The 922,746-nt window shown below is 43.4% G+C and carries 968 protein-coding genes, 1 tRNA gene, 2 other RNA genes, 1 pseudogene, 6 riboswitches and 3 other annotated features (2 of these 981 only partly in view); of the genes and pseudogenes, 555 read left to right on the forward strand and 417 right to left on the reverse strand.

Features of this window, described 5'->3' with window-relative positions; genetic code table 11:
* The 7 genes in view from yqeH to LRR81_RS02215 are tightly spaced (at most 40 nt apart) and all read left to right on the forward strand, a layout consistent with a single transcriptional unit that may run on beyond the window.
* Positions 1–762: the 3' portion of a ribosome biogenesis GTPase YqeH gene (yqeH, locus tag LRR81_RS02185; RefSeq protein ID WP_231787655.1), read on the forward strand. It extends 339 nt beyond the left edge of the window; the window shows 762 of its 1,101 coding nt (coding positions 340–1,101); its start codon lies beyond the left edge, outside the window; it ends in the stop codon at positions 760–762.
* A gap of 31 nt (positions 763–793) precedes the next feature.
* Positions 794–1,636 (forward strand): shikimate dehydrogenase, encoded by an 843-nt coding sequence (gene aroE / locus LRR81_RS02190; protein ID WP_231787656.1) that lies wholly within the window; start codon positions 794–796, stop codon positions 1,634–1,636.
* On the forward strand, positions 1,630–1,923 hold the full coding sequence (yhbY, locus tag LRR81_RS02195; RefSeq protein ID WP_231787657.1) for a ribosome assembly RNA-binding protein YhbY: 294 nt from the start codon (positions 1,630–1,632) through the stop codon (positions 1,921–1,923). The genes aroE and yhbY overlap by 7 nt, the downstream gene beginning before the upstream one ends.
* A gap of 14 nt (positions 1,924–1,937) precedes the next feature.
* A complete protein-coding gene (locus tag LRR81_RS02200; protein WP_231787658.1) occupies positions 1,938–2,510 on the forward strand; it encodes a nicotinate-nucleotide adenylyltransferase in 573 nt (190 codons plus the stop codon).
* Positions 2,497–3,057 carry a bis(5'-nucleosyl)-tetraphosphatase (symmetrical) YqeK gene (yqeK, locus tag LRR81_RS02205; protein ID WP_231787659.1) on the forward strand — a complete coding sequence of 187 codons (561 nt, stop codon included), beginning with the start codon at positions 2,497–2,499 and terminating at the stop codon, positions 3,055–3,057. Before LRR81_RS02200 ends, yqeK begins: the two co-directional genes overlap by 14 nt.
* 40 nt (positions 3,058–3,097) lie before the next feature.
* Positions 3,098–3,454: a ribosome silencing factor gene (rsfS, locus tag LRR81_RS02210; RefSeq protein ID WP_231787660.1), complete on the forward strand. Its 357-nt coding sequence runs from the start codon at positions 3,098–3,100 to the stop codon at positions 3,452–3,454.
* The gene (locus LRR81_RS02215; protein WP_231787661.1) at positions 3,451–4,206 is read left to right on the forward strand and encodes a class I SAM-dependent DNA methyltransferase; all 756 of its coding nucleotides are present in this window, start codon (positions 3,451–3,453) and stop codon (positions 4,204–4,206) included. Before rsfS ends, LRR81_RS02215 begins: the two co-directional genes overlap by 4 nt.
* Positions 4,207–4,262: 56 nt before the next feature.
* On the opposite strand, the gene comER is transcribed toward LRR81_RS02215, so the two are convergent.
* Entirely contained in the window at positions 4,263–5,093 is an 831-nt protein-coding gene (gene comER, locus LRR81_RS02220; RefSeq protein ID WP_231787662.1) for a late competence protein ComER, read from the reverse strand.
* Between the two features lie 88 nt (positions 5,094–5,181).
* On the opposite strand from comER, the gene LRR81_RS02225 reads away from it, so the two are divergent.
* From LRR81_RS02225 to LRR81_RS02235, 3 genes are all read left to right on the forward strand, one after another.
* Positions 5,182–5,808 (forward strand): helix-hairpin-helix domain-containing protein, encoded by a 627-nt coding sequence (locus LRR81_RS02225; protein WP_231787663.1) that lies wholly within the window; start codon positions 5,182–5,184, stop codon positions 5,806–5,808.
* Positions 5,809–5,877: 69 nt separating this feature from the next.
* On the forward strand, positions 5,878–6,444 hold the full coding sequence (locus LRR81_RS02230) for a ComE operon protein 2 (protein ID WP_231787664.1): 567 nt from the start codon (positions 5,878–5,880) through the stop codon (positions 6,442–6,444).
* Positions 6,445–6,484: 40 nt separating this feature from the next.
* Entirely contained in the window at positions 6,485–8,812 is a 2,328-nt protein-coding gene (locus tag LRR81_RS02235) for a DNA internalization-related competence protein ComEC/Rec2 (protein WP_231787665.1), read from the forward strand.
* A 120-nt stretch (positions 8,813–8,932) separates the two neighbouring features.
* Here LRR81_RS02235 and LRR81_RS02240 read toward each other — a convergent pair whose 3' ends face one another.
* Positions 8,933–9,067 carry a YqzM family protein gene (locus tag LRR81_RS02240; RefSeq protein WP_231787666.1) on the reverse strand — a complete coding sequence of 45 codons (135 nt, stop codon included), beginning with the start codon at positions 9,065–9,067 and terminating at the stop codon, positions 8,933–8,935.
* Between the two features lie 331 nt (positions 9,068–9,398).
* Between LRR81_RS02240 and holA the strand changes: the two genes are divergently transcribed.
* Positions 9,399–10,427 carry a DNA polymerase III subunit delta gene (gene holA / locus LRR81_RS02245; RefSeq protein WP_231787667.1) on the forward strand — a complete coding sequence of 343 codons (1,029 nt, stop codon included), beginning with the start codon at positions 9,399–9,401 and terminating at the stop codon, positions 10,425–10,427.
* 43 nt (positions 10,428–10,470) lie between these two features.
* Here holA and rpsT read toward each other — a convergent pair whose 3' ends face one another.
* On the reverse strand, positions 10,471–10,737 hold the full coding sequence (rpsT, locus tag LRR81_RS02250) for a 30S ribosomal protein S20 (protein WP_231787668.1): 267 nt from the start codon (positions 10,735–10,737) through the stop codon (positions 10,471–10,473).
* A gap of 209 nt (positions 10,738–10,946) precedes the next feature.
* Here rpsT and gpr point away from each other — a divergent pair, with 209 nt between their 5' ends.
* The 40 genes from gpr (at position 10,947) to LRR81_RS02450 (ending at position 51,188) form a co-directional block, all read left to right on the forward strand.
* Entirely contained in the window at positions 10,947–12,065 is a 1,119-nt protein-coding gene (gpr, locus tag LRR81_RS02255) for a GPR endopeptidase (RefSeq protein WP_231787669.1), read from the forward strand.
* A gap of 220 nt (positions 12,066–12,285) precedes the next feature.
* Positions 12,286–13,431, forward strand: a complete 1,146-nt coding sequence (gene spoIIP / locus LRR81_RS02260) for a stage II sporulation protein P (protein WP_231787670.1) — start codon at positions 12,286–12,288, stop codon at positions 13,429–13,431.
* Positions 13,432–13,513: 82 nt separating this feature from the next.
* Positions 13,514–13,759, forward strand: coding sequence for a hypothetical protein (locus LRR81_RS02265; protein WP_231787671.1), 246 nt, complete (start codon positions 13,514–13,516; stop codon positions 13,757–13,759).
* Positions 13,760–13,955: 196 nt separating this feature from the next.
* On the forward strand, positions 13,956–15,779 hold the full coding sequence (lepA, locus tag LRR81_RS02270) for a translation elongation factor 4 (protein WP_231787672.1): 1,824 nt from the start codon (positions 13,956–13,958) through the stop codon (positions 15,777–15,779).
* Between the two features lie 158 nt (positions 15,780–15,937).
* On the forward strand, positions 15,938–17,092 hold the full coding sequence (hemW, locus tag LRR81_RS02275; RefSeq protein ID WP_231788589.1) for a radical SAM family heme chaperone HemW: 1,155 nt from the start codon (positions 15,938–15,940) through the stop codon (positions 17,090–17,092).
* A gap of 88 nt (positions 17,093–17,180) precedes the next feature.
* Complete coding sequence (gene hrcA / locus LRR81_RS02280) at positions 17,181–18,209, forward strand: heat-inducible transcriptional repressor HrcA (RefSeq protein WP_231787673.1); 1,029 nt, start codon at positions 17,181–17,183, stop codon at positions 18,207–18,209.
* Positions 18,210–18,302: 93 nt separating this feature from the next.
* The gene (gene grpE, locus LRR81_RS02285) at positions 18,303–18,899 is read left to right on the forward strand and encodes a nucleotide exchange factor GrpE (protein ID WP_231787674.1); all 597 of its coding nucleotides are present in this window, start codon (positions 18,303–18,305) and stop codon (positions 18,897–18,899) included.
* Between the two features lie 29 nt (positions 18,900–18,928).
* On the forward strand, positions 18,929–20,767 hold the full coding sequence (gene dnaK, locus LRR81_RS02290) for a molecular chaperone DnaK (protein WP_231787675.1): 1,839 nt from the start codon (positions 18,929–18,931) through the stop codon (positions 20,765–20,767).
* Positions 20,768–21,089: 322 nt separating this feature from the next.
* Positions 21,090–22,223, forward strand: coding sequence for a molecular chaperone DnaJ (dnaJ, locus tag LRR81_RS02295; RefSeq protein ID WP_231787676.1), 1,134 nt, complete (start codon positions 21,090–21,092; stop codon positions 22,221–22,223).
* A 6-nt stretch (positions 22,224–22,229) separates the two neighbouring features.
* Positions 22,230–23,177 carry a 50S ribosomal protein L11 methyltransferase gene (gene prmA / locus LRR81_RS02300; RefSeq protein ID WP_231787677.1) on the forward strand — a complete coding sequence of 316 codons (948 nt, stop codon included), beginning with the start codon at positions 22,230–22,232 and terminating at the stop codon, positions 23,175–23,177.
* 99 nt (positions 23,178–23,276) lie between these two features.
* Positions 23,277–24,032 (forward strand): 16S rRNA (uracil(1498)-N(3))-methyltransferase, encoded by a 756-nt coding sequence (locus tag LRR81_RS02305; protein WP_231788590.1) that lies wholly within the window; start codon positions 23,277–23,279, stop codon positions 24,030–24,032.
* Positions 24,033–24,037: 5 nt separating this feature from the next.
* Positions 24,038–25,390 (forward strand): tRNA (N(6)-L-threonylcarbamoyladenosine(37)-C(2))-methylthiotransferase MtaB, encoded by a 1,353-nt coding sequence (gene mtaB, locus LRR81_RS02310; protein ID WP_231787678.1) that lies wholly within the window; start codon positions 24,038–24,040, stop codon positions 25,388–25,390.
* Between the two features lie 248 nt (positions 25,391–25,638).
* Positions 25,639–26,310, forward strand: a complete 672-nt coding sequence (deoC, locus tag LRR81_RS02315) for a deoxyribose-phosphate aldolase (RefSeq protein ID WP_231787679.1) — start codon at positions 25,639–25,641, stop codon at positions 26,308–26,310.
* Positions 26,311–26,435: 125 nt separating this feature from the next.
* Entirely contained in the window at positions 26,436–26,609 is a 174-nt protein-coding gene (rpsU, locus tag LRR81_RS02320; RefSeq protein WP_003152957.1) for a 30S ribosomal protein S21, read from the forward strand.
* Positions 26,610–26,624: 15 nt separating this feature from the next.
* The gene (locus tag LRR81_RS02325) at positions 26,625–27,071 is read left to right on the forward strand and encodes a GatB/YqeY domain-containing protein (RefSeq protein ID WP_231787680.1); all 447 of its coding nucleotides are present in this window, start codon (positions 26,625–26,627) and stop codon (positions 27,069–27,071) included.
* Between the two features lie 197 nt (positions 27,072–27,268).
* A complete protein-coding gene (locus tag LRR81_RS02330; RefSeq protein ID WP_231787681.1) occupies positions 27,269–28,093 on the forward strand; it encodes an NfeD family protein in 825 nt (274 codons plus the stop codon).
* Positions 28,094–29,089 carry a flotillin-like protein FloA gene (floA, locus tag LRR81_RS02335; protein ID WP_231787682.1) on the forward strand — a complete coding sequence of 332 codons (996 nt, stop codon included), beginning with the start codon at positions 28,094–28,096 and terminating at the stop codon, positions 29,087–29,089.
* Positions 29,090–29,118: 29 nt separating this feature from the next.
* Positions 29,119–29,541: a hypothetical protein gene (locus LRR81_RS02340; protein ID WP_231787683.1), complete on the forward strand. Its 423-nt coding sequence runs from the start codon at positions 29,119–29,121 to the stop codon at positions 29,539–29,541.
* A gap of 80 nt (positions 29,542–29,621) precedes the next feature.
* Positions 29,622–29,906, forward strand: coding sequence for a sporulation protein YqfC (yqfC, locus tag LRR81_RS02345; protein ID WP_231787684.1), 285 nt, complete (start codon positions 29,622–29,624; stop codon positions 29,904–29,906).
* Positions 29,907–29,921: 15 nt separating this feature from the next.
* On the forward strand, positions 29,922–31,109 hold the full coding sequence (yqfD, locus tag LRR81_RS02350) for a sporulation protein YqfD (protein WP_231787685.1): 1,188 nt from the start codon (positions 29,922–29,924) through the stop codon (positions 31,107–31,109).
* A 3-nt stretch (positions 31,110–31,112) separates the two neighbouring features.
* On the forward strand, positions 31,113–32,075 hold the full coding sequence (locus LRR81_RS02355) for a PhoH family protein (RefSeq protein WP_231787686.1): 963 nt from the start codon (positions 31,113–31,115) through the stop codon (positions 32,073–32,075).
* A 147-nt stretch (positions 32,076–32,222) separates the two neighbouring features.
* Positions 32,223–34,343 (forward strand): HD family phosphohydrolase, encoded by a 2,121-nt coding sequence (locus tag LRR81_RS02360; protein WP_231788591.1) that lies wholly within the window; start codon positions 32,223–32,225, stop codon positions 34,341–34,343.
* Complete coding sequence (gene ybeY / locus LRR81_RS02365) at positions 34,340–34,822, forward strand: rRNA maturation RNase YbeY (RefSeq protein WP_231787687.1); 483 nt, start codon at positions 34,340–34,342, stop codon at positions 34,820–34,822. The genes LRR81_RS02360 and ybeY overlap by 4 nt, the downstream gene beginning before the upstream one ends.
* On the forward strand, positions 34,794–35,174 hold the full coding sequence (locus LRR81_RS02370; protein WP_231787688.1) for a diacylglycerol kinase family protein: 381 nt from the start codon (positions 34,794–34,796) through the stop codon (positions 35,172–35,174). Before ybeY ends, LRR81_RS02370 begins: the two co-directional genes overlap by 29 nt.
* A gap of 88 nt (positions 35,175–35,262) precedes the next feature.
* A complete protein-coding gene (locus tag LRR81_RS02375) occupies positions 35,263–35,661 on the forward strand; it encodes a cytidine deaminase (protein WP_231787689.1) in 399 nt (132 codons plus the stop codon).
* A complete protein-coding gene (gene era, locus LRR81_RS02380; protein ID WP_231787690.1) occupies positions 35,654–36,559 on the forward strand; it encodes a GTPase Era in 906 nt (301 codons plus the stop codon). Before LRR81_RS02375 ends, era begins: the two co-directional genes overlap by 8 nt.
* Positions 36,560–36,682: 123 nt before the next feature.
* Positions 36,683–36,826 carry a YqzL family protein gene (locus LRR81_RS02385; protein WP_231787691.1) on the forward strand — a complete coding sequence of 48 codons (144 nt, stop codon included), beginning with the start codon at positions 36,683–36,685 and terminating at the stop codon, positions 36,824–36,826.
* 29 nt (positions 36,827–36,855) lie between these two features.
* A complete protein-coding gene (recO, locus tag LRR81_RS02390) occupies positions 36,856–37,608 on the forward strand; it encodes a DNA repair protein RecO (protein ID WP_231787692.1) in 753 nt (250 codons plus the stop codon).
* A gap of 55 nt (positions 37,609–37,663) precedes the next feature.
* Positions 37,664–37,836, forward strand: a binding site (T-box leader).
* Between the two features lie 198 nt (positions 37,837–38,034).
* On the forward strand, positions 38,035–38,919 hold the full coding sequence (glyQ, locus tag LRR81_RS02395; protein ID WP_231787693.1) for a glycine--tRNA ligase subunit alpha: 885 nt from the start codon (positions 38,035–38,037) through the stop codon (positions 38,917–38,919).
* Positions 38,916–40,979, forward strand: coding sequence for a glycine--tRNA ligase subunit beta (gene glyS, locus LRR81_RS02400; protein ID WP_231787694.1), 2,064 nt, complete (start codon positions 38,916–38,918; stop codon positions 40,977–40,979). Before glyQ ends, glyS begins: the two co-directional genes overlap by 4 nt.
* Before the next feature lie 473 nt (positions 40,980–41,452).
* Positions 41,453–42,097, forward strand: coding sequence for a helix-turn-helix transcriptional regulator (locus tag LRR81_RS02405; RefSeq protein ID WP_231787695.1), 645 nt, complete (start codon positions 41,453–41,455; stop codon positions 42,095–42,097).
* Between the two features lie 16 nt (positions 42,098–42,113).
* On the forward strand, positions 42,114–42,926 hold the full coding sequence (locus LRR81_RS02410; RefSeq protein WP_231787696.1) for a pyruvate, water dikinase regulatory protein: 813 nt from the start codon (positions 42,114–42,116) through the stop codon (positions 42,924–42,926).
* Positions 42,927–43,222: 296 nt separating this feature from the next.
* Positions 43,223–43,696, forward strand: a complete 474-nt coding sequence (locus LRR81_RS02415) for a YaiI/YqxD family protein (RefSeq protein ID WP_408631577.1) — start codon at positions 43,223–43,225, stop codon at positions 43,694–43,696.
* 33 nt (positions 43,697–43,729) lie between these two features.
* Positions 43,730–45,547 carry a DNA primase gene (gene dnaG / locus LRR81_RS02420; RefSeq protein WP_231787697.1) on the forward strand — a complete coding sequence of 606 codons (1,818 nt, stop codon included), beginning with the start codon at positions 43,730–43,732 and terminating at the stop codon, positions 45,545–45,547.
* A gap of 113 nt (positions 45,548–45,660) precedes the next feature.
* The gene (gene rpoD / locus LRR81_RS02425; RefSeq protein WP_231787698.1) at positions 45,661–46,773 is read left to right on the forward strand and encodes an RNA polymerase sigma factor RpoD; all 1,113 of its coding nucleotides are present in this window, start codon (positions 45,661–45,663) and stop codon (positions 46,771–46,773) included.
* 130 nt (positions 46,774–46,903) lie between these two features.
* Complete coding sequence (locus LRR81_RS02430; RefSeq protein WP_231787699.1) at positions 46,904–47,449, forward strand: hypothetical protein; 546 nt, start codon at positions 46,904–46,906, stop codon at positions 47,447–47,449.
* Between the two features lie 96 nt (positions 47,450–47,545).
* Entirely contained in the window at positions 47,546–48,685 is a 1,140-nt protein-coding gene (locus LRR81_RS02435) for an acyl-CoA dehydrogenase family protein (protein WP_231787700.1), read from the forward strand.
* A 123-nt stretch (positions 48,686–48,808) separates the two neighbouring features.
* Positions 48,809–49,162 carry a cytochrome c550 gene (gene cccA / locus LRR81_RS02440; protein WP_231787701.1) on the forward strand — a complete coding sequence of 118 codons (354 nt, stop codon included), beginning with the start codon at positions 48,809–48,811 and terminating at the stop codon, positions 49,160–49,162.
* Between the two features lie 197 nt (positions 49,163–49,359).
* Positions 49,360–50,070 (forward strand): tRNA (adenine(22)-N(1))-methyltransferase, encoded by a 711-nt coding sequence (locus LRR81_RS02445; RefSeq protein WP_231787702.1) that lies wholly within the window; start codon positions 49,360–49,362, stop codon positions 50,068–50,070.
* A complete protein-coding gene (locus LRR81_RS02450) occupies positions 50,067–51,188 on the forward strand; it encodes a Nif3-like dinuclear metal center hexameric protein (RefSeq protein WP_231787703.1) in 1,122 nt (373 codons plus the stop codon). Before LRR81_RS02445 ends, LRR81_RS02450 begins: the two co-directional genes overlap by 4 nt.
* A 165-nt stretch (positions 51,189–51,353) precedes the next feature.
* On the opposite strand, the gene LRR81_RS02455 is transcribed toward LRR81_RS02450, so the two are convergent.
* A complete protein-coding gene (locus tag LRR81_RS02455) occupies positions 51,354–52,301 on the reverse strand; it encodes a 4-hydroxy-3-methylbut-2-enyl diphosphate reductase (RefSeq protein ID WP_231787704.1) in 948 nt (315 codons plus the stop codon).
* A 118-nt stretch (positions 52,302–52,419) separates the two neighbouring features.
* Complete coding sequence (locus LRR81_RS02460; protein WP_231787705.1) at positions 52,420–53,136, reverse strand: YqfQ family protein; 717 nt, start codon at positions 53,134–53,136, stop codon at positions 52,420–52,422.
* A 179-nt stretch (positions 53,137–53,315) separates the two neighbouring features.
* Here LRR81_RS02460 and LRR81_RS02465 point away from each other — a divergent pair, with 179 nt between their 5' ends.
* Positions 53,316–54,629, forward strand: a complete 1,314-nt coding sequence (locus LRR81_RS02465; RefSeq protein WP_231787706.1) for a DEAD/DEAH box helicase — start codon at positions 53,316–53,318, stop codon at positions 54,627–54,629.
* Between the two features lie 11 nt (positions 54,630–54,640).
* Entirely contained in the window at positions 54,641–55,534 is an 894-nt protein-coding gene (locus tag LRR81_RS02470; protein WP_231787707.1) for a deoxyribonuclease IV, read from the forward strand.
* Positions 55,535–55,981: 447 nt separating this feature from the next.
* Here the strand turns inward: LRR81_RS02470 and LRR81_RS02475 are convergent, their stop codons facing one another.
* Complete coding sequence (locus tag LRR81_RS02475; RefSeq protein ID WP_231787708.1) at positions 55,982–56,236, reverse strand: DUF2624 family protein; 255 nt, start codon at positions 56,234–56,236, stop codon at positions 55,982–55,984.
* A 254-nt stretch (positions 56,237–56,490) separates the two neighbouring features.
* On the opposite strand from LRR81_RS02475, the gene LRR81_RS02480 reads away from it, so the two are divergent.
* The 3 genes from LRR81_RS02480 to LRR81_RS02490 are packed head-to-tail and all read left to right on the forward strand — an operon-like array spanning position 56,491 to position 58,516.
* A complete protein-coding gene (locus LRR81_RS02480; protein ID WP_231787709.1) occupies positions 56,491–57,270 on the forward strand; it encodes a metal ABC transporter ATP-binding protein in 780 nt (259 codons plus the stop codon).
* On the forward strand, positions 57,267–58,109 hold the full coding sequence (locus tag LRR81_RS02485; protein WP_231787710.1) for a metal ABC transporter permease: 843 nt from the start codon (positions 57,267–57,269) through the stop codon (positions 58,107–58,109). The genes LRR81_RS02480 and LRR81_RS02485 overlap by 4 nt, the downstream gene beginning before the upstream one ends.
* Complete coding sequence (locus LRR81_RS02490; protein ID WP_231787711.1) at positions 58,106–58,516, forward strand: Fur family transcriptional regulator; 411 nt, start codon at positions 58,106–58,108, stop codon at positions 58,514–58,516. Before LRR81_RS02485 ends, LRR81_RS02490 begins: the two co-directional genes overlap by 4 nt.
* A 31-nt stretch (positions 58,517–58,547) precedes the next feature.
* Here the strand turns inward: LRR81_RS02490 and LRR81_RS02495 are convergent, their stop codons facing one another.
* A complete protein-coding gene (locus tag LRR81_RS02495) occupies positions 58,548–59,120 on the reverse strand; it encodes a hypothetical protein (protein WP_231787712.1) in 573 nt (190 codons plus the stop codon).
* A 157-nt stretch (positions 59,121–59,277) separates the two neighbouring features.
* Here LRR81_RS02495 and LRR81_RS02500 point away from each other — a divergent pair, with 157 nt between their 5' ends.
* Positions 59,278–59,721, forward strand: a complete 444-nt coding sequence (locus LRR81_RS02500) for a DUF4190 domain-containing protein (RefSeq protein WP_231787713.1) — start codon at positions 59,278–59,280, stop codon at positions 59,719–59,721.
* Between the two features lie 50 nt (positions 59,722–59,771).
* Here LRR81_RS02500 and ispG read toward each other — a convergent pair whose 3' ends face one another.
* A complete protein-coding gene (gene ispG, locus LRR81_RS02505; RefSeq protein WP_231788593.1) occupies positions 59,772–60,881 on the reverse strand; it encodes a flavodoxin-dependent (E)-4-hydroxy-3-methylbut-2-enyl-diphosphate synthase in 1,110 nt (369 codons plus the stop codon).
* Positions 60,882–61,009: 128 nt separating this feature from the next.
* The gene (locus LRR81_RS02510) at positions 61,010–61,321 is read right to left on the reverse strand and encodes a hypothetical protein (RefSeq protein ID WP_231787714.1); all 312 of its coding nucleotides are present in this window, start codon (positions 61,319–61,321) and stop codon (positions 61,010–61,012) included.
* A gap of 128 nt (positions 61,322–61,449) precedes the next feature.
* Here LRR81_RS02510 and LRR81_RS02515 point away from each other — a divergent pair, with 128 nt between their 5' ends.
* Positions 61,450–62,679: an MFS transporter gene (locus LRR81_RS02515; RefSeq protein ID WP_231787715.1), complete on the forward strand. Its 1,230-nt coding sequence runs from the start codon at positions 61,450–61,452 to the stop codon at positions 62,677–62,679.
* Between the two features lie 38 nt (positions 62,680–62,717).
* Here the strand turns inward: LRR81_RS02515 and LRR81_RS02520 are convergent, their stop codons facing one another.
* A complete protein-coding gene (locus LRR81_RS02520; RefSeq protein WP_269448518.1) occupies positions 62,718–63,500 on the reverse strand; it encodes a DUF1189 domain-containing protein in 783 nt (260 codons plus the stop codon).
* A 223-nt stretch (positions 63,501–63,723) separates the two neighbouring features.
* On the opposite strand from LRR81_RS02520, the gene LRR81_RS02525 reads away from it, so the two are divergent.
* From LRR81_RS02525 to phoU, 13 genes are all read left to right on the forward strand, one after another.
* Positions 63,724–65,355, forward strand: a complete 1,632-nt coding sequence (locus LRR81_RS02525) for a Na/Pi cotransporter family protein (RefSeq protein ID WP_231787717.1) — start codon at positions 63,724–63,726, stop codon at positions 65,353–65,355.
* A 58-nt stretch (positions 65,356–65,413) separates the two neighbouring features.
* The gene (locus tag LRR81_RS02530) at positions 65,414–65,896 is read left to right on the forward strand and encodes a DUF456 domain-containing protein (protein WP_231787718.1); all 483 of its coding nucleotides are present in this window, start codon (positions 65,414–65,416) and stop codon (positions 65,894–65,896) included.
* Between the two features lie 429 nt (positions 65,897–66,325).
* Positions 66,326–66,934 carry a superoxide dismutase gene (gene sodA, locus LRR81_RS02535; protein WP_231787719.1) on the forward strand — a complete coding sequence of 203 codons (609 nt, stop codon included), beginning with the start codon at positions 66,326–66,328 and terminating at the stop codon, positions 66,932–66,934.
* A gap of 114 nt (positions 66,935–67,048) precedes the next feature.
* Complete coding sequence (locus LRR81_RS02540) at positions 67,049–68,332, forward strand: MFS transporter (RefSeq protein WP_231787720.1); 1,284 nt, start codon at positions 67,049–67,051, stop codon at positions 68,330–68,332.
* A 139-nt stretch (positions 68,333–68,471) separates the two neighbouring features.
* On the forward strand, positions 68,472–70,619 hold the full coding sequence (locus tag LRR81_RS02545; protein ID WP_231787721.1) for a peptidoglycan D,D-transpeptidase FtsI family protein: 2,148 nt from the start codon (positions 68,472–68,474) through the stop codon (positions 70,617–70,619).
* Between the two features lie 191 nt (positions 70,620–70,810).
* Complete coding sequence (locus LRR81_RS02550) at positions 70,811–71,737, forward strand: phosphate ABC transporter substrate-binding protein (RefSeq protein WP_231787722.1); 927 nt, start codon at positions 70,811–70,813, stop codon at positions 71,735–71,737.
* A gap of 81 nt (positions 71,738–71,818) precedes the next feature.
* A complete protein-coding gene (gene pstC, locus LRR81_RS02555; RefSeq protein WP_231787723.1) occupies positions 71,819–72,739 on the forward strand; it encodes a phosphate ABC transporter permease subunit PstC in 921 nt (306 codons plus the stop codon).
* Positions 72,739–73,626 carry a phosphate ABC transporter permease PstA gene (gene pstA, locus LRR81_RS02560; RefSeq protein WP_231787724.1) on the forward strand — a complete coding sequence of 296 codons (888 nt, stop codon included), beginning with the start codon at positions 72,739–72,741 and terminating at the stop codon, positions 73,624–73,626. The genes pstC and pstA overlap by 1 nt, the downstream gene beginning before the upstream one ends.
* 20 nt (positions 73,627–73,646) lie before the next feature.
* The gene (gene pstB / locus LRR81_RS02565; protein ID WP_231787725.1) at positions 73,647–74,468 is read left to right on the forward strand and encodes a phosphate ABC transporter ATP-binding protein PstB; all 822 of its coding nucleotides are present in this window, start codon (positions 73,647–73,649) and stop codon (positions 74,466–74,468) included.
* Between the two features lie 50 nt (positions 74,469–74,518).
* On the forward strand, positions 74,519–75,256 hold the full coding sequence (pstB, locus tag LRR81_RS02570; protein ID WP_231788594.1) for a phosphate ABC transporter ATP-binding protein PstB: 738 nt from the start codon (positions 74,519–74,521) through the stop codon (positions 75,254–75,256).
* A 357-nt stretch (positions 75,257–75,613) separates the two neighbouring features.
* On the forward strand, positions 75,614–77,431 hold the full coding sequence (locus tag LRR81_RS02575) for a methyl-accepting chemotaxis protein (protein ID WP_231787726.1): 1,818 nt from the start codon (positions 75,614–75,616) through the stop codon (positions 77,429–77,431).
* A 24-nt stretch (positions 77,432–77,455) separates the two neighbouring features.
* Positions 77,456–78,253, forward strand: coding sequence for a phosphate ABC transporter ATP-binding protein PstB (gene pstB, locus LRR81_RS02580; RefSeq protein WP_231787727.1), 798 nt, complete (start codon positions 77,456–77,458; stop codon positions 78,251–78,253).
* A 193-nt stretch (positions 78,254–78,446) separates the two neighbouring features.
* The gene (phoU, locus tag LRR81_RS02585) at positions 78,447–79,106 is read left to right on the forward strand and encodes a phosphate signaling complex protein PhoU (RefSeq protein ID WP_231787728.1); all 660 of its coding nucleotides are present in this window, start codon (positions 78,447–78,449) and stop codon (positions 79,104–79,106) included.
* A 200-nt stretch (positions 79,107–79,306) separates the two neighbouring features.
* Here the strand turns inward: phoU and LRR81_RS02590 are convergent, their stop codons facing one another.
* Positions 79,307–79,783, reverse strand: a complete 477-nt coding sequence (locus LRR81_RS02590) for an endolytic transglycosylase MltG (protein ID WP_231787729.1) — start codon at positions 79,781–79,783, stop codon at positions 79,307–79,309.
* Positions 79,780–80,139 (reverse strand): hypothetical protein, encoded by a 360-nt coding sequence (locus LRR81_RS02595; protein ID WP_231787730.1) that lies wholly within the window; start codon positions 80,137–80,139, stop codon positions 79,780–79,782. The genes LRR81_RS02590 and LRR81_RS02595 overlap by 4 nt, the downstream gene beginning before the upstream one ends.
* A gap of 118 nt (positions 80,140–80,257) precedes the next feature.
* Here LRR81_RS02595 and LRR81_RS02600 point away from each other — a divergent pair, with 118 nt between their 5' ends.
* The 5 genes from LRR81_RS02600 (at position 80,258) to LRR81_RS02620 (ending at position 83,582) form a co-directional block, all read left to right on the forward strand.
* Positions 80,258–80,731: a hypothetical protein gene (locus tag LRR81_RS02600; protein WP_231787731.1), complete on the forward strand. Its 474-nt coding sequence runs from the start codon at positions 80,258–80,260 to the stop codon at positions 80,729–80,731.
* Positions 80,732–80,736: 5 nt separating this feature from the next.
* Positions 80,737–81,849 (forward strand): glycosyltransferase family 4 protein, encoded by a 1,113-nt coding sequence (locus tag LRR81_RS02605; protein WP_231787732.1) that lies wholly within the window; start codon positions 80,737–80,739, stop codon positions 81,847–81,849.
* Positions 81,850–81,998: 149 nt separating this feature from the next.
* A complete protein-coding gene (rpmG, locus tag LRR81_RS02610) occupies positions 81,999–82,148 on the forward strand; it encodes a 50S ribosomal protein L33 (RefSeq protein ID WP_231787733.1) in 150 nt (49 codons plus the stop codon).
* A gap of 77 nt (positions 82,149–82,225) precedes the next feature.
* Entirely contained in the window at positions 82,226–82,804 is a 579-nt protein-coding gene (locus LRR81_RS02615; protein WP_231787734.1) for a 5-formyltetrahydrofolate cyclo-ligase, read from the forward strand.
* Between the two features lie 19 nt (positions 82,805–82,823).
* Positions 82,824–83,582 (forward strand): DUF92 domain-containing protein, encoded by a 759-nt coding sequence (locus tag LRR81_RS02620; RefSeq protein WP_231787735.1) that lies wholly within the window; start codon positions 82,824–82,826, stop codon positions 83,580–83,582.
* On the opposite strand, the gene LRR81_RS02625 is transcribed toward LRR81_RS02620, so the two are convergent.
* Entirely contained in the window at positions 83,565–84,368 is an 804-nt protein-coding gene (locus tag LRR81_RS02625; RefSeq protein ID WP_231787736.1) for a glycoside hydrolase family 25 protein, read from the reverse strand. The two genes, LRR81_RS02620 and LRR81_RS02625, sit on opposite strands and share 18 nt — an antisense overlap.
* A 188-nt stretch (positions 84,369–84,556) precedes the next feature.
* Here LRR81_RS02625 and LRR81_RS02630 point away from each other — a divergent pair, with 188 nt between their 5' ends.
* The 8 genes from LRR81_RS02630 (at position 84,557) to LRR81_RS02665 (ending at position 92,742) form a co-directional block, all read left to right on the forward strand.
* Entirely contained in the window at positions 84,557–84,733 is a 177-nt protein-coding gene (locus tag LRR81_RS02630) for a sodium:proton antiporter (protein ID WP_231787737.1), read from the forward strand.
* Between the two features lie 147 nt (positions 84,734–84,880).
* Complete coding sequence (locus tag LRR81_RS02635; protein ID WP_231787738.1) at positions 84,881–86,413, forward strand: rhomboid family intramembrane serine protease; 1,533 nt, start codon at positions 84,881–84,883, stop codon at positions 86,411–86,413.
* A 123-nt stretch (positions 86,414–86,536) separates the two neighbouring features.
* Complete coding sequence (locus tag LRR81_RS02640) at positions 86,537–86,740, forward strand: YqgQ family protein (RefSeq protein WP_231788595.1); 204 nt, start codon at positions 86,537–86,539, stop codon at positions 86,738–86,740.
* 51 nt (positions 86,741–86,791) lie between these two features.
* The gene (locus LRR81_RS02645; protein WP_231787739.1) at positions 86,792–87,760 is read left to right on the forward strand and encodes an ROK family glucokinase; all 969 of its coding nucleotides are present in this window, start codon (positions 86,792–86,794) and stop codon (positions 87,758–87,760) included.
* A 358-nt stretch (positions 87,761–88,118) separates the two neighbouring features.
* Entirely contained in the window at positions 88,119–89,981 is a 1,863-nt protein-coding gene (locus tag LRR81_RS02650) for an LTA synthase family protein (RefSeq protein ID WP_408631578.1), read from the forward strand.
* Between the two features lie 126 nt (positions 89,982–90,107).
* Positions 90,108–91,190 carry a M14 family metallopeptidase gene (locus LRR81_RS02655; RefSeq protein WP_231787740.1) on the forward strand — a complete coding sequence of 361 codons (1,083 nt, stop codon included), beginning with the start codon at positions 90,108–90,110 and terminating at the stop codon, positions 91,188–91,190.
* A 94-nt stretch (positions 91,191–91,284) separates the two neighbouring features.
* Entirely contained in the window at positions 91,285–92,421 is a 1,137-nt protein-coding gene (locus LRR81_RS02660; protein WP_231787741.1) for a YqgU-like beta propeller domain-containing protein, read from the forward strand.
* Positions 92,422–92,433: 12 nt separating this feature from the next.
* Positions 92,434–92,742 carry an MTH1187 family thiamine-binding protein gene (locus LRR81_RS02665; protein ID WP_231787742.1) on the forward strand — a complete coding sequence of 103 codons (309 nt, stop codon included), beginning with the start codon at positions 92,434–92,436 and terminating at the stop codon, positions 92,740–92,742.
* Positions 92,743–92,772: 30 nt separating this feature from the next.
* On the opposite strand, the gene LRR81_RS02670 is transcribed toward LRR81_RS02665, so the two are convergent.
* Positions 92,773–92,949 carry a DUF2759 domain-containing protein gene (locus LRR81_RS02670; RefSeq protein ID WP_231787743.1) on the reverse strand — a complete coding sequence of 59 codons (177 nt, stop codon included), beginning with the start codon at positions 92,947–92,949 and terminating at the stop codon, positions 92,773–92,775.
* 182 nt (positions 92,950–93,131) lie between these two features.
* Here LRR81_RS02670 and LRR81_RS02675 point away from each other — a divergent pair, with 182 nt between their 5' ends.
* A complete protein-coding gene (locus LRR81_RS02675) occupies positions 93,132–93,764 on the forward strand; it encodes an MBL fold metallo-hydrolase (protein WP_231787744.1) in 633 nt (210 codons plus the stop codon).
* Positions 93,764–94,816, forward strand: a complete 1,053-nt coding sequence (locus LRR81_RS02680; protein WP_231787745.1) for an SAM-dependent methyltransferase — start codon at positions 93,764–93,766, stop codon at positions 94,814–94,816. The genes LRR81_RS02675 and LRR81_RS02680 overlap by 1 nt, the downstream gene beginning before the upstream one ends.
* 214 nt (positions 94,817–95,030) lie before the next feature.
* On the opposite strand, the gene LRR81_RS02685 is transcribed toward LRR81_RS02680, so the two are convergent.
* Positions 95,031–95,276, reverse strand: coding sequence for a DUF2626 domain-containing protein (locus LRR81_RS02685; RefSeq protein ID WP_231788597.1), 246 nt, complete (start codon positions 95,274–95,276; stop codon positions 95,031–95,033).
* A 249-nt stretch (positions 95,277–95,525) separates the two neighbouring features.
* On the opposite strand from LRR81_RS02685, the gene LRR81_RS02690 reads away from it, so the two are divergent.
* On the forward strand, positions 95,526–95,906 hold the full coding sequence (locus tag LRR81_RS02690; protein ID WP_231787746.1) for a Spx/MgsR family RNA polymerase-binding regulatory protein: 381 nt from the start codon (positions 95,526–95,528) through the stop codon (positions 95,904–95,906).
* 136 nt (positions 95,907–96,042) lie between these two features.
* Complete coding sequence (locus tag LRR81_RS02695) at positions 96,043–96,288, forward strand: hypothetical protein (protein WP_231787747.1); 246 nt, start codon at positions 96,043–96,045, stop codon at positions 96,286–96,288.
* 34 nt (positions 96,289–96,322) lie between these two features.
* Here LRR81_RS02695 and LRR81_RS02700 read toward each other — a convergent pair.
* Positions 96,323–96,397 (reverse strand) — tRNA-Gln (locus LRR81_RS02700).
* Between the two features lie 181 nt (positions 96,398–96,578).
* Here LRR81_RS02700 and comGA point away from each other — a divergent pair.
* The 42 genes from comGA (at position 96,579) to LRR81_RS02910 (ending at position 135,259) form a co-directional block, all read left to right on the forward strand.
* Positions 96,579–97,646, forward strand: coding sequence for a competence type IV pilus ATPase ComGA (gene comGA, locus LRR81_RS02705; protein ID WP_231787748.1), 1,068 nt, complete (start codon positions 96,579–96,581; stop codon positions 97,644–97,646).
* On the forward strand, positions 97,636–98,670 hold the full coding sequence (gene comGB, locus LRR81_RS02710; RefSeq protein ID WP_231787749.1) for a competence type IV pilus assembly protein ComGB: 1,035 nt from the start codon (positions 97,636–97,638) through the stop codon (positions 98,668–98,670). Before comGA ends, comGB begins: the two co-directional genes overlap by 11 nt.
* 10 nt (positions 98,671–98,680) lie before the next feature.
* Positions 98,681–98,983, forward strand: a complete 303-nt coding sequence (comGC, locus tag LRR81_RS02715; protein ID WP_231787750.1) for a competence type IV pilus major pilin ComGC — start codon at positions 98,681–98,683, stop codon at positions 98,981–98,983.
* Positions 98,964–99,413 carry a competence type IV pilus minor pilin ComGD gene (gene comGD / locus LRR81_RS02720; RefSeq protein ID WP_231787751.1) on the forward strand — a complete coding sequence of 150 codons (450 nt, stop codon included), beginning with the start codon at positions 98,964–98,966 and terminating at the stop codon, positions 99,411–99,413. The genes comGC and comGD overlap by 20 nt, the downstream gene beginning before the upstream one ends.
* On the forward strand, positions 99,397–99,708 hold the full coding sequence (locus LRR81_RS02725) for a hypothetical protein (RefSeq protein ID WP_231787752.1): 312 nt from the start codon (positions 99,397–99,399) through the stop codon (positions 99,706–99,708). Before comGD ends, LRR81_RS02725 begins: the two co-directional genes overlap by 17 nt.
* Positions 99,647–100,141 (forward strand): competence type IV pilus minor pilin ComGF, encoded by a 495-nt coding sequence (comGF, locus tag LRR81_RS02730; protein ID WP_231787753.1) that lies wholly within the window; start codon positions 99,647–99,649, stop codon positions 100,139–100,141. Before LRR81_RS02725 ends, comGF begins: the two co-directional genes overlap by 62 nt.
* Positions 100,134–100,505, forward strand: coding sequence for a competence type IV pilus minor pilin ComGG (gene comGG / locus LRR81_RS02735; protein ID WP_231787754.1), 372 nt, complete (start codon positions 100,134–100,136; stop codon positions 100,503–100,505). The genes comGF and comGG overlap by 8 nt, the downstream gene beginning before the upstream one ends.
* Positions 100,506–100,542: 37 nt before the next feature.
* Positions 100,543–101,037: a shikimate kinase gene (locus LRR81_RS02740; protein WP_231787755.1), complete on the forward strand. Its 495-nt coding sequence runs from the start codon at positions 100,543–100,545 to the stop codon at positions 101,035–101,037.
* A 50-nt stretch (positions 101,038–101,087) separates the two neighbouring features.
* A complete protein-coding gene (locus LRR81_RS02745; protein WP_231788598.1) occupies positions 101,088–101,273 on the forward strand; it encodes a YqzE family protein in 186 nt (61 codons plus the stop codon).
* A gap of 201 nt (positions 101,274–101,474) precedes the next feature.
* Entirely contained in the window at positions 101,475–101,738 is a 264-nt protein-coding gene (locus LRR81_RS02750; protein WP_231787756.1) for a helix-turn-helix domain-containing protein, read from the forward strand.
* Positions 101,739–101,895: 157 nt separating this feature from the next.
* Positions 101,896–102,600 (forward strand): YveK family protein, encoded by a 705-nt coding sequence (locus tag LRR81_RS02755; protein ID WP_231787757.1) that lies wholly within the window; start codon positions 101,896–101,898, stop codon positions 102,598–102,600.
* Entirely contained in the window at positions 102,584–103,234 is a 651-nt protein-coding gene (locus tag LRR81_RS02760) for a CpsD/CapB family tyrosine-protein kinase (RefSeq protein ID WP_231788599.1), read from the forward strand. The genes LRR81_RS02755 and LRR81_RS02760 overlap by 17 nt, the downstream gene beginning before the upstream one ends.
* Before the next feature lie 277 nt (positions 103,235–103,511).
* On the forward strand, positions 103,512–105,341 hold the full coding sequence (locus LRR81_RS02765; RefSeq protein WP_269448474.1) for a polysaccharide biosynthesis protein: 1,830 nt from the start codon (positions 103,512–103,514) through the stop codon (positions 105,339–105,341).
* A 17-nt stretch (positions 105,342–105,358) separates the two neighbouring features.
* The gene (locus tag LRR81_RS02770) at positions 105,359–106,519 is read left to right on the forward strand and encodes a glycosyltransferase family 4 protein (RefSeq protein WP_231787759.1); all 1,161 of its coding nucleotides are present in this window, start codon (positions 105,359–105,361) and stop codon (positions 106,517–106,519) included.
* Entirely contained in the window at positions 106,485–107,540 is a 1,056-nt protein-coding gene (locus LRR81_RS02775; protein WP_231787760.1) for a glycosyltransferase, read from the forward strand. Before LRR81_RS02770 ends, LRR81_RS02775 begins: the two co-directional genes overlap by 35 nt.
* Before the next feature lie 13 nt (positions 107,541–107,553).
* Positions 107,554–108,657: a glycosyltransferase family 1 protein gene (locus LRR81_RS02780; protein WP_231787761.1), complete on the forward strand. Its 1,104-nt coding sequence runs from the start codon at positions 107,554–107,556 to the stop codon at positions 108,655–108,657.
* Positions 108,657–109,550, forward strand: a complete 894-nt coding sequence (locus tag LRR81_RS02785) for a glycosyltransferase family A protein (protein ID WP_231787762.1) — start codon at positions 108,657–108,659, stop codon at positions 109,548–109,550. Before LRR81_RS02780 ends, LRR81_RS02785 begins: the two co-directional genes overlap by 1 nt.
* A gap of 11 nt (positions 109,551–109,561) precedes the next feature.
* Positions 109,562–110,629 (forward strand): EpsG family protein, encoded by a 1,068-nt coding sequence (locus tag LRR81_RS02790; RefSeq protein WP_231787763.1) that lies wholly within the window; start codon positions 109,562–109,564, stop codon positions 110,627–110,629.
* Positions 110,630–110,652: 23 nt separating this feature from the next.
* Complete coding sequence (locus LRR81_RS02795; RefSeq protein ID WP_231787764.1) at positions 110,653–111,384, forward strand: glycosyltransferase family 32 protein; 732 nt, start codon at positions 110,653–110,655, stop codon at positions 111,382–111,384.
* Between the two features lie 12 nt (positions 111,385–111,396).
* On the forward strand, positions 111,397–112,596 hold the full coding sequence (locus tag LRR81_RS02800; RefSeq protein WP_231787765.1) for a glycosyltransferase: 1,200 nt from the start codon (positions 111,397–111,399) through the stop codon (positions 112,594–112,596).
* A gap of 12 nt (positions 112,597–112,608) precedes the next feature.
* Complete coding sequence (gene galE / locus LRR81_RS02805; protein WP_231787766.1) at positions 112,609–113,646, forward strand: UDP-glucose 4-epimerase GalE; 1,038 nt, start codon at positions 112,609–112,611, stop codon at positions 113,644–113,646.
* Between the two features lie 16 nt (positions 113,647–113,662).
* Positions 113,663–113,824, forward strand: a complete 162-nt coding sequence (locus LRR81_RS02810; protein ID WP_231787767.1) for a hypothetical protein — start codon at positions 113,663–113,665, stop codon at positions 113,822–113,824.
* 12 nt (positions 113,825–113,836) lie between these two features.
* A complete protein-coding gene (locus tag LRR81_RS02815) occupies positions 113,837–114,433 on the forward strand; it encodes a sugar transferase (protein WP_231787768.1) in 597 nt (198 codons plus the stop codon).
* Complete coding sequence (locus tag LRR81_RS02820; protein ID WP_231787769.1) at positions 114,434–115,069, forward strand: acetyltransferase; 636 nt, start codon at positions 114,434–114,436, stop codon at positions 115,067–115,069.
* Position 115,070: 1 nt separating this feature from the next.
* Entirely contained in the window at positions 115,071–116,246 is a 1,176-nt protein-coding gene (locus tag LRR81_RS02825; RefSeq protein ID WP_231787770.1) for a DegT/DnrJ/EryC1/StrS family aminotransferase, read from the forward strand.
* On the forward strand, positions 116,243–117,289 hold the full coding sequence (locus LRR81_RS02830; RefSeq protein ID WP_231787771.1) for a glycosyltransferase family 2 protein: 1,047 nt from the start codon (positions 116,243–116,245) through the stop codon (positions 117,287–117,289). The genes LRR81_RS02825 and LRR81_RS02830 overlap by 4 nt, the downstream gene beginning before the upstream one ends.
* Positions 117,286–118,446, forward strand: coding sequence for a polysaccharide pyruvyl transferase family protein (locus tag LRR81_RS02835; RefSeq protein ID WP_231787772.1), 1,161 nt, complete (start codon positions 117,286–117,288; stop codon positions 118,444–118,446). The genes LRR81_RS02830 and LRR81_RS02835 overlap by 4 nt, the downstream gene beginning before the upstream one ends.
* A 12-nt stretch (positions 118,447–118,458) precedes the next feature.
* Complete coding sequence (locus LRR81_RS02840; RefSeq protein WP_231787773.1) at positions 118,459–119,655, forward strand: glycosyltransferase; 1,197 nt, start codon at positions 118,459–118,461, stop codon at positions 119,653–119,655.
* A 4-nt stretch (positions 119,656–119,659) separates the two neighbouring features.
* A complete protein-coding gene (locus LRR81_RS02845; protein WP_231787774.1) occupies positions 119,660–120,847 on the forward strand; it encodes a glycosyltransferase in 1,188 nt (395 codons plus the stop codon).
* 12 nt (positions 120,848–120,859) lie between these two features.
* Entirely contained in the window at positions 120,860–122,053 is a 1,194-nt protein-coding gene (locus LRR81_RS02850; RefSeq protein ID WP_231787775.1) for a glycoside hydrolase family 88 protein, read from the forward strand.
* Positions 122,054–122,189: 136 nt separating this feature from the next.
* Positions 122,190–123,110: an SP_1767 family glycosyltransferase gene (locus LRR81_RS02855; RefSeq protein WP_231787776.1), complete on the forward strand. Its 921-nt coding sequence runs from the start codon at positions 122,190–122,192 to the stop codon at positions 123,108–123,110.
* A gap of 12 nt (positions 123,111–123,122) precedes the next feature.
* Entirely contained in the window at positions 123,123–124,154 is a 1,032-nt protein-coding gene (locus tag LRR81_RS02860; protein WP_231787777.1) for a glycosyltransferase, read from the forward strand.
* Between the two features lie 13 nt (positions 124,155–124,167).
* Positions 124,168–125,733, forward strand: coding sequence for a lipopolysaccharide biosynthesis protein (locus LRR81_RS02865; protein WP_231787778.1), 1,566 nt, complete (start codon positions 124,168–124,170; stop codon positions 125,731–125,733).
* 192 nt (positions 125,734–125,925) lie between these two features.
* On the forward strand, positions 125,926–127,014 hold the full coding sequence (locus LRR81_RS02870) for an acyltransferase (protein ID WP_231787779.1): 1,089 nt from the start codon (positions 125,926–125,928) through the stop codon (positions 127,012–127,014).
* 153 nt (positions 127,015–127,167) lie between these two features.
* Entirely contained in the window at positions 127,168–128,250 is a 1,083-nt protein-coding gene (locus LRR81_RS02875; RefSeq protein WP_231787780.1) for an acyltransferase family protein, read from the forward strand.
* A gap of 166 nt (positions 128,251–128,416) precedes the next feature.
* A complete protein-coding gene (locus LRR81_RS02880; RefSeq protein WP_231787781.1) occupies positions 128,417–130,354 on the forward strand; it encodes an asparagine synthase-related protein in 1,938 nt (645 codons plus the stop codon).
* 14 nt (positions 130,355–130,368) lie between these two features.
* Positions 130,369–130,494, forward strand: a complete 126-nt coding sequence (locus tag LRR81_RS02885) for a paeninodin family lasso peptide (protein ID WP_231787782.1) — start codon at positions 130,369–130,371, stop codon at positions 130,492–130,494.
* Positions 130,495–130,595: 101 nt separating this feature from the next.
* The gene (locus tag LRR81_RS02890) at positions 130,596–131,525 is read left to right on the forward strand and encodes an HPr kinase/phosphorylase (RefSeq protein ID WP_231787783.1); all 930 of its coding nucleotides are present in this window, start codon (positions 130,596–130,598) and stop codon (positions 131,523–131,525) included.
* Positions 131,522–131,812: a lasso peptide biosynthesis PqqD family chaperone gene (locus LRR81_RS02895; RefSeq protein WP_231787784.1), complete on the forward strand. Its 291-nt coding sequence runs from the start codon at positions 131,522–131,524 to the stop codon at positions 131,810–131,812. The genes LRR81_RS02890 and LRR81_RS02895 overlap by 4 nt, the downstream gene beginning before the upstream one ends.
* A 60-nt stretch (positions 131,813–131,872) precedes the next feature.
* Positions 131,873–132,292 (forward strand): lasso peptide biosynthesis B2 protein, encoded by a 420-nt coding sequence (locus LRR81_RS02900; RefSeq protein ID WP_231788600.1) that lies wholly within the window; start codon positions 131,873–131,875, stop codon positions 132,290–132,292.
* 19 nt (positions 132,293–132,311) lie between these two features.
* Positions 132,312–133,472: a nucleotidyltransferase domain-containing protein gene (locus LRR81_RS02905; RefSeq protein WP_231787785.1), complete on the forward strand. Its 1,161-nt coding sequence runs from the start codon at positions 132,312–132,314 to the stop codon at positions 133,470–133,472.
* Entirely contained in the window at positions 133,469–135,259 is a 1,791-nt protein-coding gene (locus LRR81_RS02910) for an ABC transporter ATP-binding protein (protein WP_231787786.1), read from the forward strand. Before LRR81_RS02905 ends, LRR81_RS02910 begins: the two co-directional genes overlap by 4 nt.
* Before the next feature lie 32 nt (positions 135,260–135,291).
* On the opposite strand, the gene sinI is transcribed toward LRR81_RS02910, so the two are convergent.
* Positions 135,292–135,414 (reverse strand): DNA-binding anti-repressor SinI, encoded by a 123-nt coding sequence (gene sinI, locus LRR81_RS02915; RefSeq protein ID WP_231787787.1) that lies wholly within the window; start codon positions 135,412–135,414, stop codon positions 135,292–135,294.
* Positions 135,404–135,757, reverse strand: a complete 354-nt coding sequence (locus LRR81_RS02920; RefSeq protein WP_231787788.1) for an XRE family transcriptional regulator — start codon at positions 135,755–135,757, stop codon at positions 135,404–135,406. The genes sinI and LRR81_RS02920 overlap by 11 nt, the downstream gene beginning before the upstream one ends.
* A gap of 243 nt (positions 135,758–136,000) precedes the next feature.
* Between LRR81_RS02920 and LRR81_RS02925 the strand changes: the two genes are divergently transcribed.
* The 6 genes from LRR81_RS02925 to LRR81_RS02950 all read left to right on the forward strand — a co-directional run bounded on the left by LRR81_RS02925 (position 136,001) and on the right by LRR81_RS02950 (position 139,553).
* Positions 136,001–136,507 (forward strand): signal peptidase I, encoded by a 507-nt coding sequence (locus LRR81_RS02925; RefSeq protein WP_231787789.1) that lies wholly within the window; start codon positions 136,001–136,003, stop codon positions 136,505–136,507.
* A gap of 51 nt (positions 136,508–136,558) precedes the next feature.
* Positions 136,559–137,146 (forward strand): TasA family protein, encoded by a 588-nt coding sequence (locus LRR81_RS02930; protein WP_231787790.1) that lies wholly within the window; start codon positions 136,559–136,561, stop codon positions 137,144–137,146.
* An 81-nt stretch (positions 137,147–137,227) separates the two neighbouring features.
* Positions 137,228–137,956: an amyloid fiber anchoring/assembly protein TapA gene (gene tapA / locus LRR81_RS02935; RefSeq protein WP_231787791.1), complete on the forward strand. Its 729-nt coding sequence runs from the start codon at positions 137,228–137,230 to the stop codon at positions 137,954–137,956.
* On the forward strand, positions 137,953–138,498 hold the full coding sequence (gene sipW, locus LRR81_RS02940) for a signal peptidase I SipW (RefSeq protein ID WP_231787792.1): 546 nt from the start codon (positions 137,953–137,955) through the stop codon (positions 138,496–138,498). Before tapA ends, sipW (LRR81_RS02940) begins: the two co-directional genes overlap by 4 nt.
* Positions 138,499–138,568: 70 nt before the next feature.
* Positions 138,569–138,868: a DUF5658 family protein gene (locus LRR81_RS02945; protein ID WP_231787793.1), complete on the forward strand. Its 300-nt coding sequence runs from the start codon at positions 138,569–138,571 to the stop codon at positions 138,866–138,868.
* Between the two features lie 385 nt (positions 138,869–139,253).
* Entirely contained in the window at positions 139,254–139,553 is a 300-nt protein-coding gene (locus tag LRR81_RS02950) for a DUF5658 family protein (protein ID WP_231787794.1), read from the forward strand.
* A gap of 26 nt (positions 139,554–139,579) precedes the next feature.
* On the opposite strand, the gene LRR81_RS02955 is transcribed toward LRR81_RS02950, so the two are convergent.
* The 4 genes from LRR81_RS02955 to LRR81_RS02970 all read right to left on the reverse strand — a co-directional run bounded on the left by LRR81_RS02955 (position 139,580) and on the right by LRR81_RS02970 (position 143,049).
* Positions 139,580–139,918: a helix-turn-helix domain-containing protein gene (locus tag LRR81_RS02955; RefSeq protein ID WP_231787795.1), complete on the reverse strand. Its 339-nt coding sequence runs from the start codon at positions 139,916–139,918 to the stop codon at positions 139,580–139,582.
* 81 nt (positions 139,919–139,999) lie between these two features.
* A complete protein-coding gene (locus LRR81_RS02960; protein WP_231787796.1) occupies positions 140,000–140,155 on the reverse strand; it encodes an anti-repressor SinI family protein in 156 nt (51 codons plus the stop codon).
* A gap of 31 nt (positions 140,156–140,186) precedes the next feature.
* Positions 140,187–140,285, reverse strand: a riboswitch (cyclic di-GMP riboswitch).
* 257 nt (positions 140,286–140,542) lie between these two features.
* Complete coding sequence (locus tag LRR81_RS02965; RefSeq protein WP_231787797.1) at positions 140,543–141,343, reverse strand: YqhG family protein; 801 nt, start codon at positions 141,341–141,343, stop codon at positions 140,543–140,545.
* 11 nt (positions 141,344–141,354) lie between these two features.
* Positions 141,355–143,049, reverse strand: a complete 1,695-nt coding sequence (locus LRR81_RS02970; RefSeq protein ID WP_231787798.1) for a DEAD/DEAH box helicase — start codon at positions 143,047–143,049, stop codon at positions 141,355–141,357.
* 251 nt (positions 143,050–143,300) lie between these two features.
* Positions 143,301–143,395, forward strand: a riboswitch (glycine riboswitch).
* 162 nt (positions 143,396–143,557) lie between these two features.
* Between LRR81_RS02970 and gcvT the strand changes: the two genes are divergently transcribed.
* The 5 genes from gcvT (at position 143,558) to gvpU (ending at position 148,634) form a co-directional block, all read left to right on the forward strand.
* Positions 143,558–144,661, forward strand: a complete 1,104-nt coding sequence (gene gcvT, locus LRR81_RS02975; RefSeq protein WP_231787799.1) for a glycine cleavage system aminomethyltransferase GcvT — start codon at positions 143,558–143,560, stop codon at positions 144,659–144,661.
* Positions 144,662–144,686: 25 nt separating this feature from the next.
* Positions 144,687–146,036 (forward strand): aminomethyl-transferring glycine dehydrogenase subunit GcvPA, encoded by a 1,350-nt coding sequence (gene gcvPA, locus LRR81_RS02980; RefSeq protein WP_231787800.1) that lies wholly within the window; start codon positions 144,687–144,689, stop codon positions 146,034–146,036.
* Complete coding sequence (gene gcvPB, locus LRR81_RS02985; RefSeq protein ID WP_231787801.1) at positions 146,029–147,504, forward strand: aminomethyl-transferring glycine dehydrogenase subunit GcvPB; 1,476 nt, start codon at positions 146,029–146,031, stop codon at positions 147,502–147,504. The genes gcvPA and gcvPB overlap by 8 nt, the downstream gene beginning before the upstream one ends.
* A gap of 213 nt (positions 147,505–147,717) precedes the next feature.
* On the forward strand, positions 147,718–148,242 hold the full coding sequence (locus LRR81_RS02990; protein WP_231787802.1) for a YtxH domain-containing protein: 525 nt from the start codon (positions 147,718–147,720) through the stop codon (positions 148,240–148,242).
* Positions 148,243–148,244: 2 nt separating this feature from the next.
* Positions 148,245–148,634: a gas vesicle accessory protein GvpU gene (gene gvpU / locus LRR81_RS02995; protein ID WP_231787803.1), complete on the forward strand. Its 390-nt coding sequence runs from the start codon at positions 148,245–148,247 to the stop codon at positions 148,632–148,634.
* 42 nt (positions 148,635–148,676) lie between these two features.
* On the opposite strand, the gene LRR81_RS03000 is transcribed toward gvpU, so the two are convergent.
* Positions 148,677–149,078, reverse strand: a complete 402-nt coding sequence (locus tag LRR81_RS03000; protein ID WP_231787804.1) for a rhodanese-like domain-containing protein — start codon at positions 149,076–149,078, stop codon at positions 148,677–148,679.
* A gap of 210 nt (positions 149,079–149,288) precedes the next feature.
* On the opposite strand from LRR81_RS03000, the gene LRR81_RS03005 reads away from it, so the two are divergent.
* From LRR81_RS03005 to LRR81_RS03025, 5 genes are all read left to right on the forward strand, one after another.
* Positions 149,289–150,125 carry a lipoate--protein ligase family protein gene (locus LRR81_RS03005; protein WP_231787805.1) on the forward strand — a complete coding sequence of 279 codons (837 nt, stop codon included), beginning with the start codon at positions 149,289–149,291 and terminating at the stop codon, positions 150,123–150,125.
* Positions 150,094–150,324, forward strand: a complete 231-nt coding sequence (locus LRR81_RS03010; RefSeq protein WP_231787806.1) for a hypothetical protein — start codon at positions 150,094–150,096, stop codon at positions 150,322–150,324. Before LRR81_RS03005 ends, LRR81_RS03010 begins: the two co-directional genes overlap by 32 nt.
* A gap of 381 nt (positions 150,325–150,705) precedes the next feature.
* On the forward strand, positions 150,706–153,267 hold the full coding sequence (locus tag LRR81_RS03015) for a vitamin B12-dependent ribonucleotide reductase (protein WP_231787807.1): 2,562 nt from the start codon (positions 150,706–150,708) through the stop codon (positions 153,265–153,267).
* A gap of 165 nt (positions 153,268–153,432) precedes the next feature.
* A complete protein-coding gene (gene mntR, locus LRR81_RS03020) occupies positions 153,433–153,864 on the forward strand; it encodes a transcriptional regulator MntR (protein WP_231787808.1) in 432 nt (143 codons plus the stop codon).
* A gap of 494 nt (positions 153,865–154,358) precedes the next feature.
* On the forward strand, positions 154,359–155,240 hold the full coding sequence (locus LRR81_RS03025; RefSeq protein WP_231787809.1) for a patatin-like phospholipase family protein: 882 nt from the start codon (positions 154,359–154,361) through the stop codon (positions 155,238–155,240).
* A gap of 85 nt (positions 155,241–155,325) precedes the next feature.
* On the opposite strand, the gene LRR81_RS03030 is transcribed toward LRR81_RS03025, so the two are convergent.
* Complete coding sequence (locus LRR81_RS03030) at positions 155,326–155,709, reverse strand: SA1362 family protein (protein ID WP_231787810.1); 384 nt, start codon at positions 155,707–155,709, stop codon at positions 155,326–155,328.
* Positions 155,710–155,739: 30 nt separating this feature from the next.
* Entirely contained in the window at positions 155,740–156,681 is a 942-nt protein-coding gene (locus LRR81_RS03035) for a DUF1385 domain-containing protein (RefSeq protein ID WP_231787811.1), read from the reverse strand.
* A 370-nt stretch (positions 156,682–157,051) separates the two neighbouring features.
* On the opposite strand from LRR81_RS03035, the gene LRR81_RS03040 reads away from it, so the two are divergent.
* The 31 genes from LRR81_RS03040 to LRR81_RS03190 all read left to right on the forward strand — a co-directional run bounded on the left by LRR81_RS03040 (position 157,052) and on the right by LRR81_RS03190 (position 187,285).
* Positions 157,052–157,633 (forward strand): YqhR family membrane protein, encoded by a 582-nt coding sequence (locus LRR81_RS03040; RefSeq protein ID WP_231787812.1) that lies wholly within the window; start codon positions 157,052–157,054, stop codon positions 157,631–157,633.
* Positions 157,634–157,743: 110 nt separating this feature from the next.
* Entirely contained in the window at positions 157,744–158,190 is a 447-nt protein-coding gene (aroQ, locus tag LRR81_RS03045; protein WP_231787813.1) for a type II 3-dehydroquinate dehydratase, read from the forward strand.
* Entirely contained in the window at positions 158,187–159,248 is a 1,062-nt protein-coding gene (locus LRR81_RS03050; protein WP_231787814.1) for a M24 family metallopeptidase, read from the forward strand. The genes aroQ and LRR81_RS03050 overlap by 4 nt, the downstream gene beginning before the upstream one ends.
* A gap of 49 nt (positions 159,249–159,297) precedes the next feature.
* Positions 159,298–159,855 (forward strand): elongation factor P, encoded by a 558-nt coding sequence (gene efp / locus LRR81_RS03055; RefSeq protein WP_231787815.1) that lies wholly within the window; start codon positions 159,298–159,300, stop codon positions 159,853–159,855.
* Positions 159,856–160,472: 617 nt separating this feature from the next.
* A complete protein-coding gene (locus LRR81_RS03060; RefSeq protein WP_231787816.1) occupies positions 160,473–160,757 on the forward strand; it encodes a YqhV family protein in 285 nt (94 codons plus the stop codon).
* Positions 160,758–160,843: 86 nt separating this feature from the next.
* On the forward strand, positions 160,844–161,767 hold the full coding sequence (spoIIIAA, locus tag LRR81_RS03065) for a stage III sporulation protein AA (protein ID WP_231787817.1): 924 nt from the start codon (positions 160,844–160,846) through the stop codon (positions 161,765–161,767).
* Entirely contained in the window at positions 161,761–162,276 is a 516-nt protein-coding gene (spoIIIAB, locus tag LRR81_RS03070; RefSeq protein WP_231787818.1) for a stage III sporulation protein SpoIIIAB, read from the forward strand. Before spoIIIAA ends, spoIIIAB begins: the two co-directional genes overlap by 7 nt.
* Positions 162,277–162,319: 43 nt before the next feature.
* Positions 162,320–162,526 (forward strand): stage III sporulation protein AC, encoded by a 207-nt coding sequence (spoIIIAC, locus tag LRR81_RS03075; protein WP_231787819.1) that lies wholly within the window; start codon positions 162,320–162,322, stop codon positions 162,524–162,526.
* Between the two features lie 14 nt (positions 162,527–162,540).
* Positions 162,541–162,933 (forward strand): stage III sporulation protein AD, encoded by a 393-nt coding sequence (spoIIIAD, locus tag LRR81_RS03080; protein WP_231788601.1) that lies wholly within the window; start codon positions 162,541–162,543, stop codon positions 162,931–162,933.
* Between the two features lie 22 nt (positions 162,934–162,955).
* A complete protein-coding gene (gene spoIIIAE / locus LRR81_RS03085) occupies positions 162,956–164,131 on the forward strand; it encodes a stage III sporulation protein AE (RefSeq protein ID WP_231788602.1) in 1,176 nt (391 codons plus the stop codon).
* Between the two features lie 14 nt (positions 164,132–164,145).
* Positions 164,146–164,775 (forward strand): stage III sporulation protein AF, encoded by a 630-nt coding sequence (gene spoIIIAF / locus LRR81_RS03090; protein ID WP_231787820.1) that lies wholly within the window; start codon positions 164,146–164,148, stop codon positions 164,773–164,775.
* Complete coding sequence (gene spoIIIAG, locus LRR81_RS03095) at positions 164,768–165,436, forward strand: stage III sporulation protein AG (RefSeq protein WP_231787821.1); 669 nt, start codon at positions 164,768–164,770, stop codon at positions 165,434–165,436. Before spoIIIAF ends, spoIIIAG begins: the two co-directional genes overlap by 8 nt.
* 3 nt (positions 165,437–165,439) lie before the next feature.
* Positions 165,440–166,024, forward strand: a complete 585-nt coding sequence (locus LRR81_RS03100) for a SpoIIIAH-like family protein (RefSeq protein WP_231788603.1) — start codon at positions 165,440–165,442, stop codon at positions 166,022–166,024.
* Positions 166,025–166,311: 287 nt separating this feature from the next.
* Positions 166,312–166,812: an acetyl-CoA carboxylase biotin carboxyl carrier protein gene (gene accB / locus LRR81_RS03105; protein WP_231787822.1), complete on the forward strand. Its 501-nt coding sequence runs from the start codon at positions 166,312–166,314 to the stop codon at positions 166,810–166,812.
* A gap of 12 nt (positions 166,813–166,824) precedes the next feature.
* Positions 166,825–168,177, forward strand: a complete 1,353-nt coding sequence (gene accC, locus LRR81_RS03110; RefSeq protein WP_231787823.1) for an acetyl-CoA carboxylase biotin carboxylase subunit — start codon at positions 166,825–166,827, stop codon at positions 168,175–168,177.
* 22 nt (positions 168,178–168,199) lie between these two features.
* Positions 168,200–168,607 carry an Asp23/Gls24 family envelope stress response protein gene (locus LRR81_RS03115; RefSeq protein ID WP_231787824.1) on the forward strand — a complete coding sequence of 136 codons (408 nt, stop codon included), beginning with the start codon at positions 168,200–168,202 and terminating at the stop codon, positions 168,605–168,607.
* Positions 168,608–168,876: 269 nt separating this feature from the next.
* On the forward strand, positions 168,877–169,269 hold the full coding sequence (nusB, locus tag LRR81_RS03120) for a transcription antitermination factor NusB (protein ID WP_231787825.1): 393 nt from the start codon (positions 168,877–168,879) through the stop codon (positions 169,267–169,269).
* A gap of 17 nt (positions 169,270–169,286) precedes the next feature.
* The gene (folD, locus tag LRR81_RS03125) at positions 169,287–170,153 is read left to right on the forward strand and encodes a bifunctional methylenetetrahydrofolate dehydrogenase/methenyltetrahydrofolate cyclohydrolase FolD (RefSeq protein ID WP_231787826.1); all 867 of its coding nucleotides are present in this window, start codon (positions 169,287–169,289) and stop codon (positions 170,151–170,153) included.
* 22 nt (positions 170,154–170,175) lie between these two features.
* A complete protein-coding gene (gene xseA / locus LRR81_RS03130) occupies positions 170,176–171,525 on the forward strand; it encodes an exodeoxyribonuclease VII large subunit (protein ID WP_231787827.1) in 1,350 nt (449 codons plus the stop codon).
* Positions 171,518–171,757 (forward strand): exodeoxyribonuclease VII small subunit, encoded by a 240-nt coding sequence (locus LRR81_RS03135; protein WP_231787828.1) that lies wholly within the window; start codon positions 171,518–171,520, stop codon positions 171,755–171,757. Before xseA ends, LRR81_RS03135 begins: the two co-directional genes overlap by 8 nt.
* Positions 171,758–171,759: 2 nt before the next feature.
* Positions 171,760–172,650 carry a polyprenyl synthetase family protein gene (locus LRR81_RS03140; protein WP_231787829.1) on the forward strand — a complete coding sequence of 297 codons (891 nt, stop codon included), beginning with the start codon at positions 171,760–171,762 and terminating at the stop codon, positions 172,648–172,650.
* A gap of 563 nt (positions 172,651–173,213) precedes the next feature.
* Positions 173,214–175,106: a 1-deoxy-D-xylulose-5-phosphate synthase gene (gene dxs / locus LRR81_RS03145; protein WP_231788604.1), complete on the forward strand. Its 1,893-nt coding sequence runs from the start codon at positions 173,214–173,216 to the stop codon at positions 175,104–175,106.
* 2 nt (positions 175,107–175,108) lie between these two features.
* A complete protein-coding gene (locus LRR81_RS03150) occupies positions 175,109–175,954 on the forward strand; it encodes a TlyA family RNA methyltransferase (protein ID WP_231787830.1) in 846 nt (281 codons plus the stop codon).
* 161 nt (positions 175,955–176,115) lie between these two features.
* Positions 176,116–176,565 (forward strand): transcriptional regulator AhrC/ArgR, encoded by a 450-nt coding sequence (ahrC, locus tag LRR81_RS03155; protein ID WP_231787831.1) that lies wholly within the window; start codon positions 176,116–176,118, stop codon positions 176,563–176,565.
* Between the two features lie 91 nt (positions 176,566–176,656).
* Positions 176,657–178,381: a DNA repair protein RecN gene (gene recN, locus LRR81_RS03160; protein ID WP_231787832.1), complete on the forward strand. Its 1,725-nt coding sequence runs from the start codon at positions 176,657–176,659 to the stop codon at positions 178,379–178,381.
* A gap of 135 nt (positions 178,382–178,516) precedes the next feature.
* Positions 178,517–179,839, forward strand: a complete 1,323-nt coding sequence (gene spoIVB / locus LRR81_RS03165) for a SpoIVB peptidase (protein WP_231788605.1) — start codon at positions 178,517–178,519, stop codon at positions 179,837–179,839.
* A gap of 971 nt (positions 179,840–180,810) precedes the next feature.
* The gene (gene spo0A / locus LRR81_RS03170) at positions 180,811–181,602 is read left to right on the forward strand and encodes a sporulation transcription factor Spo0A (protein WP_231787833.1); all 792 of its coding nucleotides are present in this window, start codon (positions 180,811–180,813) and stop codon (positions 181,600–181,602) included.
* A gap of 486 nt (positions 181,603–182,088) precedes the next feature.
* Positions 182,089–182,523 carry a MerR family transcriptional regulator gene (locus LRR81_RS03175; protein WP_231787834.1) on the forward strand — a complete coding sequence of 145 codons (435 nt, stop codon included), beginning with the start codon at positions 182,089–182,091 and terminating at the stop codon, positions 182,521–182,523.
* Positions 182,524–182,702: 179 nt separating this feature from the next.
* Entirely contained in the window at positions 182,703–183,500 is a 798-nt protein-coding gene (locus LRR81_RS03180; RefSeq protein WP_231787835.1) for a formate/nitrite transporter family protein, read from the forward strand.
* Between the two features lie 226 nt (positions 183,501–183,726).
* The gene (locus tag LRR81_RS03185; protein ID WP_408631587.1) at positions 183,727–186,255 is read left to right on the forward strand and encodes a bifunctional 2',3'-cyclic-nucleotide 2'-phosphodiesterase/3'-nucleotidase; all 2,529 of its coding nucleotides are present in this window, start codon (positions 183,727–183,729) and stop codon (positions 186,253–186,255) included.
* Positions 186,256–186,547: 292 nt separating this feature from the next.
* A complete protein-coding gene (locus LRR81_RS03190) occupies positions 186,548–187,285 on the forward strand; it encodes a glycerophosphodiester phosphodiesterase (protein WP_231787837.1) in 738 nt (245 codons plus the stop codon).
* A gap of 44 nt (positions 187,286–187,329) precedes the next feature.
* On the opposite strand, the gene LRR81_RS03195 is transcribed toward LRR81_RS03190, so the two are convergent.
* The gene (locus LRR81_RS03195; protein WP_231787838.1) at positions 187,330–187,578 is read right to left on the reverse strand and encodes a DUF2627 domain-containing protein; all 249 of its coding nucleotides are present in this window, start codon (positions 187,576–187,578) and stop codon (positions 187,330–187,332) included.
* Positions 187,579–187,754: 176 nt separating this feature from the next.
* Here LRR81_RS03195 and LRR81_RS03200 point away from each other — a divergent pair, with 176 nt between their 5' ends.
* From LRR81_RS03200 to LRR81_RS03235, 8 genes are all read left to right on the forward strand, one after another.
* Positions 187,755–189,824, forward strand: a complete 2,070-nt coding sequence (locus tag LRR81_RS03200) for a sigma-54 interaction domain-containing protein (protein ID WP_231787839.1) — start codon at positions 187,755–187,757, stop codon at positions 189,822–189,824.
* 128 nt (positions 189,825–189,952) lie between these two features.
* Positions 189,953–190,861: a phosphate butyryltransferase gene (gene yqiS / locus LRR81_RS03205; protein ID WP_231787840.1), complete on the forward strand. Its 909-nt coding sequence runs from the start codon at positions 189,953–189,955 to the stop codon at positions 190,859–190,861.
* Positions 190,862–190,901: 40 nt separating this feature from the next.
* Positions 190,902–192,002 carry a Leu/Phe/Val dehydrogenase gene (gene bcd / locus LRR81_RS03210; protein WP_231787841.1) on the forward strand — a complete coding sequence of 367 codons (1,101 nt, stop codon included), beginning with the start codon at positions 190,902–190,904 and terminating at the stop codon, positions 192,000–192,002.
* 80 nt (positions 192,003–192,082) lie between these two features.
* Entirely contained in the window at positions 192,083–193,192 is a 1,110-nt protein-coding gene (gene buk, locus LRR81_RS03215) for a butyrate kinase (protein WP_231787842.1), read from the forward strand.
* A 15-nt stretch (positions 193,193–193,207) separates the two neighbouring features.
* Positions 193,208–194,629, forward strand: coding sequence for a dihydrolipoyl dehydrogenase (gene lpdA / locus LRR81_RS03220; RefSeq protein WP_231787843.1), 1,422 nt, complete (start codon positions 193,208–193,210; stop codon positions 194,627–194,629).
* A gap of 60 nt (positions 194,630–194,689) precedes the next feature.
* Entirely contained in the window at positions 194,690–195,682 is a 993-nt protein-coding gene (locus LRR81_RS03225) for a thiamine pyrophosphate-dependent dehydrogenase E1 component subunit alpha (protein WP_231787844.1), read from the forward strand.
* Positions 195,683–195,694: 12 nt separating this feature from the next.
* Positions 195,695–196,678, forward strand: coding sequence for an alpha-ketoacid dehydrogenase subunit beta (locus LRR81_RS03230; protein ID WP_231787845.1), 984 nt, complete (start codon positions 195,695–195,697; stop codon positions 196,676–196,678).
* Positions 196,679–196,704: 26 nt separating this feature from the next.
* Positions 196,705–198,000, forward strand: a complete 1,296-nt coding sequence (locus LRR81_RS03235; protein WP_231787846.1) for a dihydrolipoamide acetyltransferase family protein — start codon at positions 196,705–196,707, stop codon at positions 197,998–198,000.
* A gap of 70 nt (positions 198,001–198,070) precedes the next feature.
* Here LRR81_RS03235 and LRR81_RS03240 read toward each other — a convergent pair whose 3' ends face one another.
* Positions 198,071–198,493, reverse strand: a complete 423-nt coding sequence (locus LRR81_RS03240; protein ID WP_231787847.1) for a hypothetical protein — start codon at positions 198,491–198,493, stop codon at positions 198,071–198,073.
* A gap of 395 nt (positions 198,494–198,888) precedes the next feature.
* Positions 198,889–199,788 carry a diacylglycerol/lipid kinase family protein gene (locus tag LRR81_RS03245; protein WP_231787848.1) on the reverse strand — a complete coding sequence of 300 codons (900 nt, stop codon included), beginning with the start codon at positions 199,786–199,788 and terminating at the stop codon, positions 198,889–198,891.
* Between the two features lie 193 nt (positions 199,789–199,981).
* Here LRR81_RS03245 and LRR81_RS03250 point away from each other — a divergent pair, with 193 nt between their 5' ends.
* The 9 genes from LRR81_RS03250 to LRR81_RS03290 all read left to right on the forward strand — a co-directional run bounded on the left by LRR81_RS03250 (position 199,982) and on the right by LRR81_RS03290 (position 209,725).
* The gene (locus LRR81_RS03250; protein ID WP_231787849.1) at positions 199,982–201,844 is read left to right on the forward strand and encodes a methylmalonyl-CoA mutase family protein; all 1,863 of its coding nucleotides are present in this window, start codon (positions 199,982–199,984) and stop codon (positions 201,842–201,844) included.
* Positions 201,841–204,000 (forward strand): methylmalonyl-CoA mutase, encoded by a 2,160-nt coding sequence (gene scpA / locus LRR81_RS03255; RefSeq protein WP_231787850.1) that lies wholly within the window; start codon positions 201,841–201,843, stop codon positions 203,998–204,000. Before LRR81_RS03250 ends, scpA begins: the two co-directional genes overlap by 4 nt.
* The gene (meaB, locus tag LRR81_RS03260; protein ID WP_231787851.1) at positions 203,997–205,016 is read left to right on the forward strand and encodes a methylmalonyl Co-A mutase-associated GTPase MeaB; all 1,020 of its coding nucleotides are present in this window, start codon (positions 203,997–203,999) and stop codon (positions 205,014–205,016) included. The genes scpA and meaB overlap by 4 nt, the downstream gene beginning before the upstream one ends.
* 105 nt (positions 205,017–205,121) lie before the next feature.
* On the forward strand, positions 205,122–205,559 hold the full coding sequence (locus tag LRR81_RS03265) for a BrxA/BrxB family bacilliredoxin (RefSeq protein ID WP_231787852.1): 438 nt from the start codon (positions 205,122–205,124) through the stop codon (positions 205,557–205,559).
* A 324-nt stretch (positions 205,560–205,883) separates the two neighbouring features.
* On the forward strand, positions 205,884–206,660 hold the full coding sequence (locus LRR81_RS03270; protein WP_231787853.1) for a transporter substrate-binding domain-containing protein: 777 nt from the start codon (positions 205,884–205,886) through the stop codon (positions 206,658–206,660).
* An 89-nt stretch (positions 206,661–206,749) separates the two neighbouring features.
* Positions 206,750–207,409, forward strand: coding sequence for an amino acid ABC transporter permease (locus LRR81_RS03275; protein WP_231788606.1), 660 nt, complete (start codon positions 206,750–206,752; stop codon positions 207,407–207,409).
* Entirely contained in the window at positions 207,402–208,124 is a 723-nt protein-coding gene (locus tag LRR81_RS03280) for an amino acid ABC transporter ATP-binding protein (protein ID WP_231787854.1), read from the forward strand. The genes LRR81_RS03275 and LRR81_RS03280 overlap by 8 nt, the downstream gene beginning before the upstream one ends.
* Before the next feature lie 64 nt (positions 208,125–208,188).
* Positions 208,189–209,145, forward strand: coding sequence for an aromatic acid exporter family protein (locus LRR81_RS03285; protein ID WP_231787855.1), 957 nt, complete (start codon positions 208,189–208,191; stop codon positions 209,143–209,145).
* A gap of 52 nt (positions 209,146–209,197) precedes the next feature.
* The gene (locus tag LRR81_RS03290) at positions 209,198–209,725 is read left to right on the forward strand and encodes a L,D-transpeptidase (protein ID WP_231787856.1); all 528 of its coding nucleotides are present in this window, start codon (positions 209,198–209,200) and stop codon (positions 209,723–209,725) included.
* A 17-nt stretch (positions 209,726–209,742) separates the two neighbouring features.
* On the opposite strand, the gene LRR81_RS03295 is transcribed toward LRR81_RS03290, so the two are convergent.
* Together LRR81_RS03295 and prli42 are read right to left on the reverse strand one after the other, a co-directional pair.
* Positions 209,743–210,771: a glycosyltransferase family 2 protein gene (locus LRR81_RS03295; RefSeq protein ID WP_231787857.1), complete on the reverse strand. Its 1,029-nt coding sequence runs from the start codon at positions 210,769–210,771 to the stop codon at positions 209,743–209,745.
* 154 nt (positions 210,772–210,925) lie between these two features.
* Positions 210,926–211,018 carry a stressosome-associated protein Prli42 gene (gene prli42, locus LRR81_RS03300; RefSeq protein WP_231787858.1) on the reverse strand — a complete coding sequence of 31 codons (93 nt, stop codon included), beginning with the start codon at positions 211,016–211,018 and terminating at the stop codon, positions 210,926–210,928.
* A 159-nt stretch (positions 211,019–211,177) separates the two neighbouring features.
* Between prli42 and mce the strand changes: the two genes are divergently transcribed.
* The 9 genes from mce to LRR81_RS03345 all read left to right on the forward strand — a co-directional run bounded on the left by mce (position 211,178) and on the right by LRR81_RS03345 (position 220,910).
* Positions 211,178–211,597 (forward strand): methylmalonyl-CoA epimerase, encoded by a 420-nt coding sequence (gene mce, locus LRR81_RS03305; protein ID WP_231787859.1) that lies wholly within the window; start codon positions 211,178–211,180, stop codon positions 211,595–211,597.
* Positions 211,594–213,147 carry an acyl-CoA carboxylase subunit beta gene (locus tag LRR81_RS03310; RefSeq protein WP_231787860.1) on the forward strand — a complete coding sequence of 518 codons (1,554 nt, stop codon included), beginning with the start codon at positions 211,594–211,596 and terminating at the stop codon, positions 213,145–213,147. The genes mce and LRR81_RS03310 overlap by 4 nt, the downstream gene beginning before the upstream one ends.
* Positions 213,148–213,176: 29 nt before the next feature.
* Complete coding sequence (locus LRR81_RS03315; RefSeq protein WP_231787861.1) at positions 213,177–214,298, forward strand: M20/M25/M40 family metallo-hydrolase; 1,122 nt, start codon at positions 213,177–213,179, stop codon at positions 214,296–214,298.
* 105 nt (positions 214,299–214,403) lie between these two features.
* A complete protein-coding gene (locus LRR81_RS03320; RefSeq protein ID WP_231787862.1) occupies positions 214,404–215,675 on the forward strand; it encodes a DNA polymerase IV in 1,272 nt (423 codons plus the stop codon).
* A gap of 87 nt (positions 215,676–215,762) precedes the next feature.
* Positions 215,763–217,178: an NADP-dependent phosphogluconate dehydrogenase gene (gene gndA, locus LRR81_RS03325; protein WP_231787863.1), complete on the forward strand. Its 1,416-nt coding sequence runs from the start codon at positions 215,763–215,765 to the stop codon at positions 217,176–217,178.
* 167 nt (positions 217,179–217,345) lie between these two features.
* Positions 217,346–218,197, forward strand: coding sequence for a GRP family sugar transporter (locus tag LRR81_RS03330; RefSeq protein WP_231787864.1), 852 nt, complete (start codon positions 217,346–217,348; stop codon positions 218,195–218,197).
* Positions 218,198–218,290: 93 nt separating this feature from the next.
* The gene (locus LRR81_RS03335; protein WP_231787865.1) at positions 218,291–218,845 is read left to right on the forward strand and encodes a GNAT family N-acetyltransferase; all 555 of its coding nucleotides are present in this window, start codon (positions 218,291–218,293) and stop codon (positions 218,843–218,845) included.
* 78 nt (positions 218,846–218,923) lie between these two features.
* Positions 218,924–219,484, forward strand: a complete 561-nt coding sequence (locus LRR81_RS03340; RefSeq protein ID WP_231787866.1) for a sigma-70 family RNA polymerase sigma factor — start codon at positions 218,924–218,926, stop codon at positions 219,482–219,484.
* 145 nt (positions 219,485–219,629) lie between these two features.
* The gene (locus tag LRR81_RS03345) at positions 219,630–220,910 is read left to right on the forward strand and encodes a DUF4179 domain-containing protein (protein WP_231787867.1); all 1,281 of its coding nucleotides are present in this window, start codon (positions 219,630–219,632) and stop codon (positions 220,908–220,910) included.
* A 32-nt stretch (positions 220,911–220,942) separates the two neighbouring features.
* On the opposite strand, the gene LRR81_RS03350 is transcribed toward LRR81_RS03345, so the two are convergent.
* Together LRR81_RS03350 and zwf are read right to left on the reverse strand one after the other, a co-directional pair.
* Positions 220,943–221,566, reverse strand: a complete 624-nt coding sequence (locus LRR81_RS03350; protein ID WP_231787868.1) for a cyclase family protein — start codon at positions 221,564–221,566, stop codon at positions 220,943–220,945.
* A 33-nt stretch (positions 221,567–221,599) separates the two neighbouring features.
* Positions 221,600–223,087 (reverse strand): glucose-6-phosphate dehydrogenase, encoded by a 1,488-nt coding sequence (zwf, locus tag LRR81_RS03355; protein WP_231787869.1) that lies wholly within the window; start codon positions 223,085–223,087, stop codon positions 221,600–221,602.
* Between the two features lie 347 nt (positions 223,088–223,434).
* On the opposite strand from zwf, the gene LRR81_RS03360 reads away from it, so the two are divergent.
* The 3 genes from LRR81_RS03360 to LRR81_RS03370 are packed head-to-tail and all read left to right on the forward strand — an operon-like array spanning position 223,435 to position 226,646.
* On the forward strand, positions 223,435–224,136 hold the full coding sequence (locus LRR81_RS03360; protein WP_231787870.1) for an ABC transporter ATP-binding protein: 702 nt from the start codon (positions 223,435–223,437) through the stop codon (positions 224,134–224,136).
* Positions 224,133–226,379 (forward strand): ABC transporter permease, encoded by a 2,247-nt coding sequence (locus LRR81_RS03365; RefSeq protein ID WP_231787871.1) that lies wholly within the window; start codon positions 224,133–224,135, stop codon positions 226,377–226,379. Before LRR81_RS03360 ends, LRR81_RS03365 begins: the two co-directional genes overlap by 4 nt.
* A gap of 54 nt (positions 226,380–226,433) precedes the next feature.
* Positions 226,434–226,646: a hypothetical protein gene (locus LRR81_RS03370; RefSeq protein ID WP_231787872.1), complete on the forward strand. Its 213-nt coding sequence runs from the start codon at positions 226,434–226,436 to the stop codon at positions 226,644–226,646.
* Positions 226,647–226,670: 24 nt separating this feature from the next.
* On the opposite strand, the gene LRR81_RS21330 is transcribed toward LRR81_RS03370, so the two are convergent.
* Entirely contained in the window at positions 226,671–227,273 is a 603-nt protein-coding gene (locus LRR81_RS21330; protein ID WP_231787873.1) for a phosphatase PAP2 family protein, read from the reverse strand.
* Positions 227,274–227,517: 244 nt separating this feature from the next.
* Between LRR81_RS21330 and rnz the strand changes: the two genes are divergently transcribed.
* Positions 227,518–228,447 (forward strand): ribonuclease Z, encoded by a 930-nt coding sequence (gene rnz / locus LRR81_RS03380; RefSeq protein WP_231787874.1) that lies wholly within the window; start codon positions 227,518–227,520, stop codon positions 228,445–228,447.
* A gap of 730 nt (positions 228,448–229,177) precedes the next feature.
* Here the strand turns inward: rnz and namA are convergent.
* Positions 229,178–230,194, reverse strand: a complete 1,017-nt coding sequence (gene namA, locus LRR81_RS03385; RefSeq protein WP_231787875.1) for an NADPH dehydrogenase NamA — start codon at positions 230,192–230,194, stop codon at positions 229,178–229,180.
* A gap of 134 nt (positions 230,195–230,328) precedes the next feature.
* Between namA and LRR81_RS03390 the strand changes: the two genes are divergently transcribed.
* A complete protein-coding gene (locus LRR81_RS03390; protein WP_231787876.1) occupies positions 230,329–231,957 on the forward strand; it encodes a M20/M25/M40 family metallo-hydrolase in 1,629 nt (542 codons plus the stop codon).
* 8 nt (positions 231,958–231,965) lie between these two features.
* Here the strand turns inward: LRR81_RS03390 and proC are convergent, their stop codons facing one another.
* Complete coding sequence (gene proC, locus LRR81_RS03395) at positions 231,966–232,802, reverse strand: pyrroline-5-carboxylate reductase (protein ID WP_231787877.1); 837 nt, start codon at positions 232,800–232,802, stop codon at positions 231,966–231,968.
* 68 nt (positions 232,803–232,870) lie between these two features.
* Positions 232,871–233,084 (reverse strand) — a binding site (T-box leader).
* A gap of 257 nt (positions 233,085–233,341) precedes the next feature.
* On the opposite strand from proC, the gene LRR81_RS03400 reads away from it, so the two are divergent.
* Positions 233,342–234,307, forward strand: coding sequence for an MBL fold metallo-hydrolase (locus LRR81_RS03400; protein ID WP_231787878.1), 966 nt, complete (start codon positions 233,342–233,344; stop codon positions 234,305–234,307).
* A gap of 17 nt (positions 234,308–234,324) precedes the next feature.
* On the forward strand, positions 234,325–235,119 hold the full coding sequence (locus LRR81_RS03405) for an SDR family NAD(P)-dependent oxidoreductase (protein WP_231787879.1): 795 nt from the start codon (positions 234,325–234,327) through the stop codon (positions 235,117–235,119).
* Between the two features lie 23 nt (positions 235,120–235,142).
* Here LRR81_RS03405 and LRR81_RS21410 read toward each other — a convergent pair.
* Positions 235,143–235,202, reverse strand: a pseudogene (locus tag LRR81_RS21410) (hypothetical protein); the annotation flags it as partial.
* Between the two features lie 310 nt (positions 235,203–235,512).
* Between LRR81_RS21410 and LRR81_RS03415 the strand changes: the two are divergent.
* Both LRR81_RS03415 and LRR81_RS03420 read left to right on the forward strand, forming a co-directional pair.
* Positions 235,513–236,772, forward strand: a complete 1,260-nt coding sequence (locus tag LRR81_RS03415; RefSeq protein WP_231787881.1) for a Y-family DNA polymerase — start codon at positions 235,513–235,515, stop codon at positions 236,770–236,772.
* A gap of 30 nt (positions 236,773–236,802) precedes the next feature.
* A complete protein-coding gene (locus LRR81_RS03420; protein ID WP_231787882.1) occupies positions 236,803–237,129 on the forward strand; it encodes a YolD-like family protein in 327 nt (108 codons plus the stop codon).
* A 481-nt stretch (positions 237,130–237,610) separates the two neighbouring features.
* On the opposite strand, the gene LRR81_RS03425 is transcribed toward LRR81_RS03420, so the two are convergent.
* Positions 237,611–237,850, reverse strand: a complete 240-nt coding sequence (locus LRR81_RS03425) for an HPr family phosphocarrier protein (protein WP_231787883.1) — start codon at positions 237,848–237,850, stop codon at positions 237,611–237,613.
* 231 nt (positions 237,851–238,081) lie between these two features.
* Here LRR81_RS03425 and LRR81_RS03430 point away from each other — a divergent pair, with 231 nt between their 5' ends.
* Together LRR81_RS03430 and LRR81_RS03435 are read left to right on the forward strand one after the other, a co-directional pair.
* A complete protein-coding gene (locus tag LRR81_RS03430; RefSeq protein ID WP_231787884.1) occupies positions 238,082–238,405 on the forward strand; it encodes an iron-sulfur cluster biosynthesis family protein in 324 nt (107 codons plus the stop codon).
* Positions 238,406–238,414: 9 nt separating this feature from the next.
* The gene (locus LRR81_RS03435) at positions 238,415–238,657 is read left to right on the forward strand and encodes a DUF2552 family protein (RefSeq protein ID WP_231787885.1); all 243 of its coding nucleotides are present in this window, start codon (positions 238,415–238,417) and stop codon (positions 238,655–238,657) included.
* A gap of 181 nt (positions 238,658–238,838) precedes the next feature.
* Here the strand turns inward: LRR81_RS03435 and ssrS are convergent.
* From ssrS to LRR81_RS03450, 3 genes are all read right to left on the reverse strand, one after another.
* A non-coding RNA gene (ssrS, locus tag LRR81_RS03440) (6S RNA) lies at positions 238,839–239,036 on the reverse strand.
* 13 nt (positions 239,037–239,049) lie between these two features.
* Positions 239,050–239,982: an alpha/beta hydrolase gene (locus LRR81_RS03445; protein WP_231787886.1), complete on the reverse strand. Its 933-nt coding sequence runs from the start codon at positions 239,980–239,982 to the stop codon at positions 239,050–239,052.
* A gap of 79 nt (positions 239,983–240,061) precedes the next feature.
* Positions 240,062–240,964, reverse strand: a complete 903-nt coding sequence (locus LRR81_RS03450; RefSeq protein WP_231787887.1) for a hydroxymethylglutaryl-CoA lyase — start codon at positions 240,962–240,964, stop codon at positions 240,062–240,064.
* A 133-nt stretch (positions 240,965–241,097) separates the two neighbouring features.
* Between LRR81_RS03450 and LRR81_RS03455 the strand changes: the two genes are divergently transcribed.
* The 4 genes from LRR81_RS03455 to LRR81_RS03470 all read left to right on the forward strand — a co-directional run bounded on the left by LRR81_RS03455 (position 241,098) and on the right by LRR81_RS03470 (position 243,983).
* Positions 241,098–242,285 carry an acetyl-CoA C-acetyltransferase gene (locus tag LRR81_RS03455; RefSeq protein ID WP_231787888.1) on the forward strand — a complete coding sequence of 396 codons (1,188 nt, stop codon included), beginning with the start codon at positions 241,098–241,100 and terminating at the stop codon, positions 242,283–242,285.
* Positions 242,286–242,305: 20 nt separating this feature from the next.
* Complete coding sequence (locus tag LRR81_RS03460; protein WP_231787889.1) at positions 242,306–243,001, forward strand: CoA transferase subunit A; 696 nt, start codon at positions 242,306–242,308, stop codon at positions 242,999–243,001.
* Between the two features lie 4 nt (positions 243,002–243,005).
* Positions 243,006–243,680, forward strand: coding sequence for a CoA transferase subunit B (locus tag LRR81_RS03465; protein WP_231787890.1), 675 nt, complete (start codon positions 243,006–243,008; stop codon positions 243,678–243,680).
* A gap of 75 nt (positions 243,681–243,755) precedes the next feature.
* Positions 243,756–243,983 (forward strand): YqkE family protein, encoded by a 228-nt coding sequence (locus tag LRR81_RS03470; RefSeq protein ID WP_231787891.1) that lies wholly within the window; start codon positions 243,756–243,758, stop codon positions 243,981–243,983.
* 438 nt (positions 243,984–244,421) lie between these two features.
* On the opposite strand, the gene LRR81_RS03475 is transcribed toward LRR81_RS03470, so the two are convergent.
* The gene (locus tag LRR81_RS03475) at positions 244,422–245,345 is read right to left on the reverse strand and encodes an aldo/keto reductase (RefSeq protein WP_231787892.1); all 924 of its coding nucleotides are present in this window, start codon (positions 245,343–245,345) and stop codon (positions 244,422–244,424) included.
* A gap of 64 nt (positions 245,346–245,409) precedes the next feature.
* Positions 245,410–245,538 (reverse strand): Z-ring formation inhibitor MciZ, encoded by a 129-nt coding sequence (mciZ, locus tag LRR81_RS03480; protein WP_231787893.1) that lies wholly within the window; start codon positions 245,536–245,538, stop codon positions 245,410–245,412.
* An 85-nt stretch (positions 245,539–245,623) separates the two neighbouring features.
* On the opposite strand from mciZ, the gene LRR81_RS03485 reads away from it, so the two are divergent.
* The 10 genes from LRR81_RS03485 to LRR81_RS03530 all read left to right on the forward strand — a co-directional run bounded on the left by LRR81_RS03485 (position 245,624) and on the right by LRR81_RS03530 (position 256,510).
* Entirely contained in the window at positions 245,624–246,178 is a 555-nt protein-coding gene (locus tag LRR81_RS03485) for an NUDIX hydrolase (protein ID WP_231787894.1), read from the forward strand.
* Positions 246,175–247,350 (forward strand): endonuclease Q family protein, encoded by a 1,176-nt coding sequence (locus LRR81_RS03490; protein WP_231787895.1) that lies wholly within the window; start codon positions 246,175–246,177, stop codon positions 247,348–247,350. The genes LRR81_RS03485 and LRR81_RS03490 overlap by 4 nt, the downstream gene beginning before the upstream one ends.
* A 126-nt stretch (positions 247,351–247,476) precedes the next feature.
* On the forward strand, positions 247,477–249,897 hold the full coding sequence (locus LRR81_RS03495) for a PhoX family protein (protein ID WP_231787896.1): 2,421 nt from the start codon (positions 247,477–247,479) through the stop codon (positions 249,895–249,897).
* Positions 249,898–250,043: 146 nt separating this feature from the next.
* Complete coding sequence (spoIIM, locus tag LRR81_RS03500; protein WP_231787897.1) at positions 250,044–250,697, forward strand: stage II sporulation protein M; 654 nt, start codon at positions 250,044–250,046, stop codon at positions 250,695–250,697.
* A 143-nt stretch (positions 250,698–250,840) separates the two neighbouring features.
* Positions 250,841–251,293 (forward strand): ferric iron uptake transcriptional regulator, encoded by a 453-nt coding sequence (gene fur, locus LRR81_RS03505; RefSeq protein WP_231787898.1) that lies wholly within the window; start codon positions 250,841–250,843, stop codon positions 251,291–251,293.
* 230 nt (positions 251,294–251,523) lie between these two features.
* Positions 251,524–251,751, forward strand: a complete 228-nt coding sequence (locus tag LRR81_RS03510; RefSeq protein ID WP_231787899.1) for a YqzK family protein — start codon at positions 251,524–251,526, stop codon at positions 251,749–251,751.
* 6 nt (positions 251,752–251,757) lie between these two features.
* Entirely contained in the window at positions 251,758–252,651 is an 894-nt protein-coding gene (gene xerD, locus LRR81_RS03515; protein ID WP_231787900.1) for a site-specific tyrosine recombinase XerD, read from the forward strand.
* 263 nt (positions 252,652–252,914) lie between these two features.
* On the forward strand, positions 252,915–254,099 hold the full coding sequence (deoB, locus tag LRR81_RS03520; RefSeq protein WP_231787901.1) for a phosphopentomutase: 1,185 nt from the start codon (positions 252,915–252,917) through the stop codon (positions 254,097–254,099).
* 260 nt (positions 254,100–254,359) lie between these two features.
* Positions 254,360–255,193, forward strand: a complete 834-nt coding sequence (locus tag LRR81_RS03525; protein WP_231787902.1) for a purine-nucleoside phosphorylase — start codon at positions 254,360–254,362, stop codon at positions 255,191–255,193.
* A gap of 12 nt (positions 255,194–255,205) precedes the next feature.
* Positions 255,206–256,510: a pyrimidine-nucleoside phosphorylase gene (locus LRR81_RS03530; RefSeq protein ID WP_231787903.1), complete on the forward strand. Its 1,305-nt coding sequence runs from the start codon at positions 255,206–255,208 to the stop codon at positions 256,508–256,510.
* Between the two features lie 327 nt (positions 256,511–256,837).
* On the opposite strand, the gene LRR81_RS03535 is transcribed toward LRR81_RS03530, so the two are convergent.
* Positions 256,838–257,032 carry a hypothetical protein gene (locus LRR81_RS03535; RefSeq protein ID WP_231787904.1) on the reverse strand — a complete coding sequence of 65 codons (195 nt, stop codon included), beginning with the start codon at positions 257,030–257,032 and terminating at the stop codon, positions 256,838–256,840.
* 83 nt (positions 257,033–257,115) lie between these two features.
* On the opposite strand from LRR81_RS03535, the gene LRR81_RS03540 reads away from it, so the two are divergent.
* The 12 genes from LRR81_RS03540 (at position 257,116) to lysA (ending at position 266,512) form a co-directional block, all read left to right on the forward strand.
* Complete coding sequence (locus LRR81_RS03540; protein WP_231787905.1) at positions 257,116–258,285, forward strand: D-alanyl-D-alanine carboxypeptidase family protein; 1,170 nt, start codon at positions 257,116–257,118, stop codon at positions 258,283–258,285.
* A 100-nt stretch (positions 258,286–258,385) separates the two neighbouring features.
* Positions 258,386–258,739: an anti-sigma F factor antagonist gene (gene spoIIAA, locus LRR81_RS03545; protein ID WP_231787906.1), complete on the forward strand. Its 354-nt coding sequence runs from the start codon at positions 258,386–258,388 to the stop codon at positions 258,737–258,739.
* Complete coding sequence (gene spoIIAB / locus LRR81_RS03550; RefSeq protein WP_231787907.1) at positions 258,736–259,176, forward strand: anti-sigma F factor; 441 nt, start codon at positions 258,736–258,738, stop codon at positions 259,174–259,176. Before spoIIAA ends, spoIIAB begins: the two co-directional genes overlap by 4 nt.
* A 12-nt stretch (positions 259,177–259,188) precedes the next feature.
* A complete protein-coding gene (sigF, locus tag LRR81_RS03555; RefSeq protein ID WP_231787908.1) occupies positions 259,189–259,944 on the forward strand; it encodes an RNA polymerase sporulation sigma factor SigF in 756 nt (251 codons plus the stop codon).
* 185 nt (positions 259,945–260,129) lie between these two features.
* Positions 260,130–260,750, forward strand: a complete 621-nt coding sequence (locus tag LRR81_RS03560; protein WP_231787909.1) for a stage V sporulation protein AA — start codon at positions 260,130–260,132, stop codon at positions 260,748–260,750.
* Positions 260,743–261,162 (forward strand): stage V sporulation protein AB, encoded by a 420-nt coding sequence (locus LRR81_RS03565; protein WP_231787910.1) that lies wholly within the window; start codon positions 260,743–260,745, stop codon positions 261,160–261,162. Before LRR81_RS03560 ends, LRR81_RS03565 begins: the two co-directional genes overlap by 8 nt.
* A 17-nt stretch (positions 261,163–261,179) precedes the next feature.
* Positions 261,180–261,635, forward strand: coding sequence for a stage V sporulation protein AC (gene spoVAC / locus LRR81_RS03570; RefSeq protein WP_231787911.1), 456 nt, complete (start codon positions 261,180–261,182; stop codon positions 261,633–261,635).
* Positions 261,636–261,665: 30 nt separating this feature from the next.
* The gene (spoVAD, locus tag LRR81_RS03575) at positions 261,666–262,688 is read left to right on the forward strand and encodes a stage V sporulation protein AD (protein WP_231787912.1); all 1,023 of its coding nucleotides are present in this window, start codon (positions 261,666–261,668) and stop codon (positions 262,686–262,688) included.
* Positions 262,688–263,038, forward strand: a complete 351-nt coding sequence (gene spoVAE, locus LRR81_RS03580; protein WP_231787913.1) for a stage V sporulation protein AE — start codon at positions 262,688–262,690, stop codon at positions 263,036–263,038. Before spoVAD ends, spoVAE begins: the two co-directional genes overlap by 1 nt.
* Before the next feature lie 6 nt (positions 263,039–263,044).
* Positions 263,045–263,656 carry a stage V sporulation protein AE gene (locus LRR81_RS03585; protein WP_231787914.1) on the forward strand — a complete coding sequence of 204 codons (612 nt, stop codon included), beginning with the start codon at positions 263,045–263,047 and terminating at the stop codon, positions 263,654–263,656.
* Between the two features lie 25 nt (positions 263,657–263,681).
* The gene (locus LRR81_RS03590) at positions 263,682–265,079 is read left to right on the forward strand and encodes a spore germination protein (protein ID WP_231788607.1); all 1,398 of its coding nucleotides are present in this window, start codon (positions 263,682–263,684) and stop codon (positions 265,077–265,079) included.
* Positions 265,080–265,186: 107 nt separating this feature from the next.
* Entirely contained in the window at positions 265,187–266,512 is a 1,326-nt protein-coding gene (gene lysA / locus LRR81_RS03595) for a diaminopimelate decarboxylase (RefSeq protein ID WP_231787915.1), read from the forward strand.
* A 192-nt stretch (positions 266,513–266,704) separates the two neighbouring features.
* On the opposite strand, the gene LRR81_RS03600 is transcribed toward lysA, so the two are convergent.
* A complete protein-coding gene (locus LRR81_RS03600) occupies positions 266,705–267,544 on the reverse strand; it encodes a DUF1002 domain-containing protein (protein WP_269448524.1) in 840 nt (279 codons plus the stop codon).
* Between the two features lie 231 nt (positions 267,545–267,775).
* Between LRR81_RS03600 and LRR81_RS03605 the strand changes: the two genes are divergently transcribed.
* The 6 genes from LRR81_RS03605 (at position 267,776) to LRR81_RS03630 (ending at position 272,641) form a co-directional block, all read left to right on the forward strand.
* Positions 267,776–268,213, forward strand: a complete 438-nt coding sequence (locus tag LRR81_RS03605) for a peptidylprolyl isomerase (protein ID WP_231787917.1) — start codon at positions 267,776–267,778, stop codon at positions 268,211–268,213.
* A gap of 156 nt (positions 268,214–268,369) precedes the next feature.
* Positions 268,370–268,516, forward strand: a riboswitch (FMN riboswitch).
* A gap of 155 nt (positions 268,517–268,671) precedes the next feature.
* Positions 268,672–269,754 (forward strand): bifunctional diaminohydroxyphosphoribosylaminopyrimidine deaminase/5-amino-6-(5-phosphoribosylamino)uracil reductase RibD, encoded by a 1,083-nt coding sequence (ribD, locus tag LRR81_RS03610; protein ID WP_231787918.1) that lies wholly within the window; start codon positions 268,672–268,674, stop codon positions 269,752–269,754.
* An 11-nt stretch (positions 269,755–269,765) separates the two neighbouring features.
* On the forward strand, positions 269,766–270,404 hold the full coding sequence (gene ribE, locus LRR81_RS03615) for a riboflavin synthase (protein ID WP_231787919.1): 639 nt from the start codon (positions 269,766–269,768) through the stop codon (positions 270,402–270,404).
* Between the two features lie 15 nt (positions 270,405–270,419).
* Positions 270,420–271,613 carry a bifunctional 3,4-dihydroxy-2-butanone-4-phosphate synthase/GTP cyclohydrolase II gene (locus tag LRR81_RS03620; protein WP_231787920.1) on the forward strand — a complete coding sequence of 398 codons (1,194 nt, stop codon included), beginning with the start codon at positions 270,420–270,422 and terminating at the stop codon, positions 271,611–271,613.
* Between the two features lie 29 nt (positions 271,614–271,642).
* Complete coding sequence (ribH, locus tag LRR81_RS03625) at positions 271,643–272,110, forward strand: 6,7-dimethyl-8-ribityllumazine synthase (protein WP_231787921.1); 468 nt, start codon at positions 271,643–271,645, stop codon at positions 272,108–272,110.
* Positions 272,111–272,275: 165 nt separating this feature from the next.
* Positions 272,276–272,641 (forward strand): GNAT family N-acetyltransferase, encoded by a 366-nt coding sequence (locus LRR81_RS03630; protein WP_231787922.1) that lies wholly within the window; start codon positions 272,276–272,278, stop codon positions 272,639–272,641.
* A gap of 29 nt (positions 272,642–272,670) precedes the next feature.
* On the opposite strand, the gene LRR81_RS03635 is transcribed toward LRR81_RS03630, so the two are convergent.
* Together LRR81_RS03635 and LRR81_RS03640 are read right to left on the reverse strand one after the other, a co-directional pair.
* On the reverse strand, positions 272,671–273,219 hold the full coding sequence (locus LRR81_RS03635; RefSeq protein WP_231787923.1) for a DUF309 domain-containing protein: 549 nt from the start codon (positions 273,217–273,219) through the stop codon (positions 272,671–272,673).
* Positions 273,220–273,328: 109 nt separating this feature from the next.
* Positions 273,329–273,424: a YjcZ family sporulation protein gene (locus LRR81_RS03640; protein WP_231788608.1), complete on the reverse strand. Its 96-nt coding sequence runs from the start codon at positions 273,422–273,424 to the stop codon at positions 273,329–273,331.
* A 153-nt stretch (positions 273,425–273,577) separates the two neighbouring features.
* Between LRR81_RS03640 and LRR81_RS03645 the strand changes: the two genes are divergently transcribed.
* The 15 genes from LRR81_RS03645 to LRR81_RS03715 all read left to right on the forward strand — a co-directional run bounded on the left by LRR81_RS03645 (position 273,578) and on the right by LRR81_RS03715 (position 287,873).
* Entirely contained in the window at positions 273,578–274,351 is a 774-nt protein-coding gene (locus LRR81_RS03645) for a segregation/condensation protein A (RefSeq protein ID WP_231787924.1), read from the forward strand.
* Entirely contained in the window at positions 274,341–274,940 is a 600-nt protein-coding gene (scpB, locus tag LRR81_RS03650; protein ID WP_231787925.1) for an SMC-Scp complex subunit ScpB, read from the forward strand. Before LRR81_RS03645 ends, scpB begins: the two co-directional genes overlap by 11 nt.
* Before the next feature lie 248 nt (positions 274,941–275,188).
* Complete coding sequence (locus LRR81_RS03655) at positions 275,189–275,677, forward strand: YpuI family protein (RefSeq protein ID WP_231787926.1); 489 nt, start codon at positions 275,189–275,191, stop codon at positions 275,675–275,677.
* Positions 275,678–275,822: 145 nt separating this feature from the next.
* Positions 275,823–276,974: a D-alanyl-D-alanine carboxypeptidase family protein gene (locus tag LRR81_RS03660; RefSeq protein ID WP_231787927.1), complete on the forward strand. Its 1,152-nt coding sequence runs from the start codon at positions 275,823–275,825 to the stop codon at positions 276,972–276,974.
* A complete protein-coding gene (locus tag LRR81_RS03665; RefSeq protein WP_231787928.1) occupies positions 276,967–277,557 on the forward strand; it encodes a nucleoside recognition domain-containing protein in 591 nt (196 codons plus the stop codon). The genes LRR81_RS03660 and LRR81_RS03665 overlap by 8 nt, the downstream gene beginning before the upstream one ends.
* A gap of 2 nt (positions 277,558–277,559) precedes the next feature.
* The gene (locus LRR81_RS03670; RefSeq protein WP_231787929.1) at positions 277,560–278,087 is read left to right on the forward strand and encodes a spore maturation protein; all 528 of its coding nucleotides are present in this window, start codon (positions 277,560–277,562) and stop codon (positions 278,085–278,087) included.
* A 486-nt stretch (positions 278,088–278,573) separates the two neighbouring features.
* Positions 278,574–279,299: a 23S rRNA pseudouridine(2605) synthase RluB gene (gene rluB / locus LRR81_RS03675; RefSeq protein ID WP_231787930.1), complete on the forward strand. Its 726-nt coding sequence runs from the start codon at positions 278,574–278,576 to the stop codon at positions 279,297–279,299.
* 100 nt (positions 279,300–279,399) lie between these two features.
* Positions 279,400–279,921, forward strand: a complete 522-nt coding sequence (resA, locus tag LRR81_RS03680) for a thiol-disulfide oxidoreductase ResA (protein ID WP_231787931.1) — start codon at positions 279,400–279,402, stop codon at positions 279,919–279,921.
* 17 nt (positions 279,922–279,938) lie between these two features.
* On the forward strand, positions 279,939–281,585 hold the full coding sequence (gene resB, locus LRR81_RS03685; RefSeq protein ID WP_231787932.1) for a cytochrome c biogenesis protein ResB: 1,647 nt from the start codon (positions 279,939–279,941) through the stop codon (positions 281,583–281,585).
* The gene (ccsB, locus tag LRR81_RS03690) at positions 281,585–282,766 is read left to right on the forward strand and encodes a c-type cytochrome biogenesis protein CcsB (RefSeq protein WP_231787933.1); all 1,182 of its coding nucleotides are present in this window, start codon (positions 281,585–281,587) and stop codon (positions 282,764–282,766) included. The genes resB and ccsB overlap by 1 nt, the downstream gene beginning before the upstream one ends.
* Before the next feature lie 150 nt (positions 282,767–282,916).
* On the forward strand, positions 282,917–283,639 hold the full coding sequence (locus LRR81_RS03695; protein ID WP_231787934.1) for a response regulator transcription factor: 723 nt from the start codon (positions 282,917–282,919) through the stop codon (positions 283,637–283,639).
* Positions 283,636–285,417 carry an ATP-binding protein gene (locus LRR81_RS03700; RefSeq protein ID WP_231787935.1) on the forward strand — a complete coding sequence of 594 codons (1,782 nt, stop codon included), beginning with the start codon at positions 283,636–283,638 and terminating at the stop codon, positions 285,415–285,417. The genes LRR81_RS03695 and LRR81_RS03700 overlap by 4 nt, the downstream gene beginning before the upstream one ends.
* 18 nt (positions 285,418–285,435) lie before the next feature.
* On the forward strand, positions 285,436–286,017 hold the full coding sequence (locus tag LRR81_RS03705) for a cob(I)yrinic acid a,c-diamide adenosyltransferase (protein WP_231787936.1): 582 nt from the start codon (positions 285,436–285,438) through the stop codon (positions 286,015–286,017).
* A gap of 115 nt (positions 286,018–286,132) precedes the next feature.
* Entirely contained in the window at positions 286,133–286,678 is a 546-nt protein-coding gene (gene sigX, locus LRR81_RS03710; protein WP_231787937.1) for an RNA polymerase sigma factor SigX, read from the forward strand.
* Positions 286,659–287,873: a hypothetical protein gene (locus LRR81_RS03715; protein ID WP_231787938.1), complete on the forward strand. Its 1,215-nt coding sequence runs from the start codon at positions 286,659–286,661 to the stop codon at positions 287,871–287,873. Before sigX ends, LRR81_RS03715 begins: the two co-directional genes overlap by 20 nt.
* 135 nt (positions 287,874–288,008) lie before the next feature.
* Here LRR81_RS03715 and LRR81_RS03720 read toward each other — a convergent pair whose 3' ends face one another.
* Complete coding sequence (locus LRR81_RS03720; RefSeq protein ID WP_231787939.1) at positions 288,009–289,403, reverse strand: APC family permease; 1,395 nt, start codon at positions 289,401–289,403, stop codon at positions 288,009–288,011.
* Between the two features lie 187 nt (positions 289,404–289,590).
* Here LRR81_RS03720 and LRR81_RS03725 point away from each other — a divergent pair, with 187 nt between their 5' ends.
* On the forward strand, positions 289,591–290,403 hold the full coding sequence (locus LRR81_RS03725) for a histidinol-phosphatase (protein ID WP_231787940.1): 813 nt from the start codon (positions 289,591–289,593) through the stop codon (positions 290,401–290,403).
* Positions 290,404–290,450: 47 nt separating this feature from the next.
* Here the strand turns inward: LRR81_RS03725 and serA are convergent, their stop codons facing one another.
* Positions 290,451–292,025, reverse strand: a complete 1,575-nt coding sequence (gene serA, locus LRR81_RS03730; protein WP_231787941.1) for a phosphoglycerate dehydrogenase — start codon at positions 292,023–292,025, stop codon at positions 290,451–290,453.
* Positions 292,026–292,216: 191 nt separating this feature from the next.
* Positions 292,217–292,354: riboswitch (FMN riboswitch) on the forward strand.
* Positions 292,355–292,520: 166 nt separating this feature from the next.
* Between serA and LRR81_RS03735 the strand changes: the two genes are divergently transcribed.
* A complete protein-coding gene (locus LRR81_RS03735; protein WP_231788609.1) occupies positions 292,521–293,078 on the forward strand; it encodes an ECF transporter S component in 558 nt (185 codons plus the stop codon).
* Between the two features lie 93 nt (positions 293,079–293,171).
* Here the strand turns inward: LRR81_RS03735 and LRR81_RS03740 are convergent, their stop codons facing one another.
* Positions 293,172–293,420, reverse strand: coding sequence for a ferredoxin (locus tag LRR81_RS03740; protein ID WP_231787942.1), 249 nt, complete (start codon positions 293,418–293,420; stop codon positions 293,172–293,174).
* Between the two features lie 381 nt (positions 293,421–293,801).
* Between LRR81_RS03740 and LRR81_RS03745 the strand changes: the two genes are divergently transcribed.
* From LRR81_RS03745 to LRR81_RS03790, 10 genes are all read left to right on the forward strand, one after another.
* Complete coding sequence (locus LRR81_RS03745) at positions 293,802–294,848, forward strand: helix-turn-helix domain-containing protein (protein WP_231787943.1); 1,047 nt, start codon at positions 293,802–293,804, stop codon at positions 294,846–294,848.
* Positions 294,838–296,280, forward strand: a complete 1,443-nt coding sequence (locus tag LRR81_RS03750; protein ID WP_231788610.1) for a RecQ family ATP-dependent DNA helicase — start codon at positions 294,838–294,840, stop codon at positions 296,278–296,280. Before LRR81_RS03745 ends, LRR81_RS03750 begins: the two co-directional genes overlap by 11 nt.
* The gene (locus LRR81_RS03755) at positions 296,277–296,885 is read left to right on the forward strand and encodes a CPBP family intramembrane glutamic endopeptidase (protein WP_231787944.1); all 609 of its coding nucleotides are present in this window, start codon (positions 296,277–296,279) and stop codon (positions 296,883–296,885) included. The genes LRR81_RS03750 and LRR81_RS03755 overlap by 4 nt, the downstream gene beginning before the upstream one ends.
* Entirely contained in the window at positions 296,869–297,651 is a 783-nt protein-coding gene (locus tag LRR81_RS03760) for a LysM peptidoglycan-binding domain-containing protein (RefSeq protein WP_231787945.1), read from the forward strand. Before LRR81_RS03755 ends, LRR81_RS03760 begins: the two co-directional genes overlap by 17 nt.
* Before the next feature lie 272 nt (positions 297,652–297,923).
* On the forward strand, positions 297,924–298,382 hold the full coding sequence (locus LRR81_RS03765; protein ID WP_231787946.1) for a DUF2663 family protein: 459 nt from the start codon (positions 297,924–297,926) through the stop codon (positions 298,380–298,382).
* A gap of 29 nt (positions 298,383–298,411) precedes the next feature.
* A complete protein-coding gene (locus LRR81_RS03770) occupies positions 298,412–299,167 on the forward strand; it encodes a metallophosphoesterase (RefSeq protein WP_231787947.1) in 756 nt (251 codons plus the stop codon).
* A gap of 160 nt (positions 299,168–299,327) precedes the next feature.
* Positions 299,328–300,254, forward strand: a complete 927-nt coding sequence (locus LRR81_RS03775; protein ID WP_231787948.1) for a MerR family transcriptional regulator — start codon at positions 299,328–299,330, stop codon at positions 300,252–300,254.
* 113 nt (positions 300,255–300,367) lie between these two features.
* Entirely contained in the window at positions 300,368–300,958 is a 591-nt protein-coding gene (locus LRR81_RS03780; RefSeq protein ID WP_231787949.1) for a genetic competence negative regulator, read from the forward strand.
* Positions 300,959–301,315: 357 nt separating this feature from the next.
* The gene (locus LRR81_RS03785) at positions 301,316–302,587 is read left to right on the forward strand and encodes a Glu/Leu/Phe/Val family dehydrogenase (RefSeq protein ID WP_231787950.1); all 1,272 of its coding nucleotides are present in this window, start codon (positions 301,316–301,318) and stop codon (positions 302,585–302,587) included.
* A 105-nt stretch (positions 302,588–302,692) separates the two neighbouring features.
* On the forward strand, positions 302,693–303,667 hold the full coding sequence (locus LRR81_RS03790) for a YpdA family putative bacillithiol disulfide reductase (RefSeq protein WP_231787951.1): 975 nt from the start codon (positions 302,693–302,695) through the stop codon (positions 303,665–303,667).
* 129 nt (positions 303,668–303,796) lie between these two features.
* On the opposite strand, the gene LRR81_RS03795 is transcribed toward LRR81_RS03790, so the two are convergent.
* Positions 303,797–304,294, reverse strand: coding sequence for an AAA family ATPase (locus tag LRR81_RS03795; protein WP_231787952.1), 498 nt, complete (start codon positions 304,292–304,294; stop codon positions 303,797–303,799).
* 215 nt (positions 304,295–304,509) lie between these two features.
* Between LRR81_RS03795 and LRR81_RS03800 the strand changes: the two genes are divergently transcribed.
* The 8 genes from LRR81_RS03800 (at position 304,510) to fni (ending at position 313,031) form a co-directional block, all read left to right on the forward strand.
* Complete coding sequence (locus LRR81_RS03800; protein WP_231787953.1) at positions 304,510–305,478, forward strand: asparaginase; 969 nt, start codon at positions 304,510–304,512, stop codon at positions 305,476–305,478.
* Between the two features lie 43 nt (positions 305,479–305,521).
* Positions 305,522–306,175: a glutamic-type intramembrane protease PrsW gene (gene prsW / locus LRR81_RS03805; protein WP_231787954.1), complete on the forward strand. Its 654-nt coding sequence runs from the start codon at positions 305,522–305,524 to the stop codon at positions 306,173–306,175.
* A gap of 148 nt (positions 306,176–306,323) precedes the next feature.
* Entirely contained in the window at positions 306,324–307,256 is a 933-nt protein-coding gene (gene sleB, locus LRR81_RS03810) for a spore cortex-lytic enzyme (RefSeq protein ID WP_231787955.1), read from the forward strand.
* Positions 307,257–307,269: 13 nt separating this feature from the next.
* Positions 307,270–308,613, forward strand: coding sequence for a germination protein YpeB (gene ypeB, locus LRR81_RS03815; protein ID WP_231787956.1), 1,344 nt, complete (start codon positions 307,270–307,272; stop codon positions 308,611–308,613).
* Positions 308,614–308,779: 166 nt separating this feature from the next.
* The gene (locus LRR81_RS03820; RefSeq protein ID WP_231787957.1) at positions 308,780–309,439 is read left to right on the forward strand and encodes a flagellar brake protein; all 660 of its coding nucleotides are present in this window, start codon (positions 308,780–308,782) and stop codon (positions 309,437–309,439) included.
* A 256-nt stretch (positions 309,440–309,695) separates the two neighbouring features.
* On the forward strand, positions 309,696–310,391 hold the full coding sequence (cmk, locus tag LRR81_RS03825; RefSeq protein WP_231787958.1) for a (d)CMP kinase: 696 nt from the start codon (positions 309,696–309,698) through the stop codon (positions 310,389–310,391).
* 428 nt (positions 310,392–310,819) lie between these two features.
* Positions 310,820–311,965, forward strand: coding sequence for a 30S ribosomal protein S1 (gene rpsA, locus LRR81_RS03830; protein WP_231787959.1), 1,146 nt, complete (start codon positions 310,820–310,822; stop codon positions 311,963–311,965).
* A 13-nt stretch (positions 311,966–311,978) separates the two neighbouring features.
* Complete coding sequence (gene fni, locus LRR81_RS03835; protein ID WP_231787960.1) at positions 311,979–313,031, forward strand: type 2 isopentenyl-diphosphate Delta-isomerase; 1,053 nt, start codon at positions 311,979–311,981, stop codon at positions 313,029–313,031.
* Positions 313,032–313,237: 206 nt separating this feature from the next.
* On the opposite strand, the gene LRR81_RS03840 is transcribed toward fni, so the two are convergent.
* Positions 313,238–313,369, reverse strand: a complete 132-nt coding sequence (locus LRR81_RS03840; protein WP_231787961.1) for a YpzI family protein — start codon at positions 313,367–313,369, stop codon at positions 313,238–313,240.
* 269 nt (positions 313,370–313,638) lie between these two features.
* On the opposite strand from LRR81_RS03840, the gene LRR81_RS03845 reads away from it, so the two are divergent.
* From LRR81_RS03845 to ypjB, 35 genes are all read left to right on the forward strand, one after another.
* Entirely contained in the window at positions 313,639–314,256 is a 618-nt protein-coding gene (locus tag LRR81_RS03845; RefSeq protein WP_231787962.1) for a YphA family membrane protein, read from the forward strand.
* Positions 314,257–314,585: 329 nt separating this feature from the next.
* Entirely contained in the window at positions 314,586–315,896 is a 1,311-nt protein-coding gene (gene der, locus LRR81_RS03850; RefSeq protein ID WP_231787963.1) for a ribosome biogenesis GTPase Der, read from the forward strand.
* Positions 315,897–315,926: 30 nt separating this feature from the next.
* Positions 315,927–316,964 (forward strand): NAD(P)H-dependent glycerol-3-phosphate dehydrogenase, encoded by a 1,038-nt coding sequence (locus tag LRR81_RS03855; protein ID WP_231787964.1) that lies wholly within the window; start codon positions 315,927–315,929, stop codon positions 316,962–316,964.
* A gap of 357 nt (positions 316,965–317,321) precedes the next feature.
* Positions 317,322–317,525 (forward strand): DUF2768 domain-containing protein, encoded by a 204-nt coding sequence (locus tag LRR81_RS03860; RefSeq protein WP_231787965.1) that lies wholly within the window; start codon positions 317,322–317,324, stop codon positions 317,523–317,525.
* 13 nt (positions 317,526–317,538) lie between these two features.
* Positions 317,539–318,258 carry a hypothetical protein gene (locus LRR81_RS03865; protein WP_231787966.1) on the forward strand — a complete coding sequence of 240 codons (720 nt, stop codon included), beginning with the start codon at positions 317,539–317,541 and terminating at the stop codon, positions 318,256–318,258.
* A 183-nt stretch (positions 318,259–318,441) separates the two neighbouring features.
* Positions 318,442–319,920, forward strand: a complete 1,479-nt coding sequence (gene spoIVA, locus LRR81_RS03870; protein ID WP_231787967.1) for a stage IV sporulation protein A — start codon at positions 318,442–318,444, stop codon at positions 319,918–319,920.
* Positions 319,921–320,798: 878 nt separating this feature from the next.
* Positions 320,799–321,077: a non-specific DNA-binding protein Hbs gene (gene hbs / locus LRR81_RS03875; RefSeq protein WP_231787968.1), complete on the forward strand. Its 279-nt coding sequence runs from the start codon at positions 320,799–320,801 to the stop codon at positions 321,075–321,077.
* A 308-nt stretch (positions 321,078–321,385) separates the two neighbouring features.
* A complete protein-coding gene (gene folE / locus LRR81_RS03880) occupies positions 321,386–321,952 on the forward strand; it encodes a GTP cyclohydrolase I FolE (RefSeq protein WP_231787969.1) in 567 nt (188 codons plus the stop codon).
* An 83-nt stretch (positions 321,953–322,035) separates the two neighbouring features.
* Positions 322,036–322,263 (forward strand): trp RNA-binding attenuation protein MtrB, encoded by a 228-nt coding sequence (gene mtrB / locus LRR81_RS03885; protein ID WP_231787970.1) that lies wholly within the window; start codon positions 322,036–322,038, stop codon positions 322,261–322,263.
* Between the two features lie 146 nt (positions 322,264–322,409).
* Entirely contained in the window at positions 322,410–323,216 is an 807-nt protein-coding gene (locus LRR81_RS03890; protein ID WP_231787971.1) for a heptaprenyl diphosphate synthase component 1, read from the forward strand.
* 3 nt (positions 323,217–323,219) lie between these two features.
* Positions 323,220–323,930 (forward strand): demethylmenaquinone methyltransferase, encoded by a 711-nt coding sequence (locus LRR81_RS03895; RefSeq protein ID WP_231787972.1) that lies wholly within the window; start codon positions 323,220–323,222, stop codon positions 323,928–323,930.
* Between the two features lie 23 nt (positions 323,931–323,953).
* The gene (gene hepT / locus LRR81_RS03900; protein WP_231787973.1) at positions 323,954–324,916 is read left to right on the forward strand and encodes a heptaprenyl diphosphate synthase component II; all 963 of its coding nucleotides are present in this window, start codon (positions 323,954–323,956) and stop codon (positions 324,914–324,916) included.
* A 109-nt stretch (positions 324,917–325,025) separates the two neighbouring features.
* The gene (gene ndk, locus LRR81_RS03905) at positions 325,026–325,472 is read left to right on the forward strand and encodes a nucleoside-diphosphate kinase (protein ID WP_231787974.1); all 447 of its coding nucleotides are present in this window, start codon (positions 325,026–325,028) and stop codon (positions 325,470–325,472) included.
* A 164-nt stretch (positions 325,473–325,636) separates the two neighbouring features.
* The gene (locus tag LRR81_RS03910) at positions 325,637–326,407 is read left to right on the forward strand and encodes a CheR family methyltransferase (RefSeq protein ID WP_231787975.1); all 771 of its coding nucleotides are present in this window, start codon (positions 325,637–325,639) and stop codon (positions 326,405–326,407) included.
* 389 nt (positions 326,408–326,796) lie between these two features.
* Positions 326,797–327,966, forward strand: coding sequence for a chorismate synthase (gene aroC, locus LRR81_RS03915; protein ID WP_231787976.1), 1,170 nt, complete (start codon positions 326,797–326,799; stop codon positions 327,964–327,966).
* Positions 327,966–329,057 carry a 3-dehydroquinate synthase gene (gene aroB / locus LRR81_RS03920; protein WP_231787977.1) on the forward strand — a complete coding sequence of 364 codons (1,092 nt, stop codon included), beginning with the start codon at positions 327,966–327,968 and terminating at the stop codon, positions 329,055–329,057. The genes aroC and aroB overlap by 1 nt, the downstream gene beginning before the upstream one ends.
* The gene (gene aroH, locus LRR81_RS03925) at positions 329,033–329,440 is read left to right on the forward strand and encodes a chorismate mutase (RefSeq protein ID WP_231787978.1); all 408 of its coding nucleotides are present in this window, start codon (positions 329,033–329,035) and stop codon (positions 329,438–329,440) included. Before aroB ends, aroH begins: the two co-directional genes overlap by 25 nt.
* 299 nt (positions 329,441–329,739) lie before the next feature.
* Positions 329,740–331,275, forward strand: a complete 1,536-nt coding sequence (trpE, locus tag LRR81_RS03930) for an anthranilate synthase component I (protein WP_231787979.1) — start codon at positions 329,740–329,742, stop codon at positions 331,273–331,275.
* Positions 331,247–332,263, forward strand: a complete 1,017-nt coding sequence (trpD, locus tag LRR81_RS03935; protein WP_231787980.1) for an anthranilate phosphoribosyltransferase — start codon at positions 331,247–331,249, stop codon at positions 332,261–332,263. The genes trpE and trpD overlap by 29 nt, the downstream gene beginning before the upstream one ends.
* Positions 332,256–333,032 (forward strand): indole-3-glycerol phosphate synthase TrpC, encoded by a 777-nt coding sequence (gene trpC, locus LRR81_RS03940; protein WP_231787981.1) that lies wholly within the window; start codon positions 332,256–332,258, stop codon positions 333,030–333,032. Before trpD ends, trpC begins: the two co-directional genes overlap by 8 nt.
* Complete coding sequence (locus LRR81_RS03945) at positions 333,013–333,666, forward strand: phosphoribosylanthranilate isomerase (RefSeq protein WP_231787982.1); 654 nt, start codon at positions 333,013–333,015, stop codon at positions 333,664–333,666. Before trpC ends, LRR81_RS03945 begins: the two co-directional genes overlap by 20 nt.
* Positions 333,650–334,873: a tryptophan synthase subunit beta gene (gene trpB / locus LRR81_RS03950; RefSeq protein ID WP_231787983.1), complete on the forward strand. Its 1,224-nt coding sequence runs from the start codon at positions 333,650–333,652 to the stop codon at positions 334,871–334,873. The genes LRR81_RS03945 and trpB overlap by 17 nt, the downstream gene beginning before the upstream one ends.
* Complete coding sequence (trpA, locus tag LRR81_RS03955) at positions 334,845–335,648, forward strand: tryptophan synthase subunit alpha (protein ID WP_231787984.1); 804 nt, start codon at positions 334,845–334,847, stop codon at positions 335,646–335,648. The genes trpB and trpA overlap by 29 nt, the downstream gene beginning before the upstream one ends.
* 20 nt (positions 335,649–335,668) lie before the next feature.
* The gene (gene hisC / locus LRR81_RS03960; RefSeq protein WP_231787985.1) at positions 335,669–336,748 is read left to right on the forward strand and encodes a histidinol-phosphate transaminase; all 1,080 of its coding nucleotides are present in this window, start codon (positions 335,669–335,671) and stop codon (positions 336,746–336,748) included.
* A gap of 90 nt (positions 336,749–336,838) precedes the next feature.
* Complete coding sequence (locus tag LRR81_RS03965; RefSeq protein WP_231787986.1) at positions 336,839–337,942, forward strand: prephenate dehydrogenase; 1,104 nt, start codon at positions 336,839–336,841, stop codon at positions 337,940–337,942.
* A gap of 16 nt (positions 337,943–337,958) precedes the next feature.
* On the forward strand, positions 337,959–339,245 hold the full coding sequence (aroA, locus tag LRR81_RS03970) for a 3-phosphoshikimate 1-carboxyvinyltransferase (RefSeq protein ID WP_231787987.1): 1,287 nt from the start codon (positions 337,959–337,961) through the stop codon (positions 339,243–339,245).
* Between the two features lie 212 nt (positions 339,246–339,457).
* Positions 339,458–339,721, forward strand: coding sequence for a hypothetical protein (locus LRR81_RS03975; protein WP_231787988.1), 264 nt, complete (start codon positions 339,458–339,460; stop codon positions 339,719–339,721).
* Positions 339,722–339,737: 16 nt separating this feature from the next.
* Entirely contained in the window at positions 339,738–341,012 is a 1,275-nt protein-coding gene (locus LRR81_RS03980; RefSeq protein ID WP_231787989.1) for a tetratricopeptide repeat protein, read from the forward strand.
* A 73-nt stretch (positions 341,013–341,085) separates the two neighbouring features.
* The gene (locus LRR81_RS03985) at positions 341,086–341,625 is read left to right on the forward strand and encodes a ReoY family proteolytic degradation factor (protein ID WP_231788611.1); all 540 of its coding nucleotides are present in this window, start codon (positions 341,086–341,088) and stop codon (positions 341,623–341,625) included.
* Between the two features lie 276 nt (positions 341,626–341,901).
* Positions 341,902–342,354, forward strand: a complete 453-nt coding sequence (locus LRR81_RS03990; RefSeq protein ID WP_231787990.1) for a DUF2487 family protein — start codon at positions 341,902–341,904, stop codon at positions 342,352–342,354.
* A 144-nt stretch (positions 342,355–342,498) separates the two neighbouring features.
* Entirely contained in the window at positions 342,499–343,008 is a 510-nt protein-coding gene (locus tag LRR81_RS03995; RefSeq protein WP_231787991.1) for a QcrA and Rieske domain-containing protein, read from the forward strand.
* A gap of 4 nt (positions 343,009–343,012) precedes the next feature.
* Positions 343,013–343,687 (forward strand): menaquinol-cytochrome c reductase cytochrome b subunit, encoded by a 675-nt coding sequence (gene qcrB, locus LRR81_RS04000; protein WP_231787992.1) that lies wholly within the window; start codon positions 343,013–343,015, stop codon positions 343,685–343,687.
* A gap of 46 nt (positions 343,688–343,733) precedes the next feature.
* On the forward strand, positions 343,734–344,501 hold the full coding sequence (locus LRR81_RS04005) for a menaquinol-cytochrome c reductase cytochrome b/c subunit (protein WP_231787993.1): 768 nt from the start codon (positions 343,734–343,736) through the stop codon (positions 344,499–344,501).
* 121 nt (positions 344,502–344,622) lie between these two features.
* The gene (gene lhaT, locus LRR81_RS04010) at positions 344,623–345,216 is read left to right on the forward strand and encodes a lipoprotein heptaprenylglyceryl N-acetyltransferase LhaT (protein WP_231787994.1); all 594 of its coding nucleotides are present in this window, start codon (positions 344,623–344,625) and stop codon (positions 345,214–345,216) included.
* Between the two features lie 165 nt (positions 345,217–345,381).
* Entirely contained in the window at positions 345,382–346,167 is a 786-nt protein-coding gene (ypjB, locus tag LRR81_RS04015) for a sporulation protein YpjB (RefSeq protein ID WP_231787995.1), read from the forward strand.
* Between the two features lie 62 nt (positions 346,168–346,229).
* Here the strand turns inward: ypjB and LRR81_RS04020 are convergent, their stop codons facing one another.
* Positions 346,230–347,105, reverse strand: a complete 876-nt coding sequence (locus LRR81_RS04020; protein ID WP_231787996.1) for a YitT family protein — start codon at positions 347,103–347,105, stop codon at positions 346,230–346,232.
* A 205-nt stretch (positions 347,106–347,310) separates the two neighbouring features.
* On the opposite strand from LRR81_RS04020, the gene LRR81_RS04025 reads away from it, so the two are divergent.
* From LRR81_RS04025 to LRR81_RS04105, 17 genes are all read left to right on the forward strand, one after another.
* Positions 347,311–347,625 carry a nucleotide pyrophosphohydrolase gene (locus tag LRR81_RS04025; protein WP_231788612.1) on the forward strand — a complete coding sequence of 105 codons (315 nt, stop codon included), beginning with the start codon at positions 347,311–347,313 and terminating at the stop codon, positions 347,623–347,625.
* Positions 347,626–347,638: 13 nt separating this feature from the next.
* A complete protein-coding gene (gene dapB / locus LRR81_RS04030) occupies positions 347,639–348,436 on the forward strand; it encodes a 4-hydroxy-tetrahydrodipicolinate reductase (protein ID WP_231787997.1) in 798 nt (265 codons plus the stop codon).
* A gap of 12 nt (positions 348,437–348,448) precedes the next feature.
* Entirely contained in the window at positions 348,449–348,853 is a 405-nt protein-coding gene (mgsA, locus tag LRR81_RS04035; RefSeq protein ID WP_231787998.1) for a methylglyoxal synthase, read from the forward strand.
* Positions 348,854–348,976: 123 nt separating this feature from the next.
* Complete coding sequence (bshA, locus tag LRR81_RS04040) at positions 348,977–350,116, forward strand: N-acetyl-alpha-D-glucosaminyl L-malate synthase BshA (protein ID WP_231787999.1); 1,140 nt, start codon at positions 348,977–348,979, stop codon at positions 350,114–350,116.
* A gap of 3 nt (positions 350,117–350,119) precedes the next feature.
* Positions 350,120–351,319 carry a CCA tRNA nucleotidyltransferase gene (locus LRR81_RS04045; RefSeq protein WP_231788000.1) on the forward strand — a complete coding sequence of 400 codons (1,200 nt, stop codon included), beginning with the start codon at positions 350,120–350,122 and terminating at the stop codon, positions 351,317–351,319.
* Positions 351,320–351,324: 5 nt separating this feature from the next.
* Positions 351,325–352,287, forward strand: coding sequence for a biotin--[acetyl-CoA-carboxylase] ligase (locus LRR81_RS04050; protein WP_231788613.1), 963 nt, complete (start codon positions 351,325–351,327; stop codon positions 352,285–352,287).
* Positions 352,288–352,572: 285 nt separating this feature from the next.
* Positions 352,573–353,409 (forward strand): 3-methyl-2-oxobutanoate hydroxymethyltransferase, encoded by an 837-nt coding sequence (gene panB, locus LRR81_RS04055; RefSeq protein ID WP_231788001.1) that lies wholly within the window; start codon positions 352,573–352,575, stop codon positions 353,407–353,409.
* Positions 353,409–354,260: a pantoate--beta-alanine ligase gene (gene panC, locus LRR81_RS04060; protein WP_231788002.1), complete on the forward strand. Its 852-nt coding sequence runs from the start codon at positions 353,409–353,411 to the stop codon at positions 354,258–354,260. Before panB ends, panC begins: the two co-directional genes overlap by 1 nt.
* A gap of 11 nt (positions 354,261–354,271) precedes the next feature.
* Positions 354,272–354,655: an aspartate 1-decarboxylase gene (gene panD / locus LRR81_RS04065; RefSeq protein WP_231788003.1), complete on the forward strand. Its 384-nt coding sequence runs from the start codon at positions 354,272–354,274 to the stop codon at positions 354,653–354,655.
* Between the two features lie 324 nt (positions 354,656–354,979).
* Positions 354,980–357,751 carry an ATP-dependent DNA helicase DinG gene (gene dinG / locus LRR81_RS04070; RefSeq protein ID WP_231788004.1) on the forward strand — a complete coding sequence of 924 codons (2,772 nt, stop codon included), beginning with the start codon at positions 354,980–354,982 and terminating at the stop codon, positions 357,749–357,751.
* 212 nt (positions 357,752–357,963) lie between these two features.
* The gene (locus tag LRR81_RS04075; protein WP_231788005.1) at positions 357,964–358,134 is read left to right on the forward strand and encodes a YpmA family protein; all 171 of its coding nucleotides are present in this window, start codon (positions 357,964–357,966) and stop codon (positions 358,132–358,134) included.
* 8 nt (positions 358,135–358,142) lie between these two features.
* The gene (locus tag LRR81_RS04080) at positions 358,143–358,628 is read left to right on the forward strand and encodes a cell wall elongation regulator TseB-like domain-containing protein (protein WP_231788006.1); all 486 of its coding nucleotides are present in this window, start codon (positions 358,143–358,145) and stop codon (positions 358,626–358,628) included.
* A 12-nt stretch (positions 358,629–358,640) separates the two neighbouring features.
* Positions 358,641–359,837: a pyridoxal phosphate-dependent aminotransferase gene (locus tag LRR81_RS04085; protein ID WP_231788007.1), complete on the forward strand. Its 1,197-nt coding sequence runs from the start codon at positions 358,641–358,643 to the stop codon at positions 359,835–359,837.
* Between the two features lie 220 nt (positions 359,838–360,057).
* Positions 360,058–361,350, forward strand: coding sequence for an asparagine--tRNA ligase (asnS, locus tag LRR81_RS04090; RefSeq protein ID WP_231788008.1), 1,293 nt, complete (start codon positions 360,058–360,060; stop codon positions 361,348–361,350).
* Positions 361,351–361,461: 111 nt separating this feature from the next.
* A complete protein-coding gene (locus LRR81_RS04095) occupies positions 361,462–362,160 on the forward strand; it encodes a DnaD domain-containing protein (RefSeq protein ID WP_231788009.1) in 699 nt (232 codons plus the stop codon).
* 123 nt (positions 362,161–362,283) lie between these two features.
* Positions 362,284–362,952 (forward strand): endonuclease III, encoded by a 669-nt coding sequence (nth, locus tag LRR81_RS04100; RefSeq protein WP_231788010.1) that lies wholly within the window; start codon positions 362,284–362,286, stop codon positions 362,950–362,952.
* On the forward strand, positions 362,939–363,478 hold the full coding sequence (locus LRR81_RS04105) for a YpoC family protein (RefSeq protein WP_231788011.1): 540 nt from the start codon (positions 362,939–362,941) through the stop codon (positions 363,476–363,478). Before nth ends, LRR81_RS04105 begins: the two co-directional genes overlap by 14 nt.
* Before the next feature lie 30 nt (positions 363,479–363,508).
* Here the strand turns inward: LRR81_RS04105 and LRR81_RS04110 are convergent, their stop codons facing one another.
* Both LRR81_RS04110 and recU read right to left on the reverse strand, forming a co-directional pair.
* Complete coding sequence (locus LRR81_RS04110) at positions 363,509–366,349, reverse strand: transglycosylase domain-containing protein (protein ID WP_231788012.1); 2,841 nt, start codon at positions 366,347–366,349, stop codon at positions 363,509–363,511.
* A gap of 60 nt (positions 366,350–366,409) precedes the next feature.
* The gene (gene recU, locus LRR81_RS04115; RefSeq protein ID WP_331716324.1) at positions 366,410–367,000 is read right to left on the reverse strand and encodes a Holliday junction resolvase RecU; all 591 of its coding nucleotides are present in this window, start codon (positions 366,998–367,000) and stop codon (positions 366,410–366,412) included.
* 133 nt (positions 367,001–367,133) lie between these two features.
* On the opposite strand from recU, the gene LRR81_RS04120 reads away from it, so the two are divergent.
* From LRR81_RS04120 to LRR81_RS04130, 3 genes are all read left to right on the forward strand, one after another.
* Positions 367,134–368,111, forward strand: a complete 978-nt coding sequence (locus LRR81_RS04120; RefSeq protein WP_231788014.1) for a DUF2515 family protein — start codon at positions 367,134–367,136, stop codon at positions 368,109–368,111.
* A gap of 323 nt (positions 368,112–368,434) precedes the next feature.
* Positions 368,435–368,677 carry a hypothetical protein gene (locus LRR81_RS04125; protein WP_231788015.1) on the forward strand — a complete coding sequence of 81 codons (243 nt, stop codon included), beginning with the start codon at positions 368,435–368,437 and terminating at the stop codon, positions 368,675–368,677.
* A 60-nt stretch (positions 368,678–368,737) separates the two neighbouring features.
* The gene (locus LRR81_RS04130) at positions 368,738–369,106 is read left to right on the forward strand and encodes a YppE family protein (protein WP_231788016.1); all 369 of its coding nucleotides are present in this window, start codon (positions 368,738–368,740) and stop codon (positions 369,104–369,106) included.
* Between the two features lie 37 nt (positions 369,107–369,143).
* Here LRR81_RS04130 and LRR81_RS04135 read toward each other — a convergent pair whose 3' ends face one another.
* Positions 369,144–369,317 carry a hypothetical protein gene (locus LRR81_RS04135; protein ID WP_231788017.1) on the reverse strand — a complete coding sequence of 58 codons (174 nt, stop codon included), beginning with the start codon at positions 369,315–369,317 and terminating at the stop codon, positions 369,144–369,146.
* 252 nt (positions 369,318–369,569) lie between these two features.
* Entirely contained in the window at positions 369,570–369,752 is a 183-nt protein-coding gene (gene yppF, locus LRR81_RS04140) for a YppF family protein (RefSeq protein WP_231788018.1), read from the reverse strand.
* A 223-nt stretch (positions 369,753–369,975) separates the two neighbouring features.
* Here yppF and LRR81_RS04145 point away from each other — a divergent pair, with 223 nt between their 5' ends.
* Positions 369,976–370,650: a YppG family protein gene (locus LRR81_RS04145; protein ID WP_231788019.1), complete on the forward strand. Its 675-nt coding sequence runs from the start codon at positions 369,976–369,978 to the stop codon at positions 370,648–370,650.
* A 117-nt stretch (positions 370,651–370,767) separates the two neighbouring features.
* Here LRR81_RS04145 and LRR81_RS04150 read toward each other — a convergent pair whose 3' ends face one another.
* A complete protein-coding gene (locus tag LRR81_RS04150; protein ID WP_231788020.1) occupies positions 370,768–371,217 on the reverse strand; it encodes an Hsp20/alpha crystallin family protein in 450 nt (149 codons plus the stop codon).
* A gap of 209 nt (positions 371,218–371,426) precedes the next feature.
* Between LRR81_RS04150 and LRR81_RS04155 the strand changes: the two genes are divergently transcribed.
* The 13 genes from LRR81_RS04155 to LRR81_RS04215 all read left to right on the forward strand — a co-directional run bounded on the left by LRR81_RS04155 (position 371,427) and on the right by LRR81_RS04215 (position 385,813).
* Positions 371,427–371,927, forward strand: a complete 501-nt coding sequence (locus tag LRR81_RS04155) for a PTS sugar transporter subunit IIA (protein ID WP_231788021.1) — start codon at positions 371,427–371,429, stop codon at positions 371,925–371,927.
* 116 nt (positions 371,928–372,043) lie between these two features.
* On the forward strand, positions 372,044–374,326 hold the full coding sequence (locus tag LRR81_RS04160) for a DEAD/DEAH box helicase (protein WP_231788022.1): 2,283 nt from the start codon (positions 372,044–372,046) through the stop codon (positions 374,324–374,326).
* Positions 374,316–375,569: a ribonuclease H-like domain-containing protein gene (locus LRR81_RS04165; protein ID WP_231788023.1), complete on the forward strand. Its 1,254-nt coding sequence runs from the start codon at positions 374,316–374,318 to the stop codon at positions 375,567–375,569. Before LRR81_RS04160 ends, LRR81_RS04165 begins: the two co-directional genes overlap by 11 nt.
* A gap of 612 nt (positions 375,570–376,181) precedes the next feature.
* Positions 376,182–376,409, forward strand: a complete 228-nt coding sequence (locus LRR81_RS04170; RefSeq protein WP_231788614.1) for a CotD family spore coat protein — start codon at positions 376,182–376,184, stop codon at positions 376,407–376,409.
* A gap of 55 nt (positions 376,410–376,464) precedes the next feature.
* On the forward strand, positions 376,465–377,022 hold the full coding sequence (locus LRR81_RS04175; protein ID WP_231788024.1) for a DUF1273 domain-containing protein: 558 nt from the start codon (positions 376,465–376,467) through the stop codon (positions 377,020–377,022).
* Positions 377,023–377,135: 113 nt separating this feature from the next.
* Complete coding sequence (gene gpsB, locus LRR81_RS04180) at positions 377,136–377,438, forward strand: cell division regulator GpsB (protein ID WP_231788025.1); 303 nt, start codon at positions 377,136–377,138, stop codon at positions 377,436–377,438.
* Positions 377,439–377,531: 93 nt separating this feature from the next.
* Positions 377,532–377,922, forward strand: an RNA gene (rnpB, locus tag LRR81_RS04185) — RNase P RNA component class B.
* A gap of 223 nt (positions 377,923–378,145) precedes the next feature.
* Positions 378,146–379,291: a THUMP domain-containing class I SAM-dependent RNA methyltransferase gene (locus tag LRR81_RS04190; RefSeq protein WP_231788026.1), complete on the forward strand. Its 1,146-nt coding sequence runs from the start codon at positions 378,146–378,148 to the stop codon at positions 379,289–379,291.
* A gap of 65 nt (positions 379,292–379,356) precedes the next feature.
* The gene (locus LRR81_RS04195; RefSeq protein ID WP_231788027.1) at positions 379,357–379,560 is read left to right on the forward strand and encodes a hypothetical protein; all 204 of its coding nucleotides are present in this window, start codon (positions 379,357–379,359) and stop codon (positions 379,558–379,560) included.
* Positions 379,561–379,686: 126 nt separating this feature from the next.
* Positions 379,687–381,609: an ATP-dependent DNA helicase gene (locus LRR81_RS04200; protein ID WP_231788028.1), complete on the forward strand. Its 1,923-nt coding sequence runs from the start codon at positions 379,687–379,689 to the stop codon at positions 381,607–381,609.
* Positions 381,610–382,090: 481 nt separating this feature from the next.
* Positions 382,091–383,593 carry a carboxypeptidase M32 gene (locus tag LRR81_RS04205; RefSeq protein ID WP_231788029.1) on the forward strand — a complete coding sequence of 501 codons (1,503 nt, stop codon included), beginning with the start codon at positions 382,091–382,093 and terminating at the stop codon, positions 383,591–383,593.
* Between the two features lie 61 nt (positions 383,594–383,654).
* Positions 383,655–383,756, forward strand: a riboswitch (purine riboswitch).
* A 174-nt stretch (positions 383,757–383,930) separates the two neighbouring features.
* The gene (locus tag LRR81_RS04210; protein WP_231788030.1) at positions 383,931–384,515 is read left to right on the forward strand and encodes a xanthine phosphoribosyltransferase; all 585 of its coding nucleotides are present in this window, start codon (positions 383,931–383,933) and stop codon (positions 384,513–384,515) included.
* On the forward strand, positions 384,512–385,813 hold the full coding sequence (locus LRR81_RS04215) for a nucleobase:cation symporter-2 family protein (RefSeq protein WP_231788031.1): 1,302 nt from the start codon (positions 384,512–384,514) through the stop codon (positions 385,811–385,813). Before LRR81_RS04210 ends, LRR81_RS04215 begins: the two co-directional genes overlap by 4 nt.
* 37 nt (positions 385,814–385,850) lie before the next feature.
* Here the strand turns inward: LRR81_RS04215 and LRR81_RS04220 are convergent, their stop codons facing one another.
* The gene (locus LRR81_RS04220; RefSeq protein ID WP_231788032.1) at positions 385,851–386,300 is read right to left on the reverse strand and encodes a chemotaxis protein CheX; all 450 of its coding nucleotides are present in this window, start codon (positions 386,298–386,300) and stop codon (positions 385,851–385,853) included.
* A 236-nt stretch (positions 386,301–386,536) separates the two neighbouring features.
* Between LRR81_RS04220 and LRR81_RS04225 the strand changes: the two genes are divergently transcribed.
* The 9 genes from LRR81_RS04225 (at position 386,537) to LRR81_RS04265 (ending at position 394,972) form a co-directional block, all read left to right on the forward strand.
* Positions 386,537–387,094 (forward strand): GNAT family N-acetyltransferase, encoded by a 558-nt coding sequence (locus LRR81_RS04225; RefSeq protein ID WP_231788033.1) that lies wholly within the window; start codon positions 386,537–386,539, stop codon positions 387,092–387,094.
* Positions 387,095–387,165: 71 nt separating this feature from the next.
* On the forward strand, positions 387,166–388,266 hold the full coding sequence (locus LRR81_RS04230) for a type III polyketide synthase (protein WP_231788034.1): 1,101 nt from the start codon (positions 387,166–387,168) through the stop codon (positions 388,264–388,266).
* Complete coding sequence (locus LRR81_RS04235; protein WP_231788035.1) at positions 388,263–388,808, forward strand: isoprenylcysteine carboxyl methyltransferase family protein; 546 nt, start codon at positions 388,263–388,265, stop codon at positions 388,806–388,808. The genes LRR81_RS04230 and LRR81_RS04235 overlap by 4 nt, the downstream gene beginning before the upstream one ends.
* A gap of 495 nt (positions 388,809–389,303) precedes the next feature.
* A complete protein-coding gene (locus LRR81_RS04240) occupies positions 389,304–392,918 on the forward strand; it encodes a dynamin family protein (RefSeq protein ID WP_231788036.1) in 3,615 nt (1,204 codons plus the stop codon).
* Positions 392,915–393,109, forward strand: a complete 195-nt coding sequence (locus LRR81_RS04245; protein WP_231788037.1) for a hypothetical protein — start codon at positions 392,915–392,917, stop codon at positions 393,107–393,109. The genes LRR81_RS04240 and LRR81_RS04245 overlap by 4 nt, the downstream gene beginning before the upstream one ends.
* Complete coding sequence (locus LRR81_RS04250) at positions 393,102–393,365, forward strand: YpbS family protein (RefSeq protein ID WP_231788038.1); 264 nt, start codon at positions 393,102–393,104, stop codon at positions 393,363–393,365. Before LRR81_RS04245 ends, LRR81_RS04250 begins: the two co-directional genes overlap by 8 nt.
* Positions 393,366–393,444: 79 nt before the next feature.
* Positions 393,445–393,594 carry a hypothetical protein gene (locus LRR81_RS04255; protein ID WP_231788039.1) on the forward strand — a complete coding sequence of 50 codons (150 nt, stop codon included), beginning with the start codon at positions 393,445–393,447 and terminating at the stop codon, positions 393,592–393,594.
* A 92-nt stretch (positions 393,595–393,686) separates the two neighbouring features.
* Positions 393,687–394,580, forward strand: a complete 894-nt coding sequence (locus tag LRR81_RS04260) for a 5'-3' exonuclease (protein WP_231788040.1) — start codon at positions 393,687–393,689, stop codon at positions 394,578–394,580.
* 92 nt (positions 394,581–394,672) lie between these two features.
* Complete coding sequence (locus tag LRR81_RS04265) at positions 394,673–394,972, forward strand: DUF6123 family protein (protein WP_231788041.1); 300 nt, start codon at positions 394,673–394,675, stop codon at positions 394,970–394,972.
* 92 nt (positions 394,973–395,064) lie between these two features.
* Here LRR81_RS04265 and LRR81_RS04270 read toward each other — a convergent pair whose 3' ends face one another.
* Both LRR81_RS04270 and LRR81_RS04275 read right to left on the reverse strand, forming a co-directional pair.
* Complete coding sequence (locus tag LRR81_RS04270) at positions 395,065–395,976, reverse strand: DMT family transporter (protein WP_231788042.1); 912 nt, start codon at positions 395,974–395,976, stop codon at positions 395,065–395,067.
* 5 nt (positions 395,977–395,981) lie between these two features.
* On the reverse strand, positions 395,982–396,374 hold the full coding sequence (locus tag LRR81_RS04275; RefSeq protein ID WP_231788043.1) for a reverse transcriptase-like protein: 393 nt from the start codon (positions 396,372–396,374) through the stop codon (positions 395,982–395,984).
* Positions 396,375–396,631: 257 nt separating this feature from the next.
* On the opposite strand from LRR81_RS04275, the gene LRR81_RS04280 reads away from it, so the two are divergent.
* Both LRR81_RS04280 and LRR81_RS04285 read left to right on the forward strand, forming a co-directional pair.
* Positions 396,632–397,291 carry a reverse transcriptase-like protein gene (locus tag LRR81_RS04280; RefSeq protein ID WP_231788044.1) on the forward strand — a complete coding sequence of 220 codons (660 nt, stop codon included), beginning with the start codon at positions 396,632–396,634 and terminating at the stop codon, positions 397,289–397,291.
* Positions 397,292–397,302: 11 nt separating this feature from the next.
* Complete coding sequence (locus LRR81_RS04285) at positions 397,303–397,482, forward strand: zinc-finger domain-containing protein (protein WP_231788045.1); 180 nt, start codon at positions 397,303–397,305, stop codon at positions 397,480–397,482.
* Positions 397,483–397,534: 52 nt separating this feature from the next.
* Here the strand turns inward: LRR81_RS04285 and LRR81_RS04290 are convergent, their stop codons facing one another.
* The gene (locus LRR81_RS04290) at positions 397,535–397,816 is read right to left on the reverse strand and encodes a DUF2564 family protein (RefSeq protein WP_231788046.1); all 282 of its coding nucleotides are present in this window, start codon (positions 397,814–397,816) and stop codon (positions 397,535–397,537) included.
* A gap of 203 nt (positions 397,817–398,019) precedes the next feature.
* Here LRR81_RS04290 and LRR81_RS04295 point away from each other — a divergent pair, with 203 nt between their 5' ends.
* Positions 398,020–398,205, forward strand: a complete 186-nt coding sequence (locus LRR81_RS04295; RefSeq protein WP_231788047.1) for a hypothetical protein — start codon at positions 398,020–398,022, stop codon at positions 398,203–398,205.
* Positions 398,206–398,270: 65 nt separating this feature from the next.
* Here LRR81_RS04295 and cspD read toward each other — a convergent pair whose 3' ends face one another.
* Positions 398,271–398,471 (reverse strand): cold-shock protein CspD, encoded by a 201-nt coding sequence (cspD, locus tag LRR81_RS04300; protein ID WP_231788048.1) that lies wholly within the window; start codon positions 398,469–398,471, stop codon positions 398,271–398,273.
* Between the two features lie 234 nt (positions 398,472–398,705).
* On the opposite strand from cspD, the gene LRR81_RS04305 reads away from it, so the two are divergent.
* Entirely contained in the window at positions 398,706–399,386 is a 681-nt protein-coding gene (locus LRR81_RS04305) for a class I SAM-dependent methyltransferase (protein ID WP_231788049.1), read from the forward strand.
* Between the two features lie 73 nt (positions 399,387–399,459).
* Here LRR81_RS04305 and LRR81_RS04310 read toward each other — a convergent pair whose 3' ends face one another.
* The 3 genes from LRR81_RS04310 to metA form a co-directional block, all read right to left on the reverse strand.
* On the reverse strand, positions 399,460–400,473 hold the full coding sequence (locus tag LRR81_RS04310) for a metal-dependent hydrolase (protein WP_231788050.1): 1,014 nt from the start codon (positions 400,471–400,473) through the stop codon (positions 399,460–399,462).
* A gap of 67 nt (positions 400,474–400,540) precedes the next feature.
* Entirely contained in the window at positions 400,541–401,698 is a 1,158-nt protein-coding gene (locus LRR81_RS04315) for a diglucosyl diacylglycerol synthase (RefSeq protein ID WP_231788051.1), read from the reverse strand.
* 216 nt (positions 401,699–401,914) lie between these two features.
* Positions 401,915–402,823: a homoserine O-acetyltransferase MetA gene (metA, locus tag LRR81_RS04320; RefSeq protein ID WP_231788052.1), complete on the reverse strand. Its 909-nt coding sequence runs from the start codon at positions 402,821–402,823 to the stop codon at positions 401,915–401,917.
* A 270-nt stretch (positions 402,824–403,093) separates the two neighbouring features.
* On the opposite strand from metA, the gene LRR81_RS04325 reads away from it, so the two are divergent.
* The 11 genes from LRR81_RS04325 to LRR81_RS04375 all read left to right on the forward strand — a co-directional run bounded on the left by LRR81_RS04325 (position 403,094) and on the right by LRR81_RS04375 (position 412,986).
* A complete protein-coding gene (locus LRR81_RS04325) occupies positions 403,094–404,773 on the forward strand; it encodes a formate--tetrahydrofolate ligase (RefSeq protein ID WP_231788053.1) in 1,680 nt (559 codons plus the stop codon).
* Positions 404,774–404,775: 2 nt separating this feature from the next.
* Positions 404,776–405,276 (forward strand): hypothetical protein, encoded by a 501-nt coding sequence (locus LRR81_RS04330; RefSeq protein WP_231788054.1) that lies wholly within the window; start codon positions 404,776–404,778, stop codon positions 405,274–405,276.
* A gap of 30 nt (positions 405,277–405,306) precedes the next feature.
* The gene (locus LRR81_RS04335; protein ID WP_231788055.1) at positions 405,307–405,804 is read left to right on the forward strand and encodes a glutathione peroxidase; all 498 of its coding nucleotides are present in this window, start codon (positions 405,307–405,309) and stop codon (positions 405,802–405,804) included.
* Between the two features lie 110 nt (positions 405,805–405,914).
* Positions 405,915–406,598: an HD domain-containing protein gene (locus LRR81_RS04340; protein ID WP_408631579.1), complete on the forward strand. Its 684-nt coding sequence runs from the start codon at positions 405,915–405,917 to the stop codon at positions 406,596–406,598.
* Positions 406,599–406,700: 102 nt separating this feature from the next.
* Positions 406,701–407,825, forward strand: a complete 1,125-nt coding sequence (locus tag LRR81_RS04345) for a conserved virulence factor C family protein (RefSeq protein WP_231788056.1) — start codon at positions 406,701–406,703, stop codon at positions 407,823–407,825.
* Between the two features lie 177 nt (positions 407,826–408,002).
* Positions 408,003–409,712 (forward strand): dihydroxy-acid dehydratase, encoded by a 1,710-nt coding sequence (ilvD, locus tag LRR81_RS04350; RefSeq protein WP_231788057.1) that lies wholly within the window; start codon positions 408,003–408,005, stop codon positions 409,710–409,712.
* Positions 409,713–409,782: 70 nt separating this feature from the next.
* Positions 409,783–410,217 carry a BrxA/BrxB family bacilliredoxin gene (locus LRR81_RS04355; RefSeq protein ID WP_231788058.1) on the forward strand — a complete coding sequence of 145 codons (435 nt, stop codon included), beginning with the start codon at positions 409,783–409,785 and terminating at the stop codon, positions 410,215–410,217.
* An 80-nt stretch (positions 410,218–410,297) separates the two neighbouring features.
* Positions 410,298–411,074 (forward strand): class I SAM-dependent methyltransferase, encoded by a 777-nt coding sequence (locus LRR81_RS04360; RefSeq protein ID WP_231788059.1) that lies wholly within the window; start codon positions 410,298–410,300, stop codon positions 411,072–411,074.
* 37 nt (positions 411,075–411,111) lie between these two features.
* A complete protein-coding gene (locus LRR81_RS04365) occupies positions 411,112–411,240 on the forward strand; it encodes a YuzL family protein (protein ID WP_231788060.1) in 129 nt (42 codons plus the stop codon).
* A gap of 289 nt (positions 411,241–411,529) precedes the next feature.
* A complete protein-coding gene (locus LRR81_RS04370; RefSeq protein WP_231788061.1) occupies positions 411,530–412,105 on the forward strand; it encodes a YpjP family protein in 576 nt (191 codons plus the stop codon).
* 101 nt (positions 412,106–412,206) lie between these two features.
* Positions 412,207–412,986: a TerC family protein gene (locus tag LRR81_RS04375; RefSeq protein WP_231788062.1), complete on the forward strand. Its 780-nt coding sequence runs from the start codon at positions 412,207–412,209 to the stop codon at positions 412,984–412,986.
* Positions 412,987–413,213: 227 nt separating this feature from the next.
* On the opposite strand, the gene LRR81_RS04380 is transcribed toward LRR81_RS04375, so the two are convergent.
* Positions 413,214–413,354 (reverse strand): hypothetical protein, encoded by a 141-nt coding sequence (locus LRR81_RS04380; protein WP_231788063.1) that lies wholly within the window; start codon positions 413,352–413,354, stop codon positions 413,214–413,216.
* Positions 413,355–413,521: 167 nt separating this feature from the next.
* On the opposite strand from LRR81_RS04380, the gene LRR81_RS04385 reads away from it, so the two are divergent.
* A complete protein-coding gene (locus LRR81_RS04385) occupies positions 413,522–414,316 on the forward strand; it encodes a thymidylate synthase (RefSeq protein WP_231788064.1) in 795 nt (264 codons plus the stop codon).
* A complete protein-coding gene (locus LRR81_RS04390) occupies positions 414,313–414,798 on the forward strand; it encodes a dihydrofolate reductase (protein WP_231788065.1) in 486 nt (161 codons plus the stop codon). Before LRR81_RS04385 ends, LRR81_RS04390 begins: the two co-directional genes overlap by 4 nt.
* Positions 414,799–414,833: 35 nt before the next feature.
* On the opposite strand, the gene trhA is transcribed toward LRR81_RS04390, so the two are convergent.
* The 3 genes from trhA to LRR81_RS04405 form a co-directional block, all read right to left on the reverse strand.
* Complete coding sequence (gene trhA, locus LRR81_RS04395) at positions 414,834–415,481, reverse strand: PAQR family membrane homeostasis protein TrhA (RefSeq protein ID WP_231788066.1); 648 nt, start codon at positions 415,479–415,481, stop codon at positions 414,834–414,836.
* 1 nt (position 415,482) lies between these two features.
* Positions 415,483–417,531: a sigma 54-interacting transcriptional regulator gene (locus LRR81_RS04400; protein ID WP_231788067.1), complete on the reverse strand. Its 2,049-nt coding sequence runs from the start codon at positions 417,529–417,531 to the stop codon at positions 415,483–415,485.
* Positions 417,532–417,616: 85 nt separating this feature from the next.
* Complete coding sequence (locus LRR81_RS04405) at positions 417,617–417,844, reverse strand: hypothetical protein (protein WP_231788068.1); 228 nt, start codon at positions 417,842–417,844, stop codon at positions 417,617–417,619.
* Positions 417,845–418,001: 157 nt separating this feature from the next.
* Here LRR81_RS04405 and ilvA point away from each other — a divergent pair, with 157 nt between their 5' ends.
* The 7 genes from ilvA (at position 418,002) to LRR81_RS04440 (ending at position 424,085) form a co-directional block, all read left to right on the forward strand.
* Positions 418,002–419,267, forward strand: coding sequence for a threonine ammonia-lyase IlvA (ilvA, locus tag LRR81_RS04410; RefSeq protein ID WP_231788069.1), 1,266 nt, complete (start codon positions 418,002–418,004; stop codon positions 419,265–419,267).
* A 95-nt stretch (positions 419,268–419,362) separates the two neighbouring features.
* Positions 419,363–419,614, forward strand: coding sequence for a DUF2535 family protein (locus LRR81_RS04415; RefSeq protein WP_231788070.1), 252 nt, complete (start codon positions 419,363–419,365; stop codon positions 419,612–419,614).
* Between the two features lie 242 nt (positions 419,615–419,856).
* Positions 419,857–420,699: a DegV family protein gene (locus tag LRR81_RS04420; protein ID WP_231788071.1), complete on the forward strand. Its 843-nt coding sequence runs from the start codon at positions 419,857–419,859 to the stop codon at positions 420,697–420,699.
* Between the two features lie 211 nt (positions 420,700–420,910).
* Positions 420,911–421,882: a nucleoside hydrolase gene (locus LRR81_RS04425; protein ID WP_231788072.1), complete on the forward strand. Its 972-nt coding sequence runs from the start codon at positions 420,911–420,913 to the stop codon at positions 421,880–421,882.
* 95 nt (positions 421,883–421,977) lie between these two features.
* Positions 421,978–422,568, forward strand: a complete 591-nt coding sequence (locus tag LRR81_RS04430) for an SCO family protein (RefSeq protein ID WP_231788073.1) — start codon at positions 421,978–421,980, stop codon at positions 422,566–422,568.
* 90 nt (positions 422,569–422,658) lie between these two features.
* On the forward strand, positions 422,659–423,462 hold the full coding sequence (locus tag LRR81_RS04435; RefSeq protein WP_231788074.1) for an SGNH/GDSL hydrolase family protein: 804 nt from the start codon (positions 422,659–422,661) through the stop codon (positions 423,460–423,462).
* Positions 423,463–423,479: 17 nt separating this feature from the next.
* Positions 423,480–424,085, forward strand: coding sequence for a YpmS family protein (locus LRR81_RS04440; RefSeq protein ID WP_231788075.1), 606 nt, complete (start codon positions 423,480–423,482; stop codon positions 424,083–424,085).
* A 58-nt stretch (positions 424,086–424,143) separates the two neighbouring features.
* Here the strand turns inward: LRR81_RS04440 and LRR81_RS04445 are convergent, their stop codons facing one another.
* Positions 424,144–424,893 (reverse strand): DUF4397 domain-containing protein, encoded by a 750-nt coding sequence (locus tag LRR81_RS04445; RefSeq protein ID WP_231788076.1) that lies wholly within the window; start codon positions 424,891–424,893, stop codon positions 424,144–424,146.
* 165 nt (positions 424,894–425,058) lie between these two features.
* Positions 425,059–425,985, reverse strand: coding sequence for a CPBP family intramembrane glutamic endopeptidase (locus LRR81_RS04450; protein ID WP_231788077.1), 927 nt, complete (start codon positions 425,983–425,985; stop codon positions 425,059–425,061).
* A 324-nt stretch (positions 425,986–426,309) separates the two neighbouring features.
* Between LRR81_RS04450 and LRR81_RS04455 the strand changes: the two genes are divergently transcribed.
* The gene (locus LRR81_RS04455; protein WP_231788078.1) at positions 426,310–427,122 is read left to right on the forward strand and encodes an alpha/beta fold hydrolase; all 813 of its coding nucleotides are present in this window, start codon (positions 426,310–426,312) and stop codon (positions 427,120–427,122) included.
* Positions 427,123–427,161: 39 nt separating this feature from the next.
* On the opposite strand, the gene LRR81_RS04460 is transcribed toward LRR81_RS04455, so the two are convergent.
* Complete coding sequence (locus LRR81_RS04460) at positions 427,162–427,419, reverse strand: DNA alkylation repair protein (protein ID WP_231788079.1); 258 nt, start codon at positions 427,417–427,419, stop codon at positions 427,162–427,164.
* 181 nt (positions 427,420–427,600) lie between these two features.
* Positions 427,601–428,023 (reverse strand): MarR family winged helix-turn-helix transcriptional regulator, encoded by a 423-nt coding sequence (locus tag LRR81_RS04465; RefSeq protein WP_231788080.1) that lies wholly within the window; start codon positions 428,021–428,023, stop codon positions 427,601–427,603.
* A gap of 178 nt (positions 428,024–428,201) precedes the next feature.
* On the opposite strand from LRR81_RS04465, the gene msrB reads away from it, so the two are divergent.
* Entirely contained in the window at positions 428,202–429,164 is a 963-nt protein-coding gene (gene msrB, locus LRR81_RS04470; protein ID WP_408631580.1) for a peptide-methionine (R)-S-oxide reductase MsrB, read from the forward strand.
* A 124-nt stretch (positions 429,165–429,288) separates the two neighbouring features.
* Positions 429,289–430,461 carry a glycosyltransferase family 2 protein gene (locus tag LRR81_RS04475; RefSeq protein ID WP_231788082.1) on the forward strand — a complete coding sequence of 391 codons (1,173 nt, stop codon included), beginning with the start codon at positions 429,289–429,291 and terminating at the stop codon, positions 430,459–430,461.
* A gap of 50 nt (positions 430,462–430,511) precedes the next feature.
* Here the strand turns inward: LRR81_RS04475 and LRR81_RS04480 are convergent, their stop codons facing one another.
* Both LRR81_RS04480 and LRR81_RS04485 read right to left on the reverse strand, forming a co-directional pair.
* Entirely contained in the window at positions 430,512–430,850 is a 339-nt protein-coding gene (locus tag LRR81_RS04480; RefSeq protein WP_231788083.1) for a hypothetical protein, read from the reverse strand.
* A 117-nt stretch (positions 430,851–430,967) separates the two neighbouring features.
* Complete coding sequence (locus LRR81_RS04485; RefSeq protein WP_231788084.1) at positions 430,968–432,077, reverse strand: CapA family protein; 1,110 nt, start codon at positions 432,075–432,077, stop codon at positions 430,968–430,970.
* A gap of 212 nt (positions 432,078–432,289) precedes the next feature.
* Here LRR81_RS04485 and LRR81_RS04490 point away from each other — a divergent pair, with 212 nt between their 5' ends.
* Both LRR81_RS04490 and LRR81_RS04495 read left to right on the forward strand, forming a co-directional pair.
* A complete protein-coding gene (locus tag LRR81_RS04490; RefSeq protein WP_231788085.1) occupies positions 432,290–432,427 on the forward strand; it encodes a YjcZ family sporulation protein in 138 nt (45 codons plus the stop codon).
* A gap of 179 nt (positions 432,428–432,606) precedes the next feature.
* A complete protein-coding gene (locus tag LRR81_RS04495) occupies positions 432,607–434,073 on the forward strand; it encodes an NAD(P)/FAD-dependent oxidoreductase (RefSeq protein WP_231788086.1) in 1,467 nt (488 codons plus the stop codon).
* A gap of 150 nt (positions 434,074–434,223) precedes the next feature.
* Here the strand turns inward: LRR81_RS04495 and LRR81_RS04500 are convergent, their stop codons facing one another.
* Complete coding sequence (locus LRR81_RS04500; RefSeq protein ID WP_231788087.1) at positions 434,224–435,300, reverse strand: NAD(P)H-dependent flavin oxidoreductase; 1,077 nt, start codon at positions 435,298–435,300, stop codon at positions 434,224–434,226.
* Between the two features lie 213 nt (positions 435,301–435,513).
* On the opposite strand from LRR81_RS04500, the gene LRR81_RS21170 reads away from it, so the two are divergent.
* From LRR81_RS21170 to LRR81_RS04555, 12 genes are all read left to right on the forward strand, one after another.
* Positions 435,514–435,639 (forward strand): hypothetical protein, encoded by a 126-nt coding sequence (locus LRR81_RS21170; RefSeq protein ID WP_269448481.1) that lies wholly within the window; start codon positions 435,514–435,516, stop codon positions 435,637–435,639.
* A gap of 229 nt (positions 435,640–435,868) precedes the next feature.
* The gene (locus tag LRR81_RS04505; RefSeq protein WP_231788088.1) at positions 435,869–437,266 is read left to right on the forward strand and encodes an amino acid permease; all 1,398 of its coding nucleotides are present in this window, start codon (positions 435,869–435,871) and stop codon (positions 437,264–437,266) included.
* Between the two features lie 291 nt (positions 437,267–437,557).
* Entirely contained in the window at positions 437,558–438,907 is a 1,350-nt protein-coding gene (locus LRR81_RS04510) for an aspartate aminotransferase family protein (RefSeq protein ID WP_231788616.1), read from the forward strand.
* The gene (locus LRR81_RS04515) at positions 438,908–439,621 is read left to right on the forward strand and encodes a CoA transferase subunit A (RefSeq protein WP_231788089.1); all 714 of its coding nucleotides are present in this window, start codon (positions 438,908–438,910) and stop codon (positions 439,619–439,621) included.
* Entirely contained in the window at positions 439,588–440,244 is a 657-nt protein-coding gene (locus LRR81_RS04520; protein WP_231788090.1) for a 3-oxoacid CoA-transferase subunit B, read from the forward strand. The genes LRR81_RS04515 and LRR81_RS04520 overlap by 34 nt, the downstream gene beginning before the upstream one ends.
* An 18-nt stretch (positions 440,245–440,262) precedes the next feature.
* The gene (locus LRR81_RS04525; RefSeq protein ID WP_231788617.1) at positions 440,263–441,552 is read left to right on the forward strand and encodes a peptidase; all 1,290 of its coding nucleotides are present in this window, start codon (positions 440,263–440,265) and stop codon (positions 441,550–441,552) included.
* A complete protein-coding gene (gene gabT / locus LRR81_RS04530) occupies positions 441,549–442,880 on the forward strand; it encodes a 4-aminobutyrate--2-oxoglutarate transaminase (RefSeq protein WP_231788091.1) in 1,332 nt (443 codons plus the stop codon). Before LRR81_RS04525 ends, gabT begins: the two co-directional genes overlap by 4 nt.
* 19 nt (positions 442,881–442,899) lie before the next feature.
* Positions 442,900–443,742 (forward strand): putative beta-lysine N-acetyltransferase, encoded by an 843-nt coding sequence (ablB, locus tag LRR81_RS04535; RefSeq protein ID WP_231788092.1) that lies wholly within the window; start codon positions 442,900–442,902, stop codon positions 443,740–443,742.
* 70 nt (positions 443,743–443,812) lie between these two features.
* Positions 443,813–445,228: a lysine 2,3-aminomutase gene (gene kamA / locus LRR81_RS04540; RefSeq protein WP_231788093.1), complete on the forward strand. Its 1,416-nt coding sequence runs from the start codon at positions 443,813–443,815 to the stop codon at positions 445,226–445,228.
* The gene (locus LRR81_RS04545; RefSeq protein ID WP_231788094.1) at positions 445,215–445,493 is read left to right on the forward strand and encodes a YokU family protein; all 279 of its coding nucleotides are present in this window, start codon (positions 445,215–445,217) and stop codon (positions 445,491–445,493) included. Before kamA ends, LRR81_RS04545 begins: the two co-directional genes overlap by 14 nt.
* 76 nt (positions 445,494–445,569) lie before the next feature.
* Positions 445,570–445,791: a YozE family protein gene (locus tag LRR81_RS04550; RefSeq protein WP_231788095.1), complete on the forward strand. Its 222-nt coding sequence runs from the start codon at positions 445,570–445,572 to the stop codon at positions 445,789–445,791.
* 581 nt (positions 445,792–446,372) lie between these two features.
* Positions 446,373–447,059 carry a hypothetical protein gene (locus tag LRR81_RS04555; protein WP_231788096.1) on the forward strand — a complete coding sequence of 229 codons (687 nt, stop codon included), beginning with the start codon at positions 446,373–446,375 and terminating at the stop codon, positions 447,057–447,059.
* Here LRR81_RS04555 and LRR81_RS04560 read toward each other — a convergent pair.
* Positions 447,056–447,193 (reverse strand): hypothetical protein, encoded by a 138-nt coding sequence (locus LRR81_RS04560; protein ID WP_231788097.1) that lies wholly within the window; start codon positions 447,191–447,193, stop codon positions 447,056–447,058. The two genes, LRR81_RS04555 and LRR81_RS04560, sit on opposite strands and share 4 nt — an antisense overlap.
* 145 nt (positions 447,194–447,338) lie before the next feature.
* Here LRR81_RS04560 and LRR81_RS04565 point away from each other — a divergent pair, with 145 nt between their 5' ends.
* Positions 447,339–447,512 carry a YozD family protein gene (locus tag LRR81_RS04565; protein ID WP_231788098.1) on the forward strand — a complete coding sequence of 58 codons (174 nt, stop codon included), beginning with the start codon at positions 447,339–447,341 and terminating at the stop codon, positions 447,510–447,512.
* 36 nt (positions 447,513–447,548) lie between these two features.
* Here the strand turns inward: LRR81_RS04565 and LRR81_RS04570 are convergent, their stop codons facing one another.
* The gene (locus LRR81_RS04570) at positions 447,549–448,568 is read right to left on the reverse strand and encodes a DUF2515 family protein (RefSeq protein WP_231788099.1); all 1,020 of its coding nucleotides are present in this window, start codon (positions 448,566–448,568) and stop codon (positions 447,549–447,551) included.
* A gap of 274 nt (positions 448,569–448,842) precedes the next feature.
* On the opposite strand from LRR81_RS04570, the gene LRR81_RS04575 reads away from it, so the two are divergent.
* Together LRR81_RS04575 and LRR81_RS04580 are read left to right on the forward strand one after the other, a co-directional pair.
* Entirely contained in the window at positions 448,843–449,454 is a 612-nt protein-coding gene (locus tag LRR81_RS04575) for a phosphatase PAP2 family protein (RefSeq protein WP_231788100.1), read from the forward strand.
* Between the two features lie 289 nt (positions 449,455–449,743).
* Positions 449,744–450,046, forward strand: a complete 303-nt coding sequence (locus LRR81_RS04580) for a YodL domain-containing protein (protein ID WP_231788101.1) — start codon at positions 449,744–449,746, stop codon at positions 450,044–450,046.
* A 27-nt stretch (positions 450,047–450,073) separates the two neighbouring features.
* Here the strand turns inward: LRR81_RS04580 and LRR81_RS04585 are convergent, their stop codons facing one another.
* The gene (locus LRR81_RS04585; RefSeq protein ID WP_231788102.1) at positions 450,074–450,217 is read right to left on the reverse strand and encodes a hypothetical protein; all 144 of its coding nucleotides are present in this window, start codon (positions 450,215–450,217) and stop codon (positions 450,074–450,076) included.
* 32 nt (positions 450,218–450,249) lie between these two features.
* Here LRR81_RS04585 and LRR81_RS04590 point away from each other — a divergent pair, with 32 nt between their 5' ends.
* From LRR81_RS04590 to LRR81_RS04605, 4 genes are all read left to right on the forward strand, one after another.
* A complete protein-coding gene (locus LRR81_RS04590; protein ID WP_231788103.1) occupies positions 450,250–450,612 on the forward strand; it encodes a hypothetical protein in 363 nt (120 codons plus the stop codon).
* A 189-nt stretch (positions 450,613–450,801) separates the two neighbouring features.
* Entirely contained in the window at positions 450,802–451,512 is a 711-nt protein-coding gene (gene deoD / locus LRR81_RS04595) for a purine-nucleoside phosphorylase (protein ID WP_231788104.1), read from the forward strand.
* 144 nt (positions 451,513–451,656) lie between these two features.
* On the forward strand, positions 451,657–452,454 hold the full coding sequence (locus LRR81_RS04600; RefSeq protein ID WP_231788105.1) for a M15 family metallopeptidase: 798 nt from the start codon (positions 451,657–451,659) through the stop codon (positions 452,452–452,454).
* A gap of 23 nt (positions 452,455–452,477) precedes the next feature.
* Positions 452,478–452,978 carry a mismatch-specific DNA-glycosylase gene (locus LRR81_RS04605; RefSeq protein WP_231788106.1) on the forward strand — a complete coding sequence of 167 codons (501 nt, stop codon included), beginning with the start codon at positions 452,478–452,480 and terminating at the stop codon, positions 452,976–452,978.
* 148 nt (positions 452,979–453,126) lie between these two features.
* On the opposite strand, the gene LRR81_RS04610 is transcribed toward LRR81_RS04605, so the two are convergent.
* The 3 genes from LRR81_RS04610 to LRR81_RS04620 all read right to left on the reverse strand — a co-directional run bounded on the left by LRR81_RS04610 (position 453,127) and on the right by LRR81_RS04620 (position 454,521).
* Positions 453,127–453,393 (reverse strand): hypothetical protein, encoded by a 267-nt coding sequence (locus LRR81_RS04610; protein ID WP_231788107.1) that lies wholly within the window; start codon positions 453,391–453,393, stop codon positions 453,127–453,129.
* A gap of 85 nt (positions 453,394–453,478) precedes the next feature.
* Positions 453,479–454,183: a class I SAM-dependent methyltransferase gene (locus tag LRR81_RS04615; RefSeq protein WP_231788108.1), complete on the reverse strand. Its 705-nt coding sequence runs from the start codon at positions 454,181–454,183 to the stop codon at positions 453,479–453,481.
* Positions 454,184–454,248: 65 nt separating this feature from the next.
* Positions 454,249–454,521, reverse strand: coding sequence for a hypothetical protein (locus LRR81_RS04620; protein ID WP_231788109.1), 273 nt, complete (start codon positions 454,519–454,521; stop codon positions 454,249–454,251).
* 300 nt (positions 454,522–454,821) lie between these two features.
* Between LRR81_RS04620 and LRR81_RS04625 the strand changes: the two genes are divergently transcribed.
* The 4 genes from LRR81_RS04625 to LRR81_RS04640 all read left to right on the forward strand — a co-directional run bounded on the left by LRR81_RS04625 (position 454,822) and on the right by LRR81_RS04640 (position 457,876).
* On the forward strand, positions 454,822–456,213 hold the full coding sequence (locus tag LRR81_RS04625) for a S41 family peptidase (protein ID WP_231788110.1): 1,392 nt from the start codon (positions 454,822–454,824) through the stop codon (positions 456,211–456,213).
* 274 nt (positions 456,214–456,487) lie between these two features.
* Positions 456,488–456,814 (forward strand): winged helix-turn-helix transcriptional regulator, encoded by a 327-nt coding sequence (locus LRR81_RS04630; RefSeq protein ID WP_231788111.1) that lies wholly within the window; start codon positions 456,488–456,490, stop codon positions 456,812–456,814.
* Positions 456,811–457,557, forward strand: coding sequence for an SDR family NAD(P)-dependent oxidoreductase (locus tag LRR81_RS04635; protein WP_231788112.1), 747 nt, complete (start codon positions 456,811–456,813; stop codon positions 457,555–457,557). Before LRR81_RS04630 ends, LRR81_RS04635 begins: the two co-directional genes overlap by 4 nt.
* 94 nt (positions 457,558–457,651) lie before the next feature.
* Positions 457,652–457,876 carry a hypothetical protein gene (locus LRR81_RS04640; protein ID WP_231788113.1) on the forward strand — a complete coding sequence of 75 codons (225 nt, stop codon included), beginning with the start codon at positions 457,652–457,654 and terminating at the stop codon, positions 457,874–457,876.
* Positions 457,877–458,007: 131 nt separating this feature from the next.
* Here the strand turns inward: LRR81_RS04640 and LRR81_RS04645 are convergent, their stop codons facing one another.
* Positions 458,008–458,478, reverse strand: a complete 471-nt coding sequence (locus LRR81_RS04645) for a spore gernimation protein GerT (protein ID WP_231788114.1) — start codon at positions 458,476–458,478, stop codon at positions 458,008–458,010.
* Positions 458,479–458,569: 91 nt separating this feature from the next.
* Here LRR81_RS04645 and LRR81_RS04650 point away from each other — a divergent pair, with 91 nt between their 5' ends.
* From LRR81_RS04650 to bshB2, 4 genes are all read left to right on the forward strand, one after another.
* Complete coding sequence (locus LRR81_RS04650) at positions 458,570–458,707, forward strand: hypothetical protein (protein WP_231788115.1); 138 nt, start codon at positions 458,570–458,572, stop codon at positions 458,705–458,707.
* A gap of 9 nt (positions 458,708–458,716) precedes the next feature.
* Complete coding sequence (locus LRR81_RS04655; protein WP_231788116.1) at positions 458,717–458,980, forward strand: hypothetical protein; 264 nt, start codon at positions 458,717–458,719, stop codon at positions 458,978–458,980.
* 85 nt (positions 458,981–459,065) lie between these two features.
* Positions 459,066–459,416 carry a YojF family protein gene (locus tag LRR81_RS04660; protein ID WP_231788117.1) on the forward strand — a complete coding sequence of 117 codons (351 nt, stop codon included), beginning with the start codon at positions 459,066–459,068 and terminating at the stop codon, positions 459,414–459,416.
* A gap of 138 nt (positions 459,417–459,554) precedes the next feature.
* Positions 459,555–460,220, forward strand: coding sequence for a bacillithiol biosynthesis deacetylase BshB2 (gene bshB2 / locus LRR81_RS04665; RefSeq protein ID WP_231788118.1), 666 nt, complete (start codon positions 459,555–459,557; stop codon positions 460,218–460,220).
* 58 nt (positions 460,221–460,278) lie between these two features.
* Here the strand turns inward: bshB2 and LRR81_RS04670 are convergent, their stop codons facing one another.
* Together LRR81_RS04670 and LRR81_RS21175 are read right to left on the reverse strand one after the other, a co-directional pair.
* Entirely contained in the window at positions 460,279–461,646 is a 1,368-nt protein-coding gene (locus LRR81_RS04670; protein ID WP_231788119.1) for an MATE family efflux transporter, read from the reverse strand.
* A gap of 58 nt (positions 461,647–461,704) precedes the next feature.
* Complete coding sequence (locus LRR81_RS21175; protein WP_269448483.1) at positions 461,705–461,827, reverse strand: hypothetical protein; 123 nt, start codon at positions 461,825–461,827, stop codon at positions 461,705–461,707.
* Positions 461,828–462,344: 517 nt separating this feature from the next.
* Here LRR81_RS21175 and cdaS point away from each other — a divergent pair.
* The 28 genes from cdaS to LRR81_RS04810 all read left to right on the forward strand — a co-directional run bounded on the left by cdaS (position 462,345) and on the right by LRR81_RS04810 (position 488,821).
* On the forward strand, positions 462,345–462,962 hold the full coding sequence (gene cdaS, locus LRR81_RS04675; RefSeq protein ID WP_231788618.1) for a sporulation-specific diadenylate cyclase CdaS: 618 nt from the start codon (positions 462,345–462,347) through the stop codon (positions 462,960–462,962).
* 251 nt (positions 462,963–463,213) lie between these two features.
* Positions 463,214–464,539 (forward strand): NCS2 family permease, encoded by a 1,326-nt coding sequence (locus LRR81_RS04680; protein ID WP_231788120.1) that lies wholly within the window; start codon positions 463,214–463,216, stop codon positions 464,537–464,539.
* Positions 464,540–464,680: 141 nt separating this feature from the next.
* Positions 464,681–465,892 carry an MFS transporter gene (locus LRR81_RS04685; protein WP_231788121.1) on the forward strand — a complete coding sequence of 404 codons (1,212 nt, stop codon included), beginning with the start codon at positions 464,681–464,683 and terminating at the stop codon, positions 465,890–465,892.
* A 184-nt stretch (positions 465,893–466,076) separates the two neighbouring features.
* Entirely contained in the window at positions 466,077–467,399 is a 1,323-nt protein-coding gene (locus LRR81_RS04690; RefSeq protein WP_231788122.1) for a C40 family peptidase, read from the forward strand.
* A gap of 280 nt (positions 467,400–467,679) precedes the next feature.
* Positions 467,680–468,246: a superoxide dismutase family protein gene (locus tag LRR81_RS04695; RefSeq protein ID WP_231788123.1), complete on the forward strand. Its 567-nt coding sequence runs from the start codon at positions 467,680–467,682 to the stop codon at positions 468,244–468,246.
* Between the two features lie 148 nt (positions 468,247–468,394).
* Entirely contained in the window at positions 468,395–469,285 is an 891-nt protein-coding gene (locus LRR81_RS04700; RefSeq protein ID WP_231788124.1) for an ATP-binding protein, read from the forward strand.
* A gap of 9 nt (positions 469,286–469,294) precedes the next feature.
* Positions 469,295–471,220, forward strand: a complete 1,926-nt coding sequence (locus LRR81_RS04705) for a vWA domain-containing protein (protein WP_231788125.1) — start codon at positions 469,295–469,297, stop codon at positions 471,218–471,220.
* A gap of 323 nt (positions 471,221–471,543) precedes the next feature.
* Positions 471,544–474,390: a 2-oxoglutarate dehydrogenase E1 component gene (sucA, locus tag LRR81_RS04710; RefSeq protein ID WP_231788126.1), complete on the forward strand. Its 2,847-nt coding sequence runs from the start codon at positions 471,544–471,546 to the stop codon at positions 474,388–474,390.
* 14 nt (positions 474,391–474,404) lie between these two features.
* A complete protein-coding gene (gene odhB, locus LRR81_RS04715; protein ID WP_231788127.1) occupies positions 474,405–475,706 on the forward strand; it encodes a 2-oxoglutarate dehydrogenase complex dihydrolipoyllysine-residue succinyltransferase in 1,302 nt (433 codons plus the stop codon).
* A 117-nt stretch (positions 475,707–475,823) separates the two neighbouring features.
* Positions 475,824–476,639, forward strand: coding sequence for a protein phosphatase 2C domain-containing protein (locus tag LRR81_RS04720; RefSeq protein WP_231788128.1), 816 nt, complete (start codon positions 475,824–475,826; stop codon positions 476,637–476,639).
* Between the two features lie 72 nt (positions 476,640–476,711).
* The gene (locus tag LRR81_RS04725) at positions 476,712–476,915 is read left to right on the forward strand and encodes a DUF6501 family protein (protein WP_231788129.1); all 204 of its coding nucleotides are present in this window, start codon (positions 476,712–476,714) and stop codon (positions 476,913–476,915) included.
* Between the two features lie 301 nt (positions 476,916–477,216).
* On the forward strand, positions 477,217–478,647 hold the full coding sequence (locus LRR81_RS04730; protein ID WP_231788130.1) for a phospholipase D family protein: 1,431 nt from the start codon (positions 477,217–477,219) through the stop codon (positions 478,645–478,647).
* 48 nt (positions 478,648–478,695) lie between these two features.
* Positions 478,696–479,037 carry a PH domain-containing protein gene (locus tag LRR81_RS04735; RefSeq protein ID WP_231788131.1) on the forward strand — a complete coding sequence of 114 codons (342 nt, stop codon included), beginning with the start codon at positions 478,696–478,698 and terminating at the stop codon, positions 479,035–479,037.
* Between the two features lie 358 nt (positions 479,038–479,395).
* Positions 479,396–479,875 carry a hypothetical protein gene (locus LRR81_RS04740; RefSeq protein ID WP_231788132.1) on the forward strand — a complete coding sequence of 160 codons (480 nt, stop codon included), beginning with the start codon at positions 479,396–479,398 and terminating at the stop codon, positions 479,873–479,875.
* A 14-nt stretch (positions 479,876–479,889) separates the two neighbouring features.
* Entirely contained in the window at positions 479,890–480,165 is a 276-nt protein-coding gene (gene gvpA, locus LRR81_RS04745; RefSeq protein WP_231788133.1) for a gas vesicle structural protein GvpA, read from the forward strand.
* A gap of 66 nt (positions 480,166–480,231) precedes the next feature.
* On the forward strand, positions 480,232–480,498 hold the full coding sequence (gene gvpO, locus LRR81_RS04750; protein WP_231788134.1) for a gas vesicle protein GvpO: 267 nt from the start codon (positions 480,232–480,234) through the stop codon (positions 480,496–480,498).
* Between the two features lie 32 nt (positions 480,499–480,530).
* Positions 480,531–481,445: a gas vesicle protein GvpN gene (gene gvpN, locus LRR81_RS04755; RefSeq protein ID WP_231788135.1), complete on the forward strand. Its 915-nt coding sequence runs from the start codon at positions 480,531–480,533 to the stop codon at positions 481,443–481,445.
* 2 nt (positions 481,446–481,447) lie between these two features.
* A complete protein-coding gene (locus tag LRR81_RS04760; protein WP_231788136.1) occupies positions 481,448–482,215 on the forward strand; it encodes a GvpL/GvpF family gas vesicle protein in 768 nt (255 codons plus the stop codon).
* Entirely contained in the window at positions 482,212–482,457 is a 246-nt protein-coding gene (locus LRR81_RS04765) for a gas vesicle protein GvpG (protein ID WP_231788137.1), read from the forward strand. The genes LRR81_RS04760 and LRR81_RS04765 overlap by 4 nt, the downstream gene beginning before the upstream one ends.
* Positions 482,458–482,516: 59 nt before the next feature.
* Positions 482,517–483,335, forward strand: coding sequence for a GvpL/GvpF family gas vesicle protein (locus LRR81_RS04770; RefSeq protein WP_231788138.1), 819 nt, complete (start codon positions 482,517–482,519; stop codon positions 483,333–483,335).
* A 14-nt stretch (positions 483,336–483,349) separates the two neighbouring features.
* Complete coding sequence (locus LRR81_RS04775) at positions 483,350–483,625, forward strand: gas vesicle protein (protein WP_231788139.1); 276 nt, start codon at positions 483,350–483,352, stop codon at positions 483,623–483,625.
* The gene (locus LRR81_RS04780; protein WP_231788140.1) at positions 483,571–483,855 is read left to right on the forward strand and encodes a gas vesicle protein K; all 285 of its coding nucleotides are present in this window, start codon (positions 483,571–483,573) and stop codon (positions 483,853–483,855) included. The genes LRR81_RS04775 and LRR81_RS04780 overlap by 55 nt, the downstream gene beginning before the upstream one ends.
* A gap of 15 nt (positions 483,856–483,870) precedes the next feature.
* The gene (locus LRR81_RS04785; RefSeq protein WP_408631581.1) at positions 483,871–484,182 is read left to right on the forward strand and encodes a gas vesicle protein; all 312 of its coding nucleotides are present in this window, start codon (positions 483,871–483,873) and stop codon (positions 484,180–484,182) included.
* Positions 484,183–484,864: 682 nt separating this feature from the next.
* On the forward strand, positions 484,865–485,062 hold the full coding sequence (locus LRR81_RS04790; RefSeq protein WP_231788141.1) for a cold-shock protein: 198 nt from the start codon (positions 484,865–484,867) through the stop codon (positions 485,060–485,062).
* 677 nt (positions 485,063–485,739) lie between these two features.
* Positions 485,740–486,567 (forward strand): membrane protein insertase YidC, encoded by an 828-nt coding sequence (gene yidC, locus LRR81_RS04795; RefSeq protein ID WP_231788142.1) that lies wholly within the window; start codon positions 485,740–485,742, stop codon positions 486,565–486,567.
* A 163-nt stretch (positions 486,568–486,730) separates the two neighbouring features.
* On the forward strand, positions 486,731–487,669 hold the full coding sequence (locus LRR81_RS04800) for an NADP-dependent oxidoreductase (protein ID WP_231788143.1): 939 nt from the start codon (positions 486,731–486,733) through the stop codon (positions 487,667–487,669).
* 111 nt (positions 487,670–487,780) lie between these two features.
* Positions 487,781–488,221 carry a nucleoside 2-deoxyribosyltransferase gene (locus LRR81_RS04805; RefSeq protein WP_231788144.1) on the forward strand — a complete coding sequence of 147 codons (441 nt, stop codon included), beginning with the start codon at positions 487,781–487,783 and terminating at the stop codon, positions 488,219–488,221.
* A gap of 234 nt (positions 488,222–488,455) precedes the next feature.
* Positions 488,456–488,821: a helix-turn-helix transcriptional regulator gene (locus LRR81_RS04810; protein WP_231788145.1), complete on the forward strand. Its 366-nt coding sequence runs from the start codon at positions 488,456–488,458 to the stop codon at positions 488,819–488,821.
* Positions 488,822–488,853: 32 nt separating this feature from the next.
* Here the strand turns inward: LRR81_RS04810 and hpaB are convergent, their stop codons facing one another.
* From hpaB to LRR81_RS04825, 3 genes are all read right to left on the reverse strand, one after another.
* Positions 488,854–490,296 (reverse strand): 4-hydroxyphenylacetate 3-monooxygenase, oxygenase component, encoded by a 1,443-nt coding sequence (hpaB, locus tag LRR81_RS04815; protein ID WP_269448484.1) that lies wholly within the window; start codon positions 490,294–490,296, stop codon positions 488,854–488,856.
* A 127-nt stretch (positions 490,297–490,423) separates the two neighbouring features.
* On the reverse strand, positions 490,424–490,984 hold the full coding sequence (locus LRR81_RS04820; protein ID WP_231788147.1) for a DUF2179 domain-containing protein: 561 nt from the start codon (positions 490,982–490,984) through the stop codon (positions 490,424–490,426).
* A gap of 47 nt (positions 490,985–491,031) precedes the next feature.
* Entirely contained in the window at positions 491,032–491,361 is a 330-nt protein-coding gene (locus tag LRR81_RS04825) for a CHY zinc finger protein (RefSeq protein WP_231788148.1), read from the reverse strand.
* Positions 491,362–491,516: 155 nt separating this feature from the next.
* On the opposite strand from LRR81_RS04825, the gene LRR81_RS04830 reads away from it, so the two are divergent.
* The 3 genes from LRR81_RS04830 to LRR81_RS04840 all read left to right on the forward strand — a co-directional run bounded on the left by LRR81_RS04830 (position 491,517) and on the right by LRR81_RS04840 (position 493,815).
* Positions 491,517–492,374, forward strand: a complete 858-nt coding sequence (locus LRR81_RS04830; RefSeq protein WP_231788149.1) for a Cof-type HAD-IIB family hydrolase — start codon at positions 491,517–491,519, stop codon at positions 492,372–492,374.
* Positions 492,375–492,522: 148 nt separating this feature from the next.
* Positions 492,523–493,527, forward strand: a complete 1,005-nt coding sequence (locus LRR81_RS04835) for an aldo/keto reductase (RefSeq protein ID WP_231788620.1) — start codon at positions 492,523–492,525, stop codon at positions 493,525–493,527.
* Between the two features lie 93 nt (positions 493,528–493,620).
* A complete protein-coding gene (locus tag LRR81_RS04840) occupies positions 493,621–493,815 on the forward strand; it encodes a hypothetical protein (RefSeq protein ID WP_231788150.1) in 195 nt (64 codons plus the stop codon).
* 61 nt (positions 493,816–493,876) lie between these two features.
* On the opposite strand, the gene LRR81_RS04845 is transcribed toward LRR81_RS04840, so the two are convergent.
* Complete coding sequence (locus LRR81_RS04845) at positions 493,877–494,101, reverse strand: CsbD family protein (protein WP_231788151.1); 225 nt, start codon at positions 494,099–494,101, stop codon at positions 493,877–493,879.
* A gap of 131 nt (positions 494,102–494,232) precedes the next feature.
* On the opposite strand from LRR81_RS04845, the gene LRR81_RS04850 reads away from it, so the two are divergent.
* From LRR81_RS04850 to LRR81_RS04865, 4 genes are all read left to right on the forward strand, one after another.
* Positions 494,233–495,153, forward strand: coding sequence for a ketopantoate reductase family protein (locus LRR81_RS04850; protein ID WP_231788152.1), 921 nt, complete (start codon positions 494,233–494,235; stop codon positions 495,151–495,153).
* A 73-nt stretch (positions 495,154–495,226) separates the two neighbouring features.
* Positions 495,227–496,138 carry a DMT family transporter gene (locus tag LRR81_RS04855; protein ID WP_231788153.1) on the forward strand — a complete coding sequence of 304 codons (912 nt, stop codon included), beginning with the start codon at positions 495,227–495,229 and terminating at the stop codon, positions 496,136–496,138.
* 89 nt (positions 496,139–496,227) lie between these two features.
* Complete coding sequence (locus LRR81_RS04860; protein ID WP_231788154.1) at positions 496,228–496,596, forward strand: thiol-disulfide oxidoreductase DCC family protein; 369 nt, start codon at positions 496,228–496,230, stop codon at positions 496,594–496,596.
* 261 nt (positions 496,597–496,857) lie between these two features.
* The gene (locus LRR81_RS04865) at positions 496,858–497,322 is read left to right on the forward strand and encodes a GNAT family N-acetyltransferase (RefSeq protein WP_231788155.1); all 465 of its coding nucleotides are present in this window, start codon (positions 496,858–496,860) and stop codon (positions 497,320–497,322) included.
* A gap of 46 nt (positions 497,323–497,368) precedes the next feature.
* On the opposite strand, the gene LRR81_RS04870 is transcribed toward LRR81_RS04865, so the two are convergent.
* Positions 497,369–498,613, reverse strand: a complete 1,245-nt coding sequence (locus LRR81_RS04870) for a YeeE/YedE family protein (protein ID WP_231788621.1) — start codon at positions 498,611–498,613, stop codon at positions 497,369–497,371.
* A 440-nt stretch (positions 498,614–499,053) separates the two neighbouring features.
* Here LRR81_RS04870 and LRR81_RS04875 point away from each other — a divergent pair, with 440 nt between their 5' ends.
* The 4 genes from LRR81_RS04875 to LRR81_RS04890 all read left to right on the forward strand — a co-directional run bounded on the left by LRR81_RS04875 (position 499,054) and on the right by LRR81_RS04890 (position 501,723).
* Positions 499,054–499,965, forward strand: a complete 912-nt coding sequence (locus LRR81_RS04875) for a VanW family protein (RefSeq protein ID WP_231788156.1) — start codon at positions 499,054–499,056, stop codon at positions 499,963–499,965.
* Positions 499,966–500,087: 122 nt separating this feature from the next.
* Positions 500,088–500,819: an MBL fold metallo-hydrolase gene (locus LRR81_RS04880; RefSeq protein WP_231788157.1), complete on the forward strand. Its 732-nt coding sequence runs from the start codon at positions 500,088–500,090 to the stop codon at positions 500,817–500,819.
* A 53-nt stretch (positions 500,820–500,872) separates the two neighbouring features.
* The gene (locus tag LRR81_RS04885; RefSeq protein WP_231788158.1) at positions 500,873–501,382 is read left to right on the forward strand and encodes a TetR-like C-terminal domain-containing protein; all 510 of its coding nucleotides are present in this window, start codon (positions 500,873–500,875) and stop codon (positions 501,380–501,382) included.
* Positions 501,379–501,723 carry a YrdB family protein gene (locus LRR81_RS04890; RefSeq protein ID WP_231788159.1) on the forward strand — a complete coding sequence of 115 codons (345 nt, stop codon included), beginning with the start codon at positions 501,379–501,381 and terminating at the stop codon, positions 501,721–501,723. The genes LRR81_RS04885 and LRR81_RS04890 overlap by 4 nt, the downstream gene beginning before the upstream one ends.
* A gap of 15 nt (positions 501,724–501,738) precedes the next feature.
* Here LRR81_RS04890 and LRR81_RS04895 read toward each other — a convergent pair whose 3' ends face one another.
* Positions 501,739–502,485 (reverse strand): (S)-benzoin forming benzil reductase, encoded by a 747-nt coding sequence (locus LRR81_RS04895; RefSeq protein ID WP_231788622.1) that lies wholly within the window; start codon positions 502,483–502,485, stop codon positions 501,739–501,741.
* 152 nt (positions 502,486–502,637) lie between these two features.
* Between LRR81_RS04895 and LRR81_RS04900 the strand changes: the two genes are divergently transcribed.
* Positions 502,638–503,405 carry an SDR family oxidoreductase gene (locus LRR81_RS04900; protein ID WP_231788160.1) on the forward strand — a complete coding sequence of 256 codons (768 nt, stop codon included), beginning with the start codon at positions 502,638–502,640 and terminating at the stop codon, positions 503,403–503,405.
* A gap of 202 nt (positions 503,406–503,607) precedes the next feature.
* Here LRR81_RS04900 and LRR81_RS04905 read toward each other — a convergent pair whose 3' ends face one another.
* Positions 503,608–504,228 (reverse strand): flavodoxin family protein, encoded by a 621-nt coding sequence (locus LRR81_RS04905; protein WP_231788161.1) that lies wholly within the window; start codon positions 504,226–504,228, stop codon positions 503,608–503,610.
* 149 nt (positions 504,229–504,377) lie between these two features.
* On the opposite strand from LRR81_RS04905, the gene LRR81_RS04910 reads away from it, so the two are divergent.
* The 11 genes from LRR81_RS04910 to LRR81_RS04960 all read left to right on the forward strand — a co-directional run bounded on the left by LRR81_RS04910 (position 504,378) and on the right by LRR81_RS04960 (position 514,935).
* Positions 504,378–505,511, forward strand: a complete 1,134-nt coding sequence (locus tag LRR81_RS04910) for a zinc-dependent alcohol dehydrogenase (protein ID WP_231788162.1) — start codon at positions 504,378–504,380, stop codon at positions 505,509–505,511.
* Positions 505,512–505,677: 166 nt separating this feature from the next.
* Positions 505,678–507,825: a type IA DNA topoisomerase gene (locus LRR81_RS04915; RefSeq protein ID WP_231788163.1), complete on the forward strand. Its 2,148-nt coding sequence runs from the start codon at positions 505,678–505,680 to the stop codon at positions 507,823–507,825.
* Between the two features lie 309 nt (positions 507,826–508,134).
* Entirely contained in the window at positions 508,135–508,554 is a 420-nt protein-coding gene (locus tag LRR81_RS04920) for a helix-turn-helix domain-containing protein (RefSeq protein ID WP_231788164.1), read from the forward strand.
* 103 nt (positions 508,555–508,657) lie between these two features.
* Entirely contained in the window at positions 508,658–509,404 is a 747-nt protein-coding gene (locus LRR81_RS04925; protein ID WP_231788165.1) for a methyltransferase domain-containing protein, read from the forward strand.
* 75 nt (positions 509,405–509,479) lie between these two features.
* Positions 509,480–510,748 carry a molybdopterin molybdotransferase MoeA gene (locus LRR81_RS04930; protein ID WP_231788166.1) on the forward strand — a complete coding sequence of 423 codons (1,269 nt, stop codon included), beginning with the start codon at positions 509,480–509,482 and terminating at the stop codon, positions 510,746–510,748.
* A complete protein-coding gene (gene mobB / locus LRR81_RS04935; protein ID WP_231788167.1) occupies positions 510,733–511,257 on the forward strand; it encodes a molybdopterin-guanine dinucleotide biosynthesis protein B in 525 nt (174 codons plus the stop codon). Before LRR81_RS04930 ends, mobB begins: the two co-directional genes overlap by 16 nt.
* A 16-nt stretch (positions 511,258–511,273) precedes the next feature.
* Positions 511,274–511,507, forward strand: a complete 234-nt coding sequence (gene moaD / locus LRR81_RS04940) for a molybdopterin converting factor subunit 1 (protein ID WP_231788168.1) — start codon at positions 511,274–511,276, stop codon at positions 511,505–511,507.
* Positions 511,508–511,538: 31 nt separating this feature from the next.
* Positions 511,539–512,543 carry a GTP 3',8-cyclase MoaA gene (gene moaA / locus LRR81_RS04945; RefSeq protein ID WP_231788169.1) on the forward strand — a complete coding sequence of 335 codons (1,005 nt, stop codon included), beginning with the start codon at positions 511,539–511,541 and terminating at the stop codon, positions 512,541–512,543.
* 4 nt (positions 512,544–512,547) lie between these two features.
* On the forward strand, positions 512,548–513,159 hold the full coding sequence (locus LRR81_RS04950) for a molybdenum cofactor guanylyltransferase (protein ID WP_231788170.1): 612 nt from the start codon (positions 512,548–512,550) through the stop codon (positions 513,157–513,159).
* 241 nt (positions 513,160–513,400) lie between these two features.
* Complete coding sequence (locus tag LRR81_RS04955; protein ID WP_231788171.1) at positions 513,401–514,129, forward strand: YqcI/YcgG family protein; 729 nt, start codon at positions 513,401–513,403, stop codon at positions 514,127–514,129.
* Between the two features lie 374 nt (positions 514,130–514,503).
* Entirely contained in the window at positions 514,504–514,935 is a 432-nt protein-coding gene (locus LRR81_RS04960; protein WP_231788172.1) for a VOC family protein, read from the forward strand.
* 34 nt (positions 514,936–514,969) lie between these two features.
* Here the strand turns inward: LRR81_RS04960 and LRR81_RS04965 are convergent, their stop codons facing one another.
* Complete coding sequence (locus LRR81_RS04965; protein ID WP_231788623.1) at positions 514,970–515,968, reverse strand: LLM class flavin-dependent oxidoreductase; 999 nt, start codon at positions 515,966–515,968, stop codon at positions 514,970–514,972.
* A 173-nt stretch (positions 515,969–516,141) separates the two neighbouring features.
* Here LRR81_RS04965 and LRR81_RS21180 point away from each other — a divergent pair, with 173 nt between their 5' ends.
* On the forward strand, positions 516,142–517,557 hold the full coding sequence (locus LRR81_RS21180; protein ID WP_269448487.1) for a TerD family protein: 1,416 nt from the start codon (positions 516,142–516,144) through the stop codon (positions 517,555–517,557).
* A gap of 11 nt (positions 517,558–517,568) precedes the next feature.
* Here LRR81_RS21180 and LRR81_RS04980 read toward each other — a convergent pair whose 3' ends face one another.
* The gene (locus LRR81_RS04980; RefSeq protein ID WP_231788625.1) at positions 517,569–518,390 is read right to left on the reverse strand and encodes a DUF817 domain-containing protein; all 822 of its coding nucleotides are present in this window, start codon (positions 518,388–518,390) and stop codon (positions 517,569–517,571) included.
* Position 518,391: 1 nt separating this feature from the next.
* A complete protein-coding gene (locus LRR81_RS04985; RefSeq protein ID WP_231788173.1) occupies positions 518,392–519,366 on the reverse strand; it encodes a DUF4003 family protein in 975 nt (324 codons plus the stop codon).
* A 206-nt stretch (positions 519,367–519,572) separates the two neighbouring features.
* Between LRR81_RS04985 and trhO the strand changes: the two genes are divergently transcribed.
* Together trhO and LRR81_RS04995 are read left to right on the forward strand one after the other, a co-directional pair.
* Positions 519,573–520,547, forward strand: a complete 975-nt coding sequence (gene trhO / locus LRR81_RS04990) for an oxygen-dependent tRNA uridine(34) hydroxylase TrhO (protein ID WP_231788174.1) — start codon at positions 519,573–519,575, stop codon at positions 520,545–520,547.
* A 165-nt stretch (positions 520,548–520,712) separates the two neighbouring features.
* Entirely contained in the window at positions 520,713–521,312 is a 600-nt protein-coding gene (locus LRR81_RS04995) for a nitroreductase family protein (protein ID WP_231788175.1), read from the forward strand.
* Between the two features lie 443 nt (positions 521,313–521,755).
* Here LRR81_RS04995 and LRR81_RS05000 read toward each other — a convergent pair whose 3' ends face one another.
* On the reverse strand, positions 521,756–522,208 hold the full coding sequence (locus tag LRR81_RS05000; RefSeq protein ID WP_231788176.1) for a YndM family protein: 453 nt from the start codon (positions 522,206–522,208) through the stop codon (positions 521,756–521,758).
* Between the two features lie 77 nt (positions 522,209–522,285).
* Entirely contained in the window at positions 522,286–522,477 is a 192-nt protein-coding gene (locus LRR81_RS05005) for a hypothetical protein (protein WP_231788177.1), read from the reverse strand.
* A 117-nt stretch (positions 522,478–522,594) separates the two neighbouring features.
* Between LRR81_RS05005 and LRR81_RS05010 the strand changes: the two genes are divergently transcribed.
* From LRR81_RS05010 to LRR81_RS05055, 10 genes are all read left to right on the forward strand, one after another.
* Entirely contained in the window at positions 522,595–522,894 is a 300-nt protein-coding gene (locus LRR81_RS05010; RefSeq protein ID WP_231788178.1) for an iron-sulfur cluster assembly accessory protein, read from the forward strand.
* Positions 522,895–522,990: 96 nt separating this feature from the next.
* A complete protein-coding gene (locus LRR81_RS05015; protein WP_231788179.1) occupies positions 522,991–523,437 on the forward strand; it encodes an Rrf2 family transcriptional regulator in 447 nt (148 codons plus the stop codon).
* A 24-nt stretch (positions 523,438–523,461) separates the two neighbouring features.
* Positions 523,462–523,836 carry an IDEAL domain-containing protein gene (locus LRR81_RS05020; RefSeq protein ID WP_231788180.1) on the forward strand — a complete coding sequence of 125 codons (375 nt, stop codon included), beginning with the start codon at positions 523,462–523,464 and terminating at the stop codon, positions 523,834–523,836.
* A gap of 22 nt (positions 523,837–523,858) precedes the next feature.
* The gene (locus LRR81_RS05025; protein ID WP_231788181.1) at positions 523,859–524,137 is read left to right on the forward strand and encodes a DUF3219 family protein; all 279 of its coding nucleotides are present in this window, start codon (positions 523,859–523,861) and stop codon (positions 524,135–524,137) included.
* Positions 524,138–524,283: 146 nt separating this feature from the next.
* The gene (locus LRR81_RS05030) at positions 524,284–525,294 is read left to right on the forward strand and encodes a LacI family DNA-binding transcriptional regulator (protein ID WP_231788182.1); all 1,011 of its coding nucleotides are present in this window, start codon (positions 524,284–524,286) and stop codon (positions 525,292–525,294) included.
* Positions 525,295–525,456: 162 nt separating this feature from the next.
* Positions 525,457–526,530: an extracellular solute-binding protein gene (locus tag LRR81_RS05035; RefSeq protein WP_231788183.1), complete on the forward strand. Its 1,074-nt coding sequence runs from the start codon at positions 525,457–525,459 to the stop codon at positions 526,528–526,530.
* Between the two features lie 50 nt (positions 526,531–526,580).
* Positions 526,581–527,636, forward strand: a complete 1,056-nt coding sequence (locus LRR81_RS05040) for an ABC transporter ATP-binding protein (protein ID WP_231788184.1) — start codon at positions 526,581–526,583, stop codon at positions 527,634–527,636.
* Positions 527,633–529,315 carry an ABC transporter permease gene (locus LRR81_RS05045; protein WP_231788185.1) on the forward strand — a complete coding sequence of 561 codons (1,683 nt, stop codon included), beginning with the start codon at positions 527,633–527,635 and terminating at the stop codon, positions 529,313–529,315. Before LRR81_RS05040 ends, LRR81_RS05045 begins: the two co-directional genes overlap by 4 nt.
* 15 nt (positions 529,316–529,330) lie before the next feature.
* Entirely contained in the window at positions 529,331–530,182 is an 852-nt protein-coding gene (locus LRR81_RS05050; RefSeq protein WP_231788186.1) for a sugar phosphate isomerase/epimerase family protein, read from the forward strand.
* Entirely contained in the window at positions 530,148–531,374 is a 1,227-nt protein-coding gene (locus LRR81_RS05055; protein WP_269448488.1) for an MFS transporter, read from the forward strand. Before LRR81_RS05050 ends, LRR81_RS05055 begins: the two co-directional genes overlap by 35 nt.
* A 59-nt stretch (positions 531,375–531,433) precedes the next feature.
* Here LRR81_RS05055 and LRR81_RS05060 read toward each other — a convergent pair whose 3' ends face one another.
* A complete protein-coding gene (locus LRR81_RS05060) occupies positions 531,434–532,393 on the reverse strand; it encodes an LLM class flavin-dependent oxidoreductase (RefSeq protein ID WP_231788188.1) in 960 nt (319 codons plus the stop codon).
* A gap of 166 nt (positions 532,394–532,559) precedes the next feature.
* Between LRR81_RS05060 and LRR81_RS05065 the strand changes: the two genes are divergently transcribed.
* The 8 genes from LRR81_RS05065 to LRR81_RS05100 all read left to right on the forward strand — a co-directional run bounded on the left by LRR81_RS05065 (position 532,560) and on the right by LRR81_RS05100 (position 541,380).
* Positions 532,560–533,750: an MFS transporter gene (locus LRR81_RS05065; protein ID WP_231788189.1), complete on the forward strand. Its 1,191-nt coding sequence runs from the start codon at positions 532,560–532,562 to the stop codon at positions 533,748–533,750.
* Positions 533,751–533,815: 65 nt separating this feature from the next.
* Positions 533,816–535,171 (forward strand): MATE family efflux transporter, encoded by a 1,356-nt coding sequence (locus tag LRR81_RS05070; protein WP_231788626.1) that lies wholly within the window; start codon positions 533,816–533,818, stop codon positions 535,169–535,171.
* Positions 535,172–535,290: 119 nt separating this feature from the next.
* Positions 535,291–536,196 carry a LacI family DNA-binding transcriptional regulator gene (locus tag LRR81_RS05075; RefSeq protein ID WP_231788190.1) on the forward strand — a complete coding sequence of 302 codons (906 nt, stop codon included), beginning with the start codon at positions 535,291–535,293 and terminating at the stop codon, positions 536,194–536,196.
* Between the two features lie 41 nt (positions 536,197–536,237).
* On the forward strand, positions 536,238–538,004 hold the full coding sequence (locus tag LRR81_RS05080; protein ID WP_231788191.1) for a glycoside hydrolase family 13 protein: 1,767 nt from the start codon (positions 536,238–536,240) through the stop codon (positions 538,002–538,004).
* Between the two features lie 69 nt (positions 538,005–538,073).
* Entirely contained in the window at positions 538,074–538,586 is a 513-nt protein-coding gene (locus tag LRR81_RS05085; protein ID WP_231788192.1) for a GNAT family N-acetyltransferase, read from the forward strand.
* A gap of 115 nt (positions 538,587–538,701) precedes the next feature.
* Complete coding sequence (locus tag LRR81_RS05090; protein WP_231788193.1) at positions 538,702–539,499, forward strand: SGNH/GDSL hydrolase family protein; 798 nt, start codon at positions 538,702–538,704, stop codon at positions 539,497–539,499.
* The gene (locus LRR81_RS05095; protein ID WP_231788194.1) at positions 539,496–540,407 is read left to right on the forward strand and encodes an ABC transporter ATP-binding protein; all 912 of its coding nucleotides are present in this window, start codon (positions 539,496–539,498) and stop codon (positions 540,405–540,407) included. The genes LRR81_RS05090 and LRR81_RS05095 overlap by 4 nt, the downstream gene beginning before the upstream one ends.
* Positions 540,400–541,380: an ABC transporter permease subunit gene (locus LRR81_RS05100; RefSeq protein WP_231788195.1), complete on the forward strand. Its 981-nt coding sequence runs from the start codon at positions 540,400–540,402 to the stop codon at positions 541,378–541,380. Before LRR81_RS05095 ends, LRR81_RS05100 begins: the two co-directional genes overlap by 8 nt.
* 203 nt (positions 541,381–541,583) lie before the next feature.
* Here LRR81_RS05100 and LRR81_RS05105 read toward each other — a convergent pair whose 3' ends face one another.
* Complete coding sequence (locus tag LRR81_RS05105) at positions 541,584–542,639, reverse strand: permease (RefSeq protein ID WP_231788196.1); 1,056 nt, start codon at positions 542,637–542,639, stop codon at positions 541,584–541,586.
* A 206-nt stretch (positions 542,640–542,845) separates the two neighbouring features.
* Here LRR81_RS05105 and selD point away from each other — a divergent pair, with 206 nt between their 5' ends.
* Both selD and mnmH read left to right on the forward strand, forming a co-directional pair.
* The gene (selD, locus tag LRR81_RS05110) at positions 542,846–543,895 is read left to right on the forward strand and encodes a selenide, water dikinase SelD (RefSeq protein WP_231788627.1); all 1,050 of its coding nucleotides are present in this window, start codon (positions 542,846–542,848) and stop codon (positions 543,893–543,895) included.
* 22 nt (positions 543,896–543,917) lie between these two features.
* On the forward strand, positions 543,918–544,988 hold the full coding sequence (gene mnmH, locus LRR81_RS05115) for a tRNA 2-selenouridine(34) synthase MnmH (RefSeq protein ID WP_231788197.1): 1,071 nt from the start codon (positions 543,918–543,920) through the stop codon (positions 544,986–544,988).
* Positions 544,989–545,056: 68 nt separating this feature from the next.
* On the opposite strand, the gene LRR81_RS05120 is transcribed toward mnmH, so the two are convergent.
* Positions 545,057–545,263, reverse strand: a complete 207-nt coding sequence (locus tag LRR81_RS05120) for a hypothetical protein (RefSeq protein ID WP_231788198.1) — start codon at positions 545,261–545,263, stop codon at positions 545,057–545,059.
* 148 nt (positions 545,264–545,411) lie between these two features.
* On the opposite strand from LRR81_RS05120, the gene LRR81_RS05125 reads away from it, so the two are divergent.
* A complete protein-coding gene (locus LRR81_RS05125; RefSeq protein WP_231788199.1) occupies positions 545,412–546,170 on the forward strand; it encodes a MerR family transcriptional regulator in 759 nt (252 codons plus the stop codon).
* A gap of 365 nt (positions 546,171–546,535) precedes the next feature.
* Here LRR81_RS05125 and gpmA read toward each other — a convergent pair whose 3' ends face one another.
* Entirely contained in the window at positions 546,536–547,258 is a 723-nt protein-coding gene (gene gpmA, locus LRR81_RS05130) for a 2,3-diphosphoglycerate-dependent phosphoglycerate mutase (protein WP_231788200.1), read from the reverse strand.
* Between the two features lie 133 nt (positions 547,259–547,391).
* Between gpmA and LRR81_RS05135 the strand changes: the two genes are divergently transcribed.
* From LRR81_RS05135 to LRR81_RS05145, 3 genes are all read left to right on the forward strand, one after another.
* A complete protein-coding gene (locus LRR81_RS05135; RefSeq protein ID WP_231788201.1) occupies positions 547,392–548,213 on the forward strand; it encodes an SDR family oxidoreductase in 822 nt (273 codons plus the stop codon).
* 283 nt (positions 548,214–548,496) lie between these two features.
* Complete coding sequence (locus LRR81_RS05140) at positions 548,497–548,907, forward strand: MerR family transcriptional regulator (protein ID WP_231788202.1); 411 nt, start codon at positions 548,497–548,499, stop codon at positions 548,905–548,907.
* A 64-nt stretch (positions 548,908–548,971) separates the two neighbouring features.
* Entirely contained in the window at positions 548,972–549,730 is a 759-nt protein-coding gene (locus LRR81_RS05145) for an SDR family oxidoreductase (protein ID WP_231788203.1), read from the forward strand.
* 49 nt (positions 549,731–549,779) lie between these two features.
* Here LRR81_RS05145 and LRR81_RS05150 read toward each other — a convergent pair whose 3' ends face one another.
* Entirely contained in the window at positions 549,780–550,091 is a 312-nt protein-coding gene (locus LRR81_RS05150) for a hypothetical protein (protein WP_231788204.1), read from the reverse strand.
* A 166-nt stretch (positions 550,092–550,257) separates the two neighbouring features.
* On the opposite strand from LRR81_RS05150, the gene LRR81_RS05155 reads away from it, so the two are divergent.
* Entirely contained in the window at positions 550,258–550,518 is a 261-nt protein-coding gene (locus LRR81_RS05155) for a DUF1292 domain-containing protein (RefSeq protein ID WP_231788205.1), read from the forward strand.
* Between the two features lie 61 nt (positions 550,519–550,579).
* On the forward strand, positions 550,580–551,512 hold the full coding sequence (locus LRR81_RS05160; protein ID WP_231788206.1) for a TRM11 family SAM-dependent methyltransferase: 933 nt from the start codon (positions 550,580–550,582) through the stop codon (positions 551,510–551,512).
* A gap of 30 nt (positions 551,513–551,542) precedes the next feature.
* Here the strand turns inward: LRR81_RS05160 and LRR81_RS05165 are convergent, their stop codons facing one another.
* A complete protein-coding gene (locus LRR81_RS05165) occupies positions 551,543–552,649 on the reverse strand; it encodes an NAD(P)/FAD-dependent oxidoreductase (RefSeq protein ID WP_231788207.1) in 1,107 nt (368 codons plus the stop codon).
* 192 nt (positions 552,650–552,841) lie between these two features.
* On the opposite strand from LRR81_RS05165, the gene hutP reads away from it, so the two are divergent.
* The 6 genes from hutP (at position 552,842) to LRR81_RS05195 (ending at position 560,192) form a co-directional block, all read left to right on the forward strand.
* Positions 552,842–553,279, forward strand: coding sequence for a hut operon transcriptional regulator HutP (gene hutP, locus LRR81_RS05170; protein ID WP_231788208.1), 438 nt, complete (start codon positions 552,842–552,844; stop codon positions 553,277–553,279).
* A gap of 101 nt (positions 553,280–553,380) precedes the next feature.
* Positions 553,381–554,913, forward strand: a complete 1,533-nt coding sequence (gene hutH / locus LRR81_RS05175; protein WP_231788209.1) for a histidine ammonia-lyase — start codon at positions 553,381–553,383, stop codon at positions 554,911–554,913.
* Between the two features lie 14 nt (positions 554,914–554,927).
* Positions 554,928–556,595, forward strand: a complete 1,668-nt coding sequence (hutU, locus tag LRR81_RS05180; protein ID WP_231788210.1) for a urocanate hydratase — start codon at positions 554,928–554,930, stop codon at positions 556,593–556,595.
* A complete protein-coding gene (gene hutI, locus LRR81_RS05185) occupies positions 556,591–557,892 on the forward strand; it encodes an imidazolonepropionase (protein ID WP_231788628.1) in 1,302 nt (433 codons plus the stop codon). The genes hutU and hutI overlap by 5 nt, the downstream gene beginning before the upstream one ends.
* Entirely contained in the window at positions 557,846–558,787 is a 942-nt protein-coding gene (hutG, locus tag LRR81_RS05190; RefSeq protein WP_231788211.1) for a formimidoylglutamase, read from the forward strand. The genes hutI and hutG overlap by 47 nt, the downstream gene beginning before the upstream one ends.
* Positions 558,788–558,941: 154 nt before the next feature.
* Positions 558,942–560,192: an ATP-binding protein gene (locus LRR81_RS05195; protein ID WP_231788212.1), complete on the forward strand. Its 1,251-nt coding sequence runs from the start codon at positions 558,942–558,944 to the stop codon at positions 560,190–560,192.
* A 38-nt stretch (positions 560,193–560,230) separates the two neighbouring features.
* Here the strand turns inward: LRR81_RS05195 and LRR81_RS05200 are convergent, their stop codons facing one another.
* A complete protein-coding gene (locus LRR81_RS05200; protein ID WP_231788213.1) occupies positions 560,231–561,568 on the reverse strand; it encodes an APC family permease in 1,338 nt (445 codons plus the stop codon).
* Positions 561,569–561,810: 242 nt separating this feature from the next.
* On the opposite strand from LRR81_RS05200, the gene LRR81_RS05205 reads away from it, so the two are divergent.
* The 11 genes from LRR81_RS05205 to LRR81_RS05255 all read left to right on the forward strand — a co-directional run bounded on the left by LRR81_RS05205 (position 561,811) and on the right by LRR81_RS05255 (position 574,090).
* Positions 561,811–563,103 (forward strand): esterase-like activity of phytase family protein, encoded by a 1,293-nt coding sequence (locus LRR81_RS05205; protein WP_231788214.1) that lies wholly within the window; start codon positions 561,811–561,813, stop codon positions 563,101–563,103.
* Between the two features lie 520 nt (positions 563,104–563,623).
* Positions 563,624–564,505 carry an aldose 1-epimerase family protein gene (locus LRR81_RS05210; protein ID WP_231788215.1) on the forward strand — a complete coding sequence of 294 codons (882 nt, stop codon included), beginning with the start codon at positions 563,624–563,626 and terminating at the stop codon, positions 564,503–564,505.
* 101 nt (positions 564,506–564,606) lie between these two features.
* Positions 564,607–565,104 carry a DinB family protein gene (locus LRR81_RS05215; RefSeq protein WP_231788216.1) on the forward strand — a complete coding sequence of 166 codons (498 nt, stop codon included), beginning with the start codon at positions 564,607–564,609 and terminating at the stop codon, positions 565,102–565,104.
* A gap of 166 nt (positions 565,105–565,270) precedes the next feature.
* Positions 565,271–566,350 carry a threonine aldolase family protein gene (locus LRR81_RS05220; RefSeq protein WP_231788217.1) on the forward strand — a complete coding sequence of 360 codons (1,080 nt, stop codon included), beginning with the start codon at positions 565,271–565,273 and terminating at the stop codon, positions 566,348–566,350.
* 164 nt (positions 566,351–566,514) lie between these two features.
* On the forward strand, positions 566,515–567,132 hold the full coding sequence (locus LRR81_RS05225) for a class I SAM-dependent methyltransferase (protein ID WP_231788218.1): 618 nt from the start codon (positions 566,515–566,517) through the stop codon (positions 567,130–567,132).
* A 145-nt stretch (positions 567,133–567,277) separates the two neighbouring features.
* Positions 567,278–569,863, forward strand: coding sequence for a phosphoenolpyruvate synthase (gene ppsA, locus LRR81_RS05230; protein WP_231788219.1), 2,586 nt, complete (start codon positions 567,278–567,280; stop codon positions 569,861–569,863).
* A gap of 37 nt (positions 569,864–569,900) precedes the next feature.
* The gene (locus tag LRR81_RS05235; protein WP_231788220.1) at positions 569,901–570,338 is read left to right on the forward strand and encodes a VOC family protein; all 438 of its coding nucleotides are present in this window, start codon (positions 569,901–569,903) and stop codon (positions 570,336–570,338) included.
* Between the two features lie 81 nt (positions 570,339–570,419).
* Complete coding sequence (locus tag LRR81_RS05240; RefSeq protein WP_231788629.1) at positions 570,420–571,382, forward strand: helix-turn-helix transcriptional regulator; 963 nt, start codon at positions 570,420–570,422, stop codon at positions 571,380–571,382.
* 75 nt (positions 571,383–571,457) lie between these two features.
* Positions 571,458–572,090: a type 1 glutamine amidotransferase family protein gene (locus LRR81_RS05245; protein WP_231788221.1), complete on the forward strand. Its 633-nt coding sequence runs from the start codon at positions 571,458–571,460 to the stop codon at positions 572,088–572,090.
* A gap of 234 nt (positions 572,091–572,324) precedes the next feature.
* Positions 572,325–573,182: an LAGLIDADG family homing endonuclease gene (locus tag LRR81_RS05250; RefSeq protein WP_231788222.1), complete on the forward strand. Its 858-nt coding sequence runs from the start codon at positions 572,325–572,327 to the stop codon at positions 573,180–573,182.
* A 578-nt stretch (positions 573,183–573,760) separates the two neighbouring features.
* Positions 573,761–574,090, forward strand: a complete 330-nt coding sequence (locus LRR81_RS05255) for a hypothetical protein (RefSeq protein WP_231788223.1) — start codon at positions 573,761–573,763, stop codon at positions 574,088–574,090.
* A gap of 185 nt (positions 574,091–574,275) precedes the next feature.
* Here the strand turns inward: LRR81_RS05255 and LRR81_RS05260 are convergent, their stop codons facing one another.
* The 6 genes from LRR81_RS05260 to LRR81_RS05285 form a co-directional block, all read right to left on the reverse strand.
* A complete protein-coding gene (locus LRR81_RS05260; RefSeq protein ID WP_231788224.1) occupies positions 574,276–574,641 on the reverse strand; it encodes a DUF1499 domain-containing protein in 366 nt (121 codons plus the stop codon).
* A gap of 49 nt (positions 574,642–574,690) precedes the next feature.
* The gene (gene map, locus LRR81_RS05265; RefSeq protein ID WP_231788225.1) at positions 574,691–575,440 is read right to left on the reverse strand and encodes a type I methionyl aminopeptidase; all 750 of its coding nucleotides are present in this window, start codon (positions 575,438–575,440) and stop codon (positions 574,691–574,693) included.
* 97 nt (positions 575,441–575,537) lie between these two features.
* Positions 575,538–576,170: an HAD family hydrolase gene (locus tag LRR81_RS05270; protein ID WP_231788226.1), complete on the reverse strand. Its 633-nt coding sequence runs from the start codon at positions 576,168–576,170 to the stop codon at positions 575,538–575,540.
* 159 nt (positions 576,171–576,329) lie between these two features.
* Positions 576,330–578,759, reverse strand: a complete 2,430-nt coding sequence (gene parC, locus LRR81_RS05275; protein ID WP_231788227.1) for a DNA topoisomerase IV subunit A — start codon at positions 578,757–578,759, stop codon at positions 576,330–576,332.
* Entirely contained in the window at positions 578,759–580,729 is a 1,971-nt protein-coding gene (parE, locus tag LRR81_RS05280) for a DNA topoisomerase IV subunit B (protein ID WP_231788228.1), read from the reverse strand. The genes parC and parE overlap by 1 nt, the downstream gene beginning before the upstream one ends.
* Positions 580,730–581,190: 461 nt before the next feature.
* Positions 581,191–581,598 (reverse strand): CoA-binding protein, encoded by a 408-nt coding sequence (locus tag LRR81_RS05285; protein ID WP_231788630.1) that lies wholly within the window; start codon positions 581,596–581,598, stop codon positions 581,191–581,193.
* Between the two features lie 181 nt (positions 581,599–581,779).
* On the opposite strand from LRR81_RS05285, the gene plsY reads away from it, so the two are divergent.
* Entirely contained in the window at positions 581,780–582,376 is a 597-nt protein-coding gene (gene plsY / locus LRR81_RS05290) for a glycerol-3-phosphate 1-O-acyltransferase PlsY (protein WP_231788229.1), read from the forward strand.
* A gap of 35 nt (positions 582,377–582,411) precedes the next feature.
* Here plsY and LRR81_RS05295 read toward each other — a convergent pair whose 3' ends face one another.
* Positions 582,412–583,182, reverse strand: a complete 771-nt coding sequence (locus LRR81_RS05295; protein WP_231788230.1) for an alpha/beta hydrolase — start codon at positions 583,180–583,182, stop codon at positions 582,412–582,414.
* Positions 583,183–583,321: 139 nt separating this feature from the next.
* Here LRR81_RS05295 and LRR81_RS05300 point away from each other — a divergent pair, with 139 nt between their 5' ends.
* On the forward strand, positions 583,322–584,467 hold the full coding sequence (locus LRR81_RS05300) for a CapA family protein (protein WP_231788231.1): 1,146 nt from the start codon (positions 583,322–583,324) through the stop codon (positions 584,465–584,467).
* A 69-nt stretch (positions 584,468–584,536) separates the two neighbouring features.
* Here the strand turns inward: LRR81_RS05300 and LRR81_RS05305 are convergent, their stop codons facing one another.
* From LRR81_RS05305 to LRR81_RS05325, 5 genes are all read right to left on the reverse strand, one after another.
* Entirely contained in the window at positions 584,537–585,169 is a 633-nt protein-coding gene (locus tag LRR81_RS05305; protein ID WP_231788232.1) for a response regulator transcription factor, read from the reverse strand.
* Positions 585,166–586,203: a sensor histidine kinase gene (locus LRR81_RS05310; RefSeq protein ID WP_231788233.1), complete on the reverse strand. Its 1,038-nt coding sequence runs from the start codon at positions 586,201–586,203 to the stop codon at positions 585,166–585,168. The genes LRR81_RS05305 and LRR81_RS05310 overlap by 4 nt, the downstream gene beginning before the upstream one ends.
* Complete coding sequence (gene liaF, locus LRR81_RS05315) at positions 586,200–586,928, reverse strand: cell wall-active antibiotics response protein LiaF (protein ID WP_231788234.1); 729 nt, start codon at positions 586,926–586,928, stop codon at positions 586,200–586,202. The genes LRR81_RS05310 and liaF overlap by 4 nt, the downstream gene beginning before the upstream one ends.
* Before the next feature lie 87 nt (positions 586,929–587,015).
* The gene (locus LRR81_RS05320) at positions 587,016–587,660 is read right to left on the reverse strand and encodes a PspA/IM30 family protein (protein ID WP_231788235.1); all 645 of its coding nucleotides are present in this window, start codon (positions 587,658–587,660) and stop codon (positions 587,016–587,018) included.
* Between the two features lie 19 nt (positions 587,661–587,679).
* Positions 587,680–588,027: a lmo0954 family membrane protein gene (locus LRR81_RS05325; protein WP_231788236.1), complete on the reverse strand. Its 348-nt coding sequence runs from the start codon at positions 588,025–588,027 to the stop codon at positions 587,680–587,682.
* Positions 588,028–588,482: 455 nt separating this feature from the next.
* Between LRR81_RS05325 and LRR81_RS05330 the strand changes: the two genes are divergently transcribed.
* Positions 588,483–588,779, forward strand: coding sequence for a HesB/YadR/YfhF family protein (locus tag LRR81_RS05330; RefSeq protein ID WP_231788237.1), 297 nt, complete (start codon positions 588,483–588,485; stop codon positions 588,777–588,779).
* 34 nt (positions 588,780–588,813) lie between these two features.
* On the opposite strand, the gene LRR81_RS05335 is transcribed toward LRR81_RS05330, so the two are convergent.
* The 7 genes from LRR81_RS05335 to acnA all read right to left on the reverse strand — a co-directional run bounded on the left by LRR81_RS05335 (position 588,814) and on the right by acnA (position 594,088).
* Positions 588,814–589,113, reverse strand: a complete 300-nt coding sequence (locus LRR81_RS05335; protein WP_231788238.1) for a hypothetical protein — start codon at positions 589,111–589,113, stop codon at positions 588,814–588,816.
* Position 589,114: 1 nt separating this feature from the next.
* Entirely contained in the window at positions 589,115–589,537 is a 423-nt protein-coding gene (locus LRR81_RS05340; protein ID WP_231788239.1) for an acyl-CoA thioesterase, read from the reverse strand.
* 416 nt (positions 589,538–589,953) lie between these two features.
* The gene (tlp, locus tag LRR81_RS05345; RefSeq protein WP_231788240.1) at positions 589,954–590,205 is read right to left on the reverse strand and encodes a small acid-soluble spore protein Tlp; all 252 of its coding nucleotides are present in this window, start codon (positions 590,203–590,205) and stop codon (positions 589,954–589,956) included.
* A 31-nt stretch (positions 590,206–590,236) separates the two neighbouring features.
* A complete protein-coding gene (locus LRR81_RS05350) occupies positions 590,237–590,380 on the reverse strand; it encodes an acid-soluble spore protein N (RefSeq protein ID WP_231788241.1) in 144 nt (47 codons plus the stop codon).
* Between the two features lie 71 nt (positions 590,381–590,451).
* Positions 590,452–590,577, reverse strand: a complete 126-nt coding sequence (locus tag LRR81_RS05355) for an FbpB family small basic protein (RefSeq protein ID WP_231788242.1) — start codon at positions 590,575–590,577, stop codon at positions 590,452–590,454.
* Between the two features lie 160 nt (positions 590,578–590,737).
* A complete protein-coding gene (locus LRR81_RS05360) occupies positions 590,738–591,235 on the reverse strand; it encodes a TlpA family protein disulfide reductase (protein ID WP_231788243.1) in 498 nt (165 codons plus the stop codon).
* Positions 591,236–591,358: 123 nt separating this feature from the next.
* Entirely contained in the window at positions 591,359–594,088 is a 2,730-nt protein-coding gene (gene acnA / locus LRR81_RS05365; protein WP_231788244.1) for an aconitate hydratase AcnA, read from the reverse strand.
* A gap of 343 nt (positions 594,089–594,431) precedes the next feature.
* Here acnA and sspO point away from each other — a divergent pair, with 343 nt between their 5' ends.
* Positions 594,432–594,581 (forward strand): small acid-soluble spore protein O, encoded by a 150-nt coding sequence (gene sspO / locus LRR81_RS05370; RefSeq protein ID WP_231788245.1) that lies wholly within the window; start codon positions 594,432–594,434, stop codon positions 594,579–594,581.
* Between the two features lie 44 nt (positions 594,582–594,625).
* Here sspO and LRR81_RS05375 read toward each other — a convergent pair whose 3' ends face one another.
* Positions 594,626–594,886, reverse strand: a complete 261-nt coding sequence (locus LRR81_RS05375) for a hypothetical protein (protein WP_231788246.1) — start codon at positions 594,884–594,886, stop codon at positions 594,626–594,628.
* Between the two features lie 92 nt (positions 594,887–594,978).
* On the opposite strand from LRR81_RS05375, the gene LRR81_RS05380 reads away from it, so the two are divergent.
* Positions 594,979–595,125: a small acid-soluble spore protein P gene (locus tag LRR81_RS05380; RefSeq protein ID WP_231788247.1), complete on the forward strand. Its 147-nt coding sequence runs from the start codon at positions 594,979–594,981 to the stop codon at positions 595,123–595,125.
* A gap of 58 nt (positions 595,126–595,183) precedes the next feature.
* Positions 595,184–595,555, forward strand: a complete 372-nt coding sequence (locus LRR81_RS21335) for an Hsp20/alpha crystallin family protein (RefSeq protein ID WP_231788248.1) — start codon at positions 595,184–595,186, stop codon at positions 595,553–595,555.
* Positions 595,556–595,579: 24 nt separating this feature from the next.
* Here LRR81_RS21335 and LRR81_RS21190 read toward each other — a convergent pair whose 3' ends face one another.
* Positions 595,580–595,714, reverse strand: a complete 135-nt coding sequence (locus LRR81_RS21190) for a hypothetical protein (RefSeq protein WP_269448491.1) — start codon at positions 595,712–595,714, stop codon at positions 595,580–595,582.
* A 166-nt stretch (positions 595,715–595,880) separates the two neighbouring features.
* Here LRR81_RS21190 and LRR81_RS05390 point away from each other — a divergent pair, with 166 nt between their 5' ends.
* The gene (locus tag LRR81_RS05390; protein WP_231788631.1) at positions 595,881–596,309 is read left to right on the forward strand and encodes a DUF2621 family protein; all 429 of its coding nucleotides are present in this window, start codon (positions 595,881–595,883) and stop codon (positions 596,307–596,309) included.
* Between the two features lie 53 nt (positions 596,310–596,362).
* Here LRR81_RS05390 and LRR81_RS05395 read toward each other — a convergent pair whose 3' ends face one another.
* The 3 genes from LRR81_RS05395 to LRR81_RS05405 form a co-directional block, all read right to left on the reverse strand.
* Positions 596,363–596,848, reverse strand: a complete 486-nt coding sequence (locus LRR81_RS05395; protein ID WP_231788249.1) for a CcdC family protein — start codon at positions 596,846–596,848, stop codon at positions 596,363–596,365.
* 94 nt (positions 596,849–596,942) lie between these two features.
* Positions 596,943–597,302: a response regulator gene (locus LRR81_RS05400; RefSeq protein ID WP_231788250.1), complete on the reverse strand. Its 360-nt coding sequence runs from the start codon at positions 597,300–597,302 to the stop codon at positions 596,943–596,945.
* Positions 597,303–597,408: 106 nt separating this feature from the next.
* A complete protein-coding gene (locus LRR81_RS05405; RefSeq protein ID WP_231788251.1) occupies positions 597,409–598,116 on the reverse strand; it encodes a cytochrome c biogenesis protein CcdA in 708 nt (235 codons plus the stop codon).
* A 211-nt stretch (positions 598,117–598,327) separates the two neighbouring features.
* Here LRR81_RS05405 and LRR81_RS05410 point away from each other — a divergent pair, with 211 nt between their 5' ends.
* Positions 598,328–598,489 (forward strand): aspartyl-phosphate phosphatase Spo0E family protein, encoded by a 162-nt coding sequence (locus tag LRR81_RS05410; protein WP_231788252.1) that lies wholly within the window; start codon positions 598,328–598,330, stop codon positions 598,487–598,489.
* 124 nt (positions 598,490–598,613) lie between these two features.
* Here LRR81_RS05410 and LRR81_RS05415 read toward each other — a convergent pair whose 3' ends face one another.
* The 6 genes from LRR81_RS05415 to yneA all read right to left on the reverse strand — a co-directional run bounded on the left by LRR81_RS05415 (position 598,614) and on the right by yneA (position 603,088).
* Positions 598,614–598,835, reverse strand: coding sequence for a YneF family protein (locus LRR81_RS05415; protein ID WP_231788253.1), 222 nt, complete (start codon positions 598,833–598,835; stop codon positions 598,614–598,616).
* An 85-nt stretch (positions 598,836–598,920) separates the two neighbouring features.
* Positions 598,921–599,367 (reverse strand): sporulation inhibitor of replication protein SirA, encoded by a 447-nt coding sequence (sirA, locus tag LRR81_RS05420; RefSeq protein WP_231788254.1) that lies wholly within the window; start codon positions 599,365–599,367, stop codon positions 598,921–598,923.
* Positions 599,368–599,526: 159 nt separating this feature from the next.
* Positions 599,527–601,527: a transketolase gene (tkt, locus tag LRR81_RS05425; RefSeq protein ID WP_231788255.1), complete on the reverse strand. Its 2,001-nt coding sequence runs from the start codon at positions 601,525–601,527 to the stop codon at positions 599,527–599,529.
* Positions 601,528–601,795: 268 nt separating this feature from the next.
* Entirely contained in the window at positions 601,796–602,023 is a 228-nt protein-coding gene (locus LRR81_RS05430; protein ID WP_231788256.1) for a DUF896 domain-containing protein, read from the reverse strand.
* Between the two features lie 76 nt (positions 602,024–602,099).
* Positions 602,100–602,759 (reverse strand): YneB family resolvase-like protein, encoded by a 660-nt coding sequence (locus LRR81_RS05435; protein ID WP_231788257.1) that lies wholly within the window; start codon positions 602,757–602,759, stop codon positions 602,100–602,102.
* Entirely contained in the window at positions 602,756–603,088 is a 333-nt protein-coding gene (gene yneA / locus LRR81_RS05440; protein ID WP_231788258.1) for a cell division suppressor protein YneA, read from the reverse strand. Before yneA ends, LRR81_RS05435 begins: the two co-directional genes overlap by 4 nt.
* 158 nt (positions 603,089–603,246) lie before the next feature.
* On the opposite strand from yneA, the gene lexA reads away from it, so the two are divergent.
* Entirely contained in the window at positions 603,247–603,873 is a 627-nt protein-coding gene (lexA, locus tag LRR81_RS05445; RefSeq protein WP_231788259.1) for a transcriptional repressor LexA, read from the forward strand.
* A 166-nt stretch (positions 603,874–604,039) separates the two neighbouring features.
* Here the strand turns inward: lexA and LRR81_RS05450 are convergent, their stop codons facing one another.
* The 3 genes from LRR81_RS05450 to LRR81_RS05460 all read right to left on the reverse strand — a co-directional run bounded on the left by LRR81_RS05450 (position 604,040) and on the right by LRR81_RS05460 (position 607,510).
* Positions 604,040–604,378 (reverse strand): DUF1801 domain-containing protein, encoded by a 339-nt coding sequence (locus LRR81_RS05450; RefSeq protein ID WP_231788260.1) that lies wholly within the window; start codon positions 604,376–604,378, stop codon positions 604,040–604,042.
* A gap of 143 nt (positions 604,379–604,521) precedes the next feature.
* Positions 604,522–605,370 (reverse strand): sialate O-acetylesterase, encoded by an 849-nt coding sequence (locus LRR81_RS05455; protein WP_231788261.1) that lies wholly within the window; start codon positions 605,368–605,370, stop codon positions 604,522–604,524.
* A 355-nt stretch (positions 605,371–605,725) separates the two neighbouring features.
* Positions 605,726–607,510 (reverse strand): M4 family metallopeptidase, encoded by a 1,785-nt coding sequence (locus tag LRR81_RS05460; protein ID WP_408631582.1) that lies wholly within the window; start codon positions 607,508–607,510, stop codon positions 605,726–605,728.
* A gap of 227 nt (positions 607,511–607,737) precedes the next feature.
* Here LRR81_RS05460 and LRR81_RS05465 point away from each other — a divergent pair, with 227 nt between their 5' ends.
* From LRR81_RS05465 to LRR81_RS05475, 3 genes are all read left to right on the forward strand, one after another.
* Positions 607,738–608,280 carry a hypothetical protein gene (locus tag LRR81_RS05465; protein ID WP_231788262.1) on the forward strand — a complete coding sequence of 181 codons (543 nt, stop codon included), beginning with the start codon at positions 607,738–607,740 and terminating at the stop codon, positions 608,278–608,280.
* A 30-nt stretch (positions 608,281–608,310) separates the two neighbouring features.
* A complete protein-coding gene (sipW, locus tag LRR81_RS05470; protein WP_231788263.1) occupies positions 608,311–608,853 on the forward strand; it encodes a signal peptidase I SipW in 543 nt (180 codons plus the stop codon).
* Between the two features lie 78 nt (positions 608,854–608,931).
* The gene (locus LRR81_RS05475; protein WP_231788264.1) at positions 608,932–609,537 is read left to right on the forward strand and encodes a TasA family protein; all 606 of its coding nucleotides are present in this window, start codon (positions 608,932–608,934) and stop codon (positions 609,535–609,537) included.
* Positions 609,538–609,572: 35 nt separating this feature from the next.
* On the opposite strand, the gene LRR81_RS05480 is transcribed toward LRR81_RS05475, so the two are convergent.
* From LRR81_RS05480 to hflX, 5 genes are all read right to left on the reverse strand, one after another.
* Positions 609,573–610,808 carry a helix-turn-helix domain-containing protein gene (locus LRR81_RS05480; protein ID WP_231788265.1) on the reverse strand — a complete coding sequence of 412 codons (1,236 nt, stop codon included), beginning with the start codon at positions 610,806–610,808 and terminating at the stop codon, positions 609,573–609,575.
* A 258-nt stretch (positions 610,809–611,066) separates the two neighbouring features.
* Entirely contained in the window at positions 611,067–612,401 is a 1,335-nt protein-coding gene (glnA, locus tag LRR81_RS05485; protein WP_231788266.1) for a type I glutamate--ammonia ligase, read from the reverse strand.
* 55 nt (positions 612,402–612,456) lie between these two features.
* A complete protein-coding gene (locus tag LRR81_RS05490) occupies positions 612,457–612,858 on the reverse strand; it encodes a MerR family transcriptional regulator (protein WP_231788267.1) in 402 nt (133 codons plus the stop codon).
* A 97-nt stretch (positions 612,859–612,955) separates the two neighbouring features.
* The gene (locus LRR81_RS05495; RefSeq protein WP_231788268.1) at positions 612,956–614,239 is read right to left on the reverse strand and encodes a methionine gamma-lyase family protein; all 1,284 of its coding nucleotides are present in this window, start codon (positions 614,237–614,239) and stop codon (positions 612,956–612,958) included.
* On the reverse strand, positions 614,232–615,521 hold the full coding sequence (gene hflX, locus LRR81_RS05500) for a GTPase HflX (RefSeq protein ID WP_231788269.1): 1,290 nt from the start codon (positions 615,519–615,521) through the stop codon (positions 614,232–614,234). Before hflX ends, LRR81_RS05495 begins: the two co-directional genes overlap by 8 nt.
* A gap of 173 nt (positions 615,522–615,694) precedes the next feature.
* Between hflX and LRR81_RS05505 the strand changes: the two genes are divergently transcribed.
* A complete protein-coding gene (locus tag LRR81_RS05505; protein WP_231788270.1) occupies positions 615,695–616,321 on the forward strand; it encodes a trimeric intracellular cation channel family protein in 627 nt (208 codons plus the stop codon).
* A gap of 47 nt (positions 616,322–616,368) precedes the next feature.
* On the opposite strand, the gene LRR81_RS05510 is transcribed toward LRR81_RS05505, so the two are convergent.
* From LRR81_RS05510 to LRR81_RS06205, 140 genes are all read right to left on the reverse strand, one after another.
* The gene (locus LRR81_RS05510) at positions 616,369–617,142 is read right to left on the reverse strand and encodes a carbohydrate ABC transporter permease (RefSeq protein WP_408631588.1); all 774 of its coding nucleotides are present in this window, start codon (positions 617,140–617,142) and stop codon (positions 616,369–616,371) included.
* A gap of 41 nt (positions 617,143–617,183) precedes the next feature.
* Positions 617,184–618,110, reverse strand: coding sequence for a carbohydrate ABC transporter permease (locus tag LRR81_RS05515; RefSeq protein ID WP_231788272.1), 927 nt, complete (start codon positions 618,108–618,110; stop codon positions 617,184–617,186).
* Between the two features lie 46 nt (positions 618,111–618,156).
* Positions 618,157–619,515 carry an ABC transporter substrate-binding protein gene (locus tag LRR81_RS05520; protein WP_231788273.1) on the reverse strand — a complete coding sequence of 453 codons (1,359 nt, stop codon included), beginning with the start codon at positions 619,513–619,515 and terminating at the stop codon, positions 618,157–618,159.
* A gap of 260 nt (positions 619,516–619,775) precedes the next feature.
* Positions 619,776–620,387 (reverse strand): YesL family protein, encoded by a 612-nt coding sequence (locus LRR81_RS05525; protein WP_231788274.1) that lies wholly within the window; start codon positions 620,385–620,387, stop codon positions 619,776–619,778.
* A gap of 150 nt (positions 620,388–620,537) precedes the next feature.
* Positions 620,538–621,479 (reverse strand): stage V sporulation protein K, encoded by a 942-nt coding sequence (gene spoVK / locus LRR81_RS05530; protein WP_231788275.1) that lies wholly within the window; start codon positions 621,477–621,479, stop codon positions 620,538–620,540.
* A gap of 210 nt (positions 621,480–621,689) precedes the next feature.
* Positions 621,690–621,914, reverse strand: coding sequence for an RNA chaperone Hfq (hfq, locus tag LRR81_RS05535; protein WP_231788276.1), 225 nt, complete (start codon positions 621,912–621,914; stop codon positions 621,690–621,692).
* 39 nt (positions 621,915–621,953) lie between these two features.
* Complete coding sequence (gene miaA, locus LRR81_RS05540) at positions 621,954–622,919, reverse strand: tRNA (adenosine(37)-N6)-dimethylallyltransferase MiaA (protein WP_231788277.1); 966 nt, start codon at positions 622,917–622,919, stop codon at positions 621,954–621,956.
* A gap of 74 nt (positions 622,920–622,993) precedes the next feature.
* Positions 622,994–623,380, reverse strand: coding sequence for a YmaF family protein (locus LRR81_RS05545; RefSeq protein ID WP_231788278.1), 387 nt, complete (start codon positions 623,378–623,380; stop codon positions 622,994–622,996).
* Between the two features lie 39 nt (positions 623,381–623,419).
* A complete protein-coding gene (gene mutL, locus LRR81_RS05550; protein ID WP_231788279.1) occupies positions 623,420–625,282 on the reverse strand; it encodes a DNA mismatch repair endonuclease MutL in 1,863 nt (620 codons plus the stop codon).
* 18 nt (positions 625,283–625,300) lie between these two features.
* Positions 625,301–627,886, reverse strand: a complete 2,586-nt coding sequence (gene mutS / locus LRR81_RS05555) for a DNA mismatch repair protein MutS (RefSeq protein WP_231788280.1) — start codon at positions 627,884–627,886, stop codon at positions 625,301–625,303.
* 136 nt (positions 627,887–628,022) lie between these two features.
* Positions 628,023–628,565 (reverse strand): outer spore coat protein CotE, encoded by a 543-nt coding sequence (locus LRR81_RS05560; protein WP_231788281.1) that lies wholly within the window; start codon positions 628,563–628,565, stop codon positions 628,023–628,025.
* A gap of 613 nt (positions 628,566–629,178) precedes the next feature.
* Positions 629,179–629,610: a RicAFT regulatory complex protein RicA family protein gene (locus LRR81_RS05565; RefSeq protein WP_231788282.1), complete on the reverse strand. Its 432-nt coding sequence runs from the start codon at positions 629,608–629,610 to the stop codon at positions 629,179–629,181.
* Position 629,611: 1 nt separating this feature from the next.
* The gene (gene miaB, locus LRR81_RS05570; protein WP_231788283.1) at positions 629,612–631,141 is read right to left on the reverse strand and encodes a tRNA (N6-isopentenyl adenosine(37)-C2)-methylthiotransferase MiaB; all 1,530 of its coding nucleotides are present in this window, start codon (positions 631,139–631,141) and stop codon (positions 629,612–629,614) included.
* Between the two features lie 216 nt (positions 631,142–631,357).
* Complete coding sequence (locus LRR81_RS05575; RefSeq protein WP_231788284.1) at positions 631,358–632,536, reverse strand: glycine C-acetyltransferase; 1,179 nt, start codon at positions 632,534–632,536, stop codon at positions 631,358–631,360.
* Positions 632,537–632,559: 23 nt separating this feature from the next.
* Complete coding sequence (gene tdh, locus LRR81_RS05580; protein WP_231788285.1) at positions 632,560–633,600, reverse strand: L-threonine 3-dehydrogenase; 1,041 nt, start codon at positions 633,598–633,600, stop codon at positions 632,560–632,562.
* A 246-nt stretch (positions 633,601–633,846) separates the two neighbouring features.
* Entirely contained in the window at positions 633,847–634,713 is an 867-nt protein-coding gene (locus LRR81_RS05585; protein ID WP_231788286.1) for a 2-oxoacid:ferredoxin oxidoreductase subunit beta, read from the reverse strand.
* Positions 634,714–636,441 carry a 2-oxoacid:acceptor oxidoreductase subunit alpha gene (locus LRR81_RS05590; protein WP_231788287.1) on the reverse strand — a complete coding sequence of 576 codons (1,728 nt, stop codon included), beginning with the start codon at positions 636,439–636,441 and terminating at the stop codon, positions 634,714–634,716. It abuts the gene before it with no gap.
* Between the two features lie 100 nt (positions 636,442–636,541).
* Positions 636,542–637,462, reverse strand: a complete 921-nt coding sequence (locus LRR81_RS05595) for a dipeptidase (RefSeq protein WP_231788288.1) — start codon at positions 637,460–637,462, stop codon at positions 636,542–636,544.
* Positions 637,463–637,554: 92 nt separating this feature from the next.
* Positions 637,555–637,815, reverse strand: a complete 261-nt coding sequence (gene spoVS, locus LRR81_RS05600; RefSeq protein WP_003181955.1) for a stage V sporulation protein SpoVS — start codon at positions 637,813–637,815, stop codon at positions 637,555–637,557.
* Between the two features lie 257 nt (positions 637,816–638,072).
* A complete protein-coding gene (locus tag LRR81_RS05605; RefSeq protein WP_231788289.1) occupies positions 638,073–638,867 on the reverse strand; it encodes a TIGR00282 family metallophosphoesterase in 795 nt (264 codons plus the stop codon).
* A gap of 111 nt (positions 638,868–638,978) precedes the next feature.
* A complete protein-coding gene (gene rny / locus LRR81_RS05610) occupies positions 638,979–640,538 on the reverse strand; it encodes a ribonuclease Y (RefSeq protein ID WP_408631583.1) in 1,560 nt (519 codons plus the stop codon).
* Between the two features lie 117 nt (positions 640,539–640,655).
* Positions 640,656–640,928 carry a hypothetical protein gene (locus tag LRR81_RS05615; protein ID WP_231788291.1) on the reverse strand — a complete coding sequence of 91 codons (273 nt, stop codon included), beginning with the start codon at positions 640,926–640,928 and terminating at the stop codon, positions 640,656–640,658.
* Positions 640,929–641,119: 191 nt separating this feature from the next.
* A complete protein-coding gene (gene recA, locus LRR81_RS05620; RefSeq protein WP_231788292.1) occupies positions 641,120–642,166 on the reverse strand; it encodes a recombinase RecA in 1,047 nt (348 codons plus the stop codon).
* A 219-nt stretch (positions 642,167–642,385) separates the two neighbouring features.
* Positions 642,386–643,636 (reverse strand): competence/damage-inducible protein A, encoded by a 1,251-nt coding sequence (locus LRR81_RS05625; protein ID WP_231788293.1) that lies wholly within the window; start codon positions 643,634–643,636, stop codon positions 642,386–642,388.
* A 13-nt stretch (positions 643,637–643,649) separates the two neighbouring features.
* Entirely contained in the window at positions 643,650–644,228 is a 579-nt protein-coding gene (gene pgsA, locus LRR81_RS05630; RefSeq protein WP_231788294.1) for a CDP-diacylglycerol--glycerol-3-phosphate 3-phosphatidyltransferase, read from the reverse strand.
* A 76-nt stretch (positions 644,229–644,304) separates the two neighbouring features.
* On the reverse strand, positions 644,305–645,162 hold the full coding sequence (locus LRR81_RS05635) for a helix-turn-helix domain-containing protein (RefSeq protein WP_231788295.1): 858 nt from the start codon (positions 645,160–645,162) through the stop codon (positions 644,305–644,307).
* An 18-nt stretch (positions 645,163–645,180) separates the two neighbouring features.
* Positions 645,181–645,972, reverse strand: coding sequence for a YmfK family protein (locus LRR81_RS05640; RefSeq protein ID WP_231788296.1), 792 nt, complete (start codon positions 645,970–645,972; stop codon positions 645,181–645,183).
* Between the two features lie 222 nt (positions 645,973–646,194).
* Entirely contained in the window at positions 646,195–646,452 is a 258-nt protein-coding gene (locus LRR81_RS05645) for a DUF3243 domain-containing protein (protein ID WP_231788297.1), read from the reverse strand.
* Between the two features lie 73 nt (positions 646,453–646,525).
* The gene (ymfI, locus tag LRR81_RS05650) at positions 646,526–647,251 is read right to left on the reverse strand and encodes an elongation factor P 5-aminopentanone reductase (RefSeq protein WP_231788298.1); all 726 of its coding nucleotides are present in this window, start codon (positions 647,249–647,251) and stop codon (positions 646,526–646,528) included.
* A gap of 63 nt (positions 647,252–647,314) precedes the next feature.
* On the reverse strand, positions 647,315–648,601 hold the full coding sequence (gene yfmH / locus LRR81_RS05655; RefSeq protein WP_231788299.1) for an EF-P 5-aminopentanol modification-associated protein YfmH: 1,287 nt from the start codon (positions 648,599–648,601) through the stop codon (positions 647,315–647,317).
* The gene (yfmF, locus tag LRR81_RS05660) at positions 648,598–649,878 is read right to left on the reverse strand and encodes an EF-P 5-aminopentanol modification-associated protein YfmF (protein WP_231788300.1); all 1,281 of its coding nucleotides are present in this window, start codon (positions 649,876–649,878) and stop codon (positions 648,598–648,600) included. The genes yfmH and yfmF overlap by 4 nt, the downstream gene beginning before the upstream one ends.
* Positions 649,879–650,102: 224 nt before the next feature.
* Positions 650,103–653,204, reverse strand: coding sequence for an MMPL family transporter (locus LRR81_RS05665; RefSeq protein ID WP_231788301.1), 3,102 nt, complete (start codon positions 653,202–653,204; stop codon positions 650,103–650,105).
* Positions 653,201–653,662 (reverse strand): MarR family winged helix-turn-helix transcriptional regulator, encoded by a 462-nt coding sequence (locus LRR81_RS05670; protein ID WP_231788302.1) that lies wholly within the window; start codon positions 653,660–653,662, stop codon positions 653,201–653,203. The genes LRR81_RS05665 and LRR81_RS05670 overlap by 4 nt, the downstream gene beginning before the upstream one ends.
* 127 nt (positions 653,663–653,789) lie before the next feature.
* Positions 653,790–655,007 (reverse strand): MFS transporter, encoded by a 1,218-nt coding sequence (locus LRR81_RS05675; RefSeq protein ID WP_231788303.1) that lies wholly within the window; start codon positions 655,005–655,007, stop codon positions 653,790–653,792.
* Positions 655,008–655,221: 214 nt separating this feature from the next.
* On the reverse strand, positions 655,222–655,485 hold the full coding sequence (locus tag LRR81_RS05680) for a hypothetical protein (protein ID WP_231788304.1): 264 nt from the start codon (positions 655,483–655,485) through the stop codon (positions 655,222–655,224).
* A gap of 36 nt (positions 655,486–655,521) precedes the next feature.
* The gene (locus LRR81_RS05685; protein WP_269448537.1) at positions 655,522–656,433 is read right to left on the reverse strand and encodes an ABC transporter permease; all 912 of its coding nucleotides are present in this window, start codon (positions 656,431–656,433) and stop codon (positions 655,522–655,524) included.
* 48 nt (positions 656,434–656,481) lie between these two features.
* Positions 656,482–657,528, reverse strand: a complete 1,047-nt coding sequence (locus LRR81_RS05690) for an ABC transporter permease (protein WP_231788306.1) — start codon at positions 657,526–657,528, stop codon at positions 656,482–656,484.
* Complete coding sequence (locus LRR81_RS05695; protein ID WP_231788307.1) at positions 657,525–659,051, reverse strand: ABC transporter ATP-binding protein; 1,527 nt, start codon at positions 659,049–659,051, stop codon at positions 657,525–657,527. The genes LRR81_RS05690 and LRR81_RS05695 overlap by 4 nt, the downstream gene beginning before the upstream one ends.
* 165 nt (positions 659,052–659,216) lie before the next feature.
* Positions 659,217–660,275, reverse strand: coding sequence for a BMP family lipoprotein (locus LRR81_RS05700; protein ID WP_231788308.1), 1,059 nt, complete (start codon positions 660,273–660,275; stop codon positions 659,217–659,219).
* A 90-nt stretch (positions 660,276–660,365) separates the two neighbouring features.
* Positions 660,366–661,091, reverse strand: coding sequence for a GntR family transcriptional regulator (locus LRR81_RS05705; protein ID WP_231788309.1), 726 nt, complete (start codon positions 661,089–661,091; stop codon positions 660,366–660,368).
* A gap of 260 nt (positions 661,092–661,351) precedes the next feature.
* Positions 661,352–663,700 carry an FtsK/SpoIIIE family DNA translocase gene (locus tag LRR81_RS05710; protein ID WP_231788310.1) on the reverse strand — a complete coding sequence of 783 codons (2,349 nt, stop codon included), beginning with the start codon at positions 663,698–663,700 and terminating at the stop codon, positions 661,352–661,354.
* A 171-nt stretch (positions 663,701–663,871) separates the two neighbouring features.
* Positions 663,872–664,096: a YlzJ-like family protein gene (locus LRR81_RS05715; RefSeq protein WP_231788311.1), complete on the reverse strand. Its 225-nt coding sequence runs from the start codon at positions 664,094–664,096 to the stop codon at positions 663,872–663,874.
* Positions 664,093–664,821 carry a ClpP family protease gene (locus LRR81_RS05720; protein WP_408631589.1) on the reverse strand — a complete coding sequence of 243 codons (729 nt, stop codon included), beginning with the start codon at positions 664,819–664,821 and terminating at the stop codon, positions 664,093–664,095. Before LRR81_RS05720 ends, LRR81_RS05715 begins: the two co-directional genes overlap by 4 nt.
* 325 nt (positions 664,822–665,146) lie before the next feature.
* On the reverse strand, positions 665,147–666,814 hold the full coding sequence (locus LRR81_RS05725) for a ribonuclease J (RefSeq protein ID WP_231788312.1): 1,668 nt from the start codon (positions 666,812–666,814) through the stop codon (positions 665,147–665,149).
* A gap of 336 nt (positions 666,815–667,150) precedes the next feature.
* On the reverse strand, positions 667,151–668,017 hold the full coding sequence (gene dapA, locus LRR81_RS05730; protein WP_231788313.1) for a 4-hydroxy-tetrahydrodipicolinate synthase: 867 nt from the start codon (positions 668,015–668,017) through the stop codon (positions 667,151–667,153).
* A gap of 12 nt (positions 668,018–668,029) precedes the next feature.
* Positions 668,030–669,244, reverse strand: a complete 1,215-nt coding sequence (dapG, locus tag LRR81_RS05735) for an aspartate kinase (protein WP_231788314.1) — start codon at positions 669,242–669,244, stop codon at positions 668,030–668,032.
* Positions 669,245–669,332: 88 nt separating this feature from the next.
* Positions 669,333–670,376, reverse strand: coding sequence for an aspartate-semialdehyde dehydrogenase (asd, locus tag LRR81_RS05740; RefSeq protein ID WP_231788315.1), 1,044 nt, complete (start codon positions 670,374–670,376; stop codon positions 669,333–669,335).
* Between the two features lie 143 nt (positions 670,377–670,519).
* Positions 670,520–671,119, reverse strand: a complete 600-nt coding sequence (gene dpaB / locus LRR81_RS05745) for a dipicolinate synthase subunit B (RefSeq protein ID WP_231788316.1) — start codon at positions 671,117–671,119, stop codon at positions 670,520–670,522.
* Positions 671,116–672,018 carry a dipicolinic acid synthetase subunit A gene (dpaA, locus tag LRR81_RS05750; RefSeq protein ID WP_231788317.1) on the reverse strand — a complete coding sequence of 301 codons (903 nt, stop codon included), beginning with the start codon at positions 672,016–672,018 and terminating at the stop codon, positions 671,116–671,118. The genes dpaB and dpaA overlap by 4 nt, the downstream gene beginning before the upstream one ends.
* A gap of 347 nt (positions 672,019–672,365) precedes the next feature.
* Positions 672,366–672,620, reverse strand: coding sequence for a YlmC/YmxH family sporulation protein (locus LRR81_RS05755; RefSeq protein ID WP_231788318.1), 255 nt, complete (start codon positions 672,618–672,620; stop codon positions 672,366–672,368).
* A 150-nt stretch (positions 672,621–672,770) separates the two neighbouring features.
* The gene (locus tag LRR81_RS05760) at positions 672,771–674,009 is read right to left on the reverse strand and encodes a M16 family metallopeptidase (RefSeq protein WP_231788319.1); all 1,239 of its coding nucleotides are present in this window, start codon (positions 674,007–674,009) and stop codon (positions 672,771–672,773) included.
* A 16-nt stretch (positions 674,010–674,025) separates the two neighbouring features.
* Positions 674,026–675,009, reverse strand: coding sequence for a polysaccharide deacetylase family protein (locus LRR81_RS05765; RefSeq protein WP_231788320.1), 984 nt, complete (start codon positions 675,007–675,009; stop codon positions 674,026–674,028).
* 189 nt (positions 675,010–675,198) lie between these two features.
* Positions 675,199–677,319, reverse strand: a complete 2,121-nt coding sequence (gene pnp / locus LRR81_RS05770; protein ID WP_231788321.1) for a polyribonucleotide nucleotidyltransferase — start codon at positions 677,317–677,319, stop codon at positions 675,199–675,201.
* Between the two features lie 282 nt (positions 677,320–677,601).
* Entirely contained in the window at positions 677,602–677,871 is a 270-nt protein-coding gene (rpsO, locus tag LRR81_RS05775) for a 30S ribosomal protein S15 (protein ID WP_231788322.1), read from the reverse strand.
* Positions 677,872–678,004: 133 nt separating this feature from the next.
* Positions 678,005–678,949 (reverse strand): bifunctional riboflavin kinase/FAD synthetase, encoded by a 945-nt coding sequence (ribF, locus tag LRR81_RS05780; RefSeq protein ID WP_231788323.1) that lies wholly within the window; start codon positions 678,947–678,949, stop codon positions 678,005–678,007.
* A gap of 25 nt (positions 678,950–678,974) precedes the next feature.
* Positions 678,975–679,907 carry a tRNA pseudouridine(55) synthase TruB gene (gene truB / locus LRR81_RS05785; RefSeq protein WP_231788324.1) on the reverse strand — a complete coding sequence of 311 codons (933 nt, stop codon included), beginning with the start codon at positions 679,905–679,907 and terminating at the stop codon, positions 678,975–678,977.
* A gap of 127 nt (positions 679,908–680,034) precedes the next feature.
* The gene (rbfA, locus tag LRR81_RS05790) at positions 680,035–680,400 is read right to left on the reverse strand and encodes a 30S ribosome-binding factor RbfA (RefSeq protein ID WP_231788325.1); all 366 of its coding nucleotides are present in this window, start codon (positions 680,398–680,400) and stop codon (positions 680,035–680,037) included.
* Positions 680,401–680,415: 15 nt separating this feature from the next.
* A complete protein-coding gene (locus tag LRR81_RS05795) occupies positions 680,416–680,694 on the reverse strand; it encodes a DUF503 domain-containing protein (protein WP_231788326.1) in 279 nt (92 codons plus the stop codon).
* Positions 680,691–682,982, reverse strand: coding sequence for a translation initiation factor IF-2 (infB, locus tag LRR81_RS05800; RefSeq protein WP_231788327.1), 2,292 nt, complete (start codon positions 682,980–682,982; stop codon positions 680,691–680,693). The genes LRR81_RS05795 and infB overlap by 4 nt, the downstream gene beginning before the upstream one ends.
* Before the next feature lie 19 nt (positions 682,983–683,001).
* Positions 683,002–683,301, reverse strand: a complete 300-nt coding sequence (locus LRR81_RS05805) for a YlxQ family RNA-binding protein (protein WP_231788328.1) — start codon at positions 683,299–683,301, stop codon at positions 683,002–683,004.
* Positions 683,298–683,576, reverse strand: coding sequence for an RNase P modulator RnpM (rnpM, locus tag LRR81_RS05810; RefSeq protein WP_231788329.1), 279 nt, complete (start codon positions 683,574–683,576; stop codon positions 683,298–683,300). Before rnpM ends, LRR81_RS05805 begins: the two co-directional genes overlap by 4 nt.
* 13 nt (positions 683,577–683,589) lie before the next feature.
* The gene (nusA, locus tag LRR81_RS05815; protein WP_231788330.1) at positions 683,590–684,699 is read right to left on the reverse strand and encodes a transcription termination factor NusA; all 1,110 of its coding nucleotides are present in this window, start codon (positions 684,697–684,699) and stop codon (positions 683,590–683,592) included.
* A gap of 49 nt (positions 684,700–684,748) precedes the next feature.
* A complete protein-coding gene (gene rimP, locus LRR81_RS05820) occupies positions 684,749–685,222 on the reverse strand; it encodes a ribosome maturation factor RimP (protein ID WP_231788331.1) in 474 nt (157 codons plus the stop codon).
* A gap of 261 nt (positions 685,223–685,483) precedes the next feature.
* Positions 685,484–689,803: a PolC-type DNA polymerase III gene (locus LRR81_RS05825; RefSeq protein ID WP_231788332.1), complete on the reverse strand. Its 4,320-nt coding sequence runs from the start codon at positions 689,801–689,803 to the stop codon at positions 685,484–685,486.
* A gap of 150 nt (positions 689,804–689,953) precedes the next feature.
* The gene (locus LRR81_RS05830) at positions 689,954–691,654 is read right to left on the reverse strand and encodes a proline--tRNA ligase (protein WP_231788333.1); all 1,701 of its coding nucleotides are present in this window, start codon (positions 691,652–691,654) and stop codon (positions 689,954–689,956) included.
* A 122-nt stretch (positions 691,655–691,776) separates the two neighbouring features.
* Entirely contained in the window at positions 691,777–693,039 is a 1,263-nt protein-coding gene (rseP, locus tag LRR81_RS05835; protein WP_231788334.1) for an RIP metalloprotease RseP, read from the reverse strand.
* Positions 693,040–693,054: 15 nt separating this feature from the next.
* Positions 693,055–694,206 (reverse strand): 1-deoxy-D-xylulose-5-phosphate reductoisomerase, encoded by a 1,152-nt coding sequence (gene dxr, locus LRR81_RS05840; protein ID WP_231788335.1) that lies wholly within the window; start codon positions 694,204–694,206, stop codon positions 693,055–693,057.
* A gap of 82 nt (positions 694,207–694,288) precedes the next feature.
* Positions 694,289–695,080: a phosphatidate cytidylyltransferase gene (locus LRR81_RS05845; RefSeq protein ID WP_231788336.1), complete on the reverse strand. Its 792-nt coding sequence runs from the start codon at positions 695,078–695,080 to the stop codon at positions 694,289–694,291.
* Between the two features lie 16 nt (positions 695,081–695,096).
* Entirely contained in the window at positions 695,097–695,876 is a 780-nt protein-coding gene (locus LRR81_RS05850; protein ID WP_231788337.1) for an isoprenyl transferase, read from the reverse strand.
* A gap of 132 nt (positions 695,877–696,008) precedes the next feature.
* Positions 696,009–696,566 carry a ribosome recycling factor gene (gene frr, locus LRR81_RS05855; protein WP_231788338.1) on the reverse strand — a complete coding sequence of 186 codons (558 nt, stop codon included), beginning with the start codon at positions 696,564–696,566 and terminating at the stop codon, positions 696,009–696,011.
* Between the two features lie 2 nt (positions 696,567–696,568).
* Positions 696,569–697,291, reverse strand: coding sequence for a UMP kinase (pyrH, locus tag LRR81_RS05860; RefSeq protein ID WP_231788339.1), 723 nt, complete (start codon positions 697,289–697,291; stop codon positions 696,569–696,571).
* 238 nt (positions 697,292–697,529) lie between these two features.
* The gene (gene tsf, locus LRR81_RS05865) at positions 697,530–698,411 is read right to left on the reverse strand and encodes a translation elongation factor Ts (protein ID WP_231788340.1); all 882 of its coding nucleotides are present in this window, start codon (positions 698,409–698,411) and stop codon (positions 697,530–697,532) included.
* A 203-nt stretch (positions 698,412–698,614) separates the two neighbouring features.
* Positions 698,615–699,325, reverse strand: a complete 711-nt coding sequence (gene rpsB / locus LRR81_RS05870) for a 30S ribosomal protein S2 (RefSeq protein ID WP_231788341.1) — start codon at positions 699,323–699,325, stop codon at positions 698,615–698,617.
* Positions 699,326–699,481: 156 nt separating this feature from the next.
* Positions 699,482–699,961, reverse strand: coding sequence for a DUF6115 domain-containing protein (locus LRR81_RS05875; RefSeq protein WP_231788342.1), 480 nt, complete (start codon positions 699,959–699,961; stop codon positions 699,482–699,484).
* A gap of 36 nt (positions 699,962–699,997) precedes the next feature.
* The gene (locus tag LRR81_RS05880) at positions 699,998–700,765 is read right to left on the reverse strand and encodes a FliA/WhiG family RNA polymerase sigma factor (RefSeq protein WP_231788343.1); all 768 of its coding nucleotides are present in this window, start codon (positions 700,763–700,765) and stop codon (positions 699,998–700,000) included.
* 41 nt (positions 700,766–700,806) lie between these two features.
* Positions 700,807–701,307, reverse strand: coding sequence for a chemotaxis protein CheD (locus LRR81_RS05885; protein WP_231788344.1), 501 nt, complete (start codon positions 701,305–701,307; stop codon positions 700,807–700,809).
* Positions 701,288–701,938, reverse strand: a complete 651-nt coding sequence (locus LRR81_RS05890) for a chemotaxis protein CheC (protein WP_231788345.1) — start codon at positions 701,936–701,938, stop codon at positions 701,288–701,290. The genes LRR81_RS05885 and LRR81_RS05890 overlap by 20 nt, the downstream gene beginning before the upstream one ends.
* Positions 701,938–702,408, reverse strand: coding sequence for a chemotaxis protein CheW (locus LRR81_RS05895; protein WP_231788346.1), 471 nt, complete (start codon positions 702,406–702,408; stop codon positions 701,938–701,940). The genes LRR81_RS05890 and LRR81_RS05895 overlap by 1 nt, the downstream gene beginning before the upstream one ends.
* A 116-nt stretch (positions 702,409–702,524) precedes the next feature.
* Positions 702,525–704,528, reverse strand: a complete 2,004-nt coding sequence (locus tag LRR81_RS05900) for a chemotaxis protein CheA (protein WP_231788347.1) — start codon at positions 704,526–704,528, stop codon at positions 702,525–702,527.
* A gap of 14 nt (positions 704,529–704,542) precedes the next feature.
* The gene (locus LRR81_RS05905) at positions 704,543–705,634 is read right to left on the reverse strand and encodes a protein-glutamate methylesterase/protein-glutamine glutaminase (RefSeq protein ID WP_231788348.1); all 1,092 of its coding nucleotides are present in this window, start codon (positions 705,632–705,634) and stop codon (positions 704,543–704,545) included.
* Positions 705,627–706,514 carry a MinD/ParA family protein gene (locus LRR81_RS05910; protein ID WP_231788349.1) on the reverse strand — a complete coding sequence of 296 codons (888 nt, stop codon included), beginning with the start codon at positions 706,512–706,514 and terminating at the stop codon, positions 705,627–705,629. The genes LRR81_RS05905 and LRR81_RS05910 overlap by 8 nt, the downstream gene beginning before the upstream one ends.
* Entirely contained in the window at positions 706,511–707,638 is a 1,128-nt protein-coding gene (gene flhF, locus LRR81_RS05915; protein WP_231788350.1) for a flagellar biosynthesis protein FlhF, read from the reverse strand. Before flhF ends, LRR81_RS05910 begins: the two co-directional genes overlap by 4 nt.
* A complete protein-coding gene (gene flhA / locus LRR81_RS05920; RefSeq protein WP_231788351.1) occupies positions 707,635–709,671 on the reverse strand; it encodes a flagellar biosynthesis protein FlhA in 2,037 nt (678 codons plus the stop codon). The genes flhF and flhA overlap by 4 nt, the downstream gene beginning before the upstream one ends.
* A gap of 27 nt (positions 709,672–709,698) precedes the next feature.
* Complete coding sequence (gene flhB / locus LRR81_RS05925; RefSeq protein WP_231788352.1) at positions 709,699–710,781, reverse strand: flagellar biosynthesis protein FlhB; 1,083 nt, start codon at positions 710,779–710,781, stop codon at positions 709,699–709,701.
* The gene (gene fliR, locus LRR81_RS05930) at positions 710,768–711,556 is read right to left on the reverse strand and encodes a flagellar biosynthetic protein FliR (protein ID WP_231788353.1); all 789 of its coding nucleotides are present in this window, start codon (positions 711,554–711,556) and stop codon (positions 710,768–710,770) included. The genes flhB and fliR overlap by 14 nt, the downstream gene beginning before the upstream one ends.
* A gap of 2 nt (positions 711,557–711,558) precedes the next feature.
* Positions 711,559–711,828, reverse strand: coding sequence for a flagellar biosynthesis protein FliQ (fliQ, locus tag LRR81_RS05935; protein WP_231788354.1), 270 nt, complete (start codon positions 711,826–711,828; stop codon positions 711,559–711,561).
* A gap of 13 nt (positions 711,829–711,841) precedes the next feature.
* Positions 711,842–712,507: a flagellar type III secretion system pore protein FliP gene (gene fliP, locus LRR81_RS05940; RefSeq protein ID WP_231788355.1), complete on the reverse strand. Its 666-nt coding sequence runs from the start codon at positions 712,505–712,507 to the stop codon at positions 711,842–711,844.
* Positions 712,504–713,163, reverse strand: a complete 660-nt coding sequence (gene fliO / locus LRR81_RS05945; RefSeq protein WP_231788356.1) for a flagellar biosynthetic protein FliO — start codon at positions 713,161–713,163, stop codon at positions 712,504–712,506. Before fliO ends, fliP begins: the two co-directional genes overlap by 4 nt.
* 12 nt (positions 713,164–713,175) lie before the next feature.
* Positions 713,176–713,538 carry a response regulator gene (locus LRR81_RS05950; protein ID WP_231788357.1) on the reverse strand — a complete coding sequence of 121 codons (363 nt, stop codon included), beginning with the start codon at positions 713,536–713,538 and terminating at the stop codon, positions 713,176–713,178.
* Positions 713,539–713,552: 14 nt separating this feature from the next.
* A complete protein-coding gene (gene fliY / locus LRR81_RS05955; RefSeq protein ID WP_231788358.1) occupies positions 713,553–714,692 on the reverse strand; it encodes a flagellar motor switch phosphatase FliY in 1,140 nt (379 codons plus the stop codon).
* Positions 714,682–715,680: a flagellar motor switch protein FliM gene (gene fliM, locus LRR81_RS05960; RefSeq protein ID WP_231788359.1), complete on the reverse strand. Its 999-nt coding sequence runs from the start codon at positions 715,678–715,680 to the stop codon at positions 714,682–714,684. Before fliM ends, fliY begins: the two co-directional genes overlap by 11 nt.
* 41 nt (positions 715,681–715,721) lie before the next feature.
* On the reverse strand, positions 715,722–716,147 hold the full coding sequence (gene fliL / locus LRR81_RS05965; protein WP_231788360.1) for a flagellar basal body-associated protein FliL: 426 nt from the start codon (positions 716,145–716,147) through the stop codon (positions 715,722–715,724).
* On the reverse strand, positions 716,140–716,361 hold the full coding sequence (locus LRR81_RS05970) for a flagellar FlbD family protein (protein WP_231788361.1): 222 nt from the start codon (positions 716,359–716,361) through the stop codon (positions 716,140–716,142). Before LRR81_RS05970 ends, fliL begins: the two co-directional genes overlap by 8 nt.
* A 43-nt stretch (positions 716,362–716,404) precedes the next feature.
* Positions 716,405–717,196, reverse strand: a complete 792-nt coding sequence (gene flgG, locus LRR81_RS05975; RefSeq protein WP_231788362.1) for a flagellar basal body rod protein FlgG — start codon at positions 717,194–717,196, stop codon at positions 716,405–716,407.
* A 78-nt stretch (positions 717,197–717,274) separates the two neighbouring features.
* Positions 717,275–717,640 (reverse strand): TIGR02530 family flagellar biosynthesis protein, encoded by a 366-nt coding sequence (locus LRR81_RS05980; protein ID WP_231788363.1) that lies wholly within the window; start codon positions 717,638–717,640, stop codon positions 717,275–717,277.
* Between the two features lie 15 nt (positions 717,641–717,655).
* Complete coding sequence (flgD, locus tag LRR81_RS05985) at positions 717,656–718,099, reverse strand: flagellar hook assembly protein FlgD (RefSeq protein ID WP_231788364.1); 444 nt, start codon at positions 718,097–718,099, stop codon at positions 717,656–717,658.
* A complete protein-coding gene (locus LRR81_RS21340) occupies positions 718,100–719,446 on the reverse strand; it encodes a flagellar hook-length control protein FliK (RefSeq protein ID WP_231788365.1) in 1,347 nt (448 codons plus the stop codon).
* 14 nt (positions 719,447–719,460) lie between these two features.
* Complete coding sequence (locus LRR81_RS05995; protein ID WP_231788366.1) at positions 719,461–720,060, reverse strand: MotE family protein; 600 nt, start codon at positions 720,058–720,060, stop codon at positions 719,461–719,463.
* Between the two features lie 10 nt (positions 720,061–720,070).
* On the reverse strand, positions 720,071–720,514 hold the full coding sequence (gene fliJ / locus LRR81_RS06000) for a flagellar export protein FliJ (protein WP_231788367.1): 444 nt from the start codon (positions 720,512–720,514) through the stop codon (positions 720,071–720,073).
* Positions 720,514–721,839 carry a flagellar protein export ATPase FliI gene (fliI, locus tag LRR81_RS06005; protein WP_231788368.1) on the reverse strand — a complete coding sequence of 442 codons (1,326 nt, stop codon included), beginning with the start codon at positions 721,837–721,839 and terminating at the stop codon, positions 720,514–720,516. The genes fliJ and fliI overlap by 1 nt, the downstream gene beginning before the upstream one ends.
* Positions 721,836–722,591: a flagellar assembly protein FliH gene (fliH, locus tag LRR81_RS06010; RefSeq protein WP_231788369.1), complete on the reverse strand. Its 756-nt coding sequence runs from the start codon at positions 722,589–722,591 to the stop codon at positions 721,836–721,838. The genes fliI and fliH overlap by 4 nt, the downstream gene beginning before the upstream one ends.
* The gene (gene fliG / locus LRR81_RS06015; protein ID WP_231788370.1) at positions 722,584–723,600 is read right to left on the reverse strand and encodes a flagellar motor switch protein FliG; all 1,017 of its coding nucleotides are present in this window, start codon (positions 723,598–723,600) and stop codon (positions 722,584–722,586) included. Before fliG ends, fliH begins: the two co-directional genes overlap by 8 nt.
* Before the next feature lie 12 nt (positions 723,601–723,612).
* Positions 723,613–725,199: a flagellar basal-body MS-ring/collar protein FliF gene (fliF, locus tag LRR81_RS06020; protein ID WP_231788371.1), complete on the reverse strand. Its 1,587-nt coding sequence runs from the start codon at positions 725,197–725,199 to the stop codon at positions 723,613–723,615.
* 44 nt (positions 725,200–725,243) lie between these two features.
* Entirely contained in the window at positions 725,244–725,540 is a 297-nt protein-coding gene (fliE, locus tag LRR81_RS06025; protein ID WP_231788372.1) for a flagellar hook-basal body complex protein FliE, read from the reverse strand.
* 10 nt (positions 725,541–725,550) lie between these two features.
* The gene (gene flgC / locus LRR81_RS06030; RefSeq protein ID WP_231788373.1) at positions 725,551–725,997 is read right to left on the reverse strand and encodes a flagellar basal body rod protein FlgC; all 447 of its coding nucleotides are present in this window, start codon (positions 725,995–725,997) and stop codon (positions 725,551–725,553) included.
* Positions 725,998–725,999: 2 nt separating this feature from the next.
* Positions 726,000–726,392 (reverse strand): flagellar basal body rod protein FlgB, encoded by a 393-nt coding sequence (flgB, locus tag LRR81_RS06035; RefSeq protein ID WP_231788374.1) that lies wholly within the window; start codon positions 726,390–726,392, stop codon positions 726,000–726,002.
* 228 nt (positions 726,393–726,620) lie between these two features.
* Positions 726,621–727,400: a GTP-sensing pleiotropic transcriptional regulator CodY gene (gene codY / locus LRR81_RS06040; protein ID WP_231788375.1), complete on the reverse strand. Its 780-nt coding sequence runs from the start codon at positions 727,398–727,400 to the stop codon at positions 726,621–726,623.
* A 30-nt stretch (positions 727,401–727,430) separates the two neighbouring features.
* On the reverse strand, positions 727,431–728,828 hold the full coding sequence (gene hslU / locus LRR81_RS06045; RefSeq protein WP_231788376.1) for an HslU--HslV peptidase ATPase subunit: 1,398 nt from the start codon (positions 728,826–728,828) through the stop codon (positions 727,431–727,433).
* Positions 728,829–728,844: 16 nt separating this feature from the next.
* The gene (gene hslV, locus LRR81_RS06050) at positions 728,845–729,399 is read right to left on the reverse strand and encodes an ATP-dependent protease subunit HslV (RefSeq protein ID WP_231788377.1); all 555 of its coding nucleotides are present in this window, start codon (positions 729,397–729,399) and stop codon (positions 728,845–728,847) included.
* Between the two features lie 69 nt (positions 729,400–729,468).
* On the reverse strand, positions 729,469–730,368 hold the full coding sequence (xerC, locus tag LRR81_RS06055) for a tyrosine recombinase XerC (RefSeq protein WP_231788378.1): 900 nt from the start codon (positions 730,366–730,368) through the stop codon (positions 729,469–729,471).
* A gap of 62 nt (positions 730,369–730,430) precedes the next feature.
* The gene (gene trmFO / locus LRR81_RS06060) at positions 730,431–731,738 is read right to left on the reverse strand and encodes an FADH(2)-oxidizing methylenetetrahydrofolate--tRNA-(uracil(54)-C(5))-methyltransferase TrmFO (protein WP_231788379.1); all 1,308 of its coding nucleotides are present in this window, start codon (positions 731,736–731,738) and stop codon (positions 730,431–730,433) included.
* Between the two features lie 85 nt (positions 731,739–731,823).
* Entirely contained in the window at positions 731,824–733,899 is a 2,076-nt protein-coding gene (topA, locus tag LRR81_RS06065) for a type I DNA topoisomerase (RefSeq protein WP_231788380.1), read from the reverse strand.
* 248 nt (positions 733,900–734,147) lie between these two features.
* Positions 734,148–735,011, reverse strand: coding sequence for a DNA-processing protein DprA (dprA, locus tag LRR81_RS06070; protein ID WP_231788381.1), 864 nt, complete (start codon positions 735,009–735,011; stop codon positions 734,148–734,150).
* Between the two features lie 140 nt (positions 735,012–735,151).
* Entirely contained in the window at positions 735,152–736,054 is a 903-nt protein-coding gene (sucD, locus tag LRR81_RS06075; protein WP_231788382.1) for a succinate--CoA ligase subunit alpha, read from the reverse strand.
* An 18-nt stretch (positions 736,055–736,072) separates the two neighbouring features.
* The gene (gene sucC / locus LRR81_RS06080) at positions 736,073–737,233 is read right to left on the reverse strand and encodes an ADP-forming succinate--CoA ligase subunit beta (RefSeq protein WP_231788383.1); all 1,161 of its coding nucleotides are present in this window, start codon (positions 737,231–737,233) and stop codon (positions 736,073–736,075) included.
* A gap of 181 nt (positions 737,234–737,414) precedes the next feature.
* Entirely contained in the window at positions 737,415–737,675 is a 261-nt protein-coding gene (locus tag LRR81_RS06085; protein WP_231788384.1) for an EscU/YscU/HrcU family type III secretion system export apparatus switch protein, read from the reverse strand.
* Positions 737,672–739,213 (reverse strand): hypothetical protein, encoded by a 1,542-nt coding sequence (locus LRR81_RS06090; RefSeq protein WP_231788385.1) that lies wholly within the window; start codon positions 739,211–739,213, stop codon positions 737,672–737,674. The genes LRR81_RS06085 and LRR81_RS06090 overlap by 4 nt, the downstream gene beginning before the upstream one ends.
* A gap of 8 nt (positions 739,214–739,221) precedes the next feature.
* Entirely contained in the window at positions 739,222–740,007 is a 786-nt protein-coding gene (locus LRR81_RS06095; RefSeq protein WP_231788386.1) for a ribonuclease HII, read from the reverse strand.
* 446 nt (positions 740,008–740,453) lie between these two features.
* Positions 740,454–741,317, reverse strand: a complete 864-nt coding sequence (gene ylqF, locus LRR81_RS06100; protein WP_231788387.1) for a ribosome biogenesis GTPase YlqF — start codon at positions 741,315–741,317, stop codon at positions 740,454–740,456.
* Between the two features lie 142 nt (positions 741,318–741,459).
* Complete coding sequence (gene rplS, locus LRR81_RS06105) at positions 741,460–741,804, reverse strand: 50S ribosomal protein L19 (protein ID WP_231788388.1); 345 nt, start codon at positions 741,802–741,804, stop codon at positions 741,460–741,462.
* Positions 741,805–741,974: 170 nt separating this feature from the next.
* Complete coding sequence (gene trmD / locus LRR81_RS06110) at positions 741,975–742,715, reverse strand: tRNA (guanosine(37)-N1)-methyltransferase TrmD (RefSeq protein WP_231788389.1); 741 nt, start codon at positions 742,713–742,715, stop codon at positions 741,975–741,977.
* Positions 742,712–743,236, reverse strand: a complete 525-nt coding sequence (rimM, locus tag LRR81_RS06115) for a ribosome maturation factor RimM (RefSeq protein WP_231788390.1) — start codon at positions 743,234–743,236, stop codon at positions 742,712–742,714. The genes trmD and rimM overlap by 4 nt, the downstream gene beginning before the upstream one ends.
* 10 nt (positions 743,237–743,246) lie before the next feature.
* Positions 743,247–743,627, reverse strand: coding sequence for a YlqD family protein (locus LRR81_RS06120; protein ID WP_231788391.1), 381 nt, complete (start codon positions 743,625–743,627; stop codon positions 743,247–743,249).
* Between the two features lie 462 nt (positions 743,628–744,089).
* The gene (locus LRR81_RS06125) at positions 744,090–744,320 is read right to left on the reverse strand and encodes a KH domain-containing protein (protein WP_231788634.1); all 231 of its coding nucleotides are present in this window, start codon (positions 744,318–744,320) and stop codon (positions 744,090–744,092) included.
* A 15-nt stretch (positions 744,321–744,335) separates the two neighbouring features.
* Positions 744,336–744,608 (reverse strand): 30S ribosomal protein S16, encoded by a 273-nt coding sequence (gene rpsP, locus LRR81_RS06130; RefSeq protein ID WP_231788392.1) that lies wholly within the window; start codon positions 744,606–744,608, stop codon positions 744,336–744,338.
* Between the two features lie 90 nt (positions 744,609–744,698).
* Complete coding sequence (gene ffh, locus LRR81_RS06135) at positions 744,699–746,042, reverse strand: signal recognition particle protein (RefSeq protein ID WP_231788393.1); 1,344 nt, start codon at positions 746,040–746,042, stop codon at positions 744,699–744,701.
* Between the two features lie 14 nt (positions 746,043–746,056).
* Complete coding sequence (locus LRR81_RS06140; RefSeq protein ID WP_231788394.1) at positions 746,057–746,389, reverse strand: putative DNA-binding protein; 333 nt, start codon at positions 746,387–746,389, stop codon at positions 746,057–746,059.
* A gap of 560 nt (positions 746,390–746,949) precedes the next feature.
* Positions 746,950–747,933 (reverse strand): signal recognition particle-docking protein FtsY, encoded by a 984-nt coding sequence (ftsY, locus tag LRR81_RS06145; RefSeq protein WP_231788395.1) that lies wholly within the window; start codon positions 747,931–747,933, stop codon positions 746,950–746,952.
* Positions 747,934–747,951: 18 nt separating this feature from the next.
* A complete protein-coding gene (gene smc, locus LRR81_RS06150) occupies positions 747,952–751,515 on the reverse strand; it encodes a chromosome segregation protein SMC (RefSeq protein ID WP_231788396.1) in 3,564 nt (1,187 codons plus the stop codon).
* Positions 751,516–751,753: 238 nt separating this feature from the next.
* Positions 751,754–752,491: a ribonuclease III gene (gene rnc, locus LRR81_RS06155; RefSeq protein WP_231788397.1), complete on the reverse strand. Its 738-nt coding sequence runs from the start codon at positions 752,489–752,491 to the stop codon at positions 751,754–751,756.
* A 100-nt stretch (positions 752,492–752,591) separates the two neighbouring features.
* The gene (acpP, locus tag LRR81_RS06160) at positions 752,592–752,825 is read right to left on the reverse strand and encodes an acyl carrier protein (protein ID WP_231788398.1); all 234 of its coding nucleotides are present in this window, start codon (positions 752,823–752,825) and stop codon (positions 752,592–752,594) included.
* A 127-nt stretch (positions 752,826–752,952) separates the two neighbouring features.
* On the reverse strand, positions 752,953–753,693 hold the full coding sequence (gene fabG, locus LRR81_RS06165) for a 3-oxoacyl-[acyl-carrier-protein] reductase (RefSeq protein ID WP_231788399.1): 741 nt from the start codon (positions 753,691–753,693) through the stop codon (positions 752,953–752,955).
* A gap of 3 nt (positions 753,694–753,696) precedes the next feature.
* Positions 753,697–754,638, reverse strand: coding sequence for an ACP S-malonyltransferase (gene fabD / locus LRR81_RS06170; RefSeq protein WP_231788400.1), 942 nt, complete (start codon positions 754,636–754,638; stop codon positions 753,697–753,699).
* 11 nt (positions 754,639–754,649) lie between these two features.
* Positions 754,650–755,651 carry a phosphate acyltransferase PlsX gene (plsX, locus tag LRR81_RS06175; RefSeq protein WP_231788401.1) on the reverse strand — a complete coding sequence of 334 codons (1,002 nt, stop codon included), beginning with the start codon at positions 755,649–755,651 and terminating at the stop codon, positions 754,650–754,652.
* Between the two features lie 24 nt (positions 755,652–755,675).
* The gene (fapR, locus tag LRR81_RS06180) at positions 755,676–756,236 is read right to left on the reverse strand and encodes a transcription factor FapR (protein ID WP_231788402.1); all 561 of its coding nucleotides are present in this window, start codon (positions 756,234–756,236) and stop codon (positions 755,676–755,678) included.
* Positions 756,237–756,423: 187 nt separating this feature from the next.
* On the reverse strand, positions 756,424–758,475 hold the full coding sequence (gene recG / locus LRR81_RS06185) for an ATP-dependent DNA helicase RecG (protein ID WP_231788403.1): 2,052 nt from the start codon (positions 758,473–758,475) through the stop codon (positions 756,424–756,426).
* On the reverse strand, positions 758,465–759,355 hold the full coding sequence (gene sdaAA / locus LRR81_RS06190; RefSeq protein WP_231788404.1) for an L-serine ammonia-lyase, iron-sulfur-dependent, subunit alpha: 891 nt from the start codon (positions 759,353–759,355) through the stop codon (positions 758,465–758,467). The genes recG and sdaAA overlap by 11 nt, the downstream gene beginning before the upstream one ends.
* A 15-nt stretch (positions 759,356–759,370) precedes the next feature.
* Positions 759,371–760,033 (reverse strand): L-serine ammonia-lyase, iron-sulfur-dependent subunit beta, encoded by a 663-nt coding sequence (gene sdaAB, locus LRR81_RS06195; protein WP_231788405.1) that lies wholly within the window; start codon positions 760,031–760,033, stop codon positions 759,371–759,373.
* A gap of 172 nt (positions 760,034–760,205) precedes the next feature.
* A complete protein-coding gene (locus tag LRR81_RS06200; RefSeq protein WP_231788406.1) occupies positions 760,206–761,864 on the reverse strand; it encodes a DAK2 domain-containing protein in 1,659 nt (552 codons plus the stop codon).
* A gap of 15 nt (positions 761,865–761,879) precedes the next feature.
* A complete protein-coding gene (locus tag LRR81_RS06205; RefSeq protein ID WP_231788407.1) occupies positions 761,880–762,242 on the reverse strand; it encodes an Asp23/Gls24 family envelope stress response protein in 363 nt (120 codons plus the stop codon).
* A 576-nt stretch (positions 762,243–762,818) separates the two neighbouring features.
* On the opposite strand from LRR81_RS06205, the gene rpmB reads away from it, so the two are divergent.
* Complete coding sequence (gene rpmB / locus LRR81_RS06210; protein WP_231788408.1) at positions 762,819–763,007, forward strand: 50S ribosomal protein L28; 189 nt, start codon at positions 762,819–762,821, stop codon at positions 763,005–763,007.
* Positions 763,008–763,196: 189 nt separating this feature from the next.
* On the opposite strand, the gene spoVM is transcribed toward rpmB, so the two are convergent.
* From spoVM to LRR81_RS06295, 17 genes are all read right to left on the reverse strand, one after another.
* The gene (gene spoVM, locus LRR81_RS06215; protein WP_231788635.1) at positions 763,197–763,277 is read right to left on the reverse strand and encodes a stage V sporulation protein SpoVM; all 81 of its coding nucleotides are present in this window, start codon (positions 763,275–763,277) and stop codon (positions 763,197–763,199) included.
* Between the two features lie 84 nt (positions 763,278–763,361).
* Positions 763,362–764,024: a thiamine diphosphokinase gene (locus LRR81_RS06220; protein ID WP_231788409.1), complete on the reverse strand. Its 663-nt coding sequence runs from the start codon at positions 764,022–764,024 to the stop codon at positions 763,362–763,364.
* A gap of 60 nt (positions 764,025–764,084) precedes the next feature.
* On the reverse strand, positions 764,085–764,264 hold the full coding sequence (locus LRR81_RS06225; RefSeq protein WP_231788410.1) for a hypothetical protein: 180 nt from the start codon (positions 764,262–764,264) through the stop codon (positions 764,085–764,087).
* Positions 764,265–764,318: 54 nt separating this feature from the next.
* Positions 764,319–765,203, reverse strand: a complete 885-nt coding sequence (gene rsgA / locus LRR81_RS06230; protein WP_231788411.1) for a ribosome small subunit-dependent GTPase A — start codon at positions 765,201–765,203, stop codon at positions 764,319–764,321.
* Positions 765,204–765,214: 11 nt separating this feature from the next.
* A complete protein-coding gene (pknB, locus tag LRR81_RS06235; RefSeq protein WP_231788412.1) occupies positions 765,215–767,179 on the reverse strand; it encodes a Stk1 family PASTA domain-containing Ser/Thr kinase in 1,965 nt (654 codons plus the stop codon).
* Complete coding sequence (locus LRR81_RS06240; protein WP_231788636.1) at positions 767,173–767,934, reverse strand: Stp1/IreP family PP2C-type Ser/Thr phosphatase; 762 nt, start codon at positions 767,932–767,934, stop codon at positions 767,173–767,175. The genes pknB and LRR81_RS06240 overlap by 7 nt, the downstream gene beginning before the upstream one ends.
* 5 nt (positions 767,935–767,939) lie before the next feature.
* Entirely contained in the window at positions 767,940–769,031 is a 1,092-nt protein-coding gene (gene rlmN, locus LRR81_RS06245) for a 23S rRNA (adenine(2503)-C(2))-methyltransferase RlmN (RefSeq protein WP_231788413.1), read from the reverse strand.
* Positions 769,028–770,380, reverse strand: coding sequence for a 16S rRNA (cytosine(967)-C(5))-methyltransferase RsmB (gene rsmB, locus LRR81_RS06250; protein ID WP_231788414.1), 1,353 nt, complete (start codon positions 770,378–770,380; stop codon positions 769,028–769,030). Before rsmB ends, rlmN begins: the two co-directional genes overlap by 4 nt.
* Entirely contained in the window at positions 770,381–771,319 is a 939-nt protein-coding gene (gene fmt / locus LRR81_RS06255) for a methionyl-tRNA formyltransferase (protein WP_231788415.1), read from the reverse strand.
* Complete coding sequence (def, locus tag LRR81_RS06260) at positions 771,316–771,807, reverse strand: peptide deformylase (protein ID WP_231788416.1); 492 nt, start codon at positions 771,805–771,807, stop codon at positions 771,316–771,318. The genes fmt and def (LRR81_RS06260) overlap by 4 nt, the downstream gene beginning before the upstream one ends.
* A gap of 82 nt (positions 771,808–771,889) precedes the next feature.
* Entirely contained in the window at positions 771,890–774,307 is a 2,418-nt protein-coding gene (gene priA / locus LRR81_RS06265) for a primosomal protein N' (RefSeq protein WP_231788417.1), read from the reverse strand.
* Positions 774,304–775,515 (reverse strand): bifunctional phosphopantothenoylcysteine decarboxylase/phosphopantothenate--cysteine ligase CoaBC, encoded by a 1,212-nt coding sequence (gene coaBC / locus LRR81_RS06270; RefSeq protein WP_231788418.1) that lies wholly within the window; start codon positions 775,513–775,515, stop codon positions 774,304–774,306. Before coaBC ends, priA begins: the two co-directional genes overlap by 4 nt.
* A 178-nt stretch (positions 775,516–775,693) precedes the next feature.
* Positions 775,694–775,900: a DNA-directed RNA polymerase subunit omega gene (gene rpoZ / locus LRR81_RS06275; RefSeq protein ID WP_231788419.1), complete on the reverse strand. Its 207-nt coding sequence runs from the start codon at positions 775,898–775,900 to the stop codon at positions 775,694–775,696.
* A gap of 3 nt (positions 775,901–775,903) precedes the next feature.
* Positions 775,904–776,518 carry a guanylate kinase gene (gene gmk, locus LRR81_RS06280; protein ID WP_231788420.1) on the reverse strand — a complete coding sequence of 205 codons (615 nt, stop codon included), beginning with the start codon at positions 776,516–776,518 and terminating at the stop codon, positions 775,904–775,906.
* A 14-nt stretch (positions 776,519–776,532) separates the two neighbouring features.
* A complete protein-coding gene (gene remA / locus LRR81_RS06285; RefSeq protein WP_231788421.1) occupies positions 776,533–776,796 on the reverse strand; it encodes an extracellular matrix/biofilm regulator RemA in 264 nt (87 codons plus the stop codon).
* Positions 776,797–776,870: 74 nt separating this feature from the next.
* The gene (locus LRR81_RS06290) at positions 776,871–777,746 is read right to left on the reverse strand and encodes a YicC/YloC family endoribonuclease (protein WP_231788422.1); all 876 of its coding nucleotides are present in this window, start codon (positions 777,744–777,746) and stop codon (positions 776,871–776,873) included.
* Between the two features lie 83 nt (positions 777,747–777,829).
* The gene (locus tag LRR81_RS06295) at positions 777,830–780,505 is read right to left on the reverse strand and encodes a calcium-translocating P-type ATPase, SERCA-type (RefSeq protein WP_231788423.1); all 2,676 of its coding nucleotides are present in this window, start codon (positions 780,503–780,505) and stop codon (positions 777,830–777,832) included.
* Between the two features lie 223 nt (positions 780,506–780,728).
* On the opposite strand from LRR81_RS06295, the gene LRR81_RS06300 reads away from it, so the two are divergent.
* Positions 780,729–782,438 carry an Rqc2 family fibronectin-binding protein gene (locus tag LRR81_RS06300; RefSeq protein ID WP_231788424.1) on the forward strand — a complete coding sequence of 570 codons (1,710 nt, stop codon included), beginning with the start codon at positions 780,729–780,731 and terminating at the stop codon, positions 782,436–782,438.
* Positions 782,439–782,555: 117 nt separating this feature from the next.
* The gene (locus LRR81_RS06305) at positions 782,556–784,052 is read left to right on the forward strand and encodes a peptide MFS transporter (RefSeq protein ID WP_456299366.1); all 1,497 of its coding nucleotides are present in this window, start codon (positions 782,556–782,558) and stop codon (positions 784,050–784,052) included.
* A gap of 45 nt (positions 784,053–784,097) precedes the next feature.
* On the opposite strand, the gene egtB is transcribed toward LRR81_RS06305, so the two are convergent.
* On the reverse strand, positions 784,098–785,360 hold the full coding sequence (gene egtB, locus LRR81_RS06310; protein ID WP_231788426.1) for an ergothioneine biosynthesis protein EgtB: 1,263 nt from the start codon (positions 785,358–785,360) through the stop codon (positions 784,098–784,100).
* A gap of 254 nt (positions 785,361–785,614) precedes the next feature.
* Between egtB and ggt the strand changes: the two genes are divergently transcribed.
* Positions 785,615–787,369: a gamma-glutamyltransferase gene (ggt, locus tag LRR81_RS06315; protein ID WP_231788427.1), complete on the forward strand. Its 1,755-nt coding sequence runs from the start codon at positions 785,615–785,617 to the stop codon at positions 787,367–787,369.
* 362 nt (positions 787,370–787,731) lie between these two features.
* On the opposite strand, the gene LRR81_RS06320 is transcribed toward ggt, so the two are convergent.
* The 11 genes from LRR81_RS06320 to LRR81_RS06370 form a co-directional block, all read right to left on the reverse strand.
* Entirely contained in the window at positions 787,732–788,691 is a 960-nt protein-coding gene (locus LRR81_RS06320) for a quinone oxidoreductase family protein (protein WP_231788428.1), read from the reverse strand.
* A gap of 17 nt (positions 788,692–788,708) precedes the next feature.
* Positions 788,709–789,560, reverse strand: a complete 852-nt coding sequence (locus LRR81_RS06325; RefSeq protein ID WP_231788429.1) for a nuclease-related domain-containing protein — start codon at positions 789,558–789,560, stop codon at positions 788,709–788,711.
* Complete coding sequence (locus LRR81_RS06330) at positions 789,493–789,729, reverse strand: hypothetical protein (protein WP_231788430.1); 237 nt, start codon at positions 789,727–789,729, stop codon at positions 789,493–789,495. The genes LRR81_RS06325 and LRR81_RS06330 overlap by 68 nt, the downstream gene beginning before the upstream one ends.
* A 746-nt stretch (positions 789,730–790,475) precedes the next feature.
* Complete coding sequence (locus tag LRR81_RS06335; protein WP_231788431.1) at positions 790,476–790,973, reverse strand: precorrin-2 dehydrogenase/sirohydrochlorin ferrochelatase family protein; 498 nt, start codon at positions 790,971–790,973, stop codon at positions 790,476–790,478.
* Positions 790,970–791,734: a sirohydrochlorin chelatase gene (locus tag LRR81_RS06340; protein WP_231788432.1), complete on the reverse strand. Its 765-nt coding sequence runs from the start codon at positions 791,732–791,734 to the stop codon at positions 790,970–790,972. Before LRR81_RS06340 ends, LRR81_RS06335 begins: the two co-directional genes overlap by 4 nt.
* A gap of 1 nt (position 791,735) precedes the next feature.
* Positions 791,736–792,506, reverse strand: a complete 771-nt coding sequence (gene cobA / locus LRR81_RS06345; RefSeq protein ID WP_231788433.1) for a uroporphyrinogen-III C-methyltransferase — start codon at positions 792,504–792,506, stop codon at positions 791,736–791,738.
* A 143-nt stretch (positions 792,507–792,649) separates the two neighbouring features.
* A complete protein-coding gene (gene cysC / locus LRR81_RS06350; protein ID WP_231788434.1) occupies positions 792,650–793,261 on the reverse strand; it encodes an adenylyl-sulfate kinase in 612 nt (203 codons plus the stop codon).
* A 15-nt stretch (positions 793,262–793,276) separates the two neighbouring features.
* The gene (gene sat / locus LRR81_RS06355; protein ID WP_231788435.1) at positions 793,277–794,416 is read right to left on the reverse strand and encodes a sulfate adenylyltransferase; all 1,140 of its coding nucleotides are present in this window, start codon (positions 794,414–794,416) and stop codon (positions 793,277–793,279) included.
* Positions 794,417–794,465: 49 nt separating this feature from the next.
* On the reverse strand, positions 794,466–795,524 hold the full coding sequence (locus LRR81_RS06360) for an inorganic phosphate transporter (RefSeq protein WP_231788436.1): 1,059 nt from the start codon (positions 795,522–795,524) through the stop codon (positions 794,466–794,468).
* Between the two features lie 13 nt (positions 795,525–795,537).
* A complete protein-coding gene (locus LRR81_RS06365) occupies positions 795,538–796,239 on the reverse strand; it encodes a phosphoadenylyl-sulfate reductase (protein WP_231788437.1) in 702 nt (233 codons plus the stop codon).
* A gap of 198 nt (positions 796,240–796,437) precedes the next feature.
* Complete coding sequence (locus LRR81_RS06370) at positions 796,438–796,554, reverse strand: YezD family protein (RefSeq protein WP_269448544.1); 117 nt, start codon at positions 796,552–796,554, stop codon at positions 796,438–796,440.
* 98 nt (positions 796,555–796,652) lie between these two features.
* Positions 796,653–796,757, reverse strand: a riboswitch (SAM riboswitch).
* Positions 796,758–797,009: 252 nt separating this feature from the next.
* On the opposite strand from LRR81_RS06370, the gene LRR81_RS06375 reads away from it, so the two are divergent.
* Positions 797,010–797,261, forward strand: coding sequence for a hypothetical protein (locus LRR81_RS06375; protein WP_231788439.1), 252 nt, complete (start codon positions 797,010–797,012; stop codon positions 797,259–797,261).
* Between the two features lie 26 nt (positions 797,262–797,287).
* Here the strand turns inward: LRR81_RS06375 and LRR81_RS06380 are convergent, their stop codons facing one another.
* The 27 genes from LRR81_RS06380 to LRR81_RS06510 all read right to left on the reverse strand — a co-directional run bounded on the left by LRR81_RS06380 (position 797,288) and on the right by LRR81_RS06510 (position 824,355).
* Positions 797,288–798,475 (reverse strand): two-component system sensor histidine kinase NtrB, encoded by a 1,188-nt coding sequence (locus LRR81_RS06380; protein WP_231788440.1) that lies wholly within the window; start codon positions 798,473–798,475, stop codon positions 797,288–797,290.
* Positions 798,476–798,665: 190 nt separating this feature from the next.
* Entirely contained in the window at positions 798,666–799,298 is a 633-nt protein-coding gene (gene pyrE, locus LRR81_RS06385) for an orotate phosphoribosyltransferase (protein ID WP_231788441.1), read from the reverse strand.
* The gene (pyrF, locus tag LRR81_RS06390; protein ID WP_231788442.1) at positions 799,295–800,014 is read right to left on the reverse strand and encodes an orotidine-5'-phosphate decarboxylase; all 720 of its coding nucleotides are present in this window, start codon (positions 800,012–800,014) and stop codon (positions 799,295–799,297) included. Before pyrF ends, pyrE begins: the two co-directional genes overlap by 4 nt.
* Positions 799,983–800,918 (reverse strand): dihydroorotate dehydrogenase, encoded by a 936-nt coding sequence (locus LRR81_RS06395; RefSeq protein ID WP_231788443.1) that lies wholly within the window; start codon positions 800,916–800,918, stop codon positions 799,983–799,985. The genes pyrF and LRR81_RS06395 overlap by 32 nt, the downstream gene beginning before the upstream one ends.
* Positions 800,918–801,691, reverse strand: coding sequence for a dihydroorotate dehydrogenase electron transfer subunit (locus tag LRR81_RS06400; RefSeq protein WP_231788444.1), 774 nt, complete (start codon positions 801,689–801,691; stop codon positions 800,918–800,920). Before LRR81_RS06400 ends, LRR81_RS06395 begins: the two co-directional genes overlap by 1 nt.
* Positions 801,688–804,897 (reverse strand): carbamoyl-phosphate synthase large subunit, encoded by a 3,210-nt coding sequence (carB, locus tag LRR81_RS06405; RefSeq protein ID WP_231788445.1) that lies wholly within the window; start codon positions 804,895–804,897, stop codon positions 801,688–801,690. Before carB ends, LRR81_RS06400 begins: the two co-directional genes overlap by 4 nt.
* Positions 804,894–805,979 carry a carbamoyl phosphate synthase small subunit gene (locus tag LRR81_RS06410; protein ID WP_231788446.1) on the reverse strand — a complete coding sequence of 362 codons (1,086 nt, stop codon included), beginning with the start codon at positions 805,977–805,979 and terminating at the stop codon, positions 804,894–804,896. The genes carB and LRR81_RS06410 overlap by 4 nt, the downstream gene beginning before the upstream one ends.
* A complete protein-coding gene (locus tag LRR81_RS06415; RefSeq protein ID WP_231788447.1) occupies positions 805,976–807,268 on the reverse strand; it encodes a dihydroorotase in 1,293 nt (430 codons plus the stop codon). The genes LRR81_RS06410 and LRR81_RS06415 overlap by 4 nt, the downstream gene beginning before the upstream one ends.
* The gene (locus tag LRR81_RS06420) at positions 807,252–808,175 is read right to left on the reverse strand and encodes an aspartate carbamoyltransferase catalytic subunit (protein WP_231788448.1); all 924 of its coding nucleotides are present in this window, start codon (positions 808,173–808,175) and stop codon (positions 807,252–807,254) included. Before LRR81_RS06420 ends, LRR81_RS06415 begins: the two co-directional genes overlap by 17 nt.
* 150 nt (positions 808,176–808,325) lie before the next feature.
* Positions 808,326–809,639 (reverse strand): uracil-xanthine permease family protein, encoded by a 1,314-nt coding sequence (locus LRR81_RS06425; RefSeq protein ID WP_231788449.1) that lies wholly within the window; start codon positions 809,637–809,639, stop codon positions 808,326–808,328.
* Between the two features lie 149 nt (positions 809,640–809,788).
* Positions 809,789–810,334: a bifunctional pyr operon transcriptional regulator/uracil phosphoribosyltransferase PyrR gene (gene pyrR, locus LRR81_RS06430; RefSeq protein ID WP_231788450.1), complete on the reverse strand. Its 546-nt coding sequence runs from the start codon at positions 810,332–810,334 to the stop codon at positions 809,789–809,791.
* Between the two features lie 207 nt (positions 810,335–810,541).
* Positions 810,542–811,453, reverse strand: a complete 912-nt coding sequence (locus tag LRR81_RS06435; RefSeq protein ID WP_231788451.1) for an RluA family pseudouridine synthase — start codon at positions 811,451–811,453, stop codon at positions 810,542–810,544.
* The gene (gene lspA, locus LRR81_RS06440) at positions 811,453–811,932 is read right to left on the reverse strand and encodes a signal peptidase II (protein ID WP_231788452.1); all 480 of its coding nucleotides are present in this window, start codon (positions 811,930–811,932) and stop codon (positions 811,453–811,455) included. Before lspA ends, LRR81_RS06435 begins: the two co-directional genes overlap by 1 nt.
* Positions 811,933–812,055: 123 nt before the next feature.
* A complete protein-coding gene (locus LRR81_RS06445; RefSeq protein WP_231788453.1) occupies positions 812,056–812,424 on the reverse strand; it encodes a TraR/DksA C4-type zinc finger protein in 369 nt (122 codons plus the stop codon).
* On the reverse strand, positions 812,396–813,037 hold the full coding sequence (locus LRR81_RS06450; RefSeq protein WP_231788454.1) for a hypothetical protein: 642 nt from the start codon (positions 813,035–813,037) through the stop codon (positions 812,396–812,398). The genes LRR81_RS06445 and LRR81_RS06450 overlap by 29 nt, the downstream gene beginning before the upstream one ends.
* Complete coding sequence (gene ileS, locus LRR81_RS06455) at positions 813,015–815,780, reverse strand: isoleucine--tRNA ligase (protein WP_231788455.1); 2,766 nt, start codon at positions 815,778–815,780, stop codon at positions 813,015–813,017. Before ileS ends, LRR81_RS06450 begins: the two co-directional genes overlap by 23 nt.
* 109 nt (positions 815,781–815,889) lie before the next feature.
* Positions 815,890–816,110 (reverse strand) — a binding site (T-box leader).
* Between the two features lie 85 nt (positions 816,111–816,195).
* A complete protein-coding gene (locus LRR81_RS06460) occupies positions 816,196–816,699 on the reverse strand; it encodes a DivIVA domain-containing protein (protein ID WP_231788456.1) in 504 nt (167 codons plus the stop codon).
* Positions 816,700–816,836: 137 nt separating this feature from the next.
* A complete protein-coding gene (locus tag LRR81_RS06465; RefSeq protein WP_231788457.1) occupies positions 816,837–817,613 on the reverse strand; it encodes a YlmH family RNA-binding protein in 777 nt (258 codons plus the stop codon).
* Between the two features lie 292 nt (positions 817,614–817,905).
* Entirely contained in the window at positions 817,906–818,169 is a 264-nt protein-coding gene (locus LRR81_RS06470; RefSeq protein ID WP_231788458.1) for a YggT family protein, read from the reverse strand.
* A 7-nt stretch (positions 818,170–818,176) separates the two neighbouring features.
* Entirely contained in the window at positions 818,177–818,617 is a 441-nt protein-coding gene (locus LRR81_RS06475) for a cell division protein SepF (protein ID WP_231788459.1), read from the reverse strand.
* Position 818,618: 1 nt separating this feature from the next.
* Positions 818,619–819,305, reverse strand: coding sequence for a YggS family pyridoxal phosphate-dependent enzyme (locus LRR81_RS06480; protein WP_231788460.1), 687 nt, complete (start codon positions 819,303–819,305; stop codon positions 818,619–818,621).
* Positions 819,302–820,141, reverse strand: a complete 840-nt coding sequence (pgeF, locus tag LRR81_RS06485; RefSeq protein WP_231788461.1) for a peptidoglycan editing factor PgeF — start codon at positions 820,139–820,141, stop codon at positions 819,302–819,304. The genes LRR81_RS06480 and pgeF overlap by 4 nt, the downstream gene beginning before the upstream one ends.
* A gap of 250 nt (positions 820,142–820,391) precedes the next feature.
* Positions 820,392–820,649, reverse strand: a complete 258-nt coding sequence (locus LRR81_RS06490) for a YlmC/YmxH family sporulation protein (protein WP_231788462.1) — start codon at positions 820,647–820,649, stop codon at positions 820,392–820,394.
* Between the two features lie 133 nt (positions 820,650–820,782).
* Positions 820,783–821,562, reverse strand: coding sequence for an RNA polymerase sporulation sigma factor SigG (sigG, locus tag LRR81_RS06495; RefSeq protein WP_231788463.1), 780 nt, complete (start codon positions 821,560–821,562; stop codon positions 820,783–820,785).
* A gap of 152 nt (positions 821,563–821,714) precedes the next feature.
* Positions 821,715–822,434 (reverse strand): RNA polymerase sporulation sigma factor SigE, encoded by a 720-nt coding sequence (gene sigE / locus LRR81_RS06500; RefSeq protein ID WP_231788464.1) that lies wholly within the window; start codon positions 822,432–822,434, stop codon positions 821,715–821,717.
* Positions 822,435–822,506: 72 nt separating this feature from the next.
* Positions 822,507–823,430 carry a sigma-E processing peptidase SpoIIGA gene (gene spoIIGA, locus LRR81_RS06505; RefSeq protein ID WP_231788465.1) on the reverse strand — a complete coding sequence of 308 codons (924 nt, stop codon included), beginning with the start codon at positions 823,428–823,430 and terminating at the stop codon, positions 822,507–822,509.
* A gap of 190 nt (positions 823,431–823,620) precedes the next feature.
* On the reverse strand, positions 823,621–824,355 hold the full coding sequence (locus LRR81_RS06510; RefSeq protein ID WP_231788466.1) for a YwaF family protein: 735 nt from the start codon (positions 824,353–824,355) through the stop codon (positions 823,621–823,623).
* A gap of 139 nt (positions 824,356–824,494) precedes the next feature.
* On the opposite strand from LRR81_RS06510, the gene LRR81_RS06515 reads away from it, so the two are divergent.
* Positions 824,495–825,130, forward strand: coding sequence for an alpha/beta family hydrolase (locus LRR81_RS06515; protein ID WP_231788467.1), 636 nt, complete (start codon positions 824,495–824,497; stop codon positions 825,128–825,130).
* 38 nt (positions 825,131–825,168) lie between these two features.
* On the opposite strand, the gene ftsZ is transcribed toward LRR81_RS06515, so the two are convergent.
* The 22 genes from ftsZ to LRR81_RS06625 all read right to left on the reverse strand — a co-directional run bounded on the left by ftsZ (position 825,169) and on the right by LRR81_RS06625 (position 850,600).
* On the reverse strand, positions 825,169–826,326 hold the full coding sequence (ftsZ, locus tag LRR81_RS06520; protein WP_231788468.1) for a cell division protein FtsZ: 1,158 nt from the start codon (positions 826,324–826,326) through the stop codon (positions 825,169–825,171).
* Between the two features lie 91 nt (positions 826,327–826,417).
* Positions 826,418–827,713, reverse strand: coding sequence for a cell division protein FtsA (gene ftsA, locus LRR81_RS06525; protein WP_231788469.1), 1,296 nt, complete (start codon positions 827,711–827,713; stop codon positions 826,418–826,420).
* A gap of 207 nt (positions 827,714–827,920) precedes the next feature.
* A complete protein-coding gene (locus LRR81_RS06530) occupies positions 827,921–828,283 on the reverse strand; it encodes a small basic family protein (RefSeq protein ID WP_231788470.1) in 363 nt (120 codons plus the stop codon).
* On the reverse strand, positions 828,284–828,952 hold the full coding sequence (locus LRR81_RS06535; RefSeq protein ID WP_231788637.1) for a DUF881 domain-containing protein: 669 nt from the start codon (positions 828,950–828,952) through the stop codon (positions 828,284–828,286).
* 90 nt (positions 828,953–829,042) lie between these two features.
* On the reverse strand, positions 829,043–829,747 hold the full coding sequence (locus LRR81_RS06540) for a DUF881 domain-containing protein (protein ID WP_231788471.1): 705 nt from the start codon (positions 829,745–829,747) through the stop codon (positions 829,043–829,045).
* A complete protein-coding gene (locus LRR81_RS06545; RefSeq protein WP_231788472.1) occupies positions 829,731–830,534 on the reverse strand; it encodes a cell division protein FtsQ/DivIB in 804 nt (267 codons plus the stop codon). The genes LRR81_RS06540 and LRR81_RS06545 overlap by 17 nt, the downstream gene beginning before the upstream one ends.
* Before the next feature lie 225 nt (positions 830,535–830,759).
* Entirely contained in the window at positions 830,760–831,665 is a 906-nt protein-coding gene (murB, locus tag LRR81_RS06550; protein WP_231788473.1) for a UDP-N-acetylmuramate dehydrogenase, read from the reverse strand.
* A gap of 25 nt (positions 831,666–831,690) precedes the next feature.
* On the reverse strand, positions 831,691–832,785 hold the full coding sequence (gene murG, locus LRR81_RS06555) for an undecaprenyldiphospho-muramoylpentapeptide beta-N-acetylglucosaminyltransferase (RefSeq protein ID WP_231788474.1): 1,095 nt from the start codon (positions 832,783–832,785) through the stop codon (positions 831,691–831,693).
* Positions 832,786–832,978: 193 nt separating this feature from the next.
* Positions 832,979–834,079, reverse strand: coding sequence for a stage V sporulation protein E (gene spoVE, locus LRR81_RS06560; protein WP_231788475.1), 1,101 nt, complete (start codon positions 834,077–834,079; stop codon positions 832,979–832,981).
* A 68-nt stretch (positions 834,080–834,147) separates the two neighbouring features.
* Complete coding sequence (gene murD / locus LRR81_RS06565; protein WP_231788476.1) at positions 834,148–835,500, reverse strand: UDP-N-acetylmuramoyl-L-alanine--D-glutamate ligase; 1,353 nt, start codon at positions 835,498–835,500, stop codon at positions 834,148–834,150.
* A complete protein-coding gene (gene mraY, locus LRR81_RS06570; protein WP_231788477.1) occupies positions 835,501–836,475 on the reverse strand; it encodes a phospho-N-acetylmuramoyl-pentapeptide-transferase in 975 nt (324 codons plus the stop codon).
* A 140-nt stretch (positions 836,476–836,615) separates the two neighbouring features.
* Complete coding sequence (locus tag LRR81_RS06575; RefSeq protein ID WP_231788478.1) at positions 836,616–838,085, reverse strand: UDP-N-acetylmuramoyl-L-alanyl-D-glutamate--2,6-diaminopimelate ligase; 1,470 nt, start codon at positions 838,083–838,085, stop codon at positions 836,616–836,618.
* A 166-nt stretch (positions 838,086–838,251) separates the two neighbouring features.
* Positions 838,252–840,195, reverse strand: a complete 1,944-nt coding sequence (locus LRR81_RS06580) for a stage V sporulation protein D (RefSeq protein ID WP_231788479.1) — start codon at positions 840,193–840,195, stop codon at positions 838,252–838,254.
* A gap of 215 nt (positions 840,196–840,410) precedes the next feature.
* Positions 840,411–842,618: a penicillin-binding protein gene (locus LRR81_RS06585; protein WP_231788480.1), complete on the reverse strand. Its 2,208-nt coding sequence runs from the start codon at positions 842,616–842,618 to the stop codon at positions 840,411–840,413.
* Between the two features lie 6 nt (positions 842,619–842,624).
* On the reverse strand, positions 842,625–842,996 hold the full coding sequence (gene ftsL, locus LRR81_RS06590; protein WP_231788481.1) for a cell division protein FtsL: 372 nt from the start codon (positions 842,994–842,996) through the stop codon (positions 842,625–842,627).
* Positions 842,997–843,041: 45 nt separating this feature from the next.
* Positions 843,042–843,974 (reverse strand): 16S rRNA (cytosine(1402)-N(4))-methyltransferase RsmH, encoded by a 933-nt coding sequence (rsmH, locus tag LRR81_RS06595; RefSeq protein ID WP_231788482.1) that lies wholly within the window; start codon positions 843,972–843,974, stop codon positions 843,042–843,044.
* Between the two features lie 77 nt (positions 843,975–844,051).
* Positions 844,052–844,483: a division/cell wall cluster transcriptional repressor MraZ gene (gene mraZ / locus LRR81_RS06600; RefSeq protein WP_231788483.1), complete on the reverse strand. Its 432-nt coding sequence runs from the start codon at positions 844,481–844,483 to the stop codon at positions 844,052–844,054.
* A gap of 124 nt (positions 844,484–844,607) precedes the next feature.
* A complete protein-coding gene (bshC, locus tag LRR81_RS06605; RefSeq protein WP_231788484.1) occupies positions 844,608–846,227 on the reverse strand; it encodes a bacillithiol biosynthesis cysteine-adding enzyme BshC in 1,620 nt (539 codons plus the stop codon).
* A gap of 67 nt (positions 846,228–846,294) precedes the next feature.
* On the reverse strand, positions 846,295–847,206 hold the full coding sequence (locus LRR81_RS06610; protein WP_231788485.1) for a 2-dehydropantoate 2-reductase: 912 nt from the start codon (positions 847,204–847,206) through the stop codon (positions 846,295–846,297).
* A 237-nt stretch (positions 847,207–847,443) separates the two neighbouring features.
* Complete coding sequence (locus LRR81_RS06615) at positions 847,444–848,985, reverse strand: acyl-CoA carboxylase subunit beta (RefSeq protein ID WP_231788486.1); 1,542 nt, start codon at positions 848,983–848,985, stop codon at positions 847,444–847,446.
* Positions 848,986–848,999: 14 nt separating this feature from the next.
* The gene (locus LRR81_RS06620; protein WP_231788487.1) at positions 849,000–849,215 is read right to left on the reverse strand and encodes an acetyl-CoA carboxylase biotin carboxyl carrier protein subunit; all 216 of its coding nucleotides are present in this window, start codon (positions 849,213–849,215) and stop codon (positions 849,000–849,002) included.
* A 44-nt stretch (positions 849,216–849,259) separates the two neighbouring features.
* On the reverse strand, positions 849,260–850,600 hold the full coding sequence (locus LRR81_RS06625) for an acetyl-CoA carboxylase biotin carboxylase subunit (protein ID WP_231788488.1): 1,341 nt from the start codon (positions 850,598–850,600) through the stop codon (positions 849,260–849,262).
* Positions 850,601–850,830: 230 nt separating this feature from the next.
* Here LRR81_RS06625 and LRR81_RS06630 point away from each other — a divergent pair, with 230 nt between their 5' ends.
* The gene (locus tag LRR81_RS06630; protein ID WP_231788489.1) at positions 850,831–851,292 is read left to right on the forward strand and encodes an N-acetyltransferase; all 462 of its coding nucleotides are present in this window, start codon (positions 850,831–850,833) and stop codon (positions 851,290–851,292) included.
* Between the two features lie 83 nt (positions 851,293–851,375).
* Here the strand turns inward: LRR81_RS06630 and LRR81_RS06635 are convergent, their stop codons facing one another.
* From LRR81_RS06635 to LRR81_RS06650, 4 genes are all read right to left on the reverse strand, one after another.
* Positions 851,376–851,990 (reverse strand): RsfA family transcriptional regulator, encoded by a 615-nt coding sequence (locus tag LRR81_RS06635; RefSeq protein ID WP_231788490.1) that lies wholly within the window; start codon positions 851,988–851,990, stop codon positions 851,376–851,378.
* Positions 851,991–852,209: 219 nt separating this feature from the next.
* Positions 852,210–852,980, reverse strand: a complete 771-nt coding sequence (locus tag LRR81_RS06640; protein WP_231788491.1) for an enoyl-CoA hydratase/isomerase family protein — start codon at positions 852,978–852,980, stop codon at positions 852,210–852,212.
* A gap of 148 nt (positions 852,981–853,128) precedes the next feature.
* Positions 853,129–853,302 (reverse strand): 50S ribosomal protein L32, encoded by a 174-nt coding sequence (gene rpmF, locus LRR81_RS06645; RefSeq protein ID WP_231788492.1) that lies wholly within the window; start codon positions 853,300–853,302, stop codon positions 853,129–853,131.
* A 92-nt stretch (positions 853,303–853,394) separates the two neighbouring features.
* The gene (locus LRR81_RS06650; RefSeq protein ID WP_231788493.1) at positions 853,395–853,919 is read right to left on the reverse strand and encodes a YceD family protein; all 525 of its coding nucleotides are present in this window, start codon (positions 853,917–853,919) and stop codon (positions 853,395–853,397) included.
* A 209-nt stretch (positions 853,920–854,128) separates the two neighbouring features.
* On the opposite strand from LRR81_RS06650, the gene LRR81_RS06655 reads away from it, so the two are divergent.
* On the forward strand, positions 854,129–855,355 hold the full coding sequence (locus LRR81_RS06655) for a nucleotidyltransferase (protein ID WP_231788494.1): 1,227 nt from the start codon (positions 854,129–854,131) through the stop codon (positions 855,353–855,355).
* A gap of 36 nt (positions 855,356–855,391) precedes the next feature.
* Here LRR81_RS06655 and LRR81_RS06660 read toward each other — a convergent pair whose 3' ends face one another.
* Both LRR81_RS06660 and LRR81_RS06665 read right to left on the reverse strand, forming a co-directional pair.
* Entirely contained in the window at positions 855,392–856,411 is a 1,020-nt protein-coding gene (locus LRR81_RS06660; protein WP_231788495.1) for a SepM family pheromone-processing serine protease, read from the reverse strand.
* On the reverse strand, positions 856,404–857,207 hold the full coding sequence (locus tag LRR81_RS06665) for a patatin-like phospholipase family protein (protein WP_231788638.1): 804 nt from the start codon (positions 857,205–857,207) through the stop codon (positions 856,404–856,406). The genes LRR81_RS06660 and LRR81_RS06665 overlap by 8 nt, the downstream gene beginning before the upstream one ends.
* Positions 857,208–857,362: 155 nt before the next feature.
* Between LRR81_RS06665 and ylbJ the strand changes: the two genes are divergently transcribed.
* On the forward strand, positions 857,363–858,604 hold the full coding sequence (gene ylbJ, locus LRR81_RS06670; protein ID WP_408631584.1) for a sporulation integral membrane protein YlbJ: 1,242 nt from the start codon (positions 857,363–857,365) through the stop codon (positions 858,602–858,604).
* Between the two features lie 71 nt (positions 858,605–858,675).
* Here ylbJ and coaD read toward each other — a convergent pair whose 3' ends face one another.
* Both coaD and rsmD read right to left on the reverse strand, forming a co-directional pair.
* A complete protein-coding gene (coaD, locus tag LRR81_RS06675; RefSeq protein WP_231788496.1) occupies positions 858,676–859,167 on the reverse strand; it encodes a pantetheine-phosphate adenylyltransferase in 492 nt (163 codons plus the stop codon).
* A gap of 2 nt (positions 859,168–859,169) precedes the next feature.
* Entirely contained in the window at positions 859,170–859,733 is a 564-nt protein-coding gene (gene rsmD / locus LRR81_RS06680) for a 16S rRNA (guanine(966)-N(2))-methyltransferase RsmD (RefSeq protein WP_231788497.1), read from the reverse strand.
* Between the two features lie 762 nt (positions 859,734–860,495).
* Here rsmD and LRR81_RS06685 point away from each other — a divergent pair.
* Positions 860,496–860,885, forward strand: a complete 390-nt coding sequence (locus LRR81_RS06685; RefSeq protein ID WP_231788498.1) for a DUF7147 family protein — start codon at positions 860,496–860,498, stop codon at positions 860,883–860,885.
* A gap of 70 nt (positions 860,886–860,955) precedes the next feature.
* Here the strand turns inward: LRR81_RS06685 and LRR81_RS06690 are convergent, their stop codons facing one another.
* Positions 860,956–861,228, reverse strand: a complete 273-nt coding sequence (locus tag LRR81_RS06690) for a YlbG family protein (protein ID WP_231788499.1) — start codon at positions 861,226–861,228, stop codon at positions 860,956–860,958.
* A 112-nt stretch (positions 861,229–861,340) separates the two neighbouring features.
* On the opposite strand from LRR81_RS06690, the gene LRR81_RS06695 reads away from it, so the two are divergent.
* Entirely contained in the window at positions 861,341–861,667 is a 327-nt protein-coding gene (locus LRR81_RS06695) for a hypothetical protein (protein WP_231788500.1), read from the forward strand.
* Between the two features lie 36 nt (positions 861,668–861,703).
* Here the strand turns inward: LRR81_RS06695 and LRR81_RS06700 are convergent, their stop codons facing one another.
* The 4 genes from LRR81_RS06700 to ylbD form a co-directional block, all read right to left on the reverse strand.
* A complete protein-coding gene (locus LRR81_RS06700) occupies positions 861,704–862,138 on the reverse strand; it encodes a YlbF family regulator (protein ID WP_231788640.1) in 435 nt (144 codons plus the stop codon).
* A 76-nt stretch (positions 862,139–862,214) separates the two neighbouring features.
* Positions 862,215–862,628, reverse strand: a complete 414-nt coding sequence (locus LRR81_RS06705; RefSeq protein ID WP_231788501.1) for a hypothetical protein — start codon at positions 862,626–862,628, stop codon at positions 862,215–862,217.
* A gap of 107 nt (positions 862,629–862,735) precedes the next feature.
* Positions 862,736–862,975, reverse strand: coding sequence for a YlbE-like family protein (locus LRR81_RS06710; RefSeq protein ID WP_231788641.1), 240 nt, complete (start codon positions 862,973–862,975; stop codon positions 862,736–862,738).
* Between the two features lie 39 nt (positions 862,976–863,014).
* On the reverse strand, positions 863,015–863,404 hold the full coding sequence (gene ylbD, locus LRR81_RS06715; protein WP_231788502.1) for a YlbD family protein: 390 nt from the start codon (positions 863,402–863,404) through the stop codon (positions 863,015–863,017).
* 221 nt (positions 863,405–863,625) lie between these two features.
* On the opposite strand from ylbD, the gene LRR81_RS06720 reads away from it, so the two are divergent.
* Positions 863,626–864,117, forward strand: coding sequence for a PaaI family thioesterase (locus tag LRR81_RS06720; RefSeq protein WP_231788503.1), 492 nt, complete (start codon positions 863,626–863,628; stop codon positions 864,115–864,117).
* Between the two features lie 41 nt (positions 864,118–864,158).
* Here LRR81_RS06720 and LRR81_RS06725 read toward each other — a convergent pair whose 3' ends face one another.
* Positions 864,159–865,202 (reverse strand): CAP domain-containing protein, encoded by a 1,044-nt coding sequence (locus tag LRR81_RS06725; RefSeq protein WP_231788642.1) that lies wholly within the window; start codon positions 865,200–865,202, stop codon positions 864,159–864,161.
* 209 nt (positions 865,203–865,411) lie between these two features.
* Here LRR81_RS06725 and LRR81_RS06730 point away from each other — a divergent pair, with 209 nt between their 5' ends.
* Positions 865,412–865,777, forward strand: a complete 366-nt coding sequence (locus tag LRR81_RS06730) for a YugN family protein (protein WP_231788504.1) — start codon at positions 865,412–865,414, stop codon at positions 865,775–865,777.
* A 46-nt stretch (positions 865,778–865,823) separates the two neighbouring features.
* Here the strand turns inward: LRR81_RS06730 and LRR81_RS06735 are convergent, their stop codons facing one another.
* From LRR81_RS06735 to cyoE, 7 genes are all read right to left on the reverse strand, one after another.
* Positions 865,824–866,333: a GNAT family N-acetyltransferase gene (locus LRR81_RS06735; RefSeq protein ID WP_231788505.1), complete on the reverse strand. Its 510-nt coding sequence runs from the start codon at positions 866,331–866,333 to the stop codon at positions 865,824–865,826.
* Positions 866,334–866,558: 225 nt separating this feature from the next.
* Positions 866,559–867,455, reverse strand: coding sequence for a cytochrome c oxidase assembly factor CtaG (gene ctaG / locus LRR81_RS06740; protein WP_231788506.1), 897 nt, complete (start codon positions 867,453–867,455; stop codon positions 866,559–866,561).
* Positions 867,456–867,536: 81 nt separating this feature from the next.
* Positions 867,537–867,869: a cytochrome c oxidase subunit IVB gene (ctaF, locus tag LRR81_RS06745; RefSeq protein ID WP_231788507.1), complete on the reverse strand. Its 333-nt coding sequence runs from the start codon at positions 867,867–867,869 to the stop codon at positions 867,537–867,539.
* Positions 867,870–867,872: 3 nt separating this feature from the next.
* Positions 867,873–868,496: a cytochrome c oxidase subunit III gene (gene ctaE / locus LRR81_RS06750; protein ID WP_231788508.1), complete on the reverse strand. Its 624-nt coding sequence runs from the start codon at positions 868,494–868,496 to the stop codon at positions 867,873–867,875.
* Positions 868,496–870,364 (reverse strand): cytochrome c oxidase subunit I, encoded by a 1,869-nt coding sequence (ctaD, locus tag LRR81_RS06755; RefSeq protein WP_231788509.1) that lies wholly within the window; start codon positions 870,362–870,364, stop codon positions 868,496–868,498. The genes ctaE and ctaD overlap by 1 nt, the downstream gene beginning before the upstream one ends.
* 50 nt (positions 870,365–870,414) lie before the next feature.
* The gene (coxB, locus tag LRR81_RS06760; protein WP_231788510.1) at positions 870,415–871,494 is read right to left on the reverse strand and encodes a cytochrome c oxidase subunit II; all 1,080 of its coding nucleotides are present in this window, start codon (positions 871,492–871,494) and stop codon (positions 870,415–870,417) included.
* A gap of 151 nt (positions 871,495–871,645) precedes the next feature.
* Positions 871,646–872,575 carry a heme o synthase gene (gene cyoE, locus LRR81_RS06765; RefSeq protein WP_231788511.1) on the reverse strand — a complete coding sequence of 310 codons (930 nt, stop codon included), beginning with the start codon at positions 872,573–872,575 and terminating at the stop codon, positions 871,646–871,648.
* A gap of 775 nt (positions 872,576–873,350) precedes the next feature.
* On the opposite strand from cyoE, the gene LRR81_RS06770 reads away from it, so the two are divergent.
* Positions 873,351–874,289 carry a COX15/CtaA family protein gene (locus LRR81_RS06770; RefSeq protein WP_408631590.1) on the forward strand — a complete coding sequence of 313 codons (939 nt, stop codon included), beginning with the start codon at positions 873,351–873,353 and terminating at the stop codon, positions 874,287–874,289.
* Between the two features lie 71 nt (positions 874,290–874,360).
* Here the strand turns inward: LRR81_RS06770 and LRR81_RS06775 are convergent, their stop codons facing one another.
* The 4 genes from LRR81_RS06775 to LRR81_RS06790 form a co-directional block, all read right to left on the reverse strand.
* Entirely contained in the window at positions 874,361–875,776 is a 1,416-nt protein-coding gene (locus LRR81_RS06775) for a cryptochrome/photolyase family protein (protein ID WP_231788513.1), read from the reverse strand.
* 138 nt (positions 875,777–875,914) lie between these two features.
* On the reverse strand, positions 875,915–879,355 hold the full coding sequence (gene pyc, locus LRR81_RS06780; RefSeq protein ID WP_231788514.1) for a pyruvate carboxylase: 3,441 nt from the start codon (positions 879,353–879,355) through the stop codon (positions 875,915–875,917).
* 70 nt (positions 879,356–879,425) lie between these two features.
* Positions 879,426–880,640, reverse strand: coding sequence for an FtsW/RodA/SpoVE family cell cycle protein (locus tag LRR81_RS06785; protein WP_231788515.1), 1,215 nt, complete (start codon positions 880,638–880,640; stop codon positions 879,426–879,428).
* A gap of 314 nt (positions 880,641–880,954) precedes the next feature.
* Positions 880,955–881,236 (reverse strand): YlaN family protein, encoded by a 282-nt coding sequence (locus tag LRR81_RS06790; protein WP_231788516.1) that lies wholly within the window; start codon positions 881,234–881,236, stop codon positions 880,955–880,957.
* Between the two features lie 232 nt (positions 881,237–881,468).
* Here LRR81_RS06790 and LRR81_RS06795 point away from each other — a divergent pair, with 232 nt between their 5' ends.
* Entirely contained in the window at positions 881,469–881,966 is a 498-nt protein-coding gene (locus tag LRR81_RS06795) for a molybdopterin-binding protein (RefSeq protein WP_231788517.1), read from the forward strand.
* 120 nt (positions 881,967–882,086) lie between these two features.
* Here LRR81_RS06795 and LRR81_RS06800 read toward each other — a convergent pair whose 3' ends face one another.
* Complete coding sequence (locus LRR81_RS06800) at positions 882,087–883,418, reverse strand: PhoH family protein (RefSeq protein WP_231788643.1); 1,332 nt, start codon at positions 883,416–883,418, stop codon at positions 882,087–882,089.
* Positions 883,419–883,592: 174 nt separating this feature from the next.
* Between LRR81_RS06800 and LRR81_RS06805 the strand changes: the two genes are divergently transcribed.
* Entirely contained in the window at positions 883,593–884,201 is a 609-nt protein-coding gene (locus tag LRR81_RS06805; protein ID WP_231788518.1) for a YhcN/YlaJ family sporulation lipoprotein, read from the forward strand.
* A gap of 79 nt (positions 884,202–884,280) precedes the next feature.
* Here LRR81_RS06805 and LRR81_RS06810 read toward each other — a convergent pair whose 3' ends face one another.
* Entirely contained in the window at positions 884,281–884,736 is a 456-nt protein-coding gene (locus LRR81_RS06810; protein WP_231788519.1) for a pyridoxamine 5'-phosphate oxidase family protein, read from the reverse strand.
* 164 nt (positions 884,737–884,900) lie between these two features.
* On the opposite strand from LRR81_RS06810, the gene LRR81_RS06815 reads away from it, so the two are divergent.
* Both LRR81_RS06815 and LRR81_RS06820 read left to right on the forward strand, forming a co-directional pair.
* Positions 884,901–885,101 (forward strand): YlaI family protein, encoded by a 201-nt coding sequence (locus LRR81_RS06815; protein WP_231788520.1) that lies wholly within the window; start codon positions 884,901–884,903, stop codon positions 885,099–885,101.
* A complete protein-coding gene (locus LRR81_RS06820) occupies positions 885,095–885,517 on the forward strand; it encodes a hypothetical protein (RefSeq protein ID WP_231788521.1) in 423 nt (140 codons plus the stop codon). The genes LRR81_RS06815 and LRR81_RS06820 overlap by 7 nt, the downstream gene beginning before the upstream one ends.
* Before the next feature lie 21 nt (positions 885,518–885,538).
* On the opposite strand, the gene LRR81_RS06825 is transcribed toward LRR81_RS06820, so the two are convergent.
* The 3 genes from LRR81_RS06825 to typA form a co-directional block, all read right to left on the reverse strand.
* A complete protein-coding gene (locus tag LRR81_RS06825) occupies positions 885,539–885,823 on the reverse strand; it encodes a hypothetical protein (RefSeq protein WP_231788522.1) in 285 nt (94 codons plus the stop codon).
* The gene (locus LRR81_RS06830; RefSeq protein ID WP_408631591.1) at positions 885,820–886,080 is read right to left on the reverse strand and encodes a YlaH-like family protein; all 261 of its coding nucleotides are present in this window, start codon (positions 886,078–886,080) and stop codon (positions 885,820–885,822) included. The genes LRR81_RS06825 and LRR81_RS06830 overlap by 4 nt, the downstream gene beginning before the upstream one ends.
* 225 nt (positions 886,081–886,305) lie before the next feature.
* Positions 886,306–888,141, reverse strand: coding sequence for a translational GTPase TypA (gene typA / locus LRR81_RS06835; RefSeq protein ID WP_231788523.1), 1,836 nt, complete (start codon positions 888,139–888,141; stop codon positions 886,306–886,308).
* A gap of 119 nt (positions 888,142–888,260) precedes the next feature.
* On the opposite strand from typA, the gene LRR81_RS06840 reads away from it, so the two are divergent.
* The gene (locus LRR81_RS06840; protein ID WP_231788524.1) at positions 888,261–888,446 is read left to right on the forward strand and encodes a DUF5325 family protein; all 186 of its coding nucleotides are present in this window, start codon (positions 888,261–888,263) and stop codon (positions 888,444–888,446) included.
* Between the two features lie 37 nt (positions 888,447–888,483).
* Here LRR81_RS06840 and LRR81_RS06845 read toward each other — a convergent pair whose 3' ends face one another.
* From LRR81_RS06845 to LRR81_RS06860, 4 genes are all read right to left on the reverse strand, one after another.
* Positions 888,484–888,930 (reverse strand): DUF4064 domain-containing protein, encoded by a 447-nt coding sequence (locus LRR81_RS06845; protein ID WP_231788525.1) that lies wholly within the window; start codon positions 888,928–888,930, stop codon positions 888,484–888,486.
* Positions 888,931–889,023: 93 nt separating this feature from the next.
* Positions 889,024–889,521 carry a GNAT family N-acetyltransferase gene (locus tag LRR81_RS06850; protein WP_231788526.1) on the reverse strand — a complete coding sequence of 166 codons (498 nt, stop codon included), beginning with the start codon at positions 889,519–889,521 and terminating at the stop codon, positions 889,024–889,026.
* Entirely contained in the window at positions 889,487–890,278 is a 792-nt protein-coding gene (locus LRR81_RS06855; RefSeq protein ID WP_231788527.1) for an inositol monophosphatase family protein, read from the reverse strand. The genes LRR81_RS06850 and LRR81_RS06855 overlap by 35 nt, the downstream gene beginning before the upstream one ends.
* A 171-nt stretch (positions 890,279–890,449) precedes the next feature.
* Positions 890,450–890,638 carry a hypothetical protein gene (locus tag LRR81_RS06860; RefSeq protein WP_231788528.1) on the reverse strand — a complete coding sequence of 63 codons (189 nt, stop codon included), beginning with the start codon at positions 890,636–890,638 and terminating at the stop codon, positions 890,450–890,452.
* Positions 890,639–891,058: 420 nt separating this feature from the next.
* On the opposite strand from LRR81_RS06860, the gene LRR81_RS06865 reads away from it, so the two are divergent.
* Positions 891,059–891,703, forward strand: coding sequence for a YktB family protein (locus LRR81_RS06865; protein ID WP_231788529.1), 645 nt, complete (start codon positions 891,059–891,061; stop codon positions 891,701–891,703).
* Positions 891,704–891,763: 60 nt separating this feature from the next.
* Here LRR81_RS06865 and LRR81_RS06870 read toward each other — a convergent pair whose 3' ends face one another.
* Both LRR81_RS06870 and LRR81_RS06875 read right to left on the reverse strand, forming a co-directional pair.
* A complete protein-coding gene (locus LRR81_RS06870; protein ID WP_231788530.1) occupies positions 891,764–892,036 on the reverse strand; it encodes a UPF0223 family protein in 273 nt (90 codons plus the stop codon).
* The gene (locus tag LRR81_RS06875) at positions 892,033–893,010 is read right to left on the reverse strand and encodes an NAD(P)H-dependent flavin oxidoreductase (RefSeq protein WP_231788531.1); all 978 of its coding nucleotides are present in this window, start codon (positions 893,008–893,010) and stop codon (positions 892,033–892,035) included. Before LRR81_RS06875 ends, LRR81_RS06870 begins: the two co-directional genes overlap by 4 nt.
* A gap of 224 nt (positions 893,011–893,234) precedes the next feature.
* On the opposite strand from LRR81_RS06875, the gene LRR81_RS06880 reads away from it, so the two are divergent.
* Positions 893,235–894,707, forward strand: a complete 1,473-nt coding sequence (locus LRR81_RS06880) for an aminotransferase class I/II-fold pyridoxal phosphate-dependent enzyme (RefSeq protein WP_231788532.1) — start codon at positions 893,235–893,237, stop codon at positions 894,705–894,707.
* A gap of 246 nt (positions 894,708–894,953) precedes the next feature.
* Here the strand turns inward: LRR81_RS06880 and LRR81_RS06885 are convergent, their stop codons facing one another.
* A complete protein-coding gene (locus LRR81_RS06885) occupies positions 894,954–895,073 on the reverse strand; it encodes a GapA-binding peptide SR1P (protein WP_231788533.1) in 120 nt (39 codons plus the stop codon).
* Between the two features lie 225 nt (positions 895,074–895,298).
* Here LRR81_RS06885 and LRR81_RS06890 point away from each other — a divergent pair, with 225 nt between their 5' ends.
* A complete protein-coding gene (locus LRR81_RS06890) occupies positions 895,299–895,688 on the forward strand; it encodes a DUF1885 family protein (protein ID WP_231788534.1) in 390 nt (129 codons plus the stop codon).
* A gap of 35 nt (positions 895,689–895,723) precedes the next feature.
* On the opposite strand, the gene LRR81_RS06895 is transcribed toward LRR81_RS06890, so the two are convergent.
* Positions 895,724–896,341 (reverse strand): NUDIX hydrolase, encoded by a 618-nt coding sequence (locus LRR81_RS06895; RefSeq protein WP_231788535.1) that lies wholly within the window; start codon positions 896,339–896,341, stop codon positions 895,724–895,726.
* A gap of 407 nt (positions 896,342–896,748) precedes the next feature.
* Positions 896,749–897,588: a polysaccharide deacetylase family protein gene (locus LRR81_RS06900; RefSeq protein WP_231788536.1), complete on the reverse strand. Its 840-nt coding sequence runs from the start codon at positions 897,586–897,588 to the stop codon at positions 896,749–896,751.
* Positions 897,589–897,759: 171 nt separating this feature from the next.
* Here LRR81_RS06900 and LRR81_RS06905 point away from each other — a divergent pair, with 171 nt between their 5' ends.
* Entirely contained in the window at positions 897,760–899,304 is a 1,545-nt protein-coding gene (locus LRR81_RS06905) for a glycine betaine uptake BCCT transporter (protein ID WP_231788537.1), read from the forward strand.
* A gap of 50 nt (positions 899,305–899,354) precedes the next feature.
* On the opposite strand, the gene lpdA (LRR81_RS06910) is transcribed toward LRR81_RS06905, so the two are convergent.
* The 5 genes from lpdA (LRR81_RS06910) to LRR81_RS06930 all read right to left on the reverse strand — a co-directional run bounded on the left by lpdA (LRR81_RS06910) (position 899,355) and on the right by LRR81_RS06930 (position 905,531).
* Positions 899,355–900,767 (reverse strand): dihydrolipoyl dehydrogenase, encoded by a 1,413-nt coding sequence (gene lpdA, locus LRR81_RS06910; RefSeq protein ID WP_231788538.1) that lies wholly within the window; start codon positions 900,765–900,767, stop codon positions 899,355–899,357.
* Between the two features lie 3 nt (positions 900,768–900,770).
* Positions 900,771–902,120: a dihydrolipoamide acetyltransferase family protein gene (locus LRR81_RS06915; RefSeq protein ID WP_231788539.1), complete on the reverse strand. Its 1,350-nt coding sequence runs from the start codon at positions 902,118–902,120 to the stop codon at positions 900,771–900,773.
* A gap of 116 nt (positions 902,121–902,236) precedes the next feature.
* Complete coding sequence (locus tag LRR81_RS06920) at positions 902,237–903,214, reverse strand: alpha-ketoacid dehydrogenase subunit beta (protein ID WP_231788540.1); 978 nt, start codon at positions 903,212–903,214, stop codon at positions 902,237–902,239.
* A gap of 3 nt (positions 903,215–903,217) precedes the next feature.
* Positions 903,218–904,333, reverse strand: coding sequence for a pyruvate dehydrogenase (acetyl-transferring) E1 component subunit alpha (gene pdhA / locus LRR81_RS06925; protein WP_231788541.1), 1,116 nt, complete (start codon positions 904,331–904,333; stop codon positions 903,218–903,220).
* 535 nt (positions 904,334–904,868) lie between these two features.
* Positions 904,869–905,531, reverse strand: a complete 663-nt coding sequence (locus LRR81_RS06930) for a YkyA family protein (RefSeq protein WP_231788542.1) — start codon at positions 905,529–905,531, stop codon at positions 904,869–904,871.
* A 251-nt stretch (positions 905,532–905,782) separates the two neighbouring features.
* Between LRR81_RS06930 and LRR81_RS06935 the strand changes: the two genes are divergently transcribed.
* Both LRR81_RS06935 and def (LRR81_RS06940) read left to right on the forward strand, forming a co-directional pair.
* Complete coding sequence (locus tag LRR81_RS06935; protein ID WP_231788543.1) at positions 905,783–905,929, forward strand: YjcZ family sporulation protein; 147 nt, start codon at positions 905,783–905,785, stop codon at positions 905,927–905,929.
* Positions 905,930–906,074: 145 nt separating this feature from the next.
* Positions 906,075–906,626, forward strand: coding sequence for a peptide deformylase (gene def, locus LRR81_RS06940; RefSeq protein ID WP_231788544.1), 552 nt, complete (start codon positions 906,075–906,077; stop codon positions 906,624–906,626).
* 262 nt (positions 906,627–906,888) lie between these two features.
* On the opposite strand, the gene LRR81_RS06945 is transcribed toward def (LRR81_RS06940), so the two are convergent.
* Together LRR81_RS06945 and LRR81_RS06950 are read right to left on the reverse strand one after the other, a co-directional pair.
* Positions 906,889–907,680, reverse strand: a complete 792-nt coding sequence (locus LRR81_RS06945; RefSeq protein ID WP_231788545.1) for a Cof-type HAD-IIB family hydrolase — start codon at positions 907,678–907,680, stop codon at positions 906,889–906,891.
* Between the two features lie 28 nt (positions 907,681–907,708).
* On the reverse strand, positions 907,709–908,614 hold the full coding sequence (locus tag LRR81_RS06950; protein ID WP_231788546.1) for a DMT family transporter: 906 nt from the start codon (positions 908,612–908,614) through the stop codon (positions 907,709–907,711).
* A 398-nt stretch (positions 908,615–909,012) separates the two neighbouring features.
* Between LRR81_RS06950 and LRR81_RS06955 the strand changes: the two genes are divergently transcribed.
* Both LRR81_RS06955 and rnjA read left to right on the forward strand, forming a co-directional pair.
* A complete protein-coding gene (locus tag LRR81_RS06955; protein WP_231788547.1) occupies positions 909,013–909,222 on the forward strand; it encodes a DNA-dependent RNA polymerase subunit epsilon in 210 nt (69 codons plus the stop codon).
* Between the two features lie 3 nt (positions 909,223–909,225).
* A complete protein-coding gene (gene rnjA / locus LRR81_RS06960) occupies positions 909,226–910,893 on the forward strand; it encodes a ribonuclease J1 (protein ID WP_231788548.1) in 1,668 nt (555 codons plus the stop codon).
* A 215-nt stretch (positions 910,894–911,108) separates the two neighbouring features.
* Here the strand turns inward: rnjA and LRR81_RS06965 are convergent, their stop codons facing one another.
* The 7 genes from LRR81_RS06965 to LRR81_RS06995 form a co-directional block, all read right to left on the reverse strand.
* Positions 911,109–911,192, reverse strand: a complete 84-nt coding sequence (locus tag LRR81_RS06965) for a putative holin-like toxin (protein ID WP_408631592.1) — start codon at positions 911,190–911,192, stop codon at positions 911,109–911,111.
* 278 nt (positions 911,193–911,470) lie between these two features.
* A complete protein-coding gene (locus LRR81_RS06970) occupies positions 911,471–912,133 on the reverse strand; it encodes a potassium channel family protein (protein WP_231788550.1) in 663 nt (220 codons plus the stop codon).
* Between the two features lie 56 nt (positions 912,134–912,189).
* Positions 912,190–912,645 carry a DUF6884 domain-containing protein gene (locus tag LRR81_RS06975; RefSeq protein WP_231788551.1) on the reverse strand — a complete coding sequence of 152 codons (456 nt, stop codon included), beginning with the start codon at positions 912,643–912,645 and terminating at the stop codon, positions 912,190–912,192.
* Between the two features lie 100 nt (positions 912,646–912,745).
* A complete protein-coding gene (locus tag LRR81_RS06980; protein ID WP_231788552.1) occupies positions 912,746–913,252 on the reverse strand; it encodes a GNAT family N-acetyltransferase in 507 nt (168 codons plus the stop codon).
* Between the two features lie 31 nt (positions 913,253–913,283).
* Positions 913,284–913,706 (reverse strand): hypothetical protein, encoded by a 423-nt coding sequence (locus tag LRR81_RS06985; protein ID WP_231788553.1) that lies wholly within the window; start codon positions 913,704–913,706, stop codon positions 913,284–913,286.
* A 199-nt stretch (positions 913,707–913,905) separates the two neighbouring features.
* Positions 913,906–914,421, reverse strand: coding sequence for an acyl-CoA thioesterase (locus tag LRR81_RS06990; protein WP_231788554.1), 516 nt, complete (start codon positions 914,419–914,421; stop codon positions 913,906–913,908).
* 248 nt (positions 914,422–914,669) lie between these two features.
* Positions 914,670–915,086: an Hsp20/alpha crystallin family protein gene (locus LRR81_RS06995; RefSeq protein WP_231788555.1), complete on the reverse strand. Its 417-nt coding sequence runs from the start codon at positions 915,084–915,086 to the stop codon at positions 914,670–914,672.
* A 156-nt stretch (positions 915,087–915,242) separates the two neighbouring features.
* Here LRR81_RS06995 and LRR81_RS07000 point away from each other — a divergent pair, with 156 nt between their 5' ends.
* Positions 915,243–915,551, forward strand: a complete 309-nt coding sequence (locus LRR81_RS07000; protein WP_231788556.1) for a YppG family protein — start codon at positions 915,243–915,245, stop codon at positions 915,549–915,551.
* A gap of 6 nt (positions 915,552–915,557) precedes the next feature.
* Here LRR81_RS07000 and LRR81_RS07005 read toward each other — a convergent pair whose 3' ends face one another.
* Positions 915,558–917,438, reverse strand: a complete 1,881-nt coding sequence (locus LRR81_RS07005) for a terpene cyclase/mutase family protein (protein ID WP_231788557.1) — start codon at positions 917,436–917,438, stop codon at positions 915,558–915,560.
* 217 nt (positions 917,439–917,655) lie between these two features.
* Between LRR81_RS07005 and LRR81_RS07010 the strand changes: the two genes are divergently transcribed.
* On the forward strand, positions 917,656–920,187 hold the full coding sequence (locus LRR81_RS07010) for a PAS domain-containing sensor histidine kinase (protein ID WP_231788558.1): 2,532 nt from the start codon (positions 917,656–917,658) through the stop codon (positions 920,185–920,187).
* Between the two features lie 135 nt (positions 920,188–920,322).
* Here the strand turns inward: LRR81_RS07010 and LRR81_RS07015 are convergent, their stop codons facing one another.
* Positions 920,323–920,841, reverse strand: coding sequence for a YtxH domain-containing protein (locus LRR81_RS07015; RefSeq protein ID WP_231788559.1), 519 nt, complete (start codon positions 920,839–920,841; stop codon positions 920,323–920,325).
* Between the two features lie 181 nt (positions 920,842–921,022).
* On the opposite strand from LRR81_RS07015, the gene LRR81_RS07020 reads away from it, so the two are divergent.
* The gene (locus LRR81_RS07020; protein WP_231788645.1) at positions 921,023–921,985 is read left to right on the forward strand and encodes an acetylxylan esterase; all 963 of its coding nucleotides are present in this window, start codon (positions 921,023–921,025) and stop codon (positions 921,983–921,985) included.
* A 131-nt stretch (positions 921,986–922,116) separates the two neighbouring features.
* Here LRR81_RS07020 and LRR81_RS07025 read toward each other — a convergent pair whose 3' ends face one another.
* Both LRR81_RS07025 and esaA read right to left on the reverse strand, forming a co-directional pair.
* Positions 922,117–922,581, reverse strand: a complete 465-nt coding sequence (locus LRR81_RS07025; protein WP_231788560.1) for a type VII secretion EssA family protein — start codon at positions 922,579–922,581, stop codon at positions 922,117–922,119.
* Positions 922,571–922,746: the 3' portion of a type VII secretion protein EsaA gene (esaA, locus tag LRR81_RS07030; protein WP_231788561.1), read on the reverse strand. Its footprint extends 2,746 nt past the window's final position; 176 of the gene's 2,922 nt are visible here — the last part of the coding sequence; the start codon falls outside the window, past its right edge — the gene reads right to left on this strand; it ends in the stop codon at positions 922,571–922,573. Before esaA ends, LRR81_RS07025 begins: the two co-directional genes overlap by 11 nt.

A 922,746-nucleotide genomic window follows, 5' to 3' on the forward strand; every position in this document is an offset into this window, starting at 1 on the left:
CATCAAAAACTGATTCAATGGATGAAAAGAGAAGCGAAGGAAAACGGGCTGAAGCCTCTTGATGTGTTTCTTGCGAGCTCTTCCAGAGGACAGGGGATCAAGGAATTAACAGAGGCGATTGAACAGTACCGTGAGGGCAGGGACGTATATGTCGTCGGCTGCACAAACGTCGGGAAGTCGACCTTTATCAACCGGATCATTAAAGAAGTGAGCGGTGAAAATGATGTCATTACAACTTCTCATTATCCTGGAACAACTCTTGATTTAATCGAGATCCCTCTTGATGACGGCGCCGCCTTATATGATACGCCGGGAATCATTAATCATCATCAAATGGCCCATTATGTGGAAAAGCAAGATTTGAAGCTTCTTTCCCCGAGGAAAGAAATCAAACCTGTTGTTTTTCAGCTTAATGAAAACCAGACTTTGTTCTTTGGCGGACTTGCCAGGTTTGATTACATAAGCGGGGGAAGATCCTCTGTTGTATGCTATATTCCAAGCGAGCTTTATATTCACCGGACAAAACGGGAAAATGCTGATGAATTTTATGAAAAACATAAAGGGGAACTGCTCCAGCCGCCTCACCTGGAAAATGCCGAGGATTTTCCTGAACTCGTGCCATTTACATTCACAACAGGTGAAGAAAAAATGGACATCGTATTTTCAGGCATGGGCTGGGTAACAGTTAATGAACCTGGCAAAAAAGTGGCCGGGTATGCACCGAAGGGTGTTCATGTAACGATTAGAAAGTCCTTGATTTAATACAGCAAGCTTGTAAAGAGGGGGAGCTAGCATGACGGACTTGTACGGGCTGATCGGCTTCCCTGTGAGCCACTCCATGTCACCGGCAATTCATAATGAAGCATTACAGGATTTGCAGCTGGATGCCCATTACCATGCCTTTAAAGTGGAGGAAGGGCAGCTGGAAGCAGCTGTGAATGGCCTGAAAGCCATTGGAATAAAAGGCTTTAATGTAACAGTTCCTTATAAAGAAGCCATTATTCCTTATTTGGATGAGGTAGAAGAAACAGCATCAGCGATTGGTGCAGTGAATACAGTTGTTCACAGCGAAGGCAGGCTGATTGGATACAATACAGATGGAAAAGGGTTTTATTCTTCTCTGAAGCCATTGATGACAAAAAAGCCTGAGGAAGCCAAGATGCTGATTATAGGCGCTGGAGGGGCAGCCAGGGCTATTTATTTTTCGATGGCAACAGTTGGCTGCCTTGCCATTGATATATGCAACAGGACACCATCCAAGGCTGAAAAGCTAATAGAAGAATGCCCTGCTAAACCTATAAGCAAAGCCCTGTCTTTGGCACAGGCTGAAGCAGATTTAGCGGGATATGATATGATAATACAAACCACATCGATCGGCATGCACCCAGATACTGATTCTGTTCCGATCAGTCTTGAAAAGGCTGGGACAGATGCAATCGTATGCGATATTGTCTACAATCCGCTGAAAACGGCATTTTTGCAGCAAGCGGAACAAAAAGGCTGCCGCACGCTGAACGGAGCAGGGATGCTTGCTTATCAGGCAGCCCTTGCGTTTGAATATTGGACAGGCATCCATCCTGATGCAGAAAAGATGAAAACAACTGTGATTAAAAAACTAGGAGGGTCAATATGCTGACCGGTAAACAAAAAAGATTTTTACGATCTGAAGCACACCACTTAAACCCCATTTTCCAAGTAGGAAAAGGCGGGGTCAATGATAATATGGTCAAACAAATTGAAGAGGTACTGGAAGCAAGAGAGCTGATCAAAATCAGCGTGCTTCAAAATTGCGAGGAGGACAAAGATACAGTAGCGGAAAAGCTTGCAGGCGGGGCGAAAGCAGAACTCGTTCAGGTAATCGGAAGCACCATTGTCCTCTATAAAGAATCTAAGGAAAATAAAAAGCTCGACCTTCCGAGATAACGGGCGGGATTATCATGAAAAAAATCGGACTATTTGGCGGAACGTTTGATCCTCCTCATTATGGCCATTTGCTGATGGCGAATGAAGTAAAGGCGGCGCTCTCTCTAGATGAAATATGGTTTATCCCGAATCGCATTCCGCCGCATAAGCAGGATGAGGAGCATTCAGGCAGCCATCACCGTATGAATATGCTGAAGCTTGCCATTGAGGGGCACCAGGAGTTTCATACTGAAAAAATTGAATTGGAAAGACAAGGCCCTTCCTTTACGTATGATACAATGGTGCTGCTGAAGGAAAGGCATCCCGATAAAAAATTTTACTTCATTATCGGGGCTGATATGATTGAGTATCTTCCAAACTGGCATATGATTGATGAGCTGGTATCCATTCTTCAGTTTGTCGGTGTTAAAAGGCATGGGTACAAGACAAAAAGCCCCTATCCGATAATTGAAGTTGAAGCTCCGCAGTTTGAAGTGTCTTCAACAATGCTCCGGGAGAGGTTCGCTAGCGGATATCCCACAGATTACCTCCTCCCTGAAAAAGTCAAAACCTATATAGAGGAGAAGCATCTGTATGGAACGGAATAAGGCGCTTGCCATTGTGAAAGAGCAGCTGACAGAACACCGGTATTCACATACAATTGGTGTGATGGAAACAGCGATAAAGCTTTCGGGAATTTTTGGTGCTGATAAGAAAAAAGCAGAAGAAGCAGCTATTTTTCATGATTATGCAAAATTCAGGCCAAAAGAAGAAATGATGGAGATTATAAAAGAGCAGAATATGAAAAAAGACCTTCTTTTATACAGCGGGGAACTATGGCATGCACCGGTTGGCGCTTATCTTGTCCAAAAGGAAGCCGGCATAACGGATCCGGACGTGCTTGAAGCGATCCGCTGCCATACATCCGGTAAACCAGGTATGTCTCTGCTTGACAAGATTATCTTTGTGGCAGACTATATAGAGCCGGGACGCCATTTTCCAGGTGTGGAAGAGGCAAGAGAGCTTGCTAAGAAGGATATTAACAAGGCAGCAATATTTGCTTTGAAAAATACAATTGCTTTTTTATTGAAGAAAAACCAGGCGGTTTATCCGGATACGATAAACACCTACAATGATTTGATTTTGAACTCATAGCATGTTTATCGTGCAAACAAACAGGAGGAATAAAATTAGAATGAATGAAAGAGAATTGCTGGAGATAACTGCAAAAGCAGCAGATGATAAAAGAGCCGAAGAAATTACAGTGCTGAATATGAAAGGAATATCGCTTATAGCGGATTATTTCCTAATTTGCCACGGTAATTCCGACAAGCAGGTACAGGCGATTGCACGGGGAATCAAAGATGCAGCAGATGAACAAGGCATTGAAGTCAAGAGAATGGAAGGCTTCGATGAAGCAAGATGGATTCTGGTCGATCTTGGCGATGTTGTGGCCCACGTATTCCATAAAGATGAGCGCGGCTATTATAAACTTGAAAAGCTTTGGGGAGATGCTCCTCAGGAGGATTACGCGAGCGGGTTCAGCCAATGATTTACACCGGCTTCGCTTCTGTCTATGATGCTCTGATGATAGAAGCTCCTTATGACAGCTGGAGTGAATACCTGATTAAAAGCATGCAGGAGTATGGGAGCGGAGGAATTTCGCTGCTTGACTCCGGCTGCGGCACAGGTGAAATTTCGGCCCGTCTGAAAAAAGCCGGGTTTGATGTAACAGGCATAGACATCAGCGAAGAGATGCTGGCAGTTGCTCAGCAAAAGTCCGCTGAAGAAGGCCTTCGCATTCCTTTTTATCAGATGGATATGAGAAAGCTGGAAGGCTTTGAAGAGCCGTTTGACGCGATTTTGATCTGCTGTGATTCTCTAAATTATTTAACAAGTGAAGAAGATGTGAAAGAAGCATTCCGTCAGGCGTCAAACAACCTGAAGGAGAACGGGCTGCTTATTTTTGACGTTCATTCCCCGTACAAAATGGAGGAAATTTTTAAAGGCGCCACCTTTGCAGAAGCGGAAGAAGAAGCAAGCTATATTTGGAACTGCTTTGAAGGAGAGGCTCCTCTTTCTGTAGAGCATGAACTGACGTTTTTCATTCAGGAACAGGACGGCCGTTACAGCCGCTTTGACGAGCTTCATCAGCAGCGGACGTTTACACAGCAAAAATATGCTGAAATGCTTTCGGAGGCAGGCTTTGAAACAGCCGCCGTCCATGCTGATTTTACAATGGAATCTCCTCATCCGGAATCAGAAAGAATCTTTTTTATTGCCAAGAAAAACAACCCGGCTTAAAAGCTGGGTTGTTTTTTTGAAATGAAAGAAGGAATGTGCCCCATTGTGTCGAATTCCTACAAAGTCTCTTTACTGAACTGTTCCTCAATTTCATGAATGTCTTCGTAATACTTCGCATGTGTGCTCTGGAAAAGATGTTCAAACATTTTTCCTGTTTCCTTTTCCAAAACTTTAATCCCTTCTCCTGTGATTCCGCCTTTTACGCATACTTTTGCCTGGAGAGCAGGCAGCGTAAACCTTTCGCTTTCAAGCAGATTTCCCATTCCAATCAGCATTTCACTGGCAAGAAGCACAGCGGTCTCTTTGTCAATTTTTGTTTCGCTTACCGCCGCTTCGATGAAGCGCTGGAGCAGGTAACTGAAAAAAGCAGGTCCGCAGCTGACAATGTCAGAGGCAATTCTTGTGATTTCTTCTTTAATAGGGACTGGTTTGGATATCATTTCAAACAGCGCTTGAATGGTTACGCGCGTATTCAGTGTACATCTCTCTCCATAAGTAACTAGAGATACTCCTGAAAGAGCCCTGTTCGTTATGCTCGGAATCGCCCGGACAGCCTGGCAATCAGCACTGCTCTCCAGCTGGCTGACAGAGATCGGGCTTGTGATGGAGACCAAAATTTTATCATCAGTAAGCAGTGAAGAGACATTACTTATCAGGGGGTGAATATCCAATGGTTTCACGCAAATAAAAATAAGGTCGCATGATTGAATAACTTCTGCTGCGCTTTCCTCCACCCGGATGCCGGGATATAGTCTTTTAATTGCTTCAGCTTTTTCCTTCGTTCGGTTGGTGATGCGGATGGAAGAGGGACTGAGAGCACCTGCTTCAATGAATGCTTCGATTAAAATCCTTCCCATATTTCCTGTTCCGATGAACCCTGTTTTCAACGGCACTTCCCTCCTTTAAATAACAATTCTATCTCATAAAAGTTATGTGCATTTTTCACAATTATGACCTATGAAAGGGGAACAGAGCTTGGAAAATCTCATCAAATACAAATGGCATCTCATCGCAGTGGGTGCGGTTCTTGCCGCATTTCTCTTTTTTCAGTATGGATTGCCCGGCAAGGAAGAAAAAAAGGAGCCTGCTGCAGCTGAAGAATCCTTTGAATTTGCCTCTACAGAGCATAAAAGCCCAAAGCCTCCTGAATCAGCTTCAATGAATGTAGTAATTGATATAAAAGGTTCTGTAAAAGCGCCAGGGGTATACAGCCTGAAAAAAGGCAGCAGGGTGAATGATGCGGTCCGAAAGGCTGGCGGAATGACGATAGCAGCAGATAAAAAAGCAGTAAATCTGGCATCAGTTCTGCAGGACGGCACAGTTATATATGTTCCGGAAAAAGGGGAAGAAGGAGCCGCTCTGCCTCAATCAGGAAATAGCGGAACTACTCCGGCAGGCAGCGGGGAGACTCTGGTGAATCTGAATAGTGCTGATGAGGAGCAGCTGCAGACGCTTACGGGGATCGGACCTTCCAAAGCTGCCGCCATCATTGGCTACCGTGAGGAAAAGGGCAGTTTTCAGAAAATAGAAGATCTTAAAGAAGTAACAGGCATAGGGGAAAAAACTTTTGAAAAACTGAAAGAGGAAATTACCGTGAATTAACCTTTGACGGAGCCCGGCAATAATCGCTAGACTAAAGAGAGGGAGAATGAAAAGAGGGGGAAAAAGACGTTGAACAGGATTTCATGGAATCAATACTATATGGCTCAGAGCCATTTGCTGGCGCTCAGAAGCACATGCACAAGACTTGAAGTAGGCGCAACAATTGTAAGGGATAAACGCATCATTGCAGGGGGGTATAACGGCTCCATCGCAGGAGGAGTCCATTGTATTGATGAAGGCTGCTATGTCATTGACAATCATTGTGTCCGCACGATCCATGCCGAAATGAACGCGCTTCTTCAATGCGCGAAATTCGGAGCTCCGACAGACGGAGCGGAAATTTATGTGACTCATTTTCCTTGCCTGCAGTGCTGCAAAGCGATCATTCAGGCAGGCATCAAATGTGTGTATTATGCGATGGATTACAAAAATCATCCGTATGCCCTCGAGCTTTTCGAGCAGGCAGGAGTCAAAGTGGAGCATGTACCGCTTCAGGAGGAAATTCTGGACAGAAATATTCAGGAGAAATTCCAATTTGTGACGAACCTGCTGGAGCGAATTTCTAAAACGGATGACAGCTGTGACATCGAAGAATTGTACGGCGCAGCCGAAAAGCTGTTTATCGGTAAAAAATAAATAGGCAAAAGGCCAGCCTAAAGAAGGGGGCTTGCTTTGTTTGAAAGCCGTATACTTTGCTGCGGCTGCCTGCTTTGGCACAGTCTATGCGATTTATCCATCCGTTTTCGGCGCGGTGCTTATGCTGCTGCTGATTGGGTGGACATGCTTGAGGAAACAAGTCACGGCTGCACTGCTTGTCGTTTCCGGCTTTATGATTTTTTTCTGCTGGGCCGACTTTTATGAAGAAAACAATAAAACAAAGCTGACACAGGGAGAAATTCAATTCAGAGGGGTTCTTAAAGACGAACCGGCCGTTGACGGGGATGCGGTAAAAGTCCGGGTGATTCACAGCAGCGGCGAGGTTTTGGCAATGACTTATAACGCGGAAAATCAAGCTGACAGGGACCGGTGGAAGACTCTTTATGGCGGGACAGGCTGCACATTTAAAGGGGTGCTCCAAATGCCGAAGCATGCCGTCAATCCAGATGGATTTGATTACAGCGAGTATTTAAGCCATTATAGGATCCATTGGGTTTTTAAAGCAGCTGAAGCAGCTGGCTGTTCTGAAAAGAAAGGGCTCCTTTCCGTTTTGCATCACCTTCGAATGATGGGCAGCAGCCGGGTGCAGGAACTTTTTCCCGACTCGTCCAGCGGACTTGTGCAGGCGCTGCTGTTCGGGGAAAGAACACAGATGGATGAAGATCTCCTGGAATCCTATCAGAGCCTTGGAACCATCCATCTTCTTGCCATCTCCGGCATGCAGGTAGGGCTGCTTGCAGCTTTTTTATGGACCGTCTTTTTGCGGCTTGGTTTGACTCATGAAAAGGCGAGGCTCTTTCTTTTGATCATTTTGCCCTCATACGGCGTACTTACCGGTGAATCAGAATCTGTTATGAGAGCTGTATATATGGCCGAACTTCTTTTGCTCTTCAAGATCTTCCGCATACCCGCACATCCCATGCACATCCTCATCGGAACACTGCTTTTTATGCTTCTCACCAATCCTCTTCAGCTGTTCCAGCCAGGATTTCAGCTTACCTTTTTAGTTACCGCTGCACTCATTCTCAGCTCGCCTGTTCTTCAGGCGCTCGGCATGATGAAAAAAGCATTCCTCATTTCCATCATTTCGCAGGCAAGCTCGCTCCCCGTCATTTACTATTCTTTTTATGCGCTGTCTCTCGGCAGCTTTGCTGTAAATCTCATCTATGTTCCTCTTTTTTCTTTCATCATTTTCCCTTTGTCAATGGCAGCCTTTCTTCTATCATTTCTTCAGTGGGGCTTAGCTGATTTTACTGCTTCATTCTTCAGCAGAATCATTCTGTCGCTCGATAAAATGACACTTTATCTCGCTTCCAGGGATCCCTTTATGCTCGTGCTTGGAAAGCCCGGAACATTGCTTGAAGCAATGACGGCAGGCTGTGTCATATTTCTCCTCGCTTCATTCGAGATGCCTCTTAAAGGCATGAAAAAGCTGCTGCCTTATGTTCTTCTCGGATCATTGCTTATTCTCAAGCTCTGTCAGCCATACCTGTCTCCTTCTGGAAAGATAACCTTTATTGATATCGGGCAGGGTGATTCGATTCTGATTGAGCTGCCATGGCGAAAAGGCGTCTTTTTGATTGATACGGGAGGAAGGGCAGTTTTTGGAAAAAAGGAGCAGTGGAGAGAACGAAAAAATACGTTTTCCCTTGCCAAAGATGTGACGATGCCGCTCTTGAGATCAAAAGGGATCACAAAGCTGAATGGGCTGTTTCTCACGCATGGAGATATGGACCATACCGGTGAAGCAGAGGCGCTGATGGAGAACATGAGCATTGAAAAGCTGTATATTCCAAAAGGCTTTATAAAAGATGAAAGCGATCGGGATATTATTCAAAAAGCTGAGGAAATGAAAATGGAAATAATAGCACTGCAGGATGGCGATAAGCTTAATCTGGGAGAGCAGCCGTTTTATGTCTTATCACCTGGTGAAAAAGCAGAAACCAAAAATGACGGCTCTCTCGTTCTTTATACAGTAATTGGCGGAAAATCATGGCTTTTTACAGGCGACCTTGAGAAACTTGGTGAACAAAAGCTCCTTCAGCATTATCCAGAGCTGCATGCCGATTACTTGAAGGCTGGCCATCATGGGAGCAAAGGTTCCAGCTCAGAGGAATTCCTGGATAGACTCAGACCTGAAGCTGCCATCATTTCAGCGGGTGAAAACAACCGCTATCATCATCCGCATACAGAAACGCTGAAGCGTTTGGAAGATCGCAGCATAAAAGTGTACCGGACAGATAAAATGGGCGCAATACAATACCAGTTCACCGGAAAGGACGGAACCTTTGCCGTGCACCCTCCATATGATGAAGTATCAAGGAAAGACAGCACTAAGGCAGATTAAAAATAAAAAAAGACTGCATCTGCAGTCATCATGCATCCGAAGAATTTAATAACGGATGTCTGTCAATTCAAACCGGAAAAGCCCTGTTGCATCTCTTTTTTCAAACATAGCAGGCTGCAGTTAAGAGCCAATAAGCTTGATGACTGTAGCAATGATGAAAATGACTGTAAAAAATCCAAAGGATACTGCGAAACCAACGCCGGAATCGGAGACATCGTTCCGCTTGCTTTGCACATTTCTCTCAAATTCATTCATCATAGAACCCTCCTGTTGCCATTTAGTATAAGTGAATTTGAAGAAAAAAGCTATCCGTCCTTTTCCTGGAAACAGTTATTCGTTCTCGCATTCGGAAATATAACTCCGTATTGTCAGAGTAATATACTTAAGGACATTTTCGGTTTAATATGGACATCGTTTTCCTGCAATGAATCCCGGGTCTTGCAGGGGACGTTCACTATAGATTGGAGGGAATGGCGGCCTTGGCGTTCCCTCCTTCCCTGTTTTTCTGAAACACTTATACATACTTGCCAAAAGCGCTCAATCCCGATACGATTAAGCTGAAAACCTACGACTGGGAGAGCGGAAAATGGTATTGCAAATTTGGAAAGACTTAAAAAAACTTCAGGTTCAGCCTGTCTATCTTCTGCAGGGGACGGAAACGTATCTGCTGCAGGAAACGGTAAAAAAGATCCTGGCTGCTGTTTTGCATGAAGAAGAGAAGGAATTTAACTATTCTGTTTATGATATGGAAGAAACACCGATAGAAACGGCAATGGAAGATGCGGAAACACTGCCTTTTATGGGGGAGAAAAGGGTCGTCCTTTTGAAAAACCCTTATTTTCTTACCGGTGAACGGAAAAAAGAGAAAATAGAGCACAAGGTGGAGACCCTTGAGGCTTATTTGAAAGAGCCTGCTCCGTTCACTGTATTAATTCTGCTTGCGCCATATGAAAAGCTTGATGAGCGGAAAAAAATAACCAAGCTCCTGAAAAAGCAGGCGGAAGCAGTAGAAGTACACGCATTGTCGGAAAAAGAGCTCTTCTCATGGACAGCTTCGCTTGCTGAGGCAGAAAACAGAAAAATCAGCCGGGAAGCTGCCGAGAGACTGGCGATGCTGACCAATTCCAACTTAATGATCATGAATCAGGAAATAAACAAGCTCTGCATGTATACAGCCGAATCAGAAGAAATTACTGCTGAAACAGTGGATCTGCTTACAGCAAGAAGCCTTGAGCAAAATATTTTTGATCTGATTGAAAACACTGTGAGCAAAAATATTCCGCGTGCAATGGCCATGCTGTATGACCTTTTGAAAACCAATGAGGAACCAATAAAAATTCTTTCTTTGATGGTGAATCAGTTCAGACTGATTCTTCAGGTAAAACAGCTTTCTAAAACTGGATACGGCCAGCCCCAGATTGCTTCTGTGCTAAAGGTCCATCCTTTTAGGGTAAAGCTCGCACAGAAACAGGCATCACTGTTTGCGGAAGAAGAACTGTCAAAGATTTTAAAGAGACTGGCAGAAGCAGACTATGAGATGAAAACAGGAAAAATGGAAAAACAGCTGATTCTTGAGCTTTTTCTATTAAAGCTGTCCCAAAGGCCATCTGCCTGAACATAAAAAAACGATCCCTTGAGGGGATCGTTTTTTTTACAGCTTACGCAGAAAGTCCGTTTACTTGCTTAGTCAAACGGGATTTGTAACGGGCAGCTGTATTTTTATGGATAATTCCGCTTTGAGCGGCCTTGTCGATTTTTTTAGCTGCATCAAGAAGAGCTGCTTTCGCATTTTCCGCATCGTTGCTTGCTGCTAGAGCTTCTACTTTTCTAATAGCAGTACGCATGGAAGATTTTACTGTCGCATTAGCTGTACGGCGGTCATTATTAGTTTTTACACGTTTAATCGCTGATTTAATATTTGGCATTCTTTTCACCTCCCGTGAATCAACCTGAGGTCTAATTTCTCAATAATTATACAAACAGAGAACAAAAGATATTTTATCAAACCCCTATCAGTTATGCAATACTCTTGTAAAGGAATTTTGGTTGAAAGCAAGAAAAGGAATCTTTTCTGAGCTCTTCGGTCATTCTAATAAAAAAACTGGCCATATCAGTGAATGGGTGGAGTGACAAAATGAAAGAACTGGATTTAAGCAAATATACAGTAAGAACAGATTTGGCAATTGAAGCGCATGAAATAGCTGTCGGGCAGCAGCCGCAGACGGCCCCGACGGCACAGGAATCTGATGTAAGAGGGATTATCGTAACGGAAAGGGCGGAAGAGGGCATTAAGCTTACAACTGTAGAAATTAAAAAAGAGGGAGCAGAGCTCACTGGAAAAAAAGAAGGAACGTACTTAACCCTTGAGGTGCAGGGCATCCGCAATCAGGACTCTGAACTGCAGCAGACGGTGATTGAGGTTTTTGCCAGAGAGTTTGGTAAATTTCTTGAAAACCTTAATCTTTCCAGAGAAGCAAGCTGCCTTGTAGTAGGGCTTGGAAATTGGAATGTGACTCCTGATTCCCTCGGGCCGCTTGTTCTTGAAAACTTGATGGTCACAAGGCACCTGTTCCAGCTGCAGCCTGAAAGCGTTCAGGAAGGCTACAGGCCGGTGAGCGCGCTGACTCCTGGTGTAATGGGCATCACTGGAATTGAAACAAGTGACATTATTACAGGTGTGCTGCAAAAAACAAAGCCGGATTTTGTGATTGCCATTGATGCACTGGCTGCCAGATCCCTTGAACGGATCAATACAACAATTCAAATTGCAGACAGCGGAATTGCTCCAGGGTCCGGCGTCGGAAACAAGCGCAAGGAACTTAGCCAGGACACACTCGGCATACCCGTGATTTCGATCGGAATCCCGACCGTTGTGGATGCTGTTACCATTACTTCTGACACAATAGATTTTATTTTAAAGCATTTCGGAAGGGAAATAAAGGAAGGGGACAAACCGTCCAAATCCCTTGTCCCGGCAGGAATGTCATTCGGCAGTAGAAAAGTTCTGAAGGAAGAGGATCTTCCGGAAGAAAAAGAGCGGCAGCAGTTCCTCGGTATTGTCGGTACACTGCCAGATGAAGAAAAACGGAAGCTGATTCATGAAGTGCTGTCACCGCTCGGCCATAATTTGATGGTAACCCCGAAGGAAGTGGATACCTTTATCGAAGACATGGCCAACGTCATTGCCAATGGGCTGAACCGCTCCCTCCATCATCAGGTAAACGAAGGCAACTCAGGGACGTATACGCACTGACATATGCCGATGCATAGTGTGCAATCCTTAGCGGTCACAGATATATGAGGTATGTCGCCGAAATCCTGTAAGCCGGCAGTTCTTATTGAATGAAAAGCCGTGCTTTTGCGGCAAACAGCAGTGAAATTGCTTATTAACAGGCTGTTTGCAATCGATTGCCGTTCTACGATCTCTTCCCTTGAATATAGTAGTATGGACAAGCTGCTTAGGGGGATTGAATGTGAAACGGACGCGCAATTTCGATGGAATGGTTGTCACAATTAACGGGACAAGCTTAATAAAATATATGATCGCCGGGATCTTATCCCTGCTGTTTGTGTTTATCCTGTCTGCTGCTCTTACTTCTGTCAGGCCGGAATACCGGCCTTCTTCGCCTTCGGTTTACTACTTGGCAGACGGAATTGCGGGAGGGGCGTTTTTGCAGATGCTGTCATCTGAAAATCATTATTTTCAGGCAGCGCTCCCTGAGGAAAAGCAGCCTCAGGGTTTATCACCGGCAGCTTTTAAGCTTGCAACAAGCATCAGTCTTGATGATCCGAGAAGCCTGCTTGGGAGCGAGCTGCCTGGTTTTTCTCTATATGATACGGAGATTATTGTAGCAGGGAAAGGGAGCAACTACACTAATGTGCCGGTGGAATCAGCTCCGCCGCAGGAAGATTTGATAAAAGCAAGAAAGGCATCGATCGCGAGTCTTGAGGAAATTACGAAAAAGGACAAGCCTGATTCAGCGCCTCCCCTCACCACCGCGGGAAGGAAGGCAGTGTTTCTGTACAGCACTCACACAACGGAAGCTTATAAGCCTCTGCTGAAATCAAATAAAGCGGTTGATGTTACGCTTGTCAGTAAAATTCTCCAGCGGGATCTCATTTCGAAAGGAATTGGAACAGAAGTATCAGGAACGAATGTGCAGGATATTGTGGAAAAGCGAAACTGGAACTATGCGAGAAGCTATGATGCTTCAAGGCCTGTTGTGATGGAAGCGATGAAAAAAGATAAAGACTTGCAATATGTGATTGATATTCATAGAGATGTTGGAAAGCACACTGCTGTGATCCGCGAGAAAAAATACGCGCAGCTTGCCTTTATCATCGGAGGCAAAAATCCTAATAAAGAATACAACATTCAGGTTGCAAAGGATCTTCACAGCTTGCTTGAGAAAAAATATCCAGGCATCAGCAGAGGGGTTTTCCTGAAAAATTCGAAGGGATCAAACAGCCTCTATAACCAGGACGTTTCTAAGAACGCACTCCTTGTTGAGGTGGGAGGTGAGGAAAATAATCTTCCTGAGCTTGAAGCGTCAGCAGAAGCGATGGCAGATGTTTTCAGCACGTATTATTGGAAAAGAAACGGCGCAGAGGCGCAGTAAAAGGATGTGATCTTTCATCGCTGGATTTTTAGGAAGATGCTGTATCATTGGGTTTGTGCTGCTTTTCGGGATGCTTCTTGGCATGCAGTCTGCTCCAAGTCCCCAAGATGGACATGCTTTCTCTAAGGCTGAGGTGAATAAAGAACGCGGCAGACAAAGCCAGCCTGCACAGATCCGGATCGAGGATGCTTCAGCAATTGAGAAAAACAATCCGCTGTCTGCAGCAGGCAAAAAGCTGTCGGGTTCTGTTGAAGGGATAGCAAGCAAAGCATTTGGCGGAATCTCCTCACTGGCCGTCAGGCTTACGAATAAGAATAAGCATCGCTGACCGGCTTCCTGCCGGTTTTTATCGTTGAATCAGAAATGCTCTATGAACAGAGGGCGGTTCACGTCAGGATTCAGTGCCTGCGCTTTTCTTTTTCAATTTCATCCAAATCCATTTTCCTGTATTGAATCTTGCCATTTCAATGATATAATCAAGGTTAGTGTATTTGGGCAAGTTTGGTAGGAGTGAGAGAACATTTATGAATAATGATAAAAAGCAACGGCAATCCAAGATCCGCAATTTTTCCATCATCGCTCATATTGATCATGGGAAATCTACGCTTGCTGACAGGATTCTTGAAAAAACATCAGCCATCACACAGCGTGAAATGAAAGCACAATTGCTGGATTCCATGGATTTGGAAAGAGAGCGCGGCATTACAATCAAGTTGAATGCAGTGCAGCTGAAATATAAAGCAAAAGATGGGGAAGAATATATTTTCCATTTAATTGATACACCGGGACACGTAGATTTCACGTATGAAGTTTCCAGAAGTCTAGCAGCCTGTGAAGGGGCCGTTCTGGTTGTCGATGCTGCACAGGGCATTGAAGCTCAGACGCTGGCAAACGTTTATCTGGCGCTTGATAATGAGCTGGAAATCCTTCCGGTCATCAACAAAATTGATTTGCCTAGCGCTGAGCCTGAAAGAGTCAGGCAGGAAATTGAGGATGTTATCGGCCTTGATGCGTCTGAAGCAGTACTCGCGTCTGCAAAAGCTGGCATCGGAATTGAAGACATCCTGGAACAGGTTGTTGAAAAGGTTCCAGCTCCATCAGGGGATGTGGATGCACCGTTAAAGGCGCTTATTTTTGACTCTCTGTATGACGCATACAGAGGCGTTGTGGCTTACATCCGTGTTGTTGAAGGATCAGTAAAAGTCGGCCAGAAAATCAAAATGATGGCAACAGGCAAGGAATTTGAAGTATCAGAGGTTGGAGTGTTTACGCCAAAGGCTGTTCTTCTTGATGAACTCACAGTCGGAGATGTTGGATTTCTAACCGCTTCCATTAAAAACGTCGGCGATACCCGTGTTGGTGATACGATCACAAATGCCAGCAACGGTGCTCTTGAGCCGCTCCCAGGCTACCGGAAGCTGAATCCGATGGTTTATTGCGGCCTGTATCCGATTGATACAGCGAAATACAATGATCTTCGCGAAGCGCTGGAGAGGCTTGAGCTGAATGACTCTGCGCTTCAATATGAGCCGGAAACCTCCCAGGCGCTCGGCTTTGGCTTCCGCTGCGGCTTCCTTGGACTTCTTCATATGGAGATCATCCAGGAGCGCATTGAGAGAGAATTTAACATTGATTTGATTACGACCGCACCGAGCGTAATTTATCATGTTTATCAAACGGACGGCGAAGAAATCAAGGTGGACAATCCATCCAATATGCCAGATCCGCAAAAGATCGACCGCATCGAAGAACCATATGTAAAGGCTGCTGTTATGGTGCCGAATGATTATGTCGGCGCTGTTATGGAACTGTGCCAGCTGAAGCGCGGCATTTTCCTTGATATGCAGTATCTGGATGAAATCAGGGTGAGCATTACGTATGAAATTCCGCTTTCTGAAATTGTCTACGATTTCTTTGATCAGCTGAAATCAAGCACAAAGGGATATGCTTCATTTGATTATGAGCTGATCGGTTACAAGCCATCAAAGCTTTCGAAAATGGATATTCTGCTGAACGGCGAGCAGATTGATGCCCTGTCCTTTATCGTCCATAAGGACACCGCGTATGACAGGGGGAAAATCATTGTCGAGAAGCTGAAGGAGCTTATTCCGCGCCAGCAATTTGAAGTGCCGATTCAGGCGGCTATCGGTCAGAAAGTTGTGGCCCGCTCGACCATTAAAGCAATGAGGAAAAATGTCCTGGCAAAATGCTACGGCGGCGATATTTCCCGTAAACGAAAGCTTCTTGAGAAGCAAAAAGAAGGGAAAAAGCGCATGAAAATGGTTGGTTCTGTGGAAGTGCCGCAGGAAGCCTTCATGGCCGTGCTGAAAATGGACGACAATAAATAATCTTTGAACCTTATAAGATAAAGAGAGATGCCGCAGATCACTGCGGCATCTTATCTGTTTTTTGCCTTGATTTTCATAGATAGATTACGAAAGGCTGAAGCTTAAGGGTATGTACTTCAAGCAAAGCTTCATTTTATAAAAAAGGAGAGTGAAACATGATACAAGCTGCATACATTCACATCCCTTTTTGCGAGCATATTTGCCATTATTGCGATTTTAATAAAGTCTTTATTCAAAATCAGCCTGTTGAAGGTTATCTTGAATCGCTCGGCATGGAACTGGAGAATAGCGCTGCAAAATATGGTGCCGGTGAATTAAAATCAATCTTTATAGGCGGGGGCACTCCCACTGCATTGAATGAATCCCAGCTGGAAAAGCTGCTGCGGCATATACAGGAAAAGCTGCGTCCTGGCAAAAGCCTTGAATTTTCCGTTGAAGCGAACCCGGGAGATTTGTCTTTTGAAAAATTGCAGGTTCTGCGGGCAGGCGGCGTCAATAGACTGAGCATCGGCGTGCAGAGCTTTCAGGATCATCTGCTCGAGAAAATCGGGCGGGTGCACAGAAAGGAAGACGTTTTCCGCTCAGTAGAGGATGCAATGAAGGCAGGGTTTGAAAACATCAGCATTGATTTAATGTTCGGACTGCCGGGGCAAACGGAAGAAGACTTCAGAAGTTCCTTAAAAGACGCCTTTTCTCTGGATGTACAGCATTACTCAGCTTATTCGCTTATTGTAGAACCGAAAACGGTATTTTATAACCTGATGCAAAAAGGAAAGCTTGTGCTGCCGCAGCAGGAAGAAGAAGCAGTCATGTACAACATTCTCATGGATGAAATGGAAAGTCATGGTTTCCATCAATATGAAATCAGTAATTTTGCTCTCCCTGGCAAAGAAAGCAGGCATAACCTGACCTATTGGAATAATGAAGAATATTTCGGTTTTGGAGCAGGCGCACATGGGTATGTGAAGGGAGTCCGTACTGCAAACGCCGGAGTTATTGGGAAATACCGGAACCTTATCAGTGAGGCGGGTTCTGCTGCTATACAGGAAACAAAGGTATCGATAGAAGAGCAGATGGAAGAAGAAATGTTTCTTGGACTCCGCAAAACAGCAGGAGTCAGCAAGAAGCATTTTGCAGAAAAATTCGGCATTGAAATGGACAAGGTATTTAATACGGCTGCAGAAGAGCAAAAGCAGAAGGGCCTTTTGGAAGAATCGGGAGACTCCATCAGGCTTACAAGAGAAGGAAGACTGCTTGGGAATGAAGTGTTTCAGGCTTTCCTGGGACTGGCTAGCCTTGAGAAAAATGAGTAAAATTAATTGACTTTTAGATAAGCATTTGATAATTTGTTATTAGAATTAGCACTCAGCTAATCAGAGTGCTAACAGAGGTGATGAATCGTTGCTTACAGAACGTCAATTATTGATACTGCAAGTCATTGTTGATGATTTTATACGTTCGGCACAGCCTGTAGGTTCCAGGACATTATCGAAAAAAGAAGCGATTTCTTTCAGTTCAGCTACAATCCGCAATGAAATGGCGGATCTTGAAGATCTCGGTTTTATTGAAAAAACACACAGCTCCTCAGGCAGGGTGCCGTCTGAAATGGGGTACAGGTATTATGTGGATCATCTCTTGTCTCCAAAGCGCCTGACCAAATTGGAGCTTGGCCAGATAAAATCTGTTTTTGCCGAGAGAATATTTGAATTGGAAAAAACGGTTCAGAAGTCTGCCCAGATCTTATCTGATCTGACAAACTACACGTCGATCGTTCTCGGGCCCAAATTCAACGAAAACACGCTGAAAAGGCTGCAGATTGTTCCGATTAACGAAAGTATGGCAGTAGCCATCATTATTACAAATACGGGCCATGTCGAAAACAGAACGATTTCTTTTCCGGCTTCCATGAATCCGGAAGATATTGAAAAAGTTGTGAATATCCTGAATGACAAGCTTGCAGGTGCTCCTTTATCAGAGCTGAAAGACAGGCTTTATAAAGAAGTCGTTAACCTCTTGAAAGTGCACATTCGAAATTATGATGCATTTTTAAAAGGTCTTGATGGAACATTTGATTCAGAATCCGGAGAGAAGATCTACTTCGGCGGCAAAACGAATATGCTCAATCAGCCTGAATTTAATGATCTGGCAAGGGTTAAGTCCCTTCTCTCGATGATTGAAGAGGAACATGCTTTTTACGAACTGCTGAAAATGAAGGATAAAGGCGTAACCATCTCGATCGGCCGAGAAAATCAAGTTTCAGCAATGGATAACTGCAGTCTTATTACAGCAGCTTATTCAGTAGGCGCCCGCCAGATCGGCACGATTGCGATTCTTGGGCCGACCAGGATGGAATACTCAAGGGTTATAAGCCTGATCGAGCATGTTGCAAAGGATTTGTCAAAAGCCCTTACAGATTTGTATCATGTATAAATGGAATGGTGATATTGATTAAGGGTGGGAACAGCTCCCATCCCTTTTCCATGAGATTGCTTCTAAACAAAGCATTTAAGGGAGGTGAAAGAAATGGCAGAAGAAAACAAAAACCGTGATGAAGAACTGAATGAAGAAACCATCAATGCCGCTGAAACAGCAGCTGATGATCAGGCAAAAGATGATTCTTCTGATATCCTTTCTTCCGAAGAAGGTGCTGCAGAGGAAGCAGATGCTTGGCAAGCTGAGAATGAAAGTCTGCGCCAAAAAGCAGAAGAAGCGGAAAACCGCCTGCTGAGAATACAGGCTGACTTTGAGAACTTTAAGCGCCGTTCCAGAATGGATCTGGAGGCAACTAAAAAATACCGCGCCCAAGGCTTAATCACTGAATTGCTCCCTGCGATTGACAACTTCGAAAGAGCGCTTCAGATGGAAGCAGCAGATGAGAATGTCAAATCGCTCCTTCAAGGAATGGAAATGGTGCAAAGACAGCTGATTACAGCACTGAAAACTGAGGGTGTTGAAGAAATAGAAGCGCTTGGCAAACCTTTTGATCCGCATCTTCATCAAGCTGTCATGCAGGCTGAGGACGCAGAAGCCCCGGCCAATACAGTTGTTGAAGTGTTTCAAAAAGGGTATATGCTGAAAGACAGGGTTATACGCCCGGCAATGGTAAAAGTAAGCCAATAAAATACATATAATCATTAGGAGGTTCCGTAATGAGCAAAATAATCGGTATCGATTTAGGTACAACCAACTCTTGTGTGGCTGTACTGGAAGGCGGAGAGCCTAAAGTCATTCCAAATCCGGAAGGAAACCGCACAACGCCTTCCGTTGTATCTTTCAAAAACGGCGAGCGCCAGGTTGGTGAAGTAGCAAAACGCCAGGCGATTACAAATCCGAATACCATCATTTCCATTAAGCGACACATGGGAACAGATTACAAAGTGGACGCTGAAGGCAAAAACTTTACGCCGCAGGAAATTTCCGCTATCATTCTTCAGCATTTGAAATCTTATGCAGAAGACTATCTTGGCGAACCGGTAACAAAAGCTGTTATTACAGTACCAGCGTACTTTAATGATGCTGAACGCCAGGCGACTAAAGATGCCGGCCGCATTGCAGGACTTGAAGTAGAGCGCATCATCAATGAGCCGACAGCTGCAGCGCTTGCTTATGGCCTTGAAAAACAGAATGAAGATCAAACGATCCTAGTATACGACCTTGGCGGCGGTACATTTGACGTTTCCGTCCTTGAACTTGGAGACGGTGTGTTTGAAGTCCGCTCCACTGCAGGAGATAACCGCCTTGGCGGAGATGACTTTGACCAAGTGGTCATTGATTATCTTGTTGCAGAATTTAAGCGCGACAATGGCATTGATCTTTCAAAAGACAAAATGGCTCTTCAGCGTCTGAAGGATGCCGCTGAAAAAGCGAAGAAAGACCTTTCCGGTGTTTCTTCTACACAAATCTCCCTGCCGTTCATCACTGCTGGAGAAGCAGGACCGCTTCACCTAGAAGTAACGCTTTCCAGAGCGAAATTTGATGAGCTTACTGCAGGCCTTGTAGAACGCACAATGGGTCCTGTCCGCCAGGCTTTGAAGGATGCAGGCTTAAGCAAAAATGAAATTGATAAAGTCATCCTTGTCGGCGGTTCTACACGCATTCCGGCAGTACAGGAAGCAATAAAGAGCGAGCTTGGCAAAGAACCGCACAGAGGCGTTAACCCTGATGAAGTTGTTGCTCTTGGCGCTGCCATTCAGGGCGGCGTAATCACGGGCGATGTGAAAGACGTTGTTCTGCTTGACGTAACTCCGCTTTCCCTTGGAATTGAAACAATGGGCGGCGTATTTACTAAGCTGATCGACCGCAACACAACGATCCCAACCAGCAAATCTCAAGTGTTCTCAACTGCGGCTGACAGCCAGACAGCTGTAGACATTCACGTTCTGCAAGGGGAGCGCCAGATGGCTGCTGACAACAAAACACTCGGCAGATTCCAGCTTACAGACATTCCGCCTGCACCGCGCGGCGTGCCGCAAATTGAAGTGTCATTTGACATTGATAAAAACGGTATTGTGAATGTGCGTGCCAAAGATCTTGGTACAAACAAAGAACAAACAATCACAATCAAATCTTCCACAGGTTTGTCTGATGATGAGATCGACCGCATGGTTAGAGAAGCTGAAGAAAATGCGGATGCAGATAAAAAGCGCAAAGAAGAAGTAGAGCTTCGCAATGAAGCTGACCAGCTTGTCTTCCAAACTGAAAAGACTCTTAAAGATCTTGAAGGAAAAGTAGATGAGGCTGAAGTGGCAAAAGCGAACGAAGCGAAGGATGCGTTAAAAGCGGCTATCGAAAAAAATGAACTTGAAGATATTCGTGCGAAAAAGGATGCCCTTCAAGCAATCGTTCAGGAGCTTTCCGTTAAGCTTTATGAACAGGCTGCACAAGCTCAGGGACAGCAGGGTGCTGACGGAGCAGAAGGCAAAAAAGCAGACGACAATGTAGTTGATGCTGAGTACGAAGAAATGGATGACGACAAAGACAAAAAGTAATCACAGCTGTTTCTCTTTTATAAAAGTCAAAGTCAGGCTTGTCTTGGCTTTGGCTTTTTTTTAAGGGAGCATAAATAGGCACCTTTTTTAGAATCACAGATAAGATGCTTAAAAGGTAACATGAAAGACAGTTATGAAAAGTTTAAAAGAGCTGTTCATAACAGCAATTTAACTTATATGAACTGAAAGAATGCAGCTGCCGGGGTCAGATGGAGAGAATAAGCGCCAAATTCTGCAAATACCTTGCAATAAAAGAAGGTTGATTTTAATTTATCCGCAGTGATACAATTTAGTTTATGTGAGAATTCGGGAGTGAACAGATATGAGCAAGCGTGATTACTACGAAGTTCTTGGTGTTGGCAAAGGCGCATCAAAGGATGAAATAAAAAAGGCCTATCGCAGCCTGTCTAAAAAGTACCACCCTGATATCAATCAATCAGATGATGCAGCAGATAAATTTAAAGAAGTAAAAGAAGCGTATGAAGTGCTGAATGATGACCAGAAACGGGCTCAATACGACCAGTTTGGCCATACAGATCCAAACCAGGGATTTGGCGGTTTCGGCGGACAGGGCGCTGATTTTGGCGGCTTTGGAGGATTTGAAGATATTTTCAGTTCCATTTTCGGAGGAGCTGGAGGCAGAAGAAGAGACCCTAATGCACCGCGTCAAGGAGCAGATCTGCAGTACACGATGTCCCTTTCCTTTGAAGAAGCAGCTTTTGGAAAAGAAACAACCATTGAACTGCCAAAGGATGAAGTGTGCGAAACCTGCCATGGCTCTGGTGCGAAGCCGGGAACAACCCCTGACAACTGCACCCACTGCGGCGGCACAGGCCAGCTGAATATTGAGCAGAATACGCCTTTCGGCCGTGTAGTTAACCGAAGAGTATGCCACTATTGCAGCGGCACAGGCAAAATCATTAAGCATAAATGTGCAACGTGCGGCGGAGACGGCACTATCAAAAAACGCCGAAAAATCAAGGTCAATATTCCAGCAGGTGTGGACGATGGCCAGCAGCTGAGAGTTTCCGGCCAGGGCGAGCCTGGAGTCAACGGCGGACCTCAAGGTGATTTGTACGTGGTCTTCCATGTGCGCGAACATGAATTTTTTGAAAGAGACGGCGACGATATTTACTGCGAAATGCCGCTGACCTTCTCACAGGCATCCCTTGGCGATGAAATTGAAGTTCCGACACTTCACGGCAAAGTAAAGCTCAAGGTGCCGGCTGGAACACAGGCAGGAACCAAATTCCGCCTCAAAGGAAAAGGTGTGCCGAATGTACGCGGCTACGGACAGGGCGATCAGCATATTATCGTTCGGATCGTGACCCCGACTAACCTTACAGAAAAGCAGAAGGAATTGATGAGGGAGTTTGCCGAACTGAGCGGAAACCGTCCTGATGAACAGGAAGAAAGCTTTTTTGACAAAATGAAACGCGCATTTAAGGGAGAATAAAAGGAAATGAAATGGTCTGAAATCAGCATTCATACAACACAGGAAGCAGTTGAGCCTATCTCGAATATTCTGCACGAAGCTGGTGCGAGCGGAGTTGTCATCGAGGATCCGCTTGATTTGTTTAAAGAACGGGAAAGCGTCTATGGAGAAATTTATGCTCTGAATCCTGATGATTATCCGCAGGAAGGCGTTATCGTCAAAGCTTATTTGCCAATCACAAGCTTTTTGGGAGAAACAGTGGATGGAATTAAGGAATCCATTGAAAATTTGCTGAAGTTTGATATTGACCTTGGTAAAAACAGCGTTGCGATCAGTGAAGTGAATGAAGAAGAGTGGGCAACTGCGTGGAAAAAATATTACCATCCTGTGAAGATTTCTGATAAATTCACCATTGTGCCTACATGGGAAACGTACGAACCTGTCCATTCTGATGAGCTGATCATAGAACTGGATCCTGGGATGGCATTTGGAACAGGAACCCATCCGACAACAGTTCTGTGCATTCAGGCTCTTGAAAGATATGTAAAAGAAAATGACAGGGTAATTGATGTTGGAACAGGATCTGGCGTGCTGAGCATTGCAGCAGCCATGCTTGGAGCAGATTCGGTAACAGCTCTTGATTTGGATCCGGTAGCAGTCAACAGCGCAAGAATTAATACGAAACTGAACAAGGTCCATGAAAAGGTTACGGTTTCTGAAAACAATTTGCTGAACGGCATTGAGCAAAAAGCAGATGTTGTGGCAGCCAATATCCTGGCTGAAATTATTCTTCAATTTACAGATGATGCTTATCGTATACTAGAAGACAACGGTCTCTTCATTACGTCCGGCATTATCTTGAATAAAAAGAATGAGGTAAAAGACAGCCTGATCAAAGCCGGATTTGATATTCTTGAAACGATGGTCATGGAGGACTGGGTGGCCTTTATTGCAAAAAAAACTGTCACCGCCTAATGTAAAGCAGAAAAAACGGCAAGTATGAAACTATCGGTACTGGTGCCGGTAGTTTTCGTTTTGACTGCTGGCAGTGACGAACGGAAGGAAGGCGAACGCATGCAGCGCTATTTTATCAGTGAAAAAAAAGAGGATGCAGAAAGCCTTGTGACCATTACTGGTGAAGATGTTCACCATATAAGCCGGGTCATGCGGATGAGCGAAGGAAGCCGCCTCACGGCCATCACTAGTGACGGCTATGAAGCAGAATGCAAGATCCGGCAAATTTCAGGCAGCATGGTTGAGGCTTTGCCGGAAAAATGGGTGGAGGCCGGCCGTGAGCTTCCTGTGAAAGTCACGATTGCGAGCGGGCTGCCTAAAGGGGATAAACTGGAATGGATTATCCAAAAAGGGACAGAGCTCGGGGCAAGTGAGTTTATCCCTTTTAATGCGGCCCGTTCTATTGTTAAAATAGAAGCCAATAAGGCTAAGAAAAAAACAGAGCGCTGGCAGAAGATCGCGAAGGAAGCTGCTGAGCAGTCCTATCGAACGGTTATCCCGCATGTGAAAGAACCATTCACCATTAAACAGCTGCTTAAAGAAGCTGAATCCTATACACTGAAGCTGCTTGCATTTGAAGAATCAGCTAAAGAAGGGGAGGCTGCTAATTTTGCAGCAGCATTAAAACAGCTGAAGCCGCATGACACAATACTGATTGTCACTGGACCAGAGGGCGGAATTTCAGATGAGGAAGCAGCATTATTTACAAAAGAGGGATTCATTCCTGCAAGCTTTGGACCGAGAATATTGCGGACTGAAACGGCGCCGCTGTACGCTCTTTCAGCCATATCATTTTATTTTGAACTATTGAGGTGATTACCATGCCATCTGTGGCATTTCATACACTGGGCTGTAAAGTCAACCATTACGAAACAGAAGCTATTTGGCAGCTTTTCAAAGAATCAGGCTATGAACGCACTGAATTTGAAGGCGCATCAGACGTATATGTCATTAATACATGCACGGTGACCAATACAGGCGACAAAAAGAGCCGCCAGGTTATCCGAAGGGCTATCCGCCAAAATCCTGACAGCGTTATTTGTGTAACAGGGTGCTATGCTCAAACCTCTCCTGCTGAGATCATGGCTATTCCCGGAGTTGATATCGTTGTCGGCACACAGGACAGGGTAAAGATGCTTGATTATATCCAGCAGTTCCGTGAAGAAAGACAGCCGATCAATGGCGTCAGCAATATAATGAAGGCAAAGGTATATGAAGAACTGGATGTTCCAGCATTCACCGACAGAACAAGGGCTTCTTTGAAAATACAGGAAGGCTGCAACAATTTCTGCACGTTCTGCATTATCCCTTGGGCAAGAGGCCTGATGAGATCAAGAGATCCGGAGGAAGTTATTAAACAGGCTCAGCAGCTTGTTGATGCAGGATACAAAGAAATCGTTCTGACAGGCATTCACACTGGCGGATATGGCGAGGATATGAAGGATTATAACTTTGCGATGCTGCTTAAAGCGCTTGATGAACAGGTTGAAGGACTGAAAAGAATCCGCATTTCCTCCATTGAAGCGAGCCAGATTACAGATGAAGTGATTGAGGTGCTGGACAAGTCTGATAAGATCGTCCGCCATTTGCATATTCCCATTCAATCAGGCTCCAATACAGTGCTGAAAAGAATGCGCCGTAAATATACAATGGAGTTTTTCGCTGAAAGACTGGAAAAATTGAAACTCGCCCTGCCTGGACTTGCGGTCACTTCTGATGTGATTGTCGGTTTTCCTGGCGAAACAGAAGAAGAATTTATGGAAACCTTTCATTTCATTAAAAAGCATAAATTCTCTGAATTGCACGTTTTCCCATATTCCAAACGGACAGGCACACCTGCCGCCCGGATGGAGGATCAAGTTGACGAAGACGTGAAAAACGAGCGCGTTCACAGACTGATCAGCCTTTCTGATCAGCTTGCAAAAGAATATGCATCAGACTTTGAAGGGGAAATCCTAGAGGTTATTCCGGAAGAGAAATATAAGGAAGATCCGGAGAGCAGCCTTTACATGGGTTATACAGATAATTACATGAAAGTCGTATTCCCTGCAACTGAGGATATGGTCGGTAAAATTGTCAAAGTAAAAATCAGCAAAGCGGGCTACCCTTATAATGAAGGCCAATTTGTCCGGGTGCTGGGCGAAGAGGCTGTTAAGGTCAGACTCTCTTCTTGATAAAAATTCAGGCTGTTTCCTTCGGGAGCCAGCCTTTTTGCATTCAGGCAGACCCTGTGAGGATATTTGCCATTTTTGTTTAAATTTTTATAAAAAGGATTCTTTCCGGCACGCTATTTCTTATAGGATTTTTATAAATCTGATGGTAAAAAAAGCTTATGGGAAGTTCATCACTTGCTGCTACTATTTCTAGGGAGATCGTGGTAAGATGTTAGATGTCGGACAACTATTCGAGAGGAGCAATACCCATGTCAGAAAATATTGCAAAAATGATTGACCATACAGCACTGAAGCCAGAAACAACAAAAGAGCAGGTTGAAAAATTGTGCCAGGAAGCAAAAGAGCACGGCTTTTTTTCTGTGTGCATCAACCCAGCCTGGGTGGAAACAGCTGCTAAGCTTTTGGAAGGCTCAGACGTTAAAGTGTGTACTGTAATCGGCTTTCCTCTTGGAGCCAATACTCCAGAAACAAAAGCATTTGAAACAAAGGATGCTATTGAAAAAGGAGCACACGAAGTTGATATGGTAATCAATATCGGTGCGCTTAAAAGCAAAAACTATGAACTGGTTGAACGCGACATTAAAAGCGTTACAGATGCGGCTAAAGGAAAAGCGCTGACAAAAGTCATTCTTGAGACAAGCCTATTAACAGATGAGGAAAAAGTAAAAGCTTCCGAGCTGGCAGTTAAAGCAGGAGCAGATTATGTTAAAACGTCTACAGGATTCTCCACAGGCGGTGCAACAATTGAAGATATCCGCTTAATGAGAAAAACGGTTGGTCCTGATATCGGCGTTAAAGCATCTGGCGGAGTCCGCGACAGAAAAGGCGCATTTGACATGATTGAAGCAGGGGCAACCCGCATCGGTGCAAGCGCCGGGATCTCCATCATTGCTGGACAAACATCCGATTCAGATTATTAAGCGGTTTAAATACTGCTTTTTTGGGAGTTTTTGTTGACCTGCCATGTCTGTTATATTATAATTGCATGGTACATGTTCAAACTTTGAAACATTGTCGATTGGTGTATTCGGAGGGAGGGAAAGAGATGTCAAAAACTGTTGTTCGCAAGAACGAATCGCTTGAAGATGCTCTTCGACGCTTCAAACGTTCTGTATCTAAAACAGGTACATTACAAGAAGCTAGAAAGCGCGAATTCTACGAAAAGCCTAGCGTTAAGCGCAAGAAGAAATCTGAGGCGGCTAGAAAACGCAAATTCTAATTAGAAGGTGTATTCATGAGTCTCCTTGAACGTTTAAACCAAGATATGAAGCAAGCGATGAAAAACAAGGAAAAAGATAAACTCTCAGTTATCCGGATGCTGAAAGCTTCTATCCAAAATGAAGCAATTAAGCAGAAAAAGAACGAGCTTTCCGAAGAAGAGGAAGTAACCGTCCTCTCTCGTGAGTTAAAACAACGTAAGGACTCCCTCCAGGAATTCAATAACGCTGATCGTTCTGATCTTGCCGATAAAGTAGAAATTGAAATTTCGATTGTGAGCGAATATATGCCTGAACAGCTTTCAGAAGATGAGGTGCTTGATATTGTCAAGCAGACGATCACTGAAACTGGAGCTGCTTCTAAAGCGGATATGGGTAAAGTCATGTCTGCCATTATGCCTAAAGTTAAAGGCAAAGCAGACGGCTCAGTCGTAAACAGACTTGTTTCTCAGCAGCTGTCATAAGATAAGCACAGTAAAGCATCCTGCCTTTGGCAGGGTGCTTTTTTGTATTTTGGCTCTGCTTCTTTTCAATCCAGCAGGCTGTAAGACTGGAAAAACGATCTACATTTTTATTTATTTGGAAAATATAATACAATAAGAATGAAACCGATTACCATTTAAAACTGTATTACAAGATAGATGCAGGAGGAGGTGAACCTATGAGAGCAGTTTTCTGTCTGCTGGTTATGGTCCTGTTTGCTGCTGTTTTTCTTCCTCTTGGGGCGATGCCTGAGGCGCTTGCCGGCGGAGCATCTGCGAGCGGGCAGGGCGGAAACTTCCAAGCGGCAGAGAGGCCAGCAGTCCGTGAAACGCTTTCAGCGGAGCAAAAGGCAGCGAGAGTGCTGACTAATCCGTTTGTTGTCGGAATTTTGCTGACTGTAGGCATCGTTGGGTTATTTATAGAGCTTTTTTCTCCCGGATTCGGGCTGCCGGGACTCCTTGGCATCACCTGTCTGCTCCTCTTCTTTTTGGGGCACATTGCAGCAGGTGCTGCAGGCTACGAATCAATCCTCATTTTTATAGCAGGCATTATTCTTATTGTTATTGAATTTTTTCTGCCCGGTGGAATTATCGGCTTGATGGGTTTTGGAGCTGTGCTTTACAGCTTTTTTCTTACAGCAGACAATTTGTTTACTCTTGCTGTATCGCTGGGCATTGCCGTGATAGCAGCAATCCTGGCTTATTTATTTCTAACAAGGGTGTTGGGAAGGAAAATGAGACTTTTTAAAAAGTTTATTTTGGAGGATCAGGCTGATACAAAAAAAGGCTATGTTTCAAGCATCAGCCGCAAGGAGCTAATCGGGAAAACGGGTACGGCGCTTACCAGTCTCAGACCAGCGGGCACAGGCCTGTTTGGAGACGAGAGGGTGGATGTTGTAACAGAAGGCAGTTTTATAGCAAAGGATCAGCGCATTAAGGTGCTGAAAGCTGAAGGCGCCCGCGTTGTTGTCAGAGAAGCTGGCGAAGCAGAGGAGGAATTATAAATGGTTTCAAACACTATTTTTATGATCGCGATCATTATAGGAATATTAATTTTACTTGGTATCTTTTTTACCTTTGTACCGGTGATGCTCTGGATTTCTGCACTTGCTGCAGGTGTGCATGTCAGCATTTTCACACTGATTGGCATGAGGCTGAGAAGGGTTATACCTAGCAGGGTCATCAATCCGCTGATTAAAGCACACAAAGCAGGAATCGGTGTGACAACCAACCAGCTTGAAAGCCATTATCTAGCAGGGGGAAATGTCGATCGTGTTGTAAATGCCCTGATTGCGGCAGAGCGTGCGAATATTGAGTTAAGCTTTGAAAGATGCGCAGCGATTGACCTGGCCGGAAGAAATGTTCTTGAGGCTGTTCAAATGAGTGTTAACCCGAAAGTGATTGAAACGCCGTACATCGCTGGTGTCGCCATGAACGGCATCGAGGTGAAAGCGAAAGCGAGAATTACCGTCCGCGCCAATATTGACAGGCTTGTCGGTGGTGCAGGGGAAGAAACGATCATTGCGAGGGTAGGAGAAGGGATTGTCAGCACAATCGGTTCCTCTGAAAACCATAAAAAAGTGCTTGAAAATCCTGATCTGATTTCACGGACTGTTCTGAGCAAAGGACTTGATTCCGGTACGGCGTTTGAAATACTGTCCATCGATATCATGGATGTAGATATCGGCAAAAACATTGGAGCCATCCTTCAAACTGACCAGGCAGAGGCAGACAAGAACATTGCCCAGGCAAAAGCAGAAGAACGCAGAGCCATGGCGGTTGCACAGGAACAGGAAATGAAGGCAAGGGTCGAAGAAATGAGAGCGAAGGTAGTGGAGGCAGAGTCAGAGGTGCCGCTTGCCATGGCTGAAGCACTAAAAAATGGGAATTTGGGAGTAATGGATTATGTGAATTTCCAAAACATTAATGCTGATACAGATATGAGAGAATCCATTGGAAAGATGTCAGACGGAAATAAAGACGGCAAAAACAGGAGCTAAAAAGCTCCCTTCCCGTCAGGGGGATGAGTATGGAAAAAGCATTGGAAGACCTGACTGGTTTGTTTCAGCACCTCCCATGGATCGGAGCCATTGTCATTGCTCTTGCAGCGGCGGTTTTAAAAAAGCTCGGAGGGTTTCTTCAGACTGAGGAAGCAGCTCCGGCAGCCCAGCTGAAACAGGAGGCTGAAGACGAAATCAGCCGGGAAGAACGAGTATCTATGCAGGACATTTATGAAGAACGCAGAATAGAAGCTGAAACCCATTCCGGCTTTGACAGGACTAAGCATATCTTTACTGAGGATACAGAAAATAAAAGCCAAAACAGAAACGGACTGCAGCTTCCTTCTGATGATACCGTAAGAGGCATGATATGGGCCGAGATCCTCGGACCGCCTAAAGCGAAGCAGCAGGCAGGAAGCTCACGTGCCCGCATGCAGCGCCGAAAAGGCTAGCATCTGATAGCGGTGGGCAAAAAAGCAGTGTTAGAACCTCTCTTTACCTCATAAAATGAGTTGAAGGGGGGTTCTTTTTTATGGCAAAGAAATGGCGCAGAAAGATCGCAAATTGGATGACCAGGACCATCGAGCTACCGCCAGATGTCATGATGGACCTTCCAAGAATCACAATGGTCGGACAGCTTCATATTTACATAGAAAATCACAGGGGGCTGCTTGCCTTTACAGATACAGAGCTCAGGCTCTTATTGAAGCATGGACAGCTGCAGATAAAAGGAAATCAATTTGTGATTAAAACGATCCTGCCGGAGGAAATCATGCTGGAGGGCAAGATTGAACAAGTCACATACCTTGAATCATAAAAAGGGGGAATCGGGATGAAAAACGGATGGACAAACTTTTTAATGGGCTATGTTTGTGTCATTCTAAGCGGCAAAGGAGCAGAGAGGTTTGTAAATGAGTGCATCCGGAACAGCATCCCGGTCTGGCATGTTAAGCGGCTCAAAAATGAAGAGCTTTCCTTTTTTATTCGGCTGAAAGATGTACATGCATTGCGGCCCATTGCCAGAAAAAATGAATGTAAATGCCGTTTTGGAAAGAAAAAGGGCATTCCTTTTCTATTGAAGCGGACAGGCAGGAACATCGGGTTTGCAATTGGCTTCTTCTTATTTTTAGGTGTTTTGTTCCTGCTTTCCAATATGATCTGGTCTATAGAAATCCAAGGAGCAAAACCAGAAACAGAGCATCTGATCAAAAAAGAGCTGCAGCGGATCGGAGTGAAAAACGGCAGTGTCCAATTTTTCATCCCAAATGCAGAGGAAATCCAGAAAGCACTCTCAGAACATGTGAAAGTCATTACGTGGGTAGGGGTGGAGCTGAATGGGACTTCCTATCATTTGAAGGTTGTGGAGAAAAATGAACCAAATCAGACAGAGGCTTTAAGCCCGGGAAATATAGTAGCAAAGAAAAAAGCAGTCATTACCCGCATGTTTGTCTCTCATGGAAAGCCTCTCGTTATGGTGAATGATCATGTTGTAAAAGGACAGCTGCTCGTCTCAGGAGTCATCGGAACAGAGAAAAATGCCAAGGTCATCGCTTCAAAAGCGGAGATATACGGAGAAACCTGGTACAGGTCTTCTGTAAATATCCCCCGCAGCACAAATTTTAATGTTTATTCAGGGAATAGTAATATCAAGCATTATATTACGTTTGGTTCTCTTAAAGTCCCTGTATGGGGATTTGGGCAAAAGAAATTTACACAGTCAGTCAAGGAAGAAAATCAGCATGATGCTTATTTTCTGGGGTGGAGGCTTCCGATCAGCTATATAAAAGAAACAGACCGTGAAAAAGAGCAGGCAAAGCGGGTTTACACGGCAGCTGAAGCCCGTACCGAGGGCCTGAAAATCGGAAGAACAGATGTGCTGAGAAAAATTGGCGGGAGCGGTAAAATAATCGGCGAAAAAGTTTTGCACCAAACGAACGAGAATGGTAAAGTAAAAATGATCATACTTTATCAAGCCATTGAGAATATTGCGAAAACTACACCTATAGTTCAGGGAGACTAGAGAATGCCAGAAGATTTGGTTTCAATGAGCCAGCAATTAGAAAATCCGAACGAGGCGATTGCGCTGTTCGGCATACACGATGTACATTTAAAGCGCATGGAAGAAGAGCTTAATGTAGAAATCGTTACACGCGGCGAAAAGGTATATGTGTCAGGCGACGCAGCCAATGTCCAGCTTGTAGATGAATTGATCCAATCTCTGCTTGCGGTCATCAGAAGAGGCGTGGCAATCAGTGAAAGAGATATTATTTACGGTGTCAGCATGGCCAAAAAGGGCAAGCTGGAACATTTTGAAAGTCTGTTTACAGAAGAAATCAGCAAGAGTGCCAAAGGAAAATCCATTCGGGTCAAAACCCTCGGGCAAAGCCATTATATTAAGGCAATCAGGCAATTTGACCTTGTTTTTGGAATTGGTCCTGCCGGGACTGGAAAAACCTATCTTGCGGTCGTTATGGCTGTTAACGCGTTGAAGAACAGCCAGGTTAAGCGCATTATCCTGACAAGGCCTGCTGTTGAAGCAGGGGAAAGCCTGGGATTTCTTCCAGGTGATCTGAAGGAAAAGGTAGATCCCTATTTACGCCCGTTATATGATGCTTTGAATGATGTATTGGGTGTTGAGCAGACAGGCAGGCTGATTGAAAGAGGAACAATCGAGATTGCTCCGCTTGCCTACATGAGGGGACGGACACTTGATGATGCCTTTGTCATTCTTGACGAAGCGCAGAATACAACACCGGCCCAAATGAAAATGTTTTTGACAAGACTCGGTTTTGGTTCAAAAATGGTCATTACCGGAGACATTACTCAGGTTGATTTGCCGAAAGGCGTGCAGTCAGGCATTGCATCAGCACAAGGCACGCTGAAGGGTATTAAAGGCCTTTCCTTTATTGAATTGGAGGCCGGCGATGTGGTGAGGCATCCGCTTGTCGGAAAAATTATTCAGGCATATGATAAAGTGGAAAAATAGGTGGCCCGACGCCCGATATCGGGTCACTTTTTTAAACCTCTATTCAATATTTTGTCTTAAATGGATTTTTGTGGTATTTCCCTTTGACAGGAGGTGGGCCAGTTGAAAAAGAAGCAGATTCCTACATTCAGGCAGAGGCTTGAGAAGATGAATCAATACCGTTTTATTCACGTGCTGCTTTACACCATTTTCGGTGCGCTGATTTTTCTCGCTTTATTCAGCAATGTGAAACCGGAAACGCTGAAAATTAAGCGGTTTGATGTGGCAGGACAAACCATATATGCACCTTCAACCGTTGAGGATAAAGAGGCGACTGAAAAGAAAAAGCAGGAAGCTTATAATAATGTAGAAGATCAATATACTCTTAAAAGAGAATACTCTGAAAATCAGGTGGAGCTCATTGCTTCCATTTTTGATGCCGTACAGGAAGTAAACACGGAGGCTCAGGCACAGGCCGGCAGCCAGGACCCGAAACAGACTGTGAAACCGCTTACTGAAGACGAGGAATATGGCTTGCTTCAGAAAAAACTGCCGAGTGATTTAACTGAAAAGCTTTCCAAGGATGATTTTCTCCCTTTACTGAATGCTGACAGCAGGGATGTCAGCCTTGCGAAGGATGCGGCAGTTACCTCTGTGAACAATACGATGAGCAAAGAAATTCCGATTAGCAAGCTGACAGAGGCTAAGGACAATGTTGAGCAGGACTTGCAATTTACATCATTGCCGAAGGATGTTGTGCGCTCTGCTGTTACGATCGGGAGATTTGCCATTGTTCCAAACTACATTTATGACAGAGTTGCAACAGAGGAAAAAAGGAGACAGGCAGCTGACAGTGTAAAAGAGGTTCAGATTAAACAAGGACAGATACTTGTAGAGGAAAACCAGCTTGTAACAAATGAAGTATATGCCAAACTGAAGCTTGCTGGTCTTTTGAATAAAGATTTCTCATACAAGCCATTCATAGGCTTAGGATTATTAATCCTGCTTATTATCTGTGTTCTCGTTTATTACTTTGAAAAACCGGACAAGCCGTTCCAAAAGAAAAATAATTCTCTGCTGCTGTATACATTAATTTTTGGGATCACTCTTGCGATCATGAAAATCCTGAGCCTGTTTCAGCAAAGCGAAGTCCCCTACATCGGCTTTATGGTCCCGGCCGCAATGGGCACCATGCTGGTGAAGCTTTTGATCAATGAAAGGCTTGCGATTTTGACAAGTATTATTCTGGCGATTTGCGGAAGTATTATATTTAATGAAGGCGTTACAGCTTCATTTAATTTTTCGATTGGTGTTTATTATCTTGCAGGATGCGTGGCAGGCACACTGTTCCTCGGCAAGCATAACCTGAGAGCGAGAATCCTGCAGACAGGCCTGTTTGTAGCCGGAATCAATGTCGTCGCCATCATTTCCATTTTATTAATTCAAAACGGCCTGCAGTCAAATGTGGAAATTGGTACATATCTTGTAATGGCAATTGCATCAGGTGTTGCCGCCTCTGTCTTGACCATAGGCCTGCAGCCATTTTTTGAAACAGGCTTTGGCCTTCTTTCAGCCATGAAGCTGATTGAGCTTTCCAGTCCGAATCATCCGCTTTTAAGAAAAATTTTAACAGAGACGCCTGGTACGTATCATCATAGTGTAATGGTGGCCAATTTATCGGAATCAGCCTGTGAAGCGATTGGCGCCAATGGGCTGCTTGCCCGCGTTGGATCCTATTATCATGATATAGGGAAAACAAAGCGGCCTCATTATTTTATTGAAAATCAAATGAAAATGGACAACCCTCATGACAAGCTTTCGCCGCAGCTGAGCAAAAATGTCATCATTGCCCATGCAGTTGATGGAGCCGACATGCTCAGAAAGCATAAAATGCCGAAGGAGTTTATAGATATAGCAGAACAGCATCACGGTACTACGCTCCTGAAGTATTTCTACTATAAGGCGAAAGAGCGCGGTGATGAAGTGAGGGAAGAGGAGTTCCGATATTCGGGCCCAAAGCCGCAGACAAGGGAAATCGCAGTTATCTCTATTGCCGACAGCGTGGAAGCTGCTGTTCGTTCTATGGCGAACCCTACACCGGAGAGAATTGAGAAAATAGTCAGGGGCATCATTGCAGACCGTCTTCAAGATGGACAGCTGAATGAATGTGATTTAACATTGAAAGAACTTGATGTAGTGGCAAAATCTTTTTGCGAGTCGCTGCAGGGGATTTTCCATTCCAGGATTGAATATCCTGAAGTACCAAAACAGAAGGTGAAGCAAGCATGAGTTTAACAATTGATTTTTTAGATGAAACAGGAGAAATAAAAGACGAACAGCTGAAATTGATTGAGGGCCTCCTGAATCACGCAGCGGTTCTTGAGAACATCGCAGATGAATCAGAGCTTTCAGTAACCCTGACAGATAACAGCAGAATTCAGGAAATTAACCGCGACTACCGGCAAAAGGACCAGCCGACAGATGTTATCTCTTTCGCTTTGGAAGAGGAAGGCGAAGGCGAAGTGGAAATTATCGGCGCGGATCTCCCGAGAACACTGGGCGATATTATCATATCAGTTGAGAGAGCGAAGGAGCAGGCTGAGGAGTACGGCCATTCGGACAGCAGGGAGCTGGGCTTTTTAGCAGTCCATGGATTTCTGCATCTTCTTGGATATGATCATATGACGGAAGAGGATGAGGCTGTTATGTTTAGAAAACAAAGGGAAATTTTAGATTCCTATGGACTCAAAAGAACCGAAGAAGACTGAGGCCACTCGGTTTTTCAGAAGCTTTCGCCACGCAGCTGCCGGCATTGCTTTTACATTTAAGCATGAGCGGAATTTTCAAATTCACTGTTTCATTTCCGTTCTTGCTGCTGCAGCAGGAATCTATTTTCATCTTTCGGCATTTGAGTGGGTAATCGTGCTGATCCTGATTGCAGGGATGCTGTCTCTTGAACTGATGAATACAGCAGTAGAAAAAACGGTTGATCTTGTGTCGAAGGAATACAGGCCTCTGGCAAAAGCAGCGAAGGATGCTGCAGCGGGATCTGTTCTCGTTTTTGCCATTCTTTCTTTTATATTGGGTCTGGTCATATTCCTGCCGAAGATATTCGGCTGATTTGCTGCAGGGTGAATGAATTTGTATAGAAATTAAGTTAAAATAGAGAAGGATGGGTATAATCCCATTTGAAAGGAAGGCCATGAAAGTGAACAAAGAAAAATTAATCGAAGAAGCAAAAGCAGCTAGAGAAATGGCTTATGTCCCGTACTCAAAATTTAAAGTAGGGGCAGCACTTTTAACAAAAGACGGAAAAGTATACAGAGGCTGCAACATTGAAAATGCCGCTTACAGCATGTGCAACTGCGCAGAAAGAACTGCACTGTTTAAAGCTTATTCAGAGGGCGACCGCGAATATCAGGCGATTGCTGTTGTGGCAGATACAAACCGCCCTGTTCCCCCATGCGGAGCATGCCGCCAGGTCATCTCAGAGCTGTGCGGAAAAGATATGGCCGTTATTTTGACAAACCTGAAGGGCGATGTGGAAGAGCTGACTGTAGCCACTCTGCTGCCAGGTGCTTTTTCTCCGGAGGATTTGAATGACTAACGAACATTATAAATCAGGTTTCATATCCATAATAGGAAGGCCGAATGTGGGGAAATCAACCTTTATGAACAGGGTAATCGGCCAAAAGATTGCCATTATGAGCGACAAACCCCAAACGACACGGAACAAAATTCAAGGCGTTTATACAACAAATGATTCCCAGATCGTCTTTATCGACACGCCAGGCATACACAAGCCGAAGCACAAGCTCGGCGATTTTATGATGAAGATCGCACAAAACACTTTGAAAGAAGTCGATGTGATCATCTTTATGATTAATGCGGAAGAGGGCTATGGACGCGGAGATGAATTTATCATCGAACGGCTGAAGCAGACGAAAACGCCTGTGTTTCTTGTCATTAATAAAATTGATCAGATTCACCCTGATGAACTTTTTCCTCTTATTGAACAGTATAAAGCGCTTTACCCCTTTCAGGAGGTTGTTCCGATTTCAGCTCTTCAAGGCAATAATATTGATACGCTTCTTCAGCAGCTGACAGGATATCTGCCTGAAGGGCCGCAATATTATCCTGCTGATCAGGTAACTGATCATCCGGAGAGATTTATTATTTCGGAATTAATCCGTGAAAAGGTGCTTCATTTAACCCGTGAGGAGATCCCTCATTCTGTTGCTGTAGTCATTGAATCGATTGAACGCAGGGATGAAGGAGCCATTTATGTCAGTGCCGTCATCATGGTTGAACGTGATTCCCAAAAAGGGATTATCATCGGCAAACAGGGAAAAATGCTGAAAGAGGTTGGCCAAAGAGCACGCGCTGATATAGAAGCACTGCTCGGTTCCCGCGTTTTCCTAGAGCTGTGGGTAAAGGTGCAGAAGGATTGGCGCAATAAGCTTTCCCAGCTGCGCGATTTCGGCTTCAGAGAAGATGAATATTAATCACAAGACTTTTAGAATTTAACAATATTTGTGTAACATGAAAAGCAGGAAGAAGGGCTAATCTAACGATAAGAAAATTTGGATAACAACTTGCTGGTCTTTAACATGAAAGGTGGGGTTTATATGTTGGATTTTACCTGGAAGATCTTTTCGAATACAGGTAATATTGATACGTACCTTCTTTTTAAGCAACTTGAACAGGATCGGGACGATGATGCCGATTTGCAGATGGACGAGCGAGCTGTAGATGAATTTCCGCTGTCGTAGCAGCTTTTCTTCCTCTGGATGGTGAGAGGATGCTTCAAAAGTGCGAAGGCATAGTCATCCGGACGAATGACTATGGAGAAAGCAATAAAATTGTTACCTTATATACACGTGAGCTGGGAAAAACAGGCGTTATGGCAAGGGGAGCTAAAAAGCCCAGCAGCCGTTTGTCTGCGGTAACCCAGCCTTTTACTTATGGAATGTTTCTTTTTCAGAAAAGCTCAGGTCTTGGCGGGCTTCAGCAGGCCGAAACAATCGACAGCATGCGGGCAATCAGAGAAGATATTTTTCTGACAGCTTATGCTTCTTATATTTCAGAGCTGCTGGATAAAGGAACAGATAACAATCAAATCAACCCGTACTTGTTTGAATTGTACTATCAGACTCTCAGGCTTCTGGGAGAAGAGCAGGATCCTGAAATCCTCACAAGAATTTTTGAACTGAAAATGCTTGCTGTTATCGGATCAAAGCCTGAATTGGATGGCTGTTCCATCTGTGGAAACAAGGAAGGCACCTTCCACTTTTCAATCAGGGAAGGCGGCTTCATCTGCCATCGCTGCTTTGACAAAGATCCATACAGATTTGCAATTTCTCCTACAACAGCTAAGCTTCTTCGCCTGTTTTACTATTTTGATTTAAACAGGCTCGGGAAAATTTCCGTTAAGCCTGAAACAAAGAAAGAACTGAAAAATGTCCTGGAAGCTTACTACCAAGAGTATTCCGGACTTTACTTAAAATCAAAAAAGTTCCTTGATCAAATAGAAAACATGAGGGATAAGCTGTAATGACCGATAGAGATTGACATTGGCTTCTTTTTGGATTAATATGCAAGTAATATAATAGGCTGTGTTGAAGGAAAAGAGTATTTATTGGAATTCCTAAAGCGACTCCGGGATGGTGCAAGCCGGGGGGAAGGAAAATAAAGAAGGGCATTCCTGAGCAGTGCTTTTAAAGCGGCCGCAGAGCAATGTGCGGCAAATAGGGTGGAACCGCGGGTAACTCTCGTCCCTATGCCTTTCTTTAGGAAGGCATAGGGATGGGAGTTTTTTTTCATTCTTAGCTGGCTCTTTTTCCAAAGCGGTGCCCGGGGCTTAACGGGGCGGTTTCCGTTTTTCTTTGTCCAGCTCCAGCGCCTAGCCCCTCGGGGTAACTTGTCGGGGCTGGTCAAAGCGCTTCCGCTTTTCTAATAAAAAATCAGGAGGTATTTCTAAATGAACATTCAAAATATGATTCTTACCCTGCAGAAGCATTGGTCTGAACAGGGCTGTGTTCTGATGCAGGCGTATGATACCGAAAAAGGCGCAGGCACAATGAGTCCGTATACGTTTTTAAAAGCTGTCGGCCCTGAACCTTGGAAGGTAGCCTATGTTGAGCCTTCCAGAAGACCGGCAGACGGCCGTTATGGGGAAAACCCAAACAGGCTTTATCAGCATCATCAATTTCAAGTGATTATGAAACCTTCGCCTGACAACATTCAGGAGCTTTATTTGGAATCACTGAAGGCGCTTGGTATCAATCCTCTGGAACATGATATCCGTTTTGTGGAGGATAACTGGGAAAATCCTTCATTAGGCTGCGCAGGCCTTGGCTGGGAAGTATGGCTCGACGGCATGGAAATTACGCAGTTTACTTATTTCCAGCAGGTTGGCGGCATTGAATGCAAGCCTGTTTCCGTTGAAATTACATATGGCATTGAGCGCCTGGCGTCCTATATCCAGGATAAAGAGAATGTTTTCGATCTGGAGTGGACAGAGGGCTATACGGTAAGAGATATCTTCTTAATGAACGAGTATGAGCATAGCAAATATACCTTTGAAACATCTGATCCTGAAATGCTCTTCCAGCTTTTCGGCATTTATGAAAAGGAAGCACACCGCCAGATGGAAGAAGGCCTTGTGCACCCGGCCTATGATTATGTGCTGAAATGCTCGCATACCTTTAACCTCCTTGATGCAAGGGGTGCTATCTCTGTTACAGAAAGAACGGGCTATATCGGCAGGGTCCGCAGCCTTGCAAGAAGAGTAGCCCGCACCTATTTTGAAGAACGTGAAAAGCTTGGTTTTCCAATGCTGAAGGAAGAGGAGGCGAGATCATGAGCAATCGCGATCTATTAATTGAAATTGGACTTGAAGAGCTTCCTGCACGATTTGTTACAGATGCTATGAATCAGCTTGGAAGCAAGCTTGAGGAATGGCTGAAAGAGAAAAACTTATCTTATGGAGCAGTTTCTCTTTACTCCACACCGCGCCGCCTTGCAGTGCTTATTCAGAACGCTGCTGAGAAGCAGGAAGATACAGAAGAAGAGGCAAAAGGGCCTGCGAAGAAAATTGCCCTTGATGCGGAGGGTAACTGGACAAAAGCTGCCGCTGGATTTGCCCGGGGACAAGGCGCTTCTGTAGAAGATATTTATTTTAAAGAAATCAATGGTGTAGAATATGTTCATGTACAGAAATTCACAAAAGGGAAAGAAGCGAAAGAGCTTTTGCCGGAGCTTCAGGCTGTCATAACTTCTCTTTCATTCCCAAAAAACATGAAATGGGGAAGCTATGAGCTTCGCTACGCCCGGCCTATTAAATGGATGATTGCTTTGTTCGGCGAAGAGGTTATTCCTTTTTCGATCACAGGAGTGTCAACAGGCAGACAGACAGAAGGCCACCTTTTCCTGGGGAAGCAAACGGCTATTAACAGCCCGGCAGATTATGAAGAAGCGCTGAATGCGGAATATGTTATGGCAGATCCGGAAAAACGCAAGGCTGTCATTTTGGAACAGCTGAAGCAGCTGGAGCAGGATAACGGTTTTAGCATTACAGTTGATGAAGAGCTGCTGGAAGAAGTGAACAACCTTGTAGAATATCCTACAGCACTGTTTGGCCAGTTTGACGAGAAATTCCTGGAGCTGCCTGAAGAAGTGCTGATCACTTCCATGAAAGAGCATCAAAGATATTTTCCGGTCAAATCAGAGGATGGAAATCTTCTTGCTAAATTTGTCACAGTTCGGAACGGAAACAGCGAGCATCTGGGCAAAGTGGCCAAAGGAAATGAAAAAGTGCTGAAGGCCCGTTTGTCGGATGCCGATTTCTTCTACAATGAAGACCATAAGCTGAAGCTTGACGACGCCCTTCAGAAGCTTGAGAAAATTGTTTTCCATGAAGAGCTGGGAACTGTTGGGGACAAAGTAAGACGTACTAAAAATCTTGCTGAAAAGCTTGCCGGCCGCCTTAATTTCTCTGCCGAAGATCGTCAGGATGCCGTAAGAACCGCTGAGATAGGGAAATTTGACCTTGTCAGCCAGATGGTATATGAATTCCCTGAACTGCAGGGAATCATGGGAGAGAAATATGCCCGTCTTATGGGTGAAAACGAAGCAGTGGCAAAAGCCATCAATGAGCAATACATGCCGCGGCATGCTGAGGATGCTGCTCCGTCCTCTAATGCAGGTGCACTCGCTGCAGTGGCTGATAAACTCGACACAGTTGCCGCATTTTTCTCAATCGGCATGGTGCCGACCGGTTCGCAGGATCCCTATGCATTAAGAAGACAGGCGAGCGGCATTGTCCAGATTCTTATTTCCAAAAATTGGACCGTTTCTTTTGAAGAGCTTTTTGACCTGGCGCTTGAAGGGCTTCAGGCTGAAAACAAAGAAGAAGCGAAAAAGGAACTTGCGGGCTTCTTTAAAATGAGAATGAAATATATTCTGGCAGAACGGAATATCCGGTACGATCTTGTTGACGCTGTCCTCGAGTCTGACGACCATTCAGGGCCATCGCTTATTAGAAGGGCAGAGGTTCTTCAAGAAGAGTCAAGAAGCCACGATTTCAAAGAAATTATTGAAGCTCTCTCAAGGGTTCTGAACATCGCGAAAAAAGGCGAGCAGGGCACTGTTCAGGAAAGCCTGTTTGAAAACGATCTGGAAAAAGAACTTTTCCGAAAATCTGAAGAGGCTGAACAAGCTATCCTTCAGGCAGGAAAGCAAGAGGATTATAAAGCCTATTACTCTGTCCTGAAGGGACTGAAAGATTCTATTGATGCTTATTTTGAAGGCACAATGGTTATGGCGGAAGATCCTGTAATCCGCAAAAACCGCCTGGCATTCATGGTTCGCCTGGCAGCGCTTATTAAACAGTTTGCAAACACGAATACCATTCTTGTAAAATAAAAGACCGCTGAATAATACCAATTGAAAAAGACGGTTATCAGATGAGATAGCCGTCTTTTTTGAGTAGTGAGTGCTGGTTTAGTTGAATCAGTGAAAGGGGCTTTCGCTTTGCATTGCCCGGCTTCATCCGCTGATCCTCAAACGGCAGGGGCTGAACGAGCGGCTTCCGCTTTTCGTTGTCCAGCTCCAGCCGCTAGCCCGATCTGAGTCGCTTCGAAAAATCCCAAAAAGTCTAAGACCGGACTTTTCGGGATTTTCCTCCAGCGCTTGTCGGGGCTGAACGAGCGGCTTGCGCTTTTCGGGTGTGCAAAAGTTTTCCATCTCTGCGAAATCCAACTGTTTTTCTTCTTGCAATAGTATATAATATTGAATATAAAGTATAGCTTATTTGTAATATTTTACATAGCTTGTTGATAGAGAACAGAAAGACGAAGCGGGAGTCTCAGACTGTAGCAAGAGGCTTTTAAAGGGCGGTGATTAAAATCGAACTGAATAAACGCCAGGAAACTATCCTGCAGATCGTGAAAGAAAACGGTCCAATCACTGGGGAGCATATAGCAGACCAGCTGAGCCTGACAAGAGCGACACTCCGTCCTGATCTGGCCATTTTGACAATGTCAGGTTATCTTGAAGCCCGGCCGAGGGTCGGATATTTTTATACAGGGAAGACCGGAAATCATGCGCTTTCAGATCAGCTGAAAAAGCTTCGGGTTAAAGATTTTCAATCGATTCCCATTGTTGTGAGTGAAAATGTATCGGTTTATGATGCGATTGTCACTATGTTCCTTGAAGATGTGGGAACTCTTTTTGTAGTTGATGAAAAAGCCATTCTTGCTGGAGTCCTTTCAAGAAAGGATCTGCTCAGGGCAAGCATCGGAAAGCAGGAACTTGCATCGATCCCTGTAAATATTATTATGACCCGTATGCCTAATATAACGGTCTGCAGGAATGATGATTTGATTACAGATGTGGCAGCTTCGCTTATTGAGAAGCAGATTGATGCGCTTCCTGTTATTAAGGACACGGAAAAGGGATTTGAAGTAACAGGGCGGATCACCAAAACGAATATAACAAGAATTCTTGTTCAGCTTGCGGAAAACGAGATTATGCCGCTTTAGGAGATGGGGGAAAGGGATGAAAAACAAAACACTTTACGTCGTTTCGGATTCTGTCGGGGAAACAGCTGAGCTGGTCGTAAAAGCTGCGATCAGCCAGTTCAGCGGGGCATCTGCCCACACAGCCGTCAGGCGGATTCCTTATGTTGAGGATAAAGAGACAATTGCAGAAGTTGTCAATTATGCAAGCACGGATCATTCCATTATATGTTTTACGCTTGTGGTACCGGAGCTGCGCCATTATTTAATCCAGGAGGCTGAAAAAAAAGGTGTTCCTTACCATGATATTATGGGGCCCCTCATCGATCAGATGGAAATCTCCTATGGGAAAAAAGCGAAATACGAGCCAGGACGTGTCAGAAAGCTGGATGAGGACTATTTTAAGAAGGTAGAAGCCATTGAATTTGCTGTCAAGTATGATGATGGAAGGGATCCAAGGGGTATTTTAAAGGCTGATATCATCTTAGTCGGTGTGTCGCGCACATCCAAAACTCCTCTTTCTCAATATCTGGCACACAAGCGGTTTAAGGTTGCAAATGTTCCAATCGTCCCTGAAGTGGAACCGCCTGAAGAGCTCTTTATGGTTCCGCCTGAAAAGTGCATTGGCCTTAAAATCAGTCCGGAAAAACTGAATAATATTCGCCGGGAAAGACTGAAGTCGCTTGGTTTGAATGACAAGGCGATATATGCTAATATTGAACGGATTAAAGAAGAATTAACCTATTTTGAAAATATTATCAGCCGAATTGGCTGTCATGTGATTGATGTTTCCAATAAAGCAGTAGAAGAAACTGCTAATACCATTCAAAATATGATGATCAGCAAAAGCTGAAAAAAACTCAGGGCATTCTGCCGGATTCCGGTCTGAAATACCCTGAGTTTTATCATCTATAAAACATATTGTGCAAAATTCGGAAGAATAGCAGAAAAAATGCTGGAAAATCCCTGTGAATTGCATTATAATAAAAAATTGTGATAAATTTACTTATTTTTAGGTTTAGACTTTGATTCAAGAGAATAAACTATTTATTAGTATGTGTCAAGAATTCCTGCTAAAAATATTTCGACAAATTTCCTGCTTCCTTTCGCGAATAGAAAAGAAGGATTTTACCGGAGTGATGGAGAATAGTGAAAATTGACGAAAAAAAGCCGAAAATTTATGTTGATGCAGATGCCTGCCCTGTAAAGGCTGAAATAGCTTCAGCCGCGCGAAAGCATGGCATTGAAACGATTTTTGTCGCTTCTTACAATCATGCATCCACTGAAACCTTTAATGGGAAATGGGTGTATGTAGACACAGGGAAGGAAGCAGCCGATCTTCAAATCGTAAATATGGCACGTTCCGGTGACATCGTTGTGACTCAGGATATCGGGCTTGCAGGACTTCTCCTGAAAAGAGATGTTATTGTCCTTACTCCAAGGGGTAAACAATATACAGAAACTAACATTGGCACAGCGCTGGAGTTCCGGTATTTGTCTGCAATGGAAAGACGCAGCGGGAACTATCTAAAAGGCCCTAAAAAGCAGACTGATGAAGACAAGCATGCTTTTTCCAGCCAGCTTGAAAAAATCCTGTCGAATCTTGCAGGGATTAATGGCTGAACAGCGAATTAAAAGTAGCACGGAGTTGTTAGCATGGCAAATCGGATTCCCGGGGAGATTATTGATAAAGTTCAGCAATCTGCCGATATTGTAGAAGTAATCGGCGAATATGTGCAATTAAAAAAACAGGGCCGAAACTATTTTGGGCTTTGCCCCTTTCATGGTGAAAGCACTCCATCGTTTTCCGTTTCACCAGAGAAGCAGATTTTCCATTGCTTCGGATGCGGTGCGGGCGGAAACGTATTTTCTTTTTTAATGCAAATGGAAGGAACCGAATTTGGAGAAGCAGTCCAAAAGCTTGCAGACAGGCAGCATATTGAGATGCCTGAATCAGTGCCTGCAATGTCCTCAGACCGGGGTCAAAGTGCAGACGAAAAGAAAATGCTGGAAGCGCATGAACTGTTAAAGAAATTTTACCATCATTTGCTCGTAAACACAAAGGAAGGCGAAGAAGCGCTGGACTATTTAACAGGGCGCGGATTTACGAAGGAAGTCATTGAAAAGTTTGAAATTGGCTATTCTCTTCCATCATGGGATTATGTAACAAGATTTCTGACGAAAAGAGGGTATGATCCATCATTGATGGAACGGGCAGGACTGCTTGTCAAAAAGCAGGAGAGCGGTGATTTCCTCGACAGGTTCAGAAACAGAATTATGTTTCCCATTCACGATCATCATGGCAGCACGGTAGCCTTTTCCGGCAGGGTGCTCTCAAAAGAGCAGCCGAAGTATTTAAACAGTCCGGAAACAAAGCTGTTCAATAAAAGCAGGCTGCTGTATAACTTTTACCAGGCGAGAATACATATACGCAAGCATCAGGAGGCAGTCCTCCTTGAGGGCTTTGCGGACGTTATCTCCTCCGTATCTGCTGGGGTTGAAAATGCGGTCGCCACAATGGGAACGTCCCTTACAGAGGAGCAGGCGAAAATTTTAAAGCGCAATTCCTCCGCTGTTACGATCTGCTATGATGCAGACAGCGCAGGGATTGAGGCAGCCATGAGGGCCGGCAGTACGCTTTCCGGTATGGGCGGAACTGTAAAGGTAGCCCTGATGCCGGACGGATTTGACCCCGATGACTACATTAAAAAATTTGGCGCAGCCAAATTCAAAGATGATGTAATAGGGGCAAGCGTTTCTTATATGGCCTTCAAACTCCGGTATTTCAAAAGAGGGAAAAACCTTCAGAATGAAACGGAGAGATTGCAGTATATAGAGCAGTCTGTCAAGGAAATCAGCCAGCTTCAAAATGCTGTTGAACAGGAAATTTATTTAAAGCAGCTTTCTAGTGAATGTTCAATCAGCATTGAAGTATTAAAAGAGCGGCTGCAGGAGCTGAGAAGAAGCGCCCCAAGGGGTGCGAAGAATCAGCAGGCGGCAAAGCCCAAGGCTGCAGCTGTCCAGACGCGGACACCCAATAAACGAAGACTTCGGCCCGCATTTCATAATGCGGAGCGGATGCTGATCGCCCATATGCTTCGGAACAGCGAGCATGCAGAAAGAGTTCTTGACCTGGTAGGCCTCCAATTTAATATTGAAGAACATCGCGCTATTGTTACTTACTTATACGCTTTTTATGAAGAAGGAAATGAAGAAAACATCAGCTCTTTTTTGCAGAAACTGCCGGATCCAAAGCTGTATGACATTGTTTCAGATATAGCAATGATGCAGATAAATGATGAATTTTCCGAGCAGGAGCTGCAGGATTATGTGCGGCAGGTCTTGAATCATCAAAAAATGTTAATCATAAAAGAAAAAGAGCTTGAGAAAAATGAGGCTGAAAGACAGAAGGACTACCTGCAGGCTGCTAAAATCGGCATGGAGATCGTTCAGCTGAAGAGGTCTTTTAAATAGACGCCCGCATTTGGGGCAGTCAGTGTTTTACATGAATCGGAACCTTGGTTTGCCGGGATATCCTGTTCACTATTTTGATTAATGTGCTGTAGAGTTTGGAAGGAGGGGATCCAATGGCTGACAAACAAACCCATGAAACCGAATTAACATTGGAACAAGTAAAGGATCAGCTTACGGAACTTGGTAAAAAACGAGGCTTCCTCGGGTATGAAGAAATTGCAGAACGCATGTCCAATTTTGAGATGGAATCAGATCAAATGGACGAATACTATGAATTTCTTGGTGAGCAAGGTGTTGAGCTTCATGGTGAAAACGAAGAAGCGACAGACCCTAAAATACAGGAACTTGCAAAAGAAGAAGAATTCGATCTTAATGACCTGAGCGTACCTCCGGGCGTTAAAATCAACGATCCTGTCCGTATGTATCTGAAAGAAATCGGACGTGTAGACCTGCTTTCTGCAGATGAGGAAATTCAGCTTGCCCTCGGCATTGAAAAAGGCGATGAAGAAGCGAAGCGCCGTCTTGCTGAAGCAAACCTGCGTCTCGTTGTCAGCATTGCCAAGCGTTATGTAGGGCGAGGCATGCTGTTCCTTGATTTGATCCAGGAAGGCAACATGGGATTAATGAAGGCTGTTGAGAAGTTTGATTACCGCAAAGGATTTAAGTTCAGTACGTATGCCACATGGTGGATCCGCCAGGCAATCACAAGAGCCATTGCCGATCAGGCGAGAACCATCCGTATACCGGTTCATATGGTTGAAACCATCAACAAGCTGATCCGTGTGCAGAGGCAGCTGCTTCAGGATCTTGGGAGAGAGCCTTCACCGGAAGAAATTGCAGAAGATATGGACCTGACTCCTGAGAAAGTCAGAGAAATTCTTAAAATTGCACAAGAGCCGGTTTCACTTGAAACACCAATCGGTGAAGAAGACGATTCTCACCTGGGAGATTTCATTGAAGATCAGGATGCTACTTCTCCATCTGAACATGCAGCCTATGAGCTGCTGAAGGAGCAGCTTGAGGACGTCCTGGATACATTGACAGACAGGGAAGAAAATGTGCTGCGTCTCCGCTTCGGGCTCGATGACGGGCGCACTAGAACGCTTGAAGAGGTAGGCAAAGTATTTGGCGTAACCAGAGAAAGGATCCGCCAAATAGAAGCGAAAGCTCTTCGTAAGCTTCGCCACCCAAGCAGAAGCAAACGTCTTAAAGACTTTCTTGAATAGAACACTTCAGCAGGCGGACAAACATCCGGCTGCTTTTTTTTGTTTATTTGGAAACGCTTACGAAAAAACTTGTTTACTTCCAGCTGTTCCATTTTTAAAATAATATAGAGTACATCAGAGGGAGCGACCTATGGAACAGCAGCGAAAAGCCATTATCATTCAAGAAATTATTTATTGGAAAGAAAATAAACTACTGCCTTCTGCCTATTGCGATTTTCTGCTGGCTCTTTATACAGGAGGACAGGAAGCATCAGAACCAGAAGGAACTGCTGCAGCAAAAAACAGAACGGCCATAAGAAGCACGCTTTTTGTGACCTTTTTGCCGCTTGCCTTTCTTGCAGGTGCTTTGCTTGTCATTTATTTTACAAAATTGCCTGCTGTTTTGCAAATAGCGATAGCAGGATGCTTCTTCATCTGCAACGCAGGTGTGATTTATGCTGCACGAAAAACGCGAGGTATGGTTCTTCCCTTAGGTACAGGTGCCGCACTGCTTCTTTTGCTCTCCATGTATGCAGCTTCCTTATTAATGCCTGATTCAAGGCACGCTGCAGCAGCAATTGTTCTGATCAACTGTATCCTTTGGGTTTTGACTGGGATAAAGTTTAAAGCAAAGGTGCTTTTTTTCATTTCAGCTGCAATCGGATTCTCCTTTGTGCTTTATCAATACCTCCATTAATGTTTTACAAAAATAAAATAATAATTTTAAAAGTTGTGAAAACACTTTCAAAAAACTATAATAGTTATGTAAGCGCGTACATACAGGGGGGATAGTATGAATTTTGAATTAACGCCAGAACAAAGGCTTATTCAAAAGACGATCAGGGAGTTTGCAAGGGAAGAGGTTGAACCTGGAGCTGAAGAACGGGATAAAACAAAAGCTTTTCCAAAAAAGATTTTTGAAGACCTTGGACAAATGGGAATGCTTGGTCTTCCATTTCCGGAAGAGTATGGGGGAAGCGGAGCAGATACAATCAGCTTTGCTATTGTAACAGAGGAACTTAGCAGGGCTTGCGGCTCTGCAGGGATCACCTATTCAGCTCACATATCACTTGGCGGTGCGCCAATTTATCTGTTTGGAACGGAAGAACAAAAGAGAGAATATCTCCCGAAAATCTGCAGCGGAGAATCTCTCGGCGCTTTTGGACTGACGGAACCGAATGCAGGCTCTGACGCAGGAGGCACAATGACTGAAGCAAAAGAAGAAGGGGACAGCTTTGTTATTAACGGAAGCAAGTGTTTTATCACCAATGCTTCCTATGCCGATTTTCTAGCGTTAACAGCCGTTACAGGCAGAGATAATGGACAGAAGGAAATCAGTGCCATTATCGTTCCGACAAATGCAGAAGGCTTTCAAATCAATGATAATTATGACAAGATGGGCCTGAATTCCTCCAATACGACTGAGCTTGTGCTGGAAGATGTCAGAGTGCCGCAGGAAAATCTGCTCGGCGAAAAGGGAAAGGGATTTAAACAATTCCTGATTACCCTTGACGGAGGAAGGATTGGGATAGGGGCAATGGCAGTGGGACTTGCTCAGGCTGCCTATGAAAAAGCCCTGAACTACGCTAAAGAAAGAAAGCAGTTTAACAGAAGCCTTTCTTCCATGCAGGCCATCCAGTTTAAGCTTGCTGACATGGCAATGAAAATTGAGCTTGCGCGCACGATGGTATACAAAGCAGCCTGGCTGAAAGACCAGGGAAAACCGTTCACAAAAGAAGCTTCCATGTGCAAGCTGTATGCTTCTGAAATTAGTTCAGAAGTTGCCAATCAGGCGATTCAAATTCATGGCGGATACGGCTATATGAAAGATTACCATGTTGAACGGATTTTAAGAGACACCAAGCTGACAGAAATAGGAGAAGGAACGAGCGAAGTGCAGCGAATGGTAATCGCAAGGCAAATCGGCTGCTGAACCCATCTGGGGAGAAATTTGAATGTTTTGTGAATTTCCTTTCCCTGATTGGTAAATTAAAGTAAAATAGATGGTGATAGACAGTCCTTACATATTTCACCATTCAAATTAGGGGGGGACCAGATGAAGCGCAATCCGCTAGTGCCTTTTGCATTAATTGCCATTCTTGGAATCGGTCTAATCTTTTTATTATCCTTTAAAGGCCTTGGGGACAATACGAAACTGGCCGGCAAGGAAGAAAAGCCAAAGACTGCTGATACGGCCAATGCCACTCCTGAAGAAATCTATAAGCAAAACTGTCTGCAGTGCCATGGTGACAAATATCAGGGCGGTGCGGGACCTAAGCTTGCCGGTCTTAATGCAAGTCCGGAAGAAATCAAAAATCAGATTAAAAACGGCGGCGGCGGAATGCCTGGCGGACTGGTTCCGCCTGAAAAGCTCGATGAAATGACAAAATGGGTCAGCTCTTTAAAATAGGTGCAGGCCAAATGAAAAAAAGATAAAAACAGTATCCTTCCTTTGCTTAGGCAAGGGGTTTTTTTATGGTCCAAAATCAGAGATTTGCGGGGGCTTTATTGGTTTTAGAGGAAATAGAATTCATATGTTATGATAGAAAGGAAGTTGTGGAAACACTAGGTAACGTCAGTATATGAAAGATAGGTTTGGTGGTTAAAATGAATGAAATGAAACTTTCTCAAAGGCTGCAGAAAGTTGCAGATTACATACCGGAGCAATCGGTTCTGGCTGATATCGGGTCAGACCACGCCTATTTGCCCTGCTATGCAGTGAAAAACGGCATTGCTAGAGCTGCGATCGCAGGAGAGGTAGTGGAAGGACCCTATCTTTCTGCTGTTCAGCAGGTACAAAAAAGCGAATTGGAATCTTTTGTTTCTGTCCGGAAAGGCGATGGGCTTCAAGTGCTTGAAAAGGGTGAAGCCGGCTGCATTACGATAGCAGGAATGGGCGGAGCTTTAATTGCAAAAATTCTCGAGCAGGGAAAAGACAGGCTCAGCGGCAAGGAGAGACTTGTGCTTCAGCCGAACATTCATGCGATGCACATCAGAAAATGGCTGCTGCAATATGAATGGGAGCTGAAAGATGAAGAAATCCTTGAGGAAGACGGTAAAATTTATGAAATTCTGGTTGCCGAAAAAGGGAATCCTACAGAGCCATATCAACATATAGGCCTTGAAGCCGGCATGCTTTTAGGGCCTTTTTTAGCCAAAGAAAAGAATGAGGTTTTTTTGAAAAAGTGGACACATGAGCTAAAGCATTGGTCATCCATTATAGAGAAGCTGAACGAAGGCACACTCAATGAAGATAACTTGGCCAAAAAGCAGGAGCTTGAGCATCGCATTTCTATAGTAAGGGAGAGTGCGCTATGAGTAAAACACCGAATGGATATGAAGTGATCCAGCTTTTTGAAAAATTTTCACCAAAGAAGTATGCAGTTGAAGGAGACAAAATCGGCCTGCAAATCGGCACGCTGAATAAGCGTGTGAAAAATATTATGATTGCCCTTGATGTGCTGGAAGAAGTGGTCGATGAAGCCATCGAGAAACAGGCGGATTTAATCATTGCGCATCATCCGCCGATTTTCCGGCCGTTGAAAACGGTGCAAACCGATCAGCCGGCAGGCAGAATACTAGAAAAATGCATCAAAAACGATATTGCTGTTTATGCAGCACACACAAATCTAGACGTTGCAGAGGGCGGAGTGAACGATTTGCTCGCAGCTGCGCTCGGTTTAACGGATACAAAGATTTTAGCTCCAACAGATCAGGTAAAATTGAAAAAGCTTGCGGTGATGGTTCCAGCCAGTCACACGGAAGAGGTGAAAGCCGCGGCGGCAAAGGCAGGAGCTGGACATATCGGCAGCTACTCGCACTGCTTTTTCAGCGCAAAAGGAGAAGGGCAGTTTCTCCCGCTGGAAGGCACAGATCCTTACATCGGCGAGCAGGGGAAATTAGAGAAAACCGAAGAGCTGAAGCTTGAAACCATTTTCCCTGAAGAAGTTCAGCGTGCTGTCATCCAAGCGGTCGTGAAGGCACATCCATATGAAGAGCCAGCCTATGATATTTATCCGCTTGATAACGAAGGTCCTAAGCTCGGACTTGGCCGTATTGGACTGCTCGAAGAGGAAATGACCCTTCAGCAATTTGCAGAGCATGTAAAGAAATCACTTAATGTGGAAAAAGTGCGGATGGTTGGAAAAAAAGACAGCCAAGTGAAAAAAGTAGCTGTGCTCGGCGGTGACGGCAATAAATATATTTCACACGCAAAATTCCAAGGCGCTGATGCCTTCGTTACTGGCGATCTTTACTACCACACAGCCCATGAGGCCATAATGATGGGGCTGAACGTCATTGACCCAGGCCACAATGTGGAAAAAGTCATGAAACAGGGAGTAACAGACGTGATGCTTGCCATGTGTGAAGAAAACAACTACGAAGTCAGCATCTTTCCATCAGAACCGAATACAGATCCGTTTGAATTTATTTAAATCAAAAAGGGAAGCAGGCAGAAGCCTGTTTCCCTTTTTTGAATGTGTTGTCAGAAGGTGCGCAAAAACGAAAGAGATAGTATGCCAGTGTGCAAATAAATGAACAAGTGCCGCATTTAAAATGCGAAAACCAGACCATCATTAAAAAACGCTTACTCAATAAAATCAGTTGCTCTTCACTTTCACTTTAGGCAATATCTTTTTCAGCGGCACCGGCTGATTGAGATTCCATGTTTCTTCTTTTTCAGAGTCATATTGCTCCAGAAATTTAATCACTTCTTTTGTAATCGGAGTCGGTGTGGATGCACCTGCAGTAATAGCTACTTTTTGGACTCCTTGAAGCCATTCAAGCTTCAGTTCGGACAAGTCTCCGATCCGGTAGGCTCTTGTGCCGGCAATCTGCTCGGATACTTGTGCAAGCCTGTTGCTGTTATTGCTTTTTGGATCGCCGACAACGATGGTTAAATCGGCATCTTTCGCCTGCTCTGCAACGGCTTCCTGGCGTACTTGCGTCGCAAGGCAGATTTCCTGATGAAACTCAACGTGCGGGTATTTTTCCTTGATTTTTTCCATAATGTCGTAAACGTCCCATTGGCTCATTGTAGTCTGGTTTGTAACAATCAGCTTGCTTCGAGTCACATGCAGCTTTTCAATGTCTGCTTCAGATTCAACTAAATGAACGATCTCAGGGGCAACGCCGACAGCGCCCTCCGGCTCTGGATGTCCCTTTTTGCCAATGTAAATGACTTCATAGCCCTCGGCTTTTTTCTGCAGGATCAAGTCATGTGTTTTTGTTACATCAGGACATGTAGCATCAATGGCAACAAGTCCCCGTTCCTCAGCAATCTTTCTCACTTCTGGAGAGACGCCGTGAGCGGTGAAAATAACTGTACCCTTATCGACTTTTTTTAATATTTCCAGTCTGTTGCTGCCGTCAAGAGTGATAATTCCCTCATCCTCGAAAGCATCTGTTACGTGTTTATTATGAACGATCATACCTAAAATGTAGATCGGTCTCGGCAATGTTTTATCCATCGCAGCATTTTTAGCAATCACCATAGCATCAACAACGCCATAGCAGTAGCCGCGAGGCGCAATTTTAATCAATTCCATATAACTGTTCTTCCTCCTTATTGGGAAAGAATTGAATGAAAAAAGCCGGATTACGGCTTTTTACTCTCATTATCTCAACCTTCATTATAAAGGAAGAACCGGAAGATTTCAAAGCTTGTTACACATACAGGCGAGGGGAAGAGGTTCCGCGTGTCTTTTTAGGAGATGCTTCTTTCACGGCTTCAGCCTGTTCTTCTCCTGCATCTCCTTCAATAGAAGCTGCTTTTGCTGCAGACTGTCTTTTAGGACGCTGCTGAAGGGGTTTGCTTTGTTCTTGTTGAACAGGTTCCGCTTCTGCTTTTGTTTCTTCATTTCCGCTTTCGTCATCACTGCCGCCGCTCTTCAGCTGGGTGTAGATCCGGTACATAGCCGGAAGGTTACGGACAAGCGGTCCATATTGCTGGATCATCGGGGTAACCTGCTGGGCCATTCCAAGGGCTTTCTGCACGTTGCCAAGCATGCCTGAAATGTTGGAGGGATTAGCAAGACTCTGAAGGCCCTGTGCAGCGCCGCCGATGCCTGAACCGCCCTGTGCTGCACCTCCAAGACCAGCGAGTCCCCTGGCTGCGCCGCCAGCTGCCTGGCCGCCGGCTCCCTGTCCGAAAGGCAGAATTTTTGACAGCAGTCCTCTAATTCCTCCGCCGCCTGCTCTTCCGGCCGCCTGCTGCATTCCGAAGTTTTGTCCGCCAAGCATTCCTCCAAAAGGGGATCTTGCTCCCTGATTCATAAATCCATTTAACGGCTGGCCCCCGTTCATAGGCATTCTTCCTGGGACACGCATCATTCCTCTCGGCTGCATCGGTCCCATCGGAGGCATGGGTCTTTGTGGAAACATGGGTTTGCTCCTTTCTATTGCACTTTCTGATTTAATGTATGCATCACAGGGATAAAATGTTTTCATGGCGGCTAAGCGGTAAAATCAGGGCTCCGATGGCGTTTTAGGAAGGAATCGTTTATAATGTTGAGATGGATTAGGAAGAGAGTATAATCCTTAAAAAGGAGCTAATAAAACAAATGAAAGAAACAAACTTTGAACGGTTCGGACTTAAACCCTTTATTATATCGGCTGTCAGCGAACTTGGATTTAAACAACCTACACAAATCCAGGAGAGGCTGATTCCAGCGGTATTAAACCGCGAAAGCGTTATTGGCCAGTCTCAGACTGGAACGGGAAAGACGCACGCCTATCTTCTCCCGCTGTTAAACAGCCTTGACCCTGAGCTTGATGCTGTCCAAGTTGTTGTAACAGCGCCAACGAGGGAATTGGCAAACCAGATCTTTTTGGAAACCCAAAAAATTCTGAAGCATTTTCCTTCTGAAGCCACAGCGAAATTATATATCGGAGGAACGGACAAGCAGCGGACGATTGATAAGCTGAAAAAGCAGCCTCAGGTTGTTATAGGGACGCCAGGAAGAATTCATGATTTGATTAAAGAAAAAGCACTGTTCGTTCACCAGGCAGCTGCCATGGTAGTAGACGAGGCTGATTTAATGCTTGATATGGGATTTTTAGAAGACGTGGATGCCATTGGGGCGCACATGCCGGAAGATTTGCAGCTGCTTGTCTTTTCAGCGACAATTCCTGAAAAATTAAAGCCTTTTCTTAAAAAATATATGGAGAACCCTAAATATTCTCACGTACAGCCTTCACAGGCGGCAGCGGAGAAAATCCAGCATATGCTTGTACCTGTCCGCCATAGAAATAAAACGAATCTTGTCTTTGAGATGCTGAAGGCTTTTAATCCATATCTTGCCATCGTATTTACCAATACGAAAAAGAAAGCGGACGAAGTGGCAGACGGCCTTACCGCAAAAGGACTGAAAGTAGGAAGAATTCATGGGGATCTGACGCCGCGCGAACGAAAGCAGATGATGAAGCGTGTCAACAGCCTTGAATTTCAATATGTTGTGGCCACAGACCTTGCTGCAAGGGGCATTGATATTGATGGTGTCAGCCATGTGATCAACTATGAGCTTCCTTCAGATCTTGATTTTTATATCCACCGTGTCGGCAGAACGGCAAGAGCCGGCTATTCAGGAGTGGCAGCAACGATTTATGAACCTTCTGATGAGGATGCACTGGCAAGGCTTGAAAAGCTCGGAATCAGTTTTATCCATCAAGACGTAGGAGCAGGAGAATGGAAAAAATTAGATGACCGCAAGCGCCGTCTGAAAAGAAAAAGAGAAGCAGATGAGACAGACGCGGCAGCCCGCCGTCTTGTTCAGAAGCCTTCCAAAGTAAAACCTGGTTATAAAAAGAAAATGAATAGAGAAATGGAAGAGTTTAAAAAGAGACAAAGAAGAATTAACAGAAGAAACAGCAGGTAGGGGGGAAGAGCATGTTGAAAATCGGATCTCACGTTTCGATGAGCGGCAAAAAAATGCTGCTTGCAGCAAGTGAAGAAGCAGCCTCATACGGCGCCAGCACCTTTATGGTATATACGGGAGCGCCTCAAAATACCCGCAGAAAAAAAATAGAAGACCTTAACATTGAAGCGGGACAGGCTCATATGAAGGAAAATGGCATTTCCGATATTATCGTTCATGCTCCTTATATTATCAATATCGGAAACACGTCAAACCCTGCAACATACGAGCTTGGAGTGGAATTCCTTCACTCTGAAATCCAGCGCACGGCTGCCCTTGGTTCAAAGCAGATTGTTCTCCATCCTGGAGCACATGTGGGGGCAGGAACTGAAGCTGGCATTAAAAGAATTATTGAAGGATTGAATGAGGTTCTTGAGCAGGATCAAACCGTGCAAATCGCATTGGAAACAATGGCTGGAAAAGGATCAGAGTGCGGAAGCTCATTTGAAGAGCTCGCCATGATCATCGATGGCGTCACCCATAATGAGCACTTATCCGTTTGCTTTGATACATGCCATACACATGATGCCGGCTATGATCTGATTAATGATTTTGATGGCGTTCTCGAGGAGTTTGACCGGATTGTCGGGATCAGCAGGCTTAAAGTGCTGCATGTGAACGACAGCAAAAATCCGATCGGAGCCAGGAAAGACCGCCACGAAAACATAGGCTTCGGCCATATCGGCTTTAAAACGTTAAACAGCATCATTCATCATCCGCAGCTTGCAGATGTTCCGAAAATCTTGGAAACTCCATATGTCGGGGAAGACAAAAAAAACCGCAAGCCGCCGTATAAATTTGAAATTGAAATGCTTAAAACACAGGAGTTTAACGAAAATCTCCTTGAATACATTCTGGCTCAATAAACTAAAAAAACCGGCAGGAGATGACTCTGACCGGTTTTTTTCATTATATAGGAATTTTTAAATGCAATTGATAGCAGGTAGCTTCAGCCGCTAGCCCGATCTGAGCCGCTTCGAAAATTTCCAAAAAGTCAAAGTGCGGACTTTTCGGGATTTTCCTCCAGCGCTTTTCGGTGCTGAACGAGCGGCTTCCGCTTTTCTCTGTCCAGCTCCAGCCGCTAGCCCGTTCTGAGTCGCTTCACAAAAATCTAAATAGTCAAAACCGGACTTTTCGGATTTTTGCTCCAGCGCTTGTCGGGGCTGAACGAGCGGCTTCCGCTTTTCTCTGTCCAGCTCCAGCCGCTAGCCCCTCGAGTCGCTTCGGAAAATCCCAAAAAGTCTAAAACCGGACTTTTCGGGATTTTCCTCCAGCGCTTGTCGGGGCTGGACGAGCGGCTTCCGCTTTTCTATTCACCCTGTGAATTTCTTCAGCAGCAGTCCAACCTGATCGGCTGTTTCTTTAGAAGTAATCTGGGCAACTTTCTTGAGAAGCTCATTTCGCTCTTGTTCGTCAAAAATATTGATGCTGCTTCCTTTAATCAGCGCGGTTATTTTTGAGGCCTGCGCCTGACTGATGACAATTTTATTTTGCTTTGCAAGCTGAAGCAATTCGGATTCACTCATGCCGCTCAATTTTTGATTGATGATCTTTTGAAATAGTATCATTTCTGAAAATCCCTCCTCTAAAAACAATGTATGGGCTCAGACAGAAACGGTGCACAACTTTTTTAATCCATTTGGAAAATGCTAGCGAAAAGCAGGCTTACTTGTTAAAAGGGAAAAGCTTTACAAATCTACAGCATCCATGTATAATTTCTACGGTGAAAGATTGTTCGGAAGAATGGTCCAGCAAGAGGCGGCCATTTTATTTTTTTGAAGAATAAATCGTAACGATTCTTATTAATGCGGAGGCACCCTTTATGACACATGCAATTGAAATTAGCCATTTAACTTATCAATATGACCGGCAGACGGTGCTTGAAGATATTAATCTGAATGTGGAAGAAGGAGCTTTTCTGGCCATTGTCGGGCCAAATGGATCCGGTAAAACCACTTTATTAAAATGCCTGCTTGGACTTTTAAAGCTGCAAAAAGGAGAAATCAAGCTTTTTGGCACACCTGTACAGCGATTTCGGCAATTTCATGAAATCGGGTTTGTTTCGCAAAAAGCGAACAGCTTTAACAGCGGCTTTCCGGCTACTGTAGAGGAAGTAGTCATGAGCGGCCTTACAGCCAAAATCGGCATGTTTAGAAGAGTAAAGCAAGAAGACCGGCAAAAAGTAAAAGAAGCAATCAATCAGGTCGGCATGTCAGCGTTTGAAAAAAGAAACATCGGCGAGCTTTCCGGCGGCCAGCAGCAGCGCGTATTTATCGCCAGAGCACTTGTTAGCGAGCCGAAGCTGCTGATACTTGATGAGCCTACGGTTGGGGTGGATGCTGCCACTGTCCAGGGTTTTTATGAAATGCTGAAGAACCTGAATCGAAATCTCGGGATTACCCTTTTGCTCGTTACCCATGACGTCGGCACCATTACAGACAAAGTAACAAGCGTTGCCTGCTTGAACAAAAGCCTTCATTTTCATGGAAATCCAGAGGCATATGAAGAAATGAACAATCAGCATTTATCTGAGATGTACGGGCATTCTGTGCATGCCATTTCACATGAACACCATCATCACAGCGGAGGATACCGATCATGATCAGCCAGTTTTTCGAATATGAGTTTCTGCAGAATGCCTTTTTTTCAGGTATCCTAATTGGATTAATAGCACCATTGCTTGGTGTATTTATTGTGGTGAGAAGATTGTCCCTTATTGCGGATGCATTAAGTCATGTGACGCTTGCAGGTATAGCAGCGAGTCTGCTGCTTGAAAAAAAGGTAGCCATGCTGACTGGACTGAATCCCATTTATATGGGAATGGCCTTTTCTGTCGGCGGTTCGTTTTTTATTGAAAAATTAAGAAGTGTTTATAAGCATTATCAGGAATTGGCCATTCCGATTATTTTGTCCGGAGGCATTGGGATCGGGGTTATTTTTATCTCTCTTGCAGATGGATTTAACACCGATTTATTCAGTTACCTGTTCGGAAGTGTGTCAGCTGTAACGAGGACAGATTTATGGATTGTCGCCGGGGTTTCTGTTTTTGTTCTGCTCGTTATTTATTTCCTATTTAAAGAGCTGTTTTTACTGTCGTTTGATGAAGAGCATGCACAGGCATCAGGTGTAAAAGCAAAATGGCTTCACTTTGTCTTTATTTTTACTGTAGCACTTGTCATTGCTGCTTCAATGAGAATTGTCGGCATTCTGCTTGTTTCCTCGCTGATGACACTGCCTGTTGCTGCGAGCATCAGGATAGCGAAAGGCTTCAAGCAGGCGATTTTTTTCTCTGTTCTGTTTGGGGAGGCATCTGTTATTATTGGATTATTCCTTGCTTTGCAGCTGGACCTGGCACCAGGCGGAACGATTGTTGTTCTTTCTGTCCTGATCCTTGCTGCTTCCATCTTCTGGAGCAAATTTAAGAGGAGTCCTGCACAATGAATGTTCAAGAAGCACTTTCATTATTAAAGGAAAAGGGCTATAAATATACGAGCAAGCGAGAAGAGATGCTGTCTTTTTTTGCCGGCTCCAATAAGTATTTGACCGCTAGAGATGTATTGAATTTTATGAAGGATGATTATCCGGGTCTTAGCTTTGATACGATTTACCGCAATCTTTCTCTTTTTGCCGAAATGGAAATATTGGAAGCAACAGAGCTATCTGGTGAAAAGCATTTCCGTTTTACATGTAACCCGGTCCACCACCATCATCATTTTATTTGCATGAGATGCGGCAAAACAAAAGAATTGCACTCCTGTCCGATGGAGAAGATAAACGAGGACTTAAAAGGATACGATGTAAGCGGGCATAAATTTGAAATTTACGGAAATTGTCCAGAATGCATTTAAAAAGCTTGCAGCCACTAAGGCTGCAAGCTTTTTACGTTAACTGCTGTTTTTCAAATTTCATCAGCCAGGCTGCTGCTTCCTTCCAGCTAGAAACCCGGATGACTTTTTCAGGCACAGGGTCTTGATTGTAAGGTGTGTTGAACAGCAGGACAGGAATTTGGCACTGCTCGCTGATCATGCAGGCATTATCATGCTTATCTTCAAAAAATACATCAATTTTATGTTTTTTAACCGTCTGTATTTTATCATGTGAACCGACAAGCTCAATTTGATGATAAGAAATAGCATTGTCATCAAACCATTTTTTTGTTAAATCAGCGAGCACTTTCCGGCGTGCACTGATAAAGATCAGCTGATGCTTTTCCTTCCATTGAAGCAATGTTTCCTTTGCATGAGCAGAAACAGGGGCTTCGCTGTAAATGACGGGCTCAAATTCATTCATCCAGTCATCCAGTACCTTTTCACTGACTTTGACCGCTTTCGTTAAGTCATAATCCATAATATCATCAAGTGTCAGCTCAAGGCCGAATGACTTGTTTAAGTAAGGAACAAACGTTTCTGGCGGCGTAACCGTTCCGTCAATATCAATTCCAAGACGCAGCATGGGGGACACTCCTTTTCAAACTTCACTCATAACCATTTTACATTTTATCATAAACAGGAATTTTGCTTAAAATGCGCAGAAAACTTTTACTGTTATACTTTTCCCCCCCGCATTTCATACTAATAAGGCTCCTTATACTGAAAGAGGGGGGAAAACAATGGACGAAGAAAGAAATGGCCGCGAGAGTTCAGAGGAACTTGAAGCGAGCAGCACCAATCTTGATGTTAACAGCAGGTTTACAGACGAAGATAACGCTGGAATGACGCCGGCGATCCTGCCTGCTCCTGTAGGCGCAGTTGATAAACATGATGAAGAAACATCAGCTGAACTTGCCGTGCCGGCGAATGATGTAAGAGATTATGGCAGGCCGCATGAACATGCTGCAGATGCTGACAGAACAGCAGCTGGCAGAACGACAGGCTATATCGCTTTGGCTCTTTCCATTATCGGGTTGTTTATTTTACCTGTTATTTTAGGAGCAGCAGGTATCATCGTCGGCTTTGTAGCCAGAAGAAGAGGGACGCGTTCTCTTGGAAACTGGGCAATCGGAATCGGCATTGTGGCCGTAGTAGTCGGTCTCTTTATCACACCGTTTTATTGATGCAGCAAAAAAGCTTCGGCATAGTGCCGAAGCTTTCTTCCTGTTTAAAATTATACATTCAGTGCTGCGTTTTCCGCTTCTTCTTTTTGCTTGGCGAAATACTCCGCAGCAATCAGGTCAATTTCTTTTTTCAGTTCGTCAACCATTGTTTCTTCAGGAACTTTTCGGACGATTTTGCCTTTCATGAAGAGCAGCCCTTCACCGCGTGCGCCGGCAATTCCGATGTCTGCTTCGCGCGCTTCTCCCGGCCCGTTCACAGCACAGCCAAGAACAGCAACCTTGATTGGCGCTTTAATAGTTGAAATATACTCTTCTACTTCGTTCGCGATGCTGATCAAGTCAATTTCAATGCGTCCGCAAGTCGGGCATGAAATAAGGGTAGCTGCATTGGAAGCAAGACCGAAAGATTTCAATAGTTCGCGCGCTACCTTCACTTCCTCAACAGGATCTGCGCTGAGAGAAATGCGAAGGGTATTGCCGATTCCCATGTTTAAAATGGCACCAAGGCCGGCTGCGCTTTTTACTGTACCAGCGAAAAGGGTTCCGGATTCTGTAATCCCAAGATGAAGCGGATAATCGAATGCTCTGGACGCTTTTTCATAAGCTTCAATCGCCAAATTCACATCAGATGCTTTCATTGAAACAATAATATCGTGGAAGTCTAGATCTTCCAGAATTTTAATGTGGTGAAGAGCACTTTCCACCATTCCATCAGCGGTAGGGTAGCCGTACTTCTCAAGAATTTTTTTCTCAAGAGACCCGGCATTAACACCGATTCTGATTGGAATGCCTTTTTCTTTTGCCGCTTTTACTACAGCTTCAACTTTTTCTTTCTTTCCAATGTTGCCCGGGTTGATGCGGATTTTATCTGCTCCGCCTTCAATAGCCTTCAGGGCCAGTTTGTAATCAAAATGAATATCTACAACCAATGGAATGTTGATGCGCTTTTTAATTTCAGGAATGGCCTCTGCAGCACGCATATCAGGGCATGCAACACGGACAACCTGGCAGCCTGCTTCTTCAAGGCGAAGGATTTCGGCAACCGTTGCTTCAACATCATGTGTTTTTGTTGTTGTCATGCTTTGTATAATTAACTCATTGCTTCCGCCGATTGTTAAATTGCCAACCTTGACGGGACGAGTCTTCGTACGATGTGTAATTTCACCCACGAGTGGATCTCTCCTTAAATAGAGTGGCCGGGCATAAGCACCGGTCTGTTGCTTGCATTAAATCTTCCTTATATATTGTAACAATGAAATTGCCGAATTGACAAGAATTTCGCCGTTTCTCACTTGTTATTTACAGGAAATCGATAGGTTTTCCCAATCACAATCATACCGGCCTTTACCCCAGGATTCAAGTGTTCGAATTCTTTTTCAGCCTTCTCGATAGACAGCTTGCCGGAAGAAGAGGAGGAAGGCAGGCTTTCTAAAATGGAAAGCATCGTATCACCGGATTTCACTGTAATCTCCTGATAGTTTTTTGCAGGGGCTTTCTTTTCATGAGAAGAAACCGCGGCGGGTAAAGTGCCTTTTGCCAAGTCATAATAAATTGTATAGAAAAGAAAACAAATCAGGAGCATGATAATTGGCCGCTTCATCTGGATAATCTCCTTCCGGAAAGAAAAGGTTCTAGTAAAGCTTATGCGGAAACTTGCAAACCATTCTCGCATTTAAAAATTTATGAATGGATAAGCAGCAGATGATAGAAGAAAGGAGAGCAGCATTAGTGAAAAAATCTACTCTATTAACTCTTTTAATTGGAGCGCTTCCTTTTTTAATGGTTCTCGCCAATTCCATGCTGATCCCGCTGCTGCCCCAATATGAAGGAGAATTAAAGCTCAGCAGCCATGAAGCAAGCCTTATTCTCAGCATGTTCAGCGTACCGGCCGCATTGATTATCCCTTTTGCGGGTTTTTTATCTGACAGGTACGGCAGAAAAAGAGTTATTCTCGTTTGTATGGCAGTGATCGCCGCAGGGGGGCTTTTATGTTCTTTTTCGGCAATCTTTCAGGGCAGGCTTGCCTATCAGGTTTTGCTTTCCGGGAGATTTATACAGGGGCTTGGGACAGGAGGCACAACTCCTCTTGCGATGGCCCTCATTGGAGATCTTTTTTACGGGGAAGAGAGATCAAGACAGCTTGGACTGCTTGAAGGGTTTAATGGCATTGCGAAGGTGCTGGCACCAATTGCAGGAGCGCTTTTTGGATTAATCAGCTGGTATGCTCCTTTTTTTATTTTTCCAGTTCTGGCTTTTGCAGCCGGCCTTGGGTTTTATCTATTGATAAAGAATGCTGAAACAGGAAGGGAAGACCATAGGCTTAGTGTTTATTTGAAAAATATAGGAGCAGCTGTGAAAAGGGAAAAAGGCTGGAGGTTCGCCGCTTTTCTTTATGGGGGGGCAGGACTTTTCCTTTTATATGGCCTTCTTTACTTTTTGGCTTATACAATAGAAGAAACTTTCCATATAGACGGTTTTTTTAAAGGTTTTGCTTTTGCATTCCCGCTTGGTTCTCTGACAATTGCTTCTTATTGGGCTGGAAAGAGAATGAAGACAAGCGCTCACTTAATGCAGAGATATTTAGCAGCAGGATCTGTTCTTTTGCTGCTTTCTTTTGCACTGCTCGCGATGATCCATTCGTTTTCCTTCCTCATGTTCTTTTTGACCGTGGGATTTGGAGGGCTTGGACTTGTGCTGCCTTGCCTGAACAGCTTTGTTACGTCGAGTACAGCTGATTCAGAAAGAGGGTTTGTCGTTGGATTGTATGGAACGGCAAGGTTTCTCGGTGTGGCGCTTGGACCGATACTCTTCAGCGTCATGATGGAGAATCCGTCAAGCATGTTTGTTATCTGTATGGCCATTTTGACAGCCGTACAGGCAGTATTCTGGATTTCCTATTATAGAAGAGCCATTGGGCATTTTTTTAAGAAGGCAGCAAAAAGAAGGGCATATGATTAAGAAACATAGAAAAAATCCTGTCATAAGACAGGATTTTTTTAAGCTTGTTTTTTTCCGGCAGGTTTTCCTGGAACTTCTTTTAATGACAGGAACAGCATGATCAGGTGTATGGCCCAATTCACGAGGGCTGCGCTGATAACATGGATTTGAAGCACACCTGTAATGGCGAAAAAGAGAGTGCTTAATGTTACCGCATAGGCTGAGATAACCCATAACTGCTTGAAGTTCATCCGTTTTCCTGCAGCATTTTTAAACAGCAGGCCGATCAAAGCAAGTATTGTCACTTCAATAAACTTTGAGGCGGAAGAAAATAAGTAAACGATGACGGAAAGAATACCGATGATCAGAGGCTTCATGGCACTAACCTGATCGGCAAATCCTGCTACATCTTCTTTCGTTAAGTTCACATTCCCCGCCAAATTGTATGTATAGCTTTGAGATTGGCCGCCAGTAACCAGCACAAATTGATTTTTCAAAAGGCCGACAGCATTTTGCTTTTCTTCCATTTCCTTTTGGCCGTATGCGCCTGTTGAATCAAATACAAACATATAGCTGCCGCGTTTAACTTCTACCGGGTTTTTAACGCGTGACTGCAGCTCGCCATTTGCGATTTGAAAATCAGGAAAATCCTTTTTCAGTGATTGATCAAATCCTGAGAGTGCTGAAGCGGCAAGGCTTACCAAAAAGAAAATAACAGGGAGTGCGGCCAGTACTGAAATTAGAAAAACATAGAGAATGGTTTTTCCGATACCTTGAAAGCGGAAAGAGGCCATTGATTTCGGAGAAATAATGCTTTTGTAAAATTGTGTGAATAGATTCAGCTGAAATCACTTCCTTTCGATGTAACTCTTCTATTATACAAGAAAAACAGGGGCAATGAATACAGGGTATTGGCAGTTTCAGCCTTGAGACAGGAACGCTTTGTAAAGGATGTGTCAGAAGTAAAGAAAAAACTTTACAAAAAATATGGGCATGGTTAATAATTGGGGAGGACTTATGGTTTATATATGAAAGAGAGAGTTATGCTTAAAGGGGCTGAACAGGTTGAGCATCAATATCCAAGAAATGATATTTCAATTTATAGGCGGATTGGGTATCTTTCTATTCGGTATAAAATATATGGGTGTTGCTCTTCAGCGCGCTGCAGGTGACAGGCTTCGTGAAAGCCTTGATAAATATACATCAAGCCCGCTGTATGGCGTGCTTACCGGAATTGTATTTACAGTGCTGATTCAGTCAAGCAGCGGCACAGTGGTCCTGGTAATCAGCCTGGTGTCTGCAGGTTTTTTGTCGTTAAGACAATCAATCGGAATTATTCTTGGCGCGAATATCGGTACAACAGTAACAGCGTTCATAATAGGCATTAAAGTATCGGAATATTCTTTGCCGATTCTTGCAGCAGGTGCTGTAATGCTTTTCTTCTTTAAAAGTAAAAAAGTACAAAATGTAGGACAGGTTATCTTTGGGTTTGGGGGGCTGTTCTACGGTCTTGAGCTTATGGGACTCGGTCTAGAGCCGCTTGGGAGGCTCCATAATGCTGATCAGCTGGCAGCTGTTATGGGAAATAATCCGCTTCTCGGCGTATTGGCCGGAACGCTGTTAACGGTAATCGTTCAAAGCTCCAGCGCATCTGTCGGTATTCTGCAGGAGCTGTTTTCACAAAATTTAATCGATTTAAAATCTGCTCTGCCTGTCCTGTTTGGAGATAACGCAGGCACAACGATTACTGCAGTTCTTGCCTCAATCGGCGCTTCTGTTTCGGCAAGAAGGGCTTCGCTTGCACATGTGACATTCAATTTAGCAGGAGCATTTATTTTTCTATTAATTTTGCCGCTCTATACTTCGTTCATTCAGGCAGTGGAAATGAATCTTTCACTTGATCCAAAGCTCACCATTGCTTTTGCGCACGGTGCTTTTAATATCACCAACACCCTGCTGCAGCTTCCGTTTGCTGGCGCGCTTGCATGGTTTGTGACAAAGTGCATTCCAGGCAGTGATACGCTTGCCGAGCATAAAACAAAGCACCTCGATCCGGTCTTTATAGAACAGTCATCAGCTATTGCTCTTGGACAGGCGAAAGAGGAGATCCTAAAAATGGGAAGACTTGCTTCCGCCGGGTTGAAGGAATCTAATTTATATTTAAAAACGAATCAGCAGAAGCATGCAGAAAATGCACTGCAAATAGAAGATGCCATCAATAACCTGGATAGGAAAATAACAGATTACCTCGTCATGATTGCCAGAAACGAACTTTCAAGAGGAGAATCGGAAGAACATACCATATTATTAAATACAGTCAGAGACATCGAGCGGGTAGGAGACCATTTTGAAAACATTATTGAGCTGGTTGATTATCAGCTGTCAAACAAAGTGAAAATAACTCCGGAAGCGATGCTTGATCTGGAACAGATGTTTAAAGCGGCCTCAGAGGCAGTAGTGCATGCCCTTCTGGCGCTGGATGACAAAGACACCAAAATTGCCAGCAGGGTTCTGCAGCAGGAAGAAATGATTGACAGCATGGAACGGAACTTAAGGAAAAAACATATTATCAGGATTAATGAAGGAACGTGCACCGGCCAGGCCGGCATCGTTTATGTGGATATTGTCAGCAATCTCGAACGGATCGGAGATCATGCGGTAAATATTGCAGAGGCAGTGCTGGGCTATCGATTCTAATAAAAAGTAAGAGATTTAGTTATAATGTAAGCAAAAGCATGCTTACAGGAGGCAGCAGATGGATTTTCTTTTTTGGACGATTATTGTCATTATGTTTCTCATAGCCTTTGCAGGCCTGGTGTACCCGATTATTCCCAGTGTGGTTTTTATTGTCGGCGGATTTGTCCTTTACGGCTTGTTTTTTGGCTTTAAGCAACTTGGGTATACTTTTTGGATCGTGGAAGGTATTTTCACGGCAGTTCTCTTCGCAGCAGATTATTTAACAAATTTAATAGGCATCAAGCGGGTCGGAGGGAGCAGGGCAGCTGTATGGGGAAGCACAATCGGACTGATTGCCGGTCCCTTTATCATTCCTCTAGCCGGTATTATTATCGGCCCGTTCGTTGGAGCTGTTTTGGCTGAGCTGATTGTTCACCGCAAAGACCTGGCAACTTCCATAAAGGTAGGAATAGGCTCGCTGATAGGTTTTATTTCAAGCGTTTTTGCAAAAGCTGTTATCCAGCTGATCATGATCATTTATTTTTTGTTTGTTGTTTTGTGAAAATTGGAAAACAGCCGCAGCTGTTCTTTTATGCGGCTGTTTTTTTATTATGCTATGTTAAAGAAAATGCTGATTTTTGAGCACCTGTTGATCTGCGTTCCAGGCGGGAGCCTCCTGCGAAAGCAGCGGGACAGGTGAGACCTAAGCAGGCGCGAACCGGCGAGGAGGCTCAGGCGCCCGCGCCGCGTAAAGCGGACGCCTGAGTACTGCAATCAACAGGCTAATTTAACAGAGCCTTTCATTAAAACGTGAAAAGCATGCTAAAGAAGCTTGCTGGAAATGATAACGTTATCTTTTCTGAAAAGGAAAGCGTATATTTTTATGCATATTCTTTGAAAGAACGAGCTGTATTTGGTAATCTGAAGTTGGAGTATTCGATAAACAGCGTTTATCGGTTTAAAAACTAATACATATCAAGGAGGAATTAAAATGGCTCATACACTGCCTGAACTGCCATACGGTTATGATGCACTTGAACCGCATATCGACAAAGAAACAATGAACATTCACCACACGAAGCACCATAACACTTATGTAACAAACTTGAATGGTGCATTGGAAGGCCATGATGACCTTCAAAACAAAAGCGTAGAAGAACTGATTAAAGATCTTAACTCAGTTCCTGACACAATCCGCACTGCTGTGCGCAACAATGGCGGAGGACATGCCAACCACACTTTCTTCTGGCAAATCCTTTCTCCAAACGGCGGCGGAGAGCCAAGCGGCGAGCTGGCTGATGCAATCAGCAGCAAATTCGGCAGCCTGGATCAATTCAAAGAAGAATTCGCTAATGCAGCAAAGGGACGCTTCGGCTCAGGCTGGGCATGGCTTGTTGTGAATAATGGCGAATTAGAAGTAACAAGCACTCCAAACCAGGATTCTCCTATCATGGAAGGCAAAACACCTGTACTTGGTCTTGATGTTTGGGAGCATGCATACTACTTGAACTATCAAAACCGCCGTCCTGACTATATTTCAGCATTCTGGAATGTAGTAAACTGGGATGAAGTGTCAAAACGCTATTCAGCTGCAAAATAAATCATAAAGACAGAGCGGCCCCTGGCTGCTCTGTCTTTATTTATAAGATCAAAATTTTTTACATATCTCCCTACTCTCTAGGAACACTAACACCTAGAGAAAGGGAGTTTTTATATGGCAAAGTTTCAGAAGGTGATCGGGGATATTGAAATCAACCGGGATCTGGTATTTCTGCTCATCATAGGAGGACTCTATTCCCTAAGCATTTCATTATCCAACACGTTTGTGAACGTCTTTTTATGGAAGCAGACAGGAGAATTTAGAGACCTTGGCATTTACAATCTGGCAGTTGTCATTTTTCAGCCTTTGACCTTTATTCTCGCAGGATGGACTGCTAAAAAAATTGACAGAGTAACGGTGCTCAGGCTCGGCGTTTTGTTTCTTTCTATTTTTTACATTTTTGTTTTGTGGATTGGTGAGAATGCCAGCAGTTATTTATTTTTGCTTGGCGCACTTCTTGGAGTCGGTTATGGTTTTTACTGGCTGGCCTTCAACGTGCTCACTTTTGAAATAACTGAACCGGAGACTAGAGACTTTTTCAATGGATTTCTTGGTATTTTAACATCTTCGGCTGGGGCAATCGGACCGATCGCTGCCGGAGCCGTCATTTCCAGATTTATCAGCGATACTGGCTACAGGCTTATTTTCGGGCTTTCATTCTGTCTCTTCGCATCCGCAGTTTTGCTTAGTCTTTTTTTAAAGCGCAGGCCGGCACATGGCAGGTATATGCTCAAAAGAGTCTTTTCGGAACGGCAGCATAATGAGAATTGGAGAGCCATTACAAATGCTCACTTTTTCCAGGGGTTAAGAGAGGGGACATTCGCATTTATCATAGGGGTCTTTGTTTTCATCGCCACTGGAAGCGAGCTGGCACTTGGTACGTTCGGGCTTGTGAATTCCGGGATTGCCTTTATTGCCTATTATTTTGTTTCAAGGCTGATCAAAAAGAAAATAAGGAAAAAATCAATTCTTGCAGGCGGACTGATTCTTTACCTTTCCTTGTTTCTGCTGCTTTTCAACATGAGTTTTCAAAGTCTTCTGCTTTACGCCGTATGCATCGCTGTTGCCTATCCGCTTTTGCTCGTACCTTACGTTTCCCTGACTTATGATGTCATAGGGACATCGTGGAATGCTGCTGAAGCGAGAATTGAGTACATCGTTGTCAGAGAACTGTTTCTAAATGCAGGCAGGATTGTTTCTCTTCTCCTTTTTCTAGGTGCTGTTACATTTTTTGCTCAAGGCAAAAGCATTCCAATCCTGCTTGCCATCGTTGGGGCAGGCCATGCGCTCATCTATCCGTGCATCAGAAAGATACACCTGAAGGAAAAAACGGATGAAAGGGAAAACAAGCCCGCCATGCCTGATTCCAGTCTTCTCGACGGTGATAATGCAACATAACAATTGGGTAACAAAACCTTCAGAATTCTAGAATTATCCGTTTTGCACCCGTACAATGAAAGAACACCATGTGATGGTGTTTTTTTTATTGTTTTTAATACGGCTGAGAGGCTGACATTCCAGAAAAAGGGTGAAAAGAATGGAAAAAAGGCAAGATAAGCTGACAGAAAAAAATCAAAAAAAACGTTTGCCAACACGGCTAAATATGCTGTTCCTGCTGATTTTCCTTGTTTTTACCGGCGTCATTCTCAGGCTTGGCGTACTTCAGATCGTAAATGGCACATCCTTTGAAAAAGCTGTGCGTGAAAAGGAAGAAGTAAAAATCAGCACCACTGTGCCAAGAGGGAAAATGTTTGACCGGAATTTTAACCCTGTAGTAGACAATAAATCGCTGAATGCCATTACATACACGCGTTCTGATGCTGCAACACAGGAGGACAGGCTGAAGGTTGCAAAAGAGCTTGCTGCCATGATTAAAAAGGATACAAGCAGCCTGACTGAACGGGACATGAAAGATTACTGGATTTTAACAAGGCCTGATAAAGCTGAAAAGAAGCTGACTAAAGCAGATTTAAAAAAAGAGGAAGATGGAGTAATCGATCAGGCAAAATTGTATGAAATTCAAACAAGCAGGGTGACGAAAGAGGACCTTTCAGAATTAAAACCCTCTGAATTAGAAGTAGCTGCAATCAAGCATGATATGGACGGTGGTTTTGTCAACACTCCTCAAATTATTAAAAACAAAGATCTTACTCCTGAAGAGTTCGCCTATGTAAGCGAACATCTCAGCAGAATGCCGGGTGTAGATGTTACTGCTGACTGGGAGAGAAATTATCCGTACCAGGATATGCTGAGAACCCTGCTTGGAAATATTACTTCGCCAAGCAAAGGGCTGCCAGAGGATAAAAAAGACTACTATCTAAAAAAAGGATATAGCCGGAACGATAGAGTCGGCACAAGCTATCTTGAATATCAGTATGAAGAGTACCTTCAGGGAAAAAAGGCAAGAGGAAGAAATGTAACGGATAAAAAAGGAAGAATCCTTAATACAGATATTACAAAGCCAGGGCAGAACGGAAAAGATCTTGTTCTGACGATTGATATGCAGCTTCAGGCAGAGGTAGAGAAAATCATTTCAGAAGAACTGGCAAAAGCAAAGCAAAATGATGGTACTGCTCTCCTGGACCGTGCGTTTGTCGTCATGATGGATCCAAGGAACGGGGAGGTCCTCTCAATAGCGGGGAAGCAATATGGGAAAGATAAAAAAGGCAAAACCGTGTTAAACGACTTTTCTCTCGGCGCGATGACATCCTCCTATACGATGGGGTCAGCGGTAAAAGGAGCAACAGTTCTCACTGGTTATAAATCAGGGGAAATCAAGCCCGGAACTGTCCAGATGGATGAACCGCTGTATATAAAGGGTTCTGCACCGAAAAAATCCCATGAGAATATGGGAATGGTCAATGACTTGGACGCATTAAAGCGCTCCTCAAATGTCTACATGTTCAAAACAGCCATTAAAATGGGCCATGGAAAATATGAAAAACATAAGCCGCTGCCATTAAGAAAAGAAGCCTTTACTGCCTTTCGCGACAGCTTTGCTGAGTTCGGCCTCGGCGTGCCGACAGAAATTGGACTTCCGAATGAAGCAAAGGGGTACAGAGGAAAGATTACCACTTCTGGCCTTCTGCTTGATGAAGCCATCGGCCAGTTCGACACGTATACACCCCTTCAGATGGCTCAGTACGTCTCAACCATCGGCAATGGAGGCAACAGGATGAAGCCTCAGCTTGTGAAAGAAATCAGGTATCCGGATCCGAAAAAAGGGCTTGGGTCTGTGGCCCAGGCAGAAAAGCCTGAAACACTGAATAAATTGGATATGAAGCCAAGCCAAATTCAAAGAGTCCAGGAAGGGTTCCGCCAGGTTATGCAGGAAAAAGGGGGGACAGCGCATCCGTATTTTATGGGGGCAGTTTACAATCCTGCAGGAAAGACAGGCACTGCCGAGGCTTTTTATGACGGTCCTGATAAAAGCAAATTTCTTACTCCTGTATATAACCTGACACTCGTTGGCTATGCACCTGCCGATAAGCCTGAAATCGCCTTTTCTGTTGTTGTGCCATGGGCATATGATAAGCCGAAAAATGCACACCCAATCAACGAAATGATCGGCAGAAGAATCATGGATAAATATTTTGAACTGAAGGAAAAACAGGAAAAAGAAAATCTTGAAACAAAAAACCAGGATAAAATCGAGCAAAAAGTGCTGGATAGGACGAATGAATAAAAGACTATATTCATGCCTAAAATATTAGAACCTTTAAATAAGGGAGCATTTTCAGCGGGATATATCGACATAAAGTATCATAAATTTACAAAACCTTAACATTTGATTAATGTATGGTTAACACTAGCCCGTTATGCTGTTATACGTAGGACAAACACCGAAATATTAAATTTTTTAGGGGGATTTAAGCAATGAAGAAAGCAAAAAGTTTAGCTCTATTCCTAGTTATGGCAGCACTGCTTGTATTCGCAGCAGCTTGCGGTAACTCTGGAGACAAGAAAGAAGAAGGAACTGACGGCGGCAAAGCTGGCGGCGACACTAAAACTGAAGAAGTTTCTGGTACAGCTACAGCTTCCGGTTCAACTGCACTTCAGCCACTTGCACAAGCAGCAGCTGAAGAATTCATGAATGAAAATTCAAAAGCTGAAATTCAAATTCAAGGCGGCGGTTCTGGTACAGGACTTTCCCAAGTAGCTGACGGCGCTGTTAACATGGGTAACTCTGACGTGTTCGCTGAAGAAAAAGACGGCATTCCAGCTGACAAGCTGACTGACCATAAAGTTGCTGTTGTAGCTATGACAGCTGCTGTAAACCCTAAAGCAGGCATCACTGATATTTCTAAAGAAGATCTTAAAAAAGTATTCACTGGCAAAGTTAAGAACTGGAAAGAAGTTGGCGGCAAAGACCTTAAAATCACTCTTGTAAACCGTCCAGAATCTTCCGGTACACGCGCTACTTTTGATAAATTTGCTCTTGACGGCGAAAAGCCGGCTGAAGGCATCACTGAGGATTCTTCCAACACAGTTAAAAAGATCATCTCTCAAACAGACGGAGCTATCGGCTACCTTGCAACATCTTACTTCACTGATGACAAAGTAACTCAACTTTCTATCGATGGCGTTAAAGCTGACGAAGAAAACGTAACTTCAGGCAAGTTCCCAGTATGGGCTTACGAGCATGTTTACACTAAAGGCGAAGCTACTGGCGTAACTAAATCTTTCCTTGACTACATGATGAGCGAAAAAGTTCAAAACGAAATCGTTCCTCAACAAGGCTACTTTGCTGTTACAAAGATGAAAGTAGAACGTGACGCAGAAGGCAAAGTAACAAACAAGTAATAACCAGCAAGCTACAATCAAACATAGGGTAAGTGTCGAAAGACATTTACCCTATTATGATGTAATTGGGAGTGGTACTTAATGGAAAAGAGGCTGCAGCAGTCGGCTAAAGAGAGATTAATCTACAGTAGAGAGAATAGAAGATCGGATGAAGTACGCGGCAGAATTCTTGTAACAGCAGCAGCGCTGATTATGATTGCAGCGACAGTTGCCATTACAATTTTCCTTGGGGTGAAGGGGCTTCAGTCATTTTTAGTAAATGGTGTAAGCCCAATTGAATTCTTAACCAGCACAAAATGGAGCCTTGGGGACGATCACTACGGAGTGCTTCCATTTATTTTTGGTTCATTTGCAGTCACATTTCTGTCTGCAATAATTGCCGGACCTCTAGGGATCGGTGCTGCCATTTTTATGACAGAGATCGCACCTTCCTGGGGCAAGAAAATCTTGCAGCCGGTTGTGGAATTGCTGGTAGGCATTCCTTCCGTTGTTTATGGATTCATAGGTCTTACAGTATTGGTTCCGTTTATTGGGAATACTTTCCCCAATTCAAATGGCTACAGCCTTTTGGCAGGATTTATTGTGTTATCTGTTATGATCCTGCCGACAGTAACGTCAATTGCAGCAGATGCCATGAGCTCATTGCCGAAAAGTTTGAAAGAAGGCAGCTATGCCCTTGGAGCTACAAGATGGCAGACAATTAGAAAAGTATTGCTTCCTGCTGCGGCACCAACGTTAATGACCGCGATTGTTCTAGGAATGGCGCGCGCATTTGGTGAAGCATTGGCGGTTCAGATGGTAATCGGTAACGTGACCAGCATTCCGAAAAGCCCCACAGAACCTTCCGCAACTCTAACATCAATCCTAACGCAAAATATAGGAAACACGGTATCAGGCAGTGTAGACAACAGCCTGATGTGGTCAATGGGATTAATCCTGTTAATTATGTCGTTCATATTTATTGCGTTTATCCGCTTCTTGTCTGCTAGGAGGAAAATTTAATGAACAGTAAATTATCTGACCGCATAGCGACAGGTGTGTTTGTTGCTATAGCAGTAATTATAGTAGCATTATTGTTTAGTTTGCTCGGTTATATTTTGTTTAAAGGACTAAGTGTTTTTCCTGAAAACTTTCTTACAAAACCATCGTCCACATACGGCAGCGGCGGCGGAATACGCGACCAGCTGTTTAATTCCTTCTATATGCTAGTTTTAACGATGATCATAACAATACCGCTTGGAGTAGGAGGCGGGATTTATATGGCGGAATACGCCCGTCCCGGCAGACTAACCGATATTGTCAGAACCTGTATAGAAGTTCTGGCTTCTCTTCCATCCATTGTTATTGGTGTTTTCGGGCTTTTGGTGTTTGTACAGCTGACAGGCTGGGGATATACATTGATAGGGGGAGCGCTTGCGGTTTCAATTTTCAACCTGCCGGTAATGGTTCGTGTAACAGAGGATGCGATCCGTAATGTACCAGGCGATCAAAAGCAGGCAAGCCTTGCACTTGGTGTGACAAAATGGCATACAATCAAAACAGTGCTCGTTCCAGCTGCCATTCCTTCCATTATAACTGGAGCGATACTGGCTGCAGGACGAGTGTTTGGTGAAGCTGCTGCCCTGCTGTTTACTGCAGGACAGGTGACATCTAGAGTGGATTATGGAAACTGGAACCCTTTTTCCGATAATTCACCGTTAAATCCATTCAGAACAGCTGAAACACTTTCTGTTCATATTTGGGCTGTAGAAACACAAAGTACTTTGCAGAATACAGAGATAGTGGCAGGTGCTGCTGCTGCCGTTCTTGTCATTTGTGTACTGATCTTTAATCTGCTGGCCCGTTTGCTTGGCAGTGTGATCTATAAAAAGCTTACAGCTACTAAATAAGAAGGTTGGGGTGATCTCTGATGGCTCAGTTTACACAAACAATTGCTTTAAAAGAAAATAAAGAAAAAAGAGACGACTCGGCGAATAAGCCTGCTGTCCTAAAAGTAGATGATCTAAGCATTTTTTATGGGGAGAAACGTGCTGTGAACAGCGTTTCTTTCGATATTGGCGAAAATGCTGTAACAGCTCTTATCGGCCCTTCAGGGTGCGGAAAGTCAACTTTTCTTAGAAGCATTAACAGGATGAATGATCTTATTCCTGGTTCCCGGAGTGAAGGAAAGATCATGTATGAAGATATCAATATCCTGGATAAAAACATTAATGTGGTCGCTTTAAGAAAGGAAATCGGCATGGTCTTCCAGAAGCCGAATCCTTTTCCAAAATCAATTTACAATAATATTACACATGCTCTCAGGTTTAACGGGACCCGAAAAAAATCCGAATTAGATGAAATTGTGGAAGAAAGCCTGACAAAGGCGGCCCTTTGGACGGAAGTGAAAGACAGGCTGCACTCTTCTGCGCTGTCTCTATCCGGAGGACAGCAGCAGCGTCTATGCATCGCCCGGACTATTGCAATGAAGCCGACAGTTCTATTGCTGGACGAGCCTGCTTCAGCACTTGATCCGATTTCCAATAGTAAAATTGAGGATTTAATCATTGATCTGAAAAAAGAGTTTTCTATTGTAATCGTAACGCATAATATGCAGCAGGCTTCCCGTATTTCAGATAAGACAGCGTTCTTCCTGAATGGCGACCTGATTGAGTATGATAACACAGAAAAAATCTTTACAAACCCGAATGAGAAACGGACAGAAGAATACATTACGGGAAGATTTGGATAAGGGGGAGTACCTTCGTGACGACCGCTGTAAAAACAAATGAAGTTTTTCAAATGAAAGACTTGAATTTATGGTATGGTGACAACCATGCGTTAAAAAACCTTAATTTTTCAATATATAAGAATGAAGTAACAGCTATTATCGGCCCTTCAGGGTGCGGTAAATCTACTTACATTAAAACACTGAACCTGATGATCAATATGGTTCCTGGTGTGCGCATGTCAGGCGAAATTAATTATCAGGATAAAAATATTTTGAGCTCAAAGCTTGACCTTGTTGAGTTAAGAAAAAATGTTGGAATGGTGTTCCAAAAAGGAAATCCATTTCCTCAATCCATTTATGATAATGTAGCCTATGGCCCGAGAATCCATGGGATTAAAAATAAGAAAAAGCTTGATGAACTTGTTGAGAAGTCTTTAAAAGACGTTGCGCTGTGGGAAGAGGTCAAAGACCGTCTTCAAACAAGTGCTATGGGTCTCTCAGGCGGCCAGCAGCAGCGCTTGTGCATTGCAAGAGCACTGGCTACAACGCCGAATGTTTTGCTGATGGACGAGCCTACTTCTGCTCTTGATCCAATATCTACTCTTAAAATTGAAGAGCTGGTGCTGGAGCTGAAGAAAAAGTATACCATCGTGATGGTGACTCATAACATGCAGCAGGCAGCCCGCGTTTCTGATAAAACAGCTTTCTTCCTAATGGGAGAACTGGTTGAAATAAATGAAACAGATATTATTTTTTCCAAACCAACTGACCAGCGAACAGAAGATTATATTTCTGGCAGATTCGGCTAATAATAAGATTATTCGAAAACCTCCAGCCAAAAGGCGGGAGGTTTTTTTATGTTTTTTAGGGTCAGTTCACCATATTATCCTAGCATCCAGTACGCTTTAAATCTTTTTAGAGAAAGGAGGTCTGAACTTGAGTGAATTGAGAATTCAAACAGAGAGAACAGCCGCTGCTATACGAGACTCCCTGTAAATATTTTGGTTAGGTAGTTATGCACAAAAAACTGCCGAAATCATAGGTAATTTGAATCATTAATTTGTAAATTTCATGTTAAGTTTCTCCAAATCATGAGACAAGAAGCCCGGTCTGAATTAAGATATGAATGTAGAACACAAGGTCTTTTGAATGATATGGAGGGTCACATGTTTAAACAGCTTAGAAACATTAAATTTCGCCAGCGATTCGGAAACCTGTCAGCTATTTGGGAAAGATATTCATTCAGCAAAAAGATATTAACAACGTTCAGTATTGCTATCGGTCTTTTTATCATTTCAGCTCTAATCGTTGTTTTTCTTTTAAATCATGTCATCAGCACCGCTGCCGATATGCAGACGAAAAGCAAGAGGGCAGTGCTTGTCACTCAAATGGGTTCCTTAATCAGGGCGAAAGATATACATATTGCGGACTATATTACATTTCAAAAAGATCAGGATATTAAGGATTACAGAAAAAGCAGAAATGAATTGAACGAGCTTTTGGAAGAGCTTGAATCAACTTCTGGCGGAAGCTCTATTGAAAAGAACCTGAAGCAGCTGAAAAGCAGTAATCAGAAAATCGATCAGCTTTTTATTTCTTCAGTAGCTCCATCTGTTGTGCGTCTTGACGAGGAGATTTACACAAAAGACAGAGCAGCTATTTCAAACCTTCGCGATCAGAATATAAAGGTGCTTGATGAAGCAAGGGAAACGAGCATTAAGGAAAGTGAAGAGTCACAGGCAGCTGTTAAAAGCGGCATCATGTTTTCATCCATTCTTCTTCTCGGAGCCATTTTGGTTTCTGCTCTATCAGGAGGTACGATTCTTCTCCTTGTCATTCAAGGGATCAAGCGCAAGCTTCGCGATGCTGCGGCACTTGCCAAAGAGGTTGCAGAAGGAAGGCTGAGCAGCAAGAGAATTGAATACAGCAGCAATGATGAAATTGGCCATTTAATTCATGCAGTAAACCATGTTTCAGCAAGCCTTAAAGAGATTGTAGCTGAAATAGCAATGGTTTCGGCAGATTTGAATAGGCAATCAAACGAACTGCTTCATTCTTCCAGCGAAATATCCAAAACGAGCAATGAAGTGGCCGCAACGATGACGAACCTTTCCTCAAGCACGGAAGAGCAGGCATCCTATATTGGTACAGCACTTGAATCCTTTGAGCATTTTAATCAGGATATTCAGAGTGCAGCAAACAAAGGAAGCGAGCTGGAGGATTCTTCAGCAGCGGTTAAACGGATGACAGATGAAGGAAACAAGGCAATGGAAACGTCCATTAAGCACATGGATGAAATGTATGAGGATATTAAACAATCATATGAAGAGCTTGCAAGCCTTGAAAAGGATATTTTAAAGGTTTCAAAGCTGTCAGAGGTTATTCAGGACATTGCGGATCAGACAAACCTGCTTGCCTTAAATGCGGCGATCGAAGCAGCCAGAGCAGGAAGTGCCGGCAGAGGATTTTCTGTGGTAGCAGACGAAGTCAGAAAGCTCGCGGGCCAGGTCGGCCAGTCAGTGGTCGAAATCAATGCGATTACAAAAGAAATCAGAACCAATTCCCGCACAGTGACAAAGTCATTGATGAAGGGCTATGAAGAAGTGCAAAAAGGAACGCAGCAGATCAAACTGACTGAAGACAAATTCAGCCAGATTAACGATGAAATGAATTCTATGGCGGATAATGTCTCCACAACAAGCGGTGTCCTTCAGGGGATACACCAGCAAAGTGAAAGTATTATGTCAGGGTTTCAAAACATCTCGGCTGTTTCACAGGAATTTTCAGCAGGCTCTCTCCAGACATCGAAATCTATTGAAGAGCAAAATTTGGAACTATCACAAATGCTTGAGCGGATTAAGCTGCTTCAATCCTATGCTGACCAGCTTTCCGGAAAAGTAGATTTATTTATTCTGGAAGAGGAAGACAATCGAGTACAAGATAGAGACGCAGATGGAGCTATAGAGCTACAGCATGCAGGTTAATTTAATAAATCTAGGGGGATTTACATGGAAGCAACTGCAGTTAAACCAGCAGAAAAAAGCAGTCAAAAAAGCGTTGTTTATAAAACAGAGGGGCTGAACCTCTGGTATGGAAAAGAGCAGGCGCTGAAAGAGATTAACCTGGACGTTTGTGAAAATGAAGTAACGGCGATTATTGGACCTTCAGGCTGCGGAAAATCCACTTATATTAAAACGCTCAACCGGATGGTTGAATTGATTCCAAGTGTCCGTACAACAGGCAAAATCATATACAGGGGGCACAATATTTTTGATTCTCACTACCGTGTAGAGGAACTGCGTACACAGGTAGGGATGGTTTTTCAAAAAGCCAATCCGTATCCGAAATCCATTTATGAGAATGTTGCTTACGGTCCAAGAATACATGGTCTTCGAGACAAAAAGGAATTGGATCAAATTGTTGAAAAAAGCTTAAGGCAAGCAGCCATTTGGGATGAGGTAAAAGACAGGCTGAAGGAAAATGCCCACGGTCTTTCCGGCGGCCAGCAGCAGCGTCTGTGCATCGCCCGCTGCCTTGCAATTGAACCGGATGTCATCCTCATGGATGAGCCTACTTCTGCCCTTGATCCTATTTCAACGCTTAAAATAGAAGAATTGGTTCAGGAACTGAAAAAGAATTACAGCATTGTGATCGTCACTCATAACATGCAGCAGGCTGCAAGGATTTCGGATAAAACAGCTTTCTTCCTGAATGGAGAAGTCATTGAGTTTTCTGACACAAACAAAATTTTTCAGGATCCGGATGACAAGCGTACCGAAGATTATATTACAGGCCGATTTGGGTAAAGAAAAGACCGCATCCGATGCGGTTTTTTTAACTTTGTTCAGCAGAAAAACCAGCTGCATGATAGGGATTTATTAAATTAACAATAGAATTTTCTCATGGAAGAATATTTTTCCTGATCTTTTGAAAACTAGTATATGTTAACTGGTCATTATGCTTTACAATAGAAAGAAACATAAAAGGAGGAGAGCAAACATGCCAGGACGCGAAAAATTCCAACTAGACCTTAATACTTTGCGCGACAAATTAATCGAAATTGGCAGCTTAACTGAAATTGCTCTTTCTAAAGCAATTGATACATTGGAAAGACAGGACATTGACAGGGCGCTTGAAATTATTGAAGAAGACAAAGCGGTAGATGTATTGGATGAAGAAATCAATGATACCGCCATCTTGCTGATTGCGAAGCAGCAGCCGGTTGCAACAGATCTAAGAAGAATCATTGTAGCCATTAAAATATCCAATGAGCTTGAAAGGATGGCTGACTTCGCCGTAAACATAGCAAAAGCAACGATAAGAATCGGTGATGAGCAGCTGATTAAGCCGATTGTACATATTAAACAGATGACAGAAATCTGTGCACAAATGCTGTCGCTCTCTTTGAAAGCTTACAACGAAGAAGATATCGTTCTGGCTAAAAAGGTAGCGGATATGGATGATCAAGTAGACAGCCTGTACGGCCATATTATTAAAGAGTTGCTTGAGCTGACACAGGATAAGCGGGAATCAATGCAGCAGATTACCCAGCTCCTGTTAGTTTGCCGTTATTTAGAAAGATTCGGAGATCATGCGACAAACATTTCCGAAGGAGTATTTTACCTAGTAAAAGGACGCCATTATGATTTAAATACTTAAAAAAAAGGCGATTTTTTTTGCACCTGTTGATTGGAGTGACAGGCGGGAGAAGCGGGACAGGTGAGACCCTACAGGGGCTAAGGCGCCCGTCCCGCAGAAAGCTGAAGCCTGCAACCGAAATCAACTGCCGAATACAAAAGAGCCAAAAAAATAAAATCCGCTGATTATAAGCGGATTTTATTTTATCTTTAGCGCTTTTCTTATTTAACAAGCACTCTTGTGATCTGTTTGAAGCTCATGCCTTGCTTAAGCCTGAAAGTCCCAGCACGGACCTTTGTTTGATTGCCGGTATCGGCCAGATAGGTGGCATAGTCTCTGGCAGAACTCACCATCCCTGCCTGTTCAAGTACTTTTGCTATGTCTCCGGTACTCATGCCGTCTTGAATCGTCAGAGAAAAGGGCTTGGCAGCAGCTGGCTTTGCTTCAGCCGGTTTTGGCGCTGCTTCACCGCTTTTGGCAACAGCAGATTCTTTTAAAGCAATCAGTTTTTCATAATCTTTTCTTGGAACGGCAATTTGGTCTTTTGCAGACAGATGATTTTGAACATCCTGGTCTGTAACGGAAGCTGTGACTGCTTTTGTCGTTTCTTTCGGCTCTGTCATGAAATACGCAGCGGCAAGTATGCCTGAGCTGAGAATGATTCCGGCAGAAAAGGCTCTGAGAATATTTTTGCTCATGTCAGCACCCTCTCATTGTTTTTTACAATGGTTTTGGCTTCAAACAAAGAAAGGTTCTCAGATTGAGCAATGGCTTCGAAAGACATCCCGTTTTGGTATTTTGCCATAACCTTTTTCACAAGCTGGGGATCTATTGTTTCATCTTTACTTGAGTTACGGGGGAATTGCGGATCATTTTGGAGAAGCTCTTCTTCCAGAATGCGCATTTTCTTCTTCAGCTTATAAATTTCCTGCATAGCAGAGAGCTGAAGGTGTTCAAATTCCTGTTCCAGCTCCTTGACCTTATCGCGCTGGAAAAATGAAGCGGCCAGCAGAATAATCGCAATAGCCAGCAAAATGATTAGAACGGTTACCATGAAATTCACCTTCTTACAAAGTTTTCATTATACAGTTATATCACAATTTGTCGAAGAAATTAATCCTTTTAAGAAAAGAAGTTAAAAACAGAATAAGCAAAAGCAGGTGGAGGAACAGATGTCTGAACAGAATAAGCCTGTAAACCACTATACAAATATACGAGAATCTGCGGCAGTTTCAGGGGATGCGGCAAAGCTTTTTCCTGCAATAGGAATTGTAAAAGTGAAATTTAATATAAGCCAGCTCTCAGCCCTGATATGCCCGCATTTGCTGCGTGAGCCGTTTGAATCACTGTATAAAGTTTTAAGAATCTATCATGGCAGCGGGGAGGAGCAAGTCTGCTTTGACTATCGGGTTACTGAATTAAGCGGGGAGCTTTTTCATAAAAGACGCACCAGCCATAGTATTTTGAAAGCTGAGCTTTTAATCTTCAACTCTCAAAACAAAAGGGTTTGTTTAGCTGAATCTGATACTATTCATTCTTTTTCAGCTAAAATGGCTGATAAATCCTACACATGGAACAAACCAAAGAAAGAGAAGGACTGGAAACACTTTTTTTCTGCCTATACCGATTATAAGGGAGAGGAATAGCCAATATGAAAGTGTTGATGATCTCTTCCGAATATCCCCCTGTCATTCATGGCGGCCTCGGAAGGTACATGCAGGGGCTTGTCTCCCCGCTTGCTCAAAAGCTCAGCGCATTATCTTTGCTGACAGCCCCTCATCCAGAATGCGAAGCAAAAGAAGTGATGGGAAACTTAGCTGTCAGCCGTCCCGCCATTGCCGGGACACCGGAAAATCTGATGGATTGGGTGATGCAGTTTAACTTTGCCAGCTGTGAAAGTGTCTTAAAAGAGGGCCTGGACTTTGATTTAATCCATGTGCACGACTGGCTTGCCGCTCCCGCTGGAATAGCCTTAAAAGAGCTGGCAAAAGTCCCGCTGATTGCTTCCTTTCATGCAACAGAAAAAGGAAGGAAAGAAATGCTGCTTTCTGAACAGGAGCATGCCATAGCTTCCATTGAATCAGATCTGGCAAAGAAAGCTGAACAAATTATTGTTTGCAGCGAATACATGAAAAGAACGGTCCAGCATGAATTTGGAGTGCAAAATGCGGCTGTGATCAGAAGCGGAAATGCATGGAGCGCTTTTGGTCAAAACAAAACAGAGGACGGCGGATATGTATTCGCGATGGGAAGATTTGTTAAGGAAAAAGGGTTTGGAGATTTAATAAAAGCTTTTTCTTCTATCCATGTAAATTATCCGGGCATCAGGCTATTGCTTGCAGGAGAAGGACCGCTAAAAGATGAATACATGCAGCAGGCTAAAGAACTCGGCGTTTCAGAAAAACTGCTGCTTCCAGGATTTTTAGAAGGAGAAGCACTGATCAGGACCGTTGATGCGGCTCATATTTGCGTTATACCAAGCCTGTACGAGCCTTTTGGCCTTTCGGCACTGGAATGCATGGGGAGAGGAAAATCTGTTCTCTCATCATCTGCAGGAGGGCTTGAGGAACTGATCATTCATCAGGAAACAGGTTTACTGTTCGAAGGCGGTGATGAAGCCGGCCTTGTAGCCGGGATGGAACAGCTCTTACAGGATACTGCACTCCGGGAAAAACTGGCCGCGGCAGCACTTAAAGAAAGCTTGCACTATACATGGGGGAGGGCAGCAGGGGAAATGTACAGCATTTACAGCAAGATGCTGTGAATAGTTAAGAGCTCCAAGTTGTCTATTCAGCTTAAATAGAAACGGCACTGAATAAAATGAAAATTTAAGTGGAATTTCTTTCTTTTTAATGATATGATATTAAAGTCTGATTATAAATTACGATTTAAGAGTTTGGAGGGAAAGAAATCATGCGTGTTAACTTAACACTGGCTTGCACAGAATGCGGCGAGCGTAACTATATTACTAAGAAAAACAAACGTAATAACCCTGACCGTCTTGAAATCAAAAAATATTGCTCAAGAGACAAAAAAATGACTGTACACCGTGAAACAAAATAAGCAGCAGGAATTCATTCCTGCTGTTTTTTTTATGCCTGAAATCAGGTATTCTAAAAGTCAGAAAGGCAGGGACTCCATTGAATAAAGAGGCATATCGAAAGCTAATGAAAGAGAAGCTGAGCAGGATTGATGAAGAAGATTTTAAACAGCTCTGCCGTCAAATACATACAAATACATTGAGCTTGAGGGAATGGGACGAGGCAAGGATCATCGGCATCACCATCTCTGCCGGAAGAGAAATTGATACAGAGCCATTAATTCGAGCAATGTGGGAACAGGGAAAGCGGGTCGCTGTTCCAAAATGCATTCCGAAAACAAAGGAAATGATTTTTCACAGCATAACATCCTATTCACAGCTTGAAACCGTCTACTTTGGCCTGATGGAGCCTGTACCTGAAAAAACAGAACTTGTCAGGAAAGATGAAATTGACCTTGCCGTGATCCCAGGATTGATTTTCGACAAAAGAGGATACAGGATTGGATTTGGAGGAGGATACTACGACAGGTGGCTGTCTGACTATTCAGGCGAAAGTATTTCGCTTGCCCTTCAAATGCAGGTGGGAGAAAAGATTCCTAAGGAAAGCTTTGATTTGCCTGTAAAAAAAATTATAACAGAGTCGGAGGTAATCCTTACTAGCGATGGTACTCTATTTTAGCAGCGGGATATTGTTAATCATGATGATTTCATTTGCTGGCTGCAGGGTTAAATCGCTGACAGCCGGAGGAGCACTTGCTGCTTTCGCAGTTGGTGCCTGCATTTTTGCGGGACTCGGCTTTTCAGGCCTTATGTTATTGGGGATTTTCTTTGGTACCTCAAGCCTGCTGAGTAAATTTAAAGCGGCAAATAAAAAAGAAGCAGAAAAGCTTCTGGAAAAAGGAGACCGGCGGGACAGCATTCAAGTGATGGCGAATGGCGGTGTGCCTGCTGTGCTTGCGGTTTTTTATTTATTTCTGCAGGAGCCATTTCTGCTGATGGCATTTTTTGTCTCTATTGCGGCGGCTAATTCTGATACATGGGCATCTGAAATTGGAACACTTAGCAAAGGATCCCCAAGGATGCTTCTTTCATTAAAGAAAGTTCCTAAAGGAACGTCAGGCGCTGTATCACTTCAAGGGACGTTTGCGGCGATCGCGGGTGCTGCTCTAATTGCAGCTGCAGCCTGCATGATTTATGGAAACGGCAGAGCTTTCTTTTTTGTACTTTTCTTCGGTTTTTTAGGAAATTTGGCAGACACTTTTCTTGGCGGGAGTATTCAGGCAGCATATCAGTGCCCTGTTTGCGGAAAAGAAACAGAAAGAAAAATTCACTGCGAAGTTAAGGGCGAATTGGTTAAAGGCTTCAGCTTCTTTAATAATGATGCGGTTAATTTTCTATCCATTTTACTTGCTGCTGTGTTAGCCGCAGCTGCTGATCGTTTATTCCTTTTCTTTTAAATCCCCTTTTTCAATGGCCAGCACGATCTTATAGGCCACAGAAAGAATGGTTTGCTGATAGGGAGTCATCACTTTATAATCCTTTGAGACAATTCCATAAGTTCTTAATTTATCAATTGCCCGTTTGATTGCTTCTGTATTTTGATGGGGTTCTGGCACTTGCGGCACCTCCTGCTTTTTCGTCTGGGCCTCATAAAATGCCCGAGCCATTTCATCCAAGTCGACATCTCCGTCTATTCCCGGCACTTTGCCATTTTGTGAATATTGAAAGCACTGCCACTTATCCCAAATACCGTTTTCTCCGGGAGTCTTTCTTCCGTAGTGCGCAATCCAAAGCGGGTAACTGGCCGATTCTTTCGATAAATAACTGTTTGCAAAAGAAGTTGAAGTATACACCATCGGTTTCTTTCGGGTGCTTTTCTCTATCTGCTGCAGCCAAACTTTGGCGAAGGAGGATACCTGATTTTTGGAAAGTCCGGCATTAACTTCAATATCGAGGACATGCGGCAACTCAGAGGGCTTGTCTGCAATGGCTTGCAGAAACCACTCTGCTTCTTGCAGCGGCGGGTTGCCAGGGCGGCTAAAGTGATAAAAGCCGATGGCAAGTCCTGCTTTTTTAGCTCCTGAATAATTCTTTTCTAAATTAGGGTCTTTAATGGCAGTACCTTCTGTGGCTTTGATAAATACAAATTGATAGCCTGCTGCTTTTACTTTTGTGAAATCGATATTTCCCTGCCACTTGGAAATGTCAATTCCCTGCACATTGGACTCCGATCTGGAATTCATTTATTTCCCTCCATTCTTTTAGAGAGCTTGTTCCCCTTTCTATATTAAATTATTCTTTTTCAAATTCGCTGTGACAAAGTGGAAAAACCGGCACATTATCAAGAAATTAGTTGGTTTTGTTGACCTCTTTTAAGAAGACGGGATAAAAATAATAAAAAAAGCAGAAAGTAAAAGAAGGAGGGATGAGAATGGGAAAACTGATTCGCAGCCTAATAATACTTCTTTTATTTGCTGCTGCTTACCGTTATCGCTACAGGCTCTTTAACATGCTGCTTGGCCGGCAGTTTCTGAGGTCAGCGTTTATCCGATTGTCCATGAATTTTCCTTATTTCCGAAATAAAATGATGCATCGCACGTTTTCATGAGCAGCAGGCAAAGGGGAGGACTTTCCTTCTTTGCTTGCTGTTTTCTTTTCCCGCGCCAATGGGCAAATTCACTGCTTCCTCCTTCCTTTTTCCTCTTTGCCGCTGATATAATAAAGAGAAATGGACTATGGCTTGGAAAGGACGATTATGAGGATTGAACAGGATTTTTTATACTGGAAATTGATTGATTTGCTGCTTGCAGATAACAAATTCAGGCTTGTGAACCTTTCGCAGGATCAGAAGGAAGCATGGCTTGAGCCGCGGGGGAGCAGGGAATTCCAGCTTGTGAGAATTTCGCGGAATGAGATAGATTGGGCAAATATGCTCGTTCAGGATGCTGAGAGAAATGCCCGGCTTTTCGAGGAAGTTAGAAAACAATCGGGCTTTCGTTCACTGAATGTACTGAATCTTTACATACTTGATGAAGAGCCTGTGGATGATTGGGACGAACTGAATAAGCCTGTTTCTTTTGAAAAAACAGCATTAAAAACAATGCTTGTTACCCGTGATAATAAAGCGAAATTGATGTCTGACCTCTCCCATATAGTAAAAAGAGATGTAACGGCAGCTGAATCAGCAGGGGAGAACGGAGGGAGCCCGGAGGATTTGGAAGCTTTAAAAGCAAACATCCTCAATCGGGCAAATCAGTCTGTACAGGAAGAACAAAAAATCTTTGATTATGGAAAACCTTTTTTCACTTACGTGTTTATTGCAATCCAGGTAGTCATGTTTCTTTTGCTGGAACTGTCAGGCGGAAGCACAAACACCGAAACACTGCTGAGGTTCGGAGCTAAATACAACCCGCTGATCGAAAGCGGAGAATGGTGGCGGCTTGTTACACCGATTTTTCTCCATATCGGCGTTTTCCATCTGCTGCTGAATACGATGGCTCTCTATTATGTAGGAATGGCAGCTGAGAAAATGTACGGCTCGCTTCGATTTTTCCTTATCTATCTGTTCGCAGGCATAGGAGGCAGTCTTGCAAGCTACGCCTTTAATCCGGGTCTGTCTGCCGGAGCGTCAGGCGCCATATTCGGGTGTTTTGGAGCGCTGCTTTATCTTGCGATCCATGACAGGCAGCTGTTTTTCCGGACAATCGGTCCAAATATTATCGTTGTCATTCTTTTAAATTTAGTGCTTGGCTTTTCCATTTCCAATATAGATAATTCAGGGCACATCGGAGGGCTTATTGGCGGGTTTCTCGCAGCAATGATTGCACAGCTGCCTGGCAAAAACCGAAACGGCCTTCGGCTTGCAGGAATAATTGGAGCTGCGGTCTTTATCGGGGGGCTGATTTTTTACAGTCCAGGCATATCAGCCTCTGCCAGTCCGGAAGGGGCTTTAGTGAAAGCCAATCAGCTTTTGAATGAAAAGAAATATGAGGAAGCAAGCGACGTGCTGAAGGAAGCTAAAAAAAACTCTGGTGCAAACGCAAATGTGCTTTTTCAATTATCCTATGCTGAGATTAATCTGAAGGAGTATGATTCAGCTGCCGCAAATCTGGAGCAGGCCATAAAACTGGATCCTAAAATGGATCAGGCCTATTTCAACCTTGGCCTTCTGTACATGCGAAATAAGGAGCTCGACAAAGCGCAGCAGATGTTTTCAAAGGCAGCAGAGCTGAAACCGGATGATAAATTGTATGCAGAGCATAAAAAAATGGCAGACCAGCTGAAATAATCACTCAGCTGGTTTTTTGGGCATCAGCAAGCGGGCATAAATGGAAAAGGATTTCTGCTTGACGGCAAACCCTTTCTTTTATAAGTTAGAAGAGTAAATGTATGATTTAGAGGTGAGGGCACCCTGAAAACAATTTATGATGTGCAGCAGCTGCTGAAAAAATTCGGAACGATCATCTATGTCGGTGACAGACTGGCTGATCTTGAGCTGATGGAAGAAGAGCTGAGACAGCTTCGCGAGATGGGGCTGATCGAGACGAGGGACTTTCAAATGGCAGTGCTTCTCGTGAGGCACGAAGCCCAAAAGCAAAAAGAAAAGAGAAACTGAACTTCCGAGTGCAAACGGTTTCTCTAATAAACATAAAGGGATGACGCAGAAATGGCAGATCAATGGCTGGTTGGAGTGGACCTTGGCGGTACCACTATTAAAATTGCATTTATTAGCTTATATGGTGAAATTATTGTGAAATGGGAAATCCCGACAGATAAAACAGGGAAAAGCATTACAACAGATATTGCTAAAGCGATTGATGCCAAGCTTGAGGAGCTTGGTGAAACGAAGGAAAAGCTGGCAGCTGTCGGCATGGGTGCACCAGGTCCTGTTAATCTTGCTACAGGCCTCGTATATGAAACGGTGAACCTTGGCTGGAAAAACTATGCGCTGAAGGATCATTTGGAAATGGAAACAGGGCTGCCTGCAGTGATTGACAATGATGCCAACATGGCGGCCATTGGTGAAATGTGGAAGGGAGCTGGCGACGGCTCAAACGATATCATCATGGTAACACTTGGCACAGGAGTCGGCGGAGGCATCATCAGCAATGGCGATGTCGTTCACGGTGTGAATGGTGCAGGAGGGGAAATCGGCCATATAACCTCCATTCCTGAAGGCGGGGCACAGTGCAATTGCGGCAAAAAAGGGTGCCTTGAAACAGTAGCATCTGCTACTGGAGTTGTCCGGTATGCAATGGAAAAACTTGAGCAGACAGATATGCCAAGCCTGCTGCGACAGACACTAAAGGAAGACGGCTTTATTACATCAAAGGATGTTTTTGAATATGCCTCTAAAGGTGACAGACTGGCTCAGGAAGTTGTTGAGTTTGTATCCTTTCACCTTGGCTTTGCACTTGCCAACCTTGCAAACGGAACCAATCCTGAAAAAATTGTTATAGGCGGAGGAGTTTCAAAAGCAGGAGAATATTTAAGAAACAGTGTGGAAAATCATTTTAGAAAATACACTTTTCCGCGTGTTGGAGAAGCAGCTGAAATTACCATTGCAACGCTTGGCAATGATGCAGGTGCAATAGGCAGTGCGTATCTTGCTAAGACATTGTTAACCAATTATTAAGAAATACTTTTTGATTGATTTATCCATAATAAAAGGAGCCTCCGAAGACGGATGGCTCCTTTTTTATAGTTTAAAATATAAAACCTTATCCAGACTATGGAGCAGTTATTGCTCAGCTTCAGCCGCCAGCCCGATCTGATGCTCCATCGGCTTTTCTTATGATGGTTTAAAGCTAACTTGTTTAGGGAATAAAATGACATCTCAAATAATTCATTTTACCAAATGAATATTGATTTGAAGTTGATTTTTTGTAAAGGTAGTATTAAGATATGTACTAGCTTAGCTTTTGTTATTTCAAAATAATGTAAAAACCCTTAGGGTGAAAATAAAATAGGGCGGATAGTAGGGGGTTAGCATTTTGGTTAATACCAGTAAAAGCAAATATTCATTTTTGCTTATTGCAGCAGCCTTTATGTGGCTGAAAACCTATATTGTTTATAAAACGAGCTTTGATATTAAAATTGAAAATTTTGGACAGGAACTCATTCTTCTTATTAATCCTATCAGTTTTTTGCTTTTCTTCTATGGGATTGGTTTATTTTTAAAAGAAAAAAATCGGAATCGCTATATTCTGGGAGCAAGCTTTGTTTTGACATTGATTTTGCTCGCCAACATGATTTTTTATCGATTTTTTAATGACTTTTTAACCTTTCCAATATTATTTCAAACCAATAATATGGGAGAGCTAGGCGGCAGCATCTCCTCATTATTTCAACCAGCTGACTTGCTTCTTTTTGTCGATATCATTATATTGGCCATTCTCATGAGACGGTCATCCTCAAAAAGCGAACAGCGGACTCCCAAAAGAGAGAAAAAAATTTATTTTCTGCTTTCAGCCGCGATGCTGTTTTTAAACCTTGGTTTCGCAGAGGTAGCGCGCCCAGAATTGCTGACAAGATCATTTGACAGAGAAATGCTTGTGAAGAACCTCAGCCTTTACAATTTCCATATTTACGATGGGCTGATACAATCCAAGACATTTGCACAGCGGGCGATGGCGGACAGCAATAACCTGACGGAAATTGAAAACTTTGTGAAATCAAGCAAAAAGAAACCGGATGATAACTTGTTCGGAGTGGCTAAAAATCGAAATGTCATTGTTGTAAGTCTTGAGTCAACGCAAAGCTTTGTTATGAACAGAGATCTGAAGGGCGAGGAAATAACCCCGACCTTAAACAAGCTTGCCAAAGAAAGCTATAACTTTGAAAATTTCTATCATCAAACCGGCCAGGGGAAAACATCTGATGCAGAGTTTCTTGTAGACAACTCACTGTACCCGCTTGGCAGGGGAGCCGTTTTCTTTACAAACTCTGATAATAAATATACGGCAACACCAGAACTGCTGAAGCAGGAAGGATATTCCACAGCCGTTTTCCATGCAAATAACAAGTCTTTCTGGAACAGGGATTTAATGTACCAATCATTCGGATATGACAAGTTCTTTGATATTAACAGCTATAAAGCAACCCCAGAATCTTCTGTGGGATGGGGCTTAAAGGATAAAGAATTCTTCCAGCAGACAGCTGATTTGATGAAAACGATGCCCCAGCCGTTTTACTCAAGAGCGCTCACTCTGACGAACCATTATCCTTTTGATTACAAGCCTGAGGATAAAATGCTTCCTGATGCTGGGACAAGCAGCAAGACAGTGAATAATTACTTTCAGACGGTACGCTACGAAGACGAAGCTGTGAAGGAATTTATAAAGAAGCTTAAAGAAAACGGGCTTTATGACAATTCAGTTATCGTGTTTTACGGTGACCATTACGGCATTTCAGAAAACCATAATGCTGCTATGGAGCAGGTACTGGGCAAAAAGATTACTCCTTATGAGAACATGCAGCTTCAGCGTGTGCCATTTATGATTCATATCCCGGGTGTAACGGATAAAAACCCGAAAAACATTGAAGAACCAGGCGGACAGATTGACATCAGACCTACACTTCTCCATTTGCTTGGGGTAAAAGATCAGAACCGGATTGAATTTGGCCATGATTTGTTTTCGAAAAACCGCTTTCCGTTTACGGTTATGAGAGATGGAAGCTATGTATCAGATAAATATATTTATACAGACGGTAAGTGTTTTGATCGAAAAACAGGACAGCAGGAAAAAGACCCGAAACAGTGTGAAGTCTATTCTGAGCGTGCGAAGCAAGAGCTCAATTATTCAGATAATATCATTAATGGCGACCTCCTCCGATTTTACAATCAGAAAGAGTAGTCATGAAAGCTTTGGTTCTTTTGAACCAAAGCTTTTTCTGATAAATAAGGTCTTCTATCCTGTTTTAAGATGTTCGAAAAGGATTTAGCTCCTCATAAACTGAATGTAAAGAAAGGGGGAAGGCTTATGAACTTTTCTGTTGAACAGCCCATTGGTCTTAATGAACTTTCCGAAAAATTGAATCTTCCGGTTCAGCTGATTCTTGATTCAAATGCAGAAAAACTGCCCGGCCTGCTCTCCCCAGGCCAGCAGGTGCTGATCCCTGGATATGTATCGGACGGTGCAGAAAATGTGCAGCACAATAAAATAACAGGCTTAATGGGAAATCGTAAAAAAGCATATGATTACCAGGCACTGCTGGATGATCTTGCTTTGCTCCAAACAGCCTATCCCTTTATTCAGCAGAATATCATCGGGACCACTGTACTGAAAAAGCCTATATATGAAGTAACAGTAGGCAGCGGACCGAAAAAAATTCATATGAACGCGTCCTTTCATGCTAACGAATGGATTACTTCTGCAGCCCTCATGCAGTTTTTAGAAACTTATTTGCTTGCCCTCATTCAGGAAGCCTCCATCAATGGAATACCTGCAATCAAGCTCTACGAAGACACAACACTTTCGATCGTGCCGATGGTAAATCCGGATGGTGTGGATCTTGTACTCGCCAGTCCGTCCTCCATTAATGATGCCTATTACCAGGATGCCTTGCGGATCAATTCCTTTTCTGATGATTTTTCCAGCTGGAAAGCCAATATCAGGGGTGTCGATTTGAACAATCAATTTCCTGCATACTGGGAAATTGAAAAAGAACGAAAAGAACCAAAATCTCCTGCTCCGAGAGATTATCCCGGCGACCAGCCTCTCACTGAGCCTGAGGCAAAGGCAATGGCTGCATTAGTAAAAGAAAAAAACTTTGACAGGCTAGTTGCTTTTCATACACAAGGGGAAGAAATATACTGGGGTTACATGCAGAAAGAACCGGAGGAATCGGCAGTTATTGTGAAAGAATATGCCATACAGAGCGGATATAAAGCCGTTCAGGACATTGACAGCCATGCAGGCTTCAGAGACTGGTTTATAAATGAGTGGAAACGTCCCGGTTTTACGGTAGAACTTGGCATTGGCGCCAATCCTCTTCCAATAGAGCAATTTGATGAAATTTGCCGCAAAAGCGAAGGCATTTTCTGGTCTACGCTTTACTTATAAAAGCTATCATTTTCTTTTACCTGGCAGCAGCAAAGTGCTCCATCTGAAAGGAAGTTCAAGCCATCACATAAACATAGAGAAAGGAAATTTTCAGGTGAAAGAAAAGAAAGGGAAAAGAATAAGAATAACAGCAGGTGCATCTCTCCTCCTCACTGGGGTGCTCCTTGCTGGCTGCAGCCAAGTAGCTGATCCAAAGGAAATTAAGCAGCATCAAGCAGCGGTGAAAAAAGATTCTGCTCCGCTCAGTGTGCGGCTATACGAAACAACAGAGAAAGACTTTGGGACAGTCAGCGGATGGCTTGATTCTGATCATGTGCTGGTTGAAGAAAATGCCGGTAACGGTGGTTCAAATCTGTTTTCTTACAGTTTATCAGCGGGGAAAAAAGAAAAACTGTACGCCTCAAGTTCAAAATTGGCTTCTGTTAAAATCAATCCGCAAGAAAAGCTGCTGCTGCTTCAAGCGAGCAGCGGGGACAATAAATCTGAAATAATCGTGATTAATGAAAAAGGGGAAACCTTATATAAAAAAGCGATCACGGCTTTCCAGCTTGATACATCCTGGAATAGGCAGAATCCAGATTTGCTCTACGCCACTGCCTTTAAAGAGGACTGGACTTTTCAAACCCATCTTTTGCATCCGCTTAGCAAGAAAGAAGCGGCAAGCCCCGTTGCAGTGCCGTTTGTTGAGTGGGAAGGGAATGATGCTCTTGTCTATATTAAGTGGGACCAAAATGATCCGCAAATTCAGGCGCCGCTGTATCAATATGCATTAGAGCAGGGTACGGAGATCATGTTAAAGAAAAAAGCAGTAAAACAAGAGGTATTTGGAGAAGTACTGCTTACCGTTTCAATGGAAGATGAAAAAAGCAGCACAGGCACCTACACCTTTTTCAACTGGAAGACAGGCAAGGAACTGGCAAGCATGAAAGCACCGCTTATCTCGAACTATTCGGAATGGCAGGTTCCCAATTATGCGTTAAACGAGCAAAAGCAGCTATTTTATACGTTCCGCCAAAACAGCAGCCAAACCTTTGATCTCATCGCATTCTCATTAAAGGATCAAAAAGTTCGTACTGTAAAAAAAGGATTGGAAAATCAGCCGATTTCATTATCGCCTGATGGAAACACCCTTTTATACGGGCCAAGGTTTGAGCAGCTTGTTGATTTACAAACGCAAAAAGTCCTTCCGCTGGTGAAGTATGATAAAATGCAAATGGACAGCAGCCAGTAAGGAGGAAGCATTGTGGCAATATTTGACGTTACCATTATCCCGATCGGCACAGAAACACCAAGTGTTTCAAGCTATGTAGCAGATATTCAAAAGATTTTGCAGAAATACCAGAATGAAGGGAAAATTACCTTTCAGCTAACACCGATGAACACCTTGATTGAGGGGGACTTGAAGGACTTGTTCGAGGTTGTGCAGGCGATTCATGAAGCGCCTTATGAAAAAGGCATCCAGAGGGTGGCGACGAACATCCGGATTGATGACAGAAGAGATAAGGCTTCAACAATGAAAGGAAAGCTTGAGAGCGTGAATAGCAAGCTTTGAACATGCGAAAACCCCGGAGACCCGGGGTTTTTAACCGTGCATCGTTGGTACGCCGTGGTAAATGATCGTCATAACGGAAAACCAGCCAAAAATAGCTATAGCAGCAAGAGTAAAAACAATGCTCAGCCAATTTTTTCGTTTCCATGCTCTGAGCAGTCCCCATACAGCAAAAATCGTGATTAAGCTAAAGATAATTATAATTCCCATCTGCGTCCCCCCTAAGCCATCGTTCTGTTCGTTAACGGAAAATTTAGAAAAAAATGAGAATTTCCTGCTTTAAGTTTAACCGTTTTCATAAAGCTTGTCGAGATGAAAAACAGCGTTTGAAATATTGCAAAGCTTGCTTGATAATGAGAGAAGAAACCGACAATAATGGATGAGGTGATGGAATGAAATGGCAGCGGATCCCGCTTGGGCCAATCCAGACAAATGCTTATTTATACTATGATGATAAAGGAGAATGCTTGATCATTGATCCGGGCAGCGAGGGCAATAAACTGAGCAATATCATAAAAGAAAAGAAATTAAAGCCGCTCGCGATCCTTTTAACACATGCTCATTTTGACCACATCGGAGCTGCAGATAAGGTACGGGAACGGTTTGGCATCCCAGTATATGTACATAAGGAAGAAAAGGACTGGCTCACATCCCCGGAGCTGAACGGCAGTTCAAAAATGGGAATGGAGCCGATTACGGCAAACCCTGCAGAGCATTTGATTGATTCGGAAAAAGAACTTGAAATCGGACCATTCAAACTGGCTGTCCTGCACACACCAGGGCACTCGCCAGGCAGTGTTTCTTATTATGACGCTCTATCTGATCTTGTTTTTTCAGGAGATGCCCTCTTTGCAGGCAGTATCGGCCGAACAGATCTGACAGGAGGAAACCATGAACTGCTTTTAAAAAGCATACATAACAAGCTGCTTTCCCTTCCTGAGGAAACTCTTGTCCTGTCAGGGCATGGACCTGAAACAAGCATCGAAGCAGAAATGGACTCCAACCCGTTCCTTAACGGCTTTTAATGCAAGAGCTGTTTAATAAAATAATCAGAGACGGGGGAAGCATCTCCTATTCTGATTATATGGAAGAAGTGCTCTATCATCCTCAAAAAGGCTATTATATGAAAGAGCAATCAAAGATCGGCAGAAAAGGCGATTTTCTGACAACAAGCAGCTATTCAGAGCTATTTGGAAAGCATTTTGCCCGCTTGTATTCCGATCTTGTGGAAAGCGGCTGTTCACACTCTGCCTTTATGGAAGCAGGGGGAGGAACAGGAGCTTTTCTGCAGTCCTTTCTGGACGAAAGAAGAAGGACCGGAGAAGAACTCTCAGACAATATTTACAGCCTTGAGAAAAGCCCGTATCATGCCTCATTGCAGAAAGGGCCTGTCACTGCTTTGAGCAGTTTGAATGACCTGCAATCACCTTTCAGCGGAGTATTTTTTGCCAACGAACTGTACGATGCTTTCCCTGTTGATGTCATTACTAAGAAAAACGGCAGCCTTTATGAGGTGCAGGTTGGAATATACGATGGGAAGCTGTGCGAAGTACTCGTTCTTATAAAAAACGGCTCATTGACAGATTATCTAAAGTGGGCCTCTTTGCATCCTTGCGAAGGGCAGAGAATTGAAATTCCGCTTGGCATGCTAAAGTTTATGGAAGAGCTCGATAAGCATCTCAGACAGGCATTTATCATCATGATTGACTATGGCTACTATAACGAGGAATTAATGGAGCCGCATTTAAGAGATGGAAGTTTGCGGGGCTACAGCAGGCATTCGCTCATCAAGGATCCTCTGCTCTTTCCTTATCAAATGGATTTGACTTCACACGTTCACTTTGATGCTTATAAGAAGAAAGCAGAAGAGCTTGGATGGAAGAGTCATTTCGAAGGAAGACAAAATGATTTTCTCTGGAAGACCGGCTTTGCTGACAATTTGAAGGAATCAAGCGATCCGTTTTCAAAAGCAGGAAAAACGAACAGAGCTGCCGTTTCTCTTTTATCAGGAAGCGGGATCAGTCAGGCTTTCCATGTCTTTATCCATGAAAAAGTTTATGTTAAAGGAGAATGTTGATTTTTTACGCACCTGTTGATTGGAGTGGCAGGCGGGAGACTCCTGCGGGAGCAGCGGGACAGGTGAGACCCCGGAGGCGCAAAGGCGCCGAGGAGGCTCAAGCGGCCCGCCCCGCGGAAAGCGGACGCCTGAAACGGAAATCAACAGCCATTTTAACAGAGTCATGAAAAAAAGTAACAGCTGCACATGTGTGCAGCTGTTACTTTTTTATGTTTTATTCAGCACCCATACCTGGGATCATCATAAAGGTGGTCCAGTAAGTAAACCCGACAAAAAAGATTGTGCAGTAAGCACCGAAAATATAAATATACATACGCTCAGTTAATTTTAAATAAGATAAAAAGACAAAAAAGACCGTTTGTGCAAAAAATAAAAGCGATGTTTCTTCCATATCCCCAAGGAAAAACATAACAGCAAAGATACCCGTCCAGAACCCCAATACCCTGAACATCCGATCCAAACAAATTCCTCCTTTACCCCTCTGACTGATTTTATTATATCCAACAATTCCTTCCATTGTAAATAACCCGCTCGCTTCCAGAACTGTAAAAAAGGAAGAAAATGGCCCTTTGTAATAAAAAGTTCATAATTCAGTTAAGTCTTATGGGTATACAAACATTGTACAAATAATGTACAATACAATTACACAAATAGAAAACGGATTTATATAGAAAAGGGCCTTTGTAATATATTCCAGGAGGAAATGAAAATGGATGAATTGACATTTTTTACTTATCCTAGCTGTACATCTTGCCGTAAAACAAAGCACTGGCTGAAAGCGCATGAAATCGGTTTTCACGAAAGGCACCTCTTCAGAGAAACACCAACTGCCTTGGAATTAAAAAAAATCCTTGAGCTGACAACCGAAGGGATTGACGAAATACTCGCCACCCGCAGCCAGACGTACAAGGACCTTAACCTGAATATAGAAGAACTGAACCTATCAGAGCTCTTGAAACTGATCACTGAAGAACCAAAACTGCTTAGACGGCCGATTATTACAGACGGAAAAAAACTGATTGTCGGCTACAATCCGCAGGAGCTTAACAAGATTGCCAAGGATGGCAGCTATCATCAGAAGGTTTGCTAAGAAAATCACCCTTGGAGGGTGGTTTTTTTAGTTGAACAGGCTGTACAGTACGAATAAAAATTATTGTTGGAATTTCATTATAATGGTATATTTTAAGAGAATTGTTCTTTATTAAGCATGAAAAGGACGGTAATGCATGGGAGAATTTAAATTTTTCTTAGAGGGGATAGGATCACGAACGGTTGCTGCGGATTTTCTTAAACCTGATTTTACTTCAGAGAGTCCTAGCATTATTGATGCTTCAAAGGAACTTGCTGAAAAAAAGAAATTAAAATTTATGGGGCATGAATCTCTTAACAGGGGATACCGGTTGTACTACGAAAAGCCTTCCTTGCTTAAGAAAAACAGAAAAACTTACATCTATTATGTATCCTGTGATTAATGTCTGCTAATGCAGGCTTTTTTATTTGAAAAAATGGCTGGGCTAGCTGGATTCGAACCAGCGCATGACGGAGTCAAAGTCCGTTGCCTTACCGCTTGGCTATAGCCCACTAAAGAATGCGACAAATAGTATCATGTGCAAATTAAACTTTCTTATGCAGAAAACGCAATAATTAGTTGGCCAAAATACGCTTTTCTTTCGAAATTCGCAGAGAAAAATAAAATATCACAATATGACAAGACTTAATGCTTCCCATATAATCCACTTGTAGACATTAAGGAGGCTGATCCATGCAGGCAATTGAGCTATTAAGCGAACGGATTATTGAAGAAGCGCATTCCCTGCAGGCATCTGACATTCACCTCGTCCCGAGGGATGAAGATGCTGCTGTTCACTACCGCATTGATGATGACCTCATAGAAAAGCACGTGCTGAAAAAAGACGTTTGCCAGCGTCTGATTTCCCATCTGAAGTTTTTAGCATCCATGGATATTGGTGAAAGAAGAAAACCTCAAAACGGTGCCCTGGCGTTTACATCTGCTAAAGGCAAGATGAACCTGAGACTGTCCACTCTTCCGACGATTTATGATGAAAGTCTTGTGATTCGTCTCTTGGCTAAAGAAAAGGTGCCGGCAGTGCCAAAGCTATCTCTTTTTCCCTCTATCACGAACAAACTCCTCTCTTTTCTAAACCATTCTCATGGCTTAATGATTTTCACAGGACCGACCGGCTCCGGAAAAACCACTACTCTTTATTCACTGCTTCACTATTCCAAGAAAAACTTCCAGAGAAACATCATTACCCTTGAGGACCCAGTGGAATCAAAAAGTGATGAAGTGCTTCAGGTCCAGGTGAATGAAAAAGCAGGCATTACTTATGCTGCAGGCTTAAAGGCAATTTTAAGACATGATCCTGACATTATCATGGTTGGAGAAATCAGAGATCATGAAACTGCTCAGATTGCCATTAGAGCAGCGCTGACCGGCCATCTTGTCCTGAGTACCATGCATACGAGAGACGCAAAAGGGGCGATCTACAGATTGCTTGAATTTGATGTGCCGCTCTCTGAAATTGAACAAACGTTGATCTGCATCACTGCCCAGAGGCTCGTTGAACTCAAATGTCCCTTCTGCAAAGAAAAGTGCTCTCCCTATTGCAAGCAAATGCGGAAAATCAGAAGGACAGGTGTCTATGAACTGCTGTACGGGAAAGATTTGAGCCATGCCCTTGAAAACGCAAAAGGAGCAAATACTGTATGGAGCTATCCAACATTAAAGGATGTTATCAAAAAGGGAATTGCACTCGGTTATCTTTATCCCGACACCTATTATAAATGGGTATTTGATCATGAAGCTTAATAAAGACTGGAAGCTGAGCACGCAGGCTGAATTTATGCAGCGTTTAAGCGAGCTGCTGGAAAAAGGCTACTCGTTAAACGAAGGGCTCAGTTTTATGCTCCTTCAGCTAAAGGGACGAAGAAAAGCTGCTCTAACCGTCTGCCTTGAAGAATTGAGCAAAGGCTTGTCCATTTCCTCGATGTTTGAGAAGCTTTCCTTTGATAAAGATGTCCTCAGTTATCTCTATTTCGCAGAAAATCATGGTGATCTTTCTTTTGCTTTAAAGGAAAGTGCCAACCTTCTCTCAAGAAAATGCAATCAGGCGGAAAAGCTGTCTGCTGTCATGCGGTATCCCCTGTTTCTTATTTTTATCGGCGGAGCTGTTATTTATATTGCACAGTCTGTCATTGGCCCGCAATTTCTGCAAATCTACCAGTCCATGAACATGGAACCCTCTCTGCTGACGAAGGGACTTATGCTGCTATTCGACTTCATAAAATATGCTCTTATTGGTTTGGCAGGCAGCGGTCTACTTTTCTTCGTTTTATATTTTTTCCTCTTTCATAAGCTTCATCCACAGAAAAAAATGAGGATTGCAATGCAAATACCGCTCATCAATAAAGGCTTTAAAATGCTAAACAGCTACTATTTTGGGCTTCAGCTCAGCTATCTTCTTAGAGGAGGATTGTCTTTTTATGAAAGTCTCCTGATCTTCGAAAAGCAAAATTACCACTCTTTCTTTCAAGCGGAAGCCAAAACCCTGATCAGCGAGCTGAAAAAAGGGGAGGCTTTCGAGACGGTCATCCAGAACAGCCCTTTTTACGAAAAAGAATTTTATCAAGTCATAGCTCATGGACAGGCGAACGGCCGCTTGGAAAGAGACTTGTATCATTACAGCCAGCTTGTGATAGCCAATCTTGAAAAGAAACTGTCTAAACTGATTTCTGTCATCCAGCCAGCAGTATTTTTAATTGTAGGCTTGATTGTATTAAGTGTGTATTTATCTATGATGCTGCCGATGTACCAGATGATGGAGCATATATAAGGAGGAACAGATGAAAAACCAAAAAGGCTTTACATTGATTGAAATGCTGATCGTACTTCTCGTTATCACCATCCTCTTACTGATTACGATACCGAATATCGCTAAGCATAACGCCAATATCCAATCAAAAGGCTGTGAAGGGCTGAAGGATATGATCCAGGCTCAATCATCCGCATATGAAATGAAAGAAGGAGAAAAAGCTACCATCGAAAAGCTTACAACTGAAAAATATATAACAACCAATAAGTGCCCTAATGGAACAACGCTTGGGCTTGATACGGAAGGTGCTGTGGTTGAAGCGGCAAAGCAATGAGGAGGGCTTCACGTTAATAGAAAGTCTGATTGTGCTGCTAATATTTATTGTGCTGAGCCTTGCCCTTGTTGTGAATATGAAGCCGGCAAAAGAGCACGCAGTTATTTCTCAATTTTTTGAACAACTGGAAAAGGATATACTTTATGCGCAGCAGCATGCGGTCGTTTCACAAAACAGCTATTACTTTATTTACAGCGCATCCTCAAAGCAATACAGCATCCGCAGCAGCGGTATTTATCCTCAGAAATTAATAGAGCGGGCATACAATGAGGAAATCACCATGACTAAGCAGACCATGCCTTACACCTTTTATTTCGATCCTCAAGGCAACATATCCGCAAGCGGTACCATCCTTGTCCAATATAAAGAGCAGCATTACTTAATAAAGTTTTATCTAGGAAAGGGGAGGTTTCATGTGGAGAAGGTCTGAAGGATTTTCCTTGCTCGAATGCATCGCTGCTTTTTCAATCTGGTCGCTCATCACTGTCACTCTCCTTCCTGTCATGATGCATCTCTCAATTGAAAGAGATAACAGTGTAAAAGAAACAAAGGCAGTGAAATACCTGAATTTAAAAATGAAAGAAAACATGTATAAGGGAAGCTCTGTGCCTTTTCCAATAGATGATGCCTATACATTGGAGGCTGATCCGCATAAAGAACTTTGTGTTATATGGAAAGAAAAGCCTGAACGCAAAAGAAAATATTGCCTCCCGCTGCCGGAATAGCCGCGGCTATACTCTTTTAAACATGCTGTTTGCCCTTGGGGTCTTTACCATTATTGTTTCATCCATGCTTCCGCTGATTTCATTTTTGCTTCATTCTTCCCAAAAGTCCGGAGATCTCAGCGCTTTTGAATGGGAAGTATTTTCAGAACAGCTATCAAATGAAATCAGGCAAGGGAAACAATTCTCTGTGACAGCAGAGGGGATTGACTTTACCAATCCCTCAGGTCAAAGAGTATCCATCACTAGATATAACGACCTTGTACGACGGCAGGTAGGGGGAAAGGGACACGAAATTATGCTGCAGCAAATCAAATCAATCCGGGCAGAAATCACCAGTACTGGCCTTGCCTTTAATCTTGTAAGCAAAGCAAATGTATCCTATCATTTATCCATCCCGTTATTTCAAAATCTTAAAGGAAACACTTATGAATAACCAAAAAGGATCAATTTTCCCTTTCACTGCTATGATGTCCATGCTGGTTTTTCTCACCATTCTTCATGTTACTGCACTGCACCTGTTAGAAAAAAATTTCTATTTTGATACAAAACAATATTATGTACTCGACAGTCTCATGCAAAGAGGAGTGGCACAGTCACTTAAAAAAATAAAAACAGCGCCAGAAGCTTTAGTGGAAGAAGAAGTACTGAAAACAGGGAAGGTCAGATACCATATCACCCAAATCTCCCCAGGGGAGTACAAAACAGATATTGCCTGTGAAACGAATGAGAGCAGAAAAAAACAAGCCTACTATATTTACAGTAATGCAAAAGGTCTTATCACATCGTGGACAGAGTGATAAACTATAGCAATATGCATAGCGATGGAGTGATAGGATGAAAAGAATCTTTCTAACCGGATTTATGGGTGCAGGCAAAACAACTGTTGGGGCAGAGCTGTCGAAGAAGTTAAACCTTCCTGCCGTAGATACAGATCACCTTATAGAAGAAAGCGCAGGAAAGCCGATAAAAGAAATTTTTAAGGAAGAAGGCGAAGCAGCATTCCGCTTGCTGGAAACCAAGACTCTGAAAGAAGTGCCGCTTGAGAACATTATCGTTACAACAGGCGGCGGTCTCGTCATTTCGCCGGAAAACCGCCGCTATATGCTGGAGACAGGAGCGGTGGTTTATCTCGAGTGCCATATAGACACCCTATATGAAAGGCTCCTCAATGATACGGACAGACCTCTCATTCAGGAAAAAACAAAAGAAGACATCCATGAAATATACAAAAGCCGGATGCCATTTTATGAAGAATGCATGATAAAAGTTGATACATCAAATAAGACTCTTTCGGAAATCACAGAGGAAATTGCAGAGAGATTAAAATAGCTGGAGCCAGGCTATACTGACAGTAAAATCGCAAAAGAGGGGCGAGGCAGCTGTCAACGAACGATTACGTCAAATACCTGACTCAGCAGTTTGTCAAGTACATGGATACACCGAAGGAAAAACGGATGGAGCAAAAAAAGCTGCGGAAGGATGAAAGGCTGCCTGCTGTGAATCGCTGGTTTGGCATTTTGCCTTTCGGAGTCATGCTATTATTCAAAAATAGAAGAAAACAATGAAACCTTTGAACTTGCTTCAAAGGTTTTTTTGTTCAAAAAAGAAAAGTTAAGAAAAACCAAGAAACCAAGAGAAAAAGGGCTATTTATTGGTTTAAATGACAATATTTGATTGATTACGTCTATTGAGAAAATAGGAAAAAAGAGGTAAGTTTTCTTTATAAAGAACATAACCTGGCGTATTTAGGGGTGAGGGTACATTATATGAAACAAACAATTGGGGAGAGAATAAAAAAGCTCAGAATTCAGCATAATATGACGCTGAAAGAGCTTGGGGAAGCCGTAGATTTTAACTATAGCAACTTATCTAAAATTGAGAGGGGGATCCGAAAGCCGCATATTGATTTTCTTCAAAAGGTTGCAGATTTTTATGGAATTGAAATGGCCTATTTTTTCACTGATCCTCTGGAAAGAGAAAAGCAAGCCGATTCAAAAGGAAAAAAGTATTACATTCATTCTATGAAATAACATCAGCAGATTTCTCAAAATTTCAAACAGGACTATTGACATGTTCTTTATAAAGAACTAGACTGAGTTTAGAAAAAGTTTTTTCAAATTGAACAACTGCGCTTAAAATGTTCGTTTTAAAGAACTTAATGAAATTTGAAGAGAAATGAGTGACTGTATGGAAAAGGAAATTGATTTAAAGAAATTATTCAATGTACTTCTTCTAAGAAAATGGCTTCTGGTATCTGTTACTTTTTTGTTTGCCGCAACAGGATATTTTCTCAGTGCACCTCAGGATACAGCCTATTATTCTGCGACTGGGAAGGTATTAATTAAAGATGATGGCAAACTGACAGGCACATTGCTTGCCATGTTTAATGAGCCGGTGATTTTAAAAGAAGCTGCTGCAAAGCTTAAGCTAAAGGATAGTCCAGAAACATTAAGCAGCCAGGTTTCTGCCGTGCAGAAGGAAAATTCTCAGATTGTATATGTAACCGTTACTGATTACAATAAAAATCTTGCTATTCAAAAAGCTAACGCGGTTATGGAAGCATACCAGGATAATATTCCTAAGGTATTAAACTTTAACCAAATTAAAATTCTTGATCCGGCAAAGTATTCTCAAGAGATCACTTCAAGTCCGATGAAGACCATATTTTTATTTACAGCAATTGGACTAATTCTCTCCATCGGCCTGATCTTCCTGCTGGATTCCTTAGACAGCTCCATTAGGACAGAGCATGAGGCTGAGCAAATTTTAGAAATGGCCGTGCTCGGCAGTATTGCAAAAGCAAACCGAAGAAATGCCCCAATCAATAAGAAAAGCAAGCTAAATGCGATTGTGCGAGGTGAGTCTGTTGCAGGCTATGATGAGTCTCTTTGATAAAAAGCTTTCCCCGCGTAATTTATATGCGTACATGAATGCCGGTTCTGCTCTCTCAGAACAATACCGGACAGTCAGGACCAATCTTCTTTTTGCCCTTGATAAGCATAAGAGATACTCCTTGGCCGTCACCTCGCCTGAAAAGGGTGATGGGAAATCTGTGACCTGCACAAACCTGGCAATCTCGCTGGCGCAGCAGGGCTGCAAGGTGCTTCTCATTGATGCCGATATGAGAAATCCTTCCCTGCATACCTTGTTTAATGTGAAAAATACTACCGGTCTTAGCAATGTATTGAACAAAACCTGCCGCATCGAAGAAGCCATTCAAAACACACCTGTTGGAAGGCTTGACTTGCTTCCTTCCGGGCCATTGCCTTATAACCCGACAGAACTGGCGGATTCACAGGCAATGGAGAATCTCATTTCACTTGCTTTAGAAGAATACAATTTGGTTCTGTTTGACACACCAGCCATTAATCAATATTCGGATGCAAAAATTTTAGCTAATCAATGTGACCAGTTAATAATGGTCATTAAAAGCGGCAAAACAGCTGCAGAAAAAGCGGTGAAAGCTAAGAAGTCACTAAGTGAAGCAAAGGCTGAGTTTCTCGGAATCATTCTGAATCAGCGATAGATCATTTTTACTAGGAATCGTTTTCAGTTTTACACAAAATGTTCTTAATAAAGAATTAGGAGACGTCATCTTTCCTCTAGCAATGATGGCACTCGGTCGCGCTGCGGGTTTTCTAAACCTTAGACGCCAGTCGTCATAAGCGGGATGTGAGGAGGGGTTGAATGCCCCATATTTATAAATTTACTTATGCGGTCTTGGAAAAGACCGTATAGCTAAATTTTATAAATGTTTCTTTTACTCAGGACAAAAATTATGAAATATGGAAAGGGTGAGCTGGTTGGCCTACCGGACAAGATTGTCCTTATTAATCCTGATTGATTCCATCATTGTTCTGACATCCGTGTTTTTCTCAAGGTTTGTTGTCAGCGCAGATATTCATGTATTAACCGTTCCTATTATGATCAGTTCTGTCACACTGCTGTTAAGCCATCATATTTTTTCTTATATTTATAAGCTCTATAAAAAGGCTTGGGAATATGCAAGCATCAGCGAACTGGTCAAGATTTTTCAAGCGATTACGTTTTCTATCATATTGCTTGGAGCTGTTCAGCAGGTGTTTTTTGGAGATGTTTATGCAAGGCTGCTTGCTGTTACCTGGATGATTCATATTCTTCTTATCGGAGGTTCCAGGTTTTGCTGGAGGGTATACAGAGACTCCTTATTCAAACAGCATGACCATCGGAAAAGAACATTGATTATTGGAGCTGGTTCAGCAGGGACGATGCTCGCAAGACAGCTTAACCGCAACAAAGCAGCTGAATTATTGCCGGTTGCTTTTATAGATGATGACCTAAGAAAAAGAAACCTGGATATTCACGGCATACCGGTAGCAGGGGGCGTAGCTGACATTCAGGCAATTGTTAAAAAATACAAAGTGGAAAACATTGTCATCGCTATTCCTTCATTAAAGAAAAAAGCATTAAACCGTATTTTTCAGGAATGTGCAAAAACAGAAGCGAAAACAAAGATCATGCCAATGCTTGAAGACTTGGTTACAGGGAAAATTTCGGTCAGCCAATTCAGGGATGTAAAGGTAGAGGATCTTCTTGGCCGGGAACCGATCAAACTTGATATTGACAGCATTTCAGAATATGTCACAAACAAAGTCGTCTTGGTCACTGGTGCAGGCGGATCCATCGGGTCTGAAATTTGCCGGCAGATTGCAAGATTTGAACCCCGCCAGCTTATTTTGCTTGGGCATGGCGAAAACAGCATATATTCAATTGAAATGGATTTAAGAGAGATCTATCAGGATAAGCAAATTCACTTAACCACTGAAATAGCCGATCTGCAGGATGCGGCAAAAATGGCTGCCGTCATGGAGAAATACAAGCCGGACGTTGTTTACCACGCAGCAGCACACAAGCATGTGCCCCTCATGGAAAGGAATCCAGAGGAAGCCATAAAAAACAATATGATCGGCACAAGAAATGTGGCAAATGCTGCAAGCTGGTATGGGGTTGAAACTTTTGTCATGATCTCGACAGACAAAGCGGTAAATCCCACAAGTGTGATGGGAGCCACTAAACGGCTTGCAGAAATGATTGTTCAAAATATGGACTCGATCAGCAATACGAAATTCGTTGCCGTAAGATTCGGCAATGTCCTTGGCAGCAGGGGAAGCGTGATACCGCTTTTCAGAAAACAGATTGAAAAGGGCGGTCCTGTTACGGTAACTCATCCAGAAATGGTCCGTTATTTTATGACGATTCCTGAAGCATCAAGGCTTGTGATACAGGCAGGTGCACTCGCGAGAGGAGGAGAAATTTTTGTTCTCGATATGGGCGACCCGGTGAAAATTGTTGATCTTGCCAAAAACCTGATTACCCTCTCAGGCAACTCTGAAGAGGAAATTGGCATCGAGTTTACCGGTATCCGTCCAGGCGAAAAATTATTTGAAGAGCTGCTGAAAAAGGACGAGGTTTACGAGCAGCAGATTTATCCAAAAATATATATCGGTAAGAAAGCATTTCTTTATATAGAAGAAATCGAACAATTGATTACTGAAATGGACAATTTGTCAAAAGAAGAATTAAGAGAACAGCTTTTGGCACTGGCCAACAGGCAGCAAGAACAAAATGAAGAGCTTATGACCATCCCGGGCTAGGGAGAGGAGATTGAAAAATGACGAACAAAGTGCTCTTTTGCGCAACAGTTGACTATCATTTCAAAGCCTTTCATCTGCCCGTTTTACAGTGGTTTAAAGAACAGGGATGGGAGGTTCATATAGCTGCCAAGGGCAAAATAGATCTGCCATTTACGGACAAAAAGTTCGATATTCCGATCCAGCGCTCCCCTTTCAAAAAGGAAAATATAGCTGCTTATTCTCAGCTGAAAAAGCTTCTGGAGGAACATCGCTACAATTTGGTCCACTGCCATACCCCTATGGGAGGAGTGCTCACTCGCCTTGCCGCAAAGAATGCGCGAAAACAGGGGAGCAAGATCATTTATACAGCTCACGGCTTCCACTTTTGCAAAGGCTCATCACTGGCAAATTGGCTGATTTACTATCCGATAGAAAAGCTCCTGGCGGAACATACCGACTGTCTTATCACCATTAATAAGGAAGATTACGAGCTCGCAGCAAACCGCAGATTTAACGCAGGCGCCATCAAGCACATACACGGAGTCGGTATAGATACGGAACGGTTTAAGCCGGCTGAACCTATAAAGAAAAATGAGCTGAGACTGAAATACGGCTATCGCAAGGAGCAGCTTCTTCTTTTTTATGCAGCTGAGTTCAATGCAAACAAAAATCAGCAGCTGCTGATCCGGGCGATGGCAAATGTAAAAGAAGCTGTTCCAGATGCTAAGCTGCTTTTAGCAGGAGAAGGAAGACTCCAGGATGAATGTAAAAAACTTGCGAAGGAGTTTAATGTTGAAAGGAATATTGACTTTCTTGGATACCGGAAAGATATTGCTGAACTGCTTCCAATGTGCGACATCGCTGTTGCCTCCAGTCTGAGAGAAGGGCTGCCGGTGAATGTGATGGAGGCGATGGCGTGCGGGCTGCCGGTGATAGCAACAAAGAATAGAGGCCATTCGGAGTTAATTGAAGACAAGCTAACCGGTTTTATTGATGTACATACTCCAGAACTTATGGCAAAAAAAATAATACATCTGCATCAAAATGAAATTGATCTTAAAAAAATGAGCGAAGCAAGTGTTAAAAAAATCAGCTCATTTTCTATTAACCGAATTATTATGGAACTTGCTGAAGTTTATCAGAGCTATTTCCCGGAGGTAGACCATGCCAAGCGTGAGCATAATCGTGCCTATATATAATATGGAAAAATACTTGGTTAGATGTTTGGATAGTATAGTAAATCAAGAACTTCAGGATTTAGAAATCATATGTGTAAATGACGGTTCCAATGATTCCAGCAGAAGAATACTAGAAGAATATTCTGCTAGGGATAAAAGAATAACACTAATTCACAAGGAGAATGAAGGAGTATCTGCAGCCAGAAATACTGGGATAGAAGCATCTACAGGTGAATATATAGGATTTGTTGATCCTGATGATTGGATCGAGCCTTATATGTATTCACAATTATTTAAAGCTGCTGTTAAAGAAAACTCTGATATTGTGATGTGTTCCTATATTAGAGAGTTTGGGACTCATTCAAAAGCAAAGGAACTCAATCTTCCTGAGAAGTTAACAAATGATCAAATTGGTGAATTGATAAGAAAATTAATCGGCCCCATAAAGAATGAAGTCGCAAATCCAGAGCTCCTGGATGCATGGGGAACAGTTTGGTCAAAAATATATCGGCGTTCTTTGCTAAAAGAAAATGAGATAAGATTCATCGATTTGAAAGAAATAGGCACTAATGAAGATACGCTATTTAATTTATATTCTTTTTCTCATGCAAATGCTGCTTATTTTATTAATTATCCTTTTTATCACTATTGGCGTGCAAATAATCAATCAGTAACTTCTTATTACAAAGAAGACCTTTTAGAACAATGGTTAAACCTGTTTCGTCTTTTTGAAAAATTCATTTCTGAAAATGAACTATCTCCTGCATATATTTCTGCATTAAGAAATCGAATTTGTTTAGGAACTTTGGGTCTTGGGTTAAATATCATCAGTCAAGATAACAAATTATTAAATTATAAAAAACTGAAAGAAATAAAAAACATTCTAAATAACGATCAAATTAAAAAAGCTTTTAAAGAATTTGATTTAACCTACCTTCCTATTCACTGGAGGGTTTTTTATTCTCTGGGAAAATTCAGAATGACAATTGGGTTTTATTTTATGCTTGTCTCTATAGAAACTCTTAGAAGAAATATTAAGTAAAGAAGGTGATCCTTTGGAGCCAGTAAGAATTCTGCAAGTAGTCACCATAATGAACCGAGGCGGCTTGGAAACAATGCTGATGAATTATTATAGAAAAATCGATAGATCACAGATCCAATTTGACTTCATGGTTCACAGAGATGAAAAAGGCCATTATGATGATGAGATTAATAGCTTAGGAGGCAGAATTTATCGTATGCCTTCTATTAAACCGGGGAGCTATAAAAGGTATTTCAAACTGCTCGATGACTTTTTTAAAGAACATAAAGATTATAAAGTTATCCATGCCCATAATAATGAAAACAGCAGCTTTGTTTTAAGAGCTGCTAAAAAAGCTGGCGTTCCTTATAGAATAGCTCATAGTCATTTGAGCGATCTAGGACTTGATTATAAATATCCGTTTCGATTGTATGCCAGGTATTTCCTGAAAGATAGCACTAACTTTTACTTTGCCTGTTCGAATAGTGCAGGTAAATGGTTATTTAATAAAGAAAAATTCACCGTTTTAAACAATGCAGTAGATGCTTCACGATTTAGATTTAAACAAGAAAATCGAGTGAGAATAAAAAAAGAGCTTGGAATTGAAGAAGGTTTAGTTATAGGGCATGTAGGACGCTTTAATAAACAAAAAAACCATAAATATCTCCTGGAGATTTTTAAAGAAGTTAATAAAAGAAGAAAAGATTCTCATCTAATTTTGGTCGGAGAGGGTCATTTGCAGGAAGAAATGAAAAGAAAGGCAGTAGCATTGGGCGTTGCTCCAAATGTCCATTTCTTAGGAGTTCAAAAAAACATAGAAGAAATTATGCATGCAATGGATCTATTCCTTTTTCCATCACTATTTGAAGGACTCCCTGTTGTGTTAATAGAAGCGCAGGCTGCAGGCCTTAAATGTGTTGTTTCAGATACGATTACAAAAGAAGCAGATTTAACCCAGAGGCTAGTATTCAAAAATATCAGGGAAAACCCCTCTGAATGGGCTGATCATATTCTTTCTCTAGATTATGATCATGCAGACACTTTTAAAATGATCCAAAAAAGCGGGTATGATGCCGCAGCAAATGCAAGATGGCTAGAAAACTTTTACTCTGAAAAAAATCAAATCGGTGTAAACTAATGGCAGAATTATTGACAATATTTACTCCAACTTATAATCGTGCATATACTCTTCATTTAGGATACGAGAGTCTAAAAAAACAAACTTACAAAGATTTTATATGGCTGATTATAGATGATGGTTCTGAAGACGAGACAAGGGATTTAGTAAACAGCTGGATGAAAGAAGATCTTATCAAAATCCGCTACCATTATCAGGAGAACCAAGGAATGCATGGAGCGCATAATACAGCGTATCAATTAATTGATACAGAGTTAAATGTATGCATCGATTCTGATGATTATATGCCAAATAATGCAGTTGAAAAAATCATTGAGACCTGGGAGAAAAATAAACATTTGAATATTGCTGGAATAGTAGGGCTTGACGCAAATCCAGACGGTAATATTATCGGAACAAAAATGCCAGACCATCTAAAATGTGAAACCCTCAGTAATTTATATAGCAAACATAGAGTAAAAGGAGACAAAAAACTCGTCTTAAGAACTGACTTAACTAAAAAGGTTCCGCCATATCCGATTTTTCCTGGGGAAAAATATTGCCCCCTTAGTTATAAGTATATATTGATTGATCAGGAATGTCCGTTACTTTTGTTAAATGAAGTTTTGTGTTACGTGGAGTATCTAGAGGACGGATCAAGTATGAATATGATAAGTCAGTATAAGAAAAACCCTAGAGGTTTTTCTTTTTTTAGGAAGACGGCTATCAAATATGCACCTACGTTAAAAGATTCTTTAAGAGAAGCTGCACATTATGTATCAAGCAGCCTGCTTTCAAAAAACTATGATTTCCTAAAAGAATCACCTAAAAAAGTTACTACTTTTCTTGCTATACCTGTTGGAATTCTTCTGTATTTATATATTAATAACACAAAAAAATTAACGGTTAAGTAAGGGAATTTAATATGGAAGTTCTTTATGTAAATTTATTTAGTGTATATATTTTTTCATACTTTGCAAGATACTTTTCTATACAAGACCTAAGCAATATAACGCGAGTGAAAGCTGAAAAACTCCTGGTTCTAATATCGGGCACTATTTTAATTATTGTTTCTGGCTTAAGAAACAATATTGGAGACACCGTTTTCTATATTCATTCATATGAAAAAGAAAATTTCACTTGGGAGAGTGTCATGAAGGGAAAAGATGCAGGATTTGGTGTGTATCAAATGCTGCTTAAGCAATTTTCAGATGATCCCCAAATTTTAATTTTTGTTTCTGCTTTCATTACTAACCTTTTGATTGTAATGGTTCTCTATAAATATTCCAGATTACTAGAAATAAGCTTGTATGTTTTTATTACATCTGGCATGTTTTTAGTTTCAATGAATGGCATGAGACAATTCTTAGCAGCTGCCATATTATTTGCAGGCACAAAACTATTAGAAAAAAGAAAATGGTTGCCTTATTTTTTAGTTGTACTTTTGGCGTCAGCGTTTCACCAATCGGCACTTATTATGATTCTCGTTTACTTTTTGGTAAATAGAAAGGCTTGGACTAAAGGAACCTTTATGCTGTTGGCAGCCGCTGTTTTGATTGTAATTGGATTTAGTCAATTTCAAACGCTTCTCTTTAATGCCTTGGAAAACACTCAATATGAAGGATATAAAAATTTTTCTGAAGGTGGTGCCAACTTTTTAAGGGTAGTAGTAAATGCTGTACCTTTAGCGATTGCATACTTTGGAAGAGACCGTCTAAAAGAAATTAATCCTAATTCAGATCTCATAATAAATATGACATTGTTAGGCTTTATTTTTATGATAATATCTACACAAAACTGGATTTTTGCTAGGTTCTCCATTTATTTCGGATTATATAATTTAATTCTTGTTTCTTGGATTATTAAGGTGTTTCGTAAAAAAGATGAAAAGCTAATTTATTATTCCTTGCTAATATGCTATTTTATCTTCTTCTATTATGAAGAAGTACTTAGTTTAAATATGTATTATTCCAGCGACTACATTAAATTGTAGCTAGTGATAAAAGGGGGGAGATTATGAGTGCAATACCAAAAATTATCCATTTTTGCTGGTTTGGGAAGGGTGCAAAACCTAAGCTGGTTCAAAAATGCATCAATAGCTGGAGAAAACATTTGCCTGATTATCAGCTGATTGAGTGGAACGAAAGTAATTTTGACATTAACAGCAACCAGTATGTCAAGGAAGCTTACGAAGCAAAAAAATATGCTTTTGTCAGTGATTTTGTCAGGCTGCACGCCCTGTATAAGCATGGGGGAGTTTATATGGATACTGACGTAGAAGTCCTTAAATCGCTGAACCCGCTTTTAAAGGATAAAATGTTTACTGGATTTGAAGACGGGCAGTTCCTGCAGTCAGGAACAATTGGGGCAATCAAAGGGCATGAATTAATCGAGGAATTTATGAAGTATTACTATACAAAACGGTTTAAAAAATTGGATGGCACTTATGACATGACCACAAACACCAACATTATGACATCATTGTGTCTGCCATTCGGCTTAAAAACAGATGGAAGTAAGCAAATTTTATCAAATGGAACAGTGGTCTATCCACGGACCTACTTCAGCCCATATGATTACATCAATGGAGAAAATCACATTACAGAGCAAAGTTATACCATTCATCATTTTGCTCAAACCTGGCTTCCCGCAAATGTTAGGCTTAGAAGCAATTTAAAAAGAATGGTAAGCCGCATTGCTGGACCCAAGACCATTTCAGCAATAAGGAAAGCAATTCAATCTAAGTAAGAAGGGCTAAACATGAAAAAGAAAGTGCTGATATCTTCGTTTGATTTGGCTATTGGCGGGGTAGAGAGAAGTTTAATCGGGCTGCTCAGCCAATTTGATTATTCAAAGTATGATGTAGATTTGATGCTTTATAAACATGAAGGGGAATTTTTCCCTATGATACCTAAAGGGCCCAATCTTTTACCAGAACAGGCTGATTATGCAACCTTTAGAAAATCTATAAAAGAGATTGCCAAAGAAAAAAGGTATCCAATTCTTCTATCCAGGGTAATGGCTAAGTATTTAAGTTCTTTTCAAGGAAGGGTAAGGAAAATTGAAGAGCCTGGTTACCTAACAATCCAGTACGGCTGGGATTTAACAGCCCCTTTTCTCCCAAAGGCTGAAAAGAAATATGATGCAGCCATCAGCTTTTTGTGGCCGCATCACTTTGTAGGTGAAAAAGTAATTGCCAGAAAGAAATTCGGCTGGATCCATACTGATTATTCAAATATAGAAGTGGATCAGAAACGAGACGAAAAAATGTGGAGCAAAATGGATAAAATTGTGGCTGTGTCAGATGAATGCTCTAAAACTTTCCTCGATGTCTATCCTAAATTGCATAATAAAACAGAGGTTATTGAAAATATCATCTCTCCAAAATTTGTTAAAGAGCAGGCAATCACCGGAAGTAGTATTGGAATTAAACGAAAACCAGGCAGGACAATTCTAGTCTCTGTTGGCCGCCTCACTCACGCTAAAGGTCTCGATGATGCAGCAAAAGCATGTAGAAAGCTAATTGACCAAAATATAAATGTGGAATGGTACATAGTCGGTTACGGCCCTTTAGAAAATGAACTGAAAAAGCTGATTAAAGAACTGGATCTAGAAGATCGGTTTTTTTTATTGGGGAAAAAGACCAATCCTTATCCCTATATTAAAGCCTGTGATATATATGTGCAGCCAAGCCGCTATGAAGGAAAAGCTGTCACCGTCAGAGAGGCTCAGATTTTGGAAAAGCCAATTGTTATCACAGATTTCCCAACTGCAAGAAGCCAGGCGGAAAATGGTGTAGATGCTCACATCACAGAGATGGGTGTAGATGGAATTGTTAACGGGATAAAGGAAGTTATGCAAAACGACCTGCTTAGGCAAACTTTGATTCAAAACTTACAACAAACCAATTTTGAAAGCACAGCAGAGATTGAAAAGCTTTACAGCTTGATTGAAGCTTAAAAGGAGGATCTAATGGCCATTCTTTTAACGGGCGGTGCCGGGTATATCGGCAGCCATACATGTGTGGAGCTATTAAACGCCGGACAAGAAATTGTCGTTCTGGATAACTTGTCCAACAGTAAGATTGAGGCCTTAAAAAGGGTATCTGAAATTACGGGAAAAGGACTAGCCTTTTACCACGGGGATCTCTTGGATAAAGAAACAGTTGAAAAGGTATTTATCCAAAATCCCATTGAAGCAGTCATCCACTTTGCCGGTTTTAAAGCAGTCGGTGAATCAGTAGAAAATCCACTTGCGTATTATCAAAATAATATCAGCGGCTCACTTGTTTTGTTTGAAATAATGAAAAGCTTTGGAGTGAAAAATTTGGTATTCAGTTCCTCCGCGACGGTTTATGGCATACCTGAAACGGTTCCCATTACAGAGGATTTCCCAATAGGTGCCATCAATCCTTATGGACGAACTAAGCAAATGATTGAAGAAATTCTGAAGGATATTTTTATATCTGATCCAGAATGGAGCATCACGTTATTAAGATACTTTAACCCGGCTGGTGCACATCTAAGCGGGAAAATCGGGGAAGATCCAAAGGGCATTCCAAATAACCTCATGCCATATATTCAGCAGGTAGCGATAGGAAAGCTTGATGAACTGAAGGTTTTCGGAAACGATTATCCTACACCAGATGGTACCGGGATAAGGGACTATATCCATGTCATGGATTTGGCAAATGGACATGTAAAGGCGTTGGAAAAGACAATTCATCGGCCTTCCTTGAATATTTATAACCTTGGTACAGGCACAGGATACAGTGTTTTAGAACTCAAGAATGCTTTTGAAAGTGCAACTGGACAAATCATTCCCTACAGCATCACTGAAAAACGACCAGGCGACGCTGCTGCATGCTTTGCTGACCCTTCTAAAGCACAAAGGGAGCTGGAATGGCAGGCACTTAGAGGAATTGAGGAAATGTGCCGGGACAGCTGGAACTGGCAGATTAATAACCCGGAAGGCTACAAAGAAACAAAGCTGACAGCTGAAGTTTATTAGAAGCGGGGAGTCAACAATGGAAGAAGCAAGCCTAACGCAGAAGCAGCTAATAGAGCTTCTGCTTTTTGCGTTCAGAAGAGGAGAAGAAGCAGATTCCATAAGCGCAGCAGAACTGGTAGAAGAAATTATTTACCTGCTTCAATATATGATGAACATCCGAGAACAAAAAATTATTTAGGGGCTATAAAGCATGAAAAGAGTATTCGATTTTGTATGTGCTTTTATCCTGCTGATGATCTTTATCGTACCAATGATCATTCTTGCTGTGATGATAAAAGTAAAGTTAGGATCTCCTATCCTGTTTAAACAGCTGCGCCCCGGACAATACGAGAAACCATTTCTCCTTTTTAAATTTCGTACGATGACAAACGAAAAGGATGCTAATGGTTTTTTATTATCTGATGAAATTCGGCTGACGTCTTTTGGAAAGTTTTTAAGGAGGTTCAGCTTGGATGAGCTGCCGCAGCTTTTTAATGTGATAAAGGGAGATGTCAGTTTAGTAGGGCCCAGGCCTCTCTTAATGGAATACTTGCCCCTTTATACAAAGGAACAGGCGAAAAGGCATTTGGTTAAACCGGGGATTACCGGCTGGGCCCAGGTGAATGGCAGAAACCATTTAACATGGGAAGAAAAATTCAAGCTGGATGTTTGGTATGCAGAAAACAGAACTTTTCGGCTAGATATTAAAATTCTAATGATCACTTTATTAAAAGTAATAAAGTCTGAAGGCATTCAGCAGACTGGCTTTGCAACAGCAGAAAAATTTAAAGGGACAGGAATGGATTAAATGGAAAGCCTGATCATAATTGGAGATGGCGGGCACAGTAAAGTAATCCGAGACATTATAGAAGCCCAAAATAAATATAAACTGATTGGTATTTTGGATGATAAATATATAAACATTGAGAAGAGAAACGGCTTGTACTATGGGCCGGTCAAAGATTATAGAAGGTTCCTTGATCAGATACTATTTTTCATAGCAATTGGGGATAACAACTCCCGAAAAAAAATTGCACAAGAACTTTCTTTATCAGATCAGCAATATGCCTGCCTGGTCCATCCAAGTTCTATTATCAGCAAAAGTGTGAAGCTAGATGCTGGTGCCGCCGTAATGCCAAATTGTGTGGTCAACGCAGATACGAAAATTGGAAAGCATACCATATTAAACACAGCTGCTGTTATTGAACATGATTGTGTAATTGAAGATTATGCCCATATCTCACCAAATGCAACCTTAACAGGCGGGGTCAGGATAGGAGAAGGCGTTCACATCGGAGCTTCAGCAGCAATTGTTCCTAAAACTTCAATCGGTGAATGGACTGTGATAGGAGCGGGAGCCGCAGTGATACACTCCATTTCATCCTTCTCATTGGCTGCTGGCGTTCCAGCAAGAATTAAAAACAAAGCATTAGGAGGTGTTTAAGATGATCCAGGCAACAGAACAAAAAAGAATCTTTCTATCACCGCCGCACATGAGCGGAGAAGAATACAAATATATTAATGAGGCTTTTGACACGAACTGGATTGCACCTCTTGGACCGAATGTGGATGCGTTTGAAAGGGAGATTGCGCTATATACAGGAGTTAAGCATGCTGCAGCTGTTAGTTCGGGGACTGCTGCTATTCATTTGGCTCTTATTTTACTTGAGGTAAAAGAAGGGGATACCGTATTTTGTTCTTCATTGACCTTTGTAGCCAGTGCTAATCCTATACTTTATCAAGGAGCGACTCCCGTATTTATAGACTCTGAGCCAGAGACTTGGAATATGTCGCCGGAAGCATTAGGAAAAGCATTAAAAGAGGCAGCAGATAAAGGAGAACTGCCTAAAGCCATCATTGCAGTTAATCTTTATGGACAGATGGCTAAAATGGATGAAATTCGTGCCCTTTCTGAAGTATATGGGGTGCCTATCATTGAAGATGCTGCTGAATCTTTAGGATCCTTATATAACGGAAAAGCAAGCGGGGGATTTGGCAAATTCGGGATATTTTCATTTAATGGCAACAAAATTATTACCACTTCTGGAGGAGGCATGCTTGTTTCAGATGATGAAGAAGCAATTAAAAAGGCTAAATTTATTGCTTCCCAGGCCCGTGATCAAGCAATCCATTATCAGCACAGTATTCTTGGTTTTAATTATAGAATGAGCAATATTTTAGCTGGCATTGGCAGAGGGCAGCTCCAATTTCTAAATAAAAGAGTTGAGGCCAGAAGGTCTATTCATGCCTATTACCAAAAATATTTAAGTAAAATACCGGGCATTGATTTTTTGCCAGAACCAGAGAACACTTTTTCCAACCGGTGGCTGACAGCTGTAACAATTGATGAAAAAGTATCAGGTTTTACAATATCGGAAATTTTAAAAGAATTGGCTGAAAATAATATAGAAGCAAGACCTGTATGGAAGCCGCTGCATTTGCAGCCTCTTTTTAAAACTTGCAAATACTTTTGTCATGAGGATCACAAAAGTATATCTGAAGTGCTTTTCAGTAGAGGTATTTGTCTTCCGTCAGGCTCAAATCTATCTGTTGAAGAATTAAACAGAATAATTGATTGTTTTTATGGAGTTTCTCAGAGAAAAGGAAAAATTATAATATGAAGCCAAAAGTTTCAGTTATTATTCCTGTCTATAATGCTGAACAATATCTTGATGAGTGTATTGATTCGTTATTAAATCAAACTCTTGATGAAATAGAAATGATTATTGTTAATGATGGATCTATAGATAAAAGCCAGCAAATTATTGAGAGTTACTGTAGAACAGATAGTAGAGTAAGACTATTTTATCAACTGAATCAGGGAGTAAGCGCTGCAAGAAATAAAGGATTACAAATGGCGTTAGGAAAATATGCAGCCTTTGTTGATGCTGATGACTACATCGAACCAGATATGCTTCAGACTCTTTACTCTTCTGCAGAAGAAGGTAAATATGATGTGGTAATTACAAATTTTGCGAATGAAATAAAAGGTATAAAGCGGATCACTAAATATCCTTTCCCCATGAATTTATTGTTAGATAGACAATTTATAGAAGAAAAAATATTGCCTTATCTAGTGGGGACAGATAACTTCAACTCAGTTTGCACCAAACTATATAAAACTGACATTATTCAAAAACATAACATTGAATTTCCTTTGAATGTTGATCTGGGAGAAGATGGAATATTCAATATGAAATTCTTTTCTCAGGCAAAAAAAGTCATGTACATTGATTACGCTGGATACAACTACCGTGAGGTGTTTGGAAGTGCTACGAGAAACATTATTGAGAAAGATTACTTTAAAAGAGCGTTGGAAGAATATATTCAACCACTTCCTGAAGAAGTAACTAAAAAAATAAATTCTGATGTAATAACTCAGCTTAAATCCAAAAAACTAATTAATAGCATAAAAGCATACATACACATTTACTTTGCAACTGGAGAGATTCCTTTTAATAGAAGATACCTATACGTAAAGAAAATGATTTGTCATCCTCTGGTTCAAAGAGCTTTAGTAAGCTATTTAAATAGCACAGCTGGAATTGGAAGATATGAAAGGGTTCTATATTTGCTTATAAATAAAAAACTGACAATTGGCCTATATTGTATTACTTCATATAGCCAATTTAGAAATAGGCACGCGGGAGGAAATACTAAATGAAGATTATGATGTTTGCACATGATGGGAGCCAGAATCGCGGGTGTGAAGCGATTGTTAGGTCCTCTGCCAAAATTATTAAAGAAAAATCCAATAAGGCGGAGATCTTTTTATCTTCTGGTAGACCGGAGACAGATAAGATAATTACTCATTTAGACAAAATCAATGATGGGTCTGCCAAGGATATTAAAAGGTATTCTTATGATTGGTTTGTATCTACTATGAGATATAAGCTTTTTAAAGATGAATCATATGCCTTAAGCAAAATTCATAAAAATATTATTCAACAGATTAATGAAGCGGATATATGCTTATCAATTGGAGGAGATAATTACTGTTATGGAGAGCAGCCAGGCTGGTATGAAATTGATCGAAGGATAAAACGTAAAAATAAGAAGCTTGTGTTATGGGCTTGCTCAATCGGCGAGCAAGATCTATCGGAACAAAAACTAGAGGATCTAAAAATGTTTGATTTAATCCTGGCAAGAGAATCTATTACTTATCAAACGCTGTTAGACAAAGGTCTTTCAAATGTTAAGCTGTGTGCCGATCCCGCTTTTACAATGGAAAAAGAAGAGCTGCCATTGCCTAAAGGCTGGAAGAAAGGAAAAACTCTTGGACTCAATTTTAGCCCCTTAGTTTTAAGTAAAAATAAAGAATCAGAAACTGCTGTTTATCAATTGATTGAACATATTTTAAGCACAACAGATTTGACCATTGCGCTGACTCCTCACGTTATAAAGGAGAAGGACAATGACTTCAAATTACTTTATGAGTATTACCAAAAATTTAAACAGTCAGATAGAGTACTGATTTTACCTGATAATCTTACTGCACCTCAGTACAAAGGCTATATTTCAAGGATGAAGTTTTTTGTTGGGGCCAGGACACATGCAACGATTGCTGCCTATTCATCACACGTACCAACCTTGGTACTTGGATACAGTGTGAAATCAAAAGGAATAGCAAAAGATCTATTCGGAGAAGAAAAATATGTATTGGGAATAAATGAACTTTCAGACAGTGATAAATTGAGAGCAGAATTTAATCACCTCTTAGAGAATGAAGAAGATATTAAAAAGTCTCTTGAAAAATCAATTCCACAAATTAAGAAAATGTCTTATAAAGCAGTAGACTATTTAAATGAAATTGAAATATGAGGATAACCTCAAATGAAGAAAAACCTTTTGTTTGTTATTCCAAGTCTATCTGCCGGAGGCGGAGAAAAAAGTTTAATCAATCTATTAACACAGATTGATTTTGAAAAGTATCAAGTAGATTTGCTTCTATTTAATAGAAGTGGAGAATTCATTTCCTTATTACCTAAACAAGTAAATATTATAAAACTCAATCAGGACTACGAGCTTTTTTCTAAAAATCTTTTCCTATCGCTAAAAGGATTTATATTAAAAAAACAAGTGAGTTTAGCATATTCCAGGCTGTTATTTACAATTCTATCAAGAGTTATACTCGATAAAGCAAAGTCCGAACAATACGCTTGGAAGTATGTTCAACAGTCCATAAACAGTTTAGAAAAAAATTATGATGCTGCCATAGGATACCTAGAGAAATCATCTATCTATTTTGTAGTAGAAAAAGTTAAAGCTAAAAAGAAAATTGGTTGGATTCATACTAACTATCTCAATTCTGGTATGGACGAAAAAATTGACCGGTCTTTTTTTCAGCACTTGGACCACTTGGTAACCGTATCCAAAGAATGTGCAGATTCTTTGAAAATAAAGTTCAAACCCATGACTAATAAAATTGAAGTCATCTATAATATTGTGTCACCGCAAACAGTTCGTTCGCTAGCTAATCAAAACGTTTCTGATCGATACAATCAAGCAGAAAACAGAAAAAAAATTATTACTGTTGCCCGTCTTAGCCCTGAGAAAGGAATTGACCTTGCTGTTAAAGCTTGCAAAATCTTAGTAGAAAAAGGGCACCGGATTCAATGGATTGTTTTAGGAGAAGGCAGCGAACGAGATAAATTAGAACTAATGATTAAAGAGTTAAATTTAAATAATCATTTCTTTTTAGCTGGTGTAAAAAAGAACCCTTACCCTTATATGAAAGATGCGGATATATATGTTCAGCCTTCACGGTATGAAGGGAAATCTATTGCAATTGATGAAGCAAAAATTTTGGCAAAACCGATAGTAGTGACTGACTTTGACAGTGCTAAAGATCAAATCATACACGAAGTAAATGGATTAATTGTAGAAAAAGATGAACAAGGGATTGCCAAAGGGATAGATAAATTGCTTAGAGATACACTCTTTAAGCAAAGCTTATCTAAAAACTTACAGATGGAAAAGCTGGGTACAGAAGAGGAAATACAGAAGCTATATACTTTAATCGAGTGGTGATGGTATGAAGAAACAAATTTTATTTATTATGAATAATTTGAACTGTGGAGGGGCTGAAAAAGCCCTTATTTCTTTGCTGGAAACGATTGATTACTCAATATATGAGGTTGATCTTCTCCTATTTAAGAAAGAAGGAATTTTTTTAAGCAAAGTTCCAAAGCAGGTGAATTTACTGGATGAGCCGAAAGAGTTTATTTTTTTCGATATGCCTATAAAAAAAGCAATTAAAAAAGGCTTTTTAATGGGAAGAATAGATATAGTTATTAACAGAGTTGGAGCGGGATTTATATATAAAAAAGAGAGAAATTCAGCACGTTGTGAACAAAGAGTGTGGAAGCGCATAAGGAAAACCTTAATGCCTTTAGAAAAGAATTATGATGCAGCTATTGGGTACCTTGAAAAGAATCCAGTATATTTCTGTATTGAGATGGTAAAAGCAAAGAAAAAAATAGGATTTATACACAATGATTATGAAAAACTTGGCATGGATTCTAATATAGATAAAAACTACTTTGATAAACTTGATCACTTAATAACAGTATCTAATGAATGCGCTAATGTACTAAAAAAGAACTTCCCATTGTTTATTAATAAGATTGAAGTAATGCAGAATATTGTTTCGCCTGCAGTTATCAAAAAGTTATCGTTAGAAGAAGCAGTTAAAAAGGATTCTAATGTGCATATTGTGTCTGTAGGTCGTCTAAATTATCAAAAGGGATTCGAATTCGCTATCCATGCCTGCAAGACACTAAGTACTGAAGGGCATCGTTTAAGATGGGATATTATTGGAGAAGGCGAAGAACGAGAGACTTTAGAGCGCCTCATAAATGAAGCAGGATTAAAAGGCACAATTAACTTATTAGGAATAAAAGAAAATCCTTACCCTTACATTCGAAGAGCTGATATTTATGTTCAACCATCACGGTTCGAAGGAAAATCGATAGCAGTCGATGAGGCTAAAATTCTTCAAAAACCTATCATTGTTACAAATTTTAGTACAGCGAAAGATCAAATCAATGATGGTTTTAATGGCTTGATCGTAGACATGAATGGAGATTCTATTGCTGAAGGGATTAAAAAACTAATAGAAAACCCTGATATTGGAAAAAAGTTAGGTTTAAACCTTAGTAAAGAAAAATTAGGAACAGAAATGGAAATTCAAAAGTTTTATAGATTTATAAGTGCAATTTGAGGAGGAGAAATAATGTTAACAGCCTGCATATTATTCATCTTATTATTTCTAGCTTTTTTTCTCACAGATATTTTTCCTATTTTAAATGACTGGTTTAATAGAATTAAGATTGGAAAATACCAGAATGAACTTATTTGGATAGAAAATATTACAAAAGTCAGTTTAAAGTGGGTGAATAAAACCCCTAAAGTTAAACTAACAGATAATAATCGTTTAATTTTAATTGATATTATAAAAGGCAATTATTCAAAACCAACTATTCAGCATTGGCAGGAAGCATCCTTAATTCTTGGAGTATGCGAAAACAATAGCAATAATGAAAAGATAGAAAGGGAAGTAAAGAAATTTTTAGAAAGAAAATTTGATTCCATGGGTCAGTGGAAGGAGCAACCAAAGCATATCGATGCAGCCATTCTGGCATATGCAGTTATGAAGATAGAATTTGAAGATACGAATAAATTTAAACCCGCTTTTGATTATATTTGGAAAATGATCCAAGATCACTTGGGAACTGAGGGAACAGTTTTATATAGAAAATCAATGCCTAATTACAGATACGTAGATACTATTGGATTTATTTGTCCTTTTTTAGTTAGGTATGGAGTTAAATACAATAAACCCGAATGTATTGATTTAGCTTATAAGCAATTAACAGAATACTTAAATAATGGCTTTGACAAACAAATCAAAATACCATGTCATGCATATAGCATTATAGATAAGGCACCACAGGGGCTATACGGCTGGGGTAGAGGATTAGGGTGGTTTGCGATCGGTCTTATGGATAGTTGGAAGGAAATGCCTATTCAGCATAATTACAAAGTTGAATTAAAGACCTACATAAAAAGTTACGCAGCTGCTATTAAAACGTACCAGCAAGAAAATGGAAGCTGGAACTGGACCGTAACAAGAAATGAAGCAAGGTCTGATTCTTCAACAACAGCTATACTTGGCTGGTTTTTGGCCAACACAACTGAGATAGATAATACCTTTAAAAAAAACTCGGAAAAAGCTCTTGATTATTTAATGACGGTAACCCGTAGGAGTGGGGCAGTAGATTTTTCTCAAGGAGATACAAAAGATATAGGAATTTATTCCAATTTATATGCTTTGTTGCCCTTTACCCAAGGGTTTAGTTTAAGGTTAGTTGCTATGCAACCTCTAGTAAAGCAAGATATTACTTCTTTAAACAAAAAAGGTGCGTAACAAAAGGAAAAATTATTTAATAAGTTAATTCTCTAGTGGGGTGAGTAGTTGAAAAACCTAAAACGCAAAATAAATGTTTTGAAGAAAAAGAGTAAGAGTCATGGCAGTCAGATTTTATCTGGAAAGGGACTGTATAATGAGCAGAATAAAGAGAAGTCTTCTAATGGTATGGAACAATACTATTAATTTAAAAATCATCACTGAGAATCAAATTAATAGATTAGTAGATATAGTCAATCAATTATATACAAAATCACCAAAAGTTTTTCCTATTGAAGACACCCTATTACAGATCATTAATAATAAATTATCGGTATGCAGATATGGTGATGGTGAATTTAAACTTATAAAAGGTCTAGATATCACTTTTCAAAAGGCAGACATTATTCTAGCAAATAAACTAAAACAAATATTAGCAATAAATGAAAAAAATTTAATGGTTTGTATACCGGATGTATTTGATTCTTTACATCATTATGAAAACCAGACTAGAAAATATTGGCAAATTCATATATCTAAAAATAGGTTGCAATGGTATAAACTTTTAAGAATAGATAAACAGTATGGGAACTCTTTCATTTCAAGATTTTACAACCCTTTTGTAAACAAAAAAGACATTAGTAATTATATCGTTTTATTAAAAAAATTATGGGATGATCGAGAAGTAGTAATAATTGAAGGCGCTAAAAGCAGGTTGGGAATAGGCAATGATCTATTTAATAGTTGTAAATCGATTGAAAGAATTCTAGTTCCTGAAGAAAATGCTTTCGAACAATATGACAAAATTTTATTTGAAGCATCCAAGTTAAATAAAGAAAAACTTATCCTTATTGCAGCGGGTCCCACTGCCACTATATTAGCATACGATTTGTATAAAAAAGGATACCAAGCTATTGATATTGGCCATGTTGATATTGAATATGAATGGTATTTACGTAAAGCAAAGACCAAAATTAAAATTGAAAATAAATATGTGTGCGAAGCTGGTAAAGGAGAAGGGGTCGGGGAACTAAATGATCAAAATTATACTAGGGAGATCATTAGCATAGTTAATTAAGTGGGTGATAGGATGGAAAAATTAATTAGCGTAGTAGTACCAATATATAATCAAGAAAAGTGGCTCGCTCAATGTATAGAAAGCATATTAGATCAGCCTTACCAAAATATTGAGATTCTTTTGATTGATGATGGATCGACTGACACAAGTTTTCAGATATGTGAACATTATAATCTTAAAGATCATAGGGTTAAGGTAGTTAAAAAAACTAATGGGGGTGTCAGCAGCGCTAGAAATACCGGAATAATTGCTGCAAACGGGTCTTTTATTACATTTATTGATCCTGATGATACAATTAGCTATCAATATTTTACAGATCTTTATAGCCTAGCAGATAAAAATGAATGTGAAGTGGTAGTATGCGGATACACTACTTTCCCGACCAATAAACATGTTGTTCCTGGTTTTGCATTAAATAAGGTAATGACCGGTAAAGAACTAATTTTAAGTTCAAGGTATGTTCATTCTAATAATGATTTATGTTTTTCTTGGAGGTATTTTTATAATTTAGATACTCTAAGGAAAAATAATAGTATGTTCAATGAACAGTTGTTTATTGGAGAAGATGTCATCTTTAACTTAGAAGTATTAGCGAAATCAAAAAGAGTAATTGCAGTATCAGAATCTTATTACAAATATACGATTAATAATCCTGAAAGCGTAATGAGAACTTCCTACAAGCCTCAATTGCTCAACAACCTATCTGTTCAATATGAGGTTAGAAAAATTGTTTCAGCAGATAATGGACTGAACAGAATAAAGACATATAGAAACGATTTGGCAAATTATAATATAAAAAATATTTACGCATTATTAATAAATAATCTAATTAACAAAAATGACAAAAATCACTATGAAAAAGAGATTCGTGAAATTGTTAACAGTAAACTGGTTAGAGAAGGCCTAAAAGAAATAGGATTTTCTTATAATTGTAAAAGTATTAAAGAATATATATATTTCCTAGCTCTAAAATACAAGATTTATACCATAATATTATCTGTTTTTAAAAAACAATTGACCCCTGGAAACATTAAAAATTCATAAAGAAGGCGAATTAATGAGAACAAAGTACTCAATCTTAAATATTGCTACAGGGATAGGAAGTCAAATAGTCATTACATTACTTAGCTTTGTTTCTCGTACTATTTTCATCCAATTCCTAGGGGCTGAGTATTTAGGAGTTAACGGTCTTTTTGGTAACATATTAGGAATGCTTTCATTAGCTGAGGCGGGTATTGGGTCAGCTATTATATATAATCTTTACAAGCCAATGTCTGATAATGATACAGAAAAAATTAATGTACTAATGAAATTTTACCGAAAAGCATATATTTTCATATCTTTTATTGTAATTTTGCTGGGGATCTCATTAATTCCTTTTTTGCCTTTTATCACAGGCAATTCACATATTGAAAATATTACTTTAATTTATATTATTTTTCTTGTTAACACAGCCTCTTCTTACTTATTTCAACATAAAATATCCTTTCTGAATGTGGCTCAGAAAGGATATATTGTTACTGCAGCTTATACGGTCTCCTCCATTTTCTCAATCCTGATAAAATGGGGGATTTTATTTTTTACAAAGAGTTTTATCCTCTATTTACTTGTAGACATTATCATGACAATTGGCACATCCTTTATACTAACTGGAATTGTTAATAAAAAGTACCCATTTCTAACTAGAAATACAAAAAGCAAACTTGATAAGGCAACAAAAAGCAATATTGTTACAAATGTAAAAGCTCTTATATTGCATAATATTGGGGGCTATGCAGTCTTTGGAACAGATAATATCCTAATTGCATCATTTATTAATTTAAAGGCAGTAGGACTTTATTCAAACTATTATATGCTATTCAATCTCTGTCGGACATTTATTAATCAAATTTTTGACAATATTAATTACAGTGTAGGGAATTTAGTTGCGAGTGAAAGTAAAGAAAAAGTTTATAGTGTTTTTAAAGTTATGATGTTTTTCAATTTCTGGATCTATTCCTTTTTTGCTACTTTCCTATATGTCATTATAGAGCCGTTTATTAAATTATGGATTGGACCGGAATATCTAATGGGTAAAGGAGTACTTATTATCCTTTTGCTGAATTTTTATGTTTCCGGTATGAGGCGGTCTATTACGATGGTTAAAACAACTTCAGGAATATTCCATGAAGACCGTTATGCTCCTTTTTTTGAAGCGGGTGTAAATTTATTTTCTTCAATTGTATTAGTTCATTATTTCGGCATAGCAGGGATATTTCTTGGGACATTTATAAGTACTTTGCTAGTTCCTTTTTGGATTTCACCCTACCTGGTATACAAAAAAGTGTTTGATATAAATTTAACAGGATATTTTAAAAGATATTTACTATACTTTTTGCTATTTATGATTGTTGCAGAGATAACGAGTTTAACATGCAGTATTTTTCCGAGCGAAAATTTACTTTACTTGTTGTTAAAAATGATATTAAGCTTGGTAATTCCTAATGTAATCTTTTTAGTGATTTTTAAAAAGACAGAAGAATTTACTTATCTTTCAAAAATTATCGGCCAGTATTCTATGAAAACATGGCTGAAATTTAGATCTTATAAAAATTTTACTCATGTAAAGCATAAAACTTATTGAAAGGGTGTATTCCTGTTAACGGGTTTTTTAGAATTCTTAAAACAGTCTTTCTTGGTATGATCCGAGGGTTGTAAAAGAAGAAGGAATTTACCCTTAATCTACTATGTTTGTATAGTGGATACGCGAGGACGGAACCTAGAAAAACCGTTACTGGTTTACTCATGAGGGGAATTTTACGATAGGGGTTAATATATGAATAGAAACCATTCAATTGATTTAATAAAGTTTTTTGCGATTTTCTTGGTTGTTTGTATCCATACTGCTCCTTTTTCCAAAATAAATCTAGGCTTTATTAATGGGTCAAATATAACTTTTATCTTAAATACTTTTGGAAGGTTTGCTGTACCGTACTTTTTTATAATATCAGGATATTTGTATGGAATTAAGAATAATAAATATGAATTCTATAATAAATATACGTTTAAATATCTTTTAAATTTATTTCGGATATATTTAGGTTGGGCCGTATTTTATGTCTTGTATGATTTTTTCCTGAATTGTATGCATGGTATTAACATACAAATAGAGGCTTTACAGTTTATTAATAAAATAATGAATTTAAAAACCTTATATCTAAATGGGATTAGCAGCAGGCACGCATATCAATTGTGGTACCTTGTTGCTTTAATTATTTCTATCTTAATTATTTGGGTTTTTATAAAATTAGATAAAATAAAATTACTACTGATAATAAGTTTAGGATTAAATCTAATAGGTTTATTCGGAGAAGGACAATCATATTCTCAATTTTTCAACGCTCATATTATTACTAGAGATGCCTTATTTTATGGATTGTTTTATACAACGCTAGGTTTTTTCTTTGCAAATAATACTTTTATACCAACCCAGAATCCATACGTTTATTTAAAATTATTTTTTCTGTTTTTCTTTGGACAATTTATTGAAAGATTTGTATTGGTCTATCTTTTTCAAGCTCCACAGGGAGATTACTATGTATTTACTATACCCCAAACTATATTCTTATTTTTATTTGTAGTAAGTTGCAGGAATGTGAAGGATAATTTCCTAGCAAAAATAGGATCTAACGCAGTAGGTATCTTCGTAATCCATACCTTTGTCATAAGTGTTATTAAAGATATTATTTTAGGGGAAACTTTTTTCGAAAATATAATTGCAGACACCGTTGTTGGACAGTTGCTTTATACCCCAATCGTTTTTATTAGTTCCTATTATTTGTACACTTCAATACAACTAATTAAAAAGAAAATCAATTATATTTCTTATAGAAATGTTATAAATGAAACTAAAAAAGCAGGTTAATAAAATTAAATACATTGTCATTTTTTATTAGTTGATAAAATTTATTGTAAGAAAAAAAGCCTAAAAAGATAAATACCGCAACTAAACTTTCTATTTTGTAGTTTGTATTAATCCCTTTTTATAACGTTGGTCAACCAAGAAAGGAGTATGTTTTTGGAAATCTCAAAAAATGATATGAAAATGCTAAAAGGAGTAGCTATTTTATTAATGCTGCTCCTTCATTTATTTTGCAGAAAAGAAGTAAACGGTTTATATGAAACATTTCCACTTATAAATAATGTGCCTTTAATCTACTATATTGGGTTATTTGGAGATGCGTGTGTCCCAATATATTGCTTCGCAAGCGGTTATGGATTATTTGTTTCTTATAAGAAGCAATATAAATCAAAGAACTTTCCACGACTATTTAAGCTATTAATTAATTTTTGGATAATTTTAATCCTATTTGTAGGTATTGGCTTACTATTAGGAAAGTTTGAAGCATTCCCAGGGGGGGTTAATGGGTTTATTCTCAACTTCTTTTTATTATCGAATTCATATAATGGTGCATGGTGGTTTTTGCAAACTTACGTCATCCTTGTTTTTATATCTCCAGTTCTGTTTAAATTGGTATTGAAATACAGCACAATTAGTATACTGCTAATAACTGCAGCAATTTACTTAGTATCCTATATTCAACGAATTAAGCATGTAGTGGATTTTGGAGACAGTTTATTACTAGGTACGATTTCAAATTCTCTAGTTTTGGTGGGCACCTCATTATTTCCATTCATTTTGGGGACTATTTTCGCCAAAAATAGGGTTTATTCGAAAATTTATAGTAAGATTTATAACATTTCTTACAAGAATATTCTTTGTGCTACTGGCATAATAGCTTTAATCATTATTCATTCGGTATACGAGTCTATGATTATTGCTCCTTTTACTGCGTTAACTTTTATCTGTATTTTTACATTAATGAATAAAAGTACAATAGTTCAAAAAACTTTCGCATTTTTTGGTGAGCATTCAACAAACATATGGTTAACTCATATGTTTTTTTATATGTCGATCTTTCCAAGTTTAACATTTGCACCAAGATACCCAATATTGATATTTATTTGGCTGCTAATATTATGTATTATTTCTTCTTATATAATTAATTTTATTTATAAGTCAATTATTAAGATGAAAATTAAAAATACCCCACACGAGCCTAATGAGGGTACTTATCAAGTTAAATTAAATGACCTCTAATATAAAATTATTAATTGTGAATAAAACCAATTGACGCACTGATTTCCTCATGGTATCTTGGTACTATATTGTTCTTTATAATGAACATAAAGCGAATTATATGCTTTCATAAGGATAGTCGTTACACTAAAAGTTCTTAAATAAGAACAGATTGGAGTTGGAAAACATGAGCGCAATTGTTGGCATGTATCAATCATTAAAACAACCAGTATCAGCTGAATCTAAAACGACTATGATGCAAGCTCTTGAACATTTTCCTGCCAATGATGTTCAAATATTTCATAAAGAAGACATTTTCATGGGCTGCCACTTACAGTGGATCACACCTGAATCAGTAGGGGAACAGATCCCTTATTATGATTCAGAAATGCAATTAGCTATTACAGCTGACGCTATTATAGATAACAGGGCCGAACTCTTTGAAAGACTGCAAATCGCTAATACAGAACGAAGAACCATAACGGATAGCAAGCTGATTTTACTCTCTTACTTAAAATGGGGAACAGAGTCCCCTAAATACTTAATTGGGGATTTTGCGTATGTCATTTGGGACGAAAAGAAACAGCTTCTTTTCGGTGCTAGAGATTACTCAGGCGGCCGAACGCTCTATTACCATTTTAAAGACAGTAAGTTTAGTTTTTCTACAACCATGAAACCACTGCTTACACTGCCATTCGTTGCAAAAAATTTAAATTCTGATTGGCTATCAGAATATCTTTCCATACCATACAACTTTGAATCCATAGATCCTTCATCAACTATCTATAAAGAGATTTATCAGCTGCCGCCTTCTCATTTATTCATCGTTAAGCAAGATGGGGTTAAGCTGACAAGATATACTCAGTTTAATTTTGACAAAAAGTTAAGCTTATCTTCTAACGAAGAGTACGAGGAAGCATTCTTGCATGTATTTCAGGAAGCAGTAAATTCTAGAATTAGAACCATTCATTCTGTTGGAGCACACTTGAGCGGAGGGCTTGATTCTGGATCTGTAGCAAGCATAGCAGCTAAATCTTTAAAGAAAGAAAACAAATCACTCCATACATACAGCTATGTGCCAGTTGACGGCTTTGAATCTTGGATTCATAAAAGAAGAATAGCTGATGAAACACCATTTATTGAATCAACTGCCAACTATGCAGGAAATATCAAAAAAAACTTTTTAAAATTTGAAGATAAAAACCCTTTTTCTGAAATTGATAGCTGGCTGGAAGCGATTGAAATGCCTTATAAATTTTACGAAAACAGTTTCTGGATAAAGGGTATTTACGAAAAAGCAGAACAGGATGATATAGGTGTCCTCTTAAATGGTCAAAGAGGAAACTGGACGGTTTCCTGGGGGCATGCAATGGAATTTCAGGCTGTGTTACTCAAAAAGTTTCAGCTGTTTAAGTTGTTCCGTGAAGTGGCTCTTTATAGCCAGAATATTGGAGTAGCCAGAGGAAAAATATTTTCGGTTGTTAGAAAAAAGGCATTTCCATCGCTATTTAATAGAAATGCTCATTTGGAAGAAGATCCTTACCCGCAGATGATAAATCCTCGTTTTGCTGAAACAACCAAAGTTTATGAAAGGTTGGCAGAAAATGGGGTGGATTTTACTGGAACAGGAACACAAACCGTTTTTGATGTGAGAAAAGAGCAATTTAAAAGAGTTTATTATTGGAATATTAATGGAACATATGGAACTAAACTGTCACTAAGACACAGGATTTGGGATCGTGATCCTACAAATGATCTTAGAGTCGCTAATTTTTGCCTTTCTGTTCCTGAGGATCAATATGTTCAAAATGGGCAGGATCGGTCACTAATTAGAAGGTCTATGAAAGGGCTGCTTCATGACAGTGTGAGGCTAAATCAGACAACTAGAGGTATACAAGGTTCAGATGGTTTATACCGAATACTTCCTGTATGGAAGGAATTTGTATCAGAAATTGAAGACATACTTATAGATCCTGTGATGTCTGATTTGCTGAATATGTCTACCATTCGATCCTGTCTGGAAAAGCTTAAGGATGATCCATCCCCTAAAGATGTTTTTGAAGATGAATTTAGAATTTTAATGAGAAGCTTAATTTTTCATCGTTTCATGAAAAAACTCACTTGAAAGGAGGTGATTTTATGAAAAAGGCATGGGAAAAACCAGAATTGGAAGTACTCGAAGTGAACATGACAATGGCAGGACCTGGAAGGAAAACTCCAGATGCTGCACAGCCAGATCCAGACGATCAATTGCGTTTCAGCTAATTTGAATTTATTGCATGTATACTTACCCATAAAAAAGCCCTTATAGTTTCATAAGTTATAAGGGCTTTTTTATACTCTAATGTTAAGTGGAGCTGGGAAATTTGCAAACAACCTTAAAAAGATATGCTTATACTGTATTTGGTCTATCGCTGGAGAGCGAAATACCGCTTCCAGAGCTTATTCATTTTAATCGACCTGCCCTTGATTTAGATTGTGAGATCGTAATACGAGATTTAACAAGTGTATGGGATAGTCTTAGTAGCGGAGAAAGTAAATTTTTTATGGAAAAAGACCATGTAATGTTCAAAGCGGCAAACACGGCTATCTTTTCTATTAAAGATGGCAGCAGGATAATTGTTTCTCCTTTTCCAGGAGCAGACTTTGCAAAGATCCGTCTATATATTTTAGGTTCATGCATGGGTGCTCTGCTGATGCAGAAGGGGATGCTGCCGTTGCATGGCAGTGCAATTGAAATAGATGGAAGGGCATACGCTATTGTTGGAGAATCAGGAGCGGGAAAATCAACCACAGCTGCAGCATTTTTAAAAGAAGGATTCAAGCTTTTAAGTGATGATGTGATTTCTATTGAGAATAGAGAAGGAGTTCCTCTTGTATTTCCTGCTTATCCTCAGCAGAAACTCTGGCAGGAAAGCATGAATTCTTTTGAAATGCAGACGCAGCATTATCAGCCATTATTTGAACGAGAAACAAAATATGCTATCCCAGTTCAAGATCAATTTTGTAATCAGCCGCTTCCGCTTGCTGGAGTGTTTGAATTGGTCAAAAAGGACAGCGGGAAAGTATCCATTTCTTCTGTCAGGGGATTGGAAAAGCTTGATTCCCTGTTTAGAAATACATACAGAAATTTCTTCATAGAAGGCATGGGTTTAGTAAGCTGGCATTTTAAAGCTACTTCAAGCTTTGGGAAATCAATTGATTATTATAAACTTAGCAGACCTGAAGGAACCTTTACTGCTAAAGAGGTTATAAATATTATTTTAAATACGATAAAGAAGGCGGGAGAAAAGTGATAAAAGAGAGCGTGATTCAAGCTGATAGCCAGTTAACAAAAGTTGAGGGTAATATCGTCAGCAGCATGGACGGTGAAATGGTTATGCTTAGTATCAACAGCGGCAAATATTATAACTTTGGTGAAATTGGAGGAGAGATCTGGAGGTTAGCAGATGAATTTCCTACAGTCAAAGAGATTATTGATGAACTTAGAAATATTTATGAGGTGGATGAAGAGACTTGCACAGCCCAGGTAATGGAGTTTTTGGAACACTTGAATAAAGAAGGCCTAATCGAAGTTAATTAAAAGATGAAGAGAAAGTTAGGATGATTAACGTTGATTCGTAAAGTTAAATCTTTCGTTAACATGGAAGCCGACATGAAAAAAATACTGTTTGAAGCGTACATTTATTTGGCTTGGGGCCGTTTACTAAAAATGATGAAGTTTTCAAAGGTTGTCCCGATGCTTGGTGTTCATATGGCGGAAACATCTGAGCAAGCATCAGCCGAACATAGAGAGTGGGTTTCAAAAATCTCTTTCGCTATTGATTGCATGTCCCGTTATACATTTTGGGAAAGTATGTGCCTCGTAAAAGGAATTGCTGCTGTTAAAATGCTGGAAAGAAGAAAAATAGAAAGTACGTTATATTTAGGAACCGCGAAAGATTCAACCGGTAACATGATTGCTCATGCATGGGTCCGTTCTGGTACTCAATATGTTACTGGGAAAGAAGAGATGAAAAAATTTACGGTTATCAGTACCTTTGCCAATAAATTTAATTATTAAGAGGGATAGGGAGAGTTAGATGGAAGAGAACATGTTTTCAAGAGAACAGAACCTATTATTATGGCTATCCCGGACAGATTTTGAAAAGCACATACCTGAAAAAGTATTTGATGATATTAATTGGATTGAATTTAAAGAATTAGCCTTACATCATCGTCTTTTTTCATTAATTTATCCAAGGCTGAAAAAGTTTAAGGAGCAGCTGATTCCTTCGTATATTAAAGAAGAGCTTGGGCGCTTATATAAGAGCAATACGATGAAAATGATGCAGCTATCTGGTGAAATGGGACTAATCAGCAAAGTTTTACTAAACGGAGGTATTCATACACTCTTTCTGAAAGGTCCTGTTCTTGCAGAGGAATTATATGGAAGCCTATCATTAAGGACCTCAAGGGATTTAGATTTTTTAGTACCTTTAGACAAATTGGAGGATGCTGAACAGCTTCTTGTATCCCTTGGATATGTAAAGAATGATTATTTTCCAAAATTTTTAAATGAATGGAAATGGCGCCATCATCATTTAGCTTTTTACCATCCGGAAAAGCATATTACTGCTGAAGTGCATTGGAGACTTAGCCCTGGACCAGGGAAAGAGCCTCAGTTTAAAGAGCTTTGGGAGCGTAAAAGGAAAAGTGCCATTACTCATCAGCCGGTCTATTTTTTGGGGAAAGAAGACCTTTTCTATTTTCTGGTGACGCATGGTGCCAGGCATGGATGGTCAAGGCTGCGCTGGCTGGCAGACATTGATCGCCTGGTAGTAACCAATCCGGATTGGAGGGTTGCTTATCATTTGTTGAAAAGATTTCAATGTTTGCAGCTTGGTGCTCAATCGCTGCTGTTAGCTTCACAGCTGTTTCAAACTGAGATTCCCGGTGCTTTTAAAGAGATAACAGCAGGCAAAAAAGCAAAAAAGTTAGCAGAAAATACGTATTTTTATTTAAAGGAAAAAGTGAATCTGCACACTGAACCGCTTCCTGAACATGTTTCAAATTATCATAGTCATTATTTATATTCATTAAAATCTTTTGAGCAAAAGATCCTATTTCTATTAAACTTTCTTTATCCTTACCCAAGCGATCAAGATAAATTGCCGCTCCCTAAAACTTTTCATTTTTTGTACTTCCCGTTAAGACCTTTCCTATTGCTTTGGAATAGAGTGAATAAGAAGGTGCTCATATGAAGTTTATAATGGAATATTTAAAGCGATTCTATCAATTCTCGGGGAAAGCTATTTTTTTAAATATGTCTGGCATGGTTATCGTGAGTTTGCTGGAAGGAGCAGGCCTTTTTATGCTCATTCCATTGATAAGTTTAAGCGGACTTATTCCGATCCAATCAGAAAAGCTTACTTTTATTAGTCAATCCTTTATGTATACTGGTTTGCCGAAAAATATACTGCTGCTTTTGCTGTTAGTTATGTTTGTGCTCGTTATGATAGGACAAGGCTATTTGCAGCGCTATATCAATATTAAGAACGTTGAAATCCTGCATATATTTTGCAGGGAAATCAGAATTAGACTTTATGAGATGACCCTGCAGTCTGATTGGAGCTTTTTTATTAAAAAGAGAAAATCAGATTTGATAAATTCTTTAACAACTGAATTAGCCAGAGTTATAGGAGGAATTAACTTTATTCTGCAGCTTGCGGCTTCCCTTGTTTTTACTGTTGTACAAATCGGAGTAGCTTTATGGCTTTCTCCTAAAATCACTGTCTTTGTACTTGTCTGCGGCTCTGTGCTGGTTCTGTTCTCTAAAAAGTATTTGAAAAGAGCCCGTAAGGCTGGTTATAAGTCATCAGAACTGTCGCAGCAATATTTAGGCGGAATAACCGATCATTTTAACGGTATTAAAGATATTAAAAGCAATACCCTTGAGCAGTCGCAAATCAGCTGGATTAAGTCACTGACCCAGGGAATGGTAGATGAACAAATTGAGTATGTCAAATTGCAAACAAGCACTGAATTATTTTACAAAGTTTCTTCTGCTATTTTTATTGCTGTTTTTTTATTTGTATCGGTAACTATGCTGCATGCAGAAATGGGGCAGCTTCTGTTAATTATCTTAATTTTTTCAAGACTTTGGCCTAAATTCACCAGCATACAGGCTGATATGCAGCGGGTGGCTTCTACTATCCCGGCTTTTCAATCGCTTGTGAGACTTGAAAAAGAATGCAAGCTTGCGGAAGAGACGTTCATTCATCAGCAGCAAAATGTTCCTGCTTTAGTTTTAAAACACTCTATTGAATGCCGAAATGTATCCTTTCGATACAATCAGGAGTCCAAAAAGAAGGTTTTGCATAATATTAATGCAACCTTTTACCGTAATCAAATGACAGCCATTGTGGGCAGGTCAGGAGCGGGGAAAAGTACGTTAATTGATCTGTTAATGGGGCTGATGAGGCCTGAGACAGGAAGTGTCCTGGTTGACGGGGAAGAACTGGAAAATCCTCTGGCGTTTAGGAAAGCAATCAGCTATGTTCCGCAGGATCCGTTCCTTTTCAATGGAAGCATTCGAGACAATTTACTAATGGTGAAAAACAATGCGATGGAAGTAGAGCTACTTGAAGCACTCGAATTTTCTTCGGCTGCAGAGTTTGTCAAAAACCTTCCTGATGGGTTAGATACCATCATAGGAGATCGGGGAGTCAGACTATCAGGCGGAGAAAGACAAAGAATTGTTCTTGCCAGAGCGATATTAAGAAAACCTTCCATCCTTATTCTGGATGAAGCTACGAGCGCACTTGATACTGAAAATGAATCAAAAATACAAGCAGCCCTTGAAGCATTAAAAGGCCAAATGACCATTATTGTCATTGCACACAGGCTATCAACGATTCGCAATGCTGACCAAGTCATCGTATTGGAACAAGGGGAAATTATTCAAAAGGGAGCTTTTCAGCAGCTGGCTCAGGAAAAGAAAAGCATGTTCAGCCATTTGCTCGGAAAGCAGATGGAATTGTCACAATAAAAAAGGACTGCTTCCACTCGGAAGCAGTCCTTTTATGCATTTTTTTCTCCTCTCAAAAACACCCTTACCTCCTCAACCGTCAATCCAATCCTCTCCGCCTCCATCATCAGATCCAGCCATTCCTCATCAATCGGTTTTGCCAATTCAATCGTCAATTTCCTCATCCTCTTCGTTTTGATCGTCCTGCCATTTTTTGAAACGTATGTAATCCCGGAAGTAGCGAAAATCGTCCTTGGTCATTCCTTCGTTTATGGCTTTTTCTAGGATGGTGAGCCATTCTTCATCGACGGACTTGCTGCTGTCTTTATCATGAAGAAGATCGTTGACGTCTGTGTCCAGTGTTTCAGCAATTTTTGTTAAGAATTGCAGGGATGGGTTTTTCTGAATGTCTCTTTCAATGTAGCTTAAATAGGATTTTGACACTCCAGCGAGCTCTGCAAGCTCGCTCAGTGAGTACCCCTTCATTCGCCTTAGCTGCCTAATGCGTTCACCAATCATAGATCATGTCCTCTCTGCAGTAAGCCGCTTTATCATATCTTCTTTCGTTCATTATAAATAACAAATCGTTCTATATAAAATTACAAAATTGTATGAAAACAGAAGAAAAAGGAAGGATGAAGGAGGTTTTGTTCTTATAAACGAACAAAACGACAAATTACGGTGTTTTTTTATTTGGTCATATATAGCTATAATTCGGTTATGAGGTTCGTTATGAAGAACAAATGAGGGTTGGGTGAGAGGATGTTTAAGTCCTTCCAGATCAATGGGAAGGTGCTGGCTGGCTTTGCCGTATTTTTTCTGATATTCACGTTCTTACAGCAATATTCGCCAATTCAGATGAAGAGTATTCTGTCAGGGTCCATGGAACCGGTGTTTTATACAGGTTCCATCATTCTCGAAAAAAAAACGGATCAGCATACTGTTTTCCGGCAGGGAGACGTGATCACGTTCAAAGTAGAGAACGGAATTCATATTACTCATCGAATTCAAAAAGCTGTTAAAAAGAACGGAGAAACCTTTTATGTTACAAAAGGGGATCACAATAATGGACCCGATTCTGAGATGGTCAGTTCCAGACAGATTGTAGGAAAGTATCTTGGGATTACTATTCCATATGCCGGTTATGTGCATCACTTTCTTTACACCAAGATAGGTTTGTTGGCTTTTATGATTCTCCCTGGAATTTTCTTGCTTGTCCTTTCCTGGCGAATGCTTTTTCTTCAAAAGACTTCCGTTAAACAAGGTTGAAACTTCTGAAATAGAAGTTCACATAAATTTAATCACTATGGGGGTTACAAAATGGGAATCAAAAAGAAATTAGGTTTGGGTCTGGCAACAGCTGCACTTGGATTATCACTGGTTGGCGGCGGTACATACGCTTATTTCAATGACAAAGCTGATGCAACAAGTTCATTTGCTGCTGGAACACTTGATATCGAAGCAAAGCCTTCCACAATTATCGATGTGAAAAACCTTAAGCCAGGGGACTACATGATCCGCACATTCAAGCTTCAAAACAAAGGAAGCCTTGATATGAAAAAAGTTCTTTTAACATCTAATTATATGGTGACAGATGCAAACGGCAATAACGCCGGAGAAGATTTTGGCAAATATATTAAAGTGGATTTCCTATACAATAGCGACAAAAATTCAGATGTCATTTATGACACAACCCTTGATCAATTGAAAACAAAAGATGGTGTTGATGCAGTAGAAAAAGGTCTTATGGGTGGAGAAAAGAGCGGCCTTAAAGCAGGAAAAACGGATGAAATGTATGTGATGTTTACATTTGAAGACAATGGTCAAGATCAAAATAAGTTCCAGGGAGATTCTATGAAATTAACTTGGACTTTTGAAGGGACTCAAGGTGCTGGAGAACTGAAATAAGCTAATTACCAAAAGGGAAGGCGGGAAGTTTCCCGTCTTCTTTTCCTATTCAATTTAAACACTTTGCAATGATGACAGGGGATGATGACAATCATGAAGCTTTTCATGAAAAATAAAAAGGTATGGGTCCTCACACAGGCTTCCCTTATATGGTATACAGGTGTTCTTCTACTAGCCAATATCCCCAGCGAAACAATGGCTTATTATTCCGACCAAACAGAGGACCAATTTGAAATACAAGCTGGAACATGGTGGGACAAGAGCAATTTATCCTTTGAGCAGGATCCTAAATCCCTTGAAATCGAAACGTGCGATGCAGCAATAGTTTCTTTTCCGGTTAAAAATTCGGGTTTTACAATGATTGGCCCGACTTCTTATAAAGTGCTGTTTAATAATGAAGTGATCGAGAATGGGACTCTCGGTGAAATATCTGAAAATGGTCTCGGTGCTATCTCCGCTGCAGCAGATAAGCCTGGAAGCTATCAGGCCATAGTAGATCAAAGGCCAGGATACCAGGGAATTGATGATCAAGTCACATCTGTTTCAAGCAGTCCGGTAACAGTCACTTGCACACCTCCAAAAGAAGAAGAAAAAGATGATAAGAAAGATCCTGAAAAGAAAGACCCTGAAGTTAATAATACTGAAAAGGCAGATAAACCTGCCGATGAGAAAATACCAGCAGGCAGTGAACAAGATCCATCCATTCATGATCAGCCTGCATCTAATTCTCCTGAACAGCCATCTGACAGCAGCCAAGTTCAAGATGAACAGCCAGTAAACCCAGACAGCGGGAAAGGTGATAAACAGTGAAAATACTGAAGAATATCATTAGTACGGTGATTACAGCAGTGTTATTTCTCTCTTTATGCACGATGATCTTTTTTGTTCTTTCTTCCAAAGCTTCCGGAGGAGAACCACAGCTTTTGGGTTATCAATTGAAAACGGTCCTTTCCGGTTCGATGGAGCCGGGAATTCATACTGGTTCTCTTATTGCTGTTAAGCCCGGAGGAGATATGACCCGGTTTGTAAAAGGTGATGTTATTACCTTCCATATGGATGAAAAAACGATTGTTACTCACAGGGTACTGTCTGTCGTTAAAAGAGATGGACATGTTTTTTACGAAACAAAGGGTGACAGCAATCAATCACCTGACTCTCAGCTTTTGCAATCCTCAAATGTAATAGCCGAATACAGCGGGTTTACTATACCTTACGCCGGCTATTTCTCAGAGTTCGCAAAATCAAAACAAGGGAATGCCATTTTAATGATTATTCCGGGCATTTTGCTTCTAATTTATTCAGTTTTTACAGTTTGGAAAGCACTCTCTAAATTAGAAGTGAAAACTCCTTAATAGAGGTGTTCAGCGCCTCTATTTTTTTTAGAACAGATTGTTCTTAAAAAAGAACGGATGGGGGAGTGTTTTGAAAAAGTGGTTTCTTTATCTGGCAGCCGTTAATTTTCTTGATGCAGCAGCAACAGCCTGCGGGCTCATGATTGGGGCAATTCAGGAACAGAATCCGATGATGAGCTTTCTTTATCAGCTGCATCCATCGGTATTTATAGGGGTGAAATGCTTACTGTCTGCCATTCTTGTTTTTCTTGCATACAGGCACGCATTTTCCTTCCACAGGCTGATAAAAATAGGCGCTTATGCTGCAGGAGCTGTTTACACCTTTGTAATGGCTCTTCATATTCTTTGGATTACTCAATCCATTATCTAAAGGAGAGATACTTTGTTTAAAAAACTTTGTACCCGCTGCACACGTGCTTCCTTCAGCAGCTACGATGGAGGGAAGTGGATCTGTCCGGCCTGCCAGAATGATTTGACTCATAGCAAAGCAATTCCCGCCAGCAGCAAAACCTCCTATTCAGAGGCATATGCAGCCTATCAGAAAGCTCATATTCAAAAGATAAAAGGTTTTTCAAAAAGCACATAACCCTGCTGGAGCTCAAAGCTGCCAGCTGTTTTTTTGTCTGATATGCTAAATGGCTTTTCATATAAATGATGGAGGAAGGGGGATTAAACTCTGCGTATTCCAATCGCGAAATTGGTTTTCTTTCTATCGAAAGGGGATAATTAACTAATAGGAAAGGAGGCAGTTACTTGTGAAAAAAGCGTTTGTCTATCTTGCCATCGTTAATGTGCTGGATATGTGTGCGACGTTCAGCGGGTTAAAGCTTGGGTTTATATATGAGCTGAATCCTGTAATGAATGCTCTTTATCAGGCTGATCCCATTTTATTTGCTGCCGTTAAGCTTTCCTTTTCTCTTATACTTGTTGCTCTCGTCATAAATGTCCCGATTAAAATAAATGTATTTCTAAGGTGGGCAACTGCTGCTGCCTGTATCTTGTATACGCTGATCCTTGGTATGCACAGCCTCTGGATTTACCACGCAGTCAGCTAAAAAAGAAAAAACGGCACGATGGCCGTTTATGATTTCTTTGATTGATCGATTCTCCATTTATTAAACTCTAAGAATTCGCGGAATTGATCCTTTGTGACGCCTGATTGCATAGCCTCTTTCACTAAGATTGCCCAATCAGAGTCAAGCTGGGTTTTATAGGCTTCTTCATCCTCTTCATTCAGCAGGGTGTTGACAGAAACGCCGAGCACTGCTGAAACCTTTTCCAGAAACTGAACGGATGGGTTGGATTGAAGGTTTCGTTCTATAGAGCTTAAATATGATTTTGCGACCCCTGCTCGGTCTGCTAGTTCAGATAGGGAGAGTTTTCTTTCTTTGCGATATTTGCGAATGCGCTGGCCTATCATATTATCACCTTCCTATATATAGACAGTATAGCATATAACGAAGGGATAATTTCTATAAATAGAACAGAGAAAATCACAAATTTATTTCACTAATTGGGGCATTTTTTCATTGGCTGCTGAAAATGATTGAAGATAGCTGCGAATTTCCTCAGACGTTATCCCCATCTCAAGTGCAGAGAGAATAAGTTCCTTCCACTCCTGATCCAATGGTTCCAATTCCGGCACTTTTCCGCTCATCTCAATTACCCTCCTAAAATACAATAGTATTTCAGGCAATCCGGCTATCCTGATTGCACCTATTCTGCTCTGCAATTTTAGACCCGTGACTTTGCGTCCTTGCCTTTTAGCAAGTTTGCCTTTTACTGATGGTGAATTCCACAAAAATCCATTTTAGTGTATCGATAGTCATTTATGTATGAATCTACCTTTGTACTATGATTATATAATTGAATTTTTAGAAAGTTTGCTGAACGGTGTCGAGACTGAAAAATTTTAACAACTTCATCGAAAAGGCGGAGAAACTGGGACTTTCCGGACCTATTAATTCCTTTCAGCAGCACAGGAAAAGAGAGTTGCTGTCGTCGTTGGGTATTTAGACTGCAGGTCAAAAGGTTTGGTGTTTTGTCATATTGTACCAATAGAAAATGGATTTAGGTAGAATATACCACCATTTTGAACGGAAATTGTAATTTTTGGTTCGTATAGCTCACGAAGCGCTTCTTTTTCGAGCCAATACGCCTCTGGTTTTTCTTCAAGATTCTCGTAAAAGTGATTTAATAGCATAAGATCCGCGTTCCAGCGCTGTCTGGCATCATCAGCCCATGTGTGTTCTTCCTGCTGTATTTTATCTTGAATAAAAGAGTAGATCCGATTCAGTCCGCTTTGCGGCTTGACGAGAGGCGACATCGTGAAGCAGAGGTCAGGAATTTTCGGCGTCATCTGCAGAAGCTCAATTTTGTGCTGGAAATCCTCTGCCATTGCTCCGCTAATCAAGTTCAAACCGATAGAGTAGAGCAGATCCTTTTTCATGTCACATTGGTAGGAAACTTGAATGTTTACCCCGAGCCAGGGGTGAAGCGGCATACTGCCTGACTGGCTGTCCGATTTTTCATACAATCTGATAAAACCGCCCAGCACTTTCGCTGATTGAAAGATTTGATGCAGTCTTGGGGCGCCGAAGTGAATAAATTCGCCTTTTAGGTCAGGATTTGTTTTTTCTTTTTCCGTAATTAATGTGAGCGGGAGCGGATTTGGGATGCCGCCTGTTTTTTCGAGATAATGCCAGTAGAAAGGGCGGTTCATCAGCTCTTTATCCATTTCAACGGTCAGCTGCACAGCCAAATGCCCCTCAGTGCTTTCTGTTATGCTGCATCCGTTTGCTGTGAAAAAACGCTGGAGCAATGAATGAATGTCTCTTTGCTGCATGATGGTCCTCCTTAGCTGGAAGCTTTTCTGGCTTCCGTTTCATTTTCTCCATAGGACAGGATAGAGGTTAAGTTCTCCATTTTAATTTTCATTTCTCCTTCAGAGCTGGAGTGGAAGAAGATGTCCTGGATGTGATCTTCGAAATTTCCGATTTCAAGCTTTGTAAGAATTTCATCAAGCTCGCCAACTACTTTTTCAAACAAATTAATTTTTTCATACAGCAGCTTTAATATGTGCTCTTCCACTGTATTTTTAACGGAGAGATTGTATATGTGTACGTCCCGCTCCTGGCCAAGCCTGTGAATCCGCCCGATTCTTTGTTCAAGGCGCATTGGGTTCCAAGGCAGGTCGTAATTGATAATATGGCTGCAAAATTGCAGGTTGATGCCTTCGCCGCCTGCTTCTGTTGCAATCAGCACCTGCATGCTGCCTTTGAAGAGCTCCTTCATCCAATCCTTTTTGCCGCGTTTAAAGCCGCCGCGGAACGGAACAGAGGAGATGCCATGCTCTTTCAGAAAGACCTGCAGAAAGAATTGGGTTGCCCTGTATTCGGTAAAAATAATGACCTTATCATCTATTTGTTTAATCAGCTCAAGAACCTTTTCAGCCTTTGAATTCATTTCAACCAGATGAATTTCTTCTATTAATTGATTGATCACGTGAGGCGGAAATGGCTTGCCTTCCTCCTCAGGCCGTTCCAGCATTTTTTTCAGCGTCATATAAACAGCTTCCCTGCTGCTGCATGCTTCTCTTTGCAGCGTCATCAGGGAAAACATCGGAACTCCCATTGGAGAAAGGTTTTTCACATCACAGATGGCCTCATACAAATTCCGCTCTGTTTCTGAAAAGGTGATTGGAACGTTTTCCACGATCCGTTTTGGCCATTCAATTCCTGTGTCCCCGCGCCTGTTCCGGATCATCACCTTATTAACCAGCTCCCGAAGGTGATCGTGGTATTCAACTTGGCGGTTTTTCGCCGAATAGACCTCTGAGAAATACGCTTCATTTCCAAGATGGCCCGGCTTCAAGAGAGAAACTAGGTTAAAGATTTCTTCAATTCTGTTCTGGATCGGAGTGGCTGTCAGCAGCAGGCAGTATTTCTTTTTCAGCTGCAGAACAAACTCATAGTTTTTCGTTTTATTATTTTTCAGTTTGTGAGCTTCATCGATAATGACCATATCATATTGCTGCTCCAGCACAATTTCCTTATGAGGACTCCGTTTGGCTGTATCAATGGAGGAAACGACAATGTCGCATTGCTCCCAAACATAGCTTTTCTTTTGCTCAACAGCCGGAATGTAGAATTTGGTATTCAGCTCTCTTGCCCATTGCGACACAAGGGAGGCTGGAACCAAGATTAAAACCTTTTTGACAAGTCCGCGAATCATATATTCTTTCAGAACCAGTCCGGCTTCAATCGTTTTCCCGAGTCCAACTTCATCAGCCAGGATGGCTTTTCCGTTCATGTTCTCAACGACCATTTTAGCCACTTCAAGCTGATGGGGGAGAGGGGTAAAGTCAGGCAGGTGCCGGGGAGCCTGCAATCCTTCAAATTCAGGAACCGCTAAATGAGTCTGAATCTCTGAAGATAGCTTGTACAGCTCCCAATTGCTCCACGGGCCGTCCTGCTCGAGCCGGGCAAAAAACTCATCCTGCCAGGACGTATCGATATTCACCTGGACATTTAAATGTGAATGCCTTTTCATTTTTTCAGCCTCATTTCATGAATGTTCTTCTTTATATCTATTTAATGCGTTTCGGAACTGTTAAAGTGTTTAATATTATCGTAAATACGAATGATTTGATAATTTATCATTTAATTATTAAGAAAAATCTTGATTGCCGAACACTGTAGAAAATGGTAGGATATGAAGTAGTAAGAAAGTTAGTAATAAATAAATTTTTCTTACATACATACATGTTTTAGTATTGCCATATAACCAGAATATATATGCGAATGAGAGCAGGGGGAGAGACTGCATAGAATGGTGCAGCGCCGAAGGAGCAAACAAATGATGTGAATCTCTCAGGCAAAAAGACTCCTGCCTGACGCAGCTCTGGAGAGAGCCTGCATGATTTTTGACAGGCCACCAAAGGGGAAAGCCCGTTTTTAACGGGTAAACTTTCAGGTGCTGGGGACAGAGACTTCCGTTTGACAAAAGGGAGTACTCTGTCCTTTTTGCTGGTGCATTTTAATATTGGAGGGGATACGGAATGGCAGATTTAAAGCGAACACCGTTATACGAGGTTTACAAAGAATCCGGTGCCAAAACGATCGACTTTGGAGGATGGGATCTTCCTGTGCAGTTTTCTTCTATTAAAGAAGAGCACGAAGCGGTAAGGACAAAAGCAGGTCTATTTGATGTTTCCCATATGGGCGAAATAACGGTAAAAGGCACAGGCAGCCTGGATTACCTTCAAAAGATGCTGACCAATGATGTATCCAAGCTGAAAAGCGGAGGAGCCCAATATACAGCAATGTGCTATGAAGACGGCGGAACAGTCGATGACCTCCTTGTCTATAAAAAAGACGAAGATGATTATTTGCTTGTGGTGAATGCATCGAACATTGATAAAGATTTTGATTGGCTGAAATCTCATGCAGACGGCCAGGCAGAGATTGAAAATATTTCTGACAAAGTGGCGCAGCTTGCGGTCCAGGGTCCGCTGGCTGAGCAGATATTGCAAAAAATGACTGCGGAAAATTTATCAGAGATTAAGTTTTTTAAATTTAAAGATCATGTTGATATTGAAGGCGCCAAAGCGCTTGTTTCCAGAACAGGATACACCGGTGAAGATGGATTCGAAATCTATTGCTCTTCAGAAGATGCTGAGTTTCTATGGAAGGAAATGCTGATAGCCGGAAAGCTTGAAGGACTTCTTCCATGCGGCCTTGGAGCAAGAGACACGCTCCGGTTTGAAGCAAATCTGCCGCTGTACGGACAGGAATTGTCAAAGGAAATTACACCAATTGAAGCTGGAATCGGTTTTGCAGTAAAGCCTGATAAAGAAGCTGATTTTTTTGGTAAAGAAACATTGAAAAAACAGAAGGAACAAGGCGCTGACAGGAAGCTCGCCGGGATTGAAATGATTGATAAAGGCATTCCGCGTCATGGCTATAAAGTATACAGCGGGGAAGAGCTTGTTGGGGAAGTAACGACAGGCACTCAATCGCCTACATTAAAAAAGAATATTGGTCTTGCACTGCTGAAGCGGGACTTTGCAGGGATCGGGACAGAGCTTGAGGTTGAAATCAGAAATAAACGCCTGAGAGCAGCCGTTGCAGAAACACCATTTTACAAGCGTCCAAAAAAATAATGAGTAGAAGAAGGGGGCATACAAGATGAAGCATCGCTATTTGCCGATGACAGAACAGGACCAAAAGGAAATGCTTGCCGCCATTGGCGCTGAATCTGTTGAAGAATTGTTTTCAGACATCCCTGAAAACGTCCGTTTTAAGGGAGAATATAACATAAAAAAAGCGAAATCCGAGACTGAACTGACAAGAGAGCTGACCAAGCTTGCCGGTACCAACAAGGATACAAAGCAATACGCTTCTTTTCTTGGGGCTGGGGTTTATGATCATTATGCACCTGTTATTGTGGATCATGTGATTTCCAGATCTGAATTTTATACAGCCTATACTCCATATCAGCCTGAAATTTCTCAAGGTGAACTGCAGGCTATCTTTGAATACCAGACGATGATTTGCGAGCTGACTGGAATGGATGTGGCCAATTCCTCCATGTATGACGGCGGAACAGCTCTTGCAGAAGCAGCAATGCTTGCGACAGGCCATACGAAAAAGAAAAAGATTCTTGTGTCACAGGGTGTGCATCCTGAATCAAGAGATGTCATCAAAACTTATGCAAAAGGGCAGTACATTGAAGTGGTTGAAATTCCGCTTGCGAACGGATTGACTGACCTGGAAGAACTTCAGGCGCAAATGTCAGAGGATGTTGCAGCAGTGCTTGTGCAGTATCCGAATTTTCTTGGCCAGATTGAGCCATTGAACAAAATTGAACCGATTGCCCACAGCGGAAGCGGCATGATGGTTGTCTCTTCCAATCCGCTGGCGCTTGGGGTGCTTGCTCCTCCAGGAAAGTTCGGGGCGGATATCGTGACTGGAGATGCCCAGCCGTTTGGTATCCCGCAAGCATTTGGCGGGCCGCACTGCGGATACTTTGCTGTTACTTCAAAGCTAATGAGAAAGGTTCCTGGACGGCTAGTCGGCCAAACGAAGGATGAGGATGGCAAAAGAGGCTTTGTTTTAACGCTGCAGGCGAGAGAGCAGCATATCAGACGGGAAAAAGCGACATCCAATATTTGCTCCAATCAGGCACTGAATGCACTTGCTGCTTCTGTTGCCATGACAGCTCTCGGCAAAAAAGGCGTCATCGAAATGGCTTCTCAGAATATCCAGAAAGCAAACTATGCTAAACGCCGCTTTCAAGAAGCAGGAGCAGAAATTGCCTTTGAAGGTCCGATTTTTAATGAATTCGTCATCAAGCTGCAAGGCTCAGTTAAGGAGGCTAATGCCCGCTTGATTGAAAAAGGAATCATCGGCGGATACGATCTCGGTCTTTCCTATCCGGAGCTTAAAGATCATATGCTTGTTGCTGTTACTGAGTTAAGGACAAAAGAAGAGATTGACACGTTTGTGAAGGAATTGGAGGTCGTGCAGCATGCATAATCAGGATCAGGCACTCATTTTCGAATTAAGCAAGCCGGGACGCACCGGCTACAGCCTTCCAGAAATGGATATTGAAGTGAAGGAACTGAATGAATACATTCCTGCAGACTATTTGCGCGAGGAAGAAACGGATTTGCCGGAGGTTTCCGAGCTTGATATTATGAGGCATTATACGGCTCTTTCCAAGCGTAATCACGGGGTAGACTCAGGGTTTTATCCGCTTGGATCCTGCACAATGAAATACAATCCGAAGATTAATGAAGCTATTGCAAGAATTCCCGGGTTTGCTCATATTCACCCGCTTCAGGATGAAAGCACTGTTCAGGGAGCAATGGGACTGCTGTTTGATCTTCAGGAGCATTTAAAGGAAATTACCGGAATGGATGAAGTAACCCTTCAGCCTGCCGCAGGGGCACACGGTGAGTGGACTGGCCTGATGATGATCCGGGCTTATCATGAAGCAAACGGGGATCATGAACGGACGAAAGTGATTGTGCCGGATTCTGCTCATGGTACAAATCCTGCTTCTGCCACAGTGGCTGGTTTTGACACAGTAACGGTTAAATCAGATGAAAATGGATTGGTGGATCTGGAAGATCTGAGAAGAGTTGTGGGCAGGGATACAGCAGCCCTTATGCTGACCAATCCGAATACACTTGGATTATTTGAAGAAAATATCCTTGAAATGGCGAAGATTGTGCATGAAGCTGGAGGCAAGCTTTATTATGACGGAGCAAACCTGAATGCGGTTATGAGCAAGGCGCGTCCTGGAGATATGGGCTTTGACGTGGTCCATCTTAACCTTCATAAAACGTTTACTGGCCCGCATGGCGGAGGGGGCCCTGGCTCAGGACCTGTCGGAGTGAAAAAGGATTTGATTCCTTATTTGCCGAAGCCTGTGCTTGTGAAAGAAAATGACACTTACCGCTTTGAATACAACCGCCCTGAATCGATTGGGCGTGTGAAGCCTTACTATGGCAATTTCGGAATCAATGTCAGGGCATATACGTACATTCGCACAATGGGACCGGACGGCTTAAAAGCGGTGACGGAAAATGCTGTACTGAATGCGAATTACATGATGCGCCGTCTGGCACCTTATTTCGAGCTTCCATATGACCGTCATTGCAAGCATGAATTTGTTCTCTCAGGAAGACGTCAGAAAAAGCTTGGCGTGAGAACGTTGGACATGGCTAAAAGGCTGCTTGACTTCGGCTATCATCCGCCGACAATCTACTTCCCGCTGAATGTAGAGGAAGGCATGATGATTGAACCGACAGAAACAGAATCCAAAGAAACACTCGATGCTTTTATCGAGGCGATGATTCAAATTGCCAAAGAAGCGGAAGAAAATCCCGAAATGGTTCAGGAAGCGCCGCACACTACGGTGATCAAGCGCCTTGATGAAACACTGGCAGCCAGAAAGCCTGTTCTGCGCTACCAGAAGCAGCCGCTGCAAACGGTCTGACCAGCAAAAAAGCCCCTTGCCTAAAAGGGGCTTTTTTGTTTAGTAAAAATAGAAATAACCCTCCAAAGGTCCTGTTTCGAACCTAATCAGGTTTAAAGATGTATGAAAAGGGAATGTATCAAACATCACAATTTGCAAAGGATACATATTGCTGCATGCATCGGAAAAACTAACCTATACATAAAAAAACGGGTAAAATCAGGAGGAATAAACATGGCCAACAAGAAAAATCTGGCACTGAGAGCGTCCATTGGAGCCATCGCGGGAGCGCTAATCGGCGTACTGACACACCCTAAAGCAGGAAGCACAATTAAGTCTGGTTCTGCAAGAGCAGGAGAAATGCTGAAAACTTCCGGCAGTACTGTAAAAGATAAGAGTCTGGAGATCGGAAGTGCTTCAAAAAGAAGGTTTTCTTCATTGAAACAGTCTGCAGCAGAGGGTTTTACACAGGCAGCCGGCAAAGTGAAGTCAGCTGGAGGATATGCTGCTAATTCTGTAAGCAGCGCTATCCCTTCCTTTGGAAAAAAGAACAAGGAAGAAAGCCTGGAAAAGATTGAAAATGGCGATGTAAGCGAAGAAGAATCAGTACCAGGCCTAGCCCCAGAATCGAAGGAAGAAGAGAAGAAAGTGGAACAGGATAAAAGTTCTGCTGGATCTGAAAGCGGGAAAAAGCAAGGCACAGTGATTACTAATAATGATGATACAAGCGAATCTCTTCGGCAAGCTGGAGGTGAATAAATATGAGTGCACAAAGCGGTGAGATTTTTGATCCGGTGCTTGAAGCCTACATTTTAGCAGCAAACCAGGAACAATTTTCTCTTGATCTTACGCTTTCTGTCCATGGCAGTCTTGTTTCAGGAACGCTGATTTCTACCTCAGAATATTTCACAGAGCTTTCCAAACTGTTCCGTAATGGCAACAGCGTGTCAAAAGGCTTCTCGGAAAGATTCCAAAATGCAAGCGAAGTCGGCCGCGACAGCAACTCTACTGTTTTCATCCATTTAAAGGATACAAGAATATACTGCGGCGATCAGCAGCCGACACCTTCTGGAAGCACCTTCCTATGGAGAGGTAAGCTTGACCAGGTCGAAGGCTTTTTTATTGGAAGAATCTCTGAATCAAATGAGTAGATTAAAAAAACCGGCACGGTTCTTCTGTGCCGGTTTTTCCTATTATTTTTTCTTGATTCGGCCTGACCATTGTTTAAATCCGCCTTTAAGGCAGTTAATATCTGTATAGCCTTTTTTGTGGAGAAGCTGTGCAGCTCTTCCGGAACGGGTTTCGTTCTGGCAATAAAGATAGATAGGCTGATCCGTTCGAAGCTCCTTGTAGCGCTGGCGCATTTGGGAAAGCGGAAGATTGCGGGCTCCCAGGATATGGCCGCCGTCAAACTCGTTCGGTTCCCTTATATCAATCAGCTGGGCTTTTCGATAGCCTGCTCGGAATTCTTCTTCTGTTAGTTTTTTCATGATTCTTTTCTGGTTAAAATAGGTGAAAACGGAGTAGGCGATGACCGCCACCAGGATCGCGATTAGAAAATAAAGTGAAGACAATGATTTCGACTCCTTCTGCATGCTGCTAAAATCTATTTGAACTATATCTATTATATAGAAGGAACCATGAAATGTCATCCGAATAACCTGGCGGCTTCGGGCGGAAAAAATTTTACAAGCCTTAATTTAGGCTCACTGCCAAAGAGAATGGTGCGAATGTATTTTATTCAGTACCTCCTTTTGGTAGACTAGTAAAAGACCACTAATACATAGCAAAAAGAGGGTAAGCATATGGGAAAAGAAGTTTGGCGGTTCATTGATTCTGGCAATTGCCCGCCTGCCTTTAATATGGCGCTCGATGAGGCGCTGCTTGACTGGCACAGCGAAGGGAAAATTCCGCCTGTGATCCGTTTTTACGGCTGGTCGCCTGCAACGCTTTCCATAGGATATTTTCAAAAGGTTGAAAAGGATATCAACATGGAAGCTGTCAGCAAGTACGGTCTCGGATTTGTGAGAAGGCCGACTGGCGGCAGAGGTGTATTGCATGATCAGGAGCTTACATACAGTGTAATTGTTTCAGAGGAATACCCGGATATGCCAAAAACGGTAACAGAAGCTTATAGAGTTATCTCAGAAGGCATATTGGAAGGGTTTAAAAACCTTGGCCTTGATGCTTATTTTGCTGTTCCGCGGACACAGGAGGAAAAGGATGGTTTGAAAAATCCGAGATCGGCTGTGTGCTTTGATGCGCCTTCCTGGTATGAACTCGTTGTCGAAGGCCGAAAGGTGGCAGGAAGCGCTCAGACGCGGCAAAAGGGAGTGATCCTTCAGCATGGCTCAATCCTGCTCGATATTGACGAAGACAAGCTGTTTGACTTGTTCCTATATTCCAGTGACAGACTGAGAGAAAGAATGCAGCGCAATTTTAAGAATAAAGCTGTTGCAGCCAATGCTCTTAGAAAAGAGCCTGTCAGCATGGAGGAAGCTAAAACGGCATTTCGGAAAGGCTTTGAACAAGGACTGAATATAGAACTGGAGCCTTATGAGCTGACAAAAGACGAGCTTGTTTACGTTGAACACATTGCTAAAACTAAATATGAAAGTGATGCTTGGAATTTTAAGAGATGAGCATTGTCTTGTAAGAAAATTAAATTTAACTAAGCCAAAAATTAAGCGGCAGCCCTGCCGCTTATTCTTTTTTGCTCCTTTGTCAAAACCTGCTATTGAAAATAAGGAACAAATGTTCTATCCTGATGATAATCCTTATGGTAAAAAAATTGGTGGAAGCAGCATACAAAAGATAGAAATTATGACACCATTTTCCTGATTTTATCATGCCGCTAAAATTGCAAGCGACAAAAACCTTCCTTTTTTGCAGTCTATATCATTAAGGCTTCAATTTCATCGTGTTTTCTTTTGTTTTTAATAAGTTTTCGATTTGACAAAACAGGGAAAAGATGAATGAAACTCAACATATAGTATATTATTTAAAAAACAGACTACTATATGTTGATTTTAAAGAGCGGTTTATGATACCTTTTATTAAGAGATTAGGCTCGTTTCCTTCAACTGCTGACAATCGATTACTTGCACATTCACCCCCCATCATTAGGATTGCTGCTTCTTGATTTCATCTCTAGAAAACAGGACAAAAGCAGACTGCAAAATAAAAGGAATAGCCGTACATAAAGATAGAGGAGTTGTTAGAATGCCCGTTTCATCCGTAGAAAAAATGCAGGTCGATGTGGAAAAGCTCAATAAGGATATAACCTTGTTTCCGCAAGTCCACCCGATTACAGAAGATATGCATATCACCCATAAAGGGGTGTCAAGGCTCGTTATGCTGGATCGCTATACCTTTAAGGATACAGAAAAGGTCACGCTGTCCAAAGGGGATTTCGTCGTTCTTACAATCAAGGAAGATCCAAAGTTTCCTGCAAGAGGGCTTGGCTTTTTAATCGACATTGACTGGAATGAAAAAACTGCGCAGGTGCTGGTGGATGAAGAATACAGACATTCACTGGATAAACCGGAGGAAGCTGAAACAGGCATTATTAAACGTTCGCTTGACGTTATTGAAAAGCCGCTGGAACTGTATTATGAACAAATTGCCAAGCGGAATGCAGCAGGACTTTCCTCTGTTGAAGAAACAGAGGAAAAGCAGAAAGAATGGTTTGAAAAGTTCTACAGCGAACTGGTGAACTTGAATTTTATCCCGGCAGGTCGAGTGCTTTACGGTGCTGGTGCAGGGACAGATGTTACGTATTTCAACTGCTATGTTATGCCATTCATTCAGGATTCAAGAGAAGGTATTTCAGAGCACCGCAAGCAGGTGATGGAAATTATGAGCCGCGGTGGGGGAGTCGGAACGAACGGTTCCACACTGCGTCCGAGAAATGCCCTTGCAAGAGGGGTAAACGGAAAATCCTCAGGTTCTGTGTCCTGGCTTGATGATATTGCGAAGCTGACGCATTTGGTCGAACAGGGCGGTTCAAGGCGCGGCGCCCAAATGATTATGCTTGCTGACTGGCATCCTGATATTGTGGACTTTATTATTTCAAAAATGCAGAATCCCCGCATTCTCCGATATTTACTGGAGAATACGGAAGATGAAAGCATTAAAAAAGCCGCAAAGGATAAACTCAAATTTAAGCCGCTCACTGCTCAGGAACAGGATATGTACCAGGGAATCGTTAACTACAAAACGATTCCCGGAACTGGCGGCTTTAGCGAAAAAACCATTAAAGATGCAGAAATGAAGCTGAAAATCGGCGGTCATTACAGCGTCCATAACTCTGAATTTCTAACAGGGGCCAATATTTCCATCACGCTGACAAAGGAATTCATGGAAGCTGTCGAAAATGACAGCGACTATGCGCTCCGTTTCCCTGATGTTGAAACCTACAGCCCTGAGGAGATGAAAGTGTATAACGAAGAATGGCATAAATCAGGCGATGTGCGCGAATGGGAAGCAAAGGGCTATAAAGTCCGCACATACCGCACCATTAAAGCCAAAGAGCTTTGGAACCTGATTAATGTTTGTGCAACCTACTCTGCTGAGCCTGGGATTTTCTTTATCGATAATGCAAACGATATGACGAATGCAGCGAGCTACGGACAGAAGGTTGTGGCGACGAACCCATGCGGCGAGCAGCCTCTTGCACCATACAGCGTGTGCAATCTTGCAGCAGTCAATCTTGCAGAAATGGCTGATAAAGAAACTAAAACAGTCAACTTTGAGAAGCTGCGCCGGACAGTGGAAGTCGGAGTCAGAATGCAGGATAACGTGATTGATGCCACACCTTATTTTCTTGAAGACAACAAAAAGCAGGCTTTGGGTGAACGCCGTGTAGGTCTTGGCGTTATGGGCCTTCACGATCTTCTGATTTACTGTGAAACAGAGTACGGCTCAGAAAAAGGCAACGAGCTCGTTGATAAAGTATTTGAAACGATTGCCGTTTCAGCGTACAAGGCATCTGTCGAGCTGGCGAAGGAAAAAGGCAGCTTCCCATTCCTGACAGCAGAAAATAAGGAAGAAGAAGCACGCCTGCGCAATGCCTTCACCGAAACAGGCTACATGAAAAAAATGCCTCAGGAAATTCGAGAAGACATTGTTCATTATGGTATCCGCAACTCTCATTTGCTGACCGTTGCCCCTACAGGCAGCACAGGAACAATGGTTGGTGTTTCCACAGGACTTGAACCGTATTTCTCCTTCTCTTATTTCCGAAGCGGCCGCTTAGGAAAGTTTATTGAAGTGAAAGCAGACATTGTTCAGGAATACCTTGATCAGCATCCAGAAGCTGATCCAGCCAACCTGCCGGAATGGTTTATCTCTGCAATGGAGCTTTCACCAAACGCTCATGCAGATGTTCAATGTGTGATCCAGCGCTGGATTGACAGCTCCATCAGCAAAACAGTCAATGCGCCGAAAGGCTACAGTGTGGACCAGGTTGAAAAAGTGTACGAGCGTCTTTACAAAGGCGGAGCAAAAGGCGGTACCGTTTATGTAGACGGCAGCCGTGATTCACAGGTTCTGACGCTAAAAGCTGAAGAGAATACATTTGATGAAGAAGAAAAACCAGCTGAAACTCAAGAAAAAGGGAAGGTTGTCCTCGTTGATACGATCAATGATCTGCGCTCAACGAACGTGACAGTCGGAAATGAAGTCGGCAATACCTGCCCTGTCTGCCGGGAAGGTACTGTTGAGGACCTTGGCGGGTGCAACACTTGCACAAGCTGCGGTGCCCAGCTGAAGTGCGGTTTGTAGAAAGTCAGAGAAGGCCGGAAATTCCGGCCTTCTTTTTTAAGCTCTAAAAAGAAACAATTTACGATAAAGCCGCCTTGATATACTACATGAACTATTGTACACTTGTAATGATTTGTTAAGAGCGGCAAAATAGGCAAGATTGGCCAAAGCATTGGAGGAAAAGGCATGCCAACACCGAGCATGGAAGATTACATCGAACAAATATACATACTCATCGAAGAAAAAGGCTACGCACGGGTCTCAGACATCGCCCTAGCCCTAGATGTACATCCCTCCTCAGTGACGAAAATGGTGCAAAAGCTTGATAAAGATGAATACTTAATATATGAAAAATACCGGGGCCTGATTTTAACTCCAAAAGGAAAGAAAATCGGCAAGCGTCTCGTTTACAGACATGATCTTCTTGAGCAATTTATGCGCATCATCGGAGTAGAAGAGGAGCGCATTTACCATGATGTTGAAGGAATCGAACATCATCTTAGCTGGAATGCCATCGACAGAATCGGGGACCTTGTACAATATTTTGAAGAAAAAGGGAAACGATTAGAGGACCTCAGAACAGTGCAAAAAAATAATGAGCATAGTGAGCAGGTATAACAGGGCATAGCCCTGTTTTTTGTTTGCGGAAAAAAGTGGAACATGGTTCGATAAACGGTTGAAATTCTCTCTCTGCAGCGTCTTTTTATGTGAATTGCTTTCATTTTGAGCACTTTTTAAGGGAATTGCTGCTAAAATCAGCGTTGTTAAAGCTGAAATACCCCTTATATATGCGGGTTTGGAAGATTTATTTGCAGGTTTTAGAAATTAATATGCAGGTTTCAGAAATTTAAATGCAGCCTTGGATGCTTGCATGCGTCATCTGGGCTTTATATGCACCCACAGAGTTTTACATACAGGATTATAGGTTTATATGCGGCTTCAAAAAACCAGGCTAAGGGTAAATCCCTTGCTTTAGGAAGCATGAGAACCGTCCCTATGCTTCTGTTAGGAAGCACAAGAACCGTCCCTCTGCTTCCTTGCTTCCTCAAATTAACGGTCTATTCACCATTGTCCCCGCAATAACATAGTAACGTTGGCGGGAGGCGTGTGAAATGTATATTGATGGAGTGTTTTCGGGCGGGGGCATTAAAGGGCTTGCTCTTATAGGGGCCTGCCAGGCAGTTGAAATGAGAGGCTTCCGCTTTGCCCGTATGGCTGGAACAAGTGCCGGTGCCATCATAGCCGCTTTTTTAGCTGCAGGGTATACAAGCGATGAAATTATGCATCTGATGGAAGACTTGGAATTAAAGGAATTTTTGGATGAACGGAAAGCTCTTTTCCCTTTTCGGTTTATTCGGTGGATTTCCATTTACTGGCGCCTTGGATTATATAAAGGAAATAAGCTGGAGGCATGGGTCGCAGAAAAGCTGAGAGCAAAGGGCATATCGGTTTTTGGTGATATACCTGCCGGCAGATTGCGGATCATTGCTTCTGATTTGACGAACGGTAAAATGATTGTTCTGCCTGATGATCTTTTGCAGTACGGCCTTTCGCCTGATCGGTTTTCAGTCGCAAGGGCGGTTCGGATGAGCTGCAGTCTTCCTTATTTCTTTGAACCGGTAAAGCTGACCGCAAGCGCTGGCAGAAGCATTGTTGTGGACGGCGGGGTATTAAGCAATTTTCCTATTTGGCTTTTTACAGAAGAAAAAATCCGGATTCGGCCTGTCATAGGGTTCAAGCTGAGTGCAGGAGATGACTACAGACCGAAAAAACAAATCCGGAATGCTTTTGAAATGTACACTGCCCTTTTTGAAACAATGAAAGATGCTCACGATACGCGCCATATACTGCAAAAGCATGAAAAAAACATTGTTTTCATTCCAGTTGATTATGTGGTGACGACTGAGTTTGAAATGACGGCAGAAAAAAAGCTAGCTCTCATTGAGCTAGGCAGGGAACGAACATTTGATTTTCTTAAAAAATGGACTTACTGATGGCAAACGATCCATTTTAATCGAAGGGGTCTTGAGAGACTCTGCTGGAATCCCTCAAGCCTTAACGCCAGAAAACCGGCCACAATTAAAATAGGGCGCGATTTTTCTTTTTGCCTTTTTTTCCCTCAATCACGGTTAAATGCGACTGCTTTTGTTTTTGCTTTTTCTTTCTCCCTGATACGGGGCTTGAAGCTCTTCGGATCGGGGAGATGTTATTTCTAGGTGCTGCCCCTTGCTTTTCACTGCCGCGTCTTTTGGACCTTTTAAGTGCTTTTTGGTAGGAGGAATATTCAGATCCTGCCTGCTTTTTCATAAAATATCTGAAAAGAAGGTAAACAACTGCACCGATCACCACTATAACGGCGAGCTGCTGAAATAAAACGGCGGGACGATGAACGAGCATATCAATAAGCCCGTATAGCCCAAGAGCTGAAATAATCAAGAAAAATGGATTGAATTTGCGTTTCATAAGTCCACCTCCCCTTCAAATTACCAGTGACTAAACGATTTCTTCTTTTTCCGGCTTTGTTCCTTCTTCTAATCTCAATAATTCAGAAAAACTTGCAATCGCCACTTCCACCTGATCATCTGCGGGATCTTTTGTCGTGAGGAGCTGCAGCCATAAACCCGGGTATCCAAGCCAGCGGAGCACAGGGATGCCGCGGAGGCTGTTCGTAGCCTGCAGCACCTCAAATGCGATGCCAAGGACAACAGGAATTAAGGCAATCCTGTTCAGGACCCTTACCCATAATGGGTCTGTAGGGACGAGCATATAGACAAAGACGCCGACGATGACTGTAAAAAGGATAAAGCTGCTTCCGCATCGATAATGCAGCCTTGACTGCTGCTGAACATTTTCAACAGTAAGCGGAAGACCGTTTTCATAGCAGTTGATCACTTTATGCTCAGCGCCATGATATTGAAAAACCCTTTTGATCATAGGGGTCATGGAAATAAAATAAATATATGCCAGCAGAAAAATCAGCTTAAAGGCTCCTTCAACCAGTATTTGCGAGAAATCGGTTGAAAAAATCGGCCTTGTCAGCTCTGCGAGAAAAAGAGGAACGAGTGTAAAAACGAACTTCCCGAAAAGAAACGTCAGAATCCCCATTAATGCGAGCCCAAAATACATAGACATCTTGGATTCCTTGCGGCTTTCTTCAATCTTATAATCTTCCGAAGGATCCAGCTCGTATCGCTCACTGGAAAAGTTAAGGTGCTTTGTGCCGTTGGCACTGGCCTCCAAAATTGCCACGATTCCTCTTAAAAAAGGTATTTTCTTGAGCTTTCTAAGGGACTCCTTTTCTTCGCGGGGGAGCCGGAAATATTCCAGTTCTCTGTTTTTCCTCCGAATTGCTGTAACGTAATGCTTTTTGCCGCCAAACATGACGCCTTCCACTACTGCCTGCCCGCCATAAGCAGGTTTCGCTGATTTAGACATGTAACACCAACCTATCTGAAGTCATTAATGATGCCTGAGCACCATTCTAGAGGGGGAGGTGCGGTTTCATGAAAAGATTCGCCAAATAGCAAGAAAAGATGCCGCAGAGGGTCATCTTCCCGGTAATCGTTCTGAAACGAAAATCCCTCTCTATATCTTCTATTTTACCTAAAAAGACTTCAAACAACTAGCTGGAAGTTACAAATAATCTCAAGCGTCCGGAAATTTCGAAATGCTGAATAAGTCAATATTTAACTGGTGATAAAAGTAATATTGATAGTATACCCCGCCTGACAGTTCTTACACCTGAAAAAGCATAGGAAAGACGCTTGAGCAAGGGAGCTTTCAATCCGCATGAGAAGCGGTCCTGATGGGCATTATGATGGGTGAGGTGATCATGATGACGAGAGGTCAGGACAGGCGGGATAAACGGGACAGAAATACCTTTGATTTAACAGAGCCTTCATTGAGCAGGAAAGAAAGAAGACGTTCTTTTTTTGAGAGAATCATGGTAACAGGCTTTGTAGGAGGCGTGCTTTGGAGTTCATTAGGATGGCTTGCTCATTTTCTGAGTTTTGCAGAGATCAGTCCGAACCTTATTTTGCAGCCATTTGTCCAAGCGGGATGGAAGGATGGACGCTGGGGAAATCTGCTTAGTATTTTACTGATTGGTCTTCTCTCCATTTTGGCTGCTTTTCTTTACTATGCCGTTTTTAAAAAAGTGAAATCCATGTGGGGCGGCTTTTTCTATGGAGTATTATTATGGATTCTCGTTTTTTATGGGTTCGCTTTTCTTTTTCCTGCTGTAAAAAATGCGGGGGAGTACACGCGGGATACAAATGTAACAACCATATGCCTGTACATCCTATTTGGTGTATTCGTCGGCTATTCGATTTCGTTTGAGGAGAATGAACTGGGTACAAATCAAAAGGCAAAACCCGCAAACCATTAGAGGATTCCCGGCTGCTATGGTAGAATATTCTGTATAATGGTTTTTTTAAATCTGTATGCTCACAGCATGCAGAACCATACATAGAAGTCTGATCATTGGGGGAAGAAGCAATGGATGCCTATTTAATACTAAACGGCCCTAATTTGAACAGGCTAGGCACAAGAGAGCCGGACATTTATGGAGCGGAAACTCTGCTGGACTTGGAAAGAGGCCTTTTGCAGTTTGGGGAAGAAGCAGGAGCAGAAATTACGTGCCTGCAGTCCAATCATGAAGGAGATTTGATTGATGCGCTGCATGAGGCAGAAGGCCGCTATGCAGGCATTGTACTGAACCCTGGAGCTTTTACCCACTATAGCTATGCAATCAGGGATGCTGTGGCAGGCATTTCCGTTCCGGTTGTTGAGGTTCATCTGTCAAATGTTCATGCCAGGGAGGAATTCCGCCACCAATCTGTTACGGCACCAGTTACATATGGGCAGATCATCGGTCTTGGGTTTGCCGGATACCGGCTTGCATTGCAGGCACTGATCGAGTTAAAGGGGAGAGAAAATAAATGAAAACAGAGAGAATTCGCAATGAGTTTGAAGCTTTAAATGTTGACGGGCTTTTGATCACAGGGGAATATAACAGAAGATATGCAACAGGGTTTACCGGTTCTTCAGGTGTTGGCGTCCTGTCTCAGGATAAAGCTGTCTTTTTAACAGATTTCAGATATACAGAACAAGCATCTAAACAGGTGGATGAATTTGAAGTTGTTGAGCATAAAGGGCCGATTATTAAAGAAGCAGCAGATAAAGCCAAGGAATTGGGCATCAAAAGGCTCGGATTTGAACAGGATCATATGACTTTTGCGCTCTACAATCAATACAAGGAAGCGCTCAGCGGAATTGAGCTTGTGCCAGTGTCAGGAACGATCGAAAAACTGCGCTTGATTAAGTCTCCGGAGGAGATTAAGATATTAAAGGAAGCAGCGGAGATCGCCGATGCAGCCTATACGCATATTCTTCAATATGTTAGAGCCGGCCTGAAAGAAATTGACGTAGCCAATGAACTCGAATTTTTTATGAGAAAGAACGGAGCAGCTTCTTCTTCATTTGATATTATCGTAGCCTCCGGTTACCGTTCTGCACTGCCTCATGGTGCTGCAAGCGGCAAGGTGATTGAAAAAGGGGATTTCGTTACCCTTGATTTTGGGGCTTACTATAAAGGCTATTGCTCAGATATTACGAGAACCTTTGCAGTTGGAGAGCCGAGTGATCAGCTGAAAGAAATTTACGCAGTTGTTCTTGAATCCCAGCTTCGTGCTATGAATGGCATTAAACCGGGTATGACAGGAAAAGAAGCGGACGCTCTTACCAGAAATTATATTACAGAAAAAGGCTATGGCGAGTACTTCGGCCACAGCACTGGCCATGGCCTCGGCCTTGAAGTGCATGAAGGTCCTGCTCTTTCCGTCCGCTCTGAAACGCTTCTTGAACCAGGCATGGTTGTTACGGTTGAACCGGGTATTTATCTGTCAGGAATTGGCGGCGTAAGGATTGAAGATGACACCGTCATCACAGATGCAGGCAATGAAGCATTGACAACTTCTTCAAAAGAACTCATTATACTATAAGGCTCATAACTTTCGAAAAGCCTTACGCAAAAGCTAGGAGGAAACATAAATGATTTCAGTGAATGATTTTCGTACAGGACTTACAATAGAAGTGGATAACGGCATCTGGCGCGTTATTGATTTTCAGCACGTTAAGCCAGGCAAAGGAGCAGCATTTGTCCGTTCTAAGCTGCGCAATCTTCGTACCGGCGCCATTCAGGAAAAAACATTCCGTGCAGGTGAAAAAGTAGCGAGAGCACAGATTGAAACGCGCAAAATGCAGTACCTTTATGCAAACGGCGACATGCACGTATTCATGGATACAGAGTCATATGACCAAATCGAGCTTCCGGCTGCTGCGATTGAATATGAATTGAAGTTTTTGAAAGAAAACATGGAAGTACATATCATGATGTTCCAAACAGAAACACTCGGTGTGGAGCTTCCTAACACAGTAGAATTAAAGGTTACTGAAACAGAACCGGGCATTAAAGGCGATACAGCTTCAGGGGGAACAAAGCCTGCGACCGTTGAAACAGGCCTGACTGTTCAAGTTCCATTCTTCGTGAACGAAGGCGATACTCTGATCATCAACACTACTGACAGCTCCTATATTTCCCGAGGTTAAACCCGCAAAAGAACCAGTGCTGCATGACAGCGCTGGTTCTTTTTGTTTGAATAGATTCTATTTCATTTCAGCTGTAAGTTGGTTATTCCTAATTTCTGATTTCTGCAATCTTCTTTATTGGGAAAGGCTGTAAATCAGCAAAGATTATAAAGCTGCTGTTTTCTACTAATTTTTGAGTGCAATTCCTTCTATTGCTTTTAAGGAAAAGAGCTTCACCCAATTCATCATTTTATATTTATTTGAAAAAGTCCCACTCTCAACTATATGACTCGATCTTTAGGTGGATTTCTTTGTCTTTATCTATGTTAAAGAGGAAGGTTGATTTTTACGCACCTGTTGATTGGAGTGGAAGGCGGCCGACTCCTGCGGGAGCAGCGGGACAGGTGAGACCCCGCATGCGCTTAAGCGCATAGGAGGCTCACCGCCCGCCCCGCGGAAAGCGGACGCCTGAAACGGAAATCAACAGCCAATTTTATATATTATTGTAAAAAGCGCAATGCAAGCTGAAAAGCTGCCTTGCGCTCTTCTTTATGCTAAAAACGCGAAAAAGAACTAATGATTTGATTCCTGCGGGCATATCTTGTACAAATTGCAAAATTTATAATCGGCGGTGAAATATGAAAAAGTGGTTATCTTCCTTTGACAGTACGGTTGCAGCAATGGCAGGCCTTCGAATTCTATCAGCGTCTATTGAATTAACAGCAGCGATTTTAATGCTTGTTTTTAACGATGTGAAAAAAGCTGTTGCCATTAACAGCATGCTGGCCTTTGTGGGGCCGGTGATTTTAGTGACGACGATGACTATCGGTGTTTTCCAGATTGCCGATCAAATCTCGTATGGAAAACTGATCATTATCGCACTTGGCGTAGGGCTGATTCTCGTTGGGGTCTTTAAGCCTTAGAAAGCAGATTCCTGCACGGGACAGGATGTCATATTCGCATTCATCAGGCATAAACTTGAGATATGAGCCACGAAGGAGGATTGGGTATGAAAGAGATCCTGGACGTGCTTCCTGAACGGATCAGGAGAAAAATCGAAGATCTTCCGAAGAAGGATTTGGACAAGCTGGAGGAAATTCGAATCCGCCTATACCGGCCTGTAGAGCTCATTTTTTCAGGAAGCCCTGTTTATTTGGAATGTGAAGCGGGAGAAGAAGACGGTATGAGCCTGCTGAATGAAATCAGCGGATACTCCATTTATGCCATGGAGGAAGAGCTGAAAAGGGGATACATTACCATGAAAGGCGGTCATCGGGTCGGTCTTGCCGGAAAGGTTATTACAGAAAACGGTACCGTCAAAATGATCAGGGATGTAGCTTCTTTTAACATTCGGATTGCCAGGCAGAAAATCGGAACAGCAGAACCGCTTATCCCCTATTTATATAACAGCAGATGGCTGAATACGCTGATCATCGGCCCTCCTCAGACTGGCAAAACAACGCTTCTCAGAGACCTTGCCAGGGTTGTGACAGAAGGCTATGGCTCCATCTCTCCTCAAAAAGCAGGGATTGTTGATGAAAGATCTGAAATTGCCGGCTGTGTCAGCGGGATTCCACAGCATCGATTCGGGACAAGAGTGGATGTACTGGACGGCTGCCCAAAGGCAGAAGGGATGATGATGCTGATCAGATCCATGAGTCCTGATGTGCTGATTGCGGATGAAATCGGCAGAAAAGAGGATATGGGGGCTGTCATGGAAGCAGTTCATGCAGGTGTTCAGCTATTTGTAACCGTCCACGGCTATCACACAGAGGATCTTTTGCACAGGCCATTTATGAAAGAGCTGATTGATGCCCGTGTTTTTGACAGATATGTTGAGCTCAAAAGAGGAGCAGCGCCTGGTGCTGTCGGGGCCATTCTGAATGAAGAACGGAAAAACCTTTTCTTAAAGGCTGGTGCAGGATCATGGTGAAGCTGATCGGCGCAGTGCTGATTGTGGCTGCAAGTACGTTTATCGGATTTGAATTTGCCAGGCGGTTTTCTGACAGGACCAAACTGCTCAGACAGCTGAAAACAGCTCTTCAGGCCTTGGAGGCAGAGATTGTATTTTCCCATAAGCCGCTTGGGCTTGCAGCAAAAGATATAGGCGAACAGACCGACGGGCCGATTTCAAAGTTTTTCAGCAGGTTCTCCAGGCTCTTGCTTCAGGGAGGAACAAACGTGAAAGCTGCCTGGGAAGAAAGCCTCAAGGAACTTGAAAGAAAGTCTCCGGTCAGAGCAGGTGAAATGGAAGTGCTCAGGCAGTTTGGCGAAACGCTTGGAAAGCATGATCTTGTGTCACAGCAGAAGCATATCAGGCTGGCGCTTGTTCACCTTGAAAGAGAGAGCGGTGATGCAGAGGAAAGGCAGGCGAAGAACGAAAAGATGATTAAGAGTCTTGGTTTTCTGTCAGGTCTTCTCATTGTCATTCTCTTAATGTAAAACCATCTATGCAGAGAATAAATCAGGAAAGAAGGAATCAGCGATGGGTGTCGACGTTAACGCGATTTTTCAAATAGCCGGAATTGGAATTGTGGTGGCTTTCCTTCATACGATTCTGGACCAAATGGGGAAAAAAGAATACGCCCAATGGGTTACATTGCTTGGCTTTATCTATATTCTTTTCATGGTTGCCACCATCGTTGATGATCTTTTCAAGAAAATTAAAGCAGTCTTCCTGTTTCAAGGGTAGAGGGGGGCTCAAAAATTGAAATTCTTCAAATAGTAGGCATTGGGTTAATTGCCACTTTTCTGGCACTCATTATTAAGGAACAAAAGCCTTCCTTTGCTTTTTTGCTGGTCGTATTTTCCGGCTGTGTGATTTTTCTTTATTTAATAGATCAAGTCTACCAGGTCGTCGCAATGATCGAAAAAATAGCGGTCAGTGCCAATGTAAATGTCATGTATGTAGAAACAATCTTAAAAATTATCGGCATTGCCTATATTGCCGAATTTGGGGCACAGCTGACAAAGGATGCCGGACAGGGTGCCATCGCATCTAAAATCGAGCTTGGCGGCAAAATACTGATTCTCGCCATGGCGATTCCGATTCTGACCGTGATCATTGAAACCGTCATCGGATTGATTCCGTCTTTTTAGGCTGCAGGAGGAGTAGGTTATGATGAAAAAGCTGGCTGCTGCTTTGCTGATTCTGGGCTTGTGGATCTTGCCTTCTGCCGTATATGCAGAAAACAACAGCTCTGCAAATCAGGAAGAGCTTGTCAATCAACAGGCGGACAAGCTTCAAATCGGCGATATGCAGAAATATTGGAATGATATTTTAACGAAATACGGCGGCTATTTGCCTGAAAGCCAAAAAGGCAGCCTTTTTGATTATATAAAAGGGGAAAAAAGCTTTTCTCCGATGGAATGGATCAAAGCGTTCGCCAAGTATCTCTTTTATGAATTACTGGCAAACGGCAAGCTGCTGGGCACACTGATTCTGCTGACCATTTTCAGCATGCTGCTTCAAATGCTGCAGACAGCCTTTCAGCAAAGTGCCATCAGCAAAGCGGCCTACTCCATCGTGTACCTCGTGCTGATCATTCTCGCGCTCAACAGCTTTCATGTCGCGATTCAATATACGAACGACGCCATTCAGGCAATGACAGGATTCATTATATCCTTGATTCCGCTCTTGCTGGCGCTTATGGCCTCTTCAGGGGGATTGGTTTCGGCAGCCTTTTTTCATCCGGTAATTTTATTCCTCATGAATACAAGCGGCTTTCTCATCCAGCATGTTGTTCTTCCGCTCCTGTTTTTATCAGCCCTCCTGAGCATCGTAAGCACCCTTACTGACAAATATAAAGTCACTCAGCTGGCACAGCTTCTGCGGAATGCCGGCATTGGTCTTCTTGCTACATTTCTTACTATCTTTCTTGGAGTCATCTCCGTACAGGGAGCCTCAGCAGCGATAACGGACGGCGTTACGATCAAGACGGCAAAATTTATAACAGGAAATTTTGTTCCGGTTCTCGGACGGATGTTTACGGATGCAGCTGACACCGTGATTAACGCATCAGTGCTTCTGAAAAATACTGTCGGGATCATCGGTGCAGCCATTCTGCTTTTTATCGCTGTTTTCCCCGCCATTAAAGTGCTTTCGCTTGCCTTTATCTATAAATTTGCTGCAGCGATTCTTCAGCCCGTTGGCGGAGGGCCAGTCATTGCCTGCCTCGACATTATCAGCAAAAGCGTTATTTATATTTTTGCAGCGCTCGCAGTTGTTTCGCTGATGTTCTTTCTCTGCATTACGGTCATTGTCGCCTCAGGAAATCTGACGATGATGGTCCGGTAAAGGAGGATTCTGCCATGGCATTTTTAACAGGCTGGGTAACAAATATTATTTTGTTTATCCTTTTGGCTATTGTGATTGATCTCTTGCTTCCGAGCTCTTCGATGCAAAAATACGCCAAAGTGGTTATAGGCCTTCTGCTTATTACGGTTATCCTTACACCTGTATTTAAATTCTTCTCAAAAGATATGAATCAAGTCATAAGGGAGTTTCAATTTCAGTCCTCTTCAGGGGAGGATCCGGTAAAAAGTTCGCTGGAAGTGCAAAAAAAAGAAATACAAGCCAGTGAGCGTGCATATATTTTAGAACAAATGGCTGTCCAAATGAAAAAAATGGCTCAGAAAGAGCTGAAAAAGAACTATGGGACAGAAATTGCAGCCATCAGTCTCACGGCTGCAGGCGATGCAGAAAAAATCCAGTCCGAAAAAGATGTAGAGAAAGCAGAAGTGATCATGAAAGAAGAAGAAAAAGCCGTTCCTGCCATCCAGAGGATTGATATTGATACGCATCAGACTAAAAAAACTGCTGAAACGGCGGACGAAGCAAAAATTCAGGATGTTATCCGTTTCCTCTCAAAGACATGGCAGCTGGATCAAAAAAAGATAACAGTCCGGATGGAAGGAGGCAGCACGGCACGAAATGAGTGAAAAGAAGACTTGGAAGGATCACCTGCAGGAAATCTTGAAAAAAAATGCCGATGCAGACGGAAAAGCAAGGCCGAAATATCAGTATTTTCTTCTTGTACTCGGAATTGGACTTGCCTGCATGCTGATCGGAAACTTGTTTCTTGGCGGCCAGCCAAAGGAACAGGCACTTTCTGCAGGCAGTGCTCCTGCTGCTGCTGAAACAGAGAAAGAAGTTTTCAAACAGCAGGATGACAGCGGCGGCGGAATCATCAAAAACTACGAAAAAGATTACGAAAATCAGCTGAAGGAAGCCCTTGATCATATTGCTGGGGTTGATGATGCAACAGTCGTTGTGAATGTTGATGCATCCTCTCTGAAGGTGCTGGACAAAAATCGCACAACCCAGGACCAGACAACAGAAGAAACAGATAAAGAAGGCGGAAAGCGCAAAGTAGAAGATCAATCCGGAGAAGAACAGACAGTCATTATTAAAACCGGAGACAAGGAAGCGCCATTTGTGCTGCAGGAGAAAAAACCTGAAATCAGGGGAGTACTCGTTGTTGCAAAAGGAGCAGACAACGTTCAAATAAAGCAAATTATTATTGAAGCGGTAACAAGGTCGCTTGGCGTGCCGAGCTACAGAGTTGCTGTTTTGCCGAAGAAAACAAAGGGGGATTCATAAGTGATGCTGAAAAAACAAACCGTTTGGCTATTAACAATGCTGAGCCTGGTTGTCGTACTATCCGTTTACTATATTACTTCACCGGATGGCGCGAGCAATGAAGCGGCTGTATCCAATGGGAAGCAGGCTGAAAAGAAAGAAACCGGGAAAGCCGGTGAAAAGCAGGAAGCAGCAAAAGCAAAAAGTAAAGACGGTCAAGAAACAGCAAAAGACGGCAGCTCTGTCTCTACTGTACAGGATGACGATCTATTCACTTCCATCCGGATGGAGCAGGAAGACGCCAGAAGTGCTAGAGAAGAAGAACTGAAAGATACCATCGCCAGCAATGCGCCGATTGACAGAAAAAATGAAGCGTACAGCGAATTGAAGGTGATGTCAGATACAGCTGATAAAGAATCTCTCCTTGAAAAACTGATCAAATCCAAAAACTATGATGATGCACTTGTCAGAATTGATGGAGGAAAAGTAAGAATCACGGTGAAAGCAGATAAGCAATCTGCTGAGGCAGCCAATGATATTTTAATGCTCGTCAGAGGCGAGCTGAGCAATATGGAGGATGTAGCCGTTAATTTTGAACCGGCTAAGTAGAATGGGCCGGAAGATAGAATTTATTTAGAAGGCAATGTTTAACCGTCTGGCAGCTGATACCGCCAGGCGTTTTTTTTTGTTTCATAAAGCAGGCTGCTGAAAGCGTTTTATTTTTTCTCCGGCTTCCTTTATAATAAAACATTAGATGACGGAAATAGTCAGGCTTGCACATATCTATTGAATTTATCAAGCAAACTATCGTAAGATGAATATGGTGTACATAGAGCAGATGATATCTGTTTATGCTGAGATCATACAGCTACAACATTACTTAAGGGGTGCCGTACATGCTGAAAATCCAAGAGATTAGAGAATTGATCAAATTGATTGATCAGTCCTCCATTGATGAATTTACATACGAAAATGAAGGAGCAAAGCTTTCCCTGAAAAAAGGCGGAGAGCTCGCAGCGCAAGTCAGCACAATGACGCAAATTCCTGCTGAGAGACCTGTACAGTCTGCTGTTCAGCAAGAGCCAGTGGCTCAAGCACCTCAAGCAGCAGAGCCTGAAAAGAAGGCGGCAGAAGCAAGTGAGCCGGCTGCAGAGAACACAGTAACAATCACATCTCCGATGGTAGGAACTTTTTATGCTTCCTCATCGCCTGATGCTGATGCTTATGTATCTGAAGGTTCGAAGGTAAAAGAAAATACGGTTGTCTGCATAGTGGAAGCGATGAAATTGTTCAATGAAATTGAAGCAGAAACAAAAGGCGAAATTGTCGAAGTGTTAGCCGAAAACGGCCAGCTGGTTGAATATGGCCAGCCGCTGTTCAAGGTTAAGCCGGAATAAGGAGCGAGTCAATTGATCAGGAAGCTGCTAATTGCAAACAGAGGAGAAATTGCCGTTAGGATTATCCGGGCATGCAAAGAGCTCGGCATTGAAACGGTAGCGGTCTTTTCCGAGGCGGACAGGGAAGCATTGCATGTCCAGCTGGCAGATGAAGCATACTGCATCGGACCAACCGCTTCAAAAGACAGTTATTTGAACTTCACGAACATCATCAGTGTTGCGAACCTTACAGGAAGTGATGCCATTCACCCTGGCTATGGATTTTTAGCGGAAAACGCTGATTTTGCAGAGCTGTGCCGGGAATGCAACATCATTTTTGTAGGGCCAAGCCCTGAAGCGATTTCGAAAATGGGAACGAAAGACGTTGCCCGCGAAACAATGAAACAGGCAGGCGTACCGATTGTTCCTGGCTCTAACGGCATTATCAAAGATGTCAAGGAAGCCCTGGAAATTGCTGAAAAAATCGAATACCCTGTTATCATTAAAGCTACAGCAGGCGGAGGCGGCAAAGGCATCCGCATTGCGAGAAACGAAGAGGACCTGGAAAAAGGGATCCGCATTACCCAGCAGGAAGCGGCAACCGCTTTTGGAAATCCAGGGGTTTATCTAGAAAAGTACATTGAAGATTTTCGTCATGTGGAAATTCAGGTTTTGGCTGATTCCCATGGCAATACCATTCATCTTGGCGAGCGTGACTGTTCGATCCAGCGCCGGCTCCAAAAGCTGCTTGAAGAAACGCCATCACCAGCCCTCACCCCTGAGATCAGGGAAAAGATGGGCGATGCAGCGGTAAAGGCAGCAGAAGCCGTGCAGTATACAGGAGCCGGTACGGTTGAATTCATTTATGACCATAATAAGCAGTCTTATTATTTTATGGAAATGAATACCCGCATCCAGGTGGAGCATCCGGTAACAGAAATGGTAACCGGAACAGATCTTATTAAAGAGCAGATCAGAGTGGCATCAGGCGAACATTTGTCGCTGACACAGGAAGAAGTAACGTTTAACGGATGGGCGATCGAATGCCGCATCAATGCAGAAAATCCAGCGAAAAACTTCATGCCTTCCGCAGGAAAGATTGAAATGTATCTTCCTCCAGGGGGTCTCGGTGTAAGGGTGGATTCTGCTGCTTATCCAGGCTATACCATCCCGCCTTATTACGATTCCATGATTGCGAAACTGATCACTTATGGGGCTACGAGGGAAGAAGCTATTTCAAGAATGAAAAGAGCGCTCAGCGAGTTTGTCATTGATGGCGTTCATACAACCATTCCATTCCATCTGCGCCTGCTTAATAATGAAACGTTCAAGAGCGGTGATTTCAATACGAAGTTTTTAGAACTGCATCCAATTATGGATTCCTAATATTTTTTGGAGGTGCAATGCCTTGAAGGAAAATAAAATTTTGGAAATGAATCAGGACGACAGCATGCTTGGCAAAGTGGAAATCGCTCCAGAAGTGATTGAAGTTATTGCTGGGATTGCAGCTTCAGAGGTAGAAGGCGTATCCAGCATGCGCGGCAATTTTGCGTCAGGCGTTGTTGAGCGTCTTGGGAAGAAGAACCATGGTAAAGGTGTTAAAGTCGATTTGTCTGAAGACGGAATTTCAATTGATATTTATTGTGCCATGAACTTCGGCGTATCCATCCCGACAGTTGCACAGGGAATACAGGACAATATCCGCCAGGCGCTTTTGACAATGACAGCTCTTGAAATCAAAGAGATCAATGTTCATGTTGTAGCGATTGTATTTGAAACAAAAACTTCTGAAATTGAAGTAGATCAAGAAATGTAAAAAAAAGCTAAGCCGCCTTTGGCGGCTTATTTTTTTCCCTCATAAGGCCATCCGTTTTTGGCAAGGCTTAAAGGGAAAGAAAAATCCGCTTACAGAGAAAAACGAATATTGGTAATTAAAAACTTAATTTTATTCGGTTATAGAGCAGATAGGCTATTTTTTTCGGATGATTAAGAAAGGGAAATATGTTATGATTTCACTATTAGGTTCAAGAGAATCCGAAGAATAGATTCCATATAGAGGGATCAGTACATAAAAGGAGCAATGAAATGAACAGAAGAGCGGCAAGGGAAAAGGCACTGCAGGCGCTTTTTCAAATCGATGTAAGCGAAATAGACCCTGTAGAAGCGATTAAGCATGTATTTGAAGAAATAACTCCAGATCTTTTTACAGAAAGACTTGTATTTGGAACACTGGAAAATCAAAGCCGTATTGATGAGTATATTAAACCTCAGCTTGTAAATTGGACGCTGGAGCGGATTGCAAATGTGGACAGGGCCATTTTAAGGCTTGCCGTCTATGAGATGGCTTTTGAAGAAGATATTCCTGTGAATGTGTCCATCGATGAGGGAATCGAACTGGCCAAATCCTATGGTGATGATCATTCCGCCAAGTTTGTGAACGGCGTTTTATCGAATGTAAAAAAAGCGTTGGAAAAATAAATCAGGGAGGTTGGGGCATGACAGCCAAAATAATTAACGGGAAAGAAATTTCTAAGCAAAAGCGGTCAGAGCTTGCTCTTGAAGTGGAATCTTTAAAGGAAAAGGGGATCTGCCCCGGACTTGCCATTATTCTGGTCGGTGACAGCCCGGCTTCTCTCTCATACATAAAAGGAAAACAAAAAGCAGCCGAAGAAATTGGACTGCTCTTTAAGCTGGAGCATTTTTCGGGAAATATATCTGAGGATTTTCTGCTGGAGGTTATTGATCAATATAACCAGGATGACCGTTTTCATGGGATTCTCGTGCAGCTTCCGCTTCCGGCACATATTAATGAGCTGCATGTTATTGACCGGATCCTTCCTGAAAAAGATGTGGACGGCTTTCATCCCATCAACGTCGGCAAGCTTGTAACAGGGCAGGAGGGGCTTGTTTCCTGCACACCTGCCGGCATTATTGAAATGCTGAAGATTGAAGGCGTTCAGCTTTCAGGCAAGCACGCAGTTGTCGTCGGCAGAAGCAATATCGTCGGAAAGCCAATTGCCCAGCTTCTTCTGAAGGAGAATGCAACAGTCACCACCTGCCATTCCAAAACAGCCGATCTGTCTTACTATACGAAGCAGGCTGACATTTTAATAGTAGCTATCGGAAGGGCTAACCTCATTAAAGGTTCTGATGTGAAAAAAGGGGCAGCTGTTATTGATGTGGGCATGAACAGGCTTGATAGCGGCAAGCTGACCGGAGATGTTCTGTTTGATGAAGCAAAAGAACAAGCAGGTTTTATCACACCTGTTCCTGGTGGCGTCGGACCAATGACCATTACCATGCTTGCAGATAATACAGTGAAGGCTGCAAAAATGATTGAAGCGGGAAAAATGAAAGCCTGACAAGAAACGGGGTAGTGAAGGTTTGAGTGAAGTGAAATATGTCACTGTCCGGGCATTGACAAAATACATTAAGCGAAAGTTTGACGTTGATCCCCATTTGCATGATATCTGGGTTAAAGGCGAGCTCTCCAATGTGAAAATACATAGCAGAGGCCATATTTATTTTACACTGAAGGACGAAGATGCCCGCATTCTTGGCGTCATGTTTTCAAGCCAGAATAAATCACTGAAATTCAGGCCGGAAAACGGCATGAAGGTGATGCTCAGGGGAGAAATCAGTGTTTATGAAGCGAGCGGACAATATCAGATCTATGCGAAGGAAATGCAGCCTGACGGAATCGGCAGCCTGTATCTTGCCTATGAAGAGCTGAAAAAGAAGCTGCAGCAAAAAGGCTATTTTGATGAAAAGCATAAAAAAACGATCCCTGCCTTTCCGCGGCAGGTAGGAGTGATTACCTCTCCTACAGGCGCGGCGATCAGGGATATTCTTACAACCATCAACAGGCGTTTTCCAATGGCGAAGGTGATCCTCATCCCTGCCCTTGTGCAGGGAGTCCAGGCAGGACGATCAGTAGCCTCAGCCATTCAACAAGCAAATAATCTGAATGATTTGGACGTACTGATTGTCGGGCGCGGCGGCGGTTCCATTGAAGAGCTTTGGGCCTTTAATGAAGAAATTGTTGCAGAAGCCATTTTTCAATCAAGGATTCCGCTGATTTCAGCTGTTGGGCATGAAACTGACTTTACGATTGCCGACTTTGTTGCGGATTTGAGAGCACCGACACCAACGGCAGCCGCTGAACTCGCTGTGCCGCATTTTGCAGAGCTGGCTGAACGGATTTCTGCCAGAGAAACAAGGCTGATGCGGGCGATTCAGGAAAAAGTGACGCATCAGAAGGATAGGCTTCAGTCGCTTAGAAAATCTTATGCTTTCAGATACCCGAAGCAGCTTTATGAGCAAAAGGAGCAGCAGCTCGATTTGCTGACTGAAAGACTTCAAAAAGAAACGCTTCGCGCGGCAGATAAAAAAAGGGAGCGCTATTTACAGTCTAAAAACCGGCTGAAGCAAGTTCATCCTTCCTCTCAGATTAAAAGAAGCAGAGCTGATTTTGAACAATGGCAGCGCAAGCTTCAAAGAGAAATGCAAATCACGATCTCCCAAAAGCAAACAGGCTTTTCAGCCGTCCTCGCCAAGCTGAACGCTTTGAATCCTTTAGCTATTATGGAGCGGGGCTACAGTGTCGTTTACAAAGAGGAGAAGCTTATTAAAAAGCTTGATCAGGTAGAAGAGGGAGACAGGCTTAAGGTGATGCTTCAGGACGGTTATGTTCATGCGGAAGTCAGGGATAAGGAGAGAAGAAACAATGAGTGAAAAAAAACAGGACGAAATGAGTTTTGAGGATGCCATCCAGAAACTTGAAGGAATTGTAGACAAGCTTGAAGAAGGCGATGTGCCTCTTGAGCAGGCCATTGAATATTTTCAAAAAGGCATGCAGCTTTCAAAGCTCTGTCATGAAAAGCTTCAAAAAGTAGAAAAACAGATGGATTACATCCTGCGCGAAGGCGGGGAGCTGGAACCTTTTGAAATTCAGGAGGAGGAATAACAATGGCGCTTGAGCTAAATGACTATTTAGCCTCCAGAAAGGCCCAGATTGAGGAGCAGCTTCCCTTGTATCTCCAAAAGCTGCACACTACTGAAGATCTGAAGTCAGCTATGCTCTATTCCCTGCAGGCAGGCGGCAAAAGACTGAGGCCGATCCTTCTTTTGGCAACACTCCATTCTTTCGGAAAAGACGAAAGCCCCGGCATGGCTGTTGGCTGTGCAATTGAAATGATTCATACCTATTCTCTGATTCACGATGATCTGCCGTGCATGGATGATGATGACCTCAGAAGAGGAAAGCCGACAAATCATAAAGTTTTTGGCGAGGCGATGGCCGTTCTTTCCGGTGACGGACTGCTGACGCAGAGTTTTGATTTAATTGCCTCACACCCTGATCAAAAGGTTACCCCTTTAATGAAGATTGAATTGATCAGAGAGCTTGTCAAAGCAGCAGGCGCTGAAGGCATGGTAGGCGGGCAGGCAGCCGATATGGAAGCAGAGAACCAAAAATTGAACTTAGAAGAACTGCTCTATATTCATGAGCATAAAACGGCAAAGCTCCTCGCATACAGTGTAAAAGCAGGAGGAATACTGGCTGGTGCAGATCCCCTGGAAATGAAAAAGCTGGAGGAGTTTGGCTTCCACCTCGGCATTGCGTTTCAAATTAAGGATGACATTCTTGATATTGAAGGAATAGAAGACCAAATTGGAAAACCGGTCGGCTCTGATACAGCCAACCATAAATCAACCTATCCTGCACTCCTGACTCTTGACGGGGCAAAGGCTAAGCTTGCTGAACAAGTAGAGAAGGGAAGGGAAGTTCTCGCTGAGCTTTCTCTCGAAAACACGATGCTTGAACAGCTTCTGGAGCTTGTTGCCATCAGAGATTATTGAGATTCTATCCAGAAATTGAGCAGCTTTTTCGCTTGTGATATAATGGGCCTATACAAAATGGGCCACGCTGGATAAGAGTAATAGCTTATAACACAGCCGTTATCACATTTGTGCTAGCGGCTTTTTTAATAGGCTATGGGAAAGAAGAATGTTTTTACACCCTATTGATTGGAGTGGCAGGCGACAAGGCGCTGAGGAGACTCACCGCCCGCCCGAAACGGAATTCGACAAATGAGAAGGTTTGGATCCGTAAGGCGCGGCCCCTTTTCATTCATACAGAGTTGCAAAAAAATCACCCATTGGTATAATGGGACAAGCTGATTTACCGTTCAATAATGAGAACAGCGTCTTTTTATATTAAATAAGGCTGATCCTGTACCTTAGAACAGGCTGCAGCGTAATCCGGCCGTTTTTTAGATGGCTATTTGGTTTAATAATGCTATGATAGGCTATAACAAAATATTGCCAGAAAAAAGAGAAGAAATACGAATGAGGCATGAAAAGCCCTTATAAAGCGAACATTAGCCATACCAATTAATTCACAGTGAAAGTGAGTGATCCAATTGGATCTTTTATCGATTAAAAATCCAAAGTTCTTAAAAAAACTTTCCACTAGCGAACTTGAAAATCTAAGTGCCGAAATCCGGCAGTTTTTAATCGAGAAGCTCTCTGCAACAGGCGGACATATTGGTCCGAATTTAGGTGTTGTTGAATTGACCGTTGCTCTGCATAAAGTATTTGATAGTCCGAAGGATAAGTTTATCTGGGATGTCGGGCATCAATCTTATGTGCACAAAATTCTTACGGGGAGAGCTTGCGAATTTGACACACTCCGCCAGTATAAAGGCCTTTGCGGCTTTCCTAAGCGAAGCGAAAGCGAGCATGATGTCTGGGAAACAGGGCACAGCTCCACCTCCCTTTCTGCTGCAATGGGAATGGTTGTGGCAAGGGATTTAAAAGGAACGGACGAAACCATTGTGCCGATTATCGGCGATGGGGCCCTTACAGGCGGAATGGCTCTTGAGGCCTTGAATCACATTGGCCATGAACAAAAAGACATGGTTGTCGTTCTAAATGACAATGAAATGTCGATTGCTCCAAATGTCGGCGCCCTTCATAATGTTCTCGGACGTCTGCGCACAGCAGGCAAATACCGCTGGGTAAAGGATGAGCTTGAACTGCTTCTGAAGAGAATTCCGGCTGTTGGCGGGGCATTGGCTTCAACGGCAGAAAGAGTGAAGGACAGCTTAAAGTACCTGCTTGTCTCAGGCGTATTTTTCGAAGAGCTTGGTTTTACTTATCTTGGTCCTGTTGACGGGCACAACTATGAGGATTTGATGGAAAACCTCCGTTATGCCAAGAAAACAAAAGGGCCTGTGCTTCTTCATGTGATCACTAAAAAAGGGAAAGGCTTTACTCCTGCGGAATCGGATAAAGTCGGCACATGGCATGGCACTGGACCGTACAAAATTGACACCGGAGACTTTGTAAAACCAAAAGCAACAGCACCTTCTTGGAGCGGGCTTGTCAGTGAGACGGTAAGAAGAATTGCCAGAACAGATAAAAGAATTGTAGCCATTACTCCTGCAATGCCGGTTGGTTCAAAGCTCGAAGGCTTTGCAAGCGAATTTCCTGAAAGAATGTATGACGTCGGGATTGCTGAGCAGCATGCTGTTACGATGGCAGCCGGCCTTGCTACACAGAACATGAAGCCATTTCTTGCGATATATTCCACATTCCTTCAGCGGGCATATGACCAGCTTGTTCATGATGTTTGCCGCCAGAATTTGAATGTATTCTTTGGTATTGACAGAGCAGGTCTTGTCGGAGCTGATGGGGAAACTCATCAGGGTGTATTTGATATAGCCTTTATGCGTCATCTTCCGAACATGGTCCTGATGATGCCAAAGGATGAAAACGAAGGCCAGCATATGGTCAATACAGCGGTCAAATATGACGGCGGACCAATTGCGATGCGTTTTCCAAGGGGCAACGGGCTTGGTGTGAAAATGGATGAAGAACTGAAGGAAATCCCGATAGGAACATGGGAAGTTCTACAGGAAGGTCACGATGCAGTCATTTTGACTTTCGGCACAACGATCGGTTTGGCGAAGGAAGCTGCAAAGCGCCTGGCAGAACAGAATATTTCTGTTCGGATTGTTAATGCAAGGTTTATCAAACCGCTTGACGAGAAAATGCTGAAAGAAATTTTTGCTGAAAACCTTCCGATTATGACAATAGAAGAAGCTGTTCTGCAGGGAGGATTTGGAAGCGCTGTGCTTGAATTTGCGCATGAGCATCATTTCCATAACGCTGTGATCGAACGGCTTGGCATACCAGACCATTTTATTGAACACGGCAGTGTTTCAAGCCTGCTTGAAGAAATCGGGCTGACAGCAGCAAATGCCGCTGAAATCTTGAAAAAGATGATTCCATTAAAAGAAAAAAGGGCGTAAGAATGAGCAATAAGAAAGAACGACTGGATGTTCTGCTTGTCGAAAGAGGACTTGCAGAAACAAGAGAAAAAGCTAAAAGGTCTGTTATGGCAGGCCTTGTTTATTCAAATGAAGAACGGCTGGACAAACCAGGCGAAAAGCACCCGGCAGATATTCCGCTGACACTTAAGGGCAATGTGCTTCCCTATGTCAGCCGCGGCGGCCTTAAGCTTGAAAAAGCACTAAAAGAGTTTGACGTTTCCGTCGAAAATAAAATCATGATTGATATCGGTTCTTCAACAGGCGGCTTTACAGACTGCGCACTTCAAAATGGTGCTGTAAAGTCCTATGCGGTAGATGTCGGCTATAACCAGCTCGCTTGGAAGCTGCGCAAGGATCCTAGGGTTATTGAAATGGAACGGACTAATTTCCGCTATTCGGTTCCTGCTGATTTTCAGGAAGGACTCCCGGAGTTTGCCACAATTGATGTTTCGTTTATTTCTTTAAAACTGATCCTGCCGGTTCTGAAAACCATTCTTGTACCAGGCGGCGATTGTCTTGCACTCGTGAAGCCTCAGTTTGAAGCAGGGAAGGATCAGGTAGGCAAAAAGGGAATTGTCCGTGACCGGAAAGTGCATGAAAAAGTGCTTTCGGACATTACCTCCTTTGCAGCAGCCGAAGGGTTCGATTGTACGGCTCTTTCTTATTCTCCGATAACAGGCGGAGACGGAAATATTGAATTTTTGCTGCATCTTAAGCTGAAGAAAGAACAAGAGCCAGGTCAGGCTCCATCCCAAGCTGAAATACAATCAATTGTCACGCAGGCACATGACACATTGAAACATAAAAATTTACAGGAAAAGGAATGAATCGGTCCCGGTCATTCCTTTTTCTATGGTACATACTATTTTTAAGATCTTGCAGGGGAAAGCATATACATTTTGCTTGCTTTCATATAACATGGTAGTGATAAAGCAGGATGAATAACAATGAATAAATATAAAACTGTTTAATGCTTAAGGGGTGCTGTATGAATAAAGGGCAAAGACACATCAAAATCAGGGAAATCATTACCCATAATGATATTGAGACACAGGACGAGCTTGTCGATTGCCTGAAAAACGGCGGCTACAATGTTACGCAGGCCACTGTTTCCAGGGATATTAAAGAGCTGCACCTTGTCAAAGTCCCGATGATGGACGGACGGTATAAATACAGCCTTCCTGCTGATCAGCGGTTTAACCCGCTTGCCAAGCTTAAGAGGTCCTTAATTGAAGCCTTTGTAAAAATTGATCACGCCGGACATATGATCGTTATGAAAACCCTGCCGGGAAATGCCAACGCAATCGGCGCATTGATTGACAACCTTGATTGGGACGAAATCCTTGGAACGATTTGCGGAGACGATACCATTTTAATTATTTGCCGCTCACCAGAGGATACAAACGTGATTTCTGAGCGGTTTTTAGATATGCTTTAACATATACAGGGTTCTTTTCTTTCTAGAAAAAGAACTTGGTTCTTTTCTTCTTAAGAAAAGACCGGATTAAATTGCAGAGGTGTGGTTCTCTTTGCTAGCGGAATTAACCATTAAAAACTTTGCCATAATTGAATCGATATCCATTTCCTTTGAAAAAGGACTGACCGTTTTGACGGGGGAAACAGGAGCAGGAAAGTCTATTATCATTGATGCGATCCATCTTTTGGCAGGAGGAAGGGGATCTTCCGAATTTGTCCGTTACGGTGAAGACCGCGCTGAGCTTGAAGGTCTTTTTCTCCTCGATGACGACAATCATCCCTGCTATGAAAAATGCCGCGAATTCGGGATAGATGCAAGCGATGGAATGATGGTATTAAGAAGAGATATTTCTTCTTCTGGGAAAAGCGTCTGCCGGGTAAACGGTAAGCTTGTGACAATTGCTATTTTGCGGGAAGTCGGCAGAACCCTGATTGACATTCACGGACAGCATGATAATCAGGAGCTCATGCAGGAGGAAAATCATCTTCATTTGCTCGATCAGTATGGCGGTTCAAAAACAGCTTCAGCTCACACAGCCTACATTGAAATATATGGGAAATACGCTGAGCTGAAAAGGAAAATCCGCGGTCTTTCCGAAAACGACCAGGAAATTGCCCATAGGCTGGATCTTATTCAATTTCAGCTTCAGGAAATTGAAGGGGCAGAACTTGAGCCGATGGAGGACGAAAAACTCCAGGAAGAAAGACGGGAAATATCCAATTACGAAAAAATCTTTGAAGCTCTGCAGAATGCCTATAACGCACTGAGCGGAGAACAAAAAGGGCTTGATTGGATTTCTCACGGGATGGGAAGTCTCGAAGGAGTTGCAGAAATTAACGGCTCCCTGAAGGAAATGGCTTCTACTGTTTCAAACAGCTACTACATGCTTGAGGATCTTTCCTACCAGCTGCGAAATGAACTGGATGCCCTTGAATTTGACCCGGAAAGGCTGAATTTTATTGAGGGCCGCCTTAATGAAATTAACCATCTGAAGCGGAAATACGGCCAGTCTGTCGATGAAATTCTTTCCTATGCTTCAAAAATACAGGATGAAATTGACACGCTGCAAAACAGGGACAGCCATGTGAACAACCTTCAAAAAGAGCTGCGTTCTCTAGAACAGGACATGGTACTGGAAGCTGGAAATTTAACAAATGTCAGACAGCAGAGCGCCAAAAAATTAAAAAGCGAAATTCAGCGTGAGCTGAAAGAGCTGTATATGGATAAAACGGTTTTTGATGTTCAATTTGGCAGACGTCCTGGGTCAGCGGATGATCCGGAGATTAACGGAAAGCCAGCAAAGTTTCAGAGCGACGGTGCTGATTCAGTGGAATTTTACCTTTCTACAAATCCAGGAGAGCCTTTAAAACCGCTTTCCAAAACTGCTTCAGGCGGAGAGCTCTCACGGATTATGCTTGCCATGAAGAGTATTTTTTCCAAGCACCAGGGAGTAACCTCGATCATTTTTGATGAAGTGGACACAGGCGTGAGCGGCAGGGTCGCACAGTCAATTGCCGAAAAAATCTACCGCGTATCGATCGGATCCCAGGTTCTTTGCATTACACATCTTCCGCAGGTCGCTGCAATGGCTGACACCCATTTGTTTATTTCAAAGGTGACTTCAAAAGGAAGAACAAAAACAAGTGTAAAGCCTCTGAAGGAAGAGGAGAAAATCAAAGAAATCGGACGCATGATTGCAGGAGTGGAAGTAACCAATTTAACGAAAGAACATGCAAAGGAACTTTTATCTCTTGCCCATGCTGCAAAAAATGTTTAATGAAACTGCTGAAAACTGCCGCTCTTGCGGCAGTTTTTTATTTATGGAAATACTGCCGTATTTTAAGTCGCTTATTTCTCTCCTGCTTTGTTATAAGATGCCCTCAAACAGGCAAGATTAAAGGATGTAGCCATGATGAATGGCGGTGGCAGGAGCGAGGAGAGTGAAAAGGTGTACCTTGAAAAAAGCAGAAAAATAATTGGTGTAATTCTCCTTGTTTCATTAGTTGCAATAGGATTTTTAAAACCAGTTAAGGAATTCGTTCAATTACCCCGGCAAATCACTGTATTTGAAACTCAGCAAACAACGATTGAAGCTTCGCTGCCTGTTCATCCTGCAGGCCAAAAAGCAAGTGAAGCTTTCTCCATACAGCAGTCCGGCAATAACCTGATCATTGATGGAAAGCACAGCGGCGAAGCAGAACTCGTTTATGACTTTGCAGGCTTTCCAGTAAAAAGAACAAATGTCAAAGTACTCCCTGACTTAAAGGTTCTCCCTGGAGGCCAGTCAATTGGAGTAAAGCTCAACACTATGGGAGTCCTCGTTGTAGGACATCATCAGATTAAAACAGCAGAAGGCAAAAAATCTCCAGGAGAAATAGCCGGTGTACAGGTCGGCGATATTATTAAGAAAATAAATGGCAAAAAGATTGAAGAAATGAGCGATGTTACCCCGTTTATCCAAAATTCCGGCAAAACCGGTGAACCATTGAAGCTTCTAATTGCCCGGGATGCGAAGGAATTTGAAACAACGCTTTACCCTCTGAAAGATACGAACGATCACGCATACCGCATTGGCCTTTATATTAGAGATTCCGCTGCTGGAATCGGCACTATGACCTTTTATGACCCGGCATCAAAAAAATATGGCGCACTTGGCCACGTTATTTCAGATATGGATACGAAAAAGCCCATTGTTGTAGATGACGGCCAAGTAATGAGATCTACCGTTACATCAATAGAAAAAGGAACTAACGGCAATCCAGGGGAAAAGCTCGCCCGCTTTTCCAGTGATCATGAAGTAATTGGAGATATTACAAAAAATACTCCGTTCGGCATATTTGGAAACATGAAGGAGGACATGGGGGGCGGACTGATGAATACCCCGCTGCCTGTAGCTCTTTCGAATGAAGTAAAAAAAGGCCCAGCTCAAATTCTAACGGTTGTTGATAATGACAAAGTAGAAGCATTTGATGTGAAAGTGGTCAGCACCATACCGCAAAAATTCCCTGCTACAAAAGGGATGGTTATTAAAATAACAGATCCTAGGCTGCTGAATAAAACAGGCGGAATCGTCCAGGGAATGAGCGGCAGCCCCATTATCCAAAATGGCAAGCTCATTGGCGCTGTGACTCACGTTTTCGTCAATGACCCCACTTCAGGCTATGGTGTTCATATTGAATGGATGCTGAATGAAGCAGGCATTGATTTATATCATGCGAAAAAGCAAGCAAGCTGACTGCCGGAAATATCCGGCAGTTTTTTTATGTGCTCCAGCCGCTGGCCCGATCTGAGCCGCTTCAGAAAAAACCAAAAAGTCTAAGACCGGACTTTCTGGTTTTTTCCTCCAGCGCTTGTCGGGGCTGTCAAGCGGCTTCCGCTTTTCTATATAGTCCAGCTCCAGCCGCTAGCCCCTCGAGGTCATAAGCCGCTCATCCAGGGAAAGGAAAGACCGCCTTTCCCCGGCTGATCGTCTTATGCTTGTCGGGGCAGAACGAGCGGCTTGCGCTTTTCTGCATTGTCCAGCTCCAGCCGCTAGCCCGATCTGAGTCGCTTCGAAAAATCCCAAAAAGTCAAAGACCAGACTTTTCGGGATTTTCCTCCAGCGCTTGTCGGGGCTGTCAAGCGGCTTCCGCTTTTCTATATTGTCCAGCTCCAGCCGCTAGCCCCTCGAGGTCATAAGCCGCTCATCCAGAGAAAGGAAAGACCGCCTTTCCCCGGCTGATCGTCTTATGCTTGTCGGGGCAGAACGAGCGGCTTCCGCTTTTCTTTTTAATCCGTCAAATTTCTCGATTTTAATCTCTAAAGCGACAGGTAAAGAAGGATTTTGTCTACAAGTTTCTAAGAAAAATTTCCCAAAACACCTTTTCATTAAAATCAGTTTTAGGTAAAATAACGATAGAAAGATTATTCGACAAATACACTTTCATTTTAAATGTCAAGTAATGCATTCAGTCGAAATCGCCAGTAAATTGAAGAATGATTAAGATAAATTAATTTTTTGGGATTTTTCGGAATATTTAAAGGAATTTTCACTGCTCTGTCGAAATCTTTAGCTAGAAAAGTCACTTTATTAGTAATAACAGCAGGGAATTGCCTGCATCAAGATGCCAGCAGCAATAATTTACAAGTGTACAGGCTTCACACTGCAGAAAAGGGCAGCACCTGACAAAGTGCGTTGATTTAAATGAAGACTGAGGAGGAATGACGGTGCAAAAAATCAAAGTGTGTATAGTGGATGACAATCGTGAATTGGTAGGACTTTTAGAAGAATATATTTCCAGTCAGAACGATATGGAGGTCGTGGGGGTGGCCTACAACGGCCAGGAGTGCCTTCATATGCTGGAGAACAGAGATCCTGATGTTCTTGTCCTTGATATCATTATGAAGCATCTGGACGGCCTTGCAGTCCTTGAAAAATTAAGAGGAATGAACAAAAGCAAGCAGCCTAATGTAATCATGCTGACGGCATTCGGCCAGGAGGATGTGACAAAGAAAGCGGTGGATCTTGGAGCTGCTTATTTCATCCTTAAACCGTTCGATATGGAAAACCTAGCGTCCCATATTCGCCAGGTTAGCGGAAATTCTGCACCAGTTCTCAACCGTTCCTCAAGCTCAATCATTAAATCAAGCTCTGAAAACAAAGGCAGAAACCTTGATGCCAATATTACAAGCATTATCCATGAGATTGGTGTACCGGCTCATATCAAAGGCTATCTTTATTTGCGCGAAGCCATTTCAATGGTTTACAACGACATTGAATTGCTTGGATCAATTACAAAAGTTCTTTATCCTGACATCGCCAAAAAGTTCAACACTACAGCAAGCCGTGTTGAGCGAGCGATTCGCCATGCGATTGAAGTAGCATGGAGCAGAGGAAACATTGACTCCATTTCTTCCTTGTTTGGCTATACAGTCAGCATGACTAAAGCAAAGCCGACAAACTCAGAATTTATTGCGATGGTGGCGGACAAGCTTCGTCTGGAGCATAAAGCTTCTTAATAAAAAACAGTTTAAAACACCGTTTCTTCCAGGGAGAAGAAACGGTGTTTTTATGCTTAAGGGGTGTAAGCGGGCATGTTGTTAACTGGCTCTTCGGGAGAATAAGCGTTTCATTCGGGAAAATAAAGGTGGAGTTCGGGGATACGGCTTTATGCAGGGAATGAAAAACAGCTTTTAACCTTTGAAAAAGGCGTTTTCCTGCCCTCCTAGAGGAGGTGCACGTGCTGGGTTTGAACAGAACTTGTCCTGTTTCTTTGTACCCGGCCGTTCGGGAAAATAAGACGGGCTTTCAGGAAAATAACGGCCGGTTTTGAGAATTTCACTTTGCCATTCGGGAAAAGAACCTCTTAATTCGGGAAATTGGGCTTTATATTTAGTCCGAAAAGCAACCAGCTGTTTTCTTTTTCCGTATTTTTACATCCGCCATTCTCTCCGCCTTTGTGTTATAGTATGAAAAGAACGTTTTTGTACGGAGAAGGTGAAAAGATGGGAAAAACTTACCGAATCGGCCAGCTTGCCGAAATGTGCCAAGTATCAAAAAGAACCATTGATTATTACACGAATCTTGGATTGCTCCAGACCGTAGATTCTCCCAGAAGAAGCCGCTACTATGATGAATCTGCCATAGAATCACTGAAGCTGATCGAGCATTACAAAAATAATCATCTTGTGCTTTCTGAAATCAAAGAGAGATTAACTGTCTTAAGGTCATCAAGAACAGATGGGAAGCTTGTGCTTCAGAAAATGGATTCCATTGAAGGCTTGCTTGGTAAGCTCGAGGAAGAAGTACTTCAGCTCAAACCCCATCTGCACAGCGTTGATGAGGATCAATATGAAGCGCTGAAAAGCCAGCTGGCTGCTAAGGGAATGGCTCTGGCGAAAATTCTTGCACTGCTTTCACAAGGAAATTTGATGCTGTAAAAAAACATAATTGCCGCAGGGGCTATGCCTCCTGCGGTATTTTATTTTCAGGGTTTGCTTAGGGTAATCCGGCTGCGTCCGATGCAATTAAAGTTTCCACGATTTCCAAGAAGGGTAAAAATAAAATGAAATTGTTTGAAAAGTGAAAAAGCATAAAAAAGAAATGGGGGTTTAAAGAGGTGGCATTTAAGAAACCTGAACAGATTGCCCTGTCAGCAATTGAAATTGGAGCTGCGAAAGTGAAGCTGCCATTTTTATCTCTTTTGCTGCTTGGATTTTTGGGAGGCGCATTCATTTCTATAGGATTTTTGCTGGATATCCGGGTGAGCGGAACGCTTCCTGCAGAATGGGGAAGCTTTGGTACACTTCTTGGGGCGGCAGTATTTCCAGTCGGACTGATCTTGATCGTTCTCGGTGGGGGAGAATTAATAACAGGGAATATGATGGCTGTGGCCATTGCTTTTTATGCTAAAAAGATTTCCGCAGGAAATCTCCTGTCCAACTGGTTTTGGGTTACGGTAACCAACTTAATCGGCGCTTTGTTCGTGGCTTATTTTTTTGGACATGTAGTAGGCCTGACGGAAGGGGACTTTCTGGCCAAAACAACGGCGATCGCTTCTGGGAAAATAGATGAATCCTTTTTTCAGGTGTTTGTATCAGCAATCGGCTGCAACTGGCTTGTATGTCTTGCCATTTGGCTCGCTTACGGAGCAGAGGATGTAGCTGGCAAAATTATCGGAATCTGGTTCCCGATTATGGCGTTTGTGGCCATTGGCTTTCAGCACGTTGTCGCCAATATGTTTGTCATCCCAGCTGCCATTTTTGGAGGGAAATTTACCTGGCTGGATTTTATCGGCAACATTATACCGGCCTTCCTCGGCAATGTTATTGGCGGGGCGGTATTTGTAGCAATGATTTATTTTGTTTCTTATCGAAGAAATCTTGAAAAAAACTCGGACATCCGGAAGGCTGGCTGACTGGGAATGCTCCAAACCTCTGCAGGAAAAAAGCAGGGGTTTCTTTTTTTATGCGGGACATTAGTCTGTATAGGAAGTAGGTCTAATTGGTTATTTTTTCAATATTTACGAAAAATATACAAAATTTGACGGCAACGTTTACATTTCTCAACTAAAATAATAGAGCAGGATATCTATTATGGACGAAGAGAGGAAGTAAAAAATGAAAAGAAGCATTAGAAGAGCTATGAAGCGCAGGTTTCTAAAAAGTTCTATGGCAATGGCTGTTGCAGCCACTACTGTTCTAATTCCATTTGCTTTTTCACCTGCTGCACATGCGGAAGAAGCTGCGGCAGTTAAACTTAGACTGATGGAAACGTCTGATATTCATGACCACATCATGGATTATGATTATTATTCAGATGCAGCCACAGAGAAGTTCGGCTTGGCACGTACAGCAACACTGATCCAAAAAATGCGCAGCGAAGCAAAAAACTCCATCCTGGTAGATAATGGAGATCTGATTCAAGGAAATCCAATGGGCGATTATATGGCGAAGGTAAAGCCGCTTCAGCCAGGTCAAGTTCATCCTGTCATGAAGGCTCTCAACCTTTTGAATTACGATGTCGCTACACTTGGAAATCATGAATTCAATTTTGGCTTAAACTTTTTAAGTGAAACATACAACGATGCGAAATTTCCATACGTGAATGCAAATGTATACATAGACGATGAAAAAGATGACAAAAACTACTTCAACCCATACAAAATCATTGAAAAGAAAGTAACTGACGAAAACGGCCAGGAGCAAACGCTGAAAATTGGCTATCTTGGACTGGTTACCCCGCAAATTACCATCTGGGATAAAAACAACCTTCAAGGAAAAGTAGTAACAAAAGATATCGTCCAGACGGCTCAGAAATTTGTTCCTGAAATGAAAGCAGCAGGTGCAGATCTTGTTGTTGTGCTTGCTCACACCGGAATTGATACAGTAGAGCATGATCCAGGAGCTGAAAACGCCGTCTATGATCTTGCTGCAAAGGTGCCTGGAATCGATGCAATTGTATCTGGACATCAGCATAACCTTTTCCCGGGTGATGCTAGGTTCAATGGAGTAAAAGGAATTGACAATGTAAAAGGAACAATCAATAACATTCCGGTTGTTATGCCGAAAAGCTGGGGATCAAACCTTGGTGTGATCGACATGGACCTTGTAAAGACTGACGGCAAATGGAAGGTTTCCGATTCCAAATCCGCAGCGCCTTCCATCTATGATGCAGCTGCTAAAAAACCACTTGCAGACAGATATCAGCCGATTATAGATGCTGTTAAGTCAGAGCATGAAGGCACATTGGAATACATCAGGGAAGAAGTTGGACAGACATCTGCACCGATCAACAGCTTTTTCGCGCTCGTTCAGGATGATCCATCCGTTCAAATCGTAAATGATGCGCAAAGCTGGTTTGCGAAAGAGAAGCTAAAAGGAACTGAATTTGAAAAACTGCCGATGCTTTCCGCTGCAGCGCCATTTAAATCTGGCGGAAGAATGGGCGCAGACTATTATACAAATATCAGCACAGGCAAACTGGCAGTCAAAAACATCGGTGACCTGTATCTGTATGACAACACCCTTCAAGTTGTAAAACTGAAAGGCTCTGAAGTGAAAAACTGGCTGGAAATGTCAGCAGGTGCCTTCAATCAGATCAATCCGTCCAAAACAGAAGAGCAGCCGCTGCTGAATCTCGACTTTCCATCTTATAACTTTGATGTGATTGATGGAGTCACTTATCAAATCGATGTCACGCAGCCGGCGAAATATGATAAAGACGGCAAGGTCATTAATGAAAATGCAAGCCGGATTGTGAATTTGAAGTATAATGGCAAGGCGATCGATAATAATCAGGATTTCCTTGTAGTAACAAACAACTACCGTGCTTCAGGCGGAGGTTATTTCCCTGGATTGAACGACAGCAAGATCGTTTACAAAGGCCCAGATGAAAACCGCCAGGCGCTTCTCAGCTACATTGAAGAAAATAAAACAATCAATCCAAGTGCTGATAACAACTGGTCTGTAGCAGGGGATGCAAAAAAGGCAAATGTCACGTTTGAATCTTCTCCAAAATCAAAAGAATTTGCGGCACAGAGCAAAGCCCTGACTTTTAAGAATGATCTTGACAGCGGTTTTGCCAAGTACAGCATAGCTCTTCAAAAGCCGGAGGCAACAGAGGAACCTTCCAGCATTCAGGAGCTCCCTGCCGGACGCTTGATTGTCAAGAAAACAGCTGAAATTTTGAAGAAGAATGAAGACGGCACTTTCAGTGTATACCGTACTGCGAAGCCAGGCGAAGCTTTAAGATTTTATGGATCAGAAGATGACAAATTCAATGTCGGCGGAGACTATTATGTGAAATACAGCAATAATGTTGTGCCATACAGCGGCCGTGTGCTGATTAAAAAAGACATGCCGCTTTATAATAAAGACGGCAAGGTTTACCGCATGCTGAAAAAAGGCGAAGCAGTCAAAGTATATAGCATGGACACCGGCCATTACCTGGTTGGCAACGGCTATTATGTTAAAAAAGAAAGAAATGCAGTTTATCATGTAGGATTTGTTCATTTGTCAGCTGATACTGCGCTGATGTTTGAAAAAAAGACAGCAAAGATGCTGAAAAAAGGCAGCAGCTACCGTGTATACAGTGTTGATGGAAAGAGACTGGATCTTGGAGGCGGCTATTCCGTTACGGCATCCAAAACAGCTGCATTCAGCAAAAACTAACGAGCAGAGCCAGCAGGAATGATTCCTGCTGGCTCTTTTTATTTAGTCTATGTTAATGAAGAATATTGATTTTTACACACCAGTTGTTTGGAGCGCAAGGCGAGAGACTCCTGCGGGAGTGCAAGTGACGGGAAACCCCGCTGAGCGATAGCGACGAGGAGACTCCTGCATTTCCCGATGAAAGCGGATGCCTTGAGCGGAACAGAAGGGTTTTCCTGCTTGATTTTTTGAACGCTCTAAAATAGGGTATAGTGGAAAAGAGGAAGAATATATCGAGAAGAAGGTGAAAAGGATGACGAAAATTTTTGGACATCGCGGTGCGGCCGGAACCTATCCTGAGAACACAATGCTTTCTTTTAAAGAGGCGATCAATGCCGGAGCAGACGGGATTGAATTGGATGTTCATTTGACTAAAGACGGTGTACCGGTGGTAATCCATGACGAAACAGTGGACAGAACTACAGACGGTTCAGGAAATATTATTGATTTAACTTTTGATGAACTGAGAGAATTCAATGCTGCCAGCCATTTTCCATCGATAGAGGAAAAGCATCTGATTCCTTCTCTCGAAGAAGTGCTGGATTGGGCAGCATCCTCCAAAGATTTGTTTTTAGTAAATATTGAATTGAAAAATGATGTAGTGGATTATCCCGGGCTTGAAGAAAAGGTTATTGAGATGGCGGCAAAGCATCAGCTTGAAAACAGGCTCATTTTGTCTTCATTTAATCATTACAGCCTTCTTAAATGCCTGAAAACAAATCCTCAGATTGAAACAGCCGTCTTATATATGGAAGGTCTGTATCAGCCGTATAATTATGCCAGAAAGATTGGTGCAAGATCCCTTCATCCGGCTCTTCATGCCGCGAAACCGGATATTATTCAGCAATCGGAACAATCAGGCTTTTCTGTCCGTCCTTTTACGGTTAATGATGAGGAAGACATGCTCCGGCTATTGGAAAGCGGCTGTTCAGGCTTTATCACCGATTACCCGGAAAAAGCGATTGCATTGCGAAAACAGCAAAATGGCTGAATGCGAAAACCCTGCTCCTCACATTAAAGAGAAGCAGGGTTTTTCTAACTCGTTTTTCTTCTTTTTTGAAACCGCTCCTGCACTTTGCTTCTTTTGCGGTCTCTGTAAAAAATAAAACCAGCAACAAAAGAAAGTCCTCCTGCAAAAAAGACCAGACCGCATAAAAATTGCAATGACAGGGACTGAAAAGGCGCATTAAGAACGCCGAACATCATATCTCTCATCAGTTTGATTCCCCAAGCCGCAAGGATGCCGGGAACTAGCATGATACACAGAGCTAAAAACCGTGCCATTCTTTGAACTCCTTTATAAAAAATTGCTTTAATAAATTCTTCTCTACTTATTATTTTTATCCTGCGGGAGAAAAAGATTTGTTCTGGAATGTTTTGATGATATGATAACTATATGCAATATGTTGCAATTTATCAGTAAAAGCCATGAAGAATTTTTCACTGTAAGGAGGTTTGCCATGCAAAAAGCAATGCTGGTCGGTGCCGGAAAAGGCGGTACTGCTCTTCTGAAAATGCTGATTGAAACCAAACTGCTTGACGTAGCAGCTGTGGTGGATATAAATGAAAATGCTCCTGGCATGCAATACGCACGAAACCTAGGCATTTTGACAAGCCTTGATTGGAAGCCTCTCCTGACAGAGCAAATCAGCATTGTAATGGAAGCGACAGGCAGTGATGAAGTTCTTCAGGAGCTTTTAAAGAAGCGAAGCCGGAAAACGGTTGTGGTGCCTGGCACTGTTGCCTTTATCATGTCACAGCTGATAGACGAAAAAGAGGCTCTGATTGCCAAGCTGCAAAACATTACAAATAAGCACAACACTATTTTTAATTCAACCAATGATGGCATGATTGTAATTGATTCAAATGAAAACATCATTCTTTTCAACCGCATGGCTGAAAAAATCACGGGGCTTTCAAAAGAAAAAGTACTCGGAGAAAATGTTTTGTCAGTTATCCCATCAAGCATGCTTCCGGATATCTTAATAAAAAGAGAACCGGAGTACAATCAGGAGCAGATTCTTGAAAACGGAAAAAAAATCATTACGACGAGAATTCCCATTCATGATGAAAAAGGGTATTTAGTTGGAGCTCTTTCGCTGTTCAAGGACATCACTGAAGTCGTTGCCCTTGCTGAGGAAGTAACCAACTTAAAAGAAATCCAAACGCTTCTGGAAGGAATTATTCAATCATCAGATGAAGCGATCTCCGTTGTTGATGAAGAAGGGCGGGGAATTCTGATAAACCCTGCTTATACCCGGATGACAGGCCTTTCTGAAGATCAAGTGATCGGCAAGCCTGCTGATGCGGATATTTCAGAAGGGGAAAGCATGCACCTGCAAGTCCTTCAGACAAGAAGGCCTGTGCGTGGGGTGCGCATGAAGGTGGGCCCCGCAAAAAAAGATGTGCTCGTTAATGTTGCTCCGATGATTGTTGACGGTGTCTTAAAAGGCAGTGTCGGCGTCATACATGACGTATCTGAAATACAGACCTTGACCAACGAGCTGAACAGGGCCCGGCAAATCATCAGGACGCTTGAGGCCAAGTATTCCTTTGAAGACATTATCGGTTCAAGCGAAGAAATGCAGGTAGCGGTCGAACAGGCGAAGCTCGGGGCAAAAACGCCGGCTACAGTGCTCCTGAGAGGGGAATCAGGCACAGGGAAAGAGCTTTTTGCCCATGCCATTCACAATGGGAGCGACCGGAAGTTTAACAAATTCATCCGCGTTAACTGTGCTGCAATATCAGAGCATTTGCTTGAAAGCGAGCTGTTCGGCTATGAAGAGGGAGCGTTCACTGGAGCAAGAAGAGGCGGAAAAAGAGGCTATTTTGAAGAAGCCAACAATGGAAGCATCTTTCTGGACGAAATCGGCGAGCTTTCCCTCAGCATGCAGGCAAAGCTTTTAAGAGTGCTTCAGGAAAAGGAAATTGTCAGAGTTGGCGGGACGAAGGCTATACATATTAACGTGCGGGTTATTGCTGCTACAAATGTAAACATTGAAAGGGCAATGGCTGAAGGGAAATTCAGAGAAGATCTTTATTACAGGCTGAACCGCTATCCTATTTCCATACCGCCGCTCAGGCAGCGCAAAGAAGACATACCGGCACTCAGTCTGCATCTCATCCGCAAAATTAATCAGGATTATGGAAAGAATATTGAAGGGCTCTCAGAGGAAGCTGCGAAGCATTTAATGCAGCACAGCTGGCCCGGAAATGTCAGAGAGCTTGAAAACGTGCTGGGCAGGGCTATGATCTTTATTCCGGCTAATCAGATGATGATTGAACCAAAGCATCTTCCCTATGCGGAGGGACAAGTACAGTCAAGTAAGCCGGGACATGGATACAGCGAAGAATCGAAAGATGAAACACTGTCAGAGGGCCTTGAACGGCTGGAAGAAGAGATGATCAAAAGGGCGCTGAAAAAGTTCCAGTTTAACAGAACTAAAACGGCTAAAGCTCTTGGTGTTTCATTAAGAAATCTCTATTACAAAATGGAGAAGTACGGAATTGCAAAAAACAGCATGCAGTAATTTGCATCATTGAAGTTTTTTGCATGATTAGAGTACTTATAAATAAAGCGTTTTCATTAAAAAGAGTTGGCATGCTTTTTGCTTATATAATATATTGCTGACTTTTTGCGAAAGGATTGAAGCCAGCTTTGAAACTTCATGATTTACTGAATAAAGCTTCTTTGCTTAGCGGAAATACCGTTGCGGTAGCATCAGCAGAGGATCCGGGGCTGATGGAGGCTGTAAGGAGAGCCATGGAGGCCTCTCTAGCCGATTTTATCCTATTTGGAGATAAGGACAAGATTTACTCCTGTATGAAAGAAGCAGGCATTCCGAAAGATCATGCAGCCGTTGTTCATGCGAAAACACCGGCAAGGGCAGCAGAGCTTGCTGTAAGAGCCGTTCATCAAAACGAAGCAGATGTGCTTATGAAAGGGAATGTGCAGACAAGCATTCTGTTAAAGTATATGCTGAACAAGGAGATCGGGCTAAGGACAGGCCAGCTCATTTCCCATATTTCAGCATTTGAAATTCCCGGCTTTGACAGGCTTATTTTTCTGACAGATGCTGCTATGAATGTAGCTCCTGATCTTTCCCAAAAACAGCAGATTATCATGAATGCGGTGGAAGCTGCAAAGCTTCTCGGTGTTGAGCACCCGCTTGTTGCACCGCTTGCCGCTGTAGAAACGGTTAATCCGGCTATGCAGGCAACACTTGATGCTGCAGCGCTTACATTGATGAACAGAAGAGGCCAGATACCAGGCTGCACCATCGATGGGCCGCTTGCCCTCGATAATGCTATTTCTAAAGAGGCAGCGGAGCATAAAGGAATATCAAGCCCTGTTGCCGGACAGGCAGATATACTTGCCGTGCATTCCATAGAAGCAGGAAATGCGCTTTATAAATCCCTTGTTTATTTTGCCAAAGGCAAGGTGGGGGCTATGATTGCTGGAGCGAGGGCTCCTGTTGTGCTGACAAGCAGGTCGGATACTGCTGAAAGCAAGCTTTATTCACTTGCTATGGCCCTTTGCACAGTAGACAAAAAAACACTTAAGTAAAGACCGGCATTAATTTTACCTACATAGGAGGAAAACGGAAATGGAAATTTTTAAATATATGGAGCAGTACGATTACGAGCAGGTTGTATTTTGCCAGGATAAACAATCAGGACTAAAAGCGATCATTGCCATTCATGACACAACACTCGGCCCGGCGCTTGGCGGAACAAGAATGTGGACATACGAAAATGAAGATGCGGCTATTGAGGATGCTCTTCGCCTTGCACGCGGAATGACTTACAAAAATGCTGCAGCAGGCCTGAATCTTGGAGGCGGAAAAACGGTTATTATCGGTGATCCGCGCAAGGATAAAAATGAGGAAATGTTCCGTGCATTCGGCCGCTATATTCAAGGCTTGAACGGCCGCTACATTACGGCTGAAGATGTTGGAACAACAGTGGAAGACATGGATATTATTCACGAAGAAACAGATTATGTTACAGGCATTTCACCTGCATTCGGTTCTTCAGGCAACCCATCTCCTGTCACAGCTTATGGCGTTTATAAAGGCATGAAAGCTGCTGCAATGGAAGCCTTCGGAACAGATTCACTGGAAGGAAGAGTGGTTGCTGTTCAGGGAGTTGGAAATGTAGCCTACAATCTGTGCAAGCATCTGCATGAAGAGGGAGCATCACTAATCGTAACAGATATAAATAAAGAAGCAGTTGCCCGCGCCGTTGAAGATTTTGGTGCAAAAGCGGTAGATCCTGATGAAATTTACAGTGTTGAATGTGACATTTATGCACCGTGTGCGCTTGGTGCAACGATCAATGATGATACAATTTCTAAAATCAAAGCGAAGGTTATTGCAGGAGCAGCCAATAACCAATTAAGAGAAACACGCCACGGCGACCAGATTCATGAAATGGGCATTGTCTACGCTCCGGATTATGTCATCAATGCAGGCGGGGTTATTAACGTAGCAGATGAGCTATACGGCTACAACCGTGAAAGAGCCCTGAAAAAAGTAGAGAGCATTTACAGCAACATTGCAAGCGTTATTGAGATTTCAAAAAGAGACAGCATCCCAACTTACTTGGCAGCTGACAGGCTTGTAGAAGAAAGAATTGAAAGAATGCGTAACTCCAGAAGCCAATTCCTGCAAAATGGACATCATATTCTTAGCCGCCGTACAAAATAAGAACAAGATTCGGCAACAGGCGAAAACAGACGGAAAGATCGGCAGAAAAGCCGATTTCTCCCTCTTTTTGGAGGTAACACGTGTTTCAAAACGAATACAGAATTCTTGTGATTAACCCTGGCTCTACTTCTACTAAAATTGGCGTTTTTGATAATGAACGGGGCATTTTTGAAAAAACGCTCCGTCATGATGCTGATGAAATCAATTCTTTTAATAGTGTGATCAATCAGTACGAATTTCGGAAACAGGCGATTTTGGAAACACTTGATGAAGAAGGAATGAACATTTCCAAGCTGAGTGCTGTATGCGGGAGAGGCGGTCTGCTGCGCCCGATCGAAGGCGGCACTTATCTTGTCAATGAACAGATGCTGAACGATCTGAGAAAAGGCTATGCCGGGCAGCACGCATCCAATCTTGGGGGAATTCTTGCATATGAAATTGCTTCGGGATTGAATATTCCATCCTATATCGTGGACCCAGTTGTTGTAGATGAACTGGCACCGGTAGCGAGGCTTTCGGGTCTTCCTTCAATTGAAAGGAAAAGCATTTTTCATGCTCTTAACCAAAAGGCAGTTGCACGGAGAGCAGCAAGCGAGTATGGCAGATCTTATCAGGAGCTAAACTTGATTGTCACCCATATGGGCGGCGGGATCACTGTCGGCGTCCATAAGAACGGCAGAGTGATAGATGTCAACAACGGCTTGCACGGTGACGGCCCATTCAGTCCTGAACGGGCAGGAACTGTTCCGGCAGGAGATCTTGTTTCGCTTTGCTTTTCAGGTGATTACTTCAGGGAAGAGGTCATGAAAAAGCTTGTAGGAAAAGGCGGGCTCGTCGGCTATCTCGGCACAAACAATGCCGAAACCGCCCAAAAGATGGCGGATTCAGGAAATGAAAAGGCGGCTCTTGTGCTAAAGGCGATGGCTTACCAGATCAGCAAAGAGATTGGTGCTGCCAGCGCTGTTTTGAAAGGAAAAGTGGATGCCATCATTTTAACCGGGGGCATGGCATACGGTAAAAATTTTGTGAAAGAAATTTCTTCTCATATTGACTGGATTGCAGACGTGATCGTTTATCCGGGAGAGGATGAACTTCTTGCCTTGACCGAAGGAGCTCTGCGGGTTCTGAGAGGGGAAGAGCAAGCAAAGATTTACCCGGGAAAACAGATGGAAACAAAGGTTTTTCAATAGAAAGGGGCTCTAACTATGGCTACTGAATATGATTTGGTCGTACTTGGCGGCGGCACCGGCGGCTATGTGGCGGCTATCAGAGCTTCCCAGCTCGGGCTGAAAACAGCGATTGTCGAGAAAGGGAAACTTGGAGGAACTTGCCTGCATGCCGGATGCATTCCAAGCAAAGCACTGCTCAGAAGTGCTGAAGTATATGCACAAACGAAGCGGTCCGAAGAATACGGCGTTTCAGCTTCTGATGTTACCTTGAACTTTGCAAAAGTGCAGGAAAGAAAGCAAAAAATTGTCGATCAGCTTCACAAGGGTGTGCAGCATTTAATGAAGCAGGGCAAAATTTCTGTTTATGAAGGTACAGGCCGCATTCTTGGTCCTTCTATCTTCTCGCCGATGCCTGGAACGATATCTGTTGAAATGAATGATGGATCTGAAAATGAAATGCTTATCCCGAAAAATGTTATTGTAGCAACTGGTTCAAGACCTCGTTCTCTTCCAGGCCTTGAAATTGACGGCGAGCTTGTGATGTCTTCTAATGAGGCACTTGTAATGACAGAGCTCCCGAAATCTATATTGATTGTCGGCGGCGGTGTTATCGGGATAGAGTGGGCCTCCATGCTGTCTGACTTTGGGGTTGAGGTTACAGTGCTTGAATATGCAAACAGCATCCTTCCAACAGAAGACCACGAAATTTCAAAAGAAATGGAACGTCTCTTGAAAAAGAAGGGCGTAAAGATTGTCACAGGTGCGAAGGTTATGCCTGAGAGTATTTCCAAGCAGAATGGCGTTTCTATTTCAGCTGAAAAGAATGGCGAACAGCAAACCTTCCAGGCTGAAAAAATGCTTGTGTCCGTCGGCCGTCAGGCAAACGTAGAAGGCATTGGCCTTGAGAATACGGATATCAAGCTTGAAAAGGGCTTTATTTCTGTTAACAAATTTTATCAGACGAAAGAGTCCCACATTTATGCGATCGGTGATGTAAACGGCGGCCTTCAGCTTGCACATGTGGCTTCACATGAAGGACTCACAGCTGTTGAGCATCTCGCTAATCTTGAGCCGTTCCCGCTTGATTACACACAGGTTTCGAAATGTGTTTATGCCACACCTGAAGTGGCAAGCGTCGGTTTTACGCAAAAAGAAGCTGAGGATCAGGGCTACGAGGTAAAAGCTGGAAAGTTCTCATTCAGAGCCATTGGAAAAGCATTGGTTTTTGGAGAGTCTGACGGTTTTGTGAAAATCGTGGCCGATGCGAAAACAAATGACCTTCTCGGTGTTCACATGATTGGACCTCATGTTACAGACATGATTTCTGAAGCTGCGCTTGCAAAAGTTTTGGATGCTGCACCTTGGGAAATTGCCCGCACGATCCATCCGCATCCGACACTTGCAGAAGCGATCGGCGAGGCAGCGCTTGCTGTTGACGGAAGAGCCCTACATTCATAAGAGGGGCAGCAATTCAATGATATCCGGACCTTTTCTGTCCGGACTTAAGGAGGATGTTTTATGGCTGAAAACCGGCATGAAGCACTTGGACTGACAGGCAATGATGTGCTGGAAATGTACAAAACCATGTTATTGGCCCGCAAAATTGACGAACGGATGTGGCTGTTAAACCGTTCAGGAAAGATTCCGTTTGTCATCTCCTGCCAGGGACAGGAGGCAGCACAGGTCGGCGCAGCCTTTGCGCTCGACAGAGAAAAAGATTATGCCCTTCCTTATTACAGGGATATGGGAGTTGTGCTTGCGTTTGGAATGACAGCAAAGGATTTAATGCTTTCAGGTTTTGCAAAAGCAGAGGATCCCAACTCAGGCGGACGCCAGATGCCAGGACATTTTGGTCAGAAGAAAAACAGAATTGCAACAGGCTCCTCTCCTGTTACGACACAGGTTCCCCATGCAGTCGGCATTGCACTTGCCGGAAGAATGGAGAAAAAAGACATCGTAACCTTTGTAACCTTTGGGGAAGGCTCTTCCAACCAGGGAGATTTTCATGAAGGCGCAAACTTTGCAAGCGTACATAAACTGCCTGTTATTTTTATGTGTGAAAACAATAAATATGCCATTTCTGTTCCGTATGAGAAACAGGTAGCCTGCGAAAAAATTTCAGACAGAGCGATTGGCTACGGCATGCCTGGAGAAACGGTTGACGGCAATGATCCGCTTGAAGTTTACAAAGCCGTAAAAGAGGCTGCAGACAGAGGGCGCCGCGGCGAAGGACCAACCTTGATTGAAACCATTTCCTACCGTCTGACCCCTCACTCCAGTGATGATGACGACCGCAGCTACCGCGGACAGGATGAAGTGGCCGAAGCGCGGAAAAACGACCCGATTGTGAGCTTTGCAGCTTACCTGAAGGAAGCTGGCGTTCTGACAGATGAACTGGAAAAAGACATTCTTGACGATATTGCCAAAACAGTCAATGAAGCAACAGACTATGCAGAAAATGCTCCATACGCAGAAGCTGAATCTGCCATGAAGCACGTGTATGCGGAGTAAGGGGGAAGAAAAATGGCTGTCATTTCTTATATTGATGCAGTAACCATGGCGATCCGCGAAGAAATGGAGCGGGATGAGCGCGTATTTGTACTGGGCGAGGATGTTGGTAAAAAGGGCGGTGTATTTAAAGCGACAGTCGGGCTGTACGAGCAATTCGGCGAAGAGAGAGTTATTGATACGCCGCTTGCGGAATCAGCGATTGCAGGAGTTGGGATCGGTGCTGCTATGTATGGCATGAAACCGATCGCTGAAATGCAATTTGCCGATTTTATCATGCCTGCAGTGAATCAGATTATCTCGGAAGCGGCTAAAATCCGCTACCGTTCCAATAACGACTGGGAATGCCCGATTGTCATCAGAGCCCCTTATGGCGGCGGAGTACATGGAGCTCTCTATCACTCCCAGTCAGTAGAAGCTGTTTTTGCCGGGACGCCCGGCTTGAAAATTGTCATGCCTTCCACTCCTTATGACGTGAAGGGGCTGTTAAAGGCTGCGATTAGAGACAAGGATCCCGTCCTGTTCTTTGAGCACAAAAGAGCCTATCGCCTTATTAAAGGGGAAGTTCCGAATGATGATTATGTTCTTCCAATCGGCAAAGCAGATGTAAAAAGAGAAGGAGAAGATATTACGGTTATTACATACGGACTGAGTGTTCATTTTGCCCTGCAGGCTGCAGACAGGCTTGCCCAGGACGGAATCTCAGCTCACATTCTTGATCTTAGAACCGTTTATCCTCTTGATAAAGAAGCGATTATTGAAGCAGCATCAAAAACAGGCAAAGTTCTTCTTGTAACAGAAGACAATAAAGAGGGCAGCATCATCTCTGAGGTTGCGGCCATCATTGCTGAAAACTGCCTGTTTGACCTTGATGCCCCGATCATGAGGCTTGCCGGTCCTGACGTTCCTTCAATGCCGTATGCCCCGACAATGGAAAAGCATTTTATGATCAATCCGGACAAAGTCGAAGAAGCTATGAGAAAGCTGGCAGAATATTAAACACTGCTAACGGGAGGTAAATGCAAATGGCTGTTGAACAAATGACAATGCCGCAGCTCGGCGAAAGTGTAACAGAAGGAACCATCAGCAAGTGGCTTGTAAAAGTCGGCGACAAAGTGAACAAATATGATCCGATTGCAGAAGTTATGACGGATAAGGTCAATGCGGAAGTTCCCTCTTCTTTTACTGGTGTGATCACTGAGCTTGTCGGCAATGAAGGCGACACTCTCGCAGTTGGGGAAATCATGTGCAAAGTGGAGCTCGAAGGTGCACCAGAGCCTGCTGAAAAGGCTCCGGCACAGCAAGATCCTATTCAAACTTCTTCTGAAAAACCAGCTGTACAGCAGGATGCAGCTAATAAAAAACGCTATTCTCCTGCTGTCCTGCGACTTTCACAGGAAAACGGCATTGACCTTGAACAGGTTAACGGCTCAGGCGCCGGCGGACGGATTACCCGCAAGGATCTGATGGCTATCATTGAAAGCGGAAATATTCCGGCAGCCAAGCAGCCTGAAACAAAAGCACCGGCAGCTGCCGAACAGCCTTCAAGCAAGCCGGAACATGCTGCTGAAGCACCGGCAATTCCGGAAAGAAAGCCTTCTGATGTTCAGACGTCTCCAGGAGACATTGAAATCCCTGTAACCGGAATCCGCAAAGCCATTGCATCCAACATGCTGAGAAGCAAGCATGAAGCGCCGCACGCATGGACGATGGTAGAAGTGGACGTTACAAATCTTGTTGACTACCGCAATGGAATCAAAGATGATTTCAAGAAAAAAGAAGGCTTCAACCTGACCTTCTTCGCCTTCTTTGTTAAGGCTGTTTCACAGGCTCTCAAGGAATTTCCGGAAATCAATTCCATGTGGGCTGGAGACAAAATCATCCAAAAGAAAGACATCAACATTTCCATCGCTGTTGCAACAGAGGACGCTCTCTACGTCCCTGTTATTAAAAATGCTGATGAAAAAACCATCAAAGGCATAGGCCGCGACATCACTGAGCTTGCCGGCAAAGTCCGGACAGGCAAGCTTGGGGCAGACGACATGAAAGGCGGAACGTTTACTGTTAACAATACAGGCTCATTCGGTTCTGTCCAATCTATGGGAATCATTAACTATCCGCAGGCTGCAATTCTGCAGGTAGAATCCATTGTGAAACGCCCTGTTGTGATGAACAATGGCATGATTGCTGTCCGCGACATGGTAAACCTTTGTCTGTCCCTTGATCACAGAGTGCTCGACGGACTCGTCTGCGGCCGCTTCCTGGCACGGGTAAAAGAAATTTTGGAGAACGTGACAAAAGAAAATACATCTGTCTATTAAAGATCGAAAGCGCCTGTGAAATGGCGCTTTCTTTTTTTGTATCGTTTTTGTTTAGCCTGTATGCCAGGTTTCACATATCCTTGCGTTTTGCAGGAGACGGGACTCTGGCAGCTGTAAAGTAAGTTCCGAGGCTTGGTAAAATTCTCCCTGTTGCTGATTGAAAACCATCAGGGAAAAACTCAACTTCTACCCGGTCTCCTGCGTTTAAAAATAGATTATCACTAACCTGGGTAATTTCAGACCTTGACCTGCCGGCTGGATTAATTCTGAAATCATCCTCTCCATCAACAGCGCTTCCATTAACAGTGATAATGATAAAAGGGTTGACTTCATTTTGCTGAGTTTCCAAATTTTTAATGTAATTGACGCTTGCGGTAATAGCATATACACCGGATGTTTTAGGTATAAAAGCAGAGGCAGCTGAATCATATTCGCCTGCTAGATCATAGGTTACTGTAGGATAGCTTACTTTTGTCCGGCCAGTAACTGTCACTACCTCGGCAGCTGTAGCTCTAAATGCTGAGGGTCTTACTAAACCAGCTCTTTCGAAAAAACAATTTAGTATGGAATGACTGAATCCTGAGATAAGGTGAGCAGCATTCTGAAGAGATGCTTGTGTTAGAAGCTGTTCCGGAAGAAAAGATGAAAGATTTATCTTTTGGTCTGAATTCCCATTATGCTCCATTAAAACTACTCCTTTTGCAATTCATAGAATAAAGTATGAAAAATAGTAAAAAGAGTATGGTGGCTTGTACTATGACGAATGCGTAATTTTCCCTCTGGCAGCACAAATAGGTAAATGCCAGGCCGATGAATAGAAGAATTTATGAGAGTTTATAAGAAAGGCCAGGCACCTGTACAAAGGAGCCTGGCCTTCAATCGATTGTTTTATTCCTCAGCAGGCACAGCCATCCGCAAATGCTGCTTTTTCACCGTGATCATGGCAGGGGTTTTTCCATATACCTCGCCGTCCGTGTCAGCCTCCATTTCACTCTCTGTTGAAATCGATATTTGGCTTCCCTGAAAGTGGAGAATGCTGCTGCCGGTATTGTCCCATGCTTCAGAGCCTCTCATATTGAGAATATCTTTAATAACTGACAGGTTCGTTTCCTTTAAAATGAAAATATCTGCTTTGCCGTCCTGGATGCTGATGCCAGGATAAGGAAGCAGGTTTGTGCCAATATATTGGCCATTGGCAGCAAGGATCATGACAGCTTTGTCTTCGATTTCCTCACCGTCAACCATCAGTTTAAAGGAAAAAGGTTCAATTTGCTGCACCGTTTTAAAGGCGCTTAAAAAATAGCTGATTTTCCCAAGCAGTGCTTTTTGATTGCCGTCTATGTTATTGGAAGCTTCTGTAATTAAACCGATGCCCCAAAAATTCAGGTAGTAATCATCATTCACAGCAGCTGCGTCAACGAGCATTTCTTTTCCGTTCACAAGTGCTTCACAGGCTGCTTTTAAATTAAGAGGGATGTTAAGTGTTCTGGCAAAATCATTGCAAGTACCGCCAGGCAGGATCGCAATTCTCGGCTGTTTCTCCAGAGGTGCAATCCCATTAATGCACTCATGTACTGTGCCGTCTCCGCCGTATATGTAAATGGCGTCTGCTTCTCTTCCGTATGTTCTGCAGAAATTTTCAGCATCTGAAGGTTTTTCTGTTTGCAGAATCAAGAGCTTTGGATGTGCGGCAGCTAAGATGGGGACGATTGTTTCAAGCGAGCGCTGGAGGTTCTTTTGACCTGCATTGCCATTTATAATCAATAAAGTTTTTGTTAAGTTATCCATCCTCAAATTCTCCTTACAAAAGACATTATTTCTACTATACCACAGCGAAAGCTGTTAAAAACGCAGAGGGAAAGATTGAAGCAATCCTGTTCTTATACTAAAATAAAATTAGTTCTAAATAATTCTGAATTTTTAGGCTGACATAAAATGAAAACGCATTCTTAGGGGGTGGGCTTCCATTACGGGAGCGATTATGGAAACAAAGCAGAATGCAGGAAAACCTTTTTCGGAAATAACGGAAAAAGATTGGCAGAGAGAGGTAGAAAAGGCGCTGCGCGGAAAGCCGTTTGAGTCTTTATATACGGAAACAGCAGAGCAGATTCTTCTAAAGCCCCTCTACACCTGGGAAAATACTGAACACCAGCCGCTGCCTGGCGAATATCCGTTTGTCAGGGGGGCGAAAACAGAAGCGGGATGGAAAGTCAGCCAGCTTTTTACCGATTTCAGCAGTCCTGAAGAGCTGAATGAAAGAATTCTTGACGCTTGCAAAAAAGGTCAAAATTCTGTTTTTATAAAAGATTTTTCAAAGCTGAACAAAAAGGAACACTGGGAAAAAGCGCTCTTTAATGTGCCGTCTGAAACGCTTCATTTTGTGCTGGACTATGGGTCCAATCCGGCGGCAGCCGCCAGTTTTGCGAAATTTGCAGAAGAAGGGGATGCCTTTAAGGGGGAGGGGATCATTGGATTTGATCCTTTTGAAGGTCTTCTCAGAGGTGAACAAAGCGCAGCAGGAACAGAGCATGCCATCGCATTTTTGTTTGATTATGCCTCATGGTGCACAGACAGGCTGCCGCATGTGAAAACCATTTACATAAAAGGGGAGAGCTTTCACGAAGCAGGTGCAAATGCTGTGCAGGAGCTGGCCTATACATTTGCAAAAAGCCTTGACCTTCTTCATGCTGCAAAAGAAGACGGCAGGCTCTCCTCCATCGCGGATAAGTTTGCTTTTGAGTTTAAAACAGGACCTGATTACTTTATGGAAATATCGAAGCTTAGAGCGGCTAGGCTGATCTGGAGTACAATCATCCCGCTTTTCAGCGATCAGGAGGACGCGCGAAAGCTTACGATCCATGCGGAAACTGCTCAAATTAACCAGTCGAGGCTTGACTACCATATGAATTTGCTTCGCGCTGCATCGGAATCCTTCTCCGCAGCAGCAGGCGGGGCGGACAGCCTGCACATTTCTCCTTTTAACGAAATGGACGGAGCCTTCCATAATCTTTCAGACAGAATTGCCAGAAACACTCATCACCTGCTGAATGAAGAAAGCTTTTTAACGAAAGTGGCTGATCCTGCTGGAGGTTCCTGGTATGTGGAGGCTCTGACAATTGAACTGGCAGAAAAAGCCTGGCAGGAAATTCAAAAGATCGAAAATATGGGAGGGTTCACCAAGGCTGTACTAACCGGCCATATTCAGGAGGAAATAGAAAAAGCCTACGATCAGAAAGAAGATGCTCTTCATTATCGAAAGCTGGAAATGATCGGAACCAACATTTACTGCAGCCTGAGTGATGCAATACTGCCGCTTGACCGGAAGGAAAACAGGCAGCCTCTTTCTAAGAATCTATCTTTTGCAGAGGCATTGAGCGGTGAGGTGGAGGAAGCAGCGATAGCAGGCTCAGGAGTAAAGCCGCTAGTCCCGAGAAGGCTTTCTGAGACCTTTGAGAAGCTTCGAATAAAGGCACTCAGCTTTAAACAGAAAAATGGTGTTTTTCCAGTATGCAGTATTCTGGCAGCAGGAGAATTAAAAGACTATAAGCCAAGGCTTGATTTTGTACAGGGGCTGCTTGCAGCTGGCGGCATTGAACCCCTTATGCTTGAAACAGGCAGTGACGCTTGTGGCGGACCTGTTATCGTTTGCGGAAGCGATGCAGCTTATGAAGAGGGCACAGGTGATATCCAAGAACTTGCGAAAAATTGCAGCAGCATCTGGATAGCAGGAAAGCAGCCGCAGGATAAAATGGATGCTTTGTCAGCGGAAGGCTGTCTCTACCAAGGGATGAATATATACGCCTTTCTAGAAGAGCTTCAGAAGAGATTGGGGGCAGCGGAATGAGCAGGGTGGATCTTTCAACCGTTAAATTGGCGAAAGGAACGGCAGTAAGCAAGGGAGTGGAAGACGAGAAAACCGGATACGAAACCAATGAGCGCATTTTATTAAAAAAGGTGTACGGGAAGGACGACCTGAGCGGCATAGAAGGCAGCCGCTCCTATCCAGGATTGCCTCCTTTCCTGCGGGGGCCCTATGCGGCCATGTATGTAAACAGGCCTTGGACAATCCGCCAGTATGCAGGGTTTTCCACAGCGGAGGAGAGCAATGCTTTTTACCGGCGGAATCTTGCGATGGGCCAAAAAGGGCTGTCTGTGGCGTTTGATCTCCCTACCCACAGAGGCTATGATTCCGATCATGAAAGAGTCGTCGGTGATGTGGGGAAAGCAGGGGTTGCCATTGACTCGATCCTCGATATGAAAATTCTGTTTGACGGTATCCCGCTTGATGAGATGAGCGTTTCCATGACAATGAACGGAGCGGTTTTGCCCATAATGGCATTCTACATTGTAACAGCGGAGGAGCAGGGCGTACCGCCTGAAAAACTGTCAGGCACAATACAGAATGATATTTTGAAAGAATACATGGTCCGCAACACCTATATTTATCCGCCGGAGATGTCTATGAAAATTATCGGGGATATTTTCGAATACACAGCCAAAAAGATGCCGAGATTCAACAGCATCAGCATTTCAGGCTATCATATGCAGGAAGCGGGGGCGCCTGCTGATCTTGAGCTTGCCTATACGCTCTCAGACGGACTTGAATATGTGAGAACAGGCCTCGCGGCAGGGCTTGATATTGATGCGTTTGCGCCAAGGCTGTCCTTTTTCTGGGGAATTGGAATGAACTACTTTATGGAAGTCGCGAAAATGCGGGCAGCCCGGTATATGTGGGCGGAATTAATGGCTCAGTTTAAGCCGAAAAATCCCAAATCACTAGCCTTAAGAGCGCATTCCCAAACCTCCGGCTGGAGCCTGACAGAACAGGATCCTTTTAATAATGTCATTCGAACGTGCATGGAAGCCCATGCAGCGGTAATGGGACATACCCAGTCGCTTCATACAAATGCACTGGATGAAGCGATTGCCCTGCCGACTGATTTTTCCGCCCGCATTGCCCGGAATACGCAGCTGCATCTTCAAGCGGAAACAGGCATTACAAGAGTAATCGACCCATGGGGCGGGTCTTATTATGTGGAACACCTAACTAACGGGCTGATAGAGAAGGCGAAGAAGTGGATGGATGAGGTTGAAAATCTTGGCGGAATGGCAAAGGCGATTGAAACAGGATTGCCGAAAATGAAGATCGAAGAAGCTGCCGCAAGAAGGCAGGCAAGGATAGATTCTGGCGCTGAAAGCATCATCGGCGTGAATAAATACAGGCTGGAAAAGGAAGATCCTCTGGATGTTTTGAATATTGATAATACAGAGGTCAGAAGAAAGCAGATTGAGAGACTGGAACGCTTGAAAAGAGAGCGGAACCAGGAAGAAACGGACAGAGCGCTGAACAGATTAACAGAATGTGCAGCATCAGGCGAAGGAAATCTTTTGGAGCTGGCAGTTGAAGCAGCCAGAAAGCGGGCAACTCTTGGGGAGATTTCCTATGCGATCGAAAAAGTCAGTAAAAGGCACCAGGCTATGATTCGTTCCATAAGCGGCATTTACAGCTCAGAATATACAAACGAACAGGAAATTGCTGCTGTAAGAGAAATGGCGGATGAATTTCAGGAACTGGAAGGTAGAAGGCCGAGAATTCTGATAGCAAAGCTTGGCCAGGACGGCCACGACCGCGGTGCGAAAGTAATAGCCACAGCATTTGCCGATTTAGGATTTGATGTGGACATTGGCCCGTTATTTCAAACACCGAAAGAAACGGCGCTTCAGGCGATCGAAAACGATGTGCATGTCATTGGGATGAGCTCGCTTGCGGCAGGTCACCGCACACTATTGCCGCAGCTTGCCGATGAGCTCAAAAAAGCAGGGCGGGAGGACATTCTCGTCATAGTCGGCGGTGTAATTCCGCCGGAGGATTACGCATTCCTTCTATCGAACGGCGCTGCAGCGATCTTTGGTCCTGGAACCGTTATTCCTGCTGCCGCCTCTAAAGTAATCGAAAAAATATACGATCAGCTTGGCTATGAGGAAGTTGAAGAGAAATGATGCGCAGGAAAAAAGAAGGCTCTGCCGATATGCCCTCTGTCAGCGAATATGCGAAGGGAGTGGCAAGCGGCAGCAGGATGATGCTGTCAAAAGCCATCACTCTGATTGAAAGCAATTCCCCCAAGCATTTTGAGGCAGCACAGGAGCTCATTAAAGAAATCAATTTAGACAGAAAGCCTTCTCTGCGCATTGGGATTACTGGTGTTCCGGGAGCAGGAAAAAGCACTTTTATCGACGCATTCGGAACACTGCTTTGCGAAATGGGCCATAAAGTAGCCATTCTGGCAGTTGATCCAAGCAGCCAGGTATCAAAAGGAAGCATTCTCGGCGATAAGACGAGGATGGAAAGAATGTCAAGAAATCCAAATGGCTTTATCAGGCCTTCCCCTTCAAGCGGTGTACTCGGAGGCGTTAATAGGAAAACAAGAGAGACCATTCTTCTTTGCGAGGCTGCCGGGTACGATATTATTCTCGTTGAAACAGTCGGTGTAGGGCAAGGAGAATTTCTTGTAAGGGGAATGGTTGATTTCTTTTTGCTTCTTGTGCTCACAGGCGCCGGTGATGAACTGCAGACGATGAAAAAAGGAATTATGGAGCTTCCGGATCTTGTTGTGGTGAACAAAGCGGATGGAGATAACCGCCTGCAGGCTGAAAAAGCTCAGCGTGAATATAACAATATTCTTCATTTTTTAAAGCCATATACAGAAGGCTGGACAACAAAGGCAACAAGAGCTTCCGCTTTAAAGGAAGAGGGCATTGCTGAGATATGGAAGACCATTCAGGAGTTTCAAAAAGCCACAGAAGAAAACGGCATTTTTGAAAAGCGCCGTAAGATTCAGCAAAAGGAATGGTTTTACGAGAGCATGAAAGAACAAATTCTTTTCCGCTTTTTTCATGAAGGCGGAATGAAGGAGAAAGTGAAAAGGTTTGAAGAGGAGATTGAGGAGGGCAGCCTTCCGGTTTCCGCAGCCGTAAAAACGCTGATTGATGCCTTTTTTTCCAAACATCCGACGTAATCAGAGCACCCTGTTTGCTCTTATCCTGACCCATTGGTAAGATAAGAGGGTAAAGCTATACAAGATGCCTTGATAGCACACCCGTGAAAAAGGAGATGTGTGTTTATGAATATGAATTTTAACCTGTTTATGAATGATGTCGTAAGACAGGCGCGCAGTGAAATAACATCTGCCGGCTATACAGAACTGAAAACAGCCGATGAAGTGGATGCAGCACTGAATAAACCAGGAACAACTTTAGTTATGGTCAATTCCGTTTGCGGCTGTGCCGGCGGCATCGCGAGACCTGCAGCAGCACATGCCATTCATTATGATAAGCGTCCTGACCAGCTTGTAACCGTTTTTGCAGGCCAGGATAAAGACGCAACAGCAAAAGCAAGAGAGTATTTTACAGGGTTTCCCCCATCCTCGCCATCCTTTGCGCTGCTAAAAGACGGCAAGCTAGTCAGAATGGTTGAAAGACACGAAATAGAAGGCCATGAGCCAATGGCTGTTGTGAATAAACTGCAGGATGCTTTTGAAGAAAACTGCGAAGAAATGTAAACAGAAAGCCTGATTCCAGTATATTGGAATCAGGCTTTTTTATTTTCATAAAAACAACATGACTTATGAATATAATTTGGATAATATAATAGTGAATTTTATGAGAAAAGAAGATTATGCACTGATATAAAGGTTTATAGGCATTATTCATTGATTTATTTTTAATTATTTTATTGCATAAATATAAAATTGTGTTAAAATTCATATTATCGTATAAATATAAGTTTAAAAAAACCCTTGCTATGACTCGATGATGTAGGACATAATATACATAGTTTTAGGAATCTTTTAAACTTTTAGAAAAATTAATATGGGGGAACGGAAATGAAAAAAGGGTTGGCGATTTTTTCAGTCATTCTTTTGATTTGCATGCTGTCTGCCTGCGGAACATCTCAGACATCAGGCTCAGGAGGAGAAAAGAAAGTGCTGCAGATGGCAACTTCTGCTGATTACAAACCATTTGAATACAAGGATACAGCTAAAGGCAGCGACATAATGGGATTTGATGTTGATCTCATTCACGCGCTTGCTGACAAACTGGGATACAAGATTGAAATTAAAGACATGGATTTTAACAGTCTCGTTCCGGCACTTCAGGCGAAGCAGGCGGACATCGTACTTGCCGGCATGACGCCGACAGAAGACCGCAAGAAAAATGTTGATTTCACAGATATCTACTATACTGCGAAGCACATGATTGTTTCAAAAAAGGGAAGCGGCATTAAAACGGTTGATGACTTGAAAGGAAAGACACTTGGCGTCCAGCTTGGATCCATTCAGGAAGGAAAAGCAAAGGAGCTTCAGAAAAAGACAGCTTTCAAAATTGAAAACCGAAACCGGATTCCTGATTTAGTGCAGGAAATGAATGCTGGCCGCTTCGATGCAGCAATAATCGAAGATACTGTCGCAAAAGGCTACTTTGAAGCAGATAAGAACCTTGAAGGCTTTGTCATTCAGGACAGTGAGGAAGCAGGTTCAGCGATTGCCCTTCAAAAGGACAGCCCTTATACAAAAGAGTTCAACAAGGCGCTGAAGGAACTGAAGGACAGCGGAGAGTTGGAAAAACTGATTGTGAAATGGTTTGGCGGAAGCCAAAAATAAATGCCGGCCGCCTGAAAAACGTTCATCCGCAAGGCTGGACGTTTTTCTTATGGCTTAGTTTTTAAAAAGAAAGGATGTGACCTTCCTTGCTGAATTTAGATTTTAACAGCATTGTTCCTTCTATTCCTTACATTCTGGGAGGCCTGCAGTACACATTAAAAATTGTGGTGGTTGCTGCTCTGCTTGGCTTATTGCTTGCCACAATTCTTGCTCTCTTTAAAATTACTACAATCAAGCCGCTGATCTGGCTCGCTGATGCTTATACCTCTATTTTTAGAGGAACACCGCTCGTTTTGCAGCTTTTGATTATTTATTTTGGTCTTCCGCAAGTATTTAATTTTAAAATTGACCCTTATTGGGCAGCAGTTTCTGCATTTTCCCTTAACAGCGGGGCGTATATGTCAGAGGTCATCCGCGGCGGCATCATGGCTGTGGACAAGGGGCAAAGAGAAGCTTCCGCTGCGCTTGGCATCCCTTACAGCAAGATGATGCTGGATATAATCCTGCCGCAGGCATTCAAAAATTTCCTTCCTGCGCTGATGAATGAATTGATTACACTGACAAAAGAATCGGCTATTGTCACAGTGATCGGACTTGAAGACGTGATGAGAAGGGCATACCAGACAGGATCTGATACCTACAGATATTTTGAACCGCTTCTGTTTGCAGGACTTGTTTATTATGTGCTTGTTATGCTGCTCACCATGCTTGGCAAGCTTGTCGAGAGGAGGCTTCGCAAAAGTGATTAAAACAGAAAATCTCAGCAAATCGTTTGGGAAGCACGAGGTTTTAAAAGGTATCAGCACCTCTATTAACAAGGGAGAGGTTGTGGCAATCGTCGGACCGTCCGGTTCAGGGAAATCCACCTTTTTAAGATGTCTGAACCTGCTCGAAAAACCCACGGGCGGTTCCGTCTGGATCAATGATCAGGAAATAACAGATCCAAAGACCAGTATTTTAAAAGTGAGGCAGAACATGGGGATGGTATTTCAGCACTTTCATTTGTTCCCTCATAAAACAGTTCTTCAGAATTTAACGTATGCACCGGAAAAAGTCAAAGGCATGACAAAAAAAGAAGCAGAAGAAAAGGCTGAGAGCCTGCTTGAGCGGGTTGGCCTGTCTGAAAAAAGAGATCAGTATCCGAACCGCCTTTCCGGAGGACAGAAGCAGCGGGTAGCCATTGCAAGAGCACTTGCGATGGATCCGGAAATAATGCTTTTTGATGAACCGACCTCTGCTCTTGACCCGGAAATGGTCAAAGAGGTTCTCGAGGTAATGAAAAACCTTGCACAGACTGGCATGACGATGGCTATTGTTACGCATGAGATGGGATTTGCCCGCGGAGTGGCAGACAGAGTGCTGTTTATTGACGATGGCAGGATAGTAGAAGATGCCGTTCCAGAGCAATTTTTTACAAATCCTCAGCACAAGCGGGCGCAAGACTTTTTGGAGAAAATGTTATAAGATAGAAAAGGTGATCCTTCAGGGATCGCCTTTTCTTAATTTAAAAGCAAACGGAGCTGATGATATGCTAAAATTCCGCATTGGTTATCGAACCATTAAGACAGCTCTCGGGACAGCGCTCGCCATCACTCTGGCGCAGCTTTTTCAGCTGCATAACTTTCCTTCTGCAGGAATTATCACAATCCTATGCATTCAGGTTACGAAAAAACGTTCGCTGCAAACTTCCTGGGCGCGTTTTTTAGCTTGTGCCATTGCGATTGTTTTTTCATTTGTATTTTTTGAAACGTTCGGTTTTCATCCTCTGACTATCGGCGTGATGCTGCTGTTTTTTATACCAGTAACCGTTATGGCAAGAGTTTCAGAAGGAATCGTTACAAGTTCGGTCATCATTCTCCACTTGTATGCTTCGAAGCATATTACCATGCCGCTGATTCTGAATGAGCTTGCATTGATTGCAACCGGAATCGGCGTAGCGCTCGTCATGAACCTTTACATGCCAAGCGTTGATAAAAAGCTGAAAGAATATCAGGAAAAAATTGAAGAGTGCTTCGCAAAAATCTTCTGTGAAATAGAATCCTTTCTGCTGAATGGGGATTACAGCTGGGACGGCAAAGAAATAACCGAGGCCGCTTCTCTCCTCCAGGAAGCCAAAAAGCTGTCATCACAGGACGTGGAAAACAGGTTTAATAAACAAGGAAACCTTTATTATCACTACTTCAAAATGAGGGAAAAACAATTTGAAATTCTGGAAAGAGTACTCCCTATTTTAACCTCCATTTCCATTACGGTTGAGCAGGGGGAAATGATTGCAGACTTTTTGAAGGATTTAAGAACCCATATCCATCCAGGAAATACAGCGCACAATTTTTTGAGGAAACTGCATGATATGAAAGGTACTTTTGAGGAAATGCCGCTTCCAAAAACGAGAGAAGAGTTTGAAGCGCGTGCTGAGCTTTTTCATTTTGTGAAGGAAATGGAAGAATACCTGGTTATTAAAAGCACATTTAAAGGATTAAAATAAAGAGCATGAGAGCCGCCTGTTTGCGCAAACTAAGCAAAAAGAGGTGAGGAGCTTGAAGCTCTTTTTTGCTGCCTTGATAGTGCTTTCCCATCCTGCATGGCCGATTGGCACGCACCCCTATCCAGGGGATCCTTATATTATTATTAATAAAGAAAAAAATCAGCTTGCGCTGATTGAGAACGGGTCGATTCAGAAGCTCTACAGCATTGCTACCGGAAAACTGCCTGAGCTGACACCTGAGGGAGAGTTCACCATTGTAGTGAAAGCTGAAAAGCCTTATTACAGAAAAAAAAGCATTCCTGGGGGCGATCCGAAAAATCCTCTTGGAGCAAGATGGATCGGATTTGATGCAGGGGAGACAGACGGCAGAATCTACGGCATTCACGGGACGAACAATGAAAATTCGATTGGGAAATATGAAACTCTTGGGTGCATCAGAATGCATAACAATGAAGTCATCGAGTTTTATCAGAAAGTTGCCATTGGAACAAAAATATTTGTTACCAAATCAAAAAAATCCTTTGATACACTCGCAAAGGAAAAAGGTGCGCTTCCCTTTCAGGAGGATCAAAGCCATTAATCTGCTGCCGGCTTTTCTTAGTGAATCTGTATTTCTTGTGATTCCATCGTTTTATAAGCTGCAGGGATGGCTTCGTCTGCAGAAAAATTCGACATGCGTTCCAAGTTGTGATGCTTAGCCAAGTTTAAATACATGCATTTTTGAGTGGATAAGAGGCTTTCCACACGCTTATTAATCCATTTTTCCAGCAGAAGGTTAAATTGGTTCAGCCAATGTTCTTTTTCTTCTGAATCTATGCTGGAGGAGGCGAACAGAATGCTTCTCCCTGTGTTCAGTTCTTTGCTTAAATACTGGGCGAGCAAATAGTCTCTTTTTTCCGGATCTTTTACATACCTGTAAATCACCTTTATGCTTGTTTCCAATGTTTGATAATAGTCCTCCGGATGCACATCCATTGTGCTTGCATGCTGCTTGTCATCGTGATTGACCACATAGTAGCATGGATAATCTGAGACAATCGAAATTCCGTCTGCCAGTATGTATGCTTTCACCATAAAAGGCTGGTCTTCTGCAGTGCAAACACCGACCGGAAACGCTATTTGACTGTTGATAAGAAAACTCTTTCTGAACATTTTGGTAGGACCGATTGCCTGAATAACAGGGGAATGAAAGACATCTGTTCTGCCCTGATTTTCTGTAAACATAACGGAAGGAGCAACTCTGCCGTTTACACCGATCATCTTGCCCAGTACAATATCTGTCCTGTTCCCGCTGCCCATGCGGTACATTCGCTCGATTGCTTCCTCACCAAGATAATCATCTGCATCAACAAAGAAAATAAATTCCCCTCTTGCCTGCTTTATGATCAGATTTCTTGGAAGTCCCGGCCCGCCGGTGTTTTCCTGATGAATGACCTTTATATTAGGATGACTCTCAGCATAGGCATCCAGGATCTGCCCGCTTTGGTCTGTTGAACCATCATTGATTATAATAATCTCTATTTCGCTTTGAGGCATTGACTGAGAAAGAATGGAGCCGAGGCACGTTTTGATATGATTTTCGGAATTGTATACTGGTATGCCGACTGTTACTTTATACTGCTTCATTTCAATACCCCTTTCTGTCTTTTTAGCCAAAATTTGTACTTTATTCAATACCCATTAGGTAGAGATATGTAAACCAATCCCGAAGCTAAAAAAAGGTGAAATCAGCCAAAAAGCGCCCTCTCCATTTGGAAAGGGCGCTCTTTAAAATGCAGCATCAGAACAGTGCTGTTATACCGGCAAGAATAGTGGTGCCGAGCATGAGGATCAGCATAAGGTAAACAAAGATTTTCTGAACTTTTTTATTCACAGCCATCACTCCTAAATCAAGTGCTCTTTATATTTTAACCTGCATGTTATCAGCAGGACAAGGTGTTTTCTATGTCGAACCTTATCTTATAAAGAAGGATTATGGCATAGAAAACTAGAAGTAAGAAATGAATTCGTTTACAACTGGGAGAGATGGAACATGGTTGAAAAAGTCGATCATTTAGGAGTGGCAGTCCGTTCAATTGAGAACAGCCTGCCGTTTTACACAGAAGTGCTTGGAATGAAGCTTCTTGGGATGGAAACTGTTGAATCGCAGCAGGTGAAGGTAGCCTTTCTTACTGCGGAAAATACGAAAATTGAGCTTTTGGAGCCTTCAAATGAAAACAGTCCTGTAGCTAAATTTATTGAAAAGCGCGGAGAAGGAATTCATCATGTAGCCTATGCGGTAAAAAACATTTCAGAGAGCCTTGCTTCCTTGGAAAATCAGGGGATACAGCTCATCGACAAGACACCAAGAAAGGGTGCGGGAGGGGCTATGATTGCTTTTTTGCATCCAAAATCAAGCCATGGAGTTCTGACAGAGCTTTGTGAGAAAAGGGAAAGCGGTGAGCGGAATTGAGTCACGATATTTATGAAAAAATTAATGAGCTGTATGATAAAAGAAGAGAAGTAGAGCTTGGCGGGGGAGACGAACGAATTGATGTGCAGCATGAAAAAGGAAAGCTGACGGCAAGGGAGCGGATTGATCTTTTAGTTGACAGCGGGTCATTTGTTGAACTGAATCCGTTTCTTGAACATCGCTGCAATGATTTCGGCCTCCAGGGAAAAAAAGGTCCGGGCGACGGGGTTGTAACAGGATACGGTAAAGTGAACGGACGCCCGATTTATCTATTTTCGCAGGATTTTACGGTTTTCGGGGGCGCCCTCGGAGAGATGCACGCAAAAAAAATAGCCGCTGTGATGGATTTAGCTGCCAAAAACGGCACCCCTTTTATCGGGCTGAATGACTCCGGCGGTGCGAGAATTCAGGAAGGTGTGGTATCATTAGATGGCTACGGCCATATTTTTTACCGCAATTCCATCTATTCTGGGGTCATTCCTCAGATTTCAGTGATTATGGGGCCTTGTGCCGGCGGTGCTGTTTATTCACCGGCAATCACTGATTTTGTGTTTATGGTGGAAAAAACGAGCCAGATGTTTATCACAGGCCCAAAAGTGATTGAAACCGTCACAGGCGAGAAGATTACGTCTGAGGATCTAGGCGGAGCAAGAGTACATAATAGTATCAGCGGCAACGCGCATTTTTCATCAGAATCTGAAGAAGAGACGCTCTCTATGGTCAGGCAGCTTCTCAGCTATCTGCCGCAGAACAATGAAGAAAAGCCGCCTATTTCTTACAGCGGGGCAGGCGATGATTACAGGCCTGATTTAACTGATATCATTCCTTTTGATTCAAGCCGGCCTTACGATGTAAGAACCGTTATCGAGCAGATCGCTGATGAAGGATCATTTTTTGAAGTGCATAAGGCGTTTGCCAAGAATATTGTTGTCGGTTTTGCGAGAATCAAAGGGCAGCCTGTCGGCATTGTGTCCAATCAGCCGAAGTATATGGCGGGCGGGCTTGATATTGATTCCTCTGACAAAGCGGCAAGGTTTATCAGGTTCTGCGATTCTTTCCAGATCCCTCTCATTACGTTTGAAGATGTTTCAGGCTTTTTTCCGGGGGTTAAACAGGAGCATGGCGGCATCATTCGCCACGGAGCGAAAATTCTGTACGCCTATTCAGAAGCGACAGTTCCCAAAATTACTGTTATTCTCAGAAAAGCTTACGGCGGCGCTTATGTAGCCCTGAACAGCAAATCAATCGGAGCGGATCTTGTGTATGCCTGGCCAAATGCAGAAATTGCCGTGATGGGGCCTCAGGGGGCAGCAAATATTATTTTTGCGAAAGAAATTCAGGCGAGCGATGATCCTGAAGCTACGAGAGCGAAGAAAATTGAAGAGTACAGAGAAAAGTTTGCCAACCCTTATGTAGCCGCGAGCCAGGGCATGGTAGACGATGTGATTGATCCGAGAGAAACAAGAGTCAAGCTCGTCCAGGCTCTTGAAATGCTCAGCACGAAGAAGGAAGAGCGCCCATATAAAAAACATGGGAATATTCCTCTCTAAGCAGGAAAAGAAAAAAGGAGGCAGCAGCAATGGTAAATAAGGACCGCATTGTAGAAGAGTTTTTGGAACTGGTGCAAATCGATTCTGAAACAGGAGACGAAGGAGCCATATCCAAAGTATTGAAAGAGAAATTTTCTTCCCTTGGATTAAAGGTTGAAGAAGACGATACAACAAGCATTACAGGCCATGGCGCTGGAAATCTTATTTGTACACTTGAAGGTACAAAAGAGGGCGCTGAAACCATTTATTTTACCTCCCATATGGATACAGTTGTACCGGGTAAAGGCATTAAACCATCCATCAAGGACGGTTATATTGTGTCAGACGGCACGACCATTCTTGGTGCAGACGATAAAACAGGCCTGGCAGCCATGTTTGAAGCCATCCGCCTGTTAAAAGAAAACAATATCCCGCACGGCAAACTTGAATTTGTCATTACTGTAGGAGAAGAGTCAGGACTGGTAGGGGCTAAAGCACTTGATCCTTCTAAAATGACAGCGAAATATGGATATGCTTTGGACAGTGATGGGAAAGTCGGCGATATTATCGTCGCTGCTCCAACCCAGGCAAAAATTAAAGCCATTATCCATGGCAAAACAGCACATGCAGGTGTTGCCCCTGAAAAAGGCATCTCCGCAATAACAGTCGCAGCAAAAGCTGTGGCACGCATGCCGCTTGGAAGAATTGACGAGGAAACGACAGCGAATATCGGCCGTTTTGAAGGCGGTACACAAACGAATATCGTTTCTGACAGAGTGGATATTCTGGCAGAAGCCCGTTCTCTTGATCCGAACAAAATGGAAGCTCAGGCTGCCAAAATGAAAGATGCCTTCGAGTCTGCAGCTGAAGAAATGGGTGCCCGTGCAGCGGTAGAAATTCAAGTGATGTATCCAGGCTTTAAATTCGCAGAAGGAGATCAGGTTGTTGAGGTGGCGAAGCGCGCTGCAGCGAAGATCGGCAGGGAAAGCAGACTGCTGGCAAGCGGCGGCGGCAGCGACGGCAACGTGATCGCCGGCAATGGCGTCCCAACTGTGATACTTGCAGTCGGATATGAGGAAATTCACACAACGAGCGAAAGAATGCCTGTAGAAGAATTGGTAAAAACAGCTGAAATGGTTGTGGCAGTTATTGAAGAGGCCGCAGGAAACTAAAAAAAGAGAACCCCGGGAAACCGGGGTTTTTCAGATGCTAAATAGCCTTAGCTGCTGCATGTGAGTGTCAGTACGGCACGCAAAATGGTAAGATGAAAGGATAGAATGAAAGCCTGTAAAGGTGTGACAATGATGAACGGCATTCAAAACAGCAAGGGAAGAATCCTTTTTCATATTGATATGAACAGTTTTTACGCTTCGGTTGAAATGGCCTTTGATCCCGAGTTGAAAGGCAAGCCGATTGCGATAGCAGGCAATCCGGAGGAACGGAAGGGCATTATTGTGACTTGTTCCTACGAAGCAAGAGCATATGGCGTCAAAACGACCATGCCGCTCTGGCAGGCAAAAAAGCTATGTCCGTCACTTATTATCAAAAGGCCGAATTTTGACCGCTACCGTCAAGCATCAAGAGCGATGTTTGATATCCTCAGAGAAATTACTCCAATCGTTGAACCTGTTTCCATTGATGAAGGCTATATGGACTTAACAGATGCTGCTAATGGAAAAAATCCGGTTGAAATCGCCCGGAAGCTCCAGGAACGCCTGATGGGCGAACTGCTTCTGCCCTCAAGCATCGGCATTGCGCCGAATAAGTTTCTTGCAAAAATGGCCTCTAATATGAAGAAGCCTTTGGGCATAACCGTTTTAAGAAAACGGGAACTGAAGGAAAAGCTTTGGCCGCTGCCAATTGAAGAAATGCACGGGGTCGGAAATAAAACAGCTGAAAAGCTGAAGGGCATCGGCATAACAACGATCGATGATCTGGCTCATTTTGATACGGCAGCTCTTAAATCTCTTCTCGGCATTAACGGAGAAAGACTGAATAAAAGAGCGAATGGGATTGATGACAGACCTGTTGATCCGGAATCCATCAATGAGTTTAAAAGTGTCGGCCACTCAGCGACCCTTCCAAGAAATACAGACAATCCTGCTGAGCTTGATCAAGTTTTAAAGAGTCTTGCTGAATCAGTCGCAAACAGGATGAAAAGGAAAGAGGTTTTAGCCTCCAAGCTGACAGTTATGATCCGCTACAGCAATATGGCTACTTTCACAAGAGGGAGAAAGCTTGCCAATCCTGCTGGAGATGCCGGCGATATTTTTGAACAGGCAAGACGAATATTCTATCAGAATTGGACAGAAGAGCCGATCAGGCTGCTCGGCATTACAGGCTCCGATTTATTAGAGAGGAAGGAAGCCTTTAAACAGCTCGATTTATTCAGCTTTGAAGAAGATGCTAAAAAAGAGCCGCTGTATTCTGTTATTGATCAAATCAATGCCAAATACGGCGATCAGGCAATCAGGCACGGCACAGCTGGAAAGAGAGAGTCCGATTCTGCAAAAGGGACGAGCTTTAACAAAGACTTTCTTCGTGAATAGCCCGATTGTATTGCTTGAAACATAAAGAGCAAATATGATATTTTCAAGACGGAAAAAGACGAAACTGAATCAGAAGGGATGTTGGCTATGCCGAAACAGCAAATAGGCGTGATCGGATTGGCAGTAATGGGGAAAAACCTTGCATTGAACATCGAAAGCAGAGGATATTCGGTTTCAGTCTATAACCGGTCTTCGGAAAAAACAGAAAAGTTTATGGAGGAAGCTGGCGGGAAGAGCGTTGCTGCCTGCTACAGCGTGGAAGAGTTTGTCCAATCTCTTGAAACTCCGCGTAAAATCCTTTTGATGGTTAAAGCGGGAGAAGCCACAGATAAAACCATTTCTTCCCTGCTTCCGCATCTTGATAAAGGCGATATTTTAATTGACGGCGGAAATACGTTTTTCAAAGATACGCAAAGAAGAAACAAAGAACTTGCTGAAAGCGGGATCCACTTCATCGGGACAGGTGTTTCAGGCGGTGAGGAAGGGGCTCTTAAAGGACCTTCTATCATGCCGGGCGGCCAAAAGGAAGCACATGAGCTTGTAAAGCCGATTCTTGAAGCGATCTCGGCTAAAGTAGACGGTGAGCCCTGCACAACGTACATCGGTCCTGACGGGGCAGGCCATTTTGTGAAAATGGTGCACAACGGCATCGAGTATGGAGACATGCAGCTGATCTCAGAAGCCTACTTTATTTTAAAGCATGTTCTCGGGCTGTCAGCTGAAGAAATGCATGACGTTTTTGCTGATTGGAACAAAGGCGAGCTTGACAGCTATTTAATCGAAATCACAGCGGATATTTTCACCAAAAAGGATGATGAAACAGGCAAGCCGCTTGTTGATATGATTCTTGATACAGCTGGTCAAAAGGGAACAGGAAAGTGGACAAGCAGCAATGCCCTTGACCTTGGGGTGCCGCTTCCAATTATTACAGAATCGGTCTTTTCACGCTTTATTTCTTCCATGAAGGAAGAACGCAAACAAGCAAGCGGTATTCTCTCCGGACCTGAAGCAGTTCCTTTTGATGGAGACCGCAAAGAGCTGATTGAAGATATCCGAAAAGCTTTGTATTTCAGCAAAATCTGTTCCTATGCACAGGGCTTTGCCCAAATGCGCGCAGCATCTGAAGAGTACAGCTGGGATTTAAAGTATGGAGACATTGCCATGATTTTCAGAGGCGGCTGCATCATCAGGGCAGCGTTTCTGCAAAAAATTAAAGACGCTTATGACCGTGAAGCAGGCCTTAAAAATCTTCTGCTTGATCCTTACTTTAAGGACATTGCAGAAAATTACCAATCTTCTCTGCGGAAGGTGCTGGCTGTGGCAATCGAAAGAGGCGTCGCTGTTCCATCACTGTCTGCAGCACTAGCTTATTATGACAGCTACCGGACAGAAACACTCCCAGCCAATTTGATTCAGGCGCAGCGCGATTATTTTGGAGCGCACACCTATCAAAGAATTGACCGGGAAGGCACTTTCCACACAGACTGGATGTCCAAATCCTAAAAACGGAACTTTTATCAAGGCTTCTTCGTATAGGAAATGCCCCTGTCAAGGAACAGGGGTATTTTGTTTTTTAAAATTTTGGTTTCGAAATGAGCAACGAGAGGAATAAAAATATTGACTTTTCCTTAAAAAAGAATGATTTTATCAATGATATGGAGTGGATAGTGATGGCTGGAATTCTTCTTGCTTTGGCAGGGGCAGCAGCATGGGGCAGTGTGCTTCTGATCTGCATGAGAATCGGGGGAAACCCGCAGAGCCAGATGTTTGGAATATCAATTGGAACGATCTTGCTTTCTTTGTGTCTTTTTTTCTATCAAACACCCTTAATGAATAATGTCACATGGGTGCTCGGATTCGTCTCAGGCTTCGCTCTTGCTATCGGCCTTTATAACCAGCTCATATCAGCAAGACTCATCGGTGTATCAAAGTCAGTGCCTTTTATAGCAGGTGTACAGCTGCTTGGAGCAGCAGCCTGCAGTGTGATTATTCTGAAGGAATGGAGCTCGCTGTACAGTCTTGCTCTTGGCATGATTGCTATTATCTTAATTATTGTCGGTTTAGTATTTATTCTTTTATGGACGAGCACAACCGTGAAAAAAGAGCGTTTCAGCAGGGCCTGGGTGAAAATGCTGCTGTCAGCCCTCGGCTTTATCGGGTATTTTGGCATCAGCAATGTATTTGATATTGACGGCTGGGGTGCCATGCTGCCAATGGCTCTTGGATTGTTTGCAGGCACATGCATGCTGGCATTTAGGAAAAAGCCAAAATTTGCAGATACACTGCGCAACATGGTGTCTGGAGCTGTCTTTTCAATCGGAAGCCTTTGCTTTCTCTTTTCGCTCTCGATTCTAGGAGCAGGGCCAAGCTTTTCTGTGTCACAGGTGTGGGTTGCCCTCTCGACAGCAGGAGGCCTCTACCTCTTAAAAGAAAAATCTACAAGAAAGCAGGCAGCGTTTCTGCTGCTCAGCAGTGTGCTGATTGTTGCTGGCGGTGTAGCACTTGGATATTCGAAGGGATAGAAGCAATATAGCTGATCTTTTCAGAAAACTCTGAAGGGATCAGCTTTTTTTGCTGAGCCGGAATAGGCTGGAAATAGGACGGAGGAATGGACATTGGAAAGCAATTTCATCAAATTGAGAGAATTTCAGGAGCAGGACTGGCAGGAGGTACACCGTTATGCTTCTAATCCCGTTGTATCCCAATATCAGCCTTGGGGGCCAAACACTGAGGAGGAAACAAAAGCGTTTATTGCTGATTGTTTAACAGATCAGGAGACTTTCCCGAGAAAGCGGTGTGTGTTTGCCATAACCTCTCAAGAAAAGGTAATCGGAGCAGGAGAGTTTCAAATAAATGATTTTACGAATGAGGAAGGCGAAATCGGCTTTGTTGTTCATCCTGATTACTGGGGAAAAGGAATCGCTTCAGAGACTGCAAAGAAATTGCTGCAATTTGGCTTTTGCGAATTCCAAATGCACCGGATTTTTGCTACATGCGATCCGAGAAACCTGGCGTCTGCAAGAGTGCTCAAAAAAGCAGGCATGAAGCAGGAGGGACTGCTCAGGGAGAACATAAAGCTTAAGAGCGGCTGGCGGGACTCGCTGATCTTCAGTATGCTGAAAAAGGAGTGGGAAGCGAGTGAAGATTTTAAAAAGCAGCAGGGTTTTTAAAACCTCCTGCTGTTTTTTTTTTGAAAAATGAGGAAAAAAGTTAAGCTGCCCCGTCTAATTGATGAAAGGGGGAAAAAAATGAACGCCGGCAAAATGATTTCCTATCCGCCAAAGAATGATGAAGATACTGAAAGGGAAGCCCATCTTGAAAAAGTTATGAAGGAGTATGGAACAGAGCTTTTAAAGCTTTCTTATTCCTACGTGAAAAACAAAGAAACTGCCAAGGATATCGTCCAATCTGCTTTTATTTCTTTTTATACTAATCTTACTGGATTTAAAGGCGAATCCTCTCTTAAAACCTGGATTTACCGGATTACCGCGAACAAATGCAAGGATTATTTAAGAAGTGCCTATGTAAGAAGAGTCTTTCCCATGCAGCATTTGGGAGAATCGGCTTCTGGAAATGGAGCAGATTCTGATCTATTGGAGGAAGAGCTGTCAGAGATGCTGAAAAAGCGGGTTTTTCAGCTCCCTGTCAAATACAGAGAGGTCTTGATGCTTCATTATTTTCAAGAACTTTCTGTGCAGGAAATAGCAGAAGTGCTTCATATCCCTCAAAGTACGGTCAGAACGAGGCTGGAGAGAGCGCGCAAAAAGCTCGCACCTCTTATCAAAGAGGAGGAATTTTTTTATGAGTGAAAATAATCGGTTTAAAGAGCTGCTTAACAAAACCGAAATAGGAAAAATGACGTTCTCGCAAAAGGACCGGTTAGAAGTAATGAACGCAGTTAGGGAGAAAAGGGAGCTAAAACCAAAGCAAAACAAAAGAAAAAATCCTGCTGTTATGATGTCAATGATTGCGGCGGCGGCCATTTTGTTTCTATTACTGATGCAATCTCCGCTGAAAGACGAGATAGAAGGTGCATTTACTAAAAAATCATCCTCCTTGTTCAGTCAGTCATTTGACCCAGGACTTGCAGCAATGAGCAGTCAAAATGATGTGAGCCAGGTAAATCAATCTTCTGAAAACAGCGGAATAAAGGTTACATTAAAAGAAGTGATGTACGATGGCTATCGATTAGCGATTAGTTATAAAGTACAGTCTAAAGAGAAATTCGTAGGACGGCTGGACAGTCCCAGATTAAAAGTTAATGGAAAACTAGTTAAGTTTTCTTTTGATCCAAGCAGGGTTGGTGAGTTTAAAGAAATTAACTCTCAGGAAAAAGTCCATTCCTATAAAGGAATTGCCAGCTTTGTAATCAATGATAAAATCCCTAGTGATTTTAAAGCCACCATCCAATTTTTTAGTATTCGCAGTAAAAGCGGATTTGTGCTGCCTAATAAACCTGAAGACAGTACAAATGGGAAGTGGGAGTTTACGGTTCCTGTAAAGAAAAGAGGGGAAGTATATGCCTTCAAGCCTGAAGATAAAGTGAAGGATGGCGTCACTACACTTAGTGTTGACCAAATTATTCTTGCCCCATCTGCTACTGAAATAAGGTTTTCAAAAGAGGACAAAGGCCGCCGCCTTCCGTTAGTGGAAGCAATGGCATATAGGGTATTGGATGATAAAGGAAATTTGCTTGCCGGGTTTGGAGATAACCAGGGTTCCGGTGAAGAGAAAAACGGAAATTTTATTTTGCATAGCAAAAGAACCTATGGCCCGCCATCTGGAAAGCCTTCTTATCTAGTTATTCAGCCTTTTTTGTACGACGGTCCAACTCAAAATGCCAATAAGAATCATACGACAATAAAGAGCATTTCAGATAAGCTGCCAATGACATTCCCGCAGAAAAATGGATCCATCGTTGTGAATAAAATTGAAGAATCCAATGATAAGAAACATGTGAAAGTTTATTATGAAGTAAAAGGCGATTTACCTGAGATAAGAGGCAGTGCACTTTATTTATTAAAAGGGAAAACCATAAAAAAAGGTGGCACTAATGTTTTGAACGATAATCATTATTTTGAAAATATCAAAAGTGCAGACCGAAATAAAATGGCCGAATTTAACACAGGCCTTCAAAAAGATTTATATTTAGCAGGCTCTTATGCGAGTCCTGTGCTGTTTAAGGATTTGGAATTGAAAATCCCTATAAAAAGAGAAGATCTATTAAAGAAATAAAATAAAAACCCGGCCTCTGCCGGGTTTTTGTCTTAGTTTGCAGAAAGTCCTTCAAACAGCAGAATACGTGCAGGCGCTGCGTCTTTGCCGAGTATTCTCAGCGGTGCAGCCACCATGAAGTATTCGCCTTCTGGAGCGTCTTTCAGCCTTAAGCCTTCAATGATAATGATTTCATGCTTGAAAAGAGTTTTGTGCGTTGGATGGCCTTCCTGGCTTCTTTCAATGCCAAGGCCGTCAATGCCAACGCCTCTGATGCCGATTTCGCTTAAGTAAACAGCTGCGTCTTCAGCTAAAAAGATAAATTCAAAATTGAATTCGTCTTCTAAAGAGTTTTTTGTTTTGAATAAAACAAAATCTCCCTTTTGAATGTCAAAGTGTTCGATATCTTTTTTCTGAATTTTATCTGTCACATTCACTACATCAAAAACCTTCGCTTTTCCGACAAGGTCGTCAAGTGAAATGGATTCCATTGTTTCTCCTTCAACAATCATGTGAAGGGGAGAATCAACATGTGTCCCTGTATGAAGATCCATGCTGATGCGTGATTCTGTGACATAGCCGTTTGTCACGGTGTTTAATTCCGGCTGTTTTTCCGGTTTGTTTTTGTAAACGGGCATGCCTTCAAAAATTGGTGCTGAAACATCATACATTTTCATCATTATTTCTCCTTTTAGCCAAGTAAGATATCGTTATTGCAGTCTTTCAGTAACTGGCCACCAGTTAAAGCCATCTGCTGATAAAAGCTTATCAGAAAGTTCAGGCCCCATGCTGCCTGATTCATAGTTCGGGAATGCAGCAGGGCTCTTTTCCCAAGCTTTTGAGATGGCATCGACAAATGTCCAGGTGAGAGCTACTTCATCCCAATGGGTAAAGTTCGCTGCATCGCCGTTCAGGCAATCATCAATCAATCGCTCGTATGCTTCAGGTGTGTTCTGTTTATCAGCGCAGTTGTTGCAGTAATTCAGCTTGATCGGTTCGCCGTATGAGCCATCTGATGTTTTTCTGGCATTCAGCTGCAGAGTAATTCCTTCATCAGGCTGAATATGAATGACCAGCAGGTTCGGTTCCACATTGTCGCGGTTTTTGTAATACAGGTTCATCGGGATATCCTTGAACTGAACAACAATTTTTGTGGTTTTGGCTGTCATCCTTTTGCCTGTGCGGATATAAAAAGGAACTCCTGCCCAGCGGAAGTTATCAATCATCAGCTTTCCGGCTACAAATGTTTCTGTATTGGATTTCGGGTCTACATTGTTTTCTTCCCTGTAGCCTTGAAGCGATTCTCCTTCGATCGTTCCGCTGCCATATTGGCCTCTGACAAAGTATTTTGATACCTCTTCGCCTTTAACAGAGCGCATCGCTTTGAAAACTTTTACCTTTTCACTTCGGATCTCTTCATCTGACAGCATGACGGGAGGCTCCATTGCAAGGAGGGCAACCATCTGCATCATATGATTCTGCACCATATCCCGGAGAGCGCCCGATTTCTCATAATAACGGCCTCTGTCTTCTACTCCAAGTGTTTCGCTGGAAGTAATTTGGATATTGGAGATATACCGGTTATTCCAAAGCGGTTCAAACATCGCGTTCGCAAACCGGATCACTTCGATATTCTGCACCATTTCTTTTCCAAGATAATGGTCAATCCTGTAAATCTGATCTTCTGAAAAAGCCTCACGGATTTCTTCATTCAGCTTTTTAGCGCTTGGGAAATCATGGCCGAACGGTTTCTCGATAACAAGTCTGGACCATCCTTCCGTTGCGGTCAGGCCTTCATTTTTTAAATGGAGGGCAATGGTTGCGAAAAACTCTGGAGCCATGGCCAGATAAAACATTCTGTTGCCTGGAATATTGTGTTGGCCTTCAAGATCCTTCAGCACAGTATTCAGCTCGCCATAAGAGGATGGGCTGTTAATATCCACTGGATGGTAGTGAAAGTGAGAAATGAATTCATCCAGGCTTTCTCCGTCTGCTGATTTTTCCACAGATTCAGTTACATTGCTGCGGAATTCTTCATTCGACCAAGGTCTTCTGCCGACACCGACAACGGCAAACTCTTTGCTGATCCGGCCGCCCTTGAACAGTCTGTAGATCGATGGATAAAGCTTGCGTTTTGCAAGATCGCCTGTAGCTCCGAATATGACTATTACTGCTTTTGGCTGCTGTTCATTATTCACTGATAGAACCTCCACTTTGCAACATCGTTTTTTGTTTTGACTGATTCCTGCATGGTTCTCTTTCCGGCTCTATGTAAACATCTTTACAGCAATAAAAGAGCCAGTGCTTTTTTATTATCTGTTCAATTTCTAAATTTTAAAGGTTAACCTTCCTTAAATCAAACATTTGATACGAAGCTGTATTAATTTCTTTAGGAAAAATGGGAAAGGCAGCGAAGAAATGAAATAAAATAAAAAAACATTTCAAAAAGTAATTGATATTCCAAGATGCGGGGAGTAAGATGATTATGAAATAAAATAGATTTTACATTTCATAACTTTAAATTGGACATATGGGGGAATCCAAAATGAGCATCCGGCTAAAGAAAGCCAACAAGCATTATCAAAGCGGAGAAGTGACTGTTCATGCTTTGAAAAATGCAGATCTTGCCATAGAAAACGGAGAAATAGCTGTCATACTTGGACCGTCCGGCTCAGGCAAATCCACCTTAATGAATATCATCGGCGGCATTGACAAAGCGGATTCAGGACAGGTGGAAGTGGAAGGAAACAGTCTGCATTCTCTTCAGGAGAAAAAGCTGGTTGAATTCAGAAGAAAAACAACAGGTTTTATTTTTCAATCATACAATCTTATTCCGGTTTTAACTGTAAAGGAAAATGTAGAAGCAGGAGCAGAAATAAGCAGCCGGCCTCTTTCCGTTCAGGACATTTTAAGAAGTGTCGGGATGGAGGATAAAGCCGATATGCTTCCGCACCAGCTTAGCGGGGGAGAGCAGCAAAGAACGGCCATAGCAAGGGCAATTGTGAAAAATCCTCAGCTCTTGCTTTGTGATGAACCGACGGGTGCATTAGATGAAGCGACAGGGAAGAAAATTCTCGCTCTGCTGCAGGAGATTAATCTGACATACAAAACAACCATCATTATTATTACGCATAATCAGGGCATTGCAGAGATGGGCCACAGGGTGATCCGAATGAAGAGCGGAGAAGTGGCTGAAGTTAAAGTCAATTCATCGCCTCTCCAAGCAGAACAGGTGGAATGGGTATGATTGTCCGGAAAAGCGTGCTGAAATCACTGAAGCAGCATTTTTTTCAGCTGTCAGGCTCCATCCTGCTTCTTTCGCTTGCCGGAATGCTGTTTCTCATGATGTACACAGCGATTGGAAGTGTAGATAAAAGTAATCGGCATTTTATAAAAAGCCAGCATCAGGAGGATTTTCAATTTTACACAGCTGAAAAATTAAAAACAGACTCCTTGAAGCGGCTGGAGAAGCAAATCAATGCCAGGCTTTCAGAGAGGATGTTCGTTGATGCAGCTTGGGGAAAAGAGGGAACCCTCCGGCTGCTTTCCTATAATCAATCCGTCAACGTCCCCTATATTGAAACCGGCCGGCTGCCGGAAAAAGAAAATGAAATGGCTTTGTTTAAAGGAAGTGCTGCTGCAAACGGGTATGAGGCAGGAGATTCCCTGAAAGTGAATGGAAAAACCTTCCGCATTACCGGGGTCGTATTTTTACCTGATTATATTTATCCGGTAAAAAGCGAATCTGATCTTTCAAGCGATCCTGAAAAGTTTGCTGCAGGAATCGCAAGCGATCAGGCGATTAAAGCACTTCAGCCAAAGCCTTCTTTTTATTATATGGGGGAAAGTGCGGGGAAATCTTTCTCCAAAGCGGCGCTGAAGCATGCCATTCTGCAGGAAACACCTATTTTAAAGTGGCTTGACAGCAAGAATAATCCAAGAATTTCTTTCATCGATGCCAAAATCAAATCGTCAAGTTCGATTGTGATCGTTTTGCCGCTTGTGATCGCGGTAATCGTTATGCTTATGACGATGCTGGTCATTAACAGGAAGTTAAAACAGCAGCAAAAGCAAATCGGCACTTTAATTGCACTGGGATATTATCCGAAAGAAATCACCAGGGCCTACATGCTTTATCCTGCTGCAGTTTCGCTTGCAGGCTCTGTCATCGGAATCGTTTTTGGCATCATTCTCTCTATGCCTATGACAGCGTATTACACATCTTATTTTAATATACCGCTGCTGTCAGCTATAAATTTTAATGCAGAAGGCATTGCAGGAGCAGTGGTCTTGCCGCTTCTCTTTCTGTCAATTGCAGGATATTTCACGATCAGGGGCACTGTGTCGCGGCCGGTATTGGATCTTTTGGCAGCAGGAGGGAAGGCGAAACGGACTGGAAGGAGCTTTGCAGTAAAAGGGTCCTTTATCCGAAGATTCAAGCTGAAGATGCTTTTAAACAACCCGTCAAAAGCAGCCGTTTTATTTCTCGGCATATTGTTTTCAGCTGCCCTGATCATGTTCGGTTTTCTCACAATGGAATCAGTGGATACGATGATCAAACGAACCTATGAAGATACCTACAAATACAACTATGCTGTGTATTACAGAAGCCCTGTACAAAAGGAGTCGCTGAAGGGAGAAAGTGCTTTTACTTTTCTGAATGCTGCTGTTTCCAAAAGCGGCGGGACCGAAAGGAAAGAGCTGCCCCTCTACGGAATAGAGCCTGATCAGCAGCTGGTTGCCCTGCAAGACGAATCCGGCCGGCTGCTGAATTCAAACGTTTCCCAAGGTGTCATTCTTACGACAGCAGCTGCTGCTTCGCTGAACGTCAGACAAGGTGATTCAGTTTCCATCAAAAGCGGCTGGTCTGAAAAAGAAGTGCGGGCAAAAGTGGCAGGAATAAGCGATGTCAGCATCGGCACAGCTCTTTATTGGGAGAAAAAAGAAGTAAACAGTCTTCTTGGCTTGCCTGAACAGGCAGCTCTCGGCAGCTGGACGCTGACCAAACCTTCCAAAGAAGAGAATATTATTTCAGCTGAGGATAAAAAGGAAGCGAAAAAAGCGCTGCAAGAAGCTCTTATGCCGCTGAAATATTCTATTGTTCTCATCAGCCTGTTTTCTTTCACGATCGGTTTTATTATGATTAAGCTTATAACTGGCCTAATGATTGAGGAAAGTCTGGCAAGCATTTCCCTGTTAAAAGTAATCGGATATGACGATCGAAAGATTTCGCAGATGATGCTGAATATCTATTTTCCGGTTGTGCTGCTGGGCTATGGAGCTGGTGTGCCGCTTTCCATCCTGGGCTTGAAAATGCTGGGTGCATCCATTGCTGAATCTGCAGGGATGATTCTCCCGATAGCACCAACGCCCCTTATGATTGCAGCAAGCTTCGCAATCATTACGGCAACCTACTTTATTTCGTTGGCATTTTCTAAAAAAAGGCTGAAAAAAGTCTCTCTGCAGGAGGTTTTAAAAAAGCAGGAGTAGCAGAAATGATACTAAAAAAGAGGCTGCAGTAATATAAGGTAAGGAGAATGCTATTTGGAAAGGATGGTTGTTTTGGAGGACTATTCAGCTTCTGAACTGCGGAAAAAAGAGGATGCGGCAGAAATTCACAGGCGTCTTGATAAAATGGAGGAAAAGCTTGATGATCTTCAGCGGAAAAGTTACGCTGCCTCTCATGGCCATCCGGTATGGGTATTCATCCCTGTCGCTGCCATCATTATGTGGGGATTGGTGAGGATATTTGGATAGCAGGCGAAAAAGGGCTTGAATAGTTCAAGCCCTTTTTGCATTCATTGATTTCTGAGGATCTGCTGCTTTTCTGTGCTGTGCTTTCTTTTCCAGCCATTCTGTAACCAGGATGGCAATCAATAGCCATGCAAGACCCAGTGCTGTGCCGCCGAGAATATCTGTGGCGAAATGGTCCTTTAAATAAATGCGGCTCCAGCCAATCCCGGCGAGAAGCAGGAAATAGCAGGCTAGAAGGGGTTTTTTCCACTTTTTCTGCGTTTCCTTTTTTAATGAGCGGAAAAGAATATAGAGAAGGTAGCCGTAAAAGAAACTTGCATACATCATATGGCCGCTCGGAAAAGAATAGCCGTCCCCTTCCTTTGGCCGCGTCCGCCCGACAAAGTCCTTAGTCATCGTTCTCAGTTCTCGGGATGCTGTATAAAAGAGAAAAAATACAGCGCCGCTGACTGGTTGTTTAAAAACAGCTAACAGTACGGCAAAAAAGACAGTCAGGTAAAGCAAAAAGCGATAATCTGCCAAGTGTGTGAGGAACTTCGCCAAAGGATCAAGAGCATCACAAATACCGCTGTAAATGAAGGCATTAATGGTGCTGTCAAACTGAGTGACTAACGGCAGCTTAGCTTTCACAGCGATAGCCAGCAGGCAGAAATAAAGCAGGAGTAGAAGAATAAGGCTGACGGTGGCGGCTGTCTTTTTAGTAAGCTTAATGGCGATCACTCCCCAAAATGGGTATAGGACTGGATTCCTGTCCCGCTTTTTTCAATATATGATGGGTGGAAAAGCCTTATGATGGTTATATTCGGTGCTGGAGCAGCTTCCATTTCCTATCGCCATCCTGTATATTTGCACTAGAAGAAGAGGAGTGAGCAAGTTGAATCTTTTATTTTTAGGAACTGGTGCAGGAGTACCCGGAAAAGTAAGAAATGTTTCCTCGATGGCCCTGCAGCTTCATGAAGAAAGAGGCAGCGTGTGGCTTTTTGATTGCGGTGAAGCAACCCAGCATCAAATTCTGCATACCCCGCTGAAAACAAGAAGAATTGAAAAAATTTTTATTTCCCATATGCATGGGGATCATATATATGGTTTGCCTGGACTGCTTGGAAGCCGTTCTTTTCAGGGATCGGAAGAAAAACTTTCGCTTTACGGCCCAAAAGGCCTGAAAGAATTCGTTACCGTTTCTCTTGCGGCGAGCGAGACCTATTTAAGATATCCTCTTGAAATCTTTGAAGTAAAAGAAGGGGTAATTTTTGAAGATGAAGGGTTCCAGGTTGAGGCGATCCTGCTTGAACACGGGTTGCCGAACTACGGCTACCGCGTGATCGAAAAAGATCTGCCTGGTGCTCTGCTTGCAGAGAAGCTGAAGGAAGAAGGCATTAAACCTGGCCCGCATTACAAACAATTAAAACTTGGACAAACTGTTCAATTGGAAGATGGACGGACGGTAAACGGAAAGGACTATATCAGCGATCCTATTAAGGGGAGAATTGTAGCTATAACAGGGGACACAAGACGCTGTCCGCAAATTGAGACGCTTGCCATGAATGCAGATGTACTTGTACATGAAGCCACATTCGGCTTGAAAGATATTGCGCTCGGTTATGAATACTATCACTCTGCAGCGGCAGAGGCTGCTGAAACAGCCAGCAAGGCCGAGGTGAAAAAACTGATTCTGACTCATCTGAGCTCAAGATACCAGGCGGAGGACATCAGTCTGCTGCTCGCTGAAGCAAAAGCTATTTTTTCGAATACGGAAATAGCAGAGGATTTTATGACTGTTGATGTACCGAGAATGCATCCTTAGGATTTTGAATGGGAGAGCGGAAGGCTGGGGCTGAGTTTAAAAGGGCGGGGCTGAAGCTGCAAATAAAAGGCTGAAGGCGCATATAAAAGGGCGGGGCTGAAGCTGCAAATAAAAGGCTGGATCCGCATATAAAAGGCTAAAGCTGCACCTAAAACCGAAAAGCTGCACGTCATCGATTAAAGCTGCATGAAAATTTCCAAAACCTGCAAATAAAAAGCGAGAACCCGCATATAAAAATTCAAAACCTGGAAATAAATCCGCGAAACCCGCATATAAACAGGCTTTAAGGGTACCTTTTTGAGGCCGAACTCTCTTCCAGAGCTCAAAAACATCTAAAAATATAGCCTTTTAGCATTAAAAAGCTGCCAAATGGATAAAAAAGGAGGCTCAAAACATTCAATTGCCTCTTTTTTTAAAAATCGCAATTCAGCCGAAATTTTAAAACCATTTTGTTAATAAAACTGCCGGTTACAGCAGCGTAAGTTAAGAGATTGGTTTTTTAAAAAAAGCCGGGTTCAGCAGAATGTCTGCCAAACCCGGCTTTTTTGTATTGAGTGCTGCTTTGGATTATAGGGGCTGAACGAGCAGCTTCCGCTTTTCTAAATTGTCCAGCTCCAGCCGCTAGCCCGATCTGAGTCGCTTCAGAAAAAACCAAAAAGTCAAAACCGGACTTTCTGGATTTTTGCTCCAGCGCTTGTCGGGGCTGAACGAGCGGCTTCCGCTTTTCTTCTTACCAGCCGCGTTCGTACTGCACCGGCGCTTCGATTTCTGTTTTGAGCTGTGCGGCTGCTGTTCTTGGGAAGTAGGGGTCTCTTAGGAATTCTCTTGCTATGAAAATCAGGTCTGCGCGGCCGCTTTGCAGGATTTCTTCTGCTTGGAGGCCGTTTGTGATGAGGCCTACGGCGCCAGTTGCCATATTGGCTTTGTTTCGGATCAGGTCGGCGAATGGGACTTGGTAGCCTGGGTAGACGTTGATTCTTGCAGGCACAACCCCGCCTGAACTGACGTCAATTAAGTCTACGCCCATTTCTTTCAGCCATGCAGCTGTTTCGGCGTAATCCTCTGGTGTCAGGCCGTTTTCATTGTAATCATTTGCAGATACTCTGACGAAGAGAGGGCCGTCCCAAACGGTGTTAACGGCTTCGATCACTTCTTTTAAGAAGCGGCGGCGGTTTTCAGCAGAGCCTCCGTATTCATCGGTTCGCTGATTTGTGAGCGGCGATAAAAATTGATTAATTAAGTAGCCGTGGGCTCCATGGAGTTCAATGATGTCAAAGCCCGCTTCTTTTGCCCGCCAGACACCTTCCTTGAAGGCAGTGACAGTGTTTTGGATATGTTCTTTTGTCATTTCTGTTGGAGTTTTTGATTTTTCATCAAAAGGAATAGCAGATGGGGCGAAAATTTCCTCTTCCAGTACTGCTTTTCTTCCAGCATGAGCAATTTGAATCGCTGTTTTGGCTCCGTAGGATTTTAATTCAGCGACAAGGGATGCCAGCCCTTCTGTGTGCTCGTCGCTCCAGATTCCCAGATCCTGCGGAGAAATTCTTCCTTCAGGCAAAACAGCTGATGCTTCAAGCATAATAAGACCAGCCTGCCCGACTGCACGGCTGACATAGTGGGTGCGGTGGAAATCTGTCAGCTTGCCGTCTTCCTCCATGCAGGAATACATGCACATCGGTGACATGACAATACGGTTTTTCAAAGTGACATTCTTAACTGTATATGGTTCAAATAACTTTGCTTTCAAGATTTCAGCCTCCCTTACGATTAACAACGTTAGAATTATATCAGGCATGTATTTTTTTTGTCATATTATCTGCTCTCTTGAAAGTTTTTATTAATTCCCTACAATATAATGAAAAGGGGATTGGAGGGGAGAGCATGGTTAGTCAGCAGTGGCAGACAAAAGAGGCGTTGACAGGCCTTCTTGCCAAGCTTGTGGAGTACGATAGCATCACTGGTACAGAAGGGGAAGCAACCTTTCCGGAATATGTGTATTATCTTTTAAAAGATATGGAGTATTACGAAAAGGCTCCTGATCACTTGAGTCTTCATCCAATTCAGGATGGCAGGCGTTTTCTAACCGCTTTGGTTAAAAAGCCGGGAGCTGTAAAAACAATTGTTCTTCTGAGTCATTTTGATGTGGTGGATGTACAGGATTACGGAGATTTAAAGCATCTGGCATTTCGGCCGCAGGAACTGACAGATATGATGCTTATGAGAAAGGAATTGCTTTCAGATTTCGTCAAGGCGGAGCTTGAAACAGGGGATTGGCTCTTTGGAAGAGGCTCCATGGATATGAAAGCAGGGCTTGCTGTCCAAATGGGCCTGCTTGAAAAGGCAATGAACGGCGAGGTGGACGGCAACCTTCTCCTCCTCACTGTTCCTGATGAGGAAGCCAATTCATCCGGTATGCTTGGGGCGGTGGATGTGCTCAGGCAACTTGCGAAGCAGCATGAGCTCCAGTATGTTACCTGCCTGAATTCAGAGCCTGCTTTCAGCCGCTATCCGAATGATCAAAATCATTATATTTATACAGGGTCCATCGGCAAAATACTGGCTGGCTTTTTCTGCTGCGGAAAAGAAACACATGTTGGCGAGCCGTTTTCAGGCCTTAATGCCACGCTGATGGCTTCTGAAATCAGCAGCCTTCTTGAGCTGAACGAACAATATTGCGAAAAGGCAGGCAATGAAGTCACTCCGCCGCCAACCTGCCTCCTCCAGAAGGATTTAAAGGAAGAGTATTCCGTGCAGATTCCGCATCTTTCTGTTTCACTGTACAATTTGCTTATCATGAAGCGGCCGCTTTCTGAGGTGCATCGTCTCTTGAAGAAAACAGCCAATGAAGCAGCAAGGCAGGTAGAGCGGAAGTATTTGCAGAAAGCACAGTCTTTTGCAGAAATGGTTGCATATGAACCAGAGCCGCTTCATGTATCTGTCCTTTCCTATAGAGAGCTGCTTTCGAAAGCGGTCGAAAAAGCAGGGGCCCAGGAGGTTGAAAGACGTATTGTTAATTTAACCACCAGTATGGGGACAGCAGATGACAGAAGTTTATCCATTCAAATTACGGCAGAGCTTGCAGGAGTATGCAAGGAACTGGCGCCGATGGTTGTGCTGTTTTACGCGCCGCCTTACTATCCGGCTGTTTCTTCAAGCGGAGACAGGATGATTGAAAAAGCCTCTGAAAAGCTCATAGCCTATGCGGGAAGCAAATACGGCGTTTCGCTCAAGCGCCAGAATTATTTTAATGGTCTTTCTGACTTAAGCTTTTTTCAGCTGAAGGATGGAGATGAGCATATGCAGAGTGTGCTGGACAGCATGCCGCTATACGGAAAGCAGTATACGCTCCCGATGGCAGCCATCAGGGAATTAAATATGCCTGTGATAAATGTGGGGCCCGAAGGAAGGGATGCGCATCAATGGACAGAAAGAGTGAATCTTCCCTATTCGTTTGGCATTCTGCCTGATCTCTTAAGACATACAGCTGCATCTATTTTTGCAGAGTCCTGAGAACATTCTCAGGCTCTTTTTCTTTCCTCTGGTTCTCCCGCGAGCTTCCTGAGCTCTTTTGACCGTTCTGCTGCTTTTTTTATGCTTTCTACGATCGCTTCCTCGAAATGATATCCTTCAAGCGACTTGATGCCTGCTTCCGTTGTTCCGCCGGGACTTGTGACTTCTTTGCGGAGCATAGAGGGCGCTTTATCCGATTGCAGCAGCATTTCAGAAGCGCCTGCCAGTGTCTGCAGAATTAAATCCTTTGCCGTTTTTTCATCAAGACCAAGTTCAGCTCCTGCTCTTTCCATCGACTCGATAAAATAATAAATATAGGCAGGACCGCTTCCTGAAAGGCCTGTCACAGCATCAAGGTGCTGCTCTTTTACGACAGTAGCCATCCCGATCGTCTCAAAAAGATGTTTGGCAAATTTCAGCTGGCCCATCGTCACCTTTTTGCTTGCTGAAAGGGCTGTTGCCGACATCCTTATGGCAGCTGATGTGTTCGGCATCGCTCTGATGACAGCTGTTTCTTTTTCAAACATCCTGTGAATCGCTTGAATAGTGATGCCTGCCAATACCGAGATAATCAGCTGGCGGCCAACCAAATGCTTGATGGAGGAAATGGCGAATGCCGCATCCTTCGGCTTCATCGCAAGAACGACTACATCAGCATGCTTGAGGAGATCTTCCTTGCTGTCTGTAATATCAATTCCATATTTCTCATGCAGATAAAAAAGCCTCTCTCGATTTGTTCTGTTTGCTGCAATGATATTTTCTTTTGGCACAATATTGCCGTTAACGAGGCCGGAAATCATGGCTTCAGCCATTGACCCTGCTCCTAGGAAGGCGATTTTATTCATTCTGATTCCTCCTGTTATTTATTAGCTGCCATAGCAAAGTGCCAAAATAAAAAACCTCTTCATCCATTTTGAAGGACGAAGAGGTTCCGCGGTACCACCCTTATTGGCGTTTCAACTTGCAAACACCCTGCTTTTTTCCCGTAACGGGGGAAGAATCGTTCAGGTTTTCCTGACAGCTCATGGGTTAGGTTCAGTCAAAAAGAGGGCTGCAAAACCTTCCAGCCTGCGGGTTTTGCTCTCTTGTGCCTTTTTTGGCCTACTATTCCCAATCACAGCTAATTTGCTGTATATCTTTCTTATATTAACCAGGCATTTCTAAAGCCTTGCTTACTTTGTATGAAAGCGGCGTTGATTTGTACACATTATGCACGGGAGGACAAGTGTATGTCAACACTATTTTCTGTCGAATCTCACGTGAATTATTTGAATATAATGACAAATGAAGCGTGAAAGGATAAAATAGGGAGCAGACAGAAGCTAGGATAGAGATTCCTTGTAGCGCATTCTATAGAAACATAACAAATTAAGGCGGTTATAACATGAATTTAATGACAAGCGAAGCTTCGATTCATTCCATCGCATTGCCGACCCCTTTCCCGGTAGGCGATATAAATGTGTATCTATGCAAAGGGGATGCTCTCACACTCATTGATGCCGGCCCGAAGACAGAAGAGGCTCTGCAATCGCTGAAAACTCAGCTGAAGGGGCTTGGGTACCGGCTGGAGGACATTGAGCAGGTTTTTTTGACTCATCATCATCCGGATCATGTCGGTCTGCTTGATTATTTTGATGATATCCCGATTATCGGTCATCCGTATAACCAGCCATGGATTTCAAACGATGCCCTTTTCAAAGAAAAGCAAACACAATTTCTAAAAGAGCTGTTTACGGAGCTTGGCATCAGCAAAAATTTTACACCTTCTCTTGCTGAGCTAGATAAAACGCTTCTCTACTCCTGCAGCCGTTCCTTAACCCGTGCTGTTAGAGAAGGAGATGAAATTCCGGGGATGAAGGAGTATGCTGTTCTTGAAACACCAGGACATGCTCAGTCGCATCTTGCACTTTATCATAAAGAAAATGCTTCTTTAATCGGCGGCGATTTGCTTTTGGCGAAAATTTCTGCCAATCCGCTTTTGGAAATGCCGATGGAGGGAGGCGAAAGGCCAAGACCTCAGCTTCAGTTTAACGAAAGCTTCCGCAAAATTCTGAGCTATCCTGTGTCTGCTGTTTATCCAGGCCATGGCGAAACCATAGAGGAAGCTCATTCTTTAATCCGCTACAGAATGAAGAAGCAGGAAGAAAGGGCAGAAGGCGTTTACCGGATGCTGAAGGAAAAGCCAATGACAGCCTTTGAAGTATGCCGCATGCTGTTTCCTTCCCTATATAGCAGGCAGCTGATGCTGACGGTCTCAGAGACTGCTGCCCAGCTCGATGATTTGGAGCACAAAGGCAGAATCACTGCCGTAAACAAAGAAGGAACCAATACTTATAAAGTTATAGCCTGAAAAAGGAGGTTTTATCAGTGGCAAACTCCCTGAAAAACAAACTTGTCGTGATCACAGGCGCCTCGAGCGGAATCGGTGAAAAAACAGCCTGGCATGCGGCAAAGCGCGGCGCAGTTCCCGTCCTGCTTGCAAGGCGGGAGGCAAAGCTTTCTGAGCTGTCGCAAAAGCTTCAGAGCGAATGCGGAATTGCTGTTCCCTATTATCAGCTGGATGTTCAGGATACCGGAAGAATTGAAGCGGTTTTTCGGGAAATTCTGCAGCAGTTTGGCTGCATTGATGTTCTTGTTAATAATGCAGGGTTTGGTGTATTTAATACGGTAGAGGATGCTTCCCTTGATGAAATGAGAAGGATGTTTGAAGTGAATGTGTACGGCCTTGTAGCATGCACGAAAATGGTACTGCCAGCCATGAAAAATCAAGGCTCCGGCCATATTATTAACATTGCATCCATTGCGGGGAAGATGGCTACTCCTAAGTCAAGCCTCTATTCGGCAACAAAACATGCCGTTCTCGGCTTTACAGACAGCCTGCGGATGGAGACGAGAGGCTCCGGCATCTCCGTAACTGCTGTAAACCCAGGGCCGATTAAAACAGATTTTTTCCAAACGGCAGACAAAAGCGGTGAGTACACGAAAAACGTGGAGCGCTGGATGCTTGATGCAGACCAGGTAGCAGAGGCGATTGTAAAAAATATGCTAAAGCCTAAAAGGGAAATCAGCCTTCCGCGCTGGATGAATGCCGGCAGCACGCTGTACCGCGTATTTCCTGGGCTGGTGGAAAAAGCGGCAGGCCGAACGCTGAATAAAAAGTAGAGGAAGGCAAAGTAGAGGAAGGCCTAAAATGGGCCTTCCTGTCCTGTTATATATCCATAAACCGTATCTTCAACCAGCTCATGCCAATCTGCTTCCGGATCTTTTTTCTTGCTTTTTGCAGGTTTTCATACAGCCTTGCGCTGTCATCCACAGGCAGCGGGGCTGTCTTTATTTCTCTTCCATATTGGGCGAATGCCCTCTCCAGCATCTTCATGAATTATCTTCCACTTCTCTACACCTGCTTTCTTTCCATAGTATAAGGGGTTTTATCCTTGCAGCCAAGCCATTTTGGGCAGGGTGCGGGTAAAATTACCATTGAAAGCGAACGTATATTCCCTTATGATTATCAGTATAATAGAACTACGAACATATATTCTTTAAGGAGCAAATGAAATGGTTGATTACGATCAGCTTCCCGAAAAGAAAATTTTATGCATTGATATGAAAAGCTTTTACGCAAGCTGTGCCGCTGTTTTTCTCGGCCTTGATCCGCTCAATTGCCATCTCGCTGTTGTAGGAAACACTGACAGGGAAGGGAGCGTAGTACTGGCGGCCTCACCGAAGCTGAAAAAAGATTTCGGCATCAAAACAGGCTCAAGAAAATTTGAAATTCCGCAAGATCCCCGCATTATTGTGGTGGATCCGAAAATGGCCCTGTTTGTCAGGGTATCCACAGAGCTCACCCGGCTCTTTCACCGCTATGTGCCAAAGGAAGCGATCCATACCTACAGCGTGGATGAAAGCTTTATTCAAGTGGACGGAGTTGAGCACCTGTGGGGGGATGCAAAGGAGATTGCCTGGAAAATCAAAGGCGACATGGAAAGGGAATTTCAGCTGCCAAGCGCGATCGGCATTGGCCCGAACATGCTTCTTTCTAAAATATGCCTTGATATTGACGCGAAAAAAGCAGGGGTCGCGGAATGGACGTACGAGGATGTTGCTGAACGCCTTTGGCGGCTGAAGCCTCTCAGCGAAATGTGGGGCATCGGCAGGAGACTGGAAAAAACGCTGAACAAAATGGGCATTTTCAGTGTCGGCCAGCTTGCTGCTTATCCGCTGGAGCAGCTGGAAAAGAAGTTCGGCATTATGGGAAACCAGCTTTATTTTCATGCCTGGGGAGTGGATTTGTCAGAAATCGGGGCGCCGATTATGCAGGGCCAGGTAAGCTTCGGCAAAAGCCAGATTCTGCTCCGTGATTATCCCGATCCGAAAGAAGTCAAACACGTTATCCTGGAAATGTGCGAGGAAGTGGCAAGACGCGCGCGCAGCCACAGGAAAGCGGGCAGGACCATCAGTCTCGGAATCGGCTACAGCAAGGATGAGATGGGCGGCGGCTTTTCGCGCGCGAGAACGGCAGCGGAGCCGACCAATGTGACGCTTGACCTGTATAAAATATGCCTTGAGCTGTTTGAGGAATTTTATGAACACAAAACGGTCCGTACGATCTCCATTGCGCTCTCCAATATTGAAGAGGACTGCGAAATGCAGCTGAATTTATTTGAGCCGGACCGCGAGAAAAACCGCTCTCTCGGCTATGCAATGGATGCGATTCGAAAAAGGCATGGCACAAACGCCCTGCTCCGCGCAGTCTCGTATACGAGTGCCGGCACGGCAAAGCAGCGGGCTTCGCTGCTTGGAGGCCACAAAGCATGAGTAAGCGCCGGAAAAAGGAGGAAGAACGGCATGATTCGCGATCGCGGAAACATTAAATGGACATCAATGATGCTGCCGGAGCATGTGAAGCTTTTGCGGGAATGGGCGAAGGAAGAAGAGTTTCAGCCAAGACCGGAGCTTGACGAGCAGGAGCTTGAGATACTGGATGAAGCGATCGGCATGGCGATGGAAGAGAACAGAGAAGTGCACATAACCGTCCATCAAAATAACAGGCTCACCAAATATTCCGGAAAAATCCACTACGCAGACGCTCTCACCCATTCCATCCGCATAATTGACACAGAAGGCAAAAGGCAGACAATCAAGCTTGACAGCATAATAAAAATTGAAGAGTAAAAAAAGAAAAGCGGAAGCGCCTTGCTCAGCCCCGACAAGCGCTGGAGGGAAAATCTGAAAAGTCCGGTCTTAGACTTTTTGGATTTTTCCGAAGCGACTCGAGGGGCTAGGCGCTGTAGCTGGACACAGAAAAGCGGAAGCCGCTCGTTCAGCCCCGACAAGCGCTGGAGCAAAAATCCAGAAAGTCCGGTTTTGACTTTTTGGATTTTTGTGAAGCGACTCAGATCGGGCTAGCGGCAGTAGCTGGACAAGGTAGAAAAGCGGAAGCGCCTTGCTCAGCCCCGACAAGCGCTGGAGGAAAATCCCGAAAAGTCCGGTTTTGACTTTTTGGGATTTTTCGAAGCGACTCAGATCGGGCTAGGCGCTGTAGCTGGACAAAGAAAAGCGAAAGCCGCTCGTTCAGCCCCGGCAGCTGCATGCGGAAAATCCCAAAAACGAAAAAAGCAGCGGGCTGCTCAAGCCCGCCGCTCTTCATCCAGCATCAGATCTTTTCAAAAAGGCCAGCTTCAACAAAAGGGCCGCTTTTGTCCCTGCTGTCCTCATCGATAATTTCTACTACATCCCCAGGCTGCAGAGAGAGGGCAAGAATGCCGAGGAGGCTTTTGGCATCAATAACCCAATGGTCTTTTTTGATCAGGATTCTTTCTTCATGGCGGTTTGCCGCTTCAACAAGCTTGCTTGCCGTTTCGGCAAAAACCGGTGTGACTGCACGTACTTTCATCATCTCATCTCCATTTTCCTTTATAATTATGGCGGAAGTGCACAGCAGTTCCCTAAAGCATTTAAAGGCCCTCTTCTTTTATCCTAATCTCCAGAAGCGCCTGTTGTAAACGGCCAATTTTGCTATATTTCTGCTAATAGGAAATCCTGTGCTAAAGAGCGGCACAAGCTGATAGAAGCGGCAGGATATGCTAAAATATAGAGAGGCTATAGCAGGAAGAAGGGGACTGGTATGAATATTGAAATAACGGAAGCTGCAGTAAAGCAATTAGAGAAAGCAGCCGCCGATGCTCCTGATAAGAAGCTGAGGCTTGAATACGATACAGAAGGATGCGGCTGCGTTGTGGACGGAGTGGCTGTGCTGCTGCTCACAGATCAGCCCGGCGAATCAAGCGAAATGGTCGAAACAAACAGCATGGCAGTATATCTCGACAAGGCGAAAATGGTGTATTTGGATGAAGAGCTGAGGATTGATTTTAGCGAAACAGCGAATGCTTTTCAGCTGAAAAGCCCTTCTCAAATGCTCAATCCCCGCATGAGCCTTCTGGTCCAATGAGGTGCGGAGATGAATGACCGTTTTGAAAGCTTGAAAAATACAGCCTTAAACAGAACGTGGGTATCGTTTTTAAGCAGCAATCACCCTTACAGCCTTCTGCACTGGTCTATAGGAGGCCTTCATGACCAAAAGAAAGATGTATGGCTCCTGCAGGATGAAATGAGCTTTGAAGCTCAGGAGTTTGCCACAATTGACGAGGCCGTCCTTTGGATAAAAGAGAATATGCCTGAAATAACAGACGTACTGAGCTGAAAAAAGCCGATCTCTTCGCTTCACGGGCGAATGGGCCGGCTTTTTTGCCGGCTAAAAGCAGACTTTTTGCGCTTTATCAGGAAAAAACAGCTCCTTCTATCCGTGGAGCTTATTTAAAATAAGCTGTAGAACAGTAAAAAACCCGGTTTCCAAAAAGGAAACCGGGTCTCAATAGAAAAATTAGTCAGCCGCATTTGCCGTAATCAAATATAAGAAAGTTTTAAACCACCACTTCTCAAAGTGGGTGTTCGCAGAAACGGCAGATGTATGTCCTCCTTGTCTTGTAGACAGAGGCTTGTCATCCTCGCTTCAATCTAAAACTCCCTATTACAGCTTAAAGGTTAAAACTTTATTATCCATACGTACAATGCAGCCAGTGATAATATATTACCTCATCTGGTTTCGGAATGCAACTTATTTTCCTCCTGAATTTCTGAAAGAAATTCATCGAGAATCCGCTGATATTCTTCGCGGTTTTCAGCGTAGCTCATCGCATGGGAGCCTTTTTCCGCAATGAAAATTTTCTTGGCGCCAAGCTTTTTTTCGTAAAGCAGCCTTGAGGATTCAGAAGGAATATAGTCATCATTTTCACTGTGAATAAAAAGGACAGGATGCTGAATCCGGTCAACAACCTGAATCGGAGATACATCTTTAATCAAATATTTATCGCGAAGCTTTAAAAAGACATTGGCAATCGGCATAACAAGCGCGCCTGGCAGCCTGAATTCCACCTTCAGCCTGTAGGCAAGCTGCCTGCCGAAATCTTCAAAAGGACAGTCAGCTATGTAAAAATCAGCTCCATCTTCAATCATGCCTGCATACAGAAGCGTTGTGACTGCACCCATCGATTCCCCGTGAATGCCGAGTGTCAAATCCTCTCCATACTCTTTTTTCAGCCAGTGTACAACCGACTGCAAATCGAACTTTTCATAATGGCCGAAGCTTGTTGTTTTTCCTCCGGATTCTCCGTGGCGACGATGGTCATAAATGAGAACATTCCATCCTCTTTTTAAAAAAAGATTCATGTACTTGATGGAATTATACCTGCTGACCGTTACACCATGGCAGAGAATGATAAATTGCTTGTTTTGATAAGGAGCGATCAGGCTTCCTTTAATGTCATAGCCAAACGAAGAAGGTACAGAAACAGGGATTTTCTCAAGCTTGGTAAATTCCTCGTGATTGTAGTGGCCGCCTGCTGTTTCTGTTTCAAGTATTTCCTCATCGGTTTTTCGTTTAATAAACATCATTTTGCTGGTGAAGAAAAAGCCAACGATTGTTACGTATGAAAGGAAGATCCCTAAAGCAATAAGCAGTTTTTTCATTTGCGGCTCCTTCCTGCCTTTTTACCGGTATTTTATCATGCTTGCAGGAAAGAAGCAGGCATTTTGATCTGCGGATTCTTCAGCTGTTTACCGCATTTTCCCGTAGCTGAAACTGTCTGCTTGAAATGCTTCTATTAAGAGAGGGCTGAATCAAGAGAAGAGCATCAAGCAGCGGATCAAGCTGAATGCCTGTTTCAATGCCCATTTGCTCAAGCATGAAGACTGCATCCTCTGTTGCAATATTCCCTGAGGCACCTGGAGCAAACGGACAGCCTCCAAGACCGCCCGCTGAGCTGTCAAAACGGTCAATGCCCGCTTGAAGCGCAGCCAGAACATTCGCCAGGCCCATTCCTCTTGTATCATGAAAATGAGCGGTAAGAAGCACATCGCTGAATTCTTCCCTGAGCCTGCTGAAAAGTGAATAAACCTCATGCGGAGACGCCATTCCAATCGTGTCGGCAACACTTAAATCATCTGCACCCGCACGGACAAATTCACGGCAGATGGCAGCCGTATCTTTTTCTTCTATTTTGCCCTCATAGGGACAGTAAAATGAGGTCGAAATGCAGGCCCTGATAAAAAGACCCCTGTCCTTTGCCTTTTCCACAAGCGGAAGAATTCTTGAAAGGCTTTCTTCTGTAGCGGCATTAATATTTTTTTGATTAAATGTACTGCTGACGCCAACGAAAAAAGCGATGCTTGAACAGCCAGAAGCAACGGCCCGATCAAATCCTTTTTCATTGGGAGCAAGGACGATATTCCGGCTTTCATCAGAGCATGCAGCAATAATTTCGGCCGCGTCGCTCATTTGCGGAACCCACTTCGGTGATACAAATGAGGTTAGTTCCATTTCCTTAAATCCAGCTTTTTTCAGCTGCTTAATAAAGCTGATTTTTACTGCTGTATCAATCTGAACTTTTTCATTCTGCAGGCCGTCTCTTGGCCCTACTTCAATAAAAGATGCTTTTTTCGGAAATTTCATGCGCCCACCATCCTATTTTTTGTGAAAGGGTTTACATATTGATATTTTAGTAGGAAAATAAGAGGGAGTGCAACACTATTTTGAATACTTTAAATTTTGCGCCGCATTTAATCGCAAAGGGGGAGCAGATGACATGTATGCAAGAGAAATCGTCATTGTGAGCGCAGTTAGAACAGCAGTCGGGAACTTTGGAGGAGCATTGAAAACCATTTCAGCTCCAGAACTCGGCGCCATCGCCATAAAAGAAGCTCTAAAAAGAGCCGGCATTGAGGGAAATCAAGTATCAGAAGTCATCATGGGAAATGTGCTGCAGGCAGGACTTGGACAGAATCCTGCGAGACAGGCGTCCATTCAGGCAGGCATTCCTGAAGAATGTCCTTCTATGACCATAAATAAAGTATGCGGCTCTGGTCTGAAAGCAGTTCACCTTGCTGTTCAGGCAATTTTAGCAGGTGATGCTGAAATCGTTGTAGCCGGAGGAATGGAAAATATGAGCCAGGCTCCATATCTGCTGAAAGGGGCAAGAGACGGCTTAAGAATGGGCGATCAAGCCTTGATTGACAGCATGACATCTGATGGTCTTACATGTGCCTTTAATCAGTACCACATGGGGGTTACCGCAGAAAATCTCGCGGAGAAGTACAGCATTTCACGGGAAGAGCAGGATGAATTTGCTGCAGAAAGCCAAAGAAGAGCGCAAAAAGCAATAGAAGAAGGCAAGTTTAAAGAAGAAATCGTTCCAGTGAGCATCCCGCAGCGAAAAGGGGAGCCAGTCCTGTTTGATACAGACGAATTTCCGCGCGCAGGCTCTAATGCCGAAAAGCTGTCAAAGCTTCGTCCGGCATTTAAAAAAGATGGAACCGTTACAGCAGGAAACGCCTCCGGGATCAATGACGGAGCTGCCGCACTGGTAGTTATGCCGAAGGAAAAGGCAGAGGAGCTCGGCCTAAAGCCGCTTGTCCGCATTATCGCGAACGGCAATGCAGGGGTTGACCCGGCCATCATGGGCATCGGGCCTGTTAAAGCGATCCGGAATGCTTTGAAAAAAGCGGAAATGGAATTAAATGAAATAGAACTGATAGAAGCAAACGAAGCCTTTGCTTCCCAGACAATCGCAGTAGACCGCGAGCTGCATTTGAATCAGGACATTTTAAATGTAAACGGCGGAGCCATAGCGCTCGGTCATCCAATCGGCGCCAGCGGTGCAAGAATACTCGTTTCTTTGATTCATGAAATGAAGCGGAGAGAAGTGAAAATGGGGCTTGCCGCGCTTTGCATCGGCGGCGGACAGGGCGTTGCAACGATCGTTGAAAGCATCTGACTAAAACAGGGGGAAAGAGGATGAAACAAATCATAGGATCTTTTCAGGAAGCGGTTAAAGACATTGGGGATGGCTCCACACTGATGGTAGGCGGATTCGGCCTTTGCGGCATTCCGGAAAACCTCATTTTGGCGCTTGCTGAAGCAGGAACAAAGGATTTAACCATCATTTCAAACAATTGCGGTGTAGATGACTGGGGTCTCGGTCTGCTTTTGAAAAACAAGCAGATTAAAAAAATGATCAGCTCTTATGTAGGCGAAAACAAGGAATTTGAACGCCAGGTGCTGTCAGGGGAGCTAGAGGTGGAACTTGTCCCGCAAGGAACACTGGCTGAGAGAGTTCGTGCAGGAGGGGCGGGAATACCGGCATTTTACACACCTGCAGGCTTCGGCACGCCGATTGCAGAAGGCAAGGAAACAAGAAACTTCAACGGCAAAGATTACGTCCTTGAGGAAGCGCTTACCGCTGACTTTACTCTTATCAGAGGATACAGGGCAGACAAAATGGGAAATGTGGTTTACAACCTGACTGCCCAGAATTTTAGTCCAATGATGGCAGCTGCTGGAAAAGTAACGATCGCAGAGGTGGAAGAACTAGTGGAAGCAGGAGAACTTGATGCGAACACGATACATACTCCTGGTATATATGTTCAAAAGCTGATCGTTGGCGAGCAGGAAAAAAGAATTGAACGGCTGACCGTTCAAAAAACGGGGTGATCATATGGCAGTGATTGAAGAAAAAGCAAAAGTGAGAGAGCGTATCGCAAGACGTGCCGAAAAAGAAATCAAAGATGGCTACTACGTCAACCTTGGCATTGGAATGCCGACGTTAGTGGCTAACTATATTCAGGATAATAAAGAGGTTGTGCTGCAGTCTGAAAACGGACTGCTCGGGATTGGGCCATATCCGATAGAAGGCGAAGAAGATCCTGATTTAATCAATGCCGGAAAGGAAACCGTAACGGCCATCAAGGGAGCGGCCTATTTCAGCAGTGCCGAATCCTTTGCGATGATTCGCGGAGGGCATGTGGATTTAGCGATTCTCGGCGGGATGGAAGTGTCAGAAACGGGAGACCTTGCGAACTGGATGATACCGGGAAAAATGATTAAAGGAATGGGCGGCGCCATGGATTTGGTGCATGGAGCGCAAAGAATTATCGTCATTATGGAGCATGTGAACAGAAGCGGCGAGCCAAAAATCCTGAAAAAATGCTCGCTTCCTTTGACCGGAACAGGAGTCGTGACGCGCATTATCACTGACAGAGCGGTAATTGATGTTACAGAAGATGGCCTTAAGCTTGTTGAAACAGCAAAAGGTTTCACAGCAGAAGATATCCAAAATTCCACAGAACCTGATTTAATTATTTCTGATGACGTGCAGCTTGAAGCATTTTAATATAAACGGGGAGCCCGGGCTTCCCGTTTTTTATATGTTTTTAGTATAATGATTAGATAGTGGAGGGGTGCAGTCATGAAACCTAAAAAACAAGAAAAAGAGACCATACTGAAAGACTATCTCAACCAGGATCTCTTAAAAAAGCTACAGTCAATGAAAACTGATTTAAAGACAGAAGAAGCACAAAAGGAAGAAGCAGCACGGCAGGCAAAGCTGAAGGAGCTCAAAGAGCGCGAGAAGAATAAAAGCTTTGAAGAGCTGCTGAATGAGAGCGATATGAACTGGAAGAAGTTTAAGCAGTGAATCTGTGAAGTACGAGCGGCCGCGCCTAGGCAGGAGGAGCCGTTTATAAAGAGTGCAGCCAGCACGTAAACAGCAGAAGCCGCTCATGAAAATTGAAATCCGAGCATAAACAGGAAGAGTCAATAAATAATATTTAACAAACAGGCATCATTTTATATAAGACTGTGTTAAAGAAGAAAGTTGATTTTCCACACCTGTTGATTGGAGTGGCAGGCGGGAGACTCCTGCGGGAGCAGCGGGACAGGTGAGACCCCACAGGCGCCAAAGGGGCCTGAGGAGGCTCACCGCCCGCCCCGCGGAAAGCGGACGCCTGAAACGGAAATCAACAGCAAAATTTAATAGACCCTGTAAAAAAAAGAGCGCCCCAAAACATAGGTTTTGGGGCACTTCTGTTTGAAAATCGCTTCTATTACCATGTATTTTGCTTAATAAGCCATGTCAAGAGGACCGGTGGGTTTCATAAATCTCTGCTTTCGAAGCTTTTTGCAATGCTTCGTATTCTTCTGCAAAAAGCGGTTCCGCTTCGGCAGCGCGGCAGTTTTCAAGCAGCTGCTCTTTTTTGCTGGCGCCGGGAACTAACGCGCCGACTGTATGATCATATAAACAATACTGCACAGCTGTTTCTGTCAATGTATGCCGCGGAGCAGCATCCTTCAATGAGGTGCGCACCTGCTTCAATTCTTCATAGGAGTAGGAGAGGTAGCCTTTCTCTTTTACCGATTCAGAGGCTGATTCAACCGGACGTTCTGTTAAGAGCCCTTTCGCCATTGGGCCTCTTGCAATAACGCTGACATCTCTTTCCTTTATAAGCGGAAACCATTCTTCAGGTCTTCGGTCAAGAAGGCTGTACTGCATCATGATTGAAACAATGGAGGATTTCTCTAAGTACTTCATCATCACATTCGGCCTGATGGAAGAAATGCCGTACCAGCGGATGAGACCTTCTGTTTTCAGCTCTTCGAATGCTTCAATGGTTTCATCAATCGGATCATCAATTGTTCCGCCGTGCAGCTGATATAAATCTATGTAGTCTGTACCAAGCCGGCGCAGGCTCTCTTTAACCGCTTCTTTTATATAAGCTTTTGAAGGATCCCAGTACCAGCTTTCTTTTCCTTTTTCCCAATGGTTGCCGGCCTTTGTCGCCAGTATCATTTCTTCTCTGCGGCCTTTCAGCGCCTTACCGACAAATTCCTCGTTTAACCCATAGTCATAAAGGTCAGCCGTATCAAAGTAATTGATTCCCCTGTGAATCGCCTCATCAATAATCGATTTGGCCTGGGCTTCCTCAGTGCCGAGCGACATGCAGCCGAGGCCGATTTCACTCACATATAAATCAGAGTGTCCGAGCTTGCGCTTTTTCATAATTCTCCCCCTTATATCAGGCTCTCCATTTGACAGTAGTATAAGAGAGAGGAAAAAGCAAACCTCATGGCTGGCGGTCGTTAATCCAGTCCTGAAGGAGAGCGTACTGTCTTGCATACTCTTTTAATTTCGCCCTGATTTCCCATGCTTTCCCGACAAGTACAATCCGGTTTTCAAAACGGCAGATTTTCATGAAAGGGTACCAGCTCCTTGGTATGGGAATGATTATGATAGAATGTATGAAAGGAAAGAAATACATAGAACGAGGAGCTGAAATGATGGATCACTTAAAGGAAAAAGAACTTCATTCCAAGGAAATTTTCTCTGGAAGAATCATTGATCTTTTTTTACAGGAAGTAGAGCTGCCAAACGGCAAGACAAGCACAAGGGAGATCGTCAAACACCCTGGAGCGGTCGCTGTTATTCCGGTTACAAAAGATAATAAGATTGTGATGGTGCAGCAGTTCAGAAAACCAATGGAGCGGATTATGGTGGAAATACCGGCAGGAAAGCTCGAAAAAGGAGAACAGCCTGAATATACCGCCAAAAGGGAACTGGAAGAGGAAACAGGGTATACATGTGATTCTATGGAACATTTGATTTCCTTTTATACGTCCCCGGGATTTGCCGACGAACTGGTTCACTTATATCTGGCAGAAGATCTTAAAGTGATGGAAACTGAAGCATCGCTTGATGAAGACGAATTTGTAGAAGTAATGGAGGTGACGATTGACGAGGCGCTGCAGCTGATCAAGGAACAGCGGATTTATGACGCCAAAACGGCGTATGCTGTTCAGTATTTGCAGCTGAAGCAAGCTTTGCAGCAAAAATGAAAGAATACTACGCAGATTTGCATGTTCATATCGGGTCAACAGAAACCGGAAAAGCAGTAAAAATTACGGCATCTAAAACATTGACCTTAAAAAATATACTGATAGAAGCAAGCGACAGCAAGGGGATCGATATTGTCGGCATCATTGATTCCCACGTACCAGAGGTGCAAAGCGAACTTAGAGCTCTCATCGACAGTAAGGAAGCAGCGGAGCTTCCGGAAGGCGGAGTCCGCTACAGAAACACTACGCTGCTGCTCGGAACAGAGCTGGAAATTTATGACCCTTTCTGCAAAGGGCCTCTGCACGTCCTGGCATTTTTTCCTTATCTTGAAAATATGGAGAGGTTTTCCGAGTGGCTTAAAGGTTGTCTGAAGAATATTAATTTAAGCTCGCAAAGAGTTTACGTACATGGAAAAGTTCTGCAAGAGCAGGTAAAGAAAGAAAATGGCCTCTTTATTCCGGCTCATATATTCACCCCTCATAGAAGCGTGTACGGAAGCGGTGTGGAAAAATCCATCAAAGAAGTGTTTGAACCAAAGCTCATCGATGCTGTTGAACTTGGATTAAGCTCCAATACAGAAATGGCTGATGGCATTGCTGAGCTCCATGGTTATTCCTTCGTTTCCAATTCGGACGCTCACTCGCTTCCTAAAATGGCGAGAGAATATCAGAAGCTTCAATTAAAAAGTGCATCCTTTGAGGAACTGAAAAAAGCTCTGAAAAACGAAGGCGGAAGGAGGATTCTTGCCAATTACGGCCTGAATCCTTTCCTGGGAAAATACTATTTAACAACCTGTGAAGGGTGCGGCATAGAACGGCCGAAGCCTGATGGTCCTTGCCCTAACTGCGGAAAAACAAGAATTACAAAAGGCGTGAGCACAAGAATTGCAGAATTGTCAGATGCAGCCGGCAAAAAACCGGAAAGGCCTCCTTATATTCATCAGGTGCCGCTTCAGTTTATTCCGGGTATCGGGCCCAAAACATTAACCAAACTAAAAGAAGCATTCGGTACGGAAATGACGATTCTTCATCATACAGAAGGCAGTCAGCTTTCAGAAATAATCCCTCAAAAAACAGCTGATCTGATTCTGGCAGCAAGAAATGGAACCCTCGCCTTAAAAGCGGGCGGCGGAGGAATATATGGAAAAGTTGACCAAAAGGTGCGCCCATAATGGCGCACCTTTTGGTGTATAAAGAAAAAATTTAGAATAAATTATCGAAAAATTAATACTAGATTTACAATTCGAGTATTTAATTGATAGAGAGTAATTTATTTTTACATAATCAGGAGGATGAGTATGAAAAAGAGAATCGCAGTGGCTTTGGCAGTGGGATTAATGGTCCCTTGCATGGCACCGGCCCATGCTGCTACAAAAGAAGTAACCATTGAATCAATGAAGTTCAAAGGAATGGACGCTCCAAAAACGATTGAACAAATGGTAGATACATACACTGGCGCATCTATTGAAGTAACTTACAGCAATGGCCTGAAAAAGGACTTCCCTCTCTCCTACAACAGATTATTCAAGTCAGAAGATAAAGTAGCAGAAAACAAAGGGCAAATGATCGCGGCAGGAACTCCAATTGATTTTAACGGCAATCCGATTATGGATACTAGTGCTGAAGGAAAGCCCGTTCCATTCGTATCAGACGCACCTGACTCCAACAGCGTCATGAAAGTCGGCAATGATATTTATATGGTGACGCATTATGAGTATCAAACCATTGATGCAGCCGGAAAATCTGCTTACGGCCTTGTCCCTGCATCTATGTCGCTTACAAAGCTTGTACAAGATAAAAAAACAGGCAAACTGGTGCCTGATAAAGTTTCTAAAATTGACTTTTCTTCCGTAAATGGACTATGGATTCCCTGCAATGGTTCTCTGTCACCTTGGGGAACGCACCTGGGATCAGAGGAATATGAGCCGGACGCAAGATCTTTTGAAGACAAAAAATCCAATGCCTATACACAGGTGAGCACTTTTGCCAAGCTTTACTTTGGCGACGAAGCAAAAGCTAATCCATACAACTACGGATGGATTCCTGAAATTACAGTGAATAAAGATGGTTCCACGAAAGTTGCCAAGCATTACAGCACAGGCCGCTTCTCCCATGAATTGATGAAAGTAATGCCGGACAACCGCACAGCTTATTTTGGCGATGACGGCGGCAATACGATGATGTTCATGTATGTGGCTGACAAAGAGAAGGATTTCTCTGCCGGCACTCTTTATGCAGCTAAATTTAAACAGACTGGAACTGAAAATGGAGGTTCTGGAGACCTTCAGTGGATGAAAATCGGCCATTCTACTGACGATGAAGTGAAAGCGATCATTGATAAAGGAACAAAATTCAGTGATATCTTTGAAACTTCCGATACAGCCAAAGAAGGTTTTACAGCTGTAAAAACTTACGCGAGCAAAAATGTTGAATACCTTAAGCTTAAGCCTGGCATGGAAAAGGCAGCTCAAACGCTTGAAACTCGCCGTTACGCAGCAATGAAAGGCGCCACTTCAGAATTTAATAAAATGGAAGGCCTTGCTTACAATACAGCGGAAAATAAAGTGTATGTGGCCATTTCTGATCTTTCCGGCAGTATGGAAAAAGACGCTGCAGGAAACGATCCAACGGATGATATCCAGCTTCCTAAGCGCAAATCAGGCGTGACGTTCGAACTCGATTTGAAAGGCCAGCAAATGGATTCTGAAGGCAAAGCCATCGACTCTGCCAATGTAGCTGCATCCATGAAAGGCCTGCTTGTCGGTGAAGACCTTGCAGCCCCAGATGCTTACGGCAATACAGCAAATCCTGATAAAGTAGCAAGCCCTGATAACTTAAGCTTTTCTGATGATATGAACACTCTGTTTATCGGTGAAGACAGCGGCATGCATACGAACAACTTTGTATGGGCTTATGACCTGACGACAAAAGAGCTTTCCAGAGTCCTTTCTGTACCTGCAGGCGCTGAGGCAACAGGCCTGAAAGTTGTGGAAGGCTTGATGGACCACAATTATATTATGAGCAACTTCCAGCATCCAGGAGATGAATTGGATGGCAAGAAAATTACAGCTGTTAATCCAGAAGAACTGAAAGCTGCCATGGAAAAAGGCATCGGAATCGATAAAACAGGCGGTATCGGATATATCGGCGGCCTTCCGATGGGTAAAGCAGGAGATAAAGCAGTCGGCAAGCTGCCGATTGCAAGGATTATTCTTAAGCACGAAACACCTCTATATAAAATGGCAGCAGACGGCTCCCTTACACAAGCTGGAAGCATTAAAAACGGCGCGTTTCGCGTGTATGGCCAAATCGGCGACCTGATTAACGTCGGCGGGGACTATTATGTGAAATCAGGCGAAGCTAGGGCACAAAGCTACCAGGGCAGAATACTGATCAAAAAGCCAATGGCTCTCTATAACAAAGACGGCAAGGTTTACAGAATGCTGAAAAAAGGCGAAGCGATCAAAGTTTACGGCATGGGAAGCGGAAGATATGAAGTAGGTAACGGATATTATGTGAACGAAGACCATGATGCTGTTTACTACGAAGGCATTGTCACAATTAAAAAAGATACGGATTTATTTAAAGACGGAAATGCAGCGAAAACTTTGAAAAAGGGCCTCACTTACCGTGTATACGGCTATAAGGATGGTATGCTTGACTTAGGCGGCGGCTATTACACAATGGCTGACACTTCTGTAGAATACAGCAAAAATTAATTATGGAGGCGGCCCAGCTGTTGGGCCGCTTTTTCTATGCAAAAGATTGAAATCTATTAAATAAATGAAACTCTAGCAGATGAGAAGGAATAGTTCCCCCGTGCAATCATATAATCTACTATGAGCCAGCCACAGGGGGAAGAATAATGAGCAACCAGCAAATAAAAGGATTGTTTACGAAGCATATAAGAGAGCATTCTTCTATCTATGTATTTGTTTTTGTGCTGTTTTTAATGGGAGTCATTTTCGGAGCTGTGATTGTAAACAGTATGACATTCAGCCAGAAGGAAGATCTTTATTTTTATTTAAGCCGCTTCTTTGGACAAGTCTCAGAAGGGAAAGTGGCCACCTCCGCTGACATGTTTCAGCAAAGCTTTCTCCATAATGTGAAATACCTCGGGCTGATGTGGATTCTGGGCATTTCCATTATTGGACTGCCTGTTATTCTGATCATGCTTTTTCTTAAGGGAATTGTTGTTGGCTTTTCAGTCGGCTTTCTTGTGAACCAAATGGGCTGGAAGGGATTCCTGCTTTCCTTTGTGTCTGTCTTTCCGCAGAATATCCTCATGATTCCTGCTTTTATCATCATGAGTACGGCAGGAATCGCCGTATCTCTAAAAATTTTCAGGCAGCTATTTTTGAAGAAAAAAAGTACGCTTGAGAGTCCTTATCAATTTTTCGTAAAATATGCGATTGTACTTGGAGTAATCTGCTTAATGATACTGGCCGCTTCTTCTCTTGAAGCTTATGCATCGCCTGGCTTGATGAAAAGTGTTGTGGATGCTTCCGGAGGAAAGTAAAGAGAGAGCTTGACAGGCTATTTAGTCTATAATGATTCTTAAATAATAATCTATTCTCTTATTAATTTATAATAATTTCAGTTGGAACCCTCACTCTCATTTGATATAATATGATGAGGCAAGTGGCGAGGGAGGAACACTGGATGGAAAATCGCATAGACAGAATTAAAAAGCAGCTGCATTCATCAAGCTATAAGCTGACGCCGCAGCGCGAAGCAACCGTTCGGGTATTGCTGGAAAATGAAGAAGACCACTTGAGTGCCGAAGACGTTTACCTCCTCGTAAAGGAAAAGTCTCCAGAAATCGGGCTCGCTACAGTATATCGGACATTGGAATTGCTGACTGAACTAAAAATAGTTGATAAAATAAATTTTGGAGACGGTGTCTCACGGTATGATTTAAGAAAAGAAGGGGCAGCGCATTTTCATCATCATTTAGTTTGCATTGAATGCGGAGCTGTCGCTGAAATTGAAGAAGATCTTTTAGAAGATGTTGAACAAATTGTAGAGCGCGACTGGAAATTTAAAATTAAAGATCACCGCCTTACGTTTCATGGCATCTGTGAAAAATGCCAAAGTAAGCATGAAAGTGAGTAACCTTTCTGTACAGGAAGGTTTTTTGCTTTTTTTTGGCGAAAAGATGAATGAAGCCGGCCGCATTCAAATCGCTTGCACTTTTCCTTGTCTTTCTTCTTCTTCAGGTATAAAGTTTGTCCGTTTTGGCATATCTTTTAACAGGGCTTTCCCCATCGTAATCCTGCATTGAGGTTTAAAGCTTCTTGAAAAAGGGGAGTCAAATTGAAGATAGACTGGAAGGAAGAGCTGAGATGAAGCGGATGCTGCGCGCATTCTTTGATTTATTGAAAGTATTTGTGATTTTTACCGGATTTACGATTTTATTCTATTATGCTATTATTTGGGTTAATCTGGAGTATCAGGGATACCATAAGTATGATGAACCAGAAGGCGCTGCCTTAAAAGTCACCAAAATGGTGCATGAGAGGACAGATGACTGGCGAAACAGGCTCATATTCTTTTTTTTAAACGGGGAGTAGAGAGATTTGAATGACCAAATTAAAGATTTTATTCATTACCTTGTGGTCGAAAGAGGATTATCGAATAATACCATTGTCTCTTACGAAAGAGACTTATCCCATTATGCTAGATTCCTCTCAGAGGAACAAAAGATCTCTTCCTTTAATGACGTTACGCGCCTGAACATCATTCAATTTTTAAAATTGCTGAAAGATCAGGGGAAATCAAGCAAAACAGCTGCAAGGCATATTGCCTCAATCAGGTCGCTTCATCAATTCCTGCTTAGGGAGAAGGTATGTGATCAGGATCCGTCTGTACATATCGAATCCCCTCAAATTGAAAGAAAGCTGCCGCAGGTTCTTTCCCTTAAAGAGGTGGAAAGGCTCCTTGAAACACCGCTCTTAACCTCTCCGATTGGATACCGCGACAAAGCAATGCTGGAACTGCTCTATGCAACAGGCATCCGTGTCAGTGAAATGATTAATCTTGATTTGGCTGATGCCCATTTATCCATGGGATTCATCCGCTGCTTCGGAAAAGGGAGCAAAGAAAGAATTGTTCCTATCGGGAGAGCAGCATCTGATAGTTTAACGCAATACCTTGAAAAAGCCCGACCGAAAATGCTGAAAGGCCGTTCAGGAACTGATGCTCTGTTTTTAAACCATCATGGAAATAGAATTACACGGCAGGGCTTTTGGAAGAACCTTAAGAAAATCGCTTTGGAAGCAGGCATTTCTAAAACGCTGACACCGCACACTCTGAGGCATTCATTTGCAACGCATCTTTTGGAAAATGGAGCGGATCTGAGAGCAGTGCAGGAGATGCTCGGTCATGCTGATATTTCCACTACTCAAATATATACTCATGTAACGAAAACAAGACTGAAGGATGTTTACAAGCAATATCATCCCAGAGCATAAAAAGCAGCTGCATTTTTGCGGCTGTTTATTTATTTTTTAGAAAATTTTTGCTGCTGAAGCCATTAGGAAACCTGTTATTGTCACAATCGTTGTAAACGGTTTATAATATGGTTGTCAGACTTCTGACTTATTCAATTTAACTAGACATTCGGCACATTTTCAATCAGGTTTAAAAACTTTACTCGCATGGATTGAGAATGGCCCTCAAAGGGAACTTTGAGTAAGGACAGGAAGACAAAAGTATTTTATTTAGGAGGAACAGGATGTCTGATTATACATATAAGCGCATGTTCATTGTTGTGATGGATTCAGTCGGAATCGGAGAAGCTCCGGATGCAGAAAAATTTAACGACGTCGGTTCAGACACGCTGGGACATATTGCCGAAAAAATGAATGGCATTCATTTACCGAATATGGCGAAGCTCGGGCTCAGCAATATTCGGGAAATTAAAGGGGTGCCTCTGCAGGATAAGCCGCTTGCCTGCTATACAAAAATGCAGGAAGCCTCTAATGGAAAAGATACGATGACAGGACATTGGGAAATTATGGGTCTTTATATTGAAAACCCTTTTCAAGTATTTCCTGACGGATTCCCGAAAGAGCTTGTGGAGCAGCTTGAGGAAAAAACAGGCCGCAAAGTAATTGGAAATAAACCGGCATCCGGAACAGAAATTCTGGATGAGCTTGGCGAGGAGCACATGAAAAGCGGCTCTCTTATTGTCTATACTTCTGCAGATTCCGTTCTGCAAATTGCTGCTCATGAAGAGATTATTCCAATAGAAGAGCAGTACAGGATTTGCGAAATAGCGCGGGAACTGACAATGGAAGACAGGTTTAAAGTGGGAAGAGTGATTGCCCGCCCGTTTGTCGGAAAACCGGGAGAATTTAAAAGAACCTCTAACCGTCATGACTACGCCCTTAAGCCATTCGGCAGGACAGTCATGGACGAACTGAAGGATGCTGGCAGGGATGTGCTGGCAATCGGCAAAATTTCTGACATCTATGACGGTGAAGGCATTACAGAATCCATTCGGACTAAATCAAATATGGATGGCATGGACCAGCTGATCAGCACAATGGACAAGGACTTCACAGGCATTAGTTTCCTGAACCTTGTTGATTTTGATGCACTTTTTGGCCACCGCAGAGATCCTGAAGGATACGGAAAGGCACTGGAAGAATATGATGAACGACTTTCAGAGGTGCTGGACAAACTGAAGGAAGACGACCTTTTGATTATTACAGCTGACCATGGAAATGATCCTGTCCATCCAGGAACTGACCATACAAGAGAATATGTGCCTCTTTTAGTCTACAGTCCTTCCTTTAAAGAAGGCAAAGCACTGGATATCAGGGAAACGTTTGCTGATATTGGAGCCACTGTAGCTGATAACTTCAATGTTAAACCAACGGAATACGGCAAAAGCTTCTTATCTGATCTTAAATAAAGGCTATGTTAAAGAAGAATGCTGATTTTAGCGCACTTTTTGATTGGAGGGGCAGGCGGGAGACTCCAGCGGGAGCAGCGGGACAGGTGAGATAAGCATGCGCTAAGGCGCCGAGGAGGCTCAGCGACCGCCTCGTGCTGAAATCAACAGCCAAATTTAACAGACCCTGAATAAAAAACACTATATTAAAAAGCTTGCTGATTGAAGCGGGAGCTTTGCTTTTCATCTGCGGGCTTTTATGAAGCTAGGGGGATTATGGCGTGAACCATGAACAAATTATAAAGGCTGCAAGCTTTATCAAGGGGAAAATAGAGGAAACGCCTAGAATCGGATTGATTTTAGGCTCAGGGCTTGGTGTACTCGCTGATGAAATTGAAAATCCGGTGAAAATTGCTTATTCGGATATTCCCGGCTTTCCGGAGTCCACAGTAGAAGGCCATGCAGGACAGTTTGTATTCGGTACCCTTAAAGGGGCATTTGTTGCTGCAATGCAGGGGCGTTTTCATTTTTACGAAGGGTATTCAATGGAAAAAGTAACCTTTCCGGTCAGAGTTATGAAGGAAATCGGGATTGGCACTCTGATCGTCACAAATGCTGCCGGCGGCATTAATGAAAGCTTTGAGCCCGGCGATCTTATGCTGATTACAGATCACATCAATAACATCGGCACAAATCCATTAATCGGTCACAATGATCATAATCTTGGCGTCCGTTTCCCGGATCTGTCTGAAGCGTACAGCAAGAACCTAAGGCTTTTGGCGAAAAACACAGCTGAAAAAACAGGCCTTTCCCTTCAGGAAGGCATCTACATTGCTAACAGCGGCCCTTCTTATGAAACACCGGCTGAAATCCGCATGCTGAGAAGCTGGGGCGGCGACGCGGTCGGCATGTCAACAGTGCCAGAGGTGATTGTGGCAAGGCATTCAGGACTTGAGGTTCTCGGCATTTCCTGCATCTCCAATATGGCTGCAGGCATCCTTGATCAGCCGCTTTCTCACAGTGAAGTAATGGAAACGACTGAAAAGGTAAAAGCGAGCTTTTTGCAGTTCGTAAAAGAACTGGTACATGATATTCATTCTACGACTAAACGATAAGGTGTGAGCATAATGAGAATGGTAGATTTAATTCAAAAAAAGCGTGACGGCATGGAACTCAGCAAAGAAGAAATTCAATTCATCGTGGACGGCTATACAAATGATGAGATTCCTGATTATCAGGTAAGTGCTTTTACAATGGCTGTCTTCTTCCGTGATATGACGGACAGAGAACGCGCTGATTTAACAATGGCGATGGTAGAATCCGGCGATACGATCGATTTAAGCGGCATCGAAGGAATTAAGGTTGATAAACATTCCACAGGAGGAGTTGGCGACACAACAACGCTTGTGCTTGGCCCGCTTGTCGCATCTGTCGGTGTGCCTGTTGCTAAAATGTCCGGAAGAGGACTAGGCCATACTGGCGGCACAATTGACAAACTGGAATCTGTTGAAGGGTTTCATGTGGAAATTGAAAACGATGAATTTATCAAGCTTGTGAATGAAAATAAAATTGCAGTTATCGGCCAAAGCGGAAATTTGACGCCTGCTGACAAAAAGCTTTATTCATTAAGAGATGTCACAGCAACTGTTAACAGCATCCCGCTTATTGCCAGTTCCATCATGAGCAAAAAAATTGCTGCAGGGGCTGATGCGATCGTACTTGATGTGAAAACAGGCGCAGGGGCATTTATGAAAGACCTGGATGATGCGAAAGAATTGGCAGGCGCCATGGTTGCAATCGGAAATGCTGTCGGCAGAAAAACGATGGCTGTTATTTCAGACATGAGCCAGCCGCTCGGATACGCTATCGGCAATGCGCTGGAAGTGAAAGAAGCGATTGATACGCTGAAAGGGGAAGGACCTGAGGATCTTCATGAGCTTTGCCTTGAGCTTGGAAGCTACATGGTGCTTCTGGCAGAAAAGGCATCTTCCCTTGAAGAAGCGCGTTCACTTCTAGAAGAATCCATTAAAAATGGTAAAGCTCTTGAAACATTTAAAGTATTTTTAACCGCTCAGGGCGGTAATGGGGAAGTCGTTGACTCTCCAGAAAAGCTTCCGCAGGCAAAATATAAAATTGAGATGGAATCAAAAGAAGACGGCTATGTGTGCGAAATTGTAGCAGATGAAGTCGGGACTGCTGCTATGTGGCTCGGTGCAGGCCGTGAAACAAAAGAATCTCAAATTGACCTTGCAGTCGGACTTATGCTGAATAAAAAAATCGGCGATAAAGTGGCGAAAGGCGATTCTCTTGTCACGATCTACAGCAATCAGGAAAACGTAGACAGCGTGAAGGAAAAGCTGTATGAAAGCATTAAGCTTTCACAGGAAAAAGTAGAAGCGCCTAAGTTGGTGCATGCTGCGATAAAAGAATAAGGTGAACTGGGAGCACAAAAGCGCAGAGCTTTTGTGCTTTTTTCATTTAGATAAAGACAAAATTTTGGAGAGCGGCGGGAAAATGAATTTTTGCATTGGGATAAACTGAATTTGGAGTCCAGCACAAATTCATATTCCCGTATCCAGCCCCTAAATTCCCGATCGAAGAAGCTAATTTCACGAACCCGGCTGTTGTATTCCCGAAAGCAGCCCATATTTTCCCGAACGGCCGGCTGCAAAGAACTGGCCTTAGTTAACAGTCATTTAGTTAAAGCAGCAGCCCCAATCCAACAGCAAAAATCCTATATAGAAAGAGAAAGTACATTTTTAAAAAATCCCCTCAGCTCCATATTCCCGAACTCCGCCCTCATATTCCCGATAGATGGCCTGAATTTCCCGAAACCGGCTGTTATATTCCCGAAAGCAGCCCATAATTTCCTGAACAGCCGGCTGCAAAAATCCGGCCGCAGTAATTCGTTCTTCATACCACTCTGCTTTTCTGCACCCCTGCTTAAAAAGCACTTACCCTTTTCTTTATCAATTTTTCGTATAGAAACCCTAAATTAGGAAAAAATGGTATGTATCTTGATTGGGAGGCTATGGAAATGAAAAAACTATTTTCCATTACATTTTTTGTTTGTTTACTAACAGGCATATCAGCAAACGCCCTTGCGGCTGAAAAAACAGATTCAGCACCGAAGCTAGCAGATCAGGCGAAGTCTGCCATCTTAATAGAACGTGATACAGGAAATGTACTTTACCAAAAAAACAGCGATCAAAAGCTTCCGCCGGCAAGCATGACAAAAATAATGACCATGCTCCTGATTATGGAAGCCATTGATAAAGGCGAACTCAAAATGACAGATAAGATCCGGACGAGCGAGCATGCTGCTTCTATGGGCGGATCGCAGATATTTTTGGAGCCAGGCGAACAAATGACTGCTGAAGAAATGCTGAAAGGCATTTCCATTGCTTCAGGCAATGATGCTTCTGTAGCAATGGCAGAGCATCTGGCGGGCTCAGTCGATTCTTTTGTGAGCCGCATGAACAAAAAGGCGGAAGAGCTAGGTTTGAAAAATACGCATTTTGCCAATCCGACAGGACTTCCGGTTGAAAACCACTACAGTACGGCACATGATATGGCCATCATGGCAAAAGAGCTTTTGAAATATGAGAAAATTACGCAGTTTACCGGCAAGTATGAGGATTATCTCAGGGAAAATACAGACAAAAAATTCTGGCTCGTCAACACGAACCGTCTCGTGAAATTTTATCCAGGTGTGGATGGAGTAAAAACTGGCTTTACGAATGAAGCAAAGTACTGCCTGACAGCTACTGCGAAAAAAGGAAATATGCGGGTCATTGCTGTGGTATTTGGCGCAGCCACACCGAAAGATCGAAACAATCAAGTAACAAAGATGCTTGATTATGCTTTCAGCCAGTATCAGACCCACCCGGTTTATAAGCGCAATCAAATCGTAGGAGCAGCCGGAATTCATAAAGGCATGCAGAAAACAGTTCATTTGATGACCTCTGAACCTGTCTCCATCCTGACCCGAAAAGGAGAAGACCTGAAAAAAGTAACCAAGGAAATTACGGTGAATAAGGATATTCAGGCTCCTGTCAAGAAAGGCCAGGAAATTGGGTCAATTATTGTGAAGAAGGACAGCAAAGTGCTCGCCAAAAGCCCGCTCGTTGCAGAAAAAGATATCCCTGGTGCAAGCTGGTGGACTTTCTTTAAAAGAGCGCTGGGAGAGTTTACGAAGGCAGGCTAAAATCATGGCGAATCAGCACTAGTTTTGTCACAGGGCAGGATTTGAAAATAAAGGCAGCGAAACCCTTCTTAACAACAGTTCAAGGAGGAATCTTAGCAAAATGAGTCTTGCCGTCGATTTTACTGTAAAAGAATCTGTTCTATGCATCCGGCTGTCCGGTGAACTGGATCATCATACAGCGGAGGAGCTCCGCGACCAAGTGAAGGAGCATTTACAGTCAAAAGAACTGAAAAGCATTGTCCTGAATCTTGGAGATCTATCGTTTATGGACAGCTCCGGTCTTGGCGTTATTCTTGGCCGCTATAAGCAGGTAAAGCAGCTTGGAGGAGAAATGGTGATCTGCTCCATCTCTCCAAGTGTAAAAAGGCTTTTTGACATGTCAGGATTGTTTAAAATCATCCGATTGGAAGAAAACGAAAAAGAAGCCTTGCTGAAACTGGGGGTGGCGTCATGAATAACACCATGGAGCTGCAGTTTTCCGCTTTGAGCCAGAACGAATCTTTTGCCCGTGTTACGGTTGCGGCCTTTATCGCTCAGCTCGACCCGACGATGGACGAATTGACGGAAATTAAAACGGTCATTTCTGAAGCTGTAACCAATGCCATTATCCACGGCTACAATAATGACCAGTCAGGGATCGTCTACATCGCTGCAACCCTTGAAGAGGATACGGTTCACATTACGATCCGCGATGAAGGGACAGGCATAGAAAATGTTGAGGAAGCACGGCAGCCGCTGTTCACAACAAAGCCTGAGCTGGAAAGATCCGGCATGGGGTTTACCATAATGGAAAACTTTATGGATCACATCAGTGTTGAATCAACCCCGGCTTATGGAACAACAGTCAAACTGCTGAAGCGGCTATCAAAAAGCAAAGCTTTATGCAATTAAGGGAGACTTGTCATGGATGTTGAGGTAAAAAACGGTAAAAATGCCGCTCAGCTGAAGGACCATGAGGTAAAAGAGCTTATTAAAAGAAGCCAGGAAGGCGACCAGGAAGCAAGAGATCTTCTTATTCAGAAGAACATGCGCTTAGTCTGGTCAGTTGTCCAGCGCTTTTTAAACAGGGGCTATGAGCCTGATGATCTGTTTCAAATCGGCTGTATCGGATTGCTGAAGTCTGTTGATAAATTTGATTTGTCCTATGATGTCAGATTTTCCACCTATGCTGTCCCGATGATCATCGGTGAAATTCAGCGGTTTATCCGGGACGACGGCACCGTTAAAGTCAGCCGGTCCCTGAAAGAGCTCGGAAACCGGATCCGCCGGGCCAAGGATGAACTGTCCAAGACATTGGGCAAAGTGCCGACTGTTAATGAAATCGCCCATTACCTGGAAATTTCTCCGGAGGAAGTGGTCATGGCTCAGGAAGCGGTCCGGGCTCCTTCCTCCATCCATGAAACAGTTTACGAAAACGACGGCGATCCCATTACACTGCTTGATCAAATTGCAGACAGCTCTGAGCAAAAGTGGTTTGACAAAATTGCCTTAAAAGAAGCACTCAGGGGACTGGACGAAAGAGAAAAGCTGATTGTTTATCTTCGCTACTACAAAGACCAGACACAATCAGAAGTGGCGGAAAGGCTCGGCATCTCACAGGTTCAGGTTTCCCGGCTTGAAAAGAAAATCCTCGCCCAAATGAAAGAGCGGATGGATTAGCCAAAAAGATGGACTGCATAGCGGTTCGTCTTTTTTTGTTGTTAAAATTCTGCCGCACAAAAAATTGGATAAAACTGTTTCATTGCAGAGGAAAAAATCTGCAGCCAATCAACGAATGATTCGCCGCCGCCCAATGCATACTACATATACGACCAAAATCTGATGACGGAAAAGATGTGAGATGGATGGATAATACCCTCTACATAAGGCTTCGGCATCGAATTCAGGTGTATCCTGAGGATGAGCTGACTATCGGAAAAATTGCCCAGCTGGCAGGGGACAGAAAGCTGATGGAGAAAGCCGGCGGGCTCATCATTCACAAAATCACGCCTTCAGATAAAAATATGGTTGTCGTTGATGTGATGAAGGCGATTAAGCTTTTGAAAAGAGAAATGCCTGGACTGGATGTTCAGCCGATCGGAGCTTCCCAGACAATCGTCGAGATTGTGTATGAAAAAAAGCCGTTCAAGCCGCTTCTTTTCGTCCTTGTCTGGCTGATTCTTTTTATCGGTGCAGCGATGGCGATCATGAACTTTCATGAAGATGTGAGCATGCAGGCTGTGCACCAAAGGCTTTACAGAATCCTCACGGGCAAAACATCAGACAGCCCGCTCCTGCTTCAAATTCCTTATTCCCTTGGACTGGGTCTTGGGATGATTTTATTTTTCAACCATTTATTCAAGAAACGAATCAATGAAGAACCCAGTCCGCTTGAAGTCGAGATGTTCAAGTATCAGCTTGATTTGGACCAGTATGTTGCCATGAATGAAAACAGAGAAAGCGTAAAGGAAATCGAAGATGATTAGCAGCCTGCTTATTATTTTCATCGGCTTTGCCGGAGGGCTGGCGGTGGGATCAGGGTTTGTGGCTTTTCTATCTGTACTTGGCATTATACCAAGGCTGACGCAGCTCAGCAAAACAGGGGATTATATCAGAGCCTATGAATGGGGAGTAGCTATCGGAGCAGTAGCAGGAGGCTGGCTTAGCCTCGCCAATCCCATGCTGTATCTGCCGGCATTCATAACTGCTCCGGTCGGACTATTTGATGGGGTTTTTATCGGCCTATTGGCTGCAGCGCTTACGGAAGTTCTTAATGTGCTTCCTATTCTGGCAAAGAGAATCGGCATTCAGGACAAGATGATTATTATCCTAATGGCCATCGTAATGGGGAAGGTTACCGGATCTTTGTTTCATTGGCTTTATTTTATACACCACTGACAAAGGAGACATCACATATGTCTGAAAAACTAAAAGATCAGTATAAGGAAAAAGTAAAGGAATATCAGCCAAAGCCTAATGTGTTTCTAAATTGTCTGAAGGCCTTTATCGTAGGAGGTCTCATTTGTACGCTTGGAGAGCTGATTCAGCTGATGTATATGACCTACTTTAATTTTGACGAAAAGTCAGCCGGGAATCCGACAGTGGCAACACTGATTCTCATTTCTGCGCTACTGACAGGGTTCGGCATCTATGATAAAATCGGACAGTTTGCCGGCGCGGGCTCAGCGGTGCCAGTAACAGGCTTTGCAAATTCTATGACAAGCGCAGCACTTGAACATAGAAGCGAGGGAATTGTCCTCGGAGTCGCAACAAACATGTTTAAGCTTGCGGGAAGCGTCATTGTATTTGGGACGGTTGCCGCTTATATCGTCGGGATTATCCGCTTTTTCTTCAACATGGCAATGAAATAATTACAGCTCTATGAAAGGAAGGTGCAGGCAGTGAAATTAAGAGGTAAACAGACGTGGATGTTTGAAACACCCATCTATGCTCATTCTGCAGGAACAGCTGCAGGTCCTAAGGAAGCAGAAGGACCGCTCGGCAAGCTGTTTGATGCCACACACAGCGACCTGCATTGCGGTGAAGCCAACTGGGAGCTTGCCGAAAGGCGCCTTATGCAGCAGGCTGTCGATCATTGCCTGAAAAAAGGCAATACAGCCAAAGAAGAAGTGGATTTTTTTCTTGCGGGTGATCTATTAAATCAAAATGTAACAGCAAACTACACAGCAAGGCATTTTCAAATCCCATTCCTCTGCTTGTTTGGAGCCTGTTCTACTTCCATGGAAACAGCAGCAGTCGGATCGGTGCTTGTTGAAGCAGGATTTGCCAATAAAGTTATTGCAGCAGCGAGCAGCCACAATGCAACCGTTGAAAGGCAGTTCCGCTATCCGACAGAATACGGCGGGCAAAAACCGGATACAGCTCAATCAACAGTAACAGGGGCGGGGGCTATGCTGATTTCCAAAGAACCAGGCCCGATAAAAATTACGGCAGCAACCATCGGAAAAGTGTGGGACCTTGGACTGAAAGATCCATTTGATATGGGTTCGGCTATGGCGCCTGCGGCAGCCGATACGATCCGGCAGCATCTGGTGGATACTAATAGAAAGCCTGAGGATTATGATCTGATTGCAACAGGAGACTTGGCAGGAGTCGGGAGTCCGATCCTTAAAGACCTTCTCAAGGAAGAAGGCGTTGATATCAGCAGCAATCACAATGACTGCGGTTTAATGATATACAGGCCTGATCAAAAGGTATTTGCCGGGGGAAGCGGCTGCGGATGCTCGGCAGTTGTCACATACAGCCATCTCTTTAATGAAATTAAAAAAGGTAATTTAAAAAGAGTGCTTGTCGTGGCAACAGGAGCTCTTTTAAGTCCGACGATGGTTCAGCAGAAAGAATCAATTCCGGCGATTGCTCACGGTGTCGTGTTTGAATATGCAGGGGAAGGAGTGAGGCCGTAATGCAGTTTATCATTGCTTTTATCGCAGGAGGTTTGATCTGTGTTGTTGGCCAGCTGCTTTTTGATGTGTTCAAGCTTACTCCTGCACATGTTATGAGCTCATTTGTCGTCATCGGGGCGATCCTGGACGGGTTTGGCATTTATGATAAATTTATCGAATTTGCAGGGGCAGGGGCGACGGTTCCGATTACAAGCTTTGGCCACTCACTCCTGCACGGGGCAATGGAGCATGCGGATAAGCATGGCTTTATCGGAATTGCGATGGGGATATTTGAGCTCACATCTGCCGGTATCTCCTCTGCCATCTTATTCGCTTTTATAGTGGCGCTTATTTTTAAGCCGAAAGGATAACAGGCGATGGCAAAAAACCGGAAAGTCATATTGTTTACAGATGGAGATATCTATGCCGCCAAAACGATTGCCTATGTAGCCGAAAAAACAGGGGGCCGATGCATTTCATGCTCTCAGGGCAATCCCAGTGTGCTATCAGGGCCTGAATTGGTGCGCAAAATTCTGCAGGCGCCTTATGACCCGGTTTTTGTCATGTTTGATGATTGCGGGATGACAGGTGCCGGAAGCGGAGAAGCGGCGATGGTGTATGTTGCCGGTCATCCCCAAATTCAGGTGATCGGAGCTGTCGCAGTAGCTTCAAAGACGAAGCAGAGCGAGTGGACCAAAGTGGATTTTTGTATTGACAGATATGGAGAAATCACGGAGTACGGCGTGGATAAAAGCGGCATCAAGGAATACGACATCGGAAGAATTAACGGGGATACTGTCTACTCTTTGGACAGCCTGAATATTCCGATTGTCATTGGCATAGGGGATATCGGCAAAATGGCGAGAAAAGACCATATTCAAAAAGGGGCTCCCATTACAATGAAAGCCGTGCAGATTATTTTGGAAAGGAGCGGATTGCTTGAAGCAGGAAAAGCAGCAGCCGATTTCAGAGAAGCTGATTTCGAATGAGCACTATTTTAAAGAAAATGCCGGGATGGGGACAAGCTTTGACCTTGGCGTTAGAAAATTCACGGTCATGGGAAAGGAAATCAATCTTTACTTTATCAACGGTCTTGCAGACACGCAATTTGTCATTTTTCTTCTGAAAGAACTTATGGAAGTGAATGATTTTGAGACGGATTCAATGAAATTTAAAGAAATTGTTGAAAACCGTCTTGTTAATCAGCAGGTTAAAAAGGTCTACAGCCTGCCTGAAGCGGCAACAGAGGTATTATCAGGCCTAGTAGCAGTCTTCCTGGAAGGAGCGGGCTACGCTCTTGTCATTGATGTAAGAAGTTATCCGGGAAGAAACCCTGAAGAACCTGATACCGAAAAGGTGGTTCGCGGGGCAAGGGACGGTTTTGTTGAAAACATTATTGTGAATACAGCACTAATCAGAAGGCGGCTGAGAGACGAGCGGCTGCGATATGAAATTATGAAAATCGGCGACCGTTCGAAAACAGATGTTTGTGTGGCTTATATAAAAGATGTGGCGAACGATGATCTTGTGGACATTGTTAAAAAAGAACTGAAAGCGATTGAAATAGACGGCATTACCATGGCAGATAAAACAGTGGAAGAATTTATCGTTAAACAGGGCTATAATCCTTTTCCGCTAGTCCGTTATACCGAAAGGCCTGATGTTGCAGCGACTCACCTTCTGGAAGGCCACGTGATCATCATTACGGACACTTCACCGAGTGTTATGCTCACTCCGACTACTTTATTTCATCATGTCCAGCATGCTGAGGAATACAGGCAGACGCCGACAATCGGGACATTTGTCAGATGGGTCCGTTTCTTAGGCATGCTTGCATCTATTGCACTTTTGCCTCTATGGATGCTGTTTGTGATGGAGCCTTCCCTCTTGCCGAAAAACATGGCTTTCATCGGGCCGAATGAACAATCTAATATTCCTGTAGTGCTTCAGATTCTTCTGGCGGATTTCGGCATCGAATTTTTAAGAATGGCAGCGATACACACACCTACAGCCCTTTCGACGGCAATGGGGCTCATTGCTGCCGTGCTGATCGGCCAGATTGCCATAGATGTGGGATTATTTTTGCCTGAAGTCATACTCTATGTTTCGCTCGCAGCCATCGGATCTTTTACGACCCCAAGCTATGAGCTGAGCGTAGCGAATAAATTGGTCAGAATTTCGCTTGTCATCCTTGTTGCCGCTTTTAAATTGGAAGGGTTCGTCATCGGATTTACAGCGCTCATTCTTTGGCTTGTTCACCTCAGATCATTAAATACGCCCTATTTATGGCCGTTCATACCGTTTAACCCAAAGGCGATGTGGAATGTGCTGATCAGAGCAAATGTACCAGGCGCTAAAATCAGGCCGAGCATTGTTCATCCGAAGAAGGTGCGCAAACAGCCTGCGCGGTAATTTGCTGATTGAAAGGTTTCATAAATTATGATAATGTATGTTTAACATTTTGCTGTACTAAAGGATTCAGCACGGTCTACGCCTTGCAGGAAAGAGGGGAATATACATTGTTTTTGCATGGAACCAGCACGGTAAATAACGATGGTCATCTTGAAATCGGCGGAGCCGACACAATCAGCCTTGCCAAAAAGTATGGAACACCTTTATATATTTATGATGTGGCATTAATCCGCGAGAGGGCAAGGGGTTTCACAGAAGCCTTCCAAAAAGCAGGGGTAAAGGCGCAGGTAGCCTATGCCAGCAAAGCTTTTTCTTCTATTGCCATGTTTCAGCTGGCACATGAGGAAGGGCTTTCCCTAGACGTGGTTTCAGGGGGAGAGCTATATACAGCCATTCAGGCAGGCTTTCCAGCTTCCAAAATTCACTTTCACGGCAACAACAAAAGTGCCGAAGAGCTTGAAATGGCGCTTCAGCACCAAATTGGCTGTATCGTTGTGGATAATTTCCATGAAATCAGCCTGCTTAAATTGCTCGGAAAGCAGCTGAATAAAAAGGTACCGGTCCTCCTAAGGGTGACTCCTGGTGTTGAGGCCCATACTCATGACTACATCACAACAGGACAGGAAGATTCAAAGTTCGGTTTTGATCTTCAAAACGGGCAGATTGAACAGGCGATAAAGCAGGTTCTCGATGCTGGCACATTTGATTTTCTTGGCATCCATTGTCATATCGGCTCCCAAATTTTTGATGCAGCCGGCTTTGTGCTGGCAGCGGAAAAAATATTCCAAAAGATCGGCGAATGGAGAGAGCAGTTTCAATACGTCCCAACTGTAGTTAATCTCGGCGGCGGCTTCGGCATCCGCTACACAGAGGAAGACGAGCCGCTGCCTCCTGCGCATTACGTTGAAAAAATGATTGAAACAATCCAGGCAAAAGCTGCAGAGCTTGAGATTGAGCTGCCAGAAATATGGATTGAACCCGGCCGCTCGCTTGTAGGAGACGCAGGTACAACGCTGTATACAGCGGGCTCACAGAAAGAAGTGCCGAACATCCGCCAGTATTTGGCTGTAGACGGGGGAATGAGCGACAACATCCGTCCTGCGCTGTACCAGGCAAAATACGAAGCAGTTCTGGCAAATAAAATGGCAGAAAAAGCGGACAAGACTTTTTCAATAGCCGGTAAATGCTGCGAGAGCGGCGACATGCTATTATGGGATGTGCTTCTCCCTGAAGCAGCCGCTGGAGATACGCTTGCCGTCTTCTGTACAGGTGCGTACGGCTATTCAATGGCCAACAACTACAACCGCATTCCGCGGCCTGCTGTCCTGTTTGTGGAAGAAGGAGAAGAACAGCTAGTGGTAAGGCGGGAAACCTTTGAGGATCTGGTTTCATTGGATCTGCCCTTAAAATATAAAGTTTCTCATAAATCATAAGAAAAAGAGCCGGCAAAATTGCCGGCTCTTTTATTTGTATTTGAATTGGAACAAGCCGCTTGCCCTTTTCTTGTCCAGCTCCAGCGGCTAGCCCCTCGAGTCGCTTCAAAAAAATCCTAAAAGTCCAAAACCAGACTTTTAGGATTTTTTCTCCAGCGCTTGTCGGGGCTGAACGAGCCGCTTGCGCTTTTCTTATTTCCCTGAGAACAGGGAAACGATCGCATTCCATAATGCAGCAAAGAAGTCCTGTGCTTTTTTGAGGAAGCTTTGTCCTTCATCTGACTGAATATACTTTGTGATTTTGTCTTTTGCTTGATCAAGCTGCTGGCCAACCTGGTTCCAGTCAATATTGGCATTTTGCATGCTGTGGAAAAGGTCAATCAGCTTTTGAATATCAGCTTCGCTTAAAGTAATGTTCAAATCCTTTGCAGCCTTTTCAATCATTTGCTTGAGTTCTGCGTCGTCCTTCGGAAGTCCGTTTTTAGCGACCTCTTCTTTAATTTTTGCTAAAAGAGCTGCTGCATTTTCCTGGCCGTGCTCTTCGCCAAGCTTGGCTGTTGTCACAAGCTCCTGGTTTGCCACCTGTTTCACATCTTCTGGAATTGCTTTGTCTGAGCTTACTTCATAGGCTTTCATGAGACCTGTCAGAGCAGCAGTTCCTGAAACCTGTGTCGGTGCTGTCACATAAACAGTGGCATCCTTTACACCAGCAGTCATAAGCGCATTCAAGTACATTTCATCTGTTACCCAGTTAATGTTGTTTGTTTTAACTTCTAATCCGGAACCCTTGTTTTCTATTTTAATAGATGAAGAGGAAAGCGCTTTTGTACCGATTTGAGAAGCTGGTACATATTTTCCTAGATATTTATGCTCTTCTGCATTTGAAACAGTAACCATCTGCGCGTCCTCGGGCGCACTCATTTCCTTCAGCAGTGCATCTTTTTGTCCTGCTGTCAGATTTTCACCCAATGTAACAATGACATCTCCTACAGCACTGTCTGCAAAACTTACCTTTGGTGCGGCAAGCAGCATGGCTGCGAGAATTAAAACGATCCCTTTTTTCACTGGAATACCCTCCTTGTAGGTACAATCCGCATAACGCGGACAAACTTATTATAGTCCTTTTTCTTGAAATGTTAAGAGATTTTTTATGCAGGACTATATGCAGAAGCGCAGTCTTATAGCTTCTGAAGCCGCAATATAGTAGAATAGATTACGGTCTCAATGATTAGACGCATAAACTATAACGGAGGTTTCAATCTTATGAAAAAAGCACAGATTACAATGGAGAACGGCACACAAATCAACATTGACCTTTTCCCGAACGAAGCACCTGGAACAGTAGCAAACTTTGAAAAGCTTGCAAATGAAGGGTTTTATAACGGCCTGACATTCCACCGCGTTATTCCTGGTTTCGTTAGCCAAGGCGGCGATCCCAACGGCAACGGTACTGGAGGTCCCGGCTACACAATCAAATGCGAAACAGAAGGAAATCCTCACAAGCATACTGCAGGCGCTTTATCTATGGCGCATGCCGGAAGGGATACTGGCGGAAGCCAATTTTTCCTTGTGCATGAACCGCAGCCTCATTTGAATGGCGTTCATACTGTTTTCGGACAGATTACGGAAGGCCTTGAAGAAGTCCGCAGCATGAAAAACGGCGATGTTATGAAGGAAGTTAAAGTTTGGGACGCTGAATAACAATGAAAAGCCTGGAAATATTTCCAGGCTTTTATTTTTTACTAAGTAGCAGTGGTAAGAGCGGAGCAAAGCGTTTGGGCTTTGTGCTGAATGTTATCAGTTGCACAATATTTTTATCTTCGTTATGATATTTGTTAAGGCTAACTTAATAACATTGTAATCCTTCGGGGCAGGGTGAAATTCCCAACCGGCGGTGATGGAACAGTTTCTGTTTCCAAGTCCGTGACCCGGTAGCGTTTCGCTAACGGTGGATCCAGTGAAAATCTGGAGCCGACAGTATAGTCTGGATGGGAGAAGGATCACAATTTTCTTGACGGGTATAATTTTTCTGAAAAAATGAAAATTTATGCTCTAGTTTGTCATGCAAATGTGATCGTTTTCAAAAGCTCTGGGGAACATATTCCCTAGAGCTTTTTTTAGTCTTATTATTTTATCAGAGTCAAGGGGAGGTGCCGCTTTTGAATGATGAAGAGTATATGAAGCAAGCTCTTGCCTTAGCTGAGCATGGAAGAGGACAGACAGCACCAAACCCGATGGTGGGCGCAATGGTGGTAAAAGATGGAGAAGTGGCTGGAATTGGCGCTCATTTAAAAGCAGGCACTCCGCACGCAGAAGTGCACGCTATCCGCATGGCTGGCGAGAAAGCAAAGGGATCGACGGTATATGTCACATTGGAGCCGTGCAGCCATTATGGAAGAACACCGCCCTGTGCTGATCTCCTGATACAAAGCCGGATAAAGAAAGCAGTCATCGCAACAGTCGATCCAAACCCCGAAGTGGCAGGAAGAGGGATTCAGAAATTAAAGAATGCAGGTATTGAGGTAACTGTAGGGATATTGGAAGAGGAAGCAAAAGAACTGAATGCTTTTTTCTTCCATTTTATTAAAACAAAAACGCCTTATGTCACGCTGAAATCAGCTGCCAGCATGGATGGCAAAACCGCTGCATCCTCAGGTGACAGCAAATGGATTACTGGCGAGGCGGCACGGGAGGATGTTCACAGGCTGAGGGAGCTGCATGACGCAATACTTTGCGGAGTGGATACGGTGATTCACGATGACCCGAGTCTGACCTGCCGAATTCCAGGTGCAAAAAGGCAGCCTGTTAGAATCATTCTGGATACTCATTGCCGCATCCCGAAAAATGCAAAAGTACTGACAGATGAAGAATCCAGAACATGGATTGTTGCAGGGAGCAAGGCGGATTCCAGAAAAATAAACGGTCTCATTGAATCGGGCGCCGAAGTTTTACAGATGGATCAGGAAGATATCAGAATACCTGATCTCCTCAAGCTGCTTGGAGAAAAGGGCATCACCTCTTTGCTTGTAGAAGGCGGAAGCACTGTGATGGGAAGTTTTATAGAAGCACGAGCCTTTAAGAGAATGATTTTGTATATGGCGCCTAAATTAATTATAGGCAGAGATGCATTGCCTATTGCCGGCGGTGTTGGTCCGCAAACAATGAAAGAGGCAGGAAGCTTGGTTTTCAAGGACGTTTCCATGATAGGAAACGACTTGAGAATAACAGCCGAGCCAGTATAGGAGAGATCAGCATGTTTACAGGTATTATTGAAGAAATTGGACATGTAGCTGAGGCAAAGCAGGGCTCACGGTCCATGGTTCTCAACATTCAGGCTGAATTGATTATGAAGGATATCGTTCTTGGCGACAGCATTTCCATTAACGGGATTTGCCTGACCGTAACCGGCTTTAATGACAAGACGTTTGCCGTAGATGTGATGCCCGAAACAATGAAAGCCACCAATCTCCGTTTTCTAAAAAAAGGCTCGCCTGTTAATTTGGAAAGGGCGATGGCAGCAAATGGAAGATTTGGAGGACACTTCGTCAGCGGGCACGTTGACGGAACCGGCATCATAGCAAAGAAAAAAGCAGAAGAGAATGCGGTTTATTACACGATTCAGACTTCAGAGTTCATTACAGAAACGCTGATGCTAAAAGGATCAATCGCTGTGGATGGCATCAGTCTTACCATTTTCGGCCTAAAGGACGGCTTTGTGACGGTTTCCCTTATTCCCCATACACTCCAGGAAACGGTTCTTGGCAGCAAGGGTGAAGGAGATACAGTCAACATTGAATGTGACATGGTCGGGAAATACTTATATAAATTCGCAGAAGGCGGCAAAAAGAAACCCTTAAATGCAGATTTTTTCAGAGAACATGGCTTTATTTAGTCAGGAGGAGAAAATATGTTTCATTCAATCGAAGAAGCGCTGCTGGACTTAAAAAAAGGCAAAGTAGTGATTGTAGTAGATGATGAAGATAGAGAAAACGAAGGGGATTTTATCGCTCTTGGAGAAGCAGCCGCTCCTGAGATTATTAACCTCATGGCTTCAAAAGGACGCGGGCTGATTTGCGTGCCGATGACAGAGGAGAAAGCAAAAGTGCTGGATTTTCAGCCTATGGTCAACCATAACACAGACCCTAACGGCACGGCTTTCACCGTCAGTGTGGACCACGTTTCTTCCACCACGGGCATCAGCGCCTTTGAAAGATCGCGGACAGTCCTTGGAATGCTTGATAAGGATGCCAAAAGTACGGATTTTGTCCGGCCGGGACATATCTTTCCTTTAATCGCCAAAGAAGGCGGGGTTTTAAGAAGAGCGGGTCATACAGAGGCAGCTGTTGATTTGGCGAAATTGTGCGGCAGTGAACCTGTAGGCGTCATTTGCGAAATCATGAACGAAGATGGATCAATGGCCAGGGTGCCTGAATTGATCGAGCTTTCAAAAGAACTTGATGTGAAATTAATCACAATCAAAGATTTAATCAAGTATCGGAACCATTCAGACAAGCTCATTAGAAGAGAAGCAGAAATCAATTTGCCGACCGATTTCGGCACTTTTAAAATGTATGGATATTCAAACCTCCTTGATGGAAAAGAGCATGTGGCACTTGTGAAAGGGAAAATTGAGGAAGGTGAACCGGCTTTGGTCAGAGTTCACTCAGAGTGCATCACAGGAGATGTTTTCGGCTCGAAAAGGTGTGACTGCGGCCCGCAGCTGCATGCTGCTTTGAAGAGAATCGAAGAAGAGGGCAAGGGAATCTTGCTTTACATGCGCCAGGAAGGAAGAGGCATCGGCCTTATTAACAAAATGCGGGCGTATAAGCTTCAGGAAGAGGGGCTTGATACGGTTGAAGCCAATGAAAAACTTGGATTTAAAGCAGATTTGCGGGATTACGGCATCGGCGCTCAAATATTAAAAGATCTTGGGATTCGAAAATTGAGGCTTTTAACGAACAATCCCCGCAAAATTGCCGGTCTTGAAGGATATGGTCTCGAGGTAGCCGAAAGGGTTCCGCTGCAAATTCCGGCGGTGCGGGAGAATGAACGCTATCTAAAAACAAAGCATGATAAGCTTGGGCATTTGCTTCATATATAAGCTGAAAAATAAAACAGGATGGTGCAGAAATGGCTAAAATTCACGAAGGAAATTTAATTGCAGAAGGTTTAAAGGTTGGAATTGTGGTAGGCAGATTTAATGAATTTATTACTTCTAGACTCCTGGGCGGTGCAGAGGATGCGCTGAAGCGCCATGGAATACCAGAAGACAATGTGGAAATTGCATGGGTGCCGGGGGCGTTTGAAATTCCTCTTGTTGCAAAGAAAATGGCCGAATCAGGCAAGTACGATGCAGTCATTACTTTAGGAACAGTCATCAGAGGGTCCACAAGCCATTATGATTATGTATGCAATGAAGCGGCTAAAGGAGTGTCTCAGGCGTCATTGACAAGCGGCATTCCTGTCATCTTTGGAGTTTTGACAACAGAAAATATTGAGCAGGCAGTAGAACGGGCAGGAACAAAAGCCGGAAATAAGGGCTGGGAAGCTGCTGTATCAGCCATAGAGATGGCTAATTTAATGAAGACACTTGGCTAATCTCATAAAAAGGTTTAAATTAGCGGAATTTCTGTATATAATATTCTGTGGAGCGATTTTTACAGATCGATGGACGGAAAAAAGCAAATTTTATCTTTGATAAGAACTTGCACGCTATTCCTGCTGTCTTAAGCAGGGTAGCTATTTCGCTAATGAGGGGTATTTATGCTGATTCGCTACAAGAAAAGCTTTGAAAAGATTGCCATGGGACTTCTCTCTTTTATGCCAAATGAAAAAGATCTCAAACACCTGCAGCAAACAATCAAAAGCTATGAAATAGAAAAAGACCAGCAGCTTTTTCTTTGGAAAGAAGAGGAAGATATCATAGGTGCCATCGGCGTCTTTTTAAAGGACGAAGAAACGGTTGAAGTGCATCATGTGAGCGTCAACCCGTCCCACCGCCAGCAGGGCATAGGGAAAAAGATGGTTCGGGCGCTTCAGGACATGTATAAAAACCGGGCGGTTATCGCCGATGAGTTTACGGAAGGCTTTCTGGAGAAATGCCAGCCTGAAGAAAATTGCAATGAATAAACAGCCTTAAAATCTTTAAAAGCAGAGGATTAATCCTCTGCTTTTTTGATGGCATTTTTTCTTTTTTCTTCCCTTAATTGTTTTTGCCTGTTCCGTTCTGAAATGACATCTTCCCGGTTTCGCAAAGAGTGTCTGTTAATTAAAGGGAGATTTTCAAGCTGGCTCGGTGAACCCCACTGCATGCCGCGGTTTTTGCATTCTTTTCGGCATTCATTCAGGAGGGACTGATCGGCGATGGGGAGATCAATGCTTTCATATGGTCCATCTTCTCTGATTTTATTGATACAAGCAGTTATTTGCTTTAATAATCGGGATTCATCTAGGCCAAGTTTCTTTAAGGCTGTTTTTTCAGCAGAAAAAATACCTTCAGCATTGTTCATCAGCCGAAGGGCTCCCGGAAAATTTCCTCTTCGATGATGATAAAGCGCAACAGCGAGCTGAATCAGTCCGACCCAAACGATCTTCCGTTCCTGCACCGGCTTTTCTTTCCAATATTCCTCCAGTACTTCATGGCATTCAAAATAATCTCTGTCCCCATGAAAATGGACTAAGTAATCTATGTATGCATCAGGATACATAAGGAGCACCTCATTTTAGGTCAGTTTGCTTTAAAGCAAGTTTATCATAAGAAGAACGGCTGCTGGAATGAAAAAGAAAGCGCCAAATGGCGCCTTCCTTAGCAAACAACTAGCATAACCAAGCTGCACCTACGATAATCAACAAGATAAACAATACGACGATAAGTGCAAAGCCTCCGCCGTAAGCGAATCCGCCATCACCCATGTTTGTTTCCTCCTTCATGTCTGGCATTTACATAGGCATCATATGACCGGGCGGCTTGGCTTGCATGGGCATCTGCCCGTTCCTAAGTAAATTAATTATATATTGGACAAGCGGCGTGAATGTTCTATACTATTGGATAGTGGTTAATTAGAGATGTTGGTGGGATTACAGTTGAAATACCATGTTAAGCTTGACGCATTTGAAGGACCGCTGGATTTGCTCCTTCATTTAATAAACCGTCTGGAAATTGATATTTATGATATTCCGATGGCTGAAATTACTGAACAATATATGTACTTTATTCACGCTATGAAAGAGCTTCAGCTTGATGTTGCTTCTGAATACCTTGTTATGGCCGCTACGCTTTTATCGATCAAGAGCAGAATGCTCCTTCCAAAGCAGGAGGAAATGCTTCTTGATGATGAATTCGGAGAAGAGGCTTTAGAAGACCCTAGGGAAGAGCTGATAAACAGGCTGATTGAATACCGCCGCTATAAGGAAGCGGCAGGTGAGCTGAAAGCAAGAGAAGAAGACAGAGCATTGCTCTATACAAAGCCGCCGAGCGATTTGAGCGAATTTGCATCAGATATTAAACCCGACAGAGGGCCGATCGATGTGTCTGTATATGATATGCTCGGCGCTTTTCAAAAGCTGATGCGGCGGAAAAAGCTGCAAAGGCCGGCCTCGGCCAAAATAACGCGGCAGGAAATTCCGATTGAAAAGCGAATGGATGAAATAATGACGGAACTCAGGAATGTTCCGGGACGAAGAAGCTTTTATGATTTATTCCCTTATGATTCAAAGGACCACTTAGTCGTAACTTTTCTTGCTGTTCTGGAACTGATGAAAAAAAACCTGATCAATATCGAGCAGGAGCACAATTTTTCAGACCTTTTCGTCACAGGGAGTGAACAGCATGGAAAATAGCAAAATGGCAGAATGGAAGGCTATTGCCGAAGCCCTTCTTTTTGCAGCAGGAGACGAAGGTTTGTCCATCAGGCAGCTTTCCGAAGTTCTGGAAATAGATGAACGGGAAACAGCAGATGTTCTTGAAGCATTAAAAGAAAGCTATTCACATACTGAGCGAGGGATTATGCTGACAGGGATTGCCGGCGTTTACCAGCTGGCAACGAAGAAAACACTTGCCCAGTATTTGAAAAAGCTTGTGGAAAACCCCGGCCCCTCTTCTCTCTCACAGGCAGCCCTAGAAACTCTTGCGATTGTTGCCTACAAGCAGCCGATCACAAGAACGGAAATTGAGGAAATTAGAGGGGTGAAAACAGAACGCCCGCTTCAGACACTTGTTACAAAGGCAATTATTAAAGAGGTCGGAAGGGCAGAAGGATCTGGAAGAGCCATACTGTACGGCACTACAAGAGAATTTCTGGAGTACTTTGGATTGGGATCGATTGATGATCTGCCTCCGCTGCCTGAATCTGCAGATGATGAAGGCGATCAGGAAGAAGCAGATCTGTTTTTTGAAAAATTCAATGAAACACTGAATGACCTAAAATAAAGTAACAGCTGTCAGAATAATGTGATAAAATAAACAAAGAAGAAAAGCAGGGACGAGCTTGGGCTATGCCTCATGAACCGTCATTCTATTAAGAAAAGCTGCAGCATAGGCTAAGGGTAGCAGGATGGGGGCTTACAAGGCTTTAAGTTTGCCAGGCACAGTCTCTTCTAGGACACATAAGATTAATTGGAAAAGGACACTTTGCCTTGAACAGGCGGTGCAGAAGAATACGGAGGGATTACAGTCCAATGGGCAATAGCATGGTAAAAGCACAAACGGAACAAACAGCAGATTTTTTGAAGAAAGCAGTCGGCCAGCTGACAGATTTCCTGAATGAAGCAACCATCACAAATCTGATGGAAGAGCTTCAGGGAGAGGATGTTTTTTACAAGGAACTGCTTGGGAACTTTCGCAGGCTTACCGTCTTTTGCGAGGAGGGTTTGGAAGCATGCCAGGTCATTATATACAATGACCCGTTCCGCAAAGGCGCAGCAGAAAAAGTGCTTTACCGGATCTATCACCAGTGCATTGAAGAATTTTTCCAGCCAAAGCAGGATGTCTGGTATGAGGACAGCCGTTCCGCTTATACAGGAAAAAATTCCATTAAATTCAGACAAGATGTTCCCCATTCCATCAAACAGCTTGTAAAGAACCTTGAAAGCGATTTTCAAAACATGAGGGAAGAGCTGGAATATTATGAAACCGATTATCGCACAAAAATGATGCAATCAAGATAAATGGCAATGAAGAGCAGTCTTAACCAGGCTGCTCTTTTTTCATGCCCTTAAAGCACATATATGGAAAAGCCCTGCATAAACTTGTACAAATGCTGTTCTGATGACGCAATCAGACCGTACAAAAGAGCAAGGGACGTGCAGACGAATGATACTGATGAAAAAGAGCTCCATCTTTATAGCTGTGTTGCTGATTGTCATTTCTGCTTTGCCTATATACCCGAAACAGGCGCTTGGAGTCAGTGCTCAAAGCGCCATTCTGATGGATCAGAAAACGGGGAGAATTCTCTTTTCAAAAGACGAAAATACAAAGCGCCGAATCGCCAGCATTACGAAAATTATGACAGCAGTATTAGCGGTGGAATCCGGGAAGCTTGAAAACACGGTAACAGTCAGCAGCAGTGCTGCAGGTACTGAAGGATCCTCGCTTTACTTAAAAGCCGGAGAAAAAGCGAAACTGAAAGACCTTGTTTACGGGTTAATGCTGAGATCGGGAAATGATGCAGCGATGGCCATTGCCGAATACATTGGCGGCAGCAAGGAAGGCTTTGCCTATTTGATGAATCAAAAAGCAGCCCAAATCGGGATGACCAATACAAATTTCACCAATCCCCACGGCCTTGATGACTCAGGGAGCCACTATTCCACCGCATATGATATGGCTTTGCTGATGAGATATGCAATGCAGGATCCTGCCTTTAAAGAAATATCCGGAACAAAGGTTCATCGGGCGCCGAATCCAGACGAAAAATGGGACAGAGTATGGAAAAACAAAAATAAGCTTCTGACTTCCCTCTATGAATATTGCACAGGCGGAAAAACAGGATACACAAAGCTTGCCAAAAGAACCCTTGTCACGACTGCTTCAAAAGAAGGACGGGATTTTATAGCTGTCACGATCAATGCCCCTGATGATTGGAATGATCATATCAGCATGTATGAGACTGCCTTCAGCAAATATGACCTCTACAAAATAAAAAGCAAAGGGATGTTAAATGAGGCAGGAGATGTGTTTTATAAAGACCGTGTCTTCATCACCCGAGACGTTGTTTACCCGCTGTCAGACGAAGAAAAAAACAATCTGCGGGTCCAGATCAATCTGCAAAAGCCTGATCAATCATGGGAAAAGCCAAGCAATGTTCCTTCTGTCGTTGGTTCTTATGAAGTAACCCTTGATGAGAAGCTGATTCAAAAAGTGCCTATTTATTATGATAACGGAAAAACGGAAAAGCCGGCGGTCTCTTTCTGGCAATCCTTTAAGCAGCTCTTTTTTGCCCTGACCGGAGCTTCCTATGGTTAATATTATCTGGGTGGCGCTGACGGTGATCGGCATCGTATTTGCTCTTTTCAACGGCACTATTGATCAAGTGAATGAGGCTGTTTTCAAAGGCGGGAAAGATGCTGTCACTCTTTCATTTGGCTTGATCAGTGTCCTTGTCTTCTGGCTTGGACTAATGAAGATTGCTGAAAAGGCAGGGTTATTGGAAAAGCTGAGCAGAATGTGCAAGCCTGTGGCAAGCAAACTATTCCCTGAAGTGCCTGCAGACCACCCGGCAATGGGGTACATTATGTCAAATACCATTGCCAATGTATTTGGCCTTGGCAATGCTGCCACACCGCTCGGCATAAAAGCGATGGAAGAATTAAAAAACCTTAATGGGGGCAAAAATTCTGCCAGCAGGTCAATGATCACGTTCCTTGCCGTCAATACATCAAGCATCACCTTAATTCCTACAACAGTGATAGCTGTAAGGATGACCTATCACTCCGCTTCCCCGACAGAAATAGTCGCACCAACCCTTATTGCCACCATCATTTCAGGCATCGGCGCCTTGTTTATCGACAGGTATTTCTATAGAAGAAGGAAGAAGAGAGGGGGATAAGCATGGCCGTCATCAGCCTGATATCTGTTTGGATGATTCCCCTGATTATCGTATTTGTCCTGATTTACGGCACGCTGAAAAAAGTTCCGACCTATGAAGCATTTGTAGAAGGAGGAAAGGAAGGAATTGAACTCTCCTTTTCCATCATCCCTTTCCTTGTCGGCATGCTCGTCGCCATTACGATATTCAGGGCCTCCGGCGCTCTGGAATACTTGATGAACGTATTAAAGCCCATGCTTTCCGCCCTTGGCATACCAGCTGAGATCGTCCCCTTAGCGTTTATCCGCCCAATCTCGGGTACGGCGGCGCTTGGAATGACGACAGATCTTATTGCGGTCCATGGACCTGATTCCTTTATAGGGAGACTTGCCTCTGTTATGCAGGGAAGCACGGATACAACCCTGTATATCCTCACCGTCTACTTTGGAGCTGTCGGTATTAAAAAAATGGGAGATGCGCTGAAGGTGGGTTTATTGGCAGACTTGATCGGCATCATTGCATCCATCGTAGTGGTTTCGCTGCTGTTTTAACGAGCAGCTATTGGCTGCCAGGGTTGGCTGTTTGGTGGCAAAATTCGTTTTTAAGGACGTATAATTGCTTTTTATGAGTTTGGACAGTAAATATAGGAGTTTGGACAGTAGAGTGCATAAAACGGACAGTAAAGAGAGGATTACCGCCAGTTGGAGAGGCAAACTGGACAGTAAGATTGTCAAACTGGAAAAATATAGGACGCAGAATGCTTTTTAGTCCTGTTTTGAAGCTTCAAATTGAAGATTTGCCCAACTCTTTATCCAAAAAAGAAGAAATGTACGGCCATTTAGCCAAAAGTTCAAAATATAACATTATTATGTCATCCTAACACCCTTTCTGCCTCCCTTTTCACCCCCAAAGCTAACGCCATTGCGGCGTTTTTTATTTTGCAGGCAAATCAGCAGCGATCTCCCGCAAGCTCAGGGCCAAAGAGTGCTTGTTTATTAAATCTGAAACAAGTAAGATGTTACAAGAGGTGAATATCAATGGAACGATTGCAAAAGGTGATTGCCCATGCAGGCATCGCATCAAGAAGAAAAGCAGAAGAATTGATTTTAGAAGGAAAAGTAAAAGTGAATGGCGAAATTGTTAAAGAGCTGGGAATAAAGGTGTCTGAAAACGACCGTGTTGAAGTATCAGGTGTTCAAATTGAAAAAGAGAAGCCTGTTTATTATTTGCTTTATAAGCCAAGAGGCGTCATTTCTGCCGCTTCTGATGATAAAGGCAGAAAAACTGTTACAGATTTCTTCCCGCTCAGTGAAGAGAGAATCTATCCTGTGGGAAGGCTTGATTATGAAACAACAGGACTTATTCTTCTGACGAATGATGGAGAGTTCTCAAATCTACTGACTCATCCAAAGTATCATATAAATAAATCCTATGTAGCAAAAGTAAAAGGAATCCCATCAAAGGAACTTTTGAAAAAGCTGGAAAGAGGCGTGCAGCTGGAAGACGGCAAAACAGCCCCAGCGCATGTTAAATTAACATCTTCGGACCGGAAAAAAGGCACCAGCATCATCGAAATTACGATTCATGAAGGCAGAAACAGGCAGGTGCGCCGCATGTTTGAAGCAATCGGCCACGAAGTCATCAAGCTGAAAAGGGAGCGTTTTGCCTTTTTGGATTTAAAGGGACTGAATGCAGGCGATGGAAGGGAATTAACACCGCATGAAGTGAAGCAGCTCCGATCGCTCGCTGAAAACGGCATATAAATTTCTGACAATTCACATAAACTTCAAAATCTGCCGCCGCTTTTAGAAAAATACGGTGATATAATAATGTTAAATGCAGACGGGGTGGGGGAGAAGCCTCATGAAAAAGAGAAGATTGCTGATCAGAAGTGTGATCCTGCTTGTGCTTGGCGGAGCCATTTTTTATACGTTCTACACCAATTTTATCGCAAGCAAGGAGCTTGTAGGCAAGGGATCAAAGGCACCTGATTTTATGCTGACAGATATGAATGGCAAAACCCATCAGCTTTCAGATTATAAAGGCAAGGGCGTTTTCCTGAATTTTTGGGGAACATGGTGCGAGCCGTGCAAACGGGAGATGCCTTATCTGGACAGGCAGTATGAGCATTACCGCAGCCAGGGGGTTGAAGTGCTGTCAGTAAATATTTCAGAATCCAATATTACAGTACAGAATTTTATTGACCAGTATCAGTTATCTTTTCCAGTCATGATTGATAAAGATCGGCAGGTGCTTGATGCATACGGGGTCAATCCGCTGCCGACAAGCTTTTTGATCGATAAAACAGGCAAAGTGGTCAAAGTTTATTCAGGGCAGCTGACGGAAAGAATGACTGCGCAATTCATGGAACAAATTAAACCTTGAACAGGGAGTTTATCACCATGGAAGAAGTAAAATGCGAATGCGGACACATTAATCCGCCAGGTACTGTGCTGTGCGAAGCCTGCGGCAAGCCAATCGGCCATTCTGCTGAAGCAGAGGCATCATTGCTGCTGGATATGCGGTATGACGGCAGTGCAAGACGGTCCATGACCTACAACAAAACCGTTGTGGACAAAATTTGGAATTTCTTTTCATCCGTTAAAGTCGGTATATGGCTCATCTTCATTACGCTTGTTGCCTCAGCGGTCGGCACGATTTTTCCTCAGCAGATGTATATCCCTCCGAATGCCGATCCGGAACAATTCTATAAAGATCAATATGGGATTCTTGGACAATTTTATTACGATCTTGGCCTTCAAAACACATTCGGATCCTGGTGGTTTTGCCTCCTGCTCGCATCCATAGGGATCTCGCTTGTAATCTGCAGCCTTGACAGAGTCATTCCGCTGTACCGGTCATTGAAAAAGCAGGGAGTCACAAAAAATGATTCTTTTTTAGCGAGACAGCGCCTTTACGGCATTTCAGAAGCAGCTGATAAAGGAACGCTTGATGAAATTAAAGAGAACCTGAAAAAGCGCCGATACAAAATCAGAGAAGAAAATGGCAGTATTTTAGCTGAAAAAGGCCGTTTTTCCAGGTGGGGGCCATATGTCAATCATATAGGCCTGATCATTTTTCTGATTGGGAGCATGCTCAGAGTTGTTCCTGGAATGTACATAGATAAAATGCTTTGGCTTCGTGAAGGAGAAACAGCTGTTATTCCCGGAACAGACGGAAAATACTTTTTGAAAAACAATAGCTTCAAAGTGGAAGTTTACGAGAAAGATAAGGAAAATGCTGTTTTTGCTCAGGCGATTGACAGGGAAGGCGACGGCACTGTAGCAAAAAACTACCAGGCTGATGTAACCCTTTATGAACGAAAAGGGAATCAGATTCCCGGTCAGCCCCCAAAGCTTTCGAAAGTGGAAGATAAGCAGATACGGGTGAATGAACCGCTCGAGTTCAGCCAGTTTTCCCTATATCAGGTCGATTTCCGCATGAATGAATTGAATAAAATGAAATTCAGCCTCACAGATAAAAAGACTGGCAAATCATTCGGGCAGCTGGCAATCGATTTAAACGATCCTGCTAAAAAGTACAATCTTGGCAGCGGTTACAAGGTGGAGATAGCCGATTATCTTCCTGACTTTTATTTTGACAGCGAAGGGCAGCCGGCATCCAAGTCGCGCATACCGAATAACCCAGTGTTTGTTTTTAAAATGTTTGCTCCTGACAGGCCAAAAGGTGAAACAAGCCTTGTCGGCATTCAGTCAACGATGGAGCCGCTCGGCGCCACAAAATATAAATTGAAATTTGCCGGGGTGGAAACCAAAAATGTCACGGGCCTTTCTGTTAAAAAAGACTTAACACTTTGGCTGCTGGCACTCGGCGGTGCCATTTTCATGATAGGTGTTTGCCAGGGAATGTACTGGAATCACCGCCGCATCTGGATAAAACGGAAAGGCGGATCAGTATGGATTGCCGCGCACACAAATAAAAACTGGTACGGCTTAAAATCTGAGATTAACAGAATAACAGAAGGTACATCCGTAAAAGAGCCGATTGATCAGAGAGAGATAGCAAAAGTTTCAGGGGAGGAAGCCTGATGGCTGAGATCAGCAGCAATTTCTTATACGCCGCATTTATTCTTTACCTTGCCGCAACATTCATTTTTGGAGGCTCCATTCGGGACAGCCGCCGGGATAAAAAGGACAGGACATTCCGCAAATGGTCTCAGACAGCGATCGCTGTCACACTGGCAGGCTTTGCCTCACAAGCTGCCTATTTCGTTACAAGATGGATGGCTTCCGGCCATGCTCCGGTCAGCAATCTATTTGAATTTACAACGTTTTTCGGCATGATGCTTGTGCTGGCATTTATCATTTTGTATTTCATCTACAAAACAGCCATACTCGGGCTTTTTACACTGCCTGTAGCGCTGCTGTTAATCGCGTACGCCAGCATGTTTCCTCGTGACATTACACCGTTGATCCCTGCTCTTAAAAGCCAGTGGCTCTACATACATGTGACAACAGCCGCGCTTGGGCAAGCCATTTTGGCCATCAGTTTCATTGCAGGAGTGCTGTATTTAATCAAAACAGCCGATCACGCCAAGCCATCCAAAAAGACGTTTTGGCTTGAATTTGTTATGTTTGTTATGGTTGCAACAATAGGCTTTATTATCATTACAACAGTTTTCAGAGCTGCAGGATATGAAGCTGAGTTTAAATGGATTGATAAAAAAGGCGCTGAAGCACAGATGGTTTATGATCTTCCGGCGCTGATCGGGCCGAATAAAGGAGAGCTGCTGACAGAAGGCAAATTGCATCCTTTATTTAATGTACCTCCGATTTTTTCAGGCAGGAAGCTCAACACAGTTGTTTGGTCAATTTTTGCCGGTTTAGTTTTATATGGTTTGGCAAGAGTAATATTGAGGAAGAGTTTATCCAGGACCCTGCAGCCGCTGACCAAAAAGCTGAATTTGGATCTTACGGATGAAATCGGCTATCGGTCTGTTACAATCGGTTTTCCTGTTTTCACCCTCGGGGCATTAATTTTCGCGATGATTTGGGCGCAGGCCGCATGGACAAGATTTTGGGGCTGGGATCCAAAAGAGGTATGGGCTCTCGTTACATGGCTCTTTTACGCCGCCTATCTGCATTTGCGGCTTTCAAGAGGATGGCATGGCGAGAAATCAGCCTGGCTCGCTGTTATCGGCTTTGCCATCATCATGTTCAATTTGATATTTGTTAATTTGGTGATTGCCGGTCTTCACTCCTACGCGTAACAGGAAAAAGGGCACACAAGCTTGTTAAAAGCCTTCACTTTTTACTGTGAAGGTTTTATCTGTTTAAATGGCAGCAGAAAAAGCTGCTGAAATGCAATGAGTTTTATCACCTGAGTTTGAAAGACAGTTTGCATCAATAGGAGGCTGCTTATGGAAGAGTATCAAAATACAAAAGTGCTTGTTGTGGATGATGAAGCAAGAATCCGCCGTCTTTTGAAAATGTATCTGGAAAGGGAAGGCTTTCTGATTGAAGAGGCAGAAGACGGAAATCAGGCTCTGGAAAAGGCGCTTGAAAATGATTATGCCGTCATCCTGCTTGACTTAATGATGCCTGGGATCGACGGGGTTGAAGTCTGCAGACAGCTGAGAGAGAAAAAAGCGACCCCTGTTATCATGCTCACAGCAAAAGGGGAAGAGACAAACCGTGTACACGGTTTTGAGGCTGGGACAGATGATTACATCGTAAAGCCATTTAGCCCGAGAGAAGTGATTTTGAGGGTAAAAGCATTATTAAGAAGAAGCTCTCAAACCTCTTTCTTAAAAACCGAAACAACCGCCAAAAACGTCATCGTGTTTCCGCACCTGTCAATTGATCATGATGCGCACAGGGTAACAGCTGATCAAAAGGAAGTCAGCCTTACGCCGAAAGAATATGAACTGCTCTATTTTTTGGCCAGAACGCCTGACAAAGTGTACGACAGAGAAAAGCTGCTGAAAGAAGTCTGGCAGTATGAATTCTTTGGAGATCTCAGAACAGTTGATACACATGTAAAGAGGCTCAGGGAAAAGCTGAATAAAGTATCTCCTGACGCTGCCAAAATGATTGTAACAGTATGGGGAGTAGGCTACAAATTCGAGGTTGGAAATGAATGAAGCCATGGAAAAGTGTCGTTGGCAAGCTTTGGGCAACCATACTGGCCCTTGTAACCGTTGTTCTGCTGATATTAACGGTCTTATGGTTTGAGTTTATTGAAAATTATCATGTAAGTCTGGCGGAAAAGGAGCTGGACCAGCTGGGAAGCAAGGTTTCGCTCATTCTCTCCCATCATTATGAAGATACAGAGCTTGCAAAATCCATCGCCTCAGAATTGGCGGATGACTCCACAAGCATCATTGTGGAAGATAGCAAGAAGCACGTGTTCGCATCAGCCAATGAATCAAATGAACAGCCAAAGGTGTCGCTGAGAGAAATTCAAAAGGACCGCGAACTGGCAGGCGTCATACAGTCAAGAAAGAAAACCATTAAAAGAATAGATTCTAAAAGCGCTAATGGCACGGAAGAAGTTCTCGTTACAGGCGTTCCATACAAGATTTCAGAAAATGAATACGGCGCCGTGTATGTTGCAAGATCCTTGAACGCTGTCCAGGAGGCGACAAAGAGCACGACAAAATATACGCTCCTTGCAGCTCTTCTCGGGATGGTTCTGACAACCGTCTTTGCCTTTTTCCTGTCAACAAGGATTACCAATCCGCTGAGAAAGATGAGAGAAGCGGCTTTTGAACTGGCACGGGGTAAATTTGACACAAAGGTTCCCATCCTCACAAACGATGAAATCGGCGAGCTTGGAATTGCCTTTAACCAGATGGGAAAGCAGCTGAAATATCACATTAATGCACTGAGCCAGGAAAAGGAACATTTATCGAGCATTTTAAGCAGCATGGCTGATGGGGTCATTACGCTGAATATTGATGGAAGCATTCTTGTAACAAATCCTCCTGCAGAACGGTTTTTGCAGGCGTGGTATTATGAGCAGCATTCGAGGCTTGAAAACAGCGAGGATATTCCGCCCGAAGCTAAAAATCTCTTTCAGCGGGTCGTTCATTCAGAAAAAGAGCAAGTGGCTGAGATTACGTTGCAGGGAAGAACATGGGTATTGCTAATGACGCCTTTATATGATCAGGATTATGTAAGAGGCGCTGTGGCAGTCCTGCGCGATATGACAGAGGAGAGGCGTCTTGACAAGCTCAGGAAGGATTTTATCGCCAATGTCAGCCATGAACTCCGCACACCGATAGCGATGCTTCAGGGCTACAGCGAAGCGATTGTCGACGATATTGCCGGGAGCGAAGAAGATCAAAAGGAAATTGCAAAGATCATTCATGACGAATCTCTCAGAATGGGCAGGCTTGTGAATGACTTATTGGATCTTGCCCGAATGGAAGCCGGCCATATTACTCTTCATTACGAGGAACTGGACATCTATGAGTTTGTGGAGAAAATCAAACGGAAGTTTCAAGGTCCTGCAAAAGATAAATCCATCAAACTGCATGCAGAAATCATGTCAGAGGACAGCCCCTTCTCTCTTGACCCGGATAAAATTGAGCAGGTTCTGACAAACCTTGTAGACAATGCGATCCGCCATACTGAAGAAGGCGGAGAGGTTACGGTAAAGGTAGAAACCATCTCTGGAGGATTGCGGTTCGATGTAAGCGATTCAGGATCAGGCATCAGTGAAGAAGATCTGCCATTTATCTTTGAACGGTTTTACAAAGCAGATAAAGCGAGAACCCGGGGACGCGCCGGAACAGGGCTTGGACTGGCCATTGCCAAAAATATTGTAGAAGCTCACCAGGGGACCATTGCAGTCCGCAGCCGGGTGAACGAAGGGACAACCTTTACGTTCTTTCTTCCGGAACACAAAGAGCGATAAATTGGGAGGGAAAAAGGGATGAAGCTTTATACGAAAACAGGTGACAAGGGGAAAACAAGCCTTGTAGGTGGAAGAGTCGACAAGGATGATGCAAGAGTTGAAGCCTACGGGACAATCGATGAGCTGAATGCAGCAGTTGGAGTGGCCATGACCTTTCTCCATGAAGAAAAATACCGTGATATCCAGAGCGAGCTGGAGCGCATACAGCATGAATTGTTTGACTGCGGCAGCGACCTCGCATCAGTTATCAGCGAAGAAAAACGCCAAAACAAAATGACGGTGAAAATGGCTGAGGATCTGGAGCCGAGAATAGATGCCTATACTGCAGAAGCTCCGCCGCTTGAACGCTTTATCCTGCCAGGCGGAACAAAAGCATCCGCTCATCTCCATATGGCAAGAACAATAGCCAGAAGAGCGGAGCGCCGAATCGTTTCACTTCACCGTCAGGAGCCTGTGAGCGAGGCTGTACTGCAGTACGTCAACAGACTGTCAGATTACTTTTTTGCTGCGGCCAGAGCGGTCAATTATCGTGAAAATGTAAAAGATGTGGAATACGAGCGCAGCGCCATTGTTTTCAGGGAAAGAAAAGAAAAAGAATAACGCGGAAATATGAAAAAGGAAGGAATTGCCTTCCTTTTTTTTCGTTTGCATAATATAGTGGTGTTGTAACTTTTTACAGCTGAACACCGACTTAGTAAATGAACGGGGGTTTCTCATGGAAGACACCTTTCAAAAAATCTATGAGAAATATCATCAGGATATTTTTCAATTTTTATTTTATATGGTGAAAAATCGGGAACAGGCAGAAGATCTCGTACAAGAGGTTTACATAAGAGTATTGAAATCCTATGACCGTTTTGAAGGGCGGAGCAGTGAAAAAACCTGGCTTTTTTCTATTGCTAGACATGTGGCCATCGATTGGTTCCGCAAGCAAAAAACAGTCAAACAGCGGATATTGGATAAATTTGATTGGGATAATCAGCAGGTTCAGGATCAAAGCCCGCTGCCTGAGGAAATTGCTCTTCAAAATGAAGAAGTGCAGCGGATGTACCGGTCGTTGGATAAATGCTCCATTGACCAGCAGACGGTGATTATCTTGAGATACATACAAGGTTTGTCTATTGCAGAAACAGCCGATTCCCTCGGCTGGACAGAAAGCAAAGTAAAAACAACACAGCATAGAGGAATCAAAACATTAAAAAAGCTAATGGAAAACCTGATGGAAAAGGAGGGGAGCCAGAATGAGAAAATCAGAGTTTAATGAAGAATACATACAAACGCTGCTTGAAAACCTGCCTAAGGCTGAAGATAAACGCAGCAAAGCAGAGATATGGCAGAACATTGAGCTCAGGCGCCGGAGAAAAGAAAGAAAAACCAGAATTGGACCGATTATTGCCGCTGTTTGCGCTGTTATGCTGCTGCTGATTCTGTCCCCTTCATTTCTGGCTCAATTCAGCGGGCAGCAGGGAAGCAGCAAGCTTGCCGGAAGTCCTCCTCATTTGGAAAAAAAGGCACTTCCTGAAAAGAACATCAGTGAGAGCAGCAGTGATAAGAGCATGGTGGCTGATAAGGATCAGCAGGAAAGCAGCTCTGACAGCAGCGCGCAAAAATCTTCTTCAAAAGCTCCAGTGTCTGAAGATAATGCTAAAAGCTCAGAAAAAACATTTGTTGTTCCAAGGGATCAGCAGGATAAGGCAGTTGTAGTAGCTCTTCAGGATCAAAACGTCGAAAATATTATCCCTATCACCCTTGAAGGCGGCAGCAAGCAGCCAAAAGCCGAACAAATTACTCCGCTTCTTCGCCAGGTAAATGCCGAAGCGTTGGGATTCGCTCCTACAGAGCTGACAAAACTCAACTTTAAAGAAACCAGCAGTGATACCGTAACAGTAAATGCCGGTAAAGCCCTCAGCATTGAAAGCGAGGCAGAAAGCTTCCTGAAAGATCTTCTGGAAGAAACCTTCAGATGGTCTGGCTACAAAAAGGCCCAGCTGGAAACAGACGGCCATAAGGGCATCAATTTTGGCCAATACGGCAGCCTGGATATTCTGCACATCAGCCCGGAAATGAAAAAAGGCTATTTCCTCTTCCAGCCTCAGCCTGGAAAAGAAAAACTCTTTACTCCTTCAAGGGAATCCTTCGCAACAGTGGAAGATGCCATTGCAGGAATGAAAAAGGCTGAAAATCATTCCCAGGAATCATTGCTTGCTAAAGACCTGCCAATTAAAGAACTTCAAACTGCCGGTAAGAAGTTAATTATTTCTTTTTCCAAACACGAAAACGTGGAAAGAACAGATAAATACATTCTGATGCTGGAAGGCCTCCTTCTGACAGCTAAAGAATTCGGCTATGAATCTGTGCTGTTTAAAAACCTGAAAGCCGAGAAAATCGGCAGAATGGATGTAACAAAGCCTGTGGAGGTTCCTTATTCTCCGAACCCTGTCAATTGGAAGGATTGATGGCGGGGACTGCTTGTGTGAATGCCTCTTTGGCTTTTTCTGCATATAAACTGGCAGAGATCTGCTCTCTATTTTCAAAAGGGATATTGGCTCAGCACGAAAAAAGGTGTCTCTTATAAAAAGAGACACCTTTTCTTATCCAGCTTTCTTCAAGCTGCTTTCTTGCTTCTTTTTCCCTCTGCTGTAAAACCAGAGGCCGAGAAGAGCAAAAACAGCAGGACCGATTATCATGGGCGTATATTCTGCAAGGGTTGTGCCTGATGCAGGGATAAGCGTTAAGACTATTGTTCCGATAACAGAGAAAAGGCCGACTGCTGCTGTTAGATAAGCCCAAAAGTCTTTTTTAATCTTGAATGGCCTAATGGCTGTCTTTTCTGATTTGCGGAGCTTAATGTATGCAAGCAGCAGAAAGACATATGGAATAAAGAAGGCAAGTGTCGCCATTAGCACAAGCATATTCAGAGCCTGTGAGACGCTTGGTATAAATCCTGAGCTGATCAGGATGACGGAGACGCCGGCTGCCTGCCATAGGATAAGGTTAGCTGGCATATCATTTTTATTGGCTTTTATGAGTTTTTCAGGTAAAATGCCCTTTCCGCTTTCAGCCATCATAATACTCGGGTTCAAAATGAGAAATGTCAAAGAACCGAGTATCGCGATCACAAAGCAGATGCCAAGAATCTGTGCGAGATTGAACGGCAGATGAAATTGCTGGCCGATGACATCAGCAAATTGATAAAGCGCTGTTGCTGTATCATCAGGCGTAATTTTGATGACAAACTGAAAGGCTGCTGTTGCAAGGATATAGATAATGCCGATCGCAATTGACGCAATCAGAATCGTCTTTGGAAAAGTCCTTTGCGGGTTGTGAACATCCTTCGCAATGGTACCGATCATTTCGATGCCTGAGAATGCAAACATCAATGTCGAGAGGAACATAACAGAATCCATTGAGAGATTTCGCGGTGCAATCGTTTCAGCAGTAAAAGGAGTGGCAGATGGATGTCCTGTTATTAGACTGGCAAGCCCAAAGCCGAAAATTAAAATGGCTGGGACCAGTACTCCGATAGGTGCGCCGATTGCGGACATTTTTCCGCTTACTTGTGTTCCTCTTAAGGTAAGGATGGTCAGTGACCAAAAGATCACAAGAGAAACGATCGTTGTAAACCATGTATTGCTGATAATCTGCGGAGCATTAATGGCATATGAGACATTTACCGTGATTCCGATCAGCAGCGAAGGGTAGTAAGTAAAATTGGCCACCCAGAAAAACCATCCGCATAAAAAGGCGGCTTTTTTTCCAAATGCCCGTTCCACCCATGCGCTGATGCCTCCTTGTTCAGGAAATGCGGTGGAAAGCTCAGCGACGATCAAGCTGATCGGTATAAAGTAAAGGAGAGCAGCCAGAATCCAGAAAGAAACAGCTGACGGTCCGATTGTTGCAGCAAAGGGAATATTTTTTAAACCAAGAATAGCATTGATGCTGATCAAGGAAAGCCCTAAAACACCAATTTTTTTATTTCGCTTCATGATAAAAACCTTCCAATCTATCTATATAAAGAACATGACTAATCATACATCAACCAGAATAAATATACAATTTATTTTAGTAGAATAATAGTATTTGTTTAATTGTGATTTGTCCGATTATTTCGGAAAAATTGTTCAATTCTTTAGCCGTGCATGATATGGTAGAAAGAAAAATGAGGTGAGAAATTTGCTGACAGACTATCATAATCATTTAGAGCGGGGAACCCTGACATTGGATTACTTGAAGAAATTTACGAATGTGGCAGCTGAAAAAGGCATTCAGCATTTTGGCATCTCTGAACATGCCTATCATTTTTATCAAACAAAAAACATTTTAAGCAATCCATGGGTAGATGAACGCAGATTTTATGATATGAAGGATTATGTTTCCCTGTTTCAAGAGGCATGGAAAAAGGACATTGATGTAAAGATGTCGATTGAAATGGATTATACACCTGGCAAGCATGAAGAAATGAAGACCTTTATCGAACAGTACGACTTTGATTATGTGATCGGCTCTGTTCACTGGGTAGGGGATTTCGGCATAGATTTAAAGGAATTTATACAAGAGTGGGATAGGCGCGATCTTTATCTTACATACCGTAATTATTACGATCAGATTGTCACGCTTGCAGAGTCCAACCTGTTTGATATCGTCGGACATTTGGATCTTGTGAAAATATTTAATTACATACCTGAAGATGAAGAATTTCTGCTGGAGCAATATGAGCGGGCAGCAAATGCTCTTTCTCAGTCAAAAACGTGTGTGGAAATTTCTACTGCAGGATTGCGAAAGCCTGTTGGAAAGCTTTATCCAGATCCAAGGCTGCTAGAAGCCTGCTTTCAGAAGGGAGTGCCGATTGTGCTTTCTTCAGATGCGCACCAGCCGAATGATGTAGGGGCGGATTTTGATCAGGCGGTGAAGCTGGCGAGAAAAACCGGCTATAAAACAATTATGACGTTCTCTAAAGGAGAGCGAAGGGAAGTGCCGATCGGGTAAAAGAAAACCCCCGTTCCAGGTAAGGAACGGGGGCTTTCTTTGCCTTTTTACAGTTCAAGCGGAAGAACAGAGACAATTTCTCCGACTTCCCTGAATGCATCAAGAACGTCATTTTCAAGCGGCTTATCAAAGCTCAGCATCATGATTGCCTCGCCCCCTCGCTCTTTTCGGCCAACCTGCATTGTAGCAATGTTGACAGCATGGTCGCCGAGAATTTGCCCGACCCTCCCAATCACTCCAGGCACATCTGTATGCTGCACATACAGAAGGTGTCCTTCAGGATAAAAATCAATCGAGAATCCATTTAGATTGATAATGCGAACCCCGTATTCAGGAATATAGGCCCCTTTAATTTCAAAAGTAGATCTGTCGCCTTCAACCCGGACAGTGACACAATTGGCGTATCCTGATTCATTGGCTGATTTTTTCTCAGAAAAGCTGATGCCCCGTTCTCTGGCAATCATTCCTGCATTAACCGCATTAACAGTAACATCAACCCGGCTTCTTAAAAATGAAGCAATGACGCTTTTTGTAATAAATGAGGTTTCCAGATCTGCCACAGTTCCTTCATATTGCACTGATATGCTGTTGACTGGTTCCCGCATGCACTGGCTTAGAACACCGCCCATTTTTCTTGCCAGGAGATCATACGGCTTCATAATTTTATAATCATCTTCTGAAAGCGAAGGCAGATTGACGGAAGAGGTTACCTGTCCGCCTTCACAGAATGTCAGGACTTCTTTTGCTACCTGTGAGGCAACATTAAGCTGAGCTTCCTTAGTGGAGGCTCCAAGATGCGGGGTAGTAATCACCTGCGGGAAGTCCAGCAGTCTGTTGCCTGCCGGCGGTTCCTCAATAAATACATCCAGTGCTGCTCCGCTGACATGCCCGTTTTCCAAGTAATAGATTAGGGCTTCTTCATCTATAATGCCGCCTCTGGCACAGTTTACAAGATAAACGCCTTTTTTTGTCTTCCCGATCGTTTCGTGATTTAGAAGCCCTCTCGTTTCTTTCGTTAAGGGAGTATGTACTGTAATAATATCTGCTTCTTCAAGGAGCTGGTGAAAGGAATAGCTTTCCACCCCGATTTTTGAAGCTCTTTCTTCTGTTAAAAAAGGATCAAATACAACGACTTTCATTCCAAAAGCCCTTGCACGCTTGGCGATCTCGCTGCCGATCCTTCCGAGTCCTGCGATGCCGAGCACCTTGCCGTACAGCTCTGTTCCAAGGAAGGAAGACCTTTTCCATTCATTGTCTTTCACACTGGCATTTGCTTGAGGTATATGGCGCATAAGAGACATAATCATGGCAAATGTATGCTCTGCAGTAGAAATGGTATTGCCTTCAGGGGCATTGATGACAATAATTCCATGCCGGGTAGCCTGATCGATATCTATATTATCAACACCAACACCTGCTCTTGCAATTATTTTCAGTTTCGGCATTTTTTCCATCAGCGATTGAGTGACCTTTGTTGCGCTTCTCACAAGAAGGGCATCGAACTGATCCAATTCATCCTCAGCATCCTTGACGTTTTTTTGGACGATTTCGAGCTGGTCTGACTGCATCAAAGGCAGAAGGCCATCCTTGCTTATTGGATCTGAGACAAGTATCCGAAACACTCTAACAACCCCTAACTATAAATTTGAAATTTTTTGATAATTTATCACATTCCTTTATTTATGTCAATGCGCTAAAGTGTGAAAGCGTTTACTTAAAACGGCTTATTCAGCAGTATTCCGATGTATTTCCAAGACTTTTCTCTATACAAATGAGAAGGTTTATCATATAATAACTTTTGAATATTATATTGATCAATCTTCGGGGCAGGGTGAAATTCCCGACCGGCGGTGATAAGCTTTATTGCTTTAAGCCCGCGAGCCTTTTGTTTTGGGCAGGATCTGGTGAGATTCCAGAGCCGACAGTACAGTCTGGATGGGAGAAGATGGTGGTTTTGGCGTTTTGAAACAGCTGTTTCATCCGCTTATTTTGCCTGCCGCTTTTCCCTCTGTTCTCTAGGACAGAGGGTTATTTCGTTCAGGCAAAAACCCTTTCTTTCTTTTCGGGAGCGATCATGAAAAGGAGAGATTTTTTTGAAAGTCAGCAAGGTTAACAAAATGGTTGTGTTAGCAGCATTAAGCAGTGTATCATTTCTGCTCATGATGCTGGAGATTCCTTATCCGGGTTTTGTATTTCTTAACATTGATTTCAGCGATGTGCCGGCTATTATTGCCGCTGTTGTCTTCGGACCTGCAGCTGGAATCATTGTGGAAGGGCTCAAAAATATTCTGCATTACCTGATTAAGAGCAGCGCTACAGGCGTTCCTGTTGGAGAGCTTGCCAATTTTATCTCAGGAGTGCTGTATATTCTGCCTATCGCATTCATTTATAAAAAAATAGCGACAGCTAAAGGCGTGGCAGCAGGACTTGCCCTTGGTACGTTGTCTATGACAGTGATCATGAGCATTTTAAATTATTATGTGATTTTCCCTGCGTATACGCTGTTCATGAATTTTCCGGCTATGCCGGCAGCAGAGCTTGCCCGTACGATAACAGCCGGGATTATCCCATTTAATATCGTAAAAGGCATTTTAGTTGCCGCCGTATTCCTCATGCTGTATGGAAGGTTAAAAACATGGCTTTCTAAGCAGAGAGCACTGCGGAATGCCGCTTAAGCATAGATAGACTTAGAAGAGCCCTTTTCAGAAGGGCTCTTTTTATAAAGCAAAAAAACTTCGGTGCCAGTTTGGCCGCCGAAGTTTTTTTGCTTATTCAAATTTTGTTGCGTCTCCATCAAAAGACTCGTCTGCGACTTTAATGGAATCAGTCGGGCAGCCTTCAAATGCATCCATCATATCTTCTTCCAAAATTTCGGGCACTTCCACAATTCCCTGATTGTCATCAAGTGTAACGAATGCAATGCCTTCGTCATCATAATCATAAATGTCAGGTGCCGCAGCTCCGCAAGCCCCGCATGCGATGCAAGTATCTTTATCAACAATCGTATACTTTGCCATGTACATAACCTCCTGATGGTTCTAATAGAACATATAATGTCACCTGCAAGTCTTTGCAGGATGGAAAAACTTAAAACATATATACATTGTATAGGTGTTACATTAACTTTTCAATAAAAACATGGCGGACCTGAATCCTGCCTTTAAGTCGATGCCCTGCTTATTATGCCGCAGCTTTTTCTTTGCCATGTTAGTGAAACATAAAATGAGGAAAGAAAATGACGCAATTAGCTCCTCCATTTGACAAAATCTCTGATACAATAGTAAAGGCTTGCTGGTGCTTCTCCTGCGGGAAGTTAAAAAAAATACCGTGTGCCAGTCTGGCGAAAGCAGCTGGAAAAAGACTTTAAAACCTTGTCAGAAAATGGCGGTGGAATGAAATTGAGCTATTTGGATGTCCTTGTTTTATATAGCATGAAGCAATTTCAGGGAGAACGTTCAGCTGCAGCCGTTTACCATCTTCTCAAAGGAAAACGGTCCTCGCAAACCATCCAGGATTTACAGCTGTTCAAGATTGGAGCACTGTTCGGTTTGTTTCCGAATATAAAAAAGGATCAGATCGAAGCTTCAAAAGAAAGGCTCTCCGCTCAAGGCTTTTTAACAGCAAATCTCCATGTTTCAGACGCGGGTCTATCCTTTCTGGAAAAAGAATGGCAGGAGCATCCGCTTCCATCACAATTAAACGGCTGGAAATACTCTGCTCATTCCAGGCAGTATTGGATGAAGCTTTCCCTGCTTGTTCAGACGATTTCCAACCTTATCGGAGGCAGCACACGCTTCCTTCCTTTACTATACAATGATGAAGAACTTCTATGGGTGAAAAAATTTTTGCTGAAACAGGGCTCCTCAAGGCAAGAAATGGCTCATGCACTTTACCATGAGCTGTCCGGGCTTCTAACAGGCCAGGCGCCGCTTGCGGCTGCTGTCTTTACATACCGATTAACCTCAAAGGACCGGATAGGGCTCACTTTTCAGCAGCTGGCCGATCATTACAAACAGGATGAATGGTACATCAGAGTGCTTTTTCTAAATGTCCTGCATGCCATAATGGAAAGGTCTTTAGGAGAGCTTCCATTTCTCGCTCTCCTTCATGAGCGGAAGCCTGCAGCCAAAACGCTTACTGCTTCTACGGAAAGAAGCTTCCGCATGATGGCGGAAGGAAAGACGATTGCAGAAATAGCTGCAGCAAGAAGGCTGAAGGAAAGTACAATAGAAGATCATATGGTCGAGATTGCTCTAAACGATCCTGACTTTAATTTTTCCCGTTTTCTTCACCGTGAGGAAATGGATGAAATCAATGCCGTGATCAGCCAGCTTGATACAAAGCAGCTCAAAAAAGTAAAAGAAAAGCTTGAACATGCATATTCCTATTTTCAGATCAGGCTGGCATTTGCGGAAATGAGGTGGAGAAAAGGTGATGACTCCTGAGGCAGTGCTGAAAAAACAGTTTGGCTACGAAACATTTAAAGAAGGACAAAAAGAAATTATTGCGGATGTTTTAGCTGGAAAAGATGTGCTGGCAATGCTGCCGACAGGGGGAGGGAAATCCGTCTGCTATCAGCTTCCTGCCTACTTGCTGAAAGGGCCTGCTGTTATCGTTTCTCCTTTGCTTTCTCTTATGGAAGACCAAATTCAGCAGCTGAAAGCAAGGGGAGAAAAAAACGTTATTGCCATAAACAGCTTTCTTGAACAAAAGGACCGCCTCCATGCACTGAAAAACCTCGGAGCATATAAATTCATATTTGTATCACCCGAAAGCTTGAAATCCAAAACAGTTATGCAGGCTTTGAGAAATACCCGCATTTCATTGTTTGCAGTAGATGAGGCCCATTGTATTTCTCAATGGGGCCATGACTTCAGGCCGGATTATTCGCTTCTCGGCAACGTCCGGAATCAGCTCAATCATGCTCCCTGCCTAGCGTTAACAGCGACAGCAACAAAAGAGGTTCTTGAAGATATTAAAGGCTCCCTGGGCATGGTGGATCCTGCTATGCACGTTTATTCAGCAGACCGGCCGAATATTGCGATTAAAATAGAGAAAATGGAAAGCCTGTCAGAAAAACTTGAAAGACTTTACGAATTGGCAAAGGGGTTAAAAGGTCCGGGAATTATTTATTGCGGCGGCAGACAATGGACGGAAAAGCTCGCCGCTTATTTAAAGGAAAAAGGCATTGAAAAGACCGCCTATTATCATGGCGGAATGGAGTCTGAGCAGAGAATGCTTGTTCAGCATCAGTTTTTGAACGGCCAGCTCAGCATTATTTGCAGTACAAGCGCTTTTGGAATGGGAGTCAATAAGGCAGACATTCGGTTTGTACTTCACTTTCACATGCCTCAAAGCATGGAAGCTTATCTGCAGGAAATCGGAAGAGCAGGAAGAGATGGAAGCCCTGCTGCAGCAATCAGCCTGCTGACTCAAAACGACTACGAAATACCGCAGCATCTTATTGACAGCGAGTTTCCTGAAAAGCAGGATATAGCTGCCTATTTAAAAGATGGTATCCTGCTGCCTGAGGTTCATATGCGGCTCATTGATCATTACCTTCAGAATGATTCATTGGACAATAGCCAGTCACCCCAAGAAGCGATTGCAAACATATTTGCGTCAAGAAAAAAGGAGAAAAAGCGAAAACTGACAATATTTATGAGATGGATTTCAGCAAATTCCTGCAGAAGAGAAGGAATACTGGCATATTTTGGTGAAGTAATTAAGAAAAACAAGCCTTCCAGCTGCTGTGATGCATGCGGATTGGATCTGCAGCCTTATTACAAGGGAGAAGAGGAGATTCTTGAATCTGGTCAGTTTGCTGATTGGGAAACAGAATTAAGAAACATCTTTTTGATGAGGGATATTCATTGATAAAAAAACAGAGAAATATGATTCATTCTTTATCAGATAAACAGATGGTGATGCAGCTTTATCTAACACAAGGCCTGCTTCTTGCCGTTTCCATTTTGCTTTCGTTATTTTTTTTTCGCACGGTGCTGGCACCGTTTGACCATTTTGCCTGGAGTGCCGAAGCAGTTATTTGGGGCTGCGCACTTGCAGGGACGATCTTGATTTGTGACATGCTGATCATGAAATACGCCCCAAAATCCTGGTATGATGATGGTGGGATTAATCAGAGAATTTTTCGTTCCTGCAGCATACCTCATATTGTTTTCCTTGCGCTTTTGATTTCCTTTACAGAGGAGATCCTGTTCAGGGGAATATTGCAGCATGGACTTGGTCTCTGGCCTGCTGCCGTTATTTTTTCATTGCTACATATCCGTTATCTTGACAGGCCGCTTTTATTTGCCGCTGTTATTATTGCCAGCGTGCTCCTTGGCCTCATCTATGAATGGACAGACAATCTTCTTGCTGCCATTACAGCTCATTTTTTCATCGATTTCGTATCTGCTGCGCACATACGGATAGAGTACTTGAAGAGAGGTGGATCAATATCAGATGATGAACCAGCCTAAGAAGACAGATCAATTTGAAACTGCAAATGCAGGGGAAACAAGGGGAAAAAGCCGTTCTGCCAGGCATGCCTCAAGAAGAGAGCTGCACGGCAAGAAAAAAAAGAAAGAAAAAAAAGCTCCTTCTCCTTATCCGCTGATTAATTTTTTAGCTGTATGTTTTATCCTTTTAATTGTTTTTATATTTACCTATACCATTTATACGCAAAAGCATGAGCCTGTTAATACAGACAGTGGAGAAGTACAATTCCTGAACGAAAGCACGCCTCAGCAGGACAAACCTGCCGAAACAGATAAAAAACTGGCGGCAGGGAATGAAGACAAGTCTGAAAAGGCGGAACCGAAGGAACAAGCTCCTAAAGCAGAAGCCCCCAAAAAAGAAAGTCCGTCTGATGCCGGCAAGAAGACGCCGGCATCAGACGGAGATTCTGATCAGAAAGAGCAGCCAAAAGCTGCTCCTAAAGCATCTGAGCGCAGCAAGGAGCAGGAAAAAAAGGAAGAAAAGAAAGCTCCTCCTGCTAAAGAAAAAGAGAAGCCTGAGTCAAAGGAAAATAAGGCAAGCGGTGATTCTTCTTCAGATTCGCCTGCCAAAGAGAATATTAAAATTGTTAAACATACTGTTCAGCCAAAAGAAACGCTGTACAGAATTTCAATGAAGTATTACAACAGCAGAAGCGGCGAAGAAACCATCAGAAAGTGGAACAAGCTTTCCGCCGACAGCGTATATGCTGGACAAGTGCTGGAAATCCCTCTGAAAGATCATGTATAATCATTTATAATAATGAGACGTTCCCTTAAAAGGAGCGTTTTTTTAATGAAGGCTATGCTAAAGAAGAATGTTGGATCTTTGAGCCTTGTTGATTGGAGTGGAAAGCGGGAGACTCACGCACTGTCCGTGGAAAGCGGACGCCTGATGCCTTCAACAGCCAGATTTTATAGAGCCTAAATGGAAGGCTGACTTGAGTAATCGTGGTAATCACTGAATAATCCTCTTTTTTTCATCATACCTTGTACTATTAAATGAGGAATGATGGTGAAGAGATGGAAAAGGAATTCAGCAGCCTGAATGAAAGCACAGATGAGCCGACTAAAAAAATGCTCCAATCATTGGTTGATAAAAAAAGAAAATTTGATAAATATAAAAAGAAATGTCTATACTGCCAGCTCTTTACTTTTGGAACCGTTCTTGCCTTCATGGGCTACTTTTACTTTTGTATTCTAAAACAGAGCAATTCGGACATATCGGCTATGATCAGTTTGTTTCTGCAGCAATCCTTTCATTTGTTTTTTGTCATGAGCATCATTGCCGGTTATGCAACAGCTCTTTATTTTAAAAAGAAAGAAGAAAAGGCTGAAAAAGAGTTTCATGCTCTCCGCTGCGAAGTAATAAGGAAAAGCCCTGAACTGTGGCCGAAGCCTTATTACTGGAAAAAGCGCGAACAGGTTTTTTTAATGATGAAAAAAAAATTCGGCATCAATTTATTTTACGAAAGCAAATAATGATTTTTTGCAGCGGAGGAATGACATGTATGGCTATTTTTCTGTTAGTTTTAATTCTTGCAGGGCTCCTGTTTGGAGCTGTTATGTACCGGAATGCCATTGCAGACACTGTCACCATCAACAATTTATCACTTCCGGACTTTCCTTCAGATAAAGAACAGCTGACTATTTTTTTTATTTCAGATATTCATAGAAGAACAATAAAAGAAGAGCTGCTGACCCAGTGTCCCGGTACTCCTGACCTCGTCCTGATCGGAGGAGATATAGCAGAGGGAGGAGTTCCATTAGAAAGAGTGCGAGAAAATATAAAAAAGCTAAGGAAGCTCGGGCCGGCTGCAGCTGTGCTGGGCAACAATGACTTTGAGCTTGACCGCAGGGAGCTGGAAAAGCTTCTTAAGGAGGAAGATGTCCGGCTGCTTCATAATGAGGCGCTGCGCATCTCAGAAGACGTTGCCGTTATTGGCCTAGGGGAAATGAAGGTTAATGAAGATATGCTGGAAGACGGTCTCAAAGATGCAGGAGATGTCTCTTTTAAAATTCTTTTGTGCCACAGCCCTCTTATCTTGCAAAAGCTTAAAAAGAAGGACGGCATCGCGCTTGCAATAAGCGGCCATACACACGGCGGTCAAATCCGGATAGGAAAGTTCGGATTATATGAAAAGGGAAGAGTATTTGAGACAGAATCCTGTACAGTGCTGGTGAGCAATGGATACGGAACATCCAAGCTGCCGCTGCGTTTAGGGGCCCCGGCAGAGGCCCACTGGATCACGATTTCAAAAAGCTGAGAGAGCTGATAGTTATTCAACTGTTATACAAAGTTTACACAAGCTGTTCATTCCTTTATAATTCTAGTAGATGATAGGCTTTTAGCCTAATGCCAAACTTTGGAACAGCCCCTTTCTTTCAGCTTTTTTGTGTTTACAGGGCTTTAATGGAGGAAAAGAAATGGACAATCAGGGCGGAAAATACAATATTAAAGCAGTATCCAAGATGCTCGGAATCCAGCCTGGTACATTGCGGGCATGGGAAAGGCGCTACAACATGATCGCACCTGTCAGAAATGAGTCAGGGCACAGGCTGTATACAGAGGAGCACATTAAAATTTTGAAATGGCTGATGAGTAAAATCAATAAGGGCTTTTCCATCAGCCAGGCGGTTAACCTTCTTGAAAATACCGGAATTTCTGCAGAAGAACCGAATCTTGTCCAGGAGGAAGCTGCTGACAGAGCCGCTGAGCTGACAGATGAGCTATTGAAGGCGCTTCATTCATTTGATGAAAACTCTGCCCATGAGCTGTTAAATAAAGCTTTCAGTCTGTATTCCATAGACAAAGTGGTTATTGATATTCTCGGCACAGTACTGGTGAAAACAGGGGATCTGTGGGAAGCCGGGAAAATAACCACTGCCCATGAGCATTTTGCCTCATCCTTTTTAAGGTCAAGGATTGGAATGATTCTTCATACACTGCCGGTAAACGGCCTATTGCCGAAAACCGTTGCTGTGTGCGGACCTGGAGAGTGGCATGAGTTCGGGCTGCTGATTTTCACCCTTTTTCTAAGAAGACGGGGGTTTGAAGTCATTTATCTGGGGACAAGCATAGCTGAAAAGGATATTGAAGCGGTCATTGAAGAGGTGAATCCGAAGTTTCTGATTTTATCCTGTACGTTAATGGAGAACGCCCCGAAAACACTTAATTTGGTAAAAGAATTGTCTGAAAAATATGAAGAGCTTTCGATCGGGCTGGGAGGCTCTGGATTTCATTCCAGTACAAATCTCAACCTGAAGGAGTACAAAGCCTACTTGATTGGAGATTCTAAAAACGAGTGGGAAGAATGGCTGAAAAATAATCTTTCGAGGTCCTATGGTTTTTAACTTGTCTATTTTCCACTGTCGTTGTAAACTGTTAACAAATTAAGCGAACCATCTTGCTTGATTAACATACTATAAAACAGGTAAGTTGTGTTTTTACGGCAGGAGGGAACAGGATGCGTCTGGAGCGATTGAACTACAATAAGATCAAGATATTCTTGACAATTGATGATTTAATGGACAGGGGATTGACCAAAGAAGACCTTTGGAAAGATTCCTTTAAAGTGCATCAGCTATTTAAAGATATGATGAATGAAGCGAGTCAAGAACTCGGTTTTGAGGCATATGGCCCAATTGCAGTAGAAGTTTATTCACTCCAGGCACAGGGCATGGTTGTTATCGTGACGAAAAGCACGGATAGCCAGGATGAGGACGATGACGACTATTCTGATGACTATATTGAAATGCAAGTGAAGCTAGATGAAAGCATCGATATCATATATGAATTTGAAACATTCGAGAATTTGATTCAGCTCTCCGCATCTCTATATCAGCAAGGAGTAAAAGGCGGAACAGTCTATTCTTTTAATGGACGCTACTACCTGCTTCTTGATGAACATCAGTCTGTATCAATTGAAACCCTGATTGCCGTGCTTGCGGAATACGGAAGCTCCACTACACTGACTATTCACAGACTTCAGGAATATGGAAAAGAAATTTTTAAAGATCATGCCATTTCCGACATTAAAAAATACTTTTTAAGCTGACCTGCGCAGCTAATTAATCTGCATCTCTGTAAAGGGGTGCTTTTTCATTGCCAAAAAGCAAAGAGGACTATAGGCCTGAACGTAAGACATTGCTTTTCATACAGGTAAAAATACCTTAGAAGCAGAATGCTGGAATATCGGGAAAATTTAGACTTTTCAATAAACGGAGAGCGGCTTAATCAAAGCTGTCCGGTTATATTGCCTTATTCCGGTTCTAGTTGCAATCGCTTACAAATCAAGCCTAAAAATTCAATAAAATCGCGCTTTTTATCTTTGCAGGACACTTTGGAAGGTGTATACTATGTCATGAATGGTGGACACCGACACTAACTTTGATTGATACTAGGAGGTTTACTTATGGTAGCCGAGAAAAACACCGAACAGAACAGAGATAAGCACGATGTGCTGAAATCGACTCAGACGGTGATACATAAAGCCCTCGAAAAATTAGGGTATCCTGAAGAAGTGTATGAATTACTTAAAGAACCTTTGCGCATGATGACAGTTAAAATCCCAGTAAGGATGGACGACGGGTCGGTTAAAATTTTTACAGGCTACCGAGCACAGCACAATGATGCTGTAGGACCGACAAAGGGCGGAATACGATTCCATCCAAATGTAACAGAAAAAGAAGTTAAAGCGCTTTCAATATGGATGAGTCTTAAATGCGGCATTGTTGACCTTCCTTACGGGGGAGGAAAAGGAGGCATTGTCTGCGATCCGCGTGATATGTCCTTCAGAGAACTTGAACGCCTGAGCAGAGGGTATGTCAGGGCAATCAGCCAAATCGTCGGGCCGACAAAAGACATCCCTGCTCCTGATGTATTCACCAATTCTCAAATAATGGCCTGGATGATGGATGAATATTCCAGAATTGATGAATTTAATTCACCTGGATTTATTACTGGAAAGCCGCTTGTACTGGGCGGTTCCCATGGCCGTGAATCCGCTACTGCCAAAGGGGTAACAATCTGCATCCATGAGGCAGCAAAAAAGAAAGGGATCACATTAAAAGGCGCTAGAGTTGTCGTGCAGGGATTCGGTAATGCCGGCAGCTTCCTGTCCAAGTTCATGCATGATGCTGGGGCAAAGGTTGTTGGTATATCAGATGCATATGGCGGCCTTTACGATCCGGAAGGCCTCGATATTGATTATCTGCTTGACCGGAGGGACAGCTTCGGTACAATAACAAAGCTTTTCAATGATACCATTACAAACAAAGAGCTTTTGGAGCTGGATTGCGATATTCTTGTTCCGGCAGCAATTGAAAATCAAATTACAGAAGAAAATGCACATAACATTCGCGCAAAGATTGTGGTAGAGGCGGCAAATGGTCCGACAACCCTTGAAGCAACACAGATACTGACAGATAGAGATATATTGCTTGTACCTGACGTTCTCGCAAGCGCAGGGGGAGTGACCGTATCCTATTTCGAATGGGTGCAGAATAACCAGGGATACTACTGGACAGAAGAAGAAGTCGAAGAAAAACTCGAAAAAGTAATGGTGAAATCATTTTCTAATATTTATGAAACTGCTCAAAACCGCAGAGTTGATATGAGGCTCTCTGCTTATATGGTTGGCGTCAGAAAAATGGCAGAAGCTTCAAGATTCAGAGGCTGGATTTAATACAGACCATTTGCATAGACCGCAAAAATCTCCTATCATTAGATAGGAGATTTTTTTGTTAACGCAAACGTGCAGCTTCATCGGTATAAAGAACGGAGTGGAAAAATGAAAAAAGAAGATGCTGTAATAATAGGCGCCGGTCCTTGCGGGCTTGCGGCAGCCATTGCCCTTCAGGAAATCGGGCTGAACCCTCTTGTAATCGAAAAAGGCAACATTGTAAACGCCATTTACCAGTATCCGACTCACCAGACATTTTTCAGCACAAGCGAAAAACTGGAGATCGGAGATGTAGCTTTTATAACAGAAAACAGAAAACCTGTCAGAAACCAGGCTCTGGCCTATTACAGGGAAGTTGTCAAAAGAAAAAATATACGGGTTCATTCGTTTGAACTTGTGAAAGAAGTAACAAAAGCGGAAGGCACTGATTATAGGATCTCAACTTCAAAAAGGGAGTATGCGTCGCCGTTTGTTGTGGCTGCAACAGGCTACTATGGCCAGCCGAATTACATGAATGTGCCTGGTGAAGACCTGCCGAAGGTATTTCATTATTTTAAAGAAGGCCACCCATATTTTAATCAGGACGTTTTAGTCATTGGAGGGAAAAATTCCAGTGTCGATGCAGCCCTAGAGCTTGTCAAGGCAGGAGCAAGAGTGACGGTCATCTATCGGGGTGCGGAATATTCCCCAAGCGTAAAGCCATGGATTCTTCCGGAATTTGATTCGCTTGTAAGAAACGGAACAATCAAAATGGAGTTCTGTGCAGAAGTGCAGAGAATTACAGAGGACCGTGTGTATTACCGCAGGCAGGATGGAACTGAAGCTGAAGTTAAAAATGACTTTGTGTTCGCTATGACAGGCTATCGCCCTGATCATCAATTTTTAAAAAAGATGAACATTGTAATTGACGAAGCATCAGGACGACCAGTATATAATCCTGACACAATGGAATCTAATTCAGAAGGAATATATATTTCTGGAGTAATAGCAGCAGGAAATAATGCGAATGAAATTTTTATTGAGAACGGGCGCTTTCATGGAGGGTTAATTGCAAAGGACATTGCCCGAAAGCTCGGTCTGTAACTTCAAAATATTTTTTTGTGCAGCCATCGGCAGGTAAAGGAAAAAATGCTTGGAGAATCTGTGTCTCTAAGCATTTGTTACCTGTATCTTTAACATCCTGAGGTTAATTATTCTTTACTGTATTCCCAGTTATTCCTTTTGGCTGAACTCCAAAATATTCAACCCCTCTGATGCTGATGGTGCTTCAAAAAAACTAGTAACATGATTAAACACCGCTTCCGTGTCAAAAGCTGCTCTTTCAGGCTGTTCGCCTCGCCGCCGCGCAATTTGGCGCAGGCATTGCTCATTGCTTAAATTAAGAAAGATCAGCTGATGGCTGGCATTTATTTCTGAGGCTATCTCCAAAATCCACTTTCGCTGTTTAACGGTGTTGCCCGGAAAATCCATTACTGCGTTTGTACCTGTCCTCAATATGTTCTGGACATGCGTTTTCACAAGCGGCTTGAGCTGCGCTGAGTAGTTTAGATAGTCCTCAAAGGCTGTAATCTGATTGGGATAAAGAGAAGAAAGCCATTCATCCTCAGACAGCAGTACCGCTTGTTTATCCTTAGCCAATTGTTTTGATTTAGTTGACTTTCCTGCTCCCATTTTTCCGCAGAAAAAATATAATGTTCCCAATTTATTCATAACGACCACCTGGCTTATTTTAGTTGGTGATTTTTATCATTCAACATAAAGATCCAAAAACCTGCTGGTCACCATGTCAGCTGAAAGCATATATAAGTTATTATTTTTATAAAACAGACCGGTTTTTTTGTTTAAGAGCAGAGAAAAAGGAAGTCCAATCATTTAGGATTATTTGTTATGATAGAAATGACATTGACAAGGAAGCAGGTGTTCTTTTGGAAAAAGTAGTTCTTTTAACAACAGGCGGTACGATAGCGAGCAAGCCGAACACGAGCTCGGGTAAATTAGCATCAGGTGCCATTACGGGTGAAGAGCTTGCAGCAATGTGCAACCTCCCGGATGGAATAGAAGTGATTGTTGACTCTATATTTCAAAAAGCGAGCATACATATAACATTTGATGACCTCACAGCGATGAAACGGAAAATTGAAACCCATTTTCAAGATGCATCGGTCAGCGGCATTGTTGTGACTCATGGTACTGATACCCTTGAAGAAACAGCTTACTTTCTTGATTTAAGCATTTCTGATGAAAGGCCGGTAGTCATTACTGGCTCCCAGAGATCCCCGAATGATCTTGGAAGTGATTCATTTATTAACATCAGGCATGCTATCTATTCAGCCTGCTCTAAGGATTTGCGGAACTCAGGCTGCACTGTAGTGTTTAATGAACGGATTTTTCCAGCAAAATATGTTAAAAAAGAGCATGCTTCCAATATTCAAGGCTTTAACGCCTTTGGGTTCGGTTATCTCGGCATCATTGACAATGATGAAGTTCATGTGTTTCAAAAACCAATCCGCAGGGATTATATTAATTTTGAAAACGACATTCCCCAAGTGGATTTGATCAAGTGTTATATCGGCGCTGACGGTAAATTCATTAAGGCAGCAAGAGAAAGCGGTGCAAAAGGCATTGTAATCGAGGGTGTTGGAAGAGGCCAGGTTGCTCCGGAAATGATGGAGGAAATTGAAAAGGCCATCGCGGATAGCATAAAAATTGTGGTGACCACTTCATCTGAAGAAGGAGCGGTGTACCCAACCTATGATTACAAAGGCAGCGCTTATGATCTCCTGGAAAAAGGGGTCATTCTCGGAAGCGATTATGACAGCAAAAAAGCAAGAATTAAACTTTCATTGCTGCTTGCCTCAGAGAATAAACAAATTGCAGACGCCTTTAAAAAGTAATCTAAGCATGCTGTAAGCCTTATTCAAAAGGAGAATGGACAAGATGATGGAAGCAATCACAGCGGGATTGGCTCCTGGCATTGCACTATTGTGCTACTTTTATTTAAAGGACCGCCTTAATATGGAGCCTCTTCACATGGTGAGCCGTTCCTTCCTGTTTGGCATGCTGATTGTATTTCCAATTATGTTTTTACAATATATTTTTCAAGCGGAAAATGTGATGATGGGACCTTTTCAATATAACTTTATTGCAGCTGGATTATTGGAGGAAAGCTTAAAATGGCTTGTTCTCATATTCGCCGTCTATCATCATCCGCATTTTGATGAGCGCTATGATGGAATCGTATACAGTACCGCTGTTTCCCTCGGATTTGCCAGCTTTGAAAATATTTTTTACCTGTTTGCTAATGGAATACAATATGCCATTGGCAGAGCGCTTTTGCCTGTAACAAGCCATGCTTTGTTTGGTGTTATTATGGGGTACTATCTTGGAAAAGCCAAATTCACAGCACAGGGTAATGAAAAAACTTATTTATTCATTGCCTTGGCAGTCCCTGTCTTTCTTCATGGCACGTATGATTATATTTTGAGTGTTTTCTTGAATTGGACGTTTGTGATCCTGCCTTTTATGGCAGTGCTGTGGTGGTATTCCATGCAAAAAGTAAAAAAAGTGCTGCGGGAACAAGGTGCGCAGTAAAGATGTCTCTTATGGAGGCATCTTTTTTGTTTTTTGCAGCAGCCTCAGGAAATATGATTTCTATGAACTTTTTGATGCTCATGAATAAAATGCCAGTCTCTACAAAAAATACAGCTAACAAAATTCATCCAATGTAGGAGGCAGCAAGATGAAAACTTTGCGAAATGCTTGGAAAGTGCTCTGGATAGCTATCTTCGCTTTCACAGCGATCCAAGCAGTTGCACCTGAAAAATCAGCCAGCGCATTTACCCCGCAAGTCATGCAAAGAGGTTCAACAGGTGATGATGTTATCGAGCTTCAGGCGAGGCTCCAATATATCGGGTACTACCATGGAAAAATTGATGGAGTTTACGGATGGAGCACTTATTGGGCAGTAAGGAAATTTCAAAAACAGTTTGAGCTGAAAGAGCTTGACGGACTGGTTGGATTGGAAACGAAGAAAAAGCTCGTAGATCATTCCAAATTCTATGATAAATTTGTGCATACCCAGCTCCTGAAAGGAAAGGACTTCACCCACTATGGCGGTGTACCGCTAAAACAGCAAACAGGTCCTTCTGCCGCGATGCGGTCTAGAATGAGGCAGAAGCAGCCAAGTGCAAAGCCGGCAAAAGTTGCCGGAAACTCAAGCAATGCCGGTAAGCAAGGGACAAAGAAGAATCAAACGAAAGCACAATCTGAGAAAAAGCAGGCACAGGGAAACACCGCTGTAAATATGCCAGCAGGATTTTCACAGAATGATATTAAATTGATGGCTAATGCCGTTTACGGTGAATCAAGAGGAGAGCCATATATTGGGCAGGTGGCGGTTGCCGCTGTAATTTTGAACAGGGTCGCAAGCTCGAATTTCCCTGATACTGTATCAGGCGTCATATTTGAACCTGGTGCTTTTACGGCTGTGGCAGACGGACAAATTTGGCTGACACCGAATAAACAGGCGAAAAAAGCTGTTGTGGATGCGATTAACGGCTGGGATCCAACCGAAAGTGCGCTTTATTATTTCAACCCGGATACTGCCACCAGCGGATGGATTTGGGGCCGGCCGCAAATTAAACAAATCGGCAAACATATATTTTGCGAATAAGAGGTGAACGGACATGTTTCGAGGAATATTAATCGGATTGCTTGCTATTGCAGTAATTGGAACTTCTTACTGGGGCTATAAAGAACATCAGGAAAAAAATGCTGTCCTGATCCATGCTGAAAACAATTACCAGCGGGCCTTTCACAATCTGACCTTTCAAATGAACCAGCTGCACGATAAAATCGGTACTACACTTGCGATGAATTCAAGAGAATCACTTTCTCCGGCGCTTGCTGAAGTATGGAGAATTACTTCAGAGGCACACAATGATGTAGGGCAGCTGCCCCTTACATTGCTGCCGTTTAATAAAACAGAAGAATTTTTAGCGAATATCGGAGATTTCAGCTACAGAACAGCAGTAAGAGATTTATCAAAAAAACCGCTGTCTGCTGATGAATATGCCACGCTGAAAAATCTCTATGCCAAGTCAGATGATATTCAAGGGGAACTTCGGAACGTGCAGCATAAGGTGATCGACCGAAATCTGCGCTGGATGGACGTTGAACTCGCACTGGCATCTGGAAAAAAACAGGATGATAACACAATTATAGATGGGTTTAAAACAGTCGAGAAAAATGTCAATGCCTACTCAGAAACAGATTTCGGGCCAAGCTTTACCTCCATGAAAGCAAAAAATAAAGATTTCAAACAGCTTAAAGGCAATATGATCTCCGAAAAAGAAGCGAAGAAAAAAGCTCAGGAATTTGCTTCTGAAAAAGTGAAAAACATTAAGGTGGAAAAGAGCGGTAAAGGAGCCATCAATCATTTTTACAGTGTATCCATGTATGATATGAACCACAAAGCAGTGACAACGATGGATATTACTGAAAAAGGCGGGTATCCAATCTGGCTTATGCAAAACAGGGACGTAAAAAAGGCCCGCATCAGTCTTAATGAAGCATCTAACAATGCCATGAAATTTCTAAAGAAGAATGGCTTCAGTGACATGGTGCTTGATGAGAGTGCGCAATATGATAACATCGGCGTTTTCTCCTATGTGCCTGAAGAACATCAGGTGCGAATTTATCCAGACACGCTCAGAGTAAAGGTAGCGCTGGATGATGGGCAGATTATCGGGTTCTCTGCGAAAGATTTTCTAACTTCGCATAAGCTGAGAAACATTCCCAAGCCTGCGATCTCTGTAGAAGAAGCCCGTAAAAAAGTAAATTCTAAAGTTGAGATTCAGGAAGATCAGCTGGCCATCATTACAAACGATCTTGGTGAAGAAGTACTGTGCTACGAGTTCTTGGGAACAATCGAAAACGATACATTCAGAATGTTTATTAATGCAAAAACAGGCATGGAAGAGAAAGTTGAAAAGCTGAAAGATGCGGAACCGATCTACCAGGAAATTTAAATTTATAAAAACTGCTAAAAAAAGGAAAAGGTTATGCTTTTCCTTTTTTCTATTCCGTGTTTAAATAAGAATGGGAGAAAATATAGGTCAAAAGAACTTTTATATTCATTTTGAAACTATAGTACCTGATACCTTTGGCGGATAAGATAAAAGGAAGAGTGATAAGATGATAAACATAGGGGATGTCCTGCTATTAGAAGATATTGAAACGCTCGAAAAATATAGATGCAAAGCAGTTGAAATAACAGAAGAATACCTGTTAATCGATTACCCGATTAATGAAAAAACAGGGAAAACAGCTTTTATAATGAATGGAGCTGAATTTTCTGCTTCTTTTACTGGAAAAGACCAGAATGCCTATGTATTTAAAACAAAGGCGCAAGGAAGAAGGAAAGAAAATATCCCTATGATTGTTCTTGCCTTGCCGGCGAAAGAGGATTACACTAAAATTCAGCGCAGGCAATATGTTCGGATTGAAACTGGAATTAATGCAGCTGTGCACCCTTCCCAAAGCGGTGATTTTCACCCCTTTACGGCCTTGACAATTGATATCAGTGCAGGAGGAGCAGCATTGCGTTTTCCGGAGGATAGCGGCGTTCTGGAAGGCAGTGAAATAGGCATATGGCTTTCGCTTCCTTTTCAAAATGCGGCGAATGAGTATGTTAAAATAAAGGCAAAGGTTATTAGAGTGCTCGACGGCAAGCCTGGATGGAAAAAAGGAATCATTGAATTTCATCATTTATCAGAGCATAGCCGCCAGCTAATCATGAGATTCTGTTTTGATCAGCAGATTCTTTTGAGGAAAAAAGGCATCTATTCTGAATAAATGCCGGGCTAAGACCGCATACTTAAAAAAGCCGGAGCATCGGCTGCTGATCCAGCATGCCAATGCTGCATATACATACAAAACTTAGAAAAAGACGCAGGCTATTGAGCCGGATGCTTTGAGTAATTGAAAGCAAACGCAAATGCCTTCGTCTCTTTCTTTGCAGAGGACAATATCATCAGCCTGCAAAAAATTATAGGGATTAGACAAGCTCCTAGTTTTCATTAGAAAATTTGGGGTAAAGGAGAGATAGATGTTGAGCAGAAAATTATCCATAGCCATCGATGGTCCGGCAGCTGCCGGGAAAAGCACAGTGGCTAAAATCATAGCAGAGGACCTGTCCTATGTTTACATTGATACTGGTGCCATGTACCGGTCATTAACCTACAAGGCGATACAGGATGGGGTCAGTCTTGAAGATGAGCAGGGGCTCTGCCTGCTGCTGTCGGAAATGACGATAAAATTAGTCCCGGGACTTCGCCAAAGCGTTTATATTAATGAAGAAGATGTTACCGAAAAGATTCGGACAGCTGAAGTTACGAATCAAGTATCCATTGCAGCCATGCATGCCGGCGTCCGCGGGGAAATGGTTAAGCGGCAGAGGGAGATGGCTGAAGGAGGCGGCGTTGTAATGGATGGCCGGGATATCGGCACACATGTCCTTCCAGATGCAGACATTAAGATATTTTTGCTTGCATCAGTGGAAGAACGAAGCAAAAGGCGTCATCAGGAAAATATATCAAAAGGTTTTCCGTCAGATCTGGAGCAGCTGAAGCGCGAGATTGCACGAAGAGATCAGCTTGATTCTGAGCGCGAGGTTTCTCCTCTAATAAAAGCCGCAGATGCCATTGAAATAAATACCACATCTTTATCAATAGAAGATGTAGCTGGTAAAATCAAGGCGCTTGTTGTGGAAAAACTCCAGAAGGAAAAAAATGATTTAAAATCCTGAAAAAGGGAAAAAGTTGAGCAGTTTGTATGTTTTTATCTGATATGCCTCAGTCAGAAATGAGAACGTGGTAAAAAAGAATCTTAATTAAGCTTTTTTCCGTCATAGCCCGATTCGGGTGTGAAATGCTAATTCCACAGCCTGTGCAGTTTGGCATTACTCGCTGAGGGAACTGAAGCCCTCGGTGAACATCCGATTATATTCACCATTCACAGTTTAATTTAGGTCTAAAGTTGTAGAAACCCTTCACTGACAGAGCATTCTGACTGTTATTTTAAAAGAGGCTATGCATCTTGAGGGGGACTAAACACTTGACAAAAAGTAGCATTTATTAGAAGTTTAATAAAAGAGAATGTTTATCATTTCATCATTTGCATGAAATGTTTACATAACATTAAGTCGTGCTGGTTTTGACCAAGGAGGTAAATGGAATGGCAGAAGAAATGAACGATGTAGAAGTATTGACACCAGAGGTAGGAGATGTAGTAAAAGGCACTGTTACAAAAGTGGAAGAAAAGCAAGTAATTGTCGAGATAGATAATTGCAAGCACACTGGTATCATTCCCATCAGTGAACTCTCAAGCCTTCATATTGAAAAGGCCTCTGATTCAGTTAAAGAAAATGAAGAATTGGAATTAAAGGTGCAAAAGGTAGAAGAAGAAGCTATCATTCTATCAAAGCGAGCCATTGATGCTGACAAAGCATGGGACGATCTGGAAGAGAAATTCCAATCTAAAGAAGTATTTGAATCTGAAGTGAAAGACGTAGTAAAGGGCGGATTAGTGGTTGATCTGGGCGTCCGCGGATTTATACCGGCTTCATTAGTCGAAACGCATTTTGTAGAAGATTTTTCCGACTATAAAGGCAAAACATTGTCCTTAATGGTTGTTGAACTTGATAAAGAGAAAAACAGGGTGATTTTATCCCACCGTGCAGTTGTAGAAAAAGAGCAGACTGACAAAAAGCAGCAGCTGCTGGATTCAATTCAGGCCGGAGAAGTTCTTGAGGGGACTGTGCAGCGTCTGACTGACTTTGGTGCGTTCGTTGATATCGGCGGTGTTGACGGTCTTGTGCACATCTCCCAGCTTTCCCATACGCATGTAGACAAACCGTCAGATGTAGTGGAAGAAGGCCAGAAGGTGCAGGTGAAAGTGCTGTCTGTTGACAGAGACAACGAAAGAATTTCTCTTTCCATCAAAGAAACACTGCCTGGCCCATGGGCTGACATTTCCAACAAAGTAAAATCCGGTGATGTGCTGGAAGGCGCTGTGAAAAGGCTTGTGAGCTTCGGAGCCTTTGTTGAAATTCTGCCTGGTGTGGAAGGACTTGTACACATCTCCCAAATTTCAAACAAGCACATCGGGACTCCGAATGAAGAGCTTGATGAAGGGCAGACTGTAAAAGTAAAAGTGCTTGATGTTAATGAAAGCGAGCAAAGAATTTCTCTTAGCATCCGCGAGCTTCAAGAAGCTCCTAAAGCTACTGAGAACGATTATAAAAATTATCAGCCGAAAGAAGAATCTTCAGGCTTCCAGCTTGGCGATCTGATCGGCGATCAGTTAAAAAAATTAAAATAGTCTGGTGATGCTGGTGAATAGGGCAAAACGCAAAATGGATCATATTAATCATGCGGTGCAAACGGGCCAAAGCGGTGACAACGGCTTGAATGATGTCCTTTTTGTTCACAACAGCCTGCCGGAATTGTCTGTCAGTCAAATAGAGCTGGATACAAAAATAGGCGAACTTTCTTTAAGTTCGCCTATTTTAATTAATGCTATGACAGGCGGCGGGGGAGCAGAAACGGCAAAAATAAATGAGGAGCTTGCAAAAGTAGCACATGGAGCAGGAATAGGCATGGCTGTGGGCTCCCAAATGTCAGCAATCAAGGACCCTGCTGAACGCAGTACATATGAAATTGTCAGAAAAGTAAACCCCGACGGCATCATTTTTGCTAATTTGGGCAGTGAAGCTACGGTGGAACAAGCTGCGGCAGCTGTAGAAATGATCTCCGCCGATGGCATCCAAATTCATTTAAATGCCGTACAGGAGCTTGTGATGCCCGAAGGAGACCGTTCTTTTACAGGGGCGCTTAAAAGAATTGAGGCGATTGCTTCTGCTCTTGATGTACCGGTTATTGTCAAGGAAGTCGGATTTGGTGTCAGTGCAGAAGCCGCTAAAAAGATGGCAGAAGCAGGAGCTGCAGCTGTTGATATCGGCGGGTACGGCGGCACCAATTTTTCTAAAATTGAAAACATGAGACGGACAAGAAGCATAGCCGCCTTTGACAGCTGGGGCATTCGGACAGCTGCCTCTCTTTGTGAAGTTTCCCAATCATTGAGCAGCACTTCCATTATCGCTTCAGGCGGCATAAAAACATCTATTGATGCTGCAAAAGCAATCGCTCTTGGTGCTTCTGCATGCGGCTTGGCCGGCTTTATGCTCAGCATCCTTCTGAAAGACGGCACAGAAGGGTTAATCAGCGAATTGAACATGCTTCATGAAGAGCTGAAAATGATTATGGCTGCACTTGGGAAAGCTTCCATAGAAGAATTGAGAGAAGCCCCGCTTGTTATAACAGGAGAAACACATCATTGGCTGAATGAAAGAGGTTTTCAGACCTCTTCTTACAGCAGAAGAAGCTAGCAAGCAAAAAGGCACAGGCCGTTTAATCGGCCTGTGCCTTTTTATTAATAGCAGAATTTCCTAAATGCGGTTAGATAGCTGATAGTAAGAAGATGAATTGTCCGCTAGCCCTATTCTTTAGTCACTTTAAAAAGTCCGCCAAAATGCGGTCTTTTCGTTATTTTCCGCAAGCAGCTGCAGTGTTTGAATAAGCGGCATCCACTTTTTTATTTATTCCGTTCTCTTGCTTCTTCAGCACCCTCAAGTGCTGCAGATCCTTTATTCTGTATTGATTGATCACGATCTGATTCTACTCTTTTTTGAGCCTTCAGTTTTTTTTCCTGTCTGTCTTTACCCATTGTAATCCTTCCTTTCTGTTGGTTCTTTGACAAAAGAACTTGTCAGGGCTGAGCAAGCGGCATCCGCTTTTCTAAATTGTCCAGCTCCGGCCGCTAGCCCCTCGAGGTCATAAGCCGCTCATCCAGGGAAAGGAAAGATCGCCTTTCCCCGGCTGATCGTCTTATGCTTGTCGGGGCTGAACGAGCGGCCTCCGCTTTTCTAGGATAGTTTATCCGGTTAAACCTTGCTCATTCAGTCCATAATGGTAAAAGAAATGGAGGAGTACGGAGTGGAGGGCATTCTTTATTATTGGATATTTTGGTGCTGGCTGATTATAGCAGCTTTTCTTTGGCCGAAAGGAACAGAACGAACGATGGCTATTTATTTTATTCTTATAAATTTGGCGAGCAGCCAGTCTTTTGTACATGGAAAGGAAGTGGCTGCAGGGCTTTCTTCCCTTGAAATGTGGGCATTTTCCATGTATTTAACTGCGAGGAACGGATACTTAAAGTCGCCGCGCTTTTTATTGGGTGTATTTGGAATGATGGCTGGCTATGCTGCCATTCAGCTGTTTCAGCTGTTTGATCCCGTCTGGTTTATTGTTGACAAGTTTTATATTCTGCTGATTGTTTTCACAGGGGGATCTCTCTATATCGGAAAAGACTGGATGGAGCGGATGGTGCTTTTTACAGCCGCTATGCTTCAGGGAGAATTTTTGTACTGGGCAGTCATCAGGCATTTTTATGAGGGGCTCTTTATCGGGGGAGCTGATTTCCTGGATTTGTGTGCTTCAGGTACCGCTGTTATTGGAACCTGGACACTGCTTGGAATGGGAGCAGAACTTGTGCGGAAAAGACGGAAGAAAAATACCGGCAGCCAGGATCCTGTGCTCACCCGTTTTCCGTAATGGATTAAGTTGTTTCATCCGGTAAAAACTGATAGAATAAAAAAGCTTAACCCTTCTATAAAGAGGGGTTTCTTTTATGAAGCTGTATTTACTGGGCTGTTCGCTGAAAAGGGACTTAAGCGTATCGCTTAGAAATAAAACTTAAACCTTTATGAAAGCTATAAGCAAAGGGTATAACAAAATAAGCCCTTCTTTAGCGAAAATGAAATAATGCTGCTGACAAGCGTTTATGAATAAGCAAAGAAATTTGCAGGTACAGCAAGAAGACTTGCCTGCTGACAGTGCGTACATAAATAAAAGGCAGATTGAAAAGAAAGGATGCTGGATAAATGGCTAAACCGATTATTGCCATTGTCGGACGCCCGAATGTGGGCAAATCCACAATATTTAACAGGATTGTTGGAGAAAGAGTGTCGATTGTCGAAGATATTCCAGGTGTGACAAGAGACCGAATCTACAGTTCCGGAGAGTGGCTGAACCATGAATTTAATATTATTGATACAGGCGGTATCGAGATTGGGGATGCCCCATTCCTGACACAAATCCGTGAACAGGCAGAGATTGCCATTGATGAGGCAGACGTTATTATCTTTTTGACAAACGGAAGAGAAGGCGTCACATCTGCTGATGAGGAAGTAGCCAAGATTCTATACCGTTCGAATAAACCGGTTGTTCTTGCTGTTAATAAAATTGATAACCCTGATATGAGAACGGATATTTTTGATTTTTATTCACTTGGATTTGGAGAGCCTTTCCCCATTTCAGGATCCCACGGTCTTGGACTTGGTGACCTGCTTGATGAAGCGGCAAGGCACTTCCCTGATACATCAGGCAAGGACTACGATGATGAAATGATTAAATTCTCTCTTATCGGAAGGCCGAATGTCGGCAAATCCTCCCTTGTTAATGCAATCCTTGGCGAAGACAGAGTTATCGTCAGTAACATTGCCGGAACAACGCGGGATGCCATTGATACTGTGTATAAATATAATGGCAGAGAATATGTCATTATTGATACGGCCGGTATGAGGAAAAAAGGGAAGGTTTATGAATCTACAGAAAAATACAGCGTGCTTCGCGCATTAAAGGCGATTGAACGCTCAGATGTTGTCCTTGTTGTTCTGAACGCAGAAGAAGGCATTATTGAGCAGGACAAAAAAATTGCAGGCTATGCCCATGAGGCCGGAAAAGCGGTTGTTATTGCCGTTAATAAATGGGATGCCGTAGAAAAAGACGAAAAAACAATGAAAGCATTCGAACAGAACATCAGAGAGCATTTTCTGTTCCTTGATTATGCACCGATTATTTTTCTATCTGCAATTACTAAGAAAAGAATTCATACAATGATGCCTGAAATCTTGAAAGCTAGTGAAAATCATGCGATGAGGGTTCCGACAACTGTTCTTAACGATGTTATTGCTGATGCTGTTGCAATGAACCCAGCGCCTGCAGATAAGGGGAAACGTCTAAAAGTTTATTACGCTGCACAGGTAGCTGTTAAGCCGCCGACTTTTGTTGTATTTGTGAATGAACCTGAACTGATGCACTTTTCTTACGAACGTTTCTTAGAAAACCGGATCAGGGATGCTTTTGGATTTGAAGGAACCCCGATCAGAGTTATTCCGCGAGCAAGAAAGTAATCAGGATAATATCGGGAAGAGGTGATGGAAATGCAAAAAATTGCAGTTCTTGGAGCTGGCAGCTGGGGCACTGCCCTCGCGATTGTGTTAGCAGATAACCAGCATGAAGTATTGTTATGGGGGCATCGGAAAGAGCTGATTGATGAAATCAACACTTCACGCAGAAACCAGAAGTATCTTCCTGGAATAGATCTTCCTGCAGGCATTACAGGCAGCAGCTCTTTGGAAGAAGCTTTAAAGGATGCAGATGCTGTTATCCTGGCTGTACCTGCAAAGGCGGTTAGAGAAGTGCTTCAGGAAGCTGTCAAGCTGAATCCTGACCCGATGACTGTTGTTCATGTGAGCAAAGGCATTGAACCTGACTCATTAAAAAGGATTTCAGAGATTCTTGAAGAAGAAGTACCTGAAGCCCTTTTAAAGGACGTTGTGGTTCTTTCAGGGCCAAGCCATGCGGAAGAAGTAAGCCGCAGGCATCCGACAACGGTAACTTCTGCTTCGAAGAACATGCAGGCTGCAGAGTATATTCAGGATTTATTCATGAACCAAAACTTCCGGGTCTATACAAACCCTGACGTCATTGGAGTAGAGATTGGCGGAGCGCTGAAAAATATCATTGCACTCGCAGCAGGCATAACGGACGGCCTGGGATACGGCGATAACGCAAAAGCTGCTTTAATGACAAGAGGCCTTGCTGAAATAGCAAGGGTCGGCAGCAGCATGGGGGCAAACCCGCTGACATTCTCAGGTCTGACAGGAATAGGCGACTTGATTGTTACCTGTACAAGTGTCCATTCCCGGAATTGGCGGGCAGGCAATATGCTTGGAAAGGGCAAGCAGCTTGAAGAAGTTCTTGAGGAGATGGGGATGGTTGTGGAAGGGGTCAGAACCACCAAGGCCGCTTACCAGCTTTCACAAAAATATGACGTGAAAATGCCGATTACAGCTGCCCTATATCAAGTTCTCTTCAGCGGAGAAAGCCCGAAAGAAGCTGTTGATTCCCTAATGTCGAGAGTAAGAACGCACGAAATGGAGGATCTCATAAATATTGTCGGCGAGCGGTCAGAGTGACAAGTGACCATAAGTTCACCGCAGGCATATGATATCTTGAGTTTCTCGAATGAAAGTTGAAAAAGTTTTAAAAAGCGGCTAAAAGTTCTTCTGCAATTCTTAAACATGCTTTAAACTAGGCATTAGAGGATGCAAAAACAGTTTAGTCCGCATAATATGCATCGTACAATAGAGAGGTGTCCTGTTCGATAGGGTAAAATTAGTCGCTTTTTAGAGCTGAAGTAAAGCTGCCCCCTCTTTACTTCAGTTTTTTACATCCAGAAGCTTGCTGCTATGCTTTTTCAGGCAATAGAGGACAAGCGCTTCATCAAAATGTAAACGTTGACAAATGAGGTTATTCTGAATGGAGGGATCTGGTTGTCTCCGGCGCTGGTAAAAATGTGGATTGCTCTTTCGTCCATGGTCTTTATGTTTATTGCTGTCTTTTTTATTTATTTCAGCCGTTACAAACTGAATAATAAGCCATTGAAAATGATATTTTCATCTGCAGCCTACATATTTTTAGTTTTTGCAGGTCTGATTATCCTGTTTGTTGTGTTTACAGGACCTGTCAATGAGTAAGGGGAATTCTGCTATGAAAAAACTTTTGCCCATCCTTCTCCTGATGTTCTGCATTCCGTGGCTTGGCGGCTGCATGTACCCTGAAGGCAGGCTTGCTGCCAATCAGGTGCCGTACGAAAGCCAGATGGAAAGCGTACAAAAGGCCATTGAACAGTTTCAAAAGGATAATGGCGGCATCCTTCCTATTAAGACAAGAAATATGAAAACACCAATCTATCAAAAATATCCAATCGACTTTAACCGGCTGATCCCAAAATATTTGCCTGATGCTCCCGGCAACGCCTATGAAAGCGGGGGGAATTATTTATATGTGCTGCTTCATGCCGAGAAAAAGCCCGAAGTGAAGCTCATTGATCTCAGGACATCTGAAACAATCAGAGATCTTAAAATAAGGCTTGCCGCATATATGGAATCAAACGGCTATCCTCCGTACAGCAAAGTCCTTTCCGATAAAGTGTACAGCCTTGATTTTAAGGAGCTTGGCTATCAGTCGCCGCCTCAGGCTGTCAGTCCTTATTCTGGCGTTTATATGCCGATTGTGATTGATAACAAAGGCAATCTCTATGCAGACTATTCTGTTGATCTAGCCAAAGCTTTGAAAGAAAGCGGGACCCATCCGAAAAATGGAGAAGATATAAGGGATCTCCTTGCGGAAAAGTCTCCTTTTGTGCCTGCCTTTTCGATGCCTTACACCGTCAATAAGGACAATGAGCCAATTTTTATGATTCAATAAGTCATGAACCCTTCTTTCAGAAAATAAACTCAGAAAGAAGGGTTTTTTATTTTCTCAAAATGAAAAAAATAGAAAATTTTTCATTGATGGTTATAAATAATTGGGACAACGTCATACACATATAGTGTCCTGGATAAAAGAACACGGAAAATCCCAAGAAACAGTTGATCGGGAGGGGATCACTTGGAAAAGGTAGATATTTTTAAAGACATCGCTGAACGGACCGGCGGCGATATATATCTCGGAGTAGTTGGAGCGGTAAGAACAGGCAAATCTACTTTTATCAAAAAGTTCATGGAGCTTGTTGTGCTTCCGAACATTGATAATGAAGCAGACAAAGCAAGAGCGCAAGATGAACTGCCTCAAAGTGCTGCAGGAAAAACCATTATGACAACAGAACCGAAATTTGTCCCTAACCAGGCTGTGAGTGTGCATGTAGGGGAAGGGCTTGATGTGAACATCCGCCTTGTTGACTGTGTGGGGTATACCGTTCCGGGAGCGAAAGGGTATGAGGATGAAAATGGCCCCCGTATGATTAACACTCCTTGGTATGAAGAGCCGATCCCGTTCCACGAAGCAGCTGAAATCGGAACGAGAAAAGTGATTCAGGAGCATTCCACAATCGGTGTAGTCATCACAACAGACGGATCAATCGGTGAAATTCCCCGTTATGATTATATTGAAGCAGAAGAGCGCGTGATTGATGAGCTGAAGGAAGTCGGCAAGCCGTTTATTATGATTATAAACACTGTACAGCCGTATCACCCGGATACTGAGCTCCTAAAGCAGCAGCTGAATGAAAAATATGATATCCCTGTCCTTGCCATGAGTGTTGAAAGCATGAGAGAGTCAGATGTCATGAGTGTCCTCAGAGAATCACTGTATGAGTTTCCTGTCCTTGAAGTAAACGTTAACCTTCCGAGCTGGGTAATGGTCTTAAGGGAGAACCACTGGCTCAGGGAGAGCTACCAGGAGGCTGTGAAAGACACTGTAAAGGACATCAAGCGCCTTCGCGATGTGGACCGTGTTGTCGGCTCATTCAGCGAATTTGACTTTATTGAGCGCGCGAGTCTTGCTGGCATAGAAATGGGCCAGGGAGTAGCTGAAATTGATCTGTATGCGCCGGATAATTTATATGATGAAATTTTAAAAGAAGTGGTCGGAGTGGAAATCAGGGGCAAGGATCACCTGCTGCAGCTCATGCAGGATTTTGCTTACGCGAAATCAGAATATGACCAGGTTTCAGATGCTCTCCGCATGGTTAAACAAACGGGATACGGCATCGCTGCCCCTGCACTGTCTGATATGAGCCTTGATGAACCGGAGATTACACGGCACGGCTCCCGCTTTGGGGTAAGATTAAAAGCAGTGGCTCCTTCGATCCATATGATTAAAGTGGATGTAGAATCAGAGTTTTCTCCTATTATCGGCACTGAAAAACAAAGTGAAGAGCTTGTCCGCTACCTGATGCAGGATTTTGAGGACGATCCTCTTTCCATCTGGAATTCCGATATTTTTGGAAGAAGTCTGAGCTCCATCGTCAGGGAAGGAATTCAGGCAAAGCTTTCGCTCATGCCTGAGAATGCCAGATATAAGCTGAAGGAAACACTTGAAAGAATTATTAACGAAGGATCCGGCGGCCTGATTGCCATCATCCTTTAATAACAAGCGGCTCTTGGAATGACCAGCATTCCAGGAGCCGTTTTTATATTATATGGCAAGCTGATTAGTCAAAACAGCTTGTAACCGGCTTTTGGTTCAATTAAAAAACTGGGAATAAAGCCGTTTTGGAGATTGGCCAGTAAAGCAGCTGTTTTGGCAGTTAATGATGAAAATCCGCCAGTAAAGGGAGCGTTTCCGCCTGTTGAAGGGCTGAACTGGACAATAAAGAGGTCATTTTGGACAGTAAAAAATAAAATAACTCATAATAATATTATGGTTAACCTACCTTTATCCTTCTAAATTACAAAAAGAACATATCCCCTGATAATCCGCATGACACCCTTCGGAAAGAGGCCGCTTCTTAAACTTTCCTAAGAATAGCTTAATATTTAAAAAAGAAAGCTCCCTAGTAAAAAAAGCCTGCCCAATAATCAGAAAAATGTCTTTTTCGACAGCAGGGACGAAAAAACCGTGAAACGGCCGAATGATATTTACAAGTCCGGAACGCAATGTTACCATACGATTCCAAGCAGCCGGGCTTTCTTATGACTCGGAGAGGACATCCTGCCGGTTTTTTGGAGAAATCACCTCAGGAAGCCTGATAAATTAAGCTTTTCTGTGCATTTATAGTTGCTATGGCTTTTTTGTTGTGATAATCTACTAACAGGTTAGGAGCAAATTTTCTCTCAACTGGTCAAATATCCCTAAAAAAGCGCTTAATATCACGGAAAATGATTGAATTATGCAGTGTTATCCGTTAATATTAGCGTGAAAACAGTAAAACGCTTGCTTTTATGTATAGAACAAGCGATTTCTGTGAAGAAATGGAAGTAACAGAGTCCCTGTTATCTCATACTCCTTGGGAGGAGGTGAAAGGCATGAACAAAACAGAACTTATTAATGCTGTAGCTGAAGCTGGAGAACTTTCCAAAAAAGATGCAACTAAAGCTGTAGATGCGGTTTTCGATACAATTTTAGACGCACTGAAAAGCGGAGACAAGATTCAGTTGATTGGTTTCGGTAACTTCGAAGTTCGCGAACGTGCAGCCCGTAAAGGACGCAACCCGCAAACAGGCGATGAAATCGAAATTCCTGCTAGCAAGGTGCCTGCATTCAAACCAGGTAAAGCGCTTAAAGACGCTGTAGCTGGAAAATAATCAGAAGTGAAAAAGAATCTTTTCTTTTTCAGTGTATAATTACATACACATTTCTTCACAGAGAGCCCCTTATTTTTGAGGGGCTTTTCTTTTCGCATTTTTTGAAGCGGAACGGCGTCTGCTAGGGTTAAAGAGCCGGCGTTCAGGGTGTATGGATTTAGAGGGCGCTTGTTCAGGCATGGACCTGCATTCGGCAAAGAAAAGAACATGGCAGAAAAAGCAGCTTCGGCACACAGAGCTTTTGCTTTTAGCCTTCAGAATATGCTAGAATCTGTATCAAATGTAACTCTTACCAGGAGGCTTATGGAATGAACGAAGTAAACATCCAGAAAATTGAAGAAGCAGTAAAAAACATCTTGGAAGCAATCGGGGAAGATCCTTCCCGTGAAGGGTTAATAGATACGCCAAAACGGGTAGCAAAAATGTATCAGGAAGTTTTCTCAGGTCTTGGCGAAGATCCTTCTGATCATTTTAAAACCATTTTTGGAGAAGATCACGAAGAGCTTGTACTGGTAAAGGAAATTCCTTTTTATTCTATGTGTGAGCATCATTTAGTGCCTTTCTTTGGCCATGCACACGTTGCATACATACCCCGCGGAGGCAAAGTTACCGGTCTTAGCAAAATTGCGCGGGCTGTTGAAGCTGTTGCCAAAAGACCGCAGCTTCAGGAAAGAATCACCTCTTCTATAGCCGAAAGCCTTCTTCACTCACTCGATCCACACGGTGTTATGGTTGTCATTGAGGCAGAGCATATGTGCATGACGATGAGAGGCGTAAAGAAGCCAGGATCAAAAACCGTTACTTCTGCCGTACGCGGTGTTTTTGCCAATGATGCAGCTGCCAGAGCTGAAGTAATGTCCCTAATAAAAAAATAAGCTGTGCGGCACCAAAATTATGATTAGCTTTTCAAGATAACCTACAATGGCTAAAAGCCAATAAAATACAAGCAGGTGACTCAATGTCAAAAGAATCAAGTGAATACGTGGTTATAAAAGCAGCAGAAGACGGTGTGCATGTTATCGGTCTCACAAGAGGGTCTGATACAAGATTTCACCATTCAGAAAAACTGGACAAAGGCGAAGTAATGATTGCCCAGTTTACAGAACATACTTCTGCTATTAAAGTCAGAGGAAAGGCTGTTATCCAGACAAGCTTTGGAGAAATAGAGAGCGAAGCAAGAAAATAGAGCGGCCGGTCTCCTGCCTTTCATGCATGATATGCTAAATTGTTCAGCAGAGTATGGTATAATGATGGTTGTATATTAAGCTCGGACGGAACAGTTTAACAGGCTTCAACGATATTGGATCCTATTCGGGAACAAGGGTGATTTCATTGCAAGACATCTATGGACCATTGGAAAAATTAAAACAACAACTGCAAAAGAAGCTGACTCATCCCTATTTGGCGAAGTTTCTGCCTTCGCCTGTAATAGATGAGGACAAGCTTTTGCTTTTTTATGCCATATTGGATCAAGTCCCTCTCAAAGAGGAGCAAAAAAGCAATTATGTGCTGACTGCAATGCTTGTGCAAATTGCCCTTGATACCCATGATGATGTATCAACTCTTCCTCATATTGAACAGCAGGAATTTGTCCAGCGCCAATTGACAGTGCTTGCTGGAGATTACTTCAGCGGACTTTATTATTCTCTGCTTTCCGATATGAAGGATATCAAGATGATCCGGACGCTTGCTACAGCCATCAGAGAGATCAATGAGCAGAAAATCCGTCTGTACGAAAATTCAATAGAAGGAATAGAAGACGCAGTTGAGAGTATTACAACAGTAGAAACTGCGCTTTTCAGAAGAGTATCTGAGCATTTTGGAATTGATATGTGGAAGGTGTTCTCTGAAAAGTTCCTTGCTTACAAACGGATGTCAGCCGAGAAAAAACGATATGAGCTTGGTTTGCCGGCCATCATGAGAAAGACCGACAGAAAGAAAAGGAATTTCTCTGCCTTCGAAGCTTCTGCAGGCATGCTGAAAGAATTTTGCAACCGCTACTTCGAGGAATCGGTTTCGCTGATGGATAAAGGATTGACTTGCTCGCCTTCTCTTAAAGCCGCCTTTCTTTCAAGGCTGCATTCCATGCGCTACCATGAAGATCCGGCGTACCATAAGCTAGCGGAAGAAGGGTTATAAATCATGCAGCAATCCAAGGAAGAAAAAGTACATGGAGTGTTCCAAAAAATTTCAGGCCAGTATGACAAGATGAATTCGGTTATCAGCTTTAAGCAGCATCTTGCCTGGAGAAAAGAAACAATGAAAAGAATGAAGGTTCATAACGGAGCGGTGGCGCTGGATGTGTGCTGCGGCACAGGCGACTGGACGCTCGCGCTTGCTGAAGCTGCAGGAAGCAGCGGCAGGGTCGCAGGCCTTGATTTCAGCAGCAACATGCTTTCAGTGGCCCAAAAAAAGGTGGCAGACAGCGACTATAAAGAGATCGAACTCGTTCAGGGGAATGCTATGGAGCTTCCGTTTGAAGATAACACGTTCGATTTTGTCACCATTGGTTTCGGTCTCCGGAATGTGCCTGATTATATGACAGTGCTAAAGGAAATGACCCGGGTAGCAAAGCCAGGCGGAAAAGTGGTCTGCCTTGAAACATCTCAGCCGACATTGCCGGTTTTTAAACAGGGGTACTTCATCTATTTCAGATATATCATGCCGCTGTTCGGTAAAGTCTTTGCTAAAAGCTTTCAGGAATATTCCTGGCTGCAGGAATCAGCACGTGATTTCCCAGACAGCAAAAAACTTGCCCGTATGTTCGAAGATGCCGGATTGGCTGATGTTGAGGTTAAGCCCTTTACAGGCGGGGTTGCAGCCATGCATTTGGGCAGAAAGCCAGTACAATGAAATGAAGAGTGTTGGTGAATGCGATGAAATTTAAAAGTTTGTATTCATTCTTGAATGCTGACATTGATTTGATTGAAAAAGATCTTGAAGAGATCGTTCAATCTGAATACGACCTGATCAGCCAGGCAGGTTTGCACTTGCTTCAGGCAGGCGGGAAGAGAATCAGGCCCGTATTTGTTCTACTGTCAGCGATGTTCGGTAACTATGACATACAGAGAATTAAATATGTGGCTGTTTCACTTGAACTCATACATATGGCTTCGCTTGTACACGATGATGTGATTGATGATGCGGAGCTTAGAAGAGGAAAACCAACAATAAAGGCAAAGTGGGATAACAAAATTGCCATGTATACAGGAGACTACCTGTTTGCCAGATCCCTGGAATACATGACCAATATTGATAGCAGCACGGCTCACAAAATTTTGTCAAATACCATCGTAGAGGTATGCCTTGGCGAGATTGAACAGATTAAGGACAAGTACAGATACGATCAGAATCTGAGAACCTATTTAAAGAGGATTAAAAGGAAAACAGCACTTTTGATAGCTGTAAGCTGCCAGCTTGGTGCTGTGGCTTCAGGAGCAGATGAACAGCTTCATAAAAAGCTGTATTGGTTCGGGTATTATGTTGGCATGTCCTATCAGATTATTGATGATATCCTCGACTTTACTTCAACGGAAAAAGCACTTGGCAAGCCAGTAGGCAGCGACCTCCTGCAGGGCAATATTACCCTCCCCGTGCTTTACGCAATGAATGACAGCAAACTCCGCGAACAAGTATTAAAAGTCAGCAGCGATAGTAATCCAGAAGGTATTAAGCCTCTGATAGAAGGCATAAAAAAATCAGGAGCGATTGAGCAATCCTTCTCGGTGAGCAACCGCTACCTTGATAAAGCATTGGCTATTTTAAAAGAACTGCCGAAGGGCCAGGCAAGAACAGCGCTCGGTTCTATAGCTAAATATATCGGGAAAAGAAAATCCTAAGCCCTTTCATAAAACAGGACCGCCACATTATTGCAATAAATGCAATTAAATGGTACGATTTTTAACGGGGTTGTGAAATCCTTTACATAATCGACGGGGTGGGATACATATGGAAAAGACATTTCTGATGGTGAAACCCGATGGTGTACAGCGTCAGCTGATCGGGGAAATTTTAGGAAGAATTGAAAGAAAGGGCTTTCAATTGGTCGGAGCAAAGATGATGACCATTTCACGCGAGCTTGCTGAAGAGCACTATGGCGAGCATAAAGAACGTCCTTTCTTTGGAGAGCTTGTCAGCTTTATCACATCCGGACCTGTTTTTGCTATGGTTTGGGAAGGGGAAAATGTGATCGAAGTAACGCGCCAAATGATGGGGAAAACGAATCCGAAAGAAGCTCTTCCGGGAACGATCCGAGGCGACTATGGCATTATTGTAGGAAAAAACATCATTCACGGTTCTGATTCACCGGAAAGCGCTGAAAGAGAGATCGGTCTATTCTTCCAGGAAAATGAATTATCATCATACGAACAGCATATCAGCAAGTGGATTTACTAAAATGCAGACCAGCCATCCGGCTGGTTTTTATTTTTGTTTTAAGTGAAGAAGGCATAGCTAAAGAAGAGGGTTCTCCGCTGCCCGCGGCAATCCAATAAAGACAGTGGCAGGAGTATGAGATATACTGAAAATGTTAAACTTTATCGGTACTGGGAGAAATGTCTATGGATGATTATTCGCTGTTTGTAAAAAATATCAAAAAAAAGACAGGCATCGACTTGTCTCTTTATAAAGAAGCGCAAATGAAGAGAAGGCTCGCCTCTCTGCTTCAAAAGAGGGGTTATGATGGATTTTCATCTTACCAGGAGGCTTTACTAAAGGACGGACAGCTGCTTGCGGAATTTCTCGATAGAATGACCATTAATGTTTCAGAGTTTTTCCGCAATAAGAAAAGGTGGGACATTTTTGAATCAGAAATTCTTCCAGAGCTGCTTCGGGGCCGGAGCTTTAAGGCGTGGAGTGCGGCATGCTCGACAGGGGAGGAGCCTTACACAATGGCAATGATTCTCAGCAGCCATTTTCCTGCAGGATCGTACAAGCTTCTGGCAACAGATCTTGATGAAAATGCGATCGCGAGGGCTAAGCTTGGCTTGTATTCAGAGCGGTCTCTGGCGGAAGCACCTAAAGAAATGATTAACCGTCATTTTATTAAAAAGGAAGAGCTTTACGAAGTAAAGGATAGTATTAAGAATCAAGTGCTGTTTCGAAAGCAAAATCTCCTGTCAGATGCTTTTGAAAAAGATTTTGATTTAATTGTGTGCCGCAACGTGCTTATTTATTTTACCGAACAGGCAAAAGAGTCGCTGTATAAAAAGTTCAGTGATGCATTAAAACCGGGCGGTATTCTTTTTGTCGGCAGCACAGAACAGATTTTTCATCCTGAAAAGTATGGTTTGGAGCCGGCTGACACGTTTTTTTACCGGAAAATGATGTAGCAGCTCAAAAGCGGTTTGAACAGTAAAAGACATAAAACGGCCAGTAAACTCAGGGTTTTCGCCATTAGTGGCTGTGTTTTGGACAGTAAATGAAAAGCCGGCTTCATTTTTTTCTGTATTGGCAGAGGGGGAAAGTTAGTTTTATCGTTAAAAAACTAACTTTTTCTGATTTTAACCGGAATGAATGAAGAGAGCAGGATTATAAAATGACTATAACAATAGCTTTCATTTTATAATAATGTTATGTAAACCCGGACAAAACTGTGTTCTTATTTCACATCAAAAAAGATAATCATTCGCCCTACATTTTAATAGCCATCTATGTTATAGTATTACATAAAAGTTTGTTTATACATAAAAGCGTTAATGCGATGAAGGGAGAAAGTGCGATGAGATATTTAACAGCGGGTGAATCCCACGGCCCTGTGCTGACAGCAATTATAGAAGGAGTTCCAGCTGGGCTCCCCTTGCTTGATTCTGATATTAATGAAGATCTTGCCAGAAGGCAAAAAGGCTATGGCAGAGGAAGACGCATGCAGATTGAAAAAGACCGCGTCAATCTTCTGAGCGGCGTGCGCCACGGCTATACACTCGGGTCGCCCGTTACGTTGTCTGTTGAAAACAAGGATTGGACTCATTGGACAAAGATTATGGGAGCTGAGCCGGTAACAGAACAGGAAGAAAAAGAAATGAAGCGGCAGATCACAAGGCCCCGTCCTGGACACGCTGATCTAAACGGTGCTATTAAATATGGCCATAGAGATATGAGAAATGTCCTGGAAAGATCATCTGCGAGAGAAACGACTGTCAGGGTGGCGGTCGGAGCTGTGGCAAGAAAAATCCTGGCTGAATGCGGGATCACGGTAACGGCTCATGTTCTTGAGATAGGCGGCGTAAAAGCATCTCCGTCATATTCATCCGCAAGAGAACTGCAGAAGTTAACAGAGGACTCGCCTGTCCGCTGCGCAGACGAAGAAGCAGCAGTGAAAATGATGAAGGCGATTGATGATGCCAAAGAGCAGGGAGATTCAATCGGCGGAATTGTTGAAGTGATTGTCGAAGGAATGCCTCCTGGGGTTGGCAGTTATGTACATTATGACCGCAAGCTTGATGCCAAAATGGCTGCTGCGATGCTGAGCATCAACGCCTTTAAAGGAGTGGAGTTCGGAATTGGCTTTGAAGCTGCCAGCAGGCCGGGCAGCCAGGTTCATGATGAGATAGCATGGGATCAAGAAAAAGGCTACTACCGGAAAACAAACCGCCTCGGCGGCTTTGAAGGCGGTATGACTACAGGCATGCCGATTGTTGTCAGAGGTGTTATGAAGCCGATTCCGACACTGTATAAGCCGCTGATGAGCGTAGATGTGGAAACGAAGGAGCCATTCTCGGCAAGCATTGAGCGATCTGACAGCTGTGCAGTTCCTGCGGCAAGCGTAGTCGCTGAGGCTGTTATTGCATGGGAAGCTGCTAAAGCCATAACAGAACAATTTGGTGCAGATCGAATTGGTCTGATTCAGGAAAATGTCCGTAAAATGAGAGAACATGCGAGGGAGTTCTGATGAGAAGCATTCAGGTTAGAACAGCTTCTCATTCATACCCTGTCCACATTGGTGCGGGGATTTTTGCAAAGCTTCCTGATGTGCTGGCTGAGACCGGACTCTCTCCTTCTAAAATTCTGCTTGTTACAGATACAGAGGTTGAAAGGCTTCATGGGGAAAAAATAAAAGCCGTTCTGGACACAGCGGCACCCTGGTGTCAATATACTGCTGAAAGCGGCGAGCAAGCAAAATCGTTCGAATCGTTTTTTAATGTCCAATCCTATGCCTTGAAAGAAAAGCTGGACAGAAAATCCTTGATCCTTGCAGCAGGGGGAGGAGTCGTCGGCGACTTGGCAGGCTTTTGCGCTGCAACCTATATGAGAGGGATTCCGTTCATTCAAATTCCAACGACACTGCTGGCCCACGACAGTGCGGTGGGAGGGAAAACGGCTATTAATCATCCTGAGGGCAAAAATATGATTGGTGCCTTTTATCAGCCTGAAGCAGTGCTGTTTGACACAGACTTTTTAGAAACGCTTCCGCAGAAAGAGCTGCGTTCCGGCCTATCTGAAGTCATCAAGCACGCTCTTATTAAAGATGAAGAGATGCTTTACAGCTTGCTGGACAATGTCAGCTCACCGGAAGAGATTTCACCGGATATGCTCGAAGAACTGATTGAAAAAGGAATTAGCATCAAGGCAGCTATTGTATCAGAGGATGAGAAAGAACAAGGCATTCGGAGCTTTTTGAATTTCGGGCATACTCTCGGGCATGCGCTTGAAAAAATTGCCGGTTATGGTTTTTATACACATGGAGATGCGGTTGCTTGCGGCATGGCCTTTGCGCTTTGGCTGAGCGAAAGAACACTTGCAAAGCAGCTGGGTGCAAAAAAGATTGTTTCATGGTTTAAAAGGATGGGATATCCTGTCACAATCCCTGAGAACTTCGCTTCAGGGGACCTCTTGGATGCCATGGAAAAGGATAAAAAGGCAGAATCAGGCTCTATTCATATGATTCTGCTTTCAGGCATAGGCTCACCAGTAAAGCATCCCTTTAAGAGAAGAGAACTAGAGAAGCTCTTAAATGAATGGCGATTGGAGGGACAGCTGTGAATAGGGGAATTCGCGGTGCTACTACCGTTGAGAGAGATGTTCAGGAGGAAATCCTTGATGCTGCAGAAGCTCTCTTCCGGGAAATAGCCGATAAAAATCAAATAGAGCCGGAGCAGGTTGTTAATGTGTATATTTCCATGACAAAGGACCTGACATCTGTTTTTCCTGCAAAAGCCATGCGGAGGCTGAAGGGCTGGGACAAAGTTCCCGTCATGTGCATGCAGGAAATTGATGTGCCGGGCAGTTTGGAAAAATGTATTCGGATTATGGTGACGGCAGAAACCCGTTTAAAACAGGAGGAAGTCAGGCACATTTATCACAACAGGGCTGTATCGCTCAGACCGGATCTTGCAGGTAAAGATTCCTCATGTAAAAGTAGATGATTTCGGTTGACAAAAAAAATCCTCCGTACTAACATGGATAACAAGTTAAAAGAAAGTCCAGTACAGTTTAGATGAGTTGAGAGAGTTCAGGGTAGCAGAGAATGAGCAGAGCAGAGGTGCGGATACTTTCTTGTATGCGCGGATTTTGACTACCCAAAAATAGAGAAGCTCATGGAAGCTTCCCTGTTTTTGGGTTTTTTAATAGAACGGATTTTGCCCTTTCCGTTTTGGTCACATCCGAAAACTTAACCTCCTTTTCTTCATTCTCCCAAATTTTCATTTCGGGAGTGAACCTTATTATGCCTTCTTCATTTGCATCATTTTTGGAAAAATCCAAAACCTATCAAACTATACCCATTACAAAATGCTACAAAATCGATACATTTACACCGATCAGGCTTTTTCAGGCACTCAAAAAGGATGCTGTTTATTTGCTCGAAAGCCATGATGAGAGCTCAAGCTGGTCGCGGTATTCATTTATCGGGCTGAATCCCATTTACACGATCAAGGAAGAAAAAGACGCTTTTATAATGAAGGACCGTAAAGGGAAGGAGCTGCACCGGACAGATTGTTTTCCGGATATTTTCCGCTTTTCAGAGGAGAGGCTGAAAGCAGCTGTTCCGGATTTGCCGCTCCCTTTTACAGGAGGAGCAGTCGGATACATTTCCTATGATGCCGTTTCTCTTTTTGAGCAGCTTCCATTGCACCGGGAATCAGAGGCTCATAGCTCGAAATGCGAGCTTGTCATTTGCGAAACCATTGCGGCCTACGATCATATTGAAAAAGAACTGTCTTTTATCTCCTATATCAGTCTGGAAGGAGCAAAAGAAGAGAAAGCTCTTCGGCAAAAGTATGACGAAGCAGAGAATAAATTGGACGGCTATCTTCAGCAGTTAAAAAATGAAAACCAGGCAGACAGCATTTTTCTTCCTCCGATTGAAAGGGCGGCGGCTGATTTCAGTGCTGTTGATTCTAACTACACGAAACAGGAATTTACAAAGATCGTTGAAAAAATTCAGGAATACATTCATGCGGGAGATATTTTTCAGGGAGTGCTGTCTCAGAAATTCAGCGTCCCAATCAGCATCAGCGGCTTTGATTTATACCGGATTTTAAGGAATGTGAATCCTTCGCCTTATTTGTTTTATTTGAAAACAGGCGATGGCGAACTTGTCGGCAGTTCTCCTGAGAGGCTGATTCATGCAGCAGACGGCCATCTTGAAATTCATCCGATAGCAGGAACAAGAAAAAGAGGGGAGACGAAAGAAGAAGATGACCGCCTTTGCCGTGAGCTCCTGCATGATGAAAAAGAACGCGCAGAGCATTTAATGCTTGTTGATCTCGCGAGAAACGACATCGGCAAGGCTGCTGAATATCACTCTGTTAAAACAGATCATTTTATGGAACCTGTCTTTTTCTCACATGTGATGCATCTTCTCTCAAAGGTAACAGGCAGGCTGAAAAAGGGAACACACCCAGCAGAAGCGCTGATGGCTGCTTTCCCGGCTGGTACTGTATCAGGAGCACCGAAAATCCGGGCTATGGAAATTCTGAAGGAGCTTGAAAATGAACCGAGAGGGCAATATGCAGGCTGTGTAGCCTATATCGGCTTTGACGGAAATATTGATTCCTGCATCACCATCAGAACTGCAGCAATTAAGGACGGCAAAGCTTACGTTCAAGCTGGAGCGGGAATTGTGGCAGATTCCGTGCCAGAGCTTGAATATGAAGAAACACAGAATAAAGCGAGCGCACTGCTGAAGGCCATTGAACTGGCGGAAGCCTATTTCAGAGAGGAGGACTCCCATGAAATCCATTCTCAAGCAGGCTATTGAAGGACATACATTCAGCGAAGATGAAGCGTGCCAAATCATGCTGGGACTGATGAATGGCGAAGCAACGCCAAGCCAGATTGCAAGCCTTCTATCCATCATGAGGCTCAGGGGAGAAACAGCTGAAGAAATTATTGGCTTTACAAGGGCGATGAGAAGCAAAATGATTTCCTTTCACTATCGTGAAGATGTGATCGATACTTGCGGCACAGGGGGAGACGGCGCTTCCACCTTTAATATTTCCACTGCATCTGCCATTGTAATGGCTTCTCTCGGAGCGAAAGTAGCAAAGCATGGAAACAGGGCTTTTTCTTCGAAAAGCGGCAGTGCAGATGTGCTGGACAGACTTGGTGTAACACCTCAAAGCTCGCCGGAAGAAGCAGTCAATGCACTTGAAGAGAAAAATATGGCGTTTCTTTTCGCACCGCTTTACCATGCGTCCATGAAGCATGCAGTAGAGCCGAGGAAAGACATTGGTTTCAGGACGGTGTTTAACCTGCTTGGTCCTTTGGCCAATCCAGCGGGAGCCAAAAAGCAGATGGTCGGAGTCTTCTCTCCTCATTATGCTAAATTGATGGCAGAAGCCATGCTGAAGCTGGGTACAAAGAGAGCCCTTCTGGCATCTGGAAGAGACGGCTTGGATGAATGCAGCATTTCTGCTCCGACCGACGTATTTGAAATCAAAAACGGAGAAATCCTCTGTTATGAGGTAACGCCGGAAGAAATGGGCCTGAAAAGAGGCAGCTTGAAAGAGATAAAAGTTTCCAATCCGGCAGAAAGTGCAGCCTTGATTCACCGTGCCTTTTCAGGTGATGAAAGAGGAAGTGCAAGCGCCATTATTGCCTTGAATGCAGGAGCCGGCCTTTATACGGCAGGACTGGCCGGAAGCATCCGCGAGGGAGTGCATGAAGCCCTGCAGGCGCTGAAAAATGGCACAGCTCTCAGGCATTTGGAAAAAATGAGCGGCAATAAGGAGGAAAAGTATGCTTGATAAAATTCTGGATTACAAGAAAGAAGAGGTAGCAAAATTGGTTTTGCCGGAGGATGCAGATCTTCCAGTCCTATCATTTGAAAATGCCCTAAAGCGGCCGAACAGGAGACTTGGGCTCATTGCTGAAGTAAAGAAAGCATCACCTTCCAAAGGGCTGATCAAAGAAGATTTTCACCCTGTGTCCATTGCTTCCCAATATGAAGCAGGAGGCGCTGACTGCATTTCTGTTTTAACAGACGAAAGGTTTTTCCAGGGAAAGCGCGATTTTCTGTCAGAAGTGAAGAGAAATACCAGAATTCCAGTGATGCGAAAAGATTTTATTATTTCAAGCATCCAGGTAAGAGAATCAAAGAGGATCGGGGCTGATGCTATTCTCCTCATCGGAGAGGCACTGGAAGCAAAAAGGCTGCATGAGCTTTATCTTGAGGCAAAGGAAGAAGGAATGGAGGCACTCGTAGAAGTTCATTCCGCTAACGTGCTTGAGAAAATTCTAAATGTATTCACTCCTGCTGTCATCGGAGTAAATAACCGGAATCTGGCTACCTTTAAGACAGATCTTTCCCAGCTTTCCTATTCGGCAGATCTGATGCCTGAAGGCTCCATCATTGTCAGCGAAAGCGGCATTCATACGAATGAGGACCTGCTGCAGGTGGAGAAATATGGGGCAAAAGCTGTTCTGGTTGGAGAATCGCTGATGAGACAAAGTGATCAAAGAGAAGCGATTTTGAATCTTTTTGGAGAAAATGCCAATGAACAGGCCTCTCATTAAATACTGCGGCATTTCATCGCTTGAAGACTTAAGGGCTGCTTCTGCTTCACAGGCAGATTATATCGGAATGATTTTTGCCGAAAGCAAACGGAGAATAGACCCAAAAGAGGCGACAGAGTGGATCAGCGAAACAGGGCTGAACGGAAAAAAACTTGCTGCTGTAACGGTTAATCCTGGTGAGGAGGAAATATTATCGATTGCGGAAACTCTTCCTCTTTCTGTCATTCAGTTTCATGGGGATGAAGATCCGGCGTTTCTCGCTCAGATAAAAAAAACAGCTGGAATTGACGTTTGGAAAGCTGTTTCAGGAGGAAGCAGTGTGCTGGAAGAAATGGCGCGCTATCAGAGCGTCTGTGACGGCTTTGTGGCTGACAGCCGCACGAAAGACGCTTACGGCGGGACAGGAAAAACCTTTGACTGGAACCTTGTGCCGGCAATTGTCCAGGAAGCAAAGAAATACGGTAAGCTTTGTTTCATTGCAGGCGGCATATCCTATCTGAATATTGAAAGGCTCATGGAATACAAGCCGGAAGGAATAGACCTGGCAAGCGGAATTGAAGAGAATGGGAAGAAATCACTCGAAAAAATAAAACAGCTGGAAGAGAAGGTGAGAAAGCATGAAAATACTGCCTGATAAAAATGGAAGATTCGGAGATTACGGCGGGAAATTTGTTCCGGAGACGCTTATGCAGCCGCTTGAAGAACTTGAATCAGCTTTTGAAAAATACAGAAATGATCCTGTTTTTCTGGAAGAATATCATTCTCTGTTAAAAAACTATTCCGGCAGACCGACTGCTTTGACTGAGCTTAGTAATATGACAAAAAGGCTTGGCGGAGCAAAACTCTATGTAAAAAGAGAAGATTTGAATCATACTGGTGCCCATAAAATTAACAATGCGATCGGACAGGCGCTGCTTGCTGTCAGGATGGGGAAAAAGAAAATAATCGCTGAAACCGGTGCAGGCCAGCACGGTGTGGCGGCAGCGACCGTTGCAGCGAAATTCGGTCTGGAATGCAAGGTGTTCATGGGTGAAGAAGATGTAAGGCGCCAGGCTCTCAATGTGTTTCGGATGGAGCTTTTGGGAGCAGAAGTCATTTCTGTCTCAAGCGGGAACGGCACGCTGAAGGATGCGACAAATGAAGCGATCCGCTATTGGGTGCAGCATTGCGAGGATCATTTTTACATGATTGGATCAGTTGTCGGTCCGCACCCCTATCCTTTAATTGTAAGAGAATTTCAAAAAATAATCGGCAATGAATCGAAAAAGCAGTTTTTGGAGAAGGAAGGAAAATTGCCTGATCACGTTTATGCCTGTGTTGGAGGAGGATCCAATGCGATCGGCATGTTTCATGGTTTCCTTGAAGAGGAAGATGTGAAGCTTGTCGGTGTTGAAGCAGCAGGAAAAGGGATAGATTCAGGGCTTCATGCGGCAACGATCACTAAAGGAACAAACGGTGTGATTCATGGCTCCCTGACCTATTTAATACAGGATGAATTCGGGCAGATTGTAGAGCCGTATTCCATCTCTGCAGGACTTGATTACCCTGGAGTAGGACCTGAGCATGCTTATTTGGCTGCATCAAAGCGGGTAAAATACGTCCACTGCACAGACAGCGAGGCACTGGATGCTTTAAAAACACTCGCAAAGGAAGAGGGGCTGCTTGCCGCCATTGAGTCTGCTCATGCGCTTGCAAAAGCATTCCAGGCAGCAAAACAGATGAACAAAGAAGAAAGTATTCTCGTCTGTTTATCTGGAAGAGGTGACAAGGATGTTCATACATTGATGGAGAATAGTAAAGGAGGAGAGGACAATGACCAATCATTACACGGAGATCACTGAGCAGGGCAAAAAGCTGTTTATTCCATTTATAACAGCAGGAGACCCTTGTGCTGAAGCGACGATTGATTTGGCATTTGCCCTTCAGGAGGCAGGTGCTTCCGCCATTGAGCTCGGCATTCCATATTCAGACCCGCTCGCTGACGGACCTGTTATTCAAAGTGCTTCCAAGCGGGCGCTTAAGCAGGGAATGAACATAGTCAAAGCGATGGAGCTTGTCCCCGAAATGCGGGAGAAAGGCCTTAAAATCCCGATTATTCTCTTTACGTATTTTAATCCTGTGTTACAATTGGGAGAAGAACGCTTTTTCGCTTTAATGCGCAAAAATGACGTAAATGGCCTGCTTATTCCTGACCTGCCTTTTGAAGAAAACGGAGACCTGAGGATGAAATGCAGAGATGCGGGCATTACTTTCATTTCCATGGCTGCTCCGACCTCTTCACAGAGGCTAGAAAAAATTGCGGCTGGATCGGAAGGATTCCTTTATTGTGTTTCCTCGCTTGGGGTTACAGGGGAGCGGAAGGAATTTAATGAAAGCATCTATTCCTTCATTGAAGAAGTCAAATCAATAGCTCCAATTCCGGTTGCTGTCGGCTTTGGCATTTCTTCAGGAGAGCAGGCACAGAAAATGAACGAGGTATGTGACGGTGTGGTAGTCGGCAGCGCTTTGATCAGAAAAATAGAAGCTCTTGAAGACAGGCTTCTGGATAAAGAGCTTCGAAAGGACGCTGTGAAAGAGCTGAGAGAATACGCCAGAACATTTGTCACTTCCGCCTAAATGAAAAGGGGACTTAAGTTATGGAAATCAAATCACAGCTGCGCAGTCTGAAACCTTATCAGCCTGGCAAACCGATTGAGGAAGTTAAAAAAGAATACGGCCTTGACAAAGTAGTCAAGCTCGCGTCGAATGAAAATCCTTACGGCTGTTCTGAAAAGGTTGTTCCGGCACTTGAAGAAGAACTAAAACAGCTTGTTCTGTATCCTGACGGCTACAGTGCAGTTCTGAGAGAGAAACTTTCTGTCATGCTTGGCATACAGGAAAAGCAGCTGATTTTTGGAAACGGCTCAGATGAAGTGGTACAGATCATTTGCAGGGCTTTCCTCGATCAGGACTCTAATACCATTATGGCTGTGCCCACATTCCCTCAATACCGCCACAACGCTGTTATTGAAGGAGCGGAAATAAGGGAGATTCCAGTAATAAACGGAGAACATGATTTAGAAAAAATGCTGTCAAGCATTGACGCACGGACCAAAGTAGTATGGCTGTGCAGCCCTGATAATCCGACGGGAAGATATATTAATGAAGAGTCTTTTATTCATTTTATGGACAGAGTGCCTGAGCATGTTCTCGTAGTTTCAGATGAAGCATACAGAGAGTATGTGACAGCTGACGACTACCCTGAGACGGTCAAACTGCTTGATCAATACCCAAATCTTGTTATTTTGCGGACTTTTTCAAAAGCCTACGGTCTTGCAGCGCTTCGAATCGGCTATGGCATCGGATCCGAGACTCTCATTCAGGGAATGGAACCTGCGAGAGAGCCTTTCAATACGAGCCGTCTCGCACAGACGGCGGCGCTTGCTGCACTTGAAGACCAGGAGTTTATCCGCCGCTGCAGAGAGCAAAATACTGAAGGGCTGTCGCAATATTACCGTTTTTGTGAAGAAATGAATTTATCGTTTTTCCCTTCGCAAGGCAACTTTATCCTGATCGATTTTAACAGAGATGGTAATGAACTGTTCCAAAAACTGCTGGAAAAAGGCTATATTGTCCGCTCAGGAGCAGCGCTTGGATTTCCTTCATGCCTCAGAATTACTGTCGGCAGCAAAGAGCAGAATAATGGCATCATCACCGAGCTGAAAAAAATTCTTTAAACTTTATCTTTATGGGGTGAAATAGATTCACCTCTTTCACTTTTTTTATGCAGAAGGATGATGCTTACACTATAATAGCAGGGTGAATAAATGATGAAAAAAGTTTTTATAGCAGGGCTGGGGCTTATTGGCGGATCCATTGCCCTTGCCATTAAGAAAGTACATAAAGAAATTGAAGTGATCGGCTTTGATATCCAGGAAAGTCAGCTCGACGCAGCTGAAAAACTTGGCGTGATCGACAGCAAGGCAGGAAGCTTTGAAGAAGGCGCTCTTTCAGCAGACGTCATTTTTTTGGCAGCGCCTGTCCAGCAGTCACTGAAGCTTATTGAAAATCTTTCTCTTCTGAATCTCAAAAAGAATGCCATCATTACAGATGTCGGAAGCACGAAAAGAAAGATAACAGAATTTGCAAGAGAAACCCTGCCGGACGGAATGATTTTTATCGGGGGGCATCCAATGGCAGGCAGTCATAAATCAGGTGTGACGGCAGCTAAATCGCACCTTTTCGAGAACGCCTATTATATCCTGACCCCTGAAAGGGATAGCCTGAAAGAACAAATAGAAGAATTGAAGCAGCTTCTTCAAGGCACAAAAGCGCAATTTGTTGAGATGAAGCCTGAAGAGCATGACAGGATAACCGGTGTGATCAGCCACTTTCCTCATATTGTGGCGGCAAGCCTTGTACACCAGGCTGAATACTATGAAAGCGACTTTCCGCTCATAAAGCCTCTTGCTGCAGGCGGGTTTAGGGATATTACCAGGATTGCCTCGAGCAATCCGGCAATGTGGCGGGATATTCTGCTGCAGAACCGCGAATATATGATCAAGCTTTTTGAGGACTGGACAAACGAAATGAACAGAATCCGCTCCTTTGTCGAGCAGGAAAATGATTCTGCGATCTATGCCTACTTTGAAAAAGCCAAGGCTTTCAGAGATGAACTGCCTGTTAAAAAGGAAGGGGCTATTCCTTCTTTTCATGACCTTTATGTGGATATCCCTGATTATCCGGGAGTTATATCCGAAATAACCGGCTATCTCGCAAAAGAAGCGATCAGCATTACGAATATCAGAATCATTGAGACAAGAGAAGAAATTTATGGCGTTCTCAGAATCAGCTTCCAGACTGAGAGAGACAGAGAAAAAGCGCAAAGCTGCATAGAAAAATACACGAAATATGAAACATTCTTCGGCTGATTCAGGAGGAGATACAATGAAGCTAAATAAAGTAGATTCTTTAAAAGGTGAAATAACTGTTCCTGGAGACAAGTCCATTTCACACCGAGCTGTTATGTTCGGAAGCTTGGCAAACGGGGAAACAGTTATCAGAAATTTTTTAATGGGTGCAGACTGCTTAAGCACTGTCAGCTGTTTCAGAAAAATGGGGGTGGCAATTGAAGTAGGCGATGAGCAGGTAACAGTTCAAGGAAAAGGCATTGATGGTCTAAAGGAGCCGGAAGAGGTGCTGGACACCGGAAACTCTGGAACCACAACAAGGCTGATTCTGGGCATACTGGCTGGACTGCCATTTCACACAGTGCTTACAGGGGACGAATCTATTGCAAAAAGGCCTATGGCCCGCGTAACAGAGCCTCTCAGGCAAATGGGGGCGAAGATCGAAGGAAGAGCGAATGGCCAATTTACACCGCTTTCCCTTCGCGGAGGAGACTTAAAAGGCATCAGCTATCACTCGCCTATGTCAAGTGCCCAGGTGAAATCCTCGATTCTTCTGGCAGGTCTTTTGGCTAAAGGAGAAACAACATCAGTCACAGAGCCTGAAAAATCAAGAGATCACACAGAGAGAATGCTGAAAGCCTTTGGTGCTGATCTTGAAGAAGACGGACTTGCCGTTTCCATTAAAGGAGGTCAGTCCTTAACAGGCATTGAAATACATGTTCCAGGCGATATCTCATCGGCGGCATTCTTTTTGGCGGCAGGAGCAATTGTGCCTGACAGCATCATCACGCTGAAAAATGTCGGCATGAATCCGACTAGGACAGGAATGATTGAAGTTCTGCAGGCAATGGGTGCTGACCTTGAGATACGGTACGATGAAGCCTCTCTTCAAGCAGAGCCGATGGCTGATCTGACCATTAAAACCTCCTCGCTTAAGGGAATTGATATTTCGGGAGATTTGATCCCAAGACTGATTGACGAGATTCCAATCATTGCCCTTATGGCCACTCAGGCTGAAGGAACAACAGTGATCAGAAACGCAGAAGAATTAAAAGTGAAAGAAACGAACCGTATTGACACGGTTGTAAACGAATTAAAAAAACTTGGAGCGGATATAGAACCGGCTGATGACGGGATGATTATACGCGGTAAAAGCAGGCTTTCTGGCCCGGCAAGCGTCAAGAGCCATGGGGATCACCGGATCGGGATGATGCTTGCTGTGGCTTCTTGCATTACAGAAGGAGGGTTGACGCTTTTGGAAAGCGAAGCTGTCAATGTCTCATACCCTGACTTTTTTCATCATCTGCAGCAGCTGAGCAAGTAGCAGGCGAAAATCCTTTGAGGATTTTCGCTTTTCCTTTTTAGATGGAATATCTGTCGTTTTTTATTCATAGCCTGTCTTAAAGAAAAGGCTCCATAACTTGTCTAAAGATTTAACCGGAAGACAAATGCGGATCTTTTAACCTTGACAGCAGCTGAATAAAGGCGGTGATCTAATTCGGAAGTTTCGAATCCCTCTGGAAAAATGAGGTGAGAATGACCAGGGTTTCTCCCGAGAAGGGGGAAATCAGAACGGGAGCCTATGCAGATTACAATCTTTACAAACTTAGAGTCACAGGCGATTTGGTTGAAACCGGCTCTGTTCTGGATTATGATATTACTGTTCCGGCTATAACAGTTCATAAGGGACGCGTTGTAAAAGCAGGAAAAGAGATCATGTATACCCCTGGATTCGGGGAAGAACGCCTCATTCCGATCAGTAAATTTGCCTTTAATGAACGATCAGGCAGAGGCTTTTAATGGAAAGGAAACAAATATGCAGCCTAATTCATTGCAGAAAGCGATTGAACTTGTAGAAAAAGGACAAGTGGAAGAAGGACTTGGCCTGTTAAAGGAAATGGAAAGCACCCTTCATGATGAAGAAAAATTTCTGCTGGCAGAAAAATATTATGAATGGGGCAATCCTGAACTTTCCCTGTCCATTTTAATAGATCTTCATCTCCTTTATCCGGAAGAAACAGATATTACTCTTTTGCTTGCTGATGTTTACATTGATCTTGAAATGGAAGATGAAGCAATCAAACTTCTTGAAGAAATCAGCCTTGAAGATGACGCCTATCCGCAGGCTCTTCTGCTCCAGGCAGATCTTTACCAGATGCAGGGACTTCAGGAGGTCACAGAGCAAAAGCTTAGAGAAGCAAAACGCCTTTTACCGGATGAACCTATCATTGATTTTGCCCTCGGAGAATTTTATTTTCAGTCCGGCAAGGATTTAAAGGCCATCACATTTTATGAAACAGCGCTCAAAAGCATGAAAACAGCTGCTGGTGTGCAAATTGAAGAAAGACTCGCTGAAGCACTTAGCAGTGCAGGGAGATTTGAAGATGCTCTGCCTTATTATGAAAAGGTCAATGAGGACGAATTGAGCCTGCATTCCCTCTTCAGCTTTGGCGTCACAGCACTTCAGGCTGGCCATGCTGAAACAGCCATTGATAAACTGACAAAACTGAAGGAATATGATCCTGACTATTCTTCCCTTTATTTGGTGCTGGCCAAGGCCTATGAACAGGAAGAAATGCTGAAAGAAAGCCTTGAAACAGCAAGAGAAGGCCTGAAAGTAGATGAACTGAATAAAGATCTGTATTTATTCGGCGGAAAAATGGCATTGAAAAATCACCTGCCTGAAGAGGCGGAAAGACTGCTGCGGGAAGGAATCGCGATTGACCCAGGACATGCAGAAGCTGTACTGGCGCTCGCCGGTATTCTGCTGCAGTCGGAGAAATACGAAGAAGTCATCGAGCTCATGGAGGAAGTTATGCGCTTCGGTGAAGAGGATCCCCACTATTTTTGGCACCTCGGAAAAGCCTATAATGAAACAGAAGATTACAGCAAGGCATCAGACAATTATCAAAAAGCATATAGATTTTTTAGCGATGAACAGGATTTTCTTGTGGAGTACGCCGCGTTTTTAGTTGAAGAGGGAGACAGGCAGCAGGCCGCCGCTCTTCTTCGCAAAGCACTAGAAATGGATCCGTCCAATGTCGAAATCCAAGCCAATTTGATGAGATTGGAAGATGATTTTCTCAGCTAGCGGGCAGGAATTGCCATATGATTTGTTGAAATGAATCAGTAAGAATGAAGGTAAAGCAGAGGAGGGATGGATGATGACGGCCCCTGTATCTGTCAATGAGAAAAAAGACTTTATCAGATGGTTTTTAAATCACTATCAGCTGAAACGAAGAGAGTGTGTCTGGATTCTCAATTACCTGATGAGCCATGATGGGTTAATGGAACGGGTTCACTTTGTGGAACAGGCTCAATACTGCCCCCGCGGCATCATCATGTCAACGCATTGTGTTGAAGAAGTTCCTTTCCGGTTTTATAAAGAAAATGTAATGACAACAGATGCAGAAAAATCATTTCATGATATCCGCCTGAACAGGGAGGAAGAGCTTTTTATTCAGCTGAATTTCCGTTCGTCCTACCAGTCGCCGGAGTATGCGGTGGTGCTTGAGTCTAATCCATTCATGCCTAAGCATTATACAATGAATGAAAAGGACCGGGTAGTAGCTGAAAAGGTTCTGGAATCTTCCATCAAAACGTTTCAGAAGGAAAGATTGCTGAACGCCATTGATGCAGCACTTGACCGGAATGATCAATCAGCTTTTCAGGAGCTGACAGAAAAACTGAAAAATCTTGTTTGAAAAGGCGGCCGTTTACCCGGCGCCTTTTTTTGCAATGGCTAAGTTATACGAGAATGTTGAGTTTTATGCACCTTTTCATTGGAGCAGCGGGCATGAGGCACCAGCACTGCCGCGGCTGTTTTAGGTGCTTGAAATAGAATTTTTATGAAATTCCTGAAAGAAACAGCGTCTAAAGACCTGAAAAAAGATTGTGCAGAAGGAAAAACAGGAAAGGGAAAAGCTCTACTTTTGCTGTACAATAAAGTAGAATAAAAGAATAAAGAAAAAGAGGTGCCAATGGTGAAATGGACATCAAAGGATTTAAAAATCTATCAGAAGGAGGAAAGCTACTTTGATACGATTCTTCTCCCGCTTGTACCGGTGAACTTCACTGAATTGCCCGCAAGAGCAGCAGAAAAGACTGAATTTTCTGCACTTGTAGCGGACGAGCTGGAAAGAAATCTGGCAGGGAGAGTCTTGCTTGCCCCGCCGTTTACATATCTCTCCGCGGAAGATGAAGCTTTTGAGAGGCTGCTCTCATGGAAAGCTGCGCTGTCTGAGAAATTCCGCCATATTTTATGCATTACAGGAGATGAAAGCTGGAAAAACAGCCAGCTGCCTGATCACACCCGATTAGTCTGGGTGCCGCCGCTTCCTGTGAACGACATGGACGAACCTTATTTGAAAAAATTATTGGAAGAACAGACAAATCAAATTATGAACATTTTGTTACAATTATGGAGACAATGATGTAAGCCCTTGCATTTATTAGTATTTTCTAAAAAAGGATGATATTGACCTTGTTAATAGATTGATATATCATTAAAATGTCCTAGTTTATAGATATTTTTGTATTTTCTGGCATTTCATGTGACGGACATAGGGGGGGTTTTGATGAGCGAGAGAAAACCCGACGTTTCACGACGTCAATTTCTGAACTACACGCTTACGGGCGTAGGCGGTTTTATGGCTGCCGGAATCTCAATGCCGCTGATCCGCTTTGCATTGGATCCTGTATTAGAGCCTGCGGCTGCTCAGGGGTTTGTTCAGGTGGTTAAGGCTGATGAAATAACGAATGAACCGCAGCGGTTTGATTACAAAATCAAACAGACGGATGCCTGGTACAAATCAGAAGTATCCAAATCAGCCTGGGTCTTCAAGGATCCAAAAGGCGAAATTGTTGCCCTGTCTCCGATCTGCAAGCATCTTGGGTGCACAGTCAACTGGAAGGGCGATCCGAAAACGCCAAACGAATTTTACTGTCCATGCCATGGAGGCAGGTATGAAAAGGATGGAACCAACATCCCTGGTACACCCCCTCAGGCGCCGCTTGACCGCTATGAACACCAGATCAAAGACGGCTATCTGTATTTAGGTGCAGCCAAGCCGAAAGGGGGAGCGTAAAGCCATGCTGTCTAAACTGTATGATTGGGTTGATGAAAGGCTCGATGTTACTCCATTATGGCGGGATATTGCAGACCATGAGGTGCCGGAGCATGTCAATCCGGCCCATCACTTTTCCGCTTTTGTCTACTGTTTTGGAGGATTGACTTTCTTTGTGACAGTAATCCAGGTTTTATCCGGCATGTTTTTAACAATGTATTATGTCCCCGACATTAAGAACGCCTGGGAATCTGTTTATTATTTGCAGAATGAAGTGGCTTACGGCCAAATCGTCAGAGGAATGCACCACTGGGGAGCAAGCCTTGTCATCGTGATGATGTTTCTTCATACACTGCGCGTTTTTTTTCAGGGAGCGTATAAAAAGCCGCGCGAGCTCAATTGGATTGTCGGTGTTCTGATTTTTTTCGTCATGCTTGGCCTCGGCTTTACAGGCTACCTGCTTCCATGGGACATGAAAGCCCTTTTTGCTACAAAAGTTGGCCTGCAGATTGCAGAAGCGACTCCTTTGATCGGCGCCCAGGTGAAAACCCTGCTGGCCGGACATCATGATATTGTCGGTGCCCAGACACTCACCCGCTTTTTTGCCATCCATGTTTTCTTCCTGCCTGCTGCCCTATTCGGGCTGATGGGAGCTCACTTCCTGATGATCCGGAAACAGGGTATTTCAGGACCGCTGTAAACCGGCGGTATCTTGACAGGATCTATAAAAAAGGGAGGGAATATACATGCACCGCGGAAAAGGGATGAAGTTTGTTGGAGATTCGCGCGTACCGGCGATAAGAAAACCGAATATTCCGAAAGATTATTCTGAATATCCAGGAAAAACAGAAGCGTTCTGGCCGAATTTTCTCCTGAAAGAATGGCTTGTCGGAGCCGTTTTCCTAGTCGGCTTCCTATGTTTGACTATAGCGGAAAAATCACCTCTGGAAAGGATTGCCGATCCGACTGATACCGGCTACATACCGCTTCCAGACTGGTATTTCCTGTTTTTGTACCAGCTTTTGAAGTATTCATTTGCCTCAGGACCTTATACCGTCCTCGGAGCAATTGTTATACCTGGAGTTGCAGTCGGAGCCTTGATGCTTGCTCCATTTCTCGACAGGGGTCCAGAGCGCAGGCCGTATAAGAGGCCAGTCACAGTTGGAATGATGCTGCTTGCCTTTTCAGCTATGTTTTATCTTACTTGGGAATCTGTTTCAACCCATGACTGGAAAAAAGCGGCTGAACAAGGTAAAATTAGAGCGGAAGTAAAAATTGATACAAATGCGGAAGGCTATAAAATCTTTAAAGCCCAAACCTGTGTTTCCTGCCATGGCGACAACATGCAGGGTACAGCCGCCGCGCCTTCATTGATAGACAATGGCAAAAAACCTGAAGAAATCGCAGAAATCGCAAAAAAAGGGTACAAGAAGATGCCAGCCGGTATATTCAAAGGAACAGACAAAGAGCTGAAAACCCTTTCTGAATTTGTTTCGAAAGTAAGCTCCAAATAATCTTGGCTGGCAGCTGTCAGCCTTTTTGTTTGCTTTTGGAAGTTGTACGGGTGCTGTTGGGAAAGGTGCATCAATTTTTAAATGAAATAAGTATTCAGACAGAAATGGATTGGTTAAACGGATGAACGCGATCTTGTATGGCTTTGGACAAAAGCCTGTTATTGCAGCCCTATTTATGATTAATCTTCTTGGCACAATCTACGGCTATTACTGGTATATTCCGCAGCTTGTGGAAACCCCGCCGGTTTTTCTTGCCTTTGTCCCTGACAGTCCCACTGCCAGCTTGTTTTTTACAGCAGTTCTCTTATTTTTCTTATTCAAAAAAAATGCACCGCTTCTTGAAGCGCTTGCCATTGTGACGCTATTTAAATATGGCATCTGGGCGGTTGTAATGAACCTTCTTGTTTTATTATTTGAAGGTAGCCTTCCCTGGGAAGGCTATATGCTGATCGCTTCCCATTTTGGCATGGCCGTTCAGGGAATCCTGTATTCTCCGTATTTCAGATTTAAGCTAAGGCATCTTATGATAACTGCCGTCTGGACGGTGCACAATGACGTGATCGACTACGTATTTGGCATGATGCCGAAATATTACACTTTAATGTCCTACATGCCTCAAATTGGCTATTTTACCTTCTGGCTCAGCATACTGTCCATCTTTCTTGGCTATTGGTTTGTTGTTCGCAGAAACAGCGCCAAGCTTGAGCTTTCCTAAAAGAGTCCGGTTCTCCGGACTTTTTTTGTATGATCGGAAAATACAAAATAGCCGAGAACCGCATCAAATGGCTGGGGATGCTTATTTGCTGCACAAGCGCTTTTTTTGGTCTAACCTTGTCCTTTCTCACATACTGTTTTATTAACAGGTTCAGGAGGGACAAGAATGAAAAAGCTGATGTCCGTAGGTTTGATAGCCATTTTCCTCACTTTTATCCCCTATAGGGCGGAGGCAGAGGGCTCCGTCAATTGGACTTCTTTAAACGCGATTTCCCATGATGTTTTTCATTTAGCCAAAGAACACCATTTTGCTGAATCTTTGCAGCTCATTTCCTATTACGGCAGGCAGTTTAAAAAGCTGGATATGAAAGAAGCCGGCATCAGCTACGATGAACTGAGGGCAATTGCAGCCGTGCACCAAAATGCTGAAGAAGCACTGCAAAGCAAAAAAGAGCCCGAAGAAAAAATTAAAGCGGTAACGCAGTTCAGATTATTATCAGATGCACTCCACTCAAAAAATGAGCCTCTCTGGGGTTCTATGGAAGAAGAAATTATGACGGCATTTGCCGAAACGAAAAAAGTGGCCGAGAAAGGGAAGCCTTATCAAGAAGAGTGGAAGAAGTTTTTATCTTTATACGAGATGATCTATCCCTCTGTTTCGGTTGATGTCAGTTCTGATAAAGTCAAAAAAGTGGATTCAGATATAGCGATCATTGCAGACAGGCAGTTTGCGGGTTTATCAGAAAATGCCAAAACAAAGCTGCTGGATGCTGCACAGACTGATATTCAAAAACTGTTCGAAAAAGCAAAGGACGATGAAGCAGATCCTTCGCTCATATGGGTGATGATTTCAACTGGGAGCATCATTCTGCTTTCCCTTTCTTATGCAGGCTTCAAAAAATACAAAGGCGAGCAGCAGCAAAAACAGCAAAAAAAACAGACAGAAAAATAGGCTGATCCAGAAATCTCAAGCTGCATGGAAGGTGCAGGCCTGAGATGGCTGGGATCAGCCTTTTATCTTTCTATCGGTTTTTTCTCTGCATCAAGCGTAAAGCCCTCACCGATGACATCATGCACATCGCTGACAGCCACAAAGGCATGAGGATCTACAGAAGTGATCACCTGCTTCAGGCGGACAAGTTCGTTTTTTGCCACCACACAGTAGAGCACATCAATATCCTTCCGGGAATAAGAGCCCTGTCCTTTAAGGATCGTGACACCCCTGTCCATTTCCTTCAGAATTTTTGACGCGATTTCGTCATTCAGAGAGGACATGATGGTCGCACCTTTAGCGGCATATGCTCCTTCCTGGATGAAGTCTATCACTCTTGCTGCAACAAAAACTGCTACAAGGGTATACATCGCCTGTTTATAATTCAAATACACAATCAGCGAGAGGATAATAACGCAAAAATCAAAGACAAACATCGTTCTCCCCATGCTCCAGCTGCCGTATTTAAACACAAGGCGGGCGATAATATCAACTCCGCCTGTTGTCCCGCCGTATCTAAAAATAATACCAAGGCCGACACCAATAAAAACGCCTGCGAACAGGGCGGCGAGGAACAGGTCATGCTCAAGAGGCATTCTGATTTGATGAGCTTGAAAAATTGCCAGAAATACAGACAGACTGACAGTGCCGATGAGCGTGTAGAAAAACGCGGTTCTGCCAAGCATCCTCCAGCCGATAAAAAAGATCGGAATGTTCAGCACAAGGTTTGATATGGAGGGATCGATATGAAATACAAAGTATAAAAGCAATGTAATACCAGTAAACCCGCCCTCAGCAAGCTTGTTCTGCATATTGAAATGAACCAGCCCGAAAGCAAAAATGGCTGAACCGAGCAGAATGAAAAGAATGTTTTTAAATTTTAAACCAAATAGAGTCAATCACATCAGCTCCTTTATGTCGAATGCAGGCGATAATAGTATAGTGGAAGAAAAGGTTTTCGGCAAATCATCATAGGCTCTGCGAAAACATTGTCAAATGCCTGTCAATTAGCTAACATTAGCATAGTATGTCATTTTCGAAATCGTTCAGCCATCAGCAAACGCAGAAACCGGGGTGAGAAAGTTGGATCAAAAACATAAAACAATGAAACAGCTTCAAGAAGAAGTTGATCAATACATAGGACAGTTCAAAGAAGGCTATTTCAGTCCGCTGGCAATGGTGGCCAGATTAACAGAAGAGCTGGGAGAGCTTGCGCGGGAAGTCAATCATACATATGGAGAAAAACCCAAAAAGAAAACAGAAAAAGAAAAGGCCATTGAAGAAGAAGCAGGAGACATGCTTTTCGTACTGATCTGCCTTGCCAATTCATTAAACATTGACCTCGAAAAAGCGCATGATGCGGTAATGGAAAAATTCTCGACGAGAGACCGTGACAGATGGACAAAAAAAGACAGCTAAAGGAGAATGCCTGATGGAAAAAATCAAAATTGTCATTGCAGGTCCCAGAGGGAGAATGGGGAGCGAAGCAGTAAAGCTTGTGGAAGAAACCGAACACTTTGAGCTTGCAGGCGCAGTAGATTACAAGCATGACGGAAAGCGGCTCAATGAGCTGGCCGGTTTTACAAGCGAAGCAAAAGTTTACGGTGAACTGAAAGATTGTCTTTTTGAAACAAATCCTGATGTCCTGATCGACCTGACAACGCCTGAGATTGGCAGAAAACATACCATTACAGCCTTGGAATACGGAGTAAGGCCAGTGGTCGGCACTACCGGTTTTTCAGCAGAAGATCTGGAAATGATTGAAGAAATGGCGAAAAGACAGCAAATCGGCGCGATCATCGCACCGAATTTTGCAATCGGCGCTATTTTAATGATGAAGTTTTCCCAAATGGCTGCCAAATATTTATCTGACGTCGAAATTATTGAACAGCACCATGATCAAAAGCTTGACGCACCGTCTGGAACAGGCATAAAGACGGCGGAAATGATTCACGCAGTCAGGGGGGAAAAAAGGCAGGGACATCCGGATGAAAAGGAAACGATGGAAGGCGCAAGAGGAGCTTCCTATCACGGAATCAGAATACACAGCGTTAGGCTTCCCGGCCTAATCGCCCATCAGGAAGTCCTTTTTGGAGGCGATGGGCAAACGCTGAAAATCAGGCATGATTCGTATAACAGAGCTTCCTTCATGTCAGGTGTAAAACTTTCAGTTGAAGCAGTAATGAACTTGAATGACCTTGTGTACGGCCTTGAAAATATCATTGAATAAAGGAGCGGTGTTATGAAAATCGCATTGATCGCCCATGATAAAAAGAAGAATGATATGGTTCAATTCTCCATAGCTTACAAAGAGATTTTAAAGAATCATGAACTGTTCGCCACTGGAACAACAGGTTTAAGGATTCAGGAGGCAACAGGTTTAGCCATTCACCGCTTCCAATCAGGCCCGCTTGGCGGAGATCAGCAGATTGGCGCATTGATTGCCCAGAATCTGATGGATGTGGTTCTTTTTTTCAGAGATCCTCTTACAGCACAGCCCCATGAACCTGATGTCTCTGCTCTGATCAGACTTTGCGATGTATATGCCGTCCCGCTTGCAACCAATATGGGAACAGCTGAAATCATTATCATGGGCCTTGACAGAGGTGACTTAAAATGGCGGTCGCTCGTTCATAAGGAAAGCTGACGTTTCTTTAAATAGAATAAAAGACAGAGCTTAGAAAAGAATTAGTTCTGCTGTTTTACTACATAAAATAGGCAAGTTAGGAACAGTTGAACTGTTCCATTATGAAATGGACCGGGTGATAACATGAAAAAATTAAAAATCGGCATCACATGCTATCCTTCTGTAGGAGGATCCGGCATTGTCGCAACAGAGCTTGGCAAGCTTTTGGCTGAAAAAGGCCATGAAATTCACTTTATAACCTCAAGCCTGCCGTTCAGGCTTAATAAAGTATATGGAAACATCTACTTTCACGAAGTAGAGGTGAATCAATATTCTGTATTCAAATACCCGCCTTACGATCTGGCGCTGGCCAGCAAAATGGCCGAAATAGCGAAGCGCGAGAAGCTGGACCTGCTGCACGTCCATTATGCGATCCCTCATGCCATCTGCGGCTACCTTGCAAAACAGATGACCGGGGATCATTTAAAAGTGGTCACAACCCTGCACGGGACAGATATTACAGTGCTTGCAAACGATCCCTCCCTTTCAGGCCTGATCAAGTTCGGCATTGAAGCATCCGACAGAGTTACAGCAGTCTCGCACTCGCTTGTGCAGCAAACCTATGATTTGCTGAAGCCTGATAAAAAAATTGACACAGTATATAATTTTATCGATCAGGAAGTATACCGTAAAAAAGATGCCGAGCATTTAAAAGATGCCTATGGAATAGAAAAGGGAGAAAAAGTTCTGATTCACGTTTCAAATTTCCGAAAAGTAAAACGGGTGCCTGATATTGTAAAAGTCTTTCAAAAGGTGCTGAGCAGCATGCCGGCAAAGCTGCTGCTAGTCGGAGACGGGCCCGAGATGACAAAGGTATGCGGGTTAATCAATGAACTGGGGCTGAAAGATCATGTTCTTCTTCTCGGAAAACAGGAAAACATGGAGGAACTTTATTCCATCAGCGATCTGCAGCTGCTGCTGTCTGAGAAAGAAAGCTTCGGACTCGTGCTTCTTGAAGCAAGCGCCTGCGGAGTCCCTTCCATAGGGACCAGAATCGGTGGCATTCCGGAAGTGATCCTAGACGGAGAAACCGGCTTTTTATGCGACGTAGGCGATGTGGATGGAGCGGCGCGCCAATCCATAGCATTGCTGACAGATGAAGACATGCACCAGCGCTTTGTGGAAGCAGGTCTTAAGAGAATCAATGATTGCTTTCATTCAGGGAGCATCGTGGAACAGTATGAAAAGATCTATGCAGAATTACTTCAACTACAGGAGATGTGAAGAGTGAAATCTGTCTTTCTAAATGCCCTCCAAATCTTGCACAAACTAACGAAAGAAGGATATCAGGCCTATTTTGTCGGCGGTTCAGTCAGGGACTCCCTTCTGGAAAGGGAAATCGGCGATGTGGATATTGCCACTTCGGCAGCACCTGATGAGGTGCAGCGGATTTTCCCGAAAACGGTTGACGTTGGAGCAGCGCACGGGACCGTAATTGTTATACATAATGGAACGCCGTACGAAGTGACAACCTTTCGGACTGAGGAAGGGTATAAGGATGCCAGAAGGCCAGATAAAGTTTCGTTTGTTCAGGATATCACCGAGGATTTGAAAAGAAGGGATTTTACTGTTAATGCAATGGCAATGGATGTGGATGGAAAGCTCATTGATTTCTATGGCGGCCGTGAAGATCTGAAAAAAGGGATCATCCGGACTGTAGGGGATCCTGCAGAACGGTTCTCTGAGGATGGGCTGCGGATGATGAGGGCTGTCCGTTTTGTAAGCCAGCTTGGTTTCAGGCTTTCAAATGAAACGAAAAATGCCATTACAGAAAAAAATGCGCTCCTTCAGAAGATTTCAATTGAAAGAAAGCTTGCTGAATTTGACAAGCTGCTTTTAGGGGAAAACAGGGGTGAGGCCATTCTCCTTCTATTGGAAACAGGAATAGAAGAGCATCTTCCCTTTTTAAGCGGACAGAAAGAGGCACTCCTGAGGTTTGCCCGGCATGAGAAAGGGGCTCTTTCTTCCCTGAATGAAATGTGGATGCTGCTGCTCTATGAGCTGCACTTCAGCGATCCAGCAGGGTTTTTAAAAAGCTGGAAAATGCCGATGAAGCGGATTAAGCATCTTCAGCATGGTGTTTCGATTCTGGAAAAGCGAAGGCAGGAAGGCTGGACAAGCTGGCTGCTTTATCAGGCGGGAAGTGAAGCGGCAATAGAAGCAGAAGCCTGCTGTCTTGCGCTTGAGGGTGAAACCAGCAGAAACAGAGCTCTGAAGGTGGAGGAAGCATTCCGCTCACTGCCGATCAAAAACCGAAGCGAGCTTGCGGTAACAGGAGAAGATTTGCTGAATTGGACAGGCAAAAAACCTGGACCATGGATATCAGAAATGCTTGAGGATGCCGAGCAGGCTGTTCTCTCCCATAAAATCGGCAATTCAAAGACAGAAATAAAGGAGTGGGTTTTCCGTTGCAGCAGTCAAAAGTAAGGCAAATGCTGCTTCAGGCTTTTTCAGAAGCAGAGGGCAGCTATGTATCGGGACAAAAAATGAGTGAAGTGCTTGGCTGTTCAAGAACAGCTGTATGGAAGCATATTGAAGACCTTAGGAAAGAAGGATATGAACTGGAAGCTGTCCGAAAGCTGGGGTATAAGATTGTTAAGGTTCCTGACAAAATTTCAGGAAATGAAATCCGGCTTGGACTGAAAACAAAACGGCTTGGCAGGCATATTCATTTTGAAGAAAGCGTGGGTTCTACACAAAAAACAGCTCATGCCCTTGCTGGCTCCGGAGCAGAAGAAGGAACGATTGCAGTAGCTGACCAGCAGACAGAAGGAAGGGGCAGACTGTCCAGGTCATGGCATTCCCCTAAAGGAAAAGGGATTTGGATGAGCACAATCCTGAGACCGGAAATTCCACTGAATAAAACCCCTCAGCTTACCCTTCTTGCTGCTGTGGCCATCGTACAGGCCATAGAAGAATCCACGGGGCTCTCACCCGATATCAAATGGCCGAATGATATTTTAATCAACGGGAGAAAAGCGGTTGGAATTTTAACAGAGCTCCAGGCTGAAGCAGACCGGGTTCATTCCGTCATTATTGGAACTGGATTAAACATTAATCATGAAAAAAATGACTTTCCAGAGGAGCTGCATGGAATCGCCACATCGTTAAGAATGGAAAGCGGACAAAAATTCAACAGGGCTCAAATCATTCAGGAAATCCTTCTGAAGCTGGAAACCCTGTATGATCAGTATTTGACGCATGGATTTAAGCCGGTCAAACTTTTATGGGAATCGTATGCGATCAGTCTGAATCGGCGAATTACAGCCCGCACTCTGCAGGGGGCCGTTTCTGGAAGGGCCATCGGCATCGATGACGAAGGAGTTCTTCTCCTTCAAAAGGATAATGGAGAAACAGAAAGAATTTACTCGGCTGATATCGAGCTTGAAGGCTAGGCAGCAGGCGGTTTCAGCAAATAAAAATCTGGCTGTATAGATGGCCATAGTGTATAATACACAGTGAAAACAGCGCTTTAAACATATGGGCAGTATCTTTAGCGGAACTGCACCGTTTTATCAAACCGCATTTTCATATGAGATATTCTGCCTTGATCCATAGGACTGGGACAGAGGGATGATCACCGTATTCAAGCTATGAAGATAATCTCCCTTCTTCCCTGTGAAGAAGGGTTTTTTATTCCCGGTATTCATCGCCTCTTTTAAAAAAAGGAGGGAAAATGAATGAAATCCAGACATGATTTTAAAAAAATGAAGGATGAGCAAAGTCCGATCGTGATGGTCACAGCCTATGACTTTCCGTCTGCTAAATCTGCAGAAAAAGCAGGAGTCGACATGATCCTGGTCGGAGATTCGCTCGGTATGGTTGTGCTTGGCTACGATTCAACTGTACCTGTTACACTCGACGATATGATTCATCATACAAAAGCGGTACGGAGAGGCGCTCCTGAAACGTACACGGTGGCAGACATGCCATTTATGACATACCATTACTCAGAGGATGAAACATTGCGGAATGCAGCCCGTCTTTTTCAGGAAAGCGGTGCACATGCTCTGAAAATTGAAGGTGCCGGACCTGTAGCTGATAAAATAGCAGCTTTGACAGGTGCAGGCATTCCTGTTGTTGCCCATTTAGGCCTTACCCCTCAGTCAGTCGGGGTGCTTGGCGGATATAAGGTACAGGGAAAGGACGCTGAAAGCGCCAAACGTCTTCTCGAGGACGCACTTTCCTGCGAGAGCGCGGGAGCCATTGCTCTTGTTCTGGAATGTGTGCCTGCAGAAGTTGGAAAATATATTTCAAGCTCCCTGGCTATTCCTGTCATCGGGATCGGTGCAGGATCAGAAACAGATGGACAGGTGCTTGTTTACCATGATTTAACCGGATACGGTGTTGACCGGGTTCCGAAATTTGCAGAGATGTACGGCAGCATTGGAGCAAGCGCAGAGGCAGCCATCGCATCTTATGCACATGATGTGCGGAAAAGGGAATTCCCTTCATCAAAGCACAGCTTCCGCATGAAAGATGAGGAATTAACAGGGTTGTACGGGGGAAAGGCATAATGATAAAAGCAGAAAAAATAGCAGAGCTGACAGCAGCTATCCGCAAATGGAAGGAAGAAGGCAAAAGCATAGGCTTTGTTCCGACTATGGGATTCCTGCATGAAGGCCATTTATCACTGATAAAAAAGGCAAAAAGCGAAAATGATGCTGTTGTTGTCAGCATATTTGTCAATCCGCTCCAATTCGGTCCGAATGAAGATTTTGAGGCCTATCCAAGAAGTATGGAAAGGGACCTTGCCGTTTCTGAGGATGCAGGGGCTGATCTTGTATTTGCACCTGACGCAGGAGAAATGTATAAAGGCAAGCCTGCTGCAGCCATCACTGTCACAAATAGAGTGGATGTGCTTTGCGGCAAATCAAGACCGGGCCATTTTGACGGCGTGGCGGCAGTCTTAACGAAGCTGTTTCATCTTACTCAGCCTGACAGAGCTTATTTTGGGATGAAGGATGCTCAGCAGGTAGCGGTCGTTAAAGGGCTTGTGGATGAGTTTTATTTCCCGCTGGAAATTGTTCCTGTTGAAACAGTAAGAGAATCTGATGGTCTTGCGAAGAGCTCCAGAAATGTCTATTTGACCGAACAGGAGAGAGCCGAGGCTCCGCATCTTCAAAAAGCGCTGCAGAAGGCAGCGGAAATGGCAGAAGCCGGTGAATGGGATGCGGCAAAACTCGAAAACCAAATCAAAGATTATTTGAACACTCATACAACAGCTGAAATTGATTACGCGGAAGTGCTGAGCTATCCAGAACTTGCGCCTCCAGCAGAGGAATCTAAAGAAATCATTTTGGCCGCAGCGATTAAATTTTCAAAAGCCCGCCTGATTGATAATATTACGCTAAAATTGAAACTTTAGGAGAGAGCATAATGTTTCGTACAATGATGAATGCAAAGCTGCACCGTGCCCGTGTAACAGAAGCAAACCTGAATTACGTCGGCAGCATTACAATAGATGAAGATTTGATTGACGCAGTCGGCATGGCGCCGAACGAAAAGGTCCAAATTGTAAACAATAATAATGGAGCCCGTCTTGAAACATATATTATTCCAGGGCCAAGAGGGACCGGGGTGGTTTGCCTGAACGGAGCTGCGGCAAGACTTGTACAGGAAGGGGACGTGGTAATCATCGTTTCCTATGTCATGGTCGCAGAAGAAAAGGTAAAAGACCATGAACCAAAAGTGGCTATTTTAAATGAAAAAAATGAGATTGTTCAAATGATTGAAAGTGAACCCGCTTCAACTGTACTGTAATGATTGGCGGATGCATTCAAATGTATGTTATCCTTTAAAAAGGCATTGCTTCCTTCCTGGTGATTGGGGTTTAGAAGTGAACGCCAGCACCAAAATGCAATCTGCCGATCAATGCTTTTTGCTTTCGGCAAAAATGTTCATTTGGGTCATGTTGAAGTCTGGCCATCAGGCATTGGTAAATGCCTTCAGCCAGACTTTTCTTTCTATCCCGTGCGCTGGACTATTAAGCCAGCGCACAGGAGATACATATTTGCATGAAAAAAATTTATGCTAAGTAGTGCAGCTGCTTTATGAACTGAGCAGCGAAAATCAGAGGTGCTGCATATGAAATCAAGACGATATGTCGTACTTGATGTAGAAACAACCGGTAACTCGCCGAAAAAAGGTGACCGAATTATACAGTTTGCCGCTGCAGTGCTTGAAAACGGCGAAATTACAGAACAGTTTGCAAGCTTTGTGAATCCTGAAAAGCCGATTCCTCTTTTTATTGAACAGCTTACAGGGATTACAGATGAAATGGTCAAGCATGCCCCCTTGTTCAGCGAAATTGCTCCTAAAATTGCAGAGCTGCTGGAAGGGGCTTATTTTACTGCTCATAATGTCAGCTTTGACCTTTCTTTCGTCCAAGCTGAGCTGGAACGAAGCGGGTTCGGCAAGTTTACTGGCGGTCTGATCGACACGGTTGAACTTTCAAGAATCGCTTTTCCGGCCGCGGAAAGCTATAAATTAAGCGAACTATGCAATGGCCTTGGAATTGAACATCTGCAGCCCCACAGGGCAGACAGCGATGCATATGTTACCGCCATCCTTCTTCAGAAAATTTTTGAGGTGTTTTCATCGCTTCCCGCACTTACCTTGAAAAGCCTTTTAAAACTTTCTTCCTCATACATAAGCGATGCGGAAGAATTATTTGCAGGTATGATTCAGGAAAAGCTCAAGGGATTAACAGCAGAAAACCGTGTAGACATAGAGCTTTACAGAAGCCTTGCCGTCAAAAGACCTGCCGAAAAGCCGGCTGATAGAGATCCGTTATTTGATGTGCCGGAAAAACTGGAACTTCCACACGGGTATAGAGAACGAGAAGGCCAAAGTCTAATGATGAATTCAATTCTTCAGGCTCTTGAAAGCCATGAGCATCTGCTGCTTGAAGCGGGCACAGGTACAGGAAAGACAATGGGCTACCTGCTGCCTTCTCTAATCTTTTCCCTAAAGCGAAAGGCAAAAGTGATCATCAGCACTCACACAACATCATTGCAGCAGCAGCTTCTTACAAGGGATATCCCTGCTTTACAAAGCAGGTACCCTTTCTTCAAAGCAGCGCTTTTGAAAGGGCAGGGGCATTATTTAAGTCTTCAGAAGTTTGAACGGGTGCTTGCCGACAAGGACGATAACTATGACAGCATCCTTGCCAAGTCGCAGATTCTGGTCTGGCTAACTGAAACAGAAAGCGGAGACAGAGATGAAATTAACCTTCCTTCAGGCGGAGCTGCTTTGTGGAACAGGATACAGTGCACAAAAAATTCATCCCGGAATAATCCCTGGCTTTCCAGATGCTTTTACCAGCGAGCGAAGCAAAAGGCAGAAGAGGCAGACCTTATAATCACCAACCATTCTCTTCTTTTAGCTGATGCTAAAGCTGAAAAAAAACTGCTGCCGTCCTATCAGAATGCCATTATTGATGAGGCTCATCACCTCGAAAAAGCAGCAGGCGCACAGCTTGGCCGAAAGCTTGACTATTTAGCCGTCCACACGGCTCTGGACAGAATCGGCCATTTGTATTCCGGAGGATTGATGGCGCAGGCAGCTGACTGGATGGAGAAATATGCGCCTGAAAGCTATGACAGCATGCTTGAATTAGACGTCATGCTGAAGGACTTTTCAGAAGAGGCGAATGACTTTTTCCAATCGCTGCACAGCTATGTGCAAAAGAAAGCTAGAAATAAAGGCTTTAACAAAGTGGTCTATAAGTTTGATAATGAAAATAATTCCTTCTGGCACAGCGTTCTGGAGCTTGCCGACAGGCTTAAATTTTACCTCTATGACCTTGTGCAAATCATGGAAAAACAGCGGGAGCTGATCGGGGTTCAGGAACCGGAGAATGTCATCCTTGAAGAATACTTTGATAAAATTTCGTTTCTAAACGGAGTTTATGAAGATTTGGCAGAGCTGTTTTTTATGAAAAGCGAAGAGCATGTGCGCTGGATTGAGATTGAAGCAAAAGGGGCAAAAAATGCGGTCTCTGTTTATTCAGAGCCTCTTTCTGTATCAGAGCTTCTCGCTGATCAGTTTTTTCACGGAAAAAACAGCGTCATTTTAACGTCAGCAACAATGTCTGTTGAAGGCTCATTCAAATTCATCATAGGCAGGCTTGGTTTAAAAGACTTTTATCCGTCTGAACTTTTGATTCCGTCCCCATATGATTACAAAAGCCAGACAGCACTTTTAGTCCCGGCAGATCTTCCTTCCATCCAGGAAACCGGATCCGAAGAGTATGCAGCGGCTTCTGCAAAAGCAATAGCCCTTCTTGTTAAAAATACGCCTGGAAAAATGCTTGTCCTGTTCACCTCATACGATTTGCTCAGGAAAACCTACCATGAGCTTAAGGAAATAGAAGGTCTTGAGGATTATATTATTATGGGACAGGGAACAGGCAGCGGAAGCAGGACGAAGATTGCAAAATCATTCCGCCAGTTCGAAAAAGCGATTTTGCTTGGAACAAGCAGTTTTTGGGAAGGCATCGACTTTCCAGGAAATGAATTAACTTCATTGGTCATTGTCAGACTTCCCTTTTCTCCGCCGGATGACCCGATAGTTTCGGCTAAATGCGAAAAGCTTGTAAGAGAAGGGAAGAATGCCTTTTATGAGTATTCACTTCCGGAAGCAGTCATTCGCTTCAGACAGGGCTTCGGAAGGCTGATCAGATCTGAAAACGATAGAGGGCTTGTGTACGTTTTTGATAAAAGACTGACTGAAACAAAATACGGCGTATATTTTCTTCAGTCCATTCCAGAGCTGCAAATTGTCCAGAAACCCCTGGCAGAGCTAGCTGAGCATTCCGAAAAATGGTTTAGGGATAAAGGCATTTCAGTGGAATAATAACTCGATGAGTAATGCTCCAGTATGTAAAAAGAGCCTGTGACAATCACAGGCGAATGGGGTGGGCAGGAGTAAATTATTTTGCGCTAATGTTCTTTGCAGCTGTTATAATGGGAACATAACTTTGCAAAAACATGCTGCTGTACTTCTACTATTCCCGGACGGGAAAAGACATATAAGTTACAATATTACCGAGAACAGGAGGAATCTGTATGGAAAGTAAAATTGAAATTCTTTCAACAGTAAAAATATCTTTTTCAGATGACCTTTATAAAGTGGTGGACTCACTGAACAGGACACTGAAACGCGAAAATCTGATGTTTGGTCTTGCCCTTGATGAAGAAGATAAGGAAAAAGCGGTATTCACCATTTATAGGACTTAGTGGAGCATATGGGAAAAATCACAGGAATTACACTGTCCTTACTAATCGTTCTTGCACTTGCTGCAATTTATCTTACCAATGTGTACCAATCGGCAATGAGCCAAAAAAACGCCTGGCATGATAAAGCAGCAGCTATAGCGAAGGAAAAAGCGAATTTAAATTCCGTACAAGCTGTTGAAACATTCAGCGGCCAAACCCAAACCTTTGTTGTGACAGGCAAAGACAGGAACAACAGTCCAGTGGCAGTCTGGGTGCCTGCAAATGGGAAAGATCCTGTTCTTGTCCGCAAGCTTTCAGATGGTATTACGAAAGATGCAGCTGTTTCCATAACAAAAAAAGAAAGCAATCCTAAAGAAATTATTTCCGCCGGGCTTGCTGAAGCTGAGAACATACCATGCTGGGAAATCAAATACGTTGACAAGTACAACCGTTATACATATGAATATGTTGACTTTGTTAAAGGAACGATTATTAAGCAAATCGCGATAAAATAGGGGGAAAAACTTATGCAACTGGCAAAAAGAGCAGCTTCATTAACACCATCAGCAACTTTGGCGATTACGGCTAAAGCAAAGGAATTAAAGATGGCAGGCCATGATGTGATCGGGCTTGGAGCAGGCGAACCTGACTTTAATACACCTCAGCATATTATCGATGCGGCTGTCAAAGCAATGAATGACGGAAATACGAAATATACCCCTTCAGGCGGGCTAAAAGCGCTGAAGGATGAAATTTCCGCTAAATTTAAAAAAGACCAGGGACTCCATTATGAAGGCTCCGAAATCATTGTCTGCACTGGAGCAAAACATGCTCTTTATACATTGTTTCAGGTTATCCTTGATGAAGGCGATGAAGTGATTATTCCAACACCTTACTGGGTCAGCTATCCTGAGCAGGTAAAGCTTGCCGGGGGGGTGCCGGTTTACGCTGAGGGCAAAGAAGAAAATCAGTTTAAGCTAAAGCCGGAGCAGCTTGAAACAGCTATAACAGATAAAACGAAAGCTGTTATCCTAAACTCTCCAAGCAATCCTACAGGTATGATCTATACGGAAGAAGAGCTTCAAAAGCTTGGTGAAATCTGTCTGAAACATGGTTTGATGATTGTATCAGATGAAATTTATGAAAAGCTGGTATATGCAGGAAGCCAGCATATTTCCATCGCACAGCTTTCTGATGAGCTGAAAGAAAACACGATTATCATCAATGGAGTTTCAAAATCCCACTCCATGACAGGCTGGAGAATTGGATATGCCGCAGGAAATAAAAAAATTATTAAAGCAATGACAGACCTCGCAAGCCACAGCACTTCAAATCCTGCTTCCATTTCCCAGTATGGTGCGATTGCTGCATACAGCGGCCCGCAGGATGAGGTTGAAGAAATGAGAAAAGCCTTTGAAAGCAGACTGAATAAAACGTATGAGCTGCTGGCCGATATTCCGGGATTCAGCTGCATCAAGCCTGAAGGGGCCTTTTATTTGTTCCCTAATGCTCAAAAAGCAGCTGAAATGACTGGCTTCCAAAACGTAGATGAATTGGTTGAAGCGCTGCTGGAAAAGGAAAAAGTCGCCCTTGTTCCAGGATCTGGCTTCGGTTCTCCTGAAAATGTCAGATTGTCTTATGCTACATCAATGGATGCACTGGAAGAAGCCTTGAAGCGAATCAGCCGGTTTATGGCTGAAAATACGGTGCAAGTGAAGGGATAACGACCTTTCTTAAGCTGTGCTGGTCTGCTTCAGTATTTGAGGCAGTGCAGAAATTAAGGAATGCAGCAGACATTCTGCTGCATTTCATTTGCAGGTTTAAAGCATAATAAGATAATTTAAGCGAATAGAACCCAATAATCAAATTGACCATTTTCGGTCAAAAGGTATAATAGGGGTTATACATATTCAAACCGTATTGGTTTGTGGAGGGAATTATTGAGTGAAAACAACGATTTCAGAAGTTGAAAAGTATGTAGGACAGGAAGTTACCATTGGAGCATGGGTTGCAAATAAGCGTTCAAGCGGTAAAATTGCCTTTATGCAGCTCAGAGACGGAACTGGATTTATTCAAGGAGTTGCCGTTAAAGCAGAAGTAGATGAAGAAACATTCCAAACAGCTAAATCAGCCACCCAGGAAACATCTCTTTATGTAACAGGCATTGTGAAAGAAGACGAGCGTTCTCCATTTGGTTATGAATTAAGTGTGACTGGCATAGAAGTGATCCACGAAGCAGCGGATTACCCGATTACCCCAAAGGAGCACGGCACAGAATTTCTAATGGACCACAGGCATCTCTGGCTTCGTTCAAAACGCCAGCATGCTGTCATGAAAATTAGAAATGAAATCATCCGTTCTACTTACGAGTTTTTTAATAAGGAAGGGTTCGTTAAAGTTGATCCGCCAATCCTGACAGGAAGCGCACCTGAAGGAACAACTGAACTGTTCCATACGAAATATTTTGAAGAAGATGCTTATCTTTCTCAGAGCGGTCAGCTTTATATGGAAGCGGCAGCCATCGCTTTGGGCAAAGTTTTCTCGTTTGGGCCGACATTCAGAGCAGAAAAATCAAAAACTAGACGCCATTTAATTGAATTCTGGATGATTGAGCCTGAGATGGCTTTTTATGAGTTTGAAGACAATTTAGTGGTTCAGGAACAATATGTTTCGTACATTGTTCAGAATGTCCTTGAAAACTGCAAGCTTGAACTGAATACGCTGGGCCGTGACACAGCTGTTCTTGAGAAAATACAAGCTCCTTTCCCAAGAATTTCTTATGATGATGCCATCAAGCTGCTGCATGAAAAAGGCTATGATGATATCGAATGGGGAGATGACTTCGGGGCGCCTCATGAAACAGCGATTGCGGAAAGCTATGATAAACCGGTTTTTATCACCCATTATCCTACTTCTTTGAAGCCGTTTTATATGCAGCCTGACCCGGAAAGAGATGATGTCGTTTTGTGTGCTGACCTGATTGCTCCTGAAGGCTATGGAGAGATTATCGGCGGTTCTCAAAGAGCGCACGACTATGACTTCCTTAAAAAGCGAATTGAAGAGCATGGACTCGATCTGGAAGCATACAAATGGTATCTTGACCTTAGAAAATACGGTTCAGTGCCGCACTCAGGCTTTGGACTTGGACTGGAAAGAACCGTTGCCTGGATCAGCGGTGTTGAGCACGTCAGGGAAACCATTCCATTCCCGCGTCTCTTAAACAGGCTGTATCCATAAAAATTAAACAGCAGCTGCTGCCCCAGAATACTGGGACAGCAGCTTTTTTCTTCCTGAAAGGAAGCCAGAAAAAAATAACATCATGATATACTAGAAAAAGAGGTGTGGCACATGAGCAAAAAGCTGTTTGTCGATATGCTGTCAGAAGGCAGCCTGTCGGTTCCAGGAACGATATTAAAGCATTACCGCGATCTTGGCTTAAGCGAGGAAGAGCTGGTTCTTATTCTTCAGGTGCAATTTTTTTCGCAGCAGGGAATTCACTTCCCGACTCCTGACGAGCTGTCGGATAGAATGTCTGTCAGTGCGTCTGACTGCTCCATGATGCTTAGAAGACTGATCCAAAGAGGCATACTGGAAATAAAAGAATATAAAGAGCAGGAAATTCTTTATGAACAATACTCGCTTATCCCATTATGGGAAAAGCTTTTCACTTTTCTATCCTCCCCTTCACGGAAAGAAACAGAAAAACAGGAGGAGGAAAATTTATATCCTGTTTTCGAGCAGGAGTTTGGCCGCCCGCTGTCTCCTTTTGAAAGCGAAACACTGATCATATGGATGGATCAGGATCATCACGATCCGTCTATTGTAAAAGCTGCCCTTCGGGAAGCAGTCATATCAGGCAAATTAAACTTCCGCTATATTGACCGGATTTTATTTGAGTGGAAGAAGAACGGGATTAGAACATTGGAACAGGCAATGAACTATTCCAAGCGTTTCCGGCAAAACCAAAACAGAACAAAGCCGGCTGAAAAAGAGCAGACAGAAAGCTATCAAAGAAAAATTCCTTTCTACAACTGGCTTGAAAAATAGATCCCGTAAGCATCAGCTGTTTAAAGGCGGCTTTTGCGTCAGCCTTTAAACACGCTTCATCATTCTATGACTTCGCGGCATCTTTCTCGAAAAGAGCCTATTTAAAGAAAAGGGGGGAAAGTCATGCTGACTAACAGTCAAATTAAAGAATGTCTTGCAGCAATGGCTGAAATGTTTCCTGATGCGCATTGCGAGCTTGTTCATAAAAACCCCTTTGAACTGGTTATTGCAGTTTCGCTTTCAGCACAATGCACAGATGCGCTCGTTAACAGGGTAACAAAAGACTTATTTCAAAAATATAAAAAACCGGAAGATTATCTTGCAGTGCCGCTTGAAGAGCTGCAAAACGATATTCGTTCCATTGGTCTCTACCGAAACAAAGCCAAGAATATCAGAAACCTATGCGAGCTTCTCCTAACAGAATACGGCGGCAAAGTACCGGAAGACAGAGATGAACTGACGAAGCTTCCTGGAGTTGGAAGGAAAACAGCGAATGTTGTTGTATCTGTTGCATATGGCGTGCCTGCAATCGCAGTCGATACCCATGTAGAAAGAGTGTCCAAGCGGCTTGGGTTTTGCCGCTGGAAAGACTCTGTATTGGAAGTGGAAAAAACATTGATGCGGAAAGTGCCTGAAGAAGAGTGGGGGAATACGCATCATAGGCTGATCTTTTTCGGACGGTACCACTGCAAAGCACAGGCCCCGAAATGCACGATGTGTCCGCTTCTTCATTTGTGCAGAGAAGGAAAGAAACGGACGAAGGAAGGGAAAATCGCCGTTGGAAAACCATAAAGATCTATTGCTGCCGGAGCGTTTTCGTTTTAGGCCCTTTTTTCAGGAAAAACAGCATTATATAGTGGCGATCAATTATTCGGAACCTGAAGAAACGATCTCTCATCAGCCTTTTTGGTATGACCTTCTTTTTTTTCATGGACAAACAGATGCGGATCGGCCGTGGACTGAAAGCAGGGAGTATTTTCTGCGACTGTTGCTGAATTTAAAAGAGAACACGTCAGAGAGGATTGCAAATAGTATAAAGGAAGGCAGCAAAGCAGATGAGAAAGATTTTATCATGCTGGCAGCGCTGTTTATCCTGTTTTTGAATTGGGGCAATCATCAGCCCGTTACATCTCTTCACCCGTCTTGTGAATGGCTGAATGAACTGAAGATTAAGCCTGTGAACGCCAGGGAACGTCTCCAATTTCTTCTGGAAAGACCTGGACGCTATCATTCCATTATTCAGCTGCAGGAATTATTTGCTGAGCTTGAAAAAAAAATATATAAAGAAGAAGCAGCAAAAAAAAGAACTCCGAATTGATCATTCGGAGTTCTTTTTCAATTAGCAGCATTATCGGTTTTTTGGAGGGGGTGTCTGATTCGTTTGGCCGCCGGTACCGCCAGTGCCTCCTGTACCCCCCTGACCGCGGGTAGTACCGCCATCAGTGCCGCCCTGGTCACCAGTACCGCCGCCAGTACCACCGTCAGTACCTCCTGTACCGCCAGTACCTCCTGTACCGCCAGTGCCTCCTGTACCGCCAGTGCCGCCACCAGTACCGCCAGTGCCGCCCTGGTCACCAGTACCGCCAGTACCGCCGCCAGTACCTCCTGTACCGCCTTGGTCACCGGTACCGCCGCCAGTACCGCCCTGGTCACCGGTACCGCCGCCAGTGCCTCCTTGGCCGTCTTCGCCGCCGGTGCCGCCCTGGCCGTCATTTCCGCCCTGGTCACCAGTGTCGCCGGTTCCGCCTTGATCACCAGTACCGCCCTCGCCTTGTCCAGGGGTTCCCGGCTGCTGACCTTCACCGCCGCCAGGAATACTAATGGCTGCTGAAGCAGGATCGCTCTTCTCTGCGCTATTTGCATCGCTTACTGCAATAACCTGATATCTATAGGTGCTGCCGGGTGCTACTCCTGAAACTGCAGCAGAGGTTTCTTTTGTCGTACTGATTATTTGATATGGTCCATTATCTGTTGATTGCGAAACAACAAAGGTTACGCCTTGTTTTGCCGCTTCATTATAGCTCCATGAAAGGGAAACAGCATTTGCCGCAGCATCATAGTTAACAGATAAGCCTCCAGGCTTTTCTACAGCAGTCTGTTTTGTATCAGGCTGTTCAGGCTGCTGGTAGCTCTCAGCCTCTTTAGTCGGCTCAGTGCCTCTGACAAAGTATTCATTGGCAATTTGATCCTTAGGTGCATAAGCAGGAGCCAATTCAGGCGGATTTGAACCTTTCAGCACGCTTGCTTCCACAACGCTCTTCGGCTTTTTGAAGTCTGAGCTGTCGCCGTCAGATAAGTCCGTCATGATGCTTTTAAACATTTTGCGGGCAATTTTTTGTTCGGACTTTGTCAGATACGGATGTTTTTTATCTCCGTCATATCCAGTCCAAATTGCCGCTGTTAATTTAGGAGTATATCCGACAAACCAGGCATCCCTTGAAGATCCTGCAGGGATATTATATTTTTGCTTGTCTTGTTCGGTAAAGTTGGTTGTACCAGTTTTGCCTGCAACATTGACTCCAGGTATAGCAGCAGATTTTCCTGTACCGTATTTCACTACTGACTTCAGCATATCTGTGACCATGAAGGCAGTATAGTCGCTCATCGCTACTTTTGGTTCTGGTCTTAAATTTTCTTTCGTTCCGTCCTGGTACTCGATTTCTCTTACCGTATGCGGCTCAATGTAGATTCCGTTGTTGCCGAATGCACTATAGGCACCGGCCATTTTAAGAGGGGAGGACTCAAATGTACCGAGTGCTGATGATTCGTATACATTCTTAAGCCCCATGCCGAGACCATTGGCAAATGTTTTGGCTTTTTCTGTGCCGACTTCCTGCAATGTTTTTACTGCAGGCACGTTTCGTGAATCAGCCAAAGCATCCCTAATGGACATCTGCCCTTTATAAGATCTGTCATAGTTGCTGAATTCCTGACCGCTTGAATAGTGGTAAGGCTCATCAACAATTTGATGGTAAGTAGACCATTTAAGATACTCTACAGCAGGTCCATAATCAAGAATCGGCTTGACAGTAGAGCCCGGCTGTCTTCTTCCTTGTATAGCATAGTTGAAGTTACCGGCTTTTTTATTAATGCCAGGGCCTATGGCTCTTATTTCACCGGTCTGTGTATCCGTAATTACCAGACCGGATTGAAAGTATTTGCTTTCTGGAAAGTCAATTTCATCTCCATTTAATACACTGTTTACTTTTTCCTGTGCTTTTGTATCAATCGTTGTGTAAATCTTTAAGCCAGCTTTTGCAGGATCAAGTCCAGTTTTGCTTTTTACCTCTTCTGCAATCTGATCGGCAAAGGCAAAGTAAGGATTTGTTTCTTTTTTAGGCTTTATTAGATTATCAGAAATACTTGTTTGCTCCGCTTCCTTAGCTTGGCTTTCCGTAATAAAACCATGCTTGGCCATCAGAGAAAGAACCGTATCTCTGCGCTGTTTTGCCTTTTCAGGATTTGTACGCGGATTGTATGTGTTAGGGGCTTTCGGCATGCCGGCAAGCATGGCTGCTTCAGGAAGCGAGAGATCCTTCACATCTTTACCATAAAAGGCTTCTGCTGCCTTGCCAATTCCATAGTTATTGCCTGTAAAATAAATGCCGTTTAAGTAAAGCTCGAGTATTTGCTGCTTTGAATATTGCCTCTCGAGCTGAAAGGAGAGCCATAGCTCCTGAACCTTTCTTTTCATCGTCTTTTCATGGGAAAGAAGATAGTTTTTAACAACCTGCTGGGTGATCGTGCTTCCGCCTTCAGCGCCAAAGCCTTCTTTAAAGTTAGCAAGCGCCGCGCCGCCAAGCCTGATAAAGTCAACGCCGTTATGCTGATAAAAACGGGCGTCTTCAGTGGCTAAAAAGGCATTTTCAACGACTTTCGGAATCTTATCATATGGCACATATTCTCTTCGTTCATCTTTGCCTATGTCAAAAATCTTTTTGTTATCTTTATCAAAAACGGATGAAGAATAATCCGCACTCAGCTTTTTCTTATCAAGCGGCGGAGCGCCGGCAACCATAACGCCGAAGGCAATCCCGCCGGCAAGCAGAAAAAGCACCCCTGCAGCAAGTATTGTGAGGACAATCTTTTTCCATAAGGGCGAACCGTTCTTTTGTTTTTTAGGAGCTGCTTTCTTTTGGGGCTTAGCAGCTTTTTTGCGCTCTTCGCGGCTTCGATATTGTTCAGACATGTCATCTCAACCTTTCGTGAAAACATAACAGGAGACCTTTAATAGATTCGATTCCTGCTATTAATAAAATAGGGCTTCAACCGCTTTAATATAATCAATTCTCGGCTGGTAGCCAAAAGGAATTTGTATCGATGATTCGATTAGTTCCTGCTGTGAAATCGATTTTCTTCCGCCATTTTCCTTGCGTTCCCAAAATGGAAACAATTTCTGGGCTTCTAATAAATAGATGGAACCGAAAGCTGAAATAATAACAAAGCATATCCCTTGCTGATCGGTTACTCTCTGCATGTGCCTGATTTGGTGATCATGGAAATTTTTCAGCGGAAAGGAGGTTTTGCTTTGTGTCTCCTTCGCTTCAAAATCAATATATCTTCCTTTAAAAACGCCATTGTAATCCGTTGTGGAAGATTGCTTGAAGTAGGCTTCCTTGATGACAGCTGCACTCCTTTTTGGATAGTCCACATTTACTATTTGAACTGGAGTGGGCTTTTTATGAATAACGGCAATTCCTCTTTCAAGATAATAAAGATTTGTCTCATTCAAGTCTTCTTCAAGAGTCATTCCTCTGTTGCTGTATGAGTGGCTTGCCTTGGCGTTCACAGTCTGGCTATCTTTTGGGGCATAGGCTTTGCCATTAGGATACCGAAAAATCATTCCTTCCCTCCTGCTATAAAGACTATACATATCATATCAGAAAAAAGGACAATGTAATGATAAAAAAGTAATGATTTTTTATTCCCCTTCTACAAGAAATAAAACTTGCGGCAAAAGAGGCGGCATTAAAATGAAGAAGCAGCAGTATGAACTGGAACATTGGGTAGTAGAGTCAATTAAGTTAAATACGAAAAAAGGGAATTTAGACAATATTTCGAGAACGTTGTTTTATGAATCTTATTATAGAAGAAACCATGAAATAAAATGGGCTTTTCTCGCAGGAATGGTTTCAAGGAATGCAGGATGGTGCATGATGGATTTAGCTCTGCCGCCGTTCAGAAGCCTTATTAAGGAAAAGACAAGGAAAAACTTATTTATGGCTTATGAGGCATCCAACTGGCTGATCTTTTCAGACGCATGGCCGCAGCTTGCTCTCTATGAAGCCTCCAAAAAGTTCGGCTTGCCTTTATTCCATTTGCTCGAAAAGTTCGGCATTTCGAGCTTTATGCAAGAGGAATGGCAGCGCTTCTGGCAGAGCGGTGATAAAGAGAGACTGATGACAGCACTAATTATTAATGAGCAGCATCTTATTCAAAAGCCCGTCGTAAAAAACATCGTTTTTAAAAAAACTGTTTTTGGCACGCTCCTTTTCCGAATGCAGGATATGATGCATTTCAGCACCGTTTTGTTTCCTGCGCTTGACGGCAGGATTTTCGGTTTTACAGCTTATGATTTTAAGCGGCTGGAAGAACGGATTTCGCTTGGGAAAAGGTTAGCCTGGCTTTTGTTTCACGAAGAATACCATCTGTTATTTTCAGCCTTTTCCAAAAAAGCAGTACCGACAGGCTCTAGGTATGATTATGAGAAATTCAGCGGAAAAATCCATCATAAAAATACACCCATTCTAAGAGCAGTATATCCGATTATCACTCATAATATAGGAAGCAGTCAAAGAGACTGGTACAGGGGCCAGCGTCTGGAGCATTTCTTTCCATCACCGGCTGTTCCTGATGCATATGAAGTATCTGGGTGGTATGAAAAAAAACAAAACCAGCTGCTGGGCATGGCTCTCCTGAAAGAATATTTTTACTCGCAGCATAAAAAATAGCAAGGAAAGCTCCTTGCTATCGGCCTATACGGACGGACGGTCAGGACCTTTAAGCTTTTTGTCGCCTGTTCCCGCTGGACGCTGCTCTTTTGTTTTGGCAGTTGTTTTCTTTTCCTGCTTTTCCATGTGGTATCCACCTCCTGCCTTGTTATTGTCTGCAAAGGGGCCAATTCCATTCCATTTGTCGTTATAGCTTTGTCGCAAGTTTGTCCAGAATCTGGATTGATCAGATTGTTTGCCGAAATGAAACTAGTTTTGTCAATGGGAAAGGGGAAAGTTTCCAACCGGCGAATTTATTAGGCATTTAGCAGAGGGGGAGAGTCATGATGAAAAAACTCGCTGACCGCCTGGAGATAGAACAGCTGCTTTTGGAAATTATAGAAGAACTGGATATTCTGGAAGAAAAGCTCGTGCAGAACATATCCCGGACAGAAGAAGACGAAATCATCCGGATCCAAGCGGATATCTGCCAGATCAGCAATGCTTTAAGCGATGCGGAAGATCTTCCGCAGCTGCCCCAATTTACTGCAGGCTGCCGCAAAACTGTTCTTCCGCTGTCATATTAGCTTTTGCGGGGACTGGGACGGATTCTTCTGCTATGATAAAACAAGAGGTGAATCGGTCCAATGGATAAACTCGAAAATCTGTGCCGGGAAATGAAAAATAGTATTGCTGCAAGCGGCGAAAGGCTGAGCGCTGCTGCTGAAGAGGGGAAGGAATTTTCTTTCTTCGAAGAGGTAAAACCAGCATTTGAAGAAGCATCTGAGCTTGCAGAGGCTTGGAAACAGGAAGCAGAGAAGTGGATTTTAGAGGCGCGGCCAAAGCATCTTCATCCTGTTCAGCTGGAATCAACAGCAGAAAATTTTGAACAGGCTGTGCTTCAGTCGTTTTATAAATCTACAAAACGAAAAAGGCACCGGAATATGTGCGAATCTGTTTTGTATATTGTTGATTTGATTTTGGATGGCAAAATCAGCGGAATTCCGCATGAATAAAGAGGAGCGCCGATCTTCGGCCTCCTCTTTTTAATGATTATTTTAAATCGCTTTCGTGCTTAATGGAAACGGGCCTGTCGCCTTCACTTGCAACAGGTTCAATATCGTAAACGTCATGGTCTTTCTGCTTTGGAGAAAGCTCTCCTGCTCCTGCTTCCTGCCTGCCAGCAAGGCCTTGTGCTTTATGGTTAAAATGTTTTCCTCTTCCCATGCTGTACCTCCTTTTAGAAAGATACTGTTAATATGCTCGCACATTTTCAGGTTCATTCCATTTTTAAAGGAAGAAGGATTGCTATTAGCTGGGAGACTCCTGCGGGAGCTGCGGGACAGGTGAGTCCTAAGCAGGCGCTAAGGGAGCCTTAGAAGGCTCAGCGCCGCCCCTCGGAAAGCGGACACCTGAGTACCGCAATCAACAGCCATTAAAAGAGCCTAAATAAAAAAGCAGAGAATAATCTCTGCTTCATCAGGCGTTTTCTGGAGTGGATGCTCCCTGCGATTCCAGATCCTTAACTGCGGTTCTATAATCTGAAATGGATAAAGCTCCATTCAGGTAAAGTGATTTAGAAAAGTCCAAAAGCTCATTTACATCTGATGGGCGATACTGTTTGGCATGAAAAAATTTTTCCTGCAATGTTTGTATATTCATTAACTCATCCCCTTAAATGATTTTGGAACCGTTATCATCGCTTAAGCCTGCTATCATCAGGCTATCCCCTGCGCTGATTATTCATATGGTACCACGCGATTTCCAAAATCTTATTTGTAAAAAAATTTAGACTTCCGACACATCCTGACAATCTGCGCTTCACCGCCCATGCTCTTCATGCATAGCCTGATATCAGCCCATCACATGCAAAAGGAGGAAGAGAATGTTTCGTTCAGCTCAGCCTAATAAAGAAGAGCTTCCCTATCGAAAAAAAAGACGGCTGCTCAAAAAAACAGAACGGGCTGCTGCGGCAGGCAGGTACGGGTATCCAAGCGAGGCCTATCCTGGACACTTGAACCCGCTGGGTGCAGGCTTGCAGATTCCTTACGGCTATAAGCCTTATCAGCCGGATATAGCCTACCTTCAGGCACTGCAGCATGCGGCAATGCAGCCTGGATTCAGCGGCAGCTTAACAGATTCCTATCAAAACACTTACCAGAACACTTACCAAAATACTTATCAAAACCAAACCCCGCAGCAAAATATTTATCACAATGCATTCGGCAGCACCTATCAGAATACCTTTCATGAAACCAACCTCACAGCTCCGCACCAGATGCCTGGAAGCGGAGCGCAGGGAAACCCTTATCAGGGATTTCAGCCGCCGCAGCCGCCTTCCCAGAATCCATACAATCCCTATCCGAATCCCTATCCAAAACAGGTTCCTTTTACCAAGCAGCAGAACGGTACGGGATTTCAAACAGTTGTTTCCCAGTTCAAGAAAGCTGATGGACAGATGGATTTTAATAAAATGGTCGATACCGCAGGCCAGATGATGAGCGCAGTGAATCAAATGAGCTCGCTGGTGAAAGGGGTATCAACCATCTTCAAGGTATAACAGCGATTCTGATGAAAAAGCGGGGGAGATTGCAGCCTCCGCTTTTTTCGTACAATGCCATGCCTGAAAAAGAAAAGGCTGCAGCAAACAGTATTGCGTTTGCTGCAGCCTGTGATGCTATTTTTTTCGGGGAATAGTAATAATAGCTGTGTCTTTTAAAAAAAGAATCTGCATGCCATCTTCATCAACAGGATAAGGGAGAAGAACAGATTTTGAAAAATTGCTGAGGCTTGCTGTATTCTGATAATAAGCTTTGTTTTCATGAATAAGCTGGCTTTCTTCTTTATGAATAACATTTAAATTTAAGTACCGGTCAAAAATTTCCGCTTCAAAGTTCTCTTTTGATAGCCCTGGCATGGCTGCTTCAACAGTAATTTGATTGTCCTCAACTGCTGTTTCAATGTTCAGCAGCGGAAAGGCAAAGCTCTGCTGGACAAGCTGATTAAACTCATTCAAAAAGTGCTGAATCGGCTCTGACCGGAAAAAATGATCAACAAAACTCAAAAGGGGTGCTTCCTGCTTTATAAAGTCAGGCAGCCCGTAATTTTTTTTGTTCTTATCCTGCATGCGGTTCACTCCTTTGCATAACTCCCTCGGGATATAGTATGCGGGAATGCCCATGAGTGCTATCAGATGGTCTGCACAATGGAAATATGATTTAATAATGATGTATACAAGTGTACATAGATGATTGAAAGCTTTAATTCCCGCTGTGTTTTTTGAAAGCAGGCAATGGGTAAATATCTTTAACATGGATTTGAGAAGGGAGCCCCAAAATGTTTAAAAAAATGTTTGGAAAAAAAGAAGAAAAAGCAGCGGAAGAAATTGTTTATTCTCCTGTATCAGGAAGGCTGGTTTCGCTTGAAGAGGTGCCAGACCCGGTATTTTCGCAAAAAATGATGGGTGATGGAATGGCAGTAGAACCAGTGGACGGAAATATTGTATCACCGGTTAACGGTGAGATTATCCAGCTGTTTCATACGAAGCATGCGATCGGCATCCGTTCTCAATCCGGCATGGAGCTGCTGATTCATATAGGGCTTGAAACAGTCGGTATGAACGGTGAAGGCTTTACTGCTCACGTAAAAGAAGGGGACAAAGTCAGAATAGGCGATCCGCTCTTAACATGCGATCTTGATTTAATCAGAGAAAAGGCTGCAAGCACCGTTACTCCTATTGTTATTACAAACGGCGATATCCTGGAGAGCATTGAAAAAGCAGGTTCAGGGGAAGTAACATCAGGAGAGTCCAAAATATTAGAAGTGAAAGCAAAATAAGAGCCACAGCAAAAAGCGGGAAATACCCGCTTTTTTGCTTGCCGAAAAAATTGCAGGCATCATCTTTTACAACGAACATTTATTCGCTATTATAGAGAGATAAGAGGTGAACTGCGATGAAAAAACAAAGCATGCAAGAGCTGATCGACTTTATTCGGACAGATTCTGCCTATAAAGATCAAATCGTTCATTGGAAAACGATTGATGAGAAAAAAGCTAAAACTGAGCCCATTCCAGAGTGGATACATCATAAACTAAAAAACGCCCTTGAGAAGCGAGGGATTAAAGAGCTGTATACCCATCAAAAAAGCGCACTGGATGCCGTGAAACAGTCAGAGAGCATCACAGCCGTTACACCAACAGCTTCAGGGAAAACTCTCTGCTACAACCTTCCTGTGCTGGACAGCATTCTGAAGGATTCTAATAGCAGAGCGCTTTATATTTTTCCTACCAAGGCGCTGGCACAGGACCAAAAAAGCGAATTGAACGAATTAATAGAAGAGATCGGAATGCCGGTGAATTCCTATACCTATGATGGGGATACTGCACCGAATGTCCGACAGGTGATTCGCAAAGCAGGGCATATTGTGCTGACAAATCCTGATATGCTTCATTCCGCTATTTTGCCGCACCATACGAAATGGGTCTCTTTGTTTGAGAATTTAAACTATATCATCATAGATGAGCTTCATACGTACAGGGGAATTTTCGGCAGCCATGTAGCAAATGTTTTAAGAAGGCTGAAGCGCATATGCGCCTTTTATGGAAGCAGCCCTCAATTCATCTGCACTTCTGCAACCATTGCGAATCCGCTGGAGCTTGGGGAAAAACTGACCGGTACAAGCATGACTCTGATCAATAATAACGGGGCGCCTTCTGGAAAGAAACACTTTGTTTTTTATAATCCTCCTGTTGTGAATAAGCCGCTGAACATCAGGAAGAGTGCAACTCTTGAGGTGAGAAATCTGGCTGCAGAGTTTTTGAAAAATAAGATCCAGACGATCGTCTTTGCAAGAAGCAGGGTCAGAGTTGAAATCATTCTTACTTACCTCCAGGAACTGATCAAACGGAAGCTTGGTCCGAAAACAATAAGAGGGTATAGAGGAGGCTACCTTCCAAAGCAGAGAAGAGAAATTGAAAAAGGACTTCGGAATGGAGATATTCTTGGGGTAGTCAGTACAAATGCCCTTGAACTTGGCGTTGATATCGGGCAGCTTCAAGTTTGCATTATGACTGGATACCCCGGCACAATTGCCAGTGCCTGGCAGCAGGCAGGAAGAGCAGGAAGAAGGCACGGGGAAGCGCTGATTCTGATGGTAGCAAGCTCTACGCCTCTTGATCAATATATTATCCAGCACCCTGATTACTTTTTTAAGCAAAATCCGGAAACAGCTGTGATTAATCCCGATAACCTGATCGTCCTCGTGGATCACTTGAAATGCGCAGCCTTTGAACTGCCTTTTAAAGAAGGAGAAACATTTGACGGCACAGAGCTTGATGATATTCTTGAATTTTTGGCTGATGAAAAAGTTCTGCATCAGAACAGGGGAGCCTATCACTGGATGAACGATTCTTTTCCAGCGCATGAAATCAGCCTTCGCTCTGCTTCACAGGAGAATGTTATTATCGTTGATATGACCTATACCGGGAATTTTAAAGTGATCGGCGAAATGGACCGCTTCAGTGCTATGACACTTCTTCATGATGAAGCGATATATTTGCATCAGGGTGTCCAATTTCAAGTGGAAGAGCTGGATTGGGAAGAAAAGAAGGCCTATGTAAGAGAAGTGGATGTTGACTATTTTACAGATGCCAATCTTGCCGTGCATATGAAGGTGCTTGAAGAGGACTTATCAAAAGAGCTTGCAGCCTGTTCCATCGGTTTCGGTGATGCTGCTGTGCAGGCGATGGCTACTTTTTTTAAAAAAATTAAATTTGATACACATGAGAACATCGGCTTTGGGCCCATTCACCTTCCAGAGGAGATTCTTCATACCAATGCAGCCTGGATCAGCATTTCAGATGAAACAGCTGAAAAATGGAATGGCGAGCGGCTTGAAGATGCACTTGTCGGGGCGGCGAACGTTCTGCGGCATATCTCTCCTCTAAGTGTGATGTGCGATCCTTCCGATCTCCATGTCGTTCCGCAAGTTAAGGCTTCGCATAATGACCGGCCGACCATCTTTTTATATGACCGGTATCCTGGAGGTGTAGGGCTTTCCAAAAAGGTGTTTGATATGATTACAGAAATATTGCTGAAATGCTCCCAGATGGTGTCTGAGTGCCCATGCCAGAGCGGATGCCCTTCCTGTGTAGGCACAGATGGAGAGCTTGACAGCAGGAAGATGGATACGATTAAGTTATTGAATGAATTGAGAGCTGATGATCATGTCGATTAAAAATAAGCTGAACCGCTTAAAATCCCATATTGTTAAAGAGGAAAAGCAGGCAGAGAAGCAGGATTCTTCTGCAAAGCATTTGGAAGAAGCTTCAGATTCTGTATGGGAAGAGCATGGAATGGCTGTTTATAGATTTGAAGACCAATTCTGCTATGTGAAAGAAACGCATTATCCGCTTGATTTCTTTCACGGTACAGCGATGCTTGGAACCTTCAGGAATACGGTTGAAGCTTGGAATGACAGCAGTCTTGATCATCCTCTGTCTGCAAAGGGACATCTTCCGGAAAACCTGTTCTTCTTTGACACTGAAACGACAGGTCTTGGCGGCGGAGCGGGAAATATGATTTTTTTATTGGGCCATGCAAGAGTAATGAACGACAAAGTGGTCGTCAAACAGCATCTGCTGCCTAAGCCAGGTAACGAAGTCGCTTTGTATCAAAGCTTTTTGAGCGAAGTGAACATTAAAACATTAGTGACTTATAACGGCAAAGCGTTTGACTGGCCGCAGGTTAAAACAAGGCATACTCTGCTTCGCAATCTTCTTCCTGAACTTCCTGCTTTCGGCCATTTTGATCTGCTGCATGCAGCGAAGCGGGTCTGGAAGAATCACCTGTCTTCTCTTAGGCTCTCTCTTGTGGAGAAAGAAATCCTGAACATTGAGCGTGAAGGGGATGTTCCCGGCTACCTTGCTCCAGTTATATATTTTCACTTTGCCGAAACACAGGATCCAGAGGTTATAAAGGGGGTCATGAAGCACAATGAGCTGGATGTCCTGACATTGATTACATTGTATCAAGTCATCTCAGACCTGCTCATGAATGCTGCAAGCGAAAAGGACGAACATATCCAGTTCGAGCTTGCGAGATGGCTGGAATCCTCAGGTCAGAGTGAATCAGCTATGAATGCTTTCACAGCGCTGTCGGAAAAAAATTCTGCCAGGCAGTTTGAAGCAAAGCTAGCGATTGCCAAAAAGCTGAAGAAAGAGAAACAAAATGAAAAAGCAGCTGCATTGTGGGAAGAAGTGTTTGTAAAAAGCAGCGGCTCTCTTAGAATTGATGCAGCAATTGAGCTTGCAAAGTACTATGAACATAAGGAAAAGGATGCCGGAAGGGCCCTTCACTATGCAAGAGGGGCAATGATGGAAGCGAAGGAAATCAGGGTGCTTGCTCAAGAAAAGAAACAAAAGCTTTTGAATGAATTAAGCAAGCGGAAAGGAAGGCTGGAAAGAAAAATTTCCAGCTGATTATTCCCCGGGCAAGCGCAAAAAATGAGCTGTTTCACCAGCATTATATTTTCTTTCGAAATTCATTGTAGAATGATGGCGAAGCATGTAAAATAATTCATTGTAGTGACATTTTGAAGTAGGGGAATGCTGTTCATGTACAAAGGGATTTTTTATATGTTCTTTTTTGTTGTAGCACTTATCGTTTTCGTTTTCACGAACTTTAAAGAAAGCTTTTACGCTTTTTTGTAAGGTTCTTTATAGAACAAAAGCGGATTTTTAGCGCGAAGCTTATCCGGGCAAACTCCGAACATCTTGCAGGTAACCGCTTTATACGGCAATTTGGCTGCATAATCGATGGGCAAAGACATGATGGATGCCTTTCAAAATAGGTTTTTGCATTAGTACATGTTCACTGCTTCTTTCATAGGCTGTAATTGTAAGACAGCAAAAATGAAAGGAGTTTTGAAAATGCACGGAAAATCAAACAAGATGGCGCCACAAGTAAGCCCGGCAATGATGGGACCTGGAATGGGGCCAGGAATGGGTCAAGGACCTGGAATGGGAGGTCCTGGAATGGGAATGGGGCCGATGGGACCTGGAATGATGGATCCCTCAATGGTCAGCCCGGCAATGATGGGACCTCAGAATGCAGTTCCGCCGGTTGTACACCCGACGCAAAATGCTGTTGTAAATTCCTACTCAACAACAATTGTACCTCACATTCATCCGCAGCATGTAACGAACGTCAACCATCAAATGTTCAAGCACCTGCATTACCATCCGCAAACACAATCCTGCTGCAATGAGGTTTCCCACCAGCATTTTAACTGCCCGGGACCTGGCCCGTTTTTCCGCTAAAAAAGGCAAGGAGCTGATTATGTCAGCTCCTGCTGCCATTTATAAGGGGTTTTATATGAAAACACTGCTCATTACCGGCTATAAATCAAGTGAACTGGGTATATTTAAGCAAAATGATCCTGCGGTCTATTACATCAAGCTTGCCATAAGGCGCAGCCTTATACCGATGATTGAAGAGGGACTGGAATGGGTTATTATCAGCGGCCAGCTTGGGACAGAGATTTGGGCTGCAGAGGAAGTGTATTCTTTAAAAGAAGAGTATCCAAACGTGAAGCTAGCAGTTCTTGAGCCTTTTTATAATCAGGACGCCAATTGGAATGAAGCCAATAAAGAGCTTTACGAGAGCATAACGGCAAAAGCTGATTTTAAAGATACAATTTCGAAGCGCAATTACGAAAGTCCGCAGCAGTTTAAAAATAAGAACAGCTTTTTAGTTGATAAAACAGACGGTCTGCTGCTTTTATACGATGAAGAACGCCCGGGAACACCGAAATTTATGCTGGAGGCAGCCAAAGCCATACAGCAAATCAGGCCCTATGAAATTATTCAGCTGACCTTTTATGATTTGCAGCTGGTTGTGGAAGATCTGCAGGAACAGGAGCGCCGGGATTAAAAGGAAAATCAGCATTATCACGCAATATTTTCCTGTTTCTTTCGCCAGTAAATTGACTTTTCGCTGATTTTTTGAAAAAATAAAGAATGATCAACTCGATTGAGGTGAAAGGTATGCTTTCTGACAAAATTAAATTATCGGCTAAGGATATTCTTGAAAAAGAATTTAAAACATCCGTAAGAGGGTACAAGCAGGAAGACGTTGACAAATATCTTGATTTAATCATTAAAGATTATGAAACGTTTCATCAGGAAATAGAAGAGATGCAGCAGGAGAACCTGCGGCTGAAAAAGCAGCTTGAAGAAGCGCACAAAAAGCAGCCTGCACCTGCCCAGACCAATACAACCAATTTTGATATTTTAAAGCGTCTGTCTAACTTGGAAAAGCATGTTTTCGGCAGCAAGCTTTATGACTGAGTTACATAAAAAACGCTGATCACAATGAGATTTACAAGCTTCTTGACAACTGGCATGGCGTAAGTTATACTAAATAATGCTGTAAAATTAATAACGTTCGGGCAATCGCTGCAGTTTTTAGAACTGTAGAGGAAAGTCCATGCTCGCACGGGCTGAGATGCCCGTAGTGTTCGTGCCTGGCCAATTCATAAGCCAGGGCAGCTGATTTTTCAGCTGACGGCGGGGAAGAAACCTAAGTCCTTGTGATATGGTTTTGCTACCCTGAAAGTGCCACAGTGACGTAGTCTTTTCAGAAATGAAAAGAGTGGAACGCGGTAAACCCCTCGAGCGAGAAACCCAAATATTGGTAGGGGCACCTTCTTTGAGGAAACGAACAAAAAGAAGGACAAGGGTGAGTTTGCACCTTTGTAGATAGATGATTGCCCCCTTCAGTACGAGGTGAAGGCCGTTTGCAGTACGAAGGGACAAAACATGGCTTACAGAACGTTATTAATATCAGTACAGCTATCACATGACATTTTAGAATAAAGGCTGACTCGCTGTCAGACTGTCCCAATTGTTCACAGCAGGATGAAGATTTGACTTCTGTTCATGCCTGTGAATGAAGACAGCCTGTTTCTGCATGAGTCAGCCTTTTTACATAGGTTTTGCCAATTGAATGAACTGCTAACTTTTATAAGAAATAATATCAGGAAAGGGTGCCATGCATGAACCAGGTAACATTGATCGCCACATCGGCCATGGGCCTAGAAGCCTTGGTGGCAAAAGAAGTAAAAGATTTGGGATATGAAGCATCAACTGAAAACGGAAAAGTTACTTTTACAGCAGACCCGCTCGCGATTTGCAGATCCAATCTGTGGCTAAGGACCGCTGACCGGATCAAGATTAAAGTCGGCGAGTTTAAAGCTGAAACATTTGATGAACTTTTTGAGAAAACGAAAGCATTAAACTGGGGTGACTACATTCCTGAAAGAGCTCAATTTCCAGTCATCGGGAAGTCAGTTAAATCCAAGCTGTTCTCAGTGCCGGACTGCCAGAGCATCGTTAAAAAGTCCATTGTTGAAAATTTAAAAAAGCGGTACAAAAAGCAATCAGACTGGTACGAAGAAGAGGGCCCGGTGTATAAAATTGAAGTGGCTCTTTTAAAGGATGTCTGCACGCTTACCATTGATGCAAGCGGTCCAGGCCTGCATAAAAGAGGGTTTCGGACAGGACAGGGGGAAGCGCCAATAAAAGAAACACTTGCAGCTGCATTGGTTCAGCTTACAAATTGGACACCTGACAAGCCATTTGCAGATCCTTTTTGCGGTTCAGGAACCATACCGATTGAAGCAGCTTTGATCGGCCAGAATATTGCACCTGGGTTTAACCGGCAATTTGTTTCAGAAGATTGGACTTGGATCGGAAAAAATGAGTGGAATGAAGCAAGAATGGAAGTTGAGGACCTGGCCAATTATGACCAGCCTTTGGATATCAGCGGCAGTGATATTGACCACAGAATGGTTGAAATTGCGAAAGACAACGCGGAAGAAGCAGGTCTCGCCGAGATTATTACATTTAAACAAATGCAGGTTAGGGATTTTACGTCAAAACGCGATTATGGCGTTATTGTTGGAAATCCTCCATACGGTGAAAGGCTTGGGGATAAGAAAGAAGTGGAGCAAATGTACAAAGAGATGGGTGCAGCATTTGCTGATCTTGATACATGGTCAGTGTACATGCTCACATCTCATCCGGATTTTGAAAAATTATACGGCAGGCAGGCAACAAAAAAACGGAAGCTTTTTAATGGTTTTCTAAGAACAGACTATTATCAGTTCTGGGGAAAACGGCCGCCCAAACAGCGTGCATAAGATTTTAAAAGTAAGCATAAACTAAATCATTCTTATTAATGAACGGTAAAGAGGGTGATTTGGTTATGCTGAAAGACCAGGATTTTCAATTAATTTCAAAAGCGCTGATCAGCTCTTACGAATGCCTGTCAAAGCAAGACCAGGAGTGCGCGGGTATCCAGTCGCTTGGAAGTGCACAGGAAAATCTTATGAAGGCTATGGCCCATGCCGCAAGCATTGATCATAAAATGCTTGTTCAGTCGCTGTTTGACAGAAATAACGGTCTATAAGGAGAAAATGAAGAGCTCTTCAGAAGAGCTCTTTTTCCATGCTGCAGAGCAGGCCAATTGAAATGTACAAGCTGATTTGATATTATAGAAAATCTGAATAGAATGATATCGGGGGAATTTGTAAAGATGGCATCTCAATTACCATTTGCCGTATCAAAGGACGAAACGTTTTACGAAGGCCTATCCAATTGGATTGGAGATGTTTTTTACGATCTTCTTCCAGAGCAGGGCTTTGATTTAAGAGATGAACAGATATTTATGGCCTTTCAGCTTGAGCGGGCTTTTAAAGATAAAAGCACCATGTTTGCAGAAGCAGGAGTGGGGACAGGCAAAACGCTCGTGTATCTTCTATACGCGATCAGCTATGCGAGATATACAGGCAAGCCTGCACTCATCGCCTGCGCAGATGAAACGCTGATTGAACAGCTCGTAAAAAAAGAAGGGGATATTGCAAAAATTTCAAAGCACCTCGGAATCGACATAGATGTGAGATTGAGTAAATCCCAGGAACAATATCTTTGCTTGAAAAAGCTGAACAAAATGGCTGAAAAGTCTGATGAAGAGGTTTACCTTGATCTGCATGACGCCCTTCCGGATTTTGTGCATGATCATGCCGGCATGCAGCGGTTTACTCCTTACGGTGACAGAAAACAGTCACCTGGCTTAACAGATGCCGAGTGGTCGAATGTGTCATGGGACCCTTTCCAGGATTGCCTTTCCTGTGAATTGCGGAACAGATGCGGTTTGACACTGTCACGAGATCATTACAGAAAAGCGGGCGATGTAATTATCTGTTCGCATGATTTTTATATGGAGCATGTTTGGACAAAGGATTCAAGAAAAAGAGAAGGACAGCTCCCATTGCTTCCAGAGCACAGCTGCATCATTTTTGACGAAGGGCATCTTCTCGAATTTGCCGCACAAAAGGCGCTGACATACAGAGTCAAAAAAGGAACACTGCTTGATTTGCTAGAGAAAATTCTCCAAAACGATGTGCGTGAGGAAACTGCTTTGCTTGTAGAGGAAGCACTTCTTCTTAATGATGAGTTTTTTTACAGCCTGAGTGATTCACTTGAGCAAAATGAGGGGTCTGAAAGAAGAAAAATTCTTGTTAATAATCCTCTTATCAAGCGGGCTCAGCAGCTGAAAGGAATTCTTGCTGCCATATCAGAAGCATTGGTTTTTGAAGGAGAGCTTTACACGGTAGCTGGCTATGATACAGCCATTGTGGAAGAATATTTAGATCAAATGGAGTACAGCATCAATTTGTTTTCCTCTGGGTCAAGTGCGATCTCATGGGTGGAAATGCAGGATGGCGATTATTCCCTTGTTATTATGCCGAAACAGGTTGAAGAAGTGCTGAAGGAAAAGGTATTTTCTCAAAAGCTTCCCATTATCTTTTCCTCTGCGACGCTGTCAACTGCAGGGTCGTTTGATTATCTGGCCAAAAGCCTCGGAATTGAGGCCTACGACTCCTTTTCAGTGGCCTCTCCATTTGAATATGAAGAGCAGATGAAAATCTTTTTGCAAAAAGAAAGCAGATTTGAGGAAAAACGGGCGTCTGCTCTTGAATCAATTTCAAGAAGCAATGGGCGCACTCTTGTCCTGTTCCCTGATTTTATGGAAATGAACAAATTCAAGAACTCCTTTAGCAAAGAACTTTTACCGTTCCCAGTTTATTTTGAAGGTGACCGGGAAATAAGCGAAACCGTTTCCGATTTTCAAAATGAGGAAGCGTCTGTTTTATGTGCCGTCCACCTGTGGGAAGGTCTTGATATTCCAGGCGAATCTCTGTCCAATGTCATCATATGGGCATTGCCGTATCCGCCGCTTGACCCTGTTTTCGAGGCGAAAAAGGATGGAGCAGAAGATTATTTTCATGAAGTTGAGCTTCCGTACATGATCCTAAGGCTGCGCCAGGGAATTGGAAGATTAATCAGAACAAATGAGGATAAGGGAGAAATCACCATATTCGCAGATGATGATGAAAAACAGGAAGTATTGGATGAAATTTTTAATATTTTGCCTGTGGTCCCTGTATTGAAATAAGATGATCCGCCCTGATTGTGGGGCGGGTTATTTTAGTAGGATAAAAAAGCCGGAGTTTGGTTTACATAATAATATTATATCTATGATCTGAATTAGAATGTGAACTCGGAAATCCTCAATTTTAAATAGCCAGCTGCAAAATTGCTTTTTAGGCGTTCAAAGTTTGTTTTTGTCCATTAGAGAAGGGAGGTACATTCAATTCAGCACCTCTACTGTCCAAACTAGCGGCATTACTGTCCAAACTAGTGACTTTACTGTCCAAACTAGTTGCTTTACTGTCCAAACTAGCGGGTTTACTGTCCAAACCAGTGATCACACTGTCTAAACCTGTGATCTCACTGTCCAAACCAATGATCCCACTCTCCAAACCACATCCAAGCACCCGGTCACGCATCCATCCATATTGACACATTCTCAATCCATCAATTAATCTTAAATCAGGAATTTTTATACATAAACAAGGAAAACAGGGGGAAACGGGATGCAGAAGACAAATTCAGAAGAAAAATTTTATGCGCTGCTGGAAGAAATTTCGAACTATAATGAAGCATTGAATGTCATGTATTGGGATTTAAGAACAGGCGCACCGAAAAAAGGTGTAGAAAAGCGGTCAAGAACGATTGGAACATTGGCAGCTGAGGTGTTCAAGCTGAAAACCTCCAAGCAGATGAAGCAGCTGATTGATGAACTTTCTGCTGTAGAGGGGTTAAGCGAAAGAACATTAAAAGCATTGGAAGAAGCGGAAAAGGAATACGTAAAATACGCTAAGATTCCTGAAGAGGAATACAAACAGTATGTGATGCTGCAGACAAAAGCAGAGTCTGTATGGGAAGAAGCAAGAGAAAAGGCGGATTACAGCTTGTTCAGTCCTTATTTAAAGCAGTTTGTTGAATATAATCAGCGTTTTGTGGATTATTGGGGGTTTGAAGGGAACCGTTATAATACGCTGCTTCAGGATTATGAGCCGGGCATGACAGTAGATATTTTGGACAGAGTTTTTAGGCAGCTGAAGCAGTCCATTGTTCCGCTAGTCAAGGAAATCGCAGAATCATCTGCAAAGCCAAAGACTGATTTTCTTTTTGAAACATTTCCCGCTGACAGCCAGCGAAAGCTCAACCGCTTCTTTTTAGAGGAGATTGGGTATGATTTTTCAGCGGGAAGGCTTGATGAAACGGTCCATCCGTTTGCTACCGCGATTAATCAGAATGATGTCCGGATAACGACACGCTATGATGAAAAAGATTTCCGCATGGCCGTTTTCGGCACCATCCATGAGTGCGGCCATGCTTTGTATGAGCAAAACATTTCTCCTGATCTTGAAGGGACAGGGCTGAGCGAAGGCACGTCATTCGGCATTCATGAATCGCAATCGCTCTTTTTTGAAAATTTTATTGCCAGGCATAAAGGGTTTTGGCAAAAGTATTATGAAACATTCAAGTCTTATGCTGACGGGCAGTTTGATGCTGTTTCATTGGATGATTTTTATTTTGCCATCAATGAATCCAAGCCGTCGCTGATTCGAATTGAAGCGGATGAACTGACTTATTCCCTTCATATTATGATCCGCTATGAAATTGAGAAAGCGCTGTTTAACGGTGAGGCTGATGTGGAAGAGCTCCCTGCTCTGTGGAATAAAAAATATGAAGAATATCTTGGCATCACACCACCTGACGATGCGAAAGGCATTCTTCAGGATGTTCACTGGTCAGGCGGCAGTTTCGGCTATTTCCCTTCCTATGCACTTGGCTACATGTATGCGGCGCAATTCAAAAAGGCGATGGTAAAGGATCTGCCGAATTTCGATCAGCTTGTTGAAAAAGGTGAATTCAAGCCGATTGTCAGCTGGCTGAATGAAAAAATTCATGTCCACGGCAAAATGAAAAAGCCGCTTGAGCTTCTCCAGGAGGTAACAGGCGAAGAGCTGAATCCTGCCTGCCTAATTGAAGAATTAAACAGCAAATACCGGATGCTTTATCAGCTTTAAGCACTCCGATAAAAAAATTCTTCTTTTTAGCATCAGCTTCTGCTATAATTTAAACCATTCATTAACACATAAGATGACCACTCATATAATCGCGGGAATATGGCCCGCAAGTTTCTACCGGATTACCGTAAATGATCCGACTATGGGTGAGCAGCTGCTGATATTATGGGGCAGTCTTTTTAAGACAGGCTCTTTCCATTCCAGCGGCATTGCTTGCTCTATATTTAGGGCCGGCAATGCCGCTTTTTCTTTTGTCTTTTTATCCGGCACTATAAAATCAGGAAAGTGGAAAGAGCAGCATCTGACAGCAGAAGAATGACTATTAGGAGGAACCGCTATGAAAATGTTAAAAGAAAAAATTGCAGCCGAAGGAATTGTACTGAATGAAAATGTTCTAAAAGTAGACTCCTTTTTGAATCACCAAATAGACCCTGTGCTGATGGCGGCAATTGGTAAAGAGTTTGCTTTGTTATTTAAAGCAGAAAAAATCACTAAAATTTTGACTCTTGAATCTTCAGGTATCGCTCCTTCTGTTATGGCAGGACTTGAGCTTGGGGTTCCGGTCGTATTTGCCAGAAAAAGAAAGTCATTAACTTTGACAGAGGAGCTCTATACAGCAGATGTCTATTCGTTTACAAAGAAGGAATCAAACACGATCGCTGTTTCCATGAAGCATCTCAGCAAGGAAGATCACGTTCTGATTATTGATGACTTTTTAGCTAACGGACAGGCCGCACTCGGTTTGTGCAGGATCGCGGAAGGTTCAGGGGCAAAGGTGGCAGGAATCGGCATTGTGATTGAAAAAGCATTCCAGGAAGGCGGAGAGCTTCTGAGAAACAGCGGTTACAGAGTAGAATCTCTGGCTGAGATTTCCTCGCTTGCAGGGGGAAGCGCCGTATTTAAGGAGGAGGCAAAGATATGAAAATCTTTACACTGGCCCTGCAGCATCTGCTTGCCATGTATGCAGGCGCTGTGATCGTTCCTCTCATCATAGGAGGTGCGCTCGGACTTTCAGGTGAGCAGCTGACATATCTCGTTGCAGCCGATATCTTTATGTGCGGTGCAGCCACGCTGCTTCAAGTGTTAAAAAATAAGTTTATGGGAATAGGACTGCCTGTTGTACTGGGCTGCACCTTTACAGCAGTGGCACCGATCATTGCGATTGGAAAGGAATACGGCATTGGCGCTGTTTACGGTTCTATTCTGGCCGCGGGTCTGTTCATGGTCCTGATCGCCGGGTTTTTCGGCAAGCTTGTCCGGTTTTTCCCTCCTGTCGTAACAGGCTCCGTTGTGACAATTATCGGCCTGACTCTTATTCCGGCAGCGATGAACAATATGGCAGGCGGTGAAGGAAGCGAAAGCTTTGGATCTGCTGGAAATCTTTCTTTATCCTTTGGCGTATTGTTATTCATCGTGCTGCTGTTTAAATTTTCAAAAGGATTCTTTCAATCAATTGCCATATTGGCTGGGCTTGCGGCAGGTACGGCAGCAGCCTCCTTCACTGGAATGGTCAACTTTCAGGCTGTTGCTGATGCATCGTGGATTAGTTTTCCTCATCCTTTTTATTTCGGAACGCCTGTTTTTAAAGCTGCACCAATCTTGACAATGATCCTTGTGTCACTTGTCAGCATGGTGGAATCTACAGGAGTGTATATGGCTTTATCAAATCTGACAGGCCGCAAAATTTCAGAGGAAGACTTGAAAAAAGGCTACCGTGCAGAAGGAACAGCCTACTTGCTTGGGGGGATGTTCAATGCACTTCCCTATACGGCTTACTCGCAAAACGTCGGTCTTGTCCAGCTGTCTGGCATCAAAAAACCGCTTGTGATTTCGGTAATGGGAAGCATGCTCATCGTTCTGGGCCTCGTGCCGAAGATCGCAGCATTTGCCACCATCATTCCATCTCCCGTAATCGGCGGTGCGATGGTTGCCATGTTTGGAATGGTGATTGCTTACGGCATAAAAATGCTGAGTACGGCCGATTTAAAAAATCAGGAGAACTTGTTTGTGATTGCTTGTTCGATTGGAATAGGACTAGGTGTGACAGCAGTGCCAGAAATGTTCAGCCAGCTGCCGGGTTCTTTGAAAATTCTTGCTGGAAACGGCATTGTCGCCGGCAGTCTGACAGCCATTGCCCTGAATATCCTGTTCAGTCTAAAGAGCAGGAAAACAGAAGCAGGTGTTCAGGAAAGACAAGCCTACAAACAAGCTACTTCATAAATGAAACCCCCGCTTTCGGAGCGGGGGTTTTTCATCTTTATGCTGCTTCTGTTTTTAGAAAAAAGGAAAAATGAAGTTCGCCGCCGTTTGCCAGTTCAACAGGCAATGTGCCGCAATGGAGCCTGTCCATCAGTTCCGGACGTCCTTCGGCATGAGGCGGAGTAATATCCATCCGGAATCCTTTTTGCGAAACATTTGTTGCAAGCTGGCCAGCTACCATATTTCCGAATTCGCCGATGAAGGATTGCAGCATATCCCCCTCAAGGATCATGCCGAACATTCCCTCTGCAAGGTGTTTAAAAACGTTCCCTTCCTCCTTGATCAGAAGAATGCCTTCAATATCTCCAAGGATTTCAATAGATACCTGGCCGGCAGCATCTGCTGGGCTGGTTAGAACGGTTTTTGCTGTGAAAGATTGCGGAATCACTTGCTTTAATGATTCTAAAGTACTGTCAACCAATATATCTAATGGATTAGAAGGGTTCATTTTATAGTTCCTCCAGACTAGTTATCATGTGTATCATACCATATTTTTCTCAGATTTGAAGTTGGTTTTTTATATTTTTTGATCTATCCTGCGGCTGTATTTTTCACCTTTCCTTAGAACCTGCAGCGATTGGCATATTGGCTGGCCTCAATCGCTGTCTCCTAAAGTGCCATTGTGCTAGCATAAAGAGTAATAGCGGGAAGGGATCGGCATACTAAGCTAAAAAGGTGAATGAAATGAACCTGAATAGGTACGCTGTTAAAGGAAAAGACGGCAGGACCGCAATTTTGCGGCCAGCAGAAGAGACGGACGCTCCCTTTATTCTTCAAGCGGTAGAAGAAATCATTAGATCAGGTGTTTTTATTCAAAAAGAGCAAAAAAGAACATTGGACAAAGAAAAGGAATTTATCAGGGAAATGAAAGAAAAGGGAAACCTTTATGCAGTCGTAGAGCTTGATGGCAAGGCCGCCGGAATTGCCAGAGTGATAAAAGGAGAGCTTGCCATGAAACGCCACACTGGCCTTTATCGCACCTGGCTGTCTGAAAGAGCCTCAGGAGTTGGCTTTGGCAGGGAAATACTGAATTATACCCTTGATTGGTGCAGAAATGAGAGACTTCATAAGCTCTGCCTTACTGTTTTTGCTTCAAATGAAATCGCTGTCAGGCTGTACGAGAAAAATGGTTTTGTTATAGAAGGCATTCAAAAAGAACAGGTCCTGCTGAACGGCCGCTTTGATGATGAGATTTATATGGCTCGCTTTTTTAATAAACAGAATAAAAATGCCGTCTTATGAAAAGGGGTTGTGAACCTGCAATCAGAGGGAATAGTAAGCGGCAGCAAAATAAAATCTAAAGGATGAAAAACATGGCATATATTGTTTCTGTAGGGCTCTCACTGCCTAAGCATGAGCTTGATCAAACGAAAACAGCAGAATTTGCGAGAGATATGTTTCAGGGTGCTTTTAAAGACATAGACAGGCTGCTCAAAGTGTTTGGCAACGGAGGAATACAGAAGAGGCAATTCGCAGAGCCGCTGCAGTGGTACAAGGAAGATCATACCTTCAGCGAAAAAAACAGCACATTTATCCAGCATGCTGTTCATCATGGAATAGATGCTGTTAAAAATTGCTTGAAGAAGACCGCCTTTTTGAAGAAACCGGTAGATTATGAAGACATAGATGCTATTTTTTATATTTCCAGCACGGGAATGTCCACACCGAGCATTGAAGCAAAAATCATGAACCAGCTTCCGTTCAGGGAGGATGTAAAAAGGGTGCCGATCTGGGGTCTTGGCTGTGCCGGCGGGGCGGCTGGATTGTCAAGAGCCTTTGAATATTGCAAAGCCTTCCCGGATGCGAAGGTTCTTGTGCTAGCCGCTGAGCTTTGCAGCCTGACGTTTCAAAAGGATGATGCATCAAAGAGCAATTTGATCGGAACCTCGCTTTTTGCAGATGGCATTGCCTGTGCCCTGCTGACTGGAAATGAAGGCATTAAAACCATTTCTTCTGCTTTGCAGAACCTTCCGAATATTAAAGGCACCCGCTCTTCCTTTATGAAAAATTCCGAAGACATTATGGGCTGGGATATTAGAGATAACGGATTGTATGTTATTTTTTCAAGAGATATTCCAACGGTGATCAGTGAGTGGCTGAAGCCGAACGCAGAGGTCTTTTTGCAGGATTTCGGGCTGTCGCTTTCCGATATTTCTCACTTTATGGCACACCCAGGCGGCAAAAAGGTGCTGCTGGCTTATGAACAAAGTTTGGGGTTTGGAAAAGAGGCGCTTCAAGAGTCGCACGATGTGCTGCAGAATCACGGCAACATGTCATCTGTAACCGTTCTGTATGTCATCCGCGAGTTTTTGAAGAAGCAGCAAAGGAAACCAGGGGAAATGGGCATTGCAGGAGCTCTTGGACCAGGTTTTTCCTCAGAGCTTCTTCTCGTAGAATGGGAGGAAACGGTATGAGTTTCGCTTTCTCCGTGTATATGGCTCTTCTTATTGTGCAGCGCCTGACAGAGCTTGTGATAGCCAGGAGAAACGAGAAAATTGTAAAAGAGCGCGGAGCAAAAGAGTACGGGAAGTCTCACTATCCGTTTATCGTGACTCTGCATGTGTTGTTTCTGTTATCCATTTTTGCAGAAGCAGCTATATTTAATAGAGGACTCTCTCCCGCATGGCCTGTCATCCTATTGCTGATCGCAGCTGTTCAGATTCTGCGCTATTGGTCCATTTTCTCGCTTGGAGCCTACTGGAATACAAAAATTTTAATTGTCCCGGACGGAAACCTGCAGGCAAAGGGGCCATACCGCTATATCCGCCATCCGAATTATGTCACTGTCGCCCTGGAGATGGTTCTTTTGCCGGCATTGTTTCAGTGTTATTTTACTGCCATTCTTTTTACTATCCTGAATGGGATTATGATGATGGTCAGAATTCCTGCAGAAGAAAAAGCCCTTCAGCACTACAAGGGTGAAAAAAACAGCTTTGGCGGCCAGGTGGAAAAGTAATTGAAAATGATTATCATTAATGATAAGATACAGCTAACGAATAAACATCAGAGCCATCAAAGGAGTGTGTCCTTACATGAGTGCTGTATTGATCGCCGGAACTGTCATGACTTATGCTGTATTGACAGGGATAGTCCTGAAAAAAGTAAATGCAAAACCCCAATAAAACAAATTCAGCCGCCAGGACAGTGCTCTGGCGGTTTTTTTCTATTGAGCTGTGTTAAAGAAGAATGTTGATTTTTCCTCACCTGTTGATTGGAGTGGCAGGCGCGAAGCGGCGAGGAGGCTTAAGCGGCCCGCCCCGCGGAAAGCGGAGGACTGAGTACTCCAATCAACAGCCAAATTTAACAAAACCTTCTTATAAAAAGATCATTATATGCCGGGCGCTTTATGCAAAGACCCTTCCCGCTTTCTTAATTTTTTGATTCCTATAGGAATTCACCGGATTATTAAGTAAAATAACTATAGAGAACAGAACAAAGGGGAAATTCATCCATGCAGGCAGTTAATAGCTATGAAACCGAAGCAGCAAGGCTGATCGCGCTTTATGAGGCGATGGATTTATATGATACGAAAACAGCTCTGAAAGTGGCGGGATTGATTCAAAAAGTGGTGAGTGGAGAAAAGCATATCGCCTTTACGGGCCATTTTTCCGCAGGAAAATCATCCATGATCAATGCGCTGCTTGGAGAAAATATACTGCCGGCAAGCCCGATTCCGACAAGCGCCAATTTGGTGCTGCTTCAAAAAGGGGAGAAAAGAGTAGAACTGACGATGAGGGATGGTTCTATCGCAGAGCTTCAAGGCAGCAGCTATTCTTCTGAAAAAGTTCAGCAGTATTGCAAAGAAGGGCAGGATATCGAAAGAGTTCATATTTGGGATGAACATTTTCAGCTTCCGGAGCATGCTGTCATTCTTGATACACCGGGGATAGATTCAACTGATGAAGCCCATATGGCCTCAACAGAATCCATTATCCATTCTGCTGATCTCATTTTTTATGTAACCGACTATAATCATGTCCAATCTGAAATGTCTCTCAACTTTGTTAAACATTTAGCAGAGAGAGAGATGAATGTCTGCCTGATTGTTAACCAAATTGACAAGCATCGGGAAGAAGAAATTCCTTTTGAGGTGTTTAAAGAAAAAATCAGTTCTTCATTCGAAGAAATCGGCCTGCACCGCGGGAACATTTACTATACTTCTTTAAAAAAGGGGCATCAGGCTCACAATCAGCTGAGCGAAGTCCGGCAGCTCATTCAATCAGCCATGAAAGAGAAAAATGAGCCCGAATCAGCCAAAGTGCAGCTCCCTTATTTGGTGAAAGAACATTTGCATATCCTTGAACAGGAAAAGGAAATTCAGCTTGCGGAAGAACAGGATCTTTACAAGGAAGCAGAAGAGCTGACGGCAGAAAAAGAATCTCTGCTTGCTGAAATGAAGGAATCCGATCGAGAGCTTGAGCAGCTTCTTCTGCAGGGGAAAGACAGCATTAGAGATCTTCTGAAAAACGCTAACCTTACCCCTTTTGAGGTAAGAGAAAAAGCGGCTCTTTATCTGGAGTCGCAGCAATCCGGATTTAAGGCTGGATTTTTGTTTTCAAAAGGCAAAACCATAGCAGAAAAAGAAAAACGAGAACAGGAGCTGACAGAAGCGCTTCAGGAAAAACTGGCTTCACAGATTGACTGGCACTTAATTGAGCTGCTGAAAAAAATTCATGCTTCTTTTAAGGGGGCAGAACAGGCACTTATTGGAGAGATTCAGGCCTACAGCACTGATGGTGTGCAAAAAGCAATGAAAGATTGTGTGAAAAAGGGTGCAGCCTATAATCCTGATTACGTTTTAAACTATTCAAAGGAAATTGGGGACACATTAAAGCGCAATGCCCAGCATCAAGCGCTTGACCTTCTTGAAAAGATAACAGCAGGCGAAGAGAAAAAGCGGCGCCAAAAACAGAAGCAGCTCCAAGCAGCTATCGCCGCGGCTGAAGAGAAGCTCGCTGCAGCCGAAGAAAAAATTACAAGGATAGAATGGCTGAAGCACCACCAAAAAGATTTAATGAGCCTTTTGAAACAAAAGGAAGGCTTTGGCATATCAGCTTCAGAATGGGTTAAACAGTCAGTCCTGTTTGATAAAAACACCATCAGCGAGCAGGAATTAACAAGCCGCTTTGAGGATAAACCCAAATTTGGAAAAGACAATGCCGTACACTCTAAAAAAGAAGAAAAAACTGAAGAGATCCATTCCGCAAAAGCGGCTGAAGTCCTGGGGAAAACGGCAGGGCTGCTCAAGGGAACTCCAGGATTTCAGCATTTTGTAAAGTCAGCAGAGGATAAAGCTGCAAGGCTAACCAACAGGCAGTTTACGATTGCTTTATTTGGAGCTTTCAGTGCCGGGAAATCCTCCTTTGCCAATGCGCTATTGGGAAAAGAACTGCTGCCGTCATCACCTGCACCGACTACTGCTGCCATTAACCGGATCAAACCTGTGGAAGAAGGCAAGCCCCATGGCTATGCAGAGATTAAAATGAAAAATGAAGAGCAGGTGCTGGCAGACCTTAACAGCATCATGTCCGGTTTAAAGGAAAGTGGATCATCTCTTGATGAAGCTTTAGAAAAAGCGGAGAGACTTGCTGAAAAACAGGGATTAGATGAATCTGTCCGTGTACAGCTTTCTCTTTACTGCAAGGTACTGAAGGAAAGCTCGAAAAAAAGCAGCCTTGGGCAGACAATTCAATCAGATGCTGAACATTTTAAGCCGTACATTTCAGTTGAAGAAAAGGCGTGTCTCGTTGAAGAAGCCATTATTTATTATGATTGCCCGCTGACAAGAAAAGGGATCACGCTCGTTGATACTCCAGGGGCGGATTCACTTCATAAAAGACATACTGAGGTAGCGTTCAAATTTATAAAAGATGCTGATGCCATTCTTTTCGTCACCTACTATAATCACCCTTTTTCAAGAGGCGACAGAGAATTTCTGCACCAGCTTGGAAGGGTTAAGGATGCCTTCTCGCTTGATAAAATGTTCTTTATTATCAATGCCGCTGATCTGGCAAAGGATGCAGAGGAGCTCAGCCTTGTTAAAGAGTATATCGAAGGACAGCTGCTTGAACATCAAATCCGTTTTCCAAGAATGTACGGTGTTTCATCGCTGAATGAGATAAAAGGGCATCAAACTGAGACTTCAAAAGATTTTGAGCGTCTTAACCGTGATTTAACAGAATTTATTGAACATGGCCTTGTGGAAACAACCATACAGGCATCATTGGAAGAACTGAGGAGCATTAAGAGACAGCTCGGCGGGTTTATAGAGGAAATGAATCAGGATGAAGCCGGGAAAGAGAAAAAAATAGCTGCTTTGCATAAAGCGAAAAAGGATGCAGCTGAAGCCGTAGAAGCAAAACAGGAAGAGCAGGATTTTCAGTTTGTCCGCCAGGAGATTAAAGAGCAGCTCTATTTTGTCAGGCAGCGGCTGGAGCTGCAATTTTCAGATTTCTTTAAAGAAGCTTTTCATCCAGGAGCTTTTTACAGCCAGCAAAATGTGAAGGAAGCTCTGAGGGCGTGTATGGCTGAATTGCTCGGCAGCATGGAATTCCGCCTCCACCAGGAGCTTCAGGCTGTTACGCTCCGCATTGAAAATAAATTTAATGAAAGCCTGCTTGGGATGAGAACGAATCTTATAGAGGAACTGCTTGGCATACAGCCGAATTTCGCGTTTTCATCAGCAGAAGCTGTGCGGCTTTCAACTCCTGAGATTCCAGAAGTCATAAAAAAGCTTCAGCCTGATGACTTTCAAAAAGAATTATCGATTTTTAAAAATGCCAAAGCTTTTTTTGAAAAAGATGAAAAAGCAAAAATGAAAGATGCTCTTCTTACAAGGCTGTCAGCTGGTATGGAAACTGGACTGGAGCTTGCCGGCGGTAAATTTGACAGCTATTACAGGGAGCATTTTAAACAAAACCACAGCCATACCCTTGAAGCCGTTCATGAAGAAGCAGACAGTTACTTCCAGGCTGTTTTCTCCATGTATCAAACAGGTGAAGAAAAAGAAAAGATGCAAGAGCTGCTGAAGAAAATCAGCCTTCTTGCAGGAGAGCTCGGTATATGAAAAAACATTCTTTTCACTGCTGTGCAGCCTGTGTTCATTTCAGGGCAGGAAGAAAGGAATCAGGAGGCATGGAGTATTTATGCAGCAGGCTCGGCTTTCAAACGAAGCCGGAATACTCCTTTGACTGCTTTACGCCAAGTGAAAAAGTAAAAAAATTAATGCAAAAAAGAGGGATATCAGCAAATGAGTGAAGTACACAAAGCGATAAGCGAACATTCTAAAAAACAAAATGAGCTGGTGACAGCATTCGCACGGCTTGATGCAGAAAGAGAGCGCCTTATCGAGGAAGCGCTGCTGCTCTGCAAAGAAGGCAGATCGTTCTCGGCAGACCAAATCAATATTGTAACAAATGAAATCAATCAGCTCGCGAAAAAAGGAATCATTCCTCAAAGAAAGCTTGTAACGAATGAAATGATTCAGGAGTATGCCGGAAGGATGAAGGCTTAACATTATTGACCAGCTATGCTCCTCGAAAGGCAAGGGAATGCTAAGCATGTTTACTTATTACCTTTGAGGAGGCATCACCATGGGAAGAACAAAGCTTGGAAATGCCAATGCACAGCGCAACAATAATAAGAAACAGAAGAACGGCTACAATACTGAATTTGCTTCTTATGCCGAAGCAGAGGCTGCAAAGCTTGCAAGCAGCAAAAAGGTTAAAAAGGCCGATAAATAAACAATGAAAAAGCCCGCTTGTCACTAGCGGGCTTTTTCATGCAGTCAGATATGGTATAATTGGGGATATGTCTGAATAAGGGAGTTTACTAAATGAAAAAAGATCAGCATCTTTTAGTCATTGACGGAATGGCATTGCTTTTCAGAGCCTTTTTTGCTACTTCTGTTCACGGAAATTTCATGATGAACAGCAAAGGGCTGCCCACTAATGCCATAAATGGCTTTTTAAAGCATTTATTAACAGCTATAGATTTCTTTAAACCTACACATGCGATTTGCTGCTGGGATATGGGCAGCAAAACATTCCGTTCTGATGTTTTTAAAGATTATAAAGCAAACAGAGGAGAAGCCCCGCTTGAACTGATGCCGCAATTCGACCTGGCGAAGGAAGCCAGTGCTGTTTTGAATATACCGAATATCGGCATTGAAGGATATGAAGCAGATGATTGCATCGGGACCATTACAAAGAAATTCGGCCAGGATATTCATATAACAGTACTCTCTGGTGACAGGGATTTGCTGCAGCTTCTCGAAGGCAACGTTCATGTTGCGCTCCTTCAAAAAGGGATTGGACAATATAAAGTCTATACCGATGAGCTGTTTCAGGAGGAAAAAGGCATTTCGCCGCTGGCTTTAATTGATGTGAAAGGTCTGATGGGGGATGCAAGCGATAATTATCCCGGAGTAAAAGGAATAGGGGAAAAGACAGCGTACAAGCTTGTGACTGAATATCATTCAGTTGATGGGATTTTGCAGAATCTGGAGAATCTTTCGCCTTCCCACCGAAAGAAAATTGAAAGTGATCTCGAGATGCTGAAGCTTTCAAGGCACCTCGCGGAAATTCATTGTGAAGTTCCGCTTGAATGCATACTGGAAGAAGCTTATTTGGAGATTGATGCAGCCAAAGCACTCGCCTGGATTAAAACCTATGAGATCAAAGGCATGGAAGGCTTTTTAAGAAAAGCGGCAAAAGAAGAGGCAATTTAATTCCTCTTCTTTTTTTCTGCTTTCGCGCTTGAATAAATGTCTGGCAATTTACTGCTGAAAAAAGTAAAATCAGACATGGATAAGAAAAGAAGATGCAGACATTAGACAAGAGGACGGATGAAGCTATGCCGCAAACCATTGCAGACTATCTCACACAGCTGTCGCGCAAAGGATTCAGACTTGGTGAAGATGCAGAAGGGTTTATTGAATTTGGAAAGCAATACGCTGGAGCAGATGAGCAGCAGGTTATTGCAGCAATTGAAATCACTTTAAAAGCACAAAAGTCTTTTGATGGAGCCTTTTATATTTCCCTGCTGGAACGCCTTGTGAAAGAAAATATTAAAAACCGAACAGAAGCGATGAAAAAAGCGCAGCACCTTCAGCTCTTGTAAGCCAGTCACCCTGCTTCACTCTGATCAAGCAGCCGCCAAAAATATGCCTAGTTCGAACTGCCTGTAAAGCATTCTTAAGCCCGGCATCCTCTTTATGTAAAATACTTTCGGAATTGACTCAGAGCCTGCTGCGGAAGCTCTGAAAGTATCATCCCTGCAAAGATGCAAAAACACCCCAATGTTCCTAATCCAGATAAGGTTTCTCCGAGAACAAAATAAGCGGTTAATGCTGCAAATACCGGCTCCATGGCAAAAATAACAGCCACTTTGGCAGCAGACGTATATTTTTGAAAAGCAGTCTGAGCCAAAAAAGCAAATGCAGTTGCAAAGACGGAAGTAATAATCAGGGCAAACAGCACCTCTTTATTCAGCAGCACTGTGAAAGGAGAGCTTTTTGCCTTGCTTTCCAAAACGGCTGATGCGAAAAAGCTCAGCAGGCTGACGGCAAACAGCTGAACAATTGTAACCTGCAGTGCGGAATGCCTGCTGGAAACCCTTCCTGTTAAAACAATATGAAAGGCGAAAGCAGCAGCACAGCACAATACGAGCAGATCGCCAAAATTAAATCCTGAAAGCCGTCCTCCCGCAAGAAGATATAAACCGGCTGTTCCAAGAAAAGCACCTGCGGCAGAAGCCGGCCTCCATTTTGATTTCAAAAAATAAATAGAAAGCAGCGGTACGATCATCACGCTTAACCCTGTTATAAAACCTGCCTTTGAGGTCGTGGTATAAAGGAGCCCGACGGTCTGAAATGAGTAGCCCAGAAACAGGAACAAACCAAGCAGCAAGCCGCTTTTGACAAGCGAAAAGGAGAATCTCGGCCCTTTTGCCGGTTTTCGCCAAAGCCAGAGAAGCAAAATAACAGCAGCCATGAGAAAACGGCATCCATTAAAAAAATTCGGGGGAATGGCATCGATAGCTTTTTGCACCACTGTAAAAGTAGAGCCCCATATTGCTGCAACAAGAAGAAGGCAAAGATCTGCTCTAAAAGAAGTTTTCTTCATTTTGTTCAATCCCCATTCAGCCTGACAGCTTTTTTTGCGAGAAGATCTGCTGTATTGTTCTGGCTTCCCGGAATCCACTTAATAAAAAATAAATCGAATCTGTCAATCAGTTCTAAAGCCCGCTTAAGAAGCGGCAGATATTTCTCATTTTTGGCATGCCTGTTTTCAATGGCCCGTTCAATCAGCTGAGAATCGGTTCTGAAGGATACTGTCGTATATTTTTTAGAAAGACAAATTTCCAGAGCGTGAAGCAGTGCCATATACTCTGCTTCATGATTGGATAATTGGCCAAGAGGAATAGAAAATTGCTCTCCTTTGCCATGGCCCCTGATAAAAATGCCAGCTCCAGAAGGCCCTGGATCTCCAGCACTGGCACCGTCAATATAAACCTCGATCAATAAGAATCCCTGCTTTCAACTATTATGCTGCTGCTAAAAATTGCTGAAATGGTAAAACTAGCTGATAGACAGCAGCTTCTTGCCTTAAGGCATTTAGTTTCTCAAAAGGCCGGAAAGTGTTAAAATGTACTAATGCAGCTCCCAATTAAAGGAGATGCAATATCTTCATCATAACATGTTTACCAGTGCTTTTCTTTCTCTTTGTTCTGCCGCATCAGGCAATCAGAGGGCATTATGAATGACCGGGAGTGACAGCAATGAAAGCAATGCTGGAATGGGTTTACCAAAGTCCAAAAGGAATCAAAACCAGCTTCACGTCTGAATATATGCCGGCTGAAGAAGCAATGATGCTTGCAGAGGATATTGAAAAAACCGGCAGAGCGAAAGAGATTGCCTTCATAGATGAACAAAATCTCAAATGGACAAAAAAAGAATACTTAAAGCTTAAGGAAGAAATGGCAGCAGAGCCGCATGACATAACCGCTTATTTTGACGGCAGCTTTGATTTGCAATCGATGGAGGGAGGAGCGGGAGCAGCCGTTTATTACTCCCAAAACGGAAAAAAGATGAGAATTCGGGCGAATGCTGTTCTAACGGATATGACCTCTAATAATGAAGCTGAATATGCTTCTTTCTGGTTTTTGCTGTTAGAGCTTGAAGCACTGGGTGCAAAGGGACAGCAGGTCCAATTTAAAGGAGATTCTCAAGTTGTGCTCCAACAGCTTGCAGGTGAATGGCCGTGCTACGAAGAAACATTTCAAATATGGCTGGACCGAATAGATAAAAAGCTGATTGAAATGCGGATACAGCCTGTTTACCGTCCGATCAGCAGAAAAGAAAATGAGGAAGCAGACCAGCTGGCAGGGCAGGCGCTCCAAAAAATACCGATTCGAAGCCAAATACAATTGAAAGGATAGAAGCCAAAGCCATGGAACAGAGAAAACAACTTTTGGACGAAATTGGCACATTGCTTGATACGTATTGCGTGGATTGTCTTTTAAAGCAGCACTTTCGCAAGGAATTCGGCAAAGCTTACGCCCATCAGTTTTGCATTGCACAGTGTACAGTAGGCCAGAAATTAAAAAAGATGGGAAACAAATTATCATAAAAGAAGAAAAAAATCCGCTAAAGCCAGCGGATTTTTTTATTTGCCTTTTTTCTTAAACTGGGTCGGAATTTTGGGATGCTTCTGTGATCTGATGCTCGCATTGCTGAAGAAGTTCTTTTTGGCGGGATAAAAAGGCTTCATCGGCACCGCTGATGATATCATTCCCGTCAAATTGCTGCCAGGCAGCCTGTATAGCCTTTTGGGCATTATTCAATGCGTCTTTATCAAGGCTCATGGTTGCGGAACCTGTCATCTTTTGTGCTGCTTGAACAGACATTTCAATCTGTTTTAAATCGTTGTATCCAGTATGAAGTTCAGAATGCTCATTGGTCATTATGATACACACCTCCTTGTTATAGAGTTGGAAAATAAAAAGAAATTATGCATCTGCAAATTAGAAGATGAAAAAAACGGAAAATAATGTTATTTTTGTATTAGGGTATTTTGGGTATAAAGATTTACATAATGTAAAAACAAGGAGATTATTGAAACCTTATGTCCTGTTTTCTGGGACCAAACGGGAAGGAGAGGGAAGATTTGAAAAACAAACATTTAGAAGAAAGCATTCGTTCCGCTTTTACTGAAATTTATAATGACCTGGATAAACTTGTATACATAGCGAACAACGCGAATGTATTTAATCATCTCGAAGTGAGGAGAATTGAGAATAAAATCAAGCAGAATATTAAGGCGTTGGAATATTTGATGGTAACGGGAAAATAGCAGCAAGAAAAAGGGGCTGAAAGTATTCAGCCCCTTTTTTATAGGTGAAATATAAATGTCAATAATTATATTTTCACAACGTTTGAAGCTTGCGGTCCGCGGTTTCCTTCAACAATTTCAAAGGAGACTTCCTGACCTTCTTCAAGGCTCTTAAAGCCTTCACCTTCAATAGCAGTGAAATGAACGAATACATCTTCGCCGCCTTCAACTTCAATGAAGCCAAAGCCTTTTTCATTGTTAAACCATTTTACTTTACCGTTTTGCATAGTACATAATCCTCCTGTTTCATGTAGCACAAGCGGTGCTATAAAAAGTTTTAATCATTTATTGACTAAATGATGCTTTAAATATACAACAAAAAAATATTGCGAGTCAAGGTGATGAAATAACGAAAAAACAGAAAAATTTATCCGTTGCTGCTGTGGGTTGTAAGGCCTTACATTATCTGATATGGTGAAAAAAAGGCACATTATTTTAATGGCAAAAGGCAGGGGACGCTAATGGAAAAAGAGAAGGAATGGACAAAATTGGCCGCCTCTTTATGGAATGAGCGGGCATCCTATTGGCACAGCAGCAGCCAAAATATGTGGGAAGAAGGGAGCAGGAAAAAAGCCGTTGCTTTTTTTGAGAAGTTTGTCCCAAAACAAGGAGAAGTGCTGGATATTGGCTGCGGTGACGGATATGGATCCTGGAAGCTGTACAAGGCAGGATACAAAGTGAAAGGAATTGACCTGTCAGAAGAAATGATTTCGCTCGCTAAAAAGCATGAAGTTCCGGAAAGGCTGACTTTTATGGAAGGAGATATGCTGCATCTGCCGTTTGAAGAGGAAAGGGCAGAGGGGATCATGGCGATAAATTGCATTGAATGGGTGCCTGATCCTCTGAAAGCTGTAAAGGGGATGCACAGAGTTTTAAAAAAAGAGGGGTATTTATGTGCGGCTGTGCTCGGGCCTTCAGCTGAGCCGCGAAAAGCAAGCTACGGCAGGCTCTATCACAAGCCGGCGGTTTGCAATACGATGATGCCTTGGGAGTTTAAACAGCTTGCAGAAGAAAATGGATTTAAGCTGAAAGCATATGAGCCAGTTTACAAAAGAGGGGTAAACAGCGAAATGGCTGATGCGCTTCCGGAAGTGCTTCGCCAGTCACTTTCTTTTTTATGTCTCTTTATGCTCCAAAAATGAAGCAAGGCCGAGACGGGCCTGTAATTTCCGCCATCCAAAGAAAAGGCCAAACGGCATAACCGTTTGGCACAGCTTAGGCTGTAAAATGATTGCTTTCTGTCAGAGGATGGTGAAACTCCATCCTCTCTTCTGCATCTTTCTCCTGATAAATCCATCCGGTGCAGGAAGAAAGAATACGATGATCTTTGCTGATGATGACAATTGCCATAAAAGGAAAATGCGATTGGCCCGTCCGAAAACGGTAATCGATAAACTTCACTTCATAGGCATGACCAATGTCTTTTACAGAAGGATAAACGAAATCGGTGCTTTTCAGAAAATGAATCGCATTTTTGGCGGTCCGTGCAAGCAGAATCAATTTTTCATCAAAGGCTTCTTTTTTAAAAGAATGGACCCAATTGACTTTTCCGTTGTATACATCACCTGAATAAATGCTGTCATCTGTCACAGCAGTTACCTTCCATCTGCTCCACTTCATTGTCGGAGCCATCATCACATTGGCCTGTCCGAAAGGAAAATCCTCTTGAATCTGTCTGGATAGCTTTCGGGAGGCATGCAGTCTTTCAGCCATATAGCCGCCAATGATAACATAAATGACAGTGAAAATAAGTGCTGGATGGCCGAAAAGCGCCCATAAAAGGAAGCCGGCTAAATGCAGAAACATCATGAAAGGATCAAATAATGGAATCGCATTGAGAGCAAGCCACTTTTTTGTAAAGGGGCGGCCTCCCTGAGTGCCGAACATATTAAATATATCAATAAAAACATGAAAAGCTGCCGCGAAAAGAGTCCAGCCGAACAAATGAAAAAAAGCGAGCGGCGAATGAAACAGCTGTATGATCCCTGAAAGAAGGATGGCCCAGATAAAAAGGGCAGGAATGGAATGGGATATGCCTCTGTGATGCTCAATGTACATCGCTTTTCCCTTTACAAGCTTGACCGCATAATCAAAATCTGGTGCATTAGAACCAAGGATTGTGCCTGCCATAACAGCATTTGCTAATACAGGATCTGCTGCGACTGCTGGATCAAGGTACGCAAGCCCTGCAAAACCTATTCCGAATGCAATATGAGTGCTAGTATCCATGAATAATCCCCCAAAAGTTGATGTTTCCCTTCATCCGAGGACCGCTCTTTTTATCTGTCTTTTTCTATTAATAGTAGTTAACAGAACCCTTGATTCTTTTCGTGCTTTGCATGGTTTCTGCTTCTTTTAGCAAATCATCCAAAATTACTTCAGAAGAGTTTGATAAATGAAGCTTGTGAATTTTATCTTTCATGGAGTTAAGCTTGGCATCGTCTTTGAAAACCTCTTCTACAGCATCGTAAATATCTTCATGCTTATACACCACAACAGCAGAGCCTGTGTCTTCAAAGAAAATGGCATTTTCTTTTTCCTGGCCTGGAACCGGCTTATACAAGATAACAGGAACGCCCAGTGCAGCCGCTTCGCTTAATGTAATGCCTCCTGGCTTCGTGATCATGCAAGAAGTAATATGGAACAGCTCATCGACATTCTCTACATAGCCGAGTGCTTTCATCCGGTCAGGATAGGCCTGTGCCAGAGGGCTGAGAGTATCTTTCAGCGTCTGGTTTTTCCCGCATACAACAATAATCTGAAGGTCTTCTTTTGCCAGAAAGTACTGGCATAATTCTTTAACATTTTTTAAAACGCCGTGAGCCCCTGCCATAATTAAGAGAGTTTTTTTATCACGGGAAAGACCGTATTTTTTGTGAAGATCTTCTTCTTTGGCCTCTTGTTCAAATTGAGGTCTGATTGGAATTCCAGTTACCTTTATTAGTGAAGGATGAATGCCAAGCTGGATAATCTTTTCCTTAACATGATTGGTTGCAACATAATACTTATCAATGTTTTCATGAACCCAGATCTTATGAAGGCAAAAATCCGTTAACACATTAAATGTAGGGATCACATTGCCGGTTTTTCTTCTGTATTCAGGAACAACAATCATGGGAAACGTGTTTATCAAAATATCCGGCTGTTCGGCTAGAATGATTTCATGCAGCTTTTTATGGCCGATTTTATAATAGAGATTCATCATTCTTTTGTTGTACATCTTGTCGACTCCATAATAAAACAAGCGGTAAAACTGCTTGCCGATGGAGAAACTCTTTAAATAGAGATATTGGGTAATTTCCGAAAATACCGGATGGGATTCTGAATATAAATCGCAGATTACCACATTATCGATTCCTTGCTTTTTGCATTGTTCATACATGGTATTGGCGACCTGCACATGCCCATTGCCATACCTGGCTGTCAATATTAATATCTTCGGATTGGAACTCAAAGTTTTCACCTCAATTTAATCAGGAGCTAAGAACATACCATCAAGTAGAAGAAACCGTGCTGTCCAATATATTCTTTAAACGGTTGCTCATGATTTTATTAGAAAACGGAAAAGCCGATTATAGACTTTCATAATTGGCAATTCATAAAACATTTTATCAAATATGACATGCGGATGTAAGATGTTTTTCGCGCGTCAGCCGTTTAGACGCTGATATTATTTCCACATATAAGGAGTTTCCTGATACACACAGTAGTTAAGCCAGTTGGAAAAAAGCAGGTTTGCATGCGATTTCCAGTATGCTGCAGGCTTGATTTCCTTATCATCTGTTATTATATAGTTTGCCGGAAGCTGAATATTTAAGCCTCTTTCCTTGTCCCTGCGATATTCTTCCAGAAGTGTTGTTTCCGTATATTCAGGATGTCCTGTCAGGAAAATCTGCTTGCCGTCTCTTGAAGCAGCGAGACAAACACCTGCCTCTTCTGATTCTGCGAGAAGCTTCAGTTCTGGATGCTTGGACAGCTCTTCTTTCTTTATATCTGTATGCCTAGAATGCGGGACATAGAATTCTTCATCAAACCCTCTGACAAGCTTTTCATGAGGATTGACTAATTTGTGCTTAAAGAGACCGAAGCATTTTTCGGGAAGCGGATGTTTTTGGACTCCGTAATGATAATAAAGCGCTGCTTGGGCACCCCAGCATATATGAAGGGTCGATGTCACATTTTCTTTTGACCACTCAAGTATAGACGTAAGTTCATCCCAATAGGTTACGTCTTCAAAAGGAAGCTGTTCCACAGGCGCTCCCGTAATAATCATACCGTCAAACTTCCGGTTCTTCACATCGTCGAAATTTTGGTAGAATTCATTCAAGTGCTGCGGTTCAGTATTTTTAGAAACGTGTGATTCTGTTTTTAAGAGAGCAATATTCACCTGCAGGGGCGTATTTCCAAGCAGGCGCAGCAGCTGGGTTTCGGTTTTTTCTTTCAGAGGCATCAGGTTGAAAATCAGAATATCAAGCGGCCTGATGTCCTGGCTGACCGCCCTTGATTCCTCCATCACGAAAATGTTTTCCTCTTCAAGTATCGCTTTTGCAGGCAGGCTGGCAGGTATGTTGATTGGCACCGCAATCACTCCGTTTCTTAAAAAGCTTTTATCCGTTTTTCTTTTCAAATCTATATCGGGTTTGTTTTTATTTAATCCTTAAAGGGGAAAGAGCCGAAACTGAATTCCCTGCAGGTACAGTCAGTTTTTGCATAAACCGTTTTTATGAAAGTGAAAATACTAGGATAAAAATCAGTCTATCCTATATGATGAATAAACGGCCTTTGCTGCTGTTTATCATCCCTTTTAGCATTAAACAAAATATACATACATAAAAGGAGCTGAATTTTTATGTTCCAGCCATTATCCGATTTGGAAATTGCCATGCAGGCTGAACTGAAACCAATACAGGAAATAGCCGGCGGAATGGACATCCTTCCAGATGAGCTCGAATTGTACGGCAAATATAAAGCAAAACTTTCTTTAAGCTTGCTCAGCCGCCTGCAAAGTAAAAATGAGGGCAGGCTGCTTCTTGTAACATCGATTAATCCTACACCTGCCGGGGAAGGGAAGTCAACTGTCACAGTAGGACTCGGGCAGGCTCTTAATAAAATAGGGAAAAAGGCAGTCATTGCCATGAGAGAGCCATCCCTTGGACCTGTAATGGGCCTTAAAGGGGGAGCAGCAGGAGGAGGCTACTCCCAAGTTCTTCCGATGGAAGAGATTAATTTACATTTTACAGGCGATTTACATGCCATTACAACCGCAAATAATGCTCTTTCTGCCTTTATCGACAATCATATTCATCAGGGAAACGGTCTGAAGATCGATGTGCGGAGAATTGTATGGAAACGCGTAGCTGATTTAAATGACAGGGCACTCCGCGAAGTGATCGTCGGCCTTGGCGGACCTGCCAATGGCATTCCAAGAGAAGATGGTTTTGATATTACCGTCGCTTCTGAAATCATGGCAGTCCTGTGTCTTTCAGACAGCCTTCATGACTTAAAAGAAAGACTTGGGAAAATGATAGCAGCCTACGATCACAATAAAAAACCTGTAACAGTCAAAGATCTCGGCTATGAGGGGGCGCTTGCCCTTCTGCTGAAGGATGCGCTAAAACCGAATCTTGTACAGACAGCCGAACAGACGCCGGCTATTATCCATGGCGGTCCTTTTGCAAATATCGCACACGGCTGCAACAGCCTGCTGGCGACGAAGATGGCGATGAAGCTTGGAGAATATGCAGTGACGGAAGCGGGCTTCGGTGCAGATTTAGGTGCGGAGAAATTTCTTCACATCAAATCACGGGCAGGCGGTATTAAGCCTGCAGCAGTAGTGATTGTGGCAACTGTAAGAGCGCTTAAAATGCATGGAGGAGTTCAGAAAGATCAGCTGAAGGATGAAAATGTGAATGCATTGCTGAAAGGGGCAGAAAATTTAGCGAAGCACATTGAAACGATCAAGGCATTCGGCCTGCCGTATGTTGTGGCAGTAAACCGTTTCACATCTGATTCCCAAAAAGAGCTTGATGCCATCCTTTCGTGGTGCCGGAGCCGCAAGCATCCAGCCGCTTTAACTGAAGTTTGGGAAAAAGGGGGCAATGGAGGGATCGAGCTCGCGAAAGCTGTTATAGCAGAGGCAGAAGCTTCCAATAAATCTTTTACCCCTTTGTATGACAATAATGAACCTTTGAAAAGCAAGATCGGCAAGATTGCCCAAATCGTTTATGGAGCATCAGAAGCGGTTTTTTCTTCAAAAGCAATAAAGCAAATGAAAGAAATTGAAGCGAACGGTTGGACCGGCCTTCCTGTCTGCATGGCCAAAACCCAGTATTCTCTATCAGACGATCCCCTGAAGCTCGGCCGGCCTGAGGGTTTTTCAATCGGGATCAGAGAGCTGAAGCCATCTGCAGGGGCAGGTTTTATTGTAGCGCTGACAGGGGAAATTCTAACGATGCCGGGACTGCCAAAAGAACCTTCTGCCCTGAAAATGAATGTAAGCAAAGAAGGCAAAGCGGAGGGGCTTTTTTAATCATGTTTGATCCAACTATTTTTGATAACCTGAAAGTGCTTCTTGAAGGAGCAGTGTATGATTTAGATTTAAACGGCGACTTGGTGGTTCAGGAACGAAAAGATCTTGTAAACCTTGCAGATATGTCGAGACAGTACAGGATCAAATTTTCAGGGAATAAAGGGAAAAGTGAACAAGCTGTCGAATTTGAATTATCAATGGCGAATGAAGCCATGCAGAAAGAATGGAACGGTCTGGCCGTTCACACTGGATGCCGAATATTTTTACTCTTTACTTATCAGGAGGCTCTTTCAGAAGAAGGCATGCCTGAGGAACAGAGAATCAGAGAAATTTGGGGAGACGAGGTTTCCATTTCTCATCAGATTTCCATAGAGAAGACCCCAGCCGGAAAAATCCAAAAATCTCATTTAATAAAGCTGGATTTTGGCAGGCTTATTAATGAGGACAATGCAGAGGATTTAGAAAAAATGGTTAGGTTTGCATTAGTTACTCTTGAAAAATAAACCAGCTTGCAGAAGCAGAGGAGGCAGGAAATGACAATCTATGATTTTGAAGCCAAAACAATTGACGGTACAGTTGAATCACTTTCAGAATACAAGGGAAAAGTGCTTTTAATCGTTAATACAGCAAGCAAATGCGGCTTTACACCTCAGTTCAAGCAGCTACAGGAGCTGTATGAAAAACATGCAGGCGAAGGTTTTGAGATATTGGGATTTCCATGCAACCAATTTATGAACCAGGATCCTGCAGCAGAGGATGAAATTTTGAGCTTTTGCCAGAAAAACTATGGAGTTTCCTTTAAAATGTTTTCCAAAGTTGACGTTAATGGAGAAAACGCCCATCCGCTATTTGTTTATTTAACAGAACAGCTTCCCGGGATGCTTGGCCTTAAAGGAATCAAATGGAACTTCACAAAGTTTCTGATCAGCAAGGACGGAGAACCTATTGAAAGGTTTTCGCCCAACACAAACCCGCTGGACATAGAAACACAGATTGAACAGCTGCTGCTGGAAAATCCGGCAATCCGCTAAAAAGTCAGCCGTTAATTAAGAAGCCTTAGTGCTTCTTTTTCTTTTGGCTATACCAATGTTAACAGAGCCTTTTTAAAAAGTGAGTGTTTCAATATAAAGGAAAAGAAAAGATGAAAAGAGGAGCAGGCAGCATGATGAAGGAAATCATTCTAACAGTTGAACGGCAAGTGAAAGAAAGACTCTGGCAGGAAGAGAGCGGACATGATTGGCATCATATTGACAGGGTGAGGAATCTAGCCATTCTTCTTGCAAAAGAAGAGGGAGCCGATAGAGAAATTGCGGAGCTTGCCGCTTTGCTGCATGATCTGCCCGATGAAAAAATGAGCCAGGACAGGTCCCTTTCCCTGTCAGAAATAGCTCTCTGGCTGAAAGAACTGAATGTAACAGAACAGGCAAATGACCATGTTTGCCGTATTCTCAGCACCATTTCCTTTAAAGGCACAGGAGCATCTGTCCCTCTGACACTGGAAGGAAGAATTGTGCAGGATGCTGACAGGCTGGACGCCATTGGGGCTATTGGAACCGCGCGGGCTTTTTTGTATGCAGGGTCAAAAGGCCACTCTCTCCACGCTGAAGAAAGTGTGCCGCGGGAGAATATGACGAAGGAAGAATACAGGCTGCAGCCCTCAACTGCCATCAGCCATTTTTATGAAAAACTGCTCAAGCTGAAAAGCTTGATGAATACGGATGCCGCTAAAGTAATGGCTGAGGAGCGGCATGCTTTCATGCTCACATTTCTAGATCAGTTTTATAAAGAATGGAAGGAAGCAGGCAATATCACCCACAAGGAGTAAAAGGAGCATCATTCGTCCTGTGTGCCATCCTATGCTAAGATATAAGGAGATAGATGGAATGAAAGCAATGGACCAAAATATACTTTAATGCAGGTGATGAAAATGAAGATCGTGTCAATTGAGCCTACACCAAGCCCGAATACGATGAAAATTCTTTTGGATGAAGAGCTTCCTGCCGGTAAGAGCAGCAATTATAAAAAAGATCAGAGGGAAGAAGCTCCTGAAATAATCGGCTCCATTTTAGCGATTGACGGGGTAAAAGGCGTTTACCATGTGGCGGATTTTCTGGCAGTAGAAAGAAATGCAAAATTTGACTGGAAGGAAATTCTGCCTAAAGTCAGGAACTGCTTTGGCGAAGATGAGCATGAAGCAGAATCAGGCGCCGGCATGCTGGATGGATTTGGGGAAATAAGGGTATTTATCCAATTTTTTAACGGCATCCCTATGCAGATTAAGCTGTCAGACAGTGAAGAAGAGCGAAGATACCCGCTTGCTGAACGCTTTCAGCAGGCTATCTTAGACTTGCAGAATCAGTCTGCCAATGTTGTGCTGAACAGAGAATGGAAAGAGCAGGGTGTCCGGTACGGTGACTTTGATGAAATAGGGAAAGATGTGGCGGAAGAAATTTCAGCAGCATACAGTCCTGAACGCCTGAAAAGACTTGCATCTAAACAGACGGAAAAAGAATCCGGGATGCCAAAACCAAGAAGCGCCTATCCGGTATCTTTGGAAATGCTGGACGAGCCTGACTGGAGAACCCGCTATGCCCATATGGATCAGATGGAGCCTGACCTTAACAGCCTCCCCATTCTTAACAAAGCCCTTGATGATGAAAAAGCCAGCATCAGAAGGCTTGCTGCCGTCTATCTCGGAATGATTGAAGATCAGGCTGTTCTTCCTTATTTATATAAGGCGCTCACTGACAAATCAGTTACTGTGAGAAGAACGGCAGGAGACTGTCTGTCTGATCTTGGTTTTGAAGAAGCAGAAAAGGCAATGATGGATGCATTAAAAGACTCAAGCAAGCTTGTAAGATGGCGGGCCGCCATGTTCCTATATGAAACAGGAACAGATCAGTCTCTTGCAGCATTGAAGGAAGCAGAAGATGACCCTGAATTTGAAGTAAGCCTTCAGGTAAAGATGGCCATTGAACGGATTCAGGGAGGCGAAGAAGCAAAAGGCTCTGTGTGGAAGCAAATGACAGAAAGCAGACAAAGAAACATATAACCAAGAGGCTTGTTTTAGCGGTGCTGCCGCAAAACAGGCCTCTTTTTTCATGATCAAATAGCCAGGTTTGTAAGGGTTTTCATATATTCTGTATAATCCAAATGTTTAGAATATTATTGAAAAATAAAAAAGAAAGCTCTATAGTAGTATACAATAATCATTTTTGGAGGGATTGCGATGGCAAAGGATTTGAGAATTCGAAGCAAAGCGATAAGTGAAGGAGCAACACGCGTGCCGAATAGAGCGATGCTTCGGGCAACAGGGTTCCAGGATGAGGATTTTTTAAAGCCGATGATTGGAGTTGCCAGCACCTGGAGCGAAGTAACACCCTGCAATATACATATTGATGAACTCGCAAGAAGAGCAAAGGCCGGCATTAAGGATGCTGGCGGTGCAGGAATGATTTTTAACACGATTACTGTTTCAGACGGGATTTCAATGGGCACGCCTGGAATGCGTTATTCTTTGCCGAGCAGGGAAGTTATTGCCGATTCAATTGAAACAGTTGCCGGTGCAGAAAATTTGGATGCGTATGTGGCGATCGGCGGCTGTGACAAAAATATGCCTGGCTGTATGATCGCGATAGCAAGATCAGAGATTCCTTCCCTCTTTGTCTATGGAGGAACCATTCAGCCTGGCAAGCTCGATGGGAAAGATATTGATATTGTTTCAGCGTTTGAAGGGGTTGGAAAATACAATAAGGAAGATATCGGCAGGGATGAGCTGCATCAAATAGAATGCCATGCCTGTCCAGGTGCAGGATCCTGCGGCGGCATGTATACAGCTAATACAATGGCATCTGCCATTGAAGCCATGGGGATGAGCCTTCCGGGAAGCTCCTCCAATCCAGCTCAGTCAGAGCGGAAGCTGGAAGACTGCTATGATGCCGGACGTGCTGTTTATCATCTTTTGGAAAGCGATATTTATCCGAAAGACATTATGACGAAAAAAGCATTTGAAAACAGTATTTCAATTGTCATGGCCTTAGGCGGTTCAACAAATGCCATCCTGCATTTATTGGCGATTGCCCATGCCATTGACGTAGATTTAACATTGGATGATTTTGAACGGATTCAAAAAAAAGTGCCTCATATCGCTGATCTGAAACCGAGCGGGAAATATGTCATGCAGGATCTGCATGAAGCAGGCGGCATCCCGGCTGTAATGAAGCTTCTGCTTGAACACGGCTATCTTCATGGGGACTGCCTGACTGTCACCGGAAAAACGGTTGCAGAGAACCTGGAAAATGAAAAAGGCTTTACTGAAGGGCAAAAAGTTATTGTTGACCCTGCGGAACCTTTTAGAAAAGAAGGTCCGCTTGTGATCTTAAAGGGGAATCTGGCTCCGGACGGCGCAGTAGCGAAAGTATCTGGATTAAAATCAACCTCTCTGACAGGGCCTGCAAAGGTATTTGACAGCGAGCCGGAGGCTACAGAAGCAGTGCTCAGCGGGCAGGTGAAGGATGGCGATGTGATTGTGATCCGTTATGAAGGGCCAAAAGGCGGCCCTGGAATGCCGGAAATGCTTTCCCTGTCCGGCATTCTTGTAGGAAAAGGGCTCGGCGAAACAGTGGCGCTGCTGACAGATGGCCGGTTTTCAGGAGGCACGCACGGCCTTGTCGTCGGCCATATTGCTCCTGAAGCCCAGTCAGGCGGTCCAATTGCTCTTATTGAAACAGGAGATGTTGTCACAGTTGACAGTGAAAAAAGACTGCTGAGTGTTCATGTATCAGATGAAGTGCTCGAAGAAAGAAGAAGAGCGTGGAGAGCGCCTGAGCTGATAAAACGGGGCGTGCTCGGCAAGTATGCGAGAACCGTTTCCTGTGCTTCAAGAGGTGCAGTAACAGATGACTTTACAGAAGCAGGCGAACCGCAAAAGGTGCGTTAATCATTTGCCACTGCTTTTGAACTGTAGTATTCTTTCTATACAGAAGCATCAATAGGAGGGAATTACTGCTATGTCAATGGCATATGAAGAATATATGAAGCAGATTGTAAAGCCGATGAGAGAAGAACTCACAAGGGCTGATTTTACAGAACTGACATCACCGGAAGAAGTGGAATCGTTTATAGAGGGCGCAAAAGGAACAGCGTTTGTTGTCGTTAATTCTGTCTGCGGGTGTGCTGCAGGGCTTGCAAGGCCAGCTGCAGTTCAGGCTGTCATGCATACAGATCATAAACCGGATCAGCTCGTAACGGTCTTTGCCGGACAGGATAAGGAAGCAACGGCAAAAATGAGAGAATACTTTGAAGGATATGAACCATCTTCTCCTTCAATGGCGGTATTGAAAGATGGAAAAGTCGCGCATTTTGTTCCCCGCCATGACATTGAAGGGAATTCTATGGAAAATATTATGGAAGGCCTTTTAAATGCCTTTCAAGCCCATTGCTGAAAATTTAAAAAAACATTGGATGTCCCTTTTGGGGCATCCTTTTTCAGGCGCTGAATGAATCGCCTGCAGGAGGATACCGAATGATCTTTACCACAGGAGGAAGAACGGATACGGAGGGAAAAGCAGAAGCAAAGCGCATCGCTAATAGTCTGAACATTCCTTTCATCGAACGAAAAAAGCAGCCGCTCAATGAAATGATGGAGAAATACCGCACGCCGGTCATTGTTGCAGGAAAGAAAAGAATAGAATGCCATACGCCAGGAAGTGAGGAACCTCTCTTTTTTCATCCGAACAGCGCAATGTTCCGGGTGAAGCGGCTGTTGAGAGGCGAAGCCGATCCATTTATTGAGGCGTGCGGGATTAAGAGCGGGACAAAACTTTTGGATTGTACAATGGGGCTTGGCGCTGACAGCATGACAGCAAGCTTTGCAGCAGGAGACAGAGGCAAAGTAACAGGCATTGAGGAAAATTCCATTGTGGCGTTTCTCACAGCAGCAGGCCTTTCAGGATACGAATCAGGCCTTGAAGAATTGGACAAGGCAATGAGAAGAGTGGAGACGGTTAACTGTCATCATCTGGATTTCCTGAAATCCTGCAGCAGCGGCCAATATGATGTTATTTACTTTGATCCTATGTTTGAAGAGGAAATTCTTGAGTCCTCAAACTTCTCTCCATTAAAGCCGCTAGCGAGCTATGCCCCATTATTAATAGAAAGTGTTGAGCTTGCAAAGAAAGCTGCGAAGGAAAGGGTAGTTCTGAAAGATCATTTTAGAAGCGGAAGATTTGCTGAGCTCGGCTTCCGGCAGCTGAAGAGAAAATCAGCGAAATTCCACTATGGTGTTATAGACTTGCAATGAAAAACAGAAACTATCTCAGGAAGAGGTGGTGAAGAACATGCCAAAAGGAAAAAGCGATCCTTCAAAATCTGCCCTCGGTTCTCCCAATGTAGAAGGACAGGGCACAACAGCTTCTGAAGAAGGCGCAAAAAGATCATCTTCATTGAATAAGCAAAAACGGAAATAAAAAAACGGATCTGCCGGCAAGTGCGGGCAGATCCGTTTTTTAATCTGTCATTTCCATATAAATAAAATAAACAAGAGTCAGAATGCTGGCGCCTGCCAGGAGCGCATGATACATTTCGCCACCTCTTTTGCTGGAATTTTCAGTCATTTCTCTATTTATTGTACCCTCTTTCTATAGCAGAGGAAAAGAGGTGTCTTTAAAATTCTTCACAAAATATTTGATGTTCTGCCATGTTTGTCCTCTCTTATATGGTAATATGAAATTAAAAAAGGTGAGAGGAGGAGCTGAAATGAGCGCACAGCTTCGAAAAATGCTGGTTATTCTGTTTTCCATCTTTACCTTAGGGCTGGTCGCTCCTCCCCAAGCCCTACTTGCAAAGGAAGCGCATACAGAACATTCTTCTGTCATCCAGGAAGATGATGCTTCCTTTCGGGAATCGGAATATGAGTGGACGGAAGAGGATTTGCACCGATTATACAGGCAGGCGGATGAACAGTCCTATTTGAAATTCGGGGGCAAAGTCGGACCTGTCATTGATGCGGAATTCAGAGCAATCATTCTGCCCAAAATAGAAGAGGCAATAGAAGAAACCCTTCTTTCTGCTAACAAAACCAATATTGCTATATCAAAAAAACCCGGCAAGGGAAAAAGCGAAAAAATATTCCATATTTATGACACTGAAACAGGGGAAGACATGATCAGGTTTCATGTAAGAATTGACCATCCTCCGAAGAACGGCTATTGGTTTAATTTTCATTATCATACCGAAAATGATGGATTTCAGGCCCATCATGAACTCGGAAGTATTTATTGGGATAAAAACACACCGCCTGGGTGGATGAACGGCGGACAAATGCTTCAATGAAATGCTATGAAAATAGCATTTTTCTTTTTGCATAAAGCTTAACAGATTTTTCTCAAACAAGTATAATAGGTGATAGTGTTATTTTAGGAGGAGGATGTTTTTTGGGTTTTTTTGAAGGAATTCTTCATACTTATTCCCAGTTTTTCAACGGGCATATGTGGGTCGAAGCATTGTCTAACCCGGTTAACTGGGGATTGATAGGAACACTGGTTATACTGGAAGGGCTATTATCAGCGGATAACGCGCTTGTTCTCGCTGTTATGGTTAAGCCGCTTCCGCCGGAAAAAAGAAAAAAAGCCCTTTTCTATGGTCTGATCGGAGCTTATTTGTTCCGTTTCATCGCCATCGGAATAGGAGTTTATCTGATTCAGCTTTCATGGGTAAAGATACTTGGCGCAGCTTATCTCGCCTGGCTGTCCATTAAGTATTTTATCGATAAACGTAAAGGTGAAGAAGGGGAAGATCCTGAAGAGGAAGCAAAGCTTTCGAAGAAAGGCCTCCTGACCAGAATGTTCGGCACATTTTGGGGTACTGTCGTTTCTGTTGAACTGATGGATATCGCCTTTTCTGTTGATAGTGTGCTTGCTGCCTTTGGTGTGAGCGAGAAGATCTGGGTTCTGCTCATCGGTGGAATGCTCGGCGTTCTCATGATGCGCGGAGTGGCCGGTCTGTTCTTAAAACTGATCGAAAAAGTGCCGGAACTGGAAACAACAGCTTATCTTTTGATTGCCATCATTGCAATTAAAATGGCGCTGTCTGTCGCGGGTATTGAAATTCCGCACGCTGTTTTCTTTATCATCCTTATTGTGATGTTCGGCGGAACATTTATTGTGAACAAAATGAAGAGTTCCGGTAAACAGGAAAAAAGATCCAATCCTTAAAACAAGGCTCTGTTAAAGAGGAAAATTGAATTTTTCACACCTGTTGATTGGAGTGGCAGGCGGGAGACTCCTGCGGGAGAAGCGGGACAGGTGAGACCCCGCAGGCGCTAAGGCGCCGAGGAGGCGCGGACGCCTGAAACGGAAATCAACAGCCAAATTTAACAGAACCTAAAACAAAAAAGCTTGCCGGTTACAATCCGGCAAGCTTTTTTCATTACAATGGAATTTTAAAAATGCCCGACAAAAACAAATGCCGCAATCAACCCGGCTGTAATCAGCCCGTCAATAACAAGAAATTCAATTCTGCTTGTATTGGAAAAGTATTCTTCCCATTCTTCACTGCTGAGCTGCTGGTATTTTTCTTTCATAGGCATCCTCTATCACACTTTCTGCTGTTGATTGTTGTATGGTGTGCCATTATTATTCTATTCAGGAGTGCACAGGTTTGATTCTTTTCTTTATACTCGACAAAAAGGGATTTTTCTATACTGGTTTGATACAATAGAAAAATGAATAAACGGAAAGGCGTGAGGAAATGAAGCAATATCTTGATCTTTGCCGGCACATTCTTGAGAATGGCTCATTAAAAGAAGACCGGACAGGCACTGGGACCATCAGCTCGTTCGGATATCAAATGCGGTTTGATTTAAGCGAAGGATTCCCGCTTGTCACAACAAAAAAACTGCACCTGAAATCCATTATCCATGAACTGCTTTGGTTTATTGCAGGAGATACCAATGTAAAGTACCTCCAGGATAATGGAGTGAGGATCTGGAATGAATGGGCAGATGAAAACGGCGAACTGGGACCAGTTTACGGCCATCAGTGGCGTTCATGGGAAGGGGCAAACGGTAAAACCGTTGACCAGCTTAAAGAGGTAATAGAAAAGATCAAAACAAGCCCAGATTCTAGAAGACTGCTTGTAACTGCCTGGAATCCCGCTGATGCAGAGGACATGGCTCTGCCGCCGTGCCACTGCTTGTTTCAATTTTACGTATCAGACGGGAAGCTCTCCTGCCAGCTTTATCAGCGATCAGCTGATGTCTTTTTGGGGGTGCCGTTCAACATCGCCTCTTATGCGCTTTTAACTCTGATGGCAGCACAGGTATCAGGTCTTCAGCCGGGAGAATTTATCCATTCGTTTGGAGATGTTCACATCTATAAAAACCATGTAGAACAGGTAAAGCTGCAGCTGGAAAGAGAACCAAAAAAATTGCCAGTTATGAAGCTGAATCATAATGTCACTTCGCTCTTTGATTTTACATATGAAGATTTTACACTCGAAGACTATGATCCCCATCCGCACATAGCAGGGAAGGTTAGTGTATGATCTCTTTTTTGCTTGCTATGGACGAAAACAGGGTGATTGGGAAAAATAACGATCTTCCGTGGCGCCTGCCGGCTGATCTGGCTTATTTTAAAAGGATTACGATGGGGCACAAAATTGTGATGGGGCGCAAAACGTTTGAATCAATGGGAAGGCCTCTTCCAGGAAGAGAAAACCTGGTTGTCACAAGAAATGGCGATTTTCAGAGAGAGGGAGTAAAAGTTATTGATTCCCCTGCATTATTCGGCCAAGAGGCGATGGGAAAAGAGGAAGAAATTTTTGTCATCGGCGGTGAAGAAATTTTCCGCCTGTTCCTGCCATATTGCCAAAAGCTTTATATTACGGAAATTCATCATGCATTTGAAGGCGATCGCCGTTTTCCAGAGATGGACATGAGCGATTGGGAAGTAATTTCGCGGGTAAAAGGGGAAAGAAACGAAAAAAATCCTTACGACTACGAGTTTTTAGTCTATAAGAAAGCATAAAAAAACAGGCCGCTGATTCGGCCTGTTTTTTTGTATCAGTGAAGCATTGGAGCGGCATCGAGAGCAAAGTAAAGAATGCAAAAGAACATTGCTGCACTGCCGGCTAAAACGAATCCATGCCAGATCGCATGGTGAAAGGGAATTTTCCTCCAAACATAAAAGATAGAACCGACGGAGTAGAGAATGCCTCCGATAAGAAGCAGCATAAAACCGTTCATGGACAACCCGTCATACAGCGGCTTTACTGCTATCAGAATCATCCAGCCCATAGCCAGATACAATAGAGTGGAAAGGACGACAAACCGTTTGACAAAATAAATTTTAAAAATGATCCCGGCCAGTGTCAGTCCCCAGACAATTCCGAGCAGCGTCCATCCAAGCGTTCCTCTTAAAGGTCCAAGCAATAGCGGTGTATAGGTCCCGGCAATTAAAAGGTAAATGGCTGAGTGGTCCAGAATTTCAAATACATTTTTTGTTTTCTTATGCTGAATGCTGTGGAGCAATGTTGAGAACAAATATAAAAGAAGCATAGACACGCCAAAGATGGTAAACCCGGCAACATCTATCGCGTCCCCGTATTTCACAGACTGAATAATCAGCATGACAAGCGCCGGTATACTGAGCAAAACGCCGATTCCATGAGTAATGGCGTTCACAATTTCTTCTTTTAATGTATATTCCATATTATTCACTCCTTTGTATGGCTTGCAGGTTAACAGAAAGGGAATGAAGAAAATCCATTCCTTCAGAAGTAATTTTCGTTCCTGCTCTTCCTCTGCCCTTTGCCACATAATGGTGTTTTTCAAGAAAATCAAGCCTGTGTCTAACCTGCTGATTCGATAATGGTGTGCTTGAATCCTTGCTTTTTTCGGCTACAATTCTTCTGCTTGCAGGCTCGCCGGTTTCGTTGCAATCTTTAATCGTATCAAGAATAAAATGAAATTCTCTTTTATCCATCACCGTGAGCTCTATTTCATTTTGCGGCTTTGCTTTTTTTTCTTTTCCCTTGGAGATATATGTTTGCGGCAGGTCATGAAGCTGAATGCTCACCCCGTCATAAACAGTAAGCATGTAGTCAACCGCATTTTTCAGCTCGCGCACGTTTCCCTTCCATTCTATGGCGCTCAGCGCTTTAATAACAGCATCATCCATTCTGACCTTTTTGCCGGATTGATTTAAAAACGCCTGAACAAGGAGCGGAATATCAGACTTTCGTTCATCAAGGGATGGAACCATAAGCGTCAGGACGTTAAGCCGGTAATAAAGATCAGGACGGAAAGATCCTTGCTGGGCTAATTTTGCCAAGTCGCTGTTGGTTGCAGCGATGATTCTTGTTTTAACTGGAATAATCTTTGAGCCTCCGACTCTTCGGACCTCTTGTTCTTCCAGAACCCTTAAAAGAGCTGCCTGAAGTTCGCGGGGAATATCGCCGATCTCATCCAGGAAAATTGTTCCGCCGTCAGCCTGTTCAAAAATGCCCTTTTTCCCGCCTTTTCTGGCACCTGTAAAAGCAGCTTCCTCATAGCCGAAAAGCTCGCTTTCCAAAAGGGTGGGGGAGAACGCCGAGCAGTTCACCGCAACAAAAGGGCCTTTGCTGCAGGCAGAAGCCAGGTGAATCGCCTGGGCAAAAAGCTCTTTTCCTGATCCGGTCGGTCCCTGAATTAAAATGGGATGGAGACTTCCGGCAAGTTTACCCGCAATGGTTCTGGCATCAAGCATTTTTGGATGGTTTCCAATAATATCATCAAATGTGTATTTCGCGATAAAGCCGTTTTGCTTAATTTCTTTTCGGGCTGTGTGCTCTGTTTCGATCGCCTTGCTTACACTTGAAAAAGAGGCAACGGCTCCCCCGTCTTCAAGATAAGTCCGTGTGACCACATATCCGTTTTGGTGAAGCGAAAAAAATTGTTTCTCCATTGTGCTGTGAAAGATAAAATCAGCTACTTCAACAGGCAAATAGTTCTCTGCAGAATCTCCGATAGCAGCCGTTTTTTTTAAGCCGAGAATTTCGGCAAGCTGTTTGTTGAAAAGCAGCAGCCGGCCATCCTTGCCGGCTGCAAGAATTCCTTCATCCACATGATCGACAATGTGAGTAAGTGTCCGGCTTGTTTTTTCAGCCTCGCATTCGGCTTCATGAAGCTTTTTGGCTACAGTTATCAGGTTTTTAGCATAGCGGGAGGAAATAATTCCAGTCAGGCCATCAAGCTCCAACAGCTCCAGCAAGCGGATAAATGTTGAAAGATCGATGAGCCTTACCCCGATGTCCGTCACGTTTTTTATGTAAGAAGGCACATATGCCGCCTCACCTGGGGTAATCGCTGTTTTGATATCATCATGATATTTGTTTTTCGGATGGAACGGAATATATTCAAGATGATTCAGACCAAGTTCGATCAAGAGGTCTGCGAGCTCTGCTGCTGATTCGTTGTGATCATTCACCACAAGGATTTTTTCTCCCTGTGGAAGCCTGAAAAGCTTTTCTAATGATTGATAATGCAGCGTTCTTTGTGCAGTAAGGACCGCTTTGCAGTCTTTGGCAAGTTGGCTGTATTCTTTTCTCAAGCTTTCTGATGAAAATAAGACAATCCCAGCGGTTACAGGTTCTGGATTGCTTTCATCTGCTGCTGAGCTTTCAATGCGCACCAGCCCGTTAAGAATAGTTGATAGCTGTTTATGCAGTTCAAGTCTTGTTTGGTTGGTTCCTGTTATGAGTGTCAGTAAGGGAAGGGTCATATGCCATCTCCTATTATAATCTGCTTTTATCATAACACCCAATTGCACCTAATTGGAACCAATTCTTTTTTAAAGTTTTTGCTGCTTAAATATTACATTCTGTTTGAAGGCTCTTCATCATTTTAGAGTAAAGGCCCGGCTCTTCAAAATCAGATGCTTCCCAATTGTCTTCTATCCATTTTATTAATTCCTGTTTGCTATTGAATACCTCGCCGCTCGTATCTTCTTTGCGGATACAGTAAATTCCGCTGTCTTCATCGTTAGTCACGACGCATGGAGAGGCGCTTTGCCTGCTCTTCAAGTAATAGTCCATTCTCATCAGCCTCCATTTGTAGTTTGCCGGATCTGCAGGAGGAATATGTGAGAAGCTTTTATCGTTAAATGTTTGTAAAATTCATCAATTGACTGTTAATTTGAAATATTCATGCTATAATGGCAAATTATAAAACCGTTTCAGAAAGGGTCTTGCTATGAATCCTCAAACAGCCAGGAACATCATTCAGGTAGAAGAAATCCTTAAAGCTCATCATCAATTAAAGGACATTGTCCTGCATACCCCTCTTGAAAGAGACAAAAGGCTTTCTGACAAATATCAGTGCAATCTTTATTTGAAAAGGGAAGATCTTCAGACTGTAAGATCATTTAAAATCAGAGGGGCTTATTATAAAATCAGATCCCTGAAAAAAGAACAAACAGTTAATGGAATCGTCTGTGCAAGTGCCGGAAACCACGCTCAGGGAGTAGCCTATTCGTGCAGAAGGCTTCAAATCCACGGGAAAATATTTATGCCGTCTACAACCCCGAGGCAGAAGGTTTCACAGGTTGAGCTTTTCGGAGGAGAATATACCGACATTATTCTTTATGGAGACACTTTTGACGATTCGTATAATGAAGCTGTAAAATGCCAGCTGAAAGAAAACCGGGAGTTCATCCATCCATTTGATGATGAAAAAGTAATAGCCGGCCAAGGGACGGCAGCAGTAGAGATTATGAATGACTTGAAAGAACCTGTAGATATGGTCATCGCAGCAGTCGGAGGGGGAGGGCTTATTTCCGGAATCGGTTCTTATATTAAGTCTGTCTCGCCATTAACTAAAATTATCGGGGCAGAACCGGAAGGAGCCGCCTCCTTTACAGCTGCGAGAAAGTCCGGAGAAATTATCACTCTTCCGAAAATTGATAAGTTCGTTGACGGAGCCGCTGTTCAAAAAATCGGAGAACTGCCATTTCATATCGGACAGGAGGTTGTGGATGATGTCATCCTTGTTCCGGAAGGGAAAGTCTGTTCTTCGATCCTGGCGTTATACAATGATAACGCCATTGTGGCAGAGCCTGCAGGTGCGCTTCCGGTTGCTGCACTGGATTTCATTCGAGAAGAGATAAAAGGCAAAACAGTTGTCTGCATTATCAGCGGCGGCAACAATGACATCGGGCGAATGCAGGAAATGAAAGACCGCTCTATGATATACGAAGGACTGCAGCACTATTTCATCGTGAATTTTCCCCAAAGAGCCGGTGCGCTAAGAGAGTTTTTAGATGAAGTGCTTGGTCCTGATGATGATATTACACGCTTTGAATATACGAAAAAAAATAATAAAGAAAACGGCCCGGCACTTGTCGGAATTGAATTAAAGTCAAGGGAAGATTACGATCCGCTTCTCTTAAGGCTTGACAGAAAAGGGTTTCCATATAAAGAAGTCAATAAAGATAAAGACCTGTTTCACCTGCTTATTTAAATGCTGAATTTTTTTGGCTGAGGGAGAATTAGACAGACTTCGGCATTAGATTGGGGTATAATAGAGAAAACGGTTAAAAAAAGAGGATTGATATTTTGTTATTCAAAAGCCTGGAGTTCAAACGCAAGGATGGACAGAAGGTAAAAGTTTTGGAGATTCCTGTATTGGAGGAAGATAACAATTATCGCTTTATTGTAGACGTCAGGCTGCAGACTTTTCTGACAGCGGTGTACAACAAACCGGATAAGAAAATGGTGTATTCTTTTAGGGATTACTTGAAGAAAGCCGTTAAGTGGCATGACTATGAAGCGATTTTTCAATCTGACATTTTAAAACATAATGCTTAACAGGAAGGCCCTTTAAAAGGGCCTTCTTTTTTAGGGATACTGCTTGAAAGCTTGATTTTGAAACGACTGTTAGGCATTCCTCCTCATTTTCTTTCTTGTCCAAGCAGGTGCTGAGGTGTCTTCATATGCTAGAAGGAAATGTCAACTGGCAAATTGTTTTGTCTGCTTTTGGTGAATTGTGTATGAAACAGCCGCAACAATCGGTATAATACAGGTTAACTAGTTTGATGGGATGTGAGTATTTGCAGAAGGTTAAAATTGTAACAGACTCGACTATGGACTTAGATCAGGAATTGATCAGCAAGTATGGCATAGAAGTTGTGCCGCTGACACTGAGTATTGATGGCAAACTTTATACAGACAGGGTAGATATCAGTCCCTTGGAGTTTATAGATAAAATGGAGCAGGCAGAAGAGCTTCCAAAGAGTTCTCAGCCGTCTGCCGGAGCCTTTGTTGCTGTTTATGAAAGGCTTGTTCAAGAAGGATTTGAAGTTATTTCCATTCACATGACTGGAGGCATGAGCGGAACAGTCCGTTCGGCAGAATGTGCGGCTGAAATGACGGAAGGCGACATTACTGTGATAGACTCCCAGTTCATTTCTAAAGCCCTTGGCTTCCAAGTAACAGAGGCGGCAAGGCTTGCAATGGAAGGAGCGTCCAAAACAGAAATCATTGAAAGAACGGCTGCCATCAGAAATGGAAGCCGCCTGTACGTGTCAGTTGATACACTGGATAATCTCGTAAAGGGCGGCCGAATCGGCAAAGGAAAAGCAATGATCGGCTCGCTGCTTCACATTAAACCGATAGCAAGTCTTGAAGATGGGGTGTACACACCTGTCACAAAGGTAAGAAGCAGGTCGCAGGTTGTTAAATTTTTGGCCAGACAATTCGCTGAAGATATAAAAGGAAAAACGGCAAAGGCGATTGGCATAGCGCATGCAGACGCTCTTGAGCTTGCAGCTGATCTGAAAAATGCTGTTCTGCAGATTTGTCCAGGGGTAAACGTTGATATCTCTTATACTACACCTATTGTGTCCACACATACAGGCAGAGGAGCCGTTGGATTTATGTTCTTTGCTGAATAGCAGCAAAAAGAAGCCCGCGTCAGACCGGCTTCTTTTTTTTGCCTTAAAGGCTTAATCCAGATTAGTTTCGCCTGTCTGAATATTTTAGTGTTTAAATAATTGCAAGAACCTTGCTGTAGCTTACATATAAATTAAAAATGGTGCTTTGCGCAAGTAATTCTAAGGAAATAAGACAGTCTTTTTTATCACCTAAATTTGAGGGAGAGAGAAAATGAAAAATATCCTCTTCTTTTCTGATTTCGGAATAGATGATCTTGCAGCAGCCATATATGCGCTGTACGATCAGGACATTAATATAATAGGCATTGTCGCTGATTATGGAAATGTATCCAAACGGGATGCAGCAAGAAATGCGGTTTACTTGCAGGAGGTTTCCGGAAAGTTCGAAATTCCGGTCTACGGAGGGGCTGAAAGTGCTCTTACAGGGGAAAAGCCGGAATACTATCCCGAAATCCATGGGCCCGCAGGATTTGGGCCGATCATACCTAAGCCTGTTAACGGAATCGGGCTTTTTGAAAACTTTTATGAAGTGACCAGCTTAATTGCGAAGTATGGAAACAATGTCACCATTGTGAATGTTGGAAGACTCACATCGCTTGCTACTGCGTTTTTGCTTTATCCAAAGTCACTTTCTCAAATCTCGGATATTTTCCTGATGGGTGGGGCCTTTTTTTATCCCGGCAATATTACACCTGCCGCGGAAGCTAATTTTTACAGTGATCCCGTTGCAGCGAATATTGTTCTGACACTTGGGAAACCGATTACCATTATTCCTTTAAATGTGACAAACAGGGCGATTTTAACACAGCACCAGGTAGACGGGCTTGATGCTGTTTTCCGCCGCAAAGGAGAAAAAGCCGGCCAGCTTCTGAAACCGCTGCTCGATTATTATTCAGCTTATTACAAAAGAACTGTACCGGGGATACAAGGCGGCCCCCTGCACGATGTTTTAACGCTATGGTCCAGTGTGAACGAAGACGCCTTTACATTTGCAAAAAAGCCCGTTAAAGTTGTGGCAGAAAACGGACCTGCAAGGGGCTTGAGCATTGCTGATTTCAGACCTTACAAGAAACTGGCAGAATATCCTGTTCACAGGATCGCGCTTGATTTTGATGAACATTACTATACTTCAAGCATCTTGTCAGCTTTTGAAAAAGGACTGCCTCAGCAGCATAGGTATTAAATGTAAAATATTATGTAATCTATGAGATAGTATTTTCATTTAGATGGACTGCATGTTAAACTTTGGTTGTTAACGAAGAAAAAGGTGAAGCGTCCATGTATAAAAAAATCTCTTATCCTTTCTTTATTAAATCAGCTGTTTTCCTATACTGCATTCTGCTGCTGTCTTCATGCCAGCCGCCATTTGGTGAGGGAAAAGTAGCGGAGTTCCGCTATACGGACCAAAGCGGCCGTCCCTTTGATAAAAAGGAGCTTGAAAACAAAGTGTGGATTGCTGATTTTATTTTTACAAGCTGCAAAACAGTTTGTCCTCCAATGACAGCGAACATGAGAGCGCTGCAATCAATGGCGGAAGAAAAAAGAATTCCGATTCAAATTGTTTCTTTCAGTGTGGACCCTGATGTTGATACACCTGAGAAGCTGAAAGAATTCTCGCGAAAATTTCAAGTAAAGGAAAATAACTGGCATTTTCTCACTGGATATAAAAATGAGGAGATCAGCCAATTTGCAAGGGACAGCTTTAAAACCATTGTAAAGAAGCCGGAAAATGAAGATCAGGTTATTCACGGAACGTCCTTTTACCTGGTAGATAAAAAAGGCCGCGTTTCAAAAAACTACAGCGGGACCGGAAAAGTGCCGTTCGAGCAGATTTTATCCGATGTACAGAAGCTTGAAAAGCAGCACTGAAGATGTATTAATAAATAAGCAGAAAAATAGGCTCTATGCTTTTTAATATGATATAGTAACTATTTAAAAGACGGTTAAGGGTGATGTGAATTGGTCAAACAATTTGCCTGGATCATAGCTGTCCTCCTGCTGCTGGCTGGATGTGAGGGGTTCTCCCTGAAGCCTGCGGCGCCTGCTTCCAAAACAGTACAGATTAAAAAGAAGGAAAAGCCCCTGCAGGATTTTATAAGGGGTGATATCAGTATTGTAGGTGTAGGTGATTCGTTAACGGCCGGAGTTGGAGATGACAATAAGAAAGGCTATATTGGGTATGTCCAGCAAAAACTTATGGAAGAACACAACCGAAAAAACATATCGCTGACAAATTATGCTGTGATGGGGTACCGAACGGACGATCTTCAGAAGAGGCTTAAGCGCCAGGAAGTGATAAACGCGTTAAAAGGCGCGGATATTATCATGCTGACGATCGGAGGAAATGACCTCATGAAGGTTGTGAAAGACAATTTTCTAAATTTAACATTTGAACCTTTTAGAAAAGAACAGGTTCAATATGTGAAAAAAACATCAGAAATAATGAGTACAATCCGGAAGCTGAATCCAAAAGCTCAGATCGTGTTTGTAGGTCTCTACAATCCGGTAAAATATGCTTTTCCGCAGCTCTCTGAAATCGATGTCATCGTGAAAGAATGGAACAATGGAGCGAAAGAGGCTGTAGAGCGGGATCCAAATGCCAAATTTGTTCCGATTGAAGATTTCTTCAGCTCGAATGATGAAAAAGGAATTCTGTACAAGGATGCTTTTCATCCGAACGAAGCAGGCTATCAGCTGATCGGAGAAAGAGTTTATCAGGATCTGATTTCGGATGATTCTAATGAAAACAACGACAATCAATAGGTTAGGGTGAAAAACGAGTGAAGAAATGGAAAACAGCCTTCTTTGTCCTACTTGTCCTGAATATTCTTGCAGCAGTTGTTATCATGGCGCTTCTGTTTCTTCCAGCAAGCAATCAAAGCAATCAAGGGCAAATCAAAGAAGGGGAAAGCACTGCAGAATTAACAGTCTCCTCTAATAAAGAAAACCTGAACAAGCTGATCAATCATTACCTGCAGCAGGAGGCCAATGCCGATCAGCTGAATTACAGAGTTCAAATTGATGATAAGGTAAACTTGATAGGTAAAATCAAAGTGTTCAACAAGGAGATTGATGCGAAAATTTCCTTTGAACCAATTGTAAAAAAAGACGGCAACATGCGCCTCAAGGTGGAGGACCTGTCGCTTGGACAGCTTGATATTCCTATTTACATCGTCTTAAGCTACATTAACAGCTCCTACTCGCTTCCGGATTTTGTTTACATTGATGAAAAAAATAAAACCATTGATGTGGCATTGACGGAAATCAAGCTGAAAAGCGATTTAAAGGCGAAAGCGGAAGCGTTCAATCTGAAAAAAGATGATATTCGTTTTAAACTGTTTGTGCCGCTTAAAAATGAGAAAAAGGATTCTTCTTTATCTTTTTAGTACAAAAAAAGGCCGTTTCTTTAAGAAACTGGCCTTTTTTCTTTCCTGCAAAATCATGCTAGCCTCTCGCCACTACAGCATCAAGCGGAGGGTTTCCATTGGCAAGGCCTACGGCAAAGATGGTATAGGCATTATCAGAACGGAGCTGCAGCCTCGGAACCGAAAGTACGACTGTATCCTTTCCGGCAAGCCTGACTTCAAGATCATACTTTCCGGCAGGCACAGTAATGTATTTGGTCGATGTCATAAAAGAAATGTTTTCAAACAGGACATCACCATTCTTAACCGCAACATCAACGGAAGGAGCATCAGGGGAAAGGTGAACAAACTTCACCTTCGTTTCGCCTGCAGCAACAAACGGCTTATCAACAATCGGGAAAAGCTTAATTCTGGAGACGGGGCCTGCAGCTGTAAATGTATAGGCAACACCAGGCACAAAGAGAAGGTTTTCTGCAATCACCGGGGAAGAAGTGCTTCCTGTTGGATAGATATCTACCCTGTACTGGCCGGCGGGAAGATGCATATACTCACTGATTTCTTTATATTTTAATCCGCGGAGAACCAGCTTTCCATTTAAATACACATCAACGGCAGGGGCGTCAGGGGAAGCGTGGAAAAACCTGGCATTGGTCATTCCGGAATTCATCTGATATCTGCTGCTTTGCTGTTTGACTGCTTCCTGTATGGCTTTCAGGTGCATTTGATAATACATTATGTGCTTGTTTGGATCAAGATATTTATAATATGAAGCAAGCATATCGTACATCAGCGCTTGAGAAACATACGGATTGTTATCCTGTTGAGGCACTATTCATCACTCCTATGCTTTTCATCATCTCTCATACCATATGAGAAAGCATGGGTGAATGTCACAATGGGAATTTCTTTAAAGGTTCTTTGCAGCACCTTGCCGCCTTAAGCACTTGAAAAAATCCAAAAAGTCAAAAGGACTTTTTGGATTTTTAATTCCTTTTTATTTGCCGGCAGATGCAAACATAGCTGGCTGGTGAGCATTGCGCCCGCAAAAAACCTTTGTCAGGAAGAAACCAGCCGCAATCATTACCGTTGTCCAAATGCTTGCTTCTACTCCAAACGAACCGCCGGTCCAAATAGAATCCGCAGCATGCACAGAGAATAATCCTTCAGGAGGAAGGCCGCTGACCGGAAATCCAATCACACTGCCCTGGGTAAAGTTCCACATTAAATGGTATCCGAATGGCATCCAAAGGGTCCCTGTTTTAATCATCATATAAGAGAAAAGAAGTCCTATCAGAAAAATGTTGATAATGCCTAGAAGATGAACATTTGGATTGGAAAGATGGGCAGCGCAAAAAATAAGAGCTGAACCGATATAAATCAGGGGAAGGGAACGCGACTGGCTTAGGGTTGAAACCACATACCCCCTAAAGTAAAGCTCCTCATTTGCTGCGACGATGATATAGGCAATAAAACCCATGAGAACCTCTGTCCATAAACCATTTCCGCCCATTCTAGCCGTTAACTGCACCTGCCCTGTTGCAGCGAGAATGGCAGTAATGGCAAGAATAGAGCCTCCGCCGGCAGCTAAGCCGAATCCAAGGTTTTTTCCTTGAGTCCTGATGGAGGTTATACCAAGCTCTCTCCATTTTCTCTTTTCTGCTTTTAAAAAGATCAGCAGAGTAAGCAGTGTGGCAATAAGCTGAGCAATCATGACCCCTAGCTTAATGGATGGGTTTTCCATTAATTTGCCCATGTCTATTTCAAGCTGAAATCCAGGCCCCTCAGAAGTGCCCTGCATAATCAGACCCGGCAAAACGGCAGGAATAAGCAATATGCCTGTCAGCACCTGCATTAAGAGAAAAGATAACAGGATTTTCCAGCCGCTTCTTACCTTGCCTTCTTTATTTTTAAAAACCTTCATGTCTGGTACCCCCTTTTTTGGCATAACCATATTATACAAAATTATAAAGGCAAATCAGACTGCAAAAAGTGATGGTTCTTAGTAATGAATTAATCGCATGCAAAAACTGTCCTTTGGGCAGTTGGAACCCTAATCCTGAAATGAGATTTATGTAAAAACTCCCAATTCAGTTAAAATTAATCTCCTGTGAAGACGAAAATCAATAAAAGGAAGGTAATCGGGTGGCGGCCCGCAGAAAACAGCTGAGCCTAAGGCAGGCGGCCTTTAAGTTTAAGAAAAGCTTCTTTGGGAAAAACATAGAAAAGGCTCAAAGGAGGAAACGCAATGAATTACTATGAATTGACAAGAGGCGAAAAAGAGATCGGATACATAGATGAAGGTGTAGGGGATACCATCATCCTTCTGCATGGATTTTGCGGAAGCCATGAGTACTTTAAATACTTGGTCCCTATACTGGCTGAGAAGCATCGAGTCGTTGCTCTTGACCTTAGGGGCCATGGCGGTTCCAGCACATCTGATGAGCCATATTTTGTTGAGGATATGGCAGACGACGTGAGGGATGTGATGAATGATTTGAAAATCGATCATGCCTCTTTGTTCGGCCATTCACTTGGCGGCTATGCCGTGCTGGCGTTTGCTGAAAAATATCCTGAGATGACCGCCTCCTTTGGTCTTCTGCATTCAACTCCATTTCCTGACAGCGAGGAAGGAAAAGCGAAAAGGCAGCATAATATTGAACGGGTTGAAAAAGAGGGGATCCATTCTTTTATTAACGACCTGATTCCCAATTTGTTTGCTAAGGAAAATCTTGAGGTCCTGAGCGAAGAAATTCAATTTGCAAAGCAGATTGGCTATCATACTCCTCAGGCAGGGGCGAAAGAAGCACTTAACGCCATGAAAAACAGGCCGGACAGAAGGCATGTGCTGGAAAACACCAGAATCCCTGTACTCATCGCGGCAGGGCGTTCTGATCAGATTGTGCCCATGGAACAATCTTTCGCAGTTAAAAACCCGATGATTAAAGAGGCTGTCTTAGAGGGTGCCGGCCACATGGGGATGCTTGAAAAACCGGATGAAATAGGAAACATTATTCTTCAATTTATCGAAGAGCATGTAAAAGTTAATGCGGATGAATAAACAAAAGCTGTCCTAGGTCCAGGACAGCTTTTGCGTATATCAGCTCTTGTTCATCGGATGAGATTCGGCGAATTTCAAAAACGTTTGCTCATCCTCAATTGTGCCGCAGGATCCGCATTGGACTCTTCTTTGAGTCCCCTGATAAGAGGCGTGAAATGGCCCTGCTTCTGATTGTGAATACTCCTCTACCATAGCCCCTGTTGCGGGATCGAGCTTTACAGCCTGCGGATGCTGCTCCATGATATTGAACCTTGAACGGTTTGTTTTGCAGTTTGGACATAAGTAAGGTGCTGTCATCGTTAACCCTCCCAGCTTATTATCACTAGTGTGCAGCAGAAAAAGATTTTTATGTAAAAGTCTTATCTAAACCTGCAAAATGAAGCGCAGGATAAGGAGTGCTCGTATTTTTGGAAAGTACGGGAAAAAGATCTGAAAAAGAAAAAAGCCCTTAAGCATATAAGCTTAAAGGCAGGTAAAGTTAAGAGCGGTCCAGCTTCCGGAAAAGAGAAATCAGCTCATTCATTTCTTCGTCTGTGTAGCAGTTGAAGCGGCTGAATAGAAAATCGGTTTTTTTAACTTGAAGCTCCTTCAGTTTCTCTCTTCCAAAGTCAGTTATTTCTATTTCAATAATGCGCCGGTCACTTTCAGATCTTTCTCTGGAAATGAAGTTTTTTTCAAGCAAGGAATCAGTAATAGCGGTTATATGGCTCGCTGACACTTCAAGCTGTTTGGAAAGTGCAGAAGATTTTTGGGGCCCTTGATCCTGAAGTATTTTTAAAATGTAGAATTCGTTTCTAGTCATTTCATGATTTAACAGACTGTTAATTTCAATGCGAAGCTGTCTGACGACGTTGCGGAGCAGCGCTTCCATTTCATACATCATTTCTTGGCGGTTTTCCAAGTTCATTCCCCCAGGCATACGAATAAAAATATTCATTCCGCGATTTATTAACTAAGTTAACTATTTATAAGATTAAATAAATTCCTTTGAGCTGTCAAGAGAAACTGTGTAAAAGCTGATTTCTATGAAAACAAGCAGGAAGTGATATAATAAATTTTAAAGCTGAATCGAGAGGAAGATGAGAATGGAGAATAAAAACATTCAGTTAGCGACATTTGCTGGAGGATGCTTTTGGTGCATGGTTCAGCCTTTTGATGAAATGCCCGGCATTCATACTGTCACTTCTGGATATACTGGCGGCACAGTCGAAAACCCGACCTATGAGCAAGTATGCTCCAATTCGACAGGCCATTATGAGGCTGTTCAAATTGCCTTTAATCCGGATATTTTCCCATATGAAAGACTCCTGGACTTATATTGGCAGCAGATTGATCCGACAGATGCCGGAGGCCAATTTTATGACAGGGGAGAATCTTACCGGACAGCCATTTTTTATCACGATGAAGTCCAAAAAAACCTTGCTGAAGAATCGAAGGCTGCCCTCCAGGAGAGCGGGCGATTTCAAAAGCCAATCGTAACAGAGATTCTTCCATCAGCACCTTTTTACCCGGCAGAAACTTATCATCAGAATTATTACAGGAAAAATCCTGCACATTATCAGCAATATAAAAAAGGATCTGGGAGGGAACAGTTTATCAAAGATGCATGGAAAGACAACTCAAAAAATGATTTAAAAAACCGGCTATCACCTATACAGTATAACGTAACACAGGAAAATGGTACAGAGCCTCCTTTTCAAAATGACTACTGGGACATGGAAGAAGAGGGGATTTATGTTGATATTGTGTCAGGGAAGCCTCTTTTCAGCTCCAGGGATAAATATGATGCAGGCTGCGGCTGGCCAAGCTTTACAAAGCCGATTGGGGAGCATGAAGTAGAAGAAAAAATGGACTTTACCCATGGGATGGTGCGCACTGAAGTAAGAAGCAAAACAGCAGACTCACATCTCGGCCATGTGTTTAACGATGGCCCTGGACCGTCCGGCTTAAGATACTGCATTAATTCTGCGGCCCTTCGGTTTATTCCTAAAAGTGAATTAGAAAAAGAAGGCTACAGCAAGTATTTGCCGCTCTTTAACTGAATGGACGGCGCCGTTTTTACCTGCTCTGCACAATGCAGAGCAGTTTTTTTATGGGATTAAAGCGTGCAGTTGCCTTCTTCTATACTCTGCATACTGTATAGGCAAAAGGGTAAGGGGAGATGAGATGAAAGAGAATGAAAGCATGCTTGCAGCAAGTATTGTGATGCCTGCTTACAATAAATATGAATTGCTCCGTTTTTCTCTTTATGCTTTACACCTGCAGAATTATCCAAAAGAACACTTTGAAGTGCTGATTATCGATGACTGCTCCGAGGATTTGACGCCTTTAATTGATGCCCAATGGCGGGAAAAGCTCCCCAATCTGCGCTATTTCCGTCTTGAGAAAAACAGCGGCAGAAGCTTCGCCCGGAATCTGGGCATTTCCATGGCAAAGGGGGAAGTGATCGTCTTTATTGATGCGGAGATGCTTCCTGAGCCGGATTTCCTCTCCGCACACATGGCCCATCATGCCGGTTGCAGAAAATGTGCTGTATCTGGCGGGTTATATAACAGGCATGTTTTTACGCATTATTATCAAGGCTTTCTGCAGAAACAAAAAGAAAAACTAAAAGAGCTTTCAGCACAGACATTTTATCAGGAACGATTTTTGCAGGCTTTGCAGGGAGCAGAGGAAGCTGTGCCGTTAGTAACAGAAGCGGAGATAGCTTGCGGAAAATATAAATCTTTGTCCTATGAAAATACTTATTTTTTTAATAAAGGAATCCGTCATTTTGAGAGTAACTTCGGCGCATTCAAGCTCTCTTATCTGGCTTTTTTAAGCGGCAATGTGTCTGTCCGAAAGGAGCATTTAATAGCTTCTGGAGGGTTTGATGAAGCTTTTGAAGGATACGGGCCTGAGGATTGGGAGCTCGGCTACCGTCTGACTCAAGACGGTGTTGTGCTGCTTATAGATGAGGCAGCTGCAGCCTGCCATCAGGAACATCCAATAAGCAAAACAGTTTTCCGCGAAGCGATGGCGAACCAATGCCGCCTGATGGAAAAGCATCCAGTGCTTGATTTGCTTGTCCTCGGGCTTGAGTACAAAGGCTTTGATTTTCAGTTTATGCATTCTGTTCTGGTGGAAGCAGATCATGTAAAAGCTGTATTTGATGATGTGCTGCAGCTGATCTCCGAAATGCTGCAGTCTTTATTTGTCTCATTAAGAGACCAGGTTCCCGAGAAAAAGTGGAGAAAAATACTTAAGGAAAGAGGCTATGATCTAGAAGGCAGGAAGGAAGCTCTGCGGAAGAGCGGGTGTCCTCATCTTCTGCTGGCCCTGGCTGCACTGGCAAATTGAAATGAACACATAATAAAAAGGCAGCTGATGCGCTGCCTTTTTATATGGCATTAAACATTATAAATTGTTACTGCTTCTGTTTTCCTGCAGTCTACTTTAATGATGTTTGTCATCTGAGAAGTAGAAGTGGAAATCGTCTGGCTCAATGTGGCAATGCCGGTCATTTTGTTGAATCTAACAAATGTTGCCGGTCCGATCGAATCACCTGAATCAAGCAGCACGCTGACCTGCTGCCCTGGAAAAAGCTTCTCAAAAACGGAACAGGCTCCTTCTTCGCAAATTTCCGGCAGCAGATCCCAGATGTGCTTTGTTGCACTAAGCCCTGCCCCGGTAAGGGTAGAAGCAAGCGCTCCAAGCTCTCTGATCAGCTGATGTCTTGTGCTTTCCAAATAAATCACCCCGAATAAAATTGTGTTTTCGGGGCATTATATTCCACTTGTCTTGATCGTGATAGCTTATTCGCACAGATCCTGCTTAAAATGGACATTCATCAGGGATACTTTCGCCTATTTGCTCCTATTCGTAATTTTCCCGTTTTTAATGGAAACGTTATAAGAAATCGACTGCAGGTATTTTTCCATAGAGGTTCTGGCTGCTGCACTGACAGGCCGGATAACATCCTTTGAAATTATATATGGCTTAAATGAAATAGAAGGCTGCTTCCCTTCAAGAGTGAGTGTTAACAGTCCTGTTTGCGCCGTTTTTCCCGTCACATAATCAGGGAAAAGGAAATTGCCGAGCGAAAACGCAACTGGAACACTTTTTATCGTTTTTCCGCCCGATTTTTTTGGATAATAAGTGAAGCCTTGCAGGACGTGGGGATGAGAGCCGATAATGGCATCAACATCTGTTTCACTGACAATTCTTTTTAAGTATTCCCATTGATAGGCGGCGGGCTTTGTTGTTTTTTCAACACCCCAATGAAGATACAAGACAAGATAATCTGCTCCTTTTTTCTCCTTTTTCAGAGCTTTTATGAGCGGGTCAAGCTGGTAGGCGCCTGCAACACCGGCTTTAGTAGACCGATTGAATGTGAACCATGAATTAGATGGAGCAAAGCGGGTCGCTGCAATGAATTTCACTTTTTTGCCTTTTATAACAGCTGTTTTGGCACTGTAGGCTTCAGACATCGTTTTGCCTGCGCCGATATAGGACAATCCGGCTTTCTTAACGGAGCTCATTGTATCAAGAAGCCCCTGCTGGCCATAATCCAGCGCGTGATTATTGGCAAGGCTTACTAAATCAGCACCAGACTGCTTAATTCCTGTCAGCATGGATGCAGGCGCCTTAAAATTGTAGCGCTGATTCCGGTCTCTATAGGAATCAGGGAGAGATGTGATCGAGGTCTCCAGATTCAGTACAGCATAATCCGCGCTTTGCAAATCTTTTTTCACATACTGAAATGGATAGGAAGGACCGTATTTTAAGGCTGTTTTCAGAGTGGAGCCTGAAAATTGAGTGTCACCTCCGATAACGATGCTGATTGGCTTCTGGGAGGTTTTGGCTGAACTGTTTCCTGCAGCAGATGCGGACGAAGCATCGCTAAAAGGATTTATGCTTCCAAGAAAAAGGACCGCGCAAGCAAGTATAACCCCTTTTGTTTTTACTTTCCTCATGAATTCCCCTCTGTTTCTATAAAATTCCAACAATATTAATGTAAAATACTCATCCACTAAATGCCAGAGAAATTTTGGATTTTCAGCAAATTTTCATGAGCCGGGGCAGGATAATTACTTTTCTTAAAAAATAGGCAAACGCACAGTCAATACAACCCTGCATCCACATAGGCTACAGGGAAAACATCAAGTATTGATGGAGGGATTATTCAATGTACGGTTATGGATGTCACGGGGGCTATGCTGCTCCATATTACGGTCACGGATGCCACGGTTACGGAAACAGCTTTGTTCTGATTATTGTATTGTTCATTTTACTGATCATCATCGGTGCAGCGTATATTAACTAACCTAAAAAGGACCCTGGATGGGTCCTTTTTATTTGCAGGAAGATCCCTAAAACACGAACATTAAAATTAATTGTTTTAAATATAGTTCGGAAAAGAGATTGACGGAAGCGCTATCCTTTGGTATATTTACCAGTGGAATATTAAAACTGCTTATTGAGCAGTGTGCGGAGGGGATCACCTTGGAACAGCATTATGATGTGATTATTGTCGGAGCAGGCCCCGCAGGGATTTTTGCTTCTTATGAACTGACTCGTAAACTTCCAGGAGCTAAAGTGCTTCTGATTGATAAAGGCCATGATATTTACCGGAGGAATTGTCCGATTCTTCAGAAAAAAATTGAAAAATGTCCTCCGCCTGCTGGCAGAAAAGATTTTTCTGGCTGTTTGCCTGCATGCTCCATTACGAACGGTTTTGGCGGGGCTGGTGCTTATTCAGATGGGAAATTTAATATCACAAGCGAATTCGGCGGCTGGATGACAGATTACCTTCCTGACGGAGCTGTGATGGACTTAATTCGGTATGTAGATGAAATAAACCTTCTTCATGGTGCAGCAGAATCAATTACAGACCCATTGACAGATCATGTAAAAGACATCGAAATAAGGGCCTATGCTGCAGGCTTGAAGCTATTAAGAGCACAGGTCCGCCATTTGGGAACAGAACAGAATCTGGAAATATTGAAAAGCATTTACGAATACTTAAAAACAAAAATTGATATGAAATTTAAAGCTGAAGTAAGCGACCTGATCACCATTAAAAATGAAGGCATCCATACCGCAAAAGGAGTGCTGCTCGCAAGCGGCGAAGAAATTCTGGCGGATAAAGTAGTGGTTGTGCCGGGCAGGGACGGCTCCACATGGCTGAGCAGCATTTTGAAAAAACGCCGGTTAAAAATGACAAGCAATCAAGTAGACGTCGGGGTAAGGGTGGAGACGTCTGATATCGTAATGGAAGAAATCAACAAGCATTTATATGAAGGAAAATTTATTTTCAATACATCTGTCGGCACAAGGATAAGAACTTTCTGCAGCAATCCTTCCGGACATGTTGTGGTGGAAAATCACTCCGGCACGATGCTTGCCAACGGTCATGCCTACAAAGATCCAAAGCTTGGCAGCAGCAATACGAATTTTGCACTGCTTGTCTCTCATAAATTTTCCGAGCCGTTTGACAAGCCGAATGAATATGCGCATGAAGTGTCAAAGCTTGCCAACAACCTTTCAAGCGGCGGACTGATTGTGCAAAAATACGGAGATATACTAAAGGGAAGAAGATCAACTGCGAATAGGATGAAAGAGGGCTTTCTGGAACCGACGCTGAAAGAAGCAGTGCCGGGAGATCTTGGTCTGGTGCTTCCATATAATACGATGAAGAGCTTGATCGAAATGACAGAAGCGCTTGATAAAGTCACACCGGGTCTTGCATCAGAACATACGCTTTTCTACGGAGTGGAAGCCAAATTTTATTCAGCCCGTCCGAAGCTGAACGACCGTTTTGAATCGGAAATCAGCGGACTGTACGTTGGCGGGGACGGGGCAGGAATTACCCGCGGACTTGCACAGGCAGGAGCATGCGGTGTCTGGATTGCGCGGGATATTGCGGCTAAAAAGGCAGGAAAGCCAGAGAGAACAGCTGTTATGGTTTGAGGAGAACGTTCTGAACAGAGGCTTTTGAAGTACAAAAGGGACAGGTTCTGCTATTTAAGCAGACCTGTCCCTTGTTCTATTAACCCTTTAAAAGCTTGAGGCTGCGGAAAATCTCAAAAACGCCAGCCGCATTTTTGGCAGATTTCGCATTCAAAAAGAAGCAAGAGAATCCTCAGCTTCTTTCATCACTTTTAGAAGTATATCTTCAGCTGTTTCGCCATACTTCATCATTCTCAATCCCTGTCCTGCCCAAAGCGACATAAAAGCAGGATTATTTTGTTCTGCAGCAGCTTTTCTGATTTTGCCTGTTGCCGTATTCTGGCTTGGGAAGGGAAGCGGCGGAACGCCCGAGAGTTCAAAGCTACTAATAAACTGATTGGAAATGCCCCTTGCCGGCCTTCCGGAAAATGCTGATGTTAAAACAGTTGAGGCTTCATTCGATTGCGTCAGCATTTCCTGATAGGCAGGGTGGGCACCAGATTCCGCGCAGGCAAGAAAGCGGGTGCCGAGCTGCACGCCTGAAGCTCCTAGCATCAAGGAGGCAGCCAAACCTCTTCCATCCATAACGCCTCCTGCTGCGATAACCGGAATAGCCAGCGCATCGGCCATTTGCGGAACAAGAGAAAAAGTGCCGATATTTGCACCTTGAGGATGCTTGTTCATATCGAAGGTTCCTCTGTGTCCGCCTGCATCGCTTCCCTGTGCAACAACGGCATCCGCTCCGCTTCTTTCGGCGCTAATGGCTTCTTCCACAGTTGTGGCCATCGCAATGATCTTCCTGTTTTGATTCTTGGCTTCAGCCATATGCTCTTCTGGAAGCAGTCCGAAGGCTGTGCTGATAATCGGCACATTTTCTTCCATGACAGCCTGAAACTGTTCCAGGAACATATCTTTCGTTTTTAAGCCTTCAAAGCCAGCTTCTGCTCCGATAGATTCAGCTATTGGAGCAAGAACTTCTTTCACTTCATGAATTCTGGAAAAATCATCTTTCATGTCTGCTGTAAACAAATTGACGGCAAAGGGGCGGTCTGTTTTTTCTCTAATCAGTTTGACCGCTTCCCGAATCGCTTCACCTGACATATAGGCAGCTCCAAGTGTTCCGAGCCCTCCTGCTTTGGATACCGCTGCTGCGAGTTCAGACCCGGCGGGTCCTCCAGCCATTCCTGCCTGGATAACCGGGAATTGAATGCCGAGCAGGCTGCACAGCACGCTGCTTTTTTGCATCATAGAAACCCCTCCGTTTTATGCAAATATTCATGGTAATGAAGCGCGTACAAAGAAATCTATCATACTGCCAGTATATAAAAATGTTGGAGAGGAAGGGAAATGATAAACTGGCGCTAATGACAGGGCTCCATTATTAAAGGTCATTTGCTGTCGTTTTACGGTTCACTCCTCAGGGAAATGGACGGATAGGAAAAATAAAAAGGAGGAATTTTTATGGCTGAAAATAACAATGAAGAACAGAATTCAAAGAGCCAGGACAGCAAGGAGCAGGAAGAAAAGAAAAAACAGGGGCTGTCAGAAGAGCCTCAGAAAGATACACGAAAAGAGGATGGAGAGTAAGATAGGAAAAACTGCCGGAATGTCCGGCAGTTTTTTTTATATTATTTTATTTCAGAATAGTATAAAAATTTTGTGCATTTAGTTAAAAAGGTACCGTGAAGGATATTGTATAAAAGTTAAGAAGATAAATAGTCTCATTTTTTCTATTTTTTAATAATTTCCATTGGCATTGAAAGCGCTATCAACTATACTGTTATACAAACAGCATATCGCACAGGGAGGAAGAAAAATGAATAAGCAGACAGAATTGCACAGAGGGCTTGAAGAGCGGCACATTTCTTTAATGTCTTTAGGTGCAGCAATAGGGGTTGGCCTTTTCCTCGGTTCTGCAACAGCTATTAAGCTGGCAGGTCCGGGAATTCTTCTTGCCTATGCCTTTAGCGGAATGATCATGTTTTTTATCATGAGAGCGCTTGGAGAGATGGCCGTTCAGAATCCGGTTGCCGGATCTTTCAGCCGATATGCAAGGCTGTACATCGGTCCGCTTGCCGGTTATATTACCGGCTGGAATTACTGGGCTTTGTGGGTTGTGACCTGTATGGCAGAGATTACAGCAGTAGGTACATACATGCAATTTTGGTATCCGGATACTCCTAAGTGGATTTGGGCGCTTGCCGCTCTGGTTATTATGGCTTCTGTCAATTTCTTAGCCGTAAAAGCTTATGGCGAATTGGAATTTTGGTTTGCCTTGATTAAAATTGTGGCTATTATTTCCATGATTGCCATTGGATTAGGCATGATCTTCTTTGGAATCGGCAATGGCGGCGCAGCGACAGGGATCAGCAACCTGTGGAATAATGGCGGATTTTTCCCTAATGGCATTCAGGGAGTTTTTATGTCATTGCAGATGGTGATGTTCGCGTACCTTGGCATTGAATTGATAGGGATTACAGCAGGTGAAGTGAAAAATCCCGAAAAAACATTGACTAAGGCAATTGACACCGTGTTTTGGCGCATTCTTATCTTTTATGTAGGTGCTCTATTTGTCATCATGTCCATTTATCCATGGGAAAATATCGGCACACAGGGAAGTCCATTTGTTTTAACGTTTGAGAAAATCGGCATTCCAAAGGCAGCCGGCATTATTAACTTTGTTGTCTTAACGGCAGCGCTGTCTTCCTGCAATGGCGGCTTGTTCAGTACCGGAAGGATGCTTTATAACCTGGCACAGCAGGGTGAAGCGCCTAAGCCATTGGCTAAGCTGACAAAAGGCGGCGTTCCGGGCATTGCGGTCTTTATCTCAGCTGCTGCCCTCCTGATCGGTGTACTGCTGAATTACTTAATTAAAGATGAGCGCGTGTTTATCTATATTACGAGTGTTTCAACCTTCGGCGCGATATGGACATGGGCTACCATTCTCGTTTCGCAGATCAAATATCGCCGAAGCCTGTCAGCTGATGAAGTAAAAAAACTAAAGTACAAGCTTCCGCTTTATCCATTCAGTTCTTATCTGTCACTGGCATTTTTAGCAGCAGTGACTGGTTTAATGGCCTATTTTCCAGATACAAGGGTTTCCCTTTATGTTGGAGTTCCATTGATTGCTATACTGGTCATTTCCTATTATGCAAAAGGCCTTCATAAAAAGAATGTGTCTGAAAAGCCGGCCTCGAGCCATAAAGCTGGATAAACAAATAAAAGAGAAAGCAGCCTGGAACCACTCCATGCTGCTTTTCTTTTTGTTTCTATTAAATTCGGTTTTTCAATAAATCCTTCTTTTTAAAAGCTCTTTTTTGCCGGCCAAGCCATAAAACAATCTTTGAAGAAACCTTTTCTGCTGCAGCAGCACCCTAAATTGCTTTTCCTTCTGCAAATCTGGATATAGGCAAAAAAACAATCATATAGTGAACTATACAGCGTCTTTTACTTTCAGCATGCTGAGGGCTTTATGCAGCATAGCGGTACAGGGCAAAAGGGGACTATTCATATGAGTTACTTAATCAAGCCTCTCTTTGATGGGCATTATCCTGAAGTCAGCCATGGAAAAGGCGTTTTTCTATATGATAAGGAGGGCAAGGACTACCTTGATGCATCGTCAGGTGCCATCACATGCTCAATTGGGCACGGTGTTAAGGAGATTACTGACGCCATGGCAGCCCAGGCTGGCAAGGTTTCTTTTGTCTACAGATCGCAATTTACAAGTGCACCGGCAGAAGAACTCGCGGAATTACTGGCAGAAATGATGCCGGGAGATCTTAATTGGAGCTTTTTTGTTAACAGCGGCTCTGAAGCAGTTGAAACAGCAATGAAAATTGCCCTGCAGTATTGGCAGGAACTTGGAAATGACCGGAAAACCATCATCCTTTCAAGATGGAACAGCTACCATGGCATAACGCTCGGAGGCCTTTCGTTATCAGGCTACCCGGAAAGACGGAACCGGTTTAAAAGCTGGATGTCTCAGGCTCCTGCGGTTCATCCTCCCTATTGCTACAGATGCCCTGCCGGCAAAACCTATCCCTCTTGCAGCCTCGCATGTGCGGATGATCTTGAAGTTCAAATCGGACGCATCGGTTCTGAAAACATCGCTGCGTTCCTAGCAGAACCTGTCATCGGCGCAGCCGGCTGCGCCATTTCTCCTCCGCAGGGCTATTATGAAAAAATCAGAAGGATCTGCGACGCTGAAAATATTCTCTTTATTGCGGATGAAGTGATGAGCGGAATAGGGCGGACGGGTAAAATGCTGGCTTTAGAGCATTGGCAGACACTCCCTGATATTGCAGCGGCAGGAAAAGGCCTGTCAGCTGGATACAGCCCAATTGCTGCTGCCATTGTATCTGATAAAGTTATTGAGCCGATTAAGAACGGATCGAAAAGCATTATGAGCGGACACACCTACAGCGCCAACCCCCAATCAGCCGCAGCCGCCGCTGCCGTGCTGAAGTATATGAAAAAACATGAAGTCCTGAAAGGTGTGGAAGAGAAAGGAGATATCCTTTTATCTGGTTTGCTTGAGCGGAAAAATAGGTTTTCTTTTATCGGAGATGTGAGAGGAAAGGGATTGCTGCTAGGGCTGGAACTTGTTGAAAACAAAAGGGAAAAGCTGCCGTTTGCCGTACAAAAAAATGCGGTGCAAACGCTGATTAAAAAGGCAGCTGAAAAAGGGCTGCTCGTCTATCCCGCTGCAGCAGGGGAAGCTGGAAAAGGAGGAGGGGGGATTTTGATTGCTCCTCCGCTTACCATAACGAAAAAGGAAATCGGAGAGCTTTTCAACAGGCTGGATGGGGCGCTCTCAGCCTTTGAAAAAGATCTCTTGCAGGTCGGAGGGCTGTAAATGGAAACACGGCAGGTCAGCAAATTTCAAACAGCGGCAGATGCCATTAAGCAGATAAAAGACGGTTCCTGCTTAATGATCGGGGGTTTTGGAGGAGTTGGGACGCCTCCTTTGCTTATTAAGGCTTTATTGGAAAGCGGCGTGAAAGAGTTAACCGTGATTTGCAATGATTCCGGATTTCCTGATATCGGCATCGGAAGGCTCATTGTTAACAAGAGAATAAAAAAGCTGATTACATCGCATATAGGCTCAAACCCTATTGCAGGAAAGATGATGACAGAAGGACTGCTTGAAGTTGAATTTAATCCGCAGGGAACACTGGCCGAGCGGATCAGAGCAGGAGGAACAGGACTTGGCGGCATTTTGACTGATGTCGGAATTGGAAACAGCATGCTTGAAAAAGGCAAGCAAAAAGTCAAGATCGGCGAGAAGGAATATCTTCTGGAAACTCCTCTAACAGCTGATGCTGCGTTTATTAAGGCAAAAAAGGCAGATACCTACGGAAATCTTATCTACAGCAAAACGGCAAGAAACATGAATCCGCTAATGGCCATGGCAGGGAGGTATACGATAGCGGAAATAGATGAATATGATGAGGAAAATGGATTGAATGGGGAGGAAATCATCACGCCTGGCATTTTTGTTCAGGCTATTGTTCAGTCAGAAGGGGTGAATTGGAAATGGGCATGGGAACAAGCGGAAGAAGCAGAATAGCAGAGCGTGCAGCAAAAGAGATCCTCCCTGGCATGGCAGTCAACCTCGGCATCGGCATTCCTTCCCTTGTACCGGATTTCCTTCCCCGAGATTTTCCTGTGATGATCCATGCTGAGAATGGAATTCTTGGAATTGGGCCTGCCCCTGCTAAAGGGATGGAGGATGAGGATTTGTGCAATGCTGCAGGTTTCCCGGTAACAGAAGCCGTAAATGCTTCTTACTTTGATACATCGCTTGCATTCGGCATGATCAGGGGAGGACATATTGATGTAACGATCCTCGGCGCTCTTGAGGTAAGCGAAACGGGTGATTTGGCGAATTGGATTGTACCTGGCAAAAAGGTGCCCGGTATCGGCGGTGCAATGGAGCTTGCCTTAAAAGCAAAAAAAGTCATCGCCGTTTTAAGTCATAGTAACAAATCCGGCGGAAGCAAGCTCAAGGCTGCCTGCACCCTTCCGCTTACAGCTGAGGGCTGTGTTGATTTAGTGATTACCGAAAAGGCTGTTTTAAAGCCTGGAAAGGATGGTTTTCAGCTGGTGGAGGTTCTTCCGCCCTATACACTGGAGGAAGTAATCAGGGAAACTGAAGCTAACATCTATACTGCCGGGATGAAAAGTCAATAAGAAAAGAGGATGCTGATGTTGGATCCGATGAAAGAAACAGCTGCTGCATGGATTGACAGTAATGAGAGCAGAGGAGTCAGTCTGCTGAAAAAGCTGGTTGAACAGCGCAGTGTGCAGGGGAACGAATCTGGAGCACAGGCAATCATTTTAGAGAAGTGCAGGCAGCTCGGCCTTCAGATCGATTTGTGGGAGCCGGAAAGGGAATCTTTGAAAAGCCATCCTCATTTCTACTGCACAAGGGCTCATTTTAAAGACAGCCCGAACATAGCTGCCGTTCTTTCAGGAAAAGGCGGAGGGAAATCTCTCATCTTAAATGGACACATTGATGTTGTTCCTGAAGGAGACCTAAGCCGTTGGGAGGATGAGCCGTATTCTGCCTCCTGCAGAGACGGCAAGGTTTACGGGAGGGGCACTTCCGACATGAAAGGGGGAACAGTTGCCCTTTTAATGGCAATGGAAGCTCTTATAGCCAATGGCATCCAGCTGAATGGAGATGTCATTTTTCAAAGCGTCATTGAAGAAGAAAGCGGCGGGGCCGGCACCCTTGCTGCTGCAGTAAAAGGCTATAAAGCAGACGGAGCACTGATTCCTGAACCGACAGGCATGAAAATTTTTTCCAAGCAGCAGGGCTCGATGTGGTTCAAAGTAAAAATAAGAGGCCTGTCAGCCCATGGCGGCACAAGGTATGAGGGTGTAAGCGCGATTGAAAAAAGTTATGCTGCCGCAAGCCATATAAAAAGTTTGGAAGATGAACGGAACAAAAGAATAACAGATCCCCTCTATGAAACAGTCCCTATCCCAGTTCCTATTAATATCGGAGAAATATCGGGAGGCAATTGGCCTTCTTCTGTCCCTGATCTCGTCATAATGTCAGGAAGGTGCGGAATTGCGCCGGATGAAACGGCCGAAAGCGTACAGCAGGAGTTTGAGGAGTGGATGAAGACGCTTGCTGAAAAGGATCCCTGGTTTAAAGACCATCCTGCAGAAGTAGAATGGTACGGGGCAAGATGGCTGCCGAACGGGCTTGACGGGGAGCATGAGCTTCTCGCTTCGCTAAAAGCCTCCTTTTTGGAAGCGTCAGGAAAAGAGGCCGTGGTTGAAGCCTCGCCATGGGGAACAGATGGGGGGATGCTTTTTCATGCCGGAGGTGTTCCAACCGTTGTTTTCGGACCTGGTGCAACGGAAGCGGCTCATTTTCCAAATGAATTTATTGAAGTCAGGGCCATTACAGAGTGTGCGAAAATCATTGCCTTCTTTTTGATGGATTGGTGCGGAACCGATGATCTGCTGAATGGAGGGAGCAAATGACACAGAAAAACGAAAACACTGAAAAAAAGGCAGGCAGTCTGACAGAAAGCTGGCTTCGAAGAAGAAAGGACAGCATTCCAAGAGGACCTTTTCATACGGTGGAGGCCATTGCAGCGGAAGCTAAAGGAGCGATTGTCTGCGATATAGAAGGTAATCGCTTTCTTGATTTCGCTGGGGGCATCGGTTCGTTAAACGCAGGGCATTGTCCGAAAAAGGTTGTTGATGCGGTAAAGGAGCAGCTGGACCGCATGATTCACCCCTCTTTTCATGTCATGCTGTATCCAGCTTATATTGAGCTTGCAGAAAAGCTCAACGCGCTAGTGCCCGGGGAGCATAAAAAGAAAACGCTGCTGTTAAACAGCGGGGCAGAAGCTGTTGAGAATGCTGTGAAAATCGCACGAAGGTATACCGGCAGAAGAGGAATTGTTTCCTTTGAGCGGGGCTTTCACGGAAGAACATACATGGCGATGTCACTGACAAGCAAGCCCAAGCCTTACAAAAACGGATTCGGTCCATTTGCCGGTGATACGTATAAGCTTCCGTATCCGTACTATTTCAGGGAAGCTTTGCAGGAGGAAGAAGCGGATGAAAGGCTTCTTAACCAAATTGGGGAATTTTTCCTGAGGGAAGTGCCGCCTGAAGATATTGCTGCTTTTATTATCGAACCGGTACAGGGGGAAGGCGGGTTTGTTATCCCATCAGCCCGCTTTATAAAAGGACTGGAAGAAATCTGCAGAAAGCATGGCATTCTCCTGATTGCAGATGAAATACAGACAGGATTCGGCAGAACAGGAAAAATGTTTGCGATGGAACATTTTGGTGCTGTCCCTGATATTGTGACATTGTCCAAATCCATTGCAGCAGGATTTCCGCTAAGTGCTGTAACAGGAAGGGCAGAAATTATGGATGCTCCCGAAGTGGGCGAAATCGGCGGAACTTATGGCGGAAGCCCTCTTGCCTGTACAGCAGCTTTGAAAGTGATCGAAATGATTGAAGAAGAAAACCTCCTGGAAAGAGCGGAATGGATTGGAAGTCAAATTGAAAAAACAGGACTTGAGCTTCAAAAAGACTGCCCGTTTTTAGGAGAGGTCCGCAGGCTCGGCGCAATGGCTGCTTATGAAATAACAGAAGGCAGCAGCAGAAAGCCTGACAAAGAAAAAACGATAACACTTTTAGCGGAAATAAAACGGAGAGGCGTCATTCTCATGAATGCAGGCTTATACGGAAATGTGATCAGGTTTCTTTGCCCGCTTGTGATAGCGGACGATGAACTGAAAGAAGGACTGTCCATCATCAAAGAAGTGTTTCTGGAAAGCAGAAAATCATAAGAAGGCAAGGGGGATTGCCGTGGAGGTTATAACCCTTAAAAAAGGAGCCTTTACAGCTGAAATTGTTCTTGACCATGGTAATCAAAGGACAAAATTAGAAAATTACAGAGGAGATTTTATCAGGGCCGCAAAGGAAGCAGTCCAGTTGGCTTCACTGCACCGCCATACAAAAGTCATTGCCAAAGTGAAGAATAGGGATCTTTCTGCAGCAAGAGAGGCGCTGTTTCTTCAGGAAGGGATCCTTCACCATTATTTTGGCGGCAGTGACGCGTGGCTTTTTTCAAGGTTCCTTTCAGAAGAACGACGGCAGACACTCACATGGGTTGAAGAAGACACCATTCTTCTTTCGATAAAGAAGAAAGATAAACCCGCTGAGGTTTCAGAAAGCGGAATAACCATCAGAAAAGCAGGCCAGAACGATGCGGAAAAGCTCGCAGCTTTATACGGAAGCATTTTCACCCTGTACCCTGTTCCGCTGTTTGATCCGGAGTATATTAAGGAAAGCATGAAAAATGGCAATATTTATTTTGCAGCAGAAAAAGACGGAGCTGTGATCAGTGCTGCTTCTGCAGAGATAAACAGAACTTTTGCAAATGCGGAAATCAGCGATTGCGCCACACATCCTGAAAACCGAAGCCAGCGGCTGATCTACAGGATCATAAATATGCTTGAAGAGGAATTGAGAACAGAAGGAGTATACTGCACCTATTCACTTGCAAGGGCAAGAAGCGCTGGAATGAATGCCGTGCTCTTAAACAGCGGATATCACTATACCGGCAGGCTGCTGAATAACTGCTGGATTCTGGAATCCTTGGAAAATATGAATATATGGTGCAAAAATCTGGCCAAAACACCCTTTTGATGCCGCATGCATACTCTGCGCCTAGATGGCTCCTGCCTCTAAATTGCACGAATGAAAGGGGAAAGCGCGAATGACCCAGGCACTTTACAAGCCCAAAAGGCACTGGAAAGACGTTGAGCTTTGGAAAAATGTCACTGATGAGCAATGGAATGACTGGATATGGCAGCTCACCCATACTATTCGGACATTGGATGATTTGAAAAAAGTAATCCACCTCACAAAAGACGAAGAAGAAGGCGTTAAAATTTCCACTAAAACGATTCCATTGAATATTACACCATACTACGCATCACTGATGAATCCTGATGACCCGCGATGCCCGATCCGAATGCAGTCTGTACCTGTATCAAACGAAATGAACAAAACAAAATACGACCTCGAAGATCCGCTCCACGAGGATGAAGATTCTCCTGCCCCTGGCTTAACGCACAGGTATCCGGACAGGGTGCTTTTTTTGGTCACAAACCAATGCTCTATGTATTGCCGCTACTGCACAAGAAGGCGGTTTTCAGGACAAATCGGCATGGGAGTTCCTAAAAAGCAGCTGGACCAGGCCATCAGCTATATTGCAGAAACGAAGGAAGTCAGGGATGTACTCATCTCAGGAGGAGACGGCTTGCTGATCAATGATCAGATCCTGGAATATATCCTCAAAAACCTCAGAGCGATCCCGCACGTCGAAATTATCCGGATCGGCACAAGAGCGCCGGTCGTATTTCCGCACCGGATTACAGAAAACCTGTGCGCCATTTTGAAAAAGTACCACCCAGTCTGGCTGAATACTCATTTTAATACGTCAATTGAAATTACAGAAGAAGCAAAAAAAGCCTGTGAAATGCTCGTTGATGCAGGTGTGCCTGTCGGGAATCAGGCAGTCATTCTGGCAGGCATTAACGACAGTGTTCCGATTATGAAAAAGCTCATGCACGATCTTGTGAAAATAAGAGTTCGTCCTTACTACATTTATCAGTGCGATTTATCAGAAGGCATCGGCCACTTCAGAGCGCCTGTTGCTAAAGGACTTGAAATTATGGAAGGGCTCCGGGGCCATACATCAGGTTATGCTGTACCGACATTTGTCGTTGATGCTCCTGGGGGAGGAGGGAAAATTTCCCTGCAGCCAAATTATGTGATCTCCCAGAGTCCGGAAAAAATTGTTCTCCGCAATTATGAAGGGGTCATTACAGCTTATCCAGAACCGGAAGGCTACACGGCAGGCAGGGCAGACGACTATTTCAACAGCATCTATCCGGAAGCAAAAGAAAAAGCTTCTGCTGCAGGAGTGGCAGGTTTTTATAACGATTCAGTATTTAATCTTGTCCCAGAAGGACTGAGCAGAATCAATAAGCGAAAATCCTATCAATCAGAACCAGGACACCAGTCACTGAAAAATATGCGCGAAAAGCGCGATCAGCTGAAAGAAAAGAAATTTCAAGCCCAGCAGGCAAAAATGAACGAAGGAAACTCTTCTGATGAAGAAGTGTGAATGGTGCGAATCCTCCAAAATTCAAGCCGGTGAAGAAACGGTTTTCTGGGAGCTCCCTGACGGCAGCAGAGCCATCACAATTACTGATGCACCTTCCATTCACTGTTTTTCCTGCACGATGAATTACCAAAGTCAACAAACGATAAAAGAAATAGAAGATCAGCTGCTGTTAATCAATACAGGTCTGCTGCCAGAAACCATTTCGTACAAAAGTCTTCTTGAGCAGCCAAGACTGCTGAAAAGAAATTATTTTGATTTTTCCTAACAGGGAGGCTCCCTGTTTTTTCTTTTTAGAATCATCAGCTATAATAGTAGAAATAAAAAGCTGATGGGGGATCAAAATGAAGTCCTTTTACCACTACTTAATGAAATACAGGCAAGGAAAGCCTGCTGATGCCATCAGCAGATTTGCCAACGATGCCTATGATGACCACTCTTTTCCGAAAAGCTCCTCGCATTATGAGGAAGTGTCGAGCTACCTTGAACTGAACGGCCATTATCTTGAAACAATGGCTGTTTTTGACGAAGCATGGGATTTGTATTTAGCAGAAACGAAAAAGTGATGGGGAAAAAAGCGGGCCATAGCGGTACCGCTTTTTATATTGGATGAAGGTTTGGACAGTAGAGCAGGCGTTTTGGACAGTGAAACGTCAAAAATGGCCAGTAAAGCATGAATTTCCGCCAGTAAAGTGATCATTTCGGACAGTGAATGAAAAGCTGGCTGCAGTTTCGTTAACACAGATCAAAGAGAGGAGCGGATAAATGAATTTTTATTGCTGAAAAGTTCATTATCTCTTATTACAAGTAAAGAGGTGATGAAAAAAATGCAGAAAGGGATTAATGATGAATTTATAACATAATTATGTAACCGTCCTGTATTTGTTCAAACAATACTTTGTTCTAAATAAACAACTTTCAAGCCGCAGAAAGCATTCTTAAAAGAAGCAAGTATTAACTAAGAAAAAATTTAACAAAACAATGTTCTAAATAATCATAATAAAAATTCAAAACCAGTAACCAAGGAACCTTAACTCCTCATTCTCCAGAACTTCGAACTTCCTCCCTAAAGCACGCTCTTGCCTATACCTAAAATCTGCTCCGGCATATACTATTTTATCTTTTCGAAGTGCGGGAGGAAGGAAAAATGGCCTCGAATTCACCTAAGTATCAGGTTGGAGATGTTGTCGTGGTTATTATCTATGGCACCGTCGGCACTATTACAAGCGTTTACCAGGTAAATCAGCAGTTTTTATATGAGGTCAATCACGGAGAAGTTCTTTTTTTCGAGAGGGCAATCGTTCCTTATAAGGATTATGAAGGAAATGTTTTTGAAATAGAGCGGGTTGAGATTGAATATAACTTTGCAATTGGCGATTTAGTTAATATTAAAGGTTATGGGAAAGACCTTTTTAAGATTGCAGGTCTAAGAACAGAGGTATGGCGCTATTTGGAGGACGGCTGGGAAGACACTGTCTATGAGCTTACAAGAGTAACAGACGGAGAATGGCTGGAAGCAGCGGAAGAAGAGCTGGAACTTGTGATGAGCCAGCAGGAAGCAGAAAAATGCCTGCAGCAGATCATGATGCTTTATTCTTCTAAACAAAGCTCCCCTGAGTGGGATAAGCTGCTTGCAGGTGCACTTCCTGAGATTAAGAAAGGCGTAGAAGAGAGCAGAACAAAAATGATCAACCATCTGCTCGATATCTACAATGATTACGTTGTTCTGTATCACATGTTTCAAGACAGGGAGTACCAGGAAATGATGGATCTCGTCCTTGAAAGCCTGAAGCGCTATACGAGCGAAGAAGATGAAAACAGCGGGGAAGACTAAAAGAAAAAGAGCACAGCCTGCCATAAAATAATAGGCATGAGAAAGACTGCAGCAAAAAGAAATAAACCGCATGCTGTTCTATTTAAGTATTTATCAAATTTCCCGCTGTCAAGAAACGCTAGAAATTGATTCATTATTTTCCCTCCTAATGGCTTGTCCTGTTAAACTTTATGAATAGAGGACAGGCGATATGACCGTTTTCCAAATATTTTCCTTTTGGATAAGCAGTCATAAGTCCTTGATTTGCTTCATAAACAATAACCAAAGGGGGCGCTGCTGTTGAAAGAAATTGAAGTTGTGATTGACACAGAGGAAATTGCGGAATACTTTTATCGCGAACTGATTAAAAGAGGCTACATACCAGTGGAATCAGAACTTGACGCAATGGCAGACATTACGTTTGATTATTTGCTTGAAAAATGCATTATACATGAAGAATCTTCTGATGAATAAGTGAAAAGGCCGGCCTGATGGCTGGCCTTTTTGTATTTATGGAAGCAGCTCATATACTTGTTTGGGGATCAGGTGGGCAGGACCCAGTTTCGCCAGATTAAAGAGAACTTTTGCTGAAACATCCTCAACCTTGGCAGAATCAAAAGCATCAAAGCCTTCTGCAAGCCCCATATCCGTAAACCAGTCTTCTTTTGAGAAAAAAGAATGAGCATGATCAGGCCATGCCTCTTTTAGAGCAGTACTCTCCAGCAAGGATGATCCGCTGTCTTTTGAATAAAGGTGCGGCCAATAGTCATTTCTGGAGCCGCAGTGGGGGTGGAGGAAAGCAAACTGGCAGCATGATTGCAGAAGCAATGGATTGCCAAAAAGCATGGCGTAAAGCTTTTTCCCCGTCTGTATACGGTGCCCGGCACTTTTGAAATGAGACACCAGCACGCCAGCAAGAGAATAAGTCCGTTCCTTTTCCCTTTTCTTGTATGGAAAAAAAACACTTGTCATGCCCATGAACTCCTGAAGGAAAAACTTAGGGTTCTGAAAAATCACCTGCTGTATGTGCGGAAGACGGACAAGCCTCTGCTGAAGCAGCTCCTGCTCATTTTTGATCAAAGCATTCGTCAGCAGTGAAGAATGCTTTGTATGAAAAAAATAATTCCAGACAGGCTCCATAAATTTTGAAACAGCAAATGCGGGAAGCAAAGAAAAAAGAGATTTGTTTTGCTGCTTGCTGTGTTGGTACAAAAGAAGCTGGGGATAAGCGTCATAAAAAATGAACGCGTTGGCTTTTTCTAAAAAAAGATAAAAATCTTCCTGTTCTTTTTTCTTCAAAAGATTTCCGTAATGAGGACTTTTGAGATCGGTCATACTCCATCCGCCATTTCTGGAAACCATATGAGCTAAAAATGCCCAGTGTATTTCAGGGTTGCTGCGGTAAAAATCCAAATAGGCTTTTGTACGGGTCACATTGTTCAGATTGTGATGATCTCTTTCCGCTTTTATCTGAGCGACAAGCTGCTTTTCGTCCTGGTTAAGGATAAGCGGGGATTTTTTCAGCAGCATGTCTTGCAGGCTGCTGAAAAGCTTTTGCCTGGCTTTTAAGTCTGGAGCAGTATCAAAAAGGTGGTTATTTCTATTAGTTCCAATAAAGGAGGGCAGGCGCACTCCAGCACCTCACTTTCCTTGTGATACTGTTTTTTTATGTTAAAAATGCGGAAGTGGTTCAACAAAAGTGATGTTAGAATCCGCGATTGTTTTTACTTGCTGCAGTTAGGGGAAAATAGGGACAGGAATTCGATGAAGCACTCATTATAGTAAGAATACGGAGAGTATTAGAATGAAATGGTTTCTCAGCTGTCTGATGATTTTTGCATATTTGGGATACACAGCTGATTCAGGGGTTTCATGGCAGCTGGACAAGTTTATTGCTTTAAAACTGGAAGAGATCAGGTTTCCCTTCCTGACCGAAACGATGATGGCGATTACGGAACTTGGTTCATTTCGATGGACACTTCCGCTGATGCTTGTTTTTCTGCTATGGCTTTGCTGCCGGAAAAAATGGATCCCTTCCCTTTTTCTTATATTTTCTTTTTTCAGCGTTCGCTTATTTAATACAATATTAAAAGGACTTTATGAAAGAGACAGACCATCCTTCAACCCGCTTGCGGATGAAGAGAGCTACAGCTATCCAAGCGGACATGCAATGAACAGTACAGTCTTCTATGGGTATTTATGCTATATTTTAATTGAAGAATTTCCATTTATAAAAAGTAGGAAAAAGTGTTTTTATATAGTAACAGCGGTGTTGATCTGCATTATTGGATTTTCAAGATTATATCTCGGTGTTCATTACTTGACTGATATTGCCGGAGGCATCACAGCAGGAGCAGCGTGGCTGATTATAATATTCAAGATCATACAGTCGACAAAAATAGAAGAAAAGCGATAAAGGGTTTTGGCGTCCTTGCGGCAAATTATATGGGAAAAGTGAACAGCTTTTCTTTTTTGAATGCTATGTAAAAAAAGAAGGTTGAATTTTGAACACCTGTTGATCTATGTTCCAGGCGGGAGACTCCTGCGGGAGCAGCGGGCCAGGTGAGACCCCGCAGGCGCTAAACGCCGAGGAGGCTCAGCTCCCGCTCCGCGGAAAGCAGACGCCTGCATACTGAAATCAACAGCCCAATTTAACAAAGCCTTTTTAATAAAAAGAAATGAAAAGAACAAAGGGGATGAAGGGCATGCTACTGCGTTATCGCAAACTGACTGAGTTTGATGTGACCATCTTCCAGACTCCTGAAGCTGGCGGAAAAAAAGGCTACAGGCAGGTATACCGCTGTCATGTGAATGCCAAAAACCATAGGGAAGTTCTTGATAAAACATTCAGCCTTTTTAATGTTGCTGACACTCTTCCTAATGATTACCAATCAAGATTTATTTCGACAGGAGATATTTTGCTGATTGATGAAGGAAGAAAAGGGCAAACTTATTATAAGCTATTTTCTGACGGATGGAAGCCGATTAACCGAATACTTGTGCGCTAAAAAGCAGCGGAGGACCGCTGCTTTCCATTAAATATGATTGCCTGGACCAGCCTTCCTATTGGAAGCCTGATTTTCTTTACTGTGAGCCTCATGCTCTGCAGCAATGTTTTCAGGTGAAATGTGGTTGTTCTTTTTTGGAGCACTTATTCGGTTTCGGTGTTTTTTACCCATGCAACTCACCTCCAGGATAAGGGGTTTTCATCATGAAAACAATCATCATCATTCTTTTGGGCTTAATCTCAACCGTTTCAGCCCTGATGGTCAAGCAAGAGATGGAACGCCTTTTTTACAAAGGTAAAGTTAAGCTTCTGTTTCACAGCTTGAACATTTATTTTGTATCTATGCTCCTCTGCATGCTGGTCATCATTTTGTTTGGCCAATACAGAAACATGTCTTCATTTGCTGTGTATATAAAGGAGTTTGCCTTGATCGGCGCTATTTATATTCCTTTTTATGCTGCTCTTGCTTACGGATTTAAAAGGTATATGGCCAGTCTGAAGAAATATGAGGTTAAAGGCAATGTTCTTGTGATTAAGCCGAAGTACTTAGCGAAGAGGCAGCATTGATTTTTCTGCCTTTCAAAAATTAGCTTTCCCTTTTTGTGAGCGGTTGATGGCTGGTATTTTCTCCTTTTTGGTGAAGTGCTTAGTCAAAACCGCTTTTTAATGCGGAAAATCAAGTATCCAATAGCATAATTTTTTCAGCAAATTTTGCAAAATATGCTATAGTATCTCTATAAAGGAGGAGTAAAACAAATGAGCATACATATCGAAGCAAAAGAACATGAAATAGCTGAAACGGTACTTCTTCCTGGAGATCCGCTCAGGGCCAAATATATTGCCGAAACATTTCTTGAAGGTGCAGAATGCTATAACAATGTAAGAGGCATGCTGGGTTTTACAGGCACTTATAAAGGAAAAAAGGTTTCAGTTCAGGGAACAGGTATGGGCGTTCCATCCATTTCCATCTATATTAATGAACTGATGCAGAGCTACGGGGTCAAGCAGCTGATCAGGGTTGGAACGTGCGGAGCTATACAAAAGGATGTAAAAGTTCGGGATGTTATTCTCGCCATGACAGCATCAACTGATTCACAGATGAACCGGCTTACGTTTGGCGGTATTGATTATGCGCCGACCGCTGATTTTGAATTATTGAAAAATGCTTATGAAGCCGGATCTGAAAAGGGGCTAAAGCTTAAGGCAGGAAATGTATTCACAGCAGATATGTTTTATAACGACAATGCAGATCATGAAAAATGGGCGCGTTACGGAATTCTTGCCATTGAAATGGAAACGGCTGCACTTTATACGCTGGCAGCTAAATTTGGCAGAAAAGCACTTTCCGTATTGACGGTCAGTGATCACATTCTTACAGGGGAAGAAACAACAGCAGAAGAAAGGCAAACTACGTTCAATGAAATGATTGAAGTATCTTTAGAAGCAGCTTTAAAGTCCTCTAAATAAGGAAAAAAGGAATGCGCATTGAGAAAATGCGCATTTTTTATCGAAAAATGTCAATTTTTATTTTGGATGCGGCGGAAGCAATGATACAATAATTCATGCTGGCAATGTATTTTAAGCCATGAAATTGTATAGGGTGGTAACGACATGAAAAAAAGAATTATTTGTTCCGTACTTCCAATCATCTTCCTGACATCAGCCTGCTCCAGTTTTCCGAAAGAACTGAACTTTTTTCAGGATGATCAAAAAGAATCCAAACCTGTTCCCGTAAAGCAAAGCAAGCCGAATGAACAAAATCATTATGTGCTGAAGGCGGCTTATTTTAATAACATTCAAACAATTGACGGAAAAGAAACGATTACGAACCCTGATAATATTCTCGTACTCGTGAATAAAAATTTTTCACTGCCTGCCGGGTACAAAGCAAAGGACTTAGTCACACCTGATGTCCCTTTTTCCTTTGGTGATAAGGACATTCAGCAGCGCTACATGCGAAAAGAAGCAGCACAGGCGCTTGAAAAGTTATTTAATGAAGCGAAAGAAGAGAATATTGAACTGTTTGCTGTATCCGGATTTCGCTCATATTCCTACCAGCAAAGTGTATTCAACAGGGAAGTGAAAGCGAACGGCGAGGAGCATGCAAAACAGGCTGTTGCTCTTCCTGGGCAAAGCGAGCATCAGACAGGGCTGACAATGGATATATCAAGCCGCAGTGTTCAGCTTGATATTACGCCGAAGTTCGGTGACACAGAGGAAGGCAAATGGGTAAAAGAGAACGCCAGCAAATTTGGCTTTATCATCCGCTATCCCGAAGATAAGACGGATATTACCAAATATGAGTACGAGCCATGGCATTTGAGGTATGTTGGCGTAAAAACAGCTCAAATACTTAAAAAAAATAATTTGACCCTTGAAGAATACTTTGGCAAAGTGAAAAAAATCTAGCATCCGAAGAAATGAGGGATGGCATGCAGCCTCTTAAAGATTTGCTTGCAAAAGATTTAACACTGCTGTTTATCGGCTATAATCCAAGCCTTCTTTCTGCCGAAGCAGGTCATCATTATGCCAATCCAAACAACAGGTTTTGGAAGATCCTTTTTCAGGCAGGAATAACTGAAAGGCTGTATTCGCCATTTGAGGATGAAAAGCTTTTAGAAAAAGGTATCGGGTTTACGAATATTGTTCAAAGGCCGACAAAGGCAGCAGATGAAATTACAAGAAAAGAATATCATACCGGCAGTGATGAACTCAGAAGCAAAATCAGCTCATGCAAGCCCAAAATCGCCTGTTTTGTTGGAAAGGGTGTGTATCTGGCATACAGCGGCAAGAAAAAAGCTCCATGGGGAAAGCAGGAAGGTTCTGTGATCAATGGAGTCATTGAATTTGCCGCACCTTCTTCGAGCGGCCTTGTCAGAATGAAACTTGAAGACATCGCAGACATTTATAAAAAATTGCATCAATATATGTAAAATATGGCTGGCCGTGAGCTATGCATGTCTTCCCATGCATAGCTCACGGCCAGCTTTCTGCTTTTTAAAGCAATTTATCCTTTTGCTGCACTAAAAAAGCCAAAAACAGCCGCAGGCTGTTTTTGGTGCTTGCTCTTTTAACGCATCTTTACCACAGTAATAATCCTGCTAAAGCTACACCGGTAATGAAGCCAAGCCCAATTCCGTATGCCGGCCCGTAACCATACCAGCCGCCATATCCTCCTCCATAATATCCCAATCCGTAACCTCTGCCGCCTCTTTGCCTTACAGGCTGAATAAAAACACTATGCGGTGTAACTCTTACAATTCTGCCCACATGCACATTTCCATCCCTGTGGCTGATGCGGACGATCTTGCCCTGATACCGCTGGCACATGCCATAATATCGGCTCATCCATTATCCCTCCCTAATTCGTTTCCTTACAACCTATGTTGGGAAGGGACAGGACGTTTGTACGCTTATCCTATTTAAAAAGAAATTAGGAGGATGAGCTGCACCTGTAGATCATGCAGCGGACTTTTTTGCTGAAAGCCTTTGTCATTTCCTGATGCCTGTCAAGCAGGGTGAAAAGGGCAGGATCTGCATCCTCATCCAAATCAAATTCAGCCATTTGGTCATAAATGTCCAATTCATAATCCACAAGGGATGAAGAATCTATTCCATAAAAGCCGGTTTCCTTCAAAGAACGCTCCCAGTCTTTATTGGTATTTAATGAAACTGCAGAATAAAAAGAAGAAAATTTTTCTCTGTCTTTGCGAGGTAAATTTGGCTCAGCTGTCATTTCAATCATGACCAGCCTGCCGCCTGGCTTTAAAACCCGATGTATTTCAGTCAGGCTTTTAGGTGCGTCTGTAAAAGAAAGGACAGATTCTGAAAGGACAAGATCAAAAGTATGATCCTTGTAGGGGAGGTTTTCTAATGATCCGCACTGAAGTCTTTCTTTTGAGCCTCCGAGCCGGCTTTCAGCTTTTTGAATCATTCTCTGGTCTTGATCAATACCTTTTGCATCTGCACCAAGCTGCATGAGGTAATAAAGAGTCTGCCCTGTACCGCATCCGGCATCAAGGACTTTTTTGCCGAAAAGAGGCTGTTCTTGATCCAGCACGCATTTAGTGAGGGCCAATCCTCCGGGGTGAGCGCCGCCGATGCCTAAAACTGCAAGTAAATTCAAATACTCTCCCAATTGGCATCTCTCCTTCACATTTTTTACATTCTATGCGGAAGGAGGATGTGTGGCATGCGGTCAGTTCAAAGACACTTAAGCAATTGGTGCTTTTGCAGCAATACAGGCAGTCTTGTCATAAGCAGCTGGTTAATCTCTGTTTGCAGAATCTTTTTCAGTGCCTTTTTAAAGCGGCCGGCAGATACAAACTGTTTCACTCTCATTGTTATATAGGTCATCACCTGATTTTCTGAAAATAGTTCTTTTACGCTTATTTTTCGATCTACCTCATGCAGCAGAGAAAATGAGAAGGAAATAACCTCATAATCTTCTGCTCCAACAAATCGCTCTAGGTCCAACGCATTTCCCTCCTTTACAAAAATGAAATATTATTTACATTAAGTTAACATATTGGAGGAGTAAAATCATGTCGAAAGAAGGGACCGCGAAAAAAATGCTTTATAAAACAAAAGATAGGTGCTTTTGTTAACAGTTGACGGGATAGGGAACGTTAGACATAATTAATGAAGGCTATTTTTCACTTGATTCTTTCGTGGAGAAGGATAGCGATCTTCCTCTGTTTGCATCCGTTTCTTCTAAAATTCGAATACGGATACATAAAAGGCTGCGGCCTCAACAATTTTTAAGGTGGTGTCAGGGTGGGAAAATGGTTAAAAACAGCTGTCATCATTATTATTACAGCTGCCATCAGTTCAGGGTTGACCCTTGCTCTAATAAAACCGTCAGCAGCACCGTTAGCTAAGAAAGACGGTTTTCAAAAGCTATACACAGCATACGAACAGCTTGATAAACAGTTTTACGAGGAACCTGATAAGCAAAAAATGGTGGATGGAGCCATTAAAGGAATGGTTCAATCCCTTGGTGACCCATATAGTGAGTATATGGATGCTGATACAGCCAAAAGCTTTAGCGAAAGCATCTCCTCCTCCTTTGAAGGCATCGGTGCAGAGCTTCAGGAAAATAGCGGTCACGTTGTTGTCGTTTCACCAATCAAAGGATCTCCTGCAGAAAAAGCGGGCATTAAACCGAAAGATCAAATTGTAAAAGTAAACGGTAAAAACATGGCCGGAAAAAGTGTCAATGACATTGTGACCCTTGTAAGGGGCAAAAAAGGCACCTCTGTTAAAATCGGAGTTGAGCGCCAGGGCAGCGGGATGCTTGAATTCACGATTGTGCGCGATAAAATTCCGGTTGAAACGGTCTCGCATACTGTAACAGATCAAAATATCGGGAAAATCCAAGTATCTAAATTCTCTGAAACAACTGGTGCAGATTTTCAGAAAGCTGTAGAAGATTTGCAGAAAAAGAAAGTAAAGGGCATTGTCATCGATTTAAGGCAAAACCCGGGAGGTCTGCTTGACCAGGCCACCAAAATGAGCGAGATGTTTATTCCGAAAGGAAAGAATATTCTTCAGGCAGAAAACAGAGATGGATCAAAAGAAGTCATTGCTTCGAGAAATGAGCATCCTGTTACGATTCCGACTGCTGTTTTAATAGATGGCGGCTCTGCAAGCGCTGCTGAAATTATGGCTGCAGCATTGCATGAATCTGCCGGAGTACAGCTGATTGGCGAGAAATCGTTCGGGAAAGGCACCATGCAGCAGCCAGTGGAATTTAAAGATGGCTCATCCTTTAAGTTTACGACTGCGAAGTGGCTGACTCCGAAAGGGGAATGGATTCATAAAAAAGGAATTCAGCCAGACCAAAAAATCAGTCTGCCTGATTATGCAAACCTGCCGCTGCTGAATCCTGAAAAAGTGCTGAAGGAAGGCGATTCTTCTGCACAGGTGAAAGCCGCACAGCAGCTATTGAAAGCCATTGGATATGATCCTGGCAGCGAGGATGGTTTTTTCTCAAAAAACATGACAGCTGCTGTGGAAAAATATCAAAAGGATCATCAGCTAAAAGTGACTGGTGATATTGACAAAGCTGCGGCATCCAGCATGATCGGGACCATCCAAAAAATGCTTGTTGAAAATGATACCCAATACAAAGCAGCCGTTACCTATTTAAAAAAGATTAATCCATAACAGTGAGAGGGGACTGATTCATGCGATCAGTCCTTTTTCTTTGGCTATGTTAAAGAAGAAAGTTGATTTTTCCCGCCTGCTGATTGGAGCGGCAGGGCTAAGGCGCTTGCGCATTTCTTTAGTGGCTAATAAAACCTTTCTTTTATAAAGGACCCCCAGGAATGGAAAGTATTGCGGAAAAAGGGTATAATAATATAAAAGTAACGCACTAACTTTTAGTAAGTTATAAAAATATTGGGATAACCGTCAAGAAAGCAGCACAAGGGGGAACAAAATGAATTCAAATGTATGTCCCAACATCGAATTTGCTTTTGGATTGCTCGGCAAGCGCTGGAATGGCGTAATTATACATGTACTGATGGATGAACCGAAACGATTCAAGGATTTTTCCGGCATGATACCGGGCATCAGCCAAAAAATGCTCTCTGAAAGGCTGAAAGAACTTGAGGTTTCCGGTTTAATTGAAAGGGAAGTCATTCCTGAAACGCCTGTTAAAGTGATTTATAAATTAACCAAAAAGGGTAAAGGTCTTGAAAACGTAATGAAGGAAGTCCAGTTATGGGCGCAAGATTATTGCGAAAAACAGGGGGATCTTGAATGAAAAAGCGGGTTGTCATTGTTACAGGAGCAGCAAATGGAATTGGAAAAGCAGCAGCAGCTGCATTTGCAAAAAGAGGAGACCGGGTTGTTCTGGCGGACATTGATGAAAAGGCAGGCAAAGCTGCAGAAGACAGCATTAACCAAGAGGGCGGACAAGCTTTATTTATTAAAACAGATGTGTCAAAGCCTGAGGAAATTGCCAGCTGTGCTGAAACAGCTGCAGAAAAATTCGGCGCCATTGATATCCTCATCAATAACGCCGGCATCTCTGCTTTTAAACCTATGACAGAGCTGTCAGCTGAAGACTGGAATCATATTCTGTCGGTCAACCTCAGCAGCGTATTTTTCTTTTCAAGAGAAGCAGCAAAATATATGAAGGAAAATCAAAGCGGCGGTTATATAGTCAATATGGCATCAACAAGGGCGCATATGTCTGAGCCTGATTCAGAGGCTTATGCAGCTTCAAAAGGCGGCATAGCTGCCCTTACGCATGCGCTTGCCGCATCGCTTCAGCAAGATTTTATCACGGTGAATGCCATCTCCCCGGGATGGATTGAAACAGGGGATTACAGCTCTTTGCGCGAGAAGGACCATGAACAGCATTTTTCCAGAAGAGTTGGCAGCCCAGAGGACATTGCCCGCGCCTGCCTATACTTAACAGAGCCTGGAAATAATTTTGTGAATGGGGCTGAGCTTGTGATTGACGGCGGAATGACCAGAAAAATGATCTATGAGGGCGAATAGAGATATAAAATGAGCAGCTGGGGGTTCTTTCGCCCACTCCTTTTCCCATTAGGTGAATAACCTGTAATGCAGGCATATGATGAGGAGGGAAACCATGCTGCCATATAGATACCCATACAGCTATCGTTCTGTGTACCCGCAGGACAGCCGATTTTTCTTTGGAGCCCCCTTTTTAGGAGGCCTCGCTGGAGGACTTTTAGGCGGAGCTTTGATCGGAGCATTTGCACGGCCGTTTTACCCGCCGTATTATGCTTATCCGGGAGCGGGCTTTGGACCGGGATTCGGACCGGGATTCGGAGCAGGATTCGGCTATTATTGATAACGCTCTGCGGCAGCCGGAAGATTGAGCGGTACCCCGCACCAGAGAATCTTAGGGGTTGACAGCCTGTTCAATTAAACCAGCTGGCAAGACTGACAGAAAAAAACTACCTGCTCAGCTGAGCAGGTAGTTTATTCATTTTCGGAAATAAAAATTTCAGTCATGGTATTATCTTCGTTTTTCATAAGAGCAACTTCCAGAAAAGGCTGTTTGTAAACCGCTTTTGAGCCTTTTCTTCTTATGAGGGAGGGAAGGGCAATGGCTTCAGTATGACCTTCTGAAGGATAGTTTTCCAAAAACAGCTTATGAGAAGAATGCTGAATCTTTACTTGCTTTGCTGTTTCGGGAGCCATTTCCGCTTTAACGAAAACGTGATCACTTGTTTCAAATATTTCGTGCCGCGGCTTTACGGATGAAGGCTCCGGATCCATATGATCTTCTTCAGCCTGTTTTGGAAATGGAAAGGAAGAAGCTAGATCGTTTCCGAAGACTTGGCTCATCACCTGGCTGACGTAATTTTCCACGTCATTTGGATTCATCTTTTTTAAATAATCCGGAAGCTTTGATTGCTGAAATGGGAATTGGCTGTTCCATGGAAACAAACCGGCTCAGCTCCTTTAGCTGCATATTGGCCCGTTTTGCATTTCCTGTGCGGATAATGAGCCTAGTGCATTATATGCAGAAGTCATTCTGATGCTTGCTGAATTTGCCGGGCGAATATTGAAAAAGCCGGAGCTTCTTCAGCTGCAAGGCGACTTTATTGATTTTCGTTGCAACCCTGTCATAATAGAAGAAGATTATTCAGCTTTGATTGCGGAAGTAGGGGAGTGATCACAGAATATGGAGGATAAAGCTGTGCTGCTCTCGAGGTATATGGATCTTTGGCAGAATAGAACCTATGATCATACTGGCGAAAATGCAGCTGAAGAGCTTCAAGAAGCAGTCCGGCGCGATCTGAATGATGAATGGACTCATCCAAGGGTGCGTAAAGGCCCTTCAGAAAAGTTTGCTGCTGCAGCCAAAAGAATTGTCTTTTCCAATCTTTCTGCAGAAGAAAAAACGGCTTTGCTCGCCATTTACCTTGAGGTATTGGAAGAGCTTTGATACGGAAGGAAGAACAGGCCATGATTAATTAAAATCATTGCCAGTCATAACAAATAGCTTAAGAGTTTAACCAGGAGGAAAAAGCATGAAACCTATTGATAAAATACAAATTCAGCAATATTTAGATGAAAAGCTGAATAAACCGCTGTATCTGCATCTTGAGACAACTACTGGCGCGTATTCCGCCCACCGAAATGAAAGCAATTTAACTGTTGTGGCATTTATCCGCAATGCAGAAATTACATATGAACAAGCGAAAATCACAGGAAACGGTCCTTTCCGAATCGGTTTAAAAATGCCGCATGGCTGGACTTATGCTGAAGGACTTACGGACTTTACAATTGATGAACAAGACCGGCTGCTGGCTGCCGGCCATCATCCTGACGGGAAGCTTGCCATTGCCTTTCAGCTGAGTGAGTCTCCGTTTCCTTCTTAAACTGACAGGCTGCCAAAAATAAAAGGGCTGTTATTAAAAACCTGCAGAGCTTGCAGGGGAATGTTGAAGGCAGTCCGAGCTACATTACACTATCGTATTGACTATTACAGCCACCATATGAATAAAGGAGAATGAAGGATGAGAGAACATGTGCTTGTTGTTCTGCCGCACCCTGATGATGAATCATTCGGTGTTGCCGGAACAATTGCTTTAAAAAGAAAAGAAGGCATCCCTGTAACCTATGCCTGCCTGACACTTGGCGAAATGGGCAGAAATATGGGAAGCCCGCTTTTTGCCAACCGGGAAGTTCTTCCGCTGATCCGAAAAAGAGAGCTGGAAGATGCATGCAGGGCAATGGACATTGAAGATTTGCGCATGCTTGGCATGCGTGATAAAACACTGGAATTCGAAGATATCGAACTGTTTGCAGACCGGATTCAGGAGCTGATTGAAGAAATAAAACCATCACTCGTTGTGACCTTCTACCCTGAACACGGCGTACATCCTGATCATGATGCAACAGGAAGAGCTGTGATTCATGCTATAAAACGGCTGCCCGCTGATGAAAGGCCTTTGACCTACTGCATGGCAATCACAAAAAACCGTGAAGAAGTATTGGGAGAAGCGAATGTGATAATAGACATCCGCGAAGTGGCCGGGGTAAAACTGGAGGCTTTAAAAGCTCACCGCTCTCAAACTGAAGGATTGATTAAAGAAATGGAAAAGAAATATCAAGAGCAGGATGCAGGCATCATGTCCTGGCTTTTTGAACAGGAGATTTTCTGGACCTATAAATGGGATTGATAAAAAAACCTGTGTGAGGGGCAGAGCCCGGTCACACAGGTTTTTTGCTTGCATGTATTTAAGATTGAGCACTTGGAATATCCCTGACTGTTCTCCTTTGGATAAAGCGGAGCCTAAAGCTGAGTCCTGCCGCACCAGCGGCAAGCCCTGCGATCAGTCCGATCCAAAAGCCAAACGCGCCAATCCCGGTAAAAGCTGCAAGCAGCCAGCCTGTTGGCAGACCAATCACCCAATAGGAAATAAGAGCTGTAAAAAAAGTAAAGTTTACATCCTTATATCCTCTCAATGCACCCTGAATCGGCGCCGCAATGGCATCTGAGAGCTGAAAGAAGATCGCATACAGCAGAAAATGCTGAGTCAGCGCCAATACTTTTCCATTTGTTGAATAAAGCCCTGCAATGCCCTCCCTGAAAAAGAAAATAACAGCGGCAGTCAAAACAGAAAACAGCACAGCAGTCTGGATGCCGATCATTGCATATTGCCTGGCATGATCAGGACGCTTTGCCCCTGTTTCAAACCCCACAACAATGGTCAGAGCCATTGAAATGCTTAGTGGCAGCATGTATAAAAAAGAGGCAAAGTTCATGGCAGCCTGATGAGACGCGATAGTAACTGTATCAAAACGGCTCATAAACAAGGTAACAGCTGCAAAAATACTTGTTTCAAAGAAAATCGCCATCCCAATGGGGACACCGATTTTTAATAATTCCTTCCACTTTGCCAGAGAAATAGCGTGCAAACGGGAAAAAACACCAAACCCGCGAAAAGGATCGCTTTTTGTAATGATGAGAAGCGCAATGATGGCAATAATCCAGTAAGTAATGGCTGAAGCTGCGCCTGCCCCTGCGCCGCCAAGCCTTGGGAAGCCGAAATTCCCGAAGATAAATAAATAATTCAGCAGTAAATTAACAGGAACAGCAGTCAGTGTAATGAACATTGACACCCTTGTCTGTCCAAGGGAATCAATAAACCCTCTTAAAATATTATAGATAAACAAAGGGAGTATGCCTGCTGAAAGGGCAATTAAATAATTCCGCGCCGTGTTTTCCGCCCCTTGTTCAAGATGGAGAGCAGAAAGGACCGGGTTCAGCAGGATACCTCCGATTATGGTTACAGCAATAGCGAGGAATGCTGCAAGATAAACCCCCTGAAGGACGGAAAATCCAGCTTTATGATGTTTTCCTCCCCCTGCAAGCTGTGAAACGATTGGCGTTATGGCGAGCAATATTCCGCTCAGTCCTGTATAAACGGGGACCCACAGGCTTGACCCAATTGCGACACCGGCGAGATCTGTTTGCGTGACATGTCCTGACATGGCAGTATCCATAAAGGTCATCGAGTACAAGCCGAGCTGTGTAATTAAAATAGGAAGAAGAATAGCCAGAAACTGACGGATTTTCTGGCTGGCAGAAGATGTTTGGATCATGACTCAGCCCTCTTTTGCAAAATGATAATGAGAGCATTATATCACTAAAGAGAAAAGATTATTGATTTTGTTTTTCTTTTTTTGAAACGGAATCTCTCCGGAACATTTTATAGTAAATGAACCCCAGCGCAACAGTGCCTGAGACGCTGCAAAAATATTGAATCACTTTTTGAATGATCAACGCAATTCCTCCTTTTAAGTAATATCAAATTTAAAGAGTGTACTTAAATAGCTGATTGTCAAGCTCGCTTCAGAAAAAACCAAAAAGTCTAATACCTGACTTTCTGGTTTTTTCCTCCAGCGCTTGTCGGGGCTGAACGAGCGGCTTGCGCTTTTCATTGTCCAGCTCCAGCCGCTAGCCCCTCGAGGTCATAAGCCGGTCATCCAGAGAAAGGGAAAACCGCCTTTCTCCGGCTGCCCATCTTATGCTTGTCGGGGCTGACCGAGCGGCTTGCGCTTTTCTTAATTGTCCAGCTCCAGCCGCTAGCCCCTCGAGTCGCTTCGAAAAAAACCTAAAAGTCCAAAACCAGACTTTTATGTTTTTTCCTCCAGCGCTTGTCGGGGCTGAACGAGCGGCTTGCGCTTTTCTGCTACCATCTTTAATTTTTTCCAATTGAAAGAATTTATTCCTTTGCATGACAATCCGATTGAGAGGGAAGTTAATCTTATACAGCCAAACAGAAGAGGAGGCGGTCATGATGCTGTATGAAGAGGCCGTACTGTCTGATCTTAAGGAGCTCTTGGCAGCAAGACTCAGAGAAGTTGTTGAAAAATCCGAGAAGCTGATTGGTAATCTCCATTCAGAAACAGAATGCCTGCTTTGTGATTTAGAAGAAATTAAAAAATCTTTTTATGCTATTCAGTCATCCGCATCAACTTTTTATTTAAAAGCATATCTGGCTGATTATATAGAGAATTTTCAAGCGCTGGCCAAGGCCATTGACCATTTGTCAAAACTTCGCCACGGAGCATTGATTGTAGTAGAACGGGATACTTCTGTTGATGGACTGATACATAAGGGGATATCGGTTAATGCTGAGCTTTCAAGCTCCCTTTTGGAGAGCATCTTCTATCCCGGAAGCCCTCTTCATGATGGTGCTGTCTTAATTAAAGACGAGGTGATCGTTTCAGCGGCGAATGTTCTGCCTTTATCAGGCATCAAAACGGGTGAGAATAAGCTTGGAACAAGACACAGAGCGGCTCTCGGGCTTTCAGAGGTCTCCGATGCCCTCATTCTTGTTATTTCTGAAGAAACAGGCCGCATGTCTTTTGCAAAGAACGGCACACTGTATCCAATCAGCTCAAATAATCTGTGAATTTCAATAATAACAGCATGTCTTTGCTCCTAATCACAATTAAGATATAATAGCAAATATGTTTTAGAAGGCCCTTTTCTTATATTTTAAAGCAGATCTTACAGAATTATATATTTTAGGATTATTCTGGTTATATAAAACAAAAGAAAAGAAGCCTTAAGCTAGAAGAATTGTGTGAAGAAGATGCTGAAGAGAGCAGCCATCTTTTCGAAAACAGCTATTAGGAAAGTTAGGGCTAGGAGGAAAGAAAGTTGAACAAACTATCATCAAGAATTGATGGATATTTCCATCTGACTGAACGGAGCACTACGGTAAAACGTGAATTTTTAGCAGCTCTGACCACCTTTATGACCGTCAGCTATATTATACTTGTTAACCCGGTCATCCTCTCTGAAGCCGGTTTGCCGAAGGAAGCTGCACTTGCTGCAACCATTTATGCCATTGTCATCACAACAATGATAATGGGCTTGTGGGCAAACCTTCCAATCGTCATCGGACCAGGGATGGGACTGAACGCATTTTTCACCTACACAGTGGTTTTGAAGCAGGGGCTGTCATGGGAAACAGCGCTTGGTGCTGTTTTTATTTCAGGACTGGTGTTTTTCATCCTTTCCATTCTAGGGATCAGTTCAAAAGTGGTGCAGGCGATACCGAAAACGCTAAAGTCATCCATCACAGCAGGGATTGGTCTTTTTGTCGCCTTTATTGGCCTGAAAAACAGCGGAATCATCGTTTCTGATAAATCTACTTTTGTTGCTCTTGGGCATATAACAAATACAGGGACGATGCTTGCCATTATCGGGCTCATTCTGGCGGCAGTTCTTGTGGCGCTTAATATAAGAGGAGCGCTGATTATTTCGATCATTGTTATCTCAATAGCCTCCATGGCAGCGGGAAATTCGCCATTTCCAAAAAGCCTTTCAGATGTTGTATCTTTTCAGATCCCATCAATAGCACCGACGTTTATGGCAATGGATATAAAAGCGGCGATTGCCTATGGCATTTTTTCTGTTATCTTCTCTTTTACGATCGTTGAGCTTTTTGATACGCTTGCCACTTTAATCGGACTCACAAAGAAGGCGAACCTTTCTGCGCCTGATGGATCTGTGCCTCACATAAAAAGGGCGCTCACCACAGGAGCCCTTGGTACAATGATCAGTGCCCTGTTCGGTTCTACGGCAATGAATACGTATATTGAAAATGCCACAGGCATCGCTGAAGGAGGACGGACAGGACTTAAGGCTGTTTTTGCTGCATGTCTGTTTATTCTGACTCTTTTGTTTGCTCCGTTTATACAATTTATCCCTGATACTGCAACAGCTCCGGTTCTGATCATTATCGGCGCAATGATGCTGTCGGAATTGAAAGAAGTGAACTTTGACGATTTTACAGAGCTGGTTCCGGCATTTTTAACGATCATTATGATGCCGCTGACGTTCAGCATAGCTGAAGGGGTAGCTTTCGGGTTTTTGAGCTATACACTGATTAAACTGTTTACAGGAAGAATAAAAGAACTGCATTGGATAATGTTTGTGATTACCATAGCCTTTTTAATCAATTTTGTAATGATGGGCTAAAATGATCGAAGGGAACCCTTACTGGAGGTTCCCTTTTTTCTTTCCCTGCAAAAAAATATTTCGTATGGCGAAACACTTTAAAGGGTGCTATAGTATTGTAAGACATTACCGTTTTATCAATTTCTTAGCAGGGAGTTCAATATGCTGAAAAATAAAAATGTATGGATCATTCTTTCAGGGGAATTTATTGCTGGTTTGGGGCTTTGGGCAGGGATTATCGGCAACCTCGAATTTATGCAGCGTCATGTGCCGTCTGATTTCTTTAAATCACTTATTCTTTTTGCCGGACTTCTCGCAGGGGTTTTTGCAGGTCCAATGGCAGGAAGGATCATTGATTCCAAATCAAAGAAGGCTGTCTTATTATACGCAGGTCTCGGCAGAATGCTGAGCGTTCTTTTTATGTTTGCTGCCCTTCATTACGAGTCGGTTGTATTAATGGTGCTCTTTATGGTTTGCATCCAGCTGTCAGCAGCATTTTATTTTCCTGCGCTGCAGGCAGCCATTCCTTTAATTGTAAAAGAAAACGAGCTCATCCAGCTGAACGGCATTCATATGAATATGGCAACCATCGCAAGGGTGATTGGAACAGCACTTTCCGGAGCCGTTCTTGCGGTCACAAGCCTTGAAGTGCTGTACGGAGCATCTATGGCAGCATACGGACTGCTTTTTCTGCTGACTTTTTTTCTCGAAATTAATGTAAATGAACGCGAAGAGAGTGGATTGTTTAAAAAGAAGGGGAGTTTTAATGAGATTCTCCCAATATTAAAAAATGCCCCAGTAGCCTTTACAGCGCTGGTGCTGACCATTATTCCGACATTGTTTCTTGGTGGCTTTAACCTGATGGTTATCAACATCAGCGAGCTTCAGCATTCAACTGCCATTAAAGGCTGGCTTTATACGACAGAAGGACTCAGTTTTATGGCAGGAGCATTTTTGATCAAAAAGCTTTCATCAAAGTATAACTCCATTAAATTAATGTTTTTCTTTGCTTTTGTCATTTCCATTGCCCATTTATCTTTATATTTTTCAAACTTGCCGGCTGCATCGCTGCTCTCATTTGCTCTGTTTGGGTTTGGAGTTGGATCATTTTTCCCGATTGCCTCCACTATTTTTCAAACGAAAATCAGCAAGGAGTATCACGGAAGGTTTTTTTCCTTCCGAAACATGCTTGACAGAGTAATGTTTCAAATCGTTCTCCTCGGAACAGGCTTGTTTCTTGATACAATAGGCCTTCCGTTTATGGTTCTAATATTCGGTGCGCTTTCGCTGGCGATTGTGCTATCGTACGGCTACAAAATTCTCGGTAAAACAGGTATTCGGAATATGGCGGAAGAAGCTCCTGCCGGCAAATAAGCGGGAGCTGATCTGATAGAAGTTCCAAGCAGGCTAAAGGCCTGCTTTTTCTCTTTTTTTATGAAAAAATTGCTTGAATATGGATATTCCTTCAATATAATGCAGGATTTAATAAAAATATGTAGTTTTCTTGCCGGCTATCGATTAAACTTATTTTGAATAGTTAAGAGGAGGTACAGGGGGAATGAAGCATAAAATGATCGGCATAACTGCTTCTGCCATCGTTGGTTCTTCTTTATTTGCATCGGCAGCTTCTGCAGAGGAAGTTACGGTCAAAAGCGGCGATACCATTTGGAAGCTTTCGAAAAAATATCAAACAACAGAAGATGCAATAAAAAAGGCAAACGGTCTGAAGAATGATGTTATTTTTACAGGCCAGGTATTGAAAATTCCTGCTGCAGGAACAAAGATTGCAAAATCCATTCAAGTACCCGCAAAAGTAAGTATTCAGTCTCAGCAAAAGCAGGAGCCATCATCCCACACGGTTAAAGCAGGCGACTCACTATGGCTGATTGCAGAAAAGTACAAAACTTCTGTAACTGAAATTAAGCTTTTAAACTCTTTAAAAGGTGATATCATATACGCCGGGCAAGTGCTGAAAGTGAAAGAATCTAAAGAGGCGAAACCGGCGTCTGCCCAGCAAGCAAAGCCATCCGGACAGACCAATCATCAAAACATAAGCCAGGGTACATACAGAGTTGCAGCTGGTGACTCATTATGGATCATCTCTGCCAAAACAAAAGTCACCGTTCAAAATCTCCGCAGTATCAATCAGCTGAAGAGCGATGTCATTTTTCCAGGACAGATCATGAAGCTGACAAAAGGTACAGTCAAAGGGGAAGCTAAACCGCCGGCTGCTCCTGCATCAAAGCCTTCTGCAGGCCAGAACAGCCCTTCTCAAACAGATACATATAAAGTTGCAGCAGGTGATTCCTTATGGAGCATCTCAGCCAAAATGAAAGTCACTATACAGGAACTTCGGACGGCGAATGAGCTGAAGAGCGATACGATTTATACCGGACAAGTCCTGAAGCTGACAAAAGTAGCAGGCACAGAAACCAGCACTCCTAACCAGTCTGGCACTCCGGCAGCAAATTCGGGGGGCAAGCAGGATCAGGGAGGATCATCATCTGTTCAGCCTGGCAGCCAGGCAGACAGAATGATTGCTGAAGCGAAAAAACAAATGGGCGTTCCATACAGATGGGGCGGAAACACATCAGCAGGGTTTGACTGCAGCGGTTTTGTCTACTATGCATTGAATAAAGTTACTTCTATTTCCAGATTAAGCGCTGCTGGGTATTGGAATGTGATGAAGCCTGTCAGCGAGCCGCAAGCCGGGGATTTTGTTTATTTTACAACTTATAAGGAAGGCCCTTCTCATATGGGCATTTACCTTGGTGATGGAAACTTTCTTCACGCCAGCGGTTCAAAAGGCGTGACAATATCTAACCTGAGTGAATCTTATTGGACAAGCCATTATCTTGGCGCCAAGCGATTTTTCCAGTAAACAGAGGATAGGCATCCTTTCTTAAGGTTTGCAATAAGGCGGCAAAGTTTAAGAAAAGACCTGATCACAGAAGCAGCTTAAGCTGCTTAAAAAAGCGCTCTCCTGATGGAGAGCGCTTTTTCATTGGGAAAGATTGAAGAAAATCAACTTTAAATCGTTCTTCTGCAGAAGATTACAAGAACGAAGCTTTTACTAAACGTAATATTCCCTGATCACGGCAGATTAACTGTTCCTTTCCTTGGACAGAATGCTAATGAAACTGCCTGAAGGAGGAATGGAAATGAAAAAGGTAATGATTCTGGCTGGTGCAGGGCTGTTATTGTTTTCAGCCGGCTGTCAGCAAAGGGAGCATATGAACGAGCAAGAGGTTTTTCCTGCAGAAAAGCATGCTGTAATGGATGTAACGGTTCCGCTTATCAATTCAGAAGGAAAAGAGGCGGGGAAGGCTGTGCTTTCTGAAACTTTTAAAGGAGTAAATGTTCACCTGACGGCAAAAGGGCTGGCTCCTGGCGCCAAAGCCATTCATTTTCATGAAACCGGAAGCTGCAAAACACCGGATTTCATGAGTGCAGGCGGACACTTTAATCCAGAAGGGAAAATGCATGGGCTGAAGAATCCAAAAGGGCCGCATGCAGGTGATATGCTGAATATCATTATCCCGGAAAGCGGAACGGCTGATGTGAATGTTACGGCACCATTCGTTACTCTGGAAGAGGGGAAGCCTAATTCGCTGCTTGATGAAAATGGGAGCGCATTGGTTATCCATGAAAAAGCTGATGACTATGTAACTGACCCTGCAGGAAATGCCGGGAAAAGAATTCTTTGCGGAGTTGTAAAAAAACAGTAATTCTTTGCAGGATAGCGCCTGCAGGTTCCCTTTTTGTAACTATGCCCGGTTTCTAGTATAATTTGTGTAAAGAGGCTGCTGTTGCCTGAACAGAGTCTCTTCTTTTTTGTTCTCATTCATATTCTGTTTAATAAAGCGAGGTTAAACGATGCATAGCCATTTGGAAAATATTGGGCTTCCTTCTGAAGTGAAGGAGCTTTTAAAAGATAGAGGGATTGGAAATCTTAGTGCAGAGGATGAATCTTTGATAGGGAGGGGAGGCTTTGCCTCAGAAGACGATGCCATCATCTATGATGCCATTATCTCCCTTGCCCTTGATAAAAATCTTCTATTAAAAGGCCCTACAGGCTCAGGTAAAACAAAGCTTGCCGAAACGCTTTCTTATTGGTTTCAGCAGCCGATGCACAGCATTAACTGTTCGGTTGATCTGGATGCCGAAGCCATGCTTGGCTATAAGACGATCATGTCCCGAGGAGAAAATCAGGTTATTGAGTTCGTTCCCGGACCTGTTATCAAAGCAATGAAAAATGGCCATCTTCTGTATATTGATGAAATTAACATGGCGAAGCCTGAAACACTTCCTATTTTAAACGGTGTTTTAGATTACAGAAAAAGAATAACAAATCCTTTTACAGGAGAAGTGATCACAGCAAAAAAAGGATTCGGTGTGATTGCAGCGATTAATGAAGGATATGTAGGAACTGTACCGCTGAATGAAGCCCTTAAAAACCGTTTTATCATGATCGATGTTCCCTATATACAGGGTGATATGCTGAAAAAAATTCTTAAAGCGCAATCAGGGCTTCAGGATGACAAGCTGCTTGATTTGTTTGTCCGTTTTTCAGCTGACTTGATCGTCCAGGTTAAAAATGGGCAGATTTCTGAGGAGGCGGCCTCTGTGAGGGCTATGCTTGATACATGTGATCTTGCTGTATATTTGCCTCCATTAAGGGCCATAGAGCGCGGCATAGCTGAAAAAGCAGAGGATGAAAGGGAAAAAGCAGCGATCCGGAATATTGCGGAAACGTTATTTGAGTGAGGGCTGCCTATGAAGTTTATTAAATTTAACGATAGTCAGATAGATTCTTTTTTATTTATGGAATTGACAGATTTGGCTAAGACCATTTCCAAAAACAAAGAAATGGAAATTGAATATGAAGTTCAGTCTTACCTTGATCCTTTCAAAAATACCGTCTATATAAGCCACTTTTGGAATCAGAGGCCTATCCGAGATACAGTGGAAGGCCTTAAGAGCGACTTATATTTAAGAGCGCTGGGGAATTATTACTTTACAGCTCCATTACAGGTGAAAGAGTTTTTGCGCAAAGTTCACAGAACACGTCTGCCGGAATTCGGAAAGCAGCTTTTTGCTCTGCTGGAGGATCTGAGGCTTGAAGAAATTTGTAAAAAAGAGCGCCCTGGTACAAAGAAAACCTTTCAGAAGCGTAAGGAGCTTTACCGGAAATATTTTCAATCGCAGCTGACGATTAACCGGGAAAGAAGCCTTTATGCAGATGCCCTGTTCAGCGGCCTGTATTTAAAGCTGACAGCAGAATCTCCTTTAGTGGCACTTCCATCTTTAAAGGAAGAAATTAATCTTGCTTTCCCCTTTATAGAAAGGATGCTGGAAAAATCCTATGAAGCAGCTTCTGCTGAAGAAACAGCTGAAATTGCTTTGGAAATGACTGAGGTACTGGAGGATTTGCTTGATAAGGATATGCTGAACACGTATTTCTTTATCCCGGAGAGCGTCTACAGCAGAGAAGACCTGGGTCTGACTTTTGATGATCTAAAGAGGAAATCAAAGCTTGATCAGGATGATTCCCTTGGACCGCTTGAAAAAGAGGATAAAGATGTTCATGAAGACAAGCTGCCGACATGGCACAGAGAAACAAGCGAAGCGACGAAGAGTTTTCTTCAGTTTGATCTTGAGCACGGCTCCAAAACGGATTTAGCCGGTCAGGCAGCAAGAGAAGGAGAAGATGGGGATCAGGCGCTTGGTACAGTCCAGGGAACATCAAAAAAAGCGAAGAATAACGATTATTCAAAGCTTGAAGCCCTCGAAGAAGACAGAAGAGGAGAAAGCGGCGAGGATGCACATCCTTACGGAAAGGAAAATGCAGCAGCTGTGCCTTTCCAATTGGAACCGCGATCTGCATCGGCTGAGGAAGAAAGGATATACAGGGAATACAAAGCGGATATTCTAAATTATCAAAAGAAAATGAAGCAAATGATTCAAAAAATGCTTGAGCATAAGAGGACCTTGCCAAGAACAGACCTTCATACCGGCAGGCTTGGGAAAAAGCTATTAAAGCTGTTTACAGACGATAATCCAAAGCTTTTTTATAAAAAAGAACAGCCATCCATTCAAATTGACGCTGTTTTTTCGCTGCTCGTTGACTGTTCGGCCTCGATGTTTGACAAAATGGATGAAACGAAGCGCGGAATTGTGCTTTTTCATGAAGCGCTGCATTCCGTTCAGGTGCCGCACCAGATTACAGGTTTCTGGGAAGACACAGGTGAAGCAACAGATGCTTATCAGCCTAATTATTTTAAACGGGTTCTTTCCTATCAATCTTCGCTAAAAACAGGAAGCGGCCCTGAAATCATGCAGCTTGCGCCTGAAGAAGATAACAGGGATGGATTTGCCATCCGCCATATGGCTGAAGAGCTGCTGAGAAGAAATGAAAAACAGAAATTTCTGCTCGTTTTTTCAGACGGCGAGCCCGCTGCTATGAATTATGAGCAAAACGGAATTGTAGATACGCACGAAGCGGTGCTTATGGCAAGAAAACAGGGCATTGAAGTGATTAATGTATTTTTATCAAACGGCGAAGCAGATGAAAGTCAATATAAATCGATTAAAACGATTTATGGCAATTTCAGTCTGATTGTGACGAACATCGAAGAGCTGCCGGATGTCCTGTTCCCGCTGCTGAAAAAGTTATTGAAAAAGAGCCTTCAATCGGGATAACCGGAAGGCTCTTTTTTGTGCTGCTGAAAAGGTTCATTGATGCTGAAATAACGAGTGAAAGGATAGAAATCAGAAAAATCCCTGAAAATACTGATTGAAAAACAGCTGAAAAGACAAAAGAAGCTAAATTTTTTGTTTTTTACTATTATTTTTAAATTTTCTATCGATATTTGTTGGAAAGAACGGGACGAGAGTGGTAAAATATCATATGGAAGCGTTTTAGCTTTTTCTTTCTTTTCACTTAAGCCGATATGAATCGGAAATTGTATATCAAAATAGTATCTTTTAAAGCACTTGGTAATTCACAGTTGGGGGTAATGTTAATGTCACAAGCTGCATCGAAACCTCAAGTAACATGGGAAGACTTTTACGGTCCCAATCTTGGCTATGTTATGGATTTGTATGACCAATACCTGGCAGATCCTGACTCACTGGATGCTGAACTGAGAGAATTGTTTGACAAGCTGGGGGAACCGTCAGAAACAGAATTTCAGGAAAATGCTTTCCGGCAGCCTTTAGATAAAGGATCTGCTCCATCGCCGGATGCTGTTCACAAAATCGCTTCTGCGGTCAAGCTGGCGGAAGATATCAGAACATACGGACATCTATATGCTTCTGTCTATCCTCTTGAAAACCAGGAAAGCGCAGAGGATTTTTTGCGTTTGGAAAAGTATGAGCTCACTGAGAAAGATTTAAAAGACATTCCTGCAGCCGTTCTTTGTCCTGATGCACCGGCTGAAGTCAAAAACGGCCTTGAAGCCATTAACTATCTGCGGGAAACGTATAAAAAAACAATCTCATTCGAATTTGACCATGTACATGGCATCGAAGAGAAAAACTGGCTGAAAAAAATTGTCGAGTCAGGCGAAATTTTCACCCATTTATCCAATGAAAAGAAAGTCGGCATTTTAAAAAGACTGATGGAAGTTGAAGGATTTGAAAAGTATCTTCATAAAACATTCGTCGGCCAAAAGCGCTTCTCTATAGAAGGTTTGGATATGCTTGTTCCAATGCTTGACGGCATGATCGCAAGCGCCGTCGAAGCCGGTACGAATACGATTAACATCGGCATGGCGCACAGGGGCCGCCTCAATGTGCTGGCGCATGTGCTTGGAAAACCTTATGAAATCATTTTTTCTGAATTTCAGCATGCTCCTAACAAAGAACTTGTTCCGTCAGAAGGCTCCATCGGCATTAACTACGGCTGGAGCGGTGATGTAAAGTACCATCTTGGCGCTGACAAGCAAATTAAGGATGAAAGCACAATCAGGGCAAGGCTGACGCTTGCCAACAATCCGAGCCACCTGGAATTTGTTGATCCGATTGTTGCCGGCTATACAAGAGCGGCACAGGAAACAAGAACAGGCGAAGGCTTTCCTGAACAGGATATTAAAAAATCTCTTGCCGTCATGATTCATGGCGACGCTGCTTTTCCTGGCGAAGGAATTGTGGCAGAAACTTTAAACCTGAGCAGGCTGAAAGGCTATCAGACAGGCGGATCCATACATATCATCGCTAATAATGTGATCGGATTCACAACAGAGAGCAAGGATTCCCGCTCAACCCGCTACGCAAGCGACCTTGCAAAAGGGTACGAAATTCCGATTGTCCATGTGAATGCAGATGACCCTGAAGCATGTTTGGCTGCTATTACAATGGCGATGGAATACCGTTATAAATTTAAAAAGGACTTCCTGATCGACCTGATCGGCTATCGCCGCTTCGGACATAATGAAATGGACGAGCCGATGACAACACAGCCTCAGGTTTATGAAAAGGTCCACAAGCATCCGACAGCCAAAGAAATATACAAAAAGCTTCTGCAGGACGAAAGCGTTTTGACACAGGATGATGCTTCAAAGCTTGAAGAAGAAGTGCAGAACAAGCTTGATGCTGCGTATCAGAAAGTTCCTAAGAGGCAAGTTACTGAAATTCATGATATCGAGCTGCCAGAAACCATTCTTCACGGCTTTCCTAAAGTGGATACATCCGTTCCGCTTGACAGACTGCACAGCATTAACAGCCAGCTTGTTCAGTGGCAGGAAAACTTTAATGTTTTCGGCAAGCTTCAAAGGATTTTGGAGCGCCGGAGCAATGTGATGAAAGAAGACCATAGGGTAGAGTGGGGCCTTGCTGAAACACTCGCATTCGGTACAATTGTTCAGGATGGAACACCTGTCCGCCTGACTGGCCAGGATTCTGAACGCGGAACGTTTGCTCAAAGGAACCTTGTTCTTCATGATTCAAAGACTGGTGAAGTATATTCGCCGCTGCACACAGTGAAAGATGCAAAGGCAACATTTGCGGTTCATAACAGCCCGCTGTCTGAAGGATCTGTTCTTGGATTCGAATATGGCTATAATGTTTTTGCACCTGAAACATTGGTCTTATGGGAAGCTCAATACGGCGATTTCGCCAACGCTGCCCAAGTATTTTTTGATCAGTTTATTTCAGCAGGCAGAGCCAAATGGGGCCAAAAATCAGGTCTCGTTATCCTTCTTCCGCATGGTTATGAAGGACAGGGGCCAGAGCACTCCAGTGCAAGGCTTGAAAGGTTCCTGCAGCTGGCATCTGAAAATAACTGGACAGTAGCCAACCTGACCAGTGCGGCCCAGTATTTTCATATTCTGAGAAGACAGGCCAAAATGCTTCAGAAAGAAGAAGTGCGCCCGCTGATCATTATGACGCCGAAGAGTCTCCTCCGAAATCCGAATACCATTTCGGACGCAGAAGAACTGGCAAGCGGCAGCTTTAAACCGATTATGGAGCAGCAGGGACTCGGCGCAGATGCTGAAAAAGTCAAGCGCGTAGTCTTCTGCTCAGGAAAAGTGAGCATTGATATTTCTGAAAAACTTAAAAATATGGAAGAGAACCCGCAGGAAATTCATGTAGCAAGGGTTGAAGAAATCTATCCTTTCCCTAAAGAAGAGATTAAGAACCTGATTGGACGTTTTGAAAATTTGGAGGAAATTCTTTGGGTTCAGGAAGAACCTCAAAATATGGGTGCCTGGTCTTATATGGAAGCAAAGCTGCGTGAAACGGCGGCTGACAGCATTAAAGTCCGCTATGAAGGCAGAAGAAGAAGATCCAGTACAGCCGAGGGAGATCCGACTGTCCATAAAAAAGAACAAGAACGCATTATTACACATGCCTTAACATGGGATAACTAAGGGGGAGACAAATCATGGCTGAAATTAAAGTACCGGAACTCGCTGAATCTATTTCTGAAGGAACAATTGCCCAGTGGCTGAAGCAGCCGGGTGATTTTGTAGAGCAGGGAGAATACCTGCTGGAGCTTGAAACAGATAAAGTAAACGTAGAATTAACAGCAGAACAATCTGGGGTGCTGAAGCAGGTATTAAAAGAAGCGGGCGATATCGTTCAGGTTGGCGAAACAATCGGCATGATTGATGAAAACGGCCAAGGATCCGCAGGCGGCGGTGCAGAGGAACCGAAGCAGGAAGCAAAAGCTCCTGAAACAGCGCCATCAGCTGAGCAAGCTAAGCAGACTCCACCGAATGAAGCGCCTAAAACGGACTATATTCAGCAAACTGAAGCAGCAGAGGATAAAAAATCAGCCCGCACAATTGCTTCTCCTGCAGCAAGAAAGCTTGCAAGAGAAAAAGGCATCAGTCTGGAAAGTGTTCCGTCTGCTGATCCATTCGGAAGATTGCGCAAGCATGATGTAGAAAACTATAACGGTTCAGAAAACCAGCAGGCGGCTCCTGCGAAGCCTGCACAAAGTGCTCAGCAGCCAGCAGCACAGCAGCAGGATAATCCTGCTAAACCGGTTGAGCGCATTAAAATGTCCAGAAGACGCCAGACAATTGCCAACAGGCTGGTTGAAGTTCAGCAAACTTCAGCGATGCTGACAACATTTAATGAAGTGGACATGACGGCTGTTATGGATCTTCGAAAGCGCCGCAAAGACCGCTTCTTTGAAGAGCATGATGTACGCCTTGGATTTATGTCATTCTTTACAAAAGCAGTGGTTGCTGCTCTTAAGAAATTCCCGCTTGTGAATTCTGAGATTCAGGGAAGCGAGCTTGTGCTGAAAAAATTCTATGATATCGGCATCGCTGTTTCTGCTCAGGAAGGCCTTGTTGTTCCTGTAGTCAGAGATGCAGACCGAAAATCATTTGCCGAAATTGAAGGCGAAATCACAGGTCTTGCAAAAAAAGCCCGCGACAATAAGCTGGCATTAAGCGATCTACAAGGCGGAACTTTCACTATTACAAACGGCGGCGTATTCGGCTCATTGCTTTCAACACCGATCCTAAACGGACCGCAGGTTGGAATTCTCGGCATGCACAAAATTCAGGTGCGCCCTGTTGCCATTGATAATGAAAAAATGGAAAACCGCCCAATGATGTATATTGCCCTTTCTTATGACCACCGTGTCATTGACGGCAAAGAAGCAGTAGGCTTCCTTGTTGCCGTGAAAGAGCTTTTGGAAGATCCGGAATCACTTCTTCTAGAAGGCTGATCTAGCATGAGGAACTCCTTTAGGAGTTCCTCTTTTTTTGCTTTTTTAGGAAAAAGGATTTGCGGAAAATATGAAGAAAGTGAAAAAGAGAAAAAGACACATTTTGGAGGAGAATGCATGGACAGCCAGCTTTACTATAAAAAAAGTCCCAATAAACTGATTCAGGAAGATGCCTGCTTTATCCATACCTCTATGGAAGCAGCAGGAGTATTTGATGGTGTGACCCCGATTGATGCTTATAAAAATTCAAAAGGTGAAAATGGTGCGGTTCTCGCCTCCCATTTGTTCAAAAGATATTTTCAAGAGTTATTCACAGAAAAAACGAGTCCAAAAGAGGGTATTGCAGCTGCTAACAGGCTGCTGAAAGAAAAAATGCAGGATTGCGGCATTGATTTATCAGAAAAACCTTATTTATGGTCAACCTGTGCCGCTGTCGTTAGGGCGGAAGAAGATGTGATCTCCTTTGCACAGGCGGGGGATTGCATGATTGCGGCCAGAATGAAGGACGGAAGAGTAAGGGAACTTGTAAAAAACTCTGTTAAAGGAATAAGCGCCAGAGCAAAAACCAGGCGGGAAAATGAACGGGACGAAGGAAAAGGTATTCAGCCAGAGCACTATTATCAGCAAAATCCAGCCGCCCTATATGCAGATCACAGGTCAATGGCGAATACGGAAGATGGTTACTCTGTATGCAACGGAGAGGAAGCTCTTGAAAGCTACATACAGGAGGGAAGCATTGAAAAAAAGGATGTGGATGCCATTCTGCTCATTTCTGACGGTTTTTTTATTCCTGGAGAAGAAACATTGCAAAAGGCTGTTGAGTTTGCCTGCCAAAAAGGGCTTCCAGCACTGGCCGAATTTATTGAACAAAAAGAAAAAGATGCTAACCTGCCTCCAGATGACCGGACTGCCATACTCATTCGCTTTAACTGAAATAGAGAACCTGTTGCCAATAAAGTGCGAATGCTGATAAAATGAAGTGAAACTGAAAAAGGGGCGCTCATAATGATTCACCATAACTGGCAGAATACAAAAACATTAAAAGAAGTAACTTGTGTACATACAAATGCAAAAAAATATGTTGTGAACCAAGCCTTAACAGAAGGCAAAACATACGAAGTGAAAAATGAAACTGAAGAATTTTACTTTGTTATCGACAATACCGGCAAAGTCAGCGGCTTTTATAAAGATTATTTTGAAGAGCGCTGATTGCAGCCCCTGCCCATGCGGCAGGGGTTTTTATTTTGATTTATTTAGTGGTGCATTTTGCCTTCTGCTTCAAACAGCAGATGAAAAAGCAGTATTTTTTATGAAAGAAGGCGATGTTAAAGGGGAATCTTGTTTTTTTGAACCTGTTGATTTTCGTTTAACGCCTGAAACGGAAATGAACAGCCAATTTAACTGACCCTAAAAGGAAAAAGGCAGCCCCGGTTCCTTGCTGGTTTGGTTTCTTCAAATTAAGGGAAAAATTGATTCAGCCTGGCACATGTGAATTTGGGGAGAGATGTTGATGAAAACTCGCGGATTATTTAAGAAAAGAATACTGCTGCTCGTCCTTATCCTGTTTTTAGGCGGTGTGATGATTTTTAACTGCTATAAGCCGCTTCCAAAGGGCCTGTCCTATGAAGGGCCGATACATAAAACAGATGACATCAAAATGTACAGCAACCTTTACTATAAGAATGGGGGGAAAACAGTATTCCAGGAACAAATATTTAATAGAATTAACCAAATGATAAAAGAGGCTGACCAATTTATAGTCATTGACCTTTTTCTCTTAAACGGCTACATAGATGATGGCGTTAACTATCCAAAGTTAAGCGAACAGCTCACAGCAGCGCTTATTCAGAAAAAGAAAGCCAATCCAAACATACAAATTGCCTTTATTACAGATGAAGTCAATACCACCTATGGAGCACACCGTTCAAAGGAGCTTCATGATCTGACAGAAAACGGAATTCAAGTGGTTACTACCAAATTGGAACCGCTGCGGGATTCTAACCCCATTTACTCCAGTGTTTGGAGAACGTTTTTTCAATGGTTCGGTACGGAAGGAAAAGGATGGCTCCCAAACCCGTTATCAAGCAAAGCGCCAAGTGTAACATTGCGGTCTTATCTTACATTGCTCAATGTAAAAGCCAATCACAGAAAAGTCATTTTAACCGACAAAACAGGAATGGTCAGTTCTGCCAATCCTCATGACCAAAGCGGTTTTCACGCCAATATGGCTTTTGAAGTAAAGGGAAATGTTTTGAATGATCTTTTAAAAACTGAAAAAGCGGCTGCTGGATATTCAGGAGCAGATTCAATCCCCGGAAGCTATAAAGAAGAAGAAAAAGAACAGGGCGACATGACCGTTCGAGTGCTGACAGAAGGTAAAATTTTGAAGCACGTTGAAAAAACAATTGATCAAGCAGAAAAAGGAGACACCCTTTGGCTTGGCATGTTCTATCTGGCTGACCGTTCTCTTGTCAACAAGCTGATAGACGCCTCAAATAGGGGTGTGGCCATCAATATGATTCTCGATCCAAACAAAAATGCCTTCGGAAAGCAGAAGATGGGGATTCCCAATCAGCCGGTCGTCAAGGAGCTTACTGAAAAAACGCACGGGAAAATTCGTGTTCGCTGGTACAATGTCAAAATGGAGCAGTACCACACCAAAACAATGTACTTAAAGCATAAGCAAAAGGGAATCATCATTGCAGGCTCTGCCAACTTTACAAAAAGAAATCTGGCAGATTTAAACCTTGAAACAGATTTAAAAATTGAAGGCCCTGTCAACAAGGAGCTGATGAAGGAGATGGATTCTTATTTCAGCAGGCTGTGGAATAATGAGGATGGAAGCTATACTCTTCCGCAAAAAGCTTATCAGGATACCCTTACGCCATTGAAAAGAATTGTCTTCACCATTCAGGAACTGCTTGGTTTTACCACATACTGAACAATGCTATTTATGTTACCCTGATTAAAGGGAAAGGAGATGTTTTAAATGGGACTGTTTTCAGCAAGCCGGTCGGCAGATACAAGGAGCTTTGAAAAGCTGCTGGTAGAAGGAGAATCCATTCAAGCTGTCTACAAATTGCGAATTGATCAGATCTGTTTTACGAACAAGAGAATCATTTTCTTTGATAACAAATTATTCTCCCGCAAAAAAGCGAGGGTATTTGTGCCTTACAAATCAATCGAAAGCTATGCCATAGAAGAAGCGGGGCTATTTGATCTGGATGCTGAGCTGATGCTCATGACTAAAAGCCGGACTTACCAGCTCGAGTTTTCCAAAAACACTGATATGATCGAAATTCAGGCTATCCTGGCTAATCATCTAATATAATGTGATTAGGGTTATAAGGCTTTTGATACTCTTCATTAAACTAATTTTAAAAAGTTTTTCTATAAAGAGAGCTTCTGCTAACAGAGCTCTCTTTTCTTTTTCATATGTTCTTTACATGCAGATACAGTGCAGAAATTCAGATGATGGGCGACTTTAAGCACATACCTGCAAAATAAAATTTCTTTATTCATTGTACAGCCGGGTGCGTTCTGCCGTACTTTTGCTTCCGAAATAAAACATTTCCAAAAGATTCATGTTTAACATTGTGATTACAAGTGAAAATAATAATTAAGCGTACGGAAAGGAGTTGATGAATTTTGAATCAAAAGAACCATTCGGAAGAACAGCAGAATAATAAATGGGTGAAACGGGCAATTACAGGAAGTGCAATTCTTGGCTCTGCCCTCATTTTCCGTACTGGCAAGGCAAAATTCACTCAAAAAAAAACTCCAATCACTTCAGTGGAGATAACATCAAACGCGGCTTAGTCAAAACAATCAGAGACATCATTATTAAGCGGAAAAAAGAAAAAATGGAACATGCCATGCAGGATAAGCTTGTGGAGGCAAAAGACAAAATGGGTCATTCCCAAGAGAAGCTTTCAACCAAAGTTCATGGAAAAGCAGAAGAACTGGAAAGCAATCTTCAGGACAAACTTGGAGATTTGCGCGGAAAAATAGCTTCTGTCAAAGAAGCTGGGGAAAAATTTCAGGAAAATGTTAAACAGGAACACGGCGGAACGAAAGTGAAAACAGCTAAAGACTTAAAGAGTGCAACAGACATCAAGGGTGCGAGCGAGGTCAAAAGCTCGAAAGACATCCCGCATTACTTTAATTAAGGAGAGGATTTAACATGGCTGGTATTCAAAGAAGTACTGACAGTTCAAGTTTAGCAGAGGTTATCGACAGAATTTTGGACAAAGGGATTGTGATTGATGCCTTTGTAAGAGTTTCACTAGTAGGAATAGAATTGATAACCATTGAAGCGCGCGTCGTTATCGCAAGTGTGGATACTTGGCTGCGGTATGCGGAAGCAGTCGGTCTGATAAGAGACGAACTAATGGATGATGAATTCAAGCTTTCTGATCAGAGAGGCGAAAGAGACCGTATAGCTGCTTCAACAAAATAATATAACTGACCAGGGCGCAGCTGCTGCGCCTTGGTTCCATTTTAAGGATCAAGGTGGCGATGTCAGATGAGCATGAAAAAACTGCTGCAGGAAGTGACCGATTTTTTCTCAGAATATGTCCGTCCCCCGTTTAAAATCACTTCTGTAAAACCGGTGGATAACGGCTGGGATGTTGTAGTTGAAGTCATTGAAGAGAAAGAATATATGAAAGCCTATGCGAAGGACCAAATGATCGGCGTCTATCACGCCCATATTAATCAAGACATGGAAGTCGTATCATATGACCGAAAAAGCATGCGGCCGCGAAGCGCCGTAATAGTGGAGGATAATTAAACCCATTCACGTGGATGCAGGAGGCAGTGAAGATGGAAGTCCAGCAAATTGAAAGCCCCATTAAACAGGAGATTGTAGCTTACCCAAGAATCAAAGAGCTGGCAGAGCGGGCAGCAATGTACCTATCAGGCTCTTATCCTGTTCACTTCACAGGACCGGCCGGGATCGGCAAAACATCACTTGCGCTCTTTACGGCAAACCAATTAGGACAGCCGGTTACCTTTCTTTCCGGAAACCATGAAATGTCAAATGAAGATTTGCTTGGTTCTTTCAGAGGATTCACTAAAAGCACTCTAGTTGATAATTTTGTGAGATCCGTTTACAAAAAAGAAGAAAAACTAGATGAAAACTGGGAAGATGGCAGACTGCTAAAGGCAGTTAAAGAAGGCCATGTTGTCGTATATGACGAATTTACCCGTTCAAAGCCAGAAACTAATAACTTATTTCTTTCCGTCATTCAGGAAGGAATTCTTCCGATTTACGGAAAGAAAGAAAATCAATCTTACATACCGGTGCATCCGGATTTTAAAATTATTTTGACGAGCAATCCGGAGGAATATGCTGGTGTTTTTAAATCCCAGGATGCTCTTTTGGACCGTCTGATTACATTTAAGCTGGAATACCCTGGTGCCGATGAGGAGGCAGATCTGATTTCGGGGAAAACAGGCATCGAGAAGCAAGATGCGATTTTTCTGACTGAGTTTATCAGCAGAATCAGGCAAAAGAGCTCTTCAAAAGGGTCAGCTGGTCCCGGTATGAGGGCAGCTTTAATGATTGCAACGATTGCAGCCAAACAGGAAATCGAAATAAGCAAAGAAAATGATAGCTTCAAAAAACTTTGTCTGGATGTTCTAACCTTTCCTGTCGGCCAAATGATGGACCAGACAAGCAAAGAAAAAACGGAACAGCTTATCATTAACGAATTAAAGAAAACGAATGGAGGATGACTATGGCTGAGGAAAAACTGGGATACTACACCTTTTGTGCGATCAATTCAGCAGCTGCTGAAGAACCGCTTGGAGCGGCTGAAATAGAAGGAATGAAAAGCGAGCTTGAGGTCATTCCATACAAAGGCTACGGTATGGTAACAGCCAAGTTTCCGATTAAAATCTATCACCCGAAAAAGGACAATCTTGCGGTGCATCAGCAAGTTGTTGCAGGATTAATGGATAAGTATACCGTTATTCCAATGAGCTTCGGAAATATTTTTGAAACGAAGGATGACATTACCTATCTGCTTGAACACTTATATGATGAATTTTTAGAGATTTTCCCTAAAATTGAAAACAAAATTGAAATCGGCCTAAAAGTTATCGGGAAAAAAGAGTGGCTTGAAAAAGAAATTCATGAAAATGAAAAGGTCGTTAAGCTGAAGGAAAAGATCAAAGGGAAAAGTGAAAATGCTGCTTATTATGATCGAATTCAGCTTGGTGAATATGCCAATAATTTTATTAATGAAAAAAAGGATCTAATTACAAAAGAAATCTTTCTCCCGCTCGCCAATATCGCTGATTCCTCCAAGCAAAATGATTTGATTGGAGAAAGAATGCTTCTGAATGGATCTTTTCTTGTGGACCGCGAGAGCGACGGAGAATTTGATAAGCTGGTAAATGAACTGTATGAGAAGTGGAATGATAAAGCAGATTTTAAATATACAGGTCCTTGGCCTGCTTACAGCTTTATAGATATTAAACTGAAAGCGAGGGAAGCTCAATGATTCAAAAGCTCTTTACTGCTCCATTTGACTTGCTGATTAAAGTAGGAGAGAAGGTTCAGGAGGAAGCAGATAAAGAAATGTATGATTTGGAAACCATTCAGAAAAAGCTTGTTCATTTAGAATTAATGCTTGAAATGGATGAAGTTTCAGAAGAAGAATACAAGGAATCAGAAGAAGAGCTTCTTGAAAGATACGAAATTGCCAAGCTGAAAGAACAAGAACAATTTTACAATAGAGGCTAAGGTTTTATTTTTAGAAAAACGAAGCTGGCAGAACAAATGAAAACAGGCAGGTGTAGAAGATGGATGCTGTAACTGAAACAAAGGAGCTTTTGTATTTATACGGATTTATTCCATCTAAAGAGGTCGATTCTCTTCCGCTTGAATCCTTTAGCGGACTTGATGGAGAGCATTTAGCTTATACAAAAAGCTTTGGTGACATTACCTGTGTTTTATGCAAGCTCGAAGAAAATGAGTACGGTGAAAAAGAACTGGAAGAAAGAATGCAGGATCCAAAATGGCTTCAGGAAAAAGCTTTTCATCATCACGAAGCACTTGTAAAGATAAATGATCAATATACAGCTATTCCTTTAAAATTCGGCACGATTTTTAAGAGTGAAACCCGATTAAAGGAAACGATTGATGGACAGCGTGACACAGTGCTTGCTTTATTTTCTTCATTGCAGAACAAAGAAGAATGGAACGTTAAAATTTATTGTGCAGAAGAAGCACTTAAAGAGGAAGTAATGAATTCTTCACCTGAAATGGAGGCAAAACGAAAAGAAATTGAACTTCTGCCTTCAGGAAGGCAGTTTTTTGAAAAGAAGAAACTGCAAAAATATGCAGATGAGCTTTTGGAAAATGAAATGGATAAGCGATCAAAAGCCATTCACGATGAACTTTCCGCTCTTTCCAGCAAGGCAGCTGTTAAGAAGAACCTTTCCAAGGATGTTACGGGAAGAAAAGAAGCCATGGCCTGGAACAGTGTTTATTTGATAGAAAAAGAAAAGGTCAATAATTTTTTGCGAAGAATTCAGGACATGAACTCTGCAGCGGAAAAACAAGGGTTTTTCATAGAAGTAACGGGACCTTGGCCGACATACTATTTTGCCAATCTGTAAAGGAGGTGTGAGAAATGGCCAGTGAGGAACAGTTAAGAGGCCAGGATGTTTCGCTGCTTGACATATTGGACGTTGTGCTGGACAAAGGTGTTGCGCTCAGAGGGGAACTGGTTATTTCCATCGCCAACATTGACCTTGTATATCTTGATTTAAGACTTCTTATTACCTCTGTTGAAAAACTTGTCCAGGAACGGGAGGACGGCACCATTAAAAGCAGCAGGGAGGAGATGAAAGAATGGAACAGCTTGAACGAAAAGCTAGTCGAATCGACCTCGACCCGGACGATGTAGAACACGGGCTTTCCCAGCTTGTCATGACACTTGTTGAACTGATCAGGCAGCTGGTTGAGCGCCATGCCATCAGAAGGGTTGAGGGCGGCACCTTAACTGATGAAGAGGTGGAAAGACTCGGAAACGCTCTGATGGATCTGGAAGTGAAAATGGAAGAATTGAAGAAGATTTTCAATTTAAAGGATGAAGATTTAAATATTGATCTTGGTCCTTTGGGCAATTTACTTTAAAGGAGAGGATAAACAATGAATCAGCAGCCAATGAATACGTCATCTAACTCAAGCAACCTTGTGGAAGTGCTGGAAAAAATCCTCGACAAAGGCGTCGTCATCGCAGGTGATATCAAAATCGGACTTGCAGATGTGGAGCTTTTAACCATTAAAATTCGCCTGATCATCGCATCTGTTGATAAAGCCAAAGAAATTGGCATGGATTGGTGGGAAACAGACTCTTATTTCTCATCCAAGCATACAGAAAAATTGGAACATAAAAATGACGAACTGCTGGAACGGATCGATAAATTGGAGAGAAATTTAGCCGCTAAAAGCGAGCAATAGAATGTAAGGCTCTTCTTTAAAAGGAAGAGTCTTATTTTTTCTGCTGGCGTCCATCTATGCTTGTACGGCAGAGGGTTCAAAAATCAAGAATAAGTGTTGACACTCTAGAAGATAGGTAGTATAATTAAGATTCTGCGGCTGTTAATTAAATGCCGAGGGTAAGTAAACGCGTGATGCGTTGTGCTGTGAAGATGTGCCGCTTGCAAAAGGCAAGCAAGATAATATATGAACACCATGGATCGATAACCCCACCCGGTAAACGGATGAATCCTGTATAAATCTTGGCCTGCAGCTTCTGCTGCCGGTTTCCTCCATCACTTCTTCACCCGCTTTCAAATCTGATTCACACTGGCGCGGTCTCGGAACCGCAAGGATGAAAGAGAGGCAGGGCTTTCATTGTTTTAGCTTTATAAGAAAGTATCTCTCGGCCATAAAAAGAAAAAAGAAGGAGTAGGTTTAGGATGTATGGGCATGCTAATACAGCCGGACCGCTTCTTCACCAAAATTGACAAAAGAAGTAAATGATCGTATAATAGGTGTATGATTTTTAAAATTCACTTATTATAAAGAGTTATCAGCAAATGAGGTACTTTTTATAATACGTGAATTTTTGTTTTTTCAATGCGTATTGTTTGTATGCTTTGTAACTTACTTTAGGATTGCAGCCGAAAGGGGTAACCAAATGTATAACCGAAAACCTGCGGAAGAGATCGTATTGGAAGAAACAAAAGTGTGGAACTGCACTTCAGAAGATTGCAATTGCTGGGTGCGCGATAACTTTAAAAGCAGCGAAAAACCGCTTTGCCCTATTTGCAAAAGCGAAATGGCTCCAGGTGTTAAAGAGCTTCAGGCTGTTGAAAATCCGCGTCAAAACGCCTGAATTAAGATGTACGATAAAGCAGCTTAGCTGCTTTATTTTTTATGTTCTTACTAATGGTTCTTTTAATTTTTTGGCTATGTTAAAGAAAAATGTTGATTTTTACACACCTGTTGATCTACGTTCCAGGCGGGAGACTCCTGCGGGAGCAGCGGGACAGGTAAGACCCCACAGGCGCTAAAGCGCCGAGGAGGCTCACCGCCCGCCCCGCGGAAAGCGGACGCCTGAAACGGAAATTAACAGCCAAATTTAATAGAGCCATTTTTTTAAATGAAAGCGCACGCACCACTTGGTGATCTTCCCGTCATGAACTGGGACAAGCTTTCTTTTCAGGAAGTTATCATGTATACTAATCTGAATGAAGGGAGGTGAATGCAGAATGATTGAGCTTTCAGCGGATCTTGAGCCATATATGATGCTTTTCAGCGTATTGGTCGCCATGGCAACGATCTTTGCTTTCATTTATTTCATGAAGCATCAGGTTAAATATTCACCTGTATACAAAAAGTCCCTTGGAAGTCCCTTAACAGCAGACGTTTCTTCCCAAAGGACAGCCAATGAACAAAATGCAAGCGAAGCCTGGCTATCATTGTTTAAATACCGGTGTGATGATTCAGATGATGTACCGCCCTGTTTTCTTCCTTTTTTATTGATGAAGAACAAAAACAAGGAGGAAAAACATGCAACCCAAATATTCTGCATTCATCTCACCACGGTTTTTAACATTAAGTCTTATGATCGTATTGGCTGCTTTCATTCTTGGAGGGTGTCAGCCTGCAAGCGGAAGCCATTCCATTACGTCTGAAACACCAGGATTTTTTAATCATTATTTTGTCTATACTTTTTCCGTCATCATTAAAACACTTGCCAATTGGTTCGGCGGCAGCTACGGGATGGCTATTATCCTGACAACACTGTTAATCAGGCTTGTCCTCATGCCGTTTATGCTTAAGCAGACAAAGAACCAAATGATCATGAAGGCAAAAATGCAAAAAGTACAGCCTGAATTGAAAGAAATTCAGGAAAAAATGAAAAGTGCAAAAGACACGGAAACAAGATCAAAGCTTCAGCAGGAATCTATGAAGATTTATCAAAAGCATGGCGTTAATCCGCTTGCCTCTCTTGCCGGATGTTTGCCGCTTTTGCTTCAGCTTCCAATCTTGATGGGATTTTATTATGCAATCCGGGAAACGCCGGAAATAGCGTCCCATACGTTTCTATGGTTTAACCTGGGACACTCAGACATGATTCTGCCGATTCTGGCAGCTGCGATTTACCTCATTCAGTTCCGTATTTCACTCAAAGGAATGGATGAGGCTCAGAGAAAACAAATGGCTGCCTTTGGCTATTTATCGCCAATTATGATGGGGATCTTTTCATTTTCAGCTGCAGCAGCATTGCCTCTCTACTGGACTGTCGGCGGTATATTCGTTATTCTGCAAACAATGCTGTCTCAAAAACTTTACGGTCATAAAATTGAAACTCACGAAATATCTGTTGGAAAATAAAACGGTAGCCCGCTGCACTAAGCAGCGGGCTTTTTAAATTTTGCCTCTCATGTCAGCAAAGTTTATGGCATGAGCGCTTCTTAATGCTTTCTTTCTCGTTTGATGTTTAAAATACAAGGGTAAAATACTAAATGCTAAAATTACAGACAGGGAAGGTGAAAGTATGAAAGCAATCGTGATCGAACAATACGGCGGAAAAGAAAATTTAAAGGAAATAGAAATGGAAAAACCTGAACCTGGGGAAGGCCAGGTTCTAGTGAAGCTTTTGGCTACATCCATTAATCCAATCGACTGGAAGCTCCGTGAGGGATATTTAAAAGACATGATGCCATTTGAATTTCCGATTATTCTTGGATGGGATGCAGCTGGCATTATTGAAAAAACGGGCAAAAACGTGAACAGTTTTAAAGAAGGCGATGCCATTTTCGCCAGACCGGAAACGACAAACAGAGGCACCTATGCTGAATACACCATTATTGACGAGCATCTCCTGGCGAAAAAGCCTGAGTCCATTTCATTTGAGGATGCTGCTTCAGTGCCTCTTGCAGGGATGACAGCCTGGCAGTGTCTTTTTGATTTTGGAAATGTGCAAGAGGGAGACAAGGTTCTGATTCATGCAGGTTCAGGCGGTGTTGGGTCCTATGCCATCCAATTCGCCAAACATAAAGGAGCTTATGTGATTACAACGGCAAGCGGCAAAAATACAGACTATGTAAAATCCCTTGGGGCCGACAAGGTGATCAATTATAAAGAACAAGATTTCGAGAAGGAAGTAAGCGATCTGGATTTTGTTCTTGATGCGATGGGAGGAGAAGTGCAAAAGAAGAGCTTCTCTGTTTTGAAAAAAGGCGGCAGGCTGGCATCCATTGTTGAAAAACCGGATGAACAGCTTGCAGAAGAGTTCGGAGTCACAACAGATATGATATGGCTTCAGCCAAAGGGTGACCTGCTTGCTGAAATTGGTCAGCTGATGGAAGATAATAAAATAAAGCCAGTAACTGGAGAAACGTTTCCTTTAACAGAACAAGGGCTGAAAGATGCTCATGAACTAAGCGAAAGCCATCATGCCAGAGGTAAAATTGTCATTTCAGCATCCAAATAAACTGCCAAAATAAAAACGCCGTAATGGCGTTTTTATTTTGGCTGAAAACCAAGCTTTTTTCCTCGCTCCATAGAATACGATGTGAGAAAGCAGCACAGAGGAGGGAGAAAGATGAAGGTTTTTATCGCTTCACCGTTTTTTAATGAGGAAGAAATTAAGCGGCTTCGTTTTGTCGAGAAAGTATTAAAAGATGTGAAGGGTTTTGAGGTGTTTACCGCAGTAGATCATCAGTTTCCGATGCTGAAATTTGGCTCTGAACCATGGCGGGACGCTGTTTTTGGAAATGATCTGTCACATCTGCATGAAGCGGACATTGTGATCGGCATCCATGACAGCGGCAGATCAAAAGAGCCAGACTCAGGAACTATTTGGGAAATCGGATATGCCTATGCCAATAGAATCCCCATTATCATATTTAAAGAAAAAGAAGAAGATGCCGTCAATTTGATGATTGCGAATTCTGCAAGAGCATTTTTACTGTCTAAACAAGAATTTAAAGCATATGATTTTCGCTCATTGCCAACTATACCATATTATGGAAAATTGATATAGATAATTTGTTCAATTAAACTATGTTCTAAATAAACATTAGAATATAAAAAAAAGAACTCATCTATATTTTTTCAAATTAAACTATGTTCTAAATAATCATTATTAAATTCAAAACCAGTTATAAAATGAAAAAAGTAGGATTTTCAGCAAATGAATAGGGAAATGACAAAGAATATTGTATAGTAAAGGAAATCATGTGTTCTATTAGAGAAGAAAAATGAAGGAGGAAGTGCAATGGGGGAGACAAGAACGGCAAGCGGATTTTTACTGAAGCAGCGGGCATTTTTGAAGCTGTATATGATCACCATGACAGAAAATGAAAGGCTATATGGTTTAAGGCTTCTTGACACGCTCCGGGATGAATTTGCCCATATTGGCTTCAAACCAAACCATTCTGAGGTTTATAAAGCACTGCATGATTTAATTGATGATGGCATTTTGAAACAAGTAAAACAAAAAAAAGAAGGAATGAAGCTGCAGGAAGTGGTATTTTACCGATTTGCGGATTACGAGGCAGCTAAATTATATAAAAAGCAGCTTAAGCTCGAGCTCGACAGATGTCTCGCACTCATTCAAAAAGCACTCAAAGATAATTATTGAGTGCTTTGCAGCTTGTTAAGAATGAAAGGCAATTAGTTTCTAATTGAAAGAAATTCATTTACTCGCTTTACATACGGCTCTTTGTTATAGCCGTTGTAAAGACCTGTCGCAAGACGGAATGGATCGCCGAAAAAAAATCTTTCATATTGTGTCTGCCTGGTACCGAAGGCACTCATGCTCAAATCCCATGCAAGACGGAACAGTTTTACGCGCTCGAATGCAGGCATGGAAGCAGCCTGCAGGTACGTATGAACATCAGAAGAGATTTCTGACAGGAAGTCTGCTTCCTGCGGAATTGAAATCATGCCGGATGCGCCAATTTGCTGCAGAATTTCCATATAGGATGGATACAATTTTGCATAAAGCATTTTAGAGGCATCCAGTGCGTTTACTTCAGGAACCATTGTTCCTCTTTTATCCTGTTTGGCATTCAGCTCTGAGGCAAGCAGTAAGGCTTTAAATGTTTCTAAACCAAGGATAATATCTGCTATTTTATGTTTTATATGGAAATATTCCTCTACCTGGATGGCTTCTGCCAAAGATTGTGCCACCCCTAAAATAAATTCTGTTTTAATAATTTGTCTTGAAAGTACCTGGTGGAGCAAGAGGGCATTAAAATGCATTTCACTGAACATTCCCATCGCTTTCTCGCAGTTTTGAAACATAATAATCCGGTCCCATGGGACAAGCACATTGTCAAAGACTACAATGGCATCCATTTCTTCGAATCTCGATGCGAGAGGATGATTAAATTCATTTTGACTGTATGAGAAAGATTCCCGGCAAATAAAACGCAGACCAGGCGTATCTGCTGGAATACAAAAGGCATAAATATAAGACTCAGCAATAAAGTTTCCGCCCGATGGCAGCACTAAAATTTCATCAGTCATACCTCCCTGTGTAGCAAGAAGGCGTGCTCCTTTAATAACAATTCCATCTGCTGTTTCTTTTATTGCCTGCGCAGCAATGACTTCTTCAGAGTCTTCAAAGTAGGTTACTGACCGGTTAACCTGAGGGTTGATAAATGTATGTGTGAAGCAAAGATCCTTCTCCATTGCCCTGGCATATAGGGAACGGGCATTTTCACCGAACTTCCGGCTGCCATCACTGAAAAAATCATAGGCTGTTCCGATAGCCATAACAGTCGTGTTCATATATTCAGGAGATCTTCCGAGAAGTCCGGCGTTGGTCTTCGCCCATTCCTGCGCAGCAAACCTTCTCTTTTCCAGGTCTTCTTTGGATAATGGCCGCATAAAAGACGTTCCGGCTCTGTTTCCATCAGGTCCTGTTTTAAAGGTCAGAAGATCCTGAAGTAGGGGATCATGCTGCATATCGTAAAGCTTTGCTTTGCTTTCAATCACACCTGAAAATGCAGGGTGGCTTGTTATATCCTTCACTTGTTCTCCATTAAGCCAAATTTCCGGCTTCATCTTTTTGAGCCTCTCTTTATAATCCTTACCGCTTGCAGCCGGCATCTGAAATTCAGCTCCTTTCCTTGCACTGTCTTGCTATATATATGCGAAAGCAGCCCGGCACAGGATTTCAAGCGCTGTTTTCGCATAAAAAAACAGTATGCAGGATCGTCCTGCATACTGTTTTTATTTATTGGGAGTTCATTTTTTCTTCCTGTTTTTGCTTATATTTTTTTGCTTTTTTCCTCATAGTGCTTGTAATATACCCGCCTTTAAACGATCTGAGCTCATAGGAATTCATAAAGGCTTTAGGCTCAATCGATTCCACGATTTCGAGAAGTTCCTGCTCCCGGGATCTTTTTGAAACAATATCAAGTCTGTATCTCACTGAGTTAATACCTTGACCTGTAAAAACCGTAACGCCAAATCCAGCCTCCCGAAGAGCGTTGACAAGCTCATCTGAACGGTCAAGCAAATTGACGTGGTAAGTAACATAACCGATGGCGAGCTTTGTTTCAAGCTTGCCTCCAATAAAAAGGCCGACTCCGAATCCAAGGACATATCCTGCAATATTATACAGGTTCGATAAGTCCTGAAATACAATTCCCAGAGCCACAATATAGATTGCAGCTTCCAGCAGACCGACGCCTGACGCCGCTTTTGTCTGGTTTTTGACTAAAAATATGGTTCTTAATGTCAAAACCGGAACATAAATGATTTGCAATGCAAAGATCAGCAGAGCTTGAAGCACGATGAAACCCCTTTTCATTTATAAAGTTAGCTGACAGTATCTGCTTTTTATGATTCAAAATACAAGTGGGCATGCAGGCTGCAGCCCGGGTTGAATTTTGCAGAACAATGAGGGCAGACGGATTGGCAGTTCATGTATTCAAGAATGGTCAATTCCTTTTTGCAAGCACCGCAAAGAATAGCTTTTTTGCTAAATTGGCTTTTTGGCCATAGTATGGTTTCATGGTCAGCAACACTGCTATGGCAAGCATAACACGGAAAATAAGTTTGGCAACAATAAAATTTTATAGCAATAATATCTTTTTCGGAATGGTAATGGATGCACCTTGTTTCTGAATCTATTGCAGCACCTTTTACCAGCAAATTCCTGTCTGACATATGATTTTCACCTCTCCTCCTATTCTAGCAAGGAAGCTTACTTTTTCTATAGCCTATTTATAGAAAGAGAAAACAAAAATGCGGGTAAATGATTAATTTTCTTGAATTGTGTATGATAGAAGAAGCGGAAAATTGACCATAAAGGAGAAATTGATGTGAAGCTTATTGCAATTGATTTAGACGGAACCCTTCTCTCATCCAAAATTAAAATTTCTGAAGAAAACATTGCGGCTATTAGAAAAACTCAGGAATCAGGCCATGTTGTGATGGTATGCTCCGGAAGAGCACCTGAAGATATAAAGAAAATATTGAAGGATCATCACTTGGATTGCCCTGTTGCCGGAAGCAATGGCACGGTTGTATACATAAAGGAAAAATTGCTCCACATGGTATCACTAGCTGAGAACGATGCCAAAACGGTTGCCGCCATTTTAGAAGATGACCATATGCCGTACAGAGTATACACGAGCCATGGAATCTATGTGCCGAAGAAGTGGTCCCAGTATGTCAGTGAAGTTATTCAGAGCGGAAGAGCAGCCATTGATAATTTAAAAGCAAAAGAATATACATACATAACAGAACAGCCGAAAGAAAACGACATGATAAAAGTATTTGATGAGGTCAGCGAACTCCTTGATAACGAGGTGGTAGCCATTCAGAAGTTTTTTATTCTAACACTGGATATGGACCAAAAAGAAAAGCTTTCCAAGGTGTTAGGGAACATGGAAGGAGTTAATGTCACGACTTCAGGACAGCTGAACCTTGAAGTAATGGAAAAAAACGGGAACAAAGCGGCAGGTTTACGGGCTGTTGCAGAGCATTTTGGGATAAAGATTGAGGATACGGTCGCCATCGGAGATAACTTCAATGATCTTCCGATGCTGGAAGCTGCTGGCTTGTCTGTCGCTATGGGGAATGGCGATCCTGAAATCAAAAAACTTTGTGATGTTATTACTCTTGCAAATGACGAAAACGGTGTGGCTTATGCTTTGGATAAATATGTGCTTCAATAGAGCAGCAAAGAGCGGGACCTGTTAAGGGTTTCCGCTTTTTAAATGTAGAAGAGCGCTCCATCTTTCTCCAAACCGGTTAAAAACAAACAGACAAGGGTACAGAATTATAAACATCCTTTATCTGGATTAACAAGGAGGAGATCGAGTGATGGAAATGACATCCATATCTAATACAGATATAACAGCATCCAGAATTGCTCTCGGAACATGGGCCATAGGAGGGGACATGTGGGGAGGAACAGATGAAAAACGTTCCTGTGAAACAGTCATGGAAGCGCTTGAGCTAGGCATCAATATACTTGATACTGCTCCTGCTTATGGAAAAGGAAAATCAGAAGAAATAGTGGGCAGAGCATTAAACCAATGCGGTGACAGAAGCAAAGTCATTGTTTCTACAAAAACGGCTCTTGATTGGAATAAAGAAGGGGACGTATACCGCAATGCTGCGAGAGAATGCATTGAAAATGGACTTGATCAGTCACTGGACCGCTTGAAGACTGACTATATTGATATATACCACATTCACTGGCCTGATCCTGAAACGCCGATCGAAGAAACTGCACTGGCGATAAAATCATTACTTGATAGCGGAAAAATCCGAAGTATAGGCGTAAGTAATTTTTCTGTGGATCAAATTGAAGAATTCCGCAAATATGCTCCTTTGCATGTGGTGCAGCCGCCATATAATCTGTTTGAAAGAGACATTGAAAAGAATATTCTTCCCTATACGAAAGAAAACGGCATCACAACACTTCTATACGGCAGCTTGTGCAGAGGATTCTTATCCGGTAAAATGTCCAAGTCACGGAAATTTAAAGGCGATGATTTGCGGAACAATGATCCGAAGTTCCAGGGAGACCGGTTTGAACAGTATTTAAAAGCCGCGGAAGAGCTCGATCAATATGCCAAAAACAATTTTAATAAAAGAATTATCCATTTAGCACTGAGATGGATTCTTGACCAGCCAGGAGCTGACATTGCGCTGTGGGGTGCTAGAAAGCCCAATCAGCTTGATCCTGTAAAGGATATGATGGATTGGGAGCTGGATGACACAGCGAAAAAGGATATTGACAGCATTCTTGAAAAGAATATCCAAAATCCAGTAGGACCGGAATTTATGGCACCTCCGACAAAAAGTAAAGTTCATAGCTGACATAAATAGAAAGCAGGCTCAAGCCCTGTTTTCTTCTTTTTGCCAAACTTCTTACCCTTCCTTTATAATAAAAGAGGGTAAAGGAGGAGAAAAATGAAACCAATCTTCTTCAGAATCATCGGGCTCCTTTTTATTTTACAGGTTCCTTTATGGCTCGGAATCGTTCATCCAATCTTTTTAATGATTATTGGAGCAATCGGACTGCTGATTGTTATTTTCAGCAAAGAATTGAGCAGAAGATCAATGCAAAGCAGCAAGCCTGCGCCTGATGAAAACGATAAGAAATAATAAGCCTGTTTTAAGCAGTAAAAAGCCGTCTCAATTTGAAAGACGGCTTATTTTACGTGGTTCAACGTTTATTTCTTGAATGTATTTCTTTTTGTTTGTCAAATTCCTCGTTAAATTGTTCTGCTGCCTTTTCCTTTGTTTTACCGGCTTTCTCCTGAATAAACCCTTCCGCCTGTTCCAATCTTCCTTCAGCTTGCTTTGATTGATTGTTTGTCAGTTTGCCGTAATCTTTTTTTGCTTCGCCCTTAGCCTTTTTTGCATTTCCTTCAGTTTGATCTTTATTCATAAAAGAACACCTCCAATATGTCCATTTGATTCCCTCTGCTGAATCTTTTAAACGTTTTTATTGAGACACCATTTCTTTTTCCTGTAAAGTTAAACTAGATTAGCAAAAAAGAGTCTCAAGGAGGAATAGCAGTGAAGTTTTTAATTGCAGGAGCAGGAGCTGTAGGCGGGTACTTTGGCGCAAGGCTTGCAGAAAGCGGAGAAGATGTTACTTTTCTAGTCAGAGAAGGCAGAAGAGAACAGCTGAGAAAGAATGGTCTTAAGGTGTGCAGTCCATATGGAGATATAAATCTGAATCCGAAAACAATAGTAAAGGGGGAGGAAGGAGCTTTTGATGTTATTCTTATTGCATCGAAAGCCTACCATTTAAAGTCTCTTCTTCCTGACGTCAGCCGCTTTGCAGAAGATAAGACTGTAATCGTTCCGCTCTTGAACGGGATGAAGCATTTAGAGGAGCTTTTCGCCTTATTTCCTAAAGAACAGGTCCTTGGAGGCCTTTGCTATATTGAATCAACTCTTTCCAGTGAAGGCAATGTCATTCATACAAGTCCGATGCATGATCTTGTTTTTGGGGAATGGGATGGCCAGGAAACAGAAAAAGCCATGTCCATCATAAAGGCTTTTCAAAAATCAAAGGTTAATGTTGAATTATCAAACAGCATTTTAAAGGAAATGTGGAATAAATACTTCTTTATCTCGGCTTTTTCCGGCTTAACATCTTTATACAAAACACCTATCGGCCCAATCAGAGAAGAAGGTCTGAATGTCATTGAACGTCTGCTTTCTGAAATAGGGGAGATTATGAGAGCATCAGGGGCACCGATCGAAGACAGCTCAGAATTGAAGCAATTGGAGAAAATGATGTCCATGAATGCAGAGATGAAGTCCTCTATGCAGAGAGACATGGAAAAAGGCTCTTTAATCGAAGGTGATCACCTGCAGGGGTATTTGCTGCAGCTGGCTAAAGCAAAAGGCATATCTGCACCTGTTTTGGAAACCATTTATACCGGCTTGAAAATCTATGATTCAGATTTAAAGAAAAGCCTTTCTTGAAAAACAAGCCTAACATAGGCTGTCCATTCCTTTCATAGAATAGCAGGAAGAGACAGGAATGTGAGGGCCTTACATGAATTTCAGCAAAAAATCCATATCTTATTTGTGTGCTTTAATTTCAGTTGTTTTTTGGGGAATGTCTTTTGTTTCAACAAAAGCTGTTATGATGGATCTGTCTCCGCTGGAAGCCACAGGATTCCGCTTCGGCATAGCAGCTGTTTTTTTATTTCTTCTTATATTCACAACAGGCAGCAGGCTGCGCATAAAAATCATCCATCTGCCAATTTATTTGGCTCTTTCAAGCATCGGAATTACGATACATCAGCTCATCCAAGCATCTTCTTTGCTCACCATTGACGCTTCTGATGCAGGCTGGCTTGTTTCGCTTTCTCCCATTTTTACTGCAGTCATTTCTTATTTGTTTTTAAAGGAGCAGCTATCCTTTTCAAAGATGATTGGAATATTCATTGCTGTATGCGGTGTACTTTGCCTGACTGTTCAAAAACGGGCAGGCTTTCAAATGGAAATAGGCTTTTTGCTGATGATTTTGAGCACCTTAAACTGGGCTGTTTATTCTATCCTTTTGAAAAAGTTCAAACTGCCGTATTCTGTTTTAACTTCAACCTTTTATATAACTCTTTTCGGGTTCCTTTTTACCCTGCCTTTACTGATAAAAGCAAGCACATTGGAGCATTTTGAACAAATGACTCTTGAAAGCTTGCTGCATCTGCTGTTCCTTGGTATTTTTGTATCTGCTGCAGCTTATTATTGCTGGGGAAAGGCATTGGAAAGCCTAACAGCGATCGAAGTGTCTGTTTTTCTTTATTTGGAACCTGCAGCAACCGTTGCGGCAGCGTTTATATTGCTTGGGGAACATCCGCATCCAAAATCAGCCATAGGAGGCTTGTTTATTCTGCTGGGTGTTGTTCTTGTAAACGGACACAGTTTATTTTTCTCTGAAGGCGCTCCCAATCGCAAAAAGTAACTTCACTCTAATTGGGGTAAATCATAGTTTTACTCTATCAGGCCAGTGGTAAAGGAAATTAGACGCAATGAGAGAGGGGATGATTTTTAATGGAGAAAAATATTGTATTCTATGATGCCCGGTGCCCATTATGTTCCAATGTAAAAAAAGTCATGCAGCTTCTGGACTGGAAAAAGAGAATCAGCTGGCTCGCCGTTCAGGAAATGGAAGCAACGCCATATGCTTTTCTGCTTTCCAGAGATGTGCATGACCAAATTTATATGGTAACCTCTGATAATCGAATTCTTGCAGGCTTCAGAACCATTAGAAAGCTGCTGTTCGAACTTCCCCTGACGCGCTTGATCAGTCTGCCATTATTCCTTCCCTTTATGTACAAGCTGTTTCAGCCGCTTTATATGTATGTATCCCGTCACAGGCACAAATGGTTCAGGCAATATCCAGAACCTCATTTAGATTAAAAGGCTATATTGCCTGCTTGCAGAATAACTTAAGCGGATTGTTTTTTAGCAGAGGTTTATTAGATAGGCTTTGTTAAAGATGGGTGTTGCACCTGTTGATTTGAATGGCCGGCGGGAGCAGCGGGAAAGGGGAGACCTTAGCATGCGCAAAGGGAGCCTTAGGAGGCTTGCCGCCTGCCACGCGGAATGCGGCCGCCTGAAACGGAAATCAACAGCCAAATTAACAGACCTATTAGAGAAAGAAAAGGGCGGGAGCTATTAATGAGAATTATTCAGGCAGAAATGCATCATGCAGAAGAAGCAGCAAAGCTTTTTAATGATTACAGGCAGTTTTACAATCAAGATAACAATCTGGAAGGCTGTATTCAATTTCTAATTGAACGAATAGAAAAAAAGGAATCTGTCATTTTTTTGGCGTATCCAAGCGCGCATGAACAGGCATCAGGCTTTATACAGCTTTATCCGTCTTATACTTCTGTTGGGCTTGGCCGTATATGGATCATTAATGATCTTTATGTTGCTGAAAATGCCAGAAGAAAAGGATTAGGGGAGAGCTTGATGATGCAGGCCCGGAAATTTGCAGAAGAAAATGGGGCAAAGCGCCTTGTGCTTGAAACCCAAATCAGGAATAAAGGAGCTCAGCAGCTGTATGAGAGCCTGTTTTACAAAAAAGGTATAGAGAACTATCATTACGAATTAGAGCTTGGAAAGGAAACGTCTGCATAAAAAAAGCCAAGGCTGATCAACAGATCATCTGCCTTGGCTTTTATATTCAGCAAACAGAATCATTTGGCTTAGGATTGCTCAATCCAAAGAAAGTCCGCAGTTTTAATGCTGCAGCTGTTCCTAGCAAAGCCATAATCATCCAGACCCAGCCATGAAGACTGAAGGAAGCAATACCGCCAAAATAAGCACCAATATTGCAGCCAAAAGAAAGCCTTGCTCCATATCCCATCAACAGCCCGCCAATAATAGAAGCAAGCGCGATTTTGGGTTTGATTTTTTTTGGCTTAAACGTTCCTGCAGCAGCTGATGCAAGAAAAGCACCTAGTATAATGCCGAAATTCAGCATGCTTGTTGAATCCTTGAAGATTGAAACTTGCAAAGCCTGTGCTTTCCCGCCTGCGAAATATCCCCATTGAGAAGGGTCACCGCCAAATATCATTAAAAACTTGGAACCCCATAGAGAAAAAGCAGAAGTAATGCCCCATGGTTCTCCTCTTATTGTCAGGATAAGAGCATTCAGAACAGCCAGGACAAGCGCTGCTGAATACAGCGGCCAGGATCCCCTGACTATTCTTTTCCATCCTTCAGCTTTTGGAAGAGGTCTAAGAGCAGGCGGGTTTTTCCTTTTTGCTATTTGCACCGCTGCCCAATAGATAGCAGCAAGTAGTGCTAATTGAAGAATCAGCCCCCAGAAATATCCGAATCCTGTTGACTCGGCAAGTGAAATAGGGGGCAATGACGGGGTATCATTCTGCCAAAAAGATAAGTGGGCAGCCCCGATTGTAGCTCCTGCTATAAAACTGACAAGAGTCAAAATCATGGAAGAGGAACCGCCGCCAAGAGAATAAAGCGTCCCAGATGCGCATCCGCCCCCAAGCTGCATGCCAATCCCAAAAAGAAAAGCCCCAAAAACAACACTGATGCCAACTGGAGAGACATACCCCTTTGGATCAATCCCTGTAAAACTGAAATGACTGTTTAAGATAAGTGCGAACAGAACAGAAGCGGCTGCGAGCATGAGAAGGTGAGCTTTCAGCGCTTCCGGATTGCCGACAGCCACGAGCCTTCTGAAAGCTGAAGTAAAGCCGAAACGGGCATGAAGCAGGGTGAATCCAAGCGCCAAACCAATCAAAAACAGTACTGCCTGAATATCGCCGCCAGAAAAGAATGCTGCTGATAAAAGAATCAGGCTTAACAGCAGCCCTATGGCCAGAAGTTTTTTCTGCACAGGTGTTTTTAAAGGAAGATCTTTATTTATTCTGTTTTTGTCAGGGGTGTTCTCATTATGCAAAGCAGTATGCAACAAAACCACCTCATTCCGATTGAATTAATTGGATATAAACAGTATATCGAAAATACTTATGACAGTAAAACAATTAAACTGAGGAAATTTTTAATTATAGCTGCAACAATTTCCTGCATAGCGCTGTCTTATATATAAAGGATGAAAAAATTTAAACACCTGAGGATAGGAGGACCGCTATTCATGAAGAATATTGGATAACATTGTATATTTTACAGGAATGACCAAAAAAATAAGTCGTTTTACACGCGATTAGTTGTGAAAGCATGGTAAAATCTATGTGTGTGTATTCCAAAATCTAAAGAATGAAGAATATATTGGATATTAGATCCTTGCGTTTCACTTCTATTAAAAACAATAATCATTTATATAATCTATTAGCCGAATAGCCGGGTACACAATAAATAAGCAGTATGGGAGAGAGAAGTTTGTTTAGAATCAGTTTATTACTGTCATTATTCTTATTGGCAGCTGGGTGCAGCACAAACGGCAGCAAGCCGGAAGAAAAAGAAAGTGCTCCAAAAGACATGTCTGAGGCCTCTATCAGTTTAAGCCACAAGGATTATTCGCTTAAAGTTCAGCTTCTTGATGAGCGCAGCGGAAAAGTAATGGCAACCTACAATCCGAATGACAAATCACAAAATGCAAAAGAATTGGCAGCAGAACTGGCAGATAAAATTGATCAGCCAATGGTGCCTGCAAGACTCGACAGTGCCGGCAACGTAACAGGCGGAAAAAGCCGGGTAGTGCTCGATGAAAAAGAAACGGCAAAACGCCTGAATGATATTAAAGCATTTGATAAGGAAATTATTCTGCCAATCCAAGAAACCAAGCCTACTGTCGCAAATGTTCCGGCAAGTGCTATGAATAAAGTGATTGGAAGCTATAAAACTACTTTCAATGCTTCCATTACAGGCAGAACAGAAAATATTGCTATTTCCGCTAAAGAAATCAACAATGTTATTCTTGGACCTGGTGACCGTTTTTACTTTAATCTTGTGGTGGGAGACAGAACAGAAGCCAGAGGCTACCAGAAAGCACTTGAAATTGTTAATAAAGAATACAAAGAAGGCATAGGCGGCGGAGTTTGCCAGACTTCCAGCACTTTGTACAATGCAGTGGATAAAGCTGGTCTTGAAATGCTTGAGCTCCATCACCATTCAAAACATGTAGGCTATGTACCAGAAGGCAGAGATGCCACAGTTGCTTATGGTTTTAAAGATTTCAAGTTTATGAACAATAAAGATTATCCTGTTAAGTTGAAGGCTGCAGTAGACAAAAAGGCTGGATGGATTGAAATACAGGTGCTCGCTGCTCAAACACCTGCTGTAAAAAGCTAGGTTTAAGCACGCCGAATAAAAGACAATTTGCCTTCCAGGTAAATTGTTTTTTATTTGCTTTTCAAATGGTAAATTCTCCTATATACTAAAACTAATGCCATTAGTTTATGGGGAGTGAAAAGATGAAAACGATGAAAGCGCCAAATCTTTATCAGCTGACATTTTTGCCGGGGATTTTCCCAGTTAATTGCTATCTTGTTGAAGATGAAAAGGAATTAATCCTAATTGATGCTGCATTGCCTTATAGTGTAAAAGGAATTTTATCTGCGGCGCAAAAAATCGGAAAACCGATTTCCAAAATTGTCCTCACCCATCCGCATGAAGATCATGCGGGGGCCCTTGATGCAGTAAAGAAAGAGCTTCAGCATGCCCCGGTGTACCTTTCAGGACGAGATGCAAAATGGATAGGTGGAACCAAAGAGCTTGAGGAAGGGGAACCATCTTCTCCAATAAAGGGGAGAGCTCCTAAAAATTTAAAAACGAAGCCAGATATTTTGATAAAAGATGGGGACAGGATCGGACCTCTTCTCGCTGTTTCCACTCCAGGGCACACTCCTGGCCATATGTCTTTTCTCGATACGCGGACAGGAATGCTGATTGCGGGAGATGCCATGCAGACAAGAGGCGGAGTTGCAGTGGCAGGCAAGCCGCAGCCGCTGTTTCCCTTCCCTTCATGGGGAACATGGCATTTGGAAAAGGCTATTGAAAGTGCAGAAAAACTGGCCAGCCTTAAGCCTGAAGGGCTCGCTCCGGGACATGGGGCCATTCTGAATCATCCCTTCGGCAAAATGAAAACAGCCATTGCTGAAGCAAGGGAATATGCAGCTAAACAAAAGAGAAAAGGCAAGAGCTGATGTCTCCAAGAGCCGGTTTAGATAAAGGGAGGATTTTACAGGAAGCAGCTATTATGGCTGATCAGGGTGGATATGACACGGTAACGTTGGCGGCAGTGGCTAAATCCCTATCTGTGCAGCCGCCTTCTTTATATAACCATATCAGCGGACTCCCGGAACTGAGGAAAATGCTTGCCATAAAAGGGCTGGAAGAACTTTATCACTGTATGGCTAACCATACTGATAACTCAGTGAACGAAATAGCCCAATCTTATTTAGCATTTGCGCTGAATCATCCCGGTCTGTATGAAGCAAGCCTCAAAGCCCCGGATCCTTTTAATGAAGAAGTTCAGGAAGCAGGAAACAAAATTCTAAACCTTATCATTAAGCTGCTTAACGGCAGGGGTCTGGAAGGTGATAATGTTTACCATGCTGTACGCGGCTTTAGAAGCCTTCTGCATGGGTTTGTTATGCTTGAAATGGTAAAGGGCTTCAACATGAATCTCAAACTTCCAGAAAGTCTTGACTTTGCGGTAACAGCCTACATTGCAGGTTTGGAGGCAAAGGCGGATGAAGAACCGTGATCTTCCGTCCTCTGAATTTGATGCTTGCATTTTTGCTTGAGCTTTTCCTTCTGGCCGTTTTCTTCTATTGGGGATTAACGCTAAATGTCGAAATCCTTTTCAAAATCATTGCTGCTGTTCTTGCTCCTGCAGCAGCTGCCTTTCTTTGGGGAAGATATGCAGCTCCTCGGTCTCCTAGGAGGTTAAGGGGATATCATCTGATTCTTTTTAAAACAAGTCTTTTTTTATTAGCTGCTTGCGTCCTCTATTTTAAAGCAGGAGAAACGGCAGCAGCTGCCTTCATGGTTATTTTTGCAGTCAATACCATGATCCTGGCAAAAGCAGAAAAAGGGGGAGCATAGCTCCCCCTTTACTATTTATACATTTCTCACATCCATGATTGTTTCTGCACCGAAATCTGGACTGTGAAGAACACGCAGCAGTTTTTCTGCTGTTTCTTCAGGTGAGGCAAGCTCCCGGTTTTTTTTATAATTCACAAATTTTTCATGGAGGCTGAATTCTTCTTTAGAGGAAGAACGGATTTCCTGCTGCATTTCCGTATCAATAATCCCAGGGGCGATAGAGACAAGTTTTATTCCTGTTTGTTTTTCTTCCTGCTCCATAACGCAGGAACGGGTAAAGTGATCAAGGCCTGCCTTCCCTGCACAGTAGCTGCTCCAGCCTGAATACGTTTTTCTTCCTGCGCCTGAAGAAATATTCATGACTCTTGCTTCAGCGTCATGTTCTGCGCAGTTGCGGAGAAAAGATGAGGTAAGCTGCATTGGAGCGATTAAATTCAGCATGATGCTTTTTTCAATATCTTCCTCGCTGATTTTATCTGCTGGTCCTACAGGCTGAACAGTTCCAGCATTGTTAATAAGGCAGATTAACTGTGTCTCATCTTTATGGATCAGCGAAAAAATTTTATCCATCAGGCCAGCTGATTTTCCTGAAACGCTTAAATCTGCTTCTATGTAATCCAGTTTTGCATTTTTTTCTTCTGCCAGCTGAAGCAAAGCTCTGTTTTTGGTTCGGGAAAGGCAGATAAGATGACTGTTCCCCTCAAGTAATTTCTGTGCCATAGCACTCCCAAGTCCTTTGCTTGCACCGGTAATGATGTACACGTTCAATATTTTTCCCTCCTTAGCTGAAAATTCACCTAAAAACACTTTTTGTCTATCCTAATTTTATCAAAAAGGGTAGACAGGTTAAAGAAAAGGGAATGAGATAATAAAGACATATACTGTAATGTAATTGTAATAGGAGGTGGTTCGGCATGCTTGTGGGAAAAACAGCGATTGTTACAGGAGCGACCCGTCTGCAGGGGATAGGAGCTGCTGTTTGCAGAGAAATGGCTGCCTCTGGCGCCAACATTTTATTTACTTACTGGACGGAACATGATAAAAAAATGCCATGGAAGATGGGGAGCAATGAGCCGGAACTGTTAATGGAGGAGCTGCGGAAATGGGGAACAGGGATTCATTCCATAGAGGCTGACTTGAGCAGGCCAGAATCTTGGAGAGGCATTATGGCGGAAGCTGAGAAGGTCTTTGGCCAGTCAGATATATTGGTGAACAATGCGGCATATTCTTCTCATACTGATTTTCTTACATTAACAGCCGAGGAACTTGACCGGCATTATGCTGTCAACGTGAAGGGCTTGACAATGCTGAGTCTCGAATTTGCCAGGGCTTTCAGCAAAGGCAGCGGCGGCCGAATTATCAGCATGACTTCAGGCCAGTCGCTCGGCCCGATGCCTGGAGAAATCGCCTATGCGGCAACAAAAGGGGCTATAGAGGCGCTGACTCTGACACTCTCAGCCGAGCTTGCCGCTAAAGGCATCACAGTAAATGCCATTAATCCCGGCCCGACAGATTCAGGAACGATGACTGAACATTTAAAGGAAAAGCTTGTGAAAAAATTTCCTTTTCACCGGATTGGCACCCCTGAGGATGCTGCAAGGCTCGCCTGTTTTCTTGCAGGTGATGAAGCAGGCTGGATTACAGGGCAGGTCATTCACTCGGAAGGCGGTTTCAGAAGATAATAAGAAAAGCGGAAGCGCCTTCCCGACAAGCATAAGACGTTCAGCCGGAGAAAGGTGGTTTTTCCTTTCTTTGGCTGAACGGGTTATGACCTCGAGGGGCTAGGCGCTCGAGCTGGATCCATCAGCTTCTGACAATCTGTCATGCAAGTAAATTTATCACTTCTGATCATAAGAAAAAGTCCTCATCGCTGAGGACTTTTTCTTATTCGCTGACGTTTCCTTCTGCAGGAATTGGCTGATGGCTGAATATATTGGCGAGGTGCACCAGGTTATAGGCCATTTCCCGGCTTGTGCTTCTAGTAAATTCATTGCTCCAGCCCTCTGCTTCAATAAAGCTTGGACCTGGGCCTGCATCACCAACCCAATAGGTGAGGGCTGATGGAGGAATTGTAAACCCTGCCTGGTTCAATTCAAACTGAATATCTCTTCCGGCGTGCTTGCCTCCATCTTCATTTCCTGTGACGATTACACCGGCCACCTTGTTATAGCCGATCATCTGGCCTTTATCATTTGTAGCTCCTGACCCATATAATCTTTCGCCGACGATATGAGCAAGAGTCCCTCTTATGCCTTGCCAAATGGGTGTTCCAATTAAAAAAATGTCCGCTTCCTGAATTTTATTCAGCAGGACCGGCCATGCATCCGAATCATCAACCTTATCCATTATTCCAAGGGGGATGCGGTAATCAGCTACCCGTACATTTTCGAATTCCAAATCCGGCTTTTTTTCTCTCATTATTTCCGCCACTTTATGATAAAGGGCTTCCGTATTGGATGTTTCCTCTCCGCCTTTTAAAGAGCAGTTAAAAAATAAAACCTTCATTATTGGCCTCCTTGATTTTACAAGATGGTATTTGTTCATTGTCTACCACAAGGGGAATAGGCTGAAACGCTTATATTTTCTAGAATTAGGGTTTAAGACGGCCAAAAGAGGAAAAAAGGTAATATCAGAATAAGAGAGGCGGCAATAAAATGAGAGCATTAACATACCAGGGTAAAGAAAAGGTTGAAGTGATTAACGTTGAGGATCCAAAAGTTCAAAAAGGGGACGATATGATCGTCCGCATAACAGCAAGCGGGATTTGCGGATCAGATTTGCATCTTTATAAAAAAGCCATTCCTTTGGAAGAAGATTATGTAATTGGGCATGAACCGATGGGCATTGTTGAAGAAGTGGGACCTGAGGTGAAAAATGTTAAAAAAGGCGATAGAGTTGTTATTCCATTCAACATTGGCTGCGGAACATGTTTCTTCTGTGAAAACCAGATGGAAAGCCAATGCGACAATTCCAACCCGCATTCTGACAGCGGCGGATTGTTTGGTTTTTCTAAGCAATTCGGAAACTATCCTGGCGGGCAGGCAGAGTATTTAAGAGTTCCTTATGCTGATTTCACTTCCTTTGTTGTCCCTGAGAGCAGTGAATTAAAGGATGAAAGTGTTCTATTCCTGTCAGATGTTGTGCCGACAGCCTATTGGAGTGTTGAGCATAGCGGTGTAAAAGAGGGCGATACTGTCCTTATTTTAGGCTCAGGCCCTATTGGCCTGATGGCTCAAAAATTTGCCTGGATGAAAGGGGCAAACCGTGTTATTGCTGTTGATAATGTAGCACACCGGTTAGAGCATGCGAAGGCAACCAACCGGGTTGAAACATACAATTTTGATGACTATGATGAAATCGGACAAATGCTGAATGAAACGACAAAAGGCGGAGCAGATGTCGTAATTGACTGTGTAGGAATGGACGGCGTTGTACCAATGAAGGAAAAAATTAAAAATGCTGTCGGCAGCCAAAAAGGCAGCATCATGCCGATCATCACCGCTTCAGAAGCAGTCCGGAAGTTCGGCACGGTTCAGCTGACAGGTGTTTATGGCGCACCTGCAGACGGCTTCCCGCTTGGTGACTTTTTCTCAAGAAACGTTTCTCTAAAAATGGGTCAGGCCCCTGTTATTCACCTAATGCCAAAGCTGTATAAAATGATTGAGAACGGAGAATTTGATCCGACAGATATCATTACACATACGATGAACCTTGAAGATGCTCCAAAAGCATATGATATTTTCGATAAAAAATCCGATGGAAACATTAAATGCATTTTGAAGCCATAAAAGATCGTTTTACTTTTAAAAGCCTGCCGCGAGCAGGCTTTTTTCATGCTGAAAAAGAAATTTTATGAATAGAAAAGTCCGCTTTAGTGTTTATTCCAATCCTAGAAAATATGGTAAACTATTTGAACCTGGAGACGAAAAGAAGCAGAAATAAAGGTGATCAAATATGAAACTCATTCTTGCAGAAAAACCTTCTGTGGCAAAAAATATTGCAGAAGCACTGAAAATTAAAGGCAGGCAGGATGGTTACTTAGAAGGCGAAGGGTATATCATCACTTGGGCTTTCGGCCATCTGCTGCAGCTTTATGATGCGAAGGATTACGACCAAAAGATGGCAAAATGGAAGATGGAAAACTTCCCTTTTCTGCCTGATTCTTTTCAATACAAAGTTAAAAGCAGTCCCAGTAACCGGGAAAAATCAGACCCCGGGGCTGTAAAGCAGCTTAAAATCATTCAATCTCTTATAAAAAGAAAAGATGTAGACGCTATTATATCTGCCTGCGATTATGACCGAGAAGGGCAGCTCATCGGCGACAGCATTATTTATCATCAAAAATCAGGCAAAAAAGTGTACAGGCTGCTCCTGAATGAATGGACAGCTGAAGAAGTGCTGAAAGGGCTTCAAAATTTAAAGCCCAATGAAACAATGAGGCCTTTATTGAATGCAGGGCTTTCAAGGCAATGGACGGATTGGGCGCTTGGAATAAACTTAACTTCTGCAGCAACGCTCAAATTTCAGAAAGGCTCAGGCAAAGCTCTGAATATTGGACGGGTATTAATGCCGACTCTAAAGATCATTTATGACAGAGACCTGGAAATAGAAAATTTCAAGCCTGAAAAGTACTATAAGCTTGCTGCACTTTTTAAAACAAATAAAAATGAACAATATGAAGGCGCCTACACCCTGAAGGGGCAAGATAAGCATAAAGAAAAGGATTCCCTTGATTTGCTTGCAAAAATGCTTGCTGAAAAGACTGGGGTCATTACAGAAAAAAAGGTGGAATTGAAACAGGAATATCCTCCGTTTTTATTCAATCTCTCCAGTCTACAAGGATACATCACGAATAAACACAAAGGCTGGACTTCTGATAAAGTATTAAAAATTGCCCAGTCACTCTATGAAAAAAAACTGATTACTTATCCAAGAACGGCAAGCATAGCCCTGGAAGAGAGCTTGAAGGAGAAAACGGCAAAAGTATTGGCGATTGTGAAAGAAGATTACCCTTTTTCTGAAGAAATTCAATTTTCCGCTTCAAAACGAATTTTTAATAACAAAAAAGTGGAGAGCCACAGTGCGATCATCCCAACCTATATAAAGCCGAAAAAGCTTTCAGCAGATGAAGAAAAGGTGTACCTGGCTATTAAAAACCGCTTTGTTACGCAGTTTATGCCAGTGGCTAAGCATGAAGAAACAAAGCTTGAAACGACAGTTGCGCATGAAGGGGAGAAGCATCTTTTTCATTCAAAAGGCCGCGTCCAAATAACTGAGGGCTGGAGAAAAGCAGAAAGTATTCAAACAAAAGACTCGCTGCTTCCAAAAGTAGAACTCAATGAACAGGTGACAGCAGAATCACTTGATGTAAAAGAGCAGGAAACAAAGCCGCCAAAGCCTCACTCGGAAATGACTTTGCTAAAGGTCATGGAAACATGCGGGAGAGCGGCGAAAAACGAGGAAGAGCTTGTCGGAAGCATTTTAGCAGGCTATAGCATCGGTACACCTGCAACCAGGGCAGACACGATTAAAAAATTAAAAGAGATCGGCTACATTTACTCTGAAAGTAAATCCCTCCGCTGCACAGAGCTTGGAAAAAAGCTGGTAGAAACACTGCCCGTAAAAGAGCTCTTTGACCTTGAGTTTACTGGCAGACTTGAGAAATACCTCTTTGATATTCAAAAAAACAAGATGGCTAAAGAACAATTTCTGGCACAGATATATCAGTTTACAAAAGAGTCTGTTGAAAAGATAAAAGGCTTTGAAAATGTGATTCTCAGTGAAGGCTCAAAACTGCAAAAGAAAAAAGAAGTGCTCGGCAGCTGTCCTCTTTGCGGAAAACAAATTGTAGAAGGATTAAAAGGGTACGGCTGCAGCGGCTGGAAGCAAGGCTGCAAATTTGTTATTTGGAAGAATGATAAATTCCTAGCCTCCATGCAGAAAAAAGTAACGAAAACAATGGTAAAGACGCTTCTTAAAAACAAGTCGGTTACCGTAAAGGGACTTAAAAGCAAAAAAGGGAATTCGTTTGATGCCGTATTGAAATATGAGAAAAACAGTGACAATGACTATTTCAGCTGGAAAATGGAGTTTTTAAAATAGGCTAACAGGTGCAGCGGGACAGGTGAGACCTAAGCAGGCTCAGCACCTGCCCCGCATGAGTAATACTCCAACAGCCGTATTTCAAAGAGCCTAAAGGCTGTGAGATTATCCTGAAGAAAATGAACTGCACTAATTTTGTTTTTCCGGAATAGCAAAAAGAGGCAGAGCGCCTCTTTTTATTTTTATATAAGTGTTCCATATATAGAACATCATTCATTAATAAAGGTGAGGAAGAGCAGGAATGTTTGACATACACTACGTCGGCAATTAGAATTGACATACTATACGTCTTGAAGGGAAGGTAGAACAATGGCTCATCCCTATTTAACTGTTCTTGATTATGTTATAAAGGCCAAAGGAACCTCTTTTTCTGCGGTGGGGAAAGAACTGAATATTACCCCGCAGCAATTTTCTGACTGGGTAAAAAAGCGGCGTCCAATTCCCGCGAAACGCCTTTCTTCCCTAAGTGAGTTTCTCGGCATTCAGGCAGACATGCTGACAGATGAAGGTCAATACGCAAAAGAGCTGAATCCTGCGCTTGAAATCGATATAAGAATGCAATTAATCCATCAGACGGGTGATGAGAAGTCCGAAACACAGCTTGCTCAGCTGCAGGAAGAGAAGAGCCGATTGGAGATCGTAGAAAGGGTTAAAAGACTGCTCGGCCGCAAAGATTCAAAATCTGCCGATATGCTTTCTGCTGTTTTAACAGAGCTTGAAAAATGGTAAAGCATTTAATTACCAGGTACTAACACTAAACAAACTTTCTGCAATTATTACCAGGTACTAATACCAAACAAACTTTAAACTTTTATAGAAAGGGTGAACTGCTTTGTCTCAGGATTATTTTATAGATCCGCCAAAAGAGGATATTAAAGAACAATGGCAATACTATTTCGATATAATGGACATTCCAGAGGGAGCGGTTGTTTTAGATGCAGGCTGCAATACAGGAGAAGCGGATGTTTATTTAGCCAGGCTTAGACCTGACCTCCGGATAATCGCCATTGACAGCAGCGCTGAAACAATAAAGCAGGCCAATCAGCGCTGGAACAATGAAGGGGTGGAATTTCAAAGAGCTGATGCTGAAAATCTCCCATATGAAGATGGTTTTTTTGATGCCGTTTTCTGTGTGGAGGTATTAGAATGGGTGGAAAATCCTTTAACTGCAATCAAAGAAATTAAACGGGTGCTGAAAACGGGAAGTAAGGCATTTATTAATCATTCTGATTACGAAACGCAAATTTTTTCTTCAGAAAATACGCAGTTAAACCGGAAAATCACACAGTTTTTTTCAGATGACGGACCCAATGGAATTATTGGAAGAGAGCTGTATGGTTTATGCAGGGAAGCAGGTTTTCAGGAAGTCATTCCTTTTGTCTATCCTATGGTGAATCTGCAGTTCACTGAATATACGTATTCCTATGGAATGGCAGATATGATGGCAGGCATGCTTGAAGAGAAAGGGAAGATCACAAAAAAAGAAGGAGAGGAATGGAAAAAGGGCCTGGTGGAAGCTCATAAAAAAGGCCGATATTTTTACAGCATTAACCGCTATATTTGCCATTGCATGAAGTAGATCACGCTGATTACCAACAGGTAAAACAGGGTATAGAACATCATATATATTTTATGTAAACAAGGCGGTGATTGCTTGCTTGAAAAAAGACACCCGATCCCAGTTGCTGAAGCTATAGCAAGAATAATGAAGTTAAAGGGACAGGGAAAAACGGAAAAAATACATATTGATAAGGCGTATGGAAGAGTGCTTGGGGAAGATTTAACTGCAAAGCACGATGTGCCGCCTTTTGACCGTTCTCCTTACGATGGCTTTGCCATAAGAGCAGAGGATACCTCTGGCGCTTCAAGCAGCCAGCCTGTCTCTTTAAAAGTAATAGAAGAAATAGGAGCAGGAAGCGTTGCATCAAAAGTACCCGGTGAAAATGAAGCCATCCGGATCATGACAGGCGCTGCCCTTCCTAAAGGATGCGATGCAGTTGTCATGCTTGAGCTTGTTCAGGAAAAAGAAGAGAATGGCCAGCCATACATAACGGTAAAACGATCTTTTCAGCCAGGTACAAATCTTTCCTATAAAGGAGAAGATGCGAAAGAAGGCACTGTTTTAGCTAAAAAAGGGGAAAGAATTAATCCTGGCGTTCATGCCCTCCTAGCTACCTTCGGTTATGAATACTTGCAGGCTGCTGTGCCTCCTAAAGTTGGTATTTTTGCAACAGGCACAGAATTACTTGAACCCGGTGATGCTCTAGAGCCTGGGAAAATCCGCAACAGCAACGCCCATATGCTTTTCGCCCAGGTGCAGCGGGCGGGAGGAGAGCCTGTGCTTCTCGGCAAGCTCCCGGATCATCTGGAAACGTGCTATAAAGCAGTTAAAGAGGCTTCACAGCAGTTTGACCTTCTCATTACAACAGGAGGAGTTTCTGTTGGAGACTTTGATTATATGCCGGAAGTTTACGAAAAGCTTGGAGCAGAGGTCCTTTTCAATAAAGTGGCGATGAGGCCGGGAAGTGTTACGACCGCCGCCCATAAAGATAACATCGTGTTTTACGGCCTGTCCGGCAACCCATCTGCCTGTTTTACAGGATTTGAGCTTTTTGTACGGCCTGTTATACAAACAAGGCTTTTCTCTGAAAAGCCGCATTTAAAAAAAATACAAGGCAGGCTGTCGGAGGATTTTGCAAAACCGAATCCCTTCACCCGCTTTATCAGAAGTAAAATGAGCTTTGAAAAAGATGCTGTTACTGTTGCGCCAAGCGGGTTTAACAAATCAAGTGCTGTCAGTTCACTTGCAGCTTCTGATTGTTTTATTATGCTGCCGGGCGGAACAAGGGGCTTCCAGAGGGGCGATCTGGTTGATGTGCTGCTCCATGAAAGCAGCGAAGGGAGCCAGTGGCATTGGAACTAGGGGGCAGGATACTCCAGATTGTCGGCTATCAAAACAGCGGAAAAACTGAGCTGGTCTGCAGCCTGCTTGCGGCCGGCAGCAGCCAGAATGTTAAAATGGCTTCTATTAAGCATCACGGCCACGGCGGTGAACCTGATCTTCACCAAATGAAAGACAGTGAACGCCATTTAAAATCCGGTGCATTTCTGGCAGCTGTTGAAGGGGAGGGGCTAATGCAGCTTGCGATGAAAAAGCATGAAATTAGGCTTGATGAAATCGTAGCGCTTTACAAATCCCTTGGCGCAGATGTTATCCTGATTGAAGGATACAAAAGAGAAAAATACCCGAAGCTTGTCCTTATTAGAAATGAAGAAGATTTGGTCCTTCTTGAGGAACTTCAAAATATTGCGGCTATAGCTGCCCCATTTTACTCTGAGGATTTCACAAGCCTTGACTGCCCTTATTTCCATATAAAAGATCATCAAAAAATATGCAGCTGGTTTCAGCAGAATTGGCTGTTTACATGTTAACGGAGGCGGGCTGCTTATGATAAAAGTATTGTTTTTCGCTGGAATAAAAGAACAGGCTGGACGGGATGTATACATGCTGGACAGTTCAGAAATGACCGTTTCTGAGCTCCTGGCTGAGTTAGAAAAGACATTCAGCCTGCAATTGCCGGAATCGCTCATGGTAGCGGTTGATGAAGAGTACGCAGAGCACGATGAAGTCATTAAAGCCGGCTCTACCGCCGCATTGATTCCTCCAGTAAGCGGAGGATGATCTGGATACTTCCACGTTTGGAGAGAATGAAATGATTACTGATAGATGGGACAGACCATTAAAAGATATTCGTATATCTGTAATCGATCAATGCAATTTCAGGTGTACTTATTGCATGCCAGCTGAAATTTTTGGACCGGATTTCCGGTTTTTAGATAAAGAAGAGCTCCTGACATTCGAAGAAATAACTAAGCTTGCCCGCTTTTTTGCCGGTCATGGTGTAGAAAAAATCAGGCTGACAGGCGGTGAGCCCCTTCTTAGGAAAGACCTCGACGAACTGATCAGACAGCTCAACGATATTGCGGGAATCAAAGATATCGCTCTTACGACCAATGCCATGCTGCTGCCGAAATATGCCGGCAAATTAAAAGAAGCAGGGCTTAAGCGGGTGAATGTCAGCCTTGACGCCATCGAAGATGAAGCATTTAAAAAAATTAACGGCAGGCAGGTTGCAGTAAAACCGGTGCTGAAAGGAATTGCTGCAGCCAAAAAGGCAGGACTGCAAGTAAAGATCAATATGGTAGTGAAAAAAGGAATGAATGAAGATCAAATACTGCCGATGGCAGAATTTTTTAAACAGGAGCATATTCCTCTCCGGTTTATCGAGTTTATGGATGTTGGCGCAACAAATGGATGGAAAATGGATGAAGTTATTACCATGAAAGAGATCATCGAACAGATCGGGGAGCATTTTCCGCTTGAACCGGCAGATGCCGCTTATTATGGGGAAGTCGCCAAAAGATACCGCTATAAGGATTCCGCTGATGAAATCGGTATTATCTCTTCCATCACTCAATCTTTCTGCTCGTCCTGTACAAGAGCAAGAATATCAGCAGAAGGAAAGTTTTACACATGCCTTTTTGCTGAACAAGGGTACGATCTGAAGGATTTAATGCGTTCAGGAGCAAGCGACGAGAAGATTAAAAGTGAAATTAAAAACATCTGGCTGCAGAGAAGCGACAGATATTCAGATGAGCGGACAGAGGAAACGGTGCGCGGAAAAAAACGGATCGAAATGTCCTATATTGGCGGATGAAGAAATGAAGAATTCAATTAAAGTCAAGACAGCGGGAGTCGTTCTGGCTGGAGGGCTTTCCAGAAGGTTCGGGGAGCCGAAAGCTTTTGCGATTTATAATGGCAAGAGGTTCCTGGACTATTCATTGAATGCCCTAAAGGATGCGGCAGAATCTCTTGCAGTCGTATGCCGAAAAGAGCATAAACAAGAAATAGCAGCCACTTGTTCTGCAAATATAATAGAAGATTTAGAAGCTGTAAAAGGACAAGGGCCGCTTGCAGGCATCTATTCTGCCATGTCAGCAGTACCGGCTGATTGGTATATTATTCTTCCATGTGATGCACCGCTTGTGCCAAAATCAGCCGTGCAATACTTAAAAACGGCAGCGGAAAAAGAAATGGACGCTAAAGCAATCGTTCCTGTCAATGAAGAGGGCATCCAGCCTTTAATTGCTGTCTATCATGCTGATGCCAAAGCTTTGATTCTGGATCTCTTAGTTAGCGGGAAACAGAGCATGAAAGCTTTCTTAGATGAAATTCCAGTAAGATATATAGAGGGCGATCTTTTTAATAAAGAATATTTGGCGAATATTAATGACCAGGAAGCCTTAAGCAGGCTGACTGAAAATGACATATAAAAAAGACGCCTGGCATGCCAGGCGTCTCTCGCGTATTGAGGCGAAAAACCAAACTCCACATAGTTTGTTCCAATTAAGGGCGTTTTTCGACTTACACAACTCAGCTCATCGCTAAACTATCTTAACATGCTCACATAGCAAAAACAAGCTATTTTTTTTAGCACATTTGGAAGGATCTCGTCAGTTTCAGTTTTTTTTCAGAAGGGAAGTAGTAAAGGAGTAACTCAATTGGAGGAATAAAATGCTTACAAAAAATCGCTCTCTATTAACAAAAGAAGATATGACAGATCCAAACGCTGTGCCGGATTGGGTTATCCGAGAGTACAAGCAATTTCATGAAACCGTTACAGACAAAACATTTCCTTGTTATTTTGGCATGAAGGCGGAAAATAAGGGTGAACTTCGCTACGCATACATAACGCATGATGACTGGTCCAACCTTCCTAAAGCTGCCGAAGAATTCCTGGAGCTTTTCAAGGAGCCGCCATACATCCGCCATGGCCTCTTTGTTTTTACAGAACCTGAACTGCAGGAGAAGGATTTGGAGCACTACCGGAAATATTTTTGGGATGTGCTTCAATACATGCATGAGCAGGATAAAAAGCCGTGGCCAGGCGGCAAGCCTAAAGATCCCGAGCATTATTTGTGGGACTACCACTTTGCTGGAGAGCCGATGTTTGTCTTCGGAAATGCACCAGCCTACAAGCAAAGAAAAACACGGGATCTTGGTCATTCGCTTGTGTTCGGATTTCAGCCTCGCATGATTTTTGAAGGCCTGGAAGGAACAGAGAAAGGCGGAATCATGTCCCGCGAGAAAGTGAGAGAAAGGGTTGAAAAGTGGGATCAGCTGCCAAAGCACCCGAATATCAGCCATTACGGCGATCCGGAGCATAACGAATGGAAGCAATTTTTTATTGGCGATGATGCAGAACCTATTCAGGGAAAATGCCCTTTTCATCATAAAGGGTAATATCACGGCAGCCTGCTTGAGCGGGCTGCTTTTCTTTTTTGCGGTAAACGGAGGTGGGTTTACATAAAATGATTATAAACATGATGCAGAGATGAATTTCTCTCTTGGCCATCTAATAGACCGAAAAAACTTCTTATTACAGTCCTATTTACGAGTTTTCTTACTGCCTTACCAGCCGGCTCTTCATTAACTGTTCAATAGATAAACGTTACTGGCGGAAATGTCAGGTTTACTGTCCAAAACAGCTGCTTTACTGTCCAAACTGTTAAAAGTGAATTTTACGCTTGCTAAACTTAATTTTGCTGCAAGCAAGCAGGGAACAGCCCTGACGAAACAGAATGGTTAAATTATCAGATTTAGAAAGGAGCAGTTAAATGATTCCGCAGCGAATTTCACTTTTAACCATCGGGACGGAAAATGTTCCAGTCCTGAGAGCTTTTTACCAGCGTCTCGGCTGGGAAGAGACAGCAATCAGCTCAGATGAATATGCCGTATTTAAAACAGCAGGCGTCCTTCTTTCTCTTTATCCTCTGAAAAAAATAGAGGAAGATGCCGGCATTCAGTTTACAGCTGCGACTGGAGGCTATAAACCGGTGACGTTAGCCATCAATGTAGAAGAGCGCGAAATGGTAGATGCTGTCATGCTGAAAATAAAACAGGCAGATGCGGAAATTTTAAAAGAACCTTATGAGGCATTTTGGGGCGGGAGAATTGCTTATTTCGCAGATCCTGAGAAAAATGTATGGGAAGTAGCTTATAACCCTGACTCTGTTTTTGATGAAAGAGGAGCCATGCTTTCTTTTTAGCAATAAAAAAACTGTCTGCAGCCAGACAGTTTTTTTATTGAGGAAATAGCTTCGAGAGCAGCTTATAAGAATTCTTTCGGTCTTCAAAGCTATAGACGTTCGTTAAAACCATAAACTCCTCAGCCTGGTAGGCATCTTTTAACTCCAGCAGCTGTTTTTTTACCGTTTCAGGAGATCCGATCACCATCCGCCTGCGATTATGGCTTATTTTCTCCCGGTCGCTTTCTGTATAGGGATAAGAGGCCGCCTCTTCATAATCCGGGATCCTGCTGTCGAGCCCTTTTTCTACCCGAAGCAGCCATAAATCCTGGCTCATTGCCAATTCTTCCGCTTTTTCTTCGGTATCTGCACAAATAATAAAGATAGCTGTTATGGGAGATGGGCTGTCATGAAATGGCGAAGATGCAAAAACTTCTTTGTATAGCCCATGTGCGCGTTCTCCTCGTTCATTTTTAATAAAATGGCCAAACACATAGCCTGCGCCCTTAGAACCAGAGAGCCTTGCACTGTTTTCTCCAAGTCCGAGCAGAAAAAGCTCCGGGAGAATGGAGGCAGAAGGTGCAGCTTTTATTCCGTAGGAAGGGTGATCGGGCGGCAGCGTATCGGTTAAAAAGAAGATTAAATCGTTCAGCTGTCTTTGAAAGTCAGTCATGCTTTTCTTATGTCCGTCTGTTAAAGCGAGTCTGACTTTTTCTGTTCCTCCCGGAGAACGGCCAAGGCCGAGATCAATTCTTCCTGGATACAGGGCTGAAAGCTGGCGGAACGTTTCTGCGACTTTATAGGGGCTGTACTGGGGAAGCAGAACACCTCCTGAACCAACGCGGATCTTTTTTGTTGCAGCTGCGGCGGCTGCAATGAGGATTTCGGGCGCTGAAGAAGCAAGTCCTCTTGTGCTGTGATGCTCTGCAAACCAGTATCGTTTATAGCCAAGGCTCTCAGCCAGCTGTATCATTTCAATCGATTCGTTCAGGCTCTGTTCCGGACTTGAGCCCTTACGGACAGGAACCTGGTCAAGAATGCTTAATTTCATCAGCATAACCTGCTTTCGTATGATTCATATCTATTAAGGATAATGGAAGCAGAGCAGTGTTCCAACTATAATGATCTCCTGCAGAAAGCCGCTTGTTTTTTGTTGGGCAAACCTTTAACTAATGTTAAAATGGAAAAAAAGACTAAATTCCTAGAAACAAAGGGAGAGAATGAACTATGGGAGTAACACTGCGCAAGGGCCAAAAAGCCGATCTGACAAAGTCTTACCCTGGACTGTCAAAGATTGCTGCCGGTTTAGGATGGGATGTCAATCAAACAGGCAGCAGCCAGTATGACCTGGATGCTTCTGTATTTCTGCTGGGCGAAAACGGAAAGGTGCAATCCGAATCCGGATTTGTCTTTTACAATAATCCAAGCGGTGCCGGCGGTTCAGTTATGTACTTGGGAGATAACCGCACAGGTGCTGGTGCCGGAGACGATGAATGCGTCACGATTGATTTGCAGCAGGTGCCGTTATCGTTTGCCAGAATTGCCTTTACTATTACGATCCATGATGCAAAAAGCAAAGGGCAAAGCTTTGGACAGGTTTCCAACGCCTATATCAGAATCTACCGTCAGGATACCAATGAAGAACTGCTGAGATACAATTTAGGGCAGGAATTTTCTGTCGAAACAGCCATTGTAGCGGCGGAATTATACCGGCATAACGGGGAATGGAAGTTTAACGCAATCGGAAGCGGGTTTCAAGGGGGGCTTGCTGCACTGTGCCGTAACTTTGGCGTAGAGGTTGATGATGAACCAGAACCTTCTCCAGCGTTCCAAGGCGGCCAGAGCATGCATCAGGCAGGAAATTACTATACCCAGCCCCAGACTCCCGCTCCGAATTATCAGCAGGCACCGCAAGGCTATCAGCCTCAAGCCTCGTATGCCCAGCCTAGTGCAGCCGCCTATCAGACTGCAGCAACTGCTTATCCGGCCCAAACAGGGCAGCAAACAGGCGCTGGACAGATGTCCTGTCCAAGATGCCGTTCCACAAACTTGAATGCGGGCAAGAAAGGCTTTGGAATCGGAAAAGCTGCTGTAGGCGGCCTGTTACTCGGACCAGTCGGACTTCTTGGAGGATTTGTCGGGGGCAATAAAGTGCAATTTACGTGCGGCCAATGCTTCCATAAATTCTCACCCGATCAAAAAGATTTTGCTGCATGGGCAAATGATCAAAAGAGAAATGCAATGGACTTATTTCAGCGGTTTAAAAATCAGGATGTTCTTGATGCAGTAGTAGCAGGATGCGCTCTAGTCAGTATGGCTGACGGAAGCATTTCCAGCGTTGAGCGGCAAAAAGTGCACGAATTTATTCATACCAGCCAGGAGCTCAGAGTGTTTGACACCCAAAAAGTGCTGGAGCGCTTCAACTTCTTTTTATCAGGAATTGAACGGGACTGGATGATAGGGCGTGCAGAAGCGCTGAAGGCCTTAGGAAGAATCCGGACAAAACCTGAGGTTGGCCGTCTTGTTGTCAGGTACAGCATTGCCGTTGGCTTTGCTGATGGCAATTTTGACCCATCCGAACAGCAGACAGTATCAGATATTTGCAGAGAGCTTGGTTTAAATCCATCTGAATTTCTTTCCTAGTATAAATCCCATCAGGAGATATCCTGGTGGGATTTTGTCTGTACTGGTTCTGCTGATCTTGAGCGGGATTTGCCTTGTTTGACCATCTTCAGCTGTGCAGTGAGGAGAAAGCTGACGATCACAAGCAAGAGCCATGAGCTGATTTTGGATGGATGAACAACTTGCCATCCCGTATGCTGATCCGGATATTGCCATGCGCCAAAAAAGGTGGCAATATTCTCGGCTATCCAAATGAAAAAGCCGATGAGGACAAAGGAAAGCGAAAGCGGCATGCTATATACTGTGCCATTAACCTTAAAGGTGACATAGCACCGGAAGAACAGCAGCAATATGGCAGCAAATAAAAACCATCGCAAATCATACATATAGTGATTAGAAAAAAAGTTGCCGTATATTAAAATCCCAAGTAATCCTGCTTTTTTTGAACCTGGCCAGTTAAGAACGTCCAAATCAAATCCTCTCCATGCCTGGCAAATATAGCTTCCAACGCTTGCATACATAAATCCGCTGTACAATGGCACATCAAATATCTTTGTCCATGCTTTTTCAGGGTATGACCAGGAGCCTATATGCACTTTATAGATCTCAAGCAAAAGACCGAGCACATGAAATAAGAGAATAACTTTTAATTCATCCTTTGTTTCCAGCTTATACTTAACCATAAGCCATTGGACGAACAGGCAAATCATCAGTATTAAATCATAGCGGTGCAATAATGGCATCGGCGGAAGATATTTCGTGACAGCAAGCGCCAAAAAAATGGCAGCAGGGAACAAGCAGGACAGCGCCTGCTGCCAGCCGAAAAGCAGGAAGTTCACACTATGCTTTTTCATCTCAGGAAGAGCTTCCGTCAGCAGAGGAAGAAGCAGCGATCGAACTTGAAACAGCGGCAATCATGGCTGCCTGCTGTGCCTGCAAAATGGCTTCAACAGCAGCGGAAAATCCAGCCTCGGCAAGCTTTTCCTTCCCGATTTGTTTGCCTGCAGCCAGCTGAACGGAAAGCAGCCGGTTCATATCCTGGTACCATTTGAAATATTTATCGCTGTTCAAAGCATCATATGTTTCTTTTACAGAAGGGACAAACTCAGTGCTGTTGTCGATCAATGCAAGAAGTCCGATGCCTGGATAAAATGCAGGTTTCGGTTTAATGCCTTGTTCTGACAGAGCTTTATGGATCCTCTCACACCTATCCAGAAGGATTTCACCCTCACTGCTTAGGGTCAGAATATGACTGAGGAACTGCAGTTCATTTCCTTTTTTGAAAGATTTGCCGCTTAGCGCGGAATAAAGGTTTTCCATACTTTCAAGAATGTCATTTATGGGCTCTTTTTGAAGAGCCATCAAAACAGCGAGAGGATAGTCGCTTTGATTTGTAAGGAAGTAGTGATTTTTTTTCATCCCTTTATACAAATGGGAAGCTTTTTCACACACCTCATCCGTGAAATCCTCCTTTAGAAGCACTGTCCCTGCAATATATGTATAAATGCCTTTCGAAAATCCTTTTTCCACAAGCAAGCCGTATACTTTCTGAAGCTTTTGAAAAGCGGAAGAAGGGTCCTCATGATGTACATCAAGAGCAGAAGCGATCGTAAAGCGGGATGCTGTTCTTAGCGGGGAAAATAAGCCGCTATCTTTTCGAATATTTTCACTTAATGAAAGAAATGAATCGAGTGAAAGCGGGCTATCATTGACGGTATACATGGATGCAATCATCATGGCTGAACGCTGATCAAGACCCTTCCACTTCACTCCGTTTTTTAAGGTTTCAAAGTGGCTTCGAAACACTTTTAGTGAGCTGGCCGTATTCAACACATCCACTCCTTAGCTTTTTTTCTTAACTATATCAAATTTCGACGCGGAAAATGAGAGAAGTTCCAGAATAAGGGCTGCAGATTGTAAGGCGGTATAGCAAAAAAGACTTGAAAATGAGCAGGATATCCTGTAATATATTATGTTGCTAAGATAATGACCTTGATCATTTATATCTTGCAAATATAAATAGACAGGTGATAAATATGTCGAATAACCCATACCGAGTTTTACTTTACTACAACTATGTAACAATTGAGGATCCTGAAGAATTTGCGAAACAGCATTTGAAGTTTTGCAAAGAGCTTGAGCTGAAAGGCCGTATCCTTGTCGCAAATGAAGGGATCAACGGAACAGTGTCAGGCACATTTGAACAAACAGAAGCCTATATGAATGAAATGAAAAATGACCCTCGTTTCGCTGATATGGTTTTCAAAATTGATGAAGCTGATCAGCATGCTTTCAAAAAAATGCATGTGCGTCCGCGCAAAGAATTGGTCACTCTCCGTCTTGAGGATGATGTAAACCCGCATGAAATCACGGGAAAATACTACAGTCCGAAAGAATTTTTTGAAGCCATGCAGCAGGAAGATACCGTTATTCTGGATGCGCGAAACGATTATGAATATGATTTAGGCCACTTTAAAGGGGCCATTAAGCCGGATATACAAGCTTTCCGGGAACTTCCCGATTGGATAAGAGAAAATAAAGAAATGCTTGAAGGAAAGAAAATTTTAACTTACTGCACCGGCGGCATCCGCTGTGAAAAGTTCTCAGGTTTTCTTGTAAAAGAAGGCTTTGAAGATGTAGCACAGCTGCACGGGGGCATTGTTACTTACGGCAAAGACCCTGAAGTCCAGGGCGAGCTATGGGATGGCCAATGCTACGTATTCGATGAGCGCATCAGTGTGCCGGTTAACCGGAAAGAGCATGTGATTGTCGGCAAAGACTATTTCACAGGAGAGCCATGCGAACGCTATACAAATTGTGCTAACCCAGTGTGCAACAAACAAATTCTTGCTTCTGAAGAAAATGAACAAAAGCACTGGAGAAGCTGCTCTGAAGAATGCCTTACGCATCCAATGAATTTGTATGTGAAAGAGCACGGACTGACTGAGGATGACATTCAGCGCAAGCTTGAAGAGTTAAAAGCTGAAAATACAATGCCGGTAATGAGCTGAACAAAAGCCTGAAGGACTGAAAATGTCCTTCAGGCTTTTTTGCATCTTATCATTTGACAGAGAGGGCCGTTTATCATATTATTATCTCGAATTAAAAATAATTTAGACAAAACTATTTTATTTCAATATTTTTGAATGAATGGTTTGAAAGAGGAGGAAAGCACGATGGCAGCTGAATTTTTCTCAGCCATTGAGAACAGAAGATCCATATATGGAATAAGCAAGGAGACAGTCGTTTCTGATGAGAGGATTCAGGAGATTATCGAGTTTGCTGTAAAGCATGCTCCCTCAGCATTTAATTCTCAAAGTGCAAGAGCAGTTGTAGTCCTTGGAGAGCAGCATGATAAGCTTTGGGATTTGACGAAAGAAACACTTCGGGCAATCGTGCCTGCTGAAAACTTTTTTCCAACAGAAGAGAAAATGGCAGGCTTTAAAAGCGGGTATGGCACAGTACTGTTTTTTGAAGATCAGCATGTTGTAAGAGAATTTCAGGAAAAATTCGCATTTTATGCGGACAATTTCCCAATTTGGTCACAGCAATCATCTGGCATGCTGCAGTTTGCCATCTGGACTGGTTTGGAAAGCGAAGGCTTTGGTGCTTCCCTTCAGCATTATAACCCGCTGATTGACGAGCAGGTTAAAGAAGAGTGGGATGTTCCTGAGAACTGGAAGCTGATCGCTCAAATGCCTTTCGGAAAACCAACAGCGCCACCAGCAGAGAAGCAATATCAATCTTTGGAAAGCCGGGTAAAAGTGTATAAGTAAGTTATAAAAGAGTAAACAGCACTTTCCATAGCAGACAGTTTTTAAAAGGCAGTATTCCCTGTTATGGGCAGTGCTGCTTTTTTAATGCCTGGGGAAGTAATAAGTATTTCTGAAGCGAGCAGCTGTTATTAGAAATAAAGGGGCAATGATAGAGAGAAGAGAACTTAAGCATGAACAGTTTTCATTTTGTGGCTAACGGCTTTTAAAATAAATAATTTTTCTTTAGCGGTCAGCATTCTCCAGCTTCCTGCACGGATTACCATTTTGCAGCACTCCTTTTCCAAAAGTTTTCTATATAGAGTTTATACCGTCTTTGTAAAATATTGAAACCTTTAAACGTTCTACAAAAAACTCGTTTCAGCCTTCTGTTCATGGCTGATCTTACCGAATAAAGAGATAGAAGAGCGAATAACCAAAATTATTGCAGAAAAAAAGACAGTGATTTATTTTTCACTGTCATCCTTTTTCATATCTTCCGGTGCGGGGTTTTCCTCTGAAAACTCTGTGGCAAATGCAAAGCTTCGATTCAGCTCAAAGCCTTCTGCAGCATTCTCCTTAATATCTGAAGCGATGAACCGGTGTACGAGGACTTCGACAGCTGTAATGACAGATGCCGCTATGATGCTTCCCCATGCAATTTGCAAATACCCATTCAGCAGGACGCTTCCAAATATCCACACGCTCATATAAGTAATGGCAAATTCGGCGGCTAAAGCCTTTGCGTTGCCAAGTGCGGGAAGGATAATAAGATCACCCAGCAGATAAGTGAAGAATGTTGCGAAAAAACTGAAGGATAAGATATCCACGAATGTGGCATCAAAAAACAAATCAAGTCCGGCAGCAAAAGCAACTACCCCTGTTAAAAATTTTATACCAAGTGCAATGATATGCCTCACTAGAGACACCTCCTCCATAACAGTTTGATCAAATTGGCAGGAATCATACATAGGAGAGAGGCACTCTCTGATAAAGATTAATTAAAATAAATAAATAACCCTAAACCGGCAATCATGATTACAGCAAGTACTGCATAAATGAGAGACAGCCCAAGCAGATTTTTTTTAGTTGATGAAGAGTATTCCTTTTCGCCTTTACCGCCAATGACAATCGTACCGACAAGGGAAAGAACGCCTGTCAGGACTACTAACACAATTGAAATAGCCATGATCCACCGCCGAATTTTTATTGAATATTCTGAAAATATTAAAACATAATACTTTTCCTTAAACAGATTTCCTGTTATAGTATCTTTTACACTAGTTCATTTAAAGGGGAATAAGTCATGAAAGCAAAAATTAACCGCAATGCTGCAAAAGTTTTGAATAACATGCTGGCAGAAGAGGAAGCAAAAGCTCAGCATGTGAGGGTTTCGATCACCCATATGCATGGAGATCACGCCCATTATGAGATTGGCCTTGATGTACCAAATGAGCATGATGAACTGGTTGAAACAGACAAAGGAATTACCGTCCTGCTTGATAAGCGTGAGGAATTTCTCGATGGTGTTTGGATTCAGTATTATTACGTTCCTGAAGAAGGATTTGTGATAACCAACCCTTCAAAAGGCGGCCATCATCATTAATAGTATAGCATAAAACGCTTGGAAAAAGATGTAAATACATTTTAACTGTAATGAATTTAGTTACAGAATTTTGCCTAAAGAGGAGGCGGGTGAAAAGTGAACAGTGAATTTACGATTGCTGTCCATAGTCTTGTTTATCTGGCTTACCTGCCTGATCATATGGCAACAAGTGAATGCATTGCCCGAAATGTCTCTACAAATCCTGCAAGAATCAGAAAAGTTATGAGCTGTCTGAAAAAAAACGGATTTATTGCAACAAAAGAGGGTATAGGTGGAGGATACATCCTTAATCTTGATCCGATGGAAATGAATCTTGGAGAAATATACAGAGCATTATCCTGCGGCTCAATTAAACCGAGCTGGCTGACAGGCGATCCTGAAGGCACCTGTCCTGTTTCTTCTAAAATACAGCCTGTGATGGATCAAGTATTTGAGCAGGCTGAAGATGTATTAGAAACATTCCTGAACTCCATAACAATTGCATCTTTGCTTCATAGAGTGAAACATCATGCTGATGAATTGCATATAGATCGACTATTATAAATGAAACGAGAGGAGCAGTATACGATGAACGACAACCAAACCTTTATCAAAACTGGAGATTGGATTCGCGGTAAATTAAAAAGCGGGGAAATGATTTACGGATATATCGAAGGAATTGAAGCATCAAATGGTGTTGTAAAGGTCAAAGTTGTACACTGCGACAATCCGCATATTGCGGGCAGAACAATAGGGGTTTTAAGCAAATGGGTTGAAAAAACGGCGATGTCAAAAGCCATTTCAAAAGAACAGCTGCAGCAGATTATTGATTTGGCTCTTTTAACGAATGATAAGGAATGGTTTCTTGAGCTTACAAACCAGCTGAAAGCTGACAGCCCTGCAGTAATGGAAAAAGATAAAAAAGCAAAAGAATCAGATAAAAACAGCTACTTTTTTAAATAGCCATTAAAAAGTGAGGGACTGGATGGAACAGACTGTTACTTTAAATAACCGAGAGATCAAGACTTATGATTTTAAAGATGAATCGGCGGACAAGAAAAAAATCTCTTTTCGTTTTAAAGTCAGAAGCGGCCAGGAATATCATGATATCACTGTCCTGTTGTACGAAAACAATTTTAAAGTTGAGGTGCCTGAAAGCAATTTAAGCTTCCAAGGCACTATAACCAATTACTTTTCTACCGTAACGAATTTATACAAAGAAAATGAAACAGGGGAATTCACTCTTGAATTAACCGAAAAATAAGGAAGCCTCCATTTTTTAATGGAGGTTTTTCGTTTGCAACGGTGCAGATGTATTAATATTTTGTAAACTTAACGCAAATTTGTTCCTTTTTAACGCAAAATGAGCTATGTTTCTGAAGAAGAAATATAATTATTGGTGGGTTAATCATGGCAACCATTAAAGATATTGCGCTTAAAGCACAAGTTTCAATTGCAACGGTTTCCAGAATATTGAGCGGCAATAAAACGTATTCTTTTTCAAATGAAACAGTTTTAAAAGTTAAAGAAGCTGCTGCAGAGCTCGATTATTTCAGCCGCAAAAAGCTCAGGCCGCTGAAACAGGCTGGAGCAGCAAAAGAAGCCTTTTCTATCAGCATTGTATATTGGTTTAAGGAAGAACAGGAGCATGAATTTTTATATTACAGAGAAATCCGTTCAGGGATTGAAAAAAGATTCATCTCTAAAAACATTCCTTTCAGACATTATTATACAGTGGAAAAGTTTCAAAAAAACAAGAACAAAAATACGGATGGCATTATAGCGGTGGGAAAATTTTCAACACAGGAAATACAGGTTCTTCAAGAAAATTCAAGCAATATTATTTTTGTTGATTCTTCTCCGGACCCTCTTTTATTCGACAGTGTCACAGCAGATTTTTTTGCTGCAATGAAAGATTTGATCGAGTATTGCATTGAAAAAGGGCACAGGAAAATCGGCTATATTGGCAAGAAGGAATACGTCGGGGACGGTCAGGCGTACCCTGATATAAAAGAAGAAAGCTACCAGCTTATTATGAAGAGCAAAGAATTATATGACCCGTCCTTCCATCTTGTGATCGATGATCCGACTCCTTCAGCCGGCTTTGAAATTGCCAATCACTCGCTAAACAAGAAGATGCCTGATGCTTTTATTGTTTTTTCAGATACTGTTTCTTTAGGGGTTTTAAGCGCCTTTCAGGAAGCCAGCTTAAAGGTGCCTGATGACATTTCCATTATCAGCTTTGATGATTTGCCCATTGCCAGATATACATACCCTTCTCTCAGCACGGTCAAAATTTTCACAGAACAGATGGGAATGGCAGCAGCGGACATCCTTTGCGAACGAATCAGCCAAAACATAGAAATTCCGAGAAAGATTGTTATCCCTCATAAAGTCATCATCCGGAACAGCAGCCGCTAGGTCTGCTGTTTTTTTTTTGCGATAAAATGACGCAAATAATAAGGTTTTTGCATGATTATTTACGCAACATTTACAATGTTTTTATTTAACTTCTATCACTGGTTTACATAGTACCTGTACCATTTAGTTTGTTAGGCAATCAAACAACCAGGGGGTTAGAAAATGCTTAGAAGTGCAAAGTACTTATCTTTTTTCCTTGTTCTAATGATCATGTTAGCTGGCTGTTCTGCTGGCGGAGCGGATTCAGCTGCTGAAGGAGATGCTTCTGCAGCTAAAGAAGAGAAGAAGATTGTGGTTTATTCACCGCACGGCGAGGAAATGCTCAATGGCATGGCTGAGAAATTTGAAAAAGATACAGGCATTAAAGTGGAATTCTTAACAATGGGCGGCGGGGAATTAGTTGACCGCATAAGGGCTGAAAAGGAAAATCCGCAAGCGGATGTGATTTACGGAAACCCATCCTCCGTTTTTAATGAAATGAAGACTGATGGATTGTTAGAAAAATCTTCTCCTTCCTGGGCCGGCTCTATTGACCCGATGTTTAAAGATAAAGACGGCTATTGGTACGGTACCATTCAAACACCTGTCGTCATGTTTTACAATAACAAAGCACTTGACGCGAAAGATGCTCCGAAAGACTGGACGGACTTAGCCGATCCAAAATATAAAGATCAAATTATTGTCCGCAGCACAACGTCTGCTGCTTCCCGTGCTGCTTTTGCAAGCCTGATTGATCAATTTGATCAAAAAGGAACTTTAGAAAAAGAAGGCTGGGACTTTCTAAAAAAGATGGACAGCAATATTAAAAAACAAGTTTCTGATTCTTCCTTAATGTTCCAGTCCATTGCAAGAGGAGAAGGCTCTATCGGCTTCTGGACGCTTGACGGCATTATCGAAAATACTGAAAAAAATAATATGCCATTTACAATGATTGATGCAAAAAGCGGCAGCCCTGTGATTACAGACGGAATCGCCATGATTAAAGGAGCTAAGCACCCAAGCGCAGCAGAGAAATTTATTGAATATGCAGGAAGCAAGGAAACGCAGAATGAGCTTGCAAAAGACTTTAACCGTATGCCGACCAACAAAGAAGCATTGAAAACATCCCCTGATTGGATGAAAAACTTCAATTACAAGCCAATGGATGTAGACTGGGAGAACCTGGCCGTTCACTCTTCCGAATGGCTGCAAAAATATGAAGATAATATTCGTGACACTTCAAAAGTACAGCAATAAAAAATAGGGGGGCTGTCCCCCCTATTTTTTATCAGCAGGGAGGACCTTTCATGTCTGTCATTATGGATGGAATTTCAAAAAGTTTTGGGAATTTTAAGGCTGTCGAGAATCTTCAGCTGGAAGTAAAGGAAGGGTCTTTTTTTACCTTCCTTGGTCCATCAGGGTGCGGTAAAACAACAACTCTCCGGATGATTTCCGGATTTACGTATCCAGATAGCGGAACAATTTATATCGGAAATGAGAATGTCACATACACAGCCCCTGAAAAAAGAAATATTGGCATGGTCTTTCAAAACTATGCTCTTTTTCCGCATATGAATGTGTTTGAAAATGTGGCCTATGGATTGATCATGAAAAAATTTAAAAAACAGGATATCAAGATACGGGTTCAAAAGTATCTCGAAATGGTGGAGCTCAGCGGCTCTGAAAGCAAAAAAATTTCCGAGCTCTCAGGCGGACAGCAGCAGAGGATAGCACTTGCCCGCTCCCTCGCGATGGAGCCCCGCATTCTTTTACTGGATGAACCGCTGTCAAACCTTGATGCCAAGCTCAGGGAAACGATGAGGGCAGAGCTGAAGCGAATTCAGCAAGAATTAGGAATTACGACGATTTATGTGACCCATGATCAGACGGAAGCCTTAACAATGTCTGACCAAATAGCCGTTTTTAACAAAGGGATATGCCAGCAGGTCAGTACGCCGGAAATGCTCTACGATAAGCCGGCCAATAGCTTTGTTGCTTCATTTATAGGAGAAGCGAATCTTTTTCCTGCCAAAAAGACAAAAAAAGGCATCCTGCTCGGCAGCGGTGCTGAACTGATCACTTTGCCTGATGCAGAAGGGGAATTTGCATTAATCCGCCCTGCTTCAATAAAAATCAGCAAAATAAAAAAGCCGGAGATGAATTGCTTTGAAGGGGTTGTTTCAGAAAAGCAATTTTATGGAACACATACATCCTATACAGTAAACGCAAAGGGACTAAGCTTTAAAGTCAATTCTGTTCATCAGGCAGATGGCTATTACCATGAGGGTGATGAGGTCTTTTTAACTATTGATATAAAAGATATTACTCTTGTGCCGGAAGGGTATGGAGGGACATACAAATGAGCACTCTTGCCAAAAAGAGATGGATAACTGGTATAGCGCTGATTCCCCTCTTATGGATTCTGATCGGCTTTATTCTTTATCCGACATTGAATACTGTGTCTTTAAGCTTTTTTCATAACAGCAGATTCAGCCTGGAATATTATCAGCAGTTTTTTACATATTCCAAAAACATGGAGGCATTCCGGAATACCCTCATGGTGGGCTTTGCGACTGTTATCATTTGCGGTGTGATAGGAACTGCCCTTGCCATTTTTGTAAATGTGTTCAGCTTTCCGGGAAAAAAGCTCATGCATTTGCTTTTGCTTTCCCCGATTATGCTGCCGGGAGTTGTAACAACCATTGTTTTTATGCAGCTTTACAGTGAAAGCGGCCTTGTAACAAAAACTGTTCAGCTTCTTTTTCACATGAAAGAGCCTCCATTTGAGCTGAAAGGATTCTGGGGCATTATGTTTATTCATGCCTATACACAATATATCTTTTTTTATGTCAATGTTTCAGCAGGACTAAAGCGGATAGACCAATCACTGATTGAAGCTGCTAAGAACATGGGCGCCTCCAGCTGGAAAGTGTACCGCACCATTATCCTGCCATTAATGACGCCAGCCCTTGTCGCTTCATCAGTTTTAACATTTATGACAGCAGTAGGGTCGTTTGCGGCACCGATGCTTGTCGGAGGCTCCTTCAGGGTTATGAGCGTTCAGATTTTAATGACAAAGGTGAACAATTACCTGGAGCTTGCAGCTGTTCAGGGAATTATGCTTTCCCTTATTTCTGTCGGATTTCTTCTTGTGATGAGGTGGTTTGAAACGAGAAGGGACTACACCGTTTCAGTGAAAGGAAGGGTGACAGGGACCATCAGGATTGAAAGCACTCTGGCAAAATGGGTGTTTGTCCTGGTATCCTGTTTGCTTGTCTTCATTATTATCCTGCCAATTTTTACGCTGATTCTTCTGTCATTTGTTAAACAGGGAACTTGGATTGCCGAAATTTATCCTTCCGTATTCAGTTTTGATAATTATGTACAATTTTTCACAGAGCCAAGAGTGATGCAGCCGTTTATCAACAGCATCAATATGGCTGTTCTTTCGACTGCACTGGCTGTTGCTGTCGGCAGCATTTCTTCCTACATCATTATAAAAACAAAGCTGAAGCTGAAATGGCTGATTGAGGTGCTTGTTCTGCTGCCGTGGGCACTTCCCGCCAGTACTGTGGCCATTAATATGGTGGCTGGATTTAATGTGCCGAATATTTTTTCGTTTAATCAAGTTCTTGCCGGCAGTTATTGGATTTTACCGCTGACGTATTTCGTGGGAATGCTGACTCTGATTGTCCGCTCAACTAACGCGTCACTTTTGCAGCTGCATCCGTCCATTGAAGAAGCATCCAGAAGCCTTGGAGCCAGCTGGTTTTCAACTTTCAGAAAAATCGTCATTCCCATTGTCATGCCAGGTATTTTAGCCGGTGCATTGCTTGGTTTTATAGGAGCTCTAGGAGACTATACTTCTTCCGCTCTGATGTATACAGTCCACAACATCCCAATCTCAGTGGAAATGATCAGCAAAATGTATGATTTTAATATTGGACTCTCTATGTCATACGGTGTCATTCAAGTTGGCATTACCATTTTAGTGATTTTAGTCAGTCAAAAGCTCGGTAAAATCGGTGATTTTAAATTTTGAGAAGGCAGGTGCAGCATGAAGAAAGGCTATCATATTCCGCTTGGATACACTGAAAAAGAGATCGTGAAAATTGGGGAGGAGCTCCTTGGAAGCGGAATCTACCAGGCAATCGAAATCAAGTATCCATATGGAATGGCAGGGTTTAACCCTGAAAGCTACCTAAAAGGAATTAATGAACTGAAATCACAGTTTTCACCGGAAATTACGATGCATATTCCAACAAATTTGGACATCGGCCACACCAATCCATTTATCTGGAATGCCATATTGGATGAAATAAAAAAGAGCATCGATTTTGCAGAAGAGTATGATGCCTCAGTACTTGCGATTCATCCCGGAACCATCGGAACAATGGATATTCCTGCTCCTGACGGCAGCAAAATAAAAGATGCCCTGATTCAAGCAGGTCAGAAGAAAAAGGAACATGCCCGTTACTTGACTGTTCAGGCTCTGGAAATTATTGCTTCTTACATAGACGGCATGCCGGCGGTGCTTGCGCTTGAAAATGTCCTGCTTTCTCAGGAAATTGTCTATTCACCTGAGGAATTGGATTTCATTATTAATGAAGTAAACCGTCCTAATGTAAAAGCATTGTTCGATTGCGGCCATGCATTCAGATGCGGAATCCATCCTGCAGAATTTTTGAAGCAGCTGAAAGCAGGGATTGCTCATGTTCATGTGAATGACAATGATGGAACGTGCGATTTGCACCAGAGCATAGGTGAAGGAAAAATTGACTATGCCCCAATGTTTGAGGTTCTGAAAGAAAAGGGCTATAAAGGAATCATACTAATGGAAACGTCCTACAGAAATTCGCAAAGCCTTGCAGAGGATGCTGAAAAATTGGATCGTTATATTGGCAGCTGAACAAAAGAATAGAAAAACCCTGAGCAATGTCAGGCCTTTTCAGACATTTTATTTCTCCTTCAGCTTTATGCTGGCAATTTCTCAGGGGTTTTTCTTGCCTTTTCTGATCAGCAAGGACTTTTCAAATACAGAGATTGGCTGGATACTGGCTATTAATACAATCAGCGGAATTGCCGGCCAAATAGGGACAGGGCTTCTTTGTGACTGGCTGAGGAGACTAAAAGGGATATTTATTCTCTGGGTGATCTTGCTTGCTGGTATAACGCTTGTTCTCTATTATTCTGAGATGCTGCCTGTTTTCCTTGCAGCTGTTATACTTGCTTCTTTCTTCCAATCTGCCTTAATTGGCCTAATTGACAGCTGGATTATTGAAACAAGCACTGAAATGAAAAGCCGATTCGGAGAAATCAGGGCGTTTGGTTCGCTCGGTTTCGGCATTTCTATGATCATAACGGGATATATCGTCAGCATGACAGGCTACAGTGTTATCCCATATGCATTCGGACTTTTATCGCTGCTTCTCCTGTTTGTGATCCGTCCAATTTCCAACCCTGTTAAAGAAGAAAAAAATCCTGCTATAAAAATAAAAGACCTGTTCATTATCTTACAGAACAAGCGTTACTTCTATTTAAATATGCTTTATATTTTATTTTATATCCTGCTTGGAATGGTAGGACTTTATTCTGTGCTTTTGATAGAGAAAGCTGGAGGAAGCGAAAAACATATTGGGGTTTTTCAGGCAATAGCAGCATTCTCGGAAATCCCTATGTTTTTTTTAGCGCGCAAGCTGACTGTAAAATTTCATTATATGTTTCTATTTTTGGCTGCGATTCTCATGATGGCAGGACGGATTGCTGTTTTATCTGCTGCCAGTGACCTTTCTCTGCTCATTTTATCAGGTGCACTGCAGGGGATAACCATGCCGCTTTTTATGGTTGCTTCAAAGCAGCTCACAGAAGACGCTGCATTCCCCCAGTACAGGACAACCATGCAGATGGTTTCCATTGCGGCTTACCTTGGCATCGGAAGCAGTGTTACATCAGTATTAGCCGGCACCTTGTCAGACTGGATATCCATCCGTTCAGCACTGATGGTTTATTTAGCGATAAATGTCTTAACGCTTTTCCTTGGAACAGCTTACAGTTTAAAATACTATAAGCATCCTCAAAAGAGCGGAAAACAGAAAAGCTGATGAACGTTCGTCATCCTCAATGTAAAAAAACCTCCTCAATCCAGGAGGTTTTTCTTTTATTAGCCTGCATTGTATTTGCCAAGCAGCCTGTAAGAAGCAGTACGGCTTTCATAATCAGGAGTATGTGTGACAACCATTATTTCATCTGCTTCATATTGTTTTTGAATGTTTTCTAACTTTTGAAGCACTTGATCTGGAGTGCCAATAGCCATTTTCGCTTTTGATAAGTGGAGCATGTCTTTTTCTGAAGAAGATAAGGAAGTTTCTTTTTGATCTTGCTTGATTTGTCTGTATAGTGCAGCTTCCGCCAAACTTACAGCTTTTTCTTCCGTTTCAGCGCAAACAGCACTAACAGCTGCAATCACCTCTGGCTCTGGTTGAAAACCGTTGCTTACAAACTGTTTTTTGTAGCTCTGAACAATTTCCGGACCGTCTTTATCGCTCATAAAATGACCGAAAGCATAAGAAGTGCCCGTCTCAGCAGCAAGTATTGCGCTCTTGCTGCTTGTGCCCAAAACCCAGGGAACAGGGGGTTTTTGCGGCAAGGGAGATGCAGAAATTTTGGCATACAGGCTTTCTTCAGGAAAATCACTTTTTAAAAAGTGCAGCAGCTCTTTATACTTGTCCGGCATTTCCTTTACTTTTTGAAGAAAGTTGCCTGATAAGGCAATAGAGGCCTCAGCAGATCCGCCGGGTGCTCTTCCTATCCCTAAGTCAATTCTGTCTGGAAAAAGGACAGAAAGCATATTAAACGTTTCTGCGACTTTAAAAGGGCTGTAATGGGGGAGAAGAACGGCCCCGGAACCGATTCGGATGTGTTTTGTTTTCTCTCCGATCAAGCCCAGCAGAACTTCAGGAGCAGGGCAGGAGAGGTTTTGAAAACTATGATGTTCAGCGATCCAGTATCGTGTAAATCCTGCTTTATCTCCTTCAGCAGCCAGCTCAATAGATGCTCTAAGCGCTTCCGCGGGCGAACTTTTCTCCAGTACGGGGGCTTGATCCAGTATGCCAAGCTTCATTGTATTTCCTCCCATCTGTTGCTCATTTAATCATCCTACCTTACTGTCTGCAGGGAAGAAAAATAATTTGACTCGTCTGAGCCAGGGTAAAATTCTAGATGCTTTAGCAAAAAATGTTTAAACTAAAGAAAGCACCTTTTAACTTGCAGCAAACGGAGATGAATTTATGACTGTCAAAAATCAGTACATGGCTGAAAACCTCATGGTTCCCTTTCAAAAAAGAGCCGTGTTCACCTTCAGCAGCACACATTTTATCAATGATCTTGTTACGACAGGCATGGTTCCTGCACTGGTAGTACTGTACAAAGAGGCTATGCATCTTAGTTATACCCAGGCTTCCCTTATTGTCCTAATTTCTTATCTTACTTCATCTGTTTCACAGCCGCTCTTTGGAATGATGGCTGACAGAAGCCCCAGAGTATGGCTGTTTTCAGCAGGTGTGTTCCTTTCTGTTTTAGGCCTTGCTTTAACCGGAGCAGCGCCTTCCTATGGCTGGCTCCTTTTTTTCGTAGCACTTTCAGGCCTTGGATCAGGAGCTTTTCATCCTGAAGCTTCAAGGGGCACGCATTTGGCCGCAGGAAGCCAAAAAGGCCTTTCACAGGCTATTTTTCAGGTTGGGGGAAATGCCGGCCAGGCATTCGGTCCGCTGATGATCCCTCTTTTTCTTGTTCATACAGGCATTCAAGGGCTGCTTTGGCTGATTCCTCTAGCATTCTTGAGCATTATCCTGACAGGGCAAATCCTTAAATGGCTTGGCGGCAGGGTAAAAGAATCTTTTCAGAAGAAAAAAGAGCTGGAGGGTGAAAATAATTATACAGGTGTAGCCCTGCTGACCCTCATTATTGTTCTCAGATCCTGGTGTCAGGTGGGAGTTGTCGTCTTTTTGCCTTTTTATTTAAAAGATCTGACTGTCAGCCAGTCTGAAATGCTTAACTTTGTCTTTGTCGGAGCAGGGGCAGCAGGCACCTTTATAGGCGGAGTTTTTGCTGACCGAACAGGCATGAAGCGGCTTTTGTCTCTTTCTTTATTTCTTGCAGCACCGTTCGCTTTACTTTTCCCGCATTTATCAGGCATTTTATCTGTTCTTGATTTATTGCTTTTCGGCTTTTGCGTTTTATCATCGTTTTCCGTCACCGTTGTCCTTATGCAGGCAATGCTGCCGAAAAACATCGCGGCGGCGTCAGGGCTTGCCATCGGCTTTGGGGTGGGAGCCGGAGGGATCGGTTCTGTTTTGATGGGAGGACTGTCAGACATTTTTGGTGTAGCATCCGTTTTTGTAATGCTCTCTTTTTTGCCGCTTTTGGCAGGAATCCTTTCCTTATTTATGCCGAATGACCGGCTGCATGCAGCTAAATAATTAAAGACTGCTTTTTAAGAAGAAAAAAGGGGGAAATAACATTGGAAGCTTCAAGTAAACAAGGAATGCCGGAAAAACCTGTTTGGCGTGTTATGCTTTTATTCCTCGTTCCATTGCTTTTAAGCAATGTGCTTCAATCTGCCGGTCAGCTTGTTGGAGGCTTTGTTGTCGGCCGTTATTTAGGTGTGGAGGCATTCGCTTCCATTTCTGCTTTTTTTCCGTTATTTTTTCTTCTTGTTTCCTTTACAATCGGAATAGGTTCCGGCAGTTCCATCCTGATCGGCCAGGCATACGGAGCAAAAAACGAAGAGCGAATGAAAGCCATTATCGGCACCACCTTAACATTTACCTTTTTTATGGGCGTTGTGCTGGCTGTAATCGGGAGCTTTTTTGCCAACGATATTTTAAAGCTGATGGGAACACCGGTGAATGTGCTTGAAACCACAGTCCACTATGCGAGGATCTTATTTATTTCAATGCCTGTTATGTTTTTATACTTTGCGTATACCACATTTTTAAGGGGAACAGGCGACTCAAAAACTCCTTTTTACTCGTTAATCGTCAGCACCGTGCTGAATATTGCGCTGCTCCCGGTGCTGATCTTCGGACTGCTTGGAATGCCAAGGCTTGGAATTTATGGTGCAGCGTATGCCAATGTAATTTCAACAGTGGCAACTTTTCTTGTTCTTATGCTGTATTTAAGCAAAATCAGTCATCCGCTGAGATTTGATAAAACCGCTGCCAAAAAGCTAGGTGTAGATAAGGAGCTTTTGAAGCTGCTGTTAAAGCTTGGCATTCCCTCCAGCATTAACATGATTCTCATTTCTCTTTCTGAAATTGCCGTTATCAGCTTTGTTAACCGGTTTGGCTCAAATGCCACTGCTGCCTATGGCGCCGTTAACCAGGTCGCAAGCTATGTGCAGATGCCAGCCATCAGCCTTGGAATAGCTGTTTCCATCTTTGCGGCCCAATCAATTGGCGCCAATCAAATGGATAGACTGAAGCAGGTCATCAAAACAGGAATTGTGCTCAATTACACAATTGGCGGAGTATTAATTATCATTGTTTATCTTTTTTCAAGAAGCATACTTTCTCTTTTTTTGCGGACAGAAGCAACGCTTGATATTGCAGAAAGCCTTCTTATGATCACTTTGTGGAGTTATATTATTTTCGGAAATGCTCAAATTCTGGCTGCAACGATGAGGGCGAGCGGGACGGTATTGTGGCCGACCGTTTTCAGCATTCTGTCCATTTGGGCTGTTGAAGTACCTGTCGCTTATTGGCTTTCTTTTTATACGCCGCTAGGAATAAAGGGAATTTGGATCGGTTATCCTGCAGCCTTCATTGCGAGTCTGATCCTGCAATATGGTTATTACAAACTTGTATGGAAGAAAAAAAGCATACAGCGTCTCATCAGCTGAAAAACGGGCATTATGTCCGTTTTTTTATTTACGTTTCTACAGTCCAAAATAAATACCTATAGACAATTTTCAGAAAAAATGATAACTTTCACTTAAACGATTAAGTCATGTGGTGAAAAATGAAAAAACCTACACTGAAAGACATTGCTGCAAGAGCCTCTGTTTCTTCAGCGACCGTGAGCTATGTACTCAACAATGCAGCAAAACAATCGATCCCAGCAGAAACCAGGGAAAAAGTGCTGAAAATTGCAGAAGAGCTTGGCTATGTTCCAAATCTGGCAGCAAGATCGCTTGTAAGCCGAAAATCCGGACTGGCCGGGATCCTCATCAGCAGAGAGAGCACCCGCAGTGTTTGGCGGAGGCATAAGTTTCTTGAAGCTGCTAATGAACTGGAGCAGCTATTATCAGACAGCGGCTATCATACATTGCTGTTCAGTCTGCGTGATGACAGCTATCAGATCATTGCTGAAAGAAAGCTTGATGCCGTTTTCCTTTTTGATGCCGCTGAAGAAGAATTTTATGCAATCGCCAATCAATTTGACGTCCCGCTTGTTTTGATCGACAGCATGCTGGATGATCCCTTGTTTCACAAAATACTTCCCTCTTATGAGGAAGCAATTCGACAGGCAGAGGGATTTTTGAATCAAGAGGATCGCTTCTTAGTGATGGAGCAATTTAGAAACAAAGCTCTTAAGGAAGAAATCATCCGGCTAAGCGGTTTGAAAGAAACCGATATTTGCATTATTGAAGAAGAAGAACAGCTGTATTCATTTTTATTAAAAAAAAGGCACCGAAAAGGAATTATCATTAATGAATATCTGGGGGCTATGGCGATCAATCATTTTCCTCCTGAACAGCTGGCTGTTATTTGCACAGCAGGAAATGAAAATCTCCTTCACCCTGAAGCAGCAGCTGTAACGTTTGCCGAGTCCATTGCTTCTGCAGCCTGCAAGAGAATGTTAGAGCTGCTGAATAGCGAATGGCCGGCGGAATCTAAAAAATATGTATGGATAAAGCCAACTTGAAACCAAGATGGACAAAATAAATAGAACAAGAGGTGCAAAACATGCAAAAAGAAGCCATTTACCATAGTTCAAGCAGCAAATACTTATATGCTTATGACAATGAAACCATTCACATCAGGCTCCGCACTAAAAAGGGAGATGCGGATGAAATCAAGCTTCGATGGGGGGATCCTTTTGAATGGGAAGAGGACGAAAAAGGAAACTGGACCTGGGAGCTCTACGAAACGGTCAAAATGGAAAAGCAGGGCTCAAGCAGCCTTTTTGACTTTTGGGTTGCAGCACTTAAGCCGCCATATAAAAGAGTCAAATATGCCTTTGAGATACATAGCGGAAGCGAGTCTATTGTTTATGCTGAAAAAGGTTTTTTCCAAAGTGATGAAAAGAATGACAGTGGGGGCTTTTTTACATTTCCATATTTAAATGAAGAAGATGTGTTTTCTCCTCCAGAATGGGTGAAGGAAACGGTCTGGTATCAAATTTTTCCTGAGCGCTTTGCAAACGGCAATCCATCGCTGGATCCTGAAGGCACATTGCCGTGGGGAAGCAAGGATCCGGAAAGAGATTCTTTCTTTGGCGGAGACCTGGAAGGCATTATTCAGCATATTGATTATTTGAAGGATTTAGGCATCACAGGAGTTTACATGACTCCTGTCTTCAAGGCGCCGACAAACCATAAATACGATACGATTGATTATATGGAAATTGATCCGCATTTCGGTGACAAAGAAACCTTCCGAAAGCTTGTTGAAACTTGTCATAGCAACGGAATCAAAGTTATGATCGATGCGGTATTCAACCATGCCGGCTATCACTTTCCTCCTTTCCAGGACGTGCTTGAAAAAGGCGAGGCGTCAAAATACAAGGATTGGTTTCATATGAAGGAATTTCCGCTGAAAACGGAGCCAAAGCCTAACTATGCGACATTTGCTTTTGAAAAAACAATGCCCAAACTGAATACATCTAACCCAGAACTGAAGGCGTATTTGATTGAAACCGGGAAATACTGGGTCAAAGAGTTTGATGTAGACGGCTGGCGACTTGATGTAGCAAATGAAGTGCCGCATACCTTCTGGAGAGAATTCCGAAAAGAAGTTAAAGCGATCAAACCCGATGTTTATATCCTCGGAGAAATTTGGCATGAAGCTTCAGAGTGGCTGCTTGGCGACCAATTTGATGCCGTCATGAACTACCCTTATACAGATGCAGCTCTTCGTTATTTTGGAAAAGAAGAAATCACTGCAGAAGAATTTATCGATAAAACCGTTAGTGCGGTCTATATGTATCCTGATAATGTAACAGAGGTATCGTTCAATCTCCTCGGCAGCCATGATACACCAAGAATTTTAACCGAGTGCGGCGGAAATAAAGACAAAGTCAAACAGCTTATGGCCTTTCTTCTGTCAGCACCGGGTACTCCCTGCATCTATTACGGAGATGAAATCGGCTTAAGCGGCGATATGGATCCGGGCTGCAGAAAGTGCATGGTCTGGGATGAAAAACAAAGAGATCTGGATATGCTCGCTTTCACAAAAAAACTGATTTCCCTGCGGAAAGCAATGCCTGTATTCGGCAATCACGGCCATTTGACATTCCTCGATCAGTATATCGGACAAGATATTATTGCGTATACGAAGGAATATGGTGAGGAAAAGCTTCTATTCTTGTTCAGCAATGCGAAAGGCGCTGAACTTCACCTTGATGAGAGTCTTCAAGGCGGGACCTTCAAAGAATTGATCAGCGGCAGAGATATTTCTGGATCAGAAGGGATCGTTCTGAAACCGAATGAAGTGCTGATTCTAAAACGGTAATATGCTGGAAAAGGATGCCTGACCGGCATCCTTTTTTTCAAAATTTTATAGAACAGCAGGAGGAAAAAGATGAATTCACTCATTAAGCTTACCCCTGATAAAGAGGAAGCCTATTTAGATTTTTATCACGATTGGCAAATAAGCGGAGAACAAAAGGTTCCCTGGATTATCGGCATTTCCCCTGAACCATTTCAGGCATTTATTGATTTTTGCCGCCGGCAGGAAGCAGAAGAACATATCGAAAATGGCTTTGTGCCAAGCAGCACCTATTTTTTAGAAAATGAAAATGGCATCATTACAGCTGCCGTCAACATCAGGCACAGACTAAATGAGTATCTTATGCAAAGGGGAGGGCATATCGGATATGGCGTCCGGCCTTCCGAAAGGAAGAAGGGCTATGCGAAGATGATCCTTTCACTCGCTTTAGAAAAAACAAACGAAATGGGCATCCGGGAAGTGCTTGTCACCTGTGATGCTGAGAATTTCGCATCAGAGAAAACGATCCTCTCGAATGGAGGGATTTTTGAATCCAGCTTTACTGAAGACAATGGGAATGTGATTAAGCGGTTTTGGATCAAATAATTATTCAATTTAAGCCTTACAGCACATCCGGACAATGCGGAAAGCACTTAGAAAAGCCTTCTCGCCTTAAACAGTGTACAATGAGGAAAAGCTGACCAAATGTGAAGGTGAAAACATGAACCAGGTAAAAATCATTTCCGGACTTTCCATTGCGGCCCTGCTGATATGGGCAGGAGGCTTTGGATTGACCATCAGTCACGAATTTCTGCAGCCTCAGCAGTCACCGCCGGCAAAAAGTCCTGCAAAGGCAAAAGAGGACAAAAAAGAAGAGAGCGGCTACAATATTGTCGGGCTTGGCGACTCGCTGACAAGGGGTCTTGGGGATTCCAGCGGAAAAGGGTATACCGGCTATTTACTTGATCATTTAAAAGAAAAAACGAAAGAAAAGGTTACGCTCACAAATTTAGCAGTGAGCGGGATGACGTCTCCACAGCTGAAGCAGCAGCTGAAACTGGAGGAAGTGAAGCGGCAAGTTCAAAACGCTGACGCCATTGTGATGACTATTGGAGGCAATGACCTTTTCAATGGCGGAGAAGTGATGAATGATTTATCAGAAAAATCTATAAAAGCAACCAGAACAGCTTTTATGCAAAGACTTTCTGCCATTTTCGGAGAGCTGACAAAGCTTAATCCGAAAGCGAAAATTTTCTATGTGAGCCTGTACAATCCATTCAGTGATTTGGAAAGCAGCAAACAAACCTCTTCCATAGTAAGAGAATGGAATTTTTACAGTGCTGATGAAGCGGCTAAATATAAAAATATTATCTCTGTTCCAACCTATGATTTATTTGAACAAAACGTAAATGATTATCTTTACAGTGATAAGTTTCATCCGAATAAAGAGGGCTATCAGCTGATCGGCGAGCGGCTGTCTTCTCTCATCACTTTCAGCAGAGGAGGGAGCAGCACATGAGCCAGGACGTTACACTAGCGGTAGAAAATTTAAAGAAAAGCATCAAACGGAAAGAAATAATCAAAAATATCAGCTTTAAACTGCATAAAGGGGAGGTTTTTGGTTTTCTGGGCCCGAACGGCGCTGGGAAAACCACAACCATCCGAATGCTTGTCGGACTGATTAAGCCATCATCAGGCAGGATAACGATTTGCGGAAAAGATCTTCAAAAGAATTTTTCAGCTGCCATTCGCCATATTGGCTGTATTGTAGAAAATCCGGAGCTGTACACCTATTTAAGCGGAAGAGAAAACCTGGAGTATTTTTTAAGAATGCTGAAAGGGGTTCCTGAGAGCCGCATTGATGAAACAGTCAAACTTGTCAGGCTTGAAAACCGGATAAATGACAAGGTGAGTACCTATTCTCTCGGCATGAAGCAAAGGCTCGGCATCGCTCAGGCGCTTTTAAGCAACCCCGAGGTTCTCATATTAGACGAGCCGACAAACGGCCTTGATCCTATGGGGATCAGAGAAATGAGAGAATTCATCCGGTTTCTTGCTGAAAAGGAAGGACTGACTGTCCTTGTGTCTTCCCATCTGCTTAGTGAAATACAGCTGATGTGCGACAGAGTGGCGATTATGTCAAAAGGAAAAATTCTTAAAGTAGATTCCGTTTCAAGCCTTTTAACTGAAAAAGAACGTGTGGTCTGGCACGCTGAACCGGTGGACAGGGCAAGAAAGGTGCTGTCAGAAAGAGCGGAAATTCTACCGGATGCAGCAGGAAGGCTTGTCACTGCCAATGACGGAGACATTTCGAAATGGAACAAAGCGCTTGTAGAAGAGGGGATTGAGGTAAAGGGAATTGATGTAAAGCTGCCTTCTTTGGAAGATCTTTTTATCGAACTGACAGAAGGTGAGTCTATTGATTAACCTGATTTATAATGAAATGATCAAAATTGTCCGAAAGAAACGGCTTTTTATCATTATCGGAATTCTGGCGCTTCTTGTTGGTATCTTTACATATGCACAGGTAAAACGGCATGAAGAGCAAGTCAAGCAAGCCGGAACAAGCGATTGGAGAACACAGGTCCAGCAGGAAATCATCAACACGCAGAATCGGCTCAGTTCAGGGACAATCTCACCGGAAATTAAAAAATTTCTTAAAACAAGAATGGATCAGCAGCAGTACTACCTTGATCATGATATTAACCCAAATGCACCTGGCGCTCCTTCCTTTATGAAGAACTTTGCTGAAAATTCCATTGACCTGCTGCTTCCTCTCATGGTTATGGTGATCGCAAGCGACATGGTTTCAAGCGAGCTGACGAATGGTACAATCAAACTCCTTTTAACACGGCCTGTAAAACGGTGGAAAATACTCTTAAGCAAATACCTGGCTTTGCTTCTGTCCATCTCATTTATCGTTTTGTCCGTCGGTGTTTTGTCTTATGTTATTTCAGGGATAGCACTCGGGTATTCAGGCTGGAACCTTCCGATTTTGACAGGCTTCAGGGTGAAGGGCTCTGAATTAGTCACAAACGGCGTTACAACCATGAATCAATGGCAGTTTGTCTATATGGAATTCGGCTTAATCTGGTTTGTTGCCGTTGTCATCGGCACGCTGACTTTTTGCTTATCCTCACTGATCAAAAGCACAGCATCTGTGATGGGAATCGTGCTTTCTCTCCTTATTGCCGGAGCCATACTGACAAACATGGTATCCTCCTGGCACTCCGCAAAATACTTGTTTATGGTGAACCTGAGGCTGACGGACTACTTAACGGGAATGGCTCCGCCAATAGAAGGGATGACGCTCGGCTTTTCTATGGCTGTGCTTTCTATATGGGCAGCCGCCGCGTTAGCTGTTTCCTTTTTCTTTTTCACGCGGAAGGATATTTATTAAATAAAAAGGCTCTGTGAAAGTTGGCTGCTGATTTCCGTTTCAGGCGGGCGGTGTGCCTCCTCTGCGCTTCGCGCATGAGGGGTCTCACCTGTCCCGCAGCTCCCGCCTGCCACTTCAATCAACAAGTGTTTAAAATTAACATTTTTCTTTAACATAGCCAATAAAAAAACGAAATGGCGAGAGAGCCATTTCGTTTTTTATTTTCACAATATAAGCATGCCAGCCAAACCACAAAGGATACCGAGCACTACAACAGATCCAGCTGTGAAGACAAGTACTTTTGCAGGAAATGATCTGCTGACCATAAGCAAGGAAGGGAGGCTGATTGACGGCAATGTAAGAAGAAGTGCCGCAGCAGGTCCTCCGCCGAGTCCGGCTGCCATCATGGATTGTATAATCGGTATTTCAGCTGCCGTTGGTATAACAAAGAGCATGCCGGCAATGGCGAATCCAACAATCGTCAAAATGCTGTTGGCTGCCGCATCGCTTACGTGCGGGAATAGCCAAATTCTGGCTGCCCCGAGCAAAAGCACGGAAAGGACGTATGCAGGAACAATATAAAGCAGCATCGTGCCAATGCTTTTTATCCATCTAGTTAAAAAGGGGGCTTTTTCCTTTTCTTCTGTTTCGCTGATCAGTTGATCCATATCCACCGGTTCCGGGTCTTTGACAAACCGATTAGCTAGATAGCTGACGCCAAAAGTAAGAATAACGCCAAATATCAATCTTAGCAGCGTGAATTTCCAAGAAAGAACAAAGGTCATAAAGACGAGAACTGCCGGGTTGATTGCAGGATTTCCAATCCAAAAGGCGAGCGCTGCCCCTGCAGAAACTTTTTTCTTTCTTAAACCAACCGCCATAGGAGCTGCACAGCATGAACACATCATGCCTGGTATAGAAGCAAGACCTGCTGCAGCGGTGCTGCCGAAGGAAGTTTTGCCAAGCACTCTCAGCAGCCAGTTGGCCGGAAGAAGCACTTGAATCAGCGAGCCGAGCAAAATGCCTAAAACGGCTGCCTTCCAAACTGCGTTGAAGTATGTGGCAGCATATGAGAGAGCGGTGTCCCATGAAGGGGTTCCCTGCATGTCGCCAAGAATGGAATCGCCGACAGAATGCGTAGAAGCAGCGGCCAAGCTTTTCAGAACATAAGGATACCATTTAACATAGAGCAGTCCAGCTGCTGCAATGAGAAGAAAAAGAACAACATACCAGATTGTTTTTTTATCCCCCATCCGATGTGTGGACGTTTGAAGATCCATCATAACCCTCCAAATAAAATAGAATAATGGCTTATTGCAAAAGCCAAATAAGTGCAATGCTTGAACAACCTTAAGCATTATACCATATTTAGTTAGTTTTATTGCTGTTCATGCTTCTGAATGTGAGCGATTTGCAACAAACTTGAAGAAAATAGCTTTATAATATAAATGGGTTAAACTACTTGAAAAAAGAAAGGCTGGTCATTATGACGCAATCAGCATCCATAAAACTTACCTCATTCTCAACTAAAGGAGGGTGCGGCTGTAAAATCGGGCCTTCTGATTTAGCAGAGGTTATCCGCTCTTTGCCGCCAGCGGTTCAGAATCCGGATCTGCTTGTTGGCTTGGATACAAGCGATGATGCAGGTGTTTACCGTTTAACAGATGATCTGGCTCTTGTGCAGACAGTAGACTTTTTCACTCCGATTGTTGACGATCCTTATTCATTCGGACAGGTTGCTGCAGCAAATGCTATCAGTGATATCTATGCAATGGGCGGAAAACCGCTTACAGCTTTAAATATTGTGGCTTTTCCTATAGCCGATCTGGACAAAAGCATTCTTGCTGATATTCTAAGAGGCGCAGGGGACAAGCTTAAAGAAGCCGGTGCGACACTTGTCGGCGGACATTCGATTGAAGATAAAGAACCAAAATTCGGTTTAGCTGTAACAGGACTTGTTCATCCTGATAAAGTCAGAAGCAACGCCGGTGCAAAAGCGGGAGACAAGCTGATTTTAACAAAGCCGATCGGCGTCGGCATTATGTCTTCCTCCTTGAAGAGAGGGCTGCTATCTGAAGAGGAAATCAAACGGGTTACAGAGGTCATGGCTTTCCTGAATAAAACAGCTGCGGAAAAAATGTCCGCATACTCTGTCAGTGCCTGCACAGATGTGACGGGTTTCGGTCTGCTCGGTCATGCTTCAGAAATGGCAAAAGGGAGCGAAAAGGGCATCATGATCGACAGCAAAAGGGTGCCTGTGCTGGAAAGAGTCAGAGAGTTGGCAGAACAGGGTGTCATTCCGGGCGGAACTAAAAACAATCATAAGCATTTAAGCGGTTCTGTTACTTTCCCTGAAGGAATGGATGATATTGATCAATACATCCTTTGCGATGCTGTAACTTCAGGCGGTCTTCTTATTTCTCTGCCTGCAGTGGAGGCTGAGTCGCTGCTGGCTGATTTGAAAGCAGCGGGGCTGGAAGCAGAAATGATCGGCGATGTGACAGATGAACATCCTGGTCACATTACGGTTTTGTAAGATTTAGAAAGGCGGGTTAACAGTGTTTCAGGATTTATCAGTAGAAGATATGCTGAAGCTGACAGATCAGAATAAACTTTCTCTCATTGATGTCAGATCACCTTCAGAATTTAAAGCGGCAACGATACCAGGGAGCATGAATATCCCTTTATTCAACGATGAAGAAAGGGCAGAAGTCGGAACTCTCTATAAACAAACCGGTGTCCAGGCAGCAAAAGACAAAGGACTGGAAATTTTTTCAGCCAAGCTCCCTTCTTATATAAAAGATTTTTCTTCAATAAATGGGGAAAAAGCTGTTTTTTGCTGGAGAGGCGGTATGCGAAGCAGGACAGCTGCTACAGTGCTCGACTTAATGGGGATTAAGGTTTACCGGTTAAATGGCGGCATCCGCGCCTATCGAAAGTGGATTGTCGATATGATTGAAACCATGCCGGTCAAGCCTGATGCCTTTGTTTTGAACGGAAATACGGGAACAGGCAAAACACTTATCTTAAAGCAGCTGGAATCTGAAGGATATCCAATCATGGATCTGGAGGGAATGGCTAATCACAGAGGATCCATTTTCGGTCAAATTGGCCTTGAGCCGCATAATCAAAAAATGTTTGATGCGCTTTTTATACAAAAAGCAAGAGCAATCAATCATTCGCCGTTTATGCTTTTTGAAGCTGAAAGCAAAAGGATCGGAAAAGTTGTGCTGCCTTTAAGCATCATCCAGAAAAAGGAGCAGGGGATACAGCTGTTTATTGAGCTTCCAATGGAAGAAAGAGTCCGCCATATTCTGGATGACTATGATCCATCTATGCACCACAAGGAATGCCTGCATGCATTTCAAATGATCAAAAACCGCATTCATACGCCAATTGCAGCAGATATTGAGGCAAAGCTTTCTGCAGGAAATTATGGAGATGCAGCAGAGCTGCTGCTGCGCTACTATTATGATCCCAGATATGAACACAGCTACATGCAATATCCGGAAGATCAAAAAATATCAATTGCAGCAGACAATGCAGAAAAAGCAGCAGAGGAAATAAAGCACTTGCTTTATAAAAAATACAAGCTGTCAGCATTTCAGCAAATGGGGATCCAGGCATAAAGAAAAGAAAGGCAGCAATCTGCCTTTCTTTTTTTTAGATATTATCCTATTGCCACACAGCTTTATTATTAAAAAAGCTTTACGAGTGCGTTCACCGTACCATAGGCCATAGCCCCGACTAGAACAACTATAATAACAGCCATCGCTATAATAATGACATTCTTAGCCTTCTCCGATCTTGGTATCGGATTTTCAATGCCGCATTCCGGGCAGCGGCTTGAATGATAAGGGATCAGGGCGCCGCAGTTTTTGCAGGATATTTGTCCTTCTTCCATGTTAGTCCTCGATCCTTTCAAATAGAATTTTCAGCTATTGTTTTATGGTACCCCACATTGTCCAATTTTTACAACTTCAAAAGTGACAATATCGTGTTGACCTTTCCGCAGCGTCAAGGTGTAAAGTGAAATTGTCAGGAGGAAGACGATGGAATATACCGTACAAAAGCTCGCTGAACTATCAGGCACAACAGCAAGAACACTCAGGTATTATGATGAAATTGGAATCCTGAAGCCGGCCAGGATCAGCTCATCAGGATATAGGATTTACGGTAAAAAGGAAGTTGACAGACTTCAGCAAATCTTATTTTATAAAGAGCTCGGTGTCAGCCTTGAACAAATACAGGAGATCCTGTCCAATCCTACATTTGAAGCAGCAAGTGCCCTGAAAGAGCATTACGAACAGCTCCTGTCTAAAAGAAAGCAGCTGGATCTTCTGATTCGAAACGTAGAAAAGACGATCGCTGTGCAGGAAGGAAGAGGAAAGATGTCAGATCATGAGAAGTTTGAAGGCTTTAAGCAGGAAATGATTAAGGAAAATGAGGAGAAATTCGGAAAAGAAATTCGGGAGAAATACGGTGAAGAAAATATCATGCGCTCAAATGAAAAAGTGAAGAACATGACAAAGGAAGAATATGAGACGCTGACCAGACTTGAAACAGACTATCGTGCGCTGCTGAAGAAGGCTGTAGAAACAGGAGATCCGGCAGGCAAAGAAGCACAGGAAGCGTGCGAGCTTCATAAACAATGGCTGAGCTTCTACTGGCCGTCCTATACGAAAGAAGCACACGCAGGGCTTGGGGATCTCTATGTTTCTGATGACAGATTCAAAGCCAATTACGATCGTAATGTACCTGGTACTGCTGAATTTTTCAGAGAAGCGATCAAGGTTTATACGGGGAAATAGTCGCTGAGGAAGTGCAGCAAAAATGACTTTTGAATGCGGAAAATGGTTTGGACAGTAAAGCATCTATTTTGGACAGTAAACACTGAAAAATGGACAGTTAGATGATGATTTTCGCCAGTAAAATCGCTGTTTCCGCCAGTGAAGTGATCATTTTGGACAGTAACTGAAAAGCCGGCTATTCAGTTACTGGTGATGGCCAGGAGGCAGGGAGTAAAAAAGAGTTTTGCTAGTATAAAAAGAAATTTTGCCGTGATTATTCTTCACTCAAAGTAAAAAACAGTAAAAATAATTATAATAATAGTATTATGTAAACTCACCCTAGGTAGAGGCTCCTTAAAAAAAGGAGCCTCTACCCATTTCCAAAGCTAATTCCCTGCAGCAGGCAGTTCTGTTTCTTTTTTCTTCAAATAGTAAGATCTCAGCGGCTTCAGCTGTTCGTTTAGTTCGTAAACAAGAGGAACGCCAGTCGGAATATTCAGGTCTGCTATACCGTCCGGAGAAAGGTTGTCTAAATATTGGACCAGCGATCTGATGGTATTTCCGTGGGCTGAGATAATGATTTTTTTCCCGGCCTTAATTTCTGGCGCTAATGTATTGTGCCAATACTCCAGGACCCGTGCTTCTGTAGCAGCAAGATTTTCAGCCAGCGGCAAATGCTGCACTGGTACATGCCGATATTTCGCTTCAAACCCAGGGTACCTGCTGTCTGTTATGTCGAGAGGAGGAGGTACCTCAAACATGGACCGCCTCCATGCATGTACTTTATCTTCCCCGTACTTGGCTGCTGTTTCTTTTTTGTCCAAGCCTTGCAAAGCCCCATAATGTCTTTCATTCAGCCGCCATGATTTGCTGATGGGAATCCACACTAAATCCAGTTCCTGAAGAATAATCCAAAGTGTTCGGATCGCTCTTTTTAACAAAGAAGTATAGCCCAGATCAAAAACATACCCATGGCTCTTTAAAATCAATCCCGCTTCTCTTGCTTCGTCAAGCCCATGTGGAGTTAAGTCAACATCTGTCCAGCCTGTAAATTTATTTTCCAGGTTCCAAACGCTCTGCCCATGCCGGACTAATACTAATTTATACATAAAACCATTCCTCTGCAGCATTTGTTACTAATGTAAGCAGTCCGTATGCTTCCTATCCAAAACCTCTTGAAAAGTTTACACCTTCACATACAGGGTACTTCTTTTAATAGGAAATTGAAGGAGGCAATCACGTATGAAACGATTAGAGAACAAGGTCGCCATCATAACAGGCGCCGCTACAGGCATTGGAAAAGCTGCAGCAGAAAGATTTGCAGAAGAAGGAGCAGCTGTTCTTTGCGCAGATATTAAGCTCGAAGAATTAAATGAAACAGTTAACAGCATAGCTGAAAAAAATGGCAGAGCTAAAGCTTATGAGGTGGATGTATCTAATGAAAACAGCGTAAAGAACTTCGCTGATAAAGTGAAAGAAGAATACGGAACAGTCAGCATTCTGTTTAATAATGCCGGTACGGATCAGGAAGGCGGCAAGCTTCACGAATACCCTGTTGAGCTGTTTGACAGGCTGATTTCTGTTGACCTCAGAGGCACTTTTTTAATGAGTAAATACATCATCCCGCTTATGCTCGAAAACGGCGGTTCCATTATTAATAATGCTTCTATGTCAGGAAGCGCCGCAGATCTTGACCGTTCAGGCTATAATGCGGCAAAAGGAGCCATCATTAATTTAACAAAGGCTATGGCCATTGATTACGGAAGAAGTGGGATAAGAGTCAACTCCGTTTCTCCTGGAACCATTGAAACTCCTCTTGTCAGCCATCTTGCCGGCAGCAAAGAAGAGGAACAGGGAGAAAAATTCAGAGAGGCGCAAAAATGGGTAACACCAATGGGCAGGATCGGAAATCCTTCTGAGATTGCATCTGTTGCCCTTTTCCTTGCGTCAGCCGACAGCTCTTTTGTCACAGGTGAGGATATTCGGGCAGACGGCGGTGTAATGGCTTATACATGGCCTGGGAAAATGCTGTTTGAGGAGGGCTGGAAGGAAGAAACAGAATAAGGACTGGATACGCGGGGGTCAGACACGAAATCGAAAGAAATATTTCCTGCGCTAACCTTGAAAGCGAGAGACAAGCCTGAAATCGAATAAACTCGATATCTTGTGGAACAGAGAATTTGAAAAGCAGCATCCGCTTGTGCTGACAGTCATACCTGACAGAGCTTAGAAAATAGAAACAGCCGCAATCCTAAAAAAATGGCGGCTGTTTTTGCTTTTCAGTTGACTTAAACCATGGTTTAAGACTTAAGATGAATTTGTCGACGTACTAAATGGAGGATTTGAAGTGAACTATTATTCTATTGGCCAGGCCGCAGAAAAATTCGGTATTACGGAGTCAGCGCTGCGTTATTATGAAAAAAAAGGCTTATTGCCGCTAATGGAGCGGGATGAAGCCGGCAGAAGAATCTTCTCAGAGAACCAGATGGCATTGTTTGAAACTGTGCTTTGTTTAAAAAATACGAATATGCCAATTAGTAAGATAAAACAATACATTGAATGGGTAGTAGAAGGAGACAGCACGATAGAACAGAGACTCTCCATGATGGAGAAGCATAAAAAAGCGGTATTGGCGGAAATTTCTTTAATGACCGTATCCATTAAGAGAATTGATTATAAAATTTCGCGTTATTTGGACGCTATTCAAAAGAATGACCTTTTAAGGGAAGCAGAAAATGATGTCCAGATTCTAACTTAATGATGGTAAAAAGCAGACTTCTCTTGATTTGCCAGCAAACAATACAGAAAGAGGGATCTTTTTTATGAAACGATCAGGAAACACCATTCTTATTACAGGCGGCAGCACAGGAATAGGGTTAGCTTTTGCAGAGCGCTTTTTAAAAGCGGAAAATACGGTGATTGTTTGCGGCAGGCGTGAAAGTGCGCTGGAAAGCGCAAAGGAAAAATACCCAGATTTGATTACTCGTGTTGCTGACGTAAGCAAAGAAAATGGCCGCACAGAATTATTTAAATGGGTAGCGGAAAATCATCATGAGGTTAATGTGCTCGTTAACAATGCCGGGATTCAGCAGCGTTTTAACGTGTTAAAAGCTGAGGCAGAGGACAATTGGGATTATTATAAAAATGAAATCACAACAAACGTTGAAGCGCCTTTCCATCTTTCTATGCTTTTTGCGCCATACTTAGCGCAAAAAGAATACGGTGCAATCATAAATGTCACATCAGGTTTGGCTTTTACACCATTTGTCATTGCACCGATTTATTCGGCTACAAAGGCTGCCCTGCATTCATTTACCATGAGCCTGAGGCATCAATTGTCAGAAACATCAGTTGAGGTAATTGAAGTTGCTCCTCCCGCTGTAAAGACAGATTTAGGCGGAGCGGGTCTTCATACTTCCGGTGAGCCGTTGGATGAATTTGCAGACGGTATTTTCAGAGGGCTTGAAGAGGGAAAAAGCGAAATTGGCTATGGCAGCTCGGCGGACCGATTGCGCATGTCACGGGATGATATTGATGATTATACTGAAAAAATGTACAATGCAACGAAGCATACCATATAATAATAAGAAAGGCAAAGCCCATATTTTTATTTAGGGCTTTGCCTTTCCTTTATTTTCGCTTCTTCTTTTTTAGATTTTCCATTTCCTCTGAAACCGCAAAAGCGAGGTCATCGTTATTGTAAAGTGATAATACCCCTAATAATGTGTCAAAGGAAATGTCTCCAGCTTCTTCCTTCGGCACTGTCAGAGATAAGGCATGCTGCAGGGCTTGATTGCTTTGCTGGTTTGGATAAGCCTTTGCATATACGTCTTCAGGGACGAGGCCGTGATTAATGCACCACTGGGCAAAGACGAGGATCATCATTTCCTCATCCTTTTGATATTGCTGGATAATGGCTTGCTGAAGCTCTTTTGGTTCCATATTTAAGCTCCTGTCCTATTGATGTTTAAAGAGTATCATATTTTTTCCGAGTATGGTAAGAGTGCGGTTTCTGTGAGATAATACGGAGGATTTCTAGAAGCGGGATAATAAGACAGTGCTTAATGAGCAATAATGAGAAGGAAAGCGCATAAAGGAGGCAAAACCAATGGATAAAGTTGAAGTGGGAGATATTTTTCTGATGGAAAATGAGGATGGCCAGGAAGAAGAGCTTGAAGTGCTTGGTACTGCAGAAATTAACGGCGTGCAATATGCAGCAGTCAGCTTCTCGGCCGATTTAGAGAGCTTGTCAGCTGAAGATATTGAACTTTTCTTCCTGCGCGTTGAAGAAGACGGAGAATTGTCAGAGATAGAAAGCGACGAAGAATTTAATGAAGTCACAAAAGCATTTGATAGCCAAAATAGCTGATAGACTGGGGCTTATTTAAGCCCCAGCTGCATTTTATGCGATAGTAAGGATGAAAAAAGAGATGAAGCAGACGAATAAATTTGTTTATACTTATACATACAGTTTAGAAGAACAGTCTCTCTGCATGCTGGAAATGCGGACTTTTTTTAATGATGGAATAAAAGAAAGCTTTGTTGTGTCAGAGATTGAAGTAAATCCTGACCGTTCTCCTTTCTTAAGAGAACGGATTGACGTGCTTTTTGAAGGAAAAACGATTCAGGAACTGGAAGATGCCGTAACAAACATCGATCATCCTGAGCAAACGTTTAAGATTATCTGTTCCAAGCACAGCGAGCTGCCATTTTCCTATCAGGACCGGCGATCGATCGAAAGAAAGCTTGGGGCCGTCATTAAAAGTGAAGCAGATATGCACCATCCAGATATTTATTACGGCGTGTTTGCTGCAGAAGACAACTGGTATTTCGGCCGCTATCAAAAAAGCGAGGCGGTTTGGCTGAAGCATATCAAGAAACCTCAGCAATATTCTACAGCACTCAGCACAAGAGTGGCGAGATCAATCGTCAATATTGCCATTCCAGACCCTGAAGGCGTGCGGGCAATCGATCCCTGCTGCGGCATTGGAAATGTGCTCGTTGAAGCCCTCTCTATGGGAATCAGAATGGAAGGTCGGGACATTAATCATCTCGCTGCTAAAGGGGCAAGAGAAAACATTGCTTATTTTGGTCTGGAAGGCAGTGTTACAAGCGGTCCGATCAGTGAGGCTGAAGGGTATTATGATGCTGCCATTATTGATCTGCCTTATAATTTATACACTCACATTACGGAAGATGAGCAGTTTGACATTATCAAGCATGCCAGACGGATCTCAAAAAGAGCCGTCATCGTTTCCGTTGCTGAAATAGAGGACAAGATTGCACAAACCGGGTTCAGCATAAAGGATCGCGGGCTGGCGGTGAAAAGCCAGTTTTCAAGACATATCTATGTTTGCGAATAAAAAGGAAAAGAGCGAAAACTCCTTTCCTTTTTATAGTTTTATTTCATACAAACTCAAATCAATCTCCGTCTCTTCTCCTGCTGCAAGCTTTGCCAGCTCAGCCCCTAAATAAGGCCCCATTGTCAGGCCGGATGCGCCTAATCCGTTCACAAAGAATGCTCCTTTAAAGCCTGGAAGCGGACCAATGACCGGCAAAAATCCTTCTGTGTAAGGACGAAATCCAACTCTCGCCTCTAAAAAATCATATTCAGCAAGCCCTGGCGCAATCGAAAAAGCCTTTTGCAAAACCTCTGCGATCCCGCCGGCCGTGCTTGAAGAATCAAAGCGCTCTGTATCTTCATGCGTGGAACCGGCGACAATCCGTCCCTTTTCAAAAGCAAGCAAATACTGATCACTTGGCGGCATTACAACAGGCCAAGCTTTCGTATCCTTTTCCTTTGCCTGCATGTGAACAATCTGTGCCCGCTGATGGGTAATGTTAATATTCAGACCAAGCGGCTGGACGAGTTCTCCTGCCCATGCACCTGCACAAATGCTGACAGAAGCAGCTGGAATGATTTCTTCATCTGCCAAAATTCCTGTAACAGTCTTACCTTCGTATTCCAGTACAGCACTTCCGCGGCGCAGAACCGCTCCGTTTTTGCATGCAGCCCTTAATAGCGCGTCCCTCAAAAGCCTGCCGTCAACTCTTGCTGCACCGCTGATATGGAGAGCTTCCAAATCGCCTGCGATCGGCGGGAACATTCTTTTTGCCTCTTCAGGGGACAGCCTTGAGAGGACTCCTATTTCAGGCGCATCCGCCAATCGCTTTCTCGTCCGTTCTTCCATTGCCTGAATTTTTTCAGGGACAGGATGAAGGCTGATTGCCCCGGCTCTTTCATATCCGGTGTCTGTTTCCCCGTCTGCCTCCAGGTTTTTGATCAGCCCGGGATAAAAGGCAGCACCTGACTTCGCCAATTGATACCACGCTTTATTCCGGCGCTGGGAGATCCAGGGGCATATAATTCCTGCTGCGGCAGCGGTTGCCTGCCCAGGATCATTTCGATCAATAATCAGAACCTCATGGCCCTTTTTAGCAAGATGGTAGGCAGCAGAAGCGCCAAGAATGCCGGCGCCGATAATGATATGTTTTGTCATCGCTAACATCCTTTTTCTTTCAAGTCATTTTACTATAACATATCCCAATCCCATAGGCGCTTTGCTATACTAATCAACTAATATAGCGCTGTACTAAAATTTTCTATTCCGATTGACAGGTCAAGGAATAAACCCATACAATTAAAAGAGTTATTAGTAAATAGGAAAAATTCAGATAAAAAGAGGTTTTCTATGAGTCTTACTAAAGAAATCGGGAAAGCGGCGCTCCTTTTGGCTGCCTTGTCGGAAGATGAGCTGGCTTCTTTCAGCCATTTATTTCAAAATATCCGCTATTGCCAGGGCAGGGTCGGCTCGATGAATATGCAAAAAGTCATCTCGGCTGCAGAGACCGCTGCTAAAAGGAACGGGCTGATCATGGATGGCGTATACAGGGAAACCCATGCACTTTATCATGCCGTGATGGAGGGCATAGAGGGCGTGACAAGAGGACAGCCGGCAATAGGCGAAATGAGCAGAACTGTCGGGCTCAGGTTTGCGATTGTCCGGGGGCGGCCATATGAAGATGAGGCAGAGGGAGAATGGATTGCTGCAGCATTTTACGGAACAATCGGCGCTCCTGTAAAAGGGCTTGAGCACGAAACGGCCGGCCTTGGCATGAATCACATTTAAATATAGGGGAACATTGCCTATAGTTCATTTAGATAAGAGGAGGCGATGATGGTATTTGATATGCCATTGTCGTCTCCTTTTCTATTTCAGGGGGGATAAAGATGATTCTGCTGAATGGCAATACACTGACGCTTGAAGAAATCAGGCGCATCTGCCTTGAAGGCGAAAAGGCTGCAATCAGTGAAGAAAGCATGAAAAAGGTGCGCAAATCAAGAGAAGCTGTTCTCCGCATTGTGGAGTCCAAAAAGATTACCTATGGCATCAATACAGGGTTCGGGAAGTTCAGCGATGTGGTGATTGGAGAGGAAGATGTGAATCTTCTGCAGCTGAACCTGATCCGGTCACATGCCTGCGGAGTGGGTGATCCCTTTCCTGAAAGCGTATCGCGCGCAATGGTTCTTCTTCGGCTGAATGCTTTGCTGAAAGGGTATTCCGGCATTCGGCAGGTGATTGCCGAACAGCTTTTGACGCTGCTGAACGAAAACATTTCTCCTCTTATTCCGCAGCAGGGCTCGCTTGGAGCTTCCGGGGATCTTGCTCCTTTGTCCCATCTCGCTCTTGTCCTTATAGGAGAAGGAAGGGTCCTGCATTCAGGAAAAAGCCAGGAAACCATGAAAGTTTTTCAAAAGAAAGGCATCTCTCCTGTACAGCTTGAAGCAAAGGAAGGGCTGGCGCTGATCAACGGCACACAGGCCATGACAGCAATGGGAGCCATCGGCTATCTTGAGGCGGAAGAATTAGCCTATCAGAGTGAAATGATCGCTGCTCTTACCATGGAAGGACTGCATGGGATTATAGATGCCTTTCACCCTGCCATTCACGAAGCAAGAGGCTTTCAGCAGCAATGTGATGTAGCAGAAAGAATGAGAAACCTCCTTGCAGGAAGCTCGCTTGTCACACACCAGGGCGAGAAGCGCGTGCAGGATGCCTATTCCTTAAGATGCATCCCGCAGGTACACGGCGCATCCTGGCAGGCGCTTCACTATGTGAAAGAAAAGCTTGAAATTGAAATCAACGCGGCCACAGATAATCCTCTTATTTTCGATGACGGACGCACAGTGATTTCAGGAGGCAATTTCCATGGCCAGCCTATTGCTCTCAGCATGGATTTTATGAAAATTGCTGCTGCTGAACTGGCAAGTATTTCAGAAAGAAGAATTGAGCGGCTAGTGAATCCGCAATTAAATGATTTGCCGCCTTTTTTAAGTGCACAGCCTGGACTGCAGTCCGGTGCCATGATTATGCAGTACTGCGCGGCATCTCTTGTGTCAGAAAATAAAACCCTTGCTCATCCGGCAAGCGTTGATTCCATTCCGTCCTCTGCCAACCAGGAAGACCATGTCAGCATGGGAACTATTGCGGCAAGGCATTGCTATGCCATCATTCAAAATGTACGAAGGGTGCTTGCCATCGAGTGCATCTGTGCTCTTCAGGCAGCAGAATTCCGCGGGATTGAGCAAATGGCGCCGCTCACAAAAAGCTTTTATCTTGAAGCAAGAAACATTGTACCTTCTATAACAGGAGACCGGGTATTTTCTGAGGATATTGAGAGAATGGCGGAATGGCTTAAAAAAAAGAAAGAAGGATGGACAGCCGTAACAAAGGAAGCTGATCCTGTCCGTCTTCACAGCTAAAGGAGGAGAAAGAAATGGAAACAAAGCGTGTGATCAGAGCGAAAAAAGGACTGGAATTGGAATGCAAGGGCTGGGAACAGGAAGCAGCGCTCCGGATGCTGTATAACAATCTGGACCCAGAGGTGGCTGAAAAGCCTGAAGAACTGGTTGTGTACGGGGGAATCGGGAAGGCTGCGAGAAACTGGGAGGCATTCGATGCCATTGTGCAGACGCTCAGAAGGCTTGAAAATGATGAAACCATGCTGGTTCAATCAGGAAAGCCTGTTGCCGTTTTTAAAACTCATGCTGCTGCTCCCAGAGTTCTCCTGTCCAATTCTGTTCTTGTGCCAAAATGGGCCAACTGGGAGCATTTCCGCGAGCTTGATCAAAAAGGGCTGATGATGTACGGGCAGATGACAGCAGGGAGCTGGATTTATATTGGGACACAGGGAATTCTGCAGGGAACATATGAAACCTTTGCAGAGGTGGCCCGCCAGCATTTTGGCGGTTCATTGACAGGAACCATTACCCTCACTGCAGGCCTAGGCGGCATGGGCGGAGCACAGCCGCTTGCTGTGACAATGAACGGCGGAGTATGCATCGCAGTTGATGTTGATGCTGAGAGAATTGATAAACGCCTGAAAACGAAGTACTGTGATAAAAAAACAGATCAGCTTGATGAAGCCCTGAAGTGGGCAGCTGAGGCGAAGCAAAAAGGAGAACCATTGTCGATCGGCCTTCTCGGAAATGCGGCAGAAATTCATCATGAACTATTAAAGCGCCAGATAGCAATTGATATCGTTACTGACCAGACATCAGCACATGACCCTCTGAATGGCTATATTCCTGAAAGGATGACACTGCAAGAGGCAAATGCACTGAGGGAAAAAGATTCTGCCGCTTATATGAAGCGCGCTGCCTCCTCAATGGCAAAGCATGTAGAGGCGATGCTCGAATTTCAGAAGAGGGGATCTGTTGTTTTTGATTACGGCAACAATATTCGCCAGGCGGCTGCGGATGAAGGAGTAGAAGCTGCATTCAGCTTTCCAGGCTTTGTACCGGCGTATATCAGACCGCTTTTTTGCGAAGGCAAAGGGCCGTTCCGCTGGGCCGCTTTGTCTGGGGATCCAGAGGACATTTACCGGACAGATGCTTTAATTCAGGAGCTTTTCCCTGAAAATGAACCGCTGCAGCGCTGGATCAGCCTGGCGCAGAAAAAAGTAGCTTTTCAAGGACTGCCTTCCCGCATTTGCTGGCTCGGCTATGGGGAAAGAGTAAAAATGGGGCTTGCGATTAACGATCTGGTGAGGAGCGGGGAGCTGAAAGCGCCGATTGTAATTGGAAGAGATCATTTGGACTGCGGCTCTGTTGCTTCGCCGAACAGGGAAACAGAAGCGATGAAAGACGGCAGTGATGCTGTTGGCGACTGGGCAATATTGAATGCCTTAGTCAATACGGCAGCAGGCGGCTCCTGGATTTCTGTTCATCATGGAGGCGGCGTTGGCATGGGGTATTCCCTGCATGCCGGAATGGTGGCCGTTGCTGACGGCTCAAAGCTTGCAGAAGAAAGACTGCAGCGCGTTTTAACGACAGACCCGGGAATGGGGATTGTGCGGCATGCTGATGCAGGATATCTAACCGCCATGGAAACAGCGTCTGAAAAAGGCGTTGACATCCCGATGCTAAAGAATGGGGGGAATTAAATTGAAAGCGGATCTTCTTGTACACAATATCGGGCAATTGATATTGCCGAAAGCGTCGCAGAAGCCATTAAAAGGCCAGGAAATGAAACAGCTGAAGGTGATGAAAGAGGCAGCGATTGCGGTCAGTGAAGGCATGCTTGTCTGGATTGGCCATCAGTCGGAAATCAAGAGCATTGATGCAGCAGAATATTATGATGCTGAAGGAAAAACGGTGTCTCCCGGCCTTGTTGATCCGCACACTCATCTTGTATTCGGCGGAAGCAGGGAAGATGAACTGGCCCTGAAACAGGCAGGGGTTTCTTACTTGGACATTTTGTCTAAAGGAGGCGGCATTCTCTCCACTGTTCATGCAACAAGGAAGGCAAGCGAGGAAGAATTAGCTGAAAAGGCTGCCTTTCATTTAGAAAGAATGATTTCCTATGGGGTAACAGCACTTGAGGCGAAAAGCGGCTATGGGCTGGAGCGGGAAACAGAACTGAAGCAGCTTGCAGCGGTAAAAAAATTGAGCGAAACATACCCTGTCAGACTGATTTCCACTTTTTTAGGGCCCCATGCCATTCCGCCATCCTTCAAAGAGCACAGTGATGAGTTTCTGGAAGAAATGACAGGGCTTCTGGAGGAAATAAAAAGAGAGAACCTTGCCCAGTTTGCTGATATTTTCTGTGAAACAGGAGTCTTTACTATTGAGCAGTCAAAACGGTTCCTAACAGCAGCAAGGGAAATTGGATTAGGTTTAAAAATCCATGCCGATGAAATTGACCCGCTCGGAGGTCTTGAGCTTGCTGTCAGTCTTGGTGCAGAAAGCGCTGATCACCTTGTGGCTGCTTCTGATGAAGGAATAGCAGCGCTTGCCGAAAGCGGCACGGTTGCCGTACTCCTTCCTGGCACAACGTTTTATTTAGGAAAGGAGCAGTATGCAAAAGCGCGCGAAATGATCGATGCAGGAGCCGCTGTTGCACTTGCTACGGATTTTAACCCTGGCAGCTGTGTAACGGAGAACCTTCAGATGATTATGTCGCTTGCTGCCCTGAAGCTCAAAATGTCAGCGGAAGAAATTTGGAATGCCGTAACCGTTAATGCGGCCCATGCGATCGGCCTTGGCTCTCGGGCTGGTGTGCTTGAGATCTCCAGGCAGGCAGACTTTGTAATATGGGATATACCGAACTATCAATACCTTCCATATCATTTTGGCGTTAACCATGCAAATAGTGTATTTATTAAAGGTATCAAACGCTGGGAGAGAGTGCCGTATGGAACATTTTCGCTACCTGAGGCCGGGAAAGCCGGCCGTTTTTAAGGATCAGTATGTAACAAAGGTGACAGAAACCATTTCAGCTTATGTACCCGGGAGCAGGGGGCAAACAGCCATCATTGGACTGCCTTTTTCGAAATCGTCTATTTCTTTGTCACAGGCTGCAGAGGCGCCGGCGAGAATAAGGGCGGCACTTGGCGCTTATTCTACTTATTCCGGTGAAAGAAATACAGATTACAAAGACCATTCCATTATTGATTTTGGAGATGTTCTGACTCATCCGGCTGATTCCGATGAATCGTTGAATAGACTTTATATCAGCGTCAAGCAGATGCTTGAAGTAAAAGCGTGTGAAAAATACATTTTGCTTGGAGGCGACCACGGAGTCAGCTTTCCATCCATTAAAGCGTTCCATGAACAGTTCGGAAGCATAGGGGTGATTCAGTTTGACGCACACCACGATGTCAGGAACCTGGAAGACGGGGGAAGAACGAATGGCACGCCATTTCGAAGCCTAATGGAAAGCCATCATTTGAAAGGCAGCCATCTTGTGCAGATCGGAATCAGGGATTTTTCAAATGCTTTTCACTATCACGAATATACGAAAGAACAGGGAATCAAGGTTTACTCAATGGCAGATGTGGAACATGACGGAATTGTCGCCATTATTGAAAATGAGTGCCGCAGACTGTCGAAAGAGACAGATGCTGTCTATCTTTCTCTTGATATGGATGCAGTAGACCAGGCGTATGCACCTGGCTGCCCGGCAATCGGTCCAGGGGGGCTGACAAGCAGGGAGCTGTTAGCAGCAATCAGTGCTGCTGCAAATTTTAAAAAAGTAATCGCGATGGATATTGTCGAAATAGATCCATCAAAGGATTTTCGGGATATGACGAGCCGCCTTGCCGCACATGCAATGATGCGCTTTATGTACCATTGAAACAAACCTTATAAATGAAACAAACCTTTTAAAAGCAGAATGATTGTGAATCAGACATCATTCTGCTTTTTTCATTTAAAAGAGCGGAAGTATGATAAAATAAGCTAAATTATAACTGCATAAAGATACATAGATTTGAAAGAGGTACCGGAGAATGAGCATATTAAAAGACTTTTTGCTGCAGCTGGCGATTATGGTGATCCCCATATTCAGCTATTTTACGTTAGTTATCGAAAAAGTAGAGAGCGAAAAAAGAAGAACATTGTTCATGACCCTGTTATGGGGAGTATCCATTCTGCTCTGCATGGCTTTTCCGATAAGCTTTGGAGATCACGCCCGTTTGGATTTAAGAATACTTCCCTTATTATTCGGAAGCTTGTATGGCGGATTTTGGCCCAGTATTTTTCTGTCGGCCTTCATTATTCTATACCGGCTTACTTCCGGAATCAGTGCTGGTTTATATAGTACTGTGCTGGTTTTAGTGCTGACCCTTCCGATCATCTGGTACTATCAAAAAACCTTTTTAAAGGCAGCACGGGCAAAAAAAGTTTTCATCTCTTCCAGTCTTTCTTTCTATTATTGTTTGCTCGGCCTTATCATTGTTGGACTTTTAAGTGGGTTCAGCGCTGAAAATATCAAAATCCAATTAATCTTCCTTCTTTTTGTCACGGCCGTTGCTTTTTGTTTCATTATGCTCGTTGAAAAGATCAGAGAAAATCACCAGCTTAGAAAAGAGATGCAAAACGCTGAAAAACTGCGGGTCATCAGTGAGCTGGCAAGTGTTTTCGCTCATGAAATTAGAAATCCGATGCAGGTCACACGCGGCTTTCTGCAGCTTTTAAACGATCCTGATCTGCCTGATGATAAAAAGAAATACGTTCAAATATCCATCGAAGAGCTGGATCGGGCCAATGAAATCATTCATGACTTTTTATTGTTTGGTAAACCATCAGCAGATAACAGGCAAAGAGTGGATGCAGGTCTGCAGCTAAAGCGGGCAGTGAATATTATCCAAAATTACTCTTTCTCCTTTAACGCAGAAATAAAAATGTCAATTGAGGATAACTGCTGGATACATGCCAATTCTCAGCAATTGAATCAGTCGCTGATTAATATTTTGAAAAACGCTGCAGAGTCCATGGAAAATGGCGGAACCGTTTCTGCGGGATGCACCGCTGAAAATGGGTATGTCAGAATCACTATTAAAGATCAAGGGATAGGGATGACAGAAAGCCAAATGGCGCGGCTTGGGTCACCTTTTTATTCCTTAAAGGAAAGCGGCACAGGACTCGGAATGATGGTCAGCTATCAAATAATCCGTTCGTTTGGCGGCAGCATAGAAGTAAACAGTGCCATGGGTGCCGGAACGGAATTTATCATTCTTCTTCCGCATATGGACCAATAAGGAAAAGGAACAGAAGCAATGCGCCTCTGTTCCTTTTTTTAACTGTTTTTATGCTGTTTTCTCATAAAAAAGTAAACCGGCAGACCAAGTGCTGTGATGCCGATTCCCCATAAAGCCAAAATAGTTTGGGTCAGAAGGGTATTCACGACAATAAACAGTCCGCCGAGGATAGAAATAAGCGGGAGCACCGGATACAGCGGCACCCTATACGGCCGCTGCAGATTTGGTTCTCTTTTTCTCAAAATGAGCACGGCCGCAAAAGTCATTGTGTAAAAGATCCAGATAACGAAAACAAGCATGTCTGTCAGTGTGTTAAACCCGCCGATCATCATCATGATCATCGCAATGAAAAGAATAAAAAGACCGGAATGATATGGAACTTTGCTTTTAGCTGACAGTTTTCCAAACCAGCTGCTGAATGGAAGCTTATTTTCTTTTGCCATCGCATAAGGAATTCTCATGCCGGTCATCACGTAGCCGTTAATCGATCCAAATACGGAAATCAGAATTCCAATGCTGACAAGCTTGCCGCCGAATGTGCCGAAAATGATCTGTGCAGCTTCATAGGCCGGTGTATCTGTTCCGGCAAGGGAAGAGGCCGACATGACCGTTAACAAGGCTACATTAATCAGTAGATAGATGGCCATGACAGCTGATAAGCCAAGAATAATGGCTTTTGGCAAATCTTTTTTCGGATTTTTCATCTCGCCGGCAATATTGCCGACAAGGATCCACCCGTCATAAGCAAACATAGTTGCTAAAAGACCTGACCCCAGTGCAGACAAAAAACCTTTGTCAGCTCCCGCTTCTACAGGAAAGAGCTGAAATGGAACCTCTCCTTTATGAAGCAAGCCAAAAATAATGATCAGCACCAACGGGACAAGCTTGCAGACAGTTGCTGCTGTTTGAATAGTGCCTGCAGCCTTTGCTCCGAGAAAATTCATCAAGGTTAAAAACAAAGCTGTGCCGATGGCAACCCAAACTATGACAGTGTGGTTTTCGTTGGCCGAAAGTCCAAAGAGGCTGACTGTCTGAGTGCCAAAGATAATGGAAAGAGCTGCAATATTCGCAGGAAAATAAATGACCGTCTGTGCCCAGCCGAGTAGAAAAGCTGTTAAATTGCCATATGTTCTTTTCAGATAAGCCATCATACCGCCAGTCTCCGGGATGGCGGCAGACAGTTCAGCAGCTGTTAAGCCCGCACAGATTGTCAGCACACCCCCAATCAGCCAAGCAAGAAGACCAAGGCTTGCGGAACCTGTAAAACCATACACAGCAGTCGGCTTGAAGAAGACACCCGCTCCTATAACGGTTCCTATTACCGTTGTTAATGCTGCTAAAAATCCTATTTCCTTTTTTAGTGTATCTTGCTGCAAGAAAACCACTCCTGTGAAAGAATATCATTGTGAAAAATTCACATATAAAGACCAAAAAATAATGACTGCTTCTGCAGTCATAAAAAATCAACATGTTAAGAATTCTAGCATACCCCAATCATTCAATTCAATAATAAGAAAAAGAAAATGAAGCTTGGCCACTTTTATGCCAAATCTCTCATAAATCAAATGAGATTGTTCATGATAAGAAGAGTGAACTTTTAAATTTGGAGGGTGCTTAGATGAAAAACAAAATGTATATCGCTTTTATCGCCATTGCCATCATCCTGCTTGCTGCAGCGGGATGCGGGAAAAGCAGCCAGCAGCAGGAAAAAAAGAAGGATGGGAGCGGATCATCAGCTGGCGGTGCTGAACTGATCGAAAAATATACATTAACAGATCCGCCGAAACTTTCAAAAAATATACTGGGTGCGATGGGCTCCTCATTGGTTCATATACCTGGCGACCCGGAGAATATTTTTTATTCCTCCGGCGACAGAGGGCCAAATGGAAAAGTAACGGTAAATAACGAAGAACGGCGAACTTTTCTTCTTCCGGATTACACCCCGACTATTTACAAGATCAAAGTTTCTAATAAAAAGATCAACATTCTGGAAGAAATTAAATTAAAGCTGCCGAAGGGGAAAGACTCTGTTACAGGAACAGCATTCATTACCGGGTTGCCGAATTTTAAAGAGTATGACAAAGCCCCTTATGATGAAAAAGGAGAGAAAGTCATCTCTTATGATCCCTATGGGCTTGATACAGAAGGTATTGCCTATAATTCTAAAGACAAAACCTTTTGGATAAGTGATGAATACCGGCCAAGCCTTTTGCAGGTTAAAAAAGATGGAACCATTCTGCAGCGCCTTGTGCCGGCTGGGACAGAAAAAGAATTTAAGAAAGCATCCCTGATCCCTGTAAAGGGAACGCTTCCAGCTGTTTTAACCAAAAGAATGGATAACAGAGGATTTGAAGGAGTCAGTATTACACCTGACGGCCGTTATTTATTCACCATTACGCAAAGTGCTCTGAAAAACCCTGATGAAGATTCAAGAATTGGCCGTCTGCTGAAAATAGATTTAAACACAGCTAAGGTTGCGGCAGAGTATGTGTATACAGGGGAAGACGGGAAAGCACTGGATACTGATCAAAAAGATATCGGAGTATCAGACTTAATTGCGATGGATGAAAAGACTCTCCTGGTTGACGAAAGAGATTCAGAAGCAGGAAAAAAAGCTAAATTAAAAAAGATTTACAAAGTCAGCTTAAAAGAAGCCACCAATGTATTAGGCAAAGAAGAGTACAATGGTAAAACGCTTGAACAGCTGAAGCCTGAGGGATTAAAAGGAGCGGGCATCACTGCCGCTTCCAAAAAAGAAGTTTTAGATCCTTTAAAGTTTGGGTTTCCTTATGAAAAAATTGAAGGAATAACACTTGTGGACAGCAAAAAGCTGGCCATTATCAATGATAGTGATTTTGGAGTAGATGACCCCAAGGTAAAAACTGTGCTGTGGCTGTTCCGGCTGCCTTAAAGCAAACAAAAAAGCTGCTGATCTGTTCAGCAGCTTTTGTTTTGCAATTTACACTTCCCATCTCTTCCCGTTAACATGGATGGTTATATCGTTCTCTCTTTCGGATGAAAAGGGCTTCCTGGACTTTGCATTTTGCCGGGTTTCTGAAGCTGGCGGATCGTTGATAACAAGATTCTTTAATAGGACTTAAAAAGATGGAAGAAAGATGGATTATTGGCTGAATAACGCTGAAAACAGAAATGATAGATGGGAATAAATATTTACCCGTCCTTGCGGCAAAGTAGTATGGAAAGAGCTAAGTAAACCGCCTAAATAGCATTATCATGAGAAAATTCTGTTTGCACGGAGGTCATCTTTTTTCTTCTGTTAAGCGGAAAGCTGATTATGAAAAAAGCCAAGCAAAATAATCGCCTGAGGACTCAAAAAAATTTATGATAGTGTAGGAAGTTTGGATACTTTTTGTAAAATGGAAAGACTTTTCGAGGATTACTTTAATTTGTTTAAGAAATGAGGAATACAGATGCTGACTGTCATTGAAAATGAATGGCTTCAAGTAAAAATTGCTGCAAAGGGAGCAGAAGTCCGGGAAGTGAAGCATAAGAAAACCGGACTGGACTATATGTGGACAGGAGACAGTGCTTACTGGGGGCGGGTTTCACCAGTGTTATTTCCGATCGTTGGAAGGTTAAAGGATGATCAGTATAAGCTGGATGGAAGCACATACGAGATGCCGCAGCATGGCTTTTTGAGGGACCAGGATTTTATCTTGGACAAGAGGTCAAATACAGAAGCGGCCTTCGTTCTAGAATCTGCAGGTAAATTTAAACAAATATATCCGCAGAAATTTAAAGCGGTCATCCATTATGAACTATCCGGAGCTTCCCTTACAGTAAAGTGGGAAATTCTTAATGATGACAAGGGGGACATGTTTTTTTCCATTGGTGCGCATCCGGCGTTCAGGGTCCCATTGTTACATGATGAACATGTCAGTGACTATCGAGTGGACTTTACCTCAAAGAAGAATCATATGGTGACCGAATATGAGCTGCAAGATTCGCTCATTCGTGAAAAAGGCCAAACCAGCGAGCTGCCTTCTTTTCTGCTTGATGGATCATTATTTAAAAATGATGCCCTTGTTTACAGTCATATTGACGCGGTTTCCTTAACTTCTGCGAAATCGGGGCATGGTGTAAAGGTATTGATGGAGAATTTCCCTTTTGTCGGAATTTGGTCCAGGTATATGGAAGATAAGGGAACAATCGCTCCGTTTGTGTGTATCGAGCCATGGTATGGCATAGCGGATACCATAGAAGCAACAGGGAATTTAAATGAAAAGCTAGGTATTCAAAAACTTGGCGAGGGAGAAAAATTTCGGACTCACTATCAAATAAATTTTATTTGAAAATGATCGGATCCAGGGAACCGCTTGAGGACAAAGCTTATAAAAAGAACAATTATTTTTTTACGCATCAATCATACAAGATCAGAATAGGGGTATACATGTTGGAGCAATCAAATAAAGCGTTTAGTGACGCATTAGTCAAATCATTAAAAGGCGAACGAGGACATCTTCCCATCAAGAATGCATTGATGGATATCAATGCAGAGCTTGCTGGTAAAAGCAAAAGCGAATTGCCTTATTCCATTTTTCAATTAGTCAAACATATGATTTACTGGCAGGATTTTCTCTTATTGATGGCTGAAGGTAAAAAACCGAAACCTCCAGCCCATGTAAGTGAAAGCTGGCCGGAAGAAGCAGGACCAGGCAGTGAAGAAGAATGGCAAAGGACGATTGATTCTTTTCTTCAGGGGATTGAACTGGCAATTACGATGGCTCAAACAGTACAATTGGACAAACCCTTAGAGAATTTTCCGGGTGAAACCCCTGGCGGCCTCTTACGCAACATTGCCTCTCACAATTCCTATCATTTAGGAGAAATTGTAGTTCTTCGCAGATTATTTAGCTCCTGGCCTCCTCCAACTGGCGGATATCCCGCTTAACTTTTCTAAAAGTATCGGCTATATACGATTTTTGTAAAAAGCAGTCTGATGTTCAGGCTGCTTTTTACTATTTTATCGCATGCCAGCAACAGGAAGGAATTTGGAAAATCCCTATTCAAATAAAAATGATATAGTTAGAAATAAGAATACAAAGGGGGGAGCACACATGAGTACATTATTAAATTCTTTTCATGAAACGAAATATCAGCTTACCGGACATGGGAAAAGAGACATTCAAACTTTATTGAAAGCGTTTCAAACAATTGATCCTAAGCTTGAAAGCGATAAGTATGGTCAAGGTAAAGTGATAGAAGAATTTCAAAATAAGCTTTCAACCTATTTAGGCAAGGAATCCGCTGTATTTTTTCCAAGTGGGACAATGGCCCAGCAAATTGCTCTTAGAATATGGTGTGATCAAAAAGGGGAAAAAACCGTCGCATACCATCCATTATGTCATTTGGAAATTCATGAGGAGGAAGGTCTGAAAGAGCTTCATCACATTCATTCCCTATTACTGGCGGATAAGGATCGATTAATTGAGTTAGAGGACGTCATGACACTCCCTGATCACGTAGCCTGTTTGCTGCTTGAGTTGCCGCAGCGGGAGATAGGCGGACAGCTGCCGCCTTATGAAACAATAGAGGCTATTTCTTCTTATTGCAGAAAAAAAGGAATAAAACTCCACTTAGATGGTGCAAGGCTTTTTGAAATCCTCCCCTTTTATCGCCGGACAGCAGAAGAAATTTGCCGTCTATTTGATAGTGTATATGTCTCTTTTTATAAAGGCCTTGGAGGAATTGCGGGTGCCGTACTGGCCGGTGATCATTCCTTTATTGAAAAATCAAAGGTTTGGAAAAGGCGCCATGGAGGCGATCTCATCAGTCTTTACCCATATATTATCAGCTCAGATTATTACTTCGAAAAAAGAAAAGATAGGATGGAGCAGTATTATCAAGATGCGGTTGAATTAGCAGAACTCTATAACCAATGCTCAGCGGCAGCCACGATTCCGGTAATTCCGGTGTCCAATATGTTTCATGTCCATTTTCAGCTTTCTAAAAAACAGCTTGAGCCCATTCTGACAGAGATTTATAGAGAGACCGGAGTTGGTTTAACTGGATACTTAGCAGAAACAGGAGAACATTCCTGTTCTTATGAAGTGAGCATAGGAGATCAATATGGAAAGGTACCAAAGGAAAAACTGAAATGGGTCTTTCAGCTTATTAATGAAAACCTTCATCAGTGAGAGCAGCCACCTGAACAGGCCATTCTTTCGCAAAGGGAAAATCATACTTGAAGCTAAAGGATTTGCAGTCTTTTTCAACACTCAGTACCGCTGAATGAAGCCTTCTAGTTTTGTGAACCGTTTACATTTAGAGTTCATTTTATATAAGCCAGGGGGAATTGAAAGTGAATCATCATAAGCTGATCAAAAAGTTTAATAAGCAAGCTGATACCTATGATCGGATACGGGAAAAGCAATACCAGGGAAAGTGGAGAAAAGCACTGTTAGAGGAGGCTCATGGCGCCGTTCTGGAAGCAGCAATCGGAGCAGGTGGAAATTATCCCTATTATCGACAGGAAGCTATAAAAAAAATAATAGGAGTAGATTTCAGTCCTAAAATGTTAGAAAAAGCGAAGGACGCAGATGAACAATACTCTCTGCCTGTTGAATTAATCGAAAGTGATATCAATCAACTAAAGTTTGAAGAAGATCAATTTGATACGATTGTTTCCACTCTCTCTTTGTGCGGGTATCCAAATCCAAAAGAAACATTGGAAAGTTGGGCCAAGTGGTGCAAACCGAATGGCAGCATCCTGCTTTTAGAGCATGGAATCAGTTCAAATCCTTTCTTTTCAATACTGCAAAGAACACTGGACCCTTTCGCTGTAAGAGCGGTTGGCTGCCATCAAAATCGAAATTTTAAAGAAATTATCAGCCGTTCTCCACTGGAGATTAAGAAAGCCGAAGATCATTGGTTTGGAGTATTTCACCTTATTTGGGCTAAACCCCAAAAAAGAAGGTGAGCCATTTCAACAGTGGTTAATGATGAGAAACTTATATTCTTCCTACTTTAATTATATCATACAAAAAATGGAGATTGCAGTCTGTTTATTCACATTTTCAGCTGTTAAAATCAGTAGGACTTTACTGATTAGGGGAGATGCTCGAATGAGTTCACTTGTTCTCGGGTTTGAAGAAATGAACAAAACACAGCTTTTGCTTGTAGGCGGAAAAGGTATGAATTTAGGGGAATTATCCAAAATTCCTGGAATACATGTGCCAGATGGATTTTGTGTCTCAACTGCGGGTTATCAAAAAGCCACCAGAAATAATGAAGTTTTTGATTCCTTATTGAACCGTCTCAGCATGCTAAAAGCAGATGATCGAGAACAAATCACTGAAACTAGCCGGATGATAAGAGAAATCATTTTGGAAGCTGAAATCCCATCGGATGTTATGAATGAAGTGACTCATTATCTCTCCAGGTATGGCCAGAATCAAAGTTACGCTGTGCGTTCCAGTGCTACAGCTGAAGATTTGCCGCACGCTTCGTTTGCAGGGCAGCAAGATACGTATTTAAATATTACCGGGAAAGAAGCGATCCTAAAGCATATCAGCAAATGCTGGGCTTCTTTGTTTACTGACCGTGCCGTAACATACCGTATACAGAACGGGTTTGACCATAGCCAGGTGTATTTGTCTGTCATTATACAGAGAATGGTTTTCCCGGAAGCATCAGGTGTTTTGTTTACGGCTGATCCCATATCGTCTAATAGGAAACTGTTTTCCATTAACGCCAGTTATGGATTAGGGGAAGCGATTGTCTCGGGGCTTGTAACGCCTGATTGCTATAAGATAAAAGAAGGGGATATTGTTGAAAAAAATATAGCAGATAAGAAATCAGCCATTTATGACAAGAAAAATGGAGGAACAGAAACAAGAGAAATTCCTTCAGGTCAGCAAAAGGCCCAAGTCCTGACTGATCAGCAAATATTAGAACTTGGGAAAATTGGAAAACAAATACAAGGTTATTTTGAATCTCCGCAGGATATTGAATGGTGCCTTGCAGAAGATACCTTTTACATTGTTCAAAGCAGGCCCATCACAACTTTATTTCCTATACCAGAGCATCCTGATCAGGGGAAGCACGTTTACTTATCTGTCGGCCATCAGCAAATGATGACAGATGCCATGAAACCTCTTGGACTGTCTTTTTTTCTGCTTACGACTTCTGCACCCATGCGGATAGCCGGGGGAAGGCTTTTTGTCGATATTGCCCGCCAGCTTGCTTCTCCTGACAGCCGAAATGCTTTACTAAAGATGATGGGACAGCACGATCCACTTTTGAAAGATGCCCTATTGAGCCTTATTGAACCCGATGATTTAACAGAATCTTCTCAGGAACAATCCTCCAAAAATAATAATGAAATGCCCCCGGCTGCCGATTTCAGCCCGGCAATCGTTCCAGAATTGATCAAGCGCAATCAATTGTCCATAGAAGAACTAAAACAAACTATCGCAAGCAAGTCAGGAACAGATTTATTTGACTTTATTCTGGAGGATATTCAGGAATTAAGGAGAATTTTATTTGATCCGCAAAGCTCAGCTGTGTTTATGGCAGCCATCAATGCCTCCTTATGGATTAATGAAAAAATGTATGAGTGGCTGGGTGAGAAAAATGCAGCAGATGTCCTTACACAATCGGTACCAAACAATATTACGTCCGAAATGGGCTTAGCCCTATTGGATGCAGCAGATGCGATCCGCCCTTATCCTGAAGTCATCCATTATTTACAGCAAGTAAAAGAAGATCGCTTCCTGGATGAACTAGATAAGGTTCACGGCGGACAGCAAGCCAAAGAAGCTATTACAGCTTTTCTGGACAAATACGGAATGCGCTGTGCCGGAGAGATTGATATGACGAAAACCCGGTGGATTGAAAAACCCTCCACACTAATCCCTGTCCTTCTTAGCCACATCGAAAACTTTCAACAGCATGCCAGCAACCTGAAATTTGAGCAGGGGAAGCGTGCTGCATTTCAAAAGGAACAAGATCTCATAAGCTCGCTGAAACAGCTGCCTGATGGGGACCAAAAAGCAGCAGAAACGAAGCAAATGATTGATACTGTCCGGAATTTCATTGGATATCGTGAATATCCGAAATACGGGATGATTCAGCGCTATTTCGTTTATAAGCAGGCGCTGCTGAAGGAAGCTGAAGAGCTTGTGCAAGCGGGAATCCTTCTTGAGAAAGAGGATATATACTATCTCTCTTTTGAAGAACTTCAGAATGCGGTGCTGACGAAAGAAACTGACAGCCAAGCGATTCATACCCGAAAAGAAGAGTACAAACTATTTGAAAGACTGACTCCTCCGCGAGTAATAACATCTGATGGAGAAACACCTGCAGGAAAGTATAAACGAGAAAACCTCCCCCCCGAAGCACTTCCAGGTTTGCCTGTTTCTTCAGGGGTCATAGAAGGGAGGGCGCGCGTTATTTTAAAGATGGAAGAAGCTGATCTGCAAGAAGGCGATATATTAGTTACAGCATTTACTGATCCCAGCTGGACAGCGCTGTTTGTATCCATAAAGGGCCTTGTCACAGAAGTTGGAGGATTGATGACCCATGGCGCTGTTATCGCCCGTGAATATGGCTTGCCTGCAGTTGTCGGCGTAGAAAATGCCGTAAAACTAATTAAAGACGGACAGAGAATTAGAGTGAACGGAACAGAGGGGTATATTGAAATCCTCTAGAACCCTTCCGAAAAAACTTAATATAGGAGCTGATCAAATGACGATCCGCAGAATAGATCACGTAAGCATTAACGTCAACGATCTTTCGGCAGCAAAAGAATTCTTTGCCGATCTAGGATTTGAAGTTACGGCGGAATGGGAAGCAGAAGGAGAATGGCTTGATGGTGTCGTGGGGCTTAAAGGAGTAAGAACAGCCTGTATGGCATTGCGTGCTGCAGAAGGCCAGTCATGGATCGAGCTCGTGAAATACATTTCTCCCGCAGATGAAACAGAGATTCAGCAGGCCTATGCCAATACCCTTGGTTTTCGCCATATTTGCCTGACTGTAGAAGATATTGAAACAATCGTCTCCAATTTAAAAAAGAGGGGAACAGAACTTTTCAGTGAGATTCAGCAATATGAAGAAAGCTACAAACTGTGCTATGTCCGCGGCCCAGAGGGAATGATTCTGGAGCTTGCGGAGGAAATCAAATAATGAAAAGGTACGATTCTTAAGCTAAAAAGAACCTCTAGGGCCTCATTGTATATAGAGTTATCGGAAAGAGAGGTAAATGATATTCCTAAAATTGACAATATGTTAGCCATTCTATGGATGCTTCAATCAGGTGAAAAAATTACGGCAAAACAAATTTCAGAAAAGTTAGAGATGAACATAAGAACGGTGTATCGTTATATAGATACAATTTCAACAAGCGGCGTCCCTATCATTTCGGAACCAGGCCATAACGGTGGATACACTTTAATGAACAATTTTATTGAAGCTCCTCTTTTTTTTGATTTTGAAGAACAAACCTCACTATATCACGCTGCTGTTTTTGCAGAAGAAGCGGGTTATTATGGAGGAGAAGCACTAAACAGGGCCATTTCAAAATTAAGTAAATACTCTAATCAAGAACAGGAAACAAAGATAACCCAGCATTTAGCCAGTCTTGAAGTAATAAATCGATTAAGTTCACTCTCTGCGAAACCTTTTTTGAGGGACTTGGAGCAGGCTGTAGCTGACGGGTACTCAGTAAAAATTCTTTACCACAAAAGTGGAGAAAAGCAATTGAATGATAGATTGGTCGACCCGTACAGAATTATCTATTGGAATAATAAGTGGTATGTGATTGGATTTTGTCATCTTAGGAATGATATCCGCAGCTTTAAAGTAGATCGAATGGAAAATCTAATGCTGACCGAAAATAAGTTTAACCGGCCAGAAAATTTTTCAGCACGTGACTTTTTTATGAAAAATCTCCTTCCAGCTATAGAAGATAAGGAAGGGATTACTACTTTAGTTATTAAAGGAAATGAAAGTACGCTGAATGATGTTTGCCAGCATTGGTTTTTAGGACATTATTTACATGAACAAAATTCCAATCAAGCAGTTTTTCTTCTTGAAAAAGATCTAATACATGCATATGTACCTTCTTTACTTTTACCGTACGGTAAATCTATTCAAATTATCGAGCCAATAAGTCTAAAGAAAAGAATGATTGAAGTTCTCTCTGAATTAATAAAATTTCATCAAGTATAAAAACTTCCCTGACGTTAGCTGTCAGGGAAGTTTTTTTATAATTATTATATAAATTGTGATTGGAAGTGTTATTGAATGCCAACAAAAAACGTTTATCTATACGTATTTAACACAATGTCAGACTGGGAATATGGATATTTAATTGCAGAACTAAACACAGGAAGATATTTCAAAAAAGATGCAGTACCTTTACAAGTAGTTACAGTAGGAGCTAATAAAGAAAATATCAGTACGATGGGGGGGCTGAGCATAGAACCAGATATTTCACTTGATGAGTGTAATCTAGAGAGTAAAGATCTTTTAATTCTGCCTGGAGGGACCACTTGGGGAGAAGCTATTCATCAGCCAATCATGAAGAGGATTGGCGAAGCTTTAGAGCTCGGTACTATTGTTGCTGCGATTTGCGGTGCAACTGAGGCTCTAGCGAATATGGGTTACTTAGATTCTATAAAACACACAAGCAATGACCTAGAGTATATGAAAATGGTCTGCCCTAATTATAAAGGAGAAAAATATTATGAGATGGTACCTGCGGTATCTGATGAGAATTTAGTTACTGCATCAGGGGTTGCGCCTCTGGAATTTACGATGGAAGTATTGAAAGTATTAGATGTAATAGCACCAGACACATTACATTCATGGTATAACCTGAATAAGACTCATAAACCTGAATACTTCTTCCAGTTAATGACTTCAATGAATAGTTGAGCTAATTCTCCGGCAGATTCAGTGAAATTCAGCAATTTGAGGACAGCTGCAAGCTATGCTATGTTCGAGGACCAGAGGGATTGATTCTGGAAGGTTAAAAGAACCGATTAAAAATCGGTTCTTTTTTCTTTATACGCCATTTTTCTTTATGAAGTGCTCCTTCTTGCATCATAGAACGTTTGTTCTTATAATAAAATATGTAAATAATTTCTAATGAGAGAGGCGGAGCAAACCATGAAAAACGGCAAGAGAAAAAGAACGATGGAAATTGAAGATATGATCAAGCTATATCTTGAAGGGAAGGGGACCACTGAGATCGCAGAAGCTGCAAATGTCTCTCCAAGGTATGTCAGATTAGTTCTGACTGAAAATAATGTCCCAAAGAGGCCTTTTGGTGATTGGAAAAGAAAATATCAGCTCAATGAGCATTATTTCAAAGTCTGGTCCAACAATATGGCTTACATATTAGGGTTTTTCATCGCCGATGGTTTTATTGCCAGTTCACAGCAAACGGTCAGCTTCGCACAGAAAGAAAAATACATCCTTGAAAAAATTAGAGATGAAATGGGATCAAACCAGGTTTTATACCAAAATAAAATTACCGGGGTTTACAGCTTGAATTTGAACAGCAAAGTCTTAAAAGAAGATCTTATTAATATTTTTGGGATCACCTCTAATAAATCCATTGAAGTTGAATTTCCTGCAGTTCCGGATGAGTATTTAAGCCACTTTATGAGGGGTTATTTTGATGGTGACGGCAATATTAATTATAAAGGATATTTTATTAACTTCGTTGGCGGATCATTTAGCTTTATGAATACTCTATGTGACTTGTTAGATAAAAAAGGATTTCATCCAGTACTTAAACAATACAGCAGCAAGCATTATAGAGTTTATGTGAGCGGCAGAAAAACCATAAAAGAATTCAGCGATTGGATTTACAAAGACAAAGAACTGTTCTTACATCGAAAATATGAATTATTCCAGCAAGAAAAGCTGCCGATTGAAATGCTTGAAGATAAAATGAGAAAGTTCCGGGAAAAACGTGATGATCAAATCAGAGAGCAGCAAGCCTTGTATAACTGGAGGTAAAATAAAAAGGGAAGTCAGGAAACCGGATCCTGACTTTTAAATATTTTTTCAGGTAGACATAATATATATTCTAGGCAGTTGCACAAACTGAACAAATTCCTGTCTCAATCGAAAAGTATTCTTTTAGTTTTGAGACAAAATGAAAATTTTCATTATAATTGCTTCAATACGTTTTCATTCTTTTCTAATCTGTTTATTGGTTCCTGGTTAAAGTAATGCCGCAGCAATTGCAGATAATCATTCATTGTAGTTAGATTAATGGATAACAACCCAATTTGATGTTTGTCAGAAATATAATACAAACTGCCATTGCTAAAACTTTGCAAAACTCATCATAAGCAAATGTCGTATAATTACCTTCAATACCTAATATTAGATTGATACCACGCTCAGATCTGCGCCTTATTGCCTTTAAACTCATCATGAAGCCCTCATTTTACTCATATTGTATGTAGAAAGCCAATTTTCATAAAACAGTTTACATAATAAATATATGGAATTATGCTAAAATCCCTATCCGTTTTCCGAAAAATTTGATATTATTCAAGTAATCTCATTATTCAATAAGGAGGTGCAAGATGAAAAAGCCGATTTGGTTATTGTACATCATAGCTTTCAGTTTCTTGATCGTCAATCAGAGCCTTGCTGCTCATACCTTCTTGCATCATACCTCCAAAATATATCTGGATGATGAATATGAGAAGCATGGACAGCAGATCCAAAGTGATGAGGATAAATTTCATGTTCTTTTTGGTGAAGCTGCATCCTTTGAAACCCTGTTAGTAAGCGCTCTGCTTATGTCAGCGGTCTTTTTTACAGCAGCTCTCTGCGATTTCAGATTTCGAAAGTTTTTGCTTAGTGTTTTTTATCAGTCCTCTTATTTTCGAAAAGCATCCCTCCCCTTATAAAACATTAAAAAAGGAGGAATTGGGATGTTTTGGATATTTAGATTTTTTATGATAGCTTGCTTTTCATTTACAGCGATCAGCTTGCTTTCTTTCCAAGGTGTAGAAATTTTCCACGCGTTTCAGGATTTCTTCAGCAATAAGCAAAATTGAGTAAAAGAAGGCAGCATGCCATGGCATGCTGCCTTTTATATATTTGTAAGCTTTTGAAGCAATGCGTTCATCCGCTTGCGGTTCACTCCAAAGTCGTAATATCCCTTCGTGGACTCAGATTTGAAGTGAATCAGCTTCTTTTCCCTGTCTAAAACGAATGCTGCTTTGTCTGTAAACTTCATAACCTTCGTTCTAAACTGGCAATGGAGCGAATGATCATCAATTCTTAGTATATGTGATCCCGCTGTGCTATTCACAGCATCGGTCAGCTTTCTCATCAGCTTTTCTTCTGAAATGCTGTATTTTAGAGGCGGTATTGCATGTGAATGATCTGTATCAATGGTAGAAATACAGCTTTTTTTGTGAATCGGGCAAGGTTCAATTGCCTGTTCTATATTCATTCCTTCTCCTCCTAGATTAGAAATAGCCCAAAGAATGGGCTTCTAGGTGCTACACCTCTTCTGTGATGAAAGATGGACCATTTTCGGTAATGGCAATCGTATGTTCGTATTGCGCAGATAGCTTGCCATCTACTGTTCTGGCCGTCCAACCGTTTTTATCCATCTTGGATTGCCATTTGCCTGCATTGATCATCGGCTCAATCGTAATAACCATGCCTTCACGAAGCCTTGGACCTTTGCCTGCATTGCCGTAATGCAGAATAGTCGGTTCTTCATGAATCGATTTGCCGATCCCATGGCCTGTGAAGTCTCTAACAACAGAAAAGTTTTCGCCTTCTGCATAAGACTGGATCGCATGTCCGATATCTCCTGTGCGGTTGCCTGCAATAGCCTTTGCGATGCCCCTATTCAGAGATTCTTTTGTTACGTCCAAGAGCCGCTGCGTCTCCTCTGAAATAATACCGACCGGATGCGTCCAGGCAGAATCGGCAAGTCCTCCGTTTAAATTCACAACCATATCAACGGTCACGATATCGCCTTCTTTTAAAGGCTTCTTACTCGGAAAACCGTGACAAATTTCATCATTAACTGAAGCACAGGTTGCGAAAGGATAACCCTGGTACCCCTTTTGCTCAGCAGTTGCTCCGTACTTGGCCAAATATTTTTCTGTGAATTGGTCAATTTCCAATGTTGTAATGCCGGGTTTAATCAGCTTGGCTATCTCCCTGTGGCACTCAGCAAGAATTTTTCCCGCTTCCCGCATTAATTCAATTTCTCTTTGACTTTTCAGCGTAATCATACATCATATCTCCCTGCAATGGTTAATTCCTATAAATGCATTATAAATTCTACTCTTTTCTCTAATTCTATGCAAATGGCTGAATTAGAACTGGCTGTTATGCCAGAAGCTTCTCCCAGTCACTTGTATTTTCTAAGATAATATCTGGAGTATGTTCAAATTCACTCGTTTCAGTATTCGGCAGCCACTTTACACCGCACGTTTTCAGTCCTGCCTTTATTCCTGCCTTAATGTCAGAGTCGCTGTCCCCTGCGTATATTGTTTCCGACTTCGCTGTCTGCAGCTCTTTAAGAGCCATTTCAATGCCCTCTGGTGAAGGCTTTGGCTGATCAACGTCATCACCCGTAACAACTGCTTGAAAGAAGCTCTCCATACCAAGCTCTTTCAATGTAATGGACAATCCTCTCTTGCTTTTCCCTGTTACGACTCCTAATTTAATGTCCCTTTCCTGAAGCTTTCGCAAAACGTCCTTAATCTCTTCGTTTTTCTGAATGAACTCCGCATGTCTATCTTCATATTCCTTAAAATAATCTTCTTTTGCTTCTTTTTTCTGATCGCTTTTCAAGTTCTGCTCAATGATTTCTGTTTCTGACGGACCAAACATTCCAATAATTTCTTCTCTGGAGAGATCTGCTCCATCATATTTGTTAAACACCTCTGAGAAAGAATGAACAATATTCGGGATTGTATCAGCAAGTGTTCCGTCAAAATCAAAGATAATTGCTTTCATTAGAAAATAGCCCCTTTCAGTATGAAAATAGTGATATTCTTTCCTTACCCTTAATTGAGTTTCTTCTTTAGCCGTTTTCAGAAAAAGTTTTTAAGTAAAGGCTTCTTTTCCTTATAAAATGCCAAAAAAAATGGTGCAGACATCAGCCTGCACCATTTTTTATTCTTCTTTGCGATATAGCCATGCTTCTTTTACAGATCCTGCTTCCTGCTCATCTAGAGCAAATGATCCATTGGAGTAGCGGTCTGCTTTCCGAAAGGAGCTGAGATCCAATTGTTCTATTCTCCCCTTCTCCGTCTTGGCATTTAGAATAGCGCCATTCTCCGCTAAGAAAGCATTAATAATCCGATGAGGGTTCTTTTTAAGCTCCCTCAGCATGATGAGGCCCCGCTTCGCTCTTGAACTTTTCTCAAATTCCGAAGGGATACTCATTTTTTTGACAGCTCCCCGCTGCGTAATAAGGACAACCTCAGGGCTGCTGTCTTTTTCAAAGGCAAGGCCGCTTACGACAGAATCATCTTCTTTCAGATTGATTCCCTTCACTCCTGCAGCTCTTGCGCCGATTGGCGCTGCTTCTTCTTCAGAGAACCACAGTCCATAGCCGCTTTGTGTTACAAGGAAAATATCATGGCTTCCACTTGTTACATGCACATCAACGAGACAGTCATCACCTTTAAGGTTGATGGCCATCAGTGCTTTTGAATAGCGCTGTGCTTTGTATAGAGAGAGCTCGGTTTTTTTCACCATGCCATTTTTTGTAACAAAGAAGAGATATTTTCCGCTTGTGAACTCTTTTACAGCTATTGCTTTGACAAGCTGTTCATCTCGGTCAAGGTTGACCAGATTGGCAACGTGCTGTCCGGTATCCTTCCATCTGATATCTGGAAGCTCGTGCACAGGACAGTACAGGTAGTTTCCTTTTGAAGTGAACAGAAGGAGCACATCAGTTGTATTGGCTTCCTGCTGGAACAGAATTCTGTCGCTTTCTTTCATGCCGAAGTCCTGCCCTGAGGAAGCTGCAAAAGATCTCTGGCTTGTCCGCTTCACATACCCGTCCTTTGTTGCTGTCACAATCACATCTTCGGATGGAATCATAACCTCAAGGTTGATTTTCAGTTCTTCTATTTCCGCTTCAATCACAGACCGGCGCTCGTCTGCATAGGTTTTTTTGACTTTTTTCAAATCTGTTTTAATAACTTGATTCAGCTTTTTTTCCTGACTTAAAATCGCTTCAAGCTCGCTGATTTTCTTATCAAGCTCATCCGCTTCCTTCTGAAGAGCTGTAATATCCGTATTGGTCAGCCTGTATAGCTGGAGTGTCACAATGGCCTCAGCCTGCGGTTCAGTGAAGCCAAATTGGCTGATCAAATTTTCCTTAGCATCCCGCTTGTCTTTGGATCCTCTGATCACAGCAATCACTTCATCCAGAATAGAGAGGGCTTTCATCAAGCCTTCCACAATATGCTGGCGCTCTTTAGCTTTTCTCAGTTCATATCTCGATCTGTTTGTAATAACTTCTTTCTGATGGTTAATATACGCATCTAAAAAATCCTGCAGCGTCATAAGCTTCGGTCTGCGGTTATAGATGGCCACCATATTGAAGTTATACGGCACCTGCAAATCAGTGTTTTTAAACAGGTAATTCAGGACGCCTGTTGCATTTGCATCTTTTTTTAGTTCGATGACAATTCTTAAACCCGTGCGGTCCGTTTCATCGCGGATCTCATAAATGCCTTCCACTTTCCGGTCAATGCGGCAATCATCTATTTTTTTAACAAGATTGGCCTTATTTACTTCAAACGGTATTTCATCGACAATGATCTGCTGCCTTCCGCCTTTCATGCTTTCGATGCGGGTTTTGCTTCGGATAATAATTTTTCCTTTGCCTGTTTCATAGGCCTTCTTAATGCCCTCTAAGCCTTGGATAATGCCCCCTGTTGGAAAATCAGGACCCTTCATATCCTGCATTAATTCATCAACCGTGCAGTCAGGGTGATCCATTCTCCGGATAACGGCATCTATGACCTCTCCGAGATGGTGAGGGGGAATTTCTGTGGCATACCCTGCTGAGATCCCTGTTGATCCGTTAACAAGCAAATTGGGAAACATGGCAGGAAGAACAACCGGTTCACTGCTGGTATCATCAAAATTCGGAACAAACTCAACTGTTTCCTTGTCAATGTCCCTGAGAAGTTCTGATGCAATGGCAGAAAGCCTTGCTTCTGTATAACGCATAGCTGCTGGAGGATCACCGTCAAGACTGCCGTTGTTTCCATGCATTTCTATCAGCACATTCCGCACTTTCCAGTCCTGGCTCATCCTTACCATGGCCTCATATACGGAAGAGTCACCATGCGGATGGAAATTACCGATGACATTTCCGACCGTTTTAGCAGATTTACGGAAATTCTTATCATGAATATTGCCTTCTGCATACATCGCATACAGAATTCTTCGCTGTACAGGCTTCAGGCCGTCCCGCGCATCAGGAAGGGCCCTGTCCTGGATAATGTACTTGCTGTATCTTCCAAACCGGTCACCGATGACTTCTTCAAGCGGGAGGTCGTGAAATTTTTCTGGTAGTGCCATTATTCATTAACCTCCTCTGCGACCGATAAATTTTCATTTTCGAGAATGTTGCTTTCTTCATCAAGTCCAAAAGCCACATTTTTTTCAATCCATTTTCTGCGGGGCTCTACTTTGTCGCCCATTAGCGTAGTTACCCTTCGCTCAGCTCTTGCAGCATCATCAATTCGGACGCGGATCAATGTTCTTGTTTCAGGATCCATGGTTGTTTCCCAAAGCTGATCGGCGTTCATTTCGCCAAGTCCTTTATAGCGCTGAATCGTATAGCCGCGGCCGACTTTTTTCAGAACATCCTGAAGATCTTCGTCAGACCAAGAGTATTCTACAATTTCTTTCTTTCCAGTGCCCTTGCTCACTTTGTAAAGCGGCGGCAGGGCGATAAACACTTTGCCTGAATCAATGAGAGGTTTCATATACCTGTAGAAGAAGGTCAGCAGCAGTACTTGAATATGCGCGCCATCTGTATCGGCATCTGTCATAATGACAATCTTGTCATAGTTGATATCTTCAACCTCGAATTCAGGGCCGACGCCCCCTCCGATGGCATGAATAATCGTATTGATTTCTTCATTTTTAAAGATATCAGCAAGCTTCGCCTTTTCTGTATTGATTACCTTGCCCCTGAGCGGGAGCACAGCCTGGAAACGTCTGTCTCTTCCCTGCTTGGCAGAGCCGCCTGCTGAATCTCCCTCAACAAGATACAGTTCATTCTTTTGAGGATTCCGTGACTGGGCAGGCGTAAGCTTTCCGCTTAAAGATGTTTCAGAGCGCTTTCTTTTTTTTCCGCTTCTGGCTTCTTCCCTTGCTTTTCTTGCCGCTTCTCTCGCCTGATAAGCCTTGATGGCTTTTCTCACAAGCAATGTGCTCGTTTCAGGATTTTCTTCCAGAAAATAAGCAAGATTCTCGGAAACTACGCCATCTACTGCTGAACGGGCTTCGCTTGTGCCAAGTTTGCCTTTTGTCTGCCCTTCAAATTGAAGCAGCTCTTCCGGAATTCTTACACTCACAATAGCTGAAAGGCCTTCTCTTATATCAGAGCCTTCCAGGTTCTTGTCCTTTTCCTTTAACAGCCCTGCTTTTCTTGCATATTCATTAAAGACGCGTGTCATGGCCGTCTTGGCACCTGATTCGTGCGTGCCGCCGTCTTTAGTGCGCACGTTATTAACGAAAGAAAGAATATTTTCTGAATAGCCGTCGTTAAACTGAAAGGCAAAATCCACTTCAATGCTACTTTGGGTGCCTTCAATGGCTACTACTTGATGAAGAACGTCTTTTTCTTCATTTAGATATTCAACAAACGCTTCAATTCCGGTTTCATAGTGAAACACTTCATGCAAAGATTGTCTTTGATCGATCAATTCAATCTTTAAGCCTTTCAGCAGAAAGGCGGATTCTCTTAAACGCTCGCTTAATGTATCAAAGTTATAAACAGTTGTGCTGAAGATAGACGGATCCGGTTTAAAATGAATGATGGTGCCGGATTTTGAAGTTTTCCCAAGCTTTTCAAGCGTTGTCGCCGGCTTGCCGCCATTTTCGAAACGCTGCTCATAGGTCATGCCGTCCCGCATGATCGTAACGGTAAGCTGTTCGGAGAGCGCGTTTACGACTGAAGCTCCGACGCCGTGAAGACCTCCGCTTGTTTTATATCCGCCCTGGCCAAATTTTCCTCCTGCATGCAGAACGGTGAGAATGACTTCTGGGGTCGGTTTGCCGAGACGGTGCATCCCGACCGGCATGCCTCTGCCTTTATCGGTTACAGAAATACTGTTATCTTTATGAATTTTAACGATAATGTGATCTCCATACCCTGCCAGTGCTTCATCTACTGAGTTATCCACGATTTCATAGACTAGGTGATGAAGGCCTCTGCCATCTGTGCTGCCAATATACATACCAGGCCGCTTTCTGACAGCTTCCAGCCCCTCCAGTACCTGGATGGAATCATCATCATAATTTAATTGCTGCTTAACCAAAAGACGCTAACTCCTTTCAACCTTCCGAATTCCCTCTTGCAGATAGGAACGTATGTTTCCTTATTATTTTAGCTTAATTTCTCTGAACATGCCAACCCTGAGCAGAAAATAGTTCCCTGCTTCCATTTTTCCTTTTTTCTAGAAAATATTTCATGATTGCATGCTGTCCAAGCACTATTTTATCTTTTTCCGCTGAAATCGCAAACCTTATTTAGCATAAAGTCCTTGTTTTTGCATAAGAAAACAGTAAAATAGGCTTCTTGGCAACTATTTTTTTATAATAAATGATTATTTAGAACATAGTTTTATTAAAAAGAAATTGAACTATTTTGAAGGAATGTATTATTCATCATACCATTTATCAGCTGTTTTATTTTTTTCTTTTCTTTAATTATTTAGAACAAGGTTTTATTAGATATGATTATATATAAAAAAACTGCCGGATCGTCCGGCAGTTTTTCTTATTTCAGAACAGCATGGGCCACTTTAATGCAAAGATCCATGATAACTGGATATCCTTTTTCCTTCAGCATGTTATAGGCTTTTTCGTTTGCCAATCCTTGCTGTGCCCAAAAAACATCTGCGTCGGCTTCTAAAAATTCTGCTGCTGTTTCCGGCAGAAATTCGGATCTTCTGAATACATTGACAATATCAATATGCCCTTCTACATCCTTTAGCGATGGAACAGCTTTTACCCCCAGTACTTCCTTGACGGTTGGATTGACTGGAATAATTTCATAGCCCGCATCCTGCATGACCTTGCTCACCATGTAGGAGGTTCTGGAAGGATCATCAGACAGCCCGACAACGGCAATTCGCTTGCTCTTATTTAAAATATCCCGGATTTCATCGCGTTCAGGGTTCCGCATCATGCCAATCACTCCTTTTTTTATTATTTTAATCCCTTAAAATGACGAGTACAAACAATCTAGCTTGTGATGAAATCAGGTTTTTGTAGTTGGATATCCGCTCACATGGTAGAATAGAATTACTTAAGGAAGACTTGCAGCTGCAGCGCTGCATTATTGACCATTAAAAAGGAGTACAAACATGACACTTGCCATTATATTGATCTTAGGTTATTTGCTGGGATCTATTCCTTCAGGGCTGATTGTCGGTAAAATCGGCTATGGAAAAGATATCCGCGAGCATGGAAGCGGCAACCTTGGCGGTACGAACGCATTCAGAACTCTTGGTGTGAAAGCGGGTTTAATTGTAACCATTGCCGATATTTTAAAAGGAACAGCTGCTGCTTCCCTGCCGTTTTGGTTTCATAGCGATCTTCACCCGCTTCTCGCAGGCATCATCGCTGTGATCGGCCATATGTTTCCCGTCTTTGCAGGCTTTAAAGGCGGCAAAGCTGTAGCCACTTCAGCCGGCATTCTGCTTTACTATGTCCCGCTCCTGTTTTTGACTTTGCTCGCCGTCTTCTTTATTATTCTCTACATAACAAAGATGGTGTCGCTTTCTTCCATGCTTTCAGGAGTTTATACCTTTATTTACAGTTTGTTCACGATGGATCTCATCCTGATCATTATCGCAGCTGTTCTGACCATTTTTGTGGTTTATAGACACCGGGCAAACATTAAGCGCATCCTGAATAAAACAGAACCTAAAGTAACCTTTTTTTCAAGAAAAGCTCAATAGTAAAAGCTCGGGGAGTATCATTCCCGGAGCTTTTTTTATCCCTTCCTTTTCGGAAAAGGTGGAAGGTATGTTAAAAACCAGCTGAGCAGAAGCTCTTCCAGTTCATCCAAGTGTTCCATAAAAGAGTGCGCGGCACCCTTCAGCACTGTCATTTGCGACTTGCAGTTAAGCCAAGCCATCCCTTCTTTCGTCAGGTTTGAAAGAATTTTTTCCTCCCAGTCTTCCCCGTGAATAAAGAGAACTGGACAATGAATGCCTGCTAATAGTGTTTTTTGATCTGCCTGCTCAAAATCGAGCAGAATCTGCTTCGTGATCTTCCTGTCCTTCCCATCAGCAGAAACGGTCATATACCCATGCTTTTGCATGTGCAGAAGCTGCTCTTTATCGAAGTAGTCATCCCACTGATATTGTACAGGGCCTGTCCCGGCACCTGAAAGAACCATTGCTTCTGCATTCTGGTCTTTCAGGTAAGCTTCAAGGCATATTCTGGCACCGAGGCTGTGGCCATAGTAACCGATTTTCTGATACCCAAGCTTTTTGACAAAATCTGAGGCAGCGAGCAAGTCTTCTGTTTTCTGACTAACATCTGAGAATGGTCCTTCGCTTTCCCCTGACCCGCTGTAATCAAATAGAAGCACCCCATACCCATTGCGTGAAAGCGTTTCGGCAAAGCGGTCAAATCTCCCTCTTGAAGATTTGTCAGAAAAAAATCCGTGGCTGAACAGAATGAGCGGATGTCCCTCTGATGGATAGAGATGGCCTGCAAGCTTAACTCCCAGCTGATTCATGAAATAGACTTTTTCCATAAAGCAGAGCTCCTTTATTGTAAATATATTGCTAAATAGGAAATGATAACAAAAAGGAAAATATTTTCAAAACTACTATCCTGTTTTACAGAAAACCAGTACTATATATCTAATAAGATAAATGAAGGTGTGACAGTAGATGAAGCGCTTACTTTTGGTTTTTTCCGGGCTGATTGCGATCATTATATGCTTTCTTCTTTTTTACCGCGGACATTTCCTTCCCGAAACGGTAAAAGCAGCTGAAAGTCTTCCTGAAAGACAGAATGGCCTTATTCAAAAAAGTGATATTCTCATAAAGAAAACGGCCGGAATAGCTGAAACTTCAGCTGTTTTCAGCGCCATCGGAGATGTTTTGATTCATAAGCCTCTTTATGAGGATGCTGAAACCCGCGCCGGCCATTATGATTTTGTTCCGATGTTTCAGGATATGAAACAGGTGCTTTCAAAAGCAGATCTTACCTTTGCCAATCAGGAATCAATCGCAGGAGGGGCGGAGCTTGGCCTGTCTACTTACCCTGCTTTTAACAGCCCCTTTGAAATAGAAGATGCTTTGAAATATGCCGGTATTGATGTAGCAGGTATGGCAAACAATCACGCCCTTGATAAAGGGGAAAAAGGCATTGTTAATGCTGCTTCACATTTTGAGATGCTCGGCATTCCTTATGTTGGTGCATATAAAAGCCCTGCTGACGCAGGCACCATAAGGGTGATTGAGAAAAATGGCATCAAGTTCAGCTTTTTGGCTTATACATACAGCACCAATGGATATAAGCCGCCTAAAGGAAAAGAATACCTGGTGAATTATATTGATAAAAAGAAGATAGCGAAAGATCTGAAGGAAGCCAAAAAAGTTTCCGATGCAGTTGTTGTAGCGATGCATTGGGGAACAGAGTATGAAAGAATGCCAAACAGCGGGCAAAAAGAACTTGCCGCATTTTTAGCAAGCCAAGGGGCAAATTTAATTATCGGTTCCCATCCTCATGTTCTCCAGCCTGCTGAGTGGCTGACACAGACAGGCGGAAATAAGACACTTGTAATGTATTCGCTTGGTAATTTCCTATCTGGCCAAAAAGGAGAATATAAGACAATCGGCGGGATGATTTCTGTTAAAGTGAAGAAAAAAACCGAAGGAAACAAGGTTTCCATCGAGCTCGAGCAGCCTGATTTCACCCCTGCAGTTACACTGCATGACAAACAGCATCACTTTCGCGTTAAAAAACTCCAGGATCTGGACAAAGCGAAGGCAGATAAAATTAAACGGTTTGTTCTTCAATCCTTAAAGTGACATGGCACTTGGACACCGTCTTCCACACAGTAAAGATATGGATAAAGCCGCCCTTTTAAAAAGGCGGCTTTATTGAACGAGTGCGTGTTTAAAAGCATAAATGACAGCCTGTGTCCGGTCCTGGACATCCAGTTTGCTGAGAATATTTGATACATGAACTTTGGCGGTTTTTAATGCGATAAAAAGTTCGTCAGCAATTTCCTGATTTGTTTTGCCTTGAGCCATAAGAAGAAGAATTTCCATTTCTCTTCCTGTCAGCTCATCGTGCAGATGCTTCTTTTCTTTTTGCCGCATTTTCATCATCATTTTTCCGGTTACTTCAGGCTCCATTACCGTTTGGCCTTTATATGCCGCTCTTACAGCATTCGCAATTTCATTTGCTCTGGAGGTTTTCAGCAAGTAACCTGAAGCCCCTGCTTCAAGTGCCGGATATACCTTTTCATCATCGAGAAAGCTTGTAACAATCAGTATTTTCGCTTCAGGCCACTTCTCCATAATGTTTCTTGTAGCTTCAATCCCGTCCATCTCATCCATAACCAGATCCATTAAAATAATGTCAGGCTTTAATTGCAGGGCAAGGCGGACTGCCTCCTTGCCGCTTGCTGCCTCTCCGCATACTTCGATATCCGGCTGTGCGGCCAAATAGGATGAAACACCGATTCTGACCATTTCATGATCATCTGCAAACAATACTTTGATCATTTCTTCCCCTCCATTTCCAGCAGCGGAATCTTCACTTCCAGTCTTGTTCCTTTGCCTGGAAGGCTGACTACCTTCATTGAGCCGCCAAGTTCCAGCGCTCTTTCTTTCATATTCTGCAGTCCGTAGGACCCCGTCTTTTCATTTTGTGCATCAAACCCTATCCCGTCATCCATTACTCGAAAGATCACGAGCTGATCTCTTATAATTAAAAGAACTTCAAGAGATTTGGCTTTGGAATGACGCAGAGTATTTGAAAGCGATTCCTGTGCGATCCGGAATAGATGATCTTCTATTCCTTTATCCAAAGGAACATCTTCCATTTTCCAGCTGATTTTCATCGGAACTTTCAGCGACAGTTCGGCAAGCAATTCTTCCACGCCTTCTTTCAGTGTTTTTCCTTTTAGAAGAGCGGGTCTTAAGTGAAGCAAGAGAGCCCTCATTTCCAGCTGAGATTGGTGAATCATCTCTTCTACAAGCTTCAGCTGCTTTGCTCCAGCTTCATCCTCTTCCTTATTCTCATTCACAGCAGACATCAGCATGGAAGCAGCGAAAAGCTGCTGGCTGACTGAATCATGAAGCTCCCTTGCAAGTCTCTGCCTCTCTCTTGAGACAATTTCCTGCACCCGTTTTTCCTGGTCTACTGCTTTTTCATTCGCCAGTTTTTGAGAAAGCTTTACTTGTTCTGACAGATGGGAGCGGATGCTTGATATGTCCTCCCAAATCTCGTTCAGTTCTTGAATGGATTCTTCCTTTTGGCTGCCGGCCGGTTTGCCGTTTTTCAGCTCCTTAAGGGCTGCTGCAATGCCGGCAAACTGCTTTTTAAGAAACAGGCTCTCATACAAACCGTATGCTAATCCTATGAAAAGGCATAAAAAAGGAATAAATAAATAAAATGGCATGTCCATAATTTTCTTTTCTAAAAGAAAAGAGCCTTGTTCAAAAGGAATAACATAAAAATAACTGGCAGCAAGTGCACAAAGAATTGTAAATGAAAGCAGGCAGCTTATGAGAATGGTCCGCCAGAAAAGCGTCATATCCGCTTCACCTCTAAATCTCCGGCAAAAACAGATACCACAATTTTAATCTTTTCAACTGTCTCCTCATATTGGGGGGTTTGATAGGAAAGATTTTGATTGAATGCCTTATGATCACAATGTTCAAACAAATAGAGCGACCCATAAAGCGCAGAATAGCTTACATTGACTTCCATGCCATAAGGTATAAGAATCTGCGTATTTCCGATCGCTTTATGAACAAGAATGACTGCTTCTCCTTTTGGAAAAACAGAGTTGCTGAGATCAATCACAGTATCACCGAAGCCTGTTTGAATATTAATATCATCCCACTCATAGGCTTTGTCAGGTGTTCTGCTGCTCCCGAAGAATCGGTTAAATAAGAAAGGCTTCTTTTGAATCACATCTTCCTTATTGCCGGAGGATGGAATTAATTCCGGTTTAAGCACAACGGGATGCTTTTTTGATTTGCTGTATAGGTAGAGAAAATAAATCAGAAACGCAAACAGCAAAAATTTAATCGCAAGGGTTTGAAGAAGAGTGATAAAGAAAAAGATGATACCAAACCAGAATAAAAGTTTTCCCACTCCGGAATGAAGTTTTTTCCTTCCGGCATAAATGCAAAGAGCTGTAACGCCAAGAAAAATAATTTTCCCATGATTATCAAATAAAAATTCAAAAACTAAAAGAGCGGCGCCGATAATAAGCAGCATATTGATCGTATCTGTTCTGGATTTTCCTCTCATCGCAGCAGCGCCCCTCCTTTCTAGGTCTTATTAAAAAAATTCTAAGAAGGCATTGTGAATTCCGGGCCTTCTTAGAATACCATATTCTTACTCTTGTTTTGCATCCCTATTTTTGAGTTCATTTTCTAATATGACAATCTTTTCATCTATTGTGCTTCGGAGATAATCATTATTTGCTTTCTGCTCAAGCTGGTGCAAATACTTTTCCATTTCCTCAAAGCGGCTGACTTCACCCGTGTAAGATTGTCCCTCATTAAAGACTCTCTCCATGCGGTGATTTGCCCTTGCCTCATTTTCCTTCCCCATCAGCTCCATGCGCCGAATCTGCATGTCCTTTAGTTTATGCTTCATCTCTTCGTATTTGTACTCAAGATTTTGCAGACTTTCTGCTGCTTGCTCAGAGCTTTTCATAAGCCTCGCTGCTCTTTCTTCATAAATGCCCTGTTCTTTTGCAGCGAATTCATAGAGCTCCATTTCACCAGCCTGGGATGCCACTGATGCCTGATGCTTTCTTTTTGCTGCAAGCTCACTTGCACTGCTGAGCTCTTTCATTAATTCTTCTTTTAAAAGCGCTTGTCTGTCCACCAATTTTCTAACTCTTTCCGTTTCAATCTCACATTCTCGCAAATAATGATTCAACAAAGCAATCGGGTGATCCTTTTCTTTAGAATCAAATAGCTCCTGCAAGTCAGCCTCAACGGTTTGCCTGATGCGGTGAAAAAGGTTTCCCATCATAATCTCTCCTTTTGTATTATTTTCTTTTCAATTCTTCCCATTGCTTTTCAAAGCTTGTAAATGGGTCCTGTTTTTTAGTGACATTTTCTTTTTTCTCAGTTTTCCACGATTTCATCACAAAATAGAGTAAACATAGTGCTGCAACTCCCAGGAGTGCCGGGATGTTCGCTGCAGCTGACAGTAAAGCGACAAGCACGAGAGCCCCCCACAGTACTTTCTTTCCGCCTGAATTTGCCCTTAAAAATCCTCTTACTGCAAAATACATGAGCACGAGGCTGATGGCCATTCCAATCATATGCCCTGCGTTTGCCAAGAGCAGCACTGCTCCTGTAATCCCCAGCAGCACCAAACCTGCTTTTTTCATTTTTATTTTCCTCCCTTCCATGTCTTTATCTTAGCCTGTTACTAAATCATTCATAATGAGCTGCAGCTATATTTTGCAGTAAGACCAGAGGCTTAGTCAGTGTAAGTCTTATTACGATTTTTGGTTTTTAAGTAGGTTATTTAGAACATAGTGTAATTAGAATTTATTGGGTTTTTTTCATCAGGAATCAGCTTTGCAATCTGGCTGCAAATTTTTAAAAAAAGGGTACTAACCAGCTTTTCTTGGTCTCTTCATCAGAATAATTTTTTATAGAAATAATTGTTTATTTAGAACATAGTTTTATTAAAATTTGATAACGGATTATTGTCAATTTTTGGTTTTAGGTTATTCATGTTCTTTTGGAACATGGTTTTTTTAGAATAAATTATCGTCTTCTTTGCTTGTTTGAGAACCGGCGCTTATAATAAAAGAAAAGTGATGGGAAGTGATGCCTGATGAAACTCACAGTCAGTGATGAAGCAGCTGCCTGGTACAAAAATGAACTGGATCTTGGTGAAGGTGATGCTCTCCGCTTTTTTGTCCGTTACGGAGGAAACAGTGTGATTCACAGCGGCTTTTCTCTTGGAGTCATGCCAGGCATTCCTGACGAAGCCGCAGCAGCAGCTGAAAAGAGCGGCATAACCTTTTATATTGAGGAAAGCGACAGCTGGTATTTTCGGGATCATGACTTGACGATTCTGATGGAAGAGAAAACAGCAGAGCCTGAATTTTCCTACATAGAAAGAAACTAATACGAAAAAACCGCACTGGAACTTCAGTGCGGTTTTATATTTTGAAACGCTTTATATGTTCTTTTAAGCCATTATCATGCAATATTTCAATTTGTTTATCACCTAATAAATCAAAATGCGGATAGCTGCTTCTTGCATCAATCCACTCTGCTTTTAATCCGTACTGCTCTCCCCAGTCGATCAGCTTAGCTGTATCACTGCACCCTGCTTTTGTTACAGAATGTGCGTTAGGAAAACGGTCATCAAGCCAGTAATGAGTCAAAAAAGCCAGTTCCCCTCTGGAAACTTTCTGTTTCCACTCGTTCAATTCTGCTCTTGTAATGCCGAAAGCCATGTTAATCCCTCTTTTTTGCCTCTTCATAGGCCCGGTGCCATTCCGGATAATGTTTTTTGAACTGAATCGGCTTGAATGTGTCTTTTTTCACACAAACATGAGTGGAAAAAGCAGTTGCTGCTGTTTCACCTGATGGAGCCAAAATCTCATAGCCGTATTTTACCCTCACGCCCGTATATTCCTCAACCCAAGTATGTATAACAGCTGTTTCTCCAAATTTCATCGGTTTTTTATATTTTATATCCAAATCAACAACAGGAGACAGAATCCCTTCCTCCTCCATTCCCGCATAGGAAAATCCAAGATCACTGATCAGCTGTGTTCTTCCCACTTCAAGCCAGATCACATAATTGGCATGATAGACCACACCCATCTGGTCCGTTTCCGCGTAGCGCACTTCTATTTCTTTTTTTGAAATAAACATGTTTCTCTCTCCTTCATGTACTAGCTTACTGCATTAATCATATCATATATTCTGCTCTGTTTTGACTGCTCGCGTCTTGTGCAGAGAATGCGCAGTATAACATATTTTTTGTTTACATAATTATATTATATGTTCATTTTGTGGTCTTACTTCTCTTTTTGCTGCATTATTTTTACGGGTATTGCTGTTTTGAAAGAAAATTAATGCTTTTTCATCGCGAACCCTAACCAAAAAAATGCTTTACTGTCCACAATGAATAATTTACTGGCGGGTTTAGTCAGTTTATTGGCGAAAATCCTGCCTTTACTGTCCATTTTTCATTTTTTACGGGCGAAAACAGCTATGCAACTGGCCAAACGCTCAATCCGCGATATTCTAAACAAAATCCAGGCCGGCCAGATGGCCGGCCTGGATATTTAACGCTGTTCGTCTTCTCTGTAGCCTGTTTCACGGGCATGCGCTTCGTCTTTAATTTCAGACCTCATGGCTGCAAGAGAATCCTCCCGACGTGCATTTTTCGCCATAATGGCTTCCCGTTCTTCCTCTGTTGAACATTGCATGGTTTCATGCGATTTTTCAATGTTCATGATCGTATTTTGGACCATATCCTGCAGCTTTTCCACGTTGTCCGTTCTGTTGTCCGGATTTGGTTTGTTTTGTTTATTCATAATGAGCTCCCCCTAATAGAAATTGTAGTAGCTATTCCCCTTTAGTCTGCATAACCTGTGCATGCTTGCCTGAAGTGTCCTGCATTTTTTTTCCATTATTATTACCGAAGCTCCTTGGCTTAGTTCCAATATGGTTTGGTGTAAACGTGCTTTGCTTGTTTTGTGAGTTGGTCAAAATAACAGCCCCCTTTCCGGATTATTTTTTCCGAAATAGGGGGCTGTTATCAAAGATACTTGCCATATCCATTATTTTTCTGTAAAGCGCTGTTCAATTTTGTCTTCCACTTTGCTTAAGAATGCCTCATCCTTCAGCAATTCTTTTTTATTTTCTTGTACCAGTTCTTCAAAAGTAAGTTTTTTGATCTTTCTCATGCTAGGCCTCCGTTAGATTCTGCACTTTTCCTAAAGTTACAGAAGTTTCTAACAGTTTCGCCAAATTCTGAACTGTCTATACTACATTCACTAGAGCTTTTTAATTTGGCTGTTGTTTCAGTTTCAGGCGTTTAATAACTAACTTCTTTCTAAACTCAGACTAAAATTTGGAGGCTAAATCTTCTTTAGAAAGTTCTCCTCTAACAATGTGTTTTATGGTACCTTGTTCATCCAGAAAAAAAGAAACAGGATATGAAAACACTTGATAGTCACCAGAAACTTCTGCATTATAGTCCAGCCCTACTGGAAATTTCAGATCCCTTTTTTTCAAGAAATTCCTAACGTTTTCAATACTTGGTTCATTGGCAGTAACATTTATTGTTAAAACTTTAATTTCCGGATGGTCCTGCTGGTATTCCTTTAAAAGCGGCATTTCCTTTTGACAGGGGCCGCACCAGGAGGCCCAAAAATTGATCAGCACTTTTTGGCCTTTATAATCAGCAAGCCGTGCTGACTGCTTATCAAGAGACGGCAGACTGAAGTCAGGCGCTTTGTTTCCAGCCTCCGCTCCGACTGGGGCATCCTTTGGGAGGAGTAACTGAAATAGCGCGGCACCTGCAAGTGCTGCGATAAACAGGATTGCTGTCCACTTTTTCAACTGTTTCCCCCCTTGGCCATTTTTTCTTCTCTATTTTTATATTTCAACAAGCCTTTAGATATATCCTTTTTCCTGAGATCAATGCAGAAAAAAAGAACGGCCGAAGCGGCCGTTCTAAATCAATCAGTTATTTTTCAGTTTGTCGCGAAGGACCATTTGAAGAATACCGCCATGACGGTAATAGTCAATTTCAACTTCACTGTCAAAACGGACAAGAACATTAAACTCAGTTACTTTGCCAGCTTCGTCAGTTGCACGCACTTTAACGATATCACGCGGTCTGACAGATTCATCGATTGCAACTTCGATGGTCTCTTTACCAGTCAATCCAAGAGTGTCCGCATTTTCGCCTTGTTTGAATTGAAGCGGCAAAACGCCCATCAATACAAGGTTGCTGCGGTGAATGCGCTCAAAGCTTTCCGCAATAACCGTTTTAATGCCAAGAAGGTTTGTTCCTTTTGCTGCCCAGTCACGGGAGCTTCCCATGCCGTAATCTTTACCGGCAAATACAGCAAGGCCTGTTCCATCTTCTTTATACTGCATGCAAGCATCATAAATGGAAGTTACTTCATTTTTAGGCCAGTAAGTTGTATATCCGCCTTCAGTTCCAGGTGCGATCTGGTTGCGGATACGGATGTTGGCGAATGTTCCGCGCATCATCACTTCATGGTTTCCGCGGCGTGATCCGTAGGAGTTGAAGTCTCTTGGAGAAACTCCTTTTTCCTGCAGATAGCGGCCTGCCGGAGTATCCTTGCCGATGGCGCCTGCTGGTGAAATATGGTCAGTTGTGACAGAATCACCGAATTTTGCTACAACACGAAGGCCTTTAAGCGGTTCAACTGTTCCAGCTTCAGGAGAAAGACCGTCAAAGAACGGCGGGTTCTGAATGTACGTAGAATCAGCATCCCATTTGTAAAGGGCATCATCTGTTGTTTTGATTTCATTCCAGCGTGCATTATCTTCAAATACACGATTGTATTCTTTACGGAACAATTCAGGCGTTACAGTTTGAGCAACAACCTGCTTGATTTCTTCCTGGCTAGGCCAGATGTCGTTGAAGAAAACATCGTTTCCGTCTTTATCTTTTCCGATTGCATCTTTAGCAAGGTCGATATCTACTGTACCTGCCAGCGCATAAGCAACAACAAGCGGCGGTGAAGCCAGATAGTTGCCTTTCACAAGCGGGTGAATACGGCCTTCAAAGTTACGGTTGCCGGAAAGAACAGAAGTAACAAGCAGGTCATTTTCTGCTATAGCCTTTTCGATTTCTTCTGCAAGCGGTCCAGAGTTTCCGATGCAAGTTGTGCAGCCGTAGCCTACAAGGTTAAAGCCGAGCACTTCAAGGTAAGGAAGCAGTCCGGAATTTTGCAGATAGCCTGTAACAACTTTGGATCCTGGAGCTAGAGATGTTTTCACATACTCAGGCACATTCATGCCCTTTTCCACTGCGTTGCGGGCAACAAGGCCGGCGCCGACAAGGACGTATGGGTTAGAAGTATTTGTGCAGCTTGTAATTGCGGCGATCGCAATCGCACCTGTCTTCATGACTGTTTCATTGCCATTGGCAAGCTTAACAGTAACTTCTTTGTCCATTTCTTTTGCTTCCAGTCCAAAGCCCTGATTGCCTGCAGGAGCAGTCAGATGATTATGGAACGTTTCTTTCATATCTGACAGCGGAATCAAATCCTGAGGACGCTTTGGCCCTGAAAGATTCGGTTCAATAGCTGAAAGATCAATGTTCACAGTATCTGTAAAAGTTGGATCTTCCAAGTCAGGTGTGTAGAAAAGGCTGTTTTCTTTGCAGTATGTTTCAACTACATCGATTTGGCTTTCTTCACGGCCAGTTAAGCGAAGGTAGTTTAATGTTTCGCCGTCAACCGGGAAGAAACCGCAAGTTGCACCGTATTCAGGAGCCATATTGGCAATCGTTGCACGGTCTGCTAGCGGAAGCTCCGCCACGCCTGGGCCGTAGAATTCAACAAACTTGCCGACAACACCTTTAGCGCGCAGTACTTGTGTAACTTTCAGCGCAAGGTCAGTTGCCGTAGTGCCGGCAGGCATTTTTCCTGTCAGTTTAACACCGATTACTTCAGGAACCGGGAAGTAAGAAGGCTGTCCAAGCATTCCGGCTTCTGCTTCAATTCCTCCGACACCCCATCCTAATACACCAATTCCGTTGATCATTGTTGTATGGGAATCTGTACCGACCAGGGAATCTGGAAATGCAATTGTTTCGCCGTTTTCATCCTGGGAATGAACAACGTTTGCCAGATATTCAAGGTTTACCTGATGCACAATTCCAGTTGCCGGCGGAACAGCACGGTAGTTGTCAAACGCTTTTTGCGCCCAGCTTAAGAACTGGTAGCGCTCAGTATTTCTTTGGAACTCAAGCTCCATATTGAATTGAAGAGCATCATCCGTACCAGCTTTATCAACCTGCACAGAGTGGTCAACAACAAGGTCAACTGTTTTTTCAGGATTGATTTTGTCAGGGTCTCCTCCAAGATCAGCCATTGCCTTTCTTAAAGAAGCAAGGTCAACGACTGCAGGAACACCTGTAAAGTCCTGAAGGATGACTCTGGAAGGCTTAAATGGAACATCCACTTCTTTAATGCCTTCTGTGCCCCATTTGGCAAGGTTTTCAACGTGTTCTTTCGTAATAACGCGGCCGTCTACCTGGCGAACCACTGATTCCAAAAGAACCTTAATGGAATAAGGAAGCTTTGTAACGTTTCCCAGTCCTGCATCTTCTAATGCTTTTAGTGAGTAGTAGTTGTACGTTTTTCCATTCAGCTCGAAATTTTTGCGAGCCTGAAAAACATCATGCTTTGATAACTGTTGTTGTTCAGCCATAAATTTCTCCCCCTTAAAGCTTGATCGACTGCTGTCGAAACCGGTTTCATCTACCGGTGCATAGCATACAAATTAATCTTAATACAACCTTATACATAAGTAAATAACAATGATGTTATTGAAGAAGATAAGTTTGACTTATCAACATAATGATTTTCTAGCGGTAATGATTGCAGAAAATGCTTTTTTCCCCTGAACAAGCCTTATTGCTTTTTTGCACCTCTTCAGGATCATTATAGTGGAAACACGAAAATTTAAGATTCTGCCAAGCATTTTATCCACATCTTTCTTCTTATGCCGAAGCCATTTTTAGAACATATTATCCGTAAGGAGCGTGAAAAATATGGCGAAAAGAAAATCAAATCATGTCATCCCAGGTATGAATAATGCCAGCTCTCAAGGCATGGGAGCGGGCTATAACGAAGAATTTCAAAATGAACCGCTGACAGCGGAACAAAGACAGAACAACAAAAAAAGGAAGAAAAATCAATAATTCAGAGAAGTTTTCAACAAAAAAAACGGCGAAAACTCGCCGTTTTACATGTTCCTGTCCATTTCATCGGCAATTGTCTCAATTTCCTGCTGGAATTCATCCAGCCGGCTGTTTTGGGTAGCTGATGCATTTTCCCTTGCCGAATCAATTTGAGCAAAAGCTTCGTTAACCTCTTCTTTTACATGCTTCATTTGCGAGCCGTAATCAGCATCTTCCTTTGACACTGCATGGTTCAGTTCAACCGCGTCAGCTGCGCTCTGCTGTGCAGCCTGAAAGCTCTGCTGTTTATTTTTATGGTAAGGCATAAGAGTCACTCCCTCGTGAAATATGATTCATTAGGATAGTGTTGCTTTTATGCAGAAAAAATATCCCGTTTTTCATTAAAGGAGGAAACAGCATGTCCAATAAAAACACTGGCAAAGATATGAGAAAAAACGCTCCTAAAGGCCACCAGCCTGGTCAGCCTGAGCCGCTTGACGGATCAAAAAAAGTAAAAAACAGAAATCATACAAGACAAAAGCATAATTCAGGACATGATTTTTAAGAACGTTTTTCATTAAATTGAATAAAATGGCGGCAGCTTTTAAAAGGAGGCAGCCGCTGTGAATGAATTAAATGGAAAAAGCAGCTTTCAGGAGGGTCTGGAGCTTTTTCTTGAGGATCCTTTTACCGGGTTTTGGGATGATTATGCCTTTCGGATCGATGTATACGAAAGGCATGATTCCTATTTGATAGAAGCTTTAATGAGCGGGGCAGCTCCTGAATGGATTACTGTGGCTGCCGAACAAGATCAAGTGAGGATAACTCTTATCGTAAGTGAAGAAAAATCTGAAAGAACCGTTTTTCTTCCTATGGCAGCAAACAAAGAAATATCGGCCTGCCTGCAGGACGGCATTCTCGAGATAACAATTGACAAGAACGGAGCTTCAGGCTATCCCTCAAATAGAACGATACCTGTCCAATATAAAAAATAAAACTGCTCTGAATCATGTCCAGGGTTATTTTTTGTTCTTCCCGCTGGATTGGTTTTCAAGCTTGATTTCAATCGTTTTGCTATCTTGTTTACCGCATTTTTCACAAAAGGAGCCTTCTTGGACAAACGCCATACAGTTAGGACAGTAGTTTTTAATCATAGTTTCCACTCCTAAGGCTTTTTTTAAATGTATGTTTCAATTGTCCAATTGTTTCGTGATTAAAGCGGATTTTCTAATTTTTCATTCTTCTGAAATATTTTCTGAAAAAATAAAGGGACTTCCAGTATAATAAAGGAAAACAACAGCATATGAGGTGAGAAGGATGTTGCTTGGCGGAATGTTTTTATGGTTCATTCTGCTGTGGATCTTGCTCATGGCAGGCCTGCTTGGAATCGGCGGATTTTTTATGTTCAGAAAGTTTCTCAAGCGTTTGCCGAAAGAGGATGGAAAGTCAGAATTGGATTGGCAGGAGCACTATATTGAAAAGTCCAGCCACCTGTGGCAGGAAAGAGAGAAAACGCTTTTGGATTTTCTTGTTGAACCTGTTCCTGAGCTGTTTCGGGATATTGCCAGGGCGAAAATTGCAGGAAAAATCGGTGAACTCGCTTTAGAGGAAAAAGCTTCCAGGGTAACAGAGGACCATGTTATTCGGGGGTACATTTTAGCAACTCCTAAAAGAGACCATAAATTTTTAAGAAAACGCCTTAAGGAAAAACAGATTGATGAAACTCCCTATCATGCGCTTTTCCAATAAATTCAGATCAAAAAAGCGTGCCGGACAGAGCCGGAACGCTTTTTTTTGCTGTATTAGGTTACATGAATTTTAGGCGGGTGCAGCTTGCTGTAAAGTTTTTTGTAGGAGAAGTACATCGCAATTCTCCAAGGGAGAAGCATACTGAAGGCGAGGAGAAAAAACATTCCTCCCAGTTCCCCTACATCAATTGTACTGCTGAGGTAGGACTTTAAGGCAATCCTGATAAATAAAAGGCCGAATAGGACAAAAACAAAGGCTTTAGAACGTTTTAAGTAAATATCGCTGTCACGCACTTCAAATTTAGAGGTTGCAATCAGCAAAATAGAAAAAAGAGCGCCGATGATCACCGATTCAAGGATTTCAGCCCCTGAAATACGAAACTGTGGAAAAATGTACATCAAAGCACCGGTACTCATAAAAAATGGAGGAAGGATAATCTTCTTCGCACTGGCAGGCTTTTTTGAGGCTCTCATTCTGACAAACATAACTAAGATGCCCATTACAACTGCCACGATGGAAGAAATAACAACCATGTCCATTTGCATCATCCTTTTTTTTCGCGTATAAGCCTATTATAAACCTTTCATGAAGAAAAAACCATTTCAGAATCCGCCTCTGAAATGGTTTTCATTATCAGCCTATTACTCTTTGTACAGCTTCAGCAACACGATTTTTATCAAAAGGCTTTACTATAAAATCCTTTGCTCCTGCTTCAATTGCATCCACAACCATCTTCTGCTGCCCCATGGCAGAACACATAATCACTTTGGCGTTTGGATATTCTGCCTTTATCTCTTTCAGTGCTTCAATGCCATTTTTTTCAGGCATTGTGATATCCATGGTAACAAGATCAGGCTGCAGCTTTCTAAACTCTGCAACCGCTTCTTCTCCGTTTTCTGCTTCGCCGGCAATCTCGTGTCCGGCTTCCTGCAAAATGTTAGACAGTGTTATACGCATAAACTTAGCATCATCAACAATAAGAACTCTTGCCATGCCAGACTCCTCTCCGCTCCTCATAAACGGCTTCTGATGTATGTATTATACCAAATAAATTCAATAAAAATAGTCTTTTAGACTCAAAATAAATAAAAATTTAGGACTAAAATCCTGTAAACCCTGTAGTCTCTGAAAAGAAGATAATGATCTTTGTCATCCAGTTGAAAAATAACAGGACTCCCATTGCAATCATTAGAGTGCCGCCAGCTTTCATCAGGCGGATGTTAGCGGTCCGGAACCATTTCAGCTTGCCGAGGAAAAAGGACAGGACGAAAAACGGAACAGCGAATCCGGCAATATAAGCAAGCATATAGAGCATTCCTTGATCTGGATGGCTTCCCGCAAGCAGTATAACAGCTGATAATATAGGTCCTGTGCAAGGAGTCCATCCTGCAGCAAAACCAAGCCCGATCACAAAGGTGCCAAAGAGACCTGCAGGGCGGTTCTGGAACTGAACGCGTCTCTCTTTTGCCATAAATTTCGGCTGAATCACCCCTGCAACGACAAATCCTAGAAAAATGATTGCGATAGCGCCAATTTGCCGAATAAAGTCCTGATAGCTTAGGAATAGTTTGCCGACAAAAGAGGTGCCAAATCCTATAGCGATAAAAATGAGCGAAAAACCAAGGAGAAAAAACAGCGTATGCAAAAAGCTGCTTTTTTGCAGCATGCCTTTTTCATTTTTCAGGCCATGGACAGAAACACCTGTTATATAAGACAAAAATGCTGGATATACCGGCAGGCAGCATGGAGAAATAAAAGAAAGAAATCCAGCTCCGAATGCTAAAAAAACATTTAATCCTCCTGACATCTCCTTAAAACTCCCTCTCCTCTTTTTGACTATTCTATCAAATCACCTATAAATATCCTATGTCACTCTGTGTTTCAATTATATGTCAGTTTACTAACAACTTAAACACAAATCTTTTAGACAGATCCCTTTGTCAATTATAATAGTAATGCTCATTGCAGCAGTCTTTCCAGTAAATTTTCATAAGCGGCCGCAGAAAGGATAGGTAAAAGTGTCAAAAAGAGAAATGAATGAAAAAATTGAGAAAAAGCGGGCCGAATTAATTGCCGCTGTCAGAAGCCTAGGGCTGGCATCTTCACTCGCCATTCAATTTAGCCAGGAACTTGATCTCCTGCTGAATGAATATGAAAAATGCTTGTCCTGCAGTGAATGATTAGCATTGCCCTTCACATAAATAGGAAACTATAAATAATAAAAACCATCTTTTCTAAGAAGTTTCAAAGAAAAGATGGTTTTGATTTTGATAGTCATGTAAGAGAATAAATTTCTCAGCGCTTTTATTTCAGCTGCTGATTGTTCATTGCCTTCATCATCTGATTGATTTTCTTTTGGGATGGTTTCATTCCCATTTGCATCATCATCATTTTAAGCATTTGTTCATTAATCGGCGGGTTTTTCTTTAAATAAGTCATCATATAACGGCGAGCAATGAAAAAGCCCAGCGCAACGCCCGCAAGCAGCGCCAGTACAATTGCTAAAATGCCTACCCATAACGGCATGGTACTTCCTCCTTCAAGTTGTCTATTTTACAGTGTACTAAACCAATCGATATTATACAATATTTGCTCATTAATTTCTGCTTTTTTAGACAAATTTTCTCTCTTTTACGGGATTTAGCCACCCGTATTTATTACTTTGAAAATCCATTGCCAGAAAACAAGGGGCATAGCTTCTCAATATTTCAAAAAAAACTGTTTCAGCTTCAACGCTTCCAGCGGCATTCATTTCAAGGAATCCACTCTTCACAATCAGCGTGGCATTTCCTTTATTCCGCATCAGCTCTAATTTATGTATTTGGCCGATTCTCTGGTATTCCGGCCTGCTGCAGAGATGCATCTCCAGCAGCTGATTCATTTCAAAGACAGGTATTTCTTTCGTTATATAGGCAACTTGCTTTTTAACTATGGAATAAGAAGGATCTTGATAGCTTGTCCATTGGTATTCTTTAAAAAAAGAAAACATCTTTGCTTCTCTGCCAAAATAATGGCCTGCAAATTCTTCTTCTATTAAATAAATAAAGAAATGTCTCATCCTAATCCCCGCCCCATCCAATTGGTTAATTGCCATTATAATACACTTACCCAAAATTTCTTGTCTGAAGGCGGAACAAGCTCTCACTTTTTTTGTCGATTTTTGGCATATTGAATAGAAAGGGCGCTCCTATAAGGAACGCCTTTTCCAGTGGTCTTATTAGTTGATTAAGGCTTTCAGGCGCGCTGCCACATTTTCCTTTGTAAAGCCGAATTCCTGCATAATTTTCTCTCCAGGAGCAGATGCGCCGAAATGATTAATTCCAAGAACGTCTCCTTCATCTCCGGTGTATCTTTCCCAGCCAAATGGAGAGGCAACTTCAATAGCAAGACGTTTCTTAACATCCTTCGGAAGAACAGACTGCTTGTATTCATCAGACTGCTGTTCAAATCGATCCCAGGATGGCATGCTCACGACAGCTGTGTCAATGCCGTCCTTCAGCAGTTCTTTTTGGGCTTCAATCGCAAGCCCGACTTCTGATCCTGAGGCAAGGAGCAATGCGTCAGCTGTTTCCTTTTGAGATGGTGAAATCGTATATGCCCCTTTTTCGACTCCTTCAAAAGCAAGATCACCGCTTTTTTCGAAAGTCGGCAGGTTTTGCCTTGAAAGCACAAGAGCTGTTGGTACAGATTTCGAGCGCATCGCCATCACCCAGGCTGCTGCTGTTTCATTGCCGTCGCCAGGGCGGATGACAGAAAGGTTCGGCATCGCCCTTAATGATGGAAGCTGCTCAATCGGCTCATGCGTCGGTCCGTCCTCTCCGACTGCAATGCTGTCATGTGTGAAGACATATGTTACAGGCAAGCCCATCAATGCAGCAAGCCTTATGGATGGACGCAGATAATCGGAAAATACAAAGAATGTACCGCCGAATACTTTTAAGCCGCCATGAAGCGCCATTCCATTCAGCGCTGCTCCCATAGCAAATTCCCTGACGCCGAACCAGATATTGCGCCCGCTGTAATCTTCTGCAGTGAAGTCTCCTTCATCTTTAATGGTTGTTTTATTGGACCCGGCAAGGTCAGCTGCGCCGCCAAAGAAAAACGGCACTTTTTTAGCGATGGCGTTAATGGCTTCTCCTGAGGAAGCCCGTGATGCAAGCGATTTTCCTGCTTCATACTCAGGCAATTCGCTGTCCCATCCTTCTGGAAGCTCACCCTTAATAGCCATTTTCAGCTGGTTCGCAAGCTCTGGATGCTCGCTTTCATACTTCTTAAAGAGCTCGTTCCACTCCTGCTCTTTCTTTTCTCCTTTTTCTGCAACTGTTTCGCGGAAATGAGAATATACTTCCTCAGGGACATAAAAATCTTCTTCAAATGTCCATTTATAAGCTTCTTTTGTAAGCTTCAGTTCGTCGCTTCCAAGCGGTGCTCCATGCACGCCATGATTGCCGGCTTTATTAGGGGAACCGAAGCCGATAATGGTTTTTACTTCAATGAGTGTCGGCTGAGAAGTATTTTTCTTCGCTTCTTCGATGGCAGCAGAGATGGCTCCCAGGTCATTTCCGTCTTCCACCCTGATAACCTGCCAGTTCAGCGCCTCATATCTCGCCTGGACGTTTTCGCTTTGGGACTGATCAAGATCGCCGTCAAGCGAAATATCATTAGAGTCAAACAAAACAATCAGTTTTCCAAGCTTTAAATGGCCTGCGAGTGAAGATGCTTCATTTGATACGCCTTCCATCAAGTCACCATCACCGCAAATAGCAAAGGTGTAATGATCCACTACATCAAAATCGTTTTTATTATATGTACTCGCCAAGTGCCTCTCAGCCATTGCCATACCGACTGCCATGGCAACGCCCTGTCCGAGCGGACCTGTTGTGGCGTCAACTCCAGGAGTATGCCTGAACTCAGGATGCCCAGGTGTTTTGGAATTCCACTGGCGGAAGCTCTTAATATCATCCATACTGACTTCATAGCCGCTTAAATGGAGCAGGCTGTATAACAAGATAGAACCATGCCCTGCAGATAGAACAAACCGGTCACGGTTAAACCAATCCGGGTTTTTAGGATTGTGATTCATGTAATTTGTCCAAAGCTCATAAGCCATTGGTGCAGATCCCATCGGCATACCAGGATGCCCGGAATTAGCTTTTTCCACTGCATCAATAGATAAAGTTCGAATTGTTGCGATACTCAGATCCTCAATTTTTTGCATCACAAAAACCTTCCTTTCATATCTTAAAATGCTTACTCTTCTATCATATCTGCTCTGCTTAGGTTGTACAACTTATACAATTTCTTACCCGAAATCATCTTGTTGTATCATCTGCTCACAAGGCGCAGGAAATACATCGTTTTAAACAAACAGCTAAAACAGGGCCATATTTGGCATACCACTCTTGTAGCTTCTTTAAGCATTTATTTGAATAGTGCTGCACTTGGCTTAGCGCCATAAAAAAAGAAACACCCTAGTGAGTGTTTCTTTAATGGAGATTTTTCTTTTCTCTTTTCAGCTTTTCCGGTGTAACATCGTTTCCTTCCGGATCTATGACAGTAACATTTTTAAGCGTGTTTTTCATGGATCCTCTGAAAGCTTTAAGGTATTCTTCGCGAAGCTTTTTTTGCTCTGCCTTTTCAGCTTCTGTCAGACCTTCTGACTTTGATTTTTTAGCCAGCAGGTTAATTCTGTTTACTTTATCTTGTGAAAGCATATCAAATCTCCTTTAAATCCTTCGGTATTGCCATCTTACAAAAAACTGTGTAAAATGGCAAACCATGCGTTTTACTCTATAGGCTTTCCTCTTTCTCTATTTCTTTCATCGCTTCCTGATATCTCCTGTGTACTGTCGCCTTGGAAACCGAATAGCCGAAACCGCGCAGTGTTGCAGCAATTTCAGCAAAAGTGAGCTTATTTTTTTTTAATCTGATGATTTCTTCCACTGGCACCTCAATCTTTTCTTTTCCGCCGGCGGGCTGTCTGTGATCCAGATTTTTCTCCGGCCGGTATCCGTTTTCTACCGCTTTTTTCATGCCGCGCCTTATTTTCATGTTATGTATTTTCCGCTGGTATTCTTCTACAATACTGACAATATCCAAAACCATTGAATCTGCTTCAGAAAGCTGCAGCTTGCCCCTGTGGGAGATAGTAAAGATTGCTGCGCCTTCTTTCAACAGCACGTGAAGAATTGCCATCCTGGCATTCCCCCGCCCAATACGGGTTTCATCCTGTATTAACACCGCATCTGCCTGTTTCTGCTTGACTGCATCCAGCAAATTAAGGATTCCGTCCCTTTCAATTTCATACCCGCTTGCCTGTTCTGAAATAACCTGGATCACTTCCATGCTGTATTCCTCTGCAAGAGCAGTTAATTCTTCCCGCTGCCTGTCGAGCGAGGTTTCCTGCTCTGCCTTTGATGTACTGACCCTGCAATATATCACTGCTTTCAATCCTTTAGCACCTGCTTATCTAATGCAATATTTTTTGTTTCCGAAAGAGACTCCTTCTTAACAGGAATAATGACTGATTCACCCGGGTGGATGACAGCCGTTGTTAAATGATTGTTATCCTGCACCCACTGTACAAAATCCGTTTTGGAAAGACCGTGCAAATCCTGCATTCTGTCAGCAAGGGTCCAAAGATTATCCCCTGCCTCCACTTTCACAGTCGCGTATCCGTCCAGCTTTTTTTCCCCGCCGGTGTAGGCAAGAGCCAATATAATCGTAATCATTAATGCCATAAAAGTAAAAATATAAGGAAGAGAATCTTTACGGAACATCTTTTTTCCCCCATTCAGAATGTTTGTTCGCATTTTATGTTTTTAGTATAATGCGAACAAATATTCTATGTCAATCTCTTTTTTCGAACTTATGTTTGTATTTACAGGAAAAACATGCTATAATCAGCATTAATTACTTGAGACGAGAGGTGTAAGGGATGACGACGAAACTGTCCAGAAGACAGCAGGATATACTGGAGTTCATCAAAACTGAAGTTAAGAAAAAAGGCTATCCGCCTTCCGTAAGAGAGATTGGCGAAGCAGTGGGCCTTGCATCCAGTTCAACCGTTCACGGACATCTTTCCCGCCTTGAAAGCAAAGGCCTCATCAGAAGGGATCCGACAAAGCCGCGGGCTATCGAAATACTTGAGGAAGAATCGGTTTATCAGATTCCAAAGAGCACGGTCATTAATGTACCTGTAATAGGTAAAGTAACAGCCGGCGTTCCAATCACAGCCGTTGAGAACATTGAAGAATACTTTCCCATCCCTGACCGTTTTGTAGCCCCTGATGAGCATGTTTTTATGCTTGAAATAATGGGAGACAGTATGATTGAAGCAGGAATTCTCAACAGGGACCTTGTGCTTGTCCGCCAGCAGCAGACAGCAAACAACGGAGATATTGTGGTGGCTATGACAGAGGAAGACGAGGCAACAGTCAAAAGGTTCTTCAAAGAAAAAGACTATATCCGCCTGCAGCCGGAAAACTCAACAATGGAGCCCATTATTTTAAGAAATGTTTCAATACTTGGAAAAGTAATCGGCGTCTACCGCACTGTACATTAAAACTTGTCCGGCTTTTGGACAAGTTTTTTCTTGTTGAGGGACTTCACTTTTCAAATTAAGGAGCAGGCAGCATCAGGTTCCTTGCATTTCAATACAGGATGGTGAAACAGCAAAAGAAGCGTGACGGGTGCCGTCACGCTTCTTTTGCTGTTTCATTCTTTTTCATTTAAAGAGAACTGGAGGCCTCTTTCAAGAGCTCTGAAAGCAGCTTGTAATCAGGAGAGTCGCCTTCTTTAATCTTTAGCCATTTTCGCTCTTCTGGGCCTTGAAATCCATTTGGCACTTTCATTCCGCTGGTGTTCATAATCATAAATGCAATGGCATCTTTAGAAGGGGAAATAACTGCGGCATAATGCCCGTTTTTTAAGAAATGCGGCTTTTTATATTGAATTCTTTCTTCAGCCTCAGGAATGCATTCATGCACCATCTGCCGCAGCTGATTTGACACATCGGCTTTCCAGGATGGATCCATTTTTTCAATAAACGCAGTAACTTCATGATTCATTGAAGTTTCCCCTTTTTTATAAATTTTTTTATAGCATCAGAAAAATGTATTTATTTGGATATTCACTTTTAATATACCATTCTTGTAGATTAAGTAAAATATTTTCCTGCGCTTGTTTTCGGTTAAATGGTTAATAATTTATCTTACTTACCTTCATTAATAGCAGAGATCCTCATAGAAAACTCTTTAAAACTCATTTGTCCTAAGGCAAACTTTGTACTTTGAACAAATATACGTTCATTTTTCGTTAGTTCTCGGTCAGCTGTCTTCTCAATCCAGTCAGTTTCTATCTCTAGACTATCTAAAACATGCTTTTGTTTTGAAAAAGCTTCATAGTATCTTAATCCAAATTTCCTTTGAGAGATGCTGTCAATATGAATGCCATCTGGATTTGCTGTTAAGCCTTTTGCCGTTACAAAATAGCAATTTTTTTCGGAATGAGCAACCTTAGAAAGTATTTCGTTTATTTGTTTATATTCTGCTGCACTTTTTCCAAATCCGGCCTTTCCAAGAAAATGTCCCAATTCACCGATCATAATCGGGATATCTGGTTCATTTAATTCCTCTCTTAAATGCTTAAACAGTGAAAGTAATTTTTCCTCATACGTCTTATACCGTTCTCCGTAACTGTCGCTCTCTCCTTGATGCCACAAAATCCCCGCTATTTCACTTGTTTCCATCGCGAATTTCGCCTCTGAAATTGCATGTCTTGTTAATATTCCATCGTTTCCCCATTCATCAATAGAGCTCCCTCCCTCGGCACAGGGAATAATTCCGATGGAATCTCCCGGATGATCGTCTGTCCAAGCCTGAGCAAAAGAGGCTGCCGGCCCAACTCCGGATATATGACGATCAAAATTCAGCGGCTCTGCCATCATTTGCCAACGGCCGTTTCGCAGCATTTTAATGTGTTCATTATAAATAGGAGATACATCCTCAATAAATCCTCTTCCTGCCATGTTTGACTGTCCGATTAATAATATGGATTTCATAATAAAAACCTCTTCCTTTGTTTAAAGGGCTAATTAGAGTAAATACGATAAAAACATAGATTATTTAAACTATTATGTCAAGTTGATTTTTACTTTATTCATAGCCAGATAGTTTGATAATGCAGAAAAAATAAGAATCCATAAATGATATCTTGCGTGTATTAAATGTAACTAATTCTACGTGACATGTGAGCTTTTTTTGATTCCACATCCCTTGGATAAACAGCTTCGAATCATTATTTTCATTCTATGTATTGGATCATACACTTTGTTTTCATACAAAACTACAGATTCCAGTAAGCCTGCCTGCAACTAATAAAAAAGCACAGAACGAGTCTGTGCTTTTCATAAGATCTTATTGCACGCCTACTGCTGTATAAGCAGCTTCAACTGCTTTTACTTCTGCGGAGGAAACGCCTTTGATGTCCGGGTAAAGATCACGTGCAGCCTGGATGGCGGCTTGGCGCATCTGACTGAAGTCGGAGCTGGCATTCAGGTAGGTGGTAATTGTTCGGTAGAAAATCTTTTGTGCTTTGTCTTTGCCGATTCCCGTCACAGTCACGCCATAATGGGTGCCGCCGTTTGTAATCAGGTAAGCCGCTTTGTTATTAATGCTGCTGTTAATGTGTACGCCACCATGATCTAGGGTTCCAAGGTAGCGTTTATCATAATGATCCGGATAGCGGCCGTCTTCTGTATACCCTCCGAGCCTTATTGAAGCAGGATCGCTCAGTGAGCGCAGTCCGTCTCCCGGTTTATTTGGTGTCCAGATGTCCTCTCCCATCAGCCATAGATCATCTCCTGATTTGTTCTCAATAAATGATCCCATGATATCAGCGAGAGATTCGTTTAGTGCACCTGGTTCATTTTCGTAAACAAGGTTGGCTGTTTTCTCTATCACTCCATGCGTCATTTCATGCCCAATCACATCAAGGCCGCCCGAAAGGGAAATCATCTGATTGCCATCACCATCTCCGTACAGCATCTGCTTTCCATTCCAAGCCGCATTATTCCACTTGTCTCCGATATGTACGGTAGATACAAGCTGCATTCCATTTCCGTCAAGCGAGTTGCGCTGGAATGTCTTCTTGTAGTAATCGTACACTTTGCCAGCGTTCACATGGGCGGAAACCGCTGCCGGATCATAGAAAAAGTTTTTCATGCTTGTCACTTCATATCCTGTAAAGCCAAAAAGGGCAGAAAGCAGAATAAACGGCGTCTCTCCCAGGCGGATGGCATCAAAGGTGTGCATCCCCTTGCCCCGCGTACCATCATACAAATAGTAGGTTCCATCTGCAGGATCTTTTACAGCCTGCAGCGATTGAAGATTGCCGAAAATATCCATTCCCCGCGCTGCAGCAGGCTCTGTGATTGGAGGCATTTTCTTTACGGATGTTTGCGCAGCAGGACCCGCAGCGGGCACCGGATTTTTATCGCTAAAATCAAATGCTGTATCATGAATGGTATTGAAGCTCTTGATGATATTGCCTGTTTTAGCATCAACAAAATAATGCCAATATCCAGGTGCCGGCATGGTTGTGGACGCCTTAACATAATATACAAGGCTGTTGTTATCATTCGGATCGATTATCAGCTCAGATTTAATGCCATCATAATCCTCGACCTTTCCAATCTTTTCCTCAATACTTCCTTTTACTTTATCCACTGCCTCATCACTTGAGATGGCTGCATCCGTATTGACAATTTCAAGAGAGGCTTCATTGGCGATGGTGCCAAAGTAAGCTTTCACATTGTTGCTGTTATCCAGCGCAATGGTTTGTTCCGCTCCATAGACTGAGACCCCATTCACCTGCTGCTTTGTTTTTACAATAGTGGTATTTGTACTCGCATCACTTTTCTGGCTGATGATTTTAAAATGAGCCTTTGTATCGTTAGCAGAAACTTTCCCTTTACTTTTCGGCTGAAGAATTTTGGACTGCAGAAAAGCATAGACAGCATCTTCCCTTGATAATCCGTTTGGCGAATTCCAGGTTTGTGTTATAGACATCGGTTTAGCCAGCGTGTTTTTTACCTGAGTTTGGGCAGAAACCAATCCGGTCCCCAAGGCCATACTGCTCAATACGATTGTTGCTGCCAATACAGCAGGAAGCTTCTTTTTCTTCTGATTCTTCCTTCTCACTTGCATCACCCCTCAATTAATTTGTAAATCACCTCCAATTATTGTGAGTTCCGTCTACATTGGTCAATTGGGTTATTCAAAGTCAGTGCGGACAAGTTCCTGCTTACTGCTTCGACATGTCTACTCATGATTCTACTCCCATTCGACAATGAAATAACCCGATATACTTACCAGTTTCCGTCTTATACGATGTTATCAACAAAGCAGACAAAGGAACTGAATGTCGCATGAAAAGACCACTTTCCACTCATCCAGTGTTTACAAGCCTGTTGCTTCTATTTTTATATACAGCGTTTCATAGCATTGGTGAGACAAAGGCCGCCTATTCAAGCCAGAACGATCAAGTCATGGCCGTCACGGCTGCTGTCGTCTTTCCCTCTACCATTCATAAGTTGAGGGATGAAGCTTCTAAGAACGCTGACGCCATCCAAAGTCTAACTCAAACACACTTGGAACTACTGTCTGCTGGTGATCTGCTCGCGTTAAGAAAAGGGCTAATCTTCGAGACAGAGCATTTGCAGACTATTCAGCAAGAAATCAACAGCTATGAGCGAAAAACAGAAGATAGTAAGCGCAAGGAAGAATACCGTTTCGTTATAGAAGGATCTGCTGTTCTAAACAAGTTGGTTGATAAGAGCAAGGCGCCCTCTTTTCTAAGCCGCCTCAATCTAGCCCTCATTGACACACAGCAGCAGGGAAAGGAAAAAGCACAAGGAAAACATCCTGATCCAACAAAAAAATTAGAGAACGCAGCTGAAAACAAGCCATAATAAACGGCTAAAAAACACATGGAGGAGTATATGAGAAAACATTTGATGATTACCAAGAAAATCATAACAGCCACTACAATGATTCTTTTCTGCGCGCTGGTCTTTACAGTTCTAATCTCCAAAGCTTCCGGAGAATCACCAGCATTCTTTCATTATCAGCTAAAAGCTGTCCTTTCCGGATCCATGGAGCCGACATTTATGACGGGGTCCGTCATCCTCATTAAAACGGGAATTAATCCCTCTTCTTTGGATAAAGATCAAATTATTACGTTCCGATCGCAGGATAAAATAATTACCCACAGGATTGCAGGAATGCAAATAATCAAAGGGAAGACGCTCTATCAGACTAAGGGTGACAATAACGACGCTCCTGACCTGGACTATGTTAGCCCAGAAAACATCTTGGGACTTTATACAAATCTCACGATACCTTATGCGGGTTATCTTATGAACTACGCCAATTCACGGTTCGGATCAGCTCTTCTGCTAATTCTTCCGGGTCTGCTGCTTGTTATCTCTTCGGTCCGAACCATCTTTGCAGCTTTTAAAAAACTTGAAATGAAAAATGTCTGAAACCTGGTTGATCCTATGAGCTGCATGCAGCAAGCCATAGATTAATAATAAAGATTGAAGTAAGGGAGGAAATGAAAAATGGGTTTTGCAAAGAATGCTAGTAAGGGTTTTATAATGGCAGCACTTGGATTTTCATTGATCGGAGGAGGTACATACGCTTATTTTAGCGATAGTGTCAATACACAGAATACGTTCGCTTCCGGTACATTGGATTTATCTGTCGATCCCGAAGCTGTCGTGAATGCGGACAATCTGAAACCTGGTGATGAGATAAAACGCGAATTCACCCTCGCCAATGATGGGACTCTCGATATTTCAAAAGTGCTGCTTGATACCGATTATTCAGTAATTGATGCCAAGCTTAACGGTGCCGCAAACCAGGATGACCTGGCCAAGCATATCAAAGTCACTATTATGTATAACCAGGCCAATGCAACTTCGCCAGTAATCGAGACTACCCTGTATGAACTGAAGAGCCAAAAACCCGATCTTACAGCCATTGACGATTACGTAGGGAACGATACTCGCCCTGATGGGTTAAAGCCTGGTGAAAAAGAGAAAATTATTGCATTGTTTGAATTTGTGGACAATGGACAAGACCAGAATGAGTTCCAAGGAGATTCCTTGAAGGTGAATTGGAAATTCAATGCGGAACAGATGGCAGGTTCACTCGATTCTAAATAAAGCATGAGGGCTCCGCAGAATCTTGCGGAGCCTTTTTATTTCAAATCAGCATGCCCCGTGACTTGCAAGGTTTTTTCCAGCTGATTGGATGCTAAATAGTATTCATAAAGCACCCTTCCATACCGGTCCTTCAGTAACAATTGTTTTTTTTCACTAAAATAGGGGAAAGCAACTTGTTCAACGTACTCATAAAAATCTGATTGTTGATCTTTTATTTTTAAAGACAGCAATTGAAACAGAATAGTATATAATTCATTATTTCTTTGCTTTGATAGAGCCAGACCCCTGCTTATCTTGTTCATCAATGTTTTCTTAGTAGAGAGTTCACCTTCCACGCAGCAGTCAATATAGTTATAAAGCCTTAGCAAGTAGGTTGCTGTTCCTTCACTATCCATGGACAGAGCTTCCTGAAAATATTTCTTTGCTTTAGCATATTCTTTTTTATTTAAAAGGATATGTCCTGCATTATTTAAAAGCGGTGCTTTCTTATCAAATGCGCCAATTAATTCACAGTCCTGGATCAAGCTTTGGTATCGTTCAATAATCTCCGGATAATTTGGATAATCATCCATGCTCAGCTGGACCAGCATTAGCGATTCCGCGTTGATAGCCGCTAAATAATTATTGGTACTCTTAAAATATAAAAGAGCCTTAGATGCATAGTGATAAGCCATCACATGATTGTTGATACAATTATAAGCAATCGCCAGATGGACATAATACTCTTCGTTCTTGTATACTTCTATATCAATTTTTTTTAGAACATGGATGGCCTTATGCTGGTATTCATTTGAACTTTGGTAAAGGTAATACATTCCTAAAACGTGGCAGTACAGGTTTTTTTCAAATGGATTGAGCTCCGCTAAGTTTTGCTTCACTCCATCCAGAATAATTGCAACTTGTTCTTCTTTGCGGTTAATGAGATAATACCTTGCCTTCAGGAGCTGATAATAGGCCTTGTATTTCGCAAATTTTACTAAAGGAGACTGCTCTAATTCTATCTTTAACTTCTCCATTACATTTTTCCGATTCATGATAATGGCCTGATGCCACAGATCCAGCTCTTTACTTAAGTTTTCAAAGGATTGAATCTCATTTTGAATATTGATTCCAAGGCGTTCGGAGAATAGAGCAATAATATCTGCTGAATACGCTGTCTTCCCTCTCTCAATCTTGCTTACATGCGTTGTTGTACAAATTCCTTCACCCAATTGAGCCTGAGTCATCCCCATTTTTTCCCTGTAAAACTTTATAATTTTCCCTGTTGGCATACCTATGCGACCTCTTCTCAGTGGATTGTAATTACATATTTATTACTCATATTCGGGCAACTTCCTCCCTAAATTTATAAAAAAAAGAGTATTTAGGGAATAAATCCTAAATACTACTTTTAATTAAATATCCCTCTTATCATCAGTTAAGCAAAACTTTATCAATGCTGTTATACTTTTGGGGATCATTAATAAAAAGGTTGGCAAAACAGCAAACAAAAAACCCCCTTAACACCACTGGTGTCAAGGGGGTTCTTATTAATACATCGTAATATACTGTTCTCTTTCCCATGGGTGAACCTGCGTACGGAACATATCCCACTCGATTTCTTTCGCTTCAACGAAGTGCTCAAACAAATGTTCGCCAAGTGCTTTTACGATGACTTCATCAGACTTCAGGTTGTCAAGCGCAGCAGCAAGTGTTGCAGGCAAATCAACAATACCGTTTTCAAGTCTTTCTTCCTTCGTCATAACATAAATGTTGCGGTCGATCGGTTTTGGCGGAGTTAATTTATTCTTAATTCCATCCAGTCCTGCAGCAAGCAATACAGCCATGGCCATATAAGGGTTTGCAGCAGGGTCAACACTTCTTACTTCAACGCGCGTGCTTAATCCGCGGGAAGCCGGAATACGGATCAGCGGGCTTCTGTTTCTGGCAGACCATGCAACATAGCAAGGTGCTTCATATCCAGGCACAAGTCGTTTGAAGGAGTTGACAGTCGGGTTAGTAACAGCCGTAAAGTTTGTCGCATGCTTAATGATACCAGCAATAAAGTAACTTGCATCTTCACTTAGCTGAAGTTCTGCATTTTCATCGAAGAACGCGTTTTTGCTTCCTTTAAATAATGAAAGGTTGCAGTGCATGCCTGATCCGTTCACACCGAACAGCGGCTTAGGCATGAATGTTGCATGCAGGCCGTGTTTGCGGGCAATTGTTTTTACAACAAGCTTAAATGTTTGAATATCATCACATGCTCTTACTGCTCCGGCATATTTAAAATCAATTTCATGCTGTCCTGGAGCTACTTCATGATGGGATGCTTCAATTTCAAAGCCCATTTCTTCCAGTTCAAGCACAATGTCGCGGCGGCAATTTTCGCCAAGGTCTGTAGGAGCAAGGTCAAAGTATCCGCCTTTGTCATTCAGCTCCAGTGTCGGATCTCCGTTAACATCCAGTTTAAAAAGGAAAAATTCCGGTTCAGGCCCAAGATTGAAATCAGTAAAGCCAAGATCTTCCATTTCGGCAAGAATGCGCTTCAGGTTTGTTCTTGGGTCTCCTTCAAACGGCGTGCCGTCTGGATTGTAAATATCACAGATAAAGCGGGCAACTTTTCCTTTTTCAGACGTCCACGGGAAAATAACAAATGTTTCCAGGTCCGGGTAAAGGTACATGTCGGATTCTTCAATCCGGACAAAGCCTTCAATGGATGAACCGTCAAACATCATTTTGTTATCCAATGCTTTTCCTAGCTGGCTGACAGGAATTTCAACATTCTTAATCGTACCCAGGATATCCGTAAATTGCAGACGGATGTATTTTACATTGTTTTCTTCAACTTGCTTGATAATGTCTTCCCTTGTAAACTTTGGCATGAATCTTTTCCTCCCCAGTTCAGTAGACTGTATAGTTAAAAATCTTGCACACATGTTAATGGAAAAAGCGGGACATGTCTCCCTGATTCAGGGCTGTCCTTTGAAAGCGGCCGGCCTGGACAAGCTCTGTTCTTAACAGCTTGCGCAGCTCATCATCTGTAAGGTCCGGCTTTTCTGCTTTTTCTGCAGCTGTTTCTTCCCTTTCAGAAGGCGGGGAAGTTTTAATCAGTATTTGCTTTACCCCTGCCATATTAATCCCTTGTTCAATCAAACTTTTAATCTCCAGCAGCTTTTCAACGTCATTAAAGGAATATAAACGCCGATTCCCTTCCGTTCTTGCAGGCTGGACAAGGCTGTGCTCTTCATAGTAGCGGATTTGTCTGGCGGAAAGCTCTGTCAGCTGCATGACGATTCCTATTGGAAATAAAGGCATTGAGCGCCGAATTAAATCACTCATTCCTTTTTCCTCCTTTACTTGCTTATGCACATTATATTCCATGTCAGTATATGTGTCAAATACATGTGAGGAAATATGACATAAGACTCAATCTCCATTATTCCGCCTGTTCCGCTAAAGCAATAAAGCCTTTATCAATTAAAGCATCTATGCTTGAGCAAATGGCAATTTTAACATGAGAATAAGTCAGTCCTCCCTGAACAAATGCTATGTAAGGCGGACGAAGCGGACCGTCAGCTGACAGTTCAATGCTTGCTCCCTGAATAAACGTTCCTGCAGCCATGATGACATCATCTTCATAGCCAGGCATATAGCTTGGATAAGGCGTTACATGCGAATTGACAGGAGAAGCATATTGTATAGCCTGGCAGAATGCTACCATTTTATCCCTGTCGCCGAATTCAACCGACTGAATCAGATCCGTTCTCGCACTGTCCCAGGAAGGGCTTGTTTTCAGCCCGATTCTATCAAGCATCCGAGCAGTAAAAACGGCCCCTTTCAGTGCCTGGCCCGCCACATGAGGGGCGAGGAAAAATCCTTGATACATTTCCTGAAGACTGTACAAAGACGCACCAGCTTCCCTTCCAATGCCGGGTGATGTCATCCTGTAAGAGCAGGCTTCAACCAAATCCGCCCTTCCAGCAATGTATCCTCCTGTTTTCGCCAGTCCTCCTCCGGGATTTTTGATTAATGAGCCTGCAATGAGATCCGCTCCAATATGGCAGGGCTCCCGCTCTTCGATAAATTCCCCATAACAGTTATCAACAAACACAATCAGGTCGCTTCGAATAGATTTTACAAAATCGATCATTTCTTTAATCTCATTCACTGTAAAAGACGGCCGTGCAGCATACCCCTTTGACCGCTGAATACCAATCACCTTTGTCTTTTCCGAAATGGCCTGACGGACAGCTTCATAATGCACCTGTCCGTCAGACTTCAATTCAACTGTTTGATATCCGATGCCATATTCCTTCAGCGAGCCTGTTCCCTTTCCCCTGATGCCGACGATTTCTTCCAGCGTGTCATAAGGCTTTCCTGTAATGTAAATAAGTTCATCTCCAGGCCGGAGCACGCCGAACAGAGCGATAGAAATAGCATGCGTGCCAGAAATAATCTGCGGCCTGACAAGCGCAGCCTCGCCCCCGAATACTTCAGCGTACACGCTTTCAAGCGTGTCCCTTCCTATATCATCATATCCGTAGCCTGTAGATGGGATAAAGTGAGAGTCGCTTACTTTATGAGACCTGAAACTTTCGAGCACTCTGTACTGGTTGCTTTCAATTCTTCTGTCAATTTCCTGATGAATTTGCGAAATTTCTGTTTCTGTTTCTTCCGCCAGCTTTTTTATTAATCTTCCGTGCTTTAACTTGTTAAACATTGTCAGTTCCTTTCTCGATGTCTTTTCGGTACATATCAAGTACTGGGTGGTAAGGCCACGCGTACCCTTTTATCACGTACTTTTCCATTTCTTTATCAAATTCAAAGCTTTCAATGATCGCTTCTGTTCTTAATTTGGAAAGCATTCTCCCTTCTTCAGGAGGTATTTCAGCCATAAACGGCTTCATTAGATGCTTCAGTCTGTTTTCCATCTCCGTTTTAAGAAGAAGGATATCTTTTTCATCCAGCGCACTGACCTCTATATGCTTTTCTTTCGTTGATGGCGTAAAGTCAGGAAGCCTATTGTCCTTTTTATTATAAACAGCAAGTACAGGAATTTGGTCTGCTTCTAATTCATGGAGCAGGCTGTACACCGTGTTTTCATGGTTGGCATAATCCTCATTTGAGCTGTCTACTACATGAAAAATAAAATCAGCTTCCTTTACCTCCTCAAGCGTTGATCGGAATGCTGCGACGAGCGTTGTCGGCAAATCTTGGATAAAGCCGACTGTATCCGTAATCAGTACTGTGTATCCTGAAGGAAGCTTCATTTTTCTTGTCATCGGATCAAGTGTGGCAAAAAGCAAATTTTCTTCATAGCTGTCTGCCTGTGTTAATTTGTTAAACAACGTTGATTTCCCTGCGTTTGTATAGCCGACAAGCGCAGCCTGAAAAACATGATTCTTTTTCCTTCTTTCTCTATACCGCTCCCTGTGATGGACGATTAAATTCAGCTGGGCATTAATTTCGTGAATTCTTGTTCTGATATGCCGTCTGTCTGTTTCAAGCTGCGTTTCCCCCGGCCCTCTCGTTCCGATGCCGGCCCCTTGCCTTGAAAGGTTTATCCCCTGGCCTGCGAGACGGGGAAGAAGGTAATTCAGCTGGGCAAGCTCAACCTGCAGCTTCCCTTCTTTCGTTTTTGCTCTTTGAGCAAAAATATCCAGAATCAGCTGTGTGCGGTCTATTATCTTAACGCCAAGTATAGTGGAAAGATTCCGGATTTGGCTTGGTGAAAGTTCATCATTAAAAATGACCATGTCCGGATCAGTTTCTTCAATTAAATGAGACAATTCCTCTATTTTCCCTTTGCCTATATAGGCAGCAGGATGAATCCGCTCCCGTTTTTGACTAAGCTCAGCAAGCACCTTTCCCCTTGCTGTCTTAGTCAATGCAGCCAGTTCATCCATTGAGTTGCGGAAGCCTTCTTCGTCTGTTCCGGGAAGCTGGCACCCGACGAGGACAGCTTTTTCTATTCTATCTCGATTTTCAGGTGTTTCTTTCAAAAACCGATCCCTTCCTTTCCTTTAATAGAGCCAATAGTAGTCCTATCATATCAAAAAATTATATCTGCATCTAATTTTACAAGGGGCGTTTGACATTAATGGTTGATTTTATTCTCTTCAGAAGATAAAATCATACCGGCTGACTGCCGTCAAACAGCATTGGAGGTAAACAAATGACTTGGGATGTTCTAAGTGCAATCGGCACTGTTGCTTTTGCCATCAGCGGCGCAATAGTCGCGATGGAAGAAGATTACGATATACTCGGCATTTATATTCTTGGGATTGTAACAGCGTTTGGAGGAGGCGCTGTTCGGAATTTGCTTATTGGCGTTCCGATATCGGCCTTATGGAGCCAGGGGCTGCTGTTTCAAATAGCGCTACTTTCCATTACCTGCGTATTTTTGTTTCCGCAAATTCTGCTGAAGCACTGGAATACTTGGGGGAACTTTACTGATGCCATCGGCCTTTCCGCGTTCGCTATTCAGGGGGCCCTTTACGCGGTACATATGAACCATCCGCTGAGCGCTGTCGTTGTGGCGGCCGTTCTGACTGGAAGCGGAGGGGGAATCATTAGGGATATGCTCGCAGGACGGAAACCGCTCGTATTAAAATATGAAATTTATAATGTATGGGCAATACTAGGCGGATTTGCCATCGGCCTAAAACTGGCAAAAACTCCTCTTGAGCTGTACACCCTGTTCGTTCTGCTTGTCAGCTTTCGGATCCTTTCCTACAAATATAAATGGAAGCTTCCGACACGCTCGATTCAGCAGATGAAAAACGATCAGAAAGGGATGTAAAAAAGATAATCCCAAAAAGACAATAAAAGACACCTGAAAAGGTGTCTTTAGTCTTTTAATCCGCTCGTAGCAATTCCTTTGACAAACTGCTTTTGGAAAATAATGAACACGATCAGGACAGGAACCATTGTGATGACAGACATGGCCAACAGGCTTCCCCAGTCCACACGGAATTCTCCGATAAAATTGGCAATTGCCAGCTGAATGGTGTATTTGGAAGGATCACTGATGACAATCAGCGGCCAGATGTAATCGTCCCATCGCCACATGAAAGAAAAAATGGCCAGCACAGCAATGACAGGTTTTGCGATCGGAATGATAATGTTCCAGAAGATTCTCCACTCAGAGGCCCCGTCTATTCTGGCAGCTTCCAGCAAATCATCCGGTACAGTCAGCAAATACTGCCGTATCAGGAAAACGCCCATTGGCGTTGCCGCCGGCGGGATAATCAGCCCGAGAAGATTGTTGTAAAGCCCCAGTTTGCTAATAACTGTGAAGATCGGCGTCATGATTACTTCAAGAGGTATGGCCAGCGTTGAAAGGAATAAAAAAAGAATCAGCGCATCCCCTTTAAATCGGTATTTCGATAAGGCGTAGCCAGCCATTGTGTTAATAATCAGAGTTAAAACAGTCGCCGAAACCGTTACGACAAGACTGTTCCAGAAATAGAGGCCGAAATTTCCCTTTTGAAAGGCCATAAAAAAGTTTTCGAATGTAGGATTATTCGTGAAAAATTTTGGCGGCCAGCTGTAAAGGTCGATTGGACCTTTGAATGAAGAGAGCACAATCCAAATGACTGGCGAAATGATGATTAATGACATGACAGACAGGATTAAATATGTCGGCCACTTTGCTTTGACTGTCATTCGTAGCTCCCTCCTTTGGCCCATTTGTATTGAATCAGCGAGAAGACAGCAATAACAACAAACAAAATGACCGACATGGCGCTTGCATAGCCAACATCACTCTTAGTAAAGCCGTTCTCATAAATATACTGAACAATCAGCGTAGTTTCTTTAGCAGGTCCGCCGCCTGTTAAAGCGAATACAAGCGGGTAAGACTTTGCAGATTCCACAACGAGCAGCAGAAACACAAGAAGACTCGTCGGTTTCAGCAGCGGGAATGTAATCTTCCAGAATGTCTGCCATCTCCCTGCTCCGTCCAGCTGCGCAGCTTCATAATAGGAAGCAGGAATGCTCTGAAGCCCTGCAATAAAGATGACCATAAAGAAACCGAGTCTTGACCACACCGTCGCCATTACGATGGATGCTTTTGCAAAAAACGGATCAGACAGCCACTTTACGGCAGGCAGGTGGAAAGCTTCCAGCAAATAGGTTACAATGCCAAAGCTGTCGCCGAAGATCCATTTCCAGGTAAGGCCTACGATAATAAATGAAATCATGGTCGGCCAGTAAAATATAGCCCTGAAAAATCCTCTTCCTTTCAGCTCTTTTATGAGCAGCACTGCTGCAAAAAGAGAAACAGCAAATACGAGCGGGACAACCATTACAGCATATTGGATCGTATTAAGGAATACTTTCCAGAACTCTTCGCTCGCGAAAAGACGTGTGTAGTTTTCAAGCCCGATAAAGCTGAACTTAGATACCCCATTATAGTTTGTAAAAGAATAAACCAGGCCCATTATCGCAGGGATAATAATGAAAATTAAAAAGATTAAAAGATTAGGCAATACAAATAAGTAGGGAGCCCAAAAGCGTTTTCTTTTGTCCTTTTTAAGAGACTGGATTTTCGTACTTGACATGGACATCGTCTGCTTTTCGACCACCATCTTTCATCATCCTCCCGTCACGCATTGTTCTTTGCGGCAAACAAAATTACTGCTTGCTGTCTGCAGCTTTTTTATTTTTTTCAATCGTTTCGTTAAAAATTTTGGCAGCATCGTCCAGTGCTTCCTGAGGAGTTTGCTCATGCTTGACTGCCTTGGCTATAGCTGTAGTAAGATCGCCTGCATTCACACTCATGACGCTCTGATTGGCCCAGTCTCTTGTAGAAGAGGCTGAAACAGCATCCAATTCATCATTAAAGACTTTAAACAGCTGCGGATCCGCGTCATACTTTAAATTTTTATTATCTTTGCGGGGGCTCATAAAAAGTGATTCCTTCGTGTATTTTGCATTCACTTTTTGAGATGTCAGGTAGTTGATGAAATCTGCTGTCTCTTTTTCAACGCCTGTCCCCTTAAAACCCATAACATATTTGCCGCCAGGCACTGATCCGCGGGACGCTTCTTTCGGCAGATAGGTCACACCCCAGTCAAAATGGTGGATGTCCTTATAGCTTCCAAGCATCCAGTTCCCAGCAAGATGGGCGCCGACTGTACCGGAGCGGAACAGGTTATTTGGATTTTCTCCGCCAAGCCATACAGAATCCGGGGTCAGCCCTTCCTCATGCAGCTTCACAAACTCAGTCAGCGCCTGAACCCCTTCCTTGCTGTTGATCACAGATTTTGATAAGTCTTTATTGAAAATGCTGCCTCCATACTCATACAGCATCGTAGACCATCTGTGACCGGAAAAATCCGTTACAAGGCTGTATCTGGCGCCGCCTTTTTCTTTCACTTTTTTCAGTGCGTCTTCAAATTGCTCCCATGTCCATACATCATCTTTTGACTGAGGCACTGTTACGCCAGCCTTTTTAAACAGGGTTTTATTGTAATATAGGCAATTTACGGTTATATCCATCGGAGCGGCAACAATTTTGTCACCAATGATGTAAAAAGGCTTAATGGATTCGTCAAACTGGGAAGCGAATTTCTCCTTATCCCCGACATATGGTGTAAGATCAAGAGACTGATCAACAAATGCTCCCGTGTCGTTTATTCTGGTAAGAGCAGGCGGCTTTCCGCCAGCTACCATTGTTTTCAGCTTCGTTTTGATATCTTTGAATGCCACTTCAATGAGGTTAATTTCAATATTTGGGTGCTCTTTTTCGTAGTCCTTGATGATTCCCTTCATGACTTCCCCTTCATTTCCATCAGAGAACCACATAAAATCGAGCTTCACTTTTCCGCTGTCAGATTGACCGCAGCCGGAAAGCGCAAGCACAAGAACCAAGATAGCAAGCAGAATAATCCCTTTTTGTGCCAGTCCTCTCAATTTCTTTCCCCCTTTTGCCTTTTTCCAAGTTTGCAGCTGCTGCTTTAGCACCAGTGTTGGAAAATTCGAAATTTTCATCTTACATATGTATCCTTCATCAGTGACCTTATGCTATCCCCTTTACGGCATAAAACCCCCAATAATCTTATTTTCCCTTAATTTCGCAACATAAAACCTCTTTTTTTGAAAATATTATATTTTGCTAACATATGAGATACGGCCGTTATTTTCTGGTATATTTTCTTTCTATTTCCTGCCAATGTACCTCTTCTCAAAAAAAAATCCGCAAACAATGATTTGCGGATTTTTTAGGCAGAGCAGTTCAGAAAACTTTTCTTTCATTCCTTATACGCTGCTCTTGTTTTCAAAAGCGCTTCTTTTACCCAATAGGAAGCGCAGAGTGCTGAAACACTTCCGGAAAAAAAGAGCAAAGAAACCGGTTTATAAAGCATCAGCCAAAAAACCAGGATTAAGCTTGTTAAAAATCCCAGAGTATGCAGCGGCGCACGCAAGGAAAGGAAAAAAGCGTAGTAAGAGTAGTGCGGGCTTCCAGTCTTAATCAGCCGGAAGAGCGCAAACAAATAAATGGCTCCAGCCATGTACAGTCCTGCAGCAGCAGGCCAGAACAGGGATGCAGAAACAAGCCCTGTCCCTGTAAGAATATAATAGAGAATACTAAAGACAGCCGCACATAACCCAGTATAGATCCAGCCGGTCAGCTGGCTTTGCACGTATTCCTCTTTAAACTTTTGATAAAATTGCTTGTAAAGCGAATCAGGCTCATCCCCGTCCATCATTTTTCCGACAATGGCGGAGAGCGCTGCTGTTGCAGGGAAAAACCCGAACACCAGGAGTCCCCCTATAGAGAATACCAGCCATAAAAAATTTAAAAAGGCGAGTTTCATCACCCATTCGAAAAATATGTAAATTCCTTGTACAGCTCTGTTCATCCAGTCACCTTCCTATAGCAGCATTCCTGACTGGTACTCGTTCGCCAGCGAAGAAATTTTATTAACGTAATGTAATTATATCGATTTTATTATAATTAAAAAATTCTTTTTAAAAGAAAAAGTCAGAACCACTGGGGTCCTGACTTTTTCTTAAAACACGATATCGTTTGCCTTTATGGCAAGCAGCTCTTCCCTTGTATACCTGTCGCTGGTGAGCAGCCTCATTGCCTGCGTTCTGATCGACTTTTCAATAATATTCCGAATATACCGGCCGTTAGAGAATTTCGCCGGATGTGTTTCTGATTTTACAAGGATCAGATGCTCTGAAATTTTCCATTCTGCATCCTGGCTTAAGCTGTATTCCCGCTCTTTTATCATTCTTTTCGCAATGTCCATCAGCTGATCAACCGAGTAATCAGGAAAGTCGATCACGAGCGGAAATCTGGACTGCAAGCCTGGATTAATGGATAGGAATTGCTCCATTTCTCTTGAATAGCCCGCTAATATCAGAATAAACTCATGCTGTTTATCCTCCATGTGCTTGACAAGTGTATCAATGGCCTCTTTGCCAAAATCCTTTTCTCCGCCTCTGGCAAGGGAGTAGGCTTCATCTATAAATAATATGCCGCCGATGGAGCGCTTGATTAAATCTCTCGTCTTTTGCGCAGTGTGACCGATATACTCCCCGACAAGGTCCGCTCTTTCCGCTTCAATTAAATGGCCTTTAGACAGCACATTCATCTGATGAAAGAGCTTCCCGATCAGCCTTGCAACGGTTGTCTTTCCCGTTCCGGGGTTTCCTTTAAACATCATATGAAGCGCTTGCTTGCCAGCCTTCAGCCCCTGCTCTTCCCTTTTTTTATTCACATAAAGCCATGCGTATATTTCTTTCATTGTCTGCTTCATTTCTTCCATGCCGACAAGAGCATTCATTTCTTCTTCAATATTCTTTAATATCGCATGTTTTTCCTGAACCTGGGGGAGCGGCGCCATTATCTCAGCAGCTTCAATCTTATCTTGTTTAGGTTTTTTTTGCCCATTTAAAATAATATTAATTTGTCCGTTGTTTTTATAAGTCACTGCCTGATCCAAAGAGGTTCACCTCACGTTTCTCCTGATACTGTACACTGCTGGGTAGATTTCCGTGACAATTGCCTAACTGCTTCCCATTCTATATTTTTATGCTTATATACCGTATCTTTAATATGTATTCGTTAAATCATGCCGTACAACCATCCAAATAAGCCAATCGTACAGAAAAACCCTGCAGCTGTATTTCGCTGCAGGGTTCTATCGCTTTTTTTATTCTAATTCAAGCTGGATGTTCTTCTGCGGTGCAAAAGTTGAAATAGCATGTTTATAAATTAACTGTTGCTTACCTTCAGTTTCAAGCATTACGGTAAAGTTATCGAAGCCTTTAACAAGACCTCTGAGCTGGAAGCCGTTTAATAGGAATACTGTCACGAATGTCCCGTCTTTACGAAGCTGATTTAAAAACTGGTCCTGGATATTGATCGATTGTTTCATGTTTCGTCCTCCTCATTTCTCTATGTCATATAGATTCGATTAAAGTTTCAGCTTTCCTGCCGCATATGTAAAAATTTCAGCTTCCTTTTCCGCAGTATTGACGGGCGGAGTCATATCAAACCACTCTACATCCATCTTGTTGCGAAACCAGGTAAGCTGGCGTTTTGCATATCTTCTGGAGTTCTGCTTCAGTTCCTGCACTGCTTCCTGAAGCGGCACAGTCCCGTCTAAATAGCGGTAAAGCTCTTTATACCCGATGGCCTGGATAGACTGCACACCTTTTAGCCCGCTCTCATAAAGCCTGCTGACTTCATCGAGAAGCCCTTCCTCCATCATATGGTCCACTCTCTTGTTTATTCTTTCATAAAGGAGCTCCCTGTCAGCAGTCAAACCGATCAGCGCAGCATCATACTGCAGCACTTTTTTCTGTTTTTCAAGAAATTCAGTCATCGTTGAGCCTGTGCAATGGAATATTTCCAGTGCTCTGATTACTCTTCTGACGTTATTTGGATGAATTCTTGCAGCGGAAACAGGATCTTTCAGGGTGAGCTCTTCATGCAGAAAGGCTTCGCCAAACCTCTGCAAGTCCTCTTCTTTCTGCCTGCGGAAGACCTCATCTGAAGCCGTTTCTGTAAACTCATAATCATACAGTACAGATTGGATATAAAGGCCTGTCCCGCCCGCTATGATGGGGAGCTTTCCTTTGGCCGAAATTTCCTGTATGCAACCTCTGGCCAATTCTTGAAACTCTGCAGCGGAAAAGTCTTCGGAAGGATCTTTAATATCCAGCATGTAATGGGGAATGCCGTCCATTTCAGTTTTTTTGATCTTTGCGGTGCCGATGTCCATCCCTTTATAAACCTGCATGCTGTCACCGCTGATGATCTCTCCGTCCATCCGTTTTGCCAGTGCGATGCTCATCGCTGTTTTTCCGACAGCTGTCGGACCGATCACAGCGAGAAGCTTCTGTTTCGCGTTTGTCACATTTATCACTCTTTCGCTCATGCTTTTTTCCCTTTAACATTATAGCATGAAAGACAGCGGAATCCTTGATTCATTATAGCCACGACAAATAGCGCCTAAACATCTATGCCGACAGGATTTGAAGTGTTCCCTCCAAATGCATGTTTGTGCGTTTTCTGCGGCGTATAGCTGTATACCGCTCCTCCTCTTGCTCTCCCTTCTGGCGAGACATAATTGCGGTAGGTCACGCCGTATACTTCGTGATAATGGCTGCCATCAGCTCTTGGGATAGCCGGTCCTGTCTTGCCGTACAACCTGTGGTAATGCCCCTCGTCTAAGGTGGTCACACCTGAAAAGTAATGGAAATGTCCATCATAGGCATCACCGTTCGCCGGCTTTGTGATTTTGTTTATCACGTGAAAATGCCCTTCTGCTTCGAGCGTTTCCAGCATGCACCAATGAGAATGAGAGGCTTTGTACGGCGGAACAAAAATGCATTTCATCGGAGGACAGCCCCTTTACCCAAAGCTCCAGAATTCTCTTCACATCACCCGCTTGAACATTTTCTCCATTTCATATGTAGAATAATGAACAATGATCGGTCTGCCATGCGGACAAGTAAACGGATCTTCTGATTTTCGCAAGCTTTCCAAAAGAGAAAAGATTTCATCGCTGCGGAGATGCCTGTTGGCTTTGATGGAGCCTTTGCAGCTCATTAAAATCGCAGCCTCTTCTCTTAATTTTTTTATGTCTGTTTTTTTGCTGTCAAGCACCTGCTGAAGAATTTCTTCAATCACCTCTTTTTCTTCACCTTTTGGAAACCATTGAGGATGGGAGCGGATAATAAAGCTGTTTCCTCCAAAGGGCTCGAGGAATACACCGGCTTTTTCCAATTCGCCTGCATGCTCATTCAGAATGATGGCTTCATCCTGCGCGTAGTGAAGGGTCAGCGGAACAAGCATTTCCTGAACCTCCTGCGCCACTTCACCGACTTTGCTGCGGTAATATTCATATTTTATTCTTTCCTGTGCTGCATGCTGGTCAATAATATAGAGCCCATTTTCATTTTGGGCTAGAATATAGGTGCCGTGCATCTGGCCGATCGGATAGAGGGGAGGCACTCTGTATTCCTGTTTGCTTATTTGGCTATTCCCGCTGCTTAAAACAGTTTCTTCCTCAAAAAGAATCTCGTCATAATCCACTTCAGGCATAGCGGTCTTTGTTTCCTCCCGCTCTTCTTCCTTCCATTCTATGACTGGCGGAGCTTCTCTATTCAATTCATAAGAAGGCTGAGCAAAGGGCTTCTTTTCCTCCCTTATTTCAGACTTCTCCCTTGTTTCTGCATGTTCAAACAAAAGGGACTGCTGTTCTTCCTGCCGTTTCTCGGAACTTTTCTGCGGCGCTCCAGCCGGGATAAGAGACTGCTTCTGAAAAGCTTTTTTAATCCCTGCAGCCATTACTTCATAAAGCTCCTGCTCCTTGCTGATCCGCACTTCAAGCTTGGCAGGATGAACGTTAACATCCACAAGGATCGGATCCATAGTGATTTCCAAAAAAACAATCGGATAGCGGCCAATCGGCAAAAGAGTGTGATAGCCTTCCTGAATCGCTTTAACAAGCGGAAAGTTTTTTATGTAGCGTCCGTTCACAATAGTAGAAATATAGTTTCTAGAGGCTCTTGTGATTTCAGGAAGCGAGATATAGCCGCTGATGTCAAAATCCAGTGACTGAATGGAAATCGGGATCATTTTTTTAGCAATGGCGATCCCATATATCGCTGCGATGACCTGTCTTCTGTCCCCATTTCCGCTCGTATGAAGAAGCAGCTTCTCATTATGAAGCAGCCTGAAAGAAACCGAAGGATGGGCCATTGCAAGCCGGTTGACTGCGTCTGTAATGTTCCCGAGCTCTGTGTGAACAGATTTCATATATTTTAATCTTGCAGGGGTATTAAAAAATAGATTGGAAACCGTCAAATCTGTTCCTTTTCTTCCTGCAAACGGCTCATTTTCTTCCACATGGCCGCCTTTTAAAACAATGCGGGTGCCTGCATCATTTCCTGTTCCTGTTTTCAATTCCACATGTGACACAGACGCGATGCTTGGAAGAGCCTCCCCTCTAAAGCCAAGGGTTCTGATCCGGAATAAATCATTTTCATCTTTTATTTTGCTTGTTGCATGTCTGTGAAAACTTTCCAGTGCATCTTCAGGCTCCATGCCTTCCCCGTTGTCTATGACACGGATTTTTGAAAGGCCTGCTTCTTCAAGATGAATTTCAATGACTGTGCTGCCGGCATCAATGGCATTTTCAGCCAGTTCCTTTACAACAGAAGCCGGCCGTTCCACAACTTCACCTGCTGCAATTTTGTTGCTTAAATGATCGTCCAGCCGGACAATTTTCGGCATAAGGCCACATCCCCTTTATCAGGACTTGAGTTTTTTCTGCAGCTCATAAAGCTGATTCAGCGCTTCAAGAGGCGTCATTTCAAGGATTTCCAGCTTCTTCAGCTTGTCCGCTATCGCTTTTTCCTTTTGGGCTTCCCTGTTTGGCTTTACTTCCTTTGCTTCAAAAAATGAAAGCTGCTCATCGGCTTCCGACAAAGCTTGAGGGGCAGCAGCCGGGACTGGCTTGTCGTTTTCTGCCCCGCTTTCAAGTGCTGCGAGGATCTCCTGTGCCCTTTTAATCAGCTCAGCCGGGAGTTCTGCAAGCTCGGCAACATGAATGCCATAACTTTTATCAGCCGCTCCATCAGCAATTTTGTGCAGAAAAACCACTTTTCCGTCTTTTTCAACAGCCCTGACATGAACATTTTTCAATCTTGCCAGCTGTTCTTCCAAAACAGTTAATTCATGATAATGAGTGGAAAAAAGCGTCTTCGCTCCAATATGTTCGTGAATATGCTCAATAATCGCCTGGGCAAGGGCCATTCCATCATAAGTTGATGTTCCTCTCCCAATCTCATCGAACAGGACAAGGCTTTTGTCTGTCGCATGAAGAATCGCATTTCTAGCTTCAAGCATTTCTACCATAAAGGTGCTTTGCCCTGAAATTAGATCATCTGCCGCACCGATTCTCGTAAAAATCTGATCAAAAAGCGGAAGTTCTGCTTCTTCAGCAGGCACAAAGCATCCAATCTGCGCCAGTATGCTTGTGAGTGCAATCTGCCGCATGTATGTGCTTTTCCCTGACATGTTCGGCCCAGTAATTAAGAGCATTTCCTTTTCCGCATCCATCACGCAATCATTCGGCACATACTCCTGGCTGTTCATCACTTTTTCAACAACTGGATGGCGGCCATTTTTGATGTGCAAAGCATTTTCTGTAAAAATAGGTCTTGTATAGTGTCTTTTTTCACTGACTGCTGCAAAGCATTGCAGCACATCCAATTCAGAAATGCATTTTGCAAGAGACTGAAGCCTTGGTATATATTGTTTTACTTTTTCACGCAGCTCTAAAAAGAGCCTGTATTCCAAGTCCACCATTTTTTCTTCGGCTTCAAGGATAAGGGTTTCTTTTTCCTTCAGTTCAGGCGTAATAAACCGCTCGGCATTGGCAAGCGTCTGCTTTCTTTCGTAGCGCCCCTCTTTTAGATGCTGGAGGTTTGCTCTTGTAACCTCAATATAATAGCCAAAAATCCGGTTGTAGCCGATTTTCAGCGAGCGGATGCCTGTGATTTCCCGTTCCTTTGCCTCAAGCTCTGCAATCCATGTTTTTCCGTTTCTGCTTGCATGCCTGTACTGATCAAGCTCCTGATGATAGCCATCCTTCATCATATTGCCGTCTTTTACACTGATCGGCGGCTGCTCAACAAGCGCATGCTCAAGCAGAGCACGAAGTTCTTCGCAAGGATCTATATTTTGGGCCATTTCACTTGTGTACTCGTTATCAAGCGAAGAAACCAGGTCTAAAATTCCCGGAATTTTTTCTAAGGACTTTTTCAGCTGGATTAAATCGCGGCCATTCACATTGCCGAATGCGACTCTTCCTGCCAGCCGTTCCAGGTCGTATACTTCTTTCAGGCTCTCCCGCAAATCTTCGCGTTCAAAATATTTCTCGAGAAAGACCTCGACAACGCCAAGCCGCTTTTCAATTTCTTTTTTTGAAAGAAGGGGCCTGTCAATCCATTGCTTGATCAGTCTTCCTCCCATAGCGGTTTTCGTTTCATCGAGAAGCCAAAGCAGCGAGCCTTTCTTTCCTTTTGCGCGGATGGTTTCTGTTAATTCAAGATTTCTTTTTGAATAATAATCCATTTTTACATACTGGTTTAATTGGAACAAGGTAACTTTCTGAAGATGATCAAGGCTCCTTTTTTGAGTCCTGTTTACATAGCGGTAAAGCCTTGAAAAAGCAGCTTTTAGTCCCGTGTCGCTCAAATGGCTTGACAGGGCTTCAGATGCTTCATCAGGTTCATCCTGGTCTTCTATCGAAACAGCAGCAGCACAGCGCTCTTTTATTTTCGCCAGTGCTTCTTCGGGAAAGTGACTGCTGACGACAATTTCCTTTGCACCAAGCGTATAAATTTCATTAATGACACCTTCTATGGTATCGACCGCTGCAGCGCCATTTTCCCCTGTTGTCAGGTCGGTCATAGCAAAGGCATAGCCTTTTCCGTCTTCTGCAAGGGATACAAGGAAATTGTTCTCTTTTTCCTGAACGCCTTTGCCTTCCATGACTGTTCCAGGTGTAATCAGCTGAACAACTTCGCGCCTGACTACCCCTTTAGCCTGCTTCGGATCCTCTGTCTGTTCGCAGATGGCAACCTTATATCCTTTTTCTACAAGCTGTTCAATATATCCAGCGGAAGAATGATAAGGCACCCCGCACATCGGAATTTTTTCAGCTCCTCCGCCATCCCTGCTTGTCAGAGTAATTTCAAGCTCCTGAGATGCGTTAATGGCATCTTCAAAAAACATTTCGTAAAAATCTCCTAATCTAAAAAACAAAAAGGCATCTAAATAGTCTGCCTTAATCTTCAAATATTGCTGAATCATTGGGGTATATTGAGCCATATAGTTCCTCCAGTGCAGTAATGCAAAACACGTTTCATTATAACATAGGGAGAAGTGGAATGCGTGGCAGAAATCCCGGTGCAGGAAGAATGAGAGAAAAATAAAAAACTAGGAAGATCCCTCTCCCTAGCGGAAATTATTCATCTGCTTCCCCGACAATGAATTCCGGATCCAAGTCTTCAAATTCATCCTCCAGATCCTCTTGCCAGTCATCATCTTCATAGTTGCCATCTGGATGAACGGCAACGATTACTTTCGTTTCTCCAATAACCTCAGCATAGATTTCACGCTCTGCCTGAACGACGATTTTGCCCCCATTCGGAGATATATTCACTTCAAGGCAGTTAGGCTGCTGAAGGACTTTTGCCAATACTTCATGCTCATCATCCAAGTAGTTGTTATCTTTATAGCGGAGCTTTATATTATCAACATACCGGACTCTTTCTGTTACAACTTCTGTCTTTGTATTTTCTGCATAGGCATACCAGACATTAATGTCATAATATCCTTCAACTTCAACCGACCTGTTAACTTTTTGCGCATCATATTTATGGTTGATAATCCAACCGCCCAGAATGCTTGCAGGCTTTTGTGAAGGAGCGATTGTATGTGTGCACTGAGTAAATTTGCGCCCTTTCGCAACGACTGCTTTTGTAATAACCTCTCTGTAATCAGACATGTGAACAAACCCTCCTCGGATTCAATGGTCATTTCATTTTATGCCGGGCTCATTTAAATTGTTCTTTTACCCAATTGGAATAAAAGAATCATGCCTTACTTACCCACATAGTCCATTGTATGCTTCCACCGGAGAATATTTGCCCAAAATTTAGAAAAGCTTCATTCTTATTCTTTTATGTATTCACACCGGGTTCTCTCTGCTTTTGTTTTTTTAATTGGAGTATGGATGGAATACGAAAAGAGGCTGGGAAATAAATGAAACCACAGTCCTTAAAGGCAAACAATGTCTGATTGATATGAATAGTTCATCTTGAGGAACAGGTTCGTTCCATTGCGCTGCAGCCACTCCCTTTCCGCGGGGAGGAAGGCTTTAGCCTCCTCGGCTTCGCCTGCGGGGTCTCAGCCTTTCCTCTACTTCCCGCAGGAGTTGAGTGGCTTCCGCTCCATTCCACTAAGGTTTACGATCCTTAGAAAGAATAAACTCTTATTAAACCAAATAAAAACCCGAACGATTAGAGGAGTAATTCGCTTAAATCCACCTAATCATTCGGGTTTTTCATTATCTAAAGAACTTTTGTCCCAGCCTCTAAGATTTATGCAGGAGAAACAGTTTAGAAGGAACAGCCGCCTGGACTGTTGTTTACCTTTGAACCTGTTTCACCCTTCAGGAGATCTCCGCCAGTAGAACGGATGACCTGATTTGTTACATGATTGGAGATGGTATGTGCAACAAGCTGCAGCAAGTCATTGATTTCCAGCTGTGAATCCTTGAACTCCTGAATAATCGGAATGCCGTCCAATTCATCCTGCAGCATGTCAATTTTATCCTCCACCTGCTTCAGGGCCTCTGTCTTGCCGTAGTGCTGAAAATTTACTGCCTGTTTTTGAAGGCTTTTAATTTCAGCTATAATTCTGCTGATTTTCTGATTTTCATTAATTTGGGCTTCTGCCCTCTTAAAAAAATCCACTTCTTCCGTATCAGCAATCATTTTGGCAAGCTCACGGGCCTTCGCCACTACTTCATCCTTTGAATAGACTGCCATCTTAGTTCACCTCTATTGCCTCTTCAGCCATTTCTCCGTTTAATGTCCATGTTTTGGCTTTCAGGATTTTGACTTTCACAATTTGTCCAATCGCGGATTTTGGGCCTTGGAAGTTCACTAGCTTGCTTTTCTCTGTATAGCCGGCTAAAACATCCGGATTGTTTTTGCTTTCGCCCTCTACCAATACTTCGACAACCCTGCCTTCATATTCCTTCATTTTCTTGGCAGAAATTTCGTTTACAAGGCTGTTAAGGCGCTGAAGACGCTCTTTTTTCACTTCCATCGGCACGTTATCCTGCATTTTGGCAGCAGGTGTTCCCTCGCGCGGTGAATAAATGAAAGTATACGCACTGTCGTATTCTACTTCCCTGTAAAGCGAAAGCGTTTCTTCAAACTGCTCATCTGTTTCATTAGGGAAACCGACAATAATATCTGTTGTCAGCGTCGCATTTGGGATGGCCGCCTTAATTTTCCCGACAAGTTCAAGGTAGCGCTCCCGGTCATATTTCCGCGCCATCATCTTCAGGACCTCAGAGCTTCCTGACTGAACTGGCAAATGGATATGATCAAGCAGGTTGCCGCCTTTTGCAAGAACTTCAATCAGCCTGTCGTCGAAATCGCGCGGATGGCTTGTAGTGAATCGGATGCGCGGGATATTGATTTTCCGGAGCTCATCCATAAGATCGCCCAGGCCATAAGTCAAGTCAGCGAAGTCTTTGCCGTATGCATTCACATTTTGGCCAAGCAGTGTAATTTCCTTATAGCCCTGTGCAGCAAGTCCGCGGACTTCATGAATGATTTCCTCAGGACGGCGTGATCTTTCCTTGCCGCGGGTATATGGCACAATGCAGTACGTACAAAACTTATCGCAGCCGTACATAATGTTTACCCAGCCTTTTGTGCCACCTTTTCTGGCTCTTGGCAGGTTCTCGATTACGTCTCCTTCTTTTGACCACACTTCTACAACCATTTCTTTAGAAAGGTAGGCTTCGTTAAGAATTTGCGGAAGACGATGAATATTATGCGTTCCAAAAATCATATCAATATGAGCATGCTTTTGCATGATTTTATTTACGACGGATTCTTCCTGTGACATGCAGCCGCAAACACCTACAAGGAGATCAGGCTTTTCTAATTTCAACGGCTTTAAATGTCCGATTTCACCAAATACCTTGTTTTCAGCATTTTCCCTTATGGCACATGTATTCAGCAAAATAACATTTGCATCCTCAACTCCATCTGCCGGCTCATAGCCAAGCGCAAGAAAAATGCCTGCCATGACTTCTGTATCGTGCTCATTCATCTGGCAGCCATAAGTGCGAATGTAAAACTTCTTCCCGTCACCCATGTTCTTGAATTCTTCCGGGATTGAAAAGTCACTTTCGTATTTCACATCTTCTTTGCCGCGTTTTTTCGCGTCCTTTAAGGATGGCGGCATATATACTGCCTGAAAATACTTGCTATAATCCTTTTCGGATTTTTTGTCCGAAGAATCTGCCAAAGTATTTTCAAGACGCTGTTTTTCATTCATGCTAAAAAACTCCTTTCATTGCCTGCTGCCTGTAATCATCTTTAACATTGCCATCATATAAAAATTGTTTTTTAAGAAGCGGAAGCCGAAAAAAAAACAGTATTTTCTCAGTCTGCCAATAGTTAAGTATAACTTTTCCAATGGGGAATCTCAAGGGGAGAAGTCTTCCTCTTACAGACATTTCCATAAAAAAGAGAGGGGCAGCCCTCTCTTTTATCAGGAAATTATGTTTAATTCTCTGCCTGCTTTTTCAAAGATTCTGAGCGCCTTTTGAAGCTCCTCTTTTGAATGCTGCGCAGTAACGATGGTCCGGACTCTCGCCTGCCCTTTCGCTACGGTTGGGAAGGCAATCCCTTGAGCAAATACGCCGTATTGAAGCAATTTATCAGAGAACTGATGAGATAGCGCTTCGCCGCCGACCATAACAGGTGTGATCGGTGTTTCGCTTGTGCCTGTCTCAAAGCCAAGATCCCTCAGCCCTTTTTTAAAGAACTTCGTGTTTTCCCAAAGCTTTTCAATTAATTCAGGCTCTTCAATCAGCACATTGATGGCTTCTATGCATGCCTCTGTTACAGCTGGCGGATGCGAAGTGCTGAAAAGAAACGGCCTTCCTTTATGAATCAGGTAGTCTATCAATGTTCTTGTGCTTGCCACATAGCCTCCCAACACACCGATTGCTTTGCTCAGCGTGCCGACCTGGATATGAACACGGCCGTCAAGACCGAAATGGTTAACAGTGCCGCGGCCATTTGCTCCAAGAACTCCTGAAGCGTGAGCGTCATCAACCATTATAAGAGCATCATATTTTTCAGCAAGCTCCACAATTTCAGGAAGCGGAGCGATGTTGCCATCCATTGAAAAAACGCCGTCCGTAACGATCAGACGTACTCTGTAATCTGCTGATTCCTTCAGCGCCCGCTCCAAATCAGCCATATCCACATGCTTGTAAACCTTGCGCCCGGCTTTTGTCAGCCTGATCCCGTCAATAATGGATGCATGGTTTAAGGCATCAGAAATGACAACATCCTGATCTGTCAAAATAGCAGAAAGGACACCCTGATTTGTTGTAAAGCCTGACTGAAACACAAGCGCCGCTTCTGTATGCTTAAAATCGGCGAGCTTCTTTTCCAACTCTTCATGCATGCAAAGCGTGCCGGCTATTGTTCTGACTGAGCCCGTTCCTGCCCCGTACTGCTCTACAGCTTTAAGAGCTGCTTTTCTTAGTCTCGGATGGCTTGTTAATCCTAGATAATTATTAGAAGAAAGCTGAATAACTTCCTTTCCGTTAATAACAACCTTTGATCCCTGTTCAGATTGCAGAGGAATAAGCTTTCGGAACGTTCCCTGCTCCTTCATTTCATCAAGTTCTGCCTGCAGATATTCAAAGCCTTTCATAACTAAATCCCTCCTGTTTGTTTTTATGGGTGAAGCACCACTTTGCCGCATTTGCCCTGAATCATTAAATCAAAGCCCTGTGCGAAATCTTCCAGCTGAAAGTGATGGGTGATCATCGGCTTCACATCAACCTGGCCGGATTTTAAGAGCCTTGAGACCTGCTCCCATGTTTCATACATTTTTCTTCCCGTAATGCCCTGAACGGTAACGCCTTTAAAAACGACATCATTTGTTATGTCTATTTCCACCGGACGGACAGGCAGGCTTAAGATGGAAACTCTTCCGCCGTTTGTTACCATTTTAAACCCCTGATTCATGGCAATCGGATGGCCTGACATTTCACAGACAACATCAACCCCATGTCCATCTGTCAGCAGCTGAACTGCCGCAAGAGGGTCCTCTTTTCCAGAATTGATTGTGCTTGTCGCTCCCATTTGCCTTGCCAGCTCCAGACGGTAATCATTTAAATCAAGGGCGATCACTTGAGAAGCACCTGCTGCTTTTGCAACACCCGCAGCCATGATGCCGATTGGACCGCATCCTATAATCGCAACCGTTTTCCCTGCAACCTCGCCTGAGAGCACAGTATGAACGGCATTTCCCATCGGCTCCTGAACAGATGCCACATCAAACGGCATATCTTCGGGATTCTTCCACAGGTTTACTGCTGGAAGAGCCACATATTCAGCAAAACAGCCATCTGTATCAACACCGATGATTTTAGTGTTTTTGCAAATATGGTATTTTCCGGTTAAGCACTGCGGGCACGTTCCGCATACAATATGCGTTTCTGCAGAAACTTTATCACCAGGCTTTACATTTGTTACTTTATCTCCGATTTCCACCACTTCTCCGGAAAATTCATGCCCGAATGTATATGGCGGGTTAACCCTGCTTTCTGACCATTCATCCCATGTGTAAATATGGACATCTGTACCGCAAATGGAGGTTGCTTTTACTCTAATCAGCACTTCATCCTCTTTGATCTGCGGGATATCGACGACTTGCAGCTCTGCTCCATATCCTCTGGAGTTCTTTACAACCGCTTTCATCTTTCCATTCACAAAATACACTCCCCTTATCTAACCTGCTAATCTACCAGTAGATTAACATGCTTCGACAAGGAAGTAAAGATCGCTTTCCTCCTCAGGCGGACAGTTGATTGCCTGTGGAAAATTACAGCCGATTTTTTTAAAGCGCTTTCCTCTCGGGGGCATTCTAAGACAGCCGCTGCAGGAAAAAATTTCGGCGCACCCCGCCTTTTTTGCAAGAATATAAAAAACAGCCGGGTAAAATCCGGCTGTTTCACATTACATGAATTCTGCTGTGAGTGACTGAAACACTTCTTCCGACATAGTGAGCTCTGCCTCTGCAAGAGGTTCAGCTCCGTAGCCTGACAGCATCTCCTGGTAGGACGGTCTTTCCTTATTTTGATAAATTAACCCTGTCAGCAATCCTTTATATTGCATAACAGCCTGCATCGCCTGCATCCTGTCAGACGAATCGTATTCATCCAGCTCAGACAGCTTCGTGAGGTTCTGCTTGAACCATTCGTACGTGTTGACTTTATTGTAGGTTACACAGGGACTGTAGACATTAATAAAAGAAAATCCCTTATGCGTCATGCCTGCTTCAATCAGTGACGTCAGCTCCTTCAAGTCTGTTGAAAAGCTCTGTGCAACAAAAGTTGCCCCTGCTGACAGCGCCATTTCAAGAATAGAGAGGGCGCTTTCCACTGAACCGTTAGGGGTGCTCTTTGTGACAAAGCCCGTGTCGCTCCTCGGCGATGTCTGGCCTTTTGTGAGACCGTATACCTGGTTATCCATTACGATATACGTAATGTCGATATTTCTTCTGATAGCGTGAATGGTATGCCCCATTCCGATCGCAAATCCATCTCCGTCTCCTCCTGATGCAATAACAGCCAGATCCTTGTTTGCCATTTTTACACCTTGTGCGATGGGAAGCGAACGGCCATGAATTCCGTGAAAGCCGTAGGAATTGATATAGCCAGATATTCGTCCTGAGCAGCCGATTCCTGAAATGACCGCAAGCTGGTGAGGCTCAAGGCCAAGATTTGCCGCAGCCCGCTGAATGGCAGCCTGTACAGAAAAATCACCGCAGCCAGGGCACCAGTTTGGCTTGATCTGATTACGAAAGTCTTTTACTGTAGCCAATTATACCAGCTCCTTGCATTTATCATAAACTTCTTTCGGCAAAAACGGATTTCCTTCATATTTTAAGAGACTATGGATTTTATCTGCATGGCCGGCATTCATCTTAATAATGTTTGCGAGCTGCCCTGTAGCATTATTTTCAACAACAAGAACCTTCTTAGCCTGAGCGAGATACGGCATTAGCGCATCAGCTGGAAAAGGGTGAAGCAGCCTTACATGCACATGACCGGTCTCGATGCCTTCTTTTTCCAGCCTGCTGCATGCCTCTTCAATCGCTCCCCTTGTCGAGTTAAAGCCGATCAAAAGAACATCGCTTTCTTTTGGTTCACTGGCAGAGTGAATCGGCCGTTTGATGCTCATGCCCGACAGCTTGCGCATCCTTTTATCCATTTGCGCGATCCGGTTGAAAGCCCCTTCAGACGGTTTGCCTGTTTCATCATGTTCAACGCCTGTCACATGATGAATGCCGTTTTCCGTGCCAGGGAAAGACCTTTTAGAAACGCCTTCTGGTGTGACCTCATATCTTCTGAACGCGCCCTTTTCTGCCAGTTCTTCCTCGCCTGCAAGCTGGCCTCTTCGTATTTCAATTTTATTGTAATCCAAAGGTTCAACAGACTGTTTCCCAAGCGAAAGCTGCAAATCTGACAAAAGGATAACAGGACATTGAAATTCCTCAGCCAGATTAAATGCCTCAATGGTGTCATAAAAAGCTTCCTGGACAGTGCTTGGAGCGAGCACAATCTTAGGGATTTCTCCATGAGTGCCGTAGATCATTGCCATCAGATCAGATTGCTCCTGTTTTGTCGGCAAACCGGTACTCGGGCCTCCTCTTTGCGTGTCGATAATCACAAGCGGAGTTTCAGTAATGCCGGCAAGACCGATCGCTTCCATCATCAGGGAGAGCCCGGGCCCCGCTGAAGCTGTAAAAGATCTTGCGCCTGCATAATTCGCACCAATGGCCATTGTACATGCAGCAATTTCATCTTCTGTCTGAATGACTGTGCCGCCGAATTTCGGCAGTTTTTTGATCATGTATTCCATAATTTCTGATGCGGGAGTAATGGGATAGGCCGCCATAAAGCGGGCTCCTCCTGCAAGGGCTCCCATCGCAATGGCATCATTGCCGATCATGAACATTCTTCTTTTTCCATCCGCCTTGTCAAGATGGTAGCGGTCTTCCATATAGCCAAGCTGCGTCTTTACATATTCTGCTCCCTGCCTGATTGCTTCCATGTTTTTTTCCACAATCTGCATTCCTTTTCTGCCATATGTGTCTGCAACCACTTCCCTGAAGGCTTCAGAATCAATATTAAGCAATGTGCTTGATGCCCCGATGGCAGCCATGTTTTTCATAAGCGGCGTTCCAAGGCCTGAAGCAATGTCTGTGAAAGGGATAACGAATAGAATTGCCTGATGATTTTCAGGAAGAACAGGTTTAAATTTTGCGTCTGCCAGAACAATGCCTCCGTGAACTAATTCATCTGCATTCACATCAATTGTTTCCTGGTCAAAAGCAACCAGAATATCAAGGTCATCTGATACAGACCTGACTTCTTTCGTACTGACTCGGATTTTATTGTTCGTGTGCCCGCCCTTGATTCTTGAAGAAAAATGCCTGTATCCATACAAATAGTACCCTAGCCGGTTGAGGGCAGCCGCGAATACCTCACCTGTCGACTCGATCCCTTCCCCCTGCTGGCCGCCCACTTTCCACGAAAGCTGCTCCATCTCTGCCGATCCCCCTCATTCATGCACTCGCTTTTCCATATCTTTTATTTTAGGTAATGCTTTCAAAAGAAACAACCCAATATTTTGATTTTTCTGATATTTATTCAGGCAATCGATCCGCAAAATTGCTGTACAAGAATCTTTCGACAAGACTCTCCGGATACCGCTTTAAAAGTTCTTGAATGAGGCTGTCATACCCCTTATAGCTCTCAAGCCCTGTAATCGTTTCTTCAATTCCGTCAAAATCTGATCCGAAACCAAGATGCATGCTGCCCCCAAGAGAACAAATGTAGTCTACATGATGCAGCAGATCATGCAGCACAGGCTTCCCGCCTGCTGTAAATTGCGGAACAAATGTGACACCAATTGCCCCGTCTTTTTCCATTAACGCTTTCAGCTGGCTGTCATTCAAATTTCTTGGATGAGGACAGAGCTTATAAGCATTGGAATGTGAGGCAACAGGATATTCAGCCCGCTCAAGCACATCCCAAAAACTCTGTTCAGACAAATGGGATAAGTCTGTCCATACTTTCATTTCATTAAATGAGTCCACAAGACGGCATCCCAGCTCTGACAATCCTCCGTTCCTTGTTTCAAGAGCTCCGTCCGCGAAATAATTAGCATAGTTCCATGTCAGATTAAAGCTTCTGACACCAAGCCGGTAAAGAGTTTCTGCGAGATTGACCGAATTTCCGAGCGGCCCGCATCCTTCAAGGGTTAATAAAGCACCGATTTCTCCCTCTGCCAGATTTTCGGCTTCTTTTTTTGATGTAATGTGTTTGATTGATGGAAAACGCTGCAGAATGCAGGAATGAAATAGAGAAATTTGCTTCAGCACAGCAGGCAATTTTTCCTCTTGAGGCAAATAATCAGGGATAAATACTGCAAAGCATTGAATTTTGGCAGAATGATCAAACAGCTGCTGAAGAGAAGACTGCACACCTGCTCCACTGTATACATCAATAGAGGGATCCAGCCATAATTTATAAAGCAAGTCACAATGCGCATCAAAAATCTGCAACAGCTTTCCCTCCTATACTTAGTAAGAACAGCAGGAGTTACAATTAAAAACAACCTGTTCGCCGTATAGGCGGACAGGCTGCTTCATATAAGTTATCGAGGCTCTACGATCAGCTTAATCGCAGTACGTTCTTCACCGTCAATTTGAATATCTGTAAAAGCAGGAATGCAGATCAGATCCACTCCACTGGGTGCTACAAATCCTCTTGCAATCGCTACTGCTTTTACTGCCTGGTTAAGCGCGCCCGCTCCAATTGCTTGAATTTCAGCAGCACCGCGCTCACGCAATACTCCTGCGAGCGCACCGGCAACGGAATTTGGATTAGACTTAGCTGAAACTTTTAATATTTCCATTCGTGGTTCCCCCTTATTCTTTACCATGAATCGTCTGAAATCCCTTGGAACACTGATTATTGGATATTGTCCAAAAAGCTCATCCCCATGTGCTTTTTAAAACGAATTCGGCTAATCATTCCATTGATACTATATTCACTAGTGAAGAGGGGTATTCCTGCCTGAATCTTGTTTTTTTCAAAAAATTCAAATAGATGCCAGCGTCTCTGAAAAGAGCTTGAGGGAGATTGCCCCAAGTTTTTCAAAACGATTGACTGCTAATCAAAAAAGAGGTGGTCATCATTAATCTGAATGCGTTTAATGCTTTTGCCAAAACCTGTTTTGCTGTCCAATTCCACAAGAACTCCGCTCAGCTGTGTCCGGCCCTCTGCTGTGTCAAACCGAACAGGCAATGAAGTCAGGAATCTTTTTATGACCGCATCTCTTTCCACCCCGAGAATCCCGTCATAAGGTCCTGTCATACCTGCATCAGTTAAGTAAGCTGTTCCTTTCGGGAGAATCCTCTCATCTGCAGTCTGAACATGTGTGTGAGTGCCGACAACAGCAGACACACGGCCATCGAGATACCAGCCGATCGCCTGCTTCTCACTCGTTGCTTCTCCGTGAAAATCAACAAATATATACGGCGTGCGTTTGCGCGCCTCTTCTACCAGTTCATCTGCTTTTCGAAAAGGGCAGTCAATCGGAGGAAGGAATGTCCGGCCCTGCAAATTGATGACCGCGATTTCTTTCCCTCCAGCCTTAAAATAATAAATGCCTTTGCCTGGTGTTCCGGGCGGGTAGTTAGCCGGTCTGATCAGCTGCGGGCTTTTATCGATAAACTCAAAGATCTCTTTCTTGTCCCACGTATGGTTTCCCATCGTTATAACATTTGCGCCCGCTTCCAGCAATTCGCGATAAAGCTTTTCTGTCAGTCCTTTGCCGTGCGCAGCATTTTCCCCGTTCACAATAATTGCGTTTGGACGATGTTTTGATTTCAGCTTAGGGAGGTAATGTTTAATCATATCCCTGCCCGCATGACCAACAACATCTCCTATAAAAAGTATTTTCATGAAGCAGCCCTTCCATCAGTCATAGTCAGTTTTGTTTCTGCTAATAGTCTTGCACAATTTCAGAAAAAAATAAAGCAGCGTGAAATCACGCCGCTTTACTAGAGTATAGCATTATTTTGCGTACTCTACTGCTCTTGTTTCCCGGATCACCGTTACTTTAATGTGGCCAGGATAATCCAATTCTTCTTCAATTCTCTTGCGAATATCCCTCGCGAGGCGATGGGCTTCCAGATCATCAATGCTATCCGGTTTTACCATTATGCGCACTTCGCGACCTGCCTGGATAGCGAAAGACTTTTCGACTCCTTCGTAGGACTCGGAAATTTCCTCAAGTTTTTCCAGACGGCGGATATAATTTTCAAGTGTTTCACTTCTTGCACCAGGGCGTGCTGCTGATAAAGCATCAGCTGCAGCAACCAGAACAGCAATGATTGATGTCGGTTCCTGATCGCCATGATGAGAAGCAATGCTGTTAATGACAACAGGATGTTCTTTGTACTTCGTCGCAAGCTCAACGCCGATTTCCACGTGGCTTCCTTCTACTTCATGGTCAATGGCTTTCCCAATGTCATGAAGAAGACCGGCACGCTTGGCAAGCGTAACATCCTCGCCAAGTTCAGCTGCCATAAGCCCTGATAGGAAGGCAACCTCCATGGAATGCTTCAGAACGTTTTGTCCGTAGCTTGTCCGGAATTTCAGACGGCCAAGAATTTTGATTAAATCCGGATGAAGTCCATGCACACCCACTTCAAAAGTGGTTTGTTCACCAACTTCGCGGATAAATTCATCAACTTCACGGCGGGATTTTTCTACCATTTCCTCAATGCGTGCAGGGTGAATCCTTCCATCCTGTACAAGCTTATCGAGGGCAATTCTCGCGGTTTCGCGGCGAATTGGATCAAATCCTGACAAGATGACTGCTTCCGGTGTGTCGTCGATAATAAGGTCAATTCCAGTGAGCGTTTCCAGTGTTCTGATATTTCTTCCTTCGCGGCCAATGATGCGCCCCTTCATTTCATCATTCGGAAGATTTACTACAGATACAGTTGTTTCCGCTACATGGTCAGCAGCACAGCGCTGGATGGCAAGAGACAGAATCTCTTTTGCCCTCTTGTCTGCTTCTTCCTTTGCCCTGTTCTCGCTTTCCTTCACCTGAATGGCAATGTCATGAGAAAGCTCGTTCTCTATCTTGTCGAGGATCTGCTGTTTAGCTTCTTCCCTCGTCAAGCCGGAAATGCGTTCGATCTCGGTTTGCTGCTTGCGAACCATCTCGTCCACTTTGCTTTCCATCTCTTCAATATGTTGTTGTCTTTCAACAAGGGAATCTTCCCGTTTTTCAAGCATAAGCTCCCGTTTTTCAAGGGTCTCATCTTTTCGGTCCAGATTCTCTTCTCTTTGCAATAAACGGTTTTCTTGTTTTTGAAGCTCGTTTCGGCGTTCACGAAGATCTTGTTCAGTCTCAGTCCGAAGCTTATGAATTTCATCCTTTGCTTCCAATAAAGCTTCTTTCTTTGCTGCTTCTGCTTCACGCTTCGCATCTTCAAGAATTTGCTCTGCGGCATTACGCGCACCGGCAATTTTCGCTTCGGCAATCGATTTACGAACAAAATAGCCAACAACTACACCGACGATTAGGCCAAGCAAAATGGAGATGATTAGAGTGGCATTCATCATTTCACCTCCTCTTGCTATGAACTTTTTTTCTTGCTAGATGAACATGTCGGCATGTACATTGTTTCATGTAAGTCTCAATATACTGCACAAGTTTTCATTGAATGATTTTAGTTATTAGCTGAAAGCAAATAAAGTTGCTTTAGCCAAAATCATTTTGTAAAGACTGTTAAAAAATACTAAAAAGAAAGCAGGATATACAATCTCATTGTAATCTTGTGAAAATTGATTGTCAAGCCCGCCAGTTAAGGGTTTCCAAAGGCTTTTGCCCTGATCGGGAAGAGCCTCTGCTCCCAGAGCAAAACAATACTGTTCTAATATCGCGAAAAAGCGGAATACAGCGCGATTTTTACGCTGAGCACTTTTAAATTCGGCTGTTGATTTCAGCACGCAGAGCCCGCTTTCCGCAGGGGCCGGCAGTGTGCCTCCCAGTATGATCTCACCTGTCCCGCTCCTTCAGCAGGGGTCTACCGCCTGCCGCTCCACCCAACAGGTCCGTTAAATACCAGCTTCTTCTTTAACATAGCAATACGCTAAAATACGGAAAAGGAGGCCCCCATACGGCAGCCTCCTTAGATCATTTATTCGTCCAGCAGTTCGAACTGATCTGCCTCTTCTTCCTCAGCAGGTGCATTCACATCATTATCAAGCCCATAATGTTCTCTGATCAGCAGCTGAATCTCACGGCGAAGCTCTGGGTTTTCTTTCAGGAACTGCTTGGAGTTTTCGCGTCCCTGGCCTAGGCGTTCTTCTTTATAAGAATACCAGGAACCGCTTTTTTGGACGATATCAAGGTCTGTTCCAAGGTCAATGGTTTCCCCTTCCTTGGAAATTCCCTCACCGTACATAATGTCAACTTCAGCTGTACGGAAAGGAGGAGCCACTTTGTTTTTAACAACCTTGATTTTTGTTTTATTTCCGACTACATCATTACCCTGTTTGAGCTGTTCAGCACGGCGCACTTCAAGGCGTACAGATGAGTAAAATTTCAGCGCACGGCCGCCTGGAGTTGTTTCAGGGTTCCCGAACATAACACCGACCTTTTCACGGATCTGGTTAATGAAGATAGCAATCGTTTTGGATTTGTTGATTGCACCTGAAAGCTTTCTCAGCGCCTGGGACATCAGCCTTGCCTGAAGACCGACGTGCGTATCTCCCATTTCTCCTTCAATTTCCGCTTTTGGAACAAGTGCAGCAACAGAGTCAATAACAACGATATCAACTGCTCCGCTTCGCACAAGTGCTTCTGCAATTTCAAGAGCCTGTTCGCCTGTGTCAGGCTGTGACAGAAGCAATTCATCAATATTGACGCCGAGCTTTTGAGCGTACACCGGATCAAGAGCATGCTCCGCATCAATAAAGGCTGCTTGTCCGCCGCCTGCCTGCACTTCAGCAATAGCATGAAGGGCAACTGTTGTTTTACCTGAGCTTTCAGGTCCATATATTTCAATTACTCTTCCGCGCGGATAGCCGCCTATGCCGAGTGCAGCATCAAGGGCAAGTGATCCGCTTGGGATTGTAGAAATTTTTCTGTCAGTCTGTTCCCCGAGCTTCATAATGGAACCTTTACCAAACTGCTTTTCTATTTGTTTCAGAGCCATATCCAAGGCTGCTTGACGATCGTTCATTTAAGTTCCTCCTTTGTTTACCTTCTATCCATACTATACCTTGTTTTATGCTGTTTGCCAAGCAAAAAGCCGAACATTTATTCGATTATTTTTTGCTTTTTCAGCTGCGGAAAATGATAGATTGCTAACAGGAAAATATACTTTTAATGTTTGTATTTTCCTGAAAATTTAATTATCTGCTTTGCAGTATACAAGCTGAAAATGAAAAAAGCTGATGACTCAGCTTTTTTCATTCAGCAGCTTCATAAGGTAGTAGCAGCCGTATTTAACAGATCTTTTTCTGATGCTGTCCCTGCTTCCTGCGAGGTTTAACAGGAATGTTTTCGTTTCTTTTCCTTTTAAGGCAATCCCTATATAAACCGTGCCGACCGGTTTGTCTTCCATCGGTTCCGGACCTGCTTCACCGGTAAAACCGATGCCAATTTCGCTGTCCATTATTTCTCTAACATTTTCAGCGAGCTCTTTTGCACATTGATCGCTTACAGCTCCATCTTTTTCAAGCGTTTCTTTTTTCACTTTCAGCTGCTTTTCTTTCACCTCTGACGCATAGCAGACAATGCCGCCTTTCAGGACTGCACTGGTGCCTTTTACAGCAGTCATTTGCTCTGCGAACAGCCCGCCTGTTAAACTCTCTGCTGAAGCGATGGTTCTTTCTTCTTTTATCAGGACATTGACAAGCTCCTGCATGATGGTGGACTGGTCATAGCCGTACAGATATTCCCCGGCACGTTCTCTGATCTTGCTTTCTGTTTCATTCAGCAGCTGTATCGCAGTCGTTTCCTCTGAATGCTTTGCTGTCAGTCTAAGCGTTACTTCTCCGTCACCTGCCAGAGGAGCAATTGTAGGATTGGACTGGTTATCAATTAAATCATCAATCTCTGTTTCAAGCTGCGATTCCCCGATGCCGAAAAACCTCAGCACTCTGGAAATGATTTTGTCCTGCTCGCCAAGTGCTTCAAGAAGATATTTTCTTCCATGGTTTGTGAACATAGGCTGCAATTCGGATGGCGGCCCAGGGAACATCATATAAATTGTTTCGTTTTTCTTTAAAGCCATTCCTGGAGCCATCCCATACTCGTTTTTCAATACCTTTGAACCTTGCAGAACAAGTGCCTGCTTTTTGTTGTTTTCTGACATCGTTCTTTTCGTCCGCTCATAATAATCTTCTATATATTGCATGGCATCATCGTCTGTGACAAGCTCTGTGCCGAGTGCCTTTGCAAGTGTTTCTTTTGTAAGATCATCCTTAGTCGGTCCAAGGCCTCCGGTGAAAATAATGATGTTCGCTCTTTTTTCAGCCGTTTGGATGGCCTGCAGAAGCCTTTCCTGATTATCCCCAACAACGGTATGGTAATAAACGTTAACTCCGAGTTCAGCAAGCTTTGCTGAAAGAAATTGGGCGTTCGTGTTCGCAATCTGTCCAAGAAGAAGCTCTGATCCGACTGCGATTATTTCTGTTTTTGTTTCCATGATCCATTGCTCCTTATTTAGAGTGCATAAATGCATCTTTATTCTTTGCAAAATAGTCCCATCCGGAAATAACAGTAAATACAACGGCGATCCATAAGAAAATAGATGCAAATGGAATAGACAGATATTCAAATGGCAGGTTATGCAGCAAGAGGGCGCTCACTGCGATAATCTGAGTCCATGTTTTAATTTTACCCAGCATGTTCGCAGCTATAACCTCTCCGCCGCCGGCTAATATAAGCCGAAGACCGGTTACGGCGAACTCGCGGCTGATAATCACAACGACCATCCAGGATGGGGCAAGGCCCAGTTCTGTCAGAATGATCAGGGCTGCTGAGACAAGAAGTTTATCGGCAAGCGGATCAAGAAATTTCCCAAGATCTGTGACAAGATTATACTTTCTCGCAAAGTACCCATCAACCCAGTCAGTGGCAGATGCGAAGATAAACAATAATGCCCCTGCCAGGTGTGATACTGGAAGCTTTGTCCCGGCAGCTTCAATTGTTCCCCAATCAAAGCCTGCGAGCATGATGATCATAAATACAGGGATTAGCAGGATTCTAAAGACCGTAATTTTATTAGGCAGGTTCATGTTATTCCTCCATCATAAGCAAATTTGATTTCTGCGTAAAAGAAAAGTCATCTGCACAGATGACTTTTGCTTTTGTTTAAGGTTTTACAGCAAGCTTGAGCGTTTGGGTATTTGCTTTAATCCCATACTTAAGCGGCTGGCCATTCAGCTTAATTTGTGTTACAGGTGTACTGCCGACACGGAGTACAGCGGATTTGTTTCCGGATAGATCCTGGCTGATGGTTTTTCCCTTTTTTAATGTTCCCTGGAAAACCGTTTTTCCGTTTTGGTCTTTAATGCTGACCCACGAACTTCCGCTAGCTTTCATTTCAATCGCGAGCTTGTCCGTGCCGGAAATTTCATAGGTGGCAGATGTTTTTAGCTTTTTGGTTACTTTAATGCTTTGTTTTGGTTCAGGTTTGGCCGGTTCTTTAGCCGCGGGCTTTTCAGCTGCAGGTTTTACGGAAGGTTTTGCGTCATCCTTTTTTGCAGAAGAATTGACTTTAATATCAGAGCTGATATTCTGCGCAGGTGCGCTTGCCTTGTCCGTCTCTGTTTCAGTACTGTTCTGCCTCCAGACCCAAATAATCACCGCTACGGCAATAATGATCAAAATGATGACGATCTTTGGCAGAATATCAAGTGCCTTTGATGCCGTTTCAGGAAGCTCTTTTCGGGACTGGACTCTTGATAGCTGCTCCGGAAGCGCATCCTGATGAGTGTCAGGCACTTCATTTTTATATTCTTCGAAAATCATTTCCGGATCAAGGCCCACTGCTTCTGCATACTGTTTGATAAATGCCCTTACATAAAACTTTCCGGGCATTACTTTATAATTGCCTTCTTCAATTCCGACCAGGTACCTTTTTTGAATTTTAGTTGTTTCCTGCAAATCATTGAGACTTAAGTTTTTTTCTTCTCTGGCGCTTTTAAGCCGGTTACCTAGTTCACTCAAACCAAACACCTTCCAATGCTAAAAATCGAATCCAGAAAAATCCGATTGATTGAATACTTGCGTCTCCTCGGCATCTTCATAGGTGATCTCCTCATCCGGATTATTGCGAAGCTCAATGATATAGTCAAAGTCCTCAAGTGTGTACTCCGTGTTCTGAACAAACATATCCGGGTGTTCTACCACTTTTGTGGCAGAAAGCCTCATGATTTCGCGGACAAGCTGAAGATGTTTCTCTGTCCCTCTGCGGGTAGAAACGATTCCATCGATAATGAACAGATTATCTACACTGTATTCGTCAGCAATAAGCTGGCTTCTCAGCGTCTGCTTCAGAAGCGTAGAGGACACAAAAAGCCATCTTTTATTGGCATTGACGCTTGCGGCGACGATTGACTCAGTTTTGCCGACTCTCGGCATTCCCCTTATTCCAATCAGCTTATGGCCTTCCTTTTTATAAAGTTCTGCCATAAAATCGACCAATAAACCAAGCTCATCGCGAACAAAACGAAAGGTCTTTTTATCGTCTGCATCACGCTGTATGTAACGTCCATGCCTGATGGCAAGCCTGTCCCTAAGCTTCGGCTTTCTTAATTTTGTAACAGCAATGGTGTCCATTGTATGTAAAATTGATTCAAGTCGTTTGATCTGGTCATTATGATCGCATTTTAACAGCAATCCTCTTCTGGAATCTTCTACTCCATTGATTGTGACTATATTTATTGAAAGCATTCCCAATAGGGAAGAAATATCACCTAGCAGCCCTGGCCGGTTTTTCTGGATTTCATACTCCAAGTACCATTCTTCCTTTGCCAAAGAGGATTCCTCCTTCGTTGAAGCAAGTGTACCTATAAAACTATAATAAAGCATTTTTATAGAAGTTAAAAGAAATATTCCCCATTCGCTGAAAGTATTATGATGGCAGTGCATGAGAGCCGGTGCAGCAGCCTATTTCTGCTTTTAAGGAGAGCAGAACAGTCTGCCGGAAAACTTTTTTCTGAATAAAGAAAAAAAGAGAGAGGATTCCTCTCCCTTTTTTTAATGGCTGCCGTTATTTTTAACAAGCTTTACCATCATATTGGCGATGGCATGCTGTTCTTCTGGAGAAGCAACGCTCCAAAGGTCAGCTAAAACGCGTTCCTGCTCGTTTTTTGCTTCTACTTTATCAGCCAGGTAGCCGCCGATTTCATAAGCAAGGTTTGAAACAGCACCAGTGTCCATTCCTTTTTCTTCAGCTGAATTTAAACGGTCACCAAGAAAGTTTTTCCATTGATCCCAATTGTTCAATACTGACATGATAAAAGCCCTCCTTTTAACTTCATTACAACATTATTGTTCCAGCAGGAGGGCTGCTTTATGCATTCTTTTTTCAGCAATGCCAGCCGCCGTTGACAGAAAGAATCTGGCCATTGATATAAGAAGCTTTGTTTGAAGCAAGGAACCTAACGCTTTCTGCTATCTCTTCGGGTTCAGCAAGCCTTCCCGCAGGAATTTCGTTCTCCAGAGCTTCCAGTTCTTCTTCTGTAAAATCATTCAGCATATTTGTTTTTACCGCTCCCGGGGCAATGCCGTTCACTCTGATCCCGCTTGGAGCAAGCTCCTTTGCCAGCGCCTTAACAAATGTATTCTGCCCGCCTTTAACCATGGAATAAAGCACTTCGCAAGAAGCGCCGGTTATTCCCCATATTGAGGTGATCACAAGAATGCATCCTGATTTTCTTTGAATCATTCCAGGCACAAGCTGCCGGGCAAGTTTGTAGGGGCTTGTGACGCCGAGATAAATCATTTTTTCCATATCCTCTTCCTCAATATCCGTCATCAGGCCATAATAGCTCATTCCGCTGTTCAAAAGCAGAAGATCAATCGGGCGGTTAATGGAGGCCAGCAGCTTCTCGTTTCCTTCCTTTCCAGACAGATCGGCTTCAATCGTCAGAACATCATTGCCTGCCATGCTGCATGCTTCTTTCAGTTCTTTTAATTTTTCTTTTCCAGTATTTCCATGCAGGTAAAGGTCATATCCATCTTCCGCCAGCTTCAAAGCTGCCGCACTTCCGATTCCCCCGCTTGCGCCTGTTATTAATGCTGTTTTTTTCATATGCCTGTTCTCCTCTAAAAAGTGAAATGCCAGACTGGCTTTGCACCTGCCTGGCATTTCCATTTATTTCGGCACCACCTGGCAAACAGAAATCAGCTTGTCATCTACGATTTCCTTCAGTACGCCGTTTACTTTATCTCTTGTCAAATCTTCCAATGCAGGTACAACATCAAAAAGGTTCATTTGGTTAAACGCATAGCGGGTGAATTGATTCGCAATATATTCCGGAGAATTAACCGCTCTAAGGAAAGCCCCGATTCTTTTCTTTTTGGCTGTTTCCAGCTCTTCTTCTTTAATGCCGCTTTCTTTTGCTGCATGAAGAATGTTTGCAATCTCTTCTGCCAGTTTGTCGGGATCTTCCGTATCTCCGCCGATCATGGCAAATCCAAAGCTTGCTTCCTCTGTATAATCATAGCTGAAAGAGTCATCAATCAAACCTGATTCATACAGTTTTCTGTAATTTTCTGAGCTTTTGCCAAACATAATGTCCAGAAGAAGATTGACGGCAAGTTCATTGTATAAAAGATCTTTCCCTGATTTGCCTGTGCTTTTTGCCTTGATGCCGACAAGGCATTTGGACGATTGCACGTTCATTTTCAGTGTTTCTTTCTGTTTATACACTTCATTTGGCTCTTCAGGCACTTTGCGCTGAATGTCATTTTGGTTTTCAAATTCTTTTTTCGCTTGATTTTCTCTGATCTGTGTGAGGATTTTTTCCGGTTCTACAGGTCCTACAATAAAAAGAGCCATATTGGACGGATGGTAAAACGTGCGGTAGCACTCATACAGCAGATCTTTATTGATTTTGGAAATAGATTCAACGGTGCCTGCAATATCTATCCCGACAGGATGATGATGATACATATTCTGAATCAGGCCAAAGTACAGCCTCCAATCAGGGTTATCGTCATACATGTTGATTTCCTGTCCGATAATCCCTTTTTCCTTTTCAACCGTTTTTTCTGTAAAGTACGGATCCTGAACAAAGTCAACAAGAGTTTCCAGATTTTTTTCCACATCTGAAGTGCTTGAAAATAAGTAGGCCGTTCTTGTAAAAGAGGTAAAGGCATTTGCTGAAGCTCCCTGCTGGCTGAACTGCTGAAAAACGTCGCCATCCTCTTTTTCGAATAATTTATGTTCCAGAAAGTGAGCAATGCCATCCGGAACCCGTTTTATTTCATCAGAGCCAAGCGGGGCAAATTCGTTATCTATAGAGCCGTAATTGGTTGTAAAAGTGGCGAAGGTTTTATTAAAACCTTTTTTCGGAAGCACATATACTTTCAAGCCCCCAGGCATTTCTTCAAAATACAGTTCTTCCTGCAGCTGATCAAATGTAATTGGCTTTGTCATTCCTGTCCCCCCGTTCCTTTCAGAAAATAGACGGTATCAAGCTCTATTTTCCCCGCTGCTTCCACGATTTCTTCTTTTGTTACTTTTTCGATGCCATTCAGCAGTTCTTCAAATGAGCGGTCCGTGTCCCCGACAGAATTTTGATAAAGAATCTCCGCTGTACCATATGAAGTATCTATGGTTTCCAGCAGCTGATTTTTTATTACTGCTTTTGTCTGGGCTATTTCGTGCTCGGAAAAATCTCCTTTTTTCATGGCTTCCATTTGCTCTTTAATAATGGTGACGGCTTGTTCGTAGTTTTTTACTTCCACACCTGACATGACCATCAAGAGCCCTTTGTGGCTTTCAATCCGGGATGCGGCATAATAGGCAAGGCTCGCCTTTTCCCTCACATTAATAAAAAGCTTGGAATGAGAAAAACCGCCGAAAATCCCGTTAAATACCTGCAGGGCATAGTATCCTTTTTCTTTATAAATGCAGTTCGTCCTGTAGCCGATATTCAGCTTTCCTTGCTTTACTTCCTGCTCTTCAATGATTTCCTTCGGTTCCTCTATTTTTTTGCCTGCTGATTCCATTACAGGCTCTTTTTCGCCTGCAGCAGAGAAAGAGAAGTACTTTTCAATATAACCAGCTGCATCTTCCTCTGATACATCCCCAATAATATATAAATCCTTTTTATCCTCTTTTAAAGCTTTTTGGTAATAAGCATAGAGGTTTTCTGCATTGATGGAGGCAATGTCATCCAATTCGCCGTTCACATGAAGAGCATATGGTTCACCTTCACACATTTCCTGCACGAGACGGAGGTTGGAATAGCGCATTTTGTCATCATATACACCTTGAATCCGCTGCTTCAAAGTCCGCTTTTCCTGATTGACGTATTCTTCCTTAAATGCTTTTCCGTCTGTTAGAGGTTTTAGCAGCAGCTCTGACAGGGCTTGCACTGCCTTTTCAAGCAAAGGCGCACCATCTGTAAGAAATTTTTCGTTGGCGACTTCCATTCTGAATGTAATAATGTGATTTTCGCCTTTTTTAGACAAGTCAGCTGAAAGGGTTGCTCCGTACAATTCATCCAGATGCCTGCGGAGTTCGCTCGTTCCTGGGAAGCTTTCTGTCCCTCTCTGCAGCACATAAGGCAGTATTCCTCTAAAAGTCACACTTTCTTTTTTCAGCGGTGCCAGCATTTTAAATATGAGTGTGTTTGTTTTGTATTTATCTGTTTTTACAGTATGGACAGTCAGGCCGCCTGCCTCTGTTTTCTTTTCGTTCAGCTTCATGAAAACCCTCCTCTTCTAAGGTCATAAATCTTATGCTATTAGTTTTGCCCTATTTTGGCATGAAAGATTGCATTCATGCTAGTAATTATATCAATTGGCGGTACATTTAGGAAATAACTCCTCCCGCCTGAAAAGGGATATGAAGCATGAAGAACATCGCCTTTTAAGATACGATAAAAAAATCCGGTTCATGCCGCATTTGCCGCATGAACCGGATTTCTCTTTTACTCCGCTTTTTTCATAAATGGCCACCAGTTTGCTTTATCAAATGTCCTTGCCATAACAGGGATAAAGAATGGCAGCATGAGGAAGCAATAGATCACAAGCCCTGTAAGAATCAGAGTGGCAATTTGCAGAAGCGAGAGCACGCCTGAAGGCAGCATGGCGGCAAATGTTCCCGCCAGGATGATAACAGCCGACAGGATTACGGTTCCCATATTCTTCATGGCCAAAATCATTGCTGATCTGACATCCATATCCCTGTACTCATTAAACCGGTCCATCAGGAAGATGGAATAATCGACGCCGAGCGCCATGAGTATAACGAATCCGAAGAATGGAACAGCCCAGTTCACGCCTGCATAATGGAGAATGTCCACAAAGATAAATTCAAGTATCGCTGCTGACGCATAGTATGTGATAAACAGCGAAGCCACAATATAAACCGGCATGACAAAAGATCTTAACAGCACTGCCAGGATAATAAATATGGCAAGCAGCATATAGAAAACGGTTCTGCTGTAATCACCATCAGAAATAGATTTCAAATCTGCATATGTGCTCGTTACACCTGAAACTCCAAATACGGCATTTTCCAGGCTTGTTCCTTTAACAGCTCTGTGCACAGATGCTTCCACGTCATTCATTTTATCCAAAGCTTCATTGCTGTAAGGATTAACTTTCAGAACAATATCCATTGTTGTTACCTTGTGATCAGGTGACATATATGTGTTGAATACTTCTTTAAAGTCCTTATTGGACAGAGCCTCTTTCGGAAGATGCCATCCGCTTGTTTCAGCATTTTTGTCATTGGCAAGCTCCCCTAAGTAAGAAGTGGCGCTGCCGATTCCGCCTGAAATTTTATCAAGGCCTTCAGCGCTTTTATCAAGCCCGTCAGTAAGAGAGCTGAGCTGATCAGCAAAAGGGGAAAGCCCTTTTTTCAGCTGTTCCTGCGAGGAAGCGATCGTACCTGCTCCACTCGCAAGCTCAGGCATTTTGTCAATAACCTGCTTCTGCCCTCCCGCTGCCTGATCCAGTCCGTCAGCAAGCTTTCCAAGGCCGCCTGAAAGCTTAACAAGACCTTTTTGGAATTCCGCCTGCCCGCCTGCAAGCTTTGCTAATCCATTATTGGCTTTATCCAGCTGCGGGACAACCTTGTTAAAGGCAGCGTTCAAATCTTTCATGCTTTTTTCTGTTTGCTGATAGCCGCCAAGCAGCTGCTTCATGCTGTCTGACATAGCTTTCATACCAGGATCCTGTGCAGATGCTGCTTCAGCCTGCGCCTGCAATTTGGAGAAATTATCGTTCAGTTCCCCGAGCCCTGCATTCACCTGGCCATAGCCTCCGGCAAGCGATGCCAGGCCTTTTTGTGCTTCCTGATAGCCTTTTAACAGCTTATTGCCATTTTCAGCAAGCAGCTTTGCGCCTTTTTCCGCTTCTGCCACCTGCTTTTGAATTTCAGAAGCACCGGCAGCACCGCTTTCAACGCCATTATTGATTTTTTTCAATGCACCCTGAAGCTGTTCTACCCCAGTTTTCAATCCATTTGTTCCAGTAATCAGCTTGTCAATTCCTGTATTGACTTCCTTCAGCTTTGGCGCCTGTGAAGAAAGTTCGCCTGAAGCTTTGGAAAGGCCGTCTCCAATTGTTTCAATGCCTTCTTTGCCTTCACCGAGGCCTTTTTTCAGCGAGTCTGCCTGAGAGGAGACAAGAAGCTCTTTCGGCTGGTCGCCAAGCGGTCTTGTTGCACTCCGGACTTTATCAACACCTTCAATTTTGTTCAGCTCAGACGTTACTTTTTCTATTACAGCAAGCCTGTCAGCTGTATTCAAAGGCTGATCATCCTGTATGACCACTTTAGCCGGAAGGGATTCTCCTGGTCCAAAGCTGTCTGAAATTAAGTTGAATGCCTTTACTGATTCATATTTGTCGCCAATTTCATCAAGCGAGTTAAACGAAAGAGATCCGTCATATTTTAAAAGCGGCGGAACAATAAACACAGCCGCAATCAATAGAGCAACGAGCGGGCGCTTAAAGGAAAAGGTTCCAGCCCATTTGAAAAATCTGCTTTCCGAGTGCTGCAGATTTCCTTTAACAGGCCAAAAAAGCAGATTGCCGAGCACTGCCATAAAAAACGGAACAACCGTAAAAAGGGCAAACAGCAAAAAGGCGATCCCTACAGCAACCGCAACAGCAGACTGGTAAAGCTTAAAGGTGGCAAATCCGATGGAGGCAAAACCTGCAAATACGGCCAAGCCGCTGAACAGAACCGTTCTCCCTGCCGTTTGGAAGGTGCGGATGATGGCTTCCGTTTTCTCCAGGCCGTTCGCAAGCTCTTCTTTAAACCGGCTCAGCAGAAGGATGCAGTAATCAGTCCCAATCCCGAAAAGAACGGCGACCATAAAGATTTGTGTAAAGGTGGATAGAGGAAAATTAAATTTGTCTACAAGAAATGCTACAACTGCCTGACTTGACAGATAGGCGATTCCAACTGTGATTAGCGGCACGATTGGAGCAATTATAGATCTGAAGACGAGAACCAGGACGACCAGAATAAAGATGAGCGTAATGTATTCTGTTTTCTTTAAGCCGTCCTGCGAGCTTTGAACAACATCAGCATCAATCAATCCTGAGCCTGTCATGTAATGTGTCACATGGTATTGTTTGATTGCCTCATTGATTTTTGTTTTCTGCTTTTCGGCAGATTCATTTGACTCTTTCATCGTCAGGGCTGCGAGAATTGTTTTACCGTCCTTTGAAACGAACTGATCCTCCAAGTCCTTTTGAAGAAAGTGTGAGTTTACAGTTTTTATTCCAAGACTGCTTTTTTCTTTATCTAACGTTTCAACCGCCTTTTTGGCCTCTGTTTTTTCTGCTGCTGTAAGGCCTTTGCTGTCATTGAATACGAGAGCAACAGCCGGACCGTCTTCTTTGGACATTTTGTTCAGCAAATCATTGGCAAGAGAAGATGAATAACCTGAAGGAACGGAAACCTGGCCTTTATCTTTTACTAATTCGCCCATATTCGGTGCTGTAATCATCAGTGCAGCAACGGCTAAGATCCAAATCACAAAAATAGGATAGCGGGCTTTTATAATCCATCTCACGGTGCTTCTTCCTCCTCATATTTCCCCTGCGTCATTTTATAGATCTTTTCATAAACGGATAAAAAGGTATCGATTTCTTCCTCAGTCAAAACGGTCAGATAGGAAGCAACGAATTGCTGGATTTGCTGCTCCCCTTTTTCAAAAACCTCTTTGCCTTTAGGCGAGCTTGTTAAAAAGACGCCTCTTCTGTCCTCTTCATCACGGGTTCTTTCAACAAATCCTTTCAGCACAAGCCTGTCAATCATGGCCGTAATCGCGCTCTTATTAACGCCGCACACTTCAGCAAGCTCTGTTGATCTGCACTTTTCCCTGCCGGTTATGTAGCGGAGCACTTGGTATTGCTCAATCGTGAGCTCTTCCAGAACTTTTTCTGAAATGATGGAATTTACTCTTTTCATCGCAAATAAATAGACTTCTTCATAGCGCCTGATAAAATGTTTCAGCTTTTGCTGATCCAAATGGCTTGCCCCCTGACACAAGTAGTTCAATACTTTAACTATTCAACACACAAACTATATTCCCGTATGGACAGGTACTTTGTCAACCATTTTTTTCAAATAAAAAAGCATGCAGAAACTCTGCATGCTAAGTTGGTTTTACTGTAGGATTTTTTTCTTTTCCCGGCTTAATGAGGAAAAGGACAATGATAAGAGTTACAAGGGCCGCTCCAATGGAAAGGTAGTAGATGGCATGTTCAGACATATCCATTACCGCCGCATAGACCGGAGGCCCTGCTGCTACTCCGATAAAGCGCATCGAGCTGTAGAAAGAGGTGATGGTTCCTCTTTGTTCCTTTTCAATGCCTTCTGTGATCAGTGCGTCAAGGCACGGGAGCGCGAGGCCAATTCCAATGCCGCTCGCAACAAGAAAGGAGATCAGAAACAAAAAGCTGTGCTGAACTCTGATCGCCGTAAATGAAAGGGCAAGCAGCGCCATCCCGAACACAAGGAGCACCTTCATCAGATGCTTATCTTTGCCAATTTTCTTTCCTGCGAAAAAAGAGCTGGCTGACAGTGCAAGAAGAGGGATGGCAAGCATGAAGCCTTTTTTGACGCCATCAATCTTATACTGCACTTCAAGTGTCTCAGACAAATAAAACAGGATGCCGAACAGAATAAACATCACAAGGCAGCCTGTCGCAAAAATGGCATAAAGCCATCTGCCATGCTTGGCAAGAACCCCTTTCACACTGTGCAGAAATTCTTTTATGCTTTGAACCTCTTTCTTTTTCTTCGGAGACTTTACCAAAAATAAAACAAGAAGGACACTGATTAAGCTGAAGAAAGGAATAAACCAAAAAGGCAGAAACCAAATAAAAGAAGCGAGCAAAGCTCCTATAATCGGACTCAGCACTTTTCCTGCTGTATTGGCTGTTTCAATTAAGCCAAGGCCTGAACTGACTTCTTCATCCTCTTGGAACATATCCCCTATCAGCGGAATAACAACAGGGGCAGCCCCTGCTGATCCGATTCCCTGCAAAACCCGTCCCATCAGAATCCAGAAAAAAGGATCGGGAAATTTCCACGCCGCCCACCCTGATAAAGCTCCGCCTGCTCCGGCAATAATTAAGCAAGGAACAATGACGATCTTCCGGCCGAGCCTGTCGGACAAATAGCCTGCTATTGGAATGAGGAGAATGGCCACAATAGAATATACGGTTATGATTAAAGAAACTTGAAAAGAGCTGATCGAAAGCTCTTTTTCAATAAGGGTCAATACCGGAATAAGCATGGAATTGCCGAGAGTCATAACAAGCGGCACCGATGACAAGGCAATCAAATCAAGTTTTTTTGGCTGATCCATAATTTTCTCCTTTATCCCGTCATGTCAATATGGTTATTGTTTGTCCCTTCGCTTTTTCTATCCTGCCAATTTTAACAAGCGATGATGAACTTTTAATAAGACATTGCACTTCAAATTGGGCAGTCTGCTGTCCCAAGTGATCACTTTACTGGAGGATTTGCTGCTTCTGTTGTCCGTTACGGCTTTTTAACTGGCCAAATTTATTTTCACACCATCAAAACTGAATTTCGCCACCCTCCCAAAGATCAAGAAAGCGAACCAGCAGCCGGCTTTTCCATTTACTGTCCAACTTAGACAGTTTACTGTCCAAACTGGGCACGCTACTGTCCAAAATGATCACTTTACTGGCGGATTTGCTGCTTTTACTGTCCGTTACGGCCTGTTTACTGTCCAAACATGCAAAACCCATTTTTGGACCGCTAAAACTGAATTTTGCCTCCATCACCCCAGCCATCAATAAATCCAGGCCTTCAGACATAAAAAAGAGCTGCTTTAAAAGCAGCCCAGGCAATGTTTATCTTTTCCCTTTAATATATGGTGTTCCAAGTGCTTTAGGCGCGTCTGCTCTGCCAATAAAGCCTGTTAGTGCAAAAATCGTCAGGACATACGGCAAGATCAGCAGGTAAACGTCTGGGATCCCTTTTAAAAATGGAATAGATCCGCCCATTATGCTTAATCCCTGAGCAAGACCGAAGAACAAAGCAGCCCCCATTGCTCCAAGCGGGTTCCACTTGCCGAAAATCAAAGCAGCGAGCGCCATGAAACCCTGGCCGCTGATTGTAGCATGGCTGAAATCTCGGGATATAATCGTGGAGTATACGGCACCGCCGATGCCGGCAAAAGCTCCGGACAGCATTACACCTATATACCGCATTTTTGTCACATTGATGCCCATTGTATCAGCAGCCATCGGGTGCTCCCCTACTGAACGGAGCCTGAGGCCGAATGGCGTTTTGTATACGACGTACCAAACAATACCCGAAAGAATTAACGCAATGTAGGACGTAATATAACCATTGGCAAAAAACCATTTGCCAATCAGCGGGATTTGATCCAAAACCGGAATATCTATTTTATTAAAGCTGACGCTGATTCGGTCTGTCTGTCCTTTATCATACAGGTTTTTTACCAGGAACATTGTCAAACCGGTGGCAAGAAAGTTAATGGCCACACCGCTGACCGTTTGATCTGCACGGAATGTAATGGTCGCAACCGCATGCAGGAGAGAAAACAAAGCGCCTGCTATCATGGCTGCGACAAGCGAAAGCCACGGTGTCGCAGATCCAAGCGAGTCTGCAAACGTTAAATTAAAAACAATGCCAACAAACGCGCCAACGACCATCAGCCCCTCAAGGCCAATATTTACAACTCCCGACCTCTCACTGAACATACCGCCGAGAGCTGCGAAGATAAGCGGCGCTGCCATAAACAGAGCTGTCGGGAAAATAATATCCAGTGCCTGCAGTATGCTCACTTATTTCCCCTCCTTTTTAAAACGAAGCAGTATCCAGCGGATAAAATAACTGGACGCTACAAAAAAGATGATGAGTGCAATGACAATCTCGACGAGCTCATTCGGGACATTAGCTTCCATCGGCATATTCAGAGCACCAATTTTCAAAGCACCGAACAAGAAAGCGGAAAAAATGATTCCGATTGGCGTATTGCCTCCGAGAAGCGCAACCGCAATCCCGTCAAATCCAATGCCGGTAAAGGCGGATTTCACAGATACATAATTGAAAGTTCCAAGGCCTTCCATAGCTCCTGCTACTCCGGCGAAAGCTCCTGAAATAACCATGGACAGGATAATATTGCGGTTTACGTTCATACCAGCATAATGAGCGGCATCCTGGTTATAGCCGACAGCGCGGAGTTCAAAGCCTTTTGTTGTTTTTTCAAGAAGCACCCACATCACAGCCGCTGCGATTATAGAAATATATATACCGTTGTGCATGCTGGAATCTCCTGTTATTGAGGCTAGGAAATCCGATTTCAGCGATGCTGACGGATGAATCAGCTCTGTTTGGTCCTTGCTGTCTGTAAGCACATTTTGAATAAGATAGTTGGTTACATAAAGAGCGATATAGTTCATCATAATGCTGACAATAACTTCGTGCACTTTGAACCGCGCTTTCAGATAGCCCGGAACAAAGCCCCACAGCGCACCTGCTATAATGGCTGCAAGAACGGCAAGCGGCAGATGAATGATTTTTGGCAGATCAAACGCCAGCCCTACCCAAACTGCAGCAAGCCATCCTACAATAACCTGGCCTTCTACGCCGATGTTGAATAGGCCTGTACGAAAGGCAAAAGCAACAGCAAGACCTGTCAAAATATACGGTGTCAGCTGGCGGACAGTTTCTCCTATATAAAAGGGGTCGCCAAAAATTCCGTTGAACAGTGCTTCATACCCAAGAATGGGATCATATCCGCTGACAAGCATGATGACCGCACCGCACAATAATCCAAGCAGTACGGAAACAATAGGGATCAGCAGATTAAAATACCGGTAGAGCTTCATTGTTGCACCTCTTCTCTGCGCTTGCTTCCTGCCATCAGCAGGCCGAGCTCCTGCTCTGTCGTTTCTTTTGGATCCACTTCAGCAATAATTTTACCTTCATAAATAACGGCAATTTTATCGCTGAGGTTTAAAATTTCTTCCAGTTCAAATGATAAGAGCAAGACTGCTTTCCCGTTGTCTCTCTGTTCAATGATCCGTTTATGGATAAATTCGATGGCTCCGACATCAAGCCCGCGTGTTGGCTGTGCGGCAATCAGAAGATCAGGGTTTCGGTCAACTTCTCTCCCGATAATCGCCTTTTGCTGATTTCCTCCTGAAAGTGCCCTTGCCGGTGTTTCAGAGCTTGGCGTCCTAACATCAAATTCTTTAATAAGCCTTGCAGCATGCTCATATATTCCTTTGAAATTCATGATGCCTCTTTTAGAGAAGGGCTTTTGGTAATATGTCTGAAGCACCATGTTTTCTCCAATCGGAAAATCAAGCACAAGCCCATGCCTGTGGCGGTCCTGAGGAATATGACCGATCCCTGCTTCACTGATTTTTCTCGGTTTCAGGTCTGTAATGTCTTTGCCGTTCAGAAGAATATGGCCGCTGTCTATTTTTTTCAGTCCAGTAATGGCCTCAATCAATTCTGACTGTCCGTTTCCATCTACACCTGCAATGCCGACAATCTCCCCGGCGCGGACAGTTAAATCAAGCCCGTTGACGGCAGAAACCTGGCGGCTGTCTTTCACAGTCAATTGATTAATTTGCAATACAGCTTCCTTAGGAACAGCCTGAACTTTCTCCGTGCGGAAAAGCACCTCGCGTCCAACCATTAAAGAGGCTAGCTCATTCGGATTTGTGTCAGAAACATTGACAGTGTCTATTCCTTCTCCTTTGCGGATAACAGTTACTCTGTCGCAAATTTCCATAATTTCTTTCAGCTTATGGGTGATTAAAATAATGGATTTCCCTTCATTGACAAGCGCCTTCATAATTCCTGATAATTCTTTAATTTCCTGCGGAGTCAGCACTGCTGTCGGCTCATCAAAGATCAGAATGTCAGCTCCTCTGAAGAGCGTTTTCAAAATTTCTGCCCGCTGCTGCATGCCGACTGAAATATCTGAGATTTTCGCTGTGGGGTCAACCGACAATTTATACTTCTCAGAAATTTTCCGCACATTTTCTTCTGCTTCCTTCAAATTGATTTTCCCAAGCTTTGAAGGTTCGCTTCCCAATATAATATTTTCTGTTACTGAAAAAGTATTGACAAGCATGAAATGCTGATGTACCATACCTATTCCAAGATCATTTGCTATATTAGGATTAGAAATGTGGACGGTTTGCCCTTTTACTTTGATTTCGCCTTTTTCAGGCTGATAAAGTCCGAAGAGCACGTTCATCAATGTTGATTTTCCTGCTCCGTTTTCTCCAAGCAGAGCATGTATTTCACCTTTTTTAACTTGAAGGGTCACATTATTGTTTGCAACAATACCGGGGAATTCCTTCCGGATGCCCAGCATTTCAATGACGTATTCCACTATTTTTCACTCCTTTTTGGTGCGCTTAAGGTGCCTGTGCATGCTGTTTAAATCAACAGCTGAAAAAAGGCAATCAGGCCATTGCCCTCTTTCAGCCGCGGATTTTGCAGCTTTTTGCTTAAGAAAAAGGCTAGAAAGATTTCCAGCCTTTTCTTTTAGCAAACATTATGGTTTAGTTGGAACAGTAATTTCGCCTTTGGCAATTTTCTGCTGGTACTCTTCAACCTTTTTAATTACATCTTCTTTCAGGTTGTCCTTGGTAGGTGCAATGCCGATAGCGTTTTGATCCAGGCCGTATTCAATAATTTTTCCGCCTGGGAACTTACCGTCTTTTGTTTTTTGAGAAAGGTCATTCACTGCTACGTCAACACGCTTAACCATTGATGTTAAAGTAACGTTAAATTCTTTTCCGTCTTTCGTTTTGCCGTTGCCTTCATCGTGCTGGTCTTTATCAACACCGATTACCCAGATTTCTCTGTTTGGATCTTGTACTTTTTCATCAATCGCTTCAGAGAACACACCGTTTCCTGTTGCACCTGATGCATGATAGATGATGTCAGCGCCTGAGCCGTACATAGAAGCCGCGATCGCTTTTCCTTTATCTGCTGCAGCAAAGGATCCTGCATATTGAACATCAACTTGCGCTTTAGGGTTTACAGCTTTCACGCCTGCTGTAAATCCTGCTTCAAACTTGCCGATCAAATCGCCTTTCACTCCGCCGACAAAGCCGACTTTGTTTGTTTTTGTTGTAAGGCCTGCTGCAACACCAACAAGGAAAGATCCTTCGTTTTCTTTGAAGGTAATGCTCGCTACGTTTGGAGCTTCCACTACACTGTCAACGATGGCGAATTTAGTATCTTTATGCTTTGAAGCAATGTCTGTAATCGCTTTTTGAAGGTTAAAGCCGATTCCGTAAACTAGATCAAATTTCTGACGGACCATTGTATTCAGGTTAGTTGCATAATCCGCATCACTTGCTGACTGCAGATAGTTATAGCCTTTGTTTCCTTTTTCAAGATTGTTGGCTTTGCCGAATTCCTGAATGCCTTCCCATGCAGACTGGTTAAACGATTTGTCATCTACACCGCCTACATCAGTTACCATACCTACGGTAAATTCACTAGCAGATCCGCTTTCTGACTTGTCGGACTTACCGCAAGCTCCAAGGATTGTCCCCGCCGCGAGTACAACGGAAAGGGCCAGGCCCATTTTCTTCATTTTCATCTAATTTATCCCCCTATAGTTTTTTCACTTTCAAAATTCCCCCAAAAGCTTTCGTGTTCCGCCCCATCACCCCCTTAAAAGGCGCAATTTTCATAATCTTTTGCGTAAAACCTGGAAACTGAATTTATCAGCTCTGAAATAATTCAATGAGTAGAGAACAGGCTTGTCCGTTTTGTCAAAATGCATTTGTTTGAGAAGAAGAAGCGCTGTTTCCGGGCTGCATTCAAGCAGCGGAGAGATCTTCTCGTGGTATCCGATCGGCTCGATCTGAGCAATAGCGTAGGTTATATATTTTTCTGCTTCATCCTGCAGCAGGCGAAAAAGTGATTCTTGTTCAGTAAGGAAAGATGCAGGGAGAATATCCCGCGGAATTTTATCAAGACAGTACACAACAGGTTCACTGTTTGCCGTCCTGATTCTCTCAACCTGAAAAATCTCCTGGCCTTCTTCCAGCTGAAAACGGTTAAAGTCTTCTTCTGTCGGACCCGTCACGCTTGATGAGAGAAAAATAGTTCCAGGTGTCAGATTGCCCTGCTCGATCATGGCTGTGACACTGTTCAGCTGTTCAATTCCAGAGGTCAGCATTGGGACGGTATTAACGAAAGTTCCGACTCCGTGCCTTCTGATGATGACGTTTTCTTCTTCCAGTATCCGGAGCGCTTCCCTGAGCGTTGCCCTGCTTACCCCAAGCCTTCTGGACAGTTCAAACTCTGACGGCAGTTTTTCTTTCTCCTGATAGACACCTTTTTGAATATCTTCTTTGATTTTGTCTATTACTTGCAAATATAAGTGACGATTGTCTGATTTTATGCTCATTCTTAAGCCCCCGTCAGTTAGTGATCAGACATCAGATGTGCTACCTTTTTCCAATCGAAAATAATATATCACGTTTTAATAGAGAAATAAATAAAAATATTAATAATATTGTCGAAAAGTCGTAACACTATTTACCTAATATTAATAATTTGTTATTTGTTTAATGTTAGGAATATGCTCTGCTGCTGTGTTTTCTGGTTATTTTGCAGAAGCCTCTTTAATATAAAAAAAAGAGGAAAACGCTAAGCGTTTTCCTCCTTCTACGAGCTTATTTCCTCATATTGTTCTTTTGTCATCAGTACTTCTCTCGGTTTGCTGCCTTCATAAGGGCCTACAACACCCCTGTCTTCCATTGCATCAATCAGCCGTGCTGCTCTGGTATATCCAATCCGGAATCTTCTTTGCAGCATGGAAACAGAAGCTGTCTGCATTTCAACGATCAGCTGAACGGCATCATCGAATAGGTCATCATTCACTTCCATTGAAGGGCTTGCTGTATCTGTAGGAATCATATCCTCCTGATACTGGGCTTTTTGCTGGGCAATCACAAAATCTACAACTTCTTCAACTTCTTCATCTGACAAAAATGCCCCCTGCACCCTGACAGGCTTTGAGGCGCCGGTTGGCAGAAACAGCATATCTCCTCTTCCAAGCAGCTTTTCAGCGCCGCCCATATCAAGAATGGTTCTTGAATCTGTCATGGATGAAACACTGAAGGCAATTCTTGACGGAATATTCGCTTTAATAACCCCTGTAATAACATCAACAGAAGGCCGCTGTGTGGCAATGATTAAATGGATACCTGCCGCTCTGGCCATCTGTGACAGCCGGGTAATGCTGTCCTCCACATCTGAAGAAGCAACCATCATTAAATCTGCCAGCTCGTCAACAATGACAACGATATAAGGCAATTCAGGATTTTTCGTTCCTTCCTCAGCATTGCCTCTTTTAATTTGTTCATTATAGCCCTCAATATTCCGGGTGCCTGAATGAGAAAACAGCTCATAGCGCCGTTCCATTTCATTGACTACCTTTTTCAATGCCTGAGAGGCTTTTTTCGGATCTGTGACAACAGGTGCAAGAAGATGCGGAATCCCGTTGTAAACGTTCAGTTCGACCATTTTTGGGTCAATCATCATCATCTTCACTTCATGCGGCTTTGCCCGCATCAGTATACTTGTAATAATGCCGTTAATGCAGACGCTTTTTCCGCTGCCTGTTGCGCCGGCAACAAGCAAATGAGGCATTTTGTTCATTTCTGCAAGAATCGCTTCGCCGGAAATATCGCGGCCAAGCCCGATCAAAAGCTTTGCACCAGGACGGTCATTCGACTTTGACTCCAGCACCTCACGAAGTGAAACCATGGCAACCTCTGAATTCGGCACTTCAATGCCAATGGCGCTTTTACCGGGAATAGGCGCCTCAATTCGGATATCTTTTGCAGCAAGGGCAAGTGCCAGATCGTCGCTTAAATTAACAATGCGGCTCACTTTTACGCCAACATCAGGGTATACTTCATATTTCGTTACAGCAGGGCCAAGATGGACCTGTGTTACTTTTGCCTTAACCCCAAAGCTTTGGAACGTTTTTTCAAGCTTTCGGGCATTTTCATAAATATTTTTCTTGTCTGTGCTCTGTCCGCTGTGCTTCGGCTGGGCTAGAAGCGAGATTGGCGGTATTTTATAATCTTTATTTTCTACTTCTGTAAACCTGATCGGAACAGCCGGCTCCTCATCTTCAGCCTGAAGAGGCTTTTTAGCGAGTATCGGAGATTCCTGAACGGGAATGTCAGCAGCTCTTTCTGCTTCAGGCTCATCTCTGTCAGCAAAGCTTGAAATGATCGGTTCTCTATTATCCATTTGGATTGAATATTCTTCCTCAGGCTCTTCTTGTTCCTGTCTGCTTGCCTTTTCCTTTTTGGAAACCTTCGCCCTTGTTGTTTTAGGCGCTTCTTTTCTTTTTCTGACCGCTTTTGGCAGATTTCTCATATCTGACAGAAAAGCGAGCAGCTGGCGCCGGAAAAATTTAAATATAGGGGACAGAAGTTTATGCAGTGTTTCCTGCAGCGACTTTCCAGTAACAAGGAGAACGCCAATGATCATTAATAAAACTGCCGCCATCTTGGAGCCTGCAGATGCAAATAGAAGATAGGAGCAGGCATAAAGAACAGCTCCAATCATTCCTCCGCCAAGATCCTGCACTGTCTGATGGTTTTTGATTCCCGTATAAAACAGATTCCAGGTTGTTTTGATTACACTGGAGGAAACAATGCTTCCTTTGGCAAGGGACCCTTCAAAAAGCCGGATGTGCGTCATAAGCAAGAGACCTGAAACGATAAAATAGAGGCCTGTCATCCGCCTTGTAAAATAAGCCGGTTTTTCTTTTTTCCAAAATACATAAATTCCTGCAGCGAGCATACCGATTAAAAAGAGCATGTACCATTCTCCGGCAAGGAAGCGAAACGCATACACAAACGTCATGCCTGCAATTCCAAGCTTCGCCATTGAAATCAAGGCTGCAGCAGCAAGTGCAATTCCCGTTAGCTCATAAGCGAGAAAAGGCTTGCCGGGTGCCTGTTTTTTCTTCTGTCTTTGTTTCTTTTTAGCCATATCATCACCCGTAACATTCTTTCTACCGTTTATTTCGATTTGTATCAGGCATATCCTTTATTTAGTTTTCAGCTTTTCCTGCAGCAATTCCTTTTAAAAAAAGAAAAGCAGCCATTTTGGCTGCTTAAGCAAAACTGCTGTTTTATTATACCACATTTACCAATACCGTTGTTATTTCATCTGATAGCTGATGGTGATTTTTTGGCCTGGCGCATACTGGCTGTCTAAGTAATGATAAGGATTGCTGCTGAGCAGCCTTACAATCTCGCACATTTGGCCTCCGGAGGGCTGAACAAGCATCTGAACGCCATTCAGTTCTATTGCCTGAGGTCTGTTTTGACCCTGCTCTTCTTCCTGATACAAGTACTCCTGCGGCACAAGTGTATACATGATCATTGCAGCATCTCATCCTTTTGAGTATCTTTTCTTTCGCTGATCATGCTGTTCAATTTCCGAATGGCCTGTCCGACTCCTCCAACCTCATCCATCAGACCGTATTCGACCGCATCGGAGCCGACGACATTTGTACCGATGTCTCTTGTCAGATTTCCTTTTGAAAACATCAGTTCCTTAAATTTTTCTTCTGATATATTTGAATGCTTGATAACAAAGTTCACTACGCGCTCCTGCATTTTATCAAGATATTCAAACGTCTGCGGCACACCGATCACAAGCCCTGTCAATCTGACAGGGTGAATCGTCATTGTCGCTGTTTCTGTTATAAAAGCATAATCACAGGCAACTGCGATCGGCACCCCGATGGAATGTCCTCCGCCTAGAACGATGGAAACAACCGGCTTTGACAGGGAGCCAAGCATTTCGGAAATCGCAAGGCCTGCTTCCACATCTCCTCCTACCGTGTTTAAAATCACTAAAAGACCTTCAATTTTTGGGTTTTGCTCAATCGCTACAATTTGCGGGATCAAATGCTCGTATTTTGTTGTTTTATTTTGCGGCGGCAGCTGCATATGGCCTTCAATCTGTCCCACGATTGTCAGACAGTGAATATTGGATTCATTGTTCATTTGCGGAACATTGGTTTGTCCAAGCTGCTGAATTTTATCCATAATGGATTTTTCATTATCTTTTCCTGGTGCATCAGGTGCAGGCTGGTCATTCATGCTGCTGTTCATCTGGGTCATCTTTATCCATCCTTTCGATATCCTTTTTTTAGTATGGACGTGATCAGGATTTTCATGCCAAAAGGACCCTTCTGGCCGGAAGTTTTCTTTCCAGTCAAAAGGGTCCTTTTTTAAAAAGCTTCTGTGAAATTTGGCTTTTGATTTTCCGTTCCAGGCATCCGCTTTTCTGCGGGGCGGACGGTGAGCCTCCTCGGCGCGCCTCAGGAGTCTAACCTGTCCCGCTGCTCCCGCCTGCCGTTCCAATCAACAGCTGCTCAAAAATCAATGTTCTCCTTTAACGTAGCCTTTTAAAAAGCCGCGTGCCTCAGACCTCCATAATAATCGGGAGAATCATCGGCCTTCTTTTTGTTTTTTCGTATAAATATTGATTAAGGGCTTCGCGAATGCTCAGCTTTAGAGATGACCATTCAATGTTATAATCTTTCATGCATTTATCTACTATTTCAGCTACGATTTCTGTCGATCTTTCAAGAAGCTCTTCTGATTCCCTGACATAAACGAAGCCTCTTGACAGAATTTCCGGTCCTGCAACGATGAGTTTTTTGGACTTATCAAGTGTGACGACAACAATCAGGATGCCATCCTGTGATAGGAGGCGTCTGTCTCTTAATACGATATTGCCGACATCCCCTATTCCAAGTCCGTCTATCAGCACATTTCCAAAAGGAACTTTGCTGCCGTTTCTCACTTCCTCAGGCAAAAATTCTACCGCATCCCCTTTTTCGATCAAGAAAATATTTTCTTTTGCAATGCCGACAGAAAGGGCCAGCTTTTCATGTGCTTTTTGCATCTTGTATTCACCGTTTACAGGGATAAAATATTTCGGCTTCATAAGATTCAGCATCAATTTTAGCTCTTCCTGGTGGCCGTGGCCTGATACATGAATTGGCTTTTGTCCAAACACTACATTGGCACCGGCTCTGTACAGCAGATCGATCGTCTTTGAAAAAGCCAGTTCATGACCTGGTATCGGAGTCGCTGAAATGAGGACAGTATCCCCTTCAACAATGTTCAGCTGTTTATGGGAATGCTTTGCCATTCTTGTCAGAGCAGCAAGTGGCTCACCGTGGCTTCCTGTTGTAAGAATAGCCACTTTATTTTTATCATACTGTTCCATTTCATTTATGCTTATAAACAGCTCGTCTTCAACTGCAATATAACCAAGCCTTCTCGCAATCTGAATAACATTCATCAGATTTTTCCCAACAATAACCAGCTTTCTTCCATTTTCATGGGCAGCATCAATTACCTGCTGAATGCGGTAAAAATTAGAGGAGAATACGGCAATGATAACCCTTTCAGGTGCCGTGTAAATGACATTGGAAATTTCCTTGCCTACAGTAGATTCAGATCCGCTGTATCCGGGTTTTTCAGCATTGGTGCTGTCTGATAAAAGACAAAGAACACCGTCTTTTCCGAGATTCGCCATCTTCGCGATCTCAGCAGTTTGCTCTCCTACAGGTGTTTGGTCAAATTTAAAGTCGCCTGTATGAACAATTGCACCCTGTGGTGTATGCAAAGCAACGCCGACTGAGTCTGGAATACTGTGATTTGTACCGAAGAAAGATATTTTTACTTTGCCGAATTTAATGATAGAATCCGTAGTAATTTTTCGCAAATCTGCTGATTGCTTCATACCGTATTCTTTCAGCTTCTCAGTCACGAGAGCGAGAGTGAGCTTTGTACCGTAAACAGGCACGCTTAATTTTTGAAGAACGTAAAAAATTCCCCCGATGTTTTCATCATGTCCGTGTGTCAAAAAGACCGCTTTTACCCTGCTGCGGTTTTCTATTAGATAAGAAATATCAGGAATGACAACGTCAATACCCAGCATTTCACCTTCTGGGTGCATGAGACCCGCATCCACAACGAATATGTCCGCACCAATTTCCACCACGAACATATTTTTGCCGATTTCTCCAACGCCGCCAAGGGCGATCAGCCTGATATTCTCTGTTTGTAATTGATTCAATTCCAAAATCCTCCCTATTTATATATCCCCGTACATATCACTAGAATCCATTATACTAACGCCAATATCAGAATACAAGAATTAACCGTGCCATTTGCCTTGGACCAGTGTGCTTTTGGGCTCCGTACCAGTCTGTATCCGCTGCTGCACTATCGCATTTTTTCCGGTCCCAGTTTCTCTTTAAAACCAGCTTTTACCTTTTATGTAAGATCCCGCTCCAATCAATTAGGCTCCTATTTCAGCGGCCTTCTGAGGCACATATAAAAAAGACAGCAGAGCCAATAAGGGCTGGCCCCGCTGCATGTGTTGCAAGTATATGGATCACGCAAACAGCAATCATTTTAAAAGCCGGGTTAGCTCCTGCCGTTCGATCTCTGTGAGAGGAAGCAGCGGAAGGCGGACAGGACCAACGTCAAGTCCTTTGATTTGCAGGCCTGTTTTTACAGGTGCAGGGCTCGGAGCCGCAAAAAGCTGCTTCATGAGCGGCAGCAATTTTCTGTGACTGGCTGCTGCTGCTTTGACATCACCGATAAAGAAGGACTGAATCATGTCCTGCATTTCATTCCCGATCAGATGAGACGCTACAGAGACAATGCCTGTGCCGCCAATGGCCAGCACCGGCAGGGTCAAACTGTCATCACCGCAATAGACCTGAAAATCTTCTGGGGTATTCTCAATTATTTCTGAAATGGCTTCAAGATTGCCGCTTGCGTCTTTAACAGCTGCAATATTAGAGATCTCAGCAAGCCTTATAACTGTTTCCGGTGCGATGCTGACAGCTGTTCTTCCCGGAACATTATAGATCATAACAGGCAGGCTTGTTGCTTCAGCAATGGCTTTGAAATGCTGGTACATTCCTTCCTGGCTCGGCTTATTATAATAAGGAGCAACAAGCATAATGGCGTCAGCGCCTGCTTTTTCCGCCTTTTTAGTCAGATCAATTGAAGCGAGAGTATTATTGGATCCTGTTCCGGCTATCACAGGAATTCTCCCTTTAACAATCTCAGCTGTGTGCTTAATAAGAGCTATTTTCTCTTCTGATGAAAGAGTTGGAGATTCTCCGGTTGTACCTGCTACAACAAGAGAGTCGCTTCCATTGTGAATTAAATATTCCACCAGAGCTGTGGTTTTTTGAAAATCAATATTCCCGCTGCTGTCAAACGGCGTTACCATTGCAGTTGATACTTTCCCAAAACTAATCATGCTTCATTCTCCTTATTTGTATAGTTCAAAGCATTCATGAAGGGCATTTACTGCTTTGATCATATCTTCTTCCTTTACAAGCACCCATATGGTAGTGTGGCTGTCAGCCGATTGAAGAATTTGGATCTCTTTTTCTGACAGAGCTGCCACAATCCTTGACATTACACCCGGCACTCCCATAATGGAAGCCCCGACTGTTGACACTTTCGCACAATGATGGCGGACAATAGGCTCGTATCCAAGATTTTCAAGAAGCTCAATTGCTTTTAAGCTGACTTCACCATTTACCGTGTAGACAACTTCGCTTGGCGTAATATTAAAGAAATCAACGCTGATTCCGTTTTTCGCCATCTCTTTGAACACTTCTGTCTGCACATTGTATGTTCCCTCTTTTGCAGGAACTTTGATCTGTGTCACATTCGGCATATGGGCGATCCCTGTAATCATCTGTTCATGCACGTCACTGCCTTGATTTCTGCTTTGACGGGAAGAGATCAGCGTACCGGTTTCTTTGGAATACGTGGACCGTATCCTCATTGGAACCTTTGCCTGCATGGCAATTTCCACCGCTCGCGGATGAATGACTTTCGCTCCCTGATAGGCAAGATTGCAAATTTCTGTGTATGTGACAGATGTAAGGGGCCGCGCTGCTTCCACTATCCGGGGATCAGCTGTCATGACACCTTCCACATCTGTGAAAATATCAATGTATTCTGCGTTAAGTGCTGCACCTAATGCCGCCGCAGAGGTATCGCTTCCTCCCCTGCCGAGGGTTGTTGCATCACCGTTCGGTGCCGCTCCCTGAAACCCTGCCACGACGACAGCATCATGTGTTTCAAGAACCTGCTTCACTCTGGTGCAGTCCATTTCAATAATTTTGGCATTTGTGTGATCAGCGCTTGTCAGAAAACCAGCCTGTGCTCCTGTTAAGGAAGCTGCCTTAATGCCGTTTTCATTCAGCATGCTCGAAAATACAACCGAAGAAATGGTTTCTCCGCATGAAAGAAGCATATCCTGTTCCCGCTTAGATACCATCTCAGGGCCGCTGTAAAGCAAATTCAGCAGGGAGTCAGTAGCATATGGATCGCCTTTTCTGCCCATTGCGGAAACAACGATTACTGCTTTATAGCCATGTTCAAGCGCTTCTTGGATATGGGTCAGTGCAAGCTTCCGCCCTGTATCGTCTTTAACTGAAGTGCCTCCGAATTTCTGTACAATAATTTTCATTTCTGTCAATTCACCCCGGACGGAAAAATGCTGTACTGCAAAAGAGAAGAGAGCAGGCTGATCCTCACTCTCTCCTCTTCATTAGCCTTTAGATTAATTTCAGTTTAATTAAACTTTCTGCAATCTGAACAGAATTCCAAGCTGCTCCTTTAAGGAGATTATCGGAAACAACCCATAAATGAAAGCCGTTGCTTTGATCAAGATCATTTCGGATCCTGCCCACAAACACATCGTTTTTTCCTTCACTGAATGCAGGCATAGGATACACCTGATTCTCCGGATCATCCTGAAGTGTTATGCCGGGTGCATTTTCCATGAGCTTTCTAATGTCTTTTGCATCCCGGCCTTCCTCTTCAATTTCAATGTACAGAGATTCAGAATGTCCTGTAACAACAGGCAGCCTTACACAAGTAGCTGCCACTTTCAGCTCTGGCATATGCATAATTTTTTTCGTTTCATTGATCATTTTCATCTCTTCAAAAGTATAGCCGTTCTCTTCAAATTTATCAATTTGAGGAATCACGTTAAAGGCGATCTGGTAATGCTTCTCAAGCGCTTTAACAGGGAGAAGCTCTGGTGTATATTCTTCATCCTTCAGAATGGCCTGTGCCTGTTCTTTCAGTTCATCCACCGCTTTAGTGCCGGCACCTGAAACCGCCTGGTATGTTGACACAACAACTTTTTTCAGTCCATATGCAGCACGGATCGGCTCAAGAGCCGCAACCATCTGGATCGTGGAGCAGTTAGGGTTTGCAATGATGCCGCTGTGCTTTTTAATGTCTTCCTCATTCACTTCAGGGACAACGAGCGGAACATCAGGATCCATTCTGAACGCACTTGTATTGTCTATAACAACAGCACCGCGTTTCACTGCTTCAGGGGCAAGCTCCTTTGAAACACTGCCGCCGGCGCTGAACAATGCAATTTGAACACCCTCGAAGCTTTCAGGCAGTGCCTCTTCAAGGACAAGTTCTTTTCCTTTAAAAACAGTCTTTGTTCCTGCAGACCGCTTAGATGAAAGCAGCTTGATTTCGGAGATCGGAAAATCTCTCTCTTCCAATGTTTTAAGCATTTGCTGGCCGACTGCGCCAGATGCTCCCACAACTGCAATCCGGTAACCATTCGTTTCCATAATTTACCGCATCTCCTTCCGCAAATCCAATCATAAAGCATCAATATTCGCTGTAAAATTTGATGTTAGGTAATATTCTACCATAGAAAACAGCCTGGCGTTAACGTTTTTCTTTGAGGAACAAAGCCCTTAAAGCAAATTGGTTATTCTTCGTCCCTGAACCGTTCAATGATGAGCGGCTGGTACTGTTCTCCTTTAAGGGCGCTTTCTACAGTATCAAGCAGAAGCTCCATTCTTGCCACCATTGAATTCGGTTTTTTATAAGGATTATCCTGGCCAAAAGGAATGAAAAAAACATTTTTGGCTGCCATCAGCTTCATCAAGTTCGCCCCGTTCAATCCGAGAGCATCATTTGTCGAGATGCCGAGCACAACAGGATGATGATTTCTCATTGTCGCTTTAGCTGCCATCAGGACAGGAGAATCTGTCATCGCATTGGCAAGCTTGCTCATAGAATTTCCTGTAAGGGGGGCTATGACCATGCAGTCCAGCGGGATTTTGGGTCCGAGAGGTTCTGCCTTTACGATGCTGTCAATCACCTTATGCCCTGTTGCTTCCTCAATCTTTGCGATCCATTCTGCACCATCGCCGAACCTTGTGTTAGTAGCCTGCACAGTATGCGTGACTACCGGAAGAACTTCAGCTCCTTCAGCAACAAGCCTTTGAATTTCAGGAAAAACAGCATCGTAAGTACAATGTGAGCCGGTAAGTCCAAATCCAATCCGTCTATTTTTCAGTTTCATGATTTTTCTTCACTCCTTTTTGGAAGCTGTTCGGCAAGCAGATGAGAAAGCACGCCGGCTATAATTTGGCCTGCTGTTTTTGGTGCAACAATTCCAGGAAGCCCTGGAGCGAGCATCGCTTTGATGCCCTGTTTTTCTGCAAAAGCGAAGTCTGTGCCCCCTGGCTTTGAAGCAAGGTCGATAATTAACCCCTGATGCGGCATATTGGAAATGACCTCTGCTGTTACGATAAGGTGAGGAATCGTATTAATGATGACATCTGCAGCTTTTGCCTCTTCTTTCAGGTCATCCAAATGGAACGGACTGAGCCCCATTTCAGATATCCTTGCAAGATGAGCTGATTTTCTTGCCCCGACTTTTACCTTTGCGCCGAGCCCCGCAAAAGTCCTTGCTACACTCATCCCAACTCTTCCAAGACCAAGTACAGCGATATTTGATCCATGAATAGTATAATCTGTGTGCTGGATCACCATCATGATCGTGCCTTCCGCTGTAGGAATAGAATTGTAAATAGCTACATCATCCCGGTCAAAGAGCTGTACCAGCTTCCTGCCTGCCTTTTCTGCAGCAGACGTTAAATAAGAATTGCTGATGCCGGAATAAATGACGCATTTTTCAGATGTTTTCTTTAGCAATTCAGCCGTCAGAATAATGTTGTCATTTGAAAAGATCGTATCGACTTGACCGCTTAAACTTGTTCCTGCTACAGGGAGAATAATTGCATCGATTCTGGAAAGATCCATTTCTTCCAATTTCGCTTTGCTTGTGCCTGTGAAGCCATGGTCAAGCTGTTCAAATCCTATCAGCCATAATTTTGCATGCAGCTCTGCCAGTTTGCGGATGACCTCAAGCTGTCTTGCATCTCCGCCAATGACAGCGATGTTCAATCCTGTCAACATGCTGTATGTTCACCTTCTTTTTCCCTTCCCGGAAGATTGACGAGACTTCTACTCCAACATCATATGTAAATCCCTTCCGCTGGGTGATTGACAGTCTTCATCCGCCTGCTGTTTTTCCAATTTTAGCGGAGCAAAGATTGAACTATTGGCTTAGTTAAATTTGGCTGTTGATTGCAGTACTCAGGCGTCCGCTTTCCGCGGGGCGGGAGGTGAGCCTCCTCTGCGCTTTAGCGCATGCGGGGTCTCCTGTCCCGCTGCTTTCGCAGGAGTCTCCGTAGATCAACAAAGTTTATATATCAGCATTCTTCATTAACAGAGCCAAACAAAAAAACGGATGACAAGGAAAGTCATCCGTTTTTTTTGTCTTCATCAGGCATATCCAATATGATCATGTCAGCGCCTATTTTGCCTATGTGCTGCCAGGCTACCCTGATTTCATCTCCCTGCTTCCTGAAGCCAAACCATTTTAGTGCAGGAATGAGCAAAGCTGTTATTTCCCCTGTCTGCTCATTGATCTCAAGGTCTGTCTGGCCAAGAACTCCCAGCCTTTCCGCTCTCTTCACATCAACAATCTCTTTGCCGCTTAATTCACTCAGCCTCATTCCATCACTCCTTTTTACTATTTATAGAAGCAATTAGCCGGAACATGCCTGTGATTTTCTGCAAAAGAGCTTTTTGCTGCGTTTGGTTATGGTGAAAATTCAGCTGCTCCAAAAAAATGCCGGTCTCCAAATTGGAGCCGGCACTTTTCTTTATTTTAAACCTTTTGGAAGTTCGCCGTCAGGGCTGATCAGCGCTACTGCATAATCATTTGTAAACAGTTCGCGGCCGAGCTGATTTACGGTGTCTTCCGTGACCTCATTGACTTTATCAAGAATTTCATCAAGGGTTCTGTGGCGGCCGAGGAGAAGCTCGTTTTTGCCATTGCGGCTCATTCTGCTGTTTGTGCTTTCAAGACTGAGCATCAAGCTGCCTTTAATCTGCTCTCTGCTGTTCTTCAGCTCTTTCTCTGTAATTCCATCCGCTTTAAGCTTTGATAAAGATTCCTGGATCGTTTCATAAAGAAGTTCAAGCTGATTGCTTCCAGTGCCTCCATATATCGTAAGCATCCCGTTGTCAAGGTAAGAGGAATGATAGGAAAAGACAGAATAGGCGAGACCCTTCTGCTCTCTTACATCCTGAAACAAACGGCTGCTCATGCTGCCGCCAAGGACATTGTTTAATACGATTAAGCTGTAGATCCGCTCATGGCCGACCTTTAAACCATTAAAGCCAAGGCAGAGGTGAGCCTGCTCTGTGTCTTTTTTCCGGGACATTTTTTGATAATGAAATGCCGGTGTTTCATATTCCTGCTTTTTATAAGAGGATTCATACGAACCGAAAAGCTTTTCAATGTCTTTAATAAATTCATCTGTAATATTTCCTGCAACAGAGATGACCACATTTTCGGGGATGTAAAATTTCTCCATATATTCCCTCAAAGAGTCGCCATTAAAAGAATTCAATGTTTCCTCTGTTCCAAGAATCGGATAGCCAAGGGGATGAGATTCGTATACAGCCTTGCTCAAAAGGTCGTGGACGATGTCGTCCGGCGTATCCTCATACATTTTAATTTCTTCGTAAACGACATTTTTTTCTTTTTTCAGCTCTTCTTCTTCAAAGGTGGAATGGAAGAACATATCTGATAATATATCCAAAGCATATCCGGCATGTTCATCAAGAACCTTCGCATAATAGCATGTATATTCTTTGGATGTGAAGGCATTGACCTGACCGCCGATGCTGTCAAATGATTCCGCGATTTCCCTTGCTGTCCTGTTTTTAGTTCCTTTAAAAAACATATGCTCAAGGAAATGGGAAACACCGTTAATGGAAGGATCCTCGCTTCTTGAACCTGTTCCGATCCAAATGCCGATTGCTACCGACCGGACTGTTGGAATATTTTCGAGTACTATTCTGACCCCGTTTTGACAAGTATATTTTTTGATCAAAGGGACTCCTCCTATTCTACTGCTGGTCTTGCTTCCTTAACACGGCCGGCTCCCTGATCAGCCTTTCTTCGTTCATCAGGGAAGATACCGTGCCGATTGAAAGTCCTTTTTTCTTTATCGATAAAATAAGTTTTTCAAGACTTTTTTCTGTTGCATCTGTAGGATGCATCAGGATCATAGCCCCATTATGCACTTTTTTCATGACCCTTGCAAAAAGAACGTCAGGGGAAGGCTTTTGCCAATCGATCGTGTCAACGCTCCAGAGCACCATCCCCATTTGAAGCGACCGCGCTGCAGACGTCACTTCATCCCTGTAGCTGCCGCTCGGGGGCCCGAACCAGTCAGGCTTTTTGCCTGTAGCAGCTTCGATTACCTCATTTGTCCTTTGCAGTTCATTCATAATGGCATTGGAGGACAAACGGCTCATATCCGGATGGCTGTAGGAATGATTCCCCACTTCATGGCCGCTGTCAGAAATCATTTTAGCAAGCTCGGTATTTTCTTTTACCCATCTTCCTTCAAGGAAAAAAGTAGCCTTTACATGATATTTATCAAGCGTATCAAGCATTTTGGGAATATACTCATTTCCCCAGGCGACATTAATCAAAAAAGAAACCATCGGTTTTTCAGGATTTCCCCTGTAAATCGGTGAAGCGGGAAGATCCTTCAAATGCACTTTGGGAGGGATCTGCTTAAAAACAAGCAGATTTTCATCGAAAATGCCTCCCTGCTTCATTCTTTGATAGGAAGCTTCCACATCCACTTTAACGCCGTTATAGCCTGGCGTTGCCTTCCATATCTTATGTATTTCAGCATCCTGCGGCACAGCTTCATATAATTTCGACTTTTCTGCTATTTCACTGTACAGGCTGTCCGTCATTTTTGCTGCAGGAACTTCTTCAAGCTGCATAGATTGATAATAGCTTGCTGTAAAAGGATTTATTATAATGGCTGCAGCAACCATAATCAGTATGGAAAAACCAGCCGAGTTCTTTTTCATTACAGTCTCCCCCTAATTTCAGCCCTGCTAAAAAATTATGTCTTAAGGGGACAAGGTAGAACCCGGATAGCCTTTATTCTATGCTGTTTTTCGCATTTCCTATGATCATAAGCTCTTTTCGCAGCAGGAATCTTTACGTAAAAGAGCCTGATTCAAAAGAAAGAAGCCGGGTTGCCCTGGCTTCATGGTTTACTTTTCTTCAGAAGCTTCCTTCTCTTTTTGTTCGCGAAGTACAGCTTTCCTTGAAAGGTTCACACGGCCTTGCTTATCAATTTCGGTTACTTTCACCAAAATCTCATCGCCAAGGGAAACAACGTCTTCCACCTTTCCGATCCGCTCTTCAGCCAGTTCGGAAATATGAACGAGTCCATCCTTGCCGGTGAATAGCTCAACAAAAGCACCGAATTTTTCAATTCGTTTCACTTTGCCCAAATACATTTGTCCTACTTCTACTTCACGGACAATGTCTTCAATAATTTTCCTCGCTTTTTGGTTCATCTCTTCATTGATTGAAGAAATAAAGACCGTTCCGTCCTGTTCAATATCAATTTTGACGCCTGTTTCTTCAATGATTTTATTGATTTGCTTGCCGCTTGGCCCGATAACATCTCTGATTTTATCTGGATTGATATTCATAATCAGAATCTTCGGCGCATATTGGGAAAGCTCAGTTCTCGGCTCGGAAAGCGTTTCAAGCATAGATGCCAGAATTTCCATTCTGCCTTTTTTTGCTTGCTGAAGAGCTTCTTCCAGGATTTCTCTTGAAAGTCCGTCAATCTTGATATCCATTTGGAGAGCTGTAACTCCTTTGGCAGTACCGGCTACTTTAAAGTCCATATCGCCAAGGTGATCTTCCATCCCTTGAATATCTGTAAGCACGCTGTAATGTTCACCGGATTTAACAAGACCCATCGCAATTCCTGCTACTGGAGCTTTAATCGGTACACCGGCGTCCATCATCGCAAGAGTGCTTGCACAGATGCTCGCCTGTGATGTAGAACCGTTTGATTCTAGCACTTCAGATACGAGCCTGATTGTATAAGGGAAATTCTTTTCAGAAGGAATAACCGGCTCAAGTGCCCGCTCTCCCAGTGCTCCATGCCCGATTTCTCTTCGGCCTGGACCGCGCATAGGACCTGTTTCACCTACGCTGAAGAGCGGGAAATTGTAATGGTGCATAAAGCGCTTTGATTCTTCAATGCCAAGCCCGTCCAAAATCTGAACATCACCGAGCGCTCCCAGCGTGCAAATGCTCAGAGCCTGTGTCTGGCCTCTAGTAAATAAGCCTGAACCATGGGTCCGGGAAAGAATGCCTGTGCTTGAAGAAAGCGGACGGATTTCGTCAATCTGCCTTCCGTCAGGGCGCACTTTTTCTTCTGTAATTAAACGTCTTACTTCAGCCTTCACAAGCTTTAAAAGAGTTTCTTTCACTTGCTTGATCACGTCAGCCTCAGCTTCGTTTTCTTCATATTTTTGAACAATAGCATTTTTCACTTCTGAAATGGCCGCTTCACGAGCATGTTTTTCCTGCACTTGAATGGCTTTTTTCAAGTCAGCTTCAGCAGCTTCTTTTACTTCTTTTTGAAGGTCTGCATCTATTTCATAAAGCTTTACTTCAATTTTTTCTTTACCGGCCTGCTGTACAATCTCTTCCTGGAATGCAATCAGCCTTTTGATTTCTTCGTGGCCGAACATGATTGCTTCAAGCATCACATCTTCAGGCACCTCATCAGCGCCAGCTTCAACCATGTTAATGGCATCTTTTGTACCGGCAACTGTCAGGTTAATGTCACTTTTTTCCATTTGCTCGACATTCGGATTAATGACAAACTCCCCATCAATTCTGCCTACAATTACACCGGCAATCGGTCCTTCAAAAGGAATATCGGAGATGGAAAGAGCAAGAGAAGAACCGAACATCGCAGCCATTTCTGAAGAGCAGTTCTGATCAACGCTCATCACAATGCTCACTACCTGAACTTCATTTCTAAAGCCGTCAGCAAAGAGCGGACGAATCGGCCTGTCAATCAGGCGGCTCGCCAGGATAGCTTTTTCGCTCGGTCTGCCTTCGCGCTTAATAAAGCCGCCAGGTATTTTGCCCACCGCATAAAGACGTTCCTCATAGTTAACGGTAAGCGGGAAGAAATCTACAGATTTTGGTTCTTTTGAAGCAGTCGCCGTGCTGAGCACTGCTGTATCTTCATAACGTACAAGGACGGCACCGTTTGCCTGTTTGGCAAGCTGGCCAATTTCGACGGTAAGTGTTCTGCCGGCCCAGTCAATGGAAAAGACTTGTTTATCTTGACCCATAAAAGTAAGTGCTCCTCTCTTCATATACATTCAAAATTGCTCTATGTATTAGTATGGACTAATTAAATTCAACATATCAATGTTAGTTGTATATGTAAATAGCTGAATTAGAAAAACCTGCTTTAGAAGAGCGGCACGAAAGCGCCATTCTGCTAACTCTGTTATATAGATGGAAAAACAGCTGCCTTCAGGCTTTTCAAAACCAGTGAAAGCAGCTTTTTTGGTTTCAAAAGACATTTTTCTTACACTAAAAAAGCGGGAATTCTCCCGCTTTCCAAAAAATTATCGGCGTAGGCCTAGTTTGTTGATCAGTTCACGGTAACGTGAAACTTCGCTGTTACGCAAGTAAGTCAGCAAATTACGGCGTTTACCTACCATTTTCAAAAGACCGCGACGTGAGTGGTGGTCCTTCTTGTGCGTGCGCAAATGGTCGTTCAAAGTGTTGATCTGTTCTGTTAGGATAGCGATCTGAACCTCTGGAGAACCAGTGTCAGTATCGTGCGTTCTAAACTCGTTGATCAGTTCATTTTTACGCTCTTGAGTCATTGCCATCCTATTCACCTCCTATTATTTTTCTAATAACCCCGATTACCGAGCAAGCGTCGGAGTGTCGACTTGCCAAGCAATGGTTTAAAAGTTACATGTTTAAGAATACTATTATAAAGACTAAAATGCAAGGCATTTGTCAGTTGTTTTGAAAATATTGTATTGCTGCCTGCTTGTCTTTTTGTATTTGTGAAATCAGCTCTTCTGCACCGCTGAATTTCTGTTCGCTTCTGATGCGCTTATGCCAGAAAACTGCCGCCTCTTTGCCGTATATTTCTTCATTATAGTCAAAGATGTGAACTTCTATACTGGGCTTCAGGCTTTTCTCATCATAAAAGGTAGGCTTATAGCCGATATTGCAGACACCTTGATGTGTCCCGCCGTCTATTTCAATTGTAACAGCGTAAACACCTGTCGGCGGGATCAGGCATTCACCGCTGAGTTCTATGTTCGCGGTCGGAAAACCGATGGTTCTCCCCCGCTTATCTCCATGAACCACCTTGCCTTTAGCAAAATGCGGTCTGCCAAGAAGTGCTGCACCGTAGGCAACATCCCCATTCCGGATAACCTCGCGGATGAGAGTAGAGCTGATTTTCCTGTCATGATCTGTCTGTTTTTCCACCGTTGTAATGCTGAACTTTCCTCTTGAATGAAACGGCAGGGCTTCCATGGTGCCCTTGCCAAGCTTGCCGTACGTAAAATCAAACCCTGCTGCTGCATGCTTGACATTTAAAGCGATAATATACTGATCAACAAACTCTTGCGGTTCCAAGTCTGCAAACTGTTCAGTAAATTCCACAATATATAAAATATCTGCACCCTGATCCTCAATGAGCTTTGCTTTTTCTTCAAGCGGTGTAATAGGATCAACAGGCGCGGTGTTTTTTCTCAGCACTTGTGATGGATGGGGAAAAAAGGTCATCACAGCCGTTTTAGCGCTGTTCTCTTCTGCCCACCTTTTTGCAGAGGCAATTACCTCTTTATGCCCTTTATGCACACCGTCAAAATAGCCCAATGCGAGAGAAAGGGCAGGGGGATCTGGCTGATGCTGGATAAATGGATGTGTTAGCCTTATCGTTTGCACGTATTTCACCTTTTCTGACGAGTTATTACATTGACCCGCTGTGTAAATATAGAACTTTCACAGGCTTAATGACCCCTGTTTTTTCAGGATGCCTGCTGTAAATAGCAAGACATTCTCCGTGCTCGCCGAACACAGCAGCGGGAGCATCAAACGGAAGATCCTTCAGCTGTTCAGGGACTTCCAGTACTGCACCGTTTTTCACTTTCTCTGCTAATGTATCATTTATCACCCATTTGGGCAAATGGTTTAACGCTTCCCCGATACTGATCAGATTCAGGGTTCCCTCTGCAATCTTTTCTTGAATCTCCTCAAATGACAGGCACTGGCTGAGCTCAAACTGCCCTGATCCTGTTCTTGCAAGCTTTGACATGTGTGCGGGAAAACCGAGCTTTTCACCGATCATAACAGCAAGTGTCCTGATGTATGTCCCCTTAGAACAAACCGCCCTGATGCCAAAAGAAACGGTTTTTTCCGCAGGATGGTACACAGCTGGGCTTGTCTGCACCAGCTCATGAACGGTTATTATCCTGGCAGGCCGTTCAATCTGTTTGCCTTCACGGGCGTATTCATAAAGCTTTTTTCCATTAATTTTAACAGCAGAATACATGGGGGGAACCTGTTCCATCTCCCCTGTTAAGGAAAGCAGCGCTTCTCTGACAAGCTGTTCTGTTATCTCGCCTTCTTTAACGCTTTCTCTTTCCACAATTTCACCTGAAGCATCTTCCGTTTCAGTCGAAATTCCCACTGTTACTTCTGCTTCATACGTTTTCACTGCCGCTGTCAAATACTCTGCAATCTTGGTCGCTCTTCCAATACAAAGGGGAAGCACTCCTGTTACATCTGGATCGAGTGTCCCTGTATGGCCGACTTTTTTTGTTTTTAAAAGACGCCGCGTTTTTGACACACAGTCATGTGAGGTCATTCCAGCCGGCTTGTTCAGCAATAAGACGCCATCCATCTATTTCATTCCCCGCTTTCCTTCATTATTCAGGACTTGCTCTATAGCACACCTGTTTAAACTGAAATATGTACATTTTTAAGCAAAAAAGGATAGACATTAGAGTCTATCCTTTTTTTGCCTAGTGTCATTCATTATGTTCTTTATCGCTGTCTGACTCGTTGATTTTGTGAATCAGCGTTTCAATTCTGTTGCCGTAGTCGATAGACTCGTCAAATTCAAATTGAATTTCAGGCGTTTTTCGAAGGCGGATTCTTTGGCCGATTTCGGATCTGATAAATCCTTTCGCCTTTGCAAGTCCCTTTAGCGTATTTTCACGCTGCTCTTCTCCGCCAAGCACTGAAATATATACTTTGGCAATCTGAAGATCTCCAGTTACTCTTACATCAGTTACAGTAACAAAACCGATTCGCGGATCCTTCATTTTGCGCCCGATAATGTCGCTTAATTCTTTCTTCATCTGTTCGCCGACACGGGTCGATCTCATGCTCATTTCCTCACCTCATTCTTAAAGCCACTCAATGGATGTGATTGTGCGCTCGATTTCAGGGAAGGAATCAATAAACTGCAGGACGCTCTGCAGAACCCGCTCTGTGCTTGTTTTGTCAGAGGTAATAGCAACAATGCCGAATCTTGTGCGCTGCCATAGATCCTGGTAATCCGTTTCAGCTATGGATACATTATATTTCTGCCGTATTCTCGATGTGATCCGCTGAAGAACGGCGCGCTTTTCTTTCAAGGAACCTGCATGATAAATCAAGCACTCACAGTCTGCGCATCCAATCATTTTCTTTCGATTTCTTCCATTACATAAGCTTCAATAATATCTTCTTCTTTAATATCATTGAAGTTCTTAATGGTTATACCACATTCATATCCTTGTGAAACTTCTTTTACGTCATCTTTAAAGCGTTTCAATACATCTACTTCGCCTTCAAAAATAACAATGCCGTCGCGGATTAAACGAATGCCGCTGTCACGGGTAATTTTGCCGTCAGTTACATAAGCGCCGGCAATTGTTCCAATTTTTGAAACCTTGAACGTCTGGCGGACCTCAACCTGGCCGATGATTTTTTCTTCGAATTCAGGGTCAAGCATCCCTTTCATAGCTGCTTCGATTTCCTCAATCACTTTATAAATGATGCGGTGAAGACGGATATCGACTTTTTCAGCTTCAGCTGCCCGTTTTGCATTGTTATCAGGACGAACGTTAAAGCCGATAACAATTGCATTTGAAGCAGAAGCAAGCATAATATCATACTCGGTAATGGCCCCTACGCCTGTATGAATAATTTTAACTTTAACGCCTTCTACTTCAATTTTTTGAAGAGAGGAAGCCATTGCTTCTACAGATCCCTGAACATCAGCTTTTACAATCAGATTAATGTCTTTCACATCACCCTGCTTGATTTGCTCAAATAGATCATCGAGGCTTAATTTTGATTTTTCGCCGCGCTGTTCAACAAGCTGCTTCTGAGCTCTTGCTTCCCCAACCTGGCGGGCTTTTTTCTCGTCTTCAAAAACCATGAACTGATCGCCTGCAAGCGGCACTTCATTGAGACCTGTGATTTCAACAGGAGTGGAAGGACCAGCTTCTTTCACACGGCGTCCAAGATCATTGACCATTGCGCGGACGCGGCCGAAGGAGTTTCCTACTACGATTGGATCACCGATGCGGAGTGTTCCATTCTGAACGAGAAGCGTGGCAACAGAGCCGCGGCCTTTATCCAGCTGTGCTTCAATTACCGTACCTGCCGCACGTCTGTTAGGATTGGCTTTCCATTCCTCAACTTCGCTGACCAGCAGAACCATTTCAAGCAATTCATCGATTCCATCGCCTTTCAGGGCTGATACAGATACAAAGATAGTATCCCCGCCCCATGCTTCCGAAACCAGGCCATGCTCTGTCAATTCCTGCATAACGCGGTCAGGATTGGCAGACTCTTTATCCATTTTGTTAACAGCAACGATAATCGGCACTTCTGCTGCTTTCGCATGGTTGATGGCTTCAACCGTTTGCGGCATGACTCCGTCATCTGCTGCTACAACTAGAATTGTTATATCTGTTACTTGGGCACCGCGGGCGCGCATTGTCGTAAATGCAGCATGTCCCGGGGTATCAAGGAACGTTATCTTTTTGCCGTTGGTTTCTACCTGATAGGCCCCGATATGCTGGGTAATACCGCCAGCTTCCCCTTCCGTTACTTTCGTGTTCCGGATGGAATCAAGCAAGGTTGTTTTCCCATGGTCAACGTGGCCCATAATAGTAACAACAGGAGGTCTGACAGTCAGGCTTTCTTCCTTGTCTTCCACTTCATATCCTTCAAATTCTGTTACATCAAAAAGAATTTCTTCTTCTACTTCAACACCAAATTCGCCGGATGCAATCAATTCAATTGTATCTTTGTCCAGCTCCTGATTGATGGTTGCCATAACACCAAGCTGAAGAAGCTTTTTGATAATTTCAGAAGGCTCTTTATAAAGCTTTTGAGCAAGCTCGCCTACAGACAATGAGCCTGTAAAAGTAATTTTTGCCGGCAGCTCTTTTTTTGGTTTTTCAGCCTGCGGCTGGAAGGAACGATTGGCCTGGCCGTTCGGCTTGCCTTTTTTATTGTTGTTCTTTTTGTTTTTATTAAACGGCTGATTTCCGCCGCCTGGTCTTTGCGATCCCGGTCTTTGCGAACCTGGTCTTTGAGACCCCGGCTTTTGGGCGCCTGATTTTTGTGCAGCCGGCTTTTGAGATCCAGTCTTTTGGCCGCCTGTCTTTTGAGGGCCATTATTGCCCGGCGTTTTTTTCAGAGAGGTGCTGGAGTTTTGATTATCTTCTCTGATCGCAACACTGCGTTCCTTCTGAACAGGTTTGCTGCTCTGTTTAGCTGTATCTGCCGCTTTATTTTCAGCAGGCCTGCTGTCTGTTTTTTTGGCGAATTTATTATCCAGCGGCTGAACGAAGCGGTCTTCGATCATCGTCATGTGGTTGCTTACTTCAACGTTTAAATCCTTTAATGCACTGATGACATCTTTACTTGACACATTATGCTGCTTTGCGTATTCATATACTCTCAATTTTGCCATGTGTTCACCCCCGAGTTATTTAATCGAGCAAGCCCTTCAGTTTTGAGGCAAAACCGGCTTCCGTTACTGCTGCAACGACTCTTGCATCTTTTCCGATTGCTTTCCCGAGAACGTTCCTGTCCGGGACAAAAGCAACAGGTACCTTGTAGGTTCTGCATTTGTCCGTCACTTTTTTATGCGTGTTGGCTGAAGCATCATCAGATAACAGAACTAGCTTTGCTCCGCCTCTTCTGACTTCCTTCACTACCAGTTCTTCGCCTGAGATGACTTTTCGCGCTCGATTGGCCAGTCCTAATAAGGACATCCACTGCTCGTTCATGCCCGTCTTTCCGTTTCGGCAAGCTGCAGCAGTTCTTCATACAATGATTGGTCTATTTGAGCTTTCAGCTGATTGGATAAAATGTTCTTCTTTTTGGCCAGTAAGATACATTCTTTATCCAGTGTCAGGTAAGCTCCGCGTCCGTTTTTTTTGCCGGTAAGGTCGATGGAAACATCGCCTTCAGCTGAACGGACAATGCGGACCATTTCTTTTTTCGATTTCATTTCTCCGGTTGCCACGCATTTTCGTAAAGGTATTTTCTTACGATCGTTCACGCGGTATCACCTCTTATTCGCCTTGTTCTGTATAATCTTCGTAGTTTTCCTCATCAGCACTTTCTTCTTTAGGAGAAAGCATTCCGAGCTTTTCAGCATCTGATTCGCTCTTTATATCAATCTTCCAACCAGTCAATTTCGCAGCAAGGCGGGCATTCTGACCCCTTTTTCCGATAGCAAGCGAAAGCTGGTAATCCGGAACAATAACGGTTGTCGCTTTTTCCTCTTCATTAACAAGAACCTCAACTACCTTTGAAGGGCTCAAAGCATTTGCGACAAATTCAACAGGATCATTTGACCAGCGGACAATATCAATTTTCTCGCCCTTCAGTTCATTGACAATCGCCTGAACCCTCTGGCCTTTAGGACCGACACAGGAGCCGACAGGATCCACTTCAGTCTGTTCGGCATAAACGGAAATTTTGGATCTGTCTCCTGCTTCCCGTGCGACAGATTTGATCTCCACAGTACCGTCGAAAATTTCAGGAACCTCGATTTCAAACAATCTTTTCAAAAGGCCTGGATGAGTGCGCGAAACAAAAATCTGCGGTCCTTTTGTTGTTTTTTCAACCTTTGTAAGAAATACCTTTATTCTATCATGAGGCTTGTACTGCTCGTTTGGCATTTGCTCATTAACAGGCAGCAGCGCTTCAATTTTGCCAAGACTTACGTAAATGAATTTAGAATCGATCCGCTGAACAATACCTGTCATGATATCTTCTTCACGGTCGATGAATTCAGAGTAGATAACTCCGCGTTCTGCTTCGCGGACCCGCTGTGTAACGACCTGCTTGGCGGTCTGTGCAGCAATGCGTCCGAAATTTTTCGGTGTTACTTCAATTTCCACTACATCTCCGACGATATAATTCGGATTGATGCTTCTCGCCTCTTCATCAGAAAGCTCAAGCCGCGGATCAAATACCTGATCGACAACGTCTTTGCGGGCAAAAACCCTCATTGTACCAGTGTCGCGGTTTAAATCTACCCGGACATTCTGAGCCTGGTTAAAGTTTCTTTTATAAGCTGAAATCAGTGCAGCTTCAATTGCTTCAATGATAACATCTTTGCTGATGCCCTTCTCTCGCTCAAGTATGCTTAAGGCATCTAAAAGTTCACTGCTCATTTTTCGGTTTCCCCCTTCTGCTTTCATACAGTCAGCCTCTTATTTTCTATTATCCGAAAATGACTGCAAGCCTTGCTCCGGCAACTTTTTCATAGGGTATTTGCACTTGTCTTTTTCTGGTTTTGACTGTGACTGTAACCGTGACAGTTTCCCCGTCAAACGCATCAAGCGTGCCTTCAAATACTTTTTCGCCGTTTATTGGTTCATACGTTTTTATGTGTACATGCTTGCCGATTGCTTTTTTAAAATCAGCATCTTTTTTCAGCGGACGCTCTGCTCCAGGAGAAGAAACCTCTAAAAAGTAGTTATGAGGGATCGGATCCAGTGGATCAAGTTTCTCACTGAGCCGCTCGCTGACGATTCCGCACTCTTCAATGTCGACACCGTCATCTGAATCTATAAATACGCGAAGGAACCAGTTTTTCCCTTCTTTTACGTACTCAATATCAACAAGCTCGAGACCAAGCTCAGCTGCGATCGGCTCAGCCAGTTCAGCGACGACTTCGGTTACTTTTTTACTCATTCTTTTCCTCCTTGTATTCCAAGCAAAATAGCTCCTTTAGCTGATGAAAAACCCTGCCGGATCAGCAGGGAATTAAGCATTGCACTATCGAAAGAGGTCTACTCAATACAAAAGAGCGGGTTGCCCCACTCTCCTTAGCCGCTTCTATCGCTAGCATTTCCAATAAAACTATACCATAACCGGAATTTTATTGCAAATCAGCTTTTTTGCCGCAAATCGCGCCAGTCCTGCCTTTAAGAGGGGAAGCGCGCCTCCCCTTCTTTAGAACAAGGACAGCTGATTCTGGTCAGGAAGGGCTTCAAGACAGCCCTGCTTGTCCAAATATTCCAGGATGGTTTTTGAAACTTTTCCGCGCTGCTGCAAGTCTTCTTTGGAGAGAAACTCCCCATCTTGTCTTGCCTTTACAATATTAATGGCAGCGTTTGTGCCGAGCCCTGGAATTGAGTTGAACGGCGGGATAAGCGTATCGCCTTCAATGATAAATTCGGATGCGCTTGATTTATACAAGTCTATCTTTTGGAAAGAATACCCTCTCTCGCACATTTCAAGTGCAAGCTCCATAACGGTGAGCAAGCTTTTTTCCTTCGGAGAAGCATCAAGGCCCTTGCTGTTGATTTCTTCAATTTTCGCTTTGATGGCAAGAGAGCCTTTCACCTGTGTCTCGATATCAAAGTCATCTGCACGGACTGTGAAATAAGCTGCATAGTATAAAAGCGCATGATGCACTTTAAAGTACGCAATCCGGACAGCCATCAGTACATAGGCTGCTGCGTGAGCTTTTGGGAACATGTACTTGATTTTCAGGCAAGAATTGATATACCAGCCAGGGACATTGTTTTTCTTCATTTCCTCTTCCATTTCAGGTGTCAGCCCTTTCCCTTTTCGGACAGACTCCATGATTTTAAAAGCAAATGAAGGCTCAAGACCCTGATAGATTAAATAAACCATGATGTCATCACGGCAGCCGATTACTTCACTCAGTGTGCAAGTATTGTTGTGAATCAGCTCCTGGGCATTTCCGAGCCATACATCGGTACCGTGGGAAAGTCCTGATATCTGCACAAGCTCAGAGAAGGTTGTCGGCTTTGTATCTTCAAGCATCTGCCGGACGAAACGAGTTCCGAATTCCGGGATGCCGAGCGTTCCTGTTTTGCAAAGGATCTGGTCTTCAGTTACACCGAGTGATTCGGTTCCGCTGAATATCTTCATTACTTCAGGATCATCTGTCGGAATGGTTTTCGGATCAATTCCGCTTAGATCCTGAAGCATTCTGATCACAGTCGGATCATCGTGGCCGAGAATATCAAGCTTCAGAAGATTATCATGTATGGAATGAAAATCAAAGTGAGTTGTTTTCCATTCGGAACCAGCTGCATCTGCAGGGAACTGGATTGGCGAAAAATCATAAATGTCCATATAGTCCGGCACAACAATGATGCCGCCTGGATGCTGGCCCGTTGTTCTCTTAACGCCTGTACAGCCCTGGACAAGCCTGTCCACCTCAGCGCCTCTCATCGTTAAATTGTTGTCGCCGGCATAGCCTTTCACATAGCCGTATGCTGTTTTTTCAGCAACTGTACCGATTGTCCCGGCACGGAATACATTGTCTTCCCCAAACAGCGCTTTTGTGTAATTATGGGCTCTTGGCTGATATTCGCCGGAGAAGTTTAAATCTATATCCGGAACCTTGTCCCCTTTAAAGCCAAGGAATGTTTCAAACGGGATATCATGTCCGTCTTTCCTGTAGACTGCGCCGCATTCCGGGCAATCCTTATCAGGAAGGTCAAATCCGGAACCGACAGAACCGTCATTGAAGAATTCTGAATGCTTGCAGTGCGGGCAGACATAGTGCGGAGCCAGCGGATTTACCTCAGTAATTTCCGTCATCGTTGCTACAAGCGAGGAACCGACAGATCCCCTTGAACCGACAAGGTACCCGTCATCAAGCGATTTTTTCACCAGCTTATGCGAGATCAGATAAATAACGGCAAATCCATGGCCGATGATGCTTTTCAGTTCTTTCTCAAGCCTTGCTTCTACAATTTCAGGAAGTTCATCTCCGTAAATCCTTCTTGCCATACTGTAGCTGAGCTCTCTTACTTCATCATCAGCACCTTCAATTTTCGGTGTATAAAGGGCGTCTTTAATCGGCTTGATCTCATCGATCAGCCCTGCTATATGCTGTGTATTCTCAATAACTATTTCTTTTGCTTTTTCCTCGCCGAGAAAATGGAAGCAATCGAGCATTTCATTCGTTGTTCTGAAATGAACGTCAGGCAGTTCATGTCTGTTAAGCGGATTTGCTCCTCCTTGAGAACTGACTAAGATTTTCCGGTAGATTTTATCGTTCGGGTTCAGATAATGAACATTGCCTGTTGCAGCGACTGGGATGCCGAGCTTTTCTCCGGCTTTCACAATGTTTGAAATGATTTCTCTCAGCGCCTCTTCATCTCTGATGTATTCCTGTGAAATCAGATGCTTGTAGACAGCAGGCGGCTGAACTTCAATATAATCGTAAAAGGAAGCAATTTCTTCTGTTTCTTCCGGCGATTTCTGCATCATGCCTTCAAATACCTCGCCCTTTTCGCAGCCAGAGCCGACAAGAAGGCCAGCACGGTATTTTTTCAGAACAGACCTTGGAATCCTTGGCACTCTGTAAAAATAATTAATATGGGAGAGCGAGATCAGCTTAAAAAGATTTTTCAGGCCTTCCTCTGTTTTTGCAAGCAGTGTGGCGTGAAACGGTCTGGACCGCTGAAAGGCATTGCCCTTCCCCATGTTGTCATTGAGCTGGTCATGCAGTAAAATCCCTTTTTCTGCTGCATCCTTCAGCATTTTGATCATCAGGTATCCAGTTGCTTCCGCATCATAAATCGCCCTGTGATGCTGAGTGAGCTCTATGTCAAATTTTTTGCAGAGTGTATTCAGGCGGTGATTTTTCAGCTCAGGGTACAAAAACCGTCCAAGCTCAAGCGTATCAATAACAGGGTTTGCTGCCTTCGGCTCTTGAAGAAGGTTTTTATAGCCATCGTTTAAAAATCCCATATCAAAGCTTGCATTGTGGGCAACAAGGATATCATTTCCGATCCAATTCTTAAAATCCTGCAGAACCTCTTTTACTTCTGGAGCATCCCTGACCATATCATCTGTGATCCCTGTCAGATTGATCGTTGTAGCAGACAGCGGATGGTGAGGGTTCGCAAATGATTCGAATCTGTCAATGATTTCACCGTCTTTTATTTTCACAGCCGCAAGCTCAATTATGGTGTCATAAACAGCTGATAAACCTGTTGTTTCAACGTCAAATACAACATAAACGGCATCAGCAAGATCAATATGCGCATCATTGTACGCAATCGGAACGCCGTCATCCACGAGGTTTGCTTCAATTCCGTATAGGATTTTCACCCCGTTTTTCTTACCTGCAGAGTAAGCCTCCGGAAAGGACTGGGCTACAGCATGATCCGTGATGGCAATGGCCTGATGGCCCCATTTTTTCGCCTGTGAGACAAGATCTGAAACAGATGAAACCGCGTCCATCTGGCTCATTGGCGTGTGCAGATGGAGTTCAACCCGTTTTTCTCCTTCAGGGGCGGTATCCTTTCGTTCTGCCGGTGTTACCTCATTAATGTCATTGGCAATCATGACAAGGTCCCTGACAAAGGTGTCGTTTTGAATGCTGCCTCTCACCTTCAGCCACATGCCTTTTTTAATCATCTGCATAATAGCGGCATCTTCTTTGTCTCTTGCAAACATTTTAACAAGTATGGAGCTTGAATAATCTGTAATCTTAAAGGTAAGGAGTGTTCTTCCGCTTCTAAGCTCTTTCGTTTCCGCAAAAAAGACATACCCTTGAACAGTCGTCCGCCGCTCTTCATCCTCAATTGTCCGAAGCAGCTGAATTTCCTCGTCAGGTTTAATCGGGTATCCAATCGTAATGGGACCTGTGAATTCAGGGTGTTCTGATGCTTCGCGTTCTTTCTTCTCCATCTCAGTAACGGCTGCCTGCGCTCTTTCCTTATCTTCCTGCAGCTTCATTTCTGTGAATTTCTGCATTTCTTCCTGAGAGTGGTTTACCTCGGTCTCCAGCTGATATAAAGGAAAGCCGTATTGCTGAAGACTGCCCGTAATGAGGCCGGCGTATTTTCTTTTTAAGGACACAGCCTCCGTGTCATTGCGTGTTTTCAGAGTCAGCTTTATTCCCTGAAGGGCAGGAAGCTGATCATGCAGCAGCGAAAGCATTGGGGGTGATATTCCTTCAAGCTCCTGCAAGCAGAACGTCCAATAATCCTGAAGCAGCTTTTCACCTGCTTCCTGGGCATTTTTCGCGCTGATTGAATAATTGACATTTGCTATGTGGGAAAAAGCCTTAGTAAGCCTTCCGTGAAAAAGCTGAAAAACATCAAATGGAAGGATATTATCAAGTGTAAAGTCAAAATGCCACTTTCTCTCATGCTTGTGCACGGTCAGCTTTGTAATGGCTCCATGCTGGAAGTGGCCCGCAACTTGATCATCTGTTAATTGCAGCTGCTGCAGAAGGAGCTGAAACCGTTCGATTTGCCCCAGCAGTTTATCTTCCATGCAGAATCGCTCCTTTCTTTTCAAAATGGAAGAGACTGACCCAAACAGTTCCTGGGCCAGCCCCTTTTTTCATTCAATGTTTACTTTATCTTACCATGTATCATTTTACAGCATCTATAAATTACTATTGGCTGTGTTCGCAAAATTTTCTTATTTCAGCAGGCTGCCAAGCAGGCCGGAAAGCTCGTCCTTGTGAACTTCATGGGACTCGCCGTTTTTCCGGACTTTTACTTCAACATACCCCTCAGATGCCCTTTTGCCGACCGTTATTCTTACTGGAAGACCAATCAGATCAGAATCAGCAAATTTAACTCCTGCCCGTTCTGCTCTGTCATCATAAAGAACTTCATAACCTTGCTGCTTCAGCTCTTTATATAATGTATCTGAAAGAGAAACCTGTTCTTCTGTTTTGACATTCACAGGAATTAAATGCACATGGAACGGTGTAACAGACAGCGGCCATACCAGACCTTTTTCATCACTGTGCTGTTCTGCAATGGATGCCAGTGTACGGGAAACACCGATTCCGTAGCAGCCCATAATTAAAGGCTGTGTTCGGCCGTTTTCATCAAGGAATACAGCATTCATATCAACGGAATATCTTGTACCAAGCTTGAAGATATGACCGACTTCAATTCCTCTTGCGAACTTGATGCGGCCTTGTCCGTCCGGAGAGGCATCCCCTTCCTGGATAAACCTGAGGTCGGTATATTCAATGCCTTTAATATCCCGTTCCGGATTCACGTTCACAAAATGGAAGTCCTGCTCGTTCGCCCCTGCAATGCCGTTTTCAATATACTTCACAGAATAATCACTGATTATTTTTAAATCAGCCGGTGCGCTGACTGGTCCGACAAATCCGACTTTGCAGCCCATCACACTTTCTGTTTCTTCAGGTGTAGCAAGCTCAACTGTTCGTGCTTCCAGATAGTTTTTCACCTTAATATCATTAATGTCAAAATCGCCTCTGACCAGTGCAAGCACATAATCGTCATCTGCTTTGAAGAGCAGGGATTTTATGCACTTCTCTTTTGAAGCATCAAAAAATGCGGCAATCTCTTCAATTGTCTTCTGATCAGGCGTTTCTGTTTTTTCAAGCTCTTTTGGCGCTTCATTCCCTGCAGCGTACTCGCTTGGAGCGGGAGCCATTTCAATATTGGCGGCATATTTGGAGGTATCAGAGTATGCAATCGTATCTTCGCCGACTTCGGAAAGAACCATAAATTCGTGTGTGTCTTTTCCTCCCATAGCTCCTGAATCCGCTATAACGGCTCTGAAATCAAGACCGCAGCGTTCAAATATTCTGCTGTAGGCTTCAAACATTTTATCATAGCCTTCATCAAGACTTTCCTGTGAGGAGTGGAAAGAATAGGCGTCTTTCATAATAAATTCCCGGCCTCTAAGGAGACCGAATCGCGGGCGTTTCTCATCCCTAAACTTTGATTGAATTTGATAAAGTGCCAAAGGAAGTCTCTTGTAAGACTTTACTTCATCCCGAAGCAGGCTTGTAATCACTTCTTCATGTGTTGCTCCAAGGGCAAATTCTCTATTGTGCCTGTCGCGCAGGCGCATTAATTCTGGTCCATAGGAAAACCAGCGGCCGGATTCCTGCCACAGCTCAGACTGCTGAAGGGCCGGCATCAGCAGTTCTGCTGCGCCTGCATTTTCCATTTCCTCGCGAATAATATTCTGGATTTTTTGAAGAATTTTAGCAGCAAGAGGCATATAGCTGTAAATGCCGCTTGTATTCTGGCGGATATAGCCTGCCCTTAGCAGCAGCTGATGGCTCTTGACTTCTGCATCTGCCGGCACTTCTCTTAGAGTTGGAATAAACGTCATACTTTGTTTCATGTCAAGCACCTCATTAATCTATTTCTCTGTATTTTAACAGCCATGCTGCTTCCTTTTTCCATTGTATCAATATTTGCGAAAACAGCCATATAAAATATGGCTGTTTTGACGCTTTTGTCCCTCTACTGAAGGAAAAGGCGCTGAATATCGTTCCATGTGACAACCAGCATCAGAAGCATTAATAGAGCAAACCCGATAAAATGGACCATTCCTTCTTTTTGTCTGTCAATCGGCTTTCCGCGTACTGCTTCCACTAGGAAAAACAGCAGGCGTCCGCCGTCAAGTGCCGGCAGCGGAAGGAGGTTGACAATCCCAAGGTTGATGCTGAGCATCGCTGCCCATCTGAACAGATTCTCTATCCCTGACTGTGCTACTTTATCTGTTGCATCATAAATCCCAACAGGACCTGAAAGCATTTTGATCGAAAATTGGCCTGTTATTAATTTCCCGAGCCCTAAAATGATCTCTTTCGTTACGTTGTATGTTTCGCTTGCGCCGTATTTTACCGCTGAAACAAAGCCCTTTTCAACAGGTGTATAGGCACCGATTCTGCCGATAGTCTGCCCTCCGGCTGAGAATTTTTCAGGTACAACCTTTACTGAAAGATCTTCGCCCTTCCGGTTCACTTGAAAATTCAGCTCTTTTTCAGGATTGGCTCTGATGATTTCAACAACGTCCCGCCAGCTGGAAACTGATTTTCCATTGATGGACTCAATCGTGTCGCCTTCCTTAAGGCCTGAGCTCATGGCTGTACCATCCTTGGTCAGCTCGCCAAGTTTCGGCAAATCTACCGGAGCTCCTTGAAAAAGGCCGAGGAATAAGAGAATGACAAAGGCAAGCAAGAAATTCATGAAAGGGCCGGCAAAGATAGCCGCAGCTCTTTGTCCGAGTGTCTTTGAAGCAAATTGTCTGCTGTAAGGCGCAATCTGCACTTCCTGGCCATCGGTGATAAAGAAGGACTGCTCACTGACTTCAAATCGCTTAAGTCCTTCTTCGCTCCCCTCTTCATAGCCTGTTATATACATGCCATGCTCTAAATCAGCTTTTTCCACTTCAATGATTCTTGCCTGCGGATATTTTTCTTTATTATTAGTGATAATCTTTTCAACTTTTCCGTCTTTTCCTTCAAGGAGCCCAACATGATAGCCAGGCTTGACCTCTATCATTTCAGGATCCTCGCCTGCCATGCGGACGAATCCCCCAATTGGCAGAAGACGGATCGTATAGACCGTTTCATTTCGCTTAAAGGAAAGAATTTTCGGTCCGAACCCGATCGCAAACTCCCGGCATAGTATTCCGGCCCTTTTTGCCAGCATTAGATGGCCTAGTTCGTGAAAAAAAACGAGGGCACCGAAGATTAATACAAATGCGATCACAGTGTTCACTGGGCACTACCACCTTTATTTTAATAATGACCTAACGTAACGGCGCGTTTCAGCATCCGTCAGCTGTATGGTTTCAAGGTCAGGGTTTTTTTGAACCTCATGATTCAGAAGCGCCCGCTCAATAAGTTCTTCAATCTCCAGGAAGGTGATTTCCCCGCTGAGAAATGATGCTGCCGCCACCTCGTTCGCTGCATTCAGGACAGCAGGCATGGTTCCCCCTATTTTACCTGATTCATAAGCGAATTGTAAGCACCTGTACCGGCTGAAATCAGCCTTAGCAAAATGCAGCTGCCCGTAATCCCAAAGGTTCAGTCTTTCTGTTGACTTAAGCGGCATTCGTTCCGGGTAGGTCAGGGCATATTGGATCGGCACTTTCATATCCGGTGTGCCAAGCTGCGCTTTGACACTGCCGTCGTGAAATTCAACCATTGAGTGTATGATGCTTTCTCTGTGCAGGAGCACATCAATCTCTTCGTATGGAATGCCAAACAGCCAATGAGCTTCAATGACTTCAAGCCCCTTATTCATCATGGTTGCTGAATCAATCGTGATCTTGGCTCCCATGGACCAGTTCGGATGCTTCAGTGCATCTTCTACAGATACATCTTTCAGTTCCTCACGTGCCCTGTCGCGGAAGCTTCCCCCTGAAGCAGTAACAATCAGCCTTGAAATGGAGGCTGGATCTTCTCCCTGCAGGCACTGATAGATGGCAGAATGTTCACTGTCTACAGGAAGAAGAACAGCATTGTATTTTTTTGCATGCTCTGTCACGAGGTGGCCTGCTGTAACCAGCGTCTCCTTATTCGCGATGGCAATGGTTCTGCCGAGTTCAATCGCTTTTAATGTCGGAAGAAGACCAACACTGCCAAGGAGGGCATTTACAACAATATCCGCTTCACCGTGAACAGCCGCTTCTATGTTTCCTTCATCACCATGTGCAAAGGATATGCCGCTTCCAGCAAACTCTGATAGCAGCTTTTCATAAATATCTCTGTCTCTTACTGATACGAACTTCGGATGGAATTTTTTAATGGCGGGTATCCCTGCATCAAGGTTACTGCCGAATGTCATAGCTGATAGTTCAAATTCTTCCGGATGTTCTGCAATAACTTCAAGCGTCTGGATACCGATTGACCCAGTTGCACCTAATAAACTGATTTTTTTCATTTTTTCACTCTCCAAAACTGAGCCGCAAAATGATCTTTCATAGGCTGATTATTTTTAATAAGTGCATCCCAGCACCTCTGCTTTATTGGATCATAAAGAGAAAATGCAGAAAGGGCAGTACAAATAACAGGCTGTCAAAGCGGTCAAGAATACCTCCGTGGCCTGGCAGAATGCTGCCGGAATCTTTCACATTGTACTGCCTTTTTAAAGCAGACTCGACTAAGTCCCCGAGCTGGCCGCATACTGAAAGAACAATGGTGAACAGCCCAATTTTTATGTAAGAATCCGCAATCCCTGTCACAGCCTGAAAAATCACGGCTGCCGCAATCGCTGCAGCAATCCCCCCAAAAAACCCTTCAACCGTTTTATTCGGGCTTATTTCCGGCCAGAGCTTTCGCCTGCCCAATGCTTTACCTATAAAATAGGCACCGCTGTCAGTAGTCCAAACAACAATCAGGCCGTATATTAAGTACTCCAGGCCAAGCTTTCTAGTTTCAATGAAATAATAAAACCCAATGCCGATATAAAAGATTGCAAGCATTGCAAAACCAGCATCATCAAAGGAAAACCGGTTTTTTGTTACGACTGTATAGCTTAAGAGCAATAAAACAGCAAATAGAGAAAACTCTATTTTCGTTACAGTCAGATTGTTTAAAACCATAATATGAGAAGATGGGATAAGCAATACCCACATTAAAAATAAACCGACCACACCAGGGAAACTGGTAATATGGATTTTCCTCATAATAAACAGCTCGTAAAGGGCAATGGAGCTTAACAGATATATAAATACTGTAAACGGAATATTGCCGAATATGACGAAGGGTAAAAATAAGGATGCTGCTATGACTGCTGTAACTATCCGTTTAACCATCTCGCGTCATCACCTTCTATACTCCACCGAATCTTCTGCCTCTCTGCTGGAAGTCTGCTATGGCCTGCAAGAAGTCTTCTTCTTTAAAATCTGGCCAGAGAACTTCTGTAAACCAAAGTTCTGTATAAGCAAGCTGCCATAGCATGAAATTGCTTAATCGGATTTCTCCGCTTGTCCTGATTAAGAGATCCGGATCCTGAAGTTCATTTGTCATTAAATAATCTGAGAGAAGGCTTTCATCAATTTGTTCGATGTGAAGCTTCTGATTTTTCGCATCGTCCGCAATTTTTTTGACCGCCTCGATGATCTCTGTTCTGCTTCCGTAATTTAAAGCAAAATTTAATATTAAACCGGTATTTCCTGATGTTTCCCTTATCGCTCTATCAACAGCTGTCAGCGTGTGCCCCGGCAGCTTGTCTTTATCACCCATAACTCTGACCCTAACATTTTCCTGAATCAATTCAGGAAGATAAGTGGCCAGAAATTCTTCCGGAAGCTTCATTAAAAAATCGACTTCTATTTTTGGGCGTTTCCAGTTTTCCGTGGAAAACGCATAAAGAGTAAGAGCGTCGAGACCGAGCTCGCTCGCAAGCTTTGTTATTTTCCGGACCACCTTCATTCCCTCATGGTGACCTGCTATTCTAGGGAGCGCTCTCTTATTCGCCCATCTTCCGTTTCCATCCATAATGATGGCCACGTGTGAGGGCATTGTGCCGCTTAAAATATCAGATCGTGAGAAATCAGCTCCGACTGCCGTTTTTTTTGAGACCTTAGTTCTTTTTAAAAAGTTGAGCATGAGATTCCTCCATAACCCAGAAGCTATCGAACAAATTCCGCCCTTCGATAACTGTGTTAACATTATTAACAAAAAAACCCCCTGTAAACATTAGAGGGTCTTTTGCACAATTCTATTGTACATAGAATTTAATTAAACTTCCATGATTTCTTTTTCTTTCTCTTTTGAAACTTTATCAATATTCTCGATATATTCGTCCGTCAGCTTTTGTACTTTCTCTGACTGGCCGCGCAATTCATCTTCCGTAATTTCGCCATTCTTTTCAGCTTTTTTCAAATCATCGTTGCCGTCGCGGCGGATATTGCGGATCGCTACTTTCGCTTCTTCACCATATTTTTTCACAAGCTTTACAAGGTCGCGCCTTCTTTCCTCAGTTAATGCAGGAATGCTGATGCGGATAATGGAACCGTCATTAGAAGGTGTAAGACCAAGATCAGCTTTTTGGATGGCTTTTTCAATATCACCGAGAGCTGACTTGTCATAAGGCTGAATAACAAGCATGCGTGCTTCAGGAACATTGATGGATGCCAATTGATTAACAGGAGTCGGTGCACCGTAATAATCCACTGTCACTTTATCAAGCAGTGAAGCACTTGCTCTTCCTGCTCTTACTGTTGCAAGCTCGCGCTGATAGGATGAAACAGCTTTTTCCATGCGGTCTTTTGTTTCGTTCAGAATTTGATTTGACATGATTATTTCCCCCTTACAATTGTTCCGATGTTGTCGCCCAGTACTGCGCGCTTAATGTTTCCTTCTTCCATAATAGAGAAGACGATGAGCGGAATGTCGTTATCCATGCACAAAGAAGATGCTGTGGAGTCCATTACAGCCAGCCCTTCCTTCAGAACATCCAAATAGGAAAGCTGCTCATATTTCACAGCGTTTGCATCAACGGCCGGATCTGCACTATAGACGCCGTCCACGTTGTTTTTGGCCATTAAGATGACATCTGCCTCAATTTCCGCAGCCCTTAATGCTGCCGTTGTATCCGTTGAGAAATAAGGGTTTCCTGTGCCGGCTGCAAAGATCACAACCCGCTTTTTCTCCAGATGGCGAATGGCCTTTCTTCTTATGTATGGTTCAGCAACCTGCCTCATTTCAATGGATGTCTGCACACGTGTCTGAACTCCTTGGTTTTCAAGGCTGTCCTGAAGGGAAAGGGAGTTCATTACTGTTGCAAGCATTCCCATATAGTCAGCCGTTGCACGGTCCATTCCCATTTCGCTTCCTGTTTTGCCGCGCCAAATGTTTCCGCCGCCGACAACTACTGCAACTTCTACGCCAAGCTCTGCAATTTCCTTCACCTGTTGTGCGACAGACTTAATAACAGATGGGTTAATCCCGAACCCGTTGTCACCTGCAAGAGCTTCTCCGCTCAATTTAAGTACAATGCGATTGTATTTCGGCTTGCTCATAACAACCTCCAAGGTTTTTCCTTTTTTAAAAGACTTTAAAATGCGACTGTTGATTTCAGCACGAGGAATCCGCTTTTTCAGTCCTGATCAACAATGCTAAAAATCAGCAGTTTTCTTTAATATAGCCTTCTAAAAAGCTTATATTGCAATCAATTTGCCTGTTCATTTCGAAAAAAGGGGAACACGGTTCAGTGTTCCCAATTTATGTGCATCATTTATTTATCACGCAGGGGAAAATTTATTTTCTAACCTGGTTCATTACTTCTTCAGCGAAGTTATCCTGGCGCTTTTCAATGCCTTCGCCTACGCCGTAGCGTACAAATGCTTTAACAGCTGCACCTTTAGAAGCAACATATTGTTTAACCTTTTCATCAGGGTTCTTAACGAAAGACTGATCAAGAAGGCAGATGTCTTCAAAGAATTTGCTCAAACGGCCTTCAACCATTTTCGCAACGATATTTTCAGGCTTGCCTTCATTCAGAGCCTGCTGAGTCAGCACTTCACGCTCGCGTGCTGTTTCTTCTGCAGAAACTTGATCGCGGGAGATGTATTTTGGATTAACAGCAGCAATGTGCATAGCAACATCTTTTGCTACAGCTTCATCAGTTGTGCCTTCTACTACAGTCAGAACCGCAATGCGTCCGCCCATGTGAAGGTAAGCACCAAATGCGCCGTTATCGGATTTTGTCAAAACTTCAAAACGGCGAAGGGTAATTTTCTCACCGATTTTAGCGATTGCTGTGTTGATGGCATCCTCCACAGAAACACCGTTATCCATTGTAGAAGAAAGTGCTTCTTCAAGGCTTGCAGGCTTCTTCGCAAGAAGATGGTGTGCAAGATTGTTAAGCAGCTCCTGGAATCCTTCGTTTTTAGCTACAAAGTCAGTTTCTGAGTTCACTTCAAGAATAACTGCTTCGTTACCTTCTGTTTTAATTACAGCAGAGCCTTCTGCAGCGATTCTGTCCGCTTTTTTCGCAGCTTTTGCAATACCTTTCTCGCGAAGAAAGTCAATTGCTTTCTCCATGTCTCCGCCTGTTTCAGTTAGGGCCTTTTTGCAATCCATCATACCTGCGCCTGTTTTTTCGCGCAATTCTTTTACCATTTGAGCTGTAACTGCCATTATAATATCCTCCTTTAATATGCTGCCTGAACTTCCCTATGTATATAGTACAATTTTTTAGGCTTTTTTTAAAATGGTGCACATTTATTTAATAAGGTTTTGTTAAATTTGCCTGTATGAGGCTTAGAGGAAAAAACTTTCCCTCTTACCATTGCCTTTAAAAAAAGGTGATAAAAGGCTCTCCCCTCTTATCACCTTTTGCATTAAGCAGTAGTAGTTTCAGTTGTTTCTTCGCCTTGCTTCGCTTCAAGAATAGCATCAGCCATTTTAGAAGTAAGAAGCTTTACAGCGCGGATTGCATCATCATTTGCAGGAATAACATGATCGATTTCATCCGGATCACAGTTTGTATCAACAATTCCGATGATCGGGATGTTCAATTTGCGTGCTTCTGCAACAGCAATGCGCTCTTTGCGAGGGTCGATGATGAACAAAGCATCTGGAAGACCTTTCATGTCTTTGATTCCGCCTAGGAATTTTTCAAGACGCTCAAGTTCTTTTTTCAGCTGAACAACTTCTTTTTTAGGAAGAACTTCAAAAGTTCCGTCTTCCTGCATTCTTTCAATATCCTTCAAACGTCTGATGCGCTTTTGGATTGTTCCGAAGTTTGTCAGTGTACCTCCAAGCCAGCGCTGGTTCACATAGTACATACCTGAACGTTCAGCTTCTTCCTTAACGGAATCCTGAGCTTGTTTTTTAGTGCCGACAAAAAGAATTTTACCGCCGTTACCAGCCAATTCTTTTGTTACGTTGTATGCTTCTTCAACCTTTTTAACAGTCTTTTGAAGGTCGATGATGTAGATGCCGTTACGCTCTGTAAAGATGTAACGCTTCATTTTTGGGTTCCAGCGGCGAGTTTGGTGGCCGAAGTGAACACCAGCTTCAAGCAATTGCTTCATAGAAATTACTGACATTGATTTTTCCTCCTAGTGGTTTTTTTCTCCTCCGCTCATATCATTTTCAAGCAAAACTGTTGGATCAACAGCACCAATGCTTGAATCTATAAGCGTGTGTATTAACACCAACAAGAAATATACCATAATTAAATGCCTTAATCAAGCACATTCAAGCTATTTTTGGCCAAATTTCATCATTAATTGGATTTCCGTTTTGCCTCTTCCTAATTTCCTGGCAATTTCCTCTGCTGAAAAGCCCTGTTTTGATAACATTTCTACTTCATCCTTTGGACTAAGGCTTGAGCCCTCAGGATTTGCAGCGGTTTCTGCTTTTTCCTGCAAAAGGACAAGCTCTTTGAGATGGGCAGGAAGCTCTTCCTCTTCCGCCTCTCTGCTGTTTGGCTCCCTCTCAGCGGTTTCCTGCTTTTCTTCATCACGCGGCTCCTGAGGAATGGAAATCTCTCTCAGCATTTTTTCATTTTCATCTTTTATCTCCATCATATAGCCTGCAAGAAGCTGCTCTGTTTCTTCCAGAAGCTGCCTTTGTTCTTTTTCGATAGCTTTCAGTCCTGAATATTTCGAGAACAGCAGAATGATAAAGTAAAAGGCTGCCGCATGGAGCAGCAGGCTCAGAACGGCAAGCATTACTGCCATACTCTTTCACCGCTTTCTTTTTTAGTTCCAGCAGCTTCAATGAACAAATTTCTCCAAAATGTGGCGGAGCTTCAAAAGCGCCTTTGAATGAATCTGGGAAATGCGGGATGTGGAAAGCCCCATGACCTGTCCTATCTCCGTCAAGGTCAGCTCTTCCTTATAAAACAAGCTGACAACAAGCTGTTCTTTCTCAGAAAGCTGGCCGACAACAGCCGCAAGCTGCTGAACAAGTTCTGCCTTCAGCATCCGCTCTTCCGGCGTTTCCATTTTCTCATCCTTCAATATGATCCCCGCGTGCTCCCCATCGTCCTGATCCTGCACCTGGTCATCTATCGACAGAATATTAGCGAAAAACCCTTCGCTCATAATGGCTAAAACCTCTTCTTCAGGAAGATTGAGTTCTTTTGCCACTTCCTCAGGCGTCACATTGCGCAGAAGCCTCTGTTCAAGCTTTTCTGCAGCTGCTTCTACTCTTTTCGCTTTTTCCCTGGAGCTCCGCGGCAGCCAGTCTTCCTTCCGCAAACCATCAATAATGGCCCCTCTTATCCGAAAAGACGCGTACGTATCAAACTTTAAATCTCTTGTTGGATCAAATTTTTCCAAAGCATCATACAAGCCAAACATACCAAGGCTAACAAGATCATCTTTGTTAACAGTCCTCGGCAGCCCTGAAGCAATCCGCTGCACATGATACGTCACGAGCGGCATATACCGCCTAATAAGCGCATCGCCTGCGCGGGTATCCCTTGTCTCTATCCAGCGCTGCCAAATGATCTGGTCCTCATGTGTAATTGAACGAGTCATTGTTTCTCCCCCTCTGCATGACAATGCTTGCTTAAAAGCTCTTAAATATATTTCACGCCCTGATTGACTGTTTTTACTGACAGAAAGCCTGTCAGCGGATCAAATTCGATTGTTCTTCCGCTCGAGCCGCCGATATCCTCAGCAAGAAGAGGTATTCGCCGGAGAGCCAGCGCTCCTTTGACAGCTTCTGAGTTTCTTGGACCTATTCTCATCAATTCGTTTTCTTTTTGCATCGCAAACATTTGGGCGCCGCCTGCCATTTTTGCTTTCAATATAGAAGCATCAGCTCCTGCATGCTGAAGCTGCTTGATTAGCTCTTCAACTGCTGTATCGGCATATTTCCCTTTGCTGACTGCCCCTTTTTTCGCAAGTGATGAAAAAGGAAGCATAACATGGGCGAGACCGGCAATTTTTTTCACGTTGTCAAAAAGAACAATTCCAACGCAGGAACCAAGGCCGGAAGTCCGAAGACGGTCAGGGCTTTTGACGATCTTTATTTCAGCGATGCCGACCTTTAAAATGCTAATACTTTCTGTTTTCATCTTTTACCCCTGCCAGCTGAAAAAGAAGGCTGAAGGATTCCGGATCAGGAACGAGGAAAAAGTGGCCTTCGATAACCTTTCCCCCAGTTTCTGTTTCTTCCATGATTTTTGTATCTATCAGAATGGCATGATCTTCATCAACCGCAGCATTCACCAGCCCCTGAATGATAACTGCTCCGAACATATCAATGGATATAGCCGGAACTGAGGGCATGAATACCCGCCCGGTCAGGTCGCCCATAGCAGTAAGATAGGAGCCTGTCAAAATATTGCCCAGTTCCTGGAAAACAGAAGCATAAAACTCTTTGTTTTGATCATCACTGAGGCATATGCCTTGTTTTTCAAGCAGTGTGCTGATAAATATCTCTGCCTGCGAAACAGCCATGATAAAAAAGAAAGAGCCGTGAAACTCACCTTCTATCCTTAAGAATACACAGGCCACTTCCTCCTCAGGCCCCCCGAAAAGCTCCACAAGTTCATTAAAAGAAACAAGTCTTGCATGCGGGACATTCATGGATATTTTTTTATTCAGCAGGCGGGATAAAGCAGTCGCAGAATGACCTGCCCCGATATTTCCAATTTCCTTTAATAGATCAAAATGATGCTGCCGCAAGTCTGTCAGGGTTTCCATTACGCTTTGGCCTTGTCAAGGTCTGCTTCTGGCTCCTCTTCCAATACGGCTTTTAAATCCAATAAAGTAATGAGTCTATTTCCAATCTTCACCACACCCAGAATGTATTCCGCTGAAACAGAGCCGGCTGCCTCTGGCGGCGGTTCGATGCTATCTTCAGAAATGTCAGCAACATCATTAGCTGCATCGACTATAAATCCAATTTCCTTATCTTCAAGGGTTACAATAATCATTCTTGTCTGCTCATCTGCCGGTACTTCTTCAATTCCAAATCTGCTTCGCAAATCTGCAACGGGGGTAATGACACCCCTCATATTCAAGACACCTTTAATGAAACTTTTCGTTCTTGGAACCCTTGTAATCTGCTGCATTTTTTCAATCGACTGCACCTGTTCGACAGGAATTCCGTATTCTTCTCTGTCAAGCTGGAATACAATCAGCTTTCTTTCCTTCTTCAACTCTTCTGCCATCTGCATTTCCTCCTTGTCCCTCTTCCCGCTAGAGCAGGCATTTGCTTATTGCATCAAAAAGGCTGCCTGCTGTACTGCCGAATTCTTTAATCCATACCACTGTAAAAAAGCAAGAGTTAAATCAAGGCGTTGCAATCAACAATCAAGGCAACCTGCCCATCTCCGAGTATCGTAGCGCCGGAAATAGCATAAATGTCGTTGAGATAGCCGCCAAGGGATTTTAATACAACCTCCTGCTGGCCGATGAATGAATCTACAGCAAGGGCGGCGGTTTTTTCCCCTTTCCGGACAACAATTATAGATAACAGGTCATCTGTTTTTTCTTCGCCAGGCACTTCAAATACCTCGTTTAAAAACACCAGCGGAACGATTTTTCCTCTAAAATCAATCACTTGCTGATGGTGTGCATGAAGAATGTCTTCCCGTTTTATGACAGCTGTTTCAATAATAGAAGAAATCGGAATGGCATATTTCTCCTGCTCCAATTCAACCAGCATCACGGAAATGATGGAAAGCGTAAGCGGCAGCTGGATGGAAAAGATCGTCCCCGCACCTTCCTGAGAATCGATCGTTACCGTGCCTCCAAGGGATTCTATTGTACTTTTCACGACATCAAGCCCGACTCCGCGGCCTGAAATATCTGAAATCTTTTCAGCTGTAGAAAAGCCTGGAGCAAACATCAGTTCATAAATTTGCTTATCTGTTAATGCCACCCCTGCCTGTTCTGTCAAAATGCCTTTTGAAACAGCCCGTTCAAGGATTTTCTGAGGATTGATGCCTGCACCGTCTTCTTCCACTTCAATGAACACGTGATTGCCGCTGTGGTATGCTCTCAGCATCAGCAATCCTTCTTCAGGCTTGCCTTTTTGAACCCGCTCCTCAGGACTTTCAATCCCGTGATCAAGCGCATTTCTTAACAAATGAACAAGCGGATCGCCAATCTCGTCTATCACGGTCCTATCAAGTTCAGTTTCCGCACCTGTAATCTGCAAATCTACTTTTTTATTTAAGTCTTTTGCCAGCTGGCGGACCATTCTCGGAAAGCGATTGAACACTGTTTCAACAGGAACCATTCTCATATTCAATATGATCGTCTGCAAATCACCAGAAATTCTGGACATTCTTTCTACCGTTTCATTCAGTTCCAAGTTGTTTAAATCGCGGGAAATCGACTCAAGCCTTCCTCTGTCAATCACAAGCTCTTCAAAAAGATTCATGAGGCTGTCAAGGCGGTCAATATTAACCCTGATTGTTTTTGAACTTGTTGCCTGCTTTGCAGCCTGGACAGGCTGGCTTGCTTCAGGCACAGCCGCTGCTGCTGTTTCAGAGGCGGCAGCTGATGTTATTTCAGCAGCCCTTTCTTCTGATACTTGTAGAGCCAATTCCTGAACCTCTACCCGTTCAATTTCAGAGACCTTCATTATGGCGCCTTTAATCATTTCTGCCTTCTCTTTAGAAACAAAGGCTGCTGTGAACTGCTGGTCAAATTTTTCCTCTTCAAGAAGTTCTACAGAAGGAACTGTTTTAATAACCTCTCCAAGCCCGTCCAGTATCTCAAAAATCATAAAAACGCGGGCAGCTTTTAAGAGGCAGTCTTCCCGCAATGAAACCGTAATTTCATAAGCAGAGAATCCCTGTTCCTTGGATTGGCTGAAAATCGTCATCTCGTATTCGTCATACTGCTGGCTTCCCTGAACAGGCTTAGTAACAGCCGTCTGTTCTGGAGCCGCCTCATCAGGCTTTCCTTTTTCAATTTGAACAAGTTTCTCAACAGCATCTGACACATCTTTTTTGCCATCTCCGCCATTTTCAACAGATAGGATCATTTCTTCAAGATAATCAACAGACAAGAAGACGGCGTCAAGGATGGCCGGATTTACTGCAAGCTTCTCGTTCCGAATAGCGTCCAGCACATTTTCCATCTGATGGGTAAGGCTTGCGAGATCCTCATATCCCATTGTGGCGCTCATTCCTTTTAAAGTATGGGCAGAACGGAAAATATCATTAACAATTGATAGATTACCAGGTTCTTTTTCCAGCTGCAGCAGCTTGTCATTGCAGGCCTGCAAATGTTCTTTGCTTTCTTCCAGAAAAATTTCGAGATATTGATTCATCTCCATTAAGGTCACGCCCCTTAGCTACGAATAAAATTCATCAATCTAACTGCAATCATTTCTATATCATCGACGGCATCTGCCAAGTTTGCCGCAATAATGGATTTTGGCATGCCGAACACAACAGAAGTGGCTTGTGATTCGGCAATGGCAATCGTGCTGCCTGTTTTTTTCATCATTTTGAGGCCCTCTGTTCCGTCACTGCCCATTCCTGTTAAAACCAACGCATATTTTTGATAGCCGGCAAGCTCTGACAAAGATTGGAACAAAACATCAACTGATGGACGGTGGCCGCTTATAGCGGGTGATTGATCAAGCTCCATGTAAAGGGAGGCACCCTCCTTTTTGATCGTCATATGCCTTCCTCCAGGAGCAATGTAAGCTGTGCCGTTAACCGCTTTTTCGCCGTCTGCAGCTTCTTTGACCTGTATTTTCGAAAGCTGATTAAGCCTTGTGGCAAGTGACTGAGTGAAGCCGGCAGGCATGTGCTGAACGATAAACAGCGGTGCCTCGATATCCTCCGGCAGCAGCGGAAGCACCTTTTGAAGGGCTCTTGGCCCGCCTGTAGAGGTTCCCATGCCGATCACATTCGGCAGAATGCGGTCAGATGGGAAAAAAGGATATTTTTTCTTGTTTAAGCCTATTTTACTATAATTCTCCTGTTTTGGAAGCTTGTTTATGTCGATTTGTGCCGATGAAATGGGAAGAATATTGATCTTTTTCGCCAGAAGCACTTTTCGCTGCATTTCTTCCTTGATCTTATACAAATCAAGCGAGATCGGGCCAGACGGCTTTGCGATAAAATCTGCCGCTCCGTATTCAAAGGACCTGATCGTGTTCTCTGCACCCTGCTGAGTGGTGCTTGAGAGCATAATGACCGGACAGGGAAATCTTTTCATGATCTCCTTCAAGGCCTGAATGCCGTCCATTACCGGCATTTCAACATCCAGCGTTACGACATCAGGTTTTGTGCTTTCCATTTTGACGAGAGCATCTGCCCCGTTTCTTGCTGTGCCTGCTACTTCTATTAAAGGATGTTCAGAGAGAAAATCTGAAATCATCTTTCTCATAAAAGCGGAATCATCTACGATGAGGACACGGGTTTTATCCACTCTTGCTGCCGCCTTTCCGAAAAAATGTTCTTAGCTTCTCTGCAAAAGAAGCCTGGTTCGTACCAGCGGGCATTCCTCCTTGTCTCGCCTGCAGAAACCTGCGGGCCGTTTCTTCCATTACTTTGCTGAATAAGGCTTTAGGAAATTCAGTCACAATCGGGGATTGTCTTTTCACTGCCTTCCGCAAAGAATCATCTTCAGGCAAAAGCGCCAGCAGTTTGATTTCTACCTTTAAAAATTTATAAAGTGCACTGGAAAACCTGCTGTACACGCCTCTGCCTTCTGCTGCTTTTTCAACACGGTTGACAATCATTGAAAATTTCATATCTTTCTCTCTCTGGCTGATGAGCTTTACGACGGCATAAGCATCTGTCAGAGAGGTCGGCTCCTCTGTTGTCAAAAGAAAAATTTCGTTGACTGAAAGCATAAATTTCAGGCTTTCTTCCGTGAGGCCGGCTCCCATATCAAAAAGGATATAATCATATCTGCTGAAAACTCCTTCAAGTTCTGACAGGAAATAAGAAAACTGAACTTCACCCAATTCAAACAATGCAGCAAGACCGCTTCCTCCAGTTATGTATGAAAGGCCGTACGGTCCAGTTTGAATAATTTCCGAAAGCGGCGCACTGCGGTCAAAAAAGTCTACGATTGACAGCTTAGATGACTCTCCCATGAGCACTTCGATATTCCCCATGCCGATATCAAGATCCAGGAGCAGTACCCTTTGGCCTTCTTTTGCCAGTGAAAGAGCAAAATTCAAAGTGAAGTTTGACTTGCCGACACCGCCTTTGCCGCTCGCTACTGCGATCGTGTGCGATTTCTTTTCCGGTTCTCTTTTTTCGCTCAGTCTTCTTCTGAGCTGTTCAGCCTGGTCCTTCATTTAGTTCCCCTCAGCATATAGCTGACCAGTCTTTCACCTGACGCCTGTTCAAGGTCATCAGGTACGTTCTGGCCGGCAGTAAAATAAGCTGCACCCATTCCTGTTGACAAAAGAAATTCATACATTGTTCCGCTTACGGCCGTTTCATCAAGCTTTGTAAATATTACCTGGCTGATTGGAAGGACCTTAAACTGAAGCGCAATTTCTTTCATATCCTGCAGCTTGGAGGCTGCCGAAAGGACTAGGTAGGTTTCCGCGTCTTCTGTAAAATCGATTGCGTTCATCAGCTCTGTGACGTATTGCTTGTTCCTGAAATTGCGTCCCGCTGTGTCGACGAAAACAGTATCAACATCGGAAAACTTTTCTTTTGCCTGCTTAAAATCTTCAGCTGTGTAACAAACTTCCACAGGCGCATTTAAAATTTCCGCATACGTTTTTAACTGTTCAATTGCTCCGATCCGGTAAGTATCCGCTGTAATAAAAGCAACAGTTTTATGATGATTCAGCATGGCATCTGCTGCGAGCTTTGCGAGAGTAGTCGTTTTCCCAACACCTGTCGGGCCTGCCAGGCAGATAAATTTTCTGAAGCTGGTGCTTCTTCCAAAGCGTTCAGAATGAAGCTTGCCGACTAGATATTCTTCTGTTTTCTGCAGCAGATCTTCATAGGACAGCGAACCGTTTCTGTACCATTCCCCCATTAGGAAATCCGCTGCTTCTGTTCTTTCAGCAGAATTGACTTCTTGAGATTTTAAAAGCTCGATTACCTTCTGAACAGGAGCCGGCACGGTAAATCCCCGGTCTTCATCCTGCAGGCTTAAAACAAGATTTTTTAAGCTTTTAATTTCATCTGATATTTTCTCCCTGCCAGCTGAAGGCTGTTCTATATCAGCTTTCTCCTCCAGATCCGGCAGGCTCTGAACAGCAGGTTCCTTTGTCTGAACGCGGGGCCGGTCATCCTGATCTGCTGCCGCAATAACTTCAATCTGCTTTCTTGTGAACAGCCCTAGAAATCCGCCTGTTTGAACTGTTTTAGAATTCAGGATAACCGCATCCTGGCCTAGCTCCGATCTGATGACCTTCATTGCTTCCTGCATGGTTGCAGCTTTGTATTTTTTTACTCTCATGCCACATTCACCACCCCGACGCTTTGTACTTCCACATTTGCTTCCAATTCATTGTAAGAAAGAACAGGCAGCTGAGGGAAATATCGTTCAATGAGCTGCCTTACATACATTCTGACTGCAGGCGAGCAGAGCAGGACAGGTGCCTCGCCCTGGAGCGAGAGCTGTTCCACCTCTCTCGCAATCGCCTCAATTATGGATTGAGATACCTCTGGATCAAGAGACAAGTAGTTTCCATGCTCTGTCTGCTGAACCCCTTCCGCTACAGCTTTTTCTACCCTGCCTGAGAGAGTAATGACTTTCATTGTTTCTCCTGCAGCGGAGAACTGGCTTGTGATCTGCTTTGCAAGTGACTGTCTAACATACTCTGCCAGTATATCTGGATCAGAAGTCATTTTTCCGTAATCTGCGAGTGTTTCAAAAATAATCGGCAAATTCCTGATGGATATTTTTTCTTTTAAAAGCTTTGCCAGTACTTTTTGAATCTCACCGATGGAGAGCGGCGATGGCGTCACTTCTTCTATTAAAATAGGATAAGATTCCTTCAGGTGATCAACCAGCTGCTTCGTTTCCTGCCTGCCTAAGAGTTCATGGGCATGAGATTTGATCATCTCGGTAATATGAGTGGACACAACAGATGGCGGATCAACAACCGTATAGCCGAACAGTTCAGCCTGATCCTTCATTTCTTCTGCTATCCATTTGGCAGGAAGACCGAAAGAAGGTTCAATGGTGTCTATTCCTTCTATAGAATCATCTTCCGCACCAGGAGACATCGCAAGGTAATGATCCAGAAGAAGCTCTCCCTTTGCTGTCTCGCTGCCTTTGATTTTCAATCTGTATTCATTGGGCTGAAGCTGTATATTATCCCTTATCCTGACAACAGGTATAACAAGGCCAAGTTCTATGGCAAGCTGCCTTCTGATCATTACAATCCGGTCAAGCAGGTCTCCACCCTGGCTTGCATCAGCAAGAGGAATCAATCCGTACCCGAATTCGAATTCAATCGGATCCATACTAAGGAGCTGAACAACGCTTTCCGGACTCTTTAATTCCTCTGCCTCTATTTCTTCTTCCTGCTGTATATCAGCCAGGACTGGCTTATTTCGGCTTCTTGACATCACATAAGCCCCTCCGCCAAGCGCAAGTGCGATCGGAGTTGTAATAAAGAGTCCGATTGGGGTAAAAATACCAAGCAGCAGCATGGTCCCGGCCGCCACATACATCATCTGAGGATAAGCAAAGAGCTGAGCTGAAATATCGCTTCCGAGATTTCCTTCTGATGCGGCTCTTGTTACGACAATTCCCGTTGCTGTTGAAATCAGCAGTGCGGGAATCTGGCTCACAATTCCATCACCGACTGAAAGCATTGTAAAGTGGGAAGCAGCTTCTGCAATATCCATCCCCTGCTGCACCATACCGACGATAAGCCCGAAAATCAGATTGATAATGACAATAATTATGCCTGCAATAGCATCCCCTTTAACGAATTTACTGGCACCATCCATCGCACCGTAGAAGTCTGATTCCCGTGCAACCTTTTCCCGTCTTTGGCGGGCATCCTGCTCTGATATCATTCCGGCATTCAAATCAGCATCAATGCTCATCTGCTTTCCGGGCATTGCATCAAGGGTAAACCTTGCAGCAACCTCTGATACCCTCTCAGCACCTTTTGTAATAACAATGAATTGAATAATGATCAAAATCAGGAAAACAACAAACCCAACAAGGACATTTCCTCCTACTACGAACGTTCCGAACGTTTCAACAACTTTTCCCGCTTCGCCATTGGAAAGGATGGAACGAGTTGTGGAAACGTTCAAACCAAGCCTGAAAAGAGTCAGCAGCAATAAAAGCGAAGGGAAAATAGAAAATTCCAGCGGCTCCCTCATGTTCATGGTTGTCAGCAGCACAAGCAGCGCAAGCGAAATATTCGATATAATTAACAGGCTCAAAAGCCATGACGGGAAAGGAATAATCAGCATCGCTACAATCAGGATGACGCTTAGAAGGACAGATAAATCTCTGGCTGACATGTTTTTTCCTCACTTTCAAACTAGCGGCTATATTTTCTGTTTCAGTCTGTAAACGTAAGCAAGAATTTCTGCCACTGCTTTAAAAAACTCTTCGGGTACCGCTCTTCCAATTTCCACCTGGCTGTATAAGGACCTGGCAAGCGGCCTGTTTTCTACCATGGAAACACCGTTCTCTTTCGCTGTTTCCTTTATCTTCTGGGCTACAAAATCCACGCCCTTTGCTACAACATAAGGAGCATCCATTTTTTCTTCATCGTATTTAAGGGCTATGGCAAAGTGAGTCGGATTCGTAATAATGACATCTGCTTTCGGCACATCCTGCATCATGCGCCTCATGGCCATTTCGCGCTGCCGCTGCTTAATTTTAGATTTGATCAGCGGATCGCCTTCTGATTTTTTGTATTCATCCTTAATATCCTGCTTTGACATCCGGATATTTTTTTCAAAATCGAACTTTTGATAGAAATAATCAAGAAAAGCTAGAAGCAGAAGAGCGATCGATGCACTTAATCCAAGCTGAATCGTCAGGCTGCCTAAAAAGCCGATAGAGCTTTGAAGGGGCATATGGGGAAGCCGGACGATCTCTCCAATCTTTGACCAAATGACAGCACCAGCAACGCCGCCGACCACACCGATTTTCAAAAGGGATTTGCAGAGCTCAACAAGCGCTCTGATGGAATAGATTCGTTTAAATCCCTGCAGAGGATTAATTTTATCCAGCTTAGGCTGAATGGACTCTGTTGAAAATAACACGCCAACCTGCAAAAAATTCGCTGCAACTGCCGCAATGACTGAAACAATCAGCACGGGAGCCAGAATAAAGGCTGTTTCAGAAGAAACCTTCACCATAAGCATCTGTAAATTATTTTCCGTCAGCTCCATCAGCAAATAGTTTTGAAAAATGGCTCTCATTAAACCTGCAGTATGCGTCTGGAAGTAAGGGCCGAGTATCATAAGGCAGAAAAAAACAGCAATCAATCCTGCGGCTGTATTAATATCAGCACTTTTGGCCGTCTGCCCTTTTTTTCTGGCATCCTGTCTTTTTCGAGGTGTTGCTTTTTCTGTTTTTTCACCGGCAAAAAATTGCAGATCCAGTTTAAGAAGCTGCACGCCCGCCACCTCCAAGCATTTCCATGAGTGTCTTCATCGTTTGGGTCATCGTTTCAAATATTCCTTGAATAAGCATAAACATCGCGCCCATCACAACGATTAAGATGATGAAGCCAACACCGATTTTAAGCGGCATCCCGATCACAAATACGTTCATCTGCGGAACAGTTCTTGCGACAATGCCAAGAGCGACATCTACGATAAACAGAGATCCGGCAACAGGAATGGCCATCTGAAAAGCAATTAAAAACATGGAGCTGAAGGTTTTGAGAATAAAAAGCATGACGCTGCCGTCTCCTATACGAAGAGCTGCCTGTTCAGGCGGGATATATTGAAAACTGTAATACACACCGTCAAGAAGCATATGGTGCGCATTTACGCTCAGCATAAAAAGCAAAGCAAACGTGTATAAAAATTGACCTGTCAGAGGGCTTTGCGCACCTGTCATCGGATCAATAATATTGGCAATTCCAAAGCCGAGCTGAAAATCGATAAAACCCCCTGCTGCCTGAATAGCAGCTAAAACCATGTAAGCCATAAAGCCTATCAAAAGGCCTGTGCAGAGCTCTTTGAAAAGAAGCCCGAAAAAAAGGCCGTTTATTTCCAGCTCAGCAGGCGGCAATGTAAAATAAATAACCCAGGAAAGCACAAAAGCAAAGCCGACTTTATGAAAAGCTGGAATATTCCGGTACGAATAAATGGGCAATATTAAAAAGAAGGATGATAATCTGGTGAAGATTAATAGAAAGAAAGGATAATGGCTTAATATATTCATTTTTATCCTACGAACCGGTTTAAGTTGCCGAAAATTTGCTGTGCATAAGAAATCATCGTTGTCAGCATCCAGGGACCAAAGAAGATCAGGCCGAGCATCACAGCCACAATCTTTGGCACAAACGCGAGCGTCTGCTCCTGTATCTGTGTGGTTGCCTGAAAGATGCTGATAATAAGACCGATAACAAGGGCAAGAACAAGAAGCGGGCCGCATACAAGCAGTGTTGTGTATACGGCTTTTTCTGCTAAGGAAATGACAAATTCCGATGACATGGAAATCCTCCTCTTAAAAACTTTGAAGCAGTGATTTGACAACAAGGTACCAGCCATCAACCATTACAAACAGCAATATTTTAAACGGCAGAGAAATCATAACAGGAGGAAGCATCATCATCCCCATTGACATAAGGACGCTTGCTACAATCATATCGATCACAAGAAACGGAATAAAAATCATAAATCCGATCTGAAAGGCTGTTTTAATTTCGCTGATGGCATATGCAGGAACAAGTGTGGAGAGAGGGATATCCTGCACGGATTTTGGTTTTTCCTTTTTGGCATAGGACAGGAACAATTCAAGGTCCTTCTGTCTTGTATGTTTGCTCATAAACACCTTAAATGGCTTTTCTGCATTTGTATAAGCTTCATCAATGGAAATTTTGTTATCCATAAGCGGAGTGAGCGCTTTTTGGTTCACTTCAGTAAAAACAGGATTCATGATGAAAAATGTCATAAACAGCGCAAGCCCCATCAAGACCTGATTCGGCGGCATTTGCTGTGTACCAAGCGATGTTCTGACAAAGGACAAAACAATGACAATCCTTGTAAAGCAGGTCATTAAAATCAATATGCTTGGTGCTAAGGAAAGCACAGTTAAAACAAGCAGCAATTGAACAGAGGTACTGATATTCTGTGGAGAATTGTTTCCAAACAGCTGCACAATATCATTCATTGCCTGTCGCTCCCTTTCTTTCTCAGAGCTTCAAGCTTTGATTTGCGCTCATTTTTAATTTCGTCCATTTGCTTTTTCAGTGAATCGGCAAAAGAGGCCGCAGGCTTTTCATCTGACTGCTTGAAAGGAGCAAACGGGAGCTGCTTCAGCACATTTTTCACATCTGGAAGCTCTTTCTCTCTGGAATTGTGAGACTGAATGATTTCTTCTGCCTCTTCTTTATCGGAAATTTCCTTTATCAGCTGGATATTTTCTCCGACTCCGACAACAAGCACCTTATCCCCCATTTTAATCAGCTGGATAGACCGGTTTTGGCCAAGGCTCGTGCCGCCGATATTTTCCAAATAGCGTCCAGATGGCAAAAACTTATTTTTTTTGCCGATAAACCGCAGTAATAAATAGATTAAGGCAATGACAGCCAGTGTAGCAAAAATCATTTTAAAAAAATCAAATGCAGTCAGTCCCGGCGGCTCTTGGGCTGGATCTCCGCTTTTAGAGCCTTCCGCCCCTGTTCCCGCTGGTTTTTCTTTGCTGTTGAGCCATTCCTGGACACTTTTGTCCCCTTCTTTCGCCATGACTGCTTTTGGAAGAGAAAAAACTCCAAAAGCCAAGCAGAAGGCGAGAAGAAGACAGAAGACTGTTAGTTTTCGAAACAATGTAAGCACCCTTTAGCTTAAGGTTTTTTGAATCGCTTCAAGCACACGGTCTGCCTGGAACGGTTTTACGATAAAATCCTTGGCACCAGCCTGAATGGCATCTATGACCATTGCCTGCTGGCCCATCGCTGAACACATGATAACCTTTGAATTCGGATTCAGCTGTTTAATTTTTTTCAATGCTGTAATGCCGTCCATTTCAGGCATTGTGATGTCCATTGTCACAAGATCAGGCTGATGTTCTTTATATTTTTCAACTGCCTGAGCGCCATCTGCCGCCTCAGCTACTACGTCATAGCCGTTTTTTGTCAGGATATCCTTGATCATCATTCTCATAAATGCTGCATCATCAACAATCAGAATTTTGTGTGCCATAGTTTCCACTCCAGTTATTTTATTTTTGTAAGGCGGTCTCGCTGGCTGATAATATCTGTTACTCTTACACCAAAGTTTTCATCAATGACAACGACTTCGCCTTTTGCTACGATTTTTCGGTTAATCAAAATGTCCACAGGTTCCCCTGCAAGCTTGTCCAGCTCAATAATTGAGCCTGCAGAAAGCTCTAAAATTTCTTTTACTGAACGTTTCGTCCTTCCAAGCTCTACTGTCACCTGAAGCGGAATATCCATCAGCATATCAAGGTTGTTTGGCTCTTTTGCATGATATTCATTGTGCTCGAATGAAACAAATTCAGCCGGTTTCACATCAACAGGAGGCTGTGCCTTTCTTGGCGGCTCTTCCCTGTATGCTGGTTCCTGGTTCATCGGTTCTGAAAAATGCGCTTTTTCCTCATATGCTGGAGGATCATTTTTTTGTTCCAAAACCTGCGCTTCTGCTGCGGCTGCCTCCTGCTTGGGATTCATCAGCTCATCAATGAGAGCTTTTGCAAACTTGACTGGGAGCAGCTGCATGATATTGGAATCAATCAGATCGCCGACTTTCAGCTGAAAGGATACTTTAATGATCAAATCCTCTTGTTCAAGTGACTCTGTTCCTTCTCCTTCTTTCACATCAAGGAGCTCAAGCCTTGGCGGAGAAATGTCCACTCTTTTATTAAACACAGTAGACATGGAGGTTGCAGCAGACCCCATCATTTGATTCATTGCTTCCTGTACAGCGCTCAGCTGAATTTCCCCAAGCCCTGGATCCGGGTTCCTGCCGTCACCGCCAATCATTAAGTCAGCAATGATCGCTGCATCGCTTTGCTGGATAACGAGCATGTTGCTTCCTGTAAATCCTTCTGTGTACGTCACTTCAATTGCGACATAAGGATGCGGAAATTCATCCGATAAATCCTTCTTTGAAACAATGCTGACAGTCGGTGTTGTAATTTCAACCTTCTGATTCAGCAAAGTGGAAAGAGCCGTTGCAGAGCTGCCGAAAGAGATATTGCCTATTTCGCCAATCGCATCCTGCTCCATTTCATCCAAATATTCGTTCAAAGCAGAGTCAGCAGTTTCTGGCTCATAGCTTGTGCCCTTTAATAGGGCATCTATTTCATCCTGTGATAACATTTCGTTACTCACCATCTTCATCACCCCTGTAATAGTGGTCAATGATTTGCACCGCTAATTTTTTGTTGAGTTTTCCCGGCTGTCCGATAAATTTAGCTTTTTCGCCTATTTTGACCACAAGCGGATCCCGTATTGTCTGATCCATTTGAATAACATCACCCGTTTGAAGCTCCATAAATTCGCCAAACGTAATTTCAGCGCTGCCAAGTTCGGCAAGAATCGGAATTTTAGCCACTTGTATCCGTTTTTGCAGAGCTTCTATTTCATCCGGATTCGGCTCTTTTCTCTCTGACTGCATCCAGTAATGAACAGAAAGCTTTGGAATGACCGGTTCCAGCACAACATGCGGAATACATAGGTTGATCATCCCGCTCGTTTCTCCTACCTGAGTATTCAGGGAGATAACGATCACTGTCTCATTCGGAGATACCATTTGGATAAATTGGGGATTCACTTCAAATTCATTCATTACCGGTTCAATATCTTCTATGGACTGCCAGGCTTCCCTGTAGCTCTCCAGTGATTTCTCAAACAGGCCGGACATAATTCTTGTTTCTATTTCTGTTAAATTATCAATTTTATTGACACCTGTCCCAATGCCGCCCATCACTCTGTCCATCATGGCATAGGCGATGTTCGGATTAACTTCCATGACGACTCTTCCTTCAAGCGGCTGCACTTCAAAAATATTCAGCACCGTCATTTTAGGAATGGACCGGATAAATTCCTCATAAGGAAGCTGGTCTACTGATGCGACTGAAATATGAATGTAGGTCCTGAGCTGTGCGGAAAAATAGGTTGTCAGCAGCCTTGCAAAATTATCGTGAATTCTCGTTAAACTTCTAATCTGATCTTTGGAAAACCGCAGTGCTCTTTTAAAATCATAAACTTTCACTTTTCGTTCTGTATCTTCTTTTTTTAATTCTTCTGCATCCATCTCGCCGGTAGAAATGGCGGAAAGAAGAGCATCTATTTCACTTTGGGACAAAATTTCCCCTGACATGGCCTGATTAACCTCCTCTGCCGGTGTGACTCTTGCGAAGGCTACTGCATAATAAAGGAAGTCACATAGACCTTTTCTACTTTTCCGTCCTTCATTAATGCATTTGTGCGCTTGGCAATCACGCTTTTCAATTGCTCCATGCCTTTTTTTCCTTCCAGCTGGCTCACCTTCATATTGGAAAGCTCTGAGATCACAAGATCATTCACCTGGAACAGTCTTTTTTCAAGCTCAGCTTTTCCTTTTTTTGAGTTCGTCTCCAGCTTAAGGGCCATGCGGACAATATTCTCATCCTCCACATTTGTAGTGATTTCAGGTACATCGACAGACATTTCAATCACCTGATCAATCGTCGGCGGGCCGCCCTCTTTCTGATTAAACACGTTCATATATACAACAAGTGCTGTGACTCCGATCAGCGTGATGGCAGTAATAATCACCAGCATCACGGTAAGCAATTTTTTAGTCATGATTCAATGTCTCCATGTTCTTTGGTGTCCCAAGAGGCTGAATTCTGCTGTAAAACTGTTCTATTAAAACCAGAACCTCTTCTTCTTTTTCCTGCACCACATATTTGTTGCCGTTAGTCAGCGTAATAGTAGTATCCGGAAAAGATTCTATCAGCTCAATGTAAAGGGCATTCAGCGCAAATGATTTTCCATTCAGTCTCGTAACGTTAATCATTTCATAGTAGGGGGAGAACGATCAGCCTCCCCCGGCCCCCATTCTATCGTTTTAAGTTTACTAGCTCCTGCAGAATCTCATCAGATGTTGTAATGATTTTCGTATTGGCCTGGAAGCCGCGCTGTGCAACGATCATTTCTGTGAATTCTTCCGAAAGGTCAACATTGGACATTTCGAGTGATCCGGATTGGATGGTGCCGATTCCGCTTGCACCTGCCGTTCCGGCTACTGCTGTTCCGGAATTCGTTGTTTCCTTAAATAGATTTCCTCCAGCTTTCTCAAGCCCTCCTGCGTTAGGAAACTTAGCTAACCCTATTTTACCTTTTTGCTGAAGGGTTCCTGCGGCATCTACAAAGCTCACAGATCCATCATTTCCAATACTCATGCTTTTAGCAGTTGTAGGAACATTTATTTTCTGCCCAGCAGTATCTAATAAGTAAAGGCCGTCAGAGTTCACGATATCTCCGCTGTTGTCCATATAAAAATTCCCTGCGCGGGTATAAGAAATATCAGTACCAGAACCTACCCGGAAAAAACCATCTCCCGAAATCGCAAGATCCAGAGTTCTCCCAGTAGTCTGCAAGCTGCCTCCATTTTGAATAGTGTCAATTGTTGCAAGCTGTGAACCTAGTCCTACTTGACGCGGGTTTGTTCCTCCTCTGGTTGCTCCAGGTGCACTTGCCCCCGAAATGGACTGGCTGTATAGATCCTGGAACACAACTCGTCCCTTTTTAAATCCGAAAGTGTTGACATTGGCAATATTATTTCCGATAACATCCAGCTTTGTTTGGAAGTTTTTCATTCCGCTGATCCCAGAGTACATTGAACGAAGCATGTATTTTTTCTCCTCCTGATTTGAATGGCTGCTTCCGTCATTCCACAGCCTAAGGCTTCCTCTTAAAGGTCCGGCCTATTAATCAATAATGATGGTTCCGTTAATATTTGTGAAAATCTGCGAACTCGCTTCTTTTCGGTCCATGGCTGTAATGACAGTGCTGTTTTTTGCGCTGATAATCAAAGCAGCTTCCTTTGACAGGACAAGTGTTTCATCAAGCCCTTTTTGCTTTGCTTCCTGCACTTTGTGATGAATTAAGTTCCATTTTTCATCCTTAAGTTCTATGCTGCGGTCTCTCAGTCTTTTTTCAGCATGCTTGCTTACTTTAAGGCCGGTTTCTTTTTCCAGCATTTCCTGAAATGAAGAAGATGTCTGCTTCTCTGCTTTCTTTGGAGATGCCAGTGTCAGCGGATGGTGCTTCAGCTGATAGATCACATGGTCCATTCGCCTGCACCTCCTTTACTTATTTTCCTGGCTTGAAATCTTTGAAAGCTGGCTGCTGCTAATCATGGTTCCGTCTGTAAGTTCTAATTGAACATCAGAGCCTTTTCTAGTAATTGATTTCACAGTTCCTGCACCTTCTAAAGAATCTGCGGATTCATCAGTCGCCGGAACAGTGTAAGCTACTTGCTTTCCAATCAACCCGCTGTAATTGAGCAATGCATCAGAACCCTGACCTGTTAAAAATTTCTGCAGAGAGGAGTTCATGTTGGTCATCTGCTCGAGTGAAGAAAAAGTAGCCATTTGGGCGATAAAATCCTTATCCTGCATCGGATTTAGCGGATCCTGGTTTTGCAGCTGCACCATCAAAATCTTTAAAAAGTCATCTTTTCCGAGAATGTCCCCGGTTTTTCGCTGATCCTTCTGCATGCTTGATAAGTAGAGCGAGGAATCAATTTCCATCTAAATTTGCACCTCCATTTCTGTCAGCATTTCCGTTAATGAATCTTCAAAATGATTATTTTTAGATGCTTGTTTATCTTTTTGCTGCCCATCCTGCTGCTTTTGCTGCTGTCCTGACTGATCCTTTAAGAAATCTTCTTTGCTGCTCCCAGTGAAGGATTGCGCTACTTCCAGCTTCTCAACTGTCAGCTGCTGTGCTGCAAAGCTCTGCAAAAGGTGGTGAAGGTTTGACTCGATCAGCTCCTTCACTGCCCCGTTCGCTGCCGTGATTTTTGCTGTCAGCTTTCCGTCCTGGCTGTTCAGCTCGATTTGAAGCTGCCCAAGTCTTTCCGGATACAGCTTAATCATCAGCTTTTGAGTTCCTCCTAAAGTTTGGACAGAACTTTTAGCCATTATCTGCTGCAGCTGCATGATCAAATCCTGATTTTCCGATCTTCCTTCTGAAGGCATTGATTTAACAAATAGCTGAAGCTGTTCAACTTTTGACAAAGCCTGCTGCGGTGCAAATACAAAAGCGGGCTTATCAGCTTCCCCTTGTGCTTTTCCCGCTTCTTTTGGCGCCAGATTGCTTTTTGATAAGGCAGCAAGAAGGGTTTCGTTCGTACTCACTGTTTTCTGTGCATTGCCCTCTTTACCAGCATCCGCTCCTGAGTGCACTGCAGAGGATTTGTTCGGCAGCTGCTGAATAAATGAAACGTACTGTTTTCGATCACCAGGAAGGCTTTTTTCAGCTATTCCGCTGTAGTTCTTTTTTGTTTTTCCTGCGTCCGCATCATTTGCCGATGCTGCAGCCGCTTCGGTTTTTCCAAGCATTTTTTCTAAAAGCGATGCTAATTTCTTCATGCTCTGTTCCTCTGAACCTGTTACTTTTAAAAGGGCATTCAATCCCTTAACAAGCTGCATTTGCTGATCTGCCGGCATCTGCATGCCTGATGAGTTTCCGCTTGCCTTTGATAGCTCAGCAGGGGGCTGCTGAAACAATCCTAATAGAAATTGGCTGATATTCTGCAGCAGATTGCTGTCTTCCTGCAAAAGGTCCTTCAGCTCGCTGCTTGCCGCATCCATTCCTTTTGTTTCGGCTGTTTTCAAAACACCGAGCAATTCTGATAAAGCTTTTCCTGAAAGGTTTTTCAAACACTCCTGCAACTGGCTGAGACCTTCTGCCAAATTTCCCTGAACAGAACCTTCAGATGCGGTATCTGCTTCATTGCCCTTGCTTGGCTTCACGTTTCCTAAGATTTCAGCCAGAGCATTCCCAAATCCGCTTTTCTTTGCACTCGCCTGATCACTTCCTGCTGTCTCAGCAGCTGGAGTCAATGGGGCAGTTGCTGTACCTGCGATATTCACTCATTCACCTCCTTTCAATTTTCATCCGCGAGCATTTTCGTGAATTTGGCCGCATCCTGTGCAGATAATTTTTCGAGTATGGAGGCAATTTCATCTTCGCTAAGCGCAAGCAGGATGCTTTTTGCTTCCTGATCGCCGAGCACAGGAATAATTTCTGCTGCCTTTGATGCTGACATTTTTTTATAAATGGCAGCAAGGTCCTTTGTCTGTGTCTGTTTATCATTTTGGACTGTGTCATCTATTTGCTGCTTTAATGAACGAAGCTCCTGGCTCAGCTGTTCAATTTTCGCTTGTTTCAGAGAAACGTCATTTTCTAAAGCTTTGATATCCTGTTTTTGCATATTGATTGTTGTAATTTGATTATCGGATTCACTTTTGCTTTTATCTGCGGATGGTGCATTGCCTGCAGGGCCAGATGCTGTTGCCGCCTCTTTTTTTTCTGCCAGAAAAGAAAGCCCTGGAACGCTTCCGGCCGCCTGTTGGACAGGCTTTATCACATCAACACCTGCGATTGACAAAATAATTGCCGCAAGGACTCCCGTGAAGAATACGGGAATAACAATCACAAATAAAAACCATTGCAGCTTGCTTGTATCTTTTTTTCCTGTATCCATCGCTGCCACCCTAATTTCCTTTTGCCAGGTAGACTTGAATTGACAGCTCATCCATATGGCGGCTTTCAGCTGTTTTCTCATCCTCTGTGTAAGCCTGAAAATGCTTTTCTTTCATCTTTTCATACTTTTTCACTTCGGAATTTTTCTCCATCAAGTCATGCTGCTTTTCATTCATTCGATTTCTGGAGATCATCACAAGCTTTTGAAAATGTTCGATCGTTTTATCGAGGTTTATGACAAACTGCTGCATATGCCTCATTTCATTAACCGTCATACCGCCCTTCAGTTTGGTATGTGCAGCATCTTCCAGCACTTCCTTCTTTTTCAGGCAGGAATAGAGCTTTTCTGCCGCATTTTCAAATTCGCTGACAGAGCGGTTATAATCAGCAAGCGACTTTTCCTTTTCATTCTCTTTTATTTCAAGCACCTTTTGAAACCGGTATGCGTAAGCCATTAGATATCACTTTCACCTTTTTCTATTAAATCTTTTAATTGATGGAAACTGTGTTCCATTGAAGGTTTTTCTGTAACCTGCTGTTTTAAGAAAGAGATAATTTTAGGGTAATAATCGATTGCTTCATCTATTTCACGGGAAGCTCCTCTTTTATAGGCCCCAATATTAATCAAGTCCTCTGAATTCAGATACACAGATAAGTAGTTTCTCAGGGTTTCTGCATACTCTTTATGTCCAGAATGAACAATTTGGTTCATAACCCTGCTGATGCTTTTTAATACATTTATAGCTGGAAACTGTCCTTTATTTGCAAGCTGGCGGTCGAGTACAATATGGCCATCAAGTATTCCCCTTACTGTGTCGGCAATCGGTTCATTCATATCATCCCCGTCAACGAGAACGGTATAAAAAGCGGTTATAGACCCATGTTCATTTGTCCCTGTTCTTTCCAGCAGCTTTGGCAGAATGGCAAAAACAGATGGTGTGTAGCCTTTCGTTGTCGGAGGCTCGCCTATTGCAAGGCCAACTTCGCGCTGCGCCATTGCTACCCGTGTAACAGAGTCCATCATGAACATGACATTCAGGCCTTTATCGCGGAAATATTCTGCAATGGCAGTAGCCGTGTAGGCTGATTTGATTCTCATCAATGCCGGCTGATCAGATGTTGCTGCTACAACAACAGATTTTTTCAGCCCTTCTGGACCAAGATCTCTTTCAATAAATTCTCTTACTTCCCTGCCGCGCTCTCCTACAAGTGCAATCACATTGATGTCAGCCTGACTGTTCCTTGCGATCATTCCCATCAGGGTGCTTTTTCCAACTCCGCTCCCTGCAAATATGCCGACACGCTGCCCTTTTCCTACAGTCAGCAGGCTGTCTATGACTCTGACTCCTGTTTCCATCGGCTCATGGATCGGAGGGCGCTTCAATGGATTTGGAGGAGACTGGTCAGATGGAACATAGGTCAGTCCTTTTGATAACACTGAGTCATCAAGAGGGTTTCCCATTGCATTTAATACCTGTCCAATCAGCCCTGCACCAGCTTTTATGCGGAGCGGTTCAGCTGTTGTTTCCACTATGCTGCCCGGTGCAATTTCTGATACTTGCGAAAACGGCATCAGCAAAATATTTTCATCTCTGAATCCAACGACTTCTGCCGGGATTTTTGTCTGCTTGTTCACACCGGTGAGGATATAGCAGAGATCTCCTATAGAGCTTTCAGGCCCTCTGGATTCAATCATCAGCCCGACTACTTTTGTCACTTTTCCAAAACGTTTGTACGGATCCAGTCTGTCTATATGGTGTATAAGCTCACTTGCATTCATCGCTGTTCTTCTCCTCCAAGAAGCTCCAGAAGCTGATTTTTCAGCTGCTCAAGCTGTACATCAATGCTCGCTTCTATTCGGCCGAAAGAGGTTTCTGCATAACATCCGTTCTTTTCTAAATCCTCATCTGGATAAATATAAAGCTCTGATTCTGAAGCGAGAAGAAGCTGAAGCTCATCTTTTTGCTGCAGCAGCAATTCGAATTGTTCAGGATGAACAAATAGTTTGATTTCTTCGTATTCTTTCACTTCTTTAACCAGCTGCTTGGCAATGGATAAGAACGCATCTGAATCTTTTGCAAGCTGCTGGGAGATGACCTTCCCGGCAAGCTTGACTCCAAGCTCTGCAATAACTGCTTCTGAGCTTTCCAGCTTTTCTAAGCAGCTTGCTTTTGACAGCTCAATGACATTTTTAGCCTGTTCGAGGAGCTCTTTATATTGCTTGAAGCCTTCCTGACTGCCAATTTCCAGACCTTCTCCATATCCTTCCTGGAACGCAGCCTCCCTAAGCGCCGCTTTCTCGCTTTCCCATTCGGCTTTTTCTTTCTCTATTTGATCAAACAGTGCTTTTCTTTGAGCTGCAGCTTCTGCTAAAAGTGAGTCAGCCTCTTTTTGGGCTTTGGCCACAATCAGGCGATGATCGATGACTGCTTCTTCTTGGGGTATTTCAGGCCCTCTGACCTCAATAACGCTGATTGATTTTTTCTGCCTGTTCTCCATATCAGCAAAACGGGATTTGATAATATTAGACAATAATATCGTCTCCTCCGCCTCTGGCGATCACGATTTCTCCTGCTTCTTCAAGGCGGCGGATCACGGTTACGATGCGGGATTGCGACTCTTCAACATCCCTGAGCCTGACAGGCCCCATATATTCCATTTCTTCCTTGAAGGTTTCAACCATGCGCTGAGACATGTTTTTGAACACAATTTGCTTGACCTCTTCGCTTGCCACCTTTAAAGAGTACATTAAATCATCATTTTCAACTTCTCTGATGACCCGCTGTATCGCACGGTTGTCAAGGGTCACGATATCTTCAAACACAAACATCCTCTTCTTGATTTCTTCAGCGAGCTCCGGATCCTGTATTTCAAGAGCATCGAGAATTGTTTTTTCCGTGCTCCTGTCCACCCCGTTCAGCACTTCGACAACAGCTTCCACGCCGCCGGTCTGGGTGTAGTCCTGAGTGAAGGTCGAGGAAAGCTTCCGTTCAAGAATCTGCTCCACCTCATTAATGACTTCTGGAGCCGTCCTGTCCATCATCGCTATCCTGCGGGCAACATCAGCCTGAACCTCCTGCGGGAGCTCTGAAAGAATCTGTCCTGCCTGAACTGCGTCTAAGTACGAAAGGATTAAGGCAATTGTTTGCGGGTGTTCGTTTTGAATAAAGTTCAGAATTTGAGACGGATCTGCTTTTCTTGCAAAGTCAAAGGGTCTCACCTGCAAAGTGGATGTCAGCCTGTTGATGATGCTTGCAGCCCGCTCTTCTCCAAGTGCCTTTTCAAGAACCTGTTTTGCATAGGAAATCCCTCCTTGAGAGATGTAATCCTGTGCAATTGCAATATCATGAAATTCCTCAATTATTTCTTCTTTTTTCGCCGTATCCACTGATCTGACACCTGATATTTCAAGGGTCAGCCTTTCTATTTCATCTTCTGATAAGTGCTTGTATACTGAAGCCGAAACATCCGGGCCCATTGAAATTAGCAGAATGGCGGCTTTTTGTTTCCCTGTCAGCTTTGTTCCATCTTTTTTAGCCATTGCCATAACCTCCTAATCTTCTGTCAGCCATGTTCTTAGCAGCTTAGCGAAATCTTCCGGCTTTTCTTTTGCCATTTTTTCAAGCTGCTTTCTTCTGACTGTCCCTTCTGTTTCGCTTTCCTTTTCAAGATCTGGCACTGAGAGCGGTATTTCTCCCACTATTTCCTCCTCGTAGTACTCGCTGTCTGTTCTCCGTTTCCTGAATAGAAGGAACAGGAGAAGAAGGATGACAACTAAAAGCACTCCGCCAGTGATATAAATCCAGAGCGGCATACCCTCTGGCTGATCCTGCTGGAACACTGCCTTCCCTGCAAAAGGCTGAACTGAAACAGCTATTTTGCTTGCAATATCGGCATCTGTCAGCGGCTGAGCCACTTCTTTTTTATCTATCGAAGTTTTAACAACAGTGGAAAGGATTTGTTTAATATCATCCACTCTTGCTTGCGGCAGGGAAGCGGCATTTTTCGGATTTGGCGGTTCTACCATAACCTGAATGCCTAAATCTCTGACTTTATATGGACTTTCAACGATTTGCTTTTTAATGCGGTTAACTTCGTAATTCAGTCTTTCTTCTGTTTTGTCATATTTGCCGTCATTCGAGGACTGTGATGACTGATAGCCGGGAACATCTGTTGCCCCTGTGCCATTCACACCGCCCGGCTTCACTCCGCTGCCTGAATACGTCTCATTGATCCGTTCAGCACTGACGGTAATCCCAGCCATATTTTTTTTATCAACAGGATCAACGAGGTTTTCTTCTCTTTTTTCCTGGGTAAAGTCTAAATCAGCAGTGACTGAAACGACCACTTTGTCCTGCCCCATCATTGTTCCAAGAAGTCTTTGCACCTGCTGCTGAAGATCCCGCTCTATTTTAGTTTTCATATCCTGCTGTGTTGAGAAGCTGGAGACTATTGGATCGTTACCATTCTTATAATCGTAATATTGAAAATTTTGATCCATGATGACGATATTATCAGTAGAGAGATTTGGTACGCTTTTTGAAATCAAATGGAAAAGTCCGTTCACTTTTCCTTGATCAAGCTGGTACCCCGGCTTCATTTCAACCACAACCGAGGCTGAGCCCTGTTCTGTCTGATCACCGACAAACACGCTTTGCTGCGGCATGTTGATCATCACTTTAGCGTCCTGTACGCCGTCTATTCCCTTAATTAAATTTGTCAGCTCTGTTTGGGTTGCCTTTAATTTAAGTACATTGAATTCCTGATCTGTCATTCCAAATCCGGCATTTTTGCTGAAGTAGGAGTAATCAATCGATCCAGTATTCGGAATGCCCTCTGCAGCCAAATCAACTTTTAGGGAGTCAGCCTGTTCAGACGGCACTTCTATCGTTTTTCCGTTATCCGCAAGCTGTGATTTTACTCCCCTTGCATCCAGCGTCTGTTTAATTTGCCCCGCTTCCTCCGGAGATAAATCTTTATACAGCGGAACCAAACTAGGAGTATTCAGGAAGACGGCAAACACGATCATCAGAATGATAAAGAGGAGCGGGCCTGCAATCAGCAGACCCTTTTGGCCTTTCGACCGGTTCCTCCAAAACTGTAAAGCTCTTTCTCTTATTTCAAATAATCTTTGCTTCATTCTTTCTTATCCCCCGGTCTGCATGGCCATGCGCCAGTCTTTCATTACATTTGCATGCGCATGATTTCTTGGTAGGCTTCTACAGCTTTATTTCTGAATTCCACTGCAGACATCAAGGTGACACTTGCCTTTTCTGCTGCAATCATAACGTCCTGTAATTCTACATTTTTTCCTTCAGCCAGCGCCTGCGTCATGTTGGCAGATTGCACCTGCGAAGTATTCAAATCGGTTATGGCATGCTTCAGCATATCGCCAAACCCTGTTTTTCCCGCAGAAGCTTGCGGCTGCGTGTTCTGAAGAGGAGCCTGGACCTGCAGTGGAGCGGAAATTTGATTAATCATTGCGGACACCTTACTTTCCTATTTCTAAAGCTTTCATCAGCATTCCCTTTGATGCGTTAAATACGGTAACATTCGCTTCATAAGATCTTGTGCTGCCGACCAGATCCACCATTTCCTTCAGCGGATCCACATTCGGCATAGCTACGTAGCCCTTATCGTCCGCATCTGGATTTTCAGGATCGTACACCATTTTAAAAGGTGATTTGTCTTCTGAAATCGCGGTTACCTTTACACCGCCAAGACCGCTTCCTCCTGTCATCGCCTTGTTCAGAAAAGAGGAAAACCCTTCGTTTCCAGGGGCTGTTTCGACCATTTTGCGGCGATAAGGCTGCCATTTTCCATCCACGTATTCTGCTCTTGCAGTATCAGCATTCGCCATATTGGATGATATGACATCCATGCGGAGCCTTTGAGCGGTTAAAGCTGATGCTGTTGTATTCAGTCCTCCGAAGATCATGTTTACTTTCCTCCTCTGATGACTGTTTTAAGTGATTGAAATTGACCGTTCAATCTGTCAATCAAAGCGTTGTAATAAATTTGGTTTTCTGCCATTTCAGACATTTCTGAATCTATGTCCACATTATTTCCATTTTGCGAGTATGAAGTGTTCGCCGATTCTGTTATAAAAGGCTCCTCAGAGCTGCCTGCGAAAGATAAATGCCTTGGATCTGTCCGGTTTGCTTCAAACTTGCCGAGTTCTTCGTTCAGCGCCGAGCGGAACGTCACTTCCTTTGCCTTATAATTCGGAGTATCGACATTGGCAATATTGTTTGAAATGGTTTTTTGCTTCAAAGAGGAAAAGTCTGCAGCCTTTTCCAAAGATTGCATTACGTTAGTTGAAAAAATATTCATTCCTGACCCCCACGAAAGTTCTATGCAAAACGAATCTTATAAGTGTCGAAATATGTTAAATCTCTACTTTTATTGTAAAAAATAATAGGCTCAAAGTCTATGAAGACAGTGTAAAAAAAAGTCGTATAAATTATCTATTTTTTATAAGGACTTTAGTCCCATTAATATTTTCCTTGACTTTTTCCAGTCCTATGAAAAAAAGCACTTCCTCAAAGGAAGTGCTTTTTTTCAGCTTGATTTTAATTTGTCAAGCTCTACCAGGAATTTATTGTTCAATACTTTGATATACGTGCCTTTCATACCGAGAGACCTTGATTCAATCACCCCTGCACTTTCCAGCTTGCGCAGTGCATTAACAATGACGGATCTGGTAATTCCGACCCTGTCGGCAATTTTACTTGCCACAAGCAGGCCTTCATTCCCATTTAATTCTTCGAAAATATGCTCAATTGCTTCGAGCTCACTGTAAGACAAGGAGCTGATCGCCATTTGAACAACAGCCTTGCTTCTTGCTTCCACTTCAATTTCTTCTGCTTTTTCACGGAGGATCTCCATCCCTACTACGGTTGCTCCGTATTCTGCCAAGATTAAATCATCATCTTCAAATTGCTCCTCAAGACGGCCCAGTACAAGTGTACCAAGACGTTCGCCGCCTCCGATGATCGGAACGATGGTTGTCAGGCTTGAGGAGAACAGATCGCTGTTTTCCACAGGAAACGCCGTGTATTCGCTGTTTACATCAAGGTTGGATGAAGTTTCATGCACATTAAACAGGCTCTGTGTATATTCTTCTGGAAACTGGCGGTCTTCCAGCATTTTTTTCATGCGTTCGTTTTCAATCTGCTGGTTAATTGCAAAACCAAGCAGCTTTCCGCGCCGTGAAACCACAAAAATGTTTGCTTCAATAACATCCTGCAGCGTTTCCGCCATTTCCTTGAAGTTTACCGGCTTGCCGGCAGCTTTTTGAAGCATTGCATTAATTTTTCGCGTTTTTTCTAATAAAGCCATGATCTATTTCCTCCTATAACTCTTCAGTTCTTATAAAATGAATTGACTTAAATCCTTATTAACAGCAATTTTTCCGAGTTTATCATCAACATACTGAGGTGTAATGGTGATCTTATCCATCGTAATGTCAGGTGCTTCAAATGATAAATCTTCTAAAAGCCGTTCAAGTATAGTATGTAATCTTCTGGCACCGATGTTGTCCGTATCCTGGTTCACCTGAAACGCAACTTCTGCTATCCTGCGAATAGCATCGTCAGAAAATTCGAGATTTATACCTTCTGTTTCCAAAAGAGCCTGGTATTGTTTAAGAAGGGCATTATCCGGTTCTACCAGGATTTTCACAAAGTCGTCCGTGCTGAGCTTTGTTAATTCAACCCTGATTGGAAATCTGCCCTGAAGCTCAGGGATCAAGTCAGAAGGCTTCGCCATATGGAAGGCGCCTGCGGCAATAAAGAGAATGTGATCTGTTTTGACTGTTCCATACTTTGTCACAACAGTGGAACCCTCTACAATCGGCAGAATGTCTCTTTGAACCCCTTCTCTTGAAACATCAGCACTGGCACCGCCGCTGTTTTTCTTTGCCACTTTATCAATTTCATCAACAAAGATAATGCCTGACTGCTCAGCGCGGAATATGGCTTCCTGTGTGACATCTTCCATATCAATCAGTTTTTGCGCTTCTTCATTGGCGAGCACTTTTCTGGCTTCGCGCACTGTTATTTTTCGTTTCTTTTTCTTCTTCGGGAGCAGGCCGCCTAAAGCATCCTGCATATTCATGCCCATCTGTTCCATTCCCGAACCTTGGAGCATATCAAACATAGATGGCTGCTGCTCCTCAACCTCAACTGTTACATAATGGTCTTCAAGCTCGCCAAGCGCTAGCTTGTGAGCCATGCGTTTTCTGTTTTCTTCAACAGACGGCTCTTCAGCAGGCTGCTCTTCGCTTTCCTGACCCTGGCCTCCGCCAAAAAGCATTTCCAGCGGATTTTTGTAATTTGGCGCTTTTTTGCTTCCCGGCACAAGAAGCTCAACTAGCCTTCTGTTGGCGTACTCTTCAGCAGGCCCCTTTACATCAGCCATTTTTTCTTCTTTTACTAGTCTAATGGATGTTTCAGCCAGGTCTCTGACCATCGATTCCACATCGCGGCCTACATATCCGACTTCTGTGAATTTTGTTGCTTCCACTTTTACAAAAGGCGCCCCGACAAGCTTCGCCATTCTCCTGGCTATTTCGGTTTTTCCGACACCTGTAGGTCCGATCATGAGGATGTTCTTCGGCACCACTTCATCCCTTAAAGACCCCCCGAGCAATGTGCGGCGATAACGGTTGCGGAGTGCAACGGCAACGGCTTTTTTAGCCTCGGTCTGCCCAACAATATACTGATCAAGCCGTTCAACAATCTGACGCGGAGTTAATTGATTATTCATTCCGATCATCCTCTCCTTACAGCTCTTCAACAATGATATTTGAATTGGTATAAACGCAAATCTCTCCGGCAATTTCCAAAGCAGCTCTCGCAATATCCCGTGCTTCAAGCTGTTCACCGCTGTATTTTTTTAATGCTCTTCCCGCTGAAAGAGCGTAGTTCCCGCCCGAACCAATAGCAAGGATGCCATCATCAGGCTCAATCACTTCCCCTGTTCCGGATACTAGCAGAAGGTCTGTTTCGTTCATCACAATCAGCATTGCTTCAAGGCGCCGCAGCACCTTATCACTGCGCCATTCTTTTGCGAGTTCAACAGCAGCTCTTTGAAGATTGCCGTTATACTCCTCAAGCCTTCCTTCAAACATTTCAAAAAGAGTGAATGCATCTGCTACCGAACCGGCAAATCCAGCAATCACCCTGCCATTGAAAATTTTTCTGACTTTTTTTGCTGTGTGCTTCATCACCACTGCGTTGCCGAGCGTAACCTGGCCGTCGCCGGCCATCGCATTGCCGCCTTTATGCTTAATGGCAAAAATAGTGGTTGCGTGAAATTGCGATGCTTGTTCAGACATCCATTTTCTCTCCTTTAAACAAGCAGCCTTTATGTGAGGCAGCCTGCAAATTAATATTCCTGCCTTTATTTATGCTCGAGGGTGATGGGACATATAAGTTTTTCTGAGCTGTTCTTTCGACACATGGGTATAAACCTGTGTAGATGAAAGATGTTCATGTCCCAAAAGCTCCTGTACACTTCTTAAATCTGCTCCTTCATTTAGAAGGTGTGTGGCAAAAGTATGCCGGAACATATGAGGATGAAGCTTCAGCGTCAGGGATGACTGCTTGATCAATTCATTTAAGATGTGTCTGATGCCTCTTGCTGTAAGCGGTCCGCCCCGATGATTAACAAATACATAGCCTGTATCTGCTGATTTTTCTGCCAGTTTTTTTCTTCCATCCTCCAAATAAGCTTCAAGTGCATCCTGTGCATAGCTGCCGAAAGGCACATAGCGCTGCTTGCTGCCTTTTCCCGTCACAAGAATAGTTCCTGTAAAAAGGTCAAGGTCTGTCAATTTCAGGCCGGCGCATTCGCTTACTCTTATTCCTGTTGCATAAAGCACCTCTAATAGAGCCTTGTTTCTCTGGCCAAGCGGCTTTGTAACATCAGGCGCTTCAAAAAGAGTATTGATATCTTCCGGAAAAAGAAACTTTGGAATCCGATATTCTTTTTTCGGAAGCGAGACAAGCGCAAAAGGATTTTCTGAAACTATTTTCTCTCTGTTCAAGAACTTATAGAAGCTCCTGATCGAAGAAATTTTTCGGGAGATCGTTTTTCTGGCAAATTGTTTTTTATGTAAGTTTGTCAAGTACAGCCTTGTATCCTGATAGGTGACTTCTTTAAAAGAAGGGATGCCTTCTTCCATTAAAAAAGCTGCCAAATCTTCAATGTCAGCAATGTAATTCACAATTGTATATTGTGAGTAATTTTTTTCAATTTGTAAATAATCTACGAACAAATTTAAATAATTCTTAACATTTTCCATATTAACACCTCACAAGGGCTACTAAATGGTATCACACCTTCAGCAGCCCTTGCAAATGCTTTCTATAGTTTTTTCGAAATTTTTTGAATTGTTTCAAGCGCTCTGTTAGCGTATGCTTCATAGCGTTCTTTTTTGCTCTTAATCCGCTCTGGAAGCTCTGGAAAAATACCGAAATTCGCATTCATTGGCTGGAAGTTTTCGGGATTCGCCGTTGTAATATAACGCGCCATGCTTCCCATTGCAGTTTCAGAAGGCATGGTGACAAGCTCTTTGCCCAGTACATAATGAGCAGCGTTCAAACCGGCAAGCAGTCCTGATGCTGCAGATTCAACATATCCTTCCACACCTGTCATCTGCCCGGCAAAAAACAAGTCTTCTCTCTCTTTGTACTGATAGGTCGGCAATAAAAGCCGCGGAGAGTTTATGAAGGTATTTCTGTGCATGACGCCGTAACGGACGATTTCTGCATTCTCAAGACCCGGGATCAGTCTGATGACTTCCTTTTGGGCTCCCCATTTCAAATGTGTCTGAAATCCAACAATGTTATACAGCGTACCAGCTGCATCATCCTGTCTCAGCTGCACAACAGCATATGGGCGCTTGCCTGTCTTTGGATCTTCAAGTCCCACAGGCTTCATTGGACCAAACAGCATCGTTTTCTTGCCTCGCTGTCCCATTACTTCGATCGGCATGCAGCCCTCAAAATAAATTTCTTTCTCAAATTCTTTGAGCGGCACAGTTTCTGCCTGTACTAGTGCTTCGTAGAAGGCTTCAAATTCTTCCTCTGTCATCGGGCAGTTCAGGTAGGCAGCTTCTCCTTTGTCATACCTTGATTTCAAGTAGACTTTCTCAAGGTCAATGCTTTCTTTTTCAATAATCGGTGCTGCCGCATCGTAAAAATACAGGTAATCTTCCCCTGTCAGAGACTGCAGTTTTTCAGAAAGTGCCTTTGATGTAAGAGGACCTGTTGCGATAATCGTTGGCCCTTCGGGGAATTCAGAAACCTCTTCGTTAATGACCGTCACGTTTGGATGATTTTTAACTCTGTCCGTTACCAGTCCCGCGAATTCATGCCTGTCCACCGCAAGCGCGCCTCCGGCAGGAACAGCGCAATCATCTGCAGAACGGATAATAACAGAGTCAAGTGTTCTCATTTCTTCTTTTAAAACACCTACTGCATTGGTGAGGCTGTTCCCTCTAAGAGAATTTGAGCAGACAAGCTCTGCAAATTTATCTGTATGATGGGCAGGCGTCTGCTTTACAGGCCTCATCTCAAAAAGGTTAACCTTAATGCCTCTTTTAGCGAGCTGCCAGGCTGCCTCGCTCCCGGCAAGCCCTGCACCTACTACGTTTACTGCTTGTTGTGTCATAAACCTTTATCCTCCCGTAATTGTTCGTCATGATGACAGAATCTCATTTTTGAAAGTAAAACAGGTGAGCAAGATTCGCTCACCGTTACTTTTGCTGCTCTTCTTTATAATCGCAATTCATACATTGTATTTGATTCCCTTTTTTCAGCTTTTTCTCAACAAGCATTGATTCGCATCGAGGGCACTGTCTTGCGATTGGTTTATCCCAGGAAAGGAAATCGCATTCAGGGAATCTGTCACAGCCATAGAAAATGCGCCGTTTCTTTGTTTTTCTTTCGACAACGTTGCCTTCATGGCATTTCGGACATTTTACGCCGATTTCTTTTGTAATCGGCTTGGTATTTCTGCAGTCCGGAAAGTTTGAGCATGCCATGAACTTGCCAAACCGCCCCATTTTGATGACCATCGGGTTTCCGCACTCTTCACAGTCAACTCCAGCAGGTTCGTCCTTGATCTCGATTTCTTCCATTTCTGCCTCTGCTTTTGTAAGGCGAACAGAAAAATCTTTATAAAAGTCATCGATAATGCTGACCCATTGAATTTTTCCATCTTCTACTTCATCAAGGCTGTTTTCCATTTTTACTGTAAAATCAACATCAATGATCTCAGGGAAGAATTCCACGATCAGCTCAAGAACAATCTCTCCGAGCTCTGTTGGAACAAACCGTTTGTTATCAAGAGAAACATAGCCTCTTTTTTGAATCGTATCAAGGGTTGGCGCATATGTGGAAGGGCGGCCGATGCCGAGTTCTTCCAACGTTTTTACAAGCCGGGCCTCTGTGTATCGCGGCGGCGGCTGGGTAAAATGCTGGGCAGGCTCAACATCTTTAGAAAAGACTTCATCGCCTTCTTTAAGATCAGGAAGCATCTTATTCTTTTCTTCCTGCTGGTCATCTGTGCCTTCAACATACACCTTCATGAAGCCTGGAAATTTAATTTTTGATCCGGTTGCTCTGAAAATAACACCATTGTTATTAAGATCAACGCTCATCGTATCCAGAACAGCAGGCGTCATTTGGCTTGAGGTAAACCGTTCCCAGATCAGCTTGTATAATCTCAGCTGGTCCCTGCTCAAATGTTCTTTTAAAGAAGCAGGATCGCGCAAAGTAGATGTTGGACGGATCGCTTCATGGGCATCCTGTGCATTTGCATTTTTCTTAGCTTCTTTTTTAGCTTGTGAGACATATTCTTTTCCGTAAGTCTCTTCGATGTAGGCTGCTGCTTCATTCTGCGCTGTTTCTGAAATTCTTGTAGAGTCAGTTCTCATATAAGTAATTAATCCGACAGTTCCGTCCTTGCCTAGATCAATTCCTTCATATAATTGCTGGGCAATCATCATCGTTTTCTTCGCTCTGAAGTTTAATTTTCTGGCTGCTTCCTGCTGAAGAGTGGAGGTTGTAAAAGGAAGAGCCGGATTGCGCCTTCTCTCCTTTTTAGAAACTGACGCAACCTGAAACGAATTTCCCTGCAGCTGCTTTTGAACCTCTTTTACATCTTCTTCTGTTTTCAGCTCTGTTTTTTTGCCATTTAAGCCGTAAAAGGAGCCTTCAAATTGATCTTTGCCTTTTAAAAACTGGCCATCAATCGTCCAGTATTCTTCAGGCTTAAACTCTTTAATTTCTTTTTCTCTGTCGATAATCAGCCTGACCGCTACTGATTGCACACGGCCTGCACTCAGCCCTTTTTTTACTTTCTTCCAAAGCAGCGGACTGATTTTATATCCGACAAGCCTGTCAAGCACTCTTCTTGCCTGCTGGGCGTCTACTAAATCCATGTTGATGGATCTCGGATGCTTAAACGATTCTTTTATCGCATCCTTTGTAATTTCATTAAAAACAACCCTGCAGTCAGAATGAGCATCAAGATCAAGGCTATGAGCAAGATGCCAGGCAATCGCTTCTCCCTCGCGATCCGGGTCAGCTGCGAGAAAAACTTTTTTGGCTTTTTTAGCCGCTGACTTTAATTCTTTCATAACAGAGCCTTTGCCCCTGATGGTAATATATTTCGGTTCAAAGTTTTTTTCCACGTCTACGCCAATCTGGCTTTTCGGCAAATCGCGAACATGGCCCATAGAAGCTTTTACTTTGTATTTTTTACCAAGGTAGCGCTCAATTGTTTTTGCCTTAGCAGGTGATTCCACGATAACTAAGTAGTCTGACATTTTCATGTCCCCCTTAAGAGGTGATCTCTCTCTGTTCTGTCTCTTTTATTGCCCATTATTTAAATGAACAAACAGTTATTTATTCAGTAAAGGTTAATTTTCCTTTGAAAGCGGTTAAGGTAAATGTTTTCGGATAATAAATCATTGCCTCTTCAGCTGCTCACAAAAAAGGAAATAAAGCTGTTCGGCATTTCCGGCTGTTTCTGTTGTTAAATCTCCACTATTATTAAATATCTAAACATCATTTGTCAAACAGTAAATTGCCTGAAGCTGCCTTTCTTCTCCAAAAAGGGAAATTCATCATCCACATCAGATGCTTTCATAACGAGCTTTGCACCGTCCTGTATGAGCTTGTTAACCCCTTTAGATTGCTCAAGATGAATCGGTCCGGGAACGGCGAAAACTTCTCTTCCCTCCTCAAGAGCCTGATGAGCAGTAATGAGCGACCCGCTGGAAAGCTTGGCCTGAATAACAAGAGTGCCGTAAGAAAGTCCAGCTATAATACGGTTTCTGGCAGGAAAGTGCCATCTTTCCGGCGCTGTTTCAGGGGCGTACTCTGATAAGAGAAGATGCTCTTTCATCATCGATTTGGCAAGCTTCCTGCTTGATGCAGGATATAAATGCCAAAAGCCTCCTCCAATAACGCCGATCCCCCTTCCTCCAGTGCCAATTGCAAGCTCATGGGCCATGGCATCAATTCCTTTGGCAAGGCCGCTTACAATCACCCATCCTGACTCTGTGAGAGCCGGAACAAGCAGTTCTGCCGCTTTCCTACCTTCTTCAGTCGGAACCCTTGTGCCAACAATGCTGATTTTCTTCCGGCAGCTCAGTAATTCTCTTTTCCCTGCCCCATATAACACAGGAGGGCAGTGGTAGATCTTCTTCAGCAAAGAAGGATAATCAGGATCAGCCAAAGTGACAGCAAAAATTCCTTTTTGCTCGTATTCTGAAAAGCATGCATCAATATTTTCTGAATGCAGGTCATTTAAAAAGGAAGGAATTTGTTTTTTATTTAAAATGCGGTTGAAGAAAAGATCATTTTCCTTCAGGGAAAAGAGAGATTGGAGAAGAGGATCAAGGAGTAAGAGGGAGTGAATGGATTTGGCTGTCATTCCTCTGCACCTGGAGAGGCGGAGCAGAGATTGCCTGAAGGTTTTCAATACAGTGTTCATTCCTTTCTAAGTCAGGGGTTTTAAAATAAGAGGGATAAAAGAAGGAAAGGAACGGGTATAGACCCGTCCCTTCTATTATATTAGTGCGTTTTGCATTTATCGTAGATACCTTGTTCCTTCAATACAGAGATAAGTGTTTCTCCCATAACTGATGGAGTTTCTGCTACTTTAATGCCGCACTCGTTCATTGTTTTAATTTTTTCAGCAGCTGTGCCTTTTCCGCCGGAAATAATCGCGCCTGCATGACCCATGCGCTTTCCTGGAGGTGCAGTTTGCCCTCCGATAAAGCCTACAACAGGCTTTGTCATGTTGTCACGCACCCATTGTGCTGCTTCTTCTTCAGCTGTACCGCCGATTTCACCGATCATAATGACCGCATACGTGTCAGGATCTTCATTAAACGCTTTTAGAACATCAATGAAGTTCGTTCCGTTTACAGGGTCTCCGCCGATTCCGACAGCTGTAGACTGGCCGACTCCTGACTGTGAAAGCTGATGAACGGCTTCATATGTAAGCGTTCCGGATCGGGAAACAACGCCAACATGGCCTTTTGTATGAATGTAGCCCGGCATGATGCCGATTTTGCACTCATCAGGCGTAATAACGCCAGGACAGTTCGGTCCTACGAGCCTTGTTTTCTTGCCTTCCATGAAACGCTTAACTTTTACCATATCCAGTACTGGAATATGCTCTGTAATGCAAATGACAAGGTCCAGTTCCGCATCAACTGCTTCAATGATCGCATCAGCAGCAAACGGAGCAGGAACATAAATGACAGATGCTGTAGCACCAGTAGTTTTGACAGCTTCCTGTACTGTATTGAATACAGGAACGCCTTCCACCTCTGTACCGCCTTTGCCCGGAGTAGTTCCTCCCACAATTTTCGTGCCGTATTCAAGCATTTGCTTTGTGTGGAACAAAGCAGTAGAACCAGTAATACCCTGTACCAATACTTTTGTATCTTTGTTAATAAATACGCTCATTTGTGTCCCCTGCCTTTCTTACTTCACTAAAGAAACGATTTTTTCAGCACCGTCAGCCATTGATTCAGCGGACGTGATGTTCAAACCGGATTCGTTAAGAATTTTTTTGCCGAGCTCCACATTTGTCCCTTCCAAGCGGACAACAAGCGGGATTTCAAGACCAACCTGTTTTGTTGCTTCTACTACACCAGATGCAATGATATCGCACTTCATGATTCCGCCGAAAATATTAACGAAAATTCCTTTAACATTTTGGTCGGAAAGAATGATTTTGAAAGCTTCTGTTACTTTCTCTGCTGTAGCGCCGCCCCCAACATCAAGGAAGTTGGCCGGATCTCCGCCGTAAAATTTAATGATATCCATCGTTGCCATAGCAAGGCCGGCACCATTAACCATACAGCCGATATTTCCATCAAGGGAAATGTAGCTCAAGTCATATTTGGACGCTTCAATTTCTTTAGCATCCTCTTCTTCAAGATCGCGGTACTCCAAAACGTCTTTTTGGCGGTACAGCGCGTTTGCATCAAAGTTTAATTTCGCATCAAGAGCCATTACTTTGCCGTCGCCAGTAACAACGAGCGGATTAATTTCAGCGATAGAGCAGTCTTTTTCAATAAATGCCGTGTAAAGGCTCAGCATGAATTTCGCAGCCTGTCCGATCAGTTCGCGCGGAATGTTAATGTTAAATGCAATTCTTCTGGCTTGATACGGCTGCAGTCCGATCGCCGGATCAATATTTTCGCGGAAGATTTTTTCAGGTGTTTTCTCCGCAACTTCTTCAATTTCTGTACCGCCTTCTTCAGATGCCATTAAAACAACACTTGAAGTAGCACGGTCTAAAACTAGGCCAATATAATATTCTTTTTTAATATCGCATCCTTCTTCAACAAGAAGACGCTTTACTTCCTTGCCCTCAGGGCCTGTCTGGTGGGTGATGAGTGTTTTGCCTAAAATCTCTTCGGCATATGTACGCACATCATCAAGATTTTTTGCTACTTTTACCCCGCCGGCTTTGCCGCGTCCGCCTGCATGGATCTGCGCTTTAACAACGGTTACGCTTGTGCCGAGCGATTTTGCTGCCTCAACAGCTTCATCTACTGTAAAAGCCACTTTACCATTTGGTACAGCAACCCCGTATTTTCTGAGGATTTCTTTCCCCTGGTACTCATGGATATTCATTTCCCATCCTCCTAACCTATGTATCGGAAAATTAGACTGCGCTTTCATTTTATAGAATAGTTGATTCCTTGTCTAGCATTCCGCAAAAAATAGTAAAATGCTTCTAAGTATTCTCAATTTTCAAAGAAGATCATTTTATTGCGAACATAAAATCTGAACAATATGGAGCCCGCCATTTTCTTCACGGCAGGCTGTTTTCCATTTTATAAATAAACGCAAATATTTCCGCTACAGCCTGATACAGCTCTTCCGGAATTTCCTCTTGTATTTCGAGCTTTTCCAGCAGGGTGACAAGCGAAGGATCTTCCTGAACCGGCACAGCATGCTCCATGGCCTTTTCAATAATCGCTTCTGCTACAAGCCCTGATCCTTTGGCAGCCACTGCCGGCGCTTTGTCCCTGCCTTCTGCATATTTCAGCGCCACTGCTTTTTTTAGGTTCATATTTTCAAATCCACTCCTTTATGCAGGGATGCTTCTGCTGCTTCAGAAACAGCGCTTTGAAACGTTTTGACAGCAGAACCGGAAACTATTTTTACATAGGACAGGGAAAGCCCCAGGCTTGTTAAATGCTGTTTCAGTTCATCTGCAAGGACCGCAGAAACCCGGTCCAGACCAGGCGTATCATTGTGGACGCTGATGGATATAACCTTATTGACAATGGCAATATCTACAGCTGTTTCTTTTAATCTATCAAGCTCTGCGAAAAGAAGAATGCGGCAAAAAGCCGGATCAATTTTTCCGCCGGTCTTTTTTCTCATCTCCCATTTAACAGTAAGATCGCTTTTTAAAGCTGGATCCTGGATCGGAATCTGCAGCCATTGCGTCATCAGGGGTCCATTTTCCTGCTGAAGAATGGAGAATCCATTCAGCCTGTGGACAAGCTGATCGGCTTTGTCCTTTACATCCATGTTTTCCGATATTTTTGCAGCTTCTATCAGGAGCGGCTTCAATGCTCCGCTCTTAGCTGTTTCCGGCTGGATCCCATTTTTCAGCAGGTTCAGCATCATTGCCTCTTCTTTTCTTCCAAGCAAGCGGGATACATGTGTAAAAAGTTCTTTTACAAGTGTTCCGGACGCCAGGGAAGGCAGGGAAGAATCTCCCTTTTTTTCGTTTTGTCCGGCTGCTTCTGCCTGTACAGCAGCAGCTGGAAGCTTCACAGCATCTGAAGTGTTTCCTGCAGGCGGAGTGCGTTCGATATTCCGGGTGACAGCCGCTTGAGTATTCTCCTGTTTTGGAGCAGCTCCAGGGGCTGCAGGCGCCTCTTGTTCGGCCTTTCTTCCGGCCGTGCTTTCCAATTGCACAAATTCCGAAGTACTCTTTCTATCGGAATTTTTCATAAAAGCAGCAGGAGTTAAAATTTCTTTAATAGCAGACCGGAGTCTCCCCTCTACATTGCTATCGCCTTCACTGTTTGGCAAAGAATGATAGAGATCTGATAATTTTTTCAGCATCGGCTCTTCATCCATCGCTTCCAGCAGCGAACGGAACACGCCTTCCTCAGCAGGAAGCTGAAGCTTAAACCCCAATTCAACTGCTTTGAATGCATTCTCTCTTTTTTCAGACGGAAGCTTTAAAATCCATGCTGCAGCACTCTTTACTTCGTCACTCCTGAGGGGCAGATTGTTTTTAAGAAGCCATTCTGCAATTCTTTCAGAAGAGGGGTTTTTCGGAACTTTCTCTGCGGCAAGTACAGCAGATGCCAGTTCTTTATCAGAAGCCTCCCCAGTCAATTCCTTTATCACTTTATAAACAGGTGCTTCGCCCGGCCTTTGCTCTGCGATCTTCAGCAAATATTGATGGTTAAGCTTCAGGGGAGATTCTACTTTCGCAGTCAGTGTCTCCTGTCCTATTTGAAGAAGAGCTGTTTGATCGGGGAACAGCTTCAGCACCTTTCCAGGCAATAGGCCTCCCTTTTCTGAAGGGGTCTGCACAGCCGCGTCTATTCTAATCGGCAGGCGCAAGCTCTCAATCCCATTCATCGTGTCATTTAAGCCTCCTTTTCCTCTGCATACAGCCTGACTGGAGCAAAGCTTCTCCTGTGATGGACAGTAATCCCGTACTGGGCAATGGCAGACAGATGTTCTTTCGTTCCGTAACCCATATGATTCTGGAAGCCATACTCGGGGTATTTCATCGCGATTTCCTCCATTAGGCGGTCCCGTGTTACCTTTGCCAGTACTGAGGCAGCAGCAATGGATATGCTTCTTGCATCACCTTTTATTAATGATTCCTGCTTCATTTCAGCCGGAAGCTCCATGGCATCTATCAAAAGCATATCCGGCTCCTTATTCAAATGGCGCACTGCCTGCATCATTGCGCTTTTGGCAGCCTGATAAATATTGATTTCATCGATTTCTCTCTCAGAAACCACACCAATGCCGTATGCTTCTGCTTCCCGGACAATGATGTCATAAAATTGCTCTCTTTTAGCTTTTGCGAGCTGTTTTGAATCTGTCAGTCCAAAGAGGACAAAATCTTTCGGCAGAATGACAGCAGCTGCAACAACTGGGCCTGCAATCGGTCCCCTTCCCGCTTCATCAATGCCTGCAATATGCAGGAACCCTTTTTCTCTCGCTTCTTTTTCAAAAACAGACATCTGTTCAAACTGCTGCTTCCATTTTTGCTCCTGCTTATGCAGCCTGATCCAGCCCTTTGCAAGCTGCTGAACAGCCTTCCGTTCGTCCTTCAGGCAATCCTGAATAAGAGGATCGCTTATTGAAGAAACATTTTTTAATAATTCTTTCAGTTCTTTGGCTGTTGCCCTGTTTTTCATGTATTCTACCTACTTTATCGTCAATTTCATATGTTTTCTGAAGAGCTCTATTTTAAAGCATATATGTATCTATTGCTATTATGTCAAGATCAGGCAAGGTGAATAAATCCGTGTTAGGTTTAATGGCTCTCATAAATTTGGCTGTTGATTTCCGTTGCAGGCGTCCGCTTTCCGCGGGGCGGGCGGTGAGCCTCCTCTGCGCTTAAGCGCATGCGGGGTCTCACCTGTCCCGCTGCTCCCGCAGGAGTCTCCCGCCTGGAACGTAGATCAATGCATAATAATCAACATTCTTCTTTAATATAGGTTTTTTAAAAGAATGACTACCAGCTGTCCACTGCAGAAGCAGTTCAGTCAGAAGTCCCACCCACCAAAAAAGGCGTCTCAAAAGAGACACCTTCATACATTATTCAAAGCCTTCCCGGCTAAAGGTTTACTGCCCTGCAGCATTATATCTCTGCAGAAACAGGCTCCGGAGCTTCAAATGTCAGCGGTCCAAGTTTAACCGTGCGCATCTCACGAAGAATCAGCTCAGCTGTTTTATCGTAGTCAATATAGCCGCCAGACATCATGCAGCCCCTTCTCTTGCCGATTTCGTCAAAAAGCAGGACAATATCCTCCGGGATTTCTTCAAGCCCGTAGCGGTCCTTGAGACGCTCTGGGTAGTGCTCCTTTAAAAAGCGGAGAGCAAAAACGGTAATATCCTGGAGATTCAGAATGGTGTCCTTTATCGCTCCTGTTGCAGCGAGCTTATATCCGACCATTTCGTCCTCGAATTTAGGCCACAGTATTCCCGGTGTATCCAGTAGCTCCATTTCTTTCCCTACCTTCACCCATTGCTGGGCTTTTGTTACACCAGGCCTGTCTCCTGTCTGGGCAATGTTCTTTTTCGCAAGCCTGTTAATCAGCGTTGATTTTCCAACATTCGGGATTCCGATAATAAGAGCGCGCACAGCTCTTGGACGGATCCCTTTTGCTGCCATTTTATCAAACTTTTCTTTCAGAATCAGCTTGCAGGCCGGGAGAATATCCTTTATGCCTGTACCTGATTGCGAATCAATCGGAAGAGCGGTAATGCCTTTGTTTTTAAAGTATTTCATCCACTCTTTTGTTACAGTCTTGTCTGCCATATCTGCTTTATTTAATAGAACAAGCCGCGGCTTGTTATTTACTATTTCATCAATCATCGGGTTTCTTGACGAAAGCGGCACTCTTGCATCTACCAATTCCAGAACAATATCTATCAGCTTCAGTTTTTCCGTAACCTGTCTTCTCGCTTTGGCCATATGGCCCGGAAACCATTGAATGGTCACAGTCAACACCTTCTTTCTGCTGCCGATCCCGGCTTTTTTCTTAATCTTTATTATTTCTCATTTCTTATGACAAAAACTAAGAAAAGAGCCTGAATAGACGTATAAAAAAGAGCTTGTTATGATAACAAGCTCTTTCTTGCTTTTATCGGATTTCTTTAATACGTGCTTTTTTACCGCGCAGCTCACGCAAGTAGTAAAGCTTCGCACGGCGTACTTTACCGCGGCGAATTACTTCAAGCTTCGCAATTTTCGGTGTATGCACTGGGAATGCACGCTCAACTCCAACTCCGTAAGAAACTTTACGGACTGTGAATGTTTCGCTGATTCCACCGCCACGACGCTTAATCACAACACCTTCGTATACCTGTACACGTTCGCGTGTTCCCTCAACAACTTTAACGTGAACACGGACAGTATCACCAGGACGGAAAGTAGGAAGATCGCTTCTTAGCTGTTCTTTTGTGATATCTTCGATTAATTTTTGCATCGTTTTCAACTCCTTCCAACAGATGCTCATTACATTACTTTACATTCATGCAGCGGAACATCTTTTTAAAAGATTTGCACTGGATTTAAACCCATACTGCAAACCACAAGAGACATCATACCATATCATAATGCCGGCTGCAATAGAGGACAAGCTATCTTTTCAACTATTTATTTATTTTCTTCTGCCTTTATTTCATCAAGCCATCTTTTTTGTTTTTCGTCTAAAGGATAGCTGTCCAAAAGATCCGGGCGGCGCAAAAAAGTCCTTCTGAGTGACTCCTTCATGCGCCATTCGTCAATTAATCTGTGATTGCCTGAAAGCAATGTCTCCGGGACCTTTAACCCTTTGTACTCGGCAGGCCTCGTATAATGGGGGTGCTCAAGCAGGCCTGAACTGAAAGAGTCGAGAACAGGTGAATCTTCATTTCCAAGAACCCCTGGAAGGAGCCTTACTACACTGTCTGCGATCACCATTGAGGCAAGCTCTCCGCCAGTCAGGACAAAATCTCCGATTGAAATCTCATCTGTTGCCAAATGCTCCCTGATCCGCTCATCATAGCCTTCGTAGTGGCCGCTGATCAGAACAAGATGCTCTTCTTTTGACAGCTCTTCCGCAAGGCCCTGCGAGTACCGTTCACCCTGCGGGCACACGAGGATAATCCGCGGCTTGGCTGCAGCTTCTTCTTTAATGGCGTTCACTGCATCAAATACAGGCTGAGGCTTCAGAACCATCCCTGCTCCGCCTCCATACGGATAATCATCGACTGTCTGATGCTTTCCTTCTGCATAATCCCTGAAATTGACCACACGGAAATCAACAGCCTGTTTTTCCTGTGCCTTTTTCATAATGGAGGAACCGAGCACACCGCTGAACATTTCAGGAAAAAGAGTCAGAAAATCAATTTTCATTCATCCAGCAATCCTTCCATCAAGTTGATGATAATGGTTTTCTCTTTAATATCGACTTTTTTAACAATCGAATCTATGTACGGGATCAGAGCATCCTTTTTTCTGTTCCGCTTAACTACCCAGACATCATTTGCCCCGGGAGTCAAAATCTCCCTGACGGTTCCAATTTCTTCGCCGTCCTCTGTCAGCACCTTGCAGCCGATGATTTCGTGAAAATAGAACTCATCATCCTGCAGGCTTTGAAGCTCGGATTCAGGCACTTTTATAATCGAACCCTTCAAATGCTCTACCTCATTAATTGAGTGGAATTCTTCGAAGGTCAGCAAATCAAAGGACTTATGGGAACGATGCGAAGCAATCACAACTTCAAGGGGATTCTGTGATTTTTCTTCAAAAATAAATAGTTTTTTTCCTTTTTGATAGCGTTCAGATGCAAAGTCAGTAATAGAAACAACTCTGACTTCGCCTCGCACGCCATGCGTGTTGACGATTTTGCCAACATTAAACCATTTTTCTGCCATTCTTTTCACCTCAGCGTATTTCTGTCACAATGCCGTCTGTAATCAGTATGGTCCGGTCCTCCAGGAATTCCTCCCAGTTATCGCCGACCTTTACCTCAACAAGCGCTTGAACTTCTCTTTCCTTTAATTCGCTGCCAAGGGGCAGGGTATGCACCTGCTCTATTTGAAAACTGAGTATTTTCAGCTTATCTTTGCGTTTTTCAATTTCTTTCTTGTACTGCTGCCGCATTTCATTGCTGATAATCGTCTTTTCCAGCTTTTTCAGCTGAAATGTAAGCTGATCGCATTCTCTTTGAGCCTGTTCCATTTTTGCCGTAAAGCTTTCTAAAAGAGACTGTTTGCTTTTTTCCGTCAGTATTTGTTTCACAGAGACTTGCTGCAAAATTTTCATTGCAACCCACCCTTTCCTATTCAAAAGGCTGCTTGTCTTTCATATGGCTGCACAGAGCACCAGAACGGACAGCCGTTCGCTTCTGCTTTAGCATTATTGCCATTTTAGCATGTTTTTTAACAAAAGGGGCTGCAATAAAACGGAACTGAAGAAAAGCGCAAGCCGCTCGTTCAGCCCCGACAAGCGCTGGAGGAAAATCACGAAAAGTCTGATCTTTGACTTTTGGGGATTTTTCGAAGCGACTCGAGGGGCTAGCGGCTGGAGCTGGACAATTAGAAAAGCGCAAGCCGCTCGTTTAGCCCCGACAAGCGCTGGAGGAAAAAACCGAAAAGTCTTGTTCTTAGACTTTTGGGTTAACGGCTAGAGCTGGATACTTCAACTTCTGAAATCAGCTATCTAAGAAGAGCTATCCATTTTGATCTTATAAAAAAAAGGGGAGGTTTCCCCCGCCCTTTTTTCAAGTTAATCGTTTATTTCAAGCAAAATACGCTTTGATGACTGTGATCCTGCCGCGTAGACAACAGTCCGGATTGCTTTTGCAACCCTTCCCTGTTTGCCAATAACTTTGCCGATATCTGTTTTGTTTACAGTCAGCTGATAGGCGATCTGATGATCGCGGTCTTCTGCTGTTACTTTCACGTCTTCGGGGAAATCAACAAGGGCTCTGACAATCGTCTCGATTAACTGTTGAATGTTTTCCATTCAGTTTTACTTCGTGTTTTTCGCAACGTGGAATTTTTCCATAATTCCTTCGTTAGAGAAAAGGTTGCGCACTGTGTCAGATGGTTTCGCACCATTTTGAAGCCATTTAAGTGCTAGCTCTTCATTGATTTTTACTTCAGCTGGCTTTGCAACCGGGTTGTAAGTTCCAACTGTTTCAATGAAACGTCCGTCACGAGGAGAACGGGAATCTGCAACAACAATACGATAGAAAGGAGATTTTTTTGCTCCCATACGTTTTAAACGAATTTTAACTGCCATTTAAAGCACCTCCGAGAATAGTTCACAAGATAGTATATTATCAATGTTATCTTTGTTTGTAAAGTGTTTTTTCTTAACACACTAAAAATGTTACATAAAAGGGAATTTCATAGGACCTTTTTTCTTGCCTTTGGTCATATTTGTCATCTGTTTCATCATTTTTTTCATGTCTTCAAACTGCTTTAAAAGACGGTTGACTTCAGGAACGGTTGTCCCGCTTCCCTTTGCAATCCGCTTTCTTCTGCCCGCATTGATGATCTCTGGTTTTTCTTTTTCTGTTTTAGTCATCGAACGGATGATGGCCTCCACGTGGCTGATCTGCTTTTCATCAACCTGAACGTTTTTCAGACCCTTCATCTTGCCTGCTCCAGGAAACATGCCAAGCAGCTCATCAAGCGGCCCCATGCTTTTCACCTGTCCCAGCTGTTCGAGGAAATCATCAAAGGTAAAGCTCATTGTGCGCATTTTTTGTTCCAGCTCTTTCGCTTTGTCTGCATCGACATTGGCCTGTGCTTTTTCAATAAGAGTCAGCACATCGCCCATCCCAAGAATTCTGGAAGCCATTCTTTCTGGATGGAAAGGCTCGATTGCATCAAGCTTTTCACCGAGGCCGGCAAATTTAACAGGAGTTCCTGTTACCGCACGGATTGACAGAGCTGCACCGCCCCGTGTATCTCCGTCAAGCTTTGTTAAAATGGCTCCTGTGAGGCCGAGCTGTTCATTAAAGCTCTGCGCAACATTCACAGCATCCTGTCCTGTCATGGCATCGACTACAAGGAAAATCTCGTCAGGGCTTGCCACTTCTTTCACCTGCTTCAATTCGTCCATTAAATCTTCATCAATATGAAGACGTCCGGCCGTATCGATCAGCACGTAGTCGCAATGCTCTTCCTTTGCCTTTTCAATCGCCTGCCTGGCTATTTCAACAGGGCTTACCTGGTCGCCAAGAGAAAAAACCGGCATATTTAATTGCTTTCCGAGCGTTTCCAGCTGTTTAATGGCCGCAGGACGGTATATATCCGCTGCGACAAGCATCGGCTGGCGATTATGCTTTTTGCGGAGCAAATTCGCAAGCTTGCCGGAAGTGGTTGTTTTACCTGCACCTTGCAGACCGACCATCATGATGACAGTAGGCGGCCTTTTCGCCGTTGCAATCTGGCTCTGCTCTCCGCCCATCAGCTGGGTGAGTTCATCCTGAACCACCTTGATGACCTGCTGTCCCGGCGTCAGGCTTTTCATGACTTCCTGGCCAACTGCCCGTTCGCTTACACGCTTGACAAAATCCTTTACCACTTTAAAGTTAACGTCTGCTTCAAGAAGGGCTAGGCGCACTTCGCGCATCATTTCCTTTACATCCGCTTCGTTTACTTTGCCTTTGCCCCGGATTTTGCTAATGGTATTCTGCAGTCTTTCGGACAATCCTTCAAATGCCACCCGGCATCGCCTCCCTAATCCAATTTCTCAAGCGCTTCAAGCAGAGTCAGCGTCTGAACTTTTTTATCAGATGCTTCAGCAAGAGACTTAAGCTGTTCTATAAGAAGAGAGCGCTCCTGAAATTTTTGAAGCAATAGAAGCTTTTGCTCATATTGTTCCAGCATTGCTTCCGTCCGTTTTATATTATCATAGACAGCCTGCCGGCTAACATTGTATTCTTCAGCAATTTCACCCAGTGAGTAATCGTCCAGATAATAATAAGACATATAGCTTTTTTGCTTCGGGGTGAGAAGCGACTGATAAAAATCAAAGAGATAATTCATTCTCATTGTCTTTTCCAATATCAAAGCATCTTCCCCCTCATGTTAAGTGAATTGCCTTTACAAATCCATAGTCTACTCTCTCCCAAAACACATGTCAAGTTTTTTTCTTGACGACCAAGAAAAGCGCAAGCGGTTCGTTCAGCCCCGACAAGCGCTGGAGGAAAATCCCGAAAAGTCCGGTCTTAGACTTTTTGGGATTTTCCGAAGCGACTCGAGGGGCTAGCCGCTGGAGCTGGACACACAGAAAAGCGGAAGCGGCTCGTTCAGCCCCGACAAGCGCTGGAGCAAAAATCCGAAAAGTCCGGTTTTGACTTTTTGGATTTTTGTGAAGCGACTCGAGGGGCTAGCCGCTGGAGCTGGACACACAGAAAAGCGGAGGCCGCTCGTTCAGCCCCGACAAGCATAAGACGATCAGCCGGGGAAAGGCGATTTTTCCTTTCCCTGGCTGATCGGCTTATGACCTCGAGGGGCTAGCGGCAAGAGCTGGACACCATGAAAAGCGCAAGCGGCTCGTTCAGCCCAGATACCCACATACAAGAAAAAACCGAAAGTCCAGTCTCAGACATTTCGGTTTTTCAAGCTTCCTAAGCTTTCTCTATAAGATCTGCAAACAGTCCATACACATATTGTTCTGCCTGGAATGGCTGAAGATCGTCCATCTTTTCGCCGAGGCCGACCAGCTTGACCGGCAGCTTTAATTCATTTCTGATTGCCAGCACAATTCCGCCTTTTGCTGTTCCGTCAAGCTTTGTGAGCACAATGCCCGTAACATTTGTTACTTCTGAAAATTGCTTTGCCTGTGCCATGGCATTTTGGCCTGTTGTCGCATCAAGGACAAGCAGCACCTCATGCGGAGCGCCAGGCAATTCTTTTTCAATGACCCGCTTTACTTTTTCGAGTTCTTTCATCAAATTCACTTTATTCTGAAGTCTACCGGCTGTATCGCACAGGAGAATATCTGCTTTGCGCGCTTTTGCTGACTGTACAGCATCATACATGACAGCTGCGGGATCTGATCCTGCTGAGTGCTTGATCACGTCCACTCCTGCTCTTTCGCCCCATACTTCAAGCTGTTCAATCGCACCGGCACGGAAAGTGTCTCCTGCGGCAAGAACGACCTTTTTTCCTTCTGACTTAAATTGATGAGCGAGTTTTCCGATCGTGGTTGTTTTGCCGACGCCGTTTACTCCTACGAACAAAATGATATTCAGCCTGCCTTCTTCAATGTTAAGCTTTGAAGAATCTTCTTGGCCGCCTTCATAAATCTCCACCAATTTCTCCGAGATAACATCTCTGACTTCTTCCGGATCCTGAATATTTTTCCGCTTCACTTCATCTCTCAGTTCATCAATCAGAAGCATAACGGTATTAAAGCCGACGTCAGCGCTGATCAGCAATTCTTCGAGATCTTCAAAAAACTCTTCGTCTACTTTTCTGTAACGGGAGACAAGATCATTTACTCTTTCAGAAAAGTTGTTTCTCGTTTTACTGAGACCATCCCGGAATTTAGAAGATACAGAGTCTGTTTGCTTTGTAAGGTTTTCTTTTAATTTTTTAAAAAAGCTCATCTTTTCTGTCCTTTCTGGCTAGGCGTTAATCATTTCTTTCGTTTCTTCCATCCTCACTGATACAAGCTTGGACACACCGGATTCCTGCATGGTGACGCCGTACAGCACATCAGCTTCCTCCATTGTTCCTTTGCGGTGTGTGATGACAATAAACTGCGTTTCCCGGCTGAACTGCTTTAAATACTGGGCAAATCTGTGAACGTTCGCTTCATCGAGTGCTGCTTCCACTTCATCCAGTATACAAAACGGCACAGGCCGTACTTTCAATATGGAGAAAAGCAGCGCAATCGCTGTCAGCGCTCTTTCTCCCCCTGATAGCAATCCAAGGTTCTGCAGCTTCTTGCCTGGAGGCTGTGCGACTATATCCACGCCGGTATTTAAAAGATCGGCTGGATCAGTTAATCTGAGCTCTGCCCTTCCTCCTCCAAAAAGCGCTTGAAAAACAGTTTCAAAATGCGAGCGGATTTGGTTGAAGGTTGTAATGAAACGGCGCTTCATTTCCTCATCCATCTCATCTATCACAAGGTGAAGCGTTTGTTTTGCTTCAAGCAAGTCAGTCTGCTGCCCTGATAAGAACCCGTATCTCTCTGAAACCCGTTCATACTCATCAATAGCGCCGAGGTTCACAGTGCCAAGCTCCTCAATTGCGCGCTTGATCAGCTTCACTTTTTTCTCTGCATCCTTTGCTGGGATGCTTAATGTGTATTTTTCCTTTGCCCCTTCAAATGAAAGCAAATATTCCTCTCTCAAATGATTCAGGCGGTTATCCAGCTCTACATCAAGCCTGTTCAGCCTGACTTCTTCACTCCGCAGCGCGTCCTGGCGCACTTTCCAGATCCGGTTCAGCTCTTTCAGTTCAAGCTCCATCTCCTCAAGCTTCGCCTGGCATTCCTGCCTGTCTTTTCTTCCATTTGCGATCAGTTCAATCTTCCTTTGCTTATCTTGCTGCTTTTGAACAGCCGCTTCTTCCAGCTGCTCCTCGCCTGAGGAATTGGACGTCGCCTCGCTTGCTAAAAATGAAAGATCTTCTTTCGTTTCCGAAAGCCTCGCCGCATTTTCTGCCAGTTCATTAGTCATTCTTTCCATTTTTTCTGTTTGATTTTCAAGTGCCTGCTGCTTGCCGGCCAGAATAACTTTCAAATCTGTGATAGCCTGCTGCAATTCCTCTTTTGAACTTTGCTGAGATGTTTTCCAGGCAGTGCGGGTCTTTATCTCTTCATCTAAGACGCTGAGCTTGGAATGAATATCTTCCGTTTTTTTCTTCAGACCTTGTATTCTTTCCGTCATCTGTGACGCTTCTTCTTCATAAGCGGATTTCTCCGTATCATAAAGCGCCAGGTGGTTATTGATCGTTTTTTCGTTCCATTCCAGCTCTTTACGCTCAGTCTTTACAGCGTTTTCTTCATTGCGGAGCTTTTCCCCTTTTTGACGGAGTTCCTCCAGCTGTTTTTCCTGCTGAACAATCTGTTCTTTTAATTTTTTTACATTCCCCTCAAGCTCTGCTGTTTTCTGTTCCATTTCGGCAAGCTGCTGTGCAGCTGTATCAAGCTCGCGGTTTCTCCCGATCAGAGAATTGTTTTTTTGCTTCACTGCGCCGCCTGTCATCGATCCGCCTGCATTCACGATGTCGCCTTCGAGTGTGACAAGGCGATAGCGGTAGCTGATCAGCTTTGCCAGCTCATTTGCACCTTTTAAATCACTTGTCACAATAACTGTGCCAAGCAGATTGCCGATAATATGGCTGTATTCAGGGCTGTATTTCACTAGCTCTGAGGCGATGCCGATAAATGCAGGATGCGTTTCAATCAATTTCCGGTCAGAATCAGACAATTTTCTGTTTTTAATAACACTCAGCGGCAAAAAGGTCGCCCTGCCATAGGAATTCTTTTTTAGAAAGGCAATAGCGCTTCTTGCGGCTCCTTCATTTTCTGTCACGATATGCTGGGCAGAGGCTCCAAGAGATATTTCAATCGCTGTTTCATATTTCTTTTCTGCTGTAAGGAGCTCTGCAATGGCTCCATGAATGCCTTCCATGCGGTCCCGCACTTTTAATATTTCTTTGACCCCCTGGTAAAACCCGGCATAATCTCCCTGCATGGCTTCAAGCATTTCCTTTCTTGCTTTTGCCTGCTGAAGAAACTGGTAAGCCTGATAGAGGGCAGTCTCCCTTTTGCGGTATGTGTTCTGGGAGTTTTCAAGTTTCGCCTGGATATCTCTAAAACTCGCAATATATTCTGAAAGCTGCTGATCAATGACCGAATGCCTGGCATCCAATTTGGTTTTCTGTTCTTCCAGCTGCTTTCTTTCAGATAAGTATTTCGTATTTGAGTCAGCCATCCTGTTTGTCCGCCTTGTCTGCTGCCTCATTTGATCTTCTATATAAGAGATCTCGTTTCTGGCAGAGGTCTGGCTGTTTAACAGCTCAAAATACTCGCTTTTCAGCCGCTCAATTTCTTCCTCAATGTTAAAATCGTGGGATTTAAAAGCCGCCTCTTTCTCCTTCAGCTGTTTCCTTAACTCTTTTACTGCACTTGTTAAATCAGCGAGCTGGGCTTCAAGCTCAATTTTTTCTTTCTTTTGAAGCGCCGTTTTTTCTCCCAGCTCAATAATCAGCTTTTCAAGCTGCTCTCTGTTCTGCTGGGCATTTTTCTTCCGTTCTTTTAAAACTTCTTTTCTGCCTTCGAGCTTTTCAAGTTCTTCGCTCGCAAGCAGAAGTGCCTGCTGAAGATCATGAATGGACTCATCCATGTATTGAAGCCTGCTTTTTGTTTCTTGAATCTCCTCTTCTTTTCGCTTGACGCCTTCTGAAAATTCCTCGTCCCGAAGCTTTCCTTTTTCAACGCTGTCTGATAGCTCTTCCCATTTTTTATGGAGCTCTTCAATTTCGTGGACGGTAAGCGCAACCTCGATTTGCTCAAGCTCTTCTTTTTTCTCCAGGTAGTCTTTGGCCATGGATGCCTGGATTTTCAGCGGCTCTACCTGGCCCTGCAGCTCATGCAGAATATCTTCTACTCTGTTCAGGTTGTCCTGCGTTTCTGTCAGCTTGGACTCTGCCTTTTTTTTGCGGTTTTTATACTTCAATACGCCTGCCGCTTCTTCAAAAATGCTTCTTCTTTCTTCCGCTTTGCTGCTGAGGATTTCCTCCACTTTGCCCTGGCTGATGATAGAAAAGGCTTCTTTCCCAAGCCCGGAATCAAGAAACAGGTCAATAATATCCTTCAGCCTGCATGACTGGCCATTGATATAAAATTCACTGTCACCTGACCGGTAAACCCTTCTCGTTACACCGACTTCGTGATAATCAATGGGCAGAAACTGATCACTGTTATCGAGTGTTAATGTAACTTCTGCAATATTTAATCCTTTTCGGGAATCGCTTCCCGCAAAGATGATATCTTCCATTTTGGCGCCGCGCAGTGATTTGGCAGACTGCTCGCCAAGAACCCACCTGACTGCATCCGTAATATTGCTTTTCCCGCTTCCATTGGGACCCACTACTGCGGTTACCCCTTGCACAAAATCAACACTCACCCGCTCTGCGAATGATTTAAACCCTAAGATGTCAAGACGTTTGAGGAACATCATGATCCTCCTTACTTTCTATAAATTCTTAAATATTTTATCATATTTCTGAAGCTGAACAGGCAAGGGAATAAAAGAAAACCTTTGTTTTCTGCCCTTTTCATTAAACTTTGCTTTCTATTGAATCCCGCTTGCCAAACCATCTTGGTCCGTGATGGGCAAGGCGCTTTTTTGCCTATTAAAAAAAGCTGATCCCAAAAGCTTATCAGGCCTTTGGTAATCAGCTCTAAAAATTCAGCTATTTAGGCTGAAGCACGGTTAGCGCCTCTTGTGCTGCATGCTGTTCTGCCTCTTTTTTGGAGCGTCCCACTCCTGTTCCAAGTATGGATCCATGCAGTGAAACAGTTGCGACAAACTCCCTGCTGTGTGCAGGGCCTTTTTCCTGAAGTATTTTGTACTCCAGCGGCCCCTTTCCATCGCGCTGAACCAGTTCTTGAAGCTGGCTTTTAAAATCCATCACATGAGAAAAAGCACCTTCGTTGATTTTTGGAAAAACGGCTTTTTCCAAAAAGGAAACGACCGGCTGAAGACCCTGATCCAAATACAGAGCACCGATAAAAGCTTCGAAAACATCCGCGAGCAAGGCTGGCCTTGCTCTTCCTCCTGTCATTTCTTCGCCTTTTCCGAGCAGAATATAATTCCCGAAAGAAAGCTCGTTGGCAAAAGAAACAAGGGAAGGCTCGCATACGATGGCTGCCCTGAGCTTCGTTAAATCTCCTTCGCTCATGGTCGGATACTTGGCGTAAAGGTATTGCGATACGGTCAGCTCCAGTACAGCGTCTCCTAAAAATTCAAGCCTCTCATTATCCTCATAAGGCTTTTTCCGATGCTCATTCACATACGATGAATGGGTAAAAGCTTGATGAAGCAGCTTTTCATTTTGAAAATGAATATCCATCATCTTCTGAAACTGTTTGAATTCCTCGGCCTTCTTCAAAAAAGCCCTTCTCTCTTTAAAATTCGTATGCTTTTGCATAACAACCTCCATCATCTACCCAGCACAAGTTTGTCTCTATTTTTTAATTCCTTGATAAAAGGGATAAAGCCCCGCAAGAATACGGGACTTCATTCTGCCATTATTGTTGGCTTTGTATGTAGTTAACAGCGTCACCGACTGTTGCGATTTTTTCTGCTTCTTCATCAGAAATTTCCATATCGAATTCGTCTTCAAGCTCCATTACAAGCTCAACTACATCAAGGGAATCAGCGCCAAGATCATCCTTAAATGATGCCTCAGGTTTCACTTGAGCTTCTTCCACACCAAGACGATCAATAACGATCTTAGTCACACGTTCTAGTACGTCTGCCATAGCAATTCACCTCCCCTCAAAGTATTATAGTTGATCTTATCTAAAAAAACCAGTTCCCCTTGTAAAAATGTTGTTTTCCGTTTCAGGCGTCCGCTATAGTCAGGAATAAAAAGGAAGACAGAAGCTTCTACATGACCATTCCGCCATCTACATGCAGCGTTTGTCCTGTCATGTAGCGGCTTTTCTCAGAGGCTAAAAACGTTACAATATCTGCGACATCCTGCGGATCTCCCAGTTTGCCAAGAGGGATCTGCTTCAGCATGTCATCCTTAACGGAATCCTCAAGCTTATCTGTCATTTCAGTTGTAATAAATCCAGGTGCCACAGCATTGACCGTAATATTTCTGGAAGAAAGCTCTTTTGCCGTGGTTTTCGTCAGACCGATGACTCCTGCTTTTGCAGCAACATAATTTGCCTGCCCAGCGTTCCCGCTGACACCTACAATTGAAGCAATGTTAATGATTCTGCCTGCCCGCTGCTTCATCATTTGTCTTGTCACTGCCTTTGTGCAGAGAAAAACACCCTTTAGATTCGTATTAATAACATCATTCCACTCATCTTCTTTCATCCGCATGAGCAGATTATCGCGCGTAATCCCAGCATTGTTGACAAGAATATCAATTCCGCCAAAACGGTCTGTTACTTCCTTCAGCATGTCCTTCACAGCTTCACTGTCTGACACATCAGCTTTAACTGAGAAAGCTTCACCGCCCGCAGCCTTGATCATCTCAACTGTTTCGTTTGCTTTCGCTTCACTGCCCGCATAATTTACTGCTACCTTTGCTCCGTGCTTTGCCAGGTCAAGAGCAATCGCCCTTCCGATTCCTCTTGAGCCTCCTGTTACAAGCGCAATTTTATTTTCCAGCATCGCTTATTCTCCCTTCAAAGCAGTTACTGCAGCTTCAATTGACTCCATATCAGAAACAGAGATCGTTTGAACACTGCGGTCGATTTTTCTTACTAATCCTGACAGCACTTTTCCTGGTCCGATTTCCACAAAAACAGTGACCCCTGCATCAATCAGCGTACGGATGGACTGTTCCCAGCGCACAGGGGAATAGAGCTGTTCAATCAGCTTCTGCTTGATTTCCCCGGCATCTGTTACAGGCTTTCCTGACACGTTGCTGATGACTGGAACGGCTGCATTTCTAATCTCGCATTCATCAAGAATCCTGCCGAGTTTTTCAGCTGCAGGCTTCATCAGTTCAGAATGAAAAGGACCGCTGACATTTAGAGGAATAGCTCTTTTCGCGCCTTTTTCCTTTGCAAGCTCTGACGCCTTTTTAACGCCTTCTGCCGTACCGGAAATCACGATTTGGCCAGGACAGTTCAGATTTGCCAGCTGTACAGAATTTCCGCCTTCTGATACTTCTTTTACAACTGCTTCCAATGCATCTGCTTCCATACCCATAACAGCAGCCATTGCACCGGCTCCAGCAGGCACTGCTTCATCCATAAATTCGCCGCGTTTTCTGACAGCATGAACGCCATCCTCAAATGACAGCACATCTGCCGCAACTAATGCCGTATATTCTCCAAGGCTGTGGCCTGCGGTGTAATCCGGCTTGATGCCGGCTTTTTCGAATGCTTTTAAAACAGCAATGCTTGATGTCAGAAGTGCCGGCTGTGCATTATATGTAATCGTTAACTCTTCTTCAGGGCCGTTGAACATGAGAGCTTTCAAATCCAGCCCTAATTTTTCATCAGCCTTGTCTATAATCGCTTTTGCATCAGCAGAGTGTTCATATACTTCCTTGCCCATGCCGATGGTCTGAGATCCCTGTCCGGGGAATAAAAAAGCTATTTTGCTCATTTTCTGGTCTCCTATCTATTTTCTTGTTTTCTATTTTGTTCGATGGTTTCAAAAATGGTTTGAGCCACAGAGAACTGGACCATTTCTCTCGTCTGCCTCACTGCATTGTAAACCGCATTGGCATCAGAGGAACCGTGAGCTTTGATGACTGGCGCCTTCAGACCAAATAGGCCTGCACCGCCATACTCTGAATAGTCCATCACCTGCTTGATTCCTTTCAGCTGCGGTTTCAGAACCGCAGCGGCAAGCTTTGACTTCAGGTTTTTCGTAAGGGCGCCCTTCAGCATCCCGAAAACGGAAAGAGCTGTGCCTTCGATCGTTTTCAGCGTCACATTCCCTGTAAATCCGTCAGTTACCACAACGTCTGCAGCGCCTTCCAATAAGTCTCTGGCTTCCACATTGCCGATAAAATTTAAGCCTGACTGCTTTAGAAGAAGGAAGGCCTGCTTTGTCAGTTCATTTCCTTTTTTCTCTTCTGTACCGACGTTCAAAAGGCCGATTCGGGGGGAAGAAACGCCCCTTACTTTTTCAGCGTAAATCGAACCCATGATGCCGTATTGAAGCAAATGTTCCGGTTTAGCATCAATATTCGCTCCAACATCAAGCATTAAAAAGCCTTTTCCGTCCATTGTCGGAAGCGTCGGCGCGAGAGCAGGCCTCTCTATTCCTTCAATTCTTCCGACAAGGAGCAGTCCCGCTGTCATTAAAGCCCCTGTATTTCCTGCTGCAATACAGGCATCTGCTCTTCCTTCCTTTACTTCATTGGCCATCATGACCATTGAGGCATTCTTTTTTCTTCTAACGGCCCGGACCGGTTCGTCGTCAGGCTCAATGATTTCATCAGTATGTATCACTTTAATTCTGTCATTTGCTTTTAAATGCCGGTTAATTTCTTCTTCTTTTCCAACAAGGGTAATTTCAAGATCTGAAAAAGCTTCTGCTGCTTTTATTGCGCCTTCCACAATTGCTTGCGGGGCATTGTCTCCCCCCATTGCGTCCATTACAATTTTCATTTTGCTTCAGCCCTTCATTTATCGTTAGTAAGATCGGTACATTTCAAAAACACCTGAGAAGACAAGCTCCTGTCCAACATAGCTGTTCACTTCAACTGTTGTGCGGCCTTTGCTCTTGTCAACCTGCTTCACCTTTGCTTTTGCCACAACCCGCTCACTTTCTTTGACCTGCCTGGCAAAAACAATATTGGCTTTTGCCGTCAGAGCAAGTTCATTATCAATCACCGCAACAGCCAGCGAGTTCGCCTGTGCAAACAAGTGATGGCCCCTCGCGATCTGGTTTCTTTTAAAAACATGTTCCTTTTTGATTTCCATGATTGAAATTGCAGAACGGTCAAGCTCGAGATCGATGATATCCCCGATCACTTCCTCAATTGGAAGAGATTTGATTTCATCCTCCATTGAAGCCTCTGCTACGTGCTTAATCCGCTCTCTTAACTCCGGGATGCTTAGTTCCATGCGGTCAAGGCGAATCGTCTGAATGCTGACCTCGAATTTTTCTGCCAGCTCTTCATCCGTAATAAAGGGTGTAGCCAATATCGTTTCCTTCAGCAATGATTGACGGTCTTTTTTATTTCTCTTCATCCTTTAGGACACCTTCCGAACTCTTAAGACTAGGTACTAAAGGTAGTATATAGTCTCTTTGGCAGGAGTGCAAGCAGCAGCGCCCGCGGTTTTTAAAAAACTGAAAGGCTGCGTCCGCAAAAAAGCGGACGCCTGCACAGGAAATCAGCCTTCATGTTCAGCTGTTAGTCAAAGGAGCAACTCCGGTTTAATCGAGCTTTTCGCCTTCCAAAACCCCGGTGTTTTTCAAGTACTCCCGTAAGGCGGCATACTGTTCTTCTTCCCAAAATGCCCTTGATTCAACCAGCTTTTGGGCATCATTTCTTGCCGTTTCAAGCGCCCGGTAGTCATGAACCATATCCGCGACTTTAAATTCAGGCAAGCCGCTCTGCTTTCTGCCGAAAAAGTCACCAGGGCCTCTGAGTTCAAGATCCTTTTCAGAAACAACGAAGCCATCGTTTGTTTCTGTCATAATTTTCATCCGTTCCTTCCCTGTCTCTGATTTAGGATCAGCAAGAAGAACACAGTACGACTGGCTTGAACCCCTTCCGACGCGGCCTCTCAGCTGGTGCAGCTGAGAAAGTCCGAACCTGTCGGCATCATAGATGACCATAATGCTTGCATTCGGCACATTCACTCCCACTTCAACAACTGTTGTGGAAACGAGAATATCAACATCGCCGCTGCTGAATTCTCTCATGATATGGTCTTTTTCATCGCTTGGCAGCCTTCCATGCATCAGCCCGACAGACGCTTTGCCCTGAAAATGATGGAAAAGCATCGCATGCACATCAAGTGCATTCTGAACATCAAGCTTATCTGACTCCTCGATAAGCGGACAGATCACATATGCCTGCCTGCCTGCTTTTATTTCCTTCTCGATAAAATCCAGTATCCGGTGCAGGAGCTCGTGCTTCACCCAATAGGTTTCTATTTTCTTTCTTCCAGCAGGCAGTTCATCAATAATTGAAACATCCATTTCCCCGAATACTGTGATAGCAAGCGTTCTAGGGATCGGAGTGGCCGTCATAAACAATACGTCCGGATTTTCCCCTTTTTCCCGTAAAATCTTTCTTTGGCCTACTCCAAAACGATGCTGCTCATCCGTAATGACAAGACCTAATTTTTGAAAGTTCACATCATCCTGAATCAAGGCATGTGTCCCTACTAAAATATGAATATCTCCTTTTTCCAGCCTTTCAAGCAGCTCTCTCCGCCTTTTGCCTTTTACAGAGCCTGTCAGCAGCTCAACCTTTGCCCCTGTTCCTTCAAAAAGCCCTGCAAGGGAAACAGCGTGCTGTTCTGCTAGAATTTCAGTCGGGACCATTAAGGCTGACTGGCAGCCTGAGAGGTGCGCCGCATACATGGCAATGGACGCCACAACGGTTTTTCCTGACCCCACGTCACCCTGCAGAAGACGGTTCATTCTGTATGGTGATTTCAAATCATTCAGGATTTCGCCGACCGTCCTTTGCTGGGCATTAGTTAATGGGAACGGCAGCAATTTTATATATTGATTAAGCAAGCTTTCCGAGTAAGAATGAATAACACCTTTTGACTGTTCCCGCTGAATTTTCCGCAAGCTCTGCATTTTCAGCTGAAACAGCAGAAATTCCTCATAAACAAACCTGCGTCTCGCCTGCTTTAATTCTTCGCGGTCTGCCGGGAGATGGACCGTTCGCAATGCAGACTGCCTTTTCATGAGCCGGTACTCATCAAGCATCCCGGGAGGCAGGATTTCCTTTACTTCTTCCAAATAATCCTTTAAAGCCTGGCTGACGTATTTCCTCATCATTTTCACTGTCAGCTTCCCTTTTACCGAATAAACCGGTTCAAGATCCTGACTGGATTTATGAGGCCCGAAGGTGATGTCTGTCGCATTAATCGTCTGCCTGTGCTTGTCCCATTTGCCTGAGACAGTGACGATATCATTAATTTGCAGTTTATTTTTATAATAGGGCCTGTTGAAAAAAACGGCTGAAACAAGCACATTCCCTACAAGAATTCTGACTGTCAGCCTTGAACGTTTTTTCCCATAATAGGCAAGAGAAGGTTCGCTGTGAACCTTCCCCTCTGCTGTCACTCTTTCATCATGCTTAACTTCTGCAAGATCTCTTAATTGGAAATCATCATACCTGTATGGAACATATTCGAGTAAATCGCTTATTGTATGAATGCCCATTTCAGACAGAAGCTCTGCAGATTCTTCGCCAATTCCTTTTATCGCCTTAACGCTTTCGTTTAGTCTGCTATTCTTCACTTTTACCGAGCGACACCCCGAAAATTTTCGCTTCCAGCTCTCTGCCTGTCGGGGTTGCCGCCAACCCTCCCTGTGCTGTTTCTCGCAGGGCAGATGGCATGGACTGCCCAATTTTAAACATGGCATCAATCACCTCGTCGCAAGGAATACGGCTTGTAATGCCGGCAAGGGCCATATCAGCTGCTACCATTGCATTCGCCGCTCCCATCGCATTCCGCTTCACGCAAGGCACTTCCACAAGGCCTGCAACAGGATCGCAGACAAGCCCCAGCATATTCTTCAGAGTGATCGCCATAGCCTCTGCTGACTGGGAAGGCGTCCCGCCGGCCATTTCTACAATTGCGCCTGCCGCCATTCCGCTCGCTGAGCCTACTTCAGCCTGACAGCCTCCTGCCGCACCTGAAATAGAAGCATTATTTGCAACAACAAAGCCGAAAGCGCCGGCTGTAAATAAAAATTCAATCATTTCATCTCTCGTTGGATCGAGCTTTTCTTTTACGGCAAACAAGGTGCCTGGCACAACGCCTGCTGAACCTGCTGTAGGGGTCGCACAAATCGTGCCCATAGCGGCATTCACTTCATTTGTCGCCACCGCCTTGCTGACGGCGTCAAGCACTGTTTGTCCTGAAAGGAACTTTCCTTTTTTAATGTATTCCTGCATAAGAACAGCATCTCCGCCGGTTAAACCCGATAAAGAATGCACACCTTTCAGGCCTTTCTCAATCGCCTCTTCCATGACAGTTAAATTTTGGTCCATGGCACTGATCACTTGTTCTCTCGTTTGTCCGCGGACTTTCATCTCCTGGCGGATCATCACTTCAGATATTTTGATATTCTGGCTCTCTGCCAGCTCAACTAGCTCTGCAACATTGCGGAACATGGATTAGCCCCTCCTTTAATCTGCAATTTTTGTGACTTGCAATATATTTGGCAGCGTTTTCATCTCTTCAAGAACCGAATTTTCGATATTCTGGTCCACCTCTATTGTCATAAGGGCCAGTTTTCCGGCCTCTTTTCTGGAAACTTCCATATGGCCGATATTGATCTCATGCTTTGCCAACACATTGGCTACAGCTGCAATAGCTCCAAACCGGTCATTATGCATAATCAAAATAGCAGGATGGCTGCCTGAAAGCTTAAGCTCAAACCCGTTCAGTTCTGTGATTTCTATTTTTCCCCCGCCGATTGAAATACCGACGAGCTCAAGCTGCCCCTGATCATCTCCAATGATAACCCTTGCCGTATTTGGATGATCTGTAAGCGTTTCCTCTTCAATAAACGTAACCTTAATCCCTTTTTCTTCAGCGAGCTTTAAAGACACTTTAATTCTCTCATCATATGTGTCAAAATCAAGCAGGCCGCCGACGATAGCTACATCTGTACCATGCCCCTTGTATGTTTTTGCAAAAGAACCGTAAAATGAGATGGAAGCCCACTTTGGCTCTCTTCCAAACAGGCTTCTCGCCACTCTGCCTATTCTGGCAGCACCTGCTGTATGCGAGCTGGAAGGCCCAATCATGACCGGCCCGATAATATCAAAAACACTGCGATATTTCATCTCTTATTTCTCCCCCTGTTCTATAGCATATTGTTCTGTGCTGTTTTCAAAAATAATACTTGAGGACTTGCATCAGCAGAACAAAGATTCCCCTCACTATCTTACCAGAAACCAATGCCTTTTGAGAATCAAAGCATGAAAATAGAAGGGCTTGAACCCTTCTATTTTTTTCTTATTCGATTGAAAAGATATAAGAATAGAGAGGCTGATCTCCTCTGTGGATCTCAAGCTCTGCATCTGGAAACTTTTCTTCGATGTAAGCGGCAAGTTCATCCGTCTCATCCTGTTTTGCATCTTCTCCGCACAGGATCGTCAAGATTTCATCTTCATCCGACATCATTAAATCAAGCAAATTTCTTGCTGCTTCTATCTGTGTACTGCCTTTTGTTACAATTTTACCGTCTGAAATGCCCATGAAATCGTTTTTCGCAATATCAAGTCCGTCAATCTGAGTATCTCTGACAGCATATGTGATCTGACCTGATTTTACATGTTTCAGAGCTTCATTCAGCGCTTTTTCTGTTTGCTCCGCATCGTCTTCAGGGTTAAAGGCAAGCATGGCTGCCATGCCCTGCGGTACAGTTTTAGAAGGGATCACGATCACATTGTTCTCTACAACTGATGCAGCCTGGTTGGCTGCCATCACGATATTCGAGTTGTTCGGAAGAATGATCACGTGATCAGCGTTAACGCTCTTTATGGAAGAAACGATATCCTCTGTACTTGGGTTCATTGTCTGGCCGCCTTCAATGACCTCATCGACTCCGATGCTTTTAAAGAGCTCAGCTATGCCCTGTCCCATAGATACAGCAATAACGCCATATTTCTGCTTTTCTTTCTTCGGTTCACCCTGCTTGCTCCTGCTTTCGCCGACAAGGCTTGTGTGCTGCTGGCGCATATTTTCAATCTTCATATTGATTAAGCTTCCGTACTTCTGGCCATAGCTTAACACGTCGCCAGGATATTCAGCATGGATGTGAACCTTCACGAGATCATCGTCTGAAACAACAAGAAGAGAATCTCCGTGCTTGCTCAATTCCTGCCTGAAATTTTCTTCAGAAAAAGGCTGTTTCCCTTCTTCAAACCTCACCATAAATTCTGTACAGTAGCCATATTCAATGTCTTCTGTGTTCATATGGCTTTGAGCGTTTTTGTGGTGCTCTGCATTGACCAGCTCTGACATGGGCGGAACAGACGGAGTGCCTGCAACTTTTTCGCCTTTCAGTTCAGCAAGAAAACCTTCATATACATATACGAGGCCCTGGCCGCCGCTGTCCACAACTCCTACTTCCTTCAGAACCGGAAGCAAATCAGGCGTTCTGTTCAGGGAAGCATGAGCTTCTTCCACAACAGCTGTCATGACTTTCACAAGATCTGTTTCCGTTTTTGCTGCTTCAACTGCTTTTTTCGCAGCATCTTTGGCAACGGTAAGGATGGTTCCCTCAACAGGCTTCATGACTGCTTTATACGCTGTGTCAACGCCTGCCTGAAAAGCCTTTGCAAACTCTTCTGCACCGATTGTTTCCTTTGTTTCAATTGATTTGGCAAACCCTCTGAACAGCTGGGAAAGAATAACGCCGGAATTGCCGCGCGCACCCATTAATAGACCGCGTGAAAGAGCTATTCCGACTTTTCCAATATGCGCTTGAGTATTGGTCTGTACCTCTTTTGCGCCAGAGGTCATCGAAAGATTCATATTTGTGCCGGTATCACCATCTGGGACCGGGAAAACATTCAGTGCATCCACTACTTTGGCGTTTACAGAAAGCAAGCTGGCTCCTTGAGAAACCATTTGAGCAAAACGCTTTCCGTCAATTGTTGTGATAGACAATAGAATTCCTCCTAACTACGGGTTCGCTACACGAACACCCTGAACAAAAATATTAACGGAGTCTACCGACAGTCCGACTGTATGATCCAGTATGTATTTCACCTTGTTTTGTACATTGCTTGCTACTTCAGAAATTTTTGTTCCGTAGCTGACAATAATAAACATATCAATATGGATGCGGTCTTCCTCCTGGCGTACAATTACGCCCCTGCTGAAATTTTCTTTTCTCAGGATATCAGTAATGCCGTCTTTAATTTGATTTTTTGATGCCATTCCGACAATACCATAGCAATCGATCGCAGCTCCGCCTGCAACTGTTGCTATGACATCATTTGAAATATCTATTTGGCCGTACTTTGTTGATAATTCGATTGACACGCTGATTCCCCCTATATTATTTTGCCTATAGCTAAAGCAATTGTACTATATGCCAGCCATATTTGAAAGCTGGAGCAAATATTCGGACTCCCTTCATTCCTATTATTATAGAACACGAATGAATTATCCGTGTCAAGGCAAATTTCTTTAAAGAATGGCTCTGTTAAATTTGGATGTTGATTTCCGTTCCAGGCGTCCGCTTTCCGCGGGGCGGTCCGCTTGAGCCTCCTCGGCGCTTTAGCGCCTGCGGGGTCTCACCTGTCCCGCTGCTCCCGCAGGAGTCGCCCGCCTTCCACTCCAATCAACAGATGTATAAAATCAACATTCTTCTTTCACCTAGCCTAAAGAATAATACACCTGAAACGCTTCAAATGTCTGTAAAGGTTTTTTTCTTGAAAGGATAGCAATTCTATGTTGCAAACCCGCCCTGTATATGATAAATTATTAAAGTATCTCACGTGAACAGTGAATGATTTCTAAAATAGGCTGAGCAAAGCCCACATTTTAAATAGAGCACTATTAAAAATGGTGAAGCTTGACTCGAGACCAGGTTCTAAATGGTTAGGAGGGAATACTATGGCACGCAAATGTGTAATCACTGGCAAAAAAACCCGTTCCGGCAACTCTCGTTCTCATGCTATGAACGCTAGCAAACGCACATGGGGAGCAAACCTTCAAAAAGTTCGCATCCTTGTAAACGGCAAACCAAAACGTGTATACGTTTCTGCCCGCGCTTTGAAGTCCGGGAAAGTTGAACGCGTATAATAGCTAAATGACTAAAAACACCCCCTTGTTAAGGCGGGTGTTTTTTCGTGCTTTGGAATTGGAAGAGTGCTTTTATTAGGGGAAAAGCCAGTTTTTTTGCCTGCCCGATCATGTAAGCAGCTTTAGCTGTTCCGCACCGAAAAAAAAGAGGACCGCCCGTAAGCCTGTTTGGCTTAAGGACCGCCCCGTTTAATCCTTTTTAAACGAACCAAGCATCGCCCTTATAATGCCGCCAAGAAACTTAGGCAGCCTGATTGTATAGAACTTCATCGTTTCCCTCCTCAACCCTTCAATCATTCAACTCGGAATGGCATGTTCGCTTCATTTTCTGTCAGGCCTCCGAAGTAAATAGCTTCAATAAGGAAGCGAAGAATCATCACGGCTTCTTACCATCATTAATATGCCGCTTTTAAAGGAAAAAGTACCTTTTGGCTGAATAAGTTCATTGCTTATGCAGAGGGTTGAGGCAAACGGAACAAACCTTTTATGCAGCGGGTATTTAAAGCCTTCCAGAGTCAGCTCCTTTACATCGCTTTTAAAGGGAATAAAAGAGAGGTAAGGAAAATGGCTGCTTTCTCTCACTTCATAAGAACCTTCCTTAAAAAAGGTTACTTCATTATTTTTGTCTGCCAAAATGATGCGGACCCCTTCATCAAATTGCTTCATTAAGAGAAATATATTTGCATACAAATGGTCAAGTCTGCCGCCTGTTGTTCCGAAAAGATAGATTTCATCCGGTTTTTGCTCAATGGCCCAATCCAGCGCCAGCTCTGTATCTGTTTTATCTTTTTCAGAGGGATAGATCGAAAGGTTTGTCCCTTTCTGTTCAAGCTCCTCTCTTTCTTCTTTTGAAATGGAATCAAAGTCTCCCAGTGCTTTCGCCATTGCAATGTTTTCATCTGCCAGATAGACAACTCCTCTGTCAGCACCAGCCCATTCCGTTACAAGATCCTGATATTTTTTCAAGTCAGGCAGGAGATCCCTTGGACCTCCTGCCACAACACCGATTATTTTCATGGCTGCCCCCTTGTCTTTCGGATTCCCTGTCTCTAATAAACTAAGGAAAAGCCAAGGAAGTTATCCTTGGCCTGAAGAAGAGTCATCATAATCATAGCGGAAACCGTCAGCTCCAGCATTCTCTGATTTGAAGCGGTTCAGCAGTTCTGCCAGCTGTCCAATTTCTGTTTGATCATCGCTTAAGCTGATCGCCGATAGAATCGCTTCCTCAATATCTTTTCGCTGTTTTTCCGAGTACATCATAACCCCCTCCTTTATTACTTAGCTTGAGTCAGAGGGTTTAAAAATATGTTTTTAGTATCTCGGTTTTCTGTCTTTAATTTCAGCTAAAAAGCTTAAATAGTGATCATACCTGTAACTGCTGATTTTCCCTTCCTGCACAGCTTCTTTCACAGCGCATTTCGGTTCTGAAACGTGTGTGCAGCCCCTGAATTTGCAATCTTCCGAGCGTTCATTCATTTCCGGAAAGCAATAAGAAAGCTCTTCAGCTTCGATATCGGTAAAATCAAGCGAGCTGAATCCAGGTGTGTCAGCTACAAGTCCGTTCCCTGCAGAGATCAGTTCAACATGCCTTGTTGTATGCTTCCCCCTCCCCAAATGACTTGAGATAACGCTTGTTTTCAGTTCAAGTTCAGGCTTCAGGGCGTTCAGCAGGGAGCTTTTCCCAACACCGGACTGTCCGGCAAATACAGATATTTTCCCTTCAAACAGCGGCAGGAGCTGATTGATGCCGTTCATTGTTTCTGTGGAGGTAAGCAAAACTTTGTAGCCCATGGTTTCATAATCCTTTGCAAATGAAAGGATTTCATTTCTCGCATCCTCCGTCGGAATGAGGTCCATTTTGCTGATGCAGATAACAGGCTCTATGTGATTGGCTTCAATTAAAACCAAAAAGCGGTCCAATAGCAATGTGCTGAAAGCCGGTTCCACTGCGGAAAAAACGAGTACTGCCTGATCCACATTGGATATCGGCGGCCTGACCAGTTCATTTTTCCGGTCCAGCACATCAAGTATATAGCCCTCTTTGTGATTTTCAGCCTGATAAACGACCTCATCTCCTACAAGCGGGGTTATTTTGTTCTTGCGGAAAACCCCCCGGCCTCTGCACTGAATGTATTCTGCACCGTCCAGTACATAATAGAAACCGCTTAGAGCTTTAACAATTTTGCCTTGTGGCATACATGCCCTCCTTATGGATATGGTATGGTTTCACTTTTTAATACTCTGTCATTGCTGAGAATTTGATAATAAGCCGAGCTTCCTGGCGCGATTTTAAACTGAATCTTTTTTGTTGTCGGCTGATTGATGACATATGTGGCATATGTTTGGTCAATGCTATGCTCTTCATCATTAATGGCAATCTGGACGGTTACGTCCTCGCCCCACTTCTCAGGTTCGTACGGTATTTCGATCTCTTTTTCAACAGTTTCGGCCGGTTTTTCTTCAGGCCCCTGTGAAAAGACTACGTCCACCTGATCACCTTGCGAAAGCTTTGCGCCGCCTTTAGGATTTTGGGAAATGATCTGGTCTTTCGGCACGGTATCAGAATATTTTTCGCTTTCCTTGATGCTTAATTTTGCATCTTCTATATAGGAATACACCGCTTCTTTGGAATAGCCTGAAAGATCCTTTAGATCAATCTTTTCAGGCCCTTTGCTCACCGTAAGAGTTACTTGATCATCTTCCGGGACAACAAGGGTGCCTGGAGAAGGATTTTGCTCGATAATTGTTCCCTCATCCTGGTCATCATAAACCTCTGTTATCTTAACATTTTTAAAATTCTTTTTTGAAAGCAGGGATTGCACCGTATCAGCGTTTCTGCCTGAATAGTCATCCATTTCAACCGTCGGCTTTCCTGTACTTTGGTAAATGGTGACGGCTGCTCCCTCTTTTTCATAATCCCCTGCTTTCGGATCCGTTTTCACTACATCGCCTGCAGGCACATCCTGGCTTGGCATTGATTGCGGCTCTCTCACTTCAAAGCCTGCTTCAAGAAGGATATTGGCCGCCTCCGCATAGCTTTTCCCGGTAACATTCGGAACTTCTTTATCACCCGGGGTTAATAGTGACGGAACAATAGTAAACGCAGCTGCTGCTGCCAGAACAAGAACGATGAACAGAATAACAATAAAAGCAGCAAACCTGTTTCTCTTTTTCTTTTTGACTTTTTTTGCGTCCTTGGGCGCTGCGTTTTTTCCCTCAGGGAGAGGCTGATGCTGATGCACAATGGTATCGCCTTTTTCATTATCAATCAGCGGATCCATAATAACAGGAATCGCTTTTGTTGCTTCTTCCCCGTCATCCGGAACTTGGTATTTTGGTTCATTAATTCGATGGGGTTCAAATGCAGTTCTTATGTCCTTTTCCATATCCTCTGCTGACTCATACCGGTTAAAAGGATCTTTTGCCATTGCTTTTAGAATGATATTTTCCACACTTTGCGGGATATCTGGATTCCATCTCCTCGCAGACGGCGTTTCAGTCTGAAGATGCTTAAGTGCAATAGAAACAGCTGATTCTCCGTCAAAAGGAACCCTTCCTGTTAAAAGTTCAAAAAGGACAATGCCAAGGGAATAAACATCAGACTTTTTCGTTGCAAGACCGCCTCTTGCCTGCTCGGGAGACAGGTAATGAACAGAACCAAGCACTGAATTCGTATGCGTAATCGTAGCAGAGCTAAGTGCCATGGCAATTCCGAAATCGGTTACTTTTACATTGCCGTGATGGTCAATTAAAATATTATGCGGCTTGATATCTCTATGAACTATTTGATTTTCATGGGCACATGAAATAGCAGATACGACCTGTTCCATAATGTTCATTGCTTCTCTTGGGTGGAGCGGCGCATGCTGCTGTATGTATTGTTTCAGCGTTGTTCCTTCTACATATTCCATTACGATGTAGTAAATGCCGTCCTCATCGCCGACATCATAGATGCTCACAATATTGGGATGGTCAAGGCTGGCCGCTGACTGAGCCTCCCGCCTGAAGCGTCTGATAAAAGAATCATCATCAGCAAAATCAAACCGAAGAACCTTTAAAGCCGCTTCCCGTTCCAATATGATGTCGTTAGCCAGATAGACATTCGCCATCCCGCCTCCGCCTATCACTTCAAGAACCTGATACCGGCCGCTGATTCTTTTACCGATTAACAAGCTTCATCACCCTCTTCGGGGTCTGGCGGCAGCTGGATGATGGCAACAGAGATATTATCTTCCCCTCCGTTTTGATTCGCAGCCTCAATCAGCTTTTCAGCAATTTCATTTACTGATTTGCGGTCCTTTAAAATAGCCAGCAGCTGTGGATCATTCAGCTTGTCTGACAGACCGTCCGAACAAAGCAGAATCCTATCCGATGGTTCGACACAGATAGATTTTACGTCCATCTGCACCTCCATTTCCGTTCCAAGTGCACGAAGGAGGATATTTTTTCTTGGATGGTGTTCAGCATCTTCTTTCGAAATCTGTCCTGACCTAACGAGTTCATGAACGAGCGAGTGATCGTTAGTGAGCTGTTTAAAGCCATCCAGATTATACAGATAGCAGCGGCTGTCGCCGATATGGCCGATTGTAGCAAAGCTGTTCGTGCAGATAACGCCGACAAATGTTGTTCCCATCCCTTTGCACTCAGGGTGGGTGAGAGCGTGTTCAAAAATCCGCTTGTTCACTTGGGCAGATTGATGTTTGAGCCAGCTTTCCGCTTCATCAGGAGATGTGAACTCTTCTGTTTCGCTCCATTCTTTTTTAAAGGCGGAAAGGGCCATCTCACTGGCTACTTCGCCGGCAAGATGACCTCCCATTCCGTCTGCAATGACAGCAAAAACCGCGCCGGTATGATGGGTAAAAATACCGACGCAATCTTCGTTATGCGATCTTACTCTTCCTCTGTCTGTCAAAAAGGCTGTGTTCACTAGCGTCACCTCGTCTCTTCTTTGCGCTCCTTGGCACGGAGCTGGCCGCATGCTGCGTCAATATCATGACCTTGCTCCCGGCGGATCGTCACATTAACTCCGCGTTCTTTCAGCGTTTTTTCAAACCGGAAGATTTGTTCTCTTGGTGTCCGCACGTAATCTCTTTCCGGAACATAGTTAACTGGAATCAAGTTAATATGGCATTTAATATCTTTAACAAGGTCAGCAAGTTCTTCGGCGTGCTCAACCTGGTCATTCACTCCGCCGAACAGGCCGTATTCAAAGCTGATGCGGCGTCCTGTTTTGTCGATATAATACTTTACAGCTTCCATCAGGTCAGGCAGCTTGTATGCCTTATTAATCGGCATCAGCTTGCTTCTGATTTCATTATTCGGCGCATGCAGGGAAATAGCGAAGTTAATTTGTGTTTTTTCATCAGCAAATTTATAGATCTTGGGAATAATACCGCTTGTAGAAACGGTGATATGCCTTGCGCCGATGTTTAATCCTTTATCATGGTTGATGATTTTCAGGAATGAAAGCATTTCTTCATAGTTATCGAATGGCTCGCCAATCCCCATAATAACAACTGAGCTTACCCTCTCGCCGGTTTGATCAAGGGCCTGCTGTACTTTTACGACCTGTGAAACGATTTCTCCTGCTTCCAGGTTTCTTTTTAATCCTCCAAGTGTTGAAGCACAGAATGTACAGCCGATTCGGCAGCCTACCTGTGTGGTAACACAGATGGAGTTGCCGTACTCATGGCGCATCAGGACTGTCTCTATGGAGTATCCATCATGCAGTTCAAACAGAAATTTCATTGTCCCGTCGTTTGATGTCTGCTGTATCAGGGTTTTTAGAGGAGTGATCACAAATTCCTCATCAAGCTTAGTCCGTAATTCCTTTGGCAGATTGCTCATTTCCTCAAAAGAGGAGGCGCGCTTAATATAAAGCCAGTCGAAAATTTGAGCTGCACGGAATGCTTTCTCGCCTTTTTCCTCAAGCCAGCTCTTTAATTCGTCAAGTTCCAGTGAATAAATTGAAGGCTTCTGCACGGCAGCCGCCTTTTTGCGTTCTGTTCTTTCTGATGTTGTCAAAATGACACCTTCCTTTTAAAGCTTGTTATATAAAAACCGTCGGTCCCGAAGTAATGCGGCAAAAGCTGCAGCTCTGATGCTTCCGCATATTGGCGCGCTTCTTCCGGCAGCCGTCCGGTCATTGTTTCGTCCCATTCATAATCAGGATGATCCTGCAAAAACTGCTGGGCAACAGCGTGATTTTCTTCCTGGTCAACTGTGCAAGTACTATATACCAGTGTACCACCTTTTTTAAGCAAAGGCGAAACTGAATGAAGAATTTCCAGCTGAATAGCCGCTAATTTTTGGATATCACGGGCTGATTTGGCATATTTAATATCTGGTTTTCTTTTGATTACTCCAAATCCGGAGCACGGGGCATCTACAAGGATTCTGTCAAAGCTTTCCTCATTAAAAACTTCCCCTGCTTTTCTGGCATCAAGATCCTGCACAGTGAGGTTTTCAAACCCAAGCCGGTTTGCCTGCTCCTTCACAAGTTCCACTTTATGCTGATGAAGGTCAAGGCTCATCAGCTGCCCTTTATGATTCAAAAGCTCAAGTATATGCGAGGATTTTCCGCCTGGAGCAGCACAGGCATCCAGAACACTTTCACCTTCCTGCACGCCGAGAACCTTTGCTGTCAGTGAAGAGCTTTCATCCTGAATGGTTGCGCCCCCATCTTTAAATAGGGTGCTTGATGCAAGGCTTCCTTTTTCCATCATAATGCTGTCAGGAGAAAGACTGCCTCTTCTCGCAGAAAAGCCTTCTTTTTGAAGAAGCTCTATTGCTTCGTTAACACTGTACTTCGTTTTATTGATCCTTGCTGTTTGCCTTGGAGCCTTTAAATTTTCTTCGCACATTTTTCCCGCTTCTTCCAGACCATATTGCTTTGTCCATTTTTCCACAAGCCAAAGCGGGTGGCTTGTTGCAACAGCCGTTCTTTGCACGGGATCCTGAATGTCTTCAAAAGAAGGCAAGCCTTCTCTTTGTATGGATCGCAGTATTCCGTTCACAAGGGAAGCAATTCCCTGGTGCCCTTTCCGCTTTGCTATTTCGACTGCTTCATGAACAGCGGCCCTTTCAGGAACACGGTCAAGATAGACCATCTGGTAAACAGAAAGCCTGAGGAGAATCCGGACCCAGAGCTCCATTTTATTGGCTTTTTTAATAAAAGGGGCAAGATAAAAGTCAAGGGTATCTTTTCTTTGCAGTGTTCCATAAACAAGCTCTGTAAAAAGCGGAACATCCTTCTCTGCCAGACTGTGTTTCTGGATAAAGGAATTCAGCAGCAGATTGCTGTATGCCTGGTTTTTTTCGATCATCAAAAGGGCGTCTGCCGCCATTTCTCTTACATTTGTTTTTTTGCTCATTTACTGTCCCAGCTTCATTCCCGGCTGAAGAACAGTACCTCTTAAAAAGTCCTCACCCGTCATTTTTTTCTTTCCTGAAGGCTGCAGTTCTGTTACTTTGATTGCTGTCCTGCTGCCTGTTGCGACAACAAAGCCGTCCTTATCAGATCCAATTATCGTTCCCGGCTCTCCGGGATGGGCGTTTTCCATTTTTTCGCCGCGCCAGATTTTAACCGTTTTTCCGTCCAGCTGCGTATAGGAAACAGGCCAAGGGCGAAGTCCTCTAATTTGGTTGTAAATATCTTCACCAGGCTTAGACCAGTCAATTTCTTCCTGTTCTCTTTTGATATTATAGGCAAAGGTTGCCTTTGATTCATCCTGCACAACAGGCTTTACCTCTCCGTTCAGAAGCTTTGGCAGCGTTTCTGACAATAAATCGGCTCCCGCAATGCTCAGCTTGTCATGAAGGGAACCGACATCATCCTGTTCGTCAATCACTACCTCTGTCTGGGTCAGGATGTCTCCTGCATCCAGCTTTTCAGCCATATACATGATCGTTATGCCTGTTTTTTTCTTTCCTTGAATGATCGAGTAATGAATCGGCGCACCTCCTCTAAGTTCAGGGAGCAGTGATGCATGCACATTGATGCAGCCGTGCTTTGGAGCGTCAAGCAGCGCTTTCGGAAGAATTTGACCGAATGCAGCTGTAACAACCAAATCCGGTTCTAACGCCAGTACTTTCTCCAATTCCTTCTGTTCTTTTACCTTTTCAGGCTGCAGGACAGGGATGCCGTGTTTTTCTGCTTCCACCTTTACAGGAGGAGGCGTCAATTCTTTCTTTCTCCCCTTCGGTCTGTCAGGCTGTGTCACGACCCCTGCAATCTCATAGCCCTCCTCAATCAGCCTCCTGAGAACAGGAACTGAAAAATCAGGTGTTCCCATAAAAACGATTCTTGTCATCCCTCATCACCTTCCATCTCTTCCAGCTCATCATCTTCATAGTACCTTAAAACTTTTGAGGTAAACAAAATGCCGTCCAGATGATCAATTTCATGCTGCAAAGCTCTTGCTAAAAATCCGTCTGCTTCAATCGTAAAGGGTCTTCCATGCCTGTTGAATGCATGAACCTTTACGTAATCAGCACGATTTACTTCACCGTAGATTCCGGGAAAACTCAAGCATCCTTCAGGGCCTGTCTGTTCTCCTTTTTTTTCAATCACTTTAGGGTTAACCAGCTCAATTTTTCCATATTCGTCGCCAGTATCCACAACAGCGACTCTTTTTGACACACCGACCTGCGGGGCAGCAAGACCAACGCCATCTGCCGCAAGCATCGTTTCATACATATCCTTCAGAAGCAGAGCAAGCTCTCTATTAAAAGCCGTAACTTTTTCACCCGGCTTTTCCAGCACGTCTGCTGGATGGTTGACAATGGGCAATACCGCCATATCATTGCAGCCTTCTCTCTATGTTGAATTTAGAAAACGAATGTAGGCTCCTTTTAGGGAGCCTGTCATGTTCTTTGGGCATTTACATCATATTTTGCGGGTTCATATCGATGGAAATCAGCAGATCTTCCTGCTGCATTTCCTGCTGAAACCGCTCCAATATCTGCTTCAGTGTTTCAGGCAGATTTTTTTCCCGCTTGTATTTTATCATGCATTGGTACCGGTATCTATTGTTGATCCTTGGAATCGGCGAAGAAACCGGGCCGAGAATGATTGTACCGCTTTCTACAGTTCCTTTTAAATACTGAACAATCTTCTCCGTAACCGAAACCGTTTTGGCAATCTCCGGGTGCGAAACATTGATGACAGCAAGATAGTAAAACGGCGGATAAGAATGCAGCTTCCTTGCAGCCATTTCGGTATCATAGAATTCCAGGTAGTCATGCTGTTTTGTTTTCTCAATACTATAATGGCCAGGAGTATACGTTTGAATAACCACTTCCCCCGACAATTCATGCCTTCCGGCTCTGCCGCTTACCTGTGTCAGCAGCTGAAAGGTTTTTTCGGCTGCTCTGAAATCAGGCAAATGAAGCATTGTATCGGCAGCCAGCACCCCGACCAGTGTAACGTTCGGAAAGTCAAGCCCCTTGGCAATCATTTGCGTGCCAAGGAGAATATCCGCTTCTCCCTTGCCAAAGCTTGACAGGAGCCTTTCATGCGCTCCTTTTCGGGAAGTGGTATCCACATCCATCCTGATGACTCTTGCTTCTGGAAGCACTGAAGTCAGTTCCTCTTCAACTCTTTGCGTCCCTGTTCCGAAAAAACGGATATGCTTGCTGCTGCATTCAGGGCATGTTGCAGGGGCAAATTCTTCATAACCGCAATAGTGGCATTTCATTTGCTGCCCTTTTCGATGATAGGTAAGCGAAATGTCACAATGCGGACACCCAATCACATACCCGCAGTCTCTGCACATGACAAAGGAAGAGTAGCCCCGTTTATTCAGGAACAATACGGTTTGGTGGCCTTTTTCCAGCCTGTCCTTCAGCTTGGAAAACAAGCTTTCGGAAAACATGCTTCTGTTGCCGCTTCGAAGTTCCTCCCGCATATCGACAAGCTCTACGGCTGGAAGAGCCCTCTTATTAACCCTTTCCTTCAGTTCAAGCAGAGTATAGACTCCTTTTTGGGCCCTTGCAAAGGATTCCAGAGCAGGAGTGGCACTGCCGAGTATAACTGGACAATGGTGCTTTTCAGCCCTGTGAATAGCAGCATCTCTTGCATGGTACCGGGGGTTTTCTTCTTGCTTATAACTGCTTTCATGCTCTTCATCAATAATGATCATTCCAAGGTTTTCAAATGGAGCAAAAACAGCAGAGCGCGCGCCGACAACCAGCTTGACTTCCTTACGCTGGATTTTCCGCCACTCGTCATATTTTTCTCCAATGGACAGACCGCTGTGAAGCACTGCAACAAGCGAGCCGAATCTGCCCTTAAAACGATTCACCATCTGAGGGGTCAAAGAGATTTCAGGAACCAGAACGATCGCTTCTTTCCCTTTTTTCAGAACCTCTTCAATGGATTGCAGGTAAATCTCGGTTTTTCCGCTTCCTGTGATGCCATACAATAAGAAGACTTCATGCCTGTTTTCCTCAATGGTTTTAAGCACTGGAGAAATCGCTTCAGCCTGTTCTGCTGTCAGCTCAAGCGCCTCTGTTTTTATAAAATCTCTGCCGGCATAAGGATCGCGGTAAACCTCCTTAAACGTTTCTTTCAGCATATCTTTTTTAACAAGCGTGCGAATCACCGCATCTGAACAGCCTGTCAGCTGCTTGATCTCCTGCTGTGTCAGAAGCTGCTTCCCATCCGGGAGAAAGCACTCCAGAACCGCTTTCTGCTTTTCTGCCTTCTGCGGCATTTCCTCAATCGCCAGCAGCAGCTCACTTTCTGTTAAATTGCCTGTCAAATATCTGGCCTGCTTCTGCCGCCCTTTTTGGGCCACCTGATAAACTGTTTCCAGATGTCCCTTTTCCAGCGCCTTTTGCACCTGCTTAAAAAAACCGTGCTGATCCGCTTCCTTCCAGTCAAGCTGCCCCTTTTCCGAAAATGCCTTCTGAAGGTCCTCCGGGAGATCTTTTATTTCAGCGGCTGCTCCAAGCTTGATTACTTTATCGTATTTCGCTTTCATGGCAGACGGAAGCATCGCCTGAAAAGCAGATACTTTAAAGCAAAGCGTCTTCTCAGTAAGCCAATTTCCGAGCTCAAGCAGTTCAGGCGTCAAAGATGGCGTCAAATCTGTCAGTTCCTCGATGGATTTAAGCCTTTTATGCTCTGAATGGTCTTTGAGTTCCAAAATAAAGCCCTGCACCTTCCTCGGCCCAAAGGGAACGATGACCCTCATGCCTGGTACAATGAGGCCGCTCCATTTCTCAGGAATTTTATAATCAAATGGCCTGTCTGTCTGCATCGCCGGAACGTCGACAATTACACTGGCAATTTTCACTGAAATCTTCCTTCCAGAAGGCGCCGAGCTTCTATTAAAAGCTCTTTTGCAACCTCCTTCTTGGATAAAAGCGGAAGGTCTCTGCGGGAGCCGTCTTTGAAATGGAAGGTAACGAGATTTGTTTCCGTTCCAAACCCTGCTCCTTCAGCAGTAATATTATTTGAAACAATCATGTCCAGGTTTTTGGCTTCCAGCTTTTTTTTGGCATATAGATCAACAGACTGAGTTTCAGCAGCAAACCCGATTAATATCTGGTGCTGCTTCTGCTCTCCTAAGCTTTTTAAAATATCCGGCGTCCGCTCCATCGGAACAGAAAGCATGCCATCCTGTTTTTTAACTTTGTGTTCAAAGGTTTCTGCAGGCTTGTAATCAGCCACTGCAGCAGACTTAATCACAAGGTCCTGCTCGGGAAAACGTCCGGTCACAGCCTCATGCATCTCTAGAGCGGTTTCGACTGAAACAAGGCTTATCCCATGCGGAGGGGCCAAATGGGTCGGTCCTGATACGAGTGTCACCTCAGCACCCATCTCAGCCGCTTTTTCAGCGATGGCATACCCCATTTTCCCAGTTGATTTGTTTGAGAAATAACGCACAGGATCGAGCTGTTCAACCGTCGGTCCCGCTGTAACGAGCACTTTCTTCCCGGCAAGCAGCCCGCCTTGTCCAGGCCGAAAATGGGCATCAACCAGCTTGACAATATTTTCAGGCTCTTCAAGCCTTCCTTTACCAACATAACCGCAGGCAAGAAAACCTTCGCTCGGTTCTATAAATCCATATCCCCAATCACTTAAGGTCTGGATATTCTTTTTGACTGCAGGATGATCGTACATGTGGACATTCATAGCAGGAGCAATCCATACCGGGGATGTGGCAGCAAGCAGGACAGTTGTCAGCATATTGTCGGCAATGCCGTTTGCAAGCTTTCCAATGGCATTCGCTGTTGCAGGAGCCAGAAGAACAAGGTCCGCCCAGTCAGCAAGATCAATATGGGCAATCACACTGGAGTCTTTTTCGTCAAACGTATCAAAATACACATCATTTCTTGACAATGCCTGGAAGGTAAGAGGCTGAACGAACTCCATCGCGGACTGGCTCATAATGACTTTTACTTCATAACCAGCCTGTGCCAGCTTGCTTGTCAATGCTGCAGCTTTGTATACCGCAATGCCTCCTGAAACGCACAGTAAAATATTTTTCCCTTTTCCCATCATTACTCCCCCTTCTCCTTTATGCCGGGAATTTTTCCGCCCGTTCTTTTGCAGCTGAATCTATCTGTAAATCTACCGCATATTACAGCAGGCAACAACTTTTTTGACATCAGCTTTCAGAGGTAAATTTCTTCAAATAAAAAATAACAACCCCTTAACGGGCTGTTATTTTCCATCATTATTGCTGCTCTTCCCGCACTTCAAAGGTTAAAAGCCCTGCTTCGATCTCTTCCAGCGCTTTTCCCACAAATTTATGGGATTTAGGCTTAATGATCTGCTGATCGTGGTTGTTCTGCATTTCTCTTGCCCGTTTTGACGCAACAGAAACAAGGGTATATTTTGAATCCAATTTCTTCATCAATGAATCAATTGATGGATCTAGCATAGGTTATTCAGCCTCCAGCATTTTTTTGTACCGCACAGCAACTCTGTCTCTGCGGCAGTGCTCTGCTACAACGATTGCATTAATGCGCTCGCAAGCTTTTTCCACGTGGTCGTTCTCTACTACATAATCGTAAGCGTCCATCAATTCGATTTCTTCTTTGGCCACTTTCATGCGGTTTTCAATCAGTTCAACCGATTCTGTGCCGCGTGTCACAATCCTGTTTTTCAGTTCAGACAGGCTCGGCGGCGCCAGGAAGATAAACAGTCCTTCCGGGAATGCGTTTCTTACCTGAAATGCACCCTGAACTTCAATTTCAAGAAAAACATCTTTGCCTTCGCTCAGTGTTTTCTCTACATAATCTATCGGGGTACCGTAGTAATTCCCCACATACTCAGCCCATTCCAGCAGGCGGCTGTTCTTAATCATTTCTTCAAACTCTTCTCTTGAGCGGAAAAAATAGTCCATTCCATCTACTTCGCCTTCACGGGGTTTTCTTGTTGTAACAGAAATAGAATATTCAAATTTCGTATTGTTCTGAGAAAAAATTTCTTTTCGAACTGTTCCTTTGCCTACCCCGGACGGGCCGGAAAGAACGATCAGCAAGCCTCTTTCTTTCATAATAACGTTAAAACCTACCCTTCATCCGTTAACTCTTCCTTGTTTGACAGCCTGTGCGCTACGGTTTCCGGCTGAACTGCAGAAAGGATAATGTGGTCGCTGTCCATGATGACAACAGCACGTGTTCTTCTGCCGTAAGTTGCATCAATAAGCATTCCCCTGTCCCTGGCATCCTGTATGATCCGTTTTATCGGGGCAGATTCAGGGCTGACAATAGAGATGATCCGATTAGCGGAAACAATATTTCCAAATCCTATATTGATTAATTTAATACTCATCCAGATGTTCCCCCTAGTTCATAAAACAACTCTATTTTAGCCTTCTTGCCATAAAGCTAAACAAAAGCCCGTTCTTATTCAATGTTCTGAACCTGCTCTTTCAGCTTCTCAATCAGGCTTTTCAGGTTTACTGCGGCGGAAGCAATCATGCTGTCATTTGCTTTTGATCCAATGGTGTTTGCTTCCCTGTTCAGCTCCTGCACGATAAAATCGAGCTTTCTGCCTGCAGGCCCTTTCTCAAGGCATGCTGAACGGAACTGGGCCATGTGGCTTTTCATCCGGCTTATTTCTTCAGTAATGTCTGCTTTTTCAGCAAACAAAGCCGCTTCCGCAAGGATCCTGCTCTCTTCTATTGCCCCGTCCATAAACTCTGCCATCCGCTTAAAGAGCCTTTCTTTGTATGCTTCAGCAACAAGAGGAGCTCTTCCTTCAATAACAGAGAGCTGAACTTCAAGCTCAGAAAGCCTGGATAAAAGCTCTTCTTCGAGAAAACGCCCTTCTTCCTTCCGCATTTGATAAAGAAGGTCACAGGCATTCCTTACGGCTTCTAAAATCATACGGTCTCTTTCTTCTGTCTGAACAGCCTCTTCACTGACTTCAAAAGCTTCCTGCAGCTTCAGAAGGTCAGCTGCAGCAATGCCGCCGGAAAGGCCGAATTTCTCTTCCATTTCGGCTGCCGCTTTTCTGAATTGATCCAGAAGGCTCCAGTCAATTTTAAGGGTTTTAGCTGAAAGCTGCTCCCCTTTTAAGGTTATGTATGCTTCTACCCGTCCTCTTTGGACAGATTCTGAAATCACTTTTTTGATTTTATCCTCAATTGGCATCAGCTGTCTAGGCAATTTGATGCTGATATCGCAAAATCGGTGATTGACCGATTTCAGTTCCACTGTTACGGTGCTCTCTTCTGAAGCGAGGACCGCTCTGCCAAATCCGGTCATGCTGATAAGCATGTTTCATCACATCCGCGTTTATCAGTCTGTAGAATAGAAAAGGTAATAGATTGACTCTATTACCTTGTGAATTATACCATATGTTACGATCTTTTTCTTGTTAAAAGTGAACCCGCCAGCAAAAATGTTGGCAGTGAAGCCATTCCGAGAACAAGCATCCAGTCCCTTGGCTCTATGGCGATGGTTTTAAAAACCGGCTGAAGCGGCGGATAATAGATGACAATAAGCATAAGCAGAATGGACGAAAGAACGGCCCAGAGCAGATACACATTGCCAAATGGATTGCGGTCAAAAATGGACGATTCGCTTCTGCAGTCAAAAACATGGATCAGCTGCGCCATAACAAGTGTTGCAAACGCGATGGTCTGAGCGTAAGCGAGTCTTGAAGGATCTTTGTAATAGATAAACATGAAGGCCATAAGGGTGACAGCTCCGATTAAAAAGCCCCTTGAAACAACCTTCCAGCCGAGGCTGCGCGCAAAGACCCCTTCCTTTGGATGCCTTGGCTTCCTGCTCATCAAATCCCCTTCTGGCTGATCCAGTCCAAGCGCCATTGCCGGGAGTCCGTCTGTCACAAGGTTCACCCAAAGAATCTGAATTGGGATGAGCGGAAGCGGAAGGCTGAGCAGCATGGCGAAAAGCATAACAAGTATTTCACCGACATTTGATGCCAAGAGATAGCGGATAAATTTCCGGATGTTTTCATAAATGTTTCTTCCTTCTCTAATAGCTGACTTGATGGTGGCGAAATTATCATCAACAAGCACGAGCGCGGAGGCTTCCTTTGCCACGTCCGTCCCGGTGATTCCCATTGAGATGCCGATATCAGCCGCTTTAATCGCCGGAGCATCATTAACTCCGTCCCCAGTCATGGCTACAATATGGCCTCTTTTCTGCAGCGATTTAACGATTTTCAGCTTATCCTCAGGAGATACTCTTGCAAAAACGTATATATCATCTACCGCTTCCTCCAGCTCTTCCACACTCATTGCCGCTAATGTCTTTCCTTCCATCACTTTTCCATTCGGAGGGAGAAGGTTCAGCTGTTTGGCGATGGCGCGCGCTGTGGCGGCATGATCTCCTGTAATCATCACTGTTTTAATCCCGGCATCCCTGCACTCTTTGATTGCCTGCTTTGCTTCAGGTCTTGGCGGATCGATCATTCCCTGCAAACCTGCAAAAATCAAATCCTTTTCTGCCTCCAGCTGACTCGCTGGCCTGTTTTTATCGACAGGCTTGAATGCGACAGCGATCGTTCTCAGCGCTTTTGAAGCCATTGTTTCAATCGCTTCAGCTATGCGTTTTTCATGCATGGATGCAAGCGGAAGCTGCTTTTCCTCCCAAAGCACCTGCCTGGAAAGTTTAAGAAGAACATCAGGCGCACCTTTTGTAACGATAAATCTCTTCCCGGACTTGTCCTCAACAACAACACTCATCATCTTCCTGACAGAATCAAAAGGGAATTCTTCAATAACAGTGAAGCTTTGCTGCATAGCAGCTCTTGTGAGTCCCGCTTTCAAGGCCGCGACAAGAAGGGCGCCTTCTGTCGGGTCTCCGTCAAGCCTTGTTTCCCCGTCAATTTCATTCAGTTCAGCCGTATTGCAAAGCAGCCCGAACGTTAAGATCTGCTGCAGTGTTTTATCACTTGCAGGTTTTACCGGCTTCTCATTAAAGAAAAAATCCCCTCTCGCATCAAAGCCTGTACCGCTTACTTTCCACGTTCTCCCGCCAGCCCAAATGTCTGTTACAGTCATTTTATTTTGCGTCAGTGTGCCAGTTTTGTCTGAGCAGATCACAGAGGCACAGCCAAGGGTTTCAACAGCCGGGAGTTTCCGGACAATGGATTTTTGCTTGATCATCCTCTGAACGCCGAGTGAAAGAGCTACTGTCACAATAGCGGGAAGCCCTTCCGGAATTGCTGCAACAGCTAAAGAGACGCCTGCTAAAAACATGCTGTACAGCTCCTGTCCATGCATGACGCCTGCCAGAACTACGATAAAAGTCAGCAAAAGAGCAACGATAATCAGTATTTTCCCAAGCTGTTCAAGCCTTCTCTGCAAGGGAGTGATCATGGTTTCTGCTGTCTGCAGCAAATCGGCAATTCTTCCCATGGCCGTTTTCATTCCTGTCGCCACGACAAGACCCGTTCCGCTTCCTCTTGTGACTAGTGTTCCCATAAACGCCATGTTCGTTAAGTCGCCAAGCCCCGCTCCTTCTTTTTCAATAGCCGCAACTGATTTTTGGACGGGCAGCGACTCTCCTGTCAGTGCGGACTCCTCCATTTCAAGACTTTTTGATTCTAATAGCCGCACATCAGCTCCAATTCTGTCGCCGCTGCCGAATTTTATAATATCGCCAGGCACAAGCTCTTTTGAAGGAATCTTGTCCCATACTCCATCCCTCAGTACTGCAGCATGCGGAGCAGAAAGCTCTTTTAAAGCATCAAGCGACTTTTCAGCCTTTCGCTCCTGTATAAACCCCATTATGCCGTTCAAAAAAATAATCGCTACGATGGCGACCGCATCAATGTATTCTCCAAGAAAGCCTGAGATCAGCGTCGCACCAAGCAGCACTAAAACCATAAAGTCCTTGAACTGGTTTAAAAAGACAAGGATGGCCGGCGTTTTTTCTGCTTCTTGTAATTCGTTGCTGCCGAACTGTGTCTGGCGCCTGTGCGCTTCCTTTTCTGACAAGCCGCTGCGGCCGTCCGACTGCATTGCCTCTATGACTTCTTCTGCTCCCATATTGTGCCATTTCATGAAATCACCTGCACCCCTTGCCCCGTTATTTTCCTGCAGCTGGCCTTACTATAAAAGCAGCCCTCTTAAGGCAAGCTTATTCAGACTCGTCCAGAAAAATGCTATGATAATAAAGATGCCGGCATTATCCCGGGGGGCTTGCCTGAACGCCCTTCTGACGGGTAAAATAAAAGCTTGATTGTCCGGGCTTCCGGTCTGAAACTGCAAAGAAGGTGTAGCATTCATGTCATTTGATGGCTTATTCACATATGCAATGGTAAAAGAATTAAAACAAACACTTGAAAACGGAAAAATCACAAGAATCCACCAGCCCTACAAAAACGAACTGATCATCGCTGTCAGAGCAGCAGGCAAAAATCATAAACTGCTTGTTTCCGCTCACCCAAGCTACGCGAGGATTCATCTGACAGAAGAACAGTATGAGAACCCGAGCGATCCTCCGATGTTCTGCATGCTTCTCAGGAAGTATATTGAAGGCGGCGTCATCGAACTTGTTGAGCAGGAAGAGATGGAAAGAACAGTCACCTTCCATATCAGAGTCAGAAATGAACTGGGGGATTTGACACACAAGAAGCTGATTGTAGAAATTATGGGCAAGCATTCCAATATCATCCTGACAGATGCAGAGCGCGGCATCATTTTAGACAGCATCAAGCATCTGCCTCCATCTGTAAACAGCTATAGAACGGTATTGCCTGGCTTTGATTATGTATCCCCGCCGTCTCAGAATAAAGCAGATCCGCTGCATGCTTCTGCTGAAGATGCAGCAAAAAAAATAGATTATATGGCCGGAAAACTTGATCAGCAGCTAGTCGGCGCTTTTGCCGGTTTTTCTCCGCTGGCAGCAAAAGAAGTGGTTCATAGAGCAGGACTTGCCAACAGAACCACCCTTCCTGAAGCTTTTGAAGGATTTATGGAAGAGATTAGAACAGGCATCTTTCATCCCGTCATCATCTCCGGCAGCAAGGATTACTTCTATTTTATAAATCTGGAGCACATTAAAGGGGACAGAAAAACCTTTCCTTCCCTCAGCATGATGCTTGACCGCTACTATTTTCAAAAAGCTGACAGAGACCGTGTAAAGCAGCAGGGGCACGACCTTGAGCGGTATATTGTAAATGAACTCAAAAAAAATAAAGGCAAAATTAAAAAACTGCAGCTATCCCTGCAGGACGCGAAAAATTCAGATAAACTGCAGCTGTACGGCGAGCTTCTGACAGCAAATATGCATGCTGTAAAAAAAGGAGATAAAATAGCAAGTGTCCTAAACTACTATGATGAAAATCAGGAGATGCTGGACATCCCTTTAAATCCTCAGAAAACACCATCCGAAAACGCCCAAAGCTATTACAGCAAATATCAGAAGCAAAAAAAATCCGTTGCGTTCACAGAAGAACAAATCAGGCTAGCAGAACTGGAAATTCTTTATTTCGAAGGATTGCTTCAGCAGCTCGAAACAGCCTCTCCAAGGGATATCGAAGAAATAAGAGAGGAACTGGCAGAAGGCGGATATTTAAAAAAGAGGCAGGGCAAGCAGGTCAAGAAAAAGAAAAATGCTCCGCCTGTTCTGGAGAAATATGAGGCAAAAGACGGCACGGAAATTTGGATCGGGAAAAATAATAAGCAGAACGAGTACCTGACAACAAAAGCAGCTGCGCGGGATGAACTTTGGTTTCATACGAAAGATATACCAGGCTCGCATGTTGTCATCCGCAGCAAAACACCAAGCGACGAAAGCATTTTGGATGCTGCCAATCTTGCCGCCTACTTCAGCAAAGCAAGAAGTTCAAGCTCTGTCCCTGTCGACTATACACTTGTCAGGCATGTAAAAAAGCCGAATGGCTCAAAGCCGGGCTATGTGATTTATGACAATCAGCAGACAGTTTTTGTGACACCTGATGAAGATATGGTGAAAAAGTTAAAAAAGAAATAGAGAATAATAAAGATGCCAGTTGAAATGGCATCTTTTTACTTTATATATCCCTTTTTAAAAATTTTTTGACAATATTATTAATATATTAGTATGATAGTCAGTGAATATAAAGGAGGTATGTTTATGGGCAAAAAAGAGCCATTCCCAAATGAAAGCGCTGTCGATAGAGGGTTTTTCGGACACCCTAAAGGCTTATTCACGCTATTTTTCACAGAATTTTGGGAGCGTTTTTCCTACTATGGAATGAAAGCCATCTTAGTTTATTACATGTATACCGAGGTTACAAAAGGCGGGCTGGGCATTGATCAGTCCACAGCAACTGCCATTGTTTCCATTTATGGTTCCCTCGTTTATATGTCAGGCATTATTGGAGGATGGATTGCCGACAGACTGGCAGGAAGCACAAGAACAGTCTTCCTTGGCGGTGTGCTGATCATGCTTGGGCATATTGCTTTAGCTCTCCCTGTCGGACTCACAGGACTGTTTGCTTCAATGGTGCTGATTGTCCTTGGTACAGGCCTTTTAAAGCCGAATGTATCCAATGTAGTCGGCAGTCTTTATTCCAAAACAGACAACAGACGCGATTCCGGCTTCAGCATCTTTTATATGGGTGTTAACCTTGGGGCATTTGTGGCACCGCTTGTTGTTGGAACAGTCGGTCAAAAGTACAATTACCACTTAGGTTTCGGCCTTGCTGCCATCGGTATGTTTCTTGGCCTTATTGTCTTTATGGCAACGAAGAAAAAGAATATTGGGAACGCTGGCAACGAGGTGCCAAATCCGCTTCCTGAACACTTAAAAGGAAAAATATATGCTGGTATTGGCGCTGCCGGCGCTGTGCTGATTGTTCTTGGAGTCATCTTTTCCTATGCTGGTATCCTGACAATCGACAGCTTTATTAATCTCGTTACGATTCTTTCCATTTTTATTCCTATAGCTTATTTTGTTGTGATGTACAGAAGCAGCAAGACAACTCCTGTTGAGAAATCCCGTTTGCTTGCTTACATTCCATTGTTCATTGCTTCTGTTATTTTCTGGGCAATTCAGGAACAAGGATCAACTATTCTTGCCGTTATTGCTGATAAAAGAACAGAGCTCAATTTTCTGGGATTGAAGATTGAATCTTCCTGGTTTCAGTCTGTGAATCCTCTGTTCATCATTGTGCTCGCTCCAGTATTCGCCTGGCTCTGGATGAAGCTTGGAGACAGGCAGCCTTCTACTCCAAGAAAATTTTCTCTTGGACTGATTTTTGCCGGTCTTTCCTTCCTGGTTCTGTTGGTACCGGCCATTGTGAACGGAACGGATACTCTGTTTAATCCATTATGGCTTGTACTAAGCTTTCTGCTTTGCGTAATCGGCGAGCTTTGCCTTTCACCTGTCGGCCTTTCTGCCACTACAAAGCTCGCTCCTGCTGCCTTTTCAGCTCAGACGATGAGCCTTTGGTTCTTATCAAATGCTGCTGCACAGGGCATTAACGCACAGATTGTCCAGCTGTACACGTTTGATAATGAAGTCATGTACTTTACCATCATTGGTTTGATTGCACTGGCACTTGGACTGATCCTATTTGCGGTCTCACCAGCTATCAAAAAATTGATGCAGGGCATTCAGTAAAACCCGAAAGAAGCAGGATCACACCAAATGTGATCCTGCTTCTTTTTATTTCCTGTCATCTGCCAGACGGATCCCGCTGAACTGCCATCTTTTTTCCGGCTGAAAGAAATTCCGATATGTGAGGCGGATATGTGATGAGGATGTTGCACAGGAACCTCCGCGCAGCACCATCTGTCCTGACATAAACTTAGCATTGTATTCACCGAGCGCGCCTTCAAGGGGCCTGCTCCCGGGATAAGAAACATAAGGGCTCATTGTCCATTCCCACACATCACCGTATGCCTGCTGAATCCCGCTATCCTTCTTGCCGCAGGCTGGATGGCAGTGACCGTTTTCCGCAAAGTTCCCCTCCACTTCTGACTCCCGCATCGCATGCTCCCATTCCGCTTCTGTCGGCAGCCTCTTACCTGCCCACCTTGCGTAAGCATCTGCTTCAAAATAACTGACATGGCAGACAGGCTCTGATAGATTTACCCTTCTCACGCCATTCAGAGTAAAGTAATGCCATTCTTCCTCTTTTTTAAACCAATAAAGCGGCCCCTGCCAGTTTTCTTTTTTTACCAGAGACCAGCCGTCTGACAGCCAAATTTCCGGTTTTTCATAGCCTTTATCTTCTATGAACTGAAGATATTCCCTGTTCGTTACAGGCCTTGAAGCAATCGCAAAATCTTCGAGCCATTCTTTATGCCTTGGTCTTTCATTATCAAAAGAAAATGCCGGTCCCTGATCTGTTCCTGTTTCGGTCAGTCCTCCGTTAACGTCAATATAATAGAGCGGGCTCTCGCCGGGTGATTCGCTGTATGGTCTTTCCTGATAAACCGGAAGCAGCGGATTGCATGAAAAATTGTATTTGACATCTGTTAACAGAAGCTCCTGATGCTGCTGTTCGTGCTGCAGCCCGATTTCCAGCAGTTCAAGTATGTTAGCAGAGCTTTCAGCCTCTGTGCTCAGAAGTCTTTGAATACCTTCATTCACATGCTTTCGATAAGCGAAAACCTCTTCAACGGAAGGCCTGGTAATTAAACCTCTCGCATTTCTCGGGTGAAAAGGCCCGATCGTTTCATAGTAAGAATTAAATAAATAATCAAAAGCTGAATTTATCTCCTGATAATCCGGCAAATAGGGCTTCAGAATGAACCTTTCAAAAAACCAGGATGTATGGGCTAAGTGCCATTTTGGCGGGCTTGTATCATCCATGGATTGAATGACATAATCCTCTGTATTTAATGGCTTTGCCAATTTTTCAGTGAAATTCCGGACACTTTGGAACTTCATAAGCATGGCATCTGTTCGCGGCTCGGTTTTCATTGGTTCGCCTCCCCTTATTGATGCTCTCTGATTGTGCAAAATGGCTCTTTGATTGCTACCCTCTTTTACCGTATAAAAAACACCAATTTAAAAGCAGAATTTATTCCTGTTTTTTCAACAGGAGGATCTTCCTACTCTCTCTTTCTCTTAGAGTAAAATATACACAAAATTCTGAATAATGAGGGTTTGTATTTGAATCTAGCTGTCAATCTATCTATGGTTAAAAGAAAGCAATCTATTGAAGGAGGACAAAAATGAACACGTTCTTTCGTAAAACGTTTTTTGCTGCCGTAATTGCTGGACTTCTGACTGGATTTTTGCCTGCAAGCTCGAACGCGTCACCTAAAGGGAATCATTCCCATCTCAGCACTTCACAGGTTGATGTTGGCAATAAAGGCATGGTCGTTTCAGCAACGCCCTACGCTTCGAAAATTGGCGCAGATGTATTGAAAAAAGGCGGCAATGCCGTTGATGCGGCGGCTGCGATCCAGTTTGCCCTGAATACGACAGAGCCGATGATGTCAGGAATCGGCGGCGGCGGATTTATGATGGTGTATGATGCAAAGCGCAAAAAAACAACTATTGTAGACAGCAGAGAGCGTGCTCCGGCTGGGGCAAGCACAGATATGTTTCTAGACAGCAACGGAGAGCCCATCCCGTTTGCCAAGCGTCACATTCAAGGAAATGCGGTTGGTGTGCCAGGCACGCTGAAGGGCTTGGATGCTGCCCTAAGGCGCTTTGGAACCATGCCGATGAAAAAGTTGATTGCTCCTTCTGTAAAGCTTGCCGACCACGGCTTCACTATTGACTCTGTTTTAGCAAAAGCCATTGCCGATAATAAAGAAAAATTAATGCGATCAGCTGCTGGCAAAGTATTTGTACCGAACGGCGTGCCGCTGAAGGAAGGCGACAAGCTTGTTCAAAAGGACTTGGCGAAAACGTTCAGGATGATTCAAAAAGAGGGCCCGGATGCCTTGTATAAAGGGAAAATCGGTACAGCACTAGCGAAGGAAGTGCAGAAATACGGCGGTTCGCTCAGTAAAAAGGACTTGCGCAAATACGATATTACATGGGACAAGCCCATCTATGGCGATTACAAAGGCTATGAAATCGCAAGTATGCCTCCCCCAAGCTCCGGAGGAATTTTCCTTTTGCAAATGCTGAAATTATTGGACAGCTATAACCTTTCCTCATATTCTGCTGATTCATGGCAGAAGTATCACCTGCTGTCAGAGGCCATGCACCTCTCTTATGCAGACAGAGCTGTTTATGCAGGAGATCCAGAGTTTGTGAAGGTTCCAGTTAAAGGACTGCTCGACCCGCGCTATATAGCAGAACGGCAAAAACTGATTTCGCTGAATAAAGTTAATACATCTCCAAAAGCCGGTGATCCATGGAAATACCAAAATGGGAAGCCGAATTATGATGAAGCAGCAAAAGCTGACAGCAAAGCCATCGGCCAGACAACCCATTTTACTGTTGCAGACAAATGGGGCAATATTGTTTCCTATACAACGACCATTGAACAGGTATTCGGCACAGGCATCATGGTGCCAGGCTATGGATTTATGCTGAACAATGAGCTGACTGACTTTGATGCGGTACCTGGAGGGGCTAATGAAGTCCATCCAAATAAACGCCCGCTCAGCAGCATGAGCCCGACAATCGTTTTCAAAAACGGCAAACCTGTCCTGTCGGTCGGCTCTCCGGGAGGACCAACCATCATTGCTTCTGTTCTTCAGACTATTATTAATAAACTGGACTATGGCATGGAGCTGAAAAAAGCCATAGAAGAGCCTAGAATTTATACTAGCAGTCTAAGCACTTATTCAAGGGAATCCGGTATTCCAGAAGAAACTATTGGAAAGCTCAACAGCATGGGCCATCACTTTACGGCTGACCCTGAAGAAATCGGTAATGTGCAGGCAATCGAAATAAACGGCAAAGACGGCCGCTATAAAGGAGCTGCCGACTCAAGCCGCAATGGAGCTGCCATAGGAATTCATTAATAACCAAAAAGGGGCTGGGACATAAATGAAACCACTATCCTCAAAGACGAACAATGTCTGATTGATATGAATAGTTCAGCTGTAGGAACAGGTTCGTTCCATTGCGCTGCAGCCACTCCCTTTCCGCGGGGAGGAAGGCTTTAGCCTCCTCGGCTTCGCCTGCGGGGTCTCAGCCTTTCCTCTACTTCCCGCAGGAGTTGAGTGGCTTCCGCCCATTCCACTAAGGTTTACGATCCTTAGAAAGAATAAAATCTAATTAAACAAAATAAAAACCCGAACGATTAGAGGAATAATTCACTTAAATCCGCCTAATCATTCGGGTTTTTCATTGTCTAAAGTACTTATGTCCCAGCCTCTTTTTATTATGGCTTCAGCAATATTTTTCCTGTACTTTTCCTGCTTTCAAGAAGGCGATGTGCCTCTTTGCCGTCCTTTAAAGAAAATATGGCAGGTTCGGCAATCTTCAGCTTACCGGTTTGGATCCAATCAAACAGCTCAGCTGAACGGCTTAGCCTCTCCTCACGGGAAGTGAGCACATTCCACAGGTCTCCCCCTGTTAATGTTTTTGACGTATCCATCAGCATTCTCGGATCCACAAGTGCAGGATCTCCGCCTGCCATCCCGAAAAACACAACGGTTCCACCTGTTCTGACTGCTGCAAAGCTATCCTCGAGCGTAGCGCCGACAGATTCATATACAGCATCAGCTCCCATGCTGTTCGTATATTCTCTGATTTTCTCCGGCCAGCTGCTGCTGTAGAGAAACACCTCATCCGCGCCTGCTTTCATCGCAGCAGCCTTTTTTTCCTCACTGGAGGTCAATCCGATGGCTGTTCCTCCAAGCAGCTTGATCATTTGCATCAGGAGCTGGCCGACACCGCCAGCAGCAGCGTGGACAACAGCAGTATCTGCGGACTTTACTTTATAGCTGTCCCGCACAAGGTAATGTGCAGTCAATCCCTGGAGCAGCACACTTGCTGCCGTTTCATGAGAAATTCCTTCAGGGACAGAGATAGCTTTTTCATAAGGAACAGCCACGAATTCAGCATTTGCATATGGAACATCTGCAAACGCGATTCTATCTCCTGGCTTAATGTCTTGAATAGCAGACTCCACAACAACGCCTGAACCTTCATAACCAAGAATGAAAGGTGGCTCTCCTGCCAGATGATAGTTCCCTTTTCTTCTGTAAATGTCTGCGAAATTAAGCCCGATTGCTTCCATCTTAACAAGAACTTCATCAGGGCCAATTTCAGGAGTGGGGATCTCCATGTATTCCAGTACATCCGCTGATCCAAACTGATTAAAAACCAATGCTTTCATGCAGGTACCTCATTCTTCTATGTATTTATGAAATAAGCGTATAGAATCGGAAGGAGGAATGCAAGATGGATGTGTAATAAGCTTATGAGATTATAGGATCTATATCGGTAGTTTCCTTCATAAGGGATGGAGAGAGATTTTAGAATTTTGGACGATACAGAGGCGGAGCTGAGAAAGGTAAAAGATCGGAATTGTTCGTTAGTTATAGTGGGTTGTATTAAAAGAGCAAAGTCAATTAAAGCTTGAACATGGGCGATTTTATCCTTTTTGCTGCAGTATAGGCAGTGCCAGGTACCTCTTTCCCTTTTCATACTTAGTTTTTGGCAACCCGGGCAGTGTACCCCGGGGATTATGGCTGAAACAGGAATCTTGTATTTTTCGAGGAGGTTTGGGGTGTGAGGCCTGTGTTCTTTGATTAGCGTATTCGTCAGCTTTCTGATTTCTTTTGAGGTAAGTATGCCCTTCCCATTTTGGAAAAGAGTATTTAGTTTGGTGGGTAAGTGTTCTGCATGAACGATTCTTTTTAAAAGAAAAGTGTTAGGTGAAGGTGTTTTGATTATTGTTGCTGGATTGCTAAACACGACAAAGGCCGCAATAGGAAGGTTCTTCTGATTATGTCTGTTTAACCAGTTTCTCAGCTGAACTTCCTGTCTCTCTATTTGAAGGATCGGGCTTGGCATCCCTTCTTCTTTCTCATTCAGCGTCCTAACCAATTGACTGAACTGCGGATCAAACTGCAGAATGCCGGCAATATTTTTGATCTCGAGAATAACGGCTATTTTAGGGGTGAAAATCAGTGTATCAAGCTGAAAAAGTATCCTTAATGCCAGGAAGGCGAAGATCGTGGAGTATAGAAGCACTGTCATCATCAATGAAATTCAAGTGATAATCCAGAGACTTTTCACCGTGGTAGCCAGCGAGGCTTTTTCTCAGATCTTCATCAATAAGCGGTCTCTTTTCATAAGCAGCCGGCAGTCTTCTTAACAAAGCTTCCAGCATGCTGATTTTGAGAGGATAGGGTCTATGTTTTAGAATCATTTAGAGGTTCTCCTGATTTGGCAGATTGTGAAAAACGAGGTGGGGTTAACATAATAAAATTATATAATATTCCCCTCACTGTTTTAGTGCTCTTTTAGAACTTACCATCACATGAATAACTGTGCAAACCGGCAAAATTTGATTTTACCAGCTTAAATATAGTTTTTCACAGCCTTTCAAATGAATTGAGGCTGATCGGTAAAACCGGTCCTTCATTCACTGTCCAAAATGAGTCTTTCACTGTCCAACTCAGTCCTTTAACTGGCGGAAACGCTCATTGAACTGGCGGATTTCACCCGTTCACTGTCCAAAACAGCTTCCTAACTGTCCAAACTCTATAACTCCTTTTTCCCGGAGCAAAACTCAATTTTGCCACCTGCTTAGATTGAACTAAAAGCCGGTTACCGGATTGTTTGAACAATCAGTCTGTAATTACAACAGTTTAAAGTTTACATAATAATATTATAAACCCGTCCCCTATGATGAATCATTTATTCCACCTACTCCGCCAAGCTACAATCCACTTTTCAAGCAGCAAAATTAAATTTCCCTCACCTTCCCAAAACCGGCCCTTCATTCACTGTCCAAAACGAGCACTTCACTGTCCAACTCAGCCCTCTTACTGGCGGATTTCACCCGTCTACTGTCCAAAACAGCTCCTTTACTGTCCAAACTCAAAAACTCCATTTTCCAGGCACAAAATCCATTTTGACCCTCCCAAACTTAGCAAACAAAAAACCCCAATCTCACCCAAGATCAGGGTCCTTCCGCTTTTTCCATTGCTCATCAAGCTGTGCTTCAATATCATTATCAAGCAGCTGCTCTATTTTCCCGCCAATTTCTTTTGCCAGTGCAGGACTGGCGCCTCCTGTTGATACAGAGAGGGTGAGCTTCCCCTTTTTTACGATTTTCGGCACTTGGATGTTGCCATTCTCAGCCCTGCTCACAACATTGACGAGGGTGTGCTTCCGGGCTGCATCAGCAATTTTGGAATTGAGCTCGCTGTCATTTGTGGCTGCGATGATCAGCCTGTATCCTTCCAGGTCTTCCAGGCTGATCTCCCGCTGATGCCAAGTGATACGGCCATTCTTTGCAAGATCAGCAATTTCCTGCCCGGCTTCAGGGCTGATAATCGTTAGCAGCGCCTCTTCTTCAAGAAGCAGCTGCAGCCTTCTAAGAGCGATGCTGCCTCCGCCTGCTATCAGCACCGGCTCGTTTTTTAAATCAATTAAGAGCGGAATCATACTGATTCCTCCATTGAGAAGACACCTGGCTTTTGCTCAATTGCTTCTTTGACCCTGTAAACAAATGCTTCTCGGACGAGCGGACTGTGGCCGATATAAGAGCAAAGCACCAGGTTTTTCTCCGTTTGCAGTTTCCTGATTTCCTTTTCGATGCCTTTCATTAATAAGCCGGTAAAAAGAAGGTACGGCATGAGAAGAATATGGTTTTCAGGGAAGGTATTGATCTCAGACAATTTTTCTTCAAATGACGGCTTTGCTGCTGTTAAATAGCAAACGTCTGTCTCTTTGAATCGATATTTTTCTTTCAGCATGCCAGCAAGCCTCTGCATGTTTTCTTTTACTTCCGGATCCGTGCTTCCTCTGCCAATTATAAGAACTCTTGTATCGGCATTTGAATAGGTGTGGGGCTTTAGCATACTGTATACTGCTTCAGCCATTTTATCCTGAATGCCGATCGGCCTGCCGTATGAAATGGGAACTGACGGATATTGCTGCTGCATGCGTTCAAGAACTTCAGGGATGTCTTTCTTCGCATGCACCGCTGTTAAAAGAAGCAGAGGCACAACAGCAATACTGGTTGCACCTTTGTTCACGCAGGCAGCAAAGCCTTCTTCAATGGACGGCTCAGCAAGCTCCAGAAAAGAAATTTCCTGTATGGGCGCTGCTATGCTTTTTTGGCATTCCTGAATGAAAGCTGCCGCTTCTTCGCGTGCTTTTTTGACGCGGCTGCCATGGCAAATGTATAGTACAGCCTGGCTCATTTTACAGCGCCTCGCTGACAGGAGATGCTTTAAGATCTTCTTTGAACCATTTCAGCTGTTCACGGTATTTGACGACTTCCCCGATAATGATCATGCTTGGATTTTTCATTTCATTGCGCATGGCGTCCTCATGAATGGTTTCAAGAGTGCCTGTGACCGTTTTTTGCACGGCAGTCGTACCCCAATGGATGATGGCAGCTGGTGTATCAGGGCTTTTACCATACTGAATGAGCTTTTCCTGAATGTACGGAAGCTGGCTGACCCCCATATAGATGGCAAGGGTGTCTATTCCTTTTGCAAGGGACTTCCAGCGTTCCTCTTCATCTTCACCCTTTTTATGCCCAGTAACAAAAGCAACGCTTGCGCTTGCATCGCGGTGTGTGACAGGAATGCCTGCATAAGCTGCGGCTGCAATTCCAGAAGTGACCCCAGGCACGATTTCAAATGGCAGGTTGTTTTTTACAAGAGCTTCGGCCTCTTCGCCGCCTCTTCCAAAAACAAACGGATCTCCGCCTTTCAGCCTTGTTACAACTTTTCCTTTTTTGGCGTAGCGGACAAGAAAGCGGTTGATCGTTTCCTGTTTCATCGTGTGATAATCAGGCAGCTTGCCGCAGTAGATCAGATCCGCTCCTTCTTTTGCATGCTTCAGCAGTTCTTTATTAATGAGGCGGTCATAAAGAATAACATCTGCCTCTTGTATGCATCGTAAAGCTTTTAAAGTGATCAGTTCGGGGTCCCCTGGTCCTGCACCGACAAGATAGACTTTTCCCATGGCGCGACCCTCCTATTAAAATTATTCTATTTCAAAAAAATCCAGAGCAAATGCTATATTGCTCCGGATCTTATTTTCTTCTTTATTTTAAGCCTTGAAGAGCATGTTCTTCAAGCTTTTACAGCACCAAAGAAACAGCACAGTTAAATTTTCTTTTGAATATAGCCGCTGTCTTCCAGGTAGCGCAGCAGTTGAGCTGTGCATTCCTCAGGTGACTTTTTATCTGTTTCAAGAACATATTCAGGCTGATCCGGCTCTTCATATGGTGAATCCAGGCCTGTGAAGTTTTTGATCTGGCCGCTCCGGGCTTTTTTATAAAGTCCTTTTGGATCCCTGTTTTCGCATTCTTCAAGCGGACATTTTACATAAACTTCGATAAATTCTTTTTCTTGAAGAAGCTCTCTTACCTGCTTTCTGTCATCCCGAAACGGAGAAATAAACGCTGTTACGACGACTGAGCCGCTGTCAACAAACAGCTTTGATACTTCCCCGATGCGGCGGATGTTTTCTACCCTGTCTTCTTCTGAGAATCCAAGATCCCCGTTCAATCCTTGACGGATATTGTCTCCATCAAGAACGTAAACCTGAGTTTCCCGGTTAAATAGTTCATGGGACAGCAGGTTTGCGATGGTTGACTTGCCTGAGCCGGACAGACCTGTCAGCCAAACCGTAAAACTGTGATGGCCGTTCTTTTCTCTTCTTTGTTCTTTTGAAACCGTCTGTTCATGCCAGACCGTATTGGATGATTGCGCCATCTTCATTCGCCCCCTTTAGAATGTTGCTTTTTCTCTCATGCCTTCGATTAATACCTGCACAACTTCCGGACGGGAAAATTCAGCCGGCGGCACTTCTCCGTTCCGCAGCATTTCCCTTACCTTTGTTCCTGACAGGATCACTCTGCAGGAGGAATCATGCGGACATGTTTTCGTTGTTGCCATGCCTTCGCATTTTTTGCAGTAAAAGCTGTGTTCAAACAATAGAGGCTGGATGCCAATTTCTTCTTTTGTAAAATTGCGGAAGATTTTCTGTGCATCATATGTGCCGTAGTAGTCGCCTACACCTGCATGATCTCTTCCTACAATAAAATGAGTGCAGCCGTAATTTTTTCTGACCATAGCGTGGAAGATGGCTTCTCTCGGCCCTGCATATCTCATTGCTGCAGGGAATACGCCAAGAAAAACTCTGTTTTCCGGATAGTAGTCCTTCAGAAGCACTTCATAGCTTTTCATTCTGATTTCAGCAGAGATATCATCCGATTTCGTTTCCCCTACAAGCGGGTTAAGAAATAGACCGTCTACTGTTTCAAGTGCTGCTTTTTGAATATATTCATGCGCTCTGTGCACAGGATTTCTCGTTTGAAAACCAACGATGGTTTCCCATCCAAGGTTCTGAAATGCCTCTCTTGTTTCAGAAGGGGTAAAGGTGTATTTCTCATGCTCAGGTTTTTTTCTTTTTGTGAGATGGATTTCACCTCCAAGGTAGATCTCCCCTCTTGAGAAGAGTTTTTTTACCCCTGGATGGGCTTTGTCATCTGTTAAATAAACCTTTTTTGCTTCTTTCTCTTTATCAGGTTCATATTTTTCCGAAACGGTGATCACACCGTACGTTTCCCCATTAAAGTCCAGGCGGATGCGGTCTCCCTTTTCAATGTTTTCCGCTTCTTCTTTAGAAACAGGAAGCGTCACCGGAATGGACCATACCGTGCCGTCGCTGAGTCTCATTTCCTCTACGACTCTTTCATAATCCTTTTTTGTTAAAAAACCTGTCAGCGGGCTGTACCCGCCAATCCCGATCAATTCCAAATCACTCAGGGCTATTTGATCGATTTCAATTTTTTTGCTGATCTCTTCCAGCGGATAGTTGAAGTCAATCCTATTGATTAATGTACCGCCATGTGGCTGCAAGCTCATAAGTATTACCTCCAGTGTTATGATTAAACGCTTGTTGGATATCCGCTCTTCAGATGCCTCCGCCCTGTTCATGAATGGACTGCTTTTCTTTTTTTACTGCCCCTGTAAGCGAAATGACGCCAACAGTTGCTGCAATCACCATCAGAGCCAAGAAGGTTGAATAAAAATCAGACTGAATAAACAGCTTTACGAGTATATAAGAAATTGTCAATGACACGAGCGGAGATACGATCCAAACTTTGACAATGCGTTTGACGATATTTTTTTGAAAGACTACTTTGCCGTTTTTTGCCGCCCCTGATGCCATAATGGCTGTTGAGGTTACTTGTGTCAGCGGTACAGGCAGACCAAAAATCGAACTCAGAATAACAAGGAAGGCGCCAGTGCCGGAAACGACGATGCCCTCTTTTTTCGTCATATTGGTTATTTTTTTTCCGTTGGTTTCGAGCACCCTGCCGCCAAGCAGGACAGCTCCAAGCGCAACGAATAAAGCGCCGCTCCAAATCCCTGTTCCGGCATCCATTATGCTTGCTGCAACAAGCGGTCCGACAGCATTTGCCACATTGTTCATTCCCGCGGAAAAAGCTTCAAAGAACCCTGCTGCAATTAGCAGTACGCTGAGCACAGTGCTTTTTTCTGATGACTTTCCTTTAAAGCGGCGGAGCAGCCTGCAAGCTGCATAAGCAATAAAAAAGGCAGCAGCCGGGATGAAAATCCAAAATGCTGCGATGACCAAAATGGATTTAATATACAGTACATGGCAGGCAACACCAACGCCTACGACAGCCCCAACCGTGACTTCGCTTGTTGAAAGCGGGATTGCCATCAGATTGGCTAAAAAGAGCGACAGCGCAGCAGAACTGATAATAATAATAACCAGATTAACCGTAATGATGTTCTTGGGCACAATTCCGCCGCTGATCGTTTTTACTACTTCTCCGCCCCCGAGGACAGCGCCTAAAATGACACCTGCCGCACAAATCAAAAGGGCGATATATCTCTTTTTAATGACGCCTGCTCCATATGCCACTCCCATCGAGGCGGCTGCACCGCTCGCCCCGATGTTCAGTGCAAAAAACAGACTCACAAGGATTGCAATAGCTGCCATCTTTCAGCTCCAATCAGCCATGCAGGCCGCATTCTGTTTTTGAGTTTCCGGACCAGCGGCCGGCACGTATATCTTCTTCATTAAATGCAGGCTTTGTGCAAGGCTCGCAGCCGATGCTTGGATAGCCTTTATCATGAAGAATATTATATTTAAGACCATTTTTATGGGCGTAGCGCCAAACATCTTTCCATGTCCAGTGAATCAGCGGACAAATCTTGATATTTTGAAACTTGTCGTCTTTATTTAAAAATTGAACATTTTTACGGGACGGCGACTGCTCCTGTCTTAGTCCTGAAATCCAGGCTTTCTTGTGGGACAATTCAGAATGCAGCGGAATAATTTTCCTGATTTTGCAGCAAAGATTCGGATTTTTTTCCCATAAGCGGTCTCCGTGCTTTTCTGCCTGCTCGTCAAGGGTCAGGTCAGCTTTTTTCATTTCGATGCGAAGATTCGGATAATCCTTTTTCACTTCATCTATTAAGCTGTAAGTCTCTTTAAAATGAACGTCAGTATCAAGAAAAACAATTCTTGCATCCGGTTTTACTTTATTAATCAGATCAATCAGCACAATTCCTTCTATTCCGAAGCTGCAGGCATAAACGATGTCATCTCCATAGCTTCTGTAAGACCATTCCAGAACGTTCAATGCTTCCTGAATAACGTCCTTGTCTTCAAAAGGCGTTTCAGGCGTGTGAAAATCATGATAAGTAAGCATCCTTTTCCCTCCATGGAAAAAAGCGGTCCCCAGGCGTCTTTTATTGTAACCCGGAGACCGCCTCTAGTTTGTCTAGTCAGCGTTTTATTTGATTTTGGCTCAGTTTCGGCTGTTGGTTTAAGCATTGGCCGGAAGCAGCCGCTTCATCCAATACTGAAAATAATAGAAATTCCTCTATAACCCAGACAATATCTAAATCTATTTCAATCGGACTTTTTCGTTTTTTTCCAGCTGAATCACTTTTCCATCCTGTACGACAAGGGTAATGGATCCATAACTCATTGAGCCCAGCATTTCCTTGAGTTTGCCCAGCAGACTGTCTAATTGATCATTTTCCCCCACCAGAAGTCCCTCCTTTAAATCAACATAAAAAATCCTTCCCCTTCGGAAAGACTTGTGAGGTAATTCATATTACCTTATCTTCCAAAATGGGCCCCATTTTGCTGGAGTTAGCACCTTGCAATTTGCAGGTTGCCGGGTTTCATCGGGCCAGTTCCCTTCACCGCTCTTGATAAGAATGTTCAGCTTGGTTTGATGAAGGCATTGCGCTATTTCCTTTCAGCGCCACCAAGAAAATGTGTTGTTATGTTTTTAAATTTTAGCATAATTCAGGCAAGTGTCAACCCGAGTTAACTGATTGGATTAATATTTTTTTCAAACTAGGCAAAATTTTTTTCTGAGTGGAGCAAATCAGCCCGCTGTGAATATAAAAATAAAAGCCTGAAAATAGGCAGGTATAGTACCAGCCTTGAAAAAGAAAGGGGACACTTATGGAAAAAGAGAACGTTTCTCTAACCAATAACAGCACAATATTAGGCAATGATACACTTTATTCCGAGAGAGCAGCTTATAAATTAAAACGAAAAAAAGAAAGGGAAAAGATCATCATCAGTCTCCGTGAGAAAGAAATGAAATTGAGGGCTGAGAAAGAAACCCTGGCAGACAGACTTCAGATTAAAAAAGATGAAATGCTTCTCAGGCATCAGCAGCTGAAGTCCCTTTTTCATATGAGAAACAAATAAAAAAAGCTCTGCCTTCAGACAGTGCTTTATTTCTCTTCCCCTGCTGGGATCTTTATTGTGAATACTGTACCGTTTTTACTGCTTTCCGCCTGGATGGATCCCCCATGATTTTCAATAATCTTTTTTGATAAAGATAAACCCAGTCCCGTGCCGTCGTCCTTTGTTGTAAAAAAGGGATCAAAAATATGCTGAAGCAGATGCGGCGGTATGCCTGATCCATTATCCGAAAAGACGAATCTTACAGCATCGCCTTCTCTTCCCGCTAAAAGGCGGATTTGAAGCGGTCTTTCAGCTTTTGCCTGTATGGCATTTCGCATCAAATTGAGAAAAACCTGCAGCAGCTCTTCTTTATTAATATCTATCCGGCAGTTTCTTGTCTCTTCTTCAATGTCAAAAGAAAGCTCTGTATTGTAGAGGAGCGCCTCGCCGTTCATAAAGCTTCCAAGGTATCCCGTTACAAAATGCTCTGCCGTCATTCTCTCTGTTGCCGTTTCGGCAGGTTTTGCAACTGCCAGAAAGTCCGAGATAATTTTATTGGCTCTGTCAATTTCAGGGATCAAAAGGCCTTTGATCACTTCTTTTTGCCCCTCTTTCACCTGATCCTGCAAAATCTGCAAAAACCCTCTTACAGTTGTGAGCGGATTTCTGATTTCATGGGCAATCCCGGCTGCTATACGGCCGGACAATGCTTGTTTTTCCGCATCCCGAAAGCTGTTTAAATACTGAAAATAGCCAAGGACCCGAAATATTTTGCCCTCTTTATTCCGGAAAAGGTGAGTAGAAGTAATGCCGTAGTTTTTATCCAGCACTTCCTTTTTTGTAATCGGCTTGCCAGTTTGAAGGCTTTTCAGGAGCATAATCTGCTCATCGGGAATTTGCAATAACTCCCTGATATGCTTTCCGATCATCTCTTGCCTATCCACTTGAAAATCTTTTGCTGTCTGTTCATTTATTAAAGTAATGATCCCTTGATCATTGATCATCACCATATGATTTGGAGATAAATTGGTTATCGCTGTTATCACCGGCTCTGCCAGGGTAAATTCTCTTTCAGAAACAATCTGAGAATTCAGCTCCTGCTTATTGCCTGCCAGGAACATTTCATCAGAAGCGGAAAATGCCATATTTCTGCCTGCATTTGCCAGCAATTTGCGCAGTGCCAGATTTTCCTGCCGCAGGGCTTTCAGTTCCTTTTCAGCGCTGTAGTCTTTCATTAGGCATACCTCTTAACATTGTATTTAAAGCTATTAAACTATATTATAAAACAGCTTTTATGACAATCCTTACTTCCTTTTTTAGCTGGAATTGGATATTGCAGCTGTTTCAGACAGTAAATAAAATGTCCGCTCACAGAGAGTAAAAAACCTGTTTTATAACAAAAAACCGGATAATATCCGGTTCTTGTCAGGCACTTCTCCAGGCATCGCTGTCTGGGTTTTCGCGCCATGCTTTTAATTTCTCCAGGTCGCTTTTTGAAACTATTCCTTTTTCAGATGCGAGCGCAATCAGCGCTGGATAATCTGTCAGGGAAAACCAGTTTAGTCCCGCTTCTAAAAGGTTCTTCTCAGCTTTTAGAAATCCGTAGGAGAAGATAGCTGCTGTACCGATCACTTCCACACCCTGGCCTCTTAGCGCCTCTGCAGCTTTAATAACGCTTCCTCCAGTAGAGATTAGGTCTTCAATAATGACTGCCTTTTGCCCTTTATTTGCAATCCCTTCAATTTGATTGCCTTTTCCGTGCTCCTTTGCCTTTCCTCTTACATAGCACATCGGAAGGGACAGCTTGCCGCTTACCCATGCGGCATGCGGAATGCCTGCAGTTGCCGTGCCTGCTATTAAATCAGCTTCTGGGAATTCCTCCTGGATTTTTTTCGCCATCTCTTCGGCTATTTCATCACGGATTTCAGGGTAGGACAGTGTGAGTCTGTTATCGCAATAAATCGGTGACAGCATGCCGCTTGACCATGTATACGGCTGATCCGGCTTCAGTGCCACTGCTTCGATATTTAATAAATGGAGCGCAATTTTGTTTTTCATACTGCAGCACCTTCCCATAATTTTTTGACTCTTATGTATGCAGCAAGCGGGTCGTTAGAGGCAGTGATGCTTCTTCCGACAACGATGGCTGAAACGTTTTTAGTTCTTGCTTCTTCCGGATCTGCTACTCGGATTTGATCGTTTACGGAATCCGTTATCAGGCGGATTCCCGGTGTGACGGTTAAAAATTGCGGAGTTATTGCCGCATGAATTTCTTCTGATTCATGAACAGAACAAACAATGCCGTCAAGCCCGCTCGTATAGGCGTTTTTGGCATAATGGAGCACTGTTTCCTTCATCGGCGTTTGAATTAAAAGTTCTTCTCTGAGCAGTGCAGGCGATGTGCTTGTCAGCTGGGTAACGGCAATGCATAGAGGCCTTTTTGCTCCGCTTTCAGTTCCTGCTTCAAGTCCCTCCAGAGCTGCTTCCATCATGTTTCTCCCGCCTGCAGCATGCACGTTAACCATATCTGGGGAAAATCCAGCAAGGCGCTTCATTGCCTGCCTGATGGTGTTTGGAATATCATGAAGCTTTAAATCAAGGAAAATTTGATGTCCCTTTTCTTTCAATTCATACAGTATCTCTGGGCCTTCTCCATAAAAAAGCTCCATTCCAGCTTTCACATACAGCTGTTCGTTTCCCATTTTCTGAAGAAAATCCTGAAGCTCTTGTTTTCCCGAAAAATCAAGCGCGATGATGAGCGGTTTCTTTTTCATGCTGATGGCTCCTTCCTATGGTTTCTGTATAATGGCTGAACCCGTGTTTTTTTAGCAGGGCCGGAAGGGCATCAATGATTTCCATGCAGACAAAAGGATTTTCAAAGTTTGCTGTGCCGACAGCCACAGCACTTGCCCCTGCATAAAAGTATTCAAGTGCGTCCTCTGCTGTCCGAATGCCTCCCATTCCTATAATCGGAAGCTTGCAGGCTTTGCTTGTTTCGTGAATCATCCGGATCGCTACCGGCTTGATGGCAGGTCCTGACAGACCGCCTGTTCCATTTGACAGGATCGGCTTTCCTGTTTTTAAATCAAGCCTCATGCCAAGAAGAGTATTGATCATTGTCAGCCCGTCCGCTCCTGCTGCTTCAACTGCCTGTGCAATGGAAACGATGCTCGTGACATTCGGCGAGAGCTTCACATAAACCGGCACTTTGGATACTCTTTTTACGGCGCTTGTCAGCTTGGCTGCAATAATGGGATCTGTTCCAAAAGCAATGCCCCCTGTTTTTACATTTGGGCAGGAGATATTCAGCTCAATGGCTTTCACATTTGGTGCATGTGAAACAGCTTCTGAAACAATAACATAATCTTCGATCGCAGAGCCTGCCACATTGGCAATAATGGGCACATCATACTTTTCAAGGCGCGGAAGCTCTGTTTGCAGCACTTCCTGCAGCCCTGGATTCTGCAGGCCTATTGCATTGAGCATCCCTGCTGGTGTTTCAGCTACGCGCGGTGTTTCATTGCCGTACCTTGGATGTTCAGTTACAGCCTTCACCATAACAGCACCCAGTTTATCGAGCGGATACAGCTCAGCAAATTCTTTTCCGAATCCAAAGCAGCCGGAAGCCGGCATAACTGGATTTTTCAGGTTTAAGCCTGGCAATTTTACATCAAGCATCAGATGACAACCTCCTCTGCTTTAAATACTGGTCCGTCACTGCAGATTTTTACATAGCCTGAAGGAGAATCAGGCACATGGCACACACAGGCGAAGCACGCCCCTATGCCGCATCCCATCCGCTCTTCAAGCGATAAGTAGACTTCTTTATCAGAAAACTGCTTTTTTAAAGCGGAAAGCATCGGCGTTGGACCGCAGGCGAACAGAATATCGAAGTCAAGCTCATAATCGTTAATGGCATCTGTTATAAACCCTTCTGTTCCATACGAGCCGTCAGCAGTGGCCACAATCGTTCTGCTCTCTTTTTGAAAAGCATCTTCATAAAAGACGTCATCTCGGTTTTGAAAGCCAAGAACGCTTACTGTATCAATGCTTCTCTTGTTTAACTCCATTGCAAGGCCGAAAAGCGGCGGCACACCGATTCCTCCACCTGCGAGGAGTACCCGTTTTCCTTTCGCAGCAATATCCGGATTAAAGCCGTTGCCGAGAGGGCCGAGAACCTGGACGCTATCGCCAGGCTGTTTTTTTGACAGCAGAGCCGTTCCCTCACCGTCAGACCGGTACAGCAGCACCATCTCTCCTTTTTCCTTGCTGTAATGGGAAATGCTGATCGGGCGCCTTAGAAGCGGTGCATAGCTGTCTGACACCTTCACATGGACAAACTGGCCAGGCTTTTGAATAAAGGAGACGAGCTCGCCTTTCAGGGTCATCTCAAAGATCCGGTCTGCAATTTCCTGATGAGAACGTATTTCCATTCTCTCATTGATGATCATGCAAGCGTCACCTCCTGCTGCCGGATGGGCGCCATAGCGTCTGCCGAAAAGCTGATCGCCTCAAGCACCCCTGCAATTGCTTTTGCCGTATCAAGGGATGTCAGGCACGGGACACCGTTTTCAACCGATTCTCTGCGAATTCTGAAGCCGTCTCTTTCCGGCTGCCTTCCCTTTGTCAGCGTGTTGATGACAAACTGCGCCTCTCCGCTCCGGATAACATGCAGGAGATCAGGCTCGCCCGCACCGATTTTGCTGACCGTCTGCGCCGGAATTCCCTTTGATTGCAGGTAATCTGCCGTTCCGCTCGTTGCAATAATCTGGTAGCCGATTTGATGAAAACGGGAAGCGAGATCTGCTCCTTCTTCTTTGTCTTTATCTGCTACGGTTAACAAAACAGCACCGTGGTTTTTTATTTCAATGCCTGAGGCGACAAGCCCTTTGTACAAGGCTTTTTCAAGGGTGATGTCTTTTCCCATCACTTCCCCTGTTGACTTCATTTCAGGCCCGAGAGTAATGTCTACGTTTCTGAGCTTTGCAAAAGAGAACACGGGAACTTTTACATACACGCCTGCTTTTTCTTCTAACACTCCCGATTCATAGCCGAAGCTTTTCAAAGTGCTCCCGAGTATCGCTTTAGCTGCTAGGTTTGCCAGCGGCACTCCTGTAATCTTGCTGATAAACGGCACTGTTCTGCTGGATCTCGGATTTACCTCAAGCACATGAACATCATCATTTGATACGACAAACTGAATGTTTAACAGGCCGATAATGTTTAATCCTTTTGCAAGCTTAATCGTGTAGTCTTCAATTTTACTTTTTACAGCAGGAGAGAGTGACTGCGGCGGGTAAACGGCTATGGAATCGCCTGAATGGACGCCGGCTTTTTCAATGTGTTCCATAATTCCCGGAATCAAAACATTTTCGCCGTCTGACACGGCATCCACTTCAATTTCTTTTCCTGTTAAGTATTTATCGATAAGTACAGGATGTTCGGGATTGATCTTTACGGCATTTTCCATATAGTGAAGCAGCTCGCCTTCATGATAAACAATCTCCATCGCTCTTCCGCCAAGCACGTAAGAGGGGCGGACAAGCACAGGATAGCCGATGCCTGCTGCAATTTCTGCTGCTTCAGGAGCCGAGAAGGCCGTTTTGCCGAGAGGCTGCGGAATGCTGAGGCCCTGCAGCGTCTGTTCAAATTTGTCCCGGTTTTCTGCTCTGTCCATATTTTCAAGGCTTGTGCCAAGAATGCGGACGCCTCTTTCCGCAAGGCCTGCCGCAAAGTTTATAGCTGTCTGGCCGCCAAATTGGACAATCACCCCGATTGGATTTTCCAGTTCAATCACATGCATGACATCTTCGATTGTCAATGGTTCAAAGTACAGCTTGTCAGAAATGCTGAAATCAGTAGACACAGTTTCCGGGTTATTGTTCATAATAATGGCCTCGTAGCCGGCTTCCTTAATTGCCCACACAGAATGCACTGTTGCATAATCAAACTCAATTCCCTGGCCGATGCGGATCGGCCCTGAGCCGAGGACGAGCACGCTATCTTTTTTAGATGGCAAGGATTCGTTTTCTTCCTCATATGTTCCGTAAAAATAAGGTGTTTCCGATTCAAACTCTGCAGCGCATGTATCAACCATTTTGTAGACAGGCATGAGGCCGCTTTGTTTGCGGAATTCATACACCTCTCTTTCAGAAGTGTTCCAGAATTTCGAGACAGCCGCGTCGCTGAATCCAAGCTTTTTGGCTTCTTCCAGGATTTCAAGACTGAATGGATGTGAGACTAGCAGCTGTTCGAAATCAATGATCTTTCTGATTCCATTCAAGAAATAGCGGTCGATTTTGCTCCACTCATGCAAATCCTCGAGAGACACGCCCCTTCTGAACGCCTCGGCAAGATAGAAAAGCCTTTCATCCCCTGCTTTGACAATTCTTTTTTTCATGTGCTCCATCGTCATGTCTGATGCATTTTTTAAAAAGAGATGGCAAACGTCTGCCTCAAGTGATCTGACGGCTTTTAAAAGGGATTCTTCAAACGTCCGCCCGATCGCCATCACTTCACCTGTTGCTTTCATTTGTGTCCCTAGCCTTCTGTTGGCAGATTCAAACTTGTCAAACGGCCAGCGCGGAATTTTCGTGATCACATAATCAAGCGCCGGCTCGAAGCAGGCATAGGTTTTTCCTGTGACAGGGTTAATCATTTCATCAAGCGTCAGGCCGACCGCAATCTTGGCGGCAAGCTTTGCAATCGGATAGCCGGTAGCTTTGGAAGCAAGCGCAGAAGAACGGCTTACACGCGGATTTACTTCTATGATGTAATAGTTGAAGCTGTGCGGATCAAGTGCCAGCTGCACATTGCAGCCGCCTTCTATTTCAAGCGCACGGATAATTTTCAGCGAAACATTTCTTAATAGCTGATACTCCCTGTCACTCAGTGTCTGGGACGGCGCAGCTACAATCGAATCTCCTGTATGAATGCCGACAGGATCAATGTTTTCCATGTTGCAGACAACAATGGCATTGTCTTTCTTGTCCCTCATTACTTCATACTCAATCTCCTTAAAGCCGGCAATGCTTTTTTCGAGCAGGCATTGAGTTACAGGACTCATTTTCAGTCCGTTTTCAACTGTATCCAAAAGCTCTTCTTCATTTGAGCAGATGCCGCCGCCTGTTCCTCCGAGCGTATAGGCAGGGCGTACAATGACTGGATAGCCCCCTTTTTCCGTAAAGGCAAGCGCTTCATCAAGCGTATGAATGATTTCGCTGTCCGGAACAGGCTCATTCAGTTCATACATCAGGTTCCGGAACAATTCTCTATCCTCAGCCTTCTGAATGGCTGAAAGCTTTGTTCCGAGCAGCTCGACTCCGCATTCTTCAAGCACGCCTGATTCTGTTAACTGGACGGCAAGGTTAAGACCTGTTTGTCCTCCGAGCGTTGCAAGCATGGCATCCGGCCGCTCTTTCCGGATAATTCTTGACACAAATTCCACTGTAAGCGGTTCTATGTATACTTTATCTGCCATTTCAGTATCTGTCATGATGGTGGCAGGATTGGAGTTGACGAGTATAACCTCATATCCTTCTTCTTTTAAAGCAAGGCAGGCCTGTGTGCCTGCATAGTCAAATTCTGCTGCCTGGCCAATTACAATCGGACCTGACCCGATTACAAGGATTTTATGGATATCTGTTCTTTTTGTCATACGGCAGCTCCCTCTCTTTTATGCATTTCTATCATGTTAAGAAATTGATCAAATAGCGGATTGGCATCTTCAGGGCCTGGCGATGCTTCCGGATGGTACTGAACCGTAAAGGCCGGATAGTCAAGATGCCTTAGGCCTTCCACTGATCCGTCATTCAATGCTTTGTGGGTAACCACGAGCCTTGTGGCCAGAAGAGAATCTTCCTTGACGGTGTAGCCATGGTTTTGTGAAGTGATCGCTGTTTTTTCCGTTTCAAGATCGATAACAGGGTGGTTGGCTCCTCTGTGTCCGAATTTCATTTTTTCTGTATCAGCACCTGATGCAAGGGCAAAAAGCTGATGTCCGAGGCAGATGCCAAACAGAGGCACTTTTCCGAGGATACCCTGAATCATCCCGATGGCTTGCGGCACATCTTTCGGGTCCCCAGGCCCATTTGACAGCATGATCCCGTCCGGCCGCAGGCGCAGAATGTCCTCAAGCTCTGTATTGTGAGGCACGACAACAACATCGCAATGGCGTTTATTCAGCTCTCTTAAAATGCCATGCTTCATGCCGTAATCGACGAGCACGACACGGTGTCCTCTGCCTGGGCTCGGATAAGCGGTTTTGGTTGAGACCCTTTCCACCTGGTTTCTTGGCAGAACAGTTGCTCTCAGCTTTTGAAAAGCTGCAGGGAGGTCAGTCTCAGAGCAGATGATTCCTTTCATCGTTCCGTGCTGCCTGATCACCCTTGTCAGCTTGCGTGTATCAATTCCTGATATCCCCGGAATGCCCTTTTGCTGAAAATAGCTGTCAAGGGACCACTCGCTTCTCCAGTTAGAAGGCAGATCGCATAATTCTTTGACTATAAACCCGTTTATAAATGGTGAAATGGTTTCAAAATCATCTCTGCTGATGCCGTAGTTTCCTATGAGAGGATAGGTCATCGCGACAAGCTGACCGCTGTAGGAAGGATCTGATAAGATTTCCTGATAGCCTGTCATTCCAGTATGGAAAACCGTTTCCCCAATCGCTTCCTTTTGTGCTCCAAAGCCTTTTCCAATAAATTGTGTTCCATCTTCAAGCAGCAATATTTTTTTCATGCCAAAACCTTCCCTTTCTCAAAAACAATTTGTCCATTATGTATGGTTAATACCGGCCAGCCTGTGCAGGCCCATTGATGAAAAGGAGTGTTTTTTCCTTTGGAAAGGAAGCTGTTCTTATCAATGTTCTTCTCTTTCTCCAGATCAATCACCACAAGATCCGCCGCACCGCCTTCTTCCAGCCTTCCAAAAGGAAGTCCGAAGCACTTGGCAGGAGCTTCTGTCAGGAAGTAAACAAGTTCTTTTAAGCTTAGAATTCCTTTTTTGACCAAATGGGTATGAAGGAGCGGGAATGCTGTTTCAAGCCCTGTAATGCCGAAGGGGGCGAGCGTCATTCCTTCCGCTTTTTCTTCAAGCGCATGCGGCGCATGGTCTGTTGCGATGAAATCAATGGTTCTATCAAGGAGACCCTCTATTAAGGCTTCTCTGTCTTCATTGCTTCTGAGCGGCGGGTTCATTTTAAAGTTAGGATCAAGGCCAGGAATATCGTCTTCTGAAAGGATCAGATGATGAGGCGTTACTTCTGCTGTTACGCGGATTCCCGCTTTTTTTGCATCCCTGACCGTTCTGACGGACTCTTTTGTGCTGATGTGGCACACATGATAGTGGCACCCTGCTGCTTCAGCAAGAAGCACGTCTCTCGCAATCTGTACGGATTCGCAAATGGAAGGAATTCCTTTTAACCCGTGCTTTTTCGAAAAAGCTCCTTCATGAACAGAACCTTTAAATATCAGGGAATTGTCCTCACAGTGAGCGACAATGGCCATGTCAAGCGCAGCAGCCTCCTGCATCGCAGCATACATGACAGCAGCTGTCTGGACTCCAACGCCGTCATCGGTAAACGCGAAAGCCCCTTTCTCTTTCAGCGCCTTAAAGTCTGTAAGCTCTTTCCCTGCCTGCCTTGCTGTAATGGAGGCATACGGCAGCACTCTGACCGCAGCCGTTTCGCTGATTTTCTTCTGCAGCCATTCCATCTGGCCGGGATGATCCGGAACAGGCCTTGTATTCGGCATAGCTGCAATGGCAGTAAAACCGCCCTTTGCCGCTGCTTTTGTTCCGGTTTCGATTGTTTCCTTATGCTCGCCGCCAGGCTCTCTCAGATGAACATGCAGATCAACAAATCCCGGGGCAGCTAAGGCGCCCTTTAGATCAACGGCATGAGCCTCATCTCCCTGCCATGTTCCCGCGTCTGCTATAGCCTTTATTTTTGTCCCATCGATGATGATATCCTTCAGTTCTGCTTTTCCGCTGCCGTTTAAAACAGCTGTGTTTTTAAGAACATAGAACATGGGCATTTTCTCCCTTCGCTGTTTCGCTTTTTGTTAACGCATGCTTTAATACAGCCATCCTGGCAAAAACGCCGTTTCTCATCTGTGCAAAGATCCTGGACCTTTCGCATTCAACCAATTCATCTGCAATTTCAACCCCTCTGTTTATTGGAGCGGGATGCATGATGATGGCATGGTCCTTCATTTTTCTTTCTCTTTCAGGTGTCAGGCCATATTCGCTGAGATACGTATGTACCCTGCCGAAGGAATCCTGGTGTCTCTCGTGCTGTATCCTGAGGAGCATGACAATGTCTGATTCCCTGCAGGCCTCATCTGTTTTCACATATGTTCCATATGGATTCTGTGCATCATTCCATTCCTCAGGTCCTGAGAAAAGGACATTTGCTCCGAGTCTTGATAGCACCTCTGCATTCGACCGCGCCACACGGCTGTGAAGGATATCGCCGTGAATGGAAACCGTTAAGCCTTCAAAGGTTCCAAATTCCTCTTTTATTGTTAAAAGATCCAGAAGAGACTGTGTCGGGTGGTGGCCGCATCCATCTCCTGCATTAATAATGGAGAGACCCACCTTTCCTTCTAATTCTTTGAAATAAGCATTATCAGGGTGACGGATCACACAGGCGCTGGCCCCGATTGCTTCCAGTGTTTTAACGGTATCATAGAGCGTCTCTCCTTTTTGAACACTTGAAGACTGATGTTCAAAATTCAGCACTTCAAATCCGAGGCGCTTTTCTGCTGCTTCAAAGCTTAGCCGAGTTCTTGTACTTGGCTCAAAGAAAAGATTTGCTATGAACACTGGCTCATTTTTTTTAAAAAGCGTCATTCCCTTTTTAAAGTTTTCTGCATCCTCCAAAATCTCAAGTATCTCTGAACATGAAAGACCATTCATTGTAAGCAGATGCTTCATCATAAACTCTTCCTTTCCGCGTTTGTTTTTTCCATAAAAAAACACCCCGGCTTAAAGCTTCGGGGTGCAGGCAGGAATAGGGGCATGGAGCTCCCCTTTCCTTTGCAGGCACCCTTGCTGAAAGCCTCTCTGGACTAGCTTAAAAGGTGGTTATGCAGTATGCTTTTTCGGCTCTTTTTCATCCAAGACGGTGAATTCGTCATAGGTTCTGCCTGGCAGGATAAGGTTCAGGATGACTCCGATTATCGCTGCAAGGGCCATGCCGTGAAGTTCAAAATGATCATTCAGCTTCAGCATGGCTCCGCCGATTCCGACAACAAGGATGACAGATGAAATAATCAGATTCCGTTTTTCCCCAAAATCGATTTTGCTGTCAACCATCATCTTTAAGCCTGAGGAAGCGATAATTCCGAACAGAAGGATCGAGACACCGCCCATTACCGGCTGCGGAATAGAACTGATAAAAGCTGATATTGTTCCGATAAAGCCAAACAGGATGGCGAATACGGCAGCTCCTGCGATGACAAACACGCTGTACACTCTAGTAATGGCCAGAACTCCAATGTTTTCTCCGTAAGTAGTGCTTGGAGGACCTCCAAGCATTGCAGCAATCATAGTGGCAACACCGTCGCCGAACAGGGAGCTGTGAAGACCTGGATCTTCAATGTAATTCCTCCCTACTACTTTGCTGAGGACAAGCTGATGTCCAATGTGCTCTGAGATCGTGACAACCGCAATTGGGACGATCAGCAGAACGATAGACGGCGTAAGAGCCGGCTGATAGTCCGCAAACGGCAGGATAAAGTCCGGCATTTTAAAGAATGGTGCGGAGGTGACTTTTGAAAAATCCACAAGGCCCATTGAAAGGGAATAAATATAGCCGCAGGCGATTCCGACAAGAACCGGTATCAGGTTAAAAAACCCTTTAAAATAGATCGAGCAGATAACCGTGACAGCAAGCGTGATTAAAGCGGCCGAGAAATTCACAAGGCTGTAGTGCCCTTTTGCATCGTTCATTGCCATTCCAACGGCTGTAGTGGAAAGGCTGAGGCCGATGACCATTATAACAGGGCCAACAACGACCGGAGGCAGAAGCTTCATAATCCATTTATAGCCTGACACTTTAATAAATAATGCGATAAGGGCGTAAACGGCTCCGGCAAGAAAGCTCCCGACCATGGCCGCTCCCGGCCCTCCAGCAGCTTTAGCTGCGATCAGCGGGGCTATAAAAGCAAAGGAGGATCCAAGGTAGGCAGGCACTTTTCCTCTAGTAATCATAAGGAATGTAATGGTTCCAATCCCGCTTGAAATTAATGCAACAGCAGGATCAAGCTTTACTAGAAACGGAACAAGGACGGTTGCTCCAAACATGGCAAACAAATGCTGAAAGCTTAAGGCAAGCCAGTTGAGCGGTTTTGGTTTATCTTCTACATCAAGTACAATATTTTTTTCAGCTGTGTTCATTAAGGTTCCTCCTAGGATTAGGCATAAAAAATACCTCTTTGCAGACTGCAAAGAGGTATGGCAAACTTGCAGCGCAAGTGATGCGCTATCTGTTTGTACCCCCTTTGCAGTCTCTCTGGATTGCGATTAAAAGGGCTTGCTATGAAATTTTAATCTTTTTCAAAAATGGCAACCTGATCCAGGCCATCCACTTCATTCAGGCGAACGACTATTTTTTCAGAGCTTGAAGTTGGAATGTTTTTTCCGACATAATCGGCTCTGATCGGAAGCTCCCTGTGCCCTCTGTCTACGAGAACGGCCAGCTGGATCTGTGACGGACGCCCGATATCAATTAGAGCATCCATGGCCGCCCTGACTGTTCTTCCAGTATAAAGAACATCATCTATCAGGATCACCTTCTGGCCTGTTATATCAAGCGGAATATCCGAGCCCTTAACAAGCGGCTCTTTTGATTCGGTTTTTACACTCAAGTCGTCTCTGTATAGTGTGATATCCAAATCTCCGATGGAAACCGGTTTTCCTTCAATTTGCTGAACTCTTTCAGCGAGGCGCTTTGCCAGGTAAATGCCTCTTGTTTTAATGCCGACCAGAATCATGTTCTCGATTCCTTTATTTCGTTCAATTATTTCATGGGCAATCCTTGTCAATGCCCTTCTGACTGCCTGTTCGTCTAATACAACTGCTTTTTCCGGCATCGTATCCCTCACATTCGCCAATCGGTTCTGGATAAATAAAAAGCCCTCTCGTCCGCATGGGGAGAGAGGGCATTAGTCATTTTGCCTAAAGAAACCAACCAGCATAGAGCCGTTGATACTCTTCCTTCTCAGCCTCACGGGACCGTATTAAAGGATCTTTTAAATGTCATTTACTAAAAATTATTATTTCAGAAAAAGGGCTTCCTGTCAACGATTATTTCTAAGCATCTCAAGCAGTGAAGAGAATTCTTCAGGCAGAGGCGCCTCGAATTCTAAATATTCACCAGTCCTTGGATGAATAAAACCAAGTATCCCTGCGTGTAGAGCCTGGCCTTCAATCGGCAATGTTTTTTTCGGTCCGTACTTCGGATCGCCGGCGAGCGGAAATCCAATGTATTTCATGTGAACCCTGATCTGATGGGTTCTGCCTGTCTCAAGCTGGCACTCTATAAAGGAATACTGGTCAAAACGCTCCAGCACATTAAAATGGGTAACCGCATCCCTGCTTGCCGTCTTGGTAACGGTCATGCTCTGCCGATCCTGCTTGTCACGGCCGATTGGCGCGTCAATTGTGCCCTGGTCATGCTGGATAACGCCATGAACAATCGCCTTATATCTTCTTGTTACGGTCTTCGCTACAAGCTGATTAACAAGTGATTTATGAGCCGCATCGTTTTTCGCTACCATCAGAAGACCTGAGGTGTCCTTATCAATCCGGTGAACAATTCCCGGTCTCAGAACCCCGTTGATTCCTGAAAGATCCTTGCAATGGGCCATAAGGCCGTTTACAAGCGTGCCTGTCAGATGACCCGGTGCCGGGTGGACAACCATGCCTCTTGGTTTATTCACAACAAGTACATCGCTGTCCTCGTAGTAAATATCAAGGTCCATTTCTTCAGGTGCAGCCTCCAGCTCTTCCGGTTCCGGCAGGGTGATTTCAATTTTATCTTCTGCCTGGCATTTGTAGTTTGTTTTGATTGCTTCATCATTCACTGTCAGTCTGCCCTCTTTAATCCAGCTTTGAATCTGTGTTCTGGACCAGTCGCCAAAAGAGGCAGCAGCTTTATCAATCCGCTCATTCTGCTGATCTTTGCCTACTATAAATTCTAATACTTCCATTAAAAATTGTTCTCTCCTTCATTCGCTTTTTTTCCATCCAGGAGCATCTGCACAAACAGCAGTGCGACCCCGACGCAAAGCGATGAATCTGCCACATTAAACACAGGGAAATTATAAGAAAATATATAACTGTGGATAAAATCCACTACCTCTCCTGTTCTCACACGGTCAATAAAATTGCCGATTGCTCCGCCAAGCATTAAGCCGAGTGATACGGCAAACAGCCTGGAACTGTTTCCTGATTTTTGAATGTAATACACAATCCCGATAATAACAGCGATTGTGACAACATAGAAAAACCACATTTTGCCCTGAAGAATTCCCCAGGCAGCTCCGCGGTTGCGGTGTGAGGTAATGTATAAAAAGTTTTCAATAACGGGAAATTCATCCCCTATGCTCATTTTTGTGGCAATGGCCCACTTCGTCAGCTGATCGATTGCAATGATAATCAGCGCAAGAATATAACTTAAACGCCGCACTCTTGTTCCCCCGTCGCTCAAAATAAGTACGAGTAGAATTTTATCATTAGAAAAGACGTGAGTAAAGCGCTTTTGCCATAGGAACACTAAGAATCAATGCCACCCGCCGCTGCAATCTGCGGATTATGATTGCTGGTGTGCTTCAGGATAGTTTCCTGCAGTCACAAGAGGTGATGAAATATAGGGGAGCGATTTTCGTTCATATTGTTCCGAAAAGCTAAAATCATGGATGGTGCGCGCAGTAGGAAGGATTCGCAGTTTTTCTTTAGGGAGCGCTCTGCCTGTCAATTCGCAGACGCCATATGTGCCGGCTTCAAATTTGGATAAGGAGTACTCGACATCGAACAGTTCTTCTTTAATATGGTAAAGAATTTTAGATTCTGTTTCCGGTTCAAAACAGCACATTTCAAACAACCTTGATTTCAATTCTTCCCGCATTAACTCCAGTTCGTAACGGATTGCTTCAAAAAGGCCGCCATGCAACACAGTCATCCCCTCGTTTCCTTGTCGTACCTTTATTCTGTCCTAACAGGAATTCTATAAGCTGTTCATTTTTTTCCTTTGCTGTCAAAGAAAAGTGCAAGCGCCTGTTCAGCCCCGACAAGCGCTGGAGGAAAAAACCGAAAAGTCTGGTCTTTGACTTTTTGGTTTTTTCTGAAGCGACTCGAGGGGCTAGGCGCTGGAGCTGGACAATCCAGAAAAGCGGAAGCCGCTCGTTCAGCCCCGACAAGCGCTGGAGCAAAAATCCTAAAAGTCCGGGTTTGACTTTTTGGATTTTTGTGAAGCGACTCGAGGGGCTAGCTGCTGGAGCTGGACAATAAGAAAAGCGGAAGCGCCTGTTCAGCCCCGACAAGCGCTGGAGGAAAATCCCGAAAAGTCCGGTCTTAGACTTTTTGGGATTTTTCGAAGCGACTCGAGGGGCTAGGCGCTGGAGCTGGACAAAGAAAAGCGGAAGCCGCTCGTTCAGCCTCGACAAGCGCTGGAAGAAAAAACCGAAAAGTCCGGGTTTGACTTTTTGGATTTTGTGAAGTCCACAATAAAAAACAGCCGCTGCAAACATGCAGCGGCTGTTCAATAAAACATTAAGCATAATAGGTTTCAACAATGGAAGCGCAGCGAGGGCAAAGCGTAGGATGATTTTTGTTTTCTCCTACTTCAGGAGTAACAATCCAGCATCTATCGCATGTTTCGCCATCAGCCTTTTCAATCACAATTTTCGCCTGGCCGAAATCCTGTGCCCCTTCTGGAGCTTCTTCATAAGAACCGGCAATACTGAATCCGGACACGATGAACAGCTGCTTTAAGTCTTCTTTTACAGATTGAAGCAATTCTTTCGTTTCGTTTGTTGGGTACAGCTTAATATCAGCTGTCAGCGATTTGCCGATTACTTTTTCGTTTCTCGCTACTTCAAGAGCTTTTAGAACATCGTCTCTTAATGTCATAAAACGATCCCATTTTTCCTGGAGCGCGCTTGCATCTGAGATGTTCTTGCTTTCCGGCATATCAACAAGCTGAACACTTTCTTCCTTCACCCAGTCAATATGGCCCCATACTTCATCTGCTGTATGCGGCAGAATCGGTGCAGTCAATTTCACGAGAGCAAGCAATGTTTCATAAAGCACAGTTTGAATGGCTCTTCTGTCTTTTTGGTCCTTCGCCTCGATGTAAAGAACGTCTTTGGCGAAATCAAGGTAGAAGGAGCTTAATTCAATGGTGCAGAAATTGTGGACATTGTGATAAATGACCGCAAATTCGTAGTTTTCATAAGCATCCTTCACTTTATCAATCAGGGTGTTCAGCTTAACGAGCATGTATCTGTCTACTTCTCTCAAGTCTGAATCCTGCACAGCATCTGTTTCCGGATTAAAGTCAGCGAGATTGCCGAGCAAAAAGCGGAAAGTATTGCGGATCTTGCGGTATACTTCAGCCACTTGCTTCAGGATGCCATCAGAAACACGCACATCTGCCTGATAGTCAACAGAAGCAACCCAAAGACGGAGAATATCTGCCCCAAGCTGATTCATTACTTTTGAAGGCAGTACGACATTTCCAAGTGATTTGCTCATTTTGCGGCCTTCTCCGTCAAGTGCGAAGCCATGGCTTAAAATGCCTTTATAAGGAGCCTTTCCAGTAACAGCTACAGCAGTGGAAAGTGATGAGTTAAACCACCCTCTGTACTGGTCAGAACCTTCCAGATAAAGATCTGCAGGCCGGACAAGATCTTCTCTTTCAGCAAGGACTGCCTGGTGAGAAGAACCGGAATCAAACCAAACGTCCATGATGTCATTTTCTTTCGTGAACTGTCCGTTCGGGCTGCCTTCATGCTTAAACCCTTCTGGAAGCAATTCATTCGCTGTTTTCTCAAACCAGATGTTGGAGCCATGTTCTCTGAAGAGATCTGAGACATGCTGAATGGTTTCGTCCGTGATGATCGGCTCGCCGTTTTCAGCATAAAACACCGGAATCGGCACACCCCATGCACGCTGGCGGGAAATACACCAGTCGCCTCTGTCGCGCACCATGTTGTAAAGGCGGGTTTCACCCCAGGCCGGCACCCATTTTGTTTCTTTTACAGCTTCCAGAAGTTCGCTTCTGAAATCTTTAATAGAAGCAAACCATTGAGCAGTGGCTCTGAAAATGGTTGGTTTCTTTGTTCTCCAGTCATGCGGATAGGAGTGAGTGATAAAGCTCAGCTTCAAAAGGGCGCCTTTTTCCTGAAGAGCCTCTGTGATCGGCTTGTTTGCTTCATCATAGAAAATCCCTTCAAAGCCGGGAGCTTCGCTTGTCATGACGCCTTTTTCGTCAACAGGGCACAAAACATCCAGTCCATATGCCTGACCGACGATAAAGTCATCTTCCCCGTGTCCCGGTGCTGTGTGAACAGCTCCCGTGCCGGCATCAGTTGTCACATGCTCGCCAAGCATGACGAGTGATTCTCTGTCATAAAGCGGATGCTTGGCAATCATTCTGTCCATGCTTTCCCCTTTTACTATGGCAACTGTTTCAGCATTTTCCCACTCAAGCTCTTTCGCTACACTGGCTAAGAGATCTTCAGCAACTACATAGCGGACGCCGTCAACTTCAGCAACACTGTAATTTAAAGCAGGATGAACGGAAATTCCCAGGTTCGCCGGGATCGTCCATGGAGTAGTGGTCCAGATAATGATCTGATCACCCTCATTCAGTACTCCTTTTCCGTCTGTTACTTTAAAAGCAACATAGATGGAAGGAGATCGTTTATCCTGGTATTCAATTTCCGCTTCTGCAAGCGCAGATTCACTTGAAGGGGACCAGTAAACAGGCTTTTTCCCTTTATAGATATAGCCTTTTTTCGCCATTTCTCCAAACACCTTAATTTGCTGTGCTTCGTACTCAGGCTTCAGGGTAACATATGGATTTTCCCAATCGCCGCGCACGCCAAGGCTTTTAAACTGGCTGCGCTGGTTTTCAATTTGCGTCCAGGCATATTCTTCACAAAGCTTTCTGAATTCCGCTACTGACATTTCCTTGCGGTTCACTTTTTTGTTTTTTGTGAGTGCTGTTTCAATTGGCAGACCGTGGGTATCCCAGCCGGGAACATAAGGTGCACAGTAGCCGCTCATGGATTTATAGCGGACAATAAAGTCCTTCAGCACTTTATTCAGTGCATGCCCCATATGAAGGTCTCCGTTTGCATATGGAGGTCCGTCATGCAGCACAAACAGCGGACGATCTTTTGTACGGTCCTGCACCATTTTGTAAATGTCCTGAGATTCCCAGTTTTTCTGCTGCTCAGGCTCTCTTTTTGGGAGATTGCCCCTCATAGGGAATTCCGTTTTCGGCATTAACAGTGTATCTTTGTATTCCATCTTCTTTTCCTCCCGTTTCAGGCTGAATGTTTTCTTTCAATATCAGCGGTTTTAAAAAGCGAAAGCGCCCTGCCTTTTGAAAATAAATAAAAAAGCCTTCTCATCCCTAAAAAGGGACGAGAAAGCTTTCCCGCGGTACCACCCTGATAGACAGCTGCTGCTGCCCGCTCGATTGATCCGTAACGCGGATAAGACGCCTTTCTTACTGTAACATTTCAGAAAGGAACTCCAGGGTGATTTTCCAGTGCCCGTTTGCCGCCGGACTTTCACCGCCTCCGGCTCGCTAAGTGCAAACGATGGGCCATGTACTGTCCCTGTCATCGTCAATTGGCTTATCTATATACTTTTCTTAATTTCAATGCTGATGATAGATGTTGGTATTATATGCGATTAAAACCCTCAAAGTCAAGCGTGATCAGTATTTGGATTCCTCAGGGTCATAGATGGATTCCACTTCATACTCAAGGAGATGATCCCAGTCGTCGTTTTTCAGAAGATCCAGCTGCGCTTCAATCAGCATTTGGAATCTTGTCCGGAAAACCTTTGACTGCTTTTTGAGTTCTTCAATCTCCATCGCAATTTTTCTTGATTTGGAAAGAGACTCATTAATGATTCTGTCAGCGTTCTTCTCAGCTTCCTTAATGATCAGCTTCGCTTCCTTCTGAGCGCTGCGCTTCACTTCTTCGGCAGCTTCCTGTGCAATAAGAATCGATTTATTCAGCGTATCCTCTATGTTCGTAAAATGGCTTAGCTTGTCATCCATTTCAAGGACTTTTGACTCAAGTTCTTTCTTATCGCGGATAATCATTTCGTAATCTTTGATTACCTGATCAAGAAAAGCGTTTACTTCGTCTTCATCATAACCCCGGAATCCTTTATTGAATTCCTTATTATGAATATCTAGCGGTGTTAACGGCACAGAGGCCACCTCCATATGTATAGAATTATCCTTATTAAAATGGCAAAAGACTGAAAAGGCAAAGATAATCCGACCTATTAACCATTATAAAGCATATTTCTACAGTTTTGGCCATTATCCTTCCTTTTCAGGCAAATTTATTTTTGTTTCCCTGCGCGGATTTTAATTTTATCCTTTTTGGTTTTGCCGTCAACGGAAAGAAGCTTGCTTCTCCCATGGCCTCTAACTGACAGCATATCCCCTTCCCGGCACTCAAATGAAGCTTGCTCAACCTGACGGAAGTTTACTTTAACCGCTCCCCCTGTAATCAGGGACTGCATTTTCTGGCGGGAAAGATTGTATATAGCCGCCCCAACCGCATCCAGCCTTAATGAAGACACCGTTGCAGATGCTTCGGAAATTTCCTGCCTTGGTTCAATAATGTCGGAGAAACTGATCTTTTCTAATGAAACGGTCGCTTTTCCGACATGATGGAAATTCATTGTTAAAAAAGGTTCGTATTCTTCAGCAGCGACAATCTGCACCTGCTGGTCCAAAAACAGAATATCTCCGAACTTGGCCCTAGCAAGACCGATGGACAGAAGAGAACCCAGCACCTGTCTGTGTTCCACTGTTACAAACTTTTCAGGATATTGAAGCGAAAAGAGTGAAAGAGAAAAATCTTCAGGCAGAGGGGAAAAATATTCCGGATAAATCAGGGCTCTTTTTCTTTCAGTTAATGGATGCCCCCCATAAAAGGCAATTTTAATTTCACCGGTGTTCCCAACAACTGCTTCTGCAATTTCCTGCTCCCTCGGGTCCAAAAAGTCGGTCAGCTTAGGGCTGTAGTTATTTTCAGCCTGTTCTTTCCAGCCGGCAGCTTTTTCTATAAAAATCCGTTCTTCTTCACGGAAATGCTGAAAAAGATGTTCCATGCTTCATCACCAATTTCTTTCCTATGTATTGTAATTGTGGAGACTTCTCTTTTCAAACAGCTCTTGAAAATAGGCTAAGCTGAAGAAGAATGTTGGTTTTTACGCACCTGTTGGTCTGCGTTCCAGGCGCGAGACTCCTGCGGGAGCAGCGGGACAGGCGAGATCTAAGCAGGCGCTATGGCGCCGAGGAAGCTCACCGCCCGCCTCACGGAAAGCGGACGCCTGAGTACTGTAATCAACAGCCAAATTTAAGAGGGCCTAAAAATAAAAAAAGGAACTATAAGAAGTCCCTTTATGCTAGCATGCGGAAAATGGAATCCAGTCCCGTTCTTGCAAGCCTCAAAACAAACAGCGCCGCAATCGGGGAAATGTCAATCATTCCAAGCGGCGGAATAATCCGGCGGAATGGCTCCAGAAACGGTTCAACGATTCTGGCTAGAAACTGCCCAATAGCTGACTCCCTTCCTTTAGGAAACCAGGACATCAGCAAATAAATAACGATAGACATCGTATAAAGATCAAACAAAGAATTCAGTACAGTATAGAGCAGTCCCATGAATGCATTACCACCTTTGAGCTTCTTCTTCAGCTGTGAACTCGGAAATTGCGCCTGACACATCTACATTGTCAGGTGTACACAGAAAAATATTCATCCCGATGCGCTGAATATCCCCGCCGATCGCATAAACTGTTCCGCTTAAAAAGTCTACGATCCGTTTTGCCTGGTCGTGCGTAATCCGCTGGAGATTCACAACAACTGCCCGGCGGTTTTTCAGCTGGTCTGCTATATCCTGGGCTTCTGCATAAACGCGAGGTTCACATAATACCACTTTAGAGGATTTTTGCACGCTTTGCAAACTGACAACATTCTGCTTGCCTTCACGCTTTGCCGGCGCTTGTTCTTGATGAGCTTCTTCTTCTCTTAATTCTTCTGTTTCAACATACTCATACTCTTCTTCGTCATCAAGTGCAAAAAAACTTTTAAATCGGTTTTTAATGCTCATTTTATACACCTCCTGATTCATTTCCAACTAATGAAGAACCGATGCGGATAAAGGTTGCTCCTTCTTCTGCCGCGATTACATAATCATTTGACATGCCCATCGAGAGCTCTGTGCAAGGGGCATAGCCTATGTTCTGTCCTTTAATGCTCTCCTGCAGATGCTTCAATGTTCTGAAGCAATTTCTGATCTCTTGTTCATTATCGGTATATGGGGCCATTGTCATTAGGCCTGCCACCTGTATTTTCGGAAAATCTTTCAGCTTTTCAATAAAATTCTGCACTTCTTCCGGTTTCAGTCCATGCTTGGACTCCTCCCCGGAAACGTTAACCTGTACGAAGCATTTCACCTGCCTAGCCGCACGCTTTTGAATTTCTTCTGCCAGTGCAAGCCTGTCCAGTGAATGAATGTAATCTGCGTGATCAATCATACTTTTTACTTTTCTCGTCTGAAGAGAGCCGATAAAATGCCATACCGCTTCTTCTCCAATTGCTTCTTTTTTTTCCAGCAGTCCTTCAGGCCGGTTTTCACCAAAATGGCGGATGCCTGCCTCATACGCTTCCAGCGCCCTTACGGCGGTTACATATTTCGTTACAGCAATGACGGTAATGCTGTCAGAGCTGCGGCCGGCTCTTTCGCAGGCAGCATGGATGTTATTCTGAATAACTGTTGCGTTATCTGCTACGTTCAAATGGTGTCTGCCTCCTCTTTCATGCCGACAAAGCTGATCATTCTGCCCGTTTTCCCATTATCTCTCCGATGGGAGAAAAACAAGTCGCTCTCACAGCCTGTACAATAAGAAGATACGTGTATGTTTTCATCTTTAAGCCCGGCTTTAATGAGAAGCTGACGATTTAATTCTTTCAAGTCAAGGGAAAATTGCCCCTTTTTTATTTCAGAGTAGATTTTATCAGGCTCTGCCGCATTTTGGCTGTACACATGGTCCATCACCCTGCTGTCAACCGTGTAGCAGCATGGACCGATGGATGGGCCGATAACCGCAATAATGCGATCAGGATCTGCTTGTTCCTTCTCTGTCCATTCCTGCACCATTCTTCCGGCAATGTTCTTTACAGTGCCTTTCCAGCCTGCGTGTGCAGTGCCGACCAGCTTTTGCTGCTTTTCAAAAAAGAATAAAGGCACACAATCGGCAAAGCAAAGGGCAAGCATAATATTTTTCTCTTTTGTGTAAAGGCCGTCCGTTCCCTTAATGGCCGTGCTGTAATCAAGAGTGCCTTTCCCTTTGTCATCGCTGCCGGCTTTGTAAATGATGCTGTCATGCACTTGATCGGCAAAAACCCATTGTTCAAGCGGCATACTCAGCTGTTCCGCCAGTTTATTGCGGTTCTTTTGCACTGCCAGCGGATCATCGCCGACATGGAGTCCCATGTTCAGCTCAGCATAGCTGCCATTGCTGAAGCCTCCGTCCATGAGTGTAAAACCTGCTGTTACAGAAGAATCCACCCTGTTTAAAAGAGGGATGTCCATATATGTCAACTCTTGCTGCTGAAATGCGTCCGGGTTCATTTTACCATTCCTTACATAAAGACTGTTTTCGCAGAGATTGTTGCTATTCGTAAAAGCCTTTATCACGCTTTTTGCCTAGCTTCGGGGCATCTTTTCTTAAAGTTTTTGCAGTGTAGCTGGATTGTTGAACAAAATATAGGATTGTGAGCAACAAAGTTTAAGAAAAGAGCCTACATAAAAGATAGCTTCGTTTCAATGCCCTCATTTTACCACATCTTTCCCATGGCGTCCGAGTTAAATGAGGATATTTTTATTCGATGGAGGCTTCTTCTGTTCTGCTAACCCTGACTAGAATTACATCTTCGCCAATTTTTACGATATTCCTCCAAGGAATGACAAATTCCTCCTCTTTTCCGAAAAAACCAAGCATTTTCCCCTGTCCGCTGATGATGATCGCCTGGATTTTTCCGGTTGTGACATTGATATCAAAATCGCCTATGCTTCCAAGCTTTTTTCCGTCCGAAACATTCACAACATCCTTTGTCTGGAACTCTGATATGTTCATCATTTTTCAGTTCCCCCTGCCGCAGCGATTAAGCTTGCTTATTACCATAGCCTATGATGAAAAAGGGGGCAGTATGATTCATATAAAACGCAAAAAAGACTGCCTGTAAAGCGGAGCAGCCTTTTTGTTCCTTCCTTTATTGCTGAATGTTCTTATTCATTTGCCTGATCGCAGCTTTTTCAAGGCGCGAAACCTGTGCCTGGGAAATGCCGATTTCTTCAGCAACTTCCATTTGTGTCTTGCCTTGAAAGAAACGCTTCCTGAGAATCATTTTTTCCCTGTCGTTCAGCCTGCGCATGCCTTCTTTTAAGGCAATTTCTTCGATCCAGTGGATGTCCCTGTTCCGTTCGTCGCTCAGCTGGTCCATCACATAAATCGGGTCCCCGCCGTCGTTGTAGATTGGTTCAAAAAGAGAAACAGGATCCTGAATGGCATCGAGTGCGAATACAATCTCCTCATGCGGAACTTCAAGCACTCTTGCAATTTCTTCTGCCGTCGGTTCTTTTGAGGTTTCGCTGATCAATTTTTCTCTGACTTGAAGAGCTTTATAGGCAATATCCCTTAAGGACCTTGAAACCCTGATCGGATTGTTGTCCCGCAGGTAGCGCCTGATCTCTCCAATAATCATTGGAACAGCATATGTAGAGAATTTAACGTTCTGTCCGAGGTCGAAATTATCAATGGACTTCATCAAGCCGATGCAGCCGACTTGAAACAGGTCATCAACAAATTCTCCGCGGTTGTTAAAACGCTGAATAACACTTAAAACCAGCCTTAAATTTCCATTGACCAGTTTTTCTCTTGCTGATCGATCTCCGCTTTGCATTGCTGCAAATAATTTCCGCATTTCATCATTCTTTAATACTGGAAGCTTAGATGTATCTACGCCGCAGATTTCAACTTTATTTCGTGTCAATTCTTTCCCTCCCTGGAGGAGCTGCTGTACAAAGTTCAGTATCTCCGGGGGCTGGAAAATTATGCACAATGAAAAAAGGGAAGGAGCTCCTTCCCTTGTCAAAATGAGGATTTTCTGCGGCTTTAGCGGCAGAAAAAAATTTTTTTTTGCTGTTAGACCATTTTATTAAATTCTTTCCTCAGTCTTTTAATGATTCTTTTTTCCAGTCTGGAAATATAGGACTGGGAGATGCCAAGCATATCAGCGACATCCTTTTGTGTTTTTTCCTCTCCTCCCTGAAGGCCGAATCTCAGTTCCATGATCTGCTTTTCCCTGTCATTCAGCTGCTGCAGGGCTTTAAGAAGAAGCTTGCGGTCCACATTGGCTTCAAGGTCTTTTGTAATAATGTCATCTTCTGTTCCAAGAACATCTGAAAGCAGGAGTTCATTTCCATCCCAATCAATGTTAAGAGGCTCATCAAAAGAAACTTCAGAGCGGATTTTATTGTTTCTTCGCAGATACATGAGAATTTCATTTTCAATACAGCGGGAGGCATATGTAGCCAGCTTAATTTTCTTTTCGGGATTAAAGGTATTCACAGCCTTGATCAGTCCGATTGTTCCAATGCTGATTAAATCTTCAATGTTAATCCCTGTATTTTCAAATTTCCTGGCTATATAGACCACAAGACGAAGGTTTCTTTCAATCAGGATCGAGCGTGCAGCCTGATCACCATTTGGCAGTTTCTTCAGCAGCACTTCTTCCTCTTCTTTTGAAAGGGGAGGCGGCAATGCTTCGCTGCCGCCGATATAATAGATTTCATCTGTTTTTATTCCCAGCTTCATTAAAATTTTGTACCAGAGCAAAGTGAGGCGCAATCTCCACTTTTTCATGATTCTCCCCCTTCTAAAACCTTTTTTTCCAGAGTATCATTCTAATATCCCGCTTCTTTAAAGCGGCAGTTTTTAAGATACATTTAAAGCACCAGAAGATTTCAGCATAAGCGGATGAACGATGCAATCAAAGTCGCCATCTGTTGATAAAGAAGACGTGCTGAGGCCAATGAGGGCCTTTTTAACTTGTACTGTTTCACCAGCAGAGGTAATGATGATCTGATCAGGCTTGATGCCTATTAAAAATTGATGTGACTGCCCCACACCTCTGTATGGAATGACCCGCATGCGCGAAAGCCATGGGTGATCCTCTGAGCAGATATTTTCCAGAAGGTTTTCTCCGAATACGAGGTCAGCCAGTCCCTCCGGAAGTGAGGGAGCTGCCTTTTTAGCATCAAGAATCATAACAGGGGTCTTTGTAATAGGATCCGTAAGCTGATTGCCGCTGTCTACAAGCCCTTTTGCACTCCATTCAAAATCTTCAATCACAATGCGCACATCCACAATTTCCTCGTATTGAATTTTCTTGGCTTCCGCCTCGTCCAGCCGTTTCTTAGAAAAAAACCAAACGGCAGGAAAGCCTGCAGCCGCAAATACCCAGCTCACTGGATCGCCCATTCCGCCGGCAACGGTCATAATGACCCCGTCTTTGTATGCTGCATCTGTCTGCAGAAAATAATGGGCACCCATTATTCCCCCGCCTAACATAAAAGCTGAAAAATACAGCATAAGCAAATTTTGAAAAAAGAAGCGGAAACGAATGAAGCCAAATGTGATCAGCACCATAAGAACAGAAATCGCCACTTTCCCTGCAGGTCCTGCTGCCGCTGGTCCTAAAGGTGTAAACAATAGAATAATAATCGAAGAACCGGCGAGCGCTCCCAAAAAAAGTCTCAGCTTTTTGACTGGCCGCTTTAAAATAATGGCTGTAAGCAATAACAGCAGCAGGTCAAATGAAAAGTTAAGAAACCAAATGGCATCAAGATAAATTTTCAAAAATTCCTGACCCCGCTTCCAGCATCCTGCCAATCAGGCTTTTCCTTTGATTGCATTCAGTATAAAGCAGGCAGTCCGTTGAAGTCTGTCACTTGGCGCCTGATAAACACGTGTTTTTTAGCTGGATTTTGTCAGAAAATAGAAACAGGCAGCACCAGTGTGCTGCCTGAAAATTTTTCTCTCTGCCAGACTAAGACGCTCTGTCCGGTTTTCTGCGTTTCTGCCGGGACAAACCTCTTTCTCCTCTAAACAAAATCCAGAGAATAAAAAACATTGCAGGTGCGGCAAACTCCAATGAAAGAATGTACCAGGGATATGGTCCAAGCAAATCAAGAATACTTTTGCTGGCAGGCTTTCCTCTTAAAAACATATAATTGCTGCCGAATGTAAAATTAACAAAAAGAATAGCAGGCAGGAGAAGATTTAAAAACAAAAGCGATTTTCCGGCAGACAGCAGTGTCGGCACATACCCTTTTATCCAAGCAAAATACAAAACAGTCCAAATAATGCCGCTATGCGTTAAGAAAAAATGAAAATATCTGAATCTCGGAAAATCAGAAAATAAGACGGGAGTAAGCACTGCCTGCAATGCGCCTGCAATGCCTGCAAAGAAGACAAGTTCAAAAATGGCTTTACTTCCTGTTAAAAGGAGAAGAATGGAAAGCAAGAGGCTGATGCTGCAAAGCTCTAGCGGGAGAGAATGAGCTAAGCTCCAAATCCCGTGCTGCCATTGCCAAAAATGAAAAAAACCTTCCAGCAGCAGCAAAAAAAGAGCTGCACTGGTTTCTGCTGTTTTAGAAAACCCGTTAAAGCCTTTTTCCTTCAGTATGTATAGAGCAATCACACCGCCCGCGAGCACAAAGAAGGCGAGCCAGTGTCCAAATGAAAACATTTGAAACGGTTTGTCCTGAATGTCCCAAAACATATCCTGCCTCCTAAGATTTTGTCTGAATAATTCAGCGTTTTTCTTTGGCAAAACAATGATTTATTCTGCCCTCCATTGACACTCTATGAGATAATCCTGCTAAAGATTAATCATTTTATGCGATGCTGGAGGTCAGAGGATGAGAGTAAGTGAAAAGGTAATAGAGGGAAAAGCCAATTACATCCGATATACACATATAGAAATGGAATCAGAGAGAATATGCTTTATGTTTTCAGGCTCAGGCTATACATATGATAAGCCCCTATTTTACTATGCAACTATGACTATGCTTGATAACTCCATAGATATTGTTCACATTCATTATAAGTACGAGACTGATTTTTTGAAAAGACCCATTGAGGAAATAACCAGTGCAATGATGGATGACATCCATCCTGTTTTGAAGGAAGTTCTTACTTCCCGTTCTTACAAGGAAATATTTTTAATTGGAAAATCTCTCGGAACAATCCCAATAGCATGCAGCCTGCTGAAAAAAGAAGAATTTTCACATGCAAAGGCAGTTTTGCTAACACCTCTGCTGAATTTCAAATCAGTATTTGACGGTATATTAACAAGCCGGCAGCAAAGCCTTTTGGTAATAGGCGACAAAGACCCGCATTACAGTTCTGAGAAAATGGCACAGCTAAATACAGCTGCAAACAAAACAGAAGTGGTTGCAAGGGCAAACCATCATCTGGATGCAGGAAAATTTGAAACACACCATTCTATTGAAGCCCTTTCCAGAGTAATGGCGCTGATTGAGGATATGCTATAAAAAAAGAGGTGCTGAAAAGCACCTCTTTTTTGCTGTATTTATCTTCTTCTGTTCCGGTTTCTTAGGAAAGTCGGAATATCTAAAGTATCTTCGCCCTGCTGATTGCTGCGGTTAGGCTGTTCCTGAACAGGCTCTTCCCGCTTGTATTCTCTTTCTCGTTCTCTTCTTGGCGGCTGCTGCGGTGCTGCCTGAGGCTTCACACTGCTGCCGAATGGGCGTGCAGGCTTTGAAGGGTTAACTTCCTGTTCGTTGAAGCCAGTCGCAATGACAGTTACAACAATTTCATCCTTCAGATTTTCGTTGATAACTGATCCAAAGATCATGTTAACTTCTTGATCTGAAGCGGATGCTACAATATCAGCAGCTTCCTGTACTTCATAAAGGCTGAGGTTTGTGCCTCCAGTAATGTTCATCAGTACGCCTTGTGCTCCATCGATGGAAGTTTCAAGCAGCGGACTGGAGATTGCTTTTTTGGCAGCTTCTGCCGCTCTGTTTTCGCCTGTAGCCACACCGATACCCATTAGAGAAGAACCTCTGTTGGACATGATTGTCTTTACATCAGCAAAGTCAAGATTGATCAGACCTGGCACAGCGATTAAGTCGGAAATACCCTGAACACCTTGGCGCAGCACATTGTCAGCTTCACGGAATGCTTCAAGCATCGGTGTATTCTTGTCCACAATTTCAAGCAGACGGTCATTTGGAATTACAATCAGTGTGTCTACCGCTTCCTTCATGGAAGAAATGCCGCCTGAAGCCTGCATAGCGCGTTTTCTGCCTTCAAAAGTAAACGGACGTGTCACGACACCTACTGTAAGAGCGCCGAGATCCTTTGCAATTTGAGCAATAACCGGCGCAGCACCTGTACCGGTACCTCCGCCCATACCTGCTGTTACAAAGACCATATCAGCTCCGCGCAGAGCTTCCTCGATCTGCTCTTTGCTTTCTTCTGCAGCTTTTTTGCCTACTTCAGGGTTTGCACCTGCTCCAAGTCCTCTTGTAAGCTTTGAACCGATCTGCATTTTGATTTCAGCTTTAGATAAGTTCAGCGCCTGTGCGTCTGTATTTACAGCAATAAATTCAACACCCTGCACCCCATGCTCAATCATGCGGTTAACGGCGTTATTGCCCCCTCCTCCGACACCTATCACTTTTATGGTTGCTAAACCATCAATATTCGTATCAAACTCCAACATGCAAAATCCTCCTAATCCATCGAATCACTTCTGGTTGATTCCTTATTCACCCTGCTGCTTGCGCATACTTCATTCAATCATTCTTAAATCCTTATTCAAAGAAATAGCCAAAGAACTTTTTCATTTTGCTGGATTTCTTTTCTTCTTCTTTTGGCTTTGGTTTTGGCTTGGTACGCTGCTGCGGGATTTCCTCTCTGGCGGCAGCTGCTTCTGGATAATATTCTGATGAAACATTGGAACCGATCTTGCGGCCCTGAATTTTCGCATTTTTAAATGCAAATTGAATGAGGCCGACGCCTGTCATATACTTCGGCTCTCTTACGCCAATGTAATCCGGGCTCGCTATGCGGACATTCGTTTCCATGATCGCATGAGCAAGCTCCAAAACTCCTGGCAGGCTGACCGTGCCGCCTGTCAGGACAAATCCTCCTGGAAGCTCTCTTACGCCAAGCCTGTTAAGTTCATGCTGAAGCATTTCAAACAATTCTTCAAGCCTTGCCTCTATAATATCTGAAATTTCCAGCTGTGAAAACGCCTGCTTTTGATCAGTTCCAATAATGGATACTTCAAAAACCTCGTCACTTGAGGCGTGATCATAAAACGCATGCCCATACTTCACTTTGATGCGCTCCGCTTCTTCAGTGGTGGTTCTAAGACCGATGGAAAGGTCCTTTGTTATATGTTCCCCGCCAATCGGAAGCACACTGGAAGAAACGAGATGCCCCGCTTGGAATACGGCAATGGTAGTAGACCCTCCGCCTATATCAACCAGTGCCACTCCAAGGTTCTTCTCGTCTTTGGAAAGTGCTACAGACCCAGCAGCCAGAGGCTGAAGGCATATGTCGGTAATTTCCAGGCCTGCCCGCTCCACACAGCGAAGCAGATTATGTAGGATTGTTTTTGAACCGGTTATCAAGGTGCCTTCCATTTCAAGACGGACGCCGAGCATGCCGCGCGGATCATTAATTTCATCAAGACCGTCCACTATAAATTGCTTTGGTATAACATCAATAATTTCTCTTTCAGGCGGAACAGAAACAACCTGTGCCGCTTCAATTACTCTGTGAATATCTTCATTTGTTATTTCTCTGTTTTCACTGGAGACTGCCACTACTCCATGGCATTCCTGCAAATGAACATGATTGCCCGTAACGCCGACAACTACGCGTTTTAGAGAAATCCCTACCATTCTTTCTGCCTGTTCAACCGCTTTGCGGATAGAATGAACGGTTTCGTCTATATCAACAATAGATCCCTTTTTTAAACCTTCAGATTTCACATTTCCGACACCGATAATATTAAGTGCTTCATCGGCCATTTCACCAATTATCACTTTAACACTGGATGTACCGATGTCTAAGCTTACGAAGATTTCACTGCTGTTCATTCTATGGCACCTCCTTATCTCTCTATCATTTCTATTCTATTATTAGAAGAACAACATTACAATGAAACTAGTATTACAGTAACATTACAGCCAAAATCCCCATGAATGGAAGGGACTTTTATATGATAAATTCTTCGTATTCCCTAACAATGAAGAAGGGCAATAAAAGAATATTCGTCATATGCCTTTTTATTCCCTTTAAGAAAATCAACTTTTTTTCAGTTTTTCTCTGGATGTGCGCCATCTTGTGATCAATATTCTTCTGATGACTGCGATATTTTGGAACAATCTTACACCAAAGGCAAAAATAGCAACTAGATATAAGTCTACACCAAGATAGACTCCGAGAAAAGCCAAACTTGCAGCAAGCAGAATATTAAAAAAGAAGCCCGATACAAAAACCAGTTCATCGTAGTTGTTCTGCAGCTGCGCCCTAATCCCTCCAAAGAGTGTATCTAGAGCCGCAAGGATGGCAATGGACAAATAGTTGGAGTATTCAGCCGGAATTCGAAATCCCGTAAACAGGCCGATGAATACTCCGAGCAATAGCCCTAAAACAGGAAGCCACATTTACTTCATCCCTCCCTTTTCAGACGCCGCCGGCTTTAAATAATCGGTTTTAATGCCGTCATCATAGGCAGGAATGGTCATATTTTTCTGAAGCTCAGAAATGCTGAGGCTCAAATTATCGATGGCAAAGTTTTCATCTGTGCTGGATGCCTTAATCCTGTTATGAAGCTTTGCCGCATTTTTGGAAATGACGTTAATTTGGATCGGATAATCACGCAGACTGTATCCGTCTATTTTTGTCACGCCGTTTATATCCCTGATCACTGTCGTATTAACAACCCTTCTGCCGTTCACGGAAATGAATTCGGCATCATACGAATTCAGCTCATTAATAAGCCTCTTCAGCAGTTCAGGGGAGATCTGCTTAATTTCCTGGCCCGGCAGCTCTTCTTTGAACAGAGTATCAATCGTAATCGTAATGCCTTCTCCCCTCACATCTGTCAATCCTGCTTCTTTTTTCAGCTCAGCCAGCGTTTTTTCCAATGCTGCCTCGGGGTTTTTATTTTCCTGCGTTTTATAGGTTTCCAGGAGCTTGTCATATTTTCTGATCTCTGTCAGCAGGCTCGATTGCGTTTGCTGTTCCTTCTTCAGATCCTCCCGCAGCTGCCACATATCTCTCGTATCTCTTTCAGCTGGCTGCTTGATGGATTGAAACTGAATAGCCAGCATAAAGCCAAATACAGCAGACAGAATAACAAACCCTGTGTTTTTATGCGAAATCAACGAACATCACCTTTCCAGCCCTGTATTCATCCCTTTTCATGGAGTGCTTTCATCCTGAAGGGAGGCATCCATCCGGATGTCCTTTTTTTCAACTGTAACGACCACATTATCGTATGCAAGCTGGTCGATGACACCGCCTGAAATATTAAGGGCCTTCTCTAAAACGTCAGGATTTCCGATTGCTGAAATTACAAAGGGGGCAGGAAACTGGTTGCCGTTCACTGTAACAACAGGCCCGTTGCAGAAAAGGTAAGAATCGCTGAACATTCGCTGTCCGTTAACGGAGACAGCCGCCGCTCCGGAAATGAGCAATTCATTAAGCACTTTGAAAATGTGCCCTTCATGAACGATGTAATTGTTGACATTCTCGCCTTCAGGCACATAGGAGGCGTCCTTAAGGGTCACTTGGATGCCCTGGCCTTTCACTCCTGTTTCACCTGTATACATACGGTATTTCTCTGCTTGATCCACCAGTGTGGAGTAGCTTTGTTTCTCAGCCTTGAGGCTTTCTTCAAATTTTCTGACGCTGGTTTGTTTTTCAAATAATTCTCTTTGCAGTTTCTTGTTTTCTTCTTCCTGCCCAATCAGCTGTTCCCGTGCCTTGTATTCTTCTTTCCATTGGCCCGAAGAAAGGCTGTGGCCTTCTTTCTTTTCATTTGTCAGCTGATAGGAGAAAGATATTAAGAAGCCTAAAACAAGCATAACGAAAGAGAGGATAATGTACCTACCTCTCTGCTTCATTCTTCTCCCCTTCCTTTTTGTCCTCATCTTTCTTGTCAAAGGATTCAAAATAGGTGCCGACTTCCATATGTATAATCCCTTTTGCTCCGGGACTTAGCTGTTTGATTACAGCTGGATAGGAAAGCATTTTATCAGCAAAATTTTCCATGCTGGCACTGACTTCATATCCTTCCGTCATATAGAGTTCCAAATGATTTTGGTCCGTTTTTTCAGGCTGAAAAGAAATTTCAGAAATTGAGTTTATGATACCTTCCGGGAGCTTTGAAAGCTCAGCGCCCATTTCCTGAAGCTGTTCCGCGTTTTTCCAGTTCATCAGCAGAGGGGCATCAGATGGAAAGTGATCCGATACAGAACCCAGGACTTGTCCATTTTCCAGGACAGGATAATAATGGCCGGACTTCTCAGCATATGCTATCCGTTCATACTCTTCGACAGCGATGGTCACTTTATTAGGGAAAGACTTCAAAATTCGGATACTTTTTATCTCTTTTTGCTTTGATACATTAGAAAAAACTTTGTCATCCTGGATGTTCCAAAAACCGGTATTGGCTGTAATGCCGCTCAGTTTTATGATTTCTTCTGATGAAACATACTTATTTCCTTTAACATTTACCTCATTTACTTTGCTTAAGGGCGACTGGAAGTAGATGACCAAAAGCAGCAGAACAAAGAAAACCGACAAAAAAAAGATCAGTCTCTTGTTCGTTTTTTGCTTGCGCTGCTCCTTAAGCTTTGGAATTCTTTCATCAATTGGAATAATATTTTCCCGGCCGTCTTTTGTTTTCAATCTGCTTTCACCTCATCTAGATATTTCGATATCTAGAATTTCATCTATCGGTAAGACCGGCTGCAGCTAACCCATTCCAGCCGGATAAAATTCATATCATTGCCTCATGTATGCAGTGCGCCATAAAAATGGATAAGAGAAAACGGCATGCAGGATGCCGTTACATTTGCTCCTATATTGGTCATTATAGCACATCAGCCTGATAATAAAGAGACTGTTCTTCAGTTACCGCCCAATTATTTCTACTTCTGTTTCCATTGCAACGCCATATTTTTCCGAGATCGTTTTTTGCACATATTGTATCAGATCCAGAACATCTTTGGCAGTAGCACCGCCGGCATTGACTATAAAGTTGCCATGCATCTCTGATATTTGAGCGCCGCCTATTTTATGCCCTTTAAGCCCTGCTTTTTCAACAAGCTGCCCTGCATATTCCGGAAGAGGATTTCTGAAAATGCTGCCTGCACAAGGATAGTTCCACGGCTGTGTTTCTCTTCTATAGTCTTTATTTTTCTGCATAACTGCCGTAATGTCCTCTTTTTTGCCCGCCTTTAGCTGTAAAACGGCTTCAAGGCAAATGCCCGGACGCTTCTTCTGGAGAACAGAAGTCCTGTAGGAGTATTCCATTTCATCCACTGTCAGCCACTCCATCGTTCCATCCTCGAAAAGAATGTGCGCTTTGACAAGAATATATGACATATCTGATCCGTGGGCTCCCGCGTTCATATAAACTGCGCCGCCTATAGAACCTGGTATGCCGCTCGCAAACTCAAGCCCTGACAGCCCCTGTTTGCTAAGCATGGTAGAAAGCTTAACAATGGAGACTCCTCCGCCTGCAGTTACGGTTTCCCCGTCTGTTTCGATATGGTCAAGCCCGTTCCCGAGCTTTATCACAACGCCTTCGATTCCCTTATCGGATACAAGCAAATTGGAGCCTCTTCCGATTGCCCTCCAGTTTGCATGATGTTTTTTAATTATTTGAATCGTTTTTCCGATGCTTTCTATATCCTTCGGCTGAACCAGTATATCAGCAGGTCCCCCGATTTTGATTGTTGTATATTTGGCAAGAGGCTCATTGGCGGATACTTTGCCGACATCAGCCTGCTCCAATTCTTCTAAAAGTTTTTCCATGATACCCTCCTGTAGCAGATGCTGGTTATTTTTTGCTGATGCTTTGAAGCACGTCATAAAGTCTAGTTGCAGCATCAGGCATGCCAAGCTTTTTGGATGCAGCACTCATTTCAAACAGACGTCCCTGTTCTTCCATGATGCCGTCAATTTCTTTTAGAAGCACATTTCCGTTCAGTTCTTTTTCTAAAAGAAGCACAGCTGCCCCGTGATCGCTGAGCGATCTTGCATTGACTTCCTGGTGATTTGCCGTTACATAAGGGCTTGGAATCAAGATGCTCGGCAATCCGAGTGCTGTGATTTCTGCAAGAGATGTAGCCCCTGCTCTGCCGACGATCAAATCAATGCTGCCGAGAACTTCAGGCATGTTATGAATAAACGGCTTAATATGCACATTATCTGGATTTCCGGTTTTATTGACTTCTGCCATCACGGCTTCATAATGGACTTCGCCTGTTACATATAACACCTGATAGTTTTTCCCTTTGAATGCTGGCAGCATATCAAGAACTGCCTCATTAATTGCCTTTGCACCCCTGCTTCCGCCAAAGATAAGAACGGTTTTTATCCCTGGCGAAAGTCCAAGAGCCGCCTTTCCTTTGCCTGCAGCCAAGGCCGCAACTTCTGACGCTCTTGGATTGCCTGTCATCACAACCTTCTGAGATGGAAAATGTGCCTTTGCTTCTTCAAAGCAGACAGCCACTTTATTCACATATCTGGAAAGAAACTTGTTCGTCAGTCCAGGCAGACTGTTCTGTTCATGAATGGCAGTCGGAATGCCAAGCTTTGACGCTGCATAAACTACTGGCCCGCAGACATAGCCTCCCGTCCCGATAACAGCGTCAGGCTTAAAATCTTTTAAGTATCTTTTGCTGTCCTTTACACCCTTGAGAAACCTCATCACTGTTTTGGCATTTTCAAAACTCAGTTTCCGTCTGAAGCCCGTGATTTCAATTGATTTAAAGGGAATACCGCTTCTTGTGACGATGTTTTTTTCAAGTCCTGCTTCTGTTCCTATGTATAAAAACTCTGCTTCCGGGTTTTGTTTTTTAATTTCATTAATTAAGGCAAGTGCCGGATAAATATGTCCGCCGGTGCCTCCGCCGCTGACTGCGATTTTCATAGTAGCTCCTCCGCTCTTGCATCAGTATTTCCTTCGTGGTAACTCCAGATTCCCTTGTAAACTGGACAACCCTGTTTATTCAACAGGGTCATCCGGGTTTTATTATAACGGAAAGACAGCTCTTTCTGAAAGGGAAGTTTCAGATAAAAGACAAATCTCTTCATGGTTTTTGCAATAAGAATCCATCTAAAGCCTAATACTTTGAATAACGGCTGATGTTCAGAAGTACACCGACCGCCATCAGCATCAAAGTCAGAGAAGATCCTCCATAGCTTAAAAACGGAAGCGTGATGCCGGTGACAGGCATCAGTCCTGTCACAACGCCCACGTTGATCATAACCTGTATCGCAACCATGCTGATGATGCCGAGAGCCAGAAAACTTCCGTAAAGGTCAGGTGCTCCAAGTGCGATCTTTATCCCCCTCCACAGAAGGAGAGAAAACAGCAGCAGGACGATGGTGCCCCCGATAAAGCCCAGCTCTTCTGAGATAATCGCAAAAATAAAGTCTGTCTGCGGTTCAGGCAAATAGAAAAACTTTTGCCTGCTTTGGCCAAGGCCCAGTCCGAAAAGTCCCCCTGGCCCGATGGCGTAAAGTGACTGGATTATTTGAAATCCGCTGCCAAGAGGGTCCTGCCACGGATCAAGAAAAGAGGTGATCCTTTTGATCCGGTAAGGGGCAGAAAGAATGAGCGCAATAAAGCCGGTCAATCCCAGCAGTCCAAGACCGGCAAAATGGCTGATTCTTGCTCCTGCCGCAAATATCATCACAATGCAGGTTCCGACCATGACGGTTCCGGTGCCGAGGTCAGGCTGCAGCATGATCATGCCAAACGCAGTAAACACAAGGGCTAGTGATGGGACAAGCCCTTTTCTGAAAGAAGTGATCTTTTTTTGATTTTCCGATAAGTACTTTGCAAGAAATGCGATCATCGCAAATTTCATAAATTCTGACGGCTGTATCGAAAATGCCCCTATGCCGATCCAGCTTCTGGAACCGTTTCTGACCATGCCGATTCCCGGAACGAGAACAGCTGCGAGAAGCACAAAGCAAATGATGACCAATAGCTTTGCCCACGTTCTCCAGGACCAATAATCAAGGTTCATAATAAAAAACATGCCTGCTACACCGATTGCCGCAAACAGGAGCTGTCTTTTCGCAAAGAAAAATGAGTCATCAAATTTATAGTCTGCCCAGACAGCGCTTGCGCTGTAGACCATGATTAGCCCGATTCCAAGTAAAAGAAGCGTTGCGATAATGAGTATGTAGTCCGGTGCCGTTTTTTTTGCCGCCACTGCCAAACACCCCAATTTTGTAAATTAGGGCTTAAAGAATATTGGCATCCTTCGTACCGTACAAGCCCTTATTTCAGCTTATGCACGGCAGCTTCAAACATGTCTCCTCTTTGCTCAAAGGTTTTATATTGATCCCAGCTCGCACAGGCTGGCGACAACAAGATCACATCGCCTTTTTCAGATACTTCAAAAGCTGCAGCTGCAGCTGTTTCCACATTATCGGTCAGCTGAATAAGTGCTATTCCCGCTTCCTTTGCTGTTCTTTCGAGCTTAGGCGCTGTTTGTCCAAAAGCAATCAGCGCTTTGACATTTCGGAAAAATGGTTTCAGTTCATCGAATTCATTGCCTCTGTCAAGCCCTCCTGCAAGCAGGATGACAGGCTGAGTAAACGCCTGCAATGCCTTTGATGTTGCCAGAATATTTGTCGCCTTGGAATCGTTATAAAATTTCCGGCCGTCTATTGTATCGATAAATTGCAGGCGGTGCCTGACTCCTTTAAATTCTGTCAGCACCTTTCGAATCGCTTCATTGCTGCAGCCATGCAATTTAACTGCTGCAACGGCTGCCAGGATATTTTCAAGATTATGCTTTCCAGGAAGGACAATTTCGTCAGCCTGCATAATGATTTCGCCATTGAAAAGGATTTTGCCTTCATGCAGGCAGGCGCCCTTGTCCAATTTTTTCCTGACAGAAAAAAATACTTTATCAGCTTTTGAGTTTTGTGCAAGCCTTGATGCTTCCTTGTCATCCAGATTAATTACTGAGTAATCTCCTTCAGACTGATTCTGATAAATTCTTCCTTTAGCCTTTGCATATTCTTCTCTTGTTCCATGGTAATCAAGATGAGCATCAAACAAATTCAAAACCATGGCAATCTTCGGCTTGAATTCATTTGTTCCAAGCAGCTGGAAGGAGGACAGCTCCATGACAATCACGCTGTCACTGTCTGCAGTTTGGGCCACTTCACAGGCAACAGTGCCTATATTCCCTGCAATCAGCGCTTTCTGCCCGTCTGCATTAAGCATCTCATGCACAAGCGTTGTTGTGGTGGTTTTGCCGTTTGAGCCTGTAATTCCAATGATCGGGGCTTCTGATATAAGGTAGGCAAGCTCAACCTCTGTCAGGATCGGAACAGTCAATTCTAAAGCTTTCTGAAGCAGCGGGTTGCTGTATGGTATTCCCGGATTTTTTACAACAAAGTCTGTTTTCTCATCAATAAGATGAAGCGGATGGCTGCCGCAGATACACTTGATGCCGAGCGAATTCAGTTCCTGTGCTGCTTCATTTTCTTCGTACGGTTTTTGGTCATTGACAAGGACATCCGCTCCAAGCGAATGAAGCAGTTTGGCTGCTGCCAAACCGCTTTTTGCAAGTCCAAGGACTAAAATATTTTTCTCTTTAAAACGATCTGTCTGTTTCACTTACATCCACACCTCGATATAGATTCCCAGTACGGCAAATAAAAGCCCCACTGTCCAGAACGTGACGACTACCCGCCATTCAGACCATCCAGTCAATTCATAATGGTGATGAAGGGGGCTCATCTTAAATACCCTTTTTCCTGTTGTTTTAAAAGAAATCACCTGAATAATAACGGAAAGAGTTTCGATAACAAATACTCCGCCTACTAAGACAAGAAGGATCTCAAGCTTTGTCAGGATTGCCACTGTCACAATCGCTCCGCCAAGGGCAAGTGATCCGGTGTCGCCCATAAATACTTTTGCAGGATGGGCGTTAAAAACAAGAAATCCGAGCACAGCCCCTACAACTGCCACACAGAAGATGGCAACGTCATATTGAGACTGATTCCAGGCAAGAACGGCAAACGCTCCAAAAGCAATGGCGGCTGTTCCTGATAGAAGACCGTCAAGGCCATCTGTCAAATTGACGGCATTTGATCCGCCCACCAGCATGAACACGATTAAAATGGCATAAAGAAAGCCGATGTCAAAAGAAAAATCAGTTCCTGGGATACTAATGGCCGATGAAAATCCATACTGCTTGAAAACAAGATAGAAGATAACGGCAATGATGATTTGGCCGATGAGCTTTTGTTTTGAAGTAAGCCCAAGATTCCGTTTCATCACAACTTTAATAAAATCATCTAAAAATCCTAAAACGCCATATCCGAACGTGACAAACAGCAGCAGCCATGTTTCAACGCCCGGCTTTGAAAACTTTCCTGTCATCACAAGGGTTGTGACGATAATGGAAAGGATGATCATCACGCCTCCCATCGTCGGCGTGCCGGATTTCTTCTGGTGGGATTTTGGTCCTTCATCTCTGATGCTCTGTCCAAATTTAAGCCTCCGCAAAAATGGAATTAAAAATGGCGAAAGCAATACGCTGATGAGAAAACCCATCATAATTGTAAACAGGATTACCTGCTGCAGCATATTACCGCACCCCTTTCAAATTGCGTGAGGTTATTATTCTGCCTGTAAAGCTTCTGCCGGCAGTTTGGCACATAAGTAATTTATTCATCGTGTTCCACAGCTCTTTTCCGCGTTGTTCGTTCAGCATTCTATTTTTCTGTTCAATCATTGGCAAATTCCTTAATGGCTTTTAATGCCGCTTCCCTGTCATCAAAATCAAACACCTGGCTGCCGATAATCTGGTAGGTTTCATGCCCTTTTCCGGCAATCAGCACAACATCATTTTCTTTCGCATTTGCAATCGCGAAGGAAATCGCCTGCTCGCGGTTGGAAATTGAGTGGTAATGCTCACCCTGCACGCCTTGTTCCATATCTTTAAGGATAGCTTCAGGAGATTCGCTCCTCGGATTATCAGAAGTGAAAATCGGCTCATCTGAATAGGCTGCCGCGACCCTTGCCATTATCGGCCTTTTTGTCCTGTCCCTGTCCCCTCCGCAGCCAACAACGGTAAAGACTTTGCCTGCAGCAAACTGTCTGATTGTTTTCAGAACATTTTCCAGACTGTCAGGAGTGTGGGCATAATCAACGATTACAGCAAACGGCTGGCCGCCGTCAACCACTTCAAACCGCCCTCTTACCCCTTCCATCCCTTCCAAAGCGCCTTTAATAACAGAAAGAGGAATGCCTGATGCCAGACAGGCGCCAGTACAGGCAAGAATGTTATAAATACTGAACTTGCCGATCAGCTTGATTTCAAGTGCAGCCGTTTCTTCAGGAGTTACGAGATCAAATTTAGTCCCTGAAGCTGTCATTTCAATATTTTTCGCCATCACATCAGCCCTGCTGTCAATGCCGTAGGTTAAGATGTGCGCAGATGTCATGTGCTTGTATTCTTCTGATGCAGGATCATCCTGATTTAAAACAGCAAACTTTGGCTTATGTAAATCAAACCGGCTGCCAAGCTGGGCAAACAGAAGGCCTTTGGCATTCTTGTAAGCTTCCATGGATTTATGATAATCAAGATGGTCCTGTGTTAAATTAGTAAACACCGCCACATCATAATCACAGCCATGAACCCTTCCAAGATGAAGAGCGTGGCTGGAAACTTCCATCACAGCACTGTCCACTCCCCTGTCAGCCATTTTACGGAAAGTTTTCTGCAGCGTCAGACTGTCAGGCGTCGTGTTTTTAACTTCTTCTGTTTCGTCGCCGATTTTTATGTACATGGTCCCGATCATGCCCGTTTCTTTTCCGGCAGCTCTCTGAACCTTTTCAATAAGATGGGTCACAGTCGTTTTCCCATTCGTTCCTGTTACTCCGATTAAGTGAAGGCGCTGGGTCGGCTGACCGTAAAAAGCATCCGCAAGCACAGCTAGAGCTCTTTTTGTATCAGGTACAACAAATACAGACACCGGCAAATCCAGCTCTCTTTCTGCCAAGACGGCTGAAGCGCCGTTTTCAAGTGCTTTTTCAGCAAAATCATGCCCGTCAACGGTGTATCCGCTGATGCAGACAAACAGGCTGCCCTTACCGGCATTCCTGGAATCCATTTCGATGGATGAGATCTCTATGTCCTCTTCCACTTTAAATCTAGGGTATTGCAAATAGGATAGCAGCTTTTCCAGCTTCATTTTTTATCAAACCTCTCAATTCACACTCTTATGTCTTTTCTAAGGAGCTTTCATGATGCATTCAGTAAATATTCTATAACAATTATAGAAAAAGAGCCATCCTATTCAAGCAAAAGATAAAGGGATTTCAAGGATTCAGGCCATTCTGAATCCTTGAAATCCTTTTTTAGTTGTCCTTTTCCGGTTCCTCAGTGCCTGCTCCCATAAAAATTCTGACCGTTGAGCCTTCCTTCACCTTGACTCCGGCTTTTGGCGCCTGCTGAAGGACTCTATCTCCGCTGCCTGCTGCATCAAGCTTTAAATTCACCAGCTGCTCGGAAAGCTCCTCCCGCGAAAGCCCTAAAAGGTTCGGAACTTTGATCATTTTTGTGTCTAAATATTTGTATTCTTTTTCAATTTGGTTTTTGCTCGGTTTAACTCCTATTTCAGGCAGGCTGTCTCTCATAATATTTCCTACTATCGGAGCAGCAACCGTTCCGCCGAATTGCACTGTTCCTTTAGGGTTGTCAACTGCTACATAAACAACGAGCTGCGGATTATCAGCAGGCGCGAAGCCTATAAAGGAAACGATAAAGTTATTTTTCATATAAGCGCCGTTCTGGACCTTCTGGGCTGTTCCTGTTTTGCCGCCGACACGGTATCCTTCAACGAACGCTTTTCCGCCTGTTCCCTGTGCAACAACACTTTCTAGAGCATAGCGGATTTGCTTTGAGGTAGATTCTGAGATAACCCGTCTTTTTGCTTTAGGCTCTTTTTTGCTGATCACAGAGCCATTTGCGGGATTGAGCCACTCTTTTGCAACATAAGGGGTATATAAGATCCCTCCATTTACTGCAGCTGACACTGCAGCCACCTGCTGAATAGGAGTTACGGAAACACCCTGTCCAAAAGCTGTTGTAGCCTGTTCAACAGGCCCTACCCTTGCAATGCTGAAAAGGATACCCTTCCCTTCTCCCTGCAAGTCAATGCCTGTCTTCTGCCCAAACCCGAAATCACGGATATACTTGAACAGTTTATTTTTTCCGAGCCTGTCGCCGAGCTCTACAAACCCTGGGTTGCAGGAATTCTGCACAACTTCAAGAAACGTCTCAGATCCATGCCCTCCCCTTTTCCAGCACCTGAGCCTTGCCCCTGCTACCTGGACAGCACCCCCATCGTAAAAATGATCATGTTCCAGATCTACTTTTTTCTCCTCAAGCGCTGCTGCGAGAGTAATAATCTTGAAGGTGGACCCTGGCTCATAGTTGCTCCAGACAGGCAGGTTTCGGTTATAAACTTTTGGATCGACGTTTTTATAATCTCCGGGATTAAAATTCGGCCTCGAAGACATGGCCAATATTTCACCTGTATTCGGATTCATTGCAATCGCAATCATGCCGTCGGGGTTGTAGGCTGCCTGTGCGAGATTTAACTCTCTCTCTACAATTGTCTGCACCTTTGAATCGATGGTCAGCTCCAGATTGCTGCCGTCAACAGGCGCTTTGTAATCATCCGCTTCGCCGGGCATTCTCTTTCCTTTGGCATCGGAATAAAATTTTACATATCCTTTTTGCCCGCTCAATTCTTTGTCATAGTAAGCCTCAAGACCAAGCAGCCCCTGGTTGTCTATCCCGGCAAATCCGAGCACATGGGACAGGTAGCTGCCAAAAGGATAGTATCTTTTGCTGTCCTCCGCAATGTAGACTCCTTTGATGCCGAGATTGCGGATTTCCTTTGCTTTTTCATGAGAGATCTTTCTTCCTTCAGGATTGATCTTGACCATTGAGGTCTTTTTCGTCAGATAGCTGTATGCCTTTTCTCTGGACATATTTAAAGCAGCGGCCAGTTTATCGGCAGCATCTCCTGGGTTTTCAATCTGGCGGGGGACCGCGTAGACGGTTGGAGCACTTTTGTTTGCTGCCAGCTTAACCCCATTGCGGTCGAGGATTTCCCCCCGTTCGGGTTCAAAAGGGATGTTCCTGCTCCAGAGATCTTTTGCACCTGCAGTCAGCTTGTTACCAAGCACAAACTGAACAAAGCCAAGCCTTGCATCTATGACCAAAAACACTAAAAATCCTACCGCCAATATAAGCGTCAGCCTCTTTCGGACAGTTACCTGCGACACCCGCATTGCCTTATCACTCCTTGTCTATCATCCGTTCAACTATATGCTTGTACATGCCGGATTAGAACGGAGCGCAAGTGCTATAACGGGTTATCGAATTAGAGAAAAGCCTTCGGAGGTTCCGAGGCTTCAGACAGTCAGGAAGGGAAATGGATACAAAAGAGCCGGCCGCAGCCAGCTCTTTTGTCTGGATGCTCCAAGGTCTGCAGCATCCTCATATTCTATTGGTCTTCACTTTGCTTTTTTGCGGAATCATCCTTTTGCTTTGCTGCCATTTGAGACTGAGTCATAAAGTTCACATTTAAAAGATAGTCTCTCTTCAGCGCGCTGCCTTTAGGAATGCTCTGGCTGACGACAAACCCGCTCCCTGATGAGGCAAGCCGGAGATTCAAATGGTCAGCTAGCCTTAGGACATCCCGTTTTGTCCAGCCAGTCATGTCCGGCATTTTCAGCTGCCCTTCCGTCTGAAGAATAACGCGTTCATTCGGTGTCACATTCGTTCCCTCAGATGGATACTGCGCGGTAACCTTTTTCCCGGATCCCAGCACAATCGGGTTCATGCTTTTTGATTTAACTTCTTTGGCTGCTGCTCCAATATCTTTCCCAATATATGAGCTGAATGGCTGCCCAAGATCTTTTTTCGTTACGGCACGCTTTTCTTCAGGCTCATTTTCAGGGCGAATTTGCAAGTATTGGAGGCTGTTTTTCATAACTGTTTTAAAAATATCTGATACCGGCATACTGCCTGTTTCCGTCGGTTTCAATTCCGGCTGCTGCACGCCTACATAAACAAGCAGCTGCGGATTTTTAGCCGGTGCCATACCCATAAAGGAGAAAAGGAAATTCTCTCTGCCTGACAAATACCGTCCGTTAGGGCCGGCAACCTGTGCTGTTCCAGTCTTCCCTGCTATATCATAGCCTGGGATCTGATAAGGCCGGCCAGTCCCGATTTTTGAATTAACGACTTGATAGAGCAGCTCCCGCATCTTTTGTGCTGTTTCTGCAGAGACTGGCTTTCCTGCCGGTGCAGGTTTGTTTTCCTTCAGTACTTTTCCTGAATTTGGATCAGTGACTTTATCAATCACATAAGGCTTCATCATTGTGCCATTGTTGGCAATGGCTGAAGCAGCCTGTATCTGCTGAATGGCCGTAAAGGCTGAGCCTTGTCCAAAAGCTGCACTGATTTGGGAAAGCTTTGAATCAAAGTTAATTTTGCTTCCGGCTTCTCCAGGCAAATCGATGCCTGTTTTTTTATCAAAGCCGAATTTCGATAAATAGCTTCTAAACTTATCCGGTCCAAGCTTCTTATCCTCAAGGTAGGCCATCGCAACGTTTGATGAGTGCTGAACTCCTTCATCAAATGTAATGGTGCCCCAGCCGGCGTCATTATGGTCGTGAATGGTGTTGCTGCCGACTTTGTACGTGCCTGATTTATATTTTTCCTTGCCGTTATATACGCCTTCTTCCATGGCAGATGCAACAGTATAAATTTTCATCGTTGAGCCTGGTTCAAACGGATAGCCGACTGCGTCACTGTAATAGTTGGTAATGTTCCGCTTGTTCGGATCAAAGCTTGGTCTTTGGCCCATCGCAAGGATTTTTCCTGTTTTAGGATCTGCTACGATGGCGATGATTTTTTTCGGCTTGTATTTTTGGGCTGCCTGACTCATCGCGTCTTCCAAAAAGGTTTGAATTTTCTGGTCGACTGTTAAATAAACATTGTCGCCGTTTTGCGGAGGCGTGATTTTATCTTTGCTGTTCGGAAGCTTCCAGCCATAATGGTCGCTTTCATATTCAATCAGCCCGTCCTTCTCCTTTAAAAGAGAATCCAGGCTCTTTTCCAATCCCATGACTCCTGTAATTTCCTGCTTACCGTCAACATCCTTTTTGGCTGCATAGCCGATTACATCTGATGCAAACATGCCATTCGGATAGAACCGCTTCTTTTCTCTTGTAAAGGCGATTCCCGGCAGGTTAAGTTTTTCGATCTGAAGCTCTTTCGCCTGATTCAGGCTGCGCCCGTTGGCACCGAACTCCACCTGCTTTGCATCTTTATTCAGGTAGCGGAGAAGATCCTCTTTGCTCATATTAAGAACCGGGGCAAGCTTTTCAGCTGTCATTTCTTTATCAACTACGTGCTGAGGCTTTTTCGGGTCTGTTGTCAGGCTGCTGTCAAGGATCGCCGCGACCGTAAAGGATGACGTATCCTGTGCAAGCGCCTCTCCCCTTTGATCCAGAATGGATCCTCTCTGTGCTTCAAGTGTTCTGCTGTGCTTATATTTCTCTTCCGCTTTGACAGCAAGTGCTTCGCCGTCAGCGGAGCCCGTAATCTGTATGTAAAGGAATCTCGCTGCAACAACAAAGAAGAGCAATGCAAATACAATACTCAGTATGCCTGCTCCCCTGTTCATGTTTTTATTCTTTTTCATACTAGCTCAATCCTGTACCGATTTCACGTTGTTTTTATCCAATGTAAGCCCCATTGCTTTTGCTTTGGAATAAATTCTGTCGTAGTTGCTTAATTCTTTTACCTGGACTTGAAGGTCGCTGTTCGCTTTTGCCTGAGTATCTACATCTGCTTGAAGCTTCTGGATTTCCACATTGGTCTTGTAAACAGCGACACTGTTTGAAAGAATTTTCACCGCACTGATTAAAATGACAGCGGTGAATAGGATGAACAGCAGCTTTTCTCCTGCGGTTATGGCTGAACGTCTTTTGATGACAACTTTCTGCGGCTGGACCGCCTGCTGCCTCTCCTGTTTTTGCACCTGCTGGCGCTGCTGAACTTTATATGCCAGATTGCTCATTGAAGGACCTCCTCGTCCAAGGGATAGCTTTTCATCTATCTCTTTTTATATTTTTTCCGCGATTCGCAGCTTCGCCGATCTTGCCCTGTTATTAACTTCCAGCTCTTCTTCTGAAGGAAGGATCGGCTTTCTAGTAATCAGTTTGATTTCCGGTTCAAAACCTTCCGGAATAACCGGCAGACCCGGCGGCAGCTGCGGCAGCTCGGATGCTTTTTTAAATGCTGTTTTGCAAATTCGGTCCTCAAGCGAATGGAAGGTAATCACGCTTATTCTGCCTCCGGGATTCAATAAATCCATTGCTTGCTCCAGCGCGTTTTCAAACACCTTCAGCTCATCGTTTACAGCAATCCGGATTGCCTGGAAAACCCGCTTTGCCGGATGCCCGCCGGTCCTTCTTGCTGGAGCAGGTATCCCCTCTTTAATAAGCTCAACCAGTTCTCCAGTGGTTTTAATTGGTGCCGTTTCCCTCTTTGCTTCAATCTTCCTTGCAATTTGCTTGGAGAATTTTTCTTCGCCGTAGCGGAAGAAAATTTTAACCAATTCTTCATAAGGCCATTCGTTGACAACTTCATAGGCAGACAGGGAAGAATCCCGGTCCATTCTCATATCAAGCGGTGCATCATGATGATAGCTGAAGCCTCTTTCAGGAGTGTCAAGCTGAGGCGAAGAAACGCCTAAATCGAATAAAATGCCATCGACTTTCTCGACTCCTCTTTCATTCAATTCTTGCTTCAAGTTTTGAAAATTGCTTTTAATCAGTGTTACTTGTGATTGAAAGCCTGCCAAAAGCTTTTCTGCATTATGGAGTGCTGTGTCATCCTGATCAAATGCATACAGCTTTCCATTTGCCCCAAGCTTTGACAGCAGATAGGAACTGTGCCCGGCTCCGCCAAGTGTGCAGTCGACATATGTACCATCTTCTTTAATTGCGAGGCCGTCCACTGTTTCTTTTAATAACACTGTTGTATGTTCAAACATTCTTTGAGTAACCACCTTTGTTTTAAATCAGCTGCTATGGAGAAAAATAGCCAGTAACAGTTTTGCACAAAACCCTATTATATATCAAAGCCAATCATGTTTTCAGCAATTTCCTCAAAGGAATCTTCTTGCTCTTTAGTATACTGTTCCCATACTGGCTTGCTCCATATTTCAATCCGATTTGAAACGCCGATGATGACGCATTCTTTCTCAAGCTTTGCATAACTCAGGAGCGGAGCGGGCAGGTTGACGCGCCCTTGCTTGTCCAATTCGCATTCTGTTGCGCCGGAAAAGAAAAAGCGGGTAAAGGCGCGCGCATCTTTCTTCGTTAGAGGAAGTGTTTTAAGTTTTTCTTCAAGTACATTCCATTCATTCATAGGGTATCCGAAAAGACAGTGATCAAGGCCCCGGGTGACAACGAATGATTCGCCAAGTCCCTCTCTGAATTTGGAAGGTACGATCATACGGCCTTTTATGTCAATTGTATGATAGTATTCTCCCATAAACATGAAGGCTGTCCCCACTTTCTTTCCTCAGCTCACCACTTTCCCCCACTTATCTCCACTTCCTATATTACACGTTATTGATATAAAAAAAAACCCTGCGAAGCACAGGATTTTTAAAAAAATTCATTTAAATTTTGACAACCTTGTGTTGATAATTAAAGGAAAATGGCAGTTCTGTAAGATCCTGCAGAATATTGCTTCCATATTTATTCATATAGCAGAAAATGTTCCATATTCTCTCCTGAGGGTGGCCGTTCGGTTTGATTGCGTTCGAAATCCGCTCAAACTTGCTGATTTCGTTATAGTTCTGAAGTCTTACGCTTTTTTCGACAGCCTTTTCAAGTATGCTGATCTGATTTAAGATAAATTGCTGGTTTTTTTCCGCAAATCCTGCCAGACTGCTGTCAACCTCAACAGCCGCTTCTCTTAATCGGCTGTGAAGAGAGTCTATCTTTTCTTTCACTTCTTGTGCAAGCGGCTCAAACGGAACCGTTTTTCGGCTGTCAAGCCACTCCTCCTGCAGCATGCCGAGATCTCCAAAAAAGGCCTTTTCAGTATCCATCTGCAGCTCCTGAAGATCGGCTTCTACCGCCCGCTCTAAAAGCGTAATATTCAGCCTCGGAACAACAAGAGGCATTTTCATTCCTGCCGCTTCAAACGCCTGCTTCAGTTCGCCCCAGTAAGTTATTTCTCCAGGTCCCGCAATAAAGGCAAGCGCCGGAAATAAATATTCCTGCATCATTGGCCTTGTGACAACATTGTTGCTGAATCTCTCGGGGTGCGTGTCCAGCAGTCCGAGCAGCTCGCTTTCTTCTAAACAGACTTCATTTGCTGCAGTGCAGTATGTTTGGCCATTCCTGTAGAGAAGAAGCCTTTCCCCCTGGTGTTCATAAAACAGGCCAGTCGTGTTTTCTGCCATTTCAATAATGGGAGAGTAGCCGTTTTCTTTCATCAATGCCTGCTGCTTCAGAACAGCTTCTTCAATAGCAGCATTCTGCTGTACAAGCGTTTTGAAAAATCCCTGCTCAAGGCTTCGGATCTCCGGGTCTCCTGAATTGACCAGCACAAGACCTTCTTCTTTAAAAAGATCCATCACAAGCCATTCGAAAAAGTCCGTATACGTTTCTGATTTTTCAAGAGCAGACAGAACTCCCGCTTTCAGCGTGTTTGTATGCTGTGTTTCTCCGAAAGATTGAAATATTTCGTCAACCCAGACAGAACACTTTTCCCGATCGATCGGCATTTTTGCCACAGATCCCTTTTCAATTTGCATTTGCTGAATGCTTTTTTTCTTCGGACGTCCTTTATCTTCTATGTAAACATGATTGATTTCGGCAAAATCATGGTCCTCGCCGGCAATCCAGAAGACCGGCACAACCGCTTCCTTTAAAGCTTGCTCCTGCTGTCTTGCCAGCACGATAATGGAGATGATTTTATGAACAGTATACAGCGGTCCTGTAAGCAGGCCTGCCTGCTGTCCGCCGATGACAGCACTGCTTTTAGGATCCCTCAGCCGGTCTATGTTTTTCATGGAAGCTTCTGATCCGTACTTTTTATTATAGCTGTGCAAATACTGTACGAGATCTTCCCTGTTATAAGTTTGATTCGCTATGTAATCCAGTCTGTCTGCATAAGACTGCTCATTGTGTATGCTATAGTGAAAATATTGTTCGCTTTTCAGCTGTTTTGTTAACAGCGATTGTACAAATGTGTTTCCGGATGGCAGGGAGAGTTCAACAATCTCCATATGATGGTCTTCCTTTCTCGGTCTAAGTTAAGTCCCGAAAAGAGTATAGCATTTCTGGCAGCCTTTGTTAAAGAAAGTGTTTTATCCCGTGCTTGTCATTTTCCGTGAGCCCTTTAACGGCCGTGTCCAAAAACTCAAGCAGCGGAACAGAAAGGTGTTTTTTTCTTGCTTCCTTCAGCAAGTAGCCTGTAATGGCATCAATTTCTGTCTTATTTCTTTTTTCAGCATCCTGCAGCATGGAGGACCTGTTTTGGGCAGTATTTCTGCAGACCTCTTCTGCCAGCGCAATGTCAAACTTGCTGTCCAGAACAGCGGAAGCTTCCTTATATACCGTTTTAAATGCCTCATAAAAAAACGGATTGTCCAGCAGCATTCCGTTTTCCGTGCGGAACAGGGCTGTTAAAGGATTAATGCAGGCGTTTACGAGAAGCTTCTCCTCCAATACGTGCTTCCAGTCCTGCTCAAATTGGAATTGAAGCGGAGAGCGGGCTGGCAGCAGATGCTGCAATTCTTCAAGTGAGCTTTCGGCAAAGGAACAAATTTTGATTACACCTTGCCCATTGTGCCTGACAGCCCGGTCAGTCAGCTTTTGAGCGCCATGTCCCGCTGTTCCGGGATAGACAGCATGGCCTGAAAGCTCCTGAAGCTTTTCAATATGCCCCATGCCGTTTTGAAGAAAAATCAGCTTTTTGCCTTCTCTCTCTTTCAAATTCTGAATGACAGGATCAAGATGAAACTGTTTCACCGTTATAAACAAAGTATCTTCTTCATATTGTTTCCCGTCCGAGGCCTTTATCTCCCTGATGTGCTCTTCGCCGCCTGATAAAATACTTATCCCATTCTGTTGAATGAGCTCTGCCTGATCTTTTCTCCTCGTATAAAGCGTAACCTTCCGATCTTCTGATAAATATCCTGCAAGCAAAAGCCCCATGGCTCCGCCGCCAATGATGCCGATAGAATTCATCCATTTGTCCGCCATTCTAGTTTTTCTCCTACTATAACAGAAAAAGCTTTCAGGGCGAAAATCAAAAAAAAGAACAGCCCAAAGACTGTCCTTTTTCAACAAGAAGGCTGGCTCTCTTCAACTTGGCTGTTGATCGCAGTACTCAGGCATCCGCTTTCCGCGGGGCGGGCGGTGATTCTCCAGCCCGCCACTCCAATCAACAGGTGCTCAAAAAATGAACAAAACTCTTTTACATAGCCAGCCAGGAGAAGTTTATACCGGAAATACAGGATGCTTTCTTGCTGCTGGCTCCATAAATTTCGTTTCATATTGTTCAAAGCGGAGAACAAGTTCATTTCTCAGCTCATCTGCTGCGACAATATGATCCACAATCATTTCTGATGCAAGCTTGTAAATGTCAATATGCTCTTTATATTCTTCCTGCTTTTGCTTAACATACTGCGCTTTTTCAGCTGGATCTTCGATTTCATTAATCTTATTTGAGTACACTGCATTTACAGCTGCCTCAGGTCCCATTACGGCAATCTGGGCTGTCGGCAGGGCGATGCAGCAGTCTGGTTCAAAAGCAGGGCCTGCCATAGCGTATAGACCTGCACCATAAGCTTTTCTGACAACAACAGAGATTTTCGGCACATCAGCAGAGCTCATCGCTGCAATCATTTTTGCGCCGTGGCGGATAATTCCTGCACGTTCAACCTTTGTACCGATCATAAAACCCGGAACATCAGCAAGGAACAGAAGCGGAATATGATAAGCATCGCAAAGAGAGATAAATTTTGCGGCCTTATCAGCTGAGTCGATAAAGAGAACGCCCCCTTTTACCCTGGGCTGGTTCGCAATAATGCCGACCGTTTTTCCGTCAATTCTTCCAAACCCTGTGATGAGTTCCTGTGCAAACAGCTTTTTCATCTCAAAAAAACTGCCTTCGTCAATTAAAGCTTCAATGCATTCATACATATTAAACGGTGCATTCTGGTTTTGAGGAATGATCTCTGATAGCCTTTTTCCTGTCTTTGGTTCAATTGGTTCACTGACAGCTGTTTTTCCCGTAAAGTTCTGCGGAAAATATCCAAGGTAATCCTTTGCTTTCAGGATGGCTTCTTCTTCCGTTGCTGCCAGCACATCGCCGCAGCCGCTGACTGTACAATGCATGCGGGCACCGCCCATTTCTTCAAGCGATACTTTTTCACCGATCACCTTCTCCGCCATCCTCGGTGAACCAAGATACATGGATGCATTTCCGTCAACCATTATTACGATATCGCAGAAAGCCGGAATGTAGGCCCCGCCTGCAGCAGATGGACCGAACAGCAGGCATATTTGGGGAATCATGCCGGAAAGCCTGACCTGATTATGAAAAATGCGGCCTGCTCCCCTTCTGTTTGGAAACATGTCAATTTGGTCTGTAATTCTTGCTCCAGCTGAATCAACAAGATAAAGAAGAGGAACTCTCATTTTTTCAGCAGTTTCCTGAATGCGGATAATCTTTTCAACCGTTCTCGCACCCCAGGAACCAGCTTTAATTGTAGAATCATTTGCCATTACGCAAACCGTGCGCCCGTTTACCTTCCCAATTGCTGTGATGACTCCGTCTGCCGGAAGATCATCAGCCTGAAAGTTGGCAAACTTTCCGTCTTCAGAATAAATGCCATTATCAAAAAGACGGTTCAGCCTGTCCCTTGCAAACAATTTATTCTGCTGTTTCATTTTTTCGTGATATTTCGGGAAACCCCCGGCTTCTATGCGCTCATTGGCGCTTTTCAGTTCTTGCTCAAGCTCCTGTATGTTCAGCATGATGATCCCTCCTCTTAGTCTTCCAGTGTGATAAGCAAATCGCCTTCATTCACAAAATCTCCAGGCTGCACAGAAATTTCTTTGACCTTCCCGGTGACAGCCGCTTCAATCGGAATTTCCATTTTCATGGATTCAAGCATAACGACCTCCTGGCCATCAGCTACCTCTGCTCCATTTTGTACGAGTACATTCAATACTGTGCCTGCCATATTAGCTGTAATTTGTTTCATCTGTTATTCCTCCTGATTTCTATATAGTGTAATGTTCTGCTGAGTTATACGGTTAAGGAAAATTCGTTTAAATAGCCTGTATGGTATTTTCCTTTTAAGAAGGCACCGTCTTTCAGAATGCCTGCAAACAGAGGCAGATTTGTTTTAATGCCCTCTATCTCCATGCCGGCAATAAATTCTTCCGCTTTTTTGCAGGCAAGTTCTCTTGTTTCTGCATGAACAATCATTTTGGCAACAAGCGGATCATAATACGGGCTGACCGTATTGCCTGCTTCATAAGCCAGATCGATCGTGACCCCATCCATATTTTTATATGTAAATGTTTTTAATGGTCCAGGGGACGGCAAAAATTTCACCGGATCTTCTGCATACAGCCTAAATTCTATGGCGTGTCCCGATTGAAGGATTTCATCCTGTGAAAGCGGAAGTTTTTCTCCGCTTGCGGCAAGAATCTGCCATTTGACCAAATCAAGCCCCGTAATCCATTCTGTTACACGGTGCTCAACCTGAAGCCTTGTATTCATTTCGAGAAAATAAAAGTTTTCCTGTGCATCAACAATAAATTCAATCGTTCCCGCATTTTCATATTGAACAAATTCAGCTGCCTTTACTGCTTCTGCACACATCAGCTGACGAGTTTTATCCGAGATAAACGGTGATGGCGATTCTTCAATCACTTTTTGATTGCGGCGCTGAACAGAGCAGTCCCTTTCAAAAAGGTGGACAGCATGGCCATGAGAATCCCCGAAAATCTGTATTTCTACATGTCTCGCATTGGCTACATATTTTTCGATAAACACTTCATCATTCCCAAAATATGTTTTAGCCCTCGTTCTGGCAGATTGATAGGCTTTTTTCAGTTCTTCTTCGCTGCTGCAAAGGTTCATTCCAATACCTCCGCCGCCCCCGCTTGCCTTCAGCATGACGGGATATCCGATGCTTTCCGCCATTGCAGAGGCTTCCTCCAGCGTATCAATGCCATTCTCGCTTCCGGGTATGACAGGCACCCCTGCTTCTTTCATTGTTTGCCTTGCTTTCACTTTGTCCCCCATAAGGCCAAGCACCTCAGCAGAAGGTCCAATAAACACAATCCCTTTTTCTCTTGCTGCACGGCAAAATGCTGCATTCTCCGATAAAAAGCCGTAGCCCGGATGTATGGCATCTGCCCCTTCCCTTACAGCGAGGTCAAGTATCTGCTCGCTCTGAAGATAGGATTTTAATACAGGCGGCTCTCCGATTCGGAAGGCATATGAGGCTTCTCTTACATATGGAAGCTCTTTGTCAGCATCCGAATAAACGGCGATTGTTTCAATCCCCATTTCTTTGCATGTTTTGATGATTCGAAGTGCGATTTCTCCCCTGTTGGCAATCAGAATTTTCTTCAAGCCTATCCCCCCTTGTCTGTCTGCTGTCATTGACCATTGCCGCTTGCTTCAATGCATCCTATTTTATTTTCTACAATAATTCCGATATTCCTTCAAATTTCGTGTAAGCGTTTGCTATTTTGTTTCCCTGCTTATATTCATGGTATAATCAAGGAGTATTCACTATATTTCGATTATTTAAGTTCTTTTCACAGAAAAAATTTGTCATGGTTTCTTTAGGGGGAGAGAGAATGCACAAAGTCGAACGTTTGGTTATTAACTACAAAACACTTGAAGAATTTAAAAAATTTAAAGAGTACGGCCTTCAGGAACTGTCGATGCTTGAAGATCTGCAGGAAAATATCGTAGAGAATGACAGTGATTCTCCTTTTTACGGAATTTACTTTGGGGATAAGCTTGTTGCGCGGATGAGTCTTTATAAAGTGGAAAAGCATCTCGATCAGTATTTCGAGCCTCAAAGGGACTACCTTGAACTTTGGAAGCTTGAGGTTCTGCCTGATTACCAAAGAGCAGGCTACGGTCAATCGCTCGTTGAGTTTGCCAAGTCCTTCGGGCTCCCCATTAAAACAAATCCAAGAGTCAAATCAGCTGAATTTTGGTCTAGAATGAATTTTGAGCCTGTAAAATATGACATGGAACGGGACAAAGGGGAAAATCCTCTGATTTGGTACCCTTCAGAAAAAGCTGAATAGATTTGCTGCTTAGAATACTGTCTGATCAGATAAAAAGGGGGTCTGGCGCGAAAAGGCTATCGTACCTTTTTGCACCAGGCCCCTTATTTTTCAATTCTTTCTAAATTTCCGTTTCTGTCCATTTGAAATTTCACTTTCCTGTTTCGTTCATCATCCTGAAAAACGACCATTTTTCTCGCTCTTTCCATAATTTCTATTAAGGCAGAGTAATCTTCTTCAACAGTTTGAAGACTCGCCTGAAGGGTGCTCTTCTCCTCTTCAAGCCTTGCCACATTTCTTTCAAGGAAAGCAACCTTTTTCTTTAAATCTTCTTTTGTTTGTTTCTCATTCTCCGCCCTGTAATCTTCTTCCAATTTCTGCAGCAGTTCAATGACCTTTTTAAGAGATATTTCTTCTTTTTGGTGAATGGTTTCTTCGATTTTTGCTGCTTGAGGTGCCGTCTCGGCTGTTTCCCTTTCAGCTGTTCCTTTGCGCTTTTCCTTGCGATGCTTTTTAGCAAGCTCAATTCCTGTTTTGTACTGCTTTCTTACAAACGAGTTCCATCTGAATCCGCAGGCAGCCGCTGTTCTTGTCAGCCTTCTCCCAACCTCTTCAAATGCCTGCAGCTGGGTTCCCCCATCGCGTATATGCCGCAGTACTACTTCAGCAAGCAGCAAATCTTCATCCTGGTTCCACGCATCCTGCCTTGCAGCCGTCATTATCATCCCTCCATCAGCTGTTCTTCCTTTAAACGCTGTCCCTTATGAATGAACCAAAAGGCCGGTAATTTTTCGGTAAAAGAATGGCCCGGGCTTTGCTTCTCACCCCATGCAATCCTTTTTCCTCAATATATGCCGCTGATAGAAAAGATAGACTATGCTGCTTTCTACTATTTATTCAAGATATTTGTCCTTAAAAACCACAAATGCCGCTGAAGCTTATCCTTTCCTATTGGCCAAAAAGGAATCTGCAGCTAAAAGGTGAGCATCCTTTTCCCACAGCTCAGCGCAGCGCATACTTTCCTTGTTCATTTTCCCTTGTAAGCCTGCTGCTTTCAGCTGTTCAGTCTTCATTGCTTTATAAGCTTTCAGCACATCTGGATTAGGCTTCAGCAGTTCACTGATATATCTTAAGCCTTCTTCTTCGAATTCAGCGTCATCCAGCACATCTGTAACAAAACCTGTCCGGTATGCCTCTTCGGCTGCGAAAATCCGTGATGAAGCAAGCATCACCATAGCCTGATCATGACGGATCCGGTCAAAAAGCAGGCTGCCTCCTCCCCATCCAGTTGTAATGGCAAGCGTTCCCTGTATAAATCCAATTTTGCTTCCCTTTCTGGCAATGCGGATATCTGCAGCTGCAGCAAGCTCTGCTCCTCCTCCAACAGCTGTTCCGTTGATCAGGGCAAATACAGGGAAAGGGAAAACAGCGAGCTCATAAAGGATGTTCCCCATCCTGCTCAGCATCCTATAAGCATCCTCTTTCGTTCTTAAAGAATGAAAAGCAGAAAGATCACCGCCTGAGCAAAAGGTTTTTGGACCGTTTCCCCGTATTACGATAGCTTTTAAATCCTTTTTCAGAGCCAGCTCGTTCAGTATGTATTCCATTTTTTCCATCACATCAAAATCTATGGCATTGTGTTTTTCAGGACGGCAAATCTCAATTTCTGCTATTCCTTCAAACCGTTCTAGGAGCCTCACTTTTTCCATGCTTTAAACCTTCTCCTTTATTGTCCTTTTTTCAGGGCTTTTACTTACTGGCATCTTACCATTTCTGGCTTACTAAAGGAGTCTTCACCTATAAAAAAGCATAAAAAAATCGCAAAGGCTAAATTAGCCTTTGCGATTTCTCCAAACATTATTTTTCAACTACTTCTTTTCCTTTGTATTGTCCGCATGCTTTGCAAATGCGATGAGATAATTTCATTTCACCGCAGTTTGGGCATTCTACCATACCAGGCACTTGCAATTTGAAGTGTGTACGACGCAGTCTTTTTCTAGTTTTGGAAGTTCTTCTAAAAGGTACAGCCATTCTTCCCACCTCCTTAACAATCTTAAAGCATTACAATTTAAATAATGAAGCCGGTTAAATCCGATCTTCTTCATTCTGTTGGCATGCTGTTATCAGCTTTCTTTATTGTTATCGAAAAATTTGGCCAAATCAGCCAGCCTTGGATCAACCTTAGCCTTTTTCTCCTCTTCCGAGATAACTTGCCAGTCTTTCCCTTCCTGAGGTGCTGCGCCTTCTTCGTTAACATCGTCACAAAAAACCTGCATAGGAATTTCCAAAAGGATCAGTTCCTTGATCATCGGTATCAGATCAACACTGTCTCCATCAAGCTGGTGGATTTCAGGTTCTTCTTCATCCGCAAATTCCATAGCTTTCAGCAAATAAATTTCTGTTGTGTCAATTTTAAATGGATATCTTACATCAACCAGTGTCCGGGAGCACGGCAGAATCATCGTTCCTTCAATTAAAAGGTGAAAGGCAGCCTTTGAAGAACTGATATCAGCATGTCCTTTAACATGGACAGGCTCTATCTTCCGCAATTCATTATGCACGTCTTTCAGCTCATCCAAACGGATTGTTTCATCAAGTTCCAGCCCTTTGCTCTGGTATTGATGCAATTCATTTATTGACCATTTCATTATGTGATCACCTCAAGGCAACAAAGGTAATTATAGCTTTCGCCATATTATTTGTCAATATTTTTTCTTTACACCCTAAACAGCTGCTTTGTCCATTATATTCATTTCTGGATACTTTGTAAAATAGAGGGCTTATAAGGCTTTGGGACAGTAAAAAAACGTATATAATATTAGTATCTTTACCGTGTGCAAGAAAGGAGTTTTTTTATTTGAAAGTATTAGGACTTGTGGTTGAATACAATCCTTTTCATAACGGTCATTTATATCATCTCCAAAAATCGAAAGAATCTGTACAGGCCGATTTGACAGCAGCCGTAATGAGCGGGCCTTTTCTGCAAAGGGGTGAGCCTGCTCTTGTGTCAAAGTGGGAACGGACTAAAATGGCTTTAATGGGCGGCGTCGATCTCGTTGCCGAGCTGCCTTATGCTTTTGCTGTGCAAAAAGCGGAAACTTTCGCATCAGGAGCGGTTTCGATCCTTGATGCACTGGGCTGCACAGATCTTTGCTTCGGAAGCGAAGAAGGAGACATAAAGCCTTTTTTGTATACAGAGCAGCTAATCAATCAAAAACGGGAGCGATATGAAGCAAAAATTCATTCCAGCATGCAGACTGGCAGCAGCTATCCTCAGGCTCTCTCGCTCGCATTTAAGTCAATTTCTGAAAACGGGGCTCCTGCGGCTGATTTATCACAGCCTAACAATATTCTCGGCTATCATTATATTAAAGCCATTCATGACCAGCATGCGGCCATCACCCCTGCTACCATAAAAAGAATTTCTGCAGGCTACCATGAAGAAAATCTGCCGGAGGGCTCCATTGCAAGCGCTACAGGGATTAGAAAATTCCTGTTCCAGTCAGGAAACGGGGACACCATTAAACCTTATGTGCCTCAAAGTACTTTTGCCCTTCTCGATTCTGCCGCAGATCCCCTTAAGAACTGGGAGAATTTTTTTCACCTTTTGAAGTACACTTTGCTGACAATGGAAAAAGAGGAGCTTGGCGCTATTTATGAAATAGAAGAGGGGATTGAAAATCGAATTCTTTCTATTATTCAGGATGCAGGCAGCTTTCACGAATTTATGGAAAAGCTGAAAACAAAACGCTATACATGGACAAGGCTGCAGCGCATGTGCGTGCACATCCTGACAAGAAGCACAAAAAAATCAATGCTTGCTTTTGAAGGCAAATCCCGGTACGTCAGAATTCTCGGCATGTCCCAAAAAGGACAGCAATACTTAAACCAGTATAAAAAGAAAATGAAGCTCCCATTAATCAGCAAGGTTTCCTCATTCGATGACCCCATGCTTTCACTCGATTTGAAAGCAGCGCGAGTTTACAATATGATTTACCCGGAACCTGTCCGCACAATGAAGCTGAGAGAGGAATATGCAACTCCCCCACTCCGTTATCATGAGGGCACAAAAGTAATGCTTTAAAGAAAATTAATCCCCCTGTCTAAAACAGGGGGATTTCTATATTGCCTGCTTGTCCTTCTTTTCAGGAAGACTTTCCAAATAGCGGACAGCATCTTTAAATGTCCTGACAGGAACCAGCTTTATGGTTGAATGAATAGACTGAACCGTTTTTTTGGCATCTTCATAATTGTTATTTTCTGCTGGCGCAAAGAAAATGGCTGTTCCTTCGCGATCGGCAGCGATAACTTTTTGGGCAATGCCCCCGATCGGTCCCACCCTTCCATCACTCGAGATCGTGCCGGTTCCGGCAATTTTATAGCCTTTTGTTAAGTCCTCTTTCTTCAGCTGATCATAAATCTCCAGACTCATCATCAGACCCGCTGAAGGACCGCCAATCCCGCCAGTTTCAAACGCAACAGCAGGACGGGCTGCAACAGTCCTGCTTTCAGCTGCTCTAATGCCTAATTCCGCAATTCCACTCTTTGCCGGAACAGGGACTGTCAGCGTCTTTCTTTCTCCATTTCGTTCAAGAGAGAATTTGATACTCTGTCCCGGTTTTTTGGAAGAAAGAAAATGCTTCCATTCCTCAACGCTTTTAAAACTGATGCCATCCGCCTGATAAATCAGATCGCCTTTTTGGAAAGCTCCCTTACCGTCTGCTTTTTTCTCGACAGAGGATACACGCAAGCCCCTGAAAAACACTTCAGCAGGCTTGCCGGCTTCTTTAAAAGCTGTCAGAATCGCCGAATCCTGAGACTCCTTCATCATGATCAGCTGCCGTTTAGCAAAATCACGGTCAGACTCTCCCCTGGACTTTACCTCGCCCTCCGAAAAAATTTGCTCATTCGGCTGAAAATGCGCTGCCGCAAAGGTCAGAAGACTTGCTTTTCCAAAGCTGACCGTTGTCAGGGCAAAGCTACCTTTTGATTCTGTCCCGGAGTCAACTCTTATAAGAGAATGAAGTGCATCAGCATGTCCAGGCTTTGCGATATAGTATGGCAGTTTGGCATAAGACAGGATCATTGCCAGCAATATGCCGGCAACAAATGCCTGAATGGTTTTTTTACGTTTATTCAAGGGTTTGCTGCTCCTTCCATTGTGAAATCAGCAGCTTGATTTTCGGCAAGTGCTTCAGCGCCTCCTGCTCTCCTATTCCGATGATTTCCTGAATGCTTGTGAATGCTCTTGAACTGTACTGTTCCACACTCGGCTTCATCATCAAATCAGAGACTGTCTCTCTGTGATGCAGCAACTCCTCTTGCATAATATCAAGACTCTGCATGATCACGTCAAAAATCGACTGAATATCTTCATGCTGCTTTACTCTTGAGACATCTACACCTATAACAAGGTCGGCTCCCATTTCTTTTACTACAGAAACCGGCACGCGGTCGATCACGCCGCCGTCCACAAGCAGCCGGCCATCTGCCTTAACAGGGACAAATATTCCCGGTATCGCTATGCTTGCCCTGACAGCTTTTGAAACAGCTCCTGTTTTAAAAACAACTTTTTTTCCTTCATAAAGATCTGTTGCAACGATGGCGAGAGGAATGGCGAGATCTTCAATATTTTTTCCCATCGTAAAAACTTTAATCAGTTCCTCTACCCTTTTTCCCGCAATAAATCCCATTTTCGGAATCGTAAAATCAAGATAGTACTTTCTTTTAAACGCTTCAGCGAGCTTATACATTCTATCAAGCTCAATCCCTGAAGCATAAATACCGCCTATAAGCGCTCCCATACTGCTTCCTGCAATCATGCTTACAGGAATCTGGGAATCTTTCAATATTTTTAAAACGCCTAAATGAGCAAACCCCCTTGCACCACCAGATCCCAGCGCCAGTCCGATCTTCGGTTCCTTTTCCAGGAGAATGCCCCCTTTTGCCCTTAAATGTTACTTCAATCATATGGTCTAAAACAGGGGGCTATACCCGTATATTGAATAGAAGGATAAGCTGTCCTGTCCCTTTTACGGCTTTTTACAAGCACCGCCTGCGAAAAAGAAAAACAATTACTGGGGGCATCGCCTTGAACCGGCAAAAATGGACCACTATTTTTGCGGCACTATTTATTGCCGCTCTGACCATTTTAGTTATCCTGCATCCAAAAGCCGCCCTCTCTGCTTCAAAGGATGGCCTAAAAATGTGGTGGGAAATTGTATTTCCTTCACTGCTCCCATTCTTTATTATCTCAGAGCTTTTGATCGGCTTTGGTATTGTAAAATTTATCGGCATTCTTTTAGAGCCTCTTATGCGTCCTGTCTTTAGAGTGCCCGGTGTCGGAGGTTTTGTATGGGCTATGGGCATGGCTTCAGGCTTTCCATCTGGAGCAAAGCTCACCGCAAGGCTTCGCCAGGAAAAGCAGCTTTCAGCTGTTGAAGCAGAGAGACTTGTTTCTTTTACAAACTGCTCAAACCCGCTGTTTATCTTCGGTGCTGTTTCTGTTGGATTTTTCCACAACGAAGCTCTGGGCATTCTGCTCGCTGCCTCCCATTATGCCGGCAATATCATGGTGGGGCTGATCATGCGGTTCCATGGACGAAAAGATGAGCCCGCATGGCAAGAAAAAGGAAAATGGGGGCTTCCTTCCCTTCGAACAGCCTTCAGCGTTCTGCATAAAACAAGGCTTGAAAACAAGCAGCCGATCGGGAAAATGCTCGGTGCAGCTGTTTCATCCTCTATTCAAACTCTTCTAATGATCGGCGGTTTTATCATTGCATTTTCCGTCTTTAATCGAATTCTTTCTGTTGCCAATGCAACGGATTTTCTTGCAGGCGGATTGAATGCGGTGCTTGGGTTTATAGGTTTTCCAGCCAGCATGACAAAACCTTTACTTTCAGGCTTGTTTGAAATTACGCTTGGCTCAAGCCTCGTAAGTCAAGCTGCAGGCCATGATTTGCTTTTTCAGGCTGTTATTGTAACAAGCTTTATTCTCGCTTTCAGCGGCTTCTCCGTGCAGGCACAGGTCGCAAGCATACTTGCAGAAACGGATATCCGTTTCCAGCCTTTTTTTATCGCCAGGATCATGCACGGTGTTTTCGCTTCTATTGCAGCTGCTGTTTTATATCATCCTTTATATCTCAGCTGGCAAACTGGAACTGTTTCAGGAGCTGCCCCCGTTTTTTTACAGGAAGCTGCCGAAAACGTTATGGCACCCGCGTGGGATGCCATGATTCATTACGGACCCCTCGTCACCATTGGAGCACTGCTTCTTTATACTCTCATGCTGGCTGCCGGGACGGGCGCTAACCGACCGCCGCTCCGGAAATAAAGCATGCCTTACTTTCAAAATGCAGAAAAAGGATGCACCTTAAGAGCAGCACTCTTAGGTCATCCTTTTTTTCATTCAGATTCCAAATTAAACTTTTCCTTCAAGGCTCTTTCTACTGCAGGGGGAACAAGATCTTTTATATCACCCTTATACTTGGCCACCTCTTTTACAATGCTTGAGCTTAAGAAGGAATATTGATTATTTGTCATCATAAAAAATGTTTCAATACCTTCATCAAGAAACCGGTTCATTGAGGTAATCTGCATTTCATATTCAAAATCCGAAACCGCCCTGAGGCCTCTTAAAATCGAGTTGGCCTTTTTTTGTCTGGCATAATCCACCAGCAGCCCTTTAAAGGATTCGACTTCCACATTCGGGATGTCTTTTGTTACCTCTCTTAAAAGCTCGCATCTTTCATCAACGTTAAACAAAGGCTTTTTAGAAGAGTTGTTGAGCACGCACACATATACTTTTTCATAAATGTTGGCTCCCCTCTTGATAATGTCCACATGACCAAGTGTAACCGGATCAAAGCTTCCGGGACAAACGGCAATCCGCGTCATGATTATTCCCCCTTTAAAGAATAGCCGAAAATTGAAACAGCTGTCGTGCCGTAAAGTTCACCCTTAAGCTTGACCAGCTCCCCAAGTTCATCAGGCAAGCTTTCTTCTGTCCCGTGCTCGGCAACAATATACCCTTTTTCATCCAGAATGCCGGCTTCTCCAATTGAATTTATAAGCGCTTTCAATTTTTGTTGCTTATATGGCGGATCCAGGAAGATCAAAGAAAAAGAAAGCTCCCTTTTCATAACGGCCTTCAATGCTCTCTCTGCATCGTTCCGGTAAACCTCTGACTGTTTTTCAAACCCGCAGGCTTCAATGTTTTTATGTATTGTCTGAATCGCTTTCTGATCCTTATCGACAAAGATGCAGGATTCAGTTCCCCTGCTCAGCGCCTCGATGCCGAGCCCTCCTGAACCTCCGAAAAGATCAAGAGCAGAGCCGCCATCAAAATAAGGGCCGATCATATTAAAAATCGCTTCTTTCACTTTATCTGTTGTAGGCCTTGTCCCTGTACCGGGCACAGCCTTTAAAGGCCGTCCTTTGCATGTGCCTGAAACAACTCTCATAATATTCACCACTGCTTTATAAGATTCCTGCATTTAAGCAAGTTTTATCGTACCATAGGAAAAAAAGAAAAAACAACACATTTGAGAGAATGGCAGCGATGATATACGGGTTTAATGGCTGGATGTTCTCTAAAAATACGGGGCCGGGGGTGCAAAAACGGTTTTTGAAGAGTGAAAAATCCCTTATGTGGCTTTGGACAGTGGAGGGGCTGTTTTGGACAGTTGAACTGCTGGTTTGGACAGTGGAGACGGCATTTTGGACAGTAGATTTGCTTTATCCGCCAGTAAAGACGGCATTTTGGACAGTAAATGAAAAGCCAGCTCTACCTTTATAGCGCACGCTCACTTAAAATTGAATTATGTAGACCTAAAATGGAATTTTGCATGCATTCACTGTAAGAGCATTCATAAAATAGGCTCTAATTAAAAAAGAATACCAGCAGTTTATAAAATAATTTTTTTATGTAAACCCGCTCCCCCCTCTTTCATAAACACCCAAAAAAACCCCGCAGACTATACAATCTGCAGGGTCCTTCTATCCCTCATATAAGGTTAAAAGGAAAAGGGAGAGGAGAAACCGGAGGAAGAACTTATGGGGAAACGTAAGTCTTCTCCGCGGTTGGCAACAACATCGGTTACCGAGTGTTGTCATGTTACATTATGGTCTTTCAGGACCAAAGCTATACATCATGATCATCATTTGATAAAATTAATTGCCATTTCTCTTTACGCATGGCAAGGAAAGTTAGGAGTGTGATTGCAGTGATCCAGCGGTTTATCGAGCTTGGTGAAGGGTATTCTGATTTATATGAGCTTATTGAAACAGCAAAAGCGAACAAAAACAGAGCTGACAGGCTTTTACTCTTAAAAACAGAGAAAAACGGCAGCGCTTTTCTTTCTGCGGCCGTTGTAATGAAGCCGACAGATCCAGGAGGCTTTCAGGCTATTTATCTTTGCAGAGAAGGAATACCTGATCCGGCAGTGAGAGAAAATAAGCGGTACACTTTGATTCAGGATCTGGCAGAAGAACTTGGCCTCACAACTGCAGTGCTGACGGTTAAACCCTCATCTGCTTTTCACGAAGCTGAATTATATTATCAATATTTAATCGGCATTTTGAGGCTCAATCATTTGATTCCTCCAATGAAATAAGGAACAGCTGCAGGCATAAGCCGGGGCGGCAAATGAAAATGCCATCCAGGAAGGATGGCATTTTTAACGGTTATAAACCCATTTTATAATCATATTCTTTTGCTTTGTCTATTTTGCTTTCGAATTCTAATTTTAAGTAAGGTTTATAGGATTGCTCAACATGCTTGACAAACGAATAGGAAGCAATCTTCCCTGCCAGCTGTTCACTGGCTTCAAGATCGCAATACAGCACAACATATTTCAGCTTTTTGGAAACATAGTGTACATTCCCGAATTTCCGCAGCATTTTTACATGTTTTAATGAATGCATCCAAATAATTAAGCCTTGTCTTCTATCAGCCATCATTTTTCACCCTTTTCACGTGTCCATAAAAATTTTAACAGAGTTTTTTTGCTTTCACAATATTTTCTATTTCCTGATTGCCTAAAATCCGCACGAAAGGAGCGGAAACCCTGTGACAGAACTGGAAGGAATTTGGACTGAATTTCTTTTGATCCTGAAAGAACAGCATATTGTGATGATGGCGGAGAGAAAAATAATTGCAGGCACACCGTTTCTTTATATATCTGCAAAAGAGGATGTTCCGCTTGAAGAGTTGAAAAAATGCATTTTCAGAGCTTCTAAAAAAGCGATGCTGAAAAAAAGGGTAACAGTCAAAACCGTTTTTGTCAGGAGGGATGGAAACCTGAATGTTTTCCGTCACCGCTTTTTTGTTCCGCAGGAGAAAATGTTCTGCTGCGGCAACTTATGCCCCGACTGTGTACTGCTCAAAAAAAAATAAAAGACAGGGAGCTTGCCCCTGCCTTCGTTGTTTTGTTCAGGATGCGCAGCCGCAGCTTCCGCCTGATCCGCATCCGCCGCCGCAGGATGATCCTGTTTCAAAAAACGGATTGCCTGAAGGCACTTTAATATGCTGTGAAATAGCCTTGCCAAGCTCTGTGCTGATCTCATCAAGCAGAGCCTGAAGGTTCGTTTCCGCTTTTCTGAAGGCCGCTACTGCATCATTCATATCCATGCTCCGCTTTGCCGTTCTCATACTGGCGGAAATCTCTTTAAAATCAGGATGATATCTCCCAAATCTTTGGACATCCTCGTATTTATCTTTTATATGCTGAAATTCACTAATGAGTGACTGTGCTGTTTTATCATTTTTCAGCGCATCGCTAACACGCTGGTATTCTTGAGCAGGCTCTGAATTTTCAATAATTTTGCCAAGCATTTCAGCCTCTTCAAGAATCGATACGCTCTCCATAGTAGCTAGTACCAATTTGCAAGCACCTCCGCGTTTATTTTACCACGAAAATACCGAAAAGAAAAACGCTGCACCATTACCTTGATGGAAAAATGGCCACATCAAATTCAGCTGGAACTGGAGCGTTCTTTTCGCCTTTTGATGAAAAGACGAGCTTGATTTGATGAATGCCTTTTTCAAGATGGCCGACTGTAAAGGCTGCTGTAATGATATTAGACAGCCTTTTCTGGCCGTCCACAAAAACATCTATGGAAAGCTCACCATGATTTTTTTCCGTTTTCGATGAAGCAAAGTGCCTGTTTGGCGAGTAGCATTCAATTAAAACAGTATCTCCTTTGACTATGTGCCTGACAGACATTGCTGTCCGGGCAAGCTCTGAAGCTTTTGTTTTCTTTTCAAAACCCTGCTGCCATATTCCTTCAGCCTTTGGCTTTTGCGTGCCGCAGCCGGCTAAAAGCAAACAGGCTATCAATAATGAGAGAACCTTCATGCCATGCACCTGCCTTTTTAATTAGGCTTTTCCAAAAACATGTTTTTTTATGTAAGACAGCTATATTCTGATGCAAGAAAAAAACGCCCAAAAGAGGCGCTTATCCGCTAATCCTGCTGTTTCATCGACTGAAACATTCCGAGCATCATGCTTGCCATTTGAATAGAATTGGAAAATTGCGCTACTTTGTGCGGAATGGTTTTCTGATAATGGTTCATCATAGCCATATTCAGCGATTCAGTATCATGCGGATTCCTCGCCATTTTTCTGTACCACTGAGGCTGCTCTCTCATGAACCGTTTCAGATCAGGGTTTGCTTCAATATATTCCTGAATGTCTTTTCTCATCATTAGGCACCTCTTTGCATCCTTATGGATGCTGTTTAATCAATCTTTCCGGAATGAAAATGGCTGGCTCCCGCTTCCGCCTGCCGGCTGGGATGGCTTTGCAAAACCAAACTGCTCCAATATGCCCTGAATGGTGGATACAGTGCTGCTCATATTATACAGATGCTGGTTCATTTCATTTGCATCCATATTTTTAACTGAAGATAGAATACGGCTCATCATATCCTGCTTTTTATCCTCTTTCTCTTCCTCAGTTCCTGTGTCCTTAAAAGCAGCCCACATCTGATCATCTTCCCCTAGCAGGTGCCAATCTTCATATAATTCCTGCCAGCTTCTTTTCCCTTTCCGCACTTCCTGGATCAGGGATGGATGGCGCTTGACAAATTCCTTGAACTGTTCAACTGATGGATGCAGCTTTTTACTGCTCATCACTCTCACCCCTTGCATGATATTGCCTACTGCATTTTATCCAGAAAAACTTCTAAACGTTCGCCCAATTTCTGTGCAGGACAAGGTTAATTTTTGCTAAGATAAGAAAGGCGGTTTTATCAGGCTATATTCACTTAAAAAACCAAAAACCGCTTAAAGAGCATCAGGAAGCAGAGCTGAACTTAACGGCAGCTATTGCTTCAAGAAGGGTTGGGGTACTAGTGGATAAACAAACTCTCATGCAGCAATACAAAGAATTGATCGAAGCAAGCGATGAAAAAGACTTGCATGTTCTTAAACTTTTGGCTGAGGGCATGAACAAAAAGCTCGCCAATGAAAATAGTACATATATTGGTTCACTGCTGCATGCAAAAACAATATGGGAAGATGACGGCAGTTTAGTCATCGAGATTCCCAATAACCCGATTGTCCAAAACAATCTGGATATACTGCACGGAGGCATAACAGCAACCTTGCTTGATTCAGCCATGGGAACATACGCGGCAAGCCTTTTGCCGAAAGAAAAGGCAGCTGTTACATCAGAAATGAAAATAAATTATACAGCGCCTGGAATCGGTGAAATATTGACCTGCAGAACAGAATGCATTCATAAAGGCTCAAAGACGATTGTAATGCAGGGCCAGGTTTTCCGGGATGATGGCGAGCTGATTGCTCATTCTACCGCTACTTTTTTTATTATTAACAGAAAATAAACAGCGCTATAAAAAGGACCTGCTCAATGAGCAGATCCTTTTTAATTCCAATATTTAACATAATCCTGTGTATAGTAATCCCGGTAAACTCCTACGCCTAAATGGGTAAACTCGCTGTTTAGCATCGCCTCACGATGACCTTTGCTGTTCATCCAGCCTTCTACTGAAGCAATTCCGTCAATATAATGTGCAGCAATGTTTTCCCCTGCAAGAGAGTAGGCAACCTTTCCTTTTTTCAATCGATCTGATAAATCACCTTCTGTTGGCGATTCATGGGCAAAATAGCGGCTGTCTGCCATATCCTTGCTGTGGAGATAAGCGATGCCTGCAACTTCGCTGTCATTTTTCAGAGACGGAAGATTGTGCCGGCTTCTGATCACATTGGTTAAATCGAAGACCTGATTTTCTTCTGCCTTTTCCACATTTAAGAGCTGATCTTCTTTCAATTTTTTTGCGGAAACCAGATTGCCCCTATAGATGAGTTCATAAGGTCTTTGTTTAATAAACGTTTCCGGATCCACTGCTCTGACACTTGAAAGCTTTCCGTCGAACTTGTCTATGTAAAGCTGAAGAATATTCCCATCAGCCCTTATCGCAGGCCTTGTGTTCATATCTTCTTCTGACAGTTCAAATTTGTAGGTGTTTCCCTTATATTCAATAGGCAAAGAGGAAAGGATCTGGGATTTTTTAAACACCTCGCCTGCATCCTCGCCGATTTTGAATGGCTGAATATTGAGCGATTTCCCCAATCCATATACCGTTACGGCTTTTCCGTTCAAGATACCGACTTGAAAATAATGGTCCGGGTCCTGATTATAAATCCACCACTCGTAATCAAAACGGGATGGTTCTTTTCTTGACGGTTTTCCTACTGATTTCAAAATATTTTCAGATGACTTACCCATCAAAGCTAAAATACCGTTTTCAGGTATTTTAACAGGCTTTTCCGCTTCCTTCACACTGGAAATCTCCGGTTTTTGGCCGGGTTCTCTTTTCTCTGGAACATCTCCGCTATAGTGCATAAAAAAAGTATAAGCAAAAAACAAGACGCACAATATAACGGCGGCTCGAATAATCGTACTGATGGATGTTTCCTCCTTTAAAAACAGGCTTTATGAAAATAGTAATCGAAAATAGGATAGAAACCTAATAAGAAGCTTCGGAAAGCCTTCTTTCATCCTGTTTTTGATAATTTTACAATCTCTTCCTGATAACTGATTGAAAGTTCAATCTATTCATACTATTATAAGGAAGAAAGCAGAATTTAAAGAACCAGGGACGGGAGACTGAAAATATGAAATTTGAAGGCACAGGGCTTGAGAGCATGACCGCAGAGCTTGTCAGACTGGATGATTTAATGGAAAACCACGGCATGCTCCGTGCAGGGCAATGGGATTATGAAAGAGTTACATATGACAAGAAATTTGATTATTTAGGTAATATTTTTTACTTAAGGATTATGGGATATGCGATTGAAGGCGATGTAGGAAGCAGACGGGCAGTTATTCAATTTCTCACACCGCTGTTAGGAAAATATTATTATCCCCATGGAGTAGAATATGGAGAAGATGAGGAATTTCCGCCCCATATCATTCAATCCAGCGAAACGCTGCTGAAAGAAATTAAAGAAGAAATTGAACAGCTGGCTGTTGAGGGGTAAAGCTTCCGCGGGAAGCTTGCCCTTTTTTAAATAGAACGAAAAATGCCTATACATCCCCATTTTTGCAAATTTGCCAAAGCAGATAGTAATCCTCCCTTTTTCTGCAGATAAATCCAAGCTTATGAAGCAAATGAATCATGTCTTCATTTTCTATCCGGCACTCTGTCTGGACAGTTTTCACCTGATTCTGCGAGGAAAGCCATGAAAAAAACATATTCAATGCTTCAAAAGCAATTTGTTCAGGATAAGAGGGATTAATCTGACATGAAAATTCTACCTTCCCGTCCCTGTCCGGTTTATCAGCAATGTAAAAATCCCCGATAATCTTCTTTTCAGCTGCATGAATAATCAGCCACAAGCCCCAACCGTAAGCTTCCCTGCTTTTTTCCAGCCGCTCAATATATAATGGCAAAAGCCCCTGTGTGAGGGAAGAAGGCCATACTGGAGGTATGACAATCGGCGATCGTTCTTCCAGCTCCTTTCTGTGAATGATCAGAGATTTAGCAATGTCCAGAGAGCACGGGATGACAAGAAGCCGCTCTGTCAAAATCTCCACTCCATTTCCCCCTTTTCTCGTATCTTCAGCTACCATTATGTTCACTTTTTTCAAGATATAGACAAGTCTGCTCTTTTCATTGCTGCTTTTCAGGCAAGAAAAAGCATAAAGAAAAGGTGCTGTTAGAATTATATTCTGCAGCACCTTGAAAATATGTTTTAATCTCATTTCGTTTTCACAGACGGTTGCCATAAGCACGAAATTCGTATAGTTCGTTCTCCGGATCTATAGATGGGCTTTGTAAGCTTCTTCTTCCTTTTTGTCCTTTTCCCTTTCTTCTTTTGCCCAATTAAAAAACACTGAGGCAAGCACTGCGCCGTAGATGATTTCCTGGATAATCTTCATGGCCACTCCTCCAAGCTGCTGATCGTCCATTACAGGGAGAGAGTTGAACATTTCCGGACCGGATAAATTCAGCCCCGACAAAGTGCCGGACGGAACACAAAGTTGCATGGCATGCATCCATGAAGCCGGATCAGAATAGGTCAGGTAAAGGGGAGTTTTTGAAAAAATGATCAAAGCGCAGGCAGGAGTCAGAAGCATTCCATTGGCAAAAATGTAGCCGATTTTCATTAAACCGTTCAGCTTGTTCTTATCTTCAAATTTGTTAAAAAGCGGCCACCACATGCATAATGCAGAAAAAAACAAGAAAATCGATGCTGCTGAATGAAAGAAATGCCCGCTTTTCAGAAAATCAAAGACCGCAGGAAAATGATAAAGAGAAAACAATCCATTAAATAGAATCAGCGCCAATAATGGCTTTGTAAAAAAGGTGAATATTTGTCTGATGCCGGGAATTGCCGTGAAACGCTTCCACATCCAAACTGGAATTCCTGCTATCAAAAGAGGCGGTACAAGGAGATACAAAAGCGCCATCTGAATCATATGAGCACTGAACATTAAGTGGCTCAGCAAATCCAGCGGACTGCCTTTTAAAGCATAAATGAAAACCATAGCAGCCGTAAAATACATCATTTGCTTAGGGCTGACATTCTCCCTCTTTCGAAACTTGTCTCCTTTGCGGTTAATCAGAAAGAAATAAAAACAGGTGCATCCTGTGATAAAAAGAAAAAAATATGGGCTCCAGAGGGCTTCGAAACCAAAGATTGATATATTCTCCATGAGTGTACCTCCTTCAGCCTGAAGGGTTTAGGCTTTATAAATTTGAAGGAAACCGGCTCTTTGCCGGTTTCCCTATTAGATTCACCACCAGACAATCGTTGAAAAAGCAAGTACTGTCAAAAGGCCGAAACCTAAGCCTGAGAACAAAAACAGTGCTGCTGTCTGATGTCCTTTATGGTTCATATGCATAAAATAAAACAGCTGAAAGATTACCTGGATAACGGCAAGGATGATGATAAAAGGAGCTTTAAACCATTTATCAACCCCATCATATCCGACTGCAATAAAAGCAATGATTGTTAGGAACAGCATCATGCCGAACGAGACAAACTGGTACTTCATTTCTTCCGCATTTTTCTTACGCCGGTAGGCTATGTTGACGCGCGGATTATCAGGCTTCTGATTGGTTTCCATCTGCTATTCCACCATCCCCATCAAATATACAACCGTGAAGATAAACACCCATACTACATCAATAAAGTGCCAGTAAAGACTTGCTACATAATACTTCGGAGCATTGTATAGATTCAGCCCTCTTTTGCTGTTTCTTACGATTAATGTTGTGATCCAGAGAAGTCCGAAAGCAACGTGTGCGCCATGTGTGCCGACGAGCGTGTAAAAGGCGGAGCCGAGGGCACTGCTCGTAATGGTAAACTCCAGCTTATGAACATAATGATTAAATTCATAGATTTCAAGCCCTAAAAATCCGGCACCCAATAAAACAGTGATCACAAGCCAAAGCTGCATTTTTTTAAAGCTGAAGTTTTTCATATGATAAATGGCATATACGCTCGTCAAGCTGCTGACCAAAAGAAGCATGGTTGCGGCAAACACCATTGGAATTTCAAATAGCTCCTGTGTAGTTGGTCCGCCATTGTTGGAGTGTCTTAAGGATAAAAAGGTAGCAAACAGGGTGGCAAATAAGACTGTTTCTCCACCAAGGAAAAGCCAAAAGCCCAGAAATTTATTTTTCGCTTCCGCTGTCGCCTTTTCAGGTGATTCGGGAAAGGTTTCTGCTGTAAATTTTTCTTCTGCATGCATCAGGCTTTCACCCTCCTGTCTGTATCATCTTCCAGGTCTTCTTTATGGATATGATAGCCATGATCATCGACCACAGACCGCAGGAACATGCTGCCAAGCGTAATCAAAAGTCCCAGGAGTGCTACAGGAATACCCCAGGCATGCTCGTTGTGATACATGAGCCCAAAGGCTGCAACAAACAGTCCAAAGGCCATGCAAAGCGGCAGGATGGACGAATTCGGCATATGAATATCCCCAACTGGCTCTGCAGCAGTCATTCCTTTTTTTCCTGCCATTTTTTCAATCCACAGCGGATCAAGCCCTCTCACAAGCGGAAGCTGTTTAAAGTTGTACTCAGGTGTAGGAGCTTCCAGTGACCATTCAAGCGTACGCCCGTCAACCCATGGATCTTTTCCTGCGTATTCTTTCTTTCTAGCAGTCTGGATAATGTTCACAGCCATTACTAGAACACCTGCAGCCATTAAAAAGGCACCTGCAGAGCTCACGAGGTTTTCTGTTTCAAATCCCTGCCCAGGCAGATAAGTGAATACACGGCGCGGCATGCCGTAAAGCCCCAGGAAATGCTGGATAAAGAAAGTTAAATGAAAGCCTGTGACAAATAGAACAAAAGTAATTTTCCCCATTGTTTCGTTCAGCATTTTGTTGAACATCAGCGGCCACCAGTAGTGCAGTCCGGCTAACAGACCGAAAACGACACCGCCGACGATGACGTAATGAAAATGCGCAACAACGAAATAACTGTCATGGTACTGATAGTCGGCTGTAACACCGGCAAGCATCACTCCAGTTACACCGCCCATAACAAATGTCGGCAAGAACGCGATCGCATAAAGCATCGATGTAGTAAACCTGATGCTTCCTCCCCACATCGTAAAGAGCCAGTTGAATATTTTAATTCCTGTAGGAACGGCAATGGCCATCGTAGCGACGGCAAAAATGGCGTTGGCTATTGGCCCTAGTCCTGTTGTAAACATATGGTGAGCCCAAACCATGAAACCTAAAAATCCGATTAGAACAGTAGCGAAAACCATTGCTGAGTACCCAAAAAGCCTTTTTTTCGAAAACACCGGAATGACTTCAGAAAATATCCCGAAAGCCGGCAAAATCAAAATATAAACTTCAGGATGGCCGAATATCCAGAAGATATGCTCCCAGATAATCGTGTTCCCTCCTGCACCCGCAACGAAGAAGTTCGTATGAAAAACCCTGTCCAGCGTCATAAGCGCCAGTCCGACCGTAAGCGGAGGAAATGCAAATAATATAAGTGCTGAAGCTACGAAAGTCGTCCAGGTAAAGAGCGGCATTCTCATATAGGTCATACCCGGCGCCCTCATACTAATAATCGTTGCCAGAAAGTTGATCCCGCCGACCAAGGTTCCAATACCTGATATCTGCAGGCCAAGAGCGTAAAAGTCGATGCCATGCCCCTTGGAATCCAGCGACAGGGAAGCATAGGAGGTCCAGCCTGCATCAGGCGCACCGCCTAAAAACCAGCCAAGGTTTAAAAATATTCCACCGAATAAAAACAGCCAGAAGCCAAGAGCATTGACAAATGGAAAGGCTACATCCCTCGCTCCAATCTGAAGCGGGACTGCCGCATTCATGAAAGCGAACAGCAAAGGCATTGCGGCCAGAAATATCATTGTGGTTCCATGCATGGTCATCACTTGGTTGTAAGCGTCACCATTTAAAAAGTCATTGTTCGGAACTGCAAGCTGAATGCGGATCAGCATGGCTTCCAGTCCGCCTACGAGAAAGAAAAACCCGCCGGCCATCATATAAAGAATGGCTATTTTTTTATGGTCGACAGTTGTCAAGTAATCCCACACTACTCCGCCGAAGCCCTTCTTCTGAGTGATCGTGCTCACATTGCTACCTCCCTTTTGCTAAAATCGCATTTTTCTCTATTTCAGATGGATTACTCTACTTTAAGACTCATTACATAATGTGCCAGAGCTTTTGCTTCTTCATCAGTCAGTTTCGGGTATTTTCCTGATCCTGACATTTTATTTCCAGGCTTATAATACTCTGGGTCTTTTATCCATTTTTCCGTGTTCTCTTCAGAATGATCAAGTATGCCTGCGACCCTTGTGCGGTTACCGAAATTGCCGAGGTTCGGTGCATTTCTTGCTGCTTCTGGACGGCTGTCTGACGGCTGAACAGCATGGCAGGCAATACAGCCCTTCTGCTTGAACAGCGCTTCTCCCTGTTTTTCCTGATCCCCTTGCGCAACCGGTTTGGCATCTTTCATCTTTTTGGTCCATGCATCAAACTCGCTTCTTGGAACAGCTTTTACTTTAAAATCCATTAAAGCATGTGAAGGTCCGCAAAGCTCTGCGCATTTGCCGTACAGATATTCCCCTGCATCCTTAACGCGCTTGGAATCAAATTCGAGCCAGAACTTATTGTCATTCTCCGGATTGGCATCGACTTTTCCGCCTGCTGCCGGGATCCAGAAAGAGTGCTTAACATCTGCAGCTTTGACCTTAAAATACACCTTTTCATCAGTCGGAACGACCAGCTCCTGGCTCGTGATAATTTTATAGTCAGGATACTCGAATTCCCACCAGTACAAGTTAGCTCTTACATTAACAACAAGTGCATCTTCAGGCTTTCTTTTGTCGCTTTCCATTTGTTTGACATTCGCCAGATCAAAGGTTGAGGCCACGACCGGCACTGCCAATATCAAAAGCAGCAGGATCGGAATGACTGTCCATAGTATTTCCAGCTTATGATTTCCTTCAACCTGCTTTGGAACAGCATCCCCTTCATTTTTTCTCCTTCTGAATTTAATGATGACATAAATAAAAATGACGGTAACCACTGCGACGACAACAACCATGATGATTGTGCTGAGGATCATGATGTTGTATTCATTATCAGCCACTTCTCCAGCTGGACGGAGAGTTGATAAATATGGTTCGCCGCATCCTGTCATAAAGAATGCCATCAGCAGCATTAACGGCAGCAATCGCCATTTTGTCAGCCACTTTTCCATAACCAGTAAACCCCCTCTTTAGTAATAGATTTTTCGACAAATTGGAATATTACAATAATTCAGTTTATGGTAAATTCTTTTAAATAAAAGAATTTTTAACAGTTATATGTATTAAGAATGCGCGGCGGTATAACCGCCACGCCTTATCTCTTTAAATCAGAGTGAAAATAACCATAGATACAAATAGTATTGTTAAATAATTCAGTGAGTAAATAAACATCCATTTAGCCCATTTTATATCGTCTTTAATCTTAAAGCCGGAAAGGGCAAGCACTACCCAGCCAATGTTTAAAATAGTGGCCAGAACAACAAAACCAGTGCCAATATTAAACAAATAGAAAGGAAGCGGGAGCAGGCATGCGCACCAAACCATCATCTGGCGCTTTGTCATGCCAAAGCCATAAACAACAGGCAGCATAGGGATTTTAGCTGCTCTGTACTCTTCCACACGTTTCATAGCAAGCGCCAGGAAGTGCGGCGGCTGCCAGATAAACATAATCAGGAACAAAACCCATGCTGTCGTGCTCAGGCTTCCATCAACAGCTGCCCATCCAAGCAGCGGAGGAACAGCTCCTGAAATGCTTCCGACAACAGTATTCATTGTATACCTGCGCTTTGTCCACATTGTATAAAGGAATACATAAGTGATCACACCGGCAAGGCCGATTATGGCAGCTGTAACTGTTGTTAAAAACAGGCAGGCCATTCCAGCGGTAATCATGAAGATCCCGGTCCACAGAGCCTGCTGGCCGTTCACTTTACCGTTTACGGTAGGGCGGTTTCTCGTTCTTTCCATAATGATGTCAATGTCTCTGTCGTAATAGTTATTGACAGCACAGGAACCTCCCATGATCATTGCCGAACCGATCAGGGTAAAAAATACTTTATCCAGAGAATCTAGAAAATGAAGTCCGTTGAAGTGAAGAGCGAGCCATAAGCCGGCAAATGTGGTGATCATATTTGAATTGACAATGCCTATTTTAATCAAATCAAGAAAATCTTTAAAAGCCGTTGTTTTGGCTATCTCATGAGGACGCTGCTCACTTAGCGCAGTATCTGACATGGTCCTCGAATTAGACATAAAAAATACCTCCTTCTTGCGATTCATGCTGCATGGAAAGCAGCAAAGGTGCCCGCTATAAAGTCCGGGCCTGAACTTTTGACAGAGAAACCCCTTTTAAATAATGGATGCTACATCTCATATCATACTAAAAATCCACCTCATTAAAAAAGGTTTTATCTTACGTTTTTACAATTAAGCACTTTTTTGTGACAAGATCGTGAACATAAGAAACCCTTGAAAAAAGGAGGCATTTTCATTCTATCACAAAAATTGGATTTGCAATCATTGGGATTAAGAAAAGCGGAAGCCGCTTGTTCAGCCCCGACAAGCGCTGGAGGAAAATCCCGAAAAGTCTGGTTTTGACTTTTTGGGATTTTTCGAAGCGACTCAGATCGGGCTAGGCGCTGGAGCTGGACAACGAAAAGCGCAAGCGCCTCGTTCAGCCCAGACAGCTGCTTGCAAAATCCCTAGCGAATCATCTCCAAGATTCAAAGATCTCTCTTGGAAAACCTTCTGTTTGTATAAATTCTATTATGAGATAGTAAATTCCTCCAGAATTCTTTCCATTTAATTTTATACTTTCAAAACCTTTGTGAACAATGAGTCCATATCATTGTTTTTTACTGGTGATTTCCTTACAATCAGTATCGTGGCATCAGTCTTTTTTATATACTGTTTCCGAATGTGTTCCTGACAGTTCAATATTGCCGGAAAGCAGCCACTAAGAATTGAAATACTTTTACAGAAAACTGTAGAGATTTTTTAGATTGAGAAGGTGAAGAAATTGAAACGAATATTTCAGCTGAAGCCAATTGCTGTCGTCTCAACAATCGTTCTGCTGCTCGTCCTTCTTGGCGGAGCTCTTGTAACGAAAACAGGCTCAAGCCAAGGCTGCGGGGCATCCTGGCCTCTTTGCAACGGCAGCATTGTGCAAACAGTGATTACAAAAGAGCTGATTATTGAAGCTGCCCACAGGTTCGTCAGTTCATTAGCCGGGATTCTGGTGATTATCCTTGCAGTTCTTTCCTGGAGACGAATCGGCCATTTAAGAGAAACAAAGCTTTTGTCTATTCTATCTGTGCTGTTTTTGATTGCGCAGGCCCTTTTAGGCGCTGCCGCTGTTGTATGGGGACAATCTCCTGCTATTAAAGCCCTTCATTTTGGCGTCTCACTTATCTCTTTTGCCTCTGTATTGCTTTTGACTCTTCTAATATTTGAAGTAGATAAAAAATATGATGCCAAAGTGCTTATTGTAGACAGAAAAATGAGCTTTCACGCGGTCGGCCTTTTAATTTATACGTATCTTGTCGTTTATACAGGTGCGCTCGTAAGACATAAAGGAGCAGGTGTTGCCTGCAGCGATGTGCCGTTTTGTTCAAATTCTTCGATCGGCATGCCTGAAACCATTCAGCAATGGGTCCAAATGGGACACAGAACAGCTGCATTGATTCTCTTTATCTGGATCGCCATTGCCTGCTATCATGCTGTTAAGCACCACAAGCATGAGAAAGTTCTGTATCACGGCTGGATTATTTCCATGGTCCTGATTACCCTTCAGGCTTTCACTGGCGCCATGTCAGTACTTACACAGCTAAGCATGTTCTTCACCCTTGCCCATGGCTTTATCATTGCCTGCCTCTTCGGAGTTCTCAGCTACCTGGTTCTCCTCGTCACCCGGAACAAAGTGAATAAGCAGGCTAAAAAGGGTTCTGGCACAAAAGCTGCACTATAAAAAAAGACCGCTGATTTTTTCAGCGGTTTTTTTTTGCTTTATATTAATTTGCCTTCTTTCTTTAAGACAAGCTATGCCTTGAAAAAATCGATCGCCCTTTTCCGCTGCACAGCATGGTTAATCTCCGGAACAGGATAGTCCCGTCCTATGACAATACCCGCTTTCTCTTGCTCCTGTTCACTCATTTTCCACGGTTCGTGAATGAGGGCTGCCGGCACTTGCTTCAGCTCTGGCACATATTTTTTGATATATTCTCCGTCTCTATCAAATTTTTTTGACTGCGTAACTGGGTTAAAAACACGAAAGTAAGGAACGGCATCTGTGCCGACAGATGCTGCCCACTGCCATCCTCCGATGTTTGAGCTTGCTTCATAATCAACAAGCTGCCTGGCAAAATATGCTTCTCCAAGCCTCCAGTCAATCAAATAATCCTTTGTTAGGAAAGAAGCCGTCAGCATCCTCATCCTGTTATGCATCCATCCTTCTTCATTCAGCTGCCTCATGGCTGCATCAATAATGGGAAAGCCTGTTTTTCCTTGTGCCCATTGCTCAAATTGCTGCTCATTTTTGTTCCAATCAAGAGACTGATAGTTTTCACTGAATTCCTTATCAGAAATGGATGGAAAGTGCACGAGAATGCTATGGTAAAAATCGCGCCATGCCAGTTCTTTCATAAACGTTTCTTTTGAGCTGCCCAAATCTTCTTCCTGAAGAACAGCTGCGATCACGGTTCTGGGCGAAAGCATTCCTGTTTTTAAAAATCTGGAAATTCTGCTCGTTCCATCTTCAGCCGGGTAATCACGGCTGCTTTCATAATCATTAAGCTTGTGCTGCACAAAGTGAAGCAGTTGCTTTCTTGCTGCTTTTTCGCCAAACTCCCATTTTTCCATCGCGCTGCCAGCGTACTTTTCCAGTTGCTGCAGCCCTTTATCAGGACGTTCTGCCGGCCTTTTCACCGCCTGCTTCAGTTCGTCAAATACAATGTGATAGGGCTTCGTAAACTTTTCTGCCCGCCATTTTTTATAATACGGTGTAAATACTTTATATACTGCAGAATCTGATTTTTTTATTTCCTCTGCGCCATGCAGAAAAGCATCCTGGTATTGAAAAACTTGTATGCCTTCTGCCTGAAGCATTTGGGTTGTTTCCACATCCCGCGCTTTTCCAAAGCCTGTTTCATCCCCATTGAAAAATAAAGCAGAAATGCCTTGCTCGCTTTTTAAAAACTTCCGGAATGCTTTTTCATGATCTCCAACAAATACAGCAAGCTCTGTCCCAAGCTTTTTCAGCCTTTCATGAAAATGCAGCACGGTTCCTGCAAAATGCTCGTGTCTAAGTCCTGAAGAATTTTTAAATAACGAAGGATTAAGCTGAAATACAAAGATTAATCTGGCTCTTTCTTCTCTGCAATAAGACAGTGCATGATAAAGTGCCGTATTATCCTGAAAGCGAAAATCCCTTCTCACCCACATAACAGCTGTTTTCAAACGATCACCCTCTTTCCCTCTCCTCATCGTATTAAATTGCTTTGTGAAAATCTAACTTCAATATGCCACCCGGAAGACCGTTCGTTCAGCTCCATCGTAAAAAAAGAGACCGGGTAACCCGGTCTCTTCCTTTTCAGCCTATTCTTTTTCTATTTCAATTAATAAATCGCCGGTTTGGATCGGCTCTCCATCTGCGGCGTGTATTTCTTTTACAGTTCCAGCAAATGGCGCCTGCACGGTTGTTTCCATTTTCATTGCTTCCGTGATCATTAAGTGATCGCCTTTTTTGACTTTATCGCCTTTTTTGACTGCCGCTCTGATAACAGTACCCGGCATGGAAGCACCAATGTGGGATGGATTGGTTTTATCCGCTTTTGGTTTCGATGCGACGGCTGATTTGATGCTTTCATCTTTAATGACAATTTCACGCGACTGTCCGTTCAGCTCAAAATAGATGACCCTTGTTCCATCAGCCTGCGCCTCTCCAACGGAAACAAGCTTCACAAACAGCGTTTTCCCTTTTTCGATCTCCACTTCAATTTCTTCACCAAGCACCATTCCGTAAAGGAATGTCGGTGTATCAAGAACAGAGATGTCGCCGAATTCTTCCATCGTTTTTAAGTAATCAAGCAGCACCTTCGGATAAAGGGAATACGTTATTTTTTCAAAAGCCGTTACAGGCCTGCCGACAGCTTGGAAAAGCTCCTGTTCGATTTCGCCGAAATCGGCTGGCTTCAGCAATTCACCCGGTCTAACTGTAATGGCTTCCCTGCCCTTTAAGATAACCTGCTGCAGCCTTTCCGGAAATCCTCCATGAGGCTGGCCAAGATAGCCTTCAAACATTTCTATAACAGAATCCGGGAAATCCATTCCATCGCCTTTTTCTAAAATGTCCTGTTCAGAAAGGCTGTTCTGCACCATAAAGAGCGCCATGTCTCCGACCACTTTGGAAGAAGGTGTTACCTTTACAATATCCCCAAACATGTCATTGACCCGCCTGTACATTTTCTTTACTTCGTTCCATCGATTTTCAAGACCGACAGCTTTAGCCTGCTGCTGGAGGTTGCTGTATTGTCCTCCTGGCATTTCATGTTCATAAACTTCTGTATGCGGAGCTACCATGCCGCTTTCAAAGTCATGGTAATACTTCCTGACATCTTCCCAGTACATAGAAAGCTGCTCGAACGCGTCCACATCTATGTCAGGCTGTCTTTCCATTCCGTTCATTGCATAGTACAGGCTGTTCGCACCAGGCTGAGATGTAAGGCCAGCCATTGAACCGACCGCAGTGTCGACAATGTCCGCTCCTGCTTCTATTGCTTTGGCATACATGAAAATTCCATTCCCGCTTGTATCATGTGTGTGAAGATGAATCGGAAGGTCCACCGTATCCTTAAGCGCTGAGATGAGCTCATAGGCTGCCTGAGGCTTCAGCAGTCCAGCCATGTCTTTAATGCCGAGTATATGAGCTCCTGCCTTTTCCAGATCTTTTGCCATATTCTGATAATAATTCAAATCATACTTCCGTCTTGTTGGATCTAATATATCACCCGTATAGCAAATGGCTGCTTCCGCCACTTTTCCTGAGTCCCGTACTGCCTGAATGGCAAGTTCCATGCCTTTCACCCAGTTCAGGCTGTCAAAGATTCTGAACACATCAATTCCGGTCTGGGCTGACTGCTGGACGAACTCTTTAATGACGTTGTCGGGATAATTTTTGTAGCCGACAGCGTTTGAAGACCTCAGCAGCATTTGAAAGAGAACATTCGGTATCTCTTTTCTAAGTGAAATAAGCCGTTCCCAAGGATCTTCCTTTAAAAATCTGTACGATACATCAAATGTCGCTCCGCCCCACATCTCAAAGGAAAAAAGATTGTGCTGAAGACGAGCTGAAGCATCTGCAATCTGTTTTAAATCCTTAGTCCGCACCCGTGTTGCAAGAAGAGACTGATGAGCATCTCTGAAGGTCGTATCTGTTAACAGAGCGCTTTGCTGCTCTTTCACCCATTCTGCCAGCCCTTTAGCTCCGCGCTGTTCAAGAATTTGCTTTGTACCGTTTTGAGGCGGTTCCTGATGGCTTAATTTAGGAATCACCGGTATGTCAAAATCAGGCTTTGGCTTTTTTTCAATGCCTGGAAATCCATTAATCGTTACATTCCCAATGTAGGTCAGCATTTTCGTGCCGCGGTCTTTTCCTTTTGGAAAAATAAACAATTCAGGTGTTGTATCAATAAAAGAGGTGTCATATTCACCTGAAAGAAATTTATCATGCTTGACGACATTCTCAAGAAAAGGAATATTTGTTTTCAGACCCCTGATTCGGAATTCTTTTAAATTCCGAACCATTTTTGATGCAGCCTGGTCGAATGTCATTGCCCAAGTTGAAACCTTAACAAGCAGAGAATCATAGTAAGGTGTGATGACAGCACCCTGGAATCCGTTCCCTGCATCAAGCCTTACGCCGAAGCCTCCGCCTGATCGGTAAGCCATAATCCTGCCAGTATCAGGCATAAATTGATTCAGAGGATCCTCTGTCGTCACCCTTGACTGGATAGCAAATCCATTGGTTTTGATTTCCTCCTGCTTTGGAATGCCGACTTCATTGCTATGTATGGATTGTCCTTCAGCAATTCTAAGCTGCGTCTGCACAATATCAACACCAGTAATCATTTCAGTTATCGTATGTTCAACCTGAACCCTTGGATTTACTTCTATAAAGTAAAATTCCTCTCCGGAAACTAAAAATTCTACTGTGCCTGCATTGACGTATTGGACATTCACGGCAAGCTTGACAGCTGCTTCGCAAATTTTCAACCGAAGCTCATCACTCAGAGAAACGCTCGGGGTTACCTCAACTACTTTTTGATGGCGGCGCTGGACAGAACAGTCTCTCTCGTACAAATGAACAATATTCCCATGCTTATCGCCGATGATCTGCACCTCAATGTGCTTCGGGTTTTCAATCAGCTTTTCCACATAAACAAGATCGCTTCCGAAGGCTGCCTTTGCTTCTGATTTCGCACGGTCATACGATTCCTTTGCTTCGGTTTCGTCTTTAACGATCCGCATGCCCCTTCCGCCGCCGCCAAGAGCCGCTTTAATGATGAAAGGGTAGCCATGCAAAGAGCCAAAACGTTCTGCATCCTGGAAACTGTCAATTGGACCGCTGCTTCCTGGAATAACAGGAATTTCAGCAAGCTCAGCCTGCTTGCGGGCCTTTACTTTGTCTCCAAACATATCCAAATGCCTTGTTTCAGGGCCAATGAAAAGAATTCCCTCTTCTTCGCATCTTTTCGCGAATTGAAGGTTTTCTGATAAAAATCCGTAACCGGGATGGATCGCATCTACCTCATTGTTTTTCGCAATCTCAATAATTCCTTCAATATCGAGGTAGGCGTCAATCGGTTTTTTTCCTTCACCGACCAGATAAGCTTCGTCGGCTTTAAAACGATGGTAGCTGCCTGAGTCTTCTTTCGAATAAATGGCAACTGTACGGATATTAAGCTCTGTGCACGCCCGGAAAACCCGGATCGCAATTTCTCCCCTATTGGCAACTAAAACCTTTTGGATATTTTTCAACGTTTTGTTCCTCCCCTAAGTCAAGTTAATTAGTATGACACATTCATGATTAGTATAGCAGATTGTATGCCTAATTTGACAGTGGCTTTTGTTTAGGAAATTGCACGTTTTTTACATTGCTTGCTTCAGGCTCTTTAGCAGGGTATTTTCGTTTGAAATTGGCAAACATGGAAATGTTCACAAGAATTCCCATCGCAATCATCAATAACAGCATGGAAGAACCGCCATAGCTGATAAAAGGCAAGGTCACGCCGGTAATTGGAATCAATCCGCTCATGCCGCCAAGGTTCACTAATGCCTGAATGGCAAGCATGCTTGAAATGCCGACGGCCATAAGAGTACCGAAAGGATCCTGGCACTTTCTTGCGACCGCAAAGCCTTTTAAAATAATGAAAGTGAGCAGCGCCAAAATCGCAAGAACACCTGGAGCACCGAGCTCTTCAGAAACGACAGCCATGATAAAATCTGTATGGGATTCAGGCAAGTAGCCGTATTTTTGGACACTGTTTCCGAGACCAAGACCAGTTACACCTCCGGAACCGATCGCGTAAAGCGAATTAACGAGCTGATAGCCGTCACCCTGTTCCGTTTTAAAAGGCTCCATAAAACCGGTAAACCGCGAGATCCGCTCAGGGGTGAAAATGCTGCCGGATTTAAAGATTAAAATAGGAGAAACCAAGAGCAGGCAAAGCCCCCCAAGAACAATAATTCTCATAATGTTTTTTCTTCCGATGCCTGAACACACAATAATGGAGACAGCCAAAAGCGAAATGATAATGGCCGTTCCAAGGTCAGGCTGAATGATCACACAGAGGATGATCCCCGCTGCATACGCCAGAGGCGGGACAACCGCTTTTCCAAAATGATGAAGATAAGGCTGCTTTTTTTCAAAAATAGCAGACATATAAATGATCACTGCCAGCTTCGCAAATTCTGCGGGCTGGAGTTTCATGCCGAATAATTTAAACCAGCTCTGGGCTCCTCCTGCGGCTGATCCGACGACAAATAAAGCAAGCAGCACAGCAAATGAACCAAAAAATAGAATTTTCAAAAATCTGCTGTTTAAGTAGGCCCTGTAAGGAAACGCCGCTAGAACCAAAAATATTGCCGTACTAGCCAGAACTGTCAGCAGCTGCTTTCTGAAAAAGAAATCGCTGTCTGTCCCATATCTTTCCACTGCCGTTATCATACTGGAACTGTACACCATGACCACTCCAATGCCGCAAAGAAGAAAAATTGCCGCAATCAGAGAATAATCATAGGATTTTAATATTTTTTTTAACATCGCATCTCTTCCTTATTTTTCGTTGTCGATCTTACTATTCATTTTTGAAGAAAAAAATCCTTCATTTAAAGCTGCCGCTAAAAAGCTTGTCCGATGGCTGAACAGAGCAAAAACAGATAAAGAGGCTTTCTGATCCAACGGCAGTCAGCCTTTTTTTAAATATGGAAGCAGCTTTATCTGCAGTGCCTGCAGGCCTTCTTAAATGTTATCAAGGATAGTTCTGATTCACAATGCAGGATTTTGAAATTCGGGAGTTTTTTCGCTTAAAATAAAAAAACTCAAACCATTTTCATCAACAGTTTGAGTTGTTTCCGTTATTTCCTTGTAAAAGCCTCATGAAGGGCTGATAATTCCTGTTCCAGACTGCCGAGTAATAATTTGCCTTCGCTTTCTTCAATAAGGCCAAGGCGGACGGCGAAATCAATTTCTCTGGACAGGCCGAACATTTGCGTATCTAAAACCTCTTCATAAAGAGGACATTGAGGCATTGTCAAGTTGTCCATCTGTACTTTTATTAACTTCATGATCTTTTCAGCATCTGCTTTCAGCAGAGCGTGGGCTTTTTCCCGATGATCGATCGCAATCTCAGAAGCCAAATGAATCCCTCCGTTCCCGAGCGATTACCTTTAATCTATCTATTAATATTAAAGGCTTTAGGATAAAAATGCAAGAAGATTATGCCGCTCAAGCGGCAGTTTCAATAGTCAAAAACTGGGCTGCAGCATGAATGTTCGACATCTTCAGCAGATGGTCTGCTTTATTTGTATTTTCTCTCCCATGACAAAGATTTTAAAAAGGATTATACTGTTTTTTATAGGGAGTGATGGCGTGAACGATATTCTGTTTATTAGCGGCAAGGTAAAATATAAGATCACCCTTGATCCGGGAGTATGGATATTTGACGATCGAAAAGTTGATTTAACCGCTTACTTTGAATCAAGCAGGCAGGAAGAAGATCAGCTGGAACAATATAAGAAAAATATTTCTTCTCATTGGGACAGGGAAATCATGGAGGGTGCCGTTTTTCCTCCTACATTAAAAACAGAGCGGAAGTTTGAGAAAGAAAAGATTCTTCATGGAACCTTCGGAATTTCTTTGAAGCCGTTCCTGGATAACGCAGAACCATTAGAAGGTGCATCAAGCGCTGCTTTTTTAACTCCGGACGGGGTGACAACCCTGACACTAGAAGAAGCAAAATCAGCTATTCTTGCTTTCAGTCTGGATGGAAAGCCGCTTAAGAAGGATGGTCCTGTTCATCTTTATTTTGGCGACGGAAGCAACAAAGATCAGCCACTTACACAAGTGAATGAAATTCACATTCTGTAGTGGGGGAAATAAGCGCCGCCGGTCCTGGACAGGCGGCTTTTTTAAGCAAACAATAATCAATTAATTCCGATATAAGAAAGACCGGCCGTCATATAAACGGCCGGTCTTTTTATTCTCTATCTACAAAAGATCAGCTGCCAGCTGTGCAAGCCCTGAACGTTCTCCTTTTACCAGCCTGACATGACCAGCAATCTGCTGCTCCTTAAACTTTTCGACTACATAGGTGAGTCCATTGTTGTATTCGTCAAGATAAGGATGATCAATTTGTTCAGGGTCACCCATCAGCACAATTTTGCTTCTGTCCCCAACCCTCGTCAATATGGTCTTCACTTCATGCTTTGTTAAGTTTTGCGCCTCATCAATAATAATAAATTGATCAGGGATGCTTCTTCCGCGGATATAAGTAAGCGCCTCTACTTCAATGGATCCCATTCCAGCCAGAATAGCATCAAGTTCACCCGGCTTTTTTGTATTAAACAAAAATTCCAGATTATCATAAATGGGCTGCATCCACGGCCTAAGCTTTTCTTCTTTTTCTCCCGGAAGAAAGCCGATATCCTTTCCGACCGGTACAATCGGCCTTGCCACCAGCAGTTTTTTGTATGTGCCGAGGTCCTCTGTTTGGAAAAGACCTGCTGCCAAGGCAAGAAGTGTCTTTCCAGTCCCAGCCTTTCCTACAAGCGTAATGAGCGGGATGTCATTCCTGAGCAGCAGTTCCATCGCCATCGTCTGCTGAACATTCCTCGGCTTTATTCCCCATACATGATCCTGGTTAAAAACGAGCCTTTTGACCTTTTTACCGCTCTTGTCCACAATGCCGATGGCAGAGGCTGAACCGCCAAGGGCATCCTTCATAACGATAAATTGATTTGGATAAAAAGGATGATTGGTGATTTCCGACAGCAGCAATTCATTCTTTTCGTAAAACCGGTTTAAATTGTCGCTGTTTATGTATAAGTCCAAAAACCCCTTATAAATATGATCTATCTCCACCACTCTGTCGCTTAAAAAGTCCTCTGCCTGAAGACCAAGCGCGTCAGCCTTAACTCTGACAAGCGTGTCTTTGCTCACAAGAATAACGGGCCTTCCATCTTCTTTCTGCAGTTCTTCCATAGAAAGGTTCTTCGCTACTGCAAGAATCCTGTTATCGTTTGTTTTCTCAACAAATATATCCTGTAATTCATGAAAAGAGCGGTGGTTTAGTTCAATTCGAATCTGTCCGCCATTTTCAAGAAGAATTTTTTCATGCAGGCTTCCCAGCTCCCTTAAGCTGTCAATCAGCTTTGACACTTGCCTTGCATTCCGGCCGACTTCGTCCATGTACCTTTTTTTCGAATCCACCTCTTCCAGAACAACAGCTGGAATCACCACTTCATTATCTTGAAAAGAAAAGATGGAATTCGGGTCCTGCAGCAACACATTTGTATCCAAGACATAAATCTTACTCAATATTCTGCCTCCTACTGTGAATGTAATGGGCGGAGCTTTATGATTCAGGAATGAATTTCTCCATTCCATGTCCCTTGTACGAAGTGTAGCGTTGCTAAAATATATGAACCCATGAATAAAGATAGAAGGTTCATAAGACAATAAAGTTAAATGCCAGCTACTTAAAGGAGTGTAGACATGTTTCGTTTCCCATCGTTTCTTTTGATAGCGGGTCTCTTATTGCTGCCGGGCTGCACAAATAATGACAGAAGCCTTGGCGAGTCATCCGGCGAAAGCAGGAATAAACCCATTACCGTAAAAAATACCGTGCGGGAGCCCGCTGACAAGCAAACAGGCCAGGCTGCATCAGAACGCCTGTCATCCCTTGCGTCAGATGTTCCTGGTGTTAAAAATGCTTCTGCAGTTGTGCTTGGCAAATATGCTGTTGTCGGTATCAATGTGGACGGCAAACTAGAAAGAAGCAAGGTTCAGTCCATTAAATACGCTGTTGCCGAAAGTCTCAAAAATGACCCTTACGGAGCCAATGCAGCCGTGATCGCAGATCCGGATACAACAGACCGCCTAAAGGAAATAGGCAAGCAAATTCAAAAAGGCAGGCCTGTTATTGGAATTCTTGATGAATTGGCTGCGATTGCCGGCAGAGTTGTCCCTGACGTCCCATCTGACACACTTGATAATCCCGATCAGCAGCCGACCCAGTCTGATAAAGACCAGCTCCCTGCAAAAGAGCAAAAAGATCTGGACAAGCAGCAGGAAAAACAGTCCAACCAAGAATTAAAACGGTAATTCACTATGTTCTATATGTACGGCATCACCCCCCTTTGATGAAAAAGGAAGAAACGGAAAGAGGCTTAGTCATCAGTGACTAAGCTTTTTTCATAGCTGCAAAAACCTGCTGATCAAGCCTTGAAGCCGCTTTTTCGTCATAGGTTTTTTCATATTGGGGTTCAACAGAAATTCTTGAGCCGTAAAACATAACGTCTCTAACTTCAGAAATGGAAAGCTCTATTAGAGACAGTTTTAATGGGACTTCCTCCAAGCGCTCCAATTTAACATATGTATTGCCGATAATACAATAGCTCGATTCATTAGCCAGCACGCTGACTGCAGCTGCTGGATGCTTTTTTATGTTTTCCACAATTCTTGAACGTGAATCAAGTGCTGCATAAAGCCTGCTCGCATCAGGGGCGTACACCCAGGAAATAGCTGCCACATGCGGAGCTCCTGTTTCGTGATCAATTGTCGAGACCGTTACGAAGCGTTCTTTCTGAAAAGCTTGGAATAATGGTTCGATAAGCTTTGTTTCCACTTTGTTCGCCATTCCAATACCTCCGCCTGCGTAGTATAATTCTATCATAACCGTTTTAAAGGGATGTTCCAACTATCTTTCATGATCTTTGGCGGTTTCTTTTCGCCAATAAATTATCTGCAGGTGCAGGCAGTGAAACAGACAAGCCTGCTGCAATGAATAGAAGAGGTGCTGTAATGAGAGTAAAATGCGTTTTATGCGACAAAATTGAGAACATTCACGATGAAACACTGATCGCGAAGCGGCTTAGGAACAGGCCAATCCATACGTACCTCTGTACAGGGTGCTATGATCGGATCAATGACAAAACACAAGCAAGATTAACTACTGGGAATTTTCGATTGTACAGGGATAAAAAAACGGAAGATCAATGGTAATAGCAAGAGGGGTATTATCAGGACTGACAGGAGCAGTGCTTTTAGGGATTTTTCTAAAAGCTGCAGAAGTCCTGGCATCCGTAAAAGTGTATACCCTTCTATTGAATGTGGACTTTCTTTATCCCTTTCCTTTGCCGGAATGGGTTGAATTTATTATTCACTTAGGTACTGGCGCAGGAATTGGAGCAATGTACAGCCTTCTTGTTCATCTGTTTTCCCGCCGGCTTTTTTTTACCGCCGCCCTTTCCGCATTTGCCGGTCTGCTTTATTTCCCGCTCTCCATAGCGGCAAAAAAAGAGGTGCCGGCAATAACGGACGGGACTGCAATCCTATACTGGGCTGCAGGGCATCTGCTGTTTGGAGCTGCCATGTTTGCCATGTACAATTTGCTTTTTAAAAAAACAACCGCTTCATGAAGCGGTTGTTTTTTTTTCGCTTTATTCATAATTTTTATATCTTGAAGGCTCGGCACTGATTTGATTTGCCAGCATTTCAATCATTTCAGATGGAAATGAGACAGTATAAGGCTCATCACCGCGCATGCAGGAAAAAGTATACATGCTGCCTTCTTTCCGGTATTTTATTGAATCCGCCTGAAACTCCTCCTTCAGAACAGCCTGAAATAAATCAGCTGTTTCCTGTGCTGATTTATCTTCCGGCCGTGCTTTGGCCACTATTTCGATTGTCAGCCAGTTGTACACAGCATCCTGCAGACTTTTCATGCGGCATTCCTGCCTTTTTTGGCCTGATGCAGCCTGACTTTATAGACAGCAAGGATCAGAGCGGTAATGGAAAGACCTTCTGCAATCGGCAGAAAATATCCTAAAAAAGTTAACACGCTGCAGCCGAAAAAAAGCACGGCGTATACAACAGCTGCCTTTAAAAGAGGCAGTTTTTTTGCAAAACCAAGCTTATAGACCAATACACAGAGCACAAATATGATGGCGAATAATACCTTTGCTCCTGTATTGGGATCCATTTCAGTAAAAATGGCCTGTGCAATCGGCCACATATGTTCTTTTACCGCTTCATCCCCCATATGTTCCACCCCTAGTCGTCTTCGTAATAACTATTTCGCCCAATACCTTCTATTTCCTTTTTTCTGCATAAAAAAGCAAGAACCAGTTGCTGAACGTGCCGCATTTTTTGTTCGCAAAAAAGGCTGCCGAACCCTTTTGGGTACCGGCAGCCTTGCTTCTAAGCATTAAATTCCAGATAGTTTTTTCTTTTTCGCAGCTTTTTCACGTTCGTTTTTATCGAGAATTTTCTTTCTCAGCCTGATTGATTCAGGAGTTACTTCACAGTATTCATCATCGCCAAGGTATTCGAGTGATTCTTCCAGTGAAAGAATACGCGGCTTTTTGATCGTACTTGTCTGGTCTTTTGTAGCAGAGCGGACGTTTGTCTGCTGTTTCATACGGCAAATATTAACAACCAGATCATTGTCACGGTTATGCTCGCCAACAACCATTCCTTCATAAATTTCAACACCTGGCTCTACAAACACAACTCCTCTGTCCTCGATGCCCATGATTCCATAAGAAGTTGCTTTCCCTTTTTCCATGGAAACAAGTACACCCTGGCGGCGGCCGCCGACTTGGCCGGTCTGCATCGGCTGATAGCTGTCATAAGTGTGGTTGATGATACCGTATCCTCTTGTCAGGGAAAGGAACTCAGTAGAGTACCCAATCAGTCCTCTTGAAGGAACAGTGAAAATAAGTCTTACCTGGCCGTTTCCGTTATTGATCATGTCGAGCATTTCACCTTTTCTTGCTCCGACAGACTCCATCACAGAACCAGTATATTCTTCAGGCACATCAATCTGCACCCGTTCTACAGGCTCGCATTTCACACCGTCAATTTCACGGACGATTACTTCAGGCTTTGATACTTGAAGCTCATATCCCTCACGGCGCATGTTTTCAATTAAGATTGAAAGATGAAGCTCACCGCGGCCAGAGACAACCCATGCATCAGGTGACTCCGTATTTTCAACACGAAGGCTGACATCTGTCTGGAGCTGCTGCATTAGACGCTCTTCAATTTTGCGTGATGTGACAAATTTGCCTTCTCTTCCTGCAAACGGGCTGTTGTTTACAAGGAATGTCATTTGAAGCGTCGGCTCGTCAATCCGAAGAACAGGAAGGGCTTCCTGGTGCTCTACTGGGCAAACCGTCTCACCCACGTTAATGTCCTCCATGCCTGAAACAGCAACTAAATCTCCAGCTTTTGCCTGTTCGATTTCAACCCGCTTCAATCCTTGGAATCCTAAGATTTTCGTTACGCGGAAGTTTTTCACAGACCCATCGAGCTTCATCAGGGCTACCTGCTGGCCTACATTCATTGTTCCGCGGAACACGCGTCCAATCCCAATACGACCGACATAATCGTTGTAATCAAGCAGAGCTACCTGGAATTGAAGGGGCTCTTCGCTGTTGTCAACTGGCGCTGGAATGTTTTCAATGATGGCCTCATATACACATTCCATATTTTCATCCTGCCTGGAAGCATCCATGCTTGCTGTACCATTTACAGCTGATGCATAAATAACCGGGAAATCAAGCTGGTCTTCTGTTGCGTCAAGTTCAATGAATAAATCAACGACTTCATCCACTACCTCTGCAGGACGGGCTGAATCTTTGTCGATTTTGTTTACAATAACAATCGGAGTCAGTTTCTGCTCCAATGCTTTCTTCAATACGAAACGAGTTTGCGGCATGCAGCCTTCATAAGCATCAACAACTAAAAGCACTCCATCAACCATTTTCATGATGCGCTCCACTTCTCCGCCAAAGTCAGCATGTCCTGGAGTATCAAGAATATTGATGCGTGTATCTTTATATTGAATTGCTGTATTTTTCGCCAGGATGGTTATTCCCCGCTCACGCTCAAGATCATTTGAATCCATTGCGCGCTCTGCAACAAGCTCATTTGCACGGAACGTGCCGGCCTGATGCAATAGTTTATCTACAAGCGTTGTTTTCCCATGGTCAACGTGGGCAATAATCGCTATATTCCGAAGATCATTTCTTAATTTCACATTTTCATCTCCTATATTTTCAAATACCTTCGATATTATATCACACAAGCTGGAAAAGCCGAAGGAATTTAGATAAACTGTTCACATATAGGTTTTATTACAGCAGGGGGATGGAGAATTTGAAGCTTGGAAAGTGGATTTTTGTAGTTTTGGCAATACTTGCCGTTATATTTATGATGCTGATTGCCGTATCGATCGGCATGCAGAACATTTGGGGAATTCTCGGTGCCATTATTGGTCTCGTGATTGTAATGGGCGCTGGATTTGCGCTAAAAGGAAGAATGCGCCGTGAGGGCAGATTATAAAACACAAGAAGGTGTCCAATAAAGGACACCTTCTTTTTTATAGAACCTGCTTTTCTTCCTGCCATTCTGTTGCCTTTGGCTTTCTTGCCAGCGCAGCTATTCCTGCGATTAAGTAGCAGATGCTTGCAAAGCCGCCAGCAAGGAATGTTCCTCCTCCGCAAATGACAGCTGCTGCAATCAGAATAATGCCGGCTGTTTTTGGCTTTTTATTACCTTTTAATAAGATGGCTGCAATAATACCTGCAGCAAGGCCAATGATGCTGAAAGTCAAAATGACAACCGCTCCGGTTTGCAGCATTCCCTGCACCATTTCATAATTGAGCCCGCTTGCTGCGAGTTCCGGATCTTCAGCCAATGCCTGATTCAGGCCAGCTTCAAGGTCAGGAATATTCTTAATTGCAAGGAAGAAAAACCCAAGAAATGAAGTTAAGGCAAATAGTACTGCTCCTATAATAGAAAAAACAATTTCCAGTGTCCGTTTCATGTACAGTCCTCCTGTATACATACGTGTTTATGATGTAATAGTAACAGACTGCCATAACTAATCCTACATTTTTTTACATATGGTATCAGAATGCTAAAGAGGAAGAATCAAGATCAGGAAGTATTTCCCGCTCTGAGCTATTTCTCTTTTAAGCTGTTCGAAGCCGCAATGGCATAGAAACTGAGTCCAGTTATCCTGTTCTTCCGGACACGCTGCAAAAAGAACTTTATGCCCTGCTTGCTTCAAATTCACGGCAATAGCCTGAATTATTTTTTTACCATATCCGCGGTTCCGGCAATCTGGATGAAGCAGCAATGTTCCAAGCCATGCTTTTTCATTAGAAGGAACCCATTCTGCATGATAACTTATCCCTATAGGAGCATCTGCCTCTTTCCACACTAGCCATTCTCCGCCGATCATTTGATAAGATCTCATATAATCCTGCAGCCCTTCCTCCTCTGTCTCCTCCTTTTGCCATTCCGGACTTTCGGAGATCAGGAAGCGAAAAAAAGGCAGGTTTTCTTCATTTAATTTAAATGGCGCGATTTCCGGCATGCTATTTCTGCAGATAACCGGCAAGTATTTCTTCATGAAGCCCTTCCTTTGCGATCAGGAAGCTGTTTTTCTCTATAATATTAATTTTATCCCCTTTTATTGTTGTCGCAGTGCCTCCCACTTCTTCCAAGAGTACAAGTCCTGCGGCAAAATCCCAAGGTGCTAGACGCATTGTGATGTATGCGTCTAGCCTTCCGCATGCAACATAAGCCAGTTCAATTGCTGCTGTGCCATACGATCTGATTCCGCGGGAATCGTGCACGAGCGGGGTTAATTTTTTATAATCGATGCCTCTGTTTTCTACAAGCCAAGTAGCATTAATCGCAATAATGGCTTCTTTGACAGATACTTTTTCGAGCTTTGGAAGGCGGATTTCATTCATGTACGCGCCTTCTCCTTTTATGGCATGATACAGTTCATTATGTACAACATCATAAATAAGACCGATCTTTCCGATTCCTTCTTCATAAATGCCGATAGAGATCGCAAAGTTCCGCTGCTGGTGAACAAAATTCATTGTCCCGTCGATCGGATCAATGATCCAGATGATCCCTTCAGTCGATTCAACCTTATGTCCAAATCCCTCTTCACCCAAAATTCTATGTTCAGGATATGTTTCCTTAATTTTTTTGATGAAAAACTGTTCGGTATCCTTGTCCATATTCGTCACAAGGTCGTTCGGATTGGATTTAGTCTGAATAGAAAGCTTCGTGCTGAAGGACTCCCGAATTCTCTCGCCAGCTTCCTCTATCCATTCCTTTGCTTTTTTATCAATCTCTTTCCAGTTTGCCATTTTAAAGGACCTCGCTTTATGTAAGTATAAGGGGCAATTGCCGCATGCAGTATATCTCTTTCTGTAATCAGGATATCTGAACAGGCAAATATAAACAAGTATCGCAATCCGTCCTTGCACAGATAAAAACGAACCAGGATAACGGTTCGTTTAACCTCAACTAGCATTTGGCTATGCCTGAAGTTTTATCCACTCTTTTCGGAGTCTTTCCAATCTTCGCTTGCACTCAGTTTTCTTTTCTTCATTATCTTCCTGCATTGCTTCAAATAAAGTGGACAGCTCATAATCCAATTCCATTTTTATGACACCAATGCGATTGACAACTTCTCTCGGCTGACCTGATTTGATCACTTGTTTCATATTTACCGCCCCTTTCAGCAAATAATAAGTTAGCGTTCAGACACCGTTCAATGGACCAGCAATTGTTATATGATTTTCTATATATTATGTCAAATCAAAACAGCTGGAACAGCACTGAGAAAATTGTGTTTTTACCTATAGTCTCTGTTACAGTTGGCTGTTGATTTCCGTTTCAGGCGTCCGCTTTCCACTTCAATCAACAGGTATTCAAAAATCAACGTTCTTCTTTAACAAAGCCTATCTTAAAAGTTCTCTTATAGTAATCTATTTACCACGGGTTAGAACGGGTGAAACGTGCATTCTCTTTTGAACGGATGAATGGGTATGCTAAAATAATCTCGGTATATCAATTTTTGATTCATCTCTTCGGCCTAAGGGCTGCCGCCGCGGAGCAGAGGGATAAAGCAATGGAGGACAATCATGGCATTTGATGGATTTACAGCAGAAGACTTTAGCGTATTTCAAATAGAGGGATTAGATCCGCGCATGGAGGCGATTATTTCTAAAGTGCGCCCAAAGCTTGAAGCACTAGGGAATCATTTTGCCGCAGAGCTTTCCAATCAAACAGGGGAAGAAATCTTCGCTCATGTGGCAAAGCACGCCAGACGTTCAGTCAATCCGCCTGATGATACGTGGGTTGCATTTGCGCCAAGCAAACGAGGGTATAAGATGCTGCCGCATTTTCAAATCGGCCTTTGGGAAACTCATGTTTTTATCTGGTTTGCGGTAATTTATGAAGCGCCTGTTAAAGAAGCTTTTGGCAAGCAGCTGAAAAAAAGCGGCAGAAAATTGATCAAAGTCATCCCTGATTCCTTTGTATGGTCTGAAGATCATACAAAACCTGCAGCTAAAGCACAAAGCAGTCTGAAAAAGGCTGATTTTGACCGAATGTTTTCAAGGCTTGAAGAAATAAAAAAAGCGGAAATTCTTTGCGGCGTCCAATTGGCAAGGGAAGAAGCTGTGAATATGTCGGGAGAGGAAATGCTTCAGGTAATTTCCGAAACCTTCGGCAAGCTCATACCGCTGTACAAACTTGCCCAAAAATCCGGCACTGAAAGCAAATAGTCATTTAGCAGAAACGAAAAAGGATGCATGGAATGGCATCCTTTTTCTTATGAAGAGACTTTATTGCATTTTAACTTTTTCACCTTCAACGCTTTCTTTTGCCTTTTTTACAGTATGGTACGAAGAATATCCGCTTGCTTCTTCAAACTCGCCGCAGACCTTTTTTTCCTCTGCCTTCCCAGGCACTACCTGTTTAAAGCGCTTATAGGCATTCATCAGATCGCCTTTTTCGACTCCGCCCTCGTATGCTTTTTCAATGCATTCAAAAAAGCGGACGACATCGATTATTTCATCTGTTTTCCAATCTGCAGATATAGGATATTGATAGCTCATTTTGTCACCTCTTTCCAAGTCCCCCATCGCTCTCTGACCGCATCAGCTTCAGCAGCGATCCTTTCGATCAGTTCCTTTGCTGATGGAATATCTTTTATCATACCTGCAGCCTGACCTCCCCAGCCGAAGCCCTCTTCTGCTTTTCCTTCATAAATGTACTTTTTATTAGCTTCCCCGCTGATATAATCCTTTAGCCCATCATAGCCAGCGCTTTCTTTTTCCAGCTGGAGGATTTTATCTGTAAAGCTCCCTGAAAGCGCCCTTGCAGGAGCTCCTATGCTCCTCTTGATCACAGCGGTATCATTTTCCGTACTTTTCAGAAGTGCTTCCTTATAGGCAGCGTGGGCATGGACACATTCTTTCACTGCGATAAATCTGGTTCCCATTTCAATACCCTCTGCGCCAAGCGAGAGTGCCGCCATCAGCCCTCTGCCGTCGGCAATTCCGCCTGATGCAATAACAGGAATGCTGACGGCATCTGCAGTCTGAGGAACAAGGACAAATGTGCCTGTATCATTTCTGCCAAGATGTCCTCCCCCTTCCTGCCCGACCACCATTACGGCATCTGCTCCGAGCTCTTCTGCTTTCACTGCCTGCCGGACAGCTGCGGTAAGAACAAGCTTCTTAACATCGGTTCCTTTTAAGTAATCCAGAATTTGAGCCGGGTTTCCGCCAGTCATGGAAATCACCGGAACTTTTTCATCTACGGCTGCCTGGAGCATATCTTCATACGGGCGCCCGTGCTGGCCAATTGCAAAATTAACACCAAAAGGCTTATCCGTCAAAGTTTTTAACCGGCGGATTTCCTTTTTCAGCACTTCGGGATTATCAAGAGACATAGCTGTAATCTGCCCCAGTCCTCCCGCATTTGAAACAGCAGCTGCAAGATCCGCATAGGCAAGATACGCAAGCCCTCCTTGAATAATTGGATATTGAATCTGCAAAAGTTCTGTGACCCGAGTTTTCCATTTCATATAGTCAGCCCCTTTTTTTGCAAGCTATTGCCTTTCAAATGCTAATTTTAACGAATGCCCGCTCAATATGTCATCTTTTATCATTTCTTTGCAAGTGCTCCGGATTCCTTTGCTGTATTGCTATCTTTTCAAACCCTTAAGTAAGTGTTATAATTCACTTTGTTTTGCATGGAACGGACTGCGCAAATGTGGCGCAATTTATATAAAAGAAGGTGGCTCCTAAATTGTCTCAGCATCAAACTCCATTGTTTACAGGCTTACTGAAGCATATAGAAAAAGAACCTATTCAATTTCATATTCCAGGACATAAAAAGGGAGCGGGTATGGACCATGAATTCAAAGAATTCATCGGAGAAAACGCTCTGAAGATGGACCTGATCAATATTGGCCCTCTCGATGATCTTCACTCGCCAAAAGGAATCATTAAAGACGCACAGGAGCTTGCAGCAGAAGCATTTGGCGCTGACTATACATTTTTCTCTGTACAAGGGACAAGCGGAGCAATCATGACGATGGTTATGGCTGTATGCGGACCTGGGGACAAAATCATCGTGCCGAGAAATGTTCATAAATCCGTCATGTCAGCTGTAGTGTTCTCAGGGGCAACACCTGTTTTTATTCATCCGGAAATTGATAAAAACCTTGGAATTTCCCATGGCATCACAACAGATTCTGTCCAAAGAGCCCTTGAGCAGCACCCTGATGCAAAAGGAGTACTTGTGATTAACCCGACATATTTCGGTGTTTCGGCAGATTTGGAAAAAATCGTTGAAATTGCTCATTCCTTTCATGTGCCGGTTCTCGTGGATGAAGCACACGGAGTTCACATCCATTTTCATGAGGATCTGCCAATGTCAGCTATGCAGGCCGGTGCAGACATGGCAGCTACAAGCGTGCATAAGCTTGGGGGCTCCCTTACTCAGAGCTCAATTTTAAATGTCCGGGAAGGTCTCGTATCAGCCGACCGGGTTCAGTCCATTTTAAGCATGCTAACGACGACATCAACCTCTTACCTATTGCTTGCCTCTCTTGATACGGCGAGAAGAAGGCTTGCCGTTGAAGGCAGGCAGCTGATCGAACAAACGATACAGCTTGCGAACGACACTAGAAGGCAAATAAACGAGATTGACCACCTCCATTGCATAGGAGAAGAGATCGTCGGCTCTGAAGCAGCATTCAGCTATGATCCGACAAAGCTCATTATCTCTGTTAAAGAATTAGGATTAACCGGATATGCAGTAGAAAAATGGCTCAGAGATAACGCTCATATTGAAGTAGAGCTCTCTGATTTATACAACATTCTGTGCATCATCACTCCTGGGGATACAGAAAATGAAACAGGCAAACTCGTTCAGTCGCTGCAGAAAATTTCCGATCAGTACAAGCATTCCGGCAGAGAATCCTCTGTCCAAACTGTGCTGCTGCCTGACATTCCAGTGCTCGCCTTAACACCGAGAGATGCTTTTTACGCAGACACAGAAATCGTCCCATTTGACGAATCAGCAGGACGCATAATTGCCGAATTCATCATGGTCTACCCCCCTGGAATCCCAATATTCATCCCAGGAGAAATCATCACTGACGAAAACCTTGAATACGTAGGAAAAAATCTCGAAGCAGGCCTCCCGGTACAAGGCCCTGAAGACCCTACACTTCGATACTTGAGAGTGATTAAAGAACATAAAGCGATAAGATAAATAGAAAAGCGGAAGCCGCTCGTTCAGCCCCGACAAGCGCTGGAGTAAAAATCCAGAAAGTCCGGGTTTGACTTTTTGGATTTTTGCGAAGCGACTCGAGGGGCTAGCGGCTGGAGCTGGACAAAGAAAAGCGGAAGCCGCTCGTTCAGCCCCGACAAGCGCTCAAGGAAAAAATAACGAAAAAGCATGCAGCTGCGCTGCATGCTTTTTCTACCCCTTTATATTCCCGTCCCTTATTTGACCCCGTTATCTTCTTTCGCTTTTATCTTTGTTGCATTCCAGGCATTTGCTATAGAGTGTTGTTACTTTTTCATCTTCAAAGTGGCTGATTGTGCTGTTGCAATCTTTGCATACGATTGTTCCCATCTTCCCATCCCCTTTATACAAGATTAACAATCTCCTAAACGGTAAACTGAAACTGAAAGCGTTTTAATTAATTGATTAATTTCATAATAATATGTCACATTAAATTCGTCAAGCCTATTTAGTATATCATATTTATTTTTCCGAGGATTATTAATGGTTTTTATTGCATATATATTCAATTTAAGCAATAGTAAAGTTATTAGACTATAAAAAAGGGGAATTGCCATGCTCAGCTATTCTGCTGTTAAGCTTTCTGACACTTCAGTGATAAGCAAAATCAGGATAGAAGAAGCGGTAAGCTGCCTCGAATATTACCGGGAGCAGACAGGAAAGACTGGAGACCAGCTGCAGTGGCACTATCGTGCAGCAGCCTTTCCTTATGAAATGGAAATTAACGCAAATACGATTGAACTTCGCTCTTCAGAACGGGGATATTCGCGGATTGTATTGGGAATAGACGAAAAAAATGATTCATTGCTTCACATCATATTACCGAATGATGCTGCTTTTGCCGATAAAGGAAAGGCAAACGAATTAGCTAAGTTCTTCGCAAAAACATGGAAGGCTGAAATCATTTTGTTCAATGGCCGTGTTATCAGACAATATACAAAATGAAAAGACATTCCGACTAATGGAATGTCTTTTTCGTATCATTCAAATAGGGCTGGCTTATCCGGATTGTCCAGATAGTCAAACATTAAATGAATCTGCCCTTCTGTGATCCTCCCGATTGAGAGCGGCGGCAAATCATTTTTCGGGAAAAATTGAACATCTTCTGTTTCTATGCTTGCTTCTGCTTTGCCTCCGGTTATGCGGCAGAGGAAGAACAATTTATAAATATGGGAGGGAGACGGAGGATGAGGGTGGTTTTTCTTATCCATCACGCCAATAAGTCTGAGAACTTCTCCTTCATATCCAGTTTCCTCCCGAAGTTCTTTAACAGCTACTTCTGCCGGTGAAAGACCAATATCTCCGAAGCCCCCCGGAAGGGACCATTTGCCGTCAGCCGTTTCTTTAACTAGAAGGATTTTTCGGTCTTGGAACACAGCGCACCTTACATCAATTTTAGGTGTTTGATAGCCAGTCTCGCTTGCAAATAAAGTTTTTATCTTTTGATAGTCTATTTCAGTATATTCTTCCATAATTTCTATGCTGATTTCTCTTAGGCGTTCAAACCTTTCAAGATCAAATACATCCTTGGAATAAGCCAGTCCTGCCTGAGACAGGGCCTGAATTTCTTTGGCCCACTCCAGCCATTTTAAACTCATGGTACAACCTCCAGATCTATTTTCCCTTCATTTTAGAGAATTTAATTTACATAATAAAATTATATTGTTAAATTGTATGCTAATTCATAAATATCATTTCTTATTTGCTGATCTTTGGCAGTAAAAAGTACTTTCAGCTCTTTAAAATTGCCTTTTGCCCCAGATCATTTAGCTTGTTTTAGCCAACAAGTGACTTTACTGGCGAGTATCAGTCTTTTACTGGCGGAAATCCTGCCCTTACTGTCCGATTTAATCAGTTTACTGTCCGAAACAGCTCTTTTACTGTCCAAACTCAAAAATCCGCCCTATTAAGATGCAGAATATGTCCTTCCAATACCGTCTACATAACTAACTATGAAAGAAAGCCGGTATCCGTGCTGGACATATTACTCAATTTCTCTTTTACATCAGCTGCTTTGAATATTATTTGGATCGGCGAGCTGATAGCCTGCTTTTCTTAAATTACCGACAATTTCTTTCAGCGCACTGCTCGTCCACTTTCTGTCATGCATTAAAATGATAGATCCATCTGTTAAATAAGGGGTGTTCTTCATGATGTCCACGAGCGCTTCTTTATTTTCATACTCCTTATTCCAGTCATAGCCGAAGGTCCAGTTCATTAAGGTCATCTTTTCCTGTGCGGCAAGCTTTCTGCTGAAATCTGTGTTTATGCCAAAGGGAGCTCTGAAAAATTTAGGCTTTTCACCAATAATCTCCTTAATTTTTGTGTTCAAATCCAGGATTTCTTTTTTTTGCTCTTCCTCTGACAGGCCTTTTAATTCTTTATGGTGATATGTATGGTTGCCAATTTGAAAGCCCATTTTATGTATTTCTTTCAGCGCATCGATGCCCTCTTTATTTTCTAGAAAGTGTCCATTAACAAAAAAGATGGCATTTACACCAAGTGTTTTTAAGGTTTTAGCCATTTCAAGGGCATGCTTGTCAGGTGCATCGTCTATCGTGATTAACGCTGTCTTCTTCGGTATGGAAGAGCTCAAAGGTTTCAATGTCCAGTTGACAGGGGAAACACTGTACAGCGGCTTCTTAGCGGCCTCTGACGGCACTCTGCTTTCTGTCTGCGGTTTTTTTTGTAGTGCTGGCTGTTTTTCTTTCTTAACCGCTTCCTGATCTGGCTGTTTGACTGGCTGTGTTTCTGTCTGCTTGTCCAATATACTGCCTGCTGATAAATGCTGGCAGCCTGATAGAATAAAGGCTGCTGCTGCTATAGAAATTCCAGCTTTTTTCATGAAATATCCCCCAAGTATACAAATTTCTTCTTTGTATATAATAAGCCTTATCCCTTCAAAAATGAAATAGGAAATGTTACACTGAAAAACGTGTGTTCATGGAGCCTGGTACATACTGTACTCATTCAAAAGGCTCGTACATAAAAAAGACTATAGGAGGACATGTGAAAAATGAAACGCTTTACAAACGTATTCATCATTTCGGTTATCGTCTCAGCACTCTTCATCATCTGGGGCGCTTTGCCGAAAAGCATCACTGGCAGCTATAGCCTTTCCATCGTTACAACGGCTATAATGGGCTTCATTACAAAACAATTCGGCTGGTTTTATTTGCTGTCAGCTACTTTTTTTCTCGTATTTGCGATTGTGATTATTTTTACAAAGTTCGGCAATATCCGGCTTGGAAAGGATACTGACCGTCCGGAATATTCTTATATTTCCTGGTTTTCCATGTTATTTAGTGCAGGCATGGGAATCGGCCTCGTTTTCTGGGGAGTTGCAGAACCATTAAACCATTATTCCGCCCCGCCTACAGGAGAACCATCTACAAATCAGGCAGCTAAAGATTCTCTCCTTTATTCTTTTTTTCATTGGGGACTGCACCCATGGGCAATTTACTCTGTACTGGCGCTAGCGCTCGCCTACTTTACTTTTAGAAAAGGTGAAAATGGCGTGATCAGCAGCATTTTGAGACCGCTGATCGGCAAAAGGGCAGATGGCGGAATTGGAACACTAGTAAACGTCATCGCTGTATTTGCGACAATTTTCGGTGTCGCTACATCTCTTGGACTTGGCGCGATCCAAATTGCCGGAGGAACTTCCTTTTTGTTTCCTGCCATACAGAACAATTTTACTACACAGCTTGTCATCATCATTATTGTAACCTTTTTGTTTATCATTTCTGCCCAAACAGGACTTGATAAAGGGATTAAATATTTAAGCAATCTTAATGTGATACTGGCAATTGCTCTTATGCTATTTTTGCTTTTTGCTGGACCGACAAATTTTATTTTGGACTTTTTCACTACAACTCTCGGAAGGTACGTCCAGGAACTGCCATCCTTAAGCTTAAGAATGTTTCCATTTGATTTGAACAATAAATGGCTGAATAGCTGGACGCTCTTCTATTGGGCATGGTGGATTTCGTGGGCGCCATTCGTCGGAACCTTTATTGCAAGAATTTCCAAAGGGCGGACCATTCGCGAATTTGTCATAGGGGTGCTCGCTGTTCCGACCATTTTCGGCGCTCTCTGGTTCTCCGTTTTTGGCGGATCAGCTATTTTTCTTGAGCATGTAAAGCACTTGTCGATTTCAAACATTATGAATGATAAAGGAACTGAAGTTGCGCTCTTTGCTATGCTGCAGCATTTCCCGCTCGGCTATATCATGTCGCTGCTAGCCATCTTTTTGATTGGAACATTTTTCATTACATCTGCTGACTCTGCTACGTTTGTTCTTGGAATGCAAACTACTAATGGAAGCCTGAATCCATCGAACTCAGTTAAGATGGTCTGGGGACTGATCCAATCCGGTACTGCTGTAATTCTGCTCTATACCGGCGGTCTGACAGCCTTGCAGACTGTCTCGATTATCGCTGCCCTCCCTTTCGCAGTGATTATGATATTCATTGTGTTTGCCTTGCTGAAGGCCCTGAAAAGCGATCCATTTGTTACAGGTAAAAAGCGAGAAAGCACTGAAAAGAATAGAACCGTATAATTTCAATGAAAAAAGCCTCCTGGTCATAGACCAGGGGGCTTTTTGCTGACTTATTTAATGATATGAATCGGGCTGCCAAGGGCAACTTCAGCTGCTTCCATTGTGATTTCTCCAAGCGTTGGATGAGCATGGATCGTCATAGCAATGTCTTCTGCTGTCATGCCTGCTTCAATAGCAAGTCCAAGTTCTGATATCATATCAGAAGCATTAGCACCTGCAATTTGAGCACCTACAACAATACCGGTATCCTTTTCTGTTACAAGCTTAAGGAAGCCGTCTGATTCGTTAAGAGAAAGTGCGCGTCCATTAGCTGCAAACGGGAATTTCGCCGCTTTTACTTCAAGGCCTTCTTCCTTTGCACTTGCTTCAGTGTATCCGACTGATGCCAGTTCAGGCTCAGAGAATACAACAGCAGGAATTCCAAGATAGTCGATTTCAGAAGGTTCTCCTGCAATCGCTTCTGCAGCAATCTTGCCTTCGTATGAAGCTTTGTGTGCAAGCGGAGGTCCTTCTACAATATCGCCGATTGCATAAATGTTGGATACATTTGTACGGGACTGCTTATCAATTTTGATAAGCCCGCGCTCAGTAAGCTCAATGCCGACTTGCTCAAGGCCAAGCTCATCTGTGTTTGGACGGCGGCCGACAGTAACTAGAAGATAATCAGCTTCAACTGTCTGCTCTTCACCGTTTGCCTCATAAGTTACTTTAACGCCGCTGTCTGTTTCTTCAACAGATTTCGCTTTTGCTTTTGTGAAAATTTCAACGTTTCCTTTTTTCTTCAGGTTGCGTTTAACAAGGGAGCTCATTTGCTTTTCAAAGCCCATTAGGATATCGTCCATAGCTTCAATGAAAACTACTTCCGTACCAAAGTTAGCATATGCTGTCCCAAGCTCAGTGCCAATATAGCCGGCGCCGATGACAACGATTTTCTTAGGAACATCCTGCAAATTCAAAGCACCAGTAGAATCAAGGACCCGCTTGGAGAACTTGAATCCTGGGATTTCAATTGGGCGGGAGCCAGTAGCGATAATGGCATTTTTAAATTTATAAGTTTGTGAAGAGTTTTCGTCCATCACTTTAATGGACTCATTGTCTACGAAGTAAGCTTCTCCGCGAACGATCTCCACTTTATTACCTTTAAGAAGTCCTTCAACACCGCCAACAAGCTTTTTCACAACGCCTGATTTGAATTCCTGAACTTTGGACCAGTCCAGGGTTACATTTTCAGCTTTTATGCCCATATCTTCGGAATGCTTTGCATTCTCAAATCGATGTCCAGCAGAGATTAATGCTTTGGACGGAATGCACCCAACATTCAAGCATACGCCGCCAAGATTGGCTTTTTCTACGATTGTTACTTTTTGTCCCAGCTGTGCAGCACGAATGGCTGCTACATAGCCGCCAGGACCTGATCCGATGACAAGAGTATCTGTTTCAATAGGGAAATCTCCTACTACCATCGATTACGCCTCCATTAAAATTAATTGTGGGTCATTCAGCAAACGCTTGATGTGATTGAGAGCATTTTGTGCTGTAGCACCGTCAATGATGCGGTGATCAAAGCTCAGAGACAATGCAAGTACTGGTGCTGCTACAATTTCACCGTCGCGGACAATTGCTTTTTCCGCAATGCGGCCAATTCCAAGAATGGCAACTTCGGGCTGGTTGATAACTGGTGTAAACCATTGTCCGCCAGCAGATCCGATGTTGGTAATTGTGCAGGAACCGCCCTTCATTTCGTTGGAAGCCAATTTGCCTTCGCGTGCTTTTGTTGCAAGGCTGTTGATTTCATCGGAAATTTCAAAGACTGATTTACGTTCCGCATGTTTAACAACCGGTACAAGCAGCCCTTTTTCAGTGTCCGCCGCAATTCCAATGTTGTAATAATGTTTTTGTACGATTTCGTCTGTTTTATCATCAATTGATGTATTCAGAACTGGATACTTCTTAAGCGCTGAAGTAAGAGCTTTCACTACGTACGGTAAATATGTTAACTTAATACCCTGCTCGGCTGCAACACCTTTGAATTGCTTTCTGTGGGCAACAAGGTTTGTCACATCCACTTCATCCATTAATGTTACATGCGGAGAAGTTTGTTTGGAATTAACCATTGCTTTTGCAATCGCTCTGCGGATACCGGACATTTTTTCTCTAGTTTCAGGCAATTCACCTTCAGGTACTGCCTGCTTAGCAGGTTTCGCTGCAGCTGTTTCCTGAGCTTGCTCTTCCTGAGCAGGAGCTGCTTCAGCCTGTTTGCTTCCGACTTGAAGGAAAGAATCGATATCTTCTTTTGATACGCGGCCGTTGGCACCTGATCCGTTAACCTGGCGGATTTCTACGCCTTTTTCACGGGCATATTTTCTGACAGAAGGCATGGCAACAACGCGTTTGTTCGCATCAGGTTCAACTGGAGCCTGTGCTGCAGCGCCTGTAGGATGATCTGATTCCTGCTTGTCAGCTTCTTCTTTTTTCACATCTTGACCGGCTTCGCCAGTTGACTGAACTTGTGCTTCCGTTTTATCTTCTTTCTTTGGCTCATCTCCATGGTCGCCTTTAAACTGCAGGTCCTCATAGCCTGGTGCATCAAATGAAATTAAAGTTTGGCCAACAGTTGCAACTGTTCCTTCTTCAACTTTAACCTCAATTACTTTTCCTTTAACTGGTGAAGGAATTTCAACGACAGCTTTATCGTTTTGCACTTCAGCAAGTACATCATCTTCCTCTACTTCATCGCCAGCTTTAACGTACCACTTTACGATTTCACCCTCATGGATTCCCTCGCCGATATCCGGCATTTTAAATTCGAATGACACGGGCAGTCAACCTCCTAGTAAATTTAATGGGGATAGGAAAAGGAATCAGGTGGCTGATCCCCTTTCCCGCAATTTGTTTCGTCCTTTTGCTGCTTGTATTGCTTCAATGATCTCTATTAAAATTCAAGAACTTTTTTAGCAGTTTCCAATACATCTTTGTAATTTGGAAGCCATACGCCCTCTGCTTGAGAGAACGGGAATACTGTGTCAGGAGCCGCAACACGGAGCACTGGAGCTTCCAGGCTAAGAATTGCACGGTCGTTAATTTCAGCTACAACATTAGCTGCAATCCCAGCTTGTTTTTGCGCTTCTTGAACGACAATGGCTCTGCCTGTTTTTTCAACAGAAGCAATGATTGTTTCAATATCAAGCGGCTGTACTGTACGAAGGTCAATAACCTCTGCAGAAACGCCGTCTTTTTCAAGCTCCTCAGCTGCTTTCAATGATTCATGAACCATTGCACCGTAAGTGATGATGGAAATATCAGAGCCTTCGCGCTTCACTTCTGCTTTTCCAATTTCTATTGTGTATTCTTCTTCTGGCACTTCCTGGCGGAATGAGCGGTAAAGCTTCATATGCTCAAGGAAGATAACCGGATCATTATCGCGGATTGCAGAAATTAGAAGCCCTTTTGCATCATAAGGTGTGGAAGGAATAACAACTTTCACGCCAGGTGATTGCGTCATAAGGCCTTCAAGGCTGTCAGCATGCATTTCAGGAGTATGTACTCCACCGCCAAAAGGAGAACGGATCGTTACAGGTGAATTCCAGCGTCCGCCTGAACGGTAGCGCAAACGGGCCATTTGGCCAGCGATTGAATCCATAACCTCGTATACAAACCCGAAGAATTGGATCTCGGCAACCGGACGGAAGCCCTCCAGTCCTAGACCGAGGGCAAGCCCGCCGATTCCAGATTCAGCAAGCGGCGTGTCGAAAACACGGTCTTCGCCAAATTCTTTTTGCAATCCTTCTGTTGCACGGAATACGCCGCCGTTAACGCCTACGTCTTCTCCAAAGACGAGAACGTTTTCGTCATTTTTTAATTCTGTGCGTAAGGCATCAGTGATTGCCTGAATCATTGTCATTTGAGCCATGGCTTATTTCGACTCCTTCTCTTTGTAGATTTCGTACTGTTCTTTCAGGTTAAGCGGCCATTCATCATACATGATTTCCATCAAGTCTGTTACTTTTTGCTTAGGATGAGCATCGGCCTTCTTAATCGCCTCTTTTATTTCTTCCTTCGCCTGTTCAATCACTTTATTCTCTTCCTCTTCGCTCCATAGGCCCTTGTTTTCAAGGAATTTGCGGAAACGGACAAGAGGATCTTTTTCTTCCCACTCGTTTTCGATATCTTTCGTACGGTAGCGCGTCGGGTCATCTCCAGCCATTGTATGAGGCCCGTAGCGGAATGTAAGAGTTTCAATCAGTGTAGGACCTTCGCCGTTAATCGCACGCTCGCGTGCTTCAGCGACAGCTGCATACACAGCAAGTGCATCCATACCGTCTACTTGAATGCCTGCAATACCAGCTGCAACTGCTTTTTGAGCAATTGTTCCTGCAGCAGACTGCTTTTCAACTGGAGTGGAAATAGCGTAGCGGTTATTTTGCACAACAAAAATAGCTGGAGCCTTATAAGCACCGGCAAAGTTAATGCCTTCATAGAAATCACCCTGTGAAGCACCGCCGTCGCCAGTGTAAGTGATCGCAACTGCTTTTTTACCGCGTTTTTTCAGGCCAAGCGCAACTCCTGCTGTCTGAATATACTGCGCGCCGATGATAATCTGCGGTGACAGCGCATTCAGATCTTCCGGCATTTGATTGCCGTGGAAATGTCCGCGGGAGAATAAGAATGCCTGATACAGCGGAAGTCCGTGCCAGATAATTTGAGGAACATCGCGGTATCCCGGCAGAATGTAGTCTTCTTTTTCAAGAGCAAATTGAGAAGCAAGCTGAGATGCTTCCTGGCCTGCTGTTGGAGCGTAGAAGCCAAGGCGTCCCTGTCGGTTTAAAGATATAGAACGCTGATCTAGAATGCGTGTGTAGACCATGCGTCTCATTAGTTCTTTCAGTTGATCATCATTTAAATCAGGCATTGCAGCTTCATTCACAACGTCTCCTTTTTCATTTAGAATCTGGAACGTTTTGAACTGCTTTGCAATTTCTTCAAACTGCTTTTTGCTGTCAACGACAGTATTTTTCGTTTTTGAAGCCATTTAATAAGTCACCTCTTCCTTTCTTTTGCACACTGGATAACAGGATGATTATTGACATATACAGTTTAGGTTACCCTAAATTACAAGTGACGACACAATTTTTTCCGCTGCTCCGAACACATCGGCGCTTTCCGCAGCAGCAGAAATTGCTCTATGTATGAATCATCTGTTGATCAGCAAACTGTATTCATTAATCAAAAGCAATAATTAATACAATTTACGATAATACAGTCCTAGTTTACACCTCATAAAACTATTCGTCAATCGCCATAAACCATGTAAACTTCTCCCTGCAATGCACTTTTCGCAGCACTCTTCTCCAAAACTGTACTAGTACAAAAACTTAATCTGTACTACAATAATTTCTCTGTTTTTACCGAAGGTTTTTTCAGCGGCACAGCCAAGCAGCAAACTGCAAAATTCGCTGTTAAAAGACATTCAGGAAGGCATTAAATGCAGCTGGAGAGCCGAGGGCGTATGTTTTCTTTTCAGCAAACAAAAAAAGAGCTTTCCTGCCCGCTCTTTTCTTTTCTGTTCAGCTTTGGGCCTTAATGCCGGCAGCCTTATAAAATGCTTTCTTTTCATCGTTGTATTGTTTCGTTAAAGCATTGAAATTTTTGTTTTCATCAATTACCTTCTGATAACTTTGATTAATGGCAGTTATTTTGTCTTCAAGCTCAGCAAGCTTCAAATCCTTCTTTTGAAAAAGGGCGTACAATGTTTTATCAAGGGCAGCCGCTTCTTTGTAGCCGGCATACAGTTTTTCATAGGAATTGTAGCGGTCATTCATTAGCTTTTTGAGCTGCTCTGCTTTATGAGCACCATTATCTTTATCAAGATTTTTCATTTCTGCTTCGGCATTTTTGAATTCCTTAGCCGAATTCTGCATGCTTTCGTGTTCTTTTTCAATCATATTTTCTCTGTCCTGTACAAGACCCAGCGCCTGTTTCGACAAAGTCACGATTTGACTGTAGTCTTTCATCCCCAGACCAACAATTTGACTGTAAAGCTGGTTTTCTTTCTGCTCAGCTTCTGTCAGCGGTTTCTGCTGGGCTTTAAAAGGCTCTTCCAGCGATGCAACTTTTTCCAGACTGTTATAGACTTTATCAGCTGGAGAGCTGCCTGAACAGGAAGCCAGAAGCACTCCTGCCAAAATAACTAAAAACCCTATCCCCGTCCATTTTCGAATAATTCGCACTACTTTTCCCCCTAACTATTGACATTACTACTATAAAAGGTTAATTGATTCATGACAATACATGCATGCAAACATTTTAGAAACAGCCCTATTGTCCCACTTATTCTCATCTGCTTTATTTCATCATAAAGTCTGTCCACCCAGAAAGTTATTCCAGACTGGGCGAAAGTCTATACACATCCATCCCGCTCTCATATGTTATATCAGACGCTCAAGTTAAAAGAGCGTAATGACAAGGGAGGTTGGAATATATGTACGGTTACGGAGGATATGGCTGTTATCCTGCATGCGGCGGTTATGGTTACGGTGGGTATGGTTATGGACGTACATTTGCCTTGATCGTTGTATTGTTTATCCTATTAATCATCGTTGGTGCTGCTTACCTGGGCGGCTGCTGACAAAAAACCTGGCAGCTTGCAAGGCAAGCTGCCGTGTTTTATTTCTTTGCTGTACATATAAGCCGCGGAGTAAAGCTCCTTTCCGTTTTGATCTGCTTCCATTATAATGAAAGGTACGGTTAAGGTTTGAAAGGAAGTGTTTGTCATGTTGACAATGGAAGATATTATCAGGGAGGGCCACCCTGTCCTGAGAGAAAGAGCGCAGGAAGTGACACTTCCTCCGGCAGATGAAGACAAAGAAACGCTAAAAAAAATGCTGCAGTATTTAAAGAACAGCCAGGATCCTGAAATGATGGAAAAATATCAGCTGCGTCCGGGAGTAGGCCTTGCTGCTCCTCAAATTAACGTTCCCAAGCGGATGATTGCGATTCACTTTGAAGATGACGGCAAGCTTTACAGCTACGGGCTATTTAACCCTAAAATTGTGAGCCACTCTGTTCAAAAGAGCTATTTAAGCGGCGGTGAAGGCTGCCTGTCCGTAGACCGTCCTGTTCCAGGATTTGTTCCGAGGCCTTCAAAAGTGCGGATTAAAGCAGTATCGCTTGAAGGAGAAGAACTTGATCTCCGGCTGAAAGGGTATCCGGCCATTGTTATACAGCACGAAATTGATCATTTAAACGGCGTGATGTTCTATGATCATATCAATGAAGAAAACCCCTTCGCTGCACCGGATGGCAGTAATCCGATTGAACGCTGAGCATAAAAGCGTGCTCTGTTAAGCCATGTATATCCTAAAAAAGCCGTCCCAAAATTCATTTCAGGGACGGCTTTTATTATTTGGCTCTGTTAAATAAGACTGTTGTTTGCAGTACGCAGCGTCCGCTTTCCGCGGGGCGGGCAGTGAGACACCTTTGCGCTCAAGCGTCTGCAAAGGGTCTCCCCTGTCCTGCTGCTTCCGCAGGGGCCTCCCGCCTGACGCAGATCAACAAGTGCCTTAAAATCTATTTATGGAATCCATTTCAGGTCCGGGATGACGAAGGCTTTACCAATCCAAGCTGCTCAACAGCAAAGGCAATCCCATTCTGGTCTACCGGTTTTGTAACAAAATCGGCAATTTCTTTTAGTTTTTCTTCTGCATTCCCCATTGCAATGCCAGTTCCTGCAAAGCTGATCATTTCTAAATCATTTAGCCCGTCACCGAATGCGTAAATGTCCTCCCGCTCAAACGGAAGCCTTGCGATCAGCTTTTTTATTCCCTCTGCTTTAGACCCGCCCATAGGGAGGATATCTGTTGCCAGGTGATGCCACCTGATAAAATTCAGATCTTCATACTTTTTGTACTTTTCTTCTTCTCCAATATCACAGAACAGCAGAGTCTGGTATATTTCGTTAGATCTGAAAAAATCAGGATCAGCAGAAGGATGGCTGAATTTCAAGGTACCCATGCTTTCCCGGATATACGGATGGTTTTCTTCTGTTGCCATCATTGTTTCATGATTCATGAAAACAAGCGGGTTTTTTGACTGTCTCGAAAATTCGAGAACTTTCTCAAGTGTTTCTGTACTAAGCGGGTTTTTGTAAATAACATCCCCTTCAAATACAACATATTGGCCATTAAAGGAAACAAATGAGTTAAGGTCTAATTCTTCAAGCAGATCAGCGAACATGAACGGTGCTCTGCCTGTTGCAATAGCTACATGGTGACCGGCGTCTTTTAAATCCTGAACAGCTTTTTTAGTTGATGCAGGAATTTTTTTATCAAAATCCAGCAGTGTTCCGTCAATATCAAAGAAGATCACTTTTTCTTTCATATTCAGGCACTCTTCCTTTCACTTCGTTTTAGGCTGTCTTTCTTTCGGCAGCTTTTTTGTTCTTTGACTGGTATGTAATGAAGTAAATCCCGCAGAAAACGAGCAGCAGCCCAAGGATCATATGAAGAGTAATGTTTTCTTTAAGAAGAAAATACCCCCAGATTATAGCAGATACAGGGACAAGATAGGTTACCAGAGACGCGAACTCTGCTCCTCCCTCTTTTACCATATAATAATATAACAAATAAGCAGCCCCTGAGCCAAATACTCCAAGTCCTATAAATGAAAAAAAGATGTCCCAATGAAACATGGTTTCCAGAACGCCCGGAGATGCAAATAAAAGAGCAATCAGGGAGAAAACTGCTGAAACACAAAGAGTGCTGAATGATGTCATGACAACAGACAGGTTTGAGAGATTTTTCTTCGCCAGATGCGCTCCGATTCCGTAGCAAAGCGTTGCCAGAAGCATTGTCCCGGCACCTGTCAGATTTTCCGCAAAGAAATGGCGCAAATCAAGATTCAATATAAATAGAATCCCTGCAAAGCCGATAAAAATTCCGCTCCATTGCCTGAACTTCAGTCTGGAGGCAAAAAAGATTGTTCCGACAATCACTGTAAAGATTGGAGTAGAAGCGTTGATAACAGACGCCAGGCTGCTTGAGATAGCTGTTTCGCTATAAGCAATGAGAAGCCATGGCAAAGCATTGTTAAACAGCCCGACAAAAATGATGGAGAGCCATGGAAGACGGTTTGCCTCTTTCAGCTCCTGCCTGTTAAAGATCAAAAGTACAATAAGAAGAATAAGGGCACCGAATAAGCATCTTCCAAAAACTGTTCCTATGGGTCCTATTGACTGAACAAGCAGCTTAATAAATAAAAAGGAAGTACCCCATGTCAGGCTGAGTGCAATCAGAGATGCATAAAGTTTTTTCATGGCAAGCGCCCTTTCAATTAGATGTGAAAACTATTCTAAAGGTATAAGATCTAGAATTTATTGTCAACAAACCTATTTCGCAGATGCAGCATGGAATTTCCACTATTCCCCATGAAAGGTCATGCTTCTTTTTCATATACTAGAAACAAGAGAGAAAAAGCGCCGGAAAGAGCAAAAGTCGGACATGTTCTTCAGAAAGGGAGTGAACAGAAATGCTGCGAAAGCTGAAACGCAAGCTGAAAAAACAGTGGAATGACCTGTTAAAAAGAAAGATAATTGCCTAGCTGCCGGGTCCCTCCAGCTGCTTCTTTAGGACGGCCCCCTTTTCTTAATAGAGAGAATCTAATATAATAGAAAAAGTTAGTCTAACAAACGGTAGCTAAGGAGAGATTTGGCAAATGATTTACAAGGTTTATTATCAAGTAAGTGCATCGGAAGTTCCTGTAAGGGAGAAAACGAATACACTCTATGTTGAAGCTGATTATGAGCGTGAAGTCCGCTTTCATCTTAAAGATCGGAATTACAACATTGAATATGTGGAAGCATTGACAGGGCCTTACCTTCAGCATGAGCAAAAAAGTGAAAATTATAAAGTATTGGAGCTATGATAGATGAAATTTGTGAAAAATGACCAAGTTGGCGTTTTCGCCCTTGGAGGACTGGGTGAAATCGGCAAAAACACGTACGGAGTTCAATTTCAGGATGAAATCATTCTGATTGATGCAGGAATCAAGTTTCCAGAGGAAGAGCTTCTCGGAATTGATTACGTGATCCCTGACTATTCTTACCTTGTAAAAAACGAGGAAAAAATTAGAGGTTTATTTGTAACGCACGGACATGAGGATCACATTGGCGGAATTCCTTACCTGCTTAGACAGGTTAATATTCCGATTTATGGCGGAAAGCTTGCTCTCGGACTGATCCGCAATAAGCTTGAGGAACATGGACTGCTAAGATCTGCCAAACTGATAGAAATTAAAGAAGATGACATTATTAAATTCAGAAAAACGTCTGTTACGTTCTTCAGAACAACCCATAGTATTCCTGATTCATATGGCGTTGTAGTTAAGACGCCTCCTGGAAACATTGTACATACAGGAGATTTCAAGTTTGACTTTACTCCTGTTGGAGAACCTGCAAACTTGACGAAGATGGCTGAGATCGGAAAAGAAGGAGTTCTTTGCCTGCTTTCCGACAGCACAAACAGTGAAATACCAAACTTTACAATGTCCGAAAGAAAAGTCGGCGAAAGCATTCATGAAGTATTCCGCAAAGTGGATGGCCGGATTATTTTCGCTACATTTGCATCAAACATTCACCGCCTGCAGCAGGTGGTAGAAGCGGCTGTATCCATGAACAGAAAAATCGCTGTTTTCGGCCGGAGCATGGAGGCTGCTATTGATATCGGCCGGGATCTCGGCTATATCAGCTGCCCTAAGGATACCTTTATTGAGCATAATGAAATTAACCGCCTTCCTGCAGACCGGGTTACGATCCTTTGCACAGGAAGCCAAGGGGAGCCGATGGCTGCTCTGTCAAGAATTGCGAACGGCACTCACCGCCAGATTCAAATCATACCTGGTGATACTGTTGTGTTCTCTTCTTCACCGATTCCAGGAAATACGATCAGCGTAAGCCGGACGATTAATCAGCTGTTCCGTGCAGGTGCTGAAGTTATTCACGGACCTTTAAGCGATATCCATACATCAGGACATGGCGGACAGCAGGAACAAAAGCTGATGCTCAGACTGATCAAGCCTAAATATTTCATGCCGATCCACGGGGAGTACAGAATGCAGAAAATGCATATGAAGCTGGCTGTAGACTGTCAGGTTCCTGAGGAAAACTGCTTTATTATGGATAACGGCGAGGTTCTTGCTTTAGGTGATAAAGAAGCTGGCGTTACAGGGAAAATCCCATCTGGTTCTGTCTATATTGACGGAAGCGGAATTGGCGATATCGGCAACATTGTCCTTCGCGACCGCCGCATCCTTTCAGAGGAAGGCCTTGTGATTGTTGTTGTCAGCATCAATATGAAAGAATTTAAAATTGCTGCAGGTCCTGACCTGATTTCCCGCGGATTTGTCTACATGCGTGAGTCAGGGGATCTCATTAATGATGCACAGGATCTGATTACAAAGCATCTCAATAAAGTAATGGAACGGAAAACAAGCCAATGGTCTGAAATTAAAAACGAAATTACAGACACCCTTGCTCCATTCCTTTATGAAAAAACGAAACGCCGTCCAATGATCCTTCCGATCATCATGGAAGTATAATAAATCCAGCAAAGTCCTGCCAGGATCATCCCCGGCAGGACTTTTTATTTAGCAAAGGATTCTATTATAACGGAGCATCTGTTATATGTTATAGTAAAAAGAGAAAAACATCCGAAAAACCGCAGGTGTTCGGGCACCTGCGGCAAGCAGCCGCACATTCGGGTGAACGTTTTGTGATCAAGCTGATCTCATTTCCGCAGCAGCGGCAGTGGGATCTATTTTTTTGTCTGAAGCGTCAGCACCGCTACAACAAACCTTCCAAAAGAAATGGCAACACTCAGCAGCTCATAGACTGACATATCCAAACAGCACCTCCCTTCCTGTTGAAAGTGGAAGAATGGCGGCCGCTTATTCAAAGTATATCATTCTCCCAAAAACAGAACAAACGTTCTTGGTGAGAAAATGGAAAATAGTCCATATAGCATGAGACAGGACAATAAAAAATCGGTGAATCCATGCCTGGCGTCACAACCAGCCTCAGAACATATCAGATTTATTAACACACAGTTCTTATCAGAATAGTCCGAAGCGAAGCAAAGCAAAAAAAAGAAAGCATTCAATAGAATGCTTTCTCTCTCTATACATCCAGCACTTTCTTTTCAAAACGGTCAATTTCATCCTCAGACCCGATCACAACCATTGTATCGTCCAATAGAAGATTTTCCTGTGCAGAAGGAGAAATGATGACGTTCCCTTTTCGCTTAATCGCAACAATATTCAAGCCGTACTTCGCACGGATATTCAGTTCCTGCAAAGTGTTCCCGGCAAGCTTGTTGTTGACAATAATTTCAACAATGCTGTGTTCTTCAGACAGCTCCAAGTAATCCAGCACATTGTTTGAAAGAATATTATGGGCTATGCGCTTCCCCATCTCTCTTTCAGGGTGAACAATTCTGTCAGCCCCTATTTTAGAAAGCACTTTTTCATGGTAGTCATTTTGGGCTTTTACTGTAATGCGCTTGACCCCAAGATCCTTCAAAATTAAAGTGGTCAGGATCGATGCCTGAATATTATCGCCTATCGCAACAATGACATGATCAAAATTGCGGATTCCCAGACTTTTTAATACAGCTTCATCCGTTGAATCTCCCACTACAGCATATGACGCGATGGGGGCAAATTCATTCACTTTAGCTTCATCATTGTCAATGGCAAGCACTTCGGCCCCCTCCTCGCTGAGAGTGCGGCATATGCTGCCTCCGAAACGTCCGAGTCCTATGACTGCAAACTCCTTTTTCATGATGTACCTCCTAAAAAAATCAAATTATTTCCCTGAAAATAATTTCAGAATATTCTCTATTTTATTTCCTTTTCTTCTTGTATTGCTTTTTTTAATCTTCTTTGCATCAGGCCGATTCCCTTCTCCCCCTCAAGAGGATACCGGAATCGAGGGTTTGGGCCAAAGCTTCCTTCTGCAATCGGCTTAAACTTTTTCCCGCCTAAAATGATGATTTCCTGAAATTCATACTGGAATTTTTTGGAGATTTGTTCTTTCAGCATAGCTTCTGTAATAATTTCGGCACTTTTCATGCTGAAGGATAAATCATAAGACTCTGGCACAAGATCTTCAGGCAGCAGGTACCCATGCTTGGCAGATAGGATCGTCCAATTTTGAAAAAACATCCTTGCGTAGGTCTGGCATAGTTTATGAAATACTCCTGTGTACGCAGTTTCAGCCGCGGCTGGACCCCCATAATCACCGGCATCCCAGATTTTCCGCTTTCCGCACGGTATAATGCAAAGTCTGTTCAAAAAATCCCTCTTTCATTTCTTTGGTTGAATGACTGTTTGTTTAACAAGGCCCGTTCTGAGCCTTAAAAAGAGGACCTATAATAAAGTCCCCTTTTTACCATTATTCAGGATACACCAGCTGATAGGCATTATAAATATCCTTCATATTTTTGGGCCGCTCCATTTTTCTCGCCGGTTCCTTCAGCGGCTGAAAACCAAATTGGCTGTATAGCCCTTGAGCATCGTTTGTAGTGAGCTGGAAGGACGGTCCTTTGAGCTTGGGGTGAGATACAATGACAGATACCAGCCATTTCCCCAGTTCCTTTCCTCTGTACTCAGGAAGAATAAATACATCTGATAAATAAGAGAAACGGACAAAATCAGTCACAACCCTGGCAAAACCAACCTGGCTGATGATCTCCCTGCGGCTATTGATTTTATGTACTCCCCAGCAAAGCTGAGCATTTTCGACCGAGGCATGCACCAGTTCTTTAGCTATGCCCTTTGCCCAATAAGAGTCTTCTGAAAGAAAAGAATGGATGAGATTAAGATTCAAGAGAGATTTGTCTGTGGAGAGTAAAAATCCATCTTCCCTCTCCCAGCTTAAAGCCGCTTTGTTTTTATACATTCAGCTTCAACTCCCCCTTGGCCTTCTGCAGTTATTCTTCTGCCTTCATCTTTTCAAGGCCGAATTTTTCAAAATACTCATGGTATTTATCTTCTATTTCAATAAGACGCTCAAACCTTTGCTCAGGGCTGTAATTAGATATATTTTCTTCTCTCATTAAGTCTCTGCGTGCAAGAAGAGCGCACAGCTTGTCCCAGAACACTTCTTCTTCATAATCGGCTATGACATCTTCCAGTTCTTCGTCAAGCTGCCTTGAAGCATAGTACTCATCATCAAGGGAATCATAGTCAACATACTTTTCCATTCCAAAGGCTTTTGAGAAGGATAAAATGTAATTTTCCATTTCAAAAAATTCCTCTGATTCGTCATGTTCCTCTCTTGCCCCAACCCATGTTGACAAATAGATCATTTTTAATAATATATGATATTGTTCTTTAGTAAAATTGATTTTCATGGCCGGACATCCCCCTCTGAAAATAGCATCTCTTATCATTAAATCATATTCCCAGCCTAAAAGTAAGTCAGCGGAGCCGGAAAAATTTCAGGAAAAATCCAGCACAGTCCCCATCTGTTTCTTGCCATTTTCAAGCTGTTTCAACAAGCCTCGGCAGAAAAATAAAAAACTATTGCGGAGCATAAGCCGCAATAGTTTTTTATCTTCTCCAAGGAAGCTCTGTGCCGAAAATCTGGGCCATATTTTGAAATTCGCTTTTTCTTCTTTTTCTGGCTTCTGCCCGTGCCATGCCGGTTTGGTACAGTTCTTTTTCCATTTCTGTTTCTGGGACAACAGGCGGAACTGGCACCGGTTTATTGTTTTCATCAACCGCAACCATTGTCAGAAAGGACAGCGCGCATATATGCCTGTCACCTTTCAGCATGTCTTCTGAAATGACTTTAACGAATACTTCCATTGAAGTCCGCCCTGTATACGTAACAAAAGCTTCGAGACATACAGACCATCCTACATGGATGGGATGAAGAAAATCAACTGAGTCTGTTGAAGCGGTTACAATAGCGCTTCTTGAGTGTCTCATTGCTGAAATGGCTGCTACATCATCAATATAAGCCATCAGCTTTCCGCCGAACATCGTGCCATGATTGTTTGTGTCTGGAGGAAGGACAATACTTGTTTTTACAACGAAGGATTCCTGGCAAGGTTTTGGATTCATCTCTGCATATTCTCCTTTTTCTCTTTGGCTCAAGTTTCATCAGCATGAACATAGCCTTTTAATAAATTTTCTCTAAATTTATTATATCACGTTTAATAATTTCCACATTCATTTCTGAAAGTTCAAACACCTCTGCTTTTCAGCAAAAAGATAGAATCTGTCTAAAAAGCTTTCCCTTTTGGAAAGAGCCGCAAACAAAAGGCTGGCAGGCAAGCTATTTATGCTTGGCGGCCAGCCCTTCTGCTAACTTACTGAATTTCAATTCTTCTTCCCTTTTTTTTCGGAAAGTACAGTTTTAAAATGCCATGCTGGTAAACAGCTTTCATTTCGTTAAAGTTAAGATCCTCCAGCAAGTCTGCTTCTCGGACAGCTCCGTTATACTTCAGATCTGTTTCAGATTCAGCTTCGTTTTCCCGCTTTTTGCGATTGACCTTAATCCGCACTTTGCTGCTGAGAAGCTCGACGTGTATCTCATCCTTATGCACACCTGGCAATTCTGCTCTCAGAATAACATGTGTTTCACTTTCCATTTTTTCAAGCAGAAAGGACGGCTTTTTAGCAGGATGCTGAAAAAGCTCGTCTATCGTGCCGAGAAGGGTGTTTTCTGGACGCTGCTGAAAAAAATCATTTATCATTTTCATCGGATTGGATTTCTTGGCTGACATCTCCCCTGCTCCTTTCCTTATTCTCCTTACAGCCAATTTATGCACCTGCCTAAAGGAAGGTTATTGAAAGAAAATGCTTATGCAAATGGGATTCTGCCTAACCAATTCATGCCACTATTTCATAAAGTATACTGAACTAATAAGGAGCTGATGAAAATGAACAGGTATTACCACCACGGCGTTCCGCCTTTCACAAATGGGCATTCTTTTCATCCGGTGCATAACCCGGTTCAGCATCATCCCTTTTATGCCCAGCCTTATCACCCTCACTATTTTCCAGGTTACCAGTCACCCGGTTCGCCTGGGAGGCTGCCGCGAAAACAAAAGAGCTTTTTAGATGCCTATAAGACACCTACTGGCAGCATTGATTACAGCCAGGTTTCTCTCACAATGAGCAAAATGAATAAAACTCTGTATCAGTTTAACCCGCTGCTTAAACAATTTTTATCACTTGTAAAAAAATAAACTCTTTTAAGAGGTGAGTTTTACGTAATGCGATAATGCCAGCAAAGAGAAAATAAGGTCATAGCTGTGGTAATGGATATAAAAGTTACCGGCCATCCCTTGACCTTTTGGATAAGATGCTGTCCAATCCGGATTTTGAGCGGCACTTATGAGGAAATGGACGCCATTTTCAATTTCAGGCGATGTTTCGCTTCTCATACTGATCAGCGCATCCACTGCCCATGCGGTTTGGGTTACTGTACTGCGGTTAAGAGGAACGTAGGTTTTCATTATATCGCTTTGGCACGATTCTCCCCAGCCGCCGTCTTTGTTTTGAATTTCTTTTAGCCAGCTTGCTCCTTTTAAGGCAGAAGGATGGCTTTTTTGGCCTGATCCAGCAAACCCGGTAAGCGCAGCCCAGGTCCCGTAGATATAGCAGATCCCCCACCTCCCATACCAGGAGCCGTCCTTTCTTTGGTTTTTCACAAGCCAGCGGAGCCCTCTTTCCATAACCGGATCCCTATGGCTTATATCCGTCCCGCTCCCCAGAAAGTCCAGCGTTCTTCCTGTCAGGTCAGCGGAAGAAGCATCGGACAGTATAAATTCAGCCCCTTTAACCGGCAGCATGCGGACAATCTTTGAATCTGCCTTTCTTTCAAATGCCGGCCATCCTCCATCATCGTTCTGCATGGACAGCACCCAGTTTGCCCCTCTCTTCCATGCTTCGCCGAATCCAGAATCAGAGATTCCGCCAGCTAAGGATCTGAGGGCAGCTGTTGTGTCGTCAACATCAGGGTTTAAAGTATTTATATCTGAAAAACCCCAGCCTCCCGGCTCAGCCAAAGCATTATGAATCTTCCAGTCTCCGTATTTTACATGCTGCCTGCTCAGCAAATAATGATTTGCGCTTTTCACTGTGGAATTTTCAATTGGGACACCTGCTTCCTGCAAGGCATGGCTGATTAGAGCAGTGTTCCATACATTGGCTGTTGTGTACTGCATATGAGTTTTGCCGCCAATCAGGCAGCTCATATCCTTTAATCCATTTACTGCCTGCCTGATCACTGGATGATCTTTTCCATACCCAAGTGAAAGGAGCGCAAATATCATGAGAAAGGTAGCACTGAAATAACTGTAAAACGTTCCATCAGGTTCCATTCTTTTCAGCATGTATTGTTCAGCCTTTTGATAAGATAGCTGCCTGAGCTGAGCAGGAATCCCTGCAAGCGAGGCAACCCCTCTCTGCAGCAGTCCAAGGAGGCTCCGCCATTCTGCCGTCCTGTACTCTTCCTGGATACTCCAATCGTCCATTGCATCCTGCCCTCTGATTTCGGATAGATCCGGCATTTCATGGCCCTTCAGCTGGAATTTTTTATTTCCCAGAATTAAAATCGGCACCATGTTGGCACGGCCGAAAATAGAAAAATCAAAAAGACTTACCGGGAACTTTGAAGGCAGCAAAATGGCCTCAATCGGGAGCGGGAAGACAGGCGGCCACTGATAAGCACCTGTCAGGGCCAATAATATTTTAGTGAACAATCCTGCTTTTTTCACGCCGCCATGCTTGGTTATGAACCTTCTAGCCAGAAGCATCGCAGGATGGCGAATACTATAATAGCCCCCTGAAAGAAGAGCAAAATAGCCTTCTATTGTTAGAGAAAGATCTCCTTCTCCCTGGTCATCAAATAATTTCCATGCCCCATTATCTCCTTGCTTTGATGCGATCCTTCCGCAAATGGAGCGAATCAGCTCTTCATCCTTTAAATCCAGCGCCCGAAGCAGCACAACCATAAAAGCATCCGTTTTGATTCCTGTTTCAAAAGGATAATCCCATGATCCATTATGAAGCTGGCTTTTTGACAGTATCTGTATAATGCGGCTGATTTCTTTTTCTGCCTGAAGCTTCATACTTTCACCCCCGGTACTTTGCACCTTTTCATCATATTCCGAGTTTGCTGCCGCCATACTTTTTCGCTGTAAAGTCTTTAGCGGTTAGTAAAATGCTCTCAAAACAAATAGATGAAAAAAAGCTAAAAAAACAGGTGAAACCTTCTCAAATTTGAAATATAATGATTTCAAATCCTTAGCTGGCGCGATCATGCCGGCGCGCAAAAGAGGTGAAAGCATGACTGCCCATATAACAGCACCAGATGCTGGCCTGCAGCTATTTAAAACTTGTTTTGATGTTTCTTCAGAAGCACTGCTCCTTCTGGAAATACAGTCTGAAGAGCCATTTCAATCTTCATTTATCGCAGCAAATGAAAAAGCCTGCGAGCTGTTTGGCATAGCAAGAGAGGATTTGCTCTCACTGGGCCCGCGAAAATTGTTCGGTCAATTTATAGATTCCAAAGTCATTGATGTCCTTGCCAGGCTTCTTCTGCAGAATGGCTTTCACCATTATGAAATGGATCTAACCCATTGCAGCGGAAAGAAATTCCCTGCTGAGGTCTTCAGCACCCTTTTTGAAACTGACGGGCGCAAATACACTCATATGCGCATCAAAAATATTGAAACCAAAAAAAGAACCCTTGCAGAGCTGGAGGAAAGAAAAGGCTTTATAGACACTGTTCTGCAGACAATAGAAGCACTTGTCATTGTCATGGATCCTGAAGGCAGCATTTTAGAGTGGAACAGGCATTGCGAGTCTGTTTCAGGCTATACATTTGCAGAAGTAAAAGGAAGGGCTGTATGGGATGTCATGCTCTCAGAGAAGGAACGGCCGCTCATCAAGGAAAGATTTCAAGGAGCAGCACACCTTCAGATCCCTGGAACCTATGAAAATGTTTGGGTAAATAAAAACGGTGAGCTTGCAAATATTCAGTGGAGCAATACAGTCATCAGCCACCCAAGCGGAACCCCGGAGTATATTATTGCGACAGGAATTGAAATCACCGGCCTCAAAAAGGCAGAACGTTCCTTACAGGAAAGCAGCGAAAAATACCGCAGATTAATAGAAACAAATCCAGACGGCATTGCCCTTTACAAAGATGAAAAGATCAGTTTATTAAATGCAGCAGCTGAGAGTGTTTTTGAAGGCAGCTCATTATCCCTTCATCAAGATAAGCTGCTGATTCATGAAATAGAAAACAGTCTTGCCGACAGAAAAGAAATTCACCATATTCCTTCCCTGGAAATTCAGCAGCAGGATGGCACAAATCGTTATATTGAAGCGAGAAGCATTTCAATGGGCCTGTCGCAAAGCTTGATTTTATTCCGGGACCATACTGACCGGATTCTTGCTGAAAGGGAAAGGGACAGGCTTTTTCGCTACCTTTCCGATATCCTCAGTTCAACAGCAGAAGGAATCATCGGAATTGACTCTGCTAATATGGCTGCGTACGCCAATAAATCTTTCCGGGAATGGACCGGCCTTTCATTGGAGCAACTAAAAAATTCACCAGCTCCTGAGCTGATTCAAAAGGCTTTTCCGCTTGCAGGCTGGGACTTTGACACATTGCTTTCGTCTGAAAAGCCGCTTGAACTGTCAAGCATCAAAAACGGGAAAATACAGCATTTCGAGGCAAAAGCCCAGTCCTTTCGCGATGGGCATATTATTACCTTTTACGATATTACAGACCGATTCAGCCTCTCAAAAGCAAATAACATTTACTATGAAGCCATTACAAGCGGGATTGTTGTTCAAAATGCAAAAGGAATAATTGTTTTTGCAAACCAAAAGGCATGTGAAATCCTTGGGCTTGAAAAGGATCAGATTTACGGCATGACATCTAAAAGCCCTGAGTGGAAGGCAGTGAAAGAGGATATGACCCCTCTTCAGCCTGATGAGCATCCAGCGATGATTACTCTAAAAGACCTGAAAGAAATCAGCCAGTTTACGATGGGCATTTTTCATCCTTTGCAGCAAACCTACAGGTGGATCGTGATTGATACAAGAATTGTGTATAAGGACGAAGGGACAAATGTTCCTTATGTCATTTCAACTTTTCAGGATATTTCCGACAAAATCACAATGGACAAAGTAATGAGGAAGCGGGAAAAAACAGCATTGATCGGCCAGCTCGCTACATCTGTTGCTCATGAAATAAGAAACCCGCTTACAGTGATTAACGGCTTTTTAAAAATGATGGAGGCATCTGGAGAACTGAATGCCGCTTATATGAGCATGATTAATAAAGAGCTTGAGAGGCTGGGATTTGTAGCAAACGAATTTTTAACGCTTGGAAAAGCTGAAAATCTGGAGAAGACGGAATTGGATTTGGTACAAGATGTGCTTTTCCCTGTCACCCAGCTCCTTCTTCCTTCATCCAATATAGCAGGCATTTACTTAGACATCACACAGCTGCATAAAGGCATTGTCGTTGAAGGGAGGAAGAATCAGCTTAAGCAGCTGTTTATAAATATTTTAAAAAACAGCATTGAAGCCATGCATTATCAGGGAAAAATTGTCCTGACGATTGATCAGTCAGAAAATATGGCCAAAGTGGTGATTGAGGATCAAGGTCCAGGCATCCCTCCTGACCGGTTGAAGCATCTGGGAGAGCCCTTCTATTCTCTAAAAGAAAAAGGAACAGGACTTGGCCTTGCCATCTGCAGAAAAATTGTCCTGGAGCATTCAGGAGAAATGGAAATAACAAGCGAAGAAGGATTCGGTACAGCTGTTACTGTTTTCCTTCCAGCTGTCAAAAAAAATCCCTGACGATATAGTCTGGGATTTTTTCATGCCTCTTTGAATCTGCTGTTCTTTTGGCAGTAAAGAGATGCAGGTTGATATTATCCGCCCTGCATAGCTAACTAAAAAAGGCTATCCCTGAGGATAAGCCTTTGACCTTTATTAAATATTTTCGCCTTTATCGCGGTTGGATTGAGTTTGGTCACTATTTTCAAGCGGAGACACAATTCCTTCAGTAACCTCTGTACCTGCTTCTTTTACTTTTGATCCGATTTTACCAAGCTCATTCTTTGCCCCTTTAGCGATGGACAGTGTCTGAGAAGAAATTTTCACAACATCGTTTACTCTTCCGACAACTTTGTTCACTCTGTCATAAAGATGCTGAGCATCTGTAATGGCAGACTGCAATGTTTCTTTCGCTCCCTGAATTTGTTCCATCACGGAATCTTTCATTTCTGAAGGATTTTCGCGAACTTGGTTGAACATATTTACAGAGCCGTCTTTAAGGCTGGAAGCTCCTTTTTTGACTTTGCTTCTTGTTGTGCTGTCAATCAGAGCCACAGCACCGCCTACAGCAGCACCAATCAAGATGCCTCTTAAAAGCTTGCTGTTCTTTTCATTTTGAGCGGCCTCTTCTGTTTGTGAGGCAGATTGTTCATTGTTTTGATTTTCAATAGTCATTTAGAATCCTCCTCCAGTTTAGTCTGTTAAACTACTTTTACTAGTACATCTTTTTCCCCCTGCAGCCATGTAATAAACAATTTGAGGGAAACGCCTGCTATATATATCAATAGCTTCTGCAAAAATACTGGAATTCCTTTAAACGATTTGACCTATTTACTGAAGGAGTGTGCTTAAATTGATGAATTCTATTTCTAAAAAAATTGCTGAGCTTGAGGAATACGAGCCCCCTTTTTATGGAAATGAAACGGAAATGAATGAGTTCTGGGAGAAAAATCTACGGCTTATCAAAGACAAGTCACCAGCTTTATCTTTGAAAGAAGAAACTGTTCCCTTTCCAGGAATAAAAGCCTTCAAAGCAAGCTATAAGGGATTTGATGAAACACCCCTCTCTGGCTGGCTGCTTCTTCCTACTGAAAGCCATCAGGAAAAACTGCCTTGCGCCGTTGTGTTTCATGGATACACCGGAAGCAAAGGGTATCCCGAAAAGCATGCGGCCCTTCTTCTTCTCGGGATTGCCGTATTTGCTGCTGATGTTCGCGGACAGGGCGGTGAAACAGGAAATTTGCTTCCGGGCTTTTATGGGATGAGTCCAGGATTTGTTACTCAAAACATTCTAAACAAGGAGCAGTCCTATTTTAATGCCATCAGTATTGATGCTATAAAAACGGTGGAAGCTGCCGCTCAATTGCCTCAAATTGATGCCGGCAAACTGTTCGTAATGGGAGACAGCCAGGGCGGCGGGCTCGCTCTGCTTGCTTCTGCTTTGAGTCCTTATCCTGCGTTTGCTGTCGCTAATATTCCAAATTTGTGCCATATGGATTTTGGAATAATGGAGTCTCAAGGATCGCTGAAAGAGATTGCAGCTTTTCTTCGTTCCCAGCCGGAAAAGCTTGAAGAGGTGCTAGAGGTTATAAGTCATTTCGATCTGTTAGGGCTTGCCTCCAGAATCCGCATCCCTGTCCTGATGTCAGCAGGCTTGAAGGACGACATTTGCCTGCCTGAGACCATCTATGCTGTCTATAATATTATTAAGGCAGAGAAAAAAATAAATGTGTTTCCATTCGGAGGCCATGAAACAGGCGAGTATCAAAAAAGACAGGGACTGCTGTTTATTAAAGAACAGCTGATGCGGCTTCAATGAATAAAGCCGGATAATGGCAGATGCAGCCAAAACACTGAAGATCAATATCAGAACAACTGGAATGTTGCTTAAGATGAATCAATGATAAGCATGCGATTAGACAAAAAAAAAGGACCTCTGAATAAGAGGTCCTATCTCTGCTGTTTAATATGATGCTTGTATCTGGAATAAAGGATATAAAAAAGAAGGAAAGTACAAAGAGCGATCGCCCCTCCAAACAGGATGGGAAGCAGGGATATTCTGCCGCTTTCCGTCTCTTCATTTTCGGAAGGGCTGCTACCTCCTGTAAACAGCTGCAATTCAGAAGCTATTTCAGAGAAAGTTTTTTCCTTTTCTTCTGGCTTCAAAAACAGCTCCTCCATTGCTTGTCTTTCTTCTTGATCAGGATCTTCACTGAAATCAAGTCCTCTTAATTCTTCAGGAACTTTATTGGCTTTTTCTTTCCTGTTTGCAGGATCTTCGTCCAGCTGGCTTCGCTGAAACTTATTAGGTTCAGGGATATCCTGCGATGACTGAGCAGAAGCCGGTAAAACAGGGCAAGCCAGAAACCAGCCAAAAAGGAATACTAGAAGCAGGTTTTTTGCATTATGCTTCATGCATTGCTTCACCTTCGTCATGGCTCTGACGATTTGCAATAGCTTTTACGGCAAATGGAATGGCACCCAAAATAACGGCTATTGCAGCAAGAATCCAGACAGCCTCTCCAAACAGTGTTGCAGGATCGTTCTGAATGGATAAATAAACTGCTGACATCGGGTCGC

The sequence above is a fragment of the Metabacillus kandeliae genome (genome assembly GCF_021166585.1).
Taxonomy (GTDB): domain Bacteria; phylum Bacillota; class Bacilli; order Bacillales; family Bacillaceae; genus Metabacillus_B; species Metabacillus_B kandeliae.

Excerpts from the sequence above, each read along its gene's own strand:
- LRR81_RS06890 (WP_231788534.1), top strand. The coding sequence starts at position 895,299 with ATGCTCAGCTATTCTGCTGTTAAGCTTTCTGACACTTCAGTGATAAGC.
- hpaB (WP_269448484.1), bottom strand. The coding sequence starts at position 490,296 with ATGCCGGCTGCAAGCGGTAAGGATTATAAAGAGAGGCTCAAAAAGATG.
- LRR81_RS03945 (WP_231787982.1), top strand. The coding sequence starts at position 333,013 with ATGAACAGGCCTCTCATTAAATACTGCGGCATTTCATCGCTTGAAGAC.
- ybeY (WP_231787687.1), top strand. The coding sequence starts at position 34,340 with ATGAGTTTAACAATTGATTTTTTAGATGAAACAGGAGAAATAAAAGAC.
- LRR81_RS05165 (WP_231788207.1), bottom strand. The coding sequence starts at position 552,649 with ATGACAAAACATATCATTATCGGCGCCGGCATTCTTGGCGCTTCTGCT.
- comGC (WP_231787750.1), top strand. The coding sequence starts at position 98,681 with ATGAAAAACCAAAAAGGCTTTACATTGATTGAAATGCTGATCGTACTT.
- yfmH (WP_231788299.1), bottom strand. The coding sequence starts at position 648,601 with ATGACAAAGCCAATTACATTTGATCAGCTGCAGGAAGAACTGTATTTT.
- bshC (WP_231788484.1), bottom strand. The coding sequence starts at position 846,227 with ATGGAGATTGTTGAACTCTCCCTGCCATCCGGAAACACATTTGTACAA.
- sspO (WP_231788245.1), top strand. The coding sequence starts at position 594,432 with ATGGCGAAAAGAAAATCAAATCATGTCATCCCAGGTATGAATAATGCC.
- LRR81_RS04175 (WP_231788024.1), top strand. The coding sequence starts at position 376,465 with ATGAAAACACTGCTCATTACCGGCTATAAATCAAGTGAACTGGGTATA.
- flgD (WP_231788364.1), bottom strand. The coding sequence starts at position 718,099 with ATGGAAATTGATTCCTCGCTCTACTTATCAAGCATGCAGAAGGATCAG.
- pgeF (WP_231788461.1), bottom strand. The coding sequence starts at position 820,141 with ATGAACCCGGACGCATTTCAGCAGCAAGAGTTGACATATATGGACATC.
- LRR81_RS05065 (WP_231788189.1), top strand. The coding sequence starts at position 532,560 with ATGACTGTCAAAAATCAGTACATGGCTGAAAACCTCATGGTTCCCTTT.
- LRR81_RS04840 (WP_231788150.1), top strand. The coding sequence starts at position 493,621 with ATGAAACCAATCTTCTTCAGAATCATCGGGCTCCTTTTTATTTTACAG.
- LRR81_RS03030 (WP_231787810.1), bottom strand. The coding sequence starts at position 155,709 with ATGAAACGCAAATTCAATCCATTTTTCTTGATTATTTCAGCTCTTGGG.
- LRR81_RS06875 (WP_231788531.1), bottom strand. The coding sequence starts at position 893,010 with ATGAAATGGAAAACTCGGGTCACAGAACTTTTGCAGATTCAATATCCA.
- ribE (WP_231787919.1), top strand. The coding sequence starts at position 269,766 with ATGTTTACAGGTATTATTGAAGAAATTGGACATGTAGCTGAGGCAAAG.
- LRR81_RS05330 (WP_231788237.1), top strand. The coding sequence starts at position 588,483 with ATGAAACTCACAGTCAGTGATGAAGCAGCTGCCTGGTACAAAAATGAA.
- LRR81_RS06295 (WP_231788423.1), bottom strand. The coding sequence starts at position 780,505 with ATGAAATGGCACAATATGGGAGCAGAAGAAGTCATAGAGGCAATGCAG.
- pyrH (WP_231788339.1), bottom strand. The coding sequence starts at position 697,291 with ATGAGCAAGCCGAAATACAATCGCATTGTACTTAAATTGAGCGGAGAA.
- LRR81_RS03460 (WP_231787889.1), top strand. The coding sequence starts at position 242,306 with ATGAAACAAATCATAGGATCTTTTCAGGAAGCGGTTAAAGACATTGGG.
- LRR81_RS06730 (WP_231788504.1), top strand. The coding sequence starts at position 865,412 with ATGAAATTTGAAGGCACAGGGCTTGAGAGCATGACCGCAGAGCTTGTC.
- LRR81_RS03150 (WP_231787830.1), top strand. The coding sequence starts at position 175,109 with ATGAGCAATAAGAAAGAACGACTGGATGTTCTGCTTGTCGAAAGAGGA.
- sucA (WP_231788126.1), top strand. The coding sequence starts at position 471,544 with ATGTCACAAGCTGCATCGAAACCTCAAGTAACATGGGAAGACTTTTAC.
- rnc (WP_231788397.1), bottom strand. The coding sequence starts at position 752,491 with ATGCAAAAGCATACGAATTTTAAAGAGAGAAGGGCTTTTTTGAAGAAG.
- aroH (WP_231787978.1), top strand. The coding sequence starts at position 329,033 with ATGGCGATTGGAGGGACAGCTGTGAATAGGGGAATTCGCGGTGCTACT.
- LRR81_RS03285 (WP_231787855.1), top strand. The coding sequence starts at position 208,189 with ATGCTAAAATTCCGCATTGGTTATCGAACCATTAAGACAGCTCTCGGG.
- LRR81_RS04390 (WP_231788065.1), top strand. The coding sequence starts at position 414,313 with ATGATCTCTTTTTTGCTTGCTATGGACGAAAACAGGGTGATTGGGAAA.
- LRR81_RS04405 (WP_231788068.1), bottom strand. The coding sequence starts at position 417,844 with ATGGACTATTACTTGAAGAGCAGGCAAAGCGCCTCTCCATGCGTCGTG.
- LRR81_RS04335 (WP_231788055.1), top strand. The coding sequence starts at position 405,307 with ATGACAATCTATGATTTTGAAGCCAAAACAATTGACGGTACAGTTGAA.
- LRR81_RS06955 (WP_231788547.1), top strand. The coding sequence starts at position 909,013 with ATGATTTACAAGGTTTATTATCAAGTAAGTGCATCGGAAGTTCCTGTA.
- LRR81_RS03855 (WP_231787964.1), top strand. The coding sequence starts at position 315,927 with ATGCAAAAAATTGCAGTTCTTGGAGCTGGCAGCTGGGGCACTGCCCTC.
- rimM (WP_231788390.1), bottom strand. The coding sequence starts at position 743,236 with ATGGCAGAAAAATGGTTTAATGTTGGCAAAATCGTCAACACGCATGGC.
- recO (WP_231787692.1), top strand. The coding sequence starts at position 36,856 with ATGCTTCAAAAGTGCGAAGGCATAGTCATCCGGACGAATGACTATGGA.
- LRR81_RS04880 (WP_231788157.1), top strand. The coding sequence starts at position 500,088 with ATGAAAACGATGAAAGCGCCAAATCTTTATCAGCTGACATTTTTGCCG.
- LRR81_RS06650 (WP_231788493.1), bottom strand. The coding sequence starts at position 853,919 with ATGAAATGGTCAATAAATGAATTGCATCAATACCAGAGCAAAGGGCTG.
- xerC (WP_231788378.1), bottom strand. The coding sequence starts at position 730,368 with ATGGAAAATGTTAAGAATTATTTAAATTTGTTCGTAGATTATTTACAA.
- LRR81_RS05035 (WP_231788183.1), top strand. The coding sequence starts at position 525,457 with ATGCTTAGAAGTGCAAAGTACTTATCTTTTTTCCTTGTTCTAATGATC.
- sdaAA (WP_231788404.1), bottom strand. The coding sequence starts at position 759,355 with ATGTTCCGCAATGTTGCAGAGCTAGTTGAGCTGGCAGAGAGCCAGAAT.
- miaB (WP_231788283.1), bottom strand. The coding sequence starts at position 631,141 with ATGAATGAAAAACAGCGTCTTGAAAATACTTTGGCAGATTCTTCGGAC.
- LRR81_RS07010 (WP_231788558.1), top strand. The coding sequence starts at position 917,656 with ATGACTGCCCATATAACAGCACCAGATGCTGGCCTGCAGCTATTTAAA.
- spoIIIAE (WP_231788602.1), top strand. The coding sequence starts at position 162,956 with ATGAAAAAGCTGGCTGCTGCTTTGCTGATTCTGGGCTTGTGGATCTTG.
- LRR81_RS03390 (WP_231787876.1), top strand. The coding sequence starts at position 230,329 with ATGGTTAGTCAGCAGTGGCAGACAAAAGAGGCGTTGACAGGCCTTCTT.
- LRR81_RS02760 (WP_231788599.1), top strand. The coding sequence starts at position 102,584 with ATGATGAGTCTCTTTGATAAAAAGCTTTCCCCGCGTAATTTATATGCG.
- LRR81_RS05160 (WP_231788206.1), top strand. The coding sequence starts at position 550,580 with ATGAAGCAGACGAATAAATTTGTTTATACTTATACATACAGTTTAGAA.
- LRR81_RS05085 (WP_231788192.1), top strand. The coding sequence starts at position 538,074 with ATGAATTCACTCATTAAGCTTACCCCTGATAAAGAGGAAGCCTATTTA.
- folE (WP_231787969.1), top strand. The coding sequence starts at position 321,386 with ATGAACGAAGTAAACATCCAGAAAATTGAAGAAGCAGTAAAAAACATC.
- LRR81_RS02740 (WP_231787755.1), top strand. The coding sequence starts at position 100,543 with ATGAAAAGAATCTTTCTAACCGGATTTATGGGTGCAGGCAAAACAACT.
- LRR81_RS06400 (WP_231788444.1), bottom strand. The coding sequence starts at position 801,691 with ATGATCATCAATGAGAGAATGGAAATACGTTCTCATCAGGAAATTGCA.
- LRR81_RS04475 (WP_231788082.1), top strand. The coding sequence starts at position 429,289 with ATGAAAGAGAATGAAAGCATGCTTGCAGCAAGTATTGTGATGCCTGCT.
- cysC (WP_231788434.1), bottom strand. The coding sequence starts at position 793,261 with ATGGCGCAATCATCCAATACGGTCTGGCATGAACAGACGGTTTCAAAA.
- LRR81_RS03670 (WP_231787929.1), top strand. The coding sequence starts at position 277,560 with ATGGCCGTCATCAGCCTGATATCTGTTTGGATGATTCCCCTGATTATC.
- LRR81_RS05510 (WP_408631588.1), bottom strand. The coding sequence starts at position 617,142 with ATGTCATTAATCATCATTTCGCCAGTCATTTGGATTGTGCTCTCTTCA.
- fur (WP_231787898.1), top strand. The coding sequence starts at position 250,841 with ATGGAAAATCGCATAGACAGAATTAAAAAGCAGCTGCATTCATCAAGC.
- LRR81_RS04210 (WP_231788030.1), top strand. The coding sequence starts at position 383,931 with ATGAAAATGTTAAAAGAAAAAATTGCAGCCGAAGGAATTGTACTGAAT.
- ylbD (WP_231788502.1), bottom strand. The coding sequence starts at position 863,404 with ATGAGCAGTAAAAAGCTGCATCCATCAGTTGAACAGTTCAAGGAATTT.
- LRR81_RS05090 (WP_231788193.1), top strand. The coding sequence starts at position 538,702 with ATGAACCAGGTAAAAATCATTTCCGGACTTTCCATTGCGGCCCTGCTG.
- LRR81_RS03040 (WP_231787812.1), top strand. The coding sequence starts at position 157,052 with ATGGGCATTATGATGGGTGAGGTGATCATGATGACGAGAGGTCAGGAC.
- LRR81_RS06225 (WP_231788410.1), bottom strand. The coding sequence starts at position 764,264 with ATGTACTCGGAAAAACAGCGAAAAGATATTGAGGAAGCGATTCTATCG.
- LRR81_RS03645 (WP_231787924.1), top strand. The coding sequence starts at position 273,578 with ATGTTGGTGGGATTACAGTTGAAATACCATGTTAAGCTTGACGCATTT.
- LRR81_RS02845 (WP_231787774.1), top strand. The coding sequence starts at position 119,660 with ATGAAGAAACAAATTTTATTTATTATGAATAATTTGAACTGTGGAGGG.
- pstB (WP_231788594.1), top strand. The coding sequence starts at position 74,519 with ATGAAAGACTTGAATTTATGGTATGGTGACAACCATGCGTTAAAAAAC.
- LRR81_RS04955 (WP_231788171.1), top strand. The coding sequence starts at position 513,401 with ATGCTTACAAAAAATCGCTCTCTATTAACAAAAGAAGATATGACAGAT.
- LRR81_RS05900 (WP_231788347.1), bottom strand. The coding sequence starts at position 704,528 with ATGGAGATGAATCAATATCTCGAAATTTTTCTGGAAGAAAGCAAAGAA.
- LRR81_RS05155 (WP_231788205.1), top strand. The coding sequence starts at position 550,258 with ATGGATAAAGTTGAAGTGGGAGATATTTTTCTGATGGAAAATGAGGAT.
- LRR81_RS06900 (WP_231788536.1), bottom strand. The coding sequence starts at position 897,588 with ATGAAAAAAGCTGGAATTTCTATAGCAGCAGCAGCCTTTATTCTATCA.
- LRR81_RS03765 (WP_231787946.1), top strand. The coding sequence starts at position 297,924 with ATGGAAAAGGAATTCAGCAGCCTGAATGAAAGCACAGATGAGCCGACT.
- LRR81_RS04845 (WP_231788151.1), bottom strand. The coding sequence starts at position 494,101 with ATGAATAAAGATCAAACTGAAGGAAATGCAAAAAAGGCTAAGGGCGAA.
- LRR81_RS05125 (WP_231788199.1), top strand. The coding sequence starts at position 545,412 with ATGGAATATACCGTACAAAAGCTCGCTGAACTATCAGGCACAACAGCA.
- LRR81_RS06515 (WP_231788467.1), top strand. The coding sequence starts at position 824,495 with ATGAGAGTAAGTGAAAAGGTAATAGAGGGAAAAGCCAATTACATCCGA.
- trpC (WP_231787981.1), top strand. The coding sequence starts at position 332,256 with ATGCTTGATAAAATTCTGGATTACAAGAAAGAAGAGGTAGCAAAATTG.
- galE (WP_231787766.1), top strand. The coding sequence starts at position 112,609 with ATGGCCATTCTTTTAACGGGCGGTGCCGGGTATATCGGCAGCCATACA.
- LRR81_RS03510 (WP_231787899.1), top strand. The coding sequence starts at position 251,524 with ATGAAGCGGATGCTGCGCGCATTCTTTGATTTATTGAAAGTATTTGTG.
- ftsZ (WP_231788468.1), bottom strand. The coding sequence starts at position 826,326 with ATGTTGGAGTTTGATACGAATATTGATGGTTTAGCAACCATAAAAGTG.
- ftsL (WP_231788481.1), bottom strand. The coding sequence starts at position 842,996 with ATGAGCAATCTGGCATATAAAGTTCAGCAGCGCCAGCAGGTGCAAAAA.
- LRR81_RS03485 (WP_231787894.1), top strand. The coding sequence starts at position 245,624 with ATGGATCACTTAAAGGAAAAAGAACTTCATTCCAAGGAAATTTTCTCT.
- LRR81_RS06475 (WP_231788459.1), bottom strand. The coding sequence starts at position 818,617 with ATGAGCATTAAAAACCGATTTAAAAGTTTTTTTGCACTTGATGACGAA.
- LRR81_RS06415 (WP_231788447.1), bottom strand. The coding sequence starts at position 807,268 with ATGTTCTATGTTCTTAAAAACACAGCTGTTTTAAACGGCAGCGGAAAA.
- LRR81_RS04235 (WP_231788035.1), top strand. The coding sequence starts at position 388,263 with ATGAGTTTCGCTTTCTCCGTGTATATGGCTCTTCTTATTGTGCAGCGC.
- LRR81_RS05765 (WP_231788320.1), bottom strand. The coding sequence starts at position 675,009 with ATGAAAAAGAACTCGGCTGGTTTTTCCATACTGATTATGGTTGCTGCA.
- folD (WP_231787826.1), top strand. The coding sequence starts at position 169,287 with ATGACAGCCAAAATAATTAACGGGAAAGAAATTTCTAAGCAAAAGCGG.
- LRR81_RS05720 (WP_408631589.1), bottom strand. The coding sequence starts at position 664,821 with ATGAATGACCAGCCTGCACCTGATGCACCAGGAAAAGATAATGAAAAA.
- plsX (WP_231788401.1), bottom strand. The coding sequence starts at position 755,651 with ATGAAAATTGTAATGGACGCAATGGGGGGAGACAATGCCCCGCAAGCA.
- LRR81_RS02465 (WP_231787706.1), top strand. The coding sequence starts at position 53,316 with ATGAAAGAAACAAACTTTGAACGGTTCGGACTTAAACCCTTTATTATA.
- rpsB (WP_231788341.1), bottom strand. The coding sequence starts at position 699,325 with ATGTCAGTAATTTCTATGAAGCAATTGCTTGAAGCTGGTGTTCACTTC.
- prsW (WP_231787954.1), top strand. The coding sequence starts at position 305,522 with ATGATGGAAGCAATCACAGCGGGATTGGCTCCTGGCATTGCACTATTG.
- LRR81_RS02445 (WP_231787702.1), top strand. The coding sequence starts at position 49,360 with ATGAATGAAATGAAACTTTCTCAAAGGCTGCAGAAAGTTGCAGATTAC.
- smc (WP_231788396.1), bottom strand. The coding sequence starts at position 751,515 with ATGTTCCTCAAACGTCTTGACATCTTAGGGTTTAAATCATTCGCAGAG.
- moaA (WP_231788169.1), top strand. The coding sequence starts at position 511,539 with ATGATTACTGATAGATGGGACAGACCATTAAAAGATATTCGTATATCT.
- tlp (WP_231788240.1), bottom strand. The coding sequence starts at position 590,205 with ATGAATAAACAAAACAAACCAAATCCGGACAACAGAACGGACAACGTG.
- LRR81_RS05495 (WP_231788268.1), bottom strand. The coding sequence starts at position 614,239 with ATGTTTAACAAGTTAAAGCACGGAAGATTAATAAAAAAGCTGGCGGAA.
- LRR81_RS06710 (WP_231788641.1), bottom strand. The coding sequence starts at position 862,975 with ATGAGAAAAGACATTCAGGAATATATTGAAGCAAACCCTGATCTGAAA.
- LRR81_RS04515 (WP_231788089.1), top strand. The coding sequence starts at position 438,908 with ATGGAAACACGGCAGGTCAGCAAATTTCAAACAGCGGCAGATGCCATT.
- fliI (WP_231788368.1), bottom strand. The coding sequence starts at position 721,839 with ATGAATGCAAGTGAGCTTATACACCATATAGACAGACTGGATCCGTAC.
- LRR81_RS05400 (WP_231788250.1), bottom strand. The coding sequence starts at position 597,302 with ATGGCAAGAGTTCTTATTGTTGATGATGCTAAGTTTATGCGTATAACA.
- dpaB (WP_231788316.1), bottom strand. The coding sequence starts at position 671,119 with ATGAAACTGAAAAATAGACGGATTGGATTTGGACTTACCGGCTCACAT.
- LRR81_RS04280 (WP_231788044.1), top strand. The coding sequence starts at position 396,632 with ATGAAAGCAATGCTGGAATGGGTTTACCAAAGTCCAAAAGGAATCAAA.
- LRR81_RS04285 (WP_231788045.1), top strand. The coding sequence starts at position 397,303 with ATGGAACAGAGAAAACAACTTTTGGACGAAATTGGCACATTGCTTGAT.
- rimP (WP_231788331.1), bottom strand. The coding sequence starts at position 685,222 with ATGAGTAAAAAAGTAACCGAAGTCGTCGCTGAACTGGCTGAGCCGATC.
- pstA (WP_231787724.1), top strand. The coding sequence starts at position 72,739 with ATGAACAGTAAATTATCTGACCGCATAGCGACAGGTGTGTTTGTTGCT.
- LRR81_RS05950 (WP_231788357.1), bottom strand. The coding sequence starts at position 713,538 with ATGGCACACAAAATTCTGATTGTTGATGATGCAGCATTTATGAGAATG.
- LRR81_RS04165 (WP_231788023.1), top strand. The coding sequence starts at position 374,316 with ATGTCGATTAAAAATAAGCTGAACCGCTTAAAATCCCATATTGTTAAA.
- dapB (WP_231787997.1), top strand. The coding sequence starts at position 347,639 with ATGGAAAAAATCAAAATTGTCATTGCAGGTCCCAGAGGGAGAATGGGG.
- deoD (WP_231788104.1), top strand. The coding sequence starts at position 450,802 with ATGAGCATACATATCGAAGCAAAAGAACATGAAATAGCTGAAACGGTA.
- LRR81_RS02870 (WP_231787779.1), top strand. The coding sequence starts at position 125,926 with ATGAATAGAAACCATTCAATTGATTTAATAAAGTTTTTTGCGATTTTC.
- mraZ (WP_231788483.1), bottom strand. The coding sequence starts at position 844,483 with ATGTTTATGGGAGAATACTATCATACAATTGACATAAAAGGCCGTATG.
- panB (WP_231788001.1), top strand. The coding sequence starts at position 352,573 with ATGAAATCCAGACATGATTTTAAAAAAATGAAGGATGAGCAAAGTCCG.
- rny (WP_408631583.1), bottom strand. The coding sequence starts at position 640,538 with ATGAATGCCACTCTAATCATCTCCATTTTGCTTGGCCTAATCGTCGGT.
- LRR81_RS03495 (WP_231787896.1), top strand. The coding sequence starts at position 247,477 with ATGAAAAAGAGAATCGCAGTGGCTTTGGCAGTGGGATTAATGGTCCCT.
- rsfS (WP_231787660.1), top strand. The coding sequence starts at position 3,098 with ATGAATGAAAGAGAATTGCTGGAGATAACTGCAAAAGCAGCAGATGAT.
- comGG (WP_231787754.1), top strand. The coding sequence starts at position 100,134 with ATGAATAACCAAAAAGGATCAATTTTCCCTTTCACTGCTATGATGTCC.
- gpsB (WP_231788025.1), top strand. The coding sequence starts at position 377,136 with ATGCTTTCTGACAAAATTAAATTATCGGCTAAGGATATTCTTGAAAAA.
- LRR81_RS03720 (WP_231787939.1), bottom strand. The coding sequence starts at position 289,403 with ATGAAGCGAAATAAAAAAATTGGTGTTTTAGGGCTTTCCTTGATCAGC.
- LRR81_RS21180 (WP_269448487.1), top strand. The coding sequence starts at position 516,142 with ATGGGAGTAACACTGCGCAAGGGCCAAAAAGCCGATCTGACAAAGTCT.
- LRR81_RS04910 (WP_231788162.1), top strand. The coding sequence starts at position 504,378 with ATGAGAGCATTAACATACCAGGGTAAAGAAAAGGTTGAAGTGATTAAC.
- LRR81_RS03245 (WP_231787848.1), bottom strand. The coding sequence starts at position 199,788 with ATGGATAACTTAACAAAAACTTTATTGATTATAAATGGCAATGCAGGT.
- hslV (WP_231788377.1), bottom strand. The coding sequence starts at position 729,399 with ATGTCTGAACAAGCATCGCAATTTCACGCAACCACTATTTTTGCCATT.
- LRR81_RS06985 (WP_231788553.1), bottom strand. The coding sequence starts at position 913,706 with ATGAAAATCAATTTTACTAAAGAACAATATCATATATTATTAAAAATG.
- LRR81_RS02325 (WP_231787680.1), top strand. The coding sequence starts at position 26,625 with ATGAGTCTCCTTGAACGTTTAAACCAAGATATGAAGCAAGCGATGAAA.
- LRR81_RS05515 (WP_231788272.1), bottom strand. The coding sequence starts at position 618,110 with ATGGTGGTCGAAAAGCAGACGATGTCCATGTCAAGTACGAAAATCCAG.
- LRR81_RS04240 (WP_231788036.1), top strand. The coding sequence starts at position 389,304 with ATGCAGGCAGTTAATAGCTATGAAACCGAAGCAGCAAGGCTGATCGCG.
- yqeK (WP_231787659.1), top strand. The coding sequence starts at position 2,497 with ATGGAACGGAATAAGGCGCTTGCCATTGTGAAAGAGCAGCTGACAGAA.
- LRR81_RS04460 (WP_231788079.1), bottom strand. The coding sequence starts at position 427,419 with ATGACAGCACCTTACTTATGTCCAAACTGCAAAACAAACCGTTCAAGG.
- LRR81_RS07000 (WP_231788556.1), top strand. The coding sequence starts at position 915,243 with ATGAACAGGTATTACCACCACGGCGTTCCGCCTTTCACAAATGGGCAT.
- LRR81_RS03320 (WP_231787862.1), top strand. The coding sequence starts at position 214,404 with ATGAAAGCCTGTAAAGGTGTGACAATGATGAACGGCATTCAAAACAGC.
- LRR81_RS03665 (WP_231787928.1), top strand. The coding sequence starts at position 276,967 with ATGGTTAATATTATCTGGGTGGCGCTGACGGTGATCGGCATCGTATTT.
- lhaT (WP_231787994.1), top strand. The coding sequence starts at position 344,623 with ATGAACGCGATCTTGTATGGCTTTGGACAAAAGCCTGTTATTGCAGCC.
- LRR81_RS03135 (WP_231787828.1), top strand. The coding sequence starts at position 171,518 with ATGAGTGAAAAAAAACAGGACGAAATGAGTTTTGAGGATGCCATCCAG.
- LRR81_RS05970 (WP_231788361.1), bottom strand. The coding sequence starts at position 716,361 with ATGATTAACGTTACGAGACTGAATGGAAAATCATTTGCGCTGAATGCC.
- LRR81_RS04310 (WP_231788050.1), bottom strand. The coding sequence starts at position 400,473 with ATGGATACTAGCACTCATATTGCATTCGGAATAGGTTTTGCAGGGCTT.
- LRR81_RS03560 (WP_231787909.1), top strand. The coding sequence starts at position 260,130 with ATGGATAATACCCTCTACATAAGGCTTCGGCATCGAATTCAGGTGTAT.
- LRR81_RS03430 (WP_231787884.1), top strand. The coding sequence starts at position 238,082 with ATGAATATTGAAATAACGGAAGCTGCAGTAAAGCAATTAGAGAAAGCA.
- sirA (WP_231788254.1), bottom strand. The coding sequence starts at position 599,367 with ATGAGACATTTCTTTATTTATTTAATAGAAGAAGAATTTGCAGGCCAT.
- LRR81_RS06220 (WP_231788409.1), bottom strand. The coding sequence starts at position 764,024 with ATGAAAATAATCGGTGTTGTGGCAGGAGGTCCAAGGGATCTCCTGCCT.
- dinG (WP_231788004.1), top strand. The coding sequence starts at position 354,980 with ATGAAATCAAGACGATATGTCGTACTTGATGTAGAAACAACCGGTAAC.
- LRR81_RS05980 (WP_231788363.1), bottom strand. The coding sequence starts at position 717,640 with ATGGACCATGTGATCTATCAGCTGAAGCACCATCCGCTGACACTGGCA.
- LRR81_RS05685 (WP_269448537.1), bottom strand. The coding sequence starts at position 656,433 with ATGGCAGCGCCGCTTATCTTCGCAGCTCTCGGCGGTATGTTCAGTGAG.
- LRR81_RS06990 (WP_231788554.1), bottom strand. The coding sequence starts at position 914,421 with ATGAATCCAAAACCTTGCCAGGAATCCTTCGTTGTAAAAACAAGTATT.
- LRR81_RS03750 (WP_231788610.1), top strand. The coding sequence starts at position 294,838 with ATGACTCCTGAGGCAGTGCTGAAAAAACAGTTTGGCTACGAAACATTT.
- LRR81_RS03225 (WP_231787844.1), top strand. The coding sequence starts at position 194,690 with ATGGCTGAAAACCGGCATGAAGCACTTGGACTGACAGGCAATGATGTG.
- LRR81_RS21170 (WP_269448481.1), top strand. The coding sequence starts at position 435,514 with ATGGCTGAAAATAACAATGAAGAACAGAATTCAAAGAGCCAGGACAGC.
- lexA (WP_231788259.1), top strand. The coding sequence starts at position 603,247 with ATGACGACGAAACTGTCCAGAAGACAGCAGGATATACTGGAGTTCATC.
- LRR81_RS04230 (WP_231788034.1), top strand. The coding sequence starts at position 387,166 with ATGGCATATATTGTTTCTGTAGGGCTCTCACTGCCTAAGCATGAGCTT.
- LRR81_RS03775 (WP_231787948.1), top strand. The coding sequence starts at position 299,328 with ATGGACAATCAGGGCGGAAAATACAATATTAAAGCAGTATCCAAGATG.
- LRR81_RS04215 (WP_231788031.1), top strand. The coding sequence starts at position 384,512 with ATGAAAATCTTTACACTGGCCCTGCAGCATCTGCTTGCCATGTATGCA.
- spoVAC (WP_231787911.1), top strand. The coding sequence starts at position 261,180 with ATGTCTGAAAAACTAAAAGATCAGTATAAGGAAAAAGTAAAGGAATAT.
- aroQ (WP_231787813.1), top strand. The coding sequence starts at position 157,744 with ATGGATGCCTATTTAATACTAAACGGCCCTAATTTGAACAGGCTAGGC.
- LRR81_RS05850 (WP_231788337.1), bottom strand. The coding sequence starts at position 695,876 with ATGCTCAACTTTTTAAAAAGAACTAAGGTCTCAAAAAAAACGGCAGTC.
- LRR81_RS05475 (WP_231788264.1), top strand. The coding sequence starts at position 608,932 with ATGGGTTTTGCAAAGAATGCTAGTAAGGGTTTTATAATGGCAGCACTT.
- LRR81_RS05025 (WP_231788181.1), top strand. The coding sequence starts at position 523,859 with ATGGAACAGACTGTTACTTTAAATAACCGAGAGATCAAGACTTATGAT.
- ftsA (WP_231788469.1), bottom strand. The coding sequence starts at position 827,713 with ATGAACAGCAGTGAAATCTTCGTAAGCTTAGACATCGGTACATCCAGT.
- panC (WP_231788002.1), top strand. The coding sequence starts at position 353,409 with ATGATAAAAGCAGAAAAAATAGCAGAGCTGACAGCAGCTATCCGCAAA.
- LRR81_RS03790 (WP_231787951.1), top strand. The coding sequence starts at position 302,693 with ATGAAAAAAGAAGATGCTGTAATAATAGGCGCCGGTCCTTGCGGGCTT.
- LRR81_RS05030 (WP_231788182.1), top strand. The coding sequence starts at position 524,284 with ATGGCAACCATTAAAGATATTGCGCTTAAAGCACAAGTTTCAATTGCA.
- LRR81_RS03465 (WP_231787890.1), top strand. The coding sequence starts at position 243,006 with ATGGCAGTGATTGAAGAAAAAGCAAAAGTGAGAGAGCGTATCGCAAGA.
- LRR81_RS02855 (WP_231787776.1), top strand. The coding sequence starts at position 122,190 with ATGAGCAGAATAAAGAGAAGTCTTCTAATGGTATGGAACAATACTATT.
- LRR81_RS04610 (WP_231788107.1), bottom strand. The coding sequence starts at position 453,393 with ATGAGCCGATATTATGGCATGTGCCAGCGGTATCAGGGCAAGATCGTC.
- LRR81_RS02215 (WP_231787661.1), top strand. The coding sequence starts at position 3,451 with ATGATTTACACCGGCTTCGCTTCTGTCTATGATGCTCTGATGATAGAA.
- LRR81_RS04150 (WP_231788020.1), bottom strand. The coding sequence starts at position 371,217 with ATGCAGGATAAGAACAAAAAAAATTACGGGCTGCCTGACTTTATAAAG.
- LRR81_RS03340 (WP_231787866.1), top strand. The coding sequence starts at position 218,924 with ATGAACGCCGGCAAAATGATTTCCTATCCGCCAAAGAATGATGAAGAT.
- prmA (WP_231787677.1), top strand. The coding sequence starts at position 22,230 with ATGAAATGGTCTGAAATCAGCATTCATACAACACAGGAAGCAGTTGAG.
- yidC (WP_231788142.1), top strand. The coding sequence starts at position 485,740 with ATGCAACCCAAATATTCTGCATTCATCTCACCACGGTTTTTAACATTA.
- LRR81_RS02630 (WP_231787737.1), top strand. The coding sequence starts at position 84,557 with ATGGGAAAACTGATTCGCAGCCTAATAATACTTCTTTTATTTGCTGCT.
- LRR81_RS06300 (WP_231788424.1), top strand. The coding sequence starts at position 780,729 with ATGTCATTTGATGGCTTATTCACATATGCAATGGTAAAAGAATTAAAA.
- LRR81_RS04605 (WP_231788106.1), top strand. The coding sequence starts at position 452,478 with ATGCAGCCTCTTAAAGATTTGCTTGCAAAAGATTTAACACTGCTGTTT.
- LRR81_RS03895 (WP_231787972.1), top strand. The coding sequence starts at position 323,220 with ATGCAGCAATCCAAGGAAGAAAAAGTACATGGAGTGTTCCAAAAAATT.
- LRR81_RS04640 (WP_231788113.1), top strand. The coding sequence starts at position 457,652 with ATGCTGCCATATAGATACCCATACAGCTATCGTTCTGTGTACCCGCAG.
- LRR81_RS04485 (WP_231788084.1), bottom strand. The coding sequence starts at position 432,077 with ATGAGGAAAGTAAAAACAAAAGGGGTTATACTTGCTTGCGCGGTCCTT.
- LRR81_RS06785 (WP_231788515.1), bottom strand. The coding sequence starts at position 880,640 with ATGTTAAAAAAAATATTAAAATCCTATGATTATTCTCTGATTGCGGCA.
- mutS (WP_231788280.1), bottom strand. The coding sequence starts at position 627,886 with ATGGCTCAATATACCCCAATGATTCAGCAATATTTGAAGATTAAGGCA.
- fliP (WP_231788355.1), bottom strand. The coding sequence starts at position 712,507 with ATGAATGATATTGTGCAGCTGTTTGGAAACAATTCTCCACAGAATATC.
- LRR81_RS04570 (WP_231788099.1), bottom strand. The coding sequence starts at position 448,568 with ATGCTGCTGAAAAAATCCCCGCTTATCCTTAACCAGGACGAAAAGCAG.
- ggt (WP_231788427.1), top strand. The coding sequence starts at position 785,615 with ATGAACACGTTCTTTCGTAAAACGTTTTTTGCTGCCGTAATTGCTGGA.
- mce (WP_231787859.1), top strand. The coding sequence starts at position 211,178 with ATGGTTGAAAAAGTCGATCATTTAGGAGTGGCAGTCCGTTCAATTGAG.
- bcd (WP_231787841.1), top strand. The coding sequence starts at position 190,902 with ATGGAAATTTTTAAATATATGGAGCAGTACGATTACGAGCAGGTTGTA.
- LRR81_RS02455 (WP_231787704.1), bottom strand. The coding sequence starts at position 52,301 with ATGGAATTGATTAAAATTGCGCCTCGCGGCTACTGCTATGGCGTTGTT.
- topA (WP_231788380.1), bottom strand. The coding sequence starts at position 733,899 with ATGTCAGACTACTTAGTTATCGTGGAATCACCTGCTAAGGCAAAAACA.
- LRR81_RS02680 (WP_231787745.1), top strand. The coding sequence starts at position 93,764 with ATGCAAGAGCTGTTTAATAAAATAATCAGAGACGGGGGAAGCATCTCC.
- LRR81_RS03995 (WP_231787991.1), top strand. The coding sequence starts at position 342,499 with ATGAGCGAGAGAAAACCCGACGTTTCACGACGTCAATTTCTGAACTAC.
- LRR81_RS03780 (WP_231787949.1), top strand. The coding sequence starts at position 300,368 with ATGCGTCTGGAGCGATTGAACTACAATAAGATCAAGATATTCTTGACA.
- LRR81_RS06320 (WP_231788428.1), bottom strand. The coding sequence starts at position 788,691 with ATGAAAGCATTGGTTTTTAATCAGTTTGGATCAGCGGATGTACTGGAA.
- yqfC (WP_231787684.1), top strand. The coding sequence starts at position 29,622 with ATGGCAAAGAAATGGCGCAGAAAGATCGCAAATTGGATGACCAGGACC.
- LRR81_RS05465 (WP_231788262.1), top strand. The coding sequence starts at position 607,738 with ATGAAAAGACCACTTTCCACTCATCCAGTGTTTACAAGCCTGTTGCTT.
- LRR81_RS04145 (WP_231788019.1), top strand. The coding sequence starts at position 369,976 with ATGTTTCGTTCAGCTCAGCCTAATAAAGAAGAGCTTCCCTATCGAAAA.
- LRR81_RS06850 (WP_231788526.1), bottom strand. The coding sequence starts at position 889,521 with ATGAAGAAATACTTGCCGGTTATCTGCAGAAATAGCATGCCGGAAATC.
- LRR81_RS03025 (WP_231787809.1), top strand. The coding sequence starts at position 154,359 with ATGTATATTGATGGAGTGTTTTCGGGCGGGGGCATTAAAGGGCTTGCT.
- LRR81_RS05250 (WP_231788222.1), top strand. The coding sequence starts at position 572,325 with ATGAAAAACGGCAAGAGAAAAAGAACGATGGAAATTGAAGATATGATC.
- lepA (WP_231787672.1), top strand. The coding sequence starts at position 13,956 with ATGAATAATGATAAAAAGCAACGGCAATCCAAGATCCGCAATTTTTCC.
- aroB (WP_231787977.1), top strand. The coding sequence starts at position 327,966 with ATGAGAAGCATTCAGGTTAGAACAGCTTCTCATTCATACCCTGTCCAC.
- fliY (WP_231788358.1), bottom strand. The coding sequence starts at position 714,692 with ATGGTGAGTAACGAAATGTTATCACAGGATGAAATAGATGCCCTATTA.
- gabT (WP_231788091.1), top strand. The coding sequence starts at position 441,549 with ATGACACAGAAAAACGAAAACACTGAAAAAAAGGCAGGCAGTCTGACA.
- LRR81_RS03435 (WP_231787885.1), top strand. The coding sequence starts at position 238,415 with ATGAATGACCGTTTTGAAAGCTTGAAAAATACAGCCTTAAACAGAACG.
- LRR81_RS06700 (WP_231788640.1), bottom strand. The coding sequence starts at position 862,138 with ATGGAGAGCGTATCGATTCTTGAAGAGGCTGAAATGCTTGGCAAAATT.
- LRR81_RS02955 (WP_231787795.1), bottom strand. The coding sequence starts at position 139,918 with ATGATAGGCCAGCGCATTCGCAAATATCGCAAAGAAAGAAAACTCTCC.
- trpB (WP_231787983.1), top strand. The coding sequence starts at position 333,650 with ATGAAAATACTGCCTGATAAAAATGGAAGATTCGGAGATTACGGCGGG.
- LRR81_RS06830 (WP_408631591.1), bottom strand. The coding sequence starts at position 886,080 with ATGGATCCCAATACAGGAGCAAAGGTATTATTCGCCATCATATTTGTG.
- LRR81_RS05040 (WP_231788184.1), top strand. The coding sequence starts at position 526,581 with ATGTCTGTCATTATGGATGGAATTTCAAAAAGTTTTGGGAATTTTAAG.
- LRR81_RS04740 (WP_231788132.1), top strand. The coding sequence starts at position 479,396 with ATGGGTGAAACGGGCAATTACAGGAAGTGCAATTCTTGGCTCTGCCCT.
- trhO (WP_231788174.1), top strand. The coding sequence starts at position 519,573 with ATGTCGAATAACCCATACCGAGTTTTACTTTACTACAACTATGTAACA.
- LRR81_RS04635 (WP_231788112.1), top strand. The coding sequence starts at position 456,811 with ATGAAAAAGCGGGTTGTCATTGTTACAGGAGCAGCAAATGGAATTGGA.
- LRR81_RS03740 (WP_231787942.1), bottom strand. The coding sequence starts at position 293,420 with ATGGCAAAGTATACGATTGTTGATAAAGATACTTGCATCGCATGCGGG.
- LRR81_RS05520 (WP_231788273.1), bottom strand. The coding sequence starts at position 619,515 with ATGAAAATTTCGAATTTTCCAACACTGGTGCTAAAGCAGCAGCTGCAA.
- LRR81_RS02370 (WP_231787688.1), top strand. The coding sequence starts at position 34,794 with ATGGACTCAAAAGAACCGAAGAAGACTGAGGCCACTCGGTTTTTCAGA.
- LRR81_RS04270 (WP_231788042.1), bottom strand. The coding sequence starts at position 395,976 with ATGAAGAAAACTTCTTTTAGAGCAGATCTTTGCCTTCTTCTTGTTGCA.
- gvpO (WP_231788134.1), top strand. The coding sequence starts at position 480,232 with ATGAGCATGAAAAAACTGCTGCAGGAAGTGACCGATTTTTTCTCAGAA.
- LRR81_RS06690 (WP_231788499.1), bottom strand. The coding sequence starts at position 861,228 with ATGGCTGATAGAAGACAAGGCTTAATTATTTGGATGCATTCATTAAAA.
- LRR81_RS03840 (WP_231787961.1), bottom strand. The coding sequence starts at position 313,369 with ATGGGTAAAGACAGACAGGAAAAAAAACTGAAGGCTCAAAAAAGAGTA.
- LRR81_RS05405 (WP_231788251.1), bottom strand. The coding sequence starts at position 598,116 with ATGTCAGGAGGATTAAATGTTTTTTTAGCATTCGGAGCTGGATTTCTT.
- LRR81_RS06965 (WP_408631592.1), bottom strand. The coding sequence starts at position 911,192 with ATGTCAGTCTATGAGCTGCTGAGTGTTGCCATTTCTTTTGGAAGGTTT.
- LRR81_RS02530 (WP_231787718.1), top strand. The coding sequence starts at position 65,414 with ATGGATTTTCTTTTTTGGACGATTATTGTCATTATGTTTCTCATAGCC.
- LRR81_RS02800 (WP_231787765.1), top strand. The coding sequence starts at position 111,397 with ATGAAAAAGAAAGTGCTGATATCTTCGTTTGATTTGGCTATTGGCGGG.
- sucD (WP_231788382.1), bottom strand. The coding sequence starts at position 736,054 with ATGAGCGTATTTATTAACAAAGATACAAAAGTATTGGTACAGGGTATT.
- LRR81_RS05080 (WP_231788191.1), top strand. The coding sequence starts at position 536,238 with ATGCAAAAAGAAGCCATTTACCATAGTTCAAGCAGCAAATACTTATAT.
- LRR81_RS06510 (WP_231788466.1), bottom strand. The coding sequence starts at position 824,355 with ATGTTTTGGGACATTCAGGACAAACCGTTTCAAATGTTTTCATTTGGA.
- hslU (WP_231788376.1), bottom strand. The coding sequence starts at position 728,828 with ATGAATAATCAATTAACTCCGCGTCAGATTGTTGAACGGCTTGATCAG.
- LRR81_RS05805 (WP_231788328.1), bottom strand. The coding sequence starts at position 683,301 with ATGAACGAGCAGTGGATGTCCTTATTAGGACTGGCCAATCGAGCGCGA.
- LRR81_RS02810 (WP_231787767.1), top strand. The coding sequence starts at position 113,663 with ATGGAAGAAGCAAGCCTAACGCAGAAGCAGCTAATAGAGCTTCTGCTT.
- LRR81_RS05255 (WP_231788223.1), top strand. The coding sequence starts at position 573,761 with ATGAAAAAGCCGATTTGGTTATTGTACATCATAGCTTTCAGTTTCTTG.
- LRR81_RS02485 (WP_231787710.1), top strand. The coding sequence starts at position 57,267 with ATGATCAGCCAGTTTTTCGAATATGAGTTTCTGCAGAATGCCTTTTTT.
- LRR81_RS02435 (WP_231787700.1), top strand. The coding sequence starts at position 47,546 with ATGAATTTTGAATTAACGCCAGAACAAAGGCTTATTCAAAAGACGATC.
- LRR81_RS05645 (WP_231788297.1), bottom strand. The coding sequence starts at position 646,452 with ATGTCAGTATTGAACAATTGGGATCAATGGAAAAACTTTCTTGGTGAC.
- LRR81_RS02850 (WP_231787775.1), top strand. The coding sequence starts at position 120,860 with ATGTTAACAGCCTGCATATTATTCATCTTATTATTTCTAGCTTTTTTT.
- LRR81_RS02970 (WP_231787798.1), bottom strand. The coding sequence starts at position 143,049 with ATGAAAAGGCATTCACATTTAAATGTCCAGGTGAATATCGATACGTCC.
- LRR81_RS04690 (WP_231788122.1), top strand. The coding sequence starts at position 466,077 with ATGAAGCATAAAATGATCGGCATAACTGCTTCTGCCATCGTTGGTTCT.
- gvpA (WP_231788133.1), top strand. The coding sequence starts at position 479,890 with ATGGCTGGTATTCAAAGAAGTACTGACAGTTCAAGTTTAGCAGAGGTT.
- LRR81_RS05590 (WP_231788287.1), bottom strand. The coding sequence starts at position 636,441 with ATGGAGCAGCTTTCGTGGAAAGTGGGCGGCCAGCAGGGGGAAGGGATC.
- LRR81_RS02200 (WP_231787658.1), top strand. The coding sequence starts at position 1,938 with ATGAAAAAAATCGGACTATTTGGCGGAACGTTTGATCCTCCTCATTAT.
- dapG (WP_231788314.1), bottom strand. The coding sequence starts at position 669,244 with ATGAAAATTATTGTACAGAAATTCGGAGGCACTTCAGTTAAAGACGAT.
- LRR81_RS03565 (WP_231787910.1), top strand. The coding sequence starts at position 260,743 with ATGATTAGCAGCCTGCTTATTATTTTCATCGGCTTTGCCGGAGGGCTG.
- LRR81_RS03975 (WP_231787988.1), top strand. The coding sequence starts at position 339,458 with ATGACCAGGGTTTCTCCCGAGAAGGGGGAAATCAGAACGGGAGCCTAT.
- LRR81_RS06360 (WP_231788436.1), bottom strand. The coding sequence starts at position 795,524 with ATGGCAGCTATTGCAATCCTTGTGAGTCTGTTTTTTGCACTGAACATC.
- LRR81_RS04885 (WP_231788158.1), top strand. The coding sequence starts at position 500,873 with ATGGCTGATCAGGGTGGATATGACACGGTAACGTTGGCGGCAGTGGCT.
- LRR81_RS04995 (WP_231788175.1), top strand. The coding sequence starts at position 520,713 with ATGGCAGCTGAATTTTTCTCAGCCATTGAGAACAGAAGATCCATATAT.
- der (WP_231787963.1), top strand. The coding sequence starts at position 314,586 with ATGGCTAAACCGATTATTGCCATTGTCGGACGCCCGAATGTGGGCAAA.
- LRR81_RS05060 (WP_231788188.1), bottom strand. The coding sequence starts at position 532,393 with ATGAAGCTTGGCATACTGGATCAAGCCCCCGTACTGGAGAAAAGTTCG.
- LRR81_RS04600 (WP_231788105.1), top strand. The coding sequence starts at position 451,657 with ATGAAAAAAAGAATTATTTGTTCCGTACTTCCAATCATCTTCCTGACA.
- LRR81_RS04555 (WP_231788096.1), top strand. The coding sequence starts at position 446,373 with ATGGCCTCGAATTCACCTAAGTATCAGGTTGGAGATGTTGTCGTGGTT.
- LRR81_RS03865 (WP_231787966.1), top strand. The coding sequence starts at position 317,539 with ATGAAAAAACTTTTGCCCATCCTTCTCCTGATGTTCTGCATTCCGTGG.
- LRR81_RS06120 (WP_231788391.1), bottom strand. The coding sequence starts at position 743,627 with ATGAAAATTTTGCAGCAAGTCTCTGTGAAACAAATACTGACGGAAAAA.
- LRR81_RS04775 (WP_231788139.1), top strand. The coding sequence starts at position 483,350 with ATGGCCAGTGAGGAACAGTTAAGAGGCCAGGATGTTTCGCTGCTTGAC.
- sdaAB (WP_231788405.1), bottom strand. The coding sequence starts at position 760,033 with ATGAAATATCGCAGTGTTTTTGATATTATCGGGCCGGTCATGATTGGG.
- LRR81_RS04700 (WP_231788124.1), top strand. The coding sequence starts at position 468,395 with ATGCATAGCCATTTGGAAAATATTGGGCTTCCTTCTGAAGTGAAGGAG.
- bshA (WP_231787999.1), top strand. The coding sequence starts at position 348,977 with ATGAAAAAATTAAAAATCGGCATCACATGCTATCCTTCTGTAGGAGGA.
- LRR81_RS05700 (WP_231788308.1), bottom strand. The coding sequence starts at position 660,275 with ATGAAAATGAAGAAAATGGGCCTGGCCCTTTCCGTTGTACTCGCGGCG.
- LRR81_RS03445 (WP_231787886.1), bottom strand. The coding sequence starts at position 239,982 with ATGAAAAAACTGCTTATTGCTTTAGGGATCTTCCTTTCATACGTAACA.
- spoVAE (WP_231787913.1), top strand. The coding sequence starts at position 262,688 with ATGCAGTTTATCATTGCTTTTATCGCAGGAGGTTTGATCTGTGTTGTT.
- LRR81_RS04705 (WP_231788125.1), top strand. The coding sequence starts at position 469,295 with ATGAAGTTTATTAAATTTAACGATAGTCAGATAGATTCTTTTTTATTT.
- LRR81_RS04290 (WP_231788046.1), bottom strand. The coding sequence starts at position 397,816 with ATGACCAATGAGCATTCTGAACTTCATACTGGATACAACGATTTAAAA.
- resB (WP_231787932.1), top strand. The coding sequence starts at position 279,939 with ATGGAAGAAGTAAAATGCGAATGCGGACACATTAATCCGCCAGGTACT.
- LRR81_RS04825 (WP_231788148.1), bottom strand. The coding sequence starts at position 491,361 with ATGTCAGACAGGAATTTGCTGGTAAAAGGTGCTGCAATAGATTCAGAA.
- LRR81_RS06375 (WP_231788439.1), top strand. The coding sequence starts at position 797,010 with ATGGAAAAAGAGAACGTTTCTCTAACCAATAACAGCACAATATTAGGC.
- remA (WP_231788421.1), bottom strand. The coding sequence starts at position 776,796 with ATGAGTATTAAATTAATCAATATAGGATTTGGAAATATTGTTTCCGCT.
- LRR81_RS03265 (WP_231787852.1), top strand. The coding sequence starts at position 205,122 with ATGAATATGAATTTTAACCTGTTTATGAATGATGTCGTAAGACAGGCG.
- LRR81_RS06615 (WP_231788486.1), bottom strand. The coding sequence starts at position 848,985 with ATGCTGAACATACAGGAGCTTGAGCAAGAACTGAAAAGCGCCAATGAG.
- LRR81_RS04050 (WP_231788613.1), top strand. The coding sequence starts at position 351,325 with ATGCTGCTTCAGGCTTTTTCAGAAGCAGAGGGCAGCTATGTATCGGGA.
- LRR81_RS06290 (WP_231788422.1), bottom strand. The coding sequence starts at position 777,746 with ATGCTTATCAGCATGACCGGATTTGGCAGAGCGGTCCTCGCTTCAGAA.
- LRR81_RS05625 (WP_231788293.1), bottom strand. The coding sequence starts at position 643,636 with ATGGAAACAAAAACAGAAATAATCGCAGTCGGATCAGAGCTTCTTCTT.
- LRR81_RS06540 (WP_231788471.1), bottom strand. The coding sequence starts at position 829,747 with ATGAAGCAGAGAGGTAGGTACATTATCCTCTCTTTCGTTATGCTTGTT.
- yqfD (WP_231787685.1), top strand. The coding sequence starts at position 29,922 with ATGAAAAACGGATGGACAAACTTTTTAATGGGCTATGTTTGTGTCATT.
- meaB (WP_231787851.1), top strand. The coding sequence starts at position 203,997 with ATGATGCGCAGGAAAAAAGAAGGCTCTGCCGATATGCCCTCTGTCAGC.
- frr (WP_231788338.1), bottom strand. The coding sequence starts at position 696,566 with ATGTCAAATCAAATTCTGAACGAAACAAAAGACCGCATGGAAAAAGCT.
- aroA (WP_231787987.1), top strand. The coding sequence starts at position 337,959 with ATGAAGCTAAATAAAGTAGATTCTTTAAAAGGTGAAATAACTGTTCCT.
- LRR81_RS03490 (WP_231787895.1), top strand. The coding sequence starts at position 246,175 with ATGAAAGAATACTACGCAGATTTGCATGTTCATATCGGGTCAACAGAA.
- LRR81_RS05845 (WP_231788336.1), bottom strand. The coding sequence starts at position 695,080 with ATGGTTAAACGGATAGTTACAGCAGTCATAGCAGCATCCTTATTTTTA.
- ahrC (WP_231787831.1), top strand. The coding sequence starts at position 176,116 with ATGAATAAAGGGCAAAGACACATCAAAATCAGGGAAATCATTACCCAT.
- pyrE (WP_231788441.1), bottom strand. The coding sequence starts at position 799,298 with ATGAAAAACAAAATTGCGCTCCATTTATTAAATATCGAAGCAGTGGCA.
- aroC (WP_231787976.1), top strand. The coding sequence starts at position 326,797 with ATGAGATATTTAACAGCGGGTGAATCCCACGGCCCTGTGCTGACAGCA.
- LRR81_RS03010 (WP_231787806.1), top strand. The coding sequence starts at position 150,094 with ATGAAAGTGATGCTTGGAATTTTAAGAGATGAGCATTGTCTTGTAAGA.
- gndA (WP_231787863.1), top strand. The coding sequence starts at position 215,763 with ATGCCGAAACAGCAAATAGGCGTGATCGGATTGGCAGTAATGGGGAAA.
- LRR81_RS02840 (WP_231787773.1), top strand. The coding sequence starts at position 118,459 with ATGAAGAAAAACCTTTTGTTTGTTATTCCAAGTCTATCTGCCGGAGGC.
- LRR81_RS06845 (WP_231788525.1), bottom strand. The coding sequence starts at position 888,930 with ATGAAACGGACACTGGAAATTGTTTTTTCTATTATAGGAGCAGTACTA.
- deoC (WP_231787679.1), top strand. The coding sequence starts at position 25,639 with ATGTCAGAAAATATTGCAAAAATGATTGACCATACAGCACTGAAGCCA.
- LRR81_RS04425 (WP_231788072.1), top strand. The coding sequence starts at position 420,911 with ATGAAAAATATCCTCTTCTTTTCTGATTTCGGAATAGATGATCTTGCA.
- LRR81_RS02470 (WP_231787707.1), top strand. The coding sequence starts at position 54,641 with ATGTTGAAAATCGGATCTCACGTTTCGATGAGCGGCAAAAAAATGCTG.
- LRR81_RS02495 (WP_231787712.1), bottom strand. The coding sequence starts at position 59,120 with ATGCTGCGTCTTGGAATTGATATTGACGGAACGGTTACGCCGCCAGAA.
- LRR81_RS03100 (WP_231788603.1), top strand. The coding sequence starts at position 165,440 with ATGCTGAAAAAACAAACCGTTTGGCTATTAACAATGCTGAGCCTGGTT.
- gcvPB (WP_231787801.1), top strand. The coding sequence starts at position 146,029 with ATGCATAATCAGGATCAGGCACTCATTTTCGAATTAAGCAAGCCGGGA.
- LRR81_RS02965 (WP_231787797.1), bottom strand. The coding sequence starts at position 141,343 with ATGCAGCAAAGAGACATTCATTCATTGCTCCAGCGTTTTTTCACAGCA.
- LRR81_RS02815 (WP_231787768.1), top strand. The coding sequence starts at position 113,837 with ATGAAAAGAGTATTCGATTTTGTATGTGCTTTTATCCTGCTGATGATC.
- LRR81_RS03050 (WP_231787814.1), top strand. The coding sequence starts at position 158,187 with ATGAAAACAGAGAGAATTCGCAATGAGTTTGAAGCTTTAAATGTTGAC.
- LRR81_RS03365 (WP_231787871.1), top strand. The coding sequence starts at position 224,133 with ATGATTGTCCGGAAAAGCGTGCTGAAATCACTGAAGCAGCATTTTTTT.
- spoIIIAC (WP_231787819.1), top strand. The coding sequence starts at position 162,320 with ATGGGTGTCGACGTTAACGCGATTTTTCAAATAGCCGGAATTGGAATT.
- LRR81_RS06090 (WP_231788385.1), bottom strand. The coding sequence starts at position 739,213 with ATGAATGGGATTGAGAGCTTGCGCCTGCCGATTAGAATAGACGCGGCT.
- LRR81_RS03005 (WP_231787805.1), top strand. The coding sequence starts at position 149,289 with ATGGGAAAAGAAGTTTGGCGGTTCATTGATTCTGGCAATTGCCCGCCT.
- acnA (WP_231788244.1), bottom strand. The coding sequence starts at position 594,088 with ATGGCTGAACAACAACAGTTATCAAAGCATGATGTTTTTCAGGCTCGC.
- hbs (WP_231787968.1), top strand. The coding sequence starts at position 320,799 with ATGAACAAAACAGAACTTATTAATGCTGTAGCTGAAGCTGGAGAACTT.
- LRR81_RS05355 (WP_231788242.1), bottom strand. The coding sequence starts at position 590,577 with ATGAGAAAGATCAAAAAACTTACTTTTGAAGAACTGGTACAAGAAAAT.
- LRR81_RS04790 (WP_231788141.1), top strand. The coding sequence starts at position 484,865 with ATGTATAACCGAAAACCTGCGGAAGAGATCGTATTGGAAGAAACAAAA.
- LRR81_RS04360 (WP_231788059.1), top strand. The coding sequence starts at position 410,298 with ATGATCTTTACCACAGGAGGAAGAACGGATACGGAGGGAAAAGCAGAA.
- hutU (WP_231788210.1), top strand. The coding sequence starts at position 554,928 with ATGGAAACAAAGCGTGTGATCAGAGCGAAAAAAGGACTGGAATTGGAA.
- LRR81_RS03795 (WP_231787952.1), bottom strand. The coding sequence starts at position 304,294 with ATGAATAAATTGGGAACATTATATTTTTTCTGCGGAAAAATGGGAGCA.
- LRR81_RS05295 (WP_231788230.1), bottom strand. The coding sequence starts at position 583,182 with ATGGAAAAAGTCTATTTCATGAATCAGCTGGGAGTTAAGCTTGCAGGC.
- trmFO (WP_231788379.1), bottom strand. The coding sequence starts at position 731,738 with ATGACACAACAAGCAGTAAACGTAGTAGGTGCAGGGCTTGCCGGGAGC.
- trpE (WP_231787979.1), top strand. The coding sequence starts at position 329,740 with ATGCCTTCTTCATTTGCATCATTTTTGGAAAAATCCAAAACCTATCAA.
- egtB (WP_231788426.1), bottom strand. The coding sequence starts at position 785,360 with ATGAAAACCGAGCCGCGAACAGATGCCATGCTTATGAAGTTCCAAAGT.
- trpA (WP_231787984.1), top strand. The coding sequence starts at position 334,845 with ATGACCAATCATTACACGGAGATCACTGAGCAGGGCAAAAAGCTGTTT.
- ppsA (WP_231788219.1), top strand. The coding sequence starts at position 567,278 with ATGAGTTCACTTGTTCTCGGGTTTGAAGAAATGAACAAAACACAGCTT.
- LRR81_RS02910 (WP_231787786.1), top strand. The coding sequence starts at position 133,469 with ATGAAGTTTATAATGGAATATTTAAAGCGATTCTATCAATTCTCGGGG.
- LRR81_RS06860 (WP_231788528.1), bottom strand. The coding sequence starts at position 890,638 with ATGAAACAAGTGATCAAATCAGGTCAGCCGAGAGAAGTTGTCAATCGC.
- LRR81_RS06305 (WP_456299366.1), top strand. The coding sequence starts at position 782,556 with ATGTTTATGGGCAAAAAAGAGCCATTCCCAAATGAAAGCGCTGTCGAT.
- LRR81_RS03990 (WP_231787990.1), top strand. The coding sequence starts at position 341,902 with ATGGTGAAATGGACATCAAAGGATTTAAAAATCTATCAGAAGGAGGAA.
- yppF (WP_231788018.1), bottom strand. The coding sequence starts at position 369,752 with ATGAATATACAAACATTGCAGGAAAAATTTTTTCATGCCAAACAGTAT.
- LRR81_RS03600 (WP_269448524.1), bottom strand. The coding sequence starts at position 267,544 with ATGCTGCTTGCCGCACCAAAGGTAAGTTTTGCAGACAGTGCTGTAGGA.
- LRR81_RS04080 (WP_231788006.1), top strand. The coding sequence starts at position 358,143 with ATGGGAAAAATCACAGGAATTACACTGTCCTTACTAATCGTTCTTGCA.
- LRR81_RS04325 (WP_231788053.1), top strand. The coding sequence starts at position 403,094 with ATGTTCCAGCCATTATCCGATTTGGAAATTGCCATGCAGGCTGAACTG.
- LRR81_RS05875 (WP_231788342.1), bottom strand. The coding sequence starts at position 699,961 with ATGGCAGTAATGCTTGCCGTTCTGAGCCTGCTGCTCCATGCGGCAGCC.
- LRR81_RS02600 (WP_231787731.1), top strand. The coding sequence starts at position 80,258 with ATGTCTGAACAGAATAAGCCTGTAAACCACTATACAAATATACGAGAA.
- rsgA (WP_231788411.1), bottom strand. The coding sequence starts at position 765,203 with ATGCCACAAGGCAAAATTGTTAAAGCTCTAAGCGGTTTCTATTATGTA.
- LRR81_RS05245 (WP_231788221.1), top strand. The coding sequence starts at position 571,458 with ATGCCAACAAAAAACGTTTATCTATACGTATTTAACACAATGTCAGAC.
- sigX (WP_231787937.1), top strand. The coding sequence starts at position 286,133 with ATGGAAGACACCTTTCAAAAAATCTATGAGAAATATCATCAGGATATT.
- LRR81_RS06810 (WP_231788519.1), bottom strand. The coding sequence starts at position 884,736 with ATGGCGAACAAAGTGGAAACAAAGCTTATCGAACCATTATTCCAAGCT.
- LRR81_RS03705 (WP_231787936.1), top strand. The coding sequence starts at position 285,436 with ATGAAGCTTTATACGAAAACAGGTGACAAGGGGAAAACAAGCCTTGTA.
- cccA (WP_231787701.1), top strand. The coding sequence starts at position 48,809 with ATGAAGCGCAATCCGCTAGTGCCTTTTGCATTAATTGCCATTCTTGGA.
- dapA (WP_231788313.1), bottom strand. The coding sequence starts at position 668,017 with ATGATTAGTTTTGGGAAAGTATCAACTGCAATGGTAACGCCGTTTGAC.
- mgsA (WP_231787998.1), top strand. The coding sequence starts at position 348,449 with ATGAAAATCGCATTGATCGCCCATGATAAAAAGAAGAATGATATGGTT.
- LRR81_RS03250 (WP_231787849.1), top strand. The coding sequence starts at position 199,982 with ATGGAAACAAAGCAGAATGCAGGAAAACCTTTTTCGGAAATAACGGAA.
- LRR81_RS05705 (WP_231788309.1), bottom strand. The coding sequence starts at position 661,091 with ATGAGCATAAAATCAGACAATCGTCACTTATATTTGCAAGTAATAGAC.
- LRR81_RS04220 (WP_231788032.1), bottom strand. The coding sequence starts at position 386,300 with ATGAACCCTTCTAATCCATTAGATATATTGGTTGACAGTACTTTAGAA.
- LRR81_RS03660 (WP_231787927.1), top strand. The coding sequence starts at position 275,823 with ATGATACTGATGAAAAAGAGCTCCATCTTTATAGCTGTGTTGCTGATT.
- LRR81_RS04450 (WP_231788077.1), bottom strand. The coding sequence starts at position 425,985 with ATGAAGGTTTTTAAAAATAAAGAAGGCAAGGTAAGAAGCGGCTGGAAA.
- gmk (WP_231788420.1), bottom strand. The coding sequence starts at position 776,518 with ATGAAAGAAAGAGGCTTGCTGATCGTTCTTTCCGGCCCGTCCGGGGTA.
- fabG (WP_231788399.1), bottom strand. The coding sequence starts at position 753,693 with ATGCTGGAAAATAAAATTGCGCTTGTAACAGGAGGCTCAAGAGGAATC.
- LRR81_RS05455 (WP_231788261.1), bottom strand. The coding sequence starts at position 605,370 with ATGAAATCCATATTATTAATCGGACAGTCAAACATGGCAGGAAGAGGA.
- LRR81_RS07025 (WP_231788560.1), bottom strand. The coding sequence starts at position 922,581 with ATGAAGCATAATGCAAAAAACCTGCTTCTAGTATTCCTTTTTGGCTGG.
- LRR81_RS04590 (WP_231788103.1), top strand. The coding sequence starts at position 450,250 with ATGAAAACAATCATCATCATTCTTTTGGGCTTAATCTCAACCGTTTCA.
- LRR81_RS02490 (WP_231787711.1), top strand. The coding sequence starts at position 58,106 with ATGAATGTTCAAGAAGCACTTTCATTATTAAAGGAAAAGGGCTATAAA.
- sodA (WP_231787719.1), top strand. The coding sequence starts at position 66,326 with ATGGCTCATACACTGCCTGAACTGCCATACGGTTATGATGCACTTGAA.
- LRR81_RS05430 (WP_231788256.1), bottom strand. The coding sequence starts at position 602,023 with ATGCTTTCACAAGATAAAGTAAACAGAATTAACCTGCTGGCTAAAAAA.
- LRR81_RS06705 (WP_231788501.1), bottom strand. The coding sequence starts at position 862,628 with ATGAAGGTTCTCTCATTATTGATAGCCTGTTTGCTTTTAGCCGGCTGC.
- LRR81_RS04900 (WP_231788160.1), top strand. The coding sequence starts at position 502,638 with ATGCTTGTGGGAAAAACAGCGATTGTTACAGGAGCGACCCGTCTGCAG.
- LRR81_RS07005 (WP_231788557.1), bottom strand. The coding sequence starts at position 917,438 with ATGAAGCTTCAGGCAGAAAAAGAAATCAGCCGCATTATACAGATACTG.
- recA (WP_231788292.1), bottom strand. The coding sequence starts at position 642,166 with ATGAACGATCGTCAAGCAGCCTTGGATATGGCTCTGAAACAAATAGAA.
- LRR81_RS02900 (WP_231788600.1), top strand. The coding sequence starts at position 131,873 with ATGGAAGCCGACATGAAAAAAATACTGTTTGAAGCGTACATTTATTTG.
- comGA (WP_231787748.1), top strand. The coding sequence starts at position 96,579 with ATGCAGGCAATTGAGCTATTAAGCGAACGGATTATTGAAGAAGCGCAT.
- rpsA (WP_231787959.1), top strand. The coding sequence starts at position 310,820 with ATGGCAGAAGAAATGAACGATGTAGAAGTATTGACACCAGAGGTAGGA.
- LRR81_RS05120 (WP_231788198.1), bottom strand. The coding sequence starts at position 545,263 with ATGGAAGAAGGACAAATATCCTGCAAAAACTGCGGCGCCCTGATCCCT.
- LRR81_RS05340 (WP_231788239.1), bottom strand. The coding sequence starts at position 589,537 with ATGTTTATTTCAAAAAAAGAAATAGAAGTGCGCTACGCGGAAACGGAC.
- resA (WP_231787931.1), top strand. The coding sequence starts at position 279,400 with ATGAAAAAGAGAAGATTGCTGATCAGAAGTGTGATCCTGCTTGTGCTT.
- LRR81_RS06610 (WP_231788485.1), bottom strand. The coding sequence starts at position 847,206 with ATGGCGGACAAATGGATGAATTCTATCGGCATCATTGGCGGCGGAGCC.
- LRR81_RS02920 (WP_231787788.1), bottom strand. The coding sequence starts at position 135,757 with ATGATTGGTGAACGCATTAGGCAGCTAAGGCGAATGAAGGGGTACTCA.
- LRR81_RS02790 (WP_231787763.1), top strand. The coding sequence starts at position 109,562 with ATGGAAGTTCTTTATGTAAATTTATTTAGTGTATATATTTTTTCATAC.
- LRR81_RS04195 (WP_231788027.1), top strand. The coding sequence starts at position 379,357 with ATGCTGAAAGACCAGGATTTTCAATTAATTTCAAAAGCGCTGATCAGC.
- LRR81_RS05560 (WP_231788281.1), bottom strand. The coding sequence starts at position 628,565 with ATGTCTGATTACAGAGAGGTTATTACAAAAGCAGTCGTTGCGAAAGGG.
- dnaJ (WP_231787676.1), top strand. The coding sequence starts at position 21,090 with ATGAGCAAGCGTGATTACTACGAAGTTCTTGGTGTTGGCAAAGGCGCA.
- ilvD (WP_231788057.1), top strand. The coding sequence starts at position 408,003 with ATGGCAAAGGATTTGAGAATTCGAAGCAAAGCGATAAGTGAAGGAGCA.
- LRR81_RS04545 (WP_231788094.1), top strand. The coding sequence starts at position 445,215 with ATGAAGAAGTGTGAATGGTGCGAATCCTCCAAAATTCAAGCCGGTGAA.
- LRR81_RS03345 (WP_231787867.1), top strand. The coding sequence starts at position 219,630 with ATGATGTCAATGATTGCGGCGGCGGCCATTTTGTTTCTATTACTGATG.
- LRR81_RS06635 (WP_231788490.1), bottom strand. The coding sequence starts at position 851,990 with ATGACGGCTGCAAGGCAGGATGCGTGGAACCAGGATGAAGATTTGCTG.
- dprA (WP_231788381.1), bottom strand. The coding sequence starts at position 735,011 with ATGACAGCCAAATCCATTCACTCCCTCTTACTCCTTGATCCTCTTCTC.
- LRR81_RS03985 (WP_231788611.1), top strand. The coding sequence starts at position 341,086 with ATGACGGCCCCTGTATCTGTCAATGAGAAAAAAGACTTTATCAGATGG.
- LRR81_RS04735 (WP_231788131.1), top strand. The coding sequence starts at position 478,696 with ATGGGACTGTTTTCAGCAAGCCGGTCGGCAGATACAAGGAGCTTTGAA.
- murG (WP_231788474.1), bottom strand. The coding sequence starts at position 832,785 with ATGAAAATCGCAGTCAGCGGCGGAGGCACCGGCGGACATATTTATCCG.
- def (WP_231788416.1), bottom strand. The coding sequence starts at position 771,807 with ATGGCGGTATTGCCCATTGTCAACCATCCAGCAGACGTGCTGGAAAAG.
- LRR81_RS05375 (WP_231788246.1), bottom strand. The coding sequence starts at position 594,886 with ATGCCTTACCATAAAAATAAACAGCAGAGCTTTCAGGCTGCACAGCAG.
- LRR81_RS03450 (WP_231787887.1), bottom strand. The coding sequence starts at position 240,964 with ATGAAATTTCCGAAAAAAGCATCTTTTATTGAAGTAGGGCCAAGAGAC.
- LRR81_RS04915 (WP_231788163.1), top strand. The coding sequence starts at position 505,678 with ATGAAACTCATTCTTGCAGAAAAACCTTCTGTGGCAAAAAATATTGCA.
- spoIIM (WP_231787897.1), top strand. The coding sequence starts at position 250,044 with ATGAGCAACCAGCAAATAAAAGGATTGTTTACGAAGCATATAAGAGAG.
- spoIIIAA (WP_231787817.1), top strand. The coding sequence starts at position 160,844 with ATGAAAGAGATCCTGGACGTGCTTCCTGAACGGATCAGGAGAAAAATC.
- yhbY (WP_231787657.1), top strand. The coding sequence starts at position 1,630 with ATGCTGACCGGTAAACAAAAAAGATTTTTACGATCTGAAGCACACCAC.
- coaD (WP_231788496.1), bottom strand. The coding sequence starts at position 859,167 with ATGACGCGGATTGCCGTTTGTCCCGGAAGCTTTGATCCGGTTACACTT.
- nusB (WP_231787825.1), top strand. The coding sequence starts at position 168,877 with ATGAACAGAAGAGCGGCAAGGGAAAAGGCACTGCAGGCGCTTTTTCAA.
- LRR81_RS02645 (WP_231787739.1), top strand. The coding sequence starts at position 86,792 with ATGGCAGATCAATGGCTGGTTGGAGTGGACCTTGGCGGTACCACTATT.
- LRR81_RS05575 (WP_231788284.1), bottom strand. The coding sequence starts at position 632,536 with ATGAAAGGCTTTGAATATCTGCAGGCAGAACTTGATGAAATGAAGGAG.
- LRR81_RS04630 (WP_231788111.1), top strand. The coding sequence starts at position 456,488 with ATGAATTCAAATGTATGTCCCAACATCGAATTTGCTTTTGGATTGCTC.
- LRR81_RS03415 (WP_231787881.1), top strand. The coding sequence starts at position 235,513 with ATGGTTGATTACGATCAGCTTCCCGAAAAGAAAATTTTATGCATTGAT.
- pgsA (WP_231788294.1), bottom strand. The coding sequence starts at position 644,228 with ATGAACCTGCCTAATAAAATTACGGTCTTTAGAATCCTGCTAATCCCT.
- LRR81_RS04770 (WP_231788138.1), top strand. The coding sequence starts at position 482,517 with ATGGATGCTGTAACTGAAACAAAGGAGCTTTTGTATTTATACGGATTT.
- trmD (WP_231788389.1), bottom strand. The coding sequence starts at position 742,715 with ATGAAAATTGATTTTCTGACTCTTTTTCCTGAAATGTTCAGCGGTGTG.
- LRR81_RS03425 (WP_231787883.1), bottom strand. The coding sequence starts at position 237,850 with ATGAAAGTACGTGCAGTCACACCGGTTTTTGCCGAAACGGCAAGCAAG.
- LRR81_RS02595 (WP_231787730.1), bottom strand. The coding sequence starts at position 80,139 with ATGGTAACCGTTCTAATCATTTTGCTGGCTATTGCGATTATTCTGCTG.
- LRR81_RS02830 (WP_231787771.1), top strand. The coding sequence starts at position 116,243 with ATGAAGCCAAAAGTTTCAGTTATTATTCCTGTCTATAATGCTGAACAA.
- LRR81_RS06620 (WP_231788487.1), bottom strand. The coding sequence starts at position 849,215 with ATGAAACAAATTACAGCTAATATGGCAGGCACAGTATTGAATGTACTC.
- LRR81_RS06865 (WP_231788529.1), top strand. The coding sequence starts at position 891,059 with ATGGCATTTGATGGATTTACAGCAGAAGACTTTAGCGTATTTCAAATA.
- spoIIIAG (WP_231787821.1), top strand. The coding sequence starts at position 164,768 with ATGAGTGAAAAGAAGACTTGGAAGGATCACCTGCAGGAAATCTTGAAA.
- LRR81_RS04200 (WP_231788028.1), top strand. The coding sequence starts at position 379,687 with ATGGCATCTCAATTACCATTTGCCGTATCAAAGGACGAAACGTTTTAC.
- LRR81_RS06425 (WP_231788449.1), bottom strand. The coding sequence starts at position 809,639 with ATGAACACAGCTGAAAAAAATATTGTACTTGATGTAGAAGATAAACCA.
- LRR81_RS06935 (WP_231788543.1), top strand. The coding sequence starts at position 905,783 with ATGTACGGTTACGGAGGATATGGCTGTTATCCTGCATGCGGCGGTTAT.
- LRR81_RS04225 (WP_231788033.1), top strand. The coding sequence starts at position 386,537 with ATGAACCTGAATAGGTACGCTGTTAAAGGAAAAGACGGCAGGACCGCA.
- LRR81_RS05320 (WP_231788235.1), bottom strand. The coding sequence starts at position 587,660 with ATGGGAAACCTTTTTCACCGCATCAGGCAAACCGTTGAGGCTGACTTG.
- LRR81_RS02880 (WP_231787781.1), top strand. The coding sequence starts at position 128,417 with ATGAGCGCAATTGTTGGCATGTATCAATCATTAAAACAACCAGTATCA.
- LRR81_RS04025 (WP_231788612.1), top strand. The coding sequence starts at position 347,311 with ATGAAACAGCTTCAAGAAGAAGTTGATCAATACATAGGACAGTTCAAA.
- LRR81_RS05055 (WP_269448488.1), top strand. The coding sequence starts at position 530,148 with ATGCTGAAAAATTGGATCGTTATATTGGCAGCTGAACAAAAGAATAGA.
- LRR81_RS02450 (WP_231787703.1), top strand. The coding sequence starts at position 50,067 with ATGAGTAAAACACCGAATGGATATGAAGTGATCCAGCTTTTTGAAAAA.
- LRR81_RS05450 (WP_231788260.1), bottom strand. The coding sequence starts at position 604,378 with ATGAATCATGAAGTTACTGCGTTTATTGAAAAAATGGATCCATCCTGG.
- spoVM (WP_231788635.1), bottom strand. The coding sequence starts at position 763,277 with ATGAAGTTCTATACAATCAGGCTGCCTAAGTTTCTTGGCGGCATTATA.
- LRR81_RS06325 (WP_231788429.1), bottom strand. The coding sequence starts at position 789,560 with ATGATGACAGTGCTTCTATACTCCACGATCTTCGCCTTCCTGGCATTA.
- LRR81_RS04130 (WP_231788016.1), top strand. The coding sequence starts at position 368,738 with ATGGATAAACTCGAAAATCTGTGCCGGGAAATGAAAAATAGTATTGCT.
- LRR81_RS04550 (WP_231788095.1), top strand. The coding sequence starts at position 445,570 with ATGAAGTCCTTTTACCACTACTTAATGAAATACAGGCAAGGAAAGCCT.
- fliE (WP_231788372.1), bottom strand. The coding sequence starts at position 725,540 with ATGATTAATCAAATTTCCGCTCCACTGCAGGTCCAGGCTCCTCTTCAG.
- holA (WP_231787667.1), top strand. The coding sequence starts at position 9,399 with ATGGTATTGCAAATTTGGAAAGACTTAAAAAAACTTCAGGTTCAGCCT.
- LRR81_RS03035 (WP_231787811.1), bottom strand. The coding sequence starts at position 156,681 with ATGTCTAAATCAGCGAAACCTGCTTATGGCGGGCAGGCAGTAGTGGAA.
- floA (WP_231787682.1), top strand. The coding sequence starts at position 28,094 with ATGGTTTCAAACACTATTTTTATGATCGCGATCATTATAGGAATATTA.
- fliQ (WP_231788354.1), bottom strand. The coding sequence starts at position 711,828 with ATGTCATCGGAATTTGTCATTTCCTTAGCAGAAAAAGCCGTATACACA.
- LRR81_RS04865 (WP_231788155.1), top strand. The coding sequence starts at position 496,858 with ATGAGAATTATTCAGGCAGAAATGCATCATGCAGAAGAAGCAGCAAAG.
- LRR81_RS04340 (WP_408631579.1), top strand. The coding sequence starts at position 405,915 with ATGAAAAGAGGAGCAGGCAGCATGATGAAGGAAATCATTCTAACAGTT.
- LRR81_RS03235 (WP_231787846.1), top strand. The coding sequence starts at position 196,705 with ATGGCTGTTGAACAAATGACAATGCCGCAGCTCGGCGAAAGTGTAACA.
- LRR81_RS04695 (WP_231788123.1), top strand. The coding sequence starts at position 467,680 with ATGAAAAAGGTAATGATTCTGGCTGGTGCAGGGCTGTTATTGTTTTCA.
- mntR (WP_231787808.1), top strand. The coding sequence starts at position 153,433 with ATGCCAACACCGAGCATGGAAGATTACATCGAACAAATATACATACTC.
- LRR81_RS05285 (WP_231788630.1), bottom strand. The coding sequence starts at position 581,598 with ATGCGGAACCCTGAACGCGATGAAATCCGGGATATTTTAAATAAGAGC.
- tkt (WP_231788255.1), bottom strand. The coding sequence starts at position 601,527 with ATGCAAAAAATTGAGGATCTGAGTATCGCAACAATTCGAACTTTATCT.
- LRR81_RS06870 (WP_231788530.1), bottom strand. The coding sequence starts at position 892,036 with ATGAGCTATCAATATCCTATATCTGCAGATTGGAAAACAGATGAAATA.
- LRR81_RS05895 (WP_231788346.1), bottom strand. The coding sequence starts at position 702,408 with ATGGCAGAAGAGTTGAAGAAGGAAAGAAAGCTGATTGTATTCCAGCTT.
- ypjB (WP_231787995.1), top strand. The coding sequence starts at position 345,382 with ATGAAAAAGCTGATGTCCGTAGGTTTGATAGCCATTTTCCTCACTTTT.
- LRR81_RS03000 (WP_231787804.1), bottom strand. The coding sequence starts at position 149,078 with ATGCAGAAGGAGTCGAAATCATTGTCTTCACTTTATTTTCTAATCGCG.
- LRR81_RS05910 (WP_231788349.1), bottom strand. The coding sequence starts at position 706,514 with ATGAAGGACCAGGCTGAACAGCTCAGAAGAAGACTGAGCGAAAAAAGA.
- LRR81_RS03330 (WP_231787864.1), top strand. The coding sequence starts at position 217,346 with ATGGCTGGAATTCTTCTTGCTTTGGCAGGGGCAGCAGCATGGGGCAGT.
- fapR (WP_231788402.1), bottom strand. The coding sequence starts at position 756,236 with ATGAAGAGAAATAAAAAAGACCGTCAATCATTGCTGAAGGAAACGATA.
- LRR81_RS04805 (WP_231788144.1), top strand. The coding sequence starts at position 487,781 with ATGAAGGTTTTTATCGCTTCACCGTTTTTTAATGAGGAAGAAATTAAG.
- rluB (WP_231787930.1), top strand. The coding sequence starts at position 278,574 with ATGGAACGATTGCAAAAGGTGATTGCCCATGCAGGCATCGCATCAAGA.
- LRR81_RS05260 (WP_231788224.1), bottom strand. The coding sequence starts at position 574,641 with ATGAATATAGAACAGGCAATTGAACCTTGCCCGATTCACAAAAAAAGC.
- flgB (WP_231788374.1), bottom strand. The coding sequence starts at position 726,392 with ATGAATATTTTTTCAACTAACGTAATGCAATCTTTGGAAAAGGCTGCA.
- LRR81_RS06335 (WP_231788431.1), bottom strand. The coding sequence starts at position 790,973 with ATGATTCCGCTCTTAATTGATTTAAAAAACGAGCCGGTGCTGATAGCA.
- LRR81_RS05045 (WP_231788185.1), top strand. The coding sequence starts at position 527,633 with ATGAGCACTCTTGCCAAAAAGAGATGGATAACTGGTATAGCGCTGATT.
- LRR81_RS06490 (WP_231788462.1), bottom strand. The coding sequence starts at position 820,649 with ATGATGAACATATCAGAGTTCCAGACAAAGGATGTTGTGAATGTTTCG.
- cspD (WP_231788048.1), bottom strand. The coding sequence starts at position 398,471 with ATGCAAAACGGTAAAGTAAAATGGTTTAACAATGAAAAAGGCTTTGGC.
- LRR81_RS02690 (WP_231787746.1), top strand. The coding sequence starts at position 95,526 with ATGGATGAATTGACATTTTTTACTTATCCTAGCTGTACATCTTGCCGT.
- ctaG (WP_231788506.1), bottom strand. The coding sequence starts at position 867,455 with ATGGAGAATATATCAATCTTTGGTTTCGAAGCCCTCTGGAGCCCATAT.
- LRR81_RS05335 (WP_231788238.1), bottom strand. The coding sequence starts at position 589,113 with ATGGCTTTCGGCATTACAAGAGCAGAATTGAACGAGTGGAAACAGAAA.
- LRR81_RS06950 (WP_231788546.1), bottom strand. The coding sequence starts at position 908,614 with ATGAAAAAACTTTATGCATCTCTGATTGCACTCAGCCTGACATGGGGT.
- LRR81_RS04330 (WP_231788054.1), top strand. The coding sequence starts at position 404,776 with ATGTTTGATCCAACTATTTTTGATAACCTGAAAGTGCTTCTTGAAGGA.
- accB (WP_231787822.1), top strand. The coding sequence starts at position 166,312 with ATGCTGAAAATCCAAGAGATTAGAGAATTGATCAAATTGATTGATCAG.
- rpsT (WP_231787668.1), bottom strand. The coding sequence starts at position 10,737 with ATGCCAAATATTAAATCAGCGATTAAACGTGTAAAAACTAATAATGAC.
- LRR81_RS04400 (WP_231788067.1), bottom strand. The coding sequence starts at position 417,531 with ATGACCCTTCCCTTACTGACACTCATAACAGGAACCAACCAAACAAGA.
- infB (WP_231788327.1), bottom strand. The coding sequence starts at position 682,982 with ATGGCAAAATTGAGAGTATATGAATACGCAAAGCAGCATAATGTGTCA.
- panD (WP_231788003.1), top strand. The coding sequence starts at position 354,272 with ATGTTTCGTACAATGATGAATGCAAAGCTGCACCGTGCCCGTGTAACA.
- glyQ (WP_231787693.1), top strand. The coding sequence starts at position 38,035 with ATGAACATTCAAAATATGATTCTTACCCTGCAGAAGCATTGGTCTGAA.
- LRR81_RS02305 (WP_231788590.1), top strand. The coding sequence starts at position 23,277 with ATGCAGCGCTATTTTATCAGTGAAAAAAAAGAGGATGCAGAAAGCCTT.
- LRR81_RS04660 (WP_231788117.1), top strand. The coding sequence starts at position 459,066 with ATGAAACCTATTGATAAAATACAAATTCAGCAATATTTAGATGAAAAG.
- LRR81_RS04765 (WP_231788137.1), top strand. The coding sequence starts at position 482,212 with ATGATTCAAAAGCTCTTTACTGCTCCATTTGACTTGCTGATTAAAGTA.
- LRR81_RS02785 (WP_231787762.1), top strand. The coding sequence starts at position 108,657 with ATGGCAGAATTATTGACAATATTTACTCCAACTTATAATCGTGCATAT.
- LRR81_RS05235 (WP_231788220.1), top strand. The coding sequence starts at position 569,901 with ATGACGATCCGCAGAATAGATCACGTAAGCATTAACGTCAACGATCTT.
- flhF (WP_231788350.1), bottom strand. The coding sequence starts at position 707,638 with ATGAGAGTAAAAAAATACAAAGCTGCAACCATGCAGGAAGCAATGAAG.
- LRR81_RS03540 (WP_231787905.1), top strand. The coding sequence starts at position 257,116 with ATGAAAAAACTATTTTCCATTACATTTTTTGTTTGTTTACTAACAGGC.
- LRR81_RS04430 (WP_231788073.1), top strand. The coding sequence starts at position 421,978 with ATGTATAAAAAAATCTCTTATCCTTTCTTTATTAAATCAGCTGTTTTC.
- LRR81_RS02960 (WP_231787796.1), bottom strand. The coding sequence starts at position 140,155 with ATGAGCGGAAAAGTGCCGGAATTGGAACCATTGGATCAGGAGTGGAAG.
- LRR81_RS06585 (WP_231788480.1), bottom strand. The coding sequence starts at position 842,618 with ATGAAAAAGAATAAAAACATGAACAGGGGAGCAGGCATACTGAGTATT.
- LRR81_RS04685 (WP_231788121.1), top strand. The coding sequence starts at position 464,681 with ATGCTGAAAAATAAAAATGTATGGATCATTCTTTCAGGGGAATTTATT.
- scpB (WP_231787925.1), top strand. The coding sequence starts at position 274,341 with ATGGAAAATAGCAAAATGGCAGAATGGAAGGCTATTGCCGAAGCCCTT.
- flgC (WP_231788373.1), bottom strand. The coding sequence starts at position 725,997 with ATGATCTTCGGAGGACTGAATACAACAGCATCAGCTTTAACCGCTCAA.
- LRR81_RS04110 (WP_231788012.1), bottom strand. The coding sequence starts at position 366,349 with ATGTCTGAACAATATCGAAGCCGCGAAGAGCGCAAAAAAGCTGCTAAG.
- LRR81_RS02480 (WP_231787709.1), top strand. The coding sequence starts at position 56,491 with ATGACACATGCAATTGAAATTAGCCATTTAACTTATCAATATGACCGG.
- LRR81_RS03200 (WP_231787839.1), top strand. The coding sequence starts at position 187,755 with ATGCAAAAAGCAATGCTGGTCGGTGCCGGAAAAGGCGGTACTGCTCTT.
- LRR81_RS03455 (WP_231787888.1), top strand. The coding sequence starts at position 241,098 with ATGTATGCAAGAGAAATCGTCATTGTGAGCGCAGTTAGAACAGCAGTC.
- LRR81_RS02865 (WP_231787778.1), top strand. The coding sequence starts at position 124,168 with ATGAGAACAAAGTACTCAATCTTAAATATTGCTACAGGGATAGGAAGT.
- LRR81_RS03760 (WP_231787945.1), top strand. The coding sequence starts at position 296,869 with ATGATGAACCAGCCTAAGAAGACAGATCAATTTGAAACTGCAAATGCA.
- LRR81_RS04245 (WP_231788037.1), top strand. The coding sequence starts at position 392,915 with ATGAAAAAACATTCTTTTCACTGCTGTGCAGCCTGTGTTCATTTCAGG.
- LRR81_RS03770 (WP_231787947.1), top strand. The coding sequence starts at position 298,412 with ATGGCTATTTTTCTGTTAGTTTTAATTCTTGCAGGGCTCCTGTTTGGA.
- LRR81_RS02625 (WP_231787736.1), bottom strand. The coding sequence starts at position 84,368 with ATGAATTCCAGATCGGAGTCCAATGTGCAGGGAATTGACATTTCCAAG.
- LRR81_RS03470 (WP_231787891.1), top strand. The coding sequence starts at position 243,756 with ATGAAACCTAAAAAACAAGAAAAAGAGACCATACTGAAAGACTATCTC.
- LRR81_RS04725 (WP_231788129.1), top strand. The coding sequence starts at position 476,712 with ATGATTCACCATAACTGGCAGAATACAAAAACATTAAAAGAAGTAACT.
- LRR81_RS02795 (WP_231787764.1), top strand. The coding sequence starts at position 110,653 with ATGAGTGCAATACCAAAAATTATCCATTTTTGCTGGTTTGGGAAGGGT.
- miaA (WP_231788277.1), bottom strand. The coding sequence starts at position 622,919 with ATGAGCGAAAGAGTGATAAATGTGACAAACGCGAAACAGAAGCTTCTC.
- LRR81_RS06885 (WP_231788533.1), bottom strand. The coding sequence starts at position 895,073 with ATGGGAACAATCGTATGCAAAGATTGCAACAGCACAATCAGCCACTTT.
- qcrB (WP_231787992.1), top strand. The coding sequence starts at position 343,013 with ATGCTGTCTAAACTGTATGATTGGGTTGATGAAAGGCTCGATGTTACT.
- LRR81_RS04810 (WP_231788145.1), top strand. The coding sequence starts at position 488,456 with ATGGGGGAGACAAGAACGGCAAGCGGATTTTTACTGAAGCAGCGGGCA.
- gpr (WP_231787669.1), top strand. The coding sequence starts at position 10,947 with ATGAAAGAACTGGATTTAAGCAAATATACAGTAAGAACAGATTTGGCA.
- LRR81_RS03605 (WP_231787917.1), top strand. The coding sequence starts at position 267,776 with ATGAAAAAAGCACAGATTACAATGGAGAACGGCACACAAATCAACATT.
- LRR81_RS02590 (WP_231787729.1), bottom strand. The coding sequence starts at position 79,783 with ATGAGCAAAAATATTCTCAGAGCCTTTTCTGCCGGAATCATTCTCAGC.
- LRR81_RS03175 (WP_231787834.1), top strand. The coding sequence starts at position 182,089 with ATGGGAAAAACTTACCGAATCGGCCAGCTTGCCGAAATGTGCCAAGTA.
- LRR81_RS04125 (WP_231788015.1), top strand. The coding sequence starts at position 368,435 with ATGATGAAAAAACTCGCTGACCGCCTGGAGATAGAACAGCTGCTTTTG.
- LRR81_RS04345 (WP_231788056.1), top strand. The coding sequence starts at position 406,701 with ATGAAGATCGTGTCAATTGAGCCTACACCAAGCCCGAATACGATGAAA.
- coaBC (WP_231788418.1), bottom strand. The coding sequence starts at position 775,515 with ATGGGAAAAGGGAAAAATATTTTACTGTGCGTTTCAGGAGGCATTGCG.
- LRR81_RS03230 (WP_231787845.1), top strand. The coding sequence starts at position 195,695 with ATGGCTGTCATTTCTTATATTGATGCAGTAACCATGGCGATCCGCGAA.
- carB (WP_231788445.1), bottom strand. The coding sequence starts at position 804,897 with ATGACAAAAAGAACAGATATCCATAAAATCCTTGTAATCGGGTCAGGT.
- fmt (WP_231788415.1), bottom strand. The coding sequence starts at position 771,319 with ATGACAAGAATCGTTTTTATGGGAACACCTGATTTTTCAGTTCCTGTT.
- LRR81_RS04250 (WP_231788038.1), top strand. The coding sequence starts at position 393,102 with ATGAGTGAAGTACACAAAGCGATAAGCGAACATTCTAAAAAACAAAAT.
- LRR81_RS03640 (WP_231788608.1), bottom strand. The coding sequence starts at position 273,424 with ATGGGTGATGGCGGATTCGCTTACGGCGGAGGCTTTGCACTTATCGTC.
- hutG (WP_231788211.1), top strand. The coding sequence starts at position 557,846 with ATGGAACATTTTCGCTACCTGAGGCCGGGAAAGCCGGCCGTTTTTAAG.
- kamA (WP_231788093.1), top strand. The coding sequence starts at position 443,813 with ATGACCCAGGCACTTTACAAGCCCAAAAGGCACTGGAAAGACGTTGAG.
- LRR81_RS03060 (WP_231787816.1), top strand. The coding sequence starts at position 160,473 with ATGAAAAAGTGGTTATCTTCCTTTGACAGTACGGTTGCAGCAATGGCA.
- LRR81_RS05145 (WP_231788203.1), top strand. The coding sequence starts at position 548,972 with ATGAAACGATCAGGAAACACCATTCTTATTACAGGCGGCAGCACAGGA.
- scpA (WP_231787850.1), top strand. The coding sequence starts at position 201,841 with ATGAGCAGGGTGGATCTTTCAACCGTTAAATTGGCGAAAGGAACGGCA.
- spoIVB (WP_231788605.1), top strand. The coding sequence starts at position 178,517 with ATGAATGGCGGTGGCAGGAGCGAGGAGAGTGAAAAGGTGTACCTTGAA.
- LRR81_RS04575 (WP_231788100.1), top strand. The coding sequence starts at position 448,843 with ATGAAATGGTTTCTCAGCTGTCTGATGATTTTTGCATATTTGGGATAC.
- LRR81_RS06330 (WP_231788430.1), bottom strand. The coding sequence starts at position 789,729 with ATGATTCTAAAACATAGACCCTATCCTCTCAAAATCAGCATGCTGGAA.
- LRR81_RS05020 (WP_231788180.1), top strand. The coding sequence starts at position 523,462 with ATGAACGACAACCAAACCTTTATCAAAACTGGAGATTGGATTCGCGGT.
- mraY (WP_231788477.1), bottom strand. The coding sequence starts at position 836,475 with ATGCTGCAGCAGGTAATCCTGTTTACAATTATGATGGGTTTTCTCATC.
- ccsB (WP_231787933.1), top strand. The coding sequence starts at position 281,585 with ATGGCTGAGATCAGCAGCAATTTCTTATACGCCGCATTTATTCTTTAC.
- LRR81_RS06970 (WP_231788550.1), bottom strand. The coding sequence starts at position 912,133 with ATGAAAAAGGAGTTTGCAGTCATAGGACTCGGACGTTTCGGAGGCAGC.
- hfq (WP_231788276.1), bottom strand. The coding sequence starts at position 621,914 with ATGAAACAATCGATCAATATCCAGGACCAGTTTTTAAATCAGCTTCGT.
- LRR81_RS03360 (WP_231787870.1), top strand. The coding sequence starts at position 223,435 with ATGAGCATCCGGCTAAAGAAAGCCAACAAGCATTATCAAAGCGGAGAA.
- LRR81_RS04670 (WP_231788119.1), bottom strand. The coding sequence starts at position 461,646 with ATGATCCAAACATCTTCTGCCAGCCAGAAAATCCGTCAGTTTCTGGCT.
- flhA (WP_231788351.1), bottom strand. The coding sequence starts at position 709,671 with ATGTCAGCCAGAGATTTATCTGTCCTTCTAAGCGTCATCCTGATTGTA.
- LRR81_RS05135 (WP_231788201.1), top strand. The coding sequence starts at position 547,392 with ATGAAACGATTAGAGAACAAGGTCGCCATCATAACAGGCGCCGCTACA.
- LRR81_RS04655 (WP_231788116.1), top strand. The coding sequence starts at position 458,717 with ATGGAGGATAAAGCTGTGCTGCTCTCGAGGTATATGGATCTTTGGCAG.
- sleB (WP_231787955.1), top strand. The coding sequence starts at position 306,324 with ATGAAAACTTTGCGAAATGCTTGGAAAGTGCTCTGGATAGCTATCTTC.
- LRR81_RS02460 (WP_231787705.1), bottom strand. The coding sequence starts at position 53,136 with ATGTTTCCACAAAGACCCATGCCTCCGATGGGACCGATGCAGCCGAGA.
- LRR81_RS05565 (WP_231788282.1), bottom strand. The coding sequence starts at position 629,610 with ATGGCAGTCTATTCAAAGGATGAAGTAGTGGCGAAGGCCCGTGAGCTT.
- yneA (WP_231788258.1), bottom strand. The coding sequence starts at position 603,088 with ATGTTCCGTAAAGATTCTCTTCCTTATATTTTTACTTTTATGGCATTA.
- LRR81_RS04095 (WP_231788009.1), top strand. The coding sequence starts at position 361,462 with ATGAGCAAAAAGCTGTTTGTCGATATGCTGTCAGAAGGCAGCCTGTCG.
- dpaA (WP_231788317.1), bottom strand. The coding sequence starts at position 672,018 with ATGTTGACAGGATTGAACATCGCTGTCATTGGCGGAGATGCAAGACAG.
- rplS (WP_231788388.1), bottom strand. The coding sequence starts at position 741,804 with ATGCAAAAATTAATCGAAGATATCACAAAAGAACAGCTAAGAAGCGAT.
- LRR81_RS06435 (WP_231788451.1), bottom strand. The coding sequence starts at position 811,453 with ATGGAAGTATTAGAATTTATAGTAGGCAAAGATCAGCAGAATGAGCGG.
- LRR81_RS02355 (WP_231787686.1), top strand. The coding sequence starts at position 31,113 with ATGCCAGAAGATTTGGTTTCAATGAGCCAGCAATTAGAAAATCCGAAC.
- LRR81_RS04260 (WP_231788040.1), top strand. The coding sequence starts at position 393,687 with ATGAAAAAAGATCAGCATCTTTTAGTCATTGACGGAATGGCATTGCTT.
- LRR81_RS02360 (WP_231788591.1), top strand. The coding sequence starts at position 32,223 with ATGAATCAATACCGTTTTATTCACGTGCTGCTTTACACCATTTTCGGT.
- LRR81_RS02635 (WP_231787738.1), top strand. The coding sequence starts at position 84,881 with ATGAGGATTGAACAGGATTTTTTATACTGGAAATTGATTGATTTGCTG.
- LRR81_RS06920 (WP_231788540.1), bottom strand. The coding sequence starts at position 903,214 with ATGGCTCAAATGACAATGATTCAGGCAATCACTGATGCCTTACGCACA.
- selD (WP_231788627.1), top strand. The coding sequence starts at position 542,846 with ATGACGCAATCAGCATCCATAAAACTTACCTCATTCTCAACTAAAGGA.
- LRR81_RS05490 (WP_231788267.1), bottom strand. The coding sequence starts at position 612,858 with ATGAGTGATTTAATTCGGCGCTCAATGCCTTTATTTCCAATAGGAATC.
- LRR81_RS05105 (WP_231788196.1), bottom strand. The coding sequence starts at position 542,639 with ATGGATCTTCAAACGTCCACACATCGGATGGGGGATAAAAAAACAATC.
- LRR81_RS05210 (WP_231788215.1), top strand. The coding sequence starts at position 563,624 with ATGCTGACTGTCATTGAAAATGAATGGCTTCAAGTAAAAATTGCTGCA.
- spoIIAA (WP_231787906.1), top strand. The coding sequence starts at position 258,386 with ATGAGTCTTGCCGTCGATTTTACTGTAAAAGAATCTGTTCTATGCATC.
- ctaE (WP_231788508.1), bottom strand. The coding sequence starts at position 868,496 with ATGCATGCAGAAGAAAAATTTACAGCAGAAACCTTTCCCGAATCACCT.
- LRR81_RS05710 (WP_231788310.1), bottom strand. The coding sequence starts at position 663,700 with ATGGCTAAAAAGAAACAAAGACAGAAGAAAAAACAGGCACCCGGCAAG.
- hutH (WP_231788209.1), top strand. The coding sequence starts at position 553,381 with ATGATTCTGCTGAATGGCAATACACTGACGCTTGAAGAAATCAGGCGC.
- sigE (WP_231788464.1), bottom strand. The coding sequence starts at position 822,434 with ATGAAAAAGTGGAGATTGCGCCTCACTTTGCTCTGGTACAAAATTTTA.
- dnaG (WP_231787697.1), top strand. The coding sequence starts at position 43,730 with ATGGCAAATCGGATTCCCGGGGAGATTATTGATAAAGTTCAGCAATCT.
- rpmB (WP_231788408.1), top strand. The coding sequence starts at position 762,819 with ATGGCACGCAAATGTGTAATCACTGGCAAAAAAACCCGTTCCGGCAAC.
- LRR81_RS04190 (WP_231788026.1), top strand. The coding sequence starts at position 378,146 with ATGAACCAGGTAACATTGATCGCCACATCGGCCATGGGCCTAGAAGCC.
- spoIIAB (WP_231787907.1), top strand. The coding sequence starts at position 258,736 with ATGAATAACACCATGGAGCTGCAGTTTTCCGCTTTGAGCCAGAACGAA.
- hepT (WP_231787973.1), top strand. The coding sequence starts at position 323,954 with ATGAAATTTAAAAGTTTGTATTCATTCTTGAATGCTGACATTGATTTG.
- LRR81_RS02860 (WP_231787777.1), top strand. The coding sequence starts at position 123,123 with ATGGAAAAATTAATTAGCGTAGTAGTACCAATATATAATCAAGAAAAG.
- LRR81_RS06980 (WP_231788552.1), bottom strand. The coding sequence starts at position 913,252 with ATGTATAAAAACAAAGCGGCTTTAAGCTGGGAGAGGGAAGATGGATTT.
- LRR81_RS06340 (WP_231788432.1), bottom strand. The coding sequence starts at position 791,734 with ATGAGCCAGGCTGTACTATACATTTGCCATGGCAGCCGCGTCAAAAAA.
- LRR81_RS02330 (WP_231787681.1), top strand. The coding sequence starts at position 27,269 with ATGAGAGCAGTTTTCTGTCTGCTGGTTATGGTCCTGTTTGCTGCTGTT.
- LRR81_RS03630 (WP_231787922.1), top strand. The coding sequence starts at position 272,276 with ATGCTGATTCGCTACAAGAAAAGCTTTGAAAAGATTGCCATGGGACTT.
- LRR81_RS05505 (WP_231788270.1), top strand. The coding sequence starts at position 615,695 with ATGACTTGGGATGTTCTAAGTGCAATCGGCACTGTTGCTTTTGCCATC.
- LRR81_RS03590 (WP_231788607.1), top strand. The coding sequence starts at position 263,682 with ATGGGGACAAGCTTTGACCTTGGCGTTAGAAAATTCACGGTCATGGGA.
- fliL (WP_231788360.1), bottom strand. The coding sequence starts at position 716,147 with ATGACTAAAAAATTGCTTACCGTGATGCTGGTGATTATTACTGCCATC.
- LRR81_RS04505 (WP_231788088.1), top strand. The coding sequence starts at position 435,869 with ATGAATAAGCAGACAGAATTGCACAGAGGGCTTGAAGAGCGGCACATT.
- fliM (WP_231788359.1), bottom strand. The coding sequence starts at position 715,680 with ATGTCAGGGGAAATTTTGTCCCAAAGTGAAATAGATGCTCTTCTTTCC.
- LRR81_RS04135 (WP_231788017.1), bottom strand. The coding sequence starts at position 369,317 with ATGGGAAGAGGAAAACATTTTAACCATAAAGCACAAGGCCTTGCTGGC.
- LRR81_RS04075 (WP_231788005.1), top strand. The coding sequence starts at position 357,964 with ATGGAAAGTAAAATTGAAATTCTTTCAACAGTAAAAATATCTTTTTCA.
- glyS (WP_231787694.1), top strand. The coding sequence starts at position 38,916 with ATGAGCAATCGCGATCTATTAATTGAAATTGGACTTGAAGAGCTTCCT.
- LRR81_RS05830 (WP_231788333.1), bottom strand. The coding sequence starts at position 691,654 with ATGAAACAAAGTATGACGTTTATTCCAACTCTAAGAGAAGTGCCGGCA.
- LRR81_RS02925 (WP_231787789.1), top strand. The coding sequence starts at position 136,001 with ATGTTTAAGTCCTTCCAGATCAATGGGAAGGTGCTGGCTGGCTTTGCC.
- cdaS (WP_231788618.1), top strand. The coding sequence starts at position 462,345 with ATGCTGTATGAAGAGGCCGTACTGTCTGATCTTAAGGAGCTCTTGGCA.
- flgG (WP_231788362.1), bottom strand. The coding sequence starts at position 717,196 with ATGCTTCGTTCAATGTACTCTGGGATCAGCGGAATGAAAAACTTCCAA.
- LRR81_RS04860 (WP_231788154.1), top strand. The coding sequence starts at position 496,228 with ATGGAGAAAAATATTGTATTCTATGATGCCCGGTGCCCATTATGTTCC.
- ftsY (WP_231788395.1), bottom strand. The coding sequence starts at position 747,933 with ATGAGCTTTTTTAAAAAATTAAAAGAAAACCTTACAAAGCAAACAGAC.
- LRR81_RS06420 (WP_231788448.1), bottom strand. The coding sequence starts at position 808,175 with ATGAAGCATCTGCTTACAATGAATGGTCTTTCATGTTCAGAGATACTT.
- LRR81_RS04265 (WP_231788041.1), top strand. The coding sequence starts at position 394,673 with ATGCAGACATTAGACAAGAGGACGGATGAAGCTATGCCGCAAACCATT.
- LRR81_RS05195 (WP_231788212.1), top strand. The coding sequence starts at position 558,942 with ATGAGCATATTAAAAGACTTTTTGCTGCAGCTGGCGATTATGGTGATC.
- sucC (WP_231788383.1), bottom strand. The coding sequence starts at position 737,233 with ATGAATATCCATGAGTACCAGGGGAAAGAAATCCTCAGAAAATACGGG.
- LRR81_RS06995 (WP_231788555.1), bottom strand. The coding sequence starts at position 915,086 with ATGTCAGCCAAGAAATCCAATCCGATGAAAATGATAAATGATTTTTTT.
- gvpU (WP_231787803.1), top strand. The coding sequence starts at position 148,245 with ATGAGTGCACAAAGCGGTGAGATTTTTGATCCGGTGCTTGAAGCCTAC.
- spoIIIAF (WP_231787820.1), top strand. The coding sequence starts at position 164,146 with ATGGCATTTTTAACAGGCTGGGTAACAAATATTATTTTGTTTATCCTT.
- LRR81_RS05795 (WP_231788326.1), bottom strand. The coding sequence starts at position 680,694 with ATGATTGGATGCGCAGACTGTGAGTGCTTGATTTATCATGCAGGTTCC.
- LRR81_RS03585 (WP_231787914.1), top strand. The coding sequence starts at position 263,045 with ATGGCAAAAAACCGGAAAGTCATATTGTTTACAGATGGAGATATCTAT.
- LRR81_RS02750 (WP_231787756.1), top strand. The coding sequence starts at position 101,475 with ATGAAACAAACAATTGGGGAGAGAATAAAAAAGCTCAGAATTCAGCAT.
- LRR81_RS03620 (WP_231787920.1), top strand. The coding sequence starts at position 270,420 with ATGTTTCATTCAATCGAAGAAGCGCTGCTGGACTTAAAAAAAGGCAAA.
- trhA (WP_231788066.1), bottom strand. The coding sequence starts at position 415,481 with ATGGAATATACATTAAAAGAAGAAATTGTGAACGCCATTACTCATGGA.
- LRR81_RS06380 (WP_231788440.1), bottom strand. The coding sequence starts at position 798,475 with ATGAAAGACTACAGCGCTGAAAAGGAACTGAAAGCCCTGCGGCAGGAA.
- LRR81_RS02540 (WP_231787720.1), top strand. The coding sequence starts at position 67,049 with ATGGCAAAGTTTCAGAAGGTGATCGGGGATATTGAAATCAACCGGGAT.
- acpP (WP_231788398.1), bottom strand. The coding sequence starts at position 752,825 with ATGGCAGACGTACTAGAACGTGTGACTAAGATCGTTATTGATCGTCTT.
- LRR81_RS05880 (WP_231788343.1), bottom strand. The coding sequence starts at position 700,765 with ATGACTCGTTCAATTACACATGAGGACCAGATCATTTGGCAGCGCTGG.
- comGB (WP_231787749.1), top strand. The coding sequence starts at position 97,636 with ATGAAGCTTAATAAAGACTGGAAGCTGAGCACGCAGGCTGAATTTATG.
- LRR81_RS05525 (WP_231788274.1), bottom strand. The coding sequence starts at position 620,387 with ATGAACAGAGCTGTACAAGGAATTTACATATTTTTCGAATGGGTGATG.
- rpsU (WP_003152957.1), top strand. The coding sequence starts at position 26,436 with ATGTCAAAAACTGTTGTTCGCAAGAACGAATCGCTTGAAGATGCTCTT.
- LRR81_RS02475 (WP_231787708.1), bottom strand. The coding sequence starts at position 56,236 with ATGATACTATTTCAAAAGATCATCAATCAAAAATTGAGCGGCATGAGT.
- LRR81_RS06945 (WP_231788545.1), bottom strand. The coding sequence starts at position 907,680 with ATGAAAGAAAAAGTGATCTTCTTTGATATTGACGGAACACTGCTGGAT.
- dxr (WP_231788335.1), bottom strand. The coding sequence starts at position 694,206 with ATGAAAAAAATCAGTTTATTAGGTGCAACTGGGTCAATCGGTATCCAG.
- mutL (WP_231788279.1), bottom strand. The coding sequence starts at position 625,282 with ATGCCGAAAATTGTCCGGCTGGACGATCATTTAAGCAACAAAATTGCA.
- LRR81_RS03695 (WP_231787934.1), top strand. The coding sequence starts at position 282,917 with ATGGAAGAGTATCAAAATACAAAAGTGCTTGTTGTGGATGATGAAGCA.
- spoVS (WP_003181955.1), bottom strand. The coding sequence starts at position 637,815 with ATGGAAATATTAAAAGTTTCAGCTAAGTCTAATCCAAATTCCGTTGCC.
- gvpN (WP_231788135.1), top strand. The coding sequence starts at position 480,531 with ATGGAAGTCCAGCAAATTGAAAGCCCCATTAAACAGGAGATTGTAGCT.
- LRR81_RS05220 (WP_231788217.1), top strand. The coding sequence starts at position 565,271 with ATGAGTACATTATTAAATTCTTTTCATGAAACGAAATATCAGCTTACC.
- LRR81_RS05075 (WP_231788190.1), top strand. The coding sequence starts at position 535,291 with ATGAAAAAACCTACACTGAAAGACATTGCTGCAAGAGCCTCTGTTTCT.
- ribH (WP_231787921.1), top strand. The coding sequence starts at position 271,643 with ATGGCTAAAATTCACGAAGGAAATTTAATTGCAGAAGGTTTAAAGGTT.
- LRR81_RS04205 (WP_231788029.1), top strand. The coding sequence starts at position 382,091 with ATGCAGAAGACAAATTCAGAAGAAAAATTTTATGCGCTGCTGGAAGAA.
- LRR81_RS06825 (WP_231788522.1), bottom strand. The coding sequence starts at position 885,823 with ATGAAAAGTCTGCAGGATGCTGTGTACAACTGGCTGACAATCGAAATA.
- LRR81_RS06815 (WP_231788520.1), top strand. The coding sequence starts at position 884,901 with ATGAGAGTAAAATGCGTTTTATGCGACAAAATTGAGAACATTCACGAT.
- LRR81_RS02550 (WP_231787722.1), top strand. The coding sequence starts at position 70,811 with ATGAAGAAAGCAAAAAGTTTAGCTCTATTCCTAGTTATGGCAGCACTG.
- fliF (WP_231788371.1), bottom strand. The coding sequence starts at position 725,199 with ATGAAGCAAAGATTATTTGAAATAAGAGAAAGAGCTTTACAGTTTTGG.
- LRR81_RS05885 (WP_231788344.1), bottom strand. The coding sequence starts at position 701,307 with ATGAAAACAGAAAGTATTAGCATTTTAAAGGTCGGCATCGCTGAAATA.
- LRR81_RS04500 (WP_231788087.1), bottom strand. The coding sequence starts at position 435,300 with ATGATGCAAAAAAGCAGCGTGCTGTGCAGCCTGCTCGGCATTCAATTC.
- LRR81_RS03655 (WP_231787926.1), top strand. The coding sequence starts at position 275,189 with ATGGGCAATAGCATGGTAAAAGCACAAACGGAACAAACAGCAGATTTT.
- LRR81_RS02695 (WP_231787747.1), top strand. The coding sequence starts at position 96,043 with ATGGGAGAATTTAAATTTTTCTTAGAGGGGATAGGATCACGAACGGTT.
- msrB (WP_408631580.1), top strand. The coding sequence starts at position 428,202 with ATGAGAATGGAGAATAAAAACATTCAGTTAGCGACATTTGCTGGAGGA.
- LRR81_RS03190 (WP_231787837.1), top strand. The coding sequence starts at position 186,548 with ATGACGAAAATTTTTGGACATCGCGGTGCGGCCGGAACCTATCCTGAG.
- gpmA (WP_231788200.1), bottom strand. The coding sequence starts at position 547,258 with ATGTATAAATTAGTATTAGTCCGGCATGGGCAGAGCGTTTGGAACCTG.
- LRR81_RS05890 (WP_231788345.1), bottom strand. The coding sequence starts at position 701,938 with ATGGAAACCCTGACAGACTTGCGGCAGCATCATTTTGATCTATTAAAG.
- LRR81_RS04120 (WP_231788014.1), top strand. The coding sequence starts at position 367,134 with ATGAAGAAGCAGCAGTATGAACTGGAACATTGGGTAGTAGAGTCAATT.
- LRR81_RS02385 (WP_231787691.1), top strand. The coding sequence starts at position 36,683 with ATGTTGGATTTTACCTGGAAGATCTTTTCGAATACAGGTAATATTGAT.
- LRR81_RS06640 (WP_231788491.1), bottom strand. The coding sequence starts at position 852,980 with ATGGAAAAAGTGAGGCTCCTAGAACGGTTTGAAGGAATAGCAGAAATT.
- LRR81_RS06530 (WP_231788470.1), bottom strand. The coding sequence starts at position 828,283 with ATGTGGCTTCCTGTTTTAGGGCTATTGCTCGGAGTATTCATCGGCCTG.
- tapA (WP_231787791.1), top strand. The coding sequence starts at position 137,228 with ATGATGACAATCATGAAGCTTTTCATGAAAAATAAAAAGGTATGGGTC.
- LRR81_RS04980 (WP_231788625.1), bottom strand. The coding sequence starts at position 518,390 with ATGAAAAAGCATAGTGTGAACTTCCTGCTTTTCGGCTGGCAGCAGGCG.
- LRR81_RS03015 (WP_231787807.1), top strand. The coding sequence starts at position 150,706 with ATGCCCGTTTCATCCGTAGAAAAAATGCAGGTCGATGTGGAAAAGCTC.
- LRR81_RS05605 (WP_231788289.1), bottom strand. The coding sequence starts at position 638,867 with ATGAAAATACTTTTTATAGGAGATGTTGTTGGTCATGCGGGCAGGGAT.
- def (WP_231788544.1), top strand. The coding sequence starts at position 906,075 with ATGTTGACAATGGAAGATATTATCAGGGAGGGCCACCCTGTCCTGAGA.
- LRR81_RS05415 (WP_231788253.1), bottom strand. The coding sequence starts at position 598,835 with ATGCCGTTATGGGTAGGCATTTTAGCAATTGTACTGGCGCTGCTTGCG.
- LRR81_RS04905 (WP_231788161.1), bottom strand. The coding sequence starts at position 504,228 with ATGAAGGTTTTATTTTTTAACTGCTCTTTAAAAGGCGGAGAGGAAACA.
- LRR81_RS05995 (WP_231788366.1), bottom strand. The coding sequence starts at position 720,060 with ATGGATACAGGAAAAAAAGATACAAGCAAGCTGCAATGGTTTTTATTT.
- LRR81_RS03700 (WP_231787935.1), top strand. The coding sequence starts at position 283,636 with ATGAAGCCATGGAAAAGTGTCGTTGGCAAGCTTTGGGCAACCATACTG.
- rsmB (WP_231788414.1), bottom strand. The coding sequence starts at position 770,380 with ATGAGCAAAAAAACAAATGTAAGAGAAATGGCGGCAGACGCCCTTTTG.
- LRR81_RS04005 (WP_231787993.1), top strand. The coding sequence starts at position 343,734 with ATGCACCGCGGAAAAGGGATGAAGTTTGTTGGAGATTCGCGCGTACCG.
- LRR81_RS05010 (WP_231788178.1), top strand. The coding sequence starts at position 522,595 with ATGAAAGCAAAAATTAACCGCAATGCTGCAAAAGTTTTGAATAACATG.
- LRR81_RS05755 (WP_231788318.1), bottom strand. The coding sequence starts at position 672,620 with ATGAGGCTGAGTGAATTAAGCGGCAAAGAGATTGTTGATGTGAAGAGA.
- deoB (WP_231787901.1), top strand. The coding sequence starts at position 252,915 with ATGTCTGATTATACATATAAGCGCATGTTCATTGTTGTGATGGATTCA.
- LRR81_RS03715 (WP_231787938.1), top strand. The coding sequence starts at position 286,659 with ATGAGAAAATCAGAGTTTAATGAAGAATACATACAAACGCTGCTTGAA.
- mtrB (WP_231787970.1), top strand. The coding sequence starts at position 322,036 with ATGTCAAAAGAATCAAGTGAATACGTGGTTATAAAAGCAGCAGAAGAC.
- LRR81_RS05380 (WP_231788247.1), top strand. The coding sequence starts at position 594,979 with ATGTCCAATAAAAACACTGGCAAAGATATGAGAAAAAACGCTCCTAAA.
- LRR81_RS05070 (WP_231788626.1), top strand. The coding sequence starts at position 533,816 with ATGCCGGAAAAACCTGTTTGGCGTGTTATGCTTTTATTCCTCGTTCCA.
- LRR81_RS06410 (WP_231788446.1), bottom strand. The coding sequence starts at position 805,979 with ATGAAAAAAATATTGCTGCTTGAAGATGGAACACAATTTATTGGAAAA.
- LRR81_RS05715 (WP_231788311.1), bottom strand. The coding sequence starts at position 664,096 with ATGATCATGTATACACTTGTGCCGCAGGAGTACTTGTATCAGGAAGAA.
- grpE (WP_231787674.1), top strand. The coding sequence starts at position 18,303 with ATGGCAGAAGAAAACAAAAACCGTGATGAAGAACTGAATGAAGAAACC.
- LRR81_RS03185 (WP_408631587.1), top strand. The coding sequence starts at position 183,727 with ATGAAGCGCAGGTTTCTAAAAAGTTCTATGGCAATGGCTGTTGCAGCC.
- LRR81_RS03140 (WP_231787829.1), top strand. The coding sequence starts at position 171,760 with ATGGCGCTTGAGCTAAATGACTATTTAGCCTCCAGAAAGGCCCAGATT.
- cobA (WP_231788433.1), bottom strand. The coding sequence starts at position 792,506 with ATGGGAAAAGTCTATCTTGTCGGTGCAGGACCAGGGGACCCCGAACTG.
- LRR81_RS04520 (WP_231788090.1), top strand. The coding sequence starts at position 439,588 with ATGGGCATGGGAACAAGCGGAAGAAGCAGAATAGCAGAGCGTGCAGCA.
- LRR81_RS03820 (WP_231787957.1), top strand. The coding sequence starts at position 308,780 with ATGATAAACATAGGGGATGTCCTGCTATTAGAAGATATTGAAACGCTC.
- LRR81_RS04580 (WP_231788101.1), top strand. The coding sequence starts at position 449,744 with ATGCTACTGCGTTATCGCAAACTGACTGAGTTTGATGTGACCATCTTC.
- LRR81_RS04170 (WP_231788614.1), top strand. The coding sequence starts at position 376,182 with ATGATGGGACCTCAGAATGCAGTTCCGCCGGTTGTACACCCGACGCAA.
- rpoZ (WP_231788419.1), bottom strand. The coding sequence starts at position 775,900 with ATGCTAGATCCATCAATTGATTCATTGATGAAGAAATTGGATTCAAAA.
- LRR81_RS03785 (WP_231787950.1), top strand. The coding sequence starts at position 301,316 with ATGGTAGCCGAGAAAAACACCGAACAGAACAGAGATAAGCACGATGTG.
- LRR81_RS05305 (WP_231788232.1), bottom strand. The coding sequence starts at position 585,169 with ATGATCAAAGTATTGTTTGCAGATGATCATGAAATGGTCAGAATCGGT.
- ctaF (WP_231788507.1), bottom strand. The coding sequence starts at position 867,869 with ATGGAAACCAATCAGAAGCCTGATAATCCGCGCGTCAACATAGCCTAC.
- LRR81_RS06535 (WP_231788637.1), bottom strand. The coding sequence starts at position 828,952 with ATGCTGGCTATTCAGTTTCAATCCATCAAGCAGCCAGCTGAAAGAGAT.
- LRR81_RS02655 (WP_231787740.1), top strand. The coding sequence starts at position 90,108 with ATGAACTTTTCTGTTGAACAGCCCATTGGTCTTAATGAACTTTCCGAA.
- LRR81_RS07020 (WP_231788645.1), top strand. The coding sequence starts at position 921,023 with ATGAATTCTATTTCTAAAAAAATTGCTGAGCTTGAGGAATACGAGCCC.
- LRR81_RS03980 (WP_231787989.1), top strand. The coding sequence starts at position 339,738 with ATGCAGCCTAATTCATTGCAGAAAGCGATTGAACTTGTAGAAAAAGGA.
- lpdA (WP_231787843.1), top strand. The coding sequence starts at position 193,208 with ATGGCTACTGAATATGATTTGGTCGTACTTGGCGGCGGCACCGGCGGC.
- LRR81_RS04160 (WP_231788022.1), top strand. The coding sequence starts at position 372,044 with ATGAAAAAACAAAGCATGCAAGAGCTGATCGACTTTATTCGGACAGAT.
- LRR81_RS03965 (WP_231787986.1), top strand. The coding sequence starts at position 336,839 with ATGATGAAAAAAGTTTTTATAGCAGGGCTGGGGCTTATTGGCGGATCC.
- asd (WP_231788315.1), bottom strand. The coding sequence starts at position 670,376 with ATGGAAACGAATGGTTACCGGATTGCAGTTGTGGGAGCATCTGGCGCA.
- LRR81_RS06095 (WP_231788386.1), bottom strand. The coding sequence starts at position 740,007 with ATGAAAAACAGGGCAACAGCCAAAGAACTGAAAGAATTATTAAAAAAT.
- LRR81_RS06805 (WP_231788518.1), top strand. The coding sequence starts at position 883,593 with ATGTTTCGTTTCCCATCGTTTCTTTTGATAGCGGGTCTCTTATTGCTG.
- LRR81_RS05095 (WP_231788194.1), top strand. The coding sequence starts at position 539,496 with ATGAGCCAGGACGTTACACTAGCGGTAGAAAATTTAAAGAAAAGCATC.
- LRR81_RS03315 (WP_231787861.1), top strand. The coding sequence starts at position 213,177 with ATGGTAAATAAGGACCGCATTGTAGAAGAGTTTTTGGAACTGGTGCAA.
- LRR81_RS06855 (WP_231788527.1), bottom strand. The coding sequence starts at position 890,278 with ATGGCAAACTGGAAAGAGATTGATAAAAAAGCAAAGGAATGGATAGAG.
- LRR81_RS04785 (WP_408631581.1), top strand. The coding sequence starts at position 483,871 with ATGAATCAGCAGCCAATGAATACGTCATCTAACTCAAGCAACCTTGTG.
- LRR81_RS02410 (WP_231787696.1), top strand. The coding sequence starts at position 42,114 with ATGAAAAACAAAACACTTTACGTCGTTTCGGATTCTGTCGGGGAAACA.
- LRR81_RS02755 (WP_231787757.1), top strand. The coding sequence starts at position 101,896 with ATGGAAAAGGAAATTGATTTAAAGAAATTATTCAATGTACTTCTTCTA.
- pstB (WP_231787725.1), top strand. The coding sequence starts at position 73,647 with ATGGCTCAGTTTACACAAACAATTGCTTTAAAAGAAAATAAAGAAAAA.
- LRR81_RS04585 (WP_231788102.1), bottom strand. The coding sequence starts at position 450,217 with ATGGGTAAAAAACACCGAAACCGAATAAGTGCTCCAAAAAAGAACAAC.
- nusA (WP_231788330.1), bottom strand. The coding sequence starts at position 684,699 with ATGAGCAGTGAACTTTTAGATGCCTTAAGCATACTTGAGCGAGAGAAG.
- dnaK (WP_231787675.1), top strand. The coding sequence starts at position 18,929 with ATGAGCAAAATAATCGGTATCGATTTAGGTACAACCAACTCTTGTGTG.
- ilvA (WP_231788069.1), top strand. The coding sequence starts at position 418,002 with ATGAATCCTCAAACAGCCAGGAACATCATTCAGGTAGAAGAAATCCTT.
- parC (WP_231788227.1), bottom strand. The coding sequence starts at position 578,759 with ATGGCACTACCAGAAAAATTTCACGACCTCCCGCTTGAAGAAGTCATC.
- LRR81_RS05050 (WP_231788186.1), top strand. The coding sequence starts at position 529,331 with ATGAAGAAAGGCTATCATATTCCGCTTGGATACACTGAAAAAGAGATC.
- LRR81_RS05005 (WP_231788177.1), bottom strand. The coding sequence starts at position 522,477 with ATGGCTATTTCAATTGTGTTAGTAGTCCTGACAGGCGTTCTTTCCCTT.
- efp (WP_231787815.1), top strand. The coding sequence starts at position 159,298 with ATGATTTCAGTGAATGATTTTCGTACAGGACTTACAATAGAAGTGGAT.
- LRR81_RS05680 (WP_231788304.1), bottom strand. The coding sequence starts at position 655,485 with ATGTCTGAAGGCCTGGATTTATTGATGGCTGGGGTGATGGAGGCAAAA.
- cyoE (WP_231788511.1), bottom strand. The coding sequence starts at position 872,575 with ATGTCTAATTCGAGGACCATGTCAGATACTGCGCTAAGTGAGCAGCGT.
- LRR81_RS05205 (WP_231788214.1), top strand. The coding sequence starts at position 561,811 with ATGAAAAACAAAATGTATATCGCTTTTATCGCCATTGCCATCATCCTG.
- LRR81_RS02725 (WP_231787752.1), top strand. The coding sequence starts at position 99,397 with ATGTGGAGAAGGTCTGAAGGATTTTCCTTGCTCGAATGCATCGCTGCT.
- LRR81_RS04490 (WP_231788085.1), top strand. The coding sequence starts at position 432,290 with ATGTACGGTTATGGATGTCACGGGGGCTATGCTGCTCCATATTACGGT.
- truB (WP_231788324.1), bottom strand. The coding sequence starts at position 679,907 with ATGGATGGCGTCTTATTGCTGAACAAGCCGGCTGGAATGACCTCACAT.
- LRR81_RS02430 (WP_231787699.1), top strand. The coding sequence starts at position 46,904 with ATGGAACAGCAGCGAAAAGCCATTATCATTCAAGAAATTATTTATTGG.
- LRR81_RS05310 (WP_231788233.1), bottom strand. The coding sequence starts at position 586,203 with ATGACGCTTTTCTGGCGGACCATTCTCATAAGCTGCCTGCTTTCATTT.
- lpdA (WP_231788538.1), bottom strand. The coding sequence starts at position 900,767 with ATGGTAGTAGGAGATTTCCCTATTGAAACAGATACTCTTGTCATCGGA.
- sipW (WP_231788263.1), top strand. The coding sequence starts at position 608,311 with ATGAGAAAACATTTGATGATTACCAAGAAAATCATAACAGCCACTACA.
- LRR81_RS04650 (WP_231788115.1), top strand. The coding sequence starts at position 458,570 with ATGCTTGCTGAATTTGCCGGGCGAATATTGAAAAAGCCGGAGCTTCTT.
- LRR81_RS05300 (WP_231788231.1), top strand. The coding sequence starts at position 583,322 with ATGAAGCGCTTACTTTTGGTTTTTTCCGGGCTGATTGCGATCATTATA.
- pdhA (WP_231788541.1), bottom strand. The coding sequence starts at position 904,333 with ATGGCTTCAAAAACGAAAAATACTGTCGTTGACAGCAAAAAGCAGTTT.
- LRR81_RS04380 (WP_231788063.1), bottom strand. The coding sequence starts at position 413,354 with ATGAAAGAAAAATACCAGCAGCTCAGCAGTGAAGAATGGGAAGAATAC.
- sigF (WP_231787908.1), top strand. The coding sequence starts at position 259,189 with ATGGATGTTGAGGTAAAAAACGGTAAAAATGCCGCTCAGCTGAAGGAC.
- fliJ (WP_231788367.1), bottom strand. The coding sequence starts at position 720,514 with ATGGCTTACGCATACCGGTTTCAAAAGGTGCTTGAAATAAAAGAGAAT.
- aroE (WP_231787656.1), top strand. The coding sequence starts at position 794 with ATGACGGACTTGTACGGGCTGATCGGCTTCCCTGTGAGCCACTCCATG.
- LRR81_RS02885 (WP_231787782.1), top strand. The coding sequence starts at position 130,369 with ATGAAAAAGGCATGGGAAAAACCAGAATTGGAAGTACTCGAAGTGAAC.
- LRR81_RS02670 (WP_231787743.1), bottom strand. The coding sequence starts at position 92,949 with ATGGGAATTATAATTATCTTTAGCTTAATCACGATTTTTGCTGTATGG.
- gcvT (WP_231787799.1), top strand. The coding sequence starts at position 143,558 with ATGGCAGATTTAAAGCGAACACCGTTATACGAGGTTTACAAAGAATCC.
- LRR81_RS03635 (WP_231787923.1), bottom strand. The coding sequence starts at position 273,219 with ATGTATCCTGATGCATACATAGATTACTTAGTCCATTTTCATGGGGAC.
- pyrF (WP_231788442.1), bottom strand. The coding sequence starts at position 800,014 with ATGAAAAAGAAACCGCTCATCATCGCGCTTGATTTTTCGGGAAAACAA.
- LRR81_RS02825 (WP_231787770.1), top strand. The coding sequence starts at position 115,071 with ATGATCCAGGCAACAGAACAAAAAAGAATCTTTCTATCACCGCCGCAC.
- rbfA (WP_231788325.1), bottom strand. The coding sequence starts at position 680,400 with ATGAGCATGAGATCGACCCGTGTCGGCGAACAGATGAAGAAAGAATTA.
- rpsP (WP_231788392.1), bottom strand. The coding sequence starts at position 744,608 with ATGGCAGTTAAAATTCGTTTAAAACGTATGGGAGCAAAAAAATCTCCT.
- LRR81_RS02240 (WP_231787666.1), bottom strand. The coding sequence starts at position 9,067 with ATGAATGAATTTGAGAGAAATGTGCAAAGCAAGCGGAACGATGTCTCC.
- bshB2 (WP_231788118.1), top strand. The coding sequence starts at position 459,555 with ATGAGAGAACATGTGCTTGTTGTTCTGCCGCACCCTGATGATGAATCA.
- LRR81_RS02605 (WP_231787732.1), top strand. The coding sequence starts at position 80,737 with ATGAAAGTGTTGATGATCTCTTCCGAATATCCCCCTGTCATTCATGGC.
- LRR81_RS06820 (WP_231788521.1), top strand. The coding sequence starts at position 885,095 with ATGGTAATAGCAAGAGGGGTATTATCAGGACTGACAGGAGCAGTGCTT.
- codY (WP_231788375.1), bottom strand. The coding sequence starts at position 727,400 with ATGGCTTTATTAGAAAAAACGCGAAAAATTAATGCAATGCTTCAAAAA.
- LRR81_RS04365 (WP_231788060.1), top strand. The coding sequence starts at position 411,112 with ATGCCAAAAGGAAAAAGCGATCCTTCAAAATCTGCCCTCGGTTCTCCC.
- LRR81_RS02905 (WP_231787785.1), top strand. The coding sequence starts at position 132,312 with ATGGAAGAGAACATGTTTTCAAGAGAACAGAACCTATTATTATGGCTA.
- LRR81_RS04560 (WP_231788097.1), bottom strand. The coding sequence starts at position 447,193 with ATGAATCAATTTCTAGCGTTTCTTGACAGCGGGAAATTTGATAAATAC.
- LRR81_RS05395 (WP_231788249.1), bottom strand. The coding sequence starts at position 596,848 with ATGGACATGGTTGTTATTTCTTCCATCGTGGCAGTTGTAATGGGCATC.
- ymfI (WP_231788298.1), bottom strand. The coding sequence starts at position 647,251 with ATGAAAAAAACAGCATTAATAACAGGCGCAAGCGGGGGAATCGGAAGT.
- LRR81_RS04960 (WP_231788172.1), top strand. The coding sequence starts at position 514,504 with ATGATTCCGCAGCGAATTTCACTTTTAACCATCGGGACGGAAAATGTT.
- coxB (WP_231788510.1), bottom strand. The coding sequence starts at position 871,494 with ATGGAAAAGTGGCTGACAAAATGGCGATTGCTGCCGTTAATGCTGCTG.
- LRR81_RS03400 (WP_231787878.1), top strand. The coding sequence starts at position 233,342 with ATGAATTTAATGACAAGCGAAGCTTCGATTCATTCCATCGCATTGCCG.
- LRR81_RS02990 (WP_231787802.1), top strand. The coding sequence starts at position 147,718 with ATGGCCAACAAGAAAAATCTGGCACTGAGAGCGTCCATTGGAGCCATC.
- rpsO (WP_231788322.1), bottom strand. The coding sequence starts at position 677,871 with ATGGCAATGACTCAAGAGCGTAAAAATGAACTGATCAACGAGTTTAGA.
- LRR81_RS06905 (WP_231788537.1), top strand. The coding sequence starts at position 897,760 with ATGAAACGCTTTACAAACGTATTCATCATTTCGGTTATCGTCTCAGCA.
- gcvPA (WP_231787800.1), top strand. The coding sequence starts at position 144,687 with ATGAAGCATCGCTATTTGCCGATGACAGAACAGGACCAAAAGGAAATG.
- pstB (WP_231787727.1), top strand. The coding sequence starts at position 77,456 with ATGGAAGCAACTGCAGTTAAACCAGCAGAAAAAAGCAGTCAAAAAAGC.
- LRR81_RS04255 (WP_231788039.1), top strand. The coding sequence starts at position 393,445 with ATGGGAAGAACAAAGCTTGGAAATGCCAATGCACAGCGCAACAATAAT.
- liaF (WP_231788234.1), bottom strand. The coding sequence starts at position 586,928 with ATGAGAGGAAAATCCAGAACAGATACGATCAATATGCTGCTTATTATC.
- yfmF (WP_231788300.1), bottom strand. The coding sequence starts at position 649,878 with ATGAAGCTGAACGAAAAGAAAACAGAGGCAGGCGGCCTGACTGTCCAT.
- spoIIIAB (WP_231787818.1), top strand. The coding sequence starts at position 161,761 with ATGGTGAAGCTGATCGGCGCAGTGCTGATTGTGGCTGCAAGTACGTTT.
- LRR81_RS04370 (WP_231788061.1), top strand. The coding sequence starts at position 411,530 with ATGAGCGCACAGCTTCGAAAAATGCTGGTTATTCTGTTTTCCATCTTT.
- LRR81_RS04155 (WP_231788021.1), top strand. The coding sequence starts at position 371,427 with ATGTTTAAAAAAATGTTTGGAAAAAAAGAAGAAAAAGCAGCGGAAGAA.
- LRR81_RS05150 (WP_231788204.1), bottom strand. The coding sequence starts at position 550,091 with ATGGAACCAAAAGAGCTTCAGCAAGCCATTATCCAGCAATATCAAAAG.
- rnjA (WP_231788548.1), top strand. The coding sequence starts at position 909,226 with ATGAAATTTGTGAAAAATGACCAAGTTGGCGTTTTCGCCCTTGGAGGA.
- sat (WP_231788435.1), bottom strand. The coding sequence starts at position 794,416 with ATGAGCTTGCAGCCACATGGCGGTACATTAATCAATAGGATTGACTTC.
- rpmF (WP_231788492.1), bottom strand. The coding sequence starts at position 853,302 with ATGGCTGTACCTTTTAGAAGAACTTCCAAAACTAGAAAAAGACTGCGT.
- LRR81_RS04455 (WP_231788078.1), top strand. The coding sequence starts at position 426,310 with ATGAATTACTATGAATTGACAAGAGGCGAAAAAGAGATCGGATACATA.
- LRR81_RS03910 (WP_231787975.1), top strand. The coding sequence starts at position 325,637 with ATGGATGATTATTCGCTGTTTGTAAAAAATATCAAAAAAAAGACAGGC.
- LRR81_RS03295 (WP_231787857.1), bottom strand. The coding sequence starts at position 210,771 with ATGAAGCAGTATAAAGTAACAGTCGGCATACCAGTATACAATTCCGAA.
- LRR81_RS04855 (WP_231788153.1), top strand. The coding sequence starts at position 495,227 with ATGAATTTCAGCAAAAAATCCATATCTTATTTGTGTGCTTTAATTTCA.
- LRR81_RS04355 (WP_231788058.1), top strand. The coding sequence starts at position 409,783 with ATGTCAATGGCATATGAAGAATATATGAAGCAGATTGTAAAGCCGATG.
- LRR81_RS02620 (WP_231787735.1), top strand. The coding sequence starts at position 82,824 with ATGATGATTTCATTTGCTGGCTGCAGGGTTAAATCGCTGACAGCCGGA.
- LRR81_RS06445 (WP_231788453.1), bottom strand. The coding sequence starts at position 812,424 with ATGACTGTGTTGCATGGCGGCCTTTTTGAAGCAATCCGTTACGAACTG.
- LRR81_RS05480 (WP_231788265.1), bottom strand. The coding sequence starts at position 610,808 with ATGCCAACAGGGAAAATTATAAAGTTTTACAGGGAAAAAATGGGGATG.
- fliR (WP_231788353.1), bottom strand. The coding sequence starts at position 711,556 with ATGAATATATTAAGCCATTATCCTTTCTTTCTATTAATCTTCACCAGA.
- rsmD (WP_231788497.1), bottom strand. The coding sequence starts at position 859,733 with ATGAGAGTTGTTTCAGGCACATGCAAAGGACGGCCTTTAAAGGCTGTG.
- map (WP_231788225.1), bottom strand. The coding sequence starts at position 575,440 with ATGATTACGCTGAAAAGTCAAAGAGAAATTGAATTAATGCGGGAAGCG.
- murB (WP_231788473.1), bottom strand. The coding sequence starts at position 831,665 with ATGGAAAAACTTTTAGAAGAATTGGAGCAGGCTGATGTCGGCAAAGTA.
- pnp (WP_231788321.1), bottom strand. The coding sequence starts at position 677,319 with ATGGGTCAAGATAAACAAGTCTTTTCCATTGACTGGGCCGGCAGAACA.
- LRR81_RS06365 (WP_231788437.1), bottom strand. The coding sequence starts at position 796,239 with ATGCTTACTTATCATGATTTTCACACGCCTGAAACGCCTTTTGAAGAC.
- plsY (WP_231788229.1), top strand. The coding sequence starts at position 581,780 with ATGACACTTGCCATTATATTGATCTTAGGTTATTTGCTGGGATCTATT.
- LRR81_RS02575 (WP_231787726.1), top strand. The coding sequence starts at position 75,614 with ATGTTTAAACAGCTTAGAAACATTAAATTTCGCCAGCGATTCGGAAAC.
- LRR81_RS04800 (WP_231788143.1), top strand. The coding sequence starts at position 486,731 with ATGAAAGCAATCGTGATCGAACAATACGGCGGAAAAGAAAATTTAAAG.
- LRR81_RS03350 (WP_231787868.1), bottom strand. The coding sequence starts at position 221,566 with ATGAAAATGTATGATGTTTCAGCACCAATTTTTGAAGGCATGCCCGTT.
- LRR81_RS05270 (WP_231788226.1), bottom strand. The coding sequence starts at position 576,170 with ATGAAAGCAATTATCTTTGATTTTGACGGAACACTTGCTGATACAATC.
- LRR81_RS07015 (WP_231788559.1), bottom strand. The coding sequence starts at position 920,841 with ATGACTATTGAAAATCAAAACAATGAACAATCTGCCTCACAAACAGAA.
- rsmH (WP_231788482.1), bottom strand. The coding sequence starts at position 843,974 with ATGTTTGAACATACAACAGTGTTATTAAAAGAAACAGTGGACGGCCTC.
- LRR81_RS21190 (WP_269448491.1), bottom strand. The coding sequence starts at position 595,714 with ATGATTAAAAACTACTGTCCTAACTGTATGGCGTTTGTCCAAGAAGGC.
- trpD (WP_231787980.1), top strand. The coding sequence starts at position 331,247 with ATGAAATCCATTCTCAAGCAGGCTATTGAAGGACATACATTCAGCGAA.
- mciZ (WP_231787893.1), bottom strand. The coding sequence starts at position 245,538 with ATGAAAATCTGCCGTTTTGAAAACCGGATTGTACTTGTCGGGAAAGCA.
- LRR81_RS02930 (WP_231787790.1), top strand. The coding sequence starts at position 136,559 with ATGGGAATCAAAAAGAAATTAGGTTTGGGTCTGGCAACAGCTGCACTT.
- LRR81_RS02820 (WP_231787769.1), top strand. The coding sequence starts at position 114,434 with ATGGAAAGCCTGATCATAATTGGAGATGGCGGGCACAGTAAAGTAATC.
- fliG (WP_231788370.1), bottom strand. The coding sequence starts at position 723,600 with ATGGCTAAAAAAGATGGAACAAAGCTGACAGGGAAACAAAAAGCCGCC.
- phoU (WP_231787728.1), top strand. The coding sequence starts at position 78,447 with ATGCCAGGACGCGAAAAATTCCAACTAGACCTTAATACTTTGCGCGAC.
- LRR81_RS02510 (WP_231787714.1), bottom strand. The coding sequence starts at position 61,321 with ATGAAGCGGCCAATTATCATGCTCCTGATTTGTTTTCTTTTCTATACA.
- LRR81_RS02265 (WP_231787671.1), top strand. The coding sequence starts at position 13,514 with ATGCAGTCTGCTCCAAGTCCCCAAGATGGACATGCTTTCTCTAAGGCT.
- LRR81_RS04730 (WP_231788130.1), top strand. The coding sequence starts at position 477,217 with ATGAAAACTCGCGGATTATTTAAGAAAAGAATACTGCTGCTCGTCCTT.
- odhB (WP_231788127.1), top strand. The coding sequence starts at position 474,405 with ATGGCTGAAATTAAAGTACCGGAACTCGCTGAATCTATTTCTGAAGGA.
- rpoD (WP_231787698.1), top strand. The coding sequence starts at position 45,661 with ATGGCTGACAAACAAACCCATGAAACCGAATTAACATTGGAACAAGTA.
- LRR81_RS03270 (WP_231787853.1), top strand. The coding sequence starts at position 205,884 with ATGAAAAAAGGGTTGGCGATTTTTTCAGTCATTCTTTTGATTTGCATG.
- ndk (WP_231787974.1), top strand. The coding sequence starts at position 325,026 with ATGGAAAAGACATTTCTGATGGTGAAACCCGATGGTGTACAGCGTCAG.
- LRR81_RS04305 (WP_231788049.1), top strand. The coding sequence starts at position 398,706 with ATGGAAAAAGAGAAGGAATGGACAAAATTGGCCGCCTCTTTATGGAAT.
- LRR81_RS04835 (WP_231788620.1), top strand. The coding sequence starts at position 492,523 with ATGGAAATGACATCCATATCTAATACAGATATAACAGCATCCAGAATT.
- LRR81_RS05690 (WP_231788306.1), bottom strand. The coding sequence starts at position 657,528 with ATGAAGCTCTACCGGTATTTTAATCTGCTGATCCCTATTGTTTCCGTA.
- mtaB (WP_231787678.1), top strand. The coding sequence starts at position 24,038 with ATGCCATCTGTGGCATTTCATACACTGGGCTGTAAAGTCAACCATTAC.
- fabD (WP_231788400.1), bottom strand. The coding sequence starts at position 754,638 with ATGAGCAAAATAGCTTTTTTATTCCCCGGACAGGGATCTCAGACCATC.
- LRR81_RS05825 (WP_231788332.1), bottom strand. The coding sequence starts at position 689,803 with ATGGAAGATAAACTGCTGGGGCAAATCGAACGGTTTCAGCTCCTTCTG.
- ileS (WP_231788455.1), bottom strand. The coding sequence starts at position 815,780 with ATGGAATACAAAGATACACTGTTAATGCCGAAAACGGAATTCCCTATG.
- LRR81_RS04720 (WP_231788128.1), top strand. The coding sequence starts at position 475,824 with ATGGACAGCCAGCTTTACTATAAAAAAAGTCCCAATAAACTGATTCAG.
- LRR81_RS03530 (WP_231787903.1), top strand. The coding sequence starts at position 255,206 with ATGAGAATGGTAGATTTAATTCAAAAAAAGCGTGACGGCATGGAACTC.
- LRR81_RS04780 (WP_231788140.1), top strand. The coding sequence starts at position 483,571 with ATGGAACAGCTTGAACGAAAAGCTAGTCGAATCGACCTCGACCCGGAC.
- LRR81_RS04920 (WP_231788164.1), top strand. The coding sequence starts at position 508,135 with ATGGCTCATCCCTATTTAACTGTTCTTGATTATGTTATAAAGGCCAAA.
- hisC (WP_231787985.1), top strand. The coding sequence starts at position 335,669 with ATGGAAATCAAATCACAGCTGCGCAGTCTGAAACCTTATCAGCCTGGC.
- LRR81_RS05325 (WP_231788236.1), bottom strand. The coding sequence starts at position 588,027 with ATGAAAAAAGCAGGTTTGGTGCTGCTGGGGATTACAGGAGCAGTGCTG.
- LRR81_RS04950 (WP_231788170.1), top strand. The coding sequence starts at position 512,548 with ATGAAGAATTCAATTAAAGTCAAGACAGCGGGAGTCGTTCTGGCTGGA.
- LRR81_RS06630 (WP_231788489.1), top strand. The coding sequence starts at position 850,831 with ATGCACAAAGTCGAACGTTTGGTTATTAACTACAAAACACTTGAAGAA.
- ypeB (WP_231787956.1), top strand. The coding sequence starts at position 307,270 with ATGTTTCGAGGAATATTAATCGGATTGCTTGCTATTGCAGTAATTGGA.
- LRR81_RS06895 (WP_231788535.1), bottom strand. The coding sequence starts at position 896,341 with ATGAGTTTAAAATGGCTGGAGTGGGCCAAAGAAATTCAGGCCCTGTCT.
- pstC (WP_231787723.1), top strand. The coding sequence starts at position 71,819 with ATGGAAAAGAGGCTGCAGCAGTCGGCTAAAGAGAGATTAATCTACAGT.
- LRR81_RS06395 (WP_231788443.1), bottom strand. The coding sequence starts at position 800,918 with ATGCTTGATGTAAAATTGCCAGGCTTAAACCTGAAAAATCCAGTTATG.
- LRR81_RS03420 (WP_231787882.1), top strand. The coding sequence starts at position 236,803 with ATGATTCGCGATCGCGGAAACATTAAATGGACATCAATGATGCTGCCG.
- era (WP_231787690.1), top strand. The coding sequence starts at position 35,654 with ATGACTAACGAACATTATAAATCAGGTTTCATATCCATAATAGGAAGG.
- LRR81_RS04385 (WP_231788064.1), top strand. The coding sequence starts at position 413,522 with ATGAAGCAATATCTTGATCTTTGCCGGCACATTCTTGAGAATGGCTCA.
- LRR81_RS04085 (WP_231788007.1), top strand. The coding sequence starts at position 358,641 with ATGCAACTGGCAAAAAGAGCAGCTTCATTAACACCATCAGCAACTTTG.
- LRR81_RS06580 (WP_231788479.1), bottom strand. The coding sequence starts at position 840,195 with ATGCGGGTGTCGCAGGTAACTGTCCGAAAGAGGCTGACGCTTATATTG.
- rpmG (WP_231787733.1), top strand. The coding sequence starts at position 81,999 with ATGCGTGTTAACTTAACACTGGCTTGCACAGAATGCGGCGAGCGTAAC.
- LRR81_RS06470 (WP_231788458.1), bottom strand. The coding sequence starts at position 818,169 with ATGGGACTGCTCTATACTGTACTGAATTCTTTGTTTGATCTTTATACG.
- LRR81_RS02340 (WP_231787683.1), top strand. The coding sequence starts at position 29,119 with ATGGAAAAAGCATTGGAAGACCTGACTGGTTTGTTTCAGCACCTCCCA.
- LRR81_RS02835 (WP_231787772.1), top strand. The coding sequence starts at position 117,286 with ATGAAGATTATGATGTTTGCACATGATGGGAGCCAGAATCGCGGGTGT.
- moaD (WP_231788168.1), top strand. The coding sequence starts at position 511,274 with ATGATAAAAGTATTGTTTTTCGCTGGAATAAAAGAACAGGCTGGACGG.
- LRR81_RS06085 (WP_231788384.1), bottom strand. The coding sequence starts at position 737,675 with ATGAACCTAAAAAAAGCAGTGGCGCTGAAATATGCAGAAGGCAGGGAC.
- LRR81_RS02770 (WP_231787759.1), top strand. The coding sequence starts at position 105,359 with ATGACGAACAAAGTGCTCTTTTGCGCAACAGTTGACTATCATTTCAAA.
- tsf (WP_231788340.1), bottom strand. The coding sequence starts at position 698,411 with ATGGCAGTTACAGCTCAAATGGTAAAAGAATTGCGCGAAAAAACAGGC.
- nth (WP_231788010.1), top strand. The coding sequence starts at position 362,284 with ATGCTGACTAACAGTCAAATTAAAGAATGTCTTGCAGCAATGGCTGAA.
- LRR81_RS06465 (WP_231788457.1), bottom strand. The coding sequence starts at position 817,613 with ATGGAACATCTTTTTCAGCATTTCCGTGAAGAAGAACGGATTTTTATA.
- hutP (WP_231788208.1), top strand. The coding sequence starts at position 552,842 with ATGAGTCTTACTAAAGAAATCGGGAAAGCGGCGCTCCTTTTGGCTGCC.
- LRR81_RS05545 (WP_231788278.1), bottom strand. The coding sequence starts at position 623,380 with ATGAAATGCATTTTTGTTCCGCCGTACAAAGCCTCTCATTCTCATTGG.
- LRR81_RS03195 (WP_231787838.1), bottom strand. The coding sequence starts at position 187,578 with ATGGCACGGTTTTTAGCTCTGTGTATCATGCTAGTTCCCGGCATCCTT.
- LRR81_RS02500 (WP_231787713.1), top strand. The coding sequence starts at position 59,278 with ATGGACGAAGAAAGAAATGGCCGCGAGAGTTCAGAGGAACTTGAAGCG.
- LRR81_RS03735 (WP_231788609.1), top strand. The coding sequence starts at position 292,521 with ATGGTTGTGTTAGCAGCATTAAGCAGTGTATCATTTCTGCTCATGATG.
- glnA (WP_231788266.1), bottom strand. The coding sequence starts at position 612,401 with ATGCCAAAGTTTACAAGGGAAGACATTATCAAGCAAGTTGAAGAAAAC.
- LRR81_RS02545 (WP_231787721.1), top strand. The coding sequence starts at position 68,472 with ATGGAAAAAAGGCAAGATAAGCTGACAGAAAAAAATCAAAAAAAACGT.
- LRR81_RS02675 (WP_231787744.1), top strand. The coding sequence starts at position 93,132 with ATGAAATGGCAGCGGATCCCGCTTGGGCCAATCCAGACAAATGCTTAT.
- LRR81_RS03475 (WP_231787892.1), bottom strand. The coding sequence starts at position 245,345 with ATGAAAAAGCGCAAGCTCGGACACTCTGATTTATATGTGAGTGAAATC.
- LRR81_RS06575 (WP_231788478.1), bottom strand. The coding sequence starts at position 838,085 with ATGAAGCTGGAAAAGCTGCTATCCTATTTGCAATACCCTAGATTTAAA.
- proC (WP_231787877.1), bottom strand. The coding sequence starts at position 232,802 with ATGAATAAAATCGCCTTCCTAGGAGCAGGGTCAATGGCTGAAGCCATG.
- LRR81_RS05675 (WP_231788303.1), bottom strand. The coding sequence starts at position 655,007 with ATGGATCAGCCAAAAAAACTTGATTTGATTGCCTTGTCATCGGTGCCG.
- pyrR (WP_231788450.1), bottom strand. The coding sequence starts at position 810,334 with ATGCCGGAAAAAGCAGTTGTATTAGACGAACAGGCAGTCAGAAGGGCA.
- LRR81_RS02775 (WP_231787760.1), top strand. The coding sequence starts at position 106,485 with ATGCCAAGCGTGAGCATAATCGTGCCTATATATAATATGGAAAAATAC.
- LRR81_RS04760 (WP_231788136.1), top strand. The coding sequence starts at position 481,448 with ATGGCTGAGGAAAAACTGGGATACTACACCTTTTGTGCGATCAATTCA.